This is a genomic window from Priestia sp. YIM B13489 (genome assembly GCF_042787645.1).
GTDB lineage: Bacteria > Bacillota > Bacilli > Bacillales > Bacillaceae_H > Priestia > Priestia megaterium.
Genome location: NZ_JBHZOQ010000053.1, coordinates 3,614,912 through 4,537,657, shown reverse-complemented (window position 1 = coordinate 4,537,657; position 922,746 = coordinate 3,614,912). Strand labels below are relative to the sequence as shown.

Here is a 922,746-nt window from a genome sequence, read left to right as displayed (position 1 = left end):
GTTGATATTCCGGCTTCTTGGGTTGATTGTATCGTCGTGGCGGATCAGCCTTATCAATTGGAAGCTTTATTTACGCGAGATCCTCGTCATATTACAGAACTCCAAATTTTAATGGCTATGATGACAATTCGAGGTATCTATGAGCGCCACAGCGTACAATCATTAAATCATGGCATTGGCTTTAATACCGCTGCAATTGAGCTTTTGCTGCCTACTTATGGAGAAAAGTTAGGACTGAAAGGTAAAATATGCAAGAACTGGGCTCTGAATCCTCACCCCACGTTAATTCCGGCTATTGAAAGCGGATGGATTGAGAGCGTGCACTGCTTTGGCGGAGAAGTAGGAATGGAACAATACACAGCAGCGCGTCCAGATGTGTTTTTTACAGGACGCGACGGCAGCCTGCGCTCAAACCGTGCGATGTGTCAAGTGGCTGGTCAATATGCGGTAGATGCTTTTGTAGGATCAACTTTGCAAATAGATGGAGAAGGAAATTCTTCTACCGTCACATCTGGACGTTTGTCAGGGTTTGGCGGAGCGCCTAATATGGGGCATGACCCTAGAGGCCGTCGACATTCTACGCCTGCTTGGTTGGATATGATAAACGAGCAGCACGAACTAGCGAGAGGCAGAAAACTAGTTGTTCAAATGGTTGAAACCTTTCAATCAGGAAATGAGCCTGTTTTTGTGGAGTCTTTGGATGCGATAAAGGTAGCGAAACAAGCAGGCGTAGCTACTGCTCCTGTCATGATTTACGGGGATGATGTGACGCATGTTGTGACGGAAGAAGGAATTGCTTATTTATATAAAGCACAAAGCTTGGACGAAAGAAAAGCAGCGCTTGAAGCAGTAGCAGGGGTAACACTTATAGGCCTTCGATATAACCGAAATAAAGTGGAAAAGATGCGCAGAGATGGCTTAGTGGCTTTTCCCGAAGATTTACAGATTCGCCGTACAGAAGCAAAACGTTCATTATTGGCAGCAAGAAGTGTCGAAGATTTAGTAGAATGGTCGGATGGCTTGTATAATCCGCCTGCTAAATTTAGGAGCTGGTAAGAAATATGCGTATTCAAAGTATTCAAGAAGAGCCAAGACCAGCTGTGTTTTACTCATGTCTAATAGCTAAAATGGCAGTTACCGCTCTGGTTGATGAAGCGGTGCTTACACCTAAGCCTGGGCTTGTAGATGCAGCAACAACTGGATCTCATCAAGATATGAATATTGAGACGCTGTTAACTTCTGCTTATGCTTTACAACCGACCTTTTTACAGATTGCATTATACAGTCAAGGAAAGCAGCCAAGTCAAATGCTAAGGGAAGAAATTGCTCGAATTGGACGCGAGGGCGAACAAATTATGTACGGGGCTACGGATGGTGTTAATACACACAAAGGAGCCATTTGGGCATTAGGCCTACTTGCGTCTGCAACAGCGGTTTGCGGCATTCAAGCATCACCTGCATCCATCACAGAAGCTGCAGGAAAAATTGCTCGTTATGCAGATCGTTTTTGTCCTCTGCATTCATCTAATGGATTTCGTGTGAAAAAACAGTATGGCGCAAAAGGAGCGGCTGGAGAGGCGAAGCAAGGATTTCCTCACGTAATTCATATAGGCTTGCCTGCTTTACATAAAGCTCGCAAGCTAGGCATACATGAAACATCAGCAAGGATTGATACTTTAGTAACACTAATCGCCAACCTTGATGATACGTGTATTTTGCATCGTGCTGGTCCGGTTGTGTTAAAGGAGGTTAAAATGGCGGCATCCAATGTGTTAGAAGCTGGAGGGGTATCTACATCAATGGGAAAACAGCGGCTAGAAGCGTTAGATCATATACTTCTATCATCTAACGCTTCTCCAGGCGGAAGTGCAGATTTGCTGGCTGCTGTATTATTTTTAGATCGAATATCTCTTTTTAAAGAATCGTAAACGTCTGCAGGGAGGAGTGGCTAATGGAAACGTTAGTGTTTAAATACAAAGCCGATCGAAAGTTAACTCAGCGCGCACATGTAGGCGTTGTTGGTTCAGGGGATTTAGAAATTTTAATGGTTCCTTCTGATGAAGAACATGCTCACGTATCAGTACGAACAGGAAGTGAAGGATTTAGTGAAACCTGGAAAGCCGTATTAGACCGATTCTTTAGTGTTCATACCATTCAAGCGAAAATTGTAATTAATGATTTCGGTGCTACGCCTGGTGTAGTCGCCTTGCGTCTTGCACAAGCTTTGGAGGTGAGTGAAAATGGGAGTGAATAATCAAAGCTTTATTGAGTTAAATGGAAGAGAACGAGCGCAGGCAATCTTAGATCAAGGAACATTCTATGAGCTGCTTGGCCCTTTTGACGGAATCGAATCGCCTCATTTACCTAAGCAAAATATTGTTCCTCAAAGCGACGATGGTGTCATTATAGCAGGTGGGCTGATAGCAGGAGAGCCAGCCGTTGTCATTTCAATAGAAGGAGGGTTTCAAGGGGGAGGCATTGGTGAAGTATCAGGAGCTAAAATTGCAGGAGCTTTAGAACTAGCTCTTAATAATCACAAAAAAGGTGTTCCTGTTAGACCTGTTTTTCTATTCGATACAGGAGGGGTAAGGCTCCAAGAAGCGAATTATGGACTTTTGTCGATATCTGAAATTGGCTCAGCTGTGGTTGCTTTGCGTGAGCATACACCTGTTGTTGGAGTTATTTCAGGAAATGTAGGCTGCTTTGGAGGAATGTCCATCACTGCTTCACTCTTTAGTTATCTCATTATGACAAAAGAAGCAAGGTTTGGCCTTAACGGCCCTGAAGTGATCGAACAAGAAGCAGGAGTTGAAGAGTTTGATGCAAGAGACCGAAGCTTAATCTGGAAAACGATTGGCGGTATTCAACGCTACGAAACCGGGTTTGCAGATACCTTAGCACAGGATGATGTCAAGGCTATTCAGCGAGCGGTTCAAGAGACGTTTCAGAAGAAAGGAAAAGCAACTAGTAAAACAGAACAAGTAGATTTTTACAGACATTTGCTTAGTAAGGTTGATCCTTCAGAAAAACTGGCTCCTGATCAGTTTCAAGAATTGTATAACACAACAAAAAATGAACCTATCCCTTCAACAGTCTCTTACTCGCTTAATGAAGTTCCAGGTAACATGCCCAACAGCCGCGGTCGCGTGTGGATCAACGCCTTAATAAATGATGAAGAAGCAGATTTTGAAATCCCTTCCGTTCTTTATAAAGACGCATTGCTAGGAAGAGAAAAGGTCCGATATATATCGGTTGTACCTAATCCTTATAATCGTTTCTTACGTGCACGGAAAGGGGAAGTAGGACTAGATGAAGGATGGGCAATTGCCAAGCATGTTCGTGAAATAATAAAAGAAGATCGAAATCAATCTCCTCGGCCTATAATCGCCATTGTGGACGTACCGAGTCAAGCGTATGGCTATCATGAAGAACTTCTAGGTATTCACTATGCTTGCGGTGCTGCGGCTGATGCTTATGCAGCAGCGCGCTTAGCAGGTCATCCAGTTATTACGTTAATTGTCGGAAAAGCAATTTCAGGAGCATTTCTGGCTCATGGATACCAATCAAATCGAATTGTGGCTTTAAAAGACGAAGGAGTGAATGTTCACGCCATGTCCAAACAGTCGGCAGCGCGCATTACTAAAAGAAGTATTAAAGAACTTGAAGAAGCTTCAAAGAAAGTCCCGTCCATGGCTTATGATATTGAATCATTTGCCTCACTTGGCGCTTTATATGAGCTGGTTAGCGGTATTCAAGCAGAGCAGCCCACAGAGCGCGACGTTCAAACGATTCAAGATATTTTGACTGGAGCCGTAGAAGATGTACGCCGTGAAGGTGTGTACGATTTAAGCACCCGGCTATACAGTGAGCAAGCAAGGAAGGAAGGGCGAAAAGCTTCTTTATTAGTAAGAGATGAGTTGGAAAAACAATGGAATATATAGCTCATGATTTGCTTCAGTTAAAAGAGGAAGCAATGCTTATCAGTTATACACCTATCCCTGATTGGGTGGAGCATTCTTTAGGGAAGACTCCGTTTGTCGTTGTAAGGCGGGCTGTTCACCGAGATAGCTTGATACCTGTTGGAGTAAGAGGAGAAAGAAGAAATCAGCGTTTTGGAGCATTTGTATCTGAACAGGCCGTTAAACAAAGAATTAGGCCGGAAGATCTCGTTTCTATTTTTCAAAACGGCCACTTTAGAAACATGCCAGCCACAGGTGCTTTAAAAGAAGTTGCTATTATTTTAAAAGATTTTGCGTGGGGACCAACCGGCAGTGTGGGATTCGAATTTGCAAGTGGTGCCGAAGTTGTTACAACAACTAGTGATGTGGATATACTTATTCGCCTTTCTTCTTATTTGTCGGTGGAACAAGCGCAACTGATAGTTAATCAGTTAAAAGAGTGTCCAGTTTCTGTAGATGTACAGGTAGAAACAGAAAAAGGAGCATTTTCTCTGGTGGAATATGCAAGGGGAGAAAAGACGCTGCTTCTGCGTACTGTATATGGACCTTCCTTAGTAAAACTGAATCAATTAGTATAAAAGACGGAAGAGGTATTTGCACCTTTTCCGTCTTTTCTGTCAATACCAGCTTTTTTCCTTGCTTAACAAGCGCTTTGCTTCAAAAAAGAATATTTGAATAAATTTTTTGGTGTTAATGCGAATCGGCAAAATTTTAGAATCTCCCTGTAATTCTTTCATTTTTTTACGAACAGCTGTAAAGTCAAAAAACTTAGAAGCATAATTTTCAAATTTCGGATTTGAAAAGTCTGTTAATCCGATAGAAGCAAAGTGATTTAGTGAGTGAGTAACTGCTCGTCTTATTCGCTGTTCACAAGCTTTGGTTTCGCGATTAATTTCAATGGAAGACGCGTGAGCCCCTAATTTTTTCTCAGCCACATTCACAAAAATATTTTTTAGAGAAGGGAAATGTTTTTCCACACTTTCTCTTTGGTCATAAGTGTACAGAAACTGTAAAATATCCAGTAAATCTTTTGCACCATTTTCTCCTACAATACCTAACTCGGCTAATAAGAATTTACCTACATCGTATAGATGGGCTTGTTTCGTTACCGGCTGGCTTGAAGGGGGAGCGTGATGAGCTGTCGCTAAACTATTCAAGGAGGTTTTAATATCATCGATTGATTTCTCAAGGGAGATTCGTTCCATTACTTTTCGAATAACCGTTAAAATTTCAATTCGGTTAATTGGTTTTGTAATATAGTATTCAATTCCTAATGAGTAGGCTTCTCCTATCAATTCTTTGGATTCCACCTGTGAAATCATAATCATTTTTCCTTTAAATGAATCTTTTAAATGACGAATCGTTTCGATTCCGTCACGTCCTGGCATAAGTAAATCGATAAATAAAATATCAATTTGTTTTAAATTTAACGTAGAGGCATCTAAAAAGCTTCCGTCGACGACTTCTTCTACAACTTCTCCTAAATCCTCATCTTCAATCAGCTGACTGAGCGTTGAACGAATAGCTGAATCGTCATCTGTAATACAAAATCGCATAAACTCATCCTTTCTGAATTAAATTACGAAGGGGGATTTGAATGATAAACGTCATTCCGCTGTCTTCTTGTGTAGCTTTAATCGTACCTTCAAGTTCTTGAACAATATCTTTTACATAAGAAAGACCAATGCCAGTAGAGGGGTTTCCAAATTGATCGTATTTTGAGGTGAAACCAGGTTCAAAGATAGCTTTTTCGTACTTTAAAGGTACTCCAGGACCGTTGTCTTGTACATGAAATTCTACATGTTCAGCTTGTCTATGTACCGATAAAACAATCCTTCCTTCATCTTTAATCGCTTCCACTGCGTTGGCTACCAAGTTATTAATGATCGATAAAATGGTGTAAACGTGGTAGCTGAAATGTTCCCCGTTTACAGAAGAAAAAAAGGTGATTTGTTTGTGAAGAGAATCGGCATATTTTTTGTTGATGCGTACGATCAGCTCGATTAATTCCTCTGCTTTCATATAATTTTGGAAACTTTCATTTGAAATTGTTTTAGATAAGCCCGCAAAAATACGCTGGTTGTCTTTTTTTACTTCGTGAATATCTCCCGCAATCCGAAGCGCTTTTTTACTGAGCATTTGGTTTAGCACAGAATGATCTTTTTCCTGCTGATTTAATACGCGGTATAAATCGTACGAAGCTTTTGTAATCGATTCTGTATTATGAAGGGTCTTTTTTAAATGAACGGTTTCTTCATAAAGGCTTGTAATGAGCATTAGCATGTGCTCATTTTGTTTGCGAATTTGACGTTCTCGTGACTGTGATTCATAAATCGTCATCATATTAAAAAAGCTAAGTACAATGAAGCTGTGAGCAAAAGCAATAACGGCCATGTCAGATAATGAATCGACATGGATTGTTGTGTGCAAAACTATATACTGCGCAGTTAGTTCCACTACATCAGCAGCAATTTCAATGATGAGTCCAATCACTCCAATTACAATAGCACTATAGTTCATGCGGCTTACTTTAAAAACAAAAAATAAAAGTGCATACGTAAAGTAGAAGAAAAACGTAGGGTAATGCGTATGTGCAGAAACCGCAAATTGAAAATGATCGAGCATGATATAATCGAGCATGATGCGAAAGAGAACGACACTTAAAGCGGTTAACAAGCCCCCGGCTAAAACGGTTTTTCGTTTTAAAAGCAACAGGAAAAAGAAAAATGTAGGAGCTCCAAATGTAATTCGAAATGTTTCATTTAACGGATAAAATTTTAACTCTCCCGCCAGCGGGACAGTAATGAGCATGAGCAATAAAATGTACGGATCTTTTCGAATGAAAGATTTAAAATTCAGATAATTCCACCTCCTGAAGTGATTCGTGAATTAGTATACATTGTGACAGCGTCCAGCACAATGGAGAAGAGTGCCAAAGATAAAAATATAATTACAAAAAGTTTTGTAGGTTTTTGTATGCTCTCGTAGGTTGCATTGTACATTAAAAACGAAAATGAAATTCCGCTTTATGAAAGCGCTTTAAAATAAAAAGTTAATTAAGTGATGAGGTGATTTTAATGAAAAGAGAAATTGAACAGGAAATGTCTTACTTACACGTCACTGCAAAAGAGCAGTTACATGAGTGGGTAGAGCAAATAAAAGAATTTTCTTCAGAAGGAAAAACGGCTGATTACATTCCAGCTCTGAAAGATATGGACTCGTCTCAATTAGGTATTTGTTTGATTGGTGCTGACGGAACTGTTATCCAGTCTGGAGATTATGAATCGGTATTTACTCTTCAAAGTATTTCTAAAGTCATTAGCTTTATAGCAGCTTGCTTATGCTGCGGCATTCCTTATGTGCTAGAGAGAGTGGATGTAGAGCCAACTGGAGATGCATTTAATTCTATTATAAGACTGGAAATGCATAAACCAGGAAAGCCGTTCAATCCTATGATTAACGCGGGTGCTTTAACGGTTTCATCTCTTTTATCTGGGGAGACGGCAAAAGAAAAATTAAGCTATTTGTTTGATGTGATAACAATGCTTACCGGGAAAACACCAATCATTAATGAAACGGTCTTTGAATCAGAATGGCAAACGTCTCATCGAAATCGTGCGCTTGCCTACTATTTAAAAGAAACGAACTACTTACAAGGAGAAGTAGAAGAGGTTCTAGAGGTTTACTTAAAGCAGTGCTCAATTGAAGTAACGACTGAAGATATTGCACTGATTGGATTAATCCTGTCATTAGATGGATATCATCCAGTGTTTCACAAACAAGTAATTCCAAAAGAAGTAGCTAAATTAACAAAAGCGCTCATGCTTACATGCGGTATGTATAATGCTTCAGGAAAGTTTGCGGCATTTGTTGGTATGCCAGCTAAAAGCGGTGTATCGGGAGGAATCATGTCATTGGTGCCACCTAATACGAAAAAGCAGTCTCCATTTCCAGACGGATGCGGTATCGGAATATACAGTCCAGCTATTGATGAGTACGGGAATAGCGTAAAAGGCGTTACGCTGCTAAAAAAAATCGCAAAAGAATGGGATTTGAGTATTTTTTAGTCTATTTACGTACTCTTCATTCGCTTCAATAATATAAACACCAAGAGAAAAAACTTTCATGTTGTGCATTTGTTCTACCAAATTTTTTAATGAGGTGATAGGCATGCAACAAGCAGTCGAAAGTGTGATTAGCGTCATCAATGATTTTTTTTGGTCGAATTTATTAATTATTTTACTTGTATCAATTGGTATTTATTTTACGATTCGCTCTCGTTTTTTGCAGTTTCGCATGTTGAAAGAAATGGTCCTTGTTTTGAAAGAAGGACGAGCGGCTAAAGGTGGAGGAGTCTCTCCGTTTCAAGCTTTTTGCATAAGCATGGCAGCTCGAGTAGGAACGGGAAATATTACAGGGATAGCGATTGCTATTGCACTTGGTGGCCCGGGTGCTGTATTTTGGATGTGGATTATTGCCATTATCGGTTCAGTATCAAGTTTTGTAGAAAGTACACTCGCTCAAATTTATAAAGTAAAAGGATCAAACGGGTTTCGAGGAGGACCCGCTTATTATATGGAAAAAGGGTTAAATAAAAGGTGGATGGGCGGGCTATTTGCTGTACTCATTACACTATCATTTGGCCTAGTGTTTAACGCTGTGCAGTCTAATACGATTACGCTAGCATTTGAGAACTCTTTTGGAACGAGCCGCTTGTTGGTTGGGATTATTATGACAGTTATATTTGCGGTAATTATTTTTGGCGGAATCAAACGCATCGCCAAGATATCGGAATACATCGTGGTCGTATTAGCCGTTTTATACATTGGAATGGCTCTGTTCATTATCTTTAAAAATATCGATCAAATGCCTGCGGTTCTATCTCTAATTGTGAAAAATGCATTTGGATTTGAACAGGCGCTTGGGGGGTCAATTGGTGCAACGTTAATCAACGGAGTAAAGCGCGGACTGTTTTCCAATGAAGCAGGAATGGGAAGTGCTCCCAACGCCGCGGCAACTGCAGTGACGAGCCATCCAGTTAAACAAGGTCTTATCCAAGCATTTGGTGTCTTGACGGATACACTCGTGATTTGTACAAGCACAGCATTTATCGTTCTCTTATCCCCCGCCTATAAGCAGGGACTAAGCGGCATTGAACTAACGCAAGCTTCTCTTAGTACCCATATTGGCTCTTGGGCATCAGGGTTTTTAGCTATCATGGTATTTCTATTTGCTTTTAGTACGCTAATTGGCAATTATTATTATGGAGAAACGAATATTGAGTTTTTAAATTCAAATAAGTTGTGGCTTTGGTCTTATCGTGTAGGTGTTTTAGCGATGGTTATTTTTGGATCGATCGCTCAGCTTCAGCTTGTATGGAATTTGGCAGACTTATTTATGGGGATGATGGTAGTCGTGAACTTGATTGCTATTTTTCTATTATCGAAAGTGGCATTTTCCGCCTTGCATGACTATACTGAGCAAAAAAAGGAAGGAAAAAATCCAGTCTTTTATAGAGATGCGTTAGAAAACAATCAAAATATCGAATGTTGGGAAAGAGAATCTGCTCCGCCCCCTTCTGAAAAAGAGAATATTATCTAAAAAAAGTTCAGCCAATTGGCTGAACTTTTTTTATGCGTTTTTCTTTAATTCAGTTTGCGCAGTGCCTTTAGAAAACAATGTTTCTTTCACGCCGTTAGTTGCTGCTTTTGTTTTGGCCGAAAAGATTGGATTTAAAATAACAACTACGAGTAAGTTAGATAATAATCCCCAGAATCCTTCATAAAGACCAAATGAATTTCCTGTGGCATGTACGGTAAACGTCACAACCAGCCCTACTACTAATCCAGCAATCGTACTTTCTTTCGATTGATTTCTCCAGAACAGACTGATAACGATAGCCGGGAAGATTTGTACCATACCGGATACCCCTAGTAACTGTAGGGAAACAAGTGCTTGAGGGAATAATAAACCGAATAAAAGTGCCAGTCCAATAACAACGAAAACCATCGAACGAGTAACCATTGTTAATGTTTTACCCTGTACATTTGGATTAATTAAATCTCTGAATATATTATTTGCAAATAAGTTAGACGCTCCGATAGCCATGATAGAACATGGAATTAATGAAGCAAGAGCAATCGTTGCATAAGCTAACCCTTGGCCAATGCCGCCATATGAATATTGAATTAAGGTTAATAATGCTAATCTAGGATCCGTTGTATCTTGAGGTAATACTTGATAAGCAATAAATCCTAAGAAGATGACTAGAATTAAAACAATATTGTAAAGCGGTAAGAAAATAGCATTTTTACGAAGCGAATCTGCACTTTTAGCAGTGAAAACACCTGTAGCAGCGTGGGCCCACATGAATAAAGCTAAAGCAGATACGAGTGATGCTGTAATAAACCATGGAATGCCTTTAGGTCCTTGTGTTGGGATCGTTAATAGCTGAGGTGAATCCTTTGCAACATTGTCGATCATGTTGCCCCAGCTTCCAAAATGCATAATTGGCAGAGAAACAACCATAAATAACATAATCGCCCATACTAAAATATCTTTAATAATTGCCGTATATGTGGGACCTTTAATTCCGCTGAAAAAGGTATAAAGAGCCACAAGAAAGAATGAAAGAATAACGACTGCTTTTACGTTAATGTAGCCAGTTCCTGCAACGCGAAGAGTATCTTGAATACCGCTAAGCTGAAGATCAATATATGGAATGAGCATCAATACACCTACTATAGCAATTAAAGAGGAGAGAAATTTACTGCTAAAACGTTCTCTGGCATAATCAGCAAGCGTAGTAAGTTTGTGCTTTTTAGCAACAGTCCAAAGCTTTGGAAGAAAAAAGTATGAAATTAAAAAGGCTAAAACAGAGTAAGGAATAGCAAAAAATGCGATGCTTCCCCCCTGATAAGCTGTACTTGTAAGACCTAGGAATGTATAAGCAGTATATAAATCTGCTCCTACTAAAAGCCAGACGAGCAGGCTTCCAAAACGTCTTCCACCTACAGCCCACTCTTCAACTGAGCTTCTAGATGATTTGTCACGTCCCGCTATAAAGCCAATTGCGATAACGACAAGAACAATTGCTGATGTGATTAAAAGTGCGGTTAAATTTCCTTGCATTATTCAATGTCCCCCCAAGATTTTTGTAAACGATAAATGATAAATGTACACACAGGCGTTAAGAAGACCCATAAAAATAACCATAAATGCAAAAGAGGTAATCCAAAAATAATTGGATGAATGTTATTTACAAAAGGTAAAAAAACGAATTGAGCAATAAATGGAATGATGAATAAAATAAAAATTATGAATTTTCTGTTCAATTTTACTCCTCCTACTAAAAATTTATCTAACAATGTTCACTATGATAGCAAGTCTGACATGGTAAAGCAATAAGTTTTTTGAAAATTTCGTTATAATCTATGGAAATTTTTTTAGAAAAACAAAAAAGAGGTTATGGTGGGAGTATATTTGAAATGATTACGAAGGAAAAAAAGGGGGATAATCTAAGCGAAGTTGCTCTTGAAGCAAAAAGAGAACGGTAAAGAAGAAATTTAGTTTTGACCGGGAAGTTTTTATTATTTCGCTGAGATAAAGTATATTGCTATTGCATCATAAGAAAAGAATTTGTATGTTCAAATAGAGATTCATGGAAAGAATAAAACAGAGCAAATAAAAAAACTAGACAATAAGTGCTTGTCTAGTTCCACCACTCTGTCAGTGGTCCTTTGTCGCCATAAACAGGATCTGTTGTAGGAATAGGTACTTGTGCAATTTCATCAAATACGTGAGGGCGATCAGTTTGTTTTCCTGTTCTTAAATTGTAATCCATGCCCTCTGGATAAGCTCCAACCACTTTAAAATCAGCAGTTGACTGCAGACGCATATGCCCTGTTCCTGCAGGAAGTACGAGCACATCGCCAGCATGCACCACGATATTTTCCCCCATATGTCCACCTAGTTTTAAACGTGCAGATCCGCTAATTACACCTAGTGCTTCATGAGAATTACTGTGGTAATGGTGAAAATCATGTATGCCGCCTACCCAGCTGTTTTTCCAGTTGTGAGAATTAAAAATGCTCTCCACTTTCTCTTTCTTACTAATAAATACGTGTTCATACAACAAAACTGGAAGACGAGGGTGATTTGGAATGGTTCCGTCGTCATCAAAATAAAGAACTTTTACATTTGCATAATTCATAAGCATCCCTCTAACAATCTTTTTTCGTAATTTTCCCTGTTTTGCGCTTGCGTAAACAGAGAAGTTTGCTCGAAGTACTTCATTTGTTGCGAAGTGCATGATATGTAGGTTTTAACGTTTTCCTAAAAGAAGTCTCCCACTTCAAGCGTAGCTAAGCGGTGGGCAGTTCACTTTAGTATCTTTTCTTCATATTGTATATAAGTAAAGGGTCTAGTGCAAGAATTCTATGGATATATAGCTGTTAATTCTTATTATGTAAATGAATATTATATATTAATATAATTTTTATAAGGTAATCTGCTCGTGGAGTAAAAGAATCAAACAACAAGAAAGGTTAGGATTTTAGTTGTTTTTTGTAATTAAAAAGAGATTTCAGAAGTTTTATTCGGAATTTTACGAATAATTTATTATCTTTATAAAAGTAATGTAAACATTTTTGTGTATTGAGTAATAGAAATGAATGTTATATACTGATAAAAAATATATTCCTATATGTGACTGGCGCAACATGGATGACCATGGGGGAGCATATAGCGTATAAGCCGCGCGCCTGGGCAAACACTTGAGAAAATTCCGCAAGTGTTTTTTTTATTTTCCTAGGGAAGAGGAGTAGATTTGGATGAGCAATATGCAAAGGAAGATGGGAACATTTGCTTTAACCATGACAGGCATAGGTTCGATTATCGGTTCAGGGTGGCTGTTTGGAGCATGGAAAGCAGCTCAAATTGCGGGACCCGCGGCTATTTTTTCATGGGTTATTGGAATGGTGGTTATTTTGACCATTGCCCTATCATATGCTGAACTGGGCGCGATGTTTCCACAAGCAGGAGGGATGGTTAAATATCCTCAGTATTCACACGGATCATTTATTGGTTTTTTGGCTGCTTGGGCTAACTGGATTTCAATCGCTTCAACGATAACAGTGGAGGCTATTGCATCTGTGCAATATATGAGTACTTGGCCGTGGAAGTGGGCTCGCTGGACTCATGAATTGGTAGACAATGGCATTTTAACGTCCAAGGGGTTGGCAGTTGCGTCTTTGTTATTATTCGTTTACTTTTTTGTGAACTATTGGACGGTAAATCTCTTTGCGAAAGCAAACTCATTTATTACGATTGTTAAATTAATTATTCCTGGTTTAACGGCAGGGGCTTTATTTTTCGCTGGTTTTCATAGTGGAAACTTTTCAAGTGAGCATGGGGTTGCCCCTTATGGGTGGGCCAGTGTTTTAACGGCAGTGGCAACATCAGGTATTGTGTTTGCATTTAATGGGTTTCAAAGTCCTGTAAATATGGCAGGAGAAGCAAAATCACCTAATAAATCGATTCCGATAGCTGTAATTGGTTCAATTTTTATTGCAGGAATTGTATACATTATATTGCAAATTGTCTTTATCGGAGCAGTAAGTCCGTCATCAATTGCTGATGGATGGAATCATTTGAATTTTAATTCTCCTTTTGCTGATTTAGCGATTGCGCTTGGAATTAACTGGCTAACAATTGTGTTATACGCAGACGCATTTGTTTCTCCTTCCGGCACAGGTGCTACATATACGGCAACTACTTCTAGAATGTTATACGGGATGCAGCAAAATGGATACTTGCCAAAGATATTTGGTACTCTTCATCCACTTTACAATGTCCCGCGCCCAGCTATGTGGCTGAATTTAGCAGCTTGCTTCTTGTTTCTCTTTTTATTTAGAGGATGGGGTGTCTTAGCAGAAGTGATCTCAGTAGCGACGCTTATCTCTTATATTATGGGTCCTGTAGCGCTTATAACATTAAGAAAAACGGCTTCACACTTTTACCGTCCATTTTATTTAAAAGGGGCATCAGTTATTGCGCCATGCGGCTTCGTTTTTGCTTCCTTGACGCTTTACTGGGCAAGGTGGCCACTTACAGGTGAAGTGATCTTTATTATGGCAATTGGCCTGCCTGTTTATTTTTATTACCAAGCGAAAAATAAATGGGTGGGCTTTAAAAAAGAATTTTTAACCGGGGCTTGGATGCTTATCTATTTAGCGTGCATGATTTTTATTTCCTACATAGGAAGCGAAAAATTCGGAGGCAAAAATATTTTGCCTTTCGGATGGGATATGCTAGTGATTGCTTGCGTATCATTAGCTTTTTATTACTGGGGAATTAAAAGCGGCAAATCTAACCGATATATGAAAGAAGCTGAACAAATCAATCAAGAAAATTTTAAATCTAAATAAAAAAACACGAGCCCGTGCTCGTGTTTTTTTATTTAGGTCAGTGGAGAATTTAGACTTAGTTTTTATCAAAATATTGTAAAAAATATAGATTTTAAGGTTTAAGTATTTATACAGGGGGAACCTTTATTTGGGATAAAGTTCTAAAAAAACAAAATAAAGGGGATTGGGAAGCTGTGAAAAAAATGAATGTTTTGGCTTTGGCTTTTGTACTTATGCTAGTATTAGCGGCTTGCAACAGTTCTAAGGAAACGGGAGGATCCACTTCGGCTAAAAATAAGACGATTGAAGCATCCATTGACAGCGCTTCTTACATTTTAGTAGATAGTGATGAAGGAGCTACAAGTGAAGAAAAAGGGCTGTTGAAAGTTGATTTAAAAGTGAAAAATGTATCCAAAAACAGTATATCTTTATCAGATTATGACGGTGTGTATTTATACGAAGGAGATGAACAGCTGTCTCCAAAAACGGGAGTGAACAGTCGTGAGCTTGGACTAGAAAGCAGTGCATCTGACAAGATTGGCGCTGGAAAGCAAAAAAAATTAACATTTGTCTTTGAAGTCAAAAAAGATAAAAAGTACAAAATTGGGCTTCAGCCAAAATCATCTGATTATGATGAAGAAATCGACGAAGTGACATTAACACTGGATACGAAAAAATACGCCAAAAGCTATAATAAGCTGCAAGACCCAGAAAAAGCTCTGCAAGCTTACACAGAAGTCCTTTACTTAAACAAAGAAAACGTAGACTATGATAAATATGTAACAGCAGATAAAACAGCTGTCATAGAAGAACAGAAAAAAGCGTTTAATGAGGAATTAAAAGGTGCGTTTTCTAACAGTTTAACCGACAAAGCAAAAAAAGATTTTTTTAACATGTATAAAGATGTTTTAAAAGAAAAAGCAAGCGTGAAAACAAATGTGATTGCGAATGCAAATAATAAAGCCGTAGTAGAAGTGGAGTACACTACTCTTGATTTATCAGACTTATATTCATACGTATCGCAGCTTAAGCGAGCATACACAGATGAAACGAAAGATTACGATACAGAACACTCTGAAGAGTTTGTGGCTTCTAAATTCAAAGATATTGTAAATGAATTAGAAACGAAAGAAGGAAGGCGTCCCCTACGAATTTTTATGGTGAAAGAAGATGAGAAATGGACTGTAAAATCAAGTGACCTATACAGTGATTCTTTAGGTAAAACGTTTGGATCAAGCTATATTCGATAGACAAAAAAGAGAAGAATTTTTCTTCTCTTTTTTGTTTTCTGTAAATAAATCAACGAGCTTTTTGTAAAGCTAAATTTATCAAAATATGCTAGTATAGGTTCATTCATTCTTTTATTCTTATTATGATAGGCATCAATGGAGGTTCTTACTAATGAAAGCAAATTATTGTAAAGATACAAAGGCAGTTCGAACGAGCCGCATTTTTCCTAATGATATTAATAATCACAATACGTTATTTGGCGGAAAGTTAATGAGTGATATTGATATGATTGCGTCCATTTCAGCTTATCGTCACAGTCGTACAGAGTGTGTGACAGCTTCAGCAGACTCTATTCATTTTCTGCACCCTATTACGCCTCAGGATTCTGTATGTTTGGAGTCATACGTATCATGGGCAGGTCGTTCATCCATGGAAGTGTTTGTGAAAGTGATTAAAGAAAATTTAAAAACCGGGGAGCGTCAAATTGCAGCTACATCATTTTTAACTTTTGTGGCAATGGATGATGATGGAAAGCCCCGCGCAGTACCGGAGCTTATTCCAGAAACAGAAGAAGAAAAATACCTGTTTCAAACGGGGGCAGATCGCGCTACCACGCGTAAACAAGTGCGTAAAAAAAGCAATGAACTAGCCTCGGTATTGGATTTAGGACAACCTTGGTAGCATAAAAGAGAGGCCGAGACAAAAGAAAAGTGTTTTAGCTCAAATGAAAAACGAACCAGTGATCAACATGTTTGATTAGTGGTTCGTTTTTTTTGTTATGGTAAACGTAGGTTTCATCTGTTTCGTTCCTTCTAGCAGCTGATTGGAGGGCAAGAGGAAGACTAAGGGGGGAAAAGCGAAAGAGACGAGGAGGCTCATCGGCCACCTGCGGAAAGCAAAATCTTGCACAGAAATCAACTGCGGTGTCACAAGCGGTTCGACTTATATATCCCATTTGTTCGTCTTTAGATTGGATTCATTTAGTTATGTCTTAACCTCTCTTTTATATTTGATGAATCTCCTCTCCTGAACGAGAGGAGGAAATAAAATTATATGAAATTTATTTTCGTTCATGGTAATATGAATTTAATATAATTTTCTAAAAAGTTTAAAAAGTACAACATTTATAAAGGAAGGTGTCGTGTCTAATGGTAACAGTAGAAGCAGCAGAAAGACAAAACAGCAGCACTGCCCTGCGCCGTGATGTAAAGTTTCTCGGTCAATTGTTAGGGAAAGTTCTGGTTCACCAAGGTGGAGAGGAACTGCTCAGCAAAGTAGAAAAAATACGCGAAGTAGCAAAATCACTTAGAGAAAACAAAGATGAAGTTATCTATAAAGAAATAAAAAATGAAATCGTTACTCTTGAACAGCCGATGCGCGAGCAGGTTATTCGGGCGTTTGCAGTTTATTTTCATTTAGTTAATATTGCAGAGCAAAATCATCGAATTCGTCGCAGACGCGAATATCAGCAGCAAGAAGATTCTATTATGCAGCCGGGCTCATTGGAAAGTGCCGTTGTTTCGCTTAAAAATAATGGCGTGGCGCCAGACGTAATTGCTAACTTGCTTCAAACTCTATCTCTAGAGCTCATCATCACTGCTCATCCAACAGAAGCGACTAGACGAAGTGTCCTTGATATTCATAAACGAATGGCTGAGCTTCTAAAAAACTTGGATAATCCAACGTTAACAAAACGTGAACGTACGGAAATTGAAGAAAGACTGTTTAGCGAAGTATTAATTTTATGGCAAACAAATGAACTGCGAGATCGCAAGCCGACGGTAATGGATGAGGTATCCAATGGATTATATTATTTTGATGAAACGTTATTTGAAGTGCTTCCTCAACTTCATCAGGAGTTGGAAAATTCATTGCAGGAGAATTACCCTGAAGAAAATTGGAAGGTGCCTAATATTCTTCGATTTGGTTCATGGATTGGCGGAGACCGAGATGGAAATCCAAACGTAACTCCTAAAGTAACGTGGCAAACGCTTGTCAAACAAAGGAAGTTAGCTATTCGTAAATATAAAGAGTCGCTTACTCAATTGAGACAAAGGTTAAGTCAGTCTACAAAAAGAGTCGCAGTTTCAGATAATCTTCTTGATTCTATTAATCAAGAAATATCGCTGCTGCCTGAGAAAAAGCGATGGAGAATCAAACACGAGGTATATCGCTGCAAGCTTACGATTATGCTTCATAAATTAAATTTAGTTGGAGAATCGGAAGCAGGCTATCAAAGGTCGGAAGAACTTCTACATGATTTATTTCTAATCAAAGATAGCTTGCAAAAGCACCAGCCTCAGGATTATCATTTAAAAAGCTTATGTAAGTTAATTCGCCAAGTTGAGCTGTTTGGTTTTCATTTAGCAACGCTTGATATCCGTAATCACAGCGGGGAACATGAAGCGGCAATCAAAGAAATTTTCCATGCTGTTTCTTTAGCTGAAGATTATTCAGCGTTAACGGAAGAGAAAAAAGTTGAGCTGCTAGGTAAAGTTCTTCAAGACCCAAGACCTGTGATATCGTTTGTAGAGAATTACTCTAAAGAAACGCAGCAAGTAATTGAAGTATTTAACATGATTCATCGAGCACATAAAGAATTTGGAGAAAGATCTATTGAAGTCTACTTAATCAGTATGACCCAGACTGCAAGTGACTTGTTAGAAGTTATGGTACTGGCCAAAGAAGCGGGTATTTACCGCCTTCATGCAGATGGCCGCATTGAAAGTAAGTTAAATATAGCTCCGCTGCTTGAAACGATTGATGATCTCACAGCGGGTCCTAAAATCATGGAACAGCTATTTCAATTAGATTTTTATCGTGAGCACTTAAGGAAACAGCAGGATTTGCAGGAAATTATGCTTGGCTACTCAGATGGAAGCAAAGATGGAGGAACGCTTACTGCTAATTGGAAGCTCTATAAAGCGCAGCAGGAAATTCACGATATGGCGAGGAAGTATCAAGTTCGTCTGAAGTTTTTCCATGGCCGAGGCGGCTCACTAGGCCGAGGAGGTGGACCGTTAAACCGAAGCATTTTATCTCAGCCTGTTGAGACGCTAGGAGACGGTGTGAAAATTACAGAGCAAGGAGAAGTTCTTTCTTCTAGATATGCTTTATATGACATTGCCTACCGAAGCCTTGAACAAGCGGTCTCAGCTCTTCTTACAGCGGCAGCAAATGTTTCTCAAGAAGCTGAACAATGTGATATTCGTACACATGAATGGGAAGAAACAATGGACGAGATTTCAACTGCTTCTTTACGTAAGTATCAAGAGCTTGTTTTCAAAGATCCAGACTTTTTAACGTATTTTAAACAAGCTACACCTCTTCCTGAGCTGGGGGCTTTAAATATTGGGTCACGTCCAATGAGTCGAAAAGGAAGTGATCGCTTTGAAGACTTGCGAGCGATTCCGTGGGTATTTGCATGGACGCAAAGCAGACAGCTGCTTCCAGCCTGGTACGCTGCAGGTACGGGCTTACAGCATTTAGTAGAGAAATCTGGAGATATACAGCTTCTTCAGCAAATGTATAAAGAATGGCCATTTTTCCGCTCGACCGTCGATAATCTGCAAATGGCCTTAACAAAAGCAGATTTAATGGCAGCAAAAGAATACACGGAAATGGTACAAGACCCGGCTATTTCAGAGCGGATTTTTACCGCTATTAAAAAAGAGTATAATCTCACAAAAGAAATGATTCTTCAAATCACAGGTCAAAAAGAATTAATGGATCATCTTCCTACGATTAAAGAATCTATTAAATTACGAAATCCGTATGTGGACCCTCTAACATTCTTACAAGTTAAGGTCATTTCCAAGCTGCGTGAAGATGAGGCTGGAACGTTAAATGAAGAACTTTTAAAAGAAGCGTTATTAACGATTAACGGCATTGCAGCAGGGTTGCGTAATACAGGCTGATGATACCAAAAGACACCTCAAGAAAATAAAAGAGGTGTCTTTTGCTTATTCTTCTCACATAAAGAACTGCCTGTCAGTTCCCTCTCTTTTAAAGAGAACTTCCGCCTGTTAAATAGGCACTGAGAAAAATCAATGATAGAATAGAAAAAAGATGGAAATATTCTACAACTGAATACGAGTGATGGGGAACTAGATTGAATATGGAGGACGAGGACAATGGTAAAAAATTCGCAAATCTTCATTGAAGCTGACTCCGAGAATTCTGTATTTATTGGACTGGAATTTTGTGAGTATACACAAAAAATGAATCCTACTTGTTTGTCCAAACAGCATATAAATGTGTTTATTCATCCGGAAGAACTCACCGTGGAATTTAAGAAAACAAAAAGTGATAGAACTATCGATGATTTTCATCTCATGCATATCGTTCCGGTTCATTGCTTTAATTATTTATTATGTTCGATTTCGCAAGGTATTGTTACAGATGTTCAGCTGAAAGCGGTTGGCCATCAAGGAGAAACGTTGTTTGAAGAAAATCTTACATTAAAGTTTCATGAAAAAGCGACGGATTATGAAGAAACCCTCTCATTTTTCAAGCATTTAAATCAAGAAATACAAAAGCAGACGAAAAAATATACAGCCAGTTATATGAGCTCATAATAAAGCAAGCTGCGGTTTTTAAAACCGCAGCTTTTATTCGTTTAACCGAAAAAATTATGTTAGAGATGCTTACAAATCAAGAGATTTTTCAGTGGGAAATTGATAAAGTAAAACTAAGAGAAATCAGTGGACAGAAAAGCTTTTAGCGGCTGGCCGCTCTTTATTCAATATATAAGGGTTAGGTTTTAAGGTTAAAAAAATAGCGATGAATACGTATTGTCGTTGTAGATGAAGTGCTAAGGTCGCTCTATCTGCAATCATGTAGAATCTTCGCGCGCTTATAGTCTGTTTTACGGAACGAAAAAGCTGCGGAAATAGAAGCACTCCTTCTATTTCTGCGGTTTTTTTTATAAACAAGAAATAAATTTACTTATTGTACGGAGGCGATGCAGATGATTAAAGATTTAGTATTGGCTAAGGAATGGCTGCCTGCAGCTTATTCACATGATTTAACAGATCAGCCCTTGCAAGTAACGATTTTAGAAGAGCGAGTTGTCCTTTTTCGCACAACTAATGCTATTAAAGCATTTAAGGATTTGTGCATCCACCGCGGTGCAGCGTTATCTCTTGGAAAAGTGGTAGATGATTGCATTGTATGCCCTTATCACGGATGGAAATACGATGATGCCGGGGCTTGTGTGAAAATTCCTCAACAGCCGCCGGGAAGAGCTATTCCTTCAAAAGCAAAAGCACAGGTGTATGACTGCGTTGAAAAGTACGGGATTATATGGGTGAAGATGAACAGCGAGGCAGGTGATACTCCTCTTCCCCTGTATGATGAACATCTTAACTCCGGATTCAAAACGGTTTGCGCCAGCCCTCATACTCTGCAGGCAGCAGCTCCTCGTGTCGTAGAAAACTTTCTAGATGTAAGCCATTTGGCTTTTGTTCACGAAGGAAGCCTGGGGCACTCTGACTACGCCGAAATTCCTGATTATAAGGTGCATTGGAAAGATAACCGATACGTTTCTGATGAAATCGCTGTGTACGCAGATGCAGATGGCACGGGTAACTTTGCGACTATTTATTATACCTTTGAAATTCTTCGTCCTACCGTTGCAAGGTTGAAAAAAGTTAACTACGAAACGGGTGAAATCTTTTCAATGCTGTTTGCGGTTTTACCTGAAGAGGAAAGAAAGTCCACCGTGTTTGCGCTGGTTTCTAGAAACTATTCGTTTGATGCACCTGATCAATATTTCCGCGATTTTCAGCAGCTTATTATTGAACAAGATACCAGTATTGTGGAAAGTCAAAAACCAGAAGAGCTGCCGCTTGACTTACAAGCAGAGCTTCATTTGAATCCGGACCGACTGAGTATTGCGTATAGAAGATGGCTCGGCGATTTAGGAGTAACCTTTGGAAGTGACATAGGAGAAAGATTAAAAAAAGCTGCTCAATAAAAAAAGAAGAAAGGAGTCTCCTTTCTTTTTTTATGTATGCTCACGGATAAGCTGCTGATAGCTATTAAAAAGGGTAGGATATGTTAATTGGCTTAAAATGACGCATGAAAGCGTAGCAGACGCTAGAATAGTAAAAACGATAAGCAGCTGGAATTTGACAGCTTGTATCGGATCTGCCCCTCCAATAATCTGGCCTGTCATCATACCCGGAAGCTGAACGAGTCCAATTGTTTTTTGACTTTCTACAGTAGGAATCATGCTAGCTTTGATTGCGGCATTTAAAATACTATGAATAGCTTGTTTAGGAGTGCCGCCAAGCGCCAGAATCAATTGAATTTCGTCTCGTCTTCTATTTACTTCAGCATCTAACCGATTTAAAAATAAATTGGCCAAAATCATCGAATTTCCAATAATCATACCGCTGACAGGAATGATATATCGTGGAGTAGCAGGGATAATATGTAGTCCGAGCATAACGCTTTGGGTCAGGATTTCTACAATAAAAAGAGTGACAAATACACGAAAAAAAGCTTTAAATCCCTGCTTTTTTTTCTTTACAACATTTTGGGAAGCGACTGTCAGCATAAGGAATAAAATGAAGATCATAAAAGCAGGGTGATTCGCGTCAAAAATAAACGATAAAACATATCCGATTACTAACAGCTGAACGGCTGCTCGAATACTGGCAATAATAATATCTTTTTCGAGTCCTATACGAAAAGATTTTGATAAAAAAAGAGCAATAAAAACAAAAACAATGGTAAAAATCAGTGAAAGTGAACTCATAGAAAGGCTCCTTCAATAAATTGTTTTGTTTCAGCTTTTACAGGAGCATGAAAAAAGGTCTCTGTCTTGGCTTTTTCTACAATCACTCCGTTCATTAAAAGCCAGACTTCCTCTCCTAAACGTTTCGCTTGATCTAAATTATGGGTAACCCAAATAATCGTTTTATTCTGCTCTTTATGTAAATGAGAAATAAGCTGTTCAATTTCATGAGCAGAAGTGGCATCCAAAGCAGAAGTGATTTCGTCTAAAAGTAAAAGGTCAGAGCCGTTCGACAGCGTGCGGGCTAATGATAACCTTTGCCTTTGACCACCGGATAAATCTCTGGCATCCTGCTCTAACAAGTCAGGGGAAAGACCCGTTAAGGCACAGAGTTCTTCAGGCATAATATCCTGCTTGCCATGCAGTTTTTGAACAAGCATCATATTATCACGCACTGTTCCATCAATAACAGGAGCTGATTGAAAAGCAATGCCCACTTTTTTTCGTAAATCAGAAATAGTCCATTTGCTAATGTCTTTTCCATATACTTCAATACTTCCTTCATCAGGTGCAGAAAGTAAATTGCACATGGAAAGAAGGGTGCTTTTTCCGGATCCTGATGGTCCTACCATCATGACGAGCGAGCCTTGCATTACTGTACCCGATATGCCTTTTAAAACACTATGTTCTTTATCCTTAAATGTTTTATGAACGTCTGTAAATGTGATAGCAGGTATTGAATTGAACGTGTTCATAGTAACTCCTTTTTCATTCGTTTTGTTTATTGTAGCATAAGGGAAAGTATAAAAAGTTATTGGATGATATAAAAAAAGCTGTGAAAAATCACAGCTTTTAAACAGTTGTATTCACTTTTTGGCTGGCTTTTAAGGCATAATCTAAATCTTCAAGAAGGTCGTCGATTGCTTCTGTTCCAACCGATAGACGAATGAGTTCTGGGGTCACACCCGAAGCTTTTTGTTCGTCTTTAGATAGCTGTTGATGAGTGGTGCTTGCCGGGTGAATAATGAGTGATTTAGAGTCGCCGATATTGGCTAAATGAGAAAATAACTGAACCGAATCAATTAACTTAGCCGCAGCGTTTTTTCCTCCCCTTACACCAAAGGTTAAAATTGCTCCTTGCCCTTTAGGCAAGTATTTTTGTGCCAAAGAATAGGAAGGGTGGGAAGGAAGCCCCGCATAATTTACCCATTCTACTAATTCATGCTGCTCTAAAAATTTCGCTACCTTTAATGCGTTTTCGCTGTGACGCTCTAATCGCAGATGGAGTGTTTCTACCCCTTGAAGGAGTAAAAAGGAATTAAAAGGTGATAAAGCAGCTCCAATATCTCGTAAAAGCTGAACGCGCGCTTTTGTAATATAAGCAGCTTCACCGGCAGCTTCTGTGTATACAAGGCCATGGTAACTTGGATCTGGAGTTGTTAAGTCTGGAAATTTCCCGCTCGCTTCCCAATCAAATTTTCCACTGTCTACGATAACACCCCCAATTGCTGTTCCATGCCCTCCAAGAAACTTAGTAGCAGAATGAACGACAATATCTGCTCCGAAATCGATGGGACGAAGAAGGTAAGGGCTTGGAACCGTATTATCAATAATAAGAGGAATTCCATGTTCATGGGCAATGTCTGCAACTGCCTCGATGTCTAGCACATTTCCCTGCGGGTTTCCAACGGATTCAGCATAAATTGCCTTTGTTTTGGAAGTGATTGCACTTCTAAAATTTTCTGGATGATCAGCGTTTACAAATTTGACGGTAATGCCCAGTTTAGGAAGCGTAGACGAAAAGAGGTTATATGTTCCTCCATATAAACTGCTTGCTGATACAATTTCATCTCCTGCGGAAGCGATATTCAAAATGGAAAAGGTAGTAGCAGACTGACCCGAAGCTACTCCTAGAGCACCTACTCCGCCTTCTAACTCAGCAATTCGCTGTTCAAAAACGTCCGTAGTAGGGTTTACAATTCGAGTGTAGATGTAGCCTTGTTCACTTAAATTAAATAAAGATGCAGCATGCTCCGTATCTTTAAACCCAAATGAGCTTGTTTGATAAATAGGTACCGCACGCGAAAAAGTAGCCGGGTCAAGCTGTTGGCCAGAATGGATGGCTTGTGTTTCAGGACGAAATGGTTTCTTAGCAGACATTGAAACTCCTCCTTAAATATAAAACTTATAAAAAACATAGGAATAATAAACTTTAATCATAATATACGAATTCTATTGAATGATGTCAAATGATAATTTGAATATTTAGAAAATATAAATAAGATTAATGCTGTCATTCAGCATTAAGACATCTCTTTAATTTCTAAAAATACCATAAAAAATATAAAATGTAAGAAAAATGTCAATTAATTTGTATAATTATGTTAGAATATTAGGTGTTTGAGAGTTTCTTAGAAAGAGCCGATTTTGCTAGAAGACTTTAAAAAATAGTAAAAGACGGGTCTTAAGAGCTAATAACGAAACAAAATAAAAGGAGTTTGATTATGAGCACAGAAGTCAATGTATCTTCGGAAGTCCAAGAGAAAGGAAAGCCTTCTATTTTTGGTTTTATTACGAGTCCGGTTGTACAGTTTGAGAAAATGAAAAGCAGCCCGGTCATCTGGGGACCTCTTTTACTTATCCTCATCTTAACAGCTGCAACAACGATTCTAGCCGTCTATACCCCTCAGGGACAAGAGGCCCTGCAACAGCAAAAAGAAGCTGGCATTGAAGTGAATTCAACATTTAGTATGATTGGCGGAGCGATTGGCGGAGTGATTGCAATAGTTGCTACACTGGCATTCACGAGTTTGATTCTGTTTTTAATTGCAAAGTTAGGGACTGGAAAAACAACTTACCGCCAAATGTTTAGTTTGAATTTGTTTGTTACGTTCATCACAGCAATCGGTCAGCTAATTAATACGGGAGTAGCTGCACTAGCCCATACTTCAGCTAATGTGACTTCGTTAAATGGAATGGTTGGTGCGAAAGGTGCTATGGGAGGAGTGTTTACTTCCATTGAAATCTTTTCTATCTGGGGACTTATTCTGACAGCAGTAGGACTACAAAAAGTGGCAAATGTATCAAAAGCTGTTTCTATTATTACAGTGATTATTTTATTCATCTTAGGAGCCGCTATTTCAGGAGCTGGAGGAGCTGCTTCAGAAGCGCTTAAAGGAGCAGGGTTGTAAATGAAAAAAGGAATAATTATTACAGCTGTAGCAGTTGTTATTGTTGCGGTTATTGGGATTAACGTATATCGTGCACAAAGTGTAAGTGGGAAAGCAATCAATGTTCACGTAGCAAATATAAAGGAAAAAAAGTTAAGAAATACAGTTATGGTTCCGGGTATGTTAAAGCTTGCTGATGAGCAATATGTCTATTTTGATGCTGAAAAAGGCGAGGTTGAACGATTTCACGTAACAGAAGGCTCTCGTGTACAGCAGGGAACCTCTCTTGTAACTTACGAAAGCGATACGCTTGATTTAGAGCAAGAACAAAACAAGCTAGAAAAAAAATCCAGTCAGCTGCAAATTGACTCAGTAAGCAAACAGCTTTCTAATTTAAATAAAAAACAAAAAGAATTGGAAAAAGAAATGAGTAAGCAAGAAGCGAGAGATCAAATCGATACAGAGCGTACGCAGCTCAATCTCGATTTAGAAACGGCTAAAATTGATTTAGAACGAAACAAACTAGAAGCCAAATCAATTGCTAAAAAAGAACGTAATTTAGACGTAGCGAGTGATATCAATGGGACGGTGCTAGAACTAGATAAAGAAGCGGTTAATAACACAAGTGACGTTCAAAAACCGCTTATACATATTGGTAATACCGATGAATACTTAGCTACTGGTGTGCTGTCTGAGTACGATGCATTAAAAATTAAAACCGGTCAAGCTGTCAAAATTACATCAGATGTGCTGCCTGATAAAGAATGGGCAGGTAGCGTTAAACAAATTGACTATCTACCTCAGCAGCAGGCATCAGCAGAAGCCGGCAATGATGCAGCTAATCAATATCCAATTGAAGTAAAAGTAGATGACCAGGATATCACGATGATTAAGCCGGGATTTAAGCTGCTGCTTGAAATTGAAACAAGCAGTAAAAAGGCTTCATCTTTGCCAATAAAAGCAGTTGTAAATGAAGACGGAGAAAAATATGTATATGTGGTGAAAGATAAAAAGGCGGTTCGTAAGGAAGTAAAGATTGGAGAAACAACAAATAAATTTATTGAAATCAAAAGCGGCGTAACTTCTAAAGACAAAGTCATTACAAATCCTACCAAGAACTTAACTGACGGTGCGGAAGTGACTGTTCAATGATTGAGCTTGTGAATATTCATAAAAGTTATCATCTTGGCAAAGAGGAAGTGCCAATTTTAAAAGATATTAATTTGAAGATTTATGACGGTGAATTTGTTGCGATTATGGGACCTTCTGGCTCTGGTAAATCAACGCTAATGAACATTATCGGATGTTTAGACCGTTCGTCTTCAGGGTCCTATTTATTAAACGAACAAGAAATCTCTACTTATAGTGATGAGCAGCTTGCAAAAGTAAGAAATATTCATATCGGTTTTGTTTTTCAGCAATTTCAGCTGTTGCCGCGTTTAACAGCGGTAGAAAACGTAGAGCTTCCAATGGTATATGCCGGTGTAACGCGTAAGGAAAGACGAGCCAGAGCAGAAGCTGCGCTTGAAAAAGTAGGGCTGAGTGAGCGGATGAAACATTTACCGAGCGAGCTATCAGGAGGGCAAAAGCAGCGCGTTGCTATTGCTCGTTCTATTGTTAACAATCCGACGCTTATTTTAGCGGATGAACCAACAGGAGCTCTAGATACAAAAACAAGTGCTGATATTATGGAACAATTTTCTCAGCTTAATGCAGATGGCACAACGGTTGTAGTCATTACCCATGAACCTGAAGTAGCAGAATACACATCGCGTACAGTTATCGTTCGTGACGGTAAAGTGCTAAGTCATAGCGATAAGGAGAACGATAGCTTATGAGTTTGATAGAAAATATTCGCATGGCTCTCTCTTCGGTTCTTGCTCATAAAATGCGCTCTATTTTGACGATGCTTGGTATTATCATTGGCGTAGCGGCTGTTATTATCGTTGTAGCCATTGGTCAAGGCGGAGAACAAATGATTAAGTCGGAAATAACAGGAGCAAGCAATACAGTTGATGTATACTATCAGCCTCCTGAAGACGAGATGCAAGCTGATGACCTTTCAATGGCGGGTGAGCCCATCTTTACAGAGGATGATATTAAAGCTCTTTCGACTATTCCCGGAGTGAAGAATGTGGTGGCTTCTAGCTCAATGGGAATGGGGGTAAGATATAGAGACAAGGAATCTGATACGACTGTTAATGCTATTAACGAAGGATATATTGAAGTTAATCAGCTGGAAGTTTCAAAAGGAAGAATGTTAGACAGCTCTGACTTTTTATCAGGTAATCGAGTAGGTGTTATCACAAGCGATATGAAAAAAGAGCTATTTGATAAAAAAGAAGCCCTTGGACAAGTAGTATGGGTTCAAGGGCAGCCTATCAAAATTATTGGTGTAACAAAAAAGGCAACGGGCTTTTTAGCATTTGAAATACCGACCATTTATATTCCAAATAATACGTATAAATCAAGCTTCGGTAAGCTCGATTACACCAACCTTAGTGTTCAAGCGACAAGCTCTGATCAACTAAAAAAAGTAGGCAATGACGCAACGGATTTGTTAAATAATTTGCATGATGCGGAAGATGCTTACCAAGTGCAGAACTTAGAAGAAATAGCAGATAGCATTGGAAATGTAACGCGAATTATGACAACGATTATTGGATCGATTGCGGGCATTTCCCTGCTTGTTGGCGGGATTGGCGTTATGAACATTATGCTGGTTTCGGTAACGGAACGTACAAGAGAAATTGGTATTCGTAAAGCGTTGGGAGCATCTAAAAGACAAATTCTAACTCAGTTTTTGATTGAGTCCATTACCCTCACGTTAATTGGTGGTTTGCTTGGAATTGGTCTGGGCGCGGGCGGGGCAGCTCTTGTTTCGTTATTTGCTGGCTGGCCGTCATTAATTTCGTGGCAAGTAGTACTTGGAGGAGTGTTGTTCTCCATGACGATTGGCATTGTATTCGGCATGCTTCCTGCAAACAAAGCGGCGAAGCTAGATCCAATCGAAGCATTAAGATATGAATAAAGACATGCGTTCGCATGTCTTTATTTTAATTTAACGAGAACCAAGAAGATTTCTCGTTTTTCTTATTTATTACTTACTAGGGTTGATACGGGCTACGTTAATAATATCATGTATTTTCTCTACCAAATCGAGCATGAGAAATCCGTTTCCTTCAGAGCTTTTTCGATATCCAAGAGGAAGGGTTCTTCTTACAAGTTGAGCATAGATTTCGGCTTCGATTAAAGAACGGCCAAATTCCTTCTCACATAAGTTAATTAATAGAGCTAAAGCTCCTGCCACGTGGGGAGTCGCCATTGAAGTTCCTGAAAGAGTCGCGTACTTATTTTCCAAGTAAGTAGAGATAATGTTAACTCCCGGTGCGACTAGGTCCACTTCTTCATTTGCATTAGTAAAAGGGGCAAGATTTAAGCTGCTGTCCACTGCTCCTACTTGAATGACTTCGTTGTAACTTCCTGGATATGAATATTCAAAGGTTTCTTCGCGGTCGTCACCTTCATTTCCAGCCGCAACAACAACAGAAACATCTTTATTCACAGCATTTTGAACAGCTTCGTGCAGTTCTGGAACGTCTTGTGGTCCCCCGAGTGACATGGAAATAACTCGTGCTCGCTCATTTTTAGGACCGCGCCATTCGACGGCGTAGTTAATAGCGTCAATAATCCATTCGTAATTTCCCGATCCTTCACCGGTAAGTACTTTTAAGCTTAGAATTTTTGCTTTGGGTGCCACTCCTACTACCCCTTCATTATTGAGCGCAGCAGCAATGGTACCAGACACGTGAGTGCCGTGCCCATTATTATCTTCAAATACAGAAGCATCTCCGTCATAATCCGAAGTGAAGTTTCTTCCTCCGATAATACAATCTTTTAAGTCAGGATGATTTGTGTCAACACCAGTGTCGATAACTGCAATTACAATGCCTTCTCCTTGATTGCTTTGTTCCCAAATAGCAGGCGCTTGAATTAAGCTTACTCCTTTAGGCGTTTCGTTTGTTGAGTCGATAATCGACTCAATTGTATAAGGAATTAATTTGACTTGTAACGGTTGTTGAGTCATAGTCATCCTCCTTAAAATGAATTCCATAAAAATGGAAGTTACTTAATTATAAATTCCTAACTATTGCTATAAATTAAACACTTTTCATGCGAATCCTTTCTTTTTGAATAAAAAGACTCACAAAAGATGTGAGAAGAGGAAAAAAGACCCTGAAGACAAGCCCGATAGAGATTTTTAATGTTATCTGTGTATTCACTTTTAATGTTTATCTCACACTATAGAAGAAAGAAACTCCAAGAAAAATCACATAGGACTGGTAACTTTTGATATAATTACGAACGGTATGACATTCTCAAAATACATGATATTTATAAATATACATCAATTTGCAAATTACGAAGGGGCTGAGGATAGTGTCAACTTTAACGTCTCAATCGGTCATCAAATGCAGAAAGTATGAACTGAATTATGCGGACCGTACGCTTATTATGGGAATTTTAAACGTAAACCCGGATTCATTTTCAGATGGCGGAAAATACTACGATGTAGATAAAGCGGTTGCTCATGCTGAGGAAATGGTGAAGCAAGGAGCAGACATCATTGATATCGGAGGAGAATCAACTCGTCCTGGTTATACAAGAATTAGCGATGAAGAAGAGATTAAACGGATTGTGCCCGTTATTTCTGAAGTGGCTAAGCGCGTAGAGGTGCCGATTTCTGTAGATACATACAAGTCGGAAGTGGCCAAGCATGCGCTAGAAGCAGGAGCACATATTATTAACGATATATGGGGCGCAAAGGCTGATCCCAAAATGGCTCAAGTTGCAGCTGACTATAATGTTCCTATTATTTTAATGCATAATCGCCATGAGCCCAATTATACAAATCTGATTACAGATATGATAAGTGATTTAGAAGAAAGCATATCAATTGCAAAAGCTGCAGGAGTTCGAGATGATCAAATTATTTTAGATCCAGGCGTTGGCTTTGGAAAAACGGCTGCGCATAATGTAGAAGTGATTCAGCATCTAGATCATTTGACAAAGATGGGCTATCCTGTGCTGCTTGCTACTTCTCGTAAAGGATTTATTGGACAAATAGTTGATGCTCCTCCTACGGAAAGAATGGAAGGAACTGCAGCTACTGTATATGCAGGGATTGCACAAGGCGTTCAAATGGTTCGAGTTCATGACGTATTAGAAATCAAGCGCTTTGTAAAGATGGCAGATGTACTGGTAGGAAAACATATATTTCAGTTTTAATAATCATTTAAGCAGACGCGTAAGCGCTGCTTTTTTATTTTCCTTGATTTCCCCGGATAGAATACATGCCTTTAGATAAATTTAAGTAATATAAAGGTTATAAAAATGGAGGGTGAAAATGAGAGCGGTAACGTATCAAGGGCCTAATCAGGTAAAAGTAGCAGAAGTAGAAGATGCGAAGTTAGAGAAGAAAGATGACATTGTCATTAAAATAACGTCAACGGCTATTTGTGGTTCTGATCTCCATTTATATCAAGGAAGCATGCCATTGCCTCACGGTTATATTATTGGTCATGAACCAATGGGGATTGTGGAAGAAGTAGGACCGGATGTTACAAAAGTAAAAAAAGGAGATCGAGTTATTATTCCGTTTAACGTAGCGTGCGGACAGTGTGCATACTGTAAGGATGATTTAACGAGCCAATGTGATAATTCTAATCCACATTACGATTCTGGCGGCTATTTCGGTTATACTGAAAAGTTTGGAAATCATCCAGGAGGTCAAGCTGAATATTTAAAAGTGCCGTTTGGGAATTTTACACCATTTGTCATTCCGGAATCGTGCGAATTAGAAGATGAATCGCTTCTTTTTTTATCAGATGTGCTTCCAACTGCTTATTGGAGTGTAGAGCATGCGGATGTTAAAAAAGGGGATACCGTTATCGTACTCGGCTGCGGGCCAGTGGGATTAATGGCTCAAAAGTTTGCTTGGATGAAAGGTGCCAAACGGGTTATTGCAATAGATCATGTTCCATACCGAATGCAGCATGCAAAGAAAATGAATGCCGTAGAAACCTTTGATTTTACAGAATACCCAGATATGGGGGAGCACTTAAAAGAAATCACAAAAGGCGGAGCAGATGTGGTGATTGACTGTGTAGGTATGGATGGCAAAAAGTCGCCTCTTGAATATATTGAACAAAAATTAAAACTTCAAGGTGGAACGCTCGGACCTATTCAAATTGCGACAAAAGCCGTTCGTAAATGTGGAACCGTCCAAATCACCGGGGTATACGGAAGCAACTATAACAGTTTTCCGTTAGGAGCTTTTTTTGCTCGAAATGTAACTCTCAAAATGGGGCAAGCTCCTGTCATTCCCGTTATGCCGAAATTATATGATCAAATTGTACAAGGAGAATTCGATCCAAAAGAAATTATTACTCATAAAGTCGCTTTAGAAGACGCAGCTGATGCCTACAAAATCTTTAATGATCATCAAGATAACTGCATTAAAGTCATTTTAAAACCTTAAAATGCCATCTCTATTAGGTGAAGATTCCTGAGCAGTGAAGCTCGGGAATTTTTTATGTATGTAAAGTGGCGGAGGAAAATAATGCACGATTGGATGGTTGATTTTACATAATTTAGCTTTATGATAGAAAGAGAAGATATAGCGCTTTCATATTCTTATTAAATCGTGCTGCTTAAAATGAAATAAATAACATCTTGGTATTCAGTCTTATTCAATCACCGAAATATGGAGGAGAGAATGAATGAAACTAGCATTGCTTCTTGTCATTATTATCGGCGTTGCTGCCCTTGCAGGTACGATCAGTGCTGCAAAGAAAGTAGATGAAGATTACGGAAAATCTAAAAAGAAAAGTATAGTGAATTTATCTATTATTTACGGAGTCGTATTCATAGGATCAATCGTAGGAGTAGCGTGGTATATTGCAGTGAGACCATAAATAAAACGAACACTTCCGTGTTCGTTTTATTTTGATTTTAACGTTAATTCTCCGCTTGAAACAGCTGCATCAATAGGATATTTTCCATTTCCATGCTTTCCTTTTAATACATCTTCTGTCACGGTTGCATTGCTTAACTTAAAGTCATTGTTTATATAACCGCTGCTTACTTTTCCATTCACTTTAAAACCAGCGCTTTTCGGAAGAACCAGCACGGCATCTCCAGATCCTACATCTACAGAAACGGCCTCTTCTAGTTTTTTAAAATCCATATAGAGATCACCAGATCCAATACGCGCCTGAAGTTTTCCTTTATAGTTTGTTCCTTTAATTTCCCCAGAGCCTACAGCAAATTTAGCCGTTTGGCTTTCAACATTACTCAGCTGTAAATCTCCAGAATTGACATCCGTACGAAGAGAGGTGCTCCTCAAGTTTGAAATACTTGCATTTCCAGAACCTACTTTAATCGAAACATCTTTCAGCTGAAGTGCTTGCTCAGGCTGTGCAGCAACTTGAAGGTCCCCAGAACCTACCGTAAGCGCAAGGTTGTGGTGATAATCTCTAGGAATGTAGATTGTCACTTTTGTATTTGAAAAAATAGAAAGCCATTGAAAAGGACTTTTTTGATAAGTGACGACTAGGGTGTCTCCATTTTGCTTTACATCTACTTTTCCTTTACCTTCTACTTTTGTTTTAATATCTTGACGATCTTGCGGCACGACAGTTGTACTAATGCTTGGAGAGTCAATTTGAATATGCTGAATATCACTTGATAACGCCGCTTCAGACTTGGACGTCTTGAATGAACTTAACGACCAAGAGGAAGGTGCAAATGCAGTAGAAAAGAGGACTGCCGTACCACCTATTACTAAAATAAAAGCCAATATTTTTTTCATGTTATAACCCGCTTTCTACCTAAATTAAATTTGTTTTCTTCTACCATAAAGTGTAAATTGAAAAGCGGTTAATTTCAACGAACAGCAGGATTATTTTTTTCTACGTCTCAAGTCGTAAAAATGAAATATTTTTGAGGAATTAAATGAAAGGCGAAGTAGATATTTAAACATACTCATCAAAGAATCAATTTCTTTGTTTCAAAAATAGGAAAATAATTGAGTTAAAAGAACGGTTAAATTCACTTTTTTTGTGTAATTTTCTTATGAGTAGTTCAAAAGGAGTGATAAAAAAATAGAATTTTCATACCAATTTTATTATTCCGAAAAACTTTTAAAGTGTTGATTATTAAAAAAATAAAGGGTAGAATTTGTTCATATCAATTGAATACAGCTAAGATTACGATCTTGTATATTATCAGTAATATGGTCTGATAGTCTCTACCTAGTAACCGAAAAAAACTAGACTACAAGAAAGTTTGGATATAAGCAGCAAAAAGAAGGGCGTATTCTCATGAGTACAGTCTTCTTTCAAAGCTCTTACTTTTCATACTTTCTGTTATTGTCAGAATTTATGAAAAGTAAGAGCTTTTTTGTTTTTCAAATACACACCTGGGAGTGGCTTGCATGTACTTTTTATTAAATTTATTAGGCGTTTTTGTCGTAATGGGTGTCGTCTTTTTATGTTCTCCTAAAAAGAAAGAGATAAAGTGGCGTCCAATTGCTTCACTGCTAGTCGTTGAAGTCCTCATTACTTGGTTTATGTTAGGAACTTCAATTGGAACATGGATTATTAATAAGATTGCTTCGTTCTTTACTTGGCTAATTTCCTGTGCTAACGATGGAATTGCTTTTGCGTTCCCATCCGTAATGGGAAATGAAACGGTTGACTTTTTCTTCAGTGCATTACTGCCTATCATCTTTGTCGTGACATTTTTTGATATTTTATCTTACTTTGGTATTTTAACGTGGATTATTGATAAAGTAGGCTGGGTCATTTCGAAAGTTTCTCGTTTGCCTAAATTAGAAAGCTTTTTCGCTATTCAAATGATGTTTTTAGGAAATACGGAAGCATTAGCGGTTATTCGTAATCAGCTTTCTGTGTTAAAAGACAACCGTTTGCTTACGTTTGGAATTATGAGTATGAGCAGTATTAGCGGATCTATTATCGGTGCTTATTTAACGATGGTTCCCGCTACGTACGTGTTTACAGCAATTCCACTGAACTGTTTAAACGCGCTTATTTTAGTGAGCTTATTGAATCCAGTTCATGTTACAAAAGAAGAAGATATGATTTACGTACCGCCAAAGTCGGAGAAAAAAGACTTTTTCTCTACCATTTCAAACAGTATGTTAGTCGGAATGAACATGGTTATTGTTATTTTAGCGATGGTTATTGGATATGTAGCTCTTACATCTGCGCTTAACGGTATTTTAGGCGTTATCGTAGACGGCTTGACTGTACAAAAGATTTTCTCTTATATCTTTAGTCCATTCGCATTTTTACTAGGGCTAACGGGACATGATGCAATGTACGTAGCTCAGCTGATGGGTATCAAGCTAGCAACAAATGAATTCGTGGCAATGATGGATTTGAAGAAAAATCTAGATACACTTCCACCGCATACGATTGCAGTTGCTACAACATTCTTAACATCTTTTGCTAACTTCAGTACGGTGGGTATGATTTATGGGACGTATAATTCTACTTTATCAGAAGGTAAATCAACGATTATTGGAAAAAACGTATGGAAACTGCTTGTGAGCGGTATCGCTGTTTCGTTATTAAGTGCTATGATTGTTGGATTGTTTGTTTGGTAAAAAGTTAAAAAAGCTGTGCTTTCGTCTTAGAAAGCACAGCTTTTTTCTTGTTGCATCACCTATTCATTTGCAGAAAAATGGTTATGAATATCCACAGTAAAAGAAAATCACACTATTCAAGAAAAATTCATTTTACTTTTGCAGAAAAACATTTTAAATCTAGTGAGCATTATGTTAAGATTACAAAAGGCTGTTTCATTTAAATTGAGAACACCGCATAAATATGTAAGTAAATATGCATAGAAAACAAAGGTTTATTAATTTTTTTCTAGGTAATATCTCGTAATAAATAGGTTGAAAGGAAATGTCGTTAATATGATAGAAGGACAACAGCAAACAAATGAATTAAAAAAGACGATGAAAAGCAGACATTTGTTTATGATTTCGCTCGGCGGGGTTATCGGTACAGGTTTCTTTTTAGGAACAGGATACACGATTAGCCAAGCAGGAGCGATTGGAGCTATCCTTTCGTTTATCGTAGGTGGCTTCATTATGTACTTAACAATGCTTTGCTTAGGGGAACTTGCAGTAGCAATGCCAGTTTCCGGTTCGTTTCAGACATATACAACAAAATTTATTGGCCCTGGTGTTGGTTTCGCTTTTGGATGGTTATATTGGTTGGGCTGGGCTGTAACGGTTGCATTAGAATTTTTGTCAGCAGGTCAGCTTATGCAAAGATGGTTTCCTGATTCTCCTGTATGGATCTGGTGTGCTATATTTGCCCTTTTATTATTCTCATTAAATGCACTGTCAGCTAAAGCGTTTGGTGAAGCGGAGTTTTGGTTTGCCAGCATTAAAGTGTTAGCTATTATTTTATTTATCGTGCTTGGTGGAGCTGCTATGTTTGGTTTTCTTCCATTAAGTAATGGAGACAGCGCACCGCTTTTCTCTAATTATACAGCTCACGGTGTGTTTCCTCACGGAATTAGTGCCGTGTTGATTACCATGATTACAGTTAACTTTTCATTCCAAGGCACGGAGCTTATTGGTGTAGCGGCTGGGGAAAGTGAAAACCCAGACAAGACTGTACCAAGAGCAATTAAACAAACGGTATGGAGAACGCTTGTATTTTTTGTACTAGCTGTAGCTGTCTTAGCGGGTATGATTCCGCTTGAAAAAGCAGGCGTAGTTGAGAGTCCATTTGTTGTTGTATTTGACCAAATTGGTATTCCATATGCAGCAGATATTATGAACTTTGTTATCCTAACGGCACTGTTATCTGTAGCTAACTCAGGTCTTTATGCAGCAACGCGTATGCTGTATTCATTGTCAAAAGATAACATGGCAAGTTCAGCTTTCATGAAAGTAAATAAACGCGGTGTGCCGATGAATGCCCTGCTTTTAACATTAGGCATTGCGCTTTTATCTTTACTTTCAGGATTCTTTGCTCAAGAAACAGTATTTGTATGGCTCATTTCTGCAGCGGGTTTAGGCGCACAAATCGGCTGGATTACGATTGCTGCATCACTGCTTGCATTTAGAAAAAGATATATAAATCAAGGAGGGCAAATCGAGGATTTAAAATTTAAAGTCCCTCTTTACCCAGTATTACCTTTAATCGCATTAGTATTAAATACAATCGTATTGGGAAGCATGGCATTTGATGCAGAACAGCGAATGGCACTGTATGTCGGTATTCCACTAGCGCTGCTGTTTTATGTTTATTATCACGCACGTGTAAAAAAGAAAGTTGATTTATCTATCAGCCGTCAAGAAGTGCAGCTTAAAGATGACAAAAAAGTAATTTTATAAAAATCAAAAGACGCAAAAGCTCAGGTTTTTGCGTCTTTTTTTATTGTTTATTTGTAAACTTAAAATAAAATCAGGTTGACAAATAAAAAGAAATTATTGCAAACTTAAAGCAACGAAAAGAGAAAGGAGGGTGAATATGAAACCGAAAACAATGGCGTATGTTTCCTTATTTGCAGCTTTAACGGCGATTGGTGCATTTATAAAAATTCCTATTCCCTACATACCGTTTACTCTTCAAATTGTTCCTGTTTATTTAGCCGGTGCGCTGTTAGGTCCGCGTTTAGGTTTGTATAGTCAGCTATGCTACATAGGTATTGGGTTAATCGGTGTTCCGGTTTTTGCAGAAGGAGGAGGTTTAGGGTATATCTTCAAACCAACGTTTGGCTATTTAATTGGCTATGCTATGGGTGCATTTATGAACGGCTACCTTATTCAAAAATATGACTTAAAGAAACCTTTTTCTATTTTTTTAGCTAATTTATCTACGTTAGCTATTGTGTACGCAGTCGGCTGCTTCTGGCTTTACGGAGCAATGAAATGGATAATTGAAAAGCCTCTTTCACTGAGTGATACACTTCTTTTTGGAGCTGTTTTGCCAATGCCTGGAGATCTTTTGTTATGTATTTTATGTTCAGTGCTGATTCACCGAATGCAGCCTCAATTTAGTCGTTTGTCATCAAAGCGGGTCAAAGCGGGGTAACTAAGACATAGAAAAAAAGGAGAGAAAAAAATGGGCAAAGCGTATTTTATTACGGGAACTGGAACAGATATTGGAAAAACCCTGGTTACAAGTATTTTGTATAAAGTACTTGGTCGTCTAGGAATAAAAACGACAATTTGCAAACCATTTCAAACCGGCTATCAAGACGAAATTGGAGGTTATCCGGATATTCACTGGTTTGAAACAAGGCTCGGAGTAGCAGATACGGGTATTTATCAGTTAAAGCCGGAGACGTCTCCTCATTTGGCTATTGCACTGAGCAACAAGCAAGTAGAGCCTTCAATCGTCTTAAAACGCATTAATGAATTAAAAAAGAAATTTGATGTAGTGCTCGTGGAAGGAGCAGGAGGCCTTGCCGTACCTTTAATTGAGGAGGAAACAACGTTCTATATGACAAAAGATTTGATCATAGATGCACAAATGCCGGTTATTGCTGTTGGAACAACGGGATTAGGAGCTATTCACGATGCGCTTTCTACCTTTTCATATGCAAGTGAGCATCACCTTAAAATCAACGGACTCATTTTTAATCGTTTTAATCACAGCAGTATCATTCATAACGATAATGTTCGAACGATTGAAAAGCTGCTTCAAATATCATCTTTAATGACCGTTCCAGTATTCACACATATCGATGAAGAGTTAGATGCATATATTGAGAAAATGATGAGGCAAAAAAGTGTTATTCAACATATTCAGGAGGTGTTTGACTGTGCCGTATCAAAAAGCTGAGCTGGAGAAATGGGATAAAGAATATGTATGGCATCCGTTTACGCAAATGAAAGCTTACCGTCAATCAAATCCTCTTATTATTGAAAGAGGAGAAGGAAGCTATTTATATGATGTAGAGGGAAACAAATATTTAGACGGATACGCTTCTCTATGGGTGAACGTGCATGGACATAATGATCCGGAATTAAATACAGCTTTACATATACAAGTGGAAAAATTAGCGCATTCTACGCTGCTTGGATCCGCAAACGTTCCATCTATTTTGTTAGCCAAAAAGTTAGCGGAAATTACTCCTGGCAGCTTATCGAAAGTCTTCTACTCTGATACAGGCTCCGCCGCTGTCGAAATTGCGTTGAAAATTGCCTATCAATATTGGCAAAATCTCGACTCTGTAAAGTACAAAAACAAAAGTAAATTTATCTCATTGAATGAGGCATATCACGGAGATACAATTGGGGCAGTCAGTGTGGGAGGCATGGATTTATTTCATCGCATCTTTAAGCCTTTGCTGTTTGAACGAATTCCCACACCTTCTCCTTATACTTACCGTATGGAAGGGTTTGAAACGGAAGAGCAAGCTTCAGCTTACTGTATTCACCAGCTAGAGAAGCTCTTGCAGAACAAAGGGGAAGAAGTAGCTGGGTTGATTATTGAACCGCTTGTGCAAGGAGCAGCGGGTATTATTACACATCCTCCCGGTTTTTTAAAACAAGTAGAGCTGCTGTGCAAAGCGTACGGGGTATTGCTGATTTGTGACGAAGTAGCAGTTGGATTTGGACGAACAGGAACGCTGTTTGCATGTGAACAAGAAGATGTTGTACCGGATATTATGTGTGTAGGAAAAGGGATAACAGGAGGGTATATGCCGCTTGCGGCTACGTTAACAAGCGAAAAGATATTTAATGCTTTTTTAGCCCATCCAGATGAAAATAAAACCTTCTTTCATGGACATACGTATACGGGAAATCAATTAGCCTGTACAGTAGCGCTTAGAAATATTGAACTGATAGAAGAAAGAGAATTAATCCGTAGTGTAAAAGAAAAGGAAAAAGTTTTTAAACGTTATCTATTAAAGCTTTATGAGCTGCCTAACGTGGGAGACATTAGACAAAGAGGATTAATGGCAGGAATCGAAGTTGTGAAAGACCGCCAAACAAAGTCTATTTTTGAAGATAAAAAAGTGATGGGAGACATCATTTTAGCGGCTCGCCAAAAAGGTTTAATTATTAGAGAGCTAGGTCCTGTGATTACGATGATGCCTATTCTTTCAATGACAAACGAAGAATTAAAAACAATGGTTGAAATTGTATATGAATCAATTAAAGAAGTAATTGCACGTCATACAGTGAGTTAAATAAAAAGATGATAGGACAAAAGTATTTTATGTTAAAAAAAGATCCGAACGATAAAGCGTTCGGATCTTTTTATGGTTATGGTAACGTGAATGTACTCTATTTAGCCGCTTCTAGCGGTTGATTGGTGTAGTTATCTCTCAATCTCTTCTTTTTTTTATCAATAAATATTTTTAATACTTGATAGGCGAAGTGATCGTACATTCTGATTTTCATCTTTTAATAGAAGAGTTTGTTCGAGTAAGTTTAAGTTTTGAATATAACCTTTTACCGTTTGAACAAAACCGTTGTTTTGATAGTTAATAGTTAATAATTTATTTGTTTTTAGCGCTTTTAAAATCATACCTATTTTCTCCTTTCTTATATCGTAGCTGACGAAAAACTACAAAATAACGAAGAAGCATTGGAGGCTTGTATTATTTATAAAAGTCACTCTATTTTTTATAAATGCTCTCCTGCTATTAATAGTAGAGAGTGATGGTGAAAAATAGATGAAAGATAAAGGATAAGGTTTGATTTATTGTAATGAACTGACTTTTCCTTTACAAATACCTATTTCAAATTTCTTTTTAGTGATAAAATACTGTTAGTGAAATAACTACTTCTCTCCATTAAAGGGTAAGAACGGGTTATGTTGATAGAGTTTTAGTTCTCTATTTCTAGTAATGAAATAAGAGATAGAGAAATAGACTAATAAAAATCAATCAAGGAGTTTTTTTATGGATCAGAGTTTTATTTTAAATCTTTTAGAAATTTTACTGATTAACATTGTACTGAGTGGCGATAACGCAGTCGTGATTGCTTTAGCTTGTCGGAATCTTCCGGACGAGCATCGAAACAAAGCGGTTGTTTTCGGTACATTAGGAGCGGTTGTACTACGTGTAGGGCTAACATTTGTCGCTGTATATTTATTAACAATTCCATTTTTAAATTTCATCGGAGGCCTGCTTCTTCTATGGATTGCTATTAGTCTTTTAAAAGGTGAAGATGATGGAGATATTAAAGCGAATTCAACTCTAGCAGGTGCTATTAAAACAATTATTATAGCGGATCTTGTTATGAGTTTAGATAACGTAGTAGCGGTTGCGGGTGCGGCTAACGGCAATATTCTACTCATTATCCTTGGTCTTGTTATCAGCATTCCGTTAATCATTTGGGGAAGTCAGCTTTTAATGAAAATTATGGAAAAATTCCCGATTATCATCATTGCCGGAGCAGCGCTTCTTGGCTATACTGCTGGTGAAATGATCTTTAAAGACAAAGCGGTGGGACACGTATTAGAAGGGTTGAATCCGCATTTGCATACGATTATTCCTATTTTGTTAGCTATTTTAGTTGTGGTTGTTGGGAAACTTAGCGGACGTTCTAAAAAAGAAACGCATTAATAATAAAAAAAGTTTGGGACAAAAGTATTTAAGATGAAGTGAAAAACGAACCACTAATCAATTTTGATTAGTGGTTCGTTTTTTTTGTGGTGAACGTAGGCTTCATTTGTTTAGATCCTTCTAGCAGTTGATTGGAGGACAAGGCGAAGACTCCTGCGGGAAAAGCGGAACAGATGAGACCCCACAGGAGCGTACGTGACGAGGAGGCTCATCGGCCGCCCGCGGAAAGCGAAGTCTTGTACGGAAATCAACTGTGGTGTCATAAGCGGTTCAGCTCATGTATCCCATTTATTCGTCTTTAGATTGGATTCATTTCGCTATGTCTCAACTTCTTTTTTTATTACTTAGCTAATGGAGGTGCGGAATTAACGTCTTGTACTGTTTCTACAGGAGGATGAAATTCATTTTCCATTTTCGATACAACTACAGTTGCTACACCATTTCCAATTAAGTTTGTAATGGCACGAGCTTCCGACATAAAGCGGTCTACCCCAATTAACAGCGCGATTCCTTCAACTGGAATCATCGGGAATGCAGCAAGCGTAGCTGCTAGTGTAATAAATCCAGAGCCAGTAACTCCGGCAGCTCCTTTAGACGTTAGCATTAAAATACCAAGTAGCGTAATCTCTTGCATTAACGACAGATCGACTCCATACGCTTGAGCGATAAAGATAGCAGCCATGGATAAGTAGATTGCTGTTCCATCTAGGTTAAATGAGTAACCAGTTGGAATGACAAGTCCTACTACAGATTTTGAACATCCGTACTTCTCCATTTTGTCCATCATTTTTGGCAGTGCAGATTCCGAAGAAGACGTACCTAATACAAGTAGAATTTCTTCTTTAATAAAAGCAATGAATTTAAAAATATTAAATCCATAAATCTTAGCAATGGTTCCAAGTACAAATACAATAAATAAGAACATAGTAATGTAAACAGATCCCATTAAGAAACCGAGTTTTTGAAGAGAGCCTATTCCAAAGTTACCGATCGTATAAGCCATCGCTCCAAACGCCGCAATAGGTGAAAGTTTCATAATCATATTAACAATGCCAAAGAAAATATCTGTACAGCGTTCAAAGAATGTAATGACAGGAGCCGCTTTTTCGCCGAGTGTAGCTGTAGCCATTCCAAATAGTACGGCAAAGAATAAGATTGGCAATAATTCACCATTTGCCATTGCGCCAAATACGCTGTCTGGAATAATTCCCATGATAAACTCCATAAAGCCATGCTCCGCTTCAGCTGCTTGCTGCGTATATTGAGTAACATCAGCTCCGCTTGCGCCATTGATATTAAAGCCAGCCCCAGGTTTGATAAAGTTTACAACGATAATTCCAATTGCTAAGGCAAAAGTAGTGACAATCTCAAAGTATAAAAGAGCTTTACCTCCAATTCGTCCCACTTTCTTTAAATCTCCCATGCTTCCGATACCGATGACCACTGTTAAGAAAATAATTGGGGCAATTACCATCTTAATTAATTTAATGAAGATATCAGCCAATACTTTTAATTTAGCTCCAAATTCAGGAAACATGAAGCCAATTGCAATACCGAGAAGGATACCGATAACAACTTGAACAGTTAGATTTTTAAAACTTAATTTCATACGTAATGCTCCTTTCGAGAATGTTTTTTTGTTAACGCTTACATTATTCTTATCCTTATATTAACTGATAATTTTAACTATTTATATTTCTGGTGATAATGTTCTTTTTGGTCATTTTGGTCAAAAAAAGTGATGAACATATAGTCATCACTTTTTGCTTTCGATATTTTTTATTTGTTGAATGATATCAAGCGTTTGTTTTGTTGCATTGTTTTCAAACGATTGATAAAGAGAGCTAAACTGTTTTTTCCATTCGGATTTTTGTAAATCATTTAAGTAATAAACGCGCATGCCAGACTTATTTTTTATTTGCTGCAGCTGTTCATCGTTCATCATTTTTGATTGAGTCCAAATCCAGTTAGTTGTTTCTACCATTGCATCACTTAATAGTTGTTTTACATCTTCAGGGAGGCTGTCCCAATACTTTTCATCCATTAAAACAGCGTAGCCCAAGTATCCATGGTTGCTGATGGTCATATATTTTTGCAGCTCGTACAAACGTTTTGAATAAATATTAGAAATGGTATTTTCCTGTCCATCAAATTCCTGTCGTTCAAGGGATTGATATACTTTATTAAACGAGACAGCCTGAGGCTTGGCGCCAAGAAGTTCGAATTGTTTTTTGATTACTTCACTTGGCATAATGCGAAACGTTTGACCTTGAAAATCTGCTGGATGGAGCAAAGGTTTCGTATTGCTAGTCATTTGTTTAAAGCCGTTGCTCCATAAAGCAAGCCCTTTAATGTTTTTCTCTTGCAGCGTACTCAACAAATCCTGTCCGATTTTACCGGTAAACACTTGTTTTGCTTCGCTGTAATCATCGAAAATGAAGGGAAGATCAAAAAGCTGCCACGTAGGGGAGAGGTCGCTTAGCTTTGAAATGGAAGGTGCAATCATTTGTACATCATTTCGGCGAAGGGCGGCAAGTTCTTCGTCGTCTGAATACAATACGCCGTTTGAATATACTTCAATTTTAACTTTACCATCCGATTTTTGATTAACGATTTCAGCAAATTTTTGGGCGGCTAAGCCTTTTGGAGTATTTTCAGCTACCACGTGGCTAAAATTAATCACAATTTGCTTATTTAATCCTTTTTGCTCATCGTCATGATACACATTATCCTGATTTATAACCGTATACTGCAAAAAAACATAGATCATCAAGAAAACGCTAACAATGATACTTGCCCCTATAAACATCTTCAAAATGTCCAACCCCGCGATTCAATAATTTTTCTCTACAAATATTCTAACACGCAATTTCTCAACGTGGTAAAATTAAAATAAACTTCAATCAGCAGTAGGTGTTCCGCTATGATGCGCTTATCGATGCAAACGAAAATGACGGGGTTAATCTTTTTTATCGTGGCCTTTTCGTTGTTTTTAGCAAGTATCGTGGTGATTAATAATTTTGTACAGTCAAAAGAAAATGATTTAGAGCAGAGGGCTTTAATCACTTCGAGAACAGTTGCTGAAATGCCTGAAATTCGAGAAAAAATTGAAAAAGATAGTAAGAACATTAATCAAATTGTAGAGCCGATTCGCATTATTCACGGTGCTTATTATGTAGTGGTTATGAATATGAATCATGAACGTTTGTCTCACCCTTTGCAAAGCATGATTGGAGAAATCTCTAAAGGAGATGATGAGGGACAGGCGTTTGCAGAACATACCTATACCGATAAAGCAAAAGGAGAAGGAGGAATGGTCATTCGCTCTTTTGTGCCCGTTGTAAACGATCAGCATGAACAAGTAGGAGTGGTTGTCTCAGGCTATCTTCTTCCGAAATTTACAGAGGTCATTTTAAGTTTAAAAAAAGAAATCTTTCTTATCTCAGGTCTTGCTCTTTTTTTTGGAGGATGGGGAGCGTGGGCGCTTGCATCTCGTATCAAAAAAGAGATGTTTGAGCTTGAACCTCATGAAATTGCTCGTTTGTTCGTAGAACGAACGGAGACCTTTAATGCCATGCATGAAGGAGTCATTGCCATTGATAAAGAGGAGAACATCACTATTTTTAATCATAAAGCGAAAATTATGATGGATGTACCCGATGAAGTAATTGGAAAAAAGATCTATGATGTGATTCCAGATACAAGGCTTCCAGAAATTCTGCAGCTTAATCAGCCTGTTTATAATCGAGAGCTTCAAGTTCGAAATTTGAATATTTTAAGCAATCGTGTGCCGATTAAGGTTAATAATCACACAGTCGGTGCGGTCGCTATTTTTCAAGACAGAACGGAAGTTAAAAAATTAGCTGAAGAGTTAACAGGAGTTAAATCATTTGTAAGCGCTCTTAGAGTTCAAAACCATGAATACATGAATAAACTTCATACGATTGCAGGGCTTATCCAACTTGGAAATAAAGACAAGGCTCTTCAGTATGTTTTTCAAGTGTCTGAACAGCAAGAAGAGCTCACCCAATTTCTTCATAAGCATATTAAAGATGAAAGTATATCGGGATTGCTGTTGAGCAAAGTCAGCCGTGCCAAAGAACTTGGAATTGAGTTAGCTATCGATCGCCACAGCGAGCTTCACTCATTTCCTCCTTACTTAGATCATCATGATTTTGTGATTATTATTGGTAACTTAATTGAGAACGCTTTTGATTCGTATCAACATATGGAGCGTCGTGAACGGAAGATCTATATAAGTATGGAACAAAATGATGGCATTCTTTCTATATTAGTTGAAGATAACGGGTGTGGTATGAATGAGGATCAAGTAGCGAGAATCTTTGATGAAGGTTTTTCAACCAAAGCAAAGGAAAATAGAGGAATTGGTTTGCATTTAGTAAAACAAATTGTTGAAAAAGGAAACGGTCAGATCGAAGTAGAGTCAGAATTAGATGTTGGAACGACTTTTATCATTACATTCTTTTTATAGGGGGAGTGGGAAATGAATAAAAAAGAATGGACCGTGCTTCTCATAGAAGACGATCCTATGGTACAAGAAGTGAACCGCCAATTTATTGAACAAGTTGAAGGGTTCATCGTTATCGCTGCAGCTTCGAATGGTTTAGAGGGGGTACAGCTCATTAAAAAACATCAGCCTGATTTAACGATTATTGATATGTATATGCCTAGTCAAGATGGCTTAACTACCTTACAGCAAATTCGAGCAAATGGCTATAAAACAGACGTGATAGCAGTTACGGCTGCAAGTGATATTGAAACCGTACGCAAAGTTCTTCAATATGGCGCTGTTGATTATATTATGAAACCGTTCAAGTTTGAACGAATGAAGCAAGCACTTGAGCAGTATCGTTCGTTTCAAGTTAAAATAAGTCAAAAAGAACATATTACTCAGTCTGAATTAGATTCTATGCTGTTTCAGCAATTCGAAGAAAAAGCCGATTTGCTTCCAAAAGGGCTAAATGCGGTTACGCTAAGGAGGATACAACAATATCTTTCCGAACAAAATCATCCAATTTCTGCTGAAGAAGTAGCGGACGGTGTAGGAATTGCGCGTGTTACAGCAAGAAGGTATTTAGAGTTTTTAGAACAGGAAAACGAGCTGAAATTATCAGTTGAATACGGCAGAGTGGGGAGACCTATTAATCGCTATATGTTAAAAATAAATTAAATGATACAGAACAGCTTTTATTTGGAAAAGCTGTTTTTTTGCGTTAGAAAGTATATCTTTTTCTCTCCTAGAACAAATTAAGGTATACAGTTTTCGCTATCCAAAGAATATTTCGTGCGGTCATTAATTCATAAAATGTCCCTGAAAAAGGATTAATGGCGGAAAAATTGGGGAATATGCACTTTGACATTTAATTTTAGCACAGGAAGGTTTTGAAACATGGACATATTTTTAGCTGTCTTACCAGCCATATTTTGGGGAAGTATTGTGCTTTTCAATGTGAAACTAGGCGGAGGACCTTATAGTCAAACACTTGGAACCACATTGGGAGCTTTGATTTTCTCCATCGGTATTTATATTTTTGTACACCCTACGCTTACACCTTTAATCTTTGGGGTTGGAGTTGTATCGGGGCTATTTTGGGCAGTTGGACAAAGTAATCAGTTGAAAAGTATTGATTTAATTGGAGTTTCTAAAACGATGCCTATTTCAACTGGGCTTCAGTTAGTTTCCACTTCATTATTTGGAGTAATTGTGTTTCACGAGTGGTCTACAAAAACTTCAATCATTCTTGGTGTGCTCGCTCTTATCTTTATTATTGTAGGGATTGTTTTAGCATCACTTCAAAGCAAAGAAGAGAAAGAGGCTGAAGAAGGAAAAGGAAACTTCAAAAAAGGAATTGTTATTTTATTAATTTCAACCGTTGGTTATTTAGTTTATGTTGTAGTAGCCCGTCTATTTAATGTAGACGGATGGTCGGCTTTATTACCTCAAGCGATTGGTATGGTTATTGGAGGAGTATTGCTGACGTTTAAGCATAAGCCATTTAATAAATATGCAATTCGCAACATTATCCCAGGTCTTATTTGGGCCGCTGGTAATATGTTTTTATTCATCTCACAACCTAAAGTAGGCGTAGCGACAAGCTTTTCGCTTTCCCAAATGGGAATCGTCATTTCAACATTAGGCGGGATCATTATTTTAGGTGAGAAGAAAACGAAGCGTCAGCTAGTTGGGATTATTATTGGAATTATACTGATCATCATAGCAGGAGTCATGTTAGGGCTCGCCAAAAGCTAACTAGGAGGGTATTAACAATGTATAAAGATTTAGAAGGAAAAGTAGTTGTCATAACAGGTTCATCTACCGGTTTGGGAAAATCAATGGCGATTCGTTTTGCGACAGAAAAAGCCAAGGTAGTTGTGAATTATCGTTCGAAAGAAGAAGAAGCTAACAGCGTTTTAGAAGAAATTAAAAAAGTTGGCGGAGAGGCAATTGCCGTTAAAGGTGACGTAACAGTTGAGTCTGACGTGATCAATTTAGTTCAATCTGCTATTAAAGAATTTGGAAAGTTAGACGTTATGATTAATAACGCAGGAATGGAAAATCCGGTTTCATCTCATGAAATGTCTTTAAGCGATTGGAATAAAGTCATTGATACGAACTTAACGGGAGCATTTTTAGGCAGCCGTGAAGCGATTAAATATTTTGTGGAAAATGATATTAAGGGAACAGTTATTAACATGTCGAGTGTTCACGAGAAAATTCCTTGGCCATTATTTGTTCATTACGCAGCAAGTAAAGGCGGAATGAAGCTCATGACCGAAACACTTGCATTAGAATACGCTCCAAAAGGTATTCGTGTAAATAACATTGGACCGGGAGCAATTAATACACCGATTAACGCTGAGAAATTCGCTGATCCTGAGCAGCGTGCAGATGTAGAAAGCATGATTCCAATGGGATACATTGGAGAGCCGGAAGAAATTGCAGCGGTTGCTGCATGGCTAGCTTCTTCAGAGGCAAGTTATGTAACAGGGATTACACTCTTTGCTGACGGCGGTATGACACAGTATCCATCATTCCAAGCAGGACGCGGATAAGAAAAAACGCACTCTATGATAGAGTGCGTTTTTTAGTTTTCCTGAGCTTTTTTTTGGTTCTTAGGAGCTGACTGGTGTTGAAGTCGTAAAAAAAGAAAAATCAAAACGATGCAGCCAGTGATGCTGTACATCCCAAAAATAAGCGGTTGCTGTGTATCTGTTCCAGAAGTAATGCCGTGATACAGTGCGAGCAAATAGCCTGGAAAAGCAAGAAAATGAATGGCTTTCCATGTTTTTCTCCCCAGCTGTTTTATAAAATCGGATGTGATAATCAGTACGAATAAAATGTAGAGTGAAATAGTACCAAGACCTGTGCTAATTGGTTTGTAATCGGAAGTGAATGGAATTAAAATGTCAGAAAGTGAAAAATGAATCGATTGATCAAATGATAAAACAAGTCCGTGAATCATGCCAAATAATAATCCGAACCACCCTGATGATTGATGAACCAGCAAAAGCTGTTTTTTTCGTTTTGGTTTAAAAAATGAAAAGCTGTGAGAAATGCCAGCGGCAACCGATACAAACATGAGCAAATAAGAAGTTAAGCCGGCTGCCCGAATGGTATTCCAAACGGGAAAGTGGGCACTAAATTGCGCGAGGAGAGTAGCCATAATGGTATACCTGACCTTTCACATTTTTTTCGATTAACACTTCGCCTTCTTTTGTAACCGCAATTACCTCTAAAGAAGGGTGATGCATTTTAGCTAATCTTAATCCGGCGTCCCATCCGAGAATAAGCATGCATTTTGCATAGACTTCAGAAACGGTCAAGTCTTCTGAAACAACCGTTACTTGCAGAAGCTCTGATGAACTAGGCTTGCTGATTCTGCCATCAATAATATGATGGTGAGTGTGTCCGTTTACTTTCCACAATCGCTTGCCCACACTGCTTGTGGCAATGCCACTGTTGCTCTTTACTTTAATACTCATGAGATTTTTTGATAAATCAAATGGATGAGAGAGCGCAATAGACCAGTGCTTGCTAGCAGGCCCCCACGTTACAATATCACCGCCTCCATCGATTGCACCAAGTGAAGTTCCTTTTTTCTTTAATTGATTCGCCATTTGCTGAATGCTCCAACCTTTTGCGATTCCGCCTAAATCCAGACCGACATTAGAAGCAAGCTGAATACTTCTCATTCCTTTGTGAATCATAATAGGGTTAACAGCATCAAAAGCTGCTACTTCTTGAGGAAGCTGATTGTTAGGCAGTTGTTCAAAGCTTTGGTCATATCCTAGAGTTTGAATAGAGTGATACAGAAATGGGTTGAAAATCCCGTTTGTCTCATTGTGATAGTAAGAGGCTGTTTTTACAGCTTCATACAACATTTTTGACGGTAAAAATAATCTTCCGTTCAGCGAATTAAGCTGTGAAAGCTCGCTTGTTGGAAGAAAGCGGCTTAGGGTTTCTTCTACAAGATAACACCAGCTCTCCACTTTTTGGCTGACAAGTGTTTCAAGCTCATATACATTAAATTCGGTATTCATTGCTTTAAATGAGTAGCTCATTATATCACATCCTTAAGAAGGTCTTGATTGCATAGAAGAATCATCGTTATTGCCCCAATTATCCTGACTATTTCCAGCATCATCATTAGACCACTGATCTTGCTGGCTACTTGAATCATCGTCTGACCACTGATCACTTTGCTCACTAGAATTGTCATTTGACCATTGATCTTGCCCGTTAGTTCCATTGTTCGTATTGGAACCAGATCCTGAATCTGGAAATAGATCCGTCTCATCTTCCGTTTGAGTTTGAGATGAATTATCGGCTGATGCATCGTTATTTAGTGCTGGAGCTGTTGAATTTGTTTGATCATATTTTTGAGAAAGTCCTATAAAAGTGGTAAATGCAGCAACGCTCGATAAACCAACCATCCATTTTGTCCATTTATTAGCTGCCATTGATATGCTCCTTTTATCTTTCATATTTTGCAACTGAACACTGAAGAAAAACTGCAGTGGAAGGTAACATACATCGTTCAATTGTTATAGTTCAATATAGACAGAGAAAATGAAAAAATAGTGAAATAGATGTAGGTCGGATTATTTTTGTGGGGGAATTGAGTGAATTATTAGATTAAAAAAGGGTTGTTCTTTTTAGAACAACCCTTTTTTAATCACCGATAAATCTTACTAATTGATACGTAATAAACCGTTAACTGTACAAGAGAAAGAAGCAAAAGAACGGCAATGGGATAGAAGCTAAAAGAATTAGGTAACAGCGGATAAAAAGCTATTAATATAGCACCTATAGGAATAGAAAATAGGAGGAAAACAAAGGCTTTTTTGCAAGCTTCTGCTGTTATCATCTTTTCACGTTCATCTTCTTCTGCAAATTCAAAAGGAAATAATAAAGGCGAAACGTTCTTCGTCTTTTTACGCGCGCGGTAGTAAAAAAATGAGACAATTAAAAGAACAATTAAAGAAGCAAAAGAGCCTATAGACATAGTAATTTCCCACGGAGGCTCAGGGTCGGTCATAACTTCACTAAATTGAATATTTAGGCTTAAAAAATCATATAAAAACCAACCTACGCACAACAGGGACACTACATTCAACAAATAAGATTTAATAACATTACTCAACATTTTTCTCCTCCTTTTGAAGTGTAAAAACATCTTCCATTTTTAATTGAAAGACATCACAAATTGTTAAACCAAGTAGTAGGGAAGGAACGTAATTTCCCTTTTCAATAGCTGCAATGGTTTGGCGAGTGGCTCCAACTTTTTCAGCTAAATCTCCTTGCGTATATCCATGTTTAGCTCTAAGCTCTTTTACGTGATTAATAAGAGTCAATATGATCACCCGCTGTCTTTTTAATGAATTTGTTAAGTTGATTTAACATTATGTAAAGTTAATTTAACACCAATTGGATAATTTTTCAATAGTTTATGGATAAAAAATACAAAAAAGATCCTAGAAGAATTCTTCAGGATCTTTTTTGTTAATAAATTTCTTTAATGCCAGACAAACGAATGGAAAAAATGTTTTGTTTTTCATCTCGTAGGGAGAGGGTTTGGTCGGTTAGGTTTAAATTTTGGATTTTTCCTTTGAAGGTTTGAAGCAGGCCATTTTCGTAATAATTCACGGTTACATGTTTGTTTTTCTTTAACGCTTTTAAAATCATTAATTCATCTCCTTTCATGTGTGCATCTGTTATGAAAAGAAAGCTGTGGCTTAAGCATAAGAATGTGGAGAATGCTCAAGGCAGAATTATTATTATACAGCAAGATGAGAATAGTTTGTATATAAATTGTGAAAAAATGCACAAGTTTGCAGTACGGGTGTTGCAACAGAGTACAGTATATGAGGGAAGAAGGGGTTTTATGATAAAAAAGGTGATTTTAGTTTATTTATTTGTGGGTATTAGGTAAACTAGTAGATGAATTTAAAGAATCTATCTATGGTTGTGAAGGCTAGGATTTCATTTAATTTTCATTTTCTATGAGTACAATGATAAAGGTTTTCTATATGTTCTTTGTGAATCTACTCATAAACTAATCGAGAAAGGAAAATCAAAATGAAGCGAATCGTTTCTAAGCCGCTGCACTATTTCATATTAGCCGCTGTTTTAATGTGGATAAAGTCGTATGTGGCTTATAAAACTGAATTTAACTTAGGCGTAAGCGGCGTAATGCAGCAAATGCTGCTGTTCATAAACCCTGTGAGTTCAGTGCTGATTTTTTTAGGAATCGGCTTATTTTTAAAAGGAAAGAAAGCAGGAGCTTGGATCCTTGCAGGCAGTTTCATTATGACGCTGCTGTTATACAGCAACGTTCTCTATTATCGTTTTTTTAACGATTTTGTAACGCTTCCTACACTGTTGCAAACAAGTAATGCAGGAAGTATGGGCGGAAGCATTATGGATTTATTAAAAGCACATGATGTTTTTTATTTTGTTGATTTTATTATTTATTTTTTCTTCTTTTTTAGTAAAAAAATTGACTGGCATAATGAAAAAGTATCGGTTAAGAATGCTGTAACCATTCTTTCTTTAGGATTTATGGTTTTTTCTGTAAATTTAACATTAGCAGAAATTGATCGCCCGCAGCTTCTATCTCGAACTTTTGACCGCAATTATCTAGTAAAGTATTTAGGCGCCTATAATTATACGATGTATGACGGTGTTCAGACTGCTCAAAACTCTAAACAGCGAGCTTTTGCAAGCAGCAATGATTTAACAAACGTCGTTAATTTTAAAAACAGTCATTATGCGGAGCCTAATTCCGTTTATTTTGGAAAAGCTAAAGGGAAAAATATTATTAAAATTCATTTGGAATCATTTCAGTCTTTTTTAATTGATTACAAATTAAATGGCCAGGAAGTGACACCTTTCTTAAATTCGTTGGCCCATGGAAATGACTTTACGTATTTTGATAACTTCTTTCATCAAACGGGACAAGGAAAAACATCAGATGCTGAGCTGATGATGGACAATTCTCTATACGGCCTTCCTCAAGGTTCTGCCTTTGTACTGAAAGGAAGCAATACGTATCAGGCAGCACCAGCTATTTTGGATCAAAAAGCTGGCTATACGAGCGCTGTGCTGCACGGAGACTATAAGACGTTTTGGAACCGTAACGAAATTTACAAGCAGTTCGGTGTGGATAAGTTCTTTGATGCAAGTTATTACAATATGACGGGTGAAAATAAAATTAATTATGGTTTAAAAGACAAACCGTTCTTTAAAGAATCTGTTCCAATGCTGCAGTCTTTACCGCAGCCGTTCTATGCGCATTTAATTACGTTAACAAATCACTTTCCATTTTTACTTGGAAACAATGAGGCAAGCATACAGCCGGCTAACACGGGCGATGCAACAGTTGACCGTTATTTCCAAACGGCTCGTTATTTAGACGAATCATTGCAATCTTTCTTCCAAGAACTGAAAGCTTCTGGGCTTTATGATAATTCTGTGATTATGATTTATGGAGATCACTACGGTATTTCTGAAAATCATAATGCGGCAATGGAAAAAGTAATGGGAAAAGAAATTACCCCTTATGAAAATGCTCAGCTGCAGCGTGTACCTCTATTCATTCACGTTCCTGGAGTGAAAGGCGGAGTTAATCATACGTACGGTGGAGAAATTGACGTTGTGCCAACTCTTCTTCATTTAGTAGGGATTGACAGCAAAGAGTTTATCCAATTTGGCACAGATTTATTTTCTAAGGATCATGATGATGTAGTTGCATTCCGCAATGGCAACTACGTATCTCCTAAATATACATTAGTGGATGGAACGTATTATGATTCTAAGACGGGCCAAGCCCTTAAAGAAAATAATCAAATGAAAGCTTATAAACAGAAGGTAGCGAAAGAACTGGAGTTATCTGATCAAGTGCTTTATGGAGACTTGCTTCGTTTCCACAAGCTGAAGGATTTTCAAACAGTCGACCCTTCGAAATATATGTACGGGAAAGAAGAAACAGAAACATCAGCTAAATAAAGCTAAAATCAAAAGAACATGATGACTTCTGCAAAGCAGAATGAACATCATGTTCTTTTTTACTGTAAACTATTCATTAATAAATTTCTTTAATTCCCGATAAGCGAATAGAGAAAGTATTTTGCTGTTCATCTTTTAATGAAAGCGTTTGGTCCGTTAAATCTAGGCGCTGTACTTTTCCTTTAAACGTTTGAAGCAAACCGTTTTTATAATAGTTAATTGTAACGGCCCCGTTTTTTCTTAATGCTTTTAAAATCATCTTCAAAACTCCTTCCATATTTAAAATGTTTATGATTAACGAGCTGTAACATTCATTTTCATTTGCATATTTTTATTATACACAAAAATAGAAAGCGTTTTCACTTAAAGTTTGAACACTTTGTGAAAACTTTAACAGAGAATGTGACAAATACATACAGAAACTAATTTATTTGTCGTATTCATCATAAAACACATTTATGAAAGGAGTGTTAAGAACGTGTTAAAACTTTATGGATGGAAGAATATTATAAAATATCGTTTGAAATGTCGTAGTGAATCCATTCATCGTTTGTTACATTTCCGCCCATTTTTCTGTAAAGCATTTGGGCTCTTGTGTTATCATAAGCCGTTTCCCAAGACATAGTTGCATACTGATGTTCTTTTGTATACTGGTGACTAGTCGAAAATAACTTTTCTCCAATTTTTTGTCCTCTTGCTTTTTCAGTAACGTACAAGTCATTTAAAATCGCTACAGGCTTTACACGCGTGGTGCTAAATGTAAAATAAAGCGTCGAAAAACCTACTGCTTCGTCATTTTGAGTCGCGATAAACTGAACGCCAGCATCCGGATGCTGAAATAAGTGATTAATTAAATTTCTCAGCTGCTTTTTGGTAGGCTGAGGGCGCTTGTAAAAATCAACAATGTATTCGTTCATTAATGAAATAAGTGCTTCCATGTCAGCGGCATTAGCTTGACGAATTGTAATAGTAGTCATTAAATCTTCTCCTTTTTAATCAGATGATCTACACTTATAGTAAAAGAAATGTATCCCCTCTAAAAGAGCCAGATTTGAAAAATAAAATAGGGACAGATGAAAGGAGCTAGCGTGAAGTTCACACCTTTATTAAACCGCAAAGATGATATGCCTTTGTATCACCAGCTATATGAATATATAAAAAAAGAAATTGTATCCAGCAGGGTAGAAGTGAATGACAAACTGCCTTCTATCCGGTCTTTTGCTGATTACTTAAACGTAAGTCGAAATACTGTAGATATGGCCTATCAGCAGCTTTTAGCTGAAGGGTATGTAGAAAGCAGGCCCAAAAGTGGACTGTACGTAACGAATACACAGTTTGATTTACTGCAAACAGATAGAAAGCCGACTGTATTTTTACATCCTCACTCAGAAACAAAGTCGTATACCTATGATTTTCGGTATGGAAAAGTTGATAACCGTTTGTTTCCCTTGGATGAGTGGAAAAAACGATACAATGAAAGTCTTCAAACTTATAGAGAATCTCTGTTTACTTACCAAGAAAGTCAAGGAGAAGAATCACTGCGAGAAGAAATTGCGACGTACCTTTATCAATCAAGAGGAGTGGTTTGTTCAAAACATCAAATTATTATTGGAGCAGGTACGCAGCAATCACTCAGTTTACTAGCGCAGATGCTAAAACCAAGCATCTGGGACATTGCCTTTGAAAACCCTTGTTATGACGGGGCTAGCTTTGTATTTAAGCAGCATGGATTTTCCTTAAAACCCGTGTCGCTTAATAACAAAGGGATAAACATCCAAGAGCTTTATGATAGCCTAGCACGAGCTGTTTATGTCACACCATCTCATCAGTTTCCATACGGAATGATCATGCCTGTTTCAAGAAGAATAGAGCTTCTTAAATGGGCGAATGACCGCAACGGGTTTATTATTGAAGATGATTATGACGGAGAATTTCGTTATAAAGGCTCTCCCATCCCTTCATTGCAAAGCTTAGACACTGAGGGGCGCGTCATTTATACAGGTACATTTTCAAAATCTTTTATGCCTTCTTTAAGAATCAGCTACCTTGTATTACCTGAAGTTCTTCTAAAGGAATATCATGAACGCTTCTCTTTATACGAGCAAGCTGTTCCAACTCTCCATCAGCGGACGCTCGGGCTGATGATGAAAAATGGAGAGTGGAGTAAGCATTTAAGAAGAGTAAGAACTGCTTATCAACTGAAACACAGTACTCTTTTAGCAGCTTTACAGAAGGAGTTTAACAAAAACATCACGTTGTCAGGAGAATCTGCAGGTTTGCATATACTTATACGCGTGCACAACGATATGAACGAACAGCAATTAATTAACGCAGCTCGAAAGCAAGATGTCTCTGTCTACGGTACCTCTCGTTATTGGCTTACGGAAGTACCTAAACAAAAGCCTCATGTTTTGTTAGGCTTCGGAAGTTTGGGGAGAGAAGAAATAGAAGAAGGAATAAAACGATTAAAAAAAGCTTGGTTATAAATCCATGCTCGTTTTTTCGGTTTCTTGACAAAAGTTGCCTAGTCCTTTAGACTTTTTTGCATATATTTTAAATTATCTGAAAGGAGGATAGGGTAATCGAAGCTAACTGCTAGTGGACAACCCTAGATTAAACAATGAATCCTATCCAACAAATTTTACATACATTTCCTGTGATTGTACTAGATGGTGCAATGGCAACTGAACTGGAGAGATATGGCTGTGATCTAAACGACAGCTTATGGTCTGCTAAAGTGCTGATGGAGCAGCCAGAATTGATTAAGAGAGTGCATCAAGATTACTTTTCAGCAGGAGCTGACTGTGCGATTACAGCAAGTTATCAAAGCACATTTGAAGGTTTTTCTAAACGTGGTTTGAGTGAAGCAGAGGCTCGCGAGTTAATTCAAGCATCTGTAAAAATTGCGGCTGAAGCAAGAGATGAATTTTGGCAGCAAGAAGAGAATCGTCTTAATCGCCCAAAACCAATTGTCGCCGCTTCGGTAGGGCCTTACGGAGCATTTTTAGCAAACGGATCGGAATATACTGGACAGTATGACGTAACAGAAGAAGAGTTAATGGAATTTCATCGTCCTCGTATGAAAGCATTAATTGAAGCAGGAGCAGACGTATTAGCTTGTGAAACTATTCCTAATGTAATGGAAGCAAGAGCCATTGCGAGGCTGCTAGAAGAGTTTGAAGGAGCGTACGCATGGATTACGTTCAGCGCAAAAGATGACCTGCACATTAGCAGCGGAACATTAATCTCGGAGTGTGCACGCTATCTGGATTCCTATGAGCAAGTAGCGGCTCTTGGAGTTAACTGTACGCCGCCTCAATATATTTCTTCACTTATTAAAGAAATTAAATCTCAAACGGATAAGCCAGTCATTGTGTATCCAAATTCAGGGGAGCATTATGATGCTGAATCTAAAACATGGAACGGGATATCTGCAGGCGAAACGTATGGCTCCAGCGCTCACAGCTGGTATGAAGCAGGTGCTCAGTTAATCGGAGGGTGCTGTCGTACAACTCCAGATGATATCAAAGGCATTACAAAATGGGCTAGAAAATAACGGATTAAAAGAAAGAGAATGTGAGAAAAGTTGTTTCGCTAACGTTAAACACGAACGATCTATCAAAAATAGATCGTTCGTGTTTTTTATGGTCATGGTGAACGTAGGTTTCGTGTGGGCAGGTCCTTCTAGCTGTTACACGGAAATCAACAAAGGTGTCATAAGCAGTTCAGCTCATTTATCCCCATTTTCTGTCTTTAGATTAGATTCATTTTATTATGTCCCAATCTTTTTTTTTTGTAAAATAAAAGAATACAAGTTGAAAAATCTTTATTTGAACGAAAGAAGGGATGATGAAAGTGAAAGATATTAAAAATATTTATTGTGTAGGGCGGAACTACGCACTGCATGCAAAAGAATTACATAATGATATTCCAACATCACCTTTTTTATTTTCCAAACCTACTCACGCTCTCGTTGAAGCAGCTGGACAATCAATCACTCTTCCTAGCGACCAAGGAGAGGTGCACTTTGAAACTGAACTGATTCTTCATATTGGACAATCTTACAAAGAGGGCATAACAGTAGATGAACTTGTTGACGAGATGACGATTGGATTAGACTTGACCCTTCGAGACGTGCAGAGCGAATTAAAACAAAAAAAGCACCCTTGGCTGCTTGCAAAAGGGTTCAAACGTTCAGCGGTCGTGGGAAACTTTATTCCATTTGAAGGAGTAGAAGCATCTAAGAAGAAAGACTTTTCGTTAGTGAAAAACAATGAACGCGTGCAGCTGGGGAATATTAAAGATTTGATTTTTGACTTACAAACGATTATTGATTTTACAGGAAAACATTTTGGTCTTGATAAAGGAGATCTTATTTTTACAGGGACACCTGAGGGAGTAGGTCCGCTTACTCATCATGATGAGCTTTCACTTAAATGGGGACAGCAAGAGCTTGGTTCTTGCATCATTTCCTTTCGTTAACAAAAAGAAGCTGAAACAAAAGTAGTTTAGTTGAAGGAAGATCCGAACGATGAATTGAGATTCTTGATAGAGAATCCAACTCGTTCGGATCTTTTATTGTGATGGTGAACGTAGATTGTATATATTTGCTTCTAGCTGTTGATTAGAGGGTAAGGCGAAGACTCCGGGAGGAAAGTGGAGTGGCTGAGACCCCGCAGAAGGGTAAGTGAAGTTTTGCACGAAAATCAACAGCGGTGTACCACGCAGTCCAAATCATTTATCCTATTTGTTCGTATTTAGTTTGGCTTGCTTTCGTTATGCCTCAATCTCTTTTTCTGCGAAGTCTTAATTTTTTAGCCTTCAGAATGAATTTAATATCCAATGGGAAAGCTGTTTCTATCTCCTATAGAAAACGAGGTCCTCAGCATGGTGCTCTTAATCCTTACAACGGTGATTTCTATTTTGAGTGTACTAGTTATGCCAAAACGTATCAGCTGGATAGAAATGTACACAACTTCTTTGTTTGTTATGTTTTTAGGATCGGTAGCAGATATATATCTTGATGTTAAATATGATCTTTATGGATTCTTCACAAAAGGAGTAGATTTTGAATATCTTTTAATTTTTATTTTTGTTTATCCTGCAACGAATAGTGTATTTTTAAATTTTTATCCACAGAGCAAGAGTTTGGCTAAAAAAGCTTTATATATTACAGTGTGGGTAATTCTTACAACCCTGTTTGAATATATTTCTGCCCAAACAGAAGTGTTTTATTATAACGAATGGAAGACGCTATACTCGTTTTTTTGCTATCCTTTTCTTTATATAGCAATGGTTTTAAATTTAAAAATGATACGGAGGCTTCAGATTATCGATAAACAAAAATAGAAATAAAAAAAAGTAATGATAAATCATAAAAAAATGATATTTTATTAATGGCTACATATGTAATATAGTAAAAATAGAAAATAAACGAAGCAGCATATAAGCAGGGTTAAAAAACATCAAAACGGGAATCTTGACATTAACTTCATGTTTTTAACCATGTATTGTGAATGAATATACTTATTGCTAAATAATATGTTGTAGAAGGAATTTAGCAAAGGAGGCAAGAAGATGTTTAAGCGTAGTGAAAAAATCCAAATTCATGGCGTAACGTTTCATGGAGTCATGAGTGCGAAGCAAAAAGCCGCCCTGCAGGAAATTGCTAATGTAACAGACGAAAAAGACTGGGATGGGCTAAAAGGTGTGTATTGCTTAGGCAGTGTAAAAGTGCAAGGGAAAGATGTGCTAGGCGTGTACTATGGCCAATTTAATGATAACCTTCCAAAAGATAAGCGCAAACTTCAGTTTGAAATTGACTATATTAAATATACAGTAACGGAATGTCCTATTGTCTTTATCGATACAACAAAAAATAAAAAGCCTCATCAATTTGCTTTTATCATTCTGCATGAATTAGGCCATCATGTGGATCGTATGACAAATGGAACGCTTTTAAAAGAAGGAAATAGAACGCAAGAAATGTTTGCTAATACGTATGCTTTAGAGAAATATTCAAAAATAGAAAAGTTCCAAACAAAGAAGTTGAAAAACATTCCATTTTTAGAGGAGTCTCTTACTCAATGGAATAAAACTCCTCATTCTGGAGCTTATTCTCTTAGAGTTCAAATTGAATAATTCACGAGAATAGTTCCTCTCTCTCCGTTTTTTATTTTCCTATCTTTTTTCCTCTTCCTTTCTTTTATTCTTCCAATGAACAAAAAGGATTTAATTACCCATAAAGTTTTAAAAGTTTTTATAGTACGAATTATTTACACTATACCCTCCTGTAAATTATGATTATTTTAAGAAAAAACAGAAAATTTTAAAGTTTTAAGGTACAACTTAATAGTGAACAAGCGATGTTGTAATCGTATAGACGAACTGGCATACATATGCGAGTCATACATACAAACGAATCGCTTCCACTGTTATGAAAGCGGATTCAAAAATAGGAGGGGTAATAATGTTAGCTATTCTTGGGTTTTTGATGGTTTGTACATTTATGTTTCTAATTATGACAAAACGATTAACGCCGCTTATTGCTTTAATGGTTATTCCAGTATTGTTTGCAATCATAGGGGGATTCACAAGTGATATTGGAGAAATGGCTTTAAATGGTGTAAAAGAATTAGCACCTACAGGCGTTATGTTAATGTTTGCTATTTTATATTTTGGGATTATGATTGATGCTGGTTTGTTTGATCCAGTTGTAGGAAGAATTTTAAAAATCGTAAAAGGTGATCCACTAAAAATCACAATTGGTACAGCTATTTTAGTTCTTATTATCTCATTAGACGGAGACGGAACAACAACATATATGATTACGCTCTCAGCGATGCTTCCGCTTTATAAAAAGCTAAACATGAAGCCTATGATTTTAGCCTGTATCGCTATTATGGGTAGTGGAGTTATGAACTTAACGCCTTGGGGCGGACCTACTGCTCGTGTGATGAGCGCATTGAAGTTAGATGCTTCACAGGTGTTCACACCACTGATTCCAGCCATGATTGGTGGAGCTGTTTGGTTATTATTTACGGCTTACTATTTCGGGAAAAAAGAGCGCCAGCGCTTAGGTGTTATTGATATTCAAGACGTTACAAATGCTCAAGTAGCTTTTGCAGAAGCAGCCGCTGCTGAAGGAATCGAGTACAAGCGTCCGAAGCTTTTATGGGTAAACTTTGCTTTAACAGCTCTCTTATTAGTAGGACTTATCACAGCAGTTATGCCGCTTCAAGTTCTGTTTATGATTGGATTTGCAATCGCTATCATGATTAACTATCCAAATTTAGAAGTTCAAAAAGAGCGTATCACAGCACATGCCGGTAATGTACTTGCTGTTGTATCTCTTGTATTCGCAGCAGGCGTATTCACAGGCATTTTATCAGGTACAAAAATGGTAGATGCAATGGGTAATAGTTTAGTAGGATTAATTCCAGATGCGTTAGGGCCTTACATGTCTGTGATTACAGCCATCACAAGTATGCCATTTACGTTCTTTATGTCAAATGATGCTTACTACTATGGAATTTTACCAATTATTGCTCAAGCAGCTTCAGCATACGGTATTGATGCTGCAGAAATTGGCCGTGCTTCATTGATTGGTCAACCTGTTCACTTACTAAGTCCTTTAGTTGCTTCTACGTATCTATTGGTCGGTATGGCAAAAGTCGAGCTTGGTGAATTCCAGCGCTTTACTTTAAAGTGGACGATTGGAACAGCGATGGTGATGCTTTTAGTAGCTATTATTACAGGAGTTATTACGCTGTAAAGATCATGAACCTAAAAACTTATCAATTCCGCTTTTGGGATTGATAAGTTTTTTTGTCTAAAAAGCTTTTGGAATAAGGAGCGGATATACAAAAAATTTTGATAAAATAAAAGAGGAATAGAACTATAAGGTAAAGGCTAAAGGTGCGATGAAATGAAAAAATGGTTTCAAGTATCGCTGCAAACAAAAATCGTAGGTTTATCCGCAGCATTAATCATAACTGTTATTGTTCTTTTAGCGAGTATTTTCTCTTACATGCAGTTTGTAGAATCTAAAAGGCAAGCCGAGCAGCTGGCTCTTCAAGCAGCCAAATCAATATCATTTATGCCGGAAGTCAAAGCTGCTTTTCAAAAAAAACAGCCGAGTCGCTACATTCAGCCGCTTGCCGAGCAAGTGAGGGAACAAATCGGAGCAGCAAGTATTGTAGTTCAAAACCGTGAGCAAATCATCTATTCTCATGCTAATCAAAAATGGATAGGAAAGAAAGACAAAGAGGCGGTTAACGATAGAGCACTATTATTCGGCGGATATTATACGCTTGACGGAGAGGGAACCACAGGTCCTGCAATTATGGGGAAAGCGCCTATTGTCATCAGTCACGGAAAGTATACGGAGGTCGTGGGAGTAGTGACGGTTGAGTTTTTAAAGTCTCATGTTCATGCTCAGCTCATTACGCGCATTCAGCAAATTATCCTATTTTCACTAGCTGTTTTATTGCTTGGTATGATCGGGGGTATTTTTTTAGCTAAAAGTATTAAAAAAGATACTCTCGGTCTTGAGCCCCATGAAATCGCTTCTTTATACCGTGAACGAAATGCGATTTTACTTTCGATAAAAGAAGGAATTATTGCTATTGATCATCAAGGCTTTATTACGATGATGAATACATCAGCTAAAAATATGCTAGGACTGCAGACGGAATATTTACATCATCATATCATTGAAGTGTTTCCTTATACGAATATGATTGAAGTGCTAGATACGGGAATAGCCCGAAGCGACCAAGAGATTTTTCTGAATGAAAAAACGTTTATCTTAAACTTAACACCTATTATTGAACATCAGCGAATTGTAGGAGTGGTCGCTAGTTTTCGTGATAAGACAGAATTAAAAAGTTTAATCAATACGATTTCAGAAGTACGAAAGTATTCAGAGGATTTACGAGCTCAAACGCATGAGTTTACGAATAAGCTGTATGTGTTGTCGGGTTTGCTGCAGTTAGGGCAGTACAAAGATGCATTTGAGTTTATTCAAAAAGAATCAGCCGTACACCAAACACAAAACCGTATTCTATTTGATCAGATACTAGATTCTAAAGTCCAAGCAATATTGCTTGGGAAGATTGGAAAAGCATCTGAAAAGAAAATTCACTTTTCGGTTGATTCGGAGAGTACACTCGATACGCTCCCAGAACATATTGAAATTTCTCATCTCATTATCATTATTGGGAATTTAATTGATAATGCATTTGAAGCGGTGAGTCAGCAGCCTGAAAAAGAAGTGTCGTTTTTTATTACCGATATTGGTCATGATTTAATTATTGAAGTGATGGATAACGGACCTGGTATATCAGAAGAAGTACTAAATCAAATTTTCACAAAAGGTTTTTCAACCAAAGGTACAGACAGAGGATACGGACTGGCAAATATAAAGAAAATGGTAGATGAGCTTGGAGGATCTATTGAAGTGTATAATCAGCCAAAAGGAGGAGCCATTTTTTCAGTTTACCTTCCAAAAAACTGAATCATGAGAAGTAAGGGGAGAGTTGAAATGTTAAGAGTCGCAATTGCAGAAGACGATTTTCGAATTGCTCAAGTTCAAGAGCGATTTTTATTAGAAGTAGATGGTGTGGAAGTTGTAGGTAAAGCGTTGAATGCAAAAGAGACGCTTGAAATGCTAAAGGAGAAGAAAGTTGATTTACTTCTTTTAGACATCTATATGCCAGATGAAATGGGAACAGATTTACTGCCAAAAATCAGAGCGCAGTTTCCACACGTTGACGTTATCGTGGTAACGGCTGCCACCGAAAAAAACATTGTAGAAATCTGTTTGAGAAACGGCGTCGTTAATTATTTGATTAAGCCGGTTATGATGGAATCCTTCATTAATGCTATTAAACAGTATCAAGAGAAAAAGGAACTGTTTAGTACGCATGAAGAAGTTGATCAATCATTTATTGATGCGTACTTTGGACATGTCAGAACAAAGCCAAAAGCGGATAAATCTCTTCCTTCAGGTATTGATGGTATCACATTACAAAAGTCAAAAGATATTTTAAAAAGCATCAAAGGAATTACGATCGAAGAGATGGGGCAACACATGGGAGTATCTAGAACGACAGCTAGACGATATTTAGAGTATCTAGTATCAACTGGTGAATGTCACGTTGAATATGATTATGGGATTATTGGACGGCCGGAGCGCAAGTACTATTTAGCGTAGCATTAGCCTTGAAGGATGGTATATATGATCAAAAAGCTCATGATAGTGTTTATAAGTGTATTGCTTGTTAGCTGTTCTTCTCCCTCTAAAAAAGACCATATTGATATGGGGGAAATTGAAATTGTGGCAGCCGGTGCAAAAGGCGGAGGAGCAGATGCAACAGTAAGAGCCATTCAACAGGTGCTAACGGAAAAGAAGATTGTGAAGGTACCCGTTTCTGTTAGTAATAAAATAGGTGGGCAAGGTGAAGAAGGATGGAAATATATTAAACAGAGAAAAGAAGGGAATATTGTTTCCGGAAATTCCAGCTTACTGATTACAAATAATTTGCTAGGGCAAAGTCAATTAACCTATAAAGACTTTACTCCGCTCGCTATTTTAACATCTGAATGGGAGGTCATCGTAGTCCCGGCTAACTCTCCTATATATAATTTAAAACAGCTCATACGCACGTTAAATCAAAGTGAATCCAGCATGAAAGTGGGAATATCACCTCGCTTAGGAAATGACGATCATTTATCGTTCATGCAGCTAAATAAAAAAGCAGGCGTAGACTCTTCCAAGCTTGAGTTTTTCGTTTACAACAGCAGTCATAAAGTGATCGATGCGCTCGTTCATCATCAGCTAGATGTAGCACCTATGTCATTATCAGAAGTAAAAAAGCAGTATGAACAAGGGCAGGTAAGAATACTCGCCGTTTCTTCTCCCAGCAGGCTAGAAGAGTTAAAAGAGATCCCAACGTGGAAAGAAGCGGGAATTGACGTAACATTTAGCCATTGGAGAGGTCTAATGGGACCGCCTAATATGACCAAAGAGCAGGTAGCATATTGGAATAAGACAGTGTATGAAATGGTTCATACAAAAGAATGGGAACAGCTGCTTAAAGATAACGATTTAACCTCTTTTTATAAAAATAGCAGCGGTGCTAAAGTCTTTCTTGAACAGCAAAGCAAGCTGTATTCTGACTTAATGGGCGGAACAAATGATGAATAAATACAATAGAAAGAGGTTGGGATAAAAGGATTTTAGACGGAGTGAAAAACGAACCATTGATCAAGGTTTTTGATTCGTGGTTCATTTTTTTGTTTTGGTGAGGATAGTTTCATCTGTTTTGTTCCTTCTAGCAGTTGATTGGAGGGCAAGACGAAGACTCCTGCGGGAGAAGCGGAACAGGTGAGACCCCACAGGAGAGTTAGCGACGAGGAGGCTCACACCGGCCTCCCGCGGAAAGAGAAGTCTTGCACGGAAATCAACTGCAGGGTCAAAAGCAGTTCAGCTCATACATCCCATTTGTTCGTCTTTAGATTAAATTCATTTCGGTATGTCTCAACCTCTTTCTATCAGCGTACATCTTTTAAATCCAAGTTTTGAATGAACTCAATAAAAGCTTTTACGATGTTAATCTTTAATGAATCCTCATGATAAAACATCCATGTACTGCGCGTTAAAGGCTGCTGGTCTTTTGTTTTTAACGTGTATCTGTAAATCTCTGCTGCGTCATCAAGCAGCATACTCGGCAAAATCGCATAACCGAGTCCGTTTACAACCATCTTTTTGCATGTTTCTGCTTTATCCACTTCAATACTGACAAGGGGAGGCTGAGAGTAATTTTCAGCCCACCAGTTATCAACAGATGTTTTTAAAAAACGATCTTGGTGATAATCAATTCGAGGTATATTGGGAAGGTTGTTTATATCAACAGGCTGTGCAGACGCAATGCAAATCGTTTCTTTAAAAAGCAGCTCTTTCTGATCCTGCCAGTTATAATCACCTTTTACAAACGCAATATGAACATCGTGCTTATAAAGTAAGTGGGCCATGTCACTGCTCCATCCGGTGGTGACTTTGAATTCAACGTCAGGAAATCGCTCTTTAAATAGCCGTAATAGTCCAGGGAGCTTGTAGTCAGTGAAAAAGTTAGACACTCCTAGACGTAAAGTACCGGTTAATTGATCATCCATGTTTAACACATTTTCTTTTATTTTTTGAAGCGTGAGCAGCATTTCTTCTGCACACTTCACTAAATATTCCCCCTGTGGTGTAAATTGAACGCCGCGGCGTCCTCTGTTCACAATCTGAACATGAAATTCCTTCTCCATCTGCTGCAGTCTATGCGTAAGCGCAGGCTGAGAGATAAACAGCTCCTTGGCTGCTTTTGTAATGTTTTTTTCTCGATACAACACTTGTAGAATAAGCCAATCTCGATCGTCCATACTATCCCTCCAGGAATAAAAAAAATGAATGGTTTATAATAAAATTTCGATATTTTAATTATCTCTAAAATTATACTATAGTTAAGAAGAGGAATGTTCGGTGTAAGAAAGAAAAGCCTTGTAGAAGGAAGGAAGTAGATATGAACGCAAGAATTATTTTTTTACAATCTATATTTTTTATTTTATTAACAAGCATAGGAGGATTTCTTTTATCGTTAACAGGTTTATCCATTGGCTGGATGCTTGGGACCCTCATTTTAGCTGCTATTCTAGCTTTCCGAAAGCCGCGTTTTTTATCTCAAACAAGCAAAAAAGGTATTCCAAAATATTGGCTGTACGCAGGACAGTGTATTTTAGGGATTGAATTAGGTCAGAAGATTAACTTGTCTGTATTAACTACGTTTCAATCTCACTGGTCCACCATTACGATCATGCTTTTGCTGTCCGTTGTTTTTTCTCTTTTATCCGGTTATTTGCTATGGAAGTTCAGTTCCACAGACTTATTAACAAGCTTTTTCGGCACGACTCCTGGAGGAATGAGCGCAATGCCAGGCATGGCTGAAGAGGTAGGGGCCAATACGGCAATTGTAAGCATTATTCAAACAATGCGCGTGTTTTTAGTTGTGCTTGCTGTTCCTTTATTTGTGGTCTATTGGGGAAGTAATACAGGTCGGCATGCAGTGTCAGCTACTCCAAGTATTTTTGGGTGGGAATCACTGCTATGGACAGGCGTTTTAATCGTTACAGCAGTAGTAGGCTATTATATAGGAAAAAAACTAAAATTTCCTGCTCCTTGGTTAGTAGGGGGAATGCTTACTGTTGCGATTGTTCAAACAGCTGCTTCATCGTACGCGGGATATAATCTTCAAGCATACTGGCCTCATTCTGTTATGATTTTATCGCAAATTTTTATCGCGTCAAGTATTGGTTCTCGCTTTCATAAAGAAATGTTTATTGGCGTGAGAAAAATTATAGTTGTTGCGCTTATTAATACAATCGGTTTGATCGCTGCTATGTTTGTTTGTGCACTAGCAGTCTCCAAAATAACTGGAATCGGGCTTATTACGTCTATTTTAGCGTTTGCTCCTGGAGGCATTGCAGAAATGGCAACAACATCAATTGTACTGCAAGCCGATTCGACGTTGGTAGTAGCGGTCCAAGTGCTTCGAATTTTAACCATTTGGCTGCTTCTTCCTCCGCTGTTTCGCATGTTTCATCAATGGGGAGAAAGAAAAAGAATACATTCACACGTTTCATAATAAATATGTGAATGCACTAGGCAAAGTAATAGAGAGTTTTAAAGAGAAAAATGGGGGGAGAATAGATGAGTAATAAAGAAATGGTGGTCAGTCAGTTCGGGGGGAATGCTGGAAAGTACGTCAAAAGTAAAGGTCATGCGAAAGGCAAAGATTTAGCTATTTTAGCGGAAATTGCTGAAGAAAATAGAGGAGGAAAGCTGCTTGATGTAGCAACAGGAGGAGGACACGTGGCAAATAAGCTAGCACCTGTTTTTCAAGAAGTAACGGCTTTTGACTTAACTCCTCAAATGCTGCAAAGTGCTGAAGGCTTCATTAAAGAAAATGGTTATGAAAATGTATCGTTTGTTCAAGGAGATGCTGAAGATATGCCATTTCAAGATGACGAGTTTGATACGGTAACGTGCAGAATTGCACCGCACCATTTTCCTAATATTAAACAGTTCATCAAAGAGGTGTACCGAGTGTTAAAGCCAGGCGGACAGTTCTTGCTCATTGATAATGTAGCACCGGAAGTGAATGCTTATGACGAGTTTTATAATCGAGTTGAAAAGACAAGAGATCCAAGCCATTATCGTGCCTATAAAAAAACAGAGTGGCTTTCTATGCTTGAAATGCAAGGATTCCGTACAGAAGTGCTGACAACTTTTCCAAAGCGCTTTTTATTTGATGACTGGTGCGGGATGATGAATGTTTCGGAAGAGACAAAGCGTGAGCTTACTCAATATATGCTGAATATACCAAGCGGATTTAAGCAATTTTTCGACATCAAAACAAATCAACAAAGAATTGAATCGTTTCAAGGAGAAGCAATCTTTGTAGCGTGTTACAAAAATAAATAAAAAGAGGCCAACTCATCGGAGTTGGCTTCTTTTTTTACTTATGCTCGTTGGTTTGAACGATTTCCAAAATATTGCGTAATACGATCTAAAATAATCGCTAAAATAACGATTGAAATTCCAGCTTCAAAGCCCGTGCCGACTTCAAGTCGAGAAACTGCACGATATACTTCCGCACCAAGTCCCGGAGCACCTACAAGAGAGGCAATAACAACCATTGAAAGAGATAGCATGATGCTTTGGTTAATTCCGGCCATGATTGTTTTTGTGGCTAATGGAAGCTGTACTTTAAATAATTTTTGTTTTGTTGTTGAACCGTAGGCATTTGCTGCTTCTACTAGGTCAGCGGGTACTTCGCGAATACCTAGGTTCGTTAAACGAATCGTCGGAGGCATTGCAAAGATAACAGATGAGATAACACCTGGTACCACACCGATTCCAAAAAAGAAAAGTGCTGGAATCAAATAAACAAATGCGGGCATTGTTTGCATAAAGTCTAAGATTGGCGTAATAATTCGAGCCGTCTTTTCGCTTTGAGATGCCCAAATGCCAAGCGGAATTCCTACTATAATCGAAATCAGTACGCTTGTTAAAACGAGAGCTAGTGTGTCCATGGTTTCTTGCCAGTAGCCAAGATTAAGAATAAATAACAGGCCAATCATCGATAAAATAGTAAATGACCATTTTTTACTTGAAAACCAAGCAATGATTCCGACAATTAAGATTAAAATTAATGCGGGTGGAAAGGTTAGCACTAGTACAATAAAACTTACAATACCATCGACAATAGCTGAAATAACATCAAAAAACCCTTTGATATTATCATTTAAAAACGTGACAAAATGGTCAATCCAATTGCCAACAGGAATTTTAGGAATACTATTCATTTACGTTCACCTCATTACTATCAGTACCGGCGAGTGCTTCAATCACTCGTTCTTTTTTAATGATGCCGCGCAGACGATGGTTTTCATCTACAACCGGTAGTGGAAAGCGGCTGATAACCATTTTGTCGTACAGGTTTTCTAGTAGCGTATCTGTTGTAACAGTTGGAATATCCGTATCTAATACGTCTGCTGTCAGTTTATTTTGTTTAATGGCACGGCTAATATCATCTGCAGTTACAACTCCTAAAAGAGTTTTTTTCTTGTCTACGACGTAGATGCTTGAATAACCAGCTTCTTGCATAATTTTAAGAGCCACGCGCGGACCTCGGTCTACGGTAATAGATTCGGCACGGTTCATCACGCTTTCAGCTGTGTATACTTTAGCTACATTAACGTCTTCCACAAAGCGCTCAACATAATCATTGGCAGGGTTTGTCATAATTTCTTCAGGTGTTCCTACCTGAACAACACTGCCGTCTTTCATTAAAACGATGCGATCTCCGATTCGAAGAGCTTCATCAAGATCATGGGTAATAAAAATGATTGTACGTTCCATTTTTTCTTGAAGCTCCAGTAAGAAATCTTGCATGTCTTTACGAATAAGCGGATCTAGTGCACTGAATGCTTCATCCATTAATAAAATATCAGGGTCATTGGCAAGTGCTCGGGCCAGTCCGACACGCTGCTGCATACCGCCGCTCAGTTCACCAGGGTATTGATTTTCGTACCCTTTCAAACCTACTAATTCAAGCGCTTCTTTTGCTTTCTTTTCACGTTCGTCTTTTGGTGTACCTTGAACTTCTAGTCCGTATTCTGTGTTATCAAGAACCGTACGGTGAGGGAATAGGGCAAAGTTTTGAAAAACCATGCTCATTTTTTTTCGGCGCATGTCGCGGAGTTCATCTTTGTTCATTTTTACTACATCGTCACCGTCTAAAATAAGGGATCCAGATGTTGGTTCAACAAGGCGATTAAACATACGAACTAAAGTGGATTTACCACTTCCAGACAGGCCCATAATAACGAAGATTTCACCGGATTTGATTTCGAAGTTTGCTTGATTAACCCCTATTGTCATTCCTGTTTCTTCTAGAATTTCTTTTTTTGTTTTTCCTTTTTGAAGTAAATCAATCGCTTTTGACGGATTCTTACCAAACACTTTGGTTATATTTTGTACTTTTAATTTTACGTGTTCCATATGTCCACCTCAATTGTTGTTTTCTTTTACGTCCATTAATCTTTTGTCCAACTGTCAACTAGCTTTTTATGCTTTTTTACCCATTCTTGCGCTGCTTCTTCAGGATTCGAAGATTTTTCAACTTGTGATAGAAGAGGACTGATTAATTTATCATTCATCTGTGCATTATTCATCCATTTTATGACTTGAGGATTTGTCTTTTTAAATTCCTTGCTTGTCATTGTGTAAATGTTGTCAGGGTCTCCAAACGAATTTTTAGGATCTTTTAAGTATTTGATATCAAAGTCTGCAAAAGCCCAGTGAGGATTCCACATAGTAACAACAATTGGTTTTTTGGCATCATAGGCTTTGCGCAGTTCACTGAGCATAGCTGCCTCAGACGATTTTACAAGCGTATAGCTTTTAAGGTCATAATCCTTTAACGCCTGTTCGGCTAATCCATTAATACTGGAGCCTGGGTCAATTCCAATTACTTTGTTATCGACATCAGAAGCAACCTTAGCAAGGTCTTCCGTTGTGTTCACATCTTTCATATAGGAGGGAACTGCGAATCCTAAGCGCGCGTTTTTTAGCCAAGGGTCTTCGATGTTCACTTGATCTTTATACTTTTTGTAAAAAGGCGCATCTGTTGTAGGCAGCCATGGTGCAAACGAAATATCAATGTCGTCATTGGCCGTTCCTACCCAAACACCGGCTTTCTCTAAGAAAACAGTTCTAACCTTGTAGCCTCGATCTTCTAAAATCTGTTTCCATACGTACGTGTAGGCGATGTTTTCAGTATAGTTATTCATGCCGATGGTAATGGTTTTTTTATCTTTAAATGCGCCATTACCGTTGCCGCAAGCCGAAGTAATAACTAGAAGAAAACAAATCATGCTGATTAACAATAGTTTCTTCATGCAATGTAACTCCTTTATAAAGTTTTAAATCAATCTGACTGATATGTAGAACGAGTGCTAAACACAACGAAGTGTATACCCGGTTTTTTTAGGTGGTAAACATAGAAAATATAAAATGTGAAATAGAGTGGGTGATTTTTTGGCGTTATAAAGTTATTTTTAGCTAAAAATGTACATCGTAGTTAAGAGAAATTATGGGAAATAAATGGATAAAATAAGTGACTGTAGAATCAGTTTTACATGTTACCACTCTTTTTTTTACTCCGTCAACTTCGAGTGAAGAGTAATTAAGCGATAAAGCTTTATAAATAAACGCAGAAAAGTATCTTTCTACTAAAGATACTTTTTCAGAAAAATAGTTGCTTAAAGAGCGTTGTATCAGCTTTTACTTTGGATGGTGAAAGGAAGAGAAATAACAGTGAGACATATAAAAAGAACGAGGGTAAAATGATAAAATAAAAAAATATTTTGAAGGCGGCATGCGACCAATTTTTTAATTAAATTTAAAGATTCAGAAAATTTTATCTTGCATAATTTGTGTTGCTTATAGTAAAATGAATGAAAGTCATTCATTTTATAGGTGGAGGGAAAGAGTTGGTTACAAGCACAAGTGAAAAATACGATAAAATCTTACAGGCAGCGATTGAAGTTATATCTGAAAAGGGGCTTGATAAAACGTCAATTTCAGACATTGTAAAGCGTGCAGGCGTAGCTCAAGGAACTTTTTATCTTTATTTCAGATCCAAAAATGCCCTTGTTCCTGCGATTGCAGAAAACTTACTTTCTTTGTCGCTTGAAAAAATTAAAGAAAGAGCTAAAACAGCAACGAATTTTTTAAGTACATTAGAGGTAATGATTGACGAAACGTATAAAACAACTGATGAATATAGAGATGTTCTTGTTTTATGCTATTCGGGGCTCGCTTTTGACTATTCATTAGAAACATGGGAAGCTATTTACTTACCTTATTACAACTGGTTTGAAGAGGTATTAAACGAGGCTGTTAGAAAGGAAGAAGTCATTAAGCAGCTTAACGTTAAATGGACAGCTAAAACGATGATCAATTTGATTGAAAATGCTGCGGAACTTTTTTATATCGGGCGAGAGCAAGATGTCACACTTGAGCAATCAAAGGAAGAACTTTTTCAATTCTTAAAGCGTTCTCTTGTGCCATCCGTGTAATATTAGCGCTGCTGATATTACACCTATCAAAATGACTGACATTCATTCAAACTATATAATTAATTATCAGAATTATAAGTTTTTAAAAGTTTAAAATGACTGACAATCAGTCGTTATTTAATAAGGAGGTATCTTATGGATCGTACAGCCGTTAAAACGTTAACTTTAAATATGTACATAAACGGAGAGTGGAAAAAAGCAGAGAAGCAACGTCCTACTGTTAACCCAGCGACAGGTGAAGTAATTGGATATGCTGCAGAAGGCAGCGCAGAAGATATGAAAGCAGCAATTGAAGCTGCACGGGAAGCCTTTGACAGCGGAAGTTGGTCTGAGACTTCTGCGTCTGAAAGAGCAGCTATCTTATTTAAAATTGCCGATAAGCTTGAAGAAGCGAAAGAGGAATTAGCAGCGCTAGAAACAATGGATAACGGAAAGCCATATCGCGAGGCTGAGGCTGATGTGGAAGATGCAGCTGCTTGTTTTAGATATTACGCTGGATTAATTACAAAGCCAGACGGTCAAACGTACAGTGTTCCTGCACCTATGCAAGCAATGGTTATAAAAGAACCAATTGGGGTGTGCGGACTGATTGTACCTTGGAATTATCCGCTGTTGATGAGCGTGTGGAAAATTGCACCTGCTTTAGCTGCAGGAAATACGATTGTATTTAAACCTTCTGAAGTGACACCGGTTACTCCTACAAAACTTTTTGAGATTTTAGAAAGCGTAGGATTGCCAAAAGGAGTAGCAAACCTTGTTATGGGAGCTGGAGATACTGTAGGAAATACGCTTATTCAAGATAAGCGTGTTGATAAGATTTCCTTTACGGGCGGAACGGTAACTGGAAAACACATCATGCGTCAAGCAGCGGAGAATGTAACGAAAGTCTCTTTAGAACTTGGAGGAAAGTCACCGAACATTATATTTGCTGACGCTGATTTTGAAACAGCTGTAGATTATGCCTTATTTGGAATTTTTGCAGGGAGCGGCCAAATTTGCGCTGCAGGTTCTCGTATTTTAGTAGAAGAAAGCATCGCTGAGAAATTTATTGAACGTTTTGCAGAGCGTGCTCAAAAAATTAAAGTAGGAAATGGAATGAATCAAGAGATTGAAATGGGCCCTCTTGTAAGTGAAGAACATATGAAAAAAGTATTAAAGTACATCGAAATTGGAAAGCAAGAAGGCGCCCGCCTTGTATGCGGAGGCAATCGAATCACCAGCAGTGGATTGGAAAAAGGATTCTTTGTAGAACCTACGGTTTTTAGTAACGTTACGTCAAATATGAAAATTGTGCAAGATGAAATCTTTGGACCCGTTGTTGTTATTCAAACGTTTAAAGACGAAAAAGAAGCTATTAAACTTGCAAATGATACGGAATATGGTTTGGCAGGCAGTGTGTTTACAAACAACGGCGCAAAAGCTCTTCGGGTGATTAAAAAGCTGCGTGCGGGCATCACTTGGGTAAACACATATCATTTTACATTTAACGAAGCGCCTTGGGGCGGATATAAGCAGAGCGGAATTGGTCGAGGGCTGGGCACGTTTGGATTGGAAGAATTTCAAGAAGTAAAACAAATTAATATTAATTTACAAGTAGAGCCAATCGGCTGGTTTAAAAATTAAAAAGTAGAGAAGGAGCGATATTAAAATGAATACAGTGACGAAAAATCAAGAGGTAAACAAAGCATATGGTGAAGTAAACGAATATATCAACAAAGTGCTGGGACTTATTGAAAAAAGCGAAGTTTCAGCTGAAGAAGCACAGTGGATTACGAAAGAAACAGTAGACGGATTTCGTGAGCATGTTAACCCAGGCTTTTTAGAATATCGCAAAACAGTAACGGTGGATACGCAGTTTGCAGCTGTGGAATGGTCAGATGAAGGCTCTTGTTTTACGGATGTAAACGGTAAAAAATACATTGATTGTTTGGGCGGATTTGGAATTTATAACGTGGGGCACCGCCATCCTAAAGTAGTCAAAGCTGTTCAAGATCAGCTTCAGCGTCAAGCGCTCCATAGCCAAGACTTATTAGATCCACTTCGTGCGATGCTTGCGAAAATTTTAGCAGATATTACACCGGGTGATTTGAAGTATTCCTTTTTCACAAACAGCGGAACAGAAAGTGTAGAAGCCGCTTTAAAATTAGCGAAAATGTATAGTGATCGAACAACGTTTATTTCCACAACACGTTCTTTTCACGGAAAAAGTCTAGGTTCTTTATCAGGTACGGCAAAAGGAATGTTCCGTAAACCATTTCTGCCGTTAATTCCAGGTTTCCGTCACGTGCCGTTTGGTGATATTGACATGATGCGTAAAACATTTGAAACGTGCGCGCTTGTAGGGGAAGATGTGGCAGCTGTTTTATTAGAACCAATTCAAGGAGAAGGCGGCATTATTCTTCCTCCTGAAAATTATTTAAAAGAAGTGCGTGCACTATGTGATGAGTACGACGCTATCTTAATTTTTGATGAAGTTCAAACAGGTATGGGACGTACCGGTGAAATGTTTGCATCAGAACTATACGATGTTGTACCCGATATTTTATGTCTTGCTAAAGCGTTTGGAGGAGGAGTTATGCCTGCTGGCGCGGTTGTAGCAAAAGAAAAAGTGTTTTCAAGCTTCTTTGATAATCCGTTTATGCACACAACAACGTTTGGAGGCAACCCGCTTGCCTGCGCAGCCGCTATTGCAACCATTAACGTGTTGATTGAAGAACAGCTGCCAAACCGTGCAAAAGAGCTGGGAGAATATTTCCTTGCTGGTTTAAAGAAAGCAGCTGAAAAACATGGAGATAAAGTACTTGAAATCAGAGGGCAAGGTTTAATGATTGGAATTGAGTTTCACCAAGATGAAATTGGCTACGCGCTTTCTAAAGGTATGTTTGATGAAGGGATTCTAGTAGCCGGCACGCTTGTAAACTCTAAAACAATTCGTATTGAGCCACCGTTGACTATTTCAGCGGAAGAAGTAGATCAAGTCATTTCTATATTTGAAAAAGTATTAAATGAGCTGAACCACCAATAAATGTAACAAGGAGCAATGAATATGAGTCGGCAAAGGTTTCTTATTCCCGTATTGCTTTCAATGATTTTAGTAGTGGAAATGCCTAGCGACTAACTGAAATCATTGAAACGGAGGAGTGAATTATGAAATATCCATTGTCCCCAGATGTCAAACCAGAATTTTGTACAACGGGCTCATTTATGAGGCTGCCAGCGGAAAGAGAAAATGCAAAAGTAGGGCTAGTAGGGATGCCGTTTGATACGGCAGCATCTTTCAGAGTAGGTGCGCGCTTTGCACCTCAGGCAATTCGGCAAGCTTCCATGACGCTGTTTCCTTATCATCCGGTACACGACGTATATCCATTCGATGATACAAATGCTATCGATATTGGTGATGTGCCCGTGATTCCGCATAATATTCACAGAAGCTATGAATTAATGGAAGAAGCGGTAGGCACTCTTATGGATAGGGGAATTGTTCCAATTGGAATTGGAGGAGATCATTCGATTACCTTGGCAAGCCTTCGTGCTGCTGCTAAAAGATATGGTCCAGTGGCTATGATTCATTTTGATTCTCATACAGACACGTGGGATACGTATTACGATGAAAAATATTGGCACGGATCTCCTTTTATACGCGCATATGAAGAAGGGCTAGTAGATCCAAAGAAGGTCTTTCAAATTGGTATCAGAGGAACATTAAATCATCCGGGAGATGTTCAAGAAAGCAAAGACCTCGGTTATCATGTAGTAACGGCCGGGGAGCTTGAACATCAAGGATTTTCAGTGATTTTAGAGCAAATGAAGACAGCGATTGGAGATACTCCGTGCTTTTTAACGTTTGATATTGATTTTGTTGATCCTTCTTGTGCACCAGGAACAGGAACGCTTGAAGTAGGCGGATTCAGCAGCAGAGAAACGCTGAAAATGATCCGTTCTCTGGCGGAATTTAACTATGTTGGATTTGACCTGGTGGAAGTGCTGCCTTCTTATGATCCAACTCAGATAACCTCGTTGCTTGCAGCTACAATCATTCATGATTTTGCTAGTTTAGTTGCAGTGAAAACGAAAAGAGAGTCATTGGATACGATGATTGAATAACGGCTTGTAAGCAGAAATCCCTCTTATTCAGAGGGTATTTCTGCGTTGATATAGCAGGAGATTAGGAACATATAGCTATTTAAAATAAAGCGCTTTCATAATATGATAAAAGAAAAAGATAGGTTGTTAGCAACCCTTACCAACTTAAAGAAATAAATCATATATTTGCTATAGTAAATGTAACTACTCTTTATATAAAAATGAATGAAAGTCATTCATTTTTATATAAAGAAATTAAATACAGGCATTTATGGATTTAATTGTCAGAATGTTCTTAATAAATAGAAGGGGGAAGATAAATGAAACATGAAACAGTAACATTAAAAAGGTCGTTGAAATTATGGCAGATTGTATTAATGGGGATCGGATATATGACTCCGATGGTAGTGTTTGATACGTTTGGGATTGCGTCTGATATGACGAATGGACACGTTCCCACGTCTTATATCATAGCCCTTGTCGGGATGCTTCTCACGGCAGTAAGCTACAAAAAGATGATTCAAGTGTTTCCAAATGCAGGGTCAGCTTATACATATACGCAAAAGACAATCAATCCACATTTAGGATTCTTAGTTGGCTGGTCTGCACTAATGGATTATCTCTTTTTACCGATGGTTAACGCACTTATTTTTCAAATTTATTTATCATCTATTTTTCCTTCGGTACCATCGTGGATTTGGGTTGTCAGCTTCGTCATTATCGTTACGCTGCTAAATTTACGAAGCGTTAATTTCACCGCCAATTTCAATACGTTTCTTGTTATATTTCAAATGACGATTTTAGTATTGTTTGTTGCTGTTTCAATCAAAGCCTTGCTAGGAGGAATGGGGGAAGGTACTCTTTTTTCTATGAAGCCTTTCTTTAATCAGAACATGACGTCATCAGGGCTAATAGCGGGAGCCACACTTATGTGTTTTTCCTATTTAGGATTTGATGCAGTGGCTATGTTATCAGAAGAAACGCCTAATCCTAAAAAAACGATTCCGCAAGCTATTTTTTTAGTTGCGTTAATCGGAGGAGTCATGTTTACCGTGACATCTTATTTTATTCAAGCGGTTTTTCCAACGTTAGAAGGATTCAAGCATCCAGACGCTGCGGCTCCTGAAATTGCTATGTATGTGAGCGGTACGCTGTTTCAAATTGTCTTTTTAGCTGGAGGAATTGCAGGAACATTATCATCAGGCATGTCATCGCATGCAAGCGTTTCGCGTTTATTATACGTAATGGGACGCGATCGAATTTTACCTCAGTCATTTTTTGGTTATGTTCATCCTAAGCTGCGCACCCCTTCGCGAAATATTGTATTAGTCGGAGTTGTATCAGCAAGTGCTATTTTCTTCAGTCTGGCAACAGCTACGTCATTTATTAATTTTGGAGCACTCATTGCGTTTTCTTTTGTTAATATTTCGGTTATTGCGCACTATGCTGTTCATCAAAAGCAGCACCGGTCGGCTAAGGGATTTTGGTCATACATTGTTATGCCACTATTAGGAGCAGCAGCGATTGGCGTTTTATGGCTTAACTTGGAGCGCAACTCCTTTTTACTTGGTATTGGCTGGGGGATTGCTGGTTTGGTTTATTTAGCGTATGCAACGAAAGGTTTTAGAAGGCAGCTGTCTTCCATTGAGTTTAAGGAAACAGAAGAAATGTCACCTTTGATGAAAGTCGGAGAAAAGTAAGGATAGAAACTACCTGTTTAAGCCTATCTTATTAAGGAAGCCACATTTATGGATTACGCATTTTGAACGTGTTACTATGTAAGAACGATAAGATAGAAAAAGGTAGGTAAATTATGATTAAAGCAGTTGTGTTTGATTTTGATGGATTAATTATTGATACAGAATCAGTGTGGTATGAGGTATACCGAGAAATGTTAGAAGACAGGGGAGTAGATCTACCGATTGCAACGTTTGCTTCTTATGTGGGAACGGATGCTACGGCACTTTACGATTACTTGCTTCAGCAGTTTAACAATGAGTTCACAAAAGAGGAACTAGCTCAAGAATCGTTAAGACGTCATCAAGAAAAAATGAAATTATTAGTAGCCCGAGAAGGTGTAGCGGAGTACTTGGCAGAAGCAAAAGAACTTGGATTGAAAATTGGTTTAGCAAGCAGCTCATATCGCGACTGGGTAACAGCTTTTTTAAAAGAGCTAGATTTGCTGCACTATTTTGAAGTCATTCAAACGCGCGATGATGTAGAAAAAGTGAAGCCAGATCCGGCTCTTTACCGAAATGTAATTGAAAAGCTAGGAGTAGAGCCCTCTGAAGCTTTGGCATTTGAAGATTCTTCTAATGGAGCAAAAGCTGCTATGGCAGCAGGCTTGCGCTGTGTGATTGTACCAAATCCGTTAACTAAACATCTGTCGTTCGAAAGATATCACTTACACATCGAATCGATGAAAGAGAAAAGTTTAAAAGAAGTGATTCAGTATCTTTGTATTGAAGATTAAAAAGAAAGGACGCTCCTGCTGCGTCCTTTCTTTTTTTATAGAATAGATATAATTTTTTTAATTAAAAAATAACGAATCAGCTTGTTTAAATAGATAAAACTGATATAATGATAACGATTATCAGTTTCAAGAGTCGATTATCTACATAAAGATACAAGCAGGAGGAATGACATTTGAATAAGAAAAAAATAGGACTGCTGGCTTTTATTACAATGCTAGCAATCGGAATGCTTATCGGCTGCAGCAGCACGAATAAGGGAAATTCAGCTGATGAAAAAAGTGAAAAAACAAGAGTGGTCAAGCATGAGCTTGGAGAGACAAAGGTAAAAGAGAATCCAAAGCGAGTAGTCGTATTAGAGTTAGGCTTTATTGATGCATTGTTAGATGCTGGTATCAAACCTGTAGGAGTAGCTGATGATGATAAAGCAGAACAGCTTATTGATAAAGATGTACTAAAAGAAATCAAAGGATACAAATCAGTTGGCACGCGAGCGCAGCCAAGCTTGGAATCGATTAAACTGCTGAAGCCCGATTTGATTATCGCCGATTCAGAACGTCATAAAAATGTATACAAAGAATTATCGAAAATTGCGCCAACGATTGAGTTAAAAAACTTAAATGCTAATTACGATGATTTACTAAATACAGAGTTAAAAGTAGGAGAAGCGGTTGGCAAGAAAGCAAAAGTTGAAAAAGTGGTAGAAGAGCATAAGCAAAAAATGAAGGATTTAAAAGCAAAAGCACCAAAAAATCCGGGCAATGTACTTGTTATCGCTGATGCAAATGGTAATATTAATGCTAGAACTTCAAATTTCTTTACAACGGGTGTTCTTGAGCAATTAGGCTTCAAAAATGCATTAACAGATCCTACAAAAGAGTACAGTGTAAAAATGACAATGGAACAACTTGTAAAAGCAGATCCGGACAAACTCATTGTTATGCGAAATGAAAAAGGTCATACGCCTTTAGCAAAACAGCCATTATGGAAAGAGCTAAAAGCGGTTAAAAATAATCAAGTGTATGAAGTTGATGTATTTAAATGGTCTCTTCGCCGAAGTGTACAAGGTGCAAATGGTATTGCAGATGAAGCAGAAAAGTTATTATTTGAAGGCAAATAATAACGAAGAAAAGAACAATCCAGCGGGATTGTTTTTTTTCTTTTTAATGAACTTTCAAATGGAAGGAGGCGCATTCTACTATGAAAGCTGTTCACGGCTTATCCAAAAGAAACAAATCTCCGCTTCGTATAATAGCTATTTTTCTTGCGGTTATTATTCTTTTACTGATTTCAATGTTTTTATCTATTTCCATCGGTTCTATACATATTTCTTTTGGAACGATTAAGCAAGCTATACTAAATTTTGACGGATCAAAAGAACAGTCTATTATTCAAACTGTCCGTCTGCCTCGCTTATTGGTAACGGCATTTGTTGGCGCTAATTTGGCTGTCGCTGGAGCGTTGATGCAAGCATTAACTAGAAATCCATTAGCTTCTCCTGGTATTTTTGGTATTAATGCCGGCGCATCAGCGGCAATGGTATTTTTAACGGTTTTAGTGCCTAGTGTAAGCATGATTGGCGGGGTATTTGGTGCATTTTTAGGAGGCGCATTTGCTGCTGTTATTGTTTATGTCATGAGTTCGTTGATTAAAGGAGGCGACAGTGATGTAAAGCTTGCTTTAACAGGTGTTGCTATACAAGGTATGCTTATGTCTCTCACGCAAACGCTGCTGATTTTTAATGAAAGCAAAACAGAAGGCGTTATGTTCTGGCTCACCGGTTCAGTTATTGGGCGAGATTGGGGACATGTTCATGTATTGGTTCCTTTTAGCATCGCGGGCCTGCTTATTGCGTTTGGTCTGGGAAGAGCGTCTTCTTTATTGTCTTTAGGAGATGACGTAGCTAGAGGACTCGGGCAGCGAGTCTTTGCCATTAGAGCGTTCACTGCAGTTGTTGTGATTGTATTAGCAGGTGTTTCGGTGGCAATTGCGGGTCCCATTGGCTTTGTAGGGCTTGTTGTTCCTCATATGGTACGCTATTTAATAGGTGTAGATTACCGGTTCGTTTTGCCAATGAGCGCGCTGCTTGGTGCATCTTTATTGCTGCTAGCAGACGTATTATCACGATTTATTACATACCCGTATGAGACTCCTGTAGGTGCAGTAACAGCATTGCTCGGAACGCCGTACTTTATTTACTTAGCGAGACGCAAAAAAACAGAAAGGAAGGCATGAGTTATATGCAGACTGTCAATAAAACAAAAAAGCAGCCATCTCGATTCAAGTCTGTCGGCCTGTTTATCATTCTTTCTGTCTTAATTATAGCGCTGAGTGTGATAAGCCTTAGCTTAGGAGACATTAACATACCTCCTCTAGACATTATTACGTCTTTTATTGGTATTGGCGATCCTGACTTGACGTCCATTTTAGTAGAATTTCGTCTGCCTCGTATTTTGCTGGCTATTTTAACAGGAGTCGGCCTAGCTGTGTCCGGAGTCGTCGTACAGTCCATTATGAGAAATCCGCTCGCTAGTCCAGATACATTAGGTCTATCAAGCGGATCAGGATTAGCAGCTGTTGCAGTCACTATTTTACTGCCTTTAGCAAGCCCATCTGTTTTATCTGTCGCTGCGTTTGCAGGAGGCTCGCTTGTCTTTGTAATCGTCTATTTGCTTGCTTATAAAAAAGGAGTAGAACCTATTCGATTTGCATTAATAGGTGTAGCAGTCAGCGCTTTTTGTTCATCCGGTATTCACTTGTTAATTTCAAAAGCAAATCCAAACGTAAATGCGGCACTGATTTGGCTGAGCGGCAGCTTATGGGGAAGAACATGGGATCAATTAATTGGTTTACTTCCCTGGGTCGTTATATTAGTACCGTTGATTTGGCTGTTAGCTGCTCGGTTAGATTTAATTCATTTAGGTGATGAAGTGGCTCGAGGACTAGGGGCTAGAGTAGAGTTAATTCGTCTAGTATTGCTGGCAAGCGCAGTGGCAATGACGGCTGCGGTTGTATCGGTGGTTGGCACAATTGGCTTTGTAGGGCTTATTATTCCTCATGTGGCCAAACGGTTAGTGGGACCGAGACACAAAAAATTGATTCCTACAGCCGCTTTGCTTGGCGCTTTGTTTGTACTAGCAGCAGATTTAATTGGGAGAGGAATTGCTCCTCCGGTTGAAATTCCGGCTGGATTAATCATTGGCATTATCGGCGCTCCGTATTTTCTTTATTTACTGTGGAGAGAATCTAAAAAATGAGGCTGTGACAAAAGTAGTGTAGTTAAAGTTAAACACGAACTATTCATCAAAAATGGATGAATAGTTCGTTTTTTTTTGTAATCATGATGAACGTAGGTTTCATATATGCAGGTGCTTCTAGCTGTTGTTTGTAGAGCAAGGCGAAGACTCCTGCGGGAAAAGCGCAACAGGTGAGACCCCGCAGGAGCGCAAGCGACGAGGAGGCTCAGCGGGCGCCCGCGGAAAGCGAAGCCTTGCACGGAAATCAACAGTGGTGTCACAAGCAGTCCAACTCATTGCTCGTCTTTAGATTGGGTTCATTTCGTTATGTCCCAATCTCATTTTTATTCCAAATGAATTTTTGGGAATGGAATATGCGGAGGCTCTTCTAGCCATCCTTGTTCAATGCTTATTCTTGATACTTCTTTGGCGTATTCCAAAATTTCATTCGTGAAGTTTGTATAGTTTAAAGCGAGATCTAAACGCGGGCTCGTTGACATCGCCAGCCCGTATCCACGTACATTTTCAGTAATCATCGCAGCCAGGTGAAACATCATGAGTTTTTCTGAAAATGGAGGAACGGAAGACTTTTCTACTCCGTAATCCCACTTCATTGTGACCGGTATGTTTTCTACCATTAGCGGTTGTGACAGGGATTCAATGTGCTGCTGTACCTGCTCTCTACCTTTTAACAAAAAAGCTTGAATTTCCTGAGAAGGAGCTGTTTAAGCAAACCCTAAAATTAAATCCTTTGCAATTAAGTTCGTCTGTATGCTTGACACGATATGAGAAATTTCGATGACCGTTAACGGCCGCTTTTCATCAAAATAGCTTCCTAAGAAAAGTTCTTTATCGTTCATATCAGACGCATCTGCAATAGGAATAGGAGGAAGCTCTATAAAAATTTGTTTTTCTAACAGCAAATCTGTAATCGTTTGATTAAGCTTTTCTGCTTTTAATAGCAAGCTGCGAAAAAAAGATCGTACATCACTTCTTGCGGCAACATCGACGCCCGTAGTTGCTGATAGCAGAAGGATATTTGAAATATGCTTCAAATAAAGCAAATAAAAAGAATCCGAAAATAATTTTGGAGCTTCAACATTAAGGTCTTCTTCGCCGAAACCTAGCGGGATTGGCATATTTTCTTTTAAAAAGATAGCAGTGAGCGCATCACTGTTTTTTGTTGTGATGTGCAGTGTACCTTGAATCGCTTTTTGAATATCTAAATCGTCTACATGACACAGAAAATGTTTAAGCATACAAGAAATTGCTTTAGCATACAAGAAATTGCTTTATCGTTCATATATTGCTTCCAAATAACAGCCATCTCGGCGGCTGATAGTGGAGAAAATGATTGATTGTTCATAATAAACTCCTCATATATAGATAAATAACAAGTTTCTAAAAGGTTATCAACTAGTATAAGTCAAAGGAAGTAAGATAAACACTATAGAAAGTAAAAAAGGTATCAACATTTTACTATAAGAGTAACCGTCATGCATAATTTAAAGGTTCTTTTAGGAAAAGAAGAGTTCAACCGCTTCTTTCTTGCAAAGCAGAAATAAAACCGAAATAATAAATGAAGAAAGTTAGGCAAGAAAGGAGTTTCATTATATGCCAGAAGGTCCAGAAATTAGACGAGCAGCCGATGAAGTGGAAAAAGCGATTATTAGTCTTCCCGTTAGAGAGATATGGTTTGCTTTTCCATCTTTACAGCATTACGAAGAAGTATTAACGGGTGCTCGTATTAAAAGGGTAGATACAAAAGGGAAGGCTATGCTTATTCGTTTTGACAATGGCTATACCATTTATTCACATAATCAGCTTTATGGAAAATGGTATGTACGTTCATCTTACAATTATCCATCTACAAACAGACAGCTGCGTCTTGCTATTCATAATGAAAAAAAATCAGCGCTGCTCTATAGCGCTTCTGATATTGAAGTATTGCGTGATGAAGAAGTTTCTGCTCATCCTTTTGTATCAAGAGTAGGTCCGGATATTTTAAGTGAAGAAGTAACGGCAGATGAGCTTTTAGATCGCTTTTACTCTAAGTCATTTTACCGCAGAAAATGGGCGTCACTGCTGCTAGACCAAAGCTTTATAGCGGGGATTGGAAATTATTTGCGCAGTGAAATCTTATTTGTAGCGGGAATTAATCCTGCAGCTCGTCCGGTAGACTGCACGGAAGAACAGCTTAAAAAGGCAGCTGAAGCAACCATTTCTCTTGTCAAACGGTCCTATGAAACAGGTGGCATTACAAATGATGTAAAGCTTGCTGAAACGTTAAAAAAGAAAGGCCAAAAGCGCTCTGAATACCGCCACTGGGTTTTTAACCGTGAAGGAGAAGCTTGCCGAATTGACGGCACGCCTATCTTAAAAGTGCAAGCTGCTTCTAGAAGGCTTTATTACTGTCCTACTTGTCAAAAATAGCAGGATATATTTATTCTGCTATTTTTTTAATGTGGGAATGAATGACTGTTCATTTTTTGTGATATAGTTAAAAAGTAAAGTCATAATCTTAAGGGGAGGGATAAGATGGAATGTAAAACAGGAGATACATTTACGTGGCAAAGAACGTTTCAAGAGGAAGAAATCATGCAGTTTGCGGAGATGACTGGGGACCGGGGCAAACATCATATAGAACGTGACGAAAAAGGGCGGATAATGGTGCATGGACTTATGACTGCTAGTATTGGGACAAAAATAGGAGGAGACTTAAACTACATTGCAAGAGAAATGGTGAGTGAATTTCTTCGTCCAGTTTTTGCAGGAGATACAGTTACCTGTGAATGCATATTAACTGAAGTAGAAAAAGCAGATGGTTTTAAAAAAGTGAAAATCAAATCAGTGTATCGAAATCAACAAGGTAAAGAAGTACTGATAGGGACAAGTAATGGAGTTATTAGAGATTAAAATGAAAACGCTAACAAAAAATAAGTTATGAATGTTGTTAGAAAAGTCACGGATTCGTGACTTTTTTATTATGCAATTTCCTGCTTTTGTTGGTTACCATTTAAATGTAAATATGGTAATTTAGTAAAGTTGAGTTTCGCAAATGGTAAAAATGTGTATTTACTAAGTACATAGATTCTTATTTTTGGAAAAATATTTAAAAAGGAGTTTCTTATATGAAAAAAATAATGAATACAGGCTTAGCACTATCATTCGCTCTATTGCTTTCGGCATGTGGGATGCCGTCTTCAGAGGAATTAACGGGTGACGTGAAAGAAGCACAAGAAAAGGTGAAAAATGTTCAAGTGAAGGTCACTGGAAAAGAAGAAGGATCCTCTGATTACCAAGTAAACGGAGTACAAGAGTTTGATTTTAAAAGTAAAGCAGGTTACATTAACACAAAAATGAACGGCGAAGAATTGAAGGTGTATCATGATGGTGATGAAACGCTAGCTGTGGCTGGAGAAGAAAGCACAAAAGTACAGGGAGAAGAAAAAAAGTACGTTGCGGCTTTAATTAATAACGCTATGGAGCTTCAACAAAATCCAATACGCTACTATCAAAAATATGATAAAAATCTTCCAAATGAATTTGACGTCACCGAAAAAGACAAAGAGTATGTATTAACATTTAACGGAGACAAAGACAAAAAGCAAAAAATTGTAGCAGGTGATGCTAAAGCTTATTATAAAATAACAAATCAAGGCAGCGATACCGCTGTAGACCTTGACCAAATTAAGGGAAAAGATTTTTCGCTTGTTGTGACAATTGATAAAGAAACGAAGCAAATAAAGAAAGTAGTAAAAAATCAGTCGTATTCAGTTAAAGTAGACGGGAAAACAGAAAACTCAAAGTCTAAGCAAACGTATACGTATACATATAACCAATTAGACAATGTAACAAAACCAAAAGTGGAAGCAAAAGCCGCTGCTGCTTCTAAAGATAGCAGCACCGAAACGCCAAGTAAGGAAAAGCAAGCTGCCTATGCCAAGGAAGCAGGACAATACGTGGATGCTTTAATTCAAGCAACTGTTTATCAAAATACAGATCAATTTGTTGCTAAACATCCGAATCAGCAAGATAAGAAACAGGTGAAAGAAAAAGGGGAGTTCCAAAAGAGTTCGTTTGTAGAGTTTTTTGAAACGAATTTTAAAGGTGCTTTATCATCATTGAGCTCAAATATAACCGACGAGCAGTTAAACGAAGTAAGCAGCGCTTTTCTAAAAGCTCTTTCATCTACAAAATATAAAATTAAAGATGCAGCGTATAGTGATGAAGATGATGCGTACGTCGTACAAGTCGAAATTCAAGGATTTAACGATGCAAGTGTATTAGCGGAAGTCATGACACCACTTGCAGAAAAATATCAGGCGGGTGAGCTGAGTAACGAGCAGTTAGTAAACGAACTTATTAACGGAGTGGCAAAACGCTATCGTGAGCCAGTTGAATTACTTCCTGCAAAAACAGTCCCTGTACACGTCGTAAGAAATGGTGAACAAGATTACGAAGTTTTAATGCAAGATGAGTATCTGTTAACATTTGCTCAACAATCATAAATAGACATAAAAAAAGATTTTAGCTATATGCCTGAAGTCTTTTTTTGTGTTTTTTTTAAAATATAATTTTAAAAAATAAAATAAATTATTGAAATTATATTTCAAACAAATTATAATAGCCATAACTTCACTATATGATGAAAAAGGAGCCCAAAAGATGAATGAACAGCTTACGTTATTAACAACAGAGTCCCAAAACGAACACACAATGAAGATAGATACAGCTAGTACAAAGGAAATTTTAAACATAATGAATAAAGAAGATCAAAAAGTGGCGCTGGCTGTACAAAAAGTACTTCCAGACGTAGAGGTGGCAGTTGAATTTGTAAGTGAATCGTTTCAAAAGGAAGGCCGGCTTATTTATGTCGGAGCAGGAACAAGCGGGAGGCTGGGAGTATTGGATGCTGTTGAATGCCCGCCTACTTTCAGTACCAATCCCAATCAGGTACAGGGATTGATGGCTGGAGGAGAAAAAGCATTTGTTAAAGCAGTTGAAGGTGCTGAAGATAACGAAGAATTGGGAGCAGCAGATTTACAAAAAATTCATTTGAATGAACGAGACACAGTCATTGGAATTGCTGCAAGCGGACGCACTCCTTATGTGATTGGTGCATTAAGATATGCAAAATCTGTAAAAGCTAAAACGGTGGCGCTGTCTTGCAATGGTAATTCTCTTATTGGAAAAGAAGCGGACCATAGTATTGAGGTGGTAGTAGGTCCGGAAGTGCTAACAGGTTCCACAAGGTTAAAAGCAGCAAGCGCTCATAAAATGATTCTCAACATGATTTCTACAGCGGCTATGATCAAAGTAGGAAAAGCGTATGAAAACTTAATGATAGATGTTCATGTGAGTAATGAAAAGCTTAAAGAACGAGCAATAGGTATTATTTGTAAAATTATGGGTGTTTCTTATGAGCAAGCAAGTCGAACGCTTGAAGAAGCAAATAATGAGGTAAAAACAGCAGTGGTTATGATCAAAACAAATGAAAATTATGACACCGCGAAGATGTTACTTAATAATGCGGACGGTTATGTGAGAAAAGCGATTGAACATTACGTATAAAGGAGAGAAACGATGTCAACAGGCGGATTAACAATGATTAAAAACACGGTGGCTAAGCTTCCTGATTCGGAGAGGAAAATTGCTGAATATATTTTAAACAACCCGCATACTGTGGTAAACAGTACGGCTGGGGAACTAGGTAGACTAGCGAATGCGAGCAGTGCTGCTGTTATTCGTTTGTGTAAATCTATCGGGGTTAGCGGGTTTCAAGAATTAAAGGTAAGAGTAGCCGGTGATTTAGCTAGAGATACGGAGCAAGGATACCGCGATATTGAAACAAATGAAACGATTCAATCTATTGTCAAAAAAACGGCAAGCAACAGCATTCAAAGTCTAAGTGATACGGCCGAGCTTGTGAATTACAAAGAAGCAGAGCGGGCTGTTTTGGCGCTGATTGAAGCTAAAAACATTCATTTTTTTGGAATCGGTGCTTCACATATTATTGCTATGGATGCGCAGCAAAAATTTCTTCGAATTAATAAAAATGCGACTGCTTTTGCAGATAGCCATCTAGCAGCTACACTTATCGCAAATGCAAGTAAAGACGATGTAGTTGTGGGCATCTCTTTTTCAGGGGAGACTCCTGAAGTAAGCAATGTCTTATCTTTAGCTAAAAATCGCGGAGTAAAGACGATTAGCTTAACCAAGTACGGACAGTCTACCGTTTCGTCTTTAGCTGATATTTGTTTGTATACGTCTTATTCTCAAGAAGCGCCGTTTCGAAGCGCAGCTACATCGTCTCGTTTAGCCCAGCTTTATGTGATTGATGTGTTATTTTTAAGTATTGCAGCGCAGCAGTATGACCAGACGATTGAGTATATTGATAAAACAAGGGATGCCATTCAGTTTTTGAAAACTAAGAAATAAAAAAAGAAAACGATTACAAAAGGGGATTTTGTGGTCTGTTTCCTCAGTACCGTGTCCATCTAAGAGGAAAATACAAAGGGGGATTAACATGTCTGTAGATAATCATCAATTAGCAAAGGTTATTTTGGAGATGCTTGGGGGAGCATCAAATATTGAAGCGTATACGCATTGTATGACTCGGCTGCGCGTGACTGTAAAAGATGATTCAATTGTAAAAAAGGCAGATATACGAAAGCTTGAAGGCGTACTTGGATTAGTTGAAGAAGAAACGCTGCAAATCATTATTGGTCCTGGAAAAGTAAACAAAGTAACAGAGGAATTTGGAAAGTTAATTGATGAATCTGGCGGTATTAATTTAGAAAATCGTGCGGCTCAGCGGAAATCAGAGCTGAAAGAAAAAAATGCAACTCCGTTTAAGCTCTTGCTTCGCCGAATTGCGAGTATTTTTATTCCGTTAATACCTGCTCTTGTAGCATCTGGACTTATCACCGGAGTGACAAAAGCAGCTGTTCAAGCGAAGTGGCTTCCGGCAGATTCACAGATTGCTATTCTTTTAACCGTTATCGGAAGCGGTTTATTTGCTTATCTTGGTATTTTAGTAGGTATTAATGCGGCAAAAGAATTTGGTGGTTCGCCGGCTCTAGGAGGCTTAGCCGGTATTTTAGTCATTAATCCTGCCGTAGCTGATATTAAACTTTTTGGTGAAGCACTTTTGCCGGGACGGGGCGGCTTAATAGGCGTATTGCTTGCAGCAATCTTTATGGCCGTAGTGGAAAAACGAGTGCGTAAATTTGTCCCTCAGTCACTGGATATTATTATTACACCGACCGTTACGGTGTTAATTACAGGCATTATTACGTATGTAGTGTTCATGCCAATCGGAGGTTTGATTTCAGATGGAATCACAAAAGGCCTTTTAGGAGTTTTAGAGGTTGGAGGAGTTGTAGCAGGCTTTGTTTTAGGAGCAACGTTCTTGCCGCTTGTCATTACAGGACTGCATCAAGGTCTTACTCCTGTTCATTTAGAGCTTATCAATTCAATTGGAGATGATCCGCTTCTTCCTATACTAGCAATGGGCGGAGCCGGTCAGGTAGGTGCCGCTTTTGCTATTTATATCAAAACGAAGAAAAAACGTTTAAAGCGAGCAATTGGAGGCGCTCTTCCTTCAGGGCTGCTTGGAATCGGAGAGCCGCTTATTTTTGGAGTCACACTTCCTTTAGGGCGTCCATTCTTAACCGCTTGTCTCGGAGCTGGAATCGGCGGAGCATTTCAGGCGCACTTTCATATTGCAACTGTAGCGGTGGGGGTATCAGGTTTACCGCTTACGTTTTTAGTTCATGCGCATCAAATTCTTCTTTATTTACTTGGATTAGTTGTTGCTTATGCAGCAGGCTTTGTTTGTACCTATTTCTTTGGATTTAACGATGAAATGGCGAGGGAGTTTGAATGATCGGTATTTCGTTTTATTTAAATGATAGTGATGCCCCCGAAAAATTAATAGAAGCGAGTGAGTGCGGCGTCACACGTGCATTCACTTCGCTTCACATTCCAGAAGAAAAAGGAGATTTGGCTGAACGGGCAAAAGACTTGCTTCATGTGGCTAGAGATTGTGGAATAAGCGTGTATGCAGACGTATCTAAGCATACGCCAGTTCATTTAGGTATTGAAAGCCTTATGTCGCTATCTTCACTTGGCGTATCTGGTATTAGACTAGACGATGGCTTTAGCGCAGAAGAAACTCTTTCGCTTGCGAATGAATTTTATATTGCTGTTAATGCAAGTACGTTATCCAAACAAGAAATTGAAGCACTCTTATCTGCAGGTCTTCATCATCATCAGCTGCTTGCATGGCATAATTTTTATCCGCGGCCTGAAACAGGGCTTGAAGAAACGTTTTTTCAACAGCAGACAGATTTATTTAATGAACTTCGGATTCCAGTCTGCGCTTATATTCCTGGAGAAGACGAAAAAAGAGGCCCTATTTATCAAGGTCTTCCTACTAGAGAAACAGACCGTAATAGATGTCCTTTTACCTCTGCAGTAGATTTATACGGATGCGGAGTAGCAGAGGTTTATATTGGAGATCCATGCGCCGGTTCAAGTTTATTAAAGCGTTTGGTTCAATATCAAGAAAGCCGTATTATTCCGCTGCGCATTCGTTCACCTCATATAGAGGGAACGTACAGCGTGCGTCCGGATGTATCAAAAGACGTTCTGCGTTTAGTTGATACTCGATCTGTAAAACCAGTGCCGCCATTTCATACAGTAGAGCGCAGAATGGGAGCAATTACAATGGACAATGATGGCTACGGACGTTACAGAGGAGAGGTTCAAATAGCTAAAACGAATTTGCCTGCAAATGCTAATGTGAATGTGATTGGGTATGTAATAGAAGAAGATCATGAGCTGCTTTCGTTAGTGAGACCGGGGCAAAAACTTGAGCTTGTCACTGTCTAAATGGAAAAACCGCGTATTTTTAAAAAAGCCGCTAACTAGTAAGCTTATAAAAGTAAAGAGCACACACTGCTTAAAAAAGGTGTGTGCTTTTTATTTTACTAAAAAGGAAACTATTTTCATTGCTGAATCATGAACCTTTCTATTGAATAAAACGCTTTACTATGATAAAACTATTACAGGTAAACATATGATAATCGTTTAATTTTATAGAGATACAACGCCACTAGGGGTGCTTTCTAAGCTGAGAGAGACGAGAAGTCTTAACCCTTATAACCTGAACTAGGTAATACTAGCGTAGGAAAGAGGTATTGTAATGGATGTTTTGTATGGTATTTCCTTACGAACTCGTTATAATAATTTTTTGTATATAAACAAAAACACTTCTTTCCTGCGAAAGAAGTGTTTTTTTATGCGTAAAGGAAGGTGTCATACATGGAAGAAACAATTGATTTGATTGTCAAACAGGTAGAGGAGCGCAAAGGGGAGCTAATCCAGTTAGTAAAAACGCTTGTTTCATATAAAACGCCGGCGCCTCCTGCACGAAATTCTCATGAAGCGCAGCGTTACGTAGCAGATTTCCTTAAAAGCTGCGGTTTTTCCATCGATATGTGGGATTTATATTGCAACGATCCTATTGTAGTGGGCACGCTAAAAGGGAAAAAATCAGCTGACTATCAAAGCTTAATTATTAACGGGCATATGGATGTAGCTGAGGTACAAGAAAATGAAAAGTGGGAGACAAATCCGTTTGAAGCTGTGGTAAAAGACAACATGATAATCGGACGCGGAGTTGCTGATATGAAAGGCGGCTTGGCAGGAGCATTATTTGCAGTCCAGCTTTTAACAGAAGCAGGAATCGAACTGCCGGGAGACTTGATTTTTGAATCCGTTGTAGGAGAAGAAGTGGGAGAGGCAGGTACGCTGCAATGCTGTCAGAAAGGATATACAGCTGACTTTGCGCTTGTTGCTGATACGAGTGATTTACATATTCAAGGTCAAGGCGGAGTGATCACGGGATGGATTACGATAAAAAGCAGTAAAACCTATCATGACGGTACACGCCGAAGTATGATTCATGCTGGAGGAGGTCTGTTAGCTGCGAGTGCTATTGAGAAGATGGCAAAAGTGATCGGAGGGCTGCAAGAATTGGAGCGCCACTGGGCTGTTACAAAAAGCTATCCAGGATTTTTGCCGGGAACAAATACGATTAATCCAGCAGTAATCGAAGGGGGAAGGCATGCTGCGTTTATTGCAGATGAATGCAGGCTGTGGATCACCGTTCACTATTATCCCAATGAATCATACGACCAAGTATCAAAAGAAGTGGAAGAATACATTTTAGCTATTGCAAAAGCAGATCCATGGTTAAAAGATAACCTGCCAACCTTTGAATGGGGAGGCACATCAATGATTGAAGACAGAGGAGAAATCTTCCCGTCATTAGAAATTGATGAAAATCATGCTGGAGTACAGCTGCTTGCAAATACTCATGAACAAATTGAAGGGAAAAAGCCCCCAATCGATGTGTCAACTAGCGTAACAGATGGCGGTTGGCTAGCTGATGCGGGAATTCCGGCAGCTATTTACGGTCCGGGAAATTTAGCAAATGCACATGCTGTGAATGAACAATTAGATATGAATCAGCTTATTCAATATACAAAAGTGATGGTGCAGTTCATTTATACGTGGCTGCATACGCATAAGGAGTGATCATCATGAAATTTAGTGAACGATTATACGAAAAGCTGCAGCCTATTTGGCGTCAAAATCATAATCATCCCTTTGTACAGGGAATGGGAGACGGAACGCTTGAAAAGGAGAAGTTTCGCTTTTACATGATTCAAGATTACCTTTACCTAATTGATTATGCCAAATTATTTGCGATTGGAGCCATGAAAGCTACTGATGTTCAAACGATGGGGAAATTTGCTGCACTTTTGGATTCTACATTAAACGAAGAAATGAGCCTGCACCGTGAGTATGCCAAGAAATTTGAAATCAGCGAAAAAGAATTAGAAAAAGCGCAGCCATCTCCTACAACGCTTGCATACACACACTATATGCTGCACGTTGGTCAAAGCGGAACATTAGCTGAATTAGTGGCGGCTCTTTTGCCTTGTATGTGGAGCTATTGGGAAATAGGAAAAGAACTCAGTGAAAAGCCTGGAGCTAACAATGAGTTTTATCGTGAGTGGATTGAAATGTACAGCTCAGAAGAATTTGGAGAACTAGCGACATGGTGTATTAATTTATTCGACTCACTTACTGCAGACAAATCAGAAGCGGAGTTAGAAAAGCTCGAAGAAATTTTCTTAAATACAACGCGTTTTGAGTATATGTTCTGGGATATGGCTTATAACGAAGCGATGTGGCCAATTCATGAATAAGTCTGTGTTATCTTTTCAAAACGTCAGTTTTACGTACAAAAACGGTGATCAACCGATTTTAACATCATTAAACTTAGACGTGAAAGAAGGCGAGTTTGTCAGTATCGTTGGAGCGAGCGGTTCTGGGAAAAGTACGTTGTTTCGTCTCATTACAGGTCTTGAACAGCAGAGTGAAGGCGATATCGTGATTAACGAACAGTCTTATGAAAAGCGGCTTGGAAAAGTAGGCTACATGCCGCAGCAAGATTTGCTTCTTCCGTGGCGTACGATTTTAGACAATGCAGCGCTGCCGCTTGAGCTTCACAATGTGTCAAAAGCAAGTGCTCATAGGCAAGTATCTCAGCTGCTCGAAGAGTTTGGTTTAAAAGGGTATGAAAATCGTTTTCCAAGTGATTTATCTGGAGGAATGAAGCAGCGTGTTTCTTTTCTGCGAACGGTATTAAGCGGTTCTAACGTACTGCTTTTAGATGAGCCTTTCAGTGCGCTTGATGCCATTACGCGTTTGTCGATGCAAGAATGGCTGCTTGAACAATGGCAAAAGCGTAAGCACACCATCTTATTTATCACTCATGACGTAAACGAAGCGCTTTTTTTATCAGATCGTATTTTTATCTTTTCAGACAAGCCGGTAAGTCATCTTGAAGAGATTCAAGTGCCGCTTAGCAGACCTCGAACGCAAAAAGATTTGAATCAACAGCGTGTGCTTGACGTAAAAGATTATTTAATTGAACAGCTTAGATCGAAGGTGAACACATGAAAAAGTACGGAGCTTCAGTGATATTAGTAGTCATTTTACTGGCTGCTTGGGAAATTGGAGCACGCATTGTAAACTATCCGTTTATTTTACCAACGCCCACCGGTATTTTAACGAAGCTTTGGGATTTGCGAATGGATTTATTGTTTAAGCATTTACCAGCTACGTTATCTATTGTCATAATTGGGCTGGTTATATCCGTTGTGCTAGGGGTTCTGCTGGCCGTGTGGATGAATTGGAGCTCGCTTATTGAGCGTGCTTTCTATCCGCTTATTATTGCGTCACAAATGATTCCGACCATTGCCATTGCTCCTGTATTTGTTCTCTGGTTTGGCTACTCTATTTGGAGCAAAGTGATTGTGACCGTATTAATTACGTTTTTTCCCATTACCGTTAGCACGTTTGACGGGCTTCGTTCCACAAACAAAGAGTTAAAAGAACTCATGTTAACGATGGGAGCAACAAAAAAAGATATTTTCTTTAAGTTGAACATTCCTTCTGCACTGCCTCATTTTTATTCAGGGCTCAAAGTAGCGGTTACCTTTAGTATAATAGGTGCTGCCATTGGCGAATGGTTAGGTGCACAAGCAGGCTTAGGATATTTCAGTCGTCGTATGATGACACAGTTTGATGCAGCTGGTGTATTTGCACCAATTGTAATTTTATCTGCGCTTGGTATTTTATTCTTTATTATTGTAGTAGGTTTTGAAAAACGTTCATTAAAGTGGAGGAAAACAGAATGAAAAAATGGTTTGTAATTGGCTTAAGCCTGATGCTTGTTTTGATGCTCGCTGCTTGTGGTCAGAACAAGGAAAATAAAGCTGGTGACAGTAAAGAATTAAAAGACGTTACAATTATGCTTGATTGGTATCCAAATGCAGTGCACAGCTTCATTTACGCTGCACAAGAAAAAGGATATTTCAAAAAAGAAGGGCTGAATGTAAAAGTACAGTTTCCTGCTAATCCAACAGACTCGCTTAATTTAGCAGCTGCGGGGAAAGTTACGCTCGGCCTTTATTATCAGCCTGATGTAGCAATGGCACGAGCAAATGAAGATGTGCCGGTAAAGTCGGTAGGAGCAATCGTAAGGTCTCCGTTGAACCGAGTTGTGGCGCTGAAAGATAGCGGTATTAAGCGTCCTAAAGATTTAGAAGGAAAAGTAGTAGGCTACAGCGGAACACCATTAAGTGAATCTGTTCTAAAGAAAATGGTGAAAAGCGATGGAGGAGATCCGAATAAAGTCAAACTAGTAGACGTAGGATTTGAGTTAAATTCATCGCTGATTAGTAAAAAAGTAGATGCCGTAATAGGGGCATATATTAATCATGAAGTACCATTGCTTCACAAAAAAGGATACAAAACGGTTGACATTGATCCTTCGGATTACGGCGTACCATCTTACTATGAGCTAGTGGCAGTTACTGGGGATCAAACATGGGCAAAAGATTCTGATACGATTAAAGCGTTTTGGCGTGCCGCGACAAAAGGATATGAGTACACAGAGAAGCATCCAAAAGAATCACTTCAAATTCTATTAGATAACCAAGATAAATCAAACTTCCCTCTTGAAAAAGACGTGGAAACAAAAAGTTTAAATATTTTACTTCCGAAAATGAAGTCTGAACACGGATTTGGCAGTCAAACGAAAGAATCATGGCAGTCAAATGTGGACTGGTTAAAAGAGTCAGGATTAATTAAGAAAAAGCCAAATGTAGATGAAATGTTTGAGAATATCGGAGAATCTAAGTAAATAATTTAAGACGAATTTAAAAGAACCTTCTTATACTGAACGTAACTTTCTGAAAGAGAAAGTGAAAAGGTAAAGGAGGTTTTTTTATGGCTTTTACGATGGTAGATAAGGAAACATGTATTGCTTGCGGAGCATGTGGAGGGAGCGCACCAGATCTTTATGATTATGATTCAGAAGGTCTTGCTTATGCTGTGTTAGATAACAACGAAGGAATAAAAGAGGTTCCTGAACATCAGCAAGATGAGATGATGGAAGCGTACGAAGGATGCCCAACAGACTCGATTAAAGTTGCAGAGCAGCCCTTTTATGGAGATGCAACAAAATTCGAATAGGGTTTTTGAAAAAAGTTAACGATAAAGTACATTTAGTTATGCGATAAATAAATATTTGGTGAAATAGAAAGTTTCAAAACAAAAAAGGTCTTGCCTAGAGCAAGACCTTTTTTTATTCTAAATTTGCATGCTTTCCGTACATTGTATGGGTATCAAGTTCTTTCTTCTCCATGAAGCGAAGAATCAGCGCATCGTAAAAGAGAAGAAGCGTTTGTTCAAACAATGATGCCATAGGCTGTACTGTTTGATAACTGCTTTGTTCTTGATCCTTAGGAGCACCAGGCAGCTTCACGATAAAGTCAGCCAGCTTGCCAAGCGTGGAGTCGGGAGAAATTGTGACTACTCCAACTTTTCCTCCAAGTTCTTTTGCTTTTTGAGCGATAGGAATCAAGCTCTTCGTCTCCCCAGAACCTGATCCGATGATTAATAAATCATCCTGCGTGAAAGTGGACGTCACGGTTTCTCCAATGACATAAGCATCAATGCCCATATGCATCATACGCATAGCAAACGACTTGCCCATAAGACCTGAACGGCCTGCTCCAGTGACAAACACTTTTTTAGATGAGATGATGCCATTTACAAGCTGCTCAGCTTCATCATCAGCGATTAGAGCTGTTGTTTGTAAAAGCTCATTCATAACTGTTTTTAAATGTTCGCTCGTCTGCATAGAAAGCTCCTTAATTTGTAATAAGCTCTTTCATTTGAGAAGCAACTGATTTTTTATCGTCTTGGCTCGTGATTCCTCCGCCAACGATAACAAGATCAGGCTGTGCTTTTACTACTTCAGGTAAAGATTCTAATTTAATTCCGCCAGCAACGGCTGTTTTTGCATTTTTTACAACGCTTTTGATTGTTACTAAATCTTCAAAAGAGTTTTGACCAACAGCTTGAAGGTCGTATCCTGTGTGTACACAGATATAGTCAACGCCAAATTCGTCTAGCTCTTTTGCGCGTCCTTTAATATCTTTTACCCCAATCATATCGACTAGAATTTTTTTACCTTGTTTTTTGGCTTCTTCAACTGCACCTTTAATTGACATATCTTCAGCAACACCTAAGATGGTAATGATGTCTGCTCCAGCTTGAGAAGCTTGCTGTACTTCATAGCCAGCTGCATCCATAATTTTTAGGTCAGCTAATACTTTTAAATTAGGAAATGCTTCTTTAATTTCTTTAACGGCGCGAAGCCCTTCATTGATTACAACGGGCGTACCGATTTCCACGATATCAATATGTTCTTCAACTTCTTTTACTACCTCTTTTGCTTGAGAGATATTAACAAGATCTAATGCTAATTGTAATTCCATTCTACTCCACTCCTTACAGAAATGTATAAATACCTTTTGTGCTTTTTTACATATAAAGCAGCTGGTGTAGTTATTGTACCCGCAGTTTGAGGTTCTTAAAAGTACGCACTTTTCCCACAAATAGTGTGGGGAATGATAGTATACAGAAGTATACTAATGGACATATCAGTCTTGTAACCGCTTAATCTTTATTAAAAATGCGGATGATGTTGAGTAACATCATCCGCATAAAAAAATAAAAACTATGGAATAGAAGGAGTAGTTTCCATCATTTAATCAACGTTTCCGCCTTTTGTTCTTGATTGATCAGCACTGTATCACGGTAATTTTTACCCCAATCATACATGGCTGTCAAAATGGGCATTAAACTTTCTCCTTCTTTTGTAAGTGAGTATTCGACTTTAGGTGGTACGACAGGATAAACTTTACGGTTAACAATTAGATCTTCTTCCAGTTCCCGCAGCTGGTTAACCAGCATACGCGGCGTAATATCAGGAATAAGCGATTTTAGTTCCCCGAACCGTTTTGTTCCTTCACGTCCTAAGTGCCATAGTATCAGCATCTTCCATTTCCCACCGATAATAGCAAGCGTTAATTCTTTTTCACAGTTAAATTCCTTATTAAGCTGGCTCAATTGCTTCACCCCTATGACCAATAGTATAAAATTTATTTTAAAGTACTTCTTATTATACCGGTGCTGACAATCCTTTTACAAAAATCCGGCTTGCGCTTTTCCGTTAAAAAAGGGGAGCTTTTTTAATACATAGTTATTCTTGACTAGTGGGAGCAAAAAGGTGGCCTTTAGTCATGTTTTTTGTGTTCAATTGTTTAAATATAAAAAAAGATGGGAAATCACTCAATAACAATGCTAAAGGAGGCAGTAAAAATGGAAAGAAGCCGATCTGAATTACAAAACCCTGCTTTAAGCAACAGCGCAGGCATTAATAACGACGTAGGAATCAATAATAATCCACAGACAGCTAATAGCACTACTGCTGTTAGCACTGGAAAAAGCTGTAGCAGCAAGCTAGTAAAAGGTGTTGTTGTCGGGGCAGTTGTGGGTGGATGTATAACATTACTTGATAATAAAACTCGCTCATCTGTTAAAAGAAGAGCCGTTACATTAAAGGACTCTTCTGCAAACATGATTAATCAAGTAAAAGAGAACCCTCAAGAAACAAAAGAAAAAATGGTGCAGCAAATGAAAAACGCATCGAATCTTTTAAAAGATGCAATTAATGATGCTAAACATTTGTACGAGCGTGTAAATGAAGATTTCTTTAAGCAAGCAGAAGATGTGAAAAGCGTTACGCATGATGCAAAATCGACGGTAGAAGATGCTAAAAGTGATTTACAGCAAATTGGTGAAAAAGTGAAAGATGCAACTTCTGAAATAAGTAAGGAAAAGATGACGCCAGACGAAAAACCAGAAGCTGAGCGTGAAAGAACATACCAGTCTATTCACTAAAAGGGAGATGTTAACTGTGAGTCAAATGAATGAAGGAACTACAAAAGACATGAATAAAATTGAAGAAACGGCAGATAATTTAGGGACGGAGAAAAAAGAAGCAATTTTGCAGAACTTTGATACGTTTACCGATTATTTAAGTCAAAAAGTTCATGTCGGTAAAAAGCTCGGGTTAAGTGAGGAACAATTAACGGCCGCTACAAAAAAAGTGGCTAGCTATTTAGCCAAAAATGAGGAGCCTCGAAACCGAGAAGAAAAAGTCCTTCATGAGTTATGGAAAGTCAGCAGTGAAGAGGAAAAGGAAGTCCTTTCTCATCTCATTTTAAAACTAGTTGCGTAACATTAAAAAAGCATCCCATCTATCAGGATGCTTTTTTAATGTATTAAGATGATTGATTTTGAGCCTCTTGAATCGTTTTATCCCAGTCAATACCGCAATCATCCGTTGCACAAGAAGATTGCTGTGCGCAGCTTGCACATTTTCCCTGAGTACTCTTGCGGAAGAATTTTGTCATATGATAAAGAGCATATCCAAATATCAAAACCCCAATTAAAATGTTAATAATCAATGTTATTCACTCCTTTTAAGAAAAACCAAGTACTTTTCCAATAGTGTGTACAAGCAAAGCTACGAGATAAGCGACAACCAAAGGGTAGGCCACAGCAAATGCTGTCCATTTCAATGAGCCGGTTTCTCGTCGAATAACAGCGACGGTTGCTAGACACGGAACATAAAGAAGAACAAACACCATAAACGTATAGGCTGTTAGCGGTGTAAAGAATGTCTTCATTGTGTCGCCAAGCTGTCCTTCTTGTACTTTATAAATGATGCTCATAGTCGAAACAACCACTTCTTTTGCTAGGAAGCCTGTAATCAGTGATGCTACAGCTTGCCATGTCGCAAAACCTAAAGGGATAAATAGCGGAGCGATAGCACCTCCAATAATAGCCATAAAGCTATTTTCCATATCTACTCCAAAACCGCCAGGGCCAGCGTAAGATGATAGCCAGATAAATACAGAGCCAGCTAAAATAACCGTACCTGCTTTTCGGACGAAATTTCGGCCTTTTTCCCACGTGCTTCTCCAAAGAGTCTTGGCTTGAGGTACGCGGTAAGGAGGAAGTTCAACAATAAAAGTTGATTGTTCGTCTTTAAGAAGCGTTACTGATAAAATTTTCGTTACAACAAGTGCTAAAATAATGCCAAGCAAGTACATAGAAAACACCACAGCTGCTCCGTTTTGTACAAAAAACGCACCTACAAACAAAGCGTATACAGGAAGGCGTGCTGAGCAGCTCATAAATGGATTTACTAAAATGGTCATAAGGCGCTCTTTTCGCTGTTCAATTGTACGCGCGGCCATGATCCCTGGTACGTTACATCCAAAGCTAATAATCATCGGAATAAATGCTTTTCCGTTCAAACCGAAAAATTCCATGATACGATCCATTACTACAGCAATTCGAGCCATGTATCCTGAATCTTCAAGCAGTGAAATGAAAAAGAACAGGACAAAAATTTGTGGTACAAATACTAGTACGCCGCCTACGCCTGCGATGATGCCGTCCACAATTAAATCATGAATAAATGGAGCGGCACCAGCTGCAGTTAGAAGAGAATCAGCGCCTTTACTAAGCGTTCCGCCAAAAAAACCGTCCAGTTTATCAGAAAGAGGAACGCCAATCCAAGTAAACGTAATATTAAAAATCAAATACATTAAGCCAAGAAAAATAGGGAGACCAAGCCACTTATGCGTCACAATTCGATCGATTCGATCTGTGAAGGTTAGAGGTGTTTCGCTGCCCTTTATGATACACTCGCTGGAAATGCGTTCAATAAATGCTGTACGCACGTCGAAGAAATGCTCGCTAAGCGGCTTGGTTAATTTTTGTGCAGCCGCTTTTCGAAGCTCAAGCAGCTCTGAGTAACTCGTTTTTTCTTTTAATGTTGATTCGATTACGCTATTTTCCGCTAAAAATTGAATGGCAATCCATCTGCTGACATCCGCTTTTGTTTGAATCATATGAATTGCTTGTTCAGCGGTTTCCCCGTAATTTAATTGAAATGAAGGGGCTTTTAAATCTTGCTTCAAAGTGGAGAGAAGCTCATTAATTCCTTTTCCATTGCGGGCAATAATTGCAGAAACCGGAATATGTAATGATTTGCTAAGCTTTTCCAAATGAAAAGTTAATCCACGTTTTTCCGCTACATCAATCATATTTAAGCCGATTACTAATGGCTTTCCATATTCCAATGCTTGAATAGTGAGGTGCATGCTTCTTTCAAACTGAGAAGCGTCTACAATATTCAGCATACTGTTAAATTCTCCGGTTAACAAAAAGTTAGTTACCACTGCTTCATCTGAAGAAAGAGGAGTAAAATCATACACACCCGGCAAATCAACCAGCTGGCTGTTTTGCTTTTTAATAGACCCAACTTTCTTTTCAACGGTTACACCGCTCCAATTTCCTACGTATTCATAGGAATCTGTTAATATATTGAATAAAGAAGTTTTTCCTGTGTTTGGATTTCCTAAAAGTGCAATTGTACTCATGCTGTCTCAACCTCAATTTTAGCCGCATCGCGTTTTCGGATGCTAATCATTTGACCTTGACATTCAATAATACAAGGTCCCCCTAAGATGGTTTTTTGCTTCATGCACAGTTCGCAGCCTTTTTTTACTCCAAAAGAAAGAAGGCGGCGTTCTAATGATCTATCTAAAAATTCAATGTTTTTAACTTTTACTTTGTCGCCAATACTCACGGTAGTTAAATTCATCATTCAGCACTCCTGTTAATGATAATCATTTTCAATTTGTATCTATCTCGATTATACATAAGGTTCTAAAATCAATCAATGCTTCTAGAGCGTTACAATTAAAAATATATATTTATAACTATATTTTTCAGGTGAAATTATGTACGATTTTAGCAGCAAATTGTCAGGAGGGATGTGAGTGGAGGTAATCATTCGCAAAATGAGAAAAGAAGATATTACGTCTGTTCAATACGTCGCAAAGATGAGCTGGTATGATACATATGAAGGGATTATTCCTAGAAGCGTTCAGAATCGGTTTCTTTCAGAAGCATACTCCAATAAAAGGCTGCTGTGGCGCTTGCGCAATTCGTTCATTTATGTAGCAACTATTGATGAGAAAATCGTAGGGTACGCTAACTTTTTCCGACTACAAAACAGAGGGGAAATAGAACTAGGATCTATCTATATACTTCCTGCTTATCAAGGAAAAGGAATCGGTTCGCAATTGTTAGAAAAAGGAATGAAGCGCTCGAAGGAATTAAAAATCGTTTACATTAACGTAGAAAGGGAAAACGGAATAGGCCGTGCTTTTTATCAATCAAAAGGTTTCCAGCTCGTGGATGAATTTGATGATGAATTTGAAGGGCACTTGTTAAAAACGATGCGGATGAAGTTAATGATTTAAGCCTATAGCATGAACGTTATCTTAAAAAAGCTGATTTTAAACTTTCTGCTAAAATCAGCTTTTAATTACAGAATAACGATTGACCTTATTCTTGTGAATATGGTAACATTAATCAGAACTTAATGACCGAAAATGTTTTTCGGTCAAACAGTCAGGCGGAAGTAAGGATTATTGGAGGCTAAAAAACATGAATATGATTAAAGGAGAATGGAAAAAAATCTTTTCCAAACCAATGACTATTGTTGTGATTTGCGGATTGTTATTTGTTCCATTACTTTATAATGTCATCTTTTTATCTGCTTACTGGGATCCATATGGAAAAACAGATCAAATTCCAGTTGCAGTGGTAAATGAAGATAAAGGTGCTACGTTAGATGGAAAGAAATTGAATGTCGGTCGTGATTTTGTTGATGATTTAAAGAAAAATGATAAATTTGACTGGAAATTTACGAACAAAGAAAAAGCGTTAGAAGGCCTAAAAAATGAGGACTACTATTTAGTTTTAGAAATTCCAAAGAATTTCTCCAAAAATGCAACAACATTAATGGATAAAGATCCTAAAAAAATGAAATTTATCTATCATACAAATGCCGGAAAGAACTATTCAGGCGCTCAAATTAGCTCAAATGCAGTGGCTAAAATCAATGATCAGATTAAAGAAGCAGTCACAAAGCAGTATGCTGAAACGGTATTTGACAGCTTTAAGCAAGTAGCGGACGGTCTTCAAAAAGCAAGTGACGGTGCAGGAGAGCTCGAAAATGGCTCAAAAACGCTGCGAGATAACATGAAAAAATTAGCAGACAGCACGGTTACATTCGAAGACGGTACAGCTAAATTGGCAAGTGGGTTAACGGATGCACGAAAAGGAGCAACAGATTTAAATGCAGGTGCAGCTAAGCTCCTAAACGGTGCGGACACAATTAATGAAAACTTAGGCAGCCTAAACAGCGGTTTAGGGAAGCTAGAGAGTGGAAGCAGTCAATTATATAGCGCTTCTAGTCAATTAGAAACTGGAGCTGTTGGTGTTCGAGATGGATTGTCAAAGTTACAAAGTGCAACCAAACAGCTTAATGATGGAACGCAGACACTTCAAGGAAAGCTTCCGCAGTTCACAAGCGGCTTAAATCAAGTGGACGCTGAAGTGAGCAGCGTTACGCAGCAAATTAATCAAGCGGAACAGGAAATTACGCAGATTAAACAGCAGGTCGATTCAAAAAAAGCAGAGTTTGAACAGCAGCAGCAAGCTCTCATTGACAGCATTAACAGCAATGAGTCCATTCCTGATGAGCAAAAACAAACGCTGATTGCAGGAATTAAAAAGCTGACGTCTCAGCAGTTTATGGATGAACAGCAGCAAAAAGCAGAGCAGCTAAAAGCAAAAGTAGATAAAGTGCAAGAATTATCAGCAGCGCTTCAAAAGCTTTCTAAAGGCGGAGAAGATATTCAAAGCGCTATTAATAAAATTGCTGATGGACAAAGTCAGCTGTACGATGGACAAACGAAAGTATATAATGGTGCTGTTAAACTAGCAGACGGAGAAAAGCAGTTCAACAGCAAATTTGCAGAGCTAAACAGCGGTATTGCTGACGCTCATACAGGAGCTGGAAAGCTTGCTGACGGGCAGCAGCAAATTGTGGATGGACTTAAGAAGTCTGAACAAGGAAGCGCAGCGCTAGCAAATGGTTTAACACAGCTAGAAAACGGGGCAACCAAATTAGCAAATGGTTCTAAAGAGTTAACAAATGGTTCGTCCAAACTATATGATGGTTCATCTAAATTATCAGATGGAACAAGCGAGCTTCATTCATCTTTAGCAGATGGTGCAAAAGATGCAAAAGATGTTAAAGCGGATGATAAAACATATAGCATGTTTTCAAATCCAACGGATTTAAAATCAGATAAACAAAACAACGTAGATAAGTACGGTGTCGGATTAGCTCCATACATCTTATGTATTGGCTTGTTTGCGGGAACGTTAATGTTCTCAGCGGTATATCCAATGAAAGAGCCATCAATTCGACCGACATCAGGCATTTCGTGGTTCTTAAGTAAGTTTAGTGTCATCACTATTGTAGGTATGCTGCAGGCAGCGATTGCTGTTACAGCTCTTCTATGGGGCTTGCATTTAAACGTAACAAGCATTTGGCACTTCTATATCTTTACCATGATTACAGGTGTGACGTTCTTTACACTTATCTTGTTCTTAACAACAGGGTTAGGAAAAGTAGGGCAGTATTTAGCCTTCATTATTCTGCTGCTTCAAATTGGCGGCAGTGCAGGTACATTCCCTAAAGCACTTGTGCCGGAATTCTTCCAGGCAATTAATCCGTACTTGCCTATGACCTATGCAATTCGCGGTTTCCGTGAAATCATCTCAATTGGTGATGATTTCGGCTATGTATGGCATCAGGCTGGCGTACTTGGAATCTTTGCAGCAATCTTCATCACTCTTTCATTGATAATGTTTTATATCAATGCCAGAAAAGAGAAGCATCACACAGAGGAAGAGGCAGCAGCATAATTTAACTAATATAAAAAGAGAGTTCCAGTTTAAAAAGGAACTCTCTTTTTCTTTATGATAGTATAGGTTTACGTATAAAAGAGGGGAACGTGAATGCATGCAGCTTACAAAATTTTCGGTATATGAAAGTGATCGTGTAAAAAAGTGGCAGGAAGGGCTGAAAGAATGGGACGGTTCAATATCGGAACGGATGATAAACGACCGAGCTGAAGATGAATTTTGGCAGCAGTATTTAGAGAAAATGTCTTTTAATTCAGTAAATGACCCTGTAGTAAAACAGCTTCAACAAGAACTTCTTGCTTTTTTGAATCCAAATGACTCTGTTATGGAAATTGGCCCTGGCTGGGGAAATTATACGTTTTCGATTGCTGATTATGTAAAAGAACTTACGTGTATGGATTGTTCGCCAAGCATTATTCGCTACTTACAAACGCAATCAGATGCCCGCTCTAATCTAAAGTTCATAGAAGGTAAATGGGAGTATGAGCGTCTAACAGATAACTACGATGCCGTAGTAGGAATAAACTGTTTTTACCGTATGCATAATATTGTCGATGGTCTCTTAAATATGAACGATTCGGCTAATCGTTTGGCGGTTATAGGCATGTCAACGGGTCCAGAAAAGCCTCACTACGTAGAGTTACATAGAAAGCTTGGGTACGAGATTAAATGGCGCCGTAAGGAATATATTGACTTACTAAATATTTTATATGAACTGGGTATTTACGCAGATTGTAAGCTGGTTCCTATAACCAAAACGGTAACTTATGAGACGTACGAAGATCTCATCAAGAAGAACTCGACAAAGGTGCTTTCTAAAGATATTGACAAGTTAGAAACTGAGAAGATTATTTTACAGCATGTAAAGAAAATAAATGGCACATATGAATATACGTATCAATATCATATGGCTTTTATTTATTGGAAACCGATAAAAAGAACCCGTTGAGTAAAATCAACGGGTTCTTTTTAGTAGGGATAAAGCTGTAATTTAGAATAAGCAATATTAAAATCGTCGCCGCTTAGAAGAACTTTCAATTCCTGCTTCTTCACGGTATTTAGCTACTGTTCTTCTTGAAATCTGAATTCCTTCGCTGGAAAGAAGAGACATGAGCTTTTGATCTGAAAGAGGTTTTAATTTATTTTCTTCGGCAATTAATGTTTTGATTTTTTCTTTTATAAAGGCAGTAGAATTGCTTTGTTCGCCATCAGTTCGCTCTAAAGAATTGGTGAAAAAGTATTTTAACTCAAACAGCCCGCGTGGCGTTTGAATATACTTTCCGTTAGTCGCACGACTTACCGTTGATTCGTGACAGTCTATTTTTTGAGCAATATCTTTTAAGTTAAGCGGCTTTAGCCCCGAAATACCCATTTCAAAAAAATCTTGCTGATGTTCCACAATGGCTTTGGACACGTTGTAAATCGTCGCATTACGCTGCTCAATACTATTGATTAGCCAAGTAGCTTCATGAATTTTTTCCTGTACGTATCGATCGGTTGTTACGCATGCAGAGCGATGAACCAGCTTTTGATAGGTGCCGTTAATTTCGATGGGCGGAAGCAGCTCGCTATGAAGAATAACATGATAGCGGCCGTCAACTTTTTGTACCGTTACATCAGGCGAGATGTACTTTGTAAGCGGGACGTGGAAATCTCCTGCTGGACGAGGATTTAATGTCCGCAAGCAGTCAACAATTTCTTGTACTTCACGCATCGAAATAGAGTATTTTTTTGAAATGTTCCGATATTTTTTGTTAGCAATATCTTCAATATCGTGTTTTACCACGTCGTATAAAAGAGGAGGCTTTGACTTTTTGGCCTTAATTTGAATAAGTAGTGAATCGACAAAATTTTGAGCGCCCACGCCAATCGGATCAAAGCTTTGTAAAACGTGAATCATATCGTTGACTTCGTTAATTGAAACATTCAGCAGTTCGGCTGCCAATTTTGGCTCAATTGCTAAAAAGCCGTTTTTATTTAAGTTTCCAATTAGAAATTGAACGATGTGTTTTTGGTGTGAGTGTAAATGATTTAGCATAGACAGCTGCTCTAATAAATGACTCTCTAATGTCACAGTTTGATCAGATATATAATTAAACGGATTATAATCGTCATCGGTATAACCTTTTGAATATGAACGCTGTTCTCGAGTATCAAATGAATCTTTTTGCTGAGAGTCGCCAGCAGACAGTTTAATCACAGGATTTTCATTGACTTGCTGATGAAGATAATGAACTAAATCGGCCGTAGAATAATTTAAAATGTTGATAGACTGACGTAATTCAGGTGTCATGGCCAATTTTAATAGTTGTTTTTGGGATAAATCTAAACCTAATTGCATCATTGAATCACCTATCATTCTTGAGTTTTATTTCGACAATTCTGGCTGCATCGTTCGACATCATCATAGCTGAAAATGCGAAAGAATTCTATAGTGTTGTCAGATGTTCTTACACAGGGGCTAATTGCAAGAAAGAGTAGGAGAATAGATAAAACAAAAACGAATAGCTCCTGGCAATAGCTATTCGTTTGTTTTAACAGAGCCGCTAGGAGAACTTAGCTGCAATTTGGGGTGTTTCCCATTCTTCTATCTCCCCATGCGCACATCATATTTAAAATTTCTCGTAAGGTTTCGCCTTCTTCACTGAGTGAGTACTCTACTTTAGGAGGAACTTCATTGTATACTTTTCTATTAACCACACCGTCTTTTTCTAATTCTTTTAGCTGTTGAGACAGCATTTTTTTGGTAATAGCAGGCATAGCTCGCTGAAGTTCACTAAAACGTTTTTCACCTTCTTTTAATAAGCATAAAATAACGACTTTCCATTTCCCGCCGATTACTTCAAGCGTTGCTTCAACAGGTACATTATAGTGGGGTGCTTTCACCGTTAATCCTCCATTCATAAACAGATATGAAATATGGATATAATAATTTAATATCCATAGACCTAGGTTACCGGGAAGGTACCTGGTTACATGAAAGTGCCGTCTTTTGTAAACAACATGTATTTATTATACTGAAAAAGAACTTTTAATTGAAGGAAGAAATGTAAAAGGGGAGATCTTGATGAAAGCTTTACTGCTAGAAGGCAAAGGGAAAGTAAGTGAGATGAAAGTCGGAAATATCCAAAAGCCACATCCAGCTAAAGGTGAAATTTTAGTTAAAATTAAAGCTACTGCTTTGAACCCTGTAGATTATAAAACAGGAAACAGCGGTAATCCTAGTTGGACATATCCTCACGTATTAGGACTTGATTCAGCGGGCGTTGTCGAGGAAGTGGGAGAAGAAGTCACAGCTGTCAAAGTCGGAGACCGCGTTGTATATCATAGCGATTTATCAAAAAAAGGCGGGTTTGCACAATACGGAGTGACAACAGCCCACACAGTTTCTCTTATTCCGCAAGGGGTTTCATTCGAAGACGCTGCGGCTATTCCATGTGCGGGATATACAGCATATCAAGCATTGTTTCACAAAATGAACGCTTCAAAAGGACAAACAATTTTAATTCACGCAGGTGCTGGAGGGGTTGGAGGATTTACCATTCAGCTTGCCAAAAATGCAGGCCTTACAGTGCTCACAACCGCATCTTCTGCCAATCATGAGTTTGTAAAAAGTTTAGGTGCTGATTATGTAATCGACTACCGTAAAGAAGACTTTGTGAAAAAAGTGCTGGAGCTTACCGATGGAATCGGTGTAGATTTAGTCTTGGATACCGTTGGACGAGACAATGCAGACGAGTCGGTAAAGGCTCTTGCTTTTAATGGTCAAATTGCATTCATCGCAGGACCGCCTAATGTAAACGATGCGATTTCGTTTGCGCACCCACTATCGTTTCATCAAGTTGCATTAGGGAGTGTACATCAGTCTAATAACGTAAAAGAACAGCAAAAACTTGCTGAGATGGGAAATAAAATGCTTTTGCTTTTACAAGAAAATACGCTAAATGCACTCGTGGAAAAAGTCATTTCACTAGAAGAAGTGCCAGCAGCATTAGATGAACTGGCGACTCGTCGAGTAAAAGGGAAAATTGTAGCTGTAATAGATAAATGATAGAACGAAAAAGAGATTGAGACATAACTACATCAATTCAATCTAAAGACAAACAAATGGAATAAAGGAGCTCGTATCGACCATTTATTACACCGCTGTTGATTTCCGTGCAAGGCTTCGCTTTCCGCGGCCGGCTGATGAGCCTCCTCGTTGCTTGCGCTCCTGGGGGTCTCATCCCTTCCGCTGTTCCCGCAAGAGTCTTCGCTTTGCCCTCCAATCAACAGCTAGAAGCAGCTAACTAGATGAACCCTACGTTTACCAGCACAATGAAAAGGTCCGAACGATTACTCGTTCAGACCTTCTTTAAACTAACAGACTTTTTATTTTACCTCTTTTAAATCGTAAACTGCTGCGTATAGAGTTGGTGATAAAACCCTTGTTTTTCTAGCAGCTCGCGATGATTTCCTTCTTCAATAATTTGTCCGTCTTTTAAGACAAGAATTTGATCTGCATTTTCAATCGTTTTAAGGCGGTGGGCAATGACAAAGCTTGTTTTTCCTTTTAATAGATTACTCATTCCTCGTTGAATATCAATTTCTGTTTTTGTATCAATGTTGGAAGTAGCTTCGTCTAAAATTAAAATATCACAGTCAGAAAGCATGGCTCGAGCAATCGATAAAAGCTGCTTTTGACCTTCACTTAAATTTCCTCCGCCAGCTGAAATCGCGGTATTGTATTGCTGCGGCAAATGTTTGATAAACGAATGAGCATTGGCCATTTTAGCTGCGCTTTTCACTTCTTCGTCGCTGGCATCTAACCGGCCAAATCGAATGTTATCCGCAATCGTACCGGAAAATAAATAGGTATCTTGAAGAACAATGCCGATTCGGTTTCGTAAATCATGGATGTTATAGTCACTGATGGAACGTCCGTCAATTTTAATGTCTCCGTTTGAGATGTCATAAAATCGTGTGAGCAAGTTAATGATGGTTGTTTTACCAGAACCTGTGGGACCGACCAAAGCAACCATTTCACCTTTTTTTGCTGTCAGTGTAACATTTTTTAAAATCATTTTTTCATCGTTATAGCCAAATGATACGTTCTCAAAAGCAACGTCTCCTGCAAATTTTGTAACAGAAAGAGCGTTTGGCTTGTTTGTGACGTCCGGCTGCTCATCCATAATCGCAAACACGCGCTCTGCGCCGGCAATAGCCGAAAGAATGGTGTTTACTAAGTTTGCCATTTGACTGATTGGGCGAGAGAACTGACGTGAGTAGTTAACAAATGAAGCGATCATCCCAACTGTAACGCTACCTTGAACAGCCATAAATGCGCCCGCTCCGATCACTAGTGCTAAGCCTAAGTTGTTAATAAAGTTTGTGACAGGACCTAAAAAGCCTGAAAATGTTTCCGCTTTTGTTGCTGAACTTCTCAGCTGTTCATTTCGTTCATTAAAAACAGTTAAAAAGTCTTTTTCTTTACTAAAAAGCGTAACAACTTCTCCTCCAGAGATTGCTTCTTCTACAAAGCCGTTTAGCTCACCTAAGTCTTTTTGGCGTTTGACAAAATTTTCACTGCTTCGTTTTAATATTTGTCGAACGATTATAACCATCAAGGGAATAACAATCAGCGTGATAATGGCAAGAATCCAGTTGAGCGAGAACATCGCAATGGTAATGCCGACTAAAGACAAAATAGAGGACAGAGCCTGAATAACGCTTTGACTCAGAGCGCTGTTTAGATTATCAATATCATTTGTGACTCTGCTCATTAACTCTCCGTGAGCTCGTTTGTCAAAAAAGCGAAGGGAGAGAGTCTGAAGCTTTGCAAATAAATCTTGTCGAAGCATTCCAATAGTCGTAAACGAAACGTTCACCATTAAATAGGTTTGCAGCCATGTTAACAAAGATGTCGTAATATAAATTCCTGCAAGAATAAGGGACATTCGTATCGTTCCGCTGATATCTTTAGGGATAATATGCTCATCAATAATAACTCCAATTAAATAAGGGCCTAATAAATTAAGCAGGGAAGTCACAATAACTAAGATTATCGCAGCCGCAAGCGGAGGTTTTCGTTTCCCCATATATGACCAGATTCTGTACAGTGTTTTTTTCGCATTTTTTGGCTTAACTACAGGGCCTTTCATCATTCCTCTAGGGCCGCGAATAGAGCTCATTTGATTTTTACCTTGGTTATTCACTAGGCAACACCTCTTTTCCGCCTTGTGCAAGGTAAATGTCGTAATAAAGAGAGCGATAACGAAGCAATTCTTCATGAGTCCCTTGTTCAGCAATTTTGCCTTCATCCATGACGATAATGTGATCAGCGTGGAGAAGAGACGAAATTTTAGAAGCAATAATGATAACGGTCGCATCAGCAAACTCTTCTTTTAAATGTTTTAGTACCTGCGCTTCTGAGACAGCGTCTAATGCCGAAGTTGCATCATCGATGACTAGGATAGCGGGCTTTCTAACAAATGCACGCGCGATTGAAAGACGCTGCTTTTGCCCTCCTGATAAATTGGTTGCTCCTCGCGTTAAAGGATACTCATATCTTTCTGGAAGTTTTTCAATAAACTCCGTTGCGCATGCAAAATCCGCAGCATCTTCAATTTCTGAGGAAGAAGCCTGATCTTTTCCCATTCGAATATTCATATCAATCGTGCCGGTAAACAGCGTAGCTTTTTGAGGAATAAATCCAATGGATGAGCGAAGCACTTTTACGTCATAGTCCGTAAGGTTTTTTCCATCTACGAAGATTTCGCCGTCATCAGGATCATATAAGCGGGAAATAAGTTTTGCAAGCGTCGACTTCCCGCTTCCAGTAGAGCCGATAATGCCAATGGTTTCCCCGTGTCTAGCAGTGAACGAAATATCTTTTAATACGTTTTCGCCATTTTTACTATAGCTGTATGTAACGTTTTGAAACGATAGATCACCTTTAAGTCTGTTGATTTGAGCAGCAGAGTTTGCTGGAGGGATGTCTATTTTTGTTTTTAAAACAGAATCGATTCGTTCAGCTGAAGGGAATGCGCGTGTAATTTGTATCAGCACCATGCTGCTTGACATAAGTCCGTTTAAAATAATCGTTAAGTAATTAATAAAAGCTAAAATCACACCTGCTTCAATTTTTCCTGCTTCGACTTGAAGTCCTCCCAGCCATAGAGTAGCTACCATTCCGATATTTACGACAAATAAAATAACGGGCATTAAAAGCGAAATAAGCTGAACAGCACTCATATTAGCTCGCGTCAAGGAACTGTTTGCTTCTTTAAACTGATTGATTTCATACGATTCTCTTACATACGCTTTTACTACACGCATCCCTGATAAATTTTCTTGGACTTTTGTATTTACACGATCAACGCTTTGCTGAACTTTTTTAAAAAGTTTTCCAGCTTTCGTGATCACAAACCAAATGCATAAAAATAAAATAGGGACGACCACGACGATAATAGGAAACAAAGAACGAGCGGTTAATAACACGATCACAATACTTCCTGCAAAAAGTAAAGGACCTCTAACTAATACTTTTAGCGTCATATTCAATGCGTTTTGAACACTCGTTACATCATTTGTCATGACGGTAATTAAGTGACCAGTCCCTAGTTTGTCTCTGTTGCTGTTTGAGAGGTTTTCAATTTTTTCAAAAAGCGATTTCCGAATATCGGTAGAAAAATTTACTGCCGCTTTTGTGCTAAGGATGGCGCAGACGATACCGGCAGCTAAGCCAATGACTGCTAACATTAGCATAAGGATACTTCGAGTGATAACATATGTTTGATCGTTGTTTGCAATGCCATAATCAATGATATGCTGCATAATAGTAGGCTGAAGAAGATCAGCTAACACTTCAATTACCATCAATAGCGGGGCAAACAGCGCGAGCCATTTGTAAGGTTTTAAGTAAGGGTACAAAGATTTAATTGTATTCACACATTGTGGCACTCCTTTCTGTAAAAAATATGGTAACATAGAATAAGTTTAGAAGTTTGTTTCAAGCACCATTTATTATACGCCAATGCAAGCAGAAATCCACTTTTTGAGAGGGTCAGGTATGCAATGAATCAAACATTACGAGTACATCATCCGCTTTTTGGATCTTTGTTATATGACTCGGCCTGGGTTGGAGAAAAACAGGTCACTTTCTTTGGACAAAAACAACAGGTGTTGCTGACAATTGATGGAGATAAAGAGAAGCCATTTCAAAAACGACAAGAAGAGGCCTTTCAAGCATTTTGGCTTCAAGGTGAATTATTGTTAAAGAGGACGGAAAAAGCTCTTTTTGATTATTATCAACAGGTGCGAGATGAATACAGAACTCAAGTTGAAAAAGACGTGGTAGACTTATTAGTTCCGAATGTAAAAAAGCGAAAAGACATCGGGTTTTTAGTTGAGTGTATTCAAATCTTTGTTCCTGAAGCACCTCATGATACAAGAGAACTTGGTTTGTTTTTTGAATGTACGTGGGAAGAAGAGCATATGTTAGCTGTAAAGTTTAGAAATGAACAAATTTCCGCTATTGGTTTACAAGAAGATTTATTCTAGTAAAAAGCCTTGAAGCAACCTGCTTCAAGGCTTTTTGGCATTAATGCTTGACGGGCTCTTCGATTCCCATACCTGTATTTGCTTTTACTAAAATCTCATCAAATTTCTTTTCGTCTGCTTTTTTAGACGAAAGAAGTGTTCCTATAAAAGCAGCTAAGAAGCCTAGAGGAATAGAGATAATACCAGGGTTTGTTAGCGTAATGAGCGGTTCACCTACAAAGATAGCAGCTCCCGGCTCAGGTGCCCATACGTTAGGACTAATGGCAACTAAAAACAGGGAGCTGAATAGTCCAACCAGCATGCCAGTGACTGCTCCTACTGTATTGAAACGTTTCCAAAAAATAGTGAGAAGAATAATTGGCAAGTTAGCGCTCGCTGCTACCGCAAACGCAAGTGCCACTAAAAATGCCACGTTCATGTTTTGAGCAAATAATGCAAGAATAATAGATAAAATGGATACCCCAATAGAAGCCCATCGTGCAGCCACTACCTGTTCTTTTTCAGTAGCAGCTCCTTTACGCAGAATATGACTATAGAAGTCGTGCGCGAATGCTGAAGCTGCTGAGAGCACCAGTCCAGCTACAACAGCTAAAATTGTAGCAAATGCTACAGCTGAAACGAACGCAAAAAGAAAGTCTCCGCCAAGAACTTGAGCGAGCAGAGGAGCCGCCATATTTCCTGCTGCATTTGCTTTGATAATATCATCATATCCTACAAAAGCAGCAGCACCGAATCCTAAAAAGATTGTCATAATGTAAAAAACGCCAATGATCCACGTTGCATAAATAACAGACTTTCTTGCGGTGATGGCATCTTTTACTGTGAAGAAACGAATAAGGATATGAGGCAGGCCTGCTGTACCAAGAACAAGAGCTAAATTCAACGAAATCATGTCCAGCGGATTTTTGAATTTATTTCCTGGATTTAAAAAGCCGTCACCAAGAGGAGTTGCAGTTTTCATCTCGGAAAACATTTTAGCTAAGCTAAAATCAAATTTTGAAAATACGATAATGGAAATAATGAACGTGCCAATCATCAGAAGCAAGGCTTTGACAATCTGCACCCAGCTAGTCGCTGTCATTCCTCCAAATACAACGTAAACCGTCATCAAGACGCCGACAATCAAGACAGAGTACACGTAATCTAGACCAAGTAATAAATGAATTAATGCTCCTGCTCCAACAAGCTGCGCAATCATATAAAAAATGGAAATGGTGATCGTGTTTAACGCAGCAACTCCCCGCACTTTCTTTTCGTTAAAACGAGCTGCTATCATATCTGCCATCGTGTACTTTCCTAAGTTGCGAAGGGGTTCAGCTACAATGTATAACACAACCAGGTAGGCAACTAAAAAGCCGATGCTGTAAAAAAAACCGTCAAATCCAGAAAGCGCTACCATTCCAGCTATGCCTAAAAATGATGCAGCAGACATATAATCTCCGGCAATTGCCATACCGTTTTGCCAGCCGGTTAAACTTCCATCTGCTGTATAAAAGTCACTGGTCGTTTTTGTCCGCTTGGATGCCGCATACGTAATGATTAGCGTAAGACCTACAATGGCTAAAAAAAGTGAAAAAGCTAGTACGTTCATTGATTTAACCCCCTATTTAATTTGCAGCTTCTTTTTTAATCGTGTCAACAAGTTCATCGAATTTCGAGGCTCTTTTTGTGTATAGAATGCATAGGGTCCAGGTCATCACAAACTGTGCAAAAGCAAATACCCACGCCCAGGTCATAGAAGCAAAAGCTGGTTTGTTTAGGACGGTTGTGTAAGCCGTTAAGATAGGCAAGGTAAAATAAAAAGCAAGAAAAAACAGAGAGAGCGGTAAAATAAAATTGCGTTTTTGTTTCAAAAGCTTTTGAAATGAAGCAGACTGTACAATTTCTGTGTAATCAGGAGAGGAAGAAGCATTGTTTACCTTCTTTAAAGAATTTTCATTCATCGCCAAGCGGAATTCCCCCTTTGATAATAAATAGATGAAGCGAAAAGCTTCATATCACTTGAATTATATTATTTTCGGAATAAAAAGTAAATTCTGTCTTTTTGTGAGAATGGTAACTGTGTAGGTTTTTTAATATACTGAAGGTTCGTAATAAATGCATACTGACATAATAAAAAAGAACAACATTTAATACAAAGGAAAAATCATTCGCAAAAGAAATGTTGAAATTAATCCTTAGTTTCTTATATATATAAGGCTTTTCTTTATTATTTAAACATTATTTATTTGTTTGATCTTTTGAAAAAGAAAAGAAGATGATGATAGAATCATAAGCACACAATAATGCTTAGAGAGGAAACAGGTTGAGAAAATAAGCTATTATTTAGAGATGGTTATAAATAGACAAGATATTATGAAAGATTTCTATATGAATGATATTTTTTCTTTATAGTAAACAAATCATGTGACTACTTATATAAAAGAGAAAAGGTGAAAGAATGGCATTTGGAATTAAACGCCCGGAACTAAACGCATGGAAAGCAGCTGTTAAGCGAGGAGAGATCGCGTTTTTAACTCATTATTGGCTTGATGAGCGTTTTCCACATGCAACTACCGTAACAAAAGTAGGTTGCAGTGACTTAAATAAGCTGATTAAGTGGGGAAAAAAGTACGGTATTCCCGCTAAGTATATTGATAATCGATCCGGCTATCCTCATTTCGATTTACTAGGTGAGCGTCAGAAAGAAATTATGAAAAAGGAAAATCAGCTGGAGCAGCTGAAGCGATTTGAAGAAGTTAACGAGTGAAAAGCAAAACTAATTTCAAAAAATGTAAAAAAATTCTATTGTTAAGACTTTTTTTATGTTTAAATAGAAAAAACAGTGGAATAGATTAAGAAGAACAATTACGTTATGTATTCTCTTATATAGGGAAAATAACTTAGTGTAGTTTCCTTATTTGATACGATAAAGAGCTTTGTTTTATAATAAAATTGTTGTTCGGATAAAAGGAGGAAGAAGGGCATGTCCGAGGTTGGAACTTTAAAAAAAGGATTAGATATCTTCTCTTTGCTTTTAAACCGTCCGAATATGACTATTCCAGAAATGATGGAAGCGCTCGGTTTTAATAAGAGTACGATGTATCGTCTTGTGAGCACGCTTGAGCAAAACGGATTTATTGTAAGAAACCCGTCTAACCGCTATACGGTTTCACCGCAACTGGTGCTGGCACTCGTGCAAAATACGATGCATACGAACTATGAAATGAATTGGCTCTCTGTTCCTGCTATGCAGAAGCTGAGTGAAGAGACCAAAGAGACCATTTATGCGGGAATTCTCCATCATAAACAAATGGTTACAACTCAGGTGGTTAACGGGCAATATAGCACTCGTACGCATTCTGAAGTAGGAAATAAAAAGCCGCTTCATGCAAATGCTATTGGAAAGTGTATTCTTGCTTATCAAGAGGACAGCGTACAAAAATCTATTCTTCATGAACTTTCGCTTGAAGCTTATACAGATCGAACGATCACCGAGCTGGACAAGCTTGAAGCTGATTTAGCTTTAAGTAAGGAAAGAGGATATGCTGTCGACGATGAAGAACGGGAGCCGGGCGTTCGCTGTATTGCAGCCCCTATTTTCAGAAAAGGAAAAATAATGGCGGCTATTGCTTTATCAGGTCCATCCTTTCGTATTTCACAAGAGAAAGACGAAGAACATGCTGCACTTGTTAAACAGTGCGCAGAACAAATTTCACAAGCAATTACTCTTTACGAATAATTCAATAGTAAAAAAAGGGGATGAACAGCAACATGGAAAACTTACAGTCAACTACGACCTTAGCAAACGGCGTTAAAATGCCTTGGTTAGGTTTAGGTGTTTATAAAGTAGAAGATGGTCAACAAGTTGTAGATTCAGTTAAATATGCAATCAAAGCTGGATATAAAAGCATTGATACGGCTAAAATTTATGAAAATGAAGAAGGCGTGGGACAAGCGATCAAAGAATCAGGTGTTTCTCGCGAAGAACTGTTTGTTACATCAAAAGTGTGGAATGCAGATCAAGGATATGACACAACTATTCAAGCATTTGAAACAAGCTTAAACAAGCTAGGGCTTGAATATTTAGATTTATACTTAATTCACTGGCCAGTTGAAGGTAAGTATAAAGATACGTGGAAAGCACTTGAAAAGCTTTATAAAGACGGGAAAATTCGTGCAATCGGCGTATCGAATTTCCAAGTACATCATTTAGAAGACTTGATTGCAGATGCAGAAGTCAAGCCGATGGTAAACCAAATCGAATTTCATCCACTTTTAACACAAACAGAAGTGCGTGAATACTGCAAAAAACAAGGAATCCAAGTGGAAGCATGGTCACCGCTTGCACAAGGTGAGCTGCTTGATAACGAAGTGTTAACTCAAATTGCTGAAAAGCACGGAAAATCAACTGCTCAAGTTATCTTACGTTGGGACTTGCAAAACGAAGTAGTAACTATTCCTAAGTCAACAAAAGAACATCGTATTATCCAAAATGCAGACGTATTTGATTTTGAATTAAATGCAGATCAAGTTGAAAAAATTAACGCATTAAATCAAAATCATCGCGTAGGTCCTGATCCGGATAACTTTGACTTTTAATTTTAAAGCAAGACTAAAACGTCTTGTAAGATAAATAATAAACAAAGCGCTATTGTCATTCATGCAGTAGCGCTTTGTTTATTAAAGAGTAAATGCGATGGTTGAACGAGGAGGAAAAGTAATGAAGATGTCAGAAAACACTATTTTAATTACGGGCGGAGCATCAGGAATTGGGTTGTCGCTTGCAGAACGGTTTTTAAATGAAGGAAATGAAGTTATTATTTGTGGAAGAAGGGAGTCAAAGCTGCAAGAAGCAAAAGAAAAATTCCCTTCATTACATACAAAAGTGTGCGATGTATCAATAGAAGAAAGCAGAGTAGAGCTAGTAAAATGGGCGACTGAAAGATTCCCGAAATTAAATGTTATTGTGAATAATGCAGGCATTCAGCAGCGCGTAAATCTTTTACACATGCACAAAGAGTGGCAGTATTACGAAAAAGAACTAATGAGTAATGTAAGTGCTCCTATTCATTTAACGTCGTTATTGATTCCTCATTTCGTTCAGCAAGAAGGTGCTGCGGTTATTAACGTTACTTCCGGGCTGTCTTTAACACCTGGAGCATGGGTGCCAATCTACAGCGCAACAAAAGCGGCATTAAGGTCGTTTACGATTAGTCTAAGACATCAATTAGAAGAAACAAATACCGAAGTGATAGAAATTCTTCCTCCAGCCGTGAACACGGATTTGGGAGGACCGGGACTTCATACATTTGGAGCACCGCTTGATGACTTTGCCGATTCGATATTTGAAGAATTGAAAAAAGGTAAAATCGAAATTGGCTATGGAGACAGCGCTAAGAGGCTTCATGCTTCCAAAGAAGAAATTGAGAAAGCTACAGCACAGGCTTGGAGTGGATTTTTGAAAAATAATCCTGAATTTTAAAGACAGCAAACAAAAAGCTTACTAAACTCGTCAATAGTAGCGGGTCATAAAAAGCGTGTGTCCATAAAATAAATGAACACACGCTTTTTAGCATTAACGATCTACAGTTTGTCTAATTCGTTTTTCCATTTTTTCAAGCATGCGGAGGTACTCATCCTGTTCTTCAGGAGTTAGAGCAAAAAGCATGTCTTGCCAAAATAAATTCCGCTGCTCAATTACATAGTTCACTAATGTTTCGCCAGCCTCTGTTAAGGATATCCATACAATTCGGCGGTCTTTTTGGTCACGTACGCGCTTAATGAGTGCATCAGCTTCTAATTGATTTAATAAAATGGTAGTAGCCCCGGAGGTTAGCTTTAGATTTGAAGAAATTTCGGCTACCATACGTTTAGAGCTGACTCCAATGAATTTTAGAATTAAAAATTTCGTAATGGTCAAATTATAGGGCTGCTCACTGATTTTATCTTCCAAGAGCTTTCGCTTGAGTTCAAATAATGAGGTTTTAACTTGGTCAAGTTTTTCTAGTTTATCTATTAACTGCTGATCCATTATAATCACCTTTTCTTTATCATTATAGGTGTTAAACAATTGCTGCTAGTTACCTATTGTGGTTTATGTATATAGGGAGTTTGTTCCAAAAAAAGAAGCTGTTTTTGTGTATAACCCTATGCTTATATATCTAACTTTAAAGTAAAGTAAAGTACTTGTAAAGAAACCAAAACTTTTAAGTTGTATTTCAGTTAAAGATGTAGTAAAGTATTCAGTCGGGAAAACTTTATGAAACATAAATGTTTAGTTTTAAAAATAAATTAAAATCAAAGTTATTTACAACTAAATATCTTTGTGATAAAGTTATCTAGCGTAATACTTAACTGAATGAAATATTAAGGAGGTAAAATAAATGTCAAGAGGGCGTTTAATTTTAATGAACTTTATCGGAATTATTGTAGTATTAGCTTTAATTATTGGTGGGGGATACTATTATATTCAAAAATCTAATTATGTATCCACAGACAATGCAAAAGTGTCCGGCGACCTTTATACAGTAGTAGCGCCAGCGGCAGGTAAAGTAGCAAGCTGGAACGTTGAAGAAGGTAAAGATGTTTCAAAAGATGATGAGGTAGCTAAAATCCAATCAGAAGATGGAGAAAAAACAGTTACAGTACCAGAAGACGGTAAAATCATCAAAACACAGGTAAAAGAAAATCAAATGGTTCAAGCTGGTCAACAAATTGCTAGCGAAGTAGATATGAATAACTTATTCATCATTGCAAACATTAAAGAAGACAAATTAAAAGATATTGAAGCTGGCGATGACGTTGATGTAACAGTTGACGGAGATACTAAAACAACAATCGATGGAAAAGTAGAAGAAATCGGTTATGCAACAAACTCAATTTTCTCATTAATGCCAAGTTCTAATTCAGACGGCAACTATACGAAAGTATCACAAACAGTTCCTGTTAAAATCTCTATTTCTAACTACTCTGAAAACGTACTACCAGGTATGAACGCAGAAGTTAAAATCTCTAAAAACTAAGAACGTACATGATTAAGAAGAGAAGAAAGGAGGAAGGAACTGATGTCAGCAAACACGATACAACCAGAGGAAAGCTCAGTTAAAAAGCATATTCCGCTGCTAGTCGTACTTATGCTTGGATTGTTCTTAGCAATTTTAAACCAAACGCTGCTAAATGTTGCGATCCCGCATCTGATTACAGAGTTTGGCGTTACGGCTAATACGGCACAGTGGTTGCTTACAGGATATATGCTTGTAAATGGTGCACTTATTCCATTATCAGCCTATTTAATTGAACGTTTTGGAGTTCGTCGCTTATTCTTATTTGCAATGGCCTGCTTTACAATAGGGGCACTTATCTGCGGAATTGCGCCGACTTTCTCGATTATGCTAATCGGACGTCTGGTTCAAGCAGTCGGAGGCGGAGTGCTAGCACCTCTAGTTATGACCATTATCGTATTTATTTTCCCTCCTCATATGCGCGGAAAAGGAATGGGTATCTTTGGTTTAGCCATGATGTTCGCTCCGGCAATTGGACCGACGCTTTCAGGATGGGTTATTCAAAACTATGACTGGCACATTTTATTTACGGGAATGGTGCCACTAGGTGCGCTCGTACTTATTATTGCAGCTTTTAAATTAAAAGATATTAAACCACCTCAAAATGTAAAAGTAGATCTAATCTCTGTGTTTACATCTCTTGCAGGTATGGCTTTACTTCTATACGGCTTCAGTGAAGCTGGAAACGATGGCTGGACGGATTCAGTTGTATTGTCAACGATGATTGGCGGTATTGTCTTATTAATCATCTTTGTCGTGCAGCAGCTTCGACTTAAGAGTCCATTACTTGATGTGAGAGTATTTAAATACAGTATTTTCTCATTATCTAATATCATTAGTATTGCCATCACAATTAGCATGTATGCTGGTATGTTCTTATTGCCAATTTACTTGCAAAACATTCGTGGCTATTCAGCATTTGATTCAGGTTTATTAATCTTGCCTGGTGCACTTGTTATGTTAGTTATGTCACCAATTTCTGGTACGCTGTTTGATAAATTAGGACCGCGTCCACTAGGGATTGTCGGGATGTTGATTACGGTTGTGACAACATTTGAATTTACAAAATTAACGCTTGAAACACCGTTTAGTCATATTGTTATTATTTATATGATCCGTGCATTCGGTATGTCATTATTGATGATGCCAATTATGACGGCTGGTTTAAATCAGCTGCCGGCAAAATTAAGCAGCCATGGTACATCAATGGCGAACACGCTTCGTCAGGTGAGTGGTTCAATCGGTATCAGTTTAATGACTACAATCTTTACAAATCGCACAACATATCATGTGAATGAAATGAGCAGTTCCATGACTACATCCGATCCATTCTTTATGAATAACTTCCAGGCATTTGTGCAAAAGATTGCTCAAACGCTTCACCTTTCTCAAACAGAGGCGCAAAAACAAGCTTTAACAACATTAGCTGGAAAAGTTCAAGCGCAAGCAACTGTACAAGGAATTAACGACGCGTTTTATTGGACAGTTATTATTGCCATTATTGGATTGATTTTAAGTTTCTTCCTACGTGATGTTCGTAAAGATGCAGTAGTAGAAGTAGAAGAGACAGAAAAAGAAACAACAGACGATATTCGTATGTTACCGGCACCAAAAGATATGAACTCATAAGCAACGGAGGGATAAAGGATGAAAATTTGTATCGTATATGATAGTGAAGGCGGACATACAGAGGCATTAGCCAAAGCGATTGCTTCTGGCGCTGAGCTGTCTGGAGAAGCAACTGTATATGTAAAGCATGTAGAAGAAGCAGATGTACGTGAACTGCCTGAAATGGATGCTATTATTTGGGGCTGCCCAGGGCATTTTGGAACAATCAGTTCAGGGTTAAAAACGTGGATTGATAAATTAGGTTATTTATGGGCAGAAGGTAAATTAATTGATAAAGTAGGTGCGGTGTTCTGTACAACAGCTACAACGCACGGTGGCTTAGAAGCAACGCTTTTAAATTTAATTACACCTATGCTTCATCAAGGAATGGTTATCGCTGGCTTACCAGGTAACATTCCAGAAAATGCGCTGTACGGTACTTATTACGGTGTGGGAATTACTTGTCCAATCGAAGGTGACGAATTATTAACAGAGAACGACCAAGCGCTAGGTAAAGCGTTAGGAGAACGTGTTGTTCAAGTGACTAAACGAATGACACAAGGACAGTAGGTGACAGTATGTTAGGTATTTTACTGATCGTTGTAGCTGTGATTCTGGTTGTACTAATTATTACAATGAATGCTAAAGCATCATCTTCTAAGCGCCAGCGTCCAGTTCCACCTAAAAAAGAAGCGGATGCTTCAAATGCTCCTAAAGAGCCAAAAGCAGAAGAGAAAAAAGTGGCAGAAAAAAAACCTGCAGCACCAAAAGAAACACCAAAAGAAGAGCCAAAAGAGCCGCAGGCTAAGACGGAAACGAGAACATCTAGACATAAGAAAGAAAAAGATGTCATGAACGATGATATGTATCGTCAAGTGCTGCAAAAGTTTAGAGAAGGCGAAAAAGACGACACCGTTTTTACAAAAGAAGAACGTGACGTTATGAATGATGACGCTTTTCGTAAGGCTTTAAGATCGTTTAAGAAAAACGATAGTGAATGAGTTTCTTCTATTATAATAGTACGGAATAAAATAGATAGAAAATAGGTTATAAGCATTCTGCGAAACCAGCCGCTCTCCCCAGGTTCGGTTTCGCTTGGAGTGCAGCAGGGGGCTGGCATGTTAACATCGACTCCCTGATTATAAGAAAGGGGACGTCAAAACATGGAACAGCTCACATTTATTGAAGAGGTCCAGAGAATTTCGATATCCCTTAACAAAAAGGTAATGACAGAGATAAAAGAAAGGTTACTTTCACAAGGGATTACACCTTTTCAATATCATATCTTATTAATTATCGGTAAGTGCAATCACATTGGAGTAACCAAGCTGGCAGAAGAGATGCGCGTCAAGCCTAGTGCAATTACTCCTGTTATTAATCGTTTAATAGACTTAGAGTTAGTTTCACGCTATCACTCTAAAGAGGATCGCCGTAAAGTAAACATTGAGTTAACAGCTAAAGGTGAACAAGTGATTGAAGAAGCAAATGAAATTGTGCAAAAGATGATTGCTCATTTCTTTTCTTGCTATGAACCGAAAGATCAAGAGCAATTTTTGAAATTATTTAAGAAACTAGACGCTAATATCTAATGAAAGAAAAATCACTTCTTAATGAAGTGATTTTTTTAATAAAAAGATTGTCAACTTCACTTTTCCATGTTATGATTTGTGTAAACGGTTACATATATGGAGGGAGGGAAATAAAGTGGTCACAATTCGTGATGTAGCAAAAGAAGCAGGCGTGTCCGTTGCGACCGTTTCGCGCGTTTTAAACAGTACAGGATATGTAAAAGAAGACACGCGTGTGCGAGTAATGAATACAATTCAAAAATTAAACTACAGCCCTAACGAGGTAGCCCGTTCGCTTTATACACGTGAATCTCGTTTGATTGGTCTCTTGCTTCCAGACATTACAAACCCTTTTTTCCCTCAGCTTGCACGAGGAATAGAAGATGAAGTACATAGCCATGGATTTCGTTTAATTCTTGGCAATAGTGATGAGCAGTTAGAGAAAGAATTAACCTATCTCCAAACGTTTACGCAAAACCATGTAGTAGGGATGATCACGGCAACAACAAGTCTAGCTCAGAAACTATATGAAGGTCTTACATTTCCCGTCGTGTTTTTAGATAGAAGTTCTGAACAGTATCCATCCGTTTATGCTGATGGTTTTGAGGGTGGAAAACTTGCTGCAGAAGAAATAATCAAAAGAGGAAGTAAAAGAATTACACTTATCAAAGGTCCAGTAAATGTAAAGCCTGCCCAGGAACGCTTTCAAGGCTCTCTGTCTGTTTTGAGTCAGTCTGATGTAGACTTTTACGTATTAAATACAAATTCTCTAGCGTTTGACGATGCGCAGAAATGGGCAAAGGAAATCTTTCAAAAGTACCCTGAAACGGACGGGATTATTGCAAGTAATGACATTGTAGCCACAGCCGTTTTACACGAGGCGTTTCGATTAGAAAAAAGCGTGCCTGATGATCTACAAGTAATTGGTTTTGATGATATTCCGCAAAGCCGCTTTTCGTTTCCAGCGCTGTCTACAATTCGTCAGCCTGCTTATGAAATGGGCAAGCAAGCAGCAGGTCTGTTAATAAAATGCATTAAGAAAGAACCTTTAATTCAAAAGCAAGTACAACTACCCGTTACGTTTATTGAACGAAATACGACACGAAAGGTTGAGGAACATGGCTAAAGTAACTGTGATTGGAAGTTCATCAATGGATTTAGTAGTAACATCAAATATTCGTCCTGGAGCTGGAGAAACAGTGTTAGGAGAATCATTCAAAACTGTTCCCGGAGGAAAAGGAGCGAACCAAGCTGTTGCAGCAGCCCGTCTTGGAGCTGATGTGAGTATGATTGGGTGTGTGGGCGAAGATCATTACGGAAAAGCAATTCTGGAGAATTTCAAATCAAACGGTGTATCCGTGAAAAATGTGAAACCGGTTACAGATTCAGATAGCGGAACAGCGCACATTATACTCGCTGAAGGAGATAACAGCATTGTAGTTGTCAAAGGAGCAAACGATTATATTACTCCAGACTACGTGGAAAAAGCAAAAGAAAAAATTAAAGAAGCGGATATCGTACTTATTCAGCAAGAGATTCCAGAAGAAACGGTTGAATATGTTGCTGAGCTTTGTCAGGAACTTAAAGTACCGCTTTTGTTAAATCCGGCGCCTGCAAGACCATTAAAAGCAGAAGTGATTGAACAAGTTTCTTACATCACTCCAAATGAACATGAAGCAGAGCTTTTATTTGAAGGAAAAGAAAAAGAAGAAGTATTAAAACAGTATCCAAATAAATTGTTTATTACAGAAGGAAAACAAGGTGTGCGCTATTTTAACGGCAAGAAAGAAGTATTGGTTCCTTCTTATCAAGTAGAAACGATTGATACAACAGGAGCAGGAGATACATTTAACGCAGCGCTTGCTGTGGCACTTGCCGAAGGAATGGGTTTTGAAAAAGGAATTCAGTTTGCTAATCGGGCAGCTTCGCTATCCGTCACTAAATTTGGTGCGCAAGGCGGTATGCCGACTCGCAAAGAAGTGGAGGAGAGTCTGTAAATGAAACGTCACGGAATGATTAACAGTCATATTACGAAAATACTAACAGATCTAGGTCATACAGACACTATTGTCATTGCAGATGCAGGGTTACCTGTTCCGAGTGACGTGCCTAAAATTGATTTATCTTTAAAGCTAGGGGTGCCTAGCTTTGAAGATGTAGTAGTAGCTGTGTTAGAAGATATGGCTACAGAAAAAATAGTGATTGCTTCTGAAATGAAAGAAAGAAATCAAAAGGCTTACGAGTTGATGGAGAAGCAAAACATCTTAGTAGAAGAAGTATCGCATGAACAATTAAAAATGCTGACAAGCAAAGCGAAAGTTGTGATTCGTACAGGAGAAGCAACTCCTTATGCAAATTGCATTTTACAAGCGGGAGTTATTTTTTAAAAGAGGTGAACAGCATGCATATTGCAATGAGAGGGATTCATAAAGCCTTTGGAGCAAACCGTGTACTAAGGGGCGTGGATTTTGAATTACATGAAGGTGAAGTTCACGCACTAATGGGGGAAAATGGAGCGGGGAAATCTACGCTGATGAATATTTTAACCGGCCTTCATAAAAAAGATGAAGGGCAGATTCTGATTGATGGCAAAGAGACGTATTTTCAAAACCCAAAAGAAGCAGAACAAAACGGAGTTACCTTTATTCATCAAGAGCTGAACGTTTGGCCTGAAATGACGGTGCTTGAGAACTTATTTATCGGCAAAGAATTAAAAACGCCTTTAGGTTTTTTAAAAACAAAAGAAATGAAAGCGTTAGCAAAGAAGCAGTTTGAAAAATTAGCTGTGACCATTCCTCTTGATCAAGAAGCGGGACTTTGTTCTGTCGGACAGCAGCAAATGATTGAGATAGCTAAAGCGCTGATGACGAATGCAAAGGTCATTATCATGGATGAGCCAACCGCAGCGCTTACTGAAAGAGAAATTCAAAAGTTATTTGACGTAATTAATGCGCTGCGAAAACAAGGTGTATCGATTGTCTATATTTCACATCGTATGGAAGAGATTTTCGCTATTTGTGATTCCATTACGGTCATGCGTGACGGACAGACGGTAGACAAAAAGCCGATTCCAGAAACCAGCTTCGATGATGTTGTTCGCAAAATGGTAGGAAGAGAGCTAACGGATCGATTTCCTGCTAGGACATCTCCTAAGGGAGACGTTGTATTTGAAGCAAAAGGCTTGGAGAGAAAAGGTGCATTTCAAGACGTTCATTTTTCAGTGCGATCAGGAGAAATTGTCGGTGTTGCGGGGCTAATGGGAGCTGGCAGAACCGAAATTATGCGCGCTATCTTCGGGCTTGATCCGTTAGAAAAAGGCGAAATTATGCGCGCTATCTTCGGGCTTGATCCGTTAGAAAAAGGCGAAATTATATTAAATGGCAAACGGGTCAGTATCACAAAGCCCGACCAAGCCATTAAATTAGGTCTCGGGTTCATTACAGAAGATCGTAAAACAGAAGGGCTCGTCCTGGATTTTTCTATTCGAGAAAATATTGCGCTTCCAAGTCTATTCAGCTTTTCGCCAAAAGGCTTTATTGAACAAAAAAGCGAGCAGCAATTTGTAGATTTACTTATTAAACGTTTAACGATCAAAACTGAGTCGTCTGAGACGAGTGCGGGTAACTTATCGGGAGGAAATCAGCAAAAAGTAGTTATTGCCAAGTGGATTGGCATTGGACCAAAAGTGCTGATTTTAGATGAACCAACTCGAGGAGTTGACGTCGGGGCAAAGCGTGAAATTTATCAGCTTATGAATGAACTGACAGACAGAGGCGTGGCTATTATCATGGTGTCTTCAGAGCTTCCAGAGGTACTGGGCATGAGCGATCGCATTTTGGTTGTACATGAAGGGAAAATAACAGGTGAACTGACAAGTGAAGAAGCAACTCAAGAAAAAATTATGACATTTGCAACAGGAGGTCAGTAAAATGAAAGCAAACACAGCGATAAAAGAAAATCGCGTTGATAACGTGATGCAAAAGCTAGGTCCGTTACTAGGTCTATTTATTCTTATTGTCATTGTATCGATTTTAAATCCAAGCTTTTTAGAACCTTTAAATATTTTAAACTTGCTGCGTCAAGTAGCCATTAATGCCTTAATTGCATTCGGTATGACGTTTGTCATTTTAACAGGCGGAATTGATTTATCGGTTGGCTCTATACTTGCTTTATCAAGTGCGTTAATGGCAGGTATGATTGTGTCAGGTGTAGATCCTATTTTAGCTATTTTAATAGGATGTGTGTTAGGAGCTGTAATGGGTATGATTAACGGCTTGCTTATTACAAAAGGAAAAATGGCGCCGTTTATTGCAACGCTAGCGACGATGACAATTTTTAGAGGGTTAACGCTTGTTTATACAGATGGAAATCCGATTACGGGGTTAGGCGAAAACTATTACTTCCAGTTATTTGGCCGCGGCTATTTTCTAGGTATTCCTGTTCCGGCAATTACGATGGTACTAGCATTTGCTGTCCTATGGGTGATTTTGCATAAAACGCCGTTTGGCCGTAGAACATATGCAATCGGAGGAAATGAAAAAGCAGCATTTATTTCAGGAATTAAAGTACCAAAAGTTAAGGTTATGATCTACTCACTAGCAGGATTATTGGCAGCGCTATCAGGAGCGATTTTGACTTCTCGTTTGAACTCTGCTCAGCCAACGGCAGGTACGTCTTACGAGTTAGATGCTATCGCTGCAGTAGTACTGGGTGGAACAAGCCTTTCTGGAGGACGTGGACGCATTGTTGGAACGTTAATTGGTGCGCTGATTATCGGAACGTTAAACAACGGCTTAAACTTACTCGGCGTTTCGTCCTTTTACCAAATGGTCGTAAAAGGAATTGTTATTTTAATCGCGGTATTAATTGATCGCAAAAAGTCAGCTTAGGAGGGAAAAACATGAAGAAAATTTGGCTCGTGCTATTATCATTTTCATTATTACTGTTAGGGGCTTGTTCACTTCAGCCTCCTGAGTGGGCGAAACCATCTGAAAGTAAAAATTTAAAAGATATTAAAATTGGTTTATCCGTTTCTACATTAAACAATCCGTTCTTTGTTTCGCTAAAAGAAGGGGTACAAAAAGAAGCAAAAAAACTGGGCATGGAAGTAGTTGTAGTAGATGCTCAAAATGATTCAGCAAAACAAATTAACGATGTAGAAGATTTAATGCAGCAAGGTGTTAACATTCTGCTTATTAACCCAACGGATTCAGCTGCTATTTCAACAGCTGTACAATCGGCTAATAATGTAGGTATTCCAGTTATTACACTAGATCGTTCAGCAGAAAAAGGAAAAGTAGAAACCCTAGTAGCTTCAGATAATGTAAAAGGTGGTCAAATGGCTGCTGATTACATTGTGAAAAAAGTAGGGGAAAAAGCTCAAGTAGCAGAACTTGAAGGCGTGCCGGGAGCTTCAGCAACTCGTGAACGAGGAAAAGGGTTCCACAACGTTGCGGATCAAAAGCTAGATATTACGGCTAAACAGTCGGCTGATTTTGACCGTACAAAAGGCTTAAACGTTATGGAGAATGTTCTTCAAGGAAATCCTGGTATCAAAGCCGTATTTGCTCATAATGATGAAATGGCATTAGGAGCTATTCAAGCGATTAACAGCTCAGGAAAAGATGTGCTAGTAGTAGGGTTTGATGGAAACGACGATGCAATTAAAGCGGTAAAAGAAGGGAAGCTAGGAGCAACTGTAGCCCAGCAGCCTGTTTTAATCGGCAAACTTGCCGTAAAGTCTGCTAAAAATGTTCTTCAAGGCAAAAAGGTAGATAAGCAAATTCCAGTGCCTTTAAAACTAGTAACATCTGACAAATAATGGTTTTATAAGTGTGTAGAAAAAAGACGCTCATTTGATTTATGGGCGTCTTTTTATGTATATAAAGTGTAAAAAAGAAGTGAAAAAGTCACAACTTTATAAATAGTGTAGGAATTATGTAGGTGGAATTTATGTAATAAAAAGTAAAAAACACCGAAAAAAGACGCTAAAACACATAATTTTCTGTGAAAAATTTGTAATATACCTGTAATAATAAGCGTTTATTTCTATTTTTAAAGAGTGATTTTGCCCTGTTTATGACAAAAATATATCTTTTTTAATAAACAGTAAACCTCTCTATCAAGGGATTTTGGTGATGAATTCCCAGAAAGAGATTCTTGGTTATACAGATTATGGGAAACTTTTAACTGTATTGTAACATAAACAGATAGTTTTTTATGGTATAACTATGTCTATGAGGAAAGGGGACTATTACTTTATGAAAATTTTTAAGCGTATGACTCTTGCAGCAGTCACAGGAATTTTCTTCATGACCGGCATCACAGAGACTCACGCCCAATCGAATGAAGAAGCGCTCCAGAGTACTGAAAATAAAATTAAAGAAACAGAAAAGGCTGTTCAACAAAAAGAGAAAGAGAAACAGTCTATCAATTCAGATGTTCAAAACATTCAATCACAATTAAATTCATTACATACAGTAATCTCTAGCAATAAAAAAGAGTTAGCATCGACTGAAAAGCAGATTTCAGAAGCGAACAAAATGATTGAGAAAAAGAAAAAAGAAATCGTTTTGCTTCAGGAAAAAGTGTTAAGTCGTAAAGATATTATTGAAAATCGATTAGTTGCTTTACAGCAAGACGATAAAACAAGCGTTGTTATTGATACATTAATGAATGCTGATAACTTTGGAGATTTTGTTGCACGTATGGGTGCTGTCACAACGTTATTGTCAGCAGATAATGATATTTTAAAGCAGCATCAAAATGATTTAGATCAAATTGAAAAAGATAAAAAAGAAATTGATAAGCAAGAAAAAGTATTAAAAGCAGCAAAAGGTAGCTTAGCGGCTAAACAAGCTGAATTAGATAAAAACGTTGCCAAACAAACAGCAACGTTAACAACTATGCAAGAAAAGTACAGCACGGTCGTAAATGAAATTGATGCAGCTTCTTCAGAAAAAGCAAACCTTCAGTCTGAATTAACAGGCATTCAAGATAAGATTGCAAAAGAAAAAGAAGCAGCTCAAAAGCAAGCTGAGCAAGTGGCAAAACAGCAGGCAGCTGAAAAGGCTGAGGCTGATGCAGAAGCAAAGCGTCAAGCTGAACTGGCAACAGCTAAAAAAGAAGTAAAAACAGAGCCAAAACAAGAAGTAAAAACAGCTGCAGCTACAGAGAAGAAAGCAACCGTTTCTTCAGAAGCAAAAGAAACGAAAAAAGAAGAAAGCACACAAAAGCATTCTGGAAAAGAAATGTATGTAGAAGCAACAGCTTATACAGCTAATTGTGCAGGGTGTAGCGGCGTAACAGCCACTGGACAAAATGTGAGTTCAGGCACTCATAAAATTATTGCGGTAGATCCATCCGTTATTCCATTAGGTTCAAAAGTATACGTAGAAGGATACGGAGTGGCAACAGCAGGTGATACGGGCGGTGCGATTAAAGGATATCGAATTGACGTATTAGTACCTTCCGAGTCAGCTGCAAAAGCATTTGGACGTCGTACAGTGAAAATTACGGTGTTAAATTAAAGAAATAAGCTGAAAATATTTTAGTTGCAGGAAAATCCGAACGATGAATCGTTCGGATTTTTTCATTGTTGTAGTGAACGTAGGTTTCATCTAGTTAGTTGCTTCTAGCTGTTGATTGGAGAGGAAGGCGAAGACTCCTGAGGGAAAAGAGGAAGTGATGAGACCCCGCAGGCCCGTAATCGACGAGGAGGCTCATCGGTCGCCCGTGGAAAGCGAAGCCTTACATGGAAATCAACAGCGGTGTCACAAGTGATCGATACCAGCTCATTACTCCCATTTGTTCGTCTTCGGATTAGATGGATGTAGTTATGTCTCAATCTCTTTTTTGCATATTTAGTGAGCAAGTTGCTAGCTAATCTATACTCTTTTCGTTACCATACAATAAAGTAAATGGAAGAAAAGGAGTGGGTAAAATGAAGATAGTCGATCCAGCGGTACAAAGTGTAAAAGACAATTATCATTTGTTAACAGGGGTCGTCATTCCCCGGCCGATTGCGTTTGTTACAAGTCAAAATGATGACGGTGTAGTGAATGCCGCACCGTTTAGTTTCTTTAATGTAGTTGCGGCAGAGCCTCCGCTGATTGCCATTTCAGTTTCGAGAAGTGAAGGTCAAATGACGAAAGATACGGCCAAAAATATTAGTTCATCTAAAGAATTTGTAGTTCATCTTGTAGACGAAAACTTAGTGGAACAGGTGAATCAAGCGGCATCTTCTTATCCTTCTTCCGTCAGTGAAGTCGAAGAAACAGGGTTAACGCTAGCACCGAGCAAAAAAGTGCAGGTTCCCGGAATTCAAGAAGCCAGCATTCGGATGGAATGTAAGCTTCACCAAATTGTGCCATTAGGAACGGATGAGGCATACAGCTCAGATTTGTTTATCGGTGAAGTTGTGATGTTTCATATTAGTGAAAAAGTGATAGAAAACGATCGCGTTTCTGCAGAACGTGTGAAGCCAGTCAGCCGACTTGCGGGTTCTAACTATAGTAAATTGGGGCAATTATTTTCCTTAGAACGTCCTAAATAAGCAAGAAAGTGTTACTTATGTAGCAAAAAAATAGTATACATTGGATTTTTTTAAATAAGCGATTGTGTTCTGTTTCAACAATGACAGTACATTCGCTTTTTTTCATGAACGAAAAAGTTAATAGAAACCATAATAACAAAATCAATTTAGAAAAAGGCAAAAATGTAAGGTTTTTGCCTTTTATATTTACCATTGAGGAAAAGGGTATTCATTCATATAATTTAGATTAAGTAAATTGTATACGCTTTCAATATACAGAATTATTTTTCAATAATTCTCTCGAAAAAGAGTCATGAGCGTTTACAAAAAAACTTGCCACACTAGGAGACAAGATTATAGGAGGGGTATTCATTGAAACGTTGGTTTAGTTTAATCAGTTTTGCACTCATTTTAACCCTAGTACTTGCAGGATGCGGAGGAAAGGCCGCTAATGAAACAAGTGGTAGCGGTGGAAAAGAAGTTGTTGCATGGGCTTGGAATATTAACGTACCGGTATTAAAGAAAGCAGCAGCAGAATATCAAAAAGAGAATCCAGGTTTTAAATTAAAAGTAGTGGATATGGGACGTGAAGACGTTTATTCAAAACTAACAACAGGATTGCAAGCTGGCGGAAAAGGCCTTCCTGATATTGTATTAGTAGAAGACGATCGTTTCCAAGGATATTTAGATGCATTTCCAAAAGCATTTTTAAACCTATCTAAAAAAGGATTTGATAAGCAAGAAGATAAGTTTCCTGAATTTAAGAGAGCCCTTTTATCAAAGAATGGAGATATGTACGGCTTCCCGTTTGATGCAGGTCCAACAGGCGTATTCTATCGCACAGATTACTTTGAAAAAGCAGGCGTAGATCCAAACAGTATCAAAACATGGGATGATTATATTGCAGCTGGTAAGAAAATTAAAGAAAAAGTTGGCGTTGATTTACTAGGTTTAGATTTTAATAATGACGATGGCTTATTCCGAATGACGCTGACACAGCAAGGTACGTTCTACTTTAATAACAAAGGAAAGCTAAATTTAACTTCTAAAGAAGCGAAAAAAGCAATGGAGTTAAATAAGAAGTTAAAAGAAGCAGGCATTGTTAAAAATACAGTGGGCTGGGATGCTTCAATCAGTGCCTTAGCAGAAGGTAAAGTAGCAAGTTCACCATCCGGTGCTTGGCTATCCGGTTCTATTACACAGCAGGCTCCGGATTTAAAAGGAAAATGGGGAGTGTTTTTATTACCTTCGTTTGAAGAAGGAGGTAACCGTGCTTCTAACTTAGGCGGAAGCAACTATGTGATTTCAGCAACTAGTCAAAAAGCAGATGAAGCGTACAAATTTATGGAGTATTTCTCAACAACGGATAAAGTTCAAGAAGAAGCGATGAAGGGCGGATTATTCCCATCATTAAATACCGTATACTCTTCAAAATTATTCACTGCACAAGATGAGTACTTTAACAATCAGACGATTTGGAAAACATTCGCAGATGAAATGAAAGATATTAAACCGGTTAATTTTACGGGCAATTACTCAGTTGCAAACAGTGAAGCAGTCAAAGCTGTGTCAGAAGTAACAAATGGTAAGGGTGTTACAGACTCGCTTGAAGCAGCTCAAAAACGCTTAGAAAACCGAATTAAAAAATAATCAAGAAGCATAGAAGGTGATTTATGGAAAATTGCCTTCTATCTCTTCTTCTTGCGGTACTAGGAGGTCATCATGAAGACAAATAAATCGTTGCCTTACTTATTTATTGCTCCAGCACTTTTGCTGTTCGCGCTGTTTACAATCTACCCTATTTTTTCATCGTTTGTTTTAAGCTTTCAGAGTATGGAAGGCGGAAAGTATGTATTTACCGGGTTATCAAACTATACACGTTTGCTCGGAGATGATATTTTCTGGAAAGCGCTTGGGAATACGGGGATTATTTTAATCGTTCAAGTACCCGTTATGATTTTATTAGCTCTTGTACTAGCTAACGCGTTAAACAGTCAGCTTTTAAGACTAAAAGGTTTTTTCCGAGTTTCATTTTTCTTGCCGGCAGTAACGTCACTAGTTGCCTACTCTATTTTGTTTTCAATCATTCTTCAAGATGAAGGAATTATGAATACTATTTTAGGGTTTTTCGGTATCGATGCCATTCAGTGGCTGGGAGATCCATTTTGGGCTAAAGTCTCAATCATCGTTGCGATGACTTGGAGATGGACAGGTTATAACATGGTTATTTTTCTAGCAGCTCTTCAAAGTTTATCTCATGAAGTTTACGAAGCAGCTGATTTAGATGGAGCAAATCGTATTCAAAAGTTTTTCCACGTAACGGTTCCACAATTAAAACCCGTTATCTTGTTTGCTACTATTTTATCAACAATTGGCACGCTTCAATTGTTTGACGAACCTTTTAACTTAACAAAAGGCGGCCCTGCTGATTCTACTATGACGCTAGGCTTATATATTTATCAAAATGGCTTTAAATACTTTGATTTTGGATATGCATCGGCCATTGCGTACGTTGTTGTATTATTAGTTGGTATTTTAACGTTCTTCCAATTTAAATTTACGGGTGATAAATCATGAGTGTATTAGAGAGAGTAGAAGCAACCGCAGTAGTTACCGTTCCTAAGGTCAAAAAGAAAAGGCACATCATGCGTAAAATAGGACTATACAGCTTGCTTGGGCTGTTTACGATTATCTCAATTTTTCCTTTTTACTGGATGTTTATCGGCGCTACGAATGAATCAGGAAAAATGTTTACAAACCCTCCAACGCTGAAGCCTGGCGATCAATTTATGACAAATCTACAAAATTTAAATGCTTCAATTGATTTAGGGCGCGTCTTTTTTAACTCAGTATTTGTTTCAGTCGTGTATGTGATTGTAGCTTTAATGGTCTGCTCCACAGCTGCATATGCGCTATCTAAATTTGAATTCAAAGGCCGAAACGCAATTTTCACTACGCTTTTATTGTCTATGATGATTCCATATCAAGCAACGCTCATTCCACTTTTTCAGCTGATGTCGAATTTTAATTTGCTTGACACGTATTTTGCACTTATTGTTCCGCAGCTGTGTTTTCCGTTTGCTATCTTTTTATTACGTCAGAACTTTTTAGCTTTTCCAACGGAACTTATTGAAGCAGCTCGTTTGGACGGAGCTGGAGAGATGAGAATCTTTTTAACTATTGTGCTTCCTTCTATGAAGCCTGCTATGGCTGCAGCAGCTATTTTCTTATTTATGACACAGTGGAATAACTTTATGTGGCCTTTAGTTGCGACTACATCTAACGAAATGGCTACATTACCAGTTGCTCTTTCAAGCTTAATTGGCTTATCGATTATTGATTACGGTCAAGTAATGATGGGAGTAACAATTGCAACCATTCCAATTATTGTCTTCTTCCTGGCACTTCAGCGTCATTTTATTTCAGGAATGCTTGGAAGTGCAGTAAAATAAAAGCAGAAGCTCCTATTATAGGAGCTTTCTCAATGAACAGGGGGAGAGAAGATGGGAGAAATACCTGTAGGAGTTCAGCTTTATACGCTGCGTGAAGAAATGAAAAAAGATTTTAAAGGAACGCTTCAAAAAGTAGCTGCTTTAGGATATCAAGGGGTAGAATTTGCAGGGTACGAAGGATATACAGCAAAAGAAGTAAAAGCATGGTTAACGGATTTACAGCTGAAGCCGGCTTCTAGTCATGTGCCGCTTGAACAATTAGAATCTAATTTAGAGCAAGTGATTCACTTTGAACAGCAAGTTGGAAATTCACATATTGTTTGTCCTTATTTAATGCCTGAACGTCAAACTGAAAAAGGATATCACGTGCTTATTGATTCTTTAAATGATATTGATACGTATTGTAAAAAAGAAGGTATGTCGTTTAGCTATCATCATCATGATTTTGAGCTGAAGAAATTGTCAACTGGAAAGTCAGCTCTCCAAACAATCTTAGAAGAAACTGAGGTAAACGTAGAACTGGACATTTATTGGCTGACTAAAGCAGGTGAAGATCCAGTGGAGTGGATGCAGCATTATCAAAATCGTACGCCTTTTATTCATTTAAAAGATATGACAACAGACGGCGAGCAGTTTTTTGCTCCTCTTGGTACCGGAGGAGTAGATGTAAAGGGTGTAATGCAAGAAGGACATAGAGCAGGCGTAAAATGGTGGATCGTTGAACAAGATCACTGTATAGAAAGTCCACTTAGCAGCATTAAAAAAAGCTTAGCATATATCAAATAAAAAACGAACAGACAGCGTCTGTTCGTTTTTTATTGATAAGCTGGAGTCCACTCAATTTCTCCGCACTTATTCGTATAATCAATATTCACCTCAAAGTTATGTTTTTCATAAAAATGAATCAATCTTTCGAGATGATCCCAATCGCGCTCAGCGATATCGCCTTTAATGACATGAACATTTTGATCAACCGCTACTTCTTTTAAATAATTCATACATACAGAGCCATATCCCTTATTAGCGGGCCCTTTAATGTCACCAATAAAAATCGTGTGATTATCTTCATATACGCCATCGATGGCAAAATCCCAAGCCCCTCTATAGGCTTTTGTACATTCATTTAGCATAATTTTACATGCGTTTCCGTCATTTTGTGCCGATACAATAACTAACTGATTATCTTCAGGCTGATCGACACCAATAACTTCATACTTTTTAGCAATTTCTTTTAAATTATCCTGCATGCGAAATAGCTGAAACTCTAAATCATCAAGTGTTTCTTTTAGTTCTTCTGCATTCTGGTTTTTTTCTGTAAGCTGAGTAAACATTTTATACTCCTTTCCGTCTGTTTTCGGTCTAAGTGCGCCTATGACAAAGAGGACACGGTGTATAAAGCGAAACTTTATTTAGCAAAGTATCTACCTTAGTAAAAATATAAAAAGGAAAGAACCTGATTTGATTGATTATTCATCAAAACGGCTGCTTTCCTTAGCATTCACTTTTAAATTTTTCACAACGTGTATAAGGGTAACAAAGACTCATTAATTTTGTCAATAAGGTTGTAGGTCTATTTATAAAGAAGATAACAGGTCATTTTACTTATTGGGTAGAAAAAATAATGGGTGAAAAAAGAATCATTTTAAAGTAAAATCATTGAAGGAAAAGTATGGTTAAAAAGGAATTGCTTTTCATTTGGAAAAAACATACTTAAAATACAAGTAAGAAAATATTTCATTTACTTACAAAATATTATAGAAAAATGGATGGAGTAATATGGGGTAAGTGTTAACTATATCGAACAAAGGGTGTATAAGATGGATAAATATCAAATTGCATTATTAGCTAATGTCCGCAAGCAGCTGCAAGAGTGGACCGATCAAAATGAAGAAATACCTCATGAAGAAGTGTATCGCTTTTTGCATTCAATTTCTGGAACGTCTGCAACCATTGGACTGAATTATTTAGGAGATCGTTCCCGCGAGTTAATGGAAGCTGTTGAAAAAAATCAGAAAAAAACCTGGGGTTACGCGGAGTTGAATACATTTTTATTAGATATTATTAAAATTTGTTATCAAGATGAAATTCAATCCGTAGAAGACATAAATAAACCGATAGAAATTAGTGAACAAACAGCGAATGTTTTACTTGTGGATGATGATCTTTCAATGCTGATGTATTTAAAAGAACAGTTTGAAAAACAAGGGTGGTACGTATTAGCAACTGCCTCTAAAGAAAAAGCCATTACGGCTTTTTACGAATTAAAGCCGGATTGTTTTGTTGTTGATGTACATATGAAAGACTGTACAGGCTTTGACATTCTTTCATTTTTACGTGATAAAACAAAGCAACTGTTCGTCCCTATTGTCATGATGAGCGTTGATAATCAAAGAGAGACGCGTTTGAAGGCTTTTAAATTAGGGGCCGATGATTTTTTTGTTAAACCTCTCGATATGGAAGAAAGTCTACTTCGAATTGGTCACCATATTGAACGAAAGCAGATGTTTAACTCCTATTTAATGTTTGATGAATTAACAGGAGCCTATAACCGAACGTATTTAAAAGAAATCTACAGTCAGCAGCTATCCAGCTACGACCGCTTAAAAGATCCTTTTTGTTTAGCGATTTTAGATTTAGATTTCTTTAAGAGAATAAATGATCGATATGGACATCTTATGGGAGACCGTGTGCTGCAAGCATTTGTAGAGTATATGAAGCATGAAATTCGTCCAACAGATTACATTTTTAGATATGGAGGCGAAGAATTTATTCTTTTACTGCCAAAAACCAATATAAAAGAGGCAGAAACAGTATTAAATAGACTGTTGGATTTCTTTGTGGAAAAAGTGTTCACACATCAAAGCAATTCGTTTTATTGCAGCTTTTCCGGCGGAGTTGTAGAAGTTCATAACACTGAATGGCCGTTAGAAAAAGCTCTTCATCAAGCTGATGAGGCATTGTATATAGCGAAGGAATCAGGACGTCAAAAAATTGTAGCTTCTTCTCAAAGCAAGCTGGTTAAAAAGCGAACGCTTCGTATGGCTATTATTGATGATGATTCTATCATTCGAACGATGCTGAAAGAGCTTTTAAGTAAGATTGATGTAGGAGATCGCTATGAAGTGAAAATAGAAGTGTTCAAAGATGGCATTGAATTTTTTGAGTCTCAATGGATTCATTCTAGCGATCAGTACTTTGTTATTTTAGACGGAATGATGCCTAAAATGGATGGCTTAGAAGTGCTGCAAAAATTAAGACAGAATAAACGTTACGATCAGTATACGGTTATTATGCTTACATCAAGAAACAGCGAACAAGATATTCAAAGAGCATTAGAACTTGGGGCAGACGATTACATGACAAAGCCATTTAAGTTAATGGAGCTTGAAGCGCGCGTGCGTCATTTAATGAAGAAGGTGAAATAAATGGCGATGTCAATTCAAGTGGTATATGTCTTATTTGGCGGATTGCTATTGCTTTTAGTCTGTTTTCTGAGTTATTTACTTATTCAAAAAGCGCGTTTAAACGCTTTTCGAGCAAAAGTAGAATTCTATAAAGATAGTATGAAAGAATCTCTTTTTATTTATTTATACAGAAAAGATGAAGAACATCGGTTAGAGCCTAAAAATAGAATAGAGCTGGCGGGTGTAGAGGAACTATTGAGCGGTTTTTCTGCAGCTGTACAAGGCGATGAAATTCTAAATAACATCACGCTCTATGCGGAGAAGGTTTTTACACCCAAATATAAAAAAGAGCTGCATCATTCTAGATGGAGTGTCAGAATGAATGCCCTTTATGCTATTGAAGATTTTGGTCTAACTACGCTAACAGACCAATTAGTAGAAATGTATGAGAAAAAAAATAGTACAGCGGCTGAAAAAAATCAAATTTTAAAAATTTTAGTTAAGCTGAACCGCCCTGAGTTTGTTGTGTACATGACAAACGCTTCTAGACCGCTGTCTGAATTTATGTACCGCTCTTTGTTTGGAACTATGAACAGTGAGCAGTTTCAGCAATTTATTAATAAATTTGAAAATCTACAAGAAGAAATTCAGCTGCCTCTTATCGATATGATCGGTATCAATCATAAGTTAGAGTATATAGATTTCTTAAAAATGCACATGAAAAGTTCATCAGAAGAACTGCGAATTCGTACATTGAAATCACTTAATGCTTTATCTTTTCCATTAAGAATAGAGGAGCTCACGAACCATCTTCAGTCAGGTATTTGGCAAGAAAGAATGATGGCTACAAAACTAATAGGCAAAACGAGAGATGAGAAGGGATTGTCACTTCTTGAGCAGTCGCTAAAAGATTCTCATTTTCTTGTGCGTTCGAATGCTGCTCAGTCAATGATGAAAATCCCAACAGGTAAAGAATACTTAGTTCAAGTATACAAAACGACTGATGACAAGTTTTCGAAAGATATGGCAGCAGAATGGCTTGAAAAAGGAGGAGTTACGGTTGTGGAATAGTGTTTGGCATCTTTTATTGTCCATTTGCGGATGGGCTGTATTTGCTTATATGATTTTTGTGCTTTGTTTTTATTTTATGATGTTTATCATCTCTGCTTTTCAACTGCGAAAGCAATATCAATTAAATGATGAAGAACCTTATGAAGATTTGCTTGCGGTTAGCTATACAACACCGTTATCTATATTAGTTCCCGCTTATAACGAATCTGTCGGGATTATTGGAAGCGTGCGTTCGCTGCTTGGAATTGAATATCCGGAATATGAAGTAATTGTAGTAAATGACGGATCTTCAGATGATACGTTAGAAAAGCTAATCGAGGAGTTTTCTCTTGTGAAAATGAATCGAGTTGTGAGAAAGCAAGTAGAGACGAAAGAAGTAAAAGCTGTATATCGTTCTAAATTATACGATTATTTATATGTAGTCGATAAACAAAATGGGGGAAAATCAGATGCATTAAATGCAGGAATTAATTTATCCAACTATCCTTATTTTTGTTCGATCGATGGCGATTCAGTGTTAGAAAGAGATGCTTTTTTAAAAGTTATGAAGCCAATTATTGATTCAGACGGAGAAGTAATTGCTTCAGGGGGAAGTATTCGAATTGCAAATGGATGTAAAATCGAAAACGGTGCGGTCGTATCGATTGGACTTGATACACAGCCGCTTGTTGTGATGCAGATTATTGAATATTTACGTGCATTTCTTATGGGACGCATTGGTCTCAGTCGCCATAATTTATTGCTTATTGTGTCAGGAGCATTTGGCGTATTTTCTAAACGCTGGGTGATTGAAGCTGGGGGTTATTCTCACACGGTCGGCGAAGACATGGAGCTTGTTGTTCGCCTGCACCGACTGATTAAACAGAAAAAAACCAACAATCAAATTGTTTATATTCCAGATCCCGTATGCTGGACAGAAGCACCCGATGAAATCAAATATTTGCGAAGACAGCGGAACCGCTGGCACCGCGGTTTATTTGATAGTCTTTGGAAGCATAAAGAGATGCTGTTTAATCCGAAATACGGAAGCATCGGAATGATTTCTATGCCTTATTTTGTGTTTATTGAACTAATCGGACCGGTCATGGAAATGTTAGGCTATTTGTTTATTGTTATTTCTCTAGTTGTAGGCGGGATTTATGTAGAATTTGCTTATTTGCTTTTTCTTTTAATGGTTGTATATGGTTCTCTTTATTCAATGGCGGCCGTTTTGCTAGAAGAGTGGAGCCTTCGTAAATATCCAAAAGTATCCGATATTGCTAAGCTATTTGTCTTTTCCCTGACTGAATCCTTTTGGTATCGCCCTCTAACTGTTATATGGCGCTGTCATGGATTGTTGGATGTTATTCGCAATAAAAAAGGCTGGGGAGACATGCAGCGAAAAGGAGTTTCACAATGAAAAAATGGTTATTAATCGGCGGCATTATTTTGGTTATGGCGATAACGGCTTCTCCATTTCTTATTTGGCAGCTAAAGAAACCAACTGATTTGAATATGCTTGTTATTGATAAAACAGTGCCAGATCAAACGTTTCGAGAGCATCAAGGCTTAATGTGGATGCTGAATCAAGCGAAAGTACGCAAAGACGGGAAGCCTTATGAAATCTCAAAAGATTATGCAGGGTTTTACCCAAAAGGAGATAAAACATACAGCATTAAATCTCTGCCAAAAACAAACTCTGCAGATATGATTTATATCACCGACACGTATGGTGTATACAAAGAAGATTTAGGCGTAAAAGCTAAAAGAGGAGATCGCTCTCAATTGGTGTATGGCGGCATGACTTCTGAAGACGTGAGCTACGTTAAGAAAGCGCTGAATGGACGTACAAACACGCTGATTGGAGAGTTTAATACATTTGGAAGCCCTACTTCTTTAGACGTTCGCAAAGAACTGTATGAATTGTACAATGTTACGTGGTCTGGCTGGATTGGTCGCTACTTTGAGGAATTCGGCAGTGAAGAAGTTCCTGCTTGGGTGAAAAGTGCTTACAAAAAGCAGTACAACAAAGAGTGGAGCCTTACAGGAAAAGGCTTATTATTCGTTAATGAATCCAATAAGCTCGTTATTATAACGGAAAAAGAATTAAAAGAAAATCCAGTATGGTTTCAATATACAAAACAAGGAAAGAAAACATTAAATTTACAGGATGAATCTGCTTATCAATATTGGTTTGACGTAATTACACCCCAGCAAAAAAGTGATGTGCAGGCTCAGTTTGTCTTTCACTTGGATTCTGAAGGAGAAAACAAGCTAAAGGAAAATGGTATCCCTTTGTCCATACCAGCAGTCGTTCATCATAATAAAGAGCGATATGATACCTATTACTTTGCAGGAGATTTTGCAGATCAAGGAGAAGTACCTTCCATTTATCAAACCTCTTTTTACCCGGTGTGGAAGAAATGGACAGAGAAAATCGGAAAAGAAGATGAGTCTTCTTTTTACTGGACTGTTTATCTGTCTCTTATGAATAAGATCATAGATCAACAGCAAAATGAATCTCAGCCTGCTTCTGTTACTTTTAATGAAAATATGGAAATCTATGAAGATGCTGACCGTAAAGTAGCAGGGAAAGTAGGAAAAGATTATTTGCAAGTTTATCAAAATGGCAAGTGGCAAGATTTGCTGATTAAAGGAGTAAATATGGGCATTAGTAAGCCAGGATATTTCCCCGGTGAGACTGCTATTTCGAAAGAAGAATATTTGCGCTGGTTTAAAGAAATTGGAAAGATGAATGCCAACTCAATCCGCGTATACACCATTCATCCTCCCGCCTTTTATGAAGCGCTTGCTGAGTATAATCAAAAAGCCAAAGAACCCATTTATCTTTTTCATGGAGTATGGGTAAATGAAGAAGTTTTCTATAATTCACAAGATGCTTTTGCAAAGGAAAATACAAAAGAATTTGAAGCTGAAATGAAAAGGATTGTAAACGTTATTCACGGAAAGGCAACACTGCCAAAGCGGACGGGACATGCAAGCGGAACGTACACAGCAGACGTGTCTCCTTATGTTTTAGGATGGATTATAGGAGTTGAATGGGATCCCACGGTAGCTCTTTCGACAAATGAAAAACATAAAGGAATGAAAGATTTTAAAGGGCAGTACATCTATACCGAAAAAGGCAACCCTTTTGAAATTTGGCTTGCTCAGCTTATGGAAAAAACAATTTCCTATGAGCAGGATAAATATGATTGGCAGCGGCCTATGAGCTTTACGAACTGGGTGACGACGGATTTGCTTACTCATCCATATGAACCTTCTGAAGACGAAGATAAAGTGTCCGTTAATCCTAATTTAATTCACACAACTAAAAAATTTGAGCCGGGCTTATTTGCCTCTTATCATATTTATCCGTACTATCCTGACTTTTTAAACTATGAACCTCGTTATCTCGCTTATCGAGATCATCGAGGAGAGAAAAATAACTACGCAGGCTATTTGCAAAATATGAAAGAAGTTCATCATATGCCCGTTCTTGTTGCTGAATTTGGCATTCCGGCTTCGCGAGGACTCACCCATAGAAACGTATACGGGTGGGATCAAGGCTTTCACACGGAACAAGAACAAGGAAAGATTCTGTCACGCTTATACGAAGACATTGTCGAAGAAAAAATGGCTGGCGGTATGGTCTTTACATGGCAAGATGAATGGTTTAAGCGAACGTGGAATACGATGGAGTACGACAATCCGAACCGAAGGCCATTTTGGACGAATTTGCAAACGGGAGAGCAGCATTTTGGACTGCTGAGTTTTGATCCAGGAACGAAGCTGAAAGTCAAAGTAGACGGTAAATCAGATGATTGGAAAAAGCTGAACAGCAAGTCGGTATATAAGCCGTCTAAAAAGTTAAAAGCATTGAACATTACAAGTGATGAAGGTTATCTATATCTACAAGTGAGTGCAAAAGAACTGGAAGATCAAAAGCTTTATTTCTTGTTTAACACGATTAACAATCAGGGACAGTCAAAGATTCCTCAAATTCCTTCCTTAAAAACAAAAGGAATTGATTTTGTAGCAGAATTAAACGGGAAAGAAGACAGTCATTTATGGATAGACAGCTATTACGATACGTATTATTTTTCATATGCTCATCAGCTTCAAATGATTCCGGCCGTAAAAGGAACCGATACGAAAGACAACGGCATGTTTAATCCAATCAGGCTCGCCCTTAACAAAGAGTTAGCGATTGGAGAGGGGAAAAACAAGAGAACCATTCCTTTTGACGCCTATGAAACTGGGAAGCTCCAAGAAGGAAACAGCGATCCTAACTCTTCATCATTTGATTCGCTAGCAGATTTTAAAGTAAATGAATCAAGTGGAATTGCTGAACTTCGCATTCCTTGGGCGCTTTTAAATGTAAAAGACCCGAGTCAAAAAGAAATAATGGGAGATATTTGGTCCAAAAAAGGATTAGAATCCAGCGAGAAAATAAAAGGGATTCAAGTGGGAGTCGTAGCTGTTAATAAGAAGAGCAATGACGTAGAAGATACGTTTCCGACTCAGAAAAAAGGAGAACTTTTATTAAAAGATTTTTACTTATATAAGTGGAGAAATTGGGAGTATCCAACTTTTCATGAACGAATAAAGCCGTCCTACTTCATATTGCAAAAAACGTATGGACGACTACAAGCGGAGGAATAACAATGGCAAAAATTTTATTAGCAGAAGATGAAGAAGTGCTTCGTATGTTAGTGGTAGATACCCTTGAAGATGAAGGACATGATGTGACGGAAGCAGAAAATGGCGAAGAAGCTTTGGAATTTATTAAAGAACGTGATTTTGACTTAATTATTTTGGATTATATGATGCCCGTGTTCACCGGGCTTGAAGTCATTCAACAGCTGAAAGAAATGAAAGATAAGCGCCATACAAAAGTATTGATGCTTTCAGCTAAGAATCAAGCTGCTGATCAAAGCCGAGTGTTAGAAGCAGGGGCTGCGTATTTTATGTCTAAGCCGTTTAGTCCCCTATTGCTAGCCGAACGTGTCGAGGAAATTTTAGATGAACAATAAACTAAAACGAAAAAGTATCTCAATCCAGTTCATCCTCTTAGCAAGTATCCTTTTACTTGCTTTTGCGGCGGGTTCAACTGTACTTGTTGTACGGCAAAAAGAAATTACAGCTGATTATGCCCAGTACAGGGCACAAGTACGGGAAAAGGCACAGCTGCTATCTACAATTGATAAATCAATGAACAAGGCTTTTTTGCAGGCTCGTGGGTTTATTGCATTTGATTCAGAGGATATGTATAACGAGGCTGCAAGTCAGCAAAAAATTATCGAAGAAAATCTTGATCGACTTTCAGGTCTAGCCGCAGATAGACGTGAGCGTACGTTTGTAAATGAAGCGACGGTGATGCTAAACACGTATTTTAATCAAACGCTTCCTTATTTTAAAGATATTTACGACAAAAAAGGTATTGAAGGAGTCCGCTCTAGTCCTGAGCGGAAGGCTGCTTCTAAATCAATAGAACAAATGCAAAAAGAACTTGATGACTACCAAAAGGAATTAACTAAAGACTTAAATACACAGTACGATGATACGTCGAGTGACATGCAGAAAAGTCAAACGCTCTTTATTTTATTTTTAGCGTTTACAGTGGTCATTTTATTATTGCTTACACGGGTACTGCTAAATAAGTTTGTAAAGCCGCTGAGTCAGCTCGCATATACGGCAAGCGAAATTGCTGCCGGAAAAGAAATGCCTATGACATTTGATGAACATAGAAGAGATGAAATTGGTATGCTATCTCAAGCCTTTTACAAAATGGTATCGACTTTGCAAAATAATGAACAGGAGTTAACGGCTCAAAATGAGGAGCTGATTGCACAGCAAGATGAATTGCACAGTCAGCAAGATGAACTTCAGCACGCGTTAGAATTGACCAAGGAACGAGAAGGGGAGTTAGAATTGCGCAATTTATTTGTGCATGGACTAACAAATTCTCTTCACAAGCAAGAGGTTCTCACGAGTGCTGTCACAAACATGAGCCGGGTGATGAAAGCTGATCACGGGTTTATTATGCTAGCCGATGAAAAGACACATGCTTCATTTGGTCTATCTTCATCAAGTGTTCAACAGATGGTGGCAAATCTTCATAATAATTACGTTGATCATGTGCAAAAGACGAAAAAATGTATGGTAGTAAAAAGAGAGTGTATAGAACATGAGCGCCTATATCATCAGCAAACGTTTTATTTGTATGATGTTATCGTACCGGTGCTCTCTTCACAGGGAGATATGCTAGCCTATATGTTTTACAGCCGCTACGCGGATGAATACACAGAACATGAATTACAGACATTTGAAATACTGGCAAAACAAATTACGATTGCCCTTGAAAAAATTTATATTTACGAAGAGTCTGAGCATGACCGATTGCTATCTCAAGATATTTTAAATTCGATTCAAGAAGGAATGCAGCTTGTAGATACAAGCGGTACGATTCTACAAGTGAATACGAAGACTAGCGAATTGTTTCAATATGAGCATCAAAGCGGGCTTCTTCAGCTCTCTTGCAATCAATGGCTAGATGCTCTTTCTCAAAAAGTCGAAAATATACAGCAGCTGAGACAATACGTTGAAGCCATTTGTAAGGGAGAGCAAGTAGAAAAGTCTTTTGTTTATTACCTGCACACGGAAGGTAAGCGAAAAGTTATAAAAGTTTATAGCGAATACGTATATCGAAACCGTCAGATGTTTGGCGTATTGTTCGTTCATCGGGATATTACGAAAGAATTTGAAGTTGATCAGATGAAGTCGGAATTTGTAAGCACTGTGAGTCATGAACTGCGCACACCTTTAGCAAGTGTATTAGGGTTCACTGAGCTTATGCTAAACAAAACATTAAAAGAAGAAAGACAGAAGAAGTACTTAACTACTATTTATCAGGAAGCACAGCGGTTAACATCTTTAATCAACGATTTTCTGGACGTCCAAAGAATGGAAGCGGGGAAACAAACCTACGATAAAAAGTATCAAGACATTCTGCCGCTTATTAAGCAGGTGATTGAGGTCCAGAAAATACAAACAAGTAAGCACGAATTTGATATGATTTCCGATCAAGAGCATTTTACAGTAATGGGAGATAAAGATAAGCTGCTGCAATTGTTTAATAATGTAATTAGTAATGCAGTGAAATATTCCCCCGATGGAGGGAACGTTACAGTTAAAGTGTATCAAAAGGAACACGCTGTTTATATTGATATTCAAGATGAAGGGATTGGTATACCAAATAAAGCGCTAGGTCAATTGTTTACCAAATTCTACAGAGTAGATAACTCCGATATGCGCAAAATTGGCGGAACAGGTCTAGGATTAGCAATTGTAAAAGAAATTGTAAAAGCTCATGGCGGAGACATTACTGTACAATCCGAATGGAAAAAAGGAACAACATTCACGGTTGTTCTCCCGCTTCTATATGAAGTTCAGTACGATGAAGAGATGATAAATACGAATGATAGCCGTAAAAGCGTAGTGATTGTAGAAGATGATAAAAGTTTAGCGACGCTTTTACAGGTAGAATTAAAAGAAAGCGGTTTTCACGTTCGGTATTTTAACAATGGAGAAGACGCATTAAACTCTATTCATCAGCAAAAGCCTGAAGTGGTTGTTCTAGATATTATGTTAGGAGAAAATAAGTTAGACGGCTGGGATGTTTTAAGACAGCTCAAAGAAAATACAGAGACAGAAAAAATTCCTATTTTAATCTCATCTGCTTTAGACGAAAGAAGCAAAGGGTTAGAGCTTGGAGTGTGTGAGTTTCTGATTAAACCCTATCAGCCTAGTAAATTATCCAAAACGATTCTCCAGCTGCTTTTGAAAAAACAAGAGCACGAAGGAGAAATTATGATTCCATCAGATAAAGAAGAGTAGAAATTTGGTGAGGCTTCGTTATATTTACGGAGCCTCATTAAACGAAAAGAAAATTAGCAAAGTAATATAAAAAACATTGAAAACGCTATCAAAATGTGGTTTTATAGAAAGTAGGCATAACATGATGACCTTAGAATTACCTTTTTCCACCTCCTTACATGCGTAAGGAGGCTTTTTTGTATAAATATAGTAAGATAAGATAACAAAACCTGATGCAGAATCGTTCATTGAATTTCAGCTAATTAAGAAACTGCTCAAGAAAGTTTGATAGTGAAAGGAGTGAAGCTCTGGAAATTATTTTACAAAGAGAGGATAGTCTATCCAAGAAGTGAAGGTAGTTCAAATTTTATAATCATAGTATAATAAAAAATACGGTTATAAAAGCTGTGTTTATTATACATCTTTTATATAGAAGGTAAGATTGAATTTTATATTTGCTTAAAGGAGGTCTTTCCTTGGATATTGCGTATATAATTGCTGAAGAAAGAATTAGACAAGCAATAAAAGACGGTGACTTTGATAAGCTGCCTGGGGAAGGAAAACCATTAAAGTTAGAAGATTTATCACATATACCTGAAGAACTGCGCCAAGCGTATAGGATATTAAAAAATGCAAACATGATAACGGATGAACAAGAGCTGAAACGAGATATGGCTACAATAGAAGAATTGATTTCTATATGCACGGATGCTAATGAAGAACAAAGGCTAACAGAGATGCTTACGGAAAAGCGTTTGCGCTTTGAGCAGCTCGTTGACAAGAAAAAGATGACAAGTTCTGCAGCTTACAGGACGTATCAGAATAAAATTTACTCCAAATTTTTTTATTAATGAATGTAATGAACTAGACGATCGGAGGGTGAGAACTTGCGGCTGTTAATTTTATTGATTAGTATCATACTATTTATTTCGCTTTGTTTTTATATTTTTGCCCCACAAATAAAACGAGGTGCCCAATCGAAAAATGTGCCGGTTTTATTTATTCATGGCTATTTAGGCAGTCAAAAAAGCTTAGGGAAAATGATTAAACGATTTGAACAAAACGGATGGGGAACTAAAGTAGCTTACTGCGTTGTTCAAAAAGATGGAGCTATTCAGTGGAAGCACATTATGAAAGCAAAAGAGGGAAAACTTCCGCTTATTCATATCGTCTTTAAAAAGCCAGATGCCAGTATTGCACAGCAGCAAAAATGGATTGAAGCTATTATGCAAGATGTACGTGATACATATAAAGCATCTTCTGTTGATTTAGTTGGACATAGTATGGGAGGAATAACAGCAGCAGCTGTTAGTTTGTCTAACCCTCAGTATATTCAAAAGTTAGTTACGTTAGGATCGCCAATTCAAGGATTAGATTATCAGGAATTAATGGAGATGTATCCTCATGCACGCAATCATATTGAATCTATGGGTGCTCGTGATTTAGCTTTTCACTCTATAGCGTTAAACAAGCTGTACGAAAGTCGTCAAGATTTCTCAAAAGAAATCGACGTTTTTTCAGGAGCAGGAGATGTGGGAGATAAGACAGATGGAGTGGTAACAGTAGAAAGTGCGTACGGACTGCAAGAGTTCACCGAACACATTCATCTCCACACGTTTCATGAAGCACATTCAGATTTACATGAAAGCTCAGAGGTTGATAAAGCTGTCTATCAATTTTTAAAACGGGATTAAAGGGGGATTACGATGCTTTATTTAATTAGACACGGCCAAACAGATTGGAATAAAAACAAACTTATTCAAGGGCATGCTGATATTCCGCTCAACGAAGCGGGAAAGCAACAAGCTAAACGCGTAGCGGAACGTTTTCGAGATATCCATATTGATGTAATCTATACAAGCGATTTGCTTCGCGCGCAGGAGACCGCTAGGGAAATTGCAGCTGCTGCTAAAGTAAAGAAAATGGAAGTTTGTGAGCAGCTGCGTGAGCGCTCTTTTGGAGAACTAGAATCAAAGAACGTAGAAGTTCTGCATGAGCTTGTGCCAAACTATGCGACAAATTGGGGAGAAGAGCCTTTATATAATATCGAAACACTCGAAGCGGCTCAAGAACGGATGGTTCAGCGGTTAACGGAAATTATGAAGAAGTCTATCGGAAAGAAAGTAGCAGTTGTTAGTCACGGGGCAGCAATTAATACATTCATTCATCATGTAACAAGCGGAGAACAAGGAACAGGGACTACTGTTTTACAAAATACATCGATTACAACTTTTGCTTATGAAAGTGGAAAATGGCGTCTTGAAACGATCAATGATGCCAAACATCTTGAATAAATATACTTAAAGAGGCTGTGGCAGTAGTATTTTAGTTAAGGGGAAATCCGAACGATTAATCGTTCGGATTTTTTTATGGTGATGGTGAACGTAGGTTTCATATATGTAAGTACTTCTAGCTGTTGATTGGGGGACAAGGCGAAGACTCCTGCGGGAAAAGCGGAAGGGATGAGACCCCGCATATTAATTTCATATATAAATATTTATACAATTGATTTTAATAAAAATGCATAGTAAAATAAGTTTTATTACTATTCTATTAAAGCGTTTAGTATAACTGAATTTCCTAATATTGTTTAATAAGTAACTATATTTCGGAATAAGATTAATTGATTTGTATAATTTCAAGGAGGATGTAGTATGTCAAAAGATTGGAGTCACTTATTTGAAAGAATGCCTGAATTGCTAGCACCGACGATGGCTAAAGACCATCCGAATTTGCCCGTTGTGAAAGAAGAAGGATGCTATTATTATGGATTGGATGGTAAAGAATATCTCGATTTTACTTCCGGAATCGCTACGACTAATGTAGGACACAGACATCCGAAAGTAGTAAAAGCAATCAAAGACGGAGCAGATCAATTATTGCACGGCCCTTCAGGTGTTATTATGTACGAATCGATACTAAAGTTAGCCGATGAGTTAGGAAAAGTAACGCCGGGCAATTTAGACTGCTTTTTCTTTGGAAATAGTGGCACCGAAGCAATTGAAGGAGCCTTGAAATTAGCGAGACATGTCACAAAGCGTCCGTATGTTATTTCTTTTTTAGGGTGTTTTCATGGCCGCTCGATGGGAGCTTTAAGTGTTACAACCTCGAAAAGCAAATATAGACAATTTCAGCAGCCTTCAGGACTGACGTATCAAATTCCATATGCGAATCCAAAAGAGTGCCCTGCGGAGCTAGACAGCGATGTGTACTTTACTGAAAAGCTTGAAAAAGATTTTGAAATACTCTTTAAGCACCAAGTCACGCCTGAAGAAGTGGCGGCCGTTATTTTGGAACCAGTATTAGGAGAAGGCGGCTATATTATTCCTCCGAAAAGTTGGATGAAGAAGTTAAGAGAGATTTGTGATCGTCACGGAATATTACTTATTTTCGATGAAGTGCAAACAGGATTTGGCCGTACCGGCGAATGGTTTGCTGGACAAACGTTTGATGTCGTGCCAGATATTATGGCTATAGCAAAAGGAATTGCTTCTGGAATTCCGCTTAGTGCAACGGTAGCTTCTCAAGAATTAATGAAGCAGTGGCCCCTTGGCACACATAGTACAACATTTGGAGGAAATCCTATTGGATGTTCAGCAGCACTTGCAACTCTTGAAGTGATGAAAGAAGAACAACTGCTGGATAACACGAAAAAAATGGGCGCTTATGCGTTAGAAAAGCTGCATCTTTTAAAGGACAAACATTCAATTATTGGGGATATCCGTGGTTTAGGACTTATGATTGGAATTGAAATTGTTAATCCGCATACGGGAGAAGGCGATGGAGACGCCTTATTCGAGATTTTAGACTTAGCTTTAGAAAAAGGTGTGTTATTTTATTTTTGCGGAAATGCAAGTGAAGTTATTCGCATGGTACCTCCGCTTACTGTAACAAAAGAACAGATAGATGCCGGCATTCGTATGCTAGATGAGGCTATCACTTCCTTTGAGAAAAAGTCAGCTGTAAAAGCGTGATAAAAAAATATAAAAAAATTATATATTTGTAACCTAGTTGTCATAGTAATGGTAGCGATATCATAGTTTTAGAGGGAAAACAATTTTCTGAAAAGTAGTTGACATCTGTTTGTGCAGCATGTAACATAATATTTATCTTATCAACAATTATCAACAAAATTCGACAAACTTCTTATCAAGAGAGGTGGAGGGATAGGCCCTGTGAAACCTCGGCAACGGACTTTATAGAACCGTGCCAACTCCCACAAGCAGTGCTTGAAAGATAAGAAGAGACCAGGCTTACTAACAATTGTGATCCCAACCTCTTCTTACAGGCACTTAGACACTGTAAGTGGAGGTTTTAATTTTATGACAAGAAGATGACATTTAGATAAAAAACAGCAGGCGAAATTACCTGCTGTTTTTATATGCTGTAAAATGATAAATAACCTACCATAATTCCTAGTAAAAGTACCCCAATCGTAATACCAACAATCCACCACATTATTTTTTTCATTATTTATTCCTCTTTATCAATTAACTGTAGCTGTTGATCCGCCTGAAGCGCCGGAAGCTGTACCGTAAGCAGTTTGTCTTTTGATTCCGGCATTTTTAGCTGCAATTTTCCACTGCCAGTCAATTCGCCCGTAGGCTCGATTATTTTGCACCCAAGATTTTGAGCTCTTTTTTGAAATAGACACAAGGGGGTTTACATTTTTCGTGACGACGCCTCGTACACTTTTGACTGAAGTCACCGATGAGTTTTTCGTGTAATAGTCTACATACACCGTTAGTTTTGTTGTTGTAAATCCAGCCGCTTTATAAGAAGCCGTATAAGCTGCTGTTTTGAATAAAGGTGAAGCCGTTCTTGCTCCGTATGCTGCTGTACTTGCAGCTTCGACCGTGCCGCTAGTCTCTTCAATATCCATTTTTAACAGAGATGGATCCTTTAGTGATTGTACAACTTTTTGTTTTTGTTGACGCGACAGTTTTGAAAATTCATACAGTGAACTTTTATCACTTTGCGCTTTCAAGAACTGCGTGTAAGAAGCAACCGTTAAATGTGCAGGTTTTTCACTAGCCATAACAGAGTTTGGTACGACTAATAGACATAATAACGCACTTATCAGGAAAAAAGAAAAAAACGTTCTTTTTGTAGCCATATTTATATAAATCCTTTCTAGTATTCTATCTTTATAAATAGATACGAAGTAATTTATCGTTTTGAAGAAGGACTGTGTGCTGACATATTAACTGTCATCACGACACGAGCTTGCTGTACAGATTTCATAAAACATTCGTATAGAGAAGCGAATACTTTGTCCACATCTCCTTCTAAAGCTGTTGCAAAAGGCACGGTTTCGGCAAATACTCCCTGTTGTTTAACTGCGCCAATTCCGCTTTTGATGATGTCTACATAATGCGGCGTATCTAATGGATACAAAGAAAATTGAGTGGATACAGGGAATGAAGCACAAAGCTGTTGGTTTGAAGATATGTTTTCTTTTGGTTTTATTTTTCTTTCTTCAAAATATTCTTCGTGCTGCCCTGTTGAAAACGTGGCATTCAGCACAATATGCTTTCCTGATTTTCCAGCACTTTTATAAACGGCTTGCACAACTTCAAATACGTCTTTAGCACTTCCTTCAATAAACGTACTAACACGGTCCGTTTTTCGCTGAACTTTAGACATATCCACTTCGTTTAGTGCGCCTAAAATAATATCGATAAAGTTATCACTCATAACGGAAAGCGTAAAACGGCAGCCAACATTTATTTTTTCCAAGTTAATCACCCCTAAAATATAGATTTGTAGTTTTTTAATCATACAAATCATAAAATAACTTTTCTGTTTTGTATAGAAACAGAAGATAGATTCTTTATTTTTAGGAAATATTACATAGAAGAAACGAAAATAAATTGCATAACATGAAAAATAAGGGTGTTAAGAAAAGTTACATAATAAAAAAGAATAAAAAAACAATGTTAGAACTTCTGACAAAAAGCTGGTATATAGACTGAAAACACCATATTATAAATACAAGATCACATTATTCTCCTGCGATTTCGTATAACCTCTTGAAAAAGGGACTTGGGATTTTATCATAAATCCAACCTCCTAGCTGTATAATCAGCTAGGAATTTTTTTTACCCAAACTCTCTATCGCGCATGAGGTTACCTACACTTATTCAACTCAGAGCATGCACCATATATATTTAAGAACAGTGTAAGAAAGATTGCTTGAAGATGTTAGTGTTCGGCTTGAGCTAGAAATAGATAGATGTTACGAAAGAGGGGAAAGAAGGTATGACGCACACATTAATTAAAAATGCAGAGATTATTACGATGAATGAGAAGAATGATATTATTTACGGTGACCTTTATATTGTTGGAAATCGTATTGCAGCAATCGGGAAAAACCTGCATCCGGAAAAGGTAGATAAAGTCATTGACGCAGCAAATAAAACGATTGTGCCGGGCTTTATACATACTCATATCCATTTATGTCAAACGCTTTTTAGAGGGCAAGCAGATGATTTAGAGCTGCTAGACTGGCTAAAGAAGAAAATATGGCCGCTTGAAGCTTCACATGATGAAGAATCTATCTATTATTCAGCGCTGTTAGGGATCGGCGAACTCATTCAGAGCGGGACTACAACAATTGTAGATATGGAAACTGTTCATCATACGGACTCTGCTTTTCAAGCTATATCTCAAAGTGGAATCCGAGCTCTTGCAGGAAAAGTAATGATGGATAAAAAAGGCGATGATCTGCCAAAAGCTCTGCAGGAGACAACGGCTGACTCGATCAAAGAAAGTGTAGAGCTGCTTGAAAAATGGCATAATTCAAATAACAGTCGTATTCGATACGCATTCTCCCCAAGATTTGTGCTGTCGTGTACGGAAGATTTGCTGCGTGAAGTGAGCCATTTATCAGCTGCATATAATGTCCATGTACATACTCATGCTTCTGAGAATCAAGAAGAAATTCGCATCGTAGAAGCTGAAACGGGTATGAGAAATATCATGTACTTAGATCATTTAGGATTAGCCAATGAACGCCTTATTTTAGCGCACTGTGTGTGGCTAAATGATCAAGAAAAGCAAATTATTAAGAATCAAGGAGTAAAAGTTAGTCATTGCCCAGGCTCAAACTTAAAACTTGCATCGGGAATCGCAGATGTGCCCGGTTTATTAGAGCAAGGTGTATTTTTAAGTCTTGGCGCTGACGGTGCTCCTTGTAATAATAATTTGGATATGTTCAACGAAATGAGGCTGGCCGCTACGATTCATAAACCCTCGCACGGACCAACGGCCATGAATGCAAAGCACGTGCTAGAAATGGCTACAATCGGCGGAGCGAAAGCAGTCGGGCTTGAAAAAGAAATTGGAAGTTTAGAGGTCGGGAAAAAAGCGGATCTTGCTATTTTAAATTTAAATCAGCTTCATACTTTTCCATCTTACGGCGTAGACCCTATTTCCAGAGTTGTGTATTCAGCAACGCGAGGAGATGTAGAATTAACGATGGTTGATGGAGAAATTGTGATGGAAAATCGCGTGTTAAAAACAATTGACCAAGGAATTGTATTGAAAGAAGCAAATCATTCGATTGATCGTCTTTTAAAAAGAATCCCGCTTTTGATTTCATAAGATGTAAAACAAAGAAGAGGCTGGAATAAAAGTATTTTAGCAAAAGTAAAACTCGAATTATTAATCGGAGTTATTGATTAATAATTCGAGTTTTTTTGTTGTCAAGGTGAATGTAGGTTTCATCTGTTTATTTGTCTTGAGAATGGATTTATTTAGTGATGTCTTAATCTCTTTTTTGTATAAATGAGTAAAAAGAGTACTCTTGCAACAGACTAAAAAGATAAGAGAAATAAATTTTCAAAATTCCAAACTAACGGAAGATAAAAATTTTTATAATGATAGCGTTTTCTACCTTTGCATATCTACAAATTAAGACTATAATAGGACAAAAGATTTTACTTTGCAACGTAAAATCCTCCTAAATCGTGTCTTTTTTAGGACATTTGAATAGGTAGGATTTTTTATTTTTTTTAGAAGTAGGGAGGCGCGCGTGTTGGAGCGTAACGGAATATTAGAGCGCTTGTTTAAACTATCAGAGCGCAACACAACACCAAAACAAGAAATACTAGCAGGACTTACAACTTTTATGACGGTCAGTTATATGGTAATTGTCAACCCCATTATCATGTCTGACGCGGGTATCCCCCGCGAAGCGGCGCTTGCAGCTACCATTTATGCCATTGTATTTAGTACGTTACTGATGGCTCTATGGGCAAATTTCCCGATTGTAACCGGTCCAGGGATGGGTTTAAATGCGTTTTTTACGTATTCAGTAGTATTAGGGCAAGGATTGTCATGGCAAACGGCACTTGGAGCAGTTTTTATATCCGGGGTCTTATTTTTTGTTTTAACGGTAACAGGAATACGCGGAAAGATTATTGATGCCATTCCGAACGTATTAAAGTCTTCCATAGCAGTTGGAATTGGTCTTTTTGTTGCGTTTATCGGTTTGAAAAACGCTGGATTAGTTGTGGCAAACGAGTCTACTTTTGTAGGGCTTGGAAATGTCATGGATAAAGGTCCCTTACTGGCTATTTTTGGGCTGATATTAGCAGCTGTACTGATGGCTAAAAATGTAAAAGGCGCTCTCATTATAAGTATTTTTGCTACGACAATATTAGCGATGATTGTAGGAGTACAAGCAGTTCCTCATTCCTTGAAAGACGTCTTTTCAGCTACGCCGCCAAGCGTTGGAGAAACATTTTTTCAAATGGATTTAAAGGGTGCAGTTGCCTACGGCATTTTTTCAGTTGTATTTTCTTTCACCATCGTAGAATTATTTGATACGCTAGCGACATTGATTGGATTATCTAAAAAAGCAAACTTGGTAGATAAAAACGGTAAAATTCCAGGTTTAAATCGCGCGCTTGCAGCGGATTCAATCGGTACAATGGCGAGTGCTATTTTTGGAAGCACTGCGTTAAATACGTATATTGAAAATGCAACAGGTATTGCAGAAGGAGGGCGTACCGGCTTAAAGGCATTAACGGTTGCCATCTTATTTATATTTACCTTGTTTTTTGCACCGCTCATTCAATTTATCCCAAGCGTTGCTACTGCTCCGGCACTCATTATTATTGGTTCGCTTATGCTGAGTGACATTCGAAACGTTAACTTCGACGACTTTACTGAAGTTGTTCCCGCTTTCTTAACAATTGTCATGATGCCGTTAACCTACAGCATTGCAGAAGGTTTAGCATTCGGCTTCATTTCATACACAGCGATTAAACTGTTTACAGGACGCCGTCGCGAAATTCATTGGATGATGTATGTGATCACAATTGCCTTTTTTATCAATTTTTATATGAGTTCGCATTAGGGATGAAAAAAGACGTAGCATTAAGCTACGTCTTTTTTTGTAAAGGCTTGTTAAGGGAACGAATTTTTATTTCATTAAGGTTGATAAATGTCCCAAGCTGTTTTTAATGAATCAACGATATAGTTAGCTACTTCTTCAATATCTAAATTATCAGTTTCAACTTTCGAATGGTGATTGGAATAGATAGCTTGACGATCGTAAAATAGCTTTTCAATATCTTCTAAGCTTCTTCCTTGTAAAACAGGGCGGCTATCAATAATTAAACTAATGCGTTCTTTCCAAGAATCCCAAGATAAATCTAAAAAGAATACGATGCAGTTAGATAAACAAATCTCTTGAATTTCTTCTTGTAAAAAAGCGCCTCCCCCTAAAGAAATGATTTTTAAACGCTGCTGTGAAAGTCGATTTATTACTTCTTTTTCTTTTTGTCTGAAGAAAGTTTCACCGTGCTCTTTAAAAATCTGAGAAGTAGGCATATTAAATTCTCTTTCGATTTCTTGATCTATATCAACAAAATCTCTATACAATTTTTTGGCAACCATTTCTCCAATAGTTGTTTTTCCTACCCCCATAAAGCCGATAAATACAATACTTTTCTCTCTAAGAGATATGTCGTTATATGCCATTTTTAAGCCTCTTTCTGATTTTTAAATACAAATCGGATGTTATAGTAAATACTGAAATTATAATATAAATCCTTTAGTTTGTAAAAGCTACTATTCTTCTCTGAAATAAACCGGAAATTATTTTTTAGGATGCATGGAAAGATACACCCGAGTATCTTTTTTGCGCTCGTACTTTGGATTAGCGCTTCGCGTATATTCTTTTGACTGATGTTCTATATGGTAGTTCTGTTCAAACTGTTTGATTGCTTCATTAATTTCTTCTTGTTTTCCCATTAATCTTACTTGCAGCATTGTAACGTCTCCTTCCATATACTTTGCTTTTTGACTATATCATGAAATGAAAAAGAAGTAATTTTATTTTTGTTGACGAACTTGTATATACAGGTTAGAATAAAAGCATAAAACTTGTATATACAGGTTTGCGGTGAGATTTATCTGGGGGATAGGAAATACAGGAGTAAAATGAAAACGGAAACAAGGGGGAAAAGACATGAATCGAGAATCTGTTGAACGCATTGTAGAAGCCGTTGGCGGAAAAGAAAATATTTCTGCTGCAACGCATTGTGTAACGCGCCTTCGACTTGTTTTAAAAGATGAAGGTAAAGTCAATCAACGTATGCTAGATGAGCACGAATTAGTAAAAGGATCTTTTTCTACAAACGGCCAGTTTCAAGTTGTCATTGGTCAAGGCACGGTCGATAAAGTATACAAAGAAATGGTGGCGCTTACAGGGATAGGCGAACTATCAAAAGAAGAAGTGAAAAACGAAGCGGCTAAAAACTTAAATCCGCTGCAGCGTGCAATAAAAACATTAGCTGACATTTTTATTCCTATTTTACCGGCCATCGTAACCGCGGGTTTATTAATGGGAATAAATAATGTATTAACAGGAGCAGGAATTTTTTACGATGATAAATCAATCGTAGATGTTCATACACAGTGGAAAGACTTTGCGAGCATGATTAATTTAATTGCCAATACGGCTTTTGCCTTTTTGCCGGCTCTTATTGGATGGTCAGCTGTTACGCGTTTTGGAGGAAGCCCTTTATTTGGAATTGTCCTTGGGCTCATGCTGGTCCATCCTGATTTGCTAAATGCCTGGTCTTATGGAGAAGCATTAAAAAAAGGAAGTATCGATACGTGGAATTTATTTGGCCTGCACGTTGAGAAAGTCGGCTATCAAGGACAGGTTTTACCTGTGTTAGCTGCTTCGTTTGTGTTAGCAAAAATCGAATTGTTTTTACGAAAACGAATACCGGATGGTTTTCAGCTTTTAATTGTAGCGCCTGTAGCTCTTTTAGTAACAGGGTTTCTCGCTTTTATTGTGATTGGTCCGATTACATTTGCAATAGGAAATGTGATTACAGGTGCAGTTGTATGGCTGTTTAAAACGGCTCCATTTATTGGAGGACTTGTATACGGCGGCTTATATGCTCCCCTTGTTATTACGGGCATGCACCATACATTTTTAGCCGTAGATTTACAGCTGATTGGAAGTGTGGGAAGTACGTTCTTATGGCCAATGGTAGCATTATCTAATATTGCACAAGGCTCTGCGGCTTTTGCGATAATGATTCTTTCAAAAAATGATGAGAAATTAAAAGGACTGTCTTTAACGTCAGGGATTTCAGCGTGGCTTGGCATTACGGAACCTGCAATGTTTGGTGTGAATTTACGCTTTAGATTTGCTTTTATTTCTGCAGTGATTGGTTCAGCTATTGCAGGTGTCGTCATATCCGTGGCAGGAGTGAAAGCAGCATCGGTGGGAATTGGGGGTATCCCTGCTCCGTTATCAATTGTTCCACAGAGCTGGCCAGCTTTTATTATTGGAATGGTAATCGTAATTGTGGTGCCGTTTCTTTTAACGTTAACGCTTGGAAAGCTTCAGAAAAAATCAACTGTTACATCAACTGTCGCGGCTACAGAATCGTTTCAACATAATCCAAAGAATTAAATGGTGGTGTTAAAAATGCAAGAACATTGGTGGAAAAAATCAGTTGTCTATCAAATTTATCCTAAAAGCTTTTACGATACGACTGGCAACGGCGTGGGTGATATAGCTGGTATTATTAAAAAGCTAGATTATTTGAAAAAGCTTGGCGTAGACGTTGTGTGGCTAACGCCAATTTATAAATCGCCGCAGCGGGATAATGGATATGATATAAGTGATTATTTTGTTATTCAAGAAGAATACGGAACAATGGAGGACTTCGATCGTTTAATAACAGAAGCGCATAAGCGGGATCTTAAAATCATCATGGATATTGTCGTTAACCATACGTCAACTGAACATAAATGGTTTCAAGAAGCTAAAAAATCGAAAGATAACCCGTACAGAGATTTTTATATTTGGAAAGATCAAAAAGAAGATGGAAGTGCTCCGACGAATTGGGTTTCAAAATTTGGAGGTTCGGCGTGGGAGCATGATAAGCTGACAGAACAATCCTATCTGCATTTGTTTGATGTCACGCAAGCGGATTTGAACTGGGAAAATGAGCGTGTGCGCCGCGGCGTGTACGATATGATGACGTTTTGGTTTGAAAAAGGAGTAGATGGATTTCGTCTGGACGTTATTAACTTAATTTCAAAAGATCAGCGCTTTTTAGATGATGATGGTTCTATCGCACCAGGAGATGGACGGAAATTTTATACCGACGGTCCTCGCGTTCACGAATATATGCGAGAAATGAATCAAGAAGTTTTTTCAAAATACGATAGCATGACCGTTGGGGAAATGTCGTCGACAACTGTTGACCACTGTATTCAATATTCTCATCCGGACCGGGGCGAGCTTAGCATGACGTTTAATTTTCATCATTTGAAAGTCGATTACCCAAACGGAGAAAAGTGGGCGCTAGCAGATTTTGATTTTATTAAATTAAAAGAGATTCTATCAACTTGGCAAACGGAGATGAATAAAGGAGGGGGATGGAATGCACTATTTTGGTGCAACCATGATCAGCCTCGCGTTGTTTCCCGCTATGGAAACGATGAACTCTATCATAATAAATCTGCCAAAATGCTCGCTGCAACGATTCATCTGATGCAGGGAACACCTTATATTTATCAAGGGGAAGAAATAGGGATGACAAACCCGAAGTTTTCCTCTATTGATGAATATAGAGATGTGGAGTCATTAAATGTGTATGAGATAAAACGTGCACAAGGAATGAACGAAAATGAAATTTTGGAGATTTTAAAACATAAATCAAGAGATAATTCCCGTACACCGGTGCAATGGAGCGATGAGCCAAATGCAGGTTTTACAAAAGGAAAGCCGTGGATTAATCCAGCCGATAACTACCGTGAAATTAATGTGGAAAAAGCGTTAGATGATGAAGATTCAATTTTTTATTTTTATCAAAAGCTTATTGCACTGCGCAAGCAGTACGAGATTATCACCTATGGAAACTATGAATTGATTCTTGGAGAAGACGAGCAGATTTTTGCTTATATCCGAAATGGAGCAGATGAAAAGCTGTTGGTTATAAACAATTTCTACGGCAGCGAAACGACTTTTGAACTGCCAGAAAATCTAACTTTTGAAGAATATCATAGTGAAATATTGCTGTCTAACTACGAAGATTCATCAAAGGAACTCAAGCAAGTCTTCCTTCGGCCGTATGAATCAATCGTGTATCATTTAAAAAAATAGAGAAAAAGTAAAAAGAACGATGGGTGACAATCTATCGTTCTTTTTATACAATTGGGTATATATAGAAAGTAAAATAGGTGATGGCAATTGAAAGAAAATAAATTTATCAGCATTTACGAACAGTTAGTCGATAAAATTAAACGCGGTGACTGGCGTCCTAATACAAAACTTCCTTCTGAAAATGAACTTGTTGAACAGTATCAAACGTCTCGTGAAACGATACGGAAAGCGTTAAATTTACTTTCACAAAATGGGTACATTCAAAAAATGAAAGGAAAAGGCTCATTTGTATTGGACGTATCACGCTTTGATTTTCCAGTATCAGGACTTGTTAGCTTCAAAGAAATGGCGGAAAAGCTGGGACATACATCGACCACTATTGTAAAAGAGTTTGAATTAGTCAAGGCCGATCAAGACCTGTGCACACAGCTTGGGGCGACGAAAAAAGATCTTATATGGAAAGTGGTTCGAGCGCGGGAAATCGATGGGGAGAAAATTATTTTAGATAAAGATTTTTTTCATAAAAAGTATGTTCCTCACCTCACAAAAGACATATGTAAAGGCTCTATTTATGAATACTTAGAAAAAGATCTTGGGCTGAAAATAAGCTTTGCCAAAAAAGAAATTTCCGTTGACGAGCTGACGGACGAAGATAAGTGTTACTTAGATTTAAAAGACTATGAACATATTGTGGTAGTAAGAAACTATGTGTATTTAGAAGATGCAAGCCTTTTTCAATATACGGAATCACGTCATCGTCTGGATAAGTTTCGTTTTGTAGATTTTGCCCGAAGAGGTATATAATGGTTCACTGCCTATAAGTTTTATCTTTTTGTACATGTTTACAAAAAAACTGCTTTGGTATAAAAAACAAAGCAGTTTTTTTATGGGGAAAATTGAAAAAACGTGATCCTTTTGACGATAAAATTTTAAAAAGGTTGAATTTTTCTTTGGAGTTTGTTTTAGTAGAACATAAGATTATTTTATATTTATATAATGTTATCCATACAGGATAGGGATTTATTGTTCTTTTTTTTATTAGGTATATAAGAAATTATTATTCGAAAACAACAATTCCATTAGTAATTCTAATGAATGTATCTAACTACAGCATTAAAGGGAGCTGCTCAAACAATACTAAGTAAAAAAAGGAGGAGACGGAATGAGTCACGATTATCGACTTTATCCTCTTGGTGACAGCGGCATTGTCGTTTCGTTTGGAGACGAAATTAATTTCGGTATACATAAACGTATTCAGCAATTTACTGAGGTACTAGAGCAATCATTATGTAAGGGGATGATTGAATATGTGCCGGCTTTTACAACAGTTACAATTTATTATGACCCTTGGGTAATGAGTGAAAAAGGAAGAAGAAATCCTTACACAGCAATATCTACATATATTGAAGAGCTGCTTTTCCGCCAGGAAGAAAAATCTGAAGCGGTCGCTAGACAAATTGAAATTCCGGTGTGTTACGGAGGAAAGTACGGCCCGGACTTAGAGAGGGTAGCCGCTTTTCATTCATTAACGCCTGATGAAGTTATCTCCATTCATACAAATGGAGAATATTTGGTGTATATGTTAGGCTTTGCTCCTGGTTTTCCTTACTTGGGAGGGATGAGCGAAGAAATTGCGACTCCAAGAAAAGAATCACCGAGAAACAGCATCCCAAAAGGGTCAGTTGGCATCGCAGGGATGCAAACCGGCGTGTACCCAATTGAGACACCTGGAGGATGGCAGTTAATCGGGCGTACTCCTCTTACACTATTTAACCCCAAAAATGATTCGCCAAGCTTGCTTCAAGCAGGTGATCGTATCCGATTTGTTTCCATTTCTGAAACAGAATATGAAGCCCAAAAGGAGGTGGATGAAGATGAGTATTAAAGTGATACGTCCCGGTTTATTAACAACGATTCAAGATATCGGCAGACATGGATATCAAAAGGACGGCATGATTGTCAGCGGGGCAATGGACAAAGTTGCTTTAAGGATTGCCAACTTATTAGTAGGAAATCAAGAAAATCAGCCGGTTATTGAAATTACGTTAATGGGGCCAAAAATTGAATTTCAGCAAGATGCTTTGATTGCCCTGACGGGAGGGGATTTATCGCCAACTGTTAATGATGAAGCCGTAAAGATGTGGCGGCCTTTATATGTGAAAAAAGGGAGCGTGCTACAGTTTGGCGTTCCGACTTTAGGGTGCCGTTCTTATTTATCGGTTTCCGGTGCTTTTAATGTTCCTGCAGTTATGGGAAGTACATCTACTTCACTTCGCGCTCGGATAGGCGGGCTGCACGGTAAAGCATTACAGTCAGGGGACGAAGTATTAAGCCACCCTCCTACAGAAACGGGGGAAACAATTATAAAGAAACTGGTGAAAAAGCAAACGGACCGCTCTTTTCAGCAGGCTTTTTGGACGATTCATCCTAAACTTCTTCCTTCATACGAGACGCCTATTATCCGCACGATGAAAGGTGCAGAATTTGATTGGTTTACAAAAGAAAGTCAACAGCATTTCTTTAATCAAGAATTTGACGTTACCCCTCAATCTGACCGCATGGGCTATAGGCTAAAAGGGAAGAAATTAGTCCTTGGTCAAGAAAAAGAGCTGCTCTCTAGCGCTGTGACGTTCGGTACGATTCAAGTACCAAAAGAAGGACAGCCCATTGTTTTATTAGCAGATCATCAAACGACAGGAGGATATCCTAGAATCGGACAGGTAGCAACTGCAGATTTTTCAGCGCTGGCGCAAATTTCTCCAGGGAAAAAGATTTCTTTTCAAGCAATTTCACTGGATGAAGCACAGCATTTATATATGGAGCAGGAAAAGAAAATAAATCATATTAAAAGAGCACTTCGAATGAAAATATAAGGGGGAAGAAGATGGCTACCGTTGATTTGAACTGTGATTTAGGGGAGAGCTTTGGGAACTATAGATTAGGAAATGATAAAAAAATTTTACGCTATGTAACGTCAGCAAACATTGCTTGTGGCTTTCATGCCGGAGATCCTTCGGTTATGAGAGAAACAGTAAAGCTGGCTTTGAGTGAAAATGTGGCGATTGGCGCCCACCCGGGATTGCAAGATTTAGCTGGATTTGGACGTAGATATATGAAAATTACGCCTCGAGAAGCTTATGATTTAATGGTGTATCAAATGGGGGCTCTTTCAGCTTTTATACGTGCAGAAGGAGGGACCCTTCATCATGTGAAACCTCATGGCGCTTTATATAATATGGCTGCAGGGGATCGAGACATAGCTAAAGCTATTGCTGAAGCTGTTTATAATGTTAGTGAGGAAGCTATTCTATATGGTTTGGCTGGAAGTGAATTGATTAAAGCCGGAAACGAAATGGGCTTGCGTACGTCTCAGGAAGTATTTGCAGATCGAACCTATCAACAGAACGGCATGCTGACGCCGAGAAACGTTGAAAACGCCGTGATTCAAGATGAAGGAGCGGCTATTTCTCAAGTAATTAAAATGGTCAAAGAAAAGAAAGTGTTTACTGTGCAAAATGAAGAGATTCCCATTCAAGCAGATACCGTTTGTATTCATGGAGACGGTGCACATGCTGTTGAATTTGCCAAAGCTATTTGTGACAAGCTAAAAGAAGAACAAATCATTATTCAACCACAATGAGGTGACATCATGAAAAAAGAGCGCAACTGGAGCGTGCTGCTCGGAGCAGCATTTTTAATGGCTACTTCAGCAGTGGGTCCAGGTTTTTTAACTCAAACAACGGTCTTTACACAAGCACTCGCCGCAAGTTTTGGTTTTGTCATTTTACTGTCGATTTTATTAGACATTGGCGTTCAGCTAAACGTATGGCGTATTATTGCCGTTTCAGAAAAAAGAGCACAGGATATCGCTAACAGTGTTTTGCCAGGTCTCGGCTTATTTATTGCTATTTTAATTGTAATCGGAGGCTTAGCATTTAATATTGGAAATGTAGGAGGAGCGGGTCTTGGCTTCAATGCGCTATTTGGTATTTCCCCTAAAGCCGGTGCAGTCATTACAGCCATCATTTCTATCGCAATTTTTTTAGTCAAAGAAGCCGGAAAATTAATGGATCGATTTGCTCAATTAATGGGCGGAATATTAATTATTTTAATGGTGTATGTGGCTATTTCGTCCGCTCCCCCAGTAGGAGAAGCAGTCTCTAAATCATTTTGGCCGGAGCACATTGACGTAATGGCGATTGTTACTCTTGTAGGAGGAACGGTAGGAGGATATATTACATTTGCAGGAGGTCACCGTTTATTAGATGCAGGAATTAAAGGAAAAGCCGCGATTCCTGAAGTAACAAGAGGAGCAGTATCTGGTATTACGATTGCTTCGATCATTCGGATTTTTCTATTTTTAGCGACATTAGGTGTGTTGAGTCAAGGGTTAAAACTGAATCCTGATAATCCACCAGCCTCTGTTTTTCAGTTAGCCGCAGGGGATATTGGCTATAAATTATTCGGTGTCGTCATGGCAGCAGCGGCTATCACTTCAGTTATTGGTTCAGCATATACATCGGTTTCCTTTGTTAAATCCTTCAGCAAAAGGATTGAGAAATATGAAAACTGGATTATCATTGCCTTTATTACGATTTCAACCCTAGTTTTCCTAACGATTGGCCAGCCGGTCACTCTGCTTATTTTAGCTGGAGCATTAAATGGGTTAATCTTACCTATTACACTCGGAACAATGCTTATAGCGGCGTATAAAAAGAAGATAGTAGGCGATTACAAGCATCCGACTTGGCTTACCATTTTTGGCGGTTTTGTGGTCGTTATTATGGCTGTGCTAGGAGTCTATACGCTTGTGACTCAAATGGCAAAACTGTGGTAAGGAATTCTATAACCAATTAAAAAAGGGCCCTCTGGCCCTTTTTTAATTGGTTATAGGCAATACATATAAAATGATTGCTAAAAAGTGGAGTACGGTTCCGCCAAGAACAAACATATGCCAAATCATATGATGAAAACGAAATCCTCGCCATACGTAAAAAACGGCCCCGATTGTATACAACACGCCTCCAACTACGAGAAGGACAATTCCTTGATGGGCAATGTTTTGAGTTAACGAATCCCAAGCAAAAACAATCATCCATCCCATAAATACGTAAAGAATGGTGGAAATAAAAAGGAATTTCTTTACAAAAAAAGCTTTGAATACAATTCCTGCAAGAGCGATGCCCCATACAATTCCAAAAAGTGTCCAGCCGGTGGTTCCTTTTACTGCGATAAATAAAAATGGAGTGTACGTACCGGCAATAAACAAATAAATAGAAGAGTGGTCAAATATCTCAAAAAGATCTTTTACCTTACCTTCCGGAAAACTATGGACAAGCGTAGAGGAGACATAGAGAAGCAGCATGGTTACTCCGTAAATAGTAAAACTGATAACATGCCAAGGCGTTCCTTCTAACGAAGAAAGTACGATTAAAAGCGTTAATCCAACAATGCTGAGTACGGCTCCAACGCCGTGTGTAATCGCATTTGCAATTTCTTCTCCTCTTGTAAATGTGTGTGTAGTAGCCATTTACAAAATCCTTTCTTTACACAAATTTATCTTCTATTTTCTCAGAGGATCAGGTTTGAACATACCTGCTGAGAAAAAATCCGTAACTGTCAAAAACATGAGTGAAAAAGTCATTGGTTATTTCTTTATTATAGACCATTCTTTTGATTTTATCTATTTTGACTGGAGGGCCGAAAAGAGGAAAGATATATATGTGAATATTCACTAGCTGTAAAAAGCATGTATAGAAGAAAAAATTGCTTTTTGAAAAAATGGAAGAAAAGTTGTCATGAAGGCATGATTTTGAAATACATATAAAATAAAACTTTTAACAGTCAAGGTTACGATTACTGCTTAGCTCATTTGCAATAGATAAGTAACAAGATTGTAAGAAGGCAGGGGGATGGAAGCAGTGAAAAAAGAAGTTATTTTTGATGAAACAGGCACATACAAATACTCTCTATTATGCAAATGGAGTGAAGTAAACGAACGTAAACTTACGTTTATCTTGTCATTTCCAGAAAATACGTATGAATACAGCGACGATACAGCTGTATCCAAATGCATAGAACTGGCGCAAAAGTGGGGATTTGGAGTTTTAGAAATCGTTTATTTATTCAGCTATCAAACCGATCATGTTTCGTTTTTACGCATGCTTTCAAAAGAAGAAGCTGTTGGAACAAGAGCAGGTGAGTATATTCAAAAAGCAGTGGAAGATGCTGAACTGGTTGTGGTAGCTTGGGGTGATCATGGAAGCATTTATAACCGGCAAGAAGAAGTAGAACGCTTTTTGAAACACAAGCCGGTATACTGTTTTGGAAAAACGAAGCAGCAATTTCCTCGCCATATTTTATCCGTGGTGCACCGCACAGAATTACAAAAATACGAAATGCCGGCTAATCGTGCAGAGTCGGAAGAAGTTTCTTCGTTTATTGAAGACATAGATCAAAGTTTTGGTGGAGAGGATTATTCTCCAATTAAACAACTAACAGAAGAAGAACCGCTTATGTTTATTGAAGACATTGCCAGTATGTATCGGTAAAAAGAAGAAGCGAGGTTTATATTCCTCGCTTTTTCGTTAGTATAAAACACCAAGTTTTGTCATATGGTTGTATCAAGAAGCGTGTGTGAAGGGGGAACTTTATGAAGTTGAATGAAGTATTGCACCGCATCACAACTATTTATAATGAGTTAGAAGAAGAGTGCTTTCAATATATAGGGACTGTGATCAACGAAAATGCAGAGCTGGATATTTCTCGTCTAGAAGAATTAAGTACGCTGTTAAACTTCGTATATGAATGCTCGGAGGATGTATTAGTAGGTTCTATTTTAACAAAATTGGATTATGGACAACCCATTTATCAATTTGCTATGTTAAAGCCTATTTCCCTTGAAGGAAATGAAGATAAGTTAGACATTTTATATGAAGAAAAGGTAAAAGTAGAAAGAGCTATTCTAGATGTGTATACAGCTCAGCGAAAGAAGTTATTGACTCAAGCAGCTGAAGACTTAAAAGAACTGCACTACGAGCTGCAGACCTATGTGTATGCTTGCAACATATAAATGAATCTGTTGAAATGGCAAGGCATATATACAAATAAAAGGGAACATGTTAGGATAAGTAAAAAGAACTCCTAATCAAAGAGTTCTTTTTATTGTAAAATATATGATTTTGAACTAGCAAAGCATAAAGACGGTGGTAATGGCAGTTACCCTTTTCTTTGTGCTTTTTTTATCCGATTGTGTTGATGATACTGCTTACTGCGTTAAAAAAGTTCATAAGTACCTCGTTTAGCATGTAATGTGCCTCCTCTCTTACTAAATATGTACAATCAAATTATCCAATTGTGTTAATGATGCTGCTTACCGCGTTAAATAAGTTCATTAAAACGTCGTTGAACATGTTTGCAACCTCCTTTATGATAGATTCATATAGTAATACGAGAAAACATAAAGTTTGGATCACATTTTTTTAATGTTTTTTTAGAAAAATAGTTAAAAAGAGAATTTAATGGAGGTTGAAGAAGATGAATTCGTTTACAAACGACGAAAAGCAAGCGGTGTACAAAGCGATTTACGGAAGAAGAGATGTACGAACATTTTTGTCTGATGAGATTCCGAATGAAACGGTTTATAACATTCTGCAGGCTGCTCACAGCGGACCTTCCGTCGGGTTTATGCAGCCTTGGAATTTTATATTAGTATCTGATACAGAAGTGAAAAATAAACTTGCCTGGGCAGCAGATAAAGAGAGAAGAGCACTGGCTATTCATTATGAAGGTGAAAAGAAAGAAGATTTTTTAGAGCTCAAGATTCAAGGATTAAAAGAAGCGCCGTTAACTATTTGCGTAACGTGTGATCCAACAAGAGGCGGCTCTCATGTTCTCGGAAGAAACTCAATTCCAGAAACCGATATGATGTCAACTGCGTGTGCGATTCAAAATATGTGGCTTGCTTCATATGCAGAAGGACTGGCAATGGGTTGGGTAAGTTTTTATAAAAAAAATGATGTACGTGACATTTTACATATTCCTCCTCATATTGATCCTGTAGCACTCATGTCAATTGGCTATACAGATAAATACCCTGAGAAACCAATCTTAGAACAAGCTAACTGGGAAAAAAGAAGGGATTTAGACAAGCTAATTTATCATAATGTATGGGAAAATGAAAAAGAATAGCGGAGAGAAAATAAAGACATACTAAAAAGCGCCGAAATATAGTAAAATTTGAATATTAAATGATACACTATATATAGCGAAAGCGGATATGAGCGTCTAGCGTATCCGTTTTATTTATATGTATACAAATGACTTGGGAAAAAGAGAGATAGGAGAATTGAAGGTTTCATGAATATTGCAAGAAGTTGGCTTCACAACAAACTTACTATTCGCATCATTACGCTTATTATCATTACAGTTTTACTTGTCAGCATTAGAAGTATGCTTCAGCTGCTGTTATTTACGTTTATTTTCACCTTTTTAATTGGTCGTCTTCAACAAACGTTAAGAAGAAAGCTTCCGCTTAATTCAACGCTTATACTCATCGTCATCTATATCGCACTGATTGGGGCGCTCGGTATTGTAGGATATGTATATATCCCGGTTATTATGACGCAAGTTACTGAGCTTGTACAGAAGCTGATGTATTTTTACAAACACCCCCCTGATAATACATTCGTCACCTATATTATCGATAATCTAAAGAGATTCAAATCACCAGAGAATATTCAGCAGAATATTGATTTAGTATACAGCTATTTATCTAATATTGGAAAAGTAAGTGCACAAGTTTTCTTAGCACTCTTGTTAAGCCTATTCTTTTTACTTGAAAAGTCGCGGATTCACCGATTATTTGTCCAACTGGAACAATCTAGGCTGGGCTGGTTTTTCAAAGAAGCTGGCTATTTGGGGAGAAAATTTGTTAATTCCTTCGGCAAGGTAATAGAAGTTCAGTTTATTATCGCTTTTGTGAACAGCATTTTGTCCGTTATTGCGCTGTGGGTGTTAGGGTTTCCTAATTTGCTTGCACTTGGCGTTATGGTCTTTCTACTAGGGCTAGTGCCGGTTCTTGGGGTATTTGTTTCACTCATTCCACTTTGTACAATCGCTTACAGTTTAGGAGGCGGTGTAAAAGTACTATCTGTGTTAATTATGGTGGTAGTACTTCACGCACTTGAAAGCTATGTGTTAAATCCAAAGCTCATGTCATCTAAAACAAACTTGCCAACGTTCATTACGTTTATCATTTTAGTGTTTGGTGAACACTTCTTGGGCGTATGGGGGCTGATTCTTGGTATTCCTATTTTTATTTTCTTTTTAGATTTAGTAGGCGTAGATTCAGCACAGCAACTGTCAAAAAAAGAAACCTCCGCAGACTAGTCTGCAGAGGTTTCTTTTTTTAAGCAGCGTATCGTTTTTTGAATAGTAGGATGATCGCGATGCTTAAGTTTATAAGCAAGAAAGATCTGATTTTTTACTGCTAAATGTTCAAGTTCGATTTTTACTTTTTTTTCTCGAAGTGCTTCTTGAATTAAATAGCGGGGAAGCAGGCTGATTCCCATGTGATGCTGAATGGCTTTTAACACCGTTTGAAGATTTGGAATCACGTGATGAGGCTGAATTTCAGGTCGTTTTTTAAAATGCTGCCGCCAAAAACGTCTAATAATAGGAAGTTCAAGACCATAGCTAATCCACCGCTGGTTGTATAAAAACTCTTCTACGTCTTTACTAGCTGTCATTTCAAAAGAAGGAGGGACGGTTAAGACAAACTCTTCTTCTTCAATGACCGTATATTCAATTCCAGGTATTTGCAATCTTTGGGTTGTAATCGCAATATCAATTTCGTCGCTTTGTATCTTTTCAAGCAAAACAGAAGCAATACCAAACTGGCTGTAGCAGCGGATGCCTGCATCTTTTATTCTTTCTAAAGCTTGTTCGGTAAAATACTCTACGGGAGAACCAATTTTTACGACCGGCAGCGCGTCGGGAGATGAAGCGGTCATTTTTAATTCAATTGAAGCAGCTTCTAGACTTTCAATTAACGGGACAATACGCGTGTACAGTTCTTTACCTTTTTCTGTTGGAATCATTTTTCTCGGTGCACGGATAAATAAACCTTCCCCTATTTCAGCTTCTAAAGCAGCTAAGTGCTGACTCATGGCCGGCTGCGTTAAGATCCTCGCTCTGGCTGCTTCAGAAACGGATCGATATTTGTAAATGCTAATAAAGCTGCGATACCATTCAAAATCAATCATTTATGCTATCCTTTCTTATAAATTTATTTATGGATATCTATTTATTTTCTAATTTGTATTATAGACAAGCTCTCTTTAAAATAAAAATAGTAAGCAAATCATTTTTAGATAAAATAATAAAAGCAACGCTAGGCAAATGATTTAAAAAGGAGAGTTAGACTGTGAAAGCATTATTATTGCAAGATAAAAATAAATGGACAGAAATGAAAGTAGAAGAAATAGAAAAACCTCTTCCAAATAAAGGGGAAGTAGTAGTTGAAGTTCACGCAGTGGGACTTAATCCCGTAGATTATAAAACGGCTACTAATGGAAATCCTTATTGGACATATCCTCACATTCTAGGTTTAGATGTAGCTGGGACAATTGATGAAGTTGGAGAAGGAGTAGTTGACTGGAAAAAAGGAGACCGCGTTGTCTATCACGGGGACTTTATGAAAAAAGGCGGATATGCTGAATATGCGGTTACAACTGCTCATTCAATTTCGCGCATTCCTGATGCTGTTACATTTGAAGAAGCTGCTGCTTTGCCTACGGCAGGTTACACAGCGTATGAAGCACTATTTCGTAAACTTCCAATGAACCATATTCAAACCATCTTAATTCATGGAGGAGCTGGAGGCGTAGGAGGCTTTGGAGTGCAGCTTGCTAAAAACGCTGGAAAAACTGTTTTCTCAACAGCTTCAGCACATAATCATGAGTATGTGAAGTCGTTAGGAGCTGATTATGTAATTGATTATCGCGAGGAAAACGTCGCGGAAAAAGTATTGGAGCTGACAAATGGCCGCGGCGTAGATGCTGTGCTTGACACGGTGAGCGCAAAGAACGCAACGGATTCTTTAGATATGATTGCCTATAGAGGACATTTAGCACATATTGCTGGTGCACCTGATTATACAAAAGTAAAGCCTTTTACAAAGGTGATTTCTTATCATGAAGTAGCTTTAAATGCTGCACACCACATTGATGACATGATTGCGCAAGCGGATTTAGCAAAAATGGGCGATGAGCTTTTAGCATTAGTAGCAGAGAAGAAAGTAGCTCCGATGATTGAGCGCATCATCTCGTTAAAAGAAGTGCCGAGTGCATTAGAAGAGCTTTCAAAACGCCATGTGAAAGGGAAAATCATTGCTAAAGTTAAATAATAGCAGAAAAAAACTCTTTTATTATAACTAATAAAAGAGTTTTTTTCTGCTATTTTCTTTTTTTGCGTTACTTCACTTATGAACTGCATATGATAGAAGATAATCGAATATAGCAAACGGGTGCGTATGAGCTTTTTTTACTAGTAAAATTGCTTTGAAATCGTGAAATTTTGAATAGTTTGAGTTATGATGAAAGAACGTGAAATTTGTATGATTGAAAGGAGAAAAAAGGTGCAAGGATTTATTGATTTTGTACAAAATTTAGGCATAGTGGGCATCTTTATTGCTACAGCAATCGAAGCTGCGGCAATTCCTTTTCCGTGTACGTTATCGATTTTGCTTATTGGCTCGGTGCTGCAGCTCTCAATATGGAAAATCCTTATTGTTTCAGCTGTTAATACCGTTATTTATATCGCATTCAACTATATTCCGTTCGTTATGGGATACAGGTTTGAATCTATTACCAAGCGCTGGTTTGGTGAAAAAAATATAAAACGTGCCCAAAAATGGTTTCATAAATATGGAAAATGGAGTATTACGATTTCCCGTCCCATCAGTATCGCAAACTATATAACCTATTTGGCAGGTCTTAGTAAAATCAAATCTAGGGACTTTGTTTTATACAGCACCTTAGGTATTTTTCCGTGGTTTGTTTTTTTGCTCTATGTAGGAGGACTTGGAGATATTGAAAAAATCCAAAAATATTTGCATGATGTTGATCGTTTAATATTTGTTATTCTCGTAATCGGAGTGATAGTTGGTGCAGGCTGGTGGATGAAAAAGAGAAAAGATACATAAAAAAGGATCTGCCTAAATAAGCACTACCTTAAAATAAGAGAGTTTTTAAATTAAGGTTTTCATAATTCAAAAGAGCTGCCTCTGAGCCGAGTTTTCGACTTAGAGGCGGCTCTTTTATCCCCTTATGTATACGGAACCATTCCGTACGCTCTCTCTCGGACCAGCCTTTAACATGTGTTAAACGGAACCCTAGATCGCTTTTTTGTCTTCAACAGAGCGAAGACCTTTATAGGTAATGTAAGTAGTTCGAAGTATAAGCAGGATTATAGGAAGATGCAACTACTGTGTTAGATAGTTTAACAAACTTTTTGAAAAAGTAAACTTTTGTAAAAAGCGAACTATATATAATTTTATTAAAAAGATTATTCGTTTATAGTTGACTTACAGAAAGACCTATAGTATATTTGTAGACAAGAAAAAGCTAAATACGGTTCACTCATATATGTTTGAGAATATGGCTCAGACGTTTCTACCTTATCACCGTAAATGATAGGACTATGAGTAAAAAGTGAATCTAGGTTCCCATTTTTACGTCAGTAGAAAGTTTGGTCCAAGCGATTCACATATTCATTTTTGAAAAGAAGTGGATATGACACCGAAGGGATAAAAGCCCAGGCGGGTAGGTTTTTGCTCATTGTATTTGAGAGACCTGCCTTTGTTTGGGCTTTTTCTTATGTGTCTATTTACAGTATGAGCGAGTGATGAAAATTTCTTGTTTGTATCTGCATTGCTTTCTGGGGAGAATAGCGATGCAAAGCATGAAATCACTCACTGAAGCTTTATCTGTAAGCCCTCATTTAACCATGGGAAGTATATTCTATCTATTTTCTAGCATTTTTTCTTTGATGAGCAGCGTGGGGACGCTGCTCCTTTTTTTGTTCTTGCTTTTTTCTCTGTAAATAAAGATCTCTAAAGAGAAGGTGATTTGCGAAATTTGGCGAATTAATGCTTTAAACAATAAATGATAGAGAAGATAAAGCGGTCTATGAAAAATGAAGAAGTTGAAAAATTGAGGAGGGAATTATGTTGCTTCACTTAATTAATGTTCGTTTGCCAATTATGCACGACCACGCTCTTTTTGAAGTGAAAATTTCAAATGGAATGTATACTTCTATCGTTTTACAAAACGGCTATCTTGAAGGTGACGAGTTTTTTCCGCTGCACGCGGCCGTGTTAGGAAAAGAAACGTCACTTGATGCACAGGGTCGTGTGCTATTACCAGGATTTGTAGATATGCATATGCATTTAGACAAAGCTCATTCGCTTCCTCAAGTGCCCAATATATCTGGAACTCTTCAAGAAGCCATTAAAAATTACAGCAGCAGCCTGCCGGCATTTCCAGAAGAAGAAATTAAGCAGCGAATGTTAAAAACTGCTTTGCAGGCATTAGCTAACGGTACGACTACGATTCGAACGCATATTGATTTTGACTGCAGCATGGAAGAAGATAGTTTATTTCGAAGTTTACAAGCGGCTGTCGAAGTGAGAGATGAATTAAGCCCGTATATGGACGTGCAGGTTGTTCCGCTATTCTCTAACCTAGACATTGATGATATGCATAAGATGAATAAAATTGAACGAGCATTCGACCTTGAAATTGATGCGATTGGAGGCTGTCCTCATTTAGCTAGAAATCCAGAAAAAGAGATTGATGCTCTATTTTCGCTGGCTCAAGCCTATAATAAACCTCTTGACTTACATGTGGATGAAAGCGATGATCCGTCTGTTGATACAATAATTAATATTGCTCACAGAACAATTGAATTAAATATGGAAGGAAAAGTGGTAGTGGGGCATCTTTGCTCGCTTGCAGGAATGACTGATGCAAAAGTGAAAGAAATCTTAAACCTTTTAAAACAGGCGAAAATTGGAGTTGTCACATTACCTGCTTCTAATTTATATTTACAGGGAAGAGAAGATAAAGGAATTGTAAGACGAGGCGTAACGCGTATTCGCGACATACAAAAAGCAGCGATTCCAATTGCTACTGCATCTGATAACGTGAACGACCCCTTTCATCCGTTTGGAAAAGCAGACTTGCTGCAAGTAGGGTTACTAACTGCCTATGCTGCACATATGGGAAGTCCGGATGATCAGCGGCAGTTGCTCCGAATGATTACAAGTATACCAGCCCGGCTGATTGGAAAAGAAAAGTATGGAGTGGAAGAAGGAAACGAAGCAAACTTTGTTCTATTAAATGTGCAGTCTGTACAGGAAATATGGACTGAACTTCCCGAAACTCGCTTTGTTTTCAACAAGCATCGCTGGCTTAGCGTAAAAGAGACGCATCAGCGGCTCGCTGATGCGAACTTGACCAATCTTTGGCAGGAAAACCAAATTTTAATTGGTTAAAAACGAGGTTGAGACATAACTATATCAATTTAATCTAAAGACGAACAAATGGTATAAATCATCTAATAGATATCACTACTTGTTACACCGCTGTTGATTTCCGTTCAAGACTTCGCTTTCCGCGGGCGGCCGGTGAGCCTCCTCGTCGCTTGCACTCCTGCGGGGTCTCACCTATTTCGCTTTTCCCGCAGGAGTCTGCGTCTTGCCCTCCAATCAACAGCTAGAAGCAATTATATACATGAATCCTACGTGCATCATCCTAATGAAAAGATCCGAACGAAGTGGATTCTCCATCAAAAATCCACTTCGTTCGGAACTTCCTTCAACGAATATACTCTTGTATGTGCCTCATCTCTATAAATGTTTTGTTTAGCTCTGGCTTCCCAAAGTGGAACGTGATTGTACTTTTGCCACTCGAATACCTTTGTTTAAGCGTATTGTACTAAGTTTTAACATCAGAAAAGCAATGCCTATTGAAAAGATAATTATAAGAGCAATGCCTATTAGATAAGTTATAGTAGGATGTGCCATTTTAAATGAAAGCAATTCAGAAACTAGACCAGCTATGAAACCAATGAATCCACTTCCTGCAAGTTCGTCTGCAAATACTTTAAATGAAGAAGGGAGGTTTAGTAAAGCAAATGGAATAAGGGCAATAAATAAATACACATAGGCTAAAATTGCTAAGAGAATCGACACACCAAATGTAAGACGGTTCTGAGGGTTGTTAGGGTTGTGCTTAGCACCAATGGTACCTAACCAAATTCCCATACTGCTAATCCCAATAGTTAAAATTCCTTTTAGCAAAATACCACTGATTATTTGCACAGCAGACCAATGAATGAACAAGCCTAAAACAATTTCAATAGTTGATAGCAGGATGAAAGGGAGCAACCAGCTCATCCACAGCTTACCTAGTGCAAGTTGCCAACTGGAAATCGGCAGACTTTTTATAAGTGATGCTGTCTCTGCTTCACGTGCAATTGAAGAAGCAGACATTGACCCATTAAAGAGAGCGTAAAAAAATAAAAAGAAAACTTGTACACCGAGCCATACATTATCTTTATAAGAAATAATATTCTCTAAAGTAGCTCCACTTTTTAAAAAGCTAATGGTAGGAAATATCAGAAAGAATACAAAAGGCATAAAAACGAGCCATTCTCGCAAATCTCTTTTTATATTTTTCCAATCTGTCAACCCAATAACCATAACTGGATGGTGAACTCGATATTTTTTGCTAAATGAAATTTTAGCTCTTTTTTTGGCTTTTCCTTCACTTAAACGAACCCATCCAGTTCTAAATCCTTTTTCTACTAAAAAAGAAGATAAAAGTACACTAAGAAAAGCCAAACCCATAATACTTAATGCGGGTAAAAAAGCATGAACAGATCCTTTAGCACTTGAGGTTATTGCTGTGCTCGCCCAGTAAAAAGGTGTCCAGTTGGGAAATAAGGGAAGGGCTGTTATTGCTTTTTCAAAAGGTGCTCCATTAGAGCTGAAATTGGGAAGTTGAAATAATACATATACAATAACACCTGATAAAGCACTCATGGCTGTCATAAGCTCGTTTGCTCTTTGTGCAGGAATAAGTTGAACCAACAGGAGATTAAGTAAATAACAAATAGAAAGGCCTATCACGGCTGTACTTAATAAAACGGCTAAGGAAATAATATAGAATAAAAAATGAGCGTGAACTCGCATACCGTAGACGATCAACGGTATATAAAATAGAAAAAACATGATTAATGGTGTAGAAAGGAAACTCTTAATATATTTCACCCAAAAAAGCTGTTTTGTTGGAATGGGCATTGTAAATAAAAAGGATAAATCTAAAGAGGAATACAAGTTTTTAAATACCTGCGGGATTCCCATTAAGACAAGCATGCCCATTAATAATAAACAGCTATAAGAAAATAAGCTGCTCACCGTCTCAAAAGAGAGAGAGGGTGCCACGCTCCATACGCCTTTTGACAGAAAATACACAATAAGAGCAATAAATAAAGTAGAAAATCCAATCGTGGCGTAAGCTTGTTTTTTAGAAGATTTAACATGGTTAAGAAGTAGTTTTCCTTCTGTTTGGAGCAAGAGTTTCATCATTGATTTTCACCAGCTTTTGCAAGTTCTTCTATAATGTTTTGCTGCTCTTCATTTCCTGTTAAATCGAGGAAGATGTCTTCAAGACTGGACTGATTATTGTTCGCTTGCTCTCTAAGCTCTTTCATAGAACCTAAAGCAATAACTTCTCCATCTAAAATAATGCCAATTCGATCACAAAGCTGTTCAGCAATTTCTAAAATATGAGTAGTGATAAAGACCGTTACGCCATTATCGCAAAGCCTACGTAATAGATTCTTTAGCGTTCGTGCACTTTTGGGGTCAAGTCCTACAGTTGGTTCGTCCAAAAAAATAATTTCAGGGTTATGTAAAAGCGCTCCGCATAAGGCGATTTTTTGTTTCATGCCGTGTGAGTAGCCTTCAATGAGTTCATGTGCTCGTTCTTCTAGCTGAAAAAGATGTAACCATTTAGTGGAGCGTTTCTCGAATTCGTCAGCAGATAATTTAAAAATCGAGGCGACAAACTGTAAGTATTCCATGCCGGTGAGTTTTAAGTAAAGTGTAGGTTGATCAGGAACGTAGGCGATTTTTTGTTTTGCTTCAACAGGGGACTCCCACACATTAATTCCGCACACATTAATAGAGCCGGAAGAAGGTTCTAATAGTCCTGTCATCATTTTAATAGTCGTTGTTTTTCCTGCACCGTTAGGGCCTAAAAAGCCGAATAGTTCGCCAGTTTCTACGGTTAAATTAATGTTTTTTACCGCTTTGTACGAACCGTAACTTTTAGATACATTTAATAGTGAAATAGAGTGCATCTTTATCCTCCTCATTTGTTTTTCTACTATCATATACGACTGAAAAAGGATAAAGTTTCATAAAATGTAATAAAAAATCCAAAAAAGAGCATAAAAAGAAGCTGTCACATTAGTGACAGCTTCTTAATCAATTACTTTTGAACGTTAGCAGCTTGTGGTCCACGAGCTCCATCTTCGATTTCAAATGTAACTTCTTGACCTTCTTCAAGTGATTTGAAACCTTCGCCTTGGATAGCTGAGAAGTGTACGAATACGTCGTCTTGTCCTTCTACTTCGATGAATCCAAAACCTTTTTCTGCATTAAACCATTTTACTTTACCTTGTACCATTGTAGTACCTCCTGTGTGGAAAATCCACGAATATATTACTATCTCTGCTCAATTTCAATAAGAATCACTTTAAAGAAAGTCTTTCTATTTGTTAACACCGAACAAGAAATAATATACCTAGTATAACACTTTTTTATAAAAAAGAAACCTTTTTTCATAAAAAAGTACTCTGAGATAAAAATAAGTTGAAAATATGGATATATTTTGAAATGGTAAATAAGCTATTTTTCTATGGATCTTTAGCAACCACTAAAATCTTTTATCTCGTAAAAAAAATGAATACCGAGGTTGACAAATTGAGCGAATTGTAACTATAATGGTTACAACGAGCTAAGAAGAATTAGTAGTTCTATAAAAAGCTCAAATTTTTTTGTGTTGTATGTAACCGTGGTGGTTACAACGAAAATAAAAGGAGAGAATAAAAATGAAAATTGGTGTTATTGGAGCAACAGGAAAAGCAGGTCAATTAATTATGGAAGAAGCAAAACAGAGAGGACATGAAGTAATAGCCATTGTTCGAAATGCTTCTAAACTAAAAAATCAAACAAACGTAATGGAAAAAGATATTTTTGCCATCACTTCAAAAGATATTGAACAGTTTGATGCTGTGGTAGATGCATTTAATGCACCTCCTGGAAGCGAACAGCTTCACGTTGAGTCTATACAATCACTTATTAAAGTATTTCAAGGTGTTCAAACGCGACTCGCAGTAGTGGGTGGAGCGGGAAGTTTATTTGTAGATGCAGAAAAAACAGCGCCTTTAATGAGCACAGAAGGTTTTCCAGCAGCTTATTATCCAACTGCTTCAAACATGGGCAAAGGTTTAAAAGAACTTGAAAAGTCGACTATAAATTGGACTTATTTAAGCCCAGCAGCCTTTTTTGATGCAGAAGGTGCTCGCACGGGAGTCTATCAATTAGGAAAAGATCATGTGATCACAAATAGTCAAAATGAAAGTTATATTAGCTATGCGGATTACGCGATTGCTTTAATAGATGAGTTAGAGAATAAAAAACATGTGAATGAACGCTTTGCTGTAGTGGGTGAAAAAGCATAAGCTTACGTTTGAGTCATATTGAAAAACAGCTTGCATTTGATGTGAGCTGTTTTTTTATGGAACAAAATAAATATAAAGCAATGGAAAATGGTATAGATTTTTTATTATTTCTTCGTTTTTCTTTTTAAAAACGATACAATACAACATAGATGATAAAAAGGAGATGAAAAGATGATTCGTTTTGGTGTAATAGGAACAAACTGGATAACAGATCGACTGTTAGAATCAGCTCAGTATGTAGACGACTTTCAGCTGGCAGCTGTTTATTCTCGAACGATTGAAAAAGCAGAAGAATTTGCAGGTAAATATGATATTCCTCATATATTTACTGATTTAGAGGAAATGGCAGCGAGTGCTGAAATTGATGCAGTGTATATTGCTACTCCAAATGCTTATCATGCGGAACAAGCTATCTTATTTTTGAAAAATAACAAGCATGTATTGTGTGAAAAACCGCTCGCAGCCAATGCAACAGAAGTAACTCGCATGATTCAAGTAGCCAAAAATCACAAGGTGTTACTAATGGAAGCGATGAAATCAACCCTTCTTCCTAACTTCAAAGTGATTCAAGAGAACTTACATAAAATTGGTCCAATTCGGAAATACGTTGCATCTTACTGTCAGTATTCTTCTCGTTACGATAAATATAAAGAAGGTATCGTGCTTAATGCCTTTAAGCCAGAGCTTGCAAATGGTTCACTGATGGATTTAGGTGTATATTGTCTTTATCCTCTGATTACGTTGTTTGGAGGGCCTCATAAAATAAAGGCAACGGCGTTTATGCTAGAATCTGGAGTAGATGGAGAAGGGTCAGTTGCTTTAGAGTACGAAGATCGTGACGCGGTCATCATGTATTCTAAAATTACAAATTCGCATTTGCCAAGTGAAATTCAAGGAGAAAAAGGCAGTATGATTATTGACAAAATACATACCGCTGAAAAAGTAGAAATTCGGTACAATGACGGACGGGTAGAAGAGTTAACGGTCGATCAGCCTTATCCTGCTATGTACTATGAAATAAATGAATTCGTAGAGCTGTTAAAGCAAGGAAAGATGGAATCGGACACAAATTCTTATGAGAATTCATATTTAACAATGCATGTGATGGATAAAGTGCGAGAGCAAATCGGTCTTGTATATCCAAATGATAATAAATAACAGAGGCTGGGCAAAAGTAGTTTAGTTGAAGAAAGATCCGAACGAGTTTGATTTTTGATGGAGAATCAAGCTCGTTCGGATTTTTTTATTGATAGGGTAAAAGTAGGTTTCATGTATGAAGTTGCTTCTAGCTGTTGCACGAAAATCAACAGCGGTGTAACCCATCATCCATACTAGATCATTTTCTAATTTGTTCGTCTCTAAATTGGATTGAGATAGTTATGTCTCATTCTCTTTTATTGTCGCTATAAAGAACATAATTGAGATTCGAAATCTTGCTTCGGCACATTTTAAAAGCAAATATGTTGAAACAAGGGAAGTTTTTTAGTATCTTCTATCTTTATCTATCCCTGCATACATAGGATTAATCAAAGGAAAGAATAAAAAGAGTGGAAAATATTCGATAATCAATCCTAGATTAAAATGATTATAAAAAAGTATTGACTATAATAATAGCTCGTGTATAATAAAGAATGTAATCAATAGTCATTACTAGTTTATAATGATACTAATAATCGTTATCAAATAGAAGCTGTCATTGATTGCATTAAAAATAATACATACAAGCATAAGCTTGTGAAATACATTGTACAAGGAGAGGTTTTGACATGGCAGAACGTATGGTAGGAAAACAAGCACCACGCTTCGAAATGGAAGCTGTACTTGCAAATAAGGAATTTGGAAAAGTAAGTTTAGAAGAAAATATGAAAAACGGTAAATGGACAGTATTGTTCTTCTATCCAATGGACTTTACATTCGTATGTCCAACAGAAATTACAGCTCTATCAGATCACTACGAAGAGTTTGAAGATCTAGATGCTGAAGTTGTAGGCGTTTCTACAGATACAATTCATACTCACTTAGCTTGGATTAACACAGATCGTAAAGATAATGGACTTGGAGATTTGAATTATCCATTAGCTGCAGATCCAACTCACGCAGTAGCACGTGATTACGGCGTCTTAATTGAAGAAGAAGGCGTAGCGCTTCGCGGGTTGTTTATTATTAATCCAGAAGGTGAATTGCAATACGCAGTTGTAAACCATAACAACATCGGCCGCAGCGTAGAAGAAACATTACGTGTACTTCAAGCTCTTCAAACTGGCGGACTTTGCCCAGCTAACTGGAAACCAGGTCAAAAAACACTTTAATAAATAGCGGTGGAGTAGAGGAGAAATTCCTCTACTGCTGCCATTAAAATAGAAAAGACAGTTTTCTAACTATAAAAAACAGAATATTCAGTTTAATTAATGTGGAGGAGGATTTTAAAATGAAATTACGTGAACAAATGCCTGAATTAACTGGAGCAACATCTTGGATTAACGACGAAGTAACAAAGGAAGACTTAGTAGGTGATAAAGCAACGCTTATCCACTTTTGGTCAGTAAGCTGCCATTTATGTAAAGAAGCAATGCCTGAAGTTAATGATCTTCGTGATGAGTATGATGATCAATTGAATGTTGTAGCAGTTCATATGCCTCGTTCGGAAGATGACTTAGATATGGGTGTTATTGAGGCAATGGCAATGGGACACGATATTACTCAGCCAATTTACGTAGACAGTGAGCATAAGTTAACAGACGCTTTTGAAAATAAATATGTACCAGCATATTATGTATTTGATAAAGAAGGTCAGCTTCGTCATTTCCAAGCGGGTGGAAATGGAATGCCGATGCTTCGCAAACGTATTAACCGCGTTTTAGGCGAAGAATAATCTCTACATGAAGAAGAAATAAAAAGGCCGGGATAAAAATATTTTAGCCGAAGTGAAAAACGAACCACTAATCAAAATATTTGATTAGTAGTTCGTTTTTTTTGTTGTGTCACAAGCGGGATCAGCTCATGTATCCTATTTATTCGTCTTTAAATTGGATTCATTTCGTTATGTCTCAATCTCTTTTTTATTTTTTACTGAGTCGTTTTCATTATTAATGAGCAATTCATCATATTGACATAAAAAACCTAATATAGTTAAATTTATATAAGAACAAGCGTTCGTTTTTGGTGTTGTTATTTTACTCTTTTCTCCCTTTTTAATAAGTATAAGAAAAAAAGGAGGAGATTTGCACAATGACTCAGCTCTATTCGCAGCAAGAAAAGCGGCATGACAAAGAATGTACCTTTCATACATTTCTTACAAACCACAGCGCAACTCTTCAGACTCATATAATGAATACATTTTTGACACCAGAACGCTATGAGCGATTACAAAAAGCGGTTGTTAAACATGATACAAAAGAACAAAGACTTCTAAACAAAGAATTTCATCAGTTTTATAGCGAAGTTAGATTGCTTCATTATATTAACAAGCTTTGCAGACATTATTCCAGAGATGTTATGCGTATCAAAGAAAAAGAGCGTTCTTATATTCCTCTTCGCCTGCAGCAGCCGGCTGCGCTAGATGGAAATCGAACAGTGGAAGATATGCTAGGAGTACAGGACGGGGCTGTATGGGAGCATGAATTTTTAGGAAATCAACTTGAAAATCGTATTCTTCATCATGCATTTCGCCAATTAACGGCCAAGCAGCAGTGTATGCTGCACTTGATTATTGTCGAACGCTGGACTCATAAAGAAATCGCTGCTTATTTTTCTATTTCTCAGCAAGCGGTTTCTAATCATTATCAACGTGCGCTAAGCAAGTTGAAAAAAATTATGAAGGTGAGTGATAGATATGTTTGATCCTCAGTGGCTTCAACTTGTTGGAAACGTAGGATTTCCTGCTGTCCTTTCTTTTTATTTATTACTGCGTGTAGAAAACAATATAAAGAGACTTGAAGAAAAAGTAGAGAAATTAACAACTGACTTAAGAAAGAAGTGAAGAAATGGAAACTCTATATGAGCTTGTAAGTAAAGTGAAAGCTGGAGATGAAGAGGCGTCAAGGCGTTTATTAAAAAAGCTGGAACCAAAACTAAATAAAGCTGTTCAAAGCTTTTCGCTGCATGAGAGAGAAGACGTAAAGCAAGATTTAAAGATTAAAATTCTTTCCGCTGTTAAGACGTTTGATTTTTCCAAAACGCCAGGACTTTGGGAATTTTTACGCCATAAATAAAAAAGAGTGCTCGTTGTATCGGCGCTCTTTTTTTATTTTTGCTGAAGTTTGACTACTTACCTTACGAAAATACAAAAAATAGAAAATGGATAAATATTAAAAAAAAGGTAAAATATTATGTGTGCAAATAGAGTTTAGTAGTATACTAACAAGTAGAATTTCTTGTATAAAAGGAAGATAATCACTCTTTATATAGAGAGGATTGTCGGCAACGAATAGAGGATAGAAGAGTTTTATTTAATGAAGGAAAAAATCGTGCTGTTCGATAAATCGAACAGCACGATTTATAAAAAGGGGCAGTAAACAATATGTAAGCTAAGAAGCCTATTGTTTTTTGTTTTAGCTTTTTGGAAAGAGGTGAAGAATAAAGTGAGTCAACTTCTCTTTAATATCACGTTAATTATTTCTTTCATGTTTGCTGCGAGTATAGTTCGAGAGCAAATCATTTCTAGAGTAGAAGGAATAAGCCGGTACAAAATGTATCGCTTAATTTATTACGGATGTTCTTACGGCCTATTAGGCAGCATTTTAATGATATATACAATTAAAATAGATTCTACTATTATTCTTGACCTTCGCTTTTTAGCGGTGACAATTGTCTGTCTTTATGCAGGAATGGTACCTGCTATCATTGCGGCTTGTATTATAGGGGTAATGCGTCTGCTTTTGTTTGGAATTACGGCAAGCGGAATAATAGGGGCTGCTGCAATTATCGTAATGGCTTTACTGTCTGGGTGGACGGTTCGCTTACCTTATCGTCCATTTATTCGTTTTCAATTAATGAATTCTATTAGCTTGCTTTGCGTATTCTTCTCATTGTCCTTTCTTTTTAAAGATATCAAGCACGCTGCTACAATTATCATTTATTTACTGCCTGCTTCTTTTATAGGTGGGTGTTTGGTGTATCTGGTAGGTAGATATATATATGTATCTCGAGTAACGACAAGTCAGCATAAAAAGCTGTCTAAAATGTTTTCAGTTATGATTCAAAATGCAAAGACAGGTACCATGATTGAAACGCCAGAGCGCGAAGTAGCTGTTATTAATCAAACTTTTTGTGACATGTTTGACATACCCGGACCTCCTAATCAATACGTGGGATTGAAAAGTAATCAGCTGTTTTTATCTCACGCTCCTATGTTGAAAGATCCTGCTAGGTTTTTAAAAACAGTAGAAAGCACCGTTTATTCAAAAGAGTCAATAGTAGATGAAGAAATTACGTTTATTAACGGTAAAATTTATGCGCGTGACTACATTCCAATCTATGAAGGCCATGTGTATATTGGCCACTATTGGGAATATCGAGATATTACGGAGAAAAAGAAGGCTGAGTGTGATCTTCGCAAAGCCAATAAAAAGCTTGAAATGCTGTCCATGAAAGATGGCTTAACAGGTCTGAACAACCGCCGATCTCTTGATAAACAGCTGGAAAATGAGTGGGAATATGCACAGAAAGAAAAAGAGCCGCTTTCTTTTCTATTATTTGATATTGATTATTTTAAAGCGTATAACGATACCTATGGCCATATTCAAGGAGACGAATGCTTAAAAGAAGTAGCGAATATTGCTAAAAGCGTTGTTTTTGACGAAGCGGCTTTTGTTGCAAGATACGGAGGAGAAGAGTTTGGTATATTGCTTCCTCGAGCTAATCAATATGAAGCGATAAAAATGGCAGAAGCTATTAGACAGCAAGTGCAGCAGCGTGCAATTATCCATCAAGCTTCTGACGTGTTTAAGTGTGTCACAATCAGTGTTGGAATAATGACAGTCGTTCCATCCGAACACATACAGCTGATTTCAATTGTCCATGGAGCAGATCAGGCTTTATATGAAGCAAAGCGTACGGGTCGAAATCGAATTTCAGTATATTCTCACCACAAAGAAGCTGACTCAAACGTTTGAGTCAGCTTTTAAAAGAGATATAAGCCTCTTATTTAGGAGGAGCTTTTTCTTTTTCATCTTCTTCCATAATTCCTTTTGTAGCGTTTTTAAACTCTTTTAACGTTTTTCCGGCAGCTTTCCCTAATTCCGGCAGTTTCTTTGGGCCAAAAAGCAATAGAGCGACAAATACAATTAAGGCAATTTCTCCAAACCCAAGGTTCATTGTCATCGTCTCCTATTTTTTGAAAGTGTTTACAAGTTTAGTATAGCATGAAAAGAAAGGAAGTAGTACATCATTATCCAGTGATTTTAAGGCCGATTACACCTGCTACAATACAAAAAATAAATAAAATTCGACGCATATCTTTTGCTTCACGAAAGAAAAGCATGCCAAGAAGTACGCTTCCGGCAGCTCCTACTCCCGTCCATATGCCGTAAGCTGTTCCAATAGGTATCTCCTTTAATGCTAAGGAGAGAAGATAAAAACTTCCTGCACCGAAAAGGATAAATCCAATCGAAGGAAACAACCGCTTAAACCCATCTGAAAGTTTTAAAAAAATCACAAATCCCACTTCGCAAAAACCGGCAGCTATTAATGCAATCCAAGCCATGTTACGATTCCTCTCTTTCTGTTTCTTCAGTAGAAATCAACTTTAAACCAACGATTCCAAAGATCATTAATCCTAAAAATAAAATCTTTCCAATATTTGCTCCTTCGTCTAAAACGGTCATTCCAAGTATCGCTGTGCCAGCAGCCCCTATACCAGTGAATACTGCGTAAGCTGTTCCGACAGCAATTTTTTTTAAGGCATTTGAAAAGAAATAAAAGCTGATCACAATTGTGACGATTGTAATGATTGTTGGAGTTACTTCAGTAAATCCGTGTGAATATTTTAAGCCGATTGCCCATACAATCTCGAGCAAACCAGCGATAATAAGGTAAATCCAAGCCATTTTAATTCCTCCTTGCATAATAATAAGCCCTTTTTACAGGGCCTATTTAGCACGTATGCCTTCCCAAAATATCGTCCAAGCATCGTGAATTTTTTGGTCATAATACTCCGGTTCATAATAAAAGCGCTGAATGAACAGTCCGTCGGTTAAACAATAAAAGCTATTGATATACAAATCAATCGGACGTTCAATTATTTCGCCTTCAGCCATTCCATGTGTAAAAATAGCATGCAGAATTTGATCAGACAATCGTTCGCTTCTTAAGAAAATAGCTTTTACTTCCGACTGTAAATGTTCAGGTGGAAACAAAATAAGACGACGGTACATCTGGCCAAAAGAATCTTTTTCAATCATCGTGCAGAAATCTACAACAAAGCAGTGAAGCTGTTCTTTAGCAGACTTTGTTTTATGCTGTTCGTATATAACAGATAACTTTGTTAAAAATAAATTCATTAAATCATGCACGGTTAGTAAAAATAAGTCGTCTTTGTTCTTAAAATGAGCGTACAGGGAAGGTTTTTTAATGCCTACTTTTGATGAGATATCGGCAAGCGATGTTTCTGTATAGCCTTTTTCTCCAAAGAGCTCCATTGCTGCAGCTCTAATTTTTTCTACAGTTGATAATTCAATCAAGAAAAGCTCCTCCTCAATCTAACTAACGTTCGTTAGGTAAAAGATATCAAATGTAAAAAAAAGAAGCAAGGGAATCGCTTCTTTTTAATGTATTTTCACTAAATGACGCTGAGTTAAAAATAAAGAGAAGATAAAAATAAGCTCAAACGTATTTGTTACAGCTGTGCTTGGTATAGGAATTGACACAGCACTTCCTACAATCATTACGGCTACTCCAATCATCATACTGCTCCATTGCGTCTTGCGAAATAAGGAAATTCCAACAAAAAGCAAAATAATCGCCACAATGAGAACCATAAGAGGGGGACCGGATGATCCTACTAATGTATAGCGAACAATGCCATATTCACGTACAACTTCCATACGCTGACTAATCGTCTCGATTATTTCATAGCTAATTAAGGCAAACGTAGTTAGCAAAAAAAGGATGCCGGCAACAGGTTTTTTAGCCCATGTAATCGTCGAATATTTCGCTACGCCATACGCAAAGAGCACCAAAGTAGGGGTAAATAAAGCGTGAAACCAAAAGCGAAGCATGCTGAGTGAACGTAAAGTATCCCCTTCACCGATAAATGAACCAATCCCAATCATTATATTATCGTAAATTAGTCCAGCTATTACTAAAGGAAGAAAAAGCATGTAAAACGGCGAAGTGTTTTTTCGCACTACATATATGCTAAAGAAAAACAGGACAATATAGCAAAAAGAAAATAGAAAATAAAGGGTTGTATCAACCATTGTTTTCCTCCTTCTGATGATACTTCTTCTTTTTATGATAACATCATATGCCAAAAAAGTGAGAAAACATGCATTTTTCTAGGCAATCTTAACGGACGAAAGACTCCTTTATCGGTAGAAAGATTCAGAAAATATTGAAATAAAAATAGGAAAAGAGGCCATAGTCAAGAGATTTAGATTTACTGAATTGATTATTAAATAAAGGAAATCTATAAAATTACAACAAAAGAACTAGGAACACATGGAGTCTAAATGCTTATATAATTAGAAAAAAATATTTAATGTCCTTTCTATTTAAGTAAGTTAAATGTAAGCATAAAATGATAAATAAATGTATTTTTTTTACTTTTATATCTATCTATCATCCTTATAAGTACGGTTGTTAGACAAATTCAATTGGTATATCCATAAAAAGGAATTAATGGGATAAAATATTTTTTATCCCACCTTTATATTACAAAACGTTTTCTAAAGTTAAGAAATTTTTAATTACGTAATATTTCCGTGTGTTAATTGTAAGAGTGGTGTATAAAATATTCCTGTTGTTATGGTAAAAAAAGGTATCGATGGGATTTTTCTAGGTAAATAAACTTTAGACCTATTCTGTAAATTTTAAATAAAACGATGAGTTTTTAATTCTGTAAATAGACAATCGGAATTGTAAGAATATATAACATTTGAGCTATTGACCACTAATGAGCGCAGATGATAGTTTTAGAGCTGTTGAAATTGGTACTCGAGTCCATTTTTCAAAGCAGGTGTTTTAGCAGCATGCTAGCGCTGTTAATTGATTAGCTCCCATACATATATAAAGGGAGTGAAACTATGAAATCGTATATCTATCATTATGAATCAAAAGCATTCATAACGTATCCAACAGGAGAAGTTTGGAAGGAGAAGAATGAAACATGATCTTAATTATCCTATGCTGCCTATTTTTAGTAGGGTATGGCGTTTGGGAGTATCGCAGACATTTACGCAAGCTGCATTCAATTCCTGTACGAGTGAATGTTAATGGTATTCGCGGAAAATCCACCGTTACACGATTGATTACAGGTATTGTAAAAGAAGCAGGTTACAAAACAGTAGGAAAAACGACAGGAACACAAGCGCGTATGATCTACTGGCATACAAGTGAAGAAGAACCAATTATTCGTCGTAAAGAAGGTCCGAACATTGGAGAACAGCGACGAGTGGTAAATGAAGTTGCCGATATTGGCGCAGAAGCTCTTATTTGTGAATGTATGGCTGTACAGCCTGATTATCAAATCACATTCCAAAATCAGCTGATTCAAGCCAAGGTAGGCGTTATTGTAAACGTACTAGAAGATCACATGGATGTAATGGGTCCAACTCTAGATGAAGTTGCTCAAGCGTTCACTGCTACTATTCCTTACGATGGCCACCTTGTTACAATTGAAGGTCCATATTTGGAATACTATAAAAAAATAGCCGCAGAGCGCAACACAAAAGTTATTGTAGCTGACAATGATAAAGTATCTGAAGCGTATTTACGTGAATTTGATTATATGGTTTTCCCTGATAATGCTTCCATCGGTTTAGCAGTAGCAGAAGCACTTGGTATCGATGCTGAAACAGCGATGAGAGGAATGTTAAATGCCCAGCCTGACCCAGGAGCTATGAGAATTACAACGTTTGGCGATGAAAAAAATCCAGCCTTTTTAGTGAATGGATTTGCTGCCAACGACGCTTCTTCCACGCTTCGTATTTGGGAACGTGTAGATTCAATGAACTATAGTGAAAAACTTCCTATTGTCATTATGAACTGCCGTCCGGACCGTGTAGATCGCACGGAGCAATTTGCTGAAGATGTAATGCCATACATTGAAGCGGACGTAATGATTGCAATTGGTCAGACGACCTCACCAATCGCTGCAGCATATCAAAGAGGCGAATTGCCAACAAAAGAATTCTGGGATATGGAAGGCGCTTCTACAGAAGAAATTTTAGAGCGCATGAAGCCTTATTTAAAAGATCGTATCGTATACGGTGTCGGAAATATCCACGGTTCAGCCGAGCCGCTTGTTGAAGCTATTATTGAAATGAAAAAGATGAGAAAAGCAGTTTAATCTAGGAGGCCATTCCATGTTCGGATCAGATTTATATATCGCCCTTGTGTTAGGGGTTACACTAAGCTTAATTTTTACAGAAAAAACGGGCGTATTGCCAGCGGGTCTTATCGTACCGGGGTATTTAGCTCTTGTATTTGATCAGCCAATTACCATTTTAATGATTTTCTTAATTAGTATTTTAACTTATGTTATCGTCGTATACGGAATCTCAAAAGTAGTTATTTTATATGGACGTCGCAAATTTACAGCGATGTTAATTACGGGTATTGTGATTAAAGTTGCATTTGATTATTTCTTCCCGATCTTGCCGTTTGAAGTGTTTGAATTACGCGGAATTGGTATCATTGTACCGGGCTTAATTGCAAATACAATGCAAAAGCAAGGTCTTCCTTTAACAGTTGGAACAACGGTTTTATTAAGTGGTGTAACATTTGGAATTATGCAAGTTTATTATTTATTTTAATACACAAACAAACCGCAGCTGGTAAAGGAAGGTGAAAGCGTTGAAAGAGAAAAAATTAAACTTTCAAGAAAAAGTATTGATGTTTATAAAGAAAACAAAGCCTACAACGGGCAAGCAAGCTCTTATCTTAACGCCAATTTTAATCGTAATTTTAGCTCTTTCAGGATGGATGGAGCGTTCGGATGCTCTTGAAAACCCTGAGACGGCTAATCCAGAGGCCAATAATGATTTAACGATGACTATGGTCGGAGACATTATGATGGGTCGCCATGTAAGAGAAGTAACTGAACGCTACGGAGAAGATTTTGTATTCCGCAACGTGGAGCCGTTCTTTAAAAATTCGGATTACGTAAGCGGGAACTACGAAACACCGATTTTAACAAATGACGTAGATTCATATAAAGCAATGGAAAAAGGTATTCATTTATATAGTAAGCCTGCTGATCTAGCGACTGTTAAAAATGCAGGTTTCGACGTATTAAACTTAGCGAACAACCATTCAATGGACTACAGTGCAAAAGGGTTAGAAGATACGATCTCTACTTTTGAAGCAAACAAATTAGATTTTGTTGGTGCTGGCCGTAACTCTGAAGAAGCAAAGCATATTTCGTATAAAGATGCTGACGGTATTCGCATTGCAACCGTAGGTTTTACGGATGTACATTCAGACGGAATGTCGGCTGGAAAAAACAACCCAGGGATTTTAAAAGCAGATCCGGATCTTATTTTCAGCACGATTCAGCAAGCGAAAGCAAATGCTGATTTAGTTGTAGTAAATGCCCACTGGGGTGAAGAATACGATGCACAGCCAAGTCCTCGTCAAGAAGGGCTAGCAAAAGCGATGGTAGACGCTGGTGCGGACATTATCATTGGTCACCATCCGCACGTTTTACAGTCATATGACGTATATAAAGGTTCGGTTATTTTCTATAGCTTAGGAAACTTTATTTTTGACCAAGGGTGGTCAAGTACAAAAAATACAGCGATGGTTCAGTATCATTTAAATAAGCAGGGCCAAGCTAAAATTGATGTTATTCCAATGGTTATTAAAGCAGGTACGCCAACTCCAACAGATAACCCTTGGCGCATGAAGCGTATTTATAACGATTTAAACAAGTTTTCTTCAAACCCTGAACTGTTAGAAAAAGAACGAAACAAGTTTGAATTAAACTTAGATCATTCTCGCATTATAAAACATGCAGAGGAGCGCAAAAAGAACGAAGCGCAAGCTAACTAATAGCCCGTCATACACAGAGGAGGTAAAAGATGATAAATAAACGTAATGCGATTATTGTTTCCATTGTCATCTTTTCACTCATAGTAGGTGTATGTGTTTATCAATTTATGTTTCCAAAACAAGAATATGCAGTAAGTACTTCAGATCCTCGCGCCACAAAAGTAGGTATGGAAATTCTTAAACAAGGCGGTACAGCAGTTGATGCAGCTATTGCCATTTCCTACACGCTTGGCGTTGTGGAACCGTACGGATCAGGACTTGGGGGAGGCGGCGGAATGCTGATTGATCCAGCAGATGCCTCTCCAACATTTATTGACTACCGAGAAATTGCACCTAAGAATGATAAAGAAGATGAGATTGGCGTACCAGGGTTCGTTGCTGGTATGGATTATATTCAGCACCACTACGGATCTATGTCGATGAGCAAACTAATCGACCCGGCCATTAACTATGCTGAGAATGGGTATAAAGTGGACAAAGATTTGCACGACAGGCTGGTTTCATACAAAGGTAATGTGAATGAAGATGAAATTCCTAGCTTTTATCCAGATAAGGACGCCATTAACACAGGTGAAATTGTCAAACAGCATGAATTAGCGAACACGCTGCAAAAGATTAAGGAAGAAGGGCCAAATGCTTTTTATAGAGGGAAGATTGCAGACGATATTACAGAAGAAACAAAAGTAAGTCACAAAGACTTGCGAAAGTATGCGCCTGTTGAACGCAAACCTCTATCGACGAATTATAAAGGTCATCAAATTATTTCAGCACCTCCGCCTTTTGCTGGTGCTACGCTTATTCAAATGTTAAAAATGACGGATCAAGAAGATATTTGGAAGCTGAAGGAATCGCATCCTAGTCTTTATTATCATTTTCTTGGTCAAATTTCAAAAGTAGCTTATCAAGACCGCTTGAAAAAAATTGCTGATCCGGCTTTTATAAAAGAAACGCCAAATGATTGGATCGACGATCATTACGTGCATTTACTTCGTAATAAATTAAATAATACTGAAACAGATCATACCAAAGTAAGCGACGTCGAAGAACATGAAAGTACCACTCATTTTGTTGTCATGGACGGTGAAGGAACCGTTGTATCAACAACGAATACGCTGAGTAATTTCTTTGGCAGCGGTGAATATGTAGATGGATTCTTTTTAAATAATACGCTCAATACGTTTGGGGAAGGAATTAATAAGCGTCAACCCGGTAAGCGTCCAAGAACATTTACAGCCCCTACCATTATTCGTGAAGGTGATGAATGGGTAATGTCCATTGGCACACCGGGAGGAAATCGCATTCCTCAAGTGTTAACGCAAGTAATTGGGGATTATTTTGAAGACAAAGATTCCATTAAAAACGCAGTAGAAAACAAGCGTGTCATTTTTGATTCTCATAAGTTTTATTCAGAAGCTAAGCTTAAACAGTCAACTAAAGATGGTTTAAAAACGTACGGCTATGACTTAAAAAACAATGATAACGCGATGTTTTACGGAGGCGTTCAAGCTCTTGTGAAAGACTTAAAGAAAAATAAGATTCAAGGTGACGCTGATCCGCGCCGCCACGGTTTATGGGAAAAAAGTACAGACTAACTTAATTGGAGGAATAGAAAATGATCGCAAAACGAATCGTAGGGATTGTAGGACCAATTGCTATTGTAGCAGGAGTAGTAGCAGGACTTGGAGCTTTAAAACATCCGGCTACTCTTTCAACAGATGAACAGCAAAAAATTGAAAATAACGTAAAAATGATTGAACAAACAAAATCAGCTGCTACAGATGCAGTAAATGATGCTGCGGCAGCTGCTGGAAAATAAATCTTATGTAGTAACAAAAATGGCATCGTCCTAGACGATGTCTTTTTTGTGTGCAATGTAATGTATGGATAAAAATGAAAGCGCTTCACAAAATATACATATGAGTAAAAATGGAGGGGAATGTGTGAATAAAAAATTACTGTTATTTAATATTGTTGCTGTTTTGTTGTTAATCGGCGTTATAGCCGCTTTATTTATGACTCAATCAAGTACAGAACTTAATCCTAAAAAGCTCCTAAAAAAAAATAATGATCATTCTTACGGTGTGAGTGCTTCTAATTCTCTGGCAGCAAATGTAGGGATGGACGTATTAAAAGAAGGCGGGAATGCAGTAGATGCGGCCATTGCAATTTCGTATGCCCTTAACGTAGTCGAACCTTTTGGATCTGGAATTGGCGGAGGTGGAGGTATGCTGATTGCCAAAAAAGATCAGCCTGCTACTTTTATCGATTACCGGGAAACCGCTCCAACTTCTATGAGTGGTAAAAACGGCGTGCCGGGATTTGTCGCTGGTATGGAATATATTCAGCAGAAATATGGTACAAAATCAATGAGTGATTTGATTCAGCCGGCTGTTGAATATGCTGAAAAAGGGTTTGAAGTAGACTCTCTTTTATCGTCTCGATTGTATTACTCTAGAGGAAGGATGGATGTAGACGATCTATCCGCTTTTTATCCAAAGGGAGAAGCAATCGAAGAAGGAGAAACCCTGTCGCAGCCCGTGTTAGCTAAAACATTAATCAAAATTCAGCGAGAAGGTGCGTCTGCATTTTATAAAGGAGATGTGGCACAAGATATTGCTGATGCAACGCCTATTTCTAAAAAAGACTTATCTTCCTATCAAGTGACAGAAATCAAGCCTGTCGTTTCAACTTACAATGGAACGGAAGTGATTTCAGCGCCTCCGCCTTTTTCCGGAATTACACTGATTCAAATGTTAAAAATGGCAGAGAAAGAAAATCTTGAAACAATGCCTGACAAAGAATATTACGAAACGATGAACAGAATTAAAAAGGCAGCTTACTCCGACCGGTTAAAACAAATCGGAGATCCAGACTTTCATAATCAAAACTCAAGTGAATTAGTCAGTGATGATTATATAACAAACTTGGTCAATCACCCGACACGTTCTTCAGGTGAAGGCGATGAAGAACACGAAAGTACAACACATTTTGTGGTTATTGATTCAGAAGGAACCGTCGTATCTACAACTAATACGTTGAGTAACTTCTTTGGTACAGGCGAACAAGTTGACGGCTTTTTTCTTAATAACAATGCTGATACGTTTGGAAGCAAAGAACCGAATAATCGCGAGCCGGGAAAAAGAGCAAGAACTTTTACGGCTCCAACTATTATAAGAGAAAAAGGCGAGTGGGCGATGGGAATAGGTTCTCCGGGTGGAACGCGGATTCCTCAAATTTTAACTCAGGTACTTTCTAAAAACCTTGAAGGAAATGAATCGCTTCAAAAAGCTGTAAACGAACCGCGCTTTATTTTTGATGATTCGACTATTTATGTAGAGCCCGATTTAAATACCAAAAATATTCCTTCTGCGTTTCGAATAGAAAAAAAGGAAAGCGACGTCTTTTATGGAGGTATTCAAGCGTTAACCATTAATTTTCAAGATAAACAAATGGAAGGAGCCGGAGATCCTAGAAGAAATGGAGTTTGGAAAACAGGAGATTAACGAAGTAAAGATCCCTTCTCATATGCTTAGGCATAGTGAGAAGGCGTTTGAAAATATCGAATGGAATGAAAATCTTTGTCGCTGGAATGAAAATGTACGTAAATGGGGGAACGATCTAAAGCAGGGTGAGCGTTGAAAAACGTGGCATCACCGTAGCGCAATGCTTTTAGCAAGTAAGGCATTTCCTGTTTGAAAATAGCGTACCGTATGGCTTGAACGGACTTTTCCGTTTGTTCATTGCCAATAAATACGTATACATACAGCGTATCAACACCGTCTTTGTGGAGCCATTCGGCAAAAAGCTCATTTCGCTGCTCATTTAATTGATCAACAGCAAACTTTTCGTCGATCCAAAGAAATAAATCGTCTGTTTGTTCAGAATGTGTGAGCGTATAGCGTCGCCCAATAAAAGGAAAGGTGGGCGTGCTTCCTTGCCGGTATGTGACGCTAAATTGCTGAGGATTAAAAGCAGACAAACGGCATCTTCCTTTCACGCTTTTAAGTAGTTTATGCATAAAAAAGAGAAATTTCACACATTCGTCAAGAATTTTAAGCTGTTTTTCTTACATGCATACTTATGAAAAAGTTGTTACACTGAAGAAAAGAAATAGTGGGTGATAAAAGATGGAGCCGCTGTATATTGTCTTATCCATTTTTTTAGCAGCGATGCTATCGTATGATATTGCTAAATTTGTTCGAGGGGACCGGCCAGATTGGAAAGAGGGTCTCGTGACGGGCCTTGTGTTCGTGGGCTTTTTAGCAGCCATGCAAATGGCTTTTCACATTGTATAGCGACGAAAGAGGCTGGGACAAACGTACTTTAGTTGAAGGAAGATCCGAACGATGAATCGTTCGGATCTTTTATGTTTATGTCTCAATCCCTTTTTTAAAAGATATGCCGGATAAGTTTAGTCCGGCAATACTAAAAAGCTTGGATATCGAATAAGCTGTTGTATACTGCATTTTTGATAAAGGGGCTTTTTACTTGTATCGAAAAAAAACACTGCTTTTGAAGCGAAGTTTAGGAGTAGCTGTGTTTCTTTCTGTTATTGCGCTGGGAGTTTGGATGTTTCAATTTACATTCTTTTCTCCGAGTCATCAAGCCAAATCTGCCGTAAAAGAATTTTATACGCTAGAACAGGAAGGAAACTTTTCGGAATCATGGGACCTTTTTCATTCATCCATGAAAAAGAAATGGACAAAAGGTGCATACATACAAGATCGAGCACACGTATTTCTCAATCATTTCGGGGTAGACACCTTTACTTATTCCATTGAAGATGTTGAAAAAAGAAAGAGCTGGAAGATGGAAAATGATCGTAAAGCGTTTCCTGTTGTTTACGAAATGACTGTTATCCAAACGTATAAAGGGAAATATGGAAACTTTGATTTGGTGCAGAAAGTGTATGCTGTTCGTGAAAAAGGAGAATGGAAAGTCGTGTGGGATTATAAACAGTAGGAGAGCCTGCTGTTTTTTTATTTTCATAAGAAATGAGCATACATCAGCTGTTAATAGGCCTCTTTTTTAACAGAAAAAACGTTATGTTTTTTTGCGAGTGGGTAAAATGAAAGAAGGAGGCGAACACAGATGAAATTTAAAACGATTTTATTTGATGCATATGGAACACTGTTTGATGTACATACCGTTATTGAAACGTGTGATCAGCTGTATCCGGAGCGGGGAGAAAGCATTAGTCATTTATGGCGTTTGAAGCAAATTGAATACGCCATGCAATATCAGCTGATGGGACGATACGTTGACTTTTATACATTAACAAATCAATCCCTGAAATATGCAGCAGAAGCAAATGATATTGATTTAACGGAACACGAAGAAAAAATGCTGATGAGTGCCTACATGAAGCTGAATGTCTACGATGAAGTCAAAGAGGTGCTCGCCTATTTAAAAGAAAAAGGGTATCGCCTGGCTATTTTTACGAATGGTCCTAAGCACATGATTGATCCGCTTGTTTCTTATCACAATATGAATCATTTATTTGAGGACGTTATTTCCATAGACGAAATCAAACAGTACAAGCCTACGATGGCAAGCTATCACTATGCAAAAAACAAAATGAACGCTAAAAGAGAAGAAGTATTATTTTTGTCATCGAATACATGGGATATTGCCGGTGCTAAAAACTACGGGTTCGCAACGGCTTGGGTCAACCGAAAAGGAAATGTAGCTGAACATAAAGAATTGCAGCCAAACGTAATCATTAAAAGCTTAAATCAGCTTATTAAATAAAAAAAGACGAGCATTTAAGCTCGTCCTTTTTTATTTATTGCTAAATGTATCTTTTGTTTCGCCTACTGCTTTTTGAGCATTTCCTTTTGTTTTCTCAGCTTTTCCTTCGCGCTGAAGGTCGCGGTTATTCGTTGCATTTCCCACTTGATCTTTTACTTCACCTTTAGCTTTTGATACATTTCCTTTAACTTTATCTCCTAAACCTTTACTCATTTTAATCTTCCTTTCTATTAGTAATTAAGTAGTGTTACTTGTCTGTTCCACCATTAGAAAGAAATTAAACATATCTTCTGATTTCAACTTAAATAGAAGCTAAGTGTACGATATTTAGGAGTAATGTGTAGGCAACTATCATTATTATTGTTCGGAGGTTTTAAGCTCCCAATCATCATAAATCTGAGATTCATAAGGCCATGATAATAAGCTTAAAGATTCCACTGCTTTTAGAACAAGAGGCGAAGCATTATCGATGTTGAGATCCTGCGGTGCAATCCACAATGCTTCCAAAGAATCCTGTCCTTCAAACTGTACGGGGTGGGAAAGAAGCTCACCGCCGGCAATGTCTACGTAATAAAATACAGCAATGTGATGCACGTGAGTAAATTCTTTCCACTTACAAGGATACTGAAAATCTGTTGTACCCGCTTGAGAAACAATGTTAATCTCAAAGCCTGTTTCTTCCACAAATTCTCTTTTCATCGCTTCGGTTAATGTTTCACCGTGCTCTAGCTGTCCGCCTGGCAAATCAAAACGATGAATATACGGACCTCTATTTTTTCGAATAACAAGCAGCTTGTTATCTCGCATACAAATTCCATATACGCCAAAAGCGCGATCATAATTTGGTTCCATCTTTTTTTCACTACTTTCTATAACAGAATGGCTTGATAAAGCATCGTTTGATTTCTTTATCCTACCATACATTTTGCTATAGAACCTTTTTTAATGAGATGCTTTTACAGTAAGCGTGCGGGAAACGGCACTTTCGTTATGCAAACGGTCAACAGAGGTTACAACATATGTGTATGTTTGATTTTTGAGTGCATTTTGATCTACAAACAATTGTTTTTCTCCTGTTTTTCGAACGGTTGTCAGCAGGTTTTCTGCGCTGTTAATGTCGCCTTTTTTATTGCCTTGAAAGCGATAAATGGCATAATAAGCGGAATCATTCTGCTGGTGATCTCGAATTTCAAATGCTGCTTCTTTTGTATGAGGACCCGCGTTTTTTAATTTTGGTGCTTTTGGGGCCGTATTATCAAGCCAAGGCATTGCTGGAATAAGCGCAGGGTGTTTATAAATATCGTTTTGCAGCTTATCTTTTATTCCTAGCGGGTTTCGGTTCAAATCTTTCAGGCTAAAATGCATGCTCCCCTGTACTTCTGGAAACTGGTGATTTAGAGCAATTTGCCTTGGGTACTCATCGGGATCAGACCAAGCTTCCACCGCGTTGTTATTAATTTTGTAAGCAGCTTGTCCAATATAAAGGTGAACTGGCTTTCCGCGAACTTCATCTCTCCACCAGTTGAGCAGCGTATCGTAAGCAGCGGGTTCAAATCCGATATTCCAATAAATTTGCGGAGTGATGTAATCAATGTATCCATTTTGAATCCACGTACGCGTATCGGCATACAAATCATCGTAGTTTGTTTGTCCAGCAGTCGTCTCAGAGCCAGTTGGATCATTAGCAATGTTTCGCCATACGCCGAACGGACTGATGCCAAACTTCACGTATGATTTTGTTTTTTTAATAGATTTATTTAAATCTCGAACAAGCTGATTAACATTGTCACGCCGCCAGTCTTCAATATTGGAAAACGTTTGAGCACCGTAGGCTTCATATGTTTTTTGATCTGGGAACGTTTGACCTGCAATTTTATAAGGATAAAAATAGTCGTCCATATGAACAGCATCAATATCATAGTTTCTTACGACTTCGAGCACTTCTTCAATAATAAAGTTTTTTACTTCTGGAATACCTGGGTTGTAGTAGAGTTGTTTTCCGTAGGAGACGACCCAATCAGGATGTTGTTTGGCAGGATGATTATCGGCTAGTTTGTTTAAATCAGTATGATTCATTGTAATGCGGTAAGGGTTAAACCATGCGTGGAATTCTAAGTTGCGCTTGTGTGCTTCGTCTACCATAAAGGCCAGAGGATCATAGCCGGGATCTTTTCCTTGTGTACCGGTTAAATATTCTGACCACGGGCCATATTTTGACGGATAAAAGGAATCGGCGGTCGGTTTAATTTGAACAACAACAGCATTCATCCCCATCTTTTTTACTTCATCTAGCAAATAGGTAAACTCTGTTTTCTGCTGTTCAACCGGAAGACCAGGCTGAGAAGGCCAATCAATGTTGTATACGCTTGCAATCCAAGCGGCTCGAAGCTCCCGTTTTTGATACGTAGTAGGTACGTCTGCTTTAGCAGGCAATGTGCTCGAACAAAACAGCAGTAAAAACAAGATGCCTCCAACCCATTTTTTAATATGCATGTTCGTTCCTCCTTCTTTTTTGGTTGAGATAAAATTTCTTTCATAATATAGCATGCGGTCGTTATATTCACAATAGATTTTAATGAAATATTCTGAAAAATAAAATAAAGTTTTAAAAATATCAGAAAAATATTGAAATTAAACTTCAGAAAAAATATAATAATGGTAATTTAAAGAATATTTTAGAAATACGTTACTTAACGATGGAGGAATTCATGCGCCAATTTTCCGTACTTACTTTAATCTATGCACAAATGAATCATTACAGTCCTGCTGAAGGAAGAGTAGCTGATTACGTGCTAGAAAATCCCACGACCACGTTGAACTTAACGACCAAACAGTTAGCTAAGCAGTGTCAGTGCAGCGAAGCTACGATTATTCGCTTTTGTCAGCGTGTAGGCATTAATAGTTTTAAAGAATTAAAGATTGAATTAGCAAAAGATGCTCATAAGGTGCATACCGAACAGCTGCCGAATCTTCCAGTTAATTTTGAAGACGAGACAGATGCCGTGCTTGAAAAAGTCATAAGCAAAAGTATGAGCGCACTGATGAATACAAGCCGACTAGTGAGCACTTCTGCAATTGATGCAGCTGCGGAAGCTATTCATGGAGCGAAACGAGTGTTTTTATACGGAGCAGGAGGATCATCTGTAGTTGCGCTAGATGCTCAGTATAAACTGCTTCGAATTGATATTTCGGCTCTGTTTTCATTAGATAGTCATGTTCAAATGATGATGGCTACGAATATGACAAAAGATGATGTGCTGTTTGTGGTATCCACTTCAGGTCAAACAAAAGAAGTGGTAGAACTGATGCAAATAGCCAAAGACAAAGGAGCAGCCGTCATTTTGCTAACGCAGCACGGATCATCGCCAGCTTCTAGATTAGCTGATATTCTGCTGACTATTTCGGTAGAAGAACAGCATATTCGAATTGGAACGATGAGCGCTCGTATTGCTCAGTTAGCCATTGTAGATGCGATGTTTATACGGTTATGTATTCAAAAAGGCAATCAAGTGTTTGAACGCATAATCGATACACATAATGTAATTCAAAAAATAAAGAGGTAGGGGGAAATGAGAAAATGAAGGTATTGTTTGTATGTTCTGGAGGAATGTCAAGTGCGATTGTGGTAAAAGCATTAAAAACAGAAGCACAAAAGCACGGAACGGATATGGAAGTGCTGGCAATTGGAACAAATGAAGTGGCAGAGGAAATTCAAAAGGGCTGGGACGTTGTAATGGTTGCACCGCAGATTCGTCACCGGTTTAATGCAGTGAAAGCGGAAGCAGATAAAGCTTCTGTTCCATGCGGGCCCATTCCGCCGCAGGCTTATACGCCGCTTGGAGGTCCAACGCTTTTTAAAACGGTTCAACAGCTCGTTAGCTAAGAAAAGCAGGTGTATTCCTGCTTTTTAAATAGATAAGAGGTTTCATTTACACAAGGGGAGAATATAGAGGGGGAAAGGGTATATGAGCAAATTTGTGTCGTTTTTAGAGAACAATTTATCAGGACCTATGGCCAGGTTATCAGAACAGCGGCATCTTCAAGCCATTCGCGATGGTGTTATATCCGCTTTGCCGTTTATCATTATCGGAAGTTTTTTCTTGATTCTAGCGTTTCCGCCTGTGCCGCAAGACAGCACAATTGCGAAATGGGCCGCTGATAACAGCGCCAATATTTTAATACCGTATCGCGTAACGATGTTTATTATGTCTTTATATATAGCCTTTGGGATAGGATACAACTTGTCCAAAAGCTATAATCTCGATCCGCTGTCAGGAGCGCAAATTGCAGTAGCTGCACTACTCCTTACGGTCACTCCAAAGCTGATTGAAGAAGAAGGGTTTATGCTTCCAATGACAAACCTTGGAGGTCACGGTTTATTTGTAACGATGATTGTATCGATTTTATCGGTCGAAATTCTCAGGTTTTGTAAAGCAAAAAATGTCACCATTAAAATGCCAGAACAAGTGCCGCCTTCGGTATCGAGGTCTTTTGAAGCACTAATTCCGGTTGCGATTGTTGTTGTACTTATGACGATTATTACCATTGTTTTAGGTATCGATCTTCACCATTTAGTTGATAAACTAGTTGCTCCGCTTGTGGAAGCTGGAGATAGTTTAGCAGGAGTATTAATACCGGTTTTCTTAATTACGTTTTTCTGGTCATTTGGAATCCACGGCGTCTCTGTTGTTGGGACAGTGGCAAGGCCTGTATGGGAAGTGTATTTAGCCAAAAATGCTGAAGCGGTAGCAGACGGAGCTTCCATACTTCCGTATATTGCACCTGAAACGTTCTTTCAGTGGTTTGTTTGGATCGGAGGATCTGGAGCGACGCTAGGTCTTGCCTTAGCGATGCTGTTTTTCTCAAAATCCAAATATTCGAAAGCGCTTTCTAGGACATCTTTTATTCCGGCGGTTTTTAATATTAACGAACCAATTATTTTCGGTTTGCCAATTGTCTTAAATCCTATTTTAATTATTCCATTTATCATTATCCCGATTATTACAACGATCATTTCATACGCAGCAACGGCGACAGGTCTTATTACGCCAACCTACGTAATGGTTCCTTGGACGCTCCCGGCACCGATCGGAGCGTATCTATCAACCGGAGGAGACTGGCGGGCGGTTGTGCTAGTCGTTATCAATATTGCTATTTCTGTTGTCATTTATCTTCCGTTCTTTAAAATGTACGACCGAAAGATGGTCGAAATGGAAAAAAGCGATGAAGCAACGGTTGCACCATCCGATAGTTCAGTTCAAATGTAAAGAAAGAGAAGCCAACTTGTTTGGCTTCTATCTCTTTAGTAGGAGTGAGGGTCAATGTTTGTACGGTTTCGATATAAAACTGTGTTTTTATTTCTGCTAACCATGGTTCTTTGCAACGTTATTTTTACACCTCTGCTGCAGTATGCTGGTTTATCAGCGCAGCATAGTTTATTTGCCATTACAAGCCTATCAGCGGCGTTGCTTACAACATTTATTTCCATTCGGCTTTCAAACGCAGCTTTATCTAAAACCGCCGTTTGTATACGCTTTGTTTTGCTTGGAATAGGGTGCACAGCCGTTACATATTTAGCCGTTTTTTAACAAGGAGGGGCAAAAAATGAAAGTAGTGACAATTGGGGGAGGATCAAGTTACACACCGGAATTGGTCGAAGGGTTTATTAAACGATATGATGAGCTTCCAATTCGAGAGCTATGGCTTGTAGATGTTGAAGAAGGAAAAGAGAAACTTGCAATTGTAGGAGCACTTGCGAAAAGAATGGTCAAAAAAGCAGGTGTTGATATGAAAATTCATTTAACGCTTGATCGACAAAAAGCGTTGATAAATGCTGATTTTGTAACGACACAGCTTAGAGTAGGTCAGCTTGATGCGCGTATTCAAGATGAACGCATCCCTCTTAAGTACGGAATGATTGGTCAAGAGACAAACGGGGCGGGAGGATTATTTAAGGGCTTACGAACGATACCAGTTTTGTTGAAAATTGCCGAGGAAATACACGAAGTTTGTCCAAACGCCTGGCTTATTAATTTTACAAATCCTGCAGGTATGGTAACGGAGGCGCTGCTTCGCTACGGGAAGCATTCTAAAGTAGTAGGAGTTTGTAACCTGCCTGTACATATGACAAACTCCATCGCGGGCTTGCTTCAAGTAGAAAAAGAAGATGTTTACATTGAATTTGCAGGGTTAAATCACTTGGTATATGGACTGCATGTGTATGCAAAAGGAAAGGAAGTAACGCAAGAAGTCATTCAGCGATTAAGTGATCCAAACTCTCAAGTAACAATGAGAAATATAGCTCCTATTCCATGGCAACCGGACTTTTTGGAAGCTCTTGGCGTGATTTTATGTCCTTATCACCGCTACTACTACAAAACAAAAGAAATATTAGCAGAAGAGCTTCTGGCCTTTCAGTCAGGTACCACACGAGCTGAAGTGGTCAAAGCATTAGAAGCCGAGCTTTTTGAACTCTATAAAAATCCAAATCTAGAAATGAAGCCACCGCAGCTGGAAAAACGAGGGGGCGCTTATTACAGCGATGCCGCATGCAATTTAATTTCATCCATTTATAACGATAAAGGCGATATTCAAACATTAAATGTAAAAAACAATGGAGCTATTTCCTCACTCCCAAACGAATCTGCGGTTGAAGTAAACTGTGTAGTAACAAAGCAAGGGCCAGTACCGCTCGCTGTCGGTGAACTTCCGGTAGAAGTTAATGGACTTGTGCAGCAAATTAAATCGTTTGAACGAGTAGGAGCAGAAGCTGCGGTTACAGGATCTTATGAAAAAGCACTGGTTGCGCTGAGCATTAATCCGCTTGTTCCAAGTGACGAGCTGGCTAAGTCGGTCTTAGATGAACTGCTTCAAGCTCATCGCAAGTATTTACCTGCTTTTTTTAAGGAAGTGAACGCGTAGTATGTATGCTGTTGGACTTATGTCAGGAACGTCACTCGACGGAGTTGATGCAGCTCTTGTTCAAATTGAAGGAAGCGGCTATGAAAGTAAAGTTAAGCTTCTTCATTTTATTACCGTGCCGTTTTCACCTCAGTTAAAAAAGGAAATTGAGCAGGCGCTTTCTTTTGAACATTCAAATGTACAGCTGATCTGCAGCTTAAATTTTAAACTTGGCTATGCATTTGCGGATGCAGTGAAAAAAGTGTGCCAAGAAGCCCGCTTTTCTCTTGAACAAATAGATGTTATTGGATCGCATGGTCAAACCATTTACCATCAGCCTTATGCTTCGGGAAGTACAGCGATGTCTACACTCCAAATTGGAGAGCCGGCTGTTATTGCCTATGAAACCAAAACGAAGGTAATAGCAAACTTCAGAGTGATGGACATGGCAGCAGGCGGGCAAGGTGCTCCGTTAGTTCCTCACACGGAACGGATTTTGTACAGCCACGCTGAGCGTACAAGGCTGCTTCAAAACGTTGGAGGTATTGGAAATGTAACGTTGATTCCGCCAAAAAAATCTCCTATACCCGTAGTAGCTTTTGATACGGGGCCGGGAAATATGATGATAGACGAAGCGTGTCAGCAGCTTTTTAATGTTTCATTTGATGAAAATGGGCGTTTAGCAGCTGAAGGAAAGGTTATTTCAGAGCTTTTAGAAGACTGTATGAATCATGATTACATGAAGCTTTCTCCTCCTAAATCGACTGGAAGAGAACTGTTCGGTACACAGTACACAAAGAGACTGCTAGAGAATTATAGTAAACATAAAAAGGAAGATCTGCTAGCTACGATTACTATGTTCACGGCATCATCCATTGTACATCACTATGAAACATTTATTTTTCCTGCCTATTCTATTGACGAAGTGATTATTGGAGGAGGCGGAAGTTATAATAATACGCTGATGAATATGATTAAAGCGCAGATCGGGAAACGCTGCAGCGTGTATACACAAGAAGAAATAGGAATGTCTTCAGAAGCAAAAGAAGCCGTAGCTTTTGCGGTGCTCGCAAATGAAACACTTTCAGGTTATCCAAGCAATGTACCAAGCGCAACCGGCGCCTTGTCTCCTGTAATATTAGGAAACATTACGCCTGTACCACTATAAAAAAGGGGATGGAAGAAATGACAGAAGCAGCAAATATGGAAAATGAAATTTTTGAACTTATTGCATACGGAGGAAATGCCAGATCACTTGCATATGAAGCGTTAGAAGCAGCTGAAGACTATGATTTTAATAAAGCTGACGAACTTTTAAAGCAATCTCAAGAAGAGCTCAGTCATGCTCATAAAACACAAACTGCGCTTATTCAACGTGAATTGAACGGAAAAACAATTGAAAAGTCGCTGCTTTTAATTCACGCACAAGATCATTTAATGACGGCTATTTCAGAGCAAAAATTAATTGAACATATGATTAAGCTTATTAAAAAATTTAAAAAAGAAGGCGAAAATCAATGAAAAAGCTAGGTATTGCGATTTACCCGGAACATTCGACTGTCGAAAAAGATAAAGCGTATATAGCACTTGCGCATCAATACGGATTTACCCGCATTTTTACATGCTTGCTTTCTGTTGAAGGCGATCAGAAAAAAGTAATGGCAAATTTTAAAGAAATTATTGAGTTTGCCAATGAGCTAGAGATGGAAGTAGTAGTGGACATCGCTCCTCGCGTATTTGGAGCGCTTGGCATTTCTTATGATGACTTATCTTTTTTTCACGAATTAGGGGCTTATGCTATTCGTCTTGATCTAGGGTATACGGGAAATGAAGAGTCCATTATGACCTTTAATCCATACGGCTTAAAAATTGAAATTAATATGAGTAATGCGACGAAGTATGTGGATAATATTTTAAGTTACCGACCGAATCGAAAGCAGCTGATCGGGTCGCACAACTTCTATCCTCATCGATATGCGGGGTTGTCGTATGATCACTTTTTGAAGTGTTCAGCATTGTTTAAAGAACATAACCTTGAAACAGCAGCCTTTATTAATTCACCAAGCGCTACTTTTGGACCGTGGCCTGTTACTGAAGGGCTTTGTACGCTTGAAATGCATCGCACGCTTCCGATCGACGTGCAGGCTAAGCATCTTTTTAAAACGGGATTAATTGATTGTGCAATCATTGCGAATGCGTATGCATCAGAAGAAGAGATGAAGGCGCTGCGTGATGTTGTTCAGCAAGAGCGCTTTACTTTTAACGTCACCCTGTATGATACGATTACCGAGCTTGAGAAAAAAATTGTGCTGGAAGAGTTTCATTTTTACCGCGGAGACGTATCTGATTATTTAATTCGCTCTACGCAAAGCCGAGTAAAATATAAAAAAGAAGAATTCAAGCCTACGCATACTCCTTCCATTCGAAGAGGCGATATTTTAATAGAAAATGAGCTCTATGGACAGTACAAAGGAGAGCTGCAAATTGCGCTGTTAGACATGGAGAACTCAGGTAAAACAAACGTAGTAGGACGCATTGCAGAAGAGGAAATTTTTTTACTAAATGAACTGCAGCCATGGGACAAATTTGCTTTTTTTGAGCGGTGATAAAATGGACTATATTATTGGTATCGACGGCGGGGGAACAAAAACAGAAGGCGTTGCGTATAGCTTAGACGGTCAAGAGCTCGCTGCTTCAAAAAGCGGCTATGGAAATTTGCTCATTAATTACAACACGGCTATTACTCATATTGATGAATGTATTACGGCGTGCAAAACTGCGCTTGCTGGTCATACATGTAAAGGCATTTCACTAGGGCTTGCTGGAAGTAAAGCATTATCTAAAGAAGAAATAAAAAGATATTTTTATGATCGTTATCAGGTAGAAGTAGGTTTATATGATGACGCCATGATTGCACATGAAGCACTACTGCATGGAAAAGACGGGATTTTAACCATTGCAGGAACTGGAGCCGTCAGCATTGGGAAAAAAGACGGAGTGTACGAATACGGAGGAGGGTGGGGACACCTTCTTGGAGATGAAGGAAGCGGATATTGGATTGGTCTTCAAGCACTGATATTGCTGACGAAAGAGCATGATCAAAGCCTTCCTTACAGCAGCCTTAGTCAGACAATCTTGCAACATGTAAAAGCAGATACCATACACGATATAAAAAAGTTTGTCTATTCATCTCCTAAATCAGAGGTTGCTTCACTCACTCCGCTTGTTGTAAATCAAGCGAGAAATCATAAACAAGAAGCAAGTGACATTCTTCAACAGGCTGGAAAGAACCTTGCAAACATGACTCTTCATTTATATAAGAAACAGCGGTTTAAAGGGAGCTGCTTGCTGTCATGCAAGGGCAGCATTTTAACGGAAGTTCCAGAAGTGTTTGATGTTTATAAAAAAGCATGTGAAAAAGAAATAAAGCATATCCAGTGGGCAACACAGCGAGTATCATCTGCTAAAGGAGCTTATCAGCTGTTCATGAACGAGTATAAATAGAGAAAAAATGATGGTGGAAAAGGCAGGGGATCACAGTGAACTTAAATCATATCTTAACAGAAAAACGCAATCCGCAAACCTTAAACATTGATGAATTATCAAGTCTGGAAATTGTAAAAAAAATTAATGAAGAAGATCATCAAGTGCCTCAGGCGATCAATAAAGTGCTGCCTGTTATTGCTCTGTTAGTAGATGAAATTGTCAGTGCCTTTAAACAAGGCGGACGTCTTATTTATATCGGAGCAGGTACAAGCGGGCGGCTAGGTGTATTAGATGCATCTGAATGTGTACCAACATTCGGTACACCTGCCGAACAGGTAATTGGGATTATAGCCGGGGGAGACAAAGCGCTCCGTCATGCGTTAGAAGGAGCAGAAGATAATAAGAAACAAGCGATAGAAGATTTGAAAGCGATTAATTTATCAAATAAAGATATTCTTGTAGGTATAGCTGCAAGCGGAAGAACTCCTTATACACTCTCAGCGCTTACGTATGCAAACAGCCTGGGAGCAGTAACGGGCTGTGTTGTAAATTCTCCTCAATCACCTATGGAACAAGAAGCAAAATATGCAATAGTAGCAGAATCAGGGCCGGAAGTTGTAACAGGTTCAACAAGAATGAAAGCCGGAACTGCCCAAAAGCTTGTTCTTAATATGATGACGACCGCTTCGATGATTCAAATTGGTAAAGTCTACAGCAATCTAATGGTAGACGTACAGCCGACTAATGATAAACTCGTACAGCGTGCTAAAAATATTATTGCGGAACTAACAGGCGTCTCACCAGAGGAGGCAGCGGAAAGTTTACAAACATACAAAACGCCAAAAGCCGCCATTCTTGCGCTTCTTACTTCTACAGAAGGTGATGAGGTGCATCGGCTGCTTGATAAACATGACGGACATTTAAAAAAAGCCATCGGAGAAGCAATGGAACAGCCGACTAAAGATTAACTCTTAAAAGAAGTGCATACAGCACTTCTTTTTTTGTTGAGTACATTTTTTGCACAATGTATGTGGGTGAATTCGGTCTAATCATTTTGTGAGACCCGTAGTATAGTAAAAGCATAAAGAATAGTAAGTATTTCAATTTGTGCACGAATTGGACTGAAGGTGATTCATTTGTTAGACAAACGCAGTACGGCCGTATTGCAGGTTTTGCTTCAAGCCGCAACATTTATATCAGTACAAGAGTTAATGAAGCAGTTTCAAGTGTCAAGGCGTACTATCTATTATGATATTGAGAAAATTAACGATTGGCTGTGTCAGCAAGAATTAGAGTTTGTTCAGTACACATATGGGAAAGGCTTTTTTCTAAACGATCAAGCAAAGGACCAAGTTGCTAAACAATTTTCTCATGTTATGCCATCTGCTTACTTATCAGTTGAGGACCGGCAAATATACGTTGCTTTGATGTGTATACTTCGAGGCGGGAAAATCGGAACTCAGCAGCTCATGGATGAAACAGAAGTTAGTCGCAACACTGTCTTACAAGATATTAAAGACTTAAAAAACAAGTGGGCAAAGAAAGGCATATCTTTGACATATAGCTATAAAGATGGGTACGAAGTAAAAGGATCTGAAAGCGACATTCGAAATTTGCTTTATATACACATCACAGAATTATTAAGTCAACATCAAGAAGAGTTGTTGAAAAGGGTCATGAAAGCAGATTACGAATATTCAATGATTTATAACTGGCTTGTAGAGTGTGAAGATAAACTGGGAATGGCGTTTACAGACAAGATGCTGACGCAATTAGCCTATATGCTCACGTTCTGTATTCAGCGTATTGGAGGCAAGCGCTATGTAGACGCCTTGATTACTAGAAAAGACGAATTAGAAAAAACCAGGCAGTACAAAGCGCTCCAAGAAATTGAAAGCGTTTTAGGATTTGATTTTCCACCTCAAGAAAAACATTATCTGGCCACGGTTTTACTAAGTGCAAAAGTAAATGTAGTAAATCAAGCAGATAGTGATGATTGGATGAGAAGCATTGTAAAAGAAATGGTATCACGGTTTCAAGCATATGCTTGTGTGGTATTTGAAGATCGAAATCGTCTTGAACAAAATTTATATATTCATTTGAAGACGGCTTATTACAGGCTTCTCTATAATATTCACCTCCCTAACCCTATGCTTTCGGCTATTCAAATAAAGTATCAGGATATAGTAGAACTGACAAAAAAAGCGTTGCTTCCTTTGGAAAACAGCCTTCAAACACGTATTAATGAAGACGAAATTTCTTATTTTGCTCTTCATTTCGGAGGATGGATGAAAAAACAAGAGGGAAGGCAAAAACAAAAGCGTATTGTTATTGTTTGTGCCAATGGAATTGGAACGTCCCGTATGCTTCAGTATCAGCTTGAACAACTGTTAACAGATGCTGAATTGATAGGGCCAATGACGGTAAGAGATTATGAGCAGTTTAAAGAAACCTATGATTTAGTTATTACAACTACGCCATTAAAAAAGCGAATGAATGTGATGCTTGTGAATCCTATTTTAACGGATGATGAAAAGCAGCGGTTAATCGACTTAGTTGAACCAGCTTCTTCTCAGCTAACCACTCAAGCCATCATGGGTATTATTAAGCAGCATGCAAATATTCAGGATGAACCAGCTCTGTTAGCTAATTTAAAACTAGTAATACAGCAATCTAAAAAAATGGTAAGAGAGGATAAAAAGCCAATGTTGCATGAAGTATTGCAAGAGCCATTCTTGCAGCTTACAGATTCAGCAGACGATTGGAAATCAGCTGTTAGGCTGGCTGCCAAGCCTTTGTTGAACTATGAATATATTGAACCTTCTTATGTAGAAGCAATGATCAAAAGTGTAGAACAGTTAGGCCCTTATATTGTTATTGCGCCAAAAGTTGCGCTCCCTCACGCAAGGCCGGAACAAGGTGTAAATCGTGTGGGTATGAGCATGCTTCGTTTAAAGGAGCCGGTCTATTTTTCTACTGAAAAACAGCACGGAGCGCAGCTTATTATCGTACTTGCTGCTACTGATAATGAAACCCACTTAAAAGCATTGTCACAGCTTTCAATGATGCTATCTGAAAACGATAATATTGATAAGCTTATTGCTATGAATACAAAACAAGAAATGCTTGCATTAATTGAAGCTTACTCAAATTAAAAGGAGAGATAAAAAATGAAAAAGATTTTAGTTGTATGCGGAAACGGTTTAGGAAGCAGTTTTATTGTGGAAATGAATGTAAAGAAAATTTTAGTAGAGCTTGGTGTTGAAGCACAGGTATCTCATACGGATTTAACAACTAGTAAAACGGAGCAGGCAGATATCTATTTAGGATCTGCAGATATTGTAAATCAATTGGATGATGGCACTCGCACGGTCGTGGCATTGCAAAACATTTTAAATCAAGCGGAAATTAAAGGAGCACTGCAAAAATACTTCGTGGAGGCGTAAGCCATGTTTGATTTAATTATGAAAGATATATTAGGAACACCCGCTATTCTAGTAGGGTTGTTTGCACTAATCGGTTTGTTGCTTCAAAAGAAAAAAAGTGCAGATATTGTATCAGGTACCTTAAAAACAATTATGGGTTTTCTTATATTAGGAGCGGGAGCTAATATATTAATTGCTTCACTTGAAGCGTTTGGAAAAATGTTTAATAAAGCGTTTTCCGTTGAAGGCATCATTCCTAATAATGAAGCAATTGTAGCTGTAGCTCAACAAACGTTTGGTACAGAAACAGCGATGATTATGCTTTTAGGTATGATTGTAAATATCATTATCGCGCGCATCACGAAATTTAAGTATATCTTTTTAACCGGGCATCACACCATGTTTATGGCTTGTTTGATTGCAGCAATTTTATCTACCGGCGGGTTAACGGGAGCACCTTTGGTTTTGATCGGTGCACTATTATTAGGTATTTTAATGGTTTTATTTCCTGCACTGCTTCAGCCGTATGTGCGTGAAATCACAGGGTCAAACGATATTGCCGTTGGTCATTTTGGTTCCTTAGGCTATTTAGTAGCAGGGTTTATCGGCAAGCGAGTAGGAAATCGCGAAAAAACAACAGAAGAAATTAAAGTTCCTCAATCCTTAGGATTTCTTCGGGATACATCCGTTTCTGTCTCACTGACCATGACCGTTTTATTTATTGTTGTTGCACTTTTTGCAGGTCCTGCATTTATCGAAACAAAATTAAGCGGGGGTCAAAATTTTATTGTGTACTCGCTAATTCAAGCAATCACTTTTGCAGCAGGAGTATATGTCGTGCTGGCGGGTGTTCGTATGCTTTTAGCAGAAATTGTACCAGCATTTAAAGGAATTGCTGACAAAGCGGTACCAAATGCCATTCCAGCTCTAGATTGTCCAACTGTGTTTCCGTTTGCTCCTAACGCAGTGGTCATTGGATTCTTTTCAAGCTTTATCGCAGGTCTCATTTCAATGTTCTTTTTGCCTCTATTTGGTCTAAGTATTATCGTGCCAGGCCTCGTTCCGCACTTTTTTACGGGAGCAGCTGCCGGAGTATTTGGAAATGCGACGGGGGGAAGAAGAGGAGCAGTGGTCGGGTCATTTGCCAATGGAATCTTAATTAGTTTTTTACCGGCTATTTTACTGCCTGTTCTCGCGTCGTTAGGTTTTAAAGGCACAACATTTGGAGATTCGGACTTTAGTGCGGTAGGTATTCTTCTTAGCATGCTAATTAAATTATTTACGTAAAGATAAAAAACTCATGTTACGCTAGTAGCATGAGTTTTTTATGATATTGGAAACGGAGGAGCAATGAATGAAAATTGGGTTAGCTCAAGTGAGATTTCCAAAGTCAGCCGCAGAGGGCATAGAAACGGTAGAAAATTATATGAAACAAGCAGCAGAAGAAGGGTGTAACCTTGCATGTTTTCCAGAATCAATTGTGCCGGGACTTAGAGGAGTGGGTTTTGAAGTTGAGACATACAATCACGAAATTCAACAAAATACGCTTTATAGAGTTAAGTTGCTTGCCAAACAGTTAAAGCTCAACGTAATTTTACCACTGGAGTGGCGCGACGAACTTGGTATGCATTTAACTGCTTTTGTAATTGATGAAAATGGAAAAGAATTAGGGTATCAAACTAAAAATCAAATTGATCCAGCAGAAGATCAATTTGGTTATAAGCCTGGAAATGGCCGCCAGTTGTTTGAAATAAACGGCGTGAAATTCGGTATTGTCATTTGCCATGAGGGATGGCGCTATCCTGAAACTGTCCGATGGGCTGCTATAAGAGGAGCAAGCATTGTGTTTCATCCACAGTTTACTGGTGAAGTACCAGATCCGAAGTTTTATGATTATGCAATGATTGCAAGAAGTACGGAGAATGGTATTTACTTTGCAAGCGTGAATTATGCCTTAGAGAACCAAAAAAGCACAACTTCTCTTCTTTCTCCAAAGGGTGAATGTTTGATAAAAGCGAAAGCTGAAAAGCAAGAACTACTAACGTATACGCTAGAGCCCGGTGAGGCTAACCGGCTGTTAGCTCAGCGTCTGTTATCAAATTTACTATTGTAAAAAAGTTTATTTTCTCTAGTTAAATTAGCATGTGCGCTCATATAACCCTTTGGTTATTTCTCCTTATGACGATATAAACGTCAATATGGTATTATCAAAAGCTAAAGGGGTATTAAAAGGTGTGTGGAAACAATGGATCGAAAAAAAGTCGCATCAGTAGCCGGAGCATTGGTTATTGCCGTAGGAATTTGGCTATTTCAAAGCGGGAAATTTAAAAGTGAAGCGCAGGCAGATAAGTTTACGAGTACATTTTTGGTCGATCATGAACAAACAGACAATGGATTTGAATTATTTACTTCGGATACCAATCAATATAGGATGTGGTTTCCGCTTCAGTATGTTATTCATAAATCTTCTTATAAAAGCAGTGAAGATGAAAGTGAAGTATGGACAGCATCAACGAAGGAAAATGATTCATACAATGCTGGGAAAATAACGGCTTTATTTTCTAAGAAAAAAAGCAAAGCAGCTCAAAATAAAATAGATGCGTTTCAGCCTGATTACATGTTAAAAGGTAAAAATGCAACGATTTATGTGAAAAAACAAACAAGAGATGGAAAGCATAGCATTTACCATGCTTATGTGAATGATGATTATTCAGACAAGTATATTTACTATACGTTTGAACTAAAAAGCAGCGAACAGACAAACAGTACAAAACAGCAGTATTGGGTAGAAAAAATTCTTCTAAATACACAGTTTCAAAAAAACTCAGCTGAGTAGTCAGCTGAGTTTTTACGTAAGGGTTCATAATACTTTTCCTTTTTTATGTAAACGGGTACAATATGAGTAAGGAGGCCTTTGTATGATTGAAAAACAAGCAGTTGGTGAAAAAGCAGCACAATTTGTTGAAGATGGAATGATTGTAGGGCTAGGGACAGGTTCAACAGCTTATTATACAATTGTAAAACTAGGTGAACGAGTAAAAAATGGATTACACATCAAAGCGGTTCCTACTTCTCAAAAAACAGAAGAGCTGGCAAGGAAACTAGGTATTCCCATTGTTACCTTAGCAGATGTTGAATATATTGATATAGCAATTGACGGAGCAGATGAAGTAGATAGCGAACTTTCTTTAATTAAAGGAGGAGGAGGCGCGCTGCTTCGAGAAAAAATGATTGCGTACGCAGCGAAGCGGTTTATCGTGATTGCAGATTCTAAGAAAATAGTGAAGACGCTAGGAGCTTTTCCTCTTCCTGTTGAAGTTATACGTTTTGGCTGGGAAATGACGGCGAAGCACATTCGCAGTGCAGGTTGTGTACCGCAGCTTAGGCTTTTAGATGATCATACGCCGTTTATCACCGATAACGGAAATTACATTCTAGACTGCCATTTTTCAGAAATTGAAAATCCTGCTGAGTTGGAAAAACAGCTGATAAGGATCCCAGGCGTAGTAGAAAGCGGTTTGTTTGTAGGAATGACGGAGGAAGTCATTACCGTACAAAACCAAGATGTTCATATCATAAAAAAATAGAAGCTTTGGCGTCGGGCCTAGGCTTCTATTTTTTAATTGGAAAGAACGTTCCAATTTTTCTCTAATTGATATATGTATTGAGACGCGTTCAGTACATTTGGATGAACGAAAGTATCAATTGTTTTTTGCGGACAAGCAGATCCGTATAATGAAAAAATGATAAGCTTGCTATGCTCGATTGGTGATACAACGTGAGATAAACAGCGATAAGAAGGATTTATCAAGCTTTTTACCATCTCATGGATATCTTCTTTGTCGTAAAAATCGACTTCAATTTCCGTCTTTACTAAATAACGGCTTTCAATGGCGCTGCTTCGATAATAATTGTAGCGTGCTCCTATGAAGTAGGACGGATCTGATGTTGAAACGTCCAAATTCGTATATGTTTGATCCTGCTTGCTTTTATAAAAAATAGAATCATGAGTATGCTTCATGAATTCTTGATAAGTTGTTCCATCTTCCCACAGAGCTAGAATACAAGTATCTGTTTCATCTTCCACGTTCCAACCCCCTAATTGGCCAATGAAACCATTCACGTGTGCAAGAGCAGCCCAATGCTGTTGCGTATATGAAAAAGATGCTTTTTTATCAGTCGGTATGCTGCATTTCACAATTTTTGTCAACATTCTCCCATCACCTCAATTAATTACTTCGATAAATGAAGGGAAAATCCTTCTAAAAAGAGGAAAATCATAGACATATCCCCCCTTTAAAAGCCATACATTTCAAATAGGACAATGTTAGGGAAAGAAGGGGAAATGAATGAAAGTTTTTCGTGCAAAAGCCTGTCAATCTCCTATGCGAAAAGGCTGGTCAATTATGTTTCAGCATCCGTTTAAAAAAGATGAAAGAGGAAGATCGCACCCGTTTGTTAAACGGTTTATGTATACAGAGCAACACGATGAAATTGACATTCTGGTTGAAGAGATGAATGAACTGCTGAGAGTGCAGGATTTTTGGACAAGTACTGCAAAAGGAAGAGCAAAAGCAAGATATGATGAACGAGTAGTGAATGCTTTTTATAACGATATTGAAAAAAGAACGAGCGAACAAATTGACAGCGAGTATGAGTACATTCATGTAATCGGAGAACAAGGAAGCGGCAAAACAGCCTTAATCCGCCAGCTTCTTGGTATAAAAAAGGAATGTGGCTTTCTAGGAATAGGCAGTAAAGGCGCTTATTCTGCTACGTATAAGGTTAAGGATTCCCAACATTATGAAGCTTCCGTCTCTTTTTTTACGCGAAGCGAAGTGCAAAGGAAATTGGAGAATATCCTACTAAGAAGCGCTGAAGTGTATGCTGAAGGAGGCACAGATTATGACTTGGTCTTTGAATTATTACACGGAGATGCCTCTTTTAATCTGCGCGCTCTTTTGGGAGATATCCCATACAAAGCCCGTTATTTTAATGATGATGTTCCTTTAAGAATGAGTGATGAAAATAGTTCATTCAAACAATTTGTAGATGCAATTAAACGAGAAAGTGAAATAGTAAAAGACGCTGTTGATCAAGAAGGAAGAGATTTTGCAGAGGGATGGCACAAGCGGCTTGAATGCAGGAAAATCACCGAGCAAATGCTTCTGGCAATTGAATCCCGGTTGAAAGAATACAAGGAAGGAACATGGGAAATAGGAGAAGACGACTGGCCAATATCCTGCCGTCTCACAGCAAAAGAGCTGTCTTCTCTTGGTCCGTTAACAAATGAAGAAGAAGAAAATAACGGACTTCTTATTTATCCATTGTTTCGTAGAATTGAAGTTTGCGGCCCTTTTTCTTTTAAAAAAGGAGTAGCGATTTGCGAGCATGCGTGTTTTGAATATACGAGCACCATCCACGATTCTTTTAAACAAGCAGCTTCTATTTTATACGTACATCATGGGCTTAAAGAATTAGATATTCAATTTCTTCAACAGCTCATCGTACATGGTCACGGTGCTAAGCTAAACGTTTGTGTCACACACGGAGATTTGCTGACCTCTCCAAGCTGCCATACGGATTATGCTAAAAAACATGCCATGGCTAAAATGATAGATTATGCGCTTAAAAACGTTTCACCTCTTATGAAAAAGCAGCTTCACTACTATTTAACAGTAGGGAATACGACTATTTTAGAATGTGTACACGAGGAATTCAAAGAGAGTCACCTTCTGTATAAAGACTTAAAGGCAGCTTTAGTATCAGAAACGAGAAAAAAGCAGCAAGAGCTGCATCCTATTTATTTAAACTTGACTGTCTCTCAGGCTTTTTATGAAGCGATGGAGTCGCTGAACATTCCTTATATGGATAGAGAAACATGTTTGAACATTTCCTTAGGAGAGCATGAAGGGCCGGTGCCAGTCATTGCGTCCGCTTTTATTTCATCTGTCTACGAGCATTTTCTAAGCCAGCCGTCTGGGTGGTCAAGTACCTATCATTCGGTCACCGACCGACAGCAGGTTATTCAAGAACTGGCAGGTGAGTTCGCAACCGTCGTTTATTCCTATTTCAACGAACAGCTGCTTGAAAAATCCCGTAATGACTGGCTCGCTCTTTATAAACAAAAAGAAGACGATCAAGCCTACAAATATAGCAGACTGATAGAAAACGTAATTCCTGCCAAAAATGATATCTATCAGCAGCAAAATCTTATGAGAACGGTTTATCAGCTGATTAAGTATGTCGTAGAAAAGAAAGACGGCGTACTGGTTCATTAAGGGGTCAAGGCGCGATGTAAAAAAAGCGGTTTATCAATAAAAAAACAGAGCCTGAAATCAGGCTCTATTAGCGTTTGGAAATAGCAGTTAAAGTATTAGGTCCGGCAATGCCGTCCACTGCTAGCTTATTGTCTTTTTGAAAATTACGTACAGCAGCTTCCGTATTGGCACCGAAGATACCGTCCGTACCTTTTGTATTATAGCCAATCGCTGTTAATTTCTTTTGAAGAGCTTGAACATTGCTGCCTTTGCTTCCTTTTTTCAGCGTTTGTTTTGTGTTAATTGTTGTATCTGCTGGTGGATTTGTTGGCTTTGGATTTGTCGGGTTTGTTGGTGTCGTCGGGTTCGCTCCTGAACTTCCTAAAGCTTTATATGTTGATGGGCCAACAATGCCGTCAGCCGTTAAGCCGTGGTCTTTTTGGAACTTACGAACAGCGGAATCTGTATTGGCACCGAACACACCGTCCGTACCTTGTGTATTATAGCCAAGTGAAGTTAGTTTCTGCTGAAGTTCTTTAACTGCATTTCCTTTACTGCCTTTCTTTAAAACAGTTCCTGTAGAAGGAGCTGGAGTAGAACCTGAGTTTCCAGAAACGTTGTACCCGTTTGCTGCTGCAATGTCGTTAAATGATTTAGAAGAAGTTGTAATCACAACCGGTGTACCGACGGTCACTTTACTAAATAACCATGCGACTTCTTCATCGTACATACGAACACATCCGCTGCTTACATATTTGCCGATGGAAGCAGGATTGTTATTTCCGTGAATAGCATACGTCGTGCCGTATGTACCTCTCGCATTTAGACCTAGCCAGCGATTGCCAAGAGGGTTTCTAGGGTCTCCACCAGGAATGTTCCCTGAGTAATAAGGGCGATTGACAATTTTATTTACTACTTTGAAATGGCCTTCTGGTGTAAGAGACTGCGTGCGTCCTGTTGCTACTGAAAACGTTCGGACAAGTGAACCATTTTGATAATAAGCGAGTTTGTTTGTCGCTTTGTTAATGATAATTAAATGAGATGGTGTTGAAGCAGCTTCTGTTTTTGGAACTCCTACAAACAAGCAGGCTAGAGCTAAAATAGCCGCTATGAGTACGATAGTTGTTCTTGATATTCTATTTGCCATGTGCTGCGCCTCCTTAGGCTGCATTAATGAAAAACGTATGCTTCGGGCGGTGCTATAAATTCTTCACTAATAAAATAAAAGACGAATAGCTGCATTTTCTATACCTGTATGTATGGGCTTAATAAGGAAATCATTAAGTAGAAAGACTTTACTAGCGGGAATTTATAATAATAAGAATAACTAAGTTTTTCTTGATGCTTTGTACAATTTTAGGAATATAAGTTTACTAATCTAGCGGATTCATATTTAAATAAGCATCACACCCTTTCCAGTTCTTCATTTTCGTGTAAAGAAATGAAAGCGTTATACAGATTGTTTTGTAATCATATTGTAACATAGTTGTATTTTTTATACCATAAAAAGACATAAAATAGTATAAAAATACTTTATATGGGTTTTATGTACAAAAAATTCAAAAGTTAAGGAGAACGAAGCTATTATTAGATATACGAAACTGGAAAAGAAGTATGCGTAGTTTTGTGGAAATAGATAAATATTCTTATTCGAATATAGGGAGAGAGAGAGTAAAAAAACTACTTGCAAAGAGACAAGTAGTTTTTAAACCGTTATTTTTGAGCATACATTACAACAAAATTAAAAAATTTATAAATGCAATCCACTGCGCTGAACCCGCTTGCTGTTAACCAATTTAACTGATCATGTAGGGTTGCCATTTTATCTAACTTCGTACGTTCATGAGCAGCCTCAATTTGCTCATGAGTTAATCCGCTTGCGGCAATTCGTTCGCTCCAATCTTTTTTATATAACTCTTCAATAATAGAAGAATGGCCTAATACTTGATCGGCATTAATAAATATTCCTCCTGTATGCAGCAAATCATAAATTTGTTCATACAGCTTGTGTTTTTGTTTGTCTTCTAAATGATGGATAGCAAGTGAAGAAATCACAATGTCAAATGAGTGCTCAAATTTGTAGCTTGTTATATCTGATACGATAAATTCTATATGCTGTTCATTTTTAAAGCGTTCCCTTGCTTTTTCAAGCATTTGATCTGAGACGTCAATCAACGTGAAATGCGCATCTGGGTACTTTTCTTTAACAAAAGAAGAAAACAAGCCTGTACCTGCTCCGATATCAAGTATGCGAAGCGGCTTTTTTGAAAAGTGAAGAAGCGAAACGGGAATAGAATAAAAATCAAAAAAACAAGGAATGAGTTTGCGGCGCTGCTCATCATACTGAGAAGCATGAGCATTAAATTTTTCTTTAACGTTATTTTTCATTTTTACAGCTCCTTTATTTGGTAATATTGAGATACATATATCGTATAGAAGTTTGATAGAAAAGAAAATAAACAAAAATAAGCAGTATTGATTCCAGTTTGTTATGAATAGAAAGAGATGGAGAGAAGAAAATGGAGATCAAATGGCTAAAAACATTCATTGTAGCGGCTTCTTATGAAAATTTCAGACAAGCGTCTGAAGATTTATTTTTAACGCAGCCTGCTGTATCAAAGCATATTCAGCGACTGCAGCAAGAATTAGGAGATGAGCTTTTTGAAAAAAAAGGTAAATATATCGCGCTGACTGAGGCAGGACGCTTTTTTTTGCCTCATGCTCAAAAAATGGTGAGAGCATATGAGGAAGGAGTAGGGGATTTTAAGCTATGGAAGCAAGGATATAACCGAAAGTTGACTATATCCGCTGCTCCTCAAATAGCAGCATCAGTTTTGCCGAGTCTAATCAAACAATTTGTAGAGAGATATCCCCATATTGAAGTCACGGTTAATATCACAAATTCGTTTCAAGTGGGAAAAGACATCAGCGACAGAAAATCAGATGTTGGATTAACAAGGATGCTTCCGGGTCAGGCAGACGTTTTTTATGAGTTAATTCATAAAGAAAAAGCAGTCTTAGTCGCCCCGTTTTCTGTAGGAGCACGTACGGAACAGGAGCTGTTATCTTCCTACCGGCTGCTTACGAATAATCATCCTGTTTATTGGGAAGATTTACTCCTTCAACTCAAGGCTTGTTATCCTCACATTCAGCTGCTTCCTGTGACGCAAGTAGAAATTACAAAGCGCTTTATTGAAGAAGGTTTAGGCGTATCTTATTTGCCATTTTCTATGGTGAAAAAGGAAGTTGAAAATCAAACGTTAAGCGTAATTTCACAGCAAAAAATTATTCGGCCTTCTTCACACACGTATATCGTAACAAAAGGCGAAACAGAAGAAATAAAGCAGTTTAAGCACTTTGTAGCTGAGATCTTAACAGAAACGAGCTGAAATGATACCATAAAAAGGAAGGAGAGATGACGATGTATATATTAATCATGCTAGTAGGAGCAGCAGTCGTAGTAGATTTTATTTTAGGAAAAGTGCTTGATAGACCTCGCAGCAAATTTTGGGGAAAATATGAGTATGAAAGTCTAGCTTTAGAACGTTGGGACAAATATGTGATGGTAGCTTTTGTTCTTTTTCTCATATTGGATATGATTTTTATGGTTGTAGAGCCTTATATCGTATCTTTCCTATTCTTAATCGTGAATATTTTGCTGAAAAGTATAGATGAATGGAAATATAAACAAGAAACAAAAGAATACGTAACAAGCTTTGTACAGATGGGATTCTTCTTTACGGCTTTTGTTCTATTAGCCAGCGGAATTGTATAGAAAAAAGAGCTTTACCTATGGCAAAGCTCTTTTTATATTATTTAAAAATATGATCAATGTCTTTAATTTCGGAAGAAGTGAGCTGAACATCTAATGTTTTTAAGTTATCAAGTACTTGTTCAGCGCGTTTTGCCCCTGGAATTAACACATCAATTGAATCACGCGTTAAGTACCAAGCCAGAACAAGATGAGCTACTTCTACGCCTTTTGCGCTAGAGATTTGACGAAGACGCTCTACTTTTTCTAGGTTTTGCTGAAATGCTTCCCCGATAAAATGAGGCATATCTTCGCGCAGGTCATTAAACTTTGTGTTTTTATCGTATTTCCCAGCAAGTAAACCAGCAGCTAGCGGGAAGTACGGAATAAATGAAATGCGGTTTGCAGCCGTATAAGGTAAAATATCGTTTTCTGCTTCTCGCTGAATTAAGTTATATTGGCCTTGCACCACGTCTACATAACCATCTTTATTTGCTTCTTTTAACTGATCTAACGAGAAGTTTGATACGCCAATAGAACGGATCTTACCTTCATCTTTTAATTCTTTTAACGCACCAACCGCTTCGTCTTTTGGTGTGTTTTTGTCTGGGAAATGAATATAATACAAATCGATATAATCTGTTTGAAGGCGTTTTAAGCTATCTTCAACTGACTGTTTTAAAAACGCAGGAGAGTTGTCTAGCAGTACCTCATCTCCAACAATTTTATGTGCTCCTTTTGTGGCGATAACCGCTTCTTCACGATTTCCACGTTCTTTTAGCACTTCGCCAATTAGTTCTTCAGAACGTTTTGGACCATAAATGAACGCTGTATCAAGGAGGTTTATGCCATTATCTAGCGCCTTATGAACAAGGTCTTTGCCGACTTCTTCGTTTAGGTTAGGATATAAGTTATGTCCTCCTACAGCGTTTGTTCCAAGTCCAATAGGATTAACATATAATTCGGATTTTCCAATCTGTACTTTTTCTGCCATGTCTAACGTCCATCTCCTTTTTTATATCTTCTTTTTTACTATAGCAAAATATACCATGAATCAAAAATAGTACGCTCATATGAAAAGCAGCTTTAAAAAAGTATGTGAACTTGAGTTACATGTAAATAAGGAGTATATTCTACAGGGCTCTATTTCAATAGAAGAAATAAAAAAAGAACCTCTTTTAAATAAGAGACTCTCTTTTAGTCATGGTAATATGATAACTTTTTGACAGCTGAAATGTTTCAGCAAGCTGCCTGCGTCCTTGCGCTCCTTGTTCGCGTACATACTCTAATTCGTTTGGTGTAAGAAGCTTCATGCTAATCAGTTTAATAGATTCGTAAGGTAAAGAGAGGCTAGCTGAAACAGAAGGAGACTGAACGCCTAGCAATACACCAATTTCTCCATTTTCATTTACAAAATGAGACGGTACGTCCAAATCAGTAAATTCAATTGAAAGAATATCGTGCTTCATGAATAGTTCTAGCATATTAGGATGAGCGGCAGCATTTTGACTCATTTGATAAAGAAGGTCAAATGCCCAGTGATCCTGGATATCAGATACAGGTCCGCGCAGAGATTCATCATCGCATTCGATATAGAATTCTAAACCTTTTCCTTGCTTTCGGCTCTTTTCTTCGGGGGATTGAAACGGATCGGACAAGCCGTCACTTGCGAGAATAACCGTCTCTGTTTTTTGAACACGAATAAATGTTTGACGTCCAGATGGCCAAGCAGGCCCGCCAAAAAACATGGGATTTAACAAATGAGTTAATACGTCTCCGTCTACATGTCCAATTGTGTTCCAGTAGTCTTTTCTTTTTGAGATTGATTCCTCAAGAACACGCTCTACTTCTTTTTCATGCTTCTTTTGCTTCCACTTTAAAAATAATGACAAGTATCCCACACCTCTTTACGACTTCATAGTACCCAATATATACCTCATTAAGGGAACTCGTAAACCATTATTTAGTGCATAAAAGTAAATTATTCCTTTAAATTATAAAATCCCCAAATTTTTCTTAAGAAAAATTTGGGGATTTTGTCTTTAATAAATCAGTTGAAAAATCAAATAAGCCACATACACGGCCTGTGCGAAAAATAAAAAACCCCAAAAGCGTGCTGAAAGATGGGTAAGCTGCTTTAAACTCGTAGCGTCACCTGCATCGTGTGGATATTTGATGCTTAACACAAAAATAATAAAGGCAGAAAATAGAGATTCTACAAGTAACAGCGCACCAACAAACATCATGCTGTAGCGCGTAAGCTGTGGGTCTTGTAAATAATAAATACCTCCGAGGATCAAACCGATAGAAAAAAGCCATACAATTCCGTATCCGTTACGTACCCAAAGCAGTAAATTAATAACAACAACACTTCCTAACCCATAAAAAAGCCAGTCGTAGTGATGGTGAACGAGCAGGTAGAAAAACAAATAAGCCATTGCTGAGCTGGACGGGTAGCCGGCTAAAGCAATAATGACGCGCGGCAGCCATCCACGGGATCCCGCGTAGGTGGCAGTCACAGCTACGCCTTCATTATTGGTATACAGCTCAATGCGATTGACGCCTTTTCCGACAATAAGCCCCATTAACGCGTGGCCATCTTCATGAAACATCGTATTTAAATTTGAAAAATAACGTCCAATATGCCGAAGCAGCTGATTAATGCTAGGAGCAAATGAACCTATAAATGGAATGCCTCTTGTTAGCACAAAAGCTAATAAAATAAATAAGAAAAGCGTAGTAGATTGTTCCATCGCGATAGTCCTTTTCGTAAAATGATATGTTTCTACTTTACTCGCAAACGTGCTAAAAGGGAAATAAAACGGCTAGTTTCTCTAGGAAAAGAGAAGCTGGGAAATTTACATAATATTAATGTTAACAGACCTGACACATTCATTGACCGGCTTATTCCAAATTTTATATTCTAAACAGATATAAGAAACGAGGAGATGGTTGAATGAAAGATACGTGGAACGCATTTGTAGACAGTGATCTTTACGTACCTCCAACGGGAACGGGAATGTTAAATAACTTGAGTTTTGCGTTAAAAGACGTATTTGATGTACAAGGACATATATCAAGTGCGGGAAATCCAGATTGGCTCGCCACGCATCAGCCTGCAAGTGAACATGCAGACGTAGTAGCTGCTCTTTTAAAAGAAGGAGCTGCGCTAAAGGGAGTTACGCATACTGACGAGCTTATGTACGGATTAAATGGAGAAAACGCGCATTACGGAACACCGGTAAACCCAAAAAGCGCAGATCGAATTCCGGGAGGTTCTTCAAGCGGATCAGCGGTTGCTGTCGCAGCGGGAATAACTGATTTTGCGATTGGAACAGATACGGGAGGATCGGTTCGAATTCCTTCAAGCTACTGCGGTATTTTCGGGTATCGTCCTTCTCACGGACGCATTTCTACAAACGGTCTGATTCCACTGGCTCCTAGCTTTGATACAGTTGGTGTAATGGCTAGAGACGGCCACACTCTGCAAAAAGTAGGAGCGGTTTTATTGAATTCAGCGTCGCGTGCTAATGGATTTACACGGCTGTATGTACCAACAGATGTAATGGAACTCGTGGATGAACAAAGCATGCGAGCTCTTGCGCCGTCTATCAACCACGTAATGGAGTCTTTCTCTACTATAGAAGAGATAGCGATTGCCCCTCAGGGTTTTTCTACATATATGGAAACCTTCCGTTTGCTGCAAGGAAAAGAAATCTGGCAAACGCACGGAGAGTGGATTCAAAAAGAAAATCCAACCTTTGGAGAAGACATCGGAAGCCGCTTTCAATGGGCCAGCACTCTTACATTATTAAATATGAATTATATAGAAGAAAAGCGTCGTGAACTTCGCTATTTTATGTACTCACAGCTTGGAGAAGAAGGAATATTAGTACTTCCTACAGCTCCAGGACCCGCGCCTGTAAAAGATGCAAAAGGACCGGAATTAGAAAACAGAAGATTGCGAACACTTCAAATGACGTGTATTGCCGGCCTGAGCGGTCTTCCCCAAGTTACGATACCTGCAGGAGAACTAGACGGTTTGCCAGTCGGTTTATCTTTTATTGCAGGATACAGCCAAGATGAAAAATTATTAAATTGGGTAAAAGAAAACAGCGGTCGTATCATTCAAGCATCGGTAAGGAGCGTATCATGAAGTTAGTAAATATAATAGAGCAAGGGAAAGAACAAGCAGCTATTTTAGATAATGACAGCATTATGCTTATAGAAGACATCAATACTAAATATTTAACAAACTGGTCTACAACAATTTGGGATCTTATTCAATATAAAGAACTTCGCCACCTTGAAACATGGTACGCCCATAATAAATTTGGTATGAACAGCTCTTTTCCCGTACTGCACTTGCAGGGCAGAAAAACAGCTCCTATCATTAGTAATCCGTCGAAATTATTAGGCATTGGATTTAATTATGCGGCTTCTGAAGAAAAACTAAAAGACTACGACCGTGCCATTGATCCAGTTAGTTTTTTAAAACCCGCAACCGCCATTATTGGACCAGATGACAGCATTCGTATTCCAAAGCAGTCCTACAAAACAACGGCTGAAGCGGAACTAGCGGTGGTAATCGGCGAAACGTGTAAGGATATAGAGCCAGATGAAGCCATAAACGTAATTGCTGGTTATACGTCAGCAATTGACGTAACCGCAGCTGATATTCATGCGGCGAATCATCGTTACTTAATGCGAGCGAAAAGCTTTGATACATTTTGCAGTATAGGCTCAGAATTTATCACAAAAGAAAGTATATCAAACGTAAAATCACTTCAAGTGCGCACATTGCTAAATGGAGACATGCAGCATGAAAATACAGTGTCTAATATGATTTACGACATCGCATACTGTGTTTCATTTTTCTCAAAAGTCATGACGCTGCATCCAGGTGACATCATCCTCACCGGAACGCCGGGACCGGCTGTTATTGAAGACGGGGACTGTATTGAATGTCATATTGAAGGGATGCTTCCATTAAAAAATAAAGTAAAAGATATGAAGAAAGTGCCTCAGCAAATCTAAGAAGAAAACCCGTTGCCTACACGCACGGGTTTTTGAGCAGAAACGAATATCTTCACACTCAGTTCACAATTAGTAGATATACTAATTAAAAGAGACAGCTGCGGTATCATATACTGAAAAATGAAATATTTACAAATGGAAAAGAAACGGGTACGATATCTGTAGCGACACTTAATAAAAAGGAGCTGACTGACAGTATGATTTTAGTCATCGGAGGAGCAGGCTATATCGGAAGCCACCTAGTAAAAGAATTAGTGAAAACAAATGAAGTTGTGGTACTTGATAATCTATCAACGGGTCATCGCTGGGCAATCGATGAGAAAGCGGTATTCGTAGAAGGAAATCTAGGTAATGAGAAAGATTTAGAAAGCGTATTCACAAATCATAAAATTGATGCTGTCATGCATTTTGCTGCTAATAGTTTAGTAGGGGAGTCAGTAACAGATCCTCTTAAATATTATCAAAACAACGTAGCTGCGACGTTAACCCTTTTACAAACGATGATGAAGCACAATGTGAAAAAGTTTATTTTTTCGTCTACTGCTGCTACATATGGGATCCCTTCTGTAGATATCATTACAGAAGATACGGCAACAAACCCAATTAATCCGTACGGACGTTCAAAGTTAATGATTGAACAGATTTTAGCTGACTTTGCAAGTGCTTACGATATGGAATATGTGGTGCTTCGTTACTTCAACGCAGCGGGTGCTTACGAAACAGCGGAAATTGGCGAGTGCCATGATCCTGAAACGCACTTAATTCCAATCATTCTTCAGCACCTGCTTGGTGAACGTGAAAACATCTCTGTATTCGGCTCAGACTACGATACTGAAGACGGAACGTGCATCCGTGACTACATTCATGTAACGGACCTAGCAAATGCTCACATTTCAGCGCTTCAAGCACTGTTAGACGGCACGAAGAAAACAGCAACGTACAATCTTGGAAACGGCCTTGGTTACTCTGTAAAAGAAGTGATCGAAACGTGTGAAAAAGTAACGGGTAAAAAAGCGAATGTTGTAATGGCAGACCGCCGCGCTGGAGATCCGGCACGCCTAGTTGCATCTTCTGATAAAATTCACGAAGAATTAGGCTGGGAAGCGCAAATTTCATTAGAAAAAATTATCGCATCAGCTTGGAACTGGCATCAAAACAGCGCAAAAGTAACAAATTAATAAAAAGTGCCTCTTTTCTTTTTGAAAGGGGCTTTTTTATTAGAATTAAACTGATTTATGTTCTAAATAATCATTTTTAAAATCCAGTGTTTTAGCCCACAGACAAGCCTTCTCCTTTTCGGACATTTTCCCTAAACAAGCACGACTTTTGTTCTTTTCCATATGATGTAGGTAAATATACCATTCAAAACTATCCCCGTTTATAAAATAGTCCGCAAGGAGGTTATGATATGTATTACTGTGTAAGATGCTCCAAATTTCATGACGAACAGGAAAAAGAAAACATCTTTCAAAATGGTTTTTACATTGATCCCTATTTGCTTCAAAAAGTTCATCTGGGCATGTGCGTACACAAATCCCCATCAATCAAACAAATGAGAGCCGTAGAACGATTCGAAACGAAAAAGATGTAGAATTCACATTCACCAATAAGAAGCTAGATCTAATCAGGTCTAGTTTTTTCAGTGAATAACAGCTTTCTTCAGCTATCTTTCATGTAATATTAAGATAAATTTAAGACAAGCCCGCTATACTAGTTAGTAGACGTATACATAGGATATGGTACGTTAAGAAATTGAAACAGCAGTCCGTTTTATAAACTAGAAAGGATGGCGTCAAATGATTTCTGAAAAACGATCTCTTTTGTTGAAAGAACAAGCAAAGCTTCTCGCATTAAAAGAATATAAAGGCATTATCAAATCCATATCGCTGAGTAAAATACTCACTCTTCCTATTTATATAGTAGACATCCTTACGTTAAACGGAGAAGAGCATAAAGTAAAAATTAACGCCCAAACCGGCAGTATTTTGAAAGAAAAAACGATTCCTTTAACTAAAAGCCGTGCAAAAGCATACGCGTTAAGACAGCATAAAGGCATTATTGAATCGGTTGTTCTTGCTAACAAGCAGTACGAAATTGTGATTCTTGGACTTGATGGAAAAACCCACAGCGTAAAGATTGATGCTGAAATTGATGTGCTGGCACAAGAAGAGCGAAGCGTTCAGTAAATGGTCTATATTATGTAATCAACCTCACTTTTTTGAAAGTGGGGTTTTCTTTATTGAGAGAAATCATTAATAAAGTAAGAAACGATTATTTATTTAAAAGAAAGGGTAAGTGATAGTAAAAAATAACCACTTCCTAATTATGGTTCTTTGATTCGTTCTGCTTATGATTCTCCCATTATAAGTATGATAGTATCGAACATGTATAAAACATAGGTTATAACATAACTAAAAGGGTGTGCGACAATGAAAAAACGTACGAAGACCATTATTGCAGTCATTGCAGGAGCTGCTATTTTAATAGGAGGAATATGGATGATAAACGAAAGCCGATACCCAAACGTCCCTGCTTTTGATGATCACTTTACGCGTGAATTCTTAAACAAAGATAAAAAAGTGGATGACGGGTTTTATGAATTTAAGTCGAAGACCGGGCAGTATACGATGTGGTTTCCGGAGGAGTATCAATTAATACATGAGGATGCATCAGATTATGTTAAAGACGATACATATTATGAATTTTGGAAAGCCTCGAATAATAACAATGAAGGACATAAAGGATATATTAACATTGAGTTGTCTGAGAAAAATCCCGATAAAGAAAAGGTCTATGTAGAAAGCTTATTTAAGAAACGTTTTCATAGTACTAGCCCTCAAAAATTACAGACAGATACAACAAGAATTTATTATGACAGAGCGTACATATATTTTAAAGGAACAGATAAAAGGGTAATTACGGACTTTAATAGACATATTCCAACTACGTATGCTGGTTATATTGCAGACAAGAACTCCGAGCGTGTAATTGAATTTTATTTTGATAGTACAGATGATCATCTTTCTAAAAAGTCAGCAGAAGAACGAGATGAATGGATTATAAATATATTAAAGAGCATTACTTTTAATAAGGATGAACACAATGGCTAATCATTCTGTTTTAAATAATAGTTTAAGAAATAAGTTAACACAACTTGAATATAAGGATTTATCAGGAAAAGAGAAAGAAATAAAAAAAATCTATGAAGAAACAATGGGGAAGAACCGCCGAATTTTGAGATTTATAGCAGTACGGACATGAAAATTGGAAAAAAGTCTGGTTTCGATGGAGCTGCTATTCATTTTTATGATAAAAAGCACCATATTAATGAAATATATTATATCTTTAGAGGAACAGAACCATCCAAAGATTTTGGTGATGTGGTTTATGATGCATTAGGTATTGGAGCAGGAAAAAGTAACAAGCAAATTAACGATGCTTTAGAGATGTACAATGAAGTAGAAAAAAAGGTGGAAGGTTCAGATATTGAAATTAAAAGGTATGGAGATGGTCATTCTCTAGGTGGTCACCTTATAGTTACATTAGGTCTGTTAACTAAAAACTTTGTGAACATAAGAGGGTTGAATGATGCTCCTGTAAATGTTAAACAGCTCAAAGACCTTGATAAAGACTTCTTAGAATATATAAATCGAAAAAGAGGAGCAAGCAGACGTTTATCTTCAAATGACCTCATATCTCTAGCTAATACTTATTATGAAAAAGAAGCAAAAAGAATTAGCCATACCTGGGTAAAAGGCGAGCCCATGCATGCTCAATCCTTTCCAAACAGCTGGTATGCAGGTAACAAAGTGACGATGCTTGGAGATTTAGATACAGAAGAAATGATTAACATTGGAAAATATCCTTTTCAAAAAGAAGCAAAATGGAATCCAGTGTATATGATAGACCAATTTCGCTATAATCTTGGAGTGAAAACGATACTAGGTGGCTTAGGCTTTGTTAATGATCATGTAAAACAGGAAACGTTACTCGACCTTCCTAATAAGAGTGAGCAATACCTTGAGCATATAAAAAAGTATCCTTTTCTCCATTTAGGTGAGATAAAAGCTGGAGTTGCTCTAGGCGCAGCAGGTGGAGTTAATTTACTAACTAGTCCCGGGGGGTTCTCACAGGTTTATAAAGGAATATCTCAAAGGGACCAAGCAAAACTGCACGGAATTAATTACTTCGTCAAATACACAGAAGCTAATACTATGAAGACATATTATCAGGTTTTTGATTCAGGATCTCAGGAAGAAATCTTGCTAGATTATGAACAAATGAAGAAGTTTGTTTATTACTGTGCTAATGCCATTAAAGACAAAGAAGCAAACTTAAATGCACTAAAGCAGTATTTACATAGTGAAATTAACGAAGTCTTCGAAGCTAAGAAGAAAAAGTTAAAAATGAAAATATCCAGAGAAGAAGCTTCTCCCCAGTCATTTATGGAAAAGGCAGATAAAGACGGAGCTACTCTCGCTTGGTTTGGACAAAAGCGTGTGGCTGAAAAAGTGACGTTTGACAAAACGTTTGATCCGCTAGACGATAGTGTATTTACCCCTGTTGAAGAGATTATTTCTTCTATTCAAGAGGAAGTTACATACTATCAAAAGTTTCTTGAAGCGTTCTTCCAAAATTTCGAGAAGATGATGGAAGCAGACGAATCGGTAGCTTCAGATATTAAAAGTATGAAAAAAGTAGTAGGGGGGATTTAATTGTTTGATTTTGATTTTACACACACAGGAACAACGAGCGGTAAATACACGTTTAAATTTGATGGTGATGACTTCAAAGACGAGCAGGCAAAAAGGATTAAAGAGTTAATTAAAGAGTTAATTAAAAAGGATCAAGAAGTGAATGAAAAGCTTTGGCATGCTAAAAGCTATTTAGAAAACCAAACGGGTGAGTTTGCGGATGCTGTTAAAAGTAAATTAGAAGCAGCTGAGCGGGGATATACGCTAAGGGCTCAGCAGTATGATACTGGAGCATTTCAGCATATTATGAGTTTTATGCATTCTGTTAAAGATATGCATAAGAGAGAGTACGAAATTCGATATAAAGAATCAATGGATGAAAGTGAATTAACATAAGGGATACTTCTATTCCTCAGACAGTGGTCTGAGGGATTTTTATATGTTGAACAATTTACATTAAGTCCCGTTTATTTCAAAAGAATAATAAAGGGAGTGTATGACAATAAAAAAACGTACGAAGACCCTTCCCGCAATCATTACAGGAGTTGCTATTTTAATAGGTGGAATATGGATGATAAACGAAAGCCGCTATCCAAATGTCCCAGCTTTTGATGATCACTTTACACGTAAGTTCTTGAACAAAGATAAAAAAGTAGGCGACGGATTTTATGAATTTAAATCAAAGACGGGGCAGTATACGATGTGGTTTCCGGAAGGATATAGACTACTGAGTGAAAATGGAGATTACGCTAGAGATAATAAAGACTTTGAACAATGGGGAGCTATTCCCTCAAGTGAAAACAAAGTGTATTTATTTAAGAGAAGGTTTGGATTAAGTATTCCTAATAAGATTGAAAACTCACAGACGAGGGTTTACTACCAATCAGCTTATATTTATTTCAAAGGAACAGAAAAGCGTGTAATAGTAGATAAAAAGAAACATATTCCTAATGCATACTTGGCATATGTAGCAGATAAGAGTTCTAATAAAGTATTACAGATTTCTTTCGATAGTAGTGATAAATATAAAAGCGGTGATGAAGATAAAAAGAAAGAATGGTTTTTAAAAATTCTAGAAAATATTCATTTTAAAGATGAAAAATAGTAGAGAATTTATAGAGAAGAAGAGGTAACAAATTAGATGAAGAAAGTTATAGGATTTGCTTTAGCTGTAGGTACAATATTTCTTTGTAATGCTTTGTATGGGCTGGTATCTTTGGTTTTCCAACTAGCATCTATTTATCAATATTAGCAATTTGTCTATGATTACAAACTAACGATAAGAGATTATTGCGCTAAGTATCTGGTAAACGTAGATTTTATGTATATAGGTGCTTCTAGCGGTTGATTGGAGGGCAAGGCGAAGACTCCTGCGGGAAAAGCGGAAGTGGTGAGACCCCGCAGGAGCGTAAGCGACGAGGAGGCTCAGCGCCCGCCCGCGGAAAGCGAAGCCATGCACGGAAATCAACCGCGGTGTAACAAGTAGTCCAGCTCCTTTATCCAATTTGTTTGTTTTAGATGAGAGTGAGTCCGCTCTTTTTTGAAACATCCTTTACAGCCTGTCTATCAAAAGCATAAAAGCCTCTAAAACACTTCTTTGTTGCTATCATAAGCCCCCAGCAAGTCTCAAAACACCTAAATCGCCTAATGGAATCTCTTACTTTTAATGGACAATTATCTGTTTTTAGGATATATTTTTATAAGTTTAGGTTATGGAAGAAATAGTATATTGAAAACGAAAGGTGATTAAACGAAAGAATGGATGCTCATGTGTTAAAGGAACTGACGTATGAAGACTTTCAGTTTGTATATCAGCCTATTTATGCGTTGAATTCGTGGGAGACGCTTGGTTTTGAGGCTTTGCTGCGCACGGCTTTCGCAAAAGGGCAGATTGAAGAGCTGTTTTCACTGGCAAGACGCCATAATTATTTGTACAAGCTTGATACGATGGCAATTGAAGGAGCGATCAAGCACTTTCCGTTTGATGTGTTCAAATCAGAGGATGTATTTATCAATGTGTTTCCATCTACTCTTCTCCATCCCCATTTTCAACTGTTTTTAACGTATCTGTTGAACACCTATAAAAACGCCAAGCATCGCATTGTATGGGAGTTAAATGAAACGCTTCATGAAAAGATTTTATGGGAATCGCCTGCTCTTTTTGCCCGAGTAATGAGTTTGAAAGAGGCCGGTTTCAAAATTGCGATTGATGATTTTGGAGCAGGGGCTGCAGCGATGAGACAAGTGAGCATGTACGAACCTCACTATATGAAGCTGGATCGAAGCTATGCTGAAGGGCTAGCTGACTGCAAGCAAAAGAAAGATCTGATTGATTTGCTTGTTAACTATTATCCGCATACGAATCTCATTTTAGAAGGCGTTGAACGAGATAAAGATTTAGCCGCAGCGATTTCGTTAAACCTACATGCTGCTCAGGGCTATTTACTGGGCACGCCGCAGTCGATCTCTTCCTACTTAACTTATAATAAGTACCGCAGTTTATTCAGACGAGAAAGGCTGCTGAACTCTTAAACCATACACTTCACTAAATAGATAATTTATCGTAATATGAGAACGGGTAATTAGACTTATATGCAACGCAGATGTCTTGAATTTTTATAAAATTATGTGATTTTGTGCGATTGTTAAAATATTTTAAGGGATAAAGAAGATGTGTTGGCTTGGTAGAATGAGTAAATTGCATATCAAAACAAGACGTTTAGTGAAATTCCAAAGGCAGATGGAGGATATTTAGTATGTATAGTGAAGGGGTATTCCAATTTTATTTTATGAATATGCCGCAGCCTGTTATTTTAATTCAGCAAGAAAAACATCAGCTATATTATAAAGAATGTAACAAAGCAGCTCAGCAATTCTTTGACAAAATGGAAGACAAGATAATCAATAAAGAAGAAAATCTGCTTTTTTACACACTTTGTGAAAAAGCTATTGCCACGAAAGAACCGATTCAATATCAATACATACAGCTTTTTCAGCCCGACCGGCATGCATATGAAGTAACATTTACCCCTCTTTTTAATCAAGCGACAACCCCTTCACATGTCCTTGTCATGGCTCAAGAAATTCATTATAAAAAAACGCAGGAAGAGAGCACGCGCTTACTCGATGCGTTTTTAGAAAATACGGTAGACGCCATTTTAATTGCTGATTGTGATGAGAAGGTCTTAACAGTCAATGGTGCATTTGAAAAGCTATTTCAGTGGAGAAAAGAAGAAGTTATAGGAAAAAGCCGTCAAGAGATGAACATCGTGTCAAAGAAAGAGGAAAAAGAAAACCTTAAATTAATAGCAGAATTAAAAAATGGCAAGACGCTGCCTCCTTATGAAACAGTCAGGTACACAAAAAGCGGCGAAAGCGTGTGTGTCTCTGTCAGCTGTTCACCGATTTATGACTATCAAAATCAACTGGTCGCCTATTCGGTGATTTACCGGGATATCACAGCTATTAAAAGATTAGAATTGGAGCTCATAAAAAGCAAACAGTGGTACAAATCGCTATTTACAAACCACCACCACGCGGTTTGTATGCTAAATTTGGACGGCACGATTTTAAATATCAACAGCGCATTCTTAGAAACGCTGCAGCTTTCTGCAAGCGATGTGCTGCATCAAAATTACCGAGATATTGCTAAAAGAATGGGAGCCTGTAATTACAAGTCTTGGAATGTATATGAAGAAATTAGCTATAGTACAGAACTAACATTCCGCAGAAGCCAACATTCTATACAACACGTGTATATTACCACCATTCCTGTTAAAGTAAATAATCAAACGGTTGGGGCTTATGCAATCTTACACGATATTACGCCTCAAAAAGAAGCAGAAGAACAGCTGGCTTATACGCTGAAAGAACTTGAAAATATAAAATATGCGCTTGATGAATCAGCTAGCGTTATGATTATAAATGCAGGTGGAATTATTACCTATGTAAATGATATGTATGTACAGTATTCAGGTTATGAAAAAGAAGATTTATTAGGGAAGTATTATCGAGATGCAGAGCTTCATCATGACCACCATGAGCTGCTTGAAACAATAAAAAGCGGAAAAGTATGGCGAGGGCAGCTTGAAATGGAGACGAAGCATCATCAGTCATACTGGGTATCGAAAACAATTGTGCCGTTAAAAGATATAGACGGAAATATTACTCATTATGTATCCATTCACAATGATATTACTGAACAAAAAGCGCTAGAAAATAAACTTCATTTTGAAGCCACTCACGATAGTTTAACAGGTCTTCCCAACCGGGCGATGTTATTAAAAGAGTTAAACAAAGTAATTGAAAATGGGCAGCGGAAAAGCGATGAGTTTTTTGCGCTTTTGTTTCTCGACTGTGATAATTTTAAGCAGATTAACGATGAATATGGCCATCATATAGGCGACGAATTTCTAAAAGCATACACGAAGAGATTAAAAAGCTGTGTACGGAAAGGCGATCGCATCTATCGGTTGGGCGGAGACGAGTTTATCATTATTTTAAACGTAACAAATGGACGGGAAATTGAACAAATTGCTGGGCGGATTCATGTATCTCTTCAGCAAAGCTGGAACGTACGGGGCTATTGTTTGCGCACAACAACTACCATCGGCGTCTCTATTTATCCAGAGGACGGGGAGTCAGCCGCTTTATTATTAAAAAATGCAGATGATGCGCTATACAAAGGAAAAAGAGAAGGGAAAAATAATTATATCCTCTATCAAACGTAAAAAAAGCCTCACTGGAGGCTTTTTTATTTTATCCATGTTTTTGCCCACTTACTGACGGGCCCTAAGATCATACCAAGCTCTGATCCTTTTTTAGTTAAGATATATTCAATGCGAACAGGACGTTCAGGAATAACGTGCCGGATCACAATTCCTTCTTCTTCCAGCTCTTTCATTCGTTCGGTTAACATTCGTTTACTTAAAGAAGGAATGCTGCTGTGAATTTCACTAAAGCGTTTAGGTCCGCTCATAAGGACATAAATAATTAATCCATTCCATCTTTTTCCTATTATATCGAATGTTTTCCACACTTTTGGACATAAATCATCAAAATCATTCATTGATGTCACCTGCTTTATTGTATATAGGATATTAAAAGTAACCACTGTAATGTTATTATATACTAACATTTGGATAATGAAAAGGCTATCTTTTTTTATTTTCAAAACTTTCAGTAGCTTGGAAACGCTGTATTGTAAAGTATTCAAAAAAAGTCACAAAATCGACATATTATTGTTGACGTATCAAGAAAAAAGGTCTAAGATTGGTTACATAAAGTTACCTAGTTAAATAAAAGGTACTTTAAATTTACAATTACATCAAGAGTTTGAGAAAGAAGGTTAGTATCAAATGGATATCCTTTTGGCTATTCTTCCTGCGATTTTCTGGGGAAGTATTGTCCTGTTCAACGTTAAATTGGGCGGAGGTCCTTACAGTCAAACGCTTGGGACTACAATTGGTGCGCTGATCTTTTCAGCCGTTATTTACTTCGTAGTTCATCCCGTATTGACGCCGCTTATTTTTATTGTCGGAATCGTTTCAGGATTATTTTGGGCAGTTGGGCAAAGTAATCAGTTGAAAACGATTGATTATATTGGTGTTTCAAAAACCATGCCAATTTCAACTGGTATGCAGCTTGTGACGACATCATTGTTTGGTGTTATCGTATTTCACGAGTGGTCAACAACAACAACCGTTATTTTAGGCGTGTTAGCTCTTATTTTCATTGTTATTGGTATCGTGCTAACATCACTAGAAAGCGAAAAAAACCCAGAGCAATCTGGACAATTCAAAAAAGGGATTATTACCCTTATTATTTCAACAATTGGATACTTAGTGTATGTAGTTGTCGCTCGTTTATTTAATGTAGACGGATGGTCGGCGCTATTCCCACAAGCTATTGGTATGTTAATTGGTGGACTTATACTTACTTATAAACACAAACCGTTTAATAAATACGCAATTCGCAACATTATTCCAGGGCTGATTTGGGCAGCTGGTAACATGTTCTTATTTATTTCTCAACCTAAAGTAGGGGTTGCAACAAGCTTCTCATTATCACAAATGGGAATTGTTATTTCAACGCTTGGCGGTATCTTCTTACTTGGAGAAAAGAAAACAAAGCGTCAGCTTATTTCAATTACGATTGGTATTGTGCTCATCATTTTAGGTGGCGTATTCCTCGGAATGGCTAAAAGTTAACGTTTACGTAAAAGTTAATGATAGTATGTATGAATAAATGAAAACACTAGGAGGATTTTATTATGTATACAGATTTAAAAGATAAAGTAGTTGTAATTACAGGTGGATCAACAGGTTTAGGACGCGCAATGGCTGTTCGTTTCGGTCAAGAAGAAGCAAAAGTTGTTATTAACTATTACAACAATGAAGAAGAAGCTTTAGACGCGAAAAAAGAAGTAGAAGAAGCAGGCGGACAAGCAATCATCGTTCAAGGCGACGTAACAAAAGAAGAAGACGTTGTAAATCTTGTTCAAACAGCTATTAAAGAATTCGGTACATTAGACGTTATGATTAACAACGCTGGTGTTGAAAACCCAGTTCCTTCTCATGAGCTATCTCTAGATAACTGGAACAAAGTTATTGATACAAACTTAACAGGTGCATTCTTAGGAAGCCGTGAAGCAATTAAATATTTCGTTGAAAACGATATTAAAGGAAATGTTATCAACATGTCTAGCGTTCACGAAATGATTCCTTGGCCATTATTTGTTCACTATGCAGCAAGTAAAGGCGGTATGAAACTAATGACGGAAACATTGGCTCTTGAATATGCGCCAAAAGGTATCCGCGTAAATAACATTGGACCAGGTGCGATGAACACACCAATTAACGCAGAGAAATTTGCAGATCCAGAACAACGTGCAGACGTAGAAAGCATGATTCCAATGGGTTACATCGGTAAACCAGAAGAAGTAGCAGCAGTTGCAGCATTCTTAGCATCATCACAAGCAAGCTATGTAACAGGTATTACATTATTTGCTGATGGTGGTATGACGAAATACCCTTCTTTCCAAGCAGGAAGAGGCTAATAGTTTTTAATCAATGTAGAAAAAAGAGACATGGCAAAAGCGCCATGTCTCTTTTTTCTATACCTAAGCGAATGACACCCCCCTTGCGGAGTTGGTGGCATTCCGCTAGGTAGAACCTTTTAAGAACTTTTTAAACTCTTCTTAATACAAAAGATTTTTGGGAACATTCAAGGGAGTTTTTTTGGCTCCCTTATAAGTGTATGGTATTAGCCAGCCATTTTTTTATCAGACGAAGGCTGGTTTTTGTCTTTTAGTTTGCTGAAGATAAAGGCTAGCACTGAGCCTGAGATGTTGTGCCAGACGCTGAAGATGGCGCTTGGGACAGCGGCTAGCGGCGAAAAGTGAGTGGAAGCAATGGTGACGCCGAGCCCTGAGTTTTGCATACCAACTTCCATTGCCACTGCTTTTTGTTTGGCTAGATCCATTCCGCATAAGCGGGCAAAGAAGAAGCCGATTGTGAAACCAAGAATGTTGTGAAGAACAACTACGGCAAAAATGATACCGCCTGTTTTAGCAAGCTGGGCTTGGCTTCCTGCCACAACGGCAGATACAATCAAGACAATCGCGACTACTGAAACAAGGGGAAGAGCTTTGGAACTTGCTTCTGCAGCTTTTCCAAAAAACTTTTTGATTGTAAATCCAAGAGCAAGCGGAATGATGACAACTTGTATAATGGAAATGATAAGAGACATGATATCAATATCGACCCACTTGCTTGCAAATAATAAAATGAGAAGCGGTGTAACAATCGGTGCTAAAATGGTTGAAACAGAAGCGATAGCAACTGCGAGCGCAACGTTTCCTCGAGCCAAAAAGACCATTACGTTTGATGATGTGCCGCTTGGACAGCAGCCTACTAAAATAACGCCCACTGCTATTTCTTTTGGTAAATCTAAACCAATCGCCAAACCGAATGCGAGAAGCGGCATAATGATAAAATGTCCCACCACGCCTAGTGCTACTTCTTTCGGTCTTCGAAACACTTCACTGAAATCAGACGCTGACAGCGTTAATCCCATTCCAAACATGACAATTCCTAAGAGCGGAACGATGTACTTTCCAATCCATACAAAATGCTCTGGGAATGAGTAGGCAATAACGGAAATTAGAATAACCCAAAGCGTAAATGTTTTTCCTGCAAATGTACTGATTTTCTCTATTGTTTTCATCTGTACGATACCTCCTGCGAACTATAAGAAGAAATTATACTATTTATTCAGAAAAATGAAAACAGTATTTTTGTAAAATAGTACAGAATATTTTATCTTTTAGAGATTATTTCAGTTTAAATGCAAGCATTCCTTCATTGAATACACGGAATATGTGGTAATATAAAGAAGTTAGTTTTAGAAAGTCGGAGGAGTTTAGTCATGAAATTTATCTATATTTTGTCTGTCCTTCCGTTCGTAGGCATATTAGGTTTTCTCCCTTTTGTTAATCGAGTGACTCCGTTTGTTCTCGGTATGCCGTTCAATATGTTTTGGATGGTGATATGGGTGGTGCTTACGTCCATTATTTTAGGGGTTATGTACAAGCTTGATCCCAGAAATCGGGAAGGGGAAGAAGAATGAATAGTGCACTTATTATTATTTTACTATTTTTAGTGGCAGCTATTTTTCTTGGCATACGATCAACCAAAGGCAAGGATATGAACTTGGAGCAGTGGACGGTAGGCGGACGCGGTTTCGGGGCTGTTTTAGTGTTTGTGCTGATGGCCGGAGAAATCTACACAACGTTTTCGTTTCTAGGCGGAAGCGGATGGGCTTATGGAAAAGGAGCTCCTGCACTTTATGTGTTAATTTATATTAGCTTATCATATGTCTTATCATACTGGCTTCTTCCTGTTATTTGGAAGTATGCAAGAGATCATAAGCTCGTCTCGCAGCCTGATTTTTTTGTAAGCAAATATAAAAGCCCTTACCTTGGTGTGCTTGTAGCTGCTGTAGGAGTGATTGCTGTCATTCCTGTTATTGTTGTGCAGTTAAAAGGATTGGGGATTATTGTATCACAAGCATCATACGGTGCCATTTCAATGCCGGCAGCCATTTGGATGGGAGCTATCAGTTTAACGCTGTATGTTATGATATCCGGTATCCACGGTTCTGCATGGACGGCCGTTATTAAAGACATTATGATGCTTGCTGTGATTGGATTTTTAGGCATTTATTTACCTTTTCATTATTACGGAGGATACGGTCCGATGTTTGAAGCGGTGAATACAGCGAAGCCAGGGTTTTTAAAGTTTCCTGAGCAAGGATTAAGCGTCTCGTGGTTTATTTCGACCGTTATTTTACTAGTACTTGGTTTTTATATGTGGCCGCAGGTTTTTAGTTCAAGCTATACAGCGAAAAATGCAAAGGTATTTCGTAAAAATGCAATCATTAGTCCTCTTTATACGCTGATGCTGCTCTTTGTATTTTTTGTTGGATTTGCAGCTATTTTAAAAGTTCCTGGTTTAAGCGGAGGAGACGTGGATCTTGCGCTATTACGGATCTCAATTCAAACCTTTGATCCTTGGTTTATTGGAATTATAGGAGGAGCGGGTTTGCTGACAGCGCTTGTGCCGGGATCGATGCTGTTAATGAGTGCGTCAACGCTGCTGGCGAAAAACATATACAAACCGTTTGCGCCTCAGGCAAGCGAAGCGCGTATTGCTCGTTTAGCGAAAAGCTTTGTACCGGTTGTGGCTCTCATTTCCGTTTACTTTACCCTAAACGGAGGAACGACGCTGTCAACAATTATTTTAATGGGCTATAGTCTAATGACACAGCTGTTTCCATCTCTGCTTTTCAGCTTGAAGAAAAATAACTTTGTAACGAAACAAGGAGCAGCGTGGGGGATTGTTGCTGGAATTATTGTAGTAGCCTATATTACAATCAGCGGATCTACTATTGGTACGTTATTTCCATCACTGCCTCAGCAAATGAAGGATATCAATGTCGGATTTATTGCGCTGCTTGTCAACTTTATCGTAATGTGGGCAGTCAGTATGCTCACAAAGCACAACGAGGCTGGGACAAAAGTATGTTAGACGAAGTGAAAAACGAACCATTGATCAACACGTTTGATTAGTGGTTCGTTTTTTTTGTTAGGGTCAACGTTAGCCCCTTCTAGCAGTTGATTGGAGGGCAAGACGAAGACTCCCGCGGAAAGCGAAGTCTTGCGCGGAAATCAACTGCGGTGTCACAAGCGGTTCAGCTCATGTCATTATGTCTCAGCCTCGTTTTTTCTAATCAAACAGTAAAGAGCCAAAGGAATAGGACCATCCTTTGGCTCTTTACGTGGCTTTTAACCGGTAATTTGTAAAATTTCCTACATCAACTGATTTACGCTAAAGCGGGAACTCGGTCGTTATAGTAAATAACTTCCGATAGGATCTTACACCCTTTAATCTCCTGAAACGTCTTTTTCGCCTCTACCTCTGATTCAAATTCAAACATAGTCGGACTTTGGTTTTTCGAGTAAACGGTAATGATCCACATTGTAAAATAAGCTCCCCCTATAAAATAATAGTTTTCCTTTTTAGTGTAGCTATCAGGTGATGTAATAATAATTGAATAGTTGTGATACAGCCTCACATTTTAAAAGGTACTTCTACTATACAACAAAAATTACAAAATAAAACAAGAAAATCTAAAAAACTACAGAGAATAATGAAAGAGAATAAATAACTGTTTATATATGGGCTATATTTATAAATGGAAGTAGGAATGTAAAAAAATATAGAGAAGAGCGATTGTCTTTTAGATTGCTAAACTATATACTTATGTTCAAAAAGTGCAGGAAGTGAACGATGAAAGTTGATACGGTAGTAAAAAAAGATGTTTTACTCATTCTGGTGATGATAGTCGTTGTGCCGCTAGCGGGAGAGCTTAAATATTATCCTTTTCATGATACGTATAGAGTTAGCTTTGCTGTGCCCATTTTTTTCTTTTCACTGCTGCTTTTAAGAAAGGTATCTCCTGTAATACCAGGTATTTTAGTTGCGAGTGCTATAGTGGGCTTTCGGATGTACCTTGACTGGTATAGCTACGAATCATTTGATTTTCTGCATTCTTTGCAGATCAGGTGTTCAGCGGGGATTTATTATCTCGTTTATGCCATTTCTTTTTCGTGGTTTAAAATTAACGATTTTCATTCAAAGCCTTGGATTATTGGCATATGGAGCATCATCATCGAAACGGTTTCAGGCGGGATGGAATTGCTTTGTATGTATGTAATGGTTCATCATCATATTGTGTTTCCAGAGTTCATGCAGATTTTTATTGTAGGTGTCTTTCGAAGTTTCTTTGTTTTATGCCTATTTAGCATGATCAAACTTTACGAAGGGCAGCTGAGAGAACGACAAATCTCTCAAAAAAATGATCAGCTGCTTGTTGTGCTTTCAAATTTATATGAGGAATCCATTCATTTGAAAAAAACGCTGCAGGACGCTGAGAGAATTACGAAAAAGTCGTATGATTTGTATGAAGAATTACACGAAGCGGATATCCACCAGCTTACTTCACTGCACGATTTTAGCCAAAAAGCATTACAAATTGCAGGGGAAGTACATGATATTAAAAAAGACAACCAGCGGATATCAGCAGGACTGTCCAAAGTTATTACAAAAGAAGAATTTTCTGAGTATATGGAAATTGAAAGTCTGCTTCAAATCGTGATGCGCAGCAACGAAAAATATGCGGCGATGTTAGCAAAAGATATTCATTTTTCATATTCGATTTTAGGAGAGCATCCTCGCTATCACGTGTACTTGTTTTTATCATTAATCAATAACCTAGTAACGAATGCGGTCGAAGCGATTGAAAAAGAAGGCGCGATTATTATCGATGTATGTCGAGAAGAAGATCGCATTTTATTGTATGTAAGAGACAGCGGTCCCGGAGTGAAAAAAAGGCATGAACGTCTCATTTTTAAAGCGGGATTTACATCCAAATATGCAAAGGACGGAACGCCTTCTACGGGTCTTGGGCTTGTCTACGTTAAGCAAATGACCGAGCAGCTGGGAGGGAATATTCAATTTGTTAATCTGTCTCCAAGCCCCGGTGTTCAATTTGCTATAGATTTACCTATTTCTACGTTAATGGGGGATAAGGACTAATATGCGATTTTATATCATAGATGATGACGAAGTCTTTCGTTCAATGTTAGCAGAAATTATTGAAGATAACGATCTAGGGGAGGTTATAGGAGAAGGAGAAGACGGGATCGTGTTAAACGATCAAGTTTCTTTATTGCAGCAGATCGATATTTTATTTATTGATTTATTAATGCCGGTTCAAGATGGAATCGAAACCGTGCGCAAAATAAAGGATAGTTTTAAAGGGAAAATTATTATGATGTCACAGGTAGAAACGAAAGATTTGATTGGAAAAGCCTACTCGCTTGGCATTGAATACTATATAACGAAGCCGCTTAATCGTATGGAAGTACTCATGGTCATTCAAAAAGTAATTGAACGAATTCATGTTCAACAATCAATGGAGAAAATTCAAGAATCGTTAAATACCGTACTTAATGTAGGAAATCAGCAAAAAACGCCTTCTTTTGGTAAAAAAGAAAGCGATCCGGCAGAAGCGTGCAGGTTTCTTTTAAGAGAACTTGGGATTTTAGGAGAAAGCGGAAGTAAAGATTTGATTGAAATCATCAATTACTTGCATCAAACGGAAAAAAGCACGATGTATGAACAGCATTTTCCTTCTCTCAAAGAAATTTTTGAGAAAATTACCGTGAGAAAGCTTGGTTCATCTTTTTCAGAAGACGTGCTGCAAAAAGAAATGAAAGCAGCCGAGCAGCGAGTAAGAAGAGCTATTTATCAGTCTTTAAATCATTTGACCTCTCTTGGTATGGTTGACTTCTTTAATCCTAAATTTGAAAATTATGCTTCTAAGTTTTTCGATTTTTCAATGGTGCATCAGCGCATGAGAGATATAGAAAAAGGCACGGGAAAAAGCAGCACTCCGAGTCGTATAAACGTAAAAAAATTTATTCAAATGCTCTATTATGAAGTCAAACAAACGCTGTAGTAAAAAAACTACAGCGTTTTCATTTTGTAATTTTCTAAAAACTTTTTGTTAGTTTCAGTAGGTTTTTGTTAGATTTTGTGATGCCTATGATAATGTAATCTTATGAATAAAAGAACTACTTAATAAACAGTTCTTAATTGAATTGTATCTGTTGAATACATTAAGTGCAAATAAACAGCTTTGAGCTGTTAGAAAAAAGAAGGAAGGTGCAAAGATATGTTCAAAAAGCTTGGATTAGCAGGACAAATTCTAATTGGTTTGATTGCAGGTATTATTGTAGGGGCTATTTTTTACGGAAATCCTAAAGCAGTTGAAGTGCTGCAGCCAATTGGAGACGTATTCATTCATTTAATTAAAATGATCGTGGTGCCGATTGTTATATCTAGTATCATTGTGGGCGTTGCGGGTGTTGGTGATATTAAGAAGCTTGGTAAATTAGGCGGAAAAACAATTCTTTACTTTGAAATCATTACAACGGTTGCGATTGTTGTAGGCTTATTAGCAGCTAACTTGCTTCACCCTGGTACTGGTGTGGACCGCAGCGGTCTTGAAAAATCAGATATCAGCAGCTACACATCAACGGCAGAAGCTACAGAGCAAAAAGGATTTGTAGAAACATTTGTTCACATCGTTCCAACGAATGTATTTGAGTCAATTGCTGCAGGCGACATGCTGCCAATTATTTTCTTCTCGGTCCTATTTGGACTTGGAATTGCATCAATCGGTGAAAAAGGCAAGCCGGTTTTAAGATTCTTTGAAGGCACGGCAGAAGCGATGTTTTGGGTAACGAATTTGGTTATGAAGTTTGCACCGTTTGGCGTATTTGCATTAATCGGTGTAACCGTATCAAAATTTGGACTAGCGTCTCTGATTCCGCTTAGTAAGCTTGTAATTGTTGCTTACGGCACAATGATTTTCTTTGTGTTAGTTGTGCTAGGACTTGTAGCTAAATGGGCTGGCGTTAACATCTTCCACTTATTAAAAGTGCTAAAAGATGAATTGCTGTTAGCATTTTCAACTGCAAGTTCAGAAACAGTATTGCCGCGTATTATTGCGAAAATGGAAAAGTTCGGATGTCCTAAAGCAATTACATCTTTTGTTATTCCGACGGGATATTCGTTTAACTTAGACGGATCTACTCTTTATCAAGCGCTTGCTGCGATTTTTATCGCGCAAATGTACGGTATTGATATGAGCATCACACAGCAAATTTCACTGATATTAATTTTAATGGTTACATCTAAAGGAATTGCAGGAGTTCCGGGCGTATCGTTTGTTGTACTGCTTGCAACGCTTGGATCTGTAGGACTTCCGGTAGAAGGGCTTGCATTTATCGCTGGAATCGATCGTTTGTTAGATATGGGACGTACAGCGGTAAACGTAATTGGAAACTCACTTGGTGCGATTGTCATTTCGAAGTGGGAAGGACAATTTAACGACGAACACAAGAAAGCTTACATTAACGAAGTAACAAAAAAAGTATCGTAACAACAAACAGTCTGGGACAAAAGCATTGTAGTTGAAGAAAGATCCGAACGATTATTCGTTCGGATCTTTTTTATATTGATATAGATTTTATCTGTGCAGTTGCTTCTAGTTGTTGATTGGAGAACAAGGCGAAGGCTCCCCCAGAAAGCGAAATCTTGTATGGAAATTAACGGCCGTGCAACAAGTGATCCATACCAGCTCATTTATCCGGCTTTAGATGGGATTTATTTAGTTATGTCTCAATCTTTTTTCGGTTGAATTTGCTTTGGGAAATTGGGAATAGTAACTAAAGATGAAAAACAAATGATTGATACAAGGAGGTCTCAACATGGGAAGAGCAAATAATCACAAATCATCACATAACAACAAAGGGTCACTGCCTCAAACACCAAAAGAGTTAAAAATTGCTCCGGATCAAGCAAATGAAGAATTTTCACGTGAATTAGCGCAGCATCACGATGCTAAAGCGAAACAGGACTTAATTTTGAAACAGCAAAAAGAAAAGTAAAAGAAAAAGAGGCTGGACAAAAGTGTTTTAATTGAAGGGAAATCCGAACGATGAATGGAGATTCTTGATGGAGAATCCAACTCGTTCGGATTTTTTATTGGCAGAGTGAACGAAGGTTTCATTTCTATAGTTGCTTCTAGCTTGTGATTGGAGGGCAAGACGAAGACTCCTGCGGGAAAAGCGGAACAGGTGAGACCCCGCAGGAGCGTAAGTGACGAGGAGGCTCACCGGCCGCCCGCGGAAAGCGAAGTCTTGCACGGAAATCAACTGCCGCGTAACAAGCGATTCATACTAGCTCGTTTATTCGTCTGTAGATTCGATTGACTTAGGTATGTTTCAATCTCTTTTATACATATCTAAAGATAAAAATACCTTAGTAACCATTTTGTAACATTATTTAATCATAGCGTAATAGTTTTTGAGGCTTTTTTCATTATAATTAAACCGAACATATTGAAAAATAAGTTCTATAGAAACGTAACGTTCGGTTACATAATGGAGGAGAAAAATGAAAAAAGCCATCATTGGGTCTATAACGGCAGCGGCAGTCTTATTTAGCGGAGCCAGTCCGTTTATTGCACCTGCTCAAACAGTAGAAGCAGCGTCATATTCATACAAGGACACGGCTATTGCTACTGGTAAAAAATTAATGGGTGTTCCTTATAAATGGGGAGGCACAACAACAAAAGGTTTTGACTGCTCGGGATTTATTCAATACATTTTCAAAAAGGCTGGAAAAACACTTCCGCGCACAACGGAACAAATGTATCGAGTAGGGACAAGCGTTTCAAAAGCAAAGCTTCAAAAAGGAGATTTAGTTTTCTTTCAAACGTATAAAAAAGGTCCTTCACATGTAGGCGTGTACTTAGGAAATAATCAGTTTCTTCAAGCTTCTACGTCTAAAGGCGTGACGATTACATCTCTTAGCAACAGCTACTGGAAAGCACGTTATATTGGTGCAAAACGGATTTAACCATCCGTCATTTTTTTGGAAAACAACACTACATTATGTAGTGTTGTTTTTTGTTTGCATATACATAACATATTGCCAATATTATTTTTAACGTTTTATACAAAAAAAATCCATATTCTATGAGATAATAACGTTAACACATTCTGTACTTTAACATAAGGAATATCCCACTCTATTCGAAAGTTTGGTGAGCGAAGATGAAGCGCTTAGTATGGAGTTATGGAATAGGTATTGTTGCAATAGTAGCAGTACTCTCATTTTTCTTTATGATGAAAGGTCAAACAGAGAAAGCCGTCGTTAGCGGAAATGTACCAAATGCTCATGCGCAGGGAGAAAGAGTGAAGCAGCCCATCTCACAGTTCCAAGCAGTACAGCCTCATGAAGCAGGTAATGAAGTGAAAAATGTAAAAAACAACATGCCTGAAAAAGCGGATCCTCCTTCTTTTTTAGTCTACATTGACCCTGGTCATCAATCTCAGGCTAACCTGGAGAAAGAGCCAATCGGACCGGGATCAGCAGAAACAAAAATAAAAGTTTCCGGAGGCACATCAGGCGTAGTGACCAAGAAGCCCGAATACAAGCTGACGTTGGAAGCTTCTATGATATTAAAACAGCTGCTCGAAGAAAAAGGAATAACCGTAAAGCTTACTCGGAGTTCTGATAATGTAGATATCAGCAACCGGGAACGAGCGGAGCTTGCGAATAATTCAAAAGCTGATCTGCACGTACGTATACATGCAGATGGTTCTGAAAATGCTTCTGTAAAAGGATTTTCTGTGCTTACTCCTGCAGAAGATAATTCCTATACAAAGTCTATTTATCAAAGCAGTCTGCAGGCATCTCAAGCTATTCTGACAGAGGTGAAAAAAGATCAGTTTGTCGAAGCAGACGGCATTCGCTATCGCAGTGATCTTTCAGGATTTAACTGGTCGACTGTACCTGTAACGCTAGTTGAACTGGGATATATGACGAATCCAGAAGAAGACCGGAACCTGTCTGATCAGGCTTACCTTACAAAGCTGATGAATCATATTGCAGATGGTGTAGCGGCATATGAAGAAATGAAAAAATAAAAGGTGAAAAGACCTATAAAAGCGTGTGACTAAATCAATTGATTTATGTCACACGTTTTTTTTGTCGTTCATATGATATAAAGAAGCGTTTTTTCGACAAAAAAATGGACGAGCAGAAAAGAAAACTAGGTAAAATGCTTTAATTTTTATAAAACTGTGTCGATATAACGAGTGATATTAAAATGCGTTAGACAGTACATGAAAATGGGGGAACAAGATGAGAAAGTTAACGGCATTTGCTTTAGTACTAAGCGTACTGCTGTTTCAATTCACGCCGCTTGCTAGCGTGAAAGCTGAAACGGTAGAACCAGTTGTGTCTGTAAAATTAGTAAACTATTTAGGAGATCATCATGCAATTACAATTAAGCCGTCTTATTTATACACTATTAAAAACTCGGATTTGGTCTTAAAGGCAAATACAGAGTATACGGTAACAGCAACAACTCAAGGTGTCACTCTAAAACAAGGAAGCACTGTATTAGGTGATTTTACAAGCTTTGAAATTACACCGTCTCTTTATAAAAATCCCATATCTATTAACGGCAGACAGTACTTAGGGGACGTTGCGTTTACAAATGAAAAAGGAACGTACGTCAGACCTGTTAATACGCTTCCGATTGAAGACTATTTAAAAGGCGTTGTGCCAAATGAAGTCTATACATCTTGGAATCTGCAAGCCTTAAAAACTCAGGCAGTAGCAGCGAGAACATACGCAATGAGCTATGCAGGAAAAGTAATCAATGACACGGTAAGCTATCAAGTATACGGTGGCTATACGTGGTACGACAGCACAAACAAAGCAGTAGATGAGACATTTGGACAAGTAGTCACATACAACAATAAATTAATCAACGCCGTTTTCTCATCAAGCAACGGTGGGAGAACCGAATCAAACAGCAATGCTTGGGGAGGAACTCAGCTTTCTTATTTCCCGGTGAAAGAAGATCCATACGATAAGCAGACGCCGTGGACGTTAGCTATTCAAAAAACGCAAATTGATTTAACAGGAAAAGATTTAGCTAACTATAGCGCTTGGTGGAATACGGTTTCTGAAAAAGATAAAACCGTTACGGATAATTTGAAGTCATGGTTAGTAGCCAATAAGCATCCTGGTAAAACGATTAAAATTACGTCTATTCCAAAGGTGAGTTTTTATGCTCCTTCATCAGGAGGCCGTGTGACTAAAGGTGCGATTACAGTGGACTACCTCGTTAAAGGAGATGTAGACAGTTCGCAAAAACTAGTGGTTCATCATTTGGAATTAACGGATTTAACATCGACGAAGCTAAAATCGATGTTAAACAGCCGTGCGATGCTTAGTCTGCTTGTAACGGAAACAAATGAAACAAGCATATCAACAACTTTTAATGGCAAAGGAAATGGACACGGTGTTGGAATGAGTCAATACGGTGCTCAAAAAATGGCAAGCGTAGGAAAAGACTATCGTGAAATTTTAGATTTTTATTATCCAACAACTACTCTTTTAAGTTTTTATACAACTAAATATCCGCGAAAAGAGCAGGAGCAAGAACCACCGAAAGATACGGTTGCGCCTGATGCACCTTCAGTTAATGCACTAGGAGACAGCGAAACATCGCTTACGGGCGTGACAGAACCAAATGCTTCTGTTATTGCAAAAGTGGAAAATGAAGTAATTGGAACGGGTCTTGCTGACGAAGCTGGAAAATTTGCAATTACGATTGCCAAGCAGCCAGCAGGTACAAAAGTATCGGTAACGTCTAAAGATGCAGCTGAAAATGAAAGCACGGCCACAGTAGTGACCGTAACGGATCAAACGCCGCCTTCTGTTCCAATTGTAAATGAAGTAAGTGACCAAGATACGACCGTAACAGGCGTAACAGAAGCAAACGCCGCCGTGACGGTAAAAGCAGGCGATGCAACGTTCTCTGCAGTAGCGGATGGTAACGGTACATTTACTGTTTCAATTCCAGTACAAATAGGTGGAACAACAATAGCGGTAAGTGCAAAAGATAAAGCAGGGAACGAAAGTCAAGCGCCTTCTTTTGCGGTTAAATCTACGTTAAAAGCACCGCTTGCACCAAAAGTAAATGCAGTAAGTGATCAAGACACAATGCTTAAAGGAACGGCTGAAGCAAATGCGACGGTCATCGTTAAAAACGGAAGTCTTCAGCTTGCAGCTGGTAAAGCGGATGCTAAAGGAACATACAGCATCTCAATTGCGAAACAAAAAGCAGGAAGCACGCTGTCTGTAACGGCTCAAAATGCAGGTGGAACAAGTTCAGCCACTGCGGTAACCGTACAGGATAAAACGGCACCAGCTGCGCCAAAAGTAAACGCAGTAAGTGATCAAGATACAAAAGTTACAGGTACAGCAGAAGCAAATGCGACGGTTACTGTAAAAGTGGGAACAACAACTGTGGGAACGGCTAAAGCAAGTGCAACCGGAGCGTTTTCTGTTGCCATTTCTCTGCAAAAAGCGAATACAAAGCTAAGCGTACAAGCAAAAGATGCAGCAGGAAATAACAGCTCTGCATCGACTGTAATCATTACAGCAAAGCAAAAAGCTCCGGTAAAACCGACAGTTAATGAAGTGAGTGATCGAAGTACAGCCGTTACGGGTACAGCAGAAGCAAATGCGACGGTTATCATTAAAAACGGAAGTCTTCAGCTTGCAGCTGGTAAAGCGGATGCTAAAGGAACATACAGCATCTCGATTGCAAAACAAAAAGCAGGAAGCAAACTGTCTGTAACGGCTGGAAACACAGCGGGGGTAAGTCCAGCTGTAACCGTAACCGTGCAGGATAAAACAGCACCCGTTACACCAAAAGTAAACGCTGTAAGCAATCAAGATACAGTCGTAACGGGAAGCACAGAAGCGGGCGCAGAAGTGCATGTGAAAATTGACAAAAAAGTAATTGGCAAAGGAAATGCAAAATCGGATGGAACGTTCAGCATCACCATTCCAAAGCAGCCTGCTTCTACAAAATTAGCTGTTATTGCAAAAGATGCAGCCAATAACTACAGCTCCAACACGTTTGTAACAGTCAGTGCCGCGCAGACAAAACCAGCGCTTCCAACCGTTAATACGCTTACTGAAAAAAGTACAGCGGTAACGGGAACAGGAGAAAAAAATGCGTCTATTTATATTAAAGTAGGCGGAAAAATTATAGCGAGCGGAAAAATTGATGGAAACGGCAAGTTCAGCGTGAAAATTCCTGCTCAAAAAGCAGGAACAGAAGTGACGGCCGTGCTGCAAAATAAAGTAGGATACAGCCCGTACAAAATTGTAAAAGTACAAGACACAACGCCGCCGGCACCTCCGGCGGTTGATGCAATTACGTCTTTCTCCACCTCTATCTCCGGAAAAACGGAAGCAAATGCCGTGATTACGATTAAAAGCGGTACAAAGCTGATCGCATCGGGTAAAGCAGATAGCAAAGGGCAGTTTAAAGTCACTATTCCAAAACAAAAAGCAGGCGTAAAGCTGGCTGTGACGGCAAAAGATGCGGCTGGAAATACAAGTTCAGCCACGAACGTAAGTGTTAAATAGAAAGAGGCTGGGACAAAAGTATTTTAGTTAAAGTTAAACACGAACTATCTATCGCAAACTGATGGATAGTTCGTGTTTTTTTATGATTATCGTGAACGTAGGCATCATGTAGGTAAGTGCTTCTAGCGGTTGATTGGAGGGCAAGGCGAAGACTCCTGCGGGAAAAGCAGAAGGGGTGAGACCCCGCAGGAGCGCAAGCGACGAGGAGGCTCAGCGCCCGCCCGCGGAAAGCGAAGCCTTGCACGGAAATCAACCGCGGTGGAAAAAGCAGTCCAGATTATTTATCCGAGTTGTTCATCGTTAGATTGGATTTATTTCGTGATGTCTCAATCTCTTTTAGCGGTTTTTAAGTAAAATAGAAGGTTACTAAAAAGTTACCTTAGAACTTTGAAGTGCCTAACTTACTTTAAAGTGGGTTCTATCTTTTTCTTTTTTTCTGTTTCATAATAACAAATGTAAAGAAATTAGCAGGGGGTTTTTTATAATGAGTAATCATTTGCAAGATACAGTAACACTTCACAACGGAGTCAAAATGCCTTGGCTTGGACTAGGTGTCTTTAAAGTAGAAGAAGGGCCTGAATTAGTAAACGCGGTGAAAACAGCTATCTTCAAAGGCTATCGCAGCATTGATACGGCAGCTATTTATGGAAATGAAGAAGGTGTAGGAGAAGGAATTCGCCAAGGTCTGAAAGAAGCAGGTCTTTCACGCGAAGATATTTTTGTTACATCAAAAGTTTGGAACGCAGATTTAGGCTATGAAGAGACGCTGGCTGCTTACGAAACAAGCTTACAAAAGCTTGGCTTAGAATATTTAGATCTATACTTAATTCACTGGCCGGTAGAAGGTAAGTATAAAGCAGCGTGGAAAGCATTAGAAACGCTTTATAAAGAAGAAAAAGTAAGAGCTGTGGGCGTAAGTAATTTTCAAATTCATCATTTAGAAGACTTAATGAAAGATACAGACGTTAAGCCTGTTATTAACCAAGTGGAGTATCATCCTCGTTTGACGCAAAAAGAGCTGCATGCTTTTTGTCAAAAGCATGATATTCAGCTAGAAGCATGGTCTCCGCTTATGCAAGGAGAATTGCTAGATAACGATGTGTTAAAAGGAATTGCTGAAAAACACGGTAAATCAGTTGCTCAAATTATTCTGCGATGGGATCTGCAAAACGGAGTTGTAACGATTCCAAAATCGACAAAAGAACATCGTATTGTTGAAAATTCATCGTTATTTGATTTTGAATTGGATGCTGAAGACGTAAGTAAAATTAATGAATTAAACCAAAATCACCGAGTAGGTCCAGATCCGGACAACTTTGATTTTTAATAGAAGAACTAACAGGCTGGGAGAAAAGTATTTTAGCCCAAGTGAAAAACGAACCATTGATCAACTAGTTTGATGAGTGGTTCGTTTTTTTTGTTATGGTGACTACAGCTTCATCTGTTTTGTCCCTTCTAGCAGTTGATTGAAGGGCAAGGAGAAGACTTTTGCGGGAAAAGTGGTTCAGCTCATGTATCTCATTTGTTCGTCTTTAGGTTGGATTTATTTAGTTATGTCCCGGCCTCTTTTTATGCATTATTACATAAATTTAACATTTTCTTCACAGTAAGCTAAAGGACGGGCCGTATGATAAAGAAAGGTCGTGAAAGCTAGAGAAATCATTTCATTTTTAAGTGTAAAATAGGCGGTGTAACGATGACAAAACAAGCTTACTCTCACATACAATGTAAAAAAACATCAATGATTGATTTATTGCTGGATGCAGGGGTTTATAAAAAAGGAAACAAGCAGCTATATGAGCTTACGCTTCAAGAGCTAGAAACAGAATACGAAGCTATTTCACAACAGCGCATATCCCCATGAAATTTTGATACATTGCTAGAATTTGTTATAATAGAGGAAAGGATAGGAGTTGATTTATATCGAAAAGCACCCGACAGACTCGCAGCCCATCCGTATGGATATCCTCGATTCTATATTTGCTAAAATGGTATTAAATAAGGCTATCCGAGATTTTAGAAGAGATCAAATTTTACGTGAAGTCGATCAAACATTAGAAGAAAGAAACAAAGAAAAATTTTTTCAATTAATTGAAGAATTAAAATCAATTTCGTAAAGGGCATTCGCGCGATAGAATTTGATTTTATCATTTTAGCATATAAAAACAGGTAAGAAGCGGCATGCTTAGTTACCTGTTTTTTTGTTGTCTTATTGTAAACGAAGGCCCTACATAAGAAATGAACCTTATCACTGAACAGACAAAAAGAGCAAGTCTAATGTACTCACTCTTTTCAGAAAGGTATGGGTGTTACTGAGAAAATGAATGTCACTCTCTAAATGTTGCGTGTGGGGTTTAGAAAGTTCTATGCAACTGCATATTTTCTAATTCATTCGCTCTATGTATTGTTAAAGTAACAATATAACCATATCTTATCACATGAACGAAATTCGATTCAATATATTTATTGATTTTCTTTTTAAATTGTTCTAAATAATTAGTGAATGTAAAAAAATGTTTTTATTGGGTGAATGTGTATCTATAAAAAAACAATAAAAAAACGTAGTGAGTTCTTATGAGAGACATTTGTTTATTTCTGACGGACTGTAAGCTTCAAAAGAGTACAATCCGTCCTGTAAATCAGTATTAAGAAAAAATGAGCTGAACCCAGTAGAATAGGAGGAAAAGCGTAACGATGGTGGTAAGCGGGATAACGATAAGTGATACTTTTAAATAATCTTTCCATTTTACCTTGATATGATTTTCTTTTAAAATATGCATCCAAATAAGAGAAGCCAGTGTTCCAATCGGCAATAAAAGCGAGCCCATATCACTTCCAATAATATTAGCAAGGTAAATAGTTTTAAGAGTAATAGGATCGAGCCCCATTTCAGTCAAGGTAATGGTTCCGACCATTAAAGCAGGGTGATTGTTAAACAAGTTAGAGAGAATGGAAACAAGTCCTCCCATGATAAAGCTTGCTTCAAAAAGCCCTCGATTCACAATTGGTTCGCAAATTTTTACAAGTAGATCTGTCAATCCTACGTTATGCAATCCGTAAATAATAACGTACATTGAAAATGCAAAAACGAAAATGTGCCACGGCGTTTTCTTTAAAATATCAATCGGGTTTGTACGTAAGTGATACCATCTCCAAATAAGTAAGATCAGTGAGCCTAGTACAGCAACCAATTCGATTGGTATGCCGAAATAAGAGGCGACAAATAGGAGACAGCGCATAACAAACACAAATAATAAAACTTTCAGCATAAATTGTGTGCGTTTACGTTTTGTTTCAACAGAAATGCTTCCTTTTAAGGGGTGAAACTGTTTCGTAAAGAAACTCTCTTCTATATCTTTTGAAGCATGCGGCAGTTTTTTTGGCAAATGGCGTTTTACGACCGTATACATGAGCCAAGACATAAATAATAAACCAAGTGTCGCCGGTACAAACATCATCGCCGTGTGCATATAAAGCGACATATGAACAATTTTTAAGGCAATCAAATTGACAATATTACTTACACCTATAGGCGCGCTGGAAGCGGTAGCAATAAGCGCTCCACTTAAAAGGTAGGGGATCTGCTGGTGGGGTTTTAGCTGAAGGTTTTTCAAAAGTAGAATTAAAATTGGAGTGGTAATTAAAATACTGCCGTCATTATTAAATAGTAAAGTCATTAAAAAGCAAAGCAGTTGAATGTACCAATATAATCGGTACCCTGAGCCTTTGGATAAACTCACTAGCCGTGCAGCTGCCCAGTGGAAGAATCCGAAACTTTCTAATATGACGGCCATGACAATGGTGGCAATAATGGTGATAGAAGCGCCGCTTATCTTTCCGAAAATATCAACAATGTCTGATTTGGATACAATCCCTGTAAGCAGGATAATGGCTGCTCCTATGGATGCCGGCCATGCTTCATTGATGCCGTTTGGCCTCCAAAAAATGACGAGCATTGTCATTGTAAACACGAAAATGGCAATTCCAATTTCAATATTCATCAGTATGCTCCTTTCTTCTAAAATTTGTAATGAATATACCCTTGCATGTCCCTTACACTCTATTTATATTCATTTATTACTAGAAGGATTGTGCATAAGACCATTTTTGCTAATATGTTTGTTTATCTTGCCAAGGCACGTGTCATATCGGGAGAGACGCCTATGAAAAAGAGGCTGGGACATAACTAAATCTATCCAATCTAAAGAAAAATCAATTGGATAAAGGAGCTAATAGGCATTGCTTTTTAAAGTGCTGTTGATTTCCATGCCAGCCTTTGCTTTCTGCTTGTCCCGCAGGAGTCTTCGTCTTGTACAGATAGAAGCCGCTATATACATGAAACCTACGCTCACCATATCAATAAAAAAATCCGAACCATTCATCGTTCGGATTTTCCTTCAAATAACATACTTTTGTACCAGCTTGTTTAAGATTAGCAAGTATAGACTTTTTCGTGTAAAGTTAGCGCTTTTATCTGATCGTGATCAGGTTCGTAGCCGATGCCTGGTGTATCAGGCACGGAAATAATACCGTTGTCGACCGTGATTTCCGGATGAACGATATCACGCGGCCAGTATTTAGAGGATGCGGCCGTATCTCCGGGAAGCGTAAAATTGGCAAGTGTGGTAATGGCAATATTATGTGCTCGTCCAATACCTGATTCCAGCATGCCGCCGCACCATACGGGCACACCGTAAGTTTGACAAAGGTCATGAATTTTTTTTGCTTCTGTTAGTCCGCCTACTCGTCCAATTTTAATGTTAATAATTTGTGTGCTTCCAAGTTTAATAGCTTTTCGAACGTCTTCAGCTGAATGAATGCTTTCATCTAAGCAAATGGGCGTGCGCATGCGGACCTGCAGTTCAGCGTGATCAATTAAATCATCATGAGCCAACGGCTGTTCAATCATCATTAAATCAAACTCATCAAGCTGAGCAAGGTGATCAGCATCTGTAAGCGTATAAGCAGAATTCGCATCAACCATCAGCGGAATAGAAGGAAACTCGTTTCGAACCGCGCGCGTCAAGTTAAGATCCCAGCTTGGCTTAATTTTAATTTTGATCCGCTTATATCCTTCATTCAAGCCTGCTTCAATTTTGCGAAGCGTTTCGTCAATCGTAGGCTGAATGCCAACGCTAAGACCAACTTCAATTTGACTTTTACTGCCTCCTAGCGCTTTAGATAGAGAGAGGTTTTGCCTGCGCGCATACAAATCCCAAACTGCGCCTTCTAACGCCGCTTTTGCCATGTAATTGCCTCGAATATGAGCAAAGCGTTCAGATACTTCGTCAGGGTGCTTAATTTCTTTCTGTTGAAGCAAGGGAATTAAAAAATCCTCCATAATGTGCCAGTTTGTTTTGAGCGTTTCTTCTTTATAAAAAGGATCCGCGCACGCTACGGATTCAGCCCAGCCGGATCGTCCGTCTTCGTCTTGAATTTCTACTAAAATAAAATCTCGATCCACTTCTTTTCCAAGGCTTGTGGTAAACGGATGAAGTAAATCCATTTTTAAATGCCGTAAAATGACGTCTTTTATCTTCATTTTTGTACCTCTTTTTTCGTTAAAATATAAAAATGAACGGGTGCGCTGCTTTCTGGATACTTCATGAAGTCTGTTACTTGGAATCCTTTTGCAAAACACGTTTGAAATACGCGTCTTGTACGCATACGCCAGTCTAATGCTAGAGAAGGAGAGACTTCTTTCATTTGCTGAAACGCAGATGGAATAGCTACAGACACGATGTCATGATTCAACCATCTTTCATCAATATCTGTAACAGAAGGAAACCCTTGATCCGTTAACGTCCATTGAATGAGCGATGCGTCCATTATTTGATCTGGCGTATAAAGAGGCTGGGCTCGTTTTGTATCTTCTGCGGATGCCCATTCCACAACGAATCGATCAGAAGGCAAGTCAGCATTTAACGGATCGTTCATGTCTCCGTAGCAGTTTTCAATATAGGTAGAACAAACGGCTCCAAGCTTTCCAATATTTAAATACCCGTTGGCGCTTTCTAGAGGATCATACGTCCAGCTGATATATGAATAACCCTTTTTTTTACTTTCTTGTCTCTGCGCATGCTTAAGCTTGGCACCGATACCCATGCTGCGATAGGCAGGGTCAACTGCTAATATATGAGAACATAAATAGACACACGTTCCGTCAAACCCGGGAAAACTATATTGAAAGCCAATCAGCTTTTCATCTAGAAATGCACCAAGAACAAGACCTCCGTTTTTAACAGCGGTTAAGGTTTGATGAACGGGCGTTGCTTCTTCTTCTCCCCAGACGCGGCTTTCTAATGCACGTACGTCTTCTAGTTCAGTGGTTGTTGTAAGTGAACGAATCGTTAAGGCTTCAGTCATTTGTTTACTTCCTTTCTATTATCTATTCTAAAAAGATGCCTTGCTCGGCATAGAGTTTTTCCAAGTGTTCTTGTCGTTTTCCAGCCGTTTTTTCATCTCTTTTTTGCATGCTGCTAATGACAATTTGAGATAGGGCAAGAAGCGATAAAATATGTTCGGTTGTTCCGGCTAAAAGCGTGATATCAGCGATTTGACCTACCGGAGACAGACGGCGGTCTGTAATGGCAATTACTTTCGCTCCTTGTTTTTTAGCCTGCTGGGCTACTTCAAGCGCTTCTTTTGTATACCGCGGCAGTGAAAATACAACAACAGCAGATTCACTAGTAAGATTGCATAGCGTTTCAAGCAAAAATCCTGTTGGAAAAGATAAAAGAACATGATTGCGAAGCTGATTCATTTTATAATACAGCCAGTAGGCTGCCGTATGAGATTCGCGGAAACCTGCAATATACACTTGATCACTTTTGATAAGCGCATCTACAGCTTGAGATAATTCTTTTTCGTCAATAGGGGAAAGCCATTCACTAAAAGGTTTCTTTTCTTCCGCTGCAGGCTTGCTAGCTGCTTCTTTTGATTCGGCAGAAGAAAGCCATTCTTTTCGCATTAGCTCCTGCAAATCAGAAAAACCATTTAACCCAAGTGCGTAAGCTAGACGAATAACGGTTGTTTCACTGACACCTGCTTCTTTACCAATTTGCCCGGCCGTGTACAGCGAGCCTTTTTCCGTAAAATTAACGAGAAACTCCGCCACTTTTTTTTGACCGCGGGAAAGGTCAGGGAATTTATGTTTAATTAATTCTTGAAATGATGGATTCATATAGCCTCCTATGAAAGAAGTTATAACTTCATAAAAATATATTAATGCATTTTTAACTTCATTTCAATTGCTGTTTCGAAATAAAAAGAAGTCCTCGTGATATAATAAATTGATTATTCAAAAATAAATGCCGTTATTCAAAAACGAATTGTATTTTATTCAAAAATGAATAGAAAGAGGGGAGCATACATGAATTCAGAGTGGAATGAAAATCAGTGGATCCTTCATTCATTAAAAGATGATTTGCTTGTGACCGATGAAAAAGGCATCATTGTCCGAATACATGAAGGAACGGGAAACATTTACGATGTAAAAGCTGAAAAACTGCTGGGAAAGTCTGTTTATGAACTTGAAAAACAAGGGCTGTTTACGCCAATCGTCACGCCAATTGTGCTTGAAACAAAGAAGAAAATTACGCTTGTACAAACAACTAAACAAGGCAAGCAAGTGCTCGTTACGGGCATTCCTGTCAAAGATGAAAAAGGAGAGATTAAAAGAATCGTCAGCTATTCTCATGATGTGACGGAGCTTATGGAAATGAAAACATATCTTGATGCGATGGAAGGCGAAATGCAGCGCGTAAAGAGCGAGCTTATGCTGCTGCGGAACCAAAATCTATCAACAGAAGGAATTGTATGCAACAGCGAAAAGATGCAGCACGTTCTTCGTACGGCTGTTCACGTTTCGAATGTAGACGTAAATATTTTACTTTTAGGGCAGTCAGGAGTAGGAAAAACGCACTTAGCCAAGCTGATACATAACAAAAGTACAAGAAGCAAAGGGCCGTTTATTGAAGTGAACTGCGGAGCGATTCCAGATCATTTATTTGAAGCTGAACTGTTTGGCTACGAAGCGGGTGCTTTTACCGGTGCATCTAAAAATGGAAAGGTGGGACTGGTCGAATTAGCAGATGGAGGTACGCTTTTTCTAGATGAAGTGGGAGAACTGTCACCGGCGCATCAAGTTAAAATTTTAAAGCTCATTCAAGAAAAACAGTTTTATTCCGTTGGAGGAAGAAAGCCTAAAACCGTGGACTTTCGCTTAATTGCAGCGACGAACAAAGATTTAGAAAAAGCCGTTGCTGAAAAAGAGTTTCGAGAAGATTTATATTTTCGTTTAAGCGTCGTACCGATTACCATTCCATCTTTGAACGAGCGCCCTGAAGATATTTTTCCGCTGCTCACACATTTTGCCGAGCAGTTTGAAAAGAAATACAACCGAAAAAGAACATTTGATAATGCGGTTATTCACGCACTGCTTGCACATGAGTGGAAAGGAAACGTACGAGAGTTAATCAATGTGATTGAACACGCTGTGGTTGTGTCTTCGCAAACGCTGATTACAATGGAGCATTTGCCGCATTCTCTGCACAGAAAGAAACGGATTCAGCACGTTGAAGAACACGGGGAAATGAAGCTTAATGATGCGTTAAACGAGCTGGAAAAAGAGATATTAGTAAAAGCAAAAAAACAGTATAAAACGACAACAGAAATAGGGGAAGCACTTGGAATCAGTCAGCCTTCAGTTGTTAGAAAATTAAAAAAACATTCCGTTTTTTAACGTCTTTGGCACGCTCTTTGCATGTAAAACAAGTACAAACACATTACTTGATAGATTGCGAGGAGGAAGTCATATGACGCAGACATCACTTACACAGTTAATGAACAGTCTACCGGATTTACTAGCACCAAGCATGGCGAAAGATCACCCTAATTTACCGGTGGTAAAAGCAGAGGGCTGCTACTACTACGGAGCTGACGGGAAAACATATTTAGATTTTACATCAGGTATTGCAACAGCGAATACAGGTCATCGCCACCCTAAAGTTGTACAAGCGATTAAAGAAAGCGTTGACCATCTTATGCACGGTCCGTCGGGTGTGATTATGTACGAATCTATTTTACAGCTTGCTGAAGAATTAAAAACAGTATTGCCAAGAGGATTGGACTGCTTTTTCTTTGCCAACAGCGGAACTGAAGCAATTGAAGGAGCGTTAAAACTGGCAAAGTACGTTACGCAAAGACCTTATACGGTTTCGTTTACGGGCTGTTTTCACGGCCGTTCTCTCGGAGCGCTTAGTGTGACAACATCAAAAAGCAAATACCGGAAATTTCTTCAGCCATCGGGCTTAACGTATCAAGTGCCTTATGCAGACGCGACTCAGTGTCCAAAAGGAGAAGATCCGGAAATCTACTGCGTGGAAAAGCTGGAAAGAGATTTTGACACTTTGTTTAAGCATCAAGTCACGCCGGAAGAAGTAGCGTGCATGATTGTAGAGCCGGTTCTTGGAGAAGGCGGCTACGTGATCCCTCCGAAAGCGTGGCTGCAAAAAATAAGAGAAGTGTGTGACAGACACGGCATTCTGCTTATTTTTGACGAAGTGCAAACAGGGTTCGGACGTACGGGCGAGTGGTTTGCAGCTCAAACGTTTGATGTAACGCCTGACATTATGGCCATCGCAAAAGGCATCGCATCGGGCTTGCCGCTAAGTGCTACCGTAGCTTCAAAGCAGCTTATGGAAAAGTGGCCGATTGGTACACACGGAACCACTTTTGGAGGCAATCCCATCGCCTGTTCAGCAGCGCTTGCGACGCTGGACGTATTAAAAGAAGAAAAGCTGATTGAAAATTCAAAAGCAATGGGGAAATATGCAGCGGATCAGCTTCAGCATTTAAAGGCGAAGCATGAAGTTATCGGAAGCATTCGTTCAGTAGGACTAATGATTGGAATTGAAATTATTAATCCGAAAACAAAGCAAGGTGACGGAAATCTTCTTCTTGAGATTCTAGACAAATGTTTGGAAAAAGGGGTGCTGTTTTACCTTTGCGGAAATAGCGGAGAAGTGATTCGAATGATTCCTCCTTTAACGATTACAAAAGAAGAAATTGACGCAGGGCTTCGCGTGCTACACGAAGCACTGACAGAAATCACAAGTCTTCACGTGATCTAAAGCTTTTAGGAAGCTCTTTGTTTCACTGAAAGATAGATTGACCCATAATAAGGAGGAATCTGTTATGAACGGACTGGATATGACAGTTATGTTTGTTTATTTTGGCGTATTGGTTGTAGCTGGTATTATTGGCTCGTTAAAAGCAAAGTCATCAGAAGATTTTATTTTAGCCGGACGAAACTTAGGGATGTTCATGTATTTAGGGTGTTTGTCAGCCGTTATTTTAGGCGGAGCGTCGACGATTGGAACGGCTCAGCTTGGCTATGAGCACGGGCTGTCTGGCATTTGGTTTGTGACGATGATTGGACTTGGAATCATTACGCTTGGAACGATTTTCATTAAGCGGATTTCGTCGTTGAAAGTGACAACTATCAGCGAACTGCTAGGAAAAAGATATAACGCTCAAGCGCAAATTATCAGCGCCGTTGTTGCCGCTATTTATACACTCATGGTATCAGTCACTCAAGTGATTGGAATGGGAACGATCATTCATGCGCTGCTTGGATGGAACATGACGGCCTCGATGTTAATTGGCGGTTCGATTGTTCTGTTCTATACGATTCTAGGCGGAATGTGGAGCGTAACGGTTACTGATATTATTCAATTTGTTGTAATGACAGTGGCGATTTTTGGATTTATGCTTCCAATGAGTGTATCAGAAGCAGGAGGTTTCAAAGCCCTTGCCGGAGATTTGCCATCATCTTATTTTGATTTTTCATCCATTGGATACGGTCAAATCTTTCAGTATTTCCTCTTGTATACGCTTGGTATGGCAGTATCTCAAGATATTTGGCAGCGGGTATTTACGGCGCGAACAGAAAAAATCGCCCGAAACGGCTCCATTTTTGCAGGTGTGTATAGCATTGCCTACGCGATTGCGGGAAGTGTAATTGGAATGTGTGCGTACTTGCTGCTGCCAAACGCAGAAAGCAGTCAAAGCATATTTGCGACGCTTGCAGTTCAAATTCTGCCTCAAGGATTATTAGGTCTCGTATTAGCGGGCGTTTGTTCGGCGCTGATGTCAACTGCTTCAGGAACGCTGCTTGCGTCTTCTACGCTGATTAGTAACGATATTATTAAAAAAGTGTGGCTTAAAAATATTTCAGAGAAAAATTATTTAATTTTAACGCGCGTAAATACGCTTATTGTTGGCGTGCTTGCTATTATTTTTGCTCTTTGGATTCAAGACGTGCTTGTCGCTTTAGACGTTGCGTATGCCATTTTATCAGGAGCAATTTTTGTTCCGTTTGTTGTGTCGCTGTTTTGGAAAGACATTCATCCAAAAGCAGGGGTTTCAGCTATTGTTGTCAGTACACTAGTAGTACTTGGAGGTCTATTGATTGAAGGACTTTCTTCTACCACGCCAATCCTATACGGAATTTCAAGCAGCATTATTATAATGGCTGGATTTGCGGTTATGGCTCGAAACAAAGAACTGTCTGACCAAGAGCCGGTAAGCGAAGATGTAAAATAAGAAAAGAAAGGCTTCTCCTTTACGGTGAGAAGCTTTTTATATTCCTGCTTATTATTTTAGCCAGTAATCGTACATACTAATAGATATTCCCAAAGAAAAGAGTGTTACAAATGGAACGAACACTGTTAAAAGGGCTAACTGTGTTGTGTGCAGTTCTTTTTCCTTTTGTTGTAAAAAAACCGAGGTTTAAAGAAATGCTGATTGTCTTTTTTGCAAAAGGGATTTTGGCCACGCTTATTGATGCTTATGCTGTAAACACGAATCGAATCAAATATCCTGTTCGGCCGTATCCTCGCATTTTTTCAACTAATATTTTATATGATCTGCTGTTTTTTCCTTTGCTAAGTATGGTTTGGGTTAGACAATCTTATGAAGACAAGCTTCCTGCAATCTTACTAAAAAGCTTGATGTGGAGCGTTCCGATGAGTATCAGCCAGTGGTATTTAGAGAGAAATAGCAATCTGTTTAAATGGAAAAAGTGGACCATCTTTCATACATTTGCAAGTGTTAGTTTTACATTGCTGACAATCAGGGGGTTAGCTGGCCTTGTCAAAAAAGCAGATAAAAAGCTATAGCTCAGCTTTTTATCTGCTTTTTTATGCACAAATCTAGACAACATCTATCAAGCAGGAGTAAACTAAATGCTCAGATTATACAGATAAGGAGATTGTCAAATGAAAAGCAGAACGTCCGTAATGGTTAGTATTGTGCTGGCAATGCTAGTGGCTTCGCTTGATTCAACGATTATGAATACGACGATGCCCGTTATTGCAAAAGAGCTTGGAAGATTTGATTTGTACGCGTGGTCGTTTGCTTCGTACATGATTGCAAGTACGATTTTATCTCCAGTAGCGGGAAGATTATCGGATTTATTTGGCCGCAAAAAAGTATTTGGGTTTGGAATTATTGCTTTTTTAATTGGTTCGATGCTTTGCGGCGTGGCGAATACGATGATTCAGCTTGTTCTTTTCCGTGCGGTTCAAGGAATAGGAGCCGGATTTATGGTGGCGTTTCCCGCTATTATTGCCGGAGACTTATTTCCCGTCGAGAAACGAGGGAAAATTCAGGCGCTGTTTACAACGATGTGGGGATTATCAGCTGTATTAGCTCCGCTTTTAGGCGCTTTTTTTGTGGATTATTTAACGTGGAGATGGATTTTCTTTATTAATTTACCCGTATGTATTGTTTCATTTCTGACGTTAATGCCATATCAAGAAAGCTATAAGCCGAAAAGAGCAAAAGTCGATTACATCGGTGCCATATTGTTTGGAACGGGCGTTACGTCACTGCTGCTTGTGACGGTAGTGGAACAGAACCGAGTTGTGTATACAGTCGCGGGACTTATTTTATTAGTGATTTTTTATCTCCATGAACGAAAACACGCTTCACCAATTGTACCCCTGTCTATGTTCCAAAACAAAACGCTGTCATGGATTAATATCAATGCATTTATTGGAACGGTGGCTTTATTCGGTACGTCAAGCTACATTCCATTATTTTTACAGCGAGTAGCGCATCTGTCGCTGTTTATGAGCGGAGTTGCGCTGTTAGGAACGGCGGTCGGGTGGATGTCTGTATCTGTGCCAGCAGGTAAATGGATTTTAAAACACGGCTACAGAAAGCTATTGTTAATCGGGAATGTGCTGCTGGTTGGTTCGGGAACACTGCTGCTTATGCTAAATGAAAGTCACGGTTTCTTTTATGTGTTTTGCGTCATGATTGTCCAAGGACTATCGTTTGGACTGCTTTCTACGGTTGGCGTCATTGGTGTACAGCAATTAGTAGGAGGACATGAAAGAGGTATTTCAACATCATTTTTTATGTTTTGCAGAAACATGGGAACAGCCATCGGCGTTACGATTATGGGTGCGTTGCTGACTTCGGGCGGAAGCTTCATGGCGGGCATTCATCACTTGTTTTTATTTGGCTTTGCAGGAAGCATCGTGGCTTTATTGACTTCCTTAAAAATTCAAAACGATACGGAATCAAAGCACAGTCGAGCTGCTAGTTGAGGGAATTTATGCTAAATATGTTTATTTCATAAAAAAACGGGAAGAAACCAAATAAGGTCATAGAATTGCCTGAGAAATCGTAGGCATATTCTTCTTCTTCTTTCACTTACTACATGTGGGACGCCGGGTATCGGCGTCTTTTTTTTGTGCTGTAAAGAAGCTGCTTATATTATCCATAAGTAATCTCGTTCAAATAATGGGACTTTTTACAAAAATAAGTCTTTAAATGGTAAGGAACATTAGGTATAATTTAGTGGTTATTTAGCATATTTTAGAAATGTTTGGCTAAGTTTGTACGAAAAAGTGAAAGGGGAAATTTCATGTCTTGGCTCACCAAATGGTCGTTCAAAAATAAAGCGGCTATCACCATTATGTCTATTTTAATTTTAGCTTTAGGAGTCATTAGTTATTTTACACTTCCGATGGAATTCCTGCCGACCGCTGATCAGCCTCAAGTGTCAGTAGTGGTTATGGGGCAAGGAACGGATGCGGATTCTATGGAAAAACAAGTTACGTCACCAATTGAAGAAGCGGTAGCCGGTGTTAAAGGAAAAAGCAACGTGTATTCGACGACGGGAGACGGCTATTCCAAAATCGATCTTTCATTTGAATCCAAAACGGATATGAAAGAAGCAAAAACAAACGTCCAAGAAGCGCTGTCTTCGGTGCAGCTTCCAGCCAGCGTATCAAAGCCTAATGTTATTCAATTAAATACCTCTATGATTCCCATCGCAGATATTTCACTCACATTTAAAGAAGGATTAACAAGAGACAATCTGGATCTTGCAGAGAAAAAACTGATCCCTAAATATAAAGACATTAAAGGCATTGCGAGTGTTCAGACGTATGGAACAGCGGATTCCTACGTGTCTATTAAAGTTGATAATAAAAAATTGTCACAAAAGAACGTGACCATTGATAAAGTCATCAGCGTGTTAGAAGGAAAAAACACGTCGCTTGCAGTTGGAGAAAAAGTCATTAATAACAAGTCGAGCAACATCAATGTAACAGGTAAAATTGACAGCTTGGACAAAGTGAAAAAGCTGCCGGTTGCACCGAATGTAACGTTAGGCGACCTTGCAAAAGTAGAAGTGAAAAAGCCTGAAGGCGTCGTGACGCATATTAACGGAAAAGATGCACTTTTACTTATTGTGACAAAAGACAGTCACTCAAACGCCGTTAGCATTACAAAAGAAGTAAAAAAACTGTCTCAGCAAATTACCAAAGACTATAACAATGTAAATGCTTCTGTATTTTTTGCAACAGGGGACAGCGTGCAAAACTCTGTTCATTCCATGATGAAAGAAGTGTTGCTGGGCGCACTTTTTGCGACCATTGTCATCATGCTGTTTTTACGCAGCGTTCGCTCTACGTTTATCACGATTGTATCCATTCCTTTATCGCTTTGCTTTACGCTGTTCTTACTGTCTAAATCAGGCGTCACGCTTAATATTTTAACGCTTGGAGGAGTAGCGGTAGCGATTGGGAGATTGGTAGATGATAGTATCGTTGTCATTGAAAACATCTTCCGGAAAATGCAAAAAGAAAAGTTTTCGCTTGGTTTAATTATTGATGCCACAAAAGAAGTAGGCTCTGCTATTACCGCTTCTACGTTAACAACAGTAGCTGTCTTTTTACCAATCGGCCTTGTAAACGGAGGGCTTCAGGACTTCATGCTTCCCTTTGCTCTGACGCTGACGTATTCACTGCTATCTTCATTAATTGTGGCACTTACGGTTGTACCGTTAATGAGTGCGGGATTATTAAAAAATGAAAAAATTCGCAAGCACAAGCAGCCGGTTCGTTTTACAAAAGTCATTACGTGGTCGCTTAATCATAAATGGGTTGTACTGCTGCTTTCGCTGCTTTTATTTGTGGGATCTATTGGCGCGTACACGATGATGCCTAAAGGAGCGGTTGATAACTCTTCATCTGACTTTGTAGGCACAACGTTAAGCTATCCAAATAACACGCCAATTAAAACCGTAGAAGAAAAATCACTGCAGCTTGAACGCTATATTTTAGCTCAAAAAGAAGTAAAAGAAGTATACATGCAGCTTGGTAATACGGACGAAGGAGCCAAGTGGGGAGACGTTGGTTCGCCTACTGAAGCTACGTATACGATTACCGTAAAAGACAGTGGAAACACGGATTCGCTAATGAAACGAATCCAAAATCAAAAGAAGCTCTATGACGGAGGGGATCTTAGCGTAAGTGCTGCTTCACTAATGGGAGCGTCTACTACTTCCATTACCGTTGATGTAATTGGAAACGACATGAACAGGTTAGAAAAGACGGCAAGCAGCATTAAGAAAGAAATCAGCGACATAAAAGGAGTAGACAAAGTTTCTACGAATCAAGACGAAAAGAAAACGATTTACTCTTTAGACGTAGATCCAACAAAAGCAAATACGCAGCAAGTAGCACAGCAGCTTGGCGTTATGCTGAACAAAACGCCGATTGGAGCGATAGATTTAGAAGGCAAGCAAGCAAACGTACTTCTTGAATCTGTCCTAAATCCCACATCACCAAAAGAGTTAAAAGATATTTCCATTATGACAGAGACAGGACCGTCACCTGTTTCAAAAGTGGCTTCGCTAACGCAGGCTGAAAAGCCGACCAATCAGTTTCATAAAAATGGAGACCCGTATATTCAAGTAACAGCGGATGTCAATCCAGAAAAGCTTTCAGAGATTAATAAAGACATTCAAACAACAATTTTTGGAGACGGTAAGAATAAAGGACTGTCGATTTCAAAAGATGTTGACGTTGTAATCGGAGGAGCAAGCACTCAGCAAGGAGAAGATTTCTCTGACTTGTTCATTACAATGCTTGTGTCGATTGGTATTGTGTTCTTAATTATGGTGATCACGTTTAAAACAATCCGCACCCCGTTTGCGATTTTATTTTCGCTTCCGCTTGCTGCGATTGGTGCTGTTTTAGGATTATTAATCAGCCGCATCCCAGTAGACGTAACGGCTTTACTTGGAGCACTGATGCTGATTGGTATTGTTGTAACTAACGCCATTGTACTATTAGACCGAGTGAAGCAAAATGAAAAGAAAATGATTATGCGCGATGCCATTGTCGAAGCAGCCGCTACGCGTATGCGTCCAATTGTCATGACGTCCGCTGCTACGATTTGTGCGATGCTGCCGCTATTATTTAAACAAAGCGAAAGCGGAAGCCTTGTTTCTCAAAGTCTTGCAGTCGTTGTAATCGGAGGATTAGCCGTTGCGACTCTTCTTACGCTTGTAGTCATTCCGGTTGTATATGAACTGCTTCATTTCAGAAAATCGAAAAAGCAAAGAATACAGCAAAAACAGCAGGAAGACGTAACTCCGCTATAATGTTTAAAAGAGGCTAGGACATAAGTATATTAGTTGAAGGAAGATCCGAACGATGAATCGTTCGGATTTTTTCATTGATGATAGGGTGAACGTAGGTTTCATGTCTCTAGTTGCTTCTAGCTAGAATTGATTTGGTTACATTCCAGCTTCTTTTTTATGAAACCTTTTGGCTAGTCAAACGTATAGTTATACAAAGAGATGGAGGGATAATATGTTTGCAATAAAGGAGCAGTGTTCCGTTTGTCAAAAAGAAATTCAGCCGAATGAAGAAGTATGGATGCGGATGAAGTACCCAAGTAAAAGAGGCATGACCGAAATTAAAGCTTTTCTACATCAAGAAGCGCAGTTTGTATGCATGGACTGCTTTGAAAAAACAAAAAAATGAGTCAAATGCAGATGTTCTCTTTTCAAAATATTGACATATTATATTTTGTAGTTTAATATTTAGATAATTATCTAAATACTTAAATATGATGGAGATGAACTTCAATTGAATGAAACGTTTAAAGCTTTAGCGGATCCCACTCGCAGAAAGATTTTAGAGCTGCTGAAAGAGCGGGATTTAACCGCAGGAGAAATTTCCGAGTATTTTAATATGACCAAACCAAGCATCTCAAATCATTTAAAAATCTTGAAGCAAGCGGACCTCGTTCAAGATGAAAAAAGAGGGCAGTTTGTGATTTATTCGTTAAATACAACCGTTTTTCAAGATTTAATCGGCTGGTTTTTCAGCTTTCAGAAAGGAGAGAGTTAAATGAAAAAACACGTATTTCCTTTAAGCATTACCCTTTTAACACTGGTTGCATGGCTGATTGCACTGCCGCATCTTCCAGCTACGATGCCCATTCACTGGGGAGCAAATGGAGAAGCAGACGGATTTGCAACGAAGATAAATGCAATGATCTTAACAGTAGGAATCATGGTACTTATTTATTTTATCATCGCATTTGTTCCGCGAATTGACCCGCGTAAAGAAAATTATAAGTACTTTTCAAAAACATATAACATCGTGTTAAACGCCGTACTGCTATTATTCTTTTTTGTAAATATGAGCACTATTTTACAGGGGCTGGGCTATAACGTGCCGATGTCGCACATTGCTCCAATTATGGCTGGACTCGTTTTTATCATTATCGGAAACTACTTGCAGCGCGTGCGCTCGAACTATTTTATGGGGATTCGTACACCGTGGACATTGAGCAATGAAACCGTATGGAAAAAGACGCATCGTTTATCTGGAAAGATCTTTTTTATCGGCGGACTGCTAATTCTTATTAGCGCTTTTTTACCTGATGGATACAAGTCAGTTATCATGTGGGGCAGTATCGTTCTGTGCGTGGCGGTTCCTTATCTGTATTCGTACCTGGCTTATAAAAAAGAAATGAATATGTGAGCATACAAAAAATCCGGTGAACATACCGGATTTTTTTATGGATAACATATCAGCCGTAACGCCATCGTTCGTGTCACGCCGGCTGATGAGAATAAATACAGCATAAAGTATGAAACGCGTTTCAGGTCAAGAGCTGCTATAGAAAAACTTACATTTGCTTACGATCGCTTGCTTCAGGCGGCTTTTCAATCCATCCGTTTTTAATCATTACTTCGCTGCAGCGCCCGGCTACTTTTAAGTCTCGTAAAATACATGCTTCACAGTGCCCGACAATATCAAGCCTCATGCTGGTAGTCATTGCCGTTGCGTAATAGGTAATGGCTACTTTAAACATTGCTCCTGCGTGAAACGTCATCAGCTTTTCTGAAAAAGGCGCGTGCGTAGACGTTGTGATTTCATTATCCAAAAGCGGAGGAGTATGAAGGTTTTCTTCGTGCATAATGGAAGAATAAAGCTCAATATGCTTGTGTGCTACATCAAGCCCTGCCTCCATTACTTTCCGTACATCTTTTCGTTTGCTGACTTGTTTAAACGCAATTAAAAGCGCTTTGGTTGCCATGCTTTTGCGTAAATTAAAATAAATATTTCCAGCTTCATTTGCGTTTAAAAGACGCTGCTTCCCTACAAAATCAAGAGCGTAAGTCAACTCTGTAATCGACTCTTGCTTTTTCGGGGTTAAAAAATAAGGAGCTGGCACATAAAGATTTTGTGCTAAAAGCAGGTCGAGCGATCGATTGTAGATTTCCATGGCATCTAAATTGCACTGATGATAATAATCTCGAAGATCTCGGCGAACTGACACGCTAAATGAAATACCGTACCCTGACAAGCCGTGAATCGTCATGTCGTGAAGATACTTCAGCCAAAAAGAGTCTGTAAAAAGCGGAGGTGCGTGCAAGTCCACATCTTCATCTGTAAATCCTTTCGGCAGCGGAAAATGTTCAGCATGAAAAATGGCAGTAAGCAGCTCAATATGCTTTTTTGATAACTCTAGCGAAAAGGCAAACAGCGACCGAATCTCGGCATCCGTTACCGTTGCAAGGACGTGTTTCGCTACACAGACCGCCAGCGTATCCTGGTGATACTGCGTGCATAGACTCGTTATTTCAGTTGAAGTCAAACGCTTGCTTTCTGCTTTCAATTGGCTTTCCTCCTATCTATAAAAATGGTACGTATCTATGAAAAAACAGATAAGTATAGTGTGGACAAGGGTGTGTTAAATTATTCCATGGCCAAATTGAAATCAAAATAGAAAAAAGATCTGCCCGGTAAAGAGCAGATCTTTATATATTGGTTTATTTTTTATTCATTGCTTTTTCAATTTCAGGATAGGTAATGCCGTATTTTTTAGAGACGGTAACTAAACCGATAATTTCTTCTTCAGTAGGTGGTCCCACTTGCGGCAGAGGAGCATTTGCGGGAACGGAAGTACCGAGTTCTTTAACGAATGAATCAAAGCCTGCAGGAGAAGCAGTAAGGATAAATTCTGTTTCTTCTGGTCCAGTCACAAAGCGGTGCTGAATACCTCTAGGAGCAAAAACATAATCGCCCGCTTTTGCTTCAATTATTTCTTCTCCTATGTAAAAAATCATTGAGCCGCGCTTTACGTAAAACGTTTCGTCTTCATGTTCGTGAAGGTGAAGCGGGGGACCTTGGTTTGCTGGTTTCACTACGTGCGCCACGGCGTAAGCTCCGTTTGTATCTTCACCTGCTACAAGAAGCGTTACTTTTTCATCAAGAAAATGAAATGTATTTTCTTCGTGTGGCATACGGTGAAAAGCGTTTGTTAGCTGATTATGAGTTGCTGTCATCCTTTTATCTCCTTTAAAAACATATTTTGAGATTATTGTATACTAATATGGACGTTTTGTGTGCGAAATAATAGTTAAAAAGAATTATTTATTTACATTTATTATCTTTTTATAGTTCTATTGTTATTGTTAGTGGATTTTCAATAGAATTCCCTCTATCTATTTTCCAAAACTACCCAATATGCTAACATAAAGATAGAATTCCTAAATGGAGAAATGATGTATCAGATGTAAAAGGAGAGTTTTGATGAAGTTGTTTAAAGATGCCTCTAAGTAGGAGCATCAAAATTGGAATAAAGCTGTGTCGGTAGGTTTTTATATACTTTTACTCCTGCTGTTTGTGAATACATTGATGTATGCCTATAATGGTGCTGAGTTAGTATCGTCACTCTCGATGTTTTGGACAGGGATTATTGTGACGTTTGGCTATCAGTTTATTTTAAATCGAAAAAGTGAGAAGAAATGAAAAAACAGCCTTGGCATCGTTCAGAAAAATTTCTGATGCTGCTGTGTTTTTTTGCGCCACCCATTGGCTATGTGGCGGTGATTGTGAATAGGAAAAAGCTAAGCCGAGAACAGTGGCTGAGTAACTTAACAGTAGCGACTATTATCATGTCCATATGGCTGCTGAAGTTTTTGCCGCATCAGTGGGGAACGATTATTTTACTAACGGGAGCCGGAATCTATTGGTATCACCGAATGTTAAAGAAGTTTAAGAAGTAGCAGCAGGGATAAAGAAAGTTAAATTTTACGCATTGATATTTTGAAAAAAGAAGTTAAAATATTATAGTAATACAAATTTGTTCTACCCATGTAAATAAAAGTATTTATTTGCTGTGTTTTATAATTTAGTTAAGAATAGAGCCAACCAAAACGGTTGGTTTTTTGCATGAGTTCATTCTTTTTTTGTGGAAATTGAAGAATAGTATCCGATGTAAAGCTAGAGCATATAGACAGGTTTTAAAACTTTCGGAGCAGTTCTTTAAACAGGAGGCCATCACTAGTGTCGATAAAGAAAAAGTTGTCCGTATTCTTTACTTTGCTGGTATTGTGTATTCTACTAGCGAATAACACTTTGCACTACATTCGATCAAAAAATAGATTAATAGAATTTAACAAAAAAGAAATCACGCTGGTAACAGAGGAAATTGCGTACGAAGTCGAAAACTCCAAAAATAGTGCTTCTTATATGGAAAATCGAATGGCACAGGAATTAAGAACGGCCTCGATTGCGATTCAGGATTCTTTGCCTGCTGATTACCATGACGTCAGCAATGACCAGTTAAAGCGACTGGCTAAAAAACTGATGATATCTCACATTACATTATTAGCTCCTGCAGGAGATGATATTATAGGCGTAAAATCTTCTGACCCTAAGGAAATCGATATGTCTACAAAAGAGTGGGGCTATTGGTATACATCTTTTCAGCAGTTGCTTTCTCAGCAGCCGATTACTACCAAAAAAGGAGTGACTCTACCTCACTTTTGGAGCGGTCCCATTGAAGTAGCCTCTAGCAACCCTAATCACATTGACAAGTGGGGCTATTATTACGACGGGTCTACTAATTATATTATTGATCCTTATTTCCGTGATCGGCACGTACTGGATTTTGAAAAAAGGTTCGGTCCTACGAACGTGATGAACCGCTTTACAGAAAATCTGGAAGGCGTTCTTGAACTAACCGTTTTTAACCCCAAAAATTTCGGGAAAAGAAATCAAAACGTATACTTAAACGGCAATAAATATATTAAAATAAAAGATCAGCCGATTTGGTATGGAACATACACGTATCGAAATACCGAACGGGATAAAAAATCCATACAAGAGGTCTTAAAAACGGGAAAATCACAAAGCTATCTTGCTGAAATTAATCATAAAAAAGTATTAAAGACATTGGTACCGATTAAAGAAAAAAACTCTCCAGCTTACGTAATAGGCGTAGTGTATGACTACGGACTTATTGAAAAAGAGCTGCAGCAAGAATTAATCAAACATTTACTGCTTTCTCTTCCGTTTATCTTTATTGTCCTTATTATCAGCTTTGTCTTCTCTACATCCATTACGCGGCCAATTAAACATATTATGGAGCACGTAAATCAAATCGCCAAAGGCAATTTTGGCAAGGTGCTGAATGTAAGAAGAAAAGATGAGCTGGGAGGACTTGTAGCAAACATTAACCACCTTTCTCACTTTTTAAAAACATATGTAGACGATTTAAAGAAAAGTCAGGAAGAAAGTGAGTATCATGCGTACCACGACTTTTTGACAGGATTGCCAAACAGAAGATATTTTAAAGAAGAATTAAACAGGCGCTTAATTGAGTCGAAGGAAAAGTCCATTCGTCACGTAGCCGTGTTATTTATGGATATAGACCGGTTTAAAGATATTAATGATACGCTAGGGCATTCAAAAGGAGATCAGCTTATACAGCTGATAGCCAACCGTATTAAAGAGTGTCTGCCTCCTGCTAACAATTTTCTTACAAGGCAAGGAGGAGACGAGTTTGTTATTTTATTCAGCGATTTTACACCGGAAGAAGTTCAAGGTATTACCGAGAAGATCATGGCGTATGTTCAACAGCCCTGCTATATTGACAGTGATGAAGTTTTCGTCAGTATCAGCAGCGGATTAAGCTTTTATCCGGAGCACTCTACGAATTTGGACACGCTTATTACGTATGCAGATGTCGCCATGTATGCTTCAAAAAGACAAGGCGGCAGTAAAGTAAGTATTTATCATGATTCATTAAATCAAAAACAAGCTGAAAAAGTTCACATCGAAACGCGCTTGCGAAAAGCGATTCAAAAAGGTGACATTGATGTTTACTACCAGCCGAAAATAGAAGCAAAGCGCAATGTAATCACCGGCGTAGAAGCATTAGTTCGCTGGAATGACGCAGAGCTTGGATTTGTTTCTCCGGAAGTATTTATCCCTATAGCAGAAGAAGCAGGTTTGATTCAGTCTCTATGGGAAGTTGTCATGAAGAAAGCTTGTTCTCAAGTCAGTAAATGGAACAAGGACCGAAACGAAAAAATGACGCTAGCAGTTAACTTTTCTCCGCGGCAATTCCAGGATCCGATTGTGTTGGTTAAGGAAATACAGCAATTTCTTTCCCTCCATAGATTTGATCCTACATGGTTTGAAATGGAAATTACGGAAAGTACATTGCTGATGAACGCGGAAGAAACGATTAAAGCTTTACATCTATTAAAGAAATATGGTATATCAATTTCTATCGATGATTTTGGAACCGGATATTCTTCATTAAGTTATTTGAAAAAATTACCAATCGATTGTTTGAAAATCGACCGGTCTTTTATCCAGGATATTCAAGAAGATTACAGCAACAGTGAAATTGCGCAGGCAATTATCAGCTTATCTCAAAGCTTAAAGCTGCAGGTAATCGCAGAAGGTGTAGAAGAAGAATATCAAAAAGTGTTTTTAATGGAAAATGGCTGTGATCACATGCAGGGGTACTTATTTAGCAAGCCTCTTGCTGCAGAAGATTTTGAAGCAGCATTTTTAAATAGCTGAAGCAAAAACATCATTTGAAAATAAACTTACTAAGAAAAGGGAAGAGGACATAAAAAGATGGCACTTAGTACACAAAATTTAATTGCTCAAAAATTTTTAGAAACAGTAGACACGAATTCAACTGAAATAGATAAAAAAATCGGTCAAGCTGACACATTTATGAATGCGGTGAAAGAACTGATTGATTTATGCGGAGACAATCCGGAAAGAGACGGTCTTGAAGAGACGCCGTACCGCGTGTTAAAAGCATTTTTAGAATACACGGAAGGCTACCGAGAAGATCCGAAAGCTCATTTGGAAAAAACATTTGATGTGAATCACAATGAATTGGTGTTAATACGAGACATTGAGTTTCATTCAATGTGTGAACATCACTTTGCGCCGTTCTTTGGCGTTGCTCACGTTGGGTATATACCGGATAAAAAAATTACAGGTTTATCTAAAATCGCTCGTACGGTAGAAGGATATGCAAAGAGATTTCAAGTGCAAGAACGTCTAACAAATGAAATTGCAGATGCAATCGAAGAAGTGTTAGAGCCGAAAGGGGTTATGGTGATTATTGAAGCGAAGCATATGTGCATGTGCGGAAGAGGAATTAAAAAGTCTTCAGCTTCTACAGCCACTTCATCTGTTCGAGGAACATTTATGGAAAAACCAGAGGTTCGAGGAGAATTTTTATCTCTTTTACAGCGACAAATGTAAAGAAATAAAAAGCCATATAAGCTGAGAAGCAGAAGCGAGGTGAGCTGTATGCAACATGTTGACGTACTGATTATTGGCGGAGGACCCGCTGGTATCTCTGCTGCCGTGTGGTGTAAAAGGCTAGGCGTTGAGTGCTTGCTTCTTGAAGAACAGGCACAGTTAGGCGGACAGCTGTTTACTATTTATAATGAAATTATTGATTATCCCGGAATACAAGCGGAAAATGGAATCGAAATGCAGCGTAAAATGGTTCAGCATTTTATCGATATGGACTGCTTATATGAAGCCAATACAAAAGTAATTTCTATTGACGAATGTTCTAAAACAGTAAAAGTAAAGCAGCAAGAAACAGAAAAAGAAATTGGCTATACGTATCTTATTTTAGCAACGGGTTCTAGTCAGCGAAAGCTCGGAGTGCCGGGTGAGCAGCAAATGATGGACCGAGGAGAAGTATATTCTGCTTCAGCAGATGGAGAACGGCTAAAAGGTAAAAGGGTTGCTCTCATTGGCGGAGGAGACAGGGCTTTTGAAGGAGCACATCTTTTAGCATCACAAGCAAAAGAAGTATATCTGATTCATCGTTCTACGCATTTTAAAGCAAGAGAGCAATACGTTGAAAAAGTGCTTTCCGACCCCGGTGTTAAAGTGATGACAGATACCGAAGTGACGGCTATCCACGGAAAGCATCACGTCACATCGATTGATTTAAAAAGTAAAAACAGTGAATGTAAGAACCTATCAGTAGACGCAGTACTGATTAGACTAGGCGTAGCGCCCAATGTTGAACTTATTAAAGAAAAAGTCACCACTACACAAAGCGGGCTCATCGTCATCAATGAAGTGCATCAAAGCAGCGACCCAGCTATTTATGCAATTGGAGACGCGTGCACGAATCCCTTGTTTTCTAGTATCAGCTCTTCAGCCGGTCAAGGATCGATTGTAGCCAAGCATGTATCGAGCCTTTTGAAAAAGTCATAAGATAAAAAAGCATCTATCAAATTGATAGATGCTTTTTTACGTAATGTAGTAGAAAAAACATAGCAGAAGTGTATTCACAGGCAGACAAATCGTTTGGAAAAAAGCAGTGTAGTTTTTAGGCACGGAGCTGATTCTTTTTACTAGAATACACTCGGTAATGAAATTAAAAAGAATCATGATAGAAGCGACTATTATATACGCCCAGACGTTCTGCTGAAACAAACGAGTAAAAAGAGGCGAGAAAAGAAGCAGAAAAGCAGCGGTTTGAAAAGAACCTCTAGAAAATAAGTCGAATTTTTTAGCACTTTGAGTCACGCTATCCCTCCTTTATATGTTTTATTTTACCAAACTAAAAAGACTTTAAAAACGGTTTCAGTTATTTTTACCTGAGATGTTCCTCATTTGGGGAAAGTAGGGTGAAATATATGTCAAATATAGCTTATAATAATATAAAAGAAATAGATAAAAGGAGGCGCCATGAGAGCTTGCCGGATAAAAACACGGAGAAGGAGCAGTCGATCATGATGATGAAACATCTTGATCGTTTGAATACGCAGCTTTTAAAAGAATACAGTGAAGGTATTTTTTTTATCAACTGTGAAGGCGATATCATGTTTAGCAACGAAGCAGCCTTCAAGCTAACAGGAAACGAGCATAAGGAAAAAAGCCAGCAGCTGACAGCTCTTATACATAAATCGAAACAACAGCAGGCACAAAATTTCTTTCAACGTGCTTTACAAGGGGAAAAAGTTCAGTTTTCGACAACGATTAATCACAACACAAAAAAAGAACTTCATTTATATATTACGCTTATTCCTATTATCATAAGTGAACAAGTAGCGGGAGTCTACGCCGTGTGCCGAGATGATTCAAAAGAACAGGAGCGCTCTAATCACATTTCTAAATTAGAAACACATTTGAAAATGGAGCAAAAGCTTGCGAATGTAGGAAGCTGGTATTACGACGTGCGGGAAGATAAAAGCTATTGGTCACCTCAGCTGTATAATATTTACGGATTAAACCCTAATCAGCTTTTTACTCCTTCTTTTAAAGATGTTCTTCAATTTATCAACGGTTGTGATCAAAAAAGATTAGAAGAAGCAGTTATGGAGGCACTTTCAACCGGAGAAAGCTATAAAATTGAATACACGCTGATGCGGCCAAACGGTGAAGAACGTACGGTATTTGAACAAGCGGATGCGGTAGCAGATGACCAGGGAAACATCGTACAGCTGATCGGCGTTGTGCACGATATTACCGAATCGAAAGTAATTACGAACGAACTAAAGCAAAAAGAACAGCAGTTTCAAACGATTTACAACAATTTGGAAGCTGGAATATGGTCCGTTAATGTGCAAAGCAATGAAATGATTGTCTGCTCTAGTGGTGTTAGCGACATTTACGGAGAAGATGCGGCTAAACTTTTAGGAAATAGAGATCTGTGGAAAAGCTTTATTCATCCAGAAGATAAACCAGCTGTGGCAAAAGCGCAGCATCAGCTGCAAAAAGGAAAAACAATTCGTCATCAGTATCGAATTTATACAAAAACAGGAGAGATAAAGTGGGTAAAAGATAGATGCATTCCCACGCTTGACGAGAATGATAAGCTAGTGCGCATAGACGGCATTGTTGAAGATATCACTGCAGAAAAAAAGTACATGGATCAAGTTGAATATCTTGCGACTCATGATCATGTGACAAACTTACCGAATCGAAGAAAGTTTGAAAGAGAATTAAAAAATTTCATTCGACAAATGAAAAAAGAAAGAGATTCATTAGCGGTTTTTTATCTAGGACTGAATCGCTTCAAACATATTAATGACACATTAGGCCATGACGTAGGCGATCGCCTGCTGCAGCGTATCGCCAATCGGTTAAAAAAGTTCGTTACGCCAGATGTGATGCTGTCTAGAGCAGGAGAAGACGAGCTTGCGATTTGTTTTTTATCTCTTGCACATATCAATGAATGTCAAAAGCTAGCTGCTGCTCTTTTTCAAGAAATCGAAAAAGAAATTACCATTGACGACTTTTCTCTGTACGTCACAGCCAGTATAGGAATCAGCATCTACCCGCATGACGGTGAAGATGTGAAGATGCTGCTAACGAATGCTAACCTTGCTATGCGCCGTGCAAAAGAAATCGGGCGAAGCGACTGGCAGCTGTATTCTCCGTTAATGGACAGCGAGACGTATAAAAGCTATCACCTGGAAAAAGGACTGCGCAACGCACTTCTTCAAAATGAGTTTTTTATTGAATATCAGCCAAAGGTTCATACAAACAGCAGAGAGATTGATAGTATTGAAGCGTTAATTCGCTGGAACCATCCGGAATGGGGACGCGTATCACCGGAAAGCTTTATTCCATTAGCAGAAGAAACTCATTTAATTATTGAACTCGGCGACTGGGTAATTGATCATGTGTGCAAGCAGCTGCAGCAGTGGAAAAATCAAGGATTACAAACCGTGCCCGTTTCGATTAACGTCTCGTCTAAACATTTGCTGAAACGAGGATTTGTAGAGCACGTTCAACAAACGTTAGCTCATTACAACATCGACCCTTCATTCATTGAATTTGAAGTGACGGAAAGCTCCATCATTCAGTATGAAGAACACGTAAAAAAAGTCATGGACGAATTAAAGAAAATTGGCGTAACGTTTGCTTTAGATGATTTTGGCACCGGCTTTTCTTCGTTATCACATTTAAAAGACTTCGAATTTAACACGCTCAAAATCGATAAAACATTTATTCAACACGTGACCAATAAAGGAAAGCAGCAGGCGATTACAAAAAGCATTTTGTACTTAGCTCATGCTCTTAACATGAAAGTGATCGCAGAAGGCGTTGAAACAAAAGAGCAGCTTGCCTTTTTACAAAAGCATGAATGTACATTTATCCAAGGCTATATTGTCAGTCAGCCGGCTGCGCCTCAAAAAATCGCCGAATATTTAAAGAGGCGATTTCTATAAAAAAGTGATGTCTCGACGGAGACATCACTTTTTTTTACGCTTGAATAGGTTTTCGAAGCGTCCAAATTTGGTAAAACATATAAAGAGACTAATAGATGGTCAAATACGTCAGCAAGATCCAGCCGTTCATTAGGTACGGGTAAATGACTTTCTGTACAGAAGTAGATAGCGTTGTACACTATCATATCAAAAAAGGTTTTGGAAGTTTGCTGAGAAGGAAAGTTTTTGTTGAGAAGAGATGATTTAATTAATCAATAGCGTTAATATGCTAGGATCAAATAAATGAAATCACATGACAAAAAAGGGTCTCCGTTATGGAGACCCTTTAGAAATGCCAATTAACGTAACAGTTGAAGTACGTTTTGCGGCTGTTGGTTTGCTTGACTTAGCATAGCTTGAGAAGCTTGAGATAGAATTGAATTCTTTGTTTGTTCCATCATTTCTTTCGCCATCGTGCGAACATTTGCTTTCACAAATGACTAGACTATATCTTCACCCTCCAAAGAAGTAGGGGTTGGGCACTTCGGGTATAAATAAGCGGAACAGCATATTTTACCCTACAGATTTCATCGTCGTAGCAGGATGCCTTAGACGGTTTATCTTAGTCGTTGAACTTTCTCCAGAGTTTCCTCACAGGAGCTTAGCTGCTGATTGCCCAATCTTTTCTTTTTTTAACCGTTACGCCTGTCGTTTCCAACTACGCTGTGGTAAGAAGAGCTCTCAGGGGTTTCCAGCAATTCACCCAATTATAATCACTAGCCGTTACCAGCTAGGACGACTGTGCTTAGGGCTGCTTAGACAGCTAAAGCATAATCTACGTCACGGATACGTGATTCCGCAGCTGTTAGGTTTTCTGATGAAGTGCTTAGGTTGTTAATCGTGTGATCTAAACGATTTTGTTTAGCACCAAGTTGAGCACGTTCATCTGACACCGTTTTAATTGCTGCATCAATTGTATCAATTGCAGCAGTAGATGTAGCGGCATCTGCACTTAAATCAATAGCGTTAACCCCTAAACTAGTTGAGTCCATTTTAGCAAACGTTACATCAATTTTTTGATCTTTATTCGCCCCGATCTGAAAAGTGAACTTTCCAGCATCTCCACCTGTACCATCTAGTAATTTTTGAGTATTAAATTCTGTATCAGTAGCAATTCTATCTACTTCACTTATTAGGTCTGTTACTTCTTTTTGAATTTCAGCTCTGTCATCTGCAGTGTTAGTGTCACTACTTGATTGAACAGCTAGTTCACGAACACGTTGTAAAATAGAGTGTGTTTCATTTAATGCACCTTCACCAGTTTGGATCATTGATACTCCATCCTGAGCATTACGAGAAGCTTGGTCCAATCCGCGAATCTGTCCACGCATTTTCTCAGAAATTGCAAGACCTGCTGCGTCATCAGCTGCATTATTAATACGCTGACCTGAAGATAATTTCTCCATAGATTTTGCTTGTGCATTGTTAGCTGTGTTGTACTGACGGTACGTGTTTAAAGCTGTAATGTTGTGATTAATTCTCATTTTCCTTACCTCCGTATAATGGTTTTACTTCTTGGTTTACATCCTTGTATACAAGAAGTGTCCCGCTTTAAGACGGGATAACAGCAATTGAACATCTTTGGGAAATATGTTCATACTATATATCGACTGAGAGCAGAGGTTGTTTATACTTTCCATTAATTTATTAAATAAAAAATTTGTGCATGTATAAAAAGAAAAACCAGTTCTCTATATGAACTGGTCTTTAGCATTAATGAGTAGCTCCGCCTGAAACTAAAATATCATCTTCCGTTACAATTGTGGTTTTTGTGATGGAAAGCAACCCTTGCACAATCAAATCCAGCGACATACTCGCTTTCCCTGGATGATTCACGGCTTGTTCAGGAAGGTAAGGGATATGAACAAATCCACCTTTAATACAACAGTTTTGAATCATGTTCATGAGTCCGTAAAACACGTGGTTACAGACAAAGGTTCCAGCAGTTTGAGAGACGCTGCTTGGAATGCCTGCTTGGCGCAGGTTTTCGACAGCTGCTTTAATTGGCAGTGTCGAAAAGTATGCGGCAGGGCCGTTTTCAATAATAGGGCGATCAATGGGCTGCTGACCAATATTGTCAGGGATTCGAGCGTCGTCTACGTTAATAGCAACGCGTTCGACCGTAATTCCTTCCCGGCCGCCTGCTTGTCCAACGCAAATGACGATAGAAGGGCTGATGTCTTCTATATACGTATGAAGCTTAGCCATTGATTCGCCAAAAACAGTGGGAAGAGGCTTAGCAACAATGTGATAGTCTTCAACAGCTACGCCGTCCAAAGCTTTTACAGCTTCTAAAGACGGGTTAATGCTTTCACCTTCAAATGGTTCAAAGCCAGTTAGTAATACAGTTGTCATTCTATTACTCTCCTTTAAAAGTGATATACAAGGTAGTACATTAATAGCGTATTTACTACAAACACGGATAAAGCAATTGGCACTTGTGCTTTAATTACGGCATTTTTATCTTTTAATTCAAGCAGCATGGCAGGTACGATGTTAAAGTTGGCTGCCATTGGTGTAAGAAGTGTTCCGCAGTAGCCAGCAAACATGCCGAGCGCTGCCATAATCGCCGGGTTTCCGCCGTGCATATGTACAATCAGCGGAAGTCCAATACCTCCTGTAATAACGGCAAACGCCGCAAAGGCATTTCCCATGACAATCGTAAATAGCAGCATCCCCAAGCAGTAAGCAAGCACAGCTACAAAAGCATAGTTAGTCGGAAGAATATCACTTACAATATCCGAAACGACTGTTCCAACGCCTGATTTTGAAAAAATACCGCCAAGCGCTGCGAGCATTTGCGGTAAAATAACTGCCCAGCCCACTGCTTGAAGCAAGCGGCTTCCTTCTTTAACAGGCACGTCCATTTTTGCTTTTGTGACGCCCATTGAAGCGATAAAGGCAATGACAGCTGCGATTGCCAGTGAAATTAACGTGACTTTTTCTGGGTCGATCAATGACCAGTTTCCAAACTTGATCTTTCCAAAAAGAAGAGTGCCGATAATCGTAAAAATAGGAATAAATAAAGCCGGTAAAAAGATTTTGTTTTTTAATCGCTTCGCGTGAGCCACTCGTTCTTCAGCAGGCGTTTCGGCTTCATTCGATTTAGTGACGCGGTTAAATGAAGCAAGCAGCACCATGATAATGACCAAACATCCTACATAAAAAGGCGGAATCACGTTGCCAAATAAAAACGTAATGGAAAACAGCGCCCAGAATAGAGAAGATCCTAAACGATTAGGATGGTTGTGGTCGCGTGCGATTCGAATCGCGATAAAAGCGACAATAATACCGAGTAAGTAGTAAATCGTATCAAGCGTCAGGATGCTTTTCATTTAACTCGCCTCCGTCTTTGAAGATGATGTTGGTTTGTGCTTCGTCATTTTTTTGTGAATACGTCGGTCTAACTGACGGAAACGAATGGCACTAATCAGCAGCGCTGCGATGGCTGTTGGAATACCCCAAAGCGCCATATCCCAGACGTCAACGTGAATGCCTACAGAGTCGAAGAATCCTTTCATTAAGAGAATTCCACCCGTTGCGATAAAGATATCTTCGCCGAAAAACCACCCTGTATTTTCAGCTGCCGCTGCGTGGGCGCGAATATCTTCTTTGATTTTAGGAGGAAGCTCTCCATATTTGGCACGAGCTGCGCCTTCAGACATAGGTGCCACTAACGGACGTACAGATTGAGCATGTCCTCCAATATTTAAGCCGACTGCGGCTGAGATTTCACGGATAAAAAGATATATAAGTAAAACATTTCCAGAAGAAGCGTTTTTCGCTTTTTTGATCAGCACTTCTGCTTGTTCCTTTAACCCGTATTTTTCTAACACGCCAAAGATAGGAAGGGTAAGTAAAATAGCCATAGACATATAGCGGTTATCAACAAAGAACTGACCGAACATCGTGATTACTTCATGCAGTGATAAACCTGATACAAGGCCCGTCACGATGCCTGCAACAGTCACAACAAGCAGTGTATTTAAACGAAATAAAAAACCTACTGCTACTAGCAAAACCCCAATTAATTTCAACATAAAAATCCCCCTTGAGTATGTATAGACCGTGCTGCAAATTCACCTCCTTTGTTTTCCTAGAAAAACAAAGATGTTTCGAGTATAAACAATTCTGAAAATTAAAACAAGATGCTTAAGGCATAAAATAGTTTTATTGGTAAAACAAAATTATAGAAGGAAGATTTATATAATGTCCATGGACTCAGAAGTAAAAGAAAGAATTCTGCGCGGGAGTTTGGGTAGTGATTTTTTTAGTTGATCCGTTAAAAACATTTCTCCTAAAATACCAAAAATGGTGTATAATGCTAAAAGGTATGAATATAGGATTATATAGGTTTCAACAAAATAAATCTATGTGACTATATTTTAAACAATTTATTGAAGGGGGAAGGAGTATTTGAATTGTTCAAATTGCGGCCATTTTAACGATGGCGGGAAGTTTTGCGTGAAGTGCGGTCATAAACTACAAGAAGAGGCAGCTGTCAGCCAGGCGGCAGCAGCATCTGAATATCAGCCTCAATCTCAGCCGCAGCCAGCGTATGCGCCTCAACAGGCTAATCAGCGTGTCCGTCAGGCGAAAAAAGTGTCAAAATCATTTTTTAGTTATTTTGCAGAAGGAATTAAAAATCCAACAGCTACAGCACAAGCAGCAGGCGAAAGCCAATTCGTTAATGCTCTTATCACAGTCATTCTTTATGCTCTTAGTATACCTATTATGCTGTATGTAGGCTGGAAGCTATTGTTGATTCAATTTGTTCGAAGCATGTTCAAGCTTCCTATTATCAGTGAAGAGCTGGCTCCATCTGACATGGAGGATTTTAATACAGGCGTTGATTTGATAAAAGCCACAGATATAAACAGCATCATTCACTTCAATTTTACGGATTTCGTCTTTAAACAAGGGGTTTTCATTTTTATTGGACTTGCGGTTATTATCGGAGCAACATATGTTGCAGCAAAGTTTGGAAAGGTAGACGTTTCTTTTAAAGAATTCTTCTCACGCTTTGGCACGTTTTTAATTATTCCAACAGCTCTTCTTTTAATTGGGCTTGTGCTTGCATTTCTCCATGTTGAATACTTCTCTTATTTTATGAATTTCGGTTTGTTAAGCATTTTCCTTGTAGTTCCATTTACGATTGCTAGCTTTAAGCCAAGCGGAACAAATGGGCTTGATCGTATCTACAGCACTCTTATTGTATATGTAGTCATTACGATTGTACTGACGTTCATTGCGAATGGTTTAGGAGAAGAAGCCAAAACCATTATTACACGAATGGGAAACAGCAGTGAATTGAATGATCTATTTTAAGCCGACCAAAAGCATCGTGTACAGCGGTGCTTTTTCATACCATTATAAAAAAGGAGTGTAGAAATTGGGATATTGCAGAGAATGTGGCCATCAGTTAACAAATGAGCATCAATTTTGTCCAGAGTGTGGACATCCCGTCGAAAGAAAAGAGGCTTCTAGCCAAGGAGCAAAAACACAGCGTTACGTAGAACCCGCATCAGCTTCAGTAGAGGAAGAGAGAGAATCGGTAAAACCTCCGAATAAAAAAACAAAGGTTATTGCGATTTCAGTTATAGCAGCGGCTGCTATACTTGGCGGCGCTTATTACGGAATAGATAAAACAATGATGGCGCCTAAAGCTGTGTCAGAAAAATTTATTGCTTCAGTAAAGGGCAATGATGTTGATAAAGTAAAAAAATATGTAAATGATGGTCAAATTCAATTAGAAGCCAACGATGAGCAAACAAAATCATTTATTACATATTTGCACGAAAATCCGGATGTAATGAAATCAATCTCTGAAGGGTTAGCCGCAGATAGCAGAGCGCTTGAAGCAGGAGTTCCAAGCGAAGATCACTCTTCATACGCTAAGTTAGAACAAGACGGAAAGAAATGGGGAATCTTTGATCATTACACGGTACAAATAAACCCTGTATATGCAAAAGCTCAGTCTACGGAAGATGCGACAGTAGTATATATTGACGGTCAAAAAGCTGGAACGGTAAGCAGTGACTCTTCTAAAAAGGTTGGTCCATTTTTACCTGGTACGCATACCGTAAAAGGTGAAGTGCAAAATGATTACGGAAAAGTTGAAAACGAACAAGAGGTTGAAGCCGCCAACGGAGAAGATGTAAACGTTGAGTTTGATTGGTCAGATCATGCAGTATACATCTCTTCAGATTATGATGATGCGATGCTGTACGTTAATGGCAAAGACACAAAAACAAAAATTGGCGATATTGATTATTTAGGGCCACTCCCGATGGACGGTTCAGTAAAACTATATGCAAAACGCGGAGAAAAGAAAACGGAAGAAGTATCAATTAAAAAAGGTATGGAAGATGTTGCGCTTAATTTTGATAAAGAAAATACGACAGAAGCTACGGCAAAAGCGTCGGCTCCTTCTAAGAATCAAGAGACAACGGACAAAGGTTCAAAAGTCAATTCTGAAGTATCTACTAGTGAAGTTTCTAGTTTTATCGAACAATATATGTACGCTACAATTTCCTCAATTAACAGTGGAGACTTCTCTATTGCAGAGCCATATATCGATTCTAACGGGCCAAAATACAAGGAACAAAAAGATTATACCGCTTACCTAATCAAAAAAGGAATAACAGAAGATTTATTAAGCTTTAATGTAAATAGAGTAACAAAACTAGATGACTCTATGTATAAAGTATATACAACAGAAGAGTATGATATTTCGTACGGAGACGGATCTGTTAAATACAAAAAATTCAACAGCATTCATAAAGTAAAAGAATTATCTGATGGAAGTTTGGGAGTTTATCAGCTTATTAGTTCAACGGAAGTAAAGTAAAAGCTGATAAATAGACTTTGAAAAAGCAAACAACTTAGTAGGTAACAATACGTAAAAAAGACGTCTTCTCATAAAAGACGTCTTTTTTATGTATAAGTCCTAATATCAAACCCAATACCTGGGATACTGCCGATCTTGAAATAAATTATTATACACGGTAGAAATCAATACAACGACACATGCACAAATCATAATAATACCTAAGTATCCCCAGCCTGCTTGAGTATTAATTGCGACAATTGCGCTAGCTGCAGCGGGAGGATGAACGGTTTTTGTAAGAATCATTAAAATAAGAACAAAAGCAAGCACAATCGCAATCGTAATTAGACTTCGATGAAATAAGCTCCAAATAATAAGTGCGGAAACTGTTGCGAGCAAGTGTCCTCCAAGCACGTGGCGCGGCTGTGATAAAGGACCTTTGTGTGCCCCGAAAACAAGCACGCAGCTCGCGCCAATCGGAGCAAGCGCCATTGGATAACCAAGCGCGAGTGCAATCGCGCTGCTGATGATAATTGCAATTAAGCCTCCGATAGAAGAAACGACCGCATCTCTATAATTGATTTTCGGTTCTTCTTTTAATTCTCCTTTCACCTTTTTAGCATAAGAGCTCAAGTAAGACAGAAAGGGGCTTTTTGTTTGAGCAAAACTTTTTTCAATCTGCATTTCTTCTTTCCTTTCTCTTTTGTAAGTAAAAGTTGTTTGTCAAGTTGTATGTCAGAACATCTGCTATATTAAGTTAGTTTATAAGAAAACAAGGATTACTGGAAGAGGGAAAATGTCTTTTTTTATTGGAAATACTTTTTATGAACGAAAAAAGGCGGGATAAGGGGAAAAAGGGTCTCTATGTGCAGTAAGAGCTGGAGAAATGTATAATAGACTTAGAGGTGACTAATTATGTATCTAGTAGACTACCATCATCACACGAACAATTCATTTGATTCTCAGGCAGTCATGAAAGAAGTGTGCGAGCAAGCTGTGAAAAACGGCATAAACGAAATTTGTTTTACCGAGCACTTTTCATTAAATCCATTAGCACCAACATACGGTCATATGGATTTTGATAAATATGAACGAGAACTAGCGGAATGCAGAGATCAGTTTCAAAATCAGCTAGTGATTAAAAAAGGAATTGAAATTTGTGAGCCGCATTATTTAAAAGAGAAGTATCAAGAAACGATGAAGCAAGAGAACTTTGATTTTATATTAGGATCGGTTCATAACATTAATAACATCAAGCTTCGTAAACATTTGGAGCTGAACAATAAAGAAGCAATTTACCGCGCTTATTTTAATGAAATGTATAAGCTAGTAAGCGAAGCGGACATTGACGTGTTGGCTCATTTAGATTTAATGAAGCGCTATGCGTTTGAGCAATACGGCATTTACGACTTTCATCAATTCAAAGATATTCTTGCAGATATTTTGAAAAAAGCAATTGATCGCAATATTGGAATTGAAATTAACACTTCAGGTATAAGAGGGAAGCTGGGCGAAGCGCTGCCGGCACTGGAAGTTGTTGAGCTGTACCGCGATTTAGGCGGAGAAATCTTAACAATTGGATCTGATTCACACTTTGCTGAAACGGTAGGAGCTCATATGAAAGAAGCAGTTGAAATGGCAAAACAGTGTGGATTTACGGAGATTTATACATTTGATGAGCGTCAGCCAAAAGGAATTCGCATTTAATAGAAGTGGATTTTACTTTCTTCTAGAATAATAATAACTGCAAAAAGCACGCTCTAATTTGAGCGTGCTTTTTTAATTTAGTTCCGCTTAAGCTCCGACAAAAACCTCCGGACTTCTTCGATAGTCAGCCCCAGCGCGCGAGCTGATTCCATAAGACTTACCCACTCTTGATCGATTGACAGTATATTTTCTTTTTTCATTACGATTCATCCACCCTTTGCCAGGGAACCCAGCTATCATAGCCAAAAGCGGCCTTAGACCTGAAGCTTTGCGTCACTATTTTTCAATAGTTTTGCCCTTATCTGGATAATTTGTAATAGTATTCTTAGCATACAGTTATTTTACAAGATAATATTTGTAAAAGATGTCGAAATAGGTCGATTATAACAAAAAAATTAAACGTTCATGAATGGATCTATCAGTTTGTTTTTCGGAACTTTAAATAATACTGAAATTCAATAAATTCTTCTTTGGTCATACCGTCTTGAATGGCTCGTTCAATTAAATGAAGCCACTCTAGATTGAGGGCTGGCTTTGAAGTTAGAGCTGGACAGCTGATGTCTCCCTCAATTAAGTCATCAATCGTTGTATGAAGAGAAGACGCGATTTTATCAAGCATTTGAAGAGAAGGATTATTATTTAACCCTTTTTCTAAATGAGACAAATACGATTTTGAAATATTAGCTTCTTCAGCCAAGCGTGTAATCGAATAGCCTTTTTTTAGTCGCAAATTCTTAATCTTTTCTCCTATCACATTCAGTTCATCCTCTTCTTATAGGTTTTTTTGTTCATTATAACGCATATTTGTGCATTGTGTGTAAATAAAAATATAAAATAAATAATATTTTGTTCTTTATAAAGAATAAAATAGGCCAAAATATCTATTCTTGATGCGGGTATATTATGCTATACTTCACTTACAAATTGTTCTTTATTAAGAATATTTGTCGATTTATCACTTTTTTATTCGCTATAGTGAACGTTTTGTATAGTACGCTAGCGCTATATGAAATGATCCTTGCGCGATAAAGAGATAACATTATTTATTAAATTAGGATAGGAGATTACATGGAAAAAAGATATGTAGAACTTGATTCTTTAAGAGGATTAGCAGCTCTTTTTGTTGTGATAAATCATTATCTCATGATTTATCCAAGCTTCAGCGAGTATAGGTATGACGGTGATTCTTCTTTTTTACTGTCCATGGTAAAAGAAAGTCCGCTGCGGCTATTGTTCAGCAGTGGAAATGAATCAGTGGTTTTGTTTTTTGTCTTAAGCGGATTTGTTTTAGCACTGCCGTTTTATGGCCGTTCTTCTTTTCGATATGAGAACTATCTTGTAAGAAGAATTTGCCGAATTTATCTTCCTTACTTGTTTGCGGTGTGTGTGGCTATTCTATGTAAAATCTTATTTAGTCAAAGCGGGATCTCACAGGTAAGCCACTGGTTTAATAACTCATGGATCACAAACGAGTCGCCAAGTTTACTTCTTCAGCACTTCTTTTTAATTGGCACATTTAACACAGACGCTTACGACAATGTTATTTGGTCGCTTGTTCATGAAATGAGAATTTCCATTATTTTTCCTCTGTTGATGATTCTTTTGCTGCGAATGGACGCAAAGAAAATCATGATGCTATTGTTTTTCGTTTTTGTTTCATCATCAGCGCTATTACTGCTTAATCAATCAAACTTAGAGCCTACGAACTTCTTGCTTTCTTATCATTATTTGCTTTTATTCGCCGCGGGTGCAGTTACGGCGAAATACCGAGATTTTTTTATTCAACTTTATCTGAAAATTGGCACATTTAAAAAGGGTCTTATCGTTCTGATTGCATTTACCTGTTATTTATCTGAAGGCATTATGGGAAATTACGCGATCACCAATAACTTTTTATGCCGCAATCTAGCAGTGATGGTAGGGAGCTGTATGTTCATTATTATCGCTTTAGCATCGCCGGCAGCTTCAAAGGTTTTACGTACAGGAGTGCTGTCGTTTCTAGGTAAAGTTTCGTACAGCTTATATTTAACTCATCTCATCGTGCTGTTTTCGTTGCTGTATTTGTTACACGGGCTTTTGCCGTACTGGAGCATTCTAAGCATTTGTTTCCTTTTATCACTGGCAATGGCTTCCGTCACGTATCATTTTGTTGAAAAGCCTTCCAGCAGATTAGGGAAATTCCTCACAAGAAACAAAGTTGTTTTCGGCGGAGCAGTGAGTCGTAAGTAACAGAGAGATAAAAGCGTATGGAGGTGAGTTTACGATGCAGGATAAAATTCAGCTAAAGGATTTTTTTCGAATTTTAAAAAGAAGATGGCTTACGATGCTTTTAGTCATAGTCATTACGAGTATGAGCATCACAACTATCTGTTTCTATCTACTAAAGCCTACGTATCAAGCATCTACTCAAGTACTTGTTAATCAAGCAACATCTAAAAATGTAGATGAGATTGCTAATATTACACAGCTGAATACCCAATTAATTTCTTCGTATATCGATTTTATTAAAAGTCCGATGATCATAAACGGTGTAAAAGACGAATTAAAGTTAACTATTTCTAATAAAAAGCTGAGTGAACAAATTACGATTGATCATAACGAAAATTCTCAATTTGTCACGATTACCGTAAGAAACGAGAATTCCAAAACAGTAAGTGAAATCGCAAATAAAGTAGCTCTTCTTTCAAAAGATCAAGCGATGAAGTTAATGAAAGGAAGCAACATTCAAGTATTAACCGAACCGTCGCAGAGCCTTAAAGTATTCCCAAAGCCGCTGCCGGTTGCAGCTATTACTATCTTGGTCAGTCTGTTGGTAGGAATAGCGGGAGCGATGTTGAGAGAATATCTTGATAGTACAGTACGAAATGAACAAGATATTCAAGAACTTATCGGACTTCCGATTATTGGACATATCGAGCTGGAGTCTCGAAAAATGAAGCGAAACCAAAAGCAAGGCAGTGATCAGGCAAAGGCAAGGAGGGAGAAGCTTGAGTTTTAAACAAAAAAAGTATCCATTTTCACTGTATCAAGATGCCAAAACCATCAACCAAACAAATATGATTCGAAAAAATGTTGAGGTGCTGCTGAATAGTGAAGCCAAATGCCTGACAATCACATCAGCGGAAGTGAACGATAAAAAGCCGCTTATGACGGCAAAGCTAGGGATTTCATTTGCTGAACAAGGAAAAAATGTTCTTCTTATTGACGGAAACGTGCATTGTCCTTCTCTTCATCAGCTCTTTGACCTTGGAAGTTCAGAAGGATTAACGGATGTATTAGTAAACGGGAAAGGCCGGCATGTACCCATTAAACAAACGTCATACAAAGGACTGGATGTGCTTCCGGCCGGATCTCACTTTCGAAACGCATCCACACTATTTGTTTCCAAGTACTTTGATGAGCTCATAAAAAGATGGAAAGAAGAATACGATTTGATTCTTTTTGAAACACCTCAGTTTTTAGAAGAGACCGATTCTCATATTCTTGCAGCAAAATGTGATGCGACCATGCTCATTGTGGAAGAGCGCAAAACAAAACTAGATGCCGTTGTTAAAACGAAAAATATGCTGGAAAAAGCGCGCATTCATGTGCTAGGCGTTATTTGGAGTCCGTCTCACTAGCTCCTCATTTTATATAGAAGGAAGTGAAACGATGAATCAAATTGTCTCGAAAACGACCGGTGATTCCGATGTGCTAAAAAAAGACTTTCCGCTTTTTTACTTGCTGTGTAAACGCGTATGTGATATTGCAATTTCGCTTATGGCATTTGTGGTATTACTGCCTGTTATTTTGTTATTTGCGCTCATTGTGATGATTGAAACACCGGGTTCACCTTTCTTTCTTCAAGAGCGTCTGGGTCAAAGCGGCAGGCCATTTACCATCATGAAGCTGCGTTCGATGTACAGCGACGCTGAAAAAAACGGAGCGCAGTGGGCCGTTAAAAATGACAGCCGCGTTACCAAAGTAGGAAAGCTGATTCGCCAAACGCGAATTGATGAACTGCCTCAGCTGTGGAATGTGTTAAAAGGCGATATGTCGATTGTGGGGCCACGACCTGAAAGAGCCGTATTTATAGAAGAGTTTCAAAAAACACTTCCTTCGTTTAGCCAGCGGCTTGCTGTTAAGCCCGGACTAACAGGCTGGGCGCAAATTAACGGAGGATATGAGCTAACGCCAGCAGAAAAGCTGGAGCTCGATCTTTACTACATTCAACATACGACTATACGGTTTGATGTGAAGATTATGATAAAAACGCTAAGAGTCATTGTAACAGGAGACGGATCAAGATAGGAGAGGGATAACATGAAAAGAGTATTAGTTACAGGCGGATGCGGTTTTATTGGGTCACATATGGCAGAGCTTCTTTATCAAAATGGATTTGAAGTAAAGGTTATTGACAATCTATCAACGGGAAAAATAGCAAACTTAGAAAATCGAGGCATTTCTTTTCACTACGGAGATATTGTGAGTGAAGAATTAGATAAAGTATTTGCCGAGTTTAAGCCTCATTATGTTGTTCACCAAGCGGCTCAAGTGAGCGTGGCTCATTCCGTTACTAATTTTCATCATGATGCCAACGTTAATATTCAAGGAACAATCAACATTATTAATGCATGCAAAAAACACGGAGCTAAAAAAATCATTTTTGCTTCATCAGCTGCCGTGTACGGAAATACGAACGTTACTCCAATTACGCTTGCTCACCCAACGAGTCCAGCTTCACCTTACGGATTGTCAAAGTTTACGTCTGAAGAATATTTAAAGCTTGCTAAACAGCTGTATGATATTGACTACGTGATTCTTCGCTACAGCAACGTGTATGGCCCACGGCAAAATTCACAGGGGGAAGGCGGCGTAATTTCAATCTTTTTTGACCGGTTTGTTACGAACCAACAGCCGATTATTTACGGAAGCGGCCGTCAAACAAGAGATTTTATTTACGTGGAAGACGTGAGCCAGGCGTGTTTACAAGCCATTCAGTATGAAGGATGCGGCACGTTTAATATTTCCAATAACAGCAGCATCAGCATCAACGAACTCTTTTTTACGATGAAAAGCATATCCGGCAGTCACTTAACACCTGCTTATCACAGCGTGCGTGAAGGTGATATTGCAGACAGCAGACTGTGCAACAAAGAAAGCATCAAAGTATTAAAGTGGTCGCCTGCTTTTACGCTTGAAAAAGGCTTAGCTAAAACGTATGACTACTATCACGAAACGCTAGCTCAGCGATTTGCTAAAACGATGGAGTAAGAGGAATGTATGAAGAAAAATTCCATTTGGAAAAACATTGTTCATTTATTTATTAGTACCGTTGTATCACGTTTGTTAAATGCAGCTGCGCTTATCGTGCTGGCACAGTATTTAAGCGCAGCTAGTTACGGCAGCTTCAGCGTAGCGCTAGCTTTTGCGATGATATTGGGCTACTTTACCGACGTTGGCTTAAGCAATACGGTGCTTCGTGAAGGCTCTAAAAAGCAGGCAGACGTGGATCATCTTTTGTCCTCGTATGTGAAAATGAGAATTTTGCTTTTGCTTGCGACGTTTGCAGGGGCATATATAGTAATTTCCTTGTTTTATCACGAAGCATCACTTGTAAAAATGATGTACTACTTAATTATACCGATGGTAACAGGGCTTGCGATGCAAAGCATAGGGATTACGTATTTTCAGCTTACTGAACAAATGCATCATTTAGGAGCCATTCGAATCTACTCAGCTCTGTTGCTGGTGGTTCTGCTGACGGTTGGAATGCTGATGCATACAAGCCCGTTTTTTATTTCGTTTTTGTTTGGCTTTTCCTATCTTTTAGCAGGAGTGTACGGACTGTGGATGGTGAGAAAAAGAGTATCGTTTAATTTGAAAAAGAAAATTCAACGCGGACTGTTAAAAAATATCGGCTCCTTTATTGTAAGCGGACTGTTGATTATGCTGCTGCCGCAGCTTGGTCCAATCGTATTAGAAAATACGATTCCGCTTGCAGCCGTCGGCGTGTTTGCCGTTGCATACCGCATACCATCGGCACTGTATCAAGTTCCGGGAATTGTGGCAGGTGCTTTTTATCCAGTATTGTTTCGTCATTATAATCATCAGCAGACAGACAAACATTTACAGTTAAATATTCTTCAAGTGAAGCTTATGAGTTTAGTAGGGATGCTAACGGCGCTTCCTTTTTATCATTTATCCGATCTTGCCGTGTCGTTATTGTTCGGAGATAAATGGGCTGCGGCTGGAGATGCGTTAAAGTGGCTGTCGCTCATGCTGATTTTCCAAGGCTTAAGCGTAGCGCTAGCAGACGGCTTAACAACAAAAGGACTTCAAGGAAGAAGAACGGGCGTTCAGCTGGTTGCTGTCGTATCGGGAATTGTTTTCTACTACTTTTTAAGCTCTGCTTATTCTGTGATGGGAGCCGTGTATGCCGCGCTTTTAATTGAAGGAATTTTATTTATTGGTTGCTGGCTATGCAATCCTGAAAGAGTCATTATCATGCGTAAAACCTTTCCGATTTTTGTTTGCTTATTTGGAAGCACGCTTGCAATTACCACGCTGCTGTTTTCACAGCACCCGTTTATTGCGCTGTGCGTAAACATACTGCTTGTGTTACTGCTAACGCTGCTAGATAGGGAGATTAGAAATCAAGGGCTGAGCTATGTGCAAAAAAGTAAGTTAGTAAACGTAGAGAACAGAAAGGAGGCGCAAAATGGATAGTGTATACGTGCAAAATCGAAAACCGACCGTTTTGTTTTGCCTTTTTGTTCTTGTTACGTTAAGTAAATATAACGTGAATATTGGCTTTTCATTAAAGCCGTACATGATTTTTTTATTTGCACTTCTGCTGCTTAGCTTTGCTTCTTTTTACGTTTATAAGCTTCAAGCATATGAAGTGCTGCTGCTTTTATTTTATCTTTTTTACTGTATGACCGGAGCGTTTTCTCTGTACCCTGAAGCGAGTCTTCGTATTATGCTAGGCGTTTTGCTTATCCTTGCTTGCTACTTTTTAATGAAATATGTCATAGCAGAGTTTCATAGCGGAAGTATTAAACGTGCGTTAACCGGAGCGGGCATTCTTTTTAACGGTGTGAGCTTGCTGCTCTATATTGCCGGTCTCCAAGCCGTTCATTTTCAATTTGCCTCCGAAGTAGAAATTATTAAATGGGGCGTCATGATTGACCGCAGCTATCCCCGTTTGATTGGCGTACTGGATGATCCTAATATTTATGTATTTTACAATACGCTGTTTTTTACTTACTTTTTAACGAATAGCGATAGTACTAAAAATAAAGTCGGACTTTTACTTAGCACATTAGCAAGCGTGTTAACGTTTTCCCGAGGCGGATTAATTGCTATGGTCGCTGTGTTGATTCTGTACTTGCTTATTACTCGTTCGCTTAACAGTCTTAAAACAGCTCTTTCGTTTGTGTTTTTATTTGGTTTACTTGCTCTTATTGCTCATTTTATGACGAACTTTAACGTGTTCACCATTTTAACCGAACGAGCTGATGATTTTTTACATGACGGAGGAAGCGGAAGGTTTTCCCTGTGGAGCCGGGCATTTGAGTTTTTTTCCTCGCATCCGTTTGCCGGAATCGGCGCTTTTAACTTTTCAGAGTACAACTTGTTTTACTACGGCGAAGCGCTGTACGTTCATAACACGTTTTTAGAGATTTTATCAGAGACGGGTATGATTGGCTTTTGCTTATATTTTAGCTTTTTACTTCTTGTGTTGCTTCAGCTTTTAAAACAAAAGATTCATAAACAAGAACCTTACTTATTTTTAACGTTTGTTGGTTTTTTGCTTCAAATGATGTCACTTTCGTTAATTGTCAATGAGCTGTTCTTTTTATACTTAGCGTTGCTGTCAGGCTATTTACGAAATCACCAAAGTGAGGAGAGTGTGAGATGAATAACTTCAAAATTCAACCGGATCAGCCCCTCGTTTCAATCGTTACACCTGCCTATAACTGCGCAGCCTTCATTTCATCAACCATAAAATCCGTGCAGCAGCAAACCTACCTCAACTGGGAGCTGCTTGTGATTGACGACTGTTCGACAGATGAAACAGCTGAACTAGTAAAGAAATTTAGTAGAAAAGATCAACGTATTCAGCTGCTTCAGCTTACAAAAAATTTAGGAGCCGCAGCCGCGCGTAACGAAGGTATAAGCGCAGCAAGCGGACGTTTCCTTGCTTTTTTAGACAGCGATGATGTGTGGCACACGGAAAAACTTACAAAACAAGTAGCATTCATGCTTGAAAAAAACTGCGCTTTTTCCTATACAGGGTACAGCATAATGAACGAAAAAGGTGAAAAAACGGGCGTTGAAGTAAACGTTCCTAAGAGTGTTGATTACAAGACGCTTGTGGGAAATACGATTATCGGCTGTTTGACAGTCATGCTTGATAAAAAACAAATTTCCGTCATTTCAATGCCAAACATTCAGCCAGAAGACACGGCGCTGTGGCTGTCACTGCTGAGAAAAGGCTATACAGCATACGGCCTTCAAGAGTCACTTGCTTATTACCGTCTTGTATCTCACTCCGTTTCTAGAAACAAGCTGAAAGCAGCAACGAGGTATTGGAAGCTCCTGCGCAAGCAAGAAAGGCTGCCGTTATGGAAAAGCGCCACTTATTTTGTGCAGTACAGCGTGAATGCGTACACTAAAAGTAAAAACCTCTCAAAATCATAAAGGATGTGAAGTCTTGAAAAACGTACTTTTAATCACGGATAAATTGATTACAGGCGGAGCAGAAACGTATTTTTGTAAGCTCGAAAATCAGTTGAATCATCCGGATATTACCGTATATACAGCAGCCGCAATGGGAGAACTGTACAACAAAATTCAATATAAAAAACGGTTCACGCCTTTAAGCAGAAAAAATCACCTTCACAATCTTTATGTGCTTTTGAAAAAAGTGCGAACGTGTAAAATTGACATCATTCATGCCAATAGCCTGCGCATGGTGATGTATGCAATATGCTTAAATCGAGTGCTGCGAAAAAAAGTAAAAATACTTTATACAAAGCATAATGTAACAGTGCTGGAACAAAAAGCGAAGGGTCTATTTTGTAAACTCGTAAACTCTTTTGTACATGGAGTGATTACCGTCAGCTGCTTTGAACAAGAGCAGCTAATGAATATCGGCGTGCATAGCGGTAAAGTAACAACAATTTATAACGGAGTGGATCTGAATCAGTTTGTGTTTAAAGAAAAAGCTGCTTCACTTGATTGTCATATTGGCCTTTTGGCACGAGCTTCAAAAGAAAAAAATCATGAGCTGTTTATCGAAATTGCCTCACTGCTGAAAGGTAACACACACATGAAGTTTCATATCGGAGGAGGAGGTCCTGAGCTGCAGCGAATTCAAGAGCTTATCCAGCAGCAAGGCTTGTCTGAAAAGATAAAGATATGGGGCGAAGTGGAAGATCCAGAAGCATTTATTACGAAAATGGATATGCTTCTGTTAACTTCTCATCGTGAAGTCTTTCCAATGGTTGTTTTAGAAGCAATGGCCGTTGGTACACCGATGATTTCAATTGATGTAGGAGGGGTGAAAGAAGCAATAGCAGACGGAGACACGGGCTATTTAATCCCGACTTATTCACCTCAAGCATTTGCTGAAAAAATTACGGCGCTGTACACCGAGCAAGAACAAAAGCAGCGTTTTGCCAAAGGAGCAAGAAAAAAAGTCGAGCAGCACTTTACGTCGAGTCAAATGATTGCATCGACTGCTAATCAATACGTAAACGGAGAAAGCTTCTAAAACGGAAGCTTTTTTTCTATGAAAACAGTGAACCATAGGTAGTCAAAACGCATAAAGTAATACAAGCAGTACATGCTTTACACCTGCTGAGAAAGCGAGATGAATTTAATGGAAAACTGCAGTGAAGAAAGAATAGTCGACGCCGCTTGTTTTGGTGTGAAAAGAGACGGCGTGACGAATGATGCACCTGCGATACAGCAAGCAATTGATTACGCAGAGGCTAACAAATTATCACGAGTACTACTAACAGGAAACTATACGTACGCCATCGCATCACCCCTTGTGATTAAACCGTCTATTTCGTTTGAAATGGACAGCGGAACAAAACTTAAAGTAACGGGAAATTATCATGTATTTACCCTTCAAAAAGATGCCTCTATTTCAGGTGGAACGGTTGAAGTGACCGATCCTTCCTTTATCTCTTCAGTCATTTACCTTCACGGATCACAGCAATTAGAAACGGGAAACAAAACGACGATAAGCAACATCAGTATGATCAATACGTCAGGCGCTTATAATGGAAAAGGCATTTATTTTTACTGCCAGAAAGCGTGGGATTTTATCAGCTTTGTGAACGTATCGTTTGTACACCTTCGCAACTTTGAAAGGGGCGTGCTGCTGCAAACTGAAAAAATCACCAACATTAATACGCCTGCATGGATTAACGCGAATAACTTTAGCTATTTATCGATTGACGGCTGTCAGTATGGAATTGACGTAGCCGGCATCAGTGACGTGCCGTATGAAACGTCGGGAAACAGCTTTGTTTATTTTCAAATGCAGTGCCGCAGTCAAACGAAACGAGCAATTAAATGTTCAGGTGCTTACAATACGTTTGAAGGGCATATTTGGGATACGTATTTGATGAACGGAGGAGAATCGCCCGTAGAATTTACGAGTATCTCACATCGAAATCAGCTTGCCTCTAACCTTTTATCCACATCGATTTTGAACAACGGACAGTATAATGACATTACGTCTCCTTTTGAACAAACCCGAAATATATTTGCCCCAGGACTTCCGGGAAAACCTGATATAATCGGCAATCAAGACGATATTTTCGTACAAGCTGATAAAAAATATACCGTCAAACAAATTGCTGGAAAAGCCCCGTACGGAGGAAGCATCAGCAACTGCTTCAGCTTAGTTGATGAACAAAGCATGAACTATCTCGATGTGCCGGCTTCAGCTCCCGTTGTGATTGAAATGGACTTTACTGCAAATCCAATTAAAATGCTGAATATGGCCGGCGTTTCATTTGGATGGGGTGAGTCACCTAAAAATATTAAATTTGAATATCTAACAGCACTAGACGGTGCGTGGACAACGGCCAAAGACGTAAAAAACAACTTAGGAAACACGGTAACGGCAGAAGTGCGAGCCAATACGCTGTATAAAATGAGACTTACGCTAAGCGAATATACAAAAGACCACAAACGTTTTCGAATTAACCGCATATTCGGTACGTCTTCTATGATGCCCGGTTCCTCTTGGGTGGCAACGTCCGGAAGCAAAATGTACGGAAACCTCGAGTTTCAGCAAGGAAACAGCCTGATTCTTAAATCTCCCGACGGACAAAGCTGGAAGCTAAGCGTTGATAACACAGGGAAAGTCTCGGGGACAAAAATCTAAGTAGAGAAATTATTTTTAAGCCAGCTTCTTTTTACCAGAAGCTATTTTTTATGTCGATAAAAAGTCACGAGCGTGCTATGGATAGAACACCCCCTATGACCGATAGATATAACGAAGTGTGAAAGTGAAAGCAGGAGAATACATCAGCGAATTGCGGACGGCTCAGAATCTATGTATAATGACCGCCCGCAGCCTATTAGGCAGTTAGGGCAGGTTCGAACAAATAACCGTGTGATTGATGCGAATACGCTTGAAATGATTTTATCAAAAGATGAAAACTATCAGCGTAAGCGTCTCGATGAGTTTGGAAGCTTCCAAAGTCAAGAGAAAAACTGAAGAAGAAAGATTCAGTAAAAGCAAGTTGAAACTAGTAAGACTATCTGCAGCTAATTTCATACATGAAAAAAAGTCTGATTCCCATTGAGAACCAGACTTTTTTTCGGTTTTATTATCAAGCAAGATATAAAGATATCTCTAGCATTATAGCATGAACAAAGGAAAATAGTCATTAAAATATGGAAAATAAATAAAAAATATCTTTATTGGATTTTAAAATGATTGTCACAGTTCACTGATGATGGGCAACAAGTCAAATAAATGGAAATAAAGTACTGGAAAATCTAAGGGTTTGCCCGATATTAGAAAAGATGCCTTTAGATTTATATAGTACTAGAAAAGTAGTAAAAGTAAGGAGAGCAGCCAATGAAAAACATGATGAGAATCCTGGTAGCAATCGCTATCATTGTAGTTCCCTTAACGGTTTTTTCGACAGCAGAAGCCGCAGGAACAGAACCCCTTGTATCGGTAGAATTAAGGAACTACTTAGGCAATAAAAGCAGTATTACAATTCACCCCTCAGCATCGTATCGTCTTAAAGATGAGGATATAACTCTGCAAGCAAATAAAGATTATGAAGTAAAAGCAGAGGGCACGAATGTGGTGCTATATCAAGAAGGAGAAAAGTTAGGAGAGTTTTCTAGCTTTGAAGTTACGCCTTCTACCTATGGCGCAAAACTTACTATTAACGGCATGTCTTATTTAGGGGATATAAAGTTTACGAATGAAAGCAGTAAGTATGTTCGCCCTGTCAATACGCTTCCTATAGAAGATTATTTAAAAGGTGTAGTGGGAAAAGAGCTGTATTGGTCTTTTAAAACGGATACGTTTAAAGCTCAAGCAGTAGCAGCAAGGACGTATGTACTTAGTCTTAAGAAATCAGTAATTAACGATACGACGAATTTCCAAGTGTACGGAGGCGACTATTGGGATGAACGTATCGGAAAGGCTGTAGATGATACATTCGGACAAGTCCTGACATATAAGGGGAGTATTATAAACTCGGTATATTCTTCAAGTAACGGAGGGATTATTCAATCCAATACAAATGTCTGGGGAACTCCAGTTAATACATATTCTCAAGTGAAAGATGATCCTTATGATCCACAAAAAGTATGGACCAAAACGGTTCGGAAAAAACAAATTGATTTATCAGGAAAAGATTTAAAAAAACTAGAAGAATGGTGGAGCAAAACAAAAGAAGCTGATGCAGAAATGACCAATCGTCTTAAAGACAAAATGGCAGCTGGAGAACTGAAAGGAAAAGATATTAAGATTACAAGCATTTCAAAAATTAATTTCTACGCTCCTGATTCAGCTGGGCGCGTAACAAAAGGCGACATCAGTGTTAAATATATTGTGAAAAATGAAGTTGATAAGAATGGGAATATTGAAGAGAAGCAATGGGATTTAATCGGCAGTTCAGCTGGAACAATCAATTATCTTATTACTGAAGGAGGTATTGGAAGTAAATATGTGACAGATATTAATGATGATGGAACTTCTATTGTCATTAAAGGAAAAGGATTTGGACATGGGATAGGTATGAGTCAATTTGGTGCTGACGCCATGGCTACTGGAGACAAAAACTATCAGGAAATTCTCGCATTTTATTATCCTACGACTCTTCTAACAAGCGCTTATGACACAGCTTATCCAAGGATATATAAAGTACTGCCTAATGCGCCAGAAGTAAATGACATCACATCAGAAGATACTAAGGTTACGGGAAAAGCAGCACCTGGAAGCATTGTGTATGTGAAAAAAGGATCAACGTTGTTAGGGCGTAGTATAGTATCCAACCAAGGTACATATTCTGTATCTATACAGCCGCAGGCAGCTAAAACTAAAATTGGTGTAGTGATTAAAGATAGTGTAGGATACAGTACTTATACGTATAAAATAGTTATACAAAAAGTAACAAAACCAGAAGCACCAACCATTAACAAAATCTATGATCAAGATACATCAGTCAGCGGAACAGCTGAAGCAAACAGTAGCGTATATGTAAAAAAAGGATCAACAGTGCTGGGAAGAGGAGTAGCAACCAAACAAGGAACGTATAGCATTGCCATAGCATCTCAACCCGCTAATACGAAAATAGGTGTAACGGTGAAAAATAGCGCTGGGTATAGTGGTTATACGTACATGACTGCTTTAAAAACTGTTCAAAAACCAGCTGCTCCCGTTATTCATACAGTAACTGACCAAGATACATATGTAACAGGGACAGCTGAAGCAAATAGCGTTGTATATGTAAAAAAAGGATCAACAGTGCTGGGGAGAGGAGTAGCAACCAAGCAAGGAACATATAGCATTGGAATAGCACCTCAACCCGCTAATACGAAAATAGGTGTAACGGTGAAAAATAGCGCTGGATATAGTACCTATACCTACAGTACAGTAGTGATAAAATATAAAGCGCCTAATGCTCCAGCTGTCAGCGATATTACGGATGAATCCACAGTTGTGACGGGAACGACCGAAGCAGGAAGTCGTGTATATGTTAAAGCAGGTGCAAATGTAATTGGAACAGGCACTGCGAATAGTAAAGGGGCATTTAGCATTACGATTCCAAAGCAAGCAGTGAATACGAAAATAGGTGTAACGGCAAAAGGAAAAGGCGGATATAGTCCTTACACTTACAAAACGGTGGTATCCTCTAGTCCTTCAGCTCCTAGTGTAAACCGTGTTTTCAGTCTGGCAAAAACAGTGTCAGGTACAACAGAACCTAAAAGTGTTGTCTATATCAAAAAAGGATCTGAGCTAATTGGAAGAGGCGTAGCAGATAGCAAAGGTTCTTTTAATATAGCCATTATACCGCAGGCAGCTAAGACGAAAATCAGTATCATTATTAAAAATCCAAACGGTAAATACAGCCCGTATCGTATTGTGACGGTCGGTTAATAAAAAAGCGGACGCATTTAAACTATAAATACGTCCGCTTTTTACTTATTCAGCTTTATAAGAGAAGGTAAGGGGATGAAAAATCTCCATATATCAAGAGGAAAAACAAATTTTTTTCTCCATTTTTTCTTGATTGAGATAGAATAGAAGGAGAATCTACTAATACATAGGGACTAAAGTATTCAGCTGCAATGAGGGTATTCAGCTGATGAACAAGAGGAGTTACGAATGAAACTATCGACTACTGATCTAACAATTGAACTTAAAAACTTTTATCAGCTTCTAGTTACATGCCACGGAGAACACAAACATACAAAAATGTCTTATTACTTAATCAAAGATCAAGAAGTAATTGAAAAGGTACCGTATTCTAGAAACCATTCACATACATTTAACCTACATGAACGAGGAAGATATAGAGTAAAAGTCTTTATCCGGAATACAGAAGGAGAGCAAATAGTAAAAACAAGCGAAGATCTTCGCTACAAAGATTTTGAAACGAAAGATTATCCATTCTATGAACAGAAAATCTATTCAATAGTAGGTGTTCATCGAAACGCGGCGTTTATTAAACTATTAATGGAAAAGCATAATGAAATTAGAAGCTTCATCGATCCCACTAATCAATACTGCGGACAAACTTTTTTCAATCTTCCAGTTGAAAGCCTTAAAGATATTGAGGGACAAAATGTTACGTTAATTGTTTTAGAAGGCCTTGAGCTAGAGGGAGATCAAATAGAGCATTATACCTTAAAAGTAAGTGAAACCAACGTACTGACAAAAACTTTAAACCGTTTCTTAGCAATGGACTTATATAAACTATCTAGAATGTTTTACGAAAATGGCTTAACAAAAGGAGCGGAATATGTAAAAGACTTTATTCGACACAAATTCAACTCTTATATTCCATATACAGCAGAAATAGGTGAAGGGACAAAACTCGGCTACGGCGGAATTGGAGTTGTTATCCAAAAATCAGCGAAAATCGGAAGAAACTGTACCATCTCACAAAATGTAACGGTTGGATCACGCGGCAAGCAGCCGGTTATTGGAGATAACGTATACATTGCTCCGGGAGCAATTTGTATTGGAGGCAAGATTGGAGATAATGTTGTAGTAGGAGCTAATGCAGTAGTGACAAAAGATATTCCAAGCAACTGTGTTGTAGCGGGAGTTCCAGCTAAGATTATTAGTACAGATATGGAAAAGTACGAGAAATATGTAAAAAAGAATAGTGGAAACGCACAAAAAGATCTCTAAATTCTAGAGATCTTTTTGTATTTATAAAGCAAAAATAAAAACAACGCGCCGCCAAAGGAGTCAATGCCTACATCAATAATTCGTCCGTCACGTCCAATAATAAAAGCTTGGTGCAACTCGTCTAAAAAAGCAAAACAAGTAAGTAAAACCCACGCTTTTACGTATCGCCAAGAATTTTTTTTCAAATTCCAGTAAATTAATAGTGCTAATAAGCCGAAAAAAGAAATGTGAGCAATTTTACGTAAGATAAACTCTAGATTAAAACCGTATGTATAAGACGTATAAAATTCACTGCCAGGACGTAACACGGACCAAAGAGTAGCTTTATGATTCCAGACTGAAGCATTGCTCCAAGAGTTTGGGTCCGTCACTTGAATATGAGGCGTGTGGGAAAAATGAGAAATAGCAAGTATCATCGCAACAACACAAATTCTTTTTAGTATCATACAAAAAATTCCTTTTATTTTTAGATTTATCTTCATATCGTAAGAGAAAAGCAGGGAAAATGCAAGAAATATCCTTAAGCACCTTTCTTTGCACACAATACATTAAGATATTTTCATATAGAAATATCTATTATTTTTGCTGCGTATGACAGAAGTTCTAACAACTTACTGAATATAGAAAAAGGTAAGACTATCAACATTTAACGACATAAAAAGGTCTTTTGGAGAGAAAATATTATCTTTTCATTCAAAAACCTTGTTATATCGCAAATTTCGACAAAAAATCTTATCCCTCTTTTCCTTTTTTTGTGATAACATTAATTTTACGATTGTGTCATAAGTTATAGGTCTAATGGACGTAAGTAAAAACATATAGAAATAACTGAGAATAGATAAGATAAATGAACTATAAAATCCTCTTAGATAATGTGTCGAACCCTTAGAAAACTTGTTGAAATTAAAGACAAGTTTTTAATTTTTATTTAATAAAGGATGAATATTCAAAAATAGTCATATAAAGCGTAATATGTATGGTGATGTCTCCTCAGCCACTATCAAAGGAGGCACTCGGCTGCACTGTGGGTAGAAAACTACCTTAGACACGTTTGTTGTCAGGAGTGTGGTGTGAGGTGGGGTTAAATGCCCCTATTAATTTATAAGCACTTACGAATGCGCTGTTGCTGCAGCTTGTTCGTAAGTGCTTACAAAAAATATATATAAATATATATAAATAGGAAGAAACAAGGAGTGAATGACGATGAAAAAAATTAAAAAAGCTATTATTCCAGCTGCTGGACTGGGCACGCGCTTTTTACCCGCAACAAAAGCGATGCCAAAAGAAATGCTTCCAATCGTTGATAAACCAACCATTCAATATATCGTCGAAGAAGCGGTTCAATCAGGTATTGAAGACATCATCATCGTAACTGGAAAAGGAAAACGCGCGATTGAAGATCATTTTGATTATGCTCCAGAGCTTGAAAATAATTTAGTTGAAAAAGAAAAATTCGATATTTTGGAAAAAGTACGTCAATCTTCAAACGTCGATATTCACTATATCCGTCAAAAAGAACCAAAAGGATTAGGTCATGCTGTATGGTGTGCTCGTAACTTTATCGGCGATGAGCCATTTGCCGTGTTGTTAGGCGATGATATTGTCCAAGCAGAAACACCTTGTCTTCGTCAATTAATGAATGAATATGAACAAACTCTTTCGTCCGTAATAGGCGTGCAAACGGTTCCTGACAATCAAACGCATCGCTATGGCATCGTAGATCCGATTTCAAACGACGGCCGCCGTCACCAAGTGAATACATTTGTAGAAAAACCAGCCGCGGGTACAGCTCCTTCGAATCTAGCAATCATGGGGCGCTACGTCTTCACTCCTGAAATTTTTAAATTTTTAGAAGAACAAGAAGTCGGAGCAGGCGGTGAAATTCAATTAACCGATGCTATTCAAAAATTAAACGAAATCCAACGTGTGTTTGCGTATGACTTTGAAGGTAAGCGCTATGATGTAGGAGAGAAGCTAGGGTTCATTCAAACCACAATCGAATTTGCTCTTCAACATGAGGATTTACGAGATAATTTATTAACAATTATGGAATATTTATTAAAAAAAGAAACGAAGAAACCGGTAGAAATAGAGTAGAATAGAAGGAGTGAATTGCGTTGCCATCAATTGCTGAACCTAAAACGGAAACTTCTATTCAACAAACACAAGTTGTACAAAAGAAAGTTCAGCCTAATAATCAAGCCGGGTACCTTTTGGCTAAGAGATGTATAGATATAGCAGGAGCAATCGTTGGATTACTTGTTTTGTTTGTTGTTTTTCTTATTATTGGTCTTTTAATAAAACTCGAAGACCCGAAAGGTTCAATTTTCTTCTCTCAAAAAAGAGTAGGGAAAAATGGTGAAGAATTTAATATGTATAAATTTCGTTCCATGGTTTCGGATGCCGAAGCAAAGTTAGCTGAATTACTTGAACAAAATGAAGCTACGGGCGCGATGTTTAAAATGAAAAATGATCCGCGCGTCACAAAAATAGGACGATTTATCCGAAAAACAAGTATTGACGAACTTCCTCAGTTAATCAACGTCTTGAAAGGCGATATGAGCCTAGTAGGTCCAAGACCGCCGCTTGTAAGAGAAGTAAACGAATATACAGAATATGAAATGCAAAGACTGCTTGTCACTCCTGGATGTACAGGACTATGGCAAGTAAGCGGAAGAAGCAACGTAGGGTTCGAAGAAATGGTCGAATTAGATTTAACATACATAACAACACGCTCCCTAACGGCCGATATTAAAATTATATGCCGAACCATTTTTATGCTGTTTGGCTCGAAGAATGCTTATTAACCCAAAGAAAGCTGGTGTCTTAAAATGAACAAAAATTCGAAAATTTATGTAGCTGGTCACAGAGGGCTTGTCGGTTCAGCTATCGTACGAAAACTGCAAGAAAAAGGCTATAGCAATCTAGTGTATCGCACAAGCGCTGAGCTAGATTTACGAGACAAGCCGCAAGTAGATGCATTTTTTGCTGAAGAAAAGCCAGAATTTGTGTTCTTAGCAGCCGCTAAAGTAGGCGGTATTGTGGCAAACAATGAATATCCAGCGGAATTTATTCACGATAACTTATTGATTCAATCAAATATCATTGATGCAGCGTATCGAAATAATGTAGAAAAACTATTATTCCTAGGAAGTACATGCATTTATCCAAAATTAGCGCCTCAGCCGTTAAAAGAAGAGTACTTACTAACAGGTGCGCTGGAGCCAACAAACGAACCGTATGCAATTGCTAAAATTGCTGGAATCAAAATGTGTGAATCCTATAACCGTCAGTATGGAACAAAGTACATCTCAGCAATGCCAACGAACCTCTATGGTCCAAATGACAATTTTGATCTTCATACATCACATGTGCTTCCTGCACTACTTCGTAAATTCCACGAAGCGAAAGAAAGCAATGCACCGTTCGTTGAAATGTGGGGAACAGGCACACCAAAACGTGAATTTTTATATTCAGATGACCTAGCAGACGCGTGTGTGTTCTTAATGAATACATATGAAGGTAACGAAATTGTAAATATCGGTGTGGGAGAAGATATTACGATTAAAGAGCTTGGCGAAAAAGTAAAAGCAGTTGTTGGCTATGAAGGAGACATTCAATTTGATACGTCAAAACCAGATGGAACGCCTCGTAAACTAGTAGATGTAACAAAATTGAACGGACTTGGGTGGAAAGCAGAAACAGCTTTAGAAGACGGTCTTGAAAAAGCGTATCAATGGTTCTTAGATAACGAACTAGCTGCAGCAAAATAATTAACTACTTTTAATTAAACTAAATACTAAAATAACAGTTGAAATATATGGAGGATACGATGAAAACAGCATTAATTACAGGTGTAACAGGACAAGACGGATCATACTTAGCAGAATTTTTACTAGAAAAAGGCTATGAAGTACATGGACTAATTCGCCGCAGCTCTTCTTATAACCAAGAGCGTTTAGAAGATCTTTTAACAGAAGAAGCAGCAAGTGCATTATTAAACAATTCAAACTTCCACCTTCACTATGGTGACGTAACGGATGCACTAAACGTAACGCGAATTATTGGTGACATTAAGCCAGATGAAATTTACAACCTAGCTGCACAATCACATGTACGCGTGTCTTTTGACATGCCTGGATATACGTTAGATGTTGATGCAAAAGGTACGTTAAACATTCTTGAAGCTGTACGTATTTTAGGACTTACAGATAAAACGCGCGTGTATCAAGCTTCTACATCTGAACTTTACGGAAAAGTTCAAGAAGTACCACAAAAAGAAACAACGCCTTTTTATCCACGCTCTCCATACGGCGTGGCGAAAATTTACGGCTTCTGGATTACAAAGAACTACCGTGAATCTTATGATATGTTCGCCGTAAACGGTATTTTATTTAACCATGAATCAGAGCGCCGCGGTGAAACGTTTGTAACGCGTAAAATTACGCTTGCTGCTTCACGTATCGCACAAGGTAAGCAACAAAAATTAACGCTAGGAAACTTAGATTCTTTACGTGACTGGGGTTACGCAAAAGACTATGTAGAATGCATGTGGTTAATTCTTCAGCATGACAAGCCAGAAGACTTTGTTATTGCAACAGGTGAAATGCATTCAGTACGTGAATTTGTACAGCTTGCATTTAAACACACTGGCATTGAAATTGAGTGGAGCGGTGAAGGGTTAGAAGAAAAAGGAACAAACAAAGCAACGGGTGAAGTTATTGTAGAAATCGATCCTAAATTCTTCCGTCCTGCAGAAGTAGATCAATTATTGGGCGATCCGACTAAAGCAAAGACGCTATTAAACTGGAATCCAACTAAGACTTCATTTGAAGAGCTAGTTCGTATTATGGTTAAAGCGGATATGAAGAAGGTTGAAAGTGAAGAGAAGATTAAGGTGATGTTTGATTGATTTTTCACTTAGAATCAATGATTCATTAAATTTAATATAAGACTGTTAAAAGGAGCCAACTTCTTTCTTTTTCAATGTACGCATTACATAGAAATAGAGAGAAGTGCTCTTTTTAACGTTGTAAAGTATCTTAGCAACAATAATTCATAAATAATATATTAGAGGCTAGTAAAACAAGGTTTTTGTTAAGATAAGTAAGTGTAGCCTCATGCAGATAGGAAAGAGATATTCTATGGTCGAAAAGGTGAAAACTGATAAGAAAAAACTATTAATATACGCGCATTATTATATTCCAGATGTAGCTTCTACAGGTCAAATCTTAAGAGAGCTAGCAGAAGGAATGATCCACGAATTTGATATAACAATAGTCTGTGTAGTTCCATCTTATACAGGAAAAGTTGCGGACGAATATAAAAAGAAAATGTTTTACAAAGAAGAGATTAACGGCGTAAAGGTTATTCGTATCCGTGTACCGGAATTTTCTAAGAGCAATAAACTAAGCAGAGTTAAAAATATTCTTTCCTATTTTATTGGAGCTATGATTGCTACCTTTAAAGTTGGAAAAATGGACTATGTATATTCTATTTCTCAGCCACCTATTTTAGGAGGCGTACTTGGCGTTTGGGGTAAATGGATGAAGCAGGCTAAGTATATTTACAATATCCAAGACTTCAATCCAGAACAGACAATGGCTGTTGGATATAGTAAAAACAAGCTGGTTCTAAAAGCTATGATGATGTTTGATAAGTTCAGTTGTAGACAAGCTGATAAGGTAATTGTAGTTGGGCGCGATATGGTTGAAACATTAAAAGGCAGATTTAAAGGAAGAAAAGTACCTAACCATACATTTATTAATAACTGGATTGATGAGAAAGAAATTTATCCTTTGCCAGCAGATCATGAAAAAGTAGTAGCTTTTAAAGAAAAGTATGGTTTGCAGGATAAGTTTATCATTATGTATTCAGGTAATTTAGGGCTTTATTATGATCTTGAAAACTTGATGAATGTTATAGAAAAGTTTAAAGATAGAAACGATGTAGTTTTTGCTTTTATAGGAGAAGGTACTATTCGAGAGAGCTTAGTTCAATACAAAGAGAAAAATAATCTTCAAAATGTCCGGTTTATTCCTTATCAAGATAAGTCAGATTTAATTTACAGCTTAAACGCGGGTGATGTTCACTGGTGCTTAAATGCTAAAGGAATTAAAGGCGTATCTGTACCTAGTAAGCTGTATGGAATTATTGCTGCTGGAAAACCAATATTAGGTGCTCTAGAGGAAGGATCAGAAGCTAGATTAATTATAGAGGAGACGCAATGTGGATATGTAACTGAACCAGGAAATTATAATGAGGTTGAGAAACTTATTCAGAGATTTCTTGATGAAAAAGATAGTAATAAATTAACTAAAATGAGCGAACGTGGGCGAGAATACTTAGTTGAAAATTTAACTAAAGATGTTTCTATAAATAAATATATCAAAGAAATTTAATTCTCTTAATCAATTCTATTAAGTATATTTATTGAAGTCCACAAACATGATATTTTGAAAAATAATGTATATAACGGGAATAGGAAAGTGATATAAGTGAAACAAAAGAAAAAGAAAGTATGTCTAATATCATCTTCTGGTGGACATTTAGAACAAATTAAACAACTAAAAGAAATAACTGCTCGTTACGATTATTTTTATGTAGTTACCCGGACAAAAGCGACTGAAGCTATGAAGCAGAAAAAATATATCGTTAGTGATTTAATACGTACAAATAAGTTTGTTTCATGTGTAAGAATGGCTAAAATGATGATTGAACAATTTGGAATTTTTTTAAAAGAAAGGCCTGATGTTATTATTACGACTGGAGCAGCAGTTGCTATTCCTATGTGTGTAATAGGAAAAATATTTAAGAGAAAAGTAATTTACATAGAAAGTTTCGCTCGAATTAATACCCCTAATAAGACTGGACAGCTAATTTATAAATTTGCAGATTTATTTATTATACAATGGGAAGAATTAGAAAAACATTATCCTGAGGCTGTTTATGGAGGATCAATCTATTGAAAACACTGGTTACAATTGGCTCCATGGTGGAGAAGAAATTTACAAGGTTATTTCATATCATAGATGAACTTTGTGAGGAAAATGTTTTAGATGGAAGTCAATTAATTGCCCAATCAGGGTTTGATAACTATATTCCTAGACATTTCAAATCTTTTGATATGATTGCAGATGAGGAATTTAAAAAACTTATTGATGAATCAGATTTAATTATTACACATGCAGGAACTGGAACCGTCACGGCATGTTTAAAGAGAAACAAAAAAGTTATTGTGTTTCCAAGGATGGCTAAATATGATGAACACTATGATGACCATCAGCTAGAATTAGCGAATTTATTTATAAAGAATAATTATGTACTATGTGCGGAAAATAAAGAAGAATTAGCAAAATGTATTAAAGAGTTAAATTTATTCACGCCTCAAAAATTTGTTTCTAATAACGGTAAGATTAATAAGCTAGTAATAGACTTTATTGAGAAATAACTAGTAATAGGATTGTGTGGTGAAAAAATGAATAAAAGTATTTCTGTGGCTGTTGTTATGACAGTATTCAATAGAAAAGAACAAACAGAAAAGTGTATTTCTTCTATTTTAAAAGAAATGGATCATATGAATCTAAATATTGACTTCTACGTAACTGATGATGGTAGTAATGACGGAACCCATGATCTTTTTAAACATTATCAGGAGATATATACAAATAACAAGTTCGTTGTATTAAAGGGTTCTGGGAATCTATTTTGGAATAAAGGAATGCATTTAGCATACGGAGAAGCTTTGAAACACTCTTCTTATGACTTCTATTTATGGGTTAATAATGATGTTGAGTTTTTTACAGGATTTCTTTCGGGAATTTTAAAAGATTATAGTAGGGCTAGAGAGAAACAAAATTACGTTATTATTTGTGGTGGCGTTAGGTATAAGGACAAAAATGAGCTAAGTTACGGCGGAGCGATTAACCATAGTGAAACAAATCCATATAACAGAACCTTGCTAACACCAAATGGGGATATTCAAGAGTGTGATTGTGTCAACGGTAATTGCTTATTAATTCCATCTGGGACAGCTACTTTAATAGGCAATATTGATGAGAGGTATGAACATGGATTTGGAGACTTTGATTATGGATATAGATTAGTTCGTGCTGGAGGTAAGCCTTATGTGGCATCAGAATTTGTTGGGAAATGTGATAGGAACAGTATAGTAGGCTCTTGGAAAGATACTTCGTTGCCTATAAACAAAAGGTTTCTTTTGAAAAATAAGCCAACAGGTCAACCTCCCTACAGTCATAAAATCTTTTTGAAGAAATGGTTTCCAAAGCTATGGTTTTATTACTGGATTAAGCCATATATTGGGATTGTTTCTTCTTCATTAACTTATAGAATAAGGAAGAGCTGAAGATGAAAATTGCAATTGTTGTACCCATTGTCGGTAATTTTGGCCGAAAAGGTTTTTATCATTCTCAAGAAATCGGATTAGGAAAAGAAATTGCTAAAAATGGACATGAAGTAATAGTATACAAATGCGTACCATTGAGCTTTAGTACAGGGTTAACAGAAGAAGCTTATGAAGGTATAAAGGTTAAATATATTCCCACTAGATCGATTGGCCCTCATGGTTTATTCAAAACATCAGCTATCGATAAAAACACAGATGTGGTTTTTGCTTTTTCGGATACTCAATTAATAATACCTAGGATGTATCGTTACTGTAAGAAGAATAATATTAAATTTATTCCTTACGTGGGTATAGCTCATAGTTTTCAAAGAAATATAAAGTCAAAAATAATGGATCAAATTTTTAAACTTACCACATTAAAGATATATAAAAAAGTTAAGGTAGTGACTAAGACAGATCATGCTAAGAAAGAACTAATGTCTATGGGAGCACAACAATGTATTGTTGCACCAGTGGGACTAGATTTTTCGTCATTGAAAGCAGATTTTGAAGAATATGACCGAGGGAAATTACGCGAAAAATGGGGCTTTTCTGCAAAAGACGAAATAATATCATTTGTTGCGAGATTGCAGCCAGAAAAACGCCCTCTTGAGCTTATTAATATTTTTAAAGAAATCCAATTACCAAATAAAAAATTATTAGTAGTTGGCGATGGCCCTTTAAAAAAAGAAATGCAGAAAAAAATTCAGAGTTATGGATTAGAAGATAAAGCTGTGATTATTCCACAAGTAAAGTATGAAGAAATGTGGGAAATTCATTATATTGCAGACTATTTTCTAAACCTTAGAGATGATGAGATTTTTGGTATGGCAATTATGGAAGCAATTTATTATAAAAGTTGTGTAATTGCTGTCTCAGCTCCAGGTCCAGATACTATATTGAAAGATATGGATTCTCATTTGATTTGTGACTCTATTTCTAAAATAGGTAACAGCGTAATAAATAAAAGTAAATTAAATCAAGATAGTATTTCAGAGGATCAATTGCGTTTGAAAAAACAATTTAGATGGAGTAATTGTGTAGAAACAATACTTAGTATTAATGAAACGGAGATGTAAATTTAATAGTATTTTTACTTAAAGAGTAGACTAAATGAGGTTAAATTTATGACAGCTATATTTTTTATTGCAAAAATCTTGTTTGCCATGTTCATCGTATTATTTGTAATAGAGTTATCACTAAGAAATAAGTATATAGTTCTATATATGACTATAGTTGCTTTTATAATTACCACATATGAATGGGTAACAAATCAAACTTTAAGATTGTCTTTACAAGTCATTCAATTAGATACTTCTGATCTTTTAACTATATATCTGATTGCCATGGCGTTACTCCTAAATATAAAAAAGAATCAGCGAAACTCATACCCAAAGCTAATTCAATTGAGTCTTTATCTGGCATTTGGAGTATTTTTACTATCAATGTTCAGGGGGTTCTTTCATAATAATTTTGCTTATGTAATAGAAGATATAAGACGATTAATGGAAAGTTTCTTTATACCTATAATATGTTATATGTACATTCCTATTGATTTAGAGGATGCAAAAGTGAGAAAAATAATTGGTGGATTCACTAAATGTATAGTTATTTATTGTACTATTTGTTGGCTTTTAGATCTAGGATTGGGGATTAAAGTAATGCCTCCACAGAGTGATGCTGGATCAACTATGCGAGTGTTAGCACCAGAACAAGTCTTAATTGTAGCAATGATTGCCATTTACAAAATATATCATGATTTAATTAGGGAAAAACGTCACTATATTTCAAATGGAGGATTTGTGCTCATTGCATTAGTAATCTTATTACAACATAGGTCTGTATGGATAGCACTAGCAATAGGGTTAATATACGTCTTGGTTAAGTGCAACCCTATCCGTATAAAAGACATAAATAAGAAGACTATTTCGATAAAATTTCTTTTACAATTGATTTTTCTTTTTCTTTGTATTCCTATATGTTTCTTTCTTTTTAGGAATAGTAATTTATTAACTCAGTTACAAATGGGGCTCGATGGAATAAATGCTGAAAGTGGTAGTACGTTAAACTATAGAGAACAGCTATGGACAGCTCATTTATCAACATTAAATTTAACAGAATGGTTAATTGGAAAACCTTTTGGTAGTGGCTATCTCATTCACCTTACAGGGTATATGCGTGAAATAACACCTCACAGTGCATATATTCAGACTATTATTAGATGCGGTATTGTAGGAGCAGTTTTTGTAGTTATATTTGTATTAATTATAATGAGACAATGTTCTAGGAAGAAATATATATGGGGAACAGCTATGTGCTTAATGTTATTAGTATTCTGGTATCCTTACTCATATAATCTTTATGATTCAATAGGTTTTGCTTTTATTTTAAAAAGCTTCAGGTTAAATAGAGGAGAAATGATAAATGAATAAATTAGAAGGCTTGTATTATCTTTATAAAGGAAAACTAAGAACAAGAATATCGAAAAAAATTGGACAAGAAAAATTCGGAAATAAAATTAAGCGTTATGTGGACAAAGAAATGCTAAGTGCAGAACAAGCAAACCAATACATTTCTGACGCAATACTATCAGGTAAGCCTTTTATGACATGTAGATTTGGATCGACTGAGTTAACTTCATTGAGCTCGTTTTATTTTCAAAAAGAAAACGAATATCAAAAAGCAATGGAACACGTTTGTTTTTATTCAGGTTTTTTCCCCTGTGAAAAAGATTTAGGGCCAAAGTTTATGAATACAATGCTTGAAAGTTCCCGACAGGCAGACATGATGGCGGTATGGTTTGTACAATATGAAGATTATTTTCTTAAAAAGAACTTAAAAAAAGATGCAAAAATAAGCTATTTAATGAATATTGAGCCCTGGAGAGTTAAAAATCCTTGGACTAAATCCTTAAAAGGTAAAAAAGTGTTAGTAATTCATCCATTTGAAGAATCAATTCAATTTCAATATAACAAGCGAGAATTATTATTTTCAAATCCTGATTTTTTACCAGAGTTTGAACTAAAAACACTTAAAGCAATTCAAACTATTGCGGGTGCAAAGGATGCTCGTTTTGAGACATGGTTTGATGCGTTAGAATATATGTATGAAGAAGCAATGAAAATTGATTTCGATATAGCCATTTTAGGATGTGGAGCTTATGGTATGCCTTTAGCAGCAATGCTAAAAAAAGCGGGAAAGCAAGCCATTCATTTAGGAGGCGTTACTCAAATCCTCTTTGGTATTAAAGGTAAGAGATGGGAAGAAACCAACGTTTATAATTATATAAAAGAATTAATGAATGATGAATGGGTGTACCCTTTAGAGAACGAAAAGCCTAAACTTGCAAATAATGTAGAACAAAGCTGTTACTGGAATTGAAAATGTGTTTATAGAAAAGCTTTATCAAAGAGGTAATGTAAAGTGAAAAAAAAAATATTGAGAATAGTAGAAGCGATATTAAGAATTAGATTTGGTGCCCCAAAAAGCTGTCAAATCCGTTTAAATAGTAAAATTAGGAATAGTAGATTAGATGGATATAATGTTATAGATAGATATGCTGATATATCAAATTCTAGAATAGGTTTTGCTAGTGTTATAGGAACTGGAAGTAAAATTGCTTACACGGAAATTGGTAAATATTGTTCCGTTGCATCAAATGTACGAATTATTGTAGGGACTCATCCAAGTGAAACTTTTGTTTCTACTTGCCCAAGCTTTTATTCATTACGAGAAGGCAGAGGGATTGTTTTTACTGAGGAACAAAAATTTGATGAGTTTAATTTTATAGATGTAGAAAAGCAGGTAGCAGTTAAAATTGGAAATGACGTATGGATTGGAACAGGAGTTACTATTTTACAGGGAATAACAGTGGGCGATGGGGCTATTATAGCGGCAGGCGCTGTTGTAACTAAAGATGTTCCTCCTTATGCGATTGTTGGTGGAGTACCAGCAAAGTTAATCAGGATGAGGTTTCAAAGTAAGCAAATAGATTGCTTAGAAAAAGTTAAATGGTGGGACAAAGATATTAAATGGTTAAAAGAAAATAATATGTTATTTTCTGATATTGAAGATTTTTGTAATAAGCTACATATAGAAAAATGAAGATGAATCTTATGAGGTGTTGTTTTATTGAAGTTTACAGAAAAAGTTAATTTAATAATTGGACTTCCAAAGAGCTTAACTTTTAATATAAGAGCCTTCGGATTAAAAAAAGGCATAAAAATGCCTATTCTTTTAGGATATCGTTGTAAGTATAGAGGAATAAGAAAAGGTTGCATTGATGTTAATGAGAGCTATAAGTTTGGTCATGTGAAAATTGGAATTAATTATGGCCCTTTTGATAAAGGTGTAAAAGAGAATACTATAGTTGCTATTGGAGAAGGAGGAAAATTATCTTTTCGTGGCAACTGCAATATTTCCTCTGGAAGTGTTATAAATATTTCAACAGGAACATGTATTTTTGGAAAGCGTTTTGCAGCAAATTCAAAATTCTTATTGAGCTGTGAAAAGGAGATTGTTTTTGGGGATGATATTCTCTTTGGTTGGTCTTGTACAGTAATTGATGGAGATGGTCATTCTATCATCCATATTGAAAATGGGGAAATATTGAATATTCCTCAAAGTATTCAAATTGATAGTCATGTATGGGTTGCTGCCGAATCAACTATATTGAAAGGCGCATATATACCTAAAAATACTGTTATTGGATATGGATCAATTGTCAGTAAAAAATTCAATGTAGATAATTGTATTATTGCAGGAGTACCAGCAAAGGTGGTTGCAGAAAATATAAACTGGATAAGGTAAATGCGCTTTATTTAGAGTATAGAAAGTGTGGATTTTATTGTATGAAAATTTTGATAAATTACGCGGATGGAAAATATAAAAAAACACAAAGTTTTAATACGTGGACTGGGAAACATGTTGCACGCTTTGATAAAGTTTATTCATTCGGTCCGGAGAATATTGATACGGAATTCTATACTAAAAATAAATTAATTTTAGATATAAAACGTGGAAATGGATTATGGCTATGGAAGCCTTACTTTATTTTAAAAGTAATGCAAGAAGCAAATGAAGGAGATGTAGTTTTTTATTGTGATTCTGGAGCTTTTTTTATTAGAAGAATTGATAGTTTAATTTCTAACATCGATAAAGAGAGTGATATCTGGGTTTCAGACGTTCCCCTTTTAGAAAAAAATTTTACTAAATACGATTGCTTTAGACATATGGACTGTTTGGAAGATATTTATAAAAATACAAACCAAATTCAAGGGACTTTTTTTATGGCAATTAACAGTGAAAGGTCTAGAAGTTTTGTAAGGAAGTGGTTAAATTACTGTCAAGATAAAAAAGTTCTATGTTCCGGTGATGTAGGGCAAATAGAAAATAATAAGGAGCTAATTGCACATAGGGAAGATCAATCTATATTAAGCTTATTGTGTAAAAAGGAGAATATACCCGCACATCTTGATCCATCTCAAAGAGGCAAGTATCCTAAATGGTATGAGAACAAAAACTATCCCTATTCACCTGCGTCACATCTGGACTCTTATAAACCAATTTTATATTTACATAAGACTCCAGATGTAAATATAATTAGTTGCTTAAAACAGTACATAAAATGTGTTCTTAAGAAATGAGTATACAAAGTAGAGGGAAGATGAATTAATGTTAGCATCAAATTCAAGAACAAAAAAAACCATAACAAATGTCAGTTTTGCGTTTTTAGGACATTTCTCTAATCAAATTATGACGTTTGTTGTAAGGACAGTGTTTATTAATACCTTGGCAATAAAATACCTTGGTGTAAATGGATTGTTTACAAATATTTTAGCTTTTTTATCATTAGCTGAACTCGGAGTTGCAAGTGCAATGATATATTCAATGTATGCTCCCATTGCAGAAAAAAATTATAAAAAAATTCATGTTTATATGACTCTTTATAAGAAGTTGTATACTATTATAGGAATTTCTATATTATTAATTGGCTGTTCTCTAATACCATTCCTGAATTTCTTTTTTAAAGAAAGGCCAAGTATACCTTACCTTGAATTCATTTATTTTTTGTATGTTTTAAACTCAGCCTCTACGTACTTTTTTTCATATAAGGGATCAATATTTAGGGCAGATCAAAGGCAGTATATTGTAACAAATAATAATACTTTATTTACATTTATTCAATCACTTGCTAGGATACTTGTTTTATTACTATTTAAAGATTTTATTTTATACCTTTTTATTTCAATAATATGTGTGTTCATTCAAAACTATGTATTGTCGAGAAAAGCAGATAAAGTATATCCATTTCTTAAAAAGAAAAGTGTAGATAAGCTAAGTAAGCAAGAAGAGAGAAATCTAATGAAAAATATAGGGGCTATGTTTTTTCAAAAGCTAGGTTCCGTTGTATTAAATGCTTCTGATAATATTATTTTATCTAAATTTGCGGGTGTAGTTTTTGTAGGTTTATATTCTAACTATGCATTAATAATTGGAATTATAAAATCAGTTTTCAATACTATATCCGACGGTATTATTCCTAGTGTTGGGAATTTATGTGCAACAGGAAGCAAAGAACAATCAGAAAAAATCTTCAATGCATTATTATTATTAAACGTGTGGGGAATGGGTTTCTGCTGTATATGTTTATTTGTGTTATTAAATCCATTTATTGAACTTTGGATTGGAAAAGGCTATTTATTAAATATATATGTGGTTCTATTTAGTGTTATTTCTTTATATATTCAGATGGTTATGAGAGCTGCTGAAATGATTAAAAATGCAACAGGATTATTTTGGAATGATAGGTATGTTCCTTTTATTCAGTGTATCATTAATATTGTTGTTTCTATTATATTAGTTCAAAAGGTTGGTGTTGCGGGAATATTTATAGGCACATCTTTAGCTATGCTATTAACCTCTTTTTGGGTTACGCCCTATATTATCTATAAACATTACTTTAAAAAGCCACTTTATCATTATTTCTTAAGGTTATCCTTTTATACTATAGTAATTATTTTATCTGGCGCACTGACTGTTTGGGCCTCAGAATATCTATTAGGAAATAAATATATAAATTTTGTTTTCAAAATAGCTTGTTGCTGTTTAATTCCTAACATTGTATGTATATGTGTATTTGGTCGATCGACCCCTTTTAAAACCATATTGAATCTTTTGGGAGTAAGGCGAGTACTCAAGAGACAAGTGAATTGTTAAATACTAAAAAATAACTAACTTATTCGAATCAAATTAAATAAATAGGAGGGAAGAAGGATGAATAGTAAGATTCATCAAATGTTGCTAGGGACGATAGGATCCATTTTACCGACTTCATATCAACCATTAGGTTCTTTTGGAAAGAGATTTAGATATTATTGTGCTAAGCGTATTGCTAAAGAAATAGGTGAAAATTGCATTATAGAAAAGGGATGTTCTATAGGAAAGAATGTATCCTTAGGCCATTATGCAAGTGTTGGTATAAGGTGTTCGGTTCAAGCTGAAACAAAAATTGGAAATCACGTGATGATGGGACCAGACTGTTTAATTTATACTATAAATCATAAATTCAATAAAGATGAGTTAATATTTGAAGGATATACTAAAAGAGAGCCAGTTATTATAGAAGATCGTGTATGGATAGGAGCTAGGTGTATTATACTCCCTGGAGTTACTATTGGGAAGGGGGCAACTGTAGGTGCAGGAGCAGTAGTAACAAAGGACGTTCCACCTTATACTGTGGTAGCGGGTAACCCGGCTAAAGTTGTTAAATACAAATTGGGTAATGAATCTCAAAATTATACCCAAGAGAAATTAAAAATATGAAGAGATACTAAATATCAAATTTACTATAAAGATTTGTAAATAAGGGCGGGATAAAAGATGAAAATATCAGTAGCTGGAACAGGATATGTGGGTTTAGTAACGGGAGTTTGCCTAGCAGCACATAAACATTCCGTAACATGTGTAGACATTGATGCTAACAAAGTAGCATTAATGAAATCAGGTGTGTCACCTATCTATGAACCAGGTCTTGAAGAGTTAATGAATAATAATATGGAACGTTTGCATTTTACAACAGATTACCAGTCTGCTTACAAAGATGCAGACGTTATTTTTATTGGTGTTGGTACTCCAGAAAAGGCTGATGGTTCAGCAAATTTAAGTTATGTGTATGGCGTAGCCGAGCAAATCGCTTCTAGTATTGAAAAAGACTGCGTAGTGGTAGTGAAATCAACAGTGCCAATTGGTACAAATGATAAAATTGAAAGTCTGATTAAATCTCAGTTGAAACATGATGTAAATGTATATGTTGCTTCAAATCCAGAGTTTTTATCCCAAGGAACAGCCGTAAAAGATACGCTTCATACTTCACGAATCGTAATTGGAGTAGAAGAAGAAGCTGCTGGTGAGACATTGAAAGAAGTATATAAAAACTTTAATGCTCCAATCGTAGTAACAAACAGAAAAAGTGCTGAAATGATTAAATATGCATCTAATGATTTCTTAGCGTTAAAGATATCATTTATTAATGAGATTGCAAATCTTTGCGAGATTATTGGAGCAAATATTGAAGATGTGGCGCTTGGTATGGGATATGATGGTCGTATTGGAAATAAGTTTTTAAATGCAGGAATTGGCTACGGTGGATCTTGTTTCCCGAAAGATACCAAAGCATTGCACTGGCTGGCGAATTTCCATGATTATGAGTTAAAGACAGTAAAAGCTGCGATTGATGTAAATGAAAATCAAAAGCTTAAGCTTATTAAAAAATCCAGAAAATATTTCGATAGTTTAAAAGGATTAAATGTAGCCGTTCTAGGACTAACGTTTAAACCAGGAACGGATGATTTGCGAGAAGCACCTACGCTTGTGAATATTCCGCTTATGTTAGAAGACGGAGCAAATGTTAAAGCATGGGATCCAATTGGTATTGATAACTTTAAGAAAGTACATCCGGAAGATGTGACATATTGTTATTCAATTGAAGAAACGCTTAAAGATGCAGATGTTTGCTTTATCTTTACAGAGTGGGATCAAGTAAAGCACTTTGATTTAGCAAATTATAGCAAACTAATGAAAAATCCAATTGTTATTGACGGTAGAAACTGCTACGACTTAGAAAACGTAAAAAGTGCATCTATGGTGTACGACTCTATTGGAAGAGAGACAATTCATAACCTAGAAGTTTCTTTAATTTAATGATGTAGGTCTGAAATGAATTTAAAATAAACTACAAGCAAGAGCTGCAAAGAAGCAGGTCTTTTTTTATTGGAGGGAAATAAATGAAACTTGTATTGTTATCGGGTGGATCTGGTAAGCGTCTGTGGCCATTATCAAATGATACGCGTTCGAAACAGTTTTTAAAGGTATTAGAAGGACGAGACGGACAGAAAGAGTCAATGGTTCAGCGCGTCTGGAATCAAATTGAAACAGTTGGGTTGAATGAATCAACAGTCATTGCGACGTCTAAGCTTCAGCGTGATATGATTCGAGGTCAGGTCGGAACCGACATTCCGCTAATTATCGAGCCTGAGCGCCGCGATACGTTTCCGGCGATTGCTTTAGCTGCCTCTTATCTTCATTCTGAAGAACAAGCATCTGAAGATGAAATCGTTGTGGTGCTGCCAGTTGATCCGTACGTGGAAGACGGATTTTTTGAACGAGTAAAAGATTTAGAAAGTGTGCTTCGTGATTCAAAAGCGGATTTAGCGTTGATGGGGGTTACCCCTACGTATCCTTCATCTAAATATGGATATATTGTACCGGAAGGAAAAGTACAAGGGGACAGTTATTTTACAGTGGATTGTTTTACAGAAAAGCCGAGTGAAGAAGCAGCTGTTGGATTAATTAATCAGCGTGCGCTTTGGAACTGCGGCGTTTTTGCGTTCCGTTTGGGTTATTTGCTTCAAATACTACAAGAGAAGAATTTACCTCTTCAATTTGAAACGCTTCATAAAGAATATGCAACCTTGCCTAAAATTAGTTTTGATTATGAAGTGGTAGAGAAAGCAAGTCATATCGTTGCTCTTCCGTATGATGGCTATTGGAAAGATCTCGGCACGTGGAATACGTTAACGGAAGAAATGGCCACATCTCAAATTGGAAAAGGTGTATTAACGGACGACTCAGATAATACGCATTTAGTAAATGAATTAGATATTCCAGTTACGGTATTAGGCGTAAAAGATGTAGTCGTTGCAGCTAGTCCAGACGGAATCTTAGTTGCGGATAAAGCATCTAGTCCTAAGATTAAAGAAATTATTGGCGACTGGAACTATCCTCCAATGTATGAAGAACGTCTTTGGGGCTGGTCACGCGTGTTAGATTATGCGAAGTATGATGAAGAAACTGAAATGGTTACAAAACGTATTCATATTTCGAAAGGGAAGAACTCGACGTATCACTATCACAATTTACGTGATGAAGTATGGACGATTGTACGCGGAGAAGGAGAGCTTGCGCTTGATGACTACATTCGCCGCGTAAAAGCAGGAGACATTATTCACTTGCCGGCTGGTAAAAAGCACGGAATTCATGCGTTAACTGACCTAGAATTTATTGAAGTCCAAACGGGAAAAGTGATTTCAAACGAAGATACTATTCGTCTTATTTATGATTGGAATGATGTGATCAAACAATTCCAATCATCAAGACCGCAGGTGATTTTATAAGGGATAGAAGCTTAGATAAAGTCAAAGCTTCTATTTTTTTATGCAAGCAATGAGGAGGTGCTTCTGGTTGAAAACAATTGCCTATTATATTTCAGACTACGGATATGGTCATGCGACTAGAAGCACGGCCATTATTCGTCAATTATTAAAGCAAAATGAAGGAATAGAAATTATTATTTGTCATTCATTTGCGATTGAGTTTCTTAGACAATCTTTTAAATATGAACGTCGTGTGAGGTTTCGAGAGATTTTAACGGATGTTGGCTACGTGCTAAAGGGAAATTCATTAGAACCAGACGCTGATTTGTTAAATCATCGAGTTGCTTCTTATGTATCAAGCTTTCATACGAAGCTTATGTATGAAGTGCACTTTATGAAAGTAGCCAACGTTTCATTTGTGATTTCGGATATTTCTCCGTTGGGGATCGCAGGTGCCTATCTATTAAACCTGCCTTCTTTAGGAATATCAAATTTCACTTGGTTTACAGCATACGAAGGGTTAATTGGAGAGCTATCGCTGGAATTTTTAGAAAAACGTTATCAGCAGATGACATATCAGTTTTTGCTAGCATGCAGTGATGAGCCACATTGGGGTATCAAAGAAAATCAAAGCTTTGGTTTTTATTCAAGAGAAATAAACGATGCTGAAGTACAGCGTATTCGTAAAGAGATTGATCCTGAAGGTGAGAGTGACATTATCTACTTCGGTCTGGGGATGAAAGTAGATATTGAAACGTTGTCCGACCTGCCTATTTGGCAAAGTCCAAACTGCAAGTTTATCGTTTCATCGAATGTGGATGTTACTCATCCCAATGTCTATAAAATTCCTCAAGATGAAACAGAAACGCAGCACTATGTAGCAGCCGCTGATCTTGTTTTAACAAAAGCAGGCTGGGGCACGATTAGTGAAGCGGTTTGTGCTGGTGTGCCGCTGTTGATTACAAATCGCAGCAGCATGAAAGAAGACCGTCATACAATTGATTATTTAGTTCGTCACCTGCTATGCGACCTGATAGAGTGGAAAGAGTTAGAAAGCTTAATAGTAACTCCTTTGCTCATTGAGACATGCAGGCGGCAGCAAATCAATCGTTATAAAAATGAAGCGGTACATATCGCAGAAGAAATCAATAAAAAAATAAACAGTAAGTAAGGAGTTCATTCAAAACGATGAAAAAAGCACCTATTTTTTTAGCGCCTCTATTTCAAGAACGTATCTGGGGTGGAACCGAGTTGGAGAGTCAGTACGGGTATAGTATACCTTCCGCTCAAACGGGAGAGTGCTGGGCCATTTCTGCTCATCCAAACGGTCCGAATACAGTTCGAGAAGGTCATTATGCCGGCAAAACGCTAGGTGAGCTTTGGGATGAGCATCCAGAGATATTTGGGCATTTTAATAGCCCTTGCTTTCCACTTTTAACAAAAATTTTAGATGCCAATGATGATTTATCTATTCAAGTGCATCCAGGTGATGAATATGCACAGGAATTCGAAAATGGTGAGCTCGGTAAAACAGAATGTTGGTACATTTTAGACTGTAAAGAAGATGCGACGATGATTTTTGGTCACCGTGCACAAAGTAAAGAAGAATTTATGCAGTTAGTAAACGAAGGTCACTGGAATGATTTGTTACAGCGTGTAAAAATCAAGCCCGGTGATTTTTTCTATGTTCCGAGCGGTACGCTGCATGCTCTTTGTGAAGGAACTCTCGTTCTTGAAACGCAGCAAAGTTCAGATACAACGTATCGTGTGTATGATTACAATCGTCTTGGACAAGAAGGAAAGCTGCGAGAACTTCACTTAGAAAAAGCAATTGATGTGACAACCATTCCTCATATCGCATCACATATAGAGCCCATTAGTCTTCAAGAAAAAGGCGGCACCATCACTACTTTTTTAGAAGAAGATTATTTTTCTGTCTATAAATGGGACATACAGTCTTCGCTTGAGCTAGTTCAAACGCAGAACTTTACACTAGGAAGTGTCATTGAAGGAAACGGAATGCTTTGGACAGAAGAAGGAGAGTTTCCGCTGCAAAAAGGAGATCATTTTATTTTGCCAAGTTCGATTGAAGCATTTACTTTAACAGGCCAGCTCGAAGTTATTGCTTCTCATCCAAATGAGAATGTTAAACGTATATACGAAGCCGCAAATGTTGCTGGTGATATGGCAAAAATCTAACGGACCGTGTAAGAACATAATAGGTCATTTATCATAAATGGTATAAATATTTTACATGCCATGTCGATATAAAGATAGAAAGAAAAAATAAGAACTGTCAATATTTCATTTAATTTACAAAAGAATATAGTAAAAGAATCTTTTGTCAACTATAATGAACAATATATTGAATTTTTAGAAGTTACTAAGTTCGGAGGTCAACTATGGAAGAGACAATTAGTTTGCGAGAGTTGTTTGCAGTGCTTCGTAAGCGTCTGTGGCTTATTGTACTGATTACAATTATCGCTGCAACCGCAAGTGGAGTGATTAGCTTTTTTGTGCTAACGCCTGTGTATGAATCAAAAACACAAATTTTAGTCAATCAAGCGAAAAATGATCAGCAACTGTACAATACACAAACCGTTCAAACAAACGTACAGCTTATTAACACGTACAATGATATTATTACAAGTCCGGCTATTTTAGATAAAGTGGTCAAAGAGTTAAAAATGGATAAGTCCGCTCAATCCCTAAGCGGTCAAATTCAAGTAACAAGCGCACAGGACTCGCAGGTAGCACAGATTGTCGTACAAGATACAAGTGCAAAACGTGCGGCTCAAATTGCGAATACAACGGCTTCTGTTTTCCAAAAGCAAGTGCCTAAACTTATGAATGTTGACAATGTTAAAGTGCTGTCAAAAGCAACGGTTGGTGAAAGTGCAAGTCCAATTAAGCCTCAGCCGCTTTTAAATATTGCGATTGCAGTAGTAGTCGGTTTAATGGTAGGTATTGGGCTGTCATTCCTGCTTGAATACTTAGACAACACGTTGAAAACGGAACAAGATATTGAAAATATTCTAGACCTTCCTGTAATTGGAGTCGTTACGAATATTAAAGATGTGCCTAAGCCATCAAACGTATCGCGACCAGATGTAGCTGCTCGCGTACCGCAAAGAGGTGAAACGTATGGCTCGTAAAAACAAAGCTCAAAAAAATGATAAGATGCTGACGTTAAAAAGACGTTTGCTTGCTCATAACAGTCCAAAAGATCCGGTAGCAGAGCAGTACCGTACGATTCGTACAAATATTCAGTTCTCCAACGTTGATCAAGACATTAAAACGATTGTTGTCACATCAAGCGGTGCTGAAGAAGGAAAGTCTACAACGACTTCTAATCTAGCAACTGTTTACGCACAGCAAGGTTTAAACGTATTACTCATTGACGCTGATTTACGTAAACCAACGGGTCATTACACGTTCCGGTTAGAAAACCATATTGGCCTTACGAATGTATTAACTCGTCAATCTACGTTAGCGCAAGCGGTTCAAGAGTCAGAAATTCCTCATCTTTCTGTCTTAACAAGCGGTCCGATTCCGCCGAATCCATCTGAACTGTTAGCATCTGCTCAGATGGCCGAGTTGTTAAAAGAAATGAAAGAACAGTTTGATATGATTATTTTTGATACGCCTCCGATTTTGGCTGTGGCTGATGCACAGATTTTAGCGAATCAAGTAGACGGCACGATTTTAGTAGTCAGCAGCGGTAAAACGGAAAAAGACGCTGCGTTAAAATCGAAAGAGCTGTTAAGCAATGCGCAAGGCAAACTGCTTGGGGTTGTGTTAAATAACCGCAAAGTAGAAGAAGGCAACTACTATTACTATTATGGTACCAATTAATCGAAGCCTCCCCGCTAGCATCTGCTAGCGGGGAGGCTTTTTGGCGTATTTTTATAGAAGCAACCTATAAGAAATTATGACTATTGTTATAAAAAGTTTAAAATGTGAGTTTTTTCATGGTTGAGGCACTTATGAAAAATTAGTAAAATTTTGCTGTTTATTAATGTATTTACAAGATAGCTAAAAAGTAGGTTTTTCTCGGTGAACAGCACTTTTTAGGGCTTGTTTAGTAGTTCGAATGAAATGAATATATATATTCAGACTATTCTTAAATATTTACAGGGCGTTGATTTGCAGATGTTTCGACAAAAAAAGACATAGAAATACATGTTATAATATGCTAACATAAGTATTGCTTTTATTAGGTCTTAAGAAGGATAGGGGTGAGGGTAGATGATTGACTTGCATTGTCACATTTTGCCTAATGTGGATGATGGTTCTGCAAGTAGTGTGATGAGTATTGAAATGGCAAAACGAGCGGTATCAGAAGGCATTACGGCTATTGTTGCCACGCCTCATCATCAGAATGGCAGATATCTCAATGAAAAAGAAGCTATTTTACAGAGTGTTGAACAATTAAATAGTTTATTAGTTCGTGAAGGAGTGCCATTAACCATTTTACCTGGTCAAGAAAACCGTATTTACGGTGAAATCTTAGACGACTATCATGAAGGCAAGATTCTCACTTTAAACAATACGGGAAAATACTTGTTTGTTGAATTTCCTTCGAGTCAAGTCCCTCGATATGCGGAGCGGCTGCTGTTTGATATTCAATCACAGGGAATGATCCCTATTATTGTCCATCCAGAACGAAACAGTCGGTTGTTAGAAGATCCTGATCTTCTCTATAACTTTATTAATAAAGGAGCATTAGCTCAAGTTACAGCTTCTAGCTTGGTTGGACACTTTGGAAAGAAAATAAAGAAATTTTCTCACCAGTTAATAGACGCCAACCTTGTACACTTTGTTTCATCAGACGCTCATAACCTCCAACATCGTTCTTTTCATATGCAAGCGGCGATTGATCTGATTGAGAGTGAGCATGGAAGAGATTATTATTATATGTTTCTAGAAAACGCTCAATGCGTTGTAGACGGAACAAGATGCTACAAAGAATCCCCGGAAAAAATTATGCGGAAAAAGTTTCTAGGTATTTTTTAATGCCTAGAGGGTAGAAGCTATTGAGCAGTATAAAAATCATGAAAGAATTTGATCATTTACCTAAGAGTGTAAAAAAGGCTGTGCGGTATATTTATCAAGATGCGTCTTACGATCAGCTGCTGATTTTAAAGAAACATTTAGCACATGCCATTCAGCAAAAAGAACAAGAACTTTATAAAAAAAGAGACTAGTATCTTCTATTAAACATACTAGTGCTTCTATACATAATTTAATGAAACTAGGTGACTGCATTGCAACAGCGTATTAAAGTAATGACAATTTTTGGAACACGTCCAGAAGCCATTAAAATGGCTCCTCTTGTATTAGAATTAAACAAACGTTCAGAAGAATTTGAATCTATAGTGACAGTAACAGCTCAGCACCGTGAAATGCTAGATCAAGTGCTGCGTGTGTTTGATATTACACCAGATCACGACTTGAACATTATGAAAGACCGTCAAACGCTTATGGACGTAACAACACGCGGACTTCAGGGACTGGATCAAGTCATGAAAGAAGTCCAGCCTGATATCGTACTTGTTCATGGCGATACAACAACAACCTTCATTGCAGGTCTTGCGGCTTTTTATAATCAAATCAAAGTAGGCCATGTAGAAGCAGGTCTTCGTACATGGAATAAATATTCTCCGTACCCGGAAGAAATGAACCGCCAGTTAACAGGAGTATTAGCGGATCTTCATTTTGCTCCTACTACAAAGTCTGCTCATAACTTATTGCAGGAAAACAAAAAAGAAGAAACGTTGTTTATTACAGGAAACACGGCAATTGATGCATTAAAAACAACGGTATTAGAAGAATATTCTCACCCCGTATTAGATCGTGTAGGAAATGATCGTTTAATTTTGTTAACGGCTCACCGCCGTGAAAATCTTGGTGAACCAATGCGCAATATGTTCCGTGCGATTAAACGAATTGTAGAGGAACATGATGACGTACAAGTAGTCTATCCTGTACATTTAAATCCTGTTGTTCGTGAATTGGCAGATGAAGTGTTAGGAAATGATCCTCGCATTCAATTAATTGAACCTCTAGAAGTAGTAGACTTCCATAATTTCGCTTCACGTGCTCATATCATTTTAACGGATTCAGGCGGCGTGCAAGAAGAAGCTCCTTCATTAGGTGTGCCGGTATTAGTACTTCGTGATACAACTGAACGTCCTGAAGGCATTGAAGCTGGTACGTTAAAGCTTGCAGGTGTAGAAGAAGAAACCATTTATTCACTTGCTAAAGAGCTTTTAACAAATGAAGAAGAATATGCGCGTATGTCTAAAGCGTCAAATCCGTATGGTGATGGCCTTGCTTCAAAACGTATTGCCGATGCGATTAGCGAATATTTTAATGCTCAAAATAAGTAATTAGTAGATGGGGGAAGTTTAATCATGTCAAAAGTAAAAAAAGCAATTATTCCAGCTGCGGGATTAGGTACACGTTTCTTACCGGCAACAAAAGCAATGCCAAAAGAAATGCTTCCAATTGTAGACAAACCGACTATTCAGTACATTATTGAAGAAGCAATTGAATCTGGTATTGAAGATATTATTATCGTAACGGGTAAAGGGAAACGTGCGATTGAAGATCATTTTGATAATGCTCCTGAACTAGAACAAAACCTTGTAGAAAAGGAAAAATTCGAGCTTCTAGAAAAAGTGCGTCAATCAGCGAATGTAGAAATTCACTACATCCGTCAAAAAGAGCCAAAAGGATTAGGACATGCGGTTTGGTGTGCGCGCAAATTTATTGGGGACGAGCCGTTTGCTGTACTGTTAGGAGACGACATTGTTCAAGCAGAAACGCCTTGCTTGCGTCAGTTAATGAATCAGTATGATGAAACGTTATCTTCTGTGATTGGTGTGCAGACGGTTCCAGAAAACGAAACGAACCGTTACGGAATTGTAGATCCTATTTCAAGCAATGGCCGCCGTTATCAAGTGGATACATTTGTTGAAAAGCCAGCATTAGGAACAGCACCTTCTAATCTAGCTATTATGGGACGCTATATCTTTACACCTGAAATCTTTAAGTTTTTAGAACAGCAGGAAGTAGGCGCAGGTGGAGAGATCCAATTAACGGATGCGATTCAAAAGCTGAACGAAATTCAGCGCGTATTTGCTTACGACTTTGAAGGCAAACGTTACGACGTAGGTGAAAAGCTTGGATTTATTCAAACGTCGCTAGAATTTGCTCTTCAGCATGAAGATTTACGTGATGATTTACTTACATTTATGGATGAGCTATTACAGAGAGAAAACGTAAAAGCTTAATTGATGTTTCACTAGTTCGCTTGGCGAGCTAGTGAAATTGTATTGGAGTGAAGTTGCTTTGACAAAAAGGGTACTTGTGATTTCTCAACATTTTTATCCTGAAATCGGTAGTGCAGGAAATCGTATAAAAAATATATATAAACTCTTAAAAGATGAAAATTATGACGTAAATGTACTGACGACTGAGCCCACATATCCAAATAAAAAGATCTATCATGACGAACAGTTTTGGGATGATGAGTCAATTGATGAAGAAAATGATGTAACGCGCATTGGTGTGAAAAATCGCAAGTATTCTAGAAGTATTATCAATCGTTTAATGTATTATTTAGAAATTGCTTTTAAAATGATGTTATTCATTTTAACCGACCGAAAAAAGTACGATGTGATTTTCGTTACATCTCCGCCTATTTTTATTGCTGTCGTCGGGCTGCTTGCCAAATACCGTTATCGAAGGCCGCTTATTTTAGACATTCGAGATTTATGGCCTGAATCGTTAAAAGGCGTAGGTGTGTTCAATTATCCGGTCGTCATTTCTGTTTTCAGTCGTCTTGAGAAAATTCTCTATGTAAAAGCAGATCATATTATTGTAAATAGTGAAGGCTTTATTCGTTTTATGACAGAGAAGTATGCCATTCCATTAAACAAAATTCATTTTATGCCTAATGCTGCAAATCGTAATGAAATTTCAATGATTGAATCTGGAAGCGATGTATTTAAAGTCATGTATGCAGGCAATATTGGTTTAGCACAAGATGTAACGGTTCTAATGGACCTTGCAAAAGAATTGCATGAGTATAATATTGAATTGACGGTTATGGGATATGGATTTAAAAAGAAAGAATTTGTACGTTTTGCCAAAGAGCATAAGCTAACGAATGTTCGATTTATTAAACCAACTACTCGTCAAGAGTGCTTACATATTATTTCTGAACATCATATTGGAATTGTGACGTTGAACGGTAAGCAAGTATTTGAAACGGTTCTTCCTGGCAAGATCATTGATTATATGACGTGTGGGATTCCGATTGTCGCATCGGTTTCTGGCTATGCCAAAGACGTGATTGTTTCACATGAAGCTGGAATTGTATCCGAGACAAATACAGCAGATGAGATGCTAAGACATATCCTGTATTTGTATCAGCACCCTTCTAAAAGAGGTGAAATGTCTCGCAACAGCTTGAATTATGTGAAAAAGCATTTCTTCTGGGAGAAAAATATTGAAGTATTAATACGTTTGATTGAGAATAAAAGTTCTGAACCGCTGCATGTGGAGCAGACAGGATCAGTGGATAAGGTTGAAGTATTATGAGAAAAAATGTCTGTATGTTTGTATGGAATCATTTTACCAATGATGCGCGCGTCCTGCGCGAATGTACGGCTTTATCAGAGAATGGTTATGCCGTTGATTTAATTTGTATTCATGATCCGAGCAATCCGGATTTAAAACAGTATGAAGAAGTAAATGAACATTTTCACGTTCATCGCGTTAAGCGCTATCCTTCTTCGCTGCTTTTTATGAAAAAAGCGTATCGCGCACTTCTAAAATATAAAGTACTCGCTCTGATCGCTTTTTTGCTGTGGTTAGGAGCAGCGTACGTAGCTCCTTATGTAGTCCTTCCTATTACAATTGTAGCCGCGCTGTTATTAAAAACAAAGCTGCAAGTAGTTTGGGTAAGAGGAAGCATTATCTTAAGGATGATTTTAAAAGGCAGGAAGAAGAAGTACGATATTTATCATTCGAATGATTTAAATACGCTTCCTCAAGGATTTATCTGTTCAAAGCTTCGCTTTAAGCGTAAGTACCTTGTGTATGATTCTCATGAGGTGCAAACGAGCAGAACGGGCTATGACAGCGGCGTATACGCAAAAATGGAGTCGTTCTTTATTAATAAAATTGACTCTATGATTGTAGAAAATCATACGCGTGCAAAATACAATGAAGATTTATATGGCTTCTATCCAAACGTCGTCTATAACTACCCGTTTCGTCCAAAAACGAAGCAGCAGCAACAAGTGAATTTACACGAACGCTTAGGGCTTCCTGAAAATGAAAAAATTCTGTTGTATCAAGGCGGTATTCAAACGGGACGAGGCCTTGAAAAGCTTGTTCAAGCGGCTCCGTTATTTAAAGAAGGAACGTTAGTCTTTATTGGAGACGGACGTATCAAGCCAGAGCTAGAGCGTATGGTAGTTGAAATGAAGTTAGAAGATAAAGTGAAGTTTATTCCAAAAGTACCGCTGCAAGACTTACCGAAGTATACAAAAAATGCGTACTTAGGTTTTCAAGTATTAAATAATGTGTGCTTCAATCACTACTCGGCCTCTTCAAATAAGTTATTTGAATACATCATGAGCGATGTACCAGTGGTAGCATGCGATTTTCCGGAGATTAAAAAAGTAGTAGAAGGCGAGCATATTGGACTGTGTGTAGATTCGCATGATTACAAAGAGATAGCGAGTGCTGTCAATCATTTGTTACGAGATCCTGTGCTGCGTGCGACGATGAGCAACAACTGTAAAACAGCGAAGTTCAAGTACAACTGGGAAAGTGAGCAAGTTCAATTTTTGAAAGTCTATCAAGCAATATAACGTAAAAGGAGGAACTTACGCGTATGGGTGTCAAACTCCATAGCCATGTATCTGTAGAAGTTCTGGAAAAAGAACTTCAAGTGGTTAAATCGGAACTAATCGAACAATTAAACATAAGAGAAAAAGAATTAAAAGAGTACCAAGATTTGCAAAAGCGCTATACGATGCTAGAAAAAAGATATGCGGCTATCAGCCGTTCTTTTCTAGGGAAGTTAACGCTAAAGTACTGGACGGTTCGAAAGCGAATGGGTACAAATAAAGCAACAAAGGGGCATAGATAATGATCAGTGATATTCAAAAGCGTATGAAGTCGATTACGCAAAAAAGAGATTGGGCAAAAGCACATCGCATTCCAAGCCTAGAGTTTTCAGAAGTCGAAGCGAATAGCGGCTGGTTTAAAAAGCATCAAGCTGCTGTTTCATTTAATGAAGACGACCGAAGTTTTACTGTTGATTTGAATTCTAACAACTATACGTATCTAACTTATCGCGAGCAGAATATCGACTTTCAACAAGCTCCTGTAGAAGAAAATATTGCGTTTGACTTTTCAAGTCAGCAAACGCTTGTCTTCAAAGGGACAAAAAGTGAAAGTGTCTCCGTCGAGTTATTCATTATTGAATATAAAAATCGTCAAAAAGTAGGTATACATAGATTTGAAATGAACAGTGAAGGTATTATACCGTTCTCTCAATCTACTGATTCTATCCGCTTAGCGCTGCGCGTGAAAGGGCAGGGAACATTTAAAATTGAGAGCATGTTAATTAATAACCGAGGATTCTGGAATCAAAGCGAGCTTTTGACAGAAGGAAATTATATTGTTTTAGAACAAAATCAGTGGTACATGCCTAAGTCCGATCAATTATACTATGATCCATTTAACAAGAAATTCAACGTAAGCTTTGAAGACAAGCAATTCGCCTATGTAACGCATAGAGAAGGAAACGCTGCTTTCTCTGCTCAGCCTGCAAGTCCAGTGGCTGTTCATGACGATACACTATCGGTTTGCTTCCAAGGTGAGAAAGAGAATTCTGTTGATGTACGTCTTGCTATTGTCTTTTACCAAGATGGAAAAAAAGTAGGAACAGATGAATTAAAGTTAAATAATAAAAAGCTTATTCATTTCCAAGAAGAATATAACTCTATTCGTCTAGCAGTGAGAGTATCTGGTAAAGGTGAGTTTAAGCTTGATGATATCATCATTAACAACGTGTCTTATTGGTGGGTTCATGACGTTGAAGTAACAATTCCTAAAACGACGGTTGATGCACCTGTTAAATATGCTCTTAACGAACACTCCCTTAAAGGATGGCAAGAGTCAAATAATGGTGTCATTTATCATCCTTGGAACCAGCTGTTTCAATCGAAGTTAAAAGGACAAGAATTCATTCATTTAACAGCTCAGCACTTTAATACAAGTGAAAATATCTCAGTAGCTGTTGATCATGATTCTACGTATTTGATTACGCCAGCAGGTGAAGTATACGAAGGTATTGAGTTAGTTGTATATGCCGTAGGATATAAAAACCACAAGCAAAATGAAATTCATCAGCTTGAGCTGAATGAAAAAGCTGAACTGCGTTTCAAAAAAGATACAGAACACGTTGAGTTTTTAATACGTGTGACGGAAAGAGGATTCTTTAAAGGACTGCAGATTAACATTCACGAAAAGCCAATTGAAATTACCAACAGTGCACAGCTAGAGCTACAAGCTTCAGATTGGTTTGCAAGCGCGAAGAAATTAGTACAGCTTTCTACATCAGAAAAAGGGCTGCGCGGTTCAGTAAATATTGAAGCTGGCAAAAACAGCTATATTTCGTATAAAGAAACAAATAACAGCTTTAAAATGCTTCCGACTCACCATATCATGACGATGCAAAAAGGATTTGAATATGAGTTCACTGTAAAAGGGAAAGCGGATGAAGATGTAGCTGTGATTCCGATGTTTATCGGCTATTCAGATGAAGAAAAGCTTCAAGTGCTGCAGCTAAAATTTAACTCAATGACAAAAGTTCAAATTCATCCTGATATTACACAGTTCCGAATTGCTTTACGGGTTTCTGGAAAAGGTGAATTTGATGTTCATACGATTTCTATTAATGAAATGAAAAGCATTGAACGAGAGCAGTCATTAGATTACGTAGCAAAACAAGAAGTAGATGCATTTAACATGCTTCCTCCAAAGCCGATCAAAGAAATGAAGATGGCGGTTATCTTTGACGAATTTACGACGGCTTCTTATGAACATGAATGTAAATTAATTAAAATGACGCCGGATAACTGGCTTGAGGTTATGACAAAAGAACAGCCGGACTTGTTAATGGTTGAATCTGCTTGGCGTGGTAACGGAGGCGTTTGGAATAAGCGTGTTGGTTACTACGGAGAAGAGAATATGAAGCCTCTTTACTCACTGTTAGCTTGGTGTAAAGAACATAATGTGCCAACCGTATTCTGGAACAAGGAAGATCCTGTTCACTTTAATCGTTTTATTGAAACAGCTAGACGATTTGATTACATTTTCACAACGGATGAAAACATGGTTCCTTACTACCAAGAAAGAGCTGGACATCAAAACGCATTTGCGCTGCCGTTTGCTGCACAGCCGGCTATTCATAATCCGATTAAAATCGTGGATGAACGCGAAAACAAAGCGTGTTTCGCTGGATCTTATTATCGTCATCATGAAGAAAGATGTATTGATATGGATCGATTATTAGATGCCGCGGCTAAAGTGGGATTAGATATTTATGATCGAAACTATATTCAAAACTTAAAAGGGCTTATGCCAAACCATCAATTCCCGGATCGCTTTGTTCCTTATGTAAAAGGAAACTTAAAGTATTACGAAATTGATAAAGCCTATAAAGGCTACAAAGTCATGATTAACGTAAATACAGTAAAAGAATCTCCTACGATGTTCTCCCGCCGTGTGTATGAAGGTTTAGCATGTGGAACACCTGTAATTAGTACGTACGCACAGGGAATTGGAGAAATTTTCGGTGATCTTGTTTATATGTCTGAAAATCCAACGAGTTTGCATGAAGAATTCAAGCAGCTGTTAGAAGATGAACGCTACTACGAAGAAAAAGCTTTAACGGGTATTCGAGATGTATTAACCAAGCATACGTATACGCATCGCTTAGAGTACATCATTGAGAAAGTGGGCTTAAACTTTGCTTTTGAACTGCCAACAGTTACGGTAGTCGCGATTGCTAATACGCGTCAAGAGTTTGAAAACATCGTTGATCAATTTAACCGTCAAGCTTATGAAAATAAGCAATTATATATTTTAGTAGATACATTCGATGGCTATTTAGATCTTTACAATAAGTACAACACAAAAACCATTCACACGTTTGTTCGCAGTTATATGCATAACTACTTAAACATTCGCGACTGGATTTCAAGTGAGTATGTAACGTACTTTGGCCAAGAAAGCTATTATGGGCAAAATTATTTACTAGACTTAATGCTGAGCACAACGTTTACGGACAGTGACTTTATTGGTAAAACAACTCACTACAGTGTGGAAAACGGAAAGCTTGAAGAGAAAAACGCAGGTCAAGAATACGAGTTTGTAAGAGAGTTATCTTCACAGAGCTCCGTTGCTAAAACAAATGTATACAGCAATCTTTCGCTTGAGCAAGTAATTAATCTCTTTGAACAAGATCAAAGTCTTGCGTCATATGCTAAATACGGCAAGCAGTTCTTTAGTAATGACAAATTTAATTACTTGAAATTAGAAGATAGCAGCAAGGACGACATCACTGCTATGGTAAATAAAATAGAGCTGTGAGGTTACAAAAATGAAAAAGATATTATTTGCAGGACATGATTTGAAATTTGCACGTATCATTATGGACCGTTTGGCAAGCCGTCCTGGGTTTGAAATTAAAACGGATGAGTGGAGTGGCCATAATGCTCATGATGAAGAGCATAGCCAGTCTTGCTTAGAGTGGGCAGACGTTATTGTTTGTGAATGGGGACTTGGAAATGCAGTATGGTATTCTCAGCATAAAAAGCCTCATCAGCAGTTAATTGTACGCATGCATCTTCAAGAGCGTGATACGATTTATCCTCATAGTTTTAACATGGAAAATATCGATAAAATTATTGCGATTTCTCCATATGTATATGAAGAATTTTATCGAACGTTTAATTTTCCGCGTGAAAAGATGACGATGATTTATAACGTAGTAGACACAGAAAAAGTGGATGCTCCTAAAACGGAAGACGCTAAGTATCATTTAGGCATTATTGGAATTTGTCCGCAGCGAAAGCGTCTAGACTTGGCTGTAGATATGCTAGATAAGTTATGGCATCAAGATAATCGCTATAAGCTGTTTGTCAAAGGGAAAATGCCGCAGGAATATTCGTGGCTGTGGAATAAGGAAGAAGAGCGTGAATATTACGAAGCAATTTTTAATCGTATCGAAAAAGCTCCGTGGAAAGACGCTGTTATTTTTGAAGGGTTCAGTGATATTTCTGAATGGCTTTCAAAGGTAGGAATTATTCTATCAACAAGTGATTTCGAAAGCTTCCATCTTTCACCAAGTGAAGGAATGGCTTCAGGCGCTTATCCAATCATTCTTAACTGGGATGGCAGTGATACGATCTATCCGAAAGAGTACCTTCTATCGGATGTTGAGGAAGCAGTAGAGCGCATACTAGCACTCAACTCAAAAGAAATGGATGCAGAGCTTCAAGCTTCTTTAAAAGAGTATGTAAAGCAGCACTTTGGAGCTGAAAAAGTAACGAATCAATGGGAAGAGTTAATTGTGAACGTTGCAGAGCCTGTTTTAAGTTAATCTATAAGTTCCTTTTGAAATTTATAGTTTGTATGCGTACAGCGCGCATATGAGAAAGTGGGAAATGACTGAATGATAAATACAAAAAAAGCATTAAGGGCATTGGATGAAGAAAAAATTCAAAAGCTGATGAGGATCTTACCGAAAAGTCGGAATAAAGATCCGCTAGCAGCTGCTAAAAACATTATGGGTAATAAATATCCACTTCCGCCTTTTGGCGTTATTCGATATCCAAAAGGAATTCTATGGAATGAAGATAAATCTAGAAGTTTTTTACGCTTGATTCACGGTCATACTTTTTTAGGGTGTTTGACGGATGCTTACGAAGAGACAAAAGAAGAGCAGTATAAAGATAAAGCCATTGGGTTAGTCAAAGATTGGATTCAAAAAAATCCATATCCTAATGGTTCAAATGAAATGGCTTTTCACGATGAAACAACGGCAATGCGTTTGCAGTATTGGCTGAGGTTATACATTTTAGCAAAGGACAAGCTTGCTTCATCCGACGAACAGCTTATCGTAGAGAATATGGCTAAAACGGCTAATTTACTGTCTCAAGATGACTTCCATTCAACAAATACAAATCACGGCATGTTCCAAGATATTTCTCTGCTTGCTTACGCGATGTATTTTGAAGAAGCAGATGATGAGTCAGATCATTATCGTGATATTGCATTAAAGCGTCTCGTTGATTACTTTACCTATGTGTATACAGAAGAAGGCGTACATAAGGAACATTCGCCGTCTTATCATTTTCTTGTATCCAATTATTTAAATAAATTGGTCGTATGGCTGAAAGATTTGAGCCCTAACCACGCAAAGTTTTTCGTTGATTTATTTAAAAAGACGGAAAAATATGCAACTTATATTATTCGACCAGACGGACTGTTCCCGCCTCTTTGTGATACAGAGTCTAAGCCTGTTGTAAACAGCAGCTATCGAAGCTTATACAAAAGTGAAGAGTTTCTATATGCAGTACACCAAGGTAAAGCTGGCAGAATGCCTGTAGAAAAAGATGCTGTGTTCAAAGGCTCCGGTTATGCGATCTTCAGAAGCGGATGGGAAAAAAAAGAAAAAGAGACGTACGTACTGTTTTCTGCAGCGTATCATACCAGTTACCATAAGCACAGTGATGACTTAAATATGCACATTTATTCAAACGGTGATATCATTACAGAAGCTGGACCGAATGGATATAACTACAAAGATAAGTTTACGAAATATGCGTATTCTTCATTTGGACACAATACGCTAATCGTGGATGGACAAGGTCTTCCTCGAGTGGATCATCAGCACGAAAAAGTATATATAAAAGATTATCAGCTAACGGAAGACTACTCGGAAGCAACGGGAGTGAATGAACGTTATAGCGGAGTGACTCATACACGTAACGTGCACTATAACAAGCAGCTTGAGCATATCACTGTACGTGATCAAGTCGCTTCAGAAGATACTCATCAATACAAGCTGTTTTGGCATGTAGCTCCCGATTTAGAGGTTCACGTAAGAGATCAAATTGTCGAGTTATTTAGAAACAATAACAAAGTAGCTGAACTTGAAATTACGTCTACTACAGATGTGAATATCCGAGCAGTGCGTGAACAAACAGTTCCGCACGTGCAAGGGTGGGTATTTCCTAAAATGGAAGCGAAAAAACCTGCTACTGTGCTTGAGCTGGATTTCAGCAGTGGGAAAGAGTCGGTTGAAGTCGTGACAGAGTTCCGCTTAGCGAATTATAAAATCGCAGCAAGAGATCAAGGACCTTTTGAATTAGAGTCACATTACCAATCTATGAATGGCGTGAAGTATCACTTTGTTCCAGCAGCTGACGAGACATTACAAGATAAATTGGTTATTGTCTTTTCTGCTTTAGCTAATAAATATCATTATGTATATAATTACATGAAAACGTTAGAGGAAGTTGGAGCGAACAAACTGTTCATTTTAGATGATTTTGGTGAACAAGGCTCTTACTACTTAGGCAAAAATAGAAATCATGTGATTGAAACAAGCGTATCTTCGCTTATTCAATATATTATGTCTAAGCACGGTTTTACGCACAAAAATGTCATGACCGTAGGTTCGTCTAAAGGCGGCTATGCGGCGTTATACTATGGAATTAAGTATCATTTTGGACAAGTAATTGCCGGTGCTCCTCAAAGTAAATTAGGAGACTTTTTGATTGATCAGGCAGAGCATGTCAACATTGCAGAGTATATTTCGGGATCGGATAATGTAAACAAAGAATACTTAAATCAAATTCTATTTAACTTGCTAGATCAGCCCGTGGATAGCGCACCAGACATCCGTTTATATGTAGGAACTTGGGATTATCATCACAAAAGTCATGTTCTTCCGCTGTATCATCAGCTAAAAGACAGAGGATATAAAGTAACGCTAGATTTAGAAGATCGAGCAAACCATAAAGATTTAAAAGGTTATTTTCCTCTATATCTTGGACGAACTATTAGCGAAATCTTAGACGTGCAGTATGTAGAACATGTGCCATTTAAAATTAAAAGAGCTCTTTTAAAAGATAACGAGAGCTACTTTATCGTACGATGTGACACAGAAGGCCACGGCAATTTAGAGTACGCGTATTACATTTATAAAGACGATAAAATCGTTCACAAAACGTCTTACATCGACGAAGAAATTTTCCGCTATAAGCCAAGAGCCAAAGGCGAATACAAATGTAGAATTTTTGTAAGAAATCAATACAAACAAAAAGCGGTTAGAGACACGAATAGTGTCTTTATATAAAACATTATTAAGCAGTTAACACAGGAGGAAATAAAATGAAACTTTGTACAGTAGGATTAGGATATATTGGATTACCAACATCTATTATGTTTGCAAAACATGATGTAGATGTTGTGGGTGTCGACGTAAGTCAACGCGTAATTGAATCATTAAACAACGGGAAAATCCATTTAGAAGAGCCTGGTCTGCAGGAAGCATTAAATGAAGTAATTGAAAAAGGTACATTCCGCGCAGCATTACAGCCGGAAAAAGCAGATGCATTCATCGTAGCTGTACCAACACCAAACCATGATGATCAACACAAATCTTGTGATCTATCATATGTATTAAGTGCTGTAAGCAATGTTATTCCTTACTTAGAAAAAGGAAACGTATTAATCGTAGAATCTACAATCGCACCGCGCAGCATGGATGACCATGTGAAACCGTTAGTAGAAGCAGCAGGCTTTGAAGTTGGTAAAGATGTGTTCTTAGTACATTGTCCAGAACGTGTACTTCCAGGACAAATTCTTCACGAACTAATCCACAACAACCGTATTGTTGGAGGACTTACACCAAATTGTACGGAAGCTGGTGCGATGGTATACAGCACATTTGTACAAGGTGAAATCATTAAAACAGATGCAAAAACAGCAGAAATGTCAAAACTAATGGAAAACACATTCCGTGACGTAAACATTGCATTAGCAAACGAATTAACAAAAGTATGTAACGAATTAGAAATCGATGCATTAGAAGTTGTTCAAATGGCTAATAAGCATCCGCGTGTAAACCTTCATACACCTGGACCGGGTGTAGGCGGACACTGCTTGGCTGTAGACCCGTATTTCATCGTTGCAAAAGCACCTAAAACAGCTCAGCTTATTAATCTAGCAAGAACAATCAACACGTCTATGCCTCAATACGTAGTAGATAACACAAATGCTCTAATGGAAAAAGTAGACGGCCGTGTTGTGACAGTATTCGGTTTAACGTATAAAGGAAATGTAGACGACATCCGTGAAAGTCCAGCAATGGAAATCTATGATTTATTAAAAGCAGAAGGCAAATATGAAATTCGCGCATTTGATCCTCACGTGGAACAAGATTGGGTGGAACAAGATATTAAGGAAGCTGTACGCAACTCTGATTTAGTTCTTGTGTTAACAGACCATAACGAATTCAAAGAATTAAACTGGAGCGAATTAGAAGGTATGGCAACAAAACGTATTTTTGATACAAAAAACGTAGTAGCTAACCGTTCTGACGATTTCAGCTATATTAACTATGGTAACCTACATGCATTCCTTAAGAAGGAAGAAGTAATGGCATGAATTCTGTAGGGAGGATTTTGAAAGAACAATCCTCGAATTTTCATTTAATATTGAGATTATCTCTTTATGATGCAAAAAGTAAATACCAAATGCACTATCTTGGAGCTGTATGGCAGTTTTTAGGACCTGCCATACAGATTCTTCTGTACTGGCTTGTTTTTGGATTAGGAATTCGTGGAGGTGCACCCGTACACGGAATTCCATTCTTCGCGTGGCTAATTGCAGGGTTAATCCCCTGGTTTTTTATTAGTCCTTCCATTACTCAAGGTTCAAACAGTGTGTATGCAAGGGTAAGTTTGGTTTCAAAAATGAAGTTTCCAGTCAGTGTACTGCCAACTGTCACGATTGTCAGTAACAGTTTTCAGTTCATCATCATGATGCTGGTTATGGGAGTTATCTTCGTCATTTATGGAATTAATCCGGGATGGTATTTACTTCAATTGCCATATTATTTAGTAGCATTATTTGTGTTTTTATTTGCGCTTACGCTGCTAACATCAACTATTTCAACGTTAATAAGAGATTTTCAGCAAATATTACAATCATTAATGAGAATGGTGCTTTACTTATTGCCTATTTTATGGGATACGTCTAAATTGTCACATGTATATGAAACGATTTTAAAATTAAATCCGCTCTTTTACATTGTGCAAGGATTTAGATATTCATTGTTAGGTTACGGTTGGTTTTATGAGGATTGGATATACACATTATATTTTTGGGTTATCACATTATTAATACTAACAGTAGGATCAATCCTGCATTTGAAATTCAGAAATAAATTCATCGATTACTTGTAATCTAGGAGCGTAATCTATGGCACTAAAAGTTCAATTTGAGAACGTTAGTAAAAAGTATGTTTTATATAAAAAAAGATCCGATAAACTGCTTGAAATTTTCTTTCCAAAAAAGAAAAATGAAAGCTTTTACGCACTAAGAAACATTTCTTTTTCTGTAAATGAAGGAGAAACAATTGGTGTTGTAGGAATTAACGGATCGGGAAAATCCACTCTTTCTAACTTGCTGTCGCAAGTTGTGCCTCAGACGTCAGGTGATATTAAAATTAATGGTGAAACATCATTAATTGCTATTTCAGTAGGGTTAAATAATAACTTAAATGGATTAGAAAATATCGAGTTGAAGTGTCTGATGCATGGATTAACGAAAGAAGAAATTAAAAAAATTACTCCTGATATCATTGAATTTGCTGATATCGGAAAGTTTATTACTCAGCCGGTAAAAAACTATTCAAGCGGTATGAAATCAAGGCTTGGATTTGCCATCTCTGTTCATACCAATCCAGATATATTGGTAGTAGATGAGGCGCTATCAGTTGGAGATCAAACATTTTACGATAAATGTTTGAAAAAGATTAATGAATTTAAAGAACAAGGTAAAACTATTTTCTTTATAAGTCATTCGTTGACTCAAATCCGCAGTGTATGCAACAAGGTCATGTGGATTCACTTTGGAGAGTTAAAGCAATTTGGCGGCACTCGTGTTGTTTTAGAAAAATATAAAGAGTTTGTTAAATGGTTTAATGGATTAACTGATGAAGAGAAAAAGCAGTATAAACTAGATATGCTGGCCAATCAGGCAAAAGATGAATATGCTTTGATGAATGAAAAAAATGGGTATAATCAGCCTTTATACTCATTAGAGCAGCGTACAAAGCGACGTGAACGAAAAAAAGAAAGACGAAAAACGTTTAAGCTTTATTTTCAAGTAGGCATTCTATCTATGCTGTCTTTGTTTTTAGCGATTTTAATGTTTTATACATAAGATTTATAAAGCATTTTAATAATATTGAGAATAGATATGTAGATTGATATATCTACTATTCGAGGAGGATCTCTAATGAAAGCAAAAGTATTAATTCCAATCGTAGCAGGTGCATTATTATTTACAGGCTGCAGCAATGACAAAGAGACTGCAAGCAAACCAACTAAAACGGAACAAACTCAACAAGAAAAAACAGCATTAAACAAAGTCTCTATTAAAAACGTAGGAGACAAACGCTTAGAAGTAAAAACAACAGCGGAAGGGAAAGACCTTAAATACGCTTATTCCGTTTATAAAGACGGTAAGCTATTCCAAAAAATCCCTTACTCTTCAAAAAAAGAGTTAGCTTATAAGCTAACGAAGTCTGGCGACTATCGTGTACGCGTATACGTGAAAGCTGGAAAAGAAAAAGCTGTTGCAAAAAGCACAGAATTAGTAAAAGTAACAAAATCATAATAAATAAAAAAAGATCACGGGATGCATCCCGCGATCTTTTTTTATTTTAGATTTAAACTTTCTTTTAATTCAGTAGATAGTTGGTTACGCGTGTCATCAGATACGGCATAGTAATAGATACCGTTAATCTTTTCGCCTTTTCCATCTATTTGAAGCTGTTCTGAATTTTTACGTGCGTCTTTATAGTTTGATTGAATTTGCTTCATGTCATCAAACGTAAGGTTTGTTTTTACATTTTGCCCAATTGCATCTAAAATCGTACCGTAGTTTGTTAAAGACTGAACGCTAGCTCCTTCGTCAATAACGCCTTCAATGACTTGACGCTGACGCTGCTGACGTCCAAAATCACCGCGAGGGTCTTGTTTACGCATACGTGTGAAAGCCAATGCTTCTTTACCATCTAATTTCAAAGGCCCTTTTTGGAAGCTGTAGCCGTCGTAATTAAATGCAAGGTTATTATTTACAGTTACCCCGCCAACAGCGTCTACAATGTCTTTAAAGCTTTCCATATTCACTTGAACATAATAGTCTACAGGAACGTCTAAGAATTTTTCTACAGTATTTACAGCCATATCTACGCCACCAAAGGCGTAAGCGTGGTTAATTTTATCTTGTGTTCCTTTTCCTACAATTTCAGTTCGCGTATCACGTGGAATACTTACCATCTTCATAGACTGTGTCTTTGGGTTTACCGTCATTAAAATAGTAGAATCTGAACGTCCACGGTCACCGGCACGCTGATCTACTCCTAATAGTAAAATAGAAATAGGGTCTCCATTTTCCAAGCTCACTTTATTTGAACGTTTTTCAGATACATCACGTTTTAATGGCTCATGAGTTTGTGTGAATGTCTTTTCAACGGAATGCCATATGCTATATGCATAGCCTGCTACACCTAGAATTAATACTAAAATAATACCAAGAATAATTTTGAACGCGCGTTTCTTTTTCGGCTTTTTTCGTTTGCGTCTGCGCGCATTTGAAGGTTGTACTTGTTCTTCCATATGAAGCCTCTCTTCCTTTTCTTTATGTATTGATAAAATAAATGTCTTCTATGTAAGCCATTATTCTTATCTTTTTCATCAGAAAACACGTCAAAATGATTAAAAAAATGACAAATTTAATCAAATTTCTTCATGTACTTTAAAATTATATTATAATAAAAGAAAAAAAGAAAGATATAGTAAGGGAGACATTTTATGAAAATTTTAATTAACGTATTTGCTATTCTCATCTTTATCTCATCTTTAGTAGCAGGAAAGATGTATTGGAATCATCAATTGGACAAACAGTTCGAAACAAAGCCTACGAGAGTAAGTGCAGCAGAAACAAAAAAGGATATTCAAACCGAGACTAAGAATCTGCCGGAATCAATTGTAAAGAAATTAGAGAATGCAAAGAAAACAGGAAATCCCATAAAGCTTGTAATTGTAGGATCCGCTCCTGAGAAAGATGTAAAGACGTGGGGAACTTTATTGAAAGATAAAGTAGAAGATACATATGGAACGGATTTAATAAATGTAGAGTTGTATGAATACAAACAAATGAATACATTAGAATTTGTGAAATCAAAAACGTATGAAGAAATTACAAAAGCAAAGCCTGATATCTTGCTTTTTGAACCATTTTTATTAAATGATAACGGCGTAGTAGGTATTAACAATACAATTGATAACTTGCAAATTATTATGAAGCATATTGAAAGTGAAAATAAAGATCTAGTTACTATTTTTCAACCATCAGCTCCGGTCTATCAAGCTCAAAATTACCCTAATGACGTAAAGGCTTTAGAAACCTTTGCTAAAGAAAATGGATACGAGTTTGTAAATCATTGGAGCGCATGGCCAGATTATAACGGGGAAGACATTTTAAAGTATTTATCTGATGAAAATGGCCAACCGAACGAAAAAGGGGAGAAGGTATGGTTCAAATTTCTCTCTGAGTATTTTACTAATTCATAATAAAAAAGCGCGCTACCTCATAAATAAAGGTGCGTGCTTTTATTTTTTAATTTGCTGCAACAAGTAAAAGTAAAGCGTTAAGCTGTTCTAAAAATCTTTCATAATAAGTTGGCTGATAGTGTCTTGGCGTAAGACCCCATTTGTGATTTTCATCTGCCATAAATTCTTCTTTTATTTCAAGGTATGTACTGTTGTTAATTTTGTTGCCGAGGTATGTATACATATACTCTAATTGCTGATTGTGACGCTGAATTTCGTCTTGATTTTCAAAAACTTGAACGTTTCCTTCTTTATCTACATATTTTTCTTTCCAAAACGCTTTATGAATAATGACTTTTGAAATGCTGCTTGCGTTGATTCTTTCGCATATTTTATTGGCAGAGCTTTCCCACAATTCATCAGTGCGCTCTACAATTCTTTTACTTTTTAAATCATTCATTAAATTAGATTGAGCAAATTCTTTAGAAAGAGCGATGTAAGACTCTCCACGTTTCATAAGTCTTAATCTTTCAGACAGTAAGTCAATAATCAACGTATCAGCAGGCTCTTCATCCACATGTTTTAAGAAAAGCTTATTAAGATCATTGTATACACTTCTACGCTGGAATTTAGACTCAATATGGATACCTCGAATGGAAAGTCCAACAGGTTTGGATGCTAGGGATATAATATTCGTTCTAGCAAAATACTCATTAATTTCATATTGATGGTCAAACATAGCAAAAGGGTCTCTAGAAACACAGCTTCCTAGAATGTCAATTTTCTTCTTCAAATTCATCTACAACTCCTACAATATTTTCTCATTTTTAGACACATATAGGAAAACTATAAACGAAGAAGAAGAGAAAAGTCAATCGGTGTTTAGGTATATTTACTCATTTGCTATCTCGTTAATTATCCATTATTTATTTTTAACATTTTCTTCAAGAAAAGAATGTTACATTTCAATACAAAAGGAACGTCTATCAATCCCAAAAGAGAGCATGAGCAAAAATAGATACTTATGCTAGAAGATAGAAAAAAAGCCCTGTGATATAATATAATTCATGGAATACTATCCATGATCTGAGGCATAGAAAGAGGAGAAAAAAATGATAGATATATATACCAATATCTTGCCAAATGTGAACAGTGGTCCCAAAAGTGTAGAAGAATTTTTAGAAATGGCAAATGTATTAGTGAAACAAGGAGTAACAGAAGTCGTAGCAGCACCTCTTTATGACGGAAAAGATTCCAGCTGTAGAGAAAGTGTTGATCTTGCAAATGAATGGTTAAGAAAATCTTCTATTTCGTTAAGCGTTTTACCAGGTCAAAAAGTAATTGCCTCTACCACTATGATTGTATCAAATGAAGAGTATTACACGATGACAATAAATGAAAATGAAAAATATATGTTTTTACACATTCCACAAGATGTGGAAATTGAAGTGTTAGAAAATATTGCTTACGAGCTTCAGCTAAAAGGTATTGTACCGGTTTTAAATGAGCCTGAGTGCCATTCATTATTTGTGGAGAATCCTCCGCACTTGTACAAGCTCGTAAAAAATGGAGCAGTCGTTCAGCTGTCTGCACAAAGTGTGCTGGGAGGCAACGGCAGTAAAGCTAAAAAAGCAGCTTATCAGTTCATTGATCATGGATTAGCACACGTTGTTGCATCAGGCGTGAATCGTGAAAATTACCAGCAGTACGGCCTGCAAAAAGCTTATTCTGCCGTGTCCAAAAAATACGGCAACAGCAAGCTTTATCATTTTATGGAAAATGCAGAGGCTATTGCGAGCGGGAAGGCTGTTTATAAACAAGAGCCTGAACGCATCAAAAAAACAAAATTCCTAGGAATCTTTTAAATTTTCCCTTTGTACCCTGATTAACTTCTATTTAATCAGGGTATTTGCATACAAAGACCTATTTCAGTCCCTTCTTTTATCATCATTATTTGGAGTTATTTTACAAATTATGTTTGCGTTTTCACATAGAGTGATAGTAAAATATTGTTAGTTAAGTAGATGACAGGAAAGTACGCGGTTTTCCGGGGTTCGTGGTGGTAAATGTCGAGAAGAATACATAGTTTCGCACTAGAAATCGTCGTAGAATAGAGCTATACAAAGCGCAGGGAGGGAAATAAAGTGATTGATATTCATACGTACATATTGCCTAATATCGATAGCGGACCTGAGGAAGTAGACGGCTTTTTGAAGATGGCACGCTCCTTAGCGGATCAAGGCGTTCAGTCCGTGGTGGCGACGCCGCTTTATGATAGCGATCAAGAGTTCATGAAACACCATTTATTTCTCTATGTGAACGCAGCTAATGAATGGCTCACGAATTCATGTATTCCTCTTCAAGTATTACCAGGTCAGCTTGTCCCTTTATCACCTCAACTTCTGCGAAACTATGAGCGAAATCAGCTTCTTACGCTTAATCACACCGATAAATATTTGTTTCTTTCACTGCCTGACTGTGATGTCTCACCTTATTTTGAAAAGATACTGTCTGATCTTCTAACAAAAGGCGTTGTGCCTATTCTTCGTTCACCAGAATGTCACCCGATTTTCCGAGATCACCCTGAGCGTTTGTATGAGCTCGTTAAAAAAGGCGTACTTATTCAGCTAAGCGCCGCTAGTATTCTTGGTTTAAACGGAAAAAAAGAAAGAAAAGCGGCGTGTACGTTTATTAAATACCGCTTAGCCCACGTGATTGCCTCGGGCGTTCATGCTCGCAATTACCACGACTATTCACTTTCAAAAGCGTATGATTACATTTCCGATATGTACGGTGCTTCAGAACTTTATTTTTTTATTGAAAATGCAGAAGCGATTATCGACGGTCGTCCGGTTCATCAATTAGAGCCTGAGCCGATGAAAAAATTTAGTTTATTTAAATTATTTAGCTGAAAACAAGGGACTTTTCCATAAAAACGGGAAAGTCCCTTGTTTTGTCTTTCTTTCATTGTGGTATGGAATAGAAACAACGTTATAGAAAGGAAGGCTGAATATGATAAAAACTACAGCTGGAAAAGCAGCTATGTCGGTATTAAAAGAATGGAAGATCGATCACATTTTCGGTATGCCGGGAGATTCAATCAATCATTTTATGGACAATCTGCGCAGTGAAAAAGATGAAATAGAGTTTATTCAAGTCCGTCACGAGGAAGTAGGAGCACTTGCGGCATCTTCTTACGCTAAAATCACGGGCAAAATCGGCGTGTGTCTGTCGATTGGAGGGCCGGGTGCGATTCATTTGTTAAACGGCTTATATGATGCCAAAGCAGACGGTGCACCGGTGCTGGTGCTAGCCGGACAGGTTCCACGTGCGAAGCTTGGCAATGAATCGTTTCAAGAAGTGAACTTAGAACGTGTTTTTGACGATGTGTCGGTGTTTAATCACCGAGTAGATTCGCCTGAATCATTTCCGCATCTGCTGCAGCAAGCGATTCGAACGGCTTATGCGAAAAAAGGCGTTGCGGTTCTAGTCATTCCAGATGATATTCCGTCTTCAACGATTAAAATTGATGAAAAAACGCCAATTGCTAATGTGTCAAAATCAATTTCTCACAGTGACCCGGAAGATGTAGCTAAAGCGCTTCTAGCGATTAAATACGCAAAAAAACCGGTTATTTTAGCAGGAACGGGTGCCAAGCACGCCAAGCTTGAATTAGCGCAGTTTGCGGAAAAAATTGCGGCGCCGATTATCTTTACGCTTCCGGGTAAAGGAATACTGCCTGATCATCATCCTTATAACCTAGGGCAGCTCGGGCAAATTGGGACAAAGCCGGCGTATGAAGCGATGGAAGAAACCGATTTGCTGATTATGATTGGAACTTCGTTTCCATATCGTGAGTTTTTACCAGATGGAGTCGAAGCAATACAGCTGGATTCTGATGCCACACAAATCGGCAGACGTTACCCTGTATCTATCGGATTAGTCGGAGACTCGAAAACGACGCTGTCACAGCTTACGCATAATTTAGATTATCAAGAAAACCGCCGTTTCCTAGAAGAGTGTCAAGTTAATATGGAAAACTGGTGGAAGCACGTAGAAAAAGAAGAAAACGAAGTGAGTACGCCAATCAAGCCCCAGCAAGTCATTCCTAAGCTGCAAAAAATCGTTGACGATGATGCGATTGTATCTGTTGATGTAGGAAACGTGACGGTATGGATGGCAAGACATTTCCGCATGACGAATCAAAAATTTGTGATTTCAAGCTGGCTGGCAACGATGGGCTGCGGACTCCCGGCTGCGATTGCAGGAAAGCTTGCTCATCCTGAAAAACAATCGGTAGCCGTGTGCGGTGACGGAGGCTTTACGATGGTCATGCAAGATTTTGTGACGGCTGTGAAGTACAAGCTGCCAATTGTTGTAGTCGTCCTTAATAACAGTGAAATCGGGATGATTAAATATGAACAAGCAATTCAAGGTCACTTGGATTACCAAACGCAGCTTGGTGAGATGAACTTTGCGAAGTTCGCTGAATCATGCGGAGGAATTGGCTACCGCGTTGAAAAACACGAGGAGCTCGAAACAGCGTTTGAAAAAGCAGCGCTTGCGAATGTTCCTGTTGTGATTGATGTTGTTATTGCGGATGAACCGCCGCTTCCAGGCAAAATTTCATTCGGACAAGCAGCCAATTATTCGAAGCACATCATGAAAAAATTCTTTAAAGAACATGAGCTCGAAATGCCGCCGCTTCGTAAAGGACTAAGCAGAATGCTTTAATCAGTGACTCTCCGTATAGGAGAGTCTTTTTAGGAGGGATATCATGGGAGTATTTGAAATCATTTTACTTGTTTTTGGCGCGGTCATGATGCTTGTGATTGTAGTGCCGGTTATTATCGCTATTATTCTTTGGATGAAAGATGAAAAACAAGAAGAGCATTCGGTTTTGAGAAACTATCCGCTGCTCGGGAAAATGCGCTATATTTTTGAGAAAATGGGGCCTGAACTGCGTCAGTATTTATTTTTAAATAATAACGAAGGCAAGCCGTTTTCTCGAAATCAATATGAACAAACCGTTAAGTCAGGTAAATATCTAAACCGGATGATGGGATTTGGCTCAGAGCGTGATTTTAGCGAACCGGGCTACTACATTCGAAACGCGGTGTTTCCAAAGCAGCGCGACGAAATGAAAGCGGATAATACGCAAAAAATTAAAACGAAAGTATATAAAATGGACGCCGATAACTTATTCAGCCGAAGAGAGCACCGAGAAGAAAAAGAAGCGGATCCGTTTTATTTGCGGGATGAAGATGCGATCGTTATAGGTCCTTCATGCAAAAAGCCGTTTGTTGTAAAAGGATTAATCGGCCAATCCGGCATGAGCTTTGGAGCGCTTGGTGACCACGCGATTACGGCTTTATCACTAGGATTAGGACGGGCAGGCGGCACGTGGATGAACACGGGAGAAGGCGGACTGTCACCGTATCATTTAAAAGGAAACGTCGATATTATTTTTCAAATTGGTCCCGGGCTTTTTGGCGTTCGGACAAAAGAAGGCGAATTTTCATGGGAAGAATTTAAAAAGAAAAGTGAAATGAAGCAAATCAAAGCGTTTGAAATTAAGCTGGCGCAAGGGGCCAAAACGAGAGGCGGTCACGTAGACGGTTCAAAAGTAACGGAAGAAATCGCCGAAATCCGCAATTTAAAGCCAGGAGAATCGGTAGACAGCCCAAACCGCTTTAAAGAGTTTGCGTCGTATCCTGAAATGTTTCAGTTTATTGAAAAACTTCGAGACGTAGGGGGCAAGCCAGTAGGTATTAAAATGGTTGTCGGAAACACAAATGATCTTGAAGAAATGGCGGCGTATATGAAAGAGACGGGAAGCGGTCCTGATTTTATTACGATCGACGGAGCAGAAGGTGGAACAGGTGCATCGTTTCAAGAATTAGCGGACGGAGCGGGCGTACCTTTGTTTTCAGGACTTCCTTTTGTGGATGAACTGCTTAAAAAGTATGGCGTTCGTGATGAAGTAAAGCTTTTTGCATCGGGCAAGCTGTTAACGGCTGATAAAATTGCGACGGCTTTATCGCTGGGTGCTGACTGCGTTAATATTGCCAGAGGCTTTATGTTTTCTGTTGGCTGTATTCAAGCGCAGGTTTGTCATAATAATCGTTGTCCGGTAGGCGTAGCCACAACGGATCCAAAGCTGCAAAAAGCGCTTATTATTGAAGAAAAGTCATACCGCGTGTGCAACTACGTGCTGTCATTACGTGAAGGATTGTTTAATTTAGCAGCAGCAGCCGGTATTGATTCACCGACGAAGTTTTCAAAGAAACACGTGGTGTTCAAAAACAGCAGCGGACAGTTAGCTGATATTTCTGTAAAAGAAAAGATGTACGTATAAAAAAGCTGCCGATTGGCAGCTTTTTTATTGTCTTCGCTGAAGCAAATGCAGGCAAAACTCTAAGTCTTTTTGTAGGTGCTCTTGCATTAGCGCTTCGGCTTTTTCAGCATTGCGTTCTTTAATAGCGTTATAAATCTCTTCATGTTCGTCAATTAAAAACGGGCGGTTGTAAAATACGACCGTATGACGGAATAAGTAAATGATCGACTGCATGCGGTCGATGATATTAATCATTACGTCATTGTTGCTTGCGTTCACAATAATGGCGTGAAAACGTTCATTTGCGCTCATAATTTCTTCAAACGAGCCGTTTCTTCCGGTGTCTACGCATTCCTTTAATTCTTCTAATTCGTTGTCAGATAAAAAAGTTGCCGCGGCTTTAGAAGCTGAGCCTTCTAGCAGCATTCGCACTTCAAACAAGTTGCGTAGATCTTTTTCTGTCGGCGACACCACTTTTTTTCGGACAATCAATCCTTCATATTCTAAGCGTCTAATGGAATCACGAATCGGCGTTCGGCTGAATCCAAGCTCGCTCGCTAATTTTTCTTCGACGATTTTTGTACCGCCTTCAAGCTCACCGTTTAAAATTTTATCTCGAATCATCTCATAAGAAGGGTGATGAGACGAACGAGAACCTTGATTTCTTAACATACTCTACTTCACCTCTAGCATTCGACACGAGGAAATCTCGTCTCTTTCTCTCTTTATTTTTTATCATTTTTTACGCTTATACCCAAATCATACTATAACTTGTGAAAAGGTGGGACGGAAAGTTTCGCTTTTGGAAATAAATTTCATTTAAAAAAAGGCTAGACAAATAAATAAAATGCGAATATGATGAGTGTATACAAAATTATCAGAAATGTATACAAAAAATATTTTAACGTATACATTATTTTTTAAAACATATTTGAAAACGTATACAACAAGGGGAGGAAACGAAAATGACAAAACGCGTTGGATTTATTGGACTTGGAATTATGGGAAAACCGATGACACTCAATTTATTAAAAGCAGGCTTTGAGGTAACGGTTTACGATATTAATAAAGCAGCAGTAGAAGAAGTGAAAGCAGCAGGAGGATTTGGAGCAGAAAGTCTTGCTGAAGTTGCAGTGAACAGCGACGTGATGGTCACGATGCTTCCGGCTTCACATCATGTAAAAAGCGTAGTGCTTGGAGAAGAAGGGTTAATTCATAGCGCCAAAGAAGGAAGCGTTATCATCGATATGAGTTCCATTTCACCGGTAGCATCAAAAGAAATTGCGGCTGAACTTGCACAAAAAGGAATTCACATGCTAGATGCTCCGGTTAGCGGAGGAGAGCCAAAAGCAATTGACGGCACGCTTGCGATTATGGTCGGGGGAAATGAGCACGTATTTGAAAGCGTTTCACCTATTCTTCATGCGATGGGAGCAGAAATAACGCTTGTTGGAGACAACGGAAGCGGCGTAACGGCTAAGCTTGCAAACCAAGTTATTGTGAACTTAAACATTGCAGCGATGTCTGAAGCACTTGTACTAGCAGCCAAGGCAGGCATTGACGTTGAAAAAATGTATCAGGCGATTCGCGGCGGATTAGCTGGAAGCGCTGTATTAGATGCAAAAGTACCGCTGATTTTAGACCGCAACTTCGTAGCAGGCGGACGCATTGATATTAACTTAAAAGATATGACAAACGTGATGGAAACGGCTCATGACATTGGCGTACCGCTTCCGCTTTCAAGTCAGCTTGTGGAAATTTTCCACGCGTTAAAAGTAGACGGAAAAGCAAGCGATGATCACGGCGGAATTGTACAGTACTATGAAAAATTAGCAAACGTTGAAGTGAAAAAGAAGGTGGAAGCATGATTAAACAAGATGAGAAACGTCTTGTAAGCGACGTGTTTAAAAACATTCCAGCAGTCGATGAAGCACTTGTACAAAAAATGCTCGACGAAGAGCTGCTGACGTTTAATCAAAAAATCATCGTACTGGATGATGATCCAACGGGTGTTCAAACCGTTAACGGCATTTCCGTGTACACAGACTGGAGCAAAGACAGCATCAAGCAAGGATTTTTAGAAGAAAACTCTATGTTTTTTATTCTAACGAATTCACGTGGATTTACCGCTTCTGAAACGGAAAAAGCCCACGCGGACATTGCGGCTGTTATTACAGAAGTAGCGGCTGAAGTAGATAAAGAGTTTTTAATTATCAGCAGAGGTGATTCAACTCTTCGCGGTCACTATCCGTTAGAAACAGAAGTGTTAAAGAAAACGGTTGAACAGCATTCCAATCAAGTGCTGGACGGCGAAGTGATTTTTCCTTTCTTTAAAGAAGGCGGACGATTCACCATTGATAACATTCACTACGTCCAAGATGAAGACTACTTAGTGCCGGCAGGAGAAACGGAGTTTGCAAAAGACCGTACGTTTGGCTACAGTAAATCTCATTTAGGCGAGTGGGTAGAAGAAAAGTCAGAAGGGAAATTCAAAGCAAGTCATACGACGTATATTTCACTCGGGAGCATTCGTGCACTTGATTTAGTGACGATCACAAATCAGTTAATGGAAGTGAAAGACTTTAACAAAGTAATCGTGAACGCAGTGGATTACGTGGACGTGAAAGTTGTGACGATTGCACTTCTTCGCGCGATGAAGCTTGGAAAGCACTTTATGTATCGAAGCGCTGCGGCTCTAACAAAAGTAATGGGTGGTGTGAGCGACAAAGACCTTTTAACAAAAGAAGAGCTCATTAAAGAAAAGTCGTCAAACGGCGGATTAATTATGGTTGGTTCGCATGTTAAAAAAACAACAGAGCAGTTAGAAGAATTGAAGAAATGCAGCTTCATTGAATTTATTGAATTTGATTGTCATCTTGTCTTAGAACCTGAAAAGTTTGAAGAAGAAGTGAATCGTATTATCAATGAAGCAGAGAAGCTTATTTCACAAGGTCAAACGGTAGCTGTATATACAAGACGCGAGCGCTTAGATCTTGGCGAAGGCAAAAAAGAAGAAGAGCTTAAATTATCGGTAAAAATTTCAGATGCGGTTACAAGCATTGTTCGCCGCTTGAACGTTCGCCCAAACTTTATCGTCGCAAAAGGCGGCATTACGTCAAGTGACATTGGCGTAAACGGCTTATCGGTCAAACGCGCGACGGTTGCTGGACAAATCAAACCCGGCATTCCGGTATGGGTAACGGGAGAGGAAAGCAAGTTTCCAGGCATTGCGTACATCATTTTCCCTGGGAATGTCGGAGCCAAAACAACGCTTCGTGAAACGGTCGAATTATTAAGTAAATAGGAAGAAGTGAACGTACGAGGTGCGTTCACTTTAGAAAATATTTGAAAGCGTATACATTATTTGGATGTACGTACATGAAAAATGGTCACACTAAGGGGATGAACATATGAATTCAGTATTCGGATTAAGTCATGAAGCAAGTCTTTTGCTGTATGCAATTGTATCGATTGTCGGACTTATCTTTTTAATTGCTAAGTTTAAAACAAATCCGTTCGTAGCGCTAATTCTCGCGGCTTTGTTTATGGGTCTTATTTCAGGAATGAAGCTGCCTGATATCGTAACGGCTTTTCAAGAAGGAGTAGCGAGCGTCTTAGGATTTATCGCGATTGTTCTTGGTCTTGGAACGATGTTAGGTAAAATGATGGCAGAGTCAGGCGGAGCCGAGCGTATTGCCCGCACGTTAATTAAAGTATTCGGTGAAAAGAACGTACACTGGGCAATGATGGTTGTAGCCGTTATTTGCGGTATCCCGGTCTTTTTCCAAGTTGGTGTTGTGTTATTAATTCCGCTTGTGTTTGTAATTGCCAAGCATACGGGTACGTCGCTTATTAAAATCGGTTTATCACTAATTGCCGGTTTAGCCGTTGTTCACAGTTTGGTACCTCCGCATCCGGCAGCGATGCTAGCGGTGGATATCTTTAAAGCAGATTTAGGTAAAACGATTTTGTATTCATTAGTTGTGGCATTTCCAGCTGCAGCCGTAGCGGGTCCGATTTACGGATCGTTCATTTCACGCCGTGTTCACGTAGAGCCAACGGGTGAAATCATGGAGCAGTTCACAGAGTCAAAGCATAAAGATCTTCCTGGCTTCGGAATTACGTTATTTACTATTTTACTTCCAGTACTATTAATGCTTTTAGCAACAATCACTGGGTTTGTTTATCCAGAAACAAGTACGATTCGCTACGTAACAAACTTTATCGGAAGCCCGATCGTAGCGCTGTTAATTTCGCTAGTGTTTGCTTTTTATTCGTTCGGTTTTGCAAGAGGATACAACAAAGATGATTTATTAAAATTCACAAATGAATGTCTTGGACCGGTTGCTTCGATTATTTTAATCATCGGTGCAGGAGGCGGTTTTAATAAAATTTTAACAGCAAGCGGTGTAGGTGACGCAATTGCAGGATTTGCTCAAGATGCACATCTTTCTCCTATCGTACTTGCATTTGTGATTGCCGGGTTAATTCGTGCAGCAGTTGGTTCAGCAACAGTAGCAATGACAACAGCAGCGGGTATTGTAGCACCAATTGCAGCAACAATGCCAAACGTAAGCCCAGAACTATTGGTGCTAGCAACGGGCGCAGGTTCTGTAATGCTATCACACGTAAATGATTCTGGCTTCTGGTTAATCAAAGAATTCTTCAATATGTCAGTGGCTCAAACGTTAAAAACGTGGACAGTGATGGAAACGATTCTATCATTTGCGGCTTTTGCAATGGTTCTTATTTTAGACATTTTTATCTAAGAGAAAAAGCGCTGGTTTCAGCGCTTTTTTCTTTGATACGAAATATATTCAAAATATTTCAAATGATAAGAAAAAAAGACTAGATTTTCCTCATTTCGATAGTATAGAATAGTTATAAAGTAGCAAAAGGGGGTAGATGTATGACAAATGTTGAAAATTATCAAATTGGTTTGACGACAAAAGCATTAATTCCAGTGAATGATCCTATTCACCGCACAAAGGTGCTGGATGCAGCAGGAGAATACATGCTAAGCAAGACGTGTAAGCAATTATTAGAAGAAGCGTGCATTCGAGAATTAAGTACATTTAAAGGATCCATTGCCGCTGTTCGAAAACTATTTCCCTATAAACAGCTTACACCTCTTGTCATTAGTCGTTCACAAGCGATTATTGCGTTTCCTACATCTTCGCCCAATGACTACAGCTGCGCTTGGATTTTCTCCTCTCACGTCCATACTTCACATACGCTTGCCTCAGTTCATTCACCCTCTATGCTGATTCACTTTAAAGACGGAACGTTCATCCCAGTGAAGCTTTCTTATTATAGTTTAGAAAAAAAGCTGGCCAGAGCGGCTGTTATTCGCAATTATTGTTTAGAAAGCCCGCTTGTCTTGGCATAATACGTTCGATTTATGGAACAAACTTGTCCTACATATGAACAATCATTTGGACTACACATGTGTACTAAAGGAGGAAGCTTATCATAAGCTTCCTCCTTTTCTTACTCTCTAAGAAGTGAGGCCTTTAGCTTTTTGCGAGCTGCTTTCCCCCAGTTTTTAACGGCTCCCGCGGAGACTCCGTATTTGCAGGCAATATCTTTATACGAGTAGCCTTCTAGCAGATGTTCGATTACATAGATTTTTTCTCTTCCCGTTAAGTGTTCGATATGCTGCTTGATGATTTCACTTTCTAGCGGAACGGGAAGAGCGGGATCTTCGTTTAGTGAAAGCAGGTTCTGCTCAGCCGGTGTTTCGCGTTCTTCGTATAAAATGGTGCCTTTTAAATGAGAAAGGATCGTACCACGAACGGTTGTGTAAGCATAAGCAGAAAAAGATCCTTTGCTTTCATCAAATTTTTGATACGCTCTCCATAGACCAATCAATGCAATTTGATAATATTCGTCGTAGTCTTTGTAAATATGAAATTTTTTAATCATCGACACAATTAATGGATGAAAAGATGAAGCGATTTGATCAAACGAGCTTTTTTGCATGCAGCATTCCTTTTTCAAAAACGCGTTTTTGCTGTATTCCGCCGGTATCTCTACTGTACAAGGGGAAGATCACATGTGCGAATGAACGTACATTATGTTTTCTTTTTAAGAAACGTGACGTAATTTCCCCGGAAACTTCACGTTTCGCTAGGAAATATGCGAAGTATACGTGTATTTGTAGAGATTTTACGTACGAAAGGTCCCCCATTCCAAATTCTACTAATCTATAATTATTTTTATATCGATGTAGCAACTCTACCATCACGGAAGAGCGGTGATGATAGAGTTGCTAGACCTATCCGGATGAGTCCTTTGAGGGGATATTCGCAGGAGCTACTAATTTTGAGTTCTTCTTTATGAAAGCAATTTGCTGAGATTGTAAGAAGAACTTGTAAAGGGGAGATTGAATGAAGGCGATGGTTGGGGTAAATGTGGCGGCGGCTGTTTTGTGCGGGGCGGTGATGTATGCGGGGACGCAGCACTGGCAGGAGCAAACGGAAGCGCAGGCAAGTGAAGTAAAAACTGCTGTTGTACATAAAGAAAAACAGTTTTCCGATGTATCTGCTTATACAAAAAATCTTCCAGACTTTATCACAAAGCAAATCCAGTCATCTATCGCAAATAAAAAGCCTCTGACTCTTGTAATTGCCACATCCGCAGAAGAAACAGGGTGGCCTCAGCAGTTAAAAAAAGAGCTAGCAGCTACATATGGAAGTGATGTATTTACGGTTAAAACACTTTCATATGGTAACGGGACAACGAATGAGCTTTTATCCTCACATATTGCCGATCAAATTAATCAGCTTCAGCCAAACATTATTCTGTTTGAATCACCTCTTAAAAATGACTATCAGCACCTTACGCTAGATGAGACGCTTGAAAATACAGACAAGCTGATTCATCAGCTCAAAGACTTGAAAAAAACCCTTATGATTCAGCCGTCACAGCCATATATTTCACAAACGGAGTCCTATGAAGAAGGGGTAGAAGCGATCAGGGGAGTCTCTGAAGCAAACTGGGTATATTATATGAATCACTCGCTTATTTGGCCCTTTCATTTAGGAGAGTATATAAATAAAGACAGCGGTAATTTAACGAAAAAAGGAAATGAGGTGTGGGGAGAGTACGTTGTGAATTGGTTTACGGGAAAATAAAAAAACAAGCCCTATTTGAAAAGGAATAGGGCTTGTTTTTTATAATTTTATTAGATTATGACTTTTCCTCGTTTTATAGTAGTAGCTTTTTGTATCTCTACACTTATAAAGCTTAAAGCCGAAGATTTCTAAAGGAGTCCAAAGTTTTTTAATGTTTACGAGTGGCATTTTAATTCTCCGTTCTGTTCTTTATAAAGGTCTATATATTCATTATAAAGAATACGAGAGTAATAGTAAATACTATAAAGAACGGTTTGTTTAAAAAATTCTTTATAAAGAACTTTAGAGTTTTTATTTTTGGCTTATCAGCATTCAGGAGTGATTTTTATCATAGCTCCGGTTATTTATTCTTGCTACATTAATGTTGTGAAAAAGATCACAAAATAAAATGCAAAGGATGATCTCAATTAAAACGTAATTAGACCACTTATTTTTTTTGCTTGTCGTTAAAGCAATGGAATCGCATACATACCGTAACTGTGTTAGATAATCTAACACATAAGTTGAACGATTCAGAAAATTCATATATCTTAAGTATATCTTTAAAGATGCATAGAAAATATATCTTTGAAACAAGCAGGTATAGACGCCAGGGGAGGAATGGAAGATGCAAAAAAAGAAACTCGTATTGATTGGAAATGGAATGGCTGGAGTTCGAGCGATTGAAGAAGTATTGAAGGTTTCAAGCGAAGCGTTTGACATTACGATTTTCGGAAGCGAGCCGCATCCGAACTATAATCGTATTTTACTATCAAAAGTGCTGCAAGGAGATACGAATGTTGAAGACATTACGTTAAACGATTGGAACTGGTATCAAGAAAACAATATTACATTATATACGGGCGAAACGGTTACTAGTATCGATTCAGTGAAAAAAGAAGTAGCGACAAACAGCGGCAGAGTAGAATCGTATGATGAGTTGATTTTAGCAACGGGCTCTCTTCCTTTTATTCTTCCGATTCCAGGGTCTGATAAAAAAGGAGTTACGGCTTTTCGAGATATAAAAGACACGGATGAAATGCTGCAGGCTTCTCAGCAGTATAAAAAAGCAGCGGTTATTGGAGGCGGACTCCTTGGATTAGAAGCAGCGCGCGGACTGTTAAATTTGGGGATGGACGTATCTGTGATTCATTTAGCTCCGTATTTAATGGAACGCCAGCTTGATCCAACAGCCGGCAAATTGCTTCAAAACGAATTAGAAAAACAAGGCATGAAGTTTTTGCTTGAAAAACAAACGGCGGAAATCGTCGGCGATGAGCGAGTTGAAGGATTATCTTTTAAGGACGGGACGTTTTTAGACGCTGATTTAGTCGTGATGGCCGTTGGAATTAAGCCAAACGTTCAGCTTGCAAAAGAAGCGGGACTTAACGTAAATCGAGGAATTGTTGTAAATGACTATATGCAAACGGATATTCCAAACATCTACGCGGTTGGAGAATGTGCAGAGCATAGAGGAATGGTATACGGGCTGGTGGCACCTCTGTATGAACAAGGAAAAGCATTAGCAAAAGCGATTTGCGGGGCAGAAAAAGTTCCTTATGAAGGGTCAGTTTTATCCACGCAGCTAAAAGTATCAGGTGTTGAAGTGTTCTCCGCAGGAGACTTCATGGAAGATGAAGAGAAAAAAGCGATCAAAGTGTTTGATGAACAAGACGGCATTTATAAAAAGCTTGTTTTGCGAGGCAATCAAATTGTAGGAGCTGTTCTTTTTGGAGAAAGCAGCGACGGAAATCGACTGTTTTCAATGATTCAAAAGCAAGAAGATGTATCCGATGTCGCAAAAGTGTCGATTTTACAGCCATCTGGAGGTAACGCGGGTGAAAGCTTAGTAGCAAGCATGAGCGCCGATGATATTATTTGCGGCTGTAACGGCGTAACAAAAGGTACGATTGTGGAAGCTATCCAAAAACAAGGATGCTCATCGGTTGATGAAATCAAAGCTTGTACAAGTGCCTCTCGCTCCTGCGGAGGATGTAAACCGCTTGTAGCGGAAGTGCTTCAGCATACTCTTGGCGCTGACTTTGACGCGGCGATTCAAAAAGAAGCGATTTGCGGCTGTACGACTCTTTCACGAGATGAAGTTGTCGAAGAAATCAAAGCAAAGGGCCTTTCGCATACGCGTGAAGTGATGAATGTACTTGGCTGGAATAATGAAGAAGGCTGTTCGAAATGCCGTCCGGCGCTAAACTATTATTTAGGTATGGTGAATCCAACCGGATACGTTGATGAACGCGAATCACGATTTGTGAATGAACGCATGCACGCAAATATTCAAAAAGACGGCACGTATTCTGTTGTTCCTCGCATGTACGGAGGCGTCACAAATGCAGAAGATTTAAGAAAAATTGCAGATGTTGTTGATAAATATGAAATTCCGCTCGTAAAAGTGACAGGTGGTCAGCGTCTTGATTTGTTTGGCGTTAAAAAAGAAGATTTGCCTAGCGTATGGGAAGAGTTAGATATGCCTTCTGGCTACGCGTACGGTAAGTCGCTGCGGACGGTGAAAACATGCGTCGGCGAACAGTTTTGCCGTTTTGGCACGCAGGATTCAATGGGCGTTGGAATTGCGCTTGAGAAAAAATTTGAAGGACTGTGGACGCCTCATAAAGTGAAAATGGCTGTATCTGCTTGTCCGAGAAGCTGTGCTGAGTCAGGTATTAAAGATATTGGCTTTATTGGAATTGACGGCGGCTGGGAAATTTACGTGGGCGGAAATGGAGGTACGCATCTTCGCGGAGGAGATTTATTGTATAAAGTAAAAACAGACGAAGAATTGATGGACATTACAGGAGCTTATTTGCAGTATTACCGGGAAACGGCTAATTACTTAGAGCGTACGTCTGCATGGATTGAACGCATGGGACTTTCGCACATTCAGTCCGTGCTTGATGACGCTGAGACGAGAAGAGAGCTGAATATGCGTATGGACGAAGCGTTATCTACGTATCGTGATCCTTGGAAAGAAATCGTCGAAAGCAAAAAGACGAAAAAAGAGCTGTTCGAAACAGTTGTTACATCATAAAGCTGGGGGGAAATAAAGATGGTGAATAAAAACATTACAAAAGTATGCGTAGGGTCGATTCATGATTTTCCGGTAAGCCTAGGTAAAACAGTGAAAGTAAACGGAAAAGAAATTGCGGTGTTTAAGCTATCAAGCGGAAAAATCCGGGCAATTGAAAATCGCTGTCCGCATAAAGGCGGGGTGCTAAGTGAAGGAATTGTGAGCGGCGACTCGGTGTTCTGTCCGATGCACGACTGGAAAATTTGCTTGCATGACGGTAACGTACAAGAGCCTGACAGCGGATGTGTCGACACGTACGAAGCGTCTGTTGAAGGAGATTTGCTGTATCTTTTAATTGAAGAATAAGTACCGTGGCGCGTTGATTTTCAACGCGCCACAAAAATTCAAGGGAACACATTAAAAGGAGCGAAGCAAAAATGAGAACAGGAAAAGTGTACATTGTAGGAGCCGGACCAGGAGATCCAGATTTACTAACCATAAAAGCAGCCAAATGTTTAGAAAAAGCAGATGTTATTTTATACGACCGATTAGTGAACCCTGTTCTTCTTCAGTATGCAAAAGAAGGAGCGGAACTCGTCTACTGCGGGAAAAAGCCTGGTGATCACTGCGTTTCTCAAGAGGATATTCATGATTTGCTTGTATTCTACGCAAGAAAAGGAAACACCGTCGTGCGGTTAAAAGGCGGAGATCCGTTTATTTTCGGAAGAGGCGGTGAAGAAGCAGAAGTGCTCGCTCAGCATAGAATTCCATTTGAAATCGTTCCGGGTATTACAGCGGGCATCGCGGCACCTGCTTATGCTGGAATTCCTGTGACGCACCGTGAGCTGAGCCGTTCGTTTGCCGTTGTGACGGGACACTGTTTGAGCGGCAAGCCGGAAAGTATTCGCTGGGAGCACTTAGCAAAAGGAGTTGATACGCTTGCGATTTATATGGGCGTTAAAAACTTGCCGTATATTTGCCGTCAGCTTTTAGACGCCGGAAAAAGCGCGGATACGCCGGTCGCGCTTATTGAACAAGGTACGTCTATTTATCAGCGCACGGTTACAGGGACGCTTGGCACAATTGTAGACACGGCTGCTGAACAGCAAGTCAGCAATCCCGCGATGATTGTGATTGGTAAAGTGGTGAAGCAAGCTTCTGCTCTTTCTTGGTTTTTGGAAAAAACAGAAGAAAAAGTATGCGTCTAAGATGAATAAAAGGAGGAAACACTTTTGTTTAAGAATTCACTGCAGTCAATGAATGAGTTAGCACGCGAAAAAACGAAGCTTGTGAATGAGCATTTGCCGAGTTATTTGCTGTTAGCTGTGCTAGCGGGTGCTTACGTAGGACTTGGCGTTATATTAGCGCTATCGGTAGGAGCACCTTTGGCCTCTGCTTCTTTACCGGTCGTTTCTCTTGTGATGGGGTTATCTTTTGCTGTTGCTCTCCTGCTTGTCGTATTTGCAGGAGCTGAATTGTTTACGGGGAATCATATGGTTTATACAGTCAGTACGCTATCGGGAGTCACGACATGGAAAGATACGTTCAAAAACTGGACGTGGTGTTTTATCGGAAATGCGATAGGTGCGTTTGGGCTTTGTTTGTTAATTACCGGAACCGGTTTGTTTAAAGGAATTGAACCGAACCATTTACTTATGACGCTGGCAGCTAAAAAAATGAATTTGCCGGTCAGTGAATTATTTTTTCGCGGCATTCTTTGCAACTGGCTTGTTTGCCTGGCAATTTGGACGGCTGCGCGCACTAAAAGCGATGCGGCAAAGATCATGCTTATTTTTTGGATGCTGTTTGCATTTGTTGCATCAGGATACGAGCACAGCGTGGCAAATATGACGTTTCTTGGTCTAGCTTTATTGCTTCCGCATCCTGATGCGATTTCGGCTGCTGGGCTATTTCATAATTTAATTCCCGTTACACTCGGAAACATCGTAGGGGGAGGACTGTTTGTGGGAAGCATTTACTGGTTCGTGAACGCTAGGCAGCTGAAAGAAAACGCAAAACAGCCGGCTGCTCTCTCAGCTGACTTGAATTCTGCTAAACTGTCTAAATAGCAAAAAAACCGCTCTTTGTACCATATAGTCTGCTTTTTAAAGCTAGCATTACGGTATTTTAGAGCGGTTTCTTCTATATAATATAAACTGCTTAAAGCGTATTCACATCTATACGTATCGAACAAGCAGTATTGTTCTTCATTTTATAGAAACAGGATGTCTGTGAGAATTGAATCGGACAGATTCTGTTGAAATGAATGTGTGAGGGTGCAGGTATCATCGAAGAGGCAGAGGGCATCTTAGAATTTTAATGTTGTTTGGCATTTTATGCTCTTTTTGAGCGTCCTTAAAGCAGTTGTACATTGCTTTGCTGCCTGAATGATTAGCGGAGTGAATCGTAATTCGATCGGCATATAAATGATGCTTTACCATAAAATGCACGAGCATTAATCCATTCCGTGTCTTACTCAGTAAATCGTGATCGAGTGATAAATGTTCAACATCGAATGATCTTAGCAGATCAATACATTCATCAATCGTTTCGGCTAAAACATGACCGTCAGGGCATTTGCGATAGTCGTCTAGAAAAACATTGATTTTCATGACTGATTCTCCCTTCCTTGCCTTGTATTTAGTGTAACATACATAATGTCATATACCTACCTAAGTCTATTCGACACATTTTAAGCCATTCCTTCTTAAATAGGGGTAAAAACGCGAATTTTTATCATTATTTGCATATTCACGGCGAATAAACAGGAAATAAGAGAAGAGATGTCGAACGAAAAATGAATAAATAAACAGTTTAAACTGGAAATTAACTTTTTTTATTCCGCGACCTTTGTGTAAGAAAGTCATTTCAATCTCAGGTTTGATAAGGGATGGAACGGAATTAACCAATAAAACATTGTGAGAAAAAAACGATAATTTGTGATTTTTTTAAAATAAATTGGAAATTTCTCTTTACGAAAAAGATGTTTGGGACGTATAATTTGATTTAAGGATTTTTTGGAACATAGTATGACAATATGACAAAAAGAAAAGTAAGGTGAATAGAATGGGTAAGTTATTTAGTATCGGTGAAGTATTAATTGATATGATTCCAGCTCAAAAAGGTCTTCAATTGAAAGAAGTGGAATCGTTTACGCGTGTGCCAGGCGGAGCGCCGGCAAACGTTGCAGCAGTTGTTGCTACATACGGTAATGAGTCAGCACTTATTACAAAAGTTGGAGAAGATGCGTTTGGAGACTTTCTAGTAGATACGCTTCGTGAAGTAGGAGTAGGTACTGATATGGTCTATCGTACAGAAGAAGCAAACACAGCTTTAGCTTTCGTTTCCCTGCGTGAAGACGGAGAAAGAGATTTCAGCTTCTATCGTAACCCTTCAGCAGATTTATTACTAAAAGAAGACGAAATTAACTCTGATTGGTTTGCAAGCAACGATGTTCTTCACTTCTGTTCGGTTGATTTAGTTGAAAGCCCTATGAAATACGCTCATATGAAAGCGATTAAAAGCATGAAAGAAAAAGGCGGAGTTATCAGCTTTGATCCAAATGTACGTCTTCCGCTGTGGAAAGACCATGAGCTATGCCGTCAAACGATTTTAGAATTTATTCCTCAAGCGCACATTGTCAAAATTTCAGACGACGAGCTATCGTTTATCACAGGCATTGAAGATGAACAGCAAGCGATTCAGTCTCTATTTACAGGTGACGTTCAAGTAGTTGTGTTCACAAAAGGTGCAGAAGGCGCAACGCTTTATACAAAACAAGCTGTCTATGAATCAAACGGTTACAAAGTAGCAGTTGTTGATACAACAGGTGCAGGAGATGCGTTTATTGGCGGATTCCTTTATCAGCTATTAAGCCGCGATGTGTCACAAGAAAACTTAACGGCTATTCTTGACTCTGACCACGATGCTATTTTACGTTTTGCAAATGCAAGCGGTGCCTTAACGACAACTGGAAAAGGTGCGATTAGCTCAATTCCAGCCAAAGAAGTAGTAGAGCAATTTTGTAAGCCTGTAGCTAACTAAAATGAAAAGGCTTTATCTCTTCTTATTTTCAATCAGCAGAGGCCTCCGTTTCTGCTGATTGCAGATTACATAAGAGGGAAAAGCAAGCTGCAGAGTAAGAAGAAAAAATTTTTTTCTGTTTTTAAAAAATAATCAAAAAAATTTCTAGCTAAATAATAAATGTTCGTGTTAGTATAATACGAGCAGCAAGAAATAGCAGTTTTATCACCATTTATGAAAACGTTATATATTTATCGATGTAGAAAGTTTGATAGGACTAAAGAGCAGTCCTATCAAACCTTCTAGACCTAAGCGGATGCTGCCCCCCTTGCGGGGTAGGCTCATCCGCATAAGTGGACCTTTGGGGGAATATTCGAGGGAGTATGAGTGCTTGGCTTTTGCCCTTGATGAGAGAAAAGCAGCAGGTCGTTACATACGATGTACATAGATTAGAAATAGGAAAGTAGGTTAAGAGAAAGATGGATATTTTGCTAGGTGTTCTTCCTTCCGTTGCGTGGGGAAGCATGATTTTAGTTAGTATGAAGATGGGCGGTGGACCTTACAGTCAAACGCTTGGAACAATTATTGGAGCTTTGATTCTTTCATTTGTTCAGTTTATGATTGTGCAGCCGGTGTTAACACCAACGCTCGTTATTGTCGGAATTGTTTCAGGTTTGTTCTGGTCAGTAGGTCAAAGCAATCAGTTTAAAAGTGTTCCATACCTTGGTGTTTCAAAGTCAATGCCGATTTCAACAGGTATGCAATTAGTATCAACAGCTCTTTTTGGTGTTATTGTATTTAAAGAATGGTCAACGCTTCAAACGATTGTGCTTGGATCTATTGCGATTCTTTTAATACTAGCAGGCGTTGTGCTTTCTTCATTAGACGGTAAAAAAGAAGGGGCACAAGGGGCTCCGGGACAAACGAAAAAAGGAGTTATCACTCTTATCATTTCAAGTCTTGGATTCTTAGTTTACGTAGTTATCGCACGTATCTTCAACGTAGACGCATGGGCAGCTTTATTCCCGCAAGCAATCGGTATGTTAATTGGCGGTTTAATCATTACATACAAACATAAGCCATTTAACAAATATACGATTCGTAATATCTTACCAGGTCTAATCTGGGCATCTGGAAACATGTTCTTATTCTTATCTCAATCAAGACTAGGCGTAGCAACAAGCTTTTCATTATCGCAAATGGGTATCGTTATTTCAATTTTTGGCGGTATTGTCTTCTTGGGAGAAAAGAAAACAAAGCGTCAATTATTCTATGTATCTCTTGCGAGTGTACTGATTATTTCAGGCGGTATCTGTATCGGCCTCGCAAAAGCACACGCTTAATTTATCGATGTAGAAAAACCCCCATGGCTAGAGTGCAGCCATGGGGGTTTTTTTAGACCTAAGGTTAAAATCTTAGTCAAAACCTACCTACCCATAGTGCTCTGCGGAATTTCAAGGCTGCGTGTTTATGTTGGGGTTTCTCGTTCTTAAGACTGATAATTTTTCATTCTTTGTTAGGAAGCTGTTTGGTGCGAGATGGCTTATAGTAGTAGAAAAGGATGGAGGGAAGGCTATGATTAAGAGTATTTATGAGACGCATGTGCAGGTGCGGAATTTGGAGAATTCGATTGAGTTTTATAGACGTCTTGGGCTGACGTTTGTTCATAAAATTGAAGAGAGGCGCTGTGCTTTTTTCTTTGTTGGGGAACAAAAGCAGATGCTTGGACTTTGGGAAACCGATGAAAAAGAGTTGAAAAGAAGTCATTTTGCTTTTGGAATTGAAGCAGCGGATATTCATGAAGCGTTAACATGGCTGCGTTCAAAAGGTATTGAACCGGAAGAGACGTCGTTTGGAAAGCCGCAAACAGAACCGATTGTTCATACGTGGATGCCAGCGGCTTGCGTGTATTTTAATGACCCTGACGGTAACCGTTTAGAGTTAATTACACTTTTAGATGATAAGCCCGTTATATCTAAGGATTTTCCTTATTTAAGTGAATGGAATAAAGAGACCGGAACGAAATTATTTTAGCCTAAGTGAAAAACGAATCATTGATCAACGTGTTTGATTCGTGGTTCGTTTTTTTTTGTTATGGTTAACGTAGGTTTCATGTGTGTAGGTCTTTCTAGCAGTTGATTGGAGGGCAAGGCGAAGACTCCTGCGGGAAAAGCGGAAGGGGTGAGACCCCGCAGGAGCGCAAGCGACGAGGAGGCTCGCCGGCCGCCCGCGGAAAGCGAAGTCTTGCATGGAAATTAACTGCGGTGTCATAAGTGATCTATATGAGCTCATGTATCCCATTTGTTCGTATTTAGGTTGGGTTCATTTCGTTATAATTCAACCTTTTTTTGTGTATCATAAAACGTATGATTGACATATTTATAAACGTATAATATATTTGTTTATAAATTAATAAACAAATAAGAAAGGTGTCTATTTATATGGTAAACGATTTGTTTTGGGAATCATCTTTTGAAGATATGAAGAAAGGGTACGAGGAAAGCGAAGATCACTACCACTGCTTACTGTGCGGTGAAAGCATTGAAAAAGGCATTATTTATCCGGTGGAAGGTGTTTTTTATGAAGCAAAACGTTATATGAAGCTTCATGTGGAACAGCAGCACGGGTCTGTGTTCCAACATTTAATAGAGCTAGATAAAGAGGTAACGGGTCTGTCTGATCATCAAAAAAATTTAGTGAAGTTTTTTAAAGAAGGAAAAAGCGATAGTGATATTCAAAAAGAAATGGGAATTGGCAGTTCATCGACCATTCGGAATCACCGCTTTACGTTAAAGAAAAAAGAGCGTCAGGCAAAAGTGTTTTTAACACTGATGGAACTGTTGAACGACGGGGAAGAAGAGAAGGCGGTACCCGTAACAAATATAGCGCCTAGAAGAAGTCAGCGCTACAGCGTCAGTGATGAAGAACGTGAAAAAATTTTAGCGAAGAATTTTCCGCAAGGCTTGAACGGACCTCTTCGCACCTTTCACTTGCAAGAAAAACACCGTCTTGTTGTTCTTGAAGAATTAAGCGGTCATTTTGATGTTGGAACAACGTATACCGAAAAAGAAGTGAACGATATGTTAACACCTTTTTATGATGACTACGCCGTGCTGCGTCGCTATTTAATTGAGTACGGTTTCTTAGAGCGCAGCGCAGACGGAAGCAGCTACTGGAGAAAAGGAGAAATAGGTATGAGTATGGACTCAAAAGACTATAAAAAACAAATGAAGCAGCTAGCGAAAGAAGTAAAAACAGAAGGCGGCGTGTATCAAATAAAAAACCTTCACAACGATAAGATTTACATTGGCTCTACGCCTAACATCAAAACGTTAAACGGCGTAAAGTTCACGTTAAAGACGAACACTCATCAAAATAAAGAGCTTCAAAACGAGTGGAATACGTACGGAGCGGATTCTTTTTCAATCGAGATGCTGGAAACGATTAAAAGAGAAGAAGAAAAAGCACTTTCAAAAAAGGATTTGCTGAAACTGGAAGCGAAATGGTTAGAGAAGCTGCAGCCTTACGGCGAAAAAGGCTATCATTCGCCGAAAGCTGATACAAAGGAGAAATAGGTGTGAAGAATCAAGATGTTAAAAGTGAAGCAGTGGAATCAGAAAAATCCGTCAGTAAGCTGATGCTTGTGTTTTTGATTCCGCTCATGTTAAGTAACGCCATGCAGTCAGTTGGGCAGCTTGCGGGAAGTATTATTGTCGGAAGAGCGCTTGGAGTTGATGCGTTAGCCGCTATTTCCGCTTTTTTTCCTCTGTTTTTTCTGCTCGTATCGTTTTCGATTGGAATTGGTTCAGGAAGTTCCATTTTAATCGGGCAAGCGTACGGGGCCAAAAACGAAAAACGAGTCAAAGAAATTATCGGTACCACGCTCACGTTTACCTTTTTAGTCGGAATTGTGCTTGCCGTTTTGGGAAGCATATTTGCTCCGGATATTCTTCGGATTATGGGAACGCCGGCTAATATTATTGACGTAACGGTTCACTATGCGCGCATTTTGTTTGTGGCAATTCCTGTTTTGTTTTTATACTTTGTTTATACGACGTTTATGCGCGGAACCGGAGACTCTAAAACGCCTTTTTACTTTTTAGTTGTGAGTACGGTCTTAAACATCATTTTCCTGCCGATTTTAATTTTTGGATGGATCGGAGTGCCAAAGCTTGGAGTGTACGGCGCTGCGTATGCAACGGTGTTTTCAACCGTATTAACGTTCATTATTATGATTATCTATTTACGCAAGAAAAATCATCCGTTAAAGTTTGACTCATCTATTTCATTAAAAATGGACGGAACGCTTTTAAGGCTGCTTATGCGTTTAGGGATTCCAGCGAGTATCAATATGATTTTAGTTTCTCTTTCTGAAATTGCGGTTATTACGTTTGTAAATGGATTTGGCTCAGACGCTACAGCAGCGTACGGAGCGGTGAACCAAGTGGCAAGCTATGTACAAATGCCGGCAATCAGCTTAGGAATTGCGGTTTCTATTTTTGCGGCGCAGTCGATTGGCGCCAATAAATTTGAGCGTTTAAAAGAAGTTATCCGCTCTGGAATTATGCTGAATTACGTTATTGGCAGCGTATTGATTTTACTTATTTATCTCTTTTCCAATCAAATTTTAGCTCTGTTTTTAACAAGTCAGCATACGCTCCATATTGCCGAAGAGCTGTTAGTGATAACACTTTGGAGCTATTTGATTTTCGGTCATGCGCAAATTATTACCGCTACGATGCGAGCAAGCGGTACGGTGCTTTGGCCTACGGTATTTAGCATTATGGCTATTTGGTGTGTGGAAGTACCCGTAGCCTACGTGTTATCGCAGTTTACCTCTCTTGCGATCAAAGGGATTTGGATTGGTTATCCAGCGGCGTTTGTGGTCAGCTTGATCCTGCAGTACAGCTATTATCAATTTGTATGGAAGAAAAAGAAAATTGAACGTCTTGTCGGATAAAAAACGAGTGGGAACGCTCGTTTTTTATTTTTCCTAATTAAAACACCCTTAGCTAAAAGTTTTAATAGGATAGTGCATATAACTTTTTGATGAAAAGAGGGTATGACACTATGAGTAAATCTGGATTTGTGCCGGATAATTCAAATATTAAAAAAAGCTCAGGAACGCCTAATCTGTCAGTGAATTATAAGCAAAACGTCCTGTTCAAACGAAACGACCAAAATATAGCGTATCAACTAACCTCAACTCAGCTGCCTGCAATGCTCGGAGGTGCTTTTGTTGATTTATATATGACGAAAGGGCATATGAGAGAACCACACTGGTACCCAAACGCGTGGGAATTAGATATCGTCGTTTCAGGTGAAGTGCAGGTATCTATTTTAGACCCTGATACAAGCAGCATGCACAATTACCGAATAAAAGAAGGGGAAGTTGTTTTTATACCGATGGGCTGGTGGCATTGGATTGAGCCCTTATCGGAAGAAGCGCATCTTCATCTCTTTTTTAACAATGATCAATTCGAATCTACAGAAGGATCCGACGTGCTGCACTTAACGCCTCCGATCGTGTTTCAAAAAGCATATGGAGTAAGCGCAAGCGAAGTAGCAGAAGCCGTTGCTCCGATTACGGATACGGTTATCATTGGACCGCCTAATCATTCTTTTTATCAAAAGAGCTATCTCAAAGATGAACGGGATGAACGAATTGTGGTTAAAATAAATGAAAAAGTGGTGCCTGCTGAAGATAAGTAGCATAAAAAACCATTGAGCCTATGGTCAATGGTTTTTTCGTGAGGCGTTTTTATAAAAACAGCTCCTTACGTTCTAAATGCTTATACAGCCGCGTTGTGACTTGTTTTTGATTCCATTCGTTTTGCGGAAACTGCTGCTTGTCTACGTGAGAAACGGCCGGTTTGTAGGTTTTTTGAATCCGTTTGATATCATTAAAGGTTGCATTGGTTTCAATGTGATCAGCGAGCTTAAATACAAGAGAATGCAGCTTTGCAACATTGGGAATCGTAGCTGCTTGGCTGAAAATGGCTTTCGCGACGGACAGCTGTCTTTCATGCGCAGTAAAGATGTCTTGCTCATTACGCTCCTTTAAAAAAACAAGTGCTTCTTCTCCGTTAAGGCGAATCGATCCTTTTGGAAAAACAATGTTGCTCTGTTCAAAAGCACGTTTGTTTGTGACGATAATGCCGCCTAATTTATTTACAGCATCGACGACTGACTGCTGATCCATTTTGACATAATAATCAACAGGAAGCTTTGTATACGTTTCGACGTTCTTTACGACAGCATTCATATTTCCTCGATGATAAATGGTTCTCAGTGTTTCATTGCCGAGCTGAGTTGACCCTGGCAAGTGGGTCATTTTTATTGATTCATGCTGTTTATTAACAGTCATATATACAAATGACGTATTTTGATCGTTCTCTTGAATTAAAAGCAGGGAAAACGGTTGCCCTTTTTTTAAATTGACGTGTGTTTTGTTACCATGCTCAAGCGGTACATACGTTTGATCAACAGCAGCTTTCACCGTATGATAGCCTGCAAATGTGATGCTGACAAAACTGACGAGTAAAAATAGTACGAGACCGCCAATCCACTCTTTTTTTGCTTTGCTGCTCATCGTCTCACCTTTTTCTATCGAAGTCGTTCGTAGTATTGCCATCTTAAAAGGGGAGTAAAACAAATGAGCGCTATTTTTATTGCTTATCTTGCTTTTTCTTGGCGTAGGTTTTGAGCTCTGTAATTAAGATTGCTTGTTCTTCCACATCGTTAAACGCTTCAATGCCATAAAGGTATTCGGTGTGCCGTTTTTCTTTCCACACGCAAAGTCCGGTAATATGAATAGGTTTTTCATTTAAATAAAAGCTAATTTTTAGCTGAATTTGATGGTTGAAAATAGGTAAATCAAGCGGTGTGATTATTTTGATTCCTTTTGGTGAAAGGTCGATAACGGACAAAGGACCTGGCTTAGAATCGATTTCTTTGTTGTCGTATTTAGCAATGGAAAACGTTCCAACAATGGGGGTCTCAAATAAAAAGCGAAACGGTTCTTCACGTTTGAAATGCATGTATCATCAGTCCTTTTCGTAATCTAAGTTTGTTAAGTAAGTATTCGATGAAAGTCCAAAAATTCCTACACGTTTTTCCTCATCACACATATAATGTTTATCGGTGTAGAAAATCTCACATGACCAAAGACCGGCCATGATAGATTTTCTAGACCTAATCGTAGGGGATCCCCCTTGAGGGGTTGATCGTCTACGATTAGGTGAACCTTTGCGGGAGGATTCAAGCTTTATTAGTTATCGATTGCCGATTATAACTGCTTTTATAGTATCGGAAGTTTTGTTTGAAACTTTAAATGGTGAGGAAAAGGTTTTGAAAAAAGCGCTACGCTAGAGTTGGATTGTATGTTAAAATTAAACTTTGTGAAGTAGCTGTATTACAAGTCAGCGTTCCTTCAACTAATTAGGAGGTGAGATGAATGGGCACTGATGACCCCATTTCGATGAAGGTTACTGCAAAACAAGATAGGGGCAACAAAGGTGTATATGTTCCTCTCATTTCAGCGAAGGAAAATACTCCTTAATGCCTCAATGATGTGAGGTGAAAAATCAATGATTAAAACATACTTATATGATGATGAAACAAAAGAAATGGTAACGAATCTTGATTTAGGAGACGTGCATGAGAAATTGCGCAATCCTGATAATTTGCTGTGGATTGATTTGTATGATGTCCACGGACAAGAGCTTGCTCAAATTGCTAAATTATTCGATTTTCACCCATTGGCGATTGAAGACTGCTTACACGACAGTCCTCGCGCTAAAATGGATGATTACGAAGACTATAAATTTTTCGTTTTTCACGCGCTTCGCTATAACGAAGAAAGTGATGACGAGATTACGACGCTTGAGTTAAATGCCTTTGTCGGATCCAATTACGTAGTGACGATTCATAAACATAAAATGGGCTGGCTTCGCAAAATGGATGCTGTGTGCTCACGCTATCCAAAGTTTATGAACCGCGGCGCCGACTTTTTACTGTATGCTTTGATTGATGGCATCACGGACGAATACTTTCCGATTTTAGACCGAATTGACATGCGTATTGATGAGTTAGAAGATGAAATCTACAACAAAGAAGTCCGCGGAGTGACGGAAGAGTTCTTGGCTTTAAAAAGAACGATTATCTTAATCCGTCGCGTTATTCTGCCTCAGCGCCGAATTTTCTTAACGGTTAATGGAAAGTGGAAATTCGATATACGTGAGGAAAATGTTCCTTTCTACATTGACTTGCTTGACCACTTAGAGCGTATTGTAGACTCTGCTGAAACATTTAGAGACCTCGTAAACAGTGCACTTGATACGTACTATTCTATTACCAATGCAACTTCATCTGAAAAGCTGAACGTCTTAACGCTGATTTCAACGATTATGCTTCCGCTGACGTTCGTAACCGGATTTTTTGGGATGAACGTACCGATTCCATATCAAAATTCCCACTGGGCTACTGCTGTTATTATTGTTATGTTAATTGTGTTAACGTGGGGAATGTGGAAGTACTTTAAAAACAAACAGCTTTTATAACAAAAAGGCACTTGGCCATAAGCCAAGCGCCTTTTTTCTTTATTTTGTCACCGTTTTTGCTGTTGCTTTACTCGTATTGTTCGCTTTGTCTTTTGCAGTTACGCTTAAGACTGTTTTTTCTTTTTGCTTTTTAATTTTTACTGAGTATTGTCCTTTGCTGTTAGCAGCAGCAGAGCCAATGCTTTTTTTGTTTACTGTTACCGTTACGGTAGCATTTGCTTCTGCTTTACCTGTTACAGCCGTGCTTTTTGTTGTGACAGCATTGACGCTTGGTGCAGCAGGGGGAGTTTTATCGCTCACTTTTACAGTCGTAGCTTTACTTGTATTGTTGGCTGCGTCTGCTGCTGTTACGCTGATTGCTGTACCTGCTTTTTGTTTTTTAATCGTTATGCTGTACTGGCCTTTTGCATTGGCTTTTGCTTTGCCGATTTCTTTGTTGTTCACTTTCGCTACAACAGATGCATTTGCTTCAGCGGTTCCTTTAATAGCTGTATCCGCGTCGCTGACCGGATTCACTTTAGGTGCATTTGGAGCAATAACGTCACGCACCGTTACTTTTACTTCTTCACTTTCTTGTTTTTGGCTGTTTGTAGCCGTGATGTACAAGACTGTGTTTTCTTTTTGTTTTGGAATTTTTACTTTGAACGCGCCTTTTGCATCAGCTTTTGCTGAAGCAATCACTTTCTTAGCGCTGTTTTTAACATTTACCGTAAAATTCGCTTTAGACGTTCCTGTTACATACTCATCTTTATTCGTTACGGCTTTTACCGCTGGTTTGGCAGGTGCTTTTTGAACAACTGCACGAATGCTCGTACTTGCTTTTCCGTTTGTGACAACTACTTGTAAAACGGTATCAGCTTTTTGAGCTGGAATGTTCACAGAGAACGTATTTTTTGCATCAGCTTTAACTGTGCCAAGTGTTTTTGAGCCGTTCATTACTTTAACAGTTGAACCGCTTTGAGCTTTACCTGTAACAATTTTTTGCGTGCTGACAAATGTATTTACCTGCGCTTGCAGCTGCTGTGCACTTACTGCGCTGTACGCATTTAAACGTCCCCATCCTGATACGTAATCGTAGCCTGGAGCAGGGGGTTCTGCTGGACTTTCTTCATCATCGTATACAGGAGCATCTTTTTCATCAAATTTAATATCTTTAGCTGTATCCGTTAGACGTTTTTCAACGTCTTTTGGCTTTAAGCCTGGGTTTTGTGATAGCAATAATCCCGCAACGGCTGCCACGTGAGGTGTTGCCATTGATGTTCCGCTTAAATAAGTGACGTTTCCGTCTGGAACAAGACTTGGAATATCAGAGCCAGGAGCTGTAATATCTAATCCTTTTCCGTAGTTTGAGTAGTCAGATACGATATCTAAACGGTTTGATGCGCCTACTGAAATCGCATAGGCAGATGAAGCAGGGTAAGAGAGTTCTTCCATACCGTCGTTTCCACTTGCAGCTACAACCGTTACGTTATGATCGTATGCGTATTTTAACGAATATTCAAGCACGCGGCTGTAAGATCCGCCAAGGCTTAAGTTAATGACTTTTGCACCGTGATCAACCGCGTATTTAATACCGTACGCAATTTGTTCTGTATCTCCGCTTCCAGATGCATCTAGAATTTTAACCGGTAAAATTTTTGCATGAGAATTAATGCCGGCCATTGAATAGTTATTGTTTGCAGAGGCTGCGATAATACCTGCTACGTGAGTTCCGTGTCCGTTGTCGTCTGTTGCATTTGACGAACGATCCACGTAGTTATAGCCTGTTTTTGTATCCACCACGCCTTTTAAATCAGCTAGTGATGAATCGACGCCCGTATCCGCAACGGCAATAACCGTATCTTTTAATTTTTGACCGTTTAGTAATTTTTCAAGTGATTCGTATTGAATATCGGCATGTTGCGTACCGTCATTTTTACCCGTATTGTTTAATGACCATTGATACGGATATTGTGAATCCATTGAAAGAGCGTGGTACTCTTGAACCGGCTCGATAAATTCAGTTTCAGGAAGTGCCTGAATTTGTTTTGCCGTCATTTTACCTTGAGCAGATGACGTGCTGAAACTTTTTGCATTGCTGTCATCTAATTGAATAACAAACATATTATCAAAAGAAGCAGCTGATTGTTTTAATGGATTAATAGATTCAATGCTTGCTGATTTTGACTGTGCTTTTATTTTGAATGATTTAGCATTTGCACCATCTTTTAATTTAACAATATAGCGAGTTTCAGCTTTTGTTGAAACGCTGTTTGCGCTGACTAACTTAGCTCTTACTAATACAGACGATACGTTTAAGTCCGTTACGTCTTTTAATTTTGTCTGTGCTGCTACTTTTTCTAAGTCTTTCTTTAAAGCAGCCGGAACGGATTTATAAGCGATTCTGTATAAATCATTGATTGCTTTTTGATCAGCACTTGTAATCATATAGGTGCTTGATGCGCCGTTTTTCGCTACATCTGTAAATAGACCCTTTAACTGAACTAAATCTTTGTATACTTGTTCGCGCATCGATTTATCAATAATCATTTTAGAGCTGATAAACGGAGCGGCTTTGTAGTAAAGAGAAGAAAGGTCTTTTCCGCTTGCTGTTTTTGAAAGCACAGCGTCGCGAATCGTACGCAAATCTTTTAAAATACCTTTTCCGTTTTCTTTTTGGCTTGTACTTAATTCAGCCGGGCATTCTTCTTCCATCATTTGAGAAGGAGGAAGTGAAGCGCCTTCATAGCTGATTGTATATGGAACTTCTGTTTTTTCTTCCGGCTGTGGTTCTGGAGAAGCTGAACCATCTTCCGCATCTTCTTCAATCATGTCGTCTTCGCTTCCATAATACTCAACTTTCACATAATAAGGGCCAGTCCAAGCGATTGGAAAATCTAGCTGAGCAGGCTCGTCTTTGTAAGAATATCCCATATAACGGTCAAATGCCACGTTATTTTTGGCATCTTCAAGACTAGAGTAAACCGTGATGTTTACTTCATCATCACTTTGAAGCTTAATTCGGTAGTGTGAAAACTTTGCTACCTCTTGCTTAGAAGGATTAATTTTGTACCAATGTGTTTGTTCTGGTTCTGTAAATGTTCCTTTTGCTGCTTTACCAATGCTTAATGTTTTTTCATTAGCAGGTGGATTGCCTGCCGCTTGTGTTTTCAGTAAGCCTAATTGGCTAAAACACAAGGTGAACATTAAAGCAAAAGCAATAAAACGATAAATTGACCCTTTTTTCATGTTAAACCTCCAAAAAAATATAGTAAAAAACAGGAATTACATACCTATTAAACCATAAAGTTTAAAAAATTGTAAATAATTACTGTTTCTTATTTTAGTATTTTGTCAAGTTATTAATCTCGCATAAGAAATGGTGAGATAAGTCCTAGTTGCAAAAAGTAGAAAAAATTGGAATAATAAAGATTGAGCCTGTTTATAAGAGGCGAGAGTACGCTGAAAAGGGAAGAAGGGAATGAGAATTATTTTTCGAAGCAGAATTAACTGGAGAAAATCTGATCGGTTTCTTTTTACCTGTGTTTATAAAGAGGAAATCGGGCTATATAAATAAAGATTGGAAAAATTTTCAGTCTAATTAAGTTCATTTGTAGCATATAATACGAGCTGGATTTCTTTTATAATAAACAAAAGCAAAGAAAGAGCAAATGGTGAAAAGGAGTGAAAGAAGTTGTCAAATGTGATGCAACGACAGGAAAAACGAATGAAGTTTGATGCCGAACAGCTTGCACCCCTTGATATTGATAAAGAGACAAAGAAGTTGCTAACAGAAAAAGGATTGCCCAAAGAAGCTTCACCATTTCTAGAGTTCGTTTCATCCAAAGGGAAGCTAACAACATTATGCGAAACATTTGAGTTATCATCTCGCTACCAGCACTACTGGTTTTTAGGAACAACAGGCGCTGGAGATCCAATTTGTCTTCATCAAAAAAACGGTTCGGTTGTGCTGCTCGATACGTCCAATGATGACTGCGAGCGTTTCGTGAATACAACTTTTCCGCAGTTTTTAGCATGCTTAGATGTGTTTGAAGAGCTAGTAGAAGAAACGATTCAAGCTAACGGAGAATCTGCATACTTAGAGAGACACATTCCTGCTGAGGTGCTGCAGCGATGCAAAAAACGTATAAATGAAATTGATGAAGCTTGCTTAGCCCCTTATTCTTTTTGGTTCAAAGAACTTTCTTTTTAATATAGTAGAAAAATAGACATGGCCGTTTTGGTCATGTCTATTTAGTTGTGGCTGCAGGGCTATTAATATAGATAGAATAAATAAAAATAATAGTATATAATGGATATAAATTCCTTTTTTAAAAGAAGGCGGAGGGTGTAAATGATTTCTTTATTTGGATTAATGGGTGCTTTCTTTGTTCTGCTTTTTAGTGCGTCGTATTTCTTCTATAGAAGGAACTCACCTGGGCAGTACGGAATTTCACTTAGCAGCATGCTAATAAGCATATTTCTATTTCTATATAGCATATTTGGAGTTGGCGGCTTTGAAGGAATGGGGCTTGGTGCTTTAGCGGCTGCTTTGTTCTTGGCATCGGTTTTGGGCTTGTTCGTCAGTGTTCTTTTTAATATCATAAATAGACACGGGAAAGGTGCTGTGTGAAATGGGAGAAATAACCTTTAGAGAAGCGGTGCGGGAAGATTTAGATCAAATTGTTGGAATGCTTGCTGATGATATGCTTGGAAGCAAGCGAGAGCGCTACGAATCACCGCTTCCAGCCTGTTATGTTCAAGCATTTCAGGCAATTGATGCGGATCCAAACAATGAACTGATTGTCGCATGTAAAGATAGTGAAGTAATAGGTGTTCAACAAATAACCTTTACGCCCCACATTGTACGACAAGGCGCGTGGAGAGCAACGATTGAAGGAGTCCGAACCGCTTCGTCAGAGCGCGGAAAAGGGGTTGGATATCAGCTGATTACATGGGCGATTCAACGAGCGAAAGAACGTAATTGTCAGTTGATACAATTAACAACTGACAAGGAACGGTCAGAGGCTTTGCGTTTTTATCAAAAGCTTGGATTCACAGCTTCTCATGAAGGATTAAAGCTCCATTTGTAATTCGCTATTAATGATTGTATCTCCGTGGTAAGAATTTTTTGATTAAAATGAATTTTTTAGTTTAGTTCAATTGAAACGTGGTATACAAATAGTACAGAGCCGATAGAAATTTTTCTAAGGCTACTGTGAAAGGTAAATACTTAGCTTCATGAAGGGACTGGTTTAGTTTTGGAATACTTAACAGCAACTTCAGCAAACGTATTACCTCATATGAAAAGCAGATATTCTGATCTGACAATTGGCACTCTCGTTATGAACCGATATACGTAGCGAAAGGGCCTCACAAGGGCAAATGAACATGAAATAATTAGCATGATATGAAGGGAAGAACCTGCATCAGTTTTGATGCAGGTTCTTTTTTGTGAGATGCGGCAGGAAATCTCATACAACACTTTGGCAGAAATTTATAGATAAAATTTATAGATATGGTAAACTATTTGAAATTGTATCGGCATGAAAAAGGAAGGAGGATTTCTATGGATACACGTGAGCTCTGTTATTACATTTATCAAAAGAGTGCCACAGTGGAAAAACATTATTTACCATGGGCACTTTCTATGCTGGAACATGAACAGAATTCTTTATCTCTTTCTATTTTAGCTTCTCTCCGCCCGCCTTATAATCTCTTTGAAGTAGAAGATTATTTTCAGCGTACTTTAAAAGAGCTCTCCTTATCGGAACCGAGTGAACAGGAATGTACAGATTACCTGATCTATACGCGGCTTCAAACAATTGTGCAGCATGAAGAGAGGGCGCTAACAGAAGCCAACCACTTATACACCATGTTCATTGAACTCGACTGTCCGACGGAGTTAGTAGGTTGGCTTGAAATTAGTGATATGATAGATGACTATCAGTACGGAGACAATTATTTTACCATCACGGATGAAATCATACATACAACAATTATGAAAGAAGCTAAAAGCCAGCTGGAACATTACCGTAAAAAAATCTTCAAATGAATGCACTACGAAATTTCTTATAACTTATTTGACACCTAAGGTATAAAAGAGTATACTTATGTTAAACATAGTAATTATGTCGGATAAGTAGGTTATGGTGCTGTGAACAAGACTTCTACTGATAAAGAGGAGATCTAGTCCAAATCGTACAGTCCGACTTTGATGAGATGCTTTCAAGCATCTTTTTTTTGTGCAAAAAAACAGCCGCAGGGGCTGTTATAGGGCAGTAATTCTTCCTTTGTAAGCATCAATCAACCGCTGGTTATGTTCATCTGAACCTTCCATGTTTCCGCTTAAAAAGACAGGAGGCGTGATGCCGCGGCTGAGCAGTTTTTGGATGGCTTTAGATAGGACATCATTTAAGATAGCGCCTCCAATTACAGTAGAACCAGAAGCGAAAGAAATATCTTGCTGATGAAGAAGAACGTCTCCTTTTGGAATGTGATTATTCATAACAAGATCTACGACATCATGAAGGTATTTTCCGCTTTTATGCCGCGAAGCCCGGCTCGTGGCATAAGAAGGAGAGGTAAGCCCGATAACAAAAGCGCCTTTTTCTTTTGCAATTAAGGCCACATCAATCGGAACGGGATTTACGCCCGACGTAGAAATCACAATCATGATATCGCCTGGTACGATATCTTCTTTTTCCATAAAAGTGGAGGCATAGTCGTTTTTACGCTCTAGCTGTGAAGAGCGCGAAGCTCCTTTATGAAGCATCAGTTCTTCTACAAAAATAGGATGAATCGGCGCAAGCCCTCCGGAACGGTAAAACACTTCTTCCGTTAAAATATGAGAATGACCGCACCCAAATAAATGAATGAGGTGATGAGAAGCTAGTTGCTGTGAGATTTTCTCCGCTGCGGATTCCATTGCCTGCTGTTCATGCATCTCCACTTTAGCAAGCAGTTTTGTTAGTTCCTGTAGATATAAACTAGACATAAAAAAACTCCTTAGTTAAGATCGTGTCATGTTAATCGTAAACTTATAGCGGTCTGCTCGGTACGAAGACTTCACCATTTCAAGCGGCGTGCCGTCTTGCAAATACGTATTTCTTTGAATTAATAGAACGGGTGAATATGAGCTGATTCCAAGATGTTTCACTTCGGTTTCAGAAGCTAAAATGGATTCTAACGTTTGGTTGGCTTCACCAATTTTTAGCCCGAGCTCTTCTTCAATATAGCGATAGAGAGAGTCGTTAACAATGGATTCTGTTAAGCCTTTGACTAAGTTAGCGGATACATACACGCTTTCAAGCGCCATTGGCACGTCGTCAGCTAAACGAATACGCTTGATTTCATAAACAGGTGCATGAAGAGAAATGTGCAGCTGATCGGCAATTTTTTCTGAAGCCGCAATAATTTCAAAGCTCAGCAGCTTACTGCTTGGCACCATTCCGCGCGCTTTCATATCTTCTGTAAAACTCGTTAATCCAACGAGCTGCTGCTCCAGTTTTTTTTCAGATACAAAGGTGCCACGGCCTTTTTGACGATACAAATAACCGTCGTTTACTAAATTGTTAATTGCTTGGCGAACGGTCATTCTGCTGATTTCAAATCGTTCTGCAAACTCTCGTTCAGAAGGAAGCGAATCATTCGGTTTTAACTCTCCGTTTTCAATTTGTTTTTTCAACTGTTCTTCAATTTGATAATAAATCGGAAGAGGTGAGCTTTTATCAATCACTTAAGTTCTCTCCTTTATGTAAACCTCCTCATCTAAAAAAGACGAGGAGGTATGTTATCTATATATGCTCTAACTAATAGCGAGACACCTTTCTTTCATAAAGACGGATTGATTATAGCCGGGTCAGGCTGCTTGACTATTCTTTCAAAGGTTCACTTTAGCTAAAGCTTCTTGGTCCGCAATAATTGTAACACAGTGATGCTTCTTTAAAATAGAAGCAGGGAAGTTCTCTGTGATTTCTCCGTTAAGCAGCTGATACATCGCTTCTGCTTTGGCTTCCCCGGAGATAAGAAGTAAAATTTCTTTACTTTTCATAATCGATTCAATTCCCATTGTAATAGCCTGAGTAGGCACTTCGTCAAGAGAATTAAAGTAGCGAGCATTCGCATTTCGCGTTGACTCTTCTAACGTCACAATATGAGTAGGAGAGTTGAATGACGTACCAGGTTCGTTAAAGCCAATATGTCCGTTTTGGCCGATTCCAAGAATCTGAAGGTCAATGCCTCCGTGATTTTGAATCATTTCATCGTAGCGGCGGCATTCTTCTTCAGGCGTATCAGCTAGGCCGTTAGGAACGTGCGTGCTGCTTAAGTCAATATCAATGTGATTAAATAACGCATCTGCCATATAGTAGTGATAGCTGTTTGGATCTTGCGGTTTCATTCCGACATATTCATCTAAGTTAAAGGAAGTAACGTGTTTGTAAGACGTGCCGTGCTCTTTATGATCTTGAATTAAACGATCATATAACCCTTTCGGCGTGCCGCCCGTTGCAAGTCCCAGATTCATATTTGGCTTTTCATGAAGTTTGCTAATCAGCATATCAGCTGCTTTTGCACTCATTTCACTGTAGTTTTTCACTTGGATGATATTCATTGTTAGTCCTCCTTTTGAAAGCTCAATGTGCCTCGGCAAAATGTCATTTCAACATCTAAATTTTCATTTAACACTACGATATCCGCATCTTTTCCAATTTTGAGGCTTCCTTTTGTATCGAACAGATTAAGCTGTTTTGCTGGGTTTTCAGCAGTCATTTTTACGATGTCTTCTAATGAGCAATTCGTAAAGCTCATCGTGTTTTTAATCGCATCGTTCATCTTTAAGATACTTCCTGCTAACGTTCCGTCTGCAAGGGTAGCAGTCGTGTCATTTACGTGAACAGGCTGTCCGCCTAAATCATACGTACCGTTTTTTAGCCATTTGGCACGAAGAGAATCCGTGATAAGAATCATGCGTTCACTTGTAATTTGATCGTACGCAAGCTTGACCATTTCAGGTCGGCAGTGGATGCCGTCTGTAATCAGCTCTACAAATAATTCATCTCTCAAATACGCGGCGCCTAATACGCCCGGCTCTCTATGATGAAGACCGCGCATGCCGTTATATAAATGCGTAATATGAGAAGCTCCTGCTTCGATGGCTTCACCAACTTGATCATATGTGCTGTCAGAATGGCCAATAGAAGCGACGACGTTTGTTTCTTTTAAATAAGAAGTAAGCGCTAAGCCGTTTGGCTGCTCCGGAGCTAATGTAACAAGTTTAATATGTCCTCCGGCTGCTTTTTGCCATTCTTGAAACAGTGCCACATTCGGATCTTGAATGTGAGTAGGGGGCTGTGCACCCGCACGTTTTGGTGAAATAAACGGACCTTCTAAGTGAATACCTACTACTTCAGCATCCGCATCTGTTTGTTCTTCAATATAAGCGCCCGCGTTGCGAAGCGCTTTTTCAACCGCTTCATTCGACTGCGTCATAGTGGTTGCTAAAAAGCTTGTTGTACCTTCTTTTGGGAGCGTGCGCGCCATTGTTTTTAATGCTTCTGCTGTACCGTCCATTGCATCGGCATTGTTAACGCCATGAATATGCACATCAATGGCACCAGGAATCACTTTATAGGAAGGAGAAAGCTCAATTACATGGTCTTTTGGCTGACGGACGTATTGATGTATCTCTCCGATTTCAGTAATTTTCTTGTTCGTTAGTTTAATATACCCGTTTTTTAATGTCTGATTTTCACTATAAACGGTTACATTATAAATAATGATGGATGAATGTGTATCCATACATACACTCCTTTGCTCGTTGTATTGATTTAAGTGTAACGCTTTTTGAAATAGTTGTCTAGACCAGTTGATTATTTTTTGGGAACTAGAAAGTTTTGTAAGGGCTTTTAACATTGATATAGAGAGGTTTTTAAAAAGAAAATTGGTATAGACAACTATATATTTTATGTGCTAGTATGAGTCCATGCAGTAAAACCGCCGTTATTTCAGCTGATGATGTAATCATGGGCTGGGATGAATGCGGTAACTTGTCATCCGATAAATATTGTTACGAAAATCCTTGCTCGTAACATCGGGTTAAATACGTTATACAAAGGGGATAGAAACATGCTGAATTTTTTACAACGTATTGGTAAATCGCTTATGCTGCCAATCGCAGTATTACCTGCTGCGGCATTGCTTCTTCGTTTGGGTCAAAAGGACTTATTGGATATTCCATTTATGGCACAAGCCGGAGATGCAATTTTTGCGAATTTAGCACTACTGTTTGCACTCGGTATTGCTGTAGGGCTTTCAAAAGATGGAAGCGGCGCAGCAGCACTTGCCGGAGTGGTCGGTTATTTTGTGTTAACAAAAGGAACTGTAGCTATTGATAAAGATATTAACATGGGTGTACTCGGCGGGATTGTCTCGGGGGTAACGGCTGGTTTACTATACAATCGTTTCTCAGCCATTAAGCTGCCAGAGTGGCTCGGCTTCTTTGCAGGAAAGCGGTTTGTACCGATTATTACCTCAGTCGTTATGCTCGCACTTGCAGGAATCTTCGGGGTTATCTGGCCGCCGATTCAAGATCAAATTAACAACTTAGGAACGTGGATTACAGGAGCAGGGGCGCTTGGTGCAGGTATATACGGATTTTTAAACCGTCTATTGATTCCAATTGGGCTGCATCACGTGTTAAACAGCTTAGTATGGTTTGTATTCGGAGATTATCACGGCGTAACGGGAGATTTGAATCGCTTCTTTAAAGGCGATCCAACGGCAGGAACATTTATGTCTGGATTCTTCCCGGTTATGATGTTTGGTTTACCGGCAGCAGCGCTTGCGATGATCGCAGCAGCTAAAAAAGAAAAACGCAAACAAGTCAGCGGGATGTTAATTGGACTTGCTGTTACTTCTTTTTTAACGGGAATTACGGAACCAATTGAATTTCTATTTATGTTCGTAGCACCGTTATTATATGTTATTCATGCCGTTTTAACGGGAATATCGATGGCTTTAGCCGTTGCTCTTGGTATTCACGCTGGATTTGGATTTTCAGCAGGGGCCATTGATTTCTTCTTAAACTACGGAATTTCACAAAAACCGCTGCTGTTAGCAGGAATTGGAATTGTGTATGCAGTCATTTACTTTGTCATTTTCTACACGCTGATCAAAGCATTAAATTTAAAAACACCGGGGCGTGAAGACGATGAAGAAGTAGACACATCAAACGAAACGGTTGTGGCAACAGGCGATAAATATGTGGATATGGCGTCTTATTTTATTGAAGATTTAGGCGGAAAAGAAAACTTGACCGTAATTGATAACTGTGCGACTCGTCTTCGTTTACAAGTAGCTGATGCCGGCAACATTAACGAAGCTGCCTTAAAGCGTCACGGAGCGAGAGGAATCATGAAGCTCAGCAAAACAAATGTTCAAGTCATTGTCGGAACAGAAGTAGAATTTGTTGCGGACGCAATGAATCAATTAGTTAAATACGGCACAGCGTCAACCGCTGCACCTGTTGAACAACAGGCTGTTCAAGCACACACACACACAGAGTTTGTGTTACCGTTTGAAGGCGTTGTAAAGCCGCTTAGTGAAGTAGAAGATCAAGTGTTTTCACAAAAAATGATGGGTGACGGCTTTGCGATTGAACCGACTGAAGGAACGCTCGTATCACCGATTAACGGTGAAGTCATGACCGTATTCCCAACAAAACATGCGATTGGCTTAAAAACAGCAGAAGGAATTGAAATCCTCATTCACGTTGGATTAGATACCGTGAATTTAAAAGGCGAAGGATTTGAAGCGCTTGTTCAAGAAGGCGACAGCGTTCAACAAGGGACGCCGCTTTTACAAGTGAATGTAGACTATGTTAAAAAGCATGCACCGTCTATTGTGACACCAGTTGTATTTACCAACTTGCCAGCGGATAAAGAAGTAAAGCTGTTAAAAACAGGTTATCAAAAGCAAGGCACAAAAGACGTTATTACATTTTAATAAGATGGCTGGAACAAACGTGTTTTAGTTAAAGATCCGAATGATTCATCGTTCGGATCTTTTTATTTTCTTCATAATTGCAAAAAAAATATGTTAAAATTTAGTGTGTTTGATACAGCTAGTGCAGAGCAGAGAGGGAGTAGAACAAATGAAAACAGTAACGGCATTATTCAAAGTAAAGGTGACAGCATGTTTATTATAGGAGCATTAGTAAACGGACTAGCGATTGTTGTAGGAACATTAACGGGCAAGCTTGCTCACCGCATTCCTGAAAAAGTAAGCGTGACGGTAATGCAAGTGATGGGGTTATCCGTTATCACGCTCGGTTTGCAAATGGGTTTTAAAAGTCATCAGTTTTTAATTGTAATTTTGAGCTTAGCCATTGGAGCGGTTATTGGTGAGTTCATTGATTTAGATGAAAAGCTAAACCTTTTAGGCAATATAATTGAACGGAAATTTCAATCACAGCAAAATGACAAGCAAACATTCAGTATTTCACAGGGCTTTGTAACAGGGACGTTAATTTTTGTTATTGGAGCGATGGCGATTGTCGGGGCATTAGACAGCGGAATACGCGGCGATCACAGCGTATTGTTTACAAAAGCGGTGATGGATGGGTTTATCTCATTATTATTAACGACTACGCTTGGAATAGGCGTCATTTTCTCAGCTGTGCCCGTGTTTCTATACGAAGGCATCATTGCGTTATTTGCCACGCAAATTAATGCGATTGTGCCGCAAGATTTAATGAATAGTATCATTGCCGAAGTCACGGGAGTAGGCGGCGTATTAATTTTAGCAATTGGGATTAATTTATTAGAAATTATTAAAATTAAAGTTGCGAATTTACTGCCTTCGATTTTAATTGCGGTTGTGATTGTAGTTGTACAGCATACATATTTTTTATGAAGAAAAAGCTTGTGAATAGTATTCGCAAGCTTTTTTGTATATATGAGCAAAAGTTAAGGTAATGGCAGGTATAAAGTGATGCGTGGATAATGGTATAGAATGAACCGAAAACAAAAAGGAGGATTAAAAATGCCGAGTCCCGTTTTCAATAAAATGAATACGGTATTTATTCACGTAGCTCATTTAAAAACTTCGGTAAAATGGTATAGCGAGTTATTGAATCAAGAATACAAGATGAGCGAAGTTAAGAACCCAGTTTATAATCTTAAAATTGATGGAGAAACAGGATTAACGCTAGACGCAGGTCCCAAAGGAAAAGAAAAACAAATAGCGGTTAGTCTCCATCCAATTTTTAATTTTCATACTGAAGATATTAAAGAAGCGTATGAATTTGTTAAAGGGCTGGACTATACGATTGATTCTCCGATTACTTCTTTTGAAGATTTTTCGTTTTTTACCATAAAAGACCCGGATGGACATGTGGTCATGATTTGTACAGGTTAAGTCGTTAGCTCCAGAAGTTTAAGGTATAGTATACTAAGAAGAAAACCCTAATGAGATGAAGTAAGGAGAAATACTGCTTATGAAAGACAATCAACAGATTACAGCTCTTATTGCTGCACAAGTGGAAAAGTTAGCACGTCAATTTGGCTATGACTTTTTATCTGAAAAACAAGGGAATCAAACGCTTTGTCAAATTCTTCAGCGAGATGAAGACGGATCTATTTTGGCAACGCCGCTTAGTTTTCATTTACATATGAATGAAGACAAAGGGACGGGAGATATTATTTACTACCATGAACAAGGAGAATTTAAGCGTCAGCAAGTGAATGTATATGAAGAAAACAGCCTTGTGAACGTGTTGTTATTTATCCAAGAGCGCTTAAAGGTCAATCGATAGAAGCGAGTTTCCTAACATATGCAAGAAAAAAAGCAGGGAGTTAGTTCCCTGCTTTTTTCTATGAATTGATATAGCGCAATCCTACGCGGTTATTAAAAATTTGGTTGTGATTTTTGAAGATAAAAGCACCTGCTGCGTGATCAATTACCAGCTCATTGTCGTACACTTCTTCCATGTCGTCATCAACAATAAATTCTAAGTCTTCAACCGTTACAACTTTTTCATAGGGTTGAAGGCTGCGCTTTGAGATGATCTTCATTTCATAAATTGTATTAACAATATCGCAGCTTCCTCGATCAAAAGAAAGCTGAATCATTTGATTTTGTTCTACGTTCCGCAACGCTTCTTTTGCAGAAGGAGTGACGCGTATATTCATAATGATATCCTCCTTTTTCTATCCTCAAATTAAATTGTGTAAAATGTATTTAGCAATACTTTACTCGATTTTTACATCACCGGCAAGAAAAAAGCTTTCTTATATTATTTCCCTTTCGAACCAGAACAAAACGCTGCTTTTTTATCATCTTTTCATAAAGGCGTACATAGATATCACCTGTATATGATTAAAGGAAAAAGAGATCGACTATAGAAAAGTGCCGATTCGTAATTCTTAGGTGTAAATGCTTAAAAATAGGAATATATTGTAATAAACTAAGAAGTTAAGTCATTTGCCCATTTTGGTAGTTATTGAGATAGTTTTGAATAATTGGTTTTATTTTCAATATATTGGGTACTTAAGTAGAGTACTTTGCACACGATATTGCACCGAAAGACATCGGTTTATCGGACTAATTATTGTCTTATTTTGTCGAAGTAGTAGAATTTATGGAAACCATTCCTTATCATGTACAAAGTGACTAACAAAATACATAGGAGGTTCTGGTGTAGATGAGTGAGAAAGATCAAAACAGAACAACAGACGAAACAGCGGCTTCGCTAGAAACAGCGCCCGCTCCCAAAAAAGCACCGGCTAAATGGATTATCATTTTAGCAGCTTTAATTGTGATTATTGGAGGAGCAATTACATTTGCTACGGTATTTAAAAAATCTCCTAAGCAATTATACTTAATTTCTGAAGTAAATACGTATCAAAAAGCAGCTGATGAATTAGAAACAAAGTACAGTGAAACGATGGCTTATCAGGAAAAAGCGATGAAGCAGCCTTCTACTACAAATGCTACTATCAAAGGCGGTTTTAACATGGATTCACTTTCCTATGATCCAAGCTTTAAAATGATTCAAGATCTTATCAGTAAAGCTGAAATTAAAATTAAAGCGGAACAAGATCCGAAAAAAAGTGAAGGATACGGTTCACTGGCTCTTAATATCGGCGGTTCAAAAGCGCTTGACCTAGAAGGGTTTCAAACGAAAGAAAGAATAGGCTTTAAAGCCCCGATTCTAGCAAATGAATATTTCTATTTAAACTTAGACGAATATGGACAGGTAGCGCGTAAGTTCGATCCTTCTTATTCAGGTCCTGAAACGCTTGATATTAACACAAGCAACGTGAGTTTAGAAGACTTAAAGTTAACGGAAAAAGAAAAGACCTACATTGCAAAAGAGTATGGAACGTTCATTTATGAGGAGCTAGACAGCGATTATTTTACCAAAGAAAAAAATGTGGATTATAAAACAAATGGCAAAACGCTTCAGTTAACAAGCGTGACGCTTAACATGTCTGATAAAGAAACAAAACAATTTATGGATAAGCTTATTGCGAAGGTAGCAAAAGATGACAAGCTTCATACCATCTATGCAAATCACGTATCTAAGCTGTTTAAATCTTCGGCAGCAACGAATCCAGAATTAAAAGATATGGCAGATCCAAAAGAATTGAAAAAATCAGTAAAAGAAAGTCTTCAAGACTTCCAGAAAGAAGCAAAAGATACGACTTACCCTGGCGGTGTTAAATCAACTGTGTACGTTCAAGATGATGTTGTGGTAGCTCGAGATATGAACATGGGCGTAAAAAATGCTTCTAACGATAAAGGCAAACTTAACGTAGTAACTAAAAATATTCCGTATGAAGATAACAAAACGGCTAAGCAGTTTAAAGCAGTTTTAGCGGATAGCACTACCGATGATGCGTTTACGTTTGATATGAAAAATAACGTAACAACGGAAAGTGAAAAACGAAAAGAAAACATGTCTATTCATTTGTTAACAAAAGATTCAAAAGATGAAGACACGAATATGACGTTTAAAATGGATTCGGTAATCAATGGTAAAACCGATGCGAAACAAACGGCTGACCGTACTTTCTCTTTAGACTTAGGTGATCAAGAAGATCTAGTAGTAAACGGGGAAGTAAAGCAGAATCAAGCAATAAGTGCTTCAAAAGGAAAAGCAGATTATTCGTTTGATATTCGTACAAAAATAGGACCAAAAGCAGATCCGGCAAACGTTACGTTAAAAATTGACTCTGCTTCTCAATTAAAAAAATCAGCAGCTATTCCAGAGCTTGATGCGTCTAATGCAACAAATGTAAAAGATGTAACGCCTGAAGATATGCTGTCGATTCAAGAAAATTTCGCTAAAAATGTTCAAGGTCTCATGATGAATATGGGAACCGCTGGTTACTAAAAGGTGCAAAGCAGATGAAGATATATTTCTCTTTGACTCTTTTTACATGTAAAGCTCTATTGAAAAATATAAAATCTCTCATACTGCTAATAATGATCCCTGCTCTGTTTTTACTTGGAGCAGGGATCATTATTAGTCAGACCATGCAAGGTGAGGAGAGAGTAAATCGGTTCCCCGTGGCAATTGTGGATAAAGATGATACTGCACAAACGAAGTACGTCATCGAACAGCTGACTGAAGGTAAGCTTCACAAGATCATGAAGCCTCTTTACACGAATGAACAGAAAGCTAAACAGCTGCTGCAGCAAAATAAAGTGGCAGCCATTGTGACGCTGCCAAAAGGTTTTAGTCACGATATTGCTCATGGGAAAAATCAGCCTTTACACGTCATTGGGAATAGCAATAAGCCGCTTCAGTCACAGCTGTTTCGATATGTGATGGAAAGTGCAGCCGACTACACATCAGCTGCTCAAAGCGGTATTAATACGGTTGATGCCTTTTTAGAAAAAGAAAATGTTTCCGATGAAAATAGACACGCAGAGTTTAAGAAGAGCTTGGTGACGTTTGGGCTTCACGTGTTAGATCGAGGAAGTTTATTTGATGAACAAATAGAAACGAGTTTCTTTCAGCAGGATATGAAGCAATATTATGTCCTGTCTTTTGCTGCTTTGCTGCTTATGATTTGGAGCTACGGCGGATGGCTGCTTGCTAGTGAAACGCAGACTTCTCCCGTGCTGGCTCGAATGAAAACAAGAGGTGTATCGTTTGTCCACATTTATTTAGCACAGCTGACGGCTCTGTATGTTCTTTTGCTACCGGCCTCTGTCGTTTTGTTCGGAAGTCTCCTTAAAGGACTCAAACTGCCTGTAACCGGTACGTACGGAGAGCTTTTTTTAGGGGTAAGCGGAAGCTTGTTTGCTTTTTTATGTTTGTTTTTACTGCTTCGGGTTCTTGTTTTATCACAAAAAGCTTATCAAATAACCGGTTTGCTGTTTATTTTGCTGAGTGCGATTTTAAGTGGACATGTTGTGCCGGTCGTCTATTTACCGGACTGGGCGAGTGGTTTTCAGAAATGGTCACTCAACACCAGAGTCTTGGAGCTGTTATTTTATGAATTTGATGGATATAACACAAACGAAGCTTTTCTTTACCTTAAGCCTATTCTCATTACGGCAGCGGGAAGTTTTGTTCTTGCTGTTTTCTACGTGATGACGCTGCAAAGGCGGTGGAGAAAATGATCAGTGAAAAAATAAAGCAGCTGCTGAAGCGCCCTATGCTTGTTATCATGATTTTCTTTTTACCTTTAATAGGAACGATTATTAGCAGCTCGTTTTTAGCAAAAGTACAAAGTGATTCAAAAATACCCGTTGCTCTTGTCGATCAAGATCACAGCCAAATGTCTAAACAAGTGATCAATCGACTACAGAAAACAACAGAAATTCAGTTTCTTTCTCTGAACGAAGAACAAGCGAGAAAGCAGCTGGCCAAAAATAAAATTGACAGCATTTTTATGTTTCCTAACGGATTTCAACAAGAAGTAGAAGCGGGGAATTATCAAGGAGTCATTGATTTGCTCACGCTGCCTTCTTCCGTTGCCACAGAAGCGGTTCGAGAAGTCGTGGCGAGTGAAGTGACAAGGTTAACGACAAATATTAAAGCGGCAAATGAAGTGCGTTTTTTATATAAAGTTTATAACATTCATGCAGGACCGGATTTATGGAAAGAAGCGTATCGTTATACCGATAACCAGTGGAAGCCAAAGCCGCTGATGACAATTGATTACGAGGCGCAAGGAACGAAGCATACGAAGCAAGGGAGCGCTCAAGTGACCGGATACGTGCCGCTATGGGGATTCTTTACGCTTTTACTTTGCTGCCTCACATCAGATTGGATGATTAAAGAGCGGAAGCACCTTTTCAAACGAATGAAAACGATGCAAAAAGGACTTTACGGTTATATTCGAAGCGTCAGCGCCGCTTATGCTGTGCTATACATGCTTCAAGCTCTCATAAGCTTTGCTCTATTTAAATGGCTTTATGGAGTAGAGTCTTACGGCGTGCTGCTGTATATGTGTATCTATGTGATTGTGTGCGTTGCTTTTAGCACGTGGCTTGCAAGTGAAAGCCAGCGAATTGGATCTTATTATATGATCAGCGTTGTTATGGTCACAGGACTCAGTATAATAGGAGGGAGCTTTTTCCCGGTAGGAGAGCTTTCTGCAACGATTGAAAGAATAAGTCAGTGGCTTCCGCAGCATCTGCTTCTGTATCAGCATGCACTGCCGCTTACGTTCATTTGGAAAGAGCTAGCTGTTTCCATTGCATGTATATGTTTGTGCGCGTTTAAAATAGTGTGGAATGTGAGGAGCATCAAATGATTGAAATTAACAATGTTAGCAAAACATACGGAAAAAAACGGTCGTTAGCAAATGTTACGCTGACCGTAGAAAGTGGAGAAGTCATTGGTCTTTTAGGACCAAACGGCGCTGGTAAGTCGACGCTTCTGTCTATTTTGTCTACCATTACGGCTCCTTCAAGCGGGAATGTCACGATTGGAGGCTTATCGCTTAAGAAAAATCAAAAAGCGATTCGAGAAGTCATTGGCTACGTTCCACAAGACATAGCGCTGTGGGAAGAGCTTAGCGTAAAAGAAAACATGAAAATGTGGAGTAAAATGACTTCACGCTCTCTGTCGAATGAACAGCTTCAGTCTCTTTGCTCAGCTGTACAGCTCGAAGGAAGATGGAAGGAAAAAGTGAAAAATTTATCAGGAGGCATGAAGCGAAAGCTCAACATAGCCGTTTCACTTATTCATGAACCGTCCGTTTTGTTAATGGACGAGCCGACAGTCGGAATTGATTTGCAGTCCAAGCTTGAGATCATTCGTTATATTAAACAGCTGGCGGCAAAAGGAAAGACGATTATCTATATTACCCATGATTTGAATGAAATATTAGACGTGTGTCATCGGTTTGCGGTCTTAAAGGAAGGAAAGCTGGAATTTGTCGGCACGATGGACCAAGCGAAGGAAAAGACTGGGGAAAAGGCAGAAGAGAACGTTGTGTATAAGCTGCTGCATGATTAAGATAAAGTAATGATAAAAAAGAGCCGCTTCATGAAGAAGCGGCTCTTTCTATTATGCTTGTGTAACTTCTTGTTCTGGTGAATGACTTTCAGGCTGTACGCGTTCTTCTTCAGGAAGGGCACGTACTTCTACTTCTTTCATTTGGTGACCGTCCATTTCTTTTGCAATAAACTCGTATCCGAAAAGTTTGAACGATTCGCTTTCCTGGATATCGATATTTTGCATTAGCATCCAGCCGCCAATTGTATCGATATCGTCGTTTTCAATTTCGATATGAAGGACTTCGTTAACTTCTTCAAGCAGTACTTTTGAGTTAAAGACAAAGTGCTGATCGCTGATTTTTTGAACAAGCGGCTTTTCATCTGTATCAAACTCATCTCGAATTTCTCCAACGATTTCTTCTAAAATATCTTCAACGGTAACGATACCAGCCGTACCGCCGTACTCGTCAATCAACACAGCCATATGCGTACGTTTCTTTTGCATCGAGCGCAATAGGTCTTGAATCGCTACGGTTTCAATTACTTGAATAATAGGATTCATATAAAGCTTCACGCTTTGCTTTTTTAACGCATCGTTAATTACGACATCGTTTAGAATCTCTTTGACGTTGACTAAGCCGATAATGTTATCTTTGTCTCCGTCAACGGTAACAGGGTAACGAGTGTAGCGATCTTCTACAGCAAGCTTTAAGAAATCTTCAATGCTGTCGTCTTCAGAAACAGCTGAAATTTCTGTTCTTGGTACCATGATTTCGCGAGCAACACGGTTATCGAATTCGAAAATGTTGTTCACGTACTTATATTCAGACTGGTTAATTTCCCCGCCTTTAAAACTTTCTGATAAAATAATGCGCAGCTCTTCTTCACTGTGCGCAAGTTCATGCTCTGAAGCTGGCTTTAATCCAAACATTCCAGTTAATAAACGGGCAGAACCATTTAGTAACCAAATGAAGGGGAACATAATTTTATAGAATAAAATTAACGGACGAGCAAACAATAACGTAACTGTTTCAGCTTTTTGAATCGCAAATGTTTTTGGCGCTAATTCACCAACGACTACGTGAACAAACGTTACAAGCGCAAATGCGATAATGAATGAAAGAATATGTGTTAAAGATGCAGCAACACCCATTTTTTCAAACAGGGGTTCTACAATCTTCGCAACAGTCGGTTCTCCCAACCAACCGAGTCCTAAAGCAGTAATCGTAATACCAAGCTGACACGCAGATAAATACTCATCTAAGTGTGTCGTCACGGTTTTAACCGCATTCGCTCCTTTTTTTCCTTCAGCAACAAGTTGATCTACCCGTGAACTACGAAGCTTCACAATTGCAAACTCTGAAGCAACGAAAAAAGCAGTGAGTACAATTAAAATCGCAAAAATAATTAAGTTAATGGTTATCAATGAATATACTTACTTTATAATGCTATAAAGTAAGTAAACACCTCCTGTAAATAATAAATTTACGACAGCAGCAGCAGTAAAGAGTGCAAAAGAGTGACGCTTTCTGGTGAGAGCCGATTCATCATTACTTTTCGATCTTCTTCATTAAGCTTTTCCATAAGCGGTGCAACTTCTTTTAAACTGTCGTTTAGTACGTAAAATTTGGATGCTAATTCGTCTTTGGAGTGGCTATTCTCGGATTGCTCTATAGAAAATAGAGAAGAAATCTCTTCAAGAGAACGGCCTTCGCTTTTTAATTTTTCAATTAAGTAAAGACGTTTCAGCGCTTCTTCGTTATAAAAGCGATAGTTAGAAGCAGAGCGTTCTGCTTTTAACAAACCAATGTTGGTATAATAGTCAACCGTGCGTTTCGTTACATGTGCCATCTCTGCAAGTTCGCCAATTTTGTATGTCGCAACCCCATCAGAATACCACCTCCTTTAACTATGTCAACCATCACGTGATGGTTTTTATCTGCGTAACTATTTATCTTTTATCCTATCGTAATTAAGTATACGCGCGTAAGATCAAAAAGTTTCATTTTTTATTAGCATTCAGTATATCTCAAAATAAGGTAGTTTGACAAAGATTTTATAAAAAAACTCGCTTATATTAAGCGAGTTTTTTAGTAGGATGACGTACGATAATGTGCATGCGTTCATACACATATTGAATACGTTCAGTATAATCTATGAACTCAGGGCTCATTGGAGATAGCTGATCAGCAATACGGTGCATAATAGCAGCTTCTTCTTTTAACGAATCTAAATTTTGAGTTCGGTCAATTCTTGCTTTAAATGTTAACGAAATCATGTTATTCACCTCGTTGTTATGTTACTCGTTATAAGGCGCTATGTCCGTGACTTTTATCACTCTAGTCAAAGGTGATAACGTAATTATTTGATGTTTGCCGGCATTTTGTGTAGGATGATTAGAAAAGGGTTTTTATGGGAGAATGAAATGGATTTAAAACGAATGCACCACGTAGCCATTATAGGAAGTAATTATGAACGTTCAAAAGCTTTTTATGTAAATGTGTTAGGATGCAAGATTATAGAAGAAACATATAGAAAAGAAAGAGAGTCATATAAACTAGATTTAGAAGTAGCTCCTGGCTATCAAATTGAGTTGTTCTCGTTTCCAAATCCGTCACAGCGTCCTTCAAGACCTGAAGCGTGCGGCTTACGCCATTTAGCTTTTGCCGTTGAAAGCGTAGAGGATTCCAAGCGTGAACTAGAGCAGCAAGGGATTGATGTGGAACCTATTAGGGTAGATGAACTAACGGGAAAAAAATTCACTTTTTTTGCTGATCCGGACGGGTTACCGCTAGAGCTTTATGAAGAGAAAGAGGGGGAATAAGGAGTATGTGCAATTATTTATTTGTATACGGAACGCTTCTTGAAGGAGAAGGTAATCACGGATTGCTGCATCATGCGCGCCCTATTGCCAAGCAGGCAAAAACGAAAGGGAAATTATATGACACAAAGCAAGGCTATCCTATGCTTGATATTGACAGTGAACATAGTGTATACGGAGAAGTATATGAAGTGACCGATCAGCTTATGTGGAAGGCTCTTGATGAATTAGAAGGGTACATTCATGAAGGTCATAAAGATAATGAATATGATAAAGTTGTGCAAACGGTTGAAACGGACCAAGGTGAATTTGAAGCCGTTGTGTATGTGGCAAGCGATCGTTCGCTGCTGCACGAATTTATCCCGAGCGGAAACTGGCGCGTGTGGAAAGAAGATTTATTAGAAGGTATGCTGTATTTTGCTTACGGTTCATGTATGGATAACGATCGTTTTATTAAGCACGGGGTGGATCAGCATTTCCAGGACTGTCTCGGCAGAGCTGTTTTTAAAGGCTATACGCTTCGATATAACCACGTTATTCATGACGGAGGACGTGCAGATATGGTGGAAGAAGGCGGAGTCGTTGAAGGCAAACTGTACCGCGTGCCGCCTGAAGCAATTACGTACCTGTATGGCAGAGAAGGCGTAGATAATAATGGCTATCGTCCTGCTATTATTTCTGTCGAGCATGAAGGTAAGATGGTGGATCATGTTCTTACTTTTTTTGTGTTAAATAAAGAAAAAGAAGTCGCACCTCCGGATCATTATTCGACTGAAATTATTCGAGGGGCAACAGGTGTACTCAGCGAAGAATATGTTCAGAAGCTAATAGAACAAGTCCATGCGCTAAAAAATAGCGATGTTGTAAATAACTAATGTAAAAAGAAGCAGGAACAAAAGTAGTTTAGTTGAAGAAAGCTCCGAACGAGTAATCGTTCGGAGCTTTTTATTGTTATGGTGAACGCAGGCTTAATCTATTTAACTGCTTCTAGCTGTTGATTGGAGGGCAAGGAGAAGACTCCTGCGGGAAAAGCGGAATAGGTGAGACCCCGCAGAGCGTAAGCGACGAGGAGGCTCAACAGCCGCCCGCGGAAAGCGAAGTCTTGCACGGAAATCAACAGCGGTGTAACAAGCAGTCCAGCTCATGTATCCCATTTGTTCGTCTTAAGATTGGATTGATTTTGTTATGTTATGTGTTTGTTGCATCAACTAAAGGAAACAGAGAATTCTGTTTGAAATACACCGTCTTTTGATAAACGGTTGATGCCTAATTTTTCTTTGAAATTTCCGTTGTGATCATGCGTATCTGCAATTCCAAACCAAGGTTCGATACAGAGAAAAGGAGCGATTGTATGATTTTCTGCATCATACTTTGACCAAATACCGACATACGGGAAATCATTAAACTGAACGTTAATTTGATTTTCATTAACCGGCGATTTAATCGTAATTCCGTCAATATGACTAAAAATTAGCGCATCATTTGCAAATAAATCTGCGCTTAGCGGCAGCTGATGCAAATTTTCTGCAGCTCCTTTTTCATGAATAAGAGCGTCTTTTAATATAAATTCCTTCGGCGTAGTTTCAGAAGGCTCTATTTCTAAAAAGTAATCAGAAATCTGCTCGTTTTCACGTAACGGAATACGAAAAGCAGGGTGGGCTCCAATTGAAAAATACATATCGTCTTTATCTTCGTTCACTACTTTCCACTGAAAAGTTAATCGGTTATTTTCCAGACGGTAGCTGATTTCAACTGAACATTCAAACGGATATACGTCTTTAAAGCGGCCGTTTGTAGCAAATTGCAGCCGTGCCGTTTCGTTTGTTTGTTCGATCACGCTGAAAGCAGAATCACGTAAAAAACCGTGCTGTGGCAAAGAGTATTCGCGCTGATCAACGGTATACTGATCATTTTTTAATCTGCCTACGATTGGAAACAATACGGGGGATACTCGTCCCCAATAAGCGGGGTCTCCGCTCCACATGAACTGCAGGTCTTTTTCTTTATGAAATACTTCTACAACTTCCGCTCCTTTTTCTTGAATACTTACTTTCATTTTGCTATTTTCTAGTACAATCATTACAACATCTCCCAAATCATTCTTGTACACTCGAGCAGCCTCAAGCGTACTGGCTTTGCCTATATTATACCCTTCTTGGCAAAAAAGGTATTAATTTCCCTATTTTTGTTCAAATTAATATAGAAAAAGGAGGGTTCAAATATGAATCATGCAACATTATTGCTCATTAAATTTGCAGCGGCACTTATTGCGTTTGGTATAGGCCTTGATTTGTTTTTTGATGCAACCATCGGAGACATTATTTCCTTTAGCTTGCTAACGACAGTTGTGACATATTTAGTAGTGGATCGAATTGTACTGCCTCGAGTGGGCAACCGTGATGCCATTATTGTTGAATTTGTTCTAACCTATATGAGCGTATGGATTTTTGGAACATTGTTATTAGACAGCTACGTTCAAATTGCTTGGGGAAGTATTATTTCTGCAGCTATTATTACATTTGCCGAGGTTTTTGTTCACCGCTACTTATTCAACCATATTGAAACGAAACATACGGCAAGAACGCGTCCCGCTTTTAAGCGAAAACTAGCGTATGACACAGAATTTGCAGAAGAACAGCATGTAGAAAACAAGGAAAATCCAAAATAAAAAGAAAGCTCACTTTTGAGCTTTCTTTTTTATGTGTTAATGCATAAGAGTCATTTCCTTTAAAGGCCAGTATTTCATATTGACTTCTCCCATGATCGAAGAAATCGGAGTGAGGCCGAAATGTCTGCCATCTCGGCTAATGCGTCTGTTGTCACCTAGCACTAATACGTATCCATCGGGTATCGTGCCGTCTTGAGACAGTTCGTACGTGGAAAAATTTTCAGTAAATCGCTCGTAAGCGGGCACTTTGGATAAATATTTATGAAGATGCGGTTCTTTTTTGACTTTGTTATTTATATACAGAACATCATCTTTGTATTCGACCGTTTCTCCTGGTAAGCCGACGATGCGCTTTACTAGAAAATCACTGCTATAGGGAGCTTGCAAAACGACAATGTCAAAGCGCCCCAGCTTGCTGTGTTTGTTAATAATAATTCGATTGCCTTCGTGCAAAATAGGCTTCATAGAATCGCCTTTTACAGTGTAGGGCTGAAACCAATAGTGCTGAACGACAACAGAAAGCAAAACGGTGCCGAGGATGACGCTTATGTATGTAAGAATTTCACGCTTTATTTTTTTATTGACCATAATGGATGAACACCTTCTTAACGGTAAGACTGTCAATTTAAGTTTTTCATAGAGATATAACAGTGTTGATTGTACCATTCAGAACTAAAGTTTTCCATATCTATCTGTTTATGCGTGTATGCCAAAAATATGCATGAGGGAACAAAAAATGAAAAGAGCCGTTATTCTAGGGAATAACGGCTCTTCTTTATTATAACTGAGCGCGCTCAGTTCGAGTAGCTGGTTGATTTGGTTCTTCTTCCACAACAGGCTCAACAGGCTTATGCTGCTTGATTTCTTCTTCCAGCTCAGCAATTCGCTTGTTTTTCTGTTTCACTTGTCCCCTTAGTTGAACAATTTTTACAAAGCTCAATGAAGCAGCAACAACTCCTCCAAACACGGCCGTTGTTAAGATAATTAAAATAAGAGGCCATTTTTGTGAACCAAATACATAGTTAAATTGTACAGGATCGTTGTTAATTACAGCTAAAACAGCAATGATAAGAGCAAATATAAGTCCTAAAATAAAAAAGCTCTGTCCTTTCATAAGCTGCACTTCCTTTCTTTACATGGTCATTACAACTTTTATAGCGTAACCACTCATCTTAAGTGTTTGTTATCTTGCTTATAGGTATACGTATCCACATTTAAACAAAATCAAACATTTTCTTGATTATATATATCTTTCTTTTAAAACACAATATATCGATTGGTGTAGAAACTTTGACATGTCCAAAGACCTGGTATGTCGAACTTTTGGAATAAAGAGCTCGCGTATCCTTTTTTGCTTAAGCAGAGGGAGAGACTGGCATTTAACTCATATATGCACAAAGAGACCTTTATCTATTAAAGGTCTCACTGTTAATAAAGGGGTATAAACACAAGATGAAAATCAGTCCAGAAGCTGAGACTTTGGCTTAATTGCATTAAACTATTTCATTATCTATCGCCTGGAGCAGGATGGTCTACACCTTTGACATGATGCCGATGCTGGTTGTCTTCGCTGGTATAAAAGTCATAATAGTGAACATGCATACCGTTGCCAATGGGAATAGCGGGACCAGAGTAGGCTTTGTAATGATGTGTATGTCCGTCTTCAAAAACAACATAGCCTTCTGTATAGTGAATGTGGCTTCCATCCTCGCTTTGAATTGGAGGAGACGTTACATCGAGGCACTGATGGACATGTCCTGACGCAACAGAAGTGTAGTCCACTGAGCCATGATTATGATGAGGAACAAACCCCGAAATAAAATCATCTTTGCCTATTTTTTTCATTTTACTTCCCCCTATAAATTCAATTTTAAAAAACTGTTTAAGTAAATTTTTTAAATGGACATCTAAATTTCTCTGTTTAGTTAAATTCAAAAATACATGCTATTGATATGAACAAAGAAAAATAAATATGACTTTTGATAATCAGGATTTATAAAATGGGTAGTTTTCCTGTGTGTTTGCCGTTTCTACTTGATAACTTTCACATATATTTATTAAGGTAGGACAAGTTATTACAAGAGAGGAAGTCAGCATAATGAGTTGGGAAAATAAAAAGAGTCTATGTCAGGAGTTTGCGAGAATTCTAGGTGGACAAGGCAGTTTAGATGAAAATGGCGTTTGTTTGGTACAAAAATTTCGGACGATTCGTTTTAAAATTTTAGGGCGTCCAACACGCTCTCCGTTAGTTACTCCTCAATTTTTTACTTTTGAAGATTTAGATAGCAAGGGAAGAGCGCTAAATCTAGGTGAAACCGTGCTTTTGCAAGAAGAGGTAAATCCATTATTAACGGAGCTTAGAAAAAGAGATATTAAGGTTACGGCCGTTCACAACCATTGGCTATTTGAAGAGCCGAGAGCAATGTATATGCATTTTGAATCCGTAGAACCACCGTTAGATTTTGCACGAAAAGTAAGAGAAGCGTTTAAAGTATTAAAAGGATAGAAAGCAGTTTTTTATAGAATCAGTTTATTCTTACTTACTGCTTTTAAAATTAGATTAATAAAACTTTAAACATGTATATTATATATTGGTTTATAAACTGCGCTTGAATGAACCTATCAGGTTAACTAATTTTTGAGCAGTGAGATTATTCGGGTACTTCTATCCAAATAAAAAAAGCACGCGTTCGCCGCGTGCTTTTTTTATGTATAAACTTAAAATGCGTTTAGGGTGTTATCGCTTAACCACTGTTTGCGTTCAGCTGCATCTTCGAATAACTCATCTGCATTTGTAAATTGAGAAGCAATGACATATTCAATTGTTGCAAGAGGAGCTGTTAGCAAACGCCAGTTTAATACGATTGTATTATCTTGAGTCGTAGCGTATTCTTCACCTAACTCGTCCCACTTAACAGATTCAGGAGCATTGTCTGCAGTTTTTTTAACAGATTTCAAAGCTTCTTGGAATTTTTCACCTGCGCGGCCTTGGTACCATTCTGTTAACAGTTGTCCAATACCTTCATTTGTTTGCTGCTCGTTCCAGCTTTCAGGTACTGTAGCAATGAATTTTGCACGGAATGTCATTTCAGCCTTTGCTACATCTCCACGAACGATGTTTAAGCGGTATTGACGTCCTAGGTAAGGGAATTTGTCTCCCTCTTCAAAAGAACCAGTTTTAGCTGCAGAAGCTGCTGCTTTAGGAGCCTCTTTTTTAGCTGTTTCTTTTTTTACTGCTTCTTTCTTTGGAGCAGCTGGCTTTTCCTCAGCTGGCTGTGAACCGTTTAGTTGTTTTAAAATCCATGTTGCTTTGCGTGCGATGATTGAACGCACATTGTTTTCATTAAGACCTCTTGGGATAATAACTTTTACCCCTTCTTTGTCACAAATTTGCACCGTGATATCGGTTCTATTTGGAACGACTTCAATTTTGTAGTCAATTGTTTGATTGCCTGTTTGATACGTATACATAAAATTTTTCGTACTCCTTTCTACAAATCTTCATTTTATAAGCAAAGGTAGAGTTTGGTCAAATGAAAGAATAATCAGACAGTTATCAACTGCTGTTGCAGCGCCTTACAGAATGAAATGTATTCCAATATTTAGTGGAAAAGCGCCAATAATAATTGTTTCAATTCTTCTTTAGTTTTTACAAAAAAATATAAAAATATGCCGATACTACTAATATAGATTAGACATTCTATGTCTTTAGATTGTATAGGGGATGAAAAAATGAAAAAAGCTTTTCAAAGTTTACGCATGAAAATGCTATGTATGATTGCAGCCATGATGACCATAACATCTACTGTAATTGAAGTAACAAATTATTATCTTATTGTGAAACAAGAGCAAGCAGCTTCGATTACGCTAGTGATTACATTTCTGTTTGTTTCTTTTACAACTACCGTGTTCTATTTTATCATACGTCGCTACATAATTGCGGTTGAAAATTTGTCAAAAACAATGAAAGGGATTTCAAACGGTGATTTATCTGTAGATCTTGCTCCTTTGAAAGGGAAAAATGAGATTAGTACACTCATATCTTCATTTAATGAAATGATGATTCACATGAGAATGCTGCGTCAGAAAATAAGTAAAACAAAGAGCACGGTCAGTCATTCCTCAGAGCAACTGTTTGCAAGCATGGAGGAAACAAAAACAGCTGTGACAGAAGTTACGATGTCGATTCAAGAAATTGCTGCGGGTTCTGATAAGCAGTTGCTAAATGTGGTTGAAACCGAGCAAGCTATGGTGGATATGGCCAAGCTCCTTCAGAAAATGACTGATCATTCTTCAAGGGTACAGCAATCGATGAACAGAGCCTCTGAACATGCTTCCACTGGAAATGTTTCGGTGAAAGAGGTGACGAACCAAATGAATAAAATCTATGAATCAGTTAAGATATCCACTAGTGAAGTAAAGGGACTCGAAGATCGTTCTACAGAGATTGGACGAATTATTGACACGATTACAAGAATTGCTGAACAAACAAATCTTCTTGCACTTAATGCTGCTATTGAAGCTGCAAGAGCTGGGGAACATGGAAAAGGCTTTGCTGTAGTAGCAGGAGAAGTACGTAAGCTAGCGGAAGAATCTAAAACGTCCGCTATACAAATCAGTCATCTGTTAAAAGAAATTGAAGCGCAGGCAAAGCAGGCTTATCAAAACATGGAAGTCAATACAGAAGAAGTCACACTTGGTATTGCCACTGTCGAAGATGTAAATGAACAATTTTCCACAATCATGGAAGATGTTTTTGCTGCTCAAGAACAAATGAACAAAATGACAAAGGCAACAGGAGAGATTGATGGGTATTCGTTCAAGGTAATGGAGTCTGTCATGGGCCTTTCAGAGGTTGCTAAACAAGCAGCTGCTTATGCTGAAGAAGTAGCTGCGGCTTCACAGGAGGAGTTAGCATCTATAGAAGAACTTGTGGTGTTGGCAGCTACTTTAAAAGCTACGGTAAGTGAATCCTGAAGTTGATCTTGGTATATACGTAATGAGGCTGTGAAAAAAGTATTTTCGTTGCAGGAAGATCCGAACGATGAATGGAGATTCTTGATAGAGAATCCAACTTCGTTTAGATCTTTTCATGGTTATGTTGGACGTAGGTTTCATGTATGTAGGTGCTTCTAGCTACTGGTTGGAGGGCAAGATGAAGACTTCTGGGGGAAAAGGGGAAGAGGTGAGCCACCCAGGAGCATAAGTGACGAGGAGGCTTAGCTGCCGCCTGCGGAAAGCGAAGGTTTGCACGAAAATCGACAGCGGTGTAACAAACAGTCCAGCTCATGTATCCCATTTCTTCGTCTTCAGCTTGGAGTGATTTAGTTATGTCTCAATCTCTTTTGTTTTATTTATACCCTTTATAGAAAACGATAAATAGAATTGACACGTTATAAAAGCAGTTGTATAGTGAGTACGCAAGGCGGCAGTCTGTCTTTTTTAATTCTTAGTAAACTTATAAGTTAAATAAAATATTTAAGCACTACATAAGGAGGCGAAGAGATGAAAAATGAATTCCGTTTGGCAACAAATGACGACGCAGATAACTTATTGAACTTAACTCTACAAGCATATAAGCCTATTCGAGAGCTAGGCATTCCTTTCTTAGCAGCTACTGCTGATCTTGCCCTCGTTAAGAAAAATATTTCTCAAAACCTTTGCTATGTATATGAAGAAGATAAAAGAATCGCTGCAACTGTGTCTATACGAATGCCTTGGGGAGAACATCCAGGTCCGTTTGCTGTTCCGCATCTTTGGTGGTTTGCAGTAGACCCGTCGTTTGCCAGGAAAGGCGTTGGATCTAAGCTGCTGCATCTAGTAGAGGAAGAGATAATAAAAAATATGTTTAAATCACCAGGTGTGTCTTTAGGAACAGCAAAAGAACATCCTTGGTTAGTTGAGATGTATGAACGAAAAGGATATGTTCAAGCTAAAGAAAAGCGCCTTGCAGAAGGTTATACGACCGTATTTCTTTATAAAAAATTCAATAAGGTACACTCTTTGTCGTAAAAGATAGAGAAGTGATCCAAATTAAGAAATGTGAAAGAGTGATAAATATGACAGATCAATTACTACTAAATGAGTTAATAGACATACGCCGTGAGCTGCACCGGTTTCCAGAGCTTTCAATGAAAGAATATGAAACAACTAAACGTATTAAAAAGTGGTTAAAGCACTATGATATTTCTATAGCGGATGCATTCCAATTAGACGTAGGGACAGTAGCAGAAATTGTAGGAGGAAAGCCGGGACCTACTATCGCTATTCGAGCTGATATTGATGCGCTGCCAATTGAAGAAAAAACCAATCTGCCATTTGCTTCTGAAGTGAACGGTGTTATGCACGCGTGCGGCCATGATTTTCATACGGCTTCTATAATCGGAGCAGCTATCCTTCTTAAAGAGCGTCAGCACGAGCTTTGGGGTACGATTCGATTTATCTTTCAGCCAGCCGAAGAAACGGCTTCAGGGGCAAAAATGCTAGTTGAAAAAGGTGTGCTCGAAGGAGTGGAAGCGATATTTGGGATGCATAACAAACCGGATCTTCCTGTAGGAACCATTGGTATCAAACCGGGACCTTTAATGGCAAGCGTTGATCGTTTTGAAATTGACGTCAAAGGAGTAGGAGGTCACGCGGGTATTCCTGAAAAAACAATAGATCCGATTGCTGCTGCTGGTCAAATTGTTACTAGTTTACAAACCATTGTCAGCCGTAATCTCAGCCCCTTTCAAAATGTTGTTGTCAGCATAACTCAAATCCACGGAGGGAGCTCGTGGAACGTCATTCCTGACAAAGTAACGCTTGAAGGAACGGTGCGTACCTTTCAAGAAGAAGCGAGAGAAAAAATACCGGCTCTTATGAAACGAACTGCTGAAGGGATTGGCGCAGCTTTCGGGGCTTCAGTAGACGTTAAATGGTATCCATATCTTCCTGTAGTCAACAATGATGATAAGCTGGAAAAACTGGCTATTAAAGCGGCAGAGGATCTTAGTTATCAAGTCGTAGAAGCTGAACAATCGCCTGGAGGAGAAGATTTTGCCGTATATCAGCAGCATGTACCAGGATTTTTTGTATGGATGGGTACAGCTGGAGCATATGAATGGCACCATCCTTCTTTTTCATTAAATGAAGAGGCATTACTTGTAGCAGCTTCTTATTTTGCTAATCTAAGCTTTCGTTTTTTGAATTCATTCCATTACCGAAAAAATTAAAATATTTTTATTTTTCTATTTACGCGGATGGAATTGTTTGATAAAATAAATTTTAAATTAAAAAGTTATCACGAGTGGACGAGAGATCTGGCTCTTTGACTCCACAGCAACCTACGAATGTAAGGTGCTCCTACCAGCAAAGCATGTGCTTTGGGTGATAAAACGGGTGAAAAACTCATTTTGCATCAAAGCAAAATGAGTTTTTTTTATTTTTCTAAAAGGAGAGGGTTTTATGAGTCATACAGCAGTTGCAGCACATACAGGAGAGAAAGCATTAAAGGAAGCAGTGAAATTATTAGGAAAGCATTATCAAGTAGCTTATCGTGAGTTAGAAACATTTTATGAAATTGTGGTCGAAAACCATGTTCGTACATATGCTGTAGGCATAGATATTAAAGATATACAAAAAGCAAATGAACTAGAAATTTATTCATCATGCTGTTCCAAGCTTGAGCGAGTAGGCTGTCTTTTATAGAAGAAGTCTGCTCGCGCCTCTATTTTTTAAGTGTTTTTAAATAGAAAGCATGGTTTTTGACAAGCAAAGAATCTGGTGGGTATAATCAATACTCGCTAGGTTTTAAAATTAATCATAAATTGTCGAAATTTTTACACAAATTAAAGGTTACATTCGAAATGAATTGTGGTATGTTATAAAACAAGAATATTTTATGAAAGGAGCATTGAAATGGAAATGTCTCTTGAACACGGAAACGATGCAGGAAGCGAACAGCTTATTGATCGTATCCTAGACTTTTTAGAAGATGACCAAAAGTAAAAAAAGAGTGTGCGGTGCTATCCCTAGCCGCGCACTCTTTTTTTATCATGTGCGTAAAGACAGCGCCATACTATGATACATAGGGATAGGATGAAAGGGTCTCTGTCAAAGGGATTGACGAATGGTTTTGTTTGATAGAAAATTTAGAAAAAGGAAAGAGATGAAGGGTATGTCGAACAAAACATCTTTGTATCAAACAAAAGAACAGTTAAAAAAACTTGTAAGCGAATTGGTTTCTATACCTAGCGTGACAGGAACGATGGCAGAAGTGGAAATGGCTGAATCGATAGCATCATATTTATTGAAGCTGCCTTACTTTCAAAAAAATGAGCAAGTCGAGCTTCATTCAACAGGAGACGGGCGATCGATTGTTACAGCTTTTGTTCAAGGGAAAAATACGAACAAAACAGTTGTACTAGTAAGTCATTACGATGTAGTGGATGTACAAGATTATGGACAGTGGAAAAAGGATGCTTTTCACGCTGATACATTAACACGTACTTTTTATAACCATATGGAACAAGTTCCGGCGCACGTACAAAAAGATATGATAAAAGGAGACTGGCTTTTTGGCCGAGGAACGATGGACATGAAAGCAGGCATTGCCCTGCATATCAGTATGGTTGAACGAGCATGCAACGGAGAGTTTGACGGAAACATCCTGCTGCTGTCGGTACCGGATGAAGAAGTAAATTCGCTTGGGATGAGAAAAGCAGTGCCTGTTCTTTTAGAACTTGCCCGCAAACATCAGCTGGATTTTTCTCTCATGCTAAATGCAGAACCGGTGTTCAGCCGCTATCCTGGAGATCAAACGAACTATGTGTACTCAGGATCGATTGGAAAAATCATGCCAAGCTTTTTGTGTTATGGAAAAGAAACTCATGTAGGGGAACCGCTAGCTGGTTTAAATGCTAATTTACTAGCTTCTTATTTAACAAAAGAAATAGAATTAAACGTTGATTTTTGCGAAAAAGTAAGAGATGAAACGAGTCCACCTCCTACGGTGCTGATACAAAAAGATTTAAAAGAAGAGTATTCAGTTCAAATTCCGCACTCTGCCGTTGTATTATTTAATTTATTTATGTTAAACCGCTCTCTTAAAGAAGTAACAGATCTGCTGTTGAAATCGGCTGAAAAAGCAGCTTTGAATGTAAAAAAACATTATAATAAAGCCGCTAGGCAGTACGCTGAGGGAATGGAGGGTTCATCTCTTGACGTGAACGTATGGACGTATGAAGAACTTTATACTCATGCAGTCAAACAGCACGGAGAAAAATATGTGCACGAAATGGAAGCAGCACTTTTGGCACAAGAGGAGGATGACAGAAATAAAACCATTAAATTAGTAAACTCTTTAGCTGGTTTATGTAAAGAAGCAGCTCCGATGATGGTCTTATTTTTTACGCCGCCTTTTTATCCGGCCGTTTGTTCACATGATGATCCGTTTGTACAAGAGATTTTGTCAAACGTACGGGCAACTGCCAAAGAGCAATTCCAATTGGAGCTAGTTGAACAAAGTTATTTTGGCGGAATTTCGGATTTAAGCTATGCCAGCCTGCAGCATCCGCTTCATACATTTAACACGTTAGTAGCCAATATGCCCCTATGGAATAAAGGGTATCATATCCCGCTAGAAGAGCTAGAGGAGCTGAAGATGCCGGTGCTGAACATTGGACCGCTGGGAAGAGATGCGCATCAATGGACCGAAAGATTAGACGTTCAGTATTCCTTTGAAATTTTGCCTCATTTCATTTATCAAGCTATAAAAGAAGCACACAAATAAACATCCGTCCGCTGATGTTTATTTGTTGAATTTAAAAGAAGCTCCTTGTACGGTAATTTGTTGCGGTGTTAGAGCGTGATCCAATTCAACCAAAAATGGACGTTCTCCAACTTTTTTTAATGTATCATGGACAACACCTTGTGTTCCGCTGCAAAAAATAAGGTTTCCTCCATTGACATATAGTTTTTGACAACGTGCATCAAGTAAAGAGTCTTTGTAGCTTTCGCCAGACTGAACGTCCAGCAGTTTCGTCCACTTGCTGATGGATTCTTCGAGGTTATGTACAGCACAGTAAATATTTTTTAGCTGCAGCTGACCAGCTTGGTGGGAAGAAAGATCCGCTAGCTTTGGCTTGCGTTTTTCTTCTGGTTCACCCCATTCAATAAAAAAAGGAAGAGGCAGGGAATCGTGGTCAGCTTCAATAAAACACATTTTCCATTGAAGTCTTTCTCCATCATTGGTTTGGCGAGAACCCGCTACAGGACCTTTTACAGTGACGTTCTTGCTTTCCAGCTCTTTTATCAGCAAATCCATATCATCTGTACGAAGTGCAAATCGGCCAAAATGACCAAGCGGTGTATGTTCGTTAACAAGCTGCTGAATAAGGTCATTATCTGTAACGTTTTGAGCTAACGCGATATCTCTAAGCCCAAGCCATTCAATATAGCTGAGGTTAAAATAAGCCAAGGTGTTAAAAGTGCCCCATTTTTCATGGATGCCGCCTTTAATGACATTTATTCCGTATTCGTTTAGTTCTTTCTGAGCTTTAATAGGATCAGGTGAAAAATGAACAAGATGATCAAAAGATAAGTGCATGGATAGGCCTCCTTTTAAGAGAGATTCTTTCCCATTATTATACGTTGTTTTCCTTTTCAAGAAGAGTAAAACGAATGATTATGTAAAATAAAAATCTTAAAAAAAGCAAGCCGCGTATGTTTTAAACTCGACTTGCTTTAGATTTATTTAGCGACGACAGCCATGCCCTTTAAAGCAGCAGCCAAATGATTTATTAAACCATGGGTATGAGCAGCAAGGTGAACCGCAGCGACAGCGGCGACGGCTAGAACGACGAGTAGAACGGCGAGTAGAACGACGAGTAGAACGGCGAGTAGAACGACGAGTAGAACGGCGAGTAGAACGGCGAGTAGAACGGCGAGTAGAACGGCGAGTAGTGCGGCGAGTAGTGCGGCGAGTAGTGCGGCGAGTAGAACGACGACGAGAGCGTCTGTGAAGAGCAGTTGGCTCTTGGTACATAAACGTTTCAAGCTCAGTAGAAGCAATCGCTTCTGTTGCTTCTCTAATTCTTTCAGCAGTGATATGCATATAAACACCTCCTGGCTAATTCGGTACATAATACAATATGTACAAGGAAGGCGTTTGGATATAGTGAAAACATGGAATTTGTCTAAATTTGTGAAAGAAATGGAGTGGTTTTCATGCTTCAAATCCTCGAACATCAAAGAGTGGATATTTCTCTTCAAATAGTAGCTGTGCAAGTAGAAGCTTATCAAGAAGAAGCAAGGCTCATTGGTTTTTCAGATATTCCTCAGCTTACAGAAAGCAAAGAAGATATTATGAAAAGCAAGGAAGTGTTTATCGGAGAAATGATTGAAGGTAAGCTAGCAGGAGTGCTGTCGTTTGAAAAAGAAAATGAGCGATTAACGATTTGCCGCCTCGTTGTGCGTCCTCGTTACTTTCGAAAAGGAATCGGAAGCCGTCTTTTAACACATGTACTTCAAAGATATTCTGAATGTGAATGTATGGTGTCTACAGCCGAAAAAAATACACCTGCGATTAAGCTGTACAAAGCGCATCAGTTTTCAATTATAAAACACACTGCAGCTGCTGATAACCTTGTGTTAGTAACGATGAAAAGAGATTGATCCGTCGCTAAATTAATCTAAAGACCAACAAATGAGCTACATGAGCTAGTAGGAATCGACTGTTGATTTCCGTGCAAGACTTCGCTTTCCGCGGGCGGCCGCTGAGCCTTCTCGTCGCTTGCGCTCCTGCCGGGTCTCATCTCTTCCTCTATTCCTCAGTAGTCTCCGTCTTGCTCTCCAATCAACACAGCTAGAATACTCATAACAATAAAAAAATCCGAACGCGCTGGATTCTCCATCAAGAATCTCGATTCACCGTTCGGATCTTCTTTCGACTAAAATAATGTTGTCCCGGCCTCTACGATGAGAGTGTTTGCTCAGAATAATCTAGAGCTGTATGACGCTGAATCAGCAGTAAAGCAGCTAAAGTGACAACAGCTCCGATAATAAAGGGCAGCGTCATATTGAGTTTAAAGGCAAATGCACCAAGCAGAGGACCAAAAATACGCCCTAAGCTATCCATTGAGGCGGTTAGCCCCGAAGCAGAGCCATATCCTACTTTGGTTCTCATTGTAATTAATGAGAGGACACAAGGACGAATAAGGGCATTTCCTGCTGTAAATATGCACAAAAATAAGGTAGCATTAACGGCACTAGAAGATAACAAAATAGACGTAAATCCTATTGCTGAAACCAATAAGCCAATGGCCATCAGCTTTTTTTCATTTCCTTTTTTAAATCGCTGCAGCACACCGCCTTGAATCAGCGCTTGAGTTAAACCGCTCGCCATAAACATCCATCCGATTGTCGTAGGAGTAGCATTAATTTTCGCTATTTGAAAAAATTGAAAAGTAGCTTCTAAACCAGCGAGCGTAAAAGTCGCTAAAAATGAAAGAACATATAAATACTTCATAGCTCCTTGAAAATCTGACGTGAAGTCATGCCATCTCGATGTCTGTACTTTATCAGCAGATTCTTTTCGTAAAGATTCTTTTAACGTAAAGAATGAGAACGCTGTCATAATCAGTGACAAGATACCAGAGATAACGAAGGGAACAAACAAGCCGAAAGATGAAAGGACGCCGCCTAATGCCGGTCCAAAAATAAAGCCTAAGCCAATCGACATTCCTAACAGTCCCATTGCTTTCGTTCGGTTTTCTTCATCTGTACTATCAGAAGCATATGCAAAAGCACAAGGAATAACAGCTCCTGCGAACAAACCTCCGATGATGCGCGACGTATACATTAAAGTCAGAGAGTTTTCTGCCACCGAGAAAAGAAAAAAGCTTGCGCTAAAGCCGAGTAAGCCCCAAAGTAAGATGGGACGCCGGCCTTTTATATCGGAAAGCTTCCCCCAAAAAGGTGCGGTAATAAAAGATGCGATCGAATAGCTAGCCATTAGTATTCCTAAATTGACCGTGCTTGCACCCGTGGCACGAATAACTTCAGGTACGATGGGGATGATCACTCCAAAGCCGACAAATACCATAAAAATAACAAACATTAACGTTCCAAGCTGTTTGTTCATATGCAATTAAGCCCCTTTCTCTGTAGAACATGCCGTGAGTTTAGTATACCAAATACAAAGAAGTTTTTTACGTATATTTGGTAAAAAGCGTTTTATTTACAAATGGATAACTATGTTAATATTTACCTGTTTTGCTGAGGATGATACAATTAAAAGAAAAGGGACGTGAAGCGATTGCCAATATGGATTGTATTTGCTGGGATCATAGGCGGTCTTTTAGGGTTTGGGGCGCTAGTGGATTATATAGCTAAGAAGAGAAGTATCGAATTAGACCCAGAAGAAGGAATAAAGAATGCTTCTGATGCAGAACAAATCTATGTGGAAAATTATCTTTATCAAACAAAAGAAAATAACAATCACTTTCAATAAAAAAAGCTTGGAGACGAATCTCCAAGCTTTTTTAATGCGGTAAAAAGATGAGCTGATAGAGAAATAAAACAGCAAAGACATACACAAGTGGATGGACTTGTTTGCCTTTTCCTTTTACCAGCTTCATTAACGGATAAGAAATGAAGCCTAGCGCAATTCCTGTTGCAATACTTGATGTAAGAGGCATCGCTAGAACAACTAAAAAGGCAGGGAACGCTTCATCAAAGTCATTCCAATTAATTTTAGCTACAGCACCCATCATCAAGCTTCCGACAATAATTAATGCAGGTGAAGTAATAGCTGCTACGCCAGAAACCGAGCTTACAACCGGACTAAAGAACGCTGCAACAATAAATAAAATGGCTACCGTCACACCTGTTAGACCTGTACGTCCGCCTGCTGCTACACCAGATGAAGATTCAACGTAAGCCGTTGTTGGGCTTGTACCAAATAAAGCTCCAATCGTTGTACCAAATGAGTCAGCAAGCAATGCTTGACGTACGCGAGGCATCTTATTACCTTTCATAAGACCGGCCTGTTGAGCTACTCCTACCATTGTACCTGTTGTATCAAAAATTGTAACAAGTAAGAAAGAAAAAACAACTGTGTACAGATCATGATGAATAACATCTCCAAAAGCAGCAAAAGGATTTGAAATCATTAAGCCGTCTGGAAGGTGAGGAGAAGCAAACAAACCTTTATCAAATGAAAGCTGTCCTCTAAAGAAAGCAATTAACCCCGTAATAATCATACCGAAGAATAAAGCGCCGTTTACATTTAGCGTATATAAAATGATTGTAATCGCAAGTCCAATCAGTGTTAAAACTACTTTTTCAGACTGCAAATCACCAAGTCCAATTAAATTTGACTTATTTGCAACAATAATACCGGCTGAACGAAGCCCGATAAAAGCAATAAATAAACCGATACCAGCACTAATCGCGTGCTTTAAATTGTTTGGAATAGCTTCAATTAATTTTTCACGAAACGATGTTAACGATAGGATGATAAAGATAATACCCGCTACGAATACAGCTGAAAAAGCAGTAGCATAGTCGATACTTCCATTTGAACCAACAACTAAAGCAGCAAAGTATGCGTTCATTCCCATACCGGGAGCAATAGCAATTGGGTAGTTAGCTGCAAGAGCCATCCATAGCGTAGCTACCACCGCTGAAATAATAGTAGCTGTAAAAACTTGATCAAAAGGAACGCCGGCGCTGGACAAAATAACTGGGTTCACAATGACGATATAAATCATGGTTAAAAACGTTGTAATACCAGCTAAAATCTCCGTTTTAGCATCCGTGTTATATTCTTTTAACTTAAACATAAGTAACCTCCAAAAATAACGAACATTAAAAGCAACATGATATATAATATTCGTTTTTTACTTGAAATGCAATAGATTTGCATATAAAAAATCAAAAACTAAAAAAGTTACGATAAAAGAGCTAAAACAAGTGTGAAATATTTCTTTTTTTCGGTGCTTTTTATAGTGTGTGCGTATAGAAGAGGCTCATACGAAAAAAAGCCGCTTGGGCTGCAGCGGCTATGTTGTTTGTTTTGAGGCAACGACTATTGGAAATTTTATTTTAATGGAAAGGGTTAAATCGTTATACGTATATTCCAAGCGTCCGTGGTAGTTGGAAACAAGTTCAGAAATAATCCACGTGCCAAGGCCTTCGTGGCGTTCTTTCTTTTCTGTAACATGAAAAGAAGTAAACAAGTGATCTTGACGCTCTCGTGATAAAGGAGCGGTAGAATTGCTGACTTCTAAAATGTAAATGCCGCTTCGGATCATACTCGAAACGGTTATCTCTTTTTTCTCAGAAGAATGAGCGGCTTCTAAAGCATTATGCAGTAAATTCATGATGAGATTCATTTGGTCAAGGTGCTTTAAAGGCAGCTGTGATAACGGTGAATCTAATTGAACATTCATATGTATTCCCCACGTATGTGCTTGATTCTTGCTTTGATGTACAACAGAAGCAACGTGCGAATGTTCACCTTGAATATATGAATGGGTATCATTCAAAGCTTCAACGTAATCTTGAATATACTCTTGTGCCTGCTGTCTTTGATTTGTTTCTAGAAGATAGGATACGGCACTGACATGTTTAATAAAATCATGTCTTTCAGCCCTTAACGCTTGAAAAAGCTCATTGTTTTTTTGAATTTCACGTGAAGCACTGCTTTCCCGGTTGGTTACGAATATGTATTGTTGATAAGAGAAAAACATGTCGGTCATGTAACCAATCATTGCGATAACGGTTAGGGCAATGCTAAAAGGTGAAGATAGGCTAAATAAAAGCAGGAAAAAAGACGTCAGTACGATTGCTTTTTTTATAGTTAGTGAAGGAGCCGTTTGATATTTCTTTCTCCATATAAAAAATGAACCAATTATAAAAGAACTAAGTAGGAGATGTAAACTAACAGGCAGGTCTTTAAAAAAGAGGAGCACGAAAACAGTTAGTAAAACTAGTGTGTAAAATAGTTTCATTTTAGATAGTCCCTCCTTTAAAAGTATTCTTTTTGCAAGATGTCTAAATTTGTTTTCGTGATTAAAGCTGTTTTTTCGGTGCTTTGAAACATCACTGAGTAGGAGTGCTTAGTATACAGGGAGAAATTTTGAATATAGGAAATGTTGATAATAAAAGCTCGATGAGACCTTAGAAAATGACTCGCTGTTAATTCTTTTTCAATTTCGTTTAATGATTGATAGGTACTAAATTCTCCATTTGTCGTTATGATTGTGGTAGAGCGACCTGTTCGTTCTGCAAATATAATATCTTGTTTGTTCAGCACTTGCATTTCGGTTTTTTGTTTTAAAATAAGCTTATCTCTTGTGTCAGTTGATTGTTTTTTTTGATGAAAACGCTGAATGCCTTTTAACAGACGCTCTTTAGAATAAGGCTTCATAATGTAGTCTAAAACGTTGAGTTCAAATGCATGAACGGCAAAGCCGCTGTGCCCAGTGACAAAGATGACTTGAATATCAAGTGCGTAAGCATTGATAAAGTCTGCAAGCTCATAACCTGATAGCTTTGGCATTTCAATATCTGTAATTAATAAATCAATTTCATTTTTTTTAATTTCGTTATAAGCTTCCTCCGCGCTGCTAGTCGAAAAAAGGATGTCTATATCATCTTCTCTTTCTAAAGAAATCCTCAATTTCTCTAAATCATATGAATGATCGTCCACTAATCCTACTTTCATAAATAAAAACCCTCTTTGTTTCGTTCTATTGGATATTACCACACTATTTTACCATGATTTACAAGATGAAAAGGACGTTTCGCGACATAAAAAACCCTCTTTATGACAAGATGGAAGATGCTGTATGAAAAATAAGCTAAGATATAGTCAATCACAGTAAAAGGGGAGAGCGGATATGATTGAAATCAAAGGTGTTACGAAATATTTTAAAGAAAAAAAGCAAACAATTGCAGCTGTTCAAGATATTCATGTAACCATCTCACAAGGAGAAATTGTAGGGCTATTAGGTGAAAATGGTGCGGGGAAAACAACTCTTTTACGTATGCTGTCGACTGTACTTGAACCATCGGAAGGTAATATGTTCATTCACGGAATTAACATTCATAAACAGCCGGATAAAATAAAACAAAGAATTGGCGTGCTTTTTGGCGGTGAAACAGGCTTATACGACCGTTTGACCGCTCGTGAAAACTTAGCTTATTTTGCTAAGTTTTATGGCATGAGCAAACATGAAACAAAGATAAGGATTGAGGAACTGGCCAAACGTTTTGGAATGAAAGACTACTTGGATCGCCGCGTCGGAGGCTTTTCAAAAGGAATGCGTCAAAAAGTAGCCATTGCACGCACTATTCTTCATAACCCGGACGTTATCCTATTTGATGAGCCGACTACAGGATTAGACATTACATCAGCAAACATGTTTCGTGAGCTTATTAAAAGTCTGCAAAGAGAAGGAAAAACGATTATTTTTTCCAGTCACATTATGGAAGAAGTGGAGATGCTGTGTCAGTCTATCATCATGATTCATAAAGGAAAAATGATTTATCAAGGAACAAATGAACAGCTTTATAAAGAAGAAGAAAGCACAGATTTAAACTATATCTTTATGTCGCGTATCGTGAGGGGGGCTTAATATGATTTGGCATATTTATAAAAAAGAGTTAATTGATTGTTTGCGAGATCGAAAGACGATTATCTTTAGTGTGTTGATTCCGATTTTATTAAATGTAGGGATGCTGTTTTTTGTAGATAGAATGATGTCTAGTAATCAACCTGATGGTATGTCCATAGCTGTTGAGAAAGGCTCAGATACAAGTGTAGTGGAATGGTTAAAGAAAGATAGAAACCTTCAAGTTGTGGAAAGCGAAGATCCACTTCAAACAGTGGAAAAAGGCAAAGCATCAGTAGCTTTAAAAGTTGATAAGGAATTTTCTGATAAAATTCTCCATATGCAATCGCCGGACGTAATGATTTATACAAGTCCAGATAGCGTAGAATCTTCACGTACAACAGAGTACGTTACAGCTATATTAAATAAACAGAGGGACGGCATTATAAAAGAACGTTTAACACAATTAAATATTAATGATCAAACGATTCAGCCCTTCTATGTCAAGGAACAAAGCCTTTCAAATAAAGATAATAGTTCATTAATTATGGTGGCAATTTATGCTCCTATGATTATTGCTATAGGGGTGTTAGGTGGTATTGTACCTTCCGCTAATGATATTTTCGCAGGAGAAAAAGAGCGAAAAACGATGGAAGCTCTACTTATGGCTCCTATTAAAAGACTACATTTACTAATAGGGAAGTGGTTTACTATTTCTACATTTGGGGTCTTAAGCGGAGTGCTTTCTACTATTTCATTTGTGCTTTTTGTACGCTACTTTACCGTGACGTTAAATGATGCCTTGAATCTAAATAATCATCTCATTGCTTTTAGCGCTTCATTACTAGTGGCTATCACTTTGTTTGCCTTATTAGCAGGGCTAATTCTTTGTATCTTTAGTCTCTTAGCAAGTTCGGTTAAAGAAGCGCAAAGCTATACATCGCAAATTGTTACAGTAGCGATACTGCCATGCTTTTTACTGATGGGAAAATCCGTAAACGAGCTGCAGTCCAATGTCTTTTTAATTCCTATTTATAACGTATTTGCACTTATGAAACAGCTTCTCTACGGTGTCTATGACATGCAGAGTCTTGCCTATACAATAGGAAGCTTGTCGGTTTGTACAGTTGTTTTATTTGCGGTTGGTTATACGATGTTTACCAAAAGCCGCTGGGTGCTTGGTAAAGGTTAAGAGACTGGACAAAAGTATGTTAGTTGAAGGAAGATTCGAACGAGTAATCGTTCGGATTTTTTTATGGGAATGGTGAACGTAGGTTTCAAGTAGGTAGTTAGCTGCTTCTAGCTGTTGATTGGAGGGAAAGACGGAGACTCCTGCAGGAAAAGCGGAACAGGTGAGATCCCACAGGAGCGGAAGCGACGAGGAGGCTCACCGGCCGCCCGCGGAAAGCGAAGTCTTGCACGGAAATCAACAGCGGGGTAACAAACAATTCATACTAATCGTTCACCCGATTTGCTCGTCTTTAGGTGAGATGAATTTCGGTATTTCTAACTCTCTCTTTTACCTTTAATCAAACTGCCCGAGAACGTTCTTAAGACTCGGCCAAACAATTTCAAAAGGAGCCGCTAACACATACTCTTTTCCGTTTTCATCTTTAAAGTGTTGAACAAAACGATATTTTCCTACTTTGTAGTTAGGAGTTGCGATATCTTGTTTGAAGGATTTCCCTGGCTTCAGCGTGACATTTTTATCAGGAAACTCTAATCCGTTTAGCACAACTTCGTACCACTTTCCGTCTTTTAAGTGATCCGCCGTATTTTCATAAGGAATCGTTAAGGTATGCGTCGAATTGTTTTGAATAACAAAAAAGCCAAACTGCGTTTTATCGTATTTTTTACTGACAGCAGATAGCGTAATGGTTCCTCCGTCAGTGTTAATGGAAGATGGGATGTTTTTTTCTTGTTTGGCTCCTAGCTCCATTTTTTGACCGTTATAATCGATATAGCCAAAGGTACAAAACAAGATAATAAAAATGCCTAGTATTAGTAAAAGTGTTCGTACTATTTTCAAAAGCTTTACACCACCTTTTTTTTACTCTTCCATTATACGGAAAACCATCTATTGAAAATAGTATGAATTTCCATTTTTCATATCACTTTTTTGAAAGGGAGAATTGAAATGAGACAAATTATAGCCATGGGCGGCGGAGGCTTTTCAATGGAGCCGGATAACTTGCTGCTGGATCAATACATACTTTCACAAGCCCATACGAACGTACCGAAGATCTGCTTTATCCCTACAGCAAGCGGAGATGCGGATAATTATATAGAAAGGTTTTATGAAGCGTTTGGGAAGTTGGAATGCAAACCGGCTCATTTATCGCTGTTTTCTCAAAACTTTATGAATTTAAAAGCATATGTGCTGCAGCAGGATATTTTGTATGTAGGAGGCGGTAATACAAGGAATATGCTTCTTTTATGGAAAGAATGGGGACTGGATACGATTTTAAAAGCGGCTTATAAAAAAGGAATTATTTTGGCAGGAATAAGCGCAGGTTCACTTTGCTGGTTTGAAGAAGGTGTCACTGATTCAATGAACAACAAACTGTCTAAACTAAATTGTTTAGGGTTTTTAACGGGGAGCAACTGTCCTCACTATGACGGAGAAAGCAATCGAAGACCCTCGTATCATGAATTAATTGCAAGCGGGGAAATGAAAGAAGGTTACGCTGTAGATGACGGAGTCGCGCTGCATTTTAAAGACGAAAAGCTGTCTGCATCACTTAGCTCAAGACCTACAGCAAAAGCGTATGTTGTTAATCGGAAAGCGGAAGACGTAATTGAACGTGAGCTTCCGGTGACCTATTTGGATGATCGCAAGCAATAAATGGCCACTTCTCATGTTTCTCTGTATAAATCTCTGTATAAAATGGAGCTTATTTGTACATACATAAGCAGAGATTCTATCTAGGAGGGTACTTCAGTGAGCTATAAACAATACTGGGGAAACATACATGAACAAAGCGATAAGCTGCAGGAGTTATTATCTTCGTATTGGCATCAGTATTCAGATTTTGGGAACTGGCAGTTTTGGGTGGTACTTGCTTCGCTCGTTCTTCCTCTTGTGTTGTTGTATTTTACCGCAGACCGAACACGGATCTTTGAGGTGTTTTTCTTTGGGTATACGGTGCATGTGCTTTGGGCATATACGGATATTGCACTGGGAAGAACCGGTTATTTAACACACACATTTTTCTTAACGCCGCAGCTTCCAAACGCAACGAATATTACAGCTTCTATTTTGCCAGTAGGTTTTCTCCTGCTTTATCAATATTGCACGAATCATCAAAAGAGCTTCTATCTGTATACCATTCTGTTGAGCGCTGTTTTTTCATTTGGATTGGCGCCTCTTGAAGACTATTTTGGGTTTATTGATTCAGGAAAAGGAATGAGTTTGTTTTATATTTTTCTTATTGATATAGGAATAACGCTAGTAGCATACTGGTTTACAAGGCTGCTTGTAAAAGTAAAAGCCGCGGCTTATCGTAAAGCGGAAAAAGAACGTTGAAAAAATGTTTGAAGGTTATTAGTTAGGGGTATACATATATTTAAGATAAATTGAGGTGAAAAAATTGTATTACTACCGCATTTCAGAAGGACAAGATGAAACGTACTCTGAGACAATTGTTGTTCATGAAGAACAGTTTGATCAAGGTACATTTGAAAAAATGGTGAAAGAAGCGATGGTCGATAAGCCTGGCAAAATTGATCAAGTGGATATTGTGAAATATTTAATTGGACATTATCATTTCCAAGTTGCATATATTGAAGCAGCCTTTCATAGTACATATACAGACTAATAATGTTATGTATTCAACAAAAAACCGTTGCGTTGGCAGCGGTTTTTTTGTTTCTACCAGTACCGATAGTGATAGGGGCTTTGAGGGTGATAGTAGGGATTCTGAGGCGGAGGATACATATAAGGAGACGTATGATAGTAGGCTGGGCCAACTTGTTTTTCCTTTTTATAGTGTTCTTTTTCTCCGCATTCGCCTGTTGGTCCAATCACGATGGTTTGATTTTTTAACGGAGCCAGCGTTTTCTTTAGTTGCTCCGGATCTAAGCAGTACGTGTGAGCAAGGACTTCAATAGGCGTCTTATTTAAAATGTCCGATCCAAAAATGTATTCCGGGTAAGGGGCGTCAAAAATGGCAAGTAAATGCGTATTGTCTTCAGACGCAATCTCCCAGTGCCACCAGCCTTGAGGGATATTGGCTACTTGACCGGGAGTAATTGGAATATTTGTGACTTCGTTGTTAAACGGATTGATTAATGAAACGACGGCTGAGCCTGAAATGCAGTAAACAAGCTCAGCGGCATTTTGATGATAGTGCGGTTCGACCACGCGGCTTTTGCTTAAGTAAATATCGAGTAACGATACGTTTCCAAGAGTATTTAGCACATCTCTTCCTAGCCGGTTAATATAGTTTTCATCATTGCGCGTATTAAGTCTGTTTTTGTTCAAATCGGAAAAGTATTGTACGTTTGGGTTATTGTAATCCATATAAGACGTTGACAAGGGTCTTCAGCTCCGATCCTTGAATTTTTATGATGCTGTATCGTATGTGAAGCGTTGTATTTCGTGACAGAAGCCTAGAAGGATATATAGGTAAGGGCCTCTTTTTGATAAGGTGTACAATCATTTGTCCACTGATTTTCATATACTGTAACAGGTTCTTTTTTTACAGAGCCATGATCAATGTCAGACGCATACGACGGATCATTTTAAGGAAAGTGGGTTGCAGAGCTGTTGCTTGATCAATATGAAAAAATAACTAGTACGTATGAGAAGCTGGACGAACTTCAGCTGCCGTTTAATAAGCCCGTTTTAGTCGCGGTTGAGTGGAACGGAGTGCTGTTTGAGTTTTTAGTGAGATTAAAAAAAGAGTCTTCTCATTTGCTTGTGTTTGGTTCAGGAGGAGGGGCAAGTCAGGAAATGCCTGCAGGCCCTCCATATTTTCAGCGCCATTCGTGGATGAATGAATTCCAAGATTCCATTATTTATTACAACGACCCCACGCTTTATTTAGGAAAAGTGTCGCTTGCGTGGGGACAAGGGACAAGCGATCGTTTTTATTTAAAAGACATTGCGGTTGTAATTGAAAAGTTCATGAAAAAAGTACAGGTGAGTTCGTCTAATGTGCTATTTTACGGATCATCGGGCGGCGGCTTTATGTCGATGTTTTTAGCGGGGTACATGAAAGGAGCAAAAGCGCTTGTCAACAATCCGCAGACTTGCTTGACCAAGTGGCTGAAAACGCCGGTTCGGCAAGTGTTTAATTTATCTTATCCGAACTTGACAGAAGATGAAGTGATGGCCTTATACGGTGAGCGAATTAACGTAGTGAAGTTTTTTCGCCATATTAACTATGTGCCGAAGGTGTATTACTTGCAAAACGGGGCGTTTGAATACGATATGAACAATCACTTGCTGCCATTTTTAATGGATTTGCAGGATATGCCAGATGACTGTGAAATCAATAATATAAAAGTCGAGCTCTATTATAATCCAAAGCTGAAGCACGCGGCTGTTAGCAAGCAAGAAACGATTGATTATGTAAATATGGCAAAGAAGATATAATAAAAAAGGCAAGAGTTCAAGCTTAAAGGAACTCTTGCCTTTTTTATGTCGAATTTTCTAACTCAATAGATACAAGTAGGAAGTTATGTTGCTTCTTCTTTTGAATATGATAGTGAAGATGAGGTGTAAGGAGGGAAAGTATGGCCGATCAAGATGAGAGAAAAAGATACTTGATGGAAGTTCAGACCTGGCTTGAACAAGTATGTGATCCTGTATTTGAAGAAGCCATTACAGAAGTAGATATAACGTCATATATAACGCGCACGCAAGAAGACGTTCTTGAATATTTAAGCGAAGAAGATGTCAACGAATATACGTTAGAAGAAATCAATAATGCAGTGCGGCATATTGATAAAGTTTTAAAAGAGCGGCTTGGAGACGACGGCAGGGAGCGAGAATCGATAGCGCCAGGACAGCACGAGCTGCCGCCGCTTGGATATAGCTATTCAGCTCTTGAACCGTATATTAACCGGGAAATTATGCGTCTTCATCACAGCAAGCATCATCAAAGCTATGTAGATGGATTAAATAAAGCAGAGCTCATGCTGCAGCAAGCCCGTAACACAAACAATTTTGACCTCATAAAACATTGGGAACGGGAAGCTTCTTTTCATGGCTCAGGTCATTACTTGCATACAATCTTTTGGGAAATTATGAGTCCAGAAGGAGGAGGGAGGCCGAAACGACAGCTGCTGCAGCAGCTTCAAAAAGACTTTGGCAGCTATGAGAAATTTATGATGCATTTTTCTCAAGCTGCAAAAAAAGTGGAAGGTGTGGGCTGGGCTATCTTAGTATGGTCGCCGCGTTCGCGAAAGCTTGAAGTCTTGCAGGCTGAGCGCCATCAGCTTCTCACGCAGTGGGATACGATTCCGCTGCTCGTATTAGACGTATGGGAACACGCCTATTATTTGCAGTACAAAAATGAACGTGATCCGTACGTTGATAATTGGTGGAAAATAGTTTACTGGCCCAATGTAGAAAAAAGGTTCGAGGCAGCTAAAATGCTTCAGTGGCAGCCATATTAACAAGGAATGCAGGCATTTTAATTTCAAATAAAAAGGCTATGATAAAAGTATTTTAGTTGAAGAAAGATCCGAACGATGAATTGAGATTCTTGATGGAGAATCCAGCTCGTTCGGATTTTTTTATTGTTATGGCGATCATGTATGTATGCGTTTCTAGCAGTTAATTGGAGAGCAAGACGAAGATTCCTGCGGAAATAGTGGAATAGATGAGACCCTGCAGGAGCGCAAGCGACAAGGAGGCTCATCGGCCACCCGCCGAAAGCGAAGTCTTGCACGGAAATCAACAGCGGTGTAAAAGTGATGTATATTAAGCTCCTTTAACGCATTTATTAATTTTAAATAAACTATATTCTAAATAACCAATATAAAATAAAGTATAAGCCTCTAGAACCAGTGAAATGTTACAAATGAAATAATCCAGTATAAATGTGTGTAAAAGCACCGTCATATACCTAAATATGTATGTTTTTGAAGAGTGAAGGTGATTAATTTACTAGTTTAAAAGGAAGAATCTTTATTTTTACTGTAACTAAACTATCAAACTATTGACATGATACTGAAATATAACTGTAATATTCATGTGTTATTTTTTATGTATTGGTAGATAAAGGGGAAATCAATTACATGAAAAAGGCAATGATTACGTTCAGTTTAGTTCTAATGTCACTGTTCGGAGTGGCAAGTGGTGCATCAGCTGCAACAAATACATATACAGTAAAAAGCGGAGATTCGCTATACAAAATTGCAAAGACATATAAAGTATCGGTTAGTCAGCTGAAACAGTGGAATAACTTAAAGTCAGACAGCATTCATCCGAAACAAGTATTAAAAGTATCTCAAGTAAAATCAAGCACGCCTGCTAAAGCAGCGCCTGCGAAGTCTTCAAACGTTGTGAAAGAATTTAAAGTAACAGCAACAGCGTACACAGCGAACTGCAAAGGCTGCAGCGGAAAAACAGCGATTGGAATTGACTTGAAAAAGAATCCAAATCAAAAAGTGATTTCTGTCGATCCAAAAGTGATTAAGCTTGGTTCAAAAGTATACGTAGAGGGTTACGGCACGGCAATCGCAGCTGATACGGGCGGCGCAATTAAAGGAAATAAAATTGACGTTCTTCTTCCTTCTCAAAAAGAAGCGTTAAAATGGGGAAGAAAAACAGTAAAAGTTCAAATCTTAAAATAAGTATTTCTTAAGGAAATGAGAGCCTTCGTTGAAGGGCTCTCATTTTTTTCTTCATTAAAGGGCATGCTACTTTATATATACTGATGGAAAAGTTTTACGAAAATGATCATATTTGTTGACAAATATTTCGGAAACGGATATATTTATCCGGTATATAATTAAGTTCATTAAATATTCGTGACATAAATTAATAGAATGAACACATAAAATATATTCTTAACCTGTTTGTCATCTGAAGATTTACATACAGATAATTTTAAAGGGAAAGGTCTTGTTAAAATGAATACACAAACACCACAGTCCGATCAAGCCCGAACTCGGTCTATTTTTGGCGTAATGATAATGGGAGCGCTCGTCGCTTTTTTAAATCAAACGCTGATTAACATTGCGCTTCCGCAAATGATGGATCATTTCCATGTAACGGCGGCTACGGGCAACTGGTTAACAACCATCTTTATGTTAGTAAACGGAATTGTTATTCCAATTACAGCATTTTTAATGAATCGATTTACTACAAGGCAGCTGTATATTACAGCAATGAGTCTGTTTACAGTAGGAACACTGCTTTGCGGTATTGCACCGACATTTTCCGTTATTTTAGTGGGACGCGTCGTGCAAGCAGCAGGAGCAGGGATTTTATTTCCGTTAATTACCAACGTTATCTTTACATTATTCCCGCCTGACCGACGCGGTTTTGCGATGGGGATTTTTGGTGTAGCGATGAACTTCGCACCGGCAGTAGGGCCGACGCTTTCTGGTTTAATAGTTGAGCACTACTCATGGCGCGTTTTATTCTTTATGATGTTTCCAATTGCACTTATTAACGTAATTGCGGCTATTATTTTAGTGAAAAACGTGACAGAAACAAGCCGACCTAAGCTAGACGTGCTTGGCGTTATTTTGTCAACAATTGGATTTGGCGGCTTGCTTTATGCGTTCGCTACGGGCGGTACAAAGGGCTGGACCAGCACTGAAGTATTAGCCATGTTCATTGTAGGCGGTATTTCAATTCTGTTCTTTATTTTCCGTCAGTTAAAAATCGATCAGCCGCTTCTTGAATTTCGTATTTTCCGTTACCGTATGTTCACATTAACAACAATCATTAACGTGATTGTGACAATGGCAATGTTTTCAGGTATGATTTTAATGCCGATTTATATGCAAAACGTACGCGGTTTTTCACCGTTTCTTTCAGGCTTGCTGTTACTGCCAGGGGGAATTGTAATGGGGATTATGTCTCCGATTACAGGACGTCTGTTTGATAAGTTTGGCGCAAGATGGCTTGCTGTTATTGGTTTAGCGATTACCGTTGTAACAACATATGAACTAACAAAACTTGAAACAACAACAACATTTATGTATGTAATGATTGTTTATACTGTTCGTATGTTTGGTATGTCGCTGCTCATGATGCCAATCTTTACAGCAGGATTAAATGAGCTTGCGCTTAGCTTAAATAAATACGGCACAGCGATGGTTAATACGCTTCGAATGGTTGCTGGAGCTGTAGGAATGGCGTTCTTTGTATCTATTATGATGAATCAAGGTGAAAAACACGTGAAAAACATCGTCACGAATCAGCAAATTTTGCCGACAGATAAAGGCAGTATGGCTGAAGCTGTGAATCAAGGTACGGCAATGGGTATTAACGATGCGTTTATGATTGCAACGATTTTAAGTGTGATCGCGTTTGTTTTAGCCTTCTTTATTCGTAAAACATCACCAAAAGAAGATACCATTACAAATCGTGTAAAAAAAGCAAGCTAATAAAAAATCCGTGCCTTTTGGTACGGATTTTTTTTATGAGTTAAATTTGTCTTTTTTATAGTCAATGTAAAGCGATCCGTCGGACTGAACCTCAGCGTAAAAGACGTCATCAATTGAGTTGACTCCCGCTTTTTCTAGCTGTTTATGCAGCCAATTATTATCTACATGCAGGTCCTTCAAGGCATCTTCATTCGCTTTTCCATCGTAAATAACGCCTGTTGAAGTGGGGAATAAAAGCGTTTTTGACCACGAGTTCGGCTTTTTATCTTGTTTTTGCATAACGGAAAGGTTTCCGTTGATTTCTAATATGGCGTATTCTACATCTTTTATGGAAAATACATTTTGCTGCCTCAGCATGCCTAAAAGAGATTCAATATCTAGCCGGACTTGTTTTAACGCCTTTTCCATCACTTTCCCTTGCTTAATCACAATTTTAGGCTCACCGGTAATAAGATGCCGCGCTTTTTTCGATTTCATTCCAAGATAGCCCATAGCGATCGTTAAAAATGTCCATCCTAGCAGAGAATACACTCCTTTATCAATCTCTACTCGCTTATCAGTGGAGAGGGAAGAAGCGATATTACCAATCGTAATCGCCGTAATGAATGTAAACACATTTAGCTGGCTGATTTCTGTTTTTCCCATGAGCCGCGTTAAAAGAAGCAGCACAAAAAATGAACAGGCGATTCGAAACGTCGATTCAGCATAGCCCATACATTTCACCCTTCCTTCATTTCATTGTTTTATGTTGTGAAAAAATAGAAATTTTATGCAGTTAAAAGGATAAATTCCATGCTTGTCTCCCAATCGCTTTTGCTTTTGCGCTACAATAAAGAAGCAGCGTGTTTAACTAGACAAAAGAAGGTGAAAAGATGAAACCGTTTAAAGCATCCGCATTATTAGATGTCATCAGTGAATTGTTCTCCGATGAAGCGTCGATTGCCGTTTCAGATCTAGAAACGTACGTGTATTACCGAGCAAGCAAACGAATTAACTTAAAAATCAGCCCTGGAGATCAAATAAAAAAAGGAACGATTACATATAAAGCATTAGAACGAAAGCAAAAAGTGTCGGAATTTATTCACCGAGACGTATTCGGCACACCTTACTATGGCATGGCCGTGCCTTTTTTAGATGAAGGAGAGGTTCAAGGGTGCGTGACGGCGATTTTTCCCGCGTTAACGAGCGGAAAGTCAGTTGTGACGTTAAAGGTGAACGAGGGATGGATACCGGTTCCTTTCTCAAAAATTATCTACGTAGAAGCGCGTGACCGAAAAACATATGTGTACGCACAGAAGTATACGGGTACGCATAAATACACGTTAAATGAATTTGATTATGTGCTTCCAAAAGAAGAGTTTGTGCGCTGTCATCGTTCTTTTATCGTCAATGTGACGCAAATTCAAGAAATTTATCCTGATACACATTCAACTTTTTTATTAGTGATGAACAACGGAGAAAAAATTCCGGTCAGTCAGTCGTACGCCAGCTATTTTCGAAAACTCCTTGGGTTTTAACCGTCATTTTGCTTAATTATCATCAAATATGCTGTTTTATCGCTATTTTTGTCCATTTCATTCCAAAAACTCTTGTGTACGCTCGCTTTACAGTAAAATGGTAAAAAAGAGCAAAAACAAGGAGTGAACAGAATGGAAAACGTTTGCAGTCGAATTAAGGATGAAGCACTAAAGAATCGAGTTGTCTCTGCTGAAGAAGCAGCGTCTTGGATTCAAGATGGAATGACTCTTGGTCTAAGCGGTTTTACACGCGCGGGGGATGTCAAAGCTGTCCCGTTTGCGCTAGCGAAACGAGCAGAAACAGAACCGATAAAAGTAAGCGTGTATACCGGTGCTTCACTTGGATCAGATGTGGATAAGCTATTTGCAGAAAAAGGCATGTTAAACAAGCGCCTGCCGTTTCAAGCGGACCCAACCATGCGTAAAAAAATTAATGAAGGTGAATTTCAGTTTATTGACCAGCATTTATCGCATACTTCTGAATGGGTGCGTTCAGGCGTGTTAGATTCAATAGATTTCGCTATTTTGGAAGCGGTTTCTATTACGGATGACGGAATGATGATTCCAACAACGTCAATTGGCAATTCGATGGTGTTTGCCGAGCATGCAAAATCTATTATTATTGAAATTAACACAGCGCAGCCAGAGCTGTTAGAAGGCATTCATGACCTATATGATCCGGGCGTTCAAGGACAAAGAGATGCAATTCCTTTGAAAAAATCTGATGATCGTATTGGTTCATTAGGCATACCAATTGATTTAGATAAAGTAAAGGGTATTGTGTTTACAAATCAGCTAGATTCACCGTCTACGATTGTAGCACCTGACGAAGAAACGGTTGTGATGGCTCAAAATCTGATTTCATTTTTACGTGAAGAAATTAAAGAAGGGCGATTAACTGAATCGCTTGCTCCTTTACAATCTGGAATTGGATCTGTGGCAAATGCCGTTTTCCACGGTTTGTTAGATTCAGAGTTTCATGATTTAGAAGTGTATTCAGAAGTATTGCAAGACGCCGTGTTTGATTTATTTGACGCAGGAAAAGTTACGTTTGCTTCCTGCTGCTCAATTACGCTTTCAGCGGATAAAATGAAACAAGTTTTCTCTAATTTTGAAGCCTATCGAGATAAGCTCATTCTTCGCCCGCAGGAAATTTCAAACCATCCAGAAATCATTCGTCGCTTAGGACTGATTTCTATTAACACTGCCCTAGAGCTAGACATTTACGGAAACGTCAATTCCACGCATGTGATGGGAACAAAAATGATGAACGGAATCGGAGGCTCAGGAGATTTTGCCCGAAATGCGCGTCTCGGTATTTTTGTAACAAAATCTATTGCCAAAAACGGCGATATTTCAAGTATAGTGCCGTTTGTTTCACACGTTGATCATACGGAACACGATGTGGATGTGATTGTAACAGAGCAAGGATACGCAGACCTGCGCGGACTCGCTCCAAGAGAACGAGCAAAACGAATCATTGAAAATTGTGCACATCCAATGTACCGCGACCAGCTTATGGCGTATTACGAAGAAGCGCTCACGCGAGGCGGACAAACACCGCACGTTCTTGAAAAAGCCTTTTCTTTTCATATGTCTTATCAAAAAAATGGAACGATGCGAGAAGTTGTAGAGCAAACAAAGTAAAAGAACGCTTTATCTCCTTAGGAGACAAAGCGTTTTTCCCTTGAGTCAGAAACTTGTGTTTGTTATCTCTTTGAATTACGATGAAAGGGAATACATAAAGAAAACGAGGTAACTTATATATGAAAGCATTAGTGTTTGAAAGATTTGGAGGACCTGACGTTCTCCACTATCAAGATATACCGAACCCCTCTATTGGTCCAACAGACGTATTAGTAAGAACAAAAGCAATTGGACTTAATTTTGCTGATGTGTACCGAAGAAAAGGGAACTACCACTTAACGGGTACACCTCCGTATATTTTAGGATATGAAGGAGCAGGTGTGGTAGAAGAAGTAGGAGCAGAAGTAAGTCACGTTAACGTAGGAGACCGTATTGCGTTTGCTGACGTCCCTTTTGCAAATGCAGAGCTTGTTGCCGTGCCACAAGATAAAATCATTGCCGTACCTGACGATATTTCGTTTGACGGAGCTGCTTCTGTGCTTTTACAAGGGTTAACGGCTCACTATTTAACACAAGACAGCTACAGCATTCAGCCCGGCGATTATGTACTTGTTCACGCAGCTGCTGGAGGTGTAGGTCAGCTTTTAGTTCAAATTGCCAAGCTATTAGGCGGACAAGTCATTGGCTTAACGTCATCTTCTGAAAAAGCAAAAGCAGCGGCTCAAGCAGGTGCTGACTATGTCTTTTTATACGAAGATAACTGGGTGGAACAAGTGAAAGAAGTAACGAAGCGAGGCGCAGATGTTGCCTATGAATCTGTAGGAGTTACACTAGAAAAAAGCTTTGAAGCCGTAAAAACAGGCGGAACCGTGGTATTTTACGGAATGGCAGGAGGCGATCCGGCCCCGGTCGACCCGCGTATGCTGATGGACACCTCTAAAACGCTTACAGGTGGAGACTTATGGAACGTGCTCGTATCTTATGAAGAACGTAAAGTACGTTCACAGCAGCTGTTTGAGTGGATCAGTAAAGATCAGCTTGTGTTAACTGATCCCGTGGTGTTCGATTTAAAAGACGGAGCAAAAGCGCATGAGCTGCTTGAAAGCCGGAAAAGTACAGGGAAAATTTTGTTAAGACCGTAAAAGAAAGGCCCTTTAGTCAAGGGCTTTTTTCTGTTAGTAAAGGATAAACTAAGGAGCTGTCTAATATATATAGTAGATAAGTAGAGTGAAAGAGGTGAAGGTAGATGAAACATGCATTGATTACAGCGGGTCATAAAGGTATTGGCAAGAAGGTAACAGAAAATTTTTTAAAAAAGCAGTATTCCGTTACCGTCCATTTTCGGAGTGATAAAAATAAAGTGCGAGAACTGCAAGAAGAATGGCATCAATATAAAGACAACGTACAGTTTGTAGAAGGTGATATAACGAATAAAGCAGATATTGAACACGTCGTTGCGCAGGCTATGGAGCGATTTGGACGTATTGATGTTTTAATTAATAATGCAGGTCCGTATGTATTTGAAAGAAAAAAATTAATAGAATACACAGACAGTGAATGGTATGAAATGCTGGAAGGAAATTTAAGCTCCGTTTTTCATTTTGTAAAAGCGGTTGTTCCAGCTATGAAAAAGCAGCAGTTTGGAAGAATTATTACATACGGTTTTCAAGATGTAGAGCACACCCCTGGATGGATGTATCGCGCGGCTTTTAGTGCCGCTAAGTCAGGACTAGCTTCTCTGACCAAATCGCTTGCTCTAGAAGTAGCCGAATACGGGATTACGGTCAATATGGTCTGTCCCGGAGATATTGTAGGGGACATGAAAGAAAGTGACATTATAAAAGCAAGATTACTAGAAGACAAGGAAACGCCTGTCGGTCGATCAGGGACAGGAGAAGACATTGCGCGTATTATTGAGTTTCTTTGTGATGAAAACTCAGATATGATTACAGGCAGCATTATATCTGCTTCGGGCGGAGTAGATGTTGTTCATAAAAGTAAAAAAACAAGCCCCTGACGTTGACGCAGGGGCTTGTACGTTACAGCAGTGATTCTCCGCCGTCGATAAACATTTCACTTCCGGTAATATGTTTGGACGCGTCAGAAGCTAAAAAGAAGATTAACTCCGCTACTTCTTCGGGCTTAGCTGAGCGCTTAGCAAGCGGCTGATTGCCATTTGGATATTCAATTGGAATCGCCACTTCTTTTAATTTGTCTTCTTGACGGAATGTATTGCTTTCAATATTTGTATCAACTGCTCCTGGACAAATGACGTTTACCCGTATTCCGTATGTAGAAAGTTCAAGGGCTGCCATTTTGCCGAACGCCATTTGGCCAGCCTTTGAGGAACTGTATGCGCTCATGCCGATATTTGAAAATGTACGGTTGCCGTTAATTGAGCTAGTAATAATAATGCTTCCTCCCTGAGCTTTCAAATAAGGAATAGAATGCTTCACAGTTAAAAAAGTGCTTGTTAAATTTGTATCAATCGTTTTTGTCCAATCTTCTGGTGATAGTTCTTCAATAGAAGAGAACGTACCGTTGATGCCTGCGTTAATAGAAACAATATGTAATTGACTCCATAAGCTGCGGATCGTTTCGATACTCTCTTTTATACTTTCAGAGTCAGATACGTCTGTTTTAATGGCTATACACTCTCCGCCGCTCGACATGATGGTCTCTTTTACTTCATGTAATTTTTCTTCCTCTAAATCTAAAAGAGCAACGCGCGCTCCTTGTTCAGCTAGTGTAATGGCTGAAGCGCGTCCAATTCCAGACGCCGCTCCCGTCACAAGCGCAACTTTTCCAGTTAATGCAATCATTTGGAACCCCTCCATATAAAAATGTTGTTTCCTTTCTTTAGCCTATACGAAGGAAATAAAAACCTCTTTTAAAATATTTGTGTTTAAATTTTCTAAAAGATGCCCAAAGGAAAAGAGAAAACAGCGGCGAATTATTAATATGACGCCAGAACATGAAAAAGCTAATGCCAAATGGGCCTACTTGAGCAGCTAAAGATTATACCCTGTCTTTTCAGAAGAATGTTTATATAAAATTTTACATCAGAGGGACTTGCAAATCGTTCCTTGAAAGCTTACACTAGTAAAGCACAGAAAAAGGACGGTGTTTTATGAAGAAGAAAGATAATGTGATTCCATTCCCGCAAAGAAGGGAAGCGGCTGCTTATGTTCCCGCTTCTATTAGTTTAGATAAGGATATTGTGGAATTTTTAGAAATTATGAATTTTGAAGATCGCAATGATTTTTTAAATGAAATGATTGATTCATTTTTTAAATATGTAAAAGGTGAAGAAGACGAAGTAAGATAAAAGGTAACGTTAAAGACATCCAACGAGATGTTTTTTATTTTGTGGCCAATTGCTTAAAAGGCATGCTTAAGCCTCGTATAGTTATTTATGGTATAGTATACATTAGATACTATCTAGCAGGTGCAAATGCGAGGAGTGATAAGATGAGTGGATTTAAAAAAGACATTCGTGCCGGATTCGAAGAACCACACTCACTAGAACAATTAAAGCATGAAATGGAGCAAAGCCTGTGGAATTTAAGAAAAGATTTGCGAAATGAAAATCGCTCGGAAACGGAAATGGCAATGATTAAAATTTCGCTGCTGTCACTATTTGAGGAACAGGCAAATAAATTGAGTAAAACTGAGCTTTCTGACTACCTTGCTGATTACCACAAAAGAGTCGAGCAGTTATTCGACAGGTATAGCTATAAATAAGACAAGCATCCTTGCGGGGATGCTTGTTTTTATTTGAGCAAAATTCGCTTGTATTCATTGCGCTTCAGAGGTTTGGATACATACCCGTCGGCTTCTAGCTGATAAATAATGGTGGCAGCTGCATACACGCTAAAGGCATGATCAAGACCAAAGTAGTCTTGCAAAGCGGCGACGCTCACTTCCTCTTGAAAGATTTTACTGCGATTTGATAAGACAATAGGGTAGACGTTTTTAACGATTTGCTTTGAAATTTCGAGTGTTAACATATAAAATCCCTCCTGTGTGAGTGTACATAACTAAAGGTATTCAGCACGGTGTACATTCATGAAAAAGGGAGCGATTACATTTTTAAAAGATAAAGAAAAGAGGAATAAATGCCCATAAAATCAAAGGTTTTATCTCTTTGTGGGGCATGTTTGAAAAACGCAGTATTTTTAGTGTGTGACAAACATTTCCAAAAGTTCTATGGAATTATTAGGAGCAATTTAACTAAATCCACATATCTTAAAGTATAGCAAATGGAGGTGAAACACATGGGATACTACGGAGGTTACGGATACGGTTGTGGTTATGGCGGCGGTGGCTGCGGCGGCGGTTTCGCTTTAATCATTGTACTTTTCATCTTATTAATCATCATCGGCGCTTCTTGCTTCGGCGGCGGCTGGTGCTAATTATTAAAAAATGATGACGACGCAACATCCACACTTTATTTCTTCAACTATTTCTTCCACAAAAGGTCTCTTCGGGATGAAGAGACTTTTTTAGTTTATTATTTATAATAACGTGTACAAACTGCGCGTTAAAAAGGTTTTATGCGTGGTTCTACATAAGAAAAAGACTCTGAAATCAGAGTCTTTTTCTACTTATGCTTTTTGAACGTTAGCAGCTTGAGGTCCGCGTTGACCTTCTTCAACGTCGAATGTTACAGCTTGACCTTCGTCTAAAGATTTGAATCCTTCGCTTTGGATTGCTGAGAAATGTACGAATACATCGTCGCCGTTTTCGCGCTCGATAAATCCGAAACCTTTTTCTGCGTTAAACCATTTTACTGTACCTTTTTCCATGAATGTTGCCTCCTCGTGTGCTATGCACACATTGTATTACTATCCTTGCTCATGATCAAAATCTTTAAGACGAAAGTATTCACCTATCGATTGTTGCCGAACAAAAATAATTCTTCTTATAGAATAGCAAAAGTTAATGATAATTGCAAGGAATGAAGAAAATTTAACGAAGAAGATCATTCATTTAATGAAAGAAAACGAAAATTATACGAGTGAAAATAAGTAAGAAAGAGCGTATCAGGTCACACTATCTCTATATATAAGAAGAAAGGGGTCAGTCATATGTTTAAACAAAAAGCAGGGGAAAAACTGATTGAACTGTTAATTGAATGGGGCGTTGATCATATTTACGGAATGCCAGGAGACTCCATTAATTCAATTATTGAACCGCTTCGCAAAGCCCAGGACAAAATTAAATTTATTCAAGTGAGGCATGAAGAAGCGGGAGCTCTCGCAGCGGCTGCATATGCAAAACTAACGGGTAAAATCGGTGTATGCACGGCTATTGCCGGACCGGGAGCGATTCATTTATTGAATGGTTTGTATGATGCAAAGTTAGACAAAGCTCCCGTTTTAGCACTTACGGGGCAAGTGGAGTCTGATCTTATCGGAAGCGATGCGTTTCAAGAAATTAATTTAGAGCGAATGTTCGATGACGTGGCTGTATATAACCAGCGAATCATGTCCGCTGAACAGCTTCCCACTGTTGTCAATCAAGCGATTCGAACAGCTTATGCTAAAAAAGGTGTGGCTGTGTTAACCATTCCCGATGATATCCCTCGTTTTGAAGTCGGATCAGAGGCACGAGAAACATCAAGCATAATCGTTAAACAAGACGTCTTTCCTCACAGAGAAGACCTTGAAAAAGCAAAAGATTTGATTGGTAAAGCAGAAAGTCCGGTTATTTTAGCCGGTCGAGGCACACATGAAATGAGAGAAGAGCTGCTTGCGTTTGCCGAAAAGATCGCAGCACCTATTGTTCTTACGCTTCCTGGAAAAGGCGCAATACCGGATGAACATCCATATTGTCTCGGAGGACTTGGATTAATCGGTACAAAGCCAGCGTATGAAGCGATGCAAGAAGCGGATACGCTCATCATGATTGGAACGTCCTATCCGTTTACAGGATTTTTGCCAGACCATGCGAAAACGATTCATATTGATATTGATCCCGCACAAATTGGTAAAAGATATCCTGTAGATGCAGGGCTTGCAGGAGAAGCAAAAACAACCATTCAGTGGTTCTTAGAAAACGTTGGCCGCTCAGAACATCGCCAGTTTTTAGAGCAAAGTCAAGAACGTATGAAAAAGTGGTGGAGTCAGCTTGATACCCAAGAAGCAAAAGAAAGTCTACCTATCAAGCCACAGCGAGTGATTCGAGCGCTTCAGCACGTAGCGGCTGATAACGCGGTCTTGTCCGTAGATGTAGGAAACGTCACAGTATGGATGGCGCGTCATTTTCGTATGACAAATCAGCAGTTTGTGATTTCAAGCTGGCTAGCGACTCTTGGATGCGGGCTGCCGGGCGCACTTGCTGGAAAAATCGCTTATCCCGAGAAGCAGGTGTTTGCGGTCTGTGGAGACGGCGGCTTTGCGATGACGATGGCAGATTTTATTACAGCTGTTAAATACAATCTTCCGCTAGTTGTGGTGCTATTTAATAACCATAAAATCGGTATGATTAAATTTGAACAAGAAGTAATGGGAAATGCTGAATTCGGAACAGACTTAACAAATCCGAACTTTGCCAGGTATGCAGATATTTGCGGAGGTGTTGGCTACCGAGTAGAAAAAGAAGAAGAGCTGCTGCCGGCTTTTGAAAGTGCTGTTAGGCAAAACAAGCCGTGTATTATCGATGTAATCGTTGATGCAAACGAAGCGCCTATGCCAGCTAAGATTACGCTAGGACAAGCAACGGGTTATGCCAAGCATATGGTGAAAGAATTGTTTCAAGAAGGCAAGCTAGATTTACCGCCTCTATAAAAAATAGGCTGTGACAAAAGTACTTTAGTAAAGATCCAAACGATGAATCGAGACTCTTAATAGAGAATCAACTTCGTTTGGATTTTTTTGTTGGAATGGTGAAGGTAATTTGATTAACTATAAAATTATTATGTAAACTTAAATGTCGGCAAGTAAAAAGAGGTGATATTATTTATTTTATAAAGTGGATGAGCAAAAAAACACCAAATTGGATGGTCTTTTTTTATAAAACTGCTTTAAGATAAGAGAGATAAAGGATAAACTACTAATAAGAAAGTTTAAATGTAAGGACTGACGCCGCATGAACTGGAGACCAGATCGCGCTAGCAAAAAAGCGATTTATAAACAAATTGCAGAATATATTGAAAGCTGTATTTCATCGGGAGCGTTTCCGCCGGATTCTATGCTGCCATCAGAACGAACGCTTGCTGCTGAGCTAAACGTGAACAGAAGCACGGTAGTAGCTGCTTATGAAGAACTGCAGGCACTTGGAATCGTAGAACGTAAAAAAGGAAGCGGCACGCGAGTTAGTTCGAGCATCTGGGGAATTTCCCGTAAACGTATTCCAAACTGGGGAAGATATGTAGAAGACGGTTCGTTTTTGCCTAATTTACCGCTCGTACAGCGAATAAGAAGCGAAGCTTTGCGAACAGACTTTGTAAACTTAGCGAGCGGAGAATTAGCGCCTAGCTTATTTCCAAGTGAAGATTTTCAGCGAATATTAGCGGGCATGCCGTTTAATGAGCATTTAGGCTATGATCATCCTCACGGCAATGAACGTCTGCGTGACGCTATTGCTGCTCATGTTCATGAGTACCGGAAAATCTCCACCGATGCTAATTCCATTTTAATCACATCAGGTGCACAGCAAGCACTTCATTTGATTGTTCAGTGTTTGTTAAAACCAGGAGATGCAGTAGCGATTGAAGATCCGTCCTATAGCTATTCACTGCCGCTTTTTCAATCAGCAGGTTTACGAACGTTTTTGCTGCCTGTAGATAAAAATGGAGCCAACCCGGACGACTTAGTAGAATTACATAAAAAGCATCGCATTCGTATGGTTTTTTTAAATCCGTATTATCAAAACCCGACCGGTATTGTGTTATCAGAAGCGCGTCGAAAGCGGTTTTTAGAGCTTTCTTCAGAATACGGCATTCCGCTTATTGAAGATGATCCTTATTCACTCACGGCATTTGACGGAAATGTACATCAAACGCTGAAATCGATGGACGAGAACGGAAATGTCCTCTATATCAGCTCGCTTTCTAAAATTGTGGCATCGGGCCTTCGCATTGGCTGGATAGTGGGACCAGAGCAAGTGATTCAGCGCCTGGCAGACGCTAAGCAGCAAATTGACTTTGGCCACAGCATCTTTCCGCAGTGGATTGCTTATCAATTCTTAGATTCTCCTACGTTTTCTTCGCATATTGAAAAGCTTAGACAAGAGCTCAAAAAGCAAGAGTATGCCCTGTCGTCGAGTCTGAACGAATTGCTCGGATCAAAAGTATCTTTCGATTCGCCTCAAGGCGGGATTCACTTATGGTGCAAAGTGAATCAGCCGGTCGATGACTATCGTCTATTGGAAGAATCGCTTAAAAGAGGAGTGGCTTTTGTACCAGGAAGCGTGCTGAGTTCTCAAAGCGGAGCTATTCGCTTTACGTTTGGCAGAGGGGAAGAAGAGGTCATTCGAGAAGGAATCAAACGATTTGCGAGCGCCCTAGAGAGTCTGGAATAGCTATAATCATAGGTAAACGTGCCGGATGAAAGTTTTATTTTATTATTTCGTATAGATTGTTATGATCTTGTGCTATACTAAGAGTACCATTAACTTTACTTCTGTATTTGTACCGACTGGCCCTGTTGAAAAACGGGGCTTTTTTTATGTTTGTACACAAAAAAACAGATCCTTTAAAGGATCTGTTTCTGATATGTTGTGTTTCTTATGCTTTTTGAACGTTAGCAGCTTGAGGTCCGCGTTGACCTTGTTCTACGTCAAATGTTACAGCTTGACCTTCGTCTAAAGATTTGAAGCCTTCGCTTTGGATTGCTGAGAAGTGTACGAATACATCGTCTCCACCTTCGCGCTCGATGAATCCAAAACCTTTTTCTGCGTTAAACCATTTTACTTTACCTTGTTCCATAATTGTTGCCTCCTCGTGCGGACTCGCACATTGTGGTACTATTCTTGCTCAAATCTAAAGACGAAAAGTGACAATACTCATACATCCCCACCGAACAAAAATAATTCTCTTACATCTTAGCAGAAATTTCCTATGTTTGCAAGCGCTTTATTTAAAAACCATTCGTATTTTTTAGACAAGTTTTTTATAAATCATGTCTAAAAAATGTCACATTTTGAACATTATAGAAAGGCTATTCTTTGTATTCGCTTTTACTGTAGTTATATAATAATGAAAATATGCTTTTTCTAAAGATAGACGACAAGCATAAGAAACGTACATACTGAGTGCTGAAATGGAGTGGTAAAGATGAAGGTGGGTTTAATTGGTTTAGGAAATATGGGATTACCGATGGCGGAAAATATGATAAAGGCGGGTCATGAACTTGTTATTTATAACCGCACTGCTTCGAAGGCGGAAAGTCTTGTGAAAAAAGGAGCAAAGGTTGTGGAGACACCTGCTCAAGCAGCACAAGAAGCGAATCTTGTCTTTACGATTCTTTCAAATGATGAGGCTTTAGAAGAAGTAACGCTTTCAGAAGCCGGTGTACTTGCAGGCCTTCAAGAAGGTGGTATTCACGTCTCTGTGAGTACTATTAGCGTAGATTTATCGGAAAAATTAACAAGCGCACATGCTGCATCAGGACAGCATTTTGTTGCAGCGACTGTTTTAGGTCGACCCGACGCAGCAGCAGCCGCGGCTCTCAAAGTAATAGTTGCAGGTAATAAAGAAGCAAGAGAGCACGTTTGGCCGCTGTTTGAAGCGATTGGTCAAACTATTTTCACTGTAGGAGACGAGCCTTACTTATCAAATGTAGCTAAGCTTGGCAATAATTTTTTATTAGTATCGATGTTAGAAGCTGTTTCTGAAGCAGTAGTCATGGTAGAACAGTATGGCATGCAAGCGGAGGAGTTTCTTGAAGTGGTTAATAGCTTATTTGCATCTCCTGTGTATAAAAATTACGGCAATTTAATTGCTAAAAGAGACTTTGATCCGGCCGGGTTCAAGCTGGAGCTTGGACTAAAGGATGTAAACCTGGCTATTGATGCAGCCAAAAAAGTGTCCGCTCCGCTTCCGTTAGGAGAGCTTGTGAAAGGTCATTATGAACAAGGAATCGAAAATGGCTGGGGTCATTTAGACTGGTCCGCTTTACTAAAAACAGTTGAAGCTCTAAAAAAAGATAACTAAAAAGATGAAAAGGAGTGCAGCCAGTGAAAGCGAAAGGAAAGTGGGTATGGATTGTATCCTTGATTTCGATTATTTCGTGTCTGCTGTTTGCAGCGGGGCTTGGAATGTCTATTTATGATTATGTTAGCGCCTCAAAAGCTACTGTAAAAGAAATGCCAAAGCCGAAGCAAGAAACAAGCAGCAGTAACAAAAGTACAAAGAATTATACGATTGTCGCTTTAGGTGATTCACTGACAAGGGGAACAGGAGACGCAGCGGGAAAAGGGTACGTTGGGTATTTAAAAGATAATCTTGAAGAAAAAACGAAGAAGAAAATTCTCTTAAGCAACTTTGGAATAAAAGGTCAAACGTCTTCGCAGCTGGCAAGTCAAGTAAAGCAGCAGGAAATTCAGCGGCAGGTTAAGTCGGCAGATACCGTGCTGATCACCATTGGAGGAAATGACTTATTTCAAGGCGGACAAACGCTGCAAAACTTAAATAAAAACAATATTCAAAAGCTAGAAAATGACTATTTAAAAAACGTAGACAGCATCTTAAAAAGCATCCGGTCGGCAAATAAAGACGCGACGATTTTTTTAATTGGTTTATATAATCCGTTTAGTAACCTGCAAGATGCAAAAACGACAACGGCTATTGTACGAGAATGGAATTACAAAAGCAGTGAATTAAGTGCTAATTATAAGCAAACTGTTTTTGTTCCGACCTTTGATTTGTTTCAGCTAAAGGTAGATGACTACTTATATACTGATAAGTTTCATCCTAATGCAAAAGGCTACAAGCTGATCGCAGAACGTGTAGCATCGCTTATTACGTGGTAAGGGAGGGAATGATATGAGTGAAGTAACGCTTTCAGTAAAAGGACTGAAAAAAGTAATAGGAAAACGAGAAATTATCAAAAATATTGATTTTGAACTAAAAAGAGGCGAAGTGTTCGGCTTTTTAGGACCCAATGGAGCCGGTAAAACGACAACGATTCGAATGCTTGTCGGCTTGATTCGCCCGACGGCTGGTTCCATTTATATTTGTGGATACAGCGTATCGAAGCAGTTTACAAAAGCGATGGAGCATATCGGCTGTATTGTTGAAAATCCTGAGCTGTATCCATACTTAAGCGGCTGGGAAAATCTGCAGCACTTTTCACGCATGATTCCTTCTATGACAGAAGAACGCATTCATGAAGTGGTGGAATTAGTTGGCTTGCAAGAGCGTATCCACGATTTAGTTCGCACGTATTCGTTAGGTATGAGGCAGCGTTTAGGAATTGCGCAAGCGCTTCTCGGAAAACCCAAAGTGCTTATTTTAGACGAGCCAACGAACGGACTAGACCCTTCTGGAATTCGGGATATGCGTAAATTTATTCGCTTTTTAGCTGAAAGTGAAGGTCTAAGCGTCTTAGTATCGAGTCATTTACTGAGCGAGATTCAGCTAATGTGTGACCGAGTAGCGATTATCGCAAAAGGAGAAGTTATTCACACAGAATCGGTGAAGACCCTGTTAACTCAGCAAGAGCGCTTACTGTGGAAGCTAGATCCGCAGCCTGCAGGAATAGACGTTTTAAAACAAGTGACGGACTTTGTGCAAGTGCAGGGGGAGTACGTCACGACGTTTTATGAAGAAGCTGAAGTGGGAGAGTGGAACAAACAGCTCATTCAAGCAGGAGTAACGGTAAAAGAAATGAATCGAAAGCTTCCAACTCTTGAAGATTTATTTATCGAAATGACAGGAGGCGAATCGATTGATTAGTTTGGTTCAAAATGAAATGATCAAGCTCGTTCGAAAAAAGCGCCTGTTAATCGTTACCCTTATTATGGGCGTTTTGATTTCTATGTTCACCTACGCTCAGCTTCGCGAAACACAGCGCCTTCAAGAAAAACTAGGAACGACCGATTGGCGCAGTACGCTGCAGCAAGAAATTATCGATACGCAAAACCGGCTGAGCGGAAGCCAAATTTCAGATGATTGGCGCAAGCAGCTTGAAATTCGCGTGGCGCAGCAACAGTATTATTTAGATAATGATATCAATCCTTCGGAACCAGGGGCACCAACGTTTGTGCGAGGGTTCGTTGAAAACGCCATTCAGCTTTTGCTGCCGCTGATGATTATGATTATTGCAGCGGATTTAGTGTCTTCAGAGTACAGCTTGGGATCCATCAAGGTATTGTTGACGAGGCCTGTGAAACGGTGGAAAATCCTGCTTAGTAAATATATCACGCTCGTCATGTCCGTCTCGTTTTTAATTTTAATGTTTGGCATTTTGTCGTACCTCATTTCTGGCGTTGTATTTGGATTTAAAGGCTGGACAGCCCCGATTCTTACGGGATTTAGCGTGCAGGGAAATGACTTAAATACAGCGGACGTTCATTTAATTTCGCAGTGGAGATATATTTTAATGGAGTTTGGTCTTGCTTGGTTTGTATCACTTGTTGTTGGAACGCTTGCTTTTATGCTGTCTGTTTTAATTAAAAGTACAGCTGCGGGTATGGGTGTGATGCTTGCTTGTTTGATTGCAGGTACGATTTTAAGCAGCATGGTTTCTTCATGGCATTCGGCTAAGTATTTGTTTATGGTTAATTTAAATTTAACTTCTTATCTGCAAGGCACAGCTCCTCCGACTGAAGGAATGACATTAGGGTTTTCCTTGGGTGTTTTAACCATTTGGGGACTTGCGGGGCTGCTCGTGTCGTTTCTGGTATTTACCAAAAAAGACGTGTACTAATTCCCTATAAGTTGACGATAATCAGGAACGTGCGTTATGATTGTGTTAACAAAAAATGCTGTTTTGCTCAAAGGGGAGTAGCTCTTGCAGTAAAGTCGTCATTTCGAGATTATTATCTCCGGCTTTATTGACAATGCAAATTGTTAGCGAGACCTTTGCCAATGTTGCCATTGGTAAAGGTCTGGATACAAACACCTTTACCACATGTGGTAAAGGTGTTTTTTGTTATTTCAAAATGAGAGAGGAGCTTAAAAATGTCAAAACTATCGAGACTGTTAAAAAGCCCCGCTGTAAAAAAAGGAATAAAAAAAGCTGTACCCATTATTATGAAAGAGTTAAAGAAACGAAAATCGAAAAGAAGATAGCAGAAAAGAAAATAAGAAAGGTTGAGTGCTAAGTGAAAAAGTGGATGCTAGTCATATCAACTGCTGTTCTTTTTATGGTCGGCGGCTGTTCTTTTCTTGAAGATACAAGCAGTACGCTGAACTACGCAAACGATGCGAAAGATTACGTGAGTGAAGCACAAAAGTTTGCTGAAGAAATACCGCCTCTGGCGGAAAAAGCTGTTAATGACGACGAGGCAATAAAGAAGCTAGAGCAAAAGCTGCAGGAAATGAAAGGGAAAGCTGAAGAATTTAATCAAACAAAAGCTCCTGACATCGCTTCTGATGTGCACGATCAGCTTGTGCAACAAAACGAAAAAATCATTAGTGGAATTGAAGCGTATGAAGCCAATATAAAGAATGGCAGCTTCAATCCGGAAGCGCTAAAAAACAGTGAATTGTTTCAATCAATTCAAGATGTATCAAGTATTATGAAACAAATTAAAGAATTAGGTCAGTAAGAAAACGCGGCTGAGAAAAAAGTATGTTAACTAAAGAACATCCGAACGATGAATCAAGATTCTTGATGGAGAATCAACTTCGTTCGGATTTTTTTATTTGTAGGTGAACGTAGGTTTCATGTAGGTATGTCTTATGACTCAACCTCGTTTCTTTGTTGTAAATGTAAAATTATATAAATATATCTATTTATTAGAAGACGAAAACCTTCTCTTTCTTTTTTATATCTACGAAATTTTGTTAGAAGCTGTGACAAACTTAATGTCTGCTTTTCATATCGTATGTATAGTACATATATACACACCGCTTGAAATAAATTTTTTTTTGAATTAAAAGAGGGCGTGGGAACGTTGATGTATTAGGTAATAAGACTCATTTTAAAAGGAGGGTTCATCCAATTAATAAAAACTATAGTCCTTGGTTTTGAAGAGAGAAACTAAAAAAATTTTTTCTGTTTACAAAAAGTTAATAAAACGCATACAAATGGTTTACTAAAAAATCAAAAAATTTACATCCTTTATAAATCTTTTCTGCTATACTATTTTTGAACAGTTGCTAGATTTATAGCGATGATAACTTACTTGAAAGGTGAATGGTAGATGAAAAAGAATACTCGCAGTAAAACGAAGAAAATCCTATCCACATCACTGGCACTTTCTCTATTATCTATGCCTCTTTTAACTACACAGGCAGGAGCGGAAGAACGTCATCCTGGACAAAGCTCACAGCAAAGCAAGCATCAAGGCCACAATAAAAAAGATGCGCTTGTGAACATACGCCTGATGGAAACAACCGACGTTCATACGAATCTATTAAACTATGATTATTTCAAAGACGCCCCTTATGAAAAAGTAGGTTTAGCTAAAACCGCTACCTTAATCAAAAATGCTCGAAAAGAAGTAAAAAACAGCTTATTAGTAGATAACGGAGACCTCATTCAAGGAACGCCTCTAGGCACGTATAAAGCCAAGATTAACCCGCTGAAAAAAGGTGAAGTTCATCCTGTATTTAAAGCAATGAATCAGCTGGATTACGATATTGCAACGCTTGGAAATCATGAGTTCAACTATGGATTAGACTTCTTAACAGAAGCGTACAACGATGCAAATTTCCCTTACATAAATGCCAATGTCTACGTTGATGATCATGACAACAACCCGAAAAATGATAAAAATAAATTTACGCCTTATAAAATTATGAATAAAAAAGTCGTCGATGAAAATGGAAAGAAACGAACGATTAAAGTTGGTTTCATTGGCTTTGTGCCTCCTCAAATTAACGATTGGGATAAAGCAAACCTTGATGGAAAAGTCATTACAAAAGGTATTGTAGAAACAGCCAACAAATATATTCCGGAAATGAAGAAAAAAGGTGCAGACGTAGTTGTTGCAATGGCTCACTCTGGATTTAGCAGCAACAAGCAAAACACGGAAGATGTCATTTACTCATTAAGTGAAGTAAAAGGCATTGACGCTATTACGTTTTCACACACGCATAAAGTCTTCCCTGCTAAAACGGAAGCTGCGCTAGACGGTTTGTTCCTTGGAGCAGATAAAAAGCCTCTTCCTGGCGTTGATAATGCAAAAGGAACGATCAACGGCGTTCCCGCTGTTCAAGCAGGTTACGGCGGAGGATCACTTGGCTTAATTGACTTAACGTTAAAAGAAGAAAAAGGAAAATGGAAAGTAGTAAGCTCTCAATCGTCTACGCGTGAAACGTATAAAGACGTAAAAGATGCGTCAGGGAAAACGGTTACGCAAAGTACGGTAGAACCGGATAAAGGTGTTGCTAAAGCAGTTCAAAAAGATCACGATGCAACGGTTAAATATGTGAACACACCAATTGGTAAAACGACGGATGATATTCACAGCTATTTTTCTCTTGTAAAAGATGATCCATCTATTCAAGTGGTAACAAATGCACAAAAAGATTACGTAGAAAAATACGTTTCTCAAAACAAGCCGGAATATAAAGACCTTCCGATTTTATCAGTGGGAGCGCCTTTTAAAGCAGGAAGAAACGGCGTTGATGAATATACGGAAATTAAAAAAGGTGACTTAACGATCCGAAGCGCTGGCGACCTGTATCTATATGACAACACGTTAAAAGCGGTTAAAGTAAAAGGTTCTGTTGTAAAAGACTGGATTGATATGTCTGCCGGTAAATTTAATCAAATTACACCGAACAAAACAGAAGAGCAGGAATTATTAAACCCAAGCTTCCCTGTTTATAACTTCGACGTAATTGACGGCGTTCAATACCAAATCGACGTCACAAAACCAGCAAAATACGATGTGAATGGAAACGTGATTCACGGAGATTCAAGCCGCGTTGTTAACTTAACGTATAACGGCAAGCCGGTTGATCCGAACCAAGAGTTTATCGTTGTGACAAATAACTACCGAGCTGGCGGAGGCGGAAACTTCCCTGGTCTAAAAGGAAGCGAGCTCGTGGTGGATTCAGCGGATGAAAACCGTCAAATTCTAATGGACTACATCACCGAGCAAAAAGAAATTACGCCAACAGCTGACGATAACTGGTCCATTGCACCAATTAACGGAACGGCTAACGTGACGTTCACAAGCTCACCGCGCGGAGAAAGCTATTTAACTGAAGGAAGCAACATTACGTATACAAATAAAACGGATGACAAAGGATTCGGCATTTACAAAATTAATTTAAACGGCGAATCAAAAGATAATACAAAGGTTCAGCTGTTAGGCATGAACGACCTGCACGGTCAGCTCGATACAGATACAAAAATCAATTCAAATGGCCAAGCGCTTTTAGCTGGAAATATGAAATATACAGCAGCAGCTATTCGTAAACAAGAAGCTGAAAATCCGAATACGCTTTTAGTTCATGCTGGAGATATGATTGGGGGAAGCCCGTTAGTTTCAGCGCTGTTTCAAGATGAGCCAACGGTTGAAGTGATGGAATCACTTGGATTTGATGTAGGTACGCTTGGAAATCATGAGTTTGATGAAGGCATTGCTGAGCTTCACCGTATGATTGAAGGCGGAGACCATCCAAAAGGCACAAAAGGATACGACGGCATGAATTTCCCGGTTGTAGCAGCAAATGCTTATGATACTTCAACTAATGAATTAATTACGGAGCCTTATGCAATAAAAGAAGTAGGCGGCAAGAAAATTGGCTTTATCGGCGTTGTCACACAAGAAACGCCAAGCATGATTGTTCGTAAAGGAAATGAAAACTTAAAAATTACGGACGAAGCAGAAGCGATTGATAAATACACGGCAGAGTTGAAAAAGCAAGGTATTAAAGCCATTGTAGTACTTGCTCATAATCCATCTAATCAAAATGGAACTTCTACCGAGTTTGATGCAGCAGATATCGCTAAAAAAGTTGACGATGAAGTTGACGTTATCTTTTCAGCTCACAATCACGTATACAACAACAAAGTAGTAGATAACAAACTAATTGTTCAAGCTTATTCATACGGCTCAGCGTTTTCTGACGTAGACGTTGAAATCGACAACACGGGTGACATCGTGAAAAAAGATGCAAAAATTGTAACCGTATATCAAAAAGACTATACGCCAGATCCTGAAGTTTCAAAGATTATGCAAAAATATGAAGACTTAGCGGCACCTATTAAAGCAGAAGTGGTTGGAAAGTCATCTACTGATTTAGCAAAAGGCTATCCGTCTAGCGGAGCAACAGGGGATATCGCACTTGGAAACTTAATTGCTGACGGCATGAAAGCAGAAATGAACGCAGATTTTGCTTTAATGAATGGCGGAGGCGTTCGTTCACAGCTTGATGCAGGTGACGTGACATACGGTGATTTGTTTGCGATTCAGCCGTTTGGCAACGTCTTAAATAAAGTAAAGCTAAGCGGAGCAGATTTAGAAACGGTGTTAAACAATCAAATTACATCATCCGGACTAGATTTCCATATTGCAGGCTTTAACTATACGTGGGACAGTAGTACGAATAAAGTAGTCGATATCACGCTTCCAGATGGAAGCAAAATTGATAAAGAAAAAGAATACACGGTAGTAGTCAATAACTACATGTACGGAAATGAAAAATATGGTATTGGTGCACTTTCTTCAGATATGGAAGTGGGACCGGAAGATTTACAAGCAACGGTAAACTATATTAAAACACTTAAGAGCCCGTTTGAATACAAAGCTGAAGGCCGTATTCAAAACGTGGCAGCTGCTAAAACAGCTGAACAGCAAGAACCTACTTTGAAAATAGCTCAATAAGCCAAAAAAGACTGTCTCATAACTCGGATTTCCAGTTTAGAGACAGTCTTTTTTTAATAGTTTAACTTAAATTTTAAACTCTCAGTCAATGAATTTACGTTATAAAACATAGCTTAATTTTTGAAACAATCACCAAATTGTGGTATTCTCTCCATAAGAAGACTTACGTAAACGTTAAAAATAGTATCAAAGATTTCACTATTTTTTCATTTATCTACGCTATTATGTAAAGTTATATAGAACCTGTAAAAGAACGTGTTCACTATAGTAAAGGAGCAAATAAAAGTGGCTATTAATCTACAAAAAGGGCAGAAAATTGATTTAACAAAAGGAAGAGAAGGGTTATCTTCTATTACGGTTGGATTAGGATGGGATCCTGTAAAAAAACGCAGCTTTTTTGGTTTCGGAGGAAACGGACCAAGCATCGACTGCGATGCGTCTGTTCTTATGCTCAATTCGAACGATAAGCTTGTAAGTAACTCAGCCGTTGTGTATTTTGGGAATCGTCATAGTAACTGCGGGAGCGTTAAGCATTCAGGCGATAATCTTACCGGAGCAGGTGAAGGGGACGATGAACAAATTTTTGTTAATTTAAAAAATGTTCCCGGAAACGTACATAAACTTGTGTTTGTAGTCAACATCTATCAGTGTGTTGAGCGAAACCAAGATTTCGGTATGATTAAAAATGCTTTTATCCGCGTTGTGGACAGCGCTAAAAACGAAGAGCTTGTACACTTTAATCTATCTGAAGATCATTCAGGAGCAACAGCTTTATTTGCAGGTGAAATTTACCGAGACGGGAATGAATGGAAGTTTTCAGCAACTGGAGATGCAACGAGAGATACTGGATTAGGAGAAATTGCAAACAAATATACAAAATAAACAACTAGAAAAGAGGGAATAAAATGGCTATTAATCTTTCAAAAGGACAAAAAGTAGATTTAACAAAAACGAATCCAGGATTAACAAACGTAGTAGTAGGTCTTGGATGGGATGTAAATAAGTATGACGGTGGAAACGATTTTGATTTAGATTCATCTGTCTTTTTATTAAACGGAGCGGGAAAATGCGCTTCAGAATCTGATTTTATTTTTTACAACAATACGACGGGTGCAAACGGAGCGGTTGAGCATACAGGAGATAACCGTACAGGCGTAGGTGAAGGAGACGATGAGCAGGTTCAAGTAGATTTGAAAAATGTGCCTCAATCTATTGAACGTATCGCGTTCACCATTACGATTCATGAAGCGGAAGCGCGCGGTCAAAACTTTGGCCAAGTAAGCAATGCCTACGTTCGTATTTTAAATGCAACAAATGACGAAGAGTTAATTCGCTATGATTTAGGTGAAGACTTCTCGATCGAAACAGCCGTTGTAGTAGGAGAGCTGTACCGACACGGCGGAGAATGGAAGTTTAATGCTATTGGCAGCGGTTATCAAGGCGGCCTAGCGGCACTTGTAAACGACTTTGGTTTAAACGCCTAATCATTAAAGTAAGAAAACGTACGGAGGATGTTTTTATGTCAATTTCTTTATCAAAAGGTCAGCGCATTGACCTAACGAAAACCAACCCAGGATTAACAAAAGTAATAGTAGGCCTTGGATGGGATACAAACAAATATGCCGGATCTCAGGATTTCGATTTAGATGCATGTGCATTTTTAGCCAATAAATCAAGTCAGGTTGTAAATGACGAGGAGTTTGTTTTTTACAACAATTTAAAAAGTCCAAATGGCGCTGTGGAGCATAACGGTGACAACCGTACGGGTGCAGGAGATGGAGACGATGAGCAAATAGCCGTTGATTTTTCCCTTCTTCCTGACCACGTTGAAAAAATCGGAATTAGCGTCACGATTCACGACGCAGATGCTCGCGGACAAAACTTTGGACAAGTATCCAACGCGTTTGTTCGTCTGATTGATGCTGAAACAAATGAAGAAGTACTGCGATATGATTTAGGTGAAGATTTTTCAATCGAAACAGCTGTCGTTGTATGCGAGCTATACAAGCACGGAAACGACTGGAAGTTTAATGCCATTGGCAGCGGATTTTCCGGTGGCTTGGCCGACCTTTGCCGCAACTACGGATTATCCGTATAAAAAAGGCACGGAATAAATGAAAAAGAAAGGGTGCTTTAACGAGTACCCTTTCTTTTTAGCATGTATATGTCTGAAAAGAAAGGAGCTGTAAGGCGTGAGTAAACTAATTGATCCTCATATCATTAATCTTAACGAGCAAAATGGAACTTCTCTTTTTTCTCAAGATGTTTCTCTGCGAGGTGACTTTATACAAAATGAGCAGCAAATTTCCTACAAACAAGTGGCGGGAAGATATGTAGGCACCCATCTTGATGCGGACGAGTACGCATCTTTTCTTTATGAACTTGCGCATTCATCATCATCGATCCTTGTCCTGCACGATAAGCTTGATAAGTCCATTTCAAATGATAGATTAAAAGAAGTACAAACGATTCTTAAAATTAATCAAGAAGAACGCGGCCTTTCTGTCAATCGACTGTTTGCTTTTTTAGAAGGAAAAAAGCTGATCGTGAAGTCAGAAAATCCCGCTATACATAGAAGAATACGCGAAAAATTTATTGAAACCTTAACGTGTTTTAAAGAACAGCACGCAGAGGGCTTTATGGACGGGCATTTTCAACGCGTATTAATCGATTTAATAAAGTGGCAGTGGAATCATGTGAAGTCTTGGATGGTCGATCAAGCATTTCCTGAACACGCGCCTCGCATCATGTGGTATGGAGATGCGAATAAAAGCGAGCAGTATTTTCTCTATTATTTGATTTTACTAGGTTTTGACGTCCTTACCTTTCATCCAGAGGGAAAGGATCATTTAAAAGAAGTAGATAAGAATCAACATTTAACAACGGTTTATACGTTTCCTTCTACTAGCTCGCTTTTACCTTTTCCAACGGATAAGCCGGTTCGAAAAGGTACGGTAGCATTTCGAGCTTCTCAAGAAATTGAGCAAGTGCTTCATTCAGAGGAGTCTATGCTGTATAAACCGTGGCAATTTCGTTCGTATTTTCCAACTTCAGTTACTCTTAAAACGACGTATGATGAGATTTTTTTATTAATGAGAGAACGGGCGTTTATTCGTCCTAATTTTGAAGTGTCAAAGCCATATGTACACGTGCCGGTTCTGTTTTCAAAAGTGCTTGGCATTTCAAAAAACCGAAAAGAGTACTGGAGTAAAGTGCATGAGCTCATGCAAACAGAAAATGAGTTAGCTCTGACTGTTGATTCTGTTCCTTTTGCTAAAAAAATAGAAGGAAATAATCACTTTCACTACCAAGGCGCTCTCGGAAGTGATGGGACGCTCAGTCCTGATAAAATGATTGAAAGCAACTGGTGGCGCTATAAAGAACTGCCTATCGGGCTTCAGCAAGGGCTAGCTGCAGCTATTTCCAGATACTGTGCACATTCAAAGCTCCTTCGGTTGGATCATGAAGATGCGTATCAGCATCAAATGTACTTGTTTAATCAGTCTTTGAAGCTTCCAAACAACGTGCTTCGCATGCTTCAAAAATTTGATTATACGCAGCACGTCCCTCGGCTCATTATCTATCACGGAAATGAACATGAAACGTTTACGCGTGAAGATGCAGCTTTACTGCTTCTGTTAAATGAATTTGGCGTTGATATTGTTCTTTTTAATCCGACCGGTCAAATAGATATAGAAGCGTTTGTCGAAGAAAAATATTTCGATATACATTGGCTAGAAGATATTAGCTTTAATGAAGAATTCAAAGAGCCGTCGCTCATTCAAAAATGGTTAAAACGAATCTTTTAAAGAAAGAAGGGTTTTTAAATGGGAACAAACGAATTACAGTCTTTAGATGTAAACGAAGCCGAAGAAGTTTTAGAAACAAAGCCTAATGAAGTAAAAGCAAAACTGCGAGAAGAGCCGGAAGTACGTCGCTTAGCAGAACAAATTGATTATAAAAATCAGCTAGCTTTACTTGAGTATGGGAAAGAAACAGCCAATGAAATTTCCTCGTTTTCCGGAAAAGTGCTTAGTACAATTAAATCGTCTAGCATGGAAGAGTCAAGTCAATTATTAAAGCAGCTTGGAAAGATTATGGATAAATTTGATGCAAAGGATTTTGTTGAAGATAAAGGGTTTTTCTCTAAGCTTTTTAAACGCGGTCAAAAAATAGTGGATAAGCTGTTTCAAAAATATGAAACAATGGGCTCTGAAATTGATAAAGTATATGTAGAGATTACAAAATATGAAACTGAAATGAAGCATTCAACCACGACGCTTGAACAGCTTTACGAGCAAAACTATCAGTATTATATGGAGCTTGAAAAATACATTGTAGCGGGCGAAGTGAAAGTAGAAGAGTTAAAACAAGAGGTAAAGGTGCTTGAAGAAAGAGCGTCGAGTGGAAATCAGCTGGCGGCAATGGAGCTTCAAACCTTAAAAAATGCGGTTGAGCTGATGGAGCAGCGATTATATGATTTAGAAATGGCAAAACAAGTATCTTATCAATCCGCTCCTCAAATCCGTATGCTGCAGCGAGGAAATACAAAGCTGATCGGCAAAATCAATTCTGCGTTTATTACAACGATTCCTATTTTTAAAAATGGACTCATTAACGCAATCGCAGCAAAACGTCAAAATTTAGTAGCGGAGTCTATGAACGAATTAGACAAACGCACAAATGAGCTGCTCATTCGCAATGCAGAAAACATTTCACAGCAAAGCGTTAAAATTGCCAAAATGTCCGGTGCTCCTAGCGTAAAAGTAGAAACGATGGAACAAACGTGGAATATTATTATGAAAGGAATGCAGGAAACAAAAGCAATCGAAGAAGAAAACAAACGCCTTCGTGAAGAAGGACTTGTTCGCTTAGCGCAATTTCAAGAAAACTTCAAGGCGCTTGAACATAAGATGTAACGAAAAAGCGGGAATCTTTACGATTCCCGCTTTTTTTGCCTATACGTTTGCTAGAAGTCTGAACCGTAAGAGATTAGTGAAAAGCGTGAAAGGGTATCAGATATAAAAGGAGTATTATCCAAAATAAGATAGTTATTTCCAGAAAGCGTTTGTACACTTTTATGATTTTTTTCGAATTTGTTAAAAAAATCTTTTATAATTTAAGTTAAAAACTTAAAATAATTAAGCTTTTTAAGTTTTTTAGTGGTTTTTAGTTTTTCTTTGCGCTACAATTAGCTCATATCAAAGTAAAAAAGGAGGGTATTTCAATGTATCAAGAACAGCGCATGAGTGCGATTGTTGAATACCTTCATACACACCGTACGATTACGTTAGACGAAATTTGCGATATGTTTACCGTTTCAAAAGATACGGCGAGGCGTGATTTAGTCAAGCTTGAAGAAAACGGCGAGGTTATGAGAGTTAAAGGCGGAGCGACGCTATCGTCAAGTCATATCATTGATTACAGTGAACGGACGCCTACCAAAGCCAAAGAACAAATTGCTAAAGAAGCAGCTTTGTTAATGTCGGAGGGGTATGACGTGCTTTTAGATACGTCTTCTACCATCTCGCTGATGGCGAAGTATATGGATGTAAAGCATGTAACCGTTATTACGAATTCCATTGATAATGTGGATTTGCTCGATCAATATACAGCGTGTGATACGTTTTTGCTGCCGGGAAAGTTTAACGGGAAAAACCGTAACGTCACCGGGCCAAGAACGATTTCTACGTTGCAGGAATACAAAGTAGATCAGCTGTTTTTAGGTACGTGCGGGGTTGGTGCAGATGGTATTACATCTCCAAGTGAAGAAGAAGCATTTTTAAAAAGAAAGATGATTCAATGTGCAAGACAAGTTATTATGCTTGCGGATCATACGAAGTTTGAACGTGAATTTTTACATCGAGTATGTGATATGAGCGATATTGATATCTTAATCACAAATAAAGAGCCAGAAGCGGATGTAAAAGAAAAAATAGAACAAAATCAAGTGCGGCTTATCGTAACAGATTTTGATAAAGGAGAGGAAACACAATGAAGAAAATAAAAGTAGGATTAGTAGGGTACGGATTTTCAGCAACGGTCTTTCACACGCCGCTTTTAAGCGTGTTAGACGAATTTCATATTTCAAAAGTAATGAGCTCAAATTCTGAAAAAGTAAAGAGTGACTTAGAAGATGTTGAAGTAGTGAGCACTCTATCTGAACTTCTAGAAGATGACAGCATTGATTTAGTTATTATTACAACGCCTAGCGGCATGCACTATGAAATGGTGAAAGACGCACTACGCGCAGGCAAGCATGTAATTGTTGAAAAGCCAATGGTTGTATCAGAAAAAGAAGCAAATGAATTAATTCAATTAGCAAAAGAACAAGATGTTCAACTAAGCGTCTATCATAACCGCAGATGGGATAATGATTATTTGACGGTGAAACAGCTGATTGAAGAAGGGAAATTAGGCGACGTTAAAATGTATGAAGCGCATTTTGACCGCTATCGTCCAGCTGTTCGAGACCGCTGGAGAGAAAATGAAGGACCTGGGTCAGGAGCGCTTTACGATTTAGGCTCTCATTTAATAGACCAAGCCTTACACCTTTTTGGAATGCCTGAATTTGTTCAAGCTGATGTATTTGGTCAGCGAGATCATGCACGTACGGATGATTACTTCCACGTAGTGCTTGGATACGGTTCTCTTCGCGTTATTTTACATTCAAGTGCCATTGTGCCAAGCAACGGGCCGCGCTTTCAAGTTCACGGAACAAAAGCAAGCTATATTAAATACGGCATTGACGGCCAAGAAGATATGCTAAGAGCCGGTAAGAAGCCTGTGGACGATACGTGGGGAGCCGACAGCCCTGAACACTACGGGAAGCTGACAACTGGCGAAGGCGAAACGAAAGAAATTCAAACACTGCACGGTTCTTATGTGACGTATTATCAAAAAATTGCCGACAGCCTGCTTCGAGGAGAAGAGCTTCCGGTTTCAGCAGAAGAAGCTCGTGACGTAGTTAAAGTTATCGAAGCGGCATTTGAAAGCAGCAAAGAAAAACGAGCGGTTTATTTTAACTAAGGAGCGAGAAACAGTGAGTAATCATTCGGCAGAGAAACTGCTTGAAAAAGTAGTTCAGCAGGAAAAAGAACTGATCTTTCATCAATTTACAAATGACCAAGCGTTACAGATAGGAACAGCAATTATTAATGAAGCAAAAAATAAGGGGAAAGCCGTTACAGTAAGCATAAAACGAAATGGTCAAACTCTCTTTCAACATGCGATGGAAGGGGCCATTCCCGACCATGAAGAATGGATTAAACGAAAATCAAATACCGTTCTTCGCCACCATCACAGCTCGTATTATATGAAGCTGTACTGCGAGTTAAAAGATCGTTCTTACGCGCAGTTTTATGCAGCGAATCCTCAGGAATTCGAAGCGGTAGGCGGGTCATTTCCGGTTTCGGTTAAAAACGTTGGCGTAATTGGAACCATTACTGTATCAGGCATGTCGCAAGAAGAAGATCATGAACTTGTGACAGATACGATTCGTAGCTTTTTGCAATAAAAATAAGCGGACTTCGTTGGAAGTCCGCTTATTTCATTAAAGGATGAGTGGTGATAAGGCGTGTGTTTTTTCTACATAAATAAAAGCATCATATCGTTTTGACAAGCGAGAAGGAACATAATTTCCGTATTGTTCAATCTCTGGGTCGTAGACAACACCAATGGCGCGGTGGCCTATCGTTGAATGAAAAAATGTTCGGTTTTCCTCTGTGAACATGAGATATTGATCAAAAGCACCTGCTCGGTGAATGGCATCTTCCCAGCTTCCTTCTATAGCTGGAGGAACGGTTAATTCCTGATGACGATTACCCCAGCTATCAGAAGCAATGACCGTGCCGTGATGAGTTCCGAATCCGACGGCGTAAACATGCTTCTGTCCGTATTCTTCACGGGTAAGCTGACCTACATTCACCATGCCGCTGCTTTTCATGTCCGTTGCTCTTGCATCTCCGATGTGAGTGTTATGCTCCCATACAATTCCTTTAGCGCTATCTTTGTAGTAAGCTTGAATATATTTTAAAGCTTCTACCATATGACGATCGCGAATATTCCACGATTCATTGTCGTTGGTAATCATCGTATGATAATAAGCTTCAGCATTGCTTGCTACCAGCGCATTTACCTGCATACTAAGCGCAGCCTCAGGCTCATGAGTATAGGTATCTTTTTTTTGCTGAATGGTTTGTAAAAGCTCTAAGATTTCTACCATGCAGTTCTTTCCGTAAAGGGCAGAAGAAATTCCGTACATCTGTGCTTCGCGATGAAAAGGTTCAAAGCATTCAAAGGCTTTTTTCGCTTTCTTTGCATCAGGCGCGTGGTTGTTTTCTAAGTACTCAATAATAGCTTCCATCGATTCCCACAGGCTGTATACATCTAAGCCGTAAAAACCTACTTTTGGCTGATGTGCTGGCAAGTTGTTGTTATAATCACGAAGCCATTCAATCAAATCATTTATTTCTTGATTGGCCCACATCCATGAAGGCCAGCGGCTAAAAGATCTTAAGACATCTTCGGCATTCGCGTATTGAGTTGTATATCCTTTAATATAGCGATTAACTTCAAAACACGAAGGCCAGTCTCCTTCCACTGCTATAAAGGAAAAATCATGATGCTGAATTAATTCTTTCGTAATAGCTGCTCGAATTTCGTAAAATTCAGATGTGCCGTGAGAGGCTTCTCCGAGAAGTACGTATTGAGCGCGGCTTGCTGTGTTAATAAGGGGCAGTAAGTCATCGACATCAGCAAAAGGCATAGAATGTTTTTTAATGGCTTCTATCATTTGAATGGTTTTTAGCATAGGACCACCTTATGTTTAAGAAATGGATAGCAAGAGCTTGAGACAGCGAGTCTTGCTACCAGTTAACGCGTTTTTATTTTTATGAATTACCTGCTAAAGTGCTTAATGGCAGAATCATTTAAAGAAAAATCTTCTTTAGTAAGCGCCGTTTGATTCTGTGTTTCGCATTCTTTAGTAGGATGCTCTTCTTTTTTAGAAACAGCAGAAACTTCTTCGTTATTTTCATACGTGTGGTTTGTTGACATTATATTTCACCTCTTGTATCTAGTGTTTGAGATACAGAAAATAAAATAAGAAGAAATATCAGGAATACCTTGAAAAGAAAAGTATACGCTTTAAATTATTTGAACTCATGCAAGAAATTGTCTACACTAAACACTGATACATAAATCGAGTGAGGAGAACGTGAAGAGTTTATGAAGTTGATTTCGTGGAACGTAAATGGCATTCGCGCGTGTGTGCGAAAAGGATTTTTAGATTATTTTCAAGAAGTGAATGCGGATGTATTTTGTATTCAAGAGACGAAGCTGCAGGAAGGCCAAATTGATTTGCAGCTAGAAGGATATTATCAGTACTGGAATTATGCCGTGAAAAAAGGGTATTCCGGAACGGCTGTTTTTACAAAGCAAAAGCCTTTATCCGTTTCATACGGCGTGGATAAAGAATCAGAAGACGAAGGACGTATTATCACGCTTGAGTTCGAACAATGCTATGTAGTAAATGTGTATACGCCAAATTCTAAAAGAGACTTAGCAAGGCTTGAAGAAAGGCTTCAATGGGAAGATGATCTGCTCGTGTACTTAAAAAAATTAAATAGCCGTAAAGCGGTAGTTTTATGCGGAGACCTAAATGTAGCACATGAAGAAATTGACTTGCGTAATCCGAAGCCAAACCGAGGAAATTCTGGTTTTACAATAGAAGAGCGAGGGAAAATGACGACGCTTCTTGCTAGCGGATTTCTTGATACATTTCGCTATTTATATCCGAATCAAGAAGGATCCTATACCTGGTGGTCATATATGAACAAAGTGCGAGAACGAAATATCGGGTGGCGCATTGATTATTTTATCGTATCGGAGAGAATGAAAGACGTTATTCAAGAAGCTGCTATTCATCCGCATGTAATGGGAAGCGACCACTGTCCTGTGATGCTAGAATTAAATGTACCCTATCTATGATATCTTTCTACATAATAGAAGAAAAACGGAAAAAAGGTTGGTTCACGCGAACGGTTGCGGTATAGTAAACATATTAAAAAGTACAGAATGTTTCATGAGATAAAGGGGGAGACAAAGGTGAAGCGAGACTCGCTGCAAACCATTGAGCACGAAATTGCGCTGCTTGTTCGTCTAACAACGACGCACAGTCCTAAGCTTGGAAGCTTGGACCGTTCTGAATATTTACTGTTAAGCGAGCTAGATCAGCGCAGTCCGCTCGGGATTAATGCATTAGCTGAAAATTTAAAGCTGAGCTTATCTACAGCTAGCCGGCAAGTATCTGCGCTTGAAACCAAACAGTTTGTTCGCCGCTTTCCAAGTCCAGAAAACGGGCGAATTAGTTTAATTGAAATGACGGATTCAGGAAAAGATATTTTGCAGCATGTACAAAACAAGCGTAAACAAGCCTATGCTGAAGTATTGGAAGACTGGTCGGAAGAAGAGATTTTAGCACTGGAAAAAAGCTTATCCCGCTTGAATCTCGATTTTAAAAAATGGCGCAGTAATGGATGTTAAAGCGAATACATATAGATGAACAAAAAGGCTATTGAAAAATAGTCTTTTTAAGTTGAAACAAAGAAGTTGATTTCTTCTTTAAAAGATGTATAATATGTAGTGCTGCTATAACTTGCATGATACAACTTGTACAATAAAATATGTAAGGAATTGTTAGTCATATGAAAAGAATTTAATAAAAGGAGGAATAAATATGAGTCAGAATAATCCAGCAGTAGCCTCCGACAAACAAGGTTTAAGCGTACCTAAATACTTGATTATGGCGATTTTAACGCTATTTTCAATTGGTCCTCAGTATTTTTTGAATTTATCTTACACGGTCAATCAAGTATTGATTCAAAATCGATTTGATGCGAGTACACAAAGCTTACTATTGCCATCTATTATTTCTAACTTGGCATTTGGACTTGGGGTACCGATTGGTCCGATGCTCACGAAAAAATATGGCGTGCGTAAAGCATACTTAACGTTCGTTTTGGTCTTTTTAGCGGGTTCAATTATCAATGTTTTTTCAGAAAACGTTGCGTTTTTATCCCTTGGTCGTCTGATTCAAGGCTTAAGTTCAGGAATGCTGTTTTTAACCATTATTCCAGCTGCGCTGATCTCGTTTCCGAATAAAATCCGAAACTTCTTTTTAGTGTTAGCAATCGGCGGACTGTTCGGTTCAACGGCGATTGGAGCCTTTTTAGGTGCTGTATCTCTTAGCATGGATAATTGGCGCTGGGTTTTTGTTTTAGGAATAATAGCTTCTCTTGTCTGTCTGTTTATTGGATATAAGGTATTACCTGCTCATGATCCAACTCAGCAAGAAGATCGACCAGTGGATAAGAAAAGTATCTTTATTCTTAGTCTTATTATGATTTTATTGGTGTATCCACTGTATGAACTAAGATACGAAGGATTTGCTTCTATTCAAGTGTGGCCGTTCTTACTAGCTGCAGCAGGATTAGTTGTCATTTTTGTCTTAGTTGATTTAGCGGCTGAAAATCCGTTAGTACCATTAAAATCGCTGCTAGCCGTAAAACCAGTTGCAGGTACAATTATGGCAATTGGCGGTCATATGGCGTATATTCTAGCCATTGCAGGTATTAATGGCGTCATGCAAAATGTGCAAAATGCATCGTACACCACGCTTTCTTATTTTTATTTATACTTTTTTGTTGGGGTACTGATTTCAGCGTTTGCAACGACATTCTTATATGACAAATTTGGTCCAGGTTACCTTGGAGCAATTGGATCACTTCTTATTGTCATTGTAGGATTTAGCTGGGTGAACGTATCAGCTGATACATCACTAGTAAGTTTATATGTTCACATTATGCTCTTTGGTATGGGTGTTAGTATGGCACTGGTATCCGGCGCGCTAGGAGCGGCACTAGCCGGAGATTTACATCAAGCTTCGATGCGCTCCATTTCACTGCACTCCATTCGAAATTTATTAGGGGCGATTGTAGCACCTGTGATTGGATGGTTTGTTGTTCGACAAAACGCGATTTATTATGAAGATTTTCGAGGTCAAATTAGCTCAGTAGATCCTCAGGTGAAGGTGCAGCTGTCTGAAATGATCAAACGCTATATGGGTATGGGAATGAGTCAAGCGGACGCAAAAACATCGGCTGTGACGGCTGTTGTAGCAGGCGCTAAAAAAGCGTCGATTTTACATGCGTATCATAACTTATTTTTCATGCTTGGTATTTTAGGCGTAATTATGCTCATTGCTTCACTAAGTAAAGCGTGGAGCGGTGAAAATAGAATTCTTGTTCAAAAAGAAGAGGTTCAAGAAGAAGCTGAGCCGCAAGAAGAAAGAAAAATGCTGCCGGCACCTCAAACAGAAGAAACCTCTGTATAATATACTAACTATAGAAAGAAGGAATTCCGATGAGTAAAAGTCGTTTATTGGTTACTAACATTGTTGGAATCATTGTGATTTTATTACTAGTAGGCTTTGGTGGATATTATTTCTACGAAAAAGCAAATTACGTTAAAACAGATGAAGCGCAGGTAGAAGCACCGCTTTCACAAGTCATCGCTTCAGCTAACGGTCAGTTAAGCGAATGGAATGTAAAAGAAGGAGATAGCGTTTCTCAAGGTGATTCTGTTGGAAGCTTAAAAGAAGGCGAAAAATCAACAGACGTAACGTCTATGATTGACGGAACAATTATTAAAAACAACGCATCTCAAAATCAATTAGTAAAAGCTGGCGATGTGTTAGCACAAACAGCTGATTTATCTAAAATCTATATCAATGCAAACATTAAAGAAACAGACCTAGGTGACTTAGAAGAAGGAGACAGCGTCGATATTACAGTGGACGGAGACTCAGGTAAAGTCTTTAAAGGCCATGTTGAAGCAATCGGCCGCGCAACAAACTCAGTGTCTTCTATGCTTCCTGCTCAAAATACAGGAAACTATACAAAAGTAACGCAAAAAGTACCGGTGAAAATTTCAATTGATGACGCATCAGATAAAGTTCTTCCAGGTATGAACGCAGAAGTGAAAATTTCAATTTAATAACGGAAAAAAAGCTGCTTCCTCTAAGGGAGCGGCTTTTTTTATGCCTAAACAAATAAAATAAAAAATGTGCTAAAAAGGGGATGTATACAAAGGAAATGTGTGGTAAGATACTTCTTGTTTGAAATTGGATATCGGTAAAGAAGGTGATGGGATGACCGCGGTCGAAACAAAAAAAGGGCCAAAAGAAAAGCTGAATTTGTTTTTCTTAACGTGGCCAATCTTTTTAGAAGTGTTTCTTTTTATGTTAATGGGGATTGCTGATACCTTTATGCTAAGTGCGCTGTCGGATGATGCCGTATCAGGAGTCGGAGCAGCCAATCAATACCTTCACATTGCGATTTTAGTGTTAGAGGTCATTGGTAACGGAGCGGCAATTGTTGTCTCTCAGTATTTAGGATCAAAACGGTATATGGAAGCGTCAAAGATTTCTGCTTTGGCCGTTACGTTAAATTTAGGAGTCGGGCTAGTTATTAGCGCGGGTTTTCTTTTGTTTTCAAGGCATATGATGGAAGCGATGAACTTACAAGGTGACGTGCTGATGTATGCACAAAGCTATTTATCCATCGTCGGAGGAGCTATTTTTCTTCAAGCGATTATTAACTCTCTTGCAGCGATTATTCGCGTACACGGCTTTACGAAGCAGGCGATGTTTGTTTCACTTGGAATGAACATTTTTCATATTGCAGGAAACTATGCTTTAATCTTTGGGAAGTTCGGCTTTCCGGAAATGGGCGTGCAAGGAGCAGCGATTTCATCCGCGTTCAGCCGATTTGTTGCGCTGATTGTGTTCTTTTGGCTGCTGTATCAAGTGATGGAATATAGAGTGAAATTTCAGTACTACATTACGCTTTCAAAAGAATATATCGGCAAAATTTTAAAAATCGGTATTCCGTCGGCTTTTGAACAGGTTATGTATCAAGGCTGTCAAATTGTCTTTTTATACTATGCAACCTACCTAGGAGCAGAATCACTTGCTGCGAGACAGTACGCGATGAATATTTCAATGTTCATTTACTTATTTGCCATTGCAATTGGAATGGGTACAGCGATTATTGTCGGCCGTTTAATAGGCGGAAACGAAAAAGATGAAGCGTACCATCGCGTATGGAAAAGCGTCAAATGGGCCAGTGCTGTAACGATGATGATGGTTGTTCTTGTGATGACATTCAGAACACAGCTGATCAGCGTGTTTACAGACAATCCGCATATCATTGAGCTTGGGGCGACGGTGCTGCTTCTGAGCATTGTGCTTGAAACGGGAAGAACGATGAACATTGTGCTGATTAACTCGCTGCGGGCAGCGGGAGATGCCAAATATCCGGTGTTAATTGGTGCGCTGTCGATGGTCATGATGAGCTTGCCGCTCGGTTATTTCTTCGTTTTCCATTTAGACATGGGGCTCGCTGGCATTTGGCTTGCCATCGCAGCCGATGAATGGACGCGCGCAGTTATTATGTTTTTCCGCTGGAAAAGCCGAGCATGGGAAAACTACGGACTTATACAGCACGAACAAACAGCTGAAGAACCAACGCCGGTTCAAGTATAAAACAAAACCTCTGCAGGATGTGCAGAGGTTTTTTGCTGTGTGAAAAAACGAAGTGAAGCTGGTCTTTTTATGCAAAAAGCTTTAATTTGTGGGAAAAAACGGGTATGGGTACAAAGGAATGGTTTTATTCTACTTATTCTTTGTTTTAGATAACGGTATATGGTTGGATAACGTATTTAGACATGAGTCTTTTTTCTCTTATTTTTCATTTTTATCTCAATTCATGAAACTAGAAGCATAAAAAAGAGAGTTTTTTCCTATTTAGCTATAATGAGACAAATTTTATACTTATAATTATTGGATTAAACTCGAAATGTGCGGAACAGGAGGAACGATATGGGGTTAGGAAGCGTATTAGACGGACTGCTGGGTGAAGTATCTGGAAGAGTCTCAGATGTAGAAGGGAAAATTTCTAAGCTAAGAACGGCTAAAAGTAAAATTGAGCATGAACAAGCTGTTTCATTAAAAGAAATTGAACACATCAAAAAGCCTGAGCTGGGAGACAAATGGACGGGTACGTTATCGGATGATTTTGACGAAAAACGTACGGCAGCCTACGACAACATAAAAGGCATTTTAGACGGTGATTACGATGGATACATTCGTGAAATTGAAACAAAGATATGGGCGCTAGAAGCTGAAAAAGGAGCTTTGAGCGGCTTGAACGCCGTTATTGGAGAAGCGGATTCTTTATTAGCTAAAGGTGAAGAAGCCTATGACGCAGTAGAAAACAAGATTAGTGAAATTAGAAGGGGGCTGTTTTCATGACAATTAAGCTTGATCACGCTGACGTTATCAAAAAGCTTGAAGCAGTCAGCACAGCGATTGGAAATTTATCCATTAGCAAAATGCCTGACCTTGGAAAAAACAGCCTTGATACTACAGAGAAATGGGAAGCGCGCGAAGAAGAAATTCAAACGCTTATTTCTACTTATATAAAAGCACTAAACAAAAACGTAAAAGATACAAAATCTAATGTAGACTTACTAAAAGAACAAGACGAATCTATTATCCATTCGTAGCAGCAAAGGGGGATGACTGTGGGAAAGGTATACGATGCAAAAGCACTGTTTGATATAGCAAAAGACAGGGAAAAAGCCTACGATGAGTTACTCAGCCAGCTGGGTGAACTGAAAAAAGCGCTGCAGGGCGTAGCGGACTTAGAAGGCAGCTTAGAAGGAAAAGGCGCTGACAATATAAAATCTTTTTATAAGCAGCACGTTGATACGGCCGGACAGTGGGAAAACTTAATTAAAATGCAGCAAAGCTATTTTTCAACGCTTCACGTTAAAGCTGAAAAAGCAAAGCTATCAGGAAGCACGATTGTAGATGAATCATTTTTAGAAACAGAGCTAAAAAACGCCAACAGCAATGCTAAAGAAATGGTTGCGCAGCAGCACGACGATCTGCAGAGTATTTTAAACGGCATTGACGATATCGTCTCTATTTCAGCGTTTTCAACGAGTGAGTTTAACGATAAAATAGAAGAAGCAGAGAAAAAACGCACCGATACAATTGAAGCAGTGAACCAGCTTGACGCTGAATGGTCAAAAGAATACAGCGAAATGGACGATTTCTATGCGGTAGTGGATACGCTAGTAAGCGGCTTAGAGCTTGCTACGAGTCAAGGAGGAAGTGTCTATCAGCTTGCCTTTGACGAAAAAGCTTATCACGACAGCGAGCTGTATAAAGTGCAAACAAAGCTAAACGACTATGCGACTTCATATGTTGACTATAACAAGCAGCAAGAAGAAGTATACGAGCTGGAAAAAAAGCAAGAAGAAGAAGCAAACAAGCCGTGGTATGAAAAAACGTGGGACGCGGTTTCTACCTTTACAGGAGAGGTCAGCGGATATTATGATTATAAACGAGCAGCAGAAGGCGTGGACCCTGTTACGGGTGAAAAACTTTCTACCTCACAGCGCGTCGCAGCAGGAGCCATGGCAGCAGCCGGCTTCATTCCGGTTGTCGGCTGGGTAGGAAGAGCCGCAAAAGGCGGAAAAGCCATCTACAAAACGGCTAAAGGCCTAAGCGCAGCGGATCACGCCTTAGACGCCTACAAATCCGCTAAATCCTTCAAAGTCCTGGAGCAAACCGAAAAAGGCCTCTACGGTCTTGTGGCTGCAAACGGCTTAGGAGAATACATGACCGGACGCGACATGTTCGGGAATAAAATCAGTGAAGAGCAGCGTAAAGCAAGTCTTCTGCAAGCCTTAGGAATTGCTGGAGCTGGGGCGCTTTCTACGAAGGTAGCGGGGAAAACAGCGAAAGCAGGCGCTAATGCCGTGGCAAACGGAGCGAAGAAGCTTAGTGATATGCGTAATTCACTTCGTACTGAAGTTATTACGAACAGAGCCCGCAGTGCGTACCAAAGCGTTCAAAAAAGCTCTCCATCGTGGACTCAATCCTTAAAGAAAACGTATAACAATATTCTAGATTCGAATATGCCGAGACTCATGCCAGAATTAGCGCCTCTAGGTCCAGACTTGGGCCAAAGAACGGTTCGAGAGACGTTGCAGAACTCAAAAAATTATGTCATGCAGAAAGCTGAGAAAGTTTCGGTTGCTTACAAGGGTGCGGCTAATAAAAGTAAGATTGATATTGGTAAAACCGATATAGATGAACTAAGGGAAAAATGGAATGTTCCAGAAACTGAAACAGTTGCAGTTGGAAAAACGGATGTAAAAGGATTAGAAAATTTAACTTTTGAAGGCGGATCACCGAAAGTACGCAAAGAAGCTGGGTTACCTGATTTAGATGAAATAATGCCTAACAGAAATATTAAAGCTCCAGGAAATAACCCATTGTTCACTAGACATGCAGAGGAAGGAGTTCTAAATGAATTAGATTCAGCAGTAATAAAGGCAGGTATAAAACCAGAAGATGTAGCAGGAACATTAAAACTACATCAATCGAATCCTTCAGGTGTATGTAGGAAGTGTTATCAAGGGTTAGCAAACGATAAAGTACCGCCGGGTGTGTTAAAGCAATTAAGTTTAAAATATCCTAATTTAAAAATCGAAGTAACATCGGAAATTAATGAAAGCATTAAAGTAACTGGTAGGCTTAATCTAATGATTAAAAATGGAAAGTATATTGATTAGTTGGAGGTTAATTATGGCTAATACTGAATTTAATAATTTAACAGAAGACGGTAAAGTGATATTTTTTCTGGGACTTTCAGAAAAAGCTTTGTCGGTCTTTTCTCAAAAAGAAGATCAAATTTTAGCTCAAGAAGTTCTATATAAATGCTGGGAGTGGCTAGAGAATAAAGAAAATATAGGAGATATTCTTTATGAATTATTAGACAATGAGGAAAACGGTATAACAATAGTGCAAGAGATGTCGGATAATGAAACGGATGTAATAGCTTGGAACTGTGTTATTGATGCAGTTGCTTATACTAGCAGAAAAGCGTTTGAAAGAGAAGGAGTTAAATATTATCCAGAACCAATCGCTTTAGTTGATGAGACATTGGTAGACCATTTTATGGATTGTTTTGAAATGTGTATAGAGAATTCAGATAGTTATATCCAGAGAATAAATTCTTTATTGGATGACCATAAGAATAGGGATATAGCGAGTGATTTGCGGACAGAAGTTTTAAAGGAATTACAAATACAAAGTTAATTTTCACACTATCATTTTATGAATTTTTTAGAATGATAATTATCAAATTGGAGAAGAATGTTTGCAGTTTAGAATTATAGAAAACGCTATTATGTATTGAAAGAGCACTTAATAGCGTTTTAAATAACACTTGCTCTTGTTGTCTTATAAAGTATTTGTGTCTAGATGAAAAAATACTTACTTGACATTCAAAACTCCTGTTGGTTGTCTCATCATAGACTATTACGCGCGATAATAGGACTAGAAGCAAAGCACGAGCTTAAGAGAGATGAAATTTATTAGGCGATGAATAAAAGGATGACAATAAAAAAACTTGTAAGTGTTGACATAGAAATTGTCAGAACATATATTCATACCGTTACTACAAAATAAACGAACTTAAAGCACTTGATTGTCTACTTTAGGCAACAAGTGCTTTCTTTTATCTGAGGGTATATAATTTCAAAGGGTTTTCATTTTTAATTGTTTCAATTGAAGCTTAGTCTGATTAGCTAAAGGCCTAAGCCTTGCGACCAAAGGAACCGAAAAGCTCAACAACATGCGCAACACGCTTCGCACAAGCGCCGTTGCCAACGTCACAAAGCAAGCCTACCAAAGCGTCAAAAATGCACCGGCCTCTTGGACACAGTCGCTACATAAAACGTATAACAACATCCTAGACAGCAGTATGCCAAGACTCATGCCAGATCTTGTGCCGGCTGGTCCAGCACTTGCCCAGCAGACCGTGAGGGAGACCTTGCAGAATGTGAAGCAGCAGACGATGCAGATGGTAACGAAGGTGAAATATGATCCAGTTCATAATCGCTATCGCGGAGCTGGCGGAAGATTTATGTCCAAGCGTGATGTGGAGAAGTTGGGTGATTCGGTTAAGGTAGAGACAGTTCGGAGGGTTGATAAGCCTGCAAAAGTAGAGAGTGTGAGTGAACGGGAATTTCAAAAAGGTACGGCTAATAAAACAGCTAATGTTGCAGAAGGTATTATTAGAGATGGAAGTCATATGACTACGGAAGGTGCTTTAAAACCAAATGTTAAGTATAAAACAGGAGAATATGAGTATTTATATGAGACAGACAACACGGGAAGACTCAAAGAGTTTGACGCAGGAGACTTAAGATTAACAGAGAGAGATAGTAGATTACCACATAAATCAAACACGCCAGGAAAAGAAACAGGTGACCATGCTGGACATTTAGCTGGTGATAGATTTGGAGGCTCGCCAGATCTAGATAACCTCGTATCACAAGCAAGTGATGTGAATTTAAGTAAATACAAGAAGTTAGAGAATAAATGGGCTAAAGCAATAGAAAAAGGAAAACATGTTTCAGTTAACGTTAAAATAAATTACGAGGGTAATAATGTAAGACCAAGTAGCTTTGATATAGAATATGAAATACAGGGACGTATGAGTTTTACAAGTATAGAAAATTAGAGGTGGTTATATTATATGAAGGTATTTGAAGATTATTTTTCAGAGTTACAAACAGACATGGTGGCTATTTGTTTAGAGTATGTTGAAAATAAAGCAGATGAAATTTATATCTATTGTTCACATGAGTCTAAAATGTATGTTTTTGACTTTTTCTTTAGAATTAATGGAAAGCTAGTCCATAAACATCAACTAAATGAGGCTACAGCCAAATTAGATGGTCAAGACAATCTAGTTTATGACGTTTCAAGAGAAAGACAGAAGGCGGCTTTGAAAATTGGTAATGATGACTTGAAACTTATTCATAAGAAATGTGAAGAATTCGATAGGGATATGCCGACCGAAATGAAACTTTTTTATGATGTTAAGAAAAATAGTTTAAAAGCAAACTATAGATATGACTTAATTTATACAAATGATGACGAACTATTGCCAGATGATATTTTTGATTGTTGGTTCGAAGAAGTAAAAGAAAGTCATTTGTAAATTAGACCTTGATTGGCTAAAGCCTTTCAAGGTTTTTTACTTTAATCAATATTGAATCTTCCAAATCCTTCAAAGTCTTGGAGCAAGCCGAAAAAGGCATCTACGATATTGTCATCATAAATGGCTTGGAAGAATACATAACCAGACGCGATGTGTTGAGGAACAACATTAGTGCAGGTAAAATAGATAACAATTGTTCTAATGGAATTTGGTTTATATGGAGAAAGATAAAGGTTGGGCAAATGCTTTGAAGGAAGCTTTTCTAAAAAAGTATCGGTAAAAAGATTTTCCTGTTAAAGAGGGCATTCGATACGCCCTATCAAATTTAGAATAGAGTATCAAATTGAAGGTGAAGAACTAGGGATAGTAACACTTGAAAACCAGTCAGGAGGATAAATTTTATGCAAATGGAAAGCCAGTTACAGGAATTGTATCAAGAAATAGCAGAAACGGTTAATAATATGATTCCAGAAGAATGGAAAAGATTTTATTTTTATGCACAGATTGATGAATCAGGGGGGCGAGTTTACTTTTTTTATAAATCAATTAGAGATAATAGCTACACGTATAGTCTAGATATACCAAAACAATTTAACATATCGGAACTAGAATTTAATAATGAAGAAGATAAGCTTTTTGATCTTAGTGAACAGCTCAGGGAAATCTTTAAAGAAAATAACCAGGAACTATGGTATTCTTTTACGCTAATGTTAGAGCAAACAGGGAAGTTCTCTGTATCATTTGATTATACAGATTGGTTGAATACAGATTACGGATTTGTAGCACAGAAAAAGATTTGGAAGTATAAATATTTAGATGAAGCACCGGCGGATGAAAAAACTAAAAGTTTAATAGATCAGTATTTAAAAGAATATCCAAATAATCCTATTTAAATAATTATTAAGGCTATACAAATAAAGGAAGCAGTAAGCACAAAGTGAAGATGCGGGATTTTCGAGTACAAATATTTAAGTAGAGAATTAGCGGATGAAAAAGATAAAGAACAAATGATGAAAATGAAAAGATATGAAGAAAATTTTAACAGCAATAATCAATAAGTTATAGCATTTGAGTGTTTTTTAAAGGAGGCAAGAACTTATGGATAAGGACGATATTCATTTTCTTCAACAGTTACTTAATAGGACAGATAAGGATTACATAATAAGTTATTTATTGAATACTAATAACTCTCTATTGCTTCATTACTCTGCTGCGAATTATAACTGGAATAGTGGATTTAAAGTGCCAACAGTTATTCTAGAAAATGCAGCTTGTGATTTTGGAACAGGTTTACTGATGTTTCATTATGCAGACGGATATCGTATGTTAGAAGATCCTGGTGAAGTTTCAAATTCCCCCTTGAAAAATTGGAAAAAATTTTTAGGGGAAGTTTACAATAAACTCATAAACTTAGAGTTTACATCTCAGGATATCTCTTTCAATCCTGCATTAACAAATATTCAAAAATATAAATTAAAGAAGAGCAATCCAAACATTCCTGAACTCCTTATTAATAAATCTCCAGGAGATGTGGTTGATATTTTTAAAATATAATGAATTAGTAACTAACTAACTAACTAACTAACTAACCTTAGATTAATTGATGCATTATAAAAAGAGTTAGGTGTAAGTCTAAAATACATAAAGGAAGCTAAATATCAATATCAAGCAGCTAAATCTGGAAGAATGGTAGGTATAGAATTTGAACGAACTGAAGTCATGAAAAGAGTGGCAGGTGAGACCGTTTTTGTTGGTGTTTCATTAAGGTCAAATGTATCGGAGGTTGCTAAAAGTGGAAAATGAAATGAAGAAATTACATAAAGAAATAGCTGAAACAGTGAATAAAATGATACCAGAAGAATGGGGAAAGTTTTATTTTCATGCTCAAATATCAGAAACTGGAGGAGGAACTTACTTTTTTTATAATACCCTTGAGAATGAAAAGAACTATAAATATAGTTTAGAAATTCCTTATGAATACGACATTGATAAAGAATTCTATAAAGTGAAGGACCTAACTTTACTTGAGTTAAGTAATAGATTAAGAAACGTTTTTAAAGATAATCAGCAAGAACTTTGGTACTCTTTTACGCTATCTGTTGATAGCGATGGCAAATTAAAGGTGCATTATGATTATACAAATTGGTTTGACACAGATTACAGCTTTGATGACCAGTTAGTGATTTGGGAATATAAATATTTAGAAGCAGAACCAGATGATAGCGAAAGCAAGGCGTTAATTAATAAGTATTTAAATGAGTATGCCAATAATCCAATTTAGCATAAATCCAGTATTTGTGCTTAAATTCCCATCTCATGAAGATACTAAATTAACCCTAAAGAATTGCATCAAGAGAACATTTTACAAGCGTAGAATTAAAAGTCTATAAGCGAGGTGCACCATCATATGAAAGAATTTGAAGAACGATTTAGTGAACTCCAAGCCGATATGATATCAATTTGTATGGAATATATTAACGATAGAGCCGACAAAGTGTATATCTATGCTTCGTGTGAAGGAAACATTATCGCCAGTAAGTTTTTTTACCTTATTAACAATCAATATGTAAAATCTCATCAAGTGAACGACGCCTTAGAGGATGAGGATGAAAGATATGATACATCTCCGAAAAGAGGATTTATGGTATTAGATATTTTAAATGAAGATATTGAAAAAATTGAAGCGCTGTGTAAAGAAAATAACAGAGACATGCCAACGGAGATGAAATTAATTTATGATGTGAAGAGCGGCCACTTTACAGCGGAATACAATTACGAGATGGTTTATACAAATGATGATGTTAAAACCGCTAGTTATAATGCTAATGAGTGGTTTGAAAAGGTGAAAGGTAATAGACTTTAATATTTTGCTAGGGCTTCTTAGGCAATTTAACAAGGCAGCAGGAGGAATGTTAGATGAACGAAGAAAAAGTGAATAAGCTATATCAAGACATGGGCAATATCGTAATAGAGACCATTCCGGAAGCGTGTTCTAAAGTTTATCTTTATGGTGAAGTTGTTGATGGTGCCCAAACAGCGTACTTCTATTATTATCCTAATAACAGTGATGAAATTATATACAGTCATGACATTCCTGAAATTTTTGCTGTAAGTGAAGAAGACTATGTTAAACAATGGAACAAATTATTAGACTGCATCCAAGAATTGTGGAAAGTGTTTACCGGAAGTGAGAACCAAGAGCCATGGACCAGCTTCACTTTAATTTTTAATCACAAAGAAACGTTTACGATTCAATTTAATTATGATGATCTTTCAGCCGCAGATTCCCATGCTAGGAAGACAATATGGAAATATGAATACCTTGGTATCTTGCCAAAAAGTAAGCTAGGACAAAAGCATCTAAAGAGATATCTCGAGGCTGTAAAAGATAGATAAAAAATGAACAGCTTATAGTGTAATTCATTATGTTAAATATACATATTTCAATAGGGAATGAAAGAATACTACAGAGAAGGAGTACATTCAATGGAAATAAAAAAAGATTCAATCATTTATCCATTACCATCGGATAATTTACTAGCTGAAAAGGAAGCGTTTTGGAGAGTGAAATTACCTCCAGACTATAAACAAATGATAAAAAGAAATAACGGGGCTTCTCCAGAAGCAAAAGCTTTTAAAGTGAAGAGTCATAGCTATGTATTAATAAGGTTTTTATGTATTCTTGAAGCCCCAGAGAACAATGAAGCTGGTACGTTTGATATTGATGTAACATGGACTCAATTAGAGGATCGGCTTACAGATGATGGAGATTTATTGGGAGTAGCTTTATTACCAATCGCGACTTTATTTGCAGGAGATTTTGTGTGTTTAGATTATAGAAATTCAAGAGATAACCCTAGCGTTTGTGTATGGGATCATGAAAATTCTGCTGAGCTTGAGCCGAACACGTACCCTGTTGCAGATACATTCAAAGAATTTTTAGCTATGCTTCATTAATCCGCAGCTAAAGTAGGGCATGAAAATAATTGTGGATTTTTTGAGGCTCTCCTAGAAGTAGGCGTGATCAAATAGTAAATGTTGATTCAATTAATTATAAAAAGGGGATACGAATGAAGAAGATCGTAGAATTATTTCATGATATAGATTGTACATTGTCTCCCATGATAAGTTTTTATAGCGCTTTATCAGATCAAAAATTTTTAAAAGTCTTACACTATTTTTCAGAGGAAACTGGTTATGGAAATGAGTACCACATTTGTACATTTTCAGGTGACTTAGAGCCGTGGGAAGAGGGTTATGTTGAAAACGGAATTGAATTTCTAGACGGTACGGGTGACACTGACAAAAGTGTTATTGTCGATTATGAAACGTTTTTAACTTACTTGCACAAAATCTGCCGCGTATATATTGAAGATCATGCCCATGATAAAGAAAAAGTGATGGCTCTTTTACATAAAATCAAACAAAATTATAGTAATGAAGACTAGTAGGAGTATATGAAGAAGCAACGAATCGAGTCTTGCTATAGACAATAAGCTCCCCACACTACAGCGCATCACACCAAGCAGAGAGACGATATATTTTGGAGAGGATTCTACAAGGTAGAAAGTAGAGGGAAAACGAAAAATGGAAACAACTCACATAGCAAAAGCTATTAGAGGTGCTATAAAAGGTCGTCACTTAAATAAAGTAAGAGACTTATTTGAGAAAAATCCAGAAATGTTAACATTGGTCACACCTTTTGGCACATGGCTACATGTAGCGACAGCTCATGGTCATTTAGAAATTGTACAATACCTTATTCGTGCTGGAATAGATGTGAATGCACAAGGAGGAACTTTTTCTACCAATGCCTTAGAAAGAGCGGCTGCAAAAGGACATATAGATATTGCTAAGTATCTTATTAACCATAATATTGAACTTGATATTAGTGAACCAGATAGAAATCCGCTGTTTGCTGCCATATATAACGGTCATTTTGAGATGGTTAAACTGTTAGTCGAGAATCATATTAATATATCGATTACATACTCTGGTGAAAATATGAAAGAGATGGATGCCTATGAATTTGCGATTGAACGAGGACAAATAGAAATTGCTGAATATTTAAAGGGAAAGTTGAAATAGATAATTTACTTAGCGAAAGCAGGTGTAATGATGGTAGGCTCAAGAAACCTTATGAATAGTATATGGTTTGGTGAAAAAATCACTTTATTTCAAGCTGAAATAAAAGAACATCTATTAAAAAACCATACAGAAAGGGACATTTTATTTAATTTAATCGAGTTATATAAAATAAGGGATTTTACTCAAAAGCCGTCATTAATTCAATTGATGAACCGGACTAAAGATGAAGCGGTTTTGAATTTGTGTATAAGGGTCTTTTTCGCTATCGCAACACATGACGACTTAAGAGATTCAAACAACCTGCGATTTCTTAGTAAAGGTACTGAAGAAACAATTGATACGTTTGCATCAGCAGCGATAACATCACTTTCTCTTGAAGTAGTTCCATATTTATTGGCTTTACTTGAAGACTGGAACGAAATTGACGATACGGCTATTATCATAAGGGAATCGCTTGATTTTTTCCTTGACTATGAAGCGAAAATTGGAGAAGAGGCGACTGCCGAGGAAATAGGAGACTATTATGTTGAGTATTGCAATGAGAATGATACAGAAAGTTATTACTTTCAACAAAATTTAGCTTTTCCCGGCGACTTAGCAAAAAAATTAGTCCAAAGAGCGGTGATTGCAGCACATAACGAAGAACCATTAAAAATGGAGTTGATTCCATCTTTATTATCCATTTTAACTGGGGAAAAAGTGCCTGGAGATTGCCGCACAATTATGAATGCAAGCCATTATAAAAAAATGATGGAGTATATTAATAATCTTTCCATTAAAAACCGGGAAAAAGGACAAAAGTATTTTTATGGGTATAAGCTATAGAAAGCAACCTTACGTACTGTCCAAACGCAATATATTTGGCAACAAAATTAGTGAAAAAAGAAAGGGAAGAATAATTGAAAAAATTCATTAAAAATATAGGGGATAAAGTAGTCGTAGTTCAAGCAGAACATGAATTAAAAATGCAGGTTGAGAGTCTATTTCGTATCTTTGAAACGATAGAAAGAGAAAAATGGACTGACGGCTTTTCGATACAAATAGGGTGGTCGAACTTTATTGTTTCTGTAAAGGGTGAAGAGTATTACATTCTTTCACCGGACTATTCAGGGAATCCCTTTGAGGATTATACAGAAGATTTAACGCTTGCTCTATGGGTGCAGTTGGAACAAGTTCACTTTTTGCGCAAGTTAAACATGAAAAACGGTGAAGATGTAAGTTTTAGTGATAAAGTCGTGATAGCTAAAAATATACTAGAAGTAGATAGTATTTACTTACAAAGAAGCGGCGGAGCTGAACGAGGAGATTCTGGCTGGTACATAGGGCCGGTAAATGAAGAAGATGATACAGAAGAGCTTGAGGCTTTTTATGTTTATCAATTATTAAAGATTCGTCCATCCCTTATTCAAGTTTTAGCTTTACCATACGAATATATGGTGATTTTTGAAAGAGATCAAGTGAAGGCAGTATTAAATGAAAGAGATGAAGATATTTTGAGTGGAGGAAGAAATGATACAAATTGAACCTGAAAAGCAAGTGAGAATTGAGAAATATAAGACCAAAAGCGATGAATGCTTTGAAAATAATGATTACGAAACATCTATAGATTTATTGGTACAAGCTTGGGGTGAAATTCCACAGCCTAAAGGTTTATATCCTGACACTTACAATATTGTACGGGATATTATTGATACATTTATAGTGATAAAGAATTACAAAAGCGCTAAGCAGTGGTTAAATCATTTATATACATCGGATTTTGAAAGAATAGATGACGGAGAGCGTGAATTTTTATCAGGAAGTATTTATTATGAGTTGGGCGAATTAAATGTCGCAAAAGAATTTTTTGATATTGGTAATAAAAAGTCAGAAGGAAGATCGTTCGAAGGGCAAGATGTCAAATATATAAAGCTGCTAAAAGGATCATGAAGATGAAACCTTATTATTTCAGTAGGGAGATGCTGTAATGGAAATGAACGAGCAACTTCACCAGCAAATTGTCAAGTTATGTGAAGAAGGTGATCAATTTGCTGAACTGCAACAAATGAGTGAAGCGCTTGCTTTTTATCAACGAGCACTTGAATTAGTTCCAGAGCCAAAGGAAAAATGGTCAGCGGCTACGTGGATTTACGGCACTTTAGGTGATACATACTTTTCAATACAAAACTATGAAGATGCTATACGCAGCTTGGAATATGCCTTGAAGTGTCCGGACGGAAATGAAAATCCTTTTCTGTTGTTGCGGTTAGGGGAAAGTTTTTATGAGCTTGGAGAGTTCGAAAAAGCAAAAGCGTATTTGTACAAGGCTTATCAAATTGAAGATTATAAAATCTTTTTTCAGGAAGATGATAAATACTTTAAACTTATTATAGAGTTAATTTAAATAGAGAAAAAATATAGTTTAAGTGAAGAGTGAAACCCTCAGTAGAGCAGGCTATTGAGGATTTTTGGTTTTACTGCATATGAGTAGGGCGTGTGAACCAATATGCTGAAATAGAGTAAGAGTTTAATAGAGCACTATTTAAAAGAATATCCACATAATCCTATTTAAATCATTAGAAGAATTCTAGAAGGGGGTTCAGAAGGCTAAAGAAATCTCTCTGATACTATAAACTGGTGAAGAAGCCGTATGAACAAAAATATCTTAGGAGGTTTCTATGGATAATAAGGAAAAAGCAGTTAAAACCTATGATTTCATTAAGAACGGTGATACAGAACAAGCAAAAGAGATTCTGATTGCAGATAAAAGGTTGCTTGAATTTATAACTCCTTTTGGAACGTGGCTACACGTGGCTGTTAGAGCTGGTAGCCTTGATATGATAAAGTTCCTAGTTGAATACGGGATGGATATTAACACAAATGAAGGTGTACCAAAGTCAGCGCCAATTGCACATGCAGCGAGTGTAGGTGAATTTAGCATAGTTCAGTACTTATACGATAGAGGTGCAATATTAGATGTAAGCGATTCGAGTAGAAATCCTTTATTTTCAGCGATTTATGGCGGTCATCTTAATATTGTAAAATACCTTGTTCAGAGTGGTATTGATATTACTGTAAAGTATACGGGAGATACGATGAAAGATATGGATGCCTATGAATTTGCGATTGAACGAGGACAAATAGAAATTGCTGAATATCTAAAGCAAAAGCTGAATGAAAAAGTACAAAAGAGAGTGCTTGAAGACTAATAAAATCGTATATAACAGGTCACAAAGCTAATAAAAGCAAGGAGGTCCATCTCATGCTAGAACCTATATATGCTGAAAACGTAATTGTCGGAGTGGTATATAAAAAGCAGTTTCAATGGTATGTAACCGATCGAGAGCTATGGTATCTGGATTATGTAAAGTTTACACAAGCTTTTGAAAATGAAGGTGATTCAGCGGTTGATGAATATATTGAACCTGAACGAAAAGGAATCGAGGTTCTCAGCAGTGAAAATGCTGAGCTTTTTTTAAAACGTATAGAGTCATATAAAGCAGATGGAGCTACTCTTTTAAAGCTGTTTGAAAATAAAATAGAAAGCAAAGGTGAAGAAGACGTATTAGACTTTAGCCCTTCGTTTTTAGTGGATTTTGATCAAAAGGCGTTCTATTCCATGTTTCCTGAACCGGCTTCATTTGAAGAATATGTTCCAAGCGATTGGGAAGGAACGTATGAAGACTTTACAGGTTTGATTCCAGAAATAGAAAAGTATTGGGTAAATAAGGACGGAGAAAATTTATTTGAGCTGTGAAAGTAAACAGAGCATGGAGGGATAACGTTGTTTCGTGTTCAAACATTCATTAGGCGTCTAGATATTTTGATTACCGATTTATCATCTCTATATGAAAAGGAATCTACCTATTTTATCGAGATATCAAATGAAGCAGAACTCATTCGTTACGGTAATCAGCTTGATTTTACTTGCCTTGAAGGAGCTATTAAGCTCGAATACTACGGTGAGCCGCTTCTTGATGCATCTGCATGGGACGTTATAGATGGGATGTGGCTTTATTTGTTGAATGCAATGGAGAGTTTAAAAGAGACCGGGTATGGAGAGATGAATTTTCCAGATCAAGCGTTAGCATTAACCTTAAAATCGGCTTCTGAACAGTTTATACTGTATACCTTGCATACATCTCCTCCCGTAAAAGCAGTGCTTCCGAAACAAGACTTTTTTATGATGGTGTTAGGAGGAGCGGAGCAGTTTTTTAAAACGATGGAGAGATGTTTTAAAGGGAACTTTCAGTATTTCAATGAAATTAAACGTATTGAAGCGTTAAAAAGGCAGTAAGGAAGACGAGGTTACTAGTAAAAGATTACAGGAACTATGGCCACATTGTGACGGCAAGTGTAATTACTCGGCGGGCGCTGCCTTTTTCGAGCTGTTGTCCGATAGTACTTGATGTTTGCACCCAATTCACTTCATCAGGATAATTCGTAATCACTCCGTCACTTTTTGTTTTCCACAAAAATGAAGCGGGAAGCCGCTTGGTTCCAGACCACGGCGATATTTTCATTCCGGCAGAATGAACTTGGTGGATAAGAGCAGGCGTTAGGATATCATAGGAAGGGTTAAAGTAAGTGGCAAAGTCAGCAAATTGCCGGATTGAGTTTGGGTTTGTATCTCGCTCTGAAGAAGTTAGTATGCCTATAGGAACGTTTGGGAGAAGCTCATGCATTTTTTTCATGGATGAAACGTTAAAAGACTGAATGATAACGTGATCGAGCTGTCGCTTGTTGATTTCAAAAGCTGCTTTTTTTTCAATTCCAGGATAAAGTTCCGGCGCTTTTAACTCTACTAATATACCGATTTTTCCTTGAAATTCATCTAACACTTGTGAAAGAGTTGGAATTTTTTCATTCGCAAATGAATTGTCTTTCCAGCTTCCTGCATCCAAGCGCTGAAGCTCCGCGTACGTTAACTCTCGAATGTGTCCGCTTCCGTTTGTTGTTCGGTCTACGGTACGGTCATGCATAATAACGAGTACACCGTCTTTGCTTTGCTGCACGTCAAGTTCAATGTAATCCGCATTCATTTCTAGCGCTTGGTGAAAAGCAGCCATTGTATTTTCAGGTGCGTAAGCAGAGGCTCCTCGGTGCGCGATATTTGTGAGTTTTTCTTCCGTGCGTGCAAAAGCAGAAGAAGCAATCGAACAGCATAATAAGGCGACGGCGCTTAGAACAGCTAAATATTTTTTCATCACGTTTCTCTCCTATGCGTTGGTATAGAAACAGCATAACGAAAAAATGTGATGCTGATATAGAGAAAGTGTGTAGAAAGCGTTGACATTTCGTAAAGAAAAATAGGGATTTTTTCATGGTGATGTTTACAAAAAATGCGTAAACGAATAGGAATTTTAATCAAACGTTAAGGAAACAGCGCTATAATAAAAGGTGTGAAAAAAAGAATAGGAATTTCTTAGAAAATAGTTGTATAATAGGTGAGTCAGTCAATGAAAGGAATGGAACATGGATATTCAGTACATACATACGTTTACGATGCAAACAAAAGAGGAGTGCCGGACGCTTCAGCAAAAGCTAAAAGCACAAATTGATTTAACATCAGGCGTCAAAATGACGCATATACATAACTGTGCTGGTGTTGATGTTGCGTATTGGGAAGAAAACGGCATATCTTACGGAGCTTGCAGCATTGTAGTGGTTGATTATCAGACGAAAAACGTTGTAGAAAAAGTGCACAGTGTAGGAGAAGTAACTGTTCCTTATCTTCCTGGATTCCTAGCTTTTCGAGAGCTGCCTTTAATTCTTGAAGCGGCTAAAAAACTTCAAATAGAGCCCGACGTGTTTTTATTTGATGGCAACGGATATTTGCACTACGAGCACATGGGAGTAGCCACACATGCTTCGTTTTTTCTCAATAAACCTACCGTTGGAATTGGGAAAAGCTATTTAAAGATCAAGGGACATGATTACGTTATGCCTGAAGATACAGAGGGCGCTTATGAAGATATTGTGATTGATGATGAAGTTTATGGTAGAGTAGTAAGGACAGCCAAAGGGGTAAAGCCTATTTTTCTGTCGTGCGGAAACTATATTGATTTGGACATGTCGTATCAGCTTATGATGCATTTTATTTCAAAAGAAAGTAAGCTTCCGATTCCGGTCCGCCTAGCAGATCTGCATACGCATGAGCTGCGGAAAAGGTACCGGCAGTCAACAGGGAAGTAAGCTGTTCATAGTGAGTTCATAGTTTCCTTTTATACTGATGGTTGGAATATAGTAGTAGTGTAAAATTATTAAAGAATGAGTAAGGTGATTAAAGGTGAGTTCATTTGTTGCGAGTATTTTGGATTTTTTAACGAGCCTTGGCTATTTAGGTATTGCGCTCGGCTTAATGATTGAAATCATTCCAAGTGAAATTGTACTAGCTTACGGAGGGTATATGATTTCTCAAGGTATGATTAGTTTTCCTGGAGCAGTCATTGCCGGAATTATTGGCGGAACGATTGCACAGTGGTTTTTATATTGGATTGGAGCCTACGGAGGACGTCCGTTTCTTCAAAAATACGGCAAGTACTTATTTATTCATGATAAGCATATTGATCTTGCGGAAAACTGGTTTAATAAATACGGCGCGGGCGTTGTTTTCTCCGCCCGTTTTGTCCCGGTTGTTCGACATGCAATTTCGATTCCTGCAGGTATTGCTAAAATGCCGTTTTGGAAGTTTACGTCTTTAACCGTGTTAGCGATGATTCCTTGGTCGATTTTATTTATTTACTTAGGCGGAAAGCTAGGGGAGAACTGGGCGAACATTGAAGACGTAGCAAGCAAATATACGCTTCCGTTTGTGGTTGCGGCATTTGTTATTATTGTTCTTTATTTCGTATTCAAACGCACGCGTACAAAGCGCGTATAAGATTATCTTCGGACTAAAAGCATGGCAAAAAGCCATGCTTTTTTTGCATGCGCAACCAGAAGCTCTTTTATTTGCTCATGACTTCTTCAAGTGCTATTATTTTTCATACGCACTAAAAAAGGAGACGATTTAACGTGGTACAAGAAATTGTATTAAATGATACGCCTATTCAAATTTACAGCTATGAACAAGAAATTGTAAAAGGCAAAACAAAAGTTTCAGTTGATTTTAAAGTAACAAGTGAGGAATATCATGATATTACTACACTTTTATATAAAGGTACTTTTCATGTAAATGTCCCGGAAGAAGATCTGGATTTCCAAGGAACGATTCATCAGTACTCTACGTCTTTTACCAATTTATATGAAAAAGGTCAGGTAGGGGATTTTTCATTAAGTTTAATTGAAGTGAACGAATAAGGAGCAGATGCGTGATGAAAGTAAGTATACTCGACCAATCGCCCGTTTCATCCCATCAGACCCCAGCGGAAGCGTTAGAAGCATCAATGCAGCTGGCCAAAGCGGGTGACAAGCTTGGCTATGAGCGCTACTGGATTGCAGAGCATCATGATTTGTCTGGACTTGCCTGTTCGGCTCCTGAAGTGATGCTTGGCTATATCGGCGCACAGACTAATAGAATTCGAATTGGATCGGGAGCGGTGCTGCTGCCTCACTACAAGCCGTATAAAGTAGCTGAAACGTATAACATGCTCGCAACGCTGTTTCCAGGGCGCGTTGATTTAGGGATTGGACGCGCGCCGGGTGGATCGGCTGAAGCAACAAATGCGCTGTCGGATAACTTCTTGCAGCAAGTATTTAAAATGCCTGAACTTGTTAAAGAGCTTCTGCAGTTTTTAGACGATAAATTTCCGGCTGAACATGAATACGCAAAGCTTTCAGCTTCGCCGCTGCCTCCTGTCTCTCCGGAACCTTGGCTGCTTGGCACAAGTAAAAAAAGTGCCGAGCTCGCCGCTAGAAACGGAATGGCCTATACGTTTGGACAGTTTATGAGTGAACAAGATGGTTCAGCTATTATTGATCAGTACAAACAGGCATTTCAGCCAAGACGGACCGGTGATCAGCCCTATGCGATTGTCACTGTATCGGTCATTTGCGCTGAAACAACGGAGCAAGCCCATCGCATCGCAACGAGCTCACTCGTATGGAAAATTCAGCAGGATAAAATGGAAGCAAAAGGCGTGCCTTCTATTGAAGAAGCGGCCAGCTATCCGCTGACAGAAGAAGAAGAGAAAAAAATGAAGAAGATGAAAGAAGCCATGATTATCGGAAATCCAGAAGAAGTACACGTCCGTCTTCAAGAAGTTCAAGCACGCTACGGAGCGGATGAACTCATGCTTGTCACCATTACACACGATCCGGCTGACCGATTAAAATCATATGAGCTTGTCGCAGAGAAATGCAAAAAATAAGAGCCAAATGTCGGCTCTTATTTTTTATGTCCGTAATAGTACTCAAATAAGTGCTGAAATGCTTCTATAGCACGTGAAAAAGAAGCGGCGTCTTGGCGGTCTTCTATTAACCAGCACGTGGCTAGTACAGAATAAGCGTATCCCCACAGTAAAATGCGTTTTTTACTTACGTTCAGTTCTTTTACAAATATATTGATTCGATGGTCAATTGTCTCTGCCACGTTTGTTTTAGGCAGATGATTTAAAAGAAAAGGGATAATTTCGTACTCTTTTTCTCCAATTAACCCTTTTGGATCAATTATTTTCCACGCCTCACCAGACTGTAAGATGTTATCATGATGCAAATCACCGTGAAGCAAAAAAAGCTGCTGAGAAGTGCGGTTTAATTCAGAGAAAACGGCTAGTGCGTGTTGAAGCGTTTCAGAAGAAAGAAAATCAATACCGCTTGGATACATTTGTGTATACTCTCGAAGCTGCTTCTCTCTTTTAACGGCTGTTTCGATAGTGGAGTCCGAGTGAGGCATGCGCCACAGGGATTTCATAAGCCGAGCAGCGATTAACGCAGCCTCTTCTTTAGTTGATAAAGAGGAAAGCGGGCATCCGGGAGACAGCTTTTCAAGCAGTAAAATGCCTTTTCCAGCATCGCTGTCCACGACCTTTACCGTGTTCTCACCAGCTAGTGCTGTCAGTGCTTCTTGCTCATGAAGCAGCTCTGAAGGCTCTACAAAAAGTTTGACAACTAGTTCACTTCCATCTGCTTTGCGCGCAGGAGCAACAAAGTGGTAAGAAAGGGGAAAGTGACTGTGAATGTTGATGCGCCAGCGCTCTTCACAGTAGCGAATCAGCTGAGGAAAGTCAGTTAACCACTTTTGACCTTTATGAGAGTGAAGGTGAGTAATCGTATCACAAAACGTTTGAGGCAACGTATGCATGCGTTTGTCTCCTTTGTTGTTTCCAATTTTTTCTGATAAACTCATCATATACAGTCTATATAGAATCTGTAAAGAAGGAGGAGATCCTACATATGAAGAAAAAGAAGGTGAAATCCCCTTGGGCTCTTGCGGGGTTCCCGGTTTATATCATTGGGTTTTCACTTTTACTTGCTGGAAGCGCAACGGAGTGGCTAGAAACGGTGAGTAAAATCATTATTGTTCTTGGAGTCATTTTGCTTATAATCGCAGGAATTGATCTTAAAAAACGAAAAAAATCAGTACAAGCCTAAAAAACTGCCGTTTGGCAGTTTTTTTATTTGGAGAAAGGGTAACAAGATAACTAGATAAAAATGTTGAATTATTATTCTGTTTGATGTATAAATATAATATAGAAACAACGGTATTGAGAGGAGAATGAACGTGTCTTACGTAATAAAAAAAGAGGTTCCGTCATTTGAGCAGTTTGCAGCTTTGCATGAAGCGAGCGGATTACATAAAAGTAAAAAAGGCAATTATACAAAAGAACAGCTGTTTGAAGCCGCAGCCAACAGCTGGTTTAGAGTCGGTATTTACGACCATGAACAATTAATTGCATTTGGCCGTATGATTTCAGACGGAATTTACCAAGCGCTTATTTGCGACGTGATGGTAGATCCCACATACCAAAACAAAGGGCTTGGAAAGCAAATTATTCAAGAGCTGTTGACGAAATGCGAAGAAAGCGGAATTGAATCGATTCAGCTGTTTGCAGCAAAAGGAAAGCATCATTTTTATAAAAAATTAGGGTTTCAAGAAAGAGAAGAAGACGCGCCAGGCATGTCGCTTGTTATATAAAAAAGCTCAGTGATCAGTCATACTCACTGAGCTTTTTGTATTATGCAGTTTTTAAAACCGTACTTTTTTGAACTAAATTCCAAGCAACTTTTACTAAATAAATAACAAGCAAAACGTTTAGCATAGATGTAGCAAACATAGAAAACGGATAGGACGTACTGTTTTGCATATTGCTGTCACCGTATAAAACAAAAAAAGTGTTCATAAAAATACTGATGCTAAATCCAAGGGATAAATAAAGCAAGTTTTTGTCTTTCAAATAAATATAAGCAAGCAAAGCAAGAGCTGCTGCTGGAAACAAGTAGCGTTCATGCATGCTTGAAGAAAACGTAAATACTCCGGAAATTTGAATAAGTGCTGCAAGAGCGGCGTATTTAAAGCTGCGTCCTTTTATATAAATAAGCCAAGAAAAAATAGTCGTCGCGACGATAAAAATAAGCCCCCACGTATGATAGCTGAAAAACAGCAGCGTTGCAGAGCTGTCTTTATAGTTTGCGCCTATTAAACTAAAAAAGTTATAGGCGTTAACAGAGGCATACGGGTACTCTCCAATGGTGGATGAAAATAAATTAATAATCCACGTAGGACTTTTTCCAGCTGAAAAAGGCAATAAAATCACAGCAGCAGTGAAAGCAGCAGTGAAAGCAATGCCGAAGAAATGTTTCACTTGCTTCAGGCGAATGAGCTCGAAAAACAAAATAGGCAGGATAATAATCGCCTGCGGCTTCATTAAGACCGCTGCTGTAAAAATAACGGCCGACGCATAAATGCTTTTTTCCGTAATCATTACAATTGCTAGGACAATAAGCAAAGTGAAAAATGAATCGACTTGTCCCCAAAACGTTGAATTAACTAAAATGGCCGGATTAAATAAATACCCAATTGCTAACAGATAGGCAAAAGAAGGTGCCAAGTATTTACGAGCTAAACGATAGAGTAAATAAGATGTGACGACATCTGCTAAAATAGGCGGGATTTTAATCAACAGCGAAAAATACTGCTGAAAATCCGGTAAACTGCCAACTTTCCCAACGATAAACAAGATATAAATATAAAACGGCGGATAATCGCTTCCGCTTTTAGCATAGAAATTTGAAAAATGATTAGCCGCAACCGATGCCCAGTTTTTGAAAAGAGATGCATCCATATGAGAGCCTACCCACGGAATCAGCGCAATCCGGATAAATAGTCCAGTGCCAAGTAATGACCATAAAATAACGCGAGAATGCCCTATTGAATAATGCCATTTCTTTTTCTTTAATAATCCGTAAACGAAAGCTGCTGTTATAAAAAAGCCCACTGTATAAAGAGCGAGCGGCGTTTCATAGTCTTTATTAGCTCCTTGACCTGCGGCACCGTTATCCATAGATAGATTATGAAAAGGCGTTACGTGTTCTCCGGAATTGCTAGACGAAGCGGAACCGTTTCCTGAAGGAAGACGATGATCCCTCGAATTATTATCAGGAGCAGATATACCATTCGTAATCTTTTTTAACTGATGACTTTCTTGAATCGAAAATAAATGTTCTTCTCCTTTATAGTGTGATAGTGAAACGATACTGAAAACAAATGCTAAAAGAAAAGCAGCCATTACGATAAAAGCCGTTCTTTTTTGTAGTATGTTCATATAAAATCCTCCGATGACAATGTATCGAATAAGTAGTAGTGTGTCTCCATACTATAAGGGGAGTTGGTGAAAATAAAGTGAAACTTCTTTAATAAAGAGCGGAAGAGAGAGCATAAAAAAACAAGGCCTTAGAAGACCTTGTTTTTTATATTGCTTATAGTACAGCATCAAACTTATTTACTTTCCACTGTGAACCAGATTTATAAAATGTAACGGTGCGTTTTACACTTCCTCCGTCAACTGTTGGAACCGTAAATTGATAAGAGCGAACATCGGCACGTTGATAAGTTAGTTTTGCTTTTGCTTTGTTCCACTCTAGCATGCTGAATCCGTCACCGACAGGACGAGCAAGCTTTCCGTTATATGTGATGTAGCGATAATTTGTTAATCCTTTTTGAATAGCACTGTTTGTAAAAGTTTCAGATAAGTAGCTTACTAGTTTGCTTTTTGTATTAAAATCTTGACAAAGATATGAGTACTGAGTGCCTTTATAATTAAATGTTTTTTGAGTACATAAATTACCTTTAGATCCATGAAGTGCATTCCAGAAATGGTTGCTTGCGTTTGCTGCAATTTTTACCGCATTAGTCGTTGATAGATTTTGTGATGCTGCTTGAGCTGTAACTCCTGTGCTTAGTGAAAAGAAAAGAGCAAGTGATGCTAAGATTATTCCAAATTTTTTCATTTCCATTTCCCTCCTACTCATTCATTGAAATAAATGTAACATTCATGCTGTTAATATTACAATTGTTACATTTATATTACAATACTTCTTTAAAGAAATAAAGAGTATTTCTTATATATGTTTGAATTATTCCCGTATTTTCTTAAATAAAACGTAGAATTAAAAGAAAACATATAAACAGTATGTCAATTATGTGTCACATATTTCGTCGCTTTACAAGTTCGTATATAATAGGAATAAACCGACCAGTATGCTGATGTAGGTAAATAGGTCAGGCACAAAAGGAGAACGTAGACTAATGGGTGTTTCAGAAGTAACATCAGGAATTATTATTACCACTGCTGTAATTGCTATTGTGATTATTACAGTCGGTGTTTTAGCTACAATGATTGCGATTGCGAAGAAAGCAAATAAAAAGTAAGTATGTAGAGGAGAGTTAGTATAATAACTAATTCTCTTTTTTTTGAAAAAAACCTATCGCTATTTTTATAATAAAAATGCATAAATAACGCGTGCATTATTCATAGAAAAAAGCAGGAAATTTACGTTTTGAAGCTAATAGATACATAAGGCAAACTGCGCACTTTCATTATAAAAATAATGGAAGGGGTTCTAACAGACTTCAAGTGATATCGCCTATTTTATGTCATAATGAATGATATTCATTAACACAGCATCTTAGACGCACTTTATAACCAAATAATGAGGAGAGTGGTTGAGTTGCAACGACAAAAAGTAGCAGTGAATGGAGAAAGGTTAAAAAATACGCTTGAACGATTTGCCGATTATGGACGAACACCTAATAACGGTGTAACCCGCTTAGCGCTGTCAGAAGAAGATCGCCTAGCACGAGATTATTTTTGTTCATGCTGCCGTGACCTTGGAATGGATATTAAAATCGATGACCTTGGATGTATTTACGCCACGCTTGAAGGACTAGAAGATAAGCCGCCTGTTGTAATTGGCTCACACATGGACAGCGTAAAAAAAGGCGGAAGGTTTGATGGAATCCTCGGTGTAGTTGCAGGGTTAGAGTTAGTAAGGACGCTGGTTGAACATAATATTAAGCCGAAGGTGCCGATTATGATTGTTAACTTTACGAATGAAGAAGGAGCGCGTTTTGAGCCTTCTATGATGGCTTCAGGTATTTTATCGGGCAAGTTTCAAAAAGACGTTATGATGAAGAAGACAGATGTTGACGGCGTGACGTTTAAGCAAGCCCTTCAATCATGCGGATATGAAGGCGATACGAGTAACCGTCTTACTGAAGCATCGGCATTTGTAGAATTACATATTGAGCAAGGGCCTATTCTAGAACGAGAAGCCAAATCAATCGGTGTAGTCGAGTGCGTGCTCGGAATGGTATGCTATGAAATTGAAGTTACCGGGGAGTCAGATCACGCCGGGACGACGCCGATGGACATGCGGAAAGACGCGCTTTTTGCAACTAATAATTTAATTGCTGAAGCTCGTCATGAGCTCGGCAGATTAGATTCAAATTTAGTCTATACAATGGGTCGTATGAACGTACTGCCTAATATTCATACCGTTATTCCAAATAAAGTTATTTTTTCGCTTGAAGCGAGACATACGGATGAAGATGTCATTGCATCTGTGGAAAAAATTATTCAATCACTGCCTGATCAAGCGGAGCTGTTAGAAGGCTGCGAAGTGCGGGTGACCAAGCTTTGGGGTCGCGATACCGTGTGGTTTGATAAAACGGTTTGCGATGAAGTGGAAGAGTCGGTTCGTTCCCTTGGCTATTCCTACAAGCGAATGGTAAGCGGAGCTGGACATGACGCACAGTTTTTAGCTACCTATATTCCGACGGCTATGATTTTTATACCGAGCGTAAACGGAAAAAGTCATTGTGAGGAAGAGTTCACTCCTTGGGAAGAATGTGAAAAAGGTGTAAACGTACTTTTAGAAACAGTGATTAAGTTAGCTCAGAAGTAATGAGATAAAAGAGTAAACCTGCGGAGGTTTGCTCTTTTTTAGTGCTTAGAAAGACTGTGAACTATCGCATTGAACTTTTGGTTTATTATGGCTACAATAAATGAGAAGCATCCGGATGGATGTGAAAAAAGGATGTGAAAAAAGTGAGGTCTTCTCACTTACAGAAATGAAAATTACTATTATTATTGCAGATGATAATTCATTTATTCGAGAAGGAATGAAAATTATATTAAATACATACGAGGAATTCGACGTTGTTGCTACTTTAAAAGATGGTCAGGAAGCCGTTCAATATTGCAAGAATCATTCCGTTGATATTGCATTGTTAGATGTAAGAATGCCTGTTATGGACGGTGTAGAGGCTACAAAGCTTATTTCAGAGTCAACCAAAGCAAAGCCGCTTATTTTAACTACGTTTGATGACGATGAATATATTATTGATGCCGTAAAAAACGGAGCTAAAGGCTACTTGTTAAAAAATACAGAGCCAGAGCGCATTCGAGACGCAATCAAAAGCGTGTTTAACGGACATACGGTTCTTCAAGATGTTGTGCTTGATAAAATCAAATCGAGTTTAAACGCTGCAACTGAGCGCGAGTCAAAAGCGGATATGACACAGTTTACAGAGCGTGAAACGAGCATTATGACGCTGATTGCCAAGGGGCTTTCAAATAAAGAAATTTCTAAAACACTTTTTATTTCAGAAGGTACCGTAGCAAACTATATTAGTTCGATTTTAAGTAAGACGGGACTTGAGCACCGTACTCAAATTGCTATTTACTATTTAACCGGTAAAGGGAAGTAGGGCTATGGAAGTCGGATTAATGATGACTAAGCTCATCCTTATACTGTTTTTGGCTATTACGTACATTCAGTTTAATTATGTACACTCGATTTCAGCTATTGTGTTAGCACTGCTTCTTTACAGCTGTGTTAACATTGCAGCGTCCATTGTGAAAAAGAGCGTGTTCAAGCGTATGTTTATTGTTAGTTCAATTGTCCTTATTCTATATTGTGCGTATAAACTTCATCCTTTGTTTTTTCTTCTTTTGCCGCTAAACTTTTGTGAGCTTATTGGAGAATCAGTCGTGAAAAAATGGATGGTGCTGCTGATTGTTTTGCTTCCAATGCTGCTTGTTCCCTCTGACATTAGCGCGCTGTATGTGTTAGTCGCTGCGCTTACTTTCTTTATTTATACAGGAGCAGCTCGCTATCAAAAGAGGACAATCAATTATGAACAAAAGCTTGATGAAATGAGAGTAAGTATGCAAAAGCTGCAAAAGCATGTGAATGAAAATAAAGAGTATGTGAGACAGTCTCAATATGCTTCAAAATTAGAAGAGCGAAATCGATTATCGCAGGAAATTCACGATAAGATTGGTCATTCAATGACAGGAGCGCTTATTCAAATGGAGGCAGCAAAGCATGTAATGAAGCAAGATGAAGAAAAAGCGCTGTCTCTTCTTCAAAATGCAATTACAATTTCGAAAGAAGGCATTGAAGAAATCAGGTTAACGTTAAAAAGTATAAAGCCTCCCGCTGAGCAAATAGGAATCAGCAGGCTTAAATTATTTATTGGTGAATTTGAGGCTAAACATAGTATCGCAATGCCTCTTGTATACAAAGGTAATTTGGATCTTATCACCCCTCTTCAGTGGAAAATTATCCATGAAAATATAACGGAAGCTATTACGAATGCCTTAAAATATGCAGAAGCAACGATGATTGCCATTGAGCTTCATGTACTAAATAAAATGGTTAAAGTAGAAGTCAAAGACAATGGAAAAGGGGCTCACTTGTTTCAAAAAGGCCTTGGCATTGCAGGAATGGAAGAGCGAGCTGCTTCCATTAACGGAACGGTGATCGTTGACGGGGCAAACGGGTTTTCTGTTACCACGCTGCTGCCGATAGGTGAGAAACTTCATACATAAATAATGAGATTTCTCATGGAGAAAAGGTGAACTTATGCACTGACGTAAGTTTGCCTTTTTTTCATAAAATAAGGATATACCAACACACTAGAGGTGAAATGATGAACGTATTATCAATTCAAAAATTAACAAAGAAATTTGGAGATTTTATTGCGGTAGATAATTTGTCTTTACAAGTAGAAGAAGGAGATATATTCGGCTTTTTAGGAACAAACGGAGCAGGAAAAAGCACAACGATTCATATGGTAGCTAGTCTGCTTCAAAGCAACAGCGGCGATATTGAAGTACTTGGGAAAAATATAAAGAAACACCGAAATTTCGCAAAGATGAACATTGGAATTGTTCCGCAGGACTTAGCGATTTATGAAGATTTGACAGCCTATGAAAATGTGAAGTTTTTTGCAGGGCTCTACGGATTAAGAGGGTCACTTCTTAACGAACGAGTCGAAGAAGCTTTAGCGTTTGTAGGGCTTTTAGATAAACAAAAGGCGTATCCGAAAAGCTTTTCAGGAGGAATGAAAAGAAGGTTAAATATCGCATGCGCAATTGCTCATCGCCCGAAGCTTATCATTATGGATGAACCGACGGTTGGCATTGATCCTCAGTCGCGAAATTATATTTTAACATCTGTAAAAAAGCTAAATGAAATGGGAAGCACAATCATTTATACCAGTCACTATATGGAAGAAGTAGAAGAGGTATGTACAAAAATTGCGATTATTGATCATGGCAAGATTATTGCTGAAGGAACAAAAGAGCAGCTGAAAGCTATTATCACTGATACAAAAGATATTTGGATTGAAGTAAAAGAAGCGGACGATATAGATTGCAGCGGTCTAAAAGAAATTCCAGGCGTAACAGCCGTTACGTATGAAGATGGAATCATTAAAATTAATTCAAGCGCCGAAGTGAATAACTTGAACAAAGTCATTCATTATTTAATGACGCATCATATCGAAATTAAAGCAGTCAAGGAGCAAGCACCAAATTTAGAGACGGTCTTTCTGACGCTCACAGGACGCAGTTTAAGAGATTTATAAAAGAAAGGAGGAATAACGAATGAATATTATTGCAATTGCTTTGAAAGAAATGAAAAGTGATCTGCGGGATAAGCGTGCATTTATCTTTATGATTCTTTTTCCGCTAGCTCTTGTCCTTATTTTAGGAACAGCTTTGTCCCAAGCCTTTAATAATGACATGACGATAGACGACAGTTACGTTCTCTATAAAATCGACACAAGTAATGAAGAATCTGCTGCTTTTAAGCAGTTTGCTGCCCATGCAGAAAAATCGGGCATTCATTTTAAAGCGCTGAAAAAAAATCAGGATGGAAAAAAAGAAGTAAAAGAACAGCGCTATACAGCTTATGTAGAAATGAAAGACGGAGACATTCATCTCTACGGAAATGAAGAAAACAGCATTGAATTCAACATGGTCCAAGGTATGTTAAGCACTTTTGTGGATAAGTACAATGTGGCTATGGAAGTGGCTAAAGTAAACCCTCAGCAAGTGGATAATCTGCTCCGTGCGTCTAAGCATGACTATATTCAAGAAACATCTCTTCATTCTCAAAAACAGCCAAATTCAATAGACTACTACGCCATTTCAATGACAACTATGATTGTTTTGTACGGATCTATCTCAGCGAGTTATTTAATTAGAGGAGAGCGTATGCGAAATACAGTTAGTCGATTAGTAGCCGCGCCGGTTAAAACCGCTGAAATTTTTGTCGGGAAAATTTTAGGTACTGTTTTGGTTCACTCCATTTGTGTGTTAGTCGTCATTATGTCGACTAAATATTTTTTTGATGCCAACTGGGGAGATCATTTACTCTTAGTACTCGTAATGTTAGTATCTCAGATTCTTTTTGCCATTAGCTTTGGGTTAGGAGTGAGCTACCTTACGAAGACGGAAGCGGCGTCAAGAGCAATTATTATGGTTGTTATTCAAGTGTCGTGTATTGTGGGAGGAACCTATTTTCAAAATGGATCTGGAGAGGGATTCGTCAATGTATCACCTTTAACCTGGATGAATAATGGACTTATTAAATTGATTTATACAAATGATATCGGCGCTTCTCTTTCAGTTATCGGGTTGAACGTAGGCTTCTCTATTTTATTCCTGGGCATAGCAATTGTGCTTTTGAGAAAAAGAGAGGGGTTATAACATGAAAAATATCATGTGGCTTGTCACAAATATGCTAAGAAATATGCTGCTTAGAAACAAAAGGACGCTTGTGCTTGTTATTGGTTTGCCTATTGCAGGGGTTTTAATGTCCGTTCTTATTTATGGAAATGCAGGAGGGACTTCGGTGAATATCGGAGTTGTCAATCACGACTCAACGGATATTACAAAAGATACCGTTCAGTTTTTAAAAGGGCTGCATAAAACAAATGTTAAAATACTCACTGACAAAGAAGTGGATCATGAGATTACGTCAAAGAAAGTTGATGCGGTTATTACCTTTGAAAAAGGGTTTTCTGACAGCGTCAAAGCGAACAAACCAGATCATATTACAATCACTTCAATAAAAGGAGCAGGAGTAACGAGCTTTATTAAGTCTTATTTGTATCAATATATTGACAATATTTCTTCGCTGAATCAAGCTGCTGAAGGCGACGATGCGGCGTTTAAACAAATGTATGAGAATTATCAAAAAGCGCCATTCCACGTCTCGACGCATGCCCTTAAAGACAAAGGAACCGATCAAAACATTGTCAAGCAGACAATTGGATATTTAATCATGTTTATGCTTTTTTCTGCGGTGAATTTATCGGCTCTTATCACAAAAGAAAAAGAGCAGCGAACGTATTTTAGACTGTTAGCTTCGCCAGTTAGCGCAAGGCAATACGTGATATCCAATGTTATTACAAATATGATTTTATTAACTCTGCAAGTAATGATTACACTTGTTTGTATTACGACTCTTTTTCACGTAGATATGAACATTCCCGTATGGCAGCTGTTTTTCATTTTAGTTTTGTTTGGTCTAGTAGCCATCGGCTTGTCTCTTGTAATTATCGCTTTTACAGAAAGTTCAAAAGCAGCGAATGGTCTTCAGACGCTTATCATCACGCCAACTTGTTTACTGTCCGGCTGCTTTTTCCCGCCTGAATTTATGCCGGATGTGATGCAGAAAATAGCCGACTTTCTTCCTCAAACGTGGGTATTAAGTACGTTAAAAAGTGTTCAACAAGGAGCTGATTTAAGCAGCCTATGGTTAAATATCAGCATTTTACTAGCTTTTGCACTTGTTTTTTTCCTGCTGTCTATTTATAAATTAAATCGAAATAATACTGTTCAAAAGTTTATTTAAATGGTAAAGTCAGAGAATACCTCTGGCTTTTTTTGTAATTTTTAAAAAGTTACAAAAAAAGATTGAAAAATATAAGATGAAATTTTAGAATGAAAGAGGAAAGGGGTATACAAAAAGAGAATAAATAGGGGAGAAAAACGAAGTTCATGTTGGTTTTTTGCACAAATAAATGAAATCGCTTACATAAGTCAGCATGAAAGTACGGAAGGAGAGATTGTCAGCGAGATAACAAAGGGGGAAAAACAGTGGGAATTTATGAACTACTTGTACCACGCACGGTTTTATATGGAGAAGGATCATTTTCTAAAATTGGAGAACAGGCTGCACTGCTTGGGACAAAGGCATTGCTTATAAGTGATGACGTTATGGTGAAAGCAGGCAATGTAGAAACTTGCCGTCGTTACTTAGCAGAGGCTGGCATGGACTGTGCCGTGTATACAGGCGTAAATTCAGAGCCGACAGATATTCATCTAGATGAAGCGCTTGTTATATGTAAAACGGAGCAGTGCGATGTGGTTATTGCCTTAGGGGGAGGCAGCTGTATCGATACTGGAAAAGCGGTTGCCATTATGATGACAAATGAAGGGCATCTACGAACGTATTTTCAAAATCAACAAGAGTTTCAAGATAGTCCTCTTCCTTTGGTTGCCGTGCCTACGACTGCTGGAACAGGCTCAGAAGTGACGAAAGCGACGGTTATTACAGACACGGCGTATGATGTAAAAATGATGCTCGCAAGGCCTCAATTATTGCCTGATACAGCCATTGTTGATCCGTTATTAACGCTATCATGTCCGAAACACGTAACGGCAGCTACAGGAATTGATGCACTCAGTCATGCAGTGGAAGCGTATTTGTCTAAAAAAGCACATCCTTTTACAGATTCACTTGCGCTTCAAGCAATTGAGTTAATCATGAAAAATATCCGTCTTGTGTATAGAAATGGAGAAAATGTTCAAGCAAGAAACGAAATGGCCTATGCATCTATGCTGGCAGGAATGGCATTTTCAAATTCATCTGTTGCTCTAGTACACGGTATGTCAAGACCTATTGGCGCGTTATTCCATGTGCCGCACGGTATTTCTAATGCGATGCTCCTGCCTGCGGTTTTGGACTATACAAAAGAGGCTTCAATCGATCGTTTAGGTGAAATAGGACAAGCTCTTTTTCCGAACGTATCATATACAAAAAAAGAGGGAGCAGATGTGTTAATTGAAGCCATCAAGCAGCTTTGTATCGACTTAGAGATTCCTAATCTTCAATCGTGGGGCATTGATCGCCAGCTATTTTACGCGGCGGTTGAGAAAATGGCAGCGGATGCGATTCAAAGCGGAAGTCCTGCTAACCATCCGGTTGTACCGACGGCAGAAGAAATTATCCAGCTGTATTACACGTGCTATGAATATGAGTTTGAGTCTGCACTTTATAAAAAATAAGATAAATTCAAAACAAATTGAATGAGGGATGAAAGGGGAAACGTTATGGATTTGCTGATTATTTTGCTGTCTCTGGGGCTTTTAATGCTGGTTGCTTACCGCGGATTTTCAGTTATTTTGTTTGCTCCATTGTGTGCGCTGCTAGCTGTTATTTTGACGGAACCAAGCTATGCACTCCCGTTTTTCTCAAACGTTTTTATGGAGAAAATGGTTGGGTTTATTAAAAACTACTTCCCTGTCTTTCTATTAGGAGCAGTCTTCGGGAAAATGGTAGAAATGTCTGGAGTCGCTGAATCGATTGCGAAAACAATTGTTAAAGTAGTAGGGGCTAAACGCGCCATCTTGGCTATTGTTTTAATGGGAGCAATCTTAACTTACAGCGGGGTAAGTTTATTCGTTGTTGCGTTTGCAGTTTATCCGTTTGCGGCTAACTTATTCCGCGAAGCGAATATTCCAAAACGATTAGTACCGGGAACGATTGCATTAGGAGCTATTTCGTTCACCATGGATGCACTTCCGGGTACACCGCAAATTCAAAACGTTATTCCAACGACTTTTTTTAAAACAGACATCTATGCTGCTCCGACACTGGGGATTATCGGATCGGTGATTGTCTTTAGCTTAGGTCTTTGGTATTTAGAAAGCCGAAGCAAAAAAGCAAGAAAAGCTGGAGAAGGCTACTATGGGTTTAATAATGAACTAGCGGCTGCTGCAGAGCTAGAAAAAGAGTCTGTACCTTCTACAGAACCTAAATATGAACCTAGCGTAGCAAGACAGATTCTTGCATTTGTTCCGCTCGTGCTTGTAGGGGTGGCAAATAAATTTTTTACTGTTTCTATTCCAAAGTGGTACCCAGACGGTTTTGATTTTGCCAAAATTGGTCTTGAAGCGTTCGGAAAAGTAGATTTAACCGCAGTTGTTGGTATTTGGTCAGTGGAATTGGCACTTGTTATTGGAATTATCACAACGATTGCGTATGACTGGAAGAGAGTGACCACCGGTTTCCAAGCTGGTCTTAACGCAAGTATTGGCGGAGCGCTTCTCGCTGCGATGAACACGGGAGCTGAGTATGGCTTTGGAGGCGTCATTTCATCTCTTCCTGGCTTTGCAACCGTTCGTGATGGTATTTCACATACCTTTACAAATCCGCTTGTCAATGGAGCCGTTACGACAAACATTTTAGCCGGTATTACAGGCTCTGCTTCTGGAGGTATGGGAATTGCGCTTAGTGCGATGGGAGATAAGTATGTAGAAGCTATTAATCAGTACAACATTCCTCCTGAAGTTATGCACAGAGTTGTAGCGATGGCATCAGGCGGTATGGATACGCTTCCTCATAACGGAGCTGTTATTACCCTACTTGCTATTACCGGGTTAACCCACAAGCAGTCTTACCGAGATATTTTTGCCATCACTGTTATAAAAACGCTTGCATGTTTCTTAATTATTGGAATCTACAGCTTAACTGGACTCGTCTAACAAATAAAGAGGCTGAGTTTAGTTAAAGAAAAATCCGAACGATGAATCGTTCGGATTTTTTTATTGTTGTGGTGAACATAGATTTCATGTATATAGGTGCTTTTAGCGGTTGATTGGAGCGGAGCCTTGCACGGAAATCAGCAGCGGTTTCACAAGGAATCTTTATCTCCTTTGTTTGTCTATAGGTTGCAGTGATTTAGTTGTATATCAAGCTTTTGGCTCTAAAACAGATTCTTTGACTTTCTAAACTGTAAGTATTATGATTACACTACTTTCTGCAGTACTATATGCCGTTACATTAATTCTTAGCATGTTTATGAAGAAAGGAGAATGACTGTGAAGCTATTTGAAGGAAATTTAAAAGTAGGCGATTGGGTCAAAGGAAAGTCTCGCGACGGTGAACTTATATACGGATATATTAAAACGATTAATCCATCTAAAAAAGCAGCACTAATCAACGTTGTAAAAAGTGATGATGAAAAAATGGTCGGCACAACCATTGGCATGATGGATGAAAAAATAGAGAAGCTGCCCCTTCAAAAAACAGCGCACGAAGAGCAGATTCTTTCATTGATTGATCTTGCGCTGCTAACGAAAGACAAGGCTTGGTTTAGTGAATTAACAGCTGAATTAAAAAGATTACAAGATAAAAAGCAAGGCTGACATTCCTGATAAGGAATGAAGGCCCTGCTTTTTTTATTATTCATAGGGGAAAAGCAGGAATGGAAAGCCGCTTGCGAGAAGAAGTAAGTGACAATATTAAGAAAGAAAAGGTGATAAAAGATGAGTAAACGTGTCTTGATTTTAACAGGAGATGCCGTGGAGGCTTTAGAAGTTTTTTATCCGTATTATCGCTGTTTAGAAGAAGATATTCAGTGTACCATTGCTTCTCCCGTGAAAAAGAAGCTTCAAACGGTTGTTCATGATTTCCTTCCAGAAATGGAAACATTCACTGAGAAAACGGGATATAAAATTGATTCTCACGCTTCTGTTGATGAAGTGGATCCTGCCGATTATGATGGTCTTATTATTCCTGGAGGACGGGCGCCTGAATACATTCGAATGAACACAAAAGTTCAGGAAATTGCTGCGCATTTTTTAAAAGAAAATAAACCTTTAGGCGTTATTTGTCATGGTCAGCTCGTGTTAACGACGGTTAGAAAGTATCTGCAGGACAGAGAAGTGACAGCGTATCCTGCTTGCCGACCGGAAGTAGAAGCGGCGGGTGCTGTATTTGTGGAACAGACGCTTCATGTAGACAGAAACCTAGTAACCGGACAAGCATGGCCGGATTTACCTAAATTTATGAAAGAGTTTTTTAACGTGCTAAAAAAAGCTGAAAAAGTGAACGCATAATAAAAAGAGCGGGCTGAGAGAAAACCATTCTTTCAGCTCTTTTAATTGATGATAGGTGAGGTGTAAACAACGTGCAGCTAGTGTCTGAACTGTCGAAGAAAATTATAAAAGAAGTACAGCTTGTGATGAAAGAACATGTAATTGTAACGGATACACGCGGAATTATTATTGCGTCTACAGAAGAAAAGCGGGTTGGTTTTTTTCATGAAGGCGCGTGGAACGTGATGCAAAAAAAGAAAAAACTATATATCTCCAAAAAAGAAGCAGCAGATTTAAAAGGAGTTAAGCCAGGAATTAATTTGCCTATCAGTTATCAAGGAGACATTATTGGCGTTATTGGCATTACAGGCACTCCAGAAGCTGTTGAGCCTTTTGCAGACATTATTCGAAGATTAACAGAGCTAATTATTCGCGAGGCATATTACATAGAAACAAAGGAATGGGAAAATAAAGGAGTAGAAGCTTTTTTTCGTGAATGGATTTATAGCCAGCAGGTAGATGCAGAATTTATTGAACGAGGCCATATTTTAGGAGTACAAGTAGAAAGCTCTTATTGCTGCACGCTGTTTCAAATTGATTCATCTCTTTCGAAAAAGAAGCAGCAGCAGGTACAAGAAATGATTCGCTACTGGTTTGAAAGTCATAAAGCTGAAGGAGATTATATCGCAAATTGGGGATACGATCGCTTGCTTTTACTTAAAGAGGCTGTAGGTGAAAAGGCAAGGCAAGGATTTAAAGAAGAATTAATAAAATGTCAGCAGTATATTCAAGCAAACAACCAAGTTATGATCGCTATTGGTATAGGAAAGCCAGCGGAGGAATTTAATTTGCATGCTTCATATGAAGAAGCGAAAAAAGCGCTTAAAGTGGCTTCAAAACGTCAAACCGTTGTTTTCTATGAGGAGCTGCTGATGGACATGATGTTAGAAGACGTTTCTGAACCTGTAAAAAAGGAATTCTTGAGTCGAGTGCTTTCTTCCATTCAAAAAGAAAAAGAGCTTCTCGAAACGCTGAAATGCTATTTAGCCAACGATCAATCGTTGAAAAAAACGGCGTTTGATTTACATATTCATATTAATACGCTTCATTACCGCTTGAAGCAAATGAAAGAACTAACAGACATTGATCCAAAAAGCGTAAAGGGTATCACGCTTTTTTACCTTGCGCTGTCTCTATTAGAGTAAGTGCGCCCTTCATTAGATAAACATACAAAAAATGAGTTTTTAAAGCGCTTTTTTTTAGTTTTTTATCCATAGTCCCTCGTGGCTTCTGCAACTATAATAAGATTAAGAGATATATAAGGAGGAACGTTATGCTTAATGAACGAACAAAAGCAAAGCTCATTGAAGTTGTAGGATCAGCCAATTTTCAAGATAGCAGTGAAGCAAGACTCGTGTACTCTTATGACGCAACACCTAACTTTCAGTCGCTTCCTGATGCGGTTATTATGCCTGAAAACAAAGATCAAGTGAAAAGAATTTTAACGATATGCAACGAAGATCATGTTCCTATTGTGCCAAGAGGTTCAGGTACAAATTTAAGCGCAGGAACGTGTCCAACGCAAGGCGGAATTGTTCTTACATTTAACCGAATGAATAACATTTTGGAAATTGATGAAGAAAATTTAACCGCTACCGTGCAGCCGGGTGTTATCACGTTAGACTTAATTAACGCCGTAGAGGCAAAAGGTTTATTTTATCCTCCTGATCCAAGCTCTATGAAAATATCAACCATCGGAGGGAACATCAATGAGTGCTCAGGAGGATTACGAGGCTTAAAATACGGCGTAACAAAAGATTACGTTCTTGGTCTTGAAGTAGTTCTTGCAAACGGAGACTGCATTAAGACAGGAGGCAAGCTGGCTAAAGATGTAGCTGGCTACGATTTAACGAACTTGTTTGTCGGTTCTGAAGGAACGCTTGGCGTCGTGACAGAAGCCATTTTAAAGCTCATTCCAATACCTGAAACAAAACAAACTCTGCTCGCGCTGTTTGAAGACATGGACGCAGCTGCTAAGACGGTTTCAGCAATTATCGCCAATAAGATTATTCCAGCCACGCTTGAATTTTTAGATCAGCCGACGTGCGAAGTAGTAGAAGATTTTGCGCAAGTTGGTCTACCAACAGATGTAAACGCTGTCTTATTGATTGAACAAGACGGTCCCCCGGAAGTGGTGAGTCGGGATATTGAAATGATCTCACGCATCTGCAGCGAAGGAAATGCTGTATCTGTAAAAGTAGCGGCTTCGCAAGCAGAAGCAGAAGCGTTAAGTACAGCAAGAAGATCAGCTCTTTCCGCTTTAGCACGGATGAAGCCAACGACGATTTTAGAAGACGCAACCGTCCCGCGGTCTAAAATTAGCGAAATGGTCAAAGCGATTAATGAAATTGCCGTAACATATAACGTTAAGATCTGTACGTTTGGTCATGCAGGAGACGGAAATCTGCATCCGACTTGTTTAACAGATGCGCGCGACAAAGAAGAGCTTCACCGCGTCGAACAAGCTTTTGAAGCGATTTTTCATAAAGCCATTGAGCTTGGAGGAACGATTACAGGTGAACACGGAGTGGGAGAAATGAAAGCACCGTATTTGGCATTGAAGATGGGCGGAGAAGGAGTAGCTGCGATGAAAGCAATTAAGTATGCTTTGGACCCGCAAGGAATTATGAATCCAGGGAAAATTTTTGCTAAAGACACGAGAAAAAGAGTGGTGGTTCGTTCATGACGGCAACAAAAGACATTCAGCAAGCATTCAAAGAACGGTTAGATTATGACGAGTTAATGAATTGTATGAGATGCGGTTTTTGTTTGCCAAGCTGTCCGACGTATGGACAAACGAATCAATATGAAGCAGCGTCACCGCGCGGAAGAATTGCTTTGATGAAAGGAGTTGTAGACGGACTTATTGAACCTGATGAATCTGTTGAAAAGCAATTGAATCTTTGTCTTGGCTGCCGAGCGTGTGAGCCTGTTTGTCCTTCGGGTGTGAAGTACGGACACTTATTAGAAGAAGCGCGTGATATTATTCAGCAGAAAAAAAGGCATAAATGGCCGGTAAAAGCACTCAGGCATATGGTGTTTGAACAGCTTTTCCCGCATAAAGAACGATTAAAAAATGTACATTCTCTGCTTGCTTTCTATCAAAGAAGCGGCTTGCAAAAAGCTGTTCAAAAAACAAACATACTAAACGTCCTTCCTGGTAATCTAGCACAAATGGAAAAAACGCTTCCGCTTGTGCCAACCAAAAAAGAAATGAAGAAACGGCCGTTTTTATTTGAAGCAGAAGGAACAAGAGAGCGTACGGTTGCTTTTTTTACAGGGTGTTTAATGGATACGATGTTTATGGAAACAAACAACGCGACGATTGCACTTTTACAAAAAGCGGGGTGTAAGGTCGTTATACCAGAAGTGCAGACGTGCTGCGGCGCACTGCATGCGCATGGAGGAGAAAAAGATCAGGCAAAGAAGTTAGCGAAGCAAAATATCATGGCGTTTGAATCCATTCAAGCGGATGATATTGTTCTTAATGCAGGAGGCTGCGGTGCGCTGTTGGTAGAATACGATCATTTATTAAAAGAGGAACCGGAATGGAAAGAAAGAGCAGAGGCCTTTTCTGCAAAAGTGAAAGATTTTTCAGAGATTCTAGGGCAGCAACAGTTTGTGGAAAAACAAAAGTTATCGCTGCCAAGTCAAATTATTACGTATCAAGACTCGTGTCATTTAAGAAACGTGATGAAAACGTCCAGCGCACCGAGAAAACTGATCCAAGCGATTAACGGAACGGTGTTTAATGAAATGGAAAATGCGGATCATTGCTGTGGCTCAGCTGGTATTTATAATCTAACGGAACAAGAGATGTCTATGCAAATTTTAGATTATAAAATGGAAAAAGTGAAAGAAGCCCATGCACATACGATTGTAACAGCAAACCCGGGCTGTCTCATTCAAATGAAGCTAGGGGTAGTCAGAGAAGGAGTAGAAGAAAGTGTAAGGGCCGTTCATCTTGCAGATTTACTTCTTGAAGCAGTAGAAAGCAAATAAAAAGGCCGGACGCGTCCGGCCTTTTTTATTATTTGAACAGCTGAGAAACAATTTCGTACGAACGAAGGCGAGCTTTGTGATCGTAAATTTGAGCGTTAATCATCAGTTCATCTGCTTCTGTTTCTTCAATAAACTGTTCCAGCTTGACTTTAATCGTCTCAGGACTTCCGACAATAGAAGAGCCCAGCTGCTGTTGAAGAGAAGCTTTTTCAAAGTCAGTCCATAGTTCATCCATATTATCCACAGGAGCTTTTAGTTTACCCGGTGTGTTTCGAATTAAATTTAGAAACTGCTGCTGCATAGAAGTAGCCAAACGTTCAGCTTCTTTATCTGTATCAGCAGCGATTACGTTTACACCTAACATTGCATATGGTTTGTCTAACACGTCGGACGGCTTAAAATAACGGCGATACATGTTAAGAGCTGTCATTGTATTATTAGGCGAAAAGTGACTTGCAAATGAAAATGGCAAGCCTAGCTGTGCAGAAAGCTGTGCGCTAAAACCGCTTGAGCCAAGCAGCCAAATCGGAATATTTAAACCTTGACCGGGAACAGCTTTAACGCGCATCTGACTTTCTGAAGCCGGTTTAAAGTATTCTTGCAGTTCAGCCAGCTGTTCTGGGAAGTCACTGCCGTCGCTTCTGCGGTCGCGTCGCAGAGCTTGTGCTGTCAGCTGATCTGTCCCTGGGGCTCTTCCTAAGCCTAAATCAATACGTCCTGGAAATAGTGATTCAAGCGTGCCAAAATGCTCAGCAATAACAAGCGGAGAATGGTTAGGAAGCATAATACCTCCAGAGCCTACGCGAATGCGTGACGTGCCTGCAGCTACATGACCAATTACAACGGATGTAGCGGAGCTTGCGATACCTGTCATATTATGATGTTCAGCTAGCCAGTAGCGGTTATACCCCCATTTTTCAGCGTGCTGAGCTAAATCTAATGTATTTCTAAGTGAGTCAGATACAGTTCCTCCTTCAACTACAGGAGAAAGATCCAATACGGAAATCGGAATATCTTTTAATGCTTTACTCATCAATTTCATCTTCTTTCTTTAAAGACTTCATAGGCCTTGTTATTTCAATGGAATACAAGTATTTTAACAATAATCTTTCGAGTTCCAAAATATTTTGCTTCGGTTATTTCCCTTTACGTTATTGTTCTTTATTTACACAAGCTTTTGAGAAACAAAAAGCTTGTACGGTATAAGGCAGAAGCCGCCTCTTTCTATAAAAAGCTGTCATATTTTATAGTAGAAGGGAGGATGAATATGGTTACTTTAAATGAACTAAAAAGCAAGCAGTACGATATGATATACAGTTTAGGCTATAACTGTTTTCCAGGGATATACATGAAAAAATATTCTTTGCGAAAACAAGCCGGCGTGATTGATTGGTGTATTAGCATTTCTCTTTCTCACGTCAATCAGCTGTTGAAAAATCGCTGTAAAGACTTATTTGTATATGAACACTTAACCTATATCAGTTCTTTCGGAGATGGTTCCACGCTTAGACTGCGTGATAAGGTGTATCAAATTGATTCTGCTCATGATTTTCCGTCGTCTATTAATACGGATACTAACTGGTTTTCATATAATGAAGTCAAAGAAAAATATGAACGGAGAACGGAGCGATTTTTAACGTCGATGGAGACCAGTTCTTGTATATTGTTTATTCGCATGGGCGGAACGTATGAAGAAGCGAAAGAATTAGAGCATATTTTAAAGGGAATGGTCAAAAACGATTTCTATATACTGCTGCTGACAAACAGTGAAAAAAAACTTTTGTCAGAAGCTAACTGGGACTTGTCTTATACATGTGTCTTACATGCACCTATTTTTTCAATGGACGTGCTGCGCGATGATACAGTATGGGAAGAGCTCTTAAGCGGGCTTGTTATAAAATAAAAGAAACTCTTTTTGTTTAATACGGGAATGAAAAAGCTCGTTTTTTTCATAGACTTTGTTATATCTGTGTATCAAAGGAGATGAAAAGATGGAGTCCAATGTGCGGAAGGCAATAAAAGAAATTGTATGGCTGCTGCTAGAACAAGACCAGCGCTGGAATGAGTATCTAGTACAGCTGGAGGATTTGAAAATACAAGTGGATTTGAATAGTTCCGCATATGAAGTTCTGAGAAAGATGACAGGGAATTACGAAGTGCTGCTTGAACATATGGATCTCATTCAGCAGTTTGAAAATCATTCTAAAAGTGAAACAGCGCTGAATGACTTAGTTACCATCGTTATGAAGCATTACTCATTAAAAAATTCATAAGCCTGCTTTGTGCAGGTTTATGGAGTTTAAGCTCTCAATGGAATTCGGTAGAGATAATCGTTTATAATAAGTACATATGGTGATGAAAGGGTGATCGATATGGAAGAAAAACAAGAAATTGTACCCGTTCGTACAGAGGAAACAGCCAAATATTATTCGGAAGAAAAATTTTGGGACAAGCTTAAAAAGTTTGGTAAAAAAGCGGGAGCAAACGTTGTTTATGCCGTATTGCTTTTATACTACACGCTACAAAAACCTGATATTCCCCCAAAAGCAAAAGCAGTCATTATAGGAGCGTTAGGTTATTTTATTCTTCCTTTAGATTTAATTCCGGACTTTGCAGCAGGAGTTGGATTTACAGATGATTTAGGAGCTCTCGGGCTTGCATTGATTCAAGTTGCCATGTACATTGATGAAGGTGTTAAACTGAAAGCAAAAGAAAAAATTAAAGCGTGGTTTTCAGAAGAACACAATTTTTCCATTATTGATGCTAAAATAAAGTAACGTTATGATCGAAATGTAATTATTAAATAAAGTGAGCAAAAGAAGGTGATAGATGAATCATCTTCTTTTTAAGCGATAATATATAGGTCTTTATAACTATTTTAATCCGTTTTATGTAAAAAAAACAGGATTAAAATATTTTTTTCATTAAAATTTTAAGCAATGTAATTGAATAATTGCCCTACAAATGTTAAGTTAAAACATGTTCATAAATTCGTCACAGAAAGCAGTATACAAATAAGTAAGATTGTTTGTAAAAACTTTGTGAAATTATGGAACTTTTTAACTGAGAGTTTCAAACTCTTAGAGATTCTTCCTCATCAATCAGAAGTCGCTTTCTTTCGTTCCAAGATTAAGCATCTTTCATTTGAAGGTGTTTTTTTTCAGCCTAAGTAAGCCAACAACATGATTGTATGACAAGTTTTTGCTAAGGTTGTAGAGTTACTGTATTGTATGACAAGTTTTGTGTGATTTGATTTAACTAAATGAACAGCTTCGAAGTAAATAAATGATTGCAGAAAAACAAAGTCCATGCGTTTTCATGAACCATTATACGTTACTTCATATTTGTAGAGATGTTTAGCAAAAAGGGAGATGAATGGCCTGACGTAAACAATATCCATAGACAAGCCTTAGAAGATAATTATCTTTCTAAGAAAGCAAATTTATATGATTGATTCTAATCTAAACAATGGAGTGTTCAAAAATGGAAATTAGTCAAATCTTTATTATTTTAACCCCAATCTTTTTCGTTATTTTGCTAGGTTATTTAGCAGGGTACTTTAAAAAGTTTGATGCAACAACATCTAAAGGGTTAAATACGCTTGTAACAAAATTTGCGTTACCTGCACATCTATTCGTTGGTATTACAACAACATCAAAACAAACGCTTATTGAAAAATGGCCGTTTTTACTAGCATTAGTTCTTGGTATTATTGGATTTTATGTTCTTTTCTTACTTGTGGCAAAATATGTATTCAAATACTCACTAACAGGCGCGTCTATGTTCTCTTTAAACTCTACGCAGCCAACGTTTGCGTTTATGGGTATTCCCGTATTAGGTAGCTTGTTTGGCGCGGATGTAGTAGCAATTCCAATCGCCATTACTGGTATCGTAGTAAATGCGATGCTTGATCCTTTAGCAACTATTATTGGTACGGTTGGACAACGCGAAAGAAGTGAAGGGGATTCAGAAGAAAGCTTATTTAAAGTAACCATTAAATCAATCTTACACGGTCTTTCTGAGCCGTTAGCTTGTGTTCCGTTAATCGCAGTAGTATTAGTATTATGTGGATTCCAATCTCCAGATTTATTATCAAGCAGTTTAAATCAAATTGGCTCAATTACATCAGGTGCGGCTCTATTCGCAGTTGGGGTAACAATTGGTATTCGTAAAATTCAATTTAGCCCATCGGCATTTGGTATTGCAATTTTGAAAGTGGCTATTCAGCCGCTTGTAATGTTAGGAATTGCAACAGCAATGGGTCTATCATCAGCTGATATCGTAAAATTAGTATTATTAGTAGCGTTCCCAGGTTCAGCTGTAGCAGCGATGATTTCAGTTCGCTTTGACAGCCTAGCTGGTGAAACAGCTTCAGCATTCGTACTTAGTGCCATTATGTCACTTGTTACATTACCATTGTTAATTTCTTGGTTAATGTAATCACATGCATGGATATAGAACAAAAAAGGCTTTGCTATTTTAGCAAAGTCTTTTTTTGTGTATCTATACTTAAAAAAGCTTTAAAAATTCTTGAGCGATTTTGGGAAGATAACTGTCGGTACGCCACGTAACTAAAGGCTCAATTACAAATGGATTATCTTCTATGTTTAAAATTTTAATACGTTCTAGTGAAAAAGAGGAAAGCATTGAATAAGGAACAATGGCAGCACCAAGGCCACGACATACTAAATTAAGAAGCATCGCTGAGTCATGGCATTCGCATAAAATATTAGGTGTTATATCCATCTTTTTAAATTCCTTCACAATGCGATTATATATGCTTATTTCCCGGTTTGAGCGAAGAAGAATAAGAGGGAGAGAAGCAATTTCGACGACTGAAATCTTTTCTGTTGCATAACCACTTTCTTTAGGAACAGCTACAACAAAAACATCTGGTGCAAGTGTTTTTGTTTTGACATGTTTATAAGGTAAGTCAGTAGTAGTGACTGCTACATCGATTTTTCCTTCTGTTAATAATTCATTTAAGTGAGCTGGTTCGTTTTCATAGATGTTAAAGGTGCTGTTTGGGTACTGTTTTTGAATAATAGTTAGCTTATCGAGAACCGTTGATGCACAGTAGATTGTGCATCCAATTTCAAGTTTTTCATTTGTTACGTTTTTACATTCCTGTACTTCCAATACTGATTTTTCGACCCTTTGCACAATTTCTTTCGCTCGTTTTAAAAAAAGCTCTCCTTCTACCGTTAACAATAAGCGCTTGTTATTATTTCGTTCAAAAAGCAAAAGCCCTAGCTCATTTTCGAGCTGTTTTAGCTGCCTGCTTAAAGGAGGCTGAGCCATATGCAGGCGCTTTGCTGCTTTGGTCACATTTAATTCTTCAGCTATGACAATAAAATAATGCAGCTGTCTTAATTCCACTGTATTCAACTCCATACTTTAAAGGTATTATTATATATTTTATCAATATTTTAATTGTATGGAAAATGAGTGTAAAGTTAAATGTGTAACCAAAGCAGAGAGGAGGAAGAGAAATGAAAATAGCTGTAGGAATCACAGGAGCCACGGGAGCTATTCTAGGTATTCGAATTTTAGAGCTTTTGAAGAAGTCTTCTGTTGAAACGCATTTAGTCATGTCGACTTGGGCTCATGCCACAATTAAGTTAGAAACACCGTATAGCGTTCAGCAAGTAGAAGCACTAGCAGATTATTGTTATTCATATCAAGACCAAGCAGCGAAAATTTCGAGCGGTTCTTTTCGTATAGATGGAATGATTGTTAGTCCTTGCAGTATGAAAACATTAGCATCTATTCGAATGGGACTAGCAGATAACTTAATAGCGAGAACGGCAGATGTGATGTTAAAAGAAAGAAAGCCACTAGTGCTACTTCCTCGAGAAACGCCTTTGAATACGATTCATTTAGAAAACATGCTGGATCTTTCAAAAATGGGTGCTATCCTTGTGCCTCCTATGCCGGCATTTTATAACAAACCTGAGACGATTGATGATCTTGTCACCCATATTGCTGTTCGAACGTTAGATCAATTAGGGATTGAGTGTCCTGAGGCAAAAAGATGGAATGGAATTAAACATTTATCACAAGGAGGAAAATAAACATGGCTTATAAAGACTTTAGAGATTTCCTTAATACGCTACATAAAGAAGGGCAGCTACTGAAGATTACAGATGAAGTGCAGCCTGATCCAGATTTAGGTTCAGCAGGTCAAGCCATCAGTAATTTAGGAGACCAAACGCCGGGATTATTATTTACCAATATTTATGGGTACAACAACGCAAAGGTAGCCCTAAACGTAATGGGTTCCTGGTCAAATCACGCGTTAATGATGGGAATGCCTAAATCAACTCCTGTAAAAGAACAGTTCTTTGAGTTTGCTCGGAGATATGAAAAATTTCCTGTCAAAGTAAAAAGAGAAGAAACGGCGCCATTTCATGAGTGTGAAATTAAAGATGATATTAACTTATTCGACCTTTTGCCGTTGTTTCGCTTGAATCAAGGAGACGGAGGCTACTATCTAGATAAAGCGTGCGTTATTTCTCGTGATCAGCATGATAAGGAGAACTTTGGCAAGCAAAACGTAGGTATATATCGTATGCAGGTCAAAGGGAAAGACCGTCTAGGCATTCAACCTGTGCCACAGCATGATATTGCCATTCACTTGAAACAAGCCGAAGAAAAAGGTGAAAACCTCCCTGTATCAATTGCTTTAGGATGTGAACCTGCGATTGTCACAGCAGCCGCTACGCCGCTTCATTACGATCAATCAGAGTATGAAATGGCAGGAGCTATTCAAGGTGAGCCATACAGAATTGTGAAGTCTCAGCTTTCTGATTTAGATGTACCTTGGGGAGCAGAAGTGATTTTAGAGGGAGAAATTTTAGCTGGTGAACGTGAATATGAAGGTCCTTTTGGCGAATTTACAGGTCATTACTCCGGCGGCAGAAGCATGCCTGTTATCAAAATCAATCGTGTATACCATCGCAAAGATCCTATTTTTGAAAGTTTATATATCGGTATGCCTTGGACAGAAACAGATTATTTAATTGGAATTAATACAAGCGTTCCTTTATATCAGCAGCTAAAAGAAGCATATCCTGAAGAGATTGAAGCTGTGAATGCGATGTATACTCATGGTCTCGTTGCTATCATTTCAACGAAAAGCCGATACGGAGGATTTGCTAAGGCGGTTGGTATGAGGGCATTGACTACGCCGCATGGATTAGGATATTGCAAGCTAGTTATTTTAGTAGACGAAGATGTGGATCCGTTTAATTTACCGCAAGTCATGTGGGCGCTATCGACAAAAATGCACCCAAAACACGATGTTATAACAGTGCCTAATCTTTCAGTTCTGCCACTTGATCCAGGGTCTGAGCCGGCTGGTATTACAGATAAAATGATTTTGGATGCTACAACACCGGTTGCACCGGAAACAAGAGGCCACTATTCTCAGCCTTTAGATACACCACTTGAAACTGAGAAATGGGAAAAAATCTTAACGAATATGATGCAAAAATAAACAAGGAGGAATCGACATGCATACTTGTCCAAGATGTGAAGCCAAACAAGCGAACTTAGTATCTAAATCACCAGTTGAAGGAGCCTGGGAAATTTACTTATGCAGCGTGTGTTTGTTTACCTGGCGTTCTTCTGAACCTGAGACCATCACCAATCCTGAAAAATACCCTCGACCATTTAAAGTCAATCCAAAAGACGTACCGCTGGCAACGCACGTGCCTCCTGTGCCCCCCCGATCTTAATCAGCAAAGGTGGTAAGTAAAATGAATAAAGCAGAGCTGCCAAGAGCCGTGCGGGTATTTTTAAATGGAAAAGATCTAGAAAGGAAGCAGCATGATGCGATGTTGCTATCTACAGTGACATCCGAGGGTTTTCCTCATGTAGCCATGATTAGCGCAGGAGAGCTGGTAGCTATTAGCTCTTCACGCGTCAAGCTATTAGTATGGAAAGATACAACATCTTCAACAAACATGATACAGAATCATAAGGCAACCGTTACATTAGTTGTTGAAGGAAAAGCTTATTACATTAAATTTTCCCTAAAAAAAGAAGCTCCTGTGTCATCAGGCTATGAGCTATTTACGGGAGAAGTAGCCGCTGTTAAAGAAGATTACGCAAAATATGCAGTTTTAACATCAGGAATTCAATTTCAGCTTCATGATTCCAAAGAGGTACTGAGCCGCTGGAAACAGTCAATTGAGGCTGTTCTTTCTACCGAAAAAACCGATTCTTAAAAATAAGAATCGGTTTTTTAGCTGTAGTGAAATTTTTTTAAATAGCATGCTAGCTGAACTTTTAATAGGTGTTCACTGTTTGTAAATGATATGTTCATTTTTTCTTCAATTTTTTTCAACCGCTGATAGAGTGTATTAACATGAATATGAAGCTGCTTAGCTGTAAGTGAAGCAGAGCGGTTATTATCGAAATACGCTTCTAGCGTTTGCTCTAAAGGTTCGTCGTTTAAATGATTGTTCTTAAGAGGGAGAAATACTTCATCAATAAAGGTTTTGACTTCTTCTTTTGATTGATTAATAAATAGCCGGTTAATTCCTATTTCCTCATACAACATGCATCCATCTTGCTGCTGAGACAGAAGGTAAGAGATAGCTTTTTCAGCTTCACTATAACTTTTTCCTATTTGAGTAAAATGAGAATACCGACTTCCAATCCCTGTTTTTACATGACATTCATTGTAGTAACGCCATTTTGAGAGTAAATCCTCTAATTGATTGATAATAGCATGATGTTTTTCATAAGGATCAAGCGTAAATACAATGGTTACTTTGGTGTCGAATCCGTATACGACCGGTGCTTTTGAGCTGAAAACAGATTTGGTGTCAGATACAAGGCGATGTAGGTGTAAGTTTAAGAGCTGCAGGTCCGCTTGTGAACGAATGGTAATGAGAGCGACTAGAATATGCTTTTTTGTATCAATGTTTAGCTCAGCTGCTTTTTGATACAGCAAAGTGGTGTCATAACACGATAAGTATTCACTAAATAATTCATGTGTTCGCTTGTAAAATAAATCAACTAACGTTTGTTTTTTCAGCATTTCTAATGCAATAACAGAGCTGCTTTGTTCGAGTGCCACTTGATCTAGAGAGGAAAGATTTCCTTGATTTGCCTGCATAATAAGTAACCCTAAGAGCGTGTCAATGCCGTGTATGGGGTGAATATAAACACTGTGTGCTTCATTGTGTGCCTCAATAGTATAAAAACAAGGCTTTGTATGTGAAAGAAAATGTGTGTGAAATTCAGCTGTTTTTGTGTCTATATCAAAGAATTTCAAGAAGCCATAGGTCTTATTATCAACAAAATCTACAATGGTGACAGGGGATGTAAGCATTCGGCGCAATTCGGTAAGTATTGGTTCAATTCCTTTACTTTGAAGTGAAACATTCATGAAGGTGCGATGAATTTGATCCCGGCGTATTAAAAGTTCATTTTGTTTTTTTACATCTTCAAAAAGCGCTGAGTTTAAGAGAGCAATCGATACTTGATCGGAAAAGCTTTCTAACAATTCTTTATCCTCTTCATTTAAAAGGGGGGTTGTACCATTTTGATAAATAATGAGTACGCATACCGTCTGTTCTTCCATACAAATGGGGACAGAAATAATAGATTGAATGTTTGTAAACGTATAGGACTGATTAAGATAATGAATATTATCGTCAGTCATAGTAGAAGAATCGCGTAATATATCTTTTAAGTTCGTATACATATAGCTTTTATTATGCTGAAATGTCTTTCCGATAATTCCTTCGCCAACTTTCATTTTCATGTTTTGAATTTCATTGTTTGGCCCTCCGGACCAGGCGCGAGGCAAAAGAAATTGAGTGGAAGAATCAAACATCCACAGCACGCCCATATCCGCAACAGAAATAACTGAAAGAGCATTTTCAAGAATTCTTGTTAATAGATAATCTGAGTCTTGTAAAAGTGAAATTTCCTTAATGCTTTTCATAAGCACGTTTAAAATGTGCTCATGCCGCTCCAGCTTTTTTTGCAGCACATAAGGAGAAAAGGTAGCCGATAGCTGTTTTATTTGTGAGGGTGTCCAGTCATGCTTAGCAAATATGCGAACAACAAACGCATAGCGATTTGGAAAGGACAAGTAAATTTCCTCGAACTCTTCATATGCCATATGCTTTTGAAAGGAATCACTGCCGTTATGTAGGCTAGTGGGAGGAGGGTAAGTCAGGGATGAACATGAAGAACTGGAAAAAATCACGTTAAAATTTGCAGAATCAATACTTGTCCAAATTTGATAAGGACTATTTTTGATAATAGATGTAAGATAACCTTTCATATTAGCTAATAAATCACTCATGTTAACAACCCCTTATAGACTACTTAATGTAAAAAAATACATAGTTATAGTTCTTATTATATAGAAATACACATTGAAAAAATAGTCAGAATTTTTTAATATTTATATAACGAATTGATTTGTTACAAAACATTACATTAAATGGAATAAAAAGGAGATGAGTGCATTTATGTTAGTAAGGTCGAACTGGAAATACGTCATTTTATTTTTATTATTTTTAGGCTGGTCGCTTGGAAACTTAGATCGTTTTATTATTAATTACGCTATTTTAGATATTTCGAAAGATCTACATCTGAATGCTTCTTCTACAGGCATCATCTTAAGCAGCTTTTTTGCAGGATACGCACTGATGCAAATACCTGGGGGGTGGCTAGCAGACCGCTTTGGATTTAAAAAAGTCATTACAATCGCCGTTCTTTTATGGTCTTTGTTTACGGTTTTTACCGGAATGGCCTGGTCTTTTGCTTCTATTATTATCATTCGCTTTTTATTTGGTTTAGGGGAAGGAAGTTATTTTCCATCTGCATCAAAAGGAATCGCAGGGTGGTTTCCTCAGCAAGAACGCAGTAGAGCCATGTCCTTTTTGTTATCGTCAGGTACGATTATGGGCGTGGTTACACCAATTCTAGCGACGCAGCTGATGCAAACGATAAGCTGGAGAAGTATCTTTTATATCATAGGAGCCATCGGACTCGTTATTACAGTTCTGTTTGTTTTTTTACTGAAAGAAAAGCAGCAGAGAGAAAAAACAGAGACTTCTGCTATTCCTGCTAAGCAGATGACATTAAAAGAAATTATCAAAACTCCGATGATTTGGAATTTATTTATTGCATACTTCAGTATCTACGCCATTAACTGGGGGCTCATGTCGTGGATGCCTACATATTTAGCCGAAGTAAGACATCTGAATTTAACGGACATCGGTTTTCTTTCCGCTATCCCAGCATTTGTAGGCATTATAGGAATGTTTGTTAGCGGCTTTGTTTTAGACAAGCTTCCGGACGGAAAAGACAAGACGATAGCGGCGGTGTTTGGTTTACTGATGGGTATTTTTCTTTGCTTTATGGCCATTTCACCTAGCGTAGGCATGTTTATCGTTTTTCAAAGTGCCGTCACCTTACTGTTTTCGTTTAATGTGATTTTAATCGCTTCAGCTCCTTTAAAAATGCTGCCTGAATCAGTGGTCGGTTCAGCAAATGGTTTTATTAATACAGGGGCTCAAGCAGCCGGCGTATTAACCCCGATGCTTATTGGTTTTTTAGTACAGTCGTTTGGCGGGTCGTATAATGCAGCGTTTGCTTTATTAATTATCTGCGCTCTTGTCTGTGCTATTTCGTTATTTTCGATTCGACCTGCAAAAGTGGTAGTGGACGCACAAAATGCTGTTAAATAATGAGGAAAAAGGAGAGTGTCTCATGGATATTATTAAAGAAGTCGAACAACTTATTGAAAAAAAGCGAAACGAGCTAACTCAAATCAGTGATCAAATATGGGAATATGCAGAAACGAGGTTTGAAGAGTATAAGTCGGCACAGCTAATTTGCGACATGTTAGAAAAAGAAGAGTTTACGCTTCGTACACATATCGCTAACCTTGAAACAGGTTTTATTGGAAGTTACGGGAACGGTTATCCGATCATCGCTATTCTCGGTGAATACGATGCGCTTACGGGGCTGAGTCAAAAAGATAAGTGCGCAGTAGCAGATCCGGTCAAAAAAAACGGAAATGGCCATGGGTGTGGACATAACCTACTTGGCGTAGGCTCACTAGCAGCTGCGCTTGCTGTCAAAGAATATTTAAAAGAAAAAAATGTTCCGGGGACCGTTCGATACTATGGATGTCCAGCCGAAGAAAGTGGTTACGGAAAGACGTATATGGTACGAGAAGGAATTTTTCACGATGTAGACGTCGCGTTGTCATGGCATCCCGCTACCGTTAATGGTGTTATGCATACGTCATCAAATGCGGTTTTGCAAGCAACTTTTAAATTTAAAGGAAGAAGCAGTCATGCAGCTGCTAGTCCTCATCTTGGCAGAAGCGCTTTAGACGCTGTAGAGTTGATGAACATTGGTGTAAATTATATGCGTGAACATATGATTGATGAAGCGCGCGTACACTATGCGATTACAAACAGCGGAGGCATCTCTCCTAATGTTGTTCAAGCAGAAGCGGAAGTCATGTACTTAATTCGTGCTCCGAAGCCATCTCAAGTAAAAGAACTTTTTAAACGCGTTGTGAAAATTGCAAATGGAGCAGCTTTAATGACTGAAACACAAATGGAACAGGAAATTCAAGGAGCCTGTGCTAATCTAATTCCAAATCAAACAATGGAGCAGCTGATGCATAAACAAATGATGCAGATAAATTTGGCTGAGGTGAAACATGAAGAAATAGCTTTTGCCAAAGCTATTTACGAGTCTACATCCGCTGAAGATAAAGAAGCAGCAAAAAAACAAGTGGGTTCACTGCTAGACAAAGCTTTAGCGGATCATCCAGTCTTCAATCAAATTGCTCCTATGTCTAAAAATGTTTCCTTCATGACAGGATCAACTGATGTCGCAGACGTTAGCTGGAATGTTCCAACTGCACAGTGCGTGACCGCAACGTGGGCTTATGCTACGCCGTTTCATACATGGCAAGCTGTTGCTCAAGGGAAAACGGAGTATGCCCACGATGCGATGTTATTGGCTGGAAAAGCCATCGCGGCTACGGCGATTGAAATGATAGAAAATCAAGAGCTGATTAGTCAAGCCAAACAAGAGCTGGAGGATAGACTAGAAGGGGAAAGCTATGAATGTCTTGTGCCTTCCCATATACAGCCGCCTAATTACTCAGAAAGTGAGCAAGAAGACTATAGCGTAGTATAAAAAACGAAGCGGGGAAAAACGTATTTTCGTGTAAGGAAGATCCGAACGATGAATCGTTCGGATTTTTTATTGTTAGGTTGAACACAGGTTTCATTTATCCCGTTTGTTCGTCTTTAGATTGGATTGATGTAGTTATGGCTCAATCTCTTTTTTGTTTTCATTAAAAATAAATGGTTAAAAATATATCTCTTTGCTGAACCTAACCCTATCTAATTGTTCAAGAAAAGAGGTAAAAACATGAGAGCATATAAAGTAGAAAAAGATGGGTCAATTTCAACTTCACTAAAAGGAAAATCAGTTTTATCTACTTCTTATTTAAATAAAGGTTCTGCTTTTACTGAAGAAGAAAGAGAAGAGCTTCATCTGCAGGGACTTCTCCCTCCAACGGTTTTAACGTTAGAAGAACAGGCAAAAAGAGCATATGAACAGTTCAAAAAAGCACCGAATGATCTTCAAAAAAATAATTCGTTGAATGATCTACATAACCGGAACGTTGTCTTATTTTATCGTTTATTAACCGATCATTTAAGTGAAATGCTTCCCATTATTTACACACCTACTGTAGGTCAATCCATCCAAGAATACAGCCATGAATACCATCGACCTGACGGACTATATTTATCCGTAAATGAAGCGGATCGATTAAGTGATGCGATTGAAAACTTAGGACTCGACGGCGAAGATATTGATTTGCTTGTTGTAACGGATTCAGAAAGTATTTTAGGAATTGGGGACTGGGGTGTAGGAGGAATAAATATTGCCGTTGGAAAGTTAGCGGTCTACACAGCTGCAGCGGGAATTGACCCAAGCCGCGTACTGCCTGTTGTTCTTGACATGGGAACCAATAACAAAAAGCTTCTTGAAGATCCTTTGTATTTAGGAAATCGTCATGAACGAGTAAAAGGAGAAGACTATAATCGTTTTATTGCTCAATTTGTAAAAGAAATAACGACCAAGTTTCCTAAAGCGCTTCTTCATTGGGAGGATCTTGGGAATATTAACGCGCGTCACATTATGAAAGAATACGGCGATAAAATTTTAACGTTTAATGATGATATTCAAGGAACCGGAGTAATTACTCTTGCAGCCGTTTTAACAGCGGTGCGCATTACAGGAACGCCCCTAAAAGATCAGAGGGTTGTTGTATTTGGACCGGGATCTGCTGGAATCGGGAATGCTGATCGTATTCATAGTTCGATGATGCTTGAAGGGCTGTCTGAAGAAGAAGCATATGATCGTTTTTGGGCATATGATTACAGAGGTCTGTTAACCGAAGATATGGAAGATTTAGCTCCTTTTCAACAGCCATATGTTCGCCAAAATGAAGAGATTAAAGAATGGGAAAAAGACGATGAAAATAAAATTTCACTGTTGGAGCTTGTTAAGCAAGTGAAGCCAACGATTTTAATTGGAACGTCAGGCGTCACGGATGCTTTTACTGAAAAAATTATTAAAGAAATGGCAAAGCATGTAGAGCGCCCGGTGATTATGCCGCTTTCAAACCCAACTAAACTTGCTGAAGCTGTTCCGGAAAATATTATAAAATGGACGGAAGGAAAAGCCCTTATTGCAACGGGAAGTCCATTTGAACCCGTTGAATATAACGGGCACACTTATGAAATCGGACAGGCTAATAATGCGTTTGCGTTTCCGGGTCTTGGTTTAGGTGCAATTGTCGTTCGCGCTCAAAAGTTTACTGAATCTATGTTTGCAGAAGCAGCCAATGCAGTAGCGCGTATAGCAGAAACAGATACAAAAGGAGATACGCTTCTTCCCAACATTAAAGATCTTCAAAAAGTATCAAAGGCGGTTGCTGTAGCAGTTGCTGATGCTGCTGTAAAAGATAACGTAGCAACTGTTACGGAGCAAAATGTAAATAAACTTGTAGAAGCAGCGGTATGGCAGCCTGCTTATAAACCGGTTAAGGCAAAAAATGAATGAGGTGATGATAAATGAGCATAGGTCAAATTTTTCTCATTCTCGCGCCTATCTTTTTTGTCATTTTGCTTGGTTATTTAGCAGGGCACTTTAAAAAATTTGATAAGCAAACGTCTAAGGGGCTCAACACATTAGTAACGAAGTTTGCGCTTCCTGCACACTTATTTGTAGGTGTAACGACAACCCCAAGAAAAACACTCATAGACGAATGGCCGTTTTTAGTAACGCTGATTTTAGGAATCGTCGGGTTTTACCTCATTATATTGCTCGTCGTGAAGTATGCAGGGAAGCATACGTTAACTTCTTCTTCTATGTTTGCCCTAAACTCAGCTCAGCCAACGTTTGCTTTTATGGGCATTCCAGTACTCGGAGGATTGTTCGGTGCAGGCGCCGTAGCGATTCCAATTGCCATAACAGGCATCGTAGTAAACGCGATTTTAGATCCGCTGGCAACGATTTTAGGAACCGTTGGACAACGGGGGCGAAAAGAAGGGGAAGAGAAAACAAGTTTATTCAAAGTAACGGTTCATTCCATTTTGCATGGTTTATCTGAGCCTTTGGCATGTGTACCGTTAATTGGAGTGATTTTAACGCTTTGCGGCTTTCAGTCACCTAAACTTTTACAGGATATGCTTGATCAAATCGGAAGTATCACATCGGGAGCAGCTTTGTTTGCGGTAGGAGTAACGATTGGAATTGGAAAAATTAACTTCAGTAAAGGTGCGCTTGGGATCGCTGTCTTAAAAGTAGCGGTTCAACCCATCGTTATGCTCGGAATTGCAGTATGGATAGGATTATCTTCAGATGAAGTGACAAAAGCTATTTTGCTGGTAGCTTTTCCTGGGTCTGCTGTAGCTGCGATGATTGCTTTGCGGTTTGAAAGCTTGGAAAATGAAACGGCGTCTGCTTTTGTCATTAGTGCTATTTTATCGTTGATTACGCTGCCGCTTCTTATTTCTTGGCTTATGTAAATAAAAAAACGAAAGAGGAAAATTCCTCTTTCGTTTTAAGACGGATTAATAAGCTAATGCAAATAATCCTTTGATATGAGATAAGTAACGAACGTTACTTGCTTCTTTCATAAGTGATGCTGGTAAACCTTTTAATTGCGTTTTGTTTCCGCCGATTGTACCAATTGCATCTTTGCGTCCAAGACTTCCTAGTGTACCAGAGAAGACAGGAACGAATGATTCCATTGCTCCGCCGCGAATAGCTACTGCTAAGTTCACGCCTACAACTTCACCCATTTGCCAAGCTAATTGAGCAGTAGGTGGGTAAGGGCGACCTTCTGGACCCATTACAACCGCTGAGTCACCAGCAAGGAATACATCTTTATGAGATGTAGATTGTAAGAATTCATTTACAAGTGCACGACCGCGGTTTACTTCGATACCTGAGTTAGCAACTACAGAGTTACCTTGAACTCCGCCAGTCCATACCATTGTTTTTGTTTCAATTTTGCTGCCGTCTTTAAGTTCAACAGTTGTAGCATCCATTTTTGTTACAGGTGTACCAGTAACAAATGTAACGCCACGTTTTGTTAAGCTTGATTGAGCGCGCTCTACTAATTCAGCAGGGAAGCCTGGAAGAACTGTAGGAGCTGCTTCTACACAGTATAGAGAAATTTCTTTCGGATCAACACCGTGTTTTAGACATAGGCTTGGCATTAAGTCAGCGTATTCACCAACAAGTTCGATACCTGTTAATCCGCCACCGCCAACTACGATTGTACCGTCAGCTTTATTTTTTGTTTTGCTGTATTCAGCGATACAAGCTTCTACGTGTGCACGTAAACGGTTTGCATCATTTACTGATTTAAGAACGAAGCTGTGCTCTTCTAAACCAGGGATACCGAAGTAAGCAGTTTCACTACCTAAAGCTGTAACAAGGTAGTCGTAGCTTAATTTTGTACCATCTTCAAGAGATACTTCACGTTGATCTGGTGAGATTTCTTTTACCGTTGCAATTTTTAAATCAACGTTGTAGTTTTTAAGTAATTTATCAAGTGGTAAAGCTACCGCTTGTTCAGAAACGCCGCCTACAGCTAGACGGTGTAATTCTGTAATGATTTGGTGAGTAGCAAAACGGTTCACTACTGTAATTTTTGCTTCATCCGCACTTAGGTGTTGGCGAGCTGTCATTGCAGTTAATAAACCACCGTAACCGCCGCCTAAAATTAAAATATGTTTTGACATAGTCGATCCTCCGTCCACACTTTTTAATGAAAATTATTTTTGTTTTTCGTTTGTAATGTCTAAATACGCTTGTGCAAAGCGGAATAGTTTTTGAGCTTGTGGATCTTTAAGCATGCGTAATAAACCGAATAAACCGATTGAATTAGAAGCATTTGCTTCTGCACGATCGTTTGCTTCGATTGCAGTAGCTGCAAGACCTTTTACTGTTCCTTCTACCGGCTCGATAAATTCTTTTACTCCACCAAGTAGATCTTCTTTTAATACGTCGTCAGTTAATAATGATTGCGCAACGTCGTAAGTTTTTGTAAGCACCGTTACCATTTCAGATAATTTTGGTAAATTATCTACAAGAACAGTAAGAGCTTCTTGTACTTCAGGCTTTAACAATTGATCTAACACATCCGCTTGACCTTTGTTAACTGCCGCTTCTGTTTGTACAGCAGCATTTTCCTCTGCAGCTGATTTTTGAATAGTTGATTGAGACATGAAAAGTCCTCCTTTGCTGGATACTGTTGCATATGTAGTTCCTAGTTATCTGCTAGACTTTCAAACTACATTGTGAAGTTGTGAAATCTTGCACATAATTCTATTTTAATTTTAATACGAGATAAAATCAACTCATTTCGTTGAAAAAATAAGTGAAGAACCTCGTAACCCTTTGTTTAATAAAAGTTTATAAGAAATAAAGCCAATAATTGCCTAGGTAAATAAAATTAAAATAGGGAACTAACATGATTCCTCTTCCTACGATAAAACAAATAACGTCATATTTCAACACATACGAACTTAATATTCTATAAGTAGTAAAAAGATAGGGCGCATTTACTATTTAAAGAGTTTTCAAAAAATTACATTGACTTACTATAGCGTTCTACATATAATCAGAATATAACATCTTATGTAAGGAGATATAACATGGTTATAGTGGATGAACTTTATCATAATGTGATCATTACATTGCCTCAATTAAAATTAATTGAATTTATAATGAAGTTAAAAGAAGCTAAAGCACAAGAAATAGAAGATATAAAAACGAAAATTAGTAAATACGAAGAGAAGAAACGTGCTGAAGAAGCTTGGTATCAATCACTATCACCGTTTCGTAAATTTTTTACCGGGCGTCCTTTAAGTCAGCATCAAGCGGTCGAGTATATGGTATACGTAAAGGAACGCTTTAAAAAAATTGATCACCTTAAAGCACAAATGCGAGAACTTCATGAAGTTCTTGAATTAATAAAAGCGGAAAATGAAGAAACAAGTGAAATTACGCTTTCGCCTGCTATTGTACAAGAAATAAAACGATTAAAAAGCAGTGGAGGCGTTGGGATATGAGTGTTAATGAACTAAGTTTAGGGATAAATACAACGTGGGTCGTGTTAACAGCGGCGATGATTTTGTTAATGGAAGGCGGCTTTGCCTTGTTAGAGGCAGGTTTTGTCCGCTATAAAAATAGCGTGAATATTATTATGAAAGTATTCGCTGATATTACAATAGGAACGCTTTGTTTCTATTTAATTGGTTTTGGATTAATGTACGGTGATGATTTAGGTGGAGTTGTTGGTAAAAGCGGTTTTGCGCTCTCGGGTAATTTATCGCACCTTGACATTCCAATTGGACTTGAAACGTTTTGGCTGTTTCAATGTGCGTTTGTTATTGCGGTCATTTCTATCGTTTCTGGAGCGGTAGCAGAACGAATTAATTTCCGCGCATATCTTTTATATGCGATTTTGATGACTACATTTATTTATCCTATAGCCGGCCACTGGATTTGGGGAGGCGGATGGATTAGTAAGTTAGGGATGCTTGATTTTGCCGGTTCGGCAGTTATCCATGCTCTTGGCGGTTTTTCAGCTTTAGCAGCTGCAATAATGATTGGACCGAGGAAAGGGAAGTTCACGAAAAATGGAATCAGTTCTGTTTCTCTTCCAAGCAATTTGCCGCTTGCATCAGTGGGTGCTTTTTTATTATGGTTTGGATGGTTCGGGTTTAATGCAGGAAGTACGCTAAGTGCCACTGACGTTAGAATTGGTCACATTGCTATTGTCACAATGTTATCAGCAGCAGCAGGCGGAGCAGCTACTTTATTTTATACTTTATTTCGCTACAACCGTTCAGATGCACCTTCTGTAATAAATGGATCGCTTGCCGGACTGGTTGGCATTACGGCCGGGTGCGCTTTTGTTAACACACCATCTGCTATTTTTATTGGAGCTGTATCTGGCTTATTAATGATGGCAGCTACAAACTGGCTCGAAGCACGTCAAATCGACGATCCTGTAGGAGCTTTTCCTGTACACGCTGCTTCGGGAATATGGGGTACGTTGGCTGTAGGCTTGTTTTCTACAGACGGCGGTGTGTTTACCGGAGGGAGCTGGACGTTACTTGGCGTTCAACTTCTTGGGTTAATCGCTCTATGCGCTTGGGGATTTGTTACGACGTGGATAGGGTTAAAGGTTATTTCCTTGGTGGTTCCGCTTCGATCTACGGAAGAAGAAGAAGAAGTGGGCTTAGATATCAGCTACCACGGTATCATGGCAGCTCATCAGGCTCCTGAATTTATTGAATATGAAAACTACTATGCGGAAGTAAAAGAAAAAGCCGCAGATTCGTAATAAAAGGCCGCGCTTTATAACAAAAGGGCGGCCTTTTTATATGAAAAAAATAGATTTAAAATACTTGGTTTAAATGATTGAAAAGTCAGAATATTTGTGTTATATTATAAAAAAGCCAAGGAGTTGATTTCTTATGAAAAAGAATTTACTTAATTCACCGCAAAAATCCAACGGAAAGGTGCTTGATGCATTATTCGCTGAGATGATTTTAGACAAGGCGATTGCAGAATTTCGTAAAGCACAGCTAAAAGAAGAAATCGACCGCACGCTATTGATGAAAAATAAAGAAGAGTTTTTGAAACTCTCATCAGAACTTAAACAAATTTCTTAATTACTTACTATACTTCACACACCATCTATTTTTAGGTGGTGTGTTTTATTTTTGAGACCTACTAAAAGGGATTAATTAGTAATAATTATGAATATATTCCTATTTAAAACTTTATTTACATTAATTGTATTGACTTCTTTTATGGATTTTTTTAACATAAACAAGAATTAAAGAGGAGGGGTTTGGTTGGGACATCTATTATTAGTAGATAGCTTGATTGCGGGTATTGTTTGCATTGTGTTAGGAATTTTATTTAGAGCTCATAAAACAAGCAAATTTTTGTATGGCATAGGGATTGTATTTGGTCTTATTTTTGTCATTGGGACGGTCACTCATTCTCCATCTAATACAGAAACTTCATCAGTTACAGCTGAGAAAGTAGAAGCAAATCAAAAAGACAGTAAAGACACATCAGAACTTAAAGCTCTCGTTACTAAGGGAATGACAGATAAGGAATTTCAAAAAGAAAAAGAGAAAGCCGCTTTTCAACAGTCAGACTTAATTGCGTTAGGTAACGGAGAAGTCGGATATGTGATCAAAGCTGAAGACGGTTACGTTGTAGCTGATACGAATGGCGAAACCATTTCAAGCGTTGAAACGTTTAAAACGGCTGATGAAGTTGAACAGTATGAATTAAATGAAGTTAAAAAAGTACATAAAGATGTAAGGACAGTTGATGCTCATTATACAGCTTCAGATTTAGAAAGCTTAGAAGATTTTGATCAAAAAATTAATGAAGTGCTGAAGCGCGTTAATCTTACAAAAAAGGAGTTTAATGAACTAAAATTAAAGGATGTTAAAACATTAACTTCTCATGAAATAGAAGTAATGAAGGCTATACGTGACTCTGTTTCACCCCTTACAAAAGATACGCTGCTGCAAAAAACGATCCCTGCTAAAGATATTGAAAAGTATGTAGATGGATCTTATACAGCAGTGGGAGGATATGTAGCTAAAGCTGAAGATGTTCATGATATTACTTCGTACAAAGAATTTGTTGAAAGCTTACGTTTAGATTACACCGATGGTTCAGGCAAAAGGCCGTTTCCTGAAGAAGGATCGACATACGGCGTAATCAAATTCAAATCGCAAGCGGTAAGCCATGTTGATATTCCCTACGGGACTGTGTTCGGAGGAAAAACAACAGACGGACCTCCATGTACGCTTAATGGGTTTACAGGATCTCGAAACGGGGAAACCGTTCCAGAGTTCAAATTTGATAACTATTATCCACCAGCAAACGGAGCGGAACTATACCAAGTGGTAAATGGGGAAGAAGTACTTTTAGCTACCTATGTGGCAGAAGAAAAACGATTTGTGCCAGCGGTTGCTAATCCAATGTAAAGGACTGGTTTTTTGTGATTCGAAAAGGTTTGTATGCAGCATATAATGAACGAGATTACGAATGTTATGAAACGGAAAACGGGTGTGTAAAGCTGATTAGCTATGATAAAGGCGATGTAGCAAATGGATTCATTCCATACAATGACACTACTTTCACAAAAGAAGTTCCTCGTGATGCTGTTGAAGAAGTGTTTTTTGTAGCTCCGTATGCTACTTATCAAAATGAAACGTTTGGTGTGTCAGATGCTTCTGATCGTCGAGTGCTTTTGACCACATCTGAAAAAGAAAAAGCTGATAAATATCATTTTCAACGAACGGATAAATATCTATACGAAAAACATGTGTTAAAAGAAGAAGTAAAGTTAATGGAGAAAAAAACTCCTTATTCATAAGACCCCATAATAAAAAGAGGATGCACTCGCATCCTCTTTTTATTTAATCAATTTTCTTGAAGTGTTTCTGTTCGTATTATCATTTGTACGAAGGAAGGTAATGCCAAGACCGATTAATCCTCCTACGATAGCAGGAACTACCCAGCCGAGACCCACTCCATACATAGGTAGAATGGATGTAAACAGATCGTTTACTGCCGCAATTTTGAATCCAGCAGCATTTAAGCCATCAAATAAACTAACGATAAACGTGAACAGAAGGCTTACTTGGTAAACTTCAGAACGTCCTTTAAATAAAGGATGTAAGAATGTTAAAGCAATTAACACAATAGCTAACGGATAAATAGCTGTTAAGACGGGAACCGAAATAGCGATTAATTCCGTTAAACCAAAGTTTGCTACAACGGCGCTGAATGCTGATAAAATGACAGCAATCAACTTATAAGAAACCCTTGGAAACAGCTTATGGAAGAAAGATGAACAAGATGTTACAAGGCCTACACTTGTTGTTAAACAAGCAACGGTAATCATCAGACCTAAAAGAATTCCTCCGTAAGAGCCGAAGTAGTAATTTGATACTTCAGCCAAAACCGTACCTCCGTTATCAAGACGTCCAAGCTCTGATACGCTTGAAGCACCCATATAAGACAATGCACTATAAATAAGAGCTAAAATAACGGCAGCGATAGCCGTAGCTTTTGCACAAATTGTGATGATTTGTCGGTTGGTTTTTGCTCCTTTTTCTTTAATTGCATTAATAATAATAATTCCAAAAACAAATGATGCTAGTGTATCCATTGTTAAGTAGCCTTCTTGGAAGCCTTTAAAAAATGAGTGTGTTGTATAAGCTTCGCTTGGTGCTTCAAATTTTCCAATTGGGTTCACAACGGCTACAACTACCAATATTCCAATAAACGTTAATTTAATAGGTGTTAAAACTTTTCCTACTAAATCGACAATTTTCGCAGGATTTAGCGAAAAAAAGCAGGTAATAGTAAAGAAAATTACCGTGAAAATGATAAGGGGAAGATGCCCTGGATTTTCTGATAAAAAAGGCTTAACGCCAATTTCGAACGAAACGCTTCCCGTTCTTGGCATCGCAAAAAGCGGTCCGATTGCCAAGTATAAAATCGTAGTAAAGATAATACCGAAAGCTGGGTGTACGCGACTAGCTAAAGACTGCAAATCCTCTTTTCCGGAAAAACCAAATGCGAGAACGCCTAGAAGAGGCAGACCTACACCCGTTACTAAAAATCCAGCGTTTGCTGACCAAATATTGCTTCCAGCAGACTGACCTAACATTGCAGGAAAGATTAAATTACCTGCGCCGAAGAATAGGGCAAAAAGCATAAAGCCAATAACCACTATAAATGAAAAAGGAACTTTGTTTGACACGTTAAAACCTCCAAAATTATAAATGCTTTTTATTATCGTGTTGAATAATTAAAATTTTCAGAATTTTATATTCGAATAATAAAAATAAACATGTATCGTATTATACTAACCTAAAATGCATATTTCAATATAAAATTTTATTTTTTTAATTTATTCGCTGAAATAGCAAAAATAGAAAAATACTTAGCAAAAAAATCTCAATATACAACAATTATTTGATATGATAAAACAGAACCGTGGCTTTTAAAAATTCGCATGTGCGGCCTTACATCCTTTTAGTAAAGAACTGTTTACATAAGGTGCTGTAAGGATGTATATTTATACACGGTTCGCGGAACCGCATATGCTCGATGGATGAAAGTCAACTGTGCGAAAGGAGCAAGAAAGTGAAAAGGTTAGGTCTAGCAACTCAGATTCTAATTGGACTGATTTTAGGCGTAGCTGTAGGTGCTATTTTTTATGGAAGCGATACAGCCATTTCTATTTTACAGCCGGTTGGAGACATATTTATTCATTTAATTAAGATGATTGTCGTACCGATTGTGATTTCAGCATTAATCGTAGCGGTCGCAGGAGTAGGCGATATCAAAAAATTAGGTAAGCTTGGCGGAAAAACAATTCTTTATTTTGAAATTGTTACAACCATTGCTATTGTAGTGGGGATTATTGCTGCGAACTTATTCCACCCTGGTGCAGGGGTTGATATGGGACATATTGAAAAAAGCGATATTTCTCAATATGAGGCAACGGCAAAAACGTCTGAAAGTACTGGCATTGCTCAAGAGCTTCTTCATATTGTTCCAACAAACGTCTTTCAATCGGTAGCAGAGGGCGATCTTTTACCAATCATTTTATTTTCCGTACTGTTTGGTGTAGGCGTAGCTTCGATTGGAGAGAGAGGAAAACCTGTTTTAGCCTTTTTTGAAGGCGTCTTGGATGCAATGTTTTGGGTAACTAATTTGGTGATGAAATTTGCTCCAGTAGGTGTATTTGCACTTATTGGTGTTAATATTATAAAGTTTGGTGTCGGATCACTTATTCCATTAGGAAAATTAGTGTTCGCCGTTTACTTCACCATGATTTTCTTTGTGCTTGTGGTTCTTGGAATTATTGCTAAAATGGCTGGAACAAGCATGTTTACGCTGATAAAAGTGTTAAAAGACGAGCTGCTTCTTGCTTTTACAACGGCAAGTTCAGAAGCCGTTTTACCATCTCTTATCAAAAAGATGGAAGACTTCGGTTGTTCTAAATCGGTTACATCGTTTGTTATTCCAACAGGCTACACGTTTAACTTAGATGGTTCAACCATTTATCAGGCGCTGGCATCGCTGTTTATTGCTCAAATGTACGGCATCGACCTTTCCATTATGGATCAAATTCAGCTCCTTCTTGTGCTAATGTTAACCTCAAAAGGAATGGCTGGTGTACCGGGAGCATCGTTTGTAGTTGTACTTGCTACACTTGAATCTATGGGCTTCCCTCTTGAAGGCATGGCATTTATTGCAGGAATTGACCGCATTCTTGATATGATGCGTACCACAGTTAACGTAGTAGGAAATGCTTTAGCTGCAATTGTGATGTCAAAGTCTGAAGGCGAATTTGATAAGCAAAAATCATTAAATTATACAAATGAATTAAAGAAATCAAACATAGCTTAAAACAAAACAAGCCGGGCAGCTGCCCGGCTTGTTTTGTTTGGAGCTGACTGTTATCTTTTTTGAAACATATGGTAAAATAAAAGAAATGAGAGACAAAGGAAGTGTCATAATGACGGAAACTGTTCAGTTAATTAAAAAGCTTGTTTCGATTCCCAGTCCTTCTGGAAATACAGAAAAGGTAATTTCATTTGTCGAAGACTATATAAAAGAGCTAAATATTCAAACGTACCGCAATCGAAAAGGAGGCTTAGTCGCTACTATTCCCGGTAAAGATACAGATCACCACCGCATGCTGACGGCTCATGTCGATACATTAGGTGCTATGGTAAAAGAAATCAAACCGAGTGGACGTCTGAAAATCGACTTGATTGGAGGGTTTCGCTACAATTCTATTGAAGGAGAATATTGTGAAATTGAAACTTCATCAGGAGAAGTATTTACAGGAACCATCCTTATGCATCAAACATCTGTTCATGTGTATAAAGATGCAGGGAAAGCTGAGCGAAATCAAGAAAATATAGAAATTCGACTGGATGAAAAAGTACATAGCGCAGAAGATGTTCGCAGCCTTGGAATTGAAGTAGGCGACTTTGTTTCGTTTGATCCTCGTGTAGAAATAACAAAAAGCGGTTTTATTAAATCTCGTCATCTCGATGATAAAGCAAGCGTAGCTTTATTGCTTCAGCTCATAAAAACAATTCAAGAAGAACAGATCGAACTGCCATACACTACGCATTTTCTCATTTCAAATAATGAAGAAATTGGATACGGAGGGAATTCGAACATTACGCCTCAAACAGTAGAATACTTAGCGGTTGATATGGGTGCTATGGGAGATGGACAATCTACCGATGAATACACCGTGTCTATTTGTGTAAAAGATTCAAGCGGCCCATATCATTACGGTTTGAGAAAGCATTTGGTGGAGCTAGCTAAGCAGCATGATATTCAGTACAAATTAGATATTTATCCGTTTTACGGATCAGATGCTTCTGCTGCTATTCGTGCCGGACACGATATCGTACACGGCTTAATTGGTCCAGGAATTGATTCTTCTCATGCGTTTGAGAGAACGCATCAAGATTCATTAAACCATACGTATAAGCTTCTTTATCACTATGTGCAGTCGAACATGGTTCTGCTTTAAGAAAGCAATATTTAATTAGTGTATTTTTATGCAAAATAAAGAGCAGGACGGGATTGTGATGTCTGTACTTTCCTTTCCTAAAAAAGAAGCCGGCTGTCCGGCTTCTTTTTTTAATAAATACTATATATTTTTTACTGGTGAAGCAACAGTTGGTTAAAAAAGCACCTTTTTAAAGAGGTATAATATTGCTTAAACCTTTTGTACATTTTGTTCATTTACAGAAGTTAAAATGTTTTTAAATTTTTAAAAGTTTCTTGTGACAAGTTTTGTAGAATGGGTTTTCAAAAGGAAATGGTTTCGGCATAATGTGGATATAGCGATCACTACAATAATCGGAGGCGAATCTTTTCATGTGGGTACTGACGGTATATGCTGGAAAAGAAATGAAAATGTTTGAATTTGAAACTGAAAAGCAGGCGAGAGAAGCTTTTGCCAAAACAAATGGCTGTAAAGTTCTTTCAGAAGTGGTGTATTATAACGATCCTCATTTAACATTAGTAGCTATATAATGAAAAAACAAGAGCTGACTTTATGCTCTTGTTTTTTTATAGGTGCTTGTATCTTCCGAAAAGAATAGAGTTGAAATAAAAAAAAATGTACGCTATGATATGGTAGTTACTTCTATTATTCTGATAGTTTAAAAGGTTCATATATATCAAACAGCAACAGTAAAGATGCCAAGAAGGCTTAATAGGGAAACTGGTGAAAGACCAGTACTGCCCCCGCAACTGTAAGTGTGGACGAACGAGTATAACCACTGTGAAAAAATCACGGGAAGGTTCTCAAGTAGAATGATACACAAGTCAGGAGACCTGTCTTTATTGTGAAGTTTCTATTTCTCCGGGGAGCGGGAAGGGAAACGTTGGCTTAAAGTGGCATTCGTGTACACTCTTATTCTGACGTTTTACCCGCTCGCATATTAGCGAAGCGGGTTTTTCTCGTATCGAAAAACTACATATCGTGCAAAAAAGGTGCGCAATGTTCACATTGCGTTAAATGGGAAGTCTGGTGTGAAGCCAGCGCGGTACCCGCCACTGTGAAGAGGAGCTGATTGCATATGCCACTGTATTTGGGAAGGCGCAATCAAGTGATGAATCGAAGTCAGGAAACCAGCCTTTTTCTAATGCGAAGCTTACCCTACGGGATATAGGTGGAAGTGCAAAAACTTAGTTTGAATTTTCTGCGCCTCTATCATTGATAGAGGCGCTTTTTTTAGTAAAGGAGCGAATGAGTGTGACGACGTGGAACTTAAACGGAACAAAACATCACGTATTGATTTGTAATGGAAGCAGCTGTATGAGAAAAGGTGGAGAAGAAGCCACACAAGCTATTCGAAATAAAGTGACGGAACTGGATTTGGATGAAACGGTTCATACAACGCGTACGCGCTGTAACGGACGATGCAAAGATGCTCCTGTAGCTATCGTCTATCCTTCAGGAGATTGGTACAAGCAGGTCACTGAAACCGTGGCTCACCGGATTGTCGAAGAGCATTTAGCAGGAGGCTGCAGTGTAAAGGAATCGCTTATTTATGAATATGATCAAAATGGTTTCGTTTCTCCGGAAAACAGTGACTCCATAGAAGGAATTGACAAAGTAAAAAGTAACGCATAGAGGAGGAGCTAGCATGAAAGGTAAACTGTTAGTTATTGGATTTGGGCCGGGGAGCTTTGAACATATTACACAGCGAGCAAGAGAAGCCATTCAAGAAAGTGATATGATCATCGGTTACAAAACCTATGTGGAATTAATTCAAGGACTGTTAACGAATCAGCAAATTATTAGTACGGGAATGACCGAAGAAGTAAGCCGTGCACAGGAAGCTGTAAAGCAAGCCGAAGCAGGAAAAACCGTAGCTGTCATTTCGAGCGGAGATGCAGGAGTATACGGAATGGCAGGCCTTGTATATGAAGTGTTGATTGAAAAAGGCTGGAAAAAAGAAACGGGCGTAGAGCTGGAAGTAATTCCTGGCATTTCGGCTATCAATTCATGCGCATCTCTCCTTGGAGCGCCCGTGATGCACGATGCTTGTACGATTAGTTTAAGTGACCACCTTACGCCGTGGGATCTAATCGAAAAAAGAATTGAAGCAGCTGCACAAGCAGATTTTGTAGTGGCTTTTTACAACCCAAAGAGCGGAAGACGAACAAGACAAATTGTTGAAGCGCAAAGGATTCTATTAAAGTACCGTTCTCCTGATACGCCTGTTGGTCTTGTGAAAAGCGCTTATCGTGACCGTGAAGAAGTCGTAATGACTAACTTAAAAGACATGTTAAACCATGAAATAGGCATGCTGACTACCGTTGTTGTCGGAAATTCATCTACGTTCTTTTACGACGATTTAATGATTACACCGCGCGGGTATCAGCGGAAATATACCCTCAACCAAACGGAGCAGCCGCTAAGACCGCATCAGCGACTTCGAAAAGAAGCAGAACCATGGGCTCTCGATCAAGAAGAGACTGTAGAGCAAACAGCTTCAGCAATTGAAGCAGTTCAGACCAAACCAGAAGAAACAGCAACTTCACGAGCTCTTGCAGAAGAAGCGCTTCAAGCAATTTTAGGTGAAACCACTTCTGGGGTCGTACACCAGCCAATACAGTCAATTTTCGAAGTCGCGGTTAGTCCAGGACTTGCCAATAAGAAATTCACGCCTGTTCAAATGACAACACTAGCAGAAGTTGTTGGTGAAAAAGGTACGATGGAGTATACACCTGACCATCAAATCAAACTTCAAATTCCAACAGCCCAGCCAGATGTGATTATTAAAAAGCTCCAAGCAGCTTCCTTTTTACTATCTCCGGTCGGAGACGTGTTCACAATTAAAGCGTGTGATTTTTGTGATGGAGAAAAAAGCGATGCTATTCCACATACGGAAGAATTACAAAAACGCCTCGGGGGAATGGACATGCCAAAAGAGCTGAAGCTTGGTATTAATGGATGCGGTATGGCCTGTTATGGCGCAGTTCAAGAAGATATCGGCATTGTCTATAGAAAAGGTGCGTTTGATTTATTTTTAGGAGCTAAAACGGTTGGACGAAATGCGCATTCAGGTCAAATTGTGGCGGAAGGCATAGCACCCGATGACATTGTTGAAATAGTGGAGAACATTGTCCATGAATATAAAGAAAAAGGTCATCCTAATGAGCGATTTCATAAATTCTTTAAGCGTGTGAAGAACGTTTATGGATTCGACTATCAAGATATAACACCAAAAATAAAAGTAGAACCAGCTCCGTGTGGAGATTAAAAAATGGGAGGGCATTATATGAAATCAGTTTTATTTGTCGGTCATGGAAGCAGAGATCCTGAAGGGAACGATCAAATTCGCGAATTTATTTCGACTATGAAGCATGATTGGGACGCATCTATCTTAATAGAAACGTGTTTTCTAGAATTTGAACGCCCAAATGTAAGTCAAGGCATTGATACATGTGTGGCAAAAGGAGCAAAAGATGTAGTTGTAATTCCAATTATGCTCTTGCCTGCTGGCCACTCTAAAATACATATTCCGGCGGCTATAGATGAAGCTAAGGAAAAATATCCACACGTAAACTTCGTATACGGACGTCCCATTGGCGTTCATGAAGAAGCCCTTGAAATTTTAAAAACGAGATTACAAGAATCAGGAGAGAATTTAGAAACTCCAGCTGAAGACACGGCTGTTATCGTCTTAGGGCGAGGGGGAAGTGATCCTGATGCAAACAGTGATTTATATAAAATTACGCGCCTTCTTTGGGAAAAAACAAATTATAAAATCGTTGAAACTTCTTTTATGGGCGTGACCGCTCCACTGATTGATGAAGGCGTGGAGCGATGTTTGAAATTGGGCGCTAAAAAAGTGGTTATTCTCCCGTATTTCTTATTTACAGGAGTATTAATTAAGCGATTAGAAGAAATGGTGAAGCAGTATAAAATGCAGCATGAAAACATTGAGTTTAAGCTCGCCGGCTATTTCGGTTTTCACCCAAAACTGCAGACAATTTTAAAAGAACGTGCTGAAGAAGGATTAGAAGGTGAAGTGAAAATGAACTGCGATACGTGTCAATATCGCCTTGGCATTATGGAGCATATTGATCACCATCATCATCACGATCATGACCATGATCACGGACACCATCACCACGAACACCATCATGACCACGATCATCATGAAGATAAGGTCGGCGAGCTAAAATGATTTTATTGTTAGCCGGAACTAGCGATGCACGTGCATTAGCCGTGCAAGTGAAAAAAGCAGGTCATGAGGTTACGGCAACGGTTGTAACCGAAAACGCAGCTATCGAATTACAGCGTGCAGAAGTGAAAGTGAAAATTGGACGTCTCACAAAAGAAGATATGATGGATTTTGTAAACGAACATCGTGTAAAAGCTATTGTGGATGCAAGTCATCCTTTTGCAGAAGAAGCATCTAAAAATGCTATCGGCGCGGCTGCTGAAACAGCGATTCCTTACATACGCTATGAGCGGGCTTCGCAGGCTTTTACCTATGATAATATGACAATGGTTTCTACGTATGAAGAAGCAGCAGAAGTAGCAGCTGAGAAAAAAGGAGTTATTATGCTGACAACAGGCAGCAAAACGCTGCAGGTTTTTACAGAAAAGCTGCTTCCTCTTTCAGATGTACGGCTTGTTGCTCGTATGCTTCCAAGGCTGGATAATATGGAAAAGTGCCAGCAATTGGGATTTTCGCAAAAAAATATTATTGCTATTCAAGGGCCGTTTACAAAAGAGTTTGATCGAGCGCTGTATAAGCAATACGGAGTGACGGTCATGGTCACAAAAGAAAGCGGAAAAGTTGGATCTGTGGATGAAAAAGTGGAAGCAGCTAAAGAGTTAGGCTTAGATATTATTATGATTGGGCGACCGAAAATTGAGTATGGAACCGTGTATTCCACTTTTGAAGAAGTGGTTCATGCTTTAGTAAACCAAAATAGGAGTTGATTGAGATGGATTTTCGTACAGAATTTAAACCGTTAACTGTTCAGCCTCAGCAAATAGAAGGAAAAAGTTTTGAGATGATTACAGAAGAGCTTGGGCCTCATCCGTTTACAGACGAACAGTACCCAATTGTTCAGCGCGTAATTCATGCGTCTGCAGACTTTGAGCTTGGACGCAGCATGCTGTTTCATCCGGATGCGATTCAAGCAGGAATTAAAGCTATTCGCAGCGGCAAGCAAGTGGTTGCAGATGTACAAATGGTGCAAGTAGGAACAAACAAGCAGCGAATTGAAAAACACGGCGGTGAAATCAAAGTTTATATTTCGGATCCGGACGTAATGGAAGAAGCAAAGCGCTTAAATACAACGCGTGCAATTATTTCTATGCGAAAAGCCATCAAAGAAGCAGACGGTGGAATTTTTGCAATTGGGAACGCACCCACAGCTTTACTTGAATTAATTCGTTTGATTAAAGAAGGAGAAGCGAAGCCTGGGCTTGTTATTGGTCTGCCGGTAGGATTTGTTTCAGCAGCTGAATCTAAAGAAGAACTTGCAAAACTTGACGTGCCGTTTATTACAAACATCGGGCGAAAAGGCGGCAGTACGGTAACGGTTGCTGCATTAAATGCAATTTCAATTCTTGCAGATCAGGTGTAACGCATGAAGGAAGTACCAAAAGAACCTAAGAAACTCAGAGAAGGCTATACGACGGGCGCTTGTGCCACGGCAGCTACGAGAGCAGCTCTGCTTACGCTAATTTCAGGAGAAGTGCAAGATGAGTCAACGATTTACCTACCTGTCGGCCGCTTTGCTACGTTTCATCTTGAAGAATGCGAGTATCGCACAAGCAGCGCTGTAGCTAGCATCATTAAAGATGCTGGAGATGATCCCGATGCCACGCACGGAGCGCTGATTATTTCTGAAGTTTCGTGGTGTAATGGTGCAGGTATTATCATTGATGGAGGAGTGGGAGTAGGGCGTGTAACAAAGCCCGGCCTCCCGGTTCCTGTCGGTGAAGCAGCCATTAACCCTGTTCCAAGAAAGATGCTGAAAGAAACGGCTGAACAGCTTCTAGCTGAATACAATATACAAAAAGGCGTTAAGATTGTCATCTCGGTTCCTGAAGGAGAAGAAATGGCGAAAAAGACATTAAATGCGCGTCTAGGTATTTTAGGAGGCATTTCGATACTGGGGACGCGGGGAATTGTCGTTCCGTTCTCAACAGCTGCTTATAAAGCAAGTATCGTGCAGGCAATCAGCGTTGCTAAAGCGAGTAATTGTGAGCACGTTGTCATTACGACAGGGGGCCGAAGCGAAAAGTATGGAATGAAACAGTTCCCTGAACTTCCGGAAGAAGCATTTATCGAAATGGGAGATTTTGTTGGATTTACGTTAAAACAATGTAAAAAGCAAGGAATGAAAAAAGTATCGCTCGTAGGCATGATGGGAAAGTTTTCAAAAGTCGCGCAAGGCGTTATGATGGTTCATTCAAAAAGTGCACCCATTGATTTTAATTTTTTAGCAAAAGCAGCTTCTGAGTCAGGCGCTTCTGCTGAACTGGTAGAGGAAATAAAAGGTGCAAACACAGCTTCTCAAGTGGGGGATTTAATGACGCAAAGCGGTCATCATAAGTTTTTTGAAAAACTGTGCGAGTACTGCTGTTTATCAGCATTAAAGGAAGTAGGGGACGGAATCGATGTCGATACGTCTCTTTACACATTAAAAGGAGATTTTTTAGGACAGGCGGTGCAACATGGCAATTAAAATTATTGGAATTGGTGACGATGGGAAGTTAAGCTTGCTTCCTATGTATGAACAGTGGGTGTATGAAAGTGATGTGCTAATTGGAGGAAAGCGTCACCTGGATTTTTTTCAAGATTTCGAAGGAGAAAAGGTAGCGATTGAAGGGGGTCTTTCTCCTCTTGTTGAACGTTTAAAAAACGAAGAAGGAAATGTGGTTGTGTTAGCGTCAGGCGACCCGTTATTTTACGGAATAGGAAGCTATCTTTCTACGAAGCTAGACGTTGAAATATATCCTTATTTAAGTTCTATTCAGCTTGCATTCTCACGTTTAAAAGAGCGATGGCAAGACGCTTATTTTACAAGCGTGCACGGCAGGAGCATAAAAGGGCTGGCTCAGCGCATTGACGGCTATAAAACAGTGGCGATTTTAACCGATGAGCAAAATTCTCCTAGTGCTCTGGCAAACTACTTATTATCATTCGGCATGAAGGAATACAAGATGTTTGTAGCAGAGAATTTAGGAGGAGAAACGGAGCGCTGTCAGCTGCTTTCGCTGGAAGAAGCGGCGAATCAACTGTTTTCTCCGCTTAATGTCGTGATATTAAAACAGGTAGAAAAAACCCCAGTCTGGCCTCTCGGAATAGAGGACGATGAATTTATTCAACGCAAGCCGGACAAGGGGCTTATTACTAAAAAAGAAGTTCGCACACTTAGTATTAGCGCCCTGCAGCTAAAGAGAGACAGCGTCGTATGGGATATCGGAACATGTACGGGTTCAGTCGCAATTGAAGCGGCTAAAATTGCGCGTGAAGGACAAATTTTTGCCGTGGAAAAAAACGAAGCAGACTTAGAAAACTGCAGGGAAAATCTATTGAAATTTCGAGTAGACGCCCACACTGTGCACGGAAAGGCACCGGAAGGGTTAAGTGAGTTTGCTGATCCTGACGCGGTGTTTATTGGAGGCACAGCAGGAGGCATGGAAACCATTTTAGACGTGTGCTGCAGCCGGTTAAATGCAGGAGGGCGCATCGTATTAAATGCCGTAACGATTGAAAATTTAGCAGAAGCAATGAAAGCTTTTAAAGAGCGAGGATTCGAGACTGCTGTTACCCTTGCACAAATTTCAAGAAGCAAGCCCATTTTACATTTAACGCGATTTGACGCTTTAAACCCCATTTATATTATTACAGCCAAAAGAGGAGAATGAATATGATTGGAACATTGTACGGACTTGGAGTTGGACCGGGAGATCCAGAACTTATTACAGTAAAAGCATTTCGTAAATTAAAAGAATCACCCGTTATTGCGTACCCGAAAAAACAAAAAGGAAGCAAAAGCTACGCCCAAAAAATTATTGATGTCTATTTCAGTGCAAATGAAAAAGATATGCTGGGCCTTGTGTTTCCAATGACAAAAGATCCTGCTATTTTGGAAAGAAAATGGACCGAAACGGTAGAACGAGTATGGGAAAAGCTCCAGGAAGGAAAAGATGTAGCATTTGTCACAGAGGGAGACCCTATGCTTTACAGTACGTTTATTCACATGATGCGTCTAATGCAAGAACGTCACCCTGAAGCTCCGATTCAAGTAATTCCTGGTATTTCATCCATTAATGGAGCTGCATCTCGTTTAGGTATTCCGTTAGCAGACGGTGATGAACATGTAGCAATTGTTCCTGCTCGTGAAGATTATGAAACAATGAAAAAAGTATTAATGGAAAACGACTGCGTCATTTTTATTAAAGTGGCCAAAGTCATCGATTTTATGGTCGGTCTTTTAAAAGAGCTTGATCTGCTTGAAAAAGCGTCAGTGGTGACAAAAGTAACGTCAGATGAAGAAATTATCTGGAAAGCTTCAGAACTAGAAGGAGCCGATTTACAATACTTAACGCTAATGGTGGTGCGAAAATGAAGTTATACATAATCGGAGCTGGACCCGGAGATCCAGATTTAATTACCGTAAAAGGCTTAAAATTACTTCAGCAAGCAGATGTTGTCTTGTACGCTGACTCACTGGTAAGTCAAGAGCTAGTTGCTAAGTCTAAACCAGGAGCTGAAGTGTTAAAAACAGCGGGTATGCATCTAGAAGAAATGGTCGGTACGATGCTTGAACGCATGCGTGAAGGAAAAATGGTTGTAAGAGTACATACCGGAGATCCTGCTATGTACGGAGCCATTATGGAACAAATGGTGCTTTTAAAAAGAGAAGGCGTTGATATTGAAATCGTTCCGGGCGTCAGCTCCGTATTCGCTGCTGCTGCAGCGGCTGAAGCAGAATTAACCATTCCAGATTTGACTCAAACGGTTATTTTAACTCGTGCTGAAGGAAGAACGCCTGTACCTGAGTTTGAAAAATTAACTGATTTAGCAAAACATAAATGTACCATTGCGTTATTTTTAAGCGCGACGCTCACAAAAAAAGTAATGAAAGAATTTATAAGCGCGGGTTGGAGTGAAGACACGCCGGTTGTAGTAGTCTATAAAGCAACGTGGCCAGATGAAAAAATTGTTCGCACAACGGTAAAAGACCTAGATGATGCTATGCGAACAAACGGCATTCGCAAGCAGGCGATGATTTTGGCAGGCTGGGCACTTGATCCACACATTCATGACAAAGATTATCGTTCAAAACTTTATGACAAAACATTTACCCATGGCTTTCGAAGAGGAGTGAAGTCGGAATGATTCAACTCCAAGAAGGAAAAAAAGCCCTCATTACACAGCGCGGAGATTATGCCGTTGTAGCTATCACAAAACACGGCGTAGAAATTGCAAGAAATCTAGGCCGCACTTTTCAGCAGTCTGATGTGTATTACATGAGCAAGTTTGAAAAAGGAGACGAACAAGAGCAGAACATCCAGCTGTTTTCAGGAAGCGTTCGGATGCTTTTGCCTTCTCTTTTTGAATCGTATAAAGGACTTATTATTATTATCTCACTGGGAGCAGTTGTGCGTATGATTGCCCCTATTTTAAAAGATAAGAAAACCGATCCTGCGGTTGTTGTCATTGATGATAAAGGTGAAAATGTCATTAGCGTGCTTTCGGGTCATATCGGAGGAGCAAATGAGCTTACGCGTGAAGTTGCGGCAGCTCTTGAAGCTCATCCTGTCATTACAACAGCATCCGATGTGCAAAAAACAATTCCGGTTGATTTATTTGGTAAGCGCTTTGGATGGGTGTGGGAATCAGCAGAAAAACTAACGCCTGTCAGCGCTTCTGTGGTGAATGAAGAAGAAATAGCAGTGGTTCAAGAATCAGGTGAAAAGAACTGGTGGCATTATGAGCACCCTGTTCCAGCTAACATTAAAACATATTCATCGATTCAGACAGCTCTTGAAGCATTGCCACATGCAGCTTTGGTCGTAACGCATCGCAATTTAAAAAAAGAGGAAGAAGCAATCTTAGAAAACGGTGTTCTTTACCGTCCAAAAGTACTAGCGATTGGGATGGGGTGCAACAGAGGAACAAGTGCAGCGGAAATTGAAACCGTTATTGAAAAAACGCTTGCTGAACTTCAGTTTTCAATGAAAAGTGTAAAAGCATTATGTACAATAGAGATAAAGAAAGATGAAGAAGGGCTATTAGAAGTGGCGTCTAAGTACGGCTGGGAGTTTGTCTATTATTCGCCCCAAGAGCTAAACAGCATAAGTATCCAACAGCCTTCAGATACTGTCTTTAAATATACAGGTGCATATGGCGTGAGTGAACCTGCTGCTATGTTATACAGCGGTGCTGATAAGCTTGAACTTGTGAAGAAAAAGTCAGGGAATGTCACCATTTCAGTGGCGCTTATTCCCTATGACTAAAGGAGAGAACAACATGTCAAACAGAAGACTCGTCATTGCCGGTACTGGAAGTGGCGTAGGGAAAACAACACTTACAATCGGGCTGATGGCAGCATTAAGACAAGCTGGTTACAGAGTTCAAGGGTTTAAATGCGGACCCGATTATATTGATCCAACGTATCATACGGCTGTTACAGAACGAACGTCTCGAAATATAGACAGCTGGATGCTTGAACACGATATGGTTAGAGAAATTGTCGCTCGTGCTAGTGAAGATGCTGATATTTCCATCATGGAAGGAGTTATGGGATTTTTCGATGGGAAAAACCCGTTAACGAACGAAGGAACAACAGCAGAAATCAGCTTAATCACCAATAGCCCTGTCCTTTTAGTTGTCAATTGTGCTAGTATGGCTAGAAGTGCAGCGGCGATTGTAAAAGGGTTTCAGCAATTTTTACCGGAAGCTAACATCGTTGGTGTAATTGCTAACCGGGTTGGAAGTGAAGGACATTATAAACTTGTTAAGGCAGCGATTGAGCAGGAATGTCATATCCCTGTAGTAGGCTACTTGAAAAGAAACGATGATCTTACGATTCCTGAACGTCACCTCGGGCTCATTCCGTCGATTGAACGAGGAGAGTTAACACCGTTTTTTGAACAGTTAGGAAAGCTTGTTCATGATACAATTGATATCGAAAAAGTATATGAACTGGCTTTAGCTCCTAAAATAGAAATTAATGATCCTATCTTTACAAAGCCGTCCGTACCTCAAGTGAAAATTGCTGTAGCGAGAGATGCCGCTTTTAACTTTTATTATGAAGAAAATTTCGAATTGTTAAAAGCTTACGGAGCAGAGCTTGTAGAATTTTCGCCTTTAAAAGGAGAAGTGGTTCCACAAGATGCTGACGGTCTTTATATAGGAGGCGGATTTCCAGAAGAATTTGCTGAAACGCTGGCTCAGCAAATCGACGTTAAAAATTCTGTTCGAGCAGCTATTCAAAAAGGGATTCCTACGCTTGCTGAGTGCGGAGGGTTTATGTTCTTAACAGATGCTATTGTCACGACAGATGATACATGCCATGAAATGGTGGGGCTTATTCCCGGACAAGTAAGAATGCAGACAAAATTAGCTGCTTTAGGGTACCGAGAAGTGACGGGAAAGCAGGGGAATTTTTTATTTAAAGGCGATATACAAGCTAAAGGCCATGAATTTCATTATTCAACCTTTCATTCAGAGAAAGAGTTTTCGCCTGCCTATGATACAAAAGGGATGCGAGGAATGAAAGAAGAAGGCTATATGAACAATAATTTAATTGCCGGCTATACGCACTTTCATTTCGGCTCTTCTATGAAGATGGTAGAAAACTGGGTGGAACAGTGTAAAGCGGTAAAAAAAGAAAGAAGAGATGCCGTGTGACAGTTGGAAAAGTATATTTAGTAGGAGCTGGACCAGGAGATCCGAAGCTAATAACCGTATATGGAATGGAGTGTATTCAAGAAGCGGATGTTATTTTATATGACCGCTTAGCCAACGAACAGTTGTTAAACTATGCTAAAAAAGACGCGGAGCTTATTTTTTGCGGGAAATTACCGGGTAAGCACGGAGTCATCCAAGATCGTATTCACGAACTGCTTGTTGAAAAAGCGCTTCAAGGAAAAGTAGTGACGCGCTTAAAAGGAGGCGATCCTTTTGTGTTTGGCCGCGGAGCAGAGGAAGCGGAAGTGCTTGCTACTCAAGGAATTCCTTACGAAGTCGTGCCTGGTATAACGTCAGGAATTGCAGCTCCAGCTTATGCAGGAATTCCTGTTACCCATAGAGATCATGCCACTTCTTTTGCGATTGTAACGGGTCATGGAAGAGAAGAAAAAGGAAAAGATTATTTAAATTGGTCAGCGCTTGCTCAAGGAATAGATACAATTGCCTTTTATATGGGCGTTGGAAATTTACCTCATATATGCAAGCAGTTGATGGACCATGGACGAGATAAACATACGCCAGTAGCGCTTGTTCAATGGGGCACAACGAAGTATCAGCGCACCGTAACAGGAACGCTTGCCACAATCGAAGAAATAGCAAAAAAAGCAGAAATTGCTCATCCTGCCATTGTGCTTGTAGGTGAAGTTGTGACAATTAGAGAAAAAATAAAATGGTTCGAAGAAAGAGCGGAAAATATTCTGCTTTAACGTTAAAAGGAGGAGACAATATGACGATTATTTCACAGCTAAAAGAACGAAGAGCGGTACGAGATCATGAAGCGCGTGAAGTGGAAAAAGAGAAAATCGAACAGCTGCTTGAAGCAGCGACGTGGGCTCCAAATGACCGAATGAGAGAGCCTTGGAGCTTTTATGTGATTCAAGGAGAAGCAAAAAAGAAGTATGAAGAACTGGCTGAAGCTTATTTAAAGGAGCGCTTTCCTACAAAGCCTCATTTAGTAGAAAGTTCGTTAAAAGCAGTAAAAAATACGCCTGTACATATCGTCGTAACAGCTGACACAGTTGAAGGAGACGATGAAGCCACTGAAGACAACAAATATGCGGTTTCATGCGCGATTCATTCCATGTGGCTAGCGGCTAAAGAACTAGGTCTTGGATTCGTTTGGAGAACAAGAGGCGTTGGTCTTGTTCGAGACGAGAGATTACATGAGTTTATTGGCAACCCTTCAGGTAAAGTCGTAGTAGGAAACGTATTTCTAGGCTATCCAAATGAAGAGTCTCTTACAAAAATGAAAGAGCCTGCTAGAACACCGTTTACAGAAAAAACAACATGGCTGTAAACTGAAATTCGAAGAAAAAGAGGTTTTTAGATTGAAAGACAAACGGGGTCTTACGTTAATTTATACCGGAGACGGTAAAGGAAAAACAACCGCTGCTTTAGGTCTTGCGTTGCGCGCTACGGGACGCGGACAAAAAGTATTAATGATTCAATTTATTAAATCTCCTCAGCGTACATATGGCGAAAAGCTGATGTTTGACAGAATAGGAATTGAAATGATTCAAACAGGAGTCGGCTTCACGTGGACAAAAACACCGCCTGAACATCGTGAAGCTTTGCAAAAAGCTTGGGCGCTAACGAAGGAAAAAGTCTTCTCGAACGAATATGATGTAGTTATTTTAGACGAGTTAAATAATGCACTGGCTATCGAGAAATTTCCTATTGATGATGTGCTACCGCTACACGAAGTAATTGACCTTATTCAAAAGCGCCCTGAGCATATGCATTTGGTCATTACCGGGCGTTCTGCCAAAAAAGAAGTGATGGATGCAGCAGATCTTGTGACGGAAATGAAGCCTCATAAACATTATTATGATGAAGGAATTCCTGCTGTAAAAGGAATTGAATTTTAAAAAGCCCTCAGTGAAGAGGGCTTTTTTTATTGAGCAGGGGCATCTACTTTTTCAGCTTGCCAGTAAAATTGGCTAATGACATCAGACAGTGCTTTTGTTGTGTTGGTTAGTTCATCAAAGTTATTATCAACTCCGCCCACTTCAATTAAAATCGCATTTTTAGAAACATCTTGGTTATATACACCGTTACCGCTGGATTTGTTTTTGCCAATAACTCCGCGGCTTAACCCAGGATATTTCTTTTCAAGACCTTCATGAAGCGCTTTTGCCATTTTTAAGTTTTGTTCAAAGTTTTGATTCGCTTTCCCTAAAACAAACACAACTTTTGCATACGATTTATTGTTAATCTTAATGGTTGTATTATCTTTTCGAAGCGAATCTCGGTGCAAATCGATAAAGTAAGTTAAATCTCTATTCTCAGTCATCGCCGTTTCAATTACTGTGCGAGACATGGCGTACGATTGGTTGGTGTTCCAGCCTTTTTCTTTTAATTTCTGTCCAATATTGGTTTGATCCACTTCTGCCCCAATTCCCTGAGCCTCTAAATCTTTTCCTAGCATATTTGCGACTATATTAATATTGGTTTTACTATCTACAGCTTTATTAGCATCTGGATCACCTTCAAGTCCTAACAGAGGCAAGTAAGATTCCCAGCTGTGCGTATGATAAATATAAAATACCTTTTTTCCGCCAGTTGTATTATTATTTGGAGCATTCGTACCATCGTTATCTTTAGGTTGCTGAACTTTTGTAGTAGAATTTCTTTCTTTTAGCGTTTCATCTAACGGTGGTGCAGATTCTCTAGGGAAGTTTGTGAAATTTGTGCCTTCACCGGCGATGATAATATTGGAGTCGTAAATACTGAATCCAGGCAGTTCTGAACCAAATAAGCTTCTCGCGTCTTCTGCTCGAATACTTGTTGATAACTCTAGCAGTGTAGAAGAAAGACCTGGAGGCGAATAATTTTTATCAAAAGCCGTTGAAAAGTGGTGGTTTTCCTGGCTCATCAAATAATAAAGGCTTTCTGCTTTATGCTTCGATAACGTTTGATAGACAATAGAAGAATTGAACTGTTCTTTAAATGCTGAGTAACTTACTAGAACAATGATAGATGATGTCATTAAAACAATGGATAAAATAACAAGAACCATCTTATATGTTAACACTACAAAATTGGCGCGATTACTAGATTTCAATGGCGAAATCTCCTCTCTATGTCAGCATCAGGCTAATAGGTATGAAGGACTTTGCTAATCTAGTAATGATTATATGAATGGAGATTTCTAATTATGATAAGCATTTAATAGAGAAAGTAGTCTTCAAAATCAAAAAAGAAGAATCACGCGAGATATAATCTCATATTCTCAGTGATTCTTCTTCAAATAGACGTCGAATGGCTTCACCTTTTGGAGTGAGGCTGAATCCTTTTTTCTCTTTTTTAAGCAGCTGATAGTTTTGTAATTCTTGTAAATACGTAACAATGCGCTTGCGCTTCACGGAACTTAATAATCCAAATGCAGGTATTTTATCGAGCTCTTTTTGACGAATACTGTTAGTAGAAACACCTTCTAAAATTTGTACGTAACTCTGCTGAGTTTCCGTGTTCTTTAAGGTATCTATAAGCGTTAGTAACCGTAGCATTTGGTTTGAATCAAAAGTTATTTGACCGATTTCTAGCGGAGTCGAAAGCAGGTCCTGACGCTGCTTATGAAGTTCATTTTCTATCTTAGCGCCTATTTCTGTCAGTTTCTTTTCTATTTCGTTTGGGTCCATATAACATGTAAATTTGTTTGTTTCCTGCAGCAGGGTGACATCTGGAAAATCCCATTGCGAAAACCATTGAATGGAACCAACTTCGAGATTTGCATTCGGTGTTTTTACTTGTAATACCTTTTGAATGAAAGAAAGAAAGGGCTCGTTTTCCTGTAAAACTTGTCTTTGATTAAGTTGATAAGTGGTTAGGCTGCACAATTTGTCTTGGATTTCTTTGATGTGCACTTCATGATGCTTTAAAAGACTTTTCCATTTAAAAAAGACCAGTAGTTTTTGAATCACTTCTTCATTTTCATCTATAATCTCTTCGAACTGCCGCTGAGTTGTAGCTAAGCGTTTCGCTGCTAGCACTACATTATACTCATCATCGAGTGAAATAGCATTATTTGTAACATCATATGTTACGGAGAGACCTCTGTTTTCTGAAGCTAAGCGAATGATCTCGTTTTCTCCGTGAACAGTTAATACCGTATCTTCCGTATCTGAAAATCCTCTCTCAAAGGCGGTGAAAGGAAGAGATCGAAAAGGTCTCATAATGATTTCAATCCGATTGCGCCAAAAAGCAATTTGCTCAGGGTTTTTCATAATAAAAAGCAAAGGTGATTTTTTTGATTGTTCAATTGCTTCAATCACATCTGCATTTCGATGATAAAGGGAAATGAGCGGATGTTTGAAGAAACACTTATTAATATGTTGAATCCATTCTTCTTTGGAAGAATCATGTATCCTAGCACAAAACATGTAATCTTTCATAATACTTCCGAGGTAGTTTTCCAACTCATTTTTAGTTAAAACCGTAAAATCTTGAGAATAAAACTCATCATGATGAATAGGAATGCCGCGATTCTTATTATATTCTTTCCATAGAAATGAAGTCGGTTTCCAAAAGTGAGGATAAACGTCTTCATTTTTATCAATTGCGACAGGAAAACCGCCCCTATGACTTCCATATAAGAACGTTTGAAAAAGGACTATATCTTCTTGAGATAACTCATTCATTGCTCGCTCAAAGTAGTCATTTAAACGTCCAAGCAGCCCTTTAGTATGTTTACTTCCTACGGACCGAATCGATTTATTTTTGCGTCCGAGCGGAAGGAATGTTAAGTGGTTGTAAGCTGTAAAATCAACAGGCAAATTTTCTGGTAAAGTCATTTGTCTAACTCCTTTCATTTATTGAGTATTTTACCTATTAAAGAAGAGAAGAAAAAGTTTTAGTGTGTCTTGAATATAAGAGTTATTTTTTAAAATTTTCTGTTAATTAATCTGTAGAAATCAAGAAAAGGGATTCAAAGTAATTTTGAATGGGTATAGTAATAAAAATTTTGACACATATTATCGAATATATATGAATGTTGTCAAAAAAAACAACAAAAGTGATGATTCATCCAAAGGAGGAAGCTTATGGATAATAAAGGTCCGTTTAAAAAGACGATATCCCTATTAGATTTAACATTGATTGGATTGGGGGCTATTTTTGGCTCCGCTTGGCTGTTTGCCGTTAGTAATGTGGCTACGCAAGCCGGTCCTGCAGGAAGTTTTTCTTGGGTTATTGGTGGAGTTATTATTTTATTAATAGGCCTTGTATACGCTGAGCTAGGGGCTGCCTTGCCTCGTACAGGAGGAATTATTCGGTATCCTGTTTATTCACACGGTCATCTTGTAGGCTATATGATTTCATTTATTACTATTGTAGCGTACACTAGCTTAATCGCTATCGAAGTAACAGCTGTGAGACAGTATGTGGCCTACTGGTTTCCAGGTTTAACAAAATCCGGATCTGATTCACCGACGATATCTGGATGGATTCTACAATTTGTGTTGCTTTGCTTATTCTTTTTACTCAATTACTGGAGTGTAAAAGCATTTGCAAAATCGAATATTATCATTTCTATTTTTAAATATTTTGTACCGCTTACAGTAATCGTAACGCTGGCATTTTATTTTAAGTCAGGAAACTTTACGATGGGAGAGTTTGCTCCCGGGGGGTTTGATGGTATCCAGGCCGCCATTGCCACAGGCGGGGTTATGTTTGCCTACTTAGGCCTTCATCCAATTGTATCTGTAGCTGGAGAGGTAAAAAATCCTCAGCGTAATATTCCAATTGCTCTTGTGATTTGTATCATTCTAGCAGCTCTCATTTATACTGCCCTACAAGTATTGTTTATCGGAGCTATTCCATCTGACATGATTAAAGGCGGTTGGTCCGGCATTCAAGATAAATTCTCACTGCCATTTAAAGACATCGCTGTTGTTCTTGGCCTTGGCTGGCTAGCAACACTTGTTATTTTAGACGCTATTTTATCACCGGGTGGTAACGGTAATATTTTTATGAATACAACATCTAGACTTATCTATGCTTGGTCTCGTAACGGTACGTTATTTAAAACGTTTGCTCATGTGGATAAAAAAACAGGGATTCCTCGATCATCTCTATGGCTTTCATTAGGACTTTCGATTTTTTGGACACTGCCATTTCCTTCATGGAATGCACTCGTAAACGTATGCTCTGTTGCGCTTATTCTTTCTTACGCGATTGCACCAATTTCATCAGCGGCCTTTATGGTGAACGCAAAAGATTTGGAAAAGCCTTTTAAATTAAGAGGAATGAGTATAATTGGTCCATTATCCTTTATTTTTGCTTCCTTTATTGTCTACTGGTCAGGATGGAAGACTATTTCATGGCTGTTAACTTCTCAATTGGTTATGTTTGTTATATATTTGATTTTTGCTAAATATGTGCCTAAAAACGAAGTAAGTCTTCGTCAGCAGATTAAATCAACTTGGTGGTTAGTTGCTTATTATATCATCATGCTCTTTATTTCTTATATTGGTTCGTTCGGCGGAGGAAAGGGTTTGATCGATACGCCTGTAGACTTAATTATCATAGCGGTCGTATCTCTTGGGATTTATTATTGGGCTAAATATACGGGCCTTCCAAAAGCGCTTATTGATTACGATCACCATCCTGAACAGGAAGAAAAAGCACCTGTATAACCTGTAAAGCAGCGATATTCGCTGCTTTTTTCTATGTTATTTGAACATGAAATTCTAAAGTTTGTCGTATAATTTAGTAGGAAAGAAGGAATTAGCACATTATTGTTTAATTAATGTAATGTAACCGTTTTAAATCCAACGCTTGGAGGAAGAGTATGATTGAAAAAATAATAAATTCACTTCGAAAGCGGCTGTGGGAAAACAATAATGTTATAGAAGTGTGTAAAAATGAAGGAGAAGTATACAGAACCACATGTACTTTTTTTGATGGAGTAAGCAAGAATCAACTGAATGTTTTTGAAGATGAAATGCATGTATCACTTCCTGAAGACTACAAGCAGTTTTTGCAGCTAACAAATGGGTGTAATTTGTTCATTGATGCTGACAAAAAAATAGCAGGGAATCTTTATAGCTTAGAAGATGTAAGAGAAACAGCTTATAAAAGTCAGAGTCTCTATATGACAATTGGGTCTGTTGGAGAAGAAGAGATTATCATTGACTCCAAAAAATCAGCGCACTCTGCATATATAATAGTAAAAAAGCGGAACGCATCGTTTCAAGATGCACATGTATTACATATGAATTTTCAGAAATGGCTGGATTGTTTTATAGTGAGTCAAGGGAATTGTTTTTGGCACTGGAATGAGCTTTGTAATAAAGTTCATTCAACGGACAAAAAGACGACCGCTCAATAATATTATCTTCTCGAACTTAAAAGCAGAGCGTATAATCGTTCTGCTTTTTGTATAGTCATTATAAGCTAGAACAGCGAAGCGATTCTAAAAGGTTATGAGTATGATTGTATAGAAATTGTCTAATGTCTGAGTTGTGAATAAGTTTGGTCCTAAAGCATTAGTCACTCCAGGTCTTGTGCTCGTTATCCTATCTCTTGTACTTTTTAGTCAACTTTCTACTTCTACGAGTGCAGCTTATGTCGTTGCGCTGCAATTGGTATTTCGATGGTGTTGCTGCCTGCATAGACTACCGGGGTATATCAGCTCTCTAAGCAGCTGTATCCCTATGGCACAGCAATAATGAATACATTACAACAAGTGCTGGAGCAATTGGAACTGCGCTATTTGTCGGTATTATGTCTTCTGGAAAAGAGAGGTACGTAAAAGGGGTAAATGAATCAAATACAGCTTTAGCAAAAGTGAATGGACTGATTTCCGGATTGCAGCAAGCATTTTTTATTGCTGCTATCGTTGAAGTGATTGTCCTGATCTTATCTTTTTTTCTAAAACGAACTCAAGCTCCAGAAAATTCTTCGGCAGGAGTTCCTATCAAATAAACGAGCACACTAGTGTGCTCGTTTATTTATATAGAAGGAAGACGTTCCCAACCGTATGCTTCGTCTTCAACTTTAGTTTCTCCAAACTGACTTGTGCGATTCAAGATTTTTTTGCCGCCTGATTTTTTATAAAACTGAACGGCTTTCTTATTTTTCTTCATAGCCCAAATAATCATAGACGTATATTGCTGATCAGCAAATTCTTTTACTGAATGAGAAAATAGAAGGTGACCAATTCCTTGGTTTTGCACTTCCTTGCAAACGTATAGCGCGTATATTTCAGCACGGGACAAATGAGGCTTACCTGCTGAAAAGCCGACAATCTTTTCTCGTTCATCGATAGCGAGCAAAATAAAATGAGAAGGCTCGGTAAGAAAAAGGGACCATTTTTCTCTACTTTGTTCATAAGATAAGCTTTTTAAATAAGCATCAGGTACTAATCCTTTGTATGTAATGCGCCAGCTGTCAACGTACAGACGGGCAACAGAAGGGATGTGAGAGGAAGTAGCTTTAATAATTTTCATTAAAAAATCTCCTTTTTTAAAATATTAAGGCATATAGTATACCTTTCAGCCTAAGAATATTATGAAAAATAGATCATAATTTTCCAGTAATTCATAAAATGGTAAAAAAGGTGGTGTTCATTCTCACTCTATCACGGTAAAGTGAGAATATACATTTGTTTTGTTGTTTTAATTTTTGCTATATGTATAATGTCTAACGATCTATTTGTTATTCACCTTTACTAGTCTATCAAATAGTTTTGTTAAAGCCAAAGGGGCATAGGGTAAGTAATGTCAATTCAGCTTCGTTTTATTTTAACGTATATCAGTATTGTGTTTGTCTTTATTATTTTGCTTTTTTTATCGGGCTTTCTCATTTTCTTCTCCATTACTGGAGACGCCGATTTTGTAAGAAAACTGTACAGTCACTCCTATGAGTATAAATTGTTAACGCCAGAAGAAGAAAATGCATTCTTGGATTTAAAGTTATTGAGTGAAGAAAAACCGGAGCAGCTGCTGCGTCCGGAGACGGTTAAAAAATATGAATTTGAAAATATTGATATTGTGATTCAAAAAAACAAAGAGGTTGTATATGCTTCAGAATCCATTAAAGGAGAAAACCTTCGTAAATACTTGCCAAAGCATCAAAAAAGTAAAGGAAATCATTCGTATCAGCAGGACATGCTGCGCATAGGCAAGCAGTACTTTACATATATCAACCTTGATTTTCCTTTCTCGAATCAAGAAAAAGGAAGCATTTACGTTTTGCGAAAAATCAGCCCTTATGTAGGCATTATTAATCGAATTTTCCCTTTTTTAATCTTTCTACTATTAATTTTAGTAATTGTGATTATTGGATTTATAAACTATCTTGTTTCAAGAAGCATTATTAAACCCATTCGTGAATTAAAAGAAGCGGCTGAAAAAATAAAACAAGGTGATCTTCACTTTGAAATCTCTGCTAATTCAAAGGATGAAATAGGCGAATTAACGCAAGCTTTTGAAGAAATGAGGCAAAAACTAAAATCTTCTGTTGAACTGCAAATTCAGTATGAAGATAACCGTAAACAGCTGCTTTCAAGTATTTCACACGATCTGCGAACTCCTATTACTTCCATTGTAGGGTATGTAGAAGGAATTCAAGATGGAGTAGCTAATACGCCAGATAAGCTTTCTAAATATTTGTTAACGATTTCAACGAAAGCAAAAGACATGAATGCGTTAATCGATGAGCTGTTTTTATTTTCTAAATTGGATTTGCACGAAATTCCATTTGTGTTTAAAAAACTTAATATTTCAGCATTTATGGAAAGTTATGTGCAAGAGCTTCAGTTTGAAATGAGCGAACATGATATTGATGTTTTATTTTCTAATGATTCTCTAACGACACTGTATGCAAAGGCAGATGCTGAGCAGCTGCGAAGAGTTTTAATAAATTTAACAACCAATAGTATTAAATTTATGGATAAAGAAAGAAAAAGAATCGATATCGTTCTTTCTGCTACCGAAAGCGAACTCATTATTGAAGTGAAAGACAATGGCGCAGGGATTTCACCGGAAGCATTAGCGCATATTTTTGACCGGTTTTATCGAGCAGAACAGTCCCGCAACAGCAATACTGGAGGAAGTGGACTTGGACTGGCCATTGCAAAACAAATTGTTGAACGCCACGGGGGAGACATCTGGGCACTAAGTAAGCTTGGCGAAGGAACAAGTATTTTCTTTTCTTTGCAAAAAATGAATGAAAATGGTGATACATATGAAGAAGATATTGTTAGTTGAAGATGAAGTAAGTATTGCTGAATTGCAAAGAGATTATTTAGAAATTAACGATTTTGAAATAGACGTTCAATATAGCGGTGATAAGGGATTAGAAAAAGCGTTAAATGAACATTTTGATCTGGTTATTTTGGATATTATGCTCCCTAAAGTGAGCGGATTTGAAGTGTGCAAGCAAATTCGAGCTGCAAAAGATATACCAATCATTTTAGTTTCAGCTAAAAAAGAAGAAATCGATAAAATTAGAGGGCTCGGGCTAGGTGCAGATGACTATATTACCAAGCCATTCAGCCCTGGGGAGCTGGTTGCAAGAGTCAAAGCGCATTTAGCGAGATATGAAAGACTCTCTGATAAGCAGGAAAAGCGTATGATTCGTATTCATGGTTTAGCGATTGACACGCTCGCTAGAAGAGTATTTGTGAATGACAAAGAAGTGTTTTTTACAGCGAAGGAATTCGATTTGCTGAAGTTTATCGTTTCTCATCCAAATCAAGTATTAAGTAAAGAACATCTATTTGAAAAAATTTGGGGATTTGATTCTTCAGGAGATATTTCAACCGTAACAGTTCACATTCGAAAACTAAGAGAAAAGTTAGAAGAAAACCCAGCAGATCCTCAGTACCTAGAAACGGTTTGGGGAGCAGGGTACCGGTTTAATATTTAAAAAAAAGAGATGCGAACGATTAATCGTTCGGATCTCTTTTTTATTACGTAGTAACGATTCTATGACGAGCTTTAATCTTACTCACGGGAGGTTCGGAAGAAAATATATTTTTTTCACCGATTTTATCATATAGACCGGTTGACTTTAACATTTCTTTCGGCTGGTGCTGTAAGCCAGAAATAACGACTTGGCTATGCGAATCTTTCAAACGTTCGACCACCTTCGATAGTAAAGCTTCTCCAGATGTATCAATAAAGGAGACTTGGCTCATTCGAAGCAATAAAACTTTCGGTTTCGCTTCAGCGATCTTATCGAAGGAATCTTCTAATACTTCAGCTGATCCAAAGAAAAGAGATCCTTGCATGGTATATTCCATCAAATCAGATTTGTGAGCGTTTTCAGATGTTTCCGCTAAAACCTTTGAAATCTTTAGTGATCCGCTCATTCGTTTCACAAACATAACAATAGCTAAAAGTAGACCCACGCCTACACCTGTTGTTAAATCGATTGAAACTGTTAATAAAAACGTAGCTACAAGTACAAATGAATCAGCTGACTTGGTTTTTAAAATATGCGCAAATTCTTTACGCTCACTCATATTCCAAGCCACAAACATTAAAATAGGTGCCATACTTGCCAGCGGAATGTTTGATGCATAAGGAGCTAGCATCACAAGGACCAATAAAACAACTAAGCCGTGTATGACTCCTGATAACGGAGAAGCTGCGCCGTTTTTGATATTAGTAGCCGTTCTGGCAATGGCACCAGTTGCTGGAATTCCGCCAAATAGCGAGGTAGCGATATTAGCAATTCCTTGGCCGACAAGCTCTTTATTGCTATTATGCTTGGTTTTAGCCATATTATCAGCAACAACAGCCGATAGTAAAGATTCAATACCTCCAAGCATTGCAATTACGCAGGCGGCCGGAAATAGCATCACGATGTTATCCCAAGTTAAATCTGGGAAGCTAAAAGATGGTAGTTTGCTCGGAATGGCACCGTAAGTAGAGCCAATCGTTGCAACTTTTCCTGGGAACAGTGTAATGGCTACAAGTGTGGAGACAAGAAGACCTAGAAGGGCACCGGGAATTTTAGGTAAAAACTTTGGCGTTGTAATCACGATAGCTAAACAAATAGCGGCTATGATGACGCTGTAAATGTTAATCGTTGCAATTTTTCGTAGGATTTCAATCATATTTAAATGAAATTCCTCATGTTTTGCAATTCCTTTTAATCCTAGAAAATTAGCGATCTGACCTGAGAAGATAATAATCGCAATTCCTGCTGTAAATCCAATCGTTACAGGGCGCGGAATAAACTTTATAAATTTCCCTAGCTTAAATATTCCGAGAAGCGTAATCATAATTCCAGCCATAAAGCCGGCAATAATGAGGTTCTCATAACCATACTGCATGACAACTCCAAGCAGCACCGGAACAAATGCACCTGTTGGACCTGCAATTTGAAATTTCGATCCGCCTAATATTGAAACCATAATCCCTGCGATAATGGTTGTATAAATCCCGTATTCAGGTCTTACACCAGAAGCGATGGCAAAGGCCATTGCTAAAGGAATAGCAACGACCCCAACAACCAAACCGGCGATAATGTCTTTTTGTAAATGCCCTGCTGAATAGCCTTGAAATCGGTTATCTTTTAGCATTCGATAAAATCCTCCTTCATGAGCTTACGGTTTCAGCTCGGTCTTGGGAATAGCCGTTGACAACGACGTCAAGTTTTCCTGTTGAAGGATGAATAACCATTCCAGAAACAAGCACGTCTTTCGGTAATAAAGGGTGATTTCGAATCATATCCACACTGTTTTCGACACTATCTTCTACACATTCAAACCCAGTCAGCCATGATTCTAAATCAATACCGGCATATTTTAGATTACGAATTTGTTCCGCGCTGATCCCTCTTTGTTCAGCAGAGGCTAAAATAGCTTCAGCTTTCATGCCCGTCATTCCACATTCATGATGACCGATGACACATACTTCATCAGCTTGCAAAGCGTAGACGGCAACTAATATACTTCTCATGACGCTGCCAAAGGGATGGGAGATAACAGCTCCGGCATTTTTCACTATTTTTGCATCTCCATTTTTTAGCCCCATGGCTTTAGGAAGTAATTCTAACAAACGTGTATCCATACAAGTTAAGATCACTATTTTTTTGTTAGGAAATTTGGATGTTTGAAAAGCCTCGAATTGATTATTTGTTACAAATTTTTCATTAAACTTTAAAACTTCAGATAGACAAGTCATTGTTTTCCTCCTGCGTTATTTATTTTTAACTTATTTTTTAGTCTAAAGATAAAGTTTAAAAACGAACTAAATAAAATATTAAAATTTTCTTAAAATATTCAGAAAAAACTTATAAATAAATCACATTTATATGCGTGAAATTATGTAAACGTATTCATTCTTTGTTTTCACGAAAAATAGGAATTATATGTTAAAATGGTACAAAGTTGGAATTGTCTAGAAGAATGGTAGAGAGGAGGAAGGCAAAAGTGAAGGCTCTTATAGCAATAGGCCTTATTTTTTGTTGTTTAGTAGGGTGCAGTTCTAATGCTCAAGTCACCAACGACAAAGAAATGGGGAAGAATATTCAGCAATCATTTGAAAAAAAAGGTGTAAGGTCAGTGGATGTATCGAAGTTAAGTGATTTTAAATGGGAAAAAGGATATTTATTAACAAACAAAAGCAAGAAAGCCGACGTAGAAAAACTTGTAAACGCACCGATCAGTGAAGAGGTAATGAAAAAAATATCTGCTGCTAATCAAATGCTTGTGTTTGTACACGAAGGAGAAGTTGTCCGCTATGTAGAACTACCTCAAGATTTCATAGCGCATGATAAAAACCAACTTGAATTTTCATCTTCTCATTCTGAACTAAAACTTAATAAAAAAAGGGAGGGCAAGCCTATAAAAGCAGGAGATAAAACGTTAAGTTCAGAAGATGCTTTAGCTGTAGAATCAATTATGAAACAAATTCAATGGAAAAAAGCTGATTACAGCATCGCTCTTGATCCAGATGTACAGCTTACTTATGAAGGAGTCGTATACAATGTACGATTCACCGCCGAGAGTGCGGAACTTACTTCTAAAAGAAGAGGGGTATACGGTAAAGTAACAGGAGAAACAGCACAGCAGCTATATGACCTATTGATGTAACCTATTGATTTATCAATAGGTTTTTTTGTGCACATATTTTTTAAATTTACATAAAATGTCTTACTGTTATTGACATTAACGTTAACGTTAATCTATAATAGTAATATAGAGTTGACGTTAACGTTAATGTTAAAGGGAGGTGAAGGGGAAAGCATGTATTTAATCGATGACGTGACGAAAATGACCGGTTTGACCAAGCGTGCTCTTCGGTATTATGAAGAGATTGGACTCATTTTGCCCCCGCAGCGTACAAAAGGAAATGCACGGATTTATTCCGAAGAAGAGGTAAAAGAACTAAGAAAAGTAGCAGAAGCAAAAGAAGTTCTTGGTTTTTCTTTACAGGAGCTGCAGCAGTTTATGTCGCTCAAAAGAATGATTGAAGAAAGAAGTCAGCAGCAAGGATTATCAGCGAAAGAGATAACTAAAATAGAAAATTTACTGGAAAATCAAATCAAGATGATTGAATTTAAAGTGGTTAAAATGCAGGCATTTAAAACAGAATTAAAAGAAATGCGAGAATCTGCTATGGAAATACATGAAAAAACAAAAACAAAAGGAGAGATGAAAGAGTGGAAGGACAGCATTCAAATAACCGATTAGGTCAAATTATTACGGTAGTAGCTACTTTTTTAGCATTTATGGGAATCGGGGTAGTAGATCCGATTTTACCGGAGATTGCTAAACAAATTGGAGCTTCTCATTGGCAAGTAGAAATGTTATTTACTTCCTATTTGTTAATGATGGCGATTATGATGATTCCAGCAGGCATCTTAGCATCACGTGTAGGAGACAAGCGTTTGATGGTAACAGGACTTATCATTGTGACGATTTTTGCAGCACTATGCGGGTTTTCTAACAATATTCCTCAGCTTTCTATTTTCCGAGCAGGATGGGGACTTGGTAATTCGTTTTTCTTTGCAACAGCTATGACGCTGCTTATTGCATTATCAGGTGAAGTGAAAAAAGCAGTAGGATTATATGAAGCTGCGATTGGTTTGGGAATGGCCGGAGGACCGCTTGTAGGAGGCGTGTTAGGAAATGCTTCTTGGAGATTGCCGTTTTTCGGTACAAGTGCTTTAATTTTTATCGCCTTTATTTTAGTATTAACGATTGTTAAACAGCCTGCAAGCACTAAGCCTCGTAAAGCAGCGGGTTTTAAAGACATGGTAAAACTTTATAAATTAAAACCATTTACTCAAGGCGCTGTATCAGGCATGCTTTATTACTACGGGTTTTTTACAGTGTTAGCTTATACGCCGCTTATTCTATCGATCGGAGCTCTTCAAATTGGCTTTGTTTTCTTTGGATGGGGATTATGTTTAGCTTATGGCTCAGCGGTTTTAGCACATCAGTTAGAGAAAAGATATCAGCCAAAACAAGTGTTACATGTTAGCTTAATTGTTTTTTCACTTATTTTAATTTGTTTATTTGCCTTTGATGCAACATGGTTGCGCATTGTCTTAATCATGGCAGCAGGTCTTGTATCAGGACTTAATAATGCATTATTTACGAGTCATGTAATGGAAGTATCTCCTTATGAACGAGGAATTACATCTGGAGGATATAATTTCTTAAGATGGTTAGGCGCAGCGTTTGCTCCTTTATTGTCAGGAGTTATCGGCAATGCCGTAGCGCCTCAAGCTCCTTTTCTCGTAGCGGCGATTCTTGGGTTGCTAGCTTTTGTTATTATGGTTATAAAAGTAAAAACAACTTCTCAAACGAATGAAGCTGTATCTAAATAAACGTTGAAATAAAAGGCTTTTTCTTGTGAAAAGCCTTTTATTTTGTTTTATGTTATAATAGTAAAAACGTTTTTAATCATAAAAATGAAACTCTATACCAACTTGTACGTATACTTTATATGTACATAAATCTTTTTAGGAGCGTGATGCCCATGGCCACCTGTCAAAATTGTAATCATAAATGGAACTGGAGGACAACCTTTAAACAACTGTTAACATTTAGAAACGTTTTAGAATGCCCACACTGTGACAAACAACAGTATATCTCTGCAAAATCCCAAAAGCGATTATCAATCTACTCATTTGCACCCCTTATTATTTGGCTTATTCTCTCACTATTTGACTTTTCCTTTCCATCCATTGTTGTCGCGGAGCTTATTTTCTTCATAGCAGCGGTTGTTATGATGCCACTTTCTTATGAAGTAAGCAGCGAAGAAGAACCCTTGTGGTAATAGAAAAACCTTCCGTTAAAACGGAAGGTTTTTCTATGCGGCTTTACCGTCTAGCTGTTCTCCGTGATGGCGCTGATAATACACCCACCCAGCATTCAATAGTAGAAGAACACTGGTTGTTAAGAATACGTAAGGAATTCCTTTAGCTCCGGCAATTTGTCCGCCAATGACTGGACCAGCTAAATTCCCAAAATATTGCGCTGTTTGATTATAGCCAAACATTTTGCCTGTAATCGAGTCCGGTACAATTTTCTTTAAATAAGAATTAATAGAAGGTAATAATCCTCCCATTGCAAAACCGAGTAAAAAACGAAGTAAGAATAGCTGCCAAGTACTATGCACAAAGGCCTGTAAGCCGCAAATCACCGCTACGATAAGCAGGCATATTTGAAGCACATTTTGAGGACCCACGCGATCGCTGACTTTGCCAAGTTTTGATGCAGCTAAAATATTTGAAATTCCTGTTGCCGCTACGACAAAGCCTGAAATAAGGGCAAGGTGATCGGTATGAGTAGACAGTTGTTTTACATACAGTGTAACGATTGGCTGAATAGCCATAACTGCAAGCTGCAGTAAAAAAGTTGTAACAAATACACCAATCACGGCCTTTGAATTTTTAAGAGACAGTAACCCAATGTTAGATTCTTTCGTTGTTTTCGCCGTCTCTTTTTTGTCTTCTTGAATTAAATTTACAATTAAAAAAGACAAAAACATAAATGCACCCGTCACGAAAAAGACGTGGCGTAGCCCGATTGTATCTCCTAAGTAGCCGCCTACTAGCGGTCCTAATAAAGATCCTGATACAGCCCCTGTAGACAACGTGCCTAATGCTTTACCGCTGTGCTCTTTAGGTGTTTGAGTCGCTACTAACGTAATGGCTGCAGAGATGAAGCCGGAAACGGCCCCCATTAAAAAGCGCAGTCCGACAAGCTGATAGACATTTTGCACAAAACCAATGGAAGTCATAACAACTGCCATACCCAAGCTTGCGCGAAGGAGCATAAGCTTTCGCCCATATTTATCGGCTAAGCTCCCCCATAAAGGAGAAACAATAGCCGCCATTAAAAAGGTAGATCCAAAGGCAATACCAGCCCATCTGCTGATGGAGCTTGTATCGTGAACTCCCAGCTTTTCAATATAAAGCGGTAAAAACGGAATAACTAAACTCATCCCGGCTGTGGTGCAAAAAGAACCGAACCAGCAAATGTACAAGTTTCGTTTCCATAATTCCATTCTATTTCCTTCTTTCGTTGTGCCGCATGGCGTGAAAACAACAAAAGAGCGAAACCATACGGCCTGCTCTTTTAGCATACATGCAGCATCTTTTTATCAGTTTAAATTATACCATATATCAGAAATATTTAAAAATAAAATGATTCACTTAGTGAACTATTAACGTGAAGTGAAAATAGAAAGGGGTACAGTTTTACGTTAGGGTTTTTTAGCCGCTTGAAGATGGTAATAATTCGTTCTTTTCGGGTATAATGTGGCGTGAAGCGTCCTCAATTTATTTTCGTTTGAGCATTTATTTATAATAGAAGACATATAAAAAGACGGTGGTATGTAAATGACTAAAAAAGAAAATGAATCCATTTATATTCAGCAGCATTTGGCAAATGAACGAACGTATTTAGCGTGGATTCGAACGTCTATTGCCACACTCGGCATTGGCTTTGTTGCAGGCGGCCTACATTTCAATTCCGGAAAAACATTAAGTGAAGCAGCCGATACTCTTATTATTGCTGTTATTATCTTTTCTTTAGCTGCAAGTGCAGGTTTGCTTCTCTTCTCAACCTATCATTATTTTTCAACCCGCAAAAAAATTAACAGCCAAACGTATCAATCTTCTCACGCTTTGGTTATTTTTGTTTTAATGATTATGCTGATGCTGATCGGTGCTCTTATGTTTTACTTTTTTAACATAGCGTAAAAAAGTTTAAGAAGTAAGAAAAAAGGGAAAGCAGTCCCAAAGAATTTATGGTTTTATGAAAGGAAAAGAAGATCTATTAATATGGTGGTAATGGCAGATGTAATTATAATAATATCTTCTTTATGAACCGGCTGTATAATTTTACAGGTTAAATTCTTTGTCAACCGTGGATAATGGAAAAGGAAAGCTTTATAAGCCGAAACTTATCCAATACATGTTGAACATAAAAATTGAATATGAATTTCACTACAGAGTGAAGCGAAAGTAAAGGAGAACGCTGTTATGATTCAAACATCTAAGACCGTTGCCGCTCGTTTTTTTACGGAGCGTTTCTTTGATCAGGCTGCTCAAACAGCCTACTATTTTTTGTTATCTTTTGTACCGTTTATTATCTTTCTTTTTTCTCTGCTGAGTTTCTTTCCAATTGATACAAACAATTTGCTGGTATTTATTGAACCATTTACGCCTAAAAGCGCCTATGACGTAATTGAACGGTCAATTGAAACAGTTAACAATAGCGGGAAAAAGGTTTTATCTTTTAGTTTATTGGCGACTTTTTGGCTCGCATCTATGGCTATACAATCTTTGGTTCGCTCGTTAAATGACGCGTATCATATTCAAAGAAAACAAACGTTTTTGCGCGGTTTAATCAATGATTTAATTTTAACTTTTGGTTTTATGGTTGTGGTAGCTATTTCATTATTTGTACCAATTATTGAAGAGGTCATTCGACATCTGGTACTAACAAAAGTCCATGTTCCTGACATATGGTTTCAAAGCTGGACGACAATTAGATGGGGAATTGGGACATTATTTTTATTAGGCTTTTTTATTCTTTTTTACAAACTGATGCCAAGCGCAAGAGTAACGTGGAAAGATGTACTTCCAGGAGCTGTTTTCTCCACGCTAGGATGGCAAGTTGTATCTACCGGATTTGGATACTATGTCCAGTTTGGAAGCTACTCGCAAATCTATGGTCAGCTTGGAAGTATTATCATTTTAATGGTCTGGTTTTATTTAACGGCCGCTATTTTATTAATTGGCGGTTTAATAAATGGTAATAAGTTCATCAAAGCTCACAAGACAACGTATAGAGACGCGGAAAATGACTAGGGAAACCTAGTCGTTTTTTTTATATTCAGTTTTACAGTTAGAAAGTTTATCAAAAAAATATTGCAGGTAACTATTGAATATCTCGTTGCCTTCCCTTTACACACAACAAAAAAGCAGTAGGAGTTCACGTTGAGATGAGGTGGAAAATTGAATAATTTTAATCGGTTTTTAATCGCAATTATTGGAATTGCAGGACTGATTTGTTCCGGTATGTTAGCACTGATGGTTTATAGGGTTCCTCACCTTTCAAACTGGTTAAAAAAGTGGCGGCATCAGGAGTGGTTTTACTACACAATTTTATCAATAAGCGCATTTTTAGCAGTTATTTTTATTATTTTTCTTTTAACAGGCATATTTAGCAGACCGCCTAAAAAGAATTTAGCAATTGTAACTGGTGAAGGCAAAATAACAATTTCTAAAGCAACGATCGAATCTACAGCTTTACGAGCAATTAGAAGCTTTCAGGGAATACGCTCTCCTGAAGTCCAGGCATCTATTCATTCTCGCAAAGAAAAAGTTAGTCTGTATATCAACTGTTCGTTGTTTGGACGAGATGGACTACCAACACTAGGAAAAGAAATGCAGCTTGAAACAAAACGCGCCGTGGAGGCCTTACTGGAGCTTCCCGTTCACTCCGTCCGTATTGACTTAACAGATACACAAACACGAAAGAAAGAGCGTGTTGTGTGATGAAGGAGGGACATAATGAGTACTCCAGATAAATTGATTGCGTACCGTGGCCGAGTACTTGGTATTCTGGCAGGTTTAGTGTTGGCAATTTTGCTATTAACAATTGGTTTTGGTCCCACGCTGCTAATTGTAGCTTTTATGGGAATTGGTTATGTAATTGGGAAGTGGCGAGACGGTCATTTAGATATAAATGCTTGGGTAGGATTCTTTATTAAAGGAAGATAGAAAATCACTTTAAGGGAGATGTTAATTATGGCAGTTAATGAAACAAATACAGCAGTAAAATCTCAGGAAAATACACATCAAAATACATTAACATTTGAAGATCAAGTCATTAAAAAAATTGCTGGAATTGCAGCTAATGAAATTAAAGGAATTTTATCAATGAGCGGCGGATTTATGAGCGGGTTAACAGATCGCTTCCGCAGCACTGAAGATATCACAAAAGGGATTAACGCTGAAGTAGGAGAAAAGCGAGTTGCCCTTGATTTAAAAGTAATTGTCGAATACGGAAAAAATGTTCCAGCCATTTTCTCTGAAACTGTTAATAATGTGAAAAAATCAGTTCATGATATGACGGGATTAGAGGTAGTAGAAGTAAATATGCATGTAGAGGACGTAATGACTCGCTCTGAATTTGAAGCGAAAACGGATCGAGACAAAGAGCAGGAGTCAAAGAGTGATCTTGAATAAAATATAAGAGGTAAACACTTCCATTCATCATATATTCTTTGTATGATGAATGAGAAGTGTTTTTTTATGGGAGGGAGAATTCTATGATTTTGGTTAGTTCCTGCCTAGCAGGTCAAGCTTGCAGATATAATGGAAGCAGTGCCTTAGTTGAGGAAATTGAAGCGCTCGTTGAAAATAAAGAAGCGGTGATGATGTGCCCGGAACTGTTAGGTGGATTTCACACGCCTAGAGAACCGGCAGAAATTATAAAAGGAACGGGGATAGACGTAATAAACGGAAATGCGCGAGTTATTGAACGATCGGGAAAAGACGTGACAGACATATACATAGACGGGGCCTATAAGGCACTGAGCATCGCAAAAGAAATAAAAGCTACTGTTATTGTACTAAAAGAAAACAGCCCTTCATGTGGAAGTGAACATATATATAACGGGGCATTTTCAAACGTTAAAATAGCAGGTGAAGGGGTAACGACTGCATTGCTAAGAAAGCATGGTTTTATCGTCATGTCCGAATCTCAATTTACAGCTGAAATGCATGGAGACCCATCATAATCAAAAAAAGCGTACACTATATGTGTACGCTTCTTTTATAAAAGCTTATTTACTGTGAAGCGTATCTGCTGTGCTTTCTGTTCGTGTTACCGCATAAAGAGAGCAGAAAAGACCAAGCAAAACAAAAATAGACCCGACCCAGCCGTTATAAATAACAGAGTATTGATTAACGACAATTCCTCCAACATAGGAGCCGATCGCAATTCCTACGTGTGAAATCGCTGCATTAGTGCTGATTAAAATGTCCGACGTGTCGCGTGCACTATGGATAATTAAATTGCTTTGAGCTGGTGAAACCGCCCAGCTGAGCGCACTCCAAATGATCATAAGAAGCAAGAACACAATAAATGGTAAATGAACGCCAAAAGGCATAGCAATCATGCTAACAAAAAAGAGAGCAATCATGGTGATAACAGATGAAGAAGGGTTCCATTTATCAGAAACAGCTCCTCCAAGTCCTCCTCCTGCCACGGCAGCAAGACCAAAAATACCATAAATAATGGTCACCATCGTTGTATTTAATCCTAGCGTTTCTTGTAAAAATGGTGTGAAGTACGCATAAAGCGTTAAATGGCCCGCAAGTACAAATAATGTTGCTAGGTGAATAGCGAGCATCTTTTTATTGCGTAAAGCTTTTACCTGAGTTTTTAACGGTACAATTGGAGCAGGAGCTAGACGCTCCATTGTAAACCAAACGGTAATCATAATAATGGCAGTCAAAATTGCAATCATAACAAATACTTCACGCCAGCCAAGCGCATTTCCAATCAAAATACCAAGAGGAATGCCTAAAACAAGTGAGCCGCTGATTCCCATAAATACGATGCCAATTGCTCTGCCTTGGTATTCAGGTTTTACCATTCTAGAAGCCATTGTGGTAGATAATACAATGATAAAAGAACCGCTCGCAGCAGCAAGAATACGTCCAATCAGTAGCATATAATAGCCCGAACTGTAGGCTGAAAATACATTGCTCAATAAGAAAATAAATAATGTCCACATATAAACTTTTTTACGCTCTATCTTAGCCGTCACATTTAGTAAAATCGGCGCAGACAAGGCATAAACAAACGAATAAATAGAGATTAAATAACCTGCTTTTGCTAATGATACATGAAATGCATCGGCAATTAAGTCTAAGATGCCTCCTAGAATTAATTCGACCGTTCCAACAACAAAGGAAGCAATCGCAAGTATGTAAACTTTTTTATTCATCAAAAAACCCCCTCTTTAAAAAGTTACAACTAGAATAGTAACCTTTTTTAGAAAGGATTTCAATAGGTAATATTAAAAAGGTTACTAATGAATTAGTAACCTTTTTAATATCGCAGTCGAGTAAGCAGCTCCATGATCTCAGAATCTTGAAGAAGCTGCTCTTGATATTTCTTTGTAATATGGGTAAGTGCGACGTCATGATAAAAGAAATCAGCAAAAACTTTTACAAGCGGCTGCGACATGGTTTTTATTGCTTTCCATGTCTCATGTTCAATGCCGGCAAATAAAAGATAAGCATCGTCAACAATAATCAACTGCGACGGCTCAAGGTTTTTATGATCATCTATTGGATTTAATGTATGTAAATGTTTGAGGGCAGTCTGCAAGTTTCCTATGGTTAAGACCTCGACGTTTACGCCTTGTTTCTCTTTTTCTTCTAGCAATGAGCGGTAATGTTCTAACTCATCATTCCATGCGGATAAAATAATAGAAGATTCCGCTTCGTCAATCAATTGTTCAATGTGAGCAGAAATAGAGGATTTATCTTTTAAACTCCAAACATGATCATCTGTAAACGTTTTTTTAATTTTATATGTTTTTAATTCATTAATGTCATTTTCAAAATCAGCAGTAAGTTTTTGAATGACGGTTTGAAGGGCTACCGCTGAGTAAAGTTTCTTTTTCCCGGACAATGTATTTACTACAATACCTTTATCAATTAAACGATTAAGCACTTCATAAATTTTTGCTTTTGGAACATGCGAATACGTAACAATCGAACTAGCATCCAGCGGGCCATCATTCGCAAGCAGCGCTTCATATACTTGACTTTCATACTGAGAAAAACCAAATTTTTGCAGCATAATTTTCTATTCATCATCCTTTCTTTTTTTAAGTATATCACGGTTTGTAAAAGTATTACTAATTGTATCAGATGTAATAATCTTATTAAACTATGTTCTAAATAACCATTAAAAATAAAATAAGCTATTAAAGAATCTTTATTACAGTAGAAATATTTTTAACCATATACTTTCTATACTAAAACACTCAACATTGGGTAAAGAAAAGAAAGAGGTGAAAAAAATGAAGAAAAATGAAAAACTACTGTTGAAAAAAATGAACATAAAACAGCAAAGAGAAGTAGCTGCTCAGCTTGAAGACGTACTGGATTCCTTACTGTCCCTTGAAGAAAAATTATGCTCAGCACCTGATAATAGCGAGTGGCTCTCTTTACAAGCTCAGCTTGAAAAAAGAGAACATGAGCTGAAATTCAAGCATAAAATGCTGTGCGAAGAATGGACAGCACTATAAAAGACAGGCATTTTGTCTGTCTTTTATTGCATCTAAATTTTCATCACTCGAATAGGGCTAACCATCAAAATAGCTAAAATAATCATAAGGTAAGGGTTTACGTAATAAAACATGCCAAGCAGGGCGATAATTAGAGCGGGAAAAGGAATAGGAAGCCCTATAAAATAACCCATGGTTGGATTTGCACTAAATTTAGCTAATCTTAATGCGCCCATGCTTGGATAAATCATAAAAGCGAGTACGGTTAGCCAAGAGTGGGGAGAAAGAGTATGAAATAGCATTGCAGGCGCTACGCCAAAGCTTATAATATCAGCCAAAGAATCTAGCTCTACACCAAACTCACTGTTTACTTTCAGCTTTCTCGCAATTTTGCCGTCAAATAAATCGAAAAAAGCGGCTAGAAAAATAAAAAGAGCAGCTAAGCGTTCGTAGCTATTCATATTAAAAGCTATGGAAAATACGCCGCTTAGCAAATTTCCAATCGTAAAGAGATTCGGAACCCATTTTAACAGTCGAAGAATCAATGTCATACAACCGCCTTTCACTGTGTGTACGATTAGTGTAACTGTTAAATCGGATTATTATGTGAGGTGTTAGATAAAAAAGAAGGTAGTATTGAAACCTGGCTGTCGTTCCTGTAATATATATCGTATAATACGATAATAACTAAAAATACGATATAAAGGAGTATGATCATGAAAGTAGAGGAGTTAAACAGCTATTGGACGTCTATTTATTATCATTTGCACTATACGCATCAAGAGAAAATTACACACCAAACAATACGTCTTTTACAGCATATAGATAAATCAGCTTCGGTTGGAATAAAAGAAATTGCGGATTATTTACACGTTTCGCATAATACGGCATCTGAACACGTAAAGAGAAATATTGATAAAGGGTATGTATATAAAAATAGAGATATCCATGATGAAAGAAAAGTAATTCTGCATTTAACAGAAGCAGGAAAAGACCTATTAAAACGGAATTCAAGCTTGGATGAAGAAAAAGTATCAGCTATTTTACGTGAAATGACAACATCTGAAAAACAGCTGATTCAACAGGGTTTTCAGTTATTGAGCGAACGTGCAAAACATGTATAGTATCATCAAAATTTTAATGTCGGCTCTTATTATTGCAGGGGTAACAGAAATGGCCAAAAGATTTCCGACATACGGTGGAATTGTGGCTGCCCTTCCAATTGTGAGCTTACTAAGTATTATATGGTTATCAGTGCAAGGAGAAAAAAAGGAAGTGGTCAGTCAGTTTACACTTGGCGTTCTTTATGGACTGCCAGGCACTATTTTACTACTTGCTGTCGTCTATATTTGCTTAAAAAACTCTCTTCATTTGTTTATGAGTTTATCCATAGGAGTTATGTGTTGGGGCCTGTTTTTAGGCCTTCAAAAGATAGTGGTTAAACTAATTACTACATAAACTATTGGAATTTAATCCAATTTTCTGTAAAATAAAAGTCTAAGTGAAAGATAGGAGCTGAGTAGAGTTGAGTTTAGCAGAGAAAAAGTTAGGAATTGACCGAGTTGTTTTTATCGGCAGAACGTTTGAAGAGTATAGAGCTATGTTTAATTTGAATGAAAAGTATTTAAAAGGAAAAAAAGTGTTAGATTGTGCTAGCGGGGCCTGTTCTTTCACTGCTCATGCCATGCAGCAAGGTACGGAGGCTACTAGCTGTGATATTGCCTATAAATTTACGGCAGAAGAGCTTGAAAAGAAAGGAAGCCTGGATTTAATTCATACGATGAATCAAATGCAGCACGTACAGGAACAGTATGTGTGGAAGTATTTTTCGTCTATTGATGATTTAACTGAACATCGAAAAAGAGCACTAAAAGATTGTATTGCTCATATGAAAAAGAACCCCGAAGCCTATCAGTACGGAGCACTTCCTAATTTGCCGTTTCAAAAGAAGGAGTTTGATTTAACGCTTTGTGCAAACTTTTTATTTATGTACAGCGACCGGTTAGATTATACGTTTCATTTAGAGGCTTTAAAAGAACTGATACGCGTTACAAAAGAGGAAGTACGTTTGTTTCCTTTAACGAATTTAAGCGGCAAGATTTCTACCTATTTGCCGCAGCTGTTAGAAGAGATTGCGCCTCTAGTAAAAGGAACAGAAATAGCAGACGTCCCGTATGAATTTCAAAAAGGTGCCAATCAAATGCTGAAAATATATGTATAACAAATATAACGAAAGCCGCTTTTAGTTAAAGCGGCTTTTTAACATTCAAACGTTTTTTGGCAGTTTGAGTATGCTTCGTTATGGTTTCAGATCCAAGCGCTTTAGCTAAACCGAACGAAGGCATATTCACGTATACTGATTCATAATTTCCTGCAGGAATGACGTACGTTTCATGATAAATGCCCACTGCATTCGTTTTTGAAGCCTGTTTATAAAAAGAATTCCAAGCTTTTAAGTGCTGAGGACCTTTGGCATAGGAGGTCAATTGCTCAACTGACTCCCAATATTGAATCAGCGTGATGGTTCTTAAATTAAAAGTTCCTTGCAAAGATAAAAAGCCAAGGTTTTTGTTTGTATACAACTCGCGAATCATAGGAGGCATTGCTTTAAATACAGGGAACCATTTGTGTACGGCTGTCCATTTATTAATGCGCATTCCTATAACAAAGACGACCAACTCCTGACCGGGCTTAGCCATCATACGATTGGAATGAATCATAAATTATGCGCCTCCTCATCATATAATTTATTAATCGTATCTTTGCACCATTCTATCGAAGCACACGTTGTTCGTTTACCGTAGTCTAGGGTAATAAGCCAATACGTTCTGTCGGGAGAAGGGCTGTTAGAAATGCTGTCTTCAATTCCGCAATACATGTGATAACGTTCAGTTAGTTTCTGCTGAGCGTTTTTTAACTGGGAAATTGTGAGCTGCTTTTCTTGCTGACTACTAAAAAAGAGTTTTAACAAAATTTCATTTCTTTCGGAAGGGAGCTGCTTAATAGGTTCACGCAGCCAATCTTGCAGAACTTCTTTTCCCTTAGTTGTTATTACATACTCTTTTTTATCTGGTTTATCAGTTTGAGCAACGGAATTGACCGTTGCTAGTTCATTATTCACAAGCTTTTGTAAAGTGGGATAAATTTGGCCATAACTGATTTTCCAAAAATGATTTAAACTTCGATCCATTAACTGCTTAATTTCATAACCAGTTCTGCATTCCGTGGTAAGCAGTCCTAAAATTGCATATGTTGTTTGATTTTCCTTCATTTATTTTCCTCGCCTATATCTTTTTGATATATATATTACCATAAACAGGATAATATTCAATAAAAAAACGCGAGAGTTATGCACTCTCGCGTCTAAAAAAAGGTTTGTATTGCTGAACCATCATTTGCGAAGCAGCAATAAATAAAAAGATAAAGCCTCCACACATTAGCAACATGACAGCACCTATTCTCCATAAAAGCTTTGGCATCAGCATATCTCCTTTTTTGAAGTTATTACCTATAGTGTAAAGAATAGCTTGCAAAAATTCTAGTCATAACTACATATAATTTTATGACTTTTTTAGACTGACTCTTCCTTTGGATCATCTTCATCAAAAATAGGAACTTCCGTATACGTGTCTTTTTTTTCGAAAGAGGAAGAAGAATTCTCTTTTTCCTCTTGTGCAGGCTTCGTTTTACCAGAAGAAATATCTGATTTAGCGTTTTTTAACTCTTCCATGTCTTTTTGGATTTGGTCCGTGAAATCCTTTGGTATAGCTCCGCTTCCGTATGTAGCTCCGATATTTAAAGTACCGCCGAGTTCTTTAATGCCCACTTGGCCAATATTGTTGTTTTGTTCGTATTTATCAAGAAAAAATTTATCAATATGAATAGGCGGAGGAGCATTTTCTAAAAGTGTGCCTTTTTGGTGAATCAATTTCACTTCTTCTTGAAGGGAAGACGTTCGTTTTAGCATGTCCACCTGTACTTCAGTTAAAAGCGACATGCTGCGTTCTAATGCTGAAACTCTGTTATCTAGTTCGGTCATTTTTTCGATATAGGGAGCCATTTGTTTTTCTACAGATTGTTCTACTAACCGAGTTATATCCATATAAGGTACAGCGTCTATCTTTTTATCGCGAGGGGGTTGCATGGAGATCACTTGTTCCAATTGCGCTACTTTTTCCTTTAAAAATTGAAGCTGGTTAGCAATCTCTTTCTTATCTTTTGCATATGCTTGTTCAGCATTTTTATGAGTGCTTCTTTGTGAAGGTGAAGAATCATTGGAGTGCGAGGGCTGAGCCTCCAGCTTTTTTTTGAGCATTATGAGAGAACCAATTTGCGGTTCGAGTTTTAAAAAACGGTTCATGTGAACTTCAAGCGTGTTAATGCGCTTGATTTGATGTTTGAAGTCCGCTAGCTCAGTATGAAGCTGTTGGTTAGTCTGTTTGGGGTTGAAAAATCCTTTCATAGACATTTCGCTTCTCCTCATCTTGGGCTTATTTCCGATGTAATAACAGTTAGATAAATATATATTGGTCTAGTTTGGAAATTCACGTTAAATTCTTTGCGTTTATAAATGCTTATGTGAACTATTGAATTTCATTCATAAAACTACTAAGCCTTATTCAATGTGAATACGTTCTTCTTGGAAAAACTGCCTGTGATAAGAAAGAATAAGCAGTCCATTTTCAAATTTCGCACGCAGATGATGCGCATCCGTAGGCTCTGGCAATTCAATAATTCGGTTAAAGTCTCCAGAAGGTCGTTCTTGTACAACCGGCTGTCCTGTAATGAGAGGGTGCGGTGAGCCTTTTAACAAAAGCCGGCTGCCTGAAACAGACACGTGCAAATTTTCTTTTAGATAGCCGGGCAAGTCAGCGATAATAATGATTTCATGTGGGGTAACGTAAATGTCAACAGGTGGAAAAGTACTTTTAGAAGCCTGAGGTGCCTGATATGAATCAGGAGCATTCATATCCATATTTTCTTTCATAAATTCGTTAAAAGCAGTTTGATCAAAAACACCGTTCCAAAAGTCATTTGTTTGATATTTTTTAGCAAATTCCATCCACTGCATAAGTTTATCAAAGTCCATATGGTTTCCTCCTTACCACACATCATAAAAAGATGGAATTTGAATATAGTTTGAAAAGGGGGTGGTTTAAATGGCAGGTGCATCTATAAATATTAATATTTTAATGCTAAAGATAAATTCCTTTGAAAATGCGTCTGCAGTAAATATCGGACAGAATTTACTAGCAGACTGGAATAATTCAGATAAAAAAACACAGGGATTTGGGCAAAATTTTGGTGATGATAGCGGCTTTATAGGAACGAGAAGCTGTGTCGATGATCGAGATCAAATTGACAGCCCATCATCTTTTCAAAAAGTGCCCATTTCATAGAAAAAGCCTAATAAATATAGCCAGTTCAGATGCAGGTTATATTTATTAGGCTTCCGATTGAATGCTAATAGACGAATAGATGAAGATATGCTGCTAGTTGTGCGCAGTAGAGGTAGAGGAGATGAAAAAATTAAATTACGCTATTTTTAACTGAGTTTGAATCATTTACATCTGAGTCTATAATCCATGAGAACGGAGTTACGTTCGGAGAAAAATCTCCGTTTGATTCTCCCAGACCTTGATTACGTTTATAAGATACGAACACATCAAGCTGCTGATTAGGTCCTATGCTTAAAACAGATGAATTATCCAAAACGTTCACTTTGAAGGCTTGTAAGTTAATGACCATAGGCGAAAAAATCATATGGTTTCCTCCTTATTTATCATTTTTTGTTGCAAATGCATCTACATAATCATTATCTACAGTTTTGTAAGCAGATCCCGCTGTAAAACATTGATCAGCGTGCTGCTGTCCGAAGGCCTGATTTTTCTTTGCTGTAACATATCTTGTAACTTTTGACGTATTTCCAATAGAAATACTGCTTGCTTGATCAGCACTGCGAACGTTCAATTTTCCTAGGTTGATTTTTGTTGAGTCGAATAGCATATTATTCTCCTTTCAAACGACAGTTCTTCTAAGTCTTTAAAAGCTTATTGTAGCTTCTTTGAAAATATGAATAATACATGGATTCATTCAGAGAGTAGAAGTGGTCTACTGTAGCGTATTGTAGTTCTGTGTAAAACGTGAAAAGATTTTAAAACCTCGAGAGGAAAAGGAGGGAATAATAAAAATGCACGATATTTTACATGCTGTAAACACATCAACAGTAAAAAGTGTGTTGGCAACGATTGTTCATGTAGAAGGATCCTCATATTTAAAAGAAGGAGCGTCCATGCTGTTTCAAGAAAATGGAGAGAACATTGGGATGTTAAGCGCTGGTTGTGTAGAAGCAGATATTGCTGAGCGCGTAAAAGAGTTGTTCGACACTGAGCACGTATTAACCGTTACGTACAATTTAAAAGAAGAAGGTGATGCAGGATGGGGACAAGGAGCAGGCTGCAATGGAATTCTCTATATTCTCCTAGAACCTGTAACTGCGAGGATGAAGCAAAATCTTTTGCGGGTAAAACGTCATTTAGATAACCGAAATCCTGTTTTGCATATTAAAAAATTAGAAAAAAACTTTATTCAAACAACCTCTTTTTATGTAGAAAAGACGGGCGAAATATTTGGTGGAAATAGCGACACATCATCTTTTGCAACAGATGATTGGAATAAGGGAAAGAGCGGTATTCAACTTTCAAATTGCTCCCTGCTCACATATGCTCATCTATATAAACCAAAGCCTCGTCTAGTTATCTGGGGAGCAGGTGCCGATGCAAAATACTTAGTATCACTTGCTGCCAATACGGGGTTTTCTGTTACCTTATGCGACTGGAGACCGGCTTTATGTAATAAGGAACATTTTCCGCTAGCAGAGGAAATACATATTGGATTTCCCGAGGAAGTAGACGAACAGCTGTCCATACAAAGCGATGATTTTGTTGTGATCATGACGCATAATTTTTATCGCGATCAAGAAATTCTCTCGCTATTAAAATCAAACCCTGTGAAGTATATAGGAGTTTTAGGATCTAAAAAGCGAACACTTCGATTATTGAATACTGATATTTCTTCACGCATTCATTCGCCGGTAGGACTTTCTATAGGAGCGGTAGGACCGCAGGAAATTGCTGTTAGTATTCTTGCTGAACTAATTCAAAACCTCCGAATGTATGATGAAAAAAAGGGATGAAAATGTCCGGGTTAAATATTGTTGCTGTTTATCTTGCCGCAGGAGCTAGTAAAAGGATGGGCAGAAATAAACTGCTGCTGCCTTTAGGGAATGGATGTTTGGGAAGTAAAGCTTTACGAAAAGCTGTTTCTTCAAAAGTAAATCATACGATAGTAGTAACTAAGAAAGGAGATCATCTGGAGTGGATTGACCCTATTCTTTTTTCAGAAGCATATCAGCAGAAGTGGAGTCATACTTCTTGTAGTAGCGCCTTAAAAGATCAGTCTGCGTCTTTAAAATGCGGATTAAAAAAAGCAAAAGAATTAAACGCTGATGCTATTATTGTGCTGTTGGCAGATCAGCCTCTTATAAGCATCGTGCTGATAGATACATTTGTTTCTCTTTTTGAAAAACATTTTTCTGTTCCATTTATTTCATCTTTTTATCAAGGAATTTCCAGAGCACCGGTTTTATTTTCAAAACAAATGTTTTCAAGCTTGGATAAGCTGCAAGGAGATCAAGGGGCAAGAAAAATTATAAGACAAAGCGGACCTGAAAATGGAATATTTTACGAATGGACCGACGCTTCCCTTTTTATGGATGTTGATACAAAACAAGGGTATGAACGCATTAAAAAGATATACAAAGAGAAACGTCGACTGTTTTGATTGATGGAGGTGAAAAGAGTGGAGATCATTGGAAAAAGCGTGATTCGAAAAGATGCATTGGAAAAAGTAACGGGTACGGCTCGATACACAAATGATTACATGTTTAAAGGCTCCCTGCATGCCAAAATAGTAGTCAGCCCTTACGCTCATGCAAGGATTCAAGCCATAGACGTCCAAGCGGCGATTGCTATTCCCGGTGTTCACGCGGTTGTGACGGGTGAGCACTTGCCGTTAACCGGGGAAGGAGTTCGTGACCGGCGACCGCTTGCATTTGAAAAAGTGCGTTATCACGGAGAAGCCGTAGTCCTGGTAGTAGCGGAAACTCCTGCACTCGCTGAGCGTGCGGCGAGCTCCGTTCATATTCAATATGAGCCGTTGCCTGTCGTACATTCTCCTAGCGCCGCTATTGAGCCTGATTCTCCTTTAGTGCATGAACATATGCACATCTACAAGCATGATGAAACGGTGTATCCAGAGCCCGGCACCAACGTAGCAAACAGAGTTAAAATTCGAAAAGGCAATATAGAAGAAGGTTGGCAAAAAAGTGAGTTAATAGTCGAAGAAACATTTTCTCTATCTCCTTCAGATCACGCGGCAATGGAAACAAGAAGCGCCGCTGCTGAAATCCTTCCAAATGGATTAGTTAAAATTATCACTTCTTCTCAAGCTCCTTTTATGGTCAAAAAATTAATCAGTGAGTACTTTGAAATTGAAGCGGGAAAAGTGATCGTTGAAACACCGCTAGTAGGAGGAGGGTATGGAGGAAAAGCAGCTGTTCAGCTAGAGCTGCTTGCTTATCTAGCTTCAAAAGCTGTGGGTGGAAGGCTGGTTAAAATATTGAACACAAGAGAAGAAGATATGCTTACTTCGCCTGCTCACGTAGGTCTAGATGCCAAAATCAAGCTAGGTTGTTCTAAAGAGGGACTCTTGCAGGCTGCTGACATTCTTTATTTGTTCGACAGCGGTGCTTACGCAGATAAAGGAACGGACTTGAGTAAAGCAGCAGCAGCTGACTGTACGGGACCTTATCGTCTTGAACATATTTTTTGTGATTCATTATGTGTATATACAAATCACCCTTACGCTTCCCCTTTTCGAGGATTTAGCCATTCGGAACTATTATTTGCGTTTGAGCGCACGATGGACATCCTTGCTAAAAAAGCAGGTATAGATCCTTTGGAGTTTAGAGAAAAAAACGCTATTCTGCCGGGTGATACTACGCCTACGCAAGTACGTTTAACTTCTAGCAGCGTTGGTAACTTACCGGAATGTATTCGTCGCTTGAAGCAGCTAATGAAATGGGAGGAAGGGCAGAGAATAGTTCATGAAAACGGCCTTATTACTGCCAAAGGGATTAGCTGCGTCTGGAAAACCTCCACTATTGAAACAAACGCAGGTTCAGGTGTTATTCTCACATTCAATCCTGATGGAAGCGTGAATTTAATGTCTGGCGTTATTGAATTAGGTACGGGGACCAAAACAGTGCTCGCGCAAATACTGGCTGAAAAATTGCAGATGCCCGTGGAACGTATTCATGTGCGAATGGAAGTAGATACTCAAACGACTCCTGAACATTGGAAAACGGTGGCTAGCAGAGGCACTTTTATGGCAGGAAGAGCGGTTTTAGAAGCGGCTGAAGATGTGATTAACCAATTAAAAAAGATAGCTTCTTGTATATTTCGAGCTTCTGAGGAAGATATCGAAATAAAAAATGAAAAAGTTTTTTTACGGGATGAGCCTGAAACCTCCTTGGCCTTTAAAGAAATTGTATATGGTTATAAATATCCGAACGGAAATGCAATTGGAGGGCAAATCATAGGGAGGGGCAATTATATTTTAAGAGGGATGACCTACTTGGATAAAGAAACGGGAGCTGGGCGTCCCGGTCCTGAATGGACGGTAGCAGCTGAAGGAGTTGAAGTGGAATATAACCCTAGAACGTATAGATATCGTATTGTAAAAGCAGTCTCTGTTATTGACATAGGAACCGTGTTAAACGAGAAAATGGCAAGAGGGCAAGTCATGGGAGCGATGAGTATGGGCCTATCGTTTGCCGGAAGAGAAACATTTTGGTTTGATTCAAATGGCCGTATTTTAAACCCTCAGCTTCGGAAATATCGTCCTCTTCGCTACGGAGAGCATCCGGAGTACGTAGTAGATTTTGTTCATACGCCTCAATTAGATGCGGCCTACGGAGCTAGAGGAGTGGGAGAACACGGGCTGCTTGGTATGCCGGCTTCTTTAGGAAACAGCTTAACGGTGGCAGCAGAAACAGAATTAAACCACCTTCCGCTTATTCCAGAATTAATTTGGAGAATGAAAGAAGGGAATGCTGATGATTTCATTTGACTTTGAATATCACAAACCTGCTACCGTTTCAGAAGCAGTTGCCTTATTTCAAGAGTTAGAGAATCAAGGCAAACAGCCGCGTTATTATGCTGGAGGCACTGAAATTCTGACATTGGGCAGGTTGGGTTTGTTTGTTACCCATGCTGTCATTGATATAAAAAATATACCCGAGTTTCAAAAAGCAGAAGCCGATGAAGACTGGATGATTTTTGGTGCAGGTATAACGTTGACTGAACTGGAAGAGAAAAACTTATTTCCTTTATTAAGTAAGTCTGCTAGCGAAGTGGCTGATCACACGGCTCGAAATAAAATAACGCTGGGAGGAAATATTTGTGGGCATATCTTTTATCGAGAAGCCGTATTGCCGCTCCTTCTAGCGGATAGTCAACTCGCAGTGGCAGATCTCAGTGGAATAAAGCTCCATTCGATTCACGATCTTTTTCAGCGGCGTTTGCAGCTGAAAAAAGGAGAGCTGCTTGTTCAGGTGTTTGTTGAAACAAAGTATGCTGACCTCCCGTATATGAGTATAAAGGAGCGCCAGCAGTGGGATACAGGATATCCACTAGTTACAGTAGCAGCTTTAAAAACAGAAGAAAACATTCGAGTAGCTTTCAGCGGAGTATGTTCGTTTCCTTTTCGATCAGCTGAAGTAGAAGAAGTGCTAAACCAGAAAGACATTCCATTAGAAGATCGACTTCAAACTGCTCTTGATTATATACCGGCTCCAATTTTAAATGATGGAGAAGGATCGGATCGATATCGCAAATTTGTGATTAAAAATTTATTGATTGATATTTTCAAAGAGCTGGGAGGAACGTAATGTGCTAAGAGATGATGGGTATAGAATAACAGTTAAGCTAAAGGTTAATGGGGAAGAAAAAATGGTTGATATCCGAACAGCAGATACGCTGCTTTACGTATTAAGAGAAAAGCTGGGCCTTACCGGAGCAAAACCAGGCTGTTTAAATGGAGACTGCGGAGCTTGTACAGTAGGGATAAATCAGCGGCCAATGAAATCCTGCCTCATGTTAGCGGCAGAAGCAGAAGAGAAAGAAATAATGACTATAGAAGGACTGAAGAGTTCACCTATGCAAAAAGCTTTTATTGAACATTTTGCTTTTCAGTGCGGTTATTGTACATCGGGTTTTATTATGAATGCTCATTTGCTTTCCAAACGCCATCCTTCAGGCAGTGACGATATTATAAAGGAGTGGTTAGCTTCCAATATATGCAGATGTACAGGGTATAAAGAAATTGAAGACGCAGTAAAATCTGTTTTACACTTTTCTGAGCGCGAGTGAGAAAAGAAAAAGCAGAATTAGAATAACACTTACACGTGTTTAGAATAGTATGTGCTAAGGGTGTGGAGAATGTGGAATGGAAAAGCGGCTTTGACAAAGAAAGGGAACTTATCTTTGCCATTCAACGAGATCTTGATGTAGTAACAGCCATATTATTATTAACTGGCCAAATAACAATTATAGGAGTATTTGTGACACCCGGAGCTTTTCGTGTTTCAGTAGGCGGACCTATTACAGGAACCAGTCGCATCGAAGGAAAAGACGGAAATGTGGGAATTAATATTATTATTGATATGATTGATGTGTTTCTTGCGGCTTTGCTGCTTAATAACCAGATCAATGTGTCGGGCGCCTTTATTTCTTCTGGAAGGTTTACCATTAACGTAAGCGGACCTATTTTTGGCGTTCCCAAAACAGAACCTGCATTAAGTGAACTGAATCAATCCTCTCAGTTTTTTCATCGTACCGTATCAAAACATTTTTATGTAAATCCTGACTTAGTTGAAAAATTTACAAAGGACTGATTAAAATGTCATTAACGGATATACCTACAGTAAGACCTTCAGAGACGAGTATTTTTCTTATCGCCCTGCCGCTTATTATTTTTATCTTTTTCTTTACTCAGCCAAAAGCATCAGATGTTAAATAATCATGTAGCATAATGGGTGTTTTATCCTTGGGCACACAAGCTGCTTATTTTTCTGTTCATATCATTGCCCCTTCATTCATTAAGCCCCTAACGCTTTTCTTTTCTGTCATGTTTCATTAAAATGAACATAAACATGTATGTAGAGAAAAGAATAATGTAGTGTTTCCTAACGTTATAAAATAGCTTACTATACGAAGAAAGCGTCTATAATAAAAGAAATGAACCTTTTGCGTGGTCAGCTGACGATGCTTTTTATTTTTACAAACTGCAGTGAAGGCAGAAAGGAGAGAATTCGATGAGTTTGCGCGAGCGGCTGCTGTATGTAGCGGAACATTATAAACAAATGGGTGGAGACGTACTTGTAAAACATGAAATAGAAAATATGCTTACACGCAGGCTTCCGATTTCTCTTTATCGATTGGAGCATATAAATCGAGAAGAAATGCGTATATCGGGACACCACGCTGAAACATTTCCTTACGTGACCCTTGCGAATAAGAATATAGAGAGTGACGTGATGGTCGCGTATTTATTCAGTGAAGACGGTCAGCGTATTTACTTAGTCATGATGAGAGGAGACTCAGAAGAAGGAACAGATCTGAAAGACATTCGATTTTTTACTCCTGAACATGCCCGCGTATTGAAAGATAATCATATTGTCATTGGTACAAGCATGGAAGCGAAAAGCTTTGAGGATAGAGTAGCTCTTTACCTTCCTTACAATATAGCAGACTTACCTAGCAATGATCAGCTGCAAGAGGACTTGCATTTACTGCTAAGTATGCATGAACAGTATATAAAAACATACGGAATGAGCAAAGAGATGATTGGAGACAAAGACGCCATCGTCCATATTCATGAGTATATTAGGAAATCTGGATTTACATATGAACGACATGATATAGCCAACGCCTACTTTGCTTTAAAGACTAAACCGTTTATTGTTTTATCCGGAATGAGCGGGACAGGAAAAACAAAGCTTGCTCAGCTCTTAGCAGATAGTATCGGTGCCACGATTGAAAATGGAAGACAAGTGCTCATTCCGGTTCGACCCGATTGGCACGATAGTTCAGATTTATTAGGATATATTGATTTAAGAGGAGATTTTCGAAGAGGATCGTTTCTGTCCATTATGCAGCAAGCCATTCAGCATCCAGCTTACACATATGTTGCCATATTGGATGAAATGAACTTAGCTCGAGTTGAACATTATTTTAGCGATATTTTAAGCGTGATGGAAAGCAGGAGCTGGTCAAAAGGGAAAATCAAAACGGCTCCGTTATTCCCGGGACATAAGATGTTCCGAGATATTTATTTGCCATCTAATCTTCTCATTATCGGTACAATTAATATGGATGAAACAACTCATGGGTTTAGTCAAAAGTTGTTAGATCGTACCAACACCATTGAGTTAAATAAGATTCAACTAGATTCTTTTGATTTTTTAGATGATAAAGATCCGTCTCAGCACGGCATTCAAAATGTACAAATTCAAAGTCAATATGTTCACTTAAAAGATGCGTATGTTGAACATGCTGAGCTCATTCACGAAGTAACAAATGAACTGCTAACCATCAATGAGATGCTTATAGAAGTCGATTTACAAATAGGTTACCGCGTACGCGACGAAATATGCTTTTATTTAATTTACGCGGTGAAAAGCGGAATGTTTACATTTGATCAGGCGTTTGATTTTCAGGTTTTGCAAAAAGTTTTGCCTCGTATTTCAGGAAGTGATGGGTACACATTTGATTTATTAAAAAACCTTTATTATTACTGTACAAATACGCTGTTAGATGATGAATTTGAGACAGCTGTCGTAAATGCAGATGGAATGAGATTTCCTAAAAGCGCACGCAAAATAATGGAGATGATGAGACGTTTTGAAGTATACGGATACACGTCATTTTGGATTAATACCGTACGTTGAAATTGAAACTGACACGTGTACGGTGGTTATAAAAGGGAAAAATAAGAAAAAAATAAAATCTGCAGAAGAAGTGATGTTTTTTTCTTGTACAGGAAAAGGAATTACACATGTAAAAGTATTAAATCAAACAAAAGGCATGATGACTTCAAAACCGCCGCTTGAGCCTTTATTTTTTGAAAATGAAACCTATCAAATTACAGTTGTTTCTAAAAATCAAACAAGACTGTTTGTTAACCACGATTCAAAAGCAGTTGAACAAAGCTTTCAAAGCGTAGGATTTCCCTACATTTTGACGGGAAATATAAGCTTTCAAAATGAAGTAGGGTATTCTACGTTTCATGTTTACAGCGAAAGAGAAAAAGAGCTCTCCTTTACTCTTGAAATTTTCCCTTCAAAGATGAGCTACAAGACAGACTATGTACACATGGTCGATGAAGTGAACGGATACATTCATGATTTGGCATACGATATGCTTCGTAAAACATATATTCAAGCCAAATCTGTTTGGTCTAAGCAAGCAACATGGACAGAATTTTATCATGTTCTCTCTCACTATATGAAACCCTTTCTTCATTCTGTGCGTCAGATTGAAAATCAGCCGTTTCAATCGGTAAAAGTTGAACATGAGCTCATGAGAGGCGATCAAATAAAAAAACAAGATAGCCGTGCTATATCTTTTGTCCGAACCCACCCTACCTATCTTGCACCTTCAAGCAGGGGGATTAAAATTAATCGAAATATAAAAGTAGTACCCACAAAAGCGATTGGCACCAGGCATGTGTCTACCTATGATAATCTGGAAAATCAAAGTGTAAAATGGATGATGACGCAGCTGTATCATAAGCTAACTGCCCTAATTGACAAATTGATAGAAGATAGATATGTAAAAAAAGAAGCCGTATCGGCTCTAGAAACTAATCATGCCGAATTAAAAAGACTGTTAAATAATGCGTTTTGGCAACGGGTGAAGACCCTACAAGCTTCAACTCTTCCTCCTACACTGCGTACGGCACCCCGCTACCGGGAAGCAAGCAGATACTTTATGTTCTTAACGCGAGGGTTGGCTCTTAACGGAGAGTTTTACCACCTTTCATTAAAAGATATCGCAACTCTCTATGAATACTGGACGTATGTTAGTCTTTTAAAGAAGTTGCAAACTTACGGCAAACGGATAGAACAAAACATCATGACAACGACAGAACAAGGGTTGAACGTCAGGATGCAGCCGTCTTATCATCGTTTTCAAGTGGGGAAAGCAGAAGTCACGCTATGGTATCAGAAAGCATACCATCATACTCATACCGTTATTCAAAAGCCTGACTTACTGCTTGAAGTAAAGCAAGGGGAGAAAAAAAGTGTATATCTTTTTGACGCTAAGTATCGTATCAAACCAAATCACGATACGCCTTCACCTAGAGAAGAAGATATTAATACCATGCATCATTACCGAGACGCTATTGTAGAGGAAAATGGAATAAAACCGGTACAAACAGCGATTGTGCTGTTTCCAGGGAAAGCAAAGAGCTATAAGCAGCATCATTTTTATAAAAGTATTGAACGTGTTGGAGTTGGTGCGCTGCCTTTTTTGCCGGGAGAAGAAGGGTTAGTAGAAGAATTTATTGAAGCTATTTGTACGGTAGAACCACATTTTTTCAGCGCTGAGTAGGTGAATAGATAGAAAGTGAACAAGTCTTTTTTTATGCGTTGACATAGTGTTAAGTTTTTTATGTTTTGATGACATTTCGAGATTTTAGTTGTATTTTCCTGTTGAATTTTCTAGAATAGTAGAGAATAAAACCGTATCGAAAAGAAGTCGTATCATGTGCAGAGAACGTTTCAGGAGGACAACGAAGTGAAAAAGATTCTACTATTCACGTTAGTAGCGCTATTGGCAACTTTTTTTATTGACAGGGTATACAGCGAACGCAACCAAGCGCAACTTCAGCAAACTGTAATTAATGAAATTAAAAAAACAAATCAAAGTAAAGAAGAAGCTTCCATCCTTGATTTTAATGAATTATGTGATTTTAGATGGGATAAAGTATATGTTTTTGGACCGGAAACGACTCGCAGTGAGGTAAATGAAAAGCTGGGCTTCACGTGGTCTGAAGCAAAAGCAAAAGGTATTGGAAAAGATAAAAAAGATAACTTTATTGTCTTTGTAGAAAATAATCAAGTAACGCAATATTTAAAAATACCGGCGTCATATGGAACTATTGTTCCTAAGACTTCTGTTGCAAATGAAAGCTAACGAATTTCTTCGTTAGCTTTTTTATGCTTTCTTTTTTAAGGATGAAGTTTTTTTCTCTGCTGTTGATTTTGTCGGATGTAAAGTAGAAGGATCTATGCTCACTTTTAACATTTCCATTAAATGTCGAATATCTCGTTCTTCGCTTCCGCTGCCTTTTGTAACTTCGCCTTGATTTATTTTTTGTTGAATGACGTTTTGTAAGGCGTCTCGGTAGTTGTTTTTGTAAATAGATGGATTAAAAGAAGTAGATAGCTTATCAATTAATTCCACCGTCACTTGTGTATCACTTTCATTAATGGAAGAAGTACTGGATAAGTTAGGCACATCTGTGACTGAACGAAGCTCTTCTTCAAAATGCATTGTGTGAAGAACAAGAGATCCGCCCATGGAACGAATAATTGCCATTTGCTGTTTGGAATATAAAAATACATCCGCAATACCGACTTTATTCGTTATTTCAAGTGCATTTAATAAAGTATAATAAGCTTTTAGGCTTGTTTCCCCAGGAGAAATATAGTAGGGCTTATCAAAAAACAGGGGATCAATGTCATCTAACGAAACAAAGTGTAACAATTCAACGGCTTTGTTTGCTGTAAAGGGCTCTTTGACACTGTCGATTTCCTGTTGTGAAAGTACAACAAACTGACCGGTCGCGGTTTCGTATCCTTTAACCAGTTCATCGGATTCTACTTCTCGTCCACACGTTTGGCAATGTTTTTCTTGATGAATAGGTGTATGGCAAACGGAGTGTAGCGTGCGCAGCTTTACATCTTTTTCTTCAATTGCTCCGTGCAGTTTAATAGGGATATCAATTAATCCAAAGCTGATTTTACCTTTCCAGGCAGTATGAAGCATAAACGTTCTCCTTTTCCTCTTTTTTAGTAGTGTGCCGTAAAATAAATTAGATATCCCATTGTTTTGAAAAGAAGAATATTCTTAAAAAACTATGTGCTAAATAAACAATTAAATAGTTCCAATAAAGCTGCAGAGACAACATCTGCAGCTTTATTGGAAATCAATAGGGACTATTTGCTGATTAGATTCATTTGTCTCATGTTTAGAAATCGTAATTTCAAGGATTTCGTTACTAAATGTAGCGGTAATTTTTTTATTCATCAATGGAAATGGAAAGTCGATTGTACGTTCAACGCTTTCTTCCATTTGTTCTCTTGCAAGCGTTCCTTGCTTTTCATCATGAAATTCTCTAATGCAGTATTTTTTGGCTGTCAGCTGTAAGTGGTCAGCTTTTATTTGAACGATAATATCCTTAGGGTGATACCCTAATAATTCAGCTTCGACAATAAATGATTGTTCTGTTTCAAATAAATCTATACGAACGGAATCATAATCTAAATAACTCATAAAGGGATTTGAAAGCATGACTTCTAACAACTCTTGAAAGCCTTTTACAAACATTTGGTCTGCTGGCAGACGCTTGTTTTTCATTTCTGCGTTCCTCCATTATTTAAACTGTTTCACTTTACTATCATATGCGCGTTTATGTACTTAGTGAACTCCTGCGCAAAGAATAAGCTTGAAGTACTAGCTGTCTTTTCTACGCATAAAAAAGCAAGCTCTATAGAGAGCTTGCCGCTGTTTTACATATCATGTCCGCTATTGTGTTTTTGGCGAGAATGCTTACGGTTTTTTACTTTATGAGATCCGCTTAGCGGTTCTGGCTGTCCAGAATTGCTTTTTGGCGCATTTCTTCTGATGTCTTTGCTGCTGTTTTTGTTCATAGTTAAAGCCTCCCTTTCATTTATTAGGGTAGGATAGTGACAGGAAATTTATCCGATGAAAAATTCCCCTTTCTAAAAATAGGTTTAACAAAAACAGGAAATGGGAACAGGAAAAAAGCGTCATATATAATGACGCCTTCTCGTTAGATTTCATGGAGTTAAACGATTTTGCTTTTCTAACTAGTGATTAGTATATCCAATAAGAGATTGTTTTATTGATTTTTTTTGCGTTTTTTATTATTTTGTTTCTGTTGTTCCGTTAATGGTTCATTTGAAAACTCTTCATTATAACCCGCTCCTTTTCCTTGAGCGCTAGCCGCGTTAGCTCCAGGAATGACGTGGTTTGACTTACGTTTAGCCATGTTGAATCACCTCCGTTTCTAGCATGCGTAAAAATCAATGAAATATGAATTATTAGAAAAATAAAAGGAGAATGGAAAAAGGTTATAAGTGAAACTTATGTTAATTAATAACATTCTTTTTATTTACTTATGTATAATATTATATTAAGATAGATGGTGAAGGGAATAGAGGATGGGGTAAGTAAATCCTTTATACATAGAATTTTAAGGGGGTAAAAGCAATGACTAAAAAAGACGTTTTCAACGCTCGTTCGTCATTCGATCTTAATGGCAGCACATATAATTATTACCGCTTACAAGCTTTAGAGGAAGCAGGTTTAGGTAATGTATCTAAGCTGCCGTATTCAATTAAAGTATTATTAGAATCTGTTCTTCGTCAGGTAGATGGCCGTGTTATTACAAAAGAACACGTCGAAAACCTTGCAAAATGGGGAACAAAAGATATTAAAGATATCGATGTTCCTTTCAAACCATCTCGTGTTATTCTTCAAGATTTCACTGGAGTTCCAGCGGTTGTAGACTTAGCGTCACTTCGTAAAGCAATGGCTGATTTAGGAGGAGATCCTGACAAAATCAATCCAGAAATTCCAGTAGACCTCGTTGTCGACCACTCCGTACAAGTTGATAAAGCAGGTACAGCTGACTCATTACGAATTAATATGGACCTCGAGTTTCAACGTAATACAGAGCGCTATAATTTCTTAAGCTGGGCTCAAAAATCATTTAATAACTATCGTGCAGTGCCACCAGCTACAGGTATCGTGCACCAAGTAAATTTAGAATATTTAGCAAACGTTGTTCATGCTGTTGAAGAAGATGGTGAATTTGTAGCTTTCCCTGATTCTCTAGTAGGTACTGACTCTCATACAACGATGATTAATGGTATCGGTGTTTTAGGATGGGGTGTTGGCGGTATTGAAGCGGAAGCAGGTATGCTTGGTCAACCTTCTTATTTCCCAGTTCCTGAAGTAATCGGTGTTAAACTTGTTGGTGAATTACCAAACGGCACTACAGCTACAGACTTAGCGTTAAAAGTTACGCAAGTGCTTCGTCAAAAAGGAGTAGTCGGAAAATTCGTGGAATTCTTCGGTCCTGGCGTAGCAGAACTTCCATTAGCTGACCGTGCAACAATCGCTAATATGGCTCCTGAATACGGTGCAACATGTGGATTCTTCCCAGTTGACGCAGAAGCATTAGCATATATGCGTTTAACAGGAAGAGATGAAAAAGACATTCAGGTTGTCGAACAATATACAAAAGCAAATGGTTTATTCTTCACACCAGAAAATGAAGATCCAATTTTCACTGACGTTGTTGAGATTAACCTTGCTGAGATTGAAGCAAATCTTTCTGGTCCAAAGCGTCCGCAAGATTTAATTCCACTTTCTCAAATGCAAACAGAATTCAAGAAGGCTTTAACAGCTCCTGTTAGCAACCAAAGCTTCGGACTTGATGCTAAAGACGTGGATAAAGAAATTACGTTTAAGCTTGGAGACGGTTCAGAAACAACAATGAAAACAGGTGCCATTGCCATTGCGGCTATCACAAGCTGTACGAACACATCAAATCCTTACGTATTAGTAGCAGCTGGTTTAGTTGCGAAAAAAGCGGTAGAAAAAGGATTGGATGTTCCAGCTTACGTGAAAACTTCTTTAGCACCAGGTTCAAAAGTAGTAACGGCTTACCTGCAAAATTCAGGGCTGCTTCCATACTTAGATAAAATCGGCTTTAACATCGTAGGTTATGGCTGTACGACTTGTATCGGTAACTCTGGTCCATTAGAAGCTGAAATTGAAGCAGCGATTGCAGATAGCGACTTGCTTGTAACGTCTGTTCTTTCAGGAAACCGTAACTTTGAAGGACGTATTCATCCATTAGTAAAAGGTAACTACCTTGCTTCTCCGCCGCTTGTTGTAGCATATGCACTGGCTGGAACAGTAGATGTAGATTTACAAAAAGATCCAATCGGCATTGATACAGACGGCAATGAAGTATTCTTTAGCGACATCTGGCCTTCTCAAGATGAAATTAAAGAAGTTGTTAGCCGTACCGTAACGCCTGAATTATTCCGTAACGAGTATGAGCGCGTATTCGATGATAACGAACGCTGGAATGAAATTAAAACAAGCGAAGATGCGCTTTATACGTGGGAGAATGATTCAACGTACATTCAAAACCCACCTTTCTTTGAAGGCTTATCAGAAGAACCAGGTGAAGTAGAACCGTTAAATGATCTTCGCGTAGTAGCGAAATTTGGTGACTCAGTGACAACGGATCACATTTCACCAGCGGGTTCAATTGCAAAAACATCACCTGCAGGTCTTTACCTTCAAGAAAACGGTGTAGAGCCAAAAGACTTTAACTCATATGGTTCTCGTCGTGGTAACCATGAAGTGATGATGCGCGGTACGTTTGCAAACATCCGTATTAAAAACCAAGTAGCTCCTGGTACAGAAGGCGGCTGGACAACGTACTGGCCAACAAATGACGTAATGAGCATTTATGATGCTTGTATGAAATACAAAGAGCAAGATACAGGTCTTGTTGTACTTGCAGGCAAAGATTACGGCATGGGAAGTTCTCGTGACTGGGCAGCAAAAGGAACAAATCTTTTAGGTATTAAAACAGTAATCGCTGAAAGCTTCGAGCGTATTCACCGTTCAAACCTAGTATTAATGGGTGTTTTACCTCTTCAATTTAAAGATGGTGAAAGCGCGGATACATTAGGTTTAACTGGAAAAGAAACAATTGCAGTAGCAGTTGATGAAACAGTAAAACCACGTGATTTTATAAAAGTAACAGCAACTGATGAAGCTGGAAATAAAAAAGAATTTGAAGTACTGGTTCGTTTCGATAGTGAAGTTGAAATTGATTACTATCGCCACGGTGGTATCCTTCAAATGGTGCTTCGTGATAAATTACAGTCTAAAACACATGCGTAAGTTATAAAGAAAAAGAGCGGTTCTCGTGAGCCGCTCTTTTTTTATGCAAACGCACCGTTTTCGACAAAAAGTGAGAGGGGAATATGCTATATTATAAAAGAAAATGCCCTATAAAAGGATTATTTTAGTAGATATTGCACATATCTATTAGTACATAGATTATCACTTTTTAGAAGAAATAAAGGAGCCGATCATATGGTTAAAAAAATAATTGCGGTCTTGCTTCTAGTAGGCTTTCTTAGCTACGCACTTTGGCAAGGGCTTTCTCCAAATGAAGCATCCGATAATTCTAACTTAAGCGAATACAAGGATTTAAATATCAAAAAAGGCGATAGTGCTCGTCAGGCTTCGGGTCAAGCTTATGGGTTGGAACCAAAAGATACAGCGCCTCCGTTTACACTGTCAGATACGAGCGGGAAATCTGTTCAATTATCGGACTTTAAAGGAAAAAAAGTCATTTTAAACTTTTGGGCAACATGGTGTCCGCCATGTCAAAAAGAAATGCCCGATATGCAAGCTTTTTACGAGAAATATGGAAACGATGTACAGCTGCTTGCGGTTAATTTAACTTCGTCGGAAGGCAGTAAACAGGCAGTATCTAAGTTTCTTAAAGAAAAACAGTTTACGTTTCGTGTATTAGTGGACGACCAAGATAATGTAGGAAGTAAAAAATATCGAGTCTCCACCATTCCGACATCTTACTTTATAGATGAAGAAGGGAAAATTGTTCAAAGAGTGAATGGTCCAATGACGCTTAAACAAATGGAAAACTTTGCTCAACAAGCAGCGAATTAACTTCGCTGCTTGTTTTATTAAACATGAAACTTATTTACTATATCATCGTATATATAGATAAGTCATTAAACATGTCAAACTTTCTTACAACTTTTCAAAAAAGTATGTTTACTTATCTGACAAATTGGTTACAATATAGATAGTTATATGATATCAGTTTCTTTAGATTTTTCAGATTTTTCATAAAAATTACATAAAGTAGGTGTTGTAATCATGAGAAAATTACGCAAACGTTCATTTGAAGAGTTAGTGCAAGAAAATAAAACGCAGCTGTTAAAAGATCAGTCAGAAATTGAACGCATTGAAATGGAAATTGAAAAGCGGTTAGAAGATCGTATGCTTGAAAGAGCTGAATAACTTTAAAGTAAGTTGGTTAGAGTAACGGTGAGGAGGGGATAAGCATGGGAAATCCTAAAAAACAAAGCAAACCTTTTGTTCCGAATCACATCGGCACTCAACCGAGAGAAGCTGGTGGAAATAACGGAAAACAAATGCAAGATAAATCCGGCAAGCATCCTCAAGTTATTCAAACCAAAGGTGAGTGAATAAAAAGTCGCTGAATTCAGCGACTTTTTATTATTTGAATTCTACCGTGAATAAATAAACGTAAGGATTGGTCGAAATAAGCTCTTTAACGACTTCTTCATCGTCGGTTGAAAGCGGAGCAACTCGTATGCCACTGCCATCGTCACCAAATAAAGCAGCAACTGGATATGTTTTATTCATTTTTACCGTTTGTTTTTTCTCTAATCCAATAAAGGAATAGCCGTTCATTTTTTTTGGCTTTTCCGCTTCTATTCCTAGGTTTGTATCGTTGCTGCCTACATTAAACATAATTTTGTGAGTATTATCATCGATTTTATATGTAATAGCAAACATGTCAAATTCTTTTGAAACAGTCAACCCTCCTGAAAATAAAGGTTCTTTTGCTTTTCCCTTTTCGTAATAAGTAGCTTTTACATAAGCTTCTTTTGCGTCACTAGGAGCTTTCACATCGTATGCAATGATATTGCTTTTGTAGTCCAGGTTTGTCACAGCTAACATTTTTTCTTCATGTCTTGAGTAATGATGAGGCTTCATAAAGGCACTTGCTGTCAATTTTGATGCCAATGAGGTTTGCGACATAAAAAATACGGCAAGCACTGCAATAAAGATGACGCTTAGTAATGTTATCATTCGTTTAGTCATAGAGATTCCCCCTTTGTATGTATATATTACCATATTATGTATGTTTTATATATACATTTTAACTTGATTATAATTATATTATGTAAACTAAAATCATTTTTTTCCACTTATAGAGATGAACAAATCCGGCATACTACAATTGTAACAAAGTTATTTTGAGGAGGAAGATACAATGGCATGGAATAAACCGAATCCAGACGATCGCAGTGATAACGTTGAAAAATTACAAACAATGGTGCAAAATACAATGAAAAACATTGAAGAAGCAGAAGAAGCTGCTGCATGCAGCAATGAAGAAGAGCGTCAGCGCATTCAGCAAAAAAATCACAATCGCGAAGTAAGTATCGAAGCAATGCGCAGCGAAATAAAAGATGAGTCAGAAGCTCGTCAAAATGGTTACGAAGGTACGATTTAATAAATAAAGCAACGACAATAAGCAGCTAAAAATAAACGGTTTTAGCTGCTTTCTTTCTATATTTTTTTAGTAAGTCAATACTAATACAAACTAGCGAAGAGGTTTATGTAGGTGAAAAAGCACGTGAAAAAGAAAGTAGTAAGGATTTTGATCAGTTTACTTGTCGTCTTGATTATTGTGGGCTCTTATCAAACACATAAGCCTTTGCCTAAAGGAGTTTCATACGAAAGTAAGCCCCACAAAGTAGAAGATGTATTTCTTTTATCAGACCTAACGTATCAAGACCAGCAGACATCTGTTTCTGAACAACATATTTTTCAAGCAGTTACGAATGCGATTGATGACGCAAAAGCTTTTATTATTATGGATATGTTTCTATTTAACGGCTACTATAACCAAGGCGAAACGTTTCCTCACCTTAGTGATACGCTTGCAAGTAAGCTGATTGAAAAGAAACGAAAACATCCTACTATCGAAATCGTCTTTATTACAGATGAAATCAATACAACCTACGGCTCACATGATTCAAAGTGGTTAGATTCACTGCGGCTAAACGGAATCAAAGTGGTGCAAACCAATTTATCTAAGCTCAGAGACTCCATTCCACTGTATTCTGCAGTGTGGAGAACTTTTATTCAGTGGTTTGGTGAAAAAGGAAACGGCTGGATAACAAATCCGTTTGGTACCAATGCGCCTAAAGCGACGGTCCGTGCTTATTTAAAGTTGTTAAATGTAAAAGCTAATCATAGAAAAGTAGTAGCAACAGATCAAAGCGTTATTATCTCCTCTGCCAATCCTCATGATGCAAGTTTTTATAATTCTAACATGGCCTTTGAAGTAAAAGGGAATATCATTGGAGATGTGGTGAAAAGTGAACAAGCGGTGTCAGATTTTTCTTACGGAGGAAAGTTACCTCGGTACAAGAAGAAAGAAAAAGAAAAGGGAGACCTCTATGTTCAGCTGTTAACAGAAAGCAAAATCTATAAGCACGTATTACATGATTTACGTCATGCTAAAAAAGGAGACGATGTATGGCTTGGCATGTTTTATCTTGGAGATCGAGACGTAATAAAGGCGCTTTTGAAAGCTTCCAAACAAGGCGCAAACGTACGATTAATTTTAGATCCTAATGAAAATGCGTTTGGAAGAAAAAAGTTCGGACTGCCTAACCGTCCAGTAGCAGCAGAACTTGTGAAAAAATCTAAAGGCAATATTAAAGTTCGCTGGTATCATACGGGAAAAGAGCAATATCATCCTAAAACTTTATTTATTCGGAACAAAAGAAAGGCAACGATTATTGCAGGAGCAGCAAATTTCACAAAACGAAATTTAGATGACTTGAATTTAGAAACGGATATTAAAGTATCAGGACCTTCTAACAAAAAGGTTATGACCGAACTAAACGCTTATTTTGACCGTTTATGGACAAATAACGACTACACATATACACTTCCTTATAAAAAGTATGAAAATAAGATGACGCGGCTGGAAACACTGATATATCGCATTCAAAATGTGCTTAGTCTTACAGCATATTGAGTTACAACCAAACTAGTAGGAGTATATTCTCCTTATATGGTAAGATAAAACAGGAACAGTGCAAGAGGAGGTAGAATCATGCTAGTGTCGAAGAAAGAAATCGAAGTGCGCTATGCAGAAACCGATCAGATGGGCGTTGTGTATCATGCTAACTATTTAGTATGGATGGAAATAGGTCGAACGCAGTTTATTAGTGATTTAGGTTTTAGCTATGCACAAATGGAAAGAGACGGTGTGCTGTCGCCAGTTATTGATATACAGGCTTCATATAAAAAGCCGCTTCATTATGGCGAGACAGCTGTAGTACATACTTGGGTTGAGAACTATGACGGTCTACGCGTTGTGTACGGCTACGAAATTTTTAATTCAAATGAAGAACTTGCGTTAACAGGAACATCGTCACACGTATGTGTGAAAAAAGAAAACTTTAAGCCTATTTCGATTCGCCGTAATTATCCGGAATGGCATAAAGCCTATGAAGATGCCAAAAAGCAAGGTTAAGCGCAAGAATAAAAAGCATCGATAAATCGATGCTTTTTTTCTTACGCTTCGTAATGAAAGTCAGGTTCTTTTGTTTCTTCATTATAATTTACGGTCAAATCATGACCGTCAAAGTACCAAAGGTCTTCATCTTCTACGAAGAATGTTAAACCGTCAACTTTTGTTTCAACGCCAACGTTTTTAGGAGAATCTGTGTTTACACCTAAAGAAAAACCTTTTTGAACGTTGCTGCATCCGCCGTAGCGAACAAAAAAGCGAATTGTTTCGTTTCCTTCTAGCATCATTTCATCTTTGTACCACGTAGCTGCTGCTTCTGTTACTGTTAATTTCATTAATTATGCTCCTTCCAATACTGCGGATACATTTATTATAGTAGAAAGGTAGATAAATTACCAATATATACGAATCCAGCTAGGAAGGAATGTGATAAAATAAAATAAAACGATTTAATATAGAGGTGAAGGCTTCATTTCTATATTAAATCGTTTCATTCTTTCATTTGAAATCATATTGTTTTCCAATGGTTTCCCAGCAGTGAACGCAGTAGCGGCTTCCTTCTAGCTGTGAATCCATTTTCTTATTTCGTTTGCAAATAGGGCATTTTTTCTTCACATCATTCACCTCCTTATTTTAGTATCAGTATAACTAATAAATAAGAAATGTATTCGCTTACAAAGTGGTTATAAAAAAAGAAATAAGAGGAAGCTCCTCTTATTTCTTTTTGCCTGACAAAAATGTGACTTTCGGTTCTGTTTTGTTGAGAATTCGGGTAATGTTTGCGCGGTGTCTGTAAATGACAAAGGCTACAATTAAACCAATAATCATAATAAGCATGTAGTCTTGCTTAAATAGCGTGTAGATAAAGGTTAATACCCCGGTAACCATTGATGACAGTGATACATACTTCGTTATGTATAAGCAGATAAAAAAACATAATAGTACGAAAACAAATAAAAGAGGTTCATAACATAAAATCACTCCGGCGGACGTGGCAACAGCTTTCCCGCCTTTAAATTTCGCGAAAACAGGAAAAATATGACCAATGACAGCAAATAAACCAATGAAGAGAATGTTTTGATTCGTATTAAATAAAAGCGGTAAAGAAGCTGCTAGGGTTCCTTTTAGAATGTCTCCCAGCGTAACGATAATTCCGGCTTTTACACCCAATGTACGAAAGGAGTTGGTCCCGCCTAAATTGCCGCTTCCATGCTCTCGTATATCGATGCCGTATCCTAGTTTTCCAACAACTAGTCCAAAAGGAATAGAGCCCAAGATATAGGCAAGAATAGGTAATAAATAATTCATGTTTGAAAGCTCCTTTATTTCTATATCGTTTCTATTTTACCATGAGATACTTAAAAAAACATAGCTAGTTTTGGGTGAGAGACAATTATTTTAAAAAAAGAAGACGTTTACAAAAATAGAGAAAACGGGTACTATATGCAGGAAATCAACTGTAAATCGCGAATGTTGTTCAGTACATATTATATAGCTAAGAGAGGTAATAGACATGTCCATTAAAATTCCTTCCCGCCAAGAGCTTGGTAAAATATTAAAAAAAAGCAAGCGCATTGCTGTAGTAGGTTTATCAGATAACCCTCATCGAACATCTTATATGGTTTCAGAAGCCATGCAGCAGCAAGGTTACGAGATTATTCCGGTGAACCCGACAATAAACTCAGCGCTTGGCGTAAAAGCCGTATCTTCATTAAAAGAAATTGAAGGACATATTGATATCGTTAATGTATTTCGCCGCTCTGAGCATTTGCTTGAAGTTGCAGAAGAGTTTTTAGAAGTAGACGCAGACGTATTTTGGGCACAATCTGGTTTAATTAATGAAGAAGCATATGACCTGCTCGCTAAAAAAGGGTATACTGTAGTTATGGATCGTTGTATAAAAGTTGAGCATGCTTTAACAAAGTAAGATCTATAAGCAGAACAACCAACCCATGCACACTGCTTGCATGGGTTTCACCATGCGTTGAAATAGTAAGAGCGTTTCCGCTACAATAGACGTTAGACAGCTAGCTTTATAATGCTTATAATCCATGAATACACAAGATATTGCTTTTATAATACGGAAATTTGTGCTAAAATCTTGTAAGTACGCAAAAATAGAAACATACGTTCTGTTGGTGCGAACACTATAAAATTAAAAGATAGGATACATGATCATTTATTCTTAGACACGAAGCGCAAACGTTTGTGTTTCATACATAATGTAGTAATGTTCGTTGTGATGAAAGGGGTAGTATGAATGGCTCGGAAACAACAATTTAATTATAATGAAGACGCAATTCAAGTACTAGAAGGATTAGATGCCGTTCGTAAACGTCCTGGTATGTATATTGGAAGTACAGATACACGAGGTCTGCATCATTTAGTATATGAAATCGTCGACAACTCTGTCGATGAAGCTCTAGCAGGCTACGGAGAAGAAATTATTGTAACCATTCACAAAGATAATTCAATTTCTGTACAAGATAAAGGTCGAGGTATGCCAACGGGCATGCATAAACTAGGAAAACCAACGCCTGAAGTTATTTTAACCATCTTGCATGCAGGAGGTAAATTCGGACAGGGTGGATATAAAACAAGCGGAGGCTTACATGGAGTAGGTGCATCTGTTGTAAATGCGCTGTCTGAATGGTTGACGGTAACCATTCATAGAGATGGATTTATTTATGAACAGCGTTTTGAAAATGGAGGAAAGCCGGTTACGACGCTAGAAAAAATAGGGAAAACGAAAAAAACGGGAACAACGATTCATTTCAAACCGGATGCCACGATCTTTTCAACAACTGTGTATAATTATGATACGCTGTGTGAACGGCTCCGCGAATCGGCTTTCCTGTTAAAAGGATTCAAAATAGAGTTAATCGATAAAAGACATGATCGTCACGATATCTTTCATTATGAAACGGGTATTCAAGCCTTCGTTTCATATTTAAATGAAGAAAAAGATTCACTTCATCCAGTCGTCTTTTTTGAAGGGATTCATCATAATATTGAAGTTGAATTTGCCTTTCAATTTAATGATGGTTATTCTGAAACCATTTTATCATTCGTTAATAATGTTCGTACCAAGGATGGTGGAACGCATGAGTCCGGTGCAAAAAGCGCTATGACGCGTGCATTTAATGAATACGCCCGTAAAGTAAGCCTGCTAAAAGAAAAAGACAAAAACTTAGAAGGAACGGATATACGAGAAGGCTTGGGAGCCATCGTTTCCGTTAGAATACCTGAAGAGTTGCTTCAGTTTGAAGGACAAACAAAAGGAAAGTTAGGTACAAGTGAAGCTCGTTCGTCCGTAGATTCAGTTATTTCTGAAAAACTTGCCTATTTCTTAGAAGAAAACCCGGACGTAAGCTCTCTTCTTGTAAAAAAAGCAATCAAAGCTGCTCAAGCGCGTGAAGCAGCACGAAAGGCAAGAGAAGATGCAAGAAACGGGAAGAAACGAAAGCGTCAAGAAACCGTTCTAAGTGGAAAGTTAACGCCTGCGCAATCAAGAAATCCTCAGCGAAACGAACTGTACTTAGTCGAAGGGGATTCCGCCGGAGGTTCAGCAAAACAAGGAAGGGATCGCCGCTTTCAAGCTGTGCTGCCACTGCGAGGGAAGGTTATCAATACCGAAAAAGCCAAGCTTCAAGATATTTTTAAAAACGAAGAAATTAGTACGATCATCCACGCGATAGGCGGAGGAGTAGGAGCAGATTTCACCATCGATGATATTAACTACGATAAAATAGTCATCATGACCGATGCGGATACGGATGGCGCTCATATTCAAGTGCTTCTGCTAACGTTTTTCTACCGCTATATGAAACCGCTTGTGGAAGCAGGAAAAGTATTTATTGCTCTTCCACCGCTCTATAAAGTAAGTAAAGGGTCAGGTAAAAAAGAAGTGGTTGAATATTCATGGAGTGACGAAGAATTGCAAGGGGCTATCGATAAGGTAGGAAGAGGGTATATGATTCAACGCTATAAAGGTCTCGGTGAAATGAACGCAGATCAGCTGTGGGAAACAACAATGAACCCAGAGACGCGTACGCTGATTCGTGTTCGTATTGATGATGCCGCTCGCGCTGATCGTCGTGTGACTACTTTGATGGGCGATAAAGTAGAACCTCGCAGAAAATGGATTGAAAGCAACGTAGCGTTTGGATTAGAAGAAGATCCAAATATTTTAGATAATGAAAATGTATTAACGGTCGCAGAGGAGGACGTACAATGACACAAACAGAACGCTTTTTAGATTTACCTCTTGAGGATGTACTAGGCGACCGTTTTGGTCGATACAGTAAATATATTATTCAAGAGCGTGCACTGCCGGATGCAAGAGACGGGTTAAAACCCGTTCAGCGCCGTATTTTATATGCAATGCACGTAGATGGGAATACAGCAGAAAAAGGCTTTCGCAAGTCAGCCAAAACTGTAGGGAACGTAATTGGTAATTATCACCCTCATGGTGATTCATCTGTATATGATGCTATGGTTCGAATGAGTCAAGAATGGAAAGTTAGAAATGTATTAATCGAAATGCATGGAAACAACGGAAGTATTGATGGAGACCCCCCAGCGGCAATGCGTTATACAGAAGCTCGCCTTTCATCGATTGCTGCAGAACTTCTACGAGATATTGATAAACAAACGGTTGAGTTTGTGTCTAACTTCGATGATACAAGCAGCGAACCAACTGTGTTACCGGCTATGTTTCCTAATTTGCTAGTGAATGGATCCACGGGTATTTCAGCTGGTTACGCTACGGAACTTCCTCCTCATCATTTAGGTGAAGTAATTGACGCAACGATCATGCGAATTGATAAACCAACGTGTACAATTGAAGAGTTGATGACGGCTATTCAAGGTCCTGATTTTCCTACAGGAGGAATCATTCAAGGGGTAGACGGGATTAAGAAAGCCTACGAGACAGGTAAAGGGAAAATTATTATTCGCGGAAAAACGGAAGTGGAGTCTATTCGCGGCGGAAAACAGCAAATTGTCATTACGGAAATTCCGTTTGAAGTAAACAAAGCCAACCTTGTTAAGAAAATGGATGAGCTTCGTTTAGATAAAAAAGTGGAAGGCATTGCTGAAGTTCGCGATGAAACGGATCGTACCGGTCTGCGCATCGTAGTAGAATTAAAAAAAGATGCAAATGCTCAAGGAGTACTTCACTATCTTTATAAAAATACGGATCTGCAAGTACCTTATAATTTTAACATGGTTGCTATTGCTAAAAAGCGACCAAAGCTTATGAGTTTAGCCAACATTCTTGATGCTTATATTGATCATCAAAGAGAAGTGGTAACAAATCGTTCTAAATATGAACTGCAAAAAGCACGTGAACGTGAACATATTGTAGCGGGATTGATTAAGGCCCTGTCGATTTTAGATGAAGTTATTGCGACGATTAGAGCTTCTAAAGACAAGCGCGACGCTAAAAATAATTTAATTGCCAAATATGAATTTACAGAACCTCAAGCAGAGGCGATTGTATCGCTTCAATTATACCGTTTGACAAACACGGACATCACAGCTCTACAAGCGGAAGCCGAAGAGCTAGGTGCTAAAATTAACGAGTTAGAAGAAATCTTACATAGCGAGAAAAAACTTTTTAATGTAATCAAAAAAGAATTACGCCGTGTAAAAAAGCAATACAGTACAGAACGCCGCTCAAAAATTGAAGCGGAAATCGAAGAAATTAAGATTAATCTAGAAGTGATGGTTCCATCTGAAGAAGTGATAGTGACAGTCACAAAAGACGGATACGTAAAACGAACAAGCCTTCGTTCTTACGCCGCGTCTAACGGGCAAGACTTCGGTATGAAAGATACGGACCGAATTTTAGCGAAGTATGAAATTAATACAACCGAAACGCTACTCATCTTCACAAACAAAGGAAATTATTTATATATACCAGTGCACGAACTTCCTGATATCAGGTGGAAAGACATGGGGCAGCATATCATGAACATTGTTCCAATTGATAAAGAAGAGCAAATTGTACGGGCGATACCGGTGAAAGAATTTAAAGAAAATCAGTATCTGCTTTTCTTTACGAAAAATGGTATGGTCAAAAAATCAGAATTACTTCAATATAAAGCACAGCGCTACTCCAAAGCTCTTGTCGCCGTTAATTTAAAAGGCGATGATGAAGTAATCGATGTATATCAAACGGATGGTAAAAAACAAGTGTTTATTGCCACTCGTTCTGGCTACGGACTGCGTTTCCGGGAAGAAGAAATCAATATTGTAGGAACTCGCGCTTCTGGTGTGAAAGGAATTAACTTAAAAGACGATGATTATGTTGTAAGCGGCGTTATCTTCGATGAAGATGAAGCTCTATCAACTGAATTATTTATCGCCACGCAGCGAGGAGCTGTGAAAAAGACAAAAATTACTGAGTTTGAAGAATCAGCACGAGCAAAACGAGGGCTAGTGATGGTCCGAGAACTAAAATCTAACCCGCATCAAATTGCAAAAGTAAAAGCAATTTCTAAAGAACATTACGTGATAGTGGAATCATCTAAAGGTCAAATTGAGCAGGTTGATCCGTCTACAATGCGAGCTAGCGACCGATACAGCAACGGTTCATTCGTATTGGACCAAAGTGAAGCTGGCAATTTAGTTGATGTGTGGCTGGAAGAAAAATAACCAAAAAAGTAGTAAAGTTTTTAACGCTTTACTACTTTTTTTATCTAATATTTTTAAATTAAACTATGTTCTAAATAAACAATATAAAAGAATTTCCCTACTCCTTATTCCAGATAAACATTATACACCTCCTACACAAGCCTCTAAGAAACTTTTGAATGTTCCAATTATCCTACACATATATATATAAGACCCACTAGGAGGTGTTATAGATGAACTACTTTATTCACGTAACTCCTAAGACTAAACTTTTTGTTCGAGATATTGGAAAAGGGGAACCCGTTCTTTTCCTTCACGGGTGGCCGGTTAACGCTAAAATGTACGAATACCAATTTACAACGTTGCCGGCCCGAGGTATTCGATGTATCGCTCCTGATCTTCGGGGATTCGGAAAATCAGATGCACCTTTCACCGGCTATTCTTATAATCAATTAGCGGATGATATTCGCATGTTAGTAGAAAGACTTGAGCTTAAAAATTATACGCTCGTAGGCTTTTCTATGGGGGCAGCCATTGCTATTCGATATATGAGCAGACATTTAGGATATGGCGTGAAGAAGTTAATTTTATTAGGGGCAGCGGCTCCAAGCTTTATTCAAAAAACTGATTTTCCATATGGACTTCCTTCTGAAGAAGTAAATACAATTATTCAAAATACGTATAGAGATCGTCCTAATATGCTTGAAGAGTTTGGGAAAAAGTTTTTTAATCAGCCTACCAGCTCAGCCTTTAGAGGATGGTTTCAAGATTTAGGTTTAGAGGCATCCGGTCATGGAACGATTAAAACTGCGGTGTCTTTACGAGACGAAGACTTACGGGAAGATTTGAGTCAAATTTTTACTGAGACATATATATTACACGGAAAAAAAGATCAAATTTGTCCATTTGATCTTGCAAAAGTTATGAATCGTCATATTTCATTTTCTACACTTCTTCCATTTGAAAATAGTGGACACGGTCTTTTTTATGATGAACGTGAGAAAGTAAATGACACTCTTATTGAACTCATCGCTAAAAGCTCAGCCTATAAGTAAGGATATACATTTAAAACCGAATTGGCAGCCAAATAAAAAAAGTAAAAAACCTGCACCTAACGTAATAAAGCGAAGAAGCTCAGGCGTGATAAATTTTCTTGTGAAATGAATGCTGCTGGCAATATTTAAATTCCAAAGAAGGATGCCAAAGATAATAAAAAAACTGTGAAAAAAGACAGATAGCCACGTTTGACTTTGGAGGCTTTCGCTTAAGCTTGACCCAAATACACCAAACCAAAACACAATATTTAAAGGATTCATAAGAGCAATGAAGAAACCTGTAAAAAACGACTTATCTCTTTTAATAGAGGGTTTATTTACATCTATTGAAAAGGAACGAGAAACAGCTTGTTTCATACTTTGAAAGCCAACAAATGTGAGCATGACAAAACCAGTTGCATACAGGGTAACAGTAACAGCCTGCATCTGCACAAAAGGCGTTAACCCTATTAAAATGAGGAGCATAAATAAAATGTCGGCCGTCATGCCCCCTAAACCAACTAGCCAAGAAGCCCAAAATCCTTTTGTCAGCCCTTTTTTAATCATCTCTATATTAATTGGACCTACCGGTGCTGCGAGACTAATACCTAGAATTATTTGTTTTATAGCAATCAAAAACCACTCCACAAACACAGCCTCCTTTCTAACTTGTCCAATAGTAGCTTATATATATATAGATTAGAGTTTTATAATTTAGAAGCGGCATTTAGTTAAAAATGCTCATAAACTTTCTTTTCTTTAATACACATGTAACGTTGAGTTCCATAAGGAGGGTTTTAATGGCATCAAAAATGCTTTTTCGAGCCAATGAGATTTTAGAGTCAACGCATGTTCCATTTTGGGGAAAAGATGCTTTTCAATATTTCCGAAGCGATATATTATCAGAAGAAAATCCATTTCCTTGTATATTAGGGGTAGAAGGCTTTAAAAAAGATTTACTGCGGTTTTCATTTGTGACTACTCCTTATAACTACCAAGATATTAGGAATGCAGCGTCGGCACTTAGAGAATACATAGATACGTTCAAGACCATAGGTCGCTATACATCCTTTGTGTTATTCTTTAAGCCTGAACATAAAGAACGATCAATGGAAGAGTACGAAACGATGTTTTGGGATACGCTGACGTTTCTTCATCAAATTGATCAAAAGAAATGGCCGCAAGACATTCCAAAAGATCCAAAAGATCCATTATGGGAATTTTGCTTTCACGGAGAATCTATTTTTGTCGTATGTAATACGCCTGCTCATTCTTTACGTAAAAGCCGTAAGAGCAGAGGATTTATGATTACATTTCAACCTCGGTGGGTGTTTGAAGGTATGACAGGAGATTCAAAAATAGGGCGGCACGTACAAAAGGTGGTCCGCGATCGGTTAAAAACATATGATGACGTATCAGCTCACCCTGAATTAGGATGGTATGGACAGCAGGAAAACCGAGAGTGGAAGCAATATTTTTTACACGATGATAACAACTATACTACTGGACAGTGTCCGTTTAAATTAAAAAGGAGTGAGCAGCATGGACGTAAAAAAAGCCTCTATTAAAAAAGGAGTTGGCGGAAAGTTTGAAGAAGTAATTAAAGAACTGCTTCCAGCGTATACTGGATATGTTGAAGTACAGCACGATATTGCTTTTCAAACGCACCCATCTCATACCCATCCAACTGATGAAATTCTTCATATACTTGAAGGATCTATTTACTTTACAGTTGAACATGATACGGTTCTATGTCAGGCAGGAGATCGAATACATTTACCGAAACAAACGGTTCATTCCTCAAAAGCCGGTCCTGATGGGTGCACATACGTTATTTCCATTTTAAAATAAAGACGAAAGAAGATGATGCTTATGCTACGTTCCCGGCCAGTGCTGCTGCTTATCGATGTACAAGAAGGGTTTTATTCACCACAGTGGGGGGAAAGAAACAATCTAGATGCAGAAAAACATATGCTGACGCTACTGCAAGCATGGAGGCGCCAAAATTATCCTGTCATTCACGTACAGCATGCATCAGAAAATCCAGATTCTCCTTTACACCCAAGTTCGAAGGGATTTCAGTTCAAAGAAGGGTTTGGTCCACAAGAAGACGAATACTTAATTCGCAAACACGTGAACAGCTGCTTCATTGGAACAGAGCTAGACAGTTATTTAAAAGCAAATGGCTATGATACGCTTATCTTAATAGGACTAACTACTAATCACTGCGTCTCTACGACTGCCCGCATGGCTGGAAATCTAGGGTACAGGACGTACGTTGTAAACGATGCAACAGCTTGCTTTGATGGTATGTCCTACGATGGAAAAACAAGGCTTCCTGCAGAAGATGTACATACATTCGCATTGTCTTCTTTGCATGAGGAGTTTGCAACGGTCGTTTCTACAAAAGAGACACTTCAAGTTCTTCAAACCTTTCAATATGCTCAAAATCATAACTGATGTGCATGCGCACATCGGTTTTTTATGTAGATTATGTTTCTTAAAAGAAGTAAAATAAAGATAATTCTATACTATAAGGAGTTTGTACATATGATCATTCGTTATGCTAAAGAAGAAGATTTACCTATGCTTGTTGAAATTTATAACCAGTCTGTTCAAGCAAGTGCTGCTACTTTTGATTTAACGCCTGTAACAGTAGAGCAAAGAAGGAGCTGGTTTGATAATCATATTAGCAATGAACTTTTTCCGCTTATTGTCGCAGAAAAAGATGGGGTAGTAGTGGGCTATGCTTCGCTTTCTTCTTATCGAGATAAAGAAGCGTACATTCAAACGGTAGAGCTATCGATTTATATTGATAAAAATCAACAGGGGTATGGCATTGGAAAACAGCTTATGAAGCGAATTTTGGAACTAGCTAAAGAACTCAACCATCACGTTGTCATTTCAGGGATTACAAAAGGGAATGATATCAGTATCAAAATGCATGAGCAATTTAATTTTACATTTTGCGGAGAATTTAAAGAAGTAGGCTGGAAATTCGATCAGTGGCAAGATGTGCTTTTTTATCAGCTTATTTTATAAGATGTATGACACCTTTACACATTGTAACGTTTTAGTTTCATGTGTAAAGGTTATTAAAATAATAAGTCGTTTTATTATTTTAATACGAAAGGTGTTAGCTATCATGAATACACGTTTTCAATATCAGCATCTAAGAGCTATTCCAAAGACATGGTCAAAAAAAGAACTGCATATCCAGCTGAATAGAATCAAACACAATTCTGAACTATCTACTATAGCAGCAGATCCGCTTTTTCATCTGTTAGAATGTACCCATTCGGGCCTTCAAACTAAACAAGAAATCATAGACTACATCCAAAGCATTCCTACTCATCAACTTCCATCTTTTGTAACCCATTTAAGCAGGTTAGTTCAGCGTATTTATTATATAGAAGCTGCTGATTACTGTAATCGTCCCCTCAAAGGTTATATGCTTGTTATGAAAAATCAGCCCGCCTATATATCTCTTCATTTTGCTGATCAGATCACATAAAAAAAGCTCTCTATTCTTTTGAATAGAGAGCTTTTTTTATTCGTATTTTTTCACTGTTACTTGGCATTCTTTTAACGGAATAAGTTTTGACTTTTTCGTCCATTTGTATCCTAACCAAACAATTAAGAATAAAGGAAGTCCGATATAAGAAACAAGTACACCGTACCAGTCAATCGAATCACCCATAAACGCCGAATAGTTTTGACCTAAAATGACAACAGCACATAAAATAAAGGCAAAGATAGGACCAAACGGGAAAAGTTTTGCATGATATGGAAGTTCACTCAAATCATGACCTTGGGCAACAAATGCTCTTCTAAAACGATAGTGGCTGATGGCAATTCCTAACCAAGCAATAAAACCAGACATACCAGAAGCGTTAAGTAACCACGTGTATACCGCACCGTCTCCAAAAAATGAAGCACCAAATGCAAGTGTACCGACAAGTGCCGTTGCGATTAAAGCATTCACTGGAACGCCTCGTTTATTCACTTTTGCTAAGAACCTTGGTGCTTTTCCATCTTTCGCTAAGTTCCACAGCATACGCGTAGAAGCATACATACCTGAGTTACCAGCAGATAAAACGGCTGTTAAAATAACGGCATTGATAGCTGATGCTGCAAACGCCAGACCTGCTCGTTCGAATATTAAAGTAAATGGACTTACTCGCACATCATCACTTGCTAATGAATCGGCTGTGTATGGAATAAGCATCCCGATAACAAAAATAGCTAAAATATAAAATAACAAGATGCGCCAGAAGACTTGTTTAACTGCGCGAGGAACCGTTTTTTCCGGATCTTCACTTTCTCCAGCTGCGACTCCAAGCAACTCTGTTCCTTGAAATGAAAAACCAGCAGCCATAAAAATACCTAAGACAGTAAAGAATCCACCGTGAATGGGTCCATCACCAAGCGTGAAGTTTTTAAACCCTGGTGCTTCATTGTTAAAGATACCAAAAATCATCATAATGCCAATAACTAAAAAGATGATAACCGTTACTACTTTAATTAACGAAAACCAAAATTCAGATTCACCAAATCCTCTTACAGAAAGGTAGTTAAGCCCAAACATAATTAATAAAAACAGGGCACTCCATAAAATAGAAGAAGAGTTTGGGAACCAAAATTTCATAATAAGGGCTCCAGCAGATAATTCAGCTGCAATCGTAATAGCCCAGTTATACCAATAGTTCCAGCCGAGAGCGAAACCAAAGGATGGATCTACAAACCGAGACGCATACGTACTAAATGAACCGGCTTCAGGCATATAAGCTGCGAGCTCCGCTAGGCTGGTCATCAAAAAGTAAACCATGACACCAATGATAGCGTAAGCTAAAAGCGCTCCCCCAGGTCCTGCTGTGTGAATTGCTCCACCACTTGCTAGGAATAAGCCGGTTCCGATGGCTCCTCCTAATGAAATCATCGTTAAGTGGCGAGATTTCAACCCACGTTTTAATTCTTGCTGCTCTTGCATAGATAAATACTCCTTTCGAATGTACGGAAAGAGACGGGATAACATAAAAAAAGCCCGCAGTATATGTGCGCGCTTTTAAATCTGAAAACCGCGTCAACCTTCCGTGAAGATAGCTCTTCACATCACTCGCATGATGTGACAGTTCTGTTCCTGTTCGGAGACAGCCCCAGCTTAAATCAACCGAGAAGTGATCTAAACTTCGGCAATTTTTCCTTTCAAGCAACATCCTCAATGTTCTCTGCATTTCCGTTGCTTTACTATTAAAAACTGCGACCTCTACCTCATCGATTAGGATGAGGGTTTTTTATATTCATTTGACATAAAAGAAGTATACCAAATACTAAAACGATTGTCATTATAAAAAATAGATTCAGAAAATAGAAACATCTTTGAAATCTCTCGAATCTATTTTGCTACATATGGTATAATGAATGTTGTCATAATACTACATAAATATCCGAACGTACCACAGGGGGAGCCGCCGTGCTGAGAGTGAACAAATTGTTCAGACCCTTCGAACCTGTTAGTTAACGCTAGCGTAGGAATGTGGGAATAGTAGCATATATTTGCTTACTCCTGTGTAAACCGTTTGATATGAATGATTCAAAAACAGGAGTGAGAAACGTGAATAAAGCATTACCTTTACAGGCTAAAATTGAAATAGCTATTTTTGCAGCATTAGCACTTCTACTTGATCTTTTGCCTTCCATTAAGATTGCAACGGCTGTGAGTATTTCGTTCTCCATGGTGCCCATTTTTATTATGTGCTTTCGCTGGGGAGTAAAAGGCGGGGCTCTATCTGGTCTATTATGGGGGCTGTTGCAGTTGGCAACAGGAACGGCTTATATTTTAACAGCGCTACAAACGTTTATTGAATATATTGTGGCTTTTGCTTTTATAGGTTTTGGAGGTATTTTTTCGCAATCTATTAAAACAAATTTAGCTAACAATAACAGATCAAAAGCTTTTGTTTTGATTGTTTTATCCCTTGTTATCGGCAGCTTCGCACGGTATTTCTGGCACTTTATTGCGGGCATTATTTTTTGGGGATCATATGCGCCAAAGGGTATGTCCGCTCTATGGTATTCTTTTTCAATGAACGGTATTTCAATGGTAGGGTCACTAATAGCCTGCTTAATCATTCTTTCACTATTAATTCCATCCGCATCAAGAATGATTGTAACTAAATCACACTCATCATAAGCAAAAAGACTAAATCTACCAAGATTTAGTCTTTTTTGTCATTTGTCACCTTTGTTTACACAAAAGTGTGTCAGGTTTGATAACATAGTTAGTGAAATATTCAAAAAACTGTTTTATGATAATCACCATATTCAAACGAGATAAGGGATTGATAGCATGCTACAGAAATGGATAACGAGCATAGGTTTAGATATCGGAACAAGCACAACAAAACTGATTGTAAGCAAGCTGTTAATAGCAAATCAACAAAATCAGTTTACGCTGCCAGGCTGTCAAATTATTGATCGTCGCGTAACGTATGTAAGTTCTATCTATACCACCCCTATGCTAAACGATGTTGAAATCGATGTTCAAAGATTAACGGTACTACTAGAACAAGAGTATAAGAACGCAGGAATCTCCTTAGATCAAGTGGAGGCAGGTGCTGTGATCATCACAGGAGAAACGGCCAGAAAGCAAAATGCAGAAAGTATCGTTCACTATCTAGCCGAACATGCTGGGGATTTTGTTGTTGCAACAGCCGGCGCTGACTTAGAGGGAATATTAGCAGCAAAAGGATCGGGAGCAATAGAGCGTTCTGCTGAAACAAATGCAGTAATTGCCAATATTGATGTAGGAGGAGGCACTGCTAACATCGCTTTATGTCAAAATGGAAAAGTGATAGAAACGTTTACACTGCATGTAGGCGGGAGATTAATTCGACTAAATGAAGACGGTCTTGTTACCTACGTTTCGTCTCATTTAACTGAATTTTTGAAAAATAATTCTTTGACACTGCGAGAAGGTGAAAAAGCAGCATTTGAAAAGCTCTCGTCTATCTGTCAATTACTAGCTGAAGAAACCGTGAATTATGTAAAAGCGCTGAATCAAAATTCCTCGCTGCTCGTTTCTCCTCATACAAGATCTTCTATACATCCTGAAACGATCATGGTTTCAGGAGGAGTAGGAGCAATGATGGAGAAGCAAAAGCCAATAACAGTGAAGGAAGTGGCCATACACGGAGACGTTGGTCCGCTTCTAGCATATCATTTTCAATCCATCCAAGTATCTCAATCCGCTGAGACAACGCGCGCTACTGTAATTGGGGCTGGTATGCAAAATACAGAAGTTAGCGGATCAACCGTATATATTGGGTCGAAGCGGCTGCCGTTAAAAAATATCCCGATTGTAGAGATACCCGTTCAGCAAGAAGAGACGTGGAATCCGCAGCTGTTTCAAGAAAGAGTTCGAGCGGCATGTATGCAGGCTTCAACTATTTTCAGCGCAGAAGACCCCCCTGCTGCTATTGCTTTATCTCATTTTCCTTACTGCAGCTATAAGATGCTTCAAGAATTAGCAAAAATAATAAGCGATGAATTTATTGCTTGTTTTAAGGGAGCCAAGTGCCTCGTTGTTCTATGCGAACAAGATATTGCAAAAGCTTTAGGACAAGCACTAGCTAAACAGAGGAAAGAGTTAGAAATTATTTGTTTAGATCAAATTGATTTTACACACGGAGATTACATCGATCTAGGGTTACCAGTAGCCGGAGAAGCGATCTCCGTTTCCGTTAAAACGCTCGCTTTTTCATCATAATCAGCTGAACACACAAGGAGGAAACGATGTTTAAAACTACACGAATGTTAGGAGAAACATTTTCATTTTATAGCTTAAAAGAAATCATGGCCAAAGCAAACGAAGAGCGTTCTGGAGATCAGCTCTCAGGAGTTAGCGCTGAGTCAATGAAAGAACGAATGGCAGCAAAACAAGTTCTAGCTGATATCACACTTGCTGATATTCGAAATTACCCGCTGCTCAGCGCAGATGAAGACAACGTTTCGGCATTAATCGAAAGTCAGATTGATTCATCTGTTTACGACATTATTAAAAATTGGACAGTAGGGGATTTAAGAGAATACATTTTATCCGATCAGCATAGCGGAGAAGACCTTCTTGCACTTAGCAAAGGATTAAGCAGCGAAATGATTGCGGCAGCTACTAAAATTATGTCCAATTTAGATTTAATTCAAGGAGCTGCCAAGATAGAAGTGCAAACTACTTGTCAAACGACTATCGGCCAAAAAGGAGTATTGGCTTCTCGGGCCCAGCCTAATCATCCTTCAGATAACTTAAAGGGAATGAGAGCATCTCTATACGAAGCGTTAAGCTATGGAATTGGAGATGCGGTTATCGGAATTAACCCTGTTATTGATACAACGGATAATATTTACGCGCTTTTAAATGAAACAAAAAATATAATCAACGAATGGTCAATTCCTACTCAAAACTGTGTATTATCACACGTAACGAGTCAAATGAGAGCAATTGAAAAAGGAGCATCAGCAGACTTGATTTTTCAAAGTTTAGCAGGTACAGAAGCTGGTAATGATTCATTTGGAATTTCACTGTCTATGCTTGATGAAGCGACAGCGCTAATTCATGAAAAAGGAACGGCAAAAGGTCCAAACCGCTGGTATTTTGAAACAGGACAAGGTTCTGAACTGTCAGCAGAAGCTCACTATAACATTGATCAAGTAACGCTCGAAGCTAGATGCTACGGCTTAGCTCGTCACTACAAGCCTTTCTTAGTTAATACAGTTGTTGGATTTATTGGACCTGAATACTTATATAACAGCAAACAAGTTCTACGAGCTGGGTTAGAAGATCATTTCATGGGTAAAATGCACGGCCTGCCTATGGGAGTAGACGTATGTTACACCAACCACATGGATGCTGATCAAAATGATATGGATAATTTAAGTATGCTTCTGGGAACAGCTGGAGTGAACTTTGTCATAGGAGTGCCCATGGCTGATGACTGCATGCTAAACTACCAGTCTCTTAGTTATCATGACATTGCAACAGTACGTAATGTGTTAGGCCGTACTCCAACGCCGTTATTTCAAAAGTGGCTTGAAGATCAGCGTATTATGGACAACGGGCGCTTTACATCTAGAGCCGGAGACCCAACTATTTTTATGAATTTGATTTAAGGAAGGTGCTTACTATGATACCAAAGTCAAATCGCGATCCGCTTGAAACACTTAAACAATTTACCCCTGCCCGCATAGGTGTCGGCCGTACAGGAACAAGGCCGCTAACAAAAGACGTTTTATCTTTTCGCACGGATCATGCTGCAGCCGTAGACTCTGTATATGGAGTAGTTTCAGAAGATATTTTAGCCGAGTTTAACCTTTTCTCTGTGAATACACGCGTGGAGTCAAAAGAACATTACTTAAAACGGCCGGATCAAGGAAGGTTATTAGCAGATAACGCTAAGAAAGAAATTTTCAAAAACTGCGTGCGGCAGCCTGATGTACAAGTAGTAGTCTCAGATGGACTGAGCGCCAAGGCAATCGAAGAAAACATAAGCGACGTGTATCCAGCTTTAATTGACTCCCTGCAGTCATATGGACTTCATATCGGGACTTCATTTTTTGTAAAAGGGGGACGGGTTGCGTGTATGGATGAAGTTGGCGAGATCATAAAGCCAAAAGCACTTGTGCTATTGATTGGAGAGCGACCTGGACTGGTCAGTGCTGAATCAATGAGTGCTTACATGTGCTATGAACCTAGCAAAGGCAAAAAAGAGTCTGATCGTATGGTTATTTCTAATATTCATAAAAGAGGGACGCCTCCTATTGAGGCAGCCGCACATATCGGTACCATGATTGACAAAATGATTAAGCAGCAAACAAGCGGTGTACATCTTATTGTCTAAACATCAAAAGGAGGAGAACGTATGGCGTTACAAAAACAATTGAAACCTATTCATTTATGGGCTATTTCAGTGGGCATGGTTATTTCAGGACAATACTTTGGGTGGAATTACGGGTTTGAACAAGGCGGGATTATTGGGCTTGCAATTGCAACCTTAATTGTAACTGTGTTTTACACAACGTTTATGTTCAGTTATGCAGAGCTTTCAACATCTATCCCGCAAGCCGGTGGACCTTCAGCTTATGCAAGAAGAGCACTTGGACCTTTTGGGGGATATATCGCAGGAATTGCCTGCTTGCTTGAATTTATTTTTGCTCCTCCTGCTATTGCAGTGTCAACAGGAGCATACCTGCATTTCCTCATTCCAGCCGTTAACCCTGTATACGCAACGGTAGGTGCCTTTATTTTCTTTGTTTTATTAAATTTAATCGGGGTAAAAGAAGTAGCGGTGATTGAGCTTACAGCTACCATTGTTGCACTAATTGGTTTATCTATTTTTTATGTAGCTGGTTTGCCTCATGTACAAACATCAAATATTTTTAATGATCATTCATTTATTAACGGGCCAACAGGGGTACTAGCAGCTATTCCATTCGCTGTTTGGTTCTATCTGGCAATAGAAGGTGGAGCAATGGCAGCGGAAGAAGTGGAAAATCCTAAGAAAAACATTCCTAAAGGATTTATTGGAGCGATTATTACTCTAGCAACCGCAACGTTGTTTACACTATTTGTAACAGCAGGACTTGGCGGAGGAAGCGGGAAGCTAGCCGATTATCCACTTCCGCAGGCGCTGTCTTCTGTATACGGAAACGGCATTTCAACCGTTGTTGCTATTATCGGGCTATTCGGCTTGATTGCTAGCTTAAATGGAATCATCATGGGATTTTCAAGACAAACCTATGCGCTTGCACGAGATGGTTACTTCCCTAAATTTCTTGCTAAAACGAATAAAAAAGGAGTTCCTGTCGGCGGTTTGTTGATTCCGGGAGCAATCGGCGTGATTTGTGCAGGATCTGCAACGTTTGCCAATGCACTTATTATCTTATCCGTGTTCGGAGCAATGATGATGTACTGCATCAGTTTAGTTTCTCTTTTCATTTTACGCAAAAAAGAACCTAACCTGTCCCGTCCTTTTAAAGTGAACTACCCGGTCGTGCCAAGTATTGCCTTAGTATTAGGGATTCTGTGCTTGTACAGCATCATAAAATACAGTGTTCTTACAACAAATTTAATGCTGTTTGGCGTTTCTCTACCTTTAATTTATGTGATTCTTGGAATTTTCCTCCTTTCAATTATTTACTATGTCTTTTATGGCTCTAGACAGCTCAAAAAAGAAGCAGCCAATTCATATCAAGAAGCATCCATTAAATAGGAAGGAAAACGGCTCGCTGTAAAGGCAAGCCGTTTTTCTTGCGAAATTAAAGGGTTGAGCGTTTTTTTGTAGAATGATATACTAGGTCTGTTTGTTGGAAGAATATACATACATTTATATTAGATAAAGAAGGGGCAATTATGATGAACAAACGTAATACAATCATTATCACGGTTGTTTCATCTATTCTGTTATCAGCCTGTCAGCAAGAAGAAACATTAAAAGACGGAAATACAATGATAGTAGAAAAAGATGCAAAAAAAGTACTAAACGAACCAAAAACACAGGTAGAAAGCATTCAATCGATTGATTTAAATAAAGAAGCAATGAGCGGGAAATTTATTACAGCCTGGATGACTGATTACTTTTCAGCGTTTGGAAAGGCAGTGGATCAAAACTCTTTTGATGATTTAAAAGCTTTTTTGAAAGCTGACAGTTCTTTTTATAAAGAGCAAAACCTTCTTGTTGAAAATTTCACACGCCAAGGCATCGAGCAGAAGAAGCAAACGTTTCATATTGTCAATTGGTATGAAGAACCTAACCATGTATTCAAAATACAAACCCACGAGGAAAGCTTATTAAAACAGCCGGGTAAAGATCCTTATACTAAAATTTGTGACCGCCTTTATACAGCCGTTTATCAAAACGATACGTTAAAGTTATCGAATGTAGAACCATTTGACTTTTCATCTAAACCAAATGCAAGCACTGAAACTCCCACTACACAAACAACAGATTTACACGACTACGATGGAAAATGGACCACTGGCAATGATAACGGATCTCCTATCATTCAATTTCTTGCTACATCAAACTCGGAAGCAACGATTAAAATAAATTCGTACCAGCCACCTAGCAAAATCCGCGTGTCAACCGTTGAACAAAAAAATATTCGTTTTGAAAATAACCAAGCAGCCATTGAATATGAAAATGATGGACAAGGAAATAAAGGAACCATTGTCATTACGCTTAAAGAAAACTCCATTTCATTACTTGCTAAAACAGATCAAAATAAAAAGGCAAAGTGGGGAATTCCAAGCGGTGATTACGTGCTCGATACGTTTGAGAATTAAAGATCATTTTAAAAACAGACTAAATTCGGCATTGAGGAGGACACCTTATGCATAAAAAATGGACGATTGCATTCGTTCTACTGCTGCTAATGGTTTTGACAGCCTGTGAAGAAAAAGAAACAGTTAAGTTATCCAAACCAACCGAACCTTCCTCAGATGAAGTGATCCCAAAAGATCAAGCTAAGTCATCTCTTCCGCCTGATCTTGTATCAGAAAAAAAAGCAGAAAAAACTGCGGTTGAGACGATGAACAAAATTTCAAGTACCTATAAAGAATTAGGCGAAGAGTACGAATGGGAAAATGAATCTAACCCTGCTGATTATGAAACGCTAAAAAAAGCGTTAACGCCATACGCAACTTCATCTTTAATTGCAACAAAGCTAAAAAGTATTTCTACTAATTATTACTGCAAAGAATGCAATATGAGCTTTTTTCCTGATGTAACTCATCTGATTCGATTTGAACTTATTAACAATCACGCTGGGCAATTTTCGGTCTCGGCTATTGAGCCAATTAGTAAAGAAGGAAGCGGCGGACTGACCATTTACATGAATTTTAAATACGTTAATAAGCACTGGAAATTAAACGAATGGGATGAAGTTACCTATCATCAAAAATACCTCAACATTACGGCCGATGAATATATCAAATACGTAAAGTCAATTAATCCTTCTAGTGATATTTCATATCAAGGTGAATCTACCCGCACAAATGAAAAAGGCGAAAAGGAAGAAATCTTGGTTTTCAAAGAGAATAATAAAACGTATGCCATCAGCAAAAACAGTTCTCAGCGAATCGACGATTTTAAAGAAGGTGAAAAAGAAAAAGAAGAGAAGGAAGAAAAAGATTTTAATTTAAAAAACATCCAAAAAGTTGATCAAGAAACAGCGGATATTTTCATTGAACATTATTTACGAGATTTAACAAAGTCCATTAACACGAATAAATTTGAACACGTACAGCCTTATATCGAGCGGGATAGTGTTTTGTGGAATGATCAAAAGCAGCTTGTGAAAATGCTGTACGAAAGAGACATTCGAGAAGAACTCGTTGATTATTCGGTATTAGACGTGGAATCTGTGAGTGAAGAAGAGAACGAAGCGGTCTATACAATCCAAACGAAAGAAGTCATTTCAATTACAACGAACGGTCAAAGTCAAGAAAAAGAGTATTATCGAACCTATACCGTTTCCTACAGCAATAAACAGCTGCACCTGACTAAAATTGAATCACTTTAAAAAACATCACGCAGAGCGTGATGTTTTTTATTTACAGGTAAGTTCGCAGGATATTAAGACAATTCTTTCCGATCATCTGCTCTTGGCAGTTTTTCGATCCATCCTTTTTTAATCATTATTCGGCCAAAAGAAGAGATGGTTTTTAAATCCCTTAAAATAGAAGCATCACAATGTCCGGCTACGTCTATTCTCATACTAGTTATCATAGCTGCAGCATAATATGTAGTAGCTAAATGAAACAAAAATCCCGCATGAAATACCATTAGTTTATCAGAAAAAGGGGCTACGTCAGAATTTGTAATTTCAGCATCCATCAAGCGTGGAGACTGCAAGTTTTCTTGTTGAAGTAAGGAAGAAAAAATGTTTATGTTCTTACTGGCTGTGTGCAAACATTCCTCCATAAAGCTATGGATATCTTTATCTTTTGTTACCTGTTTGAAACCATTTACAAGCGCTTTAGCTGCCACGCTCTTTTTTAAATTAAAGTAAATGTTTCCAGCTTCCATTGAATTTAGCTGCCTTTTATCTCCGAATAGGTCCATAACATATCCCCATTCTGTAATCGAGTGACCTCTTTCTGTTTTAGAAAAGTAGGGAGATCGTTGATAAATACCTTTCGATATAAGAATTTCAATAGATTTATTATAAAGGTCCATCGCATCAATATTACATTGATAATAATGGTCACGTATATCTTTGCGTGCTGAAACACTAAAAGATATACTATATCCAGCCAACCCGTGCATGGTCATTTCGTGTATATACACTAACCAAAAGGTGTCCGTAAACAAGGGGGGAGCATCTAGATTTACATCTTTATCAGTAAAGCCAATGGGCAAATCTAATTTTTCAGCTTTAAAAATATCTCTAAGTACGTGCAAATGTTTTTCAGCCAGTTCTAAAGTAAATTCAAAAAGAGAATAAACCTCAGAATCTTTAACCTTTGCTAACACATATTTACTAATACAAACAGACATGGTGTCTTGGATGTATTGTGCCCATAAACTTGTAATTTCTGATGACGTCAATCTATTTTTCTGATTATCCAAATTCGGTACCTCCAATTATTACTTAAACTCCTACTAGTGTTCCCAAAACATTGCTGTCTAACACAATCAAAATCCTTTACCTAACTAACGCAAGATAACTCTTCCTTATCAAGCGTTCATATGATAAAGTAGAGAAATAAGCAGAAAATAGAATTCATTTTACATATAATGGATGTTTTTATTAAAATCTTTAAAAAACGGCTTTTTAAATTAGGTTTTGAGAGGTTTTTAAAAATTTTTAATGGTATTTGTTGCGAATTGATAAAAAATCGTTATATTCCATTCTGGATCACTTGAAAGGGGTACCTTTGTTTTTAATCATTAGGAGGGGTAAAATGGAAGAATTTGAATTGTCGCCTGTGAAAAATTCGTTTCGCCAGCTAAAAGAGCAGTGGGAAGAGGCAGAGCTGTTAGATGAAGATAACAATTTGAATTTGAAGCACGTTTCAGATGAAGAGTTTATTCAGCTCTTTTTTTCAATGCGTATTATCAAAAAATTACTTTCTCCTCATACGATCAGATCTTACAATCAAGACATGAAAACGATTCTGTCTTTTTTCTACGAACGAGAGATTACATTAAAATCGATTGGATTTATGGAAGTCAAATTATTTAATGAAGAAATGATGAATCAATATGCCAATCGCACCGCTGCAAGAAAGCTAGAATTTTTTAGAAGAATGCTAGAGTTTGGACACGCTACTCATTTTTATCCTTCGCTGTATACAACGTGGATTGAAAAACCATCTATTGCAAAAGGACATTACAGCGACAAGGAAAAACAAAATCGCACCGAGTACCGAGAGCTAACCGACCGCGAAGCCCAGGTGATTGTAAATGCATTAGAATCAGTCGTGCGCATTCGTCAGTATGAAAAGGAATTCAAAGCGCGCAATCGCTTAATGGGAATGCTTTTGTATATGAGTGGAATGCGTTCAAGTGAACTGCTGAGTTTAAATTGGGGAAGCTTCCGGGAAGACCGCCGCGGAAATTTGGTTGTAGATGTGATTGGTAAAGGAAAAAAAGAACGAACGATTCCCATGTTTGATGATGTGAAAGAAACGCTTTTCACTTACCGGCAAGCGTTAAATGAAAGCACTGAACTAAGTCCTTTTGACACCGAACCGCTTTTTTACTCCATTAAAGAGTACTATCGTACCAGCGAAAAGAAGCGATTATCCTATACAACGTTGTATCGAACGATTAAATCAGCTGTTTATAAAGTAAAAGGAAACGCGTCTATTTCTCCTCATTGGTTTCGTCATACCTTTATTACAAACAGTTTAGCTAATGACGTTCCGCTTGCGGTTGTGAAGCAAGTAGTTGGGCATTCTTCTATTGCTACAACGAACGTTTATCTTGAAAAACTTCAAGAAGATACGGTATACGACGCGTTTCGAAAATCGGGGTATCGCTAATTATCTATAATATTTTTATGTAAACTAAAAAACATATATTTTCATTTTTACTGCTTATGCGTATGAAATAAGTTGTATAAATGAATAAGTTACTTTTCCTACAATATAATGGTAGAAAGTCGATAAAGGAGGGAGCTATCTATGACGGCTAAACATCCGCTTCACTACCATTTCGGAGAAGTAACGGAGCTTTTTCATTACATATACGAAGTTTGTCAAACAGCAGGTATTTATATTGACTGGAGCGGAACAGCCCAAACCGTTCAGCTATATCGAAGCAAAGAATCTTTTTTATCCGGAGAACGCTACATCGGAGCGATTCAGTATGAGGGAAGCAATCAGTTTCAAAAAAGATGGCCTTCTACCGTCAGTTTGAGGTTTCGACGTGCGAACTTGTCGTTTATTTTAAAATATTGTTTAGAACAAATTGAAGACTACCGCAAAGACACGAACAAAGAACCCTTCATTAATCCAAATGCAGAATCCATCGCGTTTAAATTCACCTCTTTAACAGATGAAACCAAACAAGTGATTTCAAAAATCAAAGAAGTGCTATGCATCGCCAACTACGTGTAAAACCCCGCAGAATGCTAGCTGTGGGGTTTTGGGTATTTAACGCAGGTCTTCTGCGTCTTGAAGCAATTGTTCGGCGCGGTATTCAAGTTTTTGTAAAGTTTCGGTATAAATTTTCACCTGCTGCTCGTTTAATTCGGACGTTAATTCGAAAAATACCTGCTCCACAGCAGGCGTTACTTCTGTTTTTAAACGCAGGCCATCTTCTGTTATTTGAATAAAAAACGAGCGGCGATCTTCTGGATTTCTGATACGCTGAATCCAATTTTGTTTTTCTAGTAAATCTAAAATTTTAGTCAGCGTCGCTTGATCTTTATCTGCTCGTTCAGCTAATTGTTTCTGCGTACTATATTCAGCTTCTGATACGCGTTTTAAAACGGTCCACTGTTCTGGTGTAATCCCAAAAGGGCGCAAGCGTGCGGCAACTACTCTGCTTAAGCGCTTACTTGTACGAACGGTGGGAATGCCGAACATTTCTTCTAACGATTCCATATAAAACCTCCTGCATACATACATGCTGTGATTATATCAGCTGTTTTTATTTCTGTAAATTTGTTTGTAAAGAGGACGCTTGATAAAAATAAATTTACAGAATAAATCGCAAATACACTAGACTTATTGTGTGTATCCTTGTAATCTAGTGTAAGAATAGTTAAACTTTTTCAAAAACAGTAGGGGGTACACACATCCATGATTAAAGCGGTATTTTTCGACTTAGATGACACGCTACTTTGGGACCAAAAAAGCGTAAAAGAAGCATTCGTTGCGACATGTACATATGCAAGTGAGAAATATAATTTAAAACCTGAAGAACTAGAAGAAGCGGTGCGTAAGGAAGCAAGAGAATTATATGCTTCGTATGAAACCTATGAGTTTACGCAAATGATTGGCATTAATCCATTTGAAGGATTATGGGGAAATTTTTTAGACGATCATGATGAATTCCGCAAAATGAAAGATATTGTTCCTACTTATCGCAAAGAAGCTTGGACTCGAGGCCTTCGTGCTCTAGGAATTCACGATGATGCTTTTGGAGCAGAGCTAGCTGAACGTTTTCCATTAGAGCGCCGCAAAACACCGTTTGTATACGAAGAAACGTTTGAAGTGCTTGATCAATTAAAAGGAAAGTACAAGCTGCTGCTGTTAACAAACGGTTCACCTGACTTACAAAATACCAAATTGGATATTACATCAGAACTAGTTCCATATTTTGATGAGATTGTGATTTCAGGTGCATTTGGCCGTGGTAAACCTGATCCATCTATTTTCGACCATGCTTTATCACTTATGGATTTAAAGAAAGATGAAGCCATTATGGTTGGAGATAATTTAATGACAGATATACTGGGTTCTTCTCGCGTTGGAATGAAATCTGTATGGATTAATCGTCACGATAAAGAGCGAAATGAAGTCATTCCTACTTATGAGATTACCCATTTAAGTGAACTGCATTCAATTTTAGATGAACTAAATTCATAATACGAACAAACAAAAAAGAGGCGGAAATCGTCTCTTTTTTATTATAAAATAAGCACAGCAGTCTTTGCAGGTCCTATATCCGTTCCAAATCTCACTGATTTCATTCACATTGTACCAATCTTATCCTTGATTACCAGATAAATACCATGTAGCATAGTATATAGACTAGTCATTGGAGGAATAACATGAAGAAAATAGTTACCAGAAGCCTTGTAGCGGCTGTTTTGTTCACAGGTCTCACCGCTTGTGAAGACAAACAAGGCGATACTCACGTCACTTACAAAAACCCTCAACCTAAACATGCCACGGGAGCAGACACCATTTCAGCAACAGATGAAACGATGGCCCCTGTAAGTCGGGTAGCTCAAGAAGATGAAACCGATGATCGATTAGCATTTGGAGAACGATCAAAACACGGTCAATATTATGTGTCCACAACGGATGCGCAATTTTATCCTGTTAAAGGAGCTAAACAAGTAAACACCCAGTACATTGTCGTATCCGTTCAGTTTCAGCGAACACCTAATGAACATTCGACTGTAGTATTAAACGACACAACGTTTACATTACAAGACACAGCAACTTATCAAACCTACGAACCGTCTGATGGAGGAAATTTATCGACAGAAACCCCGCACACCCTGCGGACAGCTTTTTCATCACCGTTACTATCTGACGATGAACCACTTAACCTCGATGTTGCATTTAAAATTCCAAAAAAGTCCAACCATACGTATAACCTATTAATTACACAGCAATCAGAACGAGCGGATGTGTTTAAGTTTGAAGAAGCCAAACAAGATTATTAATTACATATAGAAAAAAACGCCTGTCTTTTGTTTTATAGAAAAAGAAGACGTTTTTTGTAAAACCATCTTGTTTCTCATAGAAAGAGCAAACGATAGACACAAAAAGAAAAAGAGAATAGACATAAAGCGCGTTAGTGTAGTCAAGTTCAAAAAGAACGTGTATCATTGTAACTGCTGGTAACAAAAGATAGAGACATAAAATATAAATAAAAAAGCTATGAGAAAGGACAAGGTGCGTACATCACGTTAAAGACATATGAATCATAAACATACAAAAACAACTACTGAATTTAGTAATAAAAAAATAAACATGCATTTAAATAGAAAGCTATCAGCCGCTATTATAGCTGCGTTTCTTTTTACTTTACTTTTTTGTTTTATGCCAGGTATAAAAGAGTCAATTCCCAATTTTTCTATTAAAAAAACCAGTCCGCATTTCGTTGATTTATTTCCTTTATACCTTTTGTTTTTTACACCCTTCTTTTTAATAATGGGGACGTTAGGCACGGTGATCGTTGATTTATTAGTCAGTGCGTTTGTAAAAGACCGTAGTAAAAAAATTGATTTTATCATGTCATTCATATTCCACGCCATTTTTGGGTTGTTAATGTTTGAATTCGGAATGATGGGCGTCATTCTTATTTTTATTGTTGATCGTATTCTTTCAATCCGTAAAAAAAACTACTCTTATTTATATCCACTGGGTTGCTTAGTACTGTCGGCCATTATTGGAAGTCTCGTCTATTTCATTTTTACTATTGTTTAATAAAAAAATAACAAAAAAGAGACCCGATTGTTAGACTATATCTAACTTTTTAGGGTCTCTTTTTTGTTTTTTCTTGAAAGTTTGATTTACTTACTATGCGAACGTTTGATAAATCAAAAAGATATTTAAACAAATGACTAATGCCGCTATCACCCAAGCTACAGCCGTTGTAGCTTTATGATTAACCAATCCGCCCATGATTTTTTTGTTGCTTGTAAACATGATAAGAGGAACGAGCGCAAATGCAATTCCGAACGATAAAATAACTTGACTGACAACTAGTGCACTTGTTGGATTTACGCCAAACCCAATAATCAAAAGCGGCGGAATAATTGTAATGAACCGGCGAAGATATAAAGGAATTCTGCGTTTAATAAATCCTTGCATGATGACATCTCCAGACATTGTTCCGACCGAAGAACTTGAAAGTCCTGAAGATAATAATCCAACTCCGAAAGCAATAGCTGCAAAGGGACCAATTAAATGTTCAAATTGTGTAAAAGCCACGTCCAAATCTTGCACGTTTAGTCCGTTTTTAAAGAATAGAGCGGCTGCGACAATCAGCATGCTTGCATTAATTGCACCAGCGATAATCATGGCAATCACAATATCAATAAATTCAAAGCGGAAAATCGCTTTTTTCTCCGATTCTGTAGTTCCTACCACGCGGCGCTGCGTAAGAGCTGAGTGCAAATAAATTGCGTGTGGCATAACTGTAGCACCTAAAATCCCAGAAGCTAACAGCACGCTGTCTGTCCCGTGAAACTGAGGGACAAATAAGCCGTGGACAACACTTGCACCGTCTGGATGCGCAAGAAACATTTGAGTCCCAAAAGCTAATACCACAATAAAAACCATCGCCGCAATCGCTGCTTCTAGCAGTCGAACACCTCGTCTTTGTAACTCTAAAATAGCAAAAGAGCCTACCGCTGCGATAAGTGCAGCTGGGAACAAAGGAATATGAAATAATAAATAAATTCCAAGAGCAGCCCCAATAAATTCTGCTAAATCCGTCGCCATAATGACCAATTCTCCTTGGATCCAAAGCCCAAAAGAAACGAAGGACGGGAAGTGTTCCTGTGCTATCTCGGGTAAATTCAAGCCCGTTGCAATCCCTAATTTAGCTGATAACGATTGAATTAAGACAGCCATTAAGTTAGAAATTAATACAACCCAAAGCAGCATGTATCCGTATTGAGAGCCTGCTGCAATGTTAGTAGCAAAATTACCTGGGTCAATATAAGCAACCGCTGCGATAAAAGCAGGCCCTAAGAAAGGCAATAATCGCTTAATTCCTTTTGTTTTACCCGACAATACGTCTTGAGCACTTAGCTGCATAGCCGATAATGCTTTACTGCCGTTTTGATCTTTCATGTCTAGTGCTCCTTTCTTTGATGAACAATAAATAGCCCAAGCTAATTTTTTTATATGAAGTATAAAATGTTTCCTTAATGCAAATTATATGCTAGCAAAGGTTCTTTTGACAATAAAAAAGTTCAGCAAAAAATATAGATCATCTTCAGCTGTTTTTTATCCCGTTTGGCACAATTCTTTAAATGCACAGCCGTGACAGGAGGCAGGCGTATCTGTTTGAGGGAAATGCTCAAGCGGAAGAGGCTGATTTACCTCTGAGTCTTCCAAAAAAGTTTTCATATAATCAATACTTGTATCAACTTGCTGAAGAACAGCTTCAATTTCATGAAGAGTAAGCTGATACGTACGCGCACTGCCTGAAAGCAAGTATTCGTTTCGGACTTTTATCTGATCAACGGAAATATTATATTCGGCTAGCACGTAGAGGGCGTATATCGCCAGTTGAAACAAATCATCTTTTGTTTGTTTACTTGTTTTCCAATCAACAATCGTAAATTCGTCTGTGACTGGGTTTTTAAAAAGAGAATGAAAAGGCGCATATACTTTATGATCATACACATTTATAGAACGAAACGACTGATGAGGCTCCACTTCTAAAAAAGGTGAAGATACGATTTCGCAAAACGATTTACTTTGTAAAAAGTGATGTACACAAATGTGTACCCGTTTTTGCATGTCTTTAAGATCTTTTTTAGAAATATAGCCGTTTTCGTAGAATTCTAAAAGCATCTTATACTGAGAAGGCTTATGATACCAAAGCTCTCCATAGTCAGTAGAATCACGCAGTGCGTTATTTAGTAGCTGCTGCGCTTTTTCCGTTAAGTTCTGTTCATTAGGGACAAGCTTTGTAGATGTATAGTCAGAAATGGCCTCTGTAATCACTTGACGCACGGCTTGTCCGGCGTACATAGATAAAGTGGAAACTTTTTTTAGACGATAAGCGCTCTGAGACTGAGCAGAAGCGCTGTCAAGCCATCCGTTGTGTGAGACATAATAATGATAGGCATACTTTCGTTTGCATTGTGTGACCATTTTATGTCTGGAGTACGACCATGAAAATTCAGGGAAATCAGTGATTTGAAACAAGCTATTCACATCCTTTTTCAAAAACTGCGCATAGGTTGGTCTATTAGTATATTCGTACATGAGTTAAAATAGACTGAAAATGCAGAGGGTGAATAGCTACGCATGCATATTATTTTGTGGATTCTCGCGAAATATGTATAAATAGAAAAAACTATTTAAAAATTGATTGCTTTTTTCTGTGGCGGATGTTATATTAATAAAGCGATGAGCTAATTTGTGTAAGTCGAAGGGCATGCTTTCGAGCTAAACGTGTGAATGTGGTCACACGGTCCCCGCCACAAACGCATCAAAGACGTCCTGCGTGGACGTCTTTTTCATTTTATAAAAAAGAGAGCGATAGCGCTCTCTTTTTTTTGTGGGATTATTTTCTGAAAAAGTTAAGGGCTGTTATTTGAATGCTTTCACTATGTTTTTAATACTTCTTTTTTATTCCACACATCGTTTCCTGCTTGCAACAAGAGTTTTCTTATCCGATTTTCTCGACCAAACGTAAATATATAAAAACTTACTGTATTTGCACATTTGCCGCATATTGCATTGTTCCTCTTGTAGAGTTGATCGCAATATCCACAACGTACAAACCTTGATTTTTAGGAACCTTAAATTCATTATTTTTGACAAACAGCTTGGTTTTTTCACCGTTATCTCTCCATATATGCACACTCACACTACGAATATAAGCACCGTCTAAGTTCGAAAAATGGAGCTTAACCAATTGTTGCTGCTTCAATGGGATACTTTTTTGCTGAGATATGTATGTATATAAATCATATACATTTATTTCTTTTTTTGTTGTTGAACGGCCGTTTGACCAGTTAATAGAACCTTTGTGAAGGTGATAGGTATGTTCGTTCACCGCAAGCGCAGCTTCAGGTTTGTTTTGATCGTATTCTTCCTCTAGAAAGAAAGCGCTGTTCTTAAGTAAAAGTAAGAAGAACACTATAACAGCTCCTAGACCGCTTAAGACATATACACCACATTTTGCGGGTTGTACTTTCATAATAATTTCCTTTCACAGACCAATAATTAAGGAGGATATGTACATAAAATTTCCACTTTTTCTATTTTAAACGATTACAAGTAAAATTACATTTATTGCTTTCTTTCTTCATAAAAAACAGGATAATAGTCATGTGTTTTCTACAAAAGGTCTCCTTAGATCCAATTCAAACCCATATAAAAGGAAGGTAATTGGAAATTAAAGAGGGAATCTAAAAAATTTACAGAAGTTGATAAGTGATTTAAAATTATACAGAGGAAAAAAGCATTTCAAAAAAAGGGAGATTAGTAGGTTTTTTGTTCTACTTCCGCTTCTTAAAAAGTCGTATTTTTCGTAAGAAACTGTAAAGCTATATTTTATAATGGTGAACCAATACATATACAAACAAAAGGGACACACAAAAAGGGGGATCAGCATGCAAATTAGAGAACTAGAATTACATGATGCTGCAAACTTTGTAGATTTGCTTAAACAGATTGAAGAAGAAAGTAAGTTTATGCTGTTTGAAAGCGGAGAGCGAAAGCTGAGCACGGATCAACAGGAGAAAAACATCGAAATCTTTAAGCAACAGCCAAACTCTACGATTATTGTGGCAGAAGAAAACGAGATGCTTGTGGGATATATAGCTGCAACAGGGGGCGAAGCTAACCGAAACGCTCACATCGCTTCTTTGACATTAGGTATTCGAAAGACGTTTCAAAATCAAGGGATTGGGACGGCTTTAATCGGTGCACTTGAAGAATGGGCGAGAGAACACCATATTCATCGTCTTGAACTGACAGTCGCTATACAGCATGAAAAGGCTCTTTCTTTATATGATAAAGTAGGATTTGAAATTGAAGGAACAAAAAAACATTCACTGCGAATTGGCGGTTTGTTCATTGATGAGTACTATATGTCTAAATTGCTCAACTAAAAAAGAAACGACGTTTAAAAACGCCGTTTCTTTTTTTAACTTCCTCTATAAATTTGGTATCCCCACGGTGACACAAGCAAAGGGACGTGATAATGTTCTTGTTCAGAAGACAATCCGACTCGAACAGAAACTTGATTTAAAAAGGGGGGATTTGTTGTTTGAACTTCTTGTTTTTTATAATATTCCCCAATATGAAACAGAAGTTCGTAATCTCCTGATTCAAACTCTTCAGCAGAGAAGAGCGGAGTTACTAACCTCCCGTCTTCATTTGTAGTACCGTGTGAAATTTTTATTCGTTTACTTTCCGACTGAATATGATAAAAATCAACTTTGACAAAAGCAGCCGGACATCCGTGGGTAAGATCTAAAATATGCGTTGTGATTTTAGTCATGCTCGTTTCTTTGTCTCCTTATCTTCAGTGATTTTATCAGTTAAGCGAAAGAAAGCAATCTTATATACTTCTTCTAATGCTGTATCAAACTCCGTTTGCTCGGTATTTAGTAAACGACTTTGCATTGCCTCGTATATATCTTCTTTTTGTTTACCTCGTACTGCCAAAATAAAAGGAAACGGAAACTTCTCCATATACGTTCCATTGAGAGAAGAAAACTGTTCATACTCATCTTGCGTTAAGTTTTGTAAGCCTGCTTTGGTTTGTTCTTCAGTAGAAGCAGATGTCATGGCAATATTTTCACCTAGATTTGGATGAGCTTGCAGCAGCTTCAGCTGTTTTTCTACAGACGCTTGCGCTACAATTTCTTTCATCATGTCATGAAGTTGTTCAACGGAAGAGAAAGGGCCTTTAAGATACGCCTCTTCTGCAACCCAAGGTGAATGTTCAAATATATCACCAACTAGTGAAACAAAATGCTTCTTGCTAAGCTGATTTACATACTGCACAGATACGTTATTCATACTACACCACCTTTATTTTATTTCTGAATAATCTGTCTTCTCCAAAGAGACGGAAGGTACTTTTCGTTCAATTGATGCGTTAAAAAAGAGATTTAATAAAATGGCAGCCAAACTTCCCGTAATAACTCCATCACTTACAATTACGCGCAAAGCACTCGGGAGCTGAGCGAATAAATCAGGTACCACCGTTACACCAAGGCCAAGTGAAAGAGAGCACGCAATAATTAGCAAATTTTCTTGTTTGGCCAAATCAACAGCACTTAGCATTTTGATGCCTGATGAAATAACTAAACCAAACAACACGACCATTGCTCCTCCTAAAACAGGGGTGGGAATAATGGTTGTAAAAGCAGCTATTTTCGGAACAAGCCCCAGTAATACGAGAATGAAGCCGGCTATTACCACTACATTTTTTGTTTTTACTTTCGATAATTGAACCAGTCCTACATTCTGAGCGAATGTATTGTAAGGGAAAGCATTAAATAGCCCTCCAAGGACAATGGCGATTCCTTCTGCACGGTAGCCTTTTGTAAAATCTTTTTCTGTTAATTCTCGATCACACAGCTTTCCTAACGCTAAAAATACGCCTGTAGACTCAATGATAATGACCAAGCATACGAGAATCATTGTTAAAATAGGGCCGATTTCAAAAGTAGGCATCCCGAAATAAAAAGGAGTGGGAATGTGCAGCCAAGAAGCTTCATTAAAATTAGTAAAATCAACTTTTCCCATTAATACAGCGGCTATTGTTCCAACTACAATTCCAATCAACACAGAAAGAGAACGAAGAAAACCGCTGAAAAATCGATTTAAAATTAAAATAAGCGCTAGAACACCAAAAGAAAGAAGAAGATTAGAAAGAGAACCAAAATCTTTGCTTCCGACTCCTCCTGCCATATTTCGGACAGCGGATGGTACAAGCGATAAACCAATCATCGTCACAACCGTTCCGGTGACAACGGGAGGGAAAAATTTAATAATTTTGCCTAAAAAACTTGCTGCCAGTACGATGAAAATACCACCAGCAATAATCGCTCCGTAAACAGCACTAATTCCATATTGAGTTCCAATTGCAATCATAGGAGTCACCGCTACAAATGAGCTTCCAAGTACAACAGGAAGACCAATACCAAACCACCTGTTCGTCCATGCCTGCAGCAGCGTAGCTAGTCCGCATGTTAGTAAATCAATGGCCACAAGATAGGATAAGTCATGGGCATTTAAATTCAAGGCGCGTCCCACCATCAGCGGAACGAGAATGGCACCCGCATACATAGCAAGTACGTGCTGTAATCCCAATGAAGCTAGTCGAAACGGTCGATTTTGGTTATTCACCTAAAAACCTCCTTTAATTATATCACATGTAATGTTAATAAATATTACATTTATAATGATACATTAATAGTAAAATGTTTTTTAAGGGATGTCATTAGTCAAGTTGACCAAAAACAGAGGTTTTAATATCTACTTTTTTACAATATATAGAGAAGCAGGTAAGCTATTGTGTAAAAAGATGTTACATTTATTTTTTAGTACCAGATATTAATATCAAGTGATATAATTTTGTATATATTTTCAAACAATAGAGGGAAGAGGAAATGTTTATGTATAATCTTGCGGCTCACGCATGTAAATTTTTATTAAAAAGGAGAGGGAAGCTTCACGTAAGAAACAGAGAGTATCTGCCAGCGGATACAGGCTTTGTGATTGCTTGTTCGCATAAGGGATGGGTAGACGTTGTAGCGCTTGGTGCGGCTGTTTTGCCTCACCAAATTCATTTTATGGCAAAAAAGGAGCTTTTTAATCATATACTCACTAGTAATGTATTAAAAAAACTCAACGCATTCCCAGTAGATCGTAACAACCCGGGACCCAGCAGCATTAAAATACCTATTAAATTAGCAAAAGAAGGACATATCGTCGGGATTTTCCCTAGTGGCACGCGAACAGAGGAAGACGTCCCCTTAAAAAAAGGAGCAGTCACTATAGCGAGCATAGCAAAGGTTCCTATTGTACCCGCAGTTTACAAAGGACCTGCCAATGTAAAAGAACTATTTTCGAAGGGTCCTATTGTTATCTCCTTTGGAAAACCTATCTACCTTGGAGAAGATAAACTGACAAAAGATCGCCTTGCCGACGTGTCAAACCATTTAACATCTTCAATTCGTGCGTTAGAGGAAACAGCAAGATAACTTCATAGCGGAGGTGCACCATGAAGGATTGGGTACAGAGAAAGCTAAACGATGTAATTAGTGATGATGTGCAGGCAAAAATGAAAGAAAAGATGGCTGAAAGCGGGGTAACCGTTCCTATATCCGCTTCTATGCTCATGCGAATTTTTCAAAAGCAAATGACAAAGCAAGATCAAATTCAGCAATTTTCTATTTCATTTCAAGACTCCTATATTCACGTGAATGGAATTATTAAAAAATTTCTAGTGAGAATTCCATTTTCCATTGTGCTAGAACCTCTTGAGGCAAAAGAACGTACGCTTCTATTCAAAATCCATGAAATGAAACCTCTTAATCAAAATTGGATCAACTATCGAATTTTTCACAAGCCGCCTGTTACTACGTATGAAGAAAAACAAATTCATATCAATCTCAATGAAATTGATAAAGTCAAGGTCATTCCAGTAGGGAAAATCAAACAATTTTCAATACAAGATGAAAAGCTTCGAGTGAAAATTGGTTTATAAATGGTTGTAAATAAAATGTAGAAATAGTTTTTTTAGAAAGAAAACCTTTTCAATTCAGCACTTAATTCGATTAGGTGCTATTTCTTTATAATTTTTATAAAATTTTTAGAATTTTTCGTCTCTAACTATTGTGACACGCTTCCCTAAAGTTGTACAATGTAACTTATATAGAGGTTTAAGCGAAAAACCCGTAAATATAAAGAGCAAGGAGAAACAACTATGACAACTTATTCAATCGATGTAACACTAAGTCAAACAAAAAAAGAAAAGCCGCAATCTGATCAATTGCAATTCGGGAAAATCTTCACGGACCATATGTTCATTATGGATTATACAGAAGGCCAAGGATGGCACGATGCTCGTATTGTACCTTATCAACCTATCACATTAGATCCGGCATCCATGATCTTTCATTACGGGCAGTCTGTTTTTGAAGGACTAAAAGCATATGTAACAAAAAAAGAGCAAGTATTATTATTTAGACCAGATGAGAACTTCAAACGTTTAAATAAATCAAACGATCGTCTTTGTATTCCTCATGTTGATGAAGACTTAGCGCTGGAAGCGTTAAAGCAGCTGATTAAAATTGACCGCGAATGGATTCCTACTGCTGAAGGTACATCATTATACATTCGCCCATTTGTCATCGCAACAGAGCCTTACTTAGGAGTAGCACCATCTGACCGCTATCAATTTATCATTATTCTTTCTCCAGTTGGTTCATATTACAAAGAAGGGATTGCTCCTGTAAAAATCGCGGTTGAAAGCGAATTTGTTCGTGCTGTAGCCGGAGGGACAGGAACAGCTAAAACAGGCGGAAACTATGCTTCAAGCTTAAAAGCTCAGCAACTTTCTGACTCAAAAGGCTATTCACAAGTACTGTGGTTAGACGGCGTTGAACGCAAATACATTGAAGAAGTAGGAAGCATGAATATTTTCTTCAAAATCGATGGAGAAGTAGTAACGCCATCTGTGAACGGAAGCATTTTGGAAGGAATTACGCGTAAATCTATCATTGAGCTGCTAAAACACTGGGATACGCCTGTAACTGAGCGCCGTATTTCTATGGAAGAAATTAAGCAAGCTTATTCCGAAGGCAAACTAGAAGAGGCATTTGGAACAGGTACAGCTGCAGTTATTTCTCCAATTGGCGAACTATTTTGGAATAACGAGAAAATGGTCATTAACGATGGAAACACAGGAGAAGTATCACAAAAACTGTATGACACTCTAACAGGTATTCAAAATGGTACAGTGGAAGATCCATTCGGCTGGGCAGTAGAAGTAGAATAAATTTCGGCANGGGTCAAATGCCGATGCAAGGTGGAATGGCGCCAATGCACGGAGGAATGGGTCAAATGCCGATGCAAGGTGGAATGCCGCCAATGCACGGAGGAATGGGCCAAATGCCGATGCACGATTGCGGATGCCGCGATTTCTCAGCACCCGTTGGGCATCAGCAGCCTCATTCTTTAAATGATTGGATGTTCATGCAACAAACAAATCCACGTTCTTTTTAATAAACCCTTTACCCTAGATAAAAGGGATGTATTTTTGAATCTTTAGTATAAATATAGAATTTTATTAATTGAAACGTCATGAGAAAAAGAATAGTTCTTACTCTTTTTCCATGACATTCAATTTTTTGAAAATATTAATCACATCTTTTGGGTGTTTTCTTACATAAGAGAGTTTGGTAGAGTTTTTTAAGTATAAATACAGGGAAAAGAAGGCAAAAGCTCTATATTAAAGGGGAAAGGGTGTTTTTAGAATGATATTAGAAGTCACAGCTGCAACCTTACATGATGCTAAAGTTGCCCAGGAACATGGTGCCGATCGTATAAGCCTTGTAACTGGAATCGGTGAAGGCGGCTTAACCCCAAGCTACGGTTTGATGAAAAAAGTGAAAGAAACGATACATATCCCAATATTTGTGATGATTCGTCCACATAATCAATCTTTTCAATATGATGAAGACGATTTGCAAACAATGATTGAAGATATTAAATATGCAAGAGAAATTGGCATTGATGGAATTGAAATAGGCTGTTTAACAGAAGACAAAATTATTGATGAGCAAGCTTTAAAGCGACTGCTCGATGCGGCAGGAGAAATGAATGTAACGTTCCACTTAGCATTTGATGAAATCAGTGATCAAGAAAAGGCGCTTGAAACGCTTTTAAGCTATAAGCAAATTCAGCGTGTCATGACTTCGGGAGCGGATAAAAGTGCGCTAAACGGTATTCCTCATATTAAAAAACTGTTAAGAAGAATGAAAGATAAAGATATTATTTTAATCGGGACAAAAGGGCTGAAACCTGAAAATCTTCAAGCGTTCTTATCCGTTACTCCCGTAAAAGAAATTCGTATTGGTTCAGGGGTTCGAGTGAATTGTCAATATACGAAACCGCTTGACCCAAGGAGTGTAAAAGCTGCAAAAGAAACGATGAATAAACAAAAGTAACAGAAGTGCTACAAGAAATTGTAGCACTTTTTTATTTGGAAATAGAAAGGGACTTATTACATAGTTTTCCCTAAATGGAAAACATCATAAAACCCTGTGAATCCTTGATACATAAGAGAAATGCTGTGTTTTTTCGACTTTAGAGTGAAATAGGAATAATTTCATATTTTCAGAATAATCATTGACAGTGATAATCATTATCATTTATTGTTGTAATTGTTAATGAAAATCATTATCAATTGAATAAACAGGAGGATATGATATGTCAACGTCAACGAAACAACTTACATCAAACGAAATGCTGCTTGCTATGCAAAATGAACGTGAATCCAATGCACGGTCTTATCCTAGACGCCTTCCTATTGCAATTAAACAAGCAAAAGGCGCCGTAATCACGGATATGGATGGAAAAGAATATATTGATTGTTTAGCAGGAGCCGGCACGCTTGCTCTGGGTCATAACCATTACGTAGTCCATGAAGCAATACAAGACGTTTTAGCAAAATCTATTCCTTTACATACATTAGATTTAACAACGCCTGTGAAAGAAGCTTTTATCGATGAAGTATTTGCTAGTTTGCCAGAACAATTTGCAAACAAAGCGAAAATACAGTTTTGCGGTCCAACTGGAGGAGACGCAATTGAAGCGGCTTTGAAGCTTGTAAAAACAGCAACAGGTAACCGAACGATTTTATCTTTTCAAGGGGGATATCACGGCTCCACGCACGGAACGTTAAGCATCAGCGGTACAACGAGTCCCAAAAAGCATATTCATGCGCTAGTGCCCGATACCCATTTTCTACCTTATCCATATGAATATCGCTGCCCGTTTGGCGTAGGTGCTGAAGGTCACACGTACATTAGTACGTACATTGAAAATATGCTGGATGACCCTGAAAGCGGAATTGTTACTCCGGCGGGTGTTGTAGTAGAAATTGTACAAGGAGAAGGAGGCTCTGTTCCGGCGCCGATTCCATGGTTAAAAGAGCTTCGCAGAATCACAAAAGAACGAAACATTCCGCTTATTGTCGATGAAGTTCAAACTGGAATTGGACGAACAGGAAAGCTGTATGCATTTGAGCACGCTGATATTCAACCGGATGTATTAGTGCTATCTAAAGCAATTGGAGGCAGCCTTCCTTTATCAGTCGTTCTATATGATAAAAAGCTGGATCAATGGGAAGCGGGTGCACATATCGGCACCTTTAGAGGAAATCAGCTTGCGATGGCTACAGGACAAGCCACTCTGCAATTTATAAAACAAGAAAACTTACCTGCACATGCTCATGAATTAGGAGCTTATATTCAGAGTCAGCTAAAGCATATTCAAAAGCAAGTATTCTCAATTGGTGATGTACGCGGAAGAGGTTTGATGCTGGGCATTGAAATCATAGACGCAACAAAGCCGGCTAATAAAATCGGCAGTCATCCTGCAAACGGTGAGTTAGCTAAGCTGATCCAAAAAGAATGTTTCGACAGAGGCGTCATTTTAGAAGTGGGTGGAAGACATGGTGCTGTTATTCGTCTGCTTCCTCCATTAATTTTAACGAAACAACAAACCGATGAAGTGTTAACAAGATTTGAAGAAGCGATAAAAGCAGCAGAAGAGAAGTGGGTGAATAAATAAAATGGCGCCGTTTGAAAAGTGGTTTTTATCATCATCCAAAGAAAGCCTCGAGAATTATGAAGCGATGATAGGCGGAATGACTGAGATGATTAAACGTCACTACCAGGAACTAAAATCCCCTTATACTCACATAGACGTTGACGAACTATCGAACTTAGTCAATCGTTCGGTCTATTTTAGCGAACACGAACAGCTGCTAGAAGATCTGTTTGATGACGTACAAGCCGTAGTGCTGGATCATTCGCTTCATATTTCGCATCCCGGGGCAATGGCGCACTTGCATTGTCCTCCGATTATACCGGCCCTTGCTGCGGAAGTGATGATTTCTGCTTTGAATCAATCTATGGACTCGTGGGATCAAAGTCCGGCAGCTACGTATATAGAAGATCAAGTGATTGATGAGTTAACACAACAAATTGGTTATCCAAGCTCTTCTTCCGGCGTTTTTACAAGCGGAGGGACTCAGTCGAATTATATGGGCCTTCTGCTTGCTCGTAATGAATATTGTCATGCTGCATTTTCCATTGATGTTAGTGAAGAAGGTTTACCGCTCCAAGCTAAAAAACTGCGGATTTTCTGCTCCGAAAAAGCCCACTTTACGGTGCAGCAATCTGCAGCTCAGCTTGGACTGGGCATGAATGCAGTGGTGAGTGTAAAGTGCAATGAAAGGCACGAGATGGATATAGAAAATTTAGAAGAAGCAATACGGGAAGTCAAAGCCCAGGGAAACCTTCCTTTTGCTGTTGTAGCAACGGCAGGCACGACGGATTTTGGAAGCGTAGATCCTCTTTTTGAAATGAGTAAGCTAGCTAAAAAAGAAGGGCTTTGGCTTCATGCTGACGCCGCTTATGGAGGAGCGCTGCTATTTTCACATAAATATCGTGAACGCTTAAAAGCTCTTGAACGGGCAGATTCTATTACGATGGATTTTCATAAGTGGTTTTATCAGCCGGTAAGCTGCGGCGCATTTCTAGTGAAGAATTCAGCTATGTTCAAACACATTCAGCTTCATGCAGATTATTTAAATCCTGAAGAAGATGAGCATGTACATTTGGTAGATCGCAGTATTCAAACGACCAAACGATTTGACGCCTTGAAGCTATGGCTGACTTTCCGTGCAGTAGGTACAAATGAGTATGGAAAAATGGTTGATCATACGATTGAAACGGCTAAGCAGACAGCTGAACATTTACGAAAGCAAAGGAATATTACGGTGTTAAATGATCCTTATATGAACGCGGTTGTATTTCGCTATGTGCCAGATACTTTATATAGTGATTGTCAGAAACAGCAGCATTATGAAAATAAGTTAAATCAGCGTATTCAGCAGCATTTATATGAAAAAGGCACTTTTATCATGGCAAAAACAAAGCATAAAGAGCAAGCTTATTTAAAGCTAACGATGTTAAATCCTATGATTACAGTTGATTCTGTTGCCACTCAGTTAGAGGAAGTCGTGGCTTTAGGAAAAGAGTTGGAGAAAAAGGAGGAGCGATTACGTGAACGCTCAGTTATCGGCTAATTTTATTACAATGCAAAATATTATTAATTGCTATATTCGAGAAACAGGTAAGGGAGTATGGCAGTCCATTTCAGAAATGAAAAGCGAAGAAACGCTCGTTCTTAGGCTAGAAAAACAGCCGGTAACTCTTTACTTTCCAGTAAAGTACCGTTCAGCTACCGGACGTCACTTGTTCTTTCCGATCTTTTATTATCGCATTCAGAAAGAGGAGCTCAAGGAGTTAGATGTCGTCACTCTTTTAGCCTTTCTTTTAAAAGAAGTAACAGATCATTTACTACAGGTGAATGAGCTAATTGTACGTGTGCTATTAAGCTACGAAAATATGAAATTGTTCATTGGAAAAAGACAGAAAGAGTTAGAAACGTGCTATAAATGGGACAAAACGTTCTTAGAATCTGAGCAGTCATTGCTTATTGGCCACCAGCTGCATCCGACACCTAAAAGCCGTCAAGGGATATTACCTGAAGAAGAAAAGGTGTTTGGGCCTGAAGTGAACGGCAAATTTCATCTTCATTATTTTAGAGCACATAAATCGCTTGTTACAGAACAGTCCGCCGAGAGTCAAACCGCTTCACAGCTTATTAAAGAGCAGTTGAAAAAAGATAAGAAGGTTTCTGAAGAATTCATACAGGTGTATTGCCAAGCGGACGATTATTCACTTATACCTATGCATCCGCTGCAAGCTCGTTATCTTTTAGGAAAAGAAGAAGTGTGTGAATGGATTCAAAAAGGCCGGCTTGCTTATCTAGGGCCACACGGTCAGCCGTTTTATCCGACTTCGTCTGTTCGAACCGTATACAGTGAAGATGCAGATGTGATGTACAAATTTTCTATTCCGGTGAAGATTACGAATTCACTGAGAGTGAATAAACGCAAAGAATTAAGCAGAGGTGTAGAAGTAAGCCATTTATTGCAAGAAGGATTACAGGCGGAGCTTCAAGAAAATCATCCGGCTTTTCAAGTGATTGAAGATCCTGCTTACATCACGCTTGGAAAAAAGGAGCTTGGGTTTGAAGTCATGATTCGAAGCAACCCTTTTCAAGGCGAGCAAGGGAACCGTACAACACTCCTAGCAAGTTTGTGTCAAGATCATGTGTTCGGGAAAGCTTCTCAAATTGAAAATATTATTAATCATATTGTTTCAAGTGAAAATAGCACGAATGAAGACATAAGCAAGCACTGGTTTAAACGCTATTTAGATGTCTCTTTTCATCCTATGATGTGGCTTTACACTCAAAAAGGAATTGCGCTGGAAGCTCATCAGCAAAATTCCGTTATTAAACTTGATGAAAACGGATATCCATCGATGTTTTACTACCGTGACAACCAAGGCTATTACTTTATGAAATCAAAGGAACAAGAGCTTCGCAAGCTGCTTCCTTCCTTGAACGGAGAAAGCGATACGGTATGTGATGATGCTGTAGCAGAAGAAAGATTTCGTTATTACGTATTTTTTAATCATATTTTAGGATTAGTTAATGCTTTTGGTGCAGCTGGCCTCGTTCAAGAGTCAGATCTGCTATTGATTCTGCGACAAGAAATAGAGAGGTACAAAGAAAAAGATCATACGGGGCTTGTTTCATCGATGTTAGAAGAGAAAGTGCTTCCTTGCAAAGCCAATTTCTTAACGCGCGTTCATGATATGGATGAGCTGGTAGGCTCTCTTGAAACGCAGTCTGTTTATGTAAATGTTGAAAATCCTCTGTACGAATCTGCAGGTGTACGGGTATGAAATCAGCATTACAAACGCAGTATCCATTTATGATGCAGCAAAAGGAGCAGAGCATCACCTTTCGCTCTGTTTCTTTTGCAAAAGATTTCGAACGGCTGTACAAGTGGATGCATGAACCGCATGTTATTCCGTATTGGAATTTAAATATTTCAAAACAGGCGTATGAGCAGCATTTAAAAACATTTCTCGCTGATTCCCATCAAAAACTGCTAATTGGAGAAATTGACGGTGTACCTATGAGCTATTGGGAATCTTATACGGTCGACGGCGATATTATCAGTAACTATTACCCTTATGAAAAAGGAGATCAAGGGATTCATTTATTAATTGGAGAACCTGCTTTTTTAGGAAAAGGCTATATTTATCCGCTCCTTCTTAGTTTACTAAAGCACAAGTTCGAGGTAGCAGATACTGCTAAAGTAATAGCGGAACCAGATATACGAAATGAAAAGATGATTGCAGTATTTAAAAAATGCGGGTTTCAATTTATGAAAGAAGTGTCGCTGCCTGATAAAACAGGCGTACTGCTGAAATGTGAAAGAACAGTATTTGAAAGAAGGTGGAGCGAATGGAACAACGGGACATTTTAGACGTAATTGGAGTAGGAGTTGGTCCATTTAATTTAGGATTAGCAGCTTTAATTGATAAAACAGATTGTACATATAAATGTTTTGAACAAAAAAAGGAGTTTAATTGGCATCCAGGAATGCTTTTAGAAGGGACAACTCTTCAAGTTCCGTTTATGGCAGACGTGGTCACGATGGTGGATCCGAAGAGTCCATACACGTTCTTAAATTATTTGCATGAGCATGAGCGCTTGTATCAGTTTTATTTCTTTGAGAAGTTTCATATCCCAAGAAACGAATACAATCATTATTGCCGCTGGGTAGCAAGCCAGCTGAGCGGGCTTGAATTTAACAGCACAGTAAAAGAAGTGAAAATGCATGAAGATGCTAAACCTTACTACGAAGTAATAGTTGAAAAAGAAGGGAGACTTCATACCTTTTACAGCTATCATCTTGTAACCGGAGTAGGTACACAGCCCGTAGTGCCAAGAGACTTTCAATCAGTAGCCAGCGATACGTTCTATCACTCCGCTCAGTACAAAATGAATCGTGAACAAACGCTGAAGGCTAAAAGTATTACCGTAATTGGCTCTGGTCAAAGCGCAGCTGAAATTGTCTATGATTTACTTCAACAGCAGCCTCAGTTTGACTATAAGCTGAATTGGTATACGCGCTCAAAGGGATTTTATCCGATGGAATATTCAAAGCTTGGCCTTGAACATTTTTCGCCTGATTATACCCGCTATTTTTACAGATTGCCCCAAGAGAAAAAAGAGAGCGTTTTACGAAATCAAGCTCTTTTATACAAAGGAATAAGCTTTGAAACGATCGGTGATATTTATGATTTGATTTACGAACGAACAATTGGAGGAAAAGAAGTGCCGCTAATGATGCGCGCGCTTACGGAACTTGCAGGCGTTGAAAAGACAAACGATACACATCTTCTTACTCTTCACCAATACGAGCAGGCCTCGTTTGAAAAAGAAGAAAGTGAAATTGTCATTATGGCCACGGGCTATCATGCAAAAGAGCCTTCTTTTATGGAAGGTTTAAAAGAACATTTGCTGTTTGATGAAAAAGGACAGCTGAAAATTAATGAACTCTATCAAGTTGAGATGAAGAAAAAAGGCGCCCCGCTATTTGTTCAAAACGGAGAACTTCATACACACGGGGTTGGAGCACCAGACTTAGGTTTAGGGGCTTATCGCAATGCTGTCTTGATTAATCAAATTGCAGGTAAAAACGTGTATAAAATATATAAAAATACTGTTTTCCAAAAGTTTGGGTTTTAAGAGATGATTTCTCCGCGCTTTGTTTTTATCTGTTTATTTATGACCATGACGTCGGAAGTGTTATTATCACCATTTTATCCGCAGTATTTTACAAGTGCTTTCCATGTAGATGGAGTTGCAATGACGTCTTTTTTTATTATTTGCTGCCGGATCGTGGTCATTGTTATGACTCCTTTATGGGGAATGCTGCTTAAGAAGTGGAAAGTAAAACATATAATCGTAGCGTCACTTCTAATGACAGCCTTAGTTAAAGTCATTCTGAGTGAAGTTTCTACTTTTTATGGGTTTTTAGCCACTTCGTTAGTATTACTTGTGTTTCAAAGCAGTTTATATCTTTTATACCCATATTTAGTAGGCGGCATGAAAAATGGACAGAAAAAGGCAGGTGCTGCAACAACCTATGTATTTATTGTTCATACGGCTATTATTGTCGCTAGCTTGTTTGGAAGTGCGATTATTGCATGGGAAATGCCGCTTAAAGTATATCAATACTTTGCTTTAGCTGATATGGTACTGGCCGTATGGCTCGTAACAAGAAAAGCTTCATCTTTAAAAAAAGAACAAACACCAGCGTACACTCAAAGTATAAACGAGCCTATTTTTTTCTATTTGCTGGCTATTTTCTTTTTTCACCTTGGACACAATGTCATTCGCCCTTATTTTACATTGTTTACAAGCGACACATATGGCATGAGCAGTCAAGGCAGCGCTTTGTTATATGTGATGCCGAGCATTATGGCGATCGTCTTAAAGCTTGCGATACCTACAAAGCTATTTAATGGAAAAGTTATACCGCTTTTTTATAGCGTAACGGGTGCTAGTGCTTTACTGCTATGTTTGCAAGCATATGCCGATCATCTCAGCATGTTTATTATAAGTAGAATTTTATATGGAGCCGGGTTTTATCTCAGCATGGTTATACTTGATATCTATTTATTTCAAAAAAGCAAAGAAGGAGCTGCTTACTATTACAGCTGGCTTATTGCTGTTCAAAATATTGCCCTGCTGATTGCACCGCTTTTAGCACTAGAAATCAGCAAAGTAAATTTAGCGCTTCCTTTAGCAGTTGGTGCCGCTGCTTTGCTAGCTGCTAGCGCTGTAATGCCGCTGCGCAATAAAACAATCCCTATTCTAAGACAAGTAAAGGAGAATGAAGGATGAAAATCAAAGAAACGAATCTTTCCGTATTTAATAAGCAATCATGGGAAAAAGCAAATCGCCAGCTTTTAGCTAAAATGCTGCAGGAATTCATGTATGAAAATATTATTGAGCCAAAACAGTTGCAAAAGCAGGGGGCGCTTGCCACGTATCGATGGGAAGACCACCGAGGCGTTACGTATACATATCAAGCGAAACAGCGATTGTTTGACAGTTTTTCTGTACTGCCAGAAAGTATTAAGCTGACATCTAAAGCGTCAATCCCTACATTTTCGAAGGCCTTGCAGCTGTTAATTAGCTTATCTGAAGACAAAGGAATGTCTAGCTCAACCGCAGGTCACTTAGCAAAAGAATATTTTCATACATTAATAGCAGACATGCATTTGCAAAATCGAAAATCAGCTGATGAATTAGCAGATATGGATTATGCGGAGCTAGAAGGTGAAATGACGGGACACCCTTGGATTACATACAACAAAGGCCGCATCGGATTTGGCTATGATGATTATCTGCGGTTTGCACCTGAGCAAAAACAAAAAATTCAGCTTTCATGGATTGCTGTAGCGAAGCAAATTGCTTCTTTTCATTCATTAGATACCCTCGGCTTTGATGATGTTATGAAACAGGAGCTAAGCGGTGAGACGCTAGCTGAATTTGAAAAAGAATTAACAAGCCAAGACCTTTTAGCAGCGGACTATTACTATATTCCCGTCCATGAATGGCAGTGGATGAACGTGATTGTTCCTTTATTCGCTGAATACATTGCAAATGATTTAATTGTTCCATTAGGAGAAGGTGAAGATCAATACTTGCCTCAGCAGTCGATTCGTACATTTGTGAATACAACAAATCGAGATAAATATCATGTAAAGCTTCCCATGAGTATATTAAATACGCTTGTGTACAGAGGCCTTCCAAGTGAGCGGACGGTAATTGCTCCTCAAGTAACTCAGCACATAAAAGGCATACGAGATCGCGATGCGTTTTTAAAAGATACGTGTAAAGTAGGACTTTTAGGTGAAGTGGCTACGTTAAACGTAACTCAGCCAACGTTTGCTTCTATTAAAAACGCGCCTTATCAGTATTTAGAAATGCTGGGAGTCGTTTGGCGTGAAAGCATCTATCAAGAGTTAGAAGAAGGAGAGCATGCGATTACGCTAGCTGCGCTTTTACATGTTGACAGTAAAGGGAAAGCTTTAGTTTCGTCGTATATAGAAAAGTCGGGCTTAACTCCTGCCGAGTGGATTGATGCGTTAACCAGAGCTGTGTTGCCGCCGCTTCTTCATTATTTGTATCAATACGGTACTGTATTTTCTCCGCACGGTCAAAATACGGTATTGGTGCTTAAAAACAACAAGCCCGTTCGAATTATTATGAAAGATTTTGTAGATGACGTGAATATTAGCGATCAGCCGTTTGAAGAACTGCAGCAGCTATCTTTTGAATTAAAAGAAGTGCTGCGCAGCGAAGAGCCGGAAGGACTGACGCAGTTTATTTTAACAGGGTTATTTGTTTGTCACTTCCGCTATTTAGCCACTATTTTAGAAGAGCATGAAGGCGTAGAAGAAGCGGACTTTTGGAAAAGTGTACGAGCAGAAATTTTACATTATCAAGCATCATTTCCACATTTGAAAAAACGATTTGAATTGTTTGATTTATTACGTCCAACCATTACGAAATTAACGTTAAATCGAAATCGAATGTTTGATTACGGATACGAAGATGACGGAGATCGTCCTCACGCAAGCGAATATGGAAAGGTACGGAATGCCTTGCATGAAGTGAGTGAAAAAGCTGTTCAATAATAAGGAAAAGCCGCTGGTGTTGTGTAGCGGCTTTTTTATGGTTAATTCAAAAGCAGGAAGCGAAGGGGATGAGCTGCAGCACTTTAGGAAACACTCATTTTAGGTATGTGTAGAACGTAAAGGTGAGTGAATGAACGATTTGATGGAGTAGATGTTAGAACAACAAGTACACCAGCTGAAGCAAACGTTTCGGCTTTCTTTTGTCAAAGTCTTATTTCAATGTCGCATCGCTACAAGGATAATGGTACAATTGTCTGTATATTTAAAAAAAGAGAGGGAATTACATGAAATCGCATATTCAAAAACATTTAACTTCATATAAAGAGAAATATAAAAATCGCGGTCGGCTGCTAATTAGCTGTCCGGACAAACCGGGTATTGTAGCCGCTGTGTCTACGTTTTTACATGAGCACGGTGCAAATATTGTAGAATCAAGTCAACATTCAACGAACCATGAAGGGGGTATGTTTTTTATCCGTTTCGAATTTGAATGTGAGGATTTATTAGCTAAAGAAGCAAAACTAGAAGAAAGCTTCAAAAAAATTGCCGATACGTTTTCAATGAACTGGCAGTTTACATATGCTCATAATTTGAAAAAAACAGCTATTTTTGTGTCAAAAGAGCCTCATTGTCTACTAGAGCTGCTGTGGGCATGGGAAAGCGGAGATTTGATGACAGACATCGCTGTCGTTGTGAGCAATCACGAAGATGCGCGCGAAGTGGTTGAATCATTCGGTATACCGTTTAAGCATATACCGGCGACAAAAGACATTCGCCAAGAAGCAGAAGCCAAACAACTGCAGGTATTAAAAGATTATAATATTGACGTGATTATTTTGGCGCGTTATATGCAAATTTTAACGCCGACTTTTGTGGCGGAAAATCCGTATCGTATCATTAATATTCACCATTCATTCTTACCGGCATTCATTGGAGCACGTCCATATGAACGCGCATATCAACGAGGTGTAAAATTAATTGGTGCTACGTCTCACTATGTAACAGACGACTTGGATGAAGGACCAATTATTGAACAAGATATTGAACGCGTGAACCACCGTGATGATGCGGATGACTTAAAGAAAAAAGGCCGCTTAATTGAACGTACGGTGCTCGCACGTGCTGTGAAATGGCACTTAGAAGACCGCATTTTAGTGCATGAAAACCGCACAATTGTATTCAATTAACAAAGACTAAGCTGTTGAAAAAGTAGTTTAGCCGAAGGAAGATCCGAACGATGAATCGAGATTCTTGAAAGAGAATGAAATTCGTTCGGATTTTTTTTATGGTCATGGTAAACGTAGATTTCATCTGTTTAGTTGCTTCTAGCGGTTGATTGGAGGCAAGGCGAAGACTCCTCCGGGAAAAGCGGAACAGATGAGACCCCGCAAGTGTAAGCGACGAGGAGGCTCATCGGCCAAGTCTTGCACGGAGATCAACCGCGGTGTCATAAGCGATTCATACGCGATTATTTAATTGATTTTGTTAGGTCTCATTCTTGTTTTTTCTAGGGGAATTGCGTATCTAAATGATAAAAAACTTTTCTGCATGAGCTGAGATTTAGTTGTTTACTTAGCTCGTGAACACTTATACAATAGAAAAGGACTTTTTAATAAAGGAAGTGTCGGAAGTGAAACAATATCTTGAACTTTGCGAGCATGTGTTAGCAAATGGAACAAAAAAAGAAGATCGGACAGGAACAGGTACAATTAGCACATTTGGCTATCAAATGCGTTTTAATTTACAAGAAGGTTTCCCGGTATTAACGACAAAAAAACTTCATTTAAAATCAATTATTCATGAATTGCTTTGGTTTTTACAAGGAGATACAAACGTTAAGTATTTACAAGATAACGGCGTGCGCATTTGGAATGAATGGGCGGATGAAAACGGCGAGCTTGGCCCTGTGTATGGGCATCAGTGGCGTTCATGGCCAACGCCGGACGGAGAAAAAATTGATCAAATTACCAATGTTATCAATCAAATTAAAAACAACCCTGATTCTCGCCGCTTAATGGTAAGCGCCTGGAATGTGTCTGATGTAGACAATATGGCTTTACCGCCGTGTCACTGCTTATTTCAGTTTTACGTAGCGGACGGCAAATTGTCTTGTCAATTGTATCAGCGCTCAGCTGATATTTTCCTAGGCGTACCGTTTAATATTGCTTCATATGCGCTGCTTACAATGATGGTGGCACAAGTGTGTGATTTAGAGCCAGGTGATTTTGTTCATACGTTTGGCGATGCGCATATTTACAGCAATCACATTGAACAAGTAAACCTGCAGTTAACGCGTGAGCCTCATGCTTTGCCAAAAATGAAAATCAATCCAGACGTAAAATCAATTTTTGACTTTAAATTTGAAGACTTTGAGTTAGTAGACTATAATGCGCATCCTCACATCAAAGGAGCTGTGAGCGTATGATTTCCCTCATTGTCGCAATGGATCAAAACAGGCTGATCGGTAAAGAGAATGATTTGCCATGGCGCCTTCCGGAAGATTTGAAGTATTTCAAGCGCATCACAACGAGTCATACGATTGTAATGGGAAGAAAAACATTTGAATCAATTGGACGACCGCTTCCTAATCGCGAAAATGTGGTTCTTACGCGTCAAAAAGATTATCAGCAAGAAGGAGCAACCGTTATTCATTCAGTTGAGGAACTAGAAGCATTAGATGCTGAAAAAGAAGACGAGCTCTTCGTGATTGGCGGAGCTACTCTGTATGAGCAAACATTAGACGTTGCAAATCGACTTTATATTACGCATATTGAAGAATCCTTTGAAGGAGATACACATTTTCCTTCGATTGATTTGAGCGAATGGAAAGTTATTTCGAAGCAGCAAGGAATTAAAGATGAAAAAAATCCCTACACGTATTATTTTACCTTATACGAGCGAAGCTGAGCTCTTTTGTTTATAAAAAACGCGAGTCTGGTACAAAGTATGTTAGTCGAAGAAAGATCCGAACGTTGAATCGTTCGGATCTTTTCATTATGAGGGTGAAGGTAGATTTCATGTATGTAGGTGCTTTTAGCAGTTGATTGGAGGCTCACCGCCCGCGGAAAGCGAAGTCTCGCATGGAAATCAAATGCGGTGTAACAAGCACCTCCTATTAGCTAGCTTCTATACTCCATTTATTCGTCTTTAGATAGATTTCGTTATGTTTCAATCTCTTTTTATATTGATTTTAATTGCTTTATCATTTCGTGAAAAGCCGCTGGGCTCACAAACTGTTCAGGGCTCCAGTTAGCTTCAATCCATTGAATCAGCTCGCTTGGTGTATTAAAAACTTCTCCGCTCGTATCTGCTTTGCGAAGCATGTATCTACCGTTTTCTTCATCTGCAACTATTTCGCACGGAACGGCACTTTCATGACTTTGAAGCGAAAACTCCATTTATTCCACAACCTTTCTTAATTTATACCTGTTATCGCATCAGCTGCATGTAGAAAGTATGGGCAATTTTGTAAGTCTATTTAGCGTTTGCTAAACATATGTAAAGTATGTGGACAGTAAAATAGTTGGAAAAGTTTTTTTAGTTATTATTAATGAAAAATAATGATTTTTCTAAATTTTTTGTGATATAATGTACAAATTAATAATGGTAGAAGAGGAAGGAAGTTGGTTATGAAACAACAAGTAGATAATCGAACAAAACACGTACATTTAGAGGACATCATGATTGCAAATCAATTGATTAAAGATGTTGTTGTGCATACACCACTACAGCGTAATGACGTTTTGTCTGAACGATATGAATGTAATATCTATTTAAAACGTGAGGATTTACAGGTGGTGCGCTCATTTAAAATTCGCGGTGCGTACAATCGAATCAAAAAGTTATCCCCAGAAGAATTAGAAAATGGAATTGCCTGTGCAAGTGCAGGAAACCACGCACAAGGTGTAGCATATGCGTGCCGTCATTTAAATATCGATGGTAAAATCTTTATGCCGAGCACAACGCCGCGCCAAAAAATTAATCAAGTGAAATTTTTAGGCAAAGATAACGTAAAGGTCGTACTAATCGGAGATACGTTTGATGATTCTTATGAACAAGCTATTGCATGCAGTGAAGAGGAACATCGAACATTTATCCACCCATTTAATGATGTAGACGTTATTGCAGGACAGGGTACAGTAGCCGTTGAAATGTTCAATGACTGTGAAGATGAAATTGACTACGTATTTGCGGGTATCGGCGGAGGCGGATTAATTTCCGGTGTCGGCACATACGTAAAAAGCATCTCGCCTCAAACAGCTGTGATTGGGGTAGAACCAGCAGGCGCGCCTGGCATGCAGACATCTTTAGCAAATGGAAATGTAGTGACGCTACCGGCAATCGATCCATTTGTAGACGGAGCAGCTGTTAAAACAGTTGGAACGCTTCCATACGACATCAGTAAAGAGCTTGTGGACGATATTGTAGTTGTTCCTGAAGGCAAGGTTTGTACAACCATTTTATCTCTATACAATGAAAATGCGATTGTAGCAGAACCAGCAGGAGCTCTTTCGATTGCTGCTCTTGACTCATACCGTGAGCAAATTAAAGGAAAAACGGTTGTTTGCGTCATCAGCGGAGGAAACAATGACATTGGACGTATGCAAGAAATCAAAGAACGTTCAATGATTTATGAAGGATTACAGCATTATTTTATCGTTAATTTTCCTCAACGCGCAGGAGCTCTTCGTGAGTTTCTAGACGAAGTGCTTGGACCGACAGACGATATTTCGCGCTTTGAGTATACGAAAAAGAATAACAAAGACAGCGGACCAGCACTTGTGGGAATTGAGCTCAAGCATAAAGAAGATTATTATCCACTGATTAATCGTATGGATAAAAAAGGATTCCCTTACACAGAAATTAATAAAGAAAGCAACTTGTTTCACTTATTTATTTAAATAGAAGCTCATTTTAAAAAGGAATGCTTCATCAACTGTCGAATAAGTTGATGAAGCATTTTTATTTTAAAAAATATTTGTGTTTTCTTTTTATTTTATCAAGACAGAAAGTGCCTGAAGCATTATAATAAAATAAACGGGTAAAAAGAGGGTTGATCGCCTTGCTATTAAAAAGCCTTGAATTTAAACATGTCAGTGGTCAAAAAGTAAAAATTACTGAAATTCCAGTTTTAGAGGAAAATAGCACGTTTCGGTTCATGTTATCTGCAAAACTTGATTTATTTATTAGACAAATCACGAACGAATCAGTTCCGAAGCAAACCTACTCGTTTCAAGAATATTTAAAACGCGTGTTGAAATGGAAAGATTACGAACAGCTCTTTAAGTCTCATGTATTAAAACATAATGCATAAACGTAAAAGTTGACTTTTCTGAATATTTCAGCAGAGTCAACTTTTTTTTGTTGATATAAAAGGTTGAACATGCGTTTTACGAATTAGCAAAACTTGCATTCTATTATAACTATATTGTTGTAAGTGTTCATGTTATACTAGTCTGCAATGCATCTTATAGGGGTGAACACATGGCGAAAATTAAAGTGGTAACGGATTCAACAATTGATTTAACGTTGGAAGAAGCTGAAAAATACGGTATTGAGATGATACCTTTATGTATTAACATTGATAATGAAACGTATTTAGATCGCGTGGAATTAACGCCGACAGATTTTATTGAAAAAATGAAAAATTCAAAAGAATTACCAAAAAGCTCTCAGCCAGCTATTGGTTCTTTTGTTGAAGTATATGAACGATTAGTTAGTGAAGGGTATGACGTCATTTCGATTCATATGACTGGGGGAATGAGCGGAACTGTTCGAGCAGCTGAAAGCGCGGCTCAAATGGTAGAAGGAAACATCACCGTTGTTGATTCTATGTACATTACAAAAGCTCTTTCGTTTCAAGTCTTTGAAGCGGTGAAAATGATTGAAGATGGGCACACAGTAGAAGAAATTATCACGCGCTTGGAAGAGGTGCGTCAAAATACGAATCTTTTTGTCGTAGTTGATACGCTTGAAAATTTGGTTAAAGGTGGACGTATTGGACGAGGAAAAGGATTGATCGGTTCTCTTTTAAATATTAAGCCAATTGCTTCTCTAGCTGACGGAGTATATACTCCTGTTGCTAAAGTGCGCAGCCATTCTCAAATTGTTAAGTTTTTAACGAAACAGTTCGAAGAGCATACAGAAGGAAAAAGTATTAAAGGAGTAGGGCTTGTACATGCAGATGGATTTGGACTCGCCTCTAAGTTAAAAGAATCAATTGTGAAGGCAAGGGGCTATACGCAATTTTCGATTGAAGATACGACGCCTATTATTTCAACGCATACAGGTATTGGTGCAATTGGTTTTATGTATTTTGCTGAATAAAGTGGGTTGCTTTTTGCAAGTCACTTTTTTGGCTTTCTCTTTTTTGGAAAAAGAGGAAAGAGAAGTGGACAAACGTGTGATATAATAGAATCAACTTTCTACCAGCGAATGCTGTGCTGGTTACTATTCTTTTGAATCCGGAGTATACCGATGAAAAAATATATTCGAAATTTGAGTGTGTTTAACAAAACGGTTTTATTTTCTACTTTAATTGTAGTTGCCCTTGGAGTCATTTCTTTAGCCATTAGCTATCAAGTTCAAAAAAAGATGGCAAAAGAGACACTAACGCAGCACGCGTTAATTATGGCCGATTTATGGAGGGAGTCTTTATCTAAACAAGACGTAATAGCAGCAGTGGATTCAAGGAATGGGACGATTCCTGAAAAAGACGAGCTAGAAAAGCAGTTCAGAAAGATTTACCAATTGCATCCGTCGTACTTGCAGGGATATATTATGACGACCGAAAAATTCAAGTCGCATGGAAATAAGATTATCGTAACAGCGAATAAGAAAATTAAGCAATCACTAGAGCCATCCATGATTTATTATGGAGGAGAAGAATTTTACAAATCATTTAAGCAAGCAGAACAAGAAAAGAAGAATATCGTAACATCTACATACAAAGACGAATTCGGGACGTGGATAACCGTTTTATCGCCTATTACAAACAGCTCCGGAAAAGTCGTGGCTATTCTTGGTGTAGATATAGATGCAAGCGCTATCTATATCTATCAAAAACGTTTAATTGTGGCTTTGATCGTTGCATTTACGATTTTGTTTACCTTCATTATTGTTATTCAAGACTGGGGACTAAGGCGATTAATGTCGCCCCTAGGAGAATTAGTAGAAGGAATTCAAGCAGTAAGTCAAGGGAAGTTTGATGTGAAACTGACACATGAAAATGATTCTGAGTTAGGGAATGTACACACAAGATTTAATGAAATGGCAGAGCGGCTTCAGCAGCTTTTTCAACAAGTGTCAGCAACAAAAGAACAGCTGAACGTAGAAACGAATTTCAGTCATTCAAAAGATGGAATTGCTAAAGCGATTGATGAATTAGAAGTTATTATGGAAAAAACGAGGATGCAAAAGGAATTGCAGCGAGCAGAGAAAATGAATGCAATTGGTCAATTAGCTGCTTCTGTAGCCCATGAAATTCGAAATCCTATGACGGTGGTAAAAGGGTTTTTACAGCTTTTTCAAGATAACACAAAGCTTTCAAACACTGAATTAAGTTACATTCATCTTATGATTAACGAAATGGACAGAGCGGAAGCGATTATTCATGACTATTTATCTTTAGCCAAGCCGGATGTTCATCAGCATCGTTTTATTAACTGCTTGGAGTGTATTACAAGCTTAGTAGACTTATTATCTTCTTATGCTTTGTTAACAAATAATATACTCATAGAATTAGACGCAAAAGAAGAGATGTATGTTCGCGGCAGCCGAAACGAATTGAATCAAGTTCTGCTTAATATTATGAAAAATGGAATTGAAGCCATGAGAGCTGGAGGAACGCTTCGAGTAGGGCTTTACAAGCGAGAAGGGCAAGTACATATTCAAATTGAAGATACTGGTATAGGCATGACCAGTGAACAAGTGAACCGGCTGGGAACAGCATTTTATTCTTTAAAAGAAAAAGGAACAGGGATTGGTCTGATGGTGTCTTATCAACTGGTCGAACAAATGAATGGAAGAATTGAAGTGGAAAGCATACCAGGAAAAGGTTCAACGTTTACCTTGATTTTCCCTAGCTATGACTAAACTTTAACCGTGCAGGAGGAACATATGAAAAGCTGGTCTTATAAATTGTCTTTTTTACTGCTCATTAGTTGTATGATGTTAACAGCCTGTGGTTCCAAAATAGAAAATCCTCTCAATTGGAAGATGGACTCTTTTTCTTATGTTAACCAAGATCAAAAGAAAGTAGGGCTAAGTCAGCTGAAAGGGAACGTTTGGGTAGCTAACTTTATCTTCACAAGCTGCGAAACCGTATGTCCCCCAATGACGGCTCATATGGCTAAATTACAAAAAATGGCCAAGGATGAAGGGCTGGACGTTCGCTTTGTTTCATTTAGCGTAGACCCTGAAGTGGACACTCCACCGAAAATGAAGGACTATGCGACTAAATTTGGCGCTGATTTTTCGAATTGGGATTTCTTAACGGGTTATAAACAAGCGGAAATTGAAAAGTTTGCGCTGGACCAATTTAAAACGATTGTGAAAAAGCCGCAAGAAAATCCGCAGGTTATTCACGGTACGGATTTTTTTCTAATTGACAAAGATGGAGTCGTTCAAAAATCTTATCAGGGAGTGACTGATCCTCCTTATGAAGATATGATAAAAGATATCAAAACCCTTCAGTAAGAGCTATAAATCCGTCAAATCTATCCGCCAAACACAGCTATCTTTATAGTGATGTGTTAGCGGATATTTTTATGAAAGAAACATGCTTATCCTTTTTTTTACATATACTATATATAAGAAACGTAGTAAAATATCAACTTGACATAGTATGATAAGATATAAAGATATAGTTATTCAGAGCGGTAAGCAGTATTGCTTGTGACAGCGAGAATACAGCATAGTTAGTAGGTGTTATGATGAGAAAATGGAAAAGTATAGTGATAAGCAGTATGAGTGCGGTGGTGTTAGCGAGCTGTTCGACGACGACTTTTTTGCCAACGGACAATAAAGAAGAAGCCGTTCAGAAAGAAGTGGATTTAACACCTAAAAAGCATATTCCGAAAGGCTTTTTTCCTGTAGATTTAGATATTGTAGCCATTGGTGACTCATTAACAGAAGGAGTAGGAGATGAGTCTAAAAAAGGCGGTTATGTACCATACTTAACTAAATACCTTTCTAAACAAAATGAAGTGCAAAATGTACGAACAGAGAATCTAGGCAAAAGAGGAAACCGGACGGATCAGCTATTAGCGAGGTTAAATCAGCCGGGAGTAGCAGCTGAAGTATCAAGAGCAGACATCGTTTTCTTGACGATTGGCGGCAATGACGTGATGAAAGTGGTAAGAGATTACTTTTACAATATCTCAATTAAGACGTTTGAATCACAGCAGTCAAAATATGAAAAACGTCTAAATGACGTGTTTTCACGTATACGTAAGCTTAATCCTAATGCTCATATTTATTTAATTGGTTTTTATAATCCATTCTTTAAATCGTTAAGTGATGTGAAAGAAATTAATGTCGTTATTAATGAATGGAATGCGGCAAGCGAGAAAATTGCTTCTCAATATGATAATGTAAGTTATGTAAAAATTGATGATATTTTTTATGATTCTGACGTAAATTTATTAGGGAAAGACGAGTTTCACCCTAATAAAAAAGGGTACAAACTAATGGCTGAACGCATTAGTAAATCAATGGAGGAAGAAGATCCTCTCGTTGGAGATCAGAAAAAGGAAACAGCAAAAGAAGTTACATCTGATGAAAAAGAGAAAAACACGAAAGAGAGTGGGAACGAGTAAGGAGATTGTTATATGAAGAAGTGGAAAACCCTATTTATCGCGTTATTAGGGATTAATGTTCTAGGGGCTATCCTTATTATTGCGTTTATTTTTCAACCGGTTGACAAGGCCAATCCAACTCCCTCTGAAAAAGTAGAAGGAGACGCAGAACTAACTATTTTGGCTAAAAAAGCGGACTTAAATGTACTGATTGATAAATATTTAAAGAAAGAATTTAAGAATCAGCCGCTTAACTACAAAATTACTCTCACCGATGTAGTAAGAGTAGACGGTACGATTCAAGTATTCGGCGATGACATTAATATTCGAATGACATTTGATCCAATCGTACAAAAAAATGGAGATATTGTGCTTGAACAGCAGTCACTTTCTGTTGGAAAGCTGCAGCTTCCTGTCCGCACAGTGCTTCGATACGTAAATAATAACTTTGCGCTACCAGAATGGGTAACGATTGATCCAAAGAATGAATCAGTATACGTAGCGTTACAGCAGATGAAGTTAGAGAGTGATTTTGCTGTAAAAGTACAAAAGTTTGATTTGAAAAATGATGATATTCGCGTACGTTTAATTTCGCGCAGTGAATAAAAAACCTTCCAATTTGGAAGGTTTTTTTGTTAACGATCTTGGGAAATCAGCGCTTCTAATACAGGACGGTTCTTAGCAAATCCGACGGCATATACTGTATATGTTCGATTCGGGCGAAGGTTCAGTGCCGGGATTTCGAGTACTACATTTTTGGTTCCTGCTATGCGCACACTAAGTTGAACATGCATGGGGGATAAAGGCAAATATTTTGTGACTTCTTTAAACTGCACTCCAGAAAAAATGACGTCTCCGCCTCTAGCCGCAATATCCACAGCAGGAGCATCCGGAGAAAGGTGCACAAACCGAAGCTTTGTTTCTCCACTTGGTACATCCGTATTGTCATAGATAAACAATAAATCAAGCTTGTTTAGCTCATCTACCGCCGCTACCGTGTAATTTTGGTTTCCTTCAAATGTAAATGATTCCGTTAAAACAGGTCTTCCCGTTTCTCCAGCGGGATAAATAGAAATTGTATATCTTCCAGGTTCTTGTAATTCAATATAATCTGTTTCTTGTTTATAAGTTAAGTTGCGAATCACTCGTTTGTTGTTAATATAAATATCTACAGATGGAGAATCTGGAGAAGCGTGAAGTATACGAATTTGCGGCGGATTTACGCGCAGATTCGTATTTTCAGAAGAAGTTAAGATGGCCTGCTGGATATAGTACAAATGCTTTTGATAATAATGAATATGCTTAGATGGATCACTATACTTATAGTAGTTAGCTAGAAAATCGTATTTCATTGCTTTTTTAATATATTGATCAAAGGAATAATTAGCCATATGTTCAGCTCCCTTATTGTCGGAGTATAAAAACATTTCCATACGTAACCAAACATATGCTAAAACTCATAATTTATGCCGATCACTGATCACTCCCGAGACCTCCAAGAAGAAACAATGAGCCAAATGCCCTCTATGTGCATATACTGAATCAAATTATTGACTGAAGGCTTATTGTACGACCGAAATTAGTATAGAAAAAAGGAGTGAGAGCATGCGCGATTTTTATGCTCGGATGCTACGGTTAATTATGTTAAGTTTTTTACTGCTGCTACTTTTAATTCAATTTACAGAGCGCTCTACTTCATTTATTCACATTACCCCCGCGCTAAATAAAGTAACCGAGCGAATTGAGCTGATTACCTATGATCAATAAATGTATGTTTTCTGCGTTTCGATATGTACTTGTTCTTTATGCTATCTGCTTTACATTTTTATTTGTTAGTACATTTCCAAGTCTATTTGGTTTCACCGTGACCGTTCAAGAAACGGATTATCACCATCTGCATCGCGGAGATATAGTTGTCTTTAGAGACGAATCATCTTCTTCAAAGAATGAACTTGTACTGGCCCATAATCAAGAGCTTGATGTACTGGTTACAGCTCAAAGAGATTCTTTGCCTGCTTCTTTTAAAGTGATTGGAAGCTACGCATACCATCTCCCGTATATAGGGGGCATTATTGGATTTATGAAAGAGTTTACTACGTTACTGGTAATGGGAAGTATTTTACTTTTGTTGTTTTCGTATACGCTGCAGCCCAAAAGGCGAATATGGCGTAAGAGAAAGTAAAAAATGGGCGAATGCACATACAGGACAATCAACTAATGCATATAAAGTACAGTGTACGAAATGAATAAAAAAAACAAGAGGAGAGATTGCTATGTATAACTACGATTGTTACGACCCATGCCATCACGGAGGCTATCACCACCTATATGATACTTGCCACTATCCAATTAGCTATCCAATTGGCGGTTATCATCATTGCGGAACGGGTCAGTCATTTGCATTAATTGTTGTGCTATTTATTTTATTAATCATCATTGGCTGCACCTGTTTTTGCTGATTAGGCCTCATTTGCTCGCATGTGCGAGCTTTTTATAACAGATAGAAAAGGACAAACTTGCATATAAATTGTTTAAATAATAAAAAAATTTTGCCAAATCAACATTTACCATATTATACTATAGCTAGTAACTCAATAAGCGAAGGTGAATATATGGAAAAGGAAAAAGTATTTCAACAGCTATTTTCAATGTCATTTACACCAATGCTCGTAATGAATATGGATGGAGATATTCAAATTTTAAATGAAGCGTGCTGCCACCTTTTTAAAACGACGGAAGAACGACTTCTTTCCTGTAATGTATTTGAAGAGCCAAATCGCTTTTTTATTGAAAAGCATGAAGTGGAACCGTTAAGAAAGCAAGAGGAAGAAGTTGTTTTACTTAAGAAAAAAGTAGATCAGCAGTTTCCGATGCACATCCATATTCAGCGCACGGAAGGGGATATTCCGCTCTTAGTTGTTCAGTGGAAAGAGTTTTCCTCAAGTATTGAAAAACAAGAGGAAGTCATTCGAAAAATGAAGCAATATAAGCAGTTTGTCCAGCAAAGTCAAGATGCATTTATTGTAACAAGAGAAGGCAGAATTCAATATTTGAATCCTGCTGGTGTTAAACTTCTTGGCGGCGAGAAAAAAGAAGAGTATATCGGGCGTCCTTGGCTTCATTTTATTCACCCCGAACATTTAGAAATCGTAAAAGAACGAATGGTTCAGCTGATGAATGGAATGTCCGTGAGGCCGCGTGTTGATGTGAAACTATTGACTAAAAAAGGAGTTGTCATTATTGAATCTTCGGCAACCAAAATTAAGTTTGAAGGACAGGATGCCATTCAGTATATTATTCGCGACGTAACGGATCGAAAAAAATATGATGAAATGGCAAGCAAATCTGAAAAGCTTACAATGGTGAGCAAGTTAGCGGCAGGAGTAGCACATGAAATTCGTAATCCAATGACGGCGATTAAAGGGTTTATTCAGCTGTTAAAAGCATCGAAACAGTACAACGAAGAATACAATGATATTATGCTTGAAGAATTGAATCGCGTCGAATCCATTATTCAAGAATTTTTAACGCTGGCCAAGCCTAAAATTGAAAATTCATACCACCCCAAAAGTCTCAATCAAATCATACGTCATGTGACATTACTATTAGATACACACGCCAATTATAAAAACTGTCGTATTATTAATGAGATTAGTGATGAGATTACAATCTTTTGTGAAGAAAATGCGCTTAAACAAGTTTTTATTAATTTAATTCAAAATGCGCTTGAGTCAATGAGCAAAGGTACAGTTAAAGTCACCGTTGAGAAAAGAAATGAATACGGCATGGTCATTATCGAGGATGAAGGCTGTGGAATTGATGAGCAATCTTTAGCTCGGCTAGGTGAGCCATTTTATTCCACTAAACAAACAGGAACGGGGCTAGGGTTAATGATTAGCTACCGAATAATCGAACAGCATCAAGGGCATATTTCATTTGCGAGTAAAGTAGGAGTAGGAACAAAAGTAGAAATTGCTCTTCCGTACATTAAAGAACCAGTGAACATTTCATAGCGCTTGCTATTCGTTCACTGGTTTTTATTTGTTCGGAATAAAAGCGAATGTTTTTTAAATATTTTATTTTAATGTTCGTGTATATTGTTGACTAAAGGATTTTTTTTTGATATATTATCAAATGGCTAGAAAATAACCGAATGATAATAAAAAAAGAAAATTCGGTCAATAACTTTTATCTTTTACCCAAAGAAAAAAGATGATGGGAGAATGTACAATGAACTCAAATTATGATGTTATTGTGGTAGGGGCAGGACCCGCTGGGATTTTTACTTGCTATGAGTTAACGTTAAAATTACCGGAAGCAACTATTTTATTAATCGATAAAGGACACGATATCTATCGACGTAATTGTCCGATTCTTCAGAAAAAAATTGAAAAATGTCCGCCTGCGGTTGGCAAAAAAGAGTTTGCTGGCTGTTTGCCGGCTTGTTCTATTACAAATGGTTTTGGTGGAGCCGGCGCATATTCAGACGGGAAATTTAATATCACCAGTGAATTTGGAGGTTGGATGACGGATTATCTATCTGAATCACAGGTGGTAGATTTAATTAAATATGTGGATGAAATTAATTTAAAACACGGAGCAACCGATACGATTACGGATCCGTTAACTGATAAAGTTCGTGAAATTGAAAAACGCGGATACGCAGCAGGATTAAAGCTATTGCGTGCCCAGGTGCGTCATTTAGGAACAGAGCAAAATTTGGAAATTTTAAAAAGCATTTATGAATACTTAAAAGAAAAAATTGATATGCAGTATAAAACGGAAGTAGCCGATTTAATAACAGAAAAAGAAGACGGTCAGCATATCGTGCGCGGTATCGAATTGAAGAATGGTGAAAGAATTACGGCTGATAAAGTGGTTGTTTCACCAGGTCGAGACGGCTCGAAGTGGATGAGCGACTTACTAAAAAAACGTCGTTTGAAAATGATTAACAATCAAGTGGACATCGGCGTTCGAGTCGAAACATCCAACGTTGTTATGGAAGAAATCAACAAGCACTTGTACGAAGGGAAATTCATTTACAATACGTCTGTAGGTACAAGAGTCAGAACGTTCTGCAGCAATCCTTCAGGACATGTGGTAGTAGAGAATCATTCAGGTATTATGTTAGCAAATGGACACGCATACAAAGATCCGAAGCTTGGAAGTCAAAATACGAACTTTGCGCTGCTTGTTTCTCATAAATTTTCGGATCCATTTGATCAGCCGAACGAATATGCGCACGAAGTATCAAGATTAGCTAATATGCTGTCAAACGGGGGCTTAGTTGTTCAAAAGTATGGAGATATTTTAAAGGGCCGTCGTTCAACAGCGACTCGAATTAAAGAAGGCTTTTTAGAACCAACGTTAAAAGAAGCTGTACCTGGTGACTTGGGCTTAGTGCTTCCTTATAATACGATGAAAAGCTTAATTGAAATGACAGAAGCACTGGATCATGTAACGCCTGGGTTAGCATCTGAACATACGCTATTTTACGGTGTGGAAGCGAAATTTTACTCCGCCCGTCCGAAGTTAAACGATAAGTTTGAAACTGAAATTTCTGGTTTATACGTGGGAGGAGACGGAGCTGGTATTACGCGAGGGCTCGCGCAGGCAAGTGCGTGCGGTGTGTGGGTAGCGCGTGACATTGTTGAAAAATTAAAGAATCGCAAAGCAAGTTCTGAACCTGTTACTGTATAAAAAAAGAGGCCGTCACGGCCTCTTTTTTTTATGTGTCAAATAACGAGAGCGACTAAGTAAAAAGTAAAGAACTTGTACCGCTCCAACTCCGATAGTTTTATATGATAATTACCCGCTCTTTTTTTAAAAGTATGACAGAATCCATCCTTCTATCGTGAACAGAATTAAATACAATAAGGCGAATTGATAATGTCCATTTCTTTGCATCAATAAATTCAGTGAAATTTTAGGGAGGGTATATCAAGCAATACAAGGATAAAATCAACAGTTGAAAAGAGTTATTTTTTGATGAGTAAAATATTTATGAAAGCAATAAAGTACACGGATATTAGAATAATTATGCAAATTTATGAATGGGAGTTAATGAGAAGAAAGTTCACTTTGCAAACTATTTTTTGAATTAATTTTTTATCCATTAGATTGTAAGTCTTGTTAAATAAGTATTTGTGGTTTATTGAAATATAATGTAAAAATTTTAAAATATAACAATTATCAACTTTTTATGATAAAATCATGCATTATTTTTGAATAAAAACTTGACAGAAACATATAAAATGAATTTTAATTAAAGTAACAATTATTATCATGCAAAAATATTAAAGAAAATTATTTGCTTAATCTCTTTTGTTTTATAAGAGAACGGGGGACCCATATTTGTGCGTAATGTACTTGGGGTGAATCTTGAATGAATCAAGTAGGGTAACTCACGTACCCGAATCCGACAGCTAACTCCGTAAGCATTCAGTGAGGGAATAACAGGTCTATGACACCATGATATTCTCATGGTTTTTTGTATAGCTAAAAATATTCCTAAACTATTAATCTGAAAATTTTTAATATATTGTATATTTTGAGTGTTATCGTTCTCAATGCATGGTAAAATAAGTATAGTAGTTAGAATCATTCTAATATAATTTATTTACGGGAGGTAAATCTATGAAGCTATCGACAAAGATCATTATCGCGCTAATTGCTGGTGCTATTGTAGGAGTGTTAATTAACGCTTTTGCTCCAAGTGCTTTTGCTCCGCTGGACAAGTACTTGTTTACACCGCTTGGCCAAATTTTCTTAAGCTTAATTAAAATGCTTGTTGTACCAATTGTGTTTTTCTCTATCACGTTAGGTGTAGCAGGGTTAGGAGATCCTAAAAAACTAGGAAGAATCGGGGCCAAAACAGTTTCGTACTTCCTAGTGACAACAACCGTTGCTATTGTAATTGGTTTATTATTAGCATTTGTTATTAAACCAGGAACATTTGGATCTTTTGATACAAAAAACGCTTCTTTTGAAGCCGAAAAAGCACCGCCGGTTGGAGAAACATTCTTAAATATGATTCCAGTCAATCCAATTCAAGCGATGGCTGAAGGGAATATGCTTCAACTTATCGTTTTCTCTATCTTTATCGGTTTTGGTATAACGATGCTTGGAAGTAAAACAAAAGGGCTTTACAATTTACTTGAGCAAGGCAATGAATTGATGATGTACCTTGTGAATCTAGTGATGAAGTTTGCTCCTTACGGAACATTTGGGCTTCTTGCAACAGCGGTCGGAAGTCAAGGCTGGCAGGCAATTAAAGCGATGGGGCTGTACATGATTGTAGTCGTGCTCGCACTGTTTATCCATTCGATCGTAACATATGGGGGATCAGTCGCTCTTATGGCCAGACGTAACCCAATTGAATTCTTTAAAGGTTTTGCTCCTGCGATGACAGTTGGATTCAGTACATCAAGCAGTAATGCAACGCTTCCGATTTCAATGAATGTGGCTCAAAAAAATCTTCGTGTCCCGGAGTCCATCAGCAGTTTTGTTCAGCCGTTAGGTGCTACCATTAACATGGATGGAACGGCAATTATGCAAGGTGTAGCGACTATTTTTATTGCACAAGTATACGGCGTTGACCTGTCGCTGGGTGCTCTTGTGACGGTTGTATTGACAGCGGTGCTTGCTAGTATTGGTACAGCAGGTGTGCCTGGAGTTGGTCTCATTATGCTAGCAATGGTATTGAGTTCGGTTGGTCTGCCTGTAGCAGGTATCGGATTGATTATTGGAATTGATCGCTTGCTTGACATGCTTCGTACATCTGTAAATATTACGGGAGACGCTGCGTGTGCCGTTATTGTGGCTGAGTCAGAAGCAAAGCGTATCGATAAATCTGTAACGCAATCAGCTTAATAAGCGTAAAAGCTCTAGCTATATGCTAGGGCTTTTTTTATTGGCAAGAAACTCTTCGTTTCAGCATACAGTTTAATAAGAGTGTATGTTTGAAAGGAGAGTGCGGAAATGAATAAAACTCATGTAATAAAGCCGCTGCTCGACGACGACTACCCAGTTATTTCATATGGAAAAGGAATTTATTTGTACGACCAAGATGGAAAAAGGTACATAGATGCTTCGTCGGGGGCAGTTACAGCAAGTATTGGACACGGCGTAAAAGAAATTATTGATGCGATGACCGATCAGGCACAGAAAGTTGCGTTTGTATATCGGTCGCAGTTTACAAGTGATCCAACAGAAGCCTTAGCTAAGAAACTATGTGAATTAAGCAGCAATCATTTCCAGTGGAGCTTTTTTGTTAACAGCGGGACAGAAGCGACTGAAACGGCTATGAAAACGGCAATTCAGCATTTTCAAGAGCAAGGAAAGCCAACCAAAACAAAGGTTTTGTCACGCTGGATGAGCTATCACGGTATTACAATAGGAGCTCTGTCTATGTCAGGGCACGTTGGAAGACGAAAACGCTTCTCGTCTTTGCTTGAAGATTATCCTTCGGTTTCGCCTCCTTATTGCTATCGGTGTCCATTTCATCAAACCTATCCATCTTGTAATCTTGCTTGTGCACGCGAATTGGAAACAGTTATCAAACGAACCGGCCCTGAACATATTGCTGCTTTTATTACAGAGCCCATTGTAGGAGCAGCCGGAGCAGCGCTTACACCTCCTCCCGGTTATTATGAAGTGATAAGAGAAATTTGCGATAAATATGATGTGTTATGGATTGCGGATGAAGTCATGACTGGAGTTGGGCGTACAGGCGTGATGTTTGCGTATGAGCACTGGGGAGTTAAACCAGACATCATGACGCTTGGAAAAGGAGTGGGAGCAGGATATACACCAATAGCCGTTACGTTAGCTAGCAGCAAAACGATTGAACCTATCATGAACGGATCCAAATTAATTATGAGCGGACATACGCTAAGCGCTAATCCGCTGTCATCCGCTGTAGGGATAGCTGTTTTAACCTATATTGAAAAGCATGATCTTGTTCAAGAAGCAGCGCTGAAAGGAGACTATTTAGTAGGGGAATTGAAGAAGCTTCAACTTCTTTACCCTATCATTGGTGATATACGTGGCAAAGGCTTACTAGTTGGTCTTGAGCTTGTGCAAAATCCAAAGACGAAGGAGCCTTTTTCATCTTCGGAAAATATGACGGCACGCGTAATAAGTAAAGCCCAAAAAAATGGTCTTCTCCTTTATCCTTCACAAGCAGGAACAGACGGAGTAGAAGGAGACGGTATTATTATTGCGCCACCATTTACGATTACTCATCGTCAGCTTGATGAAGCGGTCGATCTGCTTTCGAAAACATTGCATGAAGTGCAAAATGAAAAACAGAGAAATGAGGTGAAATGAGTGACAAAGGTCGAAAACTCATTTCAAAAGATCACAACTGTGGAACAAGCGATTGAATACGTGGATCATGCGGCTACGTTGATGATAGGAGGATTTGGAGGAGTAGGCAGCCCGCCTTCTCTCATTGATGGTCTGATTGAAAGCGGAAAATCAAATTTTACATTGATATGTAATGATTCAGGCTTTCCTCATATTGGTGCGGGAAAATTGGTAAGCCAAGGAAGAATTCAAAAGCTGATTGCTTCTCATATTGGGTCGAACCCAGTGGCTGGAACGCTGATGACAGAAGAAAAGCTGGAAGTTGAGTTTTCTCCTCAAGGAACGCTTGCTGAACGGATTCGAGCGGGAGGAGTTGGACTCGGAGGAGTACTGATTGATGTAGGAATAGAAAATGACATTATTCAATTTGGAAAAGAAAAAGTGGAAGTAGACGGCAAGACATTTTTAGTGGAAAAGCCGCTCACAGCCGACGTTGCTTTTGTGTATGCAAAAAAAGCAGATCCATTCGGCAACTTGCTTTATGATAAAAGCGCTCGAAACACTAATCCGTTAATGGCAATGGCAGGTCGTATAACTATCGCTGAAGTGGATGAAATTGTTCCTCTTGGGGACATTGACCCAGAGAACGTGATGACGTCAGGTGTATTTGTGGATTATATTGTCCCTTCGAAAGGAGTGAATTGGAAATGGGTTTGGGAATAGATATTCGTCATCGTATTGCAAAACGTGCTGCGGCTGAAATTCAAAACGGCATGATTGTTAATTTAGGGATTGGCATTCCTTCTCTTATTCCTAATTATGTGCCAAGCGCTGTTCATGTGATGTTTCATGCTGAAAATGGAATTTTAGGGTTAGGATCTTCCCCTCCTTTAGGTGAAGAAGATGAGAATGTTTGCAATGCAGCAGGCTATCCAACAACTACCGTTCAAGGGGCTTCATACTGTGACAGTGCTACAGCCTTCGCGATGATTCGAAAAGGATACGTCGATATGACCATTCTTGGTGCGTTGGAAGTGAGTGAAAAAGGGGATTTAGCTAATTGGATTGTGCCAGGTAAGCGAGTTCCTGGGATGGGAGGAGCGATGGAATTAGCTCAAAAAGCGAAAAAAGTCATTGTGCTAATGAATCATACGAGCAAGACAGGAGAACCGAAGCTGGTTAAGACGTGCTCTTTACCTCTGACTGCTTCGGGCTGCGTGGGATTAGTTATTACAGATCGGGCGGTTTTTAAAGTAGAAAAAGATGCGCTTCTTCTAACAGAGTTAATGTCTCCTTATACTGTAGAGGATATTTTGAGTTCAACAGAAGCGACAGTTCGCCTGAGTGATCAATTGATTACGATACCATAAGGAGGACCCTTACATGAACATACAGCAATCTATTCATAACTGGATGACAGAGCATCGTCAAAGTGCAGTGCGTTTACTCAAGCGTTTCGTAGAAGAAGCAAGCGTACAAGGTTCTGAAAAGCATGCGCAGGCAATTGTTATTGAACGCCTTCGACAGCTGCAGTTAGATATTGATATATGGGAACCGGACGAAAAAATACTTCGCAGCCATGAAGCTTTTGCCTCCAACCGTTCTACTTTTCGAGACAGTCCGAATGTGGTAGGCGTGTTAAAAGGGAAAGGCGGAGGGAAATCAATTATTTTGAATGGGCACATTGATGTAGTGCCACCCGGAGATCTTTCACAGTGGACGGAAGACCCTTATACGGCTGTTGTAAAAGATGGAAACTTATATGGACGCGGAGCAACGGATATGAAAGGAGGAAATGTGTCGTTACTCTTAGCTATTCAAGCGTTGAAAGAGCTAGATATTTCACTAAAAGGAGATGTTATTTTTCAAAGCGTAGTAGAAGAGGAAAGCGGAGGGGCAGGAACACTTTCCTGTGTACTTAGAGGGTATAAAGCAGATGGTGCCATCATTCCAGAACCAACCAACATGAAGATCTTCCCTAAACAGCAAGGCTCCATGTGGTTTCGAGTCACTGTGCATGGAGTAGCGGCACATGGAGGGACTCGGTATGAAGGCGTGAGTGCGATTGAAAAAGCAGCTGTGGTGCTTAAACATATTGAGGGTCTTGAAAAAGAGAGAAACAGCCGAATTACCGATCCGCTCTATAATAAAATTCCCATTCCCGTGCCGATTAATATCGGAAATATACAAGGCGGAACGTGGCCTTCTTCAGTCGCTGATCAAGTAATATTAGAAGGCAGGATAGGAGTTGCTCCGCATGAAAAAATGAAAAATGTCAGAGCAGAAATGAAATCCTGGCTTGAACTTTTGGCTCAGCGTGATGAGTGGTTTGCTGAGCACCCTGTCGACTTGGAATGGTTTGGGGCCCACTGGCTTCCCGGTGAAATTGAATTGGAGCATCCGCTTATGACCTCTCTTTCGTCCTCTTTTTATCAAGTGAAACAGAATCAGCCGATCATTGAAGCATCTCCTTGGGGAACGGACGGAGGGATACTGTCACAAGTAGGGGATATTCCAACAGTTGTTTTTGGACCGGGAGTAACAGAAGTGGCCCACTTTCCGAATGAGTATATTTGTATTCAAACGATGCTTGACGCAGCGGAAATTATTGCTCTCACTGTAGCAGACTGGTGCAGTATTGCAGACTAAGCTAAAAAGGGAGAGGATACAAACAAATGGGGAAACAAGAAAATATTTGTCAGCCAACCTTTGCTATGACTCTTTTTTTAGATGAATATAACAAGCGTCTGAGAATAGATGATTACCGGGGAAATGTGAACGATATTTACAGCTATATATATAAAGAAATTGATAAGAAAACGTACGAAAAGTGGATTATAAAAGCACGTGCTGAACATCTGTTGGTCTGGATAAGCTTGGGATTTTCTTTAGAAGCAACTGTTCCCTACTATTTTAACGGAAGCGACGCGTATCTTTTATGCTACTATACGTCTCAATCCCGCCGAGACAGCGGGGAGACGTTAAAAGAAACAGAGCTGCTTCAAGATGTGTTGAATTTGCCGACATCTGATTATTCTTCTTTATCGAATCAACTGATCATGCGCCAAGCCATTTCATCTGACGCTAAACAACTTTCTCAGCTCTACCGTCAAATCTTCACAGTGTATCCTACTCCCCTCTACGAAGAAGAGTATCTCTCTAATTTGCTTCAAGAAGATAGCTTGTTTTATATCATAGTTGACAAGAACGATATCGTTAGCGCTGCTTCTGCTGAAATTGACTATGTCTATCACAATGCTGAACTAACGGATTGTGCGACTCTCCCTGCTTACCGAAAGTATGGATTCATGAAGCATTTATTAAACGCACTAGAGGCGGAGCTAAAACAGCGGCATATTTTTTGTGCATACACAATAGCGAGAGCGCTTTCATTCGGGATGAACGCCGCCTTTCAGCAGCTTGGCTATACCTATACGGGAAGGTTAACGAATAATTGTTACATTTATAAATCGTTAGAAGATATGAACGTATGGGTGAAGGATCTGTCAAAAAGTAAAGGGTGAGAAATAATTAACCAATTTATGGGCTGTAACATATAACAATAGTAAATCTTCATAAAGGAGCGATTGTATGTTATATGATTTATATAAGCCGTCCCGACACTGGAAAGATATTGAGTTATGGAAAGATGTTCCTGAAGAAAAATGGAATGACTGGATTTGGCAATTAACAAACACAATTCGAACGTTAGATGATTTAAAAAAGGTTATTAACTTAACTCCTGAAGAAGAAGAAGGAGTACGCATTTCAACCAAAACCATTCCGCTCAATATTACGCCTTACTATGCATCTTTGATGAATCCAGATGATCCTCGCTGCCCCGTCCGTATGCAGTCTGTTCCGGTTGGCAAAGAACTTCATAAAACAAAATATGATCTAGAAGATCCCCTAGATGAAGACGAAGATTCTCCAGTGCCAGGGTTGACTCATCGCTATCCTGATCGCGTTTTGTTCTTAGTCACCAATCAATGTTCCATGTACTGCAGGTACTGTACTCGAAGAAGGTTTTCAGGACAAATTGGAATGGGCGTTCCAAAAAAGCAGTTAGATGCTGCGATTGCTTATATCGCCAAAACACCTGAAGTACGAGATGTACTCATTTCAGGCGGTGATGGCTTGCTGATTAATGACAACATTTTAGAATATATTTTGAAGAATTTACGAGCTATTCCCCATGTGGAAATTATTCGGATTGGCACAAGAGCACCCGTTGTGTTTCCACAGCGAATAACAGAAAATTTATGTACCATTTTAAGGAAATATCATCCAGTATGGTTAAATACTCACTTTAATACATCCATTGAAATTACGGAAGAGACAAAAAAAGCATGTGAAATGCTTGTCGATGCAGGCGTTCCAGTTGGCAATCAAGCGGTTATTTTAGCTGGGATTAATGACAGCGTAGCTATCATGAAAAAGCTTATGCACGATTTAGTGAAAATACGCGTTCGTCCTTACTATATTTATCAATGTGATTTGTCAGAAGGAATTGGACATTTCCGCGCACCTGTTTCCAAAGGGCTTGAAATTATGGAAGGGCTGCGAGGTCATACGTCTGGCTATGCTGTTCCAACGTTTGTTATTGATGCGCCAGGAGGAGGAGGAAAGATTGCAGTTCAGCCAAACTATATTATTAGTCAAAGCGCAAGTAAAGTTGTTCTGCGAAACTTTGAAGGAGTGATTACGACGTATCCGGAGCCAGAAAGCTATGTGCCTGGGCGTGCAGATGATTATTTTCGAGCTGTTTATCCAGCATCGGATGCTAAAGATTCTTCCATCGGCATCTCGGGTCTTATGAATGATGCTCAATTCAACCTTGTACCGGAAGGGTTAGGGAGAGTAAAAAGACGTAAAACATATGAAAGTGACAGTGCTCACGAAAGTCTAAAAGATAAACGTGAAAAAAGAGATGAATTAAAAGATAAAAAGTTTAAAGCTCAATTGAAAAAAGACGTTAAAAGCGACGATGCTCCATCATCTTAAGGAGGTCCTGTAATATGACTGTTCAATGCGCATGGTGCGAAGAAGAAAAAGCGGTAGAAACAACCAATACCGCATACTGGGAATTGCCAGATGGAACGAGAAGTATTGAAATTACTCATATGCCATGTATCAGCTGTTCAGGTTGCGGGATGTCATATCAAGAAGAAGAGATCATAGAGGAAGTGGAAACACAGCTGCTTCTTGTCGATACAAAAAAACTTGATGAATCCATTCGGTATGATGAGCTATTAAAAGTGCCAAGATTATTAAAGCGCAACTACTTTAAATTCTAAAAAGCCGCCCCTTATTTTGTAAGGGGCGGCTTTGCTTATTGATAAGCCTTTGTTCCAGCAGTGCGTAGGCTGTAGGCGTGTTTTAAAGCCACTGTAACAGGACGGAAAGTTGGAAGTTCGACTTCGTCTATTTTCGAAACGGGCAAGAGGCCAACAGACGTGCTCGTAATAAAAACTTCATCAGCGTCTTTTAAAAAGGAAGGAGTCATATTTTGTTCGCGGATTTGAATGGCTTGTTCCTGCGCACATTCCAGCACGTTAGCGCGCGTAATACCGGATAGAATTTTTCTTGTGGCAGGAGTCGTGAACAAGACGTTGTCTTTTATCGCAAATACATTGCTGCTCGACCCTTCGGTTATGTATCCGTCTTTTACTAAAATAGCTTCTTTACATCCTTTAGAAGCCGCAGCTTGTTTGGCCAGAAGGTTAGGAAGTAGGTTCAATGATTTGATATAGCAATTAGCCCATCGTTCGTCTTCCAAAAGAAGCGTGGAAATGCCTTTTTCATAGGCTTCTTCAGGTGTTTGGCGAGGGTGACGTATTGTGAGTGCTAATTGTGCAGCTACATCGGGAAATAAATGATTTCGAGGAGCAATCCCGCGCGTAACTTGAATATAAATATCAGCGTCTTTTAACGTTGATTTTTCCATTGCTTGATGAATGATGTCCTTTAGCTCTTGTCTTGAAACCGGCAGCTCGATAAAGATTGCCTTTGCACTTCTTTCTAAGCGGTCTAAGTGACGTTCAATTGAAAACGGAACTCCTTTGTATACGCGAATAAATTCATAAACACCGTCTCCAAATTGGTGACCGCGTTCATCAATTGGAATAACAGCCTCATTAATATCTCTAAACTCTCCAGCATAATATGCTAATTCCATCTTGAAAAACTCCCTTCCTTCAGATATTAAAACGTTAACATAAAATTCAGCAAAATGAAATTATTTACTTGGTTTCTTCGAAGAAAATGAAAAAAGTCATACTCCTTTAGGAGTATGACTTTTATGAAAACGTACGTTTGAATGCTAGTGAAAATTTCTGAATGGCTTTTTTAGGTGTAACAAACTGAACGATGAGCTTAGTACCTGTGATGAACCAATCGACAATACGGCTGCCGAGAAGCATCGTTACTAAAATGGACAGGGCAATTAAGACGATAATCCCCCATGACGTTGGCTCTAGACTTTTTGAGAAGTCAGTTGTAAAGAACCATTTTAAAATGAAGCCGTGCAATAAATACACGTATAGGGATCGCTGTCCAATGCTTGTTAAAGCAAAACCGCGCGTTGGAATTAAAGCCATAAAGGCAAAAGATACAAGAAAAGCAATTCCATAGTGAGAAACGCGCATTAAAAATTCGGCCACATTGTCGTACGTGTTCGTTCCATACAGCATATCTGTGTAAGCCGTGTCGTCTAAGAAAGAATAGCTTCCGATTAATGTCACTAGTAATACGATGGATGCAATGATTCGATTTCGCGCTGTCAAAAGATTTGTAAAAGGCTCTTGTCGCTGTGACAAATAGTAGCCTAAAAGGAAAAACGGGAAGAAGACAAACATTCGGCTAATGCTTAGAATTTTATCAAATCCGTCAATATCAATGAAGCCCATTGCAAGTCCAAGCGAAATAGAGACAGTTAAGCTAATCCACATCGGGAATTTCGCAAAGAAAGGAAGCATTAATTTCCAAAAAATTAAGCTCAGTAGAAACCACATTGCCCATCTAGGAACCAAATATTGAAGCGTGTACGTTTCATCTGTATAAAGCACACTATAATATAGGGTATAGATAGTTTGGAAAGCTAAGTAAGGAAGAGCCACCTTTGTAAATATTTTTTTGTAATAGCCTTTTTTATGAAAATTTTTCGAGAAATAACCTGCTAGTAAAATAAAGACAGGCATATGGAAAATAAAGATAAAGTGATAAATGGACAGCATTCCGCTGCTATCTGTTCGGTACGGAGAAATCATGTGTCCAAATACAACCAAAAAAATTAATACAAATTTAGCATTATCAAAGTAAGCATTTCGAGTATTCATAGTATTATTTTTCCTCAACATATGCTGATGTAAACCTCCCACCAACAAGATTTATTTAAATGGCGATTATTGTTAGAATAACCTTTCACTACGGAATTAAAACATGAATTCTTCTTTTTTGCAATTACATAAGGGTTTGAGAAACCTGTCGAATCAATGCTTTTGTTATAAAAACGATGTGTTTTTGTTACAAATGTCTTTTTGAAAAAAGAAAAATATTGATATAACAATATTTATTCGTTACGCTAATAGTGAAATTTGTTTTGCAACTGTAACATGAATTTAATATTTTTTGTCCAGTAAACCACTTATATTGCAGTGTTCGACATCTACATATCACAGAAGAAAGTTGTAGATTTCTTAAAAAAATGATAGAAAAGATACACATACCGCTGGAGGAGGAGTACGATGAAATCCTTTTATCACTATATAATGAAATTCCGATCAAATAAAAAACATGATCGAATGGGAGAGTTTGCGCGAAGTGCTTATGATGATCACAGTTTCCCGAAATCTTCAACAGATTATGACGAACTGAGTTCTTATTTAGAGCTCAACGGACATTATTTATCAAGTATGACCGTATTTGATGAAGCATGGGAGCTTTATCAAAATAATGCGTGAGGAATAAAAAAGCAGGCTGATGGATATCCATCAGCCTGCTTTTTTATTTTCTTTAGTTCATGCAATAAGCAGGGGTAAAAATGATAGAGGGCAATAGATAATAAAGGCTTGGTTCTAAAGATGTTATACTTCCCCTTTTTTAGTTACTGCATATAATATTGTAACTTTTCAGTAGGTGTATGTTTACTAAGGAGGTGCGACGATGGCAGGGAAGAAAAAACCTAAATACGGAATTGGTGAAACAGTCGTTGTAACAATATACGGGACCGTTGGCACTATTACCGATATAAAAGTGATGGATGGGATTTTTGTATACGAAATCAACCATAGTGAAGGTCTTTTTTTAGAAGATACAATTGAGCTTCTAGAAGAATATGAAGGTCAAATATTAGTACAGGAAAGAGTAGAGCTTGAATATAAATTTTTCTTCGGCGATATCGTCCAGGTTTTTAATTATGGAAAAGAGTTATTTAAAATCATTGGTATTCGAACAGAAATATGGCGTTATAAAGAGGATTCATGGGAAGATATTGTCTATGAATTGTCACGTGTAACAGATGGAGAATGGCTTGAGGCTAGTGAAGAAGAACTCATTCTCGTAACTCCTCATGAGGAAACAGAAAATTACGCTCAAAGTGTTGATATGTTGTATTTAGGTAAAGAAATTAAAAAGACGGAGTTGCTACCAAAGATGAAAAAACAAAACGGTTCTGAAAAAGAAGAAGTGAGGTTAACTAAAGAAAAGCATGAGATTATAAACGGTCTTTTAGATGTGTACAATGATTATAAATTTTTGTATGAGCTTTTTGAAGATGAAGAATACGCTGAAGTCATGAACTTAGTGCTGAAACATTTAAAAAAGATAGCAAAATCCGAACAAGGAAAATAGCAGGTAGATGCCTAATAAATAAAAGATAGCCGAGATAGATCATTACATCTCTCTTAGCTATCTTTTATTGTGTATACGGCGATGGTAATGAAAAAAATAATGGGTATAATTACCTTTCTATTTAAACTGCTGAAATTTTAGACATACTATTGCCGAATTGTTCATAAATGTGTATAAGGTAAAACTTCAAGCAGAAGATGGAGTGAACCTATTTTTAAGAAAAATAAGGTACGCTAATCCGTTCAAACGGGATAAGGAGTGATATTGTGAAAGAAATCGAAGTGGTCATTGATACGGAAGAAATTGCGGAGTTCTTTTACAATGAACTAGTCAAGCGAGGCTATGTTCCCGCTGAAGAAGAGCTAGGCGAATTAGCGGATATAACTTTTGATTATCTCATTGATAAATGCATTATTGATGAGCAAGATGAAGAATAAAAAGATAGATACATCTGTAACGACGGGGAAACTCGTCGTTTTGTTTATGAGACAGCGGCTATGAAAAAGGGTTAGCAGCTTTAATAGCAGATTGCACTTTTATATGATGCTGAAGAGGAATTTTTTTAACGGAAGAAGCGGGAATAGACTCAAGGAGAGAAAATATGCTTTCTTCTTCAAACCACTCATCTTTTCTTAAAAAAAGGTGTACGCGGTCTCCCCAGCTCATATTTAACGTCGGGCTATACAGCTTTTTGGAATGAGTTCGATTTTTTGTAAATATATCTGAATTATAATCGCTTCGAGACCCTGTGTGGGGGTGTTTAAGGCTAAATGTATAGATAGAATCATGCAAGTTTGAATAAAAAAGAAGAACGTATAAAGTTTTTCCCACTTCAATCCGTTTTAAGACAGACTCGAAATGATACACTTTTGTGCCACTTAAATCAATGTTATTACCTGAATAATAGGGAAAGACGATTTGAGTCATACCGAGAAAGTTTTGAGTGTGAAACTGCCAAGAGTGAAGAACATCCCGCTGAAACTCTTTTTTAAAGAAAACATTTTTTTCGATATGATACTGTTCGTTCACAATCAGAGCTATTGATAAGAGTGTTTTGTTTCTATGTTGCCAAAAGTCATTCCAAACAGTTTTCATAAAAGAAGATATGTGAAAAGCGGAGAGTAAATGAAACAGATTGCTGTTTTGTTCTTTGCTTTTTTCATAGAGTAACAGCTGAGCGTAAGCATCATGAAAAATGGCGGAATTGGAATGTTCTAAAAACAAGAAGTACGCGTGCTGTTTTTCTGGAGAAAGCAGGGATTTTATTAAGGTAGTGGAGAGATCTGTCATGTAATAGCCGCCGTTCCGTGAAACCAAGTGTGCTAAAAAAGCCCAGTGAATTTCGGGATGTTTTTGATAATAGTCTAAATAAGCTTGGGTACGTGTAACATTGTTTTGATTAGCTTTTTTTACTTTTTTTCGAATCTCTTTAATCAATTTTACGTCTTCTCCGATAAAAGACAGCGGGAGGGTAGCAGGAGGTTTGAGCTGCATCATCTGCTGCAGGCGAAGAACATCCTCCAATCTAATGAGGGGATTTGTGTTAGTAGAAGTCATGTTAAGCCTCCTTTGAAACGTTTAACTATATAAAAAAAGGGTAAGGGACTTTTTGAAACCTTTATAACATTTCGTACGTATAAAGGGTAACAAATGTTAAGAAAAGAGGTTTTCTTTATGTTCAGAAAAATTTTTGAATCATTAACTGGATCTAAACATCGACGCTACAGCAGCAGCGATCGACACTATCGACGTCCTCGTCACTACAGCAGCAGTGATCATCATTACAGACGTCCTCGTCACCATAGCAGCAGTAGCGATTATAAGCGAAGCAAATATTATGACAGCCACAGTCATTCAAAATATGGACACCACCACTATAAGCGTAAGCGTAAAAGCGGAAGTTTCTTCTCAAGCTTTTTCTCAAGTTGATTTATGATGAAAAATCGAATGTTCAAATATCTTCATCGCTGGCTAGTTGACCTCCCTTTTAAAAAAGGAAAAGTCATTTGCGGGCGCTATGAAATCATAGATGTACTGGGAATGGGAAGCTATGGTATAACATATGTTGCTAACGACATTGTGCAACAAAAAAAGGTAGTCGTAAAGCAGCTCCGTAAAACGAAGCAGTGCACGTCCCAGGGGCTGAAGTCTTATCATTATGAAGCAAAATTGCTGTCTCAATTAAATCACCCTCAAATTCCTTCACTGTATGAAGCTATCGAAACAGCTGAAGGCTATTTCTTAGTGATGGAGTTGATTCAAGGGAAAACGTTTGAAGATTTAATTTTTGAAGAGAAGTGCGTGTATACGGAAGAACAAGCGCTTAACATTTTACTTAATATTCTAGACGTAGTTTCTGCTATTCATGAGCAAGGAATCGTTCACCGTGATCTTCGTATTCCAAATATTATTGATGTTAACGGAACCATCTATGTTATTGACTTTGGTCTTGCTAGATTTTTAGGAGACCATGAAGAAACAAGCACCCTTATAGAAGAACAGCAGTTTATGAGACAAACATCTGCTGCAAGCGATATCTATGCACTTGGTCATTTTCTTTTATTTTTATTATACTCTGGTTATGAGCCGACGGAAAAACAAGAAAGAAGCTGGGAACAAGAGTTACATTTATCGGCGCCTATTAAGACAATCATTCAAAAAATGCTGAGAGCAGATGAATCGTATGAAAGCATTAAAAGTTTACAAAAAGATATTTATGACTATATAAATAGTAAGAACTCAGGGAGGGGAAAGTATGGCGCTATTTAATAAAGCGTTAGCCCGCATTGGAATTGGTGCAGCGCGAGTGGACGCTAAGCTTGTCAATGATGAATTTCGTGCTGGTGAAAAGATTGAAGGAATTGTTGAAGTGTACGGAGGCAATGTTGAGCAGAAAATTGACAGCATCTATCTGCGTCTATTCACAACTTATGTAAAAGAAAGAGACGATAAAAAATACAAGCAGGATATTGAGCTTAATACGTTTAAGATTAACGACCCGTTCACGATTCAACCATCTGAAACGAAGTCTATTCCTTTTACCTTTCAGCTGCCTGATGATACGCCTGTTACATTAGGGAGAACCCGGGTTTGGGTGGCGACGAGCCTTGATATTAAAGACGCCGTTGATCCGTCAGATATTGATCATGTAAAAGTGCTTCCTAACCTTATGGTAACAAGCACAATTGAAGCTATGGAACAGCTTGGCTTTCGCTTGCGCCAAGTCGAGTGCGAAGAAGCCCCTCGCCGGATGAGAAAAAGACTTCCTTTTGTTCAAGAATTTGAATTTGTTCCAAGTGGTGGAGTGTACGCTGGGAAAGTAGATGAAATTGAAATCATCGTACAGCCGAGCGGCTTACATGACTACGATTTATTTATAGAAGTAGATCGACGTGCCAGAGGGTTTGGCGGCTTTCTATCTGAAATGCTGGATGCAGATGAGTCGCTCGTTCATGTTCATGTTTCTGAAAAAGAAATTCCTCAGTTAAAAAATATATTAACCAGTATTATTTCACGCTATAGCTAACGTGCATAGCTCTCCTTTATTTTTCGTATATTAAAGACAGTAAAAAGAAAGGAGAGAGGTATATGCCGCAATCAAAGCAAACGAAAAAAATAAATGCAAAAGAGGAGTTTTCGGCTGAATTTGTCGTTCATCAAGCTCCTAAGCCAGAAGACTATATTCAGCCAAAACGTGTGAATAAGTAAAGCATGTAGAACACTACATGCTTTTTCTTTTAATAGGTTGGAGGAAATAAAAAATGGTAAACCGCACTACAAAATATTCTCTATTTATTGTATCGCTTTTAGCTTTCTTTTTACTGATTTTATTTACATTTAATACACCTTGGGTGAAACAGATTGACTTTAATGTGCTTCATACCATTGAAGGATGGAGGACGGACACGTTAACACCCATCATCATATTTATAACAACCGTAGGATCTTGGTATGTTACTGCGCCAATATGGTTTGCAATTATAGTATTTCTTCTTTATAAACGAAAAGGGTTGCTCGTTTTATATATCACGCTCGTTTTTTGGGGAGTTCGCGCTTTAAATTGGGGATTGAAGGAGATTTTTGCAAGACCAAGACCTGATTGGAGTCAAGTCGTTCCCGCCTCTCACTATAGTTTTCCGAGCGGACATGCCATGAACTCAATGGCGTTTTACAGCGGAGTACTTTTGTTAATATGGATGTATACAAGAAGCAGGGCTATCAAAACGGCAGCTGCATGCGTAATTGCTATTGTTATTTTATTAATTGGATTTAGCCGTTTGTATTTAGGCGTACACTTTTTAACGGATATACTAGCAGGATATTGTTTAGGACTTGCTTGGTCCTTAGGGGTCTACCTCCTTTCTAAGCGCCTATATAACCAAAAATAGGAGCAATGGTTACATTTTTTTCGTTAATATTTCATTTTGTTTAAGTAGGCCTATTGATTCATCCATTCAAAAACAACTAATGATAAAATGGGAAACAAATATTTTATGTACATGTTTAATAAGAAAAAACTAGTAATTTCGACAAAAAACGTTTTGATTCGATAAAGGATTTTCGGATTTTATCACTAATTATATAAGAATACATGACGTAAAAGAGTAAATACTTGCTTTTGGGTGGAGGGAAGAATGTTGAGTGTGTGGACCACAATAAAAAAACAATTTAATATTAGCACAGAATATGATGTAACCATTATGCAAACAGAAGAAAAAGGCGAAAAGCGCGGATATAAGCCTGTCCATCGTCTAACGATTACAGCATTCGATCATCAAGACGCAGCAACACAAGTATTTCAGATGTTTAATATTGCTGATAATTTGCCAAAAGATTGTGATGCGAGGTTTATCAGTACAGGCGATATTTTGTTAATTGATGAAGGTACTCGAGGAAAGTATTACTACAAGCTATGGACAGACGGCTGGCAAAAAGTGAACCGCCTGCACGTACGCTAAACATAAGGTAAAAGCGACCTATCTGGCCGCTTTTTATTTATATGTTGACCCTTAGTAATCACGAGTATGATGGCCAGGGCCATTTTTTCGGTTTGTTGCTGAATATTCATCTCCATGGGCTTCATGTTCTGCTATAATTGCTTCTTTTGGAATATGATTATTCTTTTTAGGCGAATTAATTCGATTGCGATGTTTTTTTCCCATACATATCACCTCAGCTAACGTTAGTAAATCCCTTGCGCTATTAGCGTACCCTTATATAAAAAGACATACTACGCCATTTTTTGGGCCGTATGTCTTTTTATTTTTGACGCATAATGTTAGAAGTAAATAGACAAGCAAGGGATACAATATGGTATAGTGAAAGCGTAAGATTTTTTACATATAGGAGGTACGAAATGAGCGTACATATTGGGGCAAAACAAGGTGATATTGCAGAAACGATTTTACTTCCAGGTGATCCACTTCGTGCAAAATACATTGCAGAAACGTTTTTAGAAGATGTAACTTGCTATAACGAAGTGCGCGGTATGCTTGGATTCACAGGAACATATAAAGGAAAGCGCGTTTCTGTTCAAGGAACAGGAATGGGTGTACCATCAATTGCTATTTATGTAAATGAACTAATGAATGAATATGGTGTTCAAAACCTAATTCGGGTTGGTACATGCGGAGCAATTCAAAAAGATGTAAAAGTACGGGACGTTATTTTAGCCATGTCTTCGTCAAGTGATTCACAAATGAACCGCGTTAAATTTGGTCCTATCGACTATGCACCGACAGCTAACTTTGATTTATTAAAGCGCGCTTACGATGCAGGTGTTGAAAAAGGCCTTCAGTTAAAAGTAGGAAGTGTATTTACATCTGATCAATTTTACAATGAAGACGGCCAGCTAGAAAAATTGGCAGCTCACGGCGTATTGGCAGTTGAAATGGAAACAACGGCTTTGTATACGCTAGCTGCTAAATACGGCCGTAATGCTTTATCGGTTTTAACAGTAAGTGATCACATTTTCACTGGTGAAGAAACGACGTCAGAAGAGCGTCAAACGACGTTTAACGATATGATTGTTGTTGCGCTTGAAGCAGCAATTAATGAATGAACATAAAGTCGTTTATTTGCTGAATGGCAGCGAAAAGCTGCGGCGTAACAAATAAAAAGACGAGAAGCAATCAGGCTTCTCGTCTTTTTATTTGTGAAAATTAATTGTTTCCAAACGGGAAATTGTATGGTACGATTTGATACGTTAAAAACGGCTTTGATTTTCGTGGAAGTCGAAAATCGTATAAAAAATTCATAAGAGGTGATAAACCATCATGATGGCAAGTATTAAACAGCAGTGGTTTTCAAACGTTCGAGCAGATATTTTGTCTGGGATGACAGTTGCTCTTGCGCTTATTCCAGAGGCCCTTGCTTTTTCCATTATCGCCGGTGTCGATCCCATGGTTGGCCTGTATGCATCTTTTTGTATGGCAATTGTGATTGCTTTTACAGGCGGAAGACCAGCTATGATTTCAGCTGCAACAGGAGCAATGTCTTTATTAATGATTAATTTAGTCAAAGATCACGGCATTGAGTATTTATTTGCAGCTACTGTTTTAACCGGAATTATTCAAATTTTACTTGGTGTTTTGAAAGTAGGAAGGTTTTTATCATTTCTTCCTCAAACAGTTATGATTGGATTTGTAAATGCGCTAGGTATTTTAATTTTCACAGCACAGCTTCCGCATTTTCAAGGAGCAAATTGGATGATGTACGCAATGGTAGCCGGAACGCTGCTCATCGTCTATTTGTTTCCGCTCATGACCAAAGCAATACCATCTCCGCTTGTTGCCATTGTCTTGATGACGATTGTAGCGATTGTCTTTCATTTAGATTTAAAAACGGTAGGAGATATGGGGAATATTACGCGTTCGCTGCCGGTTCTTCACTTTCCAAAGGTTGATTTATCAGTGGAGACACTGCTTATCATTTTACCTTATTCGCTTCCTTTAGCGATTGTAGGCCTACTTGAATCTATGCTAACGGCAACGGTACTGGACGAAATTACAGATACGCCTTCGAATAAAAATAAGGAAGCGCGCGGTCAAGGCATCGCTAATATTGTAACAGGTTTCTTCGGAGGAATGGCTGGCTGTGCCATGATTGGACAATCTATGATTAATGTAAAATCAGGGGGACGTGGAAGGTTATCTACCTTAGTCGCCGGAGTCTTTTTATTGTTCTTAATTATGGTGCTTGGCGATGTTGTTAAACAAATTCCAATGGCTGCTCTTGTAGGCGTTATGTTTATGGTAGCTGCTGGTACATTTGATTGGCAGTCCCTTAAAGACTTAACGAAATATCCGCTATCGGATGCTATTGTAATGGTTGTTACGGTGGTTATCGTATTGTTTACACATAACTTAGCATTAGGAGTAATGGTAGGTATTGTTTTAAGCACCATTGTATTTGGATGGAAGATGGCTAAAATCAAAACAACTTCACAAACAGAAGGCAATATGAAGCAATACAGGGTTTCAGGGCAATTATTTTTTGCCACGATCAGCTTCTTCATGGATGAATTTCAGTATGAAACAGACCCGGATACCATCATTATTGATTTTAGTTCTTCTCATATATGGGATCAATCGGCCGTGATCGGCATCTCAAAAATTATCGATAAGTACGAGCGATTGAATAAAAAGGTTATTGTAAAAGGACTAAATGAAGATAGTAAAAAAATCGTAAGGCAAATTGGCATAACGTCGCTGTCGAACAAATAAAAGGTGTGCAGTAGCACACCTTTTATTTGTTTCGTTTTAGTAGCTGTATGAGCCAGGTGGAAAAAGAAGTTGTAGATGGAGGTACGGATGTCTGTTTTAACAAAATAGCATAGGCTTTGCGCCGATATTGGTAATCAAGCATGCATATCTACTCCTTTTAAAACAGGATTTGGAAGCGTTTTCTTTATTGTAGCATGCTTAATAGGGAGATAAAAGAAAAAAGAGAGACCATCGTCTCTCTTTAATCATTTCCAAACATATAGCGTTTGTGATGCCATGAGATTCCAAACATCAGACCCATTGCAAACATGTTCCCCATCAGTGAACTACCTCCATATGAAATAAAAGGAAGTGGAATTCCGGTAATAGGCAAGACTTGAATGGTCATACCGATATTTTGAAATACGTGGAACGTAAGCATTGAAATAACGCCTACACATAAGTAAGAATTGAATTCATTTTTTGTTTCAAGGCCTAGCTTGATCAAGTAATAAACGAGTACGAAGAAAAGACTAATAACAATGCTGGCGCCGATAAAGCCAAACTCTTCTCCAATAACTGCAAAAATAAAGTCGGTCTGTCCCTCTGGCAAATAGACAACTCCATTTCCGATTCCTTTACCGTTTACCATTCCTGATCCAATTGCATCTAACGATTTCTTTAAATGATAGCCCTCTCCCGAACTATATGACTCAGGATCAAGCCAAGAATAGATACGTCCAAATTGGTATTGCTTAACCCCTAGATACTTTTCTAATAGGTTAGGTGCATAAACAACAAGTCCCAAAATGACAGAACCAACCGCTGTAATACCTAAAAATGCAGGCGCGATGATTTTCCAGCTTACGCCTGAAACAAATACAAGTCCAACCGTGATTGCTAAGAACACAAGGGCGGTACCTAAGTCAGGCTGCTGCATGATTAATAATAAAGGTAAAGCAAGTACAGCACCCAGTTTACCAAGCAGTAAAAAGTCTTCTCTTACTGTCCGAATACGATATTTTTCATTGTGTTTCACAATGACCGTACTCAGTGTGATAATCAAAAACACTTTCATAAACTCTGATGGCTGTAACGAAAAGCCGGGAAGTGTGAACCAACTTTTTGCCCCGTTAATTTCTCTGGCAATGCTTGACGGAGCCACTAGTAAAAGAAGCAATAAAAAGTTCCCAAATCCATAAAAAACCCACGTTAGCTTTTGAAGCTGATCGGAGTCAAAACGCATGACAAACCCTATAATCACCATTCCGATTATATAAAAAACAACTTGCTGCGCTACGAAGTTCTTATCATACTGCCCAATTTTTTCAGCACTATGGATTGCCACAACGCTTACGCAAAACAATAGGAAGATTAGGAAAGCCAAGTTCCAGTCAAATCTACTAACATTTCTTTGATTTTCACCCATATTATTCACCTGTCACTATTAAATCTCATTCTTTCTTTATGATAAAAGAAAAATGCTGGTTTTTAATGCAAAGTCGATTAATGAAGAGTCGCACTAACCCCACTTTGCAGTTTTTGCTTTGAATATAGACTTGCTAAAAGTAAGGAAAGATATGTCGCAAGCTGCGTTACCATACAGCCTTTTATTATACATGAATTATTCTATAACATAAATAGGAGAAATGATAACAATTTCTTTTTTCTAAAAACTCTATTTGTAGGGATTTATTCAATTCATCTTCTTTATCTCCTTAAAGGTTAATATGAAAACATATTATAGGAATTTATCTTTTTTTGCACGTGAAAAGATAAAGAAACGTGTATATATATAACGAAAGAAAGGGCAAATAGTTTCATATGAACGACTGAAAAATTCTAAACTGCGAGGACTAAATCTAGCAAGCTATACATATGAATAATAGTAAAGATAAGAGAAAGTGTTCTACACTATCTTTTTCTACATGCAGACATTCAACTTCTTAGCACTCCCACAAGTAAACAGTTGAGACAAGAATATAGTTATATTCGACTTTCTTGCTGATGAACGAACGTATGGAAGGTATATGGATAGATTACCGAATCAGACACATAGGATATTAGGAAAATAATAGATAGAGATTAATAGAATCATAACGTAGAGAGGTGTGTTTATGATTATAGGGGCAAGTGTGACAGCATTTTTATTATTATGGTGGACAATTTTTTATAGCGGGCGCTACTATCATTATGTTTCAGAGCCTGTTGGCAAAAGAATTTCCCTTCACGTAGGAATACATGTCACCTTAGTGGTTGGAGTGAATGCATGTCTCTGGCTTGAGCAGCCGCTGCTTTTTTCTAGCATTTTAGCAGGGTGTACAGGACTAGGAGCCGGATGGTTTGTAGGGATTCCTTTTTCGGTAAAAAGTATTTTAAGCGGAATAATGGGGGGGATAGGAACCGGCGTTAGTTTTTATATCTCTATGAGCATGTGGATGGATCAATTTAACTGGCTATCTTTTTTATTGATAGGAACGAGCGTTATTTTTGGCGGAAGCTCATTATTTCAAGTGTTAAAATCGATTCCGTCATTTGAAAAGGTACTGGTAAAAATGTGGATTCAACATCCTTTTCTGATAGCTCCTATTTTGATTACCGTATTTTGGCTGTATAATTTTATTGAAAAATATTTTCCGCAAGCAGATCCAACACGCAAGTAGTTTCCGTGTTGGATTTATTATTTCCTCTGATAAGACTCCCCTTTAAGTTTACCAAGTTTAACATCGTTCAATTAGTTTATAGAAGGTAAAAGTAGACATTCACCTATCTTCATTATGATGCATATTGTAACGTAGCAAGCATTATAAAGGGGGAGTGCGTATGTATCCATGTCAATACGATCCACGTTTTCAAAATTTGTTTCCACCTGGAGGAGGTCAAGGGTTTCCATCCTTTCCACCTGGAGGAGGAGGCCAAGGGTTTCCACCACAGCCACCTGGAGGAGGAGGCCAAGGGTTTCCACCACAGCCACCTGGAGGAGGAGGTCAAGGATTTCCACCACAGCCACCTGGAGGAGGAGGTCAAGGATTTCCACCACAGCCACCTGGAGGAGGGGGCCAAGGGTTTCCGCCGCAGGGAGGAGCGCAGCCGCCTTCAAGTCCGCCGCCAGCTTTTACACCTGCACCAAAGCTAGGTTCAGGAGGTCCATCACTTTATGCTGTTGATCCAGGCGCTATTTCAGGGTGCTTATACCGATACACCTATATATGGCCGAGAAATGGTCGACCTTACTGGTTTTATCCAACCTTTGTAGGCAGACGCTCAGTTGCAGGATATCGTTGGACAGGATCTTTCTGGGTGTATGCTGGGGTAGATGTAAATCAAATTCGAGAATTTCAATGTGTATAAAACTCCGCTTGCGGAGTTTTTTTTGTGCGAAAAGGTTGACGCATAAAAAATGGCGTTATATAATAAATCTCGAATTAAAGATAATTTGTTTAGTAATATCTTGAATTAATGATAATAGACACTTTTTAGGAGATGACATTTATGGCAAATGTATTATATGTAAAAGTAAATCCGCAGGTTGATGAAGCATCATTTTCAACTCGTTTAGCACAGGTTTTCTTAGATGAGTATAAAACAGCAAACCCGACTGATACAGTGACAACGCTTGATTTGTATAAAGAAACAGTTCCATTCATTGATGGAGATGTTTTAGCGGCATGGGGAAAAGCTGGAGCTGGTGAAGAATTATCAGCTGTTGAATTAGAAAAAGTAACGCGTATGGGTGAATTAGTAGAGCAGTTTTTACAAGCTGACAAAGTTATTTTCTCAGCTCCAATGTGGAACTTAAGCTTCCCTCCACTAATGAAAGCATATATTGATAACATTTTAATTGCAGGAAAAACGTTTAAATATACTGAAAATGGTCCAGTAGGATTAGCTTCAGATAAAAAAGTAGTATTACTAGAAGCTCGTGGAGGCGTGTATTCAGAAGGCCCTGCGGCAGAGCTAGAATTTACTCAAAGCTATTTACGTACAGTGATGGGCTTCATTGGGGTTCAAGATTTCCAACTGGTTGTTGCAGAAGGCATGGCTTACACACCAGCAGAAGCAGACAATATTCTAGCAAAAGCATCTGAAAGAGCAAAAGAAGTTGCATCAACGTTCTAATGTCAAAAGCCCTTTAAAAGGGCTTTTTTTTAGGTTTAAAATTCAATACCCCTCCTTCGGAAAATATGCAAAGGGTTACATAAAATGCAGCGTAGAGAACGTACTTCTTATAAAAACGCTTATACATTTTTATTTACAAGACAAAAAAAGCATGGTTAAATAATGACCATGTTAACGTAACATCGGATAGGGGAAGTTTTTCTGCAGAATCATTGGGGTATGCTACAAGTACAATCTAAAAAAGGGTGATTGAGATGTTTAAAAAATTATTTGGTAATAAGACAAAGTCAAAAGAAACAACCGTTCTAGCTCCGCTTTCAGGTAATATCCTGCCAATCAGCGAAGTACCAGATCCAGTGTTCGCACAGAAGATGATGGGAGACGGTTTTGCAATCGAACCTTCAGAAGGACAAGTTGTTTCACCTGTTGCTGGGGAAGTCGTTCAGCTTTTCCATACAAAACACGCGGTAGGCTTAAAAACAGAAGCCGGTACGGAAGTATTAATACATATCGGCCTTGAAACAGTGGCAATGGAAGGCGAAGGATTCGAAGCTCACGTGGCACAAGGTGACAAAGTAAGTGTAGGAACACCTCTTATCACATTTGATTTAGCGCTTATTCAAGAAAAAGCGAAAAGCATTATCACACCAATCGTTATTACAAACAGTGATGCAAGTGAAAGTTTCGAAATTTTGGCTCAAGGGACGGTTCAAAAAGGCGAAACGGCTTGTGCAAAAGTAACGATGAAGTAATTAGCAAGGCCTTTTCCTTTAAGAAAGGAGAGCGCATTTGAAGATTTTAAAAGTGTTAAATAACAACGCCGTTGTCTTTAAAGAAGGCGGAGTTGAAAAAATTGCGATGGGTCCCGGTATTGCTTTTCAAAAAGGTAAAAATGATCTTATTAATGCTGCAAAAGTGGAGAAAGTCTTTGTCATGAAAGAAGAGCAGGAGAAGTTTCAAGAACTATTAAAAAACCTTCCTGAAGAGCATATTCAAGTGGCGGAAGAAATCATTTCTTATGCTGAGCAGCAGCTTTCTGCTACATTAAGTCATCATGTGCATATTGCTTTGAGCGATCATTTATCCTTTGCTGTCGAAAGGATAGCCCGCGGAATTTCCATACAAAATAAATTGCTTAATGAAATTAAATCTCTCTATCAGCCTGAGTATGCAATAGGAGTATGGGCTCTTCAGCATATCAAAAAGAGACTAGATATCACGATGCCGATTGACGAAGCGGGATATATTGCGCTTCATATTCATACGGCGAAACTGAATTCACCGGGCATGCAGCAGCTCATGATGAATACAACGATTATTAATGAAATGGTTACGATTATAAAAAAAGAGCTGAATATGGAGATTGATGAAAACAGCATGTCCTATCAGCGGCTGCTGACTCACTTGCGCTTTGCGTTAAACCGTTTAGCGCAAAATGAACCTTTTCATGAGATGGATGAAGAGATGCTTGACGTATTAAAAGTCAAATATAAAAAATCGTATCAGTGTGCTGAAACGATCAAGCGATTTGTCAAAGATGAGTACGAAATTAATTTTCCAGAAGCGGAGCTAGGATATATCACGCTTCACATTTGCCGAATAGAGCAAAGAATATAGAAAAAAACATTGACGAATATTGTTGCTTTGAGTACAATGAAAGCGTATTAATTGAATAATCGGGATTGTGACTGGTAAAGCAGGCAAGACCTAGAATGCGCATGAAGGACAAGTATGTCTTTTATAAGCGTATTTTAGGTCTTGCTTTTTTTATGACATACAACAAGGAGGAAGTAAGATGGACGTAAAAGAAATTGCTAAAAAGCTTGTTCCGCTTTTAGGAGGAAAAGAAAATATTGCTAGTGCGCAGCACTGTGCTACGCGTTTGCGCCTCGTTATTCGAGATGAAAGCAAAATCGATCAAAAAGGTTTAGATGAAATAGAAGATGTAAAAGGGGCTTTTTCAAATTCAGGACAGTTTCAAATCATTTTTGGAACCGGTCTCGTTAATAAAATCCACGCTGCTTTTGTGAAAGAATTAGGTGCTGACGAGGCTGCTGCCCCAGCGGATCATCAAGAAGAAATGAAAAAGAAAATGAACCCATTTGCCCGTTTTGCCCGCATGCTTTCCAATATTTTTGTTCCGATTATTCCAGCCATTGTAGCCAGTGGTTTACTAATGGGGCTGCTCGGGATGATGAAAGCGTTCCAATGGGTCTCAGAAGATAGCGCGTTATTTGTGTTATTGGATATGTTCTCAGGCGCAGCATTTATCATTTTACCGATTTTAATCGGGTTTTCAGCTGCAAAAGAATTTGGTTCAAATCCTTATCTAGGAGCGGTTATCGGGGGGATCTTAACGCATCCGATGTTATTAAATCCGTGGACATTAGCAGATGCTAAGCCAGAATATATGGATTTGTTTGGCTTAAGTATTCCGCTGATTGGCTATCAAGGTACGGTCGTTCCGATTTTATTGGCTATCTACGTCATGAGCAAAATTGAAAAGGGACTCCGGAAAATTGTGCCGAATTCGGTTGATTTACTTGTTACGCCTTTTTTAACGGTTATTATCACAGGCTTTGTGTCACTTGTGTTTATTGGCCCTTTCGGTCGCTATATTGGAGATTTAATTTCGATCAGCCTTCAGTCTCTATACGATGTAGCCGGAGTGTTTGCAGGAATTTTGTTTGGTGGCTTGTACTCAACTATTGTATTAACAGGTTTGCAGCATAGTTTTCATGCTATTGAAGCAGGACTGCTTGCTAATCCGAAGATTGGCGTTAACTTCTTACTTCCTATTTGGGCCTGCGCGAATGTGGCGCAAGGAGGAGCAGGGCTGGCTGTTTACTTTAAGACGAAAAATGCCAAAACGAAAAAAATTGCGATTCCAGCGGCTATTTCTTCCTTCTTAGGAATTACAGAACCGATTATTTTCGGCGTCAACTTAAGACTTCGCAAGCCGTTTATTGCTGCGGCTATAGGCGGAGCAGCCGGGGGCGGCTACGTGGTACTTATGCACGTAGTAGCCAATGCCTACGGACTTACAGGTATTCCAATGATGGCCATTGCTGCGCCGCTTGGTATGAGCAATTTAATTCACTATATAATCGGTATGATTATTTCTGTAGGTGTAGCATTCGGCGTTACGTGGTTCATGAAACTAAAAGAAGACTGAGAAGCAGCAGTAAGCATACGAGAATAAATAATGGTATTAGATTTGCTCATCATATTTTATGGTGAGCAAATTTTGTGTCGTAAATATGAAACTTTTTAAAAAGTAATACGTAGAACAGTCAAAGAGATAAGTTGATGTTGTGTAACAGGAACGTAAATGCTACACTACATATATTGGATTGTACTATTATAGTCAGAAAGAGAGCTGGCACATGGAATTTTATCACGATCTTTTTCTATATGCGCCGTATTTATCTGCTTTCGTTTTATACATCCTTTGTTATTATATGCTTCGTGAAGCTAGGTTTACGGCTTTTCATGCGGAACCTGTCACCGACCATGTGAATGCAGGGATTGATCCTTCAGTATTAACAATATGGAAAAGACGAAATGTATTTATACATGTGTATAGAAAAACACCAGTTAAAGAGAAGAATAATGATGAAGAAGATCCTTTCCTTCTGAAAAACACTTCATACATTTAGTCATTATTAGGAGGAAAGAATATGAAAAGAAATAAAAAATTATTATTGCTTGGTTTAATGGGAGCGCTTCTTTTAGCTCTAGCCGGCTGTAGCAGTACAAAAACACCGGTCACGGCTACAAGCGGCGGATTCTGGGATCATTATTTTGTTTACCCTTTATCTATGGCATTAACGAAAATTGCTGAGTGGGCAGGCGGAAGCTATGGTCTGTCTATTATTATTGCGACGTTTATTATTCGTTTAGTTCTATTACCGCTTATTTTAAAACAGCAAAAGAGCACGATGGCTATGCAAGCACTTCGTCCAGAGATGGAAAAGATTCAAAAGAAATATGCTGGTAAAAAAGATCCTGAAACACAGCAAAAGCAGCAAAAAGAAATGATGCAGCTTTACCAAACGCATAAAATTAATCCGGTTGGCGGATGTTTGCCAATCTTTATTCAAATGCCTATTATTATCGCATTTTATAATGCCATTGCACGAACGCATGAAATTGCACAGCATTCATTCTTATGGGTAAGTTTAGGAAAGCCAGATCCTTACTTCATTTTACCGGTAGTTGCAGCGATTACGACATTCTTACAAATTCGTGTAAGTATGACGGATGAAATTCAACCTCCAATGAAAATGATGATGAACATTATGCCAATCTTCATCTTAGTAGCGGGAATTTCACTTCCATCTGCTCTTGCATTATATTGGGTAATTGGTAACTTATTCGGAATTGGACAAGGTTACTACTTGAAAAAACGTATGAGCTTATTAAAAGAAAAAGATGCGGGTAATAATACAGCACAAGCTAAAACAAAACCATCACCAAAATCTAAGTCAAAATCATAATATACAAAAAGCGCAGCTATTCGCTGCGCTTTTTTATTTTTTCAAAAATGTGATGAGATGAGGAGATTTGTGTAACGCTATAAAAAAAGACAGGAGTGAACATGGTGAAAAAAATAGCGTTATGTCTGCTTTTTCTTATGTTGTTCCCTATGCAAATAAATGCTGCCAATACAGTGAAAGTCAGTTTTATACGGCAAGGAAACCTATGGGTATATGATAACGGTACCGAAAGGCAGTTATCCTATGCCCGTCATGCCTCTATGCCTCAATGGTCATCACATGGAGATATGGTTGCTTATGCAGAAAATGATTCTTTAATGATTGCACCGTTAAAAGGAAAACCGCTACTTGTTGAACATGATGTGACTCATTATCAATGGTCACCGGTTGCTGAGGAACTTGCGTATATTTCGAATGGAATCTTAGTATATTACAACGTTAAAACGCATGAAAAGAAGCGTGTAGCCGTAGGGGTTGATCAGTTTTCATGGTTTCCAGAAGGAGATCGATTTTTAATTACGTCAGCTGCTGCGCTGGCGCCGACGGGATGGGGGCCGGTAAAGCTATATACAGTGAGCAAATATGCAGGGTTAGATGTAAAAAAAGTGGAGGCTTTTACGACGCTCCCGGCAGAAAATGATTCGTTTTTTGCGTATACAACAAGCAGCTTCAAATGGTCTCCTAACGGTCAATGGATTAGTTTTATCGCTATTCCAACGGCTTCGATGTCTGCAGATGCAAATAAGCTGTGCATCATTACAAAAGAAGGGAAAGCTTTTCAAGTAGTGGGAGATATGCTTAATGTACCTAATTGGTTTAAGTGGAGTAATGAAGAACAAGTACTGGCATTTATTAATGGGGAAGGAAGGTTTGCCACTGAAAATAAAAAGTTCACTTTAAAAGAGATGCCGGTTTTTAAAGAACATGTGTTTACTCCAAAAGGCTTCGCAGATTGGGATTTTACTTGGACAGAAAAAGATAACATTATCATTTCACGTGTGCCCGAAGCAGGGTGGTCGAATGATGAAAAAAAGAGGCCACTGCCTTTTTTGTATAGCATGGACGTAAAGACCAATAAGCAAAGTCAGTTCACATTTCCACAAAAAGGCTTAGGAGATTATGCGCCTGTTTATCATAAAGCAGCGAATCAAACGATGTGGATTCGTACAAATCGAAAACAAGCAAATCTTTTAACACGCGTAAAAGATACGAAAAATGATAAGATACTTATTTCAGGCTTAGACCTGCCGGGAAATTATTATGAGCTGTATCGGTGGAATGAAGTATTTAGCGTGTACAACCCTTAATAGCTAATTAAAACATAAGAAACTAAGGTGAAAAAATGAATATACGATTGTTGGTAAAAGAAGACGCTGACATGTACTTTGAACTCCGTCTTCGTGCTTTAAAAGATCATCCCGAAAGTTTTATTTTAAGTTATGAAGAAGAATATGAAAAAGAAATTGCTGACATCCGAAATTATTTTCCAAGCAGCCAATCAGAATTTGTAGTAGGAGCTTTTATGGAAAAACAGCTTGTGGGGATCGTAGGGTTTCAGCAGCAAAAGCCTTTAAAAGTTCAGCATAAGGGAGATATTTGGGGGATGTACGTAGCCCCTGAAGCAAGGGGGAAGGGTCTTGGAAAGAAGTTGTTAAAAACCGCTGTTGAACAAGCTTTTTCAAAAACAAATGTTTTGCAAATCTACCTGGCCGTCGCTGCTAAAAATGAAGGAGCAAAAGCCCTATACAAAAGCCTCGGTTTTATTTCTTATGCGTATGAAAAAAGAGCTCTTCAAGTAGATGGTGAATTTATCGATGAAGAGCATATGGTATTGTCTATAAAAAGCCTTTGATCATATCAAAGGCTTTTTTGTGCGGAAAAATTTAGCTGAAACGTATAGAGATGGAAGCACATTCCCCATAAATATGCTATGATTTAACATATAGGATTATGGAGAGGCGAGGCAGCAGATGGAAAAACTGATTGAATTAAAAAATGTTGCAAAAGTATACAAAAAACATACCGTATTAGAAAACATTCACACGACCCTTTATAAAGGAGAGACTGTGGCGATTGTTGGAAAAAACGGTGCGGGAAAAAGTACGTTTTTAAAGCTAATTGGCGGATTATCTAAACCGACTAAAGGGACAGTTCACCTTCATAAAGAAACCGGTACGCCTGGATTTGTGGTGGAACAATTTCCTCAGGAGCTGCGTTTTACGCTAGCAGGTTATTTGCAGCACATGGGACGAATTCAAGGATTGTCTAAGAAAAAGCGCAGCTCTAGAATTGAAGAGCTGCTCGAAACTTTCGAAATGGTAGAGTTTAGACATGAAGAAATCATTTCTTTTTCAAAAGGAATGAAGCAAAAAGTCAACATGATGCAAGCGCTGCTGAGTTCTTCTAAGCTGCTATTGCTTGATGAACCTCTATCAGGATTAGATGCTCGTGCTCAGCTAGAAGTAGAACGAATTTTTACAAAGCTCAAAGAACGAGGGATGACCATTGTATTTACGTGTCATGAAGAAAGGCTCATTCATGCTGTAGCTGATCGTGTTATCACCATTGGCTCACAGCGCATTTTAAAAAATGAGCGCGTTCAACTCATTGAGCATTTAACGGTTATTGAGGCAAATGTCATTCTCAATAAGCCGCTTCGCTTATTAAAAGAAAAGTGCACGAAAATTGAACAGCATGGAAACTACTGGATTTTTTATATAGATAAAAAATATGTAAACGAGTTTCTTGCAGAATTGCTTGCTGTTCAAGCTGAAGTTGTAAAGCTATATCATATGGAAAGGGAAGAAATTTAAGATGGGTGCATTGATTCGCTATCATTTTATTACATACATTAAATCGTATCGATATATTCCGCCGCTTGCACTTTATATTATTTCGTTGTGTATGAACTATACATATAGACCGAACCCGGTGCTTGATAGCTTTTTTAATACGGCACTTTTCCTCTTCTTTCTAACCACTTGGTTTACGATGTCGCTGTTTCACGCGGAAGATTCCAGTCAAGAAGTTATTACAAAACTTCACGTAGGGAAAAAGAACAAGTACTTTATGAGCAAGCTTATTAGCTGTATGCTGCTGTTTACATTTTTATCAGCGGTTTCCATTGCTTATCCTGTGCTCCTTGATATGTTTGAAGTGGACATATCCACTAAGCAAATGGTGTTTGGGTTTATTATTCACTGGACGTTTAGTTTGCTTGGTATGAGCATAGGCCTTGTTTTCACAAGAGATGTTGTAAGAGAAGGCAGCTTATCGTGGTTTGGACCTCTATTTATTTTAATCGTTACGCTTGCAGCGGCAGGCGTTTCATTTCCATATCAAGGAGGGGGACTGCTGCTGTATGTTTTGCCGCCCGTATCTGCAATCATTCAATTTATTAACGAAGGATTAAATAAATTTTTGGTGTTTGGCTGGGCTTTGCTTTATGCCATAGCATTAATTAGCCTGTACTTGTGGAGAGCGAATAGAAGAGATGTATAAAGAATAAACACTTGCCGCGGCAAGTGTTTATTTATTATGAAGCACGTTATAAAGGCGATCCGGGTAATTAGTAAACATGCCGGTTACGCCCCACTCGATAAGCATTCTCATTTGCTTTTCATCATTTACGGTATAAGGATGAACGTCTAAATCATATGAGCGAGCTTTTTGTACATATGGTTTTGTCAGCGTGTTTGCGTTCGGACCGATGCCGTCCGCGTACGTTTTGATTTGTCTGAACTGCTGATCTGTTAACATATTGGTTTGCTTAGAACGAATCAGTTGAATTAGTTTCATAGTAGGTCGGTATCGATGGACGGTTTTTAAGCTTTCAGGACTAAATGATTGTACAATGACGTGATTGGTATGAATGTTGTACTTAGCCATCAGCGTCAGCAATTCCTTTTCCATACCTGGATATTCATGAGGAGATTTTGTTTCAATATAATAGTTTGTTCGATTGCCAAACGTACGGAATATTTCTTCTAAAGTTGGAATGACGGCTTTTTTATTACCTTTTCCTGCGTTCAAACGCTGAAGCTGCTTCACTGTATACTGTTTTACATATCCTGTTCCATTTGTCGTTCGGTCAACTTTGTAGTCATGAATTGCTACCAGCTGCTGATCTTTAGACATATGAAGATCAAGTTCAATGTAATCCGCTTTTTGCTGAACGGCTGCGAGATAAGATTGCATCGTATGCTCTGGCTCATAACCTGATGCGCCTCGATGAGCAATAATGGCTACTTTTTCTGCTTGAGTAGAAGCTGCCTGCGTATGTATAAACATAAAAATACCGCATAAACAAAGAGTGAGTGAGCTTACAAACCACCATTTTCGTCTCATATCAAAACTCCTTTTTATTGAGGGGTCGTGCATTAGTTTACTAGTGAGATGTTGTGTTCATATTAAGGCTGTGTAAATATTTAAATAAAACGAACGAGTATGTAATTAAAAGTAATAAACGCCGATGTTTAGTGAGAAACATCGGCTGTTTTTTCCGGGCGAAGGCTTGTATAAATAACGAGCCTGCGCTCATGAGTTTTCTGTTTATGATCAAACGTTCCCGTACAGGTGATTAAATTAAGCTGGTGTTGAAAAGTTGGACCGAAAATCTCTCTGATAGGAGCAGAATCTCGGGGATAAGAAGCTTTATTGGTAACAACAAAGGTCAGCTGATCCCCTTGCTGATCGGTTACAAAAATTTCATCTCCTTTTGTGAGCTTGTCGAGATGATAGAAGATAGCGGGTCCTTTTTGATCATCAACATGTCCTGCAATGACCGCATTTCCTTCCTCTCCAGGTCTTGCTCCGAGCTTAAACCAAGCTACATCATGACCATTATCAGGAACGCTCATTTCACCTTGGTTAGTAAGGCCCATTCCTTTTATAAAAGCCTTGATATGAAGTTTCGGAATAATAAGCTGAGATGGAAGAGGCGTAGAAGCATTTCCTGAAGATTTCAAGGATTGAGCTGATTTTGTTTCAGCCATCTTCCCAACAAAATCCGTCGAGCTGTTTGCAATTGCTGATTGGGCAAACCAGCTGCTCATGAATAGTATAAAAGAAAAGGTGAAAACCCCTCCTATCCATTTCATTCGCTTTCGTATCCTCTGTGACGACGAACAACAAATATAGCGACCGCTCCAATTCCTAATAAAGTAAGAACTGGCACAATTGAATTATAATTATCCTGTGAAGCACCGCCCATACCTGTTTTGGGCATTTCGGAAGGCATAGCCGTATTATCTTTTAATAAAAGCGTTTCAAGACTGTCGGCTTTGTTAATAGCGAGCACTGTGTAAACCGTGTTGGCTTCTAAATTAAGGTTTGGGATGTCCAGTACTTTTTTATTGTCTTGACTAGTTGTAATGGTCAAATCATAGGTTCCGGCATCTACTTCAGAATAGTTTGTCATTTGTTTAAAAGCAGTGTCTTTAAACAAAGTAGGGCCGTGATTAATACCTACATCAACAGCAGGAGCGTCTGGAGAAAAGTGAGCAATTCGGATTTTACTCTTTCCTTTAGCTACGTTCATATCATCTTGAGCTACTTTTAATTCCAAGTGTGCAACTTGGTTAATAGCAGCAAGGGTATAGGCTTTGTTTGCTTCGACGGTTACATTAGTGGAAATGACAGGTTTTTCTTTTCCTTTTGTACCTATGGCATATACCTCTACTTTATGAGAACCCGCAGGTACCTTAAGATAATCTGTCACATCTTTAAACGATGCGCCGACTACGATGCTTTGATTGTCCACATATATATCTACTTCAGGTGCATCAGGTGACGCATGCACAACTCGTATCATTGCCTCCTGCACAGCTGCAGAAGTGAAATTATCTGAAAAAGCTAGCAATAAAACTGCGAGTAAAGAAGCAGCAATAATCTTTACACGGTTCATAACGTTTTACTCTCCTTTTAATCTAAGTTTGTCCTGTTAGTCCCGTATGAAAAGTGGTGGGCATGCATTCACTTTTGAACGTACTCGGGCATTTATTCACTTGTTATCATCTACAATTTTATCCAATATATGCATAATTTATTTCATTAGATGAAATTTTTGTAAAAGAGCAGGTGAATAGTTTGAATTTTGTGATAATATTAAAATAAGGGTTTGGTTAGTAGCTGATGTCTCTATCATAAAAGGAGGGGAAGTTATGTGCTGCAAACGAATCATGAAATAAAAAAGGTTGTTCATCGTTCGCTATCAGCTAAAATGATTGTAAAGCGCATGCTGTTTATTTTAGTGGGAGCCCTTTTAATGGCCGTCGGGCTAGAATTTTTTCTTGTCCCTAATGAGGTTATTGACGGTGGAATTGTAGGTATATCTATTATTTTATCCCACTTAACGGATGTTCAAATCGGCTTTTATATCTTCGTATTAAATCTTCCATTCTTTTTCATTGGCTATAAGCAAATTGGAAAAACATTTGCGCTATCTACGCTTTTAGGTGTTATCATTCTATCCATTGCTACCTCTATTTTTCACGACTTGCCGGTCTTAACAGGTGACCCTCTTTTAGCCACTGTGTTTGGCGGAATTGTTCTCGGTGTGGGAGTAGGAATTGTTATTCGGTACGGAGGTTCGCTAGACGGCACCGAGATATTAGCTATTTTATTTAATAAGCGTACGCCTTTCTCCGTAGGTGAGACGATTATGTTTTTTAATTTATTTATTTTGGGAAGTGCCGGTTTTGTATTTGGCTGGGATCGCGCTATGTATTCTTTAATGGCTTACTTCATTGCTTTTAAAACGATTGATATTGTGATTCAAGGGTTAGATGAGTCTAAGTCAGCTTGGATTATCAGCGAACAATATGAACAAATTGGCGAAGCAATTCTTGCTCGTTTAGGGAGAGGCGTCACGTATTTAAATGGGGAAGGGGCGTATACGGGAGATGATAAAAAAGTCATTTTTTGTGTGATTACCAGGCTTGAAGAAGCAAAGCTAAAAGCGATTATCGATGAGATAGATCCATCTGCTTTTTTTGCTGTAGCAGCTATTGCTGAAGTTAGAGGAGGGAGGTTTAAGAAACGAGATATTCATTAGTGAAAGTTGTCTGCTAATGAGGCTGTCCCGTTATTACATGCAGCAGCCTTTTTAATTTTCTCTCTTTGTTTCGAGTATATGGAATGGTTTATGTCGCTTCTGCTGCGTCCTGCTTTGGGCATATCGAACTTCTCTTTTTTCTTGTATATCTTTAAAACAAACATGTAAAATGTCTAAAAGATATAAAAAGAGTACATAGTAAAAAACAGAAAGAGGGAGTGACATGAAAAAAACGTTAAAAATAGTAGGAGTCGGTCTTGCGGTTCTTGTTGCAGTAACCGTGGCTTTTTTTGTCATATGGTCAGGTTTTGATTATGAACCTTCAAAGGAGCTTCACTCACTAGTAGATGAGAAAAAAGTAGTGAAGAAAGACGATTATTATGTATTTAAGCCTCAAACGAACAAAGAGATAAAAGCCGGCTATATTATTTATCAAGGTGCTAAAGTAGAGCCGTTAGCATATGGCTATTATGCTCAGCAAATTGCAAATGAAGGATATCTTGTTGCTGTTGTAGATTCTCCGTTTAATATGAGTTTTTTTAGTCAAAATAAAGCGACGGATATTGTGAAAAGCTATCCGAAGATTTCCGCATGGTTTATCGGAGGGCATTCCCTTGGAGGAGTGAGTGCAGCCTCTTATGCGTATGATCATCAAAACTCAATAAAAGGCTTAGTTCTTTTAGCATCGTATCCGATGAATAAAAATAATTTTTCAACTTCCACTTATCCTATTTTGTCTTTAACCGGTGAGAAAGATGGTTTGTCGACGCCTGAAAAAATTAAAGAAACCAAGCATTTACTTTCAAAAAATACGGAGCTGGTCCAAGTAAAAGGAGCTAATCACGCACAGTTTGGAATGTACGGGAAACAAAAAGGCGATAACAAAGCCAGTATTTCCCTTAAAGAGCAGCAGGATGAGCTGGTAAAAAGAACGGTCAAGTGGTTAAACAGTCAAATAAAAAAGTCCGTCAGTAACTAACTGACGGACTTTTTTTCTTTTTTTGGAAATAACACTTGAAAAAATAACCAGTTAGTTATATAGTTAGTTACATTAGTAATGAACCACTTAAGTGAGGTAGTCAAAATGAAACAATCATTAGATCATCAGCGACCAATTTTTCAACAAATTAAAGAAACCATCGAAGAGAATATTTTGAATGATGCTTTTCCAGAAGAAGAAAGAGTACCGTCTACGAATGAATTTGCCAAAATGTATCGCATTAACCCTGCAACAGCAGCTAAAGGAATTAATCAGCTAGTTGACCACGGAATATTGTATAAAAAGAGAGGGATAGGGATGTTTGTATGTGCGGGAGCCAAAGAAGTATTGCTTACACAAAGAAAAGAAGAATTTTATAACCGTTTTATTGTTCCCCTGAAAAAAGAAGCACAGCATTTGGGGATTACGGTAAACGAGTTAAAAGAGCTGTTAGACAAGGGGGAAATAAAATGAATATAGAAGCGCAGCTGTTAAATAAATGCTATGGATCTAAACAAGTGTTAAAAGACATTTCACTTACGCTAGCAAAAAATAAAATATACGGGTTACTAGGTAGAAATGGAGCGGGCAAAACGACTCTGATGCAAATTGTAGCCGGGCATATTCCAGTTACGACAGGAGAGGTAAAAGTGGGCAATCAATCTCCATTTGAAAACCGCTCTGTCTTGCAAAACATCTGCTTAATTAACGAAAGCGGAAATTTCAAAAAAACATTAAAAGTCAAAGACGTCTTAAAAATTGCGTCACTTTTTTATCCTTACTGGAGCGAAGAAGCTGCTGAGAGGCTTATGGAAGAGTTCGATTTAGATTGTAATATGAAAGTGAAAGCATTATCTAAAGGTATGGAATCAGCATTAGGAATTATTGTTGGGCTATCTTCCCGAACGAGCATCACAATCTTTGATGAACCTTATATTGGACTTGATGCTGCGATGCGAGCGCGTTTTTATGAGCTTCTATTGGATGAATATGAAGAATATCCACGCACGTTCATTATTTCCACACATTTAATTGATGAGGTAAGTAATTTATTTGAAGAAGTACTCATTATGCAAAAAGGAAAGCTGATTCTTCAGGATACGGCAGAAAATTTGCAGCAGCGCTGTGTAAGTGTGAAAGGACCTAAAAGTCAAATTGAAGAATATGAAAAAGGAAAGCAAGTAATCCATGAACAAGTATTCGGAGGAGAGAAAAAAATAGTCCTCTTTAATGAAGATATTTATGCTGAGGAGCTTGTCGACAGTTCATTTCATATAGAAGCTGTTCATATACAGGATATTATGATTTATCTTACAGCAAATCGTGGAGGTGTAGCGTAATGAAAGGACAGTTTGCCGCCATTAGTTATTCGCTCTACGTTGAACTAAAGTATTTAATGATTCGCTTTTGGACGATTCTGTTAGCTTTTGTTGTAGTAGATATTTTAGTTTTCAGTCAGGTGAATGAGCATCTTCTATTAGTAACAAGTATGCCGCAGTACATCTTTTCAGGTATTGTAAGTTTTATTATCATTCGAAAAAGTTTTTCCTTTTGCTTAAAGTTAGGAGCTACTCGTAAAGCATATCTTTTAACGATGACCTGTGTTTTTGCTTTATTTGCAATTGTAATGTCCCTTATCAATGTTGTCATCATGAGCATTTCCATAAAGGTGATTAATAGTTTGAATTTAATGAATGTTCAGCTTTATTATGCGAGCGATTTTATCTTTCATGACCCTACTGTCACTGTTCACTTTTTAACGGACGCTGTATTTATTTTTTTTGTTACAGCAGCATCGTGTTTGCTCGGCAGCATCGTTTACAAATTCGGGCAAACAGGAGGGATGATCACCGGTGCTGTTTTAATTTTACTGTTTACGATTCCAGTGACAAAAGAACCGGTTATTCATTTTATAAAAAGCTTTTCGAACGGGTCGTTGTTACTTACATTCGGAACAATGGTTATCGTAAGCTTCTTATTCTTTCTTATCAACTGGCTGTTTTTAAAAAAAGCGTCTCCTGTCCATCAAGCCTAATAAAAAAAGCAATCATTCCTTTACTGAATGATTGCTTTTTTTATTGTACTTTTTTAGAGCAAGCTGCATCAATATCTAGAATCCAGTCGTGAAACTTTTGCTGAAGAAGTTGAAGAGAAGACTGATTGTTCGATACAATGTCCAGTCCGCGCTCGTCGTATAGGTGGAAGATGGTTTCTTTATTCAAATTCACAATGTAACACTCTTCTTCAATAGCCGGATGAATATGAAGATCGCGGTTGGCAATTGATTGCAAAAGAAGCTTTTCTTTCACATCATTTGTTTTACAGGCAATAATATACTCAGCGTTATTTAATAATGCTACGGATTGAACTTCTTGTTTCTTCAGGCGAGAGCGAATGAATTTTTTAATAGCTGTTTCTTTTTTCTTTTTTAAAAGTAAATCATCCTGTGCAGCATTCGCTTTGAAAACAAGTAACAGCTCATCATTTTTTTCATGGAGTGTCTCAAAAATTTCGTAAGCGCGTGCGTACACATTTTTCATGTATTCTCGTTCCCATACGCCTTTTTGATTGGTAAGCGTAAAACGGATACCTGCGGGCGCGTTATAAAAAAGAGGTCTTTTCATTTGAACATTTGGAAACATTGTTGTTAAGTATGATTGAAGCCGCATTGTAGTCATACGCAACACCTCATTTAGTTTAGTCCTGACTTAATATGTTGAGTTTAGTCTATCACGTGATTAGCTAAATTTGTAAAGAAGTAATGTTATTTAATCAAAAGGTAACCAAACTGTTATATTTTGTTGATTTTGCATTATTTCTTTACACAACCTTTGCGGATGAACAGGTTTTTTCATACGCCTGTCGTATTACTTAACGTAGTAACGACGTGAAGAAAGGATGATATACGGTGAAAAAACAGCTTGTTCTTATTTCAATTATTACAGCTGCTTTCTTTGTGCTCATTTTTCACAAAACGATCTTTCAAGAAGGTAATCCTCTTCCTATTGCATGGAGTATTGTAAAATTAAAATCTTCGGGTGAAGATGTTGTTCAAATATCCGATAAGCCTAAAAGGTATCTCATTCATTCAAATGACTACTTAACGTTTATAAAACAAATGAAAAAGAAAAAAGTGAATTTTCAATATCAAGATGATAAAAAATTTTATTTTAATAACGACAATGAACGCCAGCTGTTCGTCAGCAAAAACTATACCGATAAGTTCACGATTATGGAACTAAAGAAAAAAGAGCTGACTGAAGCTGGCGTTGAGTAATAAGAGCTAATCTCTGCCCTGTGTTCCAAAATCTTTAATTTGAACATGAATATGATAGTCGATGGTCGACTGGCTAAATATTTCATCCCATTCATGCTGATGTTTTTTCCAAAAATGAGGATGATGAATTCGTACGTAATCATGCAGGTCAATCACATCAGCTTTGTAATTATTTTGTAATAAGCGAAGTGTTTTTTCTGCATCTTTTCGAATGATTTTTTCTATTTTTTTTTCGGTGTTCTTTACATTAGAGGCGGCAAGAGCCTGTTTTGAAGTCTCCCAATCTTCTGATAGCCTGCCGCTTGTTTGAACGTTGATGTCAAAATGAACGGAGTGATTTGAATCAATGCGGGCCTTCACATCTTGCTGAACATCTCCAATTTCATAGGAAAAGGGGTATGGACCGTGTTTGCCGTAAATAATTCCGCCTTTAATATTCCCCGTTAACCACGTTAATGCCTCCACTTGGTGCTGAGTTAAGGTGAATTTTGCTTTTTTATCTTTTATGATTGCCGCGCCGTCTATTTCAACGCTATTTTTTATTTTAGAAAGCCGCTGTATTAAAAAGCTTTGATCTGTTTTTAACTTAGCTGATAGCTCTCCCATGGTTAGGGGATTTAGAATTTTGTTCGTTTTGAATTTATTATAAACAAGCTCGTAAATTAAGTTTACAGGCGGTACAGACATTCCTTGAATCGTTAAAACGTTTTTAGCATCGCCTTTTGTAACAAACGCAAGGCTGCTGCGGCGTATTTCATTATCACGTACAAACTGATTGATAAGCGCATCAAGAGGGATGGTCTTGCTTGCTTTTTCTCCTATTAAAAGTGCTCGCTGATGCTGGCTGTATATAGGATCAGATTTCAGCGAAATATTTCGCGTGATTTCATGAATTGTAGGACCAGCTGTTGTAATGTTTTTGTATGGAATGGAAGAAGACATATTTCCGGACTCTGTCTCGGTTAACGTTTGATGAGTCAGCACAAGCTGATTTTTTCCTGTTTTTGGTTCTATTTTCGATGTGATATCCATTGCCACGCCTATAACAAGAGCAAGTTGTTCAATGTTTCGATGATTTGTACAGCCGCACAATAAAAAAATGGTCATCATGACAGGAAGACATTTTTTCGTCATTTGAACACAACCTTTTTTATTTTCATTAACATGCTGAAAAAAAGAGGGATAACCAAAAATGTCACTAAAAATGCCCAGCCTAGAACAGTTGAATAATTCGACACGTCGCTTGCTGTTTTGGGGGCTAAAGAGCTCATAAATAAAACGGGTACAAGAAAGATAATATTAGTAGTTGATCGGTTTTTGAAAATCTTTTTAAATCCTGAAACAGCTAAAAAGAAATACATTACAAAGGTTAAAAAAAACTGAAGAAGCCAGACAATAAGTAAAAATAATTCAAGCCTCTCAAAGAAAATTCCTTTTACTTCATGCGTCTGAACAAATTCAATCGTAGGCCAGACGGTCGTTTTTACCTCCGGAACGGATAACGCGCCGACAACTAATACGTAAGTGATAATATATAAAAGTAAAGGAATGGAAAATCCGATGATAGAAACTTTTCGTAAATGATTTTTGTTTTTCATATGCTTTGGAAGAAATACAATCGTTTCAATCCCTAAAAAGGAAACAGAAACGGTTGTAAAAGCAGCAAGAAGCGGGCTGAATCCATCGGCTAACACGGGCTGTAAGTTTTTTAAATCGACCATTCCGATACTAAGAAGATATAAGATAAGAAGAATGATGACCGTTACAGGAAAACATAGGGCCATTACTTTTCCAATAGAATTAATACCCCCAGTGATTAAATAGACGCCTGTCAAAATAAACGAAAGGATAATTAATTCAATGGGCATCGTTTCCAGTAAATAGAAATGGATCATTTCTGCCATAGCTCTTACTTCAAAACTTGCTACAGATGTGAAATAAACGACTATAGCGAAGTTGAAGATATTTCCAATCAACTTGCCGGTTACTTCTTGCGTGAAGTCAAACATACAACTAATCGTAAAATATTTAACCATCCAGACTAAAAAAAGAACAATTCCAATAAACAAAAGGCCGTCCATAATAAGTACAATCCATCCGTCTGCGTTGTTTGTCTGGTTTGTAATGCTGCTTGGCAGTGTTAATAAACCGACGCCCAGCATGGTTGAAGAGATAATTGAAATGGCATAAAAGTCTGAAAGAAGCTTGCTTGATTGTGACTGTGATTGTTCCATATGGTCCTCCTTTTGTCAGTTTTATTTGGCTTTATTTTTAGACTGTTTTAGACTTTTGTTTGGCAGACGAATATAAGAATCTTTCCACGCTTTTTTATTTAACGCAAAAAACGGTTTGAAGTAAGCCATACCAAAACTTTCGAGCTTGGTTAGATGAATGACGAGAACAAGAAAAAACATGGTAACTCCGTATAATCCAAATATTGCTGCAATCATCATAGATACGAAACGCAAAATTCGAAACGAAAGGCCAATTCCGTACTGAGGAACGGTAAAGGACGCAATTGCCGATACAGATACAACAATAATCATAACGGAGCTAACGATATGGGCTTCCACCGCTGCTTGACCAATCACAACCCCGCCTACAAGTCCAACTGTTTGTCCCACAGGAGTAGGGAGACGCAGACCGGCTTCGCGCAATAATTCAAGCGTCACTTCCATAACCACTGCTTCGATAAAAGGAGAAAAAGGAACGTTTTCTCGTGTGGCCGCAATAGTAATAGCAAGCTCCGTCGGAAGCAGACCTTGGTTAAACGAAACGAGTGAAATATAAATAGCTGAAAAGAATAGGGTAATAAAAATAGACAAGTACCTTAGTAATCTTAGCAACGAACCAGCTATCCATCTTTCGTAATAATCGTCGGGTGATTTCATAATCATATCGAAAGTTGTAGGCACTAAAAGAGCAAAAGGAGAGCCATCTACTAAAATGGCTACTCGCCCTTCATTCACCGCAGCGAGAACACGATCCGGTCTTTCTGTATTTTGTACTTGAGGGAACGGTGAGTAAGGTGCTTCTTCTAAAAATTCTTCAATCATTCCTGAGTCTTGAATGTTATCTAAAGGAATGTCTAATAATTTCTCTCGGACTTGATTCACGATGTGAGTTTGACAGTGTTTATTATGAAAAACGATACTTGTTCGATGTTCCTTTGTATTTCCAATATAAATGTCTTCAATAACCATTTCTTCTTCGGTAGAACGCTGCCTTAAAAGACCAAGGTTTTCATCTAAGTTTTCGATCAGAGCAATTTTAGGGCCGCGCACTACTTTTTCTGTTGTAGGTTCACTTAAAGAGCGCTGTTTGGTCATAGACATATTCAGCGAGTATGCCGTGGTGCTTTCGCTAATGAACAGCAAAGGCTGACCTTTAAAAAAACACGAGATTGCTTGCTTGTATGTATAAACTTCTTTGTCTTTAATGACAGAAATAAACGAATCGATGTCATCGAGTGTTTGCGTTTCACTTTTTGCTTTTGTCTCAACAACATGCTGAGTAAGATTATCAAGTTTTTCTCCGTCTACTAATCCTTGGAGATAAATAATACATATATATTTTGTGGGAGACAGCCATAATTTTTTGGAACCAACGTCTGTATTTTGACCCACCAAATCTAGAAACGTTTGAACGGTGTAGTCTGCATTGGGCTGAAATTTTGAATCGAGCATAAATAAACTCACCGCCTGTTGTGTTAATGAGCTTAGTGTTTACGATGTAAAAACGAGTTATGCGAAAAATGTGGAAGAATAGAAAAGATATGTTATGGTAAAGAAAAGAGGTGATGGTATGCTACATTCATTTACGTTAAAAACGAATAAGCGTGACGAAATGATTGACGTGACGAGTCAGGTACAAGCATTAATAAGAACAGAAGGATTAAAAGAAGGGGCTGTAGTTGTTTACTGTCCTCATACAACCGCTGGTATAACAATTAATGAAAATGCGGATCCGGATGTAAAAACCGATATGATCCGACGCTTCGATGAAGTATATCCTTGGGAACATAAGTTAGATCTTCATATGGAAGGAAATACGGCGGCGCATCTCAAAGCGAGCACGGTCGGCTCCTCTCAGCATATAATCGTTCACGATGGGCAGCTGCTGCTAGGAACGTGGCAAGGAATTTATTTTTGTGAGTTTGATGGACCAAGGACTCGTACGTATTATGTAAAAATTTTATCGGCACAATAACTTTTTTTCATACGTCATTGTCCAACTTTTTTCTGAAAATTGTTATAAAACAAAGTTAATTTAATATAAATGTTATATAACAGTTAAAGGGAGAGATTGAACAATGGAAAAGATAAGTGCAGAACAAGAAGCAGTAAAAAAAGAAAATGAAAAAACAAATTTTACATGGGTGGAAGAATACCCAACCATTTTAGACATTGTCAATGAGTATTACAGTACGTGTCGATAAATAAAGTGAAGAGACAAAATTATTTTAATTGAAAGAAGATCCGAATGAGTTTGATTCTTGCTTGAGAATTTAACGCGTTCGGATTTTTTCATTGGTAGGGTGGACGTAGGTTTCGTATATGTAGGCGAGGAGGCTCATCGGACGCTGACGGAAAACGAAGTCTTACACGGAAATCAACAGCGATGCAACAAGCAGTCGAGATCATTTATCTCACTTGTTCGTCTTTAGGTTGGATTGATTTAGTTATGTCTTAATATCTTTTTTTATAAAAAAAGATATAATAGTAGCAATTTTCCTAAAAGGTTTAATATAATAAATATTAGGGTACTGAATTGTATGAAATAAAGATAAAACGCATCGTTTCATACTATTTCCTTTTTTACCGCTAGTATAGCCTTGAAGAAAAAGTTTCATTTGATATACTAACTATACGCTTAGTCTTTAAGAGAAAGATGAAGATTCATTGTCATTGTTACACGCAGTGAATGAGCTGCCTTTGCTTGGCGAAAACGTCGTACAAACAAAGACAGATAGCGAATTGTTTTGGGTGCGTTCATTTAGTTCAAAACAGGGAGGCGATTAGTCTATGTTACTTGTACGTATGGCCATGATTGGTTTCTTTTCATTAACAGCCATATCATTGTTTTCTTTTCAGTCCGTTGAAATTATCCATGCCATTATGGACTTTTTCTCATCAGCTGATAAGTACTAAAAAACGATATCTTTTTTAAATAAAAAGCGGATAACCCTTAGGGGCTATCCGTCAAAAACCGCCCAAAAGGCGGTTTTTTTATGCTTATAGCTGTGCTAACAAACGCACTGCATTCATTCTCTGATGACAAAGTCCACGTGTTTTTTAGCTTAACATTCGTTAAAATAAGTATTTACGTACTGTTCAAACTGAAGCCAATCGTCCACGCGAGGGACATTTACTTCTTCGTTATACGGGTAGCTCATGGCAACAGCATGGCGACCTGTAGCTTGAAAAGCCTTCAAATTATGCGGTGCATCATCAAATAGCAAGTCTCCGTATATTTTATCTTTTTGGTGTGTAAACACGATATTGTATTTTCCAATAAACGGAAGGTGTTTCTCAACCCACTGCTCTTTTTCTGTATAAGCATAGGTACGGCTGCTTGTAACAATTAAAATGGAAAATCTTTCATAAAGTCGTTTAAGAACCTCAACAGCATGAGGGAGAGGTTGTAAATGTAAAAAAAGCCCCGGCTGATCGAGGTAGTCATAAATTTTCGTGCCGCATTCCGGCTTTACATACTTTTCTGATTCCCAGCATTTTAACTTTTCAACCGATAAGCTGTCGCAATAATCTTTGTTATATTGGTTATGCCAATCCGTCATAAGATCACAAATGACAGAATCCATGTCAATTAAAAGGGTGTGCATTTATTCAACTTCCTTTACAGTATTCATCTACACGCTTGGTTTTGCAATGTAATGTGCTGCTTCTACTATACCAAATCTTTTACATGCAGAAAAAGAGCAAGCCGCATCAAAATCGCACAGCTTGCCCTTTTTATAGAAACTACATTCTTTTAGCACCTAAATAGCGTTTGCTCCAATAGCTCTCTTTTAGAGAAGAGATGCTCACACCTTTAGATGAAGAGCAGTGAAGAAACTGGTTATTTCCTAAATAAATTCCTGCATGAGAAGGCCCTTTTGTATAGGTTTGGAAGAACACAATATCTCCAGCTTTTGGACTTGAGACGCGCGTTCCTTTTTGATAAATTTGAGCTACTGTTCGAGGAAGCTGAACCCCGCCTCCATGTTTGAATGCATAGCCAATAAAACCGCTGCAGTCAAAGCCGCTTGGCGTTGTTCCGCCCCAGCGATATCGAACGCCCATATACTGTTTTCCTTTGTTAATCACTGCGTTAGGGTTATAGCGCGCTGAGCTAGAAGTCGATTTACCCTTTGCTGAAACGCCTAGTTTAGCATACGTTCCCTTTCCGACAATACCATCTGCTGCTAGTCCATTTTTGCGCTGAAATGATTTTACAGCAGAAGTTGTAACAGTCCCAAAGTATGTAGTCGTATTCCCTTTAAAATAACCTTTATTTTTCAACGTTTGTTGTAGTTGTTTAACATCTTGGTGATTCATGCCTTGGCGAAGCGTTTGGTCGCCTAGAGCCGCTTGGCTGACAATCGGGCTAGTAGAAACAATAACGCCAGCAAGCGTAAGAGCTGCTATTACTTTTTTCATAAAACTAGTACCCCCTGAAAATTTTTCCTGATTTGAGTAAATTCATCATATCATCTTTCGACAGTGTTCTACGTTACAATTTCATTACATATATGAAAAAAATGAAATATAAAGGTGAATATAGTCTTATAAAAGCTGTAACTAAAAGGGTTCTTTAGATGTGCAATATTGCTAGAAAAACTTTGAATATTTGACGGTAAATAACTAAAAGATATGAAAAAGTATGTACATTTAAAATTTAACAAAGAAATATGTTGTGAATTACTACACAAAAAGTTCGAACTCGGGTAAAATGTAGAACTATAATATAGTAGTCATGTATGTGACTTTGATGAGGTGAAAGTAATGAAAAGAATAGGTGTATTAACAAGCGGCGGAGATTCTCCAGGTATGAATCCTGCGGTTCGTGCTGTTGTGCGTAAAGCAATTCATGAAGGTATGGAAGTTTACGGTATCTATCAAGGGTATCAAGGATTAATAGAAGGAAATATTAAAAAGCTAGAAGTTGGAGATGTCGGTGACATCATTCAACGCGGCGGAACTATGCTTTATTCTGCAAGATGCCCAGAATTCAAAACAGAAGAAGGGCGTTTAAAAGGTATTGAAAACCTTAAGAAGCACGGTATTGAAGGCTTAGTAGTTATTGGTGGAGACGGATCATATATGGGAGCTGTAAAACTAACAGAGCTTGGTTTCCCTTGTATCGGTATCCCAGGAACAATTGATAACGACATTCCAGGAACAGATTTTACATTAGGGTTTGATACGGCTCTTCATACGGTTATCGATGCTATTGATAAAATCCGTGATACGGCGACTTCTCATGAACGTACGTTTATTATTGAAGTTATGGGTCGTAATGCAGGAGACATTGCTCTTTGGTCAGGTCTTGCTGGCGGTGCGGAAACAATCCTTATTCCAGAAGCAAAAGATGAGTTCCAAGAAATGGTTGACCGTTTGAGAAAAGGACAAGAGCGCGGTAAAAAGCACAGCATTATCGTAGTAGCTGAAGGCGTAGCCAATGGTAATGAAGTAGCGAAGCAGCTGCATGAAGCCGCAGGTATTGAAACGCGTGTAACAGTATTAGGACACATTCAGCGCGGTGGTTCCCCAACTGCTCAAGATCGTGTGCTAGGAAGCCGTTTCGGCGGTCGTGCAGTCGAGCTTCTGCTAGAAGGTAAAGGCGGCCGTGCAATCGGTATCCGTAAAAATGAAATTGTAGATTATGATATTATGGAAATTTTAGGTGAACCTCACCATATCAATGCTGATATGTACCGTTTATCTAAAGAGCTTTCAATCTAATCACAGTATGGCTGAGGCGAAACTTCTTATATGGAAGGAGTTTCGTCTTTTTTTGATTGCATCCCTGTTCCTTCGCAGTGTTTGCATGTTTTCATGTAACCGATACCAGGAATAACGGCTAGCTTTCCGAGTCCTTTGCAAAAGGTGCAAATTAATTCAAAACCAAACATCGTTCCATCCCCTCTGTACAAGTTTTCTTTCAGTTTATCATAAAAGTAGACAAATAATTTTAAAAATTATAGAAATAATCAAAAAAATGATTACATTTGAACAGCGAGTGATATAGTAAAGAGAGAAGACCATTTTACAAAAGAGGAGAGGAAGCGTGATGTTTAAACGAATTTTACTTGCCTCAGATGGCTCAGAGCATGCAGCTAAAGCAACAGAAAAAGCTGTTCAGCTGGCTCAGCTGACGGAAAACAGTTTTATTCAGGTCATTTATGCAGTAGAGGGTGATTCAAGATTAAAATCACTTAGCCGCGATGAGGAACGTGAAAGCCGGATACATACAACAGATGAAATTTTAAAGCAAGGAAACGTGGAGTATGAGATTACGTTTATGCACGGAGACGCGGCTAAAACAGTGATTCAATTTGCTAATCAAAATTCATTTGACCTTGTAGTAATAGGAAGCAGAGGGTTAAATCCTGTAAAAGGCATGCTGCTTGGAAGCGTGAGTTCTAAGATTGCACAGCAAGTAACGATTCCTGTGCTAATTGTTAAATAGGAGAGAAATGCAATGGTAAAACAGTACAAAGAATTAAAACAGCTCATTGATGATGCTAAACACATTTGTTTTTTTACGGGAGCAGGAATGAGCACAGAGTCGGGCATACCGGACTTTCGCTCTCAAAATGGCTTATATCGCCAAAATAAAAGCTTTGTGGACATAGTAGCTGCTGACTTCTATGAGCAATATCCTCATGAATTTTGGCCGCTGTTTAAAGAAATTTTTCATATTAAAATGCTGCATCAGTATAAAGCAAATACGGGCCATCGCTTTATTGCTGAACTAGAAGAAGCCAAAACCGTGCATGTAATTACGCAAAATATTGATGGCTTGCACCAAGATGCAGGAAGCACGAACGTCTTTGAAATTCATGGGTCCATTAAGAGAGCTCATTGTCCAAGCTGTAAAGAAGAGTATGACTTAGCGTATTTAAATCAGTCAGCTCTCCCACAATGTACAGCGTGTGAGCGCCTTTTAAAGCCAAATGTTGTTCTTTTTGGAGATGCCATTCATCAGTTCGATGAAGCAGTTACAGCAGCGCTGTCATCTGATTTATTCATCGTGCTTGGTTCATCGCTTGAAGTAGCACCGATTAATCAGATTCCGCTGCTTGTGAGCCGGTACAATCGTACAAACATGGTGATGATTAATAAAGAACCTACGCATTACGATTATTTGTTTGATTTGGTTATCTATGATTCCATTGGACAAGTGGTCGCAAATTTATAAGCGTCTATGCATGGACATAGCGCTTTTTTAGCATTTAGTGATAAAGTGTAGGGATGTATCATATGGTGTAGTACATCATCCATTCGCTAATGGATAGAAGGGATGTTTGCGCATATGAGTGGAGGCTTGAGAGTTTGTCTCTTCATTGTTGGTATTGCACTCAAAGTGACAGCTGTTTTGACTTTGATTTTTGAAATGAATCTTGTCCCTATTCACGGAAGGAGTCTCACTTATTATGCTGAAGCAATAGGTATGAAACTCCCCATTATCTGTTTTGTCCTTGGTTTTTTTTGTGTAGCAGCAAGCTTTTATTTACCTGCTAAAAATCGCCGTACCAGTAAATAGCAAGGGCAGGAGACTAACTAAAACGTTTGACTGCAAAGTTTTTAACATTTAAAATAAAGTCAATAAGTTTAAAAAGAAATAGGATAATTATTCCTTATTCTTTTTAGATATACGGAAATAGAGGTGATTGGATGGGGCAGTGTACCACGTTGGCGAAGTAGCATTATATGCACCAGTGTCAAAGCGTACAATACAGTATTATATAAACCTACATTTGCTTCACGCATATCGCTCTTTATCACATAATCGCTCTTTTAAGACGTTAACAGACTTTAACTTTATAAAGATTGTAAACTACTAAATTTTTTATAAATGAATGGAAGAGAGAATCAGCGCTGAAGCAACATCATGAAATGAAGCGATGTGAGCCATTGCTTCACATCTAGAACAGCTGAATAAAGAATGACCTGCTACATTAACGAGTGAAACGTGAGATAAGGAAGAAAGACTGGCAGTTTTGCTCCATATAAAAATGTTTATACATTTATCATTTGATTCCTCCTTATATGCACTTTTCCAAGTGATCAGTACAGGGATAGAGTTCTTTATCCAAATTTTTTATTTTTTAGGAGGTGAGTCCTTACTCGTTTTTAAACGAGCTAAGGAACTTGATTGGACATATTTAACTTGATTTTACTAGCGGTACTGATTGCATTAACTGCTTTTTTCGTTGCTACCGAGTTTGCGATTATTCGCGTGAGGAGTTCCAAAGTGGATCAGCTTATAGCAGAAGGGAGCAGCAATGCAAAAGCTGCGAAGCAAGTTATTTCAAACTTAGATGAATACTTATCTGCGTGTCAGCTTGGTATTACGATTACTGCGCTGGGAATTGGTTGGTTAGGAGAGCCTACACTTTCGCATCTCCTGTCCCCATTACTTGATCAACTAGGGATAAGCGGAGCTTTAACAAAAGTACTATCTGTTGCGATTTCTTTTGCGGTTGTTACATTTATAAACGTTGTGGTCGGAGAGCTTGCTCCGAAAACATTTGCAATTCAAAAAGCAGAGAAAGTCACTTTATTATTTGTTCGTCCGCTTATACTCTTTTATAAAGTAACCTATCCTTTCATTTGGCTATTAAACAGTTCTTCTCGTTTAATAACAGGGTTATTTGGTCTAAAGCCTGCTTCAGAAAATGAGCTTGCACACAGTGAAGAAGAGCTTCGCATCTTGTTATCAGAAAGCTATAAAAGCGGTGAAATCAATCAATCGGAGTTTAAATATGTAAGTAAGATTTTTGACTTTGATGATCGCGTTGCCAAGGAGATTATGGTGCCGCGTACGGAAGTCGTTTCGATTGACCAGGAAGATACGGTCGAATACATCCTTGAGATGGTCCAAGAAGAGCGGTTTACCCGCTATCCGGTCATCGATGGAGATAAAGACCATATTATTGGAATGGTCAATATGAAAGAGATTTTAACCGAGATTGTCATGAACAACAGCAAGGAAAAAATAAATTTAAAACAGTATATCCGTCCTGTTATTGAAGTAATTGAATCGATTCCTATTCATGATTTATTGCTTAAGATGCAGCGTGAACGCATCCATATGGCTATTTTAATTGATGAATACGGAGGAACAGCAGGGATTGTAACAGTAGAGGATATTTTAGAGGAAATTGTCGGTGAAATTCGTGATGAATTTGATGCGGATGAACTTCCATTAATTCAGAAAGTCAAACCCGATCATTATATTGTAGATGGAAAATTATTAGTAAGTGAGCTTAACGAGTTGCTTGGCACAACAATTGATGATACGGATGTTGATACAATTGGAGGCTGGGTATTGACGGAAAAATATGACGTCAAGCAAGGAGAAAGCCTTAGCTTTGATCAGTATGACTTTACCGTTACGAAAATGGAAGGCCATCATATTCAATATATTGATGTGATCAAAAAACGTCAGGTGCATCAAAGCACGGATGAAGCGGTTAATGTTTCAGACATGAATCAGTCACAGGCTTTATCTTCGTAACAAAAAGGCGCATTGCAAAAGAGCAATGCGCCTTTCTTATGGAAAAAGCGTGCTGGGAAGATGATAAAGTAATATGATGGAACTAAGGGATAATATTACCGCTATGAATCTTAAAATCAATTTGCTTTAATAAAAGTATGAAAACTCTATCAAAACTTTTATTAGTAACACTGTTGTCTGTCACTCTAGCTTTTGGTCTTAATAACACTGCGCAAGCAGCAACCGTACATACCGTTCAATCGGGAGATACGATGTGGAAAATAGCAGTAAAATATCAGGTTGGCGTTTCCGAGCTGATTGAAGCGAATTCTGCTATTAAAAATCCTAATTCGATCTATCCGGGACAGAAAATTACTATTCCAACCGATAAAGCAGGAAGTTCATACGAAGAGCAAGTAGTTCAGCTAGTGAATCAAGAACGTGCTAAAGTAGGACTTAAGCCTTTAAAGTCTAATTGGGAAGTAGCTCGCGTTGCTCGCTATAAATCGCAGGATATGATTGATAAAAATTATTTCAGTCATACATCGCCTACATATGGAAGTCCGTTCGACATGATGAAAAACTTTGGTATTACATACAGTACAGCAGGTGAAAATATCGCTGCTGGACAAGCAACTCCAAAAGAAGTGGTTAACGCATGGATGAATAGCGAAGGTCACCGTAAAAACATACTATCGAGTCAATTTACCGAAATTGGAGTAGGTTACGCTAAAGGTGGAAGCTACGGTCATTACTGGACTCAAATGTTCATTTCAAACTAAAAAAGAAAGGAAAAAAAGCTGACTTAGTAGTCAGCTTTTTTTAGCTTCGAGCACTTTCTAGAAATTCTTTTGGATTGCCAGAAAGCTTTCCGTCCTGCTCAACGATGAGTGTGCGCGTAGGGAAAGCAAATTCTACGCCTTCTTCTTCAAGAATGTCCATAATTTCGAAGTTTATATTTTCTTTTACATCTAAATAATCAGCAAAAACGGTTGTATTTGTAAAGAAATACAGATAGATATTTAGACTGGATTCATAAAAGCCGTCAAAATTTACAAGAATCGTTTCATTGTGAATTTCTTCGTGCTCCGTCAGCATCTTTTTAATTCTTGTCACTACGGTTTCTAACTTTTCTTTTGGTGTATTATAATTCAAGTTTAAATGAAAGGCAATTTGACGTTTTCCCATCTTAGCCCAGTTAATAATAGGTTCATTAGAAAGAGTAGCATTTGGAACCGTTACGACTGCTTGAGCGAACGTTCGAATTTTGGTGCTTCGAAACGTAATATCTTCTACAACGCCTTCAACACTCGGTGTTTTAATCCAATCTCCAATGGTAAAAGGCTTTTCGGTAATAATCACAATTCCGCCGAATAAATTACTAACGGTGTCTTTAGCGGCTAGGGCAAAAGCAAGACCACCTAAACCAAGACCCGCTACAAAGCCGTTTACGTTAAAACCCCACTCTTCTGCGATGATGGAGATAGAAAGCATAACAACAACGATGCGGATGAACTTTTCAATAAAAGGAATAATGATTCGATCCACTTGGATATCGAAATTTTTGGCAAACGTTGCAAAAAATAAATTGGTAGAAGCAGCTAAATTATACAAGCCCCATCCTGCAAGGCCAACAGAAGCTGAACGAACTAAATGTCTTTCCGTGTCGGCTGTTAAAACATCAAAGGGAAGATAGGGAAGAGCAAGCTTGAAACCAATAATTACAAAAATCCAGCGCAGCGGCTTTTCAAAAGCTTCCAAAACGCTCGTAATTAAATTGATTTTTTTATTTTTGACAAAACCAATAATAAACTTAAACAAATAAGTCGTGAAAAGCTTGCGAAGAATTAAAAAGATCAAAAAGATCCCAATCGCAATCACGATTTTTTTCCAATCATCTAACGATGATAGAGACTTCAAAAAATCCATACAATCCTCCTAATTACCAAAACTGTGCTACAGTCCATTTATATCCGTCGATCGAAAGCATTTCTATGTAGAGTGTTCTTTACCCTAAATTCATGCTTTTTAAAAGCTTCTTCCCTATTAAAATAGCACAAAAATACCTTTAAATCTATTTAAGTGATAATTATGAATATATCTCTTTTTAGTAAAAGAGACAGACAACAGTCTGAAAATAAGTTGTATAATAAATAGGTGATATTATAAACGTTAATGTATCTTATTATTTATTGAAAACGTTCGTTGGAGGGAGAAGTTTTGTTAAGTCAATTGAATAGAATGCTAGAAAAATTGATGCCGTTTATTACGCCGGTCAGCTTGCTCATAGGAGTTCTTATCGGTTCGTCATTAAGTCAGTATGCCTTCTTAATTCCATGGCTTTTTGCATTAATGACGTTTGCCGGAAGTTTGAATTCAAATTTTCACCAGTTAAATGCCACGATACACCGTCCATTTCCAATCATTATGGCCCTGTTTGTTTTACATATTTTTATGCCAGCGTGGGCTTGGAGCGTTGGCCAAGTGATTTTTCCACATGATGTATTTACAAGCACAGGTCTTTTGCTAGCAGCGATCATTCCAACAGGAGTGACTAGTTTTATATGGGTCTCGATTTACAAAGGAAGCATTCCTCTTGCGCTATCCATTATTTTAATTGATACTCTTTTGGCGCCGCTTATCGTTCCTTATACACTTTTATTGGTAGTTGGAGACACCGTGCATTTGGAAGCGCTAAAGTTAGTCAAAGATTTGTGTTTTATGATTGTCCTTCCATCTTTGTTAGGCATGTGCTTAAATCAATATACAAAAGGAACAATTAAGCAGACATTAGGACCAAAGTTGGCACCTGTTTCGAAAATAGGGCTAAGTGTGATGGTTATGATAAACGGGGGAGTAATTGCACCTTATTTAAAACATATTGATAAAAAACTGCTGTTTATTATCGTGATCGTCTTTTTAATGAGTTCAGCTGGTTATTTCTTCAGCTGGATGATTGGCAAATGGCTAAGATGGGACCGAGCAAAAGTTGTGACGCTTACGTTTTGCGGAGGCATGAGAAATATTAGCGCCGGAGCCGTGTTAGCCGTATCTTATTTTCCAGCTCCCGTTGCTGTACCCGTCGTACTGGGGATGTTATTTCAGCAGGTATTAGCTGCTTTATCAGGGCGTTTAGTTCAAAACTATTACGAGAAAAAAGACGCTGAATTTGTTTCATTAAAATAAATGGAAGAAGCAAGGGAGGAACCATAGTAATCATAAAGTAAGCACTCTGTTTTAATGACGAGGGATAAGGTGCTTTTACGCTTGCTGCGTTCAAGATAACGAGGTGATTAGAAAAAGAAACGGTGTGGCATACTAGAAAGAAAAAGGTCGGATATTTTTGCTTATCAATATAGCGCTGACGTTTGTTTTACCTTGGATTTTTGGCACGTTCTATTTACATCCTAAAAATCGTCGTTTACTGCCTTTAGTAGGAACTGCTTTTTGCATTTTAGCAATCGTTATCAATGAATTAGGGAGCTATTATGGTTTTTGGAAACTCCGGACTTCTTTAGAAAATGAAGCATTAGAAGCGCTGCCTTTTAATTTAGGCGTCTATCCTGTATTGGCTAGCTATATGATTTTTTTAATCCAGCGAATTGGAAAGCCTCATTTTTTTATTTTTCTTATTGCGCTGTTTACAACATGTTTAGAAGGAACGTATGTGCATATGGAAAGAGTTACATACGGAAACGGATGGAATCTCGGCTGGACATTTTTTTCCTACTGGATTCCGTACGGCGTGATTTATTTATACTATAGGTATTTGGTTAGTCTTAGACTGCTTCACTAGAAGAAAGAAAAAGAAGTAAATTTGCACAATAAAAAAAGCCGTGAATATTCACGGCTTTTTTTATTAGATCGCTTCTTTCGAGCTAGATTTATCTTTTGAATGATCCCATGCATCAATATTATCAAGTCCAGAAATGCTGTCTTGGTAGAAGACAGGGTCTTTTCCAGCTTTCTTTTGAGCAAGATAATCTTTCAGTGCTGCAAAAGAAATTTTCGAGAGCAAGAGAATCGCGATTAAGTTGACCACTACCATCAAGCCCATAAACAGGTCTGCTAAATCCCATACAAGCTGAATTTGAGAAATAGAACCGAACACAATCATTGCAAGTACAGCAACACGGTAAGTTACTAGCCAAGCTTTATTTGTGTTCAAGAACTCAATATTTGTTTCTCCGTAGTAGTAGTTACCGATTAATGTACTAAAAGCAAATAGGAAAATCATAATTGCAAGAGCACCTGTTGCCCAAGAGCCAATGTGAGTGCTTAAAGCAGCTTGTGTTAACTCAATACCGCTTAAATTTTTATTTGTATAAGTACCTGAAAGCAAAATGATAAAGGCAGTACTACTACAAATAATAAGCGTATCTGTTAATACACCAAATGCTTGAATCAATCCTTGCTTTACCGGGTGGCTTGTTGTTGCAGCTGCGGCTGCATTTGGAGCACTACCCATACCAGCTTCGTTTGAGAATAATCCGCGTTTAATTCCTTGCATAAGAGCTGCTCCAAGAGAACCGCCGGCAATTTGATCGAAACCAAATGCATTTTTAACGATTAACGCAATAAGAGAAGGCATCTCTTGAATGTTCATAATAATAATGAAGAGTGCTACTGCAATATAGGCAACAGCTAGTACCACAACAATGTATTCTGACATTTTTGCAATACGCTTAACTCCGCCAAAAATAATGGCAGCGAAAGCCACTGTCATAATAATTCCTAACACTAAACGATTTGTTCCGAACGCATTTTCAAACGCAAGAGTAATCGTGTTCGATTGTACAGCATTAAAAATTAAGCCGAATGATAAAGTGATTAAGACAGCAAACAGTCCGCCCATCCAGCGCTTCTTTAACCCTTTTTCCATATAGTAAGCCGGTCCGCCTCGGAAGCCGCCGTCTTTGTCTTTTACTTTGTATATTTGTGCTAATGTACTTTCGATAAATGCTGAAGCTGAGCCAATAACGGCAAGCACCCACATCCAAAATACAGCACCAGGTCCCCCTAAAGCGATCGCAATCGCAATACCTGTAATGTTCCCCGTACCAACGCGGGCTGCCATACTGATACAAAACGCTTGGAATGGCGAAATTCCGTCTTTAGAAGAGCTATCCGCACCTTCTTTTAATACACGAATCATTTCTTTTAATAACCGAATTTGTAAAAACTTTGACCTGAATGTAAAAAACAAACCAAATGCAATCAGCATCGCAATCAGTAAGTAGGACCAAAGAAATTCGTTGATTGAACTAACAAAACCTTGAACTACTTCTTGCATAGTTTCACCTCTTCATGAATTATAGTAGAATAATAATAAAAAACGTGAATTTATAGAATTTTCCCTCTATTTAGATAGATCTCCCTATTTCCCCGCTGTTTTTCTTCATTATCCTTGTCGAATCTTGTTGCTAAATCTGAACCTTATATATATATAAAATAATAATTTTGGTCTTTTGTCAACTAACCTCACATGGAAAAATAGGGTGATATGACAAATGAAGCGGGTATGAAAAGGCGATAACAGCAGGGGTGAAAGAAATTTCAGTTTGTTTTACTTAATTGTTGCTAGAAAATAAAAGTTTTAGGCCAAGTACGCCAAAAACCGTTCCTTTTACATATTTTAATGTGTGCTGAAAGATACGGCTTTTTTTGACTTTTTTCCCAAGGCCAGAAGCAAATAGCGCAATAAGTGAAAAGATGATGAGCGTTTCGGCGATAAAGATGATACCAAACAAAATCATTTGCAAACTTACATGTCCAAGAGACGAATTAACAAACTGCGGTAAGAACGTAATGAAGAAAATAGCTACTTTTGGATTGGTTAAGTTGCTAACAAATCCTTTTCTAAAGTGATGGTGCTGCTGAACGTTTTCTGTTAATTCCAACGGACCGCTTTTCTCGCGAAACGATTGGTAGGCTAAAAACAGCAGGTACAGAACACCTATAACCTTTAGAATCGTAAAGGCAATAATTGATTTTTGAAAGATAATAGATAGCCCCACTGCGGCTAAAAGAGTATGTACAAATGTTCCCGTAATAGATCCTAATACGGTTTTGATGCCTGCTTTGACGCCTGAAGCAATACTTTGTGTCATTACGAAAATCATGTCTTGTCCTGGTATTAAGACAATGATAAGTGACACGGCTATGTAAGGTATAAGCCAAGAAAATGTCATGATGATTCCCTCCCAACAGAATTTTAACCATTTCGACAAAAAGTTCTCAAGAGTGTGTGCTAATGAATTAATAGATTAATGGAGTAAAGTTAAGAAGGTGTAAAAGCGTAAAAAGAGGTTATTCTCCTTAATAAAAATCAATAAAAGTGTAGGAAAAAAATAGGTGGTGTTGTATAATAATTCGATATACTTAATTTTTATAGAAAGAGGGTGAAAATTTATGAAGTACTGTTTAGCACAGCTGGAGGACGCTGCTACAGTTCATGATCTTATGCTGCAAGCCTTCTCCGTCTATCGCGATTCTGTCCCACCATCCAGTGCTCTTGATGAAACAATAGAATCTATTATGCAATCGTTAAAGCACGGAAAAAAAGCTGTCATTTTATACGTCGAAAATAAGCCGGTAGCGATGGCGCGTTTTACGCTAGAAGAAACAAGCTTATATTTTTATCGCCTGTCTGTTATTCCTGCTTTTCAAGGAAAAGGAATGGCTAAACAGCTTATTCAATGGTTAGAAACATACGCCAAAGAGTGTGGCAAGGAAAGTTTATTATGCAAGGTGAGAATGAGTGTTTTTCGTAATATAGCTTTGTATGAATCAATCGGCTTTTACATAGAGCAAAAAGAAATCGTACATAGAGACGGAGTGGATATTCCCGTAGTAAATATGAAAAAAGAGATTCTAAAAGGAGTAATGGCATGAATAAATCAACTCTTCCTTTACCGCCTCCTGTCTTTCTTTTAATCGGTGTATTAGCCGTTTCTTTTTCTTCTATTTTAATTAAATGGTCGGACGCGCCTGCTTCTATTTTAGGAATGTATAGACTGCTGTTTACGGTCCTTTTATTTTTACCGTTTTTACCATGGAGGCAAATGAAAATTCTTTTTAAAAACAGCACGGTAAAAGAATGGCTAATGCTAGCTGTATCAGGCGTGTTTTTAGGGCTTCACTTTCTGTTTTGGATGGAGTCTTTTTCACATACAACAGTTGCTAGCGCTATGATTTTGACTGCGCTTGAGCCGGTCTTCGTAGTGATAGGAGCTTATTTTTTATTTAAAGAAAAAACAAGCAAAGTAGGAATCATCAGCATTTTAATTGCTGTTAGCGGCTCGGTAATTATTGCATCGGGAGATATCGGAGTAACCAAAACGGCTCTTTACGGAGACTTACTTTCTATTTTAGGTACAGTAGCTGTTTCTGTTCATATGCTCGCGGGGCAAGAATTATGCAGGAAAATGCCTTCAATCATCTATAGCTTCGCCGTTTTTTTTATCGGTGGCCTGGTTCTATTTGTCTACAATATTTGTACAAATGTATCGCTGACTCAATATGACATAAAAGATTGGTGGATCTTTTTGCTTTTAGCGCTTATTCCTAATATTTTTGGTCATGCCTTATTTAACTGGCTGTTAAAGTACGTAGGTGCTACAACAATTTCAATGGCTATTTTAGGCGAGCCAATTGGTGCCATCATTCTCGCTTATTTCTTGCTTGGAGAAATGACAACTGTTTCTCAGCTAGTGGGAGGAATGATTGTGATGATTAGTGTGATGATCTTCTTAAAGTACAAAGCAGCAGAGCCGGAAAAAGTCATGCCTCTTCAAGAAAAGTCTAATATCAGCTAATTGGATAGGCAAGCAGCACCGAGTATGATACAGTTTATTTATCATTATTTACCATTTGGTAAAGAGGCTTTTATTAAACTACATAAAGCGGGTGTAAATATGCTGAAAAAACTAACGGACCATGTTTATTACTTTCCTCATTCTGAAGAAACGGATCGGCCGGTGCTCGGGCTTATCTGCGGGGAGAAGTATAGTTTCATCGTAGATGCCGGGAATTCTCCTGCGCATGCATCATCATTTTTAGAAGAAGTGGAAAAAATGGGCGTCCCTCCAATCAAAGGAGTAGCTATTACGCATTGGCACTGGGATCATACATTTGGTATTCATGCAATGAATAAGTATACAATCAGCCATCATTTAACAAAGAAAAAGCTGGCCTATTTAAAGACACTGCGCTGGGACGATGATTCCTTGGATAAACGCGTCCAGGAGGGGGAGGAAATCGAGTTTTGCCGGGATATGATCAAGAAAGAAATGCCGAGTCGAGAGACGTTAATTTTACAGGAGCCGGACGTAACGTTTCATCATCATATGGAAGTTGACCTAGGTGGCATCACTTGTTGCATTCAGCATATTGGCGGAGTACACGCGCAGGACTCGTCCATTGTCTACATACCCCAAGAAAAAGTCTTGTTTTTAGGTGATTGTCTATGTCCAGATTTTTATAGCGGTGACTGGAGTTATGATAAAGAAGACTTTGAGCGGATTCAGAGAGAGCTTAAAAAATATGATGCGCAGTATTATCTCTCATCTCATTTTGACCCTGAAACTCCTGAGGAACTTTGGCAAGATTTAAACCAATTGAGTGCGATTGGAGAAATTGTAGGAAATGAAGTCGATTTAGAAAAAGCATGTTTTCAGTTTGAATGTGAAACGTATAAAAAACCAACAAATGAGCAAAAAGAGAGAATACAGTATTTTGTTAATGGAAATGTCAAACGCAAAAGCAGAGAACTGTTTTGATAGTTTATGCCTAATGATAAATAAGCCCGCCTGTTCATACTATGTTATGAGCAGGCGGGCTTATTCAATTGGTTGTGCAGTGATATAAGTTTTAAGTTATGATAGTAAAATAAATAACTTGACGAAATAAAGTTATAAAAATATAATAAGTTACATAAAGTAAGTTGATAAAAAAATGATATATTCAAAAGGAGAAATAATCATGAACTTTCACCGTGCACCTCATGTATTTGTTGGGAAAGTAAATTTAAAAGTAGAAAATTTAGAGCGTTCACTTGCTTTTTATCAGCAAATAATCGGGTTTAAACTTTTAGGGAGAAAAGAGAACAAAGCTCTGTTAACAGCTGATGGACGCACGGCGCTGTTATCGATTGAACAGCCGGAAAACGTTACAGCAAAACAGCCTCGTACAACAGGCTTATATCATTTTGCTCTATTGTTGCCCACTCGTTCTGATTTAGGAAGTATACTGCAGCATTTGTTAAATAGCGGTTATCCGCTTCAAGGGGCGTCTGATCATCTAGTGAGCGAAGCGCTGTACTTGGCAGATCCAGATGGAAACGGCATAGAGATTTATCGAGATCGTCCGTCAAGTACATGGGAATGGAATGACAGTGAAGTAGTAATGGCTACAAAACCTTTAGATGCAGAAGCGATATTAGCTGAAGGAAACGGTAAACCATGGACAGGATTACCTTCTGCTACCTTAATGGGACATATTCATCTTCACGTTTCTGAATTAGAGCAAACGGAAAACTTTTATCGAAATGGATTAGGTTTTGAGGTTGTGAGCAATTACCATAATCAAGCATTGTTTATTTCAACTGGGCGCTATCATCATCACATCGGACTAAACGTTTGGAATGGAATTGGAGCGCCTAGTCCTCTTGAAAGCAGCGTTGGTTTAGAGTCATTTACACTTGTTTTTTCAGCTGAAGAAGAAAGGGAGCAGGCAATAAATAAGCTTCGTGAAATCGGAGCAGCTGTGTCTAAAGAAAACCAAGATTTCATCACAAAAGATCCATCAGGCAATATAATTAGATTAGTCCTTTAACATAAAAGCTGCCGCAATTGGCAGCTTTTATTTATCGCAATGTTCGTCAAAATAGGAAAGAAATGTACACTTTTTTCTCAAATAGTAAGATGATAATGGCGAAAACGGTGTTATTTTCAGGGAAATAAACGAAGAGTCTTACGTTTAAAAAAGTTTGTAAACAAGCGGGCGTGGGAATAAAATACATATCAAGCATCATTTCTTATCGTTATTGAATTTTTATATAAAGTCTTTTCATATAAAACCTTGAAAGAAGGGAGCGGAAACCTGTGAGATATAAAGTGAAACATTGGCTTAGATTAACTTCAGACGAGCGCTATCTTGTATTGTTTGCTACTGCTGCTTTGCAAAAAGAAAAGCGATAAAAGAGTTGTTAATAGTAAGGAAAGTAGCTTTATATGCTAACGAAAAGGTAATAAAAGGCCTGAAAATAATATATTTATTTTCAGGCCTTTTATTGTTTTCAAACCTTTTTTAAGTCAACTGTTGAGAGATAGCTTCAGCCGTTTGTTTGCCGTTTGTTATACACGCTGCAATGCCTACTCCATAGTAAGAACAGCCAGCTAATGTAATAGCGGGGTGCTTGTCATGGAATTTTTGAGTCAAGCTGCGTACAAGTTCACCGTGTTTAAGGTGATAGGTAGGCATCAATTTATCCCAATTGGTTACGTCGCTTTCAATAGGCTCCTCTTTGATTCCTAAGCTGTTTTCAATGTCCTTTTGTGCCACTGCTAGCAGCTCTTCTTTTGACATCGTCCGCAGGCTGTCAAAGTGGTGACTCGTACTTTTATAAAACAGGCGAACTAACAAATTCCCTCGCTTAGAAGTGTGAGCCCATTTTTTGCTCGTCCACGTGCAGGCATTGGCGATTAAGTTGCTTGATTGAGAGGCAATAAATCCAGTGCCTTCAGCGGGAAGGTATTCGTCTGGAACGTCATAGCCGATGTATACGCTAATGAGAGAAGAATCTTTTAACTGCTCAAAGTCTTCGTTTAATTCGGGATCGTTCAACAGGTGCTGAGCAGCCGTGTGCGGTGTAGCTAACACCACATAATCTGCTGAATAGGCTTGCCCCGGCGTACTGATTTGGTAGCGTTCACCGTTCCGTTTTATGTTGGTAGTTGGCGTATCTTTTAAAATCGTTACATCAGAAAGCTCTTCCTCTAAGCGGTGAATAATCGTTGATAAACCTTGTTTAAACGAAATGAATTTTTTATTTCCTGCCGTTTTGAATTTTTTTTCATTGGCTCCCATTCCTTTGATGATGCTGCCGTACGTGTTTTTGTAGTCGAGCAGATACGGGAGAGTCGAAGAAATCGTAAGTTTGTCTAAATCGCCAGAGTAGACGCCGGATAAAATAGGTGCAATTTGCTTTTCTACTAGCTCTTCTCCTAAAAAATGTTTTAAAAAGAGTCCGATTGAGCTGTCTTTCGTAAACGTTGTATTTTTAGTGATTAAGTCTTTTAAAGCTGTAATTTTAGCTTTTGAAGAAATCAGCTCGCTTTTAAAAAGAGATTCCACGCTTGTTGGAATACCGAACATGGTATCTTCAGGAATTGGAAGCAGCTCATTAGCAGAGTAAATAAACGATTTGCCCGTTTCGTTATATACTAAATCGTTTGTTAAGTACAGCTCTTCTAGCAGAGGCATAACGTTTTCTTTTCGAGCTACAATAGAATCCGCCCCTGTTTCCATGATAAATTCCCCAGCTTCACGCGTATTGATTTTCCCTCCTAAATGGGCATGTTTCTCTAGTAATAATAATTTAACCGGGAGATTACGTTCTCGTTTTAGTTTCTGCAAATAGTACAGAGTGGTTAAGCCCGTAATTCCTCCTCCAATAACAGCGACCGTTTTCAAAATATTCACTCCTACATTTTCAACAATTAGTCTGTAATATACGAAAATCATACCACTATGACTAGGAAAAGTGTAATGAATTGATTGTGAACATAGTGTGTGCAAACACGAAAAGAAATATTGAAACTATACGATTAGATATTTTGAAATTACATAAAATAAAAGCTCATACACGTAGAGAAAATGACTGAGACGCAGCAGTGAAGAAAGGAGGAAGCATCATGCTCGGCGGTTTTATGGAAACGCTGAAAAAAGACTGGCTCGCTTTAGTATTAATAAGTGTTCTTATATGCGGTATTACCTTAAACGTACGAGCCGAAGAGAAGAGCGGACGAAGCGGATACATCGAACCAAAGCTAGTTTTTCCTGTGATCAGTGATGTTCATATTAAGGAAACAGGAACGCTTGATTTGCGTACTTTTCAACATGCATTAACGCAATTAAATGAACAGGCACCGAAACAAGATGCATTTGTAGTAGTAGGAGATTTGGCTGATACCGGCGCGTTAAAAGAATACGACCGCTTTTTTTCTATTTATAATCAAAATAAACAGCCGCAGGCCGTATCTCTTTTTACGATTGGTAATCATGAATACAGGGACAGCGTAACTAATCAGCAAGCGCAGCAGCGTTTTTTATCTAAAACTAAAATGAAAGCTCTTTATTTTCATCAAGTGATAAAAGGATATCATTTTATCATGCTTGGAACAGAAAGCCGTCTGACCGCGGGTGATTATTCAGTCAAACAAATTAACTGGCTTGCTGAACAGTTGAAGATAGCAAAGCGAGACGATCCTAAAAAACCGATTTTTGTCTTTATTCATCAGCCTATTAACAATACACTGTACGGGAAAAACAGATGGGGGATAGAAGTGAATGAACAGCTTCTTTACAATACGTTAAAACCTTATCCGCAAGTCATTACATTTTCTGGTCATACCCACCATCCGCTGGACGATCCTCGTACTATTTTTCAAAGAGATTTTACATCTCTTGCAACGTCTTCTGTTCGGTATATATGGCCTGGTGCCGGATATTTACAAGGTGAACTTCCTCCTGGCTACCGAGATGTGAGTCAAGGTCTTCTTGTAGAGGTTTATAATCGAAAAGTAGTCGTTAAAAGGCGAGATTTTCACGCAAATAAGTGGACAGGAGAAGCGTGGGAAATTAACATACCTGCAGATGCAAAAAAGTTTCACTACACGAATGAACGAGATTTAGTAAAACCGATTTTTCTCCCAAGCTCTACTATTTCTGTTATACAAGAAAAAGCTTCATCGAATCAGCTGTATATCCAGTTTACGCAAGCGGTGGATAATCTGATGGTTCATTCTTATCGCATTACCGTCAAAAATAAACAAACTGGAGAAGTGGTCAAAACATATAATGCATTTTCTCAATACTACAGCGATCCCGTTCCGGATGTTCTAAGTCTTCCGTTATCAGGTTTACAGCCTCATACTGCGTATCAAATAGAAGTAGCGGCAGTGGATGCGTTTGACAATCAAAGCGACCAAAAATTAATCATTGAAGGCTCTACTAAATAGCTAAAAGAATCCTGATTTTTATTGATTCTTTTAGCTTTTTTTCATCTGTTTTTAATGTTATTTTCATTAGATTTTTAAGTGGAGTTGCTACACTGAAACTGTATTTAAAGTCATAATATGTAATTTTAATGAAAGTATCAAAAATCAAAAGGAGTTTGTATGAAAGGATCTTTTGTACGTTTTTTAGTAGTGGGACTGGTCAATACAGCAGTAGGTCTTTCCATTATGTATGTGCTGCTTCATATTTTTCATCATTACTGGGCAGCAACGTTTATCGGAAACGCAGCAGGAGCAGTCGTCAGCTACGTGTTAAATCGAATATTTACGTTTAAAAGCGGAGTTCATTTATCTACAAGCATACTGCGTTTTATTTTGGTTATCGGCGTTTGCTACGGCTTGTCTTACTATATTGGACTGCAGTTCTCCAGCTGGTTATTGCATCAACTTCCTGCTGCTGTGCGTCCGTTCAAAAAAGACGTCGGTATATTAATCGGAACAGGTCTGTATACGCTTTTAAATTATACGGGTCAAAAATACTTTGTATTCAATACAAAAAAAGAAGCAGTCGTCGTACACGATTAGCTTCTAGCAATTATGAAATGGAAATAGGTGTTAACAGATGAAGAAAGAAACAGCTATGAATAAAGAAAAAACATTGCTTATTATCGCTTTCCTTTTGCTGCTTGCGTATGTATCCCCTATGTTTTTGCTCGGGGAAAATTCACATATACGCGTGCACGATAATTTAGACTCAAATATTACGTGGTATAAAGTTCTGCATCGAAGCGGAGAGCTGTTTGGCTCCAGTCATGCCGTATTACCTCAAATTATTAATGGATTGCCGAGGAATACGTTTGGAACAGAATTTAGCGGTATTCAGTGGCTGTATGGTTTATTTCCGACCATGCTTGCGTACAGTCTCAGCCAAACGATCACGCGCGTATTTGCTTTAATTGGAATGTACTTATTATTAAAAAAGCATTTTATTAAAAGTGAGGATGCTTATGCGATTCGAGTGCTTGTATCACTTGCTTTTGCACTTACGCCATTTTGGCCTTCGGGCATGCTGAGTACATTAGGACAGCCGCTGGCGCTGTGGGCGTTTTTAACCATTCGAAACCGCGAAGGAACGTGGAAGGAATGGCTTACTCTTTTATTACTTCCGTTTTACGCGAGCTTTGTTCTAGGATTTTTCTTCTTTTTAACGGCGATGGGAATGCTGTGGCTAAGAGATGCAGTTAAAAAACGAGTTTGGAATATTCCTTTTTTAAGCAGTATTGCAGCGATGACCGCTGTCTTTCTGCTCATTGAATACCGTCTTGTTGATTCTCTTTTATTTCCCGAGGCCCCGACGAGTCGAAATGAATTTTTAAGCTCTACTCTAAGTTTCGGACATTCCGTTCGCCTTGCTTTTAAGAACTATACGCTTGGGCATACGCATGTAATGACGCTTCATACCTTTGTGATTTTACCGCTTTCTTTTATCGTACTTTGGATCGTTGCTCGGAATCAGAAGGGGAAGCTTGAAAAAACGTTTTTGCAGTTATTTATCCTTAATCTACTACTGTCGATTTGGTATGCGTTTTGGTTTTATAAAGGATGGGAGCCGTTAAAAGAAAAATATCAGCTTTTTAATACGTTTAACTTTGCTAGATTTCATTTTTTACGCCCGCTCATTATTTATTTGATGTTTGCAGTTGGCAGCTATGTTTTATGGAAACGGAGCAAGGCGTGGAAAAAGTTTGTGTGGGTGTGTTTGATTTTACAGCTGCTTGTGTTATTTATAGCGAACCCTGAGCTTTATTATCGCTACAATCACGAGCCGTCAGTCAAAGAATTTTATGCTGTCCATCAATTCGATGAAATCAGCAGATATATAGGGAAACCTAAATCATCTTATCGGGTAGCAAGCATTGGGCTTCATCCATCAATTGCTCAGTATAACGGCTTTTATACGCTCGATACGTATAACAACTTCTATCCGTTAACGTATAAACATGAGTTTCGCAAAATCATTGCCAAAGAGCTTGATAAAAATAAAAAGTTAGAAAGTTACTATGATCACTGGGGCAACCGCTGCTATGTGTTTGTTAGCGAGCTAGGGAAAAAATATGATTACCGAAAAGACTCAACGAAAAAAATCCGTCATTTGCAGCTTAATATCAGCCAATTTAAAAAAATGGGCGGTCGCTATATCTTTTCAGCTGTGCCAATCGAAAATGCTGAAAGTGACGGTTTGCACTTTTTAAAAGCGTTTAACGATAAACAGTCCGCTTGGAAAGTGTATGTATATGAAGCAAAGTAAGGGGGCAATAACATGAACAGACCTATTTTAACGATTGTTGTTCCATGTTACAACGAAGAAGAAGTATTCACAGAAACATCTTTTCAATTAACTACTGTAGTAAAAGAACTGATAAATGAACGTCTTGTATCAAGTGAAAGTACCATTTTATTTGTAGACGATGGAAGCAAAGACAGCACGTGGTCGCTTATTGAAAAAGAAAGCTGCAGCAATTTGTTTGTAAAAGGGTTGAAGCTAGCGCGGAATGTAGGACATCAAAATGCTTTGCTCGCAGGACTAGAAGCAGCCCATAAGCAATCTGACTGCGTCATTTCCATTGACGCAGATTTACAAGATGATATCAGCGTTATTCGTACTTTTATAGAGAAATATTGGCTCGGGTATGAAGTCGTATATGGTGTTCGAGACAGCAGAGAAACTGATACATTTTTTAAACGAACCACGGCAGTAGGGTTTTACCGTTTTATGAATAAGCTAGGAATTCAGCTCGTTCAAAATCACGCCGATTTTCGTCTCATGAGCAAACGTGCTCTTGGTGAACTTATGAAATATAAAGAAGGCAACGTCTTTTTACGAGGCCTTGTACCATTAGTAGGATTTCGCTCCACGGAAGTCACATATGACCGCAAAGAACGGACAGCGGGCGAATCAAAATATCCGTTAAAGAAAATGCTTGCTTTTGCATTTGATGGAATTACATCTTTTAGCGTAGCGCCGATACGCTTATTGACGCTGCTTGGAGGAGCTTCTTTTCTCTTTAGTATTGCGTTTGGTATTTATGCGCTGATTCAAAAATATTTAGATCATACGCAAATCGGCTGGACGTCTCTTATTTTATCAATTTGGCTTGTAGGCGGCTTGCAGCTAATGGGAATGGGTCTTGTCGGAGAATACATTGGCAAGATTTTTAACGAAGTGAAACAGCGTCCTAAATATGCGATTGAAAGAGATTTATATACAAAACACTCATTAGACAAACAAAAAGATTTGCTTATGCATTAATTTAAGAAGCTTCTCCTAAATGGAGAGGCTTTTTTTGTTAAAGCGTTTATCATAATTTTTGAGTGAACAGGAAATGCTACTACTAAAATTTCTAAGGAGATCAAAATCTATGAAAAGACTATTTTATACAGTCAGCACTTTTTGTTTTGTTTGGCTTGCTTTTGCAGCCATTCATGTCAGCGCTCTTTCGATTGAGAAGCTTCCAATGAAGAAATCATCTGAACAATGGTCGGTTGAACTGACAAAAGCGAGCATGACGGGAGATAATCAGCTAAAGTGGAAAAATAACGTCTATCATACATATGGATTAACCGTTGAAAACATTGGAAAAGACGTAGAGCGCGTGCATGTCCAAGCTTTTCGGCACGAAGGAAAAAATAAGGCGAAATACAGCTTGTTTTCTCCTATTGAAAGGTCTAACTTAAGCAAAAGCGGTCAGCGTTTTCGCTACGCGAATTTTGCTGTTCCTGGAAAAGCGGCAAGTTTAGACATTATGATTAACTGGACGGACGAACGAGGCAATCATCAAGAACATTTTGAATTTAAATAAAAGTCTTCGCTTAGGCGAAGACTTTTTTTGCAGGAATTTATCCTCGCATGTGGAAAACGAACACGAAAGGAGAGATCCATAATGATTGCAAAAGCTACTGAAGAAGAATTACAGGAAATTCGGACGAAATCTGCTGATGCGCTGTTTGAAGGAACGATGAAGCAGTTTCATCCGTCAGCTGAACGCGTAAATGAACTAGTTGGTAGTGCCTTTGAAAAAGGCTGTTATTATTTAGTTTTAAGACAAGAAAATAAACTCGCAGGCTGGGTTCTTATCGGCCCATCTACCGACTTCTTTTCAAAAGAAGAAATTGGCTTTATCTACGAATTATATGTTGTACCCGAATACCGCGGGCAAGGTTTAGCCAAGCCGTTAATGCAAAAAGCAATTGATGAATTGTCTATCAAAGGATACCCTGAAATCAGACTCAGCGTTCATGCTGGGAATTTTGCACAGCATGTGTATCGTGAACTTGGCTTTGTAGATAAACAAATATCAATGAGCTTCCAAGTGGCAAAACGTCCGTAACGTTGATGAATGTCAGCGAGTCCATAAAACATAAGATGTTATACATGCGATGAGGTTCGGTAATGAAAGTAAAAGTAAATAAGTAGCCCAAACAGCGCCTTTATCTAGTACTTCAACGGCTCCTCCAGCTGTATTGTCTGAGGAGGGGGGGGCTTCAAGCGCGTTCATGATCAAAGCCGCTGCTGCTAAAATAATCCCTCCAATACTTCCGGTTGTTTTGACAATTGCAATATGGAAAGTAGATGAAAAGGCAATGCTGAGAAGCAGCAGCAAGCTTCCCAAAAAAGCAGATAACATATATCGTTTCATGTGCTCACCATCCTTTATGAAAGCATACCATATTTTACTTCTTTTTTCTTTTTATTGAAAAGCTATTGACGTAACCTATAAAACATATTAGAATAGTCAGAAATAATTTAAAAACGAAATATTCTTATCTAGAGAGGTGGAGGGACTGGCCCTTTGAAACCTCAGCAACCACAATTATTGAATGGTGCTAATTCCAGCATAGCCTAGCTCTGACAGATAAGAAGAGGAATCTTTTTCTATGATGAAATCCTCTTCTTAGGAAGAAACATTTCGTATAGAAAAGGTGATGACATTGAATAATACACAAACGAATTTATGCATTAATGATTATTTAGATCTATACTTATTAGCAAAAGAAATAAAAGACGAAACGTGGCAGCAGGAAATTTTAGCGGCGCTAAAAACGCATCAAAATCGTTCATTTGAAGAAAAACAATCCGCTCTAGTTCAAGAGATATGGGAAGATTTTAAACAGTTAAATGAAGATATTTCTTTTACGTATCGCTTAATTCAAGAAGAGCCAACTAACGAACAATTTCAGGCTAACTTAAGGCACTTGAGAGAACGGCGGATCACGCTGAGCCGTGAGTTATATTTAGCTAAAAAACAGTATGTTGAACACACGCAATAAAAAGATCCGCTTGAGAAACAAGCGGTTTTTTTGCGTAAAAATGTTAGAATCGTTATATTTCGGGTAGTAAATAGATAAGACAAGCAAAGGAGGGATAACAGTGGCTCAAGGTGTATTGTGTGAAGTGAATGAGTGCATGTATTGGAAATCCGGAAATAAATGCAGTGCAGAGTCCATTTACGTTGTGAGTCCTGAAAGTAGTCACCATGTTTCTGAAACGGAAGAACCTGGCTGTAAAACTTTTGAACCCGCGAGATAAATGCTAGTTTTTATAAAAAAGCATAAAATGAACGATGCGCTGACGGAGTTGAGTCGGCGTTTTTCTATTTTTAAAAAATACTATTACTTAAGTGCAATAATAAATACATAGTAAAAAAGTAGTGCCTATGTCTAATTGTGCGTTTAAACAAAATGATAAGATAATTTTTTTGTTTTTCGACAAAAGAAAAGTGAGGGAAAGGTGATAGAATACAAATATACAGCCTAGCTGTCTTTTAGCACAAATTTATATGAAAGCGCTAACAAAAAAGGCTGTGTTCATCTCGTTTTGACAGATTGGAAAAAGGGGAGACGTTTATGCAGGGGAAAACTCAGGGGAAAGAATTGAAACGCGGGTTAGAAGAAAGACATGTGACGCTGATGTCCTTAGGAGCAGCCATAGGGGTAGGACTGTTTCTTGGATCTGCATCTGCTATTAAATTAGCAGGGCCAGGAATATTATTGGCGTACGGATTTAGCGGAATGATTATGTTTTTTATTATGAGAGCACTTGGAGAAATGGCGATTCAAAAACCTGTTGCAGGTTCATTCAGCAAGTACGCACGCGACTACTTAGGGCCGCTTGCTGGTTATTTAACAGGTTGGAACTACTGGTTTTTATGGGTTGTAACATGTATGGCTGAAATTACAGCCGTTGGTATTTATATGGGGTATTGGTATCCGGATGTACCAAACTGGATTTGGGCGTTATCGGCGCTTGTCATCATGACAACGGTTAACTTCTTAGCTGTTAAGGCATATGGTGAACTGGAATTTTGGTTTGCACTTATTAAAATTTTAGCGATTGTATTAATGATTGCCGTTGGATTATTAATGATCGTGTTCGGAATCGGCAACGGCGGCGTTGCGACTGGTATCAAAAACTTGTGGGACAACGGCGGACTGTTCCCGAACGGATTCAAAGGTATTTTGCTGTCGCTGCAAATGGTCATGTTTGCGTATTTAGGAATTGAAATGATCGGCGTTACCGCGGGAGAAGTGAAAAATCCCGAAAAATCTCTAGCAAGAGCGATTGATTCTGTCTTTTGGCGTATTCTGATTTTCTACGTCGGTGCGTTATTTGTCATTATGTCGATTTATCCGTGGCAAGAGATTGGTTCACAGGGAAGCCCGTTTGTATTAACATTTGAAAAAATCGGCATTCCAGCGGCGGCTGGTATCATTAACTTTGTTGTACTAACAGCAGCTCTTTCTTCTTGTAACAGCGGTATTTTTAGTACAGGCCGTATGCTGTTTAACTTAGCAGAACACGGAGAAGCACCAAAAGGATACGGTCAGCTTACAAAGGGCGGCGTACCGGGAAAAGCTGTTTTGGCATCAGCAGGTGCGCTATTAGTCGGAGTAGCGTTAAACTACATTGTGCCTGCCAAAGTATTTACGTGGGTAACAAGTATTGCAACATTCGGTGCGATTTGGACATGGGGAATTATTTTGCTTTCTCAAATTAAATATCGCAAAACGTTAAAAACAGGTGAAGAGGCAAAGCTGAAATACAAAATGCCTTTATTTCCGTTAACATCTTATGTGTCACTTGCGTTCCTAGCGCTGGTAGTGGTTCTCATGGCATATAATCCAGATACAAGAATTGCAGTTGTCATCGGACCATTATGGTTTATCGGTCTTATTATCGCGTACTACGCAAAAGGATTTCATAAACGAAGTCAAAGTTCAGCTGCAGCTGAGCAAAAGCTAGTGAAATAACAGAAAAGACCTCTTTCTTGGAAAGAGGTCTTTTTTCATTAGTTTATGTGTGAATGATTAGTTTATTTTAAGGGATCATTGGTACGGATAAATAATGTAGAAAATATTCTATTTATTCTGTACTATTTAGTTAGAGAATTCGTTAATGATTAAACGGTAATTGAAAGTGGATGAGTATGTTAGTTTTATGCTTTTTAACGCCACACAGTGCATCGAAAAGTTGGGAGGACATATGCAGAAATGATTGAAACATTTAGTGAAAAAGACATAAAAGGTTTGCTGCTGTTATCGCAGCTGGAAAAATGGGATTATAGTGAAGCAGATTTACATACGATTTTTTCATCTGGAGACGTATTTGGTCATAGAAATGAGAACGGAGACATCGTATCAAGTGTGGCCGTAATTTCGTACAAAAATCAGTCAGCTTTTATAGGAATGGTGATTGTGAGAAAAGATTACCGAAAACAAGGGTTAGCCGGGCAGCTCATGAAGCACTGTCTGCAAGTTCTTTCCCCTGAGATGAATGCCTACTTAATTGCGACAAAAGAAGGTGAGCACTTATATCAAACAACAGGGTTTAAAACCGTGGACTATGTAAGTAAATACATAATCAGTGAATACACACCAAGAGCATTTAAAGTTTCAGGATTTTATACACGACCCTTAAAGAGAAGTGACTTCAAAGGGATTGTAAAGCTTGATGAAGCAGCATTTGGAGATAATAGAAAGCTATTTTTAAAAAGTAGAATTCAGCAAGCTGAAAAAGCAGTTGTCTTACAAAACGAACAAAATAAAATGACGGGCTATGGTTTAGCGGTTCGTACGCCGAGCAATATCGTGATTGGTCCCGTAGTTGCTCCAAACGCTGAAGCAGCGATGCTAGTCATTGATGAACTAGCGAAGAATTACAAAGAAAAGCTGAGAATTGACCTGTCTTCTCATGAGGAAACGTTAAAGAAACTTGTGGAAAATCACGGATTTCAGCTTCAAAATGAGCCTCCTGTTATGGCGTATGGTGTCAATCCTCTCCCTGCTAGACAGGGCAATCTTTTTGCTATAGCAGCTCAGGCGTTTGGATAAAAAGAAAGGAGAAGCTCCTTTCTTCGCGTCTACCGAATTCTATCAATTTTAAATCCATTATCAATTTGATGAAAGCCGGCTTTTGGATAGTAGTTCATAGCAGAAGGAGCGGAAAGTAAAATCAGCGCGGTTTCTTCGCCGATTTCTGATTGAACGTGTTTGATGAGCTGTGTACCGATTCCTTGCTTTTGATAGTCTTTTACAACAGCTAAATCCGATAAATAGCAGCAGTAGCTAAAATCTGTTAACGCTCTGGCTATGCCAATGAGTTCGCTGCCGTTCCAAGCGGTAATAGTAAGAGAAGCGTGATCAAGCATTCTTTGAATTCGATCAAGGTCTTGTGCAGGACGTTTAATACCTGAATGTACAAACACTTCAGCGGCTTGTTCTGCACGGATTGAGACATTGGTTTTATAAATAATGGTCATTGTGTCATCTCCTTGAAGGATAAGATATAGTCCAGTTTATAAAGAAACTGAATGGAGAGTAAGTGTCAGAAACGGTAATTTTAATAGTATCAGTTAGAAAGGAACGAACACCATGTTAGAGTTAATGCCTTTGCTTGATAAAAGAAAAACAGATCCCTTGTACATGCAGCTTTATATCTACATAAAAAAACAAATTCAAAAAGGTACCATTCCGCCTCATGAAAAACTGCCTTCCAAACGAAAGCTAGCTCTTCATTTAAGCATTAGCCAAAATACGGTTGAAGCAGCTTATGTACAGTTAGAAGCTGAAGGCTATATCGAGATACTAGCCAGGAAAGGAGCATTTGTAAAAGAGATAAAAAATGAAGTCGTGCTTCAAAAACAGCCTCCCGCCTATGTCTCTTTCCCGCAAGAAGAACGGAAATCGACTGCTATTGATTTTAGCCACGGAAAGATAGATGTGGAGAAATTTCCGTATAATACGTGGAAAAAACTAACGGTGCAAGCTATTTATCATGGTGAAAGCCAGCTTTTTTACAGCGGACATCCAGAGGGAGAACTGCTTCTTCGCCAAGAAATTGCAGCATACCTTTACCACTCAAGAGGAGTGCGCTGCACAGCGGAGCAAATTGTGATAGGTGCAGGTACGCAGTATCTTATGTGGCTGCTTTCTGTCACGTTGGGGAAAGAAAAAATAATTGGGTTTGAAAATCCGGGTTTTCACCGGACGAGGCACGTTTTTCAAAAGCAAGGTATGTCAGTGATCCCTGTTTCTCTTGATGATTCTGGCTTGAAAGTGAAGGAACTGAAAGAAAGCGGAGCGGATGCCGTATACATTACGCCGTCTCATCAATTTCCCATTGGTATGGTCATGCCGATAGCAAGAAGACTTGAACTACTAGAGTGGGCGGCAGAAACGAATGGCTATATTATAGAAGATGACTATGACGGGGAATTTCGCTATAAAGGAAAACCCATTCCCGCACTTCAAGGATTAGATCAAGACGACCGCGTTATTTATACGGGAACGTTTTCAAAGTCTTTGATGCCTTCTCTTCGAATAAGCTATGCCGTGCTGCCACACCGGCTTCGTCCAAGCTATGTAAAGCACTGTGAACTTTTTAAACAGCCTGTTTCAAGACTTCATCAGCATACGCTTTTTCTGTTTATGAAAGAAGGGCACTGGGAACGTCACTTGAATAAAATGAGAACAGCATACCGCAAGAAACAAGCCCTGCTGCTAGATTGCTTGACTACTACTATGGGAGAACGTGTAGATGTTATTGGAGAACATTCTGGGTTGCATATTCTTCTTAAGGTGAAAAACGGAATGAATGAACAGAAACTAATTGAAGCAGCTGCCAAGCAAGGGGTATCAATTTATCCAACGTCTATTTATTATCATAGTGCCGGTGACAACAACACGCCTTATGTATTGCTTGGATTTGCCGGACTATCTGACGAAGAGATAAAAACGGGCATAGATTCGCTGTTTAAAGCTTGGTTCGTCCAATAAGAAGTGAAATTAAAGAGTTCTTTAAACAAAAAGACTTTAAACGGTCTATTTTAGCGAGAGAAATAGATAAGAACCAGCGCGTTTGATTATACAGACTGCGCTGGCTTTTTTGTTTGGAAATCAAGGAACAGGCAAGAGTTGATAAGTTAGTGAACTTGAAAGTAAAGGAAAGTTTGATAGGAAGAAGATGCTTCTTGTAAGGAAGATACAAATGTATGGAAAAGCGGCGTTACATTCATGCGGTTGTTTCTCGACCAGTCGTGGTTTGCGAAAAATGATTTTCTTAGTTCGGCCGTCAGTTCAAGCTGTACTCCAGCTTTTAACAGATTATCGTTCACAATATTTTGCTCGCTTGTTCCGGTTATATCAGAAGGGGCGTCACGGACTGTAAAGCCGTGTTTGCGCAGCGATTGCTTTACCAGCTCTTTATAAAGCAGATTTTTTCCGCCTACATATACGATAGGCTGACTACCGCTATAGCCGTGAATCGTCATGCCGGACATACTTTGCTGAGCCATTCCTCTAGCAATCGGTTCGTCAAAGTTTTCTGAGGTTATGTGCAGAACTCCGTTGTTAGTGGACTTGATGCCTTCGAATAAATAATAAGAAGCGGAAAAGCGATCGGCGAGTTCTTTGGCAACTTCTGATGTGCCCGGTTCAATTCCTCCGCCGTGAATGGCCATAATGGATAGGTAGCTAAAGCGCTGTTCGTAGCGAATATCATAGTCTTGATGGAGAATCTCGTGCTGCTGCAGTTCCGCATAGGAAGAGTAAGAGTCACCGCTTGCATAAGAGGGAAGGGGAATCAAAAAGAAGTACATCAAACATAGCAAAGTGCTCGTACTCCATGTGAATAAACGGTTCATCAATAATCACCTCTATTTATCCTATGATAGGTAGAGGTGATTATTAGTGTTTTCGTCTGTTTATAAAATGCAATTTTACTTGAAACTCAATAGGCTCGCGTTCTAATCTTCCCCCCTCATCAAATCTGCTGTAATAATCGATAACTTTACCCACTTTGATTAGCCTCCACTTCAAAAAATGGTTATAGTAAATTATAACAAAAATAGAAATAGTTAATAGGTGTGTTTATGAAAAAATGAAGAGGAAGAGAAAGGGGGAGGGAAAATGACCGCAGCTTTTATTAGTCGTCTAGCTCTATCCGGTCTGTTAGGAGCTTTGGTTGGATTAGAAAGAGAATTTAGAGCAAAAGAAGCGGGCTTTCGCACTCATTTTTTAGTTGCTGTCGGTAGCACGCTGATTATGTTAATTTCGAAATACGGCTTTTCAGATGTGCTTCATCAAGATCATATGGCCCTTGATCCGAGCCGGGTTGCAGCACAAGTAGTAAGCGGTATTGGTTTTTTAGGAGCAGGTATGATTATTATTCAGAAGCAGCATATTAGAGGGCTCACAACAGCCGCAGGCGTATGGGCAACGTCGGGAATTGGTTTAAGCATTGGGGCGGGTATGTATACAGTCGGCATTAGTGCAACTATATTGGTGCTGATTGGCTTAGAAATATTGAACGTGATGTTTACATCTCTTTCTACTCATTCCCTTTTAATTAAGTTTCGTGCAGCGAATCAAGAGGATATTTATGAGCTTCTTGATAAGATTGAAAGGGAAAATATTATGATTTCATCCTATGAAATTCACCGAGACCATCATCAAGGTGAACTGTTTTATTTTGTTGAAATAAAAGGAAAAGCAAAAAAGAAAGGGAATAAAGTAGAATTGATTAAATCAATTCATTCTATGGCTCACGTGTTATTTATTGAAATTGAATAAGCACTTATTTATTTTTCGTCAAAGAGATTAAGGCATAACTAAATTAGTCTAAAGTCGAACAAACGGATAAAGGGACCAGTATGGATCGTTTATACACCGCGGGTGATTTCCGTGCAAGGCTTCGCTTTCCGCGGGCGGCCGGTGAGCCTTGCCCTTCAATCAAACGCTAGAAGTACCGACATATATATAACCTACGTTCGGATCTTCCTTCAACTAAAAAACTTTCGCTTCAGCCTCTTTATTCGTTCTCTATCTTGCTTAAATCATTTCGCAGTGTTTTAGCATAGCAAAAAAAGGCTATTACCTAAATATAGAGAATTTTACTGGAGGTTATAAAATGAAAATTGGAGTCGTAGGTGCTACAGGAAAAGCAGGAAGTTTTATCGTAAAAGAGGCTTTAAATCGCGGGCATGATGTAACGGCAATCGTACGTGATGGGGGCAAAGTAGAAGAACGGGATGTTCGTACATTGGAAAAGGACATCTTTGATATTACGGCAAACGATATTGAAGGTTTCGACGCAGTAGTGAATGCGTTTGGAGCTCCTGAAGGAAAAGAACATCTGCATGTAGAAGCGGGGCAATCGTTAATCCATGTATTTAAACAAGCTCCGGACGTTCGTCTTCTTGTTGTAGGAGGAGCAGGCAGTTTGTTTGTTGATGAGGAGAAAACGACGCGTCTAGCGGATACGCCTGATTTTCCAAAAGAGTACAAAGCGACAGCTGACAATCAAGCTCAAAATTTAAAAGACTTAGAAAGTACAAGCGATATTAATTGGACGTTTATTAGCCCAGCAGCATTTTTTAATCCTTCAGGAAAACGAACAGATGCTTATAAAACAGGGAAAGATCATGTTATTTTAAACTCAGAAGGAAACAGCCATGTCAGCTATGCTGATTACGCCATTGCAGTCATTGATGAAATTGAGCGAGGAGAGCATATAAACGAACGCTTTACCGTTGTATCCGACGCTAGATAAAGGAAAAGCCGCTTTATGCGGCTTTTTTTGTGCATGTTATACTATGGAAAAAGGGGTAAGGTATAGAATGGATAATACAGTAAATGTAGCACTAGCGTTTTATAGTGAAGCCTACGAGTCATCTATACATAGCTATACGTTGCCTAAAGAGCAGCTCATTTATACGGCACTTCCCGCTGAAGCCTTAGCTAGGTGTAAGCAGGAAAAGGATAGAACGCCCGTTTTGATTTTGACAGAAAACAAAGTAGCCGGCTTTTTCGTGCTTGACGCAGGGAAAGCTGTTAAAGAATATACCGAGAGCTCCGGCGCGCTTTTAATACGGTCGTATTCCATTCATCCTGATTATCAAGGAAAGGGAGTTGGCAAAAAGTCATTGAAACTTCTTCCTTCTTTTATCAACCATCACTTTCCGACTAAAAATGAAGTGGTGCTAGGCGTGAACCATAAAAACACGGCGGCGCAGCATCTGTATAAACGAAGCGGCTTTGTTGATACAAACCGGCATATTTTTGGAAACCAAGGAAAGCAGTTTGTTTATCAGATGGACATAAAAAAAGCTTGAACAAGAGTTCAAGCTTTTTTCTTATATAACAAGTAGGAAGCTAGAGAAAATAGGCAGCGCTACAAGGGACGTTTTTAATACGGGAGCAGGTACACGATTTGTAAACTTTGCTCCAATATAGGAACCGACCATTGTGCCGACCACTACTTGGATCAACAGTGGAATATCTAAAAAGCCCTGCTGATAATAGCCCATTCCCCCGCCGATGGCAATCGGAATAATAACGAGCATTGTCGTTCCGGCCGACTGACGAATAGACAAGCCTAATACCATCATAAGGCCAAGCTGGATAAATGGAGTTGATCCAATTCCAAACATTCCTGACAGAGCGCCTGTGATTAAGCCAATTAGTAAAGAATAGACGATAAATTTAGCTCCTGTTGGAATCGTACGTTCTTTTTGCTGACGGGAAAATAAAAACATACGCAGCCAAAGTAAAACGCCAGATAATAAAAGCATACCGGCTGTTAGCCACTTTAGCTCGCCTTCTGGGATAAAGGATGAAAGGTTAGACCCAATCCAAGCGCCTAATGCACCGAGGATACCAACAGAGATACCGGATTTTAAAGATACGTTACCTTCGCGGTAATGACTGACGGCGCCAGATAAAGAAGAGAAAATCATTGCGGTAAGAGCCGTTGCGAGAGCAACGTGTACAGATACGCCGTACAGCAGCGTTAAAATTGAAATAATAAAACCTGATCCGCCTGCTCCGACAAATCCTAAGATCAGTCCGACGGCTAACATTGTTAAAACAATTGAAACATCCATAAACTAATTCCTTCTTTCAACACTTATTCTATGCAGACACATAACATTTTTAGCAAGTGCTACGTTCTTCATTTAAACATGAATTTTTTATGACGTCCAATGTATAATTTATATGAAATTGATAGTATTATGTAATAAGTAAAGGATGTGAAAAAATGGAATGGCAGCAGCTCGAATATTTTAATGTTGTAGCTCAAACGGAACATTTCACAAAGGCCGCAGAAAAATTATCAATCGCCCAGCCTACGCTCAGCCGCTCAATTTCTAAATTAGAATCAGAGCTTGGCGTGCCGCTATTTGAACGAAAAGGAAGGCAAGTTATTTTAAATCGATACGGACGGCTTTTTTATGAACGAACGGCTAAAGTATTAAACGAAATGGAAGAAGCTAAACGTGAGCTTTCAGATTTGATTCATCCTCACCGCGGCAGTATTTCGTTTGCTTTTTTAAAATCATTAGGCGCTTCATCCGTCCCAAAACTAGTTCATGCTTTTTTACAAGAGTATCCGAACGTTCAATTTCAAATTTTTGAGAACGCCACGAACATCATGCTCGATCAGCTTCAAACAGGAGAAATTGATTTTTGTATGTCTTCCGTAACGGAATCCAGGGCAGGAATTCAGTGGGAATATTTATGGAAAGACGAGCTGTACGCGTATGTCCCTGATACGCATTCTTTTGCCTCAAAACAAGTGCTTTCGATTTCAGAGTTGGCTCATGAATCGTTTATCGCGTTAAAAAAAGGATACGGAAGCCGAACAATTTTTGATCAGCTGTTTGAAGAAGCGGAGATTGTCCCAAATATTACGTTTGAAGGAGAAGAATTTTTGACGGTGATTGGTTTTGTAGCGGCTCATTTAGGGGTTGCCTTGCTTCCTGAAATAAAGGGAGTGGACTTGCGAGGCATTAAAAAAATAAAGCTCAAAGAAGACTCAGCTTCAAGGGTAATTGGGATTGCGTGGAACAAGGATAAATATTTAACTCCTGTTGCGAAAAAGTTTCAGGAATTTTTAATTCAGTATTTCAAAGACCATCATACAGGAGGAAAACGATGAAGAAAATTGCTTGCCTGCACGCTCATCATTCGAACATCTCTTATATAGAAAAAACGCTGCCGTTTGCGAACTGTATGCATTTCGTAGACCCCGGCCTTGTACATCGGATAACAACCGACCCTAAGTTTGCAGCGGAGGCAGCAGCTGCAAAAGTAGAAAAGCAGTTAAAGTGGATGAAAGAATGTTCAGCGGATGCCATTTTACTCACGTGCACGAACTACATTGCTCTTTTACCAGAAGCATTTACAAGCGATATTCCAATTATTAAAATCGATGAGCCTTATTTTCGCCGAATATGTGAAATAGAAGAACCGCAGCTTATCGTGTTTACAAATCCGGAGACCATAGAAGGAACAATGAAGCGTCTAGACGAATTTGCATTTTATCAAAATGTAAAGATAAAGGTTCGCCCTGTTGTGATAGAAGGTGCTTTTGAACTAGTAATGACTGGAAACCTAGAGAAGTATAAACAGAAGGTAAAACATGTCTTACATGAGCTAATAAAAGAGCATAACACTGTTGTTTCAGTGGCGCAGCTCTCGATGGTAGAAGCGGCGGCGGAGGTAAGCGACCGTATTATTACGCCTCTTCAACCGTTAGCGGAAGAAGTAAGAAAAACAATTATTAGGTCATAAGGAATGAAAGAAAGAAAAAACGAATGGTAAAATATTCACTTTATTTTGACAAAAATTTCATTTCCTTATATGATAAGTAGTGTTATAGAAACCACTTATTATATAGGGGAGGCATCGTTTTGTGAAGAAAGCAAATGCACGCGATAAGATTTTAGAAACAGCATCGCGGCTTTTTCAGCTGCAAGGCTATCATGCAACAGGATTAAATCAAATTATTAAAGAGAGCGGGTCGCCAAAAGGGTCTCTTTATTATTATTTTCCAAAAGGGAAAGAAGAACTGGCGATTCACGCTGTTCAATATACGAATAAATACGTCCAAGTTCAAATTAAAGAAAGTCTAAATAAATCTTCTGACGCATCGCAGGCTATTCAGTATTTTATTGAAGAATTGTCCAAGCAGTTTGAACACGAAGAAAGCATTGCTGGTATGCCTGTTGGACTGCTGGCTGGAGAAACAGCGCTTATTAATGAACCGCTGCGCGAAGTCTGCTACGCAGCGTTTCAAGATTGGGAAAAACTTTTTAGAGAAAAAATGATAGAGAGCGGATTTCAAGAAAAGCAGGCAGGAGAGCTCGCAGTTGTGATTAACTGTATGATCGAAGGGGGGATCTTGCGTTCGTTAACAGAGAAAACAAGCGCTCCTTTGCAGCAGATTCAGCAGCAGATTCCAGTTCTTGTTCGTAAATAAAAAGTGAGGCTGGGACATAACGAAATGAATCTAATCTAAAGACTAACAATCGGAATACATGAGCTGGACTGCTTGTGACACCGCAGTTGATTTCCGTGCAAGGCTTCGCCTTGTCCTCCAATCAACAGCTAGAATTAGCTACCAACATAAAACCTACGTTCACTATAATCATAAAAAAACACGAACTATTCATCCTTTGTGATAGATAGTTCGTGTTTCACTTTAACTAGACTACTTTGTCCTCGACTCTTTTTTATAGATTGACGGAATTTGGCATATATTGATAAAATTCAAAGTGTATTTTCTGAAAATTCTATTTCTTGAAAAAGAGAAAGAAAGGAGTAGCTTGTGATTTTTACTATTATTCAAGCTGATGATACGTGGGCACTATGGGGAATTCTAGCGATTTGGGCTTCTGTTAGCATTTTTCTCGAACAAAAGTATAAGTGGGCTTCTTTTCTGTCAGGAGCTATTATTGCGCTAGCGGGAGCGCTTATCCTATCAAATTTAAAAATCATTCCAACAGAGTCTCCGGTTTATGATGCGGTTTGGGCGTATCTAGTACCGCTTGCCATTCCATTATTGTTATTTCAAGTCAACATGAAAGAATTATTTCAAGAAAGCCGGAAGCTGCTTTTTATTTTCTTAATCTGTGCAGTAGGAACGGTTATAGGGAGCACGGCAGGCTTCTTGTTATTAAAAGATTATATTCCTGAACTAGCAAAAATTGCAGCTGCTATCGGCGCTTCTTATGTAGGCGGAGGGGTTAATTTTGCTACCGTTACGGCTAAATTTGAACCATCAAGTCAAATGGTTTCCGCGACGGTGGTTGCTGATAATATGGTCATGGCTTTGCTGTTTGCCGTGTATATGTTTGTTCCTTCTATGAAGTTTTTTAGAAAACATTTTAAGACGCCTCATATTCAAGAAGTAGAGGCTGGGCAATATGGAGAAAATGATCGCCATACGCTTGCAGAAAAATATTGGGCAAAAAAAGAAATTTCGTTAAAAGACGTGGCGGCTTCAATTGGTACATCATTTTTTCTAGTGGTTGCATCGTTTAAATTAGCCGAATGGTTTGGAACAATCATTCCAACCGGTCCAAATGTTTCGGTAGTTCAAACATTATTACATACTATTTTGAGCGAAAAATACTTATTGCTTTCCACACTTACGTTTCTTGTCATTTATCTATTTCCTTCTTATTTTAAAAACATTAGCGGAAGCCAAGAAATCGGCACGTACTTCATTTATATTTTCTTTGTTGTCATTGGAGTGCCGGCGTCCATTCCGTTAATTGTTGAAAAAGCACCTCTTTTGATTCTATTTGTGCTCATTGTGGGACTAAGTAATTTAATAGTGGGGCTGCTTTTAGGAAAAGTATTTAAAATTGATTTAGAACATATTTTACTGGCGAGCAATGCAACGGTAGGGGGACCTACGACAGCAAGTGCAATGGCAATTGCTAAAGGATGGGGAAGTTTGGTTGGTCCTATCTTGGTAGTAGGAACGCTTGGCTATATTATTGGTAACTATATCGGCTTTGCACTTGGCTATTGGTACTTATCATTTTAAATAAAAAAACGCCTCCTCTGATGACTCAAAGGAGGCGTTTTTTTATTTAGCGTGCTTGACTGCCGATGATCGATAAAAGCGGCCTTTAAAGATATACGTAGTTGTAATAAATAAATAGATAGCTAGTGTAATAGCCGTAATAACAACGGAGGTTGTGCAGATAACACCAATTAAAATAGCGCTTAGTGCAATTAGGGCAGCCCACGTCGTATAAGGAAACCATTTAACAGAGTAGCTGCTCGATGCTTCTGGCTGAACTTTGCGGGACTTTAAGTGTGCGATCGCAATAATCAACCAAATAAACAACACGGTATATCCTAAGGATCCCATCAAATAATCAAATGTTTTACTTCCTGCAAATAAGGAAATCAACACGCCCACATAAAGAGATGATGTACACATTAAGATTGCATAGACAGGAACTCTGTTAACAGAAAGTTTCGAAAATATCTTCGGCACTCGACCGTCTACTGCTTGCGTATACAAAATACGTGATGAACCGTAAAGCCCTGAGTTCATTGAAGAAATAACGGCTAACAAGATCACGGCATTCATAATATGATCTGCTCCGGGAATTCCAAACATTTTAAATACCATTACAAAAGGGCTTTGAGAAACGCCGTTCACTTCATTCCAAGGAATCAAGCTCACGATGATAAAAAACGGGAACAGATAAAAAGCAATGATGCGCGTTAATGTGCTGCGCACGGCTTTTGGTACTACTTTTTCAGGGTTTTTTGTTTCAGCTAGCGTTACCCCGATGATTTCAGTTCCACCGTAAGAGTAGATGACAACTAGCATCGCTGTAATTAACCCAGTTGGTCCTTTAGGAAAGAAACCGCCGTGATCGCTCAAGTTCGAAAAGCCCGCTGCGGTATGGTGACCAAATGATACAAATAGTAACAGAAGTCCAGCGATGATAAAGATTACAATGACCGTAATTTTAATTAATGCTAACCAGTATTCCGTTTCAGCAAATGCTTTGACCGAAAGCAAGTTAATAACTGTGACAATAACGGATACGCCTAAAGCAAGCATCCAAATTGGATAATCAGGAAGCCAGTACTGAATAAAAATAGCTGCTACAACAGCTTCAGCTGCAATGTTTAACACCCACATTTTCCAGTAAATCCAGTCTAAAAAATAAGCGGGGTAGCTTCCTAAAATCGACTGAACTAAATCACGAAACGTTCGTGCGTCACTGTTTCGAACCGCCATTTCAGCAAGACCTTGCATAATGAATAGTAAAATAATTCCGCCAATTAAATAAGCAATGATAACTGATGGCCCTGCCATATCAATAGCTGAGCTGCTTCCTTTAAATAAACCAGCGCCAATTGCTCCACCTAGCGCCATCATCATAATGTGACGTGAAGTCATTGTTCGCTGCAAACCTTGGTTGTCCTTCTTCATGACTTTTCCCTCCACTTTTTTATAAAATAAAAAAAGCTTATCGTCTCCTACCTCATTATCAAATGAGAGAAGAGACGATAAGCTTTAGCTAACCGCGGTACCACTCTTGTTGGCTCTTAAAGAACCCTGCTTAAAACCTGATAACGAAGGTTAGACGTTAAAACTTAGAGAATACTTCTGCATTCTTTCTGAATTACCACTCCTGGGCGAGTTCAAAGTATTATTGGACTACGTTACACCAACCCGTAGCTCTCTTGACCGAATAATAAGCTTCTACTACTCCCAATCGCTGTGTTTTTGATTAAAATCTGAAAGTTCTTGATGAATAACCATTACTATACGTGCTTCTTTTTTCTTTGTCAACAGCTATTTTCTAAAAAATAAAATGATGGAACTTTGTTTTTTATAGAACTCAGGACTGGTTATTTTGGTAAAAAAACCAGTCGTTTCACCTAATTTTCACCAACTCTGCTTACATTAAGAAATATGAAAAAGAGGTTGTTTTGACAAATACATAGCTGAGGAGAATGAATAGAGTGAAAAAGATGATGTACGTCCGATTTGGACTGGATCTTTTAATGGCTGTTACGTTTGTTTTATTTTTTAACAAACAAGTATTGGGAGGGTTAACGTTTCATGAAATTGCGGGGCTAGCGATTGCCGTCGCCTTTTTTACCCACGTGCTACTAAACTGGCAGTGGGTAAAGAAAGTTACGGTTAAATTATTTGACCGCAAGCTGCCGCGCAGAACAAAGTTTGGTTACTTTTTAAATATCATGCTGTTGATTACGATGTCATTTATTATGATTAGCGGTATTTTTATTTCAAGAGTAGTATTTCCAAATATTAATGTGGGCAATGAACAATGGTTTAAGGTTTCGCATATTTCGGTATCATTTTTAGTGTTAATTCTAGTAGCCGCTCACATAGGTCTTCATTGGCAATGGGTTATAAATGTATGTAAAAACATGACGAAATTCAAAAAGTCAAAGAAAAGCTTGAGCATAGCAGCTAAGCTCGCAACCGTTGCATTGTTAGTCGTTGGTATATACGAAATAAATGAGACGAGTTTTCTTGGAAAGCTTGGAGGAGTAGCGAAAGTACTGAATTTAAGTTCCTCAGATATGCCGCAAAAAGGCGGTGGGAAGCCGGATTTTGATCGCCATTCATTTGGCGAGAACAAATCTTCGGCGACGGCATCTGCTGGTCACGAACGTCCGAACTTTGATCACGATGGGGGAGGTCCGGAAAGAGGGATGAAAGGAAAAGAAGGCGGTTTTGAAAGTCCGAATCCTTTTGTTGTAATCGGTACTTATTTTGCTATTATGTCGGTTTTTATTATTGTTATTTATTATATCGAAAAAATATTGTCAGGAGTAAAAAGACGCAAAAAAATGGCGGGTCCGGCTGCGGAAATTTAAAATAAAAAAACTCTCTATTTCACTGTTTTTTCATCGTACAGAAGTAAAATCCTTTATGTAAAAGCGAATGCTTTGCAAAATTAAAATGAGATAAACTTAGGTGGTGGAAATGGTGAAACAACACACACAGCCTGAAACGGAACATAAGAGAAATTGGTTTATTAATGCGCTATTGAATTTTGGTATTTATAAAAAAGGAAATCGGCACCTATACGAACTGACACTTCAAGAGTTAGAAGCTCAATATGTAAAAGTAAAAGCATTCATGTATAATCAGGGACCTCTTTCGCAATGATAAAAAAGCACTCAGTATATGAGTGCTTTTTTATATGAGAAAGTCTTATTCTTTGACAGGCGAAACTGTACAGATTAAAATCACAGTATATTTTAAAGTTACAGTTTTAAATGACACATATTATTAGGAAGGAAAAACAGTTTCTACCTATAATATGCCAATATTTTTGACCGTATCATTTTTGGAGGGAAACAAAATGACAAATAAAAAGTATGAGCCGCTTTTACAGCCGTTTACTTTTTCAAATGGCATCAAATTAGATAACCGCGTTATTCTTGCGCCTATGACAAATTTTTCATCAAATGAAGATGGAACAGTATCAAATGCAGAAGTAGACTACTATGTACGACGTTCAGACGGTGTTAGCATGGTCATTACAGCATGTACATACGGAACGCCGAACGGCAAAGGATTTCACGGAGAGTTTGCTGCAGACAGCGATGAAATGATTCCTAGTCTGCGCCGTTTAGCAACGTCCATTAAAGATCAAGGAGCAAAAGCAGTTCTTCAAATTTTTCACGGAGGCCGCATGTGTCCGCCTGAGCTTGTTCCAAATGGAGAGGTTGTTAGCGCAAGTGCTGTTGCTGCAGAACAAGAAGGAGCACCGGTGCCTCGAGAGTTAACAAATGAAGAAATCGACGGCATTATTCATGATTTTGGTGAGATGACGCGCCGTGCTATTGAAGCAGGATTTGACGGAGTTGAAATCCACGGAGCAAATAACTATTTAATTCAGCAGTTCTTTTCTCCGCATTCTAATCGCCGCCAAGATAAATGGGGCGGTAGCGTAGAAAAACGCTTAACATTCCCGCTGGCAATTGTAGACGAAGTAAAGCAAGCCGTTTCTAAACATGCAAAAGAGCCATTTTTAGTAGGCTATCGCTTCTCGCCAGAAGAGCCTGAAACGCCTGGAATTACAATGGCTGATACGTTGAAGTTAGTTGATGCACTAGCAGAAAAAGACCTTGATTACCTTCACGTATCGCTAATGGAATTCTGGTCAAAACCTCGCCGAGGCGTGGAAGATACTCGTTCACGCATTGAGATTATTCAAGAGCGCGTAGGAAGCCGCGTACCTGTGATGGGCGTAGGTTCTATTCATACAGCAGACGAAGCAGCAGCAGCTCTTGAAACCGGCATTCCACTGCTTGCGATTGGCCGTGAATTAATTATGGATCCAGACTGGGTTCAAAAAGTCAAAGAAGGCCGTGAAAATGAAATTGTGACAACATTAAGCAAAAAAGATCAGGAAAAGCTTGTGATTCCTGACCCGCTGTGGCAAGCCGTTATTAACACACCAGGCTGGTTCCCGGTTGAAGATTAAAAGAAAGACAGAAAAGCGCAAAGACGATGGGACTGACCCCGTGTCTTTGCGCTTTTTGCTTTTTCATGGAACAGAGCTTATGAACCATTAATTTACAAATAGACTTCTTTATGTTTGAATAATAATAGTTTTCTGAAAGTGAGGTGAAAAAATGAAAGCTGGCCCAATGGTAAAAATGATGGTTTCAATGAGTATTTTTGGTTCAATTGGCTTTTTCTCCACACAAACTGGACTTCCTTCTTTTGATTTAGTATTTGTTCGCTGTATTTGTGCAACGCTTTTTCTAGGAATGTGCTGGTTTGTAACCGGTGAATATAAAAGGGAGAAATGGAATGCCAAAGAAATAAAGCAGATTTTACTGTGCGGCATATTCCTTGTGTTTAACTGGGTGTTTCTATTTAAAGCATTTGAAATGATGTCCGTTACGGTAGCTATTTCTATTTATCATCTTGCACCCGTCTTAGTATTGCTTCTGGGAAGCTTTATCTTTAAGGAGAAATTAACGGTTCTTGGCGTTATGTCTATTTTCACTTGTTTTGTGGGAACACTTCTGATTATTGGGGTGAAGGAACTTACGATTGATGGCTTCATGTCTTCAGGAATACTGTGGGCGCTTTTAGCCGCTTTGTTTTATGCATGCACAACGCTGCTTGGCAAAGGAATTATTCATACGAGTGCTTACGCTGTTACATTTATTCAGACTTTGTTAGGGATTTTTTTATTATTGCCGTTTGTTCATTTTAGTGATTTTCATTTCTTAACAGCGGCCAATTGGACAGCTATTTTGGTAACGGGCTTTGTACATACTGGTTTAGTGTATTATTTGTTTTTCGACAGCCTGCGCTACTTAAAAACTCAGGTGATTTCGGTTCTAGTGTTTTTAGATCCAGCCGTTGCTATTTTATTAGATACAGCATTCACGGGATTTCGCCCGACGCTTTTTCAGCTGGCAGGCATTGTTTTGATCTTTTTAGGAATGCTTTTTACTTTGAAGCCAAAACCTTCATCTAAAAAAAGTATTTCCAATAGCAAGATTAAAAAGATCACATAGAATTTCTATTTCATCTGCAGGTCTTCATTTATTAGAAAAAGGGGAGCTAGTCATGAAAGTCAGTAAGCAAAACGCAGAACACTACGTGTGGGGAGGAAAATGCGATGGGTGGCACCTAGTGAAAAATAAAGACGTAAGTATTATTCATGAGCGCATGCCTCCTCATACGAAAGAGGTAAGGCATTATCACACGAGAGCACAGCAATTTTTCTTTGTGCTAAAAGGAACAGCTGCTCTAGAAGTAGACGGAATTATTTATGATGTAAAAGCACATGAAGGAATAGAAGTGCTTCCGTCCATTCTTCATCAAATGATGAATCGTTCGAGCGAAGAGATTGAGTTTCTAGTTATTTCACAGCCCTTTGCACACGGAGACCGCATAGCTGTTGATGAAGATAAAGACTAAGCATAGATCAGTCTATTTTTACTAGTCCTAACAGCAAGCGAAGAATAACGTCCAGTACAATAGTACCTTTTCATTCAGTATGTGAAATATTATGCCTAATAAAATAAAAATACTTTTATTGCAGAGCAGAAATGTGGTAAATTAATATGTATGCAATATAGGGAGAACAAAATTTACAAATTAACAATTGTGTAATATTAACATCACGATAAAAAATAAGAGATTACAAGTTGAAATGTAAATTTTGTAGATGACTAAAAAAAGAGATGAAGATGATATTGTTTGACAAATTGAATCATTTTCAGGTAATCTTTTGCAGGACGTAACCGTTACGATTTAATGTAGGGGACTTTCCTGAGGTTAGCTGAACATGAAATCTCTACTTTTTAGTGAAAGGAATTTGAAAATGAAAAAACTATTTTCAAAGCCGTTGTTTTACTTTTTTATAGCGGTTTTATTCATGTGGATCAAGTCTTACATGTCTTACAAAGTGGAGTTCAACTTAGATATAAGTGACTCAATGCAAAAAACGTTATTGTTTATTAATCCAATTAGTTCAACTTTGATCTTTTTAGGGTTAGCATTGTTTGCAAAAGGGAAAAGAGCCATCGTTTGGACGCTTATCCTTAGTACAATCATGACGGTCATTTTGTACAGCAATATTTTATATTATCGATTCTTCAATGACTTTGTGACATTGCCTACTTTAACGCAAACAAGCAATGCGGGTCATTTAGGAGGCAGTATCGCTGATTTAGTAAAAGCTCACGATATTTTTTACTTTGTAGATATCGTTTTACTGATTGCGCTATTGTTTGTTAGAAAAATCGAATGGCCAAAAGCACGCCTTAAATTCCGCTATACGTTCATGGTACTAGCGGCAGGAGCTATCGCTTTTGCAATTAACTTGCACTATGCTGAAAAAGATCGCCCTGAATTACTAACAAGAACATTTGATCGCAACTACCTAGTGAAATATTTAGGAGCATACAACTACACGGTGTATGATGCAGTTCAAACGTTTAAAAACTCAAAGCAGCGAGCATTCGCAAGCAGTGATGACTTAACAACAGTGAAAAACTTCAGTACAAGTCACTATGCAGCTCCAAATATTGAGTATGCCGGTAAAGCAAAAGGAAAAAACATTATTAAAATTCATCTAGAATCATTTCAGTCGTTCCTGATTAACTACAAGTTAAACGGGCAAGAAGTAACGCCGTTTTTAAACTCATTAGCAAATGGAAATGAATTTATGTATTTTGATAACTTCTTCCATCAAACAGGACAAGGTAAAACAGCTGATGCAGAGCTTATGATGGATACATCATTATACGGCTTGCCTCAAGGATCAGCATTTAGCTTAAAAGGCCGCAACACGTACCAAGCAGCACCAGCGATCTTAGATCAAAAGGGCGGCTATACAAGTGCCGTTTTACACGGAGACTATAAAACGTTCTGGAACCGTAATGAAATTTATAAACAGTTCGGTGTGGATAAATTCTTTGACGCAAGTTATTACAATATGACTGGTGATAACAAAGTAAACTATGGATTAAAAGATAAGCCATTCTTCAAAGAATCTATGCCAATGCTACAGTCATTGAAGCAGCCTTTCTATGCGCATATGATTACATTAACAAACCATTTCCCATTTGTCCTTGATAAAGGCGATGCTAGCATTGAGCCGGCAAACACAGGAGATGGAACGGTAGACCGTTATTTCCAAACGGCTCGTTATTTGGATGAATCACTGCAAGAATTCTTTACAGAGCTAAAAGCTTCAGGCTTATATGACAACTCAGTTATTATGATTTACGGTGACCACTACGGTATTTCTGAAAATCATAACAAAGCAATGGAAAAAGTTCTTGGCGAGAAAATTACGCCATATAAAAACGCTCAGCTTCAACGCGTACCGTTCTTCCTTCACGTACCAGGCGTAAAAGGTGGAGTGAACCATACGTACGGCGGTGAAATTGACGTAGTACCTACGCTTCTTCACTTAGTGGGAATTGATAGTAAAGAGTATGTTCAATTCGGTACAGATTTATTATCAAAAGACCATGATCAGGTAGTAGCATTTAGAAACGGTGATTATGTTTCTCCGAAATACACGTCAATTGACGGCAAGTATTACGATACAAACACGGGAGAAAGAATCACAGCAACAGACGAAGCGAAAGCTTATAAAAAGAAAGTTGGAAGAGAGCTAGAACTTTCTGATAAAGTGTTATACGGTGATTTATTACGATTTAATAAATTAGATGACTTTAAACCGGTCGATCCATCAAAATACATGTATGGAAAAGACCAAGAAACAGAAAAGTAATGTAAGCTTTCACACCATACAATCCAAACAAGCAAGTAGAGGAGCTTTTTAAAAGCTTAGCTACTTGCTTGTTTTATGAGAACTTCATTGAAAAAGAAAGCTGGTGACAGAAACGTGGAGCGAACAAGACGCAAAAGAAGAAGAAGAGTTCGATGGGGCAGAGTGTTCTTTGCTTTGTTGTTTCTTTTTATTATCGTTGGAGGCATATACAGCTATTTCCAATATAAGCAAGGGCTATCGATGGCAAGCGATGGTAAATTTGCGGATGACGGCACGACATTTGAACAGTTTCAAGGCAGTCTCCCAAATAACGGAGAAGTAAATATGCTGCTGTTAGGAAGTGACTCGCGCGGGGAAAAGCATTCTCGTACAGACTCTATTTTAATTGCTCACTACGATTCTAAAAGCAAACACCCGAAAATTGTTTCCCTTATGAGGGATATGTATGTGGATATTCCAGGACACGGCAAGCAAAAGCTGAATGCTGCTTACGCGTTCGGAGGTCCTGAGCTGCTGCGTAAAACGATCAAACAAAATTTTGATATCGATATTAACTATTATGCAGTTGTGGACTTCGAAGGGTTTTCAAAAATTGTAGATACGATTGCACCTGATGGCATTAAAGTAACCGTGCCTCACGACATGTCTTCAGGAATTGGTATGACGCTTCACAAAGGTACCCAAGTTTTACACGGTGAACAACTGCTTGGCTATGTACGTTTTCGTCATGATAACATGAGTGATTTTGGACGCGTTCAACGCCAGCAAGAAGTCGTTTTAAAGCTTAAAGATGAAGTAGCAAGCCTAAACAGCGTGTTTAAAATACCGAAGCTTCTCGGCGTAATGGATCCTTATATCGATACAAATTTAGATACAAAAAGTATGATGCTTCTCGCTAAAGATGTGGTAACAGGAAACATGAAAGATGTTCAAAGCCTGCGACTGCCGTTAGACGGATCGTTTGAAAACAAAACGTATAGCGGTGTTGGTATGGTGCTTGCTATTGATTTAGATAAAAATAAAGAAGCGCTGCAAGAATTTTTAAATGACAAATAAAGAAAAGCCTCGAGATGAATGTCTCGAGGCTTTTTCCCTATACATAGACGATGATGCGTTTGAAAGATGTAATTAAACTGGTCACTATACCGGAGCATACAACAATGAATAATGAATAAATAGCTGTATCGTTTTGAAGCAGTAAAATACCTGAAATAATAATAGATGCGTCAATTACTAAAATAATGATGCCAGGATTTAAAGATAACCATTTCGCAAGTATCAGAGAAAATAAGTCGACCCCGCCTTGACTTGCGTGCTGCCGGAGCATGATGCCGGTTCCGATTCCGTTAAAAACACCTCCAAGGCAAGCGCTTAAGATAATGGGAAGGTGAAAAATCCCATGAAGCGGAAACAGCAAATCAATCATCACGGCTGAGAGAACCATGCCATAGATAGCATTTAAAAAATAAGAGCGGTTAAAACCTAGAGCGAGAAGGTAAATAGGGAAGTTTAAGCAAAAAATCATCACGCCTACTTTATAGCCAAGTAAATAATTAAGAATTAAGCTAATTCCCGTAATGCCTCCTGTTACAAGCTGAAGCGGAAGAATAAAAACGTTAATTCCAATACTAACAAACACACTGCCAATTCCAATTGCAATTAATTTTTTATACATGCTGTCTCATCCTTGTCTTTGAATCTCTTTATATGTATATGAAGACAAGCAGAGTTTCAGCACAAAGACCGCTTCAGAAACCATAATGAACGGATTAAATATATGCAAAGGAAGCTGTTTTAAAATGCAAATGTGTTGCATAAACATGTTTCACCATAGACAATAAGAACTAATGAAGAAGGTAAATGGAGGAGAAAAAATTGATCGTTCGAAAAGCTAGAGAAGAAGAAACATCATCTATTGAAACAGTGACGCTTGCTGCTTATGAGCAATATGCAGCTGTAAAATCAGAAGCACACTGGAAAAGATATCGAAAGGGAATTTTACATACCCTGAGTGAAGAAAAGAAATTTGAGTGCATTGTAGCTGAAATCGATGGAGAAATGGCAGGAAGCGTTTTGTTTTATCCGCCGAATACGGATGTATACGGAGGGTTGTTAAAGCCATTTCCATGGGCCGAAATTCGTCTGCTGGCAGTTGCTCCGACGCATCGCCGAAAAGGAGTCGCCAACGCGCTTCTTGAAGCGTGTGAAAAAAAATCTCGGGAGCTAGGGTGTTCTTATTTAGGTTTACATACAGATCATTCAATGGAACATGCCATTAAGCTGTACACTAAAAGAGGTTACGTTCGCTTTCCTGATAACGATTTTTATCCGGTAAAAGATTTGCATGTTATGGCATTTAGAAAATCAGTTTAATAAAAAAGCCTTTGAAATCAATGATTTCAAAGGCTTTTTTGAGATTCTGAATTTAAAATGACAAAAGCGAGAAAAAGAATAGCAGAAGCTAGCCAAACTGCTTTTGTCCCCAGGGTGAAAGTAGAAATAGAACCTAACAATGCCCCGCTCAAAAAAGAGAGGATAATGGCGGTAAAACGAAGGCACTGATAAGCAGCGTTTTCATCGCGTTTGAATATAGCATAGTATGCTGCTTGAGAAGCAGTACGAAGGTTTCCGGTCGTCATGGTTGTATTATATGACCATTTTATCAAAGTTCTAAATGAAGAAACTTGAAGAGCAGCAACAAATGAAATTGTTACTGTAACCAACATATTAGGAACACTAGACGGTAAAAAACCAACGATAATGAGTACGACAATTTCTAAAAGCAATACGATACGAGAAGTATCAGGGAGTACAGATACAAATCGCGGCTGCTTAAATGTTTCGGTTACAGCAACACCTAGGATAAAGGCTACAATAGGGGGGATATGAAGAAAAGCTTCTGTCCATTGACCTTGCGCTGCCTTTACACCTAATAAGACGATATTTCCACTTTGTGCATTTGCGAATACTCCGTTTCTGCTTATATACGTATAAGCATCAAGAAAACCTCCCACAATAGCTAACAAAATTCCAAGAATAACTGAATTTGCCGTTGCAGCTTTTTTGAATCGTTTCGTTAATTGTAAAAAGTAAGATGATTTATTTGTGAGCATGTCTTCTTTCTGCCTCCTGAAAATCTAAGGTGCATTATCTAGTATAAGCAAAAGAGAAACTTTTCTTCAATTACTGTGATTTCATAGAAAAAAGATAGGGGAGGTCCCTATCTTTTTTGTAAGTTATATAACGTGACGATTCCAGTGGCGGTGAGCTGAAATAGCTTCAATAAATTCATCTGTAAAGCGTGTAGTTTCTCCAGTTACGACACCGGGACTGCTATCTAAACCAGCAGCTTTTAGCCACTTAACACCTTCATCCGTCGCGCCAATTGGTTTAAAATGCTCGAATGCTTCTTGAGCAAATGTCAGTGCTTCTTTACGAAACTTCTCATCAGCCGACGCGCTTCCGACAACATAAACCGCATCGAATAAAACAGAATCACTTGTTAAGAACGTGTGCTGTACTTCAAGTTCTGACCCGTCTGTTCCTTTTACGTTTTTGAGGGTTGTGCTTACAATTTCAGGCTGAATGCCCTGTTGTTTTAAATTGTTTAACACCTGTGGTAGGTCACTGCTAAAGTCATTAGCTGCAATGACAGCTACTTTACGCGTATTCGGCTTTTTAATCGTCTGTTCCTGACTAAGAGCCGGAGATGACTTGGTCATTGGCGCGTCTTCTCCTGATGGAGGCGTTGCACCAATCGCTTGTGCTACTTGTCTAGCTAGCACTGTACTGACGTTGGCAAACATATCAACGACCTGCTGCTGAACAGACTTGCTTTTCACTTTTCCAAGCTCAAAGCTGAAAGCACTGATAATATGCTCTTTTTCAGTGTCGCTCATGCTATTCCAAAATAGCGTTGCCTGTGAAAAGTGGTCTTTAAAACTTTCGCTTCGGCTTCGAACTTTTCTTCCTTCCACTTTTTCTTGATAGTGAGCATAACCGCCCTCTGACTCTGGTACAGGAGCCGGGGTATTGGCTGCAAGAGAGTTTCTGTGATAGCTGACAGGCCCTTTGTTAATCGTTTGACGTCCGTAACCGTCTCGTTGATTGTTATGAAACGGGCATACTGGACGGTTGATTGGAAGTTCGTGAAAATTCGGACCGCCAAGACGAATAAGCTGGGTATCCGTGTATGAAAACAATCTTCCTTGTAAGAGAGGATCATTGGAAAAATCAATTCCCGGTACCACATGTCCCGGATGGAATGCGACTTGTTCCGTTTCGGCAAATACGTTGTCTACATTTCGATTTAAGGTCATTTTTCCAACCAATTTGACGGGAATGTCTTCTTCAGGCCAAAGCTTAGTTGGATCGAGAATGTCAAAGTCGAATTTAAATTCATCTTCCTCATCTATAATTTGAATACCTAGCTCATATTCAGGATAGTCTCCGTTTTCAATCGATTCCCATAAATCGCGGCGATGAAAATCCGGGTCTTTCCCAGAAATTGTTTGAGCCTCGTCCCAAACAAGGGAATGCGTTCCGAGCACAGGCTTCCAGTGAAATTTGACAAAATGAGCTTTTCCTTCTGCATTAACTAAGCGAAAAGTATGTACGCCGAAGCCTTCCATCATACGCAAACTGCGTGGAATTGCACGGTCTGACATTGACCACATGACCATGTGAGCAGACTCTTGGTTATTGGCGACAAAATCCCAAAACGTATCGTGTGCTGAAGCCGCCTGCGGCATTTCGTTGTGAGGCTCAGGCTTAACAGCGTGAATTAAATCCGGAAATTTAATCGCATCTTGGATAAAGAACACGGGAATGTTATTTCCAACTAAGTCATAGTTTCCTTCTTCTGTATAAAATTTTGTTGCAAAACCACGGGCGTCGCGCACCGTTTCAGCTGAACCTTTAGAACCTGCTACAGTAGAAAAACGGACAAATACAGGTGTTTTTACAGATGGATTCTGTAAAAATTTAGCTTTTGTATATTCACTGAGAGAGTCATACAGTTCAAATTCTCCGTGAGCAGCGAATCCTCGTGCATGAACGATGCGTTCAGGAATGCGCTCGTGGTCAAAATGCGTCATTTTTTCACGGAAATGAAAGTCTTCCATAAGAGTTGGACCACGTTCACCTGCTTTTAAAGAAAATTCATCTTCGGAAAGCTTTAACCCTTGATTGGTTGTGAGCGCTTGGTTTCGATCATCTGTTTTAAACTGCTCGAGCTGTTCTTGCTTGCTTTTTTCATTTACAGAGTGCTTTTTTGTCATACCTGTCTTCCTCCTTGATCTTCAGTTAATAATCATTACAAAATGTGTACCCTATCAAAAGTTGAAGCAAACAGAAATGTTGGAATTTTTTCGTAGGAAATCCGTTATTTTCTTGTTATGATTATGAATAAGTATTCATAAATAAGAAAATAAAAGGAGAGGGGATACATAGATGAAAACACGGGTAACAGATTTATTAGGAATTCAATATCCAATTGTACAAGGAGGTCTGGCTTATTTAGCGTACGCAGAACTTGCTGCTGCTGTCTCAAATGCAGGAGGGCTTGGACAAATTACAGCTATGACGCTCCGAACACCTGAGAAACTTCGAGCTGAAATTAAGAAAGTACGTTCTTTAACTGAGCGTCCTTTTGGCGTTAATTTTGCTGTTGGAGGTCAAACAGAAGGTTCTTATAAAGAACTTCTCGACGTAGCAGTAGAAGAAGGTGTGCCGGTTGTTTCCATAACAGGAGCAAATCCCGCACCTATTTTTGAGAGATTAAAAGGAACAGGAATTAAAACGCTCGTGCTGGTAGCCAACGTGCGTCAAGCTCAAAAAGCTGAGAAGTTAGGAGCAGATGCTGTCATGGCAGTGGGGCAAGAAGCAGGAGGACATATCGGACGTGAGGATCTCGGGACAATGGTACTAATTCCTCGAGTAGCTGCGGCTGTGTCAATTCCGGTCCTGGCCAGCGGAGGGATTGGAAACGGCCAAGGATTATTGGCGGCGTTATCATTAGGCGCTGAAGGAATTGAAATGGGAACACGTTTTATCGCGACAAAAGAATGTGTAGATGCCCACGATGCGTATAAACAAGCTATTGTAGAAGCAAAAGAAACCGATACTGTGGTTATTAAACGTTCGTTCGGAGCACCTGGACGCGTATTGAAGTCCCACTACACTCTTGACATTATCGAGCGTGAGCAGCAAGGAGAGAGGTACGAAGAGTTAAAAGACGTCATTAGCGGAGGGGCAAACTGCCGGTATATTTATGAAAATAAAATCGATGAAGGCTATGGATGGGCAGGCCAAGTCGTTGGACTGATTGATAGTATCCCAACGGTGCAAGAGCTTTTTGACAGTATGATAGAAGAAGCAGAAGCTGGTTCTAAACGACTGCTGAGTATAGTGGAAAAGAAGTAGAGATACAAGCCGTCATACTGCAGCAATTATTCGCATATTTATAATCTATATCTCTAAATGAGGTGAGAGAATGAAAAGGATGCGAGCATTTGCTATTATGACGTTTTTAGTAGTAGGTTCAGGGTATGCAGTTTTTACTAAAAAAGAAGAAGTTTTCAAGACTCAGCAAGCACAAGTGTACGAAGAAGCAAAGCCTGTTATTAAACAAATGGACAAACTGGATATTTGGCATAAAATCAGCAGCGGTTTAACTGAAGCGGGCTATGAATCAAAGGGCGTGAATTCTTCCCTTTACTCAAAAGACAGAGTAGAAATGGATGTGTATATGGAGCCTTCCGTTTCAGCTGATGCCAAAACACAAGAAACGATTAAACAAATCGTATATAAAATACTCGAAGAAAATAAGTTTCAGCAAAAGGCCTTTCATGTAACAATTAAATTCCTGCCCGAAAAACAAGCAAAATAGACTTGTCTCGGCCAGGAACTTTTTTTGTTAAAATGCTTTTTCATTGACAGCTGGAATACTGTCTGGGAGAGAAATTTCAGCATTTTTGGGCTGATATGCAATTTTTCCGTCCAGCACATCATTTGCTTTTTGTAAATCTAATAAATTTTCCCATCGTGCGATAATAAAAGCAGCTACCGCATAACCAATAATATTAACTGTGGTCCGGTAATTACCCATAAAGCGATCAGGAGCGAGCATCAGAGCAACGGCTGCTACTGGAATGGATCCGGTTGCTGCTGCGGTAGCAGAGAGAGCAACAAAAGCTGATCCTGGAATACCAGCCATTCCTTTAGACGTAAGAAGAAGAACACCAAGCATTAAAAGCTGATCAGTGAGACTCAAATCCACGCCTGTTGCTTGCGCTAAAAAGACGAGGGCAAGAGACAAGTAAATGGAAGCACCGTCTAGATTAAACGAATAGCCCGTAGGCACAACCAGGCCCACGACTGCTTTGTTGCATCCTGCTTGTTCGAATTTATCCATGAGCTGCGGCATAACAGCTTCAGTGGAACCCGTAGCAAATGCCAGCATAATTTCTTCTCGTATATATAGAATGACTTTCCACAAACTTAATTTTAAATAGATTCGTAAAATAACAGCTAAAACAAGAACAAATGCTAGACAGGCAATTGTCATAGCGATAAATAGCTTTCCGAATGCAGCAAGTGTTCCAAGACCGTACTGACTAACTGCGAATGCCATGGCACTAAAGGTGGCAAGAGCCGTTAATTTCATAATGTATCCCATAATTTTAAACAACACATCATTTACTTTTTCCAATACATTTAAAAGGGTCTCTGCTGTTTTTCCACCTATATGAACAAGCGCGATGCCAAACAAACAAGAAATTAAAAGCACTTGAAGCATGGAGTTGCTTGAAAAAGCACCAACTGCACTGTCTGGAATCATATTAAGAAAAAAATCACCTTCACTCGGAAGTTCGGAGCCGTTTGTCTTCGCGTCCACTTCGCTTGTGCTTAAGCTTGAAGGATCAACATTCATACCGGTGCCGGGGTTCATTACGTTTGCTACTAATAGACCGATTAATAGAGCGAATGTTGTGACAATTTCGAAGTAAAGAATGGTTTTTCCGCCGATACGCCCAACTGTTTTAATGTTTCCAACCTTGGCAATTCCAACAACGACTACTCCAAAAATAAGAGGAGCAATCAGCATTTTGATAAGCTTAATAAAACCGTCTCCAATCGGTTTCACAGCATTTCCAAAGCTTGGCCATAGATATCCTACGGCTATGCCAAGTACAATTGCCATCATAATTTGAAAGAAAAGACCTTTATAAAAAGGTTTTTGCTTACTTTTTGCTGCTGTTTGTGTCATGTGTTCTCCCTTCGTCGTACAATTTTTTGGATATCACAACAGATGTTATGTTTTTTTACATTTTAACGTAAGGTTGTTTGAGGTGTCATTGGTCTCTTTGACTAAAATTCAATAAAAATATTAGTTGAAGTGTATAAGAAGGGAAGGGAAGTGGTTTAAAACATTATTATTTTTAATGTAGATCTTTAAAAAAACTAATAAAAGCACATGCAATGGCATGTGCTTTTATTTGTTAAATTAATTTAATTCCGCTAATTAGAATGATGGTTGCCATAATGGCTTGAAGCGGTCTTGAAGGCACTTTCGTTGATAAACGGCTTCCGATTAACACACCTGGAATAGATCCAATTAATAGGTTAGCAGTCAACATGTAATCCACGCTTCCAAAGCTTGCATTTAAAATACCAGCCACCGTAACGAGAAGAAACGCATGTGCAATATCAGTTCCAACCAGCTCAGATGTTTTTAGCTTAAATAAGTACAGCATCGCAATCGCAAATAATGAGCCTGAGCCAATTGATGTTAGTCCGACAATGAATCCAAAGACTACGCCAATTCCGATTGTTAATCCTTTTTTCTGATTTAAGTCCATTTCCTGAAATCGGTTGGGACGAATTAATTTATCAAAAAAGACGCGAAAGATAATTGAAATGGCAACCAGCGTCATGACATATCCAAGAGCGTGCTTAATAATCGTTTCTTGATGCTCGTGAAAAGATGGAAATGCATGAAGTGTGACAATAGCCAGCACAGCGCTCGGAATACTTCCGAAGGCTAAATATTTTGCTAATTTAAAGTTAATGGTTCGCTGTTTGTAGTGCTGAGCGACTCCGAATAATTTTGTGATAGAATTGTAGACAAGATCTGTTCCTACGGCAATGGAAGGGTTAATGCCGAGTACAATCAGTAAAGGTGTTAATAAAGCGGCACCTCCAACCCCAGTTAAGCCTACAAGGGTTCCAACGAATAATCCCATTAAGGTAATTGATAGTTCCATATTTCGTCCTCCTACTCTCAAAACCAAGTACATTGATCTGATTATAGAGCATTGTAACTCATATGTAAATAAAATTCTGAATATTTTTAGTGAAGTTGAAAAGGTTTTCTTAGCCTTCACTATTTTAGGGAACGGACGATAAAGTCATAGGAAGTTATAAAAAAGTAAATAGAATACGTTTATTTATCTATGATTACGCTCTAATTTGTGTTACAAATGTAAATGCAATAAAAGAGTTTATTTTTATCTCATTTGAAAGACCGGTGAATGCATGAGTTTTGTCACGAAAGATTTGTTAATTAATTTTTTATTTATTTTATTGGCGCTGTTTTTAGTGCAGATGTTTTATTTAATCAAGTATGCTAAAAAAATTCATTGGTGGAAAGATCGTTATATCGCAGTATTTCCGATTTTAGCTATTACCTTTTGCCTTTTGTTTCCGGTTAACGGAGCTTATGTCCCGGATGACTATCGGATGGATCTACGAAGAATTCCTTATATTTTAGGAACGTTATATGGAGGCTGGCCGCTAGGAAGCTTGCTTTTTGTCTTTATTTTACTGCTGCGCTTGCTAATTGGCGGGTACGATGTAGGCTTTTTATCAACACTAATTTCTCTTCCGATTTTATCCATTCCTTTATTTTTCATAACAAAATACTTTTTGCATTTCTCATTAAAAAATAGAATTATCGTGAGCACCTGTCTTAGTCTGATCGGTTCTTTATTAGCTATGCTTGTATCTATTTTTGTCTTGCACGTAACAAGCATTCCTATTAGCGTGTGGGTTCAATTCGCGATTTTAGATGTAGCAGGCATGTTTGTAATTACCATACTGTGGGAAGCGATACGGGCAAATTTACTAGTGCTGCAGCGCCTGATGAAAGCAGAGAAACTAGAAATTGTCAGTCATTTAGCTGCCAGCATCTCTCATGAGGTGCGAAATCCTCTAACGGCAAGCAGAGGATTTATGCAAATGCTGCAAGAAGATGAAAAAGAACCTGCTAAAAAACGCTACATTTCCATTGCGATTAATGAACTAGATCGTGCAAAAGAAATCATTGATGATTACTTGCTGTTTGCCAATTCTGCTCCGGAACGAAATGAAAAAATGAATATTTCAGAAGAGATTCATCATGTCACCCATATTATGACGCCTCTTGCCAATATGAATGGAGTCGCTATTGATTTTACATTTGATGAAGAAGTGAAGTTCTGCGTAATGGGAGAAAGAAGAAAGCTTCAGCAGTGCCTAATCAATTTATTTAAAAATAGTATTGAAGCCATGCAAAATGGAGGCACGTTAACCGTTAAAGTAACAAAAGAAGGCGAAGCTGTTATTGTGGATATTATCGATACAGGCTGCGGTATGACGCAAGAACAAATCAACCGGTTAGGCGAACCGTATTTTACAACAAAAGAAAAAGGTACGGGGCTTGGAACGATGGTATCTTTCAGCATTATTCATTATATGAAGGGAAAAGTGAGTGTGTCTAGCACAAAAGGAAAAGAAACGTGTTTTTCACTTCAATTTCCACTTTGTGAATAAAGAGGTCGGGACAAAAGTTATTTAGTTGAAGGAAAATCCGAATGCGTTTGATTCTTGAGGGAGAATCAAACGCATTCGGATTTTTTCATTGGCAGGGTAAATGTAGATTTCATCTATTTATTCGTCTGTGAATTTTATGGATTTAGTTATGTTTTACTCTCTTTTTAATGACGTTCACTCACATACTGATCAATCATCGTTTGCAGTTCCTCTAGGGTCGTTTTACCGTTGTTAACAGACAGCTGCTTTAACGATTGAAGGGCACTATCTACAACAAACTTCCGGGGATTGGACTGTTTAAACAGCTCTTCTTCAATAAAACTAATAAGCTCTGTGCATTTTTGACGTTCGAATTCATCAGTAAATTGTTTGTGAACCTGTTTTTTTAAATCGATAAGTGCTGCAGAAATGTCCTGTTCTATTTGATTTTTAGTATTTGGGCAAGATGGAAGCCATTCTTTAATCGTTTGCGGATCGAGCAAAATGTCTCCTGAATTTGCTACTTCGTCTACAAGAGGAAGCAGGCGCTTGACACTGTAGCTTATGATCTCATGGGGGTCAGTATTTGTGCCGTTAACCATAAAATTATAGTGAAAGTTGCGATGAAGCATGCCAAGAAACATAATTGCACAATCTAGCAGGTACGGTTTCTTTTCTTGTCCAAATAAATCAATGAACCGCTTGTAAACCCAGTTTACTTCAACAAACTGGGTTTTTTTTATGTATGCTTTTAAATCAGGATCATTGGAAACAAATACTTCTTCAAGTAATGTGAAAAATTTATGTTTATGATGGTTTTTCATCTGTGCATCAATCTGTTTAACAAATACATCTACATCGGTCAGGCTTTTACCAACCAGCAGCTGATTTCGCTCTTGTTCAATTGTTGTATGAAGCCAGGTAAAAACAGCGATTAATAATTCATTTTTTGAAGAAAAATAGTTGTAGAATGTTCCTTTTGAAATGCCGCTATAATCAATGATGTCTTGAATAGATGTAGCTTGAAATCCTTTTTCAACGAAGAGATGGTGTGCATTTTTTACAACTTGCTGTTTTCGGTTATTCATTATTATCACCTAAATATAAAATTAGACTCATGGTCCAACTTTATGATACATGATTTAAAGCGTTTACACAAATGTTCTTTTCAAAAAAATAGACGATATCACGACAATGTATTGATATAAAAGGATTATAGGACTGAAAAAGTCGGTAAAATAAAGAACATGAACGCAAGATTTTTCACTTGCATAAATTGAACTCACAGTATAATATACTCTATGTAGAACATGTGTCTAAAAAAATGAACTTGAAGTATAAGGAGGTACAATAATGAGTCAATCGATAAATCAAATGGAAAAGCCCTCTTATGGCATAATTGCTATTTTGTTAATTGGCGCTTTTATTTCATTGTTGAATGAAACGTTATTAAATGTGGCGCTTCCGTCTATTATGAAAGACTTAGATGTGACAACGTCAACTGTCCAGTGGCTTTCTACTGGTTATATGTTAGTGAATGGTATTATGATTCCAACTACCGCTTTTTTAATTCAGCGCTATTCTGTCAGAGGCTTATTTTTAACGGCTATGACTTTATTTACAGCGGGAACAATACTTGCGGGTGCTTCGCCCGTATTTTCGGTCTTGTTAACCGCTCGTATTATTCAAGCATCAGGCGCAGCCATTATGATGCCGCTTTTAATGAACGTATTGCTCACAAGTTTCCCATTAGAAAAACGCGGAGCTGCGATGGGGATTTTCGGTTTAGTTATGATTTTTGCTCCGGCAATTGGCCCTACCTTATCAGGATGGCTAATTGAACACTATGAGTGGAGAATGCTGTTCCACCTTGTTACGCCAATCGCGGCAATTGTATTAATAGGCGCTTTCTTCCTATTAAAAGACAAAAAAGAAAAAGTGGAAATCAATCTGGATTTCCTATCGCTTGTGTTATCTACAATTGGATTTGGGGGACTTCTATACGGATTTAGCTCAGCAGGGGATAAAGGCTGGGATTCTGTGGAAGTATACGGCACCATTATCGTAGGAGCCGTTGCGCTGATTTTATTTATTACGCGTCAGTTCAAGCTTAAAACACCTATGCTTGAATTCCGCATTTTTAAATATCCAATGTTTGCTTTATCATCAACGATTTCAATGGTGATTACAATGGCATTATTCTCAGCCATGCTGCTAATGCCAATTTATGTTCAAACGGTACGAGGCATTTCTCCGCTTCACTCAGGATTACTAATGCTTCCGGGTGCGCTACTCATGGGTGTGATGTCTCCGATTACCGGAAAATTATTTGATAAATTCGGAGCGCGTGCACTGGCTGTAACGGGTCTAACGATTACAGCCGTTACGACGTATTTCTTCAGTAACTTAGAGCTTGATACGACATATACAACGCTCATTACGCTTTACACGCTTCGCATGTTCGGAATGTCTATGGTGATGATGCCGGTTATGACAAACGGATTAAATCAGCTGCCGCAGCGCTTTAATCCGCATGGTACTGCGATGAATAACACGCTTCAACAAGTATCGGGAGCTATTGGTTCGGCTCTTTTAGTAACGGTGATGTCAAATCGTACAGCTACGCATGCAAAAGAGCTTGCTCAAGATGCAATGAGCGGAGCAGGAGCAGCGAATGCAACGGCAGCCGGGGCAGCTCAAATGAAAGAACAAATTGGGATGCAGGCAATGGTACAAGGAATTAACGATGCGTTTGCCGTCTCAGTAGTACTAGTGGTGGTTGCTTTAATTCTTTCATTGTTTATGAAACGCGCCACGCCGGCAAGTGAAGATGAAGTGATAAAGGAAAAAGCAGGACGCGAGCAGTTTGCTAAATAAAAAAGAAATCCCCGCTGAAACAGCGGGGATTTCTTTAGCTTGTATATCTAAAGCTTAAGCCCATTTTCTTTAATAATTTCCGGTAGCCGATGGACGTTTGATCAGCCATAATATGCGCTTCCATCTGCAGGTCTAAAGGCAAGTCTTCAGGCTTTTGGTTTTCAACCATTTCACGGTCTTCGTCAAAGACGCGAAGGTTAAAGTCATACACACCTTCAACGGGAGAATCTTTGTCAAAGTTTCGAGCGATTGGTGCGAATAAACGTGTTTCGCGGGCTGAAATAGGAGAGACTGCATTCATAATCCACAGTTCTGCGCCTTCTGGGAAGTATACTTTTAGCGTAGCTGTAAACGGCGGATAAACATCAAAGACGCGAAGCCATTTAAAATCAGGTGGATTTAAATGCTGCTGTTCTTTGGAATAATTGCTCACGGTGCTCGTATATTCTACATGAAGCCCATACTCTGTATCGCTTACTTTATATTTAGGCACAAAGGCGTTGTTTCGATCACCAAATGTGTCTGTGTGAACCCAAGCAAAATGAGCTACGTCTAAAAAGCCTTCCATTTGACGACCGGCCGAACCCATGATATCAAAGCTCGGACAAACAATTTGCTGAAAATCAGGGTCCTCCCACGCATCGAAGTAAGGCAGGTTATCTTGTTCTCCTGTCAGGGAAGTCCATACTAATCCAAATCGTTCAATAACTGGATAGACGGCCATACACAAGCGGGGAGAAATATTGGCATCAGGGTGAGCTGGAATCGACGTGCATGCACCGTCCGTTGCATAGCGGAAGCCGTGGTAAGGACAGACAATTTCATCATCTTCCACCCAGCCCATGCTAAGAGGGGTGCCTCGGTGAACGCATAAATCACGAGCCGCCACTACTTTGTGTGTGGTACGGTATAGAACTAGATTTACATCTAGCAGTTTTACGGACGTTGGTTTCTCTGTTACATCACTGCAGCGTGCGACGGGGTACCAATACTTAGCGAGCGTCGTCCAATCTTCCAGGCTGAACGTGCAGTCTCTTGGGTAGGGAGTTGCCGTTTTTGGTTTGGTCATGGTTGGTTGTTGTTCCATCTATTTTCTTCCCTTCTTTTGTAAGCTCTTTTACTAAGGGTAATATAAAAAAAGAAAATTCACACAATTTATGTAAGGAGTTCTAACATGAAATATGGAACTTTGTAGAAAGTGCGAATTTCAGAAGACGTAAATTAGAGAATATACCAATAAAAAAATTTAAAAAAGCGCTTCCTAAATAAATTTAAACGTGATATAATTTTCCAAGACGCTGGTGTAGCTCAGTAGGTAGAGCACTTGCATGGTAAGCAAGAGGTCGCAGGTTCGATCCCTGTCGCTAGCATACTAAAAAACCTTCTTTCTTGTTGAAAGAAGGTTTTTTTTTATTTGTGTCGGCTTTAAAATTATTCTCCGAATTATTCTTTCCCTCCTTGTGAAAACTTTAACAGTTTGATAGCCTTATTAGGAGATTGTGAGAAAATATGCGTATCTTTTCCCCTGTGTCTTATGAATCATATTTAGAAATATTCTTAAAAGAATGTTTATTGCCTCTAAATATTGGGTACACGGAACTAGGGGTTAAATTTCAACAGGGAGTGTGAACGATAATTTGATTACGTTTAAGAATGTGTCAAAGCAATATCCAGACGGTACGACCGCCGTGAAAAATATTAATCTAGAAATTAAAGAAGGAGAGTTTTTCGTTTTAATTGGTCCGAGTGGGTGTGGGAAAACAACCACCTTAAAAATGATTAACCGTCTTCATGATATTACCGAAGGAGAACTATACATAAAAGATAAGCTCGTATCGGACCACAACATCCATGAGCTACGCTGGAACATTGGTTATGTTCTGCAGCAGATTGCTCTTTTTCCTCATATGACCATCGCTGAAAATATAGCCATTGTACCCGAGATGAAGCATTGGAAGAAAAACAAAATCAAAACGCGCATTGATGAACTGCTTACCTTGGTAGGACTAGACCCAAAGCAGTATCGAAACCGAAAGCCGTCTGAGCTCTCAGGTGGCCAGCAGCAACGTGTAGGTGTAGCACGTGCCCTCGCAGCTGATCCCCCCGTTATTTTAATGGACGAACCCTTTAGTGCCCTCGATCCGTTAAGCCGCGAACAGCTTCAGCAAGATGTTATTAGCTTAAAAGAAAAAATCAAAAAAACATTTGTGTTTGTTACGCACGATATGAGCGAAGCGATGACGCTTGGAGATCGTATCTGCCTGATGAAAGATGGAGAAATTGTTCAAGTTGGAACCCCGGAGGAATTCATCCAAAAGCCTAAAAATGAATTTGTAAAAACATTTATTGGAAATCAAGGCAATGCTTTATTTGAGACATTGGATATGTTTGTCAAAGAAAGTGAACAGCCAGACGTAGAACCTACTGAAGAGTTAGCTTCAACCGCCACTGTTCAGCAGGCAATGGACGCCCTTTACGACCATGAAGCAATAGCCGTGAAAAAAGGGAGCAAACGTATTGGCGTTGTAACGCGCAAAACTCTATTAGCGTTTCTTTCTGATAAAACGAAAGAAGGAGGAACGCTGTAATGAATGCACTAAGCACATTATTAGATCAACGAGGAGATGCACTGTTTCAAGCTCTTCTTGAACACATTCAAATTTCAGTACTGGCTCTTGTTATCGCCGTATTAATTTCAGTGCCGCTCGGACTGTACTTAACGAGGCATGACCGTATTGCTGAACCAATCATTGGCGTAACAGCCGTACTGCAAACCATTCCTTCACTCGCTTTATTAGGATTACTGATTCCTCTTGTCGGAATTGGAACCTTTCCCGCGGTTATTGCACTGTTTTTATATTCGCTTCTTCCTATTGTACGAAATACATATACCGGAATTAAAGAAGTGGACCCATCTTTAATTGAAGCATCCAAAGCCATGGGGATGAACTCGTGGAGACGATTAATTAAAGTAGAACTTCCTCTAGCACTTCCTGTCATTATGGCCGGAATTCGCACAGCGATGGTACTCATTATTGGCACAGCGACAATCGTGGCTCTTATCGGAGCGGGCGGACTCGGAAGCTTAATTTTGCTTGGTATTGACCGAAGCGATAATAGTTTGATTTTATTAGGAGCCATTCCAGCAGCATTATTAGCGCTTATTTTTGATGGAATTCTGCGAACGATTGAACACTCAGCTAAAAAAGGGTCCAAAAAACGCTCGTTTATTATGATCATCGTATTAATACTTATTCTTGTTTCTCCGTTTGCAGCGATGAGCGCAACAAAACCAGACCTTGTTATCGGAGGGAAAATTGGTGCAGAACAAGACATTTTAATTAATATGTACAAAGAATTAATTGAAGATCAAACCGATATGAAAGTAAATCTTCGTTCGTCGCTTGGGAAAACGGTATTTGTATTTGAGGCTCTGCGTAACAAGGAAATTGATTTGTACCCTGAATATACGGGTACAGCCATTGTGACGCATCTAAAGGAACAGCCGGACAGCAAAGATGAAACAGAGGTGTACAAGCAGGCAAAAGAAGGATTTCAAAAGAAATTCGGCCTTGTCTATTTAGATCCAATGAAGTTTAATAATACGTACACATTAACCGTAACAAAGGAATTTGCCAAAGAAAATAATCTAACAACTATTTCAGATTTGGCAAATGCAACAGATAAAGTAAAAGCAGGGTTTACGCTTGAGTTTAAAGATCGTGAAGACGGCTATGTAGGCGTTCAAAAAGAATATGGTCTTACCTTCCCGAATATTAAAACGATGGAGCCGAAGCTTCGCTATCGCGCTGTAGAAAAAGGCGATATTAACATGCTTGATGCTTACGCAACGGACCCTGAAATCAAACAGTTTGGTTTAAAAGTCTTAAAAGACGATCAGCAGTTCTTCCCTCCGTATCAAGGAGCGCCTGTGCTTCGTGAAGATACGCTAAAAGAGCACCCTGAACTGAAAAAAATCTTAAATCAACTGGGCGGTAAAATCAGTGATGACGAAATGCGTGAAATGAACTATCAAGTAAATGCGAAAGGAAAAACAGCTGAAGAAGTTGCTCATCAATTCTTAGTGAAAAAAGGATTAATTAAAGAGTAAAAACGAAGAAAAAAGTTAGGACAACAGTATGTTAGTTGAAAGAAGATCCGAATGATGAATCGTTCGGATCTTTTTATTTTAGTTGTTTCTAGCAGTTGATTGGAGGGCAACGCGAAGACTCCCGCGGAAAGAGAAGTCTTGCATGGAAATCAACTGAGGTGCAAGAAGTGATTCATGCTCGATTATTTACTCCATTCGTCCATCTTTAGATTGGCGTGATTTCGTTATGTCTCAATCTCTTTTTAATGCGAGAGAAGCATTAATGAAAATGAGGTCTTATGAACAAGCTAAAGGTACCAAATTTGTTTTCTGATGGAAGGAAGGCGCTTTTATGAATTCATTTTTTACGTGTCATCCTGTACAACATTCCTTTCAGCTTTTTTCAGTTGAACATCTTGTAACTTTAGCTATTATCGTGATCATAGGAGCATTTATTTTTTTGTGTCGAAAGCATCTGGGAAAAAAGAGGTTTGTGTTCATTTTGCTTTCACTCATTCTAATTGCTTCAGAAACAGCCTACCAGGCTTGGGAAATCGGATGTCATCGGTGGTCTGCTGAAACTTCCTTGCCTCTTCAGCTCAGTGATATAGTCGTGCTGCTGGCTGCTGTTATGCTGATAACCAAAAACAGGTTTCTTTTTTATTTTGTGTACTTCGCAGGAATCAGCAGCTCTGTTCAAGCGATGATTACCCCGGACCTTGGCGGCTATGCGTATGCCCAGTTTCGCTATGTGCAGTTTTATGTATCGCATGGCGGTGTGGTACTTGCTTGCTGTATGCTAATTGCTGTTTGCAGATATGAGCCGACGTTTCGTTCTTTGTGGGTAAGCGTAGTATTTGTTAATCTGTACGGGGGGGTTATCTATGTCATGAATCGTTTACTCCATGCGAATTATTTATACATGATGAAAAAGCCAGAGCACGCTTCCTTGCTGGATGTTCTTGGACCTCATCCTTGGTATTTAGTATGGATTGAAGGAATCATGATTCTTAGCTTTCTTGTCCTTTATCTGCCGTTTTGGGTACATAAAAAAATTAAAGGTGATAAAAGCAAAGTCAATTTTGTTGAAGCAAAATGATAATACTGGTAGTTTATAAGTGTAAACTAACTCGGATTTCTTGAAGGAAAAGGAAAGAATTACTGAACGAGCCGTGAGAGGCAAGCGTAAAAAATAGAAAAGAAAAAAGCAAGCACAGACATCAGAAGGAGAGTATCAAAATGAAAACACTGGTTATTTTAGCACATCCAAACTTAGCATCTTCTCGTATTAATAAAGCGTGGGCAGAGCGAGTAAAAAAAGAAGAGAATGTGTACGTTCATGATTTATACGCAAACTATCCCGATTTCAAAATTGATGTAGAAAAAGAGCAGGAGTTAGCTGTTCAATTCGATCGTATTGTTTTTCAATTTCCATTTTACTGGTACAGCTCACCAGCACTCTTAAAAGAGTGGCAAGATGTTGTCTTAACATACGGATGGGCTTATGGAAGCAAAGGTACTAAACTTCAGGGAAAAGAGTTTGTCGTAGCTACTTCAACAGGAGGCCCTGCAGAAGCTTATCAAGAAGGGGGATACAACCGTTACCCAATGAATCATCTGCTTCTTCCGTTTCAAGCTACGGCAAATTTAACAGGCATGAAGTTCCAAACGCCATTTTTATTTCAAGGAGCAGGCGGTGAGCTGAGCGACAAAGTCATTCAAGATAGTGCTGAAAGCTACGCTCAATTACTAAGGTAATAAAAAAAAGCCGCGTTAACGCGGCTTTTTAATTTACATTTGTTCGTGAAAAAGAAGTAAGCAGCTTTTGAGGAGCAATATCTAATCCTTCAATGAGTAATCCTGTCATAGCAGTTAGACTCCCGACTTCAAATGATTCCCCGGCTCTCCAAAATGCGGATTCACCTTGTTTGATATAAATTTTCAGTCCGTTATCGCCAGCTACCCAGCCTTCCCCGTGAACGACTAATAGAAGCTGTGGAATCGTAGCTTCTTGACGGGGAGTATAATCATTTTCTTGAAAAGATAAAAAGCTAATTTTGACATCTCCAGTATGAGAAAGCAATGGATTCACTTTATAGGTAGAATGAAGAAAGGAACGCTCTTCTTCAGATTGAAAACCATATAATTTCATACGTTCATCTCCTTGAATCAAAAATATAAAAAAGAAGTCCTTCTCCTTTCATATACGCATGTAGTAGAAAAAATAGAACTTCAAAGAAATAGCTGTTTCCTGGAAAATAGCTTCATTTTTTGTCGAAGCTCAAATTTTTTTGAAGGATAGGGAGGAAAAACAGAAGTTTTTTTGAATAGTATAAAAAAAGGTGTCCGCTAATGGACACCTTTTCCTAATTTAAAAATGACTGTAACGCTTGTTTGTTTTCTTCAAGGTCGATGCTTAAAACAGCACCAATACCGGATACTCGTTCATTTGAATAGGAACCTTCGACCGGTAAACGAAGAGATTTTAAATCTGGCTGATTCCCAACTAAGAAATCTTTTCCTATCACGATAAATGTTTTTGGAGGAATATTTGTATCCACATATGGATCAATGACGCCCCATAGCTTAGGAGCTTTTGCCAGCGTCTTTACTTGAAGAGCTTCATCCATTAATTTACCGATCACTTCTTGTTGACGCTTCACGCGCCCGAAATCACTTTGGCTATCATGTCGGAATCGCACGTATCCTAGTAATTTATCTCCGTGAAGAGTTTGCTTTCCAGGTTTTAGCGTCATGCCAATTCCTGATGACATTTCGTGCGGCACGGTAACCGTAATTCCCTCAGGGGCAATCGTATCGGCAACTTTAGAAAAACCTTTAAAATCAACAACGGCATAATAGTTTACATCTACGCCGAAATTTTCTTTAATTGTCTTACGCATTAATTCGGGCCCGCCAAATGCATAGGCTGAATTTAATTTGTTTTTGCCATGTCCAGGAATATCCACATATGAATCACGCATCAAAGAAACAATTTTAGGCTGATTGCTGTCTTTGTCATAATGAGCAATCATGATTGTATCGGCACGCGAATGTTCTTCACCTCGAGAGTCAATTCCAAGAAGCAGCACATTCATGCTATCTAAATTGGCACTTGCACCATTAAAATCAAATTGTCCATCTTTCCCAAAAGCTCCGTCTGCTTCTGCTAACCCTTGTTGGTATTGATAATACACATACGCACCAGCGGCGATTACAAGAATGAGAAAGAAAAGAAGTAGCTTTCTAAAGCGTTTCTTTTTTCTTTGCTTTTTTCTTTTATGTTGTTTACGTTCTGTACGTTCTTCCAAATGTCTCACCATCGCATTCAAAAATATTAATACTTTTTTGTTTGAAACCAATTATGCAAAAAATTATAAAACGACATAATAAAATTAACACTAAGGAATTAGATTAGCAAGTACGTTCACTAGTAAATCTGCGAAGACAGCTAAAATAAGAGAAGTGTACAAATAGAAGAAAGAGGAAATAAAGGTTATTTTTTTCAAGGATCTTTGTTATAATCTATCATAGTTAGGGGAAAAGTTCTGTCTTTTAAGAATGGAATAAGAGGAAAGTCTCTATTTGGGGAGAATCAAATATAGGTCTAAATGTAGAAAAAAGGAGTGAAGCGAATGAGTATATATGTGTCATCTTCGAACCTTGTGCTGATTCCAGAAGCGGCGTTAAGTCATTGGAAACCTTATGGCGCGGGGGAATTGACCGGAGCTATTATTTCAGGTAAAGATAGTGCTGAAATAATTAAAGAGCTTAATCAATCGTCTATTCTGCCTTTTACAAGTTTTTTCTATCGAAAGCATTTTGTTATTCTGTTTGATAAAGAACAAGTGAAAAATCATTTTGAACAGCTGCTTTTATTATATAAATCTCAGGGATATATTTTTTATTCTTCTACTTTATACGATGATCACTGGTCCCAGGTCCTTGAAGGAACGAAGCAGCTGCTAACGGTAAATGGACAAGTGGTGCCAGTGCTTGAGCTTGAACAAAACGGTGAATTTGATGTTGTGCGTGATGAAGGCGGTCTGCACATAGTGATAGATGATGACGAAGACGAAGAGAAGCAGCTAGAAAAAAAAGTTCATGAGCTTCCGCTTGAAGAAGGTACCTATTTTATTGGCGATCCGGGATTTGTTGAAAACCGGGACATGCTGGTGAAAGAATATTTTCCTAAAGGTACGTACGAATTTGTTTATAGATACGGAGAAAATGGCTGGCTGATGAAAGTAAGTATTCAGCGAAAAGCGATTAAAGAGCAGCTTACTACTCTTCACGCGGCTTTGTCTTAACCTCTATTCATTGTACAATATTGCTAAATAACTATGTTATAATAGTAATATTGTACAATGAAAGGGGTTTTTTTAATGGAAGCACGTTTACAAAAAGTCGTATCGTGGCTAAAAGAAAAGAATGTAGAAGCAGCCTTTATTTCGTCAACCGAAAACGTATTTTATTTAACTGGATTTCACACGGATCCGCATGAGCGTTTGCTTGGCTTATTTGTGTTTAACGAAGCGGAGCCGATGCTTGTTTGCCCATCAATGGAAGTGGGACAAGCAAAAGAAGCGGGCTGGAAGTTTGATGTGATTGGATATGAAGATCATCAAAATCCTTGGAAACTTATTAAAGAAGCTTTACATAAACGAAACGTAATAGATGTGAAAAAGGTTGCTGTAGAGAAAGAGCAGCTGCTGTATGCGAGAGCAGAAGAACTGCTTAGCTTATATCCAAACGCTGAGCTAGTCGGAGCAGAAGAGAAGTTAAATCAGCTGCGTTTAATTAAAGATGAGCGTGAAGTTGAGATTCTTCAAAAGGCAGCTGCCTTAGCTGATTTTGGTGTAGAAGTAGGTGTAGCTGCTTTAAAAGAAGGCGTTACGGAAATGGATGTTCTGGCTAAAATTGAATACGAGCTAAAGCGAAAAGGAATTCGTGAGATGTCGTTTTCAACGATGGTTTTATTTGGTGAAAAAACGGGAGAAGCGCATGGGAACCCAGGTCTTCGCACGTTAAAGCCAGGAGATATGGTTCTGTTCGATTTAGGTGTAGTGCTAGACGGATACTGTTCAGATATTACACGTACAGTCGCTTACAAGTCTATTAATGATAAGCAAAAAGAAATCTATGAAACGGTACAGCGCGCTGAGCAGGCAGCACTTGAAGCTTCCAAGCCCGGAACTCGCATTGGCGACTTGGACATGGTAGCACGCAATATTATTACAGAAGCAGGATATGGAGAGTATTTCTTGCATCGTCTTGGTCATGGTCTTGGCATCAGCGTGCATGAGTTTCCTTCAATGAGCCGCAACAATGACGATGTGCTTCAAGAAGGCATGGTATATACAATTGAACCGGGTATCTATATTCCAGGACTCGGAGGCGTGCGTATCGAAGATGATGTAATCATTACAAAAGATGGATACGAAACGTTAACGAAGTACCCAAAAGAATTACAAATTATTTCATAATAATGTCATGAAAAATAGAGGCTGCCATGGTGCAGGCTCTATTTTTTATGGGAAAAGAAAAAATTGGTTAAGGTTTCTCGTTTGCTTCTTGATACAATTTCATAGTATGTTACGAAACGATAACATTTCTATCACATTTTCTAAAAACTATATCGTAAGCGAGTGCAGTAGTATATGCTGTACAGTAGGGAGCTTTTTAAGGTCGCAAGCAAGGAGGTTTTTTATGAGTAATTTTACAAAAGATGAAGAATTAATTATACATAAAGCAATAGATGTATTTGGTCAAAAGGATCGAATTGAAGATTATTCAGATGAAAGAAAAAAGCATGGTATTCACGTTGTGGCGTGTGAAAACCATCCGCGTCAAGACGTAACCGCGTATGCAACGCTCGGTGGACATCAATGTCCGACAGGCTATACAGTTGGAGGGATCCCGCTTCGAATTGAAATCGTTGGGGCTTGTCATGAGGAATTCGGTATTTATTCTGCTATTTTAGCAAACTGTATTTTCCATATGATGAAATCTCATGTGTCCATCTTCCCAGGAGCTATTTATAAAGACGTTATTGCAGTGCTTGATGACAGCTTTCATATGCAGCACATTTTGCTGATTCCGCCGTTTTTATGGGATAATTTTTCAACGATTGAACTATCTGATAAAAAAGTAACGTTCCTGCAGGCCGTTCCGATTTCAGAAAATGAACGTGCTTTTGCACTTGAGTACGGAGTAGATTCGTTGCTAAGCCGCTTTGATGCTGAGCAGGTGAATGTCTTCAATTTAGAAAGAAGATCTGTTGTATAAACAAAAAGAGCGCCGACTAAGACGCTCTTTTTTGTTATTAATTAGTAGGTCAATTCTTTTTGCGGTATAGCTTTTTTATGACTTGTTTGGTAGCTGTGAAGGACCATGCCTGCTATGATAACTCCCATTCCAACCCAAGAAAGAATCGATGGCAAAGGACTTGATAGAAGGAAGACCTCTCCTAGCAGGGCAAATAAAACTTCCATCGATTGTGTAGCTTCAACTGCACCTAGCTTTTGAGAATCTTTTTTAACAAGGTCGGTTGCTGCAAAAAATAAAACTGTTGCACATACTCCTGAAAGTAAAGCAACTAAACCGCTTTGATAAATCTGAGTTGTTTTTGGTAGTCCATCGGTCACGCAGGCATAGACAGAAAGAATAATCCAAAACGGCAGGCTTGAAAGCGTCATTCCAAGCACGCGCTGAAACGTATTAAGTGACGACACTTCCATCATTTTACGGTTGCCAAGCGGGTACGCAAAAGAGGCAATTAAAATGGGAATGGTACAAAGCAAGGCAGTAGCGGCTGACAGTTCAGTCGCATGCTCAAGCTGCATGAGCACAACTCCTATTAAAATAATAAACGAAAAACCTAGCTGCTTGAAGGGAATGCCTCCTCGCTTCTTTCCTTCCTTGTAAAACAAAGGAGCTAGGAGAGACCCCGATAAAATTGTGATTTGCCAAGTTCCTGCAATAAGCCAGCCGGGACCGTAGGCTGAAGCAAAACAAAGAGGAGCGTAAAATAACCCAAATCCAACCGTGCTCCAAAGCAGCCATTTTTGAGGCTGGGCTTTTATTTCTGCCACCACAGGTTTAATACCACCCCAAAAATAAACGAGCACAAGTAAAAGAGGTACCATAAAAAAATAGCGCAGCGACGCGCTCCACGCCCAGCTGCCTCCTGATAAATCCATCGCTCGATTTAAAACGAATGTAAAAGCAAAAAAGAATGAGGCAGCAATGCCTAATAAAAGAGGCTTCACTTGGATTCCTCCTCACTTGTCAGCGCTTCACCTAGCGTCAGCCAGTTCGTTTCGACAAGCTGCGATGTCAGTGCGGCATCTTTTTGACCGCAAGCGTTTATGATTTCTTTGTGCTGATCAACCGAAGCAAGGCTAGCAAGAGACGAAAAACGAGCGATTTCCAGACGCTGAATTTTGGCGCTTGTTTGTTTTACAACACGTTCTAGCTCTATATTGTTCGCCCGTTTTAAAAAGACGGAATGAAATGCTTCATCCGCTTCGATCGCTTTAAGGACATTTCTTGTTTTGATTGCATGTTCTAGAGATTGATTGTGTTTGATTAGTTCGCCCATATCTTCTTCTTGTAACGAAGTACAAGCCAGCTTAGCAGCAAGTGCATGAAGAGCTGCGACGACAATAAAAGATTGTTTTGCCTCCTCAAGGTTTAATGGAGCCACTTTTGTAGAAGAGCCAGGTGTCGTTTGGACAAGGCCTTCATCTTCAAGCCTTTTTAATGCTTCTCGAACAGGAGTGCGGCTAACTCCAAACTGCTCAGCCAGTTCTTTATCCTGAAGCTTTTGTTCGGGCTGAAATTCAAGCATGACAATATTGTGTTTAAGTGTTTGATAGACTTCTTCCCTTAAAGAAAGTCGTTTGAGAGGTTGAATGTTATTTTTCATAAAACCAATATATCGCATATTACATTAAATAACAATGTGAAAACTAAAAAAACTTCGTCTAAAAAGCAGACAGCTGCTTTTTAGATGAAGAGCTTAATTACTGCTGCGCAAAGATTTAGATAAAATGCTCGCAATCGCTTTGCTGTGCTCAACCTGCGTTTTTTTGGATTCTTTTCGTTCAAGAGCTACTTTTTGAAGGCTTTTTTCTTCTTCAGTTTGAGCAATAACTTGAGGAACGGAGGCAGGTTTCCCGTTTTCTAATGCAACAAAGGTGAGAAAAGAAGTAGCTGCGATACGCTTAATGCCCGTTAATAAATTTTCGGCAATCACTTTAACAAAAATAATCATGGAGCTTTTTCCTGTAACAACAACGAATGCTTCATATGAAATAAAATCTTCTTCGGTGACGGGTTCGATAAAATCAACGTGATCAATGGAAGCCGTAACACACGTCTTTCGTGAATGTTTAGCTGCTGAAAGAGAAGCCGTCATGTCCATGTCAGCGACAATTTTTCCTCCAAAAAGGGTGTGGTGATTGTTTAGGTCATTTGGAAAAATGTGCTGTGATTTGACTACTCGTGAGACGCTGCAAAGTACTGCTTTTTCACTCATTGAAAACACTCCTTCAAACTGTTTATATGGTTTAATGTATGTTGACTACTTGTTCTTATGTATACAAGTTATAGAGAGCCCTTTCGTAAAAAGCTCTTCAAAAGCTTCTATATGGTAAAATAGAACAAATATGAAAGAGAGGATGAGAGCATGAACTTAACTCAATTTTCTAGAAGAAAATATACAGATTCCCCTACACCTTTAGAAAAGCTATCGGTTTTATCTCAGCAGTTAAATGGACCTTCAATTTATATGAAGCGAGATGATATGCTTGGACTGACAGGTGGCGGAAATAAGACACGCAAGCTTGAATATTTAGTAGCTGATGCAAAGGCGCAAGGAGCAGACGTGCTTGTAACGTGCGGTGCGATACAATCCAATCACTGTCGTTTGACGCTCGCTGCGGCTGTAAAAGAACAAATGAAATGCGTGCTCGTATTGGAAGAAGGCGAAAATAAAGCAAGCGATCAGCCCACAGGAAACTATTTTCTTTATCATTTATTAGGCGCTCATGACATGCGGTTTGTCGCTGAAGGTTCTGATTTGACAGCCGAAATGAAAACAGTAGAGCGAGAGCTAATTGAAAAAGGTCATAAACCGTATTTAATTCCAGTAGGAGGTTCGAATGTTATCGGTGCAACCGGATACGCTGCCTGTGCACAAGAGCTGCTTATGCAAAGCTATGAGCAGCAAATAAAGCTTAGCCATGTGGTTTGCACAAGCGGCAGCGGAGGCATGCATGCAGGATTAGTGGCAGGATTTCAAGGTCTTAAAAGTGACGTATCTGTTATTGGAATGAATGTCAGTCGTGCTAAAGAAGAGCAAGAAGTAAAAGTTGCCAAACTGACGAGTGAACTTTATGATCATTTACATAGTAAAACGCCTTTTAAAAAAGAAGAGATTGTATGTATGGATGAATACGTAGGTCCAGGGTATGCTGTTCCGACAGAAGAGATGGTGGAAGCAGTTAAACTTGTGGCCAGTACGGAAGGGATTTTATTGGATCCTGTGTATACGGGAAAAGCGATGGCTGGTCTAATTGATTTAATTCGAAAAGGTTATTTTAATAAGGATGAAAATGTGGTGTTTGTCCACTCAGGCGGTTCACCGGCTCTTTATGCCTATACATCAATTTTTTCATAAAAAAGCAAGGGATTCGAATCCCTTGCTTTTTTAGTTTATATAGGAATAGTAAGTGAAAACGTTACTCCGGTGTTCGTGTTTTCAGCCGTAATTGCTCCGTCGTGCATCGTAACAATACGCTTTACGATACTTAAGCCGATACCGAATTCACCGTTTGCTCCTTTTTTAAACGGTTCAAACAAGTGTTGAAGCACGCTTTGATCAATCGGCGGACCATCGTTGCTGATTGTACATTGAACGTTCGTTTGGTGTTTAGCAAGTGAAAGTGAAACCTTCGTCTCGGCATAGCGCAGCTGATTGTCGAGTACATTTTCAAGAACTTTTGTCCACAGTTCTTTATCTCCTTTAATCGTTGCGTTTGCGTCGTCAAATTCCCACTGTATTTCAGGGCGCCTCCACCGCAAGCGATCCACTACTTCATGAAGAAGTGCAGTAAAATCAAAGTCATCTTGTGCAAGCTGATGAGTGGACATATAGTCAAGTTTGGTTAAGTAAAGCAAATCGCGGATTTTTTTCTCAAGATTTTTGGATTCATCTTCAATAACTTTTACCGTTTGAGATAAATCACCTTTTGGATAAATGCCGTCTTGAATCGACTGAGCGTAGCTTTGAATCACCATAACCGGTGTTTTTAAATCGTGTGAAATATTTTGAAGCAGCGTTTGCTGTGCTTCATCTTTAGATACGAGCCTTTTGCGCATTTGCTCGATGGAGGCGCCTAGCTTGCCAATTTCATCGGAACGGTTGACTGTAACGGGCTCATGCCAATTTTGTTCGGCAATTTTTTTCACATCTTTTTCAAGTGATACAAGCGGCTTGCTTAAATATCTTGATAGCCAAATAGATGGAAGCCAGCTGAATAGAAATACAATTGAAATTACAAGAAGCAGCTGTTTAAACAGAGTAGAAGTGAGCGCGTTGCGATACGTATCCCACGAAAATGAAAGCAAAAAAGCAGGCTGTCCGTTTACGCTTACTTTTCGAATTACATAAAAAAGCGTCCGGTTGCCAAGATCTTTTTCATAGCGAGCGACGATTTTTCGCTGACTGATTGCATCTTCCTGTGCTTTTCTCAAAAAGTCTTGAGGCAACACCCGTGATGAAAAATACGAGATATCCGCATGTTCAGGTAATAAAATATGATCCACGGTTCGATTTCCAAGTGTTGGTTCACTGTCTTCGTTGCTAAAGTAGTATTCACCTGAGCGGCTTGGCAGTCCGTATTCTTTTAAAATATGCTGTTCATTTTCAATAGTGGTATAAATTTCATTCGTGAAGAACTGCCTGAGCGTCGTTGGGAATAAAATAGCGAGCAAAATTGAAATAAGCAGTAAAATACCGGAGATGACGAGCCAAATTTGAAATGCAAGCGACTTGTTTTTCATGCTTTCATCATCCGGTATCCATATCCATAAATCGTTTCAATTCGTGCTTGCGGCATTTTTTTACGCACGCGTCTTACTAAATCATCCACCACTCGGTCTGTGCCAAAATAATCTTCTCCCCAAATGAGATTCAGCAGCTGCTCCCGTGAAAAAGCCTGTCCAAGGTCTTTTGAGATAGTGACAAGAAAATCAAATTCTTTAGACGTTAAATCAATCGGCTTTCCATCTTCACTGACTGTACGGGTATGTAAATCGATTTCATAAGGAGTCAGCGTAATGGTATCGGTTTTCTTTTGATTGGAACCATATACGCGGTCTAGCAGTTTGTTTGCTCGAATAACTAGTTCACGAGGCAAAAAAGGCTTTGATAAATAGTCGTCGCTGCCCATCTCAAGCCCAAGAACCCGGTCAATATCGGCATCGCGGGCTGAAATGAAAATAACAGGCACTTGGGGCGTTTGCTGCTTGATTTCGCGAATGAGCTGATACCCGTCAATGTCAGGCAGCATAATATCTAAAATCCACAGATGCGGAGGAGTTGCAATCATTTCTTTGGCGTCCGTGCCGTTAAAAAATGAGCGAACGTCCCAGCCTTCTTTTTGAAGGTAAAGGGTTAAAACTTCGTTTAAATTTTGTTCATCCTCTACTAAATATAGTGTAAAGCTCAAATTTGACACCTTCCTCTGAATATATGAAAATTAAGGTAAATAAAGCATATTACGCCATATGTGCGCGTTTCTTTAAAGGTCTATGTACCCGCTATTATACTACGTGTTTGCTGTTATAAAGAAATTTTTCACAATTTCACACATTGTTTTGATACTTATCCCAAACTTTTATTTTATAGTATAGATAACATAAAATTTGCTACGTTAAAAGGAGTGTTTTTCATGGATCCACGTGATTATGAAAGAGAGCAAGAACGAAAAGAAGAATATGAAAACCGCCAGCAGCGATACGATCAGTATCAGCCTGCGTCATCATCACAGCCTCCAAGAAGACGCTTATTTCCAGTGATTGCATCTTCTATCGCCGGAGCAGTACTTGGAGGAGGAATTGTGCTATACGGTGCTCCGCAGCTGGGGTTAATGGATTCAGCTGATACGCAAACAGCGAATCAAACAACGCAGACTCAAACGGCAACAACAACGAGCACAACGCCTCGAACAGTAAGCACAACCGTGAATCAGTCAGATCTTGTTTCAGTTGTAAATAAAGTATCAGCTGCTGTTGTAGGCGTGAACAATATTCAACAGCAAACAAATCCATTTTCTGGAGATACCCAAACCCAAGAAGCAGGAACGGGTTCCGGTGTTATTTTCAAAAAAGAAAATGGAAAAGCATACGTTGTGACCAATAACCACGTTATTGACGGCGCAAGCGAAGTAGAAGTGTCACTTTCAAACGGACAAAAAGAAAAAGCTAAGATTGTCGGAGCTGATGCGCTAACGGATTTAGCGGTGCTTGAGATGTCTGACAAAAATGTTGAACAAGTGGCGAAGTTCGGGAAATCATCGGATTTAGTAGCGGGTGAAACGGTGCTTGCAATCGGAAATCCTCTTGGTGAACAGTTTTCTCGTACGGTCACACAAGGTATCGTGAGCGCAGCAAAACGCTCTGTCCCTATTTCAGAAAATTGGAACGTAGATGCAATTCAAACGGATGCGGCGATTAATCCAGGAAACAGCGGCGGTGCACTTATCAATTCTTCCGGTGAAGTAGTCGGCATCAACAGTATGAAAATTTCAGAAGACAATGTAGAAGGCATCGGCTTTGCTCTTCCAAGTGATGAAGTGCAGCCGACGATTGAACAGCTGATGAAAAATGGGAAAATAACGCGTCCATATATGGGGGTAGGTCTTCAAGATGTAGGTCAGCTTTCAGCTGCAACAAAACAAAACCAGCTAGGCCTAACAAGCGATACGTCTGAAGGAGTTGTCGTAACGACGGTTGAACCATTCTCTTCTGCTTCTGATGCAGGTTTACAATCAAAAGACGTGATTGTTGCCATCGATGGAAACGAAGTCAAAACATCCAGTGATTTACGTCAATATCTATACACAAAACGTAAAGTAGGAGACACGGTAAAATTAGACGTGTATCGAAATGGAAAAAAACAAACTATTTCTCTGAAGCTTTCAGAACAGCAGGATAACAATGGATGAGTTCAACACCGTTAAAGCTGCTGCTAGCAGTATTAACAGCGTTCGGATTTTTAACCGGCTGCGGAGGGAAGCATTCAAACACGATGTTTCCTTCTGTAGAAATTAGTCAGCTATCTTCTATCAAAGAACTGGCAGCGTATGAGGGAGGCAAGGTGACAGGAGCTGAATTCAACCGTTTTTTAGCCGTTGAAGGGTTCTTAAATCCAGATGCTCCTCTAAATGATACAAGCTACCGCAAAGAGTTATTGCGGCAGCTTGTTATGCAAAAAATCTTAATTTCCCATCTAAAGACAAGCGATAAAGTACAAAAACAAGTTGAGGATATGTGGAAGCAAATTAAACGCTCATATGACGAGGATACAAGAAAACAAGGTTATGAAGTGTTAAATATTCGTTCCAGTGATGTAACCAACCAGCTAACGAATCAGTTTAAATTAGAAGAATATTTCCGCAAACAAATTACGTCTGATGAACTAACTGCTTACTATAAACGTATTGAAAACGATCTAACGCGCGTATCTTTTACGCAGCTGGCTTTTTCCACTTTACATGATGCCGCTGCCGCTGCGGCTGAACTGCAAAAGGGAACATCGCTTCAGGACGTTCAAAAAAAATATGCTGAATTCCAGACAGTGAGCAAAATAGAGAATGCTGATAATCTAAAGCTTTCAAGTCTATCTCCTTCTTTTATAGATGTTTTAAAAAAACAGCACATCGGAGAGAGTAGTGAGCCCATTAAAATGGGTAAAGTTTATTATATTCTTATTTTAAAACAAAAAGATAAAAAAACGGAATCAGAAGTCAAAGAAGAAATGATGAAAGAACTTGTTTTGAATCATATCAACCGGTATATCCAGGATCAACTGCCAAGGTTTCACGTGACGTTCAGCCTTAGGTAGTTTCCTTTTATATAGATTGATTGTTTTCAAAAAACAAGCAGGTAAAAGAGCTTTCTATTAATAGAGAGCTCTTTTACATTTTTAAGTAGACAGAAATGTCGGCACCTGATAAAATGAAGTTGTAAAACTTTCATTATTCGGAAAATTTATACCCTCCAGCTTTGGAGGGTTATTTTTTATGCTGTTGGACGAATAAAAGAGGCTGGGACAAAAGTAGTGTAATGGAAAGAAGATCCGAACGATGATTCGTTCGGATTTTTTCGTTACGTTTCAATCACTTTTCATCTTTTAAATGACTCAATAATGCAGGAGCCATCTCTACGTGAGAAAGGGCGATGTGTGAAATCGTTTTGGCATAAGGTGTAATTTCGTTAATAAATTGTTCGAGTATGTGCAGGTGAGGAAGCTGAAGCTTTGTAATAAAGCAGGCTTGCCCGGCGATGCGTTCACAGAATAAAGCGTAGGGATACTGAGAAATAAATCGTTTAAAACGCTCGTGCTCTCCGTTTTTCATCGTTACTTCAATAAAACACGACACGGGCAAATGCAGCTTTTCATAATCAATATCAATCGTATACCCTTTTATAACGCCAAAGCTCTCTAGCTGTCGTACTCGCTCTGCCACCGAAGGAGGAGACAAGTTAATTTGTTTTCCTAGCTCTCGTAAGGAAAGGCGGCTGTTTTGCTGCAGCGCCTGCAAAATCGATAAATCAATTTCATCAATTTTCAATTGAAAACCTTCTTTCTCATTAACGTTTCATTTGATTAGTAATAGTAGATAAGATGTTTTATATGTAATCTGAAATTTCCATTTTTCTTACTATAATAATTAAAAAGGAGTGAGTAAAAAATGGCAAGAGTTTTGTTAGCAAACGAAGAGGGAACAAATTTTGAAAAAGCATTGAATTTAATTCCGCATGTAAAAAGATTGTATGATGAGCTTTACGACACGCTTTGGAACAGCGATATAGTAGAAAAAGAGACTAAGGAAAAAATAAGGCTTTATCTAGCAGGTGTTAACGGCTGTGAGACGTGTATGAGCATGTCATATGTAGGCGATGAGACGCTTAATCAAAAAGTGTTAAGAGAAAAAGAGCTGGAAGAAAAAGATCGCCTGCTGTTTCGATTTATTGATGTATACCGGGTGCGTCCAAGGGAGTTGACGGATGCTGATATGAATCAATTAAAGAAATTTTACAGTGATACGCAGCTGTTAGAGCTTTTAGCTGTTATTAATTTATTTGATCAATTTCACAAAATGATTGTCAGTTTAGATTTATACGATTTTTGCAGCTTGCAGGGCAAGTGAGGTCTTCCCTAAAAATATCTTGACAGACAAAATCCACAGGAGTAAGATAGCTTTCGTGAAGTGAAATGTATCATGAATCGAATCGATTATTCTAAAAAATAGATCATAGACATTTGAATAAAAATCGCTTAATCCATTACGGAGCGGAGGACCCATTATTTACGCACATATTGTGCTCCGGGGTGAATCCTTAAACAGGTAGGGTTACTCTTAAAACCCGAACCCGACAGCTAACTTCGCAAGCGTTTTGAGGGGGAAGAGTGTGAAAAAACACAGGAGCCTTCCTGTGTTTTTTTGCGCTTTTTTTAAGAAAAAGATGTAATTTTTTAGAAAAAGTATAAGCTAAGAGAACACACAGCAGTTGAAGAAAGGAATAAATACATTATGAAAAAACAGTTTGCTGTATTGGGATTAGGTCGTTTTGGAGGCAGTTTGGTTGAAGAGTTTGCTAATCTGGATGTGGATGTGCTCGCTATTGACCGCAATCAGGAGGTAGTAAATAAATTTAGCAACTCAGCTACATATGTTGTGCAGGCGAATGCAATTGATGAAGCTAGCTTAAAGGGGCTAGGTATTCGCAATGTTGATCATGCTCTTATTTCGTTTGGGGATGATATCGAAGCGAGCGTGCTCGCAACGATGCTTTTAAAAGATATGGGCGTTAAGCAAGTATGGGTAAAAGCAGTGAATATGTATCATCAAAAGGTGCTGGAGAAAATAGGAGCGGACAAAGTCATTCATCCTGAGCGCGATATTGCTAAGCGTATTGCTCATCACGTGGTGTCAGAAAAGATCATTGATTACATTGAACTGTCAAAGGATTATAGTATTGTCGAAATTGTGGCCTCTAAGAAACTTCATAATAAAACGCTGTTTGATTTGAACATTCGTGCCAAGTACGGCTGCAACATTATCGGCTTTCAGCGAAAAGACGGGGAAATGGTGATTTCGCCTACCGCGCATGAAATAATTGAACAAGGAGATATGCTGATTGTTATCGGACATAATCGCGATTTGAACCGTTTTGAAGAAGAAGGAGTTTAACTTATGAAAAAACAAATCATTAAACTCACCCCTCCGCAGCTGCTTGTCTCCATTTTTGGCGGAGGAATTATTATAGGTGCTCTTCTATTGATGATGCCTGTTTCTACTACTGAGCCCATCCGGTGGGTAGACGCCCTTTTTACGTCTACTTCCGCGATGACAGTAACCGGCTTAGCCGTCGTAGATACAGGTACGCGTTTTACCGTCATTGGTCAAACGATTATTATGCTGTTAATTCAAATAGGCGGTCTTGGCATTATGTCATTTGCCGTGTTGATTTTTATGATGCTAGGTAAAAAAATTGGATTTAAAGAGCGTATGCTCGTTCAGCAGGCATTAAATCAAACGAGCATCGGCGGAGTTGTCCTGCTAGTTAAAAGACTGTTTATCTTTTCATTTTTAATTGAGTTTGTTGCACTTATCTTTCTAGCGATACGCTGGGTTCCGGAGTTCGGATGGTCTAAGGGGCTGTTCTTTAGCTTGTTTCATTCGATTTCGGCTTTTAATAACGCAGGGTTCGGACTATTATCTGACAGCCTGGTTCAGTATGTAGGAGATCCCATTATTAACATAACGATTTCTTTTTTGTTCATTATCGGTGGATTAGGGTTTACCGTCCTTGCAGATATGTGGGTAAAAAAATCCTATAAAAAGCTAACGCTGCATTCGAAAATTATGATCATCAGCACGTTTGCGATTAACGTGGTTGCCATGCTTTTTATTTTTTTCTTGGAGTACAGCAATCCACATACGCTCGGAAGTTTGTCATTAGGAGACAAAGTGTGGGCATCTTATTTTCAAGCTGTAACGACACGTACAGCAGGTTTTAATAGTATCGATATAGGAAGTTTGCATGATTCCACTATATTTTTAATGGTTATGTTAATGTTTATTGGTGCAGGAAGTGCTTCAACAGGAGGCGGTATCAAACTCACGACGTTTGTGGTGATTATTTTTTCTGTATGGGCATTTTTACGAAGCCGGGAAGATATTGTGCTATTAAAGAGACGACTTCTTCCTCTTCACGTGTTTAAGGCACTAGCCATCACGATGATTTCAATTATGTTTGTATTTGGGGCCATTTTCCTGTTAAATATTTCGGAAAACCTGCCGTTTGTAAAAATTATGTTTGAAGTTGTTTCTGCATTTGGAACAGTAGGTTTATCGATGGGAGCAACTTCTGAACTTTCGTACTTTGGACGCGTGATTATTATCTTTATCATGTTTTTAGGAAAAGTGGGGCCATTAACGCTTGCGTTTTCATTATCTAAGCAAAAGCGTGAAGCCGTTCGTTATCCAAATGAAGATATAATGCTGGGGTAGAAAAATCGCCTTCGATGAGGCGATTTTTTTATATTATTTATACGTTCAAGACATATAAGAGGTTACGCACAAAACAGTTGCGATGAATAAAAAGAAGGCAAAGACAAGAACAATGGGCAATTTAGAATGTCGGCGCATTAAAGGCCCCCCTTTTTTATAGTAAAAAAATCTCTTACTATATATAACGAAAGAAACAAAAATATGATTCACTTTTTTGACGAAATTTGAAGGTTTTTCTCGTTAAAAAAATCCGCACCCCTGTCCTAAACATTTTGCCAAGCTGTTGCATACACTAAAAGCAGATAACAGGAAGTGAGGGATGGTACGTGGGAAAACAAAATTTTGCGTTAATCGTTGTGTTATTTGTTTTACTTGTTATTGTAGGTGCGTCTGGCTTTCGCTTTTAAACGTTAACTTTATTTGCGCATAGCCCCCGTCAAAAAGGGCATACTAGGCGGAAGTAAAAACCAAAAATTTCTTCAATATTGCCGAACAATGAGTTCCTCTACTCATTCATCTAATCGGTATGTAGCCATGCGAAAGCATGGTTTTTTTTGAAATAAGAGGATGAATGATGTTCATCCCCTCTAAAAATTAGTAGTAGCAAGAACATCCTACGATTACTAATAGAATAAATAAAACAACGATAAATGAAAAACCAAAACCGCCTTTTGCGCCCATATGTGTAACCTCCTTTAATAAAATTCTCTATATCCTATGTACTAATTGGGTTAAGTGATTGAGAAATTTGCCTATTTTTTAACGGTAACGATCTTTTGAGAAAAATGAAGAACACTTACTTTTTTCATTTGTGCAGAAATCCTTTATGATAAAGAGGAAAAGGAGGGCAAAGTGGTGGGAATACATGTAGAATACGTCATGAATCAGCTAGAAGAGGGTAAGTGGAAAGAGATCAAACGTGAAATTCAACAAGAAATGAAGAAAAAACCTCAAGCATCTGATTTGTACTGTTACTTAGCAGTTTGTTTAGCAAAGCAAATCGAAGAATCGATTATTTTTGAAAAAATGGTATTAAATTTAGAAATGGACAGAGCTCTTCATCAGGCATTAACATTAAATCCATCTTCAAGCTTGGCGCATTTCGTTCGAGGAATAAAATACCGGGAAACTCCGCTTATGTTTGGAGGGAATTACGAAAAATCGCTGTCTTACTTGCAGCGGGCCCAAGATCTTGGTTTTGAAGGGGTTATGCTGCCGCTCGAACTCGCAAAAACCTATATTCAATTAAAAGAAATGGAAAAAGCGAAAGAACAAATCGCTTATGCCCGGGAAATCAATCCTACTCACGCGGATATTAAAAAAGTCGAAAACATGCTGCAAACAGGACGGTGAATCAAAAGTCCTGTTTTATTTTTGGTTTTTAGGAAACATATGCTGATTTTCATAAAGAATTGCTTTTTATATAACAATAAGAATATTTATAGAAATTTTAAGAAGTGCATGTAAGTCCAACGACTTCTTAACTGCTAGATTTTCTATATTATTAGAGCGTTCAGTCTACATAATTCCAAAAATAGTAAGAAACTATCAGCCTATGGATAAATTGTTAGAAAATATAGATAATTGTAAATGAATAGAGAAAAGTTAAACATGGGACTAACTAAAAAAAGCAAAGGTCTGATTTACTTTGCTTTTTATTTATACACATATGTAAAAAATATCATAATAAACCAATTTATTCTTTGTGAAATCCATCGTTTCAGACGATGTGAAATAATGTATTTGAAGGAGGAGACCCAGGTGAAGGTTATGAAGATGTTGGTTATTGCATTATTTAGTTTAAGTTTAGTTGTCACACCAGCTGCTGCTGAAGTTCCGGGTGTCGACCATTCAATGAAACGAGGTGCTACACAAGGAATTGTAGCGGCATCTCACCCGCTGGCTGCTGAAGCGGGAAGGAAAGTTTTAGCTGAAGGCGGAAATGCTGTGGACGCGGCAGCTGCCATTCAATTATCTCTCAACGTTGTGGAACCGATGATGTCAGGTATCGGCGGCGGCGGCTTTATGATGATTTATGAAAAAAAGAAAGATAAAATTACGATGCTAGACAGCCGTGAAATGGCACCAGCTGATGTCACGCCTAAGCTGTTTTTAGATTCAAAAGGAAAAGTCATCCCTTTCAGTAAGCGTCACATAACAGGAAAAGCAGTTGGAGTTCCTGGTACGCTAAAAGGAGTAGAAACAGCCCTTAAAGATTATGGAACAATGGACTTATCAGATGTTATTAAACCAGCTATTGCTCAAGCAGAACAAGGAATCAAAGTAAATTGGTCGATGGCTCAGTACATTGATGAAAATGTGGACAAGCTTGAAAGATACCAAACGGCCGGTAATGTATTCGTGCCGAATGGCAAGCCGTTAAAAGAAGGAGATAAGCTTGTTCAGCCGGATCTTGCTAAAACATTAAAGCTTATTCAAAAAGAAGGATCAGACGCTCTTTATAAAGGAGAAATTGGAAAAGCGCTTGTTAAAGAAGTTCAAAAACGCGATGGAAGCATGACCATGGATGATTTGAAAAATTACGTTGTAAAAGAACGTGAGCCGGTTAAAACAACTTACCGAGGCTACGATGTGGTTAGTGCGGCTCCTCCTAGCTCCGGCGGATTAACCGTTCAGCAGATTTTAAAGCTAATGGAAGGTTATGATGTAGAAAAAATGGGTTCCAATACGCCTCAGTATTTGCAGCATTTAACGGAAGCGATGCACTTAGCTTTCGCGGATCGCGCGGCGTATATGGCAGATGAAGACTTTTACGAAGTGCCGAAAAAAGGACTGTTAGATGAAGATTATATTAAAGAACGTCGTAAATTAATTAATCCAAACAAAGCAACGCCTAACGTCAAAGAAGGAGACCCTTGGAAATATGAAGGAAAAGAAAATCCAAATAAAGCAACAGTAAAGGAAGAAAATCCAATCGGCCAAACGACTCATTTCTCTGTTGTAGACAAATGGGGAAACATGGTTTCTTACACGACTACCATTGAACAAGTTTTTGGTTCAGGAATTATGGTTCCTGACTACGGATTTATGCTCAACAATGAAATGACGGATTTTGATGCCACTCCGGGAGGCGTGAACCAGGTTGAGCCTAAAAAACGTCCTCGAAGCAGCATGTCTCCAACGATGCTGTTAAAAGACGGAAAGCCGTTCATGGCAATTGGCTCACCGGGAGGCCCAACCATTATTGCGTCTGTAGCAGAAACGATTATGAATGTTATTGACCATAAGATGCCGATTCAAAAAGCGATTTTAACACCTCGTATTTATTCAGGCGGCTATCCAACCGTAAGATGGGAACCTGGCTTTAGCCAAGATACACTTCTTGAAATGATGGCTAAAGGACATGCGTTTGAAGAAAAGCCTGAGCATATTGGAAACGTTCAAGCGGTTATCTATGACTATGAAACGGGGAAAATGTACGGAGGCGCTGATAATACGCGCCAAGGCACGGTATTAGGAGTAGACGCAATTAAATATGTATCCAAACAGCCAAAACCAATTAAAGAAGAGAAAAAAGGAGAGTTTACAGTTGAAGTCAACCGTGCCGTTTATCCATTTACTGATAAGCAAGTGAAGCTGATTGATGGAAAGCCTTACGTTCAATCCGATCGCCTGCTGTTAGGCTTAGGCGTCATTGATTCGAGTGACTTAAAGCTGTATAAACCAAATCATCACTCTTATTTATCAGTTATCAAAGTAGCCAAATCACTTGGCTACAAAGTGAAATGGGATGACAAAAAGAAAGTGGTCTCATTAGAAAAAGATCCTGGTGAAGACGATACAGGCGATGATGAAGACGGAGACGTTATTACAAATTAAAAAAGAGACTGGGACAAAAGTATTTTAGGTGAAGAAAAATCCGAACGATGAATTGAGATTCTTGATGAAGAATCCAACTCGTTCGGATTTTTTTATGGGTATGACAAATGTAGGTTTTCTGTGTGTAGTTACTTCTAGCTGTTGAATGGAATTTATTATGTCGCATCTCTTTTTTATGAAAGCAAATAAAATTGGCGATTTTAAACCAAACGACAAAAAAATTGGCGTGGTTTGCCAAAAAGTTGTAGAAATCGACAGTTTTTTTGGCGCATGTAAGAAAACCCATGATAAAAAGACTGATAGAATGCTACAAACAAAGTTGGCATCATTTTTGCATAAGAAATAGATGAGGGGCTGTATCAATGAAAAAAATACATAGTTAAATAAACACCTATGTTTACTTCACACAAAATAAAATGCAACGGAGGTATAGAAAATGAAAAAAGACATTTCAATTATCGGTGTACCCATGGATTACGGACAAACAAGAAGGGGTGTAGACATGGGGCCGAGCGCGATTCGCTATGCAGGCATGAATACACGCTTAGAAGCTCTTGGCTATACCGTACACGATGAAGGCGATATTAAAGTAGAAATTAAAGAGCGGGCAGACGTAGATAAAAATACGAATTTGAAAAACTTAGCGGCTGTAGCCAGCGGAAATGAACAGCTTGCTGCACGAGTTGAAGAAGTGAGAGAGCAAGACCGCTTTCCGTTAATATTAGGCGGAGACCACAGCATTGCAATTGGAACGCTTGCAGGAGTCGCGAAAGGTTCAGAAAATTTAGGCGTTATTTGGTATGATGCTCATGGTGATTTAAACACCGCTGAAACATCTCCATCAGGCAATATTCACGGCATGCCGTTAGCGGTGAGCCTTGGTATTGGACATCCTGTACTTTTAAATATTGGAGGATATACCCCAAAAATTAAACCTGAAAATCTAGTTATTATCGGTGCACGCTCATTGGATGATGGTGAAAAAGAGTTAATTAAAGAAAAAGGAATTAAAGTGTATACCATGCATGAAATTGATCGTTTAGGTATGACGCAAGTGATGAAAGAAACGATTGATTATTTAAGCGGTACAGACGGCGTGCACCTGTCGCTGGACTTAGACGGCTTAGATCCGGATGATGCACCAGGCGTAGGTACACCTGTAAAAGGCGGCATCAGCTACCGAGAAAGTCATTTAGCAATGGAAATGCTAGCGGAAGCAGACATGGTTACATCTGCTGAATTTGTAGAAGTGAACCCCATTTTAGATCAGCATAACAAAACTGCAGAAGTAGCGGTTGCGTTAATGAGTTCATTGTTTGGCGATAAGCTTTTATAAGAAAGAGCTACTTAATAGGTATCGTGTAGAAGAAAATCTGTTATGATCTAATAAACGTTCATGCAGGGCTAAGCGGCTGCCATCCTCGCTACGGGGCTGGCGCCATTTGAAAAACATCCGGCATTAATGGACTTCAGCCATGAAGAGCTACCTAGTAAGCGGCTATAAAAACAAAATAAACCTAAAAAAATGAAAGCGATTTCATTTTTTATGCAGCAAAGGGAGGAAATGGGATGAATATTCCACAGGGACAGCCAGGAGAATTAAAAAGAACGATGAAAACAAGGCATCTTTTTATGATATCACTAGGGGGATGTATTGGTACCGGTTTTTTCCTTGGTTCAGGTTATACCATCAATGAAGCAGGTCCGATGGGAGCAATGATTTCCTACTTAGTAGGAGGGATCATTATGTATCTAACGATGCTGTGTCTTGGAGAATTATCCGTTGCTATGCCAGTTGCAGGATCGTTTCAAACGTACTCCACTAAATTTATCGGCCCTGCAACCGGTTTTGCGATTGGATGGCTGTACTGGCTAGGATGGGCAGTAACGGTTGCGCTTGAGTTCTTAGCTGCCGGACAATTAATGCAAAGATGGTTCCCAGACTCGCCCGTTTGGTTATGGTGCGCCATTTTTGGAGCGTTAATTTTTTCACTAAATGCACTTTCAGCTAAAGCATTTGGTGAAACAGAATTTTGGTTTTCAAGCGTTAAAATTTTCGCCATCATTATGTTTATTGTTGTAGGCGGAGCGGCAATGTTTGGACTCATTGATATGAAAAGCGGACAGGAAGCACCGCTTCTATCAAACTTCTTTGCCGAAGGGCTGTTTCCAAATGGCGTAACGGCTTTGCTGATTACAATGATTACGGTGAACTTTTCGTTTCAAGGAACAGAATTGATTGGAATTGCGGCAGGAGAAAGTGAAAATCCAGAAAAAACAATTCCAAAAGCGATTAAGCAAACGGTTTGGCGTACGCTTTTCTTTTTCGTCTTATCCGTGTTTGTCCTAGCAAGCATGATTCCTCGTGAAAAAGCAGGCGTCGTAGAAAGCCCATTTGTTGTTGTGTTAGACAGTGTAGGTGTACCTTACGCGGCGGATATTATGAACTTTATCATTTTAACAGCTCTTCTTTCAGTCGCAAACTCTGGATTTTACGCGGCTACACGTATGCTTTATTCTCTTTCAAGAGAAGGAATGGCAAGTCCTGCGCTTGGAAAAGTCAACAAAAGAGGAGTTCCGTTTAATGCACTATTAATTACGCTTGTGATTTCATGTTTTTCGCTGCTTTCAAGCGTAGTGGCAGCTAAAACCGTTTTTGTGTGGCTGATTTCACTCGCTGGACTCGGTGCTCAAATTGGCTGGATTGCGATTACCGCTTCACTGCTTGCATTTCGTCGTGCTTACGTGGCTAAAGGTGGAAAAGTGGAAGATCTGAAATTTAGAACACCTCTTTATCCCGTTCTTCCTATCGTAGCGCTTATTACGAACTGTATCGTTATGATCAGTCTTGCGTTTGATCCCGAGCAGCGAATGGCGTTATACTGCGGAGGTATTTTCTTTATAGGCTGCTATGTTTATTATTATTTGAAAATTCGAAAACAAAATCAGTCAAAACAAGAGCAAGAAGTTCAGCTTGCGGAAAATAAACGAATGATTATTTAACATAAAAAACCCGGAAAATCGTGATTTTCCGGGTTTTTTATGTACTCGTTTTTAGCTATCTAGTGTTGTCTCTTCATTTTTACGTCGGCGGAGCCTCCATAGTGTGATAAGAGCAACCAGTGTAAGAACAATACCGCTGCCGAGCAGGATATGACTCACTGTTTTATCCTGCTTTTTTTGGCCTTGCTCAAAATATTTCTTGTACATTGCCACCGCAGCTTTATTTTGCTTGTATTTTCTGGGAACGCTCACTTCTTTTCCGAGTTTCCAGCCGTCTTTATAAGCTTTTTGCTGTAAAGATTTCACATCTTTATTCGAATAAAAACCTGCTTTGTACCATTTTTCTAGCTCGGGCTTGTCCTGAAGACTTTTAGGTGCTCTATAGGTCTGATAAGTGAAAGCTGAGTCGTATCCGTCTGCTTTTACGTCTTTTTGCTTTTGTTTCTGTCCTTTTTCATATCCTTGCTCAAAGGCTGTTTGCAATTCGCCTTCTGCTTCTGCAGGTACTTCTAATGAAAGGTCGTGATAGCCTTGTACGTAGCCCTGCTTTTCAAACTGCTTTTTTTGCTGCTTCAGCACTTCGGCTTGAGCGGTTTCAAAGCCTTCTGTAAAAGCCTGACGTGTGACATCCTCATCATCATACATGCTCGGAACACTCATTGAGTCATTTTCAAGACCTCGGTCATAGCCTTCTTTTTTTGCTTTAACAGATAAGTCCATTAAAGAAATAGCTTTTTTGTAGCCTTGAACATACCCTTTATTCCAGTCGGATGACTTAGAAGGAAAAGGGTCGATTTCTGACTGAATAGTAGCATGTTTGTAATCAAGGACGCCTTGCTGATAGCCTTCCTCTTCGCCGGCAGCCATTTCATTTTCTTGTTCAGTCTTGAGTTCTTCCTCTTTTTGCTGCTGTCCTTTTTTATATCCTACCGTATACCCCATCATAAACCACGTGAATTCTTCAGAAGATTTGTCCAGTCCTGTTGTTTGATCAAACTGTTCGAATTTTTTCTGTGCGTATCCATCTTCTTCTCCAAGCGAATAGCCTTCTTGATAGAGGGAGTCAAAAATTGCTTTTACATCTTCAGTTGTATCCACGTCTGTTGACTGGTCCAAAACGTCGGAAGAGGAGTCCGGGGAATCGGGAGTAGCATAAGAAGGGATGGGATCACTTGCAAGAATAAGTAAGCAAGCTGTACTAATAACGGCTAATTTTTTTTTCATCATTTCTTCACCTTTTAGTTCAAAGTCAATGTTTATTTTGTAGTTTAAGCGTACAGCTTTCCATGTAGAAAGGCGTGTAAAAGTTTTTCCAATTATGAAAATTATAACATTTAAATGAGAAGGAGAATAGGTGGTAAAAAGGAGAAATATGTGTTTTTTACGGAGTTTTATTTTTGTCCCTGTTTTGCTTTTTTTCACTTTAAATGAACGATAAAACACTTCAGCTACAAAACAGAACAAAAGGAAAAAAAGGACAAATAGTTCAGCGAACTCCATAACACGAAACGGACTGTAGGCATTTTGCAAGGCCATGGAAAAACTAAATCCTTGCATCATATCCACTCCGATAGAAAATCCCATTAAGCATCCTAACAGCAAAGCTGATATCCAAACGATTTTCATACGTCTCACTCTCCGTTTTTGTTTTTTTCTTAAAAACATTCTACCGATAGTTTTTGTTATTTTTTTTGTCTTACGCTTTGATTGCTCTATTAAAAATTGCATACAAAGCATTTATTTGGAAAAAGCTAAAAAAAAGAAAAGAAAGGTGTTTTTAATCGTGCCTTCTTTATTTAAAAATAAAAAAACAAAGACAATAAAAAGGAAACAGAAGGTTCGGCGTCAGAGGAACAAGCGACAGTCCTTTATTTGTAATGAATGTGATGCTGATGCTGTTAATTATTTATACGGTGCACAAAGGATTTGAAGTAATAGCTAGAACGGCTGGACGTGTTTTTTATGATTGCATTAGTCATCGGAGGATTTGTTAAAATCAGCGTCTTTTTTTACGCCGTGATTGTTGGACTTTCCACACTGTTTAAGGTGAAACGACCTTCTGCGCTGACATATCCTGTGGGCACGGTGATTTTATTTTTTTCTTTGACGATTGCAAGTAATTTTCAAGAGCATTTAAAAGAAGGGCTAACGATTATGCCGGTGTTGCTTTTTATCCCTTTTCACGTAGTGATTCCGTTTACGCTGCTCTGTATAGCACTTATTAAACATCGCATGAAAAAAACAAACGCGCTGCAGCCATCCTAATAGCTGCAGCGCGTTCGTCTGCTATCTGCTACTGCACATGCAGCTGCTCCCGCTCTTTTTTTACTTGTTCTAGCTGTGAAATCGTAACAAGCTGATACCCTTGTGCGTGAAGCTGCTTCATAATTTCAACCGCTGCTTCGGCGCTTGTTTGGTAAATATCATGCATTAAAATAACTTTTCCGTCTCCGACTTGGCTCATAACCGCTTGAACGGAGTGAGGAACGTTTCTATATTTCCAGTCTTCGGGATCGATATCCCATAGAGTCACGCCAACATTTCCGATATAACGTCTTACATTTGCGTTGACGGCTCCATAAGGAGGGCGTACGTGCAGTGGTTCATAGCCGCTCACTTGTTTAATGAGCGCTTGGGTATCGCCTATTTGGTGTTTGACCTGGGCTTCGTTCAAACGTGTGAGCTGAGGATGATCCCAAGAGTGATTTCCAACTTCGTTGCCTTCCTTGACCATACGTTCGATTATTTCAGGATAATATTGAACGCGGCTTCCTAACACAAAAAAGGTAGCGTGCCCGTTCACTTCTTTTAATCCATCTAAAATCACATTGGTAGATGCAGGGTTAGGTCCGTCATCAAAGGTCATCGCAACGACTTTTTTAGTTGGATCAATAGGCGCTCCTTGCTGCGGCATTTCGTTAACGATATGTTTTGGAGGCGTTTCCTTGACTTTATTTTTATTTGCTGCTTCGTCTTTGTAAGCATCGCTCAGCACGTCTTTAAATAAATCTTTTTGGATTGCGATTGTTTTGGTTTTTGTTTGTTCAGCACCTAGCTGATAAGGCTTAAAATAGATCACAATACTGTTTTCAAGCAGCGCAAACTGACTGAAATTTTGATTAGCTGCCTGAGTTCCTTTTTGAAGGTCCGGGTCAAAATCAGCTGTTTCCATTTGTTTTTTTAATTCAGCATATGAAATAGCCGAAAGGCGATCTAAATAGTTTGCATTTTCTTTAAATAAATTCTTTAACGTCATTTGTTTTTGAGCAGGCAGGTCAAAGGTAAAGGTTTTGAGAGAAGACGTTCCTTTCTCTCCATTTACAGATTCATATTCATCAAAGACAACGCTTAGCGTTTGCTTGCTGTAATGGACGATTTTATATGTAATCGTTAATTCAGATTTTTTCTTTTTTGACTGCTTCTTTAGCTTTTTTTCATAGTGTGCCACTTGATCTGTTACATAAGCTTGAATAGATTGATCGATTTCTTTTTTACCAAAGGAAGGGTAGCTAATAGCATAGCCTCCGTCGGTAAGGTCCTTCACTAGCGTTTGAATTTCAACGTTTGGATAGGTTTGATCTGTTTGAATACTTGCCGTTTTTTTCTCTGTACTGTTTGCTTTGACGATATACCCTGCTGTACCAAGAAACAAAATACAGCATCCAAGCAGTGTCAAAATACGTTTGTAGCCCATGATTTTCATGTGGTAATATTCCCCTTTTTGTATATATCTACCTAATAGACGCATGAGACCATCATTTAGTTTTACTTTTTTTAAAAAAAACCAAACTATTTTTCTACTCATTCCGTCTACCTTATAGATGTACTTCAGCAAGAGAAAATAGAAGGGTATGAAAGATGATGAAAAAACATGATGCACATCAGATGCTCGTAGCGTGCATAACCGAGCATAAAGAGGATTTTTACCGGCTTGCTTTCAGCTATGTAAAAAATCAAGAAGATGCGCTTGATATTATGCAAGAATCGATTAAAAAAGCACTCATTTCAATAGACACTATCAAGGATATTCAATCGATTAAAAGCTGGCTTTATAAAATTGTTGTACGAACAGCAATCGATTTCCTGCGCAAGCATAAACGTTTAACGCTTATGGACGATGAAGCGCTTGAGTACTTGAGCAGCGGACGTGAAGACCAGTATGAAGATATCGATTTAAAGCAAGCAATGGATCACCTGCCGGTTAAATATAAAACCATTATTATTCTGCGGTTTTTCGAAGATTTAAAAATGGACGAAATTGCTGAAATCATTGAGGAAAATGTAAACACGGTAAAGACAAGGCTCTATAGAGGGTTGAACCTGTTGCGGATTAAGATGACGGAGGAGGACTTAGAACAATGAATGAAAAAATAGAAAAGTTAAAGAAGCAGTATCATGACATTCCTATTCCTGAGGAATTAGATGATGTTGTTGCAAAGGCACTTTCTTCACATCCTCGTAAAAAGAAATCCTATATTTGGCCGAGCGCAATTGCCGCAGCAGCGGTTATTTTTATCACAACGGTGAATGTGAGTCCAGACGCGGCAAATGCAATGGCGAAAATTCCTGTAATTGGAAAAGTAGTAGAAGTGATCACATTTGATGAACTAAAGCAAGAAGAAAAGCATTCTCGTATTGACGTGAAAACACCATCGATTTCAGGCTTGGAAAACAAAGGTCTTCAAACAAGCTTGAATGAAAAGTATATAAAAGAAAACGAGCAGCTGTATGAACAGTTTAAAAAAGAGATGAAAACATTACAAAAAGGAGAGAAAGGAAACGTGGCTGTCAGCAGCGGCTATGATATTATGACGGATACCGATGATTTGCTTGTGGTTCATCGATATGTGGAAGAATCGAGAGCTTCAACGTCGAGCGTCAATCAGTACGACACGATTGATAAAAAACATGAAGTGCTCGTCACGCTTCCAAGTTTGTTCAAAGATAAAAGCTATATAAAGGTCATTAGTGAAAATATTAAACAGCAAATGAAAGATCAAATGAAACATGAAGAAGGCAAAATCTACTGGCTGACTGAAGAAGATATGGATCCTTTTAAAGAGATTGCGGAGAATCAAAGCTTCTACATTACGAAAGATCACAAGCTTAGAATTGTATTTGATAAATATAAAGTCGCCCCAGGATATATGGGAAACGTTGAGTTTGAAATTCCAACGGACGTTATTTCAAACCTTCTGGTTGGTAAACGGTATATTCATTAAAAAACAGGTGTGAACGCTGAACGTTCACACCTGTTTTTTTACATAAAGAAACGTTTAAATTTATTTTTATGCAAAATAAGTTGAAATATATAAGCAATCATGTATAATATTTTGTATATATTTTCATTCTTTTTGTTTATAAAGTCTTACGGGAAAATGATGTGAACGGTTGCATTTCTAGAGAGGAAGTGAAGAGGTGAAACGCACGTTAAATCAAGATACGATTAAAGATGCCATGCTGTTTAATCAGCTTGTGATGCAAGTAAGCAAAGCTCTTTGGAAGTCTACTGAAAAGGATTGGGAGCAGTGGGTTAAGCCGTACGATCTGAGCATTAATGAGCATCACATTTTGGGGATTGCTTATCAGCTGGAAATTGCATCGATGACTGACATTTCAAAGCTAGGCGTCATGCATTTATCCACAGCTTTTAACTTTGCAAAAAAATTGCACTTGCGGGGCTATCTTACCCTTTCTAAAAATGAGAAAGATAAGCGGAATACATACGTACAGCTCACAGAAGAAGGAAAAAAGATGTTTTTAAAAACGCTCGAGGATTATAATCCTCTTGAAAATCCTTTGTTTCAAGGAGCAATGCCGCTTCGAGATGTTTACGGAGAGCTGCCTGACTTTGTTGAGCTGACGGCTCTGATTCGAAGCATATACGGAGAAGATTTTGTCCAGTTTATCGAACGTTCTTCTCAAGAGCCCGCTGCTAGCTTGAAAAAATAAAAAAGCCTTCTTGTGCAAGCTGAGAAGGCTTTTTTGCATATCAACTTTTTTCAGTTAACCGTTCAAGTTCTTCTGAGGAATGGGCCATCTTCTCAATTCGCAGAGACAGTTGCTTCATTACATCCGCTATTTTTTCAAGCTCTTTTTTGGTTAGCACGGTTTGCTGTTTGTTCTCGGTTGTTATGCTAAGAACGTTCGTGAAAAAAGAAGTAATGTTGTTCATATTGTCAGCCGTATCTTTTGTTAATGTAGCGACTTCTCCGCCTAGCGCCGAGACGCTTTCGATTTGTTTTTGAATGTCTCCGATAAAAGTGGAAATATTAGCAATCGATTTCTTCGTTTCTTCTGCAAGCTTCCGTACTTCCTGTGCCACCACTGCAAATCCTTTTCCATGCTCGCCCGCTCGAGCAGACTCAATCGAAGCGTTTAATGCTAATAAATTCGTTTGCTCCGCAATAGAAGTAACAATCGAAACGATTTGATGAATTTGCTGTGATGTATGTTCGAGCGTTTTCATTTTGTTTTGAATGAGCGACGTATTTTTTTGTATGCTTCCCAGCATGTTTTGTTCTTCTTTTAATTTTGCTTGACTCGTAACGGATTCCTTCTCAATGACTTCTGCTAGTTCAGAGCTTTTGTTTGCATAAGAAACGACGTCAGAGGACTGGTTGTGCATTTGATTCATAAACGTCTTCGTTTCTTCAGATAGCGAAGAAAGGATAGATGATGTACGAGAGATTTCTAGCTGAATTTTCTCTTTTTGGGTCTGAAGTCCAGCGCGCTGCTCGTCATATTCAAGCTCATAGGCTTTTAACACAATTTGCTGTTCTAGACTAATAAGCTTTGTCATACTTGCAATAAAAGCCAGACATTCTTCTTTTGATTCCATCCTACGTTCACATACTGAAAGAAGCGACGTAAATAAATTTTGAAATGCGCACAAATACCAGTTTGGCTCAAGTCCAATTTTAACGTGCATCTTGGAAATTTTTTGACGTTTTACCACAAAAGCATCATCTATTTGTCCATCAAACATTTCTAAAATATGCCGCTTTAACGTTTGTTTTAATGCATGGACGCTGCTGTGCTTTTCGATAATCGCAACCAAATGGGCCTGTTCACCAATAGCTTTGTAAAAATCGTTCACGATCTCTTCGATGGCATTCAGCGCGTGAACTTGAAATCTGGCAATCCGTTCGAGATCCTCTGCTGTTAAGGAAATCATGTTAATCTGCTTTTTTATCATCGGGTCCGATACATGAAGCTTTACAGTGGTGGATTCGACAGCGGCTGCTTCGGCGTGCGCTTTGTTTCGTTTAAACCAATTCATGTTTATCACCTTTATTTGCTAGAATAGTTGTTTTTCTCTTCTTCTTATATTTCGGCGTTTTACATCCAAGAGTTGAGGCTGTTTAAGAAGATTGTTATCAAATTGTTATCTTCTATTAATTGAATTGTTATCCGCAGATGGTATGGTTGTACGGTGCTTAAAACATGATTCGGGGAGGAAACGAAATGAAAAAAATGCTATCGGCGCTTCTTGTAGGAGGAGCTTTATTTGCAAGTCCGGCAATGGGACACGCTGCATTTGGCGACACGGTTTTAAAACAAGGGATGACAAATGATGATGTTGAACAAGTTAAAACGGTGTTAAAAGATAAAGGATTTTTAAAAGGCGAAGTATCGCGTTATTTTAATTATGAAACAAAAAAAGCGGTTATGGCTTTTCAAGAGAAACATAACCTAGAAGCAGATGGAGTTGTTGGAGAGAATACATACAATGCATTAGGTAAAGGCGGCGTTGTAGAAGGCGAATCAGAAGTGAATACGGATAAAGTAATCAGCAAAGCAAAATCCTTAATGGGCACGCCGTACAAATGGGGCGGCACTACACCTTCAGGATTTGACTGCAGCGGATATCTTCAGTATGTATATAAAGAAAGCGTAGGCGTTGATATTCCCAGAACGGTTGAAGATATCTATAAAGCAGGTGAAAATGTAAGTGAACCGCAGGTAGGAGATCTTGTGTTCTTTGAAACGTACAAAGAAGGTCCTTCTCATGCAGGCATTTATCTTGGAGACGGAAAATTTATTAACGCATCGTCTTCTAAAGGCGTGACAATTAGCGATAAAAATTCAAGCTATTGGAAAGAGCGCTATATAGGAGCAAAGCGTATTGCAGCTAACTGATTTATCATTTAATAGATATAAAAAGGCAAAGTCTAAGGGCTTTGTCTTTTTTGTATTGGTTTCAGTAGGTAGGAGGTAGGTAGGGGATTCCCCTATACAAAATGGACTAGTCAAGTGTGTATTTGTATGGAAATACGACAAAAGTTCTGTCACCTTTATGATACAGCTTGTATATATTGATAAAGTAATCTCTCAGGTTACGTCAATCGTTATAGGTAATTTGAAGGGATAACAGTATAAAAAGGAGGAACAAAATTTATGTTTTTTTGTTGTTACCGTCGCTATGTAGAAAAGATAAAACACCTTTTGTTTTCAAATCGATTTGCTGAATTTATTCAGGAAAACACAAAGAAAGCAGTAGAAGAAGTCGTTTATTCTGACACGTTCAAAGAGTACGTAATAAGTATTATTAAAGAATCTCAAGAATCACCTTTTAAAGAAATCGCCGAGCAGTATATTGGACAGGAAGTTGTGATTGAAACGACAGCTGGTCCACTTGAAGGTGTGGTCACGTTTGTGGGAGATGATTATTTGGAATTAGTAGAGTCTCCAACGTCAACGGTATTACTGCCATTTACAAGCATTGTGACTATTCAAAGCGCTTAAACGAAAGGAGGAAAAAAATATGTTTCAAGATGCATTACGAGAAAATGTAGGTTCATTTGTGCAAATCATCACAGCTATTGACGTTATTAATGGAACACTGCTTGCTGTTACGGACGCAGCGGCTGTTGTACGTACATCAAGCTCATATGGCGAGCCTGCAGATGTAACCATTCCATTAGTATCCATTACGTATGTTCGAATTTTCAGCGGAGTTGAGTGAGTTTGAAAGTATCAGTGATTATTCCAGCCTGTAACGAAGCTGATTCTTTGTTACCTGTCATTAAAGAAGTTCAAAAAATGAAGCCGTTTGAGATTATGGTCGTCGTAAATGGATCCAGTGATACAACACAGGAAATCGCCGAGGGTGCAGGATGCCACGTTGTTTATTATGAAGAAGCTCTTGGTATTAATATTGGAAGGGCCATTGGGGCTAAAAAAGCAAAAGGAGATGTTTTGCTTTTTTTGGACGGAGATATAGCGGTTCCTCATGAGGAGCTGATGAAATATACGAAGGCTATAGAAACCGGTCATGATATAGCGTTGAACAACCTTTCATGGACTATGAAGCGGAAAGTGCGTCCGCATCCGGTTTCCGTTGCGAAATACATGCTGAACTTATGCTTGCAGCGTGAAGATTTATCCATTCAAGCATTAACAGCTATTCCCCATGCTATCAAGAAAACATCGGCAGCTAAAATTGGATACGAGAACTTAGCTCACCCGCCTCTTGCTCATACGATTGCTCTTTTAAAAGGAATGTCAATCGTTGCACCGTGTTCTTCAGACGTTATTTATACAAATAAGATTAGAACCACCCACAAAATAATTCCTACCAATTCACCTTTTCCTATTTCCACTAATTATATTATTGGAGACCACATTAAAGCGTTAGCTCATCTTATCGAAGAAAAAGGCATAAGAGGAGGACTAACAGACGGCGATCGAAACCGAGAAGTTGTTTCCGCTTATACACCAAGCGTGAAGCGGAAAGCAGGCGTTAAGTACAGTGCTGTTATTCCAGTAGGTGAAGAAAAAGAAACGATTGCAAGCGTGATTCAAGAAGTGAAAAAAGCCGGAGTGGAAGAAATCATCGTGGTTGCCAACGGGGCAGACGAAGTGACGGTTAAGCGAGCAATTGAAGCGGGTGCTACTGTTCTTCATTACAAGCAGCGGCTTGGACATAATGTGCCTCGAGCAATCGGTGCGATGTACAGCAGCGGTGAAGTTTGCTTGTTCATAGATGGAGACATTGTGATTTCCGCGGAAGATTTACGGCGGTATTTAGAAGCAGCTGAACAAGGCATTGATGTAGCGCTTAATAATTTAGAGTGTCTGCTTGACGAAGTGCATCCTATTCACTCGGTAAGTACTGCCAAATATTTTCTGAACCTTGTCTGTAAACGTCCTGATTTAACAATTAATACAACAACGGCTATTCCCCATGCCATTAAACGAGATGTAATGGAGAAAGTAGGCTACGAATCTCTTATTATTCCGCCTTTATTTCAATTAAAAAGTATTATGTACGGCTTTAATGTCCAGCCTGTTCATTTTGTGGATGTGGCGCGAACAAATCGGATTCGAAAAGAGCATATGAAAGTCAAAGGTCTAGCAGCATCAACTCAGCGAATTTTAGGAGATTATGTAGAGGCCATGGCGTACTATATTAGCCAAACTAGCGAAAGAGGCGAATTTCTTCCCGACATACGAAGACATGATCTTTTGTTTGAGGTGTTGAAGAATGAATAAAAAAGTTGCCGTTATTGGTCTAGGGTATGTGGGACTGCCGCTTGCTCTTTTGTTTGCTAAGAAAAACTACAGCGTGATTGGACTTGATATTGACGTCCGGAAAATTGAAGCGCTAAAACAAGGGGAAAGCTATATTCCAGATGTACGTAATGATGTGATTCAAAGAGAGAAAAACTTTCAAGCATATGAATTAAAAAAAGGTATCTCCGCATTTCAAGCATGCGATTATGTAGTGGTGACCGTGCCAACTCCTATTACAGAGAATCATAATCCGGACTTAGGACCCGTTATTAGCGCATCTACGTTTTTGAAAGAACATATGGTAAAAGGACAAACCGTTATTTATGAAAGCTCTACCTATCCAGGCACGCTTGAAGAAGTTGTTTTACCTATTTTAAAGGAGTCTGATTTGCAAGCGGGAGTTGATTTTTATTTAGCTTACTCTCCAGAGCGAGTCGATCCAGCAAACAAGTCGTACGACATTGAGTATATTCCAAAAGTGATTAGCGGCTACAGCAAAGACTGCCTTTATCACGTGCAGACGTTTTATAAAAGTATTTTTCAGCAAGTCGTACCTGTTTCTTCTCCAAAAGTAGCGGAAATGTGCAAGCTGTTTGAAAACATTCAGCGTCTTGTCAATATTTCGTTGGTGAATGAAACAAATGAACTGTGTGAGGAATTAGGAATAGATTTTCATGAGGTCTTACAGGCGGCATCTACTAAGCCGTTTGGGTTCACGCCGTATTATCCAGGTCCCGGAATTGGAGGACACTGCATACCCGTTGATCCGCTTTATTTTTTATGGAAACTAAAGCAAAATGGGTTAACAAGCGAACTTATTGAAGCTGCTCATCATATTAATGAAGAAATGCCAAATAAAGTAATTAAACGTGTTGAAAAGCAGCTCGCAGCAAATGAGAAACGCGTGTTTGTTGTGGGCATGGCGTATAAAAAAGACGTAAATGATATGCGTGAATCGCCGGCGCTGACGGTATGTGAAGGTCTTTTAACAAAAGGATATGAGCTGACGTATCATGACCCTTACATTGACTCCGCTATATTAAATAAGCAAACGTATTTCTCAGTCCCGCTGACAAAAGAAGAAGTTAAAAAAAGCGATGTTGTACTTGTGTTAACCGATCACAGTCAAATCGACTGGTCAATTGTAAAATACGCAAAAAAAGTTGTGGATACAAGAGGTATTTTAAATGAATGAAGCCGCTGAATTGTTCAGTGGTTCTTTTTTTAGGGGGGATATCAATGAAAACTCTTTCTGTCGTGCTGCCCGTTTACAATGAAGAAGAAACGCTAAAAACTGTGCTTAAGCAAATTAAAAAAGTAAACGTGCTTGAGATTATTGTGGTCGCAAATGGCTGTACAGATGCTTCAGTAAAAATAGCGAAAGAAGAAGGGTGCACGGTAAAAGTAATAAAAAAGCGTATGTCTCCACATGAAGCGAGAATGGAAGGAGCAAAGACTGCCAAAGGAGATGCCGTCTTGTTTGTAGACGGAGACATTATTCTTTCGGCTTCCGAGCTTGAGCGTTTTGTTCAGCCTTTGTTATTTGGACATAGCGATGTTGTGCTAAACAAGTGGGGGAAAATGAAAATGAATGCTTTTAACCGCAGCGAGCTGATGTGGAGTACGGTTTTGCATCATGCGATTGGGAAGCCTCACCACGCCAACGCTTATTTAAAAGCGCCTTACGGGGTACAGTTAAGCGTGTTGAAGAACTACTGGGAGCTGCCGCCTCTTTCGTTATTTGTGACATTTTTAACACAATACCGCGTAAGTATGTCTATGTCGATTGAAACACAGGGGAAAGGAAACTTTCGTCCATTTGATCGCCCGCTGCGCACCAAAGAGCGAATTCAATCCTACCAGCAGCTTCTTCAAACATACTATACGCTTGCATCAAATCGTAAAAGGCGAGTGGATATACTTACGCAGCCCATTTCAGTTGTTGAGCACGGCTGGGGGAAATTATCTTCTTTTTATGGAGGAAAACAGCTGTCTGTTATTATTCCAGTTTGCAACGAAGAACAAACAATCAAACAAGTGATTGCAGAAGCAAGAAAACTTGAGCCGTTAGAAATCATTGTCGTGATTAACGGTTCCACTGATCAGTCGGAGGCTTATGCCAAAGAACAGGGTGTCAAAACCCTCGTCTACGATGAGCGGTTAGGGCATGACTGCGGAAGAGCTGCGGGGGCCCTTGCAGCAACGGGAGATATTCTTCTCTTTATAGACGGGGATTTTGTTCTTTCAGCTCAAGAGTTGTATCCGTTTGCTTCAGCGGTAGCGAGCGGCGTTGATGTAGCTTTAAACGTATGTGAAGATGAAGCGAAGCTCACGCATGTTGTGCAGGGGTGGAAATACGTATTGAACGAGACAATAGGAAGAAAAGATTTATTAATGAGCTCCATGACTGCTGTTCCTCATGCCATAAGTAGAGAGTGCCTGGAGAAAATTAAGCCCGAATCTCTTGCTGTACCGCCTTTTGCCCAAATAAAAGCCATCATAGAAGGTTTTCATGTGCAGGCCGTTCACCATGTTGATGTAAATAAATTTAACCGATTTCGATATTCTGAACACCTATTATTAAAGAGCCATTCTGCTACGGCAGAACTCATTATTCAGGATCATATTTTTGCATTTCTCTCGTATCTTCAGCGCGACTGAGTAGGGAGTGTGGGTGGGTGCTCACTTACAAAAGAAACGTTTAAGATAAGGAAAGAAATTTGCTGATATCTTGTTTTTCTGTTCTAACCCCTTGAATTTGTTCACAGTTGTAACTAAAATTGTTACATGTGCAGACAAAAGTAAAAAAGGAGGAAAAGAAATGAAAAGCTATCAGCTTGGAACGTTTTTACTTCGTCTTATGTTAGGGCTAACGTTTTTTATTCATGGCCTTGGCAAATTCCAAAGCGGTATTGATAATACGGTCGGTTTTTTCCACAGCATGGGCATTCCTGCGTTTTTCGCTTATGCGGTTGCGGTTATTGAATTCGTAGGGGGAGCCGCTATGATTCTTGGATTTCAAACGCGTTTAATCGGTGTCTTGTTTGCGATTGTGATGATTGGCGCTATTTTTACAGCGAAAAGCGGTGCTGGTTTTACAGGCGGCTATGAGCTTGAGGTTTCCCTTTTTGTCGTTTCGCTTCATATGATTCTAGCAGGAAGCGGCGCGTACGCGTTAGACAACCGATTACAAAAAACAGAAGAACATTATTCTTAAAAAGGTAGGCGCTATGCGCCTACCCTTTTTTGTAAAAAATATCCTTCTATCGATTCATTTTTACTAAAATATACAGCTATCATTTTTAAGAAAATTCGTATATATGGTACTATTTGGTCATAGATGACTGCATAGTCATTCTATTTGAACGATACGGGGAGGTTTTAACATGAAAACCGAAAGAGAAAACGGAATTGTCCGTCAAGTGAATACAATTCAAACAAAAGAAGAGCGCTTTAATCCTTTTTCATGGTATGAAGAGATGAGAAACACCGCGCCTGTGCAATGGGATGAAGAAAGGCAGGTATGGGATGTTTTTCACTATGACGGGGTCAAAGAAGTGCTGGAACAAAAGAATATTTTTTCTTCTGATCGAAGACCTCCACAAAACCAAAGACAAACTGCTCTAGGAACGAGTCTAATTAATATTGATCCGCCTAAGCATGCTGAAATGAGAGCACTTGTTAATAAAGCTTTTACGCCTAAAGCAATGAAAGCATGGGAGCCTAAAATTGCGCGTATTACAGCTGAATTATTACAAGAAGTTGAGCATCTTGAAGATATTGATATAGTCGAGCATCTGTCCTATCCGCTTCCGGTTATGGTAATTGCCGATATTTTAGGCGTGCCGATAGAAGATCAGCGTCAGTTTAAAGATTGGTCCGATATTATCGTAGCCGGTCCTTCTAATAATGAACGTGAAACGCTCGAAAAATTGCAGCAAGAGAAAATGAAAGCAAATGATGAGCTAGAAACTTATTTTTATCGAATCATTGAAGAAAAACGCACGCGTCCAGGAGATGATATTATCTCCGTGCTTCTTCAGGCAAAAGAAGAAGGGAAACAGCTAACGGATGAAGAAATCGTCGGTTTTTCTATTTTGCTGCTGATTGCTGGAAACGAAACAACCACAAATTTAATTTCAAATACGATTTATTGTTTAATGGAAGATAAAGCTTCTTTTGAACGACTCAAACGAGAGAAAGAACTTTTGCCTTCTGCGATTGAAGAAGTTCTTCGCTATCGTTCACCCGTTCAGGCTCTTCACCGAATCGTAAAAGAAGATGTGACTCTTGCAGGCAAGAAACTAAAAGCGGGCGAACACGTGGTTCCATGGATGGGATCTGCGCATCGAGACGCGGAGTATTTTGAAGACCCGGATGTATTTAAAATCGATCGAAAGCCAAATGTGCACATGGCATTTGGAAGAGGCATTCATTTTTGCTTAGGAGCACCCCTTGCTCGAATAGAAGCAAAAATTATGCTGGCCGAGCTGATTGACCGCTATCCGCAGATGGACTGGAGCCCGTCATTTGAGTTAAAGCCGATTGAAAGCACGTTTGTGTACGGATTAAAAGAATTATTGATTCGTAAACATGTATAAAAAAAGCACGCTTTGCGTGCTTTTTACTCTTTCTCTGCTTGAATTCTCGCTTCAGCAATTTTATCGGTATGATCATATCCCCATTTAAACATCAGCTCGATAATAGGGATGAGCGTTTCTCCAAAGGGTGTTAAATAATATTCTACTTTAGGCGGAACTTGTTTATAGACTTCGCGGTGGATAATTCCGTCGCGCTCGAGTTCGCGAAGCTGCAGCGTGAGCATTCGCTGCGTCACGCCAGGAATGAGTCTGCGCAGTTCATTAAAGCGCCGGCGTTCCTTCGATAATTGATACAAAATGACGCTTTTCCATTTGCCTCCGACTACATCAACGGCTGCTTCCACAGGGCAAGAATAGCCGTGAGGCTCCCATTTTGTTAAGTCGTATTTCATAGTGATTACTCCTTTTATCAGTGAGTTCAGCTGCATTTGTGCTGTTTATACTATAGCACGTCTTATTTGATAAAAAAATGGAAATGATTCAGGGGATTATTGACGGAAAATTAAAAAAGTAATGGAAATAATTATGAGTTTGTTGTATGATGAAACTATGAAAATAACTTTTCTATTAAAAAGCGAAATATTTTGAAAGCGCTTTATTTATAAAGAACAACAGGGGAAAGGGCGGAGGAACGATGAAAAGGTTTATCAAAGTAGAAAAAAGAAATCATGTGGCGGTTGTACGAATGAATCAGTCAATGCTTAATCGTTTGAACAGTGAAGTCATGTATGAGCTGCAAGAAACGATGAATGAGCTGCAGCACGATGGGTCGGTTGGATCTATTGTATTTATGGGAGAGTACTATAAAATGAACGGAGATCATAGAACAACCTCTTTCCTACGTGAAGAAACAGGAAGGCTTTATCAGCCAATTCATGCAGTAGCAGCTCGAGCGATTTTTCAGCGTATTTCATGCAGCTCCAAACAAACGATTGCGCTTCTTACAAACTTTACGTTTGGCGGAGGATATGAGTTAGCTTTAGCATGCGATGTACGAATTGCGGAAGAACCTGTGCAGCTCAAGTTAACAAACGGCATGACCGTTAGTGCGCAAGAAGCGTGCAACATGGGCAAAGTGCAGCACGTTGTGCAAAAAGGAAAAGGATTAGAATATTCACTTACGCTGAACGCATTAGAAAAGGAAGCTTAAAAAACGCTTTCACTTTATTTTTATAAAGTGAAAGCGTTTTTATTTTATTTTGTTGATAAAAAGGTATTGAAAATTCTGAAAAAAGGAGTAGAATGATAACAAATCTACTTATTTTAAATAAGCAAAGGAGCTGGTATCAATGCCATTCATTTTTAAAGAAGCGGTAGTCGGATTGTTTACAGCGGCAGCAGCAGGTTTACTGGCGTTTCAAGGGGTAGAAGTGGTGTCAGCCATCATTCATCTGCTAACTTTTTGGAAACAGTAATAGCTAATAAGTAGAGGAACGACCTATAAAGATAAGGGGCTTGAGACTTTCTCAGCCCTTTTTGTTGTGGAGTTCATTATTTTTCAGTATACTAACGGTGGAAATTAAGACATAATATGGTTACATAGCAGGGATTTACGAACTCAGTAGGGAAGTATGTAGACTCTGAAAAAAATAAACAACGATCGCTTTTACCCGGTAACAAGTTTTGTTATCGGGTAACGTGTGTAAGGGGTGTGGATAAGTGAAAGACAAAAATTTAACAGAAGAACAGCAGCGAGTTGATTGGGTAGTAGAAGAAATCAGCCAAAAAGCTGAAAAAATAGGTAAAAGCGTAGGAAACGTAAAAGGCGAAATTGTCGATTTGCGAAGCACGTTTTGGGACGATGTTACGGTTAATATGGATGAGCCAGATGACGTGATTGAGACATTTACGAGCATTAAGCAGCAGGCAGAACTTTTAGCTGAACGTGAAATTACCCATAGACAAGCGTATGATCAATTAAAAACATTAAAAAAATTAACGCAATCCCCTTATTTTGGACGTTTTGATTTTATAGAAAATGGTGAAAAAGAAGCAGAAGCTATTTATGTGGGCGTGGGCTCTTTAATGGATCAAAAAGATGAAGAGTTTTTAATTTATGATTGGCGTGCGCCTATTTCGAGTCTTTATTATGATTATTCACCGGGAAAAGCGCAGTACGAAACGCCAGGTGAAGCGATTAAAGGCGAGATGAAGCTAAAGCGTCAGTTTATTATCGAAAATAGCGTAATTAAAAGCATGTTTGATACAGGGATTACCATTCGCGACGAGCTGCTTCAAGAAGTGCTCGGACACAATGCAAGCAGTCAAATGAAAAGTATTGTAGCGACCATTCAAAAAGAACAAAACCAAATTATTCGAAATGAAAAAAATAAAGTGCTGATCGTTCAAGGAGTAGCAGGGAGCGGTAAAACGTCTGCGGCTCTTCAGCGCGTGGCTTATCTTCTCTATCATCACCGAAAGCAGCTGACTGCAGAAAACATGATGCTGTTTTCACCAAATCCGCTTTTTAACAGCTACGTCTCAACCGTTCTTCCGGAGCTTGGAGAAGACAATATGAAACAAACAACGTTTCAGCAATATGCCGATGGCCGGTTAGGAAACGAGTTTGAAGTGGAGGACTTGTTCGTTCAAATCGAATATTTGCTAACGGAAAAAGATGCTGCGGCAAAAAAGCAAAAAATGCAGGAAATTCGCTACAAAGCAAGCCGTGAATTTAAAAAGCAGGTAGATGCGTATATTGAAGAACTGTCTACTAAAGACATCATTTTTAAAAACATTAAGTTTCGCGGCGAAATTGTGTTATCTGCTCGGCGTTTGCTGTCTTATTTCTATTCGCTTGATACGGGAATTTCCATTCCTAACAGGATGCAGCTCGTAGCCGAGTGGGCGCTTAAACTCATTAATCAGCTTGAAAAACTTGAGCGCAAAAAAGATTGGGTTCAAGAAGAAATTCAGCTCTTAGAAAAAGAAGATTATGTAGAGGCCTATCAGCATCTGCAGAAAAAGGAAGGCTATACGGAAAGCTCATTTGATGATTTCGACCGGGAACAAGCGTATTTAGCCAAGGCCGTTGTAGCTAAGAAAATGAAATTTATTAAGCAGGCGATCAAGCAGCTTAAATTTATCGACATTCGACGTATCTATATGCAGCTGTTTGAAAGGAGTCACCTTTTTCTACATGTAGAAGGATGGGAAGACACTGCTAAAAACACGGTGCAAAGAGTCATGAACATGAAGCTGTCTTATGAAGACGTAACGCCTTACTTATATATAAAAGATCAAATTGAAGGGCGCAAAGCTAATCCTGTCATTCGCTATTTGTTTATTGATGAAGCACAGGACTATTCACCGTTTCAGCTGGCGTTTTTAAAAGAGCTGTTTCCGCATGCCAGAATGACGCTGCTTGGAGACTTGAATCAAGCGATCTATGCGCACGCCTTGAACGCACCGACCATTCTTTCAAGCGAACTGTACGAAGAGAAAGAAGCAGAAACGCTGACTCTTACGAGAAGCTACCGATCAACACGTCAAATTGTCGAGTTTTCAAGAGATATGGTGGCAAATGGCCATTTAATCGAGCCGTTTAATCGAGACGGTGCGAAGCCAACCGTTACGGCTGCAGATAACGTCCAAGACCTTCATGAGGCAATCATACACAAAATTAATGAATTGAAGCAGCAAAACTATAAAACGATTGCCGTTATTGCCAAAACAGCTGAGGAAAGTCTTCAGGCATTCCAAGCACTTCCTGAAGCGATGTCTGCAAGGCTGCTGACAAAAGAAACAAGTTCATTTGAAAAAGGCATGCTTGTTCTGCCAGCTTACTTAGCAAAAGGAATTGAATTTGATGCCGTCATCATTTACAATGCGTCGAGTGAATGTTACCAAGATGAATACGAGCGTAATTTATTTTATACGGCATGCACAAGAGCGATGCATGAGCTGCACCTGTTCTCGCTTGGTGAAATCAGCCCGTTTATATCGAATAAAGAAACTTATGAATATCAAGCACAATAAAAAGAAGACGGCCAGTGTTTTGATTATCTGAGAAAGTAACAGTAGGATTAGTAAAGGAAATCGAGGATGAAATCGCAAAGGTTTTATCCTCGATTTTTTGTTTTTATGGATGGATTCAGCTTATTTTCATTGCTTAAATAAAAATTGTTTGGTTAAATTTCCGCTGCTATAAAACGAATCAGAAGGACAGTGAAAGGAGGAGTTTTATATCCAATATTTACGAATAAATGTATTACTCATCCTTATAATAAGTTTATTTTTCTTCGGGATTGTTCTTTTTTCTTATAAGTTATTTGCTGCGGAAATGTTGCCCATCATAGGCATGCTTTTTATCTATGCTTTAACCTCTAAATATCGTTCAACGGTTTCTCTTTTTCTATTCTTTTTAATAGGAACATGTATGTTTCAAATAGGAAGCAATTATTTCATTGAATGGGATCTATCTAAAGAGATGAAAATCATTGTAAACAGAATTTTACTTCTGTTCATCATAGGTGGACTATTGCTTTTCATTTTGTTGTCCAAACAGAAGGTATTTCTTTTTGCATCATTACCAGACTGGCAGAAACGTATAGTGATGCCATATCATTCGATTAAGCTAACGTACTTTTTAATGTTTGGTCTGATTGGTTCGGCTACAATCTTTGTACCGTTACTGTTAGTTGAAGATATAAGCTATACAAAATCATTCGTCATATACGGTATAGTATTCTCCGTTATAAACGCTATTTTAGAAGAGTTGCTTTGGAGAGGGATCATGTTATCTCATTTAAAGAGTAATCTTTCCACTTTTTATGCTGTTTTCATTACGAGTATTGGATTCGGTCTTTTGCACATATCAATAGGAATTCCTGTAATCATGAGTTTACTTTTTTCTCTTGGTGGATTTTTCTATGCATTTGTCGTTTTAAAGACGAAAAGCATATACCCAGCCATAGTTTTTCATTTTATTATTAATTTAGGTATGGTTTTTAACGGATGGATATTTTAGCATCTTGCACCAAAAAGCTCAGAGCTATATATCGCTCTGAGCTTTTATGAGTTATTACTGTTGTATATTACCTGAACTGTTTACAGTAGGCTGCCTGCTTTTTATTGACTTTCAAAATGCAGCAAATACTTCACTAGATAAAGGCCAGAGTTTGTTTTTTCTTGAAGAGGAATAGTCAGGCATGTGACGTAATAATACCCGTTTGGAATGTCATAGCTTAAGGTTTCAGATAGGACGCTTTTGATTTCGATCCCATCGCTTTCGACGTGAAAAGGAAGGCGAGTGGTCTTTTCAGCCTTTGATGCGTCTGGAGTTTCGTTTACCCATACTTCAATAATGGCTCTTGTGTTTGATACGGCTTCAAATGAAATAGCTTTATCGTCTGCGACATATCCTTTTTGAATATCTTCATCGCTCCAGTCGTGATGGGGCTTTGGCTGTCCTTTTTGAAACAGCGTAAACTGATGATAAGACATGGTTAGCTCTTGTTCTTTCCATTTTGTTTTCATGATTTCACCTCTTCAAAGTAAAGCTTGTTCTGCTATTATTGAACGATAAATTGTACGCGTGTACCATCTGGATACTGTTCTAACTGATTTCCAACCCATGAGCCGGCTCCGCGGTTATCAGAAGGTGAAATATAGCGAATGTCAGCTCCTGCTCCGCCTTCTTCGCACATAGCCATTGGCCATTCATCACGGTCATAACCTGTTTTTGTCGGATATCCTTTCAGGGATTCTTCTCGGTTCGCTTCAGCACCGTCGCGATCAATTGTACAAACGGAAGAGTGCCCAGCGGCAATCGCGTCACGAATATGATCACCCGTTTCAGGATATCGGTCTAACGGAAAATAAAGTGTCGCATCATAATTTACTTCAGCTTCCGTTTTTTCAGGAGCTAAAAAAGCCGCATGCCCCATAAACCCTAAAATACATGCCATGATAATGAATAGACTTGCCATTAATTTTTTCCCGTATGTAGTCATCTCAAACCTCCAGTGTAAGTCGTTTTTACAGCTTAACTATACTGTCAGATTGCTAAGTTTAGATTACAGGACAATAAATACGTTGTAAACAAGTATTAACATTTATGTTAAACTTCCTTTACTTGACATCATACCCTAATAGGTATAAAGTTGTGTATACATTTACTTCTTGCGTACAGCTTAAAAGCAAGAAGCGCAATCATGCATGAGCGGAGGTAGTAGTATGATGGAATATGATAAGCAAGTTAAAAATCGTTTAAAACGTATTGAAGGTCAGTTAAAAGGTGTCTTAAATATGATGGAACAAGGAAAAGACTGCCGTGACATTGTGACACAGCTCTCAGCAGCCAGAAGCGCAATTGATCGCACGATGGGTGTTATTGTCAGCACCAATCTTGAACAATGTGTAAGAGAAAGCATTGAAAAAGGCGAGAATACCGAAAACTTAGTAAAAGAAGCAGTAGAGCTGTTAGTAAAAAGCAGATGAGACATTCGTTTCATCTGCTTTTTGTTTTTACTGTACGCTGCTCACAAGGATAAAAACCGCTGTTCCTAAACACAATACGGATAGGAACAGCGGTTTTTTAGGTTTATCTCGTTTTAAGAACAGGAAAGATATATGGAGAGAAAGGAGGAGGTCAAGGTGAGTGATGACAAAAAGTCACCAGCATATAATCATACGGAAATTCATCATAAAATTGAGGCTTCTCCAAAAGCGCCGGGAATCAAAGCCGCTTTTCGCTTTAACCACGCTTCTTCTCCGTGGGTAAGAGGAATCAGCTCAGGCTTGTCTTCAAGCCTGCCGATTTTGATAGGGATTTTGTTTGATCATTTGCAGTACGGACTCATTGCAAGCATTGGCGGCTTTACATATTTGTATACAAAAGATGAGCCTTATGCGCAGCGTGCTGTTAAGTTATTTTTAGCTTTGCTTGGCGTTACACTGTGCTTTACACTCGGCTCGTTATTTGCTGACGTAGCTTGGATGAAAACTATTTTATTTGGTGTTATTGGAGCTGTATCGGTTTATGTTTTCGGAGCGTTAAAAATTCCAGGACCTTCTGCCATGTTTTTTGTCCTTTCATTTGCTGTGAGCACGAGCATTCCAGCGCCGAATTTGCAGGCTGTTTTTTTGCACGCAGGACTCGTTTTTTTAGGAGGGACACTATCTTGGTGTATTAGCATGAGCGGCTGGCTTATTAACCCGCGCGGACCTGAAACTGCCGCTGTGGCGAAAGCGTACAGGCAGCTAGCTTCATTTGTCGGGTCTCTTGGTACGGAATCATTTCACGCCGAGCAGCATAAAACGGTTGTCGAGCTTCGAGCAGCGGAAACAGCGATGAAACAAGCGAAAATCAATCGAAAAAAATCATCGTTTGCGCATCGTCTGTTTTTATTAAATCAAAAAGCCGAAGGACTGTTTATCTTTGTGATGGCCGCTGCGAACGATTTTAATCCAGCTGTTTCTAAAAAAGCACAGGCGGTGATTGAAACGTTCGCATCTGAAATGGCCACGTTAAAAAAGCATAAAAAAATTCGAGACGTTCGAGAAGAAATTGAAGAGCTGTCCATCAAAGAAGAGCTGCGTACATTGCTATTGGATGTAAATGACGTTCTTCAAATGAAAGAATTAAAAGAAACAGAGTATATTCAATTTTCACAAGGCAGCGTAAAAACACGGTTAAAAGCTGCTTTTCACAAACGTTCGTATGTGCTTAAAAATGCTTTGCGCTACGGAATTATTATGATCATTGCCGCAGCCGTTGCCTACACGACAAATATTCCAAGGTCTTACTGGATTCCGCTTACGTGCGCGGGAGTAATGCTTGGAGCAACCGTTCGTGCAACGGTTCAGCGAGGTATTCAGCGCTCTGTCGGAACCATTTTAGGTATTTTAATTGGAACCGGGATTCTGATGCTTGAACCAACGGGAATCGTCATTGCGCTCATTGTCTTTGTGCTTCAGTCGACGATTGAAATTGTAATTGTTAAAAACTACGCGCTCGGCACGCTCTTTATCACACCGAATGCTCTTTTAATTGCTGAAAGCGGTCATCCGGATAAAGCGATTAGCTACTTTACGTCTGCTCGAGTGATTGATATTGTCATTGGTTCTGTTATTGGAGTGGTCGGCACGGTATTAATTTTCAAACGAGCTTCTTCGCTTCGTTTGCCATATTTGCTTGGAGATGTGATACGAAAAGAAGGACAGTTTTTAGAAATGCTAAGCACCGAACAAGATGAAGAAAGAATTAAACGAGAAAGAAATAAGCTTCAAGGAGAACTCGTTAATCTTCGGGCGCTGTACGATAATGTGATTGGAGAATATTCTAAAACGGCCGTCAAACTAGAAGGATTGTGGCCTGCAGTTGTCGCTACACAGCAGTTAGGTTATATGCTTCTTGCGTCGTTTGAAGGGTATGAGCTGTCAGAAACGGAGAAACAAGAGCTTCAGGAAACATTTGCTCAGCTAGCTGCAGCAGCTGAGCAAAAACGAGCGCCAAAGCTTTCAAGTGTTCCGACCCTGAAACACTACCCTATTATTCAAGGGGAAATAGTCGCTTTATATGAAAGTCTGCAGGTAGAGATATAAAAAGCACGGAACCCAGGGGCTCCGTGCTTTTGTTTTTACATATCCACAACTTCATTTACCGTTTTATTTACATCGTCACGCGTCATTTTTTCTTTTCCTTTCATCAAGGCGTTTAATGTTCCATCAGCAAGCGCTAACGGAATTTTACAGAAATGAAGGATCGGAAGCGATTTGACATCTTCTAAATATTTCTTTCCTAGTGAAAGATTGCGGCGAGCGTAGGCAAACATATCTTCTCTGCTCCAATTGTTAGGAAAGAAGCTGACTCCGCGTTCTGAATCTTCCGAGGTATTACGCAGGATATTAACAGACTGCAAGCCGCGTCCAAACGCAATAGCTAATTCTTTATCTGTTTCCGTGCCGTCATACCATTTCCAAATGTCATTAAGCATCACACCTACTAGACCAGCTACGTAGAACGTATAGTCATCTAAATCCGCTTCATTTTGAATATGCCAGTCTTTTTCTACCCAATCGGCCATTCCTTTGGCCATAATAGAAGTTGCATCTAATACTTGATCTGCAACTCCAGTCGGACAAAGCGCAATCCAGTTGCCGAGCTGAAGCGTTACGTCAGGTAAATCAGCTTGATAAGGACCTACTAATGCCATGTACTCGTCTTCGTTAAAAGACTTTTTTAACAGGTCACTAATGTCGTAAAGCAAGCGGCTTTTTACACCGGCTTCTAGCTCAGGGTGATCTTCAATTTCATCAATTGCCCTCATACATAAGTAAGCAGATCCTACTGCATCCTGCAATTCTGCCGGCAAGTGGCTAATTGGAATAAAAAATGTTCGGCTTGTCTCTTTTAACATCACCATTGCGTTGTCGCGTAATTTGTTGGGTACACTCATTGATAACTAGCTCCTTTTTACATATCCACATGTCAAATTAGTTTAAGTTTTCATCTTATATACTATAGTAACAAAAAATGAGCATTTAATGGAGTTTAAAGATTACTTATTAACGATATTGTCATTATTTTGTAGTATTTGTACAGGGAAACTTGTAACATATACAAGTTTACACTACGATAATACTCGTTCAGTCTTCGTTTTACAGAAATAAATGGTTTATTTTTAAGAAAATTGCTGTCATGCTAATGAATTAGATGAGCTTTTAAGAAAGTATTCAACAGTGGGTTATACATAATATATCGGACAATACAGAGGTGAATGTATGAAAATTTTAATTGTAGAAGACGATGATAAAATATATGAATTAGTGAAAGAGAAATTTGAGCAGTGGTCATTTGAAGTGGCTGGAATAGAAGACTTTCAAAAGGTAATGGAAGTATTTATTGCAGAAAGCCCAGAGCTTGTTATTTTAGACGTGAATTTGCCTGTATATGACGGGTTTTACTGGTGTCAGCAAATACGTGCAGTTTCAAAAACTCCTATCGTCTTTCTTTCCTCTCGTGAACATCCAATGGATATTGTTATGGCAATGAATGTTGGGGCAGATGACTATATTCAAAAGCCGTTTAACTTGGATGTTCTTGTTGCTAAAGTGCAAGCGCTTCTGCGCAGAACGTATTCATATGGAGATACGATTTCAGATATTATCGAGTGGAACGGGGCGGTGCTAGACTTAAAAAAAGGAAGTTTGCATTACAACGATCAAGAAATTCATTTAACGAAAAATGAATTTTTTATTTTACGGCTTCTTTTGGAAGAACGAGGCAAGATTGTATCGCGAGAAGAGCTTATGCGAAGGTTATGGGAAGATGAGAAATTTGTAAGTGACAATACGCTTTCTGTCAACATCACACGCATTCGCACCAAGCTGGAAGACATCGGGCTGAATGATAAAATTGTGACCAAAAAAGGCCAAGGATATTTGGTGAATTAAGATGTGGAAAAGTTTTTTAAGAGAGAGACTAAGCTGGATTTTATTTGTTCTTATATGGCTGAGTGTAATCGATGCTCTGCTGCTGCTGGAGTATGATATTAAGGTGTCGTCCACTTCGTTTTGGTATTTGAATCTATTAACGCTGTGTCTGCTGATTCTGTTTCTTTTATGGAGAGGAGTAAAAGAAAAAAAATTTCTAAAAAAGTTGAGCTTAATGCTGCGGAATGATGCGTACGATTTGCAAGAAATGCAGCCATATGTTCGAACAAAAGCAGATGAAGATATGCTGAGTTTGCTGCAGCATATAGATCGTGTGTATCGCAGACAAACTCATGCTCTTCACGTACAGCAGCGAGAGCAGCAGGAATATGTAACGACTTGGGTTCATGAGATCAAGACGCCGCTTACTGCGATGAAGCTGCTTATTAATGCTCATCGTACAGAGCTTTATAAATGGCCTTGGCTAAAGGATATTGAAGATGAGTGGATGAAAATTGACGGATTAGTAGATCAGAATTTATATTCTGCACGCCTGCAGTACTTAGAAAAAGATTATCAGGTGCAGGCAGTGTCGCTAAGCGAACTTGTTTTTCCAAACGTTGCGTACTTCTCAAAATGGTGTATTGAAAAGAAACTGCATATTGATGAAAAAAATCTAGACATACTGGTGCACACTGATCCAAAATGGATGCAGTTTGTTGTGAGGCAAGTGCTGTCTAACGCCATTAAATATAGCCCTCTAGAAGGAAAGCTTTCTTTTTTTAGTGAAGAAACGCCAAAGTACGTAAAGTTATTTATCGCTGACCAAGGAAAAGGGATTCCAACTCAAGATCTTCCCCGGGTTTTTGAAAAAGGATTCACAGGAAATGCGGGAAGAAAAACGAAGGGAGCTACGGGGCTAGGGCTGTATTTTTCAAAAAAAATTACAGATGCTCTTGGCCATCGAATAGAAGTGAATTCACTTTTACACGAAGGCACCACGGTGATCCTGACCTTCTACAAACTGAATTCTTTTGATAACCTTTCAAAAATGTAAGATTGCACGCTGAGATTGTCATCTGCTTCAAACGAATCTTTCCTTGTTTCAAAGTAAGATAGAGCTATACACAAGGAGGGAACGTACATGAAGCGAAAGTGGATTAGCCTTTTAGCTCTGCTTTTGGTTGTAGGAGCAGGTATAGGAGGAATAAAGATTTATCAAAAAGCCGCAACGGAGCATCAATACGGGATTATCCCAAAAGAAGCAAAAAAAGTGGATGAGTATGGACGAGTTCAATATACAATTTCAGTGATAAACGAAAAAGGACAAACAACGTTTCAAACATTTACAACGATTAAACAGTTAAAAGAAGGAACGGTTATTGACCTTTTCGTTCGAGGCAATGAAGTTCGGAAATATGACATTATAACAAAGAGTGAGCTGCCGCAGCGAGTGAAAAGCGTGTGGCCTACAAAAGAACGAAAGGAGGAGGAAAAGTGAGCATTGTTCTTGAAGGAAAAAATGTAACTAAAACGTTTGGAGCAAGAGGAAATGTATACGAAGCGCTAAAAGGAATTGATTTTACAATCGAAGAAGGAGAGTTTGTCGGTATTATGGGACCATCTGGAGCGGGAAAAACGACGCTGATGAACATTCTTTCAACGATTGACCGTCCCACCGATGGCGAGATATGGATTCAAGGAGAAAACGTGGCGCTCATGAAAGATAAGAAGCTGTCTGCTTTCAGACGCAATCATTTAGGGTTTATTTTTCAAGATTATAATTTATTGGATACGTTAACGGTAAAAGAAAATATTCTTCTGCCGCTTACGGTTACAAAAATGTCTAAGAAAGAGATGGAAGCGAAGCTTAAAGACACCGCAACGCGACTAGGCATCTATGAGCTGGCGGATAAGTATCCGTATGAGATTTCTGGCGGACAAAAACAGCGCGTTGCAGCAGCGAGAGCAATGATTACGAATCCAGCTGTTATTTTCGCCGATGAACCTACCGGAGCTCTTGATTCCAAAGCTGCTTCAAGCCTTCTTGAAAAGCTGTCGCAATTAAATCAAGAAGACCGTGCCACGATTATTATGGTGACGCATGATCCGCTGGCTTCAAGCTACTGCAGCCGCGTGCTGTTTATTAAAGACGGACAAATTTACACGGAGCTGTTTAAAGGCGAACAAACGAGACAAGCATTTTTTAAACGAATTATGAACATTCAAGGCGCATTAGGCGGTGAAGGCTATGACCGTATTTGATCTTGTTAAAAAGAATATGCGCAAAAATATTAGCCGGTACAGCCTTTATTTCTTTTCAATGATTTTTAGTATTATTGTGTACTATGTGTTTGCTACGCTTCAGTACGACCAATCGATTTCAAAGTTTATTGGAGAAGAGCTGAGGCTGCAGGGCATTTTTAATGCTTCAAACTACGTTCTGCTTACCTTTATTGTTGTCTTTATTTGGTACACAAACTCATTTTTTATCAGGCAGCGTAAGAGAGAGCTCGGGCTGTATCATTTAGTCGGCATTGAAAAACGTACGATTGGAAAAATGATTTTTTATGAGAATATGCTGCTGGGGATTTTTTCTTTGGTGGTCGGTATTTTACTAGGTACCGTGTTTTCAAGGCTGTTTGTGCTGTTTTTACTAAAGCTTATGGGACTGTCGCTTTCGATTACGCTCACATTTTCTTTTCAAGCGGTTTTAAAAACAGCCGTAGTGTTTTTGATTGTTACCATTTTTATATCGTTTCAAGGCTATTTTATTATGTACCGCTATACGCTATTAGATCTGTTTCAAGCAGAAAGCAAAAGTGAACGCGTAAATAAAATGAATTCGAAACGCTCAATTGTAGTGGGAGGACTGGGTATCTTACTCGTTGGCTACGGATACTACCTTTCATCTGGAAACATTGTGACACCTAAGTTTTTTCTAATTGTAGCCGTTGTACTGTTCTCGGTCATTTTCGGTACATTTTTACTTTTTAAAGCCACAATTGAGTGGCTGATGGGGCTTTACCGAGAGCATGCAAACCGATATTATTCGTTTGCAAATATGCTAAGCGTTTCTACTATGATGTATCGAATTAAAGCAAATGCACAAGTGTTAACCCTAATTACGATTTTGTCGGCTACTACACTTGTAGCAGTTGGTGTGACGTATTCCTCGTACTACAATACAAAAGCCGACGCCAGAAGCATGCAGCCTTATGACTATACGCTGCACAGCAAAAAAGCAGCGCAAGAATTTACGGATGTACTGGATGAGCTAGATATCCAATCAAATCGGTACGTCTATCATATCGTGAAGCACTCTGCTGATTTATCGGATTTTCGATTTATTACATCGGGCTACTATAAAGATAGGGAACAAATCAGCTTTTTAGATGAAGAAGAAGTACGTAAGAATGGCGTTTCGGTCCCTGAGCTAAGCGCAAACGAAACCGTTATTTTTGATTCAATGGCAAAAGGAAAAGTGTTTAAACCTAGTACAGGTAAAACCGCAGCTGTGGAGCTGAGCAAATCAGAACAGCTTGCTTTAAAAGTCGTTAAATCCGAGCCTTTGCTCATTCTTGATTCTGACAGTGCCGGCTATCAGTTTGTAGTCAACCACGATACATTTAACAAGCTTTTAAAAGCTGGACAAAAGCAAGCGGTGTACGTATTTAATACCGATGATGGAAACAAACAAAATGAACTTACTAAGAACTATCATCAAATCGCAAAAGAAGCTGGCGAAAGCCGTACTTCATACTATGATGTGTTTCAAGCAGGCTTAATGAGTAAAGGGTTGTTTATTTTTATTGGAGGGTTTTTAGGGCTCGTCTTTTTGATGGCAACGGGCAGTATTATTTATTTTAAGCAAATCTCCGAAGCCGAACAAGAGCGCAAAAGATTTGAAGTCCTGCGTAAGCTTGGGTTTTCAGTGTCTCAAGTGATGAGCGCCGTTCGAAAGCAGCAGCTGTTTACGTTTGGTTTGCCTTTAGTAATTGGTATCTTGCACAGTCTATTTGCGCTGAACGTCATTACGAATCTAACCGGTGAAAGTCTGATAGTCCCTGTTTTAATAGCGGATGCAGTATACGGGATTATTTATTTCTTTTTCTACTGGCTGACAATGAATTACTACCGAATAGTAATAAAGCGACTGTAAAGAAAAGACTGTTTCGATCAAAGAAACAGTCTTTTTTTGTTGGGAAAATAAAAGGTATGGAGTAATGAAACCCTGAATATAAAAAAAGGGTATATAAAAAGTAGAGAGTTGTATTGGAGGGAAAAATGTGAAAGCAGATGCTGTATTTGAAGGGGGAGGCGTTCGAGGAATTGCATTCACGGGTGCGATTGAAGCGATGGAAGAAAGCAATGTAGAATGGCAGCGTCTAGCAGGTACGTCAGCGGGAGCGTTAATTGCGGCACTTTTAGCGAGCGGCTATAAAAGCGGTGAAATTCGCAGAGAGCTTCAAAACATGGACTATGCTAAGTTTCGCGGGAAAACGATCATTAACCGAATTCCTCTGATTGGAAACTTGATTGAACTGATGGTTCATTTAGGCTTTTATAAAAATGATTATTTAGAAAAATGGGTGTATGGTCTACTGCGTGAAAAAGGAATCGAAACGTTTGCGGATTTGCCGGCAGATAAGCTGAAAATTATTGCCTCAGACATTTCGAACGGACAGATGCTTGTGCTGCCTGACGACTTGCCACGATATGGAATGCAGCCAAGCGACATGAAGATTTCACAAGCTGTGATGATGAGTGCGTCCATTCCTTTTTTCTTTCGTCCCGTCATCTGGAAATCCAAAGGGTTCAAGAGGTCATACATTGTCGATGGGGCGCTTTTAAGCAATTTTCCGATTTGGCTGTTTGATACGGAGCATCCGCGTTTCCCGACGTTTGGCTTTCGATTTGTAAAAGAAGAAATTGATACAGCCGCTATTATTCCGACGCCAGTGCATCTATTTAAAAGTATGTTTACCACGATGCTGCAAGCTCATGATTTGCGGTATTTGAACGCGGAGACAAGAGAACGAACGGTGCAAATTCCAACGGGGGTGATTACGGCAACGGATTTTGCCTTAAAGGAAGAAGAAATCGAATTTTTATATGAATCTGGTTATATATCAGCAAAGCGCTTTTTAGAAAAGTGGGATTTTGAACAGCATAAAATGAATCGGACCGGACGGCAGCTGACACGAAGAAAGCTCCCGTAACAGGAGCTTTTCTACGGCTGTTTTAAAATGTTGACTTCAACAGCTTTGCCTTTTGCCGGAACGGAATACTGAACGCTTTTGTCTTTCTTGAGCCATGCTTTAACGAGCTGTCCTTTTTTGTATGTTTGATCATCCGAAACTTTTACATAAATAGGCTGTACATCGCTAGAACCAAGTATTTCTTTTGTTGTATAGTCAAGCGCAGTATCTCGCGGAATGACGTTTGCAATAAGAATTTCATCCTGTTTCACTTCTAAAATGCGCCCTTGAACTAAATAGCCGGCCGGCTTTTTTGACTGCTCGGCGTTATCAGAACAGCCGCTTAAACAAATAAAAAAGAGAAGAAAAAGTGCAGTTGATTGAACGGTAAACTTCATAAAATCTCCTTTCCGTTTCAACATGACTACCATTATAACGCGTTTGACCATTTCTTTTCCAGTTTTCGGAGAAAGCAAGAGGTAATCGTTGACGTTATTTCAGCACGCATGATATGTTTTAACTCATAAACGCTATTTTTACTAGAAGTCACGCTTAGTACGGGAGGTCCTTATATGGATGTTACCTTTTTAACCAACGTTATTCGACATATATTAGAACGAGATAATTTTGTCATTGACTTTGAAGAATCAGATGAACAAAATATCCACTTTTGGCATCGAGACGAGCCGTTTCGCCTTTTTATTTCAGAGCAAACGGAAAGTTATTTAGTATGGACCGTTTTTGAAGATGAAAAGGAACAGTGGAGCGGAAAAACATTTCTCCAAGAAGTGACGAATACGTGTAAAGACTGCAGTGAGCCAATTGCGCACTGGATTTATAAAGATGGAGGCAAAGCAGGTTATTGCGATCATTGTCTTCAAACGTTTGGAAATGCGTATTTTACAAATGCTGATGATATCAAGCAAAACCTTCATTTAATTGACGGTTCTATTTGTTTTATTACCGATGAAACCGGAAGCGATTGGTGGATTGCATATGAAGGATTCAAACGAGTAATTGCAAGATTAGAAGAAAATCCCGATCAGAAAGTCGAAATGTACAAGCCCGAATATCCGGTCTTTAAATGGGAAATACATTTTCTAACGGAAAACAATTCTGCTAGCTTTAAGTTCAAAGATGACTTTGCATCTGGAATTGTACCGAAGGGAAGAATACTCTAACATCCTTGTTATAAGGGTGTTTTTTCTTATAATGGGAAGTTTTTTTGAAAAAAATAATTAATTTAGGTTAAAAAGAAGGAATTAAAGGGTAAAGAGTAGAAGATATATCACTATAGGAAGAATGGGGGAAATAATTATGACAACTACAACAAATTTAACACTGGGGTACAAAATGTACACGATTGATTTTAGCCGTCCAACGCAGTCTAACGAGGCACTGCTTGATTTCTTTAAAGATGTGCAGCACAGACAGGGAAATAATGCAGAAAGCTTTTCTAAAACATTAATGGAAATCGAAGAAATCAAAACAAAATATGTAGATCATGAAATCGTACTGCTAGCTAAATCGCTTGAACAGCAAATAAGCCGCTCAAATGCAGAAAAACTTGAGGTCTGATAATCACCAGAAATGGTCGATTTATCAGACCTTTTTTATTTCTATCGATGTAGCACTTTTGGGGTGAAGTCAAGGGGACAGGATATCTGGTAGTATAGGTTTTTGGTGGAGGATAAAATTCTGTACATGTCAACGGATGTTTGATTTCATCAAAAGTTGTAGATGAATAGACTATCAAGTCGTTGGAGGCGTTGTATGGTTGGAATTTGCAGCTGGAAGTGTGCAGTGAGTGGAATAAGTATTGCGAGTGTCTACAGTAAACAGCCGTCGTGGCAGCGGGAGTGCTATTTGGTGATACCTGGTAAAGTTTATTATGAGTCGTGCTATCAAGGGTACGGAGAGTTTGCGGGAATGGATATTTTTTGTTTGATGAGAGAAAGCGGAGCGGGGAAAGAAGACAGTGAAGGAGTAGCGGCTTTTAAGCCTAAGATTGTGCTGGCGAAGTATTACAGCGGACAGCGTTATGAAGAACTGCCGGAATCAGAGCCGTGTCCGTACGGAGGCTATTTTTTTGAAGGGTGGAAGGAAGATAGCGAATATACATAAAAGCTGTAGAGATATCTCTACAGCTTGTTATTAACGTCTTGTTTCATCGACAGATTGTTCTAAATCACTTACTTCTTGCGTAATTGTATTTAATTCTTCTTGCACCGCTTCAGCTTCAAGAACAGGATCTTGAACGATTTCTGTCGTTTCAAGCTCTTCTGCTGCAGCCGTTTCTGCAAGCGGCTGTTCTTTAGCAGTGCGCAGAGATTTCACTTTGTTGACAACTTGCGAAGATTGTTCGGAGACTTTTTGTGAAAGGCGGGCCGTGCGCTGTTTGAGGTCTTGGCCTTTTGCATATACCGTTTCTTTCACTTGACCTGTTTTAGCAAGTGCTTGATTCGCTCCGTCTTGAATAGAAGCACGCAGCTCTTTTCCAGACTTTGGCGCTACTAGTAAAGCTGTTGTGACACCGACTACGCTGCCTACTAACGTGCCGACTAATAACTCTTTGCTTCCACCTTTTGTTTCTTTACCCACTGTTTCTTTTACGTTTTCTTTTGTCATGACATTTCCTCCTTTTATAATATGTAATATGAAGGGTTTACCATTTTGTTGAATACTTCCTGTAAAACGCAAATGATTCGCTAAAAAAATGTGCAAGTGCCGTCGGACGCTCGTACAGGCTGGTGAAATTTGATTGTATATAGTATTCAACCACCTGACAGAAAAACCTTCTTTTCTGCTATAAAAACAGAAAAAAACTTATCTATAAAATCCGACACAAGAAAACGACAACATTCGTTCTTTGGTAGCATTTTCACTTAAAATTTTATATCATAGAGGGCAAGGAGAATACGTTCTCTTTTTTTAGATGCTGGAGGGATTGAAGAAATGGCTGAATCGAAGTACAGAACGATTTTAGAAGCAAAATCTGGAGAGTTAGAAGCATTAAAAGACAAAGCAATCAAAGACACCTGGCAGCCGATTTATCATATTCATCCACAGTACGGGCTGATGAATGATCCAAACGGATTGATTCAATTAAACGGTGAATATCATGTGTTTTATCAGTGGTATCCGTACGGTGCGATGCATGGAATGAAGCACTGGGCTCATGTGAAATCTACGGATTTAGTAACGTGGGAACGCCTTCCGGTTGCGTTAACGCCAACGGAAGAATATGAATCGCACGGCGCATACTCAGGTGGCGCGATTGAAAAAGATGGTCAAGGGCTGCTGTTTTATACGGGGAATGTAAAATACGAAGACGGCTCACGTTCAGCTAATCAATGTATCGCGATGCTAAACAGGGATGGAAGTGTGGAAAAATACACGCATAATCCAGCGGTACAAGGCGTTCCTGATGGGTATACAGGACATGTGCGTGATCCGAAAGTATGGAAAGAAAATGATACATATTATATGCTGCTAGGCGCTCAGCGTGAAAACGAAACGGGCGCGTTAATTGTGTATGAATCAAGCGATGCGCTTCAGTGGTCATTTAAAGGCGAAGTTAAAACATCGCTTCCTGACTTTGGCTATATGTGGGAGTGCCCGGATTACTTTAAACTGGACGGAAAAGATGTGTTTGTCTTTTCGCCGCAAGGAATCAAAGCAGATGGCCACGATTTTCATAATATTTACAATGTAATTTACGCGGTGGGAACATTTGATGTGGAAAGTTTAACGTTTGAAATGGAGTATTACCGTGAAATTGATAAAGGGTTTGACTTTTATGCACCGCAAACGTTCCAAGATGAAAGCGGACGTCGCTTGCTATTTGCATGGATTGGAAATCCGGACGTTGACTATCCGTCAGACGAATACGGATGGGCCCATGCCTTAACGCTTCCTCGTGAGCTTTCGCTTGAAGGAAATGAACTTGTTCAAAAGCCTGTAGAAGAGTTACATAAGCTTCGAGATCAAGCAGTTCATTTTAGAGGAACGCTAAAAAATGAAGAAGTGATCATTGATGAAGCAACAAACAATGCATATGAAATCAATATGACGTTCCGCGAGATAGGGGCCAAACAGTTTGGTTTAGAGCTATTTAATAGTAAAGAAGAAGAGCTTCGCCTCGTGTTTGATACAGAAAAGCAAGAAGTGCGACTCGACCGTTCTTCATTCCACCATCAATATGCAACGGAATACGGTGTGGTTCGCTCTGAAAAATGGACAGCGTCAAATGAAGTCGATGTTCGCGTATTTGTCGACAAAAGCGTCGTCGAAATTTATATAAACGGCGGCAAAATTGTCTTCACTTCCCGGGTATTCCCGAAAAAAGATTCCAAATCAGCTGTAAATGTATTTGCAGAAGGAGCTGTGGAGTACCGTATTGATTATTACGGTATGTCGCGCGGTATTTAACATAATAAATAAGAAAAGCCAATGAAGATCATTCATTGGCTTTTTGGTTTTTATAAAAATAAGATACAAATACATGAAGCAACTAAATGAGGGACAGCTGCAATAATAAAACGTTTCATCCATTCGGTATCCTCTCGCTGCCGGACCGGGGTAAAGTAAGGTCCTCTCGTTTCAAATCGAAATGCGTCCAGTAAGGTTACAAGTGCAATTGCCGTAAGTAATATGCCAAGAGGGCCTGAAATATAGTAAATATACTGCCAGTTGCCTGCTGTAATAGAAATGATAATCACAATAATTAAAGATATAATGCCAGATATTAATCCTGTTTTCAAACTCAAAATCTCCTTACATCCAGTTTTTGCTTATCTATTTTACCATAACCGAATGAAGGTTTGTATATACGGCTCAGGGCGGATATTTACTTCTTAATTGACCTTCTATGTAAGTATCTTCTCGTATAAAACGAGTTTCCTAACAAAAGCAGTGTTCCTAAAATCCACCCGGCTGCAGGGGAATAAGGAAAGATATTTTTTAAAGCCATCCCAAAAGAAATAGAGGCTGCTCCGAGTATAAATAAAAGCAGCGTGATTCCTTGACGTTTTTTCATATGTACCACCTCTCTTACTAATTTTACCATAAGGTATGAGTATAGTAGAATAAAATGTAAGATATCTTACAAAAAAGAAGTATATGGTAAAATTTAAGGGGTAGGAATGGAAGAGGGATGCAATGATTAAAAAAGGATTTATAGCAGGTATCGTGAAGGTCGGGATTGTTCTTGCCCTTGCTGCTTTTACAGAAAAGTGGAGCTATCTCTATTTTGTGTCAGGCACAATGGGAGCAGTATCACTGGTTTTAGCTTTGGCATACCTTATTGACAGTATCGTGCTAGGAAGTACAGGCACATTCTTTTCAGCCAAAAAGACGCGCAAGGTGAGCCGAGTTGAAGATGCAAAACGATTTGGAGCTATTGCAGTATCGAACATATTAGCTGCTTTGATTTATGTAGCCGCTGGTTGATGAATAGGAGTCTATAAAAACAGCTTGAGGTTAACCTCAAGCTGTTTTTTATGCGTCAATCTGAACGTTTCTTTCCCGTTTATCACGCAGAGGCATCAGCATACTCACAAATCCAACGCTTACGATGATGATTGCCGCCGTTAAAAAAGTCGTCTGAGCACCTGCAAGCTTTACGACCATGCCTCCAAGAAGAGGAGCAGTAAGTAAAACGGCACTCGTTAAGGTGTTGATGAATCCGTACACTTTTCCGAGGTGTTCCTTGTCGCTGTGTGTTTGAACGATATAGTTAAACAGCAGTAAATTAAGCCCAACTCCAGCTCCTCCAATAGGTGCAGCAATCAAAATGAAATAGCGTGACATAACGGCTGGATTAAAGCAGCTAATGAAAAATAAAGCCCCTCCAAATAGAAGCAGTCCAAGTGATAACAGTCTAAATGGATGGTGAACTTGTTTTTTTCTATTAAGATACACTCCTGTTGCTAGCGCCCCCAGTCCGATTCCAGAAAGCAGCCAGCCGAGCATTTCCGGATGGTGAGGCAGCACATCTCGTAGAAAGATGCTAATTTGAGCGTCAACAAGCATCACTACAAAATACGAAAGGTGAAACAAAATAACGACGCGTAAAAGGAGTGAGTGCTGAAAAACGATTTTCCAGCCGTTTGAGTACGTTTCTTTCGCTTGATGGGAAGAACGAGCAGCTTTCCCTTGAATGTTTTTACCTGCTTTTTTAAGTGAAAACAGCACGCCAATAGAAATCATACAAGCTGCGGCATTAACTAAAATGCATGCTTTTGGCGTTGCAATCGTCAGCGCGGCGGCTCCGAGAAACGGCCCCACAACTTTGGCAATTTGAAACATAATGTTTTGTAAAGTAGAGGCCTGCAGCAGCTGATCTTCTTTGACCACTTCTCGAACGCAAGCCAGCTGTGCGGGCACTTTCATAACAGAACTCATAGAGCGCAGCGTCAGCACCCCAAGTGCCAAAAGCGGTTCATTTGTGAAAAATAACAGACATGTGAACAGAAGACGGACTAGTTCAGACAGAAACATCAGCTGTACTTTATCATAGCGGTCCGCTAAATTTCCTGCTGCTTGACTTAGCAGGATGCTAGGTAAAGCGTACGCGACAGGAATAAGCGTAATCCAGAGGGAATTTGCGTGCCACACGTATGTAAAAAGCGTCATCACCGCAAACATATCAAATAAATCTCCGAAGCTTGCTGCAGTGCTTGAAATAAATAATTTTTTATAAGAAGAATTAGCAAACAGCTTTTCTCTTTTCAATACCTTCATTCCTTTATGTGTTGTTCGTAAAAAATAATCGCATCTTCAATAAATTGAAGGACTTCGCTGTCGATAGGGTAGAGATTAAGTGAACTTGATGCCTCAGGAGATTTGCGAACATCCCAAAAGGCTTTTTCTAAAGCCGTGTGAGGGCCAAATAGCTCACTGGATAAAAGCAGTATATCAGCTGCAATTAGCTGTCCATCTTCAGATTGAGGTGCACGCTGATGCTTTAAGCAAAGCTGAACTCGTTTTATCATGTTAATCCATTTATCGGCACTCGCATTCTCCATTTTAGGCAAATCATGCTGCAGAATCTCACTTTCTTCTATTGAAACCGAAAGCAGATCAGTCCAGCTGCTTTTAGTAGTAGACTGATTTTGAACTAAAGGAAGGAGCTGCTTCCAGTTTAATTCACCTTCTATTTTTATACTGTTGCGAAGAGTATGAGTATGTTCTAAAGCTCGTTGAATTTCTGAAGTTTTTTGCTGAAGTTTTTGCTGGTGAATCGCTAGAAGTTCATCAATACTCACTTGATGAAGAATAAGTTCAATATCTCGCAAAGGAACGGCTAAGTTTTTTAACAAAGTAATTTTCTCTAGTGTGAATAAATCCGTTTCTGAGTAGGAGCGTTTTCCATTTTCTGATTTTGACGATGGATGAAGCAAGCCAATTTGATCGTAGTAACGAAGTGTACGCACCGTGAGGCCTAATTTTTTAGCGGCTTGCCCAGTAGAAAAATAAATCATTTTTAATCCCTCCAAAAAAATGCTTGCAGGTAACGTTACGTCACCTTTTATACTGAATATATGTAAAAGGGAGGCGAAGTAAATTGAAACAAAAAAATCAAGGATTATGGACAATAAAATCATTCGTAATTATGCTGGTCGTCACGTTTATTGGGGTGCCTATCTTAATTGAAGGCATATTGCAGGATGCTTTACATTCCCTGTTTAAAAATGACCTTTATGCTGGAACAGCTACTGGGTTTGTTATGGCAGCTGTGTTTTTATCAGCTCTGTATGGGCTGATGGTTCAGGCTGGTGATAGAAAAATTGGTTTTCAATGGTTTTCAAAACGGCACTGGCCGCGCATTCTTTTTTGGCTTTTTGTGCTGATCTTAGGAAGTGTGGCAATTGTTGTGCTAATGGAATGGTTTGGTATGACGTATGAAAATAAAAAAACAGCCAGTTTACAGCAAGACCTGTCGCTGTTTTCATTTATACTTGCTTTTGTTTCAGCCGCTGTGATCTCACCTTTTTATGAAGAGATTATCTACCGAGGATTTTTTTATACGTGGCTGAAACGTAAAGGAGGGATTGTCGTTGGATTAGTGGGAAGTTCGTTTATCTTTATGCTGGTGCATATTCCAACGTACAATACCTTGCCCGTTAACTTTTTATCAGGTCTCGTGTTTGCATGGGTGTACGAAAAAACAAAGTCGCTGCTTCCAAGTATGATCATTCATGCTTGTTTTAATGGGATTGCCGTTATTTTAACAGCGGCAGCTTAATGTAGTTTCGATAACGAATAAGCTATGATTTATCTTACCATATTATGTCTGCTGAAGAAGCGAATTGCAAAAAAATAAGTGTAAAATGAACCCAGAAACTGCTAGAAGCACTGCCTGTTCCTAGCTGTTTTTTGTATATGCACGCACGCTTAAGGCTTGTCTTAAAGTGGAGGTTAAGGTGTATGATAAGAGAGAGTAAAGACAGCCATACAAAGGAGAGGGTATCGATGCAATATCGAAAGCTTGGAACAACAGGTCTGGAAGTATCAAATTTATGTCTAGGTACCATGGCGTTTGGACGATGGATTGACGAAAAAGCGTCGGCAGCTATTTTACATAGCGCCATTGAAAACGGAATTAACTTCATTGACACAGCCAACTATTACGGAAAAGGGCAGGATGAAGAGTTTAGATATGGCACAGGGGAATCTGAAGAAATTATTGGGCGCGCGTTGAAAGGAAAACGAGATGATGTTGTGCTCGCAACAAAAGTCGGCATTGCCGTAGGAAAAGGCCAAAATGATAAAGGCCTTTCACGCACACATATTATGAGAGAAGTGGATAATCAGCTGCGACGACTGCAGACAGACTACATTGATCTTTATCAAGTTCATCTTTTTGATCCGAATACACCTATGGAAGAAACGCTTCGCACGCTAGATGATTTAGTTCGTCAAGGCAAAGTTCGTTATATTGGCTGCTCCAATTATGCCGCGTGGCAAATCGCAAAGTCTCATCATATTAGTGACAAAATGAATCTTGAAAAATTTATTTCCGTTCAGCCTCAGTATAATCTTCTCTCTCGTGAAATTGAACAAGAGCTGCTGCCGTTTAGTCAATCTGAAGGTGTAGGCGTCATGGTATACAGTCCGTTAGCGCGCGGCATGCTTTCAGGCAAATATAAAACACCAAATGACGTGCCGCCAGAAAGTCGCGCTGCGCATGGTGAAAAGCTGCTGCGAAACTACTTTACAGACCAAAACTTTCAGCTGGTGGAGCAGTATCGCAAGTTAGCAGAAAAAAATGAAGTAAGCTTGTCTCAGTTTGCTCTTTCATGGGTATTGAATCAGCCCGCTGTAACATCAAGCATTATCGGAGCTAGTAAATTGCATCACGTAACAGATGCTGTTGAAATCAGCGATTGGACATGGTCAGAAGAGCTGTTGAATACCGTGAATTCACTGTATTAATAAAAAGTCCGCAGGTGCACCTGCGGACTTTTGTGTTTAAATTTTAATTTCTTTTTGCGTTAATTTTGCTTCTAGTGAGTCGTACAAAGCGAGCTTATAGTTGATTTGTTCAAGGTATTTAAAAGTTTTGGCCATTTCTTCTTCGACCGCTTCTTTGTGCTGAAGCATCATGTTTTTTCGTTCTTTAATTGTGCTTTCGCCTTGTTCATAGAGCTCTACATAGCGCTTGATTTCTGCAAGAGGCATGCCCGTTGAGCGCAGAGCTAAGATAAAACGGATCCATTCAATATTCGTATCATTATAGAGGCGTTTTCCATGTTCATCACGCTCTACAAAAGGAAGGATCCCTTCTTTTTCATAGTAGCGTAAAGTCGGTGCGGAAAGCCCGGTTTTTTCATTCATTTCTTTCATGCTATAAGACAAGATTGTTCACTCCCACTTATGAATCGTAAAGCTTACTTTAAGGTATATGATAATCGATAGTTGAACGTTTTATCAAATTCTTTTTCGTTTTTTGGAAAATATGGAACTTTTATACAGTTTGTCCGTAATAACAAGTAGACAATAAGAAACTTACTGTAAAAGGTTAAGTAAAGGGGATAGAGTAATGAAAAAAGTAAAATGGATTAGTTTTATCCTGCTGCTGATTTCAACCGGAGTCTTTTTTATCAATCATCAGTACGCCATTTTACTAGCGGCTTGGACCGTGTACGGAATGGCTTTATCAATCCTAGTTTATTTCTTTTCATATGATATGAGTGATTCAAACAAAGAGTAAAAAGCGTATACGCGTTTCTTATTGTCTTCAAAATAAAAGCAGAAAATGAAAGGGTGGAAAAAATGGGAGAACTTTTTTGGATGATTTTGTTCGGAGCGTGTATTTGGGTGCCACTAATTTGGAATAAAATTGCGATTGGCAAGCGCATCGCACACGAAGAAAAGAAAGCAGGACGTGATTTAACAGGGGAAATCAATCCGTTTACCGGAGGAAGAATGTAAATAGGCGTAAAAAAAAGCTGTGACAAAAGTATTTTCGTTGAAAGAAGATCCGAATGATGAATTGAGATTCTTAATGCAGAATCAACTTCGTTCGGTTTTTTTATTAGTATGGTGAACGTAGGTGTCATGTATATAGTAGTTTCTAGCTGTTGATTGGAGGACAAGGCGAAGACTCCTGCCGCCCGCGGAAATCGAAGCCTTGCATGGAAATTAACAGCGGTGTAACCAGCAGTCCAGCTTATTTATCCCATTTGTTCGTCTTTAGGTTGGAGTAATTTTGTTATGTCTAAGTCTCTTTATTAGTAAAGAAAACAATAGTTTAATTTTGTTATTAATAGTATAATTAACCATATTTATTTTGGATAGAAAGGCTGATAAAAAGGTGTTCATATTCTTTTTAGCCGGCACTGTACTTGTGCTGGCGATGATTATTTTTTCGCGTACGCTGTGGGTGCCCAGCGGAATGGTAGAACGTCTCAGCAAGAAAAAGTGGTTTCAAAACCATTGGCTAAGCGGAGGCTATTTGTTTGGCATTAATGCTTTATATTTTGGGACTACGATATGTTTACTCTTCCTTCCTATCTTTACTAATATCCCTTATTTGCATCTTGTTCTTATGTTTTTAGCGACGATTGTAAGTATTTTCACGTGGAGCGCCTTTAGTACAGCGTGGACAGGATCATTTAAAAACCGTCTTAAAATGGCTTTAACGGGAAGCAGCTTTTATTTAATATTGGCATTAATTATGGTGATCCAGTGGGTAAGCGTTAAGCCCCTGTATCCCAATGAAGATACGTTTATGCGAGCTTTAGGGTGGATGCTTGGCTTTTTCGTTTCAGCCGTCGCTTTTAGTGTATGTTTTATCTTCACGGCGTTTCTTGGAAAACGTTCAGCACGTGTGTAAGGATATCATCCGTTTTTTAGCGTTTTTTTCTAGTTAACTACTATTCACGAAAGCAGGGGTAAACGTGATTCGAGAAATTTTAGCTTCCGATGCAGCCGCTTTTTTAGCGTTAAATAAAGAGCTTGATCGAGAAACAGCATATATGCTGTACGAGGAAAATGAGCGTGCGATTACACTCGAACAGCAGAAAAAAATGATTACAACTTTTTTAAAGATGCCGAACTCGACCATTTTAGTGGCGGAACAAGACGGACAGCTTGTCGGACATTTATCTGTGATTGGCGGAAGCGTTAATCGAAAAAAACACAGCGCATACTTAGCTGTTGGCGTACTGCGTTCCTATGGAAACCAGGGCATTGGTACTTCATTGTTTGAAGAAATGGAGAACTGGGCGGCGCGTATCGGCATCAAACGAGTAGAGCTAACCGTTATGACCCACAATGAAACGGCCATTTCGCTGTATAAAAAGATGGGTTTTAAAATAGAAGGAAAAAAAATATGTTCGCTCGTTGTAGATGGAAAATCAGTCGATGAATATTTTATGGGGAAGGTTTTTTAAAAAACATGTTTAAAGGGGAAATGAACGTGAAATCGACGGTTATTGAGTTAAATGAATGGATGATAAAGTTTCCTAAAAAGCTTGAAGTATTCTCTCAAGCAGCGGCGTCAAACCGTCCTGCTCCTAAGAAGTGGTCCCCGAAAGAAATTGTGGGGCACTTATGTGACTCAGCCCTTCACAATTTGCAGCGTTTTATCAACGTGCAGCATGAAAAAACACCTTTGGTCCTGACGCCTTACAAACAAGATGAATGGGTAGAACTGCAGCACTATCAAGATATGCCCATGGAAGAAATAGTTGCCCTATGGCGCAGTTTAAATAAGCAAATTGCTTCCATTCTTTTGCATATACCAACAGAAAAGCATATGTATCAATTCGAATTAAAAGATGGAAAGTTCGTTTCGCTGCAGTGGTTGGCTAAAGATTATATTGCTCATTTAAAGCATCATATTAAGCAAATTGACGCTCAAATGCCGCTAGGAGGCAAAGAGGATGAAAAAAGAACATAAAAAAGAAGAATCTCAGGTGAAAGCAGATTTTAGAGCAGGCCGCGCCTATGGTGATCATGAATACATAGGAAGTTCGAAAAAAAGGGTGCTTCTTGCTTTGTTACCAATTCTGATCATTGCCGGAAGTATACTGTTTCTGATGGTGAAATGACAAAAGCCGCATTATAGCGGCTTTTTTTCATAGAGGTGCTGAGTTTTGTTTTCTTCGGGATTGTTGCGGCTTTCTAGGGTGGAAAAGCCTGCGTGTTCTGCGACTATTTTAGCTGCGGAAGGAAGCGTTTCGACTCTTTCCCAAGATGCTGGATTCCACAGCTTTGATCGCTTGAATGCTTTGCTGCAGTGGAGAAAGCATTCTTGTACTTCAACGCCGATAGCGAGCAGCGGAGTTTTATTGTGAACCGCCATTGTTTCAAGCAGCGCTTTTTCTTTTACAATGCAAGCTTTGCCGTTAATCCGCAGTGTTTCTTCTATGCCTGGAATCAAAAAAAGCAGCCCTATTTGAGGATTAGATAAAATATTTTCCAATGAATCTACTTTTTGATTGCCGCGCCTCTCTGGAATCAATAGCCTTCTCTCATCGACGACTTGTACAAAACCAGGGTGATCCCCCCGCGGAGAACTGTCGCAAATTCCTTTATAATCAGCTGTAGCGATGATAACAAAAGGGGAATGTTTAATAAATTCCCGGCAGTGTCGATCTAAATAAGAAATTATTTTTTGATGCGCCAATTTGTTAGGCGCGCCGACTATATGGCGAAGCTCTTCCTTCGTTTTTACTTGTTCTTTAAAATGACTGTTTTCCATTCCTTTTTTCACTCCTACTTTTTGCGTATACTGAAAATACCATTTTTACATGTGAAATACTATATTTTTATATTTAAAAAACAGAAAAATCAGTATATTAAAATGGAGTAGAAGTGCTATAACGCTAGCTTCGGTCTTTTTTTAAATTTTTGATTGCGTTATCAAATATGTCATTAACCGTCTTCATATGTTCGCTGACGAGATGATTCGAGTCTTTTTCTCGCTGGCGCATGTCTTTCAACAAATCATCCATATCATCTAGCAGACTTTGAAAATATTCATCTTTTTGTTCTTCTTTCATTGTGGAATCGTCCATTTCATCAAGCTTATCGAGCTTATCTTCAATTTTTTTGAAGTATTCATCTCTCAAGAATCTCACCTCATTTATAAAGTAGCTTTCTGCTTATTGTATGCAAAATGTTTGTTTGCATGAGTAAGAAGTAGAAAGTACATAAATAAAAGGAGAGTCTGAAAAGCTCATTTACTCCTTAGTAGGTTACTTTTTAGTTCCCATATTACTTTGAAGTGCGTACTTTTTTTTATTGTGTATATGCTTCATAATAAATTTTGTCAGGAGATAATATGACATTTAATGAATAGATCAGTCGTTGAGTTTACCTTCATACTGATCAATTTCTAAAATAGAATTATAAAAATTTCAGGAGGTTTTATGAATATGAGAGAGATACTGCAAGGAAAACTAGGTTTTGGAACGGCACCTCTGGGCAATATGTATCGTAATATTCCAGAAGAAGAGGCCATTGCGACGGTCGATGCAGCTTGGGAAAGCGGCATCCGTTACTTTGATGCAGCTCCTCTTTACGGAGCTGGCTTAGCCGAGATACGCCTTGGTGAAGCACTATCAAAAAGAAATCGCGATGAGTATGTGCTAAGTACGAAAGTAGGTCGCGTTATTTCAGATGAACTAGAAGACACATCTTCACGTGATATGGGAGAAAAAGGCGGGCTTTTTGAATTTGGCCGTAAAAATAAAATTATCAATGACTACAGCGCAGATGCCACTCTTCGTTCGATCGAGCAAAGCTTAAATCGTTTAAAAACAGATCGCTTAGACTTTGTGTATATTCATGATGTTGCGCAAGATTTTTATGGAGATGAGTGGGTAGGACAATTTGAGTCTGCTCGAACGGGCGCATTTCGTGTGCTTACACGTTTGCGTGAAGAAGGAGTTATTAAAGGATGGGGACTTGGAGTAAACCGAGTAGAGCCAATTGAAATCATGCTGGAGCTGGAAGAAGCAAAGCCGGATGTCTCGTTGCTAGCTGGCCGTTACACGTTATTAGATCATGAGCGTGCGCTGCAGCGAGTAATGCCCGAAGCCGTAAAGCATAATATGGACATTGTTGTCGGCGGACCATACAGCTCAGGCGTTCTTGCTGGAGGTACGCACTTTGAATATCAAAAAGCATCTTCAGACATTATGGCAAAAGTAGAAAAAATCAAAGCTATTGCAGATCGTCATCAGATCAGCATTAAGGCTGCTGCTGTCCAATTTTCACTGGCTAATCCAGCGGTTGCCGCTGTTATTCCTGGTGCTAGTCGTCCTGAGCGTATTGCTGAAGATAAAGCAGCATTAAACACAGTAATTCCGGCAGCCTTCTGGGAAGAAATGCGTGAACAGAAGCTTGTAGCTCCTCATGCACCGCTGCCAATTAACGTGAAGTGAAGGTGGAAAGATAAATATAGGTTTTCAGTAAGTATAAAAAGTGTCTCGAAGTTTCGGTTTTGAGACACTTTTTTTGTATTGAGATAGAAATTAACAAAAGATTCAGCAGGTTTCAATCATAAAAACGAACGTTTAAACAATTTTTTAATTAAAATATTCGTCTGTGTATTGAATAACCATTTTGTATTTGATACATTTAGAAAGTGAAAAATATTACTCGTATATGCTTGGAAATATGGTCTGAGTGTCTCTACCTGGTTCCCATTCAAAGAACTGGACTACGAGTTAAAGTGTAAAAACGTTCGGTTTATCAATACATAAATGTTATTCCGTGCTTAACTTCTTATACTTTGACTCTAAAAAGCTTAGAAAATCAAAAGTGTTATAGGTTTTTTCTTTTGTCCAATCATCGAGTGTATGAAACAACAAAACGAAATGGAGTGAAAGTAACAATCTATGAAGAACAAGATGCTAAAAACAGGGGCTTTACTTACTATTGGTATGATTTTATTATTATCTGTACTTGCCGGGTGTAACGCAGCTTCAAAAAAGGAAGCCGGAGATAAACAGAAGCAGAAGCCTATTATTGTTCAAGGGCCGATGCCGATAGAAGCGCAGAAATTCGCTAAAAAATTAGAAAATGTCAAAGAAGAAAAGTCGGGGAATTTTGTTTTTTACAAAGGAAGTGTCGATAATTATCCGGTTATTGTAGTTAAAACGGGAAAAGGAATGGAAAACACGGCAGCTGCTACAGCGATAGCTATAGAAAAATACCATCCTAGAGCAATTATCAATCAAGGAACATCAGGCGGACATGATGAAAATCTGAACGTGTTTGATATTGTATTAGGAAAGAGAACAACGAATATAGGCTCCTTAAAAACAGGCGATAAAAAAGAAGGCGAAGGAATGGATCCTGCTGCGTGGAAGCCGATGGATTTAATGGCTTCTGAAGGAAGCGCTGGTGAAGATCCTGATGCTGAAAAAGCTCGCTATTATGAAGGAGATAAGAAGTTACTGGCGGCTGCAAACGCAGTAAAAGATACATATAAAAAAGGAAAAGTGGTAGAAGGAACGATAGGATCAGCGGACACGTGGAATAACGAAGTGGATCGAATTAAGTGGTTCCATACTAAGTACGGGACGTCTGTAGAAGAAATGGAAGGCGCAGCGGCAGCACAAATTGCAGGAAGCTATGACGTTCCATTCTTAGGTATTAGAGTGCTATCTAACAACAAAGTAAACGGTGGAAAATATAATCCAAACACAGCAGCAGCTTGCCAAGACTATGTTTATGAAGTAATTAAACATTATATTAGCACAAACGCTAAGTAAATCTTTCTTTAAAAAAGCATCAGACCCTTTGTTTCCTTAACAAAGGGTTTGATGCTTTTTTGGTCAAATAATTGAAAATGACTACGCATGGATTCTACCTATAGAAAGACTAGTTAAGATCTTTCTTAGTATTTTTAGTTTATCTATTCTTCACGCCGCTCATCAGTAAAAACAAAGGAATACGCATTCGCCGCTCGTAAGTTTCAGCGCTGTCGAAATATTCTTTTTGAGGACATGCTTCTTTTAAATTTGTAACGGTGAATCCGCTTTGCTGCATCAAAGAAAAGTACTCTTCAAGCGTGCGATGATACTTTTGAACGTATCCGCCCATCCATTGCTGCTGACGGAATCCCATTGAGAAGTAGTTATCCACGGTCCAGTTTGTGCGCAGAGCAGAAGGTTGCAAAGTGGAAGTAATGACTGGATGTTCCACAGAAAAAATAAATCTTCCTTCAGGTTTGAGTGCTTGATTCACTTTAGCGAAAATGGAGGATAAGTCTTCCATGTAGTGGAGAGACAGTCTTGCAGTAACCAAATCGTATTCGGTGCGTGGTGGAGTATAATGCTCCATCGATTCATGGAGCACTCTTGCATTTGGATAGTTTAAAAGCTGTTGCTGAGCCGCGTTTATCATATTGATAGAGCCGTCTACTCCGGTATAAGAGAAACATCCCTGTTCAAGAAGCTCCGCACCAAATCCAGCGTTTCCGCACCCTAAATCTAAAACGTTTGCATCTGTAACATCACCTAGAAGCTGTAAAATGGCCGGTTTTTCAATCGTATCGTTGGCATTTTCTTTTTGCTGCCGACGTTTTGTATAGGCCAAAAACGTCTCGTCATTATCGTAAAATTCAGCTCCTGTTGAGATCTTCAACTAAATCAGCCTCCTCTATGCAAAGTACCTCATTATACACATATATTGAAATTATTTACAAATATTTTGATAGATATGGAAATGGTTTTTTTATTTTGGAAGTAGTGCTATTATGTGGAGTAACCGGCTTGTACACGTTTACGGAAGATAAGTCTAAAAGCTAAGAGTGGAGTATAGAAAGGGTCAGTCTATGCGTAACTCTTAGCTTTTGCTTTGAAGCCGTAGGAAACCATTTGTTTTTGGCGTCGTTCTTATTTCGGTGATTTTTCAACAATTGCTGCGTCTATTTGCTGAGATAATACGCTGCTAATCTCTTTTTCACTCTCCACTTTTTCTAAAATGAGCTGCTTATTACCTGTCTTGATTTTTAACATCGTACCTGAGTGGATGGAGAAATCATCTCGCAGCTTTTTAGGAATAGTAAGTCGAAAACGGTCATCAATTTTTCGAGATTGAGCCGTAAATGTTAAAGTCGTTTTCTTCCCAAAACTCATTTCATATTTTTGAATCACAATGTTATTTTCTTTGTTAATAAAAAATTGAACCTCCATGTTTGCATCCAATTCCACGGACGTTAAAAGTTCAGAAGTGAGCTGAATCTGCCGGCCGGTTAATGTTGCATAATAAGGAGGAGCCACCGCAGGTTTTTGTGAAAGCGCTATCGATTTTTCGTCTCTTTTTTTCATAACAATTTGCTGTTCTACCACGTATAGTTCTACATAATCAAAGGGCTTAAGTTCATAGTCATCTCGCAGGGATTTTGGGATGACTATTCTACCCATATGGTCAATTGTTCGAATGAAGATATGAGAAGGAACCGGGACATTTTCATCATGATGATCGATAATAATCCAATCATCACAGCTCCGCAAAAAAACTTTGTCGTTTGTCTCGAGTTTTGTTAGTTGCATAAACAAAGAAGGAAGGGATACTCTTCCCATTTCGTCAATTATACACTCTTCTTTTTTTGTACGCATCTTGCTATTTAATCCTTTCTAAAAACATTTTAGATGGGGTATGTTACTTAAATTACACAGCATTTATTTCTTTGTCAAATGAAGCAAATGAGTATTTATTCATCCTACAGATTGAGAAATACAGGAAGTTTGACCTCATTCAGTAGATGCACAGCTGTCCCATGTAAAAGGTAATCATCTGAAGAAAACAGTTAATCTGTTAATTAGAAAAGCATAGAATAAAAGCGTTTTTCTTTCTTTTGATTTTATTGTCAGAAACAAAGGTTTAAAAAGGAGCTTCCTTCCTTTTCTAAAGAGTAGGTTTTTTATTAACAAAATGCAGCCGGATTTACGCTGAATGATGAATAGATTTATGCATATTAAGTCGAGAAAAAAATTTCAAGCGGAGCTTTTTTTACTTGTTTTGAAGAGCAGTTATAGTCGAAGGATAAAGAAAAAAGCTCAAAAAAATGAGCTTTGAACCAATTTTTATCGTTTTTCAACCAGCAGTAAGATGAAGGTAGCAAGCGGTCCTAAAGCAAGAGATAATAAGAACCAGTTCAGACCCGTTCGATTTTTACCTTGCGCTAATCCGGCATTAATTAAAGCCAGTGTTCCCCATCCTACAACGTATTGATTATCCATATGACACCCCGCTAATAATTGTTTCTTTATTTGATTAACAAAACCTATATTAGCATAAATATCCATATTTTTGATTGGAATTCCTGAATTAGGGTGGAGAAACGGTGAATTTCTTCAAGAAGCAAGGTTCTTATTCTCCTTAACTTAGTGAAGGTAGTAGTGAATAAGAGAAGGGTGCACGTAGTAGACGTGAACATATTGAGGTCGATGATAGTGAAGCTGATGCATATATTGATTCATAAGCCTTTGAATGGCGTTATACACATTAGGCGGATAGCCATAATAGCCGTGGTGAATACCAACTCGAAACAAGGAAACGGGCGTCGTGTTATTGGTTCTGCACATTGTGCTACACTCTTCTGCGCTTTTAACCTTGCGCAGCTGCTCCACCCGCTGGTGCAGCTTTCCGCTGTCCTAGTTCTTGATCGAGTATAAAAATAGCTGCAGGGTTATTTTGGGCGATTTTTAGACGGTCTACAATCGTTTGAGCTTGAGCTTCTTCGTCGACTTGTTCTCGTAAAAAGTCCTGCACGATGACTAACGTTTGAGGGTCATTCGCTTGGCTGATAAATTGAAACGCTTGACGATAAGAATTCGTGACGAACTTCTCATGCTCCAATACTTTTTGAAACGTTTCTAACGGTGATCCAAACTCACTTGGCTGAGCAGGCAAAGAGCTTAATTCTACCGTTCCGCTGCGGTCAACTAAGTAGTCAATAAGTTTTAGCATATGAGTGCGTTCTTCTTCAGACTGCAGACGCAGCCAGCTGCCCATTCCTTTATAGTTTAATCGATTCATATAGTTAGACATAGCTAGGTATAAAGTAGAAGAGACGTGTTCAAGTTGAATTAAGTTATTGAGCAGCTTTTGAATTTGTTCGTTCATATTTGTTATTCCTCCTTAGGGAAAAGGGTTCTTTCGTATACTACCTGCAACCATCACGCTTTTAATCTATAAAGATACTATATGTCACTTCTTTAAGTAGGTAACTTGCCCATCCTTTATTGGTGCTTCTTACTTACATTTAAGGGTTGTATAATATAGGAATAAAAGTGGTTTAAAAGTATCTTTTTTTAGATGGTTAAAATTACTATGTTCTATTTAACCAATTTAGTGATAAAATTGTCACTCTGTGCAATTTTAATTGGTGTGAAGGAGTCAGAAAAATGAATATGCAACACGTATTAATACCTGGATTTGAAAAGCTTGCGAGCTTTGTTTTCTGGTATCCATTTATTATGTCTTTATTTTGGATTGCAGGCACGCTTATTTACATACGCTATCGCGACCGAGATCCTAAAGTTGATTTTTCAACAATTGAATGGCCGCTAGTGAGCTTTTTAGTGCCTTGCTATAACGAAGAAGAGACGATTGAAGAAACGCTTAAGCACCTTTTGGCGTTAGATTATCCGTCTAAAGAAATCATCCTTATTAACGATGGCAGTACGGATGGAACAGCTGCTATTTTAAAGGAAATCAGCAGAAATCACCCTGAAGTTCGTGTGATTCAGCTTTATGAAAATAAAGGAAAAGCCAACGCGTTACATTTAGGTGCGCATGCATCTAAAGCTGAGTTTTTAATCTGCTTAGATTCCGACGCTATTTTAGATCAAGACGCTCCATATTATCTAATCCATCATTTTCTTCATAAAGGGGAACGGCTGGGAGCCGTTACCGGAAATCCGCGCATTCGAAACCGTAATACGCTGCTGAGCCGCATTCAGCTAGTTGAGTATTCTTCTATTATCGGTTCTATTAAACGAACACAGCGAATTTTAGGAAAAGTAATGACGGTCTCAGGCGTAGTAGTAGCTTTTCGAAAGAAAGCACTTGTGGACGTCGGGCTGTGGGATCGTGACATGATTACGGAAGATATCGCCGTGAGCTGGAAGCTGCAGCAGCGCTTTTGGGATATCCGCTATGAACCGCGGGCATTGTGCTGGATGCTTGTGCCCGAAACCTTAAAAGGAATTTGGAACCAGCGAGTACGCTGGGCTCAAGGCGGACAAGAGGTAATGCTTCGCCACTGGAAAGTGTTATTAAAATGGAAGCAGCGCAGAATTTGGATTGTATACCTAGAGCAGTGGATCAGTACCCTTTGGTCATTCGCATGGCTGTTTGTGACTATCATGCTGCTTGTTACGGCGAGCAGCCCCCAAGACATGCTGTTTTGGTTTACGTTTACGTCATTTTCCCTGGTGTTTATGAGCTTAATTCAACTGTTTATTGCGCTGAAAATTGATTCAAAATACGACAACGTGAAGCGGTATTACGTATGGGCTGCATGGTACCCGGCGCTTTATTGGATTGTGAATACGATTGTGGTAGTGGGCGCATTTCCTCGTGCGATCAGATCTAGAGTGAAAGGAGGCTATGCTACATGGAGCAGTCCAGACCGCGGCTTAACGAAGAGCAAATCATGATTCAAGCCAAACAGCCTCTTGCTCGATTAGTGATAAGCATCATTGTTTCCTCTGTTTTTTGGCTCTATTGTGCCATTGTTCTTTGGTTTTTCCTTTCAGCTGTTATCGGCGTAAATGACCGTTACAGCGGGGTATTAAAAATTGCATTTAAAACGACGAACGGCGAAATTCGAACATTTTTAGTAATTGGACTCGCTATTTTTTGCTTCTTTTTCCTGGCTCTGTTTCTATGGAGATCCTACAACAAAAAGAGATTTGGAAGCTTAAACCGACGAAAAGAGCCGGCGTATACGAGTATTAAAGATTTAGAGCGTCTTGAGCTTTTATCCAAGGATCAAATTCAGGAGCTTCAGCGTGCACAGTACATCGAGTTTGATGTTAATCCGTTAAAACATACTGAAGAGAGGAAGCACGCATGAAGAAATATGTATTCTTTCTTTTGATTGCGGCAGCGGTAGTTGGCTTTATTTTCTTTAAAGTAGTGAACTGGGAAGACAAGGCGGAAGCAACAACGACCGTGGAGCCAGCGCTTGGGACGAACGGATGCTTAGGCTTAAATTATCATCGCGTGCGCAAGCATAATTGGTTTAATCGAGTTGTCAGCTCAGTTACAAAGTCTGACGAACTGACAGAGTACAGCGTCTACAGCAATGATTTTGAACATCAGTTAAAAAAGCTGAAGGAACTTGACGCTACGTTTGTTACGCCAAAAGATATTGAAGCGTATCAGCAAAAAGGCACGTTTCCAAAGCGCTGCGTATGGATTTCATTTGATGATATTGACCGTACCGTTTATCAAAACGCGTTTCCCATTTTAAAAAAGGAAAACATTCCGTTTACGCTATATGTAATCGCAGGACAAGTGGGAGCAACGGATTTTCAAAATTTAAACATGGCTTCGTGGAGTCAGCTAAAAGAAATGAAAGACAGCGGCCTTGCGACAATCGGTTCGCATACATATGATATGCACCGTTTAGAAGAAGACAAGCCTTTATTTCTGACGCCTGCTAAATACAGCGCGTTTGCTGAAGACTTACGAAAAAGCAAAGAAACGATTAAGAACCATTTAGGAATAGACCCAGTTTACTTTGCATATCCATACGGCAATACAAATGATGACGTAGCTAAGATTGTGAAAGGTGCTGGTTTTCACCAAGCCGCTATCTTAGCGCCGCATCTTATTACAAAAGATAACGACCCGTATTATCTGAACCGAATTGTTGTATACAACAAAACCTTTCAAAACTTTATTCTCCCGTGGCTGACGCGTACGAGCACGTAAGAAGAAAGTGTAAAAAGCCTCTGTCTAAAGCAGAGGCTTTTTTTGTTCACCATCAAAAGGTATGTCGATTAAGTGAAGAAAGTACACTTTCATTTCTATAAAAATCATTTTAATGGTACCATAGAAAAGTTGTGATAAAAGACATGGACAAACGAAACAATCTATCAATTTTTTCACGAACTTCTTGTAAGAAGTTTGTGAAGGTGAAAAGAGGAAAACAGTGATCCTACGCTTGCTATTTTAATAATGTAAGGTAATCGGACAGATTAATTCGTTATCCGTTACTGGTTAATTTGTATTCATTATTCACGATTCCTCTCTATCATTTCGTCATGGGTTTTGTTTTATCGTTAAAATTTTGATAAAGGTGTATAGGCTATGGAAAACAGGCATTTTGAATATAAATTTAAAGAAGCGCTGAAAAAACTAAATGATATTGAACTTGCGTTAAATGAATCATCGATTGTAGCGATTACGGATAGTCGCGGATTCATCAATCACGTGAACGATAAATTCTGTGAAATTTCTAAGTACGAAAGACATGAGCTTCTCGGTCAGGATCATCGTATTATTAATTCGAAACATCATTCAAGCTTGTTTTTTAAAGAGTTATGGAGCACGATCAGATCCGGTAAGGTATGGCACGGAGAAATAAAAAATAAGGCAAAAGACGGTTCGTACTACTGGGTGGATACAACCATTGTTCCTTTTTTAGATGAGCGGGGTAAGCCGTATCAGTACGTATCGATTCGCAATGATATTACAAAACGAAAAGCATATGAAGAAAAAATTAAGCAAATGGCTTATTATGATCCGTTAACCAATTTGCCTAATCGCTATTGGTTAAACAAGCAGCTGAAAAAACTGCTTTTAAATCGGGAATCTCCTGAACTGTTGGCCATTTTATTTTTGGATTTAGACCGCTTTAAATCAATAAATGATACGCTTGGCCATCATCACGGCGATGTGCTGCTGAGGCGCGTAGCAGAAAGGTTAAGAAAATGTATTCCTTCCTCTGATTTTATCTCGCGGCACGGGGGCGATGAGTTCATTTTAGTGCTGCATTCACTACAAACTGTTGAGGAAATTGAAGAAATGACCGAGCAGATTGTAAAAGAAATGTCGCTTCCTTTTTATATAGACGGAGATAAAGTGCTAACCTCTACAAGCGTTGGTATCAGCCTATTTTCAAAGGAATGTCAGCAGCATATTATTCCAAAAGACGCAGATGAACTAATCGACCGGCTGATCAAGCAAGCAGATATTGCGATGTATGTAGCAAAACGCAATGGACGAAACACATATGAAATGAGTTCGTCTTCATCTAATGAACGAATAATTAAAACAATCAGCATGGAGAATGAGTTAAAGTATGCGCTAGAAAGAGAGGAATTTCAGCTCGTTTATCAGCCGTTAATCGATTTAAAAACGTCTGATGTCATAGGGGCAGAAGCGCTTATTCGCTGGAATAGCGCAAAATTTGGTACCGTCTATCCAAATGAATTTTTGCCTATTTTAGAAGAAGTGGGTCTAATTGTGCCGGTTGGCAAGTGGGTGTTGGAAGAAGCGTGTAAGCAGATGAAAGCATGGACGGAGCTGAATTCACAAGCGAGTAAAATAGGAGTGAACGTATCACCTATTCAGCTGAAGTCCTCACGATTCGTAGCGGAGATGGAACAAATTTTGAAAAAAACGGGCCTTGAGCCGCACTTTCTGGAACTTGAAATCACTGAAAGCGTTATTCAAAACAGTCAAGAATCAAAAAAAGTGTTAAACCGTCTGCGGAGTCTAGGCGTAAAAGTGGCGATGGATGATTTCGGAACGTGCTATTCATCCCTTAGCTATCTCAAACACTTGCCGATTAATACGTTAAAAATTGATAAATCATTTATTGACGACTTAGACGAAGTTGGAAAAGTACTGGTGGAAACGATTATTCAAATGGGAAAGAAACTTAACTTTGATCTAACTGCAGAAGGAATCGAAAACGAAGAACAGCTGCAGTTTGTGACGGAGCAAGGCTGTCATATCGGTCAAGGCTATCTATTCGATAAGCCGCTTTCTCCCGAGGAAATGAGCCGTTTGTTGAAATGAAGGAAAATCCTATGTACGGAAAGAAGCTCTTTAATAGAGCTTTTTTTATGGTTTTTAATCGTATGTAAGGAGTGAGGAATTTGTGAAAGAGTACGTTGGAATCTGCACAGTATGTCAAAAGAACGTGTACTGTTTAGAGGGATTTTTAAACGGTGTGGTTGTTGAAGGGAAGCTGGTGTGCTTTGCGTGTGAAAAAGAGGAGAAGCGTGACTCTCATAAAAACAAAAACTAGCTACCTGGGGTAGCTAGTTTTTGTTTACTGCGCATTCACTTTTTCAGCTTGCCAGTAATACTCGCTGAACACATCAGAAAAAGCTTTGACGGTATTTGTGAGTTCTTCCATATTGTTATCGACGCCCCCTACTTCAATTAAAATGGAGCGGTCGGATAAGTCTTGATTATATAGCCCGTTATTGCCGCTTGTTTTCTTTTTGCTTAATACTCCGCGGCTAAGGCCTGGATATTTTTCCTCTAGTTTTTCATGAATCGCTTTGGCCATTTTCACGTTTTCATCAAATTTCGGGTTCGCTTCACCTAATACAATCATCATTTTAGCGTACGATTTGCCGTTGATAGCGGCCGTTGTTTTTTCTTGGCGCAGGGAATCACGATGAATATCAATTAAATAATCGACGTCTTTGTTTTGCTGAAGAGCCGTTTCCACGACGTTGCGAGACATCATATAGGCTCGTCCCGTACCCCAGCCTTTTTCATTCAGCTTTTGCGTCATATTAGTTGTATCTACTTCCGAACCGATTCCGTCTGCTTTTAATTCCATTCCTAGCATTTGACCAACGAGCGTGATGTTGGTTTTGTTATCAACGGCTTTATTTTCATTCGCTTCACCTTGCATACCAAGTAAAGGGAAATAAGATTCCCAGCTGTGCGTGTGGTAGATGTACACAACTTTTCTGTCTCCCGTACTTTGCTTGGCCTGTGCTTGAGACTGTTTTTTGCTTTCTTCGTACGTTTTGCTTTCAGCAGGATCCAAATCACGCTCCCCGGAAATGCTTTCGAGAGGAGGAGCCGATTCATGGGGAATCGTCGTATAATCCGTTCCTTCACCGGCTAATAGAATATGAGAATCAAAAATAGAAAAGCCGGGCAGTTCTGATCCAAATAGACTTCTTGTATCTGCCACGCGAATATTCGTCGCCAGCTGCAGGGCGACAGAAGAGAGAGGAGGCGGGGAGAAGTCTTCTTCAAAGGCATGAGAGAAATGATGGTTTTCCGTATGCATGAAGTAGAACAAGCTTTGGGCTTTATAATTTGATAGTGCTTGATAGACAACGTTTGAGCGCAGCGTATGCTGAAGAGTTGAATACGTGACGGTAAAAATAGCGGCTGATGTTAAAAGAACAAATAGTATAGCGATAATTAATGATTTATAAGAAAGGATCCAAAAAAGCTTTTTAGGCTTTTCAGTAAACTTGTTTTTCATAGAGTAAACCTCCTCTAATAAAATTTTGAAATCAGCGGATGAGAACTCTAAGAGGAGAATGTTATGTATCTACTATTTACTCTATTAAAAAGAAATAGAAATATGATAGAAACCATGATATTTAACACAACATAAAAAAGTTTATAGTAGGGCATACTGTAAAAAAATGGTGCGCATTGGAGCTGGTTAGATGAACGACTCATGGGTTTATCATCATTTTATTAATACATTTTTATTTCCTTTAACAATGTTTGGCGTGGCATTTTGTGTGCTGGGGGTGTTGCTATACATGCTGTGGAAAGAAAAGCAAAAAGAAGGACCAAAAGAAAACAAGAGCTCTTAAATAAGAGCTCTTGTTTTGTCGAACATTCAGTTAGAAAAAGGGAGATTCACTTTCTCTAAGAACTCCATTCGGTTGCCAAAAGGATCATCCACGTAAATTCTTTCGACATCGGGAATGTTTTTGTCTTCTATAAAAGAAATACCGAAGTTAGTCAGATGATCTTTGAACGCAGGGAGATTTTTAACGTGAAAGCCTGGATGCGCTTTTTTTGCGGGTGAAAAGGCAAGTTCAACACCAATATGCAGCTGATAAGAACCAAATTCAAACCACACGCCGCCGCGCTTTTTTAGACTTTCCGGCTTTTCGATTTCTGTTAAGCCAAGAACGGTTCCGAAAAAATGTCGTGCTTCGCTTTCTGAATTTGGGGGTGCAGCTAGCTGAATATGATCAATATGCGTCAGTGTAAAAGTCATAAACATTCCTCCTTAAATAGTAGAGTACTAGTTAAGTTTACGTGATGTATACGTGTAAATAAATGACAAAAAGATGATGCTTTTCATAAGAAAAACTTATTATTTTATATACATATAACACCAAATGAGGTATATTTTATTTTGTTGTTATTTAGGAGAATTGGAGATTAATATGGAATATCACTATACGTTAACCAAAGATGATTACGTAGCTTTTAACATGCATCACGCTCAACATTCGGAAAGAGTACAAAAAGTGCTGAGAGTTCAGCGATGGATGTCGCTTATTTTTCTTCTTATTCCTTTGCTTGTTTCGTGGGTTGAAGGAGAATTTTTACTTGGCATGTTCGTAGCGTTTGCACTGCTTGCGGTGCTGTGGTTTTTATTTTATCCGAAGTACTTTTACGGAAGTATTAAAAAGAACATTGTAAAGGTAATAAATGAAGGAGATAACAGCAGTCTGACGGGTAAGCATACTATGATGGTTGCGGAAGATGGCTTGGTAGAGAAAAGCTCAAAAGGAGAAGTGAAGACTCCTTGGTCAAGCATCACTCAAATTAGAGAAACCGATGAACATATCTTTATTCTTGTTAGCGCAATGAGCGGATACGTTATTCCTACAAGCACATTTGCAGATGTAAAAGCGCTACAGCAGTTTAAAGAAACGCTGAATGCCGCAAGAGACGAAAAAACAGGCTGAGTAGTAAATAATAATAATGTGGAAAAACGCCCTCCTAGATACTTTTCTAAGAGGGCGTTTTTTTAACAGCAGTCCCAGTTGTATAAAACATCTCTAAAGTTACGGTTGCGAAGGTCTTTTTCTTTAATAAAGAAATTGGCCACACCCGCATCACCAAACATAATATCCGCTTCGTCGTCCATGGCGAATTGAAGAAGCAGAACATCGTATGCTCGCAGCGCTTCCTCGTAGTCTCGAGGATCGCTTTGAGTGAAAAAAGCGTATCCGCCCATTTTATGATACTCGCCCGTAAGCTCATCCCAGTAGATTTCTTCCGTTTCTTCATCTTCAAATAAATCTGATTCTATATCATTATATCGATAGTCAGTAGGGGAAACGGGTTCGATTTTTATTTCAAACTGTAAGCCTACTTCTTGAGGAATAGGGAACATATCCCGATCAATGTCTTCAAGATACGTAAAATCGGTTGTTAGCTTTTTTTCATCTGTGATTACGTCTTCATAAAAAACGACGCGAAAGTCTTTTTGAGCCGTAGGATGGTCAAAATCAAGGCCGTACATATCGCCCGTGCTTTCGTTATTAGCTCCGCAAATGAAAAATTGAAGCATGCCTTGAACGGGCATATTTTCATAGGAAGGTACTTCAGAAAAATTGATTTGTGCCATCAGGAGCATCGGCTTACCTTGAGAATCAAGAGGATGATTTGCTTCTAGAGGAAGGTAAGGGTTGCCGCCAAACTTGCTTTCATATAATTTTGGACTGTTCATAACCGTATTGATGTGGATGTAAGGCTTACATGTTTTTTCGATTTCTTTTCGGTAAGGTTCTAGCTTAGGAGGCAGTTCTAATTTTGATAGAGGATTCATATGTACTCTCCTTTTTGTTTGGAATAAAAAGAACGTTTGTTCGTATTTTTATTTTACCTTAATACATACTGAAAGAGAAGAGAAATCGTATAAAAAATCCCTTTGCAGAAGCATCTACAAAGGGCACAAAGAAATGATAGCGTTTTCATTAAGGGACTTACTAAATGATTGCTTATTTAGAAAAGAATCCTTTTAAAGCAAATGCGACGTTTTGCGGTCTTTCCGCTAAGCGGCGCATAAAGTAGCCAAACCAGTCGTTGCCAAATGGAACGTATACGCGCATTGTATAGCCTTCTTTTGCAAGGCTAAGCTGCATGTCTGTGCGGAATCCGTACAGCATTTGAAATTCAAACTGCGTGCGCGGGATGTTGTTTTTGTGAGCGAACTCTTTTACTTTTGCAATAATATTATGGTCATGAGATGCAATAGCCGTGTACGTCCCGCTCAGCAAATGCTCTTCAATAATTCGCATATAGTTCTCGTCAATTTGGGCTTTGTCTTGAAACGCCACGGTTGGTGATTCTTGATACGCGCCTTTTACCAATCGAAGAGGAATACCTTTTAGCTCTTTTACGTCTTGTTCAGCGCGGAACAGGTAAGCTTGAATAACCGTTCCAACATTATCAAACGTCTCGCGAAGCTCTCGTAAAATATCTAGCGTCATTTGACAGTGAGCGTAGTCTTCCATGTCGATTCGGACAAAGTTGTCGTATTTTTTCGCCGTTTCAAGAATGCGGCGCATGTTCTCAACGCAAAAACTGCGGTCAATATCTAAACCAAGCTGCGTCATTTTGACAGATAAGTTGCACGTTACACCGGCTTGCCCCATAGCTTCCAGCGTTCTGACATTATATTGAGTCGCTTCGATAGCTTCTTCTCTGCTTGAAACAAATTCCCCTAAATGATCAAGCGTACAAACAAGTCCTTTTTCATTCAGTTCCCGTACTTTTTTGATCGCATGTTCAATCGTGTCGCCAGCTACCACTTGAGCTGCACCAAAGCGAAGACCCCATTTTTTCGCTGCTTTGTTTAGCGCTTTATTTTGGGAAGCGTGAAGAAACACATTTTTAGATACCTCTGCTAACATAAATATCTCCCCCTATAGAAAAAAATCCCTTGTTGTTTTAAGATAGAGCAGCCTAAGGCTGCTCTACTGAGTATTAAAGCGTCGTGCTTGTTGTTTTTGCTTGCAGGTGCAGAATCAAGTAATCAGGACCGCCAGCTTTTGAATCTGTTCCTGACATATTAAATCCGCCAAACGGCTGGTACCCAACGATGGCACCTGTACAACCGCGGTTGAAGTAAAGGTTTCCGACGTGGAACTCTTCTTTTGCACGTTCGATGTGCTCAGGCGTATTTGAAAGAAGGGCACCTGTTAAACCGTAGTCTGTATTATTAGCAATTTCCATCATATGATCGAAGTCGCGCGCTTTGCAGAATGCTACGACTGGGCCGAAGATTTCTTCTTGCATTAAACGTGCTTTTTCATCTACATCTGCAATGATCGTAGGCTGAATGAAGTAGCCTTTTGAATCATCTGCTTCTCCGCCCGTCATTAAACGGCCTTCTTCTTTACCGATTTCAATGTACTTTGTAATTTTGTTGAAAGAAGCCTGGTCAATAACAGGTCCCATATACGTGTTCACATCTTCAGGACTGCCCATTGTTAATGTTTTTGTCAGCGCAACTGCTTTTTCAAGAACGATATCGTATACGTCTTGGTGAACAACTGCACGAGAGCCTGCTGAACACTTTTGTCCAGAGAAGCCAAATGCTGAATATACAATAGAAGAAGCAGCTAAATCTAAATCAGCATCTTTATCTACAACGACCGTGTCTTTACCGCCCATTTCAGCAATAACGCGTTTTAGCCAGATTTGACCAGGCTGTACTTTTGCCGCGCGTTCATAGATGCGGCAGCCTACTTCACGTGAACCTGTAAATGAAACGAAGCGTGTTTTTGGGTGATCTACTAAATAGTCGCCAATTTCGCTTCCGCTTCCCGGCACGTAGTTCAGTACGCCGTCTGGAAGGCCAGCTTCTTTCATGACTTCTACAAATTTTGCTGCGATAACCGGTGTGTTGTTAGCCGGTTTTAATAGAACTGTATTTCCTGCTACGATTGCTGCTGCTGCTGTTCCAGCCATGATCGCTAACGGAAAGTTAAACGGTGAAATAATAACGCCGACACCAAGCGGAATGTAGTTAAATTTATTTTCTTCACCGTCGCGGCTCTCCACAGGCGCACCGTCTTTTAGCTGCACCATTTGGCGAGCGTAGTATTCAAGGAAGTCAATTGCTTCTGCTGTATCAGCATCTGCTTCGTTCCACGGTTTTCCGGCTTCTTTCACAAGGTAAGCTGAAAATTCATGCTTGCGGCGGCGAATAATGTCCGCTGCGCGGAAAAGAATATCTGCTCGTGCTTCAGGCGCTTCTTTTTTCCACGTATTAAAGGTAGAAAGTGCTGCTTGCATTGCTTTTTCAGCCAAGTCTTGATCTGCTTTTGACACGCGGCCGATAACTTCTGTTTTATTTGCTGGGTTAATGGACTGAATTTGATCTTCTGTTGTAATTAATTCTCCGCCAATTACAAGAGGATAGTCCTTGCCAAGCTCTGATTGTACAAGTTCCAATGCAGATTCAAATGCATCTTTGTTTTGTGCAACCGTAAAGTCTGTGAAAGGCTCGTGTTTGTATTGTTTGATTTCGTTGATATTCATTGTGTTCATTTTCATTACCCCTTTTTTTAGAAAATTTTAAACATAATTAATATTCCAACACCCTATACCTGTATTATAATCACCTTATTATCGTTTTGTACATAGTTTTTTAACAAAAATGTTCAAAAAAATTTAAAAATAAACACTTTTGTTTAAAACGCCAATGAATCTATGGTTTTTATAGTGATTTTGAACAAAACGAAAAGAAAGGAGTGTCGGTAAAGGATAAGAAAAGATGTTTTGAAGTAAAGAATTACGATAGGGGAAAGAGTTTATCGGCAGTAAATTAAAATGATCTTCCTTTCAAAAAAACAATAGACAAAGTTGTTCAATATAAATTATCATATAATTCGAAAAGTAATTTTTGTCGAATGAAGCTGTCTTTTTCGTCAAGTGAAGGCTTTATTTGAATGTACAGATAAAAGGAGGGTAGAAAAACAGCAGCTATTTGTCCACATTGTTGTAAGGGCTTACATATTTAACGCGTGATGCGAAGAACGTGTAATTCTTTAAATGACGGTTCCTATAAGGAGGATTTTAACATGAGTCATCAACCGCCTGAGTTAAAAAAAGAATTAAAAATTCGACACATAACCATGATTTCTTTAGGGGGAATCATTGGTGCCGGTTTGTTCATTGGAAGTGGATCGCTCATTAACGCAGCGGGTCCTGGTTCCATTTTTTCGTACGCGTTTGCCGGTTTGCTGGTGATTTTAGTTATGCGAATGCTGGGGGAAATGTCTACGGCTAATCCTTCAAGCGGCTCGTTCGCCACGTATGCCAGAGAAGCGCTTGGACCGTGGGCCGGCTACACAATCGGCTGGCTGTACTGGTTTTTCTGGGTAATTGTTATTGCAGTTGAAGCGATTGCGGGTTCAACGATTATTCAATATTGGTTTCCGTCTTTACCGTCTTGGGGCGTGAGTCTCATCCTGACGTTTTTATTAACGTTAACGAACTTATACTCTGTTAAATCATTTGGTGAATTTGAATACTGGTTTTCACTTATTAAAGTAGTTAGTTTAGTGCTGTTTTTACTTTTAGGAGGAGCGATCATCCTTGGTTTAATACCGGGAGTAGAGTCTCCAGGAGCGTCAAACCTTCTTCATAGAGGAGGATTTCTTCCAAATGGAATCAGCTCCGTCTTTTTAGGAGTGGCGATTGTCATGTTTTCTTTTATGGGGACAGAAATTGTCGCAACAGCGGCTGGAGAATCGGCTCAGCCTGAGCGAGCAATCACCATCGCAACAAATACCGTTATTTATCGTATTTTATTTTTTTATCTTGGGTCTATTTTAATCTTAGTAACGATCCTTCCGTGGGATTCTTCAAGCTTGATGAAAAGTCCGTTTGTTTCGATATTGGAGCTGGTAAACGTTCCGGCAGCGGCTCAAATTATGAATTTTATCGTACTGACTGCTGTTTTGTCTTGCCTAAATTCAGGTCTATACACAAGTTCTCGTATGCTGTACTCAATGGCGCAAAAAGGAGACGCGCCGCGCATGTTTTTGAAGGTGAGTAAAAAAGGCATTCCGTTTAATGCCATTGTAGGATGTACCGTGATCTCTTACATCAGCGTTGGTTTTAACTATCTTTCACCTGATAAAATCTTTTTATTTTTAGTAAACGCATCGGGAGGCGTAGCGCTTCTTGTGTACCTTGTTATTGCTTTTTCACAGCTTCGCATGAGAAAGAAATACGAAAAAGAAAAGCCGGAAGCATTAAAAATCAGAATGTGGCTGTATCCTTATTTAACGTATGGAACGATTGCGGCAATCACAAGTATCTTTATTGCGATGGCATTTATTGATTCACTTCGCACTCAGTTTTATCTCACGCTGCTGATTGCTGTATTTGTGGTATGTTCGTACTTCTTTATAAAAAAGAAAAAAGATGATAGTTCTCTATCAGGACAAGGGAATAAAAGAATTTCTTAATAGAAGAGAAAATCATCACGAGGGGCTAGGGGGAAGTGAATTGGCAAACAAAGAGTTAAAAAGAGGGCTTGAATCTCGTCATATCCAAATGATTGCTCTTGGAGGAACGATTGGGGTAGGGTTATTCATGGGTTCAGCAAGCACTATTAAATGGACGGGGCCATCCGTCCTGCTTGCGTATGCTATTTGCGGCGTTTTTATTTTCTTTATTATGCGTGCAATGGGTGAGATGCTTTATTTAGAGCCAAGTACGGGTTCGTTTGCGACATTCGGTCATAAATATATTCATCCGTTAGCGGGTTATATCACGGCTTGGAGCAACTGGTTTCAATGGGTGATTGTGGGCATGGCAGAGATTATTGCAGTCGGAGCTTATATGCAGTACTGGTTCCCGCATTTACCGGCGTGGGTTCCGGGAATTGTCGCCATGGTCATTCTTGGTGGGGCCAATTTAATTTCGGTGAAATCGTTTGGAGAGTTTGAATTTTGGTTTGCAATGATTAAAATTGTCACGATTGTTCTCATGATTATTGCCGGTCTTGGCCTTATTTTTTTCGGTCTTGGAAACGGCGGCGAAGCGCTTGGCCTGTCGAATTTGTGGGCAAACGGCGGTTTCTTTACAGGCGGATGGTCAGGCTTTTTCTTTGCCTTGTCCCTTGTTATTGCTGCCTATCAAGGAGTAGAGCTTATTGGAATTACAGCAGGAGAAGCAAAAGATCCTAAAAAAACGTTAACAAGTGCAATTCAAAGCTTAATTTGGCGTATTTTAATTTTTTATATCGGCGCCATCTTTGTGATTGTAACGGTGTATCCGTGGAACGAGCTGGATTCACTCGGCAGTCCGTTTGTTTCTACGTTCGCTAAAGTAGGAATTACAGCAGCGGCGGGCATTATCAACTTTGTTGTCATCACAGCGGCCATGTCTGGGTGCAACAGCGGAATTTTCAGTGCGGGACGTATGCTTTACACGCTAGGTGTAAACGGTCAGGCTCCAGCCTTTTTCACAAAGGTCTCTCGAAACGGTGTGCCTATTTATAGTACCGTTGCGGTGATGATTGGCTTAGCGGCGGGCGTTGTCTTAAATTATATTGCACCGCCAAACGTTTTCGTGTACGTGTACAGTGCGAGCGTGCTTCCAGGTATGATTCCGTGGTTTGTGATTCTCATCAGTCAAATTCGTTTTCGAAAAGCAAAAGGAGCGGCGATGGATCAACATCCGTTTAAAATGCCTTTTGCTCCTGTGACGAACTACGTAACCATCGCGTTTTTACTTATGGTGCTTGTAGGCATGTGGTTTAATGATGAAACGCGCATATCGCTGATTGTTGGCATTATCTTTTTAGCTATTGTTGTGCTGAGCTACTATGTATTAGGTATCGGTAAGCGTACGGAAGTAAGGTCTTCTGAAAGACGTAAGCTAGTGAAATAAATGATTTTGTAAGAGAGGCTGAAAAGCATTTTAGTTTAAGGAGAAGATCCGAACGATGAATGTAACGCGTTCGGATTTTCTTATTGATATGGTGAACGTAAGTTTCAGCTTATGGATCTCATTTCTTCGTCTTTAGATTGAATTAATTTTGTATGTCTTAATCTCTTTTGGACAGAAAAGAAGAACCGAAATCAGCGCTTTTCTTAGGCTGTTTTCTTCTTTTATTAATGAGGTGCATGGCAAGAAGGAAAAAGAAAAAAGAAAAAACCAGAGTCAAAAGGGCGTGTTCAGGCATAAGATAATCCAACTCAAGCGAAATGCAAGCGGCATTTTTCTTGAGGAAAGAGTAACTAAAGAAAAGGAAGTGTTCGTATGTCTGGAAACGCTGGATGTGGATATGGATCTGGTTTTGCTTTATTAGTTGTATTATTTATTTTATTAGTGATCATCGGCTGCAGCTGCTACGGCGGAGGCTTTGGCTGGTAATTCACTCATTTAAAAAGCCCTATAAGGGCTTTTTCTATGCTTATAAATAACGTTTTTTTCCGTTTTGATAAATGTTGACGTGAAAGCCATTCATTTCCCCGATATAGAGTTCAGAGGGTAAATCAGCTACTTGGATAGATGAAGTAATTTCTACAGTTTGATACCCCTTTGATTCTAGCGTAACGGTATGAAGTTTAGGCTTATTCATCATTTGTAAAAAAGGCTGTTCATCTTCAAAAAAAGCGCGCTTATCGATTGCTACTTCAAACGTAACAGGCTTTGAACGGTTATTTTCAAAGGAAAGCTTGCAATTTCCCGTTAATATGGTTTCTCTTTTATTAGTCTCGAATGTGCAGTTGCTGTTTTCAGCATCGTAAGAAACAGCATACATTCCTGACAACACGGTCTTTTGCATGACTTCAATCATACACCCAGGGCCAGAAGTAACGATGAATGCAGCTAAAATTGTTAATTTTAAACGATGACGGTTTAAACTTTTATAAAGTAAAAAAAGACTTATTAAAAGCATGATTGCCCACGCATTGTTAGCATAATAGAATCCCGTCATTGTTTCTTCATCTCCATAGAGGGGAAGACCTAAAAAAGAAAAGACAGAATGACTGAGCGGCGTTGAATTAGGAAAAGGGATGTTTAAAATAAAAACAGCTAGTAAAAAGGTGAGTCCTTTTATCAAAAGTGATCGTTCACGAATCATGTTGTTCCTCCTTAGCTATAAATCACGTATCATTATATACTATTATTATCTTATTTTGTAATTAATGGTTATTTTATTGTGTGGGTGGAAAGAGAGTAGAAAGTAAATTGAAAAAAAATGTGCATGTCCATTTATAAGGGGCATAGTTCTTAGAAAACAGGATATGAAATATTTATTTTTGTGGAGATCATACATATTGCTGAATGAAAAAGCCTTATGACGCATCACCGTTCAGAAATGTTAGTAGCCTCAAAGCTGCCCCGTAGGCTTTTAGCAGATACATAATTAGGATAAAGCCTGTCTTAGAACAGAAACTTGCTATTTCTAAATTGATATGTTACACTAAAGTTAATTATTTTTGTTCGGTATGAAATTGAAAGAAGAGAAATATTCTTCAATAGAAATTTTTATCTGGAAATAGTACGATTGAGCAAGGGTAGTAATATATGCGTGGATTAATTCCACCACTGGAGGAAATAGTATGACTGAAGGTACAGTAAAATGGTTTAATGCAGAAAAAGGTTTCGGTTTCATCGAAATTGAAGGCGGAGAAGATGTATTCGTACATTTCAGCGCAATTCAAGGCGACGGATTCAAATCTTTAGACGAAGGTCAAAAAGTGACTTTCGACATCGAGCAAGGTCAACGCGGTGCACAAGCTGCTAACGTTGTAAAAGCATAATTTTATGCAATCCAAAAAAGACTCCGACTTTGGACGGGGTCTTTTTTTATTGTAGCAAACACGCAGGTAACGGAGGAATACGTATGAGTAAAGCAAAAGGTAAAGGCGGCACGGGGCGAGGCACCGGCAAAAAAGGGTGGAACCGCTGGCAGGCGAGTGCAAAAAAGAAGAAAAATGCAAAGCCTTATAAAAGCAAGGGAACAAAAAATGCTGATAAGCCGGAAGGCAACTAATCCTATATGCGCAGTATCATCTGCAACTTCGACTTACTCTGCTTGAGTAAGTTTATTTCATATGGAATTATTTTTTTATTGCTTTTTTGACAGATTGCTGTCACTATATGAAATAATAAAGTGATTTGTGTGAATTTTCTATAAAAATTGATTTTTTTTGCAACCACTTTCATATTTCGACAACCTTTTTGATTTTTATCGGTTATACTTCTTTATAATAGATTATAGAAAGATGCAGGGGAGCATAAAGTGAGAGAGGAAAGCGACAGTTTACTCTGTACGCTTTTTACGTTTCTGGACCGTATTGCAGTAGCGTCGTAACAAGTAGATCATGCATCAGTTTAGAACACATCAAAACTCAACTAAGTGTAACGGGGGGATATGAGTGAGCGTAGGCATCGTAATTGAAAAAGTTCAAAATTATGCTATGTTAGAAGATCATGTTTTGGTTGAAATGGTTCACAGCGGAGATGAAAAATCATTGGAGTATTTAATCAACAAGTATCAAAATCTTGTGAGGGGTAAAGCAAGAAAATACTTTTTGATTGGTGCTGAAAAAGAAGATATTGTCCAAGAAGGAATGATTGGACTGTACAAAGCAATTCGCGACTTTAACGAAGACAAGCTAACATCTTTTAAAGGGTTTGCGGAGTTATGTATCACAAGACAAATCATTACGGCGATTAAAACGGCTACTCGTCAAAAGCACGGTCCGTTAAATTCGTACATTTCATTGGACAAGCCTCTGTATGATGAAGAATCAAATTATACGCTGATGGATATGATTCCTGGCGATCAAATTGCTAATCCGGAAGCGGTGCTGATTCATCAAGAAAAAGTGGAAGACCGCGAGTTAAAAATTGCGGAAACACTTAGTGAATTGGAAAGAAAAGCATTGACGCTGTATATGGACGGCCATTCATACGCTGAAATTTCGAAAGAATTAAATACGCACGTCAAGTCAATTGACAACGCGCTGCAGCGTATCAAAAGAAAGTTAGGTCGAGACGTAGAAAGCAGACAAGCTATTTCATAATGGGTAAAAAACAGCCGGACCTCAAAGGGGTTTCGGCTCTTTTTCACGGTCTTTTAAAATGTCTTGAATAATTTCAATATGAACAGAAGCCCACGATTGTTCACGGAAATGAAGAAACACGCTTGGAATGAGAATAAAAACATACAGCACCACAAAAATGATCCAAAGCCAGCTGCCGTCTTTAAATAAAAATTGCTGCAGCCGCTGCGAAAATAAAAAAAAGAGCCAAGGCAAAGCAGAAACAAGGATGGGAATGACGCCGGAGCCGTTTTTTTCTTTAGTCATTCGGTAATACACTTTTCGCAAAATAGCGCTGTCTAGCGTAAGGTAAAGCTGCCGGATTTCTTCCATTTCCGCTAATTCATCAATTTCTTCTGCGTTTTGGTTTTGATCAGCTGCTTTTTTCAGTTTAAGGTAGACTTTATGAGCATCGCCGCGCAGTGAAAACATATACCAGCCTCCCGCATATTGTTTCGTCTTCTTTAACAGAGTTTGCAGGAGCATGTAAATATATACAAAAAGTTTCGTGATACGAAAGAATAAGAAAAAAGAAGTGAAAGCGTAAATCATTAGTAGAAAGTAAGAGAAAACAGCTGATTTTCGCCCTTTTTAGCCGCCTTTACACATCAAGTAGCAGCACATATACTAATAAAAGAACAATTAGTTACCTAGGTAAATAAAATGAAAGGTGAGGTGGGAAAAGTGAATAACTTGGTGTTTCATGAGCTTCATCAAAAGTCGAGATTGTCTATTAAAGAAGTAAATGAAGTGTTAAAAGCGTACGGGCTATACAGCTCGCAGTATTCAATTTTATTTTGTTTAAAGCGATTCGGCTCGATGACGCAAACGGAGATTTGGCAGTATTTAAATGTCGAAGCGCCAACGGTGACCCGCACGTTAACAAGGCTTGAAAAAAGCGGATGGATCGTTCGAAAAGCAGGCAGTGATAAACGAGAGCGCATCGTTTATTTATCTCCTCAAGCGAAGAAAAAACTTCCGGAAATTCAGCAAGAAATTGAACGTTTGGAAGAAAATTTGCTGATTGCTTTATCCGACAGCGAACAAGATCAGCTTATTTCGTTATTAAAGAAAATTTGTAAATCTACAGAAAAGGGTGAAATGAATGACGAACCAGCAGGAGCCAATCTGGACTAAAAGCTTTATCAGCATTGCGATTACCAACTTTTTTATTTTTGTCGTGTTTTATGCATTGCTGACGCTGCTGCCGATTTATGTATTAGACGCCTTAGAAGGCACGAGTACGCAGGCAGGGCTTGTTGTTACTATCTTTTTATTATCTGCGATTATTGTTAGACCATTTTCAGGGAAAGTCATTGAAAACATTGGAAAGAAAAAAACGCTCGTATTTAGTACCCTCATTTTTGCGCTTTCTTCCTTCTTATATATGTTCATCCACCATTTTAACGTGCTTTTATTACTGCGCTTCTTTCAAGGGATTTCATTCAGCTTAGCAACAACCGTCACCGGAGCGATTGCAGCGGATTTAGTTCCCGCTAGACGACGAGGAGAAGGACTTGGCTACTTCGGAATGTCAATGAACTTAGCCGTTGTTGCAGGGCCGTTTTTAGCACTAACGCTTCATCAATACATGGCATACAACATTATTTTCTTTGTATTTGGTGTGATTATGCTCGTTGGCTGGCTGTGTGGAATGATGGTCAAAAATCTTCAAGAAAACGCTGCTCCGTCAGTGAAGAAATCATTTTCACTGAGCGATTTGTTTGAAAAGAAATCCATGCCGATTTCATCTGTAGGTATTCTCGTTTCTTTTTCGTATGCAAGCATTATTTCTTTTATTTCTGTGTACGCACAGTCGCTTGGATTGATTAAAACAGCAAGCTTTTTCTTTGTCGTGTTCGCAGCTGCGATGCTGATTTCACGACCGTTTACAGGAAGATTATTTGATAAATCTGGCCCAAACATTGTGATTATTCCATCATGTATTGTCTTTGCGATTGGTCTATTTAGCTTAAGCCTCACACATTCTTCTTGGATGCTGCTGTTTTCAGGTGCATTAGTAGGACTAGGCTATGGAACGCTTCTTCCTAGTTTCCAAACGCTTGCGATTCAAGCGGCGCCTGCTCACCGAAGCGCATATGCAACTGCTACATTCTTTACGTTTTATGATAGCGGTATTGCGGTTGGTTCATTTGTATTAGGAATTGCAGCAGGTGCTTTAGGATATTCAAAACTGTACTTTGCGCTTGGTATTTTTGTTCTTTTGATTACACTTTACTACAAGTGGATTGCAAATTTACGTCAAAAACAAAAAGCAGCAAATATCCAGGTGGGCATGAAATAAAAAAGCTCGGCGTAATATGCGCCGAGTTTTTTTCTGGATTTTTTACAGGACTTTGGAAGGGAAGCATATTTAAGTCAAAAGGTACTAGCCAATTCCTATCCATCTGCACCATACTTTAACAGAGGAACCATTTACATATAAAACTTCTTGGATGAAATAAAAAACAAAGGAGAACAAAGATGAAAGTAATGAAACCTCTTATGGTCACAGCGCTAGGGCTTAGTCTTGCCACTTTTTATGAAGGCGCTTTTCCTGCAGAAAAAGCTGTGCAAGTACAGGCTGCTACAGATGAAAATGTGATTGCTGACAAAGCAAAAACGTATGAAGGAGCGGATTATACGTCTGGAGGAGAGACGCTAAGCGAAGGGTTTGACAGCTCTGGCTTCGTTCAATATGTGTTTAAGCAAGCGCTCGATACAACGCTGCCTCGTTCCGTGAAAGAACAGTCAGAGCTTGGAACAGCCGTCGATAAAAACGAGCTGCAAGCGGGCGATGTATTGTTTTTTGACACCAATGAAAACGGTGAAGTGAACGTAGCTGCTATTTATATCGGAGACGATGAGATGATTTATGCATCTTCTTCAGACGGAAAAGTTGTGGTGAAAAACATTTCAAGCAGCGCGTATTGGTCATCACATTTCGCCAAAGCAAAGCGCATTACAGGAGCACCGGAAATTGCAAAAGATAATGAAGTTATTGCAGAAGCGCTAAAACATCTCGGCACACCATATGTATTTGGAGGCGAGTCGCCAACGGACGGTTTTGATTGTTCCGCATTTGTTGCATATGTATTTCAACACGCATCGGACGTCTACCTTCCGAGATCAACGGATCAGCAGTGGCAAGTTGGAGAAGAAGTTGCTCGCGCAAATTTAAAGCCAGGAGACGTTATTTTTTTTAAAGACACGTATCGTGAAGGGATTTCACACGTCGGTATCTATGCAGGCGGCAATCAGTTTATTCATGCCAAGCGCAGCGAAAATGTGACGGTTGATTATCTGACAAGCAGCTACTGGACGTCTAAGTACGCAGGAGCAAGGCGCTACGATGACTTATCGCTGTCAAAAGACAACCCATTTGTGACCGAATCTCTTAAATATGTAGGAGAAGTACCTTATGCACAAGGTGGGACAAGTCCTTCTACAGGCTTTGATACGGCTGGTTTTGTTCAATATATTTATAAAGAAGCAGCTGGAAAAGACATTCCGCGCTATGCGAGTCAGCAGTGGGAAGCAGGAGAAACCATTTCACAATCTGACTTGAAGCCGGGAGATCTCGTCTTTTTTGAAGGAAGTTCACTTATTCCATCTATCTATATTGGAAATGACTATGTCGTTCACGTATCCACATCTGAGGGCGTGAAAATTACAAACTATAAAGTAGACAGCTACTGGGCTCCTAAATACTACGGAGCAAAGCGCATGCCATAAAGGTAAAAACCAAGACAGTCTGGGGCTGTCTTGGTTTTTTAATAGGTAGTCAATTGTTTTTGTATGTCTTTAATTCGCTCTAGCGTTACCCCTTCCCGCTGCTCGACGGCTAAAGGGTGATTCGTTGGCTCTAACTCGATGAGTGGTCTTGTTCCAACAGATCTTGTATGCACATTTGTTTTTAAATTTAACGTTTCCGGATAGCCTGGAATTGAAACTGAAAACCAGCCGAAATAAGGCGGTTCATTTTCTCTTTTGTCACTTTCCCATAAATCGATCATTCGGCGGAAATTTTCTTCGTTTAAAGAAACCCATATGTTCCAAGTGAAAAATTCTTCTTCATTAAAAACAGGAATTTCAACACAGCCTCTTACGAAAAAATGTTCTTGATTCATGATACAAATCTCTGAATATAGTTCAAAGTCGTTTTGTCTTTCATCGTCTGACGCGTCATAATAGTAAAAAGGAGCTTCACTTGTATAGCTCATAGGCAAAGCAGGCTGAGGGTGTTCACAGGTTAAGTCTTTAAAGTGAAGTTTGTTCGTTTTCTTCTTGCCATATAATCTTCTTCTTCGCATATTATTTTAGACTCCTCAGATAAAGGTATCTTCATTATAATACAAAAAAATGGCTGCTTAAGCGTATAATGTGTAAAAAGTTTGATCCCCCGTATCTTTTGAACTTCCTTTAATCGTTTAGTAAATAGAGAGTGCAAAAGGAGTGAAAATCATGTCACATTCAAAAAAAATCGAAACACAAACAGAAAGCTTTGACGATGCATGCTGGAACGAGCATTACCCAAAATTGCAGCAGTACTGCCGTTTTTTAGCGCAAAATGCGTGGGACGGAGACGATATTGCCCAAGAAACGTTTTTAAAAGCTCAGCGATATAAAGGTGAAGAGCACAAGCTGTCTTCCGCGCTGTTAAATAAAATTGCGTATCATCACTGGATTGATCTGCTGAGAAAACGAAAGCGTGAAGTAATAGCCGAAGAAAAGGGTTTGGAGCAGCAAGCCGACAAGCAGGCGTTTGATAGTAAGGAACACTCGGTCGAGCTGCTGCTTAGTCAGTTTACGCCGAAGCAAGCGGTTATCTTTTTCTTAAAAGAAGGATTCCGCTATCAGCTGAAAGAAATCGCTTCGATTTTACAAACGTCAGAAACAGCGATAAAAAGCAATTTGCATCGTGCCAAGCAGCGGTTAGAAAAAGACGGGGAGCCATTTTCCACAGATTCTTTTTGGGATGAAAAAGAACGAAAAGAGCTGTCAGAGCTTTTTTATAAGACGCTAGAAACGCAGGATCCAGTACTTTTGATTCATGCTTTGCCTTCCTTAAAAAGCATCATCCAAAAGCCGACGTATACTCCAACTTGCACTCTCTGCATGGCTGCATAGCCGTATTACGTGTGATAAGGAGGATATATATGAGTACGATTCCATATGTAATTGAACAAAGCAACCGAGGTGAACGTTCGTATGATATTTATTCGAGGCTGTTAAAAGATCGAATTATTTTAATTGGTGATGAAATCAATGATCATATTGCCAACAGCGTGGTCGCGCAGCTGCTGTTTCTTGCGGCAGATGATCCTAAAAAAGATATTTCACTTTATATTAACAGCCCCGGAGGTTCGACTTCAGCAGGGTTTGCGATTTATGATACGATGCAGTATATCAAGCCAGATGTTCAAACGATTTGCACGGGCATGGCCGCTTCTTTTGGCGCACTGCTTCTCCTAGCAGGAGCAAAAGGAAAGCGCTATGCACTGCCGAACAGTGAAGTTATGATTCATCAGCCGCTAGGAGGGGCTAGAGGACAGGCGACTGAAATTGAAATTAGCGCCCGCCGAATTTTAAAGCTCAAGCAGCATATTAATGAAATCATATCAACACGAACGGGACAGCCGGTTGAAAAAGTGGCACATGATACGGAACGAGATTATTTTATGAGTGCTGAAGAAGCAAAGACTTACGGAATTATTGACGGTATTCTGTTGCCAAAATAAAGAGATACCAAGTAAGCATAGACGGCAGCGTCTATGCTTACTTTCTATAAAAATAAGAAAAAAGACCTTAGTATTATCTTTATTTTTCTTGAAAAGGTAGGTATTATATAAAATATAACAGATTTTAGAAAGAAGGTTTTACACATGCAAGAAGTAATTGGAGTAGAGCAGCGGTCTCTGTTTCAAAAAGTATTAGTAACATTTATTTTTTCGTTATTTATTTCCACAGTTGGCTTATACGTAGGTCAATATGTGCCGCCGGCTTATTTTATTCCATTAGCGATTGCTGAGCTTGTGATGCTGGTTGCGGCATTTATGTTACGAAAGAAAAAAAGCGTAGGATACGGCTTTACATATGCGTTTTCATTTATATCAGGCATCACGCTCTTTCCCATTGTTAGCCACTATGCGTCAGTAGCGGGAGCACAAGTCGTTCTTTATGCGTTTGGAAGCACGTTCGTTATTTTTACGGTGATGGGTGTAATTGGCGCAAAAACGAAAAAAGATTTAGGATTTTTAGGCAGCTTTTTATTAGTAGCGCTGTTAGCACTAGTCTGTATCAGCATTTTCTCGCTGTTTAGTCCATTAACAACGCCTGGACTCATGGCATTCTCAGTGATTGGTACCATCGTTTTCTCGCTTTACGTGCTGTATGATTTTAACAAAATGAAGCACGGTGAAATCACGGAAGAGCTTGTTCCGATTTTGGCACTGTCTTTGTATTTAGATTTTATTAATCTATTCATCAACTTGCTTCGCTTTTTCGGTATTTTAGGAAGCGATGATTAATAAGACCTGTTGTCACAACAGGTTTTTTCTTTTTGCTTACGGTATTTCTGAAACGAAAATACGCTGTCAACAACGCCGGTGCTGATGATTACATACGTATTCATGAAATCCTCCTTATAAAAGTGTTAGTGTTATGTCTGCGAGATAAAGAAAGGGTATGCGAATCTAAAATAAGTTCGTTTAGTGGTGCGAGTCTTTGAAAAAATGGTAGTATAGAGCAGGTACATAGCGAACGTGAATTTTTTGGAAGGATGCATGTTAGTGGTGAATTTTAACGAGTTTTTTACCATTTCTTCGTATGAAGTAATGGAGCATTTGAGTCGAAAAGAAAACGGAAAGAATATAGATGAATATGAAGTGATGTTGTATAACGAAAACGTCAGTCAAACAGAAAATGTGATGATTAAGTTTAAAAAGGTGAGCGATGAAATAGCAGTGGAAAAGGTCCAAACGTTCTCTTACTTTGATCAGCAGAGTCCCAAACATCCCTGTAAGATTTGCGGCAGTGAAGTGATGGTAAAAGAGAACAGCACTGAAGAACTAAATGTTTACACACATAATTGTTCATTTAACTATGAAGAAATAGAGTGCTGTTTAAGAGAACTAGTACAAAATGAACTTTTACAGGATAGATTTACTCAAGAAGAATTCGACCGGAACTATGGAGTTAACTACCGTGATGACGCTAACCAGCAATACAGCTTTTACGATGCCCAGCAACGAAATACTTTTTATACCATCTTTAACGATAGTGTTTATCACACTTCTTACGCAGGACCACAAGAGCTCCGCTGCAAGTTTTGCGGGATGGATGAAGAGCTGCTTGTTGTAGACGGAGCTTTCTATCAAAAATGCGCTGTGCTAACTCCACATACAAATCAAATTATTAATATGATTGAAGCAAGAAAACAAAACGAACCAGACGTAACAAAACGTTGAGGAGAGAAAAGGGACCGAAGTCTCAGAAGAACATAAAAAAAGAAGCTTCCTTTTGAGCGAAAGGAAGCTTATCAAGTTTGTACCTATAGGGTTGAGTGGTGCATAATTAAATAGCTACCGGAATAACTGATGAATCATTAAAGTAAACAACTTCTGAAAGAATGGTGCAGCCTTTCAGATTTTTGAGCTGAGAAAGGGCTTCTTCTTTGCTATCAAACTCGTACATTCTCATTTCACCTTTTCCTACATAACACGTAATTACATACATTTTAGAAGTACCTCCACCTATCATTTATCAATTTATTAATAAAGAGCCATAACGGCTTTTATTCCTATTAAAATAGCGTAAGTGCGCCTGTGACAATAGCAAGGACAATTAGAACAAGAGACGTTAAAACGGCCCATTTAAATGCAAATCGCTGATGTTCACCAAGATCAACACCTACCATACCTACAAGTAAGAAAGTAGACGCAACGAGCGGGCTTAACAGATGAACAGGTTGTCCGAGCACTGAAGCTCGCGCAATTTCCATCGGATCAATTCCGTAAGAAGCAGCTGTTTCAGCGAATATTGGTAAAACACCGAAGTAATAAGCGTCGTTACTCATCACGAATGTAAACGGCATGCTTGTTAAAGCAACGATTGTCGGTAAAAACGAACCGAGTGAATCAGGAACTAAATGAATTAACAGGCTTGCCATTTCGTCAACCATTTTAGTGCCGGATAGTATTCCTGTAAAAATACCGGCTGCAAACACAAGGGCTGCAACGGTCAGTGCGTTGCCTGCATGAGCCATTAAACGTTCTTTTTGATCCTCAAGTTTTGGATAGTTAATCATAAGAGCAAGCGCAAAGCCAATCATAAATAAAACAGAAACTGACCAAATGCCTGAAACCAATACGACCATGAGTGCAATGGTTAAAGCTAAGTTGATCCAGATTTTTTTAGGCTGTGTAATATCTTCTTGAGAAGTTAAAGATGCGTCTTCAGCAAACGCAAGCGAGCTTTTTAATTCAAACTGCTCGATGTCAATAGCACCAAGTCGTCTGCGCTCTTTTTTTCCAAGAATATAGCCTGTAAAAACAACCCACAAAGCTCCGCCAATTAGCGTTGGAAGAAGTGGAATAAAGAACTCAGATGCATCAAGGTGAAGGGCAACAATCGCACGAGTAGCCGGGCCTCCCCAAGGCGTCATGCTGCTCATAATACTAAGAGAAAGCATCGCAACTGTCGTTAACACTAACGGACTCATATTCAGGCGTTTATAAAGTGGAAGAAGAGCAGAAACCGTAATCATATAAGTGGTTGTACCGTCTCCGTCTAGTGCAACTAAAAGCGATAGAAGAGCCGTTCCGATGACGATTTTAAGCGGATCGCCTTTTACGATTTTTAACAGCTGCTTAATTAATGGATCAAACAGTCCGGCATCAATCATAACCCCGAAATATAAGATGGCGAAAAGCAGCATCGCAGCTGACGGAGCTACTTGTTTTAGACCTTCTAGCATCATGTCTCCGACGCCTTTACCAAACCCTCCAATCACCGCAAAAAGAAGTGGAATGACCATTAAAGCTACGATAGGAGACATCCTTTTTGACATAATGAGATACGTAAAGACAATAATCATTGTAAAACCTAGTAGTGCTAGCATTCAAACAACCTCCTTTATTTTCCCTCTTTTCTCTGAAAGCGTTTTCTTTTAGAGTAAAAAAACGTGACTAACATCTCTCATCCCCATGTATGAGCCGTAGTTTGATTATTAAGAATTTTTAAAGCCGCTCTTTACTCCCGCTGATGTTTCTTGTTTTCATGTTAGTACATTTCTAAAAATAAAGGAAATATAGGTTTTTTTAGAAAGTTCATAAAAAATTTTTATAATGGTAGTCTAGAAAAAAGTTTGGCCTAAAAGAGAGATTCTTCCAAGACGCAAACTTTTTAGCTTTGGCTTTATTTTTCACTTAGCTTTAAAAAGTCAATAAACGCTTTCACGACCGATAGATTCAAGTAAGAAGGATCATACATGAGCCACGTGTTTCGAAGCAAAGGTGATTCATCTCGGTACGAAAGTCCGTATGTATATAAGTTGTCGCTGGAGTGAAGGCAAATTTCAGGTAAAATGGCAAAGCCTAAATCATTTTTGACCATTTCTTTGGCCGTTTCTTGCCGATCAACTTCCATTGCCACAAACGGAGGCTCTGAAAACTTGTCATGCCACCAGTCTTGAATGAGATCTTTTAGCGACGTATCGGTTTTATAGTTAATATAAGGCAGGTTCGGCAAGTCATCGATCGCAATCTCTTTTTTCGAAATTAAGCAGAGCCGTTCTTTCGTCAGAAGTGATTTTTCTCCGTTCCATGGGTAATTGCCTCGTAAAATGCCAACGTGCACACGCGAAGAGTCTAATAGATTCATAACTTGTGTACTCCAGCCCGTATTGACGCTGAACTGTACATTTGGGTAGTGAAGAGAGAACTGCTTTAAAATTTTAGGAAGCTTATGCTGTGCAAAGTTACTCGATACCCCTAAGCGAAGCGTTCCCGTAACGGTTTCGCTCATATTACGCATGCTGTCTTTTGTTTCCTGCAGCTGCTTCCACATATTTTCCGCATAGCGAACAAGATGCTCACCTTCAGATGTAAACTCAATTCCTTTTTTCGTTTTGAAAAAAAGCGACACGCCAAATTCTTCTTCAAGATTTTTAAGGCGGTAGCTTAAAGAAGGCTGCGATACGTAGAGCCTTTCAGCCGTTCGCGTAATGTTCTTTTCTTCGTGAAGCGTTTTAATTAATATCCAATCTTTTTGATCCATCCCGATTCCCCCTTGTATTTAGATTATAAAAAAATTTTTAAAAAGACAATAAATTTTATGTATTTTACTTATGACCACCTCTATTATACGATAAATGGCAAATGAACCGGTTCTAAATAGTAAAAAAATAAAATGGTTTGATGAACGCCTCGGCGTTTGTTAGTAGGGGAGAAAGGTGATTAATATGACGCGTATTCCTGTAACGGTTATGAGAGGTGGAACAAGTAAAGGGGTTTTTATCAATCATGAAGAAATGCCTGTGAACAAATCGGATTGGGAACCGTTTTTGCTAGATATAATGGGAAGTCCGGATCAACGTCAAATTGACGGACTCGGCGGAGCTAATTCGCTGACAAGTAAAATCGCGATTATAAAAAAATCAGATTTAGAGAAAGCTGACGTAGATTACACATTTGCGCAGGTTAGCATCAGCGAATCTCTCGTTGATTTTAAAGGAAACTGCGGCAATATCTCTTCAGCGGTCGGACCTTATGCAATCGAACAAGGACTTGTACAACCTGTGGAACCGGTGACCAAAGTGCGGATTTATAATACGAATACGAAAAAAGTAATCGTAGCGGAAGTAGAAGTAGAAAACGGAAAAGTGAAAACAGAAGGGTCCTGTATGATTCCTGGAGTGCCGGGTACGGGTTCACCCATTTATCTTTCGTTTGAAAACGGAGAAGGAGCCGTTACTGGAAAACTGCTTCCGACCGGGAACGCTATCGATCTTCTGCAAACATCCATCGGGACGATAAAAGCATCAATTGTTGATGTAGGAAATCCGCTTGTATTTGTTAAAGCAGAGGATATTGGCCTAAAGGGAGCAGAACTTCCGCATGAATACACGGACAAACAGCTGAAGCTATTTGAAGAAATTCGCTCCATTGCAGCGGAAAAAGCGGGGCTCGCACCTCAAGACAAAGCAACTAAACTATCACCAGCGGTTCCAAAAATGACGATTATTTCTCCTCCTATGGACCATCGCGACGGGACTGGCAGAGAAAAAGCTGCTTCTCAAATGGACGTATTAATCCGTATGATGTCGATGCAAAAACCGCATCAAACGCTTGCGATTACAGGAGCAATTTGTACGACGGCGGCTATCTATACAAAAGGCACGCTTCCGTCAGAAATGGTTCAATTAAAAGGCGATACCGTTCGACTTGCTCATCCAATGGGAATTATGGAAACCAGTGTGGATCTAAAAGATGGACAGGTTAACGGAATCAAAGTAGTGCGTACAGCCCGTCTTATTTTTGAAGGATTTGTTTATACAAAGCATACGTATGATGTATGTTTATCAAGTTAATAATGTTCTCTAAAAAAAGCTCTTTCTAGGAAACTAGGAAGAGCTTTTTTATGTTAGAATATTTTTACTTAATATTGAAAAAGTGGGTGAAAGTATGAAAAAAAGAACGTATATTGATCTAAGCCACATCATTGAAGACGGAGTTATCACACATAAAGGCTTGCCGGCACCGATCATTTGCGACTATTTAAGCCGAGAAGAGTCTAGAAAGCTTTATGAACCAGGCACTGAATTTCAAATCGGTAAAATTGAAATGGTCACGAATACCGGTACGTATATTGATGTGCCGTTTCACAGATACAAAGACGGAGCGGATTTAGCTCAAACGGCTATTGATAAAACAGCCGGATTAGAAGGAATAGTCGTTTCAGTTGACCCGACTTTAAAAGCCATTGATGAATCTCATTTTCAACATGTAGACGTAAAAGGCAAAGCGGTATTAATTCATACAGGATGGGATCGTTACTGGGATACAGACGAGTATTTAGAAAACCATCCATACTTAACAGAAAGCGCGGCAGCTTATTTAGTGTCTCAACAGCCCGCTCTTGTCGGAATTGATTCGATGAATATTGACGATACAAAAGGAAAAGCAAGACCAGCTCATACGCTGCTGTTAGGTTCGGACATTGTAATTGCTGAACACTTATGTCACTTAAATCAACTAACGGAGTCCTTTTTATTTTACGCCGTGCCTCCTAAAATAAAAGGAGTTGGAACGTTTCCGGTAAGAGCATTTGCGGAGGTAGAAAGAAGATGATCCAGTTACATAGATATAGAGAAGTGCAGGAATTTAAAAACCAAGTAGAGCCGCTTTTATCAAAGAATGAAGTTCTTCATAACTTAGCGCTCGGCATTTTACACAGCTTGCAGGAAAACAGCAAACCAAATTTTATGGGTGTTATTTTAAAAGACAGCCGTGCTGCGCTTGTGTTGCTGCAAACCCATCCTAAGCAAATCATACTGTCTCAAATACAGCAGCTAACGGAGGGTGAACTAAGCGAAGCGGCAGAGCTGTTACAAGAAATCGACATACCGGGCTTAGTTGGAGAAAGACAAATGGTTTTATATCTTTCTCAAAAACTAGCAGATTTAAAAAATCAAGAAGCTTCTTTAAAAATGGATCAGCGCATTTACCAATTAGACAAAGTAAAAAAAGCTGCGGAAGCTGACGGAGTGCTGGTAAAAGCAAGATTGGAACACCTTCCGCTCGTGACAGAATGGATTTGGGAGTTTATGGGCGTCATTGGAGACCCTGTATCAAAAGAACAAGCTGCCAAAACAGGAAAAGCTTTTATTAAAGCAGGAAGGTTATTCCTATGGGAAGTGAATGGCAAGTATGTGTCGATTGCCAATGCTACGCGTCCAACGGCCCATAACATTACGATTAACTTTGTATACACGCCTCAAAAAGAACGTAAAAAAGGCTATGCCTCAAGCTGTGTATCCACGCTTTCTCAGCTTATGCTAGACGAAGGATTTCAAACAACAAGTTTATACACAGATATGACAAATCCTACGTCTAACAAGATTTATATGGAGATTGGGTATGAACACGTAGCGGATTCAGCATTGGTTTTATTTCATGAAAAAAAGTAGCAGACAGCCTGCTACTTTTTCTATTACTTAAGGTTTTTTAACTAAATTAACGTGATTTAACGTTTTGCTATCATCAAAAATGAATTCAAGATCATAGGCGCCGGCGTGATAGGTGTACTTCGTTTGAGTAGTACCATCACCTTTTACTTTGCCTGTAAAGTTCGGCTGACCTAATTCTTTCTTTAAGTTAGCTTGGGTGATGGAGCCTAGATTTGTTTGACGCTCTACATTTGTACCAAAATAGCGGATTTCGTTAATGACGTTATTTTGATCATAGCCAAATGCGTATCCAGGGTGACCCATTTCCGCGTGATAGTAGTCAAAGTTGTTTGATGAACCTTCAGGCGGGGGACCGAACTGATCGCGAACGTCTTGACGCAGTGTTTTGCCAATTTTGAAGTCTGCCGTTAAGCGTGGCACTTCACCTTTTACTGCGGCGTTGTAAATTTCATTAATGTTTTTTACAGCTGTTTGACTTTGACTGCTTGTTTCTTGAGATGTAGCTGCATGTGCTGGTGTATCAAGCTGAGCGACAGGAGCAAATCCAAACGCAGTAATTCCTGTAATCGTTGCAGCCGCCGCTGCTTTTGATAGTCGTTGTTTCATTTTCATGATTTTTTCCTCCTATATATAACGATTTAGCAACCTCAGTCTACCTAAAAGAACAGGTAGGCCAGAATAATCAAGGAGTCTTAGTTTAGTTGGTAACTGATATATATATAATTTAACACGTCTTTTAGAATGTAAACGTCAGGTAAAGTAAAAAGCAAAAAACGATTCATTTATCATAGGTGAAAAGATTGGTTTATATTCCTTTATTAGGTAAAAAGCGTAATATAGAGAGGGTTCTAATGTTTTATAAAAAACTAGATAATAATTGTAAGTATGATACAATAAATCAAGTATTTGTTAAAAATACAATATTTATTTCTGGAGTTTTGATGTATGGAAAAAAATTTGATGAGAGGTACGCTTTTATTAACAGCGTCTTCTTTATTAACAAAGATTTTAGGCTTTATTTATATTATTCCTTTCACAGCCTTAGTGGGAACGTCAGGTTACGCGCTTTATAAGTATGCATACGGTCCATATACCTTGATGCTAAGCTTGTCGACAATGGGTCTTCCGCTTGCTGTTTCGAAGTATGTATCGAAATATAACGGTCTTGGAAACTACCGTGCGGGACAAGATCTGTTAAAAGCAGGAATTCTATTAATGACAATAACGGGCATAATAGGTTTCTTAGTCCTCTATACAATGGCACCGTGGCTCGCTGAACTAGTCATTAACGGAAAAGATTCCTCAGGAAATAGTCAAAAAGACGTAGTGTACGTCATCCGAATGGTAAGCTTTGCTTTAATTATTATCCCGCCTATGAGTCTATTACGAGGCTACTTTCAAGGTAACCAGTCTATGGGACCGTCCGCGCTAAGTACGATTATTGAACAAATAGTGCGAGTGTTGTTCATTTTAGCAGGAGCATACGCTGTTATTCACCTTTTTCATAGCACAATGACAAAAGCTGTTGGAATCGGCACGTTTGGAGCGTTTATTGGAGGCGTAGGGGGAATTGGGATTCTTGGAGCGGTTTATTTGAAGCGCAAGCGGTTGATTATGAAAGAAGTGAACAGCGGAAAGAATAATAAGTCCGTTTCGTTCTCTTCAATGTTCAAAGAGATTGTAACGTACGCCGTTCCGTTTGTATTAGTTGGTTTAGCTATTCCTATCTATCAAAATATTGATACGTTTACAATTAACATGCTCTTTCAATCAATAGGATATGGACAAGCTAAAGCCGAAACGATCAACTCCGTTATTGGATTAGCCCAGATTTTGGTGATGGTGCCAGTATCGTTAGCGACTGCCTTCAGCATGTCACTGATTCCGGGCATTACGTCTTCTTTTGTGCAAGGAAATTTACGGGAAGTAAAAGGGAAAATTACAAAAACGCTGCAGCTGCTGTTATTTTTTACTCTTCCTGCTGCCGTGGGGCTTTGTTTATTAGGCAAGCCGGTATATATGATGATTTTTGGAGCAAAAAACAGCCCTGAAATCGGTGGAATTGTTTTACAATGGTACGCGCCTGCTGCCATTTTATTTGCTCTTTTTACAGTAACAGCCGCAATTCTCCAAGGAATTAATCAGCAAAAGAAGCTAATCTTAGGCTTGGGCTTAGGAATTGTTGTGAAGATAGTATTAAACGTACTGCTGGTTTCATGCTTAAAAGAAATTGGACCGGTTGTCGCGACTTACGGAGGGTATGGTGTATCGGTTATATATAACTTTTATTTAATTGAAAAATCCATTTCTTACCGAGTTCAATCACTGGGACAAGCTGCGTTGACACCTGTTTTATTAGTAAGTGTGATGTCAGCCGCTGTGATTATCGGCAATTATACTTCTCACTATTTTTTAGAAAATAAGCTGTCTGCATCTTCACTTGCGATGAGCACATCTTGTATTTCAATTGCTTTAGGTGCTGCCGTGTATCTAGGACTTGGCGTAAAAACAAGTTTAGGGCAATCCGTTGTATTAAATAGAAGAAAAAGAATGTAAAGGAGAGAAAGTAGTGTCAAAACGATTTGTACTAACCGTGGCGGCTGGAGGGTGTATAATAATTTCCGGCGCGCTGCTGCTATTAAATTGGGAAAGATTGTTTGGCGATTATCGTCCCGTTCAAACAGCAACAGCTGTATTCAAGCTAGAAGTGGGAAGTCAAGATGTAGCGAGGACTACAGATTCAGATGATGCTCTTCACTATATGGTGAAAAAAGGACATTTAGATGAATATATTCATATGATGAATGAAAAAGGCTATATGTTAAAAGAAAAAGATATTGATCATAACCGACTTGTTTTTAACGATGGACAAGAGGATGAGCAAATTTACTACAAGCGTTTTGCCAAGAAGTATACGATGATTGATGGAGAAGGGTAAAGGTTTTATATGGTATTTTAGTAGACTAAAATCTTATAACCCTACCTGTTTTTAAAGTTTTTTTGCGGAAAAGAAAAATAATATTGACAATTATGACAAAAAGCTTAATACTGACTTTATTACATAAAACAAATACAATTTGTTTCCTTATCAAGAGAGGTGGAGGGACTGGCCCTGTGAAACCCGGCAACCGCTGTCTATGACAGAATGGTGCCAAATCCTTAAGAGTGTACTGCTCTTAGAGATAAGGAAGAAGCTGAAACAAAGCTCTTCCTTATTTATTTAAGGAAGGGCTTTTTATGTATAAAAAACAATGAGGTGATAATTTGAACAAAGCAGACCGTATTAAACGAATGAAAACACCGGAAATTGATCCAAAGTATGAAGGACGAGTGCCTCCGGGTCAGGTAGTAACGGAGCGCTTTCCGATTTTACATGAAGGCGACGTGCCGGAGTATAACTTAGAGGAATGGACGCTTCGGGTATTTGGGTTGGTAGACAAGGAAGTGACGCTTTCGTATCAAGATATATTGGACATGCCGCAAACGACGGTGAAATGTGATATTCACTGCGTAACGAGATGGACAAGGCTTGATAATGAATTTACGGGCGTGCTGTTTACAGACTTTTTAAAAGCAGTTGGCGTGGAGCTAAAAAGTAAATACATCATGCTGCACGGAGATAATGACTATACGTCAAACATTGAGGTAAAAGATTTACTGAGAGACGATATTCTTCTCGCTCATTCCTTTAACGGAGAGCCGCTTACAGCTAAGCACGGATATCCGCTGCGATTGGTTGTTCCGCATTTGTACTTTTGGAAAAGTGTTAAATGGCTCCGAGGCTTTGAAGCTATTGATGAAAATCATCCTGGCTTTTGGGAGCAAAACGGCTTTCATCTTAGAGGAGATCCGTTTAAAGAAGAGCGTTTTTCTGGAGAAGATTTAGGCATTCCAGAAGATGAGTGGGTACATAAAGACTATGATTAATGAAAATGCCTATGCGTGTGCATAGGCATTTTGTCAGCGCTGGCGGTTTAATTCCCACACAACGTGGCGAAGTTCAGGCAAAATCAGCTTGGTCATAGCTAGACGAACAGCACCGCTTGATCCTGGTGTAGAAAAAACGGCTTTTTCGTTAATCGTCCCGGCAATTGCTCGGCTCATAATTGCTGCGCTGCCAATGTCTTCGGTGTAGCTCAGCATGCGAAACAGCTCGCCAAACCCAACGATTTCTTTATGAATCAGCGCTTGAACGGCTTCAATTGTGACGTCTCGTTTTGTAATGCCGGTCCCGCCGTTTGTGAGAACAACGTCAATGTCCTCAGCACTGCATCCGGCAAGTATCGCTTGTTGAATCGACGTTTGGTCGTCTTTTACAATTTCATAGGAAGCGACCTGCATGTCGTGTTCTTTCAGAAGTTGGATCATTAGCGCGCCGCTTTTATCGGTTTCTTTTGTACGTGTATCTGATACTGTAATGACTTTGCAGCGAACGGGCTGTGTTGCTTTGGATTTATGTTCATGTACGCTCATTATGTACCTCCTTTACGCTTCCGTACGCTTGTAGTCACCATTTTTGCCGCCAGATTTTTCAAGCAGATACGTTTCGCCGATAATCATGCCTTTATCAATGGCTTTGCACATATCATAAACGGTTAGAGCGCAGGCAGAAGCGGCAGTTAAAGCTTCCATTTCAACGCCCGTTGAGCCTTCCGTTTTAACAGTTGCTTCTATTAATAAACGGTACTGATCATTGCTTGTATCCCAGTCAAATGAAAGGTTTACGCCTTTTAATAAAAGAGGGTGACACATAGGAATAATGTCAGACGTGCGTTTTGCTGCCATGATTCCCGCTACTTGTGCGACAGCAAGCACGTCGCCTTTTCCAATTTTATGTTCTACAATGGCTTCGTGAATTTCTTTGTTAACGAGTATGCTTGAACGAGCTGTTGCAACGCGGCGCGTGATAGATTTTTCGCTAATATCGACCATGTTGGCACGGCCCTGGTCATTAAAATGTGTAAAAGAAGACATCGGTGTTTTCATCCTTTTTCAGTAAATTTTGTTGTATGATAGAAATAGTGAGATATGCTATGATTTTACACCATAGCGTAAAAAGTGAACAGACATAAAGGAAGTGAAGAATGTATGTTAGAAAGCAGAACACCTATTTCAATTCCTGAAGCAATTGAAAAAGTCATGACTTATAAAAGAAAAGGCAGCATCGAACGCGTATCGATCACCGAAAGCTACGGACGCTATTTAGGAGAAGATATTATCGCCGACCAAAACGTTCCTCATTTTAATAAATCGCTTTATGACGGCTTTGCGGTTCGAGCGCAAGACTGCGTAGAAGTCTCAAGTGAACATCCTGTTGAGTTCGAAGTAGTAGGTGAAATCGGTGCAGGCTTTGTTTTTGAAGAAGAAGTAAAGCCGTTTCAAGCGGTGCGTATTATGACAGGAGCGCAGGTCCCTCATTCATGTGATGCGGTTGTGATGCTTGAAGTAACGAAGTCGTATGAAAAAGAAGGCAAAACGTATATGGCGTTAAGCAGGCGGGCTTCAAAGTGGGAACACATTGCATTAAAAGGAGAAGAAACAAAAAAAGGAGACGTGCTTGTTTCCAAAGGAACGCGCATTAATCCAGGCGTCACCGCTTTTTTAGCTACGTTTGGCTATGCGGATGTCGCTGTCGTGAAGCAGCCCGTGGTTGGCGTGTTAACAACAGGAAGCGAACTGCTTGATGTGAACGAGCCGTTAGAACCAGGAAAAATTCGCAACAGCAACTCCTATATGGCACTTGCGCAAATTGTAAGAAGCGGGGGAATTCCGAAATACTTAGGAAAGCTTGAAGATGATTTTGACCGCTGCTATGAAGCGGTAGAAAAAGCGCTTGAAGAAGTGGACATTCTACTAACAACCGGCGGGGTATCCGTTGGCGACTATGATTATTTGCCGGCTATTTATGAAAAGCTTGGTGCGAATGTGCTGTTTAACAAAATTGCGATGCGCCCAGGAAGCGTTACAACAGTCGCAGAACGAAACGGACAGCTGCTGTTTGGACTATCAGGAAATCCATCTGCTTGCTATGTCGGGTTTGAACTGTTTGTTCGTCCGATTGTTCGCAGCTTTTTGTATTCACCAGCGCCTCATTTACATAAAACAAAAGCGGTATTAAAGGGCCGTTTCAAAGAACCTAATGCTTTTACGCGAATGGTGCGAGGAGAGATTTCAGATGAAGGCGGAAAGCTTGTTGTGACGCCTGTTGGCATGGACAAGTCAGGGGCTATTTCATCATTAGCTGCAGCAAACGCGCTGATTGTTCTTCCAGGAGGAGAGCATGGATATGACAAAGGAACAGAAGTGAACGTGCTGCATCTTGAAAACGAAGGAACGAGTTCGCTTTGGGTATAAATAGCATTCTGCTTATTGCTTGTCCTTTTTTTCAATAAGAACTTGAAGCAGCTCTGTAATTCTATCTAATTTGCTTTCAATGCGAACAAGTAAGTAAAAAGATAGGGCAATTGGAAAGCCTAAATCTTTAATATAGCTAACTAAGTTTTCTATAATAGCATACCTCCTTCACTTAGAAGATATATTATAATATGTGATTTCTCAGTATTTTTTAACTCAAGATAAAGATAGGGAAAATGGTGAAGGAAGCATTATTTATAAAGGACCCAATAAAGATAATATTGGAGAAGTTACATATAAAATTGAAGGTAGTTATGGCAGTATCGATGTAACTTCCACACCAGTGGATGGCAAAATGGGTATCAATGATGCTTGTGAAGGGTGTGCAAAACAAGATAGTTCTGATCCCTTTCATGTAACTATCAAATGGGACGGTAAAACAGAAGAATTTGATTTAAAAGCAAAATAAAAGGTGGTGAAAGAGAAACTTCTTTCACCACCTTTTATTTTTACTACCTAGAATGGTAATTACGGTAACTACTCGTGTATAGGCCATACCTAAAATACACTAATTTATTAATCAATAAATTTCATGTGCAAATTTCTTCTTTTTCTATTGCTCTCGTATTAATAAGTCTATATATGAAAACATTAATACTCATTGCACATCCACATATTGAATCTTCTCGAATCAATAAAAAGTGGAAGGAATCCGTTTTGAGGCAAACGAATTTAACTGTTCATGTCCTATCTTCCACCTTTTGTCGAGTATCGTGCAAATAAAATCAGTGACTATGATATTATTAAAAGTTCAATTCGCTATGTAAAGCATATTGCAAATACAGAATTAAATCCGAAAATTCGTCTTCGTAACTATTTAAAACAGCTAGCTGTTTTAAATATGAGGAACTAACTTTATAGAATATTTGATTTTATGGGAAATGAGACGTTAGATCATTTACTATTTAGAAGTATTGGACATCTTGAGGATGACGCGTATAAAGATATGTAAAAAAAGTTGAAGATAAAATTAATCATCACCTTTTTAACGCAGAAAAAACTCCCTATTTTCGTAGGGAGCTTTTCTGCTAGGAGAATTATTCTCACATAGTCGATACGTTGCGGTATCTTGAGTAGTTTAAGCAAAAAGTGGAATATTATTCATTCTTTAACTAACAGCTTTTAGCTTTGATTTAGAGTTCAAGCTCCATAAGCTAAATAGTACGGTCATTAACCCAAGTATGATGCTAGACCAAATTACACCATCTTTTAATGAATAAATAAAAGGAAACAGGACAAACCATAATCCGCTAATAAGTGAAATCCAATTTTGCCATGAATTCGATTCTGGTTTAGCAGTTCCCAAAAAAGATGTGATTACTTGAAGGGTTCCAAATACAATACTTGCTGAAGTAGCACCTGCATCGTATGAAAAACCAAGTATCAATGGGGCAATAACAAACCAAATACCGATTACAGCGTTCACAATACCTCTTGTTTTCACCGCTATCCCTCCTCAGAATATGACACTCTTCATGCTGTCATGATTAAACTATATGTTTGTAACTGACGTGTGTTGAGTATTCTTCAACGCCTGTTGAGATTTTTTCAATTTTTAATATAGGAACAAGCACTTCTGTTGATGAGTTCTCATAAGATGTTTCAAAATCAAATATAAGAAAGAGAGTGGAAAACGAATGTACTATTGCGTTACTTGCTGCAGATTGCAAAATGAAAATGTTATTAAGAGTAAGCTGTTTGAAAATGGATTTTATATAGATCCATTTTTAGGAGAGAAAATTCCTTTAGGAATGTGTGCGCATAGATGTAATCATGAGTCATGCAAGCCATATAAAAAAGAAAAAATCATCAAAAAGATTGTGCCAAAGGAATTATTTAAATTAAAGAAAGCAATAGAGTATTTACCTGCTCATTACTCAGAAAAAGTTCCGTTTTCACAGTAAATAGGGGCATACCGCGTTCAGTTCCCTTAATAAAACTCAGTTTTTAGTCCGTAAGTTGATTCATTACCAGTTGTACAGCTATTGCATCGTCTAAATAGCCGATTGGAAAGACATAGTCTGGGATAATATCGGTAGGCAAAATAAAATACAATAGCGCACTTCCCAATATGGAGCGCTTGGCAGCTGATGTTTTTTCATCACAATATTCAAGATACATTTGCTTTAATTGATCAATAAAGGTTCCGACGCTGCCGACTTGCTCTATTTTGGTTTGAAAGTTATTTAGAATCATGCTGTTACCTTCGTCTGTCTGTGCATATTGCTTATATTTTGTTAGTTCTTGTTCGACACGTTCAATCGTGAAGTTTGTATCTACTATATTAAAAGATTTAAGTATTTCTTGAATTTTATCAATGGGGTAATGAATGCCTGTTTCTAATTCATTTTCTGTATTGTTTGAAGCAGCTCCAGCAGGGTCAATTAATGCTTCAAGAGGAGTATTTAAATAGTGCGCAAATTGTTTTAAATGGTGTAGATTTGCTTGCTGTTTTCCATTTATAATCCGTGAGATAGTTGCCGTATCAATCCCCGTAAGTGAGCTAAGTTTCCGCATAGATAAAGCATTTTCCTTTAATAAAGACCTTAATAACAAACCAAGGCTTTGATCATTTTGGATGTTAGACATAGCGGTTCACCTCTTTATATTTTTCAACGCGCAGTAATCATTTTATTGAAGGTTTATCAACAATATATGCAACAAGGAAGCAAATCTCCTCAACATTATCAATAAAAGGAGAATACAAAATGGAATGGTTATTCATATTAGGTTTTGCACTATCATCGAGTATAGATAACTTCGGTGTAGGAATATCATACGGAGTTCGAAAGGTAAGGATAAAATGGCTTTCTAATTTACTGATAGCGGCTATTTGTTTCCTCTTTAGCATGGTGGGGATTATGTTTGGCAGGTGGATCTCAACCATCTTGCCAGGAGTGTTCCATGTTATTGTAGCCGTCGTATTATTAACGCTAATCGGGATTCGCATTATTTTATTAGTTGGATCTCAAAGAAATAACGGAAGTGATGAATTAGATAGTAGTGGTCAAGAAAACGTACGATATATTGGTTGGATCGAAAGCAGTGTCCTAGGTGTTGCACTTTCAGCAAATGCACTTACAAACGGTCTGGGAGCAGGTTTGCTTGGTTTATCGCCTTTAGCTATTTCGCTTACATCAGCCTTTGGCAGTTTTATAACCGTATGGCTAGGAGTAATGGTGGGGAAAAAAGCCGCAAATGTTCAAATTGGAAAATTTACATTGAGTCAATTTGGAACGTTAATAAGTGGGATTACGATTTTAATTGTAGCTTTTACTCAAATATTTTAAAAGAAAAGGCGCCACTTACTAAAGCAAGTGGCGTTTTTTCTTTGTATTTTGTAGTAACTAGTTTTAAAAGTTATACAAAGTAAAAAATAAATGGCTAATACTGCTATCAATGCTACATGAGAATTTATCGAATAAAGAGATAAATGAACTTAATTCTTTCATTATTTCTTATTAAGTTTTAATTGTATTTGAGAAGGGTAAAGTATTCTTTAGCCAAAGCGCCAATATAACTGGCGCAAACGTTATCTCATTTACAACAAAGGGGAAAATATCTAATTTTGACAGACAAGAATGCAAAGCGTAGAATTGTTCTAATGAATAGACAATTTACTATTTTAAGAGTCTTAAAATTTAGGTTGATTTTATATAAGGGAGCGTACACACTTGAAAAATCAGTTTGCTCAATTGATACAGAATAATGAAAGCGTTCATATTTATTATAATATTGATGATATGAGAAGTTACTTAGACAATCTTGTGTCTTATATTGTTTCGGGGATTGAACAGGAGAGACATACCTTAGTTATAGAAAGTGAAAGACTAATTCCGCTGATTTTCAAAAGATTAGAGGGAATTTTAACTCAAGATCAATTAACATATATACATACCATTAATAATTTTGATTATTACTGTTCAAGTGGCAGTTTTCAGCCTTCCATAATTTTTGAACATCTTTCTAAACATTTAGAGCCTTTCTATAAAAACAATACGTCTTTTCAAATATGGGCTCATGTAGAATGGGGACAGCAAGAAGGGATTATACCTATTTTAGAAGAGTTTGAAAATGAAGCAGACAAATTGGTGAATAACGGCGGATTATATTTAGTATGCGCGTATGATGAAGAGAGAGTACCAGAAGTTCTTAAACTTGCTTTAATGAAATGTCATCCATACTTAATTTTAGAAAATAAAATTACTCCATCCAATTTATATGTAATGACAGATGCAGTGTAATTAATAGGGTGCCTGGGCTTTTATTCTTAAAAAACAAAGGTAAATAGAGAACAAATAAGGAGCCTTATTTAAGGCTCCTTATTTGTTGTTTCTACTAAGTACTTATAAAGAATCTTTACGCCATACCATTGGACGTCTAACCCTTCGCTATTAGTTGTTTTCATATCCACTCTCCACCTTACTTATATAACTAAGTTTGTATATCGTGTTCATCCACTAACCTGTGATAAAATGGAAATGTAATCAAGTTATTTCTATATATTAGGGGGATATGAAATGGAATATATTAATCAAATAACAAATGCTGCAGTGAATGGAGAAAGTAAAGAGATAAAAGCTTTATTAAATAAAGAGCCATCTTTATTTACTTAACGCTTTTAATTCAGATGGGTGGACGCCTTTACATTTAGCTTGTTATTTTGGGCAAGTGGATAGCGTCAAGTTATTGTTGTCGCTAGGGGCGGATATTCATATTAAGGCTAAAAATTCGAATGAAAACATGCCTCTTCATGCAGCAGTAGCAAATAAGCAAATTCAAGCTGTAGACTTGTTGCTTACAAAAAGCGCAGATGTAAATGCAAAACAAAGCGGTGGATGGACTAGCCTTCATGAAGCCTCGTTACTGGGAGATGAAAATATGATTAAACTTCTCATCGAAAAAGGTGCAGATATCGAGATACAAAAAGATGATGGGAAAACACCTTTAGAGGTTGCAGTAGAGAAAAAACAAGACAGCGCAGTTCATTTACTTACTCAGTATTTAAATAATAAAGCTTAATATAAAGTAGGAGATTTTATGTTAATTAGAAACATATGTAGTATGCATTTTCTATTTTAAACCTTTAATTAATTACGTATCTTTTTTCATTTTCCATAATAAGTTTGTAATGAATGCGCTAATAAAGCCAATCGAAATTAAACAAAAACCAATTTGATACAAAATAAAATTCCAGCTGTCTTCAAAAGAAAAAAGTGTAATTCTTTCTGAGTCTATAATATCAACGATAATAAATAATGAAAGGGTAATAAAATATATTAAAAAGAACTTTTTGTAGAAATAGCTTTTATAACCACTGCTCAATTTACTCACCTCAACTTAATTTTACGGCAAGTTTATCTATATGTTTATTGTTTTTATAGATATTAATAAAAATAGAAAGAGAGGAAAAAATATGTTTAATCAATATCCTATTGGGAAATTTATCGTGAAAGAAAATATTCAGCCAGAAGATATTCAAGGGTGGATTCATGACATTGGAGATGCACCAAAGCAATTAGCTGATGCTGTAGAAGGACTGACTAAAGAGCAATTAGCTACGCCTTATCGAGAAGGCGGTTGGAAATTAAGTCAAGTTGTCCATCATTTAGCTGACTCCCATATGAATGCTTATACTCGTTTTAAATTAGGTTTAACAGAACATGAGCCTACTATTAAGGCCTATGATGAAGTGGCTTGGTCGGATCTTCCTGATAATGATTTACCTATAGAAATTTCGCTCCAACTTTTTTCAGCTTTACATAAGCGTCTTCATAAATTGTTAAACTCACTTGATGAAAAAGATTTGAAGAAAATGATCTACCATCCTGAAAACGGACAAGTGACGATTGAGCAATTAATAGCTACTTATGCCTGGCATGGAAAGCATCACGTTGCTCATATTACGACATTAAGAAATCAAAGAGGATGGTAGAATGGCATTTAACATACATTAGAACCCAAAAAGCTTTTTTTAAAAGCTTTTTGGGTTTTGATAAATGACATTATGCTGACTAAAGAGTATACAGTTTAAAACCAGAAGCTCTCTCTCCATGCGTCAAGAAAGTTATCTCTAATCCTGAATAGTAATTCATTCATCCTGTATTTGGCCATTATATTGTACGATGATGACTTATTTTTATAAGCCATCAGATCTGACTTTTGAAACACCTAAGGCAAGGTTTTTCCACAAAGTTTGTTCAACCACTTCGGCGTCCACCGTACGACAATCAACAATGAGTATGACTTCCGAATGTTTGCCGCGTGAGAGCCGTTGATTTTTCCTGATTACTTTAAACATAAATAGTTTAATTCCTAGTCCTAAGATAAATCCGATAAAAGCACTAATTATTCCCCAGTAGATGGGGCCCCAGCTTAGTTTAAACCCAATGCTTGCACCGATGACTGAAAAGGCTGTGGCTAGAGCCATTCCTAGATCAATAAGAGAAACTCCATCGGCTCGATGGAGGCTATCAAAAATCCGTCGATCTTCCGTTCGATTATTAAGAGGGACAATAAATATATCTTCTTTTTTTATCCCTTTTTTTTCTAGCTCTGAAACAGCTAATTCTATGTAACTGGAGTATTCAAATGTAGAAAAGACCTGCATGTTTTCACTCCACCTTTTTTCCTTTCGCAATACAAAAGCTTGGATGTTGATATGTTTTTTCAAAGAAGTTTTTCTGCACTCTTTCAGCAAGTTTATTATTCTCAACCGTATTTATATAGGAATCGAAGGTAGCAAAACCATATAGGGAAGGGAAAAATAACAGCCATTCTTTATTTAAAACGGAAGTAGCCTGTTTTATTTCTCCTAAAAATAGAAGAGAAATTCCTTCAAGCAGGTGAGAATAATAAAAGAAAATGACTGCCCAAATGATAACAAAGAAAGCACCAATGATGCGATGAATATAGAGTTGTCCTAGACCTGGCATCACCAAGGACCAGAAAACGGACAGGATGGGATTCCGTTTATCTAAATAGTTTATTTCCATGGCTCCTATACTGAAGGTGTTGAACCGATGGTTTTCTCGTTCAGCTAACACGTATATTTTATTTAAATCAACGGTTGTTCGGTAACTATCCCATATAGCAAAAATATAAACGGGAATATAAATAAGAAGCCACCTTGTATTAAGCACGTCTTTGGCCATATCAATGTTTCCTTGAAAAGAATAAATCATAGCTAAATTCACATGAGATTTAAGGTTTATGACGACTTCCCATACAAATAACACAAAGCCGCGAAGGTATTTAGACAGTAGTAGGTGCCCAAAACCAGGAAAAGCTGCTGACCACCAAGCGATAATATAGGGGTTTCTTAAATGGATTTGCGTCGTTCCAAATATACTGACATGAGCAATATAGCGTCTTGCAGTATTGTCATTTTTATAATTATTCATTTACGATCTCCTATAGATTCGAAAAAATATACTTTTTATACCTATCATCCATATTTAATATGGTCTTGTTTATTTAATTTATACAGTTCATTGATATCCACCTAATCTTTATCGAAATGAAGAGTTGTGTGACAAGAAAAAGCTCTTTATTTTTCCATAAAGAGCTTTTTTACATGTTGCTTCTGAAAAATGGTATTATGTTAATAAAGAAGTGGTTAAATGCTTCACGGCGATTTGACTCGTTTGTTCAAGATATAGAAAGGTATTCAATTTAGTTTTTATTTAATGAATCAAGAACTCTTTTCGAAAATAGCATGCTGGATATTTAATGATCTTATGAGTAATAACAAATCTGTCAATTATTCCGTTGGTGTACCCATTAAGTAGAGAAATCAATATTGAGTCTGGGGGCTTTCTAAATAAGAAAGGTAAATCTAATAGAGTTAAAATAAACAGTAGTTTGCTCTTATGATTGCTCTTTATTCATAATGAGAAGGAGGTACTAATATGGAATTAATTAGCATCTCCTTCTTGTAGGATTGACTTAATGTGAAATCTTGATGTTTTATACGAATTTTATGATTAACAATCCGTGTTTTTTGACTTGTGAAGAGGTGGTGGAACTAACCAGCCTTTTTCTTTGTTAAGTCGCAAAAACTTTCCACCAAGAGCTACTTTTTGCATGTGAATTTGACCAAACATTGTTGCAATATCTTCGCGAATAGATTGGCCAATCAGTTGACTGCAAGCAACTAGACCAGCAGCTATATCCAGTGAAATAGCCGCAGCAACTTCGGGGTCTTGAACACGTGCACCTACTGGAATATCATCTAAACAAGCTTCTGGACGTTCAGGCGGAGTTGGAGGTAAAGCCACTCCATTTTCTTTTAATAGCTTTTCTACACCTTTCATTTCCTGCTGACATTGTTCAATCGTTTCTTGTACCAACTTATGTAGATCCTTGTCTCCTACATGATTTAGAAACGTTTGATAACCAGCTACTAATCCTTTTGAAGCAGAAAGAAACGACCATGTTCCAAATACTTCACCGTAATGCATCGGTTCATCTGTAGGATTTCCACTTAAAATGCCCATTGTTATCCTCCTTAACATATTCATAGCAATGTGCCACCTTTCTTACTATGCACACACTTAACGTCTCCATATCATGTTTTATTATTCTTCTAGATATAAAAAAGGAATTTTATCAGTGAATACAATCTACTATTTTACACATACTATTCAAGATGCCTATAAGGGCATTAGTTACAATACCCTTGTTATACAGAGAGCTGCCTTCTTTGGCAGTTTTTTGTTTTGTCATGCTTTATGTGGCTTGCTGCTTATGACGATAAGTAGAAAATGTCCATAATAAAAGGAAGAGTGGAGACCCACTCTTCCTTCAGCCATCACATTATAAAGTTGTCTTAGAAACGTCCGCCGCCAAGTTGTTGCTCAGCTAATTGCACAAGACGCTTTGTAATTTCGCCACCTACTGATCCGTTTGCACGTGCAGTTGTATCAGCACCAAGGTTTACACCAAATTCGCTAGCGATTTCATATTTCATTTGATCGATTGCTTGTTCAGCACCGTATACTAATAATTCATTGTTGTTGCTGCTGTTGTTGTTTGCCATGTTGTGTCACCTCCTTGTTTTTCTTAAGTTTCCTAGAGGCCAAGAAGTATATACATGGTAGTTTATGGATGTTTATTTCCTTATCAAGCTGACATACTAATTTTTAGAAACAACCGACCCTGTAAAAAGTGGGATTAGATGTTTCATTTCCTTGTTATCTAAAAGTTGCCATGTGAGAAGAGGATTGCAATTGCTGTTGCAATCCTCTTTAAATACCGTATCAATGGTTATTTTTATACTAAACATAAAATTAAAAATGCAAGAGAGGAAGAGGTTATATTGTCAAAGACACGTCAGAAAAAAGAATACTGTAAAAAGTGCAGAAAAGAAACTATACATACTCTCACAGAAGATGCTTTAGAAATTAATTGTTATTGCCATGAATGTCATTCACAACACGATATCGTAAAAACATTTTTTTAATCATTTCTTAAAGTTTTACTCTCCAATAGACGAATAAATAACTTATATCCATAACCAAACTCCATATGAGCCGTGGCTATTGAATTTCATTTTATACAATTATAGAAGCAGAGAAGAACGGGTAAAGTAACCGGGAAGATTTTCAGTGGAGGTGAACGAGAAGTGAGGAGTAGGGAAAGAGATTTTATAACCATTGAAGATGAAAAAGGTATTGAAAAACAATATGCAGTTGAGGCTTTATTTGATATGAGAAATCAGACTTATGCTTTGCTGCAATCGAACGGGGAAGCGCTGTTGATGCGCGTTGAAGATGAAAAGGGTGAACAATATCTTGTTGGATTGACCGACCCTGAGGAACGTGACTCCATTTTAGATGCTTATCAAATCGCTGTAGAGGCTACGCCTGCTGACGGAGAATTCAGCTAATGTGATGAGGAGTGCGTTATGAAGAAGAAAATTGTAGATGCAGCTCATTTGGAGCAAAAAATGCGGATTGAAAAAGTGATCAACGGAATGACCTTTACGAAAAATTTCCGGTCTGCTACAGCAGAAGAATGGTACGTATTTCTTCCAGGTTATGAAGATCCAAGAACAGGTGGAGCTGCAGGGAAAGCAATGATTCATTATAACCTTTATGGAAATAGAGATGTGTTTATTAACACTACAGTCATCTTAGATGATCCAGCACTATTTAAAGGAGAAACCCATCCTCTTGTATATGCAATTGCAGATGAGCTTGTCAACAGGCTAGTTGGCTATGCTGATACCTTGCTTTCTGTCCATGCCGGTGAAAACTCGTTTGATGCAGAATATAAACAAAACAATAATTAATCTTGATTTTTTTCAACTAAACCTTCCCTTAAAAAGAGGCTGAGACAAACGTATTTTAAAAAGATCCGAACGGTTCATCGTTCGGATCTTTTTATTATGATGGTAAACGTAGGTTTCATATGTTTTGTTGCTTCTAGCACCCGCCCGTTGAAAGCGAAGTCTTGCATGGAAATCAATAGGGGTGTCACAAGCGATTCATACTTGCTCTTTAATAGCATAGGCAGGATACATTTCATTATCAATCATATAATGAGCGATCCTTTCATGAAGCTCCATAGCTTCGTTGAATTGCTTTTAATACTTTGCGAACTTTTGGTGCTGCCGTTTCCGTAAGGGCTATCTATCTAAACAATGATTGTCTAATTTTTTGAATGTTTTAGAAAAAGAGGCCAGGGTATTACAAGTACCATAAACGAATTAATTGATATAAACCATTTTTTTACTAGAAGGAGGAACTGCTCATGACAAAAAATGTGATAGGTACGTATGATAATGAAGAAGCTATTGTAACTGCTATTCAAAACTTAAAGATACAAGGTTTTCAAGAGAAGGACCTTTCTCTTGTAACCAGCAAAGATATCGATAAAGAGGACTATTCGAGAGTAGAAAGCAGAGAGGGAATTGACGTAAAGAAAGTTGAAACCACAGCACAAAATCACCAAGATGAGTCGATTATGGATAAAATTAAACATATGTTTTCACCAGATCACCCTAAAGAGATTCGTAGTGATAAAGCAAGAGTAGAAAAGCGTTTAATTAACTTAGGTGTCCCTCTTACAGAAGCAGGACCTTATGCAGATGATCTGCAAAAAGGAAAAGTATTATTGCTAGTAAAAGCTAATAGAGAGACAAAAACAAATCAGTTCTTAGGAAGTAGAGAAGATTCTCCTTTTGCAAAGGGTGACTCCGTTTATGATAAATCATTATACGGAGAACATCGTAAGCATGAATAGGTAGGAAGAAGAATAAAATTCGAGTTTGTGGGCAAACTAAGAACATAGGAACCCCAATTCCTCATCTTTCATTAAGTATGTGTTTTTTAAAAGCTGCTCATTTGAGCAGCTTTTTCTTTTTTAGAGGAAATATTAAAAGAAAAGCTAACTTGTATGAAAGCTTAAAAGAAGGGGAAGTTAAGAAAAAATGGCTTGAATACGGAGGAACAGAAAATTGCAAAAAAAGAATCGATTAACATCTCCTGAAATGGCAAATTTATGGACACACTATATCCGTGAAACATTATCTGTATGTGTAAATAAATATATGCTTCACACGATTCAAGATCCTGAGATACATAGCCTTTTTCAAACGGCTCTTCACTATTCACTTAAACACATAGATGCTTTAAAAGCATTATTTAAGAAAGAGAAGTTTCCTATTCCTAAAGGATTTACAGAAGAAGACGTAAACTTAGAAGCTCCTCCTCTATTTACGGATGTTTTGTGTCTTAAATCCCTTTATATGATGAGCACACACGGACATAATGAAATGAGTTTATCATTTACGACTTCCTTACGCCCAGACATTGTAGATTTTTATTATCAATGCAACCTTGATGCGATGGAGATTTATAAAAAAGCTAAGGACCTTCTTGTTTCAAAGCAACTTTATCAGCAACCACCTACTTACATAACACCGAACAAGGGGGAAATGATTGAACACTACCACTATGTAACAGATGTATTCGGTAAACAGAGGCCGATAAATACAATAGAAAGTGGACATGCTTATTTTAATTTAAACAAAACATTTATTGCCAAAGCGATGATCCTTGGCTTTTCACAAGTTTCAAAAAATCAAAACGTACGAGCATTATTAGAAAAAAGCCTGCAAGTAAAAAACAAACACATTGATGTGTTTGCATCCTTATTAACCAAAGATAATCTTCATCTGCCTAAATCATGCGACACAGAGGTTACAAATTCCAATATTTCTCCTTTTTCAGATCGGCTTATGCTTCTCCAAACAGGTTTCCTTTTTGGTGTAGCAGTTACTTATTATAACGCAGCTCTCATTGCAAGTATGAGAGCTGATATTTCAGCACACTGTGAAAAGGCATCCTTGGATAGCTTGTGGATTTATAGCCGTATTGGGAAAGATATGATTGATAATCAGTGGATGGAAAAGCCTCCCCAAGCAGACGATCGTAAAAGATTAGATGATTAGAAAAACGTTCTTAATAAATTAATGTGTAATCCTCCGAGCATGCTACTAAGGGTGATGCAAATCATCATTATTCCGTATAAGGTTACGTGTAAACAGACAAGACTACTGTTCGGGAGCAGTAGCCTTTTTGTTTTTAGGATGTATCTTCTATACACTCTTAGTTAACATATATAACTTTAGATTGTTAAACTAAGAATATTTTTCTGTATTATCCATTAAGGATTAGGGAATCTTGTAACTACTCTCTAATAAATATACTCCTACTAATTAAATAGTCGTGTTAGGAATTATAACCAAGTTGTAGATTATTTGTATAATTTGTTGTTATTGTAGGTATAATTATTTGAAAATTTAGATATTAGATTAGATTTATTATTCCTAACATACATACTTACTTATTCTTTATTATTTTAAAACCAATCAAATAGATAAAGGAGAGGATATATTTGAAGAATAATTATTTATATCGAGAGAAAAAAATAATGACTATGAAAACTGTTACTGAAATGACCGGATTGTCTGAGAGAAAAATTCGTTATTATGAAACTCAAAAACTTATCTTTCGTGAACGTACCTGCTCTGGTACCCGTAGGTATTCTTTTTCTGATATTGAGAGATTAATGGATATTGCAGAAAAAATAGAAGATGGAGTTCTTACACGAGAAATTCGAGATGATCTTTATAAAAGAAGAAAAAAGATATTAATACAAGAAACGAAACGATTATAGGTGAACTAAGAACTTATTTTTCACGAACCTAATTGAATAATTTTATCCAGATTAATAATAAGTATTACATTGCTTAAAATAAATAATTTAAAATCCTTTCTTCTCTATACTTTTTTCAATTTCCAGAAGGGTGAATTATATATGAAGGGACTAAAAGATATGAAAATATTTATGAATCAGTTTATAAAAAACATTACTTGTATAGTTGAATTTGTTTATCTATATATGCTGCTCTCTTTTATAGAATTACAGGCGGCTTTACTAAAATCATTGCAAACAAAATAGTCTTTTGTCTTAAAAGGTTCATAATATATACATCTTTAAAGATGTATATATTATGAATCTTTCTACTGGTTTATTTGTGGTTCTAACGTAAAAATTGTGGGGCGAAAATTAAGAGGTAATTAATAGGTTTATATAAAATGAATTTTCTTCTCTTATAGAAATTACTCATTAGTTTGTTTTAACCATCATTTTTAGTTCTGTGCGAGCTTAATTAAAATCAATATGAGATCTTGTCGCAAGGCGCTGACTATACAGAAACAAGAAAGGATGCAGTTACCCTTCGTTAGGGAATAAAGCTTGAACAACAACTGTTATAAACTCATTCATAGGAAGACCTACTTTCTTTAGGAGGGTTGAAGTCACTTAATTATCTAAGAAAAGTCCTTCCTTTTTGTATTTATTCATTTACACAAGATATTACTATCTTACGCCTTTCCTTTAATTTCAAACAATAAGGTTTATTATTAAAAACTTTATTTTTGACAAATAATATATTTACTTTAAATTAAAGGAGGGAAGAACATGAAGATTTTTCTAGCAATAAGTATTGTCTTTTTATTATCTACTTTAAACCTCTTGCTAATGGATTTTCTATTAGGTTTTAGTTTTTATGATTCATTTCTGCACCTTCTAAACCCTTTTTGGGTAATGAGTAATGCTGAATATATCATGTTAGCTGGACTTTTTCTTATTGTCATTAGCCAACAAATTTTTATGATTATTAAAAAAAAAGAGAAACGCTACCGTCCTAATTAGTTTTTTTCTTCACATAGTTCCGAATGAGGGAGACAACCAGCATAAACAAAGGAATAACAATCAAAAAAGGAACATGAAGGTATTTTAATGTAATAATAAACCCTTCTTCTAAATGTTCTGAAAAACTGGAAGCTATTGTCATGGAAAGGAAAATCAAAACAAAGCCCATGGGAAGAATGATTTGCTGGCGGTTCTTCACCTTAAATAAATCAGTAATTCCAAGGATAGCTCCATACATAAAAATAGATGCTTTGAAAAAAACGGTCATTAACAGGGTAAAAACTACAATTGCATCCATTCTTTCAATAAAATCAAATAGATTAACTTTTCCAATCGTAGCTAAGGTAGGAAATGTAGATCTTTGCATTACATCCAAACCTAGCACCGACATATTTAGAGCAGCTGTCCAGCTTAGGATCAATCCGCTTGAAATTAATGCAGATACCCATACCTTTTTTATTAGTTTAGGACGATTTAAATATGGTAGCAGCATCGTAAATACGAGCATTTCACCAAATGGAAAAGATACGACAGGAGGGAACGCTGTAGTTAAAACGGGTTTCCACCCGTGTTCGAGAAAGGGGCGAATATGATTTAAACTAACATTTCCAGATACAAGAACAAAGAAATTAGCTCCTAGCCCAAGTAATAGTAGGATGACAATAAATACTTCTGCTGTTCTTCCTATTACTTCTATCCCTAGATAAATGACATAACACATAACAAGAATAAGCGAGAGGTTAATTGCTAGTAATGGTGTTTCTGGTAAAGTAGACGAAGTCAATAAGTCCCCGAAATCACGTACATTTCTAGCTGCAATATACAAGAAAAACAAACAGTATAATAATCCAAGCACCCAGCCAAAGAATTCACCAAATATTTTTCTAACATATCCAGTAAGGGGAATGGTCGGATATTGACGAAATAACATATAGTAAATAAAGAATAAGAGTATGCCTCCTCCCATTCCTAGAAGGATAGCAAGCCAGGCATCTTTACCGGCGGGGATTCCATAACTTACAATTAGAGAAGTACCCAAGTCGAAGATAAACATAAGGGCAAAGAGTTGTGTAACGCTTATTTTTGCTTTCTCCATCTTTGAGGCGTCTCCTTTCTTTATTATGTCTTATCTTTGACTTTTTTAATTGTTTGCTAAAAGTTTTCATAATGATTGGTAATAAAACTAGTTTAAACCCGTTGCTTGTTCAGTTTCTTGCAAAATGATTGCGGATAACAGAAACTAAAAGCATGATCATGGGAACAACAATTAGAAGAGCAATCGAAAGATAATGATTAAGGAAGCCTTCTTCTCCTTGCTCCGAAAAACTGGAGGCCATAGTGAGAGATAAAAAAATGACAATAGTTCCGGTTGGGAAAAGAATTTGATGGTACGTTCTTAATTTGAATAAATCAGCTATTCCTATAACCGCGGCATATAGATAAATAGATGCTTTGAAAAAGACGGTAATCAGCAGAGTGAACACCACAATTGCATCTAATCTTTCAATAAAATCGAATAGATTGACTTTTCCAACTGCTGTCAACGTAGGAAATACGGACCTCTCCATCACATCTATACCCAGAACCGATGTATTTAACAAAACGGTCCAGCTTAAAATCATCCCGCTTGAAATCACAGCCCCCAACCATGCTCGCTTTACTAATTGAGGACGATTTAAATATGGTAATAGCATTGTAAAAGCAATCATTTCGCCAAAGGGGAAAATGAGCAGGTGGGGAAAAGCCGTGGTGAAGATAGGCTGCCATCCGTGTTCAAGAGCGGGGCGTATCTGGTGAAAATCAACATCTCCTGATACAAGAACAAAAAAATTCCCTGCCGCTCCAAGTAAGAGTAAAACGACAATAAATACTTCTGCTGTTCTCCCTACTACTTCTATCCCGAGATGAATGACGTAGCATATCACAAGTACAAGCGTAAGGTTAATGGCTAGTAAAGGAGTTTCCGACAGGGTAGATGAAACCAATAAATCTCCTAATTCACGTACATTCCTTCCGCAAATATACAAAAAGTGAAGACAGTATAGCAAACCAATTATCCATCCAAAGTACTTACCAAATATTTCTCTTATATATCCAGTGAAGAGCAAATTGGGATATTGACGATATAAAAAGTAAAAGATGTAAAATAATCCGACTCCTCCACACAAGGCTAACAGAATAGCAAGCCAAGCATCCTTTCTGGCATTTGTTCCGTAACTAACAATCAATGCTGTTCCCATTTCGAAGATAAACATAAGAGCAAAGAGTTGAATGACACTTAATTTTGCTTTTTCCATTCGTCTCTCAACTCCTTTCTTTACCCTTTATGATTATTTTATTTGTTTATATAGGACTTGGTTGTCATACCTGTCCGGCGAATAATAGCTTGTACATTCACGTGAACTTCTGTTTTCGGAAAAATATCTTTTTCCCATGAATTATGAATGTTGTTCCACACATGTTTATTTGCTATATTAACCGTTTCACCAAAATTGAAGATATCACTTTTTTGCTTTTGAGCTTTTTTTACTGTCAATAGTATTTCCTGTTTAATCTCTTCTTCTAATTGTTCATCTAGTTGGCCAAGTGCTTGTGATTTGGCAAGATCTATAGAGCAATTATTTTCTAAGACTGTTCCTTCTGCACGAACTGTAATATAGATAACGGGTTTCTGATGTTTGAATGTTACATGGGTAGACGATTTGGAACGCGAAATTTCAATTGCGATGGCATCCTTTTTCTTTCCGCAATTAAGATTCATCACGGTTCGTTTCATTTCGTTCGTAATCCATGTCACTCCTCGTGCAGGAGGCCCATCCAACCATTTTTTTAACTTTCCATTTTTAAAAAGAGCAATCCCTTTAATTTCAATGTTTGCACTTGGAGAAACTTGTTGTGTATTTGTTGTCGCATTCCCACTTTCTTTCTCCCCGTTAATCTTAACCCCTGTGACTACTACACTTCCTTCTTTTAGCCCCTGAATCACTTGATCTGCACGCGTACTTTTATAGGTTCCCCAGTCCTCTTCAGAAGATTTTAAAGCATCACTAATCTTTGCAGAGGGGATGGCTTCTAAAGATGTTGTGACTTCTAGCGTTTCTTTCGCTGTAATATGTCCTCTTGCAATTAAAACTGGAAAAAGAACCCGAAACTGGCTATCCCGTTCGATCATATCAAATAAATCTTCAATTCCTTGTTTCGCTACCTTCTCGCCGATAACTAAGATTTGAAGGTGAGGAAAGAAAAGCTCTCCAGGTGACTTTGTTGAAATCTTTCGAAGGGTCTCAGCAAGGGTACTTCCTGTTTCAGTAAAGGTTGTCACAGGCGAAGCTTGAACTTTTCCTCCTTGTTGTCCACCAGCTACTTGTGAAGGATTGATAATTTGAACCGTAACTCTATATCTGTTCTTTACTTTGTCACTGCCTTTATCAATAGCCATCCCTGAAACGATACTTAGCTGCTGTAGCTCTTCGCGGTCCCAGCATCCTGACAAGAAGACTAACAATACGGAAAGCAAAAGAAGCATCAATGATTTATGTCTCATCAGAATCCCTCTTTGATTCTTGATTTTTCATCTTTCCTTCCCTTGGTGAAGGACCGCGATCTTTATTAGTGTCTGTTCGCTTCGTTTTCACCTGACTAATTAAACGGGGGCGTTTAGACATAAAAGGTAAAGGAAAACGGAAGATGGAATCTTTCTGATCAGCTAAAATGGCAGGAGCAAAAGGAGCTAAGTACGGAATACCAAAGGAACGCAAGCTGCACGTATGAGCTACTAACATGATTACTCCTAATCCAATACCATATAATCCAAAAAAACTAGCTAAAATCATCATTCCAAACCGAAGTAAACGAGTAGCATCTGTCATTGCATAATGAGGAATGGTAAAGCTTGCGATAGCCGTAGCTGCCACGACAATAACCATCGCGCTTGAAACAATCCCAGCTGAAACAGCTGCTTCTCCCAATACAAGAGCCCCGACGATGGAAACAGCCTGACCAACGGGACGCGGCATACGAACACCAGCTTCTCGCAATACTTCAAAGGTAAATTCCATCAATAGCGCTTCTATAATAATGGGAAATGGAATATTTTGACGTTGGGCTGCCAAATTAATCAGCAACGGTGTTGGAATTAATTCTGGATGGAATGAAAGAAACGCAATAAATAAAGATGGGCCAAGAAGAGTAATTAAAAAAGAAATGATTCTCAATATGCGCAAAAAGCTAGACATTGTCCAACGCAAATAATAATCCTCCGCCGTTTGGAAAAATTGATTCCAAGTCGCAGGGACAATGAGAGGCGTAGGTGTTTCATTCACAAAAATCACAACTCTTCCCTCTAATAGATTTCCTGCCACCACATCGGGGCGTTCTGTGATAAAAACAGTGGGCCAAGGGGTCCAGGTTTCATCGGAAATCCATTCTTCAATTGTATTAGAGCCTTGAACTTCATCTACTTCCATTTTACCTAATCTTTCTTTAATTTCTGTAAGAAGCTTATCATTGACAATTCCTTTTACGTACATCATCCCAACGCCAGTTTGCGTGATTGTTCCTATTTCCTTCGTTTCTAACCAGAGGTTTGGACTCTTAATACGACGACGAATCATTGCCGTATTAGTGATAAGGGACTCTGTAAAGCTATCTCGAGGGCCTCGAACGGACGATTCTGCTACGGGTTCCGAAATGGCTCTAAGATCTCCTCCTTGCGCCGCACAGGCAAAGCCTTGATTCCATCCATCAACTAAGACAATTGTTTCGCCGGATAAAAGATGGAAAAAAAGTTTATCGAAATTCGTTATCTCTCCCACATTTGTAATAGTTAATATATGTTCTTTTATGTACATCCCTAATTCGATTGGTCCATAAGGGGCTTCCTCTTTAACCATCTCTACATCGTTCATCAGCCTTTCTATAATGGAGTTTCCTAAAATTTCTTTATCCGTTAATCCATTTATATAAATAGAAGCTACTTTACATAAAAAGGGTTTTCCCATTTTGAAATCTCGAACCACTAAATCTCCACTATTCCCTAAAGAGTTCTTTACTTTTGTCAGGTTTTCAGTCAAAGATGAATGAAGAGTCTCGTCATTTGAAGTGGTTTCTTCATACTGAAGGGGCATTTTTTTTGGTTTTCTGGCTTTTTTTATCAGGCGATTCCAGGCGCTGTTCATATTTTAATAACCCTCCACTTTTGAATGTCATCGAATGAAGAGGACATTGGTTTTTCCAATATTCACTAGTAATTTTTCCTTATATTACTTTTTTATACATTCATTCTTCTTTCCTTCATTAATTTGTTACAAAGGAAAGTAACTAACGAAGCATAAAAGTTACTACAATGTGATAACTGAATTTAGATTGAATGAACCTGCCAATATCTTTATTGGTTAGATCGTTTTGGTTGTAATAAAAAAGAAAGCCTGTAAAGAGTAGAATGTCATCAAAAAAGAGGGTGAGGCAGCTATTACAGTCTTGGATATGCTATTGTTGGATACAGCTCAGTAATAAGGCTAGGTTAGTTTTGGAACATTTATTACGGATTTAATTCTGAAAATTCTTTTTTGGTACTCCTAAAAGAAAGAGATTGTATTTGCAAGCATCGAGGAGAGAAAATTGAGGCTGCGCTAAACATGAGGATAACTTTTGAAAGACCTAAAGCTAAAGTTAGCCAGGAGTTTACGGAAGTTTATAAATGATGGAAATAAAATTAAAACAAAACTGTACAAGTCATGAAAGAAGAAAATATGAAGAAAACAATATTTTATAAAGTAAGAAAGCAATATGAAAGTACTATAAAAAAGATCACTTTATAATAGAAGAAACTCACCAAAAAGAAGCCTTTGCTAATTATAGCGAAGGCTTTCAAATAATAGGAACACCCTAAAAGATATTTTTGGAGTTTTAAGCCTATTTATTATATTTTTCCTGATTCTAAGCAGTAAGTTTTGAATCGTTCCTATCTTTAGATGCTTGATTCTGGTTTCTTAAAAGAAATGCACCAAATAGAGTAAAGATAGTGACAATAACCCCCATGATTAAGTATGTTTGACGAAAACCAATTGAATCGTATAGGTTTCCTACGATAGGAGAAAGTATAACGGCCCCTAGCTGCATCGCGAATTGGTAGCCAACCAAATATAAAATTGAAGAGAATTTTGTATCAAAATGTGTAGCCAGATATTTAAACACAGAAACGATGATAATGGCAAACTCTGGTGCGTTAAGAAGCTTAATAAATGAAATGCTGTATGGGTCTGATACTAGACCTGAACCTATCACGCGCAAAATCATAATGATTCCCGCTAAAACTAAACCTCCTTTAGGACCTACTTTACGGACAATGAATGGAGCAACTAATAACATACCGGACTCTAAAAAGACCTGACCTGCATTTAAGTAACCAAATATTTGGTTTCCTAATTGTTCTGTTGGAAACAGAGAGGCATAATATACAGGAAATTGCTGGTCAAAGACATTATAAATACAGCCCGTCCCGAGCATAAAAATCATAAAAATCCAGAAATCTTTTCGTTTAAATAAACTGCCCAAATCTTGAACAGAAAGGGACTTTGCCTTCTTTTCTTCGATAGTGGATACTTCTACTTTTGTAAGGAAAATAACAAGTAATAAGAGAATGCCTGATCCCGATGCAATCCAAAAGTTGATATCAGGGTTAATGTTAAGCATTCGTCCACCAATAGCAGCTGCCACGGCGGCTCCTATTGATCCCCAAAGTCTTGCACGACCGAATTCAAACTCATACTTTCTGCCAACTTTTTCGATATATGACTCGATAGCTGAGATACCAGCTAAAAAAGTGATGGCAAGATAAGACCCGCCTGTCAGGGCTCCTATCCAAAAATTCCAGTTTAAAAGAGGTTGATAGATGAAAATGAGAAATGGTCCAGATAAAATAACTAAAATTGAAATAAAGTATAATAAATTCTTTCGTAACCCCAATTTGTCAGAGATATATCCATAAAGCGGTTGGAAAAGCATAGTGAAGATAGCGTTTACAGAAAAAACAATACCCGTTTGTGCTCCGGAAAGGTTAAGGCTTTGTCCCAACCAGATAGCAAAAAAAGTGAAAATAGAGGCAATAGATAAGAAGAACAAGAAAAAGAAACTGCTTAGCTTCCAGTAAAGTTTATTGTTTTGCATATTTAAATCCCCTTTGCTGTTTATGTATCTAAATTTTATTTAGAAAGCGTTTTCGATTTGATTGTATTATATATGGTACCGATTTCATATGTCAATAAGAAAATAATTAACAAAACTACCCTTTTAAAAAGGGTTTTTTTAAGTGTAATGTATTTTTTAGTGTGGTACTGGTTTCTTACTTATGAAATAACTGCTTTTAAGTATGCTGGTTTATTAATCATGAAACATTTTATATAAAAAGGTTCTGTCTTAAAGAGTCACAGCGATTTTACTGGTATTCTTATTGAACACATGATATAGAGATGCAAACGAATTCATTCATTGCATTTTGGCTCTTTTTTAACGTAAAATAAGTATGAAACTGATTTCAGTTAGTGATGGAGTGATAAATAAATGCCTACCATATATGACGTAGCAAAATTATCGGGGTTATCAAAGACAACCGTTTCCCGTGTTATAAACAATCATTCATATGTTTCAGAAGAGAAAAAAAATCTGGTGCTAAAAGCAATGAAAGAGCTTAACTATACCCCGAACCCTTCGGCAAGAAAGTTAAGAGGACAGGTAACGACTACAATTGGTGTTATTGTACCAAGAATCGTAAATCCATTTTTCTCTTATTTAGTCGATTCAATTGAACAAGTTGCTTATAAAAACGGCTATCACGTATTAATCTTTCAAAGTAATGAAGATAAAGAGAGAGAATTGGCCTTTTTAAATTTACTAAAAACAAAGCAAGTTGACGGAATTATTATGACCTCTATTGAAAATGACTGGAGTATCATAGAATCGTTTACTGAATCTGGTCCTATTTTGTTATGCAATGAATATGTAAACAACGCAAATGTTCCAATTGTTCGATTAGATCAATACAAGGGTGCATATATAGGCGTAAAGCATTTACTTGAAAAAGGCCACCGGAAAATTGGGTACTGTACAGGTGGATTGTTTGCAGAGGAAGGCAAGGACAAGGACCGTAATCAAGGTTATCAAAAAGCACTTCAAGAGGCAGGGATCGAGCCGGATCCAAAGTGGATTTTTGTTAATCAACACAGTATCGAAGACGGAAAACAAGTAGTTAAAAAAATCCTGTCAATGGAGGATCGTCCAACGGCTATATTTACAGGAAGTGATGAAATTGCCGGGGGAATGATGATTGAAGCCAAAGAGTGCGGTCTAAAAATACCTAATGATTTGGCTATTATTGGCTTTGATGATCAACCTCTTGCACAAATGTTAGATCCAAAGCTAACAACTATACGACAACCTATTGATCAGATGGGGATTAAAGCAATGGAAACTCTTATTGATATGTTGAATGATTCTGAAGTAAAAGTGGAAACTTTTGAACTTCCAATCGAGCTGGTTGTTCGAAGTTCAACGTAATAGCAGATAACAGATGAAGGTGAGAACTGAATTTATTCGTTCTCACCTTTTTTGAAAAATTTTCAGAAAAGTTATTGAAACCGTTCCCATGATGTAATACAATGAATTTATCTTAAGGAAGAAGAGTCATATCAGACTTTTTAATAGCAAAAATTTTTTTAACCAAATATGGTATCGGTACCATACAAACAAAGAATAAGTACATAATTTTAATATAAAAATACGGGAGCTGATAGAAATGGTTCAACTAAGTGAAAGAATGAATGAAGAAAGCGCTACAATAAAGAATAGACAATGGTGGAAGGAAGCAGTTGTATATCAAATTTATCCGAAAAGTTTTTATGACTCTAATGGTGACGGAATTGGTGACTTAAAAGGAGTTATTCAAAAATTAGATTACTTAAAAGAGTTAGGTATCGACGTTATTTGGTTAAGCCCAGTTTATCAATCACCAATGGACGATAACGGATATGACATCTCTGATTATCAAGCAATTGCAGAGGAATTTGGCTCTATGGAAGATATGGATCTATTAATTCATGAAGCTAAAAAAAGAGATATAAAGATTATTATGGACTTAGTCGTTAACCATACTTCGGATGAACATGAATGGTTCATAGAATCAAAAAGTGATGTAAATCATCCTAAAAGAGATTGGTATATTTGGAGAAACGGAAGAGAAGACGGGACTCCGCCTAACAATTGGAAATCTATTTTTGGCGGTTCGTGCTGGGAGTATGATGAACAAACCGGACAGTATTATCTTCATGCATTTTCTAAAAAACAGCCTGATCTTAATTGGGAAAACCCTGATCTTCGAAATGCCGTTTATAAAATGGTCAGATGGTGGTTAGATAAAGGAATTAGCGGCTTTAGAGTAGATGCCATTACATTTATAAAAAAACGACAAGACTTTGATGATTCGCATGATGGAATGAATGTAATTGAAACCAATCAACAAGGCATTCATGAATTTTTAAGTGAACTACGTAAAGAAGCTTTTACTTCACCTGGTATCTTAACCGTAGCAGAAGCACCTGGGGTATCACACAAAGAACTGCCTATTTATGCGGGAGAAGACGGACATTTTAGTATGCTTTTTGAGTTCGATCATGTCGATTTAGATGTAGGAAAAGAAGGAAAATGGTATAAACCGTATAATTGGAATCTACTTGATTTCAAAAAAACCATTTCTGACAGTCAAACGTTCTATAACCACACAGGGTGGGGAGCGCTTTATTTAGAAAACCATGACCAGCCTCGTTCTTTAAACAAATTTATTAAACCAGAAGATATAGGACCTATTCCAGCTAAAATGTTAGCTACCGTCTATTTCTTATTAAAAGGGACACCATTTATCTATCAAGGGCAAGAAATTGGAATGACAAATGTAGAGTATCCATCAATTGAGCATTATAATGACTTGGCTTCAATCGATCAATATTACTCTGCGCTGAAAGAAGAATTCTCAAAAGAGGAAGCATTAGAAGCGATTTGGAGACGCAGTCGTGATAATTCTCGAACACCTATGCAGTGGAATCATTCTGAATATGCAGGGTTTAGCCAAGGTACACCGTGGCTAGAGATAAATTCTAATTACTCTTCTATTAACGTCGAGAATGCTTTAAAAGATCGTAATTCTTTATTTTATTTCTATAAAAAGTTAATTAGTTTAAGAAAAAGCAGTCCATATTCAGATATTATTGCTTTTGGTAAATACGAAGACAGGTTTAAAGATAGCCTGCAAATCATGGCCTACACGAGAGAGTTGAACGATAAAAAAATAGCGGTGATTGCTAACTTTGATAATAAAGAGTTAACTCTAAGCTTAGATTTTAATATAAAAAATGTTATTTTATCCAACTATGAACATTTAGAATTACACCTAAATCAGATAAAATTACGACCTTACGAGTCCATTGTTTGTGAAATTGATTCATCATTTTAATCTCTTTTTATCACAATTGACTCCTTCACGTATAGAAAGGCAGGGCGAAATCTTTTGAAAACATTAAGAAATCAACATCAAGAAAAAATCTCAAAGGCAATGGAATTTGTGTTAAACGAGCAGGAGTCTGTTGATCAGAATCATTGGCGACTACAATATCATGTGTCTACACCAGCATACTGGATGAATGACCCAAATGGATTCAGCTTTTATAAAGGTGAGTATCATTTATTTTATCAACATCATCCTTACTCTCCCGAGTGGGGGCCGATGTATTGGGGGCATATAAAAAGTGAAGATTTTACTTACTGGGAACAACTTCCTATCGCTCTTGCTCCGAGTGAAGAATACGATCATGATGGATGTTTTTCAGGAAGTGCAATTGAAAAAGACGGAAAGCTTTATGCAATGTACACAGGGAATGTGTGGACAGGGGATAACTATGATACGGACTTACGACAGGTTCAGTGTCTTGCTGTAAGCGAAGACGGCGTTCATTTTAATAAAGTACCTCAAAATCCAGTTATTGATTCAGTGCCTGAAGGGGATATTCATCCTCATCATTTTAGAGATCCAAAAGTATGGAAGAAAGACGGCTATTATTATTGTGTTCTTGGATCACGTACAAAGGATCATGAAGGGCAAGTTCTTTTGTACCGTTCAAGAGATCTGTTGAATTGGGAGTTTATGAATGTAATGGCCAAAAGCCAAGGAAATCTTGGTTTTATGTGGGAGTGTCCAGATCTTTTTAGTCTCGAAGGACAGGACGTGCTTGTTATGTCACCTCAAGGAGTAAAACCGGAAAGAGATCTCTATCATAACTTGCATCAAGCTGGATATGTAAAAGGGAAATTAGACTATCAAACAGGGCTGCTTCAACATGAAGACTTTCAGCTTTTGGACTACGGGTTTGACTTTTATGCTCCTCAAACGACAGAAGATGAACATGGCAGACGCATTATGATAGCGTGGATGGCTATGTGGGAAAGCAGCATGCCTGAACAAAAACACAATTGGGCAGGCGCAATGACTATTCCGCGTGAGCTTTCTACTAAACAAGGGAATATAATTAGTAAACCAATTCCAGAGCTTAAGCAGCTTCGTCAACATCACGTGCAGTATAAAAATATCACGGTTAACGGAGAACAAGAACTTACAGGTATTTCAGGTGATTGTTATGAACTTGAAGTGAAAATTAACGCAAAAGCTGCTTCACAGTTCGGAATAAAAGTGAGAACAGATAATGACACTCACCAGGAAACGCTCTTAACTTATGATAGGCTAGAAAGTTTGTTTATCTTTAATCGTGATAAATCAGGTGAAGGTGATGGGGGAATAAGAAAAGCATCTGTTGGATTAAATGATAATCACTTGCATCTTCATCTGTTTGTTGATAAATCGTCCATCGAAGTTTTTATTAATGAAGGCGAGAAAGTGATGACGAGCAGAATCTATCCTGCAGACAATGCAAAAGGTATTTGTTTCTTTGCAGATCAAGAAATTGAATTGATTACCTTAAATAAATGGAACTTAAGCAAGGGCGTTTCTCCACTGATTTTTTAAAGGCTAATAGGAATTGGATAAAGATAGTAGCCAAGCAACGTACAAGAAAGAAATTACAACAATTTATGCAACTAGATTAACTTGAAGAACAGATCCCCTTAAGGGGATCTGTTCCTTTTATATGTACATTAATATCTTTATTACATGGAAAAGTGCTTTTTTTGATTACTGTTATCTTTTATAAATAGTTTTATAAAGAATAGAGGGTAAATCATCAAGTACAAATTAAAAGCCCGCCATGTTAAATCGAAATCTTTAATAAATGCCCAATACGCAATAGCTTGTAGTCATGAGAAAAAGGTTTTAAATATTTCATCTTTTTATCTAATATGTTCTTCCAAAGTGGATTTACTAGCATTAGCTTCTTTTTCCCCGGTCATATTTAATGTCACTACACCGATAATAATGAGGGCTATAGCAACGATTTTTAGCAGACTTACACTTTCATTGAAGTACATAAATCCAATTAGCGTAATAATTATAATCCCCATACCCGACCAAATAGCGTAAGCAATTGAAACTTCTATACTTTTTAACGTTAATGTCAAAAAGTATAAACTACAAATGTAAAAAAGTATAAGCAACACACTTGGTATAACTTTAGTAAAACCTTCTGATAATTTCATGGTCGTAGTCCCAGCAACTTCAAAAAGAATAGCCAAACATAGATAAATCCAATACAACTTTCTTCGCCTCCTTATTTTTTACAGAAAAGCTTAGGTGATGATTTTTGTCATAAAAATACTCATAGATAAAAAATAAATATAACTTTAAATACCTTATAAGTATAAGTTTACCATATTAGGATTTTTATATATAATCTATAGATGTTGTTACTTACATATTTTGAGGAGGAGAAAAGAAATGAAGAAAACGTTTGTCGTATTAATTCTTGCTTTATCCCTAGTTGTATCTGCATTAGGAATTCAGCCTTCGAATGCTAAAGCTGAATCAAATCATAATCCGGTTGTTCTTGTTCATGGAATCAGCGGTGCGTCCTATAACTTTATTGCTATCAAAAACTATTTAATTGCTCAAGGGTGGGATCGCAATGATCTTTATGCTATTGATTTTATAGATAAGACAGGCAACAATTTGAATAATGGACCTCAGCTTGCTCGATACATTGATCAGGTGTTGAAAGAGACGGGAGCTAAGAAGGTAGATATTGTTGCTCATAGTATGGGCGGAGCAAATACGCTGTACTATATTAAATATCTAGGGGGAGGGAATAAGATTGAAAATGTCGTGACGTTAGGAGGAGCGAATGGTTTAGTTTCTTCGACAGCACTCCCAGGTACAAATCTCAATCAAAAAATTCTTTATACGTCGATCTACAGCATAAATGATCAAATTGTTGCTAATAGTCTCTCTAGGCTGCAAGGAGCAAGAAATATTCAACTTTATGGCATTGGACATATTGGATTGCTTTCAAATAGTCAGGTTAATGCGTACATAAAAGAAGGGCTGAATGGCGGGGGACAAAATACAAACTAATTATTTTTCAGGTGAACAAGGCAGAATCGACTTTTATATATTGGGGACTAGAATGTTTGCCTTTGTGTTTCACCAGCATGTACCCGATGAAAAACAACCGAAGTCAAAGCAGCTCCCGCGCCGAAATAGAGTAGACTGCTAAAAGTACCTCAGTTAATCGAGGTACTTTTTTAGTTTTTGTACAAAGAATCGAGGATTAAAAACCGCTCAAATTGATTTTTAATCGCGCATTGCGCCTGCTTCTCGAGAAGTCATTGCACCTTGTCCTTCACTTACGTCTCTTTGGATTTCTTGTTTTACTTTTTGTGCATTTGTTGCAGAAACTGCTGGTTTCTCAGTAAAACCCGCCTTTTCTTTAGCTGATTGATGTTGCTGCATATGATCTCTCCTTACTTTTTTATTCGTACAAAAAGGAAGAATGGAGACCCATTCTTCCTTCAGCCATCAATTATAAAGTTGTCTTAGAAACGTCCGCCGCCAAGTTGTTGCTCAGCCATTTGTACAAGACGTTTTGTGATTTCGCCACCTACTGATCCGTTTGCACGTGCAGTTGTATCAGCACCAAGGTTTACACCAAATTCGCTAGCGATTTCATATTTCATTTGATCGATTGCTTGTTCAGCACCGTATACTAATAATTCATTGTTGTTGCTGCTGTTGTTGTTTGCCATGTTGTGTCACCTCCTTGTTTTTCTTAAGTTTCCTATTGTGGAAGAGATGTATTCGTGGTAAATAATGGATGTATATTTCCTTGTTATGATGACATACTAATTTTTAGAAACAACCGACACTGTAAAAAGTGGGATTAGATGTTTCATTTCCTTGTGACTAAAAACTAAACGCTTGCCATGTGTAGGAGAGAGAATGACAATTCGTTTGTCATTCTTTTTTCATGTTCATGGGTATATTATTTGAAGGACAAAGGACTAACTCTATAAAGAGTTAGTCTTTTGCTTGATGAAAACGATCAATATTCAAAAAGCTGTCTCAAAGGATTGCTTTTTATATCTATTTTAAGAGTTAGGGTTATTGATTCTATCCATTGCTTCTTGAACTGCATTTACAACAAAAGGATCTTTTTCCTTCAAATCATTCACGCTGATTTCACCTGACTGTAAACCTCTGCAGATTTCATGAATATCTTCTTCAATTGTAATCGGCAGCTTATTTTCTGTAAGCATGTTACTTAATTCATTTGCTAACATTTTTTGTTGATCCATGGGATGCCCTCCTCGTCATGTAAAAGTATAAATTGATCAAGCTTATTTCTTTTCTTTTTCTTCTTGCTGATTCTGTACTTTTTCAATTCCAGTGTTTGATTCAAATCCAACTCGATAAGTTCCAGATTTTTGTTGTTTTACTGAATCTGGCATTTGATACTGCTTTAAATCATCCTGAAACTGTCTTGTGCTAGGGTTTCCTTCCACTTATATTCCTCCTCAGTAAAGTAAGTTTTGACGCTTTAGTTTCCCCAGTTCGTAAAACAATTAAGCATGTTGTACATGGCTCTTTGCAACAAGTATCTAATTAATTCTCGGGAAATAAAAATATAACTTAACCTTCCACTTATTTTATCTTCAAATTTTCAAACAATAGGGCTAGGAGGTGTTTTTATGCCAAAGAAAGACTTTAAAGGCGTTGATAATTCAGGAATTGCAGAAAGAGTTGATTATAACAACTATAAAAATAAAGATAGCAATAATGACCCTACGCTTAACCGTATTGTCGAAGAAGATGGGCGTGCTCTTGATCCGAGGGAAACCTTAGAAAATTTCTTCACTGACCTTGAAGGCGAAGATCCACAAGAAATTACAACTTAATAAAAAAAAGTAGAAAACGGCGGATCTTTTTAAGCGAAAAGACCTATGAAACGCAGATATTTTCATTAAAGAACCTGCTGTAAACGAGTTAACATGATTTGAAAAAATGAGGGCTATTAATAGAGGTGAAGTTAATGTCGCACACAGAAACTGAACGAACAACGTATATGTATGATCCTTTCACTATACAAGGTCTTGAAATGAATATACCTAAAAAAGACGAAGGCAGCCAACCGCTAATAAATCGCTCAGGACTGAGTACCTCTACGTTCAAAACCAACATGAATAGAAAACATTTTGAACGTTATATTTATTAGCAGGAATATCCTGCAGCTTTTTATCTTATAAAAAGATCCTTCTATTTTATACGCTAGAAGGGTCTTTCCACTAAATATTCTCATTTCAGTATAGTAATCAATTGCTTGTGCCTAACGTATTGGGAAATTCACCTTCGTGTTAGGTTTGGATAGGTAATAAAAGTGGTTAGTGTTTTTTCATATACTGTCTGTACATCCATTGTAGAAAGGATTTAACGAAATGCAGAAGCAAACCTTACTTTTTAATTTAGACGATACGCTTGTTCACTGTAATAAATATTTTAGAGACACCATAAATGCTTTTGTGGCTCAATTGCAGGAATGGTTTGAGAATCTGACTAAGGAAGAAATAAAACAAAAGCAGTTAGAGATAGATTTAAAAAGTATCGAAAAGCATGGCCTTCACTCTTCCCGTTTTCCAGAATCATTAGTAGACACTTATTTATTTTTTAGTGAACAAAATCATCAAGATATCCATGACGATAGAGTCGAAAGAGTCAAAAAAATTGGTCAAAGTGTATTTGAAGTACCGATAGAGCCTTTGCCAAATATGTATGAAGTATTAGATAAGCTTAAAGAACAAGGACATGATCTCTACTTGCACACAGGTGGAGACGAGGAAAATCAAGGTAGAAAAATTGTTCAGCTAGAGCTAGCTAAATACTTTGAAAAAAGGGTATTTATTTCTGAACAAAAAGATACATGTGCATTAAAAGAAATACTAAACCAAATTAAGTACGATCCAAAAAAGACTTGGATGATTGGCAATTCATTAAAAACCGATATAAGGCCGGCAGTAGAAGCTGGAATACATGCGATTCACGTACCTTCTGAACTGGAGTGGAGCTACAACCAAGTTAAAATTGATGTTGCGCCAAAAGGTAAATTGCTAACTGTTAATTCATTGCTGGAAGTTCCAGAAATCATTCAAAAGCATGCTCAAGAAACGGTTGTGTCCACCTAATATTAGGTCATATGTAAACACAATATACAGAAACAGCCAACCGTTGATTAAACTTTACCCAACGGTGGCCAGATAAAATTCTTATGTTTTTTCTAATCAACTCACATACTACATAGAGGAGGTGACTGATATGGAAGATCAATCCAAAGAATCAGAAAAGATGATATGTGAAGATCATAATTCTCCAGTTGACGAAAGAAGCTACGATTTATACGAAGCGACGCGTAATTCACTTTTACGTAATGAATTAGACGATAAAAACAAAACCATTTTAAATAATATTGATAACGCAGCGATGGATGTTAATCTTGAGGAATAATGGACATTAAAAAAACTTCTATTTCTTAGTCTCATAGCTATGTTACTAAGGATACACGTTTCTTTTTCTCTTAGTAGAAAAGACCCTAAATAATTAGGGTCTTTTTTAGGTATTTGTCCAAACATTCTATGGTTGTTTCACATACAGTAATAGGAGTCTACTAACAGAAAGGAGAAGATTTTTAATATGAGAAACAACTATCCTTATCAGCACTCTAATTACGGTGGTTATCAAGGGGCTATGTATCCTCAGCAAGGCAGCTGCGGTTATCCTCAAGCTAAACCTTGTGGCCAATTGCCTCCTCAAACCATGCCTGCTCAGTATGACCCAGTTAAACAAAATACATCTTTTACTGGTCAAGATGTGTTTGTACCAGTGATGCACCCTAGTCATACCACAAATGTTTATCAAAAAAATTATAAATATATGCACTCATTCCCTCATACAGAATCCGTTCTATATCAGGAAACGCATCACCATTTTTGTGCTCCAAGCTGCCCTCCTAGACCTCGTCCTTGGTGCTGATAGCCAAAAAAGCCCCTTCATTTTAACAATGAAGGGTTTTTACTATGTGAAATTTAGGATGTTATTTAGCTATCGTTAAACAAAGTAGCCTATTTTTGACCAAAATCCAATCGATATGAGCTATGTCTACATATAATACCTTAACCCATGTATATTTAAAGTTTTTTCCTTTAGTTAAATACCACGAAAAGAGGTGTTTATATGTCTAGTTATGGTGGAGCAGGTTCTGGTTTTGCTTTATTAGTTGTCCTGTTTATTCTTCTTGTCATTATTGGATGCAGCTGTTACGGCCGCGGATTTGGCTATTAATAACAATAAAAAAGTCTTTCTCTAATTTGAGAAAGACTTTTTTATTCTAGGTTGTGCGGGGTTGCTTTTATACGCAATAGAACTGATTGGGCGGAATTCAAATAATCTATTGCAGAGGGAGTAAAACTCATATATGGGATCTGAGGATGCTTCATTGTATGTAAAAGAAACTAAAAGGTTATTATTTTTTATTTATAGTGATATAAAACGTAGTCTATCCAGTTCGGGGAGCAAATTTCGTTTTTCATCATATGCTAAATGTATGAACGAGAAGGAGGTGAAGTTTATGTTCTTTGGCGGTTATGGCGGAGGTTGTGGCTATGGTTATGGCGGCGGCTGCGGTTACGGCGGTGGCAGTGGTTTTGCTTTAATTATCGTGCTGTTTATCTTATTAATCATTATTGGCTGTGCTTGTTGGGGAGGATTTGGCGGTTGCTAATTATTAGCCTGCCTTTATCTCTAACTTAAAAAAGTTAGCTTTATGCTAGCTTTTTTTATTTGTTAAATGAGGACATGTATAGTGATCAGTACTAATACCTGCTGTGTTAACCAATGGTTTACAGCTTGTTACTAAGCGTTTATGGAATTTTTTACATATTCATTGTAAGCTAAGCCTTAGAGGTGATGAAGGTGAATTTAGGGGAACAGCTGCAGAAGTGAAGCGAAGAGAAAAAGATGTCCAGGAAAGAATTAGCTGGGAAAATGAATGTATCTAGACAAGCTGTCTATAAGTGGGAAAATAATAAAGGGTATCCTGATATTGAGAACCTTATTAAGTTAAGCGAACTTTATAATGTGACGTTGGATGAATTGATTAAAGGGGATCAATCTTTTCAAAGTAAAATAGGAATCGATCGAAAAAAGAGTGAGGATTTATCAGACTCTGGTTTTATTATCGGAATCATTCTTGTATTTGCAGGACTGTTTTTAGATTTGGGTACATTTTCAGCTGGTGTTACCATACTAGGTTTTCTAACGATGTTTTTTTATGATGATTTAAAGAAAACGTTTTGGAATATAAAAAAGGATTTTAAGGAAGAAAGGTAAGTAAACAGGCTTTAAGTTCTCTTAGAGCCTGTTTTTGTAACTTCAGTTTTCATTAAGAAACCTGCCAAGATGATAAAGATAGCAGATAAAAGCAATGCGGTTAATCCTTGTTTTAAAATAAATCCAAAAATTGTTATAGAAAATGATCCTAAAAAGAACATTAATTTGACTAAAATATTTCTTTTACTCATTTATAACCATCTCAATTCTACATACAGACAATCTATAAAGTTACTGATATTGCTTTCTTTGTCCAACACTCCACGCTAAACCTAAAACAGAAACAGTTATAACTATCGCTGTTAACATAACTATATTCACCTCTTTTTCCTTATAATTACATTTTAACATAGCCTCAGCGTGCTATTTTAAAAGAGATGTGAGAATGACCAATATATTCACTACTTAAAGGATGAAAGTTATTATACTCAGCATAAGGACCATGAATATTTGAAATAAGTTTAGTTGAAAATTCACCTCTTTGTTTTGGGGAAATGATGTAAAATGATGATAAGAGGAGGGATGGAAATGAATGGAACAGATGCAATAGTATTAAATATAAAAGAGATTAGAAGAAGAAGTATAAAGGTTTGGCAAGCAATTCCTGATGATAAACTTGATTGGAAGCCAGATAAAGAAGCTATGACATGCATAGAAATGGTTCGTCATGTCTTGGAGTCAGAACACTATTATCATCTAGCTATCGAAAATTTTGGCAGCTTAAAGGAATTTGATTCTCCTTTTGAAAAAAGACCCTTACAATCTATAAAGGATGAATTGGAGTTTGCAGCATCCTACCACCAACAATTTTTAGACATGATTACTACTTTTTCTGAAGAAGATTTAACTAACATTCAAATAGACCGTTCAGATGTTGGTTATATTCGTTCTTTAGGGGATATGTTGATGCGGATAGGCTATCATGAATCCGTACACGCTGGACAACTCTTACAGTATTTGAGGATCATGGAGGTTGATCGACCTAGAATATGGGATTAAATTAATTCACTAATATGTATATCATAGATAAAGTTAGTTACCGTAATGAGCTAAGAAATATTTTTGTATTTATAGAAAGCTCATTGTTTGCGATCTGTGAATTTGACCAAACATCGCTGCAATATTTTTCTGAATAGACGAGCCAATTAATTAGCTATAAGCAACTATACCAGCGGCTATCTCCATGAAGATAGCCGCTGCGACTTCTGGGTCTTGAAAACGTGCTCCGCATGGCATATCATTCAAGCCTGCTTCTGAACGTTCAGGGAAAAGCTACTTCATTTTTGTTTAATAGCTCTTCTGCATCTTTCATTCATTTAGATGATTCAAAATATGTTTCGGTGCTTATTCTCCGTGCTTTAGTTTTTTTATATACCTTATCAAGTACTTTACAAAGATATCATCTCTTACTAACCAAGCGGCATAATTCCTTTTTAACAAGATTTCTGCTTCCTTAAAGCTTTTAAATGTATGAATCGATAGCCCTTTGCTATTTTCAATTATCCATTCATTTTCATTCTGAAGAGAAACAAAGAACATATCATCATTTTGAGTTTCGTAGAGAGAACCAGATGAAGATTCTTTCAAATTATATCGGTTTCTTCTTGCATCCTCTCGCACAGGATCCAGATGAAATGTATCTGTTACAAACTGGTTATAAGCCTCATTAGTTAACGAACATCCAGCAGCTTTTGCGTGACCTCCGCCTCCATAGTGACCAGCAACTTCTGATACATCCACGTGATCATGAATGGTCCGAAGACTAATTCTTTTTCCTCCCATATTCAATATGGCAATGTAATCAAGGTGAGGATATTCTTTTCCTAATTCGTTTCCAAGTTCTGAATGATACGATTCAGCGTACACGATTCCTGCTAAATAGTCACCTATAGAGGTTTGCACCAATTCTCTTCTTTTTCGACGAATATAACGTTCTACTTTATCTTCTTCCATATCTAATATCTTCTGTTCAAACTCGTCAAAAAAGAAGTGGTCACTGTTTTGAAGCCTGTTAACCATTTTTTCTTCAAACTCGTCAATAGATATTAAAAAGAAGAGAGCATTTAGCCTGTGTGCCTCTTGGTTGTTGTTCTTTTCCCATTCCCAAGTATCATACTGCCTTACTAGTTCTACAAATTCATCAATCGCATTGGAAGTCTGGATAAGTTCATTTTCTATAAGGTATTCATAAAACAAGGACGTTCCTGAGGCTAAGTTCCCTTCGTTATCTTCCACGACAACGTGTCCCCATTTATATTCGTTGAAATGAAGAGCTGTTTTATGATGATCAAGCAGCTGGACTTTTCCTCCTGTTTGATAAAACTCTTCAAGTCTCTTTTCATTCTCTTCGTTTACTGATAAATCCGTGATAAATAAATGTGTATTTCTTTCTTCATTTTCTAAAAACCATTCTACTTCACGGTTAAGCGATGCAATAGAGTTATAACGAATTTTTATTCTGTCTCCAAAAGCTAACTTTGCTAAAATTCCGCATCCAACTCCATCTAAATCCGTATGTGATAACAGTTTATACATATCTTTCACCTCGAAATTATTATGATACGAGAGAAAGATTTTTAACCATGGGGGCTTTAGTTTGCTGAAGAGCACTATCGTAAAACTAATTTTTCTTTAGTTAACTATGTTAACGTCCAAAAAGCATAGCATATAAAGCTTCTTTCCACTTGACCTATCTGAATACAAACTAAAGTGTCGCCTTAATTATATGTTTAGGGAAGAGCTTCTCCGTTTAAAAGTATTGTAGGCAACAAGAAAACATCTTAGTTAAGCATAATGATATCTATGGTATAAGAAAAACATTGGTTTTTACATTCTTTTAAAAACGGAAAGGGGATAATATATGAGATCTTCTGCTGAAGCACAAAAGAGTTTCGTTCAAACACCATTAAACGGGAAAAATATTTTATCGAGACCTTATCTAAACAAAGGGTCTGCATTTACAAAAAGAGAAAGAGAAGAACTCAAGTTAGATGGATTATTACCGCCCACCGTACTGACATTAGAAGAACAAGTACAGCGTGCTTATCAACAGTTTAAGAATGCATCAAATGATCTGCAAAAAAATAATTTATTAAACGACCTGCATAATCGAAATGTAGTATTGTTTTATCGATTATTAAAAGATCATTTGAGTGAAATGCTGCCGATTATTTACACACCAACCGTCGGAGAAGCTATTCAAGAATATAGCCATCAATATCACCGTCCTGATGGTCTGTATTTGTCTATTGATGAAGCGGACAAAATGGAAGAAGCGATAGAAAATGTAGAATTAAGCTCAGAAGATATTGATTTAATCGTAGTTACAGACTCAGAAAGCATTCTTGGAATAGGAGACTGGGGAGTAGGCGGAATTAACATTGCAGTGGGTAAATTAGCGGTATATACAGCTGCTGCTGGTATTGATCCGAGCCGCGTTCTTCCCATTGTGTTAGACGTAGGAACCAATAATAAAGAATTACTTAAAGATCCGCTTTATTTAGGTAATCGCCATGAGCGTGTGACAGGCGAAGCTTACAATCAATTTATCGATCAATTTGTAAATAAAATAATAAATAAGTTCCCAAAAGCATTGTTACATTGGGAGGACTTAGGAAATAAAAATGCCAGACGCATTATAGAAGAGTATGGAGATCATCTTTTAACATTTAATGATGATATCCAAGGTACGGGTGTGATTACATTAGGTGCTATATTGACTGCTTTAAAAATTACAAAAACCTCCCTAAACGATCATCGTATTGTTGTCTTTGGACCAGGCTCTGCAGGTATTGGAAACGCTGACCGAATCCACAGTGCGATGGTTCTTGAAGGTCTCTCGGAAGAGGACGCATATGATAGGTTTTGGGCCTATGATTATAGAGGACTGTTAACGGAGGAGATAAATGATTTAGCTTCGTTCCAGCAGCCCTATGCCCGTAAATTAGAAGAAATAAAGAATTGGAAAAAAGATAAGGAAAATAAAGTACCTTTGTTAGAAGTAATTAAACAAGTAAAACCTACTATCTTAATTGGAACATCGGGAGTAACAGGGGCATTTAAGGAAGAAATTATTAGAGAAATGGCTCGCCATGTAGAAAGACCTGTGATTATGCCTTTATCTAACCCTACTAAGTTAGCTGAAGCTACCCCGAAAGATATTATAAATTGGACAGATGGCAAAGCATTAATTGCAACAGGAAGTCCATTTGATTCAGTGGAATATAGAGGAAAAACATATGAAATTGGCCAAGCTAATAATGCCTTTGTATTTCCTGGTCTTGGTCTAGGCGCAATTGCTGTAAAAGCTGAAAAATTTACAGAGACGATGTTCGCTGAAGCGGCAAACGCAGTCGCTCATATGGCCGAAACTCAAACCAAAGGTGATACGTTACTTCCTCATATTAAAGATCTTCAAAACGTATCCAAAACAGTGGCTATAGCTGTTGCAAAAGCTGCTATTAAAGATGGTGTATCTAGAGTTCAAGAACAGGATGTAGAAAAATTAATAGAAAAAGCTATGTGGAAACCAGAATATAAGGCTATCCGATCAATAAGTAAGACAGAAGGGTAAATCTTTTTAAAGTTATTCTTTTCGTGACCCGGTGTAAACAAGTACATTCAATGTTAAAAAGAGATGTTTTTTTTCTTATATAATATATAAACTCTTAGTTACCATAATTACATCTCTCAGAATTAAAAAAGGAAAGTGAGGCATAACTAAATCCCTTTAATCTAAAGACGAACAACTGGAATGCATGCTTTAGTATGAATCACTTATTACACAGCTGTTGATTTCCCTCCAATCAACAGCTAGAAGCAAATATATATGAAATCTACGTTCACCATAACCATGAAAAAATCCGAACGAAGTTGATTCTTTATCAAGAATCTCGGTTCATCGTTCGGATCTTCCTTTGACTAAAATACTTTTATTCCAGTCTCTCTTTTTACTAATCTGTCTATTTTTGAGGTTTGCTCTTCCTGTTAATAAGTTATTTATTATATGTCGCATCGGTATTTTTATAGTTATTAGTGTTAAGAACATTTTTATCTAGATACTTATGGAAGAACCATTCACCGACGGCTATAACAATAGCTGATACTACAGTCGCCTGAATAACAGGTATGGTATTTCCAAAAAAGGATGCCCCCATTATCCAGATGACTAAAAAAGATAAAATAAGATCAGAAATTGTAGCGACAATGTTTCTTTTTTTGTAGTCTGAGTCATCAGCAGCATTGCGATATACTAACAAATCACCAAGGGCATAAGCGACAACTGTGAGGACTAAACCGATTAGTATAATGTCACTAAAAGCGTAATTATAAATGCCTGTAAATACTATGCCTAAGACTACAGCGCTCATTGCAAACTTTATAATAAGAGCCTTTACATGTTTCATCTTTTTTCTCATCTCCCTTTTATTATCTTTTAATGAATATATACCCAGTCCAAGGGAAGGTAATCTTTTTTAGATAAACGTTTTGCCTTAAGCAAGCTAGCATTTATTTAATCGAATTCCTTTAAAAGGGAAAATCATTTGATTCACTCTTTTAACTACGGGTCTATTGTTAAGAAGGGTAGAATAGCGGGTACATAAAAAGTAAGGAGAAAAGATCTTAATGAAGGAGGAAAGCTTTATGAGTAAAAGTATTATAGGTGTATATGAGTCGCCGGAAGAAACATTAACTAGAATTGAGAAATTAAGAATGATAGGGTATGAGGATAATGAAATTACAGTTCTAACTAATCAAGAGACCGCAGCGGGCAATCTAGCTTATAGAACGAATGTAAACGTGGATAAGCTATCTGCTGCTGACCAAGATAAAGTCACTCAGGAAGATATGACTGGAGGGGCCCAGCCAGATTCTTTTTTAGATAAATTAAAGAAATTTTTTGTGGTCCAAAACTACTCAAATGAAGAAGACCGTGCAACAAACTTAGGTATTCCCACAGAGGAGCTAACCTCTCATAAAAAAGATTTGGATGATGGAAAGTTTGTAATTGCTGTGACTTCTCATAAATTAAATGAAAAAGGGTTAGACTTAGAGTGATATATTTGATTTAAAAGTGGAATTAAAAGGAGGTGTACGCGTTAGCGTATACCTCCTTTTAATATATAGAATTCACAAGAACAATTGTTTGTAAAGAAGATTATTTATTGCGATAACCTTCCTTTAAATATTTACGTAAGTGAAAATCGTGCACTAATTTAATCGTCGGACGAATGAGCAATTGCACGCTCCCAAGAACAAATAACCAAATCCCTATATTTTTTAAGGAATCATAGAAGAATAAAATACTGCCAATTAGGAACCAGATGCCTATCAAGAAGTCATTAATCGTATTTATAACTTTATAACTCTTTTTAAAGAACAATTCGTATTTACCTACTTCAATCTCCCCGTAGTCTTCTTTTCTTCCCATTTCTGCCATTGTAACTCCCTCTTTTTCTTGAATTTCTTTTTTAATTCCCTTAGCAAGTCATAAAAAAACGTCTTTTGTGACAGGGATATAATGGCAAGGGAACAAGTGTAACTTTAGTGTATTTTTTTATCTTAAATTTCCGTTTTTATCCATTGATAATGTAAGCATTGGCTAGAATAGATTCCTGCTCTTCATAGATGCAATAAAACAAAACAAAGGGATCCCGAAAGAGAGTTGAATTGATGACTTATTTAGAAAGCTGTTTTATAGGACGATGCGTGTAGCTTCTTGGTAAAATAAATACTACGCTCAATACTAATGACAAGATCCCCACTAGTACGACGTATTCTGTACCCATTCCTGATATAAATAGTCCACCTACAGCTGTACCAATTGTTGTTCCTAAGTTAACGGATGCTAAAAATAATCCATTCGTGAAATCAGGAGCTTCTGGAGCCGCTGATGAAATCCAATATTGATTAATATTCATTCCTATACCAGCGAATATTCCCCAAACTAAAGTCATGATAGCCATAGGCCAAGTAAACTGTCCGATGAAGAATAAAATGATGTAAACGACTCCCAATGCAAAAGGGAAAACTACTACCGTTTTGATGGCATTTTTCGTAAGTAACTTCCCTGCAATAATGTTTCCCATAATATTGGCCAATCCGAATAGGATCAACATAAAACTAATTAATTTTCCAGAGAGGTTCGTAACGGTTTTAAGATACTCAGCAAGATAACTGTATACCCCAAATACTGCTGAATTCAGTAAAAGGACGGCCATAATGGAAAGCCAAGTAACAGGGTTTTTTAATACGCTGAGCTGCGTTCCGTAGGAAAGTCTTTCTTTAACAGGCATAGAAGGGAAGAATGCCCATGTAGCAATAAATACTATAGCGTTAATGACAGCGAAAAATGTCATTGATAGTTGAAATGAAACTGAGCTTGCAAGAAAGCTTGCGATTGGTACACCAAGTACCATACCTGCAGATACGCCAATAAAGACTTTTGAAACAGCTTTTGGAGCGTCTTCCTTGCTGACTGAGTTTGCAGCCATTGTAAAAGCTGCTGAAAAATAAATTGGATGAAAGATAGCTGGAATCACACGCGCAAGTATGGCAACAGCAAAGTTAGTGGTGAATATAGAGATAATGTTACCTAAAACGAAAATACCAAGCACAAGCAACATCGCTTTCTTACGATTGACTCCTGAAAATAATAACGGCATAGTTGGACCGGATATTGATACAGTAAGAGCAAAGAGACTCACCAGCCACCCGGCCTTTGATACACTGATATGAAAGTGATCCGCAATGTAGGGCAGTATCCCTATAACCCCCATTTCGGTATTTATAATGCCGAAAGCTCCTAAGGTTAAGACAAATATAAGTAGCTTATTTTGTTTAGACATAAAATAAATTTCCTTCTTTCTAAAAAGTGTTCTAGCTGCTTCAAAGCGGGCTGTTTAAAGACCAATTGTCATGTTTTTACTTAGTCACTTTTTCAATGGTAACTGTAAAATCACCATGAATATTTTCAACGTTTTCTTTTCCAGATTCAATTTGACCTAGTATGATAAGGTCATTTGTGGCATCCTCAAAACCTTTATAAAAAATAGCAACATTGCCCCAAGGAGCGTAATAAGCAAAGTCGCCTTTTTTTGATAGATCTCCGGCTTGTACATCATCTGCTGATAATCTTTTTTGTAAAATACTAATTTTCTCTTTACCTATATAATCTTCAAAAATGCCTGTTAAAGGCAATTGAGCTAGAAAAGCCATACTTGCTGGGTTATCGTATATCCTAATCAAGACTTCTTTATCGTTAAACGTTAATTTGATTCTTGTATCTGAAATACGATCTTCTTTTGGCTGTTCTGGTGCTTGGTTTGAAGGATTACTTGCATTATGATCTCTGTCCGCTGCAGATGAATTATTGTTGCTGCAAGCAGCGAGGCCAAGGCTTGCTACTAAGATAGAAGACAGACATAAAAGTTTTTTCATTTTAAGCTCCTTTCCACTTTGAATAATTAAAAATGGTGCTTTTGTGATATGAACTTCGTTGCTATTTATTCTAATGGCTCCTTTTAAATATAGAAAATGCTTATATCTTATATCGTGGTATGCTTGATAAGCATTTCTAAGACGTATACACTAAAAATTGTGAAAGGAGGAGGGGTATATGGAATTTCGAGTTTTACGCTATTTTCTTACGGTTGCAAGAGAAGGAAACATCACAAGAGCTGCTGATTTTTTGCATGTGACACAGCCAACTTTGTCGAGACAATTAAAAGATCTTGAACAAGAGTTAGATAAAAAACTATTTATTCGCAGCAGTCACAGTGTCATTCTGACAGATGAAGGAATGCTTCTGCGAAACAGGGCAGAGGAAATCGTTAATATGATGGATAAATTAGAGGCAGAGTTTAGTTCGATGGAAGAAACAATAGGTGGTGATGTCTATATAGGCGGCGGGGAAACTGAAGCGATGAAACATATTGCACGAGTAGCAAAAGATGTACAGGTACGTTATCCCAATATACGATATCACCTCTACAGCGGAAACGAAGAAGATATAACGGAACGGCTTGACAAGGGTCTGCTTGATTTCGGTATTTTAATTCAGCCAGCCGATATTTCAAAATACAATTATCTTAATATGCCTGCCAAAGATGTTTGGGGCGTCGTTATGAAAAAAGACAGCTCCCTTGCCGTCAAAGAAAGCATTCAAGCTGCGGATTTAGTAAACGTTCCACTGATTTGTTCACGACAAGCCGTGAAACAGACTTTTTCAAAAAATGAATTTGCGGATTGGTTCGGCGAAGATTTTCATAAATTGAATATTGTCACTACATACAATCTTGCCTATAATGCGGCGATTATGGTTGAAGAAGGCGTTGGATATGCCATAACACTTGATAAAATCGTCAACACATCTACTACTAGCAACCTTTGTTTCAGACCGTTACAGCCAAGACTTGAATCAGGTTTAAATATTGTGTGGAAAAAGCATCATGTTCTTTCAGCTGCGGCGGCTGCGTTTTTAAAAGAACTGCAGGAGGAATTTTCACACATTCGAAACTAACAGGGCATCGGTCTAGCTCAAACAAGTGGAGTAAAATAGCTGTAATTGCCCGGGACATGTTAAATAGAGTGAAAGTTGAAAAACGAGGATAGTAAAAGGCCGTATCTATGCGGTATGATAGATACGCCTTTTTGCTGCTGATATAGAGGTGATGTTAAGATCCTTGGAATGGTTTATTATATAGCAGCTCCCATTCGCCGGGATTCGTATCATCTGGAGATAAACCGTTCATAATGTCAAGATAGTGATTTGCTTTCTCTTCCATATACTTTACAGTTTTTTTCGCTTCCTCTAACTGAGCTTGAGCGATCTCTTTTTGCTTTAAAATGATCTCATAGCGCTCACGGATGGTACTTCCACCTTCTAAACACAAATTCACATAGGTTTTAATGTCTTCTACTTTCATTCCACATTGTTTTAAAAATTTTACACCTGTAAGCCAGTTAATGGACTCTTGATCAAAAAGGCGAGTGTTGTTTTTATTCATCGATAACTAATAATGAAAAATTTGCATAGCTGCATATTTAATATAGCTGCATATCTAATACGGGTAGCTATTGAAGATAAAAGAGACGAACCGAAAAAGAGCAGGATTGAACGAGTAAGCGATGATTAGAGACCGGTTAACTTTCATAGATCTTAATGGAATATAGATGGATAAAAGCGTGGACTGTCACGAGTTCATGCTTTTATAGTGAGAGCTTAAAACGTAGATTTCATTTTTAAAAGAAGAAATTTTTAAAAAGATAAGTGTGACGAACATTTCACCAATTTTTCACTATTAGATGCTAGTATAAATATCAGTAATGCAATACAACATTTTCTATAAAACTCCCCTATTTAGGCTGACCTTTTAAGGTGAGCTTTTTTTGTGTCTGCAATCTCCATAGAATATTGTACATACAGGAAATAAAACAAACGACTAACATTTATATTAGTCGTTTGTTTTATGAGAGGAGCCTACTTGTTTGGGTTTAATATATAGTATATCTTTCTGCTATTCATTTATTCATATAGAGCAACAGTCATTAAGGAATATGCTACTTTTGTTGACTAGAGTAGACAAAATCACTAATAACTTTGATGAACAATCCAATTGGGTAGACGGTTATAAATGCCTTCGATGTATTCCAATGATTCAAATCATACAAATGGAAAAAAGTAAATATAGGAACTCCAATAAAAGCAATAAAAGCGGAAGCAATAAGAGAAGCGATCCAATAGAACTTCCATTTGCTAAAGAATTGGTATACTAATGTAAGAATAATCGGGATAACTGCAAAATCAACGGAATTAAACCGATGGGTAAAGATTAAGAATTGGTGAGGGTAGCTCCACTTCCCAAAGAACTTCCCGAATTCATCCACAGTACCGACTAAAACAAAGCTAATGAAAAATACTAAGAGAATAAATACCATTCGCTGTCGGTCAATGAGCAGATAAAAAACGAATAGAAAGAGCGCACTTAGAATTACAATTAGCCACCATTGAATACTAAATAAATCGTGATGAAGCCAGTAATCGTATTGTTTATCATTGACATGCTGGCTAAGAATTTCTAATTGATTAACCATAAACACCACCTCGCTACGAGTATGTGCGAAAAAGAGGGAATTCATGCAATCAGTCACTTCATTAGATTATTTCTTTCTATGAATTTTATAATGTATTAAATAAAAAAGAAAACCTACAGCGCTTGTTCTGAGCTTACGTTATTTTGTTTAAATGTCGTATAAATCATAAAGGCAATAAGAATAGAAGCTAGGACTAGAGAAGAGCCTGTCGTACCCAAGTCTAAACCACCTTTTTCATGTGGCTTTGTCAAAAGATCTCCAAATGTTGCTCCGAAAGGGCGAGTCAAAACGAATGCTATCCAAAATAAAAATACACGAGAAATCTTTGTATAGTAGGTACATATAACGATGAATGCTAGTAAGCTGCCGATTAAAATAGCTCCACCTATATATCCAAGGCCAGACGTATCAGACAAAAAATCTCCTAAAGCTGTACCTAATGTGTTTGAGAAAAGGATGGCAATCCAATAAAGTACTTCAGCCTTGCGGCTTCTAATATAATTGATATTTAATGAACGCTCGCTAAAATACCAATATGCAAATATCGACAACAATATAGTGATTAATATCATCGAGCCTTTTGCGTAACCTAATGCCAGTGTACGATCCATAAAATCAGACATAGTTGTGCCAGCTACGCTAGTTGACAGAATAACAGTCCAATAAAGGGCCGGAATATACCTCTTAGAGCTTAGTTGAGCTCCAAGTGTAATTAAAAATATGCTAAAAAAGATCAGCGTACTAACTGCATATCCAACTCCTAATGTTTGTGCTAATAAGTCACCTGCGGTTTCACCCAGTGTCGTAGCAGAAATCTTCATAATCCAAAAAACAAGTGTAATTTGTGCAATTTTATTCATTGGCGAAGATGCTTGCATTTTTAATTTTTCTCTCCTTCTTGTGCTAACTGTTTATTCTCTTAAATAAACGGCACACTTGCCTAACGTTTTTCTTAAAGAATTTCTTTAAAAGCTTCATCGCTGCAATTCAAACTGTACAGTCTTTTTCTAAAATCAAAATGAAAAATAAATAAGAATTTAATGAGATTTTTATAAAAAACTTTTTATTAATGTTTTAATTAAATGTTTTATCAACTCTGTTGCACCATGATGTTTTTATAAAAATAAAATATTTATTTTTTATCGAATTCTCATTTTAATTTCATTTAAATTTCATTACACAGTATTAAATTTAAATTATGTGAGCCAAGTTTTTTAAACATAATGTTATGCCTTCAGCTTTTGAAACTAGAAAATAAGTACAATTCATTAAAAGAAGGAGAACGTTGAACAGTTGTTAAGAGGTCAAAGATGATGATACTTAAGAAATTTTTAAGAAACAGCTAGTAATATTATAAATAGCATGACTATTGGTAGGAAGGTGCCATTTTGATACGTTTTCAAAGAAAGAAGAAAAGACATACATATATTTTGATAGGAGGGATTCTTACTGTAGGAGGACTTATTTTTGTTGGAACCTTGTACAAAGGTAGCTTACCTTCTTTAGACAAGCTTTCTTGGAGTGTACCTCAACAAGTGAGTCAATTATTTTCCACTTACAAAGAAAACTCTATCTTAAAGAATAAGCTAGCCACTGAAAACCAGGAGGAAGCAAATGCTTATAAGTGGGAATATGAAAATAAAGTATTAAAAGAAATTTTAAAAGCAGAAGATAAGGTGAAAGCCTATAAACCTTTAACAGCTACTGTAATTGGCCGCTCAACGAATAATTGGAACAATGAAATAACAATTGACAAGGGAAAGAAGCAGGGGATGAAAGTAGACATGAATGTGCTTGGAACAAATGGAGTTATTGGGAAGGTATCGAAAGTTTTTTCGTCAACCTCTATTGTAGAACTAATTAGCTCAAACCTTAGGACAAATCGTATGGCGGTAATGTTAAAGGATAGGAAAAGTGTGAATGGAACATTAGAAGGCTACGATGATAAAAAAGGTAATTTAATTATTAGAAACATCCCTAGTGAGGCTGAGGTTAATGTAGGAGATAAAGTTCAAACCTCTCCTATCAGCTCGATCTTTCAAGGGAAATTAGCCTTAGGAAAAGTCATCAAAGTAAAGCCTGATGAATATGGACTAACGCAATTGGCCGTTGTGAAACCCTCATCCAACTTTAATGATATTAGTGAAGTAATTGTTATTAAAGCACGGAACAATGGGTAGGGAATTTGATATCATACCTTAATAGAAATAGAAGTCTTTTACCTTATATTTTTATGTTCAGCACTTAAAATTTCTTATTGTCCACTGAGATGTTGGTTTGTGATAGCTATACACTTCTCTTTATTATTGGAAAGAGCGATCGATATGGAAAACAAAAATATAGAGATTGAAAAAAGGGGTTAGTTAGATGAAAGAAAGTATTTTAATTGTGGAAGATGAAGTAGAAATAGGCAATATATTAAAAATGGAACTTGAACATGAAGGTTACCAAGTGAAAATTAAAAACAATGGAAGAGATGGTCTCGAAATGGCCTTATCAAATATGTTTGATTTAATTTTACTTGACATTATGCTACCGGAAATGAGTGGTATAGAGGTCTTGCGTAAAGTAAGAAAGAGAGAAAATTACGTGCCTATTATTCTTTTGACAGCTCGCAATTCAACTCTAGACAAAATACTGGGGTTAGATCATGGCGCAAATGATTATATAACTAAACCATTTAAAACTGAAGAATTGCTGGCTCGAATACGTTCTTTACTACGTTATAAGCACCTTGTTATTAGAAATAAGGTAGAAAAAGACTCGTTATTATTAATTAAAGATATGGTTATAAATACTGAATCAAGAGAAGTAACTAGAGCTGGGCAAAAAATCAGCTTAACCCCTAAAGAGTATGATTTATTAATTTACTTAGTCATCCATAAAAATAAGACGGTTACTCGTGAAGGAATCTTACTAAGTGTATGGGGATATGAATACGAAGGAGATACAAATATACTTGATGTTTATATAAGTTATTTGAGAAAGAAGATTGAAGAAGGATTTAGTCCCTCACTTATTGAGACTGTTCGAGGTATAGGATACAGTATTAAAGAAAGTTAAAGGAACAAGGA

The 922,746-nt window shown here is 38.4% G+C and carries 952 protein-coding genes, 1 tRNA gene, 4 pseudogenes, 16 riboswitches and 1 other annotated feature (1 of these 974 running past the window's edge); of the genes and pseudogenes, 688 read left to right on the top strand and 269 right to left on the bottom strand.

All coding sequences use genetic code 11. The features are described 5' to 3' along the window. The 5 genes in view from mdcA to ACFX4W_RS29160 are tightly spaced (at most 23 nt apart) and all read left to right on the top strand, a layout consistent with a single transcriptional unit that may run on beyond the window. A protein-coding gene (mdcA, locus tag ACFX4W_RS29180; protein WP_043980356.1) for a malonate decarboxylase subunit alpha crosses the window boundary here: on the top strand, nt 1-1,056 show its 3' portion. It extends 597 nt beyond the left edge of the window; only the last 1,056 of its 1,653 coding nucleotides appear in the window; its start codon lies beyond the left edge, outside the window; its stop codon occupies nt 1,054-1,056. Between the two features lie 5 nt (nt 1,057-1,061). Beyond that, a complete protein-coding gene (locus ACFX4W_RS29175; RefSeq protein ID WP_043980354.1) occupies nt 1,062-1,928 on the top strand; it encodes a triphosphoribosyl-dephospho-CoA synthase in 867 nt (288 codons plus the stop codon). 23 nt (nt 1,929-1,951) lie between these two features. Further along, the gene (locus ACFX4W_RS29170) at nt 1,952-2,254 is read left to right on the top strand and encodes a malonate decarboxylase subunit delta (protein WP_013055506.1); all 303 of its coding nucleotides are present in this window, start codon (nt 1,952-1,954) and stop codon (nt 2,252-2,254) included. Continuing rightward, nucleotides 2,241-3,941, top strand: a complete 1,701-nt coding sequence (mdcD, locus tag ACFX4W_RS29165) for a biotin-independent malonate decarboxylase subunit beta (protein WP_043980352.1) — start codon at nt 2,241-2,243, stop codon at nt 3,939-3,941. Before ACFX4W_RS29170 ends, mdcD begins: the two co-directional genes overlap by 14 nt. Further along, on the top strand, nt 3,929-4,537 hold the full coding sequence (locus ACFX4W_RS29160) for a malonate decarboxylase holo-ACP synthase (RefSeq protein WP_043980350.1): 609 nt from the start codon (nt 3,929-3,931) through the stop codon (nt 4,535-4,537). Before mdcD ends, ACFX4W_RS29160 begins: the two co-directional genes overlap by 13 nt. A 39-nt stretch (nt 4,538-4,576) precedes the next feature. Here the strand turns inward: ACFX4W_RS29160 and ACFX4W_RS29155 are convergent, their stop codons facing one another. Both ACFX4W_RS29155 and ACFX4W_RS29150 read right to left on the bottom strand, forming a co-directional pair. Further along, the gene (locus ACFX4W_RS29155) at nt 4,577-5,515 is read right to left on the bottom strand and encodes a response regulator (protein WP_043980348.1); all 939 of its coding nucleotides are present in this window, start codon (nt 5,513-5,515) and stop codon (nt 4,577-4,579) included. 4 nt (nt 5,516-5,519) lie between these two features. Further along, nucleotides 5,520-6,770 (bottom strand): ATP-binding protein, encoded by a 1,251-nt coding sequence (locus tag ACFX4W_RS29150; RefSeq protein ID WP_043980640.1) that lies wholly within the window; start codon nt 6,768-6,770, stop codon nt 5,520-5,522. Between the two features lie 266 nt (nt 6,771-7,036). On the opposite strand from ACFX4W_RS29150, the gene ACFX4W_RS29145 reads away from it, so the two are divergent. Further along, nucleotides 7,037-8,026 (top strand): glutaminase, encoded by a 990-nt coding sequence (locus tag ACFX4W_RS29145; RefSeq protein ID WP_043980347.1) that lies wholly within the window; start codon nt 7,037-7,039, stop codon nt 8,024-8,026. 103 nt (nt 8,027-8,129) lie between these two features. Beyond that, on the top strand, nt 8,130-9,560 hold the full coding sequence (locus ACFX4W_RS29140) for an alanine/glycine:cation symporter family protein (protein ID WP_043980344.1): 1,431 nt from the start codon (nt 8,130-8,132) through the stop codon (nt 9,558-9,560). Nucleotides 9,561-9,590: 30 nt separating this feature from the next. Here the strand turns inward: ACFX4W_RS29140 and ACFX4W_RS29135 are convergent, their stop codons facing one another. The 3 genes from ACFX4W_RS29135 to ACFX4W_RS29125 form a co-directional block, all read right to left on the bottom strand. Beyond that, nucleotides 9,591-11,090: a sodium:solute symporter family protein gene (locus ACFX4W_RS29135; protein ID WP_043980342.1), complete on the bottom strand. Its 1,500-nt coding sequence runs from the start codon at nt 11,088-11,090 to the stop codon at nt 9,591-9,593. Beyond that, nucleotides 11,090-11,293 carry a DUF3311 domain-containing protein gene (locus ACFX4W_RS29130; protein WP_043980340.1) on the bottom strand — a complete coding sequence of 68 codons (204 nt, stop codon included), beginning with the start codon at nt 11,291-11,293 and terminating at the stop codon, nt 11,090-11,092. Before ACFX4W_RS29130 ends, ACFX4W_RS29135 begins: the two co-directional genes overlap by 1 nt. 377 nt (nt 11,294-11,670) lie before the next feature. Beyond that, nucleotides 11,671-12,270 (bottom strand): cupin domain-containing protein, encoded by a 600-nt coding sequence (locus tag ACFX4W_RS29125; protein WP_080781639.1) that lies wholly within the window; start codon nt 12,268-12,270, stop codon nt 11,671-11,673. A 385-nt stretch (nt 12,271-12,655) separates the two neighbouring features. Continuing rightward, a riboswitch (ZMP/ZTP riboswitch) is annotated at nt 12,656-12,734 on the top strand. 56 nt (nt 12,735-12,790) lie between these two features. Here ACFX4W_RS29125 and ACFX4W_RS29120 point away from each other — a divergent pair. The 6 genes from ACFX4W_RS29120 (at nt 12,791) to ACFX4W_RS29095 (ending at nt 21,572) form a co-directional block, all read left to right on the top strand. Beyond that, nucleotides 12,791-14,386, top strand: coding sequence for a glutamate/serine transporter AimA (locus ACFX4W_RS29120; protein WP_013055516.1), 1,596 nt, complete (start codon nt 12,791-12,793; stop codon nt 14,384-14,386). A 182-nt stretch (nt 14,387-14,568) separates the two neighbouring features. Then, on the top strand, nt 14,569-15,615 hold the full coding sequence (locus ACFX4W_RS29115) for a DUF5105 domain-containing protein (protein WP_241771369.1): 1,047 nt from the start codon (nt 14,569-14,571) through the stop codon (nt 15,613-15,615). Nucleotides 15,616-15,766: 151 nt separating this feature from the next. Continuing rightward, nucleotides 15,767-16,276, top strand: a complete 510-nt coding sequence (locus ACFX4W_RS29110) for an acyl-CoA thioesterase (protein WP_043980336.1) — start codon at nt 15,767-15,769, stop codon at nt 16,274-16,276. Nucleotides 16,277-16,743: 467 nt separating this feature from the next. After that, complete coding sequence (gene ppc, locus ACFX4W_RS29105; protein ID WP_043980334.1) at nt 16,744-19,512, top strand: phosphoenolpyruvate carboxylase; 2,769 nt, start codon at nt 16,744-16,746, stop codon at nt 19,510-19,512. Nucleotides 19,513-19,728: 216 nt separating this feature from the next. Then, nucleotides 19,729-20,172 (top strand): hypothetical protein, encoded by a 444-nt coding sequence (locus tag ACFX4W_RS29100; protein ID WP_014461480.1) that lies wholly within the window; start codon nt 19,729-19,731, stop codon nt 20,170-20,172. A 392-nt stretch (nt 20,173-20,564) separates the two neighbouring features. Continuing rightward, the gene (locus tag ACFX4W_RS29095; RefSeq protein WP_162213652.1) at nt 20,565-21,572 is read left to right on the top strand and encodes an aromatic ring-hydroxylating dioxygenase subunit alpha; all 1,008 of its coding nucleotides are present in this window, start codon (nt 20,565-20,567) and stop codon (nt 21,570-21,572) included. Nucleotides 21,573-21,602: 30 nt separating this feature from the next. On the opposite strand, the gene ACFX4W_RS29090 is transcribed toward ACFX4W_RS29095, so the two are convergent. The 3 genes from ACFX4W_RS29090 to ACFX4W_RS29080 all read right to left on the bottom strand — a co-directional run bounded on the left by ACFX4W_RS29090 (nt 21,603) and on the right by ACFX4W_RS29080 (nt 24,497). Continuing rightward, complete coding sequence (locus ACFX4W_RS29090; RefSeq protein ID WP_043980330.1) at nt 21,603-22,358, bottom strand: ABC transporter permease; 756 nt, start codon at nt 22,356-22,358, stop codon at nt 21,603-21,605. Further along, nucleotides 22,355-23,092, bottom strand: coding sequence for an ABC transporter ATP-binding protein (locus tag ACFX4W_RS29085; RefSeq protein ID WP_043980327.1), 738 nt, complete (start codon nt 23,090-23,092; stop codon nt 22,355-22,357). The genes ACFX4W_RS29090 and ACFX4W_RS29085 overlap by 4 nt, the downstream gene beginning before the upstream one ends. Before the next feature lie 97 nt (nt 23,093-23,189). Beyond that, nucleotides 23,190-24,497: a homocysteine synthase gene (locus tag ACFX4W_RS29080; RefSeq protein ID WP_043980325.1), complete on the bottom strand. Its 1,308-nt coding sequence runs from the start codon at nt 24,495-24,497 to the stop codon at nt 23,190-23,192. A gap of 344 nt (nt 24,498-24,841) precedes the next feature. On the opposite strand from ACFX4W_RS29080, the gene yknW reads away from it, so the two are divergent. From yknW to ACFX4W_RS29060, 4 genes are read left to right on the top strand one after another with little or no spacing between them, the layout of a single operon-like run. Continuing rightward, nucleotides 24,842-25,528: a YknW family membrane protein gene (yknW, locus tag ACFX4W_RS29075; protein ID WP_043980323.1), complete on the top strand. Its 687-nt coding sequence runs from the start codon at nt 24,842-24,844 to the stop codon at nt 25,526-25,528. Continuing rightward, nucleotides 25,529-26,659, top strand: a complete 1,131-nt coding sequence (locus ACFX4W_RS29070; RefSeq protein WP_043980321.1) for an efflux RND transporter periplasmic adaptor subunit — start codon at nt 25,529-25,531, stop codon at nt 26,657-26,659. Next, the gene (locus ACFX4W_RS29065) at nt 26,656-27,345 is read left to right on the top strand and encodes an ABC transporter ATP-binding protein (protein ID WP_013081850.1); all 690 of its coding nucleotides are present in this window, start codon (nt 26,656-26,658) and stop codon (nt 27,343-27,345) included. The genes ACFX4W_RS29070 and ACFX4W_RS29065 overlap by 4 nt, the downstream gene beginning before the upstream one ends. Then, nucleotides 27,342-28,538 carry an ABC transporter permease gene (locus tag ACFX4W_RS29060; protein ID WP_043980319.1) on the top strand — a complete coding sequence of 399 codons (1,197 nt, stop codon included), beginning with the start codon at nt 27,342-27,344 and terminating at the stop codon, nt 28,536-28,538. Before ACFX4W_RS29065 ends, ACFX4W_RS29060 begins: the two co-directional genes overlap by 4 nt. 69 nt (nt 28,539-28,607) lie before the next feature. Here ACFX4W_RS29060 and ACFX4W_RS29055 read toward each other — a convergent pair whose 3' ends face one another. Continuing rightward, nucleotides 28,608-29,594, bottom strand: a complete 987-nt coding sequence (locus ACFX4W_RS29055; RefSeq protein WP_165575530.1) for a S8 family peptidase — start codon at nt 29,592-29,594, stop codon at nt 28,608-28,610. 353 nt (nt 29,595-29,947) lie between these two features. On the opposite strand from ACFX4W_RS29055, the gene folP reads away from it, so the two are divergent. The 3 genes from folP to ACFX4W_RS29040 all read left to right on the top strand — a co-directional run bounded on the left by folP (nt 29,948) and on the right by ACFX4W_RS29040 (nt 32,484). Beyond that, complete coding sequence (gene folP, locus ACFX4W_RS29050; RefSeq protein ID WP_080781637.1) at nt 29,948-30,796, top strand: dihydropteroate synthase; 849 nt, start codon at nt 29,948-29,950, stop codon at nt 30,794-30,796. Between the two features lie 118 nt (nt 30,797-30,914). Continuing rightward, nucleotides 30,915-32,048: a zinc-dependent alcohol dehydrogenase gene (locus ACFX4W_RS29045; RefSeq protein WP_043980312.1), complete on the top strand. Its 1,134-nt coding sequence runs from the start codon at nt 30,915-30,917 to the stop codon at nt 32,046-32,048. Nucleotides 32,049-32,289: 241 nt separating this feature from the next. Further along, entirely contained in the window at nt 32,290-32,484 is a 195-nt protein-coding gene (locus ACFX4W_RS29040) for a hypothetical protein (RefSeq protein WP_013055532.1), read from the top strand. Nucleotides 32,485-32,510: 26 nt separating this feature from the next. Here the strand turns inward: ACFX4W_RS29040 and liaG are convergent, their stop codons facing one another. After that, nucleotides 32,511-33,380 (bottom strand): LiaG family protein, encoded by an 870-nt coding sequence (liaG, locus tag ACFX4W_RS29035; RefSeq protein ID WP_043980308.1) that lies wholly within the window; start codon nt 33,378-33,380, stop codon nt 32,511-32,513. Between the two features lie 385 nt (nt 33,381-33,765). Beyond that, a riboswitch (purine riboswitch) is annotated at nt 33,766-33,867 on the top strand. 137 nt (nt 33,868-34,004) lie between these two features. Between liaG and ACFX4W_RS29030 the strand changes: the two genes are divergently transcribed. From ACFX4W_RS29030 to bioA, 5 genes are all read left to right on the top strand, one after another. Continuing rightward, nucleotides 34,005-35,198 carry a NupC/NupG family nucleoside CNT transporter gene (locus ACFX4W_RS29030; protein ID WP_013055534.1) on the top strand — a complete coding sequence of 398 codons (1,194 nt, stop codon included), beginning with the start codon at nt 34,005-34,007 and terminating at the stop codon, nt 35,196-35,198. Nucleotides 35,199-35,513: 315 nt separating this feature from the next. After that, entirely contained in the window at nt 35,514-36,950 is a 1,437-nt protein-coding gene (locus ACFX4W_RS29025; protein ID WP_043980305.1) for an amino acid permease, read from the top strand. A gap of 136 nt (nt 36,951-37,086) precedes the next feature. Then, entirely contained in the window at nt 37,087-37,650 is a 564-nt protein-coding gene (locus ACFX4W_RS29020) for a biotin transporter BioY (RefSeq protein WP_028407561.1), read from the top strand. A 30-nt stretch (nt 37,651-37,680) separates the two neighbouring features. Beyond that, complete coding sequence (bioD, locus tag ACFX4W_RS29015) at nt 37,681-38,403, top strand: dethiobiotin synthase (RefSeq protein WP_013055537.1); 723 nt, start codon at nt 37,681-37,683, stop codon at nt 38,401-38,403. Then, entirely contained in the window at nt 38,384-39,757 is a 1,374-nt protein-coding gene (bioA, locus tag ACFX4W_RS29010; protein ID WP_043980301.1) for an adenosylmethionine--8-amino-7-oxononanoate transaminase, read from the top strand. The genes bioD and bioA overlap by 20 nt, the downstream gene beginning before the upstream one ends. Before the next feature lie 158 nt (nt 39,758-39,915). On the opposite strand, the gene ACFX4W_RS29005 is transcribed toward bioA, so the two are convergent. After that, a complete protein-coding gene (locus tag ACFX4W_RS29005; RefSeq protein ID WP_043980299.1) occupies nt 39,916-40,098 on the bottom strand; it encodes a YolD-like family protein in 183 nt (60 codons plus the stop codon). 376 nt (nt 40,099-40,474) lie between these two features. Between ACFX4W_RS29005 and ACFX4W_RS29000 the strand changes: the two genes are divergently transcribed. Beyond that, nucleotides 40,475-41,140, top strand: a complete 666-nt coding sequence (locus ACFX4W_RS29000; RefSeq protein ID WP_016763134.1) for a TerC family protein — start codon at nt 40,475-40,477, stop codon at nt 41,138-41,140. Between the two features lie 340 nt (nt 41,141-41,480). On the opposite strand, the gene ACFX4W_RS28995 is transcribed toward ACFX4W_RS29000, so the two are convergent. Next, nucleotides 41,481-42,749, bottom strand: coding sequence for a dicarboxylate/amino acid:cation symporter (locus ACFX4W_RS28995; protein WP_013081860.1), 1,269 nt, complete (start codon nt 42,747-42,749; stop codon nt 41,481-41,483). 147 nt (nt 42,750-42,896) lie between these two features. Then, on the bottom strand, nt 42,897-43,955 hold the full coding sequence (locus ACFX4W_RS28990) for a DctP family TRAP transporter solute-binding subunit (protein ID WP_043980297.1): 1,059 nt from the start codon (nt 43,953-43,955) through the stop codon (nt 42,897-42,899). A 108-nt stretch (nt 43,956-44,063) separates the two neighbouring features. Here ACFX4W_RS28990 and ACFX4W_RS28985 point away from each other — a divergent pair, with 108 nt between their 5' ends. The 4 genes from ACFX4W_RS28985 (at nt 44,064) to gdh (ACFX4W_RS28970) (ending at nt 48,214) form a co-directional block, all read left to right on the top strand. After that, entirely contained in the window at nt 44,064-45,632 is a 1,569-nt protein-coding gene (locus ACFX4W_RS28985) for an ATP-binding protein (RefSeq protein WP_043980295.1), read from the top strand. 12 nt (nt 45,633-45,644) lie between these two features. Further along, the gene (locus tag ACFX4W_RS28980; protein WP_043980293.1) at nt 45,645-46,331 is read left to right on the top strand and encodes a response regulator; all 687 of its coding nucleotides are present in this window, start codon (nt 45,645-45,647) and stop codon (nt 46,329-46,331) included. 219 nt (nt 46,332-46,550) lie between these two features. Further along, nucleotides 46,551-47,411 carry a RhaT/GlcU family sugar-proton symporter gene (locus ACFX4W_RS28975; RefSeq protein WP_028407570.1) on the top strand — a complete coding sequence of 287 codons (861 nt, stop codon included), beginning with the start codon at nt 46,551-46,553 and terminating at the stop codon, nt 47,409-47,411. Nucleotides 47,412-47,428: 17 nt separating this feature from the next. After that, nucleotides 47,429-48,214 (top strand): glucose 1-dehydrogenase, encoded by a 786-nt coding sequence (gdh, locus tag ACFX4W_RS28970; protein WP_043980290.1) that lies wholly within the window; start codon nt 47,429-47,431, stop codon nt 48,212-48,214. 32 nt (nt 48,215-48,246) lie between these two features. On the opposite strand, the gene ACFX4W_RS28965 is transcribed toward gdh (ACFX4W_RS28970), so the two are convergent. The 6 genes from ACFX4W_RS28965 to ACFX4W_RS28940 all read right to left on the bottom strand — a co-directional run bounded on the left by ACFX4W_RS28965 (nt 48,247) and on the right by ACFX4W_RS28940 (nt 51,365). Next, complete coding sequence (locus tag ACFX4W_RS28965) at nt 48,247-48,825, bottom strand: ferric reductase-like transmembrane domain-containing protein (protein ID WP_377560457.1); 579 nt, start codon at nt 48,823-48,825, stop codon at nt 48,247-48,249. Next, nucleotides 48,800-49,723, bottom strand: coding sequence for an FAD:protein FMN transferase (locus tag ACFX4W_RS28960; protein ID WP_043980285.1), 924 nt, complete (start codon nt 49,721-49,723; stop codon nt 48,800-48,802). The genes ACFX4W_RS28965 and ACFX4W_RS28960 overlap by 26 nt, the downstream gene beginning before the upstream one ends. Before the next feature lie 12 nt (nt 49,724-49,735). Beyond that, complete coding sequence (locus tag ACFX4W_RS28955; protein WP_342314839.1) at nt 49,736-50,146, bottom strand: hypothetical protein; 411 nt, start codon at nt 50,144-50,146, stop codon at nt 49,736-49,738. Nucleotides 50,147-50,337: 191 nt separating this feature from the next. Beyond that, nucleotides 50,338-50,808 carry a DUF2178 domain-containing protein gene (locus ACFX4W_RS28950; protein ID WP_013081869.1) on the bottom strand — a complete coding sequence of 157 codons (471 nt, stop codon included), beginning with the start codon at nt 50,806-50,808 and terminating at the stop codon, nt 50,338-50,340. After that, nucleotides 50,798-51,016 carry a helix-turn-helix transcriptional regulator gene (locus ACFX4W_RS28945; protein ID WP_013081870.1) on the bottom strand — a complete coding sequence of 73 codons (219 nt, stop codon included), beginning with the start codon at nt 51,014-51,016 and terminating at the stop codon, nt 50,798-50,800. Before ACFX4W_RS28945 ends, ACFX4W_RS28950 begins: the two co-directional genes overlap by 11 nt. 148 nt (nt 51,017-51,164) lie before the next feature. After that, entirely contained in the window at nt 51,165-51,365 is a 201-nt protein-coding gene (locus ACFX4W_RS28940) for a YolD-like family protein (protein WP_370881275.1), read from the bottom strand. Between the two features lie 375 nt (nt 51,366-51,740). Here ACFX4W_RS28940 and ltaS (ACFX4W_RS28935) point away from each other — a divergent pair, with 375 nt between their 5' ends. Continuing rightward, nucleotides 51,741-53,669 carry a lipoteichoic acid synthase gene (gene ltaS, locus ACFX4W_RS28935; RefSeq protein WP_043980277.1) on the top strand — a complete coding sequence of 643 codons (1,929 nt, stop codon included), beginning with the start codon at nt 51,741-51,743 and terminating at the stop codon, nt 53,667-53,669. Between the two features lie 76 nt (nt 53,670-53,745). Here the strand turns inward: ltaS (ACFX4W_RS28935) and ACFX4W_RS28930 are convergent, their stop codons facing one another. Beyond that, on the bottom strand, nt 53,746-53,946 hold the full coding sequence (locus ACFX4W_RS28930; protein ID WP_074893948.1) for a YolD-like family protein: 201 nt from the start codon (nt 53,944-53,946) through the stop codon (nt 53,746-53,748). 229 nt (nt 53,947-54,175) lie between these two features. Continuing rightward, the gene (locus tag ACFX4W_RS28925) at nt 54,176-54,646 is read right to left on the bottom strand and encodes a GNAT family N-acetyltransferase (protein WP_043980274.1); all 471 of its coding nucleotides are present in this window, start codon (nt 54,644-54,646) and stop codon (nt 54,176-54,178) included. Nucleotides 54,647-54,757: 111 nt separating this feature from the next. Here ACFX4W_RS28925 and pdxR (ACFX4W_RS28920) point away from each other — a divergent pair, with 111 nt between their 5' ends. From pdxR (ACFX4W_RS28920) to ACFX4W_RS28875, 10 genes and pseudogenes are all read left to right on the top strand, one after another. Then, nucleotides 54,758-56,155, top strand: coding sequence for a MocR-like pyridoxine biosynthesis transcription factor PdxR (gene pdxR / locus ACFX4W_RS28920; RefSeq protein ID WP_043980272.1), 1,398 nt, complete (start codon nt 54,758-54,760; stop codon nt 56,153-56,155). A gap of 134 nt (nt 56,156-56,289) precedes the next feature. Further along, complete coding sequence (gene mmuM / locus ACFX4W_RS28915) at nt 56,290-57,225, top strand: homocysteine S-methyltransferase (protein WP_043980270.1); 936 nt, start codon at nt 56,290-56,292, stop codon at nt 57,223-57,225. Between the two features lie 293 nt (nt 57,226-57,518). Further along, on the top strand, nt 57,519-58,151 hold the full coding sequence (locus ACFX4W_RS28910; RefSeq protein WP_013081877.1) for a fumarylacetoacetate hydrolase family protein: 633 nt from the start codon (nt 57,519-57,521) through the stop codon (nt 58,149-58,151). Between the two features lie 456 nt (nt 58,152-58,607). Next, the gene (locus tag ACFX4W_RS28905; protein WP_157842262.1) at nt 58,608-59,018 is read left to right on the top strand and encodes a CBO0543 family protein; all 411 of its coding nucleotides are present in this window, start codon (nt 58,608-58,610) and stop codon (nt 59,016-59,018) included. A gap of 228 nt (nt 59,019-59,246) precedes the next feature. Then, a complete protein-coding gene (locus tag ACFX4W_RS28900) occupies nt 59,247-59,810 on the top strand; it encodes an ImmA/IrrE family metallo-endopeptidase (protein ID WP_043980266.1) in 564 nt (187 codons plus the stop codon). Between the two features lie 328 nt (nt 59,811-60,138). After that, entirely contained in the window at nt 60,139-61,443 is a 1,305-nt protein-coding gene (locus tag ACFX4W_RS28895) for a CitMHS family transporter (protein ID WP_043980264.1), read from the top strand. 153 nt (nt 61,444-61,596) lie between these two features. Beyond that, a complete protein-coding gene (locus ACFX4W_RS28890) occupies nt 61,597-63,186 on the top strand; it encodes an ATP-binding protein (protein WP_043980261.1) in 1,590 nt (529 codons plus the stop codon). Nucleotides 63,187-63,213: 27 nt separating this feature from the next. Next, a complete protein-coding gene (locus ACFX4W_RS28885) occupies nt 63,214-63,885 on the top strand; it encodes a response regulator (RefSeq protein ID WP_013081881.1) in 672 nt (223 codons plus the stop codon). Nucleotides 63,886-63,909: 24 nt separating this feature from the next. Then, nucleotides 63,910-64,878 (top strand): tripartite tricarboxylate transporter substrate binding protein, encoded by a 969-nt coding sequence (locus ACFX4W_RS28880; RefSeq protein ID WP_043980258.1) that lies wholly within the window; start codon nt 63,910-63,912, stop codon nt 64,876-64,878. 134 nt (nt 64,879-65,012) lie between these two features. Then, a pseudogene (locus tag ACFX4W_RS28875) lies at nt 65,013-65,194 on the top strand (hypothetical protein). Between the two features lie 31 nt (nt 65,195-65,225). On the opposite strand, the gene ACFX4W_RS28870 reads toward ACFX4W_RS28875, so the two are convergent. After that, nucleotides 65,226-66,098: a LysR family transcriptional regulator gene (locus ACFX4W_RS28870; protein ID WP_043980256.1), complete on the bottom strand. Its 873-nt coding sequence runs from the start codon at nt 66,096-66,098 to the stop codon at nt 65,226-65,228. 140 nt (nt 66,099-66,238) lie between these two features. On the opposite strand from ACFX4W_RS28870, the gene ACFX4W_RS28865 reads away from it, so the two are divergent. Both ACFX4W_RS28865 and ACFX4W_RS28860 read left to right on the top strand, forming a co-directional pair. Continuing rightward, complete coding sequence (locus ACFX4W_RS28865) at nt 66,239-67,357, top strand: AbrB family transcriptional regulator (protein WP_043980254.1); 1,119 nt, start codon at nt 66,239-66,241, stop codon at nt 67,355-67,357. Between the two features lie 65 nt (nt 67,358-67,422). After that, nucleotides 67,423-68,196 carry a class I SAM-dependent methyltransferase gene (locus ACFX4W_RS28860; RefSeq protein WP_043980252.1) on the top strand — a complete coding sequence of 258 codons (774 nt, stop codon included), beginning with the start codon at nt 67,423-67,425 and terminating at the stop codon, nt 68,194-68,196. 38 nt (nt 68,197-68,234) lie between these two features. Here the strand turns inward: ACFX4W_RS28860 and ACFX4W_RS28855 are convergent, their stop codons facing one another. The 3 genes from ACFX4W_RS28855 to ACFX4W_RS28845 are packed head-to-tail and all read right to left on the bottom strand — an operon-like array spanning nt 68,235 to nt 71,177. Further along, entirely contained in the window at nt 68,235-69,080 is an 846-nt protein-coding gene (locus ACFX4W_RS28855) for an ABC transporter permease (RefSeq protein WP_013081885.1), read from the bottom strand. After that, entirely contained in the window at nt 69,073-70,278 is a 1,206-nt protein-coding gene (locus tag ACFX4W_RS28850; RefSeq protein ID WP_043980250.1) for a quaternary amine ABC transporter ATP-binding protein, read from the bottom strand. Before ACFX4W_RS28850 ends, ACFX4W_RS28855 begins: the two co-directional genes overlap by 8 nt. A gap of 35 nt (nt 70,279-70,313) precedes the next feature. After that, a complete protein-coding gene (locus ACFX4W_RS28845) occupies nt 70,314-71,177 on the bottom strand; it encodes a glycine betaine ABC transporter substrate-binding protein (RefSeq protein WP_043980248.1) in 864 nt (287 codons plus the stop codon). A gap of 594 nt (nt 71,178-71,771) precedes the next feature. Here ACFX4W_RS28845 and ACFX4W_RS28840 point away from each other — a divergent pair. From ACFX4W_RS28840 to ACFX4W_RS28795, 10 genes are all read left to right on the top strand, one after another. Continuing rightward, on the top strand, nt 71,772-72,359 hold the full coding sequence (locus ACFX4W_RS28840) for a TetR/AcrR family transcriptional regulator (protein ID WP_080781636.1): 588 nt from the start codon (nt 71,772-71,774) through the stop codon (nt 72,357-72,359). A 135-nt stretch (nt 72,360-72,494) separates the two neighbouring features. Then, on the top strand, nt 72,495-73,982 hold the full coding sequence (locus tag ACFX4W_RS28835; RefSeq protein WP_043980243.1) for an aldehyde dehydrogenase family protein: 1,488 nt from the start codon (nt 72,495-72,497) through the stop codon (nt 73,980-73,982). 25 nt (nt 73,983-74,007) lie between these two features. Then, on the top strand, nt 74,008-75,384 hold the full coding sequence (locus ACFX4W_RS28830) for a putrescine aminotransferase (protein ID WP_043980240.1): 1,377 nt from the start codon (nt 74,008-74,010) through the stop codon (nt 75,382-75,384). A gap of 122 nt (nt 75,385-75,506) precedes the next feature. Further along, nucleotides 75,507-76,463: an agmatinase gene (gene speB / locus ACFX4W_RS28825; protein WP_043980238.1), complete on the top strand. Its 957-nt coding sequence runs from the start codon at nt 75,507-75,509 to the stop codon at nt 76,461-76,463. Between the two features lie 299 nt (nt 76,464-76,762). Then, on the top strand, nt 76,763-78,142 hold the full coding sequence (locus tag ACFX4W_RS28820; protein WP_043980235.1) for an APC family permease: 1,380 nt from the start codon (nt 76,763-76,765) through the stop codon (nt 78,140-78,142). Between the two features lie 113 nt (nt 78,143-78,255). Then, nucleotides 78,256-78,915 carry an HAD family hydrolase gene (locus ACFX4W_RS28815; RefSeq protein ID WP_043980233.1) on the top strand — a complete coding sequence of 220 codons (660 nt, stop codon included), beginning with the start codon at nt 78,256-78,258 and terminating at the stop codon, nt 78,913-78,915. 173 nt (nt 78,916-79,088) lie between these two features. Next, nucleotides 79,089-80,033, top strand: coding sequence for an ABC transporter substrate-binding protein (locus ACFX4W_RS28810; protein ID WP_016763165.1), 945 nt, complete (start codon nt 79,089-79,091; stop codon nt 80,031-80,033). An 80-nt stretch (nt 80,034-80,113) separates the two neighbouring features. Next, nucleotides 80,114-81,148: a FecCD family ABC transporter permease gene (locus ACFX4W_RS28805; RefSeq protein WP_043980230.1), complete on the top strand. Its 1,035-nt coding sequence runs from the start codon at nt 80,114-80,116 to the stop codon at nt 81,146-81,148. A gap of 5 nt (nt 81,149-81,153) precedes the next feature. After that, nucleotides 81,154-82,170 (top strand): FecCD family ABC transporter permease, encoded by a 1,017-nt coding sequence (locus ACFX4W_RS28800; protein ID WP_043980228.1) that lies wholly within the window; start codon nt 81,154-81,156, stop codon nt 82,168-82,170. A 124-nt stretch (nt 82,171-82,294) separates the two neighbouring features. Beyond that, nucleotides 82,295-82,459 (top strand): hypothetical protein, encoded by a 165-nt coding sequence (locus tag ACFX4W_RS28795; protein WP_237074539.1) that lies wholly within the window; start codon nt 82,295-82,297, stop codon nt 82,457-82,459. A 34-nt stretch (nt 82,460-82,493) separates the two neighbouring features. Here the strand turns inward: ACFX4W_RS28795 and ACFX4W_RS28790 are convergent, their stop codons facing one another. Genes ACFX4W_RS28790 through ACFX4W_RS28780 form a run of 3 tightly spaced genes read right to left on the bottom strand, consistent with a single transcriptional unit; the run spans nt 82,494 to nt 83,515 of the window. After that, nucleotides 82,494-82,844 carry a DUF3231 family protein gene (locus ACFX4W_RS28790; protein ID WP_230183638.1) on the bottom strand — a complete coding sequence of 117 codons (351 nt, stop codon included), beginning with the start codon at nt 82,842-82,844 and terminating at the stop codon, nt 82,494-82,496. 30 nt (nt 82,845-82,874) lie between these two features. After that, on the bottom strand, nt 82,875-83,408 hold the full coding sequence (locus ACFX4W_RS28785; RefSeq protein WP_237074540.1) for a DUF3231 family protein: 534 nt from the start codon (nt 83,406-83,408) through the stop codon (nt 82,875-82,877). Next, nucleotides 83,381-83,515: a DUF3231 family protein gene (locus tag ACFX4W_RS28780; RefSeq protein WP_237074541.1), complete on the bottom strand. Its 135-nt coding sequence runs from the start codon at nt 83,513-83,515 to the stop codon at nt 83,381-83,383. Before ACFX4W_RS28780 ends, ACFX4W_RS28785 begins: the two co-directional genes overlap by 28 nt. Nucleotides 83,516-83,763: 248 nt before the next feature. Here ACFX4W_RS28780 and nei point away from each other — a divergent pair, with 248 nt between their 5' ends. From nei to ACFX4W_RS28715, 13 genes are all read left to right on the top strand, one after another. Continuing rightward, nucleotides 83,764-84,582, top strand: coding sequence for an endonuclease VIII (gene nei, locus ACFX4W_RS28775; RefSeq protein WP_043980226.1), 819 nt, complete (start codon nt 83,764-83,766; stop codon nt 84,580-84,582). A 105-nt stretch (nt 84,583-84,687) separates the two neighbouring features. Then, complete coding sequence (locus ACFX4W_RS28770; RefSeq protein WP_043980224.1) at nt 84,688-85,065, top strand: FAS1-like dehydratase domain-containing protein; 378 nt, start codon at nt 84,688-84,690, stop codon at nt 85,063-85,065. 215 nt (nt 85,066-85,280) lie between these two features. Further along, nucleotides 85,281-86,660 carry a DUF6612 family protein gene (locus ACFX4W_RS28765; RefSeq protein ID WP_043980222.1) on the top strand — a complete coding sequence of 460 codons (1,380 nt, stop codon included), beginning with the start codon at nt 85,281-85,283 and terminating at the stop codon, nt 86,658-86,660. Between the two features lie 157 nt (nt 86,661-86,817). Continuing rightward, a complete protein-coding gene (gene murQ, locus ACFX4W_RS28760; protein WP_043980220.1) occupies nt 86,818-87,723 on the top strand; it encodes an N-acetylmuramic acid 6-phosphate etherase in 906 nt (301 codons plus the stop codon). 12 nt (nt 87,724-87,735) lie between these two features. Further along, nucleotides 87,736-88,590: a MurR/RpiR family transcriptional regulator gene (locus tag ACFX4W_RS28755; RefSeq protein ID WP_013081906.1), complete on the top strand. Its 855-nt coding sequence runs from the start codon at nt 87,736-87,738 to the stop codon at nt 88,588-88,590. A gap of 88 nt (nt 88,591-88,678) precedes the next feature. After that, on the top strand, nt 88,679-90,040 hold the full coding sequence (locus ACFX4W_RS28750; protein WP_025749740.1) for a PTS transporter subunit EIIC: 1,362 nt from the start codon (nt 88,679-88,681) through the stop codon (nt 90,038-90,040). Then, entirely contained in the window at nt 90,037-91,047 is a 1,011-nt protein-coding gene (locus ACFX4W_RS28745; protein ID WP_043980214.1) for a MupG family TIM beta-alpha barrel fold protein, read from the top strand. The genes ACFX4W_RS28750 and ACFX4W_RS28745 overlap by 4 nt, the downstream gene beginning before the upstream one ends. A gap of 215 nt (nt 91,048-91,262) precedes the next feature. After that, a riboswitch (TPP riboswitch) is annotated at nt 91,263-91,365 on the top strand. A gap of 114 nt (nt 91,366-91,479) precedes the next feature. Further along, entirely contained in the window at nt 91,480-92,757 is a 1,278-nt protein-coding gene (locus ACFX4W_RS28740; RefSeq protein WP_043980211.1) for an acetylornithine deacetylase, read from the top strand. Nucleotides 92,758-92,762: 5 nt separating this feature from the next. Then, entirely contained in the window at nt 92,763-93,434 is a 672-nt protein-coding gene (gene tenA / locus ACFX4W_RS28735) for a thiaminase II (RefSeq protein WP_043980210.1), read from the top strand. Next, a complete protein-coding gene (locus tag ACFX4W_RS28730) occupies nt 93,427-94,191 on the top strand; it encodes an ABC transporter ATP-binding protein (protein WP_043980208.1) in 765 nt (254 codons plus the stop codon). Before tenA ends, ACFX4W_RS28730 begins: the two co-directional genes overlap by 8 nt. Beyond that, the gene (locus ACFX4W_RS28725) at nt 94,188-94,931 is read left to right on the top strand and encodes an ABC transporter permease (protein ID WP_043980206.1); all 744 of its coding nucleotides are present in this window, start codon (nt 94,188-94,190) and stop codon (nt 94,929-94,931) included. The genes ACFX4W_RS28730 and ACFX4W_RS28725 overlap by 4 nt, the downstream gene beginning before the upstream one ends. Beyond that, the gene (locus ACFX4W_RS28720; protein WP_043980204.1) at nt 94,928-95,938 is read left to right on the top strand and encodes an ABC transporter substrate-binding protein; all 1,011 of its coding nucleotides are present in this window, start codon (nt 94,928-94,930) and stop codon (nt 95,936-95,938) included. Before ACFX4W_RS28725 ends, ACFX4W_RS28720 begins: the two co-directional genes overlap by 4 nt. 86 nt (nt 95,939-96,024) lie before the next feature. Next, the gene (locus ACFX4W_RS28715) at nt 96,025-96,270 is read left to right on the top strand and encodes a ferredoxin (protein ID WP_043980201.1); all 246 of its coding nucleotides are present in this window, start codon (nt 96,025-96,027) and stop codon (nt 96,268-96,270) included. Between the two features lie 112 nt (nt 96,271-96,382). Here the strand turns inward: ACFX4W_RS28715 and hxlB are convergent, their stop codons facing one another. From hxlB to hxlR, 3 genes are all read right to left on the bottom strand, one after another. Further along, complete coding sequence (hxlB, locus tag ACFX4W_RS28710) at nt 96,383-96,940, bottom strand: 6-phospho-3-hexuloisomerase (protein ID WP_013055598.1); 558 nt, start codon at nt 96,938-96,940, stop codon at nt 96,383-96,385. 10 nt (nt 96,941-96,950) lie between these two features. Then, nucleotides 96,951-97,580, bottom strand: a complete 630-nt coding sequence (hxlA, locus tag ACFX4W_RS28705; protein WP_013055599.1) for a 3-hexulose-6-phosphate synthase — start codon at nt 97,578-97,580, stop codon at nt 96,951-96,953. 268 nt (nt 97,581-97,848) lie between these two features. Beyond that, the gene (hxlR, locus tag ACFX4W_RS28700) at nt 97,849-98,214 is read right to left on the bottom strand and encodes a transcriptional activator HxlR (protein WP_013055600.1); all 366 of its coding nucleotides are present in this window, start codon (nt 98,212-98,214) and stop codon (nt 97,849-97,851) included. A 252-nt stretch (nt 98,215-98,466) separates the two neighbouring features. Between hxlR and ACFX4W_RS28695 the strand changes: the two genes are divergently transcribed. Continuing rightward, on the top strand, nt 98,467-99,048 hold the full coding sequence (locus ACFX4W_RS28695) for a hypothetical protein (protein WP_043980198.1): 582 nt from the start codon (nt 98,467-98,469) through the stop codon (nt 99,046-99,048). 16 nt (nt 99,049-99,064) lie between these two features. After that, nucleotides 99,065-99,388: a DUF3243 domain-containing protein gene (locus tag ACFX4W_RS28690; protein ID WP_013055602.1), complete on the top strand. Its 324-nt coding sequence runs from the start codon at nt 99,065-99,067 to the stop codon at nt 99,386-99,388. A gap of 43 nt (nt 99,389-99,431) precedes the next feature. Here the strand turns inward: ACFX4W_RS28690 and ACFX4W_RS28685 are convergent, their stop codons facing one another. From ACFX4W_RS28685 to ACFX4W_RS28675, 3 genes are read right to left on the bottom strand one after another with little or no spacing between them, the layout of a single operon-like run. After that, complete coding sequence (locus tag ACFX4W_RS28685) at nt 99,432-99,617, bottom strand: FeoB-associated Cys-rich membrane protein (RefSeq protein WP_013081918.1); 186 nt, start codon at nt 99,615-99,617, stop codon at nt 99,432-99,434. Nucleotides 99,618-99,632: 15 nt separating this feature from the next. Continuing rightward, nucleotides 99,633-101,603: a ferrous iron transport protein B gene (feoB, locus tag ACFX4W_RS28680; RefSeq protein ID WP_043980190.1), complete on the bottom strand. Its 1,971-nt coding sequence runs from the start codon at nt 101,601-101,603 to the stop codon at nt 99,633-99,635. Next, complete coding sequence (locus ACFX4W_RS28675) at nt 101,600-101,827, bottom strand: FeoA family protein (protein WP_025749730.1); 228 nt, start codon at nt 101,825-101,827, stop codon at nt 101,600-101,602. Before ACFX4W_RS28675 ends, feoB begins: the two co-directional genes overlap by 4 nt. A gap of 178 nt (nt 101,828-102,005) precedes the next feature. On the opposite strand from ACFX4W_RS28675, the gene ACFX4W_RS28670 reads away from it, so the two are divergent. The 3 genes from ACFX4W_RS28670 to ACFX4W_RS28660 all read left to right on the top strand — a co-directional run bounded on the left by ACFX4W_RS28670 (nt 102,006) and on the right by ACFX4W_RS28660 (nt 105,961). Further along, nucleotides 102,006-102,491: a GNAT family N-acetyltransferase gene (locus ACFX4W_RS28670; protein WP_078081507.1), complete on the top strand. Its 486-nt coding sequence runs from the start codon at nt 102,006-102,008 to the stop codon at nt 102,489-102,491. A 187-nt stretch (nt 102,492-102,678) separates the two neighbouring features. Then, nucleotides 102,679-105,012 carry a YhgE/Pip domain-containing protein gene (locus ACFX4W_RS28665; protein ID WP_043980187.1) on the top strand — a complete coding sequence of 778 codons (2,334 nt, stop codon included), beginning with the start codon at nt 102,679-102,681 and terminating at the stop codon, nt 105,010-105,012. Between the two features lie 97 nt (nt 105,013-105,109). Continuing rightward, nucleotides 105,110-105,961 carry a class I SAM-dependent methyltransferase gene (locus ACFX4W_RS28660; protein WP_043980186.1) on the top strand — a complete coding sequence of 284 codons (852 nt, stop codon included), beginning with the start codon at nt 105,110-105,112 and terminating at the stop codon, nt 105,959-105,961. Between the two features lie 57 nt (nt 105,962-106,018). Here the strand turns inward: ACFX4W_RS28660 and rpoN are convergent, their stop codons facing one another. After that, a complete protein-coding gene (gene rpoN / locus ACFX4W_RS28655; protein WP_043980184.1) occupies nt 106,019-107,353 on the bottom strand; it encodes an RNA polymerase factor sigma-54 in 1,335 nt (444 codons plus the stop codon). Nucleotides 107,354-107,568: 215 nt separating this feature from the next. Beyond that, entirely contained in the window at nt 107,569-107,916 is a 348-nt protein-coding gene (locus ACFX4W_RS28650; RefSeq protein WP_034668472.1) for a winged helix-turn-helix transcriptional regulator, read from the bottom strand. A gap of 163 nt (nt 107,917-108,079) precedes the next feature. Here ACFX4W_RS28650 and ACFX4W_RS28645 point away from each other — a divergent pair, with 163 nt between their 5' ends. Next, nucleotides 108,080-109,063, top strand: coding sequence for a zinc-binding dehydrogenase (locus tag ACFX4W_RS28645; protein ID WP_043980173.1), 984 nt, complete (start codon nt 108,080-108,082; stop codon nt 109,061-109,063). A 334-nt stretch (nt 109,064-109,397) separates the two neighbouring features. On the opposite strand, the gene ACFX4W_RS28640 is transcribed toward ACFX4W_RS28645, so the two are convergent. Then, complete coding sequence (locus ACFX4W_RS28640; protein ID WP_043980631.1) at nt 109,398-111,182, bottom strand: ABC transporter ATP-binding protein; 1,785 nt, start codon at nt 111,180-111,182, stop codon at nt 109,398-109,400. Between the two features lie 16 nt (nt 111,183-111,198). Continuing rightward, nucleotides 111,199-112,941, bottom strand: a complete 1,743-nt coding sequence (locus ACFX4W_RS28635) for an ABC transporter ATP-binding protein (protein ID WP_043980171.1) — start codon at nt 112,939-112,941, stop codon at nt 111,199-111,201. Nucleotides 112,942-113,067: 126 nt separating this feature from the next. Between ACFX4W_RS28635 and ACFX4W_RS28630 the strand changes: the two genes are divergently transcribed. Continuing rightward, nucleotides 113,068-113,553, top strand: coding sequence for a DUF6985 domain-containing protein (locus ACFX4W_RS28630; protein ID WP_013055615.1), 486 nt, complete (start codon nt 113,068-113,070; stop codon nt 113,551-113,553). A gap of 40 nt (nt 113,554-113,593) precedes the next feature. Here ACFX4W_RS28630 and ACFX4W_RS28625 read toward each other — a convergent pair whose 3' ends face one another. Both ACFX4W_RS28625 and ACFX4W_RS28620 read right to left on the bottom strand, forming a co-directional pair. Further along, nucleotides 113,594-115,144 (bottom strand): solute symporter family protein, encoded by a 1,551-nt coding sequence (locus ACFX4W_RS28625; protein ID WP_043980169.1) that lies wholly within the window; start codon nt 115,142-115,144, stop codon nt 113,594-113,596. 16 nt (nt 115,145-115,160) lie between these two features. Then, complete coding sequence (locus ACFX4W_RS28620) at nt 115,161-115,496, bottom strand: DUF485 domain-containing protein (RefSeq protein WP_034275644.1); 336 nt, start codon at nt 115,494-115,496, stop codon at nt 115,161-115,163. A 497-nt stretch (nt 115,497-115,993) separates the two neighbouring features. Here ACFX4W_RS28620 and ACFX4W_RS28615 point away from each other — a divergent pair, with 497 nt between their 5' ends. From ACFX4W_RS28615 to ACFX4W_RS28600, 4 genes are all read left to right on the top strand, one after another. Continuing rightward, entirely contained in the window at nt 115,994-116,302 is a 309-nt protein-coding gene (locus ACFX4W_RS28615; RefSeq protein WP_013055618.1) for a hypothetical protein, read from the top strand. Nucleotides 116,303-116,518: 216 nt separating this feature from the next. Then, nucleotides 116,519-117,274, top strand: a complete 756-nt coding sequence (locus ACFX4W_RS28610) for an IclR family transcriptional regulator (protein ID WP_043980166.1) — start codon at nt 116,519-116,521, stop codon at nt 117,272-117,274. A gap of 32 nt (nt 117,275-117,306) precedes the next feature. Further along, nucleotides 117,307-118,134, top strand: a complete 828-nt coding sequence (locus ACFX4W_RS28605) for an aldo/keto reductase (protein ID WP_043980163.1) — start codon at nt 117,307-117,309, stop codon at nt 118,132-118,134. A gap of 121 nt (nt 118,135-118,255) precedes the next feature. After that, complete coding sequence (locus tag ACFX4W_RS28600) at nt 118,256-119,017, top strand: SDR family oxidoreductase (RefSeq protein WP_028407631.1); 762 nt, start codon at nt 118,256-118,258, stop codon at nt 119,015-119,017. A gap of 93 nt (nt 119,018-119,110) precedes the next feature. On the opposite strand, the gene ACFX4W_RS28595 is transcribed toward ACFX4W_RS28600, so the two are convergent. Next, nucleotides 119,111-119,566: a MarR family winged helix-turn-helix transcriptional regulator gene (locus ACFX4W_RS28595; RefSeq protein WP_043980161.1), complete on the bottom strand. Its 456-nt coding sequence runs from the start codon at nt 119,564-119,566 to the stop codon at nt 119,111-119,113. A gap of 352 nt (nt 119,567-119,918) precedes the next feature. Here ACFX4W_RS28595 and ACFX4W_RS28590 point away from each other — a divergent pair, with 352 nt between their 5' ends. The 17 genes from ACFX4W_RS28590 (at nt 119,919) to ACFX4W_RS28510 (ending at nt 136,543) form a co-directional block, all read left to right on the top strand. Continuing rightward, the gene (locus ACFX4W_RS28590; protein WP_013055624.1) at nt 119,919-120,557 is read left to right on the top strand and encodes a biotin/lipoyl-containing protein; all 639 of its coding nucleotides are present in this window, start codon (nt 119,919-119,921) and stop codon (nt 120,555-120,557) included. A gap of 42 nt (nt 120,558-120,599) precedes the next feature. Continuing rightward, nucleotides 120,600-122,225 (top strand): DHA2 family efflux MFS transporter permease subunit, encoded by a 1,626-nt coding sequence (locus ACFX4W_RS28585; RefSeq protein ID WP_013081936.1) that lies wholly within the window; start codon nt 120,600-120,602, stop codon nt 122,223-122,225. A gap of 18 nt (nt 122,226-122,243) precedes the next feature. Continuing rightward, nucleotides 122,244-122,774, top strand: coding sequence for an NAD(P)H-dependent oxidoreductase (locus tag ACFX4W_RS28580; RefSeq protein WP_014461382.1), 531 nt, complete (start codon nt 122,244-122,246; stop codon nt 122,772-122,774). Between the two features lie 8 nt (nt 122,775-122,782). Then, a complete protein-coding gene (locus ACFX4W_RS28575; protein ID WP_043980157.1) occupies nt 122,783-123,205 on the top strand; it encodes a hypothetical protein in 423 nt (140 codons plus the stop codon). A 162-nt stretch (nt 123,206-123,367) separates the two neighbouring features. Further along, entirely contained in the window at nt 123,368-123,793 is a 426-nt protein-coding gene (locus tag ACFX4W_RS28570) for a MarR family winged helix-turn-helix transcriptional regulator (protein WP_025749713.1), read from the top strand. A 115-nt stretch (nt 123,794-123,908) separates the two neighbouring features. Continuing rightward, the gene (locus tag ACFX4W_RS28565) at nt 123,909-124,898 is read left to right on the top strand and encodes a LacI family DNA-binding transcriptional regulator (protein WP_043980156.1); all 990 of its coding nucleotides are present in this window, start codon (nt 123,909-123,911) and stop codon (nt 124,896-124,898) included. After that, entirely contained in the window at nt 124,891-125,769 is an 879-nt protein-coding gene (gene rbsK / locus ACFX4W_RS28560) for a ribokinase (RefSeq protein ID WP_043980153.1), read from the top strand. The genes ACFX4W_RS28565 and rbsK overlap by 8 nt, the downstream gene beginning before the upstream one ends. After that, on the top strand, nt 125,770-126,159 hold the full coding sequence (gene rbsD / locus ACFX4W_RS28555; RefSeq protein WP_013055631.1) for a D-ribose pyranase: 390 nt from the start codon (nt 125,770-125,772) through the stop codon (nt 126,157-126,159). Nucleotides 126,160-126,173: 14 nt separating this feature from the next. Next, complete coding sequence (locus tag ACFX4W_RS28550) at nt 126,174-127,700, top strand: sugar ABC transporter ATP-binding protein (RefSeq protein WP_377560437.1); 1,527 nt, start codon at nt 126,174-126,176, stop codon at nt 127,698-127,700. A gap of 1 nt (nt 127,701) precedes the next feature. Further along, nucleotides 127,702-128,661, top strand: a complete 960-nt coding sequence (gene rbsC / locus ACFX4W_RS28545; RefSeq protein ID WP_025749709.1) for a ribose ABC transporter permease RbsC — start codon at nt 127,702-127,704, stop codon at nt 128,659-128,661. Between the two features lie 11 nt (nt 128,662-128,672). After that, nucleotides 128,673-129,593 (top strand): ribose ABC transporter substrate-binding protein RbsB, encoded by a 921-nt coding sequence (gene rbsB, locus ACFX4W_RS28540; RefSeq protein WP_013055634.1) that lies wholly within the window; start codon nt 128,673-128,675, stop codon nt 129,591-129,593. A 439-nt stretch (nt 129,594-130,032) separates the two neighbouring features. Next, nucleotides 130,033-131,301 (top strand): 3D domain-containing protein, encoded by a 1,269-nt coding sequence (locus tag ACFX4W_RS28535; protein ID WP_043980145.1) that lies wholly within the window; start codon nt 130,033-130,035, stop codon nt 131,299-131,301. A 413-nt stretch (nt 131,302-131,714) separates the two neighbouring features. Beyond that, a complete protein-coding gene (locus ACFX4W_RS28530; protein WP_043980143.1) occupies nt 131,715-132,326 on the top strand; it encodes a flavin reductase family protein in 612 nt (203 codons plus the stop codon). A gap of 351 nt (nt 132,327-132,677) precedes the next feature. Further along, on the top strand, nt 132,678-133,955 hold the full coding sequence (locus tag ACFX4W_RS28525) for an ABC transporter substrate-binding protein (protein ID WP_043980141.1): 1,278 nt from the start codon (nt 132,678-132,680) through the stop codon (nt 133,953-133,955). Between the two features lie 72 nt (nt 133,956-134,027). After that, on the top strand, nt 134,028-134,882 hold the full coding sequence (locus ACFX4W_RS28520; RefSeq protein WP_013055639.1) for a carbohydrate ABC transporter permease: 855 nt from the start codon (nt 134,028-134,030) through the stop codon (nt 134,880-134,882). Between the two features lie 68 nt (nt 134,883-134,950). After that, complete coding sequence (locus ACFX4W_RS28515; protein ID WP_026106517.1) at nt 134,951-135,757, top strand: carbohydrate ABC transporter permease; 807 nt, start codon at nt 134,951-134,953, stop codon at nt 135,755-135,757. A gap of 51 nt (nt 135,758-135,808) precedes the next feature. Then, nucleotides 135,809-136,543 (top strand): sugar phosphate isomerase/epimerase family protein, encoded by a 735-nt coding sequence (locus ACFX4W_RS28510; RefSeq protein ID WP_043980137.1) that lies wholly within the window; start codon nt 135,809-135,811, stop codon nt 136,541-136,543. Nucleotides 136,544-136,572: 29 nt separating this feature from the next. On the opposite strand, the gene ACFX4W_RS28505 is transcribed toward ACFX4W_RS28510, so the two are convergent. After that, on the bottom strand, nt 136,573-137,088 hold the full coding sequence (locus ACFX4W_RS28505; protein WP_013055642.1) for a GNAT family protein: 516 nt from the start codon (nt 137,086-137,088) through the stop codon (nt 136,573-136,575). A gap of 486 nt (nt 137,089-137,574) precedes the next feature. Between ACFX4W_RS28505 and ACFX4W_RS28500 the strand changes: the two genes are divergently transcribed. The 10 genes from ACFX4W_RS28500 (at nt 137,575) to ACFX4W_RS28455 (ending at nt 152,063) form a co-directional block, all read left to right on the top strand. Then, entirely contained in the window at nt 137,575-139,182 is a 1,608-nt protein-coding gene (locus tag ACFX4W_RS28500) for a GGDEF domain-containing response regulator (RefSeq protein WP_043980135.1), read from the top strand. Then, nucleotides 139,183-140,232 carry a HEAT repeat domain-containing protein gene (locus ACFX4W_RS28495; RefSeq protein ID WP_043980134.1) on the top strand — a complete coding sequence of 350 codons (1,050 nt, stop codon included), beginning with the start codon at nt 139,183-139,185 and terminating at the stop codon, nt 140,230-140,232. Further along, a complete protein-coding gene (locus tag ACFX4W_RS28490) occupies nt 140,222-141,631 on the top strand; it encodes a glycosyltransferase family 2 protein (RefSeq protein ID WP_043980132.1) in 1,410 nt (469 codons plus the stop codon). Before ACFX4W_RS28495 ends, ACFX4W_RS28490 begins: the two co-directional genes overlap by 11 nt. Further along, entirely contained in the window at nt 141,628-144,876 is a 3,249-nt protein-coding gene (locus ACFX4W_RS28485) for a hypothetical protein (protein WP_043980131.1), read from the top strand. Before ACFX4W_RS28490 ends, ACFX4W_RS28485 begins: the two co-directional genes overlap by 4 nt. A 2-nt stretch (nt 144,877-144,878) precedes the next feature. Continuing rightward, nucleotides 144,879-145,247, top strand: coding sequence for a response regulator transcription factor (locus tag ACFX4W_RS28480; protein ID WP_025749698.1), 369 nt, complete (start codon nt 144,879-144,881; stop codon nt 145,245-145,247). After that, the gene (locus ACFX4W_RS28475; RefSeq protein ID WP_043980129.1) at nt 145,237-148,110 is read left to right on the top strand and encodes an ATP-binding protein; all 2,874 of its coding nucleotides are present in this window, start codon (nt 145,237-145,239) and stop codon (nt 148,108-148,110) included. The genes ACFX4W_RS28480 and ACFX4W_RS28475 overlap by 11 nt, the downstream gene beginning before the upstream one ends. Nucleotides 148,111-148,565: 455 nt before the next feature. Then, nucleotides 148,566-148,940, top strand: a complete 375-nt coding sequence (locus ACFX4W_RS28470; protein WP_043980127.1) for a DnaJ family domain-containing protein — start codon at nt 148,566-148,568, stop codon at nt 148,938-148,940. Nucleotides 148,941-148,976: 36 nt separating this feature from the next. Further along, entirely contained in the window at nt 148,977-149,783 is an 807-nt protein-coding gene (locus ACFX4W_RS28465; protein WP_377560433.1) for an alpha/beta fold hydrolase, read from the top strand. A gap of 12 nt (nt 149,784-149,795) precedes the next feature. Further along, the gene (locus ACFX4W_RS28460; protein ID WP_043980122.1) at nt 149,796-150,383 is read left to right on the top strand and encodes a histidine phosphatase family protein; all 588 of its coding nucleotides are present in this window, start codon (nt 149,796-149,798) and stop codon (nt 150,381-150,383) included. Between the two features lie 360 nt (nt 150,384-150,743). After that, nucleotides 150,744-152,063, top strand: a complete 1,320-nt coding sequence (locus tag ACFX4W_RS28455; protein WP_025749693.1) for an aspartate aminotransferase family protein — start codon at nt 150,744-150,746, stop codon at nt 152,061-152,063. A 169-nt stretch (nt 152,064-152,232) separates the two neighbouring features. Further along, nucleotides 152,233-152,332, top strand: a riboswitch (SAM riboswitch). Between the two features lie 243 nt (nt 152,333-152,575). On the opposite strand, the gene ACFX4W_RS28450 is transcribed toward ACFX4W_RS28455, so the two are convergent. Together ACFX4W_RS28450 and ACFX4W_RS28445 are read right to left on the bottom strand one after the other, a co-directional pair. After that, nucleotides 152,576-153,205: a hypothetical protein gene (locus ACFX4W_RS28450; protein WP_097824209.1), complete on the bottom strand. Its 630-nt coding sequence runs from the start codon at nt 153,203-153,205 to the stop codon at nt 152,576-152,578. 53 nt (nt 153,206-153,258) lie between these two features. Further along, a complete protein-coding gene (locus tag ACFX4W_RS28445) occupies nt 153,259-153,837 on the bottom strand; it encodes a YkoF family thiamine/hydroxymethylpyrimidine-binding protein (protein ID WP_241771366.1) in 579 nt (192 codons plus the stop codon). Between the two features lie 513 nt (nt 153,838-154,350). Between ACFX4W_RS28445 and ACFX4W_RS28440 the strand changes: the two genes are divergently transcribed. Continuing rightward, a complete protein-coding gene (locus ACFX4W_RS28440; protein ID WP_043980115.1) occupies nt 154,351-155,694 on the top strand; it encodes a 5'-deoxyadenosine deaminase in 1,344 nt (447 codons plus the stop codon). Nucleotides 155,695-156,127: 433 nt separating this feature from the next. Then, entirely contained in the window at nt 156,128-157,453 is a 1,326-nt protein-coding gene (locus ACFX4W_RS28435; protein ID WP_028407655.1) for an NCS2 family permease, read from the top strand. Between the two features lie 74 nt (nt 157,454-157,527). Here the strand turns inward: ACFX4W_RS28435 and ACFX4W_RS28430 are convergent, their stop codons facing one another. Further along, entirely contained in the window at nt 157,528-158,079 is a 552-nt protein-coding gene (locus ACFX4W_RS28430) for a shikimate kinase (RefSeq protein ID WP_025749688.1), read from the bottom strand. 117 nt (nt 158,080-158,196) lie between these two features. Further along, the gene (locus ACFX4W_RS28425) at nt 158,197-158,370 is read right to left on the bottom strand and encodes a YvzF family protein (RefSeq protein ID WP_080781634.1); all 174 of its coding nucleotides are present in this window, start codon (nt 158,368-158,370) and stop codon (nt 158,197-158,199) included. Nucleotides 158,371-158,569: 199 nt separating this feature from the next. On the opposite strand from ACFX4W_RS28425, the gene treP reads away from it, so the two are divergent. The 7 genes from treP (at nt 158,570) to ACFX4W_RS28390 (ending at nt 166,571) form a co-directional block, all read left to right on the top strand. Next, nucleotides 158,570-160,033: a PTS system trehalose-specific EIIBC component gene (gene treP / locus ACFX4W_RS28420; protein ID WP_028407660.1), complete on the top strand. Its 1,464-nt coding sequence runs from the start codon at nt 158,570-158,572 to the stop codon at nt 160,031-160,033. Nucleotides 160,034-160,048: 15 nt separating this feature from the next. Further along, on the top strand, nt 160,049-161,734 hold the full coding sequence (gene treC / locus ACFX4W_RS28415) for an alpha,alpha-phosphotrehalase (RefSeq protein WP_280559129.1): 1,686 nt from the start codon (nt 160,049-160,051) through the stop codon (nt 161,732-161,734). 87 nt (nt 161,735-161,821) lie between these two features. Then, nucleotides 161,822-162,538 (top strand): trehalose operon repressor, encoded by a 717-nt coding sequence (gene treR / locus ACFX4W_RS28410; RefSeq protein WP_162213692.1) that lies wholly within the window; start codon nt 161,822-161,824, stop codon nt 162,536-162,538. A gap of 358 nt (nt 162,539-162,896) precedes the next feature. Next, entirely contained in the window at nt 162,897-163,619 is a 723-nt protein-coding gene (gene pxpB, locus ACFX4W_RS28405; protein WP_162213693.1) for a 5-oxoprolinase subunit PxpB, read from the top strand. Beyond that, the gene (locus tag ACFX4W_RS28400; protein ID WP_237074559.1) at nt 163,609-164,607 is read left to right on the top strand and encodes a 5-oxoprolinase subunit C family protein; all 999 of its coding nucleotides are present in this window, start codon (nt 163,609-163,611) and stop codon (nt 164,605-164,607) included. The genes pxpB and ACFX4W_RS28400 overlap by 11 nt, the downstream gene beginning before the upstream one ends. A gap of 11 nt (nt 164,608-164,618) precedes the next feature. Next, a complete protein-coding gene (locus tag ACFX4W_RS28395; protein ID WP_097824201.1) occupies nt 164,619-165,374 on the top strand; it encodes a LamB/YcsF family protein in 756 nt (251 codons plus the stop codon). A 9-nt stretch (nt 165,375-165,383) separates the two neighbouring features. Further along, nucleotides 165,384-166,571, top strand: a complete 1,188-nt coding sequence (locus ACFX4W_RS28390) for an NRAMP family divalent metal transporter (RefSeq protein ID WP_162213694.1) — start codon at nt 165,384-165,386, stop codon at nt 166,569-166,571. A gap of 42 nt (nt 166,572-166,613) precedes the next feature. Here the strand turns inward: ACFX4W_RS28390 and trhA are convergent, their stop codons facing one another. Beyond that, on the bottom strand, nt 166,614-167,264 hold the full coding sequence (trhA, locus tag ACFX4W_RS28385; protein WP_013055671.1) for a PAQR family membrane homeostasis protein TrhA: 651 nt from the start codon (nt 167,262-167,264) through the stop codon (nt 166,614-166,616). Between the two features lie 382 nt (nt 167,265-167,646). Here trhA and ACFX4W_RS28380 point away from each other — a divergent pair, with 382 nt between their 5' ends. The 4 genes from ACFX4W_RS28380 (at nt 167,647) to ACFX4W_RS28365 (ending at nt 171,124) form a co-directional block, all read left to right on the top strand. Beyond that, nucleotides 167,647-168,285, top strand: a complete 639-nt coding sequence (locus tag ACFX4W_RS28380) for a DUF1643 domain-containing protein (RefSeq protein ID WP_237074560.1) — start codon at nt 167,647-167,649, stop codon at nt 168,283-168,285. A 101-nt stretch (nt 168,286-168,386) separates the two neighbouring features. Beyond that, nucleotides 168,387-168,806 carry a hypothetical protein gene (locus tag ACFX4W_RS28375; protein ID WP_043980102.1) on the top strand — a complete coding sequence of 140 codons (420 nt, stop codon included), beginning with the start codon at nt 168,387-168,389 and terminating at the stop codon, nt 168,804-168,806. Nucleotides 168,807-169,270: 464 nt separating this feature from the next. Continuing rightward, nucleotides 169,271-169,924, top strand: a complete 654-nt coding sequence (gene bluB, locus ACFX4W_RS28370) for a 5,6-dimethylbenzimidazole synthase (protein WP_013055676.1) — start codon at nt 169,271-169,273, stop codon at nt 169,922-169,924. Nucleotides 169,925-170,092: 168 nt separating this feature from the next. Beyond that, complete coding sequence (locus ACFX4W_RS28365) at nt 170,093-171,124, top strand: AI-2E family transporter (RefSeq protein ID WP_028407669.1); 1,032 nt, start codon at nt 170,093-170,095, stop codon at nt 171,122-171,124. Here the strand turns inward: ACFX4W_RS28365 and ACFX4W_RS28360 are convergent. Next, the gene (locus ACFX4W_RS28360) at nt 171,121-171,999 is read right to left on the bottom strand and encodes a LysR family transcriptional regulator (RefSeq protein ID WP_043980098.1); all 879 of its coding nucleotides are present in this window, start codon (nt 171,997-171,999) and stop codon (nt 171,121-171,123) included. The genes ACFX4W_RS28365 and ACFX4W_RS28360 overlap by 4 nt on opposite strands. Nucleotides 172,000-172,160: 161 nt before the next feature. Here ACFX4W_RS28360 and ACFX4W_RS28355 point away from each other — a divergent pair, with 161 nt between their 5' ends. The 3 genes from ACFX4W_RS28355 to ACFX4W_RS28345 all read left to right on the top strand — a co-directional run bounded on the left by ACFX4W_RS28355 (nt 172,161) and on the right by ACFX4W_RS28345 (nt 176,291). Continuing rightward, nucleotides 172,161-173,141 carry a zinc-binding dehydrogenase gene (locus ACFX4W_RS28355; RefSeq protein ID WP_028407670.1) on the top strand — a complete coding sequence of 327 codons (981 nt, stop codon included), beginning with the start codon at nt 172,161-172,163 and terminating at the stop codon, nt 173,139-173,141. Between the two features lie 231 nt (nt 173,142-173,372). Continuing rightward, entirely contained in the window at nt 173,373-173,939 is a 567-nt protein-coding gene (locus ACFX4W_RS28350; RefSeq protein ID WP_230183675.1) for a DedA family protein, read from the top strand. Nucleotides 173,940-174,355: 416 nt separating this feature from the next. Further along, nucleotides 174,356-174,457, top strand: a riboswitch (purine riboswitch). Between the two features lie 505 nt (nt 174,458-174,962). Beyond that, entirely contained in the window at nt 174,963-176,291 is a 1,329-nt protein-coding gene (locus tag ACFX4W_RS28345; RefSeq protein WP_043980091.1) for an amidohydrolase family protein, read from the top strand. 369 nt (nt 176,292-176,660) lie between these two features. Here ACFX4W_RS28345 and ACFX4W_RS28340 read toward each other — a convergent pair whose 3' ends face one another. From ACFX4W_RS28340 to ACFX4W_RS28330, 3 genes are all read right to left on the bottom strand, one after another. Beyond that, a complete protein-coding gene (locus ACFX4W_RS28340; RefSeq protein WP_342357498.1) occupies nt 176,661-178,388 on the bottom strand; it encodes a putative ABC transporter permease subunit in 1,728 nt (575 codons plus the stop codon). After that, nucleotides 178,385-179,164, bottom strand: a complete 780-nt coding sequence (locus tag ACFX4W_RS28335) for an ABC transporter ATP-binding protein (RefSeq protein ID WP_230183680.1) — start codon at nt 179,162-179,164, stop codon at nt 178,385-178,387. Before ACFX4W_RS28335 ends, ACFX4W_RS28340 begins: the two co-directional genes overlap by 4 nt. A gap of 131 nt (nt 179,165-179,295) precedes the next feature. Continuing rightward, entirely contained in the window at nt 179,296-179,493 is a 198-nt protein-coding gene (locus ACFX4W_RS28330) for a cold-shock protein (RefSeq protein ID WP_013055689.1), read from the bottom strand. A gap of 424 nt (nt 179,494-179,917) precedes the next feature. On the opposite strand from ACFX4W_RS28330, the gene ACFX4W_RS28325 reads away from it, so the two are divergent. From ACFX4W_RS28325 to ACFX4W_RS28290, 8 genes are all read left to right on the top strand, one after another. Next, nucleotides 179,918-180,550, top strand: coding sequence for an NAD(P)-dependent oxidoreductase (locus tag ACFX4W_RS28325; RefSeq protein ID WP_280559131.1), 633 nt, complete (start codon nt 179,918-179,920; stop codon nt 180,548-180,550). A 171-nt stretch (nt 180,551-180,721) separates the two neighbouring features. Further along, nucleotides 180,722-181,708: a Gfo/Idh/MocA family protein gene (locus ACFX4W_RS28320; protein ID WP_280559132.1), complete on the top strand. Its 987-nt coding sequence runs from the start codon at nt 180,722-180,724 to the stop codon at nt 181,706-181,708. A gap of 608 nt (nt 181,709-182,316) precedes the next feature. Then, on the top strand, nt 182,317-182,859 hold the full coding sequence (locus tag ACFX4W_RS28315) for a peroxiredoxin (protein WP_014461319.1): 543 nt from the start codon (nt 182,317-182,319) through the stop codon (nt 182,857-182,859). Between the two features lie 119 nt (nt 182,860-182,978). Next, the gene (locus tag ACFX4W_RS28310) at nt 182,979-183,422 is read left to right on the top strand and encodes a TlpA family protein disulfide reductase (protein WP_013055693.1); all 444 of its coding nucleotides are present in this window, start codon (nt 182,979-182,981) and stop codon (nt 183,420-183,422) included. A 356-nt stretch (nt 183,423-183,778) separates the two neighbouring features. Continuing rightward, complete coding sequence (locus tag ACFX4W_RS28305; RefSeq protein ID WP_043980080.1) at nt 183,779-184,390, top strand: sigma-70 family RNA polymerase sigma factor; 612 nt, start codon at nt 183,779-183,781, stop codon at nt 184,388-184,390. Continuing rightward, nucleotides 184,383-184,529 (top strand): YvrJ family protein, encoded by a 147-nt coding sequence (locus ACFX4W_RS28300; protein ID WP_013082003.1) that lies wholly within the window; start codon nt 184,383-184,385, stop codon nt 184,527-184,529. Before ACFX4W_RS28305 ends, ACFX4W_RS28300 begins: the two co-directional genes overlap by 8 nt. A gap of 4 nt (nt 184,530-184,533) precedes the next feature. Then, a complete protein-coding gene (locus ACFX4W_RS28295) occupies nt 184,534-184,761 on the top strand; it encodes a helix-turn-helix domain-containing protein (RefSeq protein WP_043980077.1) in 228 nt (75 codons plus the stop codon). A gap of 369 nt (nt 184,762-185,130) precedes the next feature. After that, nucleotides 185,131-186,663, top strand: a complete 1,533-nt coding sequence (locus tag ACFX4W_RS28290; RefSeq protein WP_237074566.1) for a sensor domain-containing diguanylate cyclase — start codon at nt 185,131-185,133, stop codon at nt 186,661-186,663. Nucleotides 186,664-186,691: 28 nt separating this feature from the next. Here ACFX4W_RS28290 and ACFX4W_RS28285 read toward each other — a convergent pair whose 3' ends face one another. The 5 genes from ACFX4W_RS28285 to ACFX4W_RS28265 form a co-directional block, all read right to left on the bottom strand. Next, nucleotides 186,692-186,865 carry a twin-arginine translocase TatA/TatE family subunit gene (locus ACFX4W_RS28285; RefSeq protein WP_013055701.1) on the bottom strand — a complete coding sequence of 58 codons (174 nt, stop codon included), beginning with the start codon at nt 186,863-186,865 and terminating at the stop codon, nt 186,692-186,694. A 73-nt stretch (nt 186,866-186,938) separates the two neighbouring features. Then, entirely contained in the window at nt 186,939-187,253 is a 315-nt protein-coding gene (locus tag ACFX4W_RS28280; protein WP_013082006.1) for a DMT family transporter, read from the bottom strand. A gap of 1 nt (nt 187,254) precedes the next feature. Then, entirely contained in the window at nt 187,255-187,596 is a 342-nt protein-coding gene (gene sugE, locus ACFX4W_RS28275; protein WP_043980074.1) for a quaternary ammonium compound efflux SMR transporter SugE, read from the bottom strand. Nucleotides 187,597-187,638: 42 nt separating this feature from the next. Then, the gene (locus ACFX4W_RS28270) at nt 187,639-188,229 is read right to left on the bottom strand and encodes a TetR/AcrR family transcriptional regulator (RefSeq protein WP_237074568.1); all 591 of its coding nucleotides are present in this window, start codon (nt 188,227-188,229) and stop codon (nt 187,639-187,641) included. A gap of 84 nt (nt 188,230-188,313) precedes the next feature. Next, on the bottom strand, nt 188,314-188,967 hold the full coding sequence (locus ACFX4W_RS28265) for a hypothetical protein (protein ID WP_280559133.1): 654 nt from the start codon (nt 188,965-188,967) through the stop codon (nt 188,314-188,316). A gap of 908 nt (nt 188,968-189,875) precedes the next feature. Here ACFX4W_RS28265 and pgsB point away from each other — a divergent pair. The 6 genes from pgsB to ACFX4W_RS28235 all read left to right on the top strand — a co-directional run bounded on the left by pgsB (nt 189,876) and on the right by ACFX4W_RS28235 (nt 196,263). Beyond that, nucleotides 189,876-191,057, top strand: coding sequence for a poly-gamma-glutamate synthase PgsB (pgsB, locus tag ACFX4W_RS28260; protein ID WP_016763263.1), 1,182 nt, complete (start codon nt 189,876-189,878; stop codon nt 191,055-191,057). 16 nt (nt 191,058-191,073) lie between these two features. After that, entirely contained in the window at nt 191,074-191,523 is a 450-nt protein-coding gene (gene pgsC, locus ACFX4W_RS28255; protein ID WP_013055707.1) for a poly-gamma-glutamate biosynthesis protein PgsC, read from the top strand. A gap of 40 nt (nt 191,524-191,563) precedes the next feature. Further along, a complete protein-coding gene (locus tag ACFX4W_RS28250) occupies nt 191,564-192,760 on the top strand; it encodes a CapA family protein (RefSeq protein WP_013082012.1) in 1,197 nt (398 codons plus the stop codon). Nucleotides 192,761-192,789: 29 nt separating this feature from the next. Continuing rightward, nucleotides 192,790-194,352, top strand: a complete 1,563-nt coding sequence (locus ACFX4W_RS28245) for a gamma-glutamyltransferase family protein (RefSeq protein WP_043980064.1) — start codon at nt 192,790-192,792, stop codon at nt 194,350-194,352. Nucleotides 194,353-194,372: 20 nt separating this feature from the next. Beyond that, nucleotides 194,373-194,576 carry a CapE family protein gene (locus ACFX4W_RS28240; RefSeq protein WP_013082014.1) on the top strand — a complete coding sequence of 68 codons (204 nt, stop codon included), beginning with the start codon at nt 194,373-194,375 and terminating at the stop codon, nt 194,574-194,576. A gap of 124 nt (nt 194,577-194,700) precedes the next feature. Beyond that, on the top strand, nt 194,701-196,263 hold the full coding sequence (locus ACFX4W_RS28235) for a gamma-glutamyltransferase family protein (RefSeq protein WP_043980061.1): 1,563 nt from the start codon (nt 194,701-194,703) through the stop codon (nt 196,261-196,263). Between the two features lie 26 nt (nt 196,264-196,289). Here the strand turns inward: ACFX4W_RS28235 and ACFX4W_RS28230 are convergent, their stop codons facing one another. Further along, nucleotides 196,290-196,739 (bottom strand): staygreen family protein, encoded by a 450-nt coding sequence (locus ACFX4W_RS28230; RefSeq protein WP_028407691.1) that lies wholly within the window; start codon nt 196,737-196,739, stop codon nt 196,290-196,292. A gap of 148 nt (nt 196,740-196,887) precedes the next feature. On the opposite strand from ACFX4W_RS28230, the gene ACFX4W_RS28225 reads away from it, so the two are divergent. From ACFX4W_RS28225 to ACFX4W_RS28215, 3 genes are all read left to right on the top strand, one after another. After that, nucleotides 196,888-197,055 carry a hypothetical protein gene (locus ACFX4W_RS28225; protein ID WP_013055713.1) on the top strand — a complete coding sequence of 56 codons (168 nt, stop codon included), beginning with the start codon at nt 196,888-196,890 and terminating at the stop codon, nt 197,053-197,055. 193 nt (nt 197,056-197,248) lie between these two features. After that, nucleotides 197,249-197,722 carry a hypothetical protein gene (locus ACFX4W_RS28220; RefSeq protein WP_013082017.1) on the top strand — a complete coding sequence of 158 codons (474 nt, stop codon included), beginning with the start codon at nt 197,249-197,251 and terminating at the stop codon, nt 197,720-197,722. Nucleotides 197,723-197,851: 129 nt separating this feature from the next. After that, nucleotides 197,852-198,511: a haloacid dehalogenase type II gene (locus ACFX4W_RS28215; protein ID WP_043980059.1), complete on the top strand. Its 660-nt coding sequence runs from the start codon at nt 197,852-197,854 to the stop codon at nt 198,509-198,511. Between the two features lie 30 nt (nt 198,512-198,541). Here ACFX4W_RS28215 and ACFX4W_RS28210 read toward each other — a convergent pair whose 3' ends face one another. The 3 genes from ACFX4W_RS28210 to ACFX4W_RS28200 all read right to left on the bottom strand — a co-directional run bounded on the left by ACFX4W_RS28210 (nt 198,542) and on the right by ACFX4W_RS28200 (nt 201,004). After that, nucleotides 198,542-198,724 carry a CsbD family protein gene (locus ACFX4W_RS28210; protein ID WP_013082019.1) on the bottom strand — a complete coding sequence of 61 codons (183 nt, stop codon included), beginning with the start codon at nt 198,722-198,724 and terminating at the stop codon, nt 198,542-198,544. A gap of 144 nt (nt 198,725-198,868) precedes the next feature. After that, complete coding sequence (locus tag ACFX4W_RS28205) at nt 198,869-199,363, bottom strand: NUDIX hydrolase (RefSeq protein WP_057242044.1); 495 nt, start codon at nt 199,361-199,363, stop codon at nt 198,869-198,871. A 90-nt stretch (nt 199,364-199,453) separates the two neighbouring features. Further along, a complete protein-coding gene (locus tag ACFX4W_RS28200) occupies nt 199,454-201,004 on the bottom strand; it encodes a glycoside hydrolase family 10-like protein (protein ID WP_280559134.1) in 1,551 nt (516 codons plus the stop codon). Between the two features lie 215 nt (nt 201,005-201,219). On the opposite strand from ACFX4W_RS28200, the gene ACFX4W_RS28195 reads away from it, so the two are divergent. From ACFX4W_RS28195 to rpiA, 16 genes are all read left to right on the top strand, one after another. Next, nucleotides 201,220-202,074, top strand: coding sequence for a MurR/RpiR family transcriptional regulator (locus ACFX4W_RS28195; RefSeq protein ID WP_280559135.1), 855 nt, complete (start codon nt 201,220-201,222; stop codon nt 202,072-202,074). Between the two features lie 14 nt (nt 202,075-202,088). Next, on the top strand, nt 202,089-202,394 hold the full coding sequence (locus tag ACFX4W_RS28190; RefSeq protein WP_013055720.1) for a PTS sugar transporter subunit IIB: 306 nt from the start codon (nt 202,089-202,091) through the stop codon (nt 202,392-202,394). 82 nt (nt 202,395-202,476) lie between these two features. After that, nucleotides 202,477-203,778 carry a PTS sugar transporter subunit IIC gene (locus ACFX4W_RS28185; protein ID WP_043980052.1) on the top strand — a complete coding sequence of 434 codons (1,302 nt, stop codon included), beginning with the start codon at nt 202,477-202,479 and terminating at the stop codon, nt 203,776-203,778. A 54-nt stretch (nt 203,779-203,832) separates the two neighbouring features. Continuing rightward, nucleotides 203,833-204,099 (top strand): hypothetical protein, encoded by a 267-nt coding sequence (locus ACFX4W_RS28180; RefSeq protein WP_013082025.1) that lies wholly within the window; start codon nt 203,833-203,835, stop codon nt 204,097-204,099. Nucleotides 204,100-204,115: 16 nt separating this feature from the next. Beyond that, nucleotides 204,116-205,432: a 6-phospho-beta-glucosidase gene (locus tag ACFX4W_RS28175; protein WP_280559136.1), complete on the top strand. Its 1,317-nt coding sequence runs from the start codon at nt 204,116-204,118 to the stop codon at nt 205,430-205,432. Between the two features lies 1 nt (nt 205,433). Beyond that, nucleotides 205,434-206,579, top strand: coding sequence for an anhydro-N-acetylmuramic acid kinase AnmK (gene anmK, locus ACFX4W_RS28170; protein ID WP_162213708.1), 1,146 nt, complete (start codon nt 205,434-205,436; stop codon nt 206,577-206,579). A gap of 17 nt (nt 206,580-206,596) precedes the next feature. Continuing rightward, complete coding sequence (locus ACFX4W_RS28165; RefSeq protein ID WP_013055725.1) at nt 206,597-206,932, top strand: PTS lactose/cellobiose transporter subunit IIA; 336 nt, start codon at nt 206,597-206,599, stop codon at nt 206,930-206,932. Continuing rightward, complete coding sequence (locus ACFX4W_RS28160; RefSeq protein ID WP_043980046.1) at nt 206,929-208,017, top strand: DUF871 domain-containing protein; 1,089 nt, start codon at nt 206,929-206,931, stop codon at nt 208,015-208,017. The genes ACFX4W_RS28165 and ACFX4W_RS28160 overlap by 4 nt, the downstream gene beginning before the upstream one ends. Nucleotides 208,018-208,021: 4 nt before the next feature. Further along, nucleotides 208,022-208,915, top strand: a complete 894-nt coding sequence (locus ACFX4W_RS28155) for a BadF/BadG/BcrA/BcrD ATPase family protein (RefSeq protein WP_162213710.1) — start codon at nt 208,022-208,024, stop codon at nt 208,913-208,915. Between the two features lie 35 nt (nt 208,916-208,950). Next, on the top strand, nt 208,951-209,865 hold the full coding sequence (murQ, locus tag ACFX4W_RS28150; protein WP_280559137.1) for an N-acetylmuramic acid 6-phosphate etherase: 915 nt from the start codon (nt 208,951-208,953) through the stop codon (nt 209,863-209,865). Nucleotides 209,866-210,033: 168 nt separating this feature from the next. Then, entirely contained in the window at nt 210,034-212,052 is a 2,019-nt protein-coding gene (locus ACFX4W_RS28145; RefSeq protein ID WP_377560422.1) for a BglG family transcription antiterminator, read from the top strand. A 15-nt stretch (nt 212,053-212,067) separates the two neighbouring features. Next, the gene (locus tag ACFX4W_RS28140; protein WP_013055730.1) at nt 212,068-212,343 is read left to right on the top strand and encodes a PTS sugar transporter subunit IIB; all 276 of its coding nucleotides are present in this window, start codon (nt 212,068-212,070) and stop codon (nt 212,341-212,343) included. Between the two features lie 3 nt (nt 212,344-212,346). Then, a complete protein-coding gene (locus ACFX4W_RS28135; RefSeq protein ID WP_013055731.1) occupies nt 212,347-213,609 on the top strand; it encodes a PTS ascorbate transporter subunit IIC in 1,263 nt (420 codons plus the stop codon). A gap of 67 nt (nt 213,610-213,676) precedes the next feature. After that, entirely contained in the window at nt 213,677-214,435 is a 759-nt protein-coding gene (locus ACFX4W_RS28130) for a carbon-nitrogen hydrolase family protein (protein ID WP_162213712.1), read from the top strand. A 132-nt stretch (nt 214,436-214,567) separates the two neighbouring features. Next, nucleotides 214,568-215,158: a hypothetical protein gene (locus ACFX4W_RS28125; RefSeq protein ID WP_043980032.1), complete on the top strand. Its 591-nt coding sequence runs from the start codon at nt 214,568-214,570 to the stop codon at nt 215,156-215,158. 82 nt (nt 215,159-215,240) lie between these two features. Then, nucleotides 215,241-215,909: a ribose-5-phosphate isomerase RpiA gene (gene rpiA / locus ACFX4W_RS28120; RefSeq protein WP_025749641.1), complete on the top strand. Its 669-nt coding sequence runs from the start codon at nt 215,241-215,243 to the stop codon at nt 215,907-215,909. Between the two features lie 32 nt (nt 215,910-215,941). Here the strand turns inward: rpiA and ACFX4W_RS28115 are convergent, their stop codons facing one another. Next, a complete protein-coding gene (locus ACFX4W_RS28115) occupies nt 215,942-216,535 on the bottom strand; it encodes a YdbC family protein (RefSeq protein ID WP_280559139.1) in 594 nt (197 codons plus the stop codon). Between the two features lie 136 nt (nt 216,536-216,671). Between ACFX4W_RS28115 and ACFX4W_RS28110 the strand changes: the two genes are divergently transcribed. Then, entirely contained in the window at nt 216,672-218,603 is a 1,932-nt protein-coding gene (locus ACFX4W_RS28110; protein WP_237074578.1) for a hypothetical protein, read from the top strand. Nucleotides 218,604-218,670: 67 nt separating this feature from the next. Here ACFX4W_RS28110 and ACFX4W_RS28105 read toward each other — a convergent pair whose 3' ends face one another. Together ACFX4W_RS28105 and ACFX4W_RS28100 are read right to left on the bottom strand one after the other, a co-directional pair. Continuing rightward, the gene (locus ACFX4W_RS28105) at nt 218,671-219,729 is read right to left on the bottom strand and encodes a L,D-transpeptidase family protein (RefSeq protein WP_162213714.1); all 1,059 of its coding nucleotides are present in this window, start codon (nt 219,727-219,729) and stop codon (nt 218,671-218,673) included. A gap of 566 nt (nt 219,730-220,295) precedes the next feature. Beyond that, the gene (locus ACFX4W_RS28100) at nt 220,296-220,970 is read right to left on the bottom strand and encodes a class I SAM-dependent methyltransferase (RefSeq protein WP_280559140.1); all 675 of its coding nucleotides are present in this window, start codon (nt 220,968-220,970) and stop codon (nt 220,296-220,298) included. Between the two features lie 131 nt (nt 220,971-221,101). Between ACFX4W_RS28100 and ACFX4W_RS28095 the strand changes: the two genes are divergently transcribed. Beyond that, on the top strand, nt 221,102-221,971 hold the full coding sequence (locus ACFX4W_RS28095) for a LysR family transcriptional regulator (protein WP_043980025.1): 870 nt from the start codon (nt 221,102-221,104) through the stop codon (nt 221,969-221,971). Nucleotides 221,972-222,003: 32 nt separating this feature from the next. Next, a complete protein-coding gene (locus ACFX4W_RS28090; RefSeq protein ID WP_043980022.1) occupies nt 222,004-222,357 on the top strand; it encodes a DUF4181 domain-containing protein in 354 nt (117 codons plus the stop codon). Between the two features lie 37 nt (nt 222,358-222,394). On the opposite strand, the gene ACFX4W_RS28085 is transcribed toward ACFX4W_RS28090, so the two are convergent. From ACFX4W_RS28085 to ACFX4W_RS28075, 3 genes are all read right to left on the bottom strand, one after another. Beyond that, nucleotides 222,395-223,327 carry an aldo/keto reductase gene (locus tag ACFX4W_RS28085; protein ID WP_025749635.1) on the bottom strand — a complete coding sequence of 311 codons (933 nt, stop codon included), beginning with the start codon at nt 223,325-223,327 and terminating at the stop codon, nt 222,395-222,397. 184 nt (nt 223,328-223,511) lie between these two features. Beyond that, the gene (locus tag ACFX4W_RS28080) at nt 223,512-224,234 is read right to left on the bottom strand and encodes a suppressor of fused domain protein (protein ID WP_241771361.1); all 723 of its coding nucleotides are present in this window, start codon (nt 224,232-224,234) and stop codon (nt 223,512-223,514) included. A gap of 141 nt (nt 224,235-224,375) precedes the next feature. After that, nucleotides 224,376-225,086: a M50 family metallopeptidase gene (locus ACFX4W_RS28075; protein WP_280559141.1), complete on the bottom strand. Its 711-nt coding sequence runs from the start codon at nt 225,084-225,086 to the stop codon at nt 224,376-224,378. A gap of 203 nt (nt 225,087-225,289) precedes the next feature. Between ACFX4W_RS28075 and ACFX4W_RS28070 the strand changes: the two genes are divergently transcribed. The 12 genes from ACFX4W_RS28070 (at nt 225,290) to ACFX4W_RS28015 (ending at nt 236,794) form a co-directional block, all read left to right on the top strand. Continuing rightward, the gene (locus ACFX4W_RS28070; RefSeq protein ID WP_043980004.1) at nt 225,290-226,489 is read left to right on the top strand and encodes an amidase; all 1,200 of its coding nucleotides are present in this window, start codon (nt 225,290-225,292) and stop codon (nt 226,487-226,489) included. Then, nucleotides 226,486-227,370: a fumarylacetoacetate hydrolase family protein gene (locus ACFX4W_RS28065; RefSeq protein WP_237074581.1), complete on the top strand. Its 885-nt coding sequence runs from the start codon at nt 226,486-226,488 to the stop codon at nt 227,368-227,370. Before ACFX4W_RS28070 ends, ACFX4W_RS28065 begins: the two co-directional genes overlap by 4 nt. A 197-nt stretch (nt 227,371-227,567) precedes the next feature. Beyond that, nucleotides 227,568-228,548 carry a UDP-glucose 4-epimerase GalE gene (gene galE / locus ACFX4W_RS28060; RefSeq protein WP_043980000.1) on the top strand — a complete coding sequence of 327 codons (981 nt, stop codon included), beginning with the start codon at nt 227,568-227,570 and terminating at the stop codon, nt 228,546-228,548. A 230-nt stretch (nt 228,549-228,778) separates the two neighbouring features. Further along, on the top strand, nt 228,779-228,961 hold the full coding sequence (locus ACFX4W_RS28055; RefSeq protein WP_013055747.1) for a DUF3973 domain-containing protein: 183 nt from the start codon (nt 228,779-228,781) through the stop codon (nt 228,959-228,961). A 205-nt stretch (nt 228,962-229,166) separates the two neighbouring features. Continuing rightward, entirely contained in the window at nt 229,167-229,556 is a 390-nt protein-coding gene (locus ACFX4W_RS28050; RefSeq protein WP_043979997.1) for a PepSY domain-containing protein, read from the top strand. Nucleotides 229,557-229,799: 243 nt separating this feature from the next. Continuing rightward, nucleotides 229,800-230,480, top strand: a complete 681-nt coding sequence (locus ACFX4W_RS28045; RefSeq protein ID WP_043979994.1) for a hypothetical protein — start codon at nt 229,800-229,802, stop codon at nt 230,478-230,480. Next, a complete protein-coding gene (locus ACFX4W_RS28040; RefSeq protein ID WP_157842259.1) occupies nt 230,473-230,631 on the top strand; it encodes a hypothetical protein in 159 nt (52 codons plus the stop codon). The genes ACFX4W_RS28045 and ACFX4W_RS28040 overlap by 8 nt, the downstream gene beginning before the upstream one ends. Continuing rightward, a complete protein-coding gene (locus tag ACFX4W_RS28035) occupies nt 230,628-232,085 on the top strand; it encodes a DUF6792 domain-containing protein (protein WP_043979992.1) in 1,458 nt (485 codons plus the stop codon). Before ACFX4W_RS28040 ends, ACFX4W_RS28035 begins: the two co-directional genes overlap by 4 nt. Next, a complete protein-coding gene (locus ACFX4W_RS28030) occupies nt 232,086-232,460 on the top strand; it encodes a hypothetical protein (protein ID WP_043979990.1) in 375 nt (124 codons plus the stop codon). 106 nt (nt 232,461-232,566) lie between these two features. Continuing rightward, the gene (locus ACFX4W_RS28025) at nt 232,567-233,169 is read left to right on the top strand and encodes a hypothetical protein (protein WP_043980618.1); all 603 of its coding nucleotides are present in this window, start codon (nt 232,567-232,569) and stop codon (nt 233,167-233,169) included. A gap of 653 nt (nt 233,170-233,822) precedes the next feature. Then, nucleotides 233,823-234,596 (top strand): EAL domain-containing protein, encoded by a 774-nt coding sequence (locus ACFX4W_RS28020; protein ID WP_043979988.1) that lies wholly within the window; start codon nt 233,823-233,825, stop codon nt 234,594-234,596. A gap of 224 nt (nt 234,597-234,820) precedes the next feature. Further along, complete coding sequence (locus tag ACFX4W_RS28015) at nt 234,821-236,794, top strand: PAS domain S-box protein (RefSeq protein ID WP_280559144.1); 1,974 nt, start codon at nt 234,821-234,823, stop codon at nt 236,792-236,794. 23 nt (nt 236,795-236,817) lie between these two features. On the opposite strand, the gene ACFX4W_RS28010 is transcribed toward ACFX4W_RS28015, so the two are convergent. Further along, the gene (locus ACFX4W_RS28010) at nt 236,818-237,132 is read right to left on the bottom strand and encodes a winged helix-turn-helix transcriptional regulator (protein WP_057239017.1); all 315 of its coding nucleotides are present in this window, start codon (nt 237,130-237,132) and stop codon (nt 236,818-236,820) included. A gap of 289 nt (nt 237,133-237,421) precedes the next feature. Between ACFX4W_RS28010 and ACFX4W_RS28005 the strand changes: the two genes are divergently transcribed. Beyond that, a complete protein-coding gene (locus ACFX4W_RS28005) occupies nt 237,422-238,273 on the top strand; it encodes a GRP family sugar transporter (protein WP_014461263.1) in 852 nt (283 codons plus the stop codon). 62 nt (nt 238,274-238,335) lie between these two features. After that, nucleotides 238,336-239,121 (top strand): glucose 1-dehydrogenase, encoded by a 786-nt coding sequence (gene gdh / locus ACFX4W_RS28000; protein WP_025749618.1) that lies wholly within the window; start codon nt 238,336-238,338, stop codon nt 239,119-239,121. 206 nt (nt 239,122-239,327) lie between these two features. Here the strand turns inward: gdh (ACFX4W_RS28000) and ACFX4W_RS27995 are convergent, their stop codons facing one another. Then, a complete protein-coding gene (locus tag ACFX4W_RS27995; RefSeq protein ID WP_013082056.1) occupies nt 239,328-240,290 on the bottom strand; it encodes a bile acid:sodium symporter family protein in 963 nt (320 codons plus the stop codon). A gap of 201 nt (nt 240,291-240,491) precedes the next feature. On the opposite strand from ACFX4W_RS27995, the gene ACFX4W_RS27990 reads away from it, so the two are divergent. Continuing rightward, entirely contained in the window at nt 240,492-240,692 is a 201-nt protein-coding gene (locus ACFX4W_RS27990; protein WP_013055761.1) for a DUF3311 domain-containing protein, read from the top strand. Further along, nucleotides 240,689-242,152, top strand: coding sequence for a sodium:solute symporter family protein (locus ACFX4W_RS27985; RefSeq protein ID WP_162213724.1), 1,464 nt, complete (start codon nt 240,689-240,691; stop codon nt 242,150-242,152). Before ACFX4W_RS27990 ends, ACFX4W_RS27985 begins: the two co-directional genes overlap by 4 nt. Nucleotides 242,153-242,447: 295 nt before the next feature. Here ACFX4W_RS27985 and ACFX4W_RS27980 read toward each other — a convergent pair whose 3' ends face one another. After that, nucleotides 242,448-242,603 carry a hypothetical protein gene (locus ACFX4W_RS27980; protein ID WP_013055763.1) on the bottom strand — a complete coding sequence of 52 codons (156 nt, stop codon included), beginning with the start codon at nt 242,601-242,603 and terminating at the stop codon, nt 242,448-242,450. Nucleotides 242,604-242,914: 311 nt separating this feature from the next. On the opposite strand from ACFX4W_RS27980, the gene ACFX4W_RS27975 reads away from it, so the two are divergent. The 11 genes from ACFX4W_RS27975 (at nt 242,915) to ACFX4W_RS27925 (ending at nt 254,838) form a co-directional block, all read left to right on the top strand. Next, nucleotides 242,915-244,222 (top strand): sensor histidine kinase, encoded by a 1,308-nt coding sequence (locus ACFX4W_RS27975; RefSeq protein ID WP_237074585.1) that lies wholly within the window; start codon nt 242,915-242,917, stop codon nt 244,220-244,222. Between the two features lies 1 nt (nt 244,223). Beyond that, entirely contained in the window at nt 244,224-245,147 is a 924-nt protein-coding gene (locus tag ACFX4W_RS27970) for a response regulator (protein WP_043979980.1), read from the top strand. 216 nt (nt 245,148-245,363) lie between these two features. Continuing rightward, a complete protein-coding gene (locus ACFX4W_RS27965; RefSeq protein ID WP_074894094.1) occupies nt 245,364-246,635 on the top strand; it encodes a cation:dicarboxylate symporter family transporter in 1,272 nt (423 codons plus the stop codon). A gap of 328 nt (nt 246,636-246,963) precedes the next feature. After that, nucleotides 246,964-247,143: a YfhD family protein gene (locus tag ACFX4W_RS27960; RefSeq protein WP_013055768.1), complete on the top strand. Its 180-nt coding sequence runs from the start codon at nt 246,964-246,966 to the stop codon at nt 247,141-247,143. Nucleotides 247,144-247,651: 508 nt separating this feature from the next. Further along, nucleotides 247,652-248,116, top strand: a complete 465-nt coding sequence (locus ACFX4W_RS27955; RefSeq protein ID WP_016766438.1) for a C40 family peptidase — start codon at nt 247,652-247,654, stop codon at nt 248,114-248,116. A gap of 197 nt (nt 248,117-248,313) precedes the next feature. Further along, nucleotides 248,314-249,189, top strand: coding sequence for an N-acetylmuramoyl-L-alanine amidase family protein (locus ACFX4W_RS27950; RefSeq protein ID WP_280559147.1), 876 nt, complete (start codon nt 248,314-248,316; stop codon nt 249,187-249,189). Nucleotides 249,190-249,406: 217 nt separating this feature from the next. Continuing rightward, the gene (locus ACFX4W_RS27945; protein ID WP_377560412.1) at nt 249,407-252,721 is read left to right on the top strand and encodes an Ig-like domain-containing protein; all 3,315 of its coding nucleotides are present in this window, start codon (nt 249,407-249,409) and stop codon (nt 252,719-252,721) included. Between the two features lie 129 nt (nt 252,722-252,850). After that, nucleotides 252,851-253,075: a hypothetical protein gene (locus ACFX4W_RS27940; RefSeq protein ID WP_237074588.1), complete on the top strand. Its 225-nt coding sequence runs from the start codon at nt 252,851-252,853 to the stop codon at nt 253,073-253,075. 130 nt (nt 253,076-253,205) lie between these two features. After that, nucleotides 253,206-254,048 (top strand): aldo/keto reductase, encoded by an 843-nt coding sequence (locus tag ACFX4W_RS27935; RefSeq protein ID WP_280559149.1) that lies wholly within the window; start codon nt 253,206-253,208, stop codon nt 254,046-254,048. Between the two features lie 369 nt (nt 254,049-254,417). Continuing rightward, nucleotides 254,418-254,585 (top strand): Fur-regulated basic protein FbpA, encoded by a 168-nt coding sequence (locus ACFX4W_RS27930; RefSeq protein ID WP_075421395.1) that lies wholly within the window; start codon nt 254,418-254,420, stop codon nt 254,583-254,585. A gap of 49 nt (nt 254,586-254,634) precedes the next feature. Continuing rightward, nucleotides 254,635-254,838 carry an IDEAL domain-containing protein gene (locus tag ACFX4W_RS27925; RefSeq protein ID WP_016766443.1) on the top strand — a complete coding sequence of 68 codons (204 nt, stop codon included), beginning with the start codon at nt 254,635-254,637 and terminating at the stop codon, nt 254,836-254,838. Between the two features lie 528 nt (nt 254,839-255,366). Here ACFX4W_RS27925 and ACFX4W_RS27920 read toward each other — a convergent pair. From ACFX4W_RS27920 to ACFX4W_RS27905, 4 genes are all read right to left on the bottom strand, one after another. Next, the gene (locus tag ACFX4W_RS27920) at nt 255,367-256,722 is read right to left on the bottom strand and encodes an arsenic transporter (protein ID WP_025749607.1); all 1,356 of its coding nucleotides are present in this window, start codon (nt 256,720-256,722) and stop codon (nt 255,367-255,369) included. Between the two features lie 431 nt (nt 256,723-257,153). Further along, complete coding sequence (gene menC / locus ACFX4W_RS27915; protein ID WP_280559150.1) at nt 257,154-258,263, bottom strand: o-succinylbenzoate synthase; 1,110 nt, start codon at nt 258,261-258,263, stop codon at nt 257,154-257,156. Then, the gene (locus ACFX4W_RS27910) at nt 258,260-259,087 is read right to left on the bottom strand and encodes a GNAT family N-acetyltransferase (RefSeq protein ID WP_280559151.1); all 828 of its coding nucleotides are present in this window, start codon (nt 259,085-259,087) and stop codon (nt 258,260-258,262) included. The genes menC and ACFX4W_RS27910 overlap by 4 nt, the downstream gene beginning before the upstream one ends. Before the next feature lie 22 nt (nt 259,088-259,109). Beyond that, nucleotides 259,110-259,904, bottom strand: coding sequence for a MurR/RpiR family transcriptional regulator (locus ACFX4W_RS27905; RefSeq protein WP_237074591.1), 795 nt, complete (start codon nt 259,902-259,904; stop codon nt 259,110-259,112). A gap of 189 nt (nt 259,905-260,093) precedes the next feature. On the opposite strand from ACFX4W_RS27905, the gene ACFX4W_RS27900 reads away from it, so the two are divergent. The 9 genes from ACFX4W_RS27900 to ACFX4W_RS27860 all read left to right on the top strand — a co-directional run bounded on the left by ACFX4W_RS27900 (nt 260,094) and on the right by ACFX4W_RS27860 (nt 271,083). After that, on the top strand, nt 260,094-261,464 hold the full coding sequence (locus tag ACFX4W_RS27900) for a sigma-54 interaction domain-containing protein (protein ID WP_236658119.1): 1,371 nt from the start codon (nt 260,094-260,096) through the stop codon (nt 261,462-261,464). A gap of 73 nt (nt 261,465-261,537) precedes the next feature. Next, a complete protein-coding gene (locus tag ACFX4W_RS27895) occupies nt 261,538-262,854 on the top strand; it encodes an aspartate aminotransferase family protein (RefSeq protein ID WP_237074592.1) in 1,317 nt (438 codons plus the stop codon). 64 nt (nt 262,855-262,918) lie between these two features. Then, a complete protein-coding gene (locus ACFX4W_RS27890) occupies nt 262,919-264,328 on the top strand; it encodes a sodium:solute symporter family protein (RefSeq protein ID WP_026106757.1) in 1,410 nt (469 codons plus the stop codon). A gap of 110 nt (nt 264,329-264,438) precedes the next feature. Beyond that, the gene (locus ACFX4W_RS27885; RefSeq protein ID WP_162213732.1) at nt 264,439-264,903 is read left to right on the top strand and encodes a CBO0543 family protein; all 465 of its coding nucleotides are present in this window, start codon (nt 264,439-264,441) and stop codon (nt 264,901-264,903) included. A gap of 99 nt (nt 264,904-265,002) precedes the next feature. Beyond that, nucleotides 265,003-266,340 (top strand): MFS transporter, encoded by a 1,338-nt coding sequence (locus ACFX4W_RS27880; RefSeq protein ID WP_162213733.1) that lies wholly within the window; start codon nt 265,003-265,005, stop codon nt 266,338-266,340. Nucleotides 266,341-266,660: 320 nt separating this feature from the next. Then, nucleotides 266,661-269,690, top strand: a complete 3,030-nt coding sequence (locus ACFX4W_RS27875) for an efflux RND transporter permease subunit (protein WP_280559152.1) — start codon at nt 266,661-266,663, stop codon at nt 269,688-269,690. Nucleotides 269,691-269,901: 211 nt separating this feature from the next. Continuing rightward, nucleotides 269,902-270,075, top strand: a complete 174-nt coding sequence (locus tag ACFX4W_RS27870) for a Fe3+ hydroxamate ABC transporter substrate-binding protein (RefSeq protein ID WP_097824148.1) — start codon at nt 269,902-269,904, stop codon at nt 270,073-270,075. 105 nt (nt 270,076-270,180) lie between these two features. Continuing rightward, the gene (locus tag ACFX4W_RS27865; protein ID WP_013082079.1) at nt 270,181-270,444 is read left to right on the top strand and encodes an autorepressor SdpR family transcription factor; all 264 of its coding nucleotides are present in this window, start codon (nt 270,181-270,183) and stop codon (nt 270,442-270,444) included. Further along, entirely contained in the window at nt 270,445-271,083 is a 639-nt protein-coding gene (locus ACFX4W_RS27860) for an SdpI family protein (protein ID WP_280559153.1), read from the top strand. Nucleotides 271,084-271,231: 148 nt separating this feature from the next. Here ACFX4W_RS27860 and ACFX4W_RS27855 read toward each other — a convergent pair whose 3' ends face one another. Beyond that, nucleotides 271,232-272,224, bottom strand: coding sequence for a DUF3231 family protein (locus ACFX4W_RS27855; protein WP_165575481.1), 993 nt, complete (start codon nt 272,222-272,224; stop codon nt 271,232-271,234). A 154-nt stretch (nt 272,225-272,378) separates the two neighbouring features. After that, nucleotides 272,379-272,894, bottom strand: a complete 516-nt coding sequence (locus ACFX4W_RS27850) for a cupin domain-containing protein (protein WP_280559155.1) — start codon at nt 272,892-272,894, stop codon at nt 272,379-272,381. A gap of 301 nt (nt 272,895-273,195) precedes the next feature. On the opposite strand from ACFX4W_RS27850, the gene ACFX4W_RS27845 reads away from it, so the two are divergent. The 5 genes from ACFX4W_RS27845 to ACFX4W_RS27825 all read left to right on the top strand — a co-directional run bounded on the left by ACFX4W_RS27845 (nt 273,196) and on the right by ACFX4W_RS27825 (nt 278,109). Next, the gene (locus ACFX4W_RS27845) at nt 273,196-273,360 is read left to right on the top strand and encodes a hypothetical protein (RefSeq protein WP_165575480.1); all 165 of its coding nucleotides are present in this window, start codon (nt 273,196-273,198) and stop codon (nt 273,358-273,360) included. Continuing rightward, complete coding sequence (locus ACFX4W_RS27840) at nt 273,357-273,617, top strand: hypothetical protein (protein WP_165575479.1); 261 nt, start codon at nt 273,357-273,359, stop codon at nt 273,615-273,617. The genes ACFX4W_RS27845 and ACFX4W_RS27840 overlap by 4 nt, the downstream gene beginning before the upstream one ends. A gap of 280 nt (nt 273,618-273,897) precedes the next feature. Further along, entirely contained in the window at nt 273,898-276,429 is a 2,532-nt protein-coding gene (locus tag ACFX4W_RS27835; RefSeq protein ID WP_280559156.1) for an EAL domain-containing protein, read from the top strand. 57 nt (nt 276,430-276,486) lie between these two features. Then, the gene (gene folE / locus ACFX4W_RS27830; protein ID WP_165575478.1) at nt 276,487-277,131 is read left to right on the top strand and encodes a GTP cyclohydrolase I FolE; all 645 of its coding nucleotides are present in this window, start codon (nt 276,487-276,489) and stop codon (nt 277,129-277,131) included. A gap of 48 nt (nt 277,132-277,179) precedes the next feature. Further along, nucleotides 277,180-278,109 (top strand): NAD(P)/FAD-dependent oxidoreductase, encoded by a 930-nt coding sequence (locus ACFX4W_RS27825; RefSeq protein WP_280559158.1) that lies wholly within the window; start codon nt 277,180-277,182, stop codon nt 278,107-278,109. A gap of 36 nt (nt 278,110-278,145) precedes the next feature. On the opposite strand, the gene ACFX4W_RS27820 is transcribed toward ACFX4W_RS27825, so the two are convergent. Beyond that, complete coding sequence (locus tag ACFX4W_RS27820) at nt 278,146-278,424, bottom strand: hypothetical protein (protein ID WP_043979929.1); 279 nt, start codon at nt 278,422-278,424, stop codon at nt 278,146-278,148. A 206-nt stretch (nt 278,425-278,630) separates the two neighbouring features. On the opposite strand from ACFX4W_RS27820, the gene ACFX4W_RS27815 reads away from it, so the two are divergent. Continuing rightward, nucleotides 278,631-281,075 carry a sensor domain-containing protein gene (locus ACFX4W_RS27815; protein WP_280559159.1) on the top strand — a complete coding sequence of 815 codons (2,445 nt, stop codon included), beginning with the start codon at nt 278,631-278,633 and terminating at the stop codon, nt 281,073-281,075. A 794-nt stretch (nt 281,076-281,869) separates the two neighbouring features. On the opposite strand, the gene ACFX4W_RS27810 is transcribed toward ACFX4W_RS27815, so the two are convergent. From ACFX4W_RS27810 to ACFX4W_RS27795, 4 genes are all read right to left on the bottom strand, one after another. Then, the gene (locus tag ACFX4W_RS27810) at nt 281,870-282,598 is read right to left on the bottom strand and encodes a flagellin N-terminal helical domain-containing protein (protein ID WP_013082095.1); all 729 of its coding nucleotides are present in this window, start codon (nt 282,596-282,598) and stop codon (nt 281,870-281,872) included. Nucleotides 282,599-282,827: 229 nt separating this feature from the next. Then, nucleotides 282,828-283,469 (bottom strand): pyroglutamyl-peptidase I, encoded by a 642-nt coding sequence (gene pcp, locus ACFX4W_RS27805; protein WP_280559160.1) that lies wholly within the window; start codon nt 283,467-283,469, stop codon nt 282,828-282,830. 14 nt (nt 283,470-283,483) lie between these two features. Beyond that, nucleotides 283,484-284,449 carry a DUF979 domain-containing protein gene (locus ACFX4W_RS27800; RefSeq protein ID WP_280559161.1) on the bottom strand — a complete coding sequence of 322 codons (966 nt, stop codon included), beginning with the start codon at nt 284,447-284,449 and terminating at the stop codon, nt 283,484-283,486. Further along, nucleotides 284,450-285,154 (bottom strand): DUF969 domain-containing protein, encoded by a 705-nt coding sequence (locus tag ACFX4W_RS27795; RefSeq protein ID WP_043979920.1) that lies wholly within the window; start codon nt 285,152-285,154, stop codon nt 284,450-284,452. Nucleotides 285,155-285,530: 376 nt separating this feature from the next. Between ACFX4W_RS27795 and ACFX4W_RS27790 the strand changes: the two genes are divergently transcribed. Both ACFX4W_RS27790 and ACFX4W_RS27785 read left to right on the top strand, forming a co-directional pair. Then, entirely contained in the window at nt 285,531-286,442 is a 912-nt protein-coding gene (locus ACFX4W_RS27790) for a zinc ribbon domain-containing protein (protein ID WP_280559162.1), read from the top strand. 64 nt (nt 286,443-286,506) lie between these two features. Next, on the top strand, nt 286,507-287,964 hold the full coding sequence (locus ACFX4W_RS27785; protein WP_280559163.1) for a zinc ribbon domain-containing protein: 1,458 nt from the start codon (nt 286,507-286,509) through the stop codon (nt 287,962-287,964). Between the two features lie 105 nt (nt 287,965-288,069). Here ACFX4W_RS27785 and ACFX4W_RS27780 read toward each other — a convergent pair whose 3' ends face one another. Beyond that, entirely contained in the window at nt 288,070-288,627 is a 558-nt protein-coding gene (locus ACFX4W_RS27780) for an HPP family protein (RefSeq protein ID WP_377560400.1), read from the bottom strand. 231 nt (nt 288,628-288,858) lie between these two features. Between ACFX4W_RS27780 and ACFX4W_RS27775 the strand changes: the two genes are divergently transcribed. After that, entirely contained in the window at nt 288,859-289,650 is a 792-nt protein-coding gene (locus ACFX4W_RS27775) for a histidinol-phosphatase HisJ family protein (RefSeq protein ID WP_280559164.1), read from the top strand. A 77-nt stretch (nt 289,651-289,727) separates the two neighbouring features. Here ACFX4W_RS27775 and ACFX4W_RS27770 read toward each other — a convergent pair whose 3' ends face one another. Both ACFX4W_RS27770 and ACFX4W_RS27765 read right to left on the bottom strand, forming a co-directional pair. Next, on the bottom strand, nt 289,728-289,850 hold the full coding sequence (locus ACFX4W_RS27770) for an anti-repressor SinI family protein (RefSeq protein ID WP_280559165.1): 123 nt from the start codon (nt 289,848-289,850) through the stop codon (nt 289,728-289,730). A gap of 20 nt (nt 289,851-289,870) precedes the next feature. Next, nucleotides 289,871-289,957: riboswitch (cyclic di-GMP riboswitch) on the bottom strand. 111 nt (nt 289,958-290,068) lie between these two features. Further along, entirely contained in the window at nt 290,069-290,404 is a 336-nt protein-coding gene (locus ACFX4W_RS27765; protein ID WP_280559166.1) for a helix-turn-helix domain-containing protein, read from the bottom strand. Nucleotides 290,405-290,718: 314 nt separating this feature from the next. Here ACFX4W_RS27765 and ACFX4W_RS27760 point away from each other — a divergent pair, with 314 nt between their 5' ends. The 13 genes from ACFX4W_RS27760 to ACFX4W_RS27700 all read left to right on the top strand — a co-directional run bounded on the left by ACFX4W_RS27760 (nt 290,719) and on the right by ACFX4W_RS27700 (nt 305,545). After that, complete coding sequence (locus tag ACFX4W_RS27760; protein WP_280559167.1) at nt 290,719-291,879, top strand: acyltransferase family protein; 1,161 nt, start codon at nt 290,719-290,721, stop codon at nt 291,877-291,879. A 34-nt stretch (nt 291,880-291,913) separates the two neighbouring features. Continuing rightward, nucleotides 291,914-292,648, top strand: a complete 735-nt coding sequence (locus tag ACFX4W_RS27755; protein ID WP_280559168.1) for a YveK family protein — start codon at nt 291,914-291,916, stop codon at nt 292,646-292,648. Next, on the top strand, nt 292,638-293,270 hold the full coding sequence (locus ACFX4W_RS27750) for a CpsD/CapB family tyrosine-protein kinase (protein WP_280559169.1): 633 nt from the start codon (nt 292,638-292,640) through the stop codon (nt 293,268-293,270). Before ACFX4W_RS27755 ends, ACFX4W_RS27750 begins: the two co-directional genes overlap by 11 nt. 31 nt (nt 293,271-293,301) lie before the next feature. Then, complete coding sequence (locus ACFX4W_RS27745) at nt 293,302-293,940, top strand: sugar transferase (RefSeq protein ID WP_280559170.1); 639 nt, start codon at nt 293,302-293,304, stop codon at nt 293,938-293,940. Nucleotides 293,941-293,952: 12 nt separating this feature from the next. Next, nucleotides 293,953-294,903 (top strand): NAD-dependent epimerase/dehydratase family protein, encoded by a 951-nt coding sequence (locus ACFX4W_RS27740; protein WP_280559171.1) that lies wholly within the window; start codon nt 293,953-293,955, stop codon nt 294,901-294,903. A 9-nt stretch (nt 294,904-294,912) separates the two neighbouring features. Then, complete coding sequence (locus ACFX4W_RS27735; RefSeq protein WP_280559172.1) at nt 294,913-296,358, top strand: oligosaccharide flippase family protein; 1,446 nt, start codon at nt 294,913-294,915, stop codon at nt 296,356-296,358. Beyond that, nucleotides 296,351-297,553, top strand: a complete 1,203-nt coding sequence (locus ACFX4W_RS27730) for an O-antigen ligase family protein (RefSeq protein ID WP_280559173.1) — start codon at nt 296,351-296,353, stop codon at nt 297,551-297,553. Before ACFX4W_RS27735 ends, ACFX4W_RS27730 begins: the two co-directional genes overlap by 8 nt. Beyond that, nucleotides 297,550-298,335, top strand: coding sequence for a glycosyltransferase family 2 protein (locus tag ACFX4W_RS27725; protein WP_280559174.1), 786 nt, complete (start codon nt 297,550-297,552; stop codon nt 298,333-298,335). The genes ACFX4W_RS27730 and ACFX4W_RS27725 overlap by 4 nt, the downstream gene beginning before the upstream one ends. Before the next feature lie 13 nt (nt 298,336-298,348). Next, the gene (locus ACFX4W_RS27720; RefSeq protein ID WP_377560395.1) at nt 298,349-299,410 is read left to right on the top strand and encodes a glycosyltransferase family 4 protein; all 1,062 of its coding nucleotides are present in this window, start codon (nt 298,349-298,351) and stop codon (nt 299,408-299,410) included. Nucleotides 299,411-299,518: 108 nt separating this feature from the next. Beyond that, on the top strand, nt 299,519-301,042 hold the full coding sequence (locus ACFX4W_RS27715; protein WP_377560568.1) for a pectate lyase family protein: 1,524 nt from the start codon (nt 299,519-299,521) through the stop codon (nt 301,040-301,042). Nucleotides 301,043-301,144: 102 nt separating this feature from the next. Further along, entirely contained in the window at nt 301,145-301,378 is a 234-nt protein-coding gene (locus ACFX4W_RS27710) for an MCP four helix bundle domain-containing protein (RefSeq protein ID WP_338390586.1), read from the top strand. Nucleotides 301,379-301,744: 366 nt separating this feature from the next. Continuing rightward, nucleotides 301,745-304,285, top strand: a complete 2,541-nt coding sequence (locus ACFX4W_RS27705) for an Ig-like domain-containing protein (RefSeq protein ID WP_280559180.1) — start codon at nt 301,745-301,747, stop codon at nt 304,283-304,285. A 228-nt stretch (nt 304,286-304,513) separates the two neighbouring features. Continuing rightward, a complete protein-coding gene (locus ACFX4W_RS27700; RefSeq protein WP_377560392.1) occupies nt 304,514-305,545 on the top strand; it encodes a serine O-acetyltransferase in 1,032 nt (343 codons plus the stop codon). Here ACFX4W_RS27700 and ACFX4W_RS27695 read toward each other — a convergent pair. Continuing rightward, complete coding sequence (locus tag ACFX4W_RS27695) at nt 305,542-305,991, bottom strand: VanZ family protein (RefSeq protein ID WP_237074616.1); 450 nt, start codon at nt 305,989-305,991, stop codon at nt 305,542-305,544. The two genes, ACFX4W_RS27700 and ACFX4W_RS27695, sit on opposite strands and share 4 nt — an antisense overlap. A 757-nt stretch (nt 305,992-306,748) precedes the next feature. Between ACFX4W_RS27695 and galU (ACFX4W_RS27690) the strand changes: the two genes are divergently transcribed. The 36 genes from galU (ACFX4W_RS27690) to ACFX4W_RS27515 all read left to right on the top strand — a co-directional run bounded on the left by galU (ACFX4W_RS27690) (nt 306,749) and on the right by ACFX4W_RS27515 (nt 345,610). Then, nucleotides 306,749-307,642 (top strand): UTP--glucose-1-phosphate uridylyltransferase GalU, encoded by an 894-nt coding sequence (galU, locus tag ACFX4W_RS27690; RefSeq protein ID WP_377560391.1) that lies wholly within the window; start codon nt 306,749-306,751, stop codon nt 307,640-307,642. 56 nt (nt 307,643-307,698) lie between these two features. After that, nucleotides 307,699-308,352, top strand: coding sequence for a sugar transferase (locus tag ACFX4W_RS27685; RefSeq protein WP_377560566.1), 654 nt, complete (start codon nt 307,699-307,701; stop codon nt 308,350-308,352). A gap of 24 nt (nt 308,353-308,376) precedes the next feature. Beyond that, the gene (fcl, locus tag ACFX4W_RS27680) at nt 308,377-309,318 is read left to right on the top strand and encodes a GDP-L-fucose synthase (protein ID WP_336099437.1); all 942 of its coding nucleotides are present in this window, start codon (nt 308,377-308,379) and stop codon (nt 309,316-309,318) included. Between the two features lie 59 nt (nt 309,319-309,377). Further along, the gene (gene gmd, locus ACFX4W_RS27675) at nt 309,378-310,457 is read left to right on the top strand and encodes a GDP-mannose 4,6-dehydratase (protein ID WP_377560389.1); all 1,080 of its coding nucleotides are present in this window, start codon (nt 309,378-309,380) and stop codon (nt 310,455-310,457) included. A gap of 232 nt (nt 310,458-310,689) precedes the next feature. Further along, on the top strand, nt 310,690-311,946 hold the full coding sequence (locus ACFX4W_RS27670) for a glycosyltransferase family 4 protein (protein ID WP_342839333.1): 1,257 nt from the start codon (nt 310,690-310,692) through the stop codon (nt 311,944-311,946). A gap of 96 nt (nt 311,947-312,042) precedes the next feature. Further along, on the top strand, nt 312,043-312,513 hold the full coding sequence (gene pssD, locus ACFX4W_RS27665; RefSeq protein WP_328171258.1) for a PssD/Cps14F family polysaccharide biosynthesis glycosyltransferase: 471 nt from the start codon (nt 312,043-312,045) through the stop codon (nt 312,511-312,513). Further along, nucleotides 312,510-312,995, top strand: coding sequence for a PssE/Cps14G family polysaccharide biosynthesis glycosyltransferase (pssE, locus tag ACFX4W_RS27660; protein WP_342839335.1), 486 nt, complete (start codon nt 312,510-312,512; stop codon nt 312,993-312,995). Before pssD ends, pssE begins: the two co-directional genes overlap by 4 nt. 27 nt (nt 312,996-313,022) lie before the next feature. Next, a complete protein-coding gene (locus ACFX4W_RS27655) occupies nt 313,023-313,910 on the top strand; it encodes a glycosyltransferase family 2 protein (protein ID WP_377560388.1) in 888 nt (295 codons plus the stop codon). A gap of 2 nt (nt 313,911-313,912) precedes the next feature. Next, entirely contained in the window at nt 313,913-315,028 is a 1,116-nt protein-coding gene (locus tag ACFX4W_RS27650; protein ID WP_377560385.1) for a glycosyltransferase, read from the top strand. A gap of 48 nt (nt 315,029-315,076) precedes the next feature. Next, nucleotides 315,077-316,381, top strand: a complete 1,305-nt coding sequence (locus ACFX4W_RS27645; protein WP_377560383.1) for an O-antigen ligase family protein — start codon at nt 315,077-315,079, stop codon at nt 316,379-316,381. Next, nucleotides 316,374-317,330 (top strand): GT-D fold domain-containing protein, encoded by a 957-nt coding sequence (locus ACFX4W_RS27640; protein ID WP_377560382.1) that lies wholly within the window; start codon nt 316,374-316,376, stop codon nt 317,328-317,330. The genes ACFX4W_RS27645 and ACFX4W_RS27640 overlap by 8 nt, the downstream gene beginning before the upstream one ends. A 42-nt stretch (nt 317,331-317,372) precedes the next feature. Further along, entirely contained in the window at nt 317,373-318,053 is a 681-nt protein-coding gene (locus tag ACFX4W_RS27635) for a CatB-related O-acetyltransferase (protein ID WP_377560380.1), read from the top strand. Between the two features lie 27 nt (nt 318,054-318,080). Next, nucleotides 318,081-318,758: an LbetaH domain-containing protein gene (locus tag ACFX4W_RS27630; RefSeq protein ID WP_377560379.1), complete on the top strand. Its 678-nt coding sequence runs from the start codon at nt 318,081-318,083 to the stop codon at nt 318,756-318,758. A 41-nt stretch (nt 318,759-318,799) separates the two neighbouring features. Further along, a complete protein-coding gene (locus ACFX4W_RS27625) occupies nt 318,800-319,594 on the top strand; it encodes a hypothetical protein (RefSeq protein ID WP_377560376.1) in 795 nt (264 codons plus the stop codon). Nucleotides 319,595-319,622: 28 nt separating this feature from the next. Then, complete coding sequence (locus tag ACFX4W_RS27620) at nt 319,623-321,167, top strand: lipopolysaccharide biosynthesis protein (protein ID WP_377560375.1); 1,545 nt, start codon at nt 319,623-319,625, stop codon at nt 321,165-321,167. 57 nt (nt 321,168-321,224) lie between these two features. After that, a complete protein-coding gene (locus tag ACFX4W_RS27615; RefSeq protein ID WP_377560373.1) occupies nt 321,225-321,773 on the top strand; it encodes an acyltransferase in 549 nt (182 codons plus the stop codon). A gap of 57 nt (nt 321,774-321,830) precedes the next feature. After that, nucleotides 321,831-323,150: a UDP-glucose dehydrogenase family protein gene (locus ACFX4W_RS27610; protein ID WP_377560370.1), complete on the top strand. Its 1,320-nt coding sequence runs from the start codon at nt 321,831-321,833 to the stop codon at nt 323,148-323,150. Nucleotides 323,151-323,233: 83 nt separating this feature from the next. Beyond that, nucleotides 323,234-324,622 carry a sugar phosphate nucleotidyltransferase gene (locus ACFX4W_RS27605; RefSeq protein WP_377560368.1) on the top strand — a complete coding sequence of 463 codons (1,389 nt, stop codon included), beginning with the start codon at nt 323,234-323,236 and terminating at the stop codon, nt 324,620-324,622. 67 nt (nt 324,623-324,689) lie between these two features. After that, the gene (locus ACFX4W_RS27600) at nt 324,690-325,772 is read left to right on the top strand and encodes a glycosyltransferase (RefSeq protein WP_377560365.1); all 1,083 of its coding nucleotides are present in this window, start codon (nt 324,690-324,692) and stop codon (nt 325,770-325,772) included. A 17-nt stretch (nt 325,773-325,789) separates the two neighbouring features. Continuing rightward, complete coding sequence (gene manA, locus ACFX4W_RS27595; RefSeq protein WP_377560363.1) at nt 325,790-326,800, top strand: mannose-6-phosphate isomerase, class I; 1,011 nt, start codon at nt 325,790-325,792, stop codon at nt 326,798-326,800. A 203-nt stretch (nt 326,801-327,003) separates the two neighbouring features. Next, the gene (locus tag ACFX4W_RS27590; RefSeq protein WP_043979866.1) at nt 327,004-327,756 is read left to right on the top strand and encodes a YveK family protein; all 753 of its coding nucleotides are present in this window, start codon (nt 327,004-327,006) and stop codon (nt 327,754-327,756) included. Beyond that, the gene (locus ACFX4W_RS27585; protein ID WP_043979863.1) at nt 327,746-328,456 is read left to right on the top strand and encodes a CpsD/CapB family tyrosine-protein kinase; all 711 of its coding nucleotides are present in this window, start codon (nt 327,746-327,748) and stop codon (nt 328,454-328,456) included. The genes ACFX4W_RS27590 and ACFX4W_RS27585 overlap by 11 nt, the downstream gene beginning before the upstream one ends. A 393-nt stretch (nt 328,457-328,849) precedes the next feature. Next, complete coding sequence (locus ACFX4W_RS27580) at nt 328,850-329,617, top strand: tyrosine-protein phosphatase (RefSeq protein WP_323618546.1); 768 nt, start codon at nt 328,850-328,852, stop codon at nt 329,615-329,617. A 20-nt stretch (nt 329,618-329,637) separates the two neighbouring features. Beyond that, on the top strand, nt 329,638-329,808 hold the full coding sequence (locus ACFX4W_RS27575; RefSeq protein WP_157842258.1) for a hypothetical protein: 171 nt from the start codon (nt 329,638-329,640) through the stop codon (nt 329,806-329,808). A 60-nt stretch (nt 329,809-329,868) separates the two neighbouring features. Beyond that, complete coding sequence (wecB, locus tag ACFX4W_RS27570) at nt 329,869-330,993, top strand: non-hydrolyzing UDP-N-acetylglucosamine 2-epimerase (protein WP_043979857.1); 1,125 nt, start codon at nt 329,869-329,871, stop codon at nt 330,991-330,993. 24 nt (nt 330,994-331,017) lie between these two features. Next, nucleotides 331,018-331,899 carry a UTP--glucose-1-phosphate uridylyltransferase GalU gene (galU, locus tag ACFX4W_RS27565; protein WP_043979854.1) on the top strand — a complete coding sequence of 294 codons (882 nt, stop codon included), beginning with the start codon at nt 331,018-331,020 and terminating at the stop codon, nt 331,897-331,899. Nucleotides 331,900-331,957: 58 nt separating this feature from the next. Further along, nucleotides 331,958-333,211 (top strand): glycosyltransferase family 4 protein, encoded by a 1,254-nt coding sequence (locus tag ACFX4W_RS27560; RefSeq protein WP_377560360.1) that lies wholly within the window; start codon nt 331,958-331,960, stop codon nt 333,209-333,211. Further along, nucleotides 333,205-334,491: a glycosyltransferase gene (locus tag ACFX4W_RS27555; RefSeq protein ID WP_043979849.1), complete on the top strand. Its 1,287-nt coding sequence runs from the start codon at nt 333,205-333,207 to the stop codon at nt 334,489-334,491. The genes ACFX4W_RS27560 and ACFX4W_RS27555 overlap by 7 nt, the downstream gene beginning before the upstream one ends. Nucleotides 334,492-334,514: 23 nt before the next feature. Then, the gene (locus tag ACFX4W_RS27550; protein WP_043979847.1) at nt 334,515-334,772 is read left to right on the top strand and encodes a hypothetical protein; all 258 of its coding nucleotides are present in this window, start codon (nt 334,515-334,517) and stop codon (nt 334,770-334,772) included. Continuing rightward, nucleotides 334,772-338,284: a CgeB family protein gene (locus ACFX4W_RS27545; protein WP_043979845.1), complete on the top strand. Its 3,513-nt coding sequence runs from the start codon at nt 334,772-334,774 to the stop codon at nt 338,282-338,284. Before ACFX4W_RS27550 ends, ACFX4W_RS27545 begins: the two co-directional genes overlap by 1 nt. A 10-nt stretch (nt 338,285-338,294) precedes the next feature. Further along, nucleotides 338,295-339,296: a glycosyltransferase family 4 protein gene (locus tag ACFX4W_RS27540; RefSeq protein WP_043979844.1), complete on the top strand. Its 1,002-nt coding sequence runs from the start codon at nt 338,295-338,297 to the stop codon at nt 339,294-339,296. A gap of 72 nt (nt 339,297-339,368) precedes the next feature. Then, nucleotides 339,369-342,059, top strand: coding sequence for an accessory Sec system protein Asp2 (locus ACFX4W_RS27535; RefSeq protein WP_043979842.1), 2,691 nt, complete (start codon nt 339,369-339,371; stop codon nt 342,057-342,059). Between the two features lie 35 nt (nt 342,060-342,094). Beyond that, nucleotides 342,095-343,372 (top strand): nucleotide sugar dehydrogenase, encoded by a 1,278-nt coding sequence (locus ACFX4W_RS27530; RefSeq protein ID WP_043979840.1) that lies wholly within the window; start codon nt 342,095-342,097, stop codon nt 343,370-343,372. After that, nucleotides 343,369-344,172 (top strand): ABC transporter permease, encoded by an 804-nt coding sequence (locus ACFX4W_RS27525; RefSeq protein ID WP_043979838.1) that lies wholly within the window; start codon nt 343,369-343,371, stop codon nt 344,170-344,172. The genes ACFX4W_RS27530 and ACFX4W_RS27525 overlap by 4 nt, the downstream gene beginning before the upstream one ends. A 16-nt stretch (nt 344,173-344,188) precedes the next feature. Then, nucleotides 344,189-345,154 (top strand): teichoic acids export ABC transporter ATP-binding subunit TagH, encoded by a 966-nt coding sequence (gene tagH, locus ACFX4W_RS27520; RefSeq protein ID WP_043980596.1) that lies wholly within the window; start codon nt 344,189-344,191, stop codon nt 345,152-345,154. Between the two features lie 75 nt (nt 345,155-345,229). After that, a complete protein-coding gene (locus tag ACFX4W_RS27515) occupies nt 345,230-345,610 on the top strand; it encodes a triple tyrosine motif-containing protein (RefSeq protein ID WP_043979836.1) in 381 nt (126 codons plus the stop codon). Nucleotides 345,611-345,651: 41 nt separating this feature from the next. On the opposite strand, the gene tagU is transcribed toward ACFX4W_RS27515, so the two are convergent. Continuing rightward, on the bottom strand, nt 345,652-346,614 hold the full coding sequence (gene tagU / locus ACFX4W_RS27510; RefSeq protein ID WP_043979834.1) for a polyisoprenyl-teichoic acid--peptidoglycan teichoic acid transferase TagU: 963 nt from the start codon (nt 346,612-346,614) through the stop codon (nt 345,652-345,654). 195 nt (nt 346,615-346,809) lie between these two features. Here tagU and ACFX4W_RS27505 point away from each other — a divergent pair, with 195 nt between their 5' ends. Then, nucleotides 346,810-347,571, top strand: a complete 762-nt coding sequence (locus ACFX4W_RS27505) for an SGNH/GDSL hydrolase family protein (protein WP_043979832.1) — start codon at nt 346,810-346,812, stop codon at nt 347,569-347,571. Nucleotides 347,572-347,617: 46 nt separating this feature from the next. On the opposite strand, the gene ACFX4W_RS27500 is transcribed toward ACFX4W_RS27505, so the two are convergent. Continuing rightward, complete coding sequence (locus ACFX4W_RS27500) at nt 347,618-348,349, bottom strand: DUF6270 domain-containing protein (protein ID WP_043979830.1); 732 nt, start codon at nt 348,347-348,349, stop codon at nt 347,618-347,620. A gap of 313 nt (nt 348,350-348,662) precedes the next feature. Here ACFX4W_RS27500 and ACFX4W_RS27495 point away from each other — a divergent pair, with 313 nt between their 5' ends. The 4 genes from ACFX4W_RS27495 to ACFX4W_RS27480 all read left to right on the top strand — a co-directional run bounded on the left by ACFX4W_RS27495 (nt 348,663) and on the right by ACFX4W_RS27480 (nt 353,908). Further along, complete coding sequence (locus ACFX4W_RS27495; protein WP_043979828.1) at nt 348,663-349,415, top strand: CpsB/CapC family capsule biosynthesis tyrosine phosphatase; 753 nt, start codon at nt 348,663-348,665, stop codon at nt 349,413-349,415. Between the two features lie 279 nt (nt 349,416-349,694). Beyond that, on the top strand, nt 349,695-350,462 hold the full coding sequence (locus ACFX4W_RS27490; protein WP_043979826.1) for a tyrosine-protein phosphatase: 768 nt from the start codon (nt 349,695-349,697) through the stop codon (nt 350,460-350,462). A gap of 100 nt (nt 350,463-350,562) precedes the next feature. Further along, nucleotides 350,563-352,284, top strand: coding sequence for a pyruvate oxidase (locus tag ACFX4W_RS27485; protein WP_043979824.1), 1,722 nt, complete (start codon nt 350,563-350,565; stop codon nt 352,282-352,284). A 43-nt stretch (nt 352,285-352,327) separates the two neighbouring features. Then, nucleotides 352,328-353,908, top strand: coding sequence for an FMN-binding glutamate synthase family protein (locus ACFX4W_RS27480; protein ID WP_043979821.1), 1,581 nt, complete (start codon nt 352,328-352,330; stop codon nt 353,906-353,908). Nucleotides 353,909-353,932: 24 nt separating this feature from the next. Here the strand turns inward: ACFX4W_RS27480 and ACFX4W_RS27475 are convergent, their stop codons facing one another. Then, on the bottom strand, nt 353,933-354,559 hold the full coding sequence (locus ACFX4W_RS27475) for a GntR family transcriptional regulator (RefSeq protein WP_043979818.1): 627 nt from the start codon (nt 354,557-354,559) through the stop codon (nt 353,933-353,935). Nucleotides 354,560-354,852: 293 nt separating this feature from the next. On the opposite strand from ACFX4W_RS27475, the gene garR reads away from it, so the two are divergent. The 4 genes from garR (at nt 354,853) to ACFX4W_RS27455 (ending at nt 359,276) form a co-directional block, all read left to right on the top strand. After that, the gene (garR, locus tag ACFX4W_RS27470; protein WP_043979815.1) at nt 354,853-355,755 is read left to right on the top strand and encodes a 2-hydroxy-3-oxopropionate reductase; all 903 of its coding nucleotides are present in this window, start codon (nt 354,853-354,855) and stop codon (nt 355,753-355,755) included. Next, nucleotides 355,752-357,191, top strand: a complete 1,440-nt coding sequence (locus tag ACFX4W_RS27465; RefSeq protein ID WP_043979812.1) for a four-carbon acid sugar kinase family protein — start codon at nt 355,752-355,754, stop codon at nt 357,189-357,191. Before garR ends, ACFX4W_RS27465 begins: the two co-directional genes overlap by 4 nt. A gap of 106 nt (nt 357,192-357,297) precedes the next feature. Next, nucleotides 357,298-358,656 (top strand): GntT/GntP/DsdX family permease, encoded by a 1,359-nt coding sequence (locus ACFX4W_RS27460; protein WP_034271198.1) that lies wholly within the window; start codon nt 357,298-357,300, stop codon nt 358,654-358,656. A gap of 140 nt (nt 358,657-358,796) precedes the next feature. Further along, a complete protein-coding gene (locus ACFX4W_RS27455; protein ID WP_043979808.1) occupies nt 358,797-359,276 on the top strand; it encodes a competence protein ComK in 480 nt (159 codons plus the stop codon). Nucleotides 359,277-359,377: 101 nt separating this feature from the next. Here the strand turns inward: ACFX4W_RS27455 and ACFX4W_RS27450 are convergent, their stop codons facing one another. Next, nucleotides 359,378-359,869 (bottom strand): sigma-70 family RNA polymerase sigma factor, encoded by a 492-nt coding sequence (locus ACFX4W_RS27450; RefSeq protein ID WP_043979806.1) that lies wholly within the window; start codon nt 359,867-359,869, stop codon nt 359,378-359,380. A gap of 407 nt (nt 359,870-360,276) precedes the next feature. Here ACFX4W_RS27450 and ACFX4W_RS27445 point away from each other — a divergent pair, with 407 nt between their 5' ends. The 5 genes from ACFX4W_RS27445 (at nt 360,277) to ACFX4W_RS27425 (ending at nt 366,093) form a co-directional block, all read left to right on the top strand. After that, nucleotides 360,277-361,023, top strand: a complete 747-nt coding sequence (locus ACFX4W_RS27445; protein ID WP_043979805.1) for an SGNH/GDSL hydrolase family protein — start codon at nt 360,277-360,279, stop codon at nt 361,021-361,023. Between the two features lie 607 nt (nt 361,024-361,630). Further along, the gene (gene nirB / locus ACFX4W_RS27440; protein ID WP_237074640.1) at nt 361,631-364,045 is read left to right on the top strand and encodes a nitrite reductase large subunit NirB; all 2,415 of its coding nucleotides are present in this window, start codon (nt 361,631-361,633) and stop codon (nt 364,043-364,045) included. Between the two features lie 18 nt (nt 364,046-364,063). Then, a complete protein-coding gene (nirD, locus tag ACFX4W_RS27435; RefSeq protein WP_013055862.1) occupies nt 364,064-364,390 on the top strand; it encodes a nitrite reductase small subunit NirD in 327 nt (108 codons plus the stop codon). 71 nt (nt 364,391-364,461) lie between these two features. Beyond that, nucleotides 364,462-365,232: a uroporphyrinogen-III C-methyltransferase gene (cobA, locus tag ACFX4W_RS27430; protein WP_280559202.1), complete on the top strand. Its 771-nt coding sequence runs from the start codon at nt 364,462-364,464 to the stop codon at nt 365,230-365,232. Nucleotides 365,233-365,256: 24 nt separating this feature from the next. Beyond that, nucleotides 365,257-366,093 (top strand): formate/nitrite transporter family protein, encoded by an 837-nt coding sequence (locus ACFX4W_RS27425; RefSeq protein WP_280559203.1) that lies wholly within the window; start codon nt 365,257-365,259, stop codon nt 366,091-366,093. 216 nt (nt 366,094-366,309) lie between these two features. On the opposite strand, the gene ACFX4W_RS27420 is transcribed toward ACFX4W_RS27425, so the two are convergent. After that, the gene (locus tag ACFX4W_RS27420) at nt 366,310-366,636 is read right to left on the bottom strand and encodes a cyclic-phosphate processing receiver domain-containing protein (protein ID WP_025749520.1); all 327 of its coding nucleotides are present in this window, start codon (nt 366,634-366,636) and stop codon (nt 366,310-366,312) included. A 454-nt stretch (nt 366,637-367,090) separates the two neighbouring features. Here ACFX4W_RS27420 and ACFX4W_RS27415 point away from each other — a divergent pair, with 454 nt between their 5' ends. From ACFX4W_RS27415 to ACFX4W_RS27390, 6 genes are all read left to right on the top strand, one after another. Then, nucleotides 367,091-368,068, top strand: coding sequence for a carbohydrate kinase family protein (locus tag ACFX4W_RS27415; RefSeq protein WP_280559205.1), 978 nt, complete (start codon nt 367,091-367,093; stop codon nt 368,066-368,068). 458 nt (nt 368,069-368,526) lie between these two features. Continuing rightward, the gene (locus ACFX4W_RS27410) at nt 368,527-369,390 is read left to right on the top strand and encodes a GRP family sugar transporter (RefSeq protein WP_013055866.1); all 864 of its coding nucleotides are present in this window, start codon (nt 368,527-368,529) and stop codon (nt 369,388-369,390) included. Between the two features lie 232 nt (nt 369,391-369,622). Then, a complete protein-coding gene (locus ACFX4W_RS27405; RefSeq protein ID WP_162213801.1) occupies nt 369,623-370,081 on the top strand; it encodes a VOC family protein in 459 nt (152 codons plus the stop codon). 407 nt (nt 370,082-370,488) lie between these two features. Then, nucleotides 370,489-371,622 carry a DUF2087 domain-containing protein gene (locus ACFX4W_RS27400; protein WP_280559206.1) on the top strand — a complete coding sequence of 378 codons (1,134 nt, stop codon included), beginning with the start codon at nt 370,489-370,491 and terminating at the stop codon, nt 371,620-371,622. A gap of 62 nt (nt 371,623-371,684) precedes the next feature. After that, the gene (locus ACFX4W_RS27395) at nt 371,685-373,007 is read left to right on the top strand and encodes an MATE family efflux transporter (protein WP_280560780.1); all 1,323 of its coding nucleotides are present in this window, start codon (nt 371,685-371,687) and stop codon (nt 373,005-373,007) included. A gap of 110 nt (nt 373,008-373,117) precedes the next feature. Further along, on the top strand, nt 373,118-373,759 hold the full coding sequence (locus ACFX4W_RS27390) for a cupin domain-containing protein (RefSeq protein WP_377560353.1): 642 nt from the start codon (nt 373,118-373,120) through the stop codon (nt 373,757-373,759). A gap of 49 nt (nt 373,760-373,808) precedes the next feature. On the opposite strand, the gene ACFX4W_RS27385 is transcribed toward ACFX4W_RS27390, so the two are convergent. Together ACFX4W_RS27385 and ACFX4W_RS27380 are read right to left on the bottom strand one after the other, a co-directional pair. Beyond that, nucleotides 373,809-374,639 carry an LCP family glycopolymer transferase gene (locus ACFX4W_RS27385; protein ID WP_280559208.1) on the bottom strand — a complete coding sequence of 277 codons (831 nt, stop codon included), beginning with the start codon at nt 374,637-374,639 and terminating at the stop codon, nt 373,809-373,811. A 76-nt stretch (nt 374,640-374,715) separates the two neighbouring features. Continuing rightward, nucleotides 374,716-375,087 carry a PilZ domain-containing protein gene (locus ACFX4W_RS27380; protein ID WP_028407825.1) on the bottom strand — a complete coding sequence of 124 codons (372 nt, stop codon included), beginning with the start codon at nt 375,085-375,087 and terminating at the stop codon, nt 374,716-374,718. 549 nt (nt 375,088-375,636) lie between these two features. On the opposite strand from ACFX4W_RS27380, the gene corA reads away from it, so the two are divergent. Next, nucleotides 375,637-376,608 (top strand): magnesium/cobalt transporter CorA, encoded by a 972-nt coding sequence (corA, locus tag ACFX4W_RS27375; protein ID WP_013055874.1) that lies wholly within the window; start codon nt 375,637-375,639, stop codon nt 376,606-376,608. 39 nt (nt 376,609-376,647) lie between these two features. Here the strand turns inward: corA and ACFX4W_RS27370 are convergent, their stop codons facing one another. Further along, nucleotides 376,648-379,836, bottom strand: a complete 3,189-nt coding sequence (locus ACFX4W_RS27370) for a S8 family peptidase (RefSeq protein WP_280559220.1) — start codon at nt 379,834-379,836, stop codon at nt 376,648-376,650. A gap of 454 nt (nt 379,837-380,290) precedes the next feature. Here ACFX4W_RS27370 and ACFX4W_RS27365 point away from each other — a divergent pair, with 454 nt between their 5' ends. The 4 genes from ACFX4W_RS27365 (at nt 380,291) to ACFX4W_RS27350 (ending at nt 382,642) form a co-directional block, all read left to right on the top strand. Continuing rightward, the gene (locus ACFX4W_RS27365; protein ID WP_237074789.1) at nt 380,291-380,800 is read left to right on the top strand and encodes an SUKH-4 family immunity protein; all 510 of its coding nucleotides are present in this window, start codon (nt 380,291-380,293) and stop codon (nt 380,798-380,800) included. Nucleotides 380,801-380,941: 141 nt separating this feature from the next. Then, entirely contained in the window at nt 380,942-381,220 is a 279-nt protein-coding gene (locus ACFX4W_RS27360; protein ID WP_043979777.1) for a YesK family protein, read from the top strand. A gap of 1 nt (nt 381,221) precedes the next feature. Beyond that, nucleotides 381,222-381,680 (top strand): GNAT family N-acetyltransferase, encoded by a 459-nt coding sequence (locus tag ACFX4W_RS27355; RefSeq protein WP_043979775.1) that lies wholly within the window; start codon nt 381,222-381,224, stop codon nt 381,678-381,680. Between the two features lie 476 nt (nt 381,681-382,156). Further along, on the top strand, nt 382,157-382,642 hold the full coding sequence (locus ACFX4W_RS27350) for a hypothetical protein (RefSeq protein ID WP_237074647.1): 486 nt from the start codon (nt 382,157-382,159) through the stop codon (nt 382,640-382,642). 216 nt (nt 382,643-382,858) lie between these two features. Here ACFX4W_RS27350 and ACFX4W_RS27345 read toward each other — a convergent pair whose 3' ends face one another. The 4 genes from ACFX4W_RS27345 to nagA form a co-directional block, all read right to left on the bottom strand. Continuing rightward, nucleotides 382,859-383,584 (bottom strand): SIS domain-containing protein, encoded by a 726-nt coding sequence (locus ACFX4W_RS27345; RefSeq protein WP_043979773.1) that lies wholly within the window; start codon nt 383,582-383,584, stop codon nt 382,859-382,861. A gap of 15 nt (nt 383,585-383,599) precedes the next feature. After that, nucleotides 383,600-384,325 (bottom strand): GntR family transcriptional regulator, encoded by a 726-nt coding sequence (locus ACFX4W_RS27340; protein WP_280559222.1) that lies wholly within the window; start codon nt 384,323-384,325, stop codon nt 383,600-383,602. A gap of 144 nt (nt 384,326-384,469) precedes the next feature. After that, a complete protein-coding gene (gene nagB / locus ACFX4W_RS27335) occupies nt 384,470-385,201 on the bottom strand; it encodes a glucosamine-6-phosphate deaminase (protein WP_280559227.1) in 732 nt (243 codons plus the stop codon). A gap of 2 nt (nt 385,202-385,203) precedes the next feature. After that, on the bottom strand, nt 385,204-386,388 hold the full coding sequence (gene nagA / locus ACFX4W_RS27330; RefSeq protein ID WP_047751445.1) for an N-acetylglucosamine-6-phosphate deacetylase: 1,185 nt from the start codon (nt 386,386-386,388) through the stop codon (nt 385,204-385,206). Nucleotides 386,389-386,715: 327 nt separating this feature from the next. Here nagA and nagE point away from each other — a divergent pair, with 327 nt between their 5' ends. From nagE to ACFX4W_RS27310, 4 genes are all read left to right on the top strand, one after another. Then, a complete protein-coding gene (nagE, locus tag ACFX4W_RS27325; RefSeq protein ID WP_162213813.1) occupies nt 386,716-388,593 on the top strand; it encodes an N-acetylglucosamine-specific PTS transporter subunit IIBC in 1,878 nt (625 codons plus the stop codon). Between the two features lie 189 nt (nt 388,594-388,782). Beyond that, on the top strand, nt 388,783-389,502 hold the full coding sequence (locus ACFX4W_RS27320; protein WP_043980592.1) for a DUF554 domain-containing protein: 720 nt from the start codon (nt 388,783-388,785) through the stop codon (nt 389,500-389,502). A gap of 129 nt (nt 389,503-389,631) precedes the next feature. After that, nucleotides 389,632-390,006, top strand: a complete 375-nt coding sequence (locus tag ACFX4W_RS27315; protein ID WP_098332240.1) for a VOC family protein — start codon at nt 389,632-389,634, stop codon at nt 390,004-390,006. Between the two features lie 79 nt (nt 390,007-390,085). Then, nucleotides 390,086-390,403 carry a hypothetical protein gene (locus tag ACFX4W_RS27310; RefSeq protein ID WP_013082157.1) on the top strand — a complete coding sequence of 106 codons (318 nt, stop codon included), beginning with the start codon at nt 390,086-390,088 and terminating at the stop codon, nt 390,401-390,403. A 58-nt stretch (nt 390,404-390,461) separates the two neighbouring features. On the opposite strand, the gene ACFX4W_RS27305 is transcribed toward ACFX4W_RS27310, so the two are convergent. Continuing rightward, nucleotides 390,462-390,779 carry an iron-sulfur cluster biosynthesis family protein gene (locus ACFX4W_RS27305; RefSeq protein ID WP_097824061.1) on the bottom strand — a complete coding sequence of 106 codons (318 nt, stop codon included), beginning with the start codon at nt 390,777-390,779 and terminating at the stop codon, nt 390,462-390,464. A gap of 512 nt (nt 390,780-391,291) precedes the next feature. Between ACFX4W_RS27305 and ACFX4W_RS27300 the strand changes: the two genes are divergently transcribed. The 4 genes from ACFX4W_RS27300 to ACFX4W_RS27285 are packed head-to-tail and all read left to right on the top strand — an operon-like array spanning nt 391,292 to nt 396,070. Next, nucleotides 391,292-392,986 (top strand): DUF6583 family protein, encoded by a 1,695-nt coding sequence (locus ACFX4W_RS27300; protein WP_043979754.1) that lies wholly within the window; start codon nt 391,292-391,294, stop codon nt 392,984-392,986. A 14-nt stretch (nt 392,987-393,000) separates the two neighbouring features. Beyond that, nucleotides 393,001-394,224, top strand: coding sequence for an ABC transporter permease (locus ACFX4W_RS27295; protein ID WP_280559231.1), 1,224 nt, complete (start codon nt 393,001-393,003; stop codon nt 394,222-394,224). Beyond that, nucleotides 394,221-395,363: an ABC transporter permease gene (locus ACFX4W_RS27290; protein WP_043979749.1), complete on the top strand. Its 1,143-nt coding sequence runs from the start codon at nt 394,221-394,223 to the stop codon at nt 395,361-395,363. Before ACFX4W_RS27295 ends, ACFX4W_RS27290 begins: the two co-directional genes overlap by 4 nt. Then, a complete protein-coding gene (locus ACFX4W_RS27285; RefSeq protein WP_280559233.1) occupies nt 395,360-396,070 on the top strand; it encodes an ABC transporter ATP-binding protein in 711 nt (236 codons plus the stop codon). The genes ACFX4W_RS27290 and ACFX4W_RS27285 overlap by 4 nt, the downstream gene beginning before the upstream one ends. A gap of 51 nt (nt 396,071-396,121) precedes the next feature. Here ACFX4W_RS27285 and ACFX4W_RS27280 read toward each other — a convergent pair whose 3' ends face one another. The 3 genes from ACFX4W_RS27280 to ACFX4W_RS27270 all read right to left on the bottom strand — a co-directional run bounded on the left by ACFX4W_RS27280 (nt 396,122) and on the right by ACFX4W_RS27270 (nt 398,329). Next, on the bottom strand, nt 396,122-397,477 hold the full coding sequence (locus ACFX4W_RS27280; RefSeq protein WP_013082163.1) for a hemolysin family protein: 1,356 nt from the start codon (nt 397,475-397,477) through the stop codon (nt 396,122-396,124). Between the two features lie 59 nt (nt 397,478-397,536). Next, nucleotides 397,537-397,902: a MerR family transcriptional regulator gene (locus tag ACFX4W_RS27275; RefSeq protein ID WP_013055894.1), complete on the bottom strand. Its 366-nt coding sequence runs from the start codon at nt 397,900-397,902 to the stop codon at nt 397,537-397,539. A gap of 226 nt (nt 397,903-398,128) precedes the next feature. After that, the gene (locus ACFX4W_RS27270; protein WP_013082164.1) at nt 398,129-398,329 is read right to left on the bottom strand and encodes a hypothetical protein; all 201 of its coding nucleotides are present in this window, start codon (nt 398,327-398,329) and stop codon (nt 398,129-398,131) included. Nucleotides 398,330-398,476: 147 nt separating this feature from the next. Between ACFX4W_RS27270 and gloA2 the strand changes: the two genes are divergently transcribed. Beyond that, nucleotides 398,477-398,875, top strand: a complete 399-nt coding sequence (gene gloA2, locus ACFX4W_RS27265) for an SMU1112c/YaeR family gloxylase I-like metalloprotein (RefSeq protein WP_280559235.1) — start codon at nt 398,477-398,479, stop codon at nt 398,873-398,875. Between the two features lie 5 nt (nt 398,876-398,880). Next, a complete protein-coding gene (locus tag ACFX4W_RS27260; RefSeq protein WP_043979742.1) occupies nt 398,881-399,747 on the top strand; it encodes a gamma-glutamylcyclotransferase family protein in 867 nt (288 codons plus the stop codon). 329 nt (nt 399,748-400,076) lie between these two features. Here ACFX4W_RS27260 and ACFX4W_RS27255 read toward each other — a convergent pair whose 3' ends face one another. After that, entirely contained in the window at nt 400,077-400,952 is an 876-nt protein-coding gene (locus ACFX4W_RS27255) for an aldose 1-epimerase family protein (RefSeq protein WP_013082167.1), read from the bottom strand. 141 nt (nt 400,953-401,093) lie between these two features. Here ACFX4W_RS27255 and ACFX4W_RS27250 point away from each other — a divergent pair, with 141 nt between their 5' ends. Then, the gene (locus ACFX4W_RS27250; RefSeq protein ID WP_016763336.1) at nt 401,094-401,540 is read left to right on the top strand and encodes a YndM family protein; all 447 of its coding nucleotides are present in this window, start codon (nt 401,094-401,096) and stop codon (nt 401,538-401,540) included. Between the two features lie 36 nt (nt 401,541-401,576). On the opposite strand, the gene lepB is transcribed toward ACFX4W_RS27250, so the two are convergent. From lepB to ACFX4W_RS27235, 3 genes are all read right to left on the bottom strand, one after another. Then, the gene (gene lepB / locus ACFX4W_RS27245) at nt 401,577-402,128 is read right to left on the bottom strand and encodes a signal peptidase I (RefSeq protein ID WP_043979738.1); all 552 of its coding nucleotides are present in this window, start codon (nt 402,126-402,128) and stop codon (nt 401,577-401,579) included. Between the two features lie 190 nt (nt 402,129-402,318). Next, entirely contained in the window at nt 402,319-402,654 is a 336-nt protein-coding gene (locus tag ACFX4W_RS27240; protein WP_014461129.1) for a LapA family protein, read from the bottom strand. 392 nt (nt 402,655-403,046) lie between these two features. After that, the gene (locus ACFX4W_RS27235; protein WP_013055902.1) at nt 403,047-403,385 is read right to left on the bottom strand and encodes a YmaF family protein; all 339 of its coding nucleotides are present in this window, start codon (nt 403,383-403,385) and stop codon (nt 403,047-403,049) included. Between the two features lie 253 nt (nt 403,386-403,638). Between ACFX4W_RS27235 and ACFX4W_RS27230 the strand changes: the two genes are divergently transcribed. Beyond that, entirely contained in the window at nt 403,639-404,046 is a 408-nt protein-coding gene (locus tag ACFX4W_RS27230; RefSeq protein ID WP_025749486.1) for a DUF1259 domain-containing protein, read from the top strand. Nucleotides 404,047-404,258: 212 nt separating this feature from the next. Here the strand turns inward: ACFX4W_RS27230 and ACFX4W_RS27225 are convergent, their stop codons facing one another. Beyond that, nucleotides 404,259-405,011 (bottom strand): M48 family metallopeptidase, encoded by a 753-nt coding sequence (locus ACFX4W_RS27225; RefSeq protein ID WP_043979736.1) that lies wholly within the window; start codon nt 405,009-405,011, stop codon nt 404,259-404,261. A gap of 261 nt (nt 405,012-405,272) precedes the next feature. Here ACFX4W_RS27225 and ACFX4W_RS27220 point away from each other — a divergent pair, with 261 nt between their 5' ends. From ACFX4W_RS27220 to ACFX4W_RS27200, 5 genes are all read left to right on the top strand, one after another. Continuing rightward, nucleotides 405,273-406,517 carry a methyl-accepting chemotaxis protein gene (locus ACFX4W_RS27220; RefSeq protein WP_280559237.1) on the top strand — a complete coding sequence of 415 codons (1,245 nt, stop codon included), beginning with the start codon at nt 405,273-405,275 and terminating at the stop codon, nt 406,515-406,517. Nucleotides 406,518-407,045: 528 nt separating this feature from the next. Beyond that, the gene (locus tag ACFX4W_RS27215) at nt 407,046-407,552 is read left to right on the top strand and encodes a GNAT family N-acetyltransferase (protein ID WP_162213822.1); all 507 of its coding nucleotides are present in this window, start codon (nt 407,046-407,048) and stop codon (nt 407,550-407,552) included. Between the two features lie 47 nt (nt 407,553-407,599). After that, nucleotides 407,600-408,754 carry a M20 peptidase aminoacylase family protein gene (locus ACFX4W_RS27210; RefSeq protein ID WP_280559238.1) on the top strand — a complete coding sequence of 385 codons (1,155 nt, stop codon included), beginning with the start codon at nt 407,600-407,602 and terminating at the stop codon, nt 408,752-408,754. Nucleotides 408,755-408,816: 62 nt separating this feature from the next. Next, nucleotides 408,817-408,918: riboswitch (SAM riboswitch) on the top strand. A gap of 68 nt (nt 408,919-408,986) precedes the next feature. Then, entirely contained in the window at nt 408,987-409,229 is a 243-nt protein-coding gene (locus tag ACFX4W_RS27205; RefSeq protein WP_013082177.1) for a hypothetical protein, read from the top strand. 469 nt (nt 409,230-409,698) lie between these two features. Then, nucleotides 409,699-411,312 (top strand): M20/M25/M40 family metallo-hydrolase, encoded by a 1,614-nt coding sequence (locus tag ACFX4W_RS27200; protein ID WP_280559239.1) that lies wholly within the window; start codon nt 409,699-409,701, stop codon nt 411,310-411,312. Nucleotides 411,313-411,330: 18 nt separating this feature from the next. On the opposite strand, the gene ACFX4W_RS27195 is transcribed toward ACFX4W_RS27200, so the two are convergent. Together ACFX4W_RS27195 and ACFX4W_RS27190 are read right to left on the bottom strand one after the other, a co-directional pair. Beyond that, nucleotides 411,331-412,128, bottom strand: coding sequence for a VOC family protein (locus ACFX4W_RS27195; protein ID WP_043979727.1), 798 nt, complete (start codon nt 412,126-412,128; stop codon nt 411,331-411,333). 147 nt (nt 412,129-412,275) lie between these two features. Next, the gene (locus tag ACFX4W_RS27190; protein ID WP_377560344.1) at nt 412,276-412,635 is read right to left on the bottom strand and encodes a CotG/ExsB N-terminal domain-containing protein; all 360 of its coding nucleotides are present in this window, start codon (nt 412,633-412,635) and stop codon (nt 412,276-412,278) included. A 113-nt stretch (nt 412,636-412,748) separates the two neighbouring features. On the opposite strand from ACFX4W_RS27190, the gene ACFX4W_RS27185 reads away from it, so the two are divergent. Further along, complete coding sequence (locus ACFX4W_RS27185; protein ID WP_043979725.1) at nt 412,749-413,195, top strand: GNAT family N-acetyltransferase; 447 nt, start codon at nt 412,749-412,751, stop codon at nt 413,193-413,195. Between the two features lie 298 nt (nt 413,196-413,493). Here ACFX4W_RS27185 and ACFX4W_RS27180 read toward each other — a convergent pair whose 3' ends face one another. After that, entirely contained in the window at nt 413,494-414,663 is a 1,170-nt protein-coding gene (locus tag ACFX4W_RS27180) for an MFS transporter (RefSeq protein WP_013082183.1), read from the bottom strand. Nucleotides 414,664-414,837: 174 nt separating this feature from the next. Between ACFX4W_RS27180 and ACFX4W_RS27175 the strand changes: the two genes are divergently transcribed. Beyond that, entirely contained in the window at nt 414,838-415,032 is a 195-nt protein-coding gene (locus tag ACFX4W_RS27175) for a hypothetical protein (protein WP_013082184.1), read from the top strand. Between the two features lie 31 nt (nt 415,033-415,063). Here ACFX4W_RS27175 and ACFX4W_RS27170 read toward each other — a convergent pair whose 3' ends face one another. The 3 genes from ACFX4W_RS27170 to ACFX4W_RS27160 form a co-directional block, all read right to left on the bottom strand. Next, a complete protein-coding gene (locus ACFX4W_RS27170; RefSeq protein WP_013055916.1) occupies nt 415,064-416,365 on the bottom strand; it encodes an NCS2 family permease in 1,302 nt (433 codons plus the stop codon). 219 nt (nt 416,366-416,584) lie between these two features. After that, nucleotides 416,585-417,535, bottom strand: coding sequence for a sensor histidine kinase (locus ACFX4W_RS27165; protein ID WP_043979723.1), 951 nt, complete (start codon nt 417,533-417,535; stop codon nt 416,585-416,587). A gap of 17 nt (nt 417,536-417,552) precedes the next feature. Next, the gene (locus ACFX4W_RS27160; protein ID WP_016763353.1) at nt 417,553-418,251 is read right to left on the bottom strand and encodes a LytR/AlgR family response regulator transcription factor; all 699 of its coding nucleotides are present in this window, start codon (nt 418,249-418,251) and stop codon (nt 417,553-417,555) included. A 175-nt stretch (nt 418,252-418,426) separates the two neighbouring features. On the opposite strand from ACFX4W_RS27160, the gene ACFX4W_RS27155 reads away from it, so the two are divergent. Together ACFX4W_RS27155 and ACFX4W_RS27150 are read left to right on the top strand one after the other, a co-directional pair. Continuing rightward, entirely contained in the window at nt 418,427-419,164 is a 738-nt protein-coding gene (locus tag ACFX4W_RS27155) for an ABC transporter ATP-binding protein (protein WP_028407859.1), read from the top strand. A gap of 1 nt (nt 419,165) precedes the next feature. Then, nucleotides 419,166-420,332 carry an ABC transporter permease gene (locus ACFX4W_RS27150; RefSeq protein WP_280559246.1) on the top strand — a complete coding sequence of 389 codons (1,167 nt, stop codon included), beginning with the start codon at nt 419,166-419,168 and terminating at the stop codon, nt 420,330-420,332. 333 nt (nt 420,333-420,665) lie between these two features. Here the strand turns inward: ACFX4W_RS27150 and ACFX4W_RS27145 are convergent, their stop codons facing one another. Beyond that, nucleotides 420,666-421,169 carry an immunoglobulin-like domain-containing protein gene (locus ACFX4W_RS27145; RefSeq protein ID WP_377560341.1) on the bottom strand — a complete coding sequence of 168 codons (504 nt, stop codon included), beginning with the start codon at nt 421,167-421,169 and terminating at the stop codon, nt 420,666-420,668. Between the two features lie 108 nt (nt 421,170-421,277). On the opposite strand from ACFX4W_RS27145, the gene ACFX4W_RS27140 reads away from it, so the two are divergent. From ACFX4W_RS27140 to ACFX4W_RS27130, 3 genes are all read left to right on the top strand, one after another. Further along, a complete protein-coding gene (locus ACFX4W_RS27140; RefSeq protein WP_377560339.1) occupies nt 421,278-421,985 on the top strand; it encodes a Type 1 glutamine amidotransferase-like domain-containing protein in 708 nt (235 codons plus the stop codon). 96 nt (nt 421,986-422,081) lie between these two features. Beyond that, nucleotides 422,082-422,666: a hypothetical protein gene (locus tag ACFX4W_RS27135; protein ID WP_043983041.1), complete on the top strand. Its 585-nt coding sequence runs from the start codon at nt 422,082-422,084 to the stop codon at nt 422,664-422,666. A 55-nt stretch (nt 422,667-422,721) separates the two neighbouring features. Continuing rightward, complete coding sequence (locus tag ACFX4W_RS27130) at nt 422,722-422,958, top strand: hypothetical protein (RefSeq protein ID WP_224357852.1); 237 nt, start codon at nt 422,722-422,724, stop codon at nt 422,956-422,958. Nucleotides 422,959-423,011: 53 nt separating this feature from the next. Here the strand turns inward: ACFX4W_RS27130 and ACFX4W_RS27125 are convergent, their stop codons facing one another. Beyond that, nucleotides 423,012-423,677, bottom strand: coding sequence for a cupin domain-containing protein (locus tag ACFX4W_RS27125; RefSeq protein ID WP_043983035.1), 666 nt, complete (start codon nt 423,675-423,677; stop codon nt 423,012-423,014). Nucleotides 423,678-423,908: 231 nt separating this feature from the next. On the opposite strand from ACFX4W_RS27125, the gene ACFX4W_RS27120 reads away from it, so the two are divergent. The 4 genes from ACFX4W_RS27120 to ACFX4W_RS27105 all read left to right on the top strand — a co-directional run bounded on the left by ACFX4W_RS27120 (nt 423,909) and on the right by ACFX4W_RS27105 (nt 428,713). After that, nucleotides 423,909-424,739: a hypothetical protein gene (locus ACFX4W_RS27120; RefSeq protein WP_043983033.1), complete on the top strand. Its 831-nt coding sequence runs from the start codon at nt 423,909-423,911 to the stop codon at nt 424,737-424,739. Between the two features lie 140 nt (nt 424,740-424,879). Beyond that, nucleotides 424,880-425,764 carry a superoxide dismutase gene (locus tag ACFX4W_RS27115; RefSeq protein ID WP_028408223.1) on the top strand — a complete coding sequence of 295 codons (885 nt, stop codon included), beginning with the start codon at nt 424,880-424,882 and terminating at the stop codon, nt 425,762-425,764. Nucleotides 425,765-426,388: 624 nt separating this feature from the next. Further along, on the top strand, nt 426,389-426,946 hold the full coding sequence (locus ACFX4W_RS27110) for a 3D domain-containing protein (protein WP_162214390.1): 558 nt from the start codon (nt 426,389-426,391) through the stop codon (nt 426,944-426,946). Nucleotides 426,947-427,225: 279 nt separating this feature from the next. After that, nucleotides 427,226-428,713 (top strand): DHA2 family efflux MFS transporter permease subunit, encoded by a 1,488-nt coding sequence (locus tag ACFX4W_RS27105; protein ID WP_237075001.1) that lies wholly within the window; start codon nt 427,226-427,228, stop codon nt 428,711-428,713. A gap of 33 nt (nt 428,714-428,746) precedes the next feature. Here the strand turns inward: ACFX4W_RS27105 and ACFX4W_RS27100 are convergent, their stop codons facing one another. Continuing rightward, nucleotides 428,747-429,427, bottom strand: a complete 681-nt coding sequence (locus ACFX4W_RS27100) for a DUF421 domain-containing protein (protein WP_028408225.1) — start codon at nt 429,425-429,427, stop codon at nt 428,747-428,749. A 158-nt stretch (nt 429,428-429,585) separates the two neighbouring features. Between ACFX4W_RS27100 and ACFX4W_RS27095 the strand changes: the two genes are divergently transcribed. From ACFX4W_RS27095 to ACFX4W_RS27080, 4 genes are all read left to right on the top strand, one after another. After that, entirely contained in the window at nt 429,586-430,230 is a 645-nt protein-coding gene (locus ACFX4W_RS27095; protein ID WP_050690645.1) for a LytTR family DNA-binding domain-containing protein, read from the top strand. A 132-nt stretch (nt 430,231-430,362) separates the two neighbouring features. After that, nucleotides 430,363-431,877, top strand: a complete 1,515-nt coding sequence (gene scpC / locus ACFX4W_RS27090; protein ID WP_043983030.1) for a succinyl-CoA:acetate CoA-transferase ScpC — start codon at nt 430,363-430,365, stop codon at nt 431,875-431,877. 119 nt (nt 431,878-431,996) lie between these two features. Next, a complete protein-coding gene (locus ACFX4W_RS27085; RefSeq protein ID WP_377560334.1) occupies nt 431,997-432,959 on the top strand; it encodes a quinone oxidoreductase family protein in 963 nt (320 codons plus the stop codon). A 104-nt stretch (nt 432,960-433,063) separates the two neighbouring features. Further along, nucleotides 433,064-433,834, top strand: coding sequence for an SDR family oxidoreductase (locus tag ACFX4W_RS27080; protein ID WP_043983026.1), 771 nt, complete (start codon nt 433,064-433,066; stop codon nt 433,832-433,834). A 22-nt stretch (nt 433,835-433,856) separates the two neighbouring features. On the opposite strand, the gene ACFX4W_RS27075 is transcribed toward ACFX4W_RS27080, so the two are convergent. Continuing rightward, nucleotides 433,857-434,639, bottom strand: a complete 783-nt coding sequence (locus ACFX4W_RS27075; protein WP_043983024.1) for an SDR family oxidoreductase — start codon at nt 434,637-434,639, stop codon at nt 433,857-433,859. A gap of 308 nt (nt 434,640-434,947) precedes the next feature. Here ACFX4W_RS27075 and ACFX4W_RS27070 point away from each other — a divergent pair, with 308 nt between their 5' ends. Next, a complete protein-coding gene (locus ACFX4W_RS27070) occupies nt 434,948-435,145 on the top strand; it encodes a hypothetical protein (protein WP_014459743.1) in 198 nt (65 codons plus the stop codon). 143 nt (nt 435,146-435,288) lie between these two features. Beyond that, complete coding sequence (locus ACFX4W_RS27065; RefSeq protein ID WP_043983023.1) at nt 435,289-435,561, top strand: hypothetical protein; 273 nt, start codon at nt 435,289-435,291, stop codon at nt 435,559-435,561. 29 nt (nt 435,562-435,590) lie between these two features. Here ACFX4W_RS27065 and ACFX4W_RS27060 read toward each other — a convergent pair whose 3' ends face one another. Continuing rightward, on the bottom strand, nt 435,591-435,827 hold the full coding sequence (locus ACFX4W_RS27060) for a hypothetical protein (protein WP_013057410.1): 237 nt from the start codon (nt 435,825-435,827) through the stop codon (nt 435,591-435,593). 267 nt (nt 435,828-436,094) lie between these two features. Here ACFX4W_RS27060 and yjcZ point away from each other — a divergent pair, with 267 nt between their 5' ends. Further along, the gene (yjcZ, locus tag ACFX4W_RS27055) at nt 436,095-436,232 is read left to right on the top strand and encodes a sporulation protein YjcZ (protein WP_013057409.1); all 138 of its coding nucleotides are present in this window, start codon (nt 436,095-436,097) and stop codon (nt 436,230-436,232) included. A 192-nt stretch (nt 436,233-436,424) separates the two neighbouring features. Here the strand turns inward: yjcZ and ACFX4W_RS27050 are convergent, their stop codons facing one another. After that, on the bottom strand, nt 436,425-436,625 hold the full coding sequence (locus ACFX4W_RS27050; RefSeq protein ID WP_013057408.1) for a cold-shock protein: 201 nt from the start codon (nt 436,623-436,625) through the stop codon (nt 436,425-436,427). 282 nt (nt 436,626-436,907) lie between these two features. Here ACFX4W_RS27050 and ACFX4W_RS27045 point away from each other — a divergent pair, with 282 nt between their 5' ends. Both ACFX4W_RS27045 and pdxR (ACFX4W_RS27040) read left to right on the top strand, forming a co-directional pair. Beyond that, nucleotides 436,908-438,608 carry a pyruvate oxidase gene (locus tag ACFX4W_RS27045; RefSeq protein ID WP_025751607.1) on the top strand — a complete coding sequence of 567 codons (1,701 nt, stop codon included), beginning with the start codon at nt 436,908-436,910 and terminating at the stop codon, nt 438,606-438,608. Between the two features lie 301 nt (nt 438,609-438,909). Next, nucleotides 438,910-440,343: a MocR-like pyridoxine biosynthesis transcription factor PdxR gene (gene pdxR, locus ACFX4W_RS27040; protein ID WP_013057406.1), complete on the top strand. Its 1,434-nt coding sequence runs from the start codon at nt 438,910-438,912 to the stop codon at nt 440,341-440,343. A 205-nt stretch (nt 440,344-440,548) separates the two neighbouring features. Here the strand turns inward: pdxR (ACFX4W_RS27040) and ACFX4W_RS27035 are convergent, their stop codons facing one another. Further along, nucleotides 440,549-440,749, bottom strand: a complete 201-nt coding sequence (locus ACFX4W_RS27035; RefSeq protein WP_013057405.1) for a cold-shock protein — start codon at nt 440,747-440,749, stop codon at nt 440,549-440,551. Nucleotides 440,750-441,097: 348 nt separating this feature from the next. Between ACFX4W_RS27035 and ACFX4W_RS27030 the strand changes: the two genes are divergently transcribed. From ACFX4W_RS27030 to ACFX4W_RS26965, 14 genes are all read left to right on the top strand, one after another. Further along, on the top strand, nt 441,098-441,976 hold the full coding sequence (locus ACFX4W_RS27030) for an NAD(P)-dependent oxidoreductase (RefSeq protein WP_043983019.1): 879 nt from the start codon (nt 441,098-441,100) through the stop codon (nt 441,974-441,976). A gap of 23 nt (nt 441,977-441,999) precedes the next feature. Next, entirely contained in the window at nt 442,000-442,794 is a 795-nt protein-coding gene (locus ACFX4W_RS27025) for an SGNH/GDSL hydrolase family protein (RefSeq protein WP_028408234.1), read from the top strand. Nucleotides 442,795-442,807: 13 nt separating this feature from the next. Continuing rightward, on the top strand, nt 442,808-443,719 hold the full coding sequence (locus tag ACFX4W_RS27020) for an ABC transporter ATP-binding protein (protein WP_043983017.1): 912 nt from the start codon (nt 442,808-442,810) through the stop codon (nt 443,717-443,719). After that, nucleotides 443,712-444,692, top strand: coding sequence for an ABC transporter permease (locus ACFX4W_RS27015; protein ID WP_377560331.1), 981 nt, complete (start codon nt 443,712-443,714; stop codon nt 444,690-444,692). The genes ACFX4W_RS27020 and ACFX4W_RS27015 overlap by 8 nt, the downstream gene beginning before the upstream one ends. A 397-nt stretch (nt 444,693-445,089) precedes the next feature. After that, nucleotides 445,090-445,536: a DUF6376 family protein gene (locus ACFX4W_RS27010; protein WP_052500362.1), complete on the top strand. Its 447-nt coding sequence runs from the start codon at nt 445,090-445,092 to the stop codon at nt 445,534-445,536. A 597-nt stretch (nt 445,537-446,133) separates the two neighbouring features. Next, a complete protein-coding gene (locus ACFX4W_RS27005; protein WP_043983015.1) occupies nt 446,134-449,772 on the top strand; it encodes a multifunctional 2',3'-cyclic-nucleotide 2'-phosphodiesterase/3'-nucleotidase/5'-nucleotidase in 3,639 nt (1,212 codons plus the stop codon). A 285-nt stretch (nt 449,773-450,057) separates the two neighbouring features. Then, complete coding sequence (locus ACFX4W_RS27000) at nt 450,058-450,654, top strand: TerD family protein (protein ID WP_043983012.1); 597 nt, start codon at nt 450,058-450,060, stop codon at nt 450,652-450,654. Between the two features lie 23 nt (nt 450,655-450,677). Then, entirely contained in the window at nt 450,678-451,256 is a 579-nt protein-coding gene (locus ACFX4W_RS26995) for a TerD family protein (protein ID WP_013057396.1), read from the top strand. A 35-nt stretch (nt 451,257-451,291) separates the two neighbouring features. After that, entirely contained in the window at nt 451,292-451,870 is a 579-nt protein-coding gene (locus ACFX4W_RS26990; RefSeq protein ID WP_043983009.1) for a TerD family protein, read from the top strand. 94 nt (nt 451,871-451,964) lie between these two features. Then, entirely contained in the window at nt 451,965-453,581 is a 1,617-nt protein-coding gene (locus tag ACFX4W_RS26985) for a YceG family protein (protein WP_165575055.1), read from the top strand. Nucleotides 453,582-453,599: 18 nt separating this feature from the next. After that, the gene (locus ACFX4W_RS26980) at nt 453,600-454,691 is read left to right on the top strand and encodes a toxic anion resistance protein (protein ID WP_043983004.1); all 1,092 of its coding nucleotides are present in this window, start codon (nt 453,600-453,602) and stop codon (nt 454,689-454,691) included. A gap of 308 nt (nt 454,692-454,999) precedes the next feature. Next, nucleotides 455,000-455,770, top strand: coding sequence for a DeoR/GlpR family DNA-binding transcription regulator (locus ACFX4W_RS26975; RefSeq protein ID WP_043983002.1), 771 nt, complete (start codon nt 455,000-455,002; stop codon nt 455,768-455,770). Beyond that, complete coding sequence (locus ACFX4W_RS26970) at nt 455,767-456,801, top strand: oxidoreductase (protein ID WP_043983001.1); 1,035 nt, start codon at nt 455,767-455,769, stop codon at nt 456,799-456,801. Before ACFX4W_RS26975 ends, ACFX4W_RS26970 begins: the two co-directional genes overlap by 4 nt. Before the next feature lie 13 nt (nt 456,802-456,814). After that, complete coding sequence (locus tag ACFX4W_RS26965; RefSeq protein ID WP_043983000.1) at nt 456,815-457,288, top strand: heme-degrading domain-containing protein; 474 nt, start codon at nt 456,815-456,817, stop codon at nt 457,286-457,288. A gap of 36 nt (nt 457,289-457,324) precedes the next feature. On the opposite strand, the gene ACFX4W_RS26960 is transcribed toward ACFX4W_RS26965, so the two are convergent. Both ACFX4W_RS26960 and ACFX4W_RS26955 read right to left on the bottom strand, forming a co-directional pair. Further along, a complete protein-coding gene (locus ACFX4W_RS26960; protein ID WP_043982998.1) occupies nt 457,325-458,584 on the bottom strand; it encodes an erythromycin esterase family protein in 1,260 nt (419 codons plus the stop codon). An 86-nt stretch (nt 458,585-458,670) separates the two neighbouring features. After that, entirely contained in the window at nt 458,671-458,829 is a 159-nt protein-coding gene (locus ACFX4W_RS26955) for a hypothetical protein (RefSeq protein WP_165802510.1), read from the bottom strand. A gap of 171 nt (nt 458,830-459,000) precedes the next feature. Between ACFX4W_RS26955 and ACFX4W_RS26950 the strand changes: the two genes are divergently transcribed. The 26 genes from ACFX4W_RS26950 to ACFX4W_RS26825 all read left to right on the top strand — a co-directional run bounded on the left by ACFX4W_RS26950 (nt 459,001) and on the right by ACFX4W_RS26825 (nt 479,283). Further along, nucleotides 459,001-459,762, top strand: a complete 762-nt coding sequence (locus ACFX4W_RS26950) for an exodeoxyribonuclease III (protein WP_043982997.1) — start codon at nt 459,001-459,003, stop codon at nt 459,760-459,762. A gap of 117 nt (nt 459,763-459,879) precedes the next feature. Beyond that, nucleotides 459,880-460,317, top strand: coding sequence for a MarR family winged helix-turn-helix transcriptional regulator (locus ACFX4W_RS26945; protein WP_043982995.1), 438 nt, complete (start codon nt 459,880-459,882; stop codon nt 460,315-460,317). Between the two features lie 193 nt (nt 460,318-460,510). After that, a complete protein-coding gene (locus ACFX4W_RS26940) occupies nt 460,511-462,166 on the top strand; it encodes an MFS transporter (protein ID WP_097823203.1) in 1,656 nt (551 codons plus the stop codon). A gap of 29 nt (nt 462,167-462,195) precedes the next feature. Then, the gene (locus ACFX4W_RS26935) at nt 462,196-462,828 is read left to right on the top strand and encodes an HlyD family secretion protein (protein ID WP_025751627.1); all 633 of its coding nucleotides are present in this window, start codon (nt 462,196-462,198) and stop codon (nt 462,826-462,828) included. 154 nt (nt 462,829-462,982) lie between these two features. Continuing rightward, nucleotides 462,983-464,377 carry an MATE family efflux transporter gene (locus ACFX4W_RS26930; protein WP_237074993.1) on the top strand — a complete coding sequence of 465 codons (1,395 nt, stop codon included), beginning with the start codon at nt 462,983-462,985 and terminating at the stop codon, nt 464,375-464,377. A gap of 336 nt (nt 464,378-464,713) precedes the next feature. Beyond that, on the top strand, nt 464,714-465,145 hold the full coding sequence (locus ACFX4W_RS26925; protein ID WP_013057382.1) for a YwqH-like family protein: 432 nt from the start codon (nt 464,714-464,716) through the stop codon (nt 465,143-465,145). Beyond that, entirely contained in the window at nt 465,142-465,399 is a 258-nt protein-coding gene (locus ACFX4W_RS26920) for a YwqI/YxiC family protein (RefSeq protein WP_013083474.1), read from the top strand. The genes ACFX4W_RS26925 and ACFX4W_RS26920 overlap by 4 nt, the downstream gene beginning before the upstream one ends. 18 nt (nt 465,400-465,417) lie before the next feature. Next, complete coding sequence (locus tag ACFX4W_RS26915) at nt 465,418-467,481, top strand: ribonuclease YeeF family protein (protein ID WP_322552115.1); 2,064 nt, start codon at nt 465,418-465,420, stop codon at nt 467,479-467,481. Nucleotides 467,482-467,494: 13 nt separating this feature from the next. Continuing rightward, nucleotides 467,495-468,007 (top strand): Imm6 family immunity protein, encoded by a 513-nt coding sequence (locus ACFX4W_RS26910; protein ID WP_162214380.1) that lies wholly within the window; start codon nt 467,495-467,497, stop codon nt 468,005-468,007. Between the two features lie 538 nt (nt 468,008-468,545). Next, nucleotides 468,546-469,436, top strand: a complete 891-nt coding sequence (locus ACFX4W_RS26905) for a DNA/RNA non-specific endonuclease (RefSeq protein WP_340597209.1) — start codon at nt 468,546-468,548, stop codon at nt 469,434-469,436. Nucleotides 469,437-469,451: 15 nt separating this feature from the next. After that, a complete protein-coding gene (locus ACFX4W_RS26900) occupies nt 469,452-469,919 on the top strand; it encodes a DUF600 domain-containing protein (RefSeq protein ID WP_162214379.1) in 468 nt (155 codons plus the stop codon). A 407-nt stretch (nt 469,920-470,326) separates the two neighbouring features. Further along, nucleotides 470,327-470,812: an antitoxin YezG family protein gene (locus ACFX4W_RS26895; RefSeq protein ID WP_025751641.1), complete on the top strand. Its 486-nt coding sequence runs from the start codon at nt 470,327-470,329 to the stop codon at nt 470,810-470,812. A gap of 205 nt (nt 470,813-471,017) precedes the next feature. Continuing rightward, nucleotides 471,018-471,473 (top strand): DUF4274 domain-containing protein, encoded by a 456-nt coding sequence (locus ACFX4W_RS26890; protein ID WP_162214378.1) that lies wholly within the window; start codon nt 471,018-471,020, stop codon nt 471,471-471,473. A 238-nt stretch (nt 471,474-471,711) separates the two neighbouring features. Continuing rightward, nucleotides 471,712-472,200: an immunity protein YezG family protein gene (locus ACFX4W_RS26885; protein ID WP_280559755.1), complete on the top strand. Its 489-nt coding sequence runs from the start codon at nt 471,712-471,714 to the stop codon at nt 472,198-472,200. A 126-nt stretch (nt 472,201-472,326) separates the two neighbouring features. Next, entirely contained in the window at nt 472,327-472,782 is a 456-nt protein-coding gene (locus ACFX4W_RS26880; RefSeq protein ID WP_162214376.1) for an immunity protein YezG family protein, read from the top strand. Nucleotides 472,783-472,835: 53 nt separating this feature from the next. Continuing rightward, a complete protein-coding gene (locus ACFX4W_RS26875; protein WP_116740450.1) occupies nt 472,836-473,315 on the top strand; it encodes an antitoxin YezG family protein in 480 nt (159 codons plus the stop codon). 90 nt (nt 473,316-473,405) lie between these two features. Continuing rightward, nucleotides 473,406-473,876, top strand: coding sequence for an SMI1/KNR4 family protein (locus ACFX4W_RS26870; protein WP_033579207.1), 471 nt, complete (start codon nt 473,406-473,408; stop codon nt 473,874-473,876). Nucleotides 473,877-473,989: 113 nt separating this feature from the next. Next, a complete protein-coding gene (cdiI, locus tag ACFX4W_RS26865) occupies nt 473,990-474,367 on the top strand; it encodes a ribonuclease toxin immunity protein CdiI (RefSeq protein ID WP_193422877.1) in 378 nt (125 codons plus the stop codon). 139 nt (nt 474,368-474,506) lie between these two features. Beyond that, nucleotides 474,507-475,007, top strand: a complete 501-nt coding sequence (locus ACFX4W_RS26860) for an ankyrin repeat domain-containing protein (RefSeq protein WP_116740454.1) — start codon at nt 474,507-474,509, stop codon at nt 475,005-475,007. A gap of 30 nt (nt 475,008-475,037) precedes the next feature. Next, nucleotides 475,038-475,832, top strand: coding sequence for an Imm47 family immunity protein (gene imm47 / locus ACFX4W_RS26855; RefSeq protein WP_280560802.1), 795 nt, complete (start codon nt 475,038-475,040; stop codon nt 475,830-475,832). A gap of 74 nt (nt 475,833-475,906) precedes the next feature. Next, nucleotides 475,907-476,530, top strand: a complete 624-nt coding sequence (locus ACFX4W_RS26850; RefSeq protein ID WP_098791889.1) for an immunity protein Imm33 domain-containing protein — start codon at nt 475,907-475,909, stop codon at nt 476,528-476,530. Beyond that, complete coding sequence (locus ACFX4W_RS26845) at nt 476,517-476,936, top strand: hypothetical protein (RefSeq protein ID WP_014459781.1); 420 nt, start codon at nt 476,517-476,519, stop codon at nt 476,934-476,936. Before ACFX4W_RS26850 ends, ACFX4W_RS26845 begins: the two co-directional genes overlap by 14 nt. Nucleotides 476,937-476,973: 37 nt before the next feature. Next, nucleotides 476,974-477,390: a tetratricopeptide repeat protein gene (locus ACFX4W_RS26840; RefSeq protein ID WP_377560323.1), complete on the top strand. Its 417-nt coding sequence runs from the start codon at nt 476,974-476,976 to the stop codon at nt 477,388-477,390. A 274-nt stretch (nt 477,391-477,664) separates the two neighbouring features. Then, entirely contained in the window at nt 477,665-478,195 is a 531-nt protein-coding gene (locus ACFX4W_RS26835) for an ankyrin repeat domain-containing protein (RefSeq protein WP_280559751.1), read from the top strand. A 53-nt stretch (nt 478,196-478,248) separates the two neighbouring features. Then, on the top strand, nt 478,249-478,743 hold the full coding sequence (locus tag ACFX4W_RS26830; RefSeq protein WP_322552110.1) for a hypothetical protein: 495 nt from the start codon (nt 478,249-478,251) through the stop codon (nt 478,741-478,743). Between the two features lie 27 nt (nt 478,744-478,770). Then, entirely contained in the window at nt 478,771-479,283 is a 513-nt protein-coding gene (locus ACFX4W_RS26825; protein WP_377560319.1) for a hypothetical protein, read from the top strand. 34 nt (nt 479,284-479,317) lie between these two features. Here ACFX4W_RS26825 and ACFX4W_RS26820 read toward each other — a convergent pair whose 3' ends face one another. Continuing rightward, a complete protein-coding gene (locus ACFX4W_RS26820) occupies nt 479,318-480,193 on the bottom strand; it encodes a glycerophosphodiester phosphodiesterase (RefSeq protein WP_377560317.1) in 876 nt (291 codons plus the stop codon). 268 nt (nt 480,194-480,461) lie between these two features. Between ACFX4W_RS26820 and ACFX4W_RS26815 the strand changes: the two genes are divergently transcribed. The 4 genes from ACFX4W_RS26815 to ACFX4W_RS26800 all read left to right on the top strand — a co-directional run bounded on the left by ACFX4W_RS26815 (nt 480,462) and on the right by ACFX4W_RS26800 (nt 483,298). Continuing rightward, nucleotides 480,462-481,181 (top strand): endonuclease V, encoded by a 720-nt coding sequence (locus ACFX4W_RS26815; RefSeq protein WP_050690174.1) that lies wholly within the window; start codon nt 480,462-480,464, stop codon nt 481,179-481,181. Nucleotides 481,182-481,275: 94 nt separating this feature from the next. After that, nucleotides 481,276-481,869 (top strand): undecaprenyl phosphate transporter UptA, encoded by a 594-nt coding sequence (uptA, locus tag ACFX4W_RS26810; protein ID WP_013057365.1) that lies wholly within the window; start codon nt 481,276-481,278, stop codon nt 481,867-481,869. Nucleotides 481,870-482,003: 134 nt separating this feature from the next. Next, nucleotides 482,004-482,288: a DUF3219 family protein gene (locus ACFX4W_RS26805; RefSeq protein ID WP_014459792.1), complete on the top strand. Its 285-nt coding sequence runs from the start codon at nt 482,004-482,006 to the stop codon at nt 482,286-482,288. 14 nt (nt 482,289-482,302) lie between these two features. Then, on the top strand, nt 482,303-483,298 hold the full coding sequence (locus tag ACFX4W_RS26800) for an LLM class flavin-dependent oxidoreductase (protein ID WP_162214369.1): 996 nt from the start codon (nt 482,303-482,305) through the stop codon (nt 483,296-483,298). 17 nt (nt 483,299-483,315) lie between these two features. Here ACFX4W_RS26800 and ACFX4W_RS26795 read toward each other — a convergent pair whose 3' ends face one another. After that, nucleotides 483,316-484,230: an aminoglycoside phosphotransferase family protein gene (locus tag ACFX4W_RS26795; RefSeq protein ID WP_162214368.1), complete on the bottom strand. Its 915-nt coding sequence runs from the start codon at nt 484,228-484,230 to the stop codon at nt 483,316-483,318. A 92-nt stretch (nt 484,231-484,322) separates the two neighbouring features. Here ACFX4W_RS26795 and ACFX4W_RS26790 point away from each other — a divergent pair, with 92 nt between their 5' ends. Continuing rightward, a complete protein-coding gene (locus tag ACFX4W_RS26790; protein WP_162214367.1) occupies nt 484,323-484,520 on the top strand; it encodes a hypothetical protein in 198 nt (65 codons plus the stop codon). Between the two features lie 130 nt (nt 484,521-484,650). Further along, on the top strand, nt 484,651-485,064 hold the full coding sequence (locus ACFX4W_RS26785) for a GNAT family N-acetyltransferase (protein WP_043982969.1): 414 nt from the start codon (nt 484,651-484,653) through the stop codon (nt 485,062-485,064). Between the two features lie 40 nt (nt 485,065-485,104). On the opposite strand, the gene ACFX4W_RS26780 is transcribed toward ACFX4W_RS26785, so the two are convergent. Next, nucleotides 485,105-486,691 (bottom strand): glycosyltransferase family 39 protein, encoded by a 1,587-nt coding sequence (locus ACFX4W_RS26780; protein ID WP_043982968.1) that lies wholly within the window; start codon nt 486,689-486,691, stop codon nt 485,105-485,107. A gap of 154 nt (nt 486,692-486,845) precedes the next feature. Beyond that, on the bottom strand, nt 486,846-487,382 hold the full coding sequence (locus tag ACFX4W_RS26775) for an IseA DL-endopeptidase inhibitor family protein (RefSeq protein WP_014459798.1): 537 nt from the start codon (nt 487,380-487,382) through the stop codon (nt 486,846-486,848). A gap of 292 nt (nt 487,383-487,674) precedes the next feature. On the opposite strand from ACFX4W_RS26775, the gene ACFX4W_RS26770 reads away from it, so the two are divergent. The 14 genes from ACFX4W_RS26770 (at nt 487,675) to ACFX4W_RS26705 (ending at nt 502,891) form a co-directional block, all read left to right on the top strand. Then, nucleotides 487,675-487,797, top strand: coding sequence for a hypothetical protein (locus tag ACFX4W_RS26770; RefSeq protein ID WP_013057357.1), 123 nt, complete (start codon nt 487,675-487,677; stop codon nt 487,795-487,797). A 299-nt stretch (nt 487,798-488,096) separates the two neighbouring features. Then, the gene (locus ACFX4W_RS26765) at nt 488,097-489,332 is read left to right on the top strand and encodes a Zn-dependent hydrolase (RefSeq protein WP_043982965.1); all 1,236 of its coding nucleotides are present in this window, start codon (nt 488,097-488,099) and stop codon (nt 489,330-489,332) included. A gap of 166 nt (nt 489,333-489,498) precedes the next feature. Then, entirely contained in the window at nt 489,499-490,137 is a 639-nt protein-coding gene (locus ACFX4W_RS26760) for a response regulator (protein ID WP_028408271.1), read from the top strand. A gap of 4 nt (nt 490,138-490,141) precedes the next feature. Continuing rightward, on the top strand, nt 490,142-491,263 hold the full coding sequence (locus tag ACFX4W_RS26755) for a sensor histidine kinase (protein WP_237074983.1): 1,122 nt from the start codon (nt 490,142-490,144) through the stop codon (nt 491,261-491,263). 101 nt (nt 491,264-491,364) lie between these two features. After that, complete coding sequence (locus tag ACFX4W_RS26750) at nt 491,365-492,303, top strand: ABC transporter ATP-binding protein (protein WP_043982960.1); 939 nt, start codon at nt 491,365-491,367, stop codon at nt 492,301-492,303. Nucleotides 492,304-492,322: 19 nt separating this feature from the next. Beyond that, nucleotides 492,323-493,429: an ABC transporter permease gene (locus ACFX4W_RS26745; RefSeq protein ID WP_237074982.1), complete on the top strand. Its 1,107-nt coding sequence runs from the start codon at nt 492,323-492,325 to the stop codon at nt 493,427-493,429. Between the two features lies 1 nt (nt 493,430). Next, nucleotides 493,431-494,579, top strand: a complete 1,149-nt coding sequence (locus ACFX4W_RS26740; RefSeq protein ID WP_377560312.1) for an ABC transporter permease — start codon at nt 493,431-493,433, stop codon at nt 494,577-494,579. Between the two features lie 245 nt (nt 494,580-494,824). After that, nucleotides 494,825-496,015: an iron-containing alcohol dehydrogenase gene (locus tag ACFX4W_RS26735; protein WP_162214363.1), complete on the top strand. Its 1,191-nt coding sequence runs from the start codon at nt 494,825-494,827 to the stop codon at nt 496,013-496,015. 45 nt (nt 496,016-496,060) lie between these two features. Continuing rightward, nucleotides 496,061-497,494: a GntP family permease gene (locus ACFX4W_RS26730; protein ID WP_013083445.1), complete on the top strand. Its 1,434-nt coding sequence runs from the start codon at nt 496,061-496,063 to the stop codon at nt 497,492-497,494. A gap of 336 nt (nt 497,495-497,830) precedes the next feature. Next, on the top strand, nt 497,831-498,157 hold the full coding sequence (locus tag ACFX4W_RS26725) for an IDEAL domain-containing protein (RefSeq protein ID WP_013083444.1): 327 nt from the start codon (nt 497,831-497,833) through the stop codon (nt 498,155-498,157). Between the two features lie 120 nt (nt 498,158-498,277). Continuing rightward, on the top strand, nt 498,278-498,850 hold the full coding sequence (locus ACFX4W_RS26720; protein ID WP_237074980.1) for a DJ-1/PfpI family protein: 573 nt from the start codon (nt 498,278-498,280) through the stop codon (nt 498,848-498,850). A 71-nt stretch (nt 498,851-498,921) separates the two neighbouring features. After that, the gene (locus ACFX4W_RS26715; RefSeq protein ID WP_237074979.1) at nt 498,922-500,034 is read left to right on the top strand and encodes a CdaR family transcriptional regulator; all 1,113 of its coding nucleotides are present in this window, start codon (nt 498,922-498,924) and stop codon (nt 500,032-500,034) included. A gap of 128 nt (nt 500,035-500,162) precedes the next feature. Further along, the gene (gene glcD, locus ACFX4W_RS26710; RefSeq protein WP_043982949.1) at nt 500,163-501,575 is read left to right on the top strand and encodes a glycolate oxidase subunit GlcD; all 1,413 of its coding nucleotides are present in this window, start codon (nt 500,163-500,165) and stop codon (nt 501,573-501,575) included. Beyond that, on the top strand, nt 501,572-502,891 hold the full coding sequence (locus ACFX4W_RS26705; RefSeq protein ID WP_237074978.1) for a (Fe-S)-binding protein: 1,320 nt from the start codon (nt 501,572-501,574) through the stop codon (nt 502,889-502,891). The genes glcD and ACFX4W_RS26705 overlap by 4 nt, the downstream gene beginning before the upstream one ends. A 28-nt stretch (nt 502,892-502,919) precedes the next feature. On the opposite strand, the gene ACFX4W_RS26700 is transcribed toward ACFX4W_RS26705, so the two are convergent. Continuing rightward, on the bottom strand, nt 502,920-503,924 hold the full coding sequence (locus tag ACFX4W_RS26700) for an LLM class flavin-dependent oxidoreductase (protein WP_028408282.1): 1,005 nt from the start codon (nt 503,922-503,924) through the stop codon (nt 502,920-502,922). 234 nt (nt 503,925-504,158) lie between these two features. Between ACFX4W_RS26700 and ACFX4W_RS26695 the strand changes: the two genes are divergently transcribed. The 4 genes from ACFX4W_RS26695 (at nt 504,159) to ACFX4W_RS26680 (ending at nt 507,331) form a co-directional block, all read left to right on the top strand. After that, entirely contained in the window at nt 504,159-504,794 is a 636-nt protein-coding gene (locus ACFX4W_RS26695) for a DUF1796 family putative cysteine peptidase (RefSeq protein ID WP_237074977.1), read from the top strand. 88 nt (nt 504,795-504,882) lie between these two features. After that, entirely contained in the window at nt 504,883-505,164 is a 282-nt protein-coding gene (locus ACFX4W_RS26690) for a hypothetical protein (RefSeq protein ID WP_013083437.1), read from the top strand. A gap of 99 nt (nt 505,165-505,263) precedes the next feature. Continuing rightward, nucleotides 505,264-505,668 carry a YkvA family protein gene (locus tag ACFX4W_RS26685; RefSeq protein WP_043982937.1) on the top strand — a complete coding sequence of 135 codons (405 nt, stop codon included), beginning with the start codon at nt 505,264-505,266 and terminating at the stop codon, nt 505,666-505,668. A 706-nt stretch (nt 505,669-506,374) separates the two neighbouring features. Then, complete coding sequence (locus ACFX4W_RS26680; protein ID WP_025751675.1) at nt 506,375-507,331, top strand: AEC family transporter; 957 nt, start codon at nt 506,375-506,377, stop codon at nt 507,329-507,331. A 69-nt stretch (nt 507,332-507,400) separates the two neighbouring features. Here ACFX4W_RS26680 and ACFX4W_RS26675 read toward each other — a convergent pair whose 3' ends face one another. After that, nucleotides 507,401-508,270, bottom strand: a complete 870-nt coding sequence (locus ACFX4W_RS26675; protein WP_043982936.1) for a LysR family transcriptional regulator — start codon at nt 508,268-508,270, stop codon at nt 507,401-507,403. Nucleotides 508,271-508,383: 113 nt separating this feature from the next. Here ACFX4W_RS26675 and ACFX4W_RS26670 point away from each other — a divergent pair, with 113 nt between their 5' ends. From ACFX4W_RS26670 to ACFX4W_RS26655, 4 genes are read left to right on the top strand one after another with little or no spacing between them, the layout of a single operon-like run. After that, nucleotides 508,384-508,965, top strand: coding sequence for a non-oxidative hydroxyarylic acid decarboxylases subunit B (locus ACFX4W_RS26670; RefSeq protein WP_043982935.1), 582 nt, complete (start codon nt 508,384-508,386; stop codon nt 508,963-508,965). 2 nt (nt 508,966-508,967) lie between these two features. Continuing rightward, the gene (locus ACFX4W_RS26665) at nt 508,968-510,389 is read left to right on the top strand and encodes a non-oxidative hydroxyarylic acid decarboxylases subunit C (protein WP_237074975.1); all 1,422 of its coding nucleotides are present in this window, start codon (nt 508,968-508,970) and stop codon (nt 510,387-510,389) included. A gap of 16 nt (nt 510,390-510,405) precedes the next feature. After that, entirely contained in the window at nt 510,406-510,630 is a 225-nt protein-coding gene (locus ACFX4W_RS26660; protein WP_116516046.1) for a non-oxidative hydroxyarylic acid decarboxylases subunit D, read from the top strand. A 21-nt stretch (nt 510,631-510,651) separates the two neighbouring features. Then, complete coding sequence (locus tag ACFX4W_RS26655) at nt 510,652-511,122, top strand: hypothetical protein (RefSeq protein ID WP_028408289.1); 471 nt, start codon at nt 510,652-510,654, stop codon at nt 511,120-511,122. 17 nt (nt 511,123-511,139) lie between these two features. Here the strand turns inward: ACFX4W_RS26655 and ACFX4W_RS26650 are convergent, their stop codons facing one another. Beyond that, on the bottom strand, nt 511,140-513,218 hold the full coding sequence (locus ACFX4W_RS26650) for a helix-turn-helix domain-containing protein (RefSeq protein ID WP_280559732.1): 2,079 nt from the start codon (nt 513,216-513,218) through the stop codon (nt 511,140-511,142). 169 nt (nt 513,219-513,387) lie between these two features. Between ACFX4W_RS26650 and ACFX4W_RS26645 the strand changes: the two genes are divergently transcribed. The 4 genes from ACFX4W_RS26645 (at nt 513,388) to ACFX4W_RS26630 (ending at nt 518,994) form a co-directional block, all read left to right on the top strand. Next, nucleotides 513,388-514,611, top strand: coding sequence for an MFS transporter (locus ACFX4W_RS26645; protein ID WP_162214356.1), 1,224 nt, complete (start codon nt 513,388-513,390; stop codon nt 514,609-514,611). A gap of 22 nt (nt 514,612-514,633) precedes the next feature. Further along, nucleotides 514,634-516,085 carry a M20 family metallopeptidase gene (locus ACFX4W_RS26640; RefSeq protein WP_237074973.1) on the top strand — a complete coding sequence of 484 codons (1,452 nt, stop codon included), beginning with the start codon at nt 514,634-514,636 and terminating at the stop codon, nt 516,083-516,085. A 237-nt stretch (nt 516,086-516,322) separates the two neighbouring features. Continuing rightward, on the top strand, nt 516,323-518,026 hold the full coding sequence (locus ACFX4W_RS26635; RefSeq protein ID WP_280559731.1) for an NAD-dependent malic enzyme: 1,704 nt from the start codon (nt 516,323-516,325) through the stop codon (nt 518,024-518,026). Between the two features lie 11 nt (nt 518,027-518,037). Beyond that, complete coding sequence (locus ACFX4W_RS26630; protein ID WP_043982913.1) at nt 518,038-518,994, top strand: AEC family transporter; 957 nt, start codon at nt 518,038-518,040, stop codon at nt 518,992-518,994. Between the two features lie 45 nt (nt 518,995-519,039). Here ACFX4W_RS26630 and ACFX4W_RS26625 read toward each other — a convergent pair whose 3' ends face one another. Continuing rightward, nucleotides 519,040-520,218: an NAD(P)/FAD-dependent oxidoreductase gene (locus ACFX4W_RS26625; protein WP_013057328.1), complete on the bottom strand. Its 1,179-nt coding sequence runs from the start codon at nt 520,216-520,218 to the stop codon at nt 519,040-519,042. Nucleotides 520,219-520,251: 33 nt separating this feature from the next. Further along, a complete protein-coding gene (locus ACFX4W_RS26620; RefSeq protein ID WP_013057327.1) occupies nt 520,252-520,704 on the bottom strand; it encodes a DUF1641 domain-containing protein in 453 nt (150 codons plus the stop codon). A 429-nt stretch (nt 520,705-521,133) separates the two neighbouring features. Here ACFX4W_RS26620 and ACFX4W_RS26615 point away from each other — a divergent pair, with 429 nt between their 5' ends. The 5 genes from ACFX4W_RS26615 (at nt 521,134) to ACFX4W_RS26595 (ending at nt 524,897) form a co-directional block, all read left to right on the top strand. Continuing rightward, complete coding sequence (locus tag ACFX4W_RS26615; RefSeq protein WP_043982911.1) at nt 521,134-521,550, top strand: hypothetical protein; 417 nt, start codon at nt 521,134-521,136, stop codon at nt 521,548-521,550. Then, complete coding sequence (locus tag ACFX4W_RS26610; RefSeq protein WP_043982909.1) at nt 521,547-522,830, top strand: ammonium transporter; 1,284 nt, start codon at nt 521,547-521,549, stop codon at nt 522,828-522,830. The genes ACFX4W_RS26615 and ACFX4W_RS26610 overlap by 4 nt, the downstream gene beginning before the upstream one ends. 133 nt (nt 522,831-522,963) lie before the next feature. Continuing rightward, nucleotides 522,964-523,161 carry an IDEAL domain-containing protein gene (locus tag ACFX4W_RS26605; protein ID WP_013057324.1) on the top strand — a complete coding sequence of 66 codons (198 nt, stop codon included), beginning with the start codon at nt 522,964-522,966 and terminating at the stop codon, nt 523,159-523,161. A gap of 186 nt (nt 523,162-523,347) precedes the next feature. Beyond that, on the top strand, nt 523,348-524,505 hold the full coding sequence (locus ACFX4W_RS26600) for a hypothetical protein (RefSeq protein ID WP_237074971.1): 1,158 nt from the start codon (nt 523,348-523,350) through the stop codon (nt 524,503-524,505). A gap of 14 nt (nt 524,506-524,519) precedes the next feature. Then, nucleotides 524,520-524,897 carry a hypothetical protein gene (locus ACFX4W_RS26595; protein ID WP_043982905.1) on the top strand — a complete coding sequence of 126 codons (378 nt, stop codon included), beginning with the start codon at nt 524,520-524,522 and terminating at the stop codon, nt 524,895-524,897. A 39-nt stretch (nt 524,898-524,936) separates the two neighbouring features. Here the strand turns inward: ACFX4W_RS26595 and brnQ are convergent, their stop codons facing one another. Beyond that, the gene (gene brnQ / locus ACFX4W_RS26590; RefSeq protein WP_034651532.1) at nt 524,937-526,292 is read right to left on the bottom strand and encodes a branched-chain amino acid transport system II carrier protein; all 1,356 of its coding nucleotides are present in this window, start codon (nt 526,290-526,292) and stop codon (nt 524,937-524,939) included. Between the two features lie 386 nt (nt 526,293-526,678). Between brnQ and ACFX4W_RS26585 the strand changes: the two genes are divergently transcribed. The 18 genes from ACFX4W_RS26585 to cobO all read left to right on the top strand — a co-directional run bounded on the left by ACFX4W_RS26585 (nt 526,679) and on the right by cobO (nt 542,909). Continuing rightward, on the top strand, nt 526,679-527,950 hold the full coding sequence (locus ACFX4W_RS26585) for a cation:dicarboxylate symporter family transporter (RefSeq protein ID WP_014459829.1): 1,272 nt from the start codon (nt 526,679-526,681) through the stop codon (nt 527,948-527,950). A gap of 109 nt (nt 527,951-528,059) precedes the next feature. Continuing rightward, on the top strand, nt 528,060-529,097 hold the full coding sequence (locus ACFX4W_RS26580) for a M42 family metallopeptidase (protein WP_043982902.1): 1,038 nt from the start codon (nt 528,060-528,062) through the stop codon (nt 529,095-529,097). A gap of 28 nt (nt 529,098-529,125) precedes the next feature. Continuing rightward, nucleotides 529,126-529,254 carry a hypothetical protein gene (locus ACFX4W_RS26575; RefSeq protein WP_272911211.1) on the top strand — a complete coding sequence of 43 codons (129 nt, stop codon included), beginning with the start codon at nt 529,126-529,128 and terminating at the stop codon, nt 529,252-529,254. A gap of 193 nt (nt 529,255-529,447) precedes the next feature. Next, the gene (locus ACFX4W_RS26570) at nt 529,448-529,606 is read left to right on the top strand and encodes a hypothetical protein (RefSeq protein WP_013057318.1); all 159 of its coding nucleotides are present in this window, start codon (nt 529,448-529,450) and stop codon (nt 529,604-529,606) included. A gap of 146 nt (nt 529,607-529,752) precedes the next feature. Next, nucleotides 529,753-529,931: riboswitch (cobalamin riboswitch) on the top strand. Between the two features lie 118 nt (nt 529,932-530,049). Next, nucleotides 530,050-530,229: riboswitch (cobalamin riboswitch) on the top strand. A 101-nt stretch (nt 530,230-530,330) separates the two neighbouring features. Then, nucleotides 530,331-530,711 carry a (2Fe-2S) ferredoxin domain-containing protein gene (locus tag ACFX4W_RS26565; protein ID WP_043982900.1) on the top strand — a complete coding sequence of 127 codons (381 nt, stop codon included), beginning with the start codon at nt 530,331-530,333 and terminating at the stop codon, nt 530,709-530,711. A 13-nt stretch (nt 530,712-530,724) separates the two neighbouring features. Continuing rightward, nucleotides 530,725-532,347: a precorrin-3B C(17)-methyltransferase gene (gene cobJ / locus ACFX4W_RS26560; protein WP_162214352.1), complete on the top strand. Its 1,623-nt coding sequence runs from the start codon at nt 530,725-530,727 to the stop codon at nt 532,345-532,347. A gap of 18 nt (nt 532,348-532,365) precedes the next feature. Then, nucleotides 532,366-533,277, top strand: coding sequence for a sirohydrochlorin chelatase (locus ACFX4W_RS26555; RefSeq protein WP_280559729.1), 912 nt, complete (start codon nt 532,366-532,368; stop codon nt 533,275-533,277). Continuing rightward, nucleotides 533,274-534,041, top strand: coding sequence for a precorrin-6A reductase (cobK, locus tag ACFX4W_RS26550; RefSeq protein WP_043982897.1), 768 nt, complete (start codon nt 533,274-533,276; stop codon nt 534,039-534,041). The genes ACFX4W_RS26555 and cobK overlap by 4 nt, the downstream gene beginning before the upstream one ends. Nucleotides 534,042-534,046: 5 nt before the next feature. After that, nucleotides 534,047-534,694, top strand: coding sequence for a precorrin-8X methylmutase (locus ACFX4W_RS26545; RefSeq protein WP_013083415.1), 648 nt, complete (start codon nt 534,047-534,049; stop codon nt 534,692-534,694). 3 nt (nt 534,695-534,697) lie between these two features. After that, a complete protein-coding gene (locus ACFX4W_RS26540) occupies nt 534,698-535,801 on the top strand; it encodes a cobalt-precorrin-5B (C(1))-methyltransferase (RefSeq protein ID WP_043982896.1) in 1,104 nt (367 codons plus the stop codon). Then, nucleotides 535,791-536,987, top strand: a complete 1,197-nt coding sequence (locus tag ACFX4W_RS26535) for a bifunctional cobalt-precorrin-7 (C(5))-methyltransferase/cobalt-precorrin-6B (C(15))-methyltransferase (protein WP_043982895.1) — start codon at nt 535,791-535,793, stop codon at nt 536,985-536,987. Before ACFX4W_RS26540 ends, ACFX4W_RS26535 begins: the two co-directional genes overlap by 11 nt. A 2-nt stretch (nt 536,988-536,989) precedes the next feature. After that, the gene (gene cobI, locus ACFX4W_RS26530; RefSeq protein WP_013057310.1) at nt 536,990-537,691 is read left to right on the top strand and encodes a precorrin-2 C(20)-methyltransferase; all 702 of its coding nucleotides are present in this window, start codon (nt 536,990-536,992) and stop codon (nt 537,689-537,691) included. After that, nucleotides 537,688-538,464, top strand: coding sequence for a precorrin-4 C(11)-methyltransferase (gene cobM, locus ACFX4W_RS26525; RefSeq protein ID WP_025751698.1), 777 nt, complete (start codon nt 537,688-537,690; stop codon nt 538,462-538,464). Before cobI ends, cobM begins: the two co-directional genes overlap by 4 nt. Beyond that, entirely contained in the window at nt 538,461-539,585 is a 1,125-nt protein-coding gene (locus ACFX4W_RS26520) for a cobalt-precorrin 5A hydrolase (RefSeq protein WP_043982893.1), read from the top strand. Before cobM ends, ACFX4W_RS26520 begins: the two co-directional genes overlap by 4 nt. Nucleotides 539,586-539,598: 13 nt before the next feature. Beyond that, a complete protein-coding gene (locus tag ACFX4W_RS26515) occupies nt 539,599-540,981 on the top strand; it encodes a cobyrinic acid a,c-diamide synthase CobB (protein ID WP_043982891.1) in 1,383 nt (460 codons plus the stop codon). Then, nucleotides 540,978-541,748 (top strand): uroporphyrinogen-III C-methyltransferase, encoded by a 771-nt coding sequence (cobA, locus tag ACFX4W_RS26510; RefSeq protein ID WP_013057306.1) that lies wholly within the window; start codon nt 540,978-540,980, stop codon nt 541,746-541,748. The genes ACFX4W_RS26515 and cobA (ACFX4W_RS26510) overlap by 4 nt, the downstream gene beginning before the upstream one ends. A 20-nt stretch (nt 541,749-541,768) precedes the next feature. Further along, nucleotides 541,769-542,338: a nitroreductase family protein gene (locus ACFX4W_RS26505; protein ID WP_043982889.1), complete on the top strand. Its 570-nt coding sequence runs from the start codon at nt 541,769-541,771 to the stop codon at nt 542,336-542,338. Nucleotides 542,339-542,369: 31 nt separating this feature from the next. Further along, nucleotides 542,370-542,909: a cob(I)yrinic acid a,c-diamide adenosyltransferase gene (gene cobO, locus ACFX4W_RS26500; protein WP_013057304.1), complete on the top strand. Its 540-nt coding sequence runs from the start codon at nt 542,370-542,372 to the stop codon at nt 542,907-542,909. 26 nt (nt 542,910-542,935) lie between these two features. Here cobO and spoIIP (ACFX4W_RS26495) read toward each other — a convergent pair whose 3' ends face one another. Both spoIIP (ACFX4W_RS26495) and ACFX4W_RS26490 read right to left on the bottom strand, forming a co-directional pair. Then, entirely contained in the window at nt 542,936-544,105 is a 1,170-nt protein-coding gene (spoIIP, locus tag ACFX4W_RS26495) for a stage II sporulation protein P (RefSeq protein WP_043982887.1), read from the bottom strand. 160 nt (nt 544,106-544,265) lie between these two features. After that, nucleotides 544,266-545,834: an RQC-minor-2 family DNA-binding protein gene (locus ACFX4W_RS26490; protein ID WP_043982886.1), complete on the bottom strand. Its 1,569-nt coding sequence runs from the start codon at nt 545,832-545,834 to the stop codon at nt 544,266-544,268. Between the two features lie 249 nt (nt 545,835-546,083). Here ACFX4W_RS26490 and ACFX4W_RS26485 point away from each other — a divergent pair, with 249 nt between their 5' ends. From ACFX4W_RS26485 to ACFX4W_RS26475, 3 genes are all read left to right on the top strand, one after another. Further along, entirely contained in the window at nt 546,084-547,676 is a 1,593-nt protein-coding gene (locus ACFX4W_RS26485) for an APC family permease (protein WP_043982885.1), read from the top strand. Nucleotides 547,677-547,831: 155 nt separating this feature from the next. Further along, the gene (locus tag ACFX4W_RS26480) at nt 547,832-548,371 is read left to right on the top strand and encodes an SMI1/KNR4 family protein (protein WP_043982883.1); all 540 of its coding nucleotides are present in this window, start codon (nt 547,832-547,834) and stop codon (nt 548,369-548,371) included. A gap of 395 nt (nt 548,372-548,766) precedes the next feature. Beyond that, complete coding sequence (locus ACFX4W_RS26475; RefSeq protein WP_043982881.1) at nt 548,767-548,967, top strand: hypothetical protein; 201 nt, start codon at nt 548,767-548,769, stop codon at nt 548,965-548,967. A 26-nt stretch (nt 548,968-548,993) separates the two neighbouring features. On the opposite strand, the gene ACFX4W_RS26470 is transcribed toward ACFX4W_RS26475, so the two are convergent. After that, nucleotides 548,994-549,491 carry a GNAT family N-acetyltransferase gene (locus ACFX4W_RS26470; protein ID WP_043982879.1) on the bottom strand — a complete coding sequence of 166 codons (498 nt, stop codon included), beginning with the start codon at nt 549,489-549,491 and terminating at the stop codon, nt 548,994-548,996. Between the two features lie 270 nt (nt 549,492-549,761). On the opposite strand from ACFX4W_RS26470, the gene ACFX4W_RS26465 reads away from it, so the two are divergent. Next, a complete protein-coding gene (locus tag ACFX4W_RS26465; RefSeq protein WP_043982877.1) occupies nt 549,762-551,252 on the top strand; it encodes a sensor histidine kinase in 1,491 nt (496 codons plus the stop codon). After that, nucleotides 551,230-551,913, top strand: a complete 684-nt coding sequence (locus tag ACFX4W_RS26460; protein ID WP_028408317.1) for a response regulator transcription factor — start codon at nt 551,230-551,232, stop codon at nt 551,911-551,913. The genes ACFX4W_RS26465 and ACFX4W_RS26460 overlap by 23 nt, the downstream gene beginning before the upstream one ends. A gap of 43 nt (nt 551,914-551,956) precedes the next feature. Here ACFX4W_RS26460 and ACFX4W_RS26455 read toward each other — a convergent pair whose 3' ends face one another. Continuing rightward, entirely contained in the window at nt 551,957-553,576 is a 1,620-nt protein-coding gene (locus tag ACFX4W_RS26455; protein ID WP_074896526.1) for a SulP family inorganic anion transporter, read from the bottom strand. Nucleotides 553,577-553,592: 16 nt separating this feature from the next. Next, nucleotides 553,593-554,180, bottom strand: coding sequence for a beta-class carbonic anhydrase (locus tag ACFX4W_RS26450; RefSeq protein WP_043982872.1), 588 nt, complete (start codon nt 554,178-554,180; stop codon nt 553,593-553,595). Between the two features lie 248 nt (nt 554,181-554,428). Here ACFX4W_RS26450 and ACFX4W_RS26445 point away from each other — a divergent pair, with 248 nt between their 5' ends. The 4 genes from ACFX4W_RS26445 to ACFX4W_RS26430 all read left to right on the top strand — a co-directional run bounded on the left by ACFX4W_RS26445 (nt 554,429) and on the right by ACFX4W_RS26430 (nt 557,285). Beyond that, nucleotides 554,429-555,091 (top strand): hypothetical protein, encoded by a 663-nt coding sequence (locus ACFX4W_RS26445; RefSeq protein ID WP_237074968.1) that lies wholly within the window; start codon nt 554,429-554,431, stop codon nt 555,089-555,091. Between the two features lie 153 nt (nt 555,092-555,244). After that, nucleotides 555,245-555,691 carry a MerR family transcriptional regulator gene (locus tag ACFX4W_RS26440; RefSeq protein WP_043982869.1) on the top strand — a complete coding sequence of 149 codons (447 nt, stop codon included), beginning with the start codon at nt 555,245-555,247 and terminating at the stop codon, nt 555,689-555,691. Then, nucleotides 555,661-556,833: an MFS transporter gene (locus tag ACFX4W_RS26435; RefSeq protein WP_043982867.1), complete on the top strand. Its 1,173-nt coding sequence runs from the start codon at nt 555,661-555,663 to the stop codon at nt 556,831-556,833. The genes ACFX4W_RS26440 and ACFX4W_RS26435 overlap by 31 nt, the downstream gene beginning before the upstream one ends. Before the next feature lie 152 nt (nt 556,834-556,985). After that, a complete protein-coding gene (locus ACFX4W_RS26430) occupies nt 556,986-557,285 on the top strand; it encodes a TIGR04104 family putative zinc finger protein (RefSeq protein WP_016764349.1) in 300 nt (99 codons plus the stop codon). Nucleotides 557,286-557,318: 33 nt separating this feature from the next. On the opposite strand, the gene ACFX4W_RS26425 is transcribed toward ACFX4W_RS26430, so the two are convergent. Beyond that, nucleotides 557,319-558,518 (bottom strand): multidrug efflux MFS transporter, encoded by a 1,200-nt coding sequence (locus tag ACFX4W_RS26425; protein ID WP_043983117.1) that lies wholly within the window; start codon nt 558,516-558,518, stop codon nt 557,319-557,321. Between the two features lie 334 nt (nt 558,519-558,852). On the opposite strand from ACFX4W_RS26425, the gene ACFX4W_RS26420 reads away from it, so the two are divergent. The 6 genes from ACFX4W_RS26420 to ACFX4W_RS26395 all read left to right on the top strand — a co-directional run bounded on the left by ACFX4W_RS26420 (nt 558,853) and on the right by ACFX4W_RS26395 (nt 562,265). After that, nucleotides 558,853-559,215: a YidH family protein gene (locus ACFX4W_RS26420; protein ID WP_043982866.1), complete on the top strand. Its 363-nt coding sequence runs from the start codon at nt 558,853-558,855 to the stop codon at nt 559,213-559,215. A 282-nt stretch (nt 559,216-559,497) separates the two neighbouring features. Continuing rightward, a complete protein-coding gene (locus ACFX4W_RS26415) occupies nt 559,498-560,328 on the top strand; it encodes a YihY/virulence factor BrkB family protein (protein WP_014459853.1) in 831 nt (276 codons plus the stop codon). 147 nt (nt 560,329-560,475) lie between these two features. Further along, a complete protein-coding gene (gene amaP, locus ACFX4W_RS26410; RefSeq protein ID WP_043982865.1) occupies nt 560,476-561,018 on the top strand; it encodes an alkaline shock response membrane anchor protein AmaP in 543 nt (180 codons plus the stop codon). A 15-nt stretch (nt 561,019-561,033) separates the two neighbouring features. After that, nucleotides 561,034-561,243, top strand: coding sequence for a DUF2273 domain-containing protein (locus ACFX4W_RS26405; RefSeq protein ID WP_043982864.1), 210 nt, complete (start codon nt 561,034-561,036; stop codon nt 561,241-561,243). A gap of 27 nt (nt 561,244-561,270) precedes the next feature. Then, nucleotides 561,271-561,711 carry an Asp23/Gls24 family envelope stress response protein gene (locus ACFX4W_RS26400; protein ID WP_043982863.1) on the top strand — a complete coding sequence of 147 codons (441 nt, stop codon included), beginning with the start codon at nt 561,271-561,273 and terminating at the stop codon, nt 561,709-561,711. Nucleotides 561,712-561,794: 83 nt separating this feature from the next. Continuing rightward, a complete protein-coding gene (locus ACFX4W_RS26395; protein ID WP_043982861.1) occupies nt 561,795-562,265 on the top strand; it encodes a 2-thiouracil desulfurase family protein in 471 nt (156 codons plus the stop codon). A 45-nt stretch (nt 562,266-562,310) separates the two neighbouring features. On the opposite strand, the gene ACFX4W_RS26390 is transcribed toward ACFX4W_RS26395, so the two are convergent. Both ACFX4W_RS26390 and ACFX4W_RS26385 read right to left on the bottom strand, forming a co-directional pair. Then, the gene (locus tag ACFX4W_RS26390; RefSeq protein WP_043982860.1) at nt 562,311-563,480 is read right to left on the bottom strand and encodes an MFS transporter; all 1,170 of its coding nucleotides are present in this window, start codon (nt 563,478-563,480) and stop codon (nt 562,311-562,313) included. Between the two features lie 104 nt (nt 563,481-563,584). Continuing rightward, nucleotides 563,585-564,343, bottom strand: a complete 759-nt coding sequence (locus ACFX4W_RS26385; RefSeq protein WP_013083389.1) for a TrmB family transcriptional regulator — start codon at nt 564,341-564,343, stop codon at nt 563,585-563,587. A gap of 223 nt (nt 564,344-564,566) precedes the next feature. Between ACFX4W_RS26385 and ACFX4W_RS26380 the strand changes: the two genes are divergently transcribed. Beyond that, on the top strand, nt 564,567-564,794 hold the full coding sequence (locus ACFX4W_RS26380; protein WP_016764339.1) for a hypothetical protein: 228 nt from the start codon (nt 564,567-564,569) through the stop codon (nt 564,792-564,794). Between the two features lie 32 nt (nt 564,795-564,826). Here ACFX4W_RS26380 and pssA read toward each other — a convergent pair whose 3' ends face one another. Further along, the gene (pssA, locus tag ACFX4W_RS26375; protein ID WP_176521268.1) at nt 564,827-565,318 is read right to left on the bottom strand and encodes a CDP-diacylglycerol--serine O-phosphatidyltransferase; all 492 of its coding nucleotides are present in this window, start codon (nt 565,316-565,318) and stop codon (nt 564,827-564,829) included. Between the two features lie 171 nt (nt 565,319-565,489). Here pssA and ACFX4W_RS26370 point away from each other — a divergent pair, with 171 nt between their 5' ends. The 3 genes from ACFX4W_RS26370 (at nt 565,490) to ACFX4W_RS26360 (ending at nt 566,994) form a co-directional block, all read left to right on the top strand. Continuing rightward, nucleotides 565,490-565,897, top strand: a complete 408-nt coding sequence (locus ACFX4W_RS26370) for a MarR family winged helix-turn-helix transcriptional regulator (RefSeq protein WP_162214341.1) — start codon at nt 565,490-565,492, stop codon at nt 565,895-565,897. Continuing rightward, on the top strand, nt 565,890-566,231 hold the full coding sequence (locus ACFX4W_RS26365) for a DUF3147 family protein (protein ID WP_114895586.1): 342 nt from the start codon (nt 565,890-565,892) through the stop codon (nt 566,229-566,231). Before ACFX4W_RS26370 ends, ACFX4W_RS26365 begins: the two co-directional genes overlap by 8 nt. 67 nt (nt 566,232-566,298) lie before the next feature. After that, the gene (locus ACFX4W_RS26360) at nt 566,299-566,994 is read left to right on the top strand and encodes an SAM-dependent methyltransferase (protein ID WP_162214340.1); all 696 of its coding nucleotides are present in this window, start codon (nt 566,299-566,301) and stop codon (nt 566,992-566,994) included. Between the two features lie 25 nt (nt 566,995-567,019). On the opposite strand, the gene ACFX4W_RS26355 is transcribed toward ACFX4W_RS26360, so the two are convergent. The 5 genes from ACFX4W_RS26355 to ACFX4W_RS26335 all read right to left on the bottom strand — a co-directional run bounded on the left by ACFX4W_RS26355 (nt 567,020) and on the right by ACFX4W_RS26335 (nt 569,862). Beyond that, nucleotides 567,020-567,493 (bottom strand): DUF4188 domain-containing protein, encoded by a 474-nt coding sequence (locus tag ACFX4W_RS26355; protein ID WP_043982854.1) that lies wholly within the window; start codon nt 567,491-567,493, stop codon nt 567,020-567,022. Then, nucleotides 567,490-568,044 (bottom strand): PadR family transcriptional regulator, encoded by a 555-nt coding sequence (locus ACFX4W_RS26350; RefSeq protein WP_016764331.1) that lies wholly within the window; start codon nt 568,042-568,044, stop codon nt 567,490-567,492. The genes ACFX4W_RS26355 and ACFX4W_RS26350 overlap by 4 nt, the downstream gene beginning before the upstream one ends. A gap of 76 nt (nt 568,045-568,120) precedes the next feature. Beyond that, entirely contained in the window at nt 568,121-568,252 is a 132-nt protein-coding gene (locus ACFX4W_RS26345) for a hypothetical protein (protein WP_013057274.1), read from the bottom strand. Between the two features lie 92 nt (nt 568,253-568,344). Further along, the gene (locus tag ACFX4W_RS26340; RefSeq protein WP_043982852.1) at nt 568,345-569,241 is read right to left on the bottom strand and encodes a hypothetical protein; all 897 of its coding nucleotides are present in this window, start codon (nt 569,239-569,241) and stop codon (nt 568,345-568,347) included. A gap of 147 nt (nt 569,242-569,388) precedes the next feature. Further along, the gene (locus ACFX4W_RS26335; RefSeq protein ID WP_043982850.1) at nt 569,389-569,862 is read right to left on the bottom strand and encodes an Hsp20/alpha crystallin family protein; all 474 of its coding nucleotides are present in this window, start codon (nt 569,860-569,862) and stop codon (nt 569,389-569,391) included. Nucleotides 569,863-569,932: 70 nt separating this feature from the next. Between ACFX4W_RS26335 and ACFX4W_RS26330 the strand changes: the two genes are divergently transcribed. After that, nucleotides 569,933-570,172, top strand: coding sequence for a hypothetical protein (locus tag ACFX4W_RS26330; RefSeq protein WP_013057271.1), 240 nt, complete (start codon nt 569,933-569,935; stop codon nt 570,170-570,172). Nucleotides 570,173-570,302: 130 nt separating this feature from the next. Here ACFX4W_RS26330 and ACFX4W_RS26325 read toward each other — a convergent pair whose 3' ends face one another. Together ACFX4W_RS26325 and ACFX4W_RS26320 are read right to left on the bottom strand one after the other, a co-directional pair. After that, on the bottom strand, nt 570,303-570,536 hold the full coding sequence (locus ACFX4W_RS26325; RefSeq protein WP_013057270.1) for a hypothetical protein: 234 nt from the start codon (nt 570,534-570,536) through the stop codon (nt 570,303-570,305). Nucleotides 570,537-570,548: 12 nt separating this feature from the next. Further along, nucleotides 570,549-570,779: a hypothetical protein gene (locus ACFX4W_RS26320; RefSeq protein ID WP_043982849.1), complete on the bottom strand. Its 231-nt coding sequence runs from the start codon at nt 570,777-570,779 to the stop codon at nt 570,549-570,551. 184 nt (nt 570,780-570,963) lie between these two features. On the opposite strand from ACFX4W_RS26320, the gene ACFX4W_RS26315 reads away from it, so the two are divergent. The 9 genes from ACFX4W_RS26315 (at nt 570,964) to ACFX4W_RS26275 (ending at nt 581,095) form a co-directional block, all read left to right on the top strand. Continuing rightward, nucleotides 570,964-571,968: an XdhC family protein gene (locus ACFX4W_RS26315; RefSeq protein ID WP_043982848.1), complete on the top strand. Its 1,005-nt coding sequence runs from the start codon at nt 570,964-570,966 to the stop codon at nt 571,966-571,968. After that, on the top strand, nt 571,965-572,615 hold the full coding sequence (locus ACFX4W_RS26310; RefSeq protein ID WP_308115089.1) for an NTP transferase domain-containing protein: 651 nt from the start codon (nt 571,965-571,967) through the stop codon (nt 572,613-572,615). The genes ACFX4W_RS26315 and ACFX4W_RS26310 overlap by 4 nt, the downstream gene beginning before the upstream one ends. 18 nt (nt 572,616-572,633) lie before the next feature. Beyond that, the gene (locus tag ACFX4W_RS26305; protein WP_180976315.1) at nt 572,634-574,964 is read left to right on the top strand and encodes a xanthine dehydrogenase family protein molybdopterin-binding subunit; all 2,331 of its coding nucleotides are present in this window, start codon (nt 572,634-572,636) and stop codon (nt 574,962-574,964) included. Beyond that, nucleotides 574,951-575,784: an FAD binding domain-containing protein gene (locus ACFX4W_RS26300; RefSeq protein WP_377560295.1), complete on the top strand. Its 834-nt coding sequence runs from the start codon at nt 574,951-574,953 to the stop codon at nt 575,782-575,784. Before ACFX4W_RS26305 ends, ACFX4W_RS26300 begins: the two co-directional genes overlap by 14 nt. A 1-nt stretch (nt 575,785) precedes the next feature. Next, nucleotides 575,786-576,265 (top strand): (2Fe-2S)-binding protein, encoded by a 480-nt coding sequence (locus tag ACFX4W_RS26295; protein ID WP_043982842.1) that lies wholly within the window; start codon nt 575,786-575,788, stop codon nt 576,263-576,265. Nucleotides 576,266-576,336: 71 nt separating this feature from the next. After that, nucleotides 576,337-576,789 carry a hypothetical protein gene (locus ACFX4W_RS26290; protein ID WP_029322049.1) on the top strand — a complete coding sequence of 151 codons (453 nt, stop codon included), beginning with the start codon at nt 576,337-576,339 and terminating at the stop codon, nt 576,787-576,789. 420 nt (nt 576,790-577,209) lie between these two features. After that, nucleotides 577,210-578,844: an MrcB family domain-containing protein gene (locus ACFX4W_RS26285; RefSeq protein WP_043982841.1), complete on the top strand. Its 1,635-nt coding sequence runs from the start codon at nt 577,210-577,212 to the stop codon at nt 578,842-578,844. Next, nucleotides 578,798-580,510 carry a DUF2357 domain-containing protein gene (locus ACFX4W_RS26280; protein ID WP_377560293.1) on the top strand — a complete coding sequence of 571 codons (1,713 nt, stop codon included), beginning with the start codon at nt 578,798-578,800 and terminating at the stop codon, nt 580,508-580,510. The genes ACFX4W_RS26285 and ACFX4W_RS26280 overlap by 47 nt, the downstream gene beginning before the upstream one ends. Nucleotides 580,511-580,696: 186 nt before the next feature. After that, the gene (locus ACFX4W_RS26275) at nt 580,697-581,095 is read left to right on the top strand and encodes a hypothetical protein (RefSeq protein ID WP_013057259.1); all 399 of its coding nucleotides are present in this window, start codon (nt 580,697-580,699) and stop codon (nt 581,093-581,095) included. Between the two features lie 21 nt (nt 581,096-581,116). On the opposite strand, the gene ku is transcribed toward ACFX4W_RS26275, so the two are convergent. The 4 genes from ku to sspO all read right to left on the bottom strand — a co-directional run bounded on the left by ku (nt 581,117) and on the right by sspO (nt 583,196). Then, the gene (ku, locus tag ACFX4W_RS26270; protein WP_043982839.1) at nt 581,117-581,950 is read right to left on the bottom strand and encodes a non-homologous end joining protein Ku; all 834 of its coding nucleotides are present in this window, start codon (nt 581,948-581,950) and stop codon (nt 581,117-581,119) included. Between the two features lie 150 nt (nt 581,951-582,100). Next, entirely contained in the window at nt 582,101-582,541 is a 441-nt protein-coding gene (locus tag ACFX4W_RS26265; RefSeq protein ID WP_043982838.1) for an Hsp20/alpha crystallin family protein, read from the bottom strand. Between the two features lie 152 nt (nt 582,542-582,693). Continuing rightward, the gene (locus ACFX4W_RS26260; RefSeq protein WP_013057256.1) at nt 582,694-582,834 is read right to left on the bottom strand and encodes a small acid-soluble spore protein P; all 141 of its coding nucleotides are present in this window, start codon (nt 582,832-582,834) and stop codon (nt 582,694-582,696) included. A gap of 212 nt (nt 582,835-583,046) precedes the next feature. Next, nucleotides 583,047-583,196 carry a small acid-soluble spore protein O gene (gene sspO / locus ACFX4W_RS26255; RefSeq protein WP_013083371.1) on the bottom strand — a complete coding sequence of 50 codons (150 nt, stop codon included), beginning with the start codon at nt 583,194-583,196 and terminating at the stop codon, nt 583,047-583,049. Nucleotides 583,197-583,417: 221 nt separating this feature from the next. Here sspO and acnA point away from each other — a divergent pair, with 221 nt between their 5' ends. From acnA to ACFX4W_RS26235, 4 genes are all read left to right on the top strand, one after another. Next, complete coding sequence (acnA, locus tag ACFX4W_RS26250; RefSeq protein WP_043982835.1) at nt 583,418-586,138, top strand: aconitate hydratase AcnA; 2,721 nt, start codon at nt 583,418-583,420, stop codon at nt 586,136-586,138. A 195-nt stretch (nt 586,139-586,333) separates the two neighbouring features. Further along, on the top strand, nt 586,334-586,933 hold the full coding sequence (locus tag ACFX4W_RS26245) for a TlpA family protein disulfide reductase (RefSeq protein ID WP_043982833.1): 600 nt from the start codon (nt 586,334-586,336) through the stop codon (nt 586,931-586,933). Nucleotides 586,934-587,146: 213 nt separating this feature from the next. Continuing rightward, nucleotides 587,147-587,290: an FbpB family small basic protein gene (locus ACFX4W_RS26240; protein ID WP_013057252.1), complete on the top strand. Its 144-nt coding sequence runs from the start codon at nt 587,147-587,149 to the stop codon at nt 587,288-587,290. Between the two features lie 44 nt (nt 587,291-587,334). Continuing rightward, nucleotides 587,335-587,478: an acid-soluble spore protein N gene (locus ACFX4W_RS26235; protein ID WP_043982832.1), complete on the top strand. Its 144-nt coding sequence runs from the start codon at nt 587,335-587,337 to the stop codon at nt 587,476-587,478. Nucleotides 587,479-587,509: 31 nt separating this feature from the next. Here the strand turns inward: ACFX4W_RS26235 and ACFX4W_RS26230 are convergent, their stop codons facing one another. Further along, on the bottom strand, nt 587,510-588,121 hold the full coding sequence (locus tag ACFX4W_RS26230) for a hypothetical protein (protein ID WP_043982831.1): 612 nt from the start codon (nt 588,119-588,121) through the stop codon (nt 587,510-587,512). 172 nt (nt 588,122-588,293) lie between these two features. Here ACFX4W_RS26230 and tlp point away from each other — a divergent pair, with 172 nt between their 5' ends. From tlp to ACFX4W_RS26215, 3 genes are all read left to right on the top strand, one after another. After that, nucleotides 588,294-588,536, top strand: coding sequence for a small acid-soluble spore protein Tlp (gene tlp / locus ACFX4W_RS26225; protein ID WP_013083367.1), 243 nt, complete (start codon nt 588,294-588,296; stop codon nt 588,534-588,536). A 111-nt stretch (nt 588,537-588,647) separates the two neighbouring features. Beyond that, a complete protein-coding gene (locus tag ACFX4W_RS26220; RefSeq protein ID WP_377560291.1) occupies nt 588,648-590,075 on the top strand; it encodes a phospholipase D family protein in 1,428 nt (475 codons plus the stop codon). 78 nt (nt 590,076-590,153) lie between these two features. Then, nucleotides 590,154-590,576 (top strand): acyl-CoA thioesterase, encoded by a 423-nt coding sequence (locus ACFX4W_RS26215; RefSeq protein ID WP_028408348.1) that lies wholly within the window; start codon nt 590,154-590,156, stop codon nt 590,574-590,576. A 41-nt stretch (nt 590,577-590,617) separates the two neighbouring features. Here the strand turns inward: ACFX4W_RS26215 and ACFX4W_RS26210 are convergent, their stop codons facing one another. Together ACFX4W_RS26210 and plsY are read right to left on the bottom strand one after the other, a co-directional pair. After that, nucleotides 590,618-590,908: a HesB/YadR/YfhF family protein gene (locus ACFX4W_RS26210; RefSeq protein ID WP_013057245.1), complete on the bottom strand. Its 291-nt coding sequence runs from the start codon at nt 590,906-590,908 to the stop codon at nt 590,618-590,620. A gap of 379 nt (nt 590,909-591,287) precedes the next feature. After that, complete coding sequence (gene plsY, locus ACFX4W_RS26205; RefSeq protein WP_043982828.1) at nt 591,288-591,881, bottom strand: glycerol-3-phosphate 1-O-acyltransferase PlsY; 594 nt, start codon at nt 591,879-591,881, stop codon at nt 591,288-591,290. Nucleotides 591,882-592,086: 205 nt separating this feature from the next. On the opposite strand from plsY, the gene ACFX4W_RS26200 reads away from it, so the two are divergent. The 4 genes from ACFX4W_RS26200 (at nt 592,087) to ACFX4W_RS26185 (ending at nt 598,267) form a co-directional block, all read left to right on the top strand. After that, a complete protein-coding gene (locus ACFX4W_RS26200; RefSeq protein ID WP_013057242.1) occupies nt 592,087-592,500 on the top strand; it encodes a CoA-binding protein in 414 nt (137 codons plus the stop codon). Between the two features lie 333 nt (nt 592,501-592,833). Next, nucleotides 592,834-594,810, top strand: a complete 1,977-nt coding sequence (gene parE / locus ACFX4W_RS26195) for a DNA topoisomerase IV subunit B (protein WP_043982827.1) — start codon at nt 592,834-592,836, stop codon at nt 594,808-594,810. Beyond that, nucleotides 594,807-597,233, top strand: coding sequence for a DNA topoisomerase IV subunit A (parC, locus tag ACFX4W_RS26190; RefSeq protein WP_165575081.1), 2,427 nt, complete (start codon nt 594,807-594,809; stop codon nt 597,231-597,233). Before parE ends, parC begins: the two co-directional genes overlap by 4 nt. 212 nt (nt 597,234-597,445) lie before the next feature. Then, nucleotides 597,446-598,267, top strand: a complete 822-nt coding sequence (locus ACFX4W_RS26185; RefSeq protein WP_043982823.1) for an alpha/beta fold hydrolase — start codon at nt 597,446-597,448, stop codon at nt 598,265-598,267. Here the strand turns inward: ACFX4W_RS26185 and ACFX4W_RS26180 are convergent. Continuing rightward, entirely contained in the window at nt 598,253-598,894 is a 642-nt protein-coding gene (locus ACFX4W_RS26180) for a LysE family transporter (protein ID WP_043982821.1), read from the bottom strand. The genes ACFX4W_RS26185 and ACFX4W_RS26180 overlap by 15 nt on opposite strands. A gap of 152 nt (nt 598,895-599,046) precedes the next feature. Here ACFX4W_RS26180 and ACFX4W_RS26175 point away from each other — a divergent pair, with 152 nt between their 5' ends. The 5 genes from ACFX4W_RS26175 (at nt 599,047) to ACFX4W_RS26155 (ending at nt 601,760) form a co-directional block, all read left to right on the top strand. Further along, nucleotides 599,047-599,814 (top strand): YqcI/YcgG family protein, encoded by a 768-nt coding sequence (locus tag ACFX4W_RS26175; protein ID WP_377560288.1) that lies wholly within the window; start codon nt 599,047-599,049, stop codon nt 599,812-599,814. Beyond that, complete coding sequence (locus tag ACFX4W_RS26170; RefSeq protein ID WP_034651653.1) at nt 599,789-600,097, top strand: cupin domain-containing protein; 309 nt, start codon at nt 599,789-599,791, stop codon at nt 600,095-600,097. The genes ACFX4W_RS26175 and ACFX4W_RS26170 overlap by 26 nt, the downstream gene beginning before the upstream one ends. A 21-nt stretch (nt 600,098-600,118) precedes the next feature. Then, complete coding sequence (locus ACFX4W_RS26165) at nt 600,119-600,706, top strand: cysteine hydrolase family protein (RefSeq protein ID WP_043982818.1); 588 nt, start codon at nt 600,119-600,121, stop codon at nt 600,704-600,706. A 90-nt stretch (nt 600,707-600,796) separates the two neighbouring features. Further along, nucleotides 600,797-601,288, top strand: a complete 492-nt coding sequence (locus ACFX4W_RS26160) for a GNAT family N-acetyltransferase (RefSeq protein WP_043982817.1) — start codon at nt 600,797-600,799, stop codon at nt 601,286-601,288. 103 nt (nt 601,289-601,391) lie between these two features. Further along, a complete protein-coding gene (locus ACFX4W_RS26155; RefSeq protein WP_043982815.1) occupies nt 601,392-601,760 on the top strand; it encodes a hypothetical protein in 369 nt (122 codons plus the stop codon). Between the two features lie 36 nt (nt 601,761-601,796). On the opposite strand, the gene ACFX4W_RS26150 is transcribed toward ACFX4W_RS26155, so the two are convergent. Further along, the gene (locus ACFX4W_RS26150) at nt 601,797-603,236 is read right to left on the bottom strand and encodes an amino acid permease (RefSeq protein ID WP_043982813.1); all 1,440 of its coding nucleotides are present in this window, start codon (nt 603,234-603,236) and stop codon (nt 601,797-601,799) included. A 102-nt stretch (nt 603,237-603,338) separates the two neighbouring features. Beyond that, a riboswitch (Lysine riboswitch) is annotated at nt 603,339-603,523 on the bottom strand. Between the two features lie 174 nt (nt 603,524-603,697). Next, nucleotides 603,698-603,798: riboswitch (TPP riboswitch) on the top strand. Between the two features lie 32 nt (nt 603,799-603,830). On the opposite strand from ACFX4W_RS26150, the gene thiT reads away from it, so the two are divergent. From thiT to ACFX4W_RS26115, 7 genes are all read left to right on the top strand, one after another. Next, the gene (thiT, locus tag ACFX4W_RS26145; protein WP_043983115.1) at nt 603,831-604,439 is read left to right on the top strand and encodes an energy-coupled thiamine transporter ThiT; all 609 of its coding nucleotides are present in this window, start codon (nt 603,831-603,833) and stop codon (nt 604,437-604,439) included. A 156-nt stretch (nt 604,440-604,595) separates the two neighbouring features. Further along, entirely contained in the window at nt 604,596-606,014 is a 1,419-nt protein-coding gene (locus ACFX4W_RS26140) for an ethanolamine ammonia-lyase reactivating factor EutA (RefSeq protein ID WP_043982812.1), read from the top strand. Nucleotides 606,015-606,040: 26 nt separating this feature from the next. Continuing rightward, on the top strand, nt 606,041-607,411 hold the full coding sequence (locus tag ACFX4W_RS26135) for an ethanolamine ammonia-lyase subunit EutB (protein WP_043982810.1): 1,371 nt from the start codon (nt 606,041-606,043) through the stop codon (nt 607,409-607,411). Between the two features lie 14 nt (nt 607,412-607,425). Beyond that, nucleotides 607,426-608,139: an ethanolamine ammonia-lyase subunit EutC gene (gene eutC, locus ACFX4W_RS26130; protein WP_043982809.1), complete on the top strand. Its 714-nt coding sequence runs from the start codon at nt 607,426-607,428 to the stop codon at nt 608,137-608,139. A gap of 21 nt (nt 608,140-608,160) precedes the next feature. Then, entirely contained in the window at nt 608,161-609,510 is a 1,350-nt protein-coding gene (gene eat, locus ACFX4W_RS26125; RefSeq protein WP_028408364.1) for an ethanolamine permease, read from the top strand. A gap of 143 nt (nt 609,511-609,653) precedes the next feature. Beyond that, nucleotides 609,654-610,583 carry a TcaA NTF2-like domain-containing protein gene (locus ACFX4W_RS26120; RefSeq protein ID WP_230184138.1) on the top strand — a complete coding sequence of 310 codons (930 nt, stop codon included), beginning with the start codon at nt 609,654-609,656 and terminating at the stop codon, nt 610,581-610,583. Between the two features lie 47 nt (nt 610,584-610,630). Next, entirely contained in the window at nt 610,631-611,821 is a 1,191-nt protein-coding gene (locus tag ACFX4W_RS26115; RefSeq protein ID WP_280559693.1) for a TcaA NTF2-like domain-containing protein, read from the top strand. 53 nt (nt 611,822-611,874) lie between these two features. On the opposite strand, the gene ACFX4W_RS26110 is transcribed toward ACFX4W_RS26115, so the two are convergent. Further along, complete coding sequence (locus ACFX4W_RS26110) at nt 611,875-612,870, bottom strand: DUF3231 family protein (RefSeq protein ID WP_165575085.1); 996 nt, start codon at nt 612,868-612,870, stop codon at nt 611,875-611,877. Between the two features lie 335 nt (nt 612,871-613,205). Between ACFX4W_RS26110 and ACFX4W_RS26105 the strand changes: the two genes are divergently transcribed. Together ACFX4W_RS26105 and ACFX4W_RS26100 are read left to right on the top strand one after the other, a co-directional pair. Then, entirely contained in the window at nt 613,206-614,288 is a 1,083-nt protein-coding gene (locus tag ACFX4W_RS26105) for a tyrosine-type recombinase/integrase (protein WP_377560282.1), read from the top strand. Between the two features lie 141 nt (nt 614,289-614,429). Beyond that, entirely contained in the window at nt 614,430-614,864 is a 435-nt protein-coding gene (locus ACFX4W_RS26100; protein WP_043982801.1) for a hypothetical protein, read from the top strand. Between the two features lie 36 nt (nt 614,865-614,900). Here the strand turns inward: ACFX4W_RS26100 and ACFX4W_RS26095 are convergent, their stop codons facing one another. Continuing rightward, nucleotides 614,901-615,353, bottom strand: coding sequence for a MarR family winged helix-turn-helix transcriptional regulator (locus tag ACFX4W_RS26095; protein ID WP_025751758.1), 453 nt, complete (start codon nt 615,351-615,353; stop codon nt 614,901-614,903). A gap of 198 nt (nt 615,354-615,551) precedes the next feature. Between ACFX4W_RS26095 and ACFX4W_RS26090 the strand changes: the two genes are divergently transcribed. The 3 genes from ACFX4W_RS26090 to ACFX4W_RS26080 all read left to right on the top strand — a co-directional run bounded on the left by ACFX4W_RS26090 (nt 615,552) and on the right by ACFX4W_RS26080 (nt 617,915). Continuing rightward, entirely contained in the window at nt 615,552-616,340 is a 789-nt protein-coding gene (locus ACFX4W_RS26090) for an HAD family hydrolase (RefSeq protein WP_013057222.1), read from the top strand. Nucleotides 616,341-616,525: 185 nt separating this feature from the next. Further along, nucleotides 616,526-617,149: a hypothetical protein gene (locus ACFX4W_RS26085; protein ID WP_377560279.1), complete on the top strand. Its 624-nt coding sequence runs from the start codon at nt 616,526-616,528 to the stop codon at nt 617,147-617,149. 508 nt (nt 617,150-617,657) lie between these two features. Beyond that, nucleotides 617,658-617,915, top strand: coding sequence for a hypothetical protein (locus tag ACFX4W_RS26080; RefSeq protein WP_237074954.1), 258 nt, complete (start codon nt 617,658-617,660; stop codon nt 617,913-617,915). A 93-nt stretch (nt 617,916-618,008) separates the two neighbouring features. Here ACFX4W_RS26080 and ACFX4W_RS26075 read toward each other — a convergent pair whose 3' ends face one another. The 3 genes from ACFX4W_RS26075 to ACFX4W_RS26065 all read right to left on the bottom strand — a co-directional run bounded on the left by ACFX4W_RS26075 (nt 618,009) and on the right by ACFX4W_RS26065 (nt 621,375). Further along, nucleotides 618,009-619,289 (bottom strand): Nramp family divalent metal transporter, encoded by a 1,281-nt coding sequence (locus ACFX4W_RS26075; RefSeq protein ID WP_043982798.1) that lies wholly within the window; start codon nt 619,287-619,289, stop codon nt 618,009-618,011. Between the two features lie 156 nt (nt 619,290-619,445). Further along, on the bottom strand, nt 619,446-620,384 hold the full coding sequence (locus ACFX4W_RS26070) for a PD-(D/E)XK nuclease family protein (RefSeq protein ID WP_241771414.1): 939 nt from the start codon (nt 620,382-620,384) through the stop codon (nt 619,446-619,448). A 496-nt stretch (nt 620,385-620,880) separates the two neighbouring features. Further along, on the bottom strand, nt 620,881-621,375 hold the full coding sequence (locus ACFX4W_RS26065; RefSeq protein ID WP_165575089.1) for a hypothetical protein: 495 nt from the start codon (nt 621,373-621,375) through the stop codon (nt 620,881-620,883). A 415-nt stretch (nt 621,376-621,790) separates the two neighbouring features. Here ACFX4W_RS26065 and ACFX4W_RS26060 point away from each other — a divergent pair, with 415 nt between their 5' ends. Next, nucleotides 621,791-622,291, top strand: a complete 501-nt coding sequence (locus tag ACFX4W_RS26060; protein ID WP_013083340.1) for a GNAT family N-acetyltransferase — start codon at nt 621,791-621,793, stop codon at nt 622,289-622,291. Between the two features lie 35 nt (nt 622,292-622,326). On the opposite strand, the gene uraH is transcribed toward ACFX4W_RS26060, so the two are convergent. From uraH to ACFX4W_RS26045, 3 genes are read right to left on the bottom strand one after another with little or no spacing between them, the layout of a single operon-like run. Then, the gene (gene uraH, locus ACFX4W_RS26055) at nt 622,327-622,683 is read right to left on the bottom strand and encodes a hydroxyisourate hydrolase (protein ID WP_237074953.1); all 357 of its coding nucleotides are present in this window, start codon (nt 622,681-622,683) and stop codon (nt 622,327-622,329) included. Beyond that, the gene (uraD, locus tag ACFX4W_RS26050) at nt 622,680-623,207 is read right to left on the bottom strand and encodes a 2-oxo-4-hydroxy-4-carboxy-5-ureidoimidazoline decarboxylase (RefSeq protein ID WP_043982791.1); all 528 of its coding nucleotides are present in this window, start codon (nt 623,205-623,207) and stop codon (nt 622,680-622,682) included. The genes uraH and uraD overlap by 4 nt, the downstream gene beginning before the upstream one ends. A gap of 12 nt (nt 623,208-623,219) precedes the next feature. Then, a complete protein-coding gene (locus ACFX4W_RS26045) occupies nt 623,220-624,542 on the bottom strand; it encodes a nucleobase:cation symporter-2 family protein (RefSeq protein WP_280559687.1) in 1,323 nt (440 codons plus the stop codon). Nucleotides 624,543-624,811: 269 nt separating this feature from the next. Here ACFX4W_RS26045 and ACFX4W_RS26040 point away from each other — a divergent pair, with 269 nt between their 5' ends. The 15 genes from ACFX4W_RS26040 (at nt 624,812) to ACFX4W_RS25970 (ending at nt 640,978) form a co-directional block, all read left to right on the top strand. Continuing rightward, nucleotides 624,812-625,399: a lysophospholipid acyltransferase family protein gene (locus ACFX4W_RS26040; RefSeq protein ID WP_280559685.1), complete on the top strand. Its 588-nt coding sequence runs from the start codon at nt 624,812-624,814 to the stop codon at nt 625,397-625,399. Between the two features lie 20 nt (nt 625,400-625,419). Then, nucleotides 625,420-625,905: a hypothetical protein gene (locus ACFX4W_RS26035; protein WP_013057211.1), complete on the top strand. Its 486-nt coding sequence runs from the start codon at nt 625,420-625,422 to the stop codon at nt 625,903-625,905. Nucleotides 625,906-626,124: 219 nt separating this feature from the next. Further along, nucleotides 626,125-627,198 (top strand): branched-chain amino acid aminotransferase, encoded by a 1,074-nt coding sequence (locus ACFX4W_RS26030; protein WP_377560275.1) that lies wholly within the window; start codon nt 626,125-626,127, stop codon nt 627,196-627,198. A gap of 23 nt (nt 627,199-627,221) precedes the next feature. After that, nucleotides 627,222-627,425 (top strand): hypothetical protein, encoded by a 204-nt coding sequence (locus tag ACFX4W_RS26025; RefSeq protein WP_377560274.1) that lies wholly within the window; start codon nt 627,222-627,224, stop codon nt 627,423-627,425. Between the two features lie 251 nt (nt 627,426-627,676). Then, entirely contained in the window at nt 627,677-628,369 is a 693-nt protein-coding gene (locus tag ACFX4W_RS26020; protein ID WP_043976593.1) for a copper homeostasis protein CutC, read from the top strand. Between the two features lie 262 nt (nt 628,370-628,631). After that, nucleotides 628,632-629,996: an aspartate aminotransferase family protein gene (locus tag ACFX4W_RS26015; protein WP_016765332.1), complete on the top strand. Its 1,365-nt coding sequence runs from the start codon at nt 628,632-628,634 to the stop codon at nt 629,994-629,996. A gap of 1 nt (nt 629,997) precedes the next feature. Then, complete coding sequence (locus tag ACFX4W_RS26010) at nt 629,998-631,518, top strand: pyridoxal phosphate-dependent decarboxylase family protein (RefSeq protein ID WP_043976596.1); 1,521 nt, start codon at nt 629,998-630,000, stop codon at nt 631,516-631,518. Beyond that, entirely contained in the window at nt 631,496-633,250 is a 1,755-nt protein-coding gene (locus ACFX4W_RS26005; protein ID WP_377560272.1) for an IucA/IucC family protein, read from the top strand. The genes ACFX4W_RS26010 and ACFX4W_RS26005 overlap by 23 nt, the downstream gene beginning before the upstream one ends. After that, nucleotides 633,247-633,840, top strand: a complete 594-nt coding sequence (locus ACFX4W_RS26000) for a GNAT family N-acetyltransferase (RefSeq protein ID WP_043976599.1) — start codon at nt 633,247-633,249, stop codon at nt 633,838-633,840. Before ACFX4W_RS26005 ends, ACFX4W_RS26000 begins: the two co-directional genes overlap by 4 nt. Next, nucleotides 633,819-635,108, top strand: coding sequence for a lysine N(6)-hydroxylase/L-ornithine N(5)-oxygenase family protein (locus ACFX4W_RS25995; protein ID WP_043976601.1), 1,290 nt, complete (start codon nt 633,819-633,821; stop codon nt 635,106-635,108). Before ACFX4W_RS26000 ends, ACFX4W_RS25995 begins: the two co-directional genes overlap by 22 nt. Nucleotides 635,109-635,111: 3 nt before the next feature. After that, nucleotides 635,112-636,269, top strand: coding sequence for an MFS transporter (locus ACFX4W_RS25990; RefSeq protein WP_043976602.1), 1,158 nt, complete (start codon nt 635,112-635,114; stop codon nt 636,267-636,269). Further along, the gene (locus ACFX4W_RS25985; RefSeq protein ID WP_043976604.1) at nt 636,266-638,071 is read left to right on the top strand and encodes an IucA/IucC family protein; all 1,806 of its coding nucleotides are present in this window, start codon (nt 636,266-636,268) and stop codon (nt 638,069-638,071) included. The genes ACFX4W_RS25990 and ACFX4W_RS25985 overlap by 4 nt, the downstream gene beginning before the upstream one ends. Before the next feature lie 284 nt (nt 638,072-638,355). Beyond that, nucleotides 638,356-639,258, top strand: a complete 903-nt coding sequence (gene purU / locus ACFX4W_RS25980) for a formyltetrahydrofolate deformylase (RefSeq protein WP_042991947.1) — start codon at nt 638,356-638,358, stop codon at nt 639,256-639,258. Between the two features lie 443 nt (nt 639,259-639,701). Then, nucleotides 639,702-640,496, top strand: a complete 795-nt coding sequence (locus ACFX4W_RS25975) for a thymidylate synthase (protein WP_013058746.1) — start codon at nt 639,702-639,704, stop codon at nt 640,494-640,496. Continuing rightward, complete coding sequence (locus ACFX4W_RS25970) at nt 640,493-640,978, top strand: dihydrofolate reductase (RefSeq protein ID WP_043976607.1); 486 nt, start codon at nt 640,493-640,495, stop codon at nt 640,976-640,978. The genes ACFX4W_RS25975 and ACFX4W_RS25970 overlap by 4 nt, the downstream gene beginning before the upstream one ends. A gap of 272 nt (nt 640,979-641,250) precedes the next feature. Here ACFX4W_RS25970 and ACFX4W_RS25965 read toward each other — a convergent pair whose 3' ends face one another. Beyond that, on the bottom strand, nt 641,251-641,469 hold the full coding sequence (locus ACFX4W_RS25965; RefSeq protein WP_043976608.1) for a hypothetical protein: 219 nt from the start codon (nt 641,467-641,469) through the stop codon (nt 641,251-641,253). Between the two features lie 231 nt (nt 641,470-641,700). Between ACFX4W_RS25965 and ilvA the strand changes: the two genes are divergently transcribed. From ilvA to ACFX4W_RS25930, 7 genes are all read left to right on the top strand, one after another. After that, entirely contained in the window at nt 641,701-642,972 is a 1,272-nt protein-coding gene (gene ilvA, locus ACFX4W_RS25960; protein ID WP_013084697.1) for a threonine ammonia-lyase IlvA, read from the top strand. A 161-nt stretch (nt 642,973-643,133) separates the two neighbouring features. Continuing rightward, a complete protein-coding gene (locus tag ACFX4W_RS25955; RefSeq protein WP_013058743.1) occupies nt 643,134-643,385 on the top strand; it encodes a YpmP family protein in 252 nt (83 codons plus the stop codon). A gap of 170 nt (nt 643,386-643,555) precedes the next feature. After that, the gene (locus ACFX4W_RS25950) at nt 643,556-644,398 is read left to right on the top strand and encodes a DegV family protein (RefSeq protein WP_013058742.1); all 843 of its coding nucleotides are present in this window, start codon (nt 643,556-643,558) and stop codon (nt 644,396-644,398) included. A gap of 150 nt (nt 644,399-644,548) precedes the next feature. After that, nucleotides 644,549-646,165, top strand: a complete 1,617-nt coding sequence (locus ACFX4W_RS25945; RefSeq protein ID WP_043976609.1) for an ATP-binding protein — start codon at nt 644,549-644,551, stop codon at nt 646,163-646,165. A 24-nt stretch (nt 646,166-646,189) separates the two neighbouring features. Further along, the gene (locus tag ACFX4W_RS25940) at nt 646,190-646,768 is read left to right on the top strand and encodes an SCO family protein (protein WP_043976610.1); all 579 of its coding nucleotides are present in this window, start codon (nt 646,190-646,192) and stop codon (nt 646,766-646,768) included. Nucleotides 646,769-647,004: 236 nt separating this feature from the next. Beyond that, nucleotides 647,005-647,889, top strand: a complete 885-nt coding sequence (locus ACFX4W_RS25935) for an SGNH/GDSL hydrolase family protein (protein WP_043976611.1) — start codon at nt 647,005-647,007, stop codon at nt 647,887-647,889. A gap of 12 nt (nt 647,890-647,901) precedes the next feature. Beyond that, nucleotides 647,902-648,474, top strand: coding sequence for a YpmS family protein (locus ACFX4W_RS25930; RefSeq protein WP_013058738.1), 573 nt, complete (start codon nt 647,902-647,904; stop codon nt 648,472-648,474). Between the two features lie 29 nt (nt 648,475-648,503). Here the strand turns inward: ACFX4W_RS25930 and ACFX4W_RS25925 are convergent, their stop codons facing one another. Further along, nucleotides 648,504-649,259 (bottom strand): DUF4397 domain-containing protein, encoded by a 756-nt coding sequence (locus tag ACFX4W_RS25925; RefSeq protein ID WP_013084693.1) that lies wholly within the window; start codon nt 649,257-649,259, stop codon nt 648,504-648,506. A 214-nt stretch (nt 649,260-649,473) separates the two neighbouring features. On the opposite strand from ACFX4W_RS25925, the gene ACFX4W_RS25920 reads away from it, so the two are divergent. The 13 genes from ACFX4W_RS25920 to ACFX4W_RS25860 all read left to right on the top strand — a co-directional run bounded on the left by ACFX4W_RS25920 (nt 649,474) and on the right by ACFX4W_RS25860 (nt 662,474). Further along, nucleotides 649,474-649,635 (top strand): hypothetical protein, encoded by a 162-nt coding sequence (locus ACFX4W_RS25920; protein WP_164796341.1) that lies wholly within the window; start codon nt 649,474-649,476, stop codon nt 649,633-649,635. Then, complete coding sequence (locus tag ACFX4W_RS25915; RefSeq protein ID WP_230183214.1) at nt 649,625-650,050, top strand: hypothetical protein; 426 nt, start codon at nt 649,625-649,627, stop codon at nt 650,048-650,050. The genes ACFX4W_RS25920 and ACFX4W_RS25915 overlap by 11 nt, the downstream gene beginning before the upstream one ends. A 91-nt stretch (nt 650,051-650,141) precedes the next feature. Beyond that, the gene (locus ACFX4W_RS25910) at nt 650,142-650,327 is read left to right on the top strand and encodes a YjcZ family sporulation protein (RefSeq protein WP_075419415.1); all 186 of its coding nucleotides are present in this window, start codon (nt 650,142-650,144) and stop codon (nt 650,325-650,327) included. A 153-nt stretch (nt 650,328-650,480) separates the two neighbouring features. After that, nucleotides 650,481-651,881 carry an ATP-binding protein gene (locus tag ACFX4W_RS25905; protein ID WP_013058734.1) on the top strand — a complete coding sequence of 467 codons (1,401 nt, stop codon included), beginning with the start codon at nt 650,481-650,483 and terminating at the stop codon, nt 651,879-651,881. Between the two features lie 217 nt (nt 651,882-652,098). Next, nucleotides 652,099-653,568 carry an NAD(P)/FAD-dependent oxidoreductase gene (locus ACFX4W_RS25900; protein WP_013084690.1) on the top strand — a complete coding sequence of 490 codons (1,470 nt, stop codon included), beginning with the start codon at nt 652,099-652,101 and terminating at the stop codon, nt 653,566-653,568. A gap of 601 nt (nt 653,569-654,169) precedes the next feature. Further along, nucleotides 654,170-654,324: riboswitch (cyclic di-AMP (ydaO/yuaA leader) on the top strand. 180 nt (nt 654,325-654,504) lie between these two features. Continuing rightward, nucleotides 654,505-655,740 carry a dicarboxylate/amino acid:cation symporter gene (locus ACFX4W_RS25895; RefSeq protein ID WP_097824465.1) on the top strand — a complete coding sequence of 412 codons (1,236 nt, stop codon included), beginning with the start codon at nt 654,505-654,507 and terminating at the stop codon, nt 655,738-655,740. Nucleotides 655,741-655,848: 108 nt separating this feature from the next. Beyond that, nucleotides 655,849-657,198, top strand: coding sequence for an aspartate aminotransferase family protein (locus tag ACFX4W_RS25890; RefSeq protein WP_043976613.1), 1,350 nt, complete (start codon nt 655,849-655,851; stop codon nt 657,196-657,198). Further along, complete coding sequence (locus ACFX4W_RS25885) at nt 657,199-657,900, top strand: CoA transferase subunit A (protein WP_043976614.1); 702 nt, start codon at nt 657,199-657,201, stop codon at nt 657,898-657,900. It abuts the gene before it with no gap. Then, nucleotides 657,885-658,547 (top strand): 3-oxoacid CoA-transferase subunit B, encoded by a 663-nt coding sequence (locus ACFX4W_RS25880; RefSeq protein ID WP_043976615.1) that lies wholly within the window; start codon nt 657,885-657,887, stop codon nt 658,545-658,547. Before ACFX4W_RS25885 ends, ACFX4W_RS25880 begins: the two co-directional genes overlap by 16 nt. Before the next feature lie 13 nt (nt 658,548-658,560). Further along, nucleotides 658,561-659,826, top strand: coding sequence for a peptidase (locus tag ACFX4W_RS25875; RefSeq protein ID WP_097824463.1), 1,266 nt, complete (start codon nt 658,561-658,563; stop codon nt 659,824-659,826). A gap of 26 nt (nt 659,827-659,852) precedes the next feature. Then, nucleotides 659,853-660,701 (top strand): putative beta-lysine N-acetyltransferase, encoded by an 849-nt coding sequence (ablB, locus tag ACFX4W_RS25870; RefSeq protein ID WP_280560130.1) that lies wholly within the window; start codon nt 659,853-659,855, stop codon nt 660,699-660,701. A 67-nt stretch (nt 660,702-660,768) separates the two neighbouring features. Next, entirely contained in the window at nt 660,769-662,181 is a 1,413-nt protein-coding gene (kamA, locus tag ACFX4W_RS25865) for a lysine 2,3-aminomutase (protein ID WP_028410902.1), read from the top strand. Nucleotides 662,182-662,195: 14 nt separating this feature from the next. Beyond that, on the top strand, nt 662,196-662,474 hold the full coding sequence (locus ACFX4W_RS25860) for a YokU family protein (RefSeq protein ID WP_013058725.1): 279 nt from the start codon (nt 662,196-662,198) through the stop codon (nt 662,472-662,474). Between the two features lie 35 nt (nt 662,475-662,509). On the opposite strand, the gene dat is transcribed toward ACFX4W_RS25860, so the two are convergent. Beyond that, on the bottom strand, nt 662,510-663,355 hold the full coding sequence (gene dat / locus ACFX4W_RS25855; RefSeq protein WP_165575861.1) for a D-amino-acid transaminase: 846 nt from the start codon (nt 663,353-663,355) through the stop codon (nt 662,510-662,512). A gap of 121 nt (nt 663,356-663,476) precedes the next feature. After that, nucleotides 663,477-664,514, bottom strand: a complete 1,038-nt coding sequence (locus ACFX4W_RS25850) for an acyltransferase family protein (protein ID WP_013058723.1) — start codon at nt 664,512-664,514, stop codon at nt 663,477-663,479. A gap of 408 nt (nt 664,515-664,922) precedes the next feature. On the opposite strand from ACFX4W_RS25850, the gene ACFX4W_RS25845 reads away from it, so the two are divergent. From ACFX4W_RS25845 to ACFX4W_RS25835, 3 genes are all read left to right on the top strand, one after another. Then, entirely contained in the window at nt 664,923-665,138 is a 216-nt protein-coding gene (locus ACFX4W_RS25845; RefSeq protein ID WP_013058722.1) for a YozE family protein, read from the top strand. Between the two features lie 202 nt (nt 665,139-665,340). Next, the gene (locus tag ACFX4W_RS25840; RefSeq protein ID WP_013058721.1) at nt 665,341-666,027 is read left to right on the top strand and encodes a hypothetical protein; all 687 of its coding nucleotides are present in this window, start codon (nt 665,341-665,343) and stop codon (nt 666,025-666,027) included. A 266-nt stretch (nt 666,028-666,293) separates the two neighbouring features. Then, nucleotides 666,294-666,464 (top strand): YozD family protein, encoded by a 171-nt coding sequence (locus ACFX4W_RS25835; RefSeq protein WP_013058720.1) that lies wholly within the window; start codon nt 666,294-666,296, stop codon nt 666,462-666,464. Nucleotides 666,465-666,522: 58 nt separating this feature from the next. Here the strand turns inward: ACFX4W_RS25835 and ACFX4W_RS25830 are convergent, their stop codons facing one another. Next, nucleotides 666,523-667,584 (bottom strand): DUF2515 family protein, encoded by a 1,062-nt coding sequence (locus ACFX4W_RS25830; RefSeq protein ID WP_043976621.1) that lies wholly within the window; start codon nt 667,582-667,584, stop codon nt 666,523-666,525. 117 nt (nt 667,585-667,701) lie between these two features. On the opposite strand from ACFX4W_RS25830, the gene ACFX4W_RS25825 reads away from it, so the two are divergent. From ACFX4W_RS25825 to ACFX4W_RS25805, 5 genes are all read left to right on the top strand, one after another. Next, nucleotides 667,702-667,956 (top strand): hypothetical protein, encoded by a 255-nt coding sequence (locus ACFX4W_RS25825; protein WP_114324454.1) that lies wholly within the window; start codon nt 667,702-667,704, stop codon nt 667,954-667,956. Between the two features lie 3 nt (nt 667,957-667,959). Then, entirely contained in the window at nt 667,960-668,796 is an 837-nt protein-coding gene (locus ACFX4W_RS25820; protein ID WP_043976623.1) for a serine/threonine protein kinase, read from the top strand. Next, on the top strand, nt 668,783-669,553 hold the full coding sequence (locus ACFX4W_RS25815; RefSeq protein WP_043976625.1) for a sporulation protein: 771 nt from the start codon (nt 668,783-668,785) through the stop codon (nt 669,551-669,553). The genes ACFX4W_RS25820 and ACFX4W_RS25815 overlap by 14 nt, the downstream gene beginning before the upstream one ends. Nucleotides 669,554-669,788: 235 nt before the next feature. Further along, nucleotides 669,789-670,415 (top strand): phosphatase PAP2 family protein, encoded by a 627-nt coding sequence (locus ACFX4W_RS25810; protein WP_043976628.1) that lies wholly within the window; start codon nt 669,789-669,791, stop codon nt 670,413-670,415. A gap of 246 nt (nt 670,416-670,661) precedes the next feature. Continuing rightward, nucleotides 670,662-670,985, top strand: a complete 324-nt coding sequence (locus tag ACFX4W_RS25805; protein ID WP_013058713.1) for a hypothetical protein — start codon at nt 670,662-670,664, stop codon at nt 670,983-670,985. A 51-nt stretch (nt 670,986-671,036) separates the two neighbouring features. Here ACFX4W_RS25805 and ACFX4W_RS25800 read toward each other — a convergent pair whose 3' ends face one another. Beyond that, nucleotides 671,037-671,189 (bottom strand): hypothetical protein, encoded by a 153-nt coding sequence (locus ACFX4W_RS25800; protein WP_013058712.1) that lies wholly within the window; start codon nt 671,187-671,189, stop codon nt 671,037-671,039. A gap of 194 nt (nt 671,190-671,383) precedes the next feature. On the opposite strand from ACFX4W_RS25800, the gene deoD reads away from it, so the two are divergent. Next, nucleotides 671,384-672,088 (top strand): purine-nucleoside phosphorylase, encoded by a 705-nt coding sequence (gene deoD, locus ACFX4W_RS25795; protein WP_013058711.1) that lies wholly within the window; start codon nt 671,384-671,386, stop codon nt 672,086-672,088. Between the two features lie 214 nt (nt 672,089-672,302). Continuing rightward, the gene (locus ACFX4W_RS25790) at nt 672,303-673,751 is read left to right on the top strand and encodes a SulP family inorganic anion transporter (protein ID WP_028410908.1); all 1,449 of its coding nucleotides are present in this window, start codon (nt 672,303-672,305) and stop codon (nt 673,749-673,751) included. A gap of 241 nt (nt 673,752-673,992) precedes the next feature. Here ACFX4W_RS25790 and ACFX4W_RS25785 read toward each other — a convergent pair whose 3' ends face one another. Continuing rightward, nucleotides 673,993-675,159 carry an FtsW/RodA/SpoVE family cell cycle protein gene (locus tag ACFX4W_RS25785; RefSeq protein WP_014458560.1) on the bottom strand — a complete coding sequence of 389 codons (1,167 nt, stop codon included), beginning with the start codon at nt 675,157-675,159 and terminating at the stop codon, nt 673,993-673,995. Nucleotides 675,160-675,847: 688 nt separating this feature from the next. Here ACFX4W_RS25785 and ACFX4W_RS25780 point away from each other — a divergent pair. The 11 genes from ACFX4W_RS25780 to ACFX4W_RS25730 all read left to right on the top strand — a co-directional run bounded on the left by ACFX4W_RS25780 (nt 675,848) and on the right by ACFX4W_RS25730 (nt 685,849). Beyond that, the gene (locus tag ACFX4W_RS25780; RefSeq protein ID WP_043976631.1) at nt 675,848-676,393 is read left to right on the top strand and encodes a hypothetical protein; all 546 of its coding nucleotides are present in this window, start codon (nt 675,848-675,850) and stop codon (nt 676,391-676,393) included. Between the two features lie 160 nt (nt 676,394-676,553). After that, nucleotides 676,554-677,081: a transporter gene (locus ACFX4W_RS25775; RefSeq protein ID WP_377560265.1), complete on the top strand. Its 528-nt coding sequence runs from the start codon at nt 676,554-676,556 to the stop codon at nt 677,079-677,081. Nucleotides 677,082-677,222: 141 nt separating this feature from the next. Further along, nucleotides 677,223-677,849, top strand: a complete 627-nt coding sequence (locus ACFX4W_RS25770; RefSeq protein ID WP_043976635.1) for an FMN-dependent NADH-azoreductase — start codon at nt 677,223-677,225, stop codon at nt 677,847-677,849. Between the two features lie 254 nt (nt 677,850-678,103). Continuing rightward, a complete protein-coding gene (locus ACFX4W_RS25765) occupies nt 678,104-678,601 on the top strand; it encodes a PTS sugar transporter subunit IIA (protein WP_013084668.1) in 498 nt (165 codons plus the stop codon). 37 nt (nt 678,602-678,638) lie between these two features. Then, nucleotides 678,639-679,466 carry a PRD domain-containing protein gene (locus ACFX4W_RS25760; protein ID WP_043976636.1) on the top strand — a complete coding sequence of 276 codons (828 nt, stop codon included), beginning with the start codon at nt 678,639-678,641 and terminating at the stop codon, nt 679,464-679,466. Nucleotides 679,467-679,644: 178 nt separating this feature from the next. Then, the gene (locus tag ACFX4W_RS25755) at nt 679,645-681,024 is read left to right on the top strand and encodes a sucrose-specific PTS transporter subunit IIBC (RefSeq protein ID WP_043976638.1); all 1,380 of its coding nucleotides are present in this window, start codon (nt 679,645-679,647) and stop codon (nt 681,022-681,024) included. Between the two features lie 505 nt (nt 681,025-681,529). Beyond that, nucleotides 681,530-682,348 carry a membrane protein insertase YidC gene (yidC, locus tag ACFX4W_RS25750; RefSeq protein ID WP_043976640.1) on the top strand — a complete coding sequence of 273 codons (819 nt, stop codon included), beginning with the start codon at nt 681,530-681,532 and terminating at the stop codon, nt 682,346-682,348. Nucleotides 682,349-682,449: 101 nt separating this feature from the next. Further along, nucleotides 682,450-683,655 (top strand): TolB family protein, encoded by a 1,206-nt coding sequence (locus tag ACFX4W_RS25745; RefSeq protein WP_043976642.1) that lies wholly within the window; start codon nt 682,450-682,452, stop codon nt 683,653-683,655. A gap of 35 nt (nt 683,656-683,690) precedes the next feature. Beyond that, the gene (locus ACFX4W_RS25740) at nt 683,691-684,200 is read left to right on the top strand and encodes a GNAT family N-acetyltransferase (RefSeq protein ID WP_162214875.1); all 510 of its coding nucleotides are present in this window, start codon (nt 683,691-683,693) and stop codon (nt 684,198-684,200) included. A gap of 118 nt (nt 684,201-684,318) precedes the next feature. Next, nucleotides 684,319-685,161, top strand: coding sequence for an ATP-binding cassette domain-containing protein (locus ACFX4W_RS25735; RefSeq protein WP_043976644.1), 843 nt, complete (start codon nt 684,319-684,321; stop codon nt 685,159-685,161). Nucleotide 685,162: 1 nt separating this feature from the next. Continuing rightward, on the top strand, nt 685,163-685,849 hold the full coding sequence (locus ACFX4W_RS25730; protein WP_043976646.1) for a hypothetical protein: 687 nt from the start codon (nt 685,163-685,165) through the stop codon (nt 685,847-685,849). 27 nt (nt 685,850-685,876) lie between these two features. Here the strand turns inward: ACFX4W_RS25730 and ACFX4W_RS25725 are convergent, their stop codons facing one another. From ACFX4W_RS25725 to ACFX4W_RS25715, 3 genes are all read right to left on the bottom strand, one after another. Beyond that, nucleotides 685,877-686,695, bottom strand: a complete 819-nt coding sequence (locus tag ACFX4W_RS25725) for a glycerophosphodiester phosphodiesterase family protein (protein WP_043976648.1) — start codon at nt 686,693-686,695, stop codon at nt 685,877-685,879. 128 nt (nt 686,696-686,823) lie between these two features. Beyond that, nucleotides 686,824-687,447: a class F sortase gene (locus ACFX4W_RS25720; RefSeq protein WP_043976649.1), complete on the bottom strand. Its 624-nt coding sequence runs from the start codon at nt 687,445-687,447 to the stop codon at nt 686,824-686,826. Continuing rightward, nucleotides 687,444-688,253, bottom strand: coding sequence for a DUF4397 domain-containing protein (locus ACFX4W_RS25715; protein ID WP_043976651.1), 810 nt, complete (start codon nt 688,251-688,253; stop codon nt 687,444-687,446). Before ACFX4W_RS25715 ends, ACFX4W_RS25720 begins: the two co-directional genes overlap by 4 nt. A 258-nt stretch (nt 688,254-688,511) precedes the next feature. Here ACFX4W_RS25715 and ACFX4W_RS25710 point away from each other — a divergent pair, with 258 nt between their 5' ends. From ACFX4W_RS25710 to ACFX4W_RS25690, 5 genes are all read left to right on the top strand, one after another. Beyond that, nucleotides 688,512-689,402, top strand: coding sequence for a YitT family protein (locus tag ACFX4W_RS25710; protein WP_013058693.1), 891 nt, complete (start codon nt 688,512-688,514; stop codon nt 689,400-689,402). Between the two features lie 223 nt (nt 689,403-689,625). Next, nucleotides 689,626-690,381, top strand: a complete 756-nt coding sequence (locus tag ACFX4W_RS25705; RefSeq protein ID WP_043976653.1) for an alpha/beta family hydrolase — start codon at nt 689,626-689,628, stop codon at nt 690,379-690,381. A 105-nt stretch (nt 690,382-690,486) separates the two neighbouring features. After that, on the top strand, nt 690,487-690,855 hold the full coding sequence (locus ACFX4W_RS25700) for a GntR family transcriptional regulator (protein ID WP_013058691.1): 369 nt from the start codon (nt 690,487-690,489) through the stop codon (nt 690,853-690,855). After that, complete coding sequence (locus ACFX4W_RS25695) at nt 690,852-691,721, top strand: ABC transporter ATP-binding protein (protein ID WP_043976656.1); 870 nt, start codon at nt 690,852-690,854, stop codon at nt 691,719-691,721. The genes ACFX4W_RS25700 and ACFX4W_RS25695 overlap by 4 nt, the downstream gene beginning before the upstream one ends. Next, nucleotides 691,721-692,416 carry a hypothetical protein gene (locus ACFX4W_RS25690; RefSeq protein ID WP_043976658.1) on the top strand — a complete coding sequence of 232 codons (696 nt, stop codon included), beginning with the start codon at nt 691,721-691,723 and terminating at the stop codon, nt 692,414-692,416. The genes ACFX4W_RS25695 and ACFX4W_RS25690 overlap by 1 nt, the downstream gene beginning before the upstream one ends. A 40-nt stretch (nt 692,417-692,456) precedes the next feature. On the opposite strand, the gene ACFX4W_RS25685 is transcribed toward ACFX4W_RS25690, so the two are convergent. Continuing rightward, a complete protein-coding gene (locus tag ACFX4W_RS25685) occupies nt 692,457-693,059 on the bottom strand; it encodes a DUF3885 domain-containing protein (RefSeq protein ID WP_013058688.1) in 603 nt (200 codons plus the stop codon). A gap of 230 nt (nt 693,060-693,289) precedes the next feature. On the opposite strand from ACFX4W_RS25685, the gene ACFX4W_RS25680 reads away from it, so the two are divergent. After that, entirely contained in the window at nt 693,290-693,658 is a 369-nt protein-coding gene (locus tag ACFX4W_RS25680; RefSeq protein WP_028410925.1) for a hypothetical protein, read from the top strand. Nucleotides 693,659-693,664: 6 nt separating this feature from the next. Here the strand turns inward: ACFX4W_RS25680 and ACFX4W_RS25675 are convergent, their stop codons facing one another. From ACFX4W_RS25675 to ACFX4W_RS25665, 3 genes are read right to left on the bottom strand one after another with little or no spacing between them, the layout of a single operon-like run. Further along, on the bottom strand, nt 693,665-694,792 hold the full coding sequence (locus ACFX4W_RS25675) for a Ger(x)C family spore germination protein (protein WP_043976661.1): 1,128 nt from the start codon (nt 694,790-694,792) through the stop codon (nt 693,665-693,667). Further along, entirely contained in the window at nt 694,789-695,892 is a 1,104-nt protein-coding gene (locus ACFX4W_RS25670) for a GerAB/ArcD/ProY family transporter (RefSeq protein WP_028410927.1), read from the bottom strand. The genes ACFX4W_RS25675 and ACFX4W_RS25670 overlap by 4 nt, the downstream gene beginning before the upstream one ends. 21 nt (nt 695,893-695,913) lie before the next feature. After that, nucleotides 695,914-697,344 (bottom strand): spore germination protein, encoded by a 1,431-nt coding sequence (locus tag ACFX4W_RS25665; protein WP_016765285.1) that lies wholly within the window; start codon nt 697,342-697,344, stop codon nt 695,914-695,916. 118 nt (nt 697,345-697,462) lie between these two features. Here ACFX4W_RS25665 and ACFX4W_RS25660 point away from each other — a divergent pair, with 118 nt between their 5' ends. The 4 genes from ACFX4W_RS25660 to ACFX4W_RS25645 all read left to right on the top strand — a co-directional run bounded on the left by ACFX4W_RS25660 (nt 697,463) and on the right by ACFX4W_RS25645 (nt 698,808). Further along, complete coding sequence (locus ACFX4W_RS25660; RefSeq protein WP_043976663.1) at nt 697,463-697,867, top strand: secondary thiamine-phosphate synthase enzyme YjbQ; 405 nt, start codon at nt 697,463-697,465, stop codon at nt 697,865-697,867. A gap of 103 nt (nt 697,868-697,970) precedes the next feature. Then, entirely contained in the window at nt 697,971-698,096 is a 126-nt protein-coding gene (locus ACFX4W_RS25655; protein WP_255255768.1) for a hypothetical protein, read from the top strand. A 57-nt stretch (nt 698,097-698,153) separates the two neighbouring features. Beyond that, entirely contained in the window at nt 698,154-698,324 is a 171-nt protein-coding gene (locus tag ACFX4W_RS25650) for a hypothetical protein (protein ID WP_157842231.1), read from the top strand. 358 nt (nt 698,325-698,682) lie between these two features. Further along, nucleotides 698,683-698,808: a hypothetical protein gene (locus ACFX4W_RS25645; protein WP_013058681.1), complete on the top strand. Its 126-nt coding sequence runs from the start codon at nt 698,683-698,685 to the stop codon at nt 698,806-698,808. Nucleotides 698,809-698,957: 149 nt separating this feature from the next. Here the strand turns inward: ACFX4W_RS25645 and ACFX4W_RS25640 are convergent, their stop codons facing one another. Then, on the bottom strand, nt 698,958-699,500 hold the full coding sequence (locus ACFX4W_RS25640) for a 5' nucleotidase, NT5C type (protein WP_028415087.1): 543 nt from the start codon (nt 699,498-699,500) through the stop codon (nt 698,958-698,960). Between the two features lie 139 nt (nt 699,501-699,639). Beyond that, nucleotides 699,640-700,317 (bottom strand): C40 family peptidase, encoded by a 678-nt coding sequence (locus tag ACFX4W_RS25635; protein WP_043976667.1) that lies wholly within the window; start codon nt 700,315-700,317, stop codon nt 699,640-699,642. 345 nt (nt 700,318-700,662) lie between these two features. Here ACFX4W_RS25635 and pfkA point away from each other — a divergent pair, with 345 nt between their 5' ends. After that, nucleotides 700,663-701,622, top strand: a complete 960-nt coding sequence (gene pfkA / locus ACFX4W_RS25630) for a 6-phosphofructokinase (RefSeq protein WP_013058678.1) — start codon at nt 700,663-700,665, stop codon at nt 701,620-701,622. Between the two features lie 26 nt (nt 701,623-701,648). On the opposite strand, the gene ACFX4W_RS25625 is transcribed toward pfkA, so the two are convergent. Next, nucleotides 701,649-701,792: a hypothetical protein gene (locus tag ACFX4W_RS25625; protein WP_013058677.1), complete on the bottom strand. Its 144-nt coding sequence runs from the start codon at nt 701,790-701,792 to the stop codon at nt 701,649-701,651. A gap of 158 nt (nt 701,793-701,950) precedes the next feature. Here ACFX4W_RS25625 and ACFX4W_RS25620 point away from each other — a divergent pair, with 158 nt between their 5' ends. The 5 genes from ACFX4W_RS25620 (at nt 701,951) to safA (ending at nt 706,164) form a co-directional block, all read left to right on the top strand. Further along, entirely contained in the window at nt 701,951-702,349 is a 399-nt protein-coding gene (locus ACFX4W_RS25620) for a universal stress protein (RefSeq protein ID WP_013058676.1), read from the top strand. Between the two features lie 12 nt (nt 702,350-702,361). After that, nucleotides 702,362-703,081 (top strand): NAD-dependent protein deacylase, encoded by a 720-nt coding sequence (locus ACFX4W_RS25615; protein WP_025750171.1) that lies wholly within the window; start codon nt 702,362-702,364, stop codon nt 703,079-703,081. A gap of 114 nt (nt 703,082-703,195) precedes the next feature. Beyond that, nucleotides 703,196-703,426, top strand: a complete 231-nt coding sequence (locus ACFX4W_RS25610; protein WP_016765278.1) for a YuzI family membrane protein — start codon at nt 703,196-703,198, stop codon at nt 703,424-703,426. A gap of 612 nt (nt 703,427-704,038) precedes the next feature. After that, a complete protein-coding gene (locus ACFX4W_RS25605; RefSeq protein WP_025750170.1) occupies nt 704,039-705,403 on the top strand; it encodes a hemolysin family protein in 1,365 nt (454 codons plus the stop codon). A 137-nt stretch (nt 705,404-705,540) separates the two neighbouring features. Beyond that, nucleotides 705,541-706,164 (top strand): SafA/ExsA family spore coat assembly protein, encoded by a 624-nt coding sequence (gene safA, locus ACFX4W_RS25600; RefSeq protein WP_078082276.1) that lies wholly within the window; start codon nt 705,541-705,543, stop codon nt 706,162-706,164. A 40-nt stretch (nt 706,165-706,204) separates the two neighbouring features. Here the strand turns inward: safA and ACFX4W_RS25595 are convergent, their stop codons facing one another. Continuing rightward, a complete protein-coding gene (locus ACFX4W_RS25595; RefSeq protein WP_043976672.1) occupies nt 706,205-707,311 on the bottom strand; it encodes a mechanosensitive ion channel family protein in 1,107 nt (368 codons plus the stop codon). 291 nt (nt 707,312-707,602) lie between these two features. Between ACFX4W_RS25595 and ACFX4W_RS25590 the strand changes: the two genes are divergently transcribed. Together ACFX4W_RS25590 and ACFX4W_RS25585 are read left to right on the top strand one after the other, a co-directional pair. Continuing rightward, on the top strand, nt 707,603-708,568 hold the full coding sequence (locus tag ACFX4W_RS25590) for a bile acid:sodium symporter family protein (RefSeq protein ID WP_043978279.1): 966 nt from the start codon (nt 707,603-707,605) through the stop codon (nt 708,566-708,568). 157 nt (nt 708,569-708,725) lie between these two features. Next, the gene (locus tag ACFX4W_RS25585) at nt 708,726-709,178 is read left to right on the top strand and encodes a CBO0543 family protein (protein ID WP_043978282.1); all 453 of its coding nucleotides are present in this window, start codon (nt 708,726-708,728) and stop codon (nt 709,176-709,178) included. Between the two features lie 63 nt (nt 709,179-709,241). Here the strand turns inward: ACFX4W_RS25585 and ACFX4W_RS25580 are convergent, their stop codons facing one another. Both ACFX4W_RS25580 and ACFX4W_RS25575 read right to left on the bottom strand, forming a co-directional pair. Further along, nucleotides 709,242-710,675 carry an alanine/glycine:cation symporter family protein gene (locus ACFX4W_RS25580; RefSeq protein ID WP_043978284.1) on the bottom strand — a complete coding sequence of 478 codons (1,434 nt, stop codon included), beginning with the start codon at nt 710,673-710,675 and terminating at the stop codon, nt 709,242-709,244. A gap of 277 nt (nt 710,676-710,952) precedes the next feature. Further along, nucleotides 710,953-711,573, bottom strand: coding sequence for a LysE family translocator (locus ACFX4W_RS25575; RefSeq protein ID WP_043978286.1), 621 nt, complete (start codon nt 711,571-711,573; stop codon nt 710,953-710,955). A gap of 220 nt (nt 711,574-711,793) precedes the next feature. Between ACFX4W_RS25575 and ACFX4W_RS25570 the strand changes: the two genes are divergently transcribed. From ACFX4W_RS25570 to ACFX4W_RS25555, 4 genes are all read left to right on the top strand, one after another. After that, the gene (locus ACFX4W_RS25570) at nt 711,794-712,276 is read left to right on the top strand and encodes a GNAT family N-acetyltransferase (RefSeq protein WP_043978288.1); all 483 of its coding nucleotides are present in this window, start codon (nt 711,794-711,796) and stop codon (nt 712,274-712,276) included. Continuing rightward, nucleotides 712,273-713,199 (top strand): DMT family transporter, encoded by a 927-nt coding sequence (locus ACFX4W_RS25565; RefSeq protein ID WP_043978289.1) that lies wholly within the window; start codon nt 712,273-712,275, stop codon nt 713,197-713,199. The genes ACFX4W_RS25570 and ACFX4W_RS25565 overlap by 4 nt, the downstream gene beginning before the upstream one ends. Before the next feature lie 24 nt (nt 713,200-713,223). After that, nucleotides 713,224-714,162, top strand: coding sequence for an MBL fold metallo-hydrolase (locus tag ACFX4W_RS25560; protein ID WP_043978291.1), 939 nt, complete (start codon nt 713,224-713,226; stop codon nt 714,160-714,162). Between the two features lie 202 nt (nt 714,163-714,364). Beyond that, nucleotides 714,365-715,216, top strand: coding sequence for a VOC family protein (locus tag ACFX4W_RS25555; RefSeq protein ID WP_043978293.1), 852 nt, complete (start codon nt 714,365-714,367; stop codon nt 715,214-715,216). Nucleotides 715,217-715,690: 474 nt separating this feature from the next. On the opposite strand, the gene ACFX4W_RS25550 is transcribed toward ACFX4W_RS25555, so the two are convergent. Next, the gene (locus ACFX4W_RS25550; RefSeq protein WP_043978296.1) at nt 715,691-717,076 is read right to left on the bottom strand and encodes a protoporphyrinogen oxidase; all 1,386 of its coding nucleotides are present in this window, start codon (nt 717,074-717,076) and stop codon (nt 715,691-715,693) included. A 221-nt stretch (nt 717,077-717,297) separates the two neighbouring features. On the opposite strand from ACFX4W_RS25550, the gene ACFX4W_RS25545 reads away from it, so the two are divergent. From ACFX4W_RS25545 to ACFX4W_RS25520, 6 genes are all read left to right on the top strand, one after another. Next, complete coding sequence (locus ACFX4W_RS25545) at nt 717,298-718,623, top strand: metallophosphoesterase (protein ID WP_043978299.1); 1,326 nt, start codon at nt 717,298-717,300, stop codon at nt 718,621-718,623. Between the two features lie 159 nt (nt 718,624-718,782). Next, nucleotides 718,783-719,205, top strand: coding sequence for a GtrA family protein (locus ACFX4W_RS25540; protein ID WP_013084632.1), 423 nt, complete (start codon nt 718,783-718,785; stop codon nt 719,203-719,205). 37 nt (nt 719,206-719,242) lie between these two features. Continuing rightward, the gene (locus tag ACFX4W_RS25535) at nt 719,243-720,928 is read left to right on the top strand and encodes a DUF6044 family protein (protein ID WP_097824431.1); all 1,686 of its coding nucleotides are present in this window, start codon (nt 719,243-719,245) and stop codon (nt 720,926-720,928) included. Nucleotides 720,929-720,940: 12 nt separating this feature from the next. Continuing rightward, nucleotides 720,941-721,930, top strand: coding sequence for a glycosyltransferase family 2 protein (locus ACFX4W_RS25530; RefSeq protein WP_043978303.1), 990 nt, complete (start codon nt 720,941-720,943; stop codon nt 721,928-721,930). A gap of 109 nt (nt 721,931-722,039) precedes the next feature. Further along, nucleotides 722,040-722,480: a hypothetical protein gene (locus ACFX4W_RS25525; protein ID WP_043978306.1), complete on the top strand. Its 441-nt coding sequence runs from the start codon at nt 722,040-722,042 to the stop codon at nt 722,478-722,480. Between the two features lie 81 nt (nt 722,481-722,561). Beyond that, nucleotides 722,562-723,008, top strand: a complete 447-nt coding sequence (locus ACFX4W_RS25520; protein ID WP_043978308.1) for a GNAT family N-acetyltransferase — start codon at nt 722,562-722,564, stop codon at nt 723,006-723,008. A 12-nt stretch (nt 723,009-723,020) separates the two neighbouring features. Here ACFX4W_RS25520 and ACFX4W_RS25515 read toward each other — a convergent pair whose 3' ends face one another. Further along, entirely contained in the window at nt 723,021-723,317 is a 297-nt protein-coding gene (locus tag ACFX4W_RS25515; protein WP_043978310.1) for a hypothetical protein, read from the bottom strand. Between the two features lie 121 nt (nt 723,318-723,438). Then, a riboswitch (SAM riboswitch) is annotated at nt 723,439-723,540 on the top strand. 69 nt (nt 723,541-723,609) lie between these two features. On the opposite strand from ACFX4W_RS25515, the gene ACFX4W_RS25510 reads away from it, so the two are divergent. From ACFX4W_RS25510 to ACFX4W_RS25495, 4 genes are all read left to right on the top strand, one after another. After that, nucleotides 723,610-723,948 carry a hypothetical protein gene (locus ACFX4W_RS25510; protein WP_043978312.1) on the top strand — a complete coding sequence of 113 codons (339 nt, stop codon included), beginning with the start codon at nt 723,610-723,612 and terminating at the stop codon, nt 723,946-723,948. A 100-nt stretch (nt 723,949-724,048) separates the two neighbouring features. Further along, on the top strand, nt 724,049-724,207 hold the full coding sequence (locus ACFX4W_RS25505; protein ID WP_016765258.1) for a DUF1540 domain-containing protein: 159 nt from the start codon (nt 724,049-724,051) through the stop codon (nt 724,205-724,207). A gap of 317 nt (nt 724,208-724,524) precedes the next feature. Continuing rightward, a complete protein-coding gene (alaP, locus tag ACFX4W_RS25500; RefSeq protein ID WP_028410948.1) occupies nt 724,525-725,928 on the top strand; it encodes an alanine permease AlaP in 1,404 nt (467 codons plus the stop codon). 240 nt (nt 725,929-726,168) lie between these two features. Continuing rightward, entirely contained in the window at nt 726,169-727,008 is an 840-nt protein-coding gene (locus tag ACFX4W_RS25495) for a GNAT family N-acetyltransferase (protein WP_043978314.1), read from the top strand. Nucleotides 727,009-727,037: 29 nt separating this feature from the next. Here the strand turns inward: ACFX4W_RS25495 and ACFX4W_RS25490 are convergent, their stop codons facing one another. Further along, nucleotides 727,038-727,436: a GNAT family N-acetyltransferase gene (locus ACFX4W_RS25490; RefSeq protein ID WP_043978316.1), complete on the bottom strand. Its 399-nt coding sequence runs from the start codon at nt 727,434-727,436 to the stop codon at nt 727,038-727,040. 112 nt (nt 727,437-727,548) lie between these two features. Here ACFX4W_RS25490 and pdxR (ACFX4W_RS25485) point away from each other — a divergent pair, with 112 nt between their 5' ends. Further along, nucleotides 727,549-728,952 (top strand): MocR-like pyridoxine biosynthesis transcription factor PdxR, encoded by a 1,404-nt coding sequence (gene pdxR / locus ACFX4W_RS25485; RefSeq protein ID WP_043978318.1) that lies wholly within the window; start codon nt 727,549-727,551, stop codon nt 728,950-728,952. Between the two features lie 146 nt (nt 728,953-729,098). On the opposite strand, the gene ACFX4W_RS25480 is transcribed toward pdxR (ACFX4W_RS25485), so the two are convergent. Next, nucleotides 729,099-729,818: a poly-gamma-glutamate hydrolase family protein gene (locus tag ACFX4W_RS25480; RefSeq protein WP_162214862.1), complete on the bottom strand. Its 720-nt coding sequence runs from the start codon at nt 729,816-729,818 to the stop codon at nt 729,099-729,101. A gap of 265 nt (nt 729,819-730,083) precedes the next feature. Here ACFX4W_RS25480 and ACFX4W_RS25475 point away from each other — a divergent pair, with 265 nt between their 5' ends. The 3 genes from ACFX4W_RS25475 (at nt 730,084) to ACFX4W_RS25465 (ending at nt 732,287) form a co-directional block, all read left to right on the top strand. Next, nucleotides 730,084-730,746 (top strand): MgtC/SapB family protein, encoded by a 663-nt coding sequence (locus tag ACFX4W_RS25475; protein WP_377560253.1) that lies wholly within the window; start codon nt 730,084-730,086, stop codon nt 730,744-730,746. Between the two features lie 337 nt (nt 730,747-731,083). After that, nucleotides 731,084-731,725 carry an NAD(P)-dependent oxidoreductase gene (locus tag ACFX4W_RS25470; protein WP_043978324.1) on the top strand — a complete coding sequence of 214 codons (642 nt, stop codon included), beginning with the start codon at nt 731,084-731,086 and terminating at the stop codon, nt 731,723-731,725. A 67-nt stretch (nt 731,726-731,792) separates the two neighbouring features. Then, the gene (locus ACFX4W_RS25465) at nt 731,793-732,287 is read left to right on the top strand and encodes a GNAT family N-acetyltransferase (RefSeq protein ID WP_043978326.1); all 495 of its coding nucleotides are present in this window, start codon (nt 731,793-731,795) and stop codon (nt 732,285-732,287) included. A 21-nt stretch (nt 732,288-732,308) separates the two neighbouring features. Here ACFX4W_RS25465 and ACFX4W_RS25460 read toward each other — a convergent pair whose 3' ends face one another. Further along, nucleotides 732,309-733,058, bottom strand: a complete 750-nt coding sequence (locus ACFX4W_RS25460; protein WP_043978328.1) for a sulfite exporter TauE/SafE family protein — start codon at nt 733,056-733,058, stop codon at nt 732,309-732,311. Between the two features lie 155 nt (nt 733,059-733,213). On the opposite strand from ACFX4W_RS25460, the gene ACFX4W_RS25455 reads away from it, so the two are divergent. From ACFX4W_RS25455 to ACFX4W_RS25440, 4 genes are all read left to right on the top strand, one after another. Then, nucleotides 733,214-734,113 carry a LysR family transcriptional regulator gene (locus ACFX4W_RS25455; RefSeq protein WP_043978330.1) on the top strand — a complete coding sequence of 300 codons (900 nt, stop codon included), beginning with the start codon at nt 733,214-733,216 and terminating at the stop codon, nt 734,111-734,113. Beyond that, nucleotides 734,110-734,748: a hypothetical protein gene (locus tag ACFX4W_RS25450; protein WP_162214859.1), complete on the top strand. Its 639-nt coding sequence runs from the start codon at nt 734,110-734,112 to the stop codon at nt 734,746-734,748. Before ACFX4W_RS25455 ends, ACFX4W_RS25450 begins: the two co-directional genes overlap by 4 nt. A gap of 121 nt (nt 734,749-734,869) precedes the next feature. Beyond that, entirely contained in the window at nt 734,870-735,436 is a 567-nt protein-coding gene (locus ACFX4W_RS25445; RefSeq protein WP_043978336.1) for a TetR/AcrR family transcriptional regulator, read from the top strand. A 348-nt stretch (nt 735,437-735,784) separates the two neighbouring features. Next, on the top strand, nt 735,785-737,011 hold the full coding sequence (locus ACFX4W_RS25440; RefSeq protein ID WP_043978340.1) for a DUF819 family protein: 1,227 nt from the start codon (nt 735,785-735,787) through the stop codon (nt 737,009-737,011). Between the two features lie 42 nt (nt 737,012-737,053). On the opposite strand, the gene ACFX4W_RS25435 is transcribed toward ACFX4W_RS25440, so the two are convergent. Then, nucleotides 737,054-738,424 (bottom strand): amino acid permease, encoded by a 1,371-nt coding sequence (locus tag ACFX4W_RS25435; protein WP_280560124.1) that lies wholly within the window; start codon nt 738,422-738,424, stop codon nt 737,054-737,056. Nucleotides 738,425-738,491: 67 nt separating this feature from the next. Then, nucleotides 738,492-738,723: a binding site (T-box leader), on the bottom strand. A 237-nt stretch (nt 738,724-738,960) separates the two neighbouring features. On the opposite strand from ACFX4W_RS25435, the gene ACFX4W_RS25430 reads away from it, so the two are divergent. The 7 genes from ACFX4W_RS25430 to ACFX4W_RS25400 all read left to right on the top strand — a co-directional run bounded on the left by ACFX4W_RS25430 (nt 738,961) and on the right by ACFX4W_RS25400 (nt 746,306). Next, nucleotides 738,961-739,845: a DUF4405 domain-containing protein gene (locus ACFX4W_RS25430; protein WP_043978345.1), complete on the top strand. Its 885-nt coding sequence runs from the start codon at nt 738,961-738,963 to the stop codon at nt 739,843-739,845. Nucleotides 739,846-739,954: 109 nt separating this feature from the next. Beyond that, complete coding sequence (locus tag ACFX4W_RS25425; protein ID WP_034649488.1) at nt 739,955-740,140, top strand: Fur-regulated basic protein FbpA; 186 nt, start codon at nt 739,955-739,957, stop codon at nt 740,138-740,140. 196 nt (nt 740,141-740,336) lie between these two features. Further along, entirely contained in the window at nt 740,337-741,464 is a 1,128-nt protein-coding gene (locus tag ACFX4W_RS25420) for an NADH-dependent flavin oxidoreductase (RefSeq protein WP_043978349.1), read from the top strand. A gap of 151 nt (nt 741,465-741,615) precedes the next feature. Further along, nucleotides 741,616-742,515: a DMT family transporter gene (locus tag ACFX4W_RS25415; RefSeq protein ID WP_377560249.1), complete on the top strand. Its 900-nt coding sequence runs from the start codon at nt 741,616-741,618 to the stop codon at nt 742,513-742,515. 52 nt (nt 742,516-742,567) lie between these two features. Then, complete coding sequence (locus ACFX4W_RS25410) at nt 742,568-742,921, top strand: cupin domain-containing protein (RefSeq protein ID WP_028410967.1); 354 nt, start codon at nt 742,568-742,570, stop codon at nt 742,919-742,921. A gap of 406 nt (nt 742,922-743,327) precedes the next feature. Further along, nucleotides 743,328-745,250, top strand: coding sequence for a lipoteichoic acid synthase (gene ltaS, locus ACFX4W_RS25405; RefSeq protein WP_043978351.1), 1,923 nt, complete (start codon nt 743,328-743,330; stop codon nt 745,248-745,250). Between the two features lie 87 nt (nt 745,251-745,337). Next, nucleotides 745,338-746,306 (top strand): LCP family protein, encoded by a 969-nt coding sequence (locus ACFX4W_RS25400; protein WP_043978731.1) that lies wholly within the window; start codon nt 745,338-745,340, stop codon nt 746,304-746,306. Nucleotides 746,307-746,343: 37 nt separating this feature from the next. On the opposite strand, the gene ACFX4W_RS25395 is transcribed toward ACFX4W_RS25400, so the two are convergent. Then, on the bottom strand, nt 746,344-746,925 hold the full coding sequence (locus ACFX4W_RS25395; RefSeq protein ID WP_043978354.1) for a YitT family protein: 582 nt from the start codon (nt 746,923-746,925) through the stop codon (nt 746,344-746,346). Between the two features lie 200 nt (nt 746,926-747,125). Here ACFX4W_RS25395 and ACFX4W_RS25390 point away from each other — a divergent pair, with 200 nt between their 5' ends. Then, nucleotides 747,126-747,623, top strand: a complete 498-nt coding sequence (locus tag ACFX4W_RS25390) for a GNAT family N-acetyltransferase (protein ID WP_043978356.1) — start codon at nt 747,126-747,128, stop codon at nt 747,621-747,623. Nucleotides 747,624-747,649: 26 nt separating this feature from the next. Here the strand turns inward: ACFX4W_RS25390 and ACFX4W_RS25385 are convergent, their stop codons facing one another. Together ACFX4W_RS25385 and ACFX4W_RS25380 are read right to left on the bottom strand one after the other, a co-directional pair. After that, on the bottom strand, nt 747,650-748,363 hold the full coding sequence (locus ACFX4W_RS25385; RefSeq protein WP_013058628.1) for a YoaK family protein: 714 nt from the start codon (nt 748,361-748,363) through the stop codon (nt 747,650-747,652). A 123-nt stretch (nt 748,364-748,486) separates the two neighbouring features. Next, nucleotides 748,487-750,529: a catalase gene (locus ACFX4W_RS25380; protein ID WP_043978360.1), complete on the bottom strand. Its 2,043-nt coding sequence runs from the start codon at nt 750,527-750,529 to the stop codon at nt 748,487-748,489. Nucleotides 750,530-750,701: 172 nt separating this feature from the next. On the opposite strand from ACFX4W_RS25380, the gene ACFX4W_RS25375 reads away from it, so the two are divergent. Next, nucleotides 750,702-751,673, top strand: a complete 972-nt coding sequence (locus ACFX4W_RS25375; protein ID WP_043978362.1) for an NAD(P)H-dependent flavin oxidoreductase — start codon at nt 750,702-750,704, stop codon at nt 751,671-751,673. A gap of 70 nt (nt 751,674-751,743) precedes the next feature. Next, nucleotides 751,744-752,139 carry a hypothetical protein gene (locus tag ACFX4W_RS25370; RefSeq protein ID WP_043978365.1) on the top strand — a complete coding sequence of 132 codons (396 nt, stop codon included), beginning with the start codon at nt 751,744-751,746 and terminating at the stop codon, nt 752,137-752,139. Between the two features lie 27 nt (nt 752,140-752,166). Here ACFX4W_RS25370 and ACFX4W_RS25365 read toward each other — a convergent pair whose 3' ends face one another. Then, the gene (locus ACFX4W_RS25365) at nt 752,167-753,519 is read right to left on the bottom strand and encodes a cation:dicarboxylate symporter family transporter (RefSeq protein ID WP_043978367.1); all 1,353 of its coding nucleotides are present in this window, start codon (nt 753,517-753,519) and stop codon (nt 752,167-752,169) included. Between the two features lie 232 nt (nt 753,520-753,751). Then, entirely contained in the window at nt 753,752-754,516 is a 765-nt protein-coding gene (locus ACFX4W_RS25360) for a sulfite exporter TauE/SafE family protein (RefSeq protein ID WP_043978369.1), read from the bottom strand. Nucleotides 754,517-754,787: 271 nt separating this feature from the next. Here ACFX4W_RS25360 and ACFX4W_RS25355 point away from each other — a divergent pair, with 271 nt between their 5' ends. After that, the gene (locus ACFX4W_RS25355; RefSeq protein ID WP_043978372.1) at nt 754,788-756,062 is read left to right on the top strand and encodes an ATP-binding protein; all 1,275 of its coding nucleotides are present in this window, start codon (nt 754,788-754,790) and stop codon (nt 756,060-756,062) included. A 164-nt stretch (nt 756,063-756,226) separates the two neighbouring features. On the opposite strand, the gene ACFX4W_RS25350 is transcribed toward ACFX4W_RS25355, so the two are convergent. Further along, nucleotides 756,227-757,129, bottom strand: coding sequence for a TetR/AcrR family transcriptional regulator (locus ACFX4W_RS25350; protein WP_043978374.1), 903 nt, complete (start codon nt 757,127-757,129; stop codon nt 756,227-756,229). Nucleotides 757,130-757,394: 265 nt separating this feature from the next. Between ACFX4W_RS25350 and ACFX4W_RS25345 the strand changes: the two genes are divergently transcribed. Beyond that, the gene (locus tag ACFX4W_RS25345; RefSeq protein WP_043978376.1) at nt 757,395-758,918 is read left to right on the top strand and encodes a DHA2 family efflux MFS transporter permease subunit; all 1,524 of its coding nucleotides are present in this window, start codon (nt 757,395-757,397) and stop codon (nt 758,916-758,918) included. 34 nt (nt 758,919-758,952) lie between these two features. Here the strand turns inward: ACFX4W_RS25345 and ACFX4W_RS25340 are convergent, their stop codons facing one another. Then, nucleotides 758,953-760,005: an aromatic ring-hydroxylating oxygenase subunit alpha gene (locus ACFX4W_RS25340; protein WP_043978378.1), complete on the bottom strand. Its 1,053-nt coding sequence runs from the start codon at nt 760,003-760,005 to the stop codon at nt 758,953-758,955. Between the two features lie 210 nt (nt 760,006-760,215). Here ACFX4W_RS25340 and ACFX4W_RS25335 point away from each other — a divergent pair. The 5 genes from ACFX4W_RS25335 (at nt 760,216) to ACFX4W_RS25315 (ending at nt 764,766) form a co-directional block, all read left to right on the top strand. Then, nucleotides 760,216-760,288 (top strand) — tRNA-Thr (locus ACFX4W_RS25335). A gap of 267 nt (nt 760,289-760,555) precedes the next feature. Beyond that, nucleotides 760,556-761,506, top strand: coding sequence for an ABC transporter ATP-binding protein (locus ACFX4W_RS25330; RefSeq protein ID WP_014458647.1), 951 nt, complete (start codon nt 760,556-760,558; stop codon nt 761,504-761,506). Continuing rightward, nucleotides 761,506-763,029: an ABC transporter permease/substrate-binding protein gene (locus ACFX4W_RS25325; RefSeq protein WP_043978380.1), complete on the top strand. Its 1,524-nt coding sequence runs from the start codon at nt 761,506-761,508 to the stop codon at nt 763,027-763,029. Before ACFX4W_RS25330 ends, ACFX4W_RS25325 begins: the two co-directional genes overlap by 1 nt. 331 nt (nt 763,030-763,360) lie before the next feature. Continuing rightward, on the top strand, nt 763,361-764,107 hold the full coding sequence (locus tag ACFX4W_RS25320) for a YwaF family protein (protein ID WP_162214851.1): 747 nt from the start codon (nt 763,361-763,363) through the stop codon (nt 764,105-764,107). Nucleotides 764,108-764,247: 140 nt separating this feature from the next. Further along, the gene (locus ACFX4W_RS25315; protein ID WP_028410982.1) at nt 764,248-764,766 is read left to right on the top strand and encodes an NAD(P)H-dependent oxidoreductase; all 519 of its coding nucleotides are present in this window, start codon (nt 764,248-764,250) and stop codon (nt 764,764-764,766) included. A gap of 28 nt (nt 764,767-764,794) precedes the next feature. On the opposite strand, the gene ACFX4W_RS25310 is transcribed toward ACFX4W_RS25315, so the two are convergent. Together ACFX4W_RS25310 and ACFX4W_RS25305 are read right to left on the bottom strand one after the other, a co-directional pair. Continuing rightward, nucleotides 764,795-765,160 (bottom strand): hypothetical protein, encoded by a 366-nt coding sequence (locus tag ACFX4W_RS25310; protein WP_014458652.1) that lies wholly within the window; start codon nt 765,158-765,160, stop codon nt 764,795-764,797. 214 nt (nt 765,161-765,374) lie between these two features. Then, on the bottom strand, nt 765,375-766,106 hold the full coding sequence (locus ACFX4W_RS25305; protein WP_372586484.1) for an LCP family protein: 732 nt from the start codon (nt 766,104-766,106) through the stop codon (nt 765,375-765,377). Between the two features lie 537 nt (nt 766,107-766,643). On the opposite strand from ACFX4W_RS25305, the gene ACFX4W_RS25300 reads away from it, so the two are divergent. The 3 genes from ACFX4W_RS25300 (at nt 766,644) to ACFX4W_RS25290 (ending at nt 769,296) form a co-directional block, all read left to right on the top strand. Next, nucleotides 766,644-767,318: a hypothetical protein gene (locus tag ACFX4W_RS25300; RefSeq protein ID WP_162214849.1), complete on the top strand. Its 675-nt coding sequence runs from the start codon at nt 766,644-766,646 to the stop codon at nt 767,316-767,318. 75 nt (nt 767,319-767,393) lie between these two features. Next, nucleotides 767,394-768,494 (top strand): M24 family metallopeptidase, encoded by a 1,101-nt coding sequence (locus tag ACFX4W_RS25295; protein ID WP_043978389.1) that lies wholly within the window; start codon nt 767,394-767,396, stop codon nt 768,492-768,494. Nucleotides 768,495-768,717: 223 nt separating this feature from the next. Continuing rightward, nucleotides 768,718-769,296, top strand: a complete 579-nt coding sequence (locus ACFX4W_RS25290; protein ID WP_013084584.1) for a suppressor of fused domain protein — start codon at nt 768,718-768,720, stop codon at nt 769,294-769,296. Nucleotides 769,297-769,337: 41 nt separating this feature from the next. Here ACFX4W_RS25290 and ACFX4W_RS25285 read toward each other — a convergent pair whose 3' ends face one another. The 3 genes from ACFX4W_RS25285 to ACFX4W_RS25275 form a co-directional block, all read right to left on the bottom strand. Next, nucleotides 769,338-770,279, bottom strand: coding sequence for a DMT family transporter (locus tag ACFX4W_RS25285; RefSeq protein WP_043978392.1), 942 nt, complete (start codon nt 770,277-770,279; stop codon nt 769,338-769,340). Next, entirely contained in the window at nt 770,276-770,956 is a 681-nt protein-coding gene (locus ACFX4W_RS25280) for a GntR family transcriptional regulator (protein WP_043978395.1), read from the bottom strand. The genes ACFX4W_RS25285 and ACFX4W_RS25280 overlap by 4 nt, the downstream gene beginning before the upstream one ends. Before the next feature lie 75 nt (nt 770,957-771,031). Further along, nucleotides 771,032-771,550 (bottom strand): acyl-CoA thioesterase, encoded by a 519-nt coding sequence (locus ACFX4W_RS25275; RefSeq protein WP_034649541.1) that lies wholly within the window; start codon nt 771,548-771,550, stop codon nt 771,032-771,034. Between the two features lie 150 nt (nt 771,551-771,700). Between ACFX4W_RS25275 and cuyA the strand changes: the two genes are divergently transcribed. Beyond that, nucleotides 771,701-772,693 (top strand): D-cysteate sulfo-lyase, encoded by a 993-nt coding sequence (gene cuyA, locus ACFX4W_RS25270; protein WP_043978405.1) that lies wholly within the window; start codon nt 771,701-771,703, stop codon nt 772,691-772,693. A 35-nt stretch (nt 772,694-772,728) separates the two neighbouring features. Here cuyA and ACFX4W_RS25265 read toward each other — a convergent pair whose 3' ends face one another. After that, nucleotides 772,729-774,078 carry a sensor histidine kinase gene (locus ACFX4W_RS25265; protein ID WP_043978408.1) on the bottom strand — a complete coding sequence of 450 codons (1,350 nt, stop codon included), beginning with the start codon at nt 774,076-774,078 and terminating at the stop codon, nt 772,729-772,731. Further along, on the bottom strand, nt 774,075-774,746 hold the full coding sequence (locus ACFX4W_RS25260) for a response regulator transcription factor (protein WP_043978411.1): 672 nt from the start codon (nt 774,744-774,746) through the stop codon (nt 774,075-774,077). The genes ACFX4W_RS25265 and ACFX4W_RS25260 overlap by 4 nt, the downstream gene beginning before the upstream one ends. 222 nt (nt 774,747-774,968) lie before the next feature. Here ACFX4W_RS25260 and ACFX4W_RS25255 point away from each other — a divergent pair, with 222 nt between their 5' ends. Both ACFX4W_RS25255 and ACFX4W_RS25250 read left to right on the top strand, forming a co-directional pair. After that, nucleotides 774,969-776,243, top strand: a complete 1,275-nt coding sequence (locus ACFX4W_RS25255) for a S1C family serine protease (protein ID WP_013084577.1) — start codon at nt 774,969-774,971, stop codon at nt 776,241-776,243. Continuing rightward, on the top strand, nt 776,240-777,142 hold the full coding sequence (locus ACFX4W_RS25250; RefSeq protein WP_165575884.1) for a peptidyl-prolyl cis-trans isomerase: 903 nt from the start codon (nt 776,240-776,242) through the stop codon (nt 777,140-777,142). Before ACFX4W_RS25255 ends, ACFX4W_RS25250 begins: the two co-directional genes overlap by 4 nt. Before the next feature lie 274 nt (nt 777,143-777,416). Here the strand turns inward: ACFX4W_RS25250 and ACFX4W_RS25245 are convergent, their stop codons facing one another. Then, a complete protein-coding gene (locus ACFX4W_RS25245; protein ID WP_043978416.1) occupies nt 777,417-777,872 on the bottom strand; it encodes an Lrp/AsnC family transcriptional regulator in 456 nt (151 codons plus the stop codon). Nucleotides 777,873-777,992: 120 nt separating this feature from the next. Between ACFX4W_RS25245 and ACFX4W_RS25240 the strand changes: the two genes are divergently transcribed. The 4 genes from ACFX4W_RS25240 to ACFX4W_RS25225 all read left to right on the top strand — a co-directional run bounded on the left by ACFX4W_RS25240 (nt 777,993) and on the right by ACFX4W_RS25225 (nt 781,225). Beyond that, nucleotides 777,993-778,451, top strand: a complete 459-nt coding sequence (locus ACFX4W_RS25240) for a carboxymuconolactone decarboxylase family protein (protein WP_013084575.1) — start codon at nt 777,993-777,995, stop codon at nt 778,449-778,451. Between the two features lie 115 nt (nt 778,452-778,566). Continuing rightward, nucleotides 778,567-778,711: riboswitch (cyclic di-AMP (ydaO/yuaA leader) on the top strand. Between the two features lie 124 nt (nt 778,712-778,835). After that, nucleotides 778,836-779,495, top strand: a complete 660-nt coding sequence (locus tag ACFX4W_RS25235) for a potassium channel family protein (RefSeq protein WP_013058591.1) — start codon at nt 778,836-778,838, stop codon at nt 779,493-779,495. A gap of 3 nt (nt 779,496-779,498) precedes the next feature. Beyond that, nucleotides 779,499-780,818, top strand: coding sequence for a TrkH family potassium uptake protein (locus ACFX4W_RS25230; RefSeq protein ID WP_280560121.1), 1,320 nt, complete (start codon nt 779,499-779,501; stop codon nt 780,816-780,818). Nucleotides 780,819-781,144: 326 nt separating this feature from the next. Further along, nucleotides 781,145-781,225 carry a YjcZ family sporulation protein gene (locus tag ACFX4W_RS25225; RefSeq protein WP_016765202.1) on the top strand — a complete coding sequence of 27 codons (81 nt, stop codon included), beginning with the start codon at nt 781,145-781,147 and terminating at the stop codon, nt 781,223-781,225. A gap of 187 nt (nt 781,226-781,412) precedes the next feature. Here the strand turns inward: ACFX4W_RS25225 and ACFX4W_RS25220 are convergent, their stop codons facing one another. After that, nucleotides 781,413-781,499, bottom strand: a complete 87-nt coding sequence (locus ACFX4W_RS25220) for a YjcZ family sporulation protein (protein ID WP_016765201.1) — start codon at nt 781,497-781,499, stop codon at nt 781,413-781,415. Nucleotides 781,500-781,673: 174 nt separating this feature from the next. Between ACFX4W_RS25220 and ACFX4W_RS25215 the strand changes: the two genes are divergently transcribed. From ACFX4W_RS25215 to ACFX4W_RS25200, 4 genes are all read left to right on the top strand, one after another. Next, nucleotides 781,674-782,171 (top strand): tetratricopeptide repeat protein, encoded by a 498-nt coding sequence (locus tag ACFX4W_RS25215; protein WP_230184466.1) that lies wholly within the window; start codon nt 781,674-781,676, stop codon nt 782,169-782,171. A 408-nt stretch (nt 782,172-782,579) separates the two neighbouring features. Next, complete coding sequence (gene ggt, locus ACFX4W_RS25210) at nt 782,580-784,658, top strand: gamma-glutamyltransferase (RefSeq protein ID WP_080781592.1); 2,079 nt, start codon at nt 782,580-782,582, stop codon at nt 784,656-784,658. A gap of 436 nt (nt 784,659-785,094) precedes the next feature. After that, nucleotides 785,095-785,994: an arginase gene (gene rocF, locus ACFX4W_RS25205; RefSeq protein ID WP_013058586.1), complete on the top strand. Its 900-nt coding sequence runs from the start codon at nt 785,095-785,097 to the stop codon at nt 785,992-785,994. Between the two features lie 233 nt (nt 785,995-786,227). After that, entirely contained in the window at nt 786,228-787,661 is a 1,434-nt protein-coding gene (locus ACFX4W_RS25200; protein ID WP_043978423.1) for an amino acid permease, read from the top strand. Between the two features lie 51 nt (nt 787,662-787,712). On the opposite strand, the gene ACFX4W_RS25195 is transcribed toward ACFX4W_RS25200, so the two are convergent. Together ACFX4W_RS25195 and ACFX4W_RS30750 are read right to left on the bottom strand one after the other, a co-directional pair. Beyond that, nucleotides 787,713-788,885 carry a hypothetical protein gene (locus tag ACFX4W_RS25195; RefSeq protein ID WP_280560741.1) on the bottom strand — a complete coding sequence of 391 codons (1,173 nt, stop codon included), beginning with the start codon at nt 788,883-788,885 and terminating at the stop codon, nt 787,713-787,715. Between the two features lie 210 nt (nt 788,886-789,095). Further along, nucleotides 789,096-789,287: pseudogene (locus tag ACFX4W_RS30750) on the bottom strand (YczF family membrane protein); the annotation flags it as partial. Between the two features lie 312 nt (nt 789,288-789,599). Between ACFX4W_RS30750 and ACFX4W_RS25190 the strand changes: the two are divergent. Continuing rightward, nucleotides 789,600-789,926 (top strand): annotated as a pseudogene (locus tag ACFX4W_RS25190) (GerAB/ArcD/ProY family transporter); the annotation flags it as partial. A gap of 28 nt (nt 789,927-789,954) precedes the next feature. On the opposite strand, the gene ACFX4W_RS25185 reads toward ACFX4W_RS25190, so the two are convergent. Continuing rightward, the gene (locus tag ACFX4W_RS25185; RefSeq protein ID WP_280560119.1) at nt 789,955-791,364 is read right to left on the bottom strand and encodes a polysaccharide deacetylase family protein; all 1,410 of its coding nucleotides are present in this window, start codon (nt 791,362-791,364) and stop codon (nt 789,955-789,957) included. A gap of 158 nt (nt 791,365-791,522) precedes the next feature. Between ACFX4W_RS25185 and ACFX4W_RS25180 the strand changes: the two genes are divergently transcribed. The 3 genes from ACFX4W_RS25180 (at nt 791,523) to ACFX4W_RS25170 (ending at nt 793,613) form a co-directional block, all read left to right on the top strand. Then, nucleotides 791,523-792,023 carry an RNA polymerase sigma factor SigV gene (locus ACFX4W_RS25180; RefSeq protein ID WP_043978734.1) on the top strand — a complete coding sequence of 167 codons (501 nt, stop codon included), beginning with the start codon at nt 791,523-791,525 and terminating at the stop codon, nt 792,021-792,023. After that, nucleotides 792,020-792,883, top strand: a complete 864-nt coding sequence (gene rsiV, locus ACFX4W_RS25175) for an anti-sigma-V factor RsiV (protein ID WP_043978433.1) — start codon at nt 792,020-792,022, stop codon at nt 792,881-792,883. Before ACFX4W_RS25180 ends, rsiV begins: the two co-directional genes overlap by 4 nt. 196 nt (nt 792,884-793,079) lie before the next feature. After that, nucleotides 793,080-793,613 carry an HTH-type transcriptional regulator Hpr gene (locus ACFX4W_RS25170; RefSeq protein ID WP_013084563.1) on the top strand — a complete coding sequence of 178 codons (534 nt, stop codon included), beginning with the start codon at nt 793,080-793,082 and terminating at the stop codon, nt 793,611-793,613. A 40-nt stretch (nt 793,614-793,653) separates the two neighbouring features. Here the strand turns inward: ACFX4W_RS25170 and ACFX4W_RS25165 are convergent, their stop codons facing one another. Then, on the bottom strand, nt 793,654-794,943 hold the full coding sequence (locus ACFX4W_RS25165) for a protoglobin domain-containing protein (protein WP_043978435.1): 1,290 nt from the start codon (nt 794,941-794,943) through the stop codon (nt 793,654-793,656). A gap of 185 nt (nt 794,944-795,128) precedes the next feature. Between ACFX4W_RS25165 and ACFX4W_RS25160 the strand changes: the two genes are divergently transcribed. From ACFX4W_RS25160 to ACFX4W_RS25125, 8 genes are all read left to right on the top strand, one after another. After that, a complete protein-coding gene (locus ACFX4W_RS25160; protein ID WP_043978437.1) occupies nt 795,129-795,803 on the top strand; it encodes a C40 family peptidase in 675 nt (224 codons plus the stop codon). A gap of 258 nt (nt 795,804-796,061) precedes the next feature. Then, on the top strand, nt 796,062-796,409 hold the full coding sequence (locus tag ACFX4W_RS25155; RefSeq protein ID WP_043978439.1) for a DUF2642 domain-containing protein: 348 nt from the start codon (nt 796,062-796,064) through the stop codon (nt 796,407-796,409). Between the two features lie 19 nt (nt 796,410-796,428). Then, the gene (locus ACFX4W_RS25150) at nt 796,429-796,629 is read left to right on the top strand and encodes a hypothetical protein (protein WP_029323776.1); all 201 of its coding nucleotides are present in this window, start codon (nt 796,429-796,431) and stop codon (nt 796,627-796,629) included. A gap of 2 nt (nt 796,630-796,631) precedes the next feature. After that, on the top strand, nt 796,632-798,158 hold the full coding sequence (locus ACFX4W_RS25145) for a glycosyltransferase family 2 protein (RefSeq protein WP_043978443.1): 1,527 nt from the start codon (nt 796,632-796,634) through the stop codon (nt 798,156-798,158). Then, complete coding sequence (locus ACFX4W_RS25140; protein ID WP_043978444.1) at nt 798,151-799,374, top strand: nucleotide sugar dehydrogenase; 1,224 nt, start codon at nt 798,151-798,153, stop codon at nt 799,372-799,374. Before ACFX4W_RS25145 ends, ACFX4W_RS25140 begins: the two co-directional genes overlap by 8 nt. A 44-nt stretch (nt 799,375-799,418) precedes the next feature. Next, the gene (locus ACFX4W_RS25135; RefSeq protein WP_043978446.1) at nt 799,419-800,840 is read left to right on the top strand and encodes a glycosyltransferase family 2 protein; all 1,422 of its coding nucleotides are present in this window, start codon (nt 799,419-799,421) and stop codon (nt 800,838-800,840) included. A gap of 160 nt (nt 800,841-801,000) precedes the next feature. Then, entirely contained in the window at nt 801,001-801,396 is a 396-nt protein-coding gene (locus tag ACFX4W_RS25130; protein ID WP_280560118.1) for a DoxX family protein, read from the top strand. 169 nt (nt 801,397-801,565) lie between these two features. Next, nucleotides 801,566-802,780, top strand: coding sequence for a cytochrome P450 (locus ACFX4W_RS25125; protein WP_043978453.1), 1,215 nt, complete (start codon nt 801,566-801,568; stop codon nt 802,778-802,780). 23 nt (nt 802,781-802,803) lie between these two features. On the opposite strand, the gene ACFX4W_RS25120 is transcribed toward ACFX4W_RS25125, so the two are convergent. Next, nucleotides 802,804-803,172 (bottom strand): winged helix-turn-helix transcriptional regulator, encoded by a 369-nt coding sequence (locus ACFX4W_RS25120; protein WP_013084552.1) that lies wholly within the window; start codon nt 803,170-803,172, stop codon nt 802,804-802,806. A 242-nt stretch (nt 803,173-803,414) separates the two neighbouring features. Here ACFX4W_RS25120 and ACFX4W_RS25115 point away from each other — a divergent pair, with 242 nt between their 5' ends. The 4 genes from ACFX4W_RS25115 to ACFX4W_RS25100 all read left to right on the top strand — a co-directional run bounded on the left by ACFX4W_RS25115 (nt 803,415) and on the right by ACFX4W_RS25100 (nt 807,749). Continuing rightward, entirely contained in the window at nt 803,415-803,930 is a 516-nt protein-coding gene (locus ACFX4W_RS25115; protein ID WP_043978456.1) for an enoyl-CoA hydratase/isomerase family protein, read from the top strand. Nucleotides 803,931-804,069: 139 nt separating this feature from the next. Then, nucleotides 804,070-804,195 (top strand): hypothetical protein, encoded by a 126-nt coding sequence (locus ACFX4W_RS25110; RefSeq protein ID WP_016765178.1) that lies wholly within the window; start codon nt 804,070-804,072, stop codon nt 804,193-804,195. 244 nt (nt 804,196-804,439) lie between these two features. Further along, entirely contained in the window at nt 804,440-806,758 is a 2,319-nt protein-coding gene (helD, locus tag ACFX4W_RS25105; protein WP_043978457.1) for an RNA polymerase recycling motor HelD, read from the top strand. 400 nt (nt 806,759-807,158) lie between these two features. After that, nucleotides 807,159-807,749 (top strand): CPBP family intramembrane glutamic endopeptidase, encoded by a 591-nt coding sequence (locus tag ACFX4W_RS25100; RefSeq protein ID WP_377560233.1) that lies wholly within the window; start codon nt 807,159-807,161, stop codon nt 807,747-807,749. A gap of 101 nt (nt 807,750-807,850) precedes the next feature. Here the strand turns inward: ACFX4W_RS25100 and comJ are convergent, their stop codons facing one another. Then, nucleotides 807,851-808,258 carry a competence protein ComJ gene (gene comJ / locus ACFX4W_RS25095; protein WP_043978463.1) on the bottom strand — a complete coding sequence of 136 codons (408 nt, stop codon included), beginning with the start codon at nt 808,256-808,258 and terminating at the stop codon, nt 807,851-807,853. A 35-nt stretch (nt 808,259-808,293) separates the two neighbouring features. Continuing rightward, nucleotides 808,294-808,668 (bottom strand): NucA/NucB deoxyribonuclease domain-containing protein, encoded by a 375-nt coding sequence (locus ACFX4W_RS25090; RefSeq protein ID WP_223269005.1) that lies wholly within the window; start codon nt 808,666-808,668, stop codon nt 808,294-808,296. Nucleotides 808,669-808,960: 292 nt separating this feature from the next. On the opposite strand from ACFX4W_RS25090, the gene ACFX4W_RS25085 reads away from it, so the two are divergent. Next, on the top strand, nt 808,961-809,221 hold the full coding sequence (locus tag ACFX4W_RS25085) for a metal-sensitive transcriptional regulator (protein ID WP_013058561.1): 261 nt from the start codon (nt 808,961-808,963) through the stop codon (nt 809,219-809,221). 156 nt (nt 809,222-809,377) lie between these two features. Next, on the top strand, nt 809,378-811,327 hold the full coding sequence (locus ACFX4W_RS25080; RefSeq protein ID WP_165575892.1) for an FUSC family protein: 1,950 nt from the start codon (nt 809,378-809,380) through the stop codon (nt 811,325-811,327). Between the two features lie 35 nt (nt 811,328-811,362). Here ACFX4W_RS25080 and ACFX4W_RS25075 read toward each other — a convergent pair whose 3' ends face one another. Next, a complete protein-coding gene (locus ACFX4W_RS25075; RefSeq protein ID WP_028411023.1) occupies nt 811,363-812,181 on the bottom strand; it encodes a squalene/phytoene synthase family protein in 819 nt (272 codons plus the stop codon). 325 nt (nt 812,182-812,506) lie between these two features. Between ACFX4W_RS25075 and ACFX4W_RS25070 the strand changes: the two genes are divergently transcribed. The 6 genes from ACFX4W_RS25070 to ACFX4W_RS25045 all read left to right on the top strand — a co-directional run bounded on the left by ACFX4W_RS25070 (nt 812,507) and on the right by ACFX4W_RS25045 (nt 818,379). Next, nucleotides 812,507-813,178 carry a response regulator transcription factor gene (locus tag ACFX4W_RS25070; RefSeq protein ID WP_043978471.1) on the top strand — a complete coding sequence of 224 codons (672 nt, stop codon included), beginning with the start codon at nt 812,507-812,509 and terminating at the stop codon, nt 813,176-813,178. Nucleotide 813,179: 1 nt separating this feature from the next. Then, nucleotides 813,180-814,214, top strand: coding sequence for a sensor histidine kinase (locus tag ACFX4W_RS25065; RefSeq protein ID WP_162214837.1), 1,035 nt, complete (start codon nt 813,180-813,182; stop codon nt 814,212-814,214). Nucleotides 814,215-814,301: 87 nt separating this feature from the next. After that, nucleotides 814,302-814,658, top strand: coding sequence for a DUF1093 domain-containing protein (locus ACFX4W_RS25060; protein ID WP_043978477.1), 357 nt, complete (start codon nt 814,302-814,304; stop codon nt 814,656-814,658). Beyond that, nucleotides 814,655-815,422, top strand: a complete 768-nt coding sequence (locus tag ACFX4W_RS25055) for an ABC transporter ATP-binding protein (protein WP_043978480.1) — start codon at nt 814,655-814,657, stop codon at nt 815,420-815,422. The genes ACFX4W_RS25060 and ACFX4W_RS25055 overlap by 4 nt, the downstream gene beginning before the upstream one ends. Then, the gene (locus ACFX4W_RS25050) at nt 815,409-817,319 is read left to right on the top strand and encodes an ABC transporter permease (RefSeq protein ID WP_237074204.1); all 1,911 of its coding nucleotides are present in this window, start codon (nt 815,409-815,411) and stop codon (nt 817,317-817,319) included. Before ACFX4W_RS25055 ends, ACFX4W_RS25050 begins: the two co-directional genes overlap by 14 nt. A 127-nt stretch (nt 817,320-817,446) precedes the next feature. Then, nucleotides 817,447-818,379, top strand: coding sequence for a patatin-like phospholipase family protein (locus ACFX4W_RS25045; RefSeq protein ID WP_043978484.1), 933 nt, complete (start codon nt 817,447-817,449; stop codon nt 818,377-818,379). Between the two features lie 11 nt (nt 818,380-818,390). Here ACFX4W_RS25045 and ACFX4W_RS25040 read toward each other — a convergent pair whose 3' ends face one another. After that, entirely contained in the window at nt 818,391-818,756 is a 366-nt protein-coding gene (locus ACFX4W_RS25040; protein WP_043978486.1) for a DUF3221 domain-containing protein, read from the bottom strand. Between the two features lie 174 nt (nt 818,757-818,930). On the opposite strand from ACFX4W_RS25040, the gene ACFX4W_RS25035 reads away from it, so the two are divergent. The 3 genes from ACFX4W_RS25035 (at nt 818,931) to ACFX4W_RS25025 (ending at nt 820,482) form a co-directional block, all read left to right on the top strand. After that, nucleotides 818,931-819,539 (top strand): hypothetical protein, encoded by a 609-nt coding sequence (locus ACFX4W_RS25035; protein ID WP_013084537.1) that lies wholly within the window; start codon nt 818,931-818,933, stop codon nt 819,537-819,539. A 136-nt stretch (nt 819,540-819,675) separates the two neighbouring features. Beyond that, nucleotides 819,676-819,936, top strand: a complete 261-nt coding sequence (locus tag ACFX4W_RS25030) for a hypothetical protein (RefSeq protein WP_016765166.1) — start codon at nt 819,676-819,678, stop codon at nt 819,934-819,936. A gap of 195 nt (nt 819,937-820,131) precedes the next feature. After that, entirely contained in the window at nt 820,132-820,482 is a 351-nt protein-coding gene (locus tag ACFX4W_RS25025; protein ID WP_043978490.1) for a hypothetical protein, read from the top strand. A 30-nt stretch (nt 820,483-820,512) separates the two neighbouring features. Here ACFX4W_RS25025 and ACFX4W_RS25020 read toward each other — a convergent pair whose 3' ends face one another. Further along, complete coding sequence (locus ACFX4W_RS25020) at nt 820,513-820,986, bottom strand: YtxH domain-containing protein (RefSeq protein ID WP_013058548.1); 474 nt, start codon at nt 820,984-820,986, stop codon at nt 820,513-820,515. A 327-nt stretch (nt 820,987-821,313) separates the two neighbouring features. Here ACFX4W_RS25020 and ACFX4W_RS25015 point away from each other — a divergent pair, with 327 nt between their 5' ends. Beyond that, a complete protein-coding gene (locus tag ACFX4W_RS25015; protein WP_043978491.1) occupies nt 821,314-822,789 on the top strand; it encodes a glycoside hydrolase family 32 protein in 1,476 nt (491 codons plus the stop codon). A gap of 50 nt (nt 822,790-822,839) precedes the next feature. Here the strand turns inward: ACFX4W_RS25015 and ACFX4W_RS25010 are convergent, their stop codons facing one another. After that, nucleotides 822,840-823,121: a hypothetical protein gene (locus ACFX4W_RS25010; RefSeq protein WP_013058546.1), complete on the bottom strand. Its 282-nt coding sequence runs from the start codon at nt 823,119-823,121 to the stop codon at nt 822,840-822,842. A gap of 86 nt (nt 823,122-823,207) precedes the next feature. Then, nucleotides 823,208-823,396: a hypothetical protein gene (locus tag ACFX4W_RS25005; protein ID WP_013058545.1), complete on the bottom strand. Its 189-nt coding sequence runs from the start codon at nt 823,394-823,396 to the stop codon at nt 823,208-823,210. Nucleotides 823,397-823,518: 122 nt separating this feature from the next. Between ACFX4W_RS25005 and ACFX4W_RS25000 the strand changes: the two genes are divergently transcribed. Beyond that, nucleotides 823,519-823,809: a hypothetical protein gene (locus ACFX4W_RS25000; RefSeq protein WP_043978492.1), complete on the top strand. Its 291-nt coding sequence runs from the start codon at nt 823,519-823,521 to the stop codon at nt 823,807-823,809. Nucleotides 823,810-823,857: 48 nt separating this feature from the next. On the opposite strand, the gene ACFX4W_RS24995 is transcribed toward ACFX4W_RS25000, so the two are convergent. Together ACFX4W_RS24995 and ACFX4W_RS24990 are read right to left on the bottom strand one after the other, a co-directional pair. Beyond that, nucleotides 823,858-825,102 carry an MFS transporter gene (locus ACFX4W_RS24995; protein WP_241771345.1) on the bottom strand — a complete coding sequence of 415 codons (1,245 nt, stop codon included), beginning with the start codon at nt 825,100-825,102 and terminating at the stop codon, nt 823,858-823,860. Then, nucleotides 825,099-825,842 (bottom strand): MerR family transcriptional regulator, encoded by a 744-nt coding sequence (locus ACFX4W_RS24990; protein WP_043978496.1) that lies wholly within the window; start codon nt 825,840-825,842, stop codon nt 825,099-825,101. Before ACFX4W_RS24990 ends, ACFX4W_RS24995 begins: the two co-directional genes overlap by 4 nt. An 83-nt stretch (nt 825,843-825,925) precedes the next feature. Between ACFX4W_RS24990 and ACFX4W_RS24985 the strand changes: the two genes are divergently transcribed. Both ACFX4W_RS24985 and ACFX4W_RS24980 read left to right on the top strand, forming a co-directional pair. Further along, entirely contained in the window at nt 825,926-826,606 is a 681-nt protein-coding gene (locus ACFX4W_RS24985; RefSeq protein ID WP_043978498.1) for a CPBP family intramembrane glutamic endopeptidase, read from the top strand. A 227-nt stretch (nt 826,607-826,833) separates the two neighbouring features. Next, nucleotides 826,834-827,796, top strand: a complete 963-nt coding sequence (locus tag ACFX4W_RS24980; protein ID WP_043978500.1) for an aldo/keto reductase — start codon at nt 826,834-826,836, stop codon at nt 827,794-827,796. Nucleotides 827,797-827,832: 36 nt separating this feature from the next. Here the strand turns inward: ACFX4W_RS24980 and ACFX4W_RS24975 are convergent, their stop codons facing one another. Then, on the bottom strand, nt 827,833-828,219 hold the full coding sequence (locus ACFX4W_RS24975; RefSeq protein WP_043978502.1) for a MerR family transcriptional regulator: 387 nt from the start codon (nt 828,217-828,219) through the stop codon (nt 827,833-827,835). A gap of 184 nt (nt 828,220-828,403) precedes the next feature. Here ACFX4W_RS24975 and ACFX4W_RS24970 point away from each other — a divergent pair, with 184 nt between their 5' ends. The 6 genes from ACFX4W_RS24970 (at nt 828,404) to ACFX4W_RS24945 (ending at nt 830,918) form a co-directional block, all read left to right on the top strand. After that, entirely contained in the window at nt 828,404-828,574 is a 171-nt protein-coding gene (locus tag ACFX4W_RS24970) for a hypothetical protein (protein WP_165575899.1), read from the top strand. A 62-nt stretch (nt 828,575-828,636) separates the two neighbouring features. Next, on the top strand, nt 828,637-828,795 hold the full coding sequence (locus tag ACFX4W_RS24965; protein WP_162213596.1) for a hypothetical protein: 159 nt from the start codon (nt 828,637-828,639) through the stop codon (nt 828,793-828,795). Nucleotides 828,796-829,177: 382 nt separating this feature from the next. Then, nucleotides 829,178-829,699 (top strand): hypothetical protein, encoded by a 522-nt coding sequence (locus ACFX4W_RS24960; RefSeq protein WP_043978504.1) that lies wholly within the window; start codon nt 829,178-829,180, stop codon nt 829,697-829,699. A 64-nt stretch (nt 829,700-829,763) separates the two neighbouring features. Further along, nucleotides 829,764-830,258 carry a GNAT family N-acetyltransferase gene (locus tag ACFX4W_RS24955; RefSeq protein ID WP_043978506.1) on the top strand — a complete coding sequence of 165 codons (495 nt, stop codon included), beginning with the start codon at nt 829,764-829,766 and terminating at the stop codon, nt 830,256-830,258. A 26-nt stretch (nt 830,259-830,284) separates the two neighbouring features. Beyond that, nucleotides 830,285-830,767: a DinB family protein gene (locus ACFX4W_RS24950; protein ID WP_043978508.1), complete on the top strand. Its 483-nt coding sequence runs from the start codon at nt 830,285-830,287 to the stop codon at nt 830,765-830,767. Continuing rightward, complete coding sequence (locus ACFX4W_RS24945) at nt 830,751-830,918, top strand: hypothetical protein (RefSeq protein WP_198530634.1); 168 nt, start codon at nt 830,751-830,753, stop codon at nt 830,916-830,918. The genes ACFX4W_RS24950 and ACFX4W_RS24945 overlap by 17 nt, the downstream gene beginning before the upstream one ends. A gap of 11 nt (nt 830,919-830,929) precedes the next feature. On the opposite strand, the gene ACFX4W_RS24940 is transcribed toward ACFX4W_RS24945, so the two are convergent. Further along, nucleotides 830,930-831,571, bottom strand: a complete 642-nt coding sequence (locus tag ACFX4W_RS24940; RefSeq protein WP_043978510.1) for a pyridoxamine 5'-phosphate oxidase family protein — start codon at nt 831,569-831,571, stop codon at nt 830,930-830,932. Between the two features lie 124 nt (nt 831,572-831,695). After that, on the bottom strand, nt 831,696-831,950 hold the full coding sequence (locus ACFX4W_RS24935) for a hypothetical protein (protein WP_230184437.1): 255 nt from the start codon (nt 831,948-831,950) through the stop codon (nt 831,696-831,698). 297 nt (nt 831,951-832,247) lie between these two features. Here ACFX4W_RS24935 and ACFX4W_RS24930 point away from each other — a divergent pair, with 297 nt between their 5' ends. After that, nucleotides 832,248-833,258, top strand: coding sequence for an aldo/keto reductase (locus ACFX4W_RS24930; protein WP_043978513.1), 1,011 nt, complete (start codon nt 832,248-832,250; stop codon nt 833,256-833,258). Between the two features lie 197 nt (nt 833,259-833,455). Then, nucleotides 833,456-833,559: riboswitch (purine riboswitch) on the top strand. Between the two features lie 155 nt (nt 833,560-833,714). Next, nucleotides 833,715-834,593, top strand: a complete 879-nt coding sequence (locus ACFX4W_RS24925; RefSeq protein WP_043978515.1) for a 5'-methylthioadenosine/S-adenosylhomocysteine nucleosidase — start codon at nt 833,715-833,717, stop codon at nt 834,591-834,593. Nucleotides 834,594-834,732: 139 nt separating this feature from the next. On the opposite strand, the gene ACFX4W_RS24920 is transcribed toward ACFX4W_RS24925, so the two are convergent. The 5 genes from ACFX4W_RS24920 to ACFX4W_RS24900 form a co-directional block, all read right to left on the bottom strand. Further along, a complete protein-coding gene (locus tag ACFX4W_RS24920; RefSeq protein WP_280560112.1) occupies nt 834,733-835,467 on the bottom strand; it encodes a class I SAM-dependent DNA methyltransferase in 735 nt (244 codons plus the stop codon). A gap of 251 nt (nt 835,468-835,718) precedes the next feature. After that, nucleotides 835,719-836,444, bottom strand: coding sequence for an AbrB/MazE/SpoVT family DNA-binding domain-containing protein (locus tag ACFX4W_RS24915; protein WP_097823144.1), 726 nt, complete (start codon nt 836,442-836,444; stop codon nt 835,719-835,721). 468 nt (nt 836,445-836,912) lie between these two features. Then, nucleotides 836,913-837,068 carry a hypothetical protein gene (locus tag ACFX4W_RS24910; protein WP_014458731.1) on the bottom strand — a complete coding sequence of 52 codons (156 nt, stop codon included), beginning with the start codon at nt 837,066-837,068 and terminating at the stop codon, nt 836,913-836,915. A gap of 144 nt (nt 837,069-837,212) precedes the next feature. After that, nucleotides 837,213-837,413: a hypothetical protein gene (locus ACFX4W_RS24905; RefSeq protein WP_141425866.1), complete on the bottom strand. Its 201-nt coding sequence runs from the start codon at nt 837,411-837,413 to the stop codon at nt 837,213-837,215. Nucleotides 837,414-837,435: 22 nt separating this feature from the next. After that, nucleotides 837,436-837,954 carry a ferritin gene (locus tag ACFX4W_RS24900; protein ID WP_280560110.1) on the bottom strand — a complete coding sequence of 173 codons (519 nt, stop codon included), beginning with the start codon at nt 837,952-837,954 and terminating at the stop codon, nt 837,436-837,438. A 281-nt stretch (nt 837,955-838,235) separates the two neighbouring features. Between ACFX4W_RS24900 and pgaC the strand changes: the two genes are divergently transcribed. The 5 genes from pgaC to ACFX4W_RS24875 all read left to right on the top strand — a co-directional run bounded on the left by pgaC (nt 838,236) and on the right by ACFX4W_RS24875 (nt 843,100). Then, complete coding sequence (gene pgaC, locus ACFX4W_RS24895) at nt 838,236-839,492, top strand: poly-beta-1,6-N-acetyl-D-glucosamine synthase (RefSeq protein ID WP_162214823.1); 1,257 nt, start codon at nt 838,236-838,238, stop codon at nt 839,490-839,492. Next, a complete protein-coding gene (pgaD, locus tag ACFX4W_RS24890) occupies nt 839,450-839,911 on the top strand; it encodes a poly-beta-1,6-N-acetyl-D-glucosamine biosynthesis protein PgaD (RefSeq protein ID WP_013084506.1) in 462 nt (153 codons plus the stop codon). Before pgaC ends, pgaD begins: the two co-directional genes overlap by 43 nt. Continuing rightward, entirely contained in the window at nt 839,908-840,774 is an 867-nt protein-coding gene (locus ACFX4W_RS24885; protein WP_043978535.1) for a polysaccharide deacetylase family protein, read from the top strand. The genes pgaD and ACFX4W_RS24885 overlap by 4 nt, the downstream gene beginning before the upstream one ends. A gap of 378 nt (nt 840,775-841,152) precedes the next feature. After that, entirely contained in the window at nt 841,153-842,868 is a 1,716-nt protein-coding gene (locus ACFX4W_RS24880; protein ID WP_043978537.1) for a putative bifunctional diguanylate cyclase/phosphodiesterase, read from the top strand. 82 nt (nt 842,869-842,950) lie between these two features. Further along, nucleotides 842,951-843,100: a hypothetical protein gene (locus tag ACFX4W_RS24875; RefSeq protein ID WP_016765142.1), complete on the top strand. Its 150-nt coding sequence runs from the start codon at nt 842,951-842,953 to the stop codon at nt 843,098-843,100. A 24-nt stretch (nt 843,101-843,124) separates the two neighbouring features. On the opposite strand, the gene spoIIP (ACFX4W_RS24870) is transcribed toward ACFX4W_RS24875, so the two are convergent. Next, nucleotides 843,125-844,309 (bottom strand): stage II sporulation protein P, encoded by a 1,185-nt coding sequence (gene spoIIP, locus ACFX4W_RS24870; protein ID WP_043978539.1) that lies wholly within the window; start codon nt 844,307-844,309, stop codon nt 843,125-843,127. 190 nt (nt 844,310-844,499) lie between these two features. Here spoIIP (ACFX4W_RS24870) and ACFX4W_RS24865 point away from each other — a divergent pair, with 190 nt between their 5' ends. Next, nucleotides 844,500-844,652, top strand: a complete 153-nt coding sequence (locus tag ACFX4W_RS24865; RefSeq protein ID WP_013058513.1) for a hypothetical protein — start codon at nt 844,500-844,502, stop codon at nt 844,650-844,652. A 26-nt stretch (nt 844,653-844,678) separates the two neighbouring features. Here the strand turns inward: ACFX4W_RS24865 and ACFX4W_RS24860 are convergent, their stop codons facing one another. Continuing rightward, nucleotides 844,679-845,065 (bottom strand): VOC family protein, encoded by a 387-nt coding sequence (locus ACFX4W_RS24860; RefSeq protein ID WP_237074212.1) that lies wholly within the window; start codon nt 845,063-845,065, stop codon nt 844,679-844,681. Nucleotides 845,066-845,237: 172 nt separating this feature from the next. Between ACFX4W_RS24860 and ACFX4W_RS24855 the strand changes: the two genes are divergently transcribed. Next, nucleotides 845,238-845,765 carry a YcxB family protein gene (locus tag ACFX4W_RS24855; RefSeq protein WP_043978543.1) on the top strand — a complete coding sequence of 176 codons (528 nt, stop codon included), beginning with the start codon at nt 845,238-845,240 and terminating at the stop codon, nt 845,763-845,765. 62 nt (nt 845,766-845,827) lie between these two features. On the opposite strand, the gene ACFX4W_RS24850 is transcribed toward ACFX4W_RS24855, so the two are convergent. The 3 genes from ACFX4W_RS24850 to pruA all read right to left on the bottom strand — a co-directional run bounded on the left by ACFX4W_RS24850 (nt 845,828) and on the right by pruA (nt 849,360). Next, entirely contained in the window at nt 845,828-846,631 is an 804-nt protein-coding gene (locus ACFX4W_RS24850; RefSeq protein WP_043978545.1) for a YwqG family protein, read from the bottom strand. Nucleotides 846,632-846,803: 172 nt separating this feature from the next. After that, nucleotides 846,804-847,718: a proline dehydrogenase family protein gene (locus ACFX4W_RS24845; RefSeq protein ID WP_025750035.1), complete on the bottom strand. Its 915-nt coding sequence runs from the start codon at nt 847,716-847,718 to the stop codon at nt 846,804-846,806. 73 nt (nt 847,719-847,791) lie between these two features. Beyond that, a complete protein-coding gene (gene pruA / locus ACFX4W_RS24840; RefSeq protein WP_280560108.1) occupies nt 847,792-849,360 on the bottom strand; it encodes an L-glutamate gamma-semialdehyde dehydrogenase in 1,569 nt (522 codons plus the stop codon). A gap of 533 nt (nt 849,361-849,893) precedes the next feature. Between pruA and ACFX4W_RS24835 the strand changes: the two genes are divergently transcribed. The 3 genes from ACFX4W_RS24835 to ACFX4W_RS24825 all read left to right on the top strand — a co-directional run bounded on the left by ACFX4W_RS24835 (nt 849,894) and on the right by ACFX4W_RS24825 (nt 853,203). Further along, nucleotides 849,894-851,288, top strand: a complete 1,395-nt coding sequence (locus tag ACFX4W_RS24835) for an amino acid permease (RefSeq protein ID WP_028409796.1) — start codon at nt 849,894-849,896, stop codon at nt 851,286-851,288. Nucleotides 851,289-851,328: 40 nt separating this feature from the next. Next, nucleotides 851,329-852,717, top strand: a complete 1,389-nt coding sequence (locus ACFX4W_RS24830) for an amino acid permease (RefSeq protein ID WP_016765133.1) — start codon at nt 851,329-851,331, stop codon at nt 852,715-852,717. 372 nt (nt 852,718-853,089) lie between these two features. Then, nucleotides 853,090-853,203: a YjcZ family sporulation protein gene (locus ACFX4W_RS24825; protein ID WP_080781593.1), complete on the top strand. Its 114-nt coding sequence runs from the start codon at nt 853,090-853,092 to the stop codon at nt 853,201-853,203. 40 nt (nt 853,204-853,243) lie between these two features. On the opposite strand, the gene ACFX4W_RS24820 is transcribed toward ACFX4W_RS24825, so the two are convergent. Next, entirely contained in the window at nt 853,244-853,918 is a 675-nt protein-coding gene (locus tag ACFX4W_RS24820; protein WP_043978552.1) for a hypothetical protein, read from the bottom strand. Nucleotides 853,919-854,399: 481 nt separating this feature from the next. Here ACFX4W_RS24820 and ACFX4W_RS24815 point away from each other — a divergent pair, with 481 nt between their 5' ends. The 3 genes from ACFX4W_RS24815 to sigH all read left to right on the top strand — a co-directional run bounded on the left by ACFX4W_RS24815 (nt 854,400) and on the right by sigH (nt 855,869). Continuing rightward, on the top strand, nt 854,400-854,600 hold the full coding sequence (locus ACFX4W_RS24815; RefSeq protein WP_013058502.1) for a cold-shock protein: 201 nt from the start codon (nt 854,400-854,402) through the stop codon (nt 854,598-854,600). 77 nt (nt 854,601-854,677) lie between these two features. After that, complete coding sequence (locus ACFX4W_RS24810) at nt 854,678-854,833, top strand: DUF3934 family protein (RefSeq protein ID WP_162837669.1); 156 nt, start codon at nt 854,678-854,680, stop codon at nt 854,831-854,833. A 385-nt stretch (nt 854,834-855,218) separates the two neighbouring features. Further along, nucleotides 855,219-855,869: an RNA polymerase sporulation sigma factor SigH gene (sigH, locus tag ACFX4W_RS24805; RefSeq protein WP_013058500.1), complete on the top strand. Its 651-nt coding sequence runs from the start codon at nt 855,219-855,221 to the stop codon at nt 855,867-855,869. Nucleotides 855,870-855,890: 21 nt separating this feature from the next. Here the strand turns inward: sigH and ACFX4W_RS24800 are convergent, their stop codons facing one another. After that, nucleotides 855,891-856,319: a hypothetical protein gene (locus tag ACFX4W_RS24800; RefSeq protein ID WP_043978555.1), complete on the bottom strand. Its 429-nt coding sequence runs from the start codon at nt 856,317-856,319 to the stop codon at nt 855,891-855,893. A gap of 252 nt (nt 856,320-856,571) precedes the next feature. Here ACFX4W_RS24800 and ACFX4W_RS24795 point away from each other — a divergent pair, with 252 nt between their 5' ends. The 3 genes from ACFX4W_RS24795 (at nt 856,572) to ACFX4W_RS24785 (ending at nt 859,622) form a co-directional block, all read left to right on the top strand. Next, entirely contained in the window at nt 856,572-857,024 is a 453-nt protein-coding gene (locus ACFX4W_RS24795; RefSeq protein ID WP_013058498.1) for a MarR family winged helix-turn-helix transcriptional regulator, read from the top strand. Next, a complete protein-coding gene (locus ACFX4W_RS24790) occupies nt 856,993-858,192 on the top strand; it encodes an MFS transporter (protein ID WP_043978558.1) in 1,200 nt (399 codons plus the stop codon). Before ACFX4W_RS24795 ends, ACFX4W_RS24790 begins: the two co-directional genes overlap by 32 nt. A gap of 179 nt (nt 858,193-858,371) precedes the next feature. After that, on the top strand, nt 858,372-859,622 hold the full coding sequence (locus tag ACFX4W_RS24785) for a C40 family peptidase (protein ID WP_043978561.1): 1,251 nt from the start codon (nt 858,372-858,374) through the stop codon (nt 859,620-859,622). Between the two features lie 38 nt (nt 859,623-859,660). Here ACFX4W_RS24785 and ACFX4W_RS24780 read toward each other — a convergent pair whose 3' ends face one another. Continuing rightward, a complete protein-coding gene (locus ACFX4W_RS24780) occupies nt 859,661-860,200 on the bottom strand; it encodes a DUF2199 domain-containing protein (protein WP_377560215.1) in 540 nt (179 codons plus the stop codon). A gap of 151 nt (nt 860,201-860,351) precedes the next feature. Here ACFX4W_RS24780 and ACFX4W_RS24775 point away from each other — a divergent pair, with 151 nt between their 5' ends. The 4 genes from ACFX4W_RS24775 to ACFX4W_RS24760 all read left to right on the top strand — a co-directional run bounded on the left by ACFX4W_RS24775 (nt 860,352) and on the right by ACFX4W_RS24760 (nt 863,356). Then, nucleotides 860,352-861,017: a sigma-70 family RNA polymerase sigma factor gene (locus tag ACFX4W_RS24775; protein ID WP_043978567.1), complete on the top strand. Its 666-nt coding sequence runs from the start codon at nt 860,352-860,354 to the stop codon at nt 861,015-861,017. 29 nt (nt 861,018-861,046) lie between these two features. Further along, nucleotides 861,047-861,628, top strand: a complete 582-nt coding sequence (gene clpP / locus ACFX4W_RS24770) for an ATP-dependent Clp endopeptidase proteolytic subunit ClpP (RefSeq protein ID WP_043978569.1) — start codon at nt 861,047-861,049, stop codon at nt 861,626-861,628. Between the two features lie 144 nt (nt 861,629-861,772). After that, entirely contained in the window at nt 861,773-862,417 is a 645-nt protein-coding gene (locus tag ACFX4W_RS24765; protein WP_013058492.1) for a Bax inhibitor-1/YccA family protein, read from the top strand. 255 nt (nt 862,418-862,672) lie between these two features. Then, entirely contained in the window at nt 862,673-863,356 is a 684-nt protein-coding gene (locus ACFX4W_RS24760; RefSeq protein ID WP_280560105.1) for a hypothetical protein, read from the top strand. A gap of 106 nt (nt 863,357-863,462) precedes the next feature. Here ACFX4W_RS24760 and ACFX4W_RS24755 read toward each other — a convergent pair whose 3' ends face one another. From ACFX4W_RS24755 to ACFX4W_RS24745, 3 genes are all read right to left on the bottom strand, one after another. Then, nucleotides 863,463-863,624 (bottom strand): hypothetical protein, encoded by a 162-nt coding sequence (locus ACFX4W_RS24755; RefSeq protein ID WP_165575905.1) that lies wholly within the window; start codon nt 863,622-863,624, stop codon nt 863,463-863,465. 67 nt (nt 863,625-863,691) lie between these two features. Further along, a complete protein-coding gene (locus tag ACFX4W_RS24750) occupies nt 863,692-865,008 on the bottom strand; it encodes a CitMHS family transporter (protein ID WP_025750020.1) in 1,317 nt (438 codons plus the stop codon). 296 nt (nt 865,009-865,304) lie between these two features. After that, a complete protein-coding gene (locus ACFX4W_RS24745; RefSeq protein ID WP_025750019.1) occupies nt 865,305-866,165 on the bottom strand; it encodes a LysR family transcriptional regulator in 861 nt (286 codons plus the stop codon). Nucleotides 866,166-866,349: 184 nt separating this feature from the next. On the opposite strand from ACFX4W_RS24745, the gene ACFX4W_RS24740 reads away from it, so the two are divergent. The 3 genes from ACFX4W_RS24740 (at nt 866,350) to ACFX4W_RS24730 (ending at nt 869,076) form a co-directional block, all read left to right on the top strand. Further along, entirely contained in the window at nt 866,350-867,477 is a 1,128-nt protein-coding gene (locus ACFX4W_RS24740; protein WP_043978581.1) for a 2-methylaconitate cis-trans isomerase PrpF family protein, read from the top strand. A 94-nt stretch (nt 867,478-867,571) separates the two neighbouring features. Next, entirely contained in the window at nt 867,572-868,237 is a 666-nt protein-coding gene (locus ACFX4W_RS24735; protein WP_043978583.1) for a cyclase family protein, read from the top strand. Further along, nucleotides 868,234-869,076: a GNAT family N-acetyltransferase gene (locus ACFX4W_RS24730; RefSeq protein ID WP_043978585.1), complete on the top strand. Its 843-nt coding sequence runs from the start codon at nt 868,234-868,236 to the stop codon at nt 869,074-869,076. Before ACFX4W_RS24735 ends, ACFX4W_RS24730 begins: the two co-directional genes overlap by 4 nt. Before the next feature lie 27 nt (nt 869,077-869,103). Here ACFX4W_RS24730 and ACFX4W_RS24725 read toward each other — a convergent pair whose 3' ends face one another. Then, entirely contained in the window at nt 869,104-869,688 is a 585-nt protein-coding gene (locus ACFX4W_RS24725) for a YjgB family protein (protein WP_043978588.1), read from the bottom strand. A 333-nt stretch (nt 869,689-870,021) separates the two neighbouring features. On the opposite strand from ACFX4W_RS24725, the gene ACFX4W_RS24720 reads away from it, so the two are divergent. The 3 genes from ACFX4W_RS24720 to ACFX4W_RS24710 all read left to right on the top strand — a co-directional run bounded on the left by ACFX4W_RS24720 (nt 870,022) and on the right by ACFX4W_RS24710 (nt 873,003). Continuing rightward, nucleotides 870,022-871,632 (top strand): putative polysaccharide biosynthesis protein, encoded by a 1,611-nt coding sequence (locus ACFX4W_RS24720; RefSeq protein ID WP_043978590.1) that lies wholly within the window; start codon nt 870,022-870,024, stop codon nt 871,630-871,632. A gap of 13 nt (nt 871,633-871,645) precedes the next feature. Beyond that, nucleotides 871,646-872,014 carry a hypothetical protein gene (locus tag ACFX4W_RS24715; protein ID WP_025750016.1) on the top strand — a complete coding sequence of 123 codons (369 nt, stop codon included), beginning with the start codon at nt 871,646-871,648 and terminating at the stop codon, nt 872,012-872,014. Between the two features lie 144 nt (nt 872,015-872,158). Then, a riboswitch (SAM riboswitch) is annotated at nt 872,159-872,265 on the top strand. Nucleotides 872,266-872,340: 75 nt separating this feature from the next. Further along, on the top strand, nt 872,341-873,003 hold the full coding sequence (locus ACFX4W_RS24710) for a sulfite oxidase-like oxidoreductase (protein ID WP_043978591.1): 663 nt from the start codon (nt 872,341-872,343) through the stop codon (nt 873,001-873,003). Nucleotides 873,004-873,036: 33 nt separating this feature from the next. Here ACFX4W_RS24710 and ACFX4W_RS24705 read toward each other — a convergent pair whose 3' ends face one another. Both ACFX4W_RS24705 and moaC read right to left on the bottom strand, forming a co-directional pair. Next, on the bottom strand, nt 873,037-873,549 hold the full coding sequence (locus ACFX4W_RS24705; RefSeq protein WP_043978592.1) for a MogA/MoaB family molybdenum cofactor biosynthesis protein: 513 nt from the start codon (nt 873,547-873,549) through the stop codon (nt 873,037-873,039). A 12-nt stretch (nt 873,550-873,561) separates the two neighbouring features. After that, nucleotides 873,562-874,050, bottom strand: a complete 489-nt coding sequence (gene moaC / locus ACFX4W_RS24700) for a cyclic pyranopterin monophosphate synthase MoaC (RefSeq protein WP_013058475.1) — start codon at nt 874,048-874,050, stop codon at nt 873,562-873,564. Between the two features lie 114 nt (nt 874,051-874,164). On the opposite strand from moaC, the gene ACFX4W_RS24695 reads away from it, so the two are divergent. Further along, nucleotides 874,165-875,430, top strand: coding sequence for a molybdopterin molybdotransferase MoeA (locus ACFX4W_RS24695; protein ID WP_043978593.1), 1,266 nt, complete (start codon nt 874,165-874,167; stop codon nt 875,428-875,430). A 12-nt stretch (nt 875,431-875,442) separates the two neighbouring features. Here ACFX4W_RS24695 and ACFX4W_RS24690 read toward each other — a convergent pair whose 3' ends face one another. Then, nucleotides 875,443-875,562 carry a YvrJ family protein gene (locus ACFX4W_RS24690; RefSeq protein ID WP_306472928.1) on the bottom strand — a complete coding sequence of 40 codons (120 nt, stop codon included), beginning with the start codon at nt 875,560-875,562 and terminating at the stop codon, nt 875,443-875,445. A 61-nt stretch (nt 875,563-875,623) separates the two neighbouring features. Here ACFX4W_RS24690 and ACFX4W_RS24685 point away from each other — a divergent pair, with 61 nt between their 5' ends. Beyond that, on the top strand, nt 875,624-875,899 hold the full coding sequence (locus ACFX4W_RS24685; protein ID WP_043978595.1) for a hypothetical protein: 276 nt from the start codon (nt 875,624-875,626) through the stop codon (nt 875,897-875,899). Nucleotides 875,900-876,598: 699 nt separating this feature from the next. On the opposite strand, the gene ACFX4W_RS24680 is transcribed toward ACFX4W_RS24685, so the two are convergent. Then, on the bottom strand, nt 876,599-876,934 hold the full coding sequence (locus ACFX4W_RS24680) for an SPW repeat domain-containing protein (RefSeq protein WP_043978597.1): 336 nt from the start codon (nt 876,932-876,934) through the stop codon (nt 876,599-876,601). A 193-nt stretch (nt 876,935-877,127) separates the two neighbouring features. Here ACFX4W_RS24680 and ACFX4W_RS24675 point away from each other — a divergent pair, with 193 nt between their 5' ends. Then, complete coding sequence (locus tag ACFX4W_RS24675) at nt 877,128-877,394, top strand: DUF3973 domain-containing protein (protein WP_043978598.1); 267 nt, start codon at nt 877,128-877,130, stop codon at nt 877,392-877,394. A 43-nt stretch (nt 877,395-877,437) separates the two neighbouring features. On the opposite strand, the gene ACFX4W_RS24670 is transcribed toward ACFX4W_RS24675, so the two are convergent. Beyond that, complete coding sequence (locus tag ACFX4W_RS24670) at nt 877,438-878,079, bottom strand: DUF1232 domain-containing protein (RefSeq protein ID WP_043978599.1); 642 nt, start codon at nt 878,077-878,079, stop codon at nt 877,438-877,440. A gap of 119 nt (nt 878,080-878,198) precedes the next feature. Between ACFX4W_RS24670 and ACFX4W_RS24665 the strand changes: the two genes are divergently transcribed. From ACFX4W_RS24665 to ACFX4W_RS24655, 3 genes and pseudogenes are all read left to right on the top strand, one after another. Continuing rightward, entirely contained in the window at nt 878,199-878,780 is a 582-nt protein-coding gene (locus ACFX4W_RS24665) for a manganese efflux pump (protein WP_043978600.1), read from the top strand. Nucleotides 878,781-879,164: 384 nt separating this feature from the next. Beyond that, nucleotides 879,165-879,734 (top strand): MEDS domain-containing protein, encoded by a 570-nt coding sequence (locus tag ACFX4W_RS24660; protein WP_043978602.1) that lies wholly within the window; start codon nt 879,165-879,167, stop codon nt 879,732-879,734. A gap of 276 nt (nt 879,735-880,010) precedes the next feature. Beyond that, nucleotides 880,011-880,512: pseudogene (locus ACFX4W_RS24655) on the top strand (ankyrin repeat domain-containing protein). A 72-nt stretch (nt 880,513-880,584) separates the two neighbouring features. On the opposite strand, the gene ACFX4W_RS24650 reads toward ACFX4W_RS24655, so the two are convergent. Continuing rightward, nucleotides 880,585-880,824, bottom strand: a complete 240-nt coding sequence (locus ACFX4W_RS24650) for a hypothetical protein (RefSeq protein WP_237074225.1) — start codon at nt 880,822-880,824, stop codon at nt 880,585-880,587. Nucleotides 880,825-880,906: 82 nt separating this feature from the next. Between ACFX4W_RS24650 and ACFX4W_RS24645 the strand changes: the two genes are divergently transcribed. Then, on the top strand, nt 880,907-881,425 hold the full coding sequence (locus tag ACFX4W_RS24645; RefSeq protein WP_043978606.1) for a YfiT family bacillithiol transferase: 519 nt from the start codon (nt 880,907-880,909) through the stop codon (nt 881,423-881,425). A gap of 204 nt (nt 881,426-881,629) precedes the next feature. Here the strand turns inward: ACFX4W_RS24645 and ACFX4W_RS24640 are convergent, their stop codons facing one another. The 4 genes from ACFX4W_RS24640 to ACFX4W_RS24625 all read right to left on the bottom strand — a co-directional run bounded on the left by ACFX4W_RS24640 (nt 881,630) and on the right by ACFX4W_RS24625 (nt 884,530). Then, nucleotides 881,630-882,100: a membrane protein gene (locus ACFX4W_RS24640; RefSeq protein ID WP_043978608.1), complete on the bottom strand. Its 471-nt coding sequence runs from the start codon at nt 882,098-882,100 to the stop codon at nt 881,630-881,632. Between the two features lie 4 nt (nt 882,101-882,104). Further along, nucleotides 882,105-882,893 carry a hypothetical protein gene (locus tag ACFX4W_RS24635; protein ID WP_098966682.1) on the bottom strand — a complete coding sequence of 263 codons (789 nt, stop codon included), beginning with the start codon at nt 882,891-882,893 and terminating at the stop codon, nt 882,105-882,107. 582 nt (nt 882,894-883,475) lie between these two features. Further along, on the bottom strand, nt 883,476-883,988 hold the full coding sequence (locus ACFX4W_RS24630) for a DUF3231 family protein (protein WP_043978612.1): 513 nt from the start codon (nt 883,986-883,988) through the stop codon (nt 883,476-883,478). Between the two features lie 332 nt (nt 883,989-884,320). Then, a complete protein-coding gene (locus tag ACFX4W_RS24625) occupies nt 884,321-884,530 on the bottom strand; it encodes an alpha/beta-type small acid-soluble spore protein (RefSeq protein WP_013058446.1) in 210 nt (69 codons plus the stop codon). A 585-nt stretch (nt 884,531-885,115) separates the two neighbouring features. Here ACFX4W_RS24625 and ACFX4W_RS24620 point away from each other — a divergent pair. The 6 genes from ACFX4W_RS24620 (at nt 885,116) to ACFX4W_RS24595 (ending at nt 889,716) form a co-directional block, all read left to right on the top strand. Beyond that, nucleotides 885,116-885,379, top strand: a complete 264-nt coding sequence (locus ACFX4W_RS24620) for a DUF1292 domain-containing protein (RefSeq protein WP_162214795.1) — start codon at nt 885,116-885,118, stop codon at nt 885,377-885,379. Between the two features lie 18 nt (nt 885,380-885,397). Further along, entirely contained in the window at nt 885,398-885,784 is a 387-nt protein-coding gene (locus tag ACFX4W_RS24615) for a hypothetical protein (RefSeq protein ID WP_237074226.1), read from the top strand. Between the two features lie 461 nt (nt 885,785-886,245). Further along, nucleotides 886,246-886,737, top strand: coding sequence for a general stress protein (locus ACFX4W_RS24610; protein ID WP_237074227.1), 492 nt, complete (start codon nt 886,246-886,248; stop codon nt 886,735-886,737). 214 nt (nt 886,738-886,951) lie between these two features. Further along, complete coding sequence (locus tag ACFX4W_RS24605; RefSeq protein ID WP_280560102.1) at nt 886,952-887,947, top strand: DUF3231 family protein; 996 nt, start codon at nt 886,952-886,954, stop codon at nt 887,945-887,947. A 446-nt stretch (nt 887,948-888,393) separates the two neighbouring features. Then, on the top strand, nt 888,394-888,675 hold the full coding sequence (locus ACFX4W_RS24600) for a MerR family transcriptional regulator (RefSeq protein WP_280560101.1): 282 nt from the start codon (nt 888,394-888,396) through the stop codon (nt 888,673-888,675). Between the two features lie 807 nt (nt 888,676-889,482). Continuing rightward, a complete protein-coding gene (locus tag ACFX4W_RS24595) occupies nt 889,483-889,716 on the top strand; it encodes a YczF family membrane protein (protein ID WP_162214793.1) in 234 nt (77 codons plus the stop codon). Here the strand turns inward: ACFX4W_RS24595 and ACFX4W_RS24590 are convergent. The 5 genes from ACFX4W_RS24590 to ACFX4W_RS24570 all read right to left on the bottom strand — a co-directional run bounded on the left by ACFX4W_RS24590 (nt 889,709) and on the right by ACFX4W_RS24570 (nt 896,883). Next, nucleotides 889,709-890,812, bottom strand: coding sequence for a GerAB/ArcD/ProY family transporter (locus ACFX4W_RS24590; RefSeq protein WP_043978628.1), 1,104 nt, complete (start codon nt 890,810-890,812; stop codon nt 889,709-889,711). The two genes, ACFX4W_RS24595 and ACFX4W_RS24590, sit on opposite strands and share 8 nt — an antisense overlap. Before the next feature lie 109 nt (nt 890,813-890,921). Beyond that, complete coding sequence (locus ACFX4W_RS24585) at nt 890,922-892,013, bottom strand: GerAB/ArcD/ProY family transporter (protein ID WP_043978630.1); 1,092 nt, start codon at nt 892,011-892,013, stop codon at nt 890,922-890,924. Between the two features lie 38 nt (nt 892,014-892,051). Further along, nucleotides 892,052-893,260: a Ger(x)C family spore germination protein gene (locus ACFX4W_RS24580; protein WP_043978632.1), complete on the bottom strand. Its 1,209-nt coding sequence runs from the start codon at nt 893,258-893,260 to the stop codon at nt 892,052-892,054. Continuing rightward, nucleotides 893,250-894,893 (bottom strand): spore germination protein, encoded by a 1,644-nt coding sequence (locus ACFX4W_RS24575; RefSeq protein WP_043978636.1) that lies wholly within the window; start codon nt 894,891-894,893, stop codon nt 893,250-893,252. The genes ACFX4W_RS24580 and ACFX4W_RS24575 overlap by 11 nt, the downstream gene beginning before the upstream one ends. A 760-nt stretch (nt 894,894-895,653) precedes the next feature. Continuing rightward, nucleotides 895,654-896,883, bottom strand: coding sequence for an MFS transporter (locus ACFX4W_RS24570; RefSeq protein WP_043978639.1), 1,230 nt, complete (start codon nt 896,881-896,883; stop codon nt 895,654-895,656). A gap of 393 nt (nt 896,884-897,276) precedes the next feature. On the opposite strand from ACFX4W_RS24570, the gene ACFX4W_RS24565 reads away from it, so the two are divergent. The 3 genes from ACFX4W_RS24565 to ACFX4W_RS24555 all read left to right on the top strand — a co-directional run bounded on the left by ACFX4W_RS24565 (nt 897,277) and on the right by ACFX4W_RS24555 (nt 901,780). After that, entirely contained in the window at nt 897,277-898,269 is a 993-nt protein-coding gene (locus ACFX4W_RS24565) for a LacI family DNA-binding transcriptional regulator (RefSeq protein ID WP_165575914.1), read from the top strand. Between the two features lie 238 nt (nt 898,270-898,507). Next, a complete protein-coding gene (locus ACFX4W_RS24560) occupies nt 898,508-900,217 on the top strand; it encodes an alpha-glucosidase (protein WP_043978644.1) in 1,710 nt (569 codons plus the stop codon). A gap of 54 nt (nt 900,218-900,271) precedes the next feature. Beyond that, the gene (locus tag ACFX4W_RS24555; protein ID WP_116733208.1) at nt 900,272-901,780 is read left to right on the top strand and encodes a glycoside hydrolase family 32 protein; all 1,509 of its coding nucleotides are present in this window, start codon (nt 900,272-900,274) and stop codon (nt 901,778-901,780) included. Between the two features lie 140 nt (nt 901,781-901,920). Here the strand turns inward: ACFX4W_RS24555 and ACFX4W_RS24550 are convergent, their stop codons facing one another. Both ACFX4W_RS24550 and ACFX4W_RS24545 read right to left on the bottom strand, forming a co-directional pair. Further along, entirely contained in the window at nt 901,921-902,058 is a 138-nt protein-coding gene (locus ACFX4W_RS24550) for a DUF5360 family protein (RefSeq protein ID WP_372482312.1), read from the bottom strand. 42 nt (nt 902,059-902,100) lie between these two features. Beyond that, the gene (locus ACFX4W_RS24545; RefSeq protein ID WP_016765090.1) at nt 902,101-902,463 is read right to left on the bottom strand and encodes a DMT family transporter; all 363 of its coding nucleotides are present in this window, start codon (nt 902,461-902,463) and stop codon (nt 902,101-902,103) included. Between the two features lie 181 nt (nt 902,464-902,644). On the opposite strand from ACFX4W_RS24545, the gene ACFX4W_RS24540 reads away from it, so the two are divergent. After that, the gene (locus ACFX4W_RS24540) at nt 902,645-903,277 is read left to right on the top strand and encodes an esterase/lipase family protein (protein WP_043978647.1); all 633 of its coding nucleotides are present in this window, start codon (nt 902,645-902,647) and stop codon (nt 903,275-903,277) included. Nucleotides 903,278-903,496: 219 nt separating this feature from the next. Here ACFX4W_RS24540 and ACFX4W_RS24535 read toward each other — a convergent pair whose 3' ends face one another. The 4 genes from ACFX4W_RS24535 to ACFX4W_RS24520 all read right to left on the bottom strand — a co-directional run bounded on the left by ACFX4W_RS24535 (nt 903,497) and on the right by ACFX4W_RS24520 (nt 904,704). Then, nucleotides 903,497-903,655, bottom strand: coding sequence for a hypothetical protein (locus tag ACFX4W_RS24535; RefSeq protein ID WP_165575916.1), 159 nt, complete (start codon nt 903,653-903,655; stop codon nt 903,497-903,499). Nucleotides 903,656-903,738: 83 nt separating this feature from the next. After that, entirely contained in the window at nt 903,739-903,948 is a 210-nt protein-coding gene (locus tag ACFX4W_RS24530; RefSeq protein ID WP_013084442.1) for an alpha/beta-type small acid-soluble spore protein, read from the bottom strand. A gap of 342 nt (nt 903,949-904,290) precedes the next feature. Then, nucleotides 904,291-904,497 (bottom strand): hypothetical protein, encoded by a 207-nt coding sequence (locus ACFX4W_RS24525; RefSeq protein WP_280560098.1) that lies wholly within the window; start codon nt 904,495-904,497, stop codon nt 904,291-904,293. A gap of 42 nt (nt 904,498-904,539) precedes the next feature. Then, nucleotides 904,540-904,704, bottom strand: coding sequence for a hypothetical protein (locus tag ACFX4W_RS24520; protein ID WP_165575917.1), 165 nt, complete (start codon nt 904,702-904,704; stop codon nt 904,540-904,542). A 186-nt stretch (nt 904,705-904,890) separates the two neighbouring features. Between ACFX4W_RS24520 and ACFX4W_RS24515 the strand changes: the two genes are divergently transcribed. From ACFX4W_RS24515 to ACFX4W_RS24480, 8 genes are all read left to right on the top strand, one after another. Beyond that, nucleotides 904,891-905,097 carry a hypothetical protein gene (locus ACFX4W_RS24515; protein ID WP_016766360.1) on the top strand — a complete coding sequence of 69 codons (207 nt, stop codon included), beginning with the start codon at nt 904,891-904,893 and terminating at the stop codon, nt 905,095-905,097. 134 nt (nt 905,098-905,231) lie between these two features. Then, complete coding sequence (locus tag ACFX4W_RS24510; protein ID WP_043978652.1) at nt 905,232-905,414, top strand: hypothetical protein; 183 nt, start codon at nt 905,232-905,234, stop codon at nt 905,412-905,414. A 220-nt stretch (nt 905,415-905,634) separates the two neighbouring features. Next, entirely contained in the window at nt 905,635-906,378 is a 744-nt protein-coding gene (locus ACFX4W_RS24505; protein WP_043978654.1) for an HAD family hydrolase, read from the top strand. A gap of 130 nt (nt 906,379-906,508) precedes the next feature. Beyond that, nucleotides 906,509-906,697, top strand: a complete 189-nt coding sequence (locus ACFX4W_RS24500) for a hypothetical protein (protein WP_116514477.1) — start codon at nt 906,509-906,511, stop codon at nt 906,695-906,697. Nucleotides 906,698-906,883: 186 nt separating this feature from the next. After that, complete coding sequence (locus ACFX4W_RS24495; protein WP_052500300.1) at nt 906,884-907,222, top strand: CotD family spore coat protein; 339 nt, start codon at nt 906,884-906,886, stop codon at nt 907,220-907,222. A gap of 201 nt (nt 907,223-907,423) precedes the next feature. Continuing rightward, a complete protein-coding gene (locus ACFX4W_RS24490; protein ID WP_016766356.1) occupies nt 907,424-907,531 on the top strand; it encodes a YjcZ family sporulation protein in 108 nt (35 codons plus the stop codon). 286 nt (nt 907,532-907,817) lie between these two features. After that, complete coding sequence (locus ACFX4W_RS24485) at nt 907,818-907,970, top strand: YjcZ family sporulation protein (protein WP_013058439.1); 153 nt, start codon at nt 907,818-907,820, stop codon at nt 907,968-907,970. 236 nt (nt 907,971-908,206) lie between these two features. Further along, entirely contained in the window at nt 908,207-908,578 is a 372-nt protein-coding gene (locus tag ACFX4W_RS24480) for a helix-turn-helix domain-containing protein (RefSeq protein ID WP_237074234.1), read from the top strand. Nucleotides 908,579-908,589: 11 nt separating this feature from the next. On the opposite strand, the gene ACFX4W_RS24475 is transcribed toward ACFX4W_RS24480, so the two are convergent. Then, nucleotides 908,590-908,769 carry a hypothetical protein gene (locus ACFX4W_RS24475; protein ID WP_237074235.1) on the bottom strand — a complete coding sequence of 60 codons (180 nt, stop codon included), beginning with the start codon at nt 908,767-908,769 and terminating at the stop codon, nt 908,590-908,592. A gap of 337 nt (nt 908,770-909,106) precedes the next feature. On the opposite strand from ACFX4W_RS24475, the gene ACFX4W_RS24470 reads away from it, so the two are divergent. After that, on the top strand, nt 909,107-909,577 hold the full coding sequence (locus ACFX4W_RS24470; RefSeq protein ID WP_280560097.1) for a DinB family protein: 471 nt from the start codon (nt 909,107-909,109) through the stop codon (nt 909,575-909,577). A 345-nt stretch (nt 909,578-909,922) separates the two neighbouring features. On the opposite strand, the gene ACFX4W_RS24465 is transcribed toward ACFX4W_RS24470, so the two are convergent. Then, the gene (locus tag ACFX4W_RS24465) at nt 909,923-911,113 is read right to left on the bottom strand and encodes a DHH family phosphoesterase (RefSeq protein ID WP_280560096.1); all 1,191 of its coding nucleotides are present in this window, start codon (nt 911,111-911,113) and stop codon (nt 909,923-909,925) included. Between the two features lie 325 nt (nt 911,114-911,438). On the opposite strand from ACFX4W_RS24465, the gene ACFX4W_RS24460 reads away from it, so the two are divergent. Beyond that, on the top strand, nt 911,439-913,151 hold the full coding sequence (locus ACFX4W_RS24460) for an NAD-dependent malic enzyme (protein ID WP_043978665.1): 1,713 nt from the start codon (nt 911,439-911,441) through the stop codon (nt 913,149-913,151). 421 nt (nt 913,152-913,572) lie between these two features. On the opposite strand, the gene ACFX4W_RS24455 is transcribed toward ACFX4W_RS24460, so the two are convergent. Next, nucleotides 913,573-913,983, bottom strand: a complete 411-nt coding sequence (locus ACFX4W_RS24455) for a YndM family protein (protein ID WP_043978667.1) — start codon at nt 913,981-913,983, stop codon at nt 913,573-913,575. A gap of 238 nt (nt 913,984-914,221) precedes the next feature. Here ACFX4W_RS24455 and ACFX4W_RS24450 point away from each other — a divergent pair, with 238 nt between their 5' ends. Then, entirely contained in the window at nt 914,222-914,635 is a 414-nt protein-coding gene (locus tag ACFX4W_RS24450; protein ID WP_162214783.1) for a general stress protein, read from the top strand. A gap of 100 nt (nt 914,636-914,735) precedes the next feature. Here ACFX4W_RS24450 and ACFX4W_RS24445 read toward each other — a convergent pair whose 3' ends face one another. From ACFX4W_RS24445 to ACFX4W_RS24435, 3 genes are all read right to left on the bottom strand, one after another. Continuing rightward, nucleotides 914,736-915,017, bottom strand: a complete 282-nt coding sequence (locus ACFX4W_RS24445) for a YrhK family protein (protein ID WP_043978671.1) — start codon at nt 915,015-915,017, stop codon at nt 914,736-914,738. 238 nt (nt 915,018-915,255) lie between these two features. Beyond that, nucleotides 915,256-916,425, bottom strand: coding sequence for an MFS transporter (locus ACFX4W_RS24440; protein WP_162214782.1), 1,170 nt, complete (start codon nt 916,423-916,425; stop codon nt 915,256-915,258). Between the two features lie 76 nt (nt 916,426-916,501). Continuing rightward, on the bottom strand, nt 916,502-917,017 hold the full coding sequence (locus ACFX4W_RS24435) for a cyclophilin-like fold protein (protein WP_043978675.1): 516 nt from the start codon (nt 917,015-917,017) through the stop codon (nt 916,502-916,504). Nucleotides 917,018-917,195: 178 nt separating this feature from the next. Between ACFX4W_RS24435 and ACFX4W_RS24430 the strand changes: the two genes are divergently transcribed. Continuing rightward, nucleotides 917,196-918,098: a LysR family transcriptional regulator gene (locus tag ACFX4W_RS24430; protein ID WP_043978677.1), complete on the top strand. Its 903-nt coding sequence runs from the start codon at nt 917,196-917,198 to the stop codon at nt 918,096-918,098. A gap of 154 nt (nt 918,099-918,252) precedes the next feature. Here ACFX4W_RS24430 and ACFX4W_RS24425 read toward each other — a convergent pair whose 3' ends face one another. From ACFX4W_RS24425 to ACFX4W_RS24415, 3 genes are all read right to left on the bottom strand, one after another. After that, nucleotides 918,253-918,585, bottom strand: coding sequence for a MerR family transcriptional regulator (locus tag ACFX4W_RS24425; RefSeq protein ID WP_280560095.1), 333 nt, complete (start codon nt 918,583-918,585; stop codon nt 918,253-918,255). Nucleotides 918,586-919,138: 553 nt separating this feature from the next. Beyond that, nucleotides 919,139-919,672, bottom strand: a complete 534-nt coding sequence (locus ACFX4W_RS24420; RefSeq protein ID WP_280560094.1) for a hypothetical protein — start codon at nt 919,670-919,672, stop codon at nt 919,139-919,141. Nucleotides 919,673-919,785: 113 nt separating this feature from the next. Continuing rightward, the gene (locus ACFX4W_RS24415) at nt 919,786-920,550 is read right to left on the bottom strand and encodes a COG4705 family protein (protein ID WP_234943459.1); all 765 of its coding nucleotides are present in this window, start codon (nt 920,548-920,550) and stop codon (nt 919,786-919,788) included. Between the two features lie 510 nt (nt 920,551-921,060). On the opposite strand from ACFX4W_RS24415, the gene mreC reads away from it, so the two are divergent. Next, complete coding sequence (gene mreC / locus ACFX4W_RS24410) at nt 921,061-921,852, top strand: rod shape-determining protein MreC (protein ID WP_165575919.1); 792 nt, start codon at nt 921,061-921,063, stop codon at nt 921,850-921,852. A gap of 187 nt (nt 921,853-922,039) precedes the next feature. Further along, complete coding sequence (locus ACFX4W_RS24405) at nt 922,040-922,735, top strand: response regulator transcription factor (RefSeq protein WP_165575920.1); 696 nt, start codon at nt 922,040-922,042, stop codon at nt 922,733-922,735. Nucleotides 922,736-922,746: the final 11 nt, after the last annotated feature.

Bases quoted from the DNA above. Each gene is read 5' to 3' on its own strand.
- ACFX4W_RS26310 (WP_308115089.1), top strand. From the start codon at position 571,965: ATGAAAATGTCCGGGTTAAATATTGTTGCTGTTTATCTTGCCGCAGGA.
- ACFX4W_RS28100 (WP_280559140.1), bottom strand. From the start codon at position 220,970: ATGAAAAATAACGTTAAAGAAAAATTTAATGCTCATGCTTCTCAGTAT.
- ACFX4W_RS27215 (WP_162213822.1), top strand. From the start codon at position 407,046: ATGAAAAATGAATTCCGTTTGGCAACAAATGACGACGCAGATAACTTA.
- ACFX4W_RS28965 (WP_377560457.1), bottom strand. From the start codon at position 48,825: ATGGCTACTCTCCTCGCGCAATTTAGTGCCCACTTTCCCGTTTGGAAT.
- ACFX4W_RS25475 (WP_377560253.1), top strand. From the start codon at position 730,084: ATGACCGCAGCTTTTATTAGTCGTCTAGCTCTATCCGGTCTGTTAGGA.
- ACFX4W_RS27035 (WP_013057405.1), bottom strand. From the start codon at position 440,749: ATGGAACAAGGTAAAGTAAAATGGTTTAACGCAGAAAAAGGTTTTGGA.
- ACFX4W_RS29030 (WP_013055534.1), top strand. From the start codon at position 34,005: ATGTACTTTTTATTAAATTTATTAGGCGTTTTTGTCGTAATGGGTGTC.
- pxpB (WP_162213693.1), top strand. From the start codon at position 162,897: ATGAGTCACGATTATCGACTTTATCCTCTTGGTGACAGCGGCATTGTC.
- ACFX4W_RS28985 (WP_043980295.1), top strand. From the start codon at position 44,064: ATGATGCGCTTATCGATGCAAACGAAAATGACGGGGTTAATCTTTTTT.
- ACFX4W_RS27880 (WP_162213733.1), top strand. From the start codon at position 265,003: ATGAAAAGCAGAACGTCCGTAATGGTTAGTATTGTGCTGGCAATGCTA.
- ACFX4W_RS28780 (WP_237074541.1), bottom strand. From the start codon at position 83,515: ATGAACAATCAATCATTTTCTCCACTATCAGCCGCCGAGATGGCTGTT.
- ACFX4W_RS24880 (WP_043978537.1), top strand. From the start codon at position 841,153: ATGGAAAACAGGCATTTTGAATATAAATTTAAAGAAGCGCTGAAAAAA.
- ACFX4W_RS25395 (WP_043978354.1), bottom strand. From the start codon at position 746,925: ATGTATAAAAAATTAATTGCAATTGGAATTGGCAGTGTGTTTGTTAGT.
- ACFX4W_RS28830 (WP_043980240.1), top strand. From the start codon at position 74,008: ATGAATACAGTGACGAAAAATCAAGAGGTAAACAAAGCATATGGTGAA.
- yjcZ (WP_013057409.1), top strand. From the start codon at position 436,095: ATGGGATACTACGGAGGTTACGGATACGGTTGTGGTTATGGCGGCGGT.
- ACFX4W_RS26415 (WP_014459853.1), top strand. From the start codon at position 559,498: ATGATTCAAACATCTAAGACCGTTGCCGCTCGTTTTTTTACGGAGCGT.
- ACFX4W_RS24645 (WP_043978606.1), top strand. From the start codon at position 880,907: ATGTTTAATCAATATCCTATTGGGAAATTTATCGTGAAAGAAAATATT.
- ACFX4W_RS27210 (WP_280559238.1), top strand. From the start codon at position 407,600: ATGACAGATCAATTACTACTAAATGAGTTAATAGACATACGCCGTGAG.
- ACFX4W_RS28665 (WP_043980187.1), top strand. From the start codon at position 102,679: ATGAATATGATTAAAGGAGAATGGAAAAAAATCTTTTCCAAACCAATG.
- ACFX4W_RS28390 (WP_162213694.1), top strand. From the start codon at position 165,384: ATGAAAAAAGAGCGCAACTGGAGCGTGCTGCTCGGAGCAGCATTTTTA.
- ACFX4W_RS27810 (WP_013082095.1), bottom strand. From the start codon at position 282,598: ATGAGAATTAATCACAACATTACAGCTTTAAACACGTACCGTCAGTAC.
- ACFX4W_RS28880 (WP_043980258.1), top strand. From the start codon at position 63,910: ATGATCAAAAAGCTCATGATAGTGTTTATAAGTGTATTGCTTGTTAGC.
- ACFX4W_RS26835 (WP_280559751.1), top strand. From the start codon at position 477,665: ATGGATAATAAGGAAAAAGCAGTTAAAACCTATGATTTCATTAAGAAC.
- ACFX4W_RS26135 (WP_043982810.1), top strand. From the start codon at position 606,041: ATGTTTAAAACTACACGAATGTTAGGAGAAACATTTTCATTTTATAGC.
- ACFX4W_RS26465 (WP_043982877.1), top strand. From the start codon at position 549,762: ATGTCAATTCAGCTTCGTTTTATTTTAACGTATATCAGTATTGTGTTT.
- ACFX4W_RS25195 (WP_280560741.1), bottom strand. From the start codon at position 788,885: ATGAAAAAAAAATTAGCCGTTATTAGTACAGCTTGCTTACTTATTCTT.
- ACFX4W_RS27905 (WP_237074591.1), bottom strand. From the start codon at position 259,904: ATGAATCCATCATTTCAAGAATTAATTAAACATAAATTCCCTGACCTT.
- ACFX4W_RS27300 (WP_043979754.1), top strand. From the start codon at position 391,292: ATGAGTGAGAAAGATCAAAACAGAACAACAGACGAAACAGCGGCTTCG.
- ACFX4W_RS26575 (WP_272911211.1), top strand. From the start codon at position 529,126: ATGCAAAATAAAGAGCAGGACGGGATTGTGATGTCTGTACTTTCCTTT.
- ACFX4W_RS26700 (WP_028408282.1), bottom strand. From the start codon at position 503,924: ATGAGTAAAGCATTAAAAGATATTCCGATTTCCGTATTGGATCTTTCT.
- ACFX4W_RS28305 (WP_043980080.1), top strand. From the start codon at position 183,779: ATGACTCAGCTCTATTCGCAGCAAGAAAAGCGGCATGACAAAGAATGT.
- ACFX4W_RS25455 (WP_043978330.1), top strand. From the start codon at position 733,214: ATGGAATGGCAGCAGCTCGAATATTTTAATGTTGTAGCTCAAACGGAA.
- ACFX4W_RS25665 (WP_016765285.1), bottom strand. From the start codon at position 697,344: ATGCTCGATTCAAAATTTCAGCCCAATGCAGACTACACCGTTCAAACG.
- ACFX4W_RS24745 (WP_025750019.1), bottom strand. From the start codon at position 866,165: ATGGATCAAAAAGATTGGATATTAATTAAAACGCTTCACGAAGAAAAG.
- ACFX4W_RS27875 (WP_280559152.1), top strand. From the start codon at position 266,661: ATGTCTTGGCTCACCAAATGGTCGTTCAAAAATAAAGCGGCTATCACC.
- ACFX4W_RS28240 (WP_013082014.1), top strand. From the start codon at position 194,373: ATGATCGCAAAACGAATCGTAGGGATTGTAGGACCAATTGCTATTGTA.
- ACFX4W_RS25160 (WP_043978437.1), top strand. From the start codon at position 795,129: ATGAAAAAAATGCTATCGGCGCTTCTTGTAGGAGGAGCTTTATTTGCA.
- ACFX4W_RS27225 (WP_043979736.1), bottom strand. From the start codon at position 405,011: ATGTATACGTATCAAACAGGCAATCAAACAATTGACTACAAAATTGAA.
- rpoN (WP_043980184.1), bottom strand. From the start codon at position 107,353: ATGCAATTAGGTTTAGATTTATCCCAAAAACAACTATTAAAATTGGCC.
- ACFX4W_RS25415 (WP_377560249.1), top strand. From the start codon at position 741,616: ATGAAAGCTGGCCCAATGGTAAAAATGATGGTTTCAATGAGTATTTTT.
- ACFX4W_RS28785 (WP_237074540.1), bottom strand. From the start codon at position 83,408: ATGCTTAAACATTTTCTGTGTCATGTAGACGATTTAGATATTCAAAAA.
- ACFX4W_RS25240 (WP_013084575.1), top strand. From the start codon at position 777,993: ATGGCAAGAGTTTTGTTAGCAAACGAAGAGGGAACAAATTTTGAAAAA.
- ACFX4W_RS24405 (WP_165575920.1), top strand. From the start codon at position 922,040: ATGAAAGAAAGTATTTTAATTGTGGAAGATGAAGTAGAAATAGGCAAT.
- corA (WP_013055874.1), top strand. From the start codon at position 375,637: ATGATTAAAACATACTTATATGATGATGAAACAAAAGAAATGGTAACG.
- ACFX4W_RS25000 (WP_043978492.1), top strand. From the start codon at position 823,519: ATGATTAAAAAAGGATTTATAGCAGGTATCGTGAAGGTCGGGATTGTT.
- ltaS (WP_043980277.1), top strand. From the start codon at position 51,741: ATGAAGCGAATCGTTTCTAAGCCGCTGCACTATTTCATATTAGCCGCT.
- ACFX4W_RS27625 (WP_377560376.1), top strand. From the start codon at position 318,800: ATGAAAATTTTGATAAATTACGCGGATGGAAAATATAAAAAAACACAA.
- ACFX4W_RS25490 (WP_043978316.1), bottom strand. From the start codon at position 727,436: ATGACCATTATTTATAAAACCAATGTCTCAATCCGTGCAGAACAAGCC.
- ACFX4W_RS29085 (WP_043980327.1), bottom strand. From the start codon at position 23,092: ATGAACACGTTCAATTCAATACCTGCTATCACATTTACAGACGTTCAT.
- ACFX4W_RS25745 (WP_043976642.1), top strand. From the start codon at position 682,450: ATGGTGAAAAAAATAGCGTTATGTCTGCTTTTTCTTATGTTGTTCCCT.
- ACFX4W_RS26200 (WP_013057242.1), top strand. From the start codon at position 592,087: ATGTCCATTAAAATTCCTTCCCGCCAAGAGCTTGGTAAAATATTAAAA.
- ACFX4W_RS28440 (WP_043980115.1), top strand. From the start codon at position 154,351: ATGACGCACACATTAATTAAAAATGCAGAGATTATTACGATGAATGAG.
- ACFX4W_RS24450 (WP_162214783.1), top strand. From the start codon at position 914,222: ATGAGTAAAAGTATTATAGGTGTATATGAGTCGCCGGAAGAAACATTA.
- ACFX4W_RS25375 (WP_043978362.1), top strand. From the start codon at position 750,702: ATGAAAACACGGGTAACAGATTTATTAGGAATTCAATATCCAATTGTA.
- ACFX4W_RS24940 (WP_043978510.1), bottom strand. From the start codon at position 831,571: ATGGAAAACAGTCATTTTAAAGAACAAGTAAAAACGAAGGAAGAGCTT.
- imm47 (WP_280560802.1), top strand. From the start codon at position 475,038: ATGGTAGGCTCAAGAAACCTTATGAATAGTATATGGTTTGGTGAAAAA.
- ACFX4W_RS28315 (WP_014461319.1), top strand. From the start codon at position 182,317: ATGGCAGAACGTATGGTAGGAAAACAAGCACCACGCTTCGAAATGGAA.
- ACFX4W_RS25805 (WP_013058713.1), top strand. From the start codon at position 670,662: ATGTTGAGTGTGTGGACCACAATAAAAAAACAATTTAATATTAGCACA.
- ACFX4W_RS27775 (WP_280559164.1), top strand. From the start codon at position 288,859: ATGTATCTAGTAGACTACCATCATCACACGAACAATTCATTTGATTCT.
- ACFX4W_RS28375 (WP_043980102.1), top strand. From the start codon at position 168,387: ATGAAGTTGAATGAAGTATTGCACCGCATCACAACTATTTATAATGAG.
- uraH (WP_237074953.1), bottom strand. From the start codon at position 622,683: ATGACTAAAATCACAACGCATATTTTAGATCTTACCCACGGATGTCCG.
- ACFX4W_RS27900 (WP_236658119.1), top strand. From the start codon at position 260,094: ATGAATTCAGAGTGGAATGAAAATCAGTGGATCCTTCATTCATTAAAA.
- menC (WP_280559150.1), bottom strand. From the start codon at position 258,263: ATGAAGATAAAAGACGTCATTTTACGGCATTTAAAAATGGATTTACTT.
- ACFX4W_RS25265 (WP_043978408.1), bottom strand. From the start codon at position 774,078: ATGAAAAACAAGTCGCTTGCATTTCAAATTTGGCTCGTCATCTCCGGT.
- ACFX4W_RS26065 (WP_165575089.1), bottom strand. From the start codon at position 621,375: ATGAAAGTACAACCCGCAAAATGTGGTGTATATGTCTTAAGCGGTCTA.
- ACFX4W_RS27100 (WP_028408225.1), bottom strand. From the start codon at position 429,427: ATGGGCTATGCTGAATCGACGTTTCGAATCGCCTGTTCATTTTTTGTG.
- ACFX4W_RS25615 (WP_025750171.1), top strand. From the start codon at position 702,362: ATGGTAAAACAGTACAAAGAATTAAAACAGCTCATTGATGATGCTAAA.
- ACFX4W_RS25610 (WP_016765278.1), top strand. From the start codon at position 703,196: ATGAGTGGAGGCTTGAGAGTTTGTCTCTTCATTGTTGGTATTGCACTC.
- acnA (WP_043982835.1), top strand. From the start codon at position 583,418: ATGACTAAAAAAGACGTTTTCAACGCTCGTTCGTCATTCGATCTTAAT.
- ACFX4W_RS26890 (WP_162214378.1), top strand. From the start codon at position 471,018: ATGGATAAGGACGATATTCATTTTCTTCAACAGTTACTTAATAGGACA.
- ACFX4W_RS26090 (WP_013057222.1), top strand. From the start codon at position 615,552: ATGATTAAAGCGGTATTTTTCGACTTAGATGACACGCTACTTTGGGAC.
- rbsK (WP_043980153.1), top strand. From the start codon at position 124,891: ATGGCTAAAGTAACTGTGATTGGAAGTTCATCAATGGATTTAGTAGTA.
- ACFX4W_RS24670 (WP_043978599.1), bottom strand. From the start codon at position 878,079: ATGTCTAACATCCAAAATGATCAAAGCCTTGGTTTGTTATTAAGGTCT.
- ACFX4W_RS24595 (WP_162214793.1), top strand. From the start codon at position 889,483: ATGAAGATTTTTCTAGCAATAAGTATTGTCTTTTTATTATCTACTTTA.
- rpiA (WP_025749641.1), top strand. From the start codon at position 215,241: ATGATTGAAAAACAAGCAGTTGGTGAAAAAGCAGCACAATTTGTTGAA.
- ACFX4W_RS24760 (WP_280560105.1), top strand. From the start codon at position 862,673: ATGTTAGTGGTGAATTTTAACGAGTTTTTTACCATTTCTTCGTATGAA.
- ACFX4W_RS25625 (WP_013058677.1), bottom strand. From the start codon at position 701,792: ATGTTTGGTTTTGAATTAATTTGCACCTTTTGCAAAGGACTCGGAAAG.
- ACFX4W_RS28345 (WP_043980091.1), top strand. From the start codon at position 174,963: ATGTTGCTTCACTTAATTAATGTTCGTTTGCCAATTATGCACGACCAC.
- ACFX4W_RS27460 (WP_034271198.1), top strand. From the start codon at position 357,298: ATGAATTCAGTATTCGGATTAAGTCATGAAGCAAGTCTTTTGCTGTAT.
- ACFX4W_RS28725 (WP_043980206.1), top strand. From the start codon at position 94,188: ATGAAAAAGTACGGAGCTTCAGTGATATTAGTAGTCATTTTACTGGCT.
- ACFX4W_RS27235 (WP_013055902.1), bottom strand. From the start codon at position 403,385: ATGAAAAAAATAGGCAAAGATGATTTTATTTCGGGGTTTGTTCCTCAT.
- ACFX4W_RS25340 (WP_043978378.1), bottom strand. From the start codon at position 760,005: ATGGAACAACAACCAACCATGACCAAACCAAAAACGGCAACTCCCTAC.
- ACFX4W_RS25185 (WP_280560119.1), bottom strand. From the start codon at position 791,364: ATGAAAATCATGGGCTACAAACGTATTTTGACACTGCTTGGATGCTGT.
- ACFX4W_RS24815 (WP_013058502.1), top strand. From the start codon at position 854,400: ATGACTGAAGGTACAGTAAAATGGTTTAATGCAGAAAAAGGTTTCGGT.
- ACFX4W_RS27005 (WP_043983015.1), top strand. From the start codon at position 446,134: ATGAAAAAGAATACTCGCAGTAAAACGAAGAAAATCCTATCCACATCA.
- ACFX4W_RS26035 (WP_013057211.1), top strand. From the start codon at position 625,420: ATGAAGGATTGGGTACAGAGAAAGCTAAACGATGTAATTAGTGATGAT.
- ACFX4W_RS28950 (WP_013081869.1), bottom strand. From the start codon at position 50,808: ATGTTGAGTAATGTTATTAAATCTTATTTGTTGAATGTAGTGTCCCTG.
- ACFX4W_RS28165 (WP_013055725.1), top strand. From the start codon at position 206,597: ATGACAGAAGCAGCAAATATGGAAAATGAAATTTTTGAACTTATTGCA.
- ACFX4W_RS26960 (WP_043982998.1), bottom strand. From the start codon at position 458,584: ATGCTAAAAACCATTCAAATGATAGAAGCCATTAAAAAACATTCTATG.
- ACFX4W_RS26875 (WP_116740450.1), top strand. From the start codon at position 472,836: ATGAACGAAGAAAAAGTGAATAAGCTATATCAAGACATGGGCAATATC.
- ACFX4W_RS24475 (WP_237074235.1), bottom strand. From the start codon at position 908,769: ATGAGTAAAAGAAATATTTTAGTCAAATTAATGTTCTTTTTAGGATCA.
- ACFX4W_RS26060 (WP_013083340.1), top strand. From the start codon at position 621,791: ATGCAAATTAGAGAACTAGAATTACATGATGCTGCAAACTTTGTAGAT.
- anmK (WP_162213708.1), top strand. From the start codon at position 205,434: ATGTATGCTGTTGGACTTATGTCAGGAACGTCACTCGACGGAGTTGAT.
- ACFX4W_RS28085 (WP_025749635.1), bottom strand. From the start codon at position 223,327: ATGGCAGAAAAAGTACAGATTGGAAAATCCGAATTATATGTTAATCCT.
- ACFX4W_RS25740 (WP_162214875.1), top strand. From the start codon at position 683,691: ATGAATATACGATTGTTGGTAAAAGAAGACGCTGACATGTACTTTGAA.
- ACFX4W_RS28475 (WP_043980129.1), top strand. From the start codon at position 145,237: ATGAACAATAAACTAAAACGAAAAAGTATCTCAATCCAGTTCATCCTC.
- ACFX4W_RS26330 (WP_013057271.1), top strand. From the start codon at position 569,933: ATGGCAGGTGCATCTATAAATATTAATATTTTAATGCTAAAGATAAAT.
- ACFX4W_RS27700 (WP_377560392.1), top strand. From the start codon at position 304,514: ATGAAACTATCGACTACTGATCTAACAATTGAACTTAAAAACTTTTAT.
- ACFX4W_RS26660 (WP_116516046.1), top strand. From the start codon at position 510,406: ATGCATACTTGTCCAAGATGTGAAGCCAAACAAGCGAACTTAGTATCT.
- ACFX4W_RS28360 (WP_043980098.1), bottom strand. From the start codon at position 171,999: ATGATTGATTTTGAATGGTATCGCAGCTTTATTAGCATTTACAAATAT.
- ACFX4W_RS29040 (WP_013055532.1), top strand. From the start codon at position 32,290: ATGAAACTAGCATTGCTTCTTGTCATTATTATCGGCGTTGCTGCCCTT.
- ACFX4W_RS29100 (WP_014461480.1), top strand. From the start codon at position 19,729: ATGGTAAAAAATTCGCAAATCTTCATTGAAGCTGACTCCGAGAATTCT.
- eutC (WP_043982809.1), top strand. From the start codon at position 607,426: ATGATACCAAAGTCAAATCGCGATCCGCTTGAAACACTTAAACAATTT.
- ACFX4W_RS26420 (WP_043982866.1), top strand. From the start codon at position 558,853: ATGACTAAAAAAGAAAATGAATCCATTTATATTCAGCAGCATTTGGCA.
- ACFX4W_RS25155 (WP_043978439.1), top strand. From the start codon at position 796,062: ATGTTTTTTTGTTGTTACCGTCGCTATGTAGAAAAGATAAAACACCTT.
- ACFX4W_RS27975 (WP_237074585.1), top strand. From the start codon at position 242,915: ATGAAAGTTGATACGGTAGTAAAAAAAGATGTTTTACTCATTCTGGTG.
- ACFX4W_RS25940 (WP_043976610.1), top strand. From the start codon at position 646,190: ATGAAAAGCTGGTCTTATAAATTGTCTTTTTTACTGCTCATTAGTTGT.
- ACFX4W_RS25035 (WP_013084537.1), top strand. From the start codon at position 818,931: ATGGATGTTACCTTTTTAACCAACGTTATTCGACATATATTAGAACGA.
- galE (WP_043980000.1), top strand. From the start codon at position 227,568: ATGATTTTAGTCATCGGAGGAGCAGGCTATATCGGAAGCCACCTAGTA.
- ACFX4W_RS25790 (WP_028410908.1), top strand. From the start codon at position 672,303: ATGATGGCAAGTATTAAACAGCAGTGGTTTTCAAACGTTCGAGCAGAT.
- ACFX4W_RS27825 (WP_280559158.1), top strand. From the start codon at position 277,180: ATGCAACATGTTGACGTACTGATTATTGGCGGAGGACCCGCTGGTATC.
- ACFX4W_RS26760 (WP_028408271.1), top strand. From the start codon at position 489,499: ATGAAAATTACTATTATTATTGCAGATGATAATTCATTTATTCGAGAA.
- ACFX4W_RS28175 (WP_280559136.1), top strand. From the start codon at position 204,116: ATGAAAGTAGTGACAATTGGGGGAGGATCAAGTTACACACCGGAATTG.
- thiT (WP_043983115.1), top strand. From the start codon at position 603,831: ATGAATGATTCAAAAACAGGAGTGAGAAACGTGAATAAAGCATTACCT.
- ACFX4W_RS24845 (WP_025750035.1), bottom strand. From the start codon at position 847,718: ATGTTAGCAGAGGTATCTAAAAATGTGTTTCTTCACGCTTCCCAAAAT.
- ACFX4W_RS28160 (WP_043980046.1), top strand. From the start codon at position 206,929: ATGAAAAAGCTAGGTATTGCGATTTACCCGGAACATTCGACTGTCGAA.
- ACFX4W_RS25910 (WP_075419415.1), top strand. From the start codon at position 650,142: ATGTATAACTACGATTGTTACGACCCATGCCATCACGGAGGCTATCAC.
- purU (WP_042991947.1), top strand. From the start codon at position 638,356: ATGAAATCGCATATTCAAAAACATTTAACTTCATATAAAGAGAAATAT.
- rsiV (WP_043978433.1), top strand. From the start codon at position 792,020: ATGAATGAAAAAATAGAAAAGTTAAAGAAGCAGTATCATGACATTCCT.
- ACFX4W_RS27255 (WP_013082167.1), bottom strand. From the start codon at position 400,952: ATGATTGTACTAGAAAATAGCAAAATGAAAGTAAGTATTCAAGAAAAA.
- ACFX4W_RS25705 (WP_043976653.1), top strand. From the start codon at position 689,626: ATGAAAAAAACGTTAAAAATAGTAGGAGTCGGTCTTGCGGTTCTTGTT.
- ACFX4W_RS27420 (WP_025749520.1), bottom strand. From the start codon at position 366,636: ATGAAAATCAATGTTTTTCTAGACGACTATCGCAAATGCCCTGACGGT.
- ACFX4W_RS26165 (WP_043982818.1), top strand. From the start codon at position 600,119: ATGCTACGTTCCCGGCCAGTGCTGCTGCTTATCGATGTACAAGAAGGG.
- ACFX4W_RS27550 (WP_043979847.1), top strand. From the start codon at position 334,515: ATGGGTGTCAAACTCCATAGCCATGTATCTGTAGAAGTTCTGGAAAAA.
- ACFX4W_RS26755 (WP_237074983.1), top strand. From the start codon at position 490,142: ATGGAAGTCGGATTAATGATGACTAAGCTCATCCTTATACTGTTTTTG.
- ACFX4W_RS29020 (WP_028407561.1), top strand. From the start codon at position 37,087: ATGAAACCGAAAACAATGGCGTATGTTTCCTTATTTGCAGCTTTAACG.
- ACFX4W_RS26745 (WP_237074982.1), top strand. From the start codon at position 492,323: ATGAATATTATTGCAATTGCTTTGAAAGAAATGAAAAGTGATCTGCGG.
- ACFX4W_RS25355 (WP_043978372.1), top strand. From the start codon at position 754,788: ATGAGTTTTGTCACGAAAGATTTGTTAATTAATTTTTTATTTATTTTA.
- nirB (WP_237074640.1), top strand. From the start codon at position 361,631: ATGCAAAAAAAGAAACTCGTATTGATTGGAAATGGAATGGCTGGAGTT.
- pdxR (WP_043978318.1), top strand. From the start codon at position 727,549: ATGTTAGAGTTAATGCCTTTGCTTGATAAAAGAAAAACAGATCCCTTG.
- ACFX4W_RS25150 (WP_029323776.1), top strand. From the start codon at position 796,429: ATGTTTCAAGATGCATTACGAGAAAATGTAGGTTCATTTGTGCAAATC.
- ACFX4W_RS24965 (WP_162213596.1), top strand. From the start codon at position 828,637: ATGGGAGAACTTTTTTGGATGATTTTGTTCGGAGCGTGTATTTGGGTG.
- ACFX4W_RS27590 (WP_043979866.1), top strand. From the start codon at position 327,004: ATGGAAGAGACAATTAGTTTGCGAGAGTTGTTTGCAGTGCTTCGTAAG.
- ACFX4W_RS25365 (WP_043978367.1), bottom strand. From the start codon at position 753,519: ATGACACAAACAGCAGCAAAAAGTAAGCAAAAACCTTTTTATAAAGGT.
- gdh (WP_043980290.1), top strand. From the start codon at position 47,429: ATGTATAAAGATTTAGAAGGAAAAGTAGTTGTCATAACAGGTTCATCT.
- ACFX4W_RS29025 (WP_043980305.1), top strand. From the start codon at position 35,514: ATGATAGAAGGACAACAGCAAACAAATGAATTAAAAAAGACGATGAAA.
- ACFX4W_RS28805 (WP_043980230.1), top strand. From the start codon at position 80,114: ATGAAAGCTGTTCACGGCTTATCCAAAAGAAACAAATCTCCGCTTCGT.
- ACFX4W_RS25025 (WP_043978490.1), top strand. From the start codon at position 820,132: ATGGTTGGAATTTGCAGCTGGAAGTGTGCAGTGAGTGGAATAAGTATT.
- ACFX4W_RS24850 (WP_043978545.1), bottom strand. From the start codon at position 846,631: ATGAATCCTCTATCAAAATTAGAACTGCCTCCTAAGCTAGAACCTTAC.
- ACFX4W_RS26880 (WP_162214376.1), top strand. From the start codon at position 472,327: ATGAAAGAATTTGAAGAACGATTTAGTGAACTCCAAGCCGATATGATA.
- ACFX4W_RS28130 (WP_162213712.1), top strand. From the start codon at position 213,677: ATGAAAATTGGGTTAGCTCAAGTGAGATTTCCAAAGTCAGCCGCAGAG.
- ACFX4W_RS27355 (WP_043979775.1), top strand. From the start codon at position 381,222: ATGGGAGAAATAACCTTTAGAGAAGCGGTGCGGGAAGATTTAGATCAA.
- ACFX4W_RS25900 (WP_013084690.1), top strand. From the start codon at position 652,099: ATGAACTCAAATTATGATGTTATTGTGGTAGGGGCAGGACCCGCTGGG.
- cuyA (WP_043978405.1), top strand. From the start codon at position 771,701: ATGAACTTAACTCAATTTTCTAGAAGAAAATATACAGATTCCCCTACA.
- ACFX4W_RS27450 (WP_043979806.1), bottom strand. From the start codon at position 359,869: ATGCAAAAAAGCTCGTTTGATCAAATCGCTTCATCTTTTCATCCATTA.
- ACFX4W_RS28740 (WP_043980211.1), top strand. From the start codon at position 91,480: ATGGAAGAAACAATTGATTTGATTGTCAAACAGGTAGAGGAGCGCAAA.
- ACFX4W_RS28980 (WP_043980293.1), top strand. From the start codon at position 45,645: ATGAATAAAAAAGAATGGACCGTGCTTCTCATAGAAGACGATCCTATG.
- ACFX4W_RS29120 (WP_013055516.1), top strand. From the start codon at position 12,791: ATGAGCAATATGCAAAGGAAGATGGGAACATTTGCTTTAACCATGACA.
- gmd (WP_377560389.1), top strand. From the start codon at position 309,378: ATGAAAACAGCATTAATTACAGGTGTAACAGGACAAGACGGATCATAC.
- ACFX4W_RS26425 (WP_043983117.1), bottom strand. From the start codon at position 558,518: ATGGAATTATGGAAACGAAACTTGTACATTTGCTGGTTCGGTTCTTTT.
- ACFX4W_RS26925 (WP_013057382.1), top strand. From the start codon at position 464,714: ATGGGGTTAGGAAGCGTATTAGACGGACTGCTGGGTGAAGTATCTGGA.
- ACFX4W_RS24915 (WP_097823144.1), bottom strand. From the start codon at position 836,444: ATGCGTACAAAAAAAGAAGAGTGTATAATTGACGAAATGGGAAGAGTA.
- ACFX4W_RS25275 (WP_034649541.1), bottom strand. From the start codon at position 771,550: ATGAGTGAAAAAGCAGTACTTTGCAGCGTCTCACGAGTAGTCAAATCA.
- ACFX4W_RS28050 (WP_043979997.1), top strand. From the start codon at position 229,167: ATGATTTCTGAAAAACGATCTCTTTTGTTGAAAGAACAAGCAAAGCTT.
- ACFX4W_RS24970 (WP_165575899.1), top strand. From the start codon at position 828,404: ATGAAAAAAGTAAAATGGATTAGTTTTATCCTGCTGCTGATTTCAACC.
- ACFX4W_RS25580 (WP_043978284.1), bottom strand. From the start codon at position 710,675: ATGCAAGAAGTAGTTCAAGGTTTTGTTAGTTCAATCAACGAATTTCTT.
- ACFX4W_RS25950 (WP_013058742.1), top strand. From the start codon at position 643,556: ATGGCGAAAATTAAAGTGGTAACGGATTCAACAATTGATTTAACGTTG.
- ACFX4W_RS25350 (WP_043978374.1), bottom strand. From the start codon at position 757,129: ATGAATAACCGAAAACAGCAAGTTGTAAAAAATGCACACCATCTCTTC.
- treC (WP_280559129.1), top strand. From the start codon at position 160,049: ATGCAAGAACATTGGTGGAAAAAATCAGTTGTCTATCAAATTTATCCT.
- ACFX4W_RS28515 (WP_026106517.1), top strand. From the start codon at position 134,951: ATGCGTAAAATAGGACTATACAGCTTGCTTGGGCTGTTTACGATTATC.
- ACFX4W_RS28650 (WP_034668472.1), bottom strand. From the start codon at position 107,916: ATGAATGGAGGATTAACGGTGAAAGCACCCCACTATAATGTACCTGTT.
- ACFX4W_RS24905 (WP_141425866.1), bottom strand. From the start codon at position 837,413: ATGTGCAGAACCAATAACACGACGCCCGTTTCCTTGTTTCGAGTTGGT.
- ACFX4W_RS27475 (WP_043979818.1), bottom strand. From the start codon at position 354,559: ATGTTAAGAAATCAAGGTTCTCGTTCGTCTCATCACCCTTCTTATGAG.
- ablB (WP_280560130.1), top strand. From the start codon at position 659,853: ATGGGGAAACAAGAAAATATTTGTCAGCCAACCTTTGCTATGACTCTT.
- ACFX4W_RS25320 (WP_162214851.1), top strand. From the start codon at position 763,361: ATGAATTCATTTTTTACGTGTCATCCTGTACAACATTCCTTTCAGCTT.
- ACFX4W_RS25090 (WP_223269005.1), bottom strand. From the start codon at position 808,668: ATGGGGCATGCGGCTTTTTTAGCTCCTGAAAAAACGGAAGCTGAAGTA.
- ACFX4W_RS26170 (WP_034651653.1), top strand. From the start codon at position 599,789: ATGGACGTAAAAAAAGCCTCTATTAAAAAAGGAGTTGGCGGAAAGTTT.
- ACFX4W_RS24790 (WP_043978558.1), top strand. From the start codon at position 856,993: ATGACGAACCAGCAGGAGCCAATCTGGACTAAAAGCTTTATCAGCATT.
- ACFX4W_RS29045 (WP_043980312.1), top strand. From the start codon at position 30,915: ATGAGAGCGGTAACGTATCAAGGGCCTAATCAGGTAAAAGTAGCAGAA.
- ACFX4W_RS28185 (WP_043980052.1), top strand. From the start codon at position 202,477: ATGAGCAAATTTGTGTCGTTTTTAGAGAACAATTTATCAGGACCTATG.
- ACFX4W_RS26720 (WP_237074980.1), top strand. From the start codon at position 498,278: ATGAGTAAACGTGTCTTGATTTTAACAGGAGATGCCGTGGAGGCTTTA.
- ACFX4W_RS25780 (WP_043976631.1), top strand. From the start codon at position 675,848: ATGATTATAGGGGCAAGTGTGACAGCATTTTTATTATTATGGTGGACA.
- ACFX4W_RS28645 (WP_043980173.1), top strand. From the start codon at position 108,080: ATGAAAGCTTTACTGCTAGAAGGCAAAGGGAAAGTAAGTGAGATGAAA.
- ACFX4W_RS25255 (WP_013084577.1), top strand. From the start codon at position 774,969: ATGGATCCACGTGATTATGAAAGAGAGCAAGAACGAAAAGAAGAATAT.
- ACFX4W_RS24560 (WP_043978644.1), top strand. From the start codon at position 898,508: ATGGTTCAACTAAGTGAAAGAATGAATGAAGAAAGCGCTACAATAAAG.
- ACFX4W_RS27320 (WP_043980592.1), top strand. From the start codon at position 388,783: ATGTTTATTATAGGAGCATTAGTAAACGGACTAGCGATTGTTGTAGGA.
- ACFX4W_RS28480 (WP_025749698.1), top strand. From the start codon at position 144,879: ATGGCAAAAATTTTATTAGCAGAAGATGAAGAAGTGCTTCGTATGTTA.
- ACFX4W_RS24885 (WP_043978535.1), top strand. From the start codon at position 839,908: ATGAAGAAATATGTATTCTTTCTTTTGATTGCGGCAGCGGTAGTTGGC.
- ACFX4W_RS28075 (WP_280559141.1), bottom strand. From the start codon at position 225,086: ATGGAACAATCTACTACGCTTTTCTTATTTATTTTATTAGCTTTTGTG.
- ACFX4W_RS24635 (WP_098966682.1), bottom strand. From the start codon at position 882,893: ATGAATAATTATAAAAATGACAATACTGCAAGACGCTATATTGCTCAT.
- ACFX4W_RS28110 (WP_237074578.1), top strand. From the start codon at position 216,672: ATGAAAGTTTTTCGTGCAAAAGCCTGTCAATCTCCTATGCGAAAAGGC.
- ACFX4W_RS24740 (WP_043978581.1), top strand. From the start codon at position 866,350: ATGACGCGTATTCCTGTAACGGTTATGAGAGGTGGAACAAGTAAAGGG.
- ACFX4W_RS25730 (WP_043976646.1), top strand. From the start codon at position 685,163: ATGGGTGCATTGATTCGCTATCATTTTATTACATACATTAAATCGTAT.
- ACFX4W_RS27545 (WP_043979845.1), top strand. From the start codon at position 334,772: ATGATCAGTGATATTCAAAAGCGTATGAAGTCGATTACGCAAAAAAGA.
- ACFX4W_RS26390 (WP_043982860.1), bottom strand. From the start codon at position 563,480: ATGAATAAAAAAGTTTACATACTTGCGATTGCTTCCTTTGTTGTTGGA.
- ACFX4W_RS26895 (WP_025751641.1), top strand. From the start codon at position 470,327: ATGGAAAGCCAGTTACAGGAATTGTATCAAGAAATAGCAGAAACGGTT.
- ACFX4W_RS26245 (WP_043982833.1), top strand. From the start codon at position 586,334: ATGGTTAAAAAAATAATTGCGGTCTTGCTTCTAGTAGGCTTTCTTAGC.
- ACFX4W_RS25880 (WP_043976615.1), top strand. From the start codon at position 657,885: ATGGGTTTGGGAATAGATATTCGTCATCGTATTGCAAAACGTGCTGCG.
- ACFX4W_RS28910 (WP_013081877.1), top strand. From the start codon at position 57,519: ATGAAAGTGAAAGATATTAAAAATATTTATTGTGTAGGGCGGAACTAC.
- ACFX4W_RS28090 (WP_043980022.1), top strand. From the start codon at position 222,004: ATGTATATATTAATCATGCTAGTAGGAGCAGCAGTCGTAGTAGATTTT.
- ACFX4W_RS28125 (WP_043980032.1), top strand. From the start codon at position 214,568: ATGGATCGAAAAAAAGTCGCATCAGTAGCCGGAGCATTGGTTATTGCC.
- ACFX4W_RS28190 (WP_013055720.1), top strand. From the start codon at position 202,089: ATGAAGGTATTGTTTGTATGTTCTGGAGGAATGTCAAGTGCGATTGTG.
- ACFX4W_RS25825 (WP_114324454.1), top strand. From the start codon at position 667,702: ATGTTCAGAAAAATTTTTGAATCATTAACTGGATCTAAACATCGACGC.
- ACFX4W_RS26365 (WP_114895586.1), top strand. From the start codon at position 565,890: ATGTATAGTATCATCAAAATTTTAATGTCGGCTCTTATTATTGCAGGG.
- ACFX4W_RS28720 (WP_043980204.1), top strand. From the start codon at position 94,928: ATGAAAAAATGGTTTGTAATTGGCTTAAGCCTGATGCTTGTTTTGATG.
- ACFX4W_RS28605 (WP_043980163.1), top strand. From the start codon at position 117,307: ATGGAAAACTTACAGTCAACTACGACCTTAGCAAACGGCGTTAAAATG.
- ACFX4W_RS28940 (WP_370881275.1), bottom strand. From the start codon at position 51,365: ATGAAAGGAGATGAATTAATGATTTTAAAAGCGTTAAAGAAAAACAAA.
- ACFX4W_RS24675 (WP_043978598.1), top strand. From the start codon at position 877,128: ATGTACTATTGCGTTACTTGCTGCAGATTGCAAAATGAAAATGTTATT.
- ACFX4W_RS28850 (WP_043980250.1), bottom strand. From the start codon at position 70,278: ATGGAACACGTAAAATTAAAAGTACAAAATATAACCAAAGTGTTTGGT.
- ACFX4W_RS27930 (WP_075421395.1), top strand. From the start codon at position 254,418: ATGACAAAACAAGCTTACTCTCACATACAATGTAAAAAAACATCAATG.
- ACFX4W_RS26155 (WP_043982815.1), top strand. From the start codon at position 601,392: ATGAATACACGTTTTCAATATCAGCATCTAAGAGCTATTCCAAAGACA.
- ACFX4W_RS26975 (WP_043983002.1), top strand. From the start codon at position 455,000: ATGTATCAAGAACAGCGCATGAGTGCGATTGTTGAATACCTTCATACA.
- ACFX4W_RS28505 (WP_013055642.1), bottom strand. From the start codon at position 137,088: ATGTTTACTCAGCTTACAGAAAAAAACCAGAATGCAGAAGAACTAAAA.
- ACFX4W_RS24930 (WP_043978513.1), top strand. From the start codon at position 832,248: ATGAGAGAGATACTGCAAGGAAAACTAGGTTTTGGAACGGCACCTCTG.
- ACFX4W_RS27295 (WP_280559231.1), top strand. From the start codon at position 393,001: ATGAAGATATATTTCTCTTTGACTCTTTTTACATGTAAAGCTCTATTG.
- ACFX4W_RS25140 (WP_043978444.1), top strand. From the start codon at position 798,151: ATGAATAAAAAAGTTGCCGTTATTGGTCTAGGGTATGTGGGACTGCCG.
- ACFX4W_RS25480 (WP_162214862.1), bottom strand. From the start codon at position 729,818: ATGAACCGTTTATTCACATGGAGTACGAGCACTTTGCTATGTTTGATG.
- ACFX4W_RS27610 (WP_377560370.1), top strand. From the start codon at position 321,831: ATGAAAATATCAGTAGCTGGAACAGGATATGTGGGTTTAGTAACGGGA.
- nagA (WP_047751445.1), bottom strand. From the start codon at position 386,388: ATGGATACACATTCATCCATCATTATTTATAATGTAACCGTTTATAGT.
- ACFX4W_RS26015 (WP_016765332.1), top strand. From the start codon at position 628,632: ATGTCAACGTCAACGAAACAACTTACATCAAACGAAATGCTGCTTGCT.
- lepB (WP_043979738.1), bottom strand. From the start codon at position 402,128: ATGGTCAATAAAAAAATAAAGCGTGAAATTCTTACATACATAAGCGTC.
- ACFX4W_RS27140 (WP_377560339.1), top strand. From the start codon at position 421,278: ATGAGACAAATTATAGCCATGGGCGGCGGAGGCTTTTCAATGGAGCCG.
- ACFX4W_RS27990 (WP_013055761.1), top strand. From the start codon at position 240,492: ATGAAATTTATCTATATTTTGTCTGTCCTTCCGTTCGTAGGCATATTA.
- ACFX4W_RS24535 (WP_165575916.1), bottom strand. From the start codon at position 903,655: ATGCAGCAACATCAATCAGCTAAAGAAAAGGCGGGTTTTACTGAGAAA.
- ACFX4W_RS29145 (WP_043980347.1), top strand. From the start codon at position 7,037: ATGAAAAGAGAAATTGAACAGGAAATGTCTTACTTACACGTCACTGCA.
- ACFX4W_RS28595 (WP_043980161.1), bottom strand. From the start codon at position 119,566: ATGGATCAGCAGTTAATAGATAAACTAGAAAAACTTGACCAAGTTAAA.
- rbsC (WP_025749709.1), top strand. From the start codon at position 127,702: ATGAAAGCAAACACAGCGATAAAAGAAAATCGCGTTGATAACGTGATG.
- ACFX4W_RS28245 (WP_043980064.1), top strand. From the start codon at position 192,790: ATGATAAATAAACGTAATGCGATTATTGTTTCCATTGTCATCTTTTCA.
- ACFX4W_RS25965 (WP_043976608.1), bottom strand. From the start codon at position 641,469: ATGGAGTTTTCGCTTCAAAGTCATGAAAGTGCCGTTCCGTGCGAAATA.
- ACFX4W_RS26215 (WP_028408348.1), top strand. From the start codon at position 590,154: ATGCTAGTGTCGAAGAAAGAAATCGAAGTGCGCTATGCAGAAACCGAT.
- ACFX4W_RS28755 (WP_013081906.1), top strand. From the start codon at position 87,736: ATGTCAACAGGCGGATTAACAATGATTAAAAACACGGTGGCTAAGCTT.
- ACFX4W_RS28585 (WP_013081936.1), top strand. From the start codon at position 120,600: ATGTCAGCAAACACGATACAACCAGAGGAAAGCTCAGTTAAAAAGCAT.
- ACFX4W_RS28815 (WP_043980233.1), top strand. From the start codon at position 78,256: ATGATTAAAGCAGTTGTGTTTGATTTTGATGGATTAATTATTGATACA.
- ACFX4W_RS24630 (WP_043978612.1), bottom strand. From the start codon at position 883,988: ATGGGCATTTTAAGTGGAAATCCTACAGATGAACCGATGCATTACGGT.
- ACFX4W_RS26955 (WP_165802510.1), bottom strand. From the start codon at position 458,829: ATGTCAACAAACCACACGTATGAAAATAACGAAGAAGTTTCTGCTGTT.
- ACFX4W_RS29060 (WP_043980319.1), top strand. From the start codon at position 27,342: ATGAGTTTGATAGAAAATATTCGCATGGCTCTCTCTTCGGTTCTTGCT.
- ACFX4W_RS26795 (WP_162214368.1), bottom strand. From the start codon at position 484,230: ATGCATACGTTGCCTCAAACGTTTTGTGATACGATTACTCACCTTCAC.
- ACFX4W_RS26630 (WP_043982913.1), top strand. From the start codon at position 518,038: ATGAGCATAGGTCAAATTTTTCTCATTCTCGCGCCTATCTTTTTTGTC.
- ACFX4W_RS25530 (WP_043978303.1), top strand. From the start codon at position 720,941: ATGAACAGACCTATTTTAACGATTGTTGTTCCATGTTACAACGAAGAA.
- ACFX4W_RS27465 (WP_043979812.1), top strand. From the start codon at position 355,752: ATGATTAAACAAGATGAGAAACGTCTTGTAAGCGACGTGTTTAAAAAC.
- ACFX4W_RS25905 (WP_013058734.1), top strand. From the start codon at position 650,481: ATGGAAAAGGAAAAAGTATTTCAACAGCTATTTTCAATGTCATTTACA.
- ACFX4W_RS25295 (WP_043978389.1), top strand. From the start codon at position 767,394: ATGGAAGCACGTTTACAAAAAGTCGTATCGTGGCTAAAAGAAAAGAAT.
- ACFX4W_RS28745 (WP_043980214.1), top strand. From the start codon at position 90,037: ATGATCGGTATTTCGTTTTATTTAAATGATAGTGATGCCCCCGAAAAA.
- ACFX4W_RS25235 (WP_013058591.1), top strand. From the start codon at position 778,836: ATGAAAAAACAGTTTGCTGTATTGGGATTAGGTCGTTTTGGAGGCAGT.
- ACFX4W_RS25125 (WP_043978453.1), top strand. From the start codon at position 801,566: ATGAAAACCGAAAGAGAAAACGGAATTGTCCGTCAAGTGAATACAATT.
- ACFX4W_RS25770 (WP_043976635.1), top strand. From the start codon at position 677,223: ATGGCAAATGTATTATATGTAAAAGTAAATCCGCAGGTTGATGAAGCA.
- ACFX4W_RS27485 (WP_043979824.1), top strand. From the start codon at position 350,563: ATGATAAAAACTACAGCTGGAAAAGCAGCTATGTCGGTATTAAAAGAA.
- ACFX4W_RS27085 (WP_377560334.1), top strand. From the start codon at position 431,997: ATGAAAGCATTAGTGTTTGAAAGATTTGGAGGACCTGACGTTCTCCAC.
- ACFX4W_RS26115 (WP_280559693.1), top strand. From the start codon at position 610,631: ATGCATAAAAAATGGACGATTGCATTCGTTCTACTGCTGCTAATGGTT.
- ACFX4W_RS29080 (WP_043980325.1), bottom strand. From the start codon at position 24,497: ATGTCTGCTAAGAAACCATTTCGTCCTGAAACACAAGCCATCCATTCT.
- ACFX4W_RS24995 (WP_241771345.1), bottom strand. From the start codon at position 825,102: ATGAAGGTATTGAAAAGAGAAAAGCTGTTTGCTAATTCTTCTTATAAA.
- ACFX4W_RS25410 (WP_028410967.1), top strand. From the start codon at position 742,568: ATGAAAGTCAGTAAGCAAAACGCAGAACACTACGTGTGGGGAGGAAAA.
- alaP (WP_028410948.1), top strand. From the start codon at position 724,525: ATGCAGGGGAAAACTCAGGGGAAAGAATTGAAACGCGGGTTAGAAGAA.
- ACFX4W_RS28620 (WP_034275644.1), bottom strand. From the start codon at position 115,496: ATGAATGAAAATTCTTTAAAGAAGGTAAACAATGCTTCTTCCTCTCCT.
- ACFX4W_RS29070 (WP_043980321.1), top strand. From the start codon at position 25,529: ATGAAAAAAGGAATAATTATTACAGCTGTAGCAGTTGTTATTGTTGCG.
- rbsB (WP_013055634.1), top strand. From the start codon at position 128,673: ATGAAGAAAATTTGGCTCGTGCTATTATCATTTTCATTATTACTGTTA.
- ACFX4W_RS27800 (WP_280559161.1), bottom strand. From the start codon at position 284,449: ATGAAAAGCATCCTGACGCTTGATACGATTTACTACTTACTCGGTATT.
- ACFX4W_RS26470 (WP_043982879.1), bottom strand. From the start codon at position 549,491: ATGAAAATTATTAAAGCTACTTCCTCTCACATCCCTTCTGTTGCCCGT.
- ACFX4W_RS26705 (WP_237074978.1), top strand. From the start codon at position 501,572: ATGACGGCAACAAAAGACATTCAGCAAGCATTCAAAGAACGGTTAGAT.
- pgsB (WP_016763263.1), top strand. From the start codon at position 189,876: ATGATCTTAATTATCCTATGCTGCCTATTTTTAGTAGGGTATGGCGTT.
- ACFX4W_RS27385 (WP_280559208.1), bottom strand. From the start codon at position 374,639: ATGAGCAGCAAAGCAAAAAAAGAGTGGATTGGCGGTCTCGTACTATTT.
- ACFX4W_RS28205 (WP_057242044.1), bottom strand. From the start codon at position 199,363: ATGGAACCAAATTATGATCGCGCTTTTGGCGTATATGGAATTTGTATG.
- moaC (WP_013058475.1), bottom strand. From the start codon at position 874,050: ATGTCTTCTTTTACACATTTTAATGACCAGGGCCGTGCCAACATGGTC.
- ACFX4W_RS27205 (WP_013082177.1), top strand. From the start codon at position 408,987: ATGAGTCATACAGCAGTTGCAGCACATACAGGAGAGAAAGCATTAAAG.
- ACFX4W_RS26540 (WP_043982896.1), top strand. From the start codon at position 534,698: ATGAAGGAAGTACCAAAAGAACCTAAGAAACTCAGAGAAGGCTATACG.
- ACFX4W_RS28195 (WP_280559135.1), top strand. From the start codon at position 201,220: ATGCGCCAATTTTCCGTACTTACTTTAATCTATGCACAAATGAATCAT.
- ACFX4W_RS28675 (WP_025749730.1), bottom strand. From the start codon at position 101,827: ATGAATTTAACTACCGTGAGTATTGGCGACAAAGTAAAAGTTAAAAAC.
- ACFX4W_RS27715 (WP_377560568.1), top strand. From the start codon at position 299,519: ATGGAAAACTGCAGTGAAGAAAGAATAGTCGACGCCGCTTGTTTTGGT.
- cdiI (WP_193422877.1), top strand. From the start codon at position 473,990: ATGAAGAAGATCGTAGAATTATTTCATGATATAGATTGTACATTGTCT.
- uraD (WP_043982791.1), bottom strand. From the start codon at position 623,207: ATGAATAACGTATCTGTGCAGTATGTAAATCAGCTTAGCAAGAAGCAT.
- ACFX4W_RS27850 (WP_280559155.1), bottom strand. From the start codon at position 272,894: ATGACAGCAACTCATAATCAGCTAACAAACGCTTTTCACCGTATGCCA.
- ACFX4W_RS28535 (WP_043980145.1), top strand. From the start codon at position 130,033: ATGAAAATTTTTAAGCGTATGACTCTTGCAGCAGTCACAGGAATTTTC.
- ACFX4W_RS28520 (WP_013055639.1), top strand. From the start codon at position 134,028: ATGAAGACAAATAAATCGTTGCCTTACTTATTTATTGCTCCAGCACTT.
- ACFX4W_RS28485 (WP_043980131.1), top strand. From the start codon at position 141,628: ATGAAAAAATGGTTATTAATCGGCGGCATTATTTTGGTTATGGCGATA.
- speB (WP_043980238.1), top strand. From the start codon at position 75,507: ATGAAATATCCATTGTCCCCAGATGTCAAACCAGAATTTTGTACAACG.
- treP (WP_028407660.1), top strand. From the start codon at position 158,570: ATGAATCGAGAATCTGTTGAACGCATTGTAGAAGCCGTTGGCGGAAAA.
- ACFX4W_RS27580 (WP_323618546.1), top strand. From the start codon at position 328,850: ATGATTGACTTGCATTGTCACATTTTGCCTAATGTGGATGATGGTTCT.
- ACFX4W_RS28550 (WP_377560437.1), top strand. From the start codon at position 126,174: ATGCATATTGCAATGAGAGGGATTCATAAAGCCTTTGGAGCAAACCGT.
- ACFX4W_RS24540 (WP_043978647.1), top strand. From the start codon at position 902,645: ATGAAGAAAACGTTTGTCGTATTAATTCTTGCTTTATCCCTAGTTGTA.
- ACFX4W_RS27230 (WP_025749486.1), top strand. From the start codon at position 403,639: ATGAGTTGGGAAAATAAAAAGAGTCTATGTCAGGAGTTTGCGAGAATT.
- ACFX4W_RS26460 (WP_028408317.1), top strand. From the start codon at position 551,230: ATGAAGAAGATATTGTTAGTTGAAGATGAAGTAAGTATTGCTGAATTG.
- ACFX4W_RS27895 (WP_237074592.1), top strand. From the start codon at position 261,538: ATGACGCAGACATCACTTACACAGTTAATGAACAGTCTACCGGATTTA.
- ACFX4W_RS28925 (WP_043980274.1), bottom strand. From the start codon at position 54,646: ATGACTACTATTACAATTCGTCAAGCTAATGCCGCTGACATGGAAGCA.
- sugE (WP_043980074.1), bottom strand. From the start codon at position 187,596: ATGGCTTGGATTTACCTTATTATCGCTGGTTTGCTCGAGATTGTATGG.
- ACFX4W_RS28865 (WP_043980254.1), top strand. From the start codon at position 66,239: ATGAACGCAAGAATTATTTTTTTACAATCTATATTTTTTATTTTATTA.
- ACFX4W_RS25890 (WP_043976613.1), top strand. From the start codon at position 655,849: ATGAATAAAACTCATGTAATAAAGCCGCTGCTCGACGACGACTACCCA.
- ACFX4W_RS28425 (WP_080781634.1), bottom strand. From the start codon at position 158,370: ATGCTGCAAGTAAGATTAATGGGAAAACAAGAAGAAATTAATGAAGCA.
- ACFX4W_RS26265 (WP_043982838.1), bottom strand. From the start codon at position 582,541: ATGAAAAACAAGCGTCTGCCAGCAGACCAAATGTTTGTAAAAGGCTTT.
- ACFX4W_RS26210 (WP_013057245.1), bottom strand. From the start codon at position 590,908: ATGAAATTAACAGTAACAGAAGCAGCAGCTACGTGGTACAAAGATGAA.
- ACFX4W_RS24580 (WP_043978632.1), bottom strand. From the start codon at position 893,260: ATGAGACATAAATCATTGATGCTTCTTTTGCTTTCCGTATTGTTAGTC.
- ACFX4W_RS25945 (WP_043976609.1), top strand. From the start codon at position 644,549: ATGAAAAAATATATTCGAAATTTGAGTGTGTTTAACAAAACGGTTTTA.
- ACFX4W_RS26455 (WP_074896526.1), bottom strand. From the start codon at position 553,576: ATGCTAAAAGATAACCGATTTCAAGGCTATTCAGCAGGGCATTTACAA.
- ACFX4W_RS27080 (WP_043983026.1), top strand. From the start codon at position 433,064: ATGAAACATGCATTGATTACAGCGGGTCATAAAGGTATTGGCAAGAAG.
- ACFX4W_RS27345 (WP_043979773.1), bottom strand. From the start codon at position 383,584: ATGTCTAGTTTATATCTACAGGAACTAACAAAACTGCTTGCTAAAGTG.
- ACFX4W_RS24625 (WP_013058446.1), bottom strand. From the start codon at position 884,530: ATGGCAAACAACAACAGCAGCAACAACAATGAATTATTAGTATACGGT.
- ACFX4W_RS25290 (WP_013084584.1), top strand. From the start codon at position 768,718: ATGAGTAATTTTACAAAAGATGAAGAATTAATTATACATAAAGCAATA.
- ACFX4W_RS28530 (WP_043980143.1), top strand. From the start codon at position 131,715: ATGAAGATAGTCGATCCAGCGGTACAAAGTGTAAAAGACAATTATCAT.
- ACFX4W_RS26320 (WP_043982849.1), bottom strand. From the start codon at position 570,779: ATGCTATTCGACTCAACAAAAATCAACCTAGGAAAATTGAACGTTCGC.
- ACFX4W_RS24530 (WP_013084442.1), bottom strand. From the start codon at position 903,948: ATGGCAAACAACAACAGCAGCAACAACAATGAATTATTAGTATACGGT.
- ACFX4W_RS27620 (WP_377560375.1), top strand. From the start codon at position 319,623: ATGTTAGCATCAAATTCAAGAACAAAAAAAACCATAACAAATGTCAGT.
- ACFX4W_RS27780 (WP_377560400.1), bottom strand. From the start codon at position 288,627: ATGCAGATTGAAAAAAGTTTTGCTCAAACAAAAAGCCCCTTTCTGTCT.
- folE (WP_165575478.1), top strand. From the start codon at position 276,487: ATGGCACTTAGTACACAAAATTTAATTGCTCAAAAATTTTTAGAAACA.
- ACFX4W_RS26845 (WP_014459781.1), top strand. From the start codon at position 476,517: ATGATACAAATTGAACCTGAAAAGCAAGTGAGAATTGAGAAATATAAG.
- ACFX4W_RS28855 (WP_013081885.1), bottom strand. From the start codon at position 69,080: ATGAATAGTATTCCTAAAATTCCTGTTGGCAATTGGATTGACCATTTT.
- ACFX4W_RS28610 (WP_043980166.1), top strand. From the start codon at position 116,519: ATGTCCGAGGTTGGAACTTTAAAAAAAGGATTAGATATCTTCTCTTTG.
- ACFX4W_RS27795 (WP_043979920.1), bottom strand. From the start codon at position 285,154: ATGTTGAAATTAATTGGGGTTTTGCTAGTAGCAGTAGGTTTTTTATTT.
- ACFX4W_RS25380 (WP_043978360.1), bottom strand. From the start codon at position 750,529: ATGACAAAAAAGCACTCTGTAAATGAAAAAAGCAAGCAAGAACAGCTC.
- ACFX4W_RS28200 (WP_280559134.1), bottom strand. From the start codon at position 201,004: ATGCATATTAAAAAATGGGTTGGAGGCATCTTGTTTTTACTGCTGTTT.
- ACFX4W_RS28660 (WP_043980186.1), top strand. From the start codon at position 105,110: ATGCAGCTTACAAAATTTTCGGTATATGAAAGTGATCGTGTAAAAAAG.
- clpP (WP_043978569.1), top strand. From the start codon at position 861,047: ATGAGTACGATTCCATATGTAATTGAACAAAGCAACCGAGGTGAACGT.
- ACFX4W_RS24575 (WP_043978636.1), bottom strand. From the start codon at position 894,893: ATGAACAGCGCCTGGAATCGCCTGATAAAAAAAGCCAGAAAACCAAAA.
- ACFX4W_RS24495 (WP_052500300.1), top strand. From the start codon at position 906,884: ATGAGAAACAACTATCCTTATCAGCACTCTAATTACGGTGGTTATCAA.
- ACFX4W_RS24665 (WP_043978600.1), top strand. From the start codon at position 878,199: ATGGAATGGTTATTCATATTAGGTTTTGCACTATCATCGAGTATAGAT.
- ACFX4W_RS28695 (WP_043980198.1), top strand. From the start codon at position 98,467: ATGGAAAGAAGCCGATCTGAATTACAAAACCCTGCTTTAAGCAACAGC.
- ACFX4W_RS26545 (WP_013083415.1), top strand. From the start codon at position 534,047: ATGGATTTTCGTACAGAATTTAAACCGTTAACTGTTCAGCCTCAGCAA.
- ACFX4W_RS28800 (WP_043980228.1), top strand. From the start codon at position 81,154: ATGCAGACTGTCAATAAAACAAAAAAGCAGCCATCTCGATTCAAGTCT.
- ACFX4W_RS25465 (WP_043978326.1), top strand. From the start codon at position 731,793: ATGGATAATACAGTAAATGTAGCACTAGCGTTTTATAGTGAAGCCTAC.
- ACFX4W_RS24440 (WP_162214782.1), bottom strand. From the start codon at position 916,425: ATGTCTAAACAAAATAAGCTACTTATATTTGTCTTAACCTTAGGAGCT.
- ACFX4W_RS29000 (WP_016763134.1), top strand. From the start codon at position 40,475: ATGGATCAGAGTTTTATTTTAAATCTTTTAGAAATTTTACTGATTAAC.
- ACFX4W_RS28890 (WP_043980261.1), top strand. From the start codon at position 61,597: ATGAAAAAATGGTTTCAAGTATCGCTGCAAACAAAAATCGTAGGTTTA.
- spoIIP (WP_043978539.1), bottom strand. From the start codon at position 844,309: ATGAAAAACAAGTTTACTGAAAAGCCTAAAAAGCTTTTTTGGATCCTT.
- ACFX4W_RS29160 (WP_043980350.1), top strand. From the start codon at position 3,929: ATGGAATATATAGCTCATGATTTGCTTCAGTTAAAAGAGGAAGCAATG.
- ACFX4W_RS25545 (WP_043978299.1), top strand. From the start codon at position 717,298: ATGCTCGGCGGTTTTATGGAAACGCTGAAAAAAGACTGGCTCGCTTTA.
- ACFX4W_RS27505 (WP_043979832.1), top strand. From the start codon at position 346,810: ATGAAAATTTTAATTAACGTATTTGCTATTCTCATCTTTATCTCATCT.
- ACFX4W_RS25875 (WP_097824463.1), top strand. From the start codon at position 658,561: ATGAACATACAGCAATCTATTCATAACTGGATGACAGAGCATCGTCAA.
- ACFX4W_RS27815 (WP_280559159.1), top strand. From the start codon at position 278,631: ATGATGATGAAACATCTTGATCGTTTGAATACGCAGCTTTTAAAAGAA.
- ACFX4W_RS28010 (WP_057239017.1), bottom strand. From the start codon at position 237,132: ATGAATGATTTTGATGATTTATGTCCAAAAGTGTGGAAAACATTCGAT.
- pgaD (WP_013084506.1), top strand. From the start codon at position 839,450: ATGGAGCAGTCCAGACCGCGGCTTAACGAAGAGCAAATCATGATTCAA.
- ACFX4W_RS27185 (WP_043979725.1), top strand. From the start codon at position 412,749: ATGCTTCAAATCCTCGAACATCAAAGAGTGGATATTTCTCTTCAAATA.
- ACFX4W_RS27410 (WP_013055866.1), top strand. From the start codon at position 368,527: ATGGATATTTTGCTAGGTGTTCTTCCTTCCGTTGCGTGGGGAAGCATG.
- ACFX4W_RS29155 (WP_043980348.1), bottom strand. From the start codon at position 5,515: ATGCGATTTTGTATTACAGATGACGATTCAGCTATTCGTTCAACGCTC.
- glcD (WP_043982949.1), top strand. From the start codon at position 500,163: ATGCTTAATGAACGAACAAAAGCAAAGCTCATTGAAGTTGTAGGATCA.
- ACFX4W_RS27370 (WP_280559220.1), bottom strand. From the start codon at position 379,836: ATGAAAAAAGGGTCAATTTATCGTTTTATTGCTTTTGCTTTAATGTTC.
- ACFX4W_RS25765 (WP_013084668.1), top strand. From the start codon at position 678,104: ATGTTTAAAAAATTATTTGGTAATAAGACAAAGTCAAAAGAAACAACC.
- ACFX4W_RS27885 (WP_162213732.1), top strand. From the start codon at position 264,439: ATGGAACGAACACTGTTAAAAGGGCTAACTGTGTTGTGTGCAGTTCTT.
- ACFX4W_RS27285 (WP_280559233.1), top strand. From the start codon at position 395,360: ATGATTGAAATTAACAATGTTAGCAAAACATACGGAAAAAAACGGTCG.
- ACFX4W_RS24470 (WP_280560097.1), top strand. From the start codon at position 909,107: ATGAATGGAACAGATGCAATAGTATTAAATATAAAAGAGATTAGAAGA.
- ACFX4W_RS28870 (WP_043980256.1), bottom strand. From the start codon at position 66,098: ATGGACGATCGAGATTGGCTTATTCTACAAGTGTTGTATCGAGAAAAA.
- ACFX4W_RS25540 (WP_013084632.1), top strand. From the start codon at position 718,783: ATGAAAGGATCTTTTGTACGTTTTTTAGTAGTGGGACTGGTCAATACA.
- pfkA (WP_013058678.1), top strand. From the start codon at position 700,663: ATGAAAAGAATAGGTGTATTAACAAGCGGCGGAGATTCTCCAGGTATG.
- ACFX4W_RS25860 (WP_013058725.1), top strand. From the start codon at position 662,196: ATGACTGTTCAATGCGCATGGTGCGAAGAAGAAAAAGCGGTAGAAACA.
- ACFX4W_RS25820 (WP_043976623.1), top strand. From the start codon at position 667,960: ATGATGAAAAATCGAATGTTCAAATATCTTCATCGCTGGCTAGTTGAC.
- ACFX4W_RS26380 (WP_016764339.1), top strand. From the start codon at position 564,567: ATGAAGAAAAATGAAAAACTACTGTTGAAAAAAATGAACATAAAACAG.
- ACFX4W_RS27200 (WP_280559239.1), top strand. From the start codon at position 409,699: ATGTCGAACAAAACATCTTTGTATCAAACAAAAGAACAGTTAAAAAAA.
- ACFX4W_RS28625 (WP_043980169.1), bottom strand. From the start codon at position 115,144: ATGAACGTACTAGCTTTTTCACTTTTTTTAGCCATTGTAGGTCTTACG.
- ACFX4W_RS25715 (WP_043976651.1), bottom strand. From the start codon at position 688,253: ATGAACCGTGTAAAGATTATTGCTGCTTCTTTACTCGCAGTTTTATTG.
- ACFX4W_RS28310 (WP_013055693.1), top strand. From the start codon at position 182,979: ATGAAATTACGTGAACAAATGCCTGAATTAACTGGAGCAACATCTTGG.
- ACFX4W_RS27920 (WP_025749607.1), bottom strand. From the start codon at position 256,722: ATGAATATTGAAATTGGAATTGCCATTTTCGTGTTTACAATGACAATG.
- ACFX4W_RS28730 (WP_043980208.1), top strand. From the start codon at position 93,427: ATGAATAAGTCTGTGTTATCTTTTCAAAACGTCAGTTTTACGTACAAA.
- ACFX4W_RS26485 (WP_043982885.1), top strand. From the start codon at position 546,084: ATGGATAATAAAGGTCCGTTTAAAAAGACGATATCCCTATTAGATTTA.
- ACFX4W_RS25450 (WP_162214859.1), top strand. From the start codon at position 734,110: ATGAAGAAAATTGCTTGCCTGCACGCTCATCATTCGAACATCTCTTAT.
- ACFX4W_RS26260 (WP_013057256.1), bottom strand. From the start codon at position 582,834: ATGAACAAAAACAGCAGCAAAGACATCAGAAGAAATGCGCCAAAAAGC.
- ACFX4W_RS27910 (WP_280559151.1), bottom strand. From the start codon at position 259,087: ATGACTGAAGCCTTAACGATTCGTTCACTTACAACAACCACTGAACTA.
- ACFX4W_RS26870 (WP_033579207.1), top strand. From the start codon at position 473,406: ATGGAAATAAAAAAAGATTCAATCATTTATCCATTACCATCGGATAAT.
- ACFX4W_RS28180 (WP_013082025.1), top strand. From the start codon at position 203,833: ATGTTTGTACGGTTTCGATATAAAACTGTGTTTTTATTTCTGCTAACC.
- ACFX4W_RS25495 (WP_043978314.1), top strand. From the start codon at position 726,169: ATGATTGAAACATTTAGTGAAAAAGACATAAAAGGTTTGCTGCTGTTA.
- ACFX4W_RS27050 (WP_013057408.1), bottom strand. From the start codon at position 436,625: ATGGAAAAAGGTACAGTAAAATGGTTTAACGCAGAAAAAGGTTTCGGA.
- ACFX4W_RS28295 (WP_043980077.1), top strand. From the start codon at position 184,534: ATGGAAACTCTATATGAGCTTGTAAGTAAAGTGAAAGCTGGAGATGAA.
- ACFX4W_RS24855 (WP_043978543.1), top strand. From the start codon at position 845,238: ATGGAATATCACTATACGTTAACCAAAGATGATTACGTAGCTTTTAAC.
- ACFX4W_RS28215 (WP_043980059.1), top strand. From the start codon at position 197,852: ATGAAATTTAAAACGATTTTATTTGATGCATATGGAACACTGTTTGAT.
- ACFX4W_RS27060 (WP_013057410.1), bottom strand. From the start codon at position 435,827: ATGTTAACACTCGAAATTTCAAAGCAAATCGTTAAAAACGTCTACCCT.
- ACFX4W_RS26900 (WP_162214379.1), top strand. From the start codon at position 469,452: ATGAAGGTATTTGAAGATTATTTTTCAGAGTTACAAACAGACATGGTG.
- ACFX4W_RS28995 (WP_013081860.1), bottom strand. From the start codon at position 42,749: ATGAAATTAAGTTTTAAAAATCTAACTGTTCAAGTTGTTATCGGTATC.
- ACFX4W_RS25645 (WP_013058681.1), top strand. From the start codon at position 698,683: ATGTTACTTGTACGTATGGCCATGATTGGTTTCTTTTCATTAACAGCC.
- ACFX4W_RS25315 (WP_028410982.1), top strand. From the start codon at position 764,248: ATGAAAACACTGGTTATTTTAGCACATCCAAACTTAGCATCTTCTCGT.
- ACFX4W_RS27705 (WP_280559180.1), top strand. From the start codon at position 301,745: ATGAAAAACATGATGAGAATCCTGGTAGCAATCGCTATCATTGTAGTT.
- ACFX4W_RS27400 (WP_280559206.1), top strand. From the start codon at position 370,489: ATGGTAAACGATTTGTTTTGGGAATCATCTTTTGAAGATATGAAGAAA.
- ACFX4W_RS28615 (WP_013055618.1), top strand. From the start codon at position 115,994: ATGGCATTTGGAATTAAACGCCCGGAACTAAACGCATGGAAAGCAGCT.
- ACFX4W_RS28225 (WP_013055713.1), top strand. From the start codon at position 196,888: ATGGAGCCGCTGTATATTGTCTTATCCATTTTTTTAGCAGCGATGCTA.
- ACFX4W_RS28640 (WP_043980631.1), bottom strand. From the start codon at position 111,182: ATGAGCTCTATTCGCGGCCCTAGAGGAATGATGAAAGGCCCTGTAGTT.
- ACFX4W_RS28460 (WP_043980122.1), top strand. From the start codon at position 149,796: ATGCTTTATTTAATTAGACACGGCCAAACAGATTGGAATAAAAACAAA.
- ACFX4W_RS25300 (WP_162214849.1), top strand. From the start codon at position 766,644: ATGAGTATATATGTGTCATCTTCGAACCTTGTGCTGATTCCAGAAGCG.
- ACFX4W_RS24485 (WP_013058439.1), top strand. From the start codon at position 907,818: ATGTTCTTTGGCGGTTATGGCGGAGGTTGTGGCTATGGTTATGGCGGC.
- parE (WP_043982827.1), top strand. From the start codon at position 592,834: ATGGCTCGGAAACAACAATTTAATTATAATGAAGACGCAATTCAAGTA.
- ACFX4W_RS25085 (WP_013058561.1), top strand. From the start codon at position 808,961: ATGGAATATGATAAGCAAGTTAAAAATCGTTTAAAACGTATTGAAGGT.
- hxlB (WP_013055598.1), bottom strand. From the start codon at position 96,940: ATGCAGACGAGCGAACATTTAAAAACAGTTATGAATGAGCTTTTACAA.
- rbsD (WP_013055631.1), top strand. From the start codon at position 125,770: ATGAAACGTCACGGAATGATTAACAGTCATATTACGAAAATACTAACA.
- ACFX4W_RS27500 (WP_043979830.1), bottom strand. From the start codon at position 348,349: ATGAATTTGAAGAAGAAAATTGACATTCTAGGAAGCTGTGTTTCTAGA.
- ACFX4W_RS28820 (WP_043980235.1), top strand. From the start codon at position 76,763: ATGAAACATGAAACAGTAACATTAAAAAGGTCGTTGAAATTATGGCAG.
- ACFX4W_RS25935 (WP_043976611.1), top strand. From the start codon at position 647,005: ATGAGAAAATGGAAAAGTATAGTGATAAGCAGTATGAGTGCGGTGGTG.
- ACFX4W_RS29135 (WP_043980342.1), bottom strand. From the start codon at position 11,090: ATGCAAGGAAATTTAACCGCACTTTTAATCACATCAGCAATTGTTCTT.
- ACFX4W_RS28340 (WP_342357498.1), bottom strand. From the start codon at position 178,388: ATGATGAAACTCTTGCTCCAAACAGAAGGAAAACTACTTCTTAACCAT.
- ACFX4W_RS25070 (WP_043978471.1), top strand. From the start codon at position 812,507: ATGAAAATTTTAATTGTAGAAGACGATGATAAAATATATGAATTAGTG.
- tenA (WP_043980210.1), top strand. From the start codon at position 92,763: ATGAAATTTAGTGAACGATTATACGAAAAGCTGCAGCCTATTTGGCGT.
- ACFX4W_RS27160 (WP_016763353.1), bottom strand. From the start codon at position 418,251: ATGAAAGTAGGATTAGTGGACGATCATTCATATGATTTAGAGAAATTG.
- ACFX4W_RS25165 (WP_043978435.1), bottom strand. From the start codon at position 794,943: ATGAATTGGTTTAAACGAAACAAAGCGCACGCCGAAGCAGCCGCTGTC.
- kamA (WP_028410902.1), top strand. From the start codon at position 660,769: ATGTTATATGATTTATATAAGCCGTCCCGACACTGGAAAGATATTGAG.
- ACFX4W_RS26610 (WP_043982909.1), top strand. From the start codon at position 521,547: ATGAGTGTTAATGAACTAAGTTTAGGGATAAATACAACGTGGGTCGTG.
- ACFX4W_RS25695 (WP_043976656.1), top strand. From the start codon at position 690,852: ATGAATATAGAAGCGCAGCTGTTAAATAAATGCTATGGATCTAAACAA.
- ACFX4W_RS26980 (WP_043983004.1), top strand. From the start codon at position 453,600: ATGGGAACAAACGAATTACAGTCTTTAGATGTAAACGAAGCCGAAGAA.
- ACFX4W_RS25250 (WP_165575884.1), top strand. From the start codon at position 776,240: ATGAGTTCAACACCGTTAAAGCTGCTGCTAGCAGTATTAACAGCGTTC.
- ACFX4W_RS28975 (WP_028407570.1), top strand. From the start codon at position 46,551: ATGGACATATTTTTAGCTGTCTTACCAGCCATATTTTGGGGAAGTATT.
- ACFX4W_RS29095 (WP_162213652.1), top strand. From the start codon at position 20,565: ATGATTAAAGATTTAGTATTGGCTAAGGAATGGCTGCCTGCAGCTTAT.
- ACFX4W_RS27515 (WP_043979836.1), top strand. From the start codon at position 345,230: ATGAAAGCAAAAGTATTAATTCCAATCGTAGCAGGTGCATTATTATTT.
- cobM (WP_025751698.1), top strand. From the start codon at position 537,688: ATGAAGTTATACATAATCGGAGCTGGACCCGGAGATCCAGATTTAATT.
- ACFX4W_RS29110 (WP_043980336.1), top strand. From the start codon at position 15,767: ATGAAAGCAAATTATTGTAAAGATACAAAGGCAGTTCGAACGAGCCGC.
- ACFX4W_RS25065 (WP_162214837.1), top strand. From the start codon at position 813,180: ATGTGGAAAAGTTTTTTAAGAGAGAGACTAAGCTGGATTTTATTTGTT.
- ACFX4W_RS25280 (WP_043978395.1), bottom strand. From the start codon at position 770,956: ATGCGATATATTGGTTTTATGAAAAATAACATTCAACCTCTCAAACGA.
- ACFX4W_RS25720 (WP_043976649.1), bottom strand. From the start codon at position 687,447: ATGAAATGGATAGGAGGGGTTTTCACCTTTTCTTTTATACTATTCATG.
- nagE (WP_162213813.1), top strand. From the start codon at position 386,716: ATGCTGAATTTTTTACAACGTATTGGTAAATCGCTTATGCTGCCAATC.
- ACFX4W_RS27670 (WP_342839333.1), top strand. From the start codon at position 310,690: ATGGTCGAAAAGGTGAAAACTGATAAGAAAAAACTATTAATATACGCG.
- manA (WP_377560363.1), top strand. From the start codon at position 325,790: ATGAAAAAAGCACCTATTTTTTTAGCGCCTCTATTTCAAGAACGTATC.
- ACFX4W_RS24465 (WP_280560096.1), bottom strand. From the start codon at position 911,113: ATGTATAAACTGTTATCACATACGGATTTAGATGGAGTTGGATGCGGA.
- ACFX4W_RS28380 (WP_237074560.1), top strand. From the start codon at position 167,647: ATGGAAGCAGTGAAAAAAGAAGTTATTTTTGATGAAACAGGCACATAC.
- ACFX4W_RS27770 (WP_280559165.1), bottom strand. From the start codon at position 289,850: ATGAAAAAAGAAAATATACTGTCAATCGATCAAGAGTGGGTAAGTCTT.
- cobK (WP_043982897.1), top strand. From the start codon at position 533,274: ATGATTTTATTGTTAGCCGGAACTAGCGATGCACGTGCATTAGCCGTG.
- ACFX4W_RS24865 (WP_013058513.1), top strand. From the start codon at position 844,500: ATGAACGACTCATGGGTTTATCATCATTTTATTAATACATTTTTATTT.
- safA (WP_078082276.1), top strand. From the start codon at position 705,541: ATGAAAACTCTATCAAAACTTTTATTAGTAACACTGTTGTCTGTCACT.
- ACFX4W_RS27315 (WP_098332240.1), top strand. From the start codon at position 389,632: ATGCCGAGTCCCGTTTTCAATAAAATGAATACGGTATTTATTCACGTA.
- ACFX4W_RS28365 (WP_028407669.1), top strand. From the start codon at position 170,093: ATGAATATTGCAAGAAGTTGGCTTCACAACAAACTTACTATTCGCATC.
- ACFX4W_RS28065 (WP_237074581.1), top strand. From the start codon at position 226,486: ATGAAGTTAGTAAATATAATAGAGCAAGGGAAAGAACAAGCAGCTATT.
- ACFX4W_RS26930 (WP_237074993.1), top strand. From the start codon at position 462,983: ATGACCGCGGTCGAAACAAAAAAAGGGCCAAAAGAAAAGCTGAATTTG.
- ACFX4W_RS24515 (WP_016766360.1), top strand. From the start codon at position 904,891: ATGCCAAAGAAAGACTTTAAAGGCGTTGATAATTCAGGAATTGCAGAA.
- ACFX4W_RS27095 (WP_050690645.1), top strand. From the start codon at position 429,586: ATGAAACCGTTTAAAGCATCCGCATTATTAGATGTCATCAGTGAATTG.
- cobJ (WP_162214352.1), top strand. From the start codon at position 530,725: ATGAAAGGTAAACTGTTAGTTATTGGATTTGGGCCGGGGAGCTTTGAA.
- ACFX4W_RS25050 (WP_237074204.1), top strand. From the start codon at position 815,409: ATGACCGTATTTGATCTTGTTAAAAAGAATATGCGCAAAAATATTAGC.
- ACFX4W_RS25435 (WP_280560124.1), bottom strand. From the start codon at position 738,424: ATGAAGAAGGACAACCAAGGTTTGCAGCGAACAATGACTTCACGTCAC.
- ACFX4W_RS27310 (WP_013082157.1), top strand. From the start codon at position 390,086: ATGAAAGACAATCAACAGATTACAGCTCTTATTGCTGCACAAGTGGAA.
- ACFX4W_RS24860 (WP_237074212.1), bottom strand. From the start codon at position 845,065: ATGACTTTTACACTGACGCATATTGATCATATTCAGCTAGCTGCACCC.
- ACFX4W_RS25515 (WP_043978310.1), bottom strand. From the start codon at position 723,317: ATGAAACGATATATGTTATCTGCTTTTTTGGGAAGCTTGCTGCTGCTT.
- gloA2 (WP_280559235.1), top strand. From the start codon at position 398,477: ATGGATTTAAAACGAATGCACCACGTAGCCATTATAGGAAGTAATTAT.
- ACFX4W_RS26905 (WP_340597209.1), top strand. From the start codon at position 468,546: ATGCGCAACACGCTTCGCACAAGCGCCGTTGCCAACGTCACAAAGCAA.
- ACFX4W_RS28285 (WP_013055701.1), bottom strand. From the start codon at position 186,865: ATGAACCTTGGGTTTGGAGAAATTGCCTTAATTGTATTTGTCGCTCTA.
- ACFX4W_RS28765 (WP_043980222.1), top strand. From the start codon at position 85,281: ATGAAAAAAATAATGAATACAGGCTTAGCACTATCATTCGCTCTATTG.
- ACFX4W_RS27985 (WP_162213724.1), top strand. From the start codon at position 240,689: ATGAATAGTGCACTTATTATTATTTTACTATTTTTAGTGGCAGCTATT.
- ACFX4W_RS25660 (WP_043976663.1), top strand. From the start codon at position 697,463: ATGCTACATTCATTTACGTTAAAAACGAATAAGCGTGACGAAATGATT.
- ACFX4W_RS25230 (WP_280560121.1), top strand. From the start codon at position 779,499: ATGAAAAAACAAATCATTAAACTCACCCCTCCGCAGCTGCTTGTCTCC.
- ACFX4W_RS27030 (WP_043983019.1), top strand. From the start codon at position 441,098: ATGAAGGTGGGTTTAATTGGTTTAGGAAATATGGGATTACCGATGGCG.
- ACFX4W_RS27535 (WP_043979842.1), top strand. From the start codon at position 339,369: ATGATAAATACAAAAAAAGCATTAAGGGCATTGGATGAAGAAAAAATT.
- ACFX4W_RS28015 (WP_280559144.1), top strand. From the start codon at position 234,821: ATGTATAGTGAAGGGGTATTCCAATTTTATTTTATGAATATGCCGCAG.
- ACFX4W_RS26325 (WP_013057270.1), bottom strand. From the start codon at position 570,536: ATGATTTTTTCGCCTATGGTCATTAACTTACAAGCCTTCAAAGTGAAC.
- ACFX4W_RS27260 (WP_043979742.1), top strand. From the start codon at position 398,881: ATGTGCAATTATTTATTTGTATACGGAACGCTTCTTGAAGGAGAAGGT.
- ACFX4W_RS29150 (WP_043980640.1), bottom strand. From the start codon at position 6,770: ATGCTCATTACTGTCCCGCTGGCGGGAGAGTTAAAATTTTATCCGTTA.
- ACFX4W_RS27290 (WP_043979749.1), top strand. From the start codon at position 394,221: ATGATCAGTGAAAAAATAAAGCAGCTGCTGAAGCGCCCTATGCTTGTT.
- ACFX4W_RS27380 (WP_028407825.1), bottom strand. From the start codon at position 375,087: ATGCATTTCAAACGTGAAGAACCGTTTCGCTTTTTATTTGAGACCCCC.
- cobI (WP_013057310.1), top strand. From the start codon at position 536,990: ATGATTGGAACATTGTACGGACTTGGAGTTGGACCGGGAGATCCAGAA.
- ACFX4W_RS25075 (WP_028411023.1), bottom strand. From the start codon at position 812,181: ATGAGTGTACCCAACAAATTACGCGACAACGCAATGGTGATGTTAAAA.
- ACFX4W_RS28005 (WP_014461263.1), top strand. From the start codon at position 237,422: ATGGATATCCTTTTGGCTATTCTTCCTGCGATTTTCTGGGGAAGTATT.
- ACFX4W_RS26335 (WP_043982850.1), bottom strand. From the start codon at position 569,862: ATGGACTTTGATAAACTTATGCAGTGGATGGAATTTGCTAAAAAATAT.
- ACFX4W_RS27965 (WP_074894094.1), top strand. From the start codon at position 245,364: ATGTTCAAAAAGCTTGGATTAGCAGGACAAATTCTAATTGGTTTGATT.
- ACFX4W_RS24640 (WP_043978608.1), bottom strand. From the start codon at position 882,100: ATGCAGGTCTTTTCTACATTTGAATACTCCAGTTACATAGAATTAGCT.
- ACFX4W_RS26655 (WP_028408289.1), top strand. From the start codon at position 510,652: ATGAATAAAGCAGAGCTGCCAAGAGCCGTGCGGGTATTTTTAAATGGA.
- ACFX4W_RS28905 (WP_157842262.1), top strand. From the start codon at position 58,608: ATGCCAAAACGTATCAGCTGGATAGAAATGTACACAACTTCTTTGTTT.
- scpC (WP_043983030.1), top strand. From the start codon at position 430,363: ATGGAAAACGTTTGCAGTCGAATTAAGGATGAAGCACTAAAGAATCGA.
- ACFX4W_RS26535 (WP_043982895.1), top strand. From the start codon at position 535,791: ATGGCAATTAAAATTATTGGAATTGGTGACGATGGGAAGTTAAGCTTG.
- ACFX4W_RS27395 (WP_280560780.1), top strand. From the start codon at position 371,685: ATGCTTGTGTTTTTGATTCCGCTCATGTTAAGTAACGCCATGCAGTCA.
- ACFX4W_RS27945 (WP_377560412.1), top strand. From the start codon at position 249,407: ATGAGAAAGTTAACGGCATTTGCTTTAGTACTAAGCGTACTGCTGTTT.
- ACFX4W_RS26665 (WP_237074975.1), top strand. From the start codon at position 508,968: ATGGCTTATAAAGACTTTAGAGATTTCCTTAATACGCTACATAAAGAA.
- mdcD (WP_043980352.1), top strand. From the start codon at position 2,241: ATGGGAGTGAATAATCAAAGCTTTATTGAGTTAAATGGAAGAGAACGA.
- ACFX4W_RS26475 (WP_043982881.1), top strand. From the start codon at position 548,767: ATGTCTTCTGGAAAAGAGAGGTACGTAAAAGGGGTAAATGAATCAAAT.
- ACFX4W_RS26615 (WP_043982911.1), top strand. From the start codon at position 521,134: ATGGTTATAGTGGATGAACTTTATCATAATGTGATCATTACATTGCCT.
- yknW (WP_043980323.1), top strand. From the start codon at position 24,842: ATGAGCACAGAAGTCAATGTATCTTCGGAAGTCCAAGAGAAAGGAAAG.
- yidC (WP_043976640.1), top strand. From the start codon at position 681,530: ATGAAAAGAAATAAAAAATTATTATTGCTTGGTTTAATGGGAGCGCTT.
- ACFX4W_RS24730 (WP_043978585.1), top strand. From the start codon at position 868,234: ATGATCCAGTTACATAGATATAGAGAAGTGCAGGAATTTAAAAACCAA.
- ACFX4W_RS26100 (WP_043982801.1), top strand. From the start codon at position 614,430: ATGACGGCTAAACATCCGCTTCACTACCATTTCGGAGAAGTAACGGAG.
- ACFX4W_RS28335 (WP_230183680.1), bottom strand. From the start codon at position 179,164: ATGCACTCTATTTCACTATTAAATGTATCTAAAAGTTACGGTTCGTAC.
- ACFX4W_RS26645 (WP_162214356.1), top strand. From the start codon at position 513,388: ATGTTAGTAAGGTCGAACTGGAAATACGTCATTTTATTTTTATTATTT.
- ACFX4W_RS29140 (WP_043980344.1), top strand. From the start codon at position 8,130: ATGCAACAAGCAGTCGAAAGTGTGATTAGCGTCATCAATGATTTTTTT.
- ACFX4W_RS28105 (WP_162213714.1), bottom strand. From the start codon at position 219,729: ATGGCAAATAGAATATCAAGAACAACTATCGTACTCATAGCGGCTATT.
- nei (WP_043980226.1), top strand. From the start codon at position 83,764: ATGCCAGAAGGTCCAGAAATTAGACGAGCAGCCGATGAAGTGGAAAAA.
- ACFX4W_RS26950 (WP_043982997.1), top strand. From the start codon at position 459,001: ATGAAGTTGATTTCGTGGAACGTAAATGGCATTCGCGCGTGTGTGCGA.
- ACFX4W_RS26175 (WP_377560288.1), top strand. From the start codon at position 599,047: ATGGCATCAAAAATGCTTTTTCGAGCCAATGAGATTTTAGAGTCAACG.
- ACFX4W_RS27105 (WP_237075001.1), top strand. From the start codon at position 427,226: ATGAATACACAAACACCACAGTCCGATCAAGCCCGAACTCGGTCTATT.
- ACFX4W_RS24455 (WP_043978667.1), bottom strand. From the start codon at position 913,983: ATGAAACATGTAAAGGCTCTTATTATAAAGTTTGCAATGAGCGCTGTA.
- ACFX4W_RS26680 (WP_025751675.1), top strand. From the start codon at position 506,375: ATGGAAATTAGTCAAATCTTTATTATTTTAACCCCAATCTTTTTCGTT.
- ACFX4W_RS25525 (WP_043978306.1), top strand. From the start codon at position 722,040: ATGAAAAGACTATTTTATACAGTCAGCACTTTTTGTTTTGTTTGGCTT.
- ACFX4W_RS26635 (WP_280559731.1), top strand. From the start codon at position 516,323: ATGAGAGCATATAAAGTAGAAAAAGATGGGTCAATTTCAACTTCACTA.
- ACFX4W_RS25520 (WP_043978308.1), top strand. From the start codon at position 722,562: ATGATTGCAAAAGCTACTGAAGAAGAATTACAGGAAATTCGGACGAAA.
- ACFX4W_RS24925 (WP_043978515.1), top strand. From the start codon at position 833,715: ATGAAGAACAAGATGCTAAAAACAGGGGCTTTACTTACTATTGGTATG.
- ACFX4W_RS28570 (WP_025749713.1), top strand. From the start codon at position 123,368: ATGGAACAGCTCACATTTATTGAAGAGGTCCAGAGAATTTCGATATCC.
- ACFX4W_RS24765 (WP_013058492.1), top strand. From the start codon at position 861,773: ATGCAAGAAGTAATTGGAGTAGAGCAGCGGTCTCTGTTTCAAAAAGTA.
- ACFX4W_RS27020 (WP_043983017.1), top strand. From the start codon at position 442,808: ATGAGTGAAGTAACGCTTTCAGTAAAAGGACTGAAAAAAGTAATAGGA.
- ACFX4W_RS24705 (WP_043978592.1), bottom strand. From the start codon at position 873,549: ATGAGCGTACATGAACATAAATCCAAAGCAACACAGCCCGTTCGCTGC.
- ACFX4W_RS26150 (WP_043982813.1), bottom strand. From the start codon at position 603,236: ATGCAAGAGCAGCAAGAATTAAAACGTGGGTTGAAATCTCGCCACTTA.
- ACFX4W_RS25030 (WP_016765166.1), top strand. From the start codon at position 819,676: ATGACAACTACAACAAATTTAACACTGGGGTACAAAATGTACACGATT.
- ACFX4W_RS26840 (WP_377560323.1), top strand. From the start codon at position 476,974: ATGGAAATGAACGAGCAACTTCACCAGCAAATTGTCAAGTTATGTGAA.
- ACFX4W_RS27970 (WP_043979980.1), top strand. From the start codon at position 244,224: ATGCGATTTTATATCATAGATGATGACGAAGTCTTTCGTTCAATGTTA.
- ACFX4W_RS28895 (WP_043980264.1), top strand. From the start codon at position 60,139: ATGTTAGCTATTCTTGGGTTTTTGATGGTTTGTACATTTATGTTTCTA.
- ACFX4W_RS25470 (WP_043978324.1), top strand. From the start codon at position 731,084: ATGAAAATTGGAGTCGTAGGTGCTACAGGAAAAGCAGGAAGTTTTATC.
- ACFX4W_RS27615 (WP_377560373.1), top strand. From the start codon at position 321,225: ATGAATAGTAAGATTCATCAAATGTTGCTAGGGACGATAGGATCCATT.
- ACFX4W_RS26385 (WP_013083389.1), bottom strand. From the start codon at position 564,343: ATGCTGCAAAAATTTGGTTTTTCTCAGTATGAAAGTCAAGTATATGAA.
- ku (WP_043982839.1), bottom strand. From the start codon at position 581,950: ATGCTTCATACTGCCTGGAAAGGTAAAATCAGCTTTGGATTAATTGAT.
- ACFX4W_RS25200 (WP_043978423.1), top strand. From the start codon at position 786,228: ATGAATATTCCACAGGGACAGCCAGGAGAATTAAAAAGAACGATGAAA.
- ACFX4W_RS26820 (WP_377560317.1), bottom strand. From the start codon at position 480,193: ATGAAAAAATATTTAGCTGTTCTAAGCGCCGTCGCCTTATTATGCTGT.
- murQ (WP_043980220.1), top strand. From the start codon at position 86,818: ATGAATGAACAGCTTACGTTATTAACAACAGAGTCCCAAAACGAACAC.
- ACFX4W_RS25100 (WP_377560233.1), top strand. From the start codon at position 807,159: ATGTTTCAAATAGGAAGCAATTATTTCATTGAATGGGATCTATCTAAA.
- ACFX4W_RS25755 (WP_043976638.1), top strand. From the start codon at position 679,645: ATGGACGTAAAAGAAATTGCTAAAAAGCTTGTTCCGCTTTTAGGAGGA.
- ACFX4W_RS24420 (WP_280560094.1), bottom strand. From the start codon at position 919,672: ATGGTTAATCAATTAGAAATTCTTAGCCAGCATGTCAATGATAAACAA.
- ACFX4W_RS25595 (WP_043976672.1), bottom strand. From the start codon at position 707,311: ATGGATTTTTTGAAGTCTCTATCATCGTTAGATGATTGGAAAAAAATC.
- ACFX4W_RS25130 (WP_280560118.1), top strand. From the start codon at position 801,001: ATGAAAAGCTATCAGCTTGGAACGTTTTTACTTCGTCTTATGTTAGGG.
- ACFX4W_RS26625 (WP_013057328.1), bottom strand. From the start codon at position 520,218: ATGTCAAAACATATTTTAATTTTAGGCGGCGGTTACGGTGGTTTATTA.
- ACFX4W_RS25570 (WP_043978288.1), top strand. From the start codon at position 711,794: ATGAAGTACTGTTTAGCACAGCTGGAGGACGCTGCTACAGTTCATGAT.
- bluB (WP_013055676.1), top strand. From the start codon at position 169,271: ATGAATTCGTTTACAAACGACGAAAAGCAAGCGGTGTACAAAGCGATT.
- ACFX4W_RS28450 (WP_097824209.1), bottom strand. From the start codon at position 153,205: ATGGCTACAAAAAGAACGTTTTTTTCTTTTTTCCTGATAAGTGCGTTA.
- ACFX4W_RS25810 (WP_043976628.1), top strand. From the start codon at position 669,789: ATGGTAAACCGCACTACAAAATATTCTCTATTTATTGTATCGCTTTTA.
- ACFX4W_RS25845 (WP_013058722.1), top strand. From the start codon at position 664,923: ATGAAATCCTTTTATCACTATATAATGAAATTCCGATCAAATAAAAAA.
- ACFX4W_RS27445 (WP_043979805.1), top strand. From the start codon at position 360,277: ATGAAGGCGATGGTTGGGGTAAATGTGGCGGCGGCTGTTTTGTGCGGG.
- ACFX4W_RS27110 (WP_162214390.1), top strand. From the start codon at position 426,389: ATGAAAAAGGCAATGATTACGTTCAGTTTAGTTCTAATGTCACTGTTC.
- ACFX4W_RS25995 (WP_043976601.1), top strand. From the start codon at position 633,819: ATGGAACAACGGGACATTTTAGACGTAATTGGAGTAGGAGTTGGTCCA.
- ACFX4W_RS28325 (WP_280559131.1), top strand. From the start codon at position 179,918: ATGAAAATTGGTGTTATTGGAGCAACAGGAAAAGCAGGTCAATTAATT.
- ACFX4W_RS24775 (WP_043978567.1), top strand. From the start codon at position 860,352: ATGTCACATTCAAAAAAAATCGAAACACAAACAGAAAGCTTTGACGAT.
- ACFX4W_RS26345 (WP_013057274.1), bottom strand. From the start codon at position 568,252: ATGCCAAAGCTTTTATGGAGAATAGGTGCTGTCATGTTGCTAATGTGT.
- ACFX4W_RS27540 (WP_043979844.1), top strand. From the start codon at position 338,295: ATGAAAAAGATATTATTTGCAGGACATGATTTGAAATTTGCACGTATC.
- ACFX4W_RS26020 (WP_043976593.1), top strand. From the start codon at position 627,677: ATGATATTAGAAGTCACAGCTGCAACCTTACATGATGCTAAAGTTGCC.
- ACFX4W_RS24990 (WP_043978496.1), bottom strand. From the start codon at position 825,842: ATGATTTATTTTTCTACTGGGCAAGCCGCTAAAAAATTAGGCCTCACG.
- ACFX4W_RS25310 (WP_014458652.1), bottom strand. From the start codon at position 765,160: ATGAAATTATATGGTTTTCAATCTGAAGAAGAGCGTTCCTTTCTTCAT.
- ACFX4W_RS26520 (WP_043982893.1), top strand. From the start codon at position 538,461: ATGATTCAACTCCAAGAAGGAAAAAAAGCCCTCATTACACAGCGCGGA.
- ACFX4W_RS27170 (WP_013055916.1), bottom strand. From the start codon at position 416,365: ATGTTTAAGTTAAAAGAATATAACACGGATGCTAAAACGGAGATTTTA.
- ACFX4W_RS25180 (WP_043978734.1), top strand. From the start codon at position 791,523: ATGAAAAAACATGATGCACATCAGATGCTCGTAGCGTGCATAACCGAG.
- tagH (WP_043980596.1), top strand. From the start codon at position 344,189: ATGGCACTAAAAGTTCAATTTGAGAACGTTAGTAAAAAGTATGTTTTA.
- ACFX4W_RS24980 (WP_043978500.1), top strand. From the start codon at position 826,834: ATGCAATATCGAAAGCTTGGAACAACAGGTCTGGAAGTATCAAATTTA.
- ACFX4W_RS26620 (WP_013057327.1), bottom strand. From the start codon at position 520,704: ATGTCTCAATCAACTATTCAAAAATCAGCTGCAGAGGAAAATGCTGCT.
- ACFX4W_RS26940 (WP_097823203.1), top strand. From the start codon at position 460,511: ATGAGTCAGAATAATCCAGCAGTAGCCTCCGACAAACAAGGTTTAAGC.
- ACFX4W_RS27655 (WP_377560388.1), top strand. From the start codon at position 313,023: ATGAATAAAAGTATTTCTGTGGCTGTTGTTATGACAGTATTCAATAGA.
- ACFX4W_RS27480 (WP_043979821.1), top strand. From the start codon at position 352,328: ATGGGAGTATTTGAAATCATTTTACTTGTTTTTGGCGCGGTCATGATG.
- ACFX4W_RS24725 (WP_043978588.1), bottom strand. From the start codon at position 869,688: ATGAAAATGAAACAACGACTATCAAAAGCAGCGGCGGCTGCAACGATT.
- ACFX4W_RS27220 (WP_280559237.1), top strand. From the start codon at position 405,273: ATGAAAAAAGCTTTTCAAAGTTTACGCATGAAAATGCTATGTATGATT.
- ACFX4W_RS28115 (WP_280559139.1), bottom strand. From the start codon at position 216,535: ATGTTGACAAAAATTGTGAAATGCAGCATACCGACTGATAAAAAAGCA.
- mmuM (WP_043980270.1), top strand. From the start codon at position 56,290: ATGAATCCTATCCAACAAATTTTACATACATTTCCTGTGATTGTACTA.
- ACFX4W_RS26555 (WP_280559729.1), top strand. From the start codon at position 532,366: ATGAAATCAGTTTTATTTGTCGGTCATGGAAGCAGAGATCCTGAAGGG.
- ACFX4W_RS24435 (WP_043978675.1), bottom strand. From the start codon at position 917,017: ATGAAAAAACTTTTATGTCTGTCTTCTATCTTAGTAGCAAGCCTTGGC.
- nagB (WP_280559227.1), bottom strand. From the start codon at position 385,201: ATGAATATCATCCAAGTGAAAAACTACAGTGAAATGAGTGCAAAAGCA.
- ACFX4W_RS28835 (WP_043980243.1), top strand. From the start codon at position 72,495: ATGGATCGTACAGCCGTTAAAACGTTAACTTTAAATATGTACATAAAC.
- ACFX4W_RS27045 (WP_025751607.1), top strand. From the start codon at position 436,908: ATGTTTAAACAAAAAGCAGGGGAAAAACTGATTGAACTGTTAATTGAA.
- ACFX4W_RS25735 (WP_043976644.1), top strand. From the start codon at position 684,319: ATGGAAAAACTGATTGAATTAAAAAATGTTGCAAAAGTATACAAAAAA.
- ACFX4W_RS28750 (WP_025749740.1), top strand. From the start codon at position 88,679: ATGTCTGTAGATAATCATCAATTAGCAAAGGTTATTTTGGAGATGCTT.
- ACFX4W_RS24500 (WP_116514477.1), top strand. From the start codon at position 906,509: ATGGAAGATCAATCCAAAGAATCAGAAAAGATGATATGTGAAGATCAT.
- deoD (WP_013058711.1), top strand. From the start codon at position 671,384: ATGAGCGTACATATTGGGGCAAAACAAGGTGATATTGCAGAAACGATT.
- comJ (WP_043978463.1), bottom strand. From the start codon at position 808,258: ATGAAAACAAAATGGAAAGAACAAGAGCTAACCATGTCTTATCATCAG.
- ACFX4W_RS27755 (WP_280559168.1), top strand. From the start codon at position 291,914: ATGCAGGATAAAATTCAGCTAAAGGATTTTTTTCGAATTTTAAAAAGA.
- ACFX4W_RS24525 (WP_280560098.1), bottom strand. From the start codon at position 904,497: ATGGATCAACAAAAAATGTTAGCAAATGAATTAAGTAACATGCTTACA.
- liaG (WP_043980308.1), bottom strand. From the start codon at position 33,380: ATGAAAAAAATATTGGCTTTTATTTTAGTAATAGGTGGTACGGCAGTC.
- ACFX4W_RS25815 (WP_043976625.1), top strand. From the start codon at position 668,783: ATGGCGCTATTTAATAAAGCGTTAGCCCGCATTGGAATTGGTGCAGCG.
- ACFX4W_RS28155 (WP_162213710.1), top strand. From the start codon at position 208,022: ATGGACTATATTATTGGTATCGACGGCGGGGGAACAAAAACAGAAGGC.
- ACFX4W_RS27995 (WP_013082056.1), bottom strand. From the start codon at position 240,290: ATGAAAACAATAGAGAAAATCAGTACATTTGCAGGAAAAACATTTACG.
- ACFX4W_RS25655 (WP_255255768.1), top strand. From the start codon at position 697,971: ATGGAAAAGATAAGTGCAGAACAAGAAGCAGTAAAAAAAGAAAATGAA.
- ACFX4W_RS25555 (WP_043978293.1), top strand. From the start codon at position 714,365: ATGAACTTTCACCGTGCACCTCATGTATTTGTTGGGAAAGTAAATTTA.
- ACFX4W_RS26000 (WP_043976599.1), top strand. From the start codon at position 633,247: ATGAAATCAGCATTACAAACGCAGTATCCATTTATGATGCAGCAAAAG.
- ACFX4W_RS26775 (WP_014459798.1), bottom strand. From the start codon at position 487,382: ATGGAAATGAAAAAATTTGGAATAATCTTAGCATCACTTGCTCTTTTC.
- ACFX4W_RS27195 (WP_043979727.1), bottom strand. From the start codon at position 412,128: ATGCACTTATCTTTTGATCATCTTGTTCATTTTTCACCTGATCCTATT.
- ACFX4W_RS25360 (WP_043978369.1), bottom strand. From the start codon at position 754,516: ATGGAACTATCAATTACCTTAATGGGATTATTCGTTGGAACCCTTGTA.
- plsY (WP_043982828.1), bottom strand. From the start codon at position 591,881: ATGAATTATTTATTACCTATTCTTGCCTATATCTTGGGCTCTATTCCT.
- ACFX4W_RS25620 (WP_013058676.1), top strand. From the start codon at position 701,951: ATGTTTAAACGAATTTTACTTGCCTCAGATGGCTCAGAGCATGCAGCT.
- ACFX4W_RS26340 (WP_043982852.1), bottom strand. From the start codon at position 569,241: ATGTCTATGAAAGGATTTTTCAACCCCAAACAGACTAACCAACAGCTT.
- ltaS (WP_043978351.1), top strand. From the start codon at position 743,328: ATGAAAAAACTATTTTCAAAGCCGTTGTTTTACTTTTTTATAGCGGTT.
- ACFX4W_RS25725 (WP_043976648.1), bottom strand. From the start codon at position 686,695: ATGAGACGAAAATGGTGGTTTGTAAGCTCACTCACTCTTTGTTTATGC.
- ACFX4W_RS27275 (WP_013055894.1), bottom strand. From the start codon at position 397,902: ATGGCACATGTAACGAAACGCACGGTTGACTATTATACCAACATTGGT.
- ACFX4W_RS28495 (WP_043980134.1), top strand. From the start codon at position 139,183: ATGGCGATGTCAATTCAAGTGGTATATGTCTTATTTGGCGGATTGCTA.
- ACFX4W_RS28400 (WP_237074559.1), top strand. From the start codon at position 163,609: ATGAGTATTAAAGTGATACGTCCCGGTTTATTAACAACGATTCAAGAT.
- ACFX4W_RS27390 (WP_377560353.1), top strand. From the start codon at position 373,118: ATGAGTAAATCTGGATTTGTGCCGGATAATTCAAATATTAAAAAAAGC.
- ACFX4W_RS25305 (WP_372586484.1), bottom strand. From the start codon at position 766,106: ATGAATGTGCTGCTTCTTGGAATTGACTCTCGAGGTGAAGAACATTCG.
- ACFX4W_RS26800 (WP_162214369.1), top strand. From the start codon at position 482,303: ATGAAAGTAAGTATACTCGACCAATCGCCCGTTTCATCCCATCAGACC.
- ACFX4W_RS25370 (WP_043978365.1), top strand. From the start codon at position 751,744: ATGAAAAGGATGCGAGCATTTGCTATTATGACGTTTTTAGTAGTAGGT.
- ACFX4W_RS26085 (WP_377560279.1), top strand. From the start codon at position 616,526: ATGAAGAAAATAGTTACCAGAAGCCTTGTAGCGGCTGTTTTGTTCACA.
- trhA (WP_013055671.1), bottom strand. From the start codon at position 167,264: ATGGCTACTACACACACATTTACAAGAGGAGAAGAAATTGCAAATGCG.
- pgsC (WP_013055707.1), top strand. From the start codon at position 191,074: ATGTTCGGATCAGATTTATATATCGCCCTTGTGTTAGGGGTTACACTA.
- pcp (WP_280559160.1), bottom strand. From the start codon at position 283,469: ATGACAACTGTATTACTAACTGGCTTTGAACCATTTGAAGGTGAAAGC.
- ACFX4W_RS25635 (WP_043976667.1), bottom strand. From the start codon at position 700,317: ATGAAAAAAGTAATAGCAGCTCTTACGCTTGCTGGCGTTATTGTTTCT.
- ACFX4W_RS25930 (WP_013058738.1), top strand. From the start codon at position 647,902: ATGAAGAAGTGGAAAACCCTATTTATCGCGTTATTAGGGATTAATGTT.
- ACFX4W_RS28300 (WP_013082003.1), top strand. From the start codon at position 184,383: ATGTTTGATCCTCAGTGGCTTCAACTTGTTGGAAACGTAGGATTTCCT.
- ACFX4W_RS25220 (WP_016765201.1), bottom strand. From the start codon at position 781,499: ATGGGCGCAAAAGGCGGTTTTGGTTTTTCATTTATCGTTGTTTTATTT.
- ACFX4W_RS26740 (WP_377560312.1), top strand. From the start codon at position 493,431: ATGAAAAATATCATGTGGCTTGTCACAAATATGCTAAGAAATATGCTG.
- ACFX4W_RS24910 (WP_014458731.1), bottom strand. From the start codon at position 837,068: ATGGATAATCAATACGTTGTAGGATGGGGAACACTGGCTTTAATTAAT.
- ACFX4W_RS29090 (WP_043980330.1), bottom strand. From the start codon at position 22,358: ATGAGTTCACTTTCACTGATTTTTACCATTGTTTTTGTTTTTATTGCT.
- ACFX4W_RS27360 (WP_043979777.1), top strand. From the start codon at position 380,942: ATGATTTCTTTATTTGGATTAATGGGTGCTTTCTTTGTTCTGCTTTTT.
- ACFX4W_RS25020 (WP_013058548.1), bottom strand. From the start codon at position 820,986: ATGACAAAAGAAAACGTAAAAGAAACAGTGGGTAAAGAAACAAAAGGT.
- ACFX4W_RS26350 (WP_016764331.1), bottom strand. From the start codon at position 568,044: ATGAAGGAAAATCAAACAACATATGCAATTTTAGGACTGCTTACCACG.
- ACFX4W_RS27695 (WP_237074616.1), bottom strand. From the start codon at position 305,991: ATGATACTAAAAAGAATTTGTGTTGTTGCGATGATACTTGCTATTTCT.
- ACFX4W_RS27190 (WP_377560344.1), bottom strand. From the start codon at position 412,635: ATGCATATCACTGCTGAAAGAATTAGAGAAGCAACAGAAGCGATTGCT.
- ACFX4W_RS28280 (WP_013082006.1), bottom strand. From the start codon at position 187,253: ATGGCTTGGATTGCATTAATAGCTGCCGGTTTTTGCGAAGTGGGATTT.
- ACFX4W_RS24425 (WP_280560095.1), bottom strand. From the start codon at position 918,585: ATGAATAAAAACAACACTCGCCTTTTTGATCAAGAGTCCATTAACTGG.
- ACFX4W_RS25120 (WP_013084552.1), bottom strand. From the start codon at position 803,172: ATGAAATACGACTTAACAAAATGGGAGCCTCACGGCTATTCTTGCCCT.
- ACFX4W_RS28265 (WP_280559133.1), bottom strand. From the start codon at position 188,967: ATGGTTGATACAACCCTTTATTTTCTATTTTCTTTTTGCTATATTGTC.
- ACFX4W_RS26790 (WP_162214367.1), top strand. From the start codon at position 484,323: ATGAAGAAAAAGAAGGTGAAATCCCCTTGGGCTCTTGCGGGGTTCCCG.
- feoB (WP_043980190.1), bottom strand. From the start codon at position 101,603: ATGAGTACAATTGCACTTTTAGGAAATCCAAACACAGGAAAAACTTCT.
- ACFX4W_RS27585 (WP_043979863.1), top strand. From the start codon at position 327,746: ATGGCTCGTAAAAACAAAGCTCAAAAAAATGATAAGATGCTGACGTTA.
- ACFX4W_RS27405 (WP_162213801.1), top strand. From the start codon at position 369,623: ATGATTAAGAGTATTTATGAGACGCATGTGCAGGTGCGGAATTTGGAG.
- ACFX4W_RS24565 (WP_165575914.1), top strand. From the start codon at position 897,277: ATGCCTACCATATATGACGTAGCAAAATTATCGGGGTTATCAAAGACA.
- ACFX4W_RS26490 (WP_043982886.1), bottom strand. From the start codon at position 545,834: ATGACTTTACCAGAAAATTTGCCTGTTGATTTTACAGCTTACAACCAC.
- ACFX4W_RS26040 (WP_280559685.1), top strand. From the start codon at position 624,812: ATGTATAATCTTGCGGCTCACGCATGTAAATTTTTATTAAAAAGGAGA.
- ACFX4W_RS28135 (WP_013055731.1), top strand. From the start codon at position 212,347: ATGTTTGATTTAATTATGAAAGATATATTAGGAACACCCGCTATTCTA.
- ACFX4W_RS24825 (WP_080781593.1), top strand. From the start codon at position 853,090: ATGTCTGGAAACGCTGGATGTGGATATGGATCTGGTTTTGCTTTATTA.
- ACFX4W_RS26395 (WP_043982861.1), top strand. From the start codon at position 561,795: ATGATTTTGGTTAGTTCCTGCCTAGCAGGTCAAGCTTGCAGATATAAT.
- ACFX4W_RS27250 (WP_016763336.1), top strand. From the start codon at position 401,094: ATGAATCATGCAACATTATTGCTCATTAAATTTGCAGCGGCACTTATT.
- ACFX4W_RS29125 (WP_080781639.1), bottom strand. From the start codon at position 12,270: ATGCACTTCGCAACAAATGAAGTACTTCGAGCAAACTTCTCTGTTTAC.
- ACFX4W_RS24800 (WP_043978555.1), bottom strand. From the start codon at position 856,319: ATGTTTTCACTGCGCGGCGATGCTCATAAAGTCTACCTTAAACTGAAA.
- ACFX4W_RS27960 (WP_013055768.1), top strand. From the start codon at position 246,964: ATGGGAAGAGCAAATAATCACAAATCATCACATAACAACAAAGGGTCA.
- ACFX4W_RS27740 (WP_280559171.1), top strand. From the start codon at position 293,953: ATGAAAAGAGTATTAGTTACAGGCGGATGCGGTTTTATTGGGTCACAT.
- ilvA (WP_013084697.1), top strand. From the start codon at position 641,701: ATGAAACAACAAGTAGATAATCGAACAAAACACGTACATTTAGAGGAC.
- ACFX4W_RS28600 (WP_028407631.1), top strand. From the start codon at position 118,256: ATGAAGATGTCAGAAAACACTATTTTAATTACGGGCGGAGCATCAGGA.
- tagU (WP_043979834.1), bottom strand. From the start codon at position 346,614: ATGGAAGAACAAGTACAACCTTCAAATGCGCGCAGACGCAAACGAAAA.
- ACFX4W_RS29005 (WP_043980299.1), bottom strand. From the start codon at position 40,098: ATGATTTTAAAAGCGCTAAAAACAAATAAATTATTAACTATTAACTAT.
- ACFX4W_RS26505 (WP_043982889.1), top strand. From the start codon at position 541,769: ATGACGATTATTTCACAGCTAAAAGAACGAAGAGCGGTACGAGATCAT.
- ACFX4W_RS26695 (WP_237074977.1), top strand. From the start codon at position 504,159: ATGGTTACTTTAAATGAACTAAAAAGCAAGCAGTACGATATGATATAC.
- ACFX4W_RS28045 (WP_043979994.1), top strand. From the start codon at position 229,800: ATGAAAAAACGTACGAAGACCATTATTGCAGTCATTGCAGGAGCTGCT.
- hxlA (WP_013055599.1), bottom strand. From the start codon at position 97,580: ATGGAATTACAATTAGCATTAGATCTTGTTAATATCTCTCAAGCAAAA.
- ACFX4W_RS24430 (WP_043978677.1), top strand. From the start codon at position 917,196: ATGGAATTTCGAGTTTTACGCTATTTTCTTACGGTTGCAAGAGAAGGA.
- ACFX4W_RS24755 (WP_165575905.1), bottom strand. From the start codon at position 863,624: ATGTATGTAATTACGTGTTATGTAGGAAAAGGTGAAATGAGAATGTAC.
- ACFX4W_RS26160 (WP_043982817.1), top strand. From the start codon at position 600,797: ATGATCATTCGTTATGCTAAAGAAGAAGATTTACCTATGCTTGTTGAA.
- galU (WP_043979854.1), top strand. From the start codon at position 331,018: ATGTCAAAAGTAAAAAAAGCAATTATTCCAGCTGCGGGATTAGGTACA.
- ACFX4W_RS24900 (WP_280560110.1), bottom strand. From the start codon at position 837,954: ATGAACGAACAAATTCAAAAGCTGCTCAATAACTTAATTCAACTTGAA.
- ACFX4W_RS24615 (WP_237074226.1), top strand. From the start codon at position 885,398: ATGAAGAAGAAAATTGTAGATGCAGCTCATTTGGAGCAAAAAATGCGG.
- ACFX4W_RS27350 (WP_237074647.1), top strand. From the start codon at position 382,157: ATGGATACACGTGAGCTCTGTTATTACATTTATCAAAAGAGTGCCACA.
- ACFX4W_RS26690 (WP_013083437.1), top strand. From the start codon at position 504,883: ATGGAGTCCAATGTGCGGAAGGCAATAAAAGAAATTGTATGGCTGCTG.
- ACFX4W_RS26120 (WP_230184138.1), top strand. From the start codon at position 609,654: ATGAACAAACGTAATACAATCATTATCACGGTTGTTTCATCTATTCTG.
- ACFX4W_RS24570 (WP_043978639.1), bottom strand. From the start codon at position 896,883: ATGCAAAACAATAAACTTTACTGGAAGCTAAGCAGTTTCTTTTTCTTG.
- ACFX4W_RS25775 (WP_377560265.1), top strand. From the start codon at position 676,554: ATGTATCCATGTCAATACGATCCACGTTTTCAAAATTTGTTTCCACCT.
- ACFX4W_RS24735 (WP_043978583.1), top strand. From the start codon at position 867,572: ATGAAAAAAAGAACGTATATTGATCTAAGCCACATCATTGAAGACGGA.
- ACFX4W_RS26095 (WP_025751758.1), bottom strand. From the start codon at position 615,353: ATGGAATCGTTAGAAGAAATGTTCGGCATTCCCACCGTTCGTACAAGT.
- ACFX4W_RS27240 (WP_014461129.1), bottom strand. From the start codon at position 402,654: ATGAAAGGACAGAGCTTTTTTATTTTAGGACTTATATTTGCTCTTATC.
- ACFX4W_RS28955 (WP_342314839.1), bottom strand. From the start codon at position 50,146: ATGAAAGATAAAAGGAGCATATCAATGGCAGCTAATAAATGGACAAAA.
- fcl (WP_336099437.1), top strand. From the start codon at position 308,377: ATGAACAAAAATTCGAAAATTTATGTAGCTGGTCACAGAGGGCTTGTC.
- ACFX4W_RS26970 (WP_043983001.1), top strand. From the start codon at position 455,767: ATGAAGAAAATAAAAGTAGGATTAGTAGGGTACGGATTTTCAGCAACG.
- ACFX4W_RS26650 (WP_280559732.1), bottom strand. From the start codon at position 513,218: ATGAGTGATTTATTAGCTAATATGAAAGGTTATCTTACATCTATTATC.
- ACFX4W_RS26370 (WP_162214341.1), top strand. From the start codon at position 565,490: ATGAAAGTAGAGGAGTTAAACAGCTATTGGACGTCTATTTATTATCAT.
- ACFX4W_RS26910 (WP_162214380.1), top strand. From the start codon at position 467,495: ATGGCTAATACTGAATTTAATAATTTAACAGAAGACGGTAAAGTGATA.
- ACFX4W_RS27155 (WP_028407859.1), top strand. From the start codon at position 418,427: ATGATTGAAATCAAAGGTGTTACGAAATATTTTAAAGAAAAAAAGCAA.
- ACFX4W_RS27840 (WP_165575479.1), top strand. From the start codon at position 273,357: ATGAAAAAACAGCCTTGGCATCGTTCAGAAAAATTTCTGATGCTGCTG.
- ACFX4W_RS25325 (WP_043978380.1), top strand. From the start codon at position 761,506: ATGAATGCACTAAGCACATTATTAGATCAACGAGGAGATGCACTGTTT.
- ACFX4W_RS25800 (WP_013058712.1), bottom strand. From the start codon at position 671,189: ATGGGAAAAAAACATCGCAATCGAATTAATTCGCCTAAAAAGAATAAT.
- dat (WP_165575861.1), bottom strand. From the start codon at position 663,355: ATGGAATTAGCATATTATGCTGGAGAGTTTAGAGATATTAATGAGGCT.
- ACFX4W_RS25915 (WP_230183214.1), top strand. From the start codon at position 649,625: ATGATCAATAAATGTATGTTTTCTGCGTTTCGATATGTACTTGTTCTT.
- ACFX4W_RS25420 (WP_043978349.1), top strand. From the start codon at position 740,337: ATGACAAATAAAAAGTATGAGCCGCTTTTACAGCCGTTTACTTTTTCA.
- ACFX4W_RS26730 (WP_013083445.1), top strand. From the start codon at position 496,061: ATGGATTTGCTGATTATTTTGCTGTCTCTGGGGCTTTTAATGCTGGTT.
- ACFX4W_RS28095 (WP_043980025.1), top strand. From the start codon at position 221,102: ATGGAGATCAAATGGCTAAAAACATTCATTGTAGCGGCTTCTTATGAA.
- ACFX4W_RS28140 (WP_013055730.1), top strand. From the start codon at position 212,068: ATGAAAAAGATTTTAGTTGTATGCGGAAACGGTTTAGGAAGCAGTTTT.
- ACFX4W_RS26230 (WP_043982831.1), bottom strand. From the start codon at position 588,121: ATGACTAAACGAATGATAACATTACTAAGCGTCATCTTTATTGCAGTG.
- ACFX4W_RS28070 (WP_043980004.1), top strand. From the start codon at position 225,290: ATGAAAGATACGTGGAACGCATTTGTAGACAGTGATCTTTACGTACCT.
- ACFX4W_RS28885 (WP_013081881.1), top strand. From the start codon at position 63,214: ATGTTAAGAGTCGCAATTGCAGAAGACGATTTTCGAATTGCTCAAGTT.
- ACFX4W_RS26570 (WP_013057318.1), top strand. From the start codon at position 529,448: ATGTGGGTACTGACGGTATATGCTGGAAAAGAAATGAAAATGTTTGAA.
- ACFX4W_RS25920 (WP_164796341.1), top strand. From the start codon at position 649,474: ATGCGCGATTTTTATGCTCGGATGCTACGGTTAATTATGTTAAGTTTT.
- ACFX4W_RS24750 (WP_025750020.1), bottom strand. From the start codon at position 865,008: ATGCTAGCACTACTAGGTTTTACAATGATTATTGTCTTTACGTATCTC.
- galU (WP_377560391.1), top strand. From the start codon at position 306,749: ATGAAAAAAATTAAAAAAGCTATTATTCCAGCTGCTGGACTGGGCACG.
- ACFX4W_RS25460 (WP_043978328.1), bottom strand. From the start codon at position 733,058: ATGGATGTTTCAATTGTTTTAACAATGTTAGCCGTCGGACTGATCTTA.
- ACFX4W_RS28430 (WP_025749688.1), bottom strand. From the start codon at position 158,079: ATGGCATATAACGACATATCTCTTAGAGAGAAAAGTATTGTATTTATC.
- ACFX4W_RS25670 (WP_028410927.1), bottom strand. From the start codon at position 695,892: ATGGAACAATCACAGTCACAATCAAGCAAGCTTCTTTCAGACTTTTAT.
- pdxR (WP_013057406.1), top strand. From the start codon at position 438,910: ATGAACTGGAGACCAGATCGCGCTAGCAAAAAAGCGATTTATAAACAA.
- sspO (WP_013083371.1), bottom strand. From the start codon at position 583,196: ATGGCTAAACGTAAGTCAAACCACGTCATTCCTGGAGCTAACGCGGCT.
- ACFX4W_RS26770 (WP_013057357.1), top strand. From the start codon at position 487,675: ATGGGTGTTTCAGAAGTAACATCAGGAATTATTATTACCACTGCTGTA.
- ACFX4W_RS26605 (WP_013057324.1), top strand. From the start codon at position 522,964: ATGAAAAAGAATTTACTTAATTCACCGCAAAAATCCAACGGAAAGGTG.
- ACFX4W_RS26815 (WP_050690174.1), top strand. From the start codon at position 480,462: ATGGATATTCAGTACATACATACGTTTACGATGCAAACAAAAGAGGAG.
- ACFX4W_RS26450 (WP_043982872.1), bottom strand. From the start codon at position 554,180: ATGACTTGTCTATCTGAAGTTTTAAAGTTTAATGAAAAATTTGTAACA.
- ACFX4W_RS26405 (WP_043982864.1), top strand. From the start codon at position 561,034: ATGAGTACTCCAGATAAATTGATTGCGTACCGTGGCCGAGTACTTGGT.
- ACFX4W_RS25560 (WP_043978291.1), top strand. From the start codon at position 713,224: ATGATACAGTTTATTTATCATTATTTACCATTTGGTAAAGAGGCTTTT.
- ACFX4W_RS27935 (WP_280559149.1), top strand. From the start codon at position 253,206: ATGAGTAATCATTTGCAAGATACAGTAACACTTCACAACGGAGTCAAA.
- ACFX4W_RS29055 (WP_165575530.1), bottom strand. From the start codon at position 29,594: ATGACTCAACAACCGTTACAAGTCAAATTAATTCCTTATACAATTGAG.
- ACFX4W_RS27730 (WP_280559173.1), top strand. From the start codon at position 296,351: ATGGATAGTGTATACGTGCAAAATCGAAAACCGACCGTTTTGTTTTGC.
- ACFX4W_RS24695 (WP_043978593.1), top strand. From the start codon at position 874,165: ATGTTAGAAAGCAGAACACCTATTTCAATTCCTGAAGCAATTGAAAAA.
- ACFX4W_RS25840 (WP_013058721.1), top strand. From the start codon at position 665,341: ATGGCAGGGAAGAAAAAACCTAAATACGGAATTGGTGAAACAGTCGTT.
- ACFX4W_RS26185 (WP_043982823.1), top strand. From the start codon at position 597,446: ATGAACTACTTTATTCACGTAACTCCTAAGACTAAACTTTTTGTTCGA.
- ACFX4W_RS24835 (WP_028409796.1), top strand. From the start codon at position 849,894: ATGAGTCATCAACCGCCTGAGTTAAAAAAAGAATTAAAAATTCGACAC.
- ACFX4W_RS24945 (WP_198530634.1), top strand. From the start codon at position 830,751: ATGAAAAAAGAACATAAAAAAGAAGAATCTCAGGTGAAAGCAGATTTT.
- ACFX4W_RS27530 (WP_043979840.1), top strand. From the start codon at position 342,095: ATGAAACTTTGTACAGTAGGATTAGGATATATTGGATTACCAACATCT.
- tlp (WP_013083367.1), top strand. From the start codon at position 588,294: ATGGCATGGAATAAACCGAATCCAGACGATCGCAGTGATAACGTTGAA.
- ACFX4W_RS24585 (WP_043978630.1), bottom strand. From the start codon at position 892,013: ATGGAAAAAGCAAAATTAAGTGTCATTCAACTCTTTGCTCTTATGTTT.
- ACFX4W_RS26685 (WP_043982937.1), top strand. From the start codon at position 505,264: ATGGAAGAAAAACAAGAAATTGTACCCGTTCGTACAGAGGAAACAGCC.
- ACFX4W_RS29115 (WP_241771369.1), top strand. From the start codon at position 14,569: ATGAATGTTTTGGCTTTGGCTTTTGTACTTATGCTAGTATTAGCGGCT.
- ACFX4W_RS28930 (WP_074893948.1), bottom strand. From the start codon at position 53,946: ATGGAAGGAGTTTTGAAGATGATTTTAAAAGCATTAAGAAAAAACGGG.
- ACFX4W_RS25830 (WP_043976621.1), bottom strand. From the start codon at position 667,584: ATGACTTCTACTAACACAAATCCCCTCATTAGATTGGAGGATGTTCTT.
- ACFX4W_RS26240 (WP_013057252.1), top strand. From the start codon at position 587,147: ATGAGAAAATTACGCAAACGTTCATTTGAAGAGTTAGTGCAAGAAAAT.
- ACFX4W_RS26440 (WP_043982869.1), top strand. From the start codon at position 555,245: ATGTATTTAATCGATGACGTGACGAAAATGACCGGTTTGACCAAGCGT.
- ACFX4W_RS25685 (WP_013058688.1), bottom strand. From the start codon at position 693,059: ATGACTACAATGCGGCTTCAATCATACTTAACAACAATGTTTCCAAAT.
- garR (WP_043979815.1), top strand. From the start codon at position 354,853: ATGACAAAACGCGTTGGATTTATTGGACTTGGAATTATGGGAAAACCG.
- ACFX4W_RS26670 (WP_043982935.1), top strand. From the start codon at position 508,384: ATGAAAATAGCTGTAGGAATCACAGGAGCCACGGGAGCTATTCTAGGT.
- ACFX4W_RS28590 (WP_013055624.1), top strand. From the start codon at position 119,919: ATGTCAAGAGGGCGTTTAATTTTAATGAACTTTATCGGAATTATTGTA.
- ACFX4W_RS26235 (WP_043982832.1), top strand. From the start codon at position 587,335: ATGGGAAATCCTAAAAAACAAAGCAAACCTTTTGTTCCGAATCACATC.
- ACFX4W_RS25640 (WP_028415087.1), bottom strand. From the start codon at position 699,500: ATGCACACCCTTTTAATTGACATGGATTCTGTCATTTGTGATCTTATG.
- ACFX4W_RS24480 (WP_237074234.1), top strand. From the start codon at position 908,207: ATGTCCAGGAAAGAATTAGCTGGGAAAATGAATGTATCTAGACAAGCT.
- ACFX4W_RS25990 (WP_043976602.1), top strand. From the start codon at position 635,112: ATGATTTCTCCGCGCTTTGTTTTTATCTGTTTATTTATGACCATGACG.
- ACFX4W_RS25690 (WP_043976658.1), top strand. From the start codon at position 691,721: ATGAAAGGACAGTTTGCCGCCATTAGTTATTCGCTCTACGTTGAACTA.
- ACFX4W_RS29170 (WP_013055506.1), top strand. From the start codon at position 1,952: ATGGAAACGTTAGTGTTTAAATACAAAGCCGATCGAAAGTTAACTCAG.
- ACFX4W_RS26830 (WP_322552110.1), top strand. From the start codon at position 478,249: ATGCTAGAACCTATATATGCTGAAAACGTAATTGTCGGAGTGGTATAT.
- ACFX4W_RS25005 (WP_013058545.1), bottom strand. From the start codon at position 823,396: ATGAAAAAACGTCAAGGAATCACGCTGCTTTTATTTATACTCGGAGCA.
- ACFX4W_RS26990 (WP_043983009.1), top strand. From the start codon at position 451,292: ATGTCAATTTCTTTATCAAAAGGTCAGCGCATTGACCTAACGAAAACC.
- ACFX4W_RS25385 (WP_013058628.1), bottom strand. From the start codon at position 748,363: ATGCTCACAAATAAATCATCTTACTTTTTACAATTAACGAAACGATTC.
- ACFX4W_RS28580 (WP_014461382.1), top strand. From the start codon at position 122,244: ATGAAAATTTGTATCGTATATGATAGTGAAGGCGGACATACAGAGGCA.
- ACFX4W_RS29175 (WP_043980354.1), top strand. From the start codon at position 1,062: ATGCGTATTCAAAGTATTCAAGAAGAGCCAAGACCAGCTGTGTTTTAC.
- ACFX4W_RS28630 (WP_013055615.1), top strand. From the start codon at position 113,068: ATGAATCAAACATTACGAGTACATCATCCGCTTTTTGGATCTTTGTTA.
- ACFX4W_RS25115 (WP_043978456.1), top strand. From the start codon at position 803,415: ATGAAAAGGTTTATCAAAGTAGAAAAAAGAAATCATGTGGCGGTTGTA.
- ACFX4W_RS26315 (WP_043982848.1), top strand. From the start codon at position 570,964: ATGCACGATATTTTACATGCTGTAAACACATCAACAGTAAAAAGTGTG.
- pruA (WP_280560108.1), bottom strand. From the start codon at position 849,360: ATGAACACAATGAATATCAACGAAATCAAACAATACAAACACGAGCCT.
- ACFX4W_RS28330 (WP_013055689.1), bottom strand. From the start codon at position 179,493: ATGGTACAAGGTAAAGTAAAATGGTTTAATGCAGAAAAAGGTTTTGGA.
- ACFX4W_RS25970 (WP_043976607.1), top strand. From the start codon at position 640,493: ATGATTTCCCTCATTGTCGCAATGGATCAAAACAGGCTGATCGGTAAA.
- ACFX4W_RS24590 (WP_043978628.1), bottom strand. From the start codon at position 890,812: ATGGAGAAAGCAAAAATAAGCGTTACACAACTCTTTGCCCTTATGTTT.
- rocF (WP_013058586.1), top strand. From the start codon at position 785,095: ATGAAAAAAGACATTTCAATTATCGGTGTACCCATGGATTACGGACAA.
- ACFX4W_RS27065 (WP_043983023.1), top strand. From the start codon at position 435,289: ATGAGTGGATTTAAAAAAGACATTCGTGCCGGATTCGAAGAACCACAC.
- ACFX4W_RS24720 (WP_043978590.1), top strand. From the start codon at position 870,022: ATGGAAAAAAATTTGATGAGAGGTACGCTTTTATTAACAGCGTCTTCT.
- ACFX4W_RS26140 (WP_043982812.1), top strand. From the start codon at position 604,596: ATGCTACAGAAATGGATAACGAGCATAGGTTTAGATATCGGAACAAGC.
- ACFX4W_RS26400 (WP_043982863.1), top strand. From the start codon at position 561,271: ATGGCAGTTAATGAAACAAATACAGCAGTAAAATCTCAGGAAAATACA.
- ACFX4W_RS27305 (WP_097824061.1), bottom strand. From the start codon at position 390,779: ATGAATATACGCGTCACTCCTTCTGCAAAAGAAGCGTTGCGGAACGTA.
- ACFX4W_RS25565 (WP_043978289.1), top strand. From the start codon at position 712,273: ATGAATAAATCAACTCTTCCTTTACCGCCTCCTGTCTTTCTTTTAATC.
- ACFX4W_RS25060 (WP_043978477.1), top strand. From the start codon at position 814,302: ATGAAGCGAAAGTGGATTAGCCTTTTAGCTCTGCTTTTGGTTGTAGGA.
- ACFX4W_RS26075 (WP_043982798.1), bottom strand. From the start codon at position 619,289: ATGAAAGATCAAAACGGCAGTAAAGCATTATCGGCTATGCAGCTAAGT.
- ACFX4W_RS27735 (WP_280559172.1), top strand. From the start codon at position 294,913: ATGAAGAAAAATTCCATTTGGAAAAACATTGTTCATTTATTTATTAGT.
- ACFX4W_RS27270 (WP_013082164.1), bottom strand. From the start codon at position 398,329: ATGATTTCGTTAACATTTAAAGCAAGAATTGACCGAACTCAAAATTTA.
- ACFX4W_RS28860 (WP_043980252.1), top strand. From the start codon at position 67,423: ATGAGTAATAAAGAAATGGTGGTCAGTCAGTTCGGGGGGAATGCTGGA.
- ACFX4W_RS27165 (WP_043979723.1), bottom strand. From the start codon at position 417,535: ATGAAACTATTTTACACACTAGTTTTACTAACTGTTTTCGTGCTCCTC.
- ACFX4W_RS27860 (WP_280559153.1), top strand. From the start codon at position 270,445: ATGAAAAAACACGTATTTCCTTTAAGCATTACCCTTTTAACACTGGTT.
- ACFX4W_RS28500 (WP_043980135.1), top strand. From the start codon at position 137,575: ATGGATAAATATCAAATTGCATTATTAGCTAATGTCCGCAAGCAGCTG.
- ppc (WP_043980334.1), top strand. From the start codon at position 16,744: ATGGTAACAGTAGAAGCAGCAGAAAGACAAAACAGCAGCACTGCCCTG.
- ACFX4W_RS26750 (WP_043982960.1), top strand. From the start codon at position 491,365: ATGAACGTATTATCAATTCAAAAATTAACAAAGAAATTTGGAGATTTT.
- ACFX4W_RS24780 (WP_377560215.1), bottom strand. From the start codon at position 860,200: ATGCGAAGAAGAAGATTATATGGCAAGAAGAAAACGAACAAACTTCAC.
- ACFX4W_RS27180 (WP_013082183.1), bottom strand. From the start codon at position 414,663: ATGAACAAACAGCTTGGAACGTTAATGTTTGTTATTTTTATGGTATTT.
- ACFX4W_RS24460 (WP_043978665.1), top strand. From the start codon at position 911,439: ATGAGATCTTCTGCTGAAGCACAAAAGAGTTTCGTTCAAACACCATTA.
- ACFX4W_RS24510 (WP_043978652.1), top strand. From the start codon at position 905,232: ATGTCGCACACAGAAACTGAACGAACAACGTATATGTATGATCCTTTC.
- ACFX4W_RS24445 (WP_043978671.1), bottom strand. From the start codon at position 915,017: ATGGCAGAAATGGGAAGAAAAGAAGACTACGGGGAGATTGAAGTAGGT.
- ACFX4W_RS27955 (WP_016766438.1), top strand. From the start codon at position 247,652: ATGAAAAAAGCCATCATTGGGTCTATAACGGCAGCGGCAGTCTTATTT.
- ACFX4W_RS26010 (WP_043976596.1), top strand. From the start codon at position 629,998: ATGGCGCCGTTTGAAAAGTGGTTTTTATCATCATCCAAAGAAAGCCTC.
- ACFX4W_RS27645 (WP_377560383.1), top strand. From the start codon at position 315,077: ATGACAGCTATATTTTTTATTGCAAAAATCTTGTTTGCCATGTTCATC.
- ACFX4W_RS28510 (WP_043980137.1), top strand. From the start codon at position 135,809: ATGGGAGAAATACCTGTAGGAGTTCAGCTTTATACGCTGCGTGAAGAA.
- ACFX4W_RS27980 (WP_013055763.1), bottom strand. From the start codon at position 242,603: ATGTGGATCATTACCGTTTACTCGAAAAACCAAAGTCCGACTATGTTT.
- ACFX4W_RS25110 (WP_016765178.1), top strand. From the start codon at position 804,070: ATGCCATTCATTTTTAAAGAAGCGGTAGTCGGATTGTTTACAGCGGCA.
- ACFX4W_RS25895 (WP_097824465.1), top strand. From the start codon at position 654,505: ATGAAGCTATCGACAAAGATCATTATCGCGCTAATTGCTGGTGCTATT.
- ACFX4W_RS28320 (WP_280559132.1), top strand. From the start codon at position 180,722: ATGATTCGTTTTGGTGTAATAGGAACAAACTGGATAACAGATCGACTG.
- ACFX4W_RS26285 (WP_043982841.1), top strand. From the start codon at position 577,210: ATGAGTTTGCGCGAGCGGCTGCTGTATGTAGCGGAACATTATAAACAA.
- ACFX4W_RS27455 (WP_043979808.1), top strand. From the start codon at position 358,797: ATGACAAATGTTGAAAATTATCAAATTGGTTTGACGACAAAAGCATTA.
- ACFX4W_RS26030 (WP_377560275.1), top strand. From the start codon at position 626,125: ATGACAACTTATTCAATCGATGTAACACTAAGTCAAACAAAAAAAGAA.
- ACFX4W_RS28770 (WP_043980224.1), top strand. From the start codon at position 84,688: ATGGAATGTAAAACAGGAGATACATTTACGTGGCAAAGAACGTTTCAA.
- ACFX4W_RS26780 (WP_043982968.1), bottom strand. From the start codon at position 486,691: ATGAACATACTACAAAAAAGAACGGCTTTTATCGTAATGGCTGCTTTT.
- ACFX4W_RS27075 (WP_043983024.1), bottom strand. From the start codon at position 434,639: ATGATTGCATTAACTGGAAAAGTTGCGCTTGTGACGGGAGCGGCGTCT.
- ACFX4W_RS24785 (WP_043978561.1), top strand. From the start codon at position 858,372: ATGAAAGTAATGAAACCTCTTATGGTCACAGCGCTAGGGCTTAGTCTT.
- ACFX4W_RS27650 (WP_377560385.1), top strand. From the start codon at position 313,913: ATGAAAATTGCAATTGTTGTACCCATTGTCGGTAATTTTGGCCGAAAA.
- ACFX4W_RS26920 (WP_013083474.1), top strand. From the start codon at position 465,142: ATGACAATTAAGCTTGATCACGCTGACGTTATCAAAAAGCTTGAAGCA.
- ACFX4W_RS28395 (WP_097824201.1), top strand. From the start codon at position 164,619: ATGGCTACCGTTGATTTGAACTGTGATTTAGGGGAGAGCTTTGGGAAC.
- gdh (WP_025749618.1), top strand. From the start codon at position 238,336: ATGTATACAGATTTAAAAGATAAAGTAGTTGTAATTACAGGTGGATCA.
- ACFX4W_RS28020 (WP_043979988.1), top strand. From the start codon at position 233,823: ATGGATGCTCATGTGTTAAAGGAACTGACGTATGAAGACTTTCAGTTT.
- ACFX4W_RS28035 (WP_043979992.1), top strand. From the start codon at position 230,628: ATGAAAATTGGAAAAAAGTCTGGTTTCGATGGAGCTGCTATTCATTTT.
- ACFX4W_RS26105 (WP_377560282.1), top strand. From the start codon at position 613,206: ATGGAAGAATTTGAATTGTCGCCTGTGAAAAATTCGTTTCGCCAGCTA.
- ACFX4W_RS28900 (WP_043980266.1), top strand. From the start codon at position 59,247: ATGTTTAAGCGTAGTGAAAAAATCCAAATTCATGGCGTAACGTTTCAT.
- ACFX4W_RS27525 (WP_043979838.1), top strand. From the start codon at position 343,369: ATGAATTCTGTAGGGAGGATTTTGAAAGAACAATCCTCGAATTTTCAT.
- ACFX4W_RS27745 (WP_280559170.1), top strand. From the start codon at position 293,302: ATGAATCAAATTGTCTCGAAAACGACCGGTGATTCCGATGTGCTAAAA.
- ACFX4W_RS26025 (WP_377560274.1), top strand. From the start codon at position 627,222: ATGCAAGGTGGAATGGCGCCAATGCACGGAGGAATGGGTCAAATGCCG.
- parC (WP_165575081.1), top strand. From the start codon at position 594,807: ATGACACAAACAGAACGCTTTTTAGATTTACCTCTTGAGGATGTACTA.
- ACFX4W_RS26580 (WP_043982902.1), top strand. From the start codon at position 528,060: ATGACGGAAACTGTTCAGTTAATTAAAAAGCTTGTTTCGATTCCCAGT.
- ACFX4W_RS25040 (WP_043978486.1), bottom strand. From the start codon at position 818,756: ATGAAGTTTACCGTTCAATCAACTGCACTTTTTCTTCTCTTTTTTATT.
- ACFX4W_RS29065 (WP_013081850.1), top strand. From the start codon at position 26,656: ATGATTGAGCTTGTGAATATTCATAAAAGTTATCATCTTGGCAAAGAG.
- ACFX4W_RS24415 (WP_234943459.1), bottom strand. From the start codon at position 920,550: ATGCAAGCATCTTCGCCAATGAATAAAATTGCACAAATTACACTTGTT.
- cobA (WP_280559202.1), top strand. From the start codon at position 364,462: ATGAGAACAGGAAAAGTGTACATTGTAGGAGCCGGACCAGGAGATCCA.
- ACFX4W_RS27890 (WP_026106757.1), top strand. From the start codon at position 262,919: ATGAACGGACTGGATATGACAGTTATGTTTGTTTATTTTGGCGTATTG.
- ACFX4W_RS25345 (WP_043978376.1), top strand. From the start codon at position 757,395: ATGAGTCAATCGATAAATCAAATGGAAAAGCCCTCTTATGGCATAATT.
- ACFX4W_RS27495 (WP_043979828.1), top strand. From the start codon at position 348,663: ATGATAGATATATATACCAATATCTTGCCAAATGTGAACAGTGGTCCC.
- ACFX4W_RS25425 (WP_034649488.1), top strand. From the start codon at position 739,955: ATGGTGAAACAACACACACAGCCTGAAACGGAACATAAGAGAAATTGG.
- ACFX4W_RS28055 (WP_013055747.1), top strand. From the start codon at position 228,779: ATGTATTACTGTGTAAGATGCTCCAAATTTCATGACGAACAGGAAAAA.
- ACFX4W_RS27760 (WP_280559167.1), top strand. From the start codon at position 290,719: ATGGAAAAAAGATATGTAGAACTTGATTCTTTAAGAGGATTAGCAGCT.
- ACFX4W_RS25675 (WP_043976661.1), bottom strand. From the start codon at position 694,792: ATGACGAAAAAATGTCTTCCTGTCATGATGACCATTTTTTTATTGTGC.
- ACFX4W_RS26355 (WP_043982854.1), bottom strand. From the start codon at position 567,493: ATGATTCATTCCAATCGTATGATGGCTAAGCCCGGTCAGGAGTTGGTC.
- ACFX4W_RS28575 (WP_043980157.1), top strand. From the start codon at position 122,783: ATGTTAGGTATTTTACTGATCGTTGTAGCTGTGATTCTGGTTGTACTA.
- ACFX4W_RS25985 (WP_043976604.1), top strand. From the start codon at position 636,266: ATGAAAATCAAAGAAACGAATCTTTCCGTATTTAATAAGCAATCATGG.
- ACFX4W_RS24490 (WP_016766356.1), top strand. From the start codon at position 907,424: ATGTCTAGTTATGGTGGAGCAGGTTCTGGTTTTGCTTTATTAGTTGTC.
- ACFX4W_RS26935 (WP_025751627.1), top strand. From the start codon at position 462,196: ATGAGTAAAAGTCGTTTATTGGTTACTAACATTGTTGGAATCATTGTG.
- ACFX4W_RS26640 (WP_237074973.1), top strand. From the start codon at position 514,634: ATGGATATTATTAAAGAAGTCGAACAACTTATTGAAAAAAAGCGAAAC.
- ACFX4W_RS26480 (WP_043982883.1), top strand. From the start codon at position 547,832: ATGATTGAAAAAATAATAAATTCACTTCGAAAGCGGCTGTGGGAAAAC.
- ACFX4W_RS25135 (WP_043978446.1), top strand. From the start codon at position 799,419: ATGAAAACTCTTTCTGTCGTGCTGCCCGTTTACAATGAAGAAGAAACG.
- nirD (WP_013055862.1), top strand. From the start codon at position 364,064: ATGGTGAATAAAAACATTACAAAAGTATGCGTAGGGTCGATTCATGAT.
- ACFX4W_RS26430 (WP_016764349.1), top strand. From the start codon at position 556,986: ATGGCCACCTGTCAAAATTGTAATCATAAATGGAACTGGAGGACAACC.
- ACFX4W_RS24610 (WP_237074227.1), top strand. From the start codon at position 886,246: ATGACAAAAAATGTGATAGGTACGTATGATAATGAAGAAGCTATTGTA.
- pgaC (WP_162214823.1), top strand. From the start codon at position 838,236: ATGAATATGCAACACGTATTAATACCTGGATTTGAAAAGCTTGCGAGC.
- ACFX4W_RS28715 (WP_043980201.1), top strand. From the start codon at position 96,025: ATGGCTTTTACGATGGTAGATAAGGAAACATGTATTGCTTGCGGAGCA.
- ACFX4W_RS24820 (WP_043978552.1), bottom strand. From the start codon at position 853,918: ATGATTCGTGAACGATCACTTTTGATAAAAGGACTCACCTTTTTACTA.
- ACFX4W_RS25850 (WP_013058723.1), bottom strand. From the start codon at position 664,514: ATGAATACTCGAAATGCTTACTTTGATAATGCTAAATTTGTATTAATT.
- ACFX4W_RS28845 (WP_043980248.1), bottom strand. From the start codon at position 71,177: ATGAAGAAACTATTGTTAATCAGCATGATTTGTTTTCTTCTAGTTATT.
- ACFX4W_RS26860 (WP_116740454.1), top strand. From the start codon at position 474,507: ATGGAAACAACTCACATAGCAAAAGCTATTAGAGGTGCTATAAAAGGT.
- ACFX4W_RS27070 (WP_014459743.1), top strand. From the start codon at position 434,948: ATGAAGAAGAAAGATAATGTGATTCCATTCCCGCAAAGAAGGGAAGCG.
- eat (WP_028408364.1), top strand. From the start codon at position 608,161: ATGGCGTTACAAAAACAATTGAAACCTATTCATTTATGGGCTATTTCA.
- ACFX4W_RS25015 (WP_043978491.1), top strand. From the start codon at position 821,314: ATGGCTGAATCGAAGTACAGAACGATTTTAGAAGCAAAATCTGGAGAG.
- ACFX4W_RS28210 (WP_013082019.1), bottom strand. From the start codon at position 198,724: ATGAGTAAAGGTTTAGGAGATAAAGTTAAAGGAAATGTATCAAAAGCT.
- ACFX4W_RS27415 (WP_280559205.1), top strand. From the start codon at position 367,091: ATGGGTAAGTTATTTAGTATCGGTGAAGTATTAATTGATATGATTCCA.
- ACFX4W_RS26995 (WP_013057396.1), top strand. From the start codon at position 450,678: ATGGCTATTAATCTTTCAAAAGGACAAAAAGTAGATTTAACAAAAACG.
- ACFX4W_RS25575 (WP_043978286.1), bottom strand. From the start codon at position 711,573: ATGACATTTTCTTGGCTTATACCTTACATAGCCGTGTCACTTATCATT.
- ACFX4W_RS25925 (WP_013084693.1), bottom strand. From the start codon at position 649,259: ATGGCTAATTATTCCTTTGATCAATATATTAAAAAAGCAATGAAATAC.
- bioD (WP_013055537.1), top strand. From the start codon at position 37,681: ATGGGCAAAGCGTATTTTATTACGGGAACTGGAACAGATATTGGAAAA.
- ACFX4W_RS24505 (WP_043978654.1), top strand. From the start codon at position 905,635: ATGCAGAAGCAAACCTTACTTTTTAATTTAGACGATACGCTTGTTCAC.
- ACFX4W_RS25700 (WP_013058691.1), top strand. From the start codon at position 690,487: ATGAAACAATCATTAGATCATCAGCGACCAATTTTTCAACAAATTAAA.
- ACFX4W_RS27725 (WP_280559174.1), top strand. From the start codon at position 297,550: ATGAATAACTTCAAAATTCAACCGGATCAGCCCCTCGTTTCAATCGTT.
- ACFX4W_RS28040 (WP_157842259.1), top strand. From the start codon at position 230,473: ATGGCTAATCATTCTGTTTTAAATAATAGTTTAAGAAATAAGTTAACA.
- ACFX4W_RS25535 (WP_097824431.1), top strand. From the start codon at position 719,243: ATGAAGAAAGAAACAGCTATGAATAAAGAAAAAACATTGCTTATTATC.
- ACFX4W_RS25785 (WP_014458560.1), bottom strand. From the start codon at position 675,159: ATGGGTGAAAATCAAAGAAATGTTAGTAGATTTGACTGGAACTTGGCT.
- ACFX4W_RS28960 (WP_043980285.1), bottom strand. From the start codon at position 49,723: ATGAGCTACTCATTTAAAGCAATGAATACCGAATTTAATGTATATGAG.
- ACFX4W_RS27115 (WP_028408223.1), top strand. From the start codon at position 424,880: ATGGCCGATCAAGATGAGAGAAAAAGATACTTGATGGAAGTTCAGACC.
- ACFX4W_RS27605 (WP_377560368.1), top strand. From the start codon at position 323,234: ATGAAACTTGTATTGTTATCGGGTGGATCTGGTAAGCGTCTGTGGCCA.
- ACFX4W_RS27150 (WP_280559246.1), top strand. From the start codon at position 419,166: ATGATTTGGCATATTTATAAAAAAGAGTTAATTGATTGTTTGCGAGAT.
- ACFX4W_RS27640 (WP_377560382.1), top strand. From the start codon at position 316,374: ATGAATAAATTAGAAGGCTTGTATTATCTTTATAAAGGAAAACTAAGA.
- ACFX4W_RS27950 (WP_280559147.1), top strand. From the start codon at position 248,314: ATGAAGCGCTTAGTATGGAGTTATGGAATAGGTATTGTTGCAATAGTA.
- ACFX4W_RS28455 (WP_025749693.1), top strand. From the start codon at position 150,744: ATGTCAAAAGATTGGAGTCACTTATTTGAAAGAATGCCTGAATTGCTA.
- ACFX4W_RS27870 (WP_097824148.1), top strand. From the start codon at position 269,902: ATGTTTGCAATAAAGGAGCAGTGTTCCGTTTGTCAAAAAGAAATTCAG.
- ACFX4W_RS26515 (WP_043982891.1), top strand. From the start codon at position 539,599: ATGTCAAACAGAAGACTCGTCATTGCCGGTACTGGAAGTGGCGTAGGG.
- ACFX4W_RS26300 (WP_377560295.1), top strand. From the start codon at position 574,951: ATGATTTCATTTGACTTTGAATATCACAAACCTGCTACCGTTTCAGAA.